We start from the raw sequence: 649,217 nt of genomic DNA, 5'->3' as shown, positions 1-649,217 counted from the left end.
CTACGTATTACCGCGGCTGCTGGCACGTAGTTAGCCGGTGCTTATTCTGCAGGTACCGTCAGTTTCACGGGGTATTAACCCATGACGTTTCTTTCCTGCCAAAAGTGCTTTACAACCCGAAGGCCTTCATCGCACACGCGGGATGGCTGGATCAGGGTTTCCCCCATTGTCCAAAATTCCCCACTGCTGCCTCCCGTAGGAGTCTGGGCCGTGTCTCAGTCCCAGTGTGGCTGGTCGTCCTCTCAAACCAGCTACGGATCGTCGCCTTGGTGAGCCGTTACCCCACCAACTAGCTAATCCGATATCGGCCGCTCTAATAGTGCAAGGTCTTGCGATCCCCTGCTTTCCCCCGTAGGGCGTATGCGGTATTAGCTACGCTTTCGCGTAGTTATCCCCCGCTACTAGGCACGTTCCGATACATTACTCACCCGTTCGCCACTCGCCACCAGACCGAAGTCCGTGCTGCCGTTCGACTTGCATGTGTAAGGCATCCCGCTAGCGTTCAATCTGAGCCAGGATCAAACTCTTCAGTTTAATCTCTGTATTTGTTTCGTATTCTTGGTCCGAATAAATCCGAACCAGGTCATACGTCGCTACTCAAAGGAAGTGAGGTATGTTCTTAAACTTGACGTCTAAGGTACTTCACTTCTAGTGAGCACTTGATTTCATTGTGCTTGTGAAGAGATTAGGGTTTAACGCCTAACCTAATCACAGTGCATCGCATCAAGCGCCCACACTTATCGGTTGTTTAATTGTTAAAGAGCGGTACTGCTAAATTCTTACTGCTACCTGCTGAACTCGCTTACTTCGCTGCGGCTTTCGCCTTGCGTCGCTTGCTGTTTTCAGCAGCAGAGAGGCGAGATTATGAAGGAGTTTTTATCGCTTGTCAAGTCAGCTTCGTTCGCTTTCGCGCCACCGCTTTCTTGCTTGCGACCCCTTCGGATCCGCTCTCTTTAGCAGCTATCGAAACATCAGAAGCACCCATTCGGGTTAACCCTAAGTTTTCGGCAACTGCCAAGCCTGAAACTATAACACAACTTTTGCAGATTATGCAACCGGCTTTTGCCTGACTTGCATCCTATCTTGCAACCCCGCCGCTTTCGCGGACAGCCCAGATTCCTGGGGTTGGTTACTGCTCAGGTGGCTAGCGAGAGATTCGGGTAAACCCGAAATCAACATCACCAGCCAAGCCCAAGACTATAGCACGATTCTTGCAGATTACGCAACTGGCTTTTGCCTGATTTGCTGCAATCCTTGCAATAACCGCTGGCGCTCATTTCTGAACTCTTCGCGGCAGGCTTGGCTGGGTTACCCCGGTTTCGCCTGTTGTGCTTGCTTGGCTTCGCGGTTCAAAAAACGTCTGAACTGCGAAGGAGCGAGACTATAGCACAAGTTTTGGGCTGTCATGCCACGGAAGCAAAACCTTCCCCAATTTCGACACTCATGGCGGGGAAATCTGAAAGCGCTCTATATATAGAGAGAGAGGCTACCCCCTTCCGACGCCCTCCTCTCTCTATATATAGAGGCGTCATCAACACCGGTTTACCAAAGTCGAAGCGCCGGCCCCCAACCCAGGGAGAACCGGCGCCCGCTCGATGCCCTTCGCGTCGCGAAGGAAGCTACCAACGCATGTAGTCCGTGTGCTTCAAGCGTGCCAGGTCGCGTTGCAGGGAGGTTTCGTTGATGAGCCAGCTCGGCGCGCCCACGTCTTGGAGGATGTGCGGGTCCATGTCGACGGCCAGGTTGCGTAGCCGGGACGCTTCACGCCGTCTGCAATAGGCGGCCCAGAGCTTGCCGAGCCAGCCGCGCGGCGATGCGCCGTCGACAGCCGCACCTTCCGTTGGTGCGCTTCTGACGGTCGAGGTCGGCGGCAGTGCCGGTTGCGGGGGCTGCCGTAGCGGCCGAAACGACGGTGACGGTGAGGTGCAAGTGTGGGCAGACATGATGGACTCCTGGAATTTCGACGTTTTGGTAAGCGTAGTCGCCCAGGAAGCGGGTGAAAATCGAATTGTTTTCCGTGTATTGGTCAGCTAAGCTAACCAAATATTGGCCTTCTGCGAATTTTCCTATGCGTTTACCCCTGAACACCCTGCCCGCCTTCCGTGCCGTCGCCGAGTTGCAGAACCTGCGCGCCGCTGCCGACCGGCTGCATCTGACGCATAGCGCGGTCAGCCAGCAGATCAAGGGACTGGAGGAACAACTGGGCTTTCCGCTGTTTGAACGCAGCGGGCGCGGGATCGTTTTGAATAGCGCGGGCGCTGCGCTGCTATGCAGCGTGCAGAGCGCGCTAGCGGTGCTGGACGAAGGCGTGATGGCGGCGGCTGCCGCTGCCACCGGCAGCGAACAACGGTTGCGCGTGTCGGTACTGCCCTCGTTTGCGCAGCGCTGGCTGCTGCCCCGCATGGCGCGGTGGCGTGTGCGGAATCCGGGACTGTCGCTGGAGATCGAGACCTCCCAACAAGTGGTGGACCTGGTGCGCGACGGCTTTCATGCCGCGCTGCGGTTCGGCCGCGGCCCCTGGGCGGGCGTGGAATCCGAGCCCTTGTTCGATATGCCGTTGCCACTGATTGCGCTGGCGTCGCCGGAAACAGCGGCAAAGCTGGAAGACAATTCCCCGGAGACCCTGGCCCGCCAACCGCTGCTGGGCGAACGCGAAATGTGGCAGCACTGGTTCAATGCCGCGGGCCTGCGCACGCCGGTGATGCCCGTGGCCACGTTCAACGATGCGGGGATGATGTTGCAAGCGGCTGAACAAGGCTTGGGCATTACGTTGGGCCGCGAACTGCTGGCGGCCGACGCCCTCTGCGCCGGGCGCCTGGTGCAGATATCGCCTATGAGCGTGCAATATGAACAGGCGCAGACCTACCACCTGGTCTATCCGCCGAGCCTGCGGGAGTGGGCGCCATTGGTGGCGTTAAAGCAATGGCTGCGCGACGAGCTGGAGCTGTCGCGCTGCGCGCTCGTCACTACGCCTGCGGAACCTGACGCCTTGCCCGCGAACTCAACGCGAAAAAAAAGGTAAAACAGCTTTCGCTCCTTTACCCCTACCCAAACACGGCGCCCGGCGGGAGCACTCCCCGCAGGCCAGGATTCGCTTCGCTCGAATAGCCTGGCGGACGCCGCGACGGCGGCAGTCAACGTTGCGTGCCCTCAGGCCGCCTTGCGCGCGGGCGACTTCGCCGGCTGCATCGAATCCGTTTCATTGAAGCGTTGGTGCCACGAGAACGCCTCTTCCAGCAGATGGGGCGTCTGCCCGCCGCGTTGGCAGGCGCGGTCGAAATAGTCCTGCAGGGCGTCGCGGTAGGAAGGATGTACGCAGTTCTGGATGATGGCGCGGGCGCGTTCGCGCGGCGCCAGGCCGCGCAAGTCCGCCAGGCCGCACTCGGTCACGAGCACATCCACATCGTGTTCGGTGTGGTCCACGTGGGACACCATCGGGACCACGCTGGAGATGTCGCCGTTCTTGGCCATCGATTTCGACACGAAGATCGCCAGATGGGCGTTGCGCGCGAAGTCACCCGAGCCGCCGATGCCGTTCATCATGTGCGTGCCGCCCACATGCGTGGAGTTCACGTTGCCGTAGATGTCGAATTCCAGCGCCGTGTTGATTCCAATGATGCCCAGGCGGCGGACGATCTCGGGCGCGTTGCTGATTTCTTGCGGACGCAGCACGATGCGTTCGCGATAGTGGTCGATATTGGCCAGGATCTTGTCGTACACGGGTTTGGACACCGTGATGGACGAGGCCGACGCGAAGGCGAGTTTGCCCTGGTCCAGCAGATCGATGGCGCTGTCCTGCAGCACTTCGGAGTACATCGTCAGATTATCGAAGTCCGACGACTCGAAGCCGTGCAGCACGGCGTTGGCGATGGTGCCGATACCAGCCTGCAGCGGCAGCAACGCGTTGGTCAGGCGGCCCGCGTCCACCTCTCCGCGCAGGAACGTATTGATATGGCCGGCGATGGCGTTGGTGTCGTCGTCCGGCGGCAAGGCGTTGGAGGGGCTGTCGGGCTCGTGCGTGATGACGATGGCGGCGATCTTGGCCGGGTCCACTTCAATGAAGGGCTGGCCGATGCGCTGGTCCACCGACACCAGGCCGATCGGCTGACGCGCCGGGCGGTCCGCGGGCACATAGATGTCGTGCAGGCCTTCAATGGCGGCGGGCACGCCCACGTTCAATTCGATGATGATCTTGTCGGCCTGCTGCGCGAACGAGGCCGAGTTTCCGACCGACATCGTCGGCACGATGGCGCCCGATTCCGTAATCGCGGCGGCTTCGATGATGGCGACGTTGATCGGCCCGATATGGCCGGCGCGCAGCTGTTCGACCGTTTCGGACAAATGCTGGTCGATGAAGGCGATTTCGCCTTGATTGATCTTGCGGCGCAGGGTGGTGTCGACCTGGAACGGCATGCGGCGCGACAGCGCATTGGCCTGGGCCAGCATCTTGTCGGTATCGTGGCCCAGCGACGCGCCGGTGATCAGCGTGATCGACAACGGCTCGCGCTCGGCGCGTGCAGCCAGCGCCGCCGGCACGGACTTACAGTCCCCGGCGCGCGTGAAACCGCTCATTCCGACGGTCATGCCGTCTTCAACCAGCAATGCCGCCTGATCGGCGGATGTGATCTTGGCGCGCAGCCCAGGGTGGCGGATACGGTCGAGATGCATGGTGTCTCCAAATTTAAAGGCCAACGGCTTGCGGCCGGGCGCGGCGAGGCCGCCATTCAGCGCCCGGGCGCCGTCTTTCGCGGCGTTTCCCGATATCGCGGCACGGGCCCAAGGCCTGCACCGGGATGAATTTTCGGCAGTATAGGAAGGCCTGCTTAAATCTCGTAATGACTTAAAATCATTCAAATCAGTCGTTTTTTTCATCATTTGACGTTTTTGCGCACAACGCGCCTAGGGAGTTTCCAAGCCATGGACGTGCGTGCGTTGCGCTATTTCGTCGAAACGGTCAGGCATGCCAGCTTCACGCAGGCGGCCAAAGCCCTGTTCGTCACGCAATCGACGGTGAGCAAGATGATTCGGCAGTTGGAAGAAGAAGCCGGCACGCCGCTGCTGATCCGCGACGGCCACACCGCGCGGCCGACGGATACCGGGCGGGTCATGTACCAGCGCGGCCTGCAGGTGCTGGAAACGATGCGGCAACTGTCGGAAGAACTACGCCAGACCGCCGATCTGGACCGCGGCGCGCTGGAGGTCGGCATCCCGCCGATGATCAACCTGCTGTTCACGCCGGTGGTCAAGCGCTTCCGAGAGCTTCACCCCGGCATCCACCTGACCTTGCGCGAGGGCACGGGCCAGGCCGTCGAAGGCCTGGTCGCCAGCGGTGAGCTGGAGGTGGGCGCCACCATCCTGCCTGTCGCGCCCGACGGCGGACTTGCCGCCCAGTTGTTCGGCAGCTATCCCATCTGGGTCATCGGCCCGCCGGACGCCCCATGGGCCGGCAAAACGTCCCTGCCCTTGAGCGCCCTGCGCGACGCGCGGCTACTGATCCCCACCGACGACTTCGCCGTCACCCGGCGCCTGCGCCAGGCTTTTGCGGATGCGGGCTTTCAGCCCAGCATTGCCGCGCAGAGCGCGCATTGGGACTTTCTGGTTGCGATGGCCTCTGCCGGGCTGGGCGTTGCGCTGCTGCCCGAGCCGCTGATGCAACGCATGAAAACGCGGGGACTCAGTACGGCGAAATTGGCCAAGTCCGGCATGCAATGGGAGGTGGGCCACATCTGGCTGCAATCCAGCTATCTGTCCTTTGCCGCGCGCGCCTGGTTGGACGTGTGCGACGCCGTGCTGGGCAAGCCCAAAAAATCCCTCCCCCGAGGCGTGCTGGCGCGTCCGAGTTGATTCCAAACGTTGGCGTGGTAAACGTGGATTTCGTGCCGGGGCGCATCTGGCTGCCCGCGCATTGCGCGCATCCGATGCGGCCCTGTTTCCGCCCCCTGGGCGCCGACGGGAGGCGCCTTCGAATTTCAGTTGGAAAATAGGGGACGCAGCACTAGTTTTTGTTGCAACGGAGTGGTCCGCGGCTTGTTATGCTGCCGCCTCGACGCGAGTGTCTCGCACAAGAATATGAACCCGATCCGCACCTTCCCGCTCCTACTCCCCCGGCGCTTAACCGCCCATCTCGCCGCGCTTGTCGCGGCGTTGTTGTTGGCGCTCTGTGTAATGCCCGCCTTCGCGGCGCCGCCTGCCAATCCTGCGGAAACCGAAACGCTGCTGGCGGCCGCCCGCAAGCAGATTGACGACATCCGCAAACGCGTCGCCGACGAGACCGACGACGCCACGCTCGTCAAACAGCGCAGCGACGCGCTGGACATCCAGTCCAAGGCCGACGCGGCCAGCGAGGCGCTTGCCCCGCAGTTGACCAGCCTGACCGCGCGGTTAAGCGAGCTGGGCACGCCGCCCGAAGGCGCCAAAGAAGCCCCGGACGTGGCGGCCCAGCGCATGCAGCTGGAAAAGAGCAGCCGCGCGCTGGATGCGCAGATCAAGCTGGCCCGCCTGCTGTCGGTAGATGCCGCCCAGACGGCGGAACAGATTTCGGCGCAGCGCCGCACACAGTTCCAGGCGCGCCTGGGAGAGCGGCGCAATTCGTTCCTGTCCAAACAGTTCTGGGTGGAGTTCCACGAGGAATTCCCCCGCGACCTGGAACGCCTTGAAGCCTTGGGCGACGACCTTTCCACTGCGATCGGCCAGACACCGAAATGGGGATGGCTGCTGCTGGTTGCCGCGGCGGCGCTGACGATCGCGCTGCGCATCTGGATCGGCCGGATGTTCCTGCGCCTGACCGCAACCCGGGTGCCTCCCGGCCGGCTGCGGCGCTCGTTCCTGGCCGTGGCGCAGTTGACGCTATCGGTGGCCACGCCTGGGGTGATCGCGCTATTGATCCATGCCGGCCTGGATTGGAATTCGCAGCTGTCCGACAACACCGGGGCGCTGCTGGCCACGCTGGTGGCGACCGTCTGTTTCGGTGGCTATGTCTCGGGTCTGGGCAACGCGCTGTTGTCGACGCACCGCCCGTCCTGGCGCCTGCCGCCCATCAGCGATGCCGTGGCGACGCGCCTGAACTGGCTGCCCAATCTGCTGGGCACGCTGGTCGTGATGATCTGGCTGGCCGAGCGCCTGCCGGTATTGCTGAACGCCAGCCTGACGACAACCATCACGCTGACCGGCATCGTCGCCGTGATCATCATGACCACGATGGCCATCGTGCTGGCCATCTGCCGCAGGCTGCGCCGCCTGAGCATCCAGGAAAACGACGCGCCGGCGCCCTTCTGGGTTTCGCTGGTGCTGGGCACGGTGTGGGCCGTGCTGGTCCTGGGCCTGGCCAGCCTGTTGGCGGGGTATGTGGCATTCGGCGCCTTCCTGACCAAGCAGGTGCTGTGGACGCTGATCGTGCTGGCTTCCGCCTACCTGGTGTCGACGCTGATCGAGGACGGCTTCAGCACGCTGCTGGGCACGTCGCATCGCGAAGGCGAGAACGACGGCCCCAGCCTGCGCGACCAGGCCGCCGTGCTGCTGTCCGGCGTGGGCCGCGTGGCCGTCGGGTTGCTGGCGGTGATCCTGCTGCTGGCGCCCTTCGGCGAAGGGCCGGCCGACCTGCTTCAGCGCTTCGATCAACTGCGCAAGGGCCTGGCTATCGGTGAGGCGCAGATCCGTCCCGGCGCGGTGCTGCAAGCGCTGTTGGTGCTGGGCCTGTCGCTGCTGAGCGTGAAGATGCTCAAGCGCTGGTTGGCGAACCGCTACCTGCCGACCACGGAACTCGATCCGGGCATGCAGCTGTCGGCCGCCACCTTGTTCGGATACGCCGGCTTCGTGCTGGCGGTCGCGTTGTCGTTATCGGCGGCCGGCATCGGCCTGGAGCGCGTGGCGTGGATCGCCAGTGCGCTGTCGGTGGGTATCGGTTTCGGTTTGCAAGCGGTGGTGCAGAACTTCGTGTCGGGCCTGATCCTGCTGGCGGAACGCCCGGTCAAGGTGGGTGACTGGGTATCGCTGGGCGGCGTCGAGGGCGACATCCTGCGCATCAATGTCCGCGCCACTGAGATCCAGATGGGCGACCGGTCCACGGTGATTGTCCCGAACTCGGAGTTCGTGACCAAGACGGTGCGCAACGTGACCCGATCGAACCCCTTGGGGCTGGTGCAGATCAAGCTGCCCCTGCCGCTGTCGACGGACGCCGAGCAAGTGCGCGAACTGATCCTGCAGGCCTTTGCCGACCATGAGGACGTGCTGGACACGCCCGCGCCCAACGTGTTTTTGGACGGCATCGAAGGCGGCAACCTGATCTTCAATGCCAAGGGTTATGTCTCGTCGCCGCGCGCGTCTTACGGCGTGCGCAGCGCCATGCTGTTCACCGTGCTCAAGCGTCTGAACGACGCCGGCCTGGAAGTGTCTTCGCCCCCCACCATGCTGCTGGCTTCGGCGCCGCAGCCGGCGGCGGTGGCTGCGCCCGCCGCCATCCTGCCGCCCGCTTCTACCCCCTGAACCGGCTTCCCCCGAGGCGTCAGCCGGGCGAGTACAGGTCGGCGAACTGCTGCCGCTCAAGCCGCGGGTTGCGCAAGGGCGGCGATGCCAGCGCGGTAGTTTGAACGGCTTGCACCGGGTACCCCTGCACTGCCGGCGCCGGCGCGGGCGTCGGGGTCTGGCCTTGCATCGGCGCGGGCGGCACCGCGACGGTGGCCGTCGTGGGCGAGGACTGCGCAACCGCAGTCGTATCGAAACGATGATCGGCCGTCGTCAGCGCCGGATTGGTGCAGAGCCCTTGCGCCACCAACGCCGCCTTGGTGCGGTCGTCGGTCTGGCACAAGATGTCGATGGCCGCGGTTTCCAGCCGGCGCGAGCGATCCGCGTCCTTGGTGGAGGCGGCCGCCTGCATCGTGCGCTCGAAGTTGCGCCGCAGGCTGCATTTCTGGTCTTCGATCGGTATGGCGACGTTCATGCCGAAGCCCACCACCGAGCCGCCGCCGCCTGCCGACACCATGCAGCTGTCCGACGAGAACGAACCATAGAAGCTTTGGCCCCCCACCGGCGGAACCGTCTTTACGGTGCTGGAACCGCTGTTATTGGAATTCAGCGTGATGCCCTGGTTGTTGCCGGCATTGGTCGCCCCCGATGACGCGGAAGTCGTGGAACTGGAGTTACTGGTCTGCGCCGCGGCCGTGCACGCCGCCAGCGACAGGGAAATTGCAAGCACTATGGTTTTCATGATGTCCCCTCGACCGGACGGCCGAAGCCGTCCGGATAATTGGGTCAGTGATTGAAGCCAGAGATGTGGCCCACCCCGCCCACACCGCCGATCGACCCAAACGCGCCGATGTTGCCGGCAACGAAAGTCCCCGTCGCCGACGCGGCAGTATCAGTCTTGCCGAACGACGCCCCGCCATTGGCGATGCTGTCGCCCACCATGATGGGCGCGTTGCCCGTCACGTTGCCGTACGACTCGCTGGTGGCGTACTGGCGCGTGCTGGTGACCACTTGCGTGCCGTCCCGGTTGAACGTGCCGCCCACTTGCGCGACGCCGCCCGTTTCGCCAAACGACGTCTGGCTGGAAGACCCGTAGCCATTGACTTGCGTGGCCACCACCGAACTGCCGGTGGAGACGGATGACGCCGTGCCATTGATCGTGCCGGCATGGCCGGTGATCGACACGGAAGGCATGCCCGGCCCACTGGCATAGGCCGATGCGGCAAACAAGGTCATGGCTGCGACTGCTGCGAGCTTTTTCATTTGAGCTCCTCCTGATCCGCTTCATGCGGATGCACAGGTGCCGGTGGCCGACCGGCGCGGACCGCTACGTCCCTCCCCCGTGCCCGCACATAGACGAGTGGCGTGGGACTTATGTATTGGTACGGAATGATTGCTCCGTCCTAGGCATGTCGATATCGGTTAAACGGGCGACCGGGTCTTTGTGGACGAGGCCTGTCTGTCAATCGGCAAGCGGAACAGACGAGCGCGCGACCGCCACGCCATGCGTATGGACGATGAAAAAGACAGGGGAACCCTGCGCGACGCAGGGGGGCTCAACTTTAAGGATGGGGCGACGCGTCTTGGGCTCGGACAAGGTGCCTAGCGCGCACGCCGGTAGGCAAGCCGTTGATGGCCTTTAGGCTTACTGTCAGCCAGAACGAGCAGGCACCAGGTTGAAGAACTGTGCGGCTTCCCGGCGGAGCAGCCAGAGATCGCCCGCGACGAGAACCAGCAGGAAGCCGCACTCCGCCAGATCCAGGTCCGCCAGCACGTGGTAGCTGGCCAGCAGCACGATGCCTAAACCGCCGGCCAGCCACGCAGGCCACACGGGAGCCAGGCCCTTGACCGGAGCAGGCAAACCGCGGCTCCAGCACAGCCATGCCATCAGCGGCAAGCACAGGACCGACAAGGGAATGTAGATGGCGATGGCCGACAGCAGTACCACCACACTGAACTGCGTGTTGAGCGCCAGCGCCATAACGGCGATAACGGCAATGCCTGCGTACCACAACAGGCGAACGGCAATGAGACGAGTCAAGGTCACGGCTCGAGGAAATCGGACAGGATGGAATTGGAATTTTCAGCCATACTACTCCGGCCGACCGGGCCTCACCCGGCCCCAATTATTTGGAGACACCGTCATGATCCAGGAGATTGCCAGCATTCATGTCCGTGAAGGACAGGAAGCGCTGTTCGAGGCAGGCGTCACGCAGGCCAAGCCGCTATTTCTGCGCGCCCGTGGATGCCATGGGATGGAGTTGTACCGCAGCATTGAACAGCCGCAGCGCTATACGCTGGTCGTCGACTGGGAAACCGTCGAGAACCACATGGTGGATTTTCGGGAATCGCCCGACTTCCAGGAATGGCGCAAGCTGGTGGCAGGCTTCTTCGTCGAACCGCCCCAGGTCCATCACGAACAGAAAGTGATCTGACCGTCAGCTCTCTTCAGGCGGATCGTCGTACTTGCGGGCGCTGCCGGCAAAACGGTCCGCCGGATATTTCTGCGCGTTCTTGACCATCTTGCGCGCCACGGCGTCAGCGATGTCGATGCCCAACTGATCCGCCAGCGCCACCAGATACATCTGCACGTCCGCAATTTCATCGGCAGCGTCCACCAGGCGTTCCGGCGCCATATTGCGCGATTCGGCCTCGGTCAGCCACTGGAACAGGGACACCAGCTCGCCGGCCTCGCCGGACAGCGCCATGGCCAGGTTCTTGGGCGAATGAAAGGGCTCCCACGCTCTTTCTGCCGTAAAGGCCCGCACCGCGAGTTTGATCTGTTCCAGGTCGGACATCGAATTTTCCAGATAGCAGGCGCTGCGTCAGGCCGCGGCCAGGCGTGAACTGGCTGCCAGCGCGACGGCCACCGTCGTGCGCACGTCGGCCAACGCGCGGTGAGTGGGGTCCGAGGCGCCCACATGACGCGCCAGGATCTCTAGCTTGTGCGACGGCAGTTCCGGCCAGGCGCGCCGCGCCAGCGCCAGCGTGCAATGCGTGGGATTCGCAAACGGCAGGCCGGTCTGGTCAGCCGCTGCGCCCAGAAAGCGCCGGTCGAACGACGCATTGTGGAAAAATACCGGCAAGTCCTCCACGAATTCCAGGAAGGACGAAAACGCCTGCACCACCGGCACGCCATGGCGGTCGATTTCCGCCTGGGTAATGCCGGTCAGCCGCGTGATGAAAGACGGCACGGGCGACCTCGTGCGAACCACTTGTGTATATTCGCGGGCCAGCATGCCGGACGCTTCGACCCGGACAGCCGCGAACTCCAGGATTTCGCACGTGGCGGTGGACAGGCCGGTGGTTTCCAAGTCGGCCACGATGAACGGGCCGCGTAGCGCCTGCAAGGCCGAATCCAGCGCAGCCGAGGCTTGCGCGCGGTTGACGGTCGTGCGAGACGTCGCGCCGCTGGCGCGAGGCCGCCGGTTGAAGAACGTCACCGTATTTACTCCGTCGGATGCAACGGCGCGAAGCGCGGCGAACCATCGGCCAATTGGCCAAAGAACAGCGTGGCGGGCCGCACCCACAGGCCGCGCGCGTGCGGCCACAGGTGTTCGTACACCACCATGGACTCTTCGGTCTCGGAATGGCGGGCGGTGCCCACATACAGGTAGAGACCGCCCTTGTAGTGGCGGTGCGATGCAAGGGCGAGGGCTTCGGATTCGGTCATGGACGGTGCCGCAAATAATGCGGCCCGGGCGGAAGCGATCCGGCCCAGGCCTGGGATTCAGACAATACCGTCTTTATAGCGCACTCGCGCGGGCCCCTGGCCGCGCGACGTCAGTAGCGCACGTACTCCAGCACCGGCTTGGGCGGCAGCGGCGTATTGGCCGCCTGCCTGGCCCGCACGGCCGCCGTCACGGGCTTGACCACCCCGACAGCCCGATGGTCTTTGCGCGCAGCCTGCGCATCCGCGGCTTCCTGGGTAGCCCGCAAGGTCTGGGCGGCTTCTGACGTCATCTGCGTGATGTCTTCGGTGACATCCGCCAGTTTGGCCGATTGCGCCAACGACACGTTCACCACTTCCGCCATGATTTCAGTGACGCGGCGCGATGAGGCCACGATGTCTTCCATCGTGGTGCCGGCCGACTGCACCTGACCGGCGCCACTTTCTATCTGCTCGACGGAGGTCGTGATCAATCCCTTGATCTCTTTCGCAGCGGCGGCGCTGTTTTGCGCCAGACTGCGGACTTCGGCCGCGACCACCGCGAAACCCTTGCCGTGCGTGCCGGCGCGGGCGGCTTCCACGGCGGCGTTCAGCGCCAGGATGTTCGTCTGGAAGGCAATGCCGTCCATCACGCCGATGATCTCGGAAATGCGCCGCGAGCTATCGGTGATGGCCCCCATCGTCTGCACCACGCCCTTCACCGTCTTGCCGCCCTGCTCGGCGACCTTGCTGGCGTCCAGCGCCAGGGCGTTGGCCTGGCTGGCGCGCTCGGCGTTTTCCGTCAAGCCCTGCACGGCCACCCGCAGGGTCTGCGCGGCGGTGAAGCGCTTGGTGATGTCGGTGGCGTATTTCACGACCTTGAAAGGCCGGCCTTCCGCGTCGAGGATCGGGTTATAGCTGGCTTCGATCCACACCTGGCGCCCGCCCTTGCCGATGCGCAGGTACTGGCCCGTGTCATGTTCGCCGCTGCGCAGCTTGCGCCAGAATTCCTGGTAGGCGGCCGAGCGCGCCTCTTCGGGCCGCACGAACATGCTGTGATGCCGACCTTCCACCTCAGAGGCGTGATAGCCCACGGCATTCAGGAACAAGTCATTGGCGCGGATGATCGTTCCGTCCAATTCGAACTCGATAATCGCCTGCACCTTGGAGATCGCCGCCAACTGGCCTTCAGTGTCCGCCTGGCGCTGCTGCTGATCGGTGATATCAGTGGCGTACTTGACGACTTTAAGCGGGCGGCCACGCTTATCGAATATGGGGTTATAGGACGCTTGCAGCCAGACGTCCCGGCCATCGCGACGAACGCGGCGGTAACGGCCCGCGTCATAAGCGCCCTGCCCGAGCTTTTCCCAAAAAGCCAGATACTCGGCAGATTCGCGCTCATCCGGATCGATGAACATGCGGTGGTGCTGTCCCAGGATCTCATCCAGGGAATAACCCATGGTGTCCAGGAAATTCTGATTGGCCATCAGGATGTGGCCTTCCAGATCAAATTCGATAACGGCCTGCGCTTTATGGATAGCCGAGATCTGGCCATACAAATCCGCCTTCTGCATGCCGCGTTCGCCGCGGAACAGGCGACTTAGGGTGATCCATTGCATGGTGGCTTCTCCTGCCAAGGATGGGACGAAGTTTCTGACAACGGTCGACAAGCGGAATCTCTGAATCAGAACTGCTTGGCGCGTCCCAAACTCAGTCAGTGCAGCCGCGCCGCATGCACTTGCTACCTGGAAGTCCGTCGCCACTGCGGTAACGGCAGGCCTGGATCAAAATTAAAAAATCGAGAATGTATCCAGTCGAAAATATTTAATCCTAAAAATGATCGCTTCTCAACCTATTACCGATTGCTTTACAGAAAAAAATTGCAGCTCGACATCGCATCGGATAATCATTCAGCGACGTTTCAACTGCGCAATCAGCCTATGCTTATTGCGCAGTTCAGGGTTAATACCAATCCGCTATCTATTTTTAGGCTGATTGACGCGCATCGTTTATTAAAGGGGCGGTCGATGACCCCTTTATTAATAAGCAGATGGAAATGCGGGTGGCATCAGCGCCGCTCGGAAATCGCGGGCGCGGCCGTTAACTCATCCCCGCAGCAGCCGATGACTCGGTCGTCAGGCGGCGTCCAGTTCGCGATACTGGCGGAAAATGCACTCGCCAAAAGGCAGACGCCTGCCGCTATCGAAATAGGGCTGCAACGCGGGCAGCGACGCCACGCGCGCGTGCAAGGCCATCACGTTCGGATAATCCGATGCCACGGTCGCCATGCGTTTCGGGAACGCGTAAAGCAGACCGTCAACCAGATGGAACAACGACAGGTCGACGTAGGTCCAGCGCTTGCCGCCGGCCAGCCAGGCCGTCGGCCCGGCGAGCACGCGTTCGAAATACCCCAGGAATTTCGGTATGCGTTCTTCCCGGAAACCCCGCGCCCGGCGCGCAGCCTCTTCTTTCTGGTCTTCGTAATAATAGTTGGCGGAAATGGGGTGATGCGTATCGTGCGCCTCGGTCACCATATCGGCGATGGTCAACTGCAGCTGGTTCACCCAAAGGCGTCCTTCCAACGATTCCGGCGCCAGCCCGTGCTTTTCTCCCAGGAACAACAGGATGTTGGCGGTCTGCCCCAGCGTCATGTTGCCGGCTACCAGATAAGGTGGCGCGAAAGGCGGATGCTTGCGCGGCGACTGCATGTCTTCGATCAGCGAATTTTCCGAGGCACCGGGTTCGCGCGCGCATTCGCGATAGGGGATGCCCCCCGCTTCCAGCGCCAGGCGCACGAATTCGCCACGTCCAGGAATACCGTCCCAATACCAGAGGTCATACGTCATGCCGTCTCCTTGGGGTAAGCGAAGGCTAGGCAGGAAATACGCTGACACCGCCCTCTTGCCCGATAGCCTGCTGGCCTCGGGCCTGTTGATACTGGCGCGGGGATAATCCGAAGTGCGCCCGGAAGTCGCGCGAGAAGTGCGCGCCGTCCGCAAAACCGCAGTCCAACGCAATCTGCGTGATGCTGCAAGGATTATTGAGCAACAACCAGCTTCCATACTCCAGCCGAAGTTGCCGCTGGAACGCCATGGGCGACATGCCCGTAGCAAGGCGGAACGCGCGCTCCAACTGCCGCCGCCCGACCCCGACGTAGCGCGCGATGGCGTCCAGCGGCGGGGGGTTGTCGATGCGCTGCTCGATGAAGTGCGCAGCCTGGCGCACGCGCAGGTCCTGGATGCCGGACAGGTCGGTGCGGAAATGCGCCTGCGGCACCCGGCCTGGGCGCACGCCTTGCAGCATCATGTGCCGCATCGCCTGCTGGGCCTTGTCGCGCCCGCAATGGCGGGCCACCAGATACAGGCCGAGGTCGATCGCCGCGGTGGACCCCGCGCAAGAGATCAGGTCGCCCTCGTCCACGAACAGGCGGTCCACCACCGCGCGGGTCTGCGGAAAACGCTCGCGAAACGCATCCAGCACATTCCAATGCACGCATACCGTGCGGGGCCCGATCACGTCGGCTTGCGCCAGCGCGAAGGTACCGGTGCAGATGCCCAGCAAACGCACCCGCAGCGCCGCCGCCAGGCGTAGCCAGTCGCGCAGCGGCTCGGGCATGCGGCCGTTGATGTAGTCGTTGCCCCCGCACACGGCCACGTAATCGAACTGGGCGGGGTCGTCGGGCAGGCTGTCGGCCACGTCGATGGTCAAGCCGGCGCTGGAGCAGCGCGGCTTGCCGTCCCAACTCATGACGCGCCATGCCGTATGGATCTGCCGGCTGCGTCCGCCGTGGTCGCCGGCCAGGCGCAGCACGTCCACCAAACCAGCGAAGGCAGCCAGCGTGAACTGGTCCATCAGCACGATACCGATGGTCAGTGCGGGTTTCCCCGGGGGCAGGCCTTGTGCGGCGTCCTCATAGGGGGAAGTGGCGGAGGCGGTGATTTCGACGTCAGTCATGACGCAATTATTCAAGTTTTTGTCCCGCGCCTTCAAGCTCGTTTTCCCGGGGATCGCCCAAGATGCAGGTATGGCAACGTCACGGCTCCGTCCTGGAGCACCCTGCTCCCGCGACACCCGCGACAAGCCGATAAATCGACAAGGGGAATCCGACATGGCAACACCTACCCGCAGCGCAGTCCGCGCCGCTTTGCTGGGCGCCGGGCTATTGCTGGCCACGCAGGCGATGGCGCAACAGCAGAAGATCACCGTCGCCTGGTACGGCGGCAACTGGGGCGACGCGTTCCGCGCCTGCGTCGCCGATCCCTACACCAAGGCCACCGGCGTGACGGTCGTGCCGGAAGTCGGCACATCCACCACCACGCTGGCCAAGCTGCAGCAGCAGAAGAACGCGCCTACGATCGACGTGGCCTGGATGGACGGCGGCATCAGCGAACTGGCCGCCCAGGCCGGCGTGCTGGACACGCTGGACCCCGCGGCCATCCCCAACCTGAAGAACGTCATCGACCAGGGCGTATACCGCAACGGCGATGCGGCCTATGCCGTCAGCACGGGCTATTACTCGCTGGGCATCACCTACAACACCAAGGAAGTGCCGCAGGCGCCGACCAGCTGGAAGGACCTGTGGAAGCCCGAGTATGCCGGCGCCGTCGCCGTGCCCTCGCCCGCGAATTCGTCCGGCGTGCCGTTCATTTTCTTCCTGGCGCGCGTCTGGGCCATCGACCCGTCCAACCTGGCGCCCCTGTACGCCAAGCTGGCCACCCTGGACACCGCCTTGTTCTTCGACAGCTCGGGCGCGGCCAGCAACGCCTATCAAAGCGGCGAGGCCATCATCGGCGCGCACTTCAACGTGGGCGCGTGGGACTTGATCGACAAAGGCCTGCCTATCGGCTTCGCCGTGCCCAAGGAAGGCGCATGGGCCACGGACGCCCGCCTGCATCTTGTCAAGGGCGCGCCCAATGCGGCGGCCGCCAAGAAGTTCATCGATACCGCGTTGACGCCAGACGCCGCGGCTTGCCTGGCCACGCGCCTGTACTTGGGGCCGGCCGTCAAGGACGTGCAGGTGCCCAAGGACGTGGCCCGCAAGCTGCCGTGGGGCGCCGAGGGCTCGGTGAAGAACCTGAGCCTGTTCGACTGGAACCTCATCAACAGCCGCCGCGCCGAAGTCACCGACGCGTGGAACCGCCAGGTTGCCCGCAAGCGCTAGGGTCCAGGGATCAATCATGTCCGCTTTGCTCACCATCGAAGGCGTGTCGATGCGCTTTGGCGCCTACCAGGCGCTGGACCACATCGACCTGGACATCCAGCAGGGGGAATTCGTCGCCCTGCTGGGGCCCAGCGGCTGCGGCAAGACCACCTTGCTGCGCTCGATCGCCGGCTTCCTGAAGCCCGAATCGGGCCGCATCCTGATCGACGGCCAGGACATCAGCCGGCTGGCCGCGCACCATCGTCCGCTCAACACGGTGTTCCAGAACTACGCGCTGTTCCCGCACATGACCGTGCTGGAGAACGTGGCCTATGGCCCGCGGCGCCAGGGCGCATCAAAGGCCGAGGCCGCCGAGCGTGCCCGCGCGGCGCTGGACATGGTGGGGCTGGCGGACTTTGGTCCGCGCTACCCCCGCGAGATGTCCGGCGGCCAGCAGCAACGGGTGGCGTTGGCGCGCGCCATCGTCAACCAGCCCAAGTTGTTGTTGCTGGACGAACCGTTGTCCGCGCTGGACCTGAAGCTGCGCAAGCGCATGCAGCTGGAGCTTAAGCACCTGCAAGGCAAGCTGGGCATCGCCTTCATCTTCGTCACCCACGATCAGGAAGAAGCGATGACCATGGCCGACCGGGTCGTCGTCATGCATGCGGGGCGCATCGAACAGGTGGGCGCAGGCACGGACATCTATCGCCAGCCTGCCACGCGCTTCGTAGCGGAGTTCATCGGCGACGCGAACTTCATGGCCTACACCGCGACAGAAGGCGGCACGCTGCAGCTGGAGGCCCAGGGCCTGCGCGTGCCGCTGGGCGGCAAGCCGGCGCCCGCGCGCGGCGTAGCGGTGCTGCGGCCCGAAGACTTGCGGCTGAGCGCCGAAGCGTCCGCGCACACGCTGACCGGCGCGGTCACGGACGTCATTAATGTGGGCAGCCACAGCATGATCCACGTGGACATCGGCGGCCAGTCGGTGGTGGCGCGCCATGGCGGCATTGCGCCTGCCGAGCTGCGGCCGGGCACGACGGTGCACCTGGCCTTCGCGCCGGAGCACCTGCACCTGATCGGTGAACAGCCATGAACCGGCGCGCCTGGCTCTCGCCCTGCCTGCTGCTGGCGGCCCCCGTGCTGTTCTTTGCGGCCTTCTTCCTGGCGCCGTTGGCGGTGGTGGCGTTGGCCAGCATCACGGGTGGCCCAGACGGCGTGACGCTGACCTTGCAACAGTACCTGCGCGTGCTGGCCGACCAATATCACTGGGATGTGATCCTGGTGACCTTCCGACTGGCCTTCTTCACCACCGTCGTATGCGTGATCCTGGGCTACCCGCTGGCGTGGTACCTGGTGCGCGTAGTGCGCTGGCAGGCCTGGCGTCGCTTCTGCGTGATCCTGTTGGTGGTGCCGCTGTTCACCAGCAACATCGTGCGCGCGTTCGGCTGGATGGTGCTGCTGGGCCGTAACGGCCTGGTCAACCAGGCGCTGGTTGGCGTCGGCGCGGCCGACCGTCCGGTGCGCTTCATCGGCACCGAACTGGGCATCCTGATCGGCATGGTCTACGTGCTGCTGCCTTTCGTCGTGTTGGCGGTGGGCAATGCGCTGGCCCGGGTAGATCCGGCCTGCGAGCAGGCGTCCGCAGACCTGGGCGCGAGCCCGGCGGCGACGTTCTTCCACATCACCTGGCCGCTGACGCTGCCTGGCGTGGTGTCGGGGGCCATCATCGTCTTCACATTGGCGGTCAGCGCGTATGTGACACCTGCGTTGCTGTCCGGCGGACGGATCTCGGTCTTGTCCATGCTGATCTTCCAGCAATACAGCTCGGTCTTCGATTTCCACTACGGCGGCGCGCTGAGCATGGTGCTGCTGGTTTTCACCCTGATCCTGGTTGCGCTGGCGAACCGCGCCGCCACCCTGCCTGGAGCCGCGCGATGATCGCCCGCAATCTGATCCGCCTGATCGCGCTGGCCGTGCTGGCCTACCTGGCCCTGCCGCTGGTGGTGATCCTGGGCTCGTCGTTCACGGCCACGCCGTACCTGGCGTTCCCGCCCCAGGGCTGGACGCTGGAGTGGTACCGCACCTTGCTGGTGGAAGCCGGCTACGTCGCCGCGTTCACCACCAGCACGGTGCTGGCGCTGGCGGCGACCGTTGCCGCCGTCGTGCTGACCGTGCCCGCTGCGCTGGCGGTGGCGCGCTACGAATTCCCGGGCAAGGCGGCGCTGACGTCGGTGCTGATGTCGCCGCTGGTGCTGCCGCACATCGTGTTGGGCGCGGCGCTGCTGCAGTACGGCGCGTATTTCGGCCTGACGCGCAGCTTCCTGTCGCTGTTGATCGGGCACATCGTCATCATCGCGCCGTTCGTGCTGCGTTCAACACTGACCCTGCTGACGCCGGAGCAGCGCGCGCTGGAAGAGGCTTCCGCGGACCTGGGCGCCAACCCCTGGACCACGTTCTTCCTGGTGGTGCTGCCGCAGATCCGGCCGGGCATCGTGACCGGTTCCATCTTCGCGTTCATCTCGTCATGGATCAACGTGGAGCTTTCCATCTTCAACACCACGGCGGACCTGAACACCATCCCCGTGAAGCTTTTCAACTACGTGCAGTACACGATAGATCCGACCATCGCAGCCGTATCGGGCGCCACGATCGTGGTTGCGGTGATCGCCATCGTCATTCTTGATTTGACCGTCGGGCTGGACATGCTGTCCGAACGCGGCAAATAGTTTCTCGACTCCCGGGTTTTCCCCTCATCCTACTTTTGTCTGGAGCCACAGTCATGCGCAAGCAAGACGCGTTCGATGTCATCTATACCCATACCGAAGGCGAGCCCCTGTGCATCGTGCATAGCGGCATCCCCTACCCCGCCGGATCCACCATCCTGGAGAAGCGGGCTTTCCTGGAGCAGAACTACGACTGGCTGCGTCAAGCGCTGATGCGCGAACCGCGCGGCCACAAGGACATGTTCGGCGTATTCCTCACGCCGCCGTCCAGTCCCGAATTCGACGCCGGCCTGATCTACATCGACGGCACCGAGTATTCCCACATGTGCGGCCACGGCACGATCGCGGTCAGCATGGCGATGGTGGCCAATGGCTTGGTGGCGCGCGGCAAAGACGGCATCACCAAGATCCGCTTTGAAACCACGGCCGGCCTGGTCGTGTCGGAAGTGGCATCCGAAGGCGACAACGTGCTGTGGACGCGCTTCGAGAACGTGCCGGCCTACGTGGCGGCGCAGGACATTCCGGTGGAACTGCCAGGCTACGGCAAGCTGTCCGCCGACATCGTCTGGGGCGGCAACTACTTCGGCATTGTGGACCTGTCGGGTTGCGACCTGCGGATCTCGCCGGACAACGGCACCGAGCTGTCGCGCATGGGCCTGATCGTGCGTGACCAGTTGAACGCGCGCCATCGCATCCAGCACCCGACCGAAGCGCACATCAACAATCTGAACTTCATCACGTTCTGGCATCAGCCGACGATCGAAGGCGCGTTCTACAAGAACGTGCACGTGTTCAGCGCCGGCCAGCTGGACCGTTCACCCGGCGGCACGGGCACCAGCGCCATGATGGCCATGTTCGAGGCGCGTGGAAAGATGGGCCTGAACCAGCCAATCAAATCCGAAGGCCTGCTGGGCAGCGGCACGTTTGAAGGCAGCCTGCTGGGCGAGGTAGACCTGAACGGCACGCGCGCCGTCCGGCCCACCGTCAAGGGCACCGCCAGCATCCTGGGCACCGCGCGCTGGGTGATCGACCGCAACGACCCGGTCGGCGCGGGCTTCTTGATCCGCTGAGCCCGGCAGGCCGTAGGATGGGTGAAGCGCGGGGGTTCTTAGGCAAGAATGCTGCTGCCCAGCGCGCGTAACCCATCAAGCAGCGGTGATTTCTTGGCAACTTTAGCAACAACGCAACCGCTGTCTGATGGGTTGCGCGCGCTGAACGCGAGAGTCCTTGTTTAAGAACTCTCGCGCTTCACCAATCCTACGATCGCTCAGGATGCCTGAGCGGCGTCCTCCAGGATCATTTCGGCGCCGCGCTCGGCCACCATCATGACGGCGGCCTGCGTGTTGCCGGAGACCATCTTCGGCATCACCGACGCGTCCACTACGCGCAGCCCCGTCAGGCCGTTCACGCGCAAGCGCACGTCGGTCACGGCGGCGGCGTCCGAGCCCATGCGGCAGGTGCCGATGGGGTGATAGATCGTCTGGCCGTTGCGCCGCGCGAAGTCCAGCCATTGCTCGTCGCTTTCCACGGCGGCGCCGGGGCTGACTTCGGCCTCGATGAACCGTTGCATGGCCGGTTGTCCCACGATACGGCGCGCCACTTTCATGCCGCCGACGAGGCTGTCGCGATCGATCTGCGCCGACAGGAAGTTCGGGCGGATCGACGGGCCCGCCAAGGGATCGGCGGATTTGATGTGGATGCTGCCCACCGATTCCGGGCGCAGCTGCGCCACGCCGATCGTCATGCCCGGATGACGGTCCAGGATGCGTTCGGCCGCGTTGGCATAGCTGGCATGCACGAAGAAGAACTGCACGTCGGGCGTCGGCAGGTCAGGCGCGCTCTTGACGAAGCCGTGGACGAGTCCCGTCCCTAGCGTCAGGATACCGGTGTGGCGGGTGTAGTAGCGTGCGACCTGTTGCGCCAGGCGCCAGCCGCGCGACATTTCGTTCAAGGTCACGGCATTCTTCACGCGCCAATTCATGCGCGTCGCGAAGTGGTCGATATAGTTTTCACCGACCTGCGCCTGCGCATGCACCAGCGGAATGTTGAAGGATTGCAGCCGCGCCGGATCGCCCACGCCGGACAGTTCCAGCAACTGCGGCGACTGCACCGCCCCCAGGCACAGCACCGTTTCGCGGCGCGCCCGTACGGTGTGCTCCTGGCCGTTCTGGCGATACGTCACGCCCACGCAGCGCTTGCCCTCGAACACCAGCCGCGTCACATGCGCGCCGCACTCCACCTTCAGGTTCTGGCGGCCGGCGGCGGGCTTCATATAGCCGTCCACCACGCTCCAACGCCGTCCCCGATGCTGCAGCACCTGGTAGTAGCCCACGCCTTCCTGATTGCCACTGTTGTAGTCGGCATTCAGCGGCTGGCCATCCTCTTGCGCCGCGCGCAGGAAAGCGTCGGACACCGGAAAGCGTTCGGCGACTTCCTCCAGATGCATCGGCCCGTTCTTGCCCCGGCTTTCGCCGCCGGGTTCGTAATGCTCGATCTTGCGGAACAGCCGTTCAGCCTGCGCATGTCCCCAACCCGTCGCACCCGCGGCTTCCCAGCCGTCGTAGTCCTGCGGCTGTCCGCGCACGTATATCATTCCGTTGATCAAGGTGGATCCGCCCACGCCCTTGCCGCGCGGCACGGCAATGGTGCGGCCATGGACGTTGTCTTCGGGCTCGGTCGCAAAGCGCCAGTTGTAGTCCGGGTTCACCAGCAGCTTGGAAAAGCCCGCCGGGATCGAGATCCACATGCTGCGGGCCTCGAAGCCGGCTTCCAGCATCAGGACGCGATGCTTGCCGTCGGCGGTGAGCCGGTTGGCCAGGATGCAACCCGCCGTGCCGCCGCCCGCAATAATGAAATCGTAGTCGCCCATCTTTTTATCTACCCCGTCCTGATATCGGCTGCATGCTATTTCGCGGGAACCACGCCCAGCATCTCGGCCATCAGCTCGATCTGGCAGGCCAGCATCGGTGCGCCGTAATGCACCTTGCAGCCCTTGGCCTGGGCGGCCAGCAACAGCGCCGTGTCCTTGGGCTGCATGATGACTTCGCATACCAATTGGTCCGGCGTCAGGCGGCTGGTATCGAGCGGCAAGGCGTCGCCTTCCTTCATGCCCAACGACGTGCCGTTGACGACCAGGTCATGGCCGGCCGGGTCGGGCGTGCCGATCGTGATCTTGGCGTCCGGATGCAGCGACAGGATGCGGGCCTTCAGGTCTTCGGCCTTGGCCGGCGTGCGATTGGCGATGGTCAGCCGCGACACGCCCGCCTGGATCAGCGCAAAACCGATGGCATTGGCTGCGCCGCCGGCGCCCGCCAGATAGGCGCTTTTCCCCTGCACGGGCACACCCGCCGTCAGCAGGCCACGCACGAAGCCTTCGCCGTCCAGCATATGCGCCACCAGACGGCCGTCCGCGTCGCGGCGCACCACGTTCGCCGCGCCGATCTTGCGAGCGACCGGCGTGACCTCATCCACCAGGTCCAGGATGGCGGTCTTGTGCGGCATGGTGATGATGACGCCCCCCAGGTTCTCCAGGCGCCGCAGGCCGTCGACCACGGCGGCCAGATTGTCGGGCCGCGCATGGAACGGCACGCACACGCCGTCGAACCCGATCTTGGCGAACAGCTCGTTCATGCGCTGGGGCGTCTTCACATGATGGATCGGGTCGGCCAGGATGCCGAACAGGCGCGTGTTTCCGCTGATTTCCTTCATCGTGTTCTCCGGGGTCAGGCTTTATTTGAGGTTTTGATCACTTCGCGGGCCACTTCGCCGATGCCGGTAGCATCCAGCTTGTAGTGGGCGTACAGCGTGGTGGGCGGGGCGATCAGGCTGTATTCATCATAGATGCCGTGGCGGCGAAGTCGGGTGCCCGTGCCGGCATCCGCCAGCACTTCAGCCACGGCCGAACCCAGCCCGCCCAGCACATTGTGTTCTTCCACCGTCATCATCACGCGCGCCTGCCCCGCCGCGGCCAGCACGGCGTCGCGGTCCAGCGGCTTGATGGTCGGCATGTCGATCACGCCGACCGAAAATCCTTCCTGGCGCAGCTGTTCTGCCGCGGCCAACGCGGCATGCAGCGTGATCCCGCAAGCGATGATGTTCAGGTCCCTGCCCGTCGAATGCACGATCGCGCGGCCGAATTCGAACGGCGCGCCGTCTTCATACACCTGCGGATCGCGGCCCCGCCCGATGCGGAAGTAGATGGGTTCGGGCCAGTCGACCGAAGCCTTGATGGCGGACGCCAGCTGCGGGCCGTCCGCGGGCGAGACGACCGTCAGGCCGGCCAGCGCGCGCATCGTCGAGATGTCTTCAGTGGCGTGATGCGAGGTACCGTAAAAGCCCAGGCTGATCCCGGTATGGTGGCCGATCAGCCGGACCGGCAGCTTGGTGTATGCCACGTCCATGCGGATCTGTTCGCAGCACAGCAGCCCCAGAAACGAGGCGAAGGTGGCCACGAACGGCATCATGCCGGTGGTGGCCAGGCCGGCCGCCGCCGACACCATGTTCTGCTCGGAAATGCCGAACTGCACGTAGCGGTCCGGGTAGGCCTGGGCAAAGCGGTTCAGGCCGTTGGAATATTGCAGGTCGGCCGAGCCGGCCACCACCGGGTGCCCGGCCTGCGCCAGTTCGATCAGCGCATCGGAAAGATAGGACAGCCCGGGGTTCACCGCATTCAGGGCGCGGTACTGCCAGGAGTCGGGGGAGAGGACTTGTGCCTGTGCCATTCAGATCTCGCGGGAGAGGATTTCGTCGACGGCGCTTTGCGCATCTTGCGGCGCCAGGTAGCCCAGGTGCCAACCCGGCTCGGTTTCCATGTAGGACACGCCTTTGCCCTTGATGGTCTTGGCAATCACGCACGCTGGCCTCGCGCGCGCGTCGTCCGCACGCAGGCGGCGCAGCAGCGCCGTCAATTCCAGCAGGTTGTGGCCATCGACTTCATGAACGTCCCAGCCAAACGCCAGCCACTTCTCTTTAAGCGACTCCACGCCCATCACGTCGTCCACCTTCCCATCCAGCTGGTAGCCGTTGCGGTCGACGATGGCGATCAAGCGCGACAAGCGGTTATGCGCGGCGAACAATGCCGCTTCCCAGACCTGCCCTTCCTGCATTTCGCCGTCGCCCAGCATCACGAAGACATTGAAATCGCGCTGGCTCATGCGCCCGCCCACAGCCATCCCCACGCCGTTGGACAGCGCATGCCCGATCGAGCCCGAGCTGAAATCCACGCCCGGCACTTTGCTCATGTCGGGGTGGTCACCCAGGGGGCTGCCCAACCGGGTATAGCCATCCAGCAATTCGCGGTCGATGAAACCGTGGTCGGCCAGCACCGGGAACAGCCCCACGGCGGCATGGCCCTTGCCCATCAGGAAGCGGTCGCGGTCGGGCCAGTGGGGCTCGCCCGGGCGCAGCCGCATCACGTCGTAATACAGCGACGCGAAGATTTCCGCGCACGAGAAGACCGAGCTGTAGTGCCCGACCTTCGCGATTTCGATGAGTCTGATTGTCTCCAGCCGGATATGGCGGGCTTTCTCCCGCAGCATCCTGACTTCCCCCTCGGTGGGGGCCTCCTGGTGATGGCGCATGGCGCGTCCTTTCTTCGTTAGGATATATGATATATAATATACCCATTGAGCTTGAATTGGCTATGGCGGGCTAGAATTCATTCCGGATTCACCCGTTCCCTCAATACAGCAAGCCCGAAACGTCATGCCCAGCCTCAAACCGGTAAAGAAAGAGAACCTCTCCGTCAGGGTCTACAACGAAATCCGCAATGCCCTGATCAACGGGCAGTACGAACCCGGAGAACGCCTGATCATTGGCGAACTGGCCCAAGAAATGGGCGTGTCCATCACGCCCGTACGCGAGGCCATCTTCCGCCTGATCAGCGAGCAGGGCCTGGAGATGCAGGCCGCCACGGCGGTCTATGTGCCCTACGTGAATTCGGAGAAGCTGCGCGAAATCCAGCAGATCCGTTTCCATCTGGAAGGCATGGGCGCGGCCGAGGCCGCGCAGAACATCACGCGCAAGCAGCTGGACAATCTGGTCGCCTTGCAGCGGGACTTCATCTCCTGCACGTCGACGGACCCCAAGCGCGCCAGCTACCTGAACCGCAAGTTCCACTTCGGCATCCTGGAAGCCAGCAACAAGCCCATCCTGCGCAGCACGGTGGAATCGTTCTGGGTCATCACGGGCCCCATCCTGAAGGTCTTCCACATCAAGACGGCCGGCCTGGACTATTCCGAAAACGAGCATCGCCACGAAGCCGTGCTGGAAGCGCTGGAAGCGCGGGACTCCGAAGCGGCGCGCAGCGCCATCCAGGCCGACCTGGTCTGGGGCGGCAAGATCATGATTGACTGGTTGGTCGAGCGCGAGAAAGAGCTCGACTACCGCCCTCCCGTGCCACGCAAATAGGAAGACTTCATGCTGAAGATTTTTGGCGCTCCCAGCCGCTACATACAGGGAGCGGGCGCCCTGGCCACCTTGGGCCAGTACGCCGCCTTGTTCGGGCGCCGCGCCGCCCTGGTCATCGACCGCTACGTCCATGGCGTGCTGGGTCCAAGAATCGACGCCTTGTGCGCTGAACACGGTGTAGCGCTGACGCCGCTGATCGTCGACGGCGACCTGACACCCGAACTGATCGCGCAATTGCGCGCGCAAGCCTCGGACGCCGGCATCGACATGGTGGTGGCGGTGGGTGGCGGCAAGTCGCTGGATGCGGGCAAGGCGGTGGCGAAGTCGGCCCACTGCCATCTGATCACGGTGCCCACGGTGGCATCCAACGACGCGCCCACCAGCAAGAACTATGTGCTGTACGACGAACATCACAACCTCCTGGCCGTCGAACACATGCTGTTCAATCCCACGGTCGTGCTGGTGGACACCGCCATCATCGCCACCGCGCCGGTGCACTTCTTCCGCGCCGGCCTGGGCGACGCCATTTCGAAGAAGTTCGAAGCCGAGCAATGCCAGCGCAACGGCGGCAAGAACATGTACGACGGCGCGCCGCTGCTGTCGGCGCAACTGATCGCCGACGGCTGCCTGCGCACCCTGCTGGCCGATGGCGTGGATGCCGTGGCGGCTGCGGGCACCGGCCAGCCCACGCCGGCGTTCGAGCGCGTGGTGGAAGCGATGATCCTCATGAGCGGTCTCGGTTTTGAAAGCGGCGGCCTGTCCATCGCCCACGCACTCACGCGCGGGCTGCCCAAGATTGGCGGCGTGGCGACGGCATTGCATGGCCTGCAGGTCGCAGTCGGCCTGCTGGTGCAACTGGACCTGGAACAGCGCAACGACGGCATGCTGGCCGACCTGACCCAGTGGTACGCCCAAGTGGGCCTGCCCACCACGCTGCGCGAACTGGGCGCCGCCGATACCCCTGGCGACGCGGACTTGACCCTGGCGGCGGAACTGACCTTGAAGGCACGCCATGCCGCCAATTTCGATCGCGAGCTGGACGTCGCCACGCTTGCCGACGCGCTGCGCCGCCACGCTTGAACGCGGCCGGCGCACCCGCGCCGGCCTGCCTCCCTGATCAGAACTTCACGTTTTCCCGGCCCTTCAGGCCCAGCTTGGCGCGCGCTTCGTCGGGCGTCGCCACCTCCAGGTTCAGCGCCTCGAGGATGGAGCGGATGCGCTCGACCTGCACGCGGTTGGACTCCGCCAACTGCCCCGGGCCGATCCACAGCGAGTCTTCCAGGCCCACGCGCACGTTGGAGCCCATCGCGGCACCGATGGTCGCCAGCGGCATCTGGTTGCGGCCCGCGCCCAGGATCGACCATTCGTAGTCGTTGCCGAACAGCCGGTCTGCCGTGCGCTTCATGTGCATCAGGTCTTCCGGGTGCGGGCCGATGCCGCCCAGGATGCCGAACACGGATTGGATGAACGGCGGCGACTTCACCAGCCCGCGGTCGACGAAGTGCGCCAGGTTGTAGAGGTGGCTGATGTCGTAGCACTCGAATTCGAAGCGCGTGCCGTTGGCGTTGCCGAGCGTCAGGATGGATTCGATGTCTTGATAGGTATTGCGGAAGATCAGCGAGCGGCTGTTCTCCAGGTGTTCCCGTTCCCAGTCATGCTTGAAGTCCTGGAAGCGGTCCAGCATCGGGAACAGGCCGAAGTTCATCGACCCCATGTTCAGCGAAGCCAGTTCGGGCTGGAAGGTCGTAGCCGGGCGCATGCGCTCTTCCACCGTCATGTGCGGGCTGCCGCCGGTGGTGATGTTGATGATGGCATCGGTCTCGTTCTTGATCCGCTCAAGGAACGGCTTGAACAGTGCGGGATCCTGAGACGGCTTGCCCGTCTGCGGATCGCGCGCGTGCAGGTGCAACACCGCCGCGCCGGCCTTGGCCGCGCCGATGGCGGCTTCCGCGATTTCATCGGCGGTGACCGGCAGGTGCGGCGACATGCTGGGCGTATGGATGGCGCCCGTCACGGCGCAGGTAATGACGACTTTCTGTTTGGGCTTAGCCATTGTTGTCTCCGTTCTCTTGTTTGTGGCGCATCAGGCGCATCAGCTTTTCATCGCGCCAGAAGCGGCGCTTGGCAAGGTCTTCCTGCGGCAGTAAGCCGCGGCGTTCGTCCTCCAGCGCGGCGACCAACGCGCCGTCCCAGGCCACGCATTCGCCCTGGTCGGCACCGATGGACTCGTACAGGCCACCGTACCGCGCGCAGTAGTCAGCAATGCCGCCCGGCGCATTCAGGTCGATCGTTTCGAACGGCCCCATGAACGACCAGCGCAAGCCCAGGCCGTCCTTCACGGTCACGTCGATGTCTTCGGCGCTGGCGATGCCTGCTTTGGCCAGCCGGAACGCCTCGTGCAGCAAGGCGCCCTGCAGGCGGTTAAGGATGAAGCCTTCGATTTCGCGGCGGACCAGCACCGGTTTCTGGCCGATGGCCGTCATGGCCTCGCGGGCGGCATCCAGCGCCTGCGGACTGGTCCAGGGCGCGGGGCATAGCTCCACGACAGGAATCAGATAAGGCGGGTTGACCGGGTGCGCAACCAGGCAGCGATGCCGTCCGGGCAGGTGTTCGGTGAATTGGCTGGCGGGGATGCTGGAGGTCGAACTGCCGATCACCGCGTCGGGTTCGGCCACGGCGTCCAGTTCCGTAAACAGCGCGCGCTTGATCTCGACCTTTTCCGGCGAGTTCTCTTGTATGTAGCTGGCGCCCTTGACCGCGTCGGCCAGGCTGCCGGCCACGTGCACCCGCTCGATGATGCCGCTGGCGTCTTCCAACAGGCCCTGGGTTTCCAGTTCGCGCAGTTGCTGCAGGATCAACGAACGCGCTTCGGCCAGCATGGCCGCATTGACGTCGTACAGGCGCACGTCCCAGCCCTTGCGGGCGAACACGATGGCCCAGCCCTGGCCGATCAGGCCCGTTCCGATGATGGCGGCGCAACGCGCCGGGGAGCCGGTACCCATCAGTAGAGCTTCTGCGTGAAGCCATCCACCACGATGGCCTGGCCCGTGACGCTGCGGGCGGCTTCGCTGGCGTTGAACAGCACCATGTTGGCGATGTCGCGCGCCGTGACCATGCGGCCCAGCACGGCCTGGTTTTCGTACTGCGAGGCGATCTCGTCCACCGGACGTCCCAACGTATCGGCCTTCGCTGCGATGACGGCACGGATGCGCGGGCCTTCGACGGCGCCCGGCAGGATGGCGTTGACCCGGATGCCATGCGGCCCCAGTTCGATCGCCAGCGACTTGGTGAACCCGATCACCGCCCACTTGGACGCGGAATACACCGACCGCCCCGCAAAACCCAGGTGACCGGCGGCGGAAGACAGGTTGATCATTACGCCCGCCTTGGATGCCTTCAGCAGGCCGATGGCCTGGCGCGCGCACAGGAACTGGCCGGTGATGTTCACGGCCAACGTGCGGTCCCAGTCCGCCTTGGACAGGGTTTCAACGTAACCGGTGGGCCCAGCCACGCCCGCGTTGTTGATCAGGATGTCCAGGCCGCCCAACTTCTGCTTGACCGCAGCGAAAAGCGCGCCCACGCTGTCCTCGTCGGATACGTCCGCAACCGCGGTATGCACGCCAGGCAATTCGGCCGGCAGCGCGGCCAGGCGCGCTTCGTTCACATCGCACACGAACACCGTGGCACCCGCATGATGGAACACCTTGGCCATCTCCAGGCCCAGACCATCCGCGCCCGCGGTGATCAGGACCCGTTTTCCGGCGAAATTGACTTCCTCGAACATGCTTCTGTCTCCTGGGTTTTTATGGAAAAGCGCGCGTTTGATGATATAGGATATATGATTAAGCCGGCTAGTTTCTCGTACTTTCGGTAACGCTGGCGGCCAGCCGGAAGGTACGCCCGCCTGACGAAATATTGCGGTTCATTTCGCCCCTTATCGGCCGCTGAGGCTTTATTCATGCGGCTTTAGGGAATTCCCCGATTCGGCTAGTTGCGGCCCCAACTAGAATCCAAGGCGGGGTTTTTTTACCTGGCCGGCACATATATCATATATTTAAAAAAGACGGACACCACTAAAAACAGTCCGCATCCCATACCGACAAAGGAGCGTAGACCGTGTTCAAGTTCAATAAGATTATTCTGGCGCTGGGCGTGTGCGGCGCACTGGCAAGCGGCACCGCAGCGGCCGACATGAAAGTGGGCGCCCTCTTCCCGTTCAGCGGCGCACTTGCGCTCCTGGGACAAGAGAGCTATCGCGGTCTGGAGCTGGCCGTCAACGAGATCAACGCCGCAGGCGGCGTGAACGGCGAGAAGATCGAAATCGTCAAGGCGGACGCCGTGGACCCCACGCAGGCCGTGTCGGAAACCAAGCGCCTGATCTCGGCCAACGTGGTCGGCGTATTCGGCAGCTATGCCTCCGGCATTTCGTACGCGGCCTCGCCCGTGACGGAACTGGCGGGCGTGCCGTATTTCGAACTGGGCGCCACCGCCCACAAGATCACCACGCGCGGCTACAAGTACCTGTTCCGCAGCAACCCCAATACGGCGCTGTACGGCGTGTCGGTGGTCAATGCGCTGCATGACACGATCGCCCCGGGCATGGGGTTGAACCCCAAGGACATCAAGATCGGCATCATCCACGAAGACGGTCCTTACGGCACGGACGTGGCCGCCACCGAAAAGAAGCGTGCCCAGGAATTGGGCTACACGGTGGCTGAAGTGCTGCCCTACTCGGCCAAGACGGTAGACCTGTCGTCCCTGATCCTGCGCCTGAAGGGCGCCAAGGTGGACGTGGTGCTCCAGACGGCCTATCAGAACGACGCCATCCTGTTCTTCAGCCAGGCGCGCGCCGCGGGCTTCAAGCCCAAGGTCGTGATTGGCGCAGGCGGCGGCTATTCGCTGGCCGATACGGCCAAGGCGGTCGGCGCCGACATGAACGGCGTGTTCGACCTTGACTTCCCGCAGTCGTCCATCAATCCGGCTGGCGCGCCGGGCCTGGACAAGTTCCTGGAAGCCTACAAGGCCACCTACAAGAGCGACCCGCAATCAGGCCACAGCCTGACCAACTACGTGGGCGCCAAGGCCTTCTTCGAAGCCATCGGCAACGCCAAATCCACCGACAAGGACAAGATTCGCGCCGCGGTCATGGCCTACAAGAAGCCGGCCGGCCAGACGGCCAACGGCTGGGCCTTCGACTTCGGCGAAGACGGCCAGAACAACGCCTCCACGTTCTACGTGATGCAGTGGCAGGACGGCAAGCTCGTCACCATCGCACCCAGCAACCTCGCACTTGGCAAGCCGGTCTTCAAGAAGTAAGCGCGACGCCAGTGATCAGGCGCTCGGGGGCGCCTGACGTTTCCCGGGAATTGCGCGCTCCTGCGCGGCCGCTTTCACCGCGGCCGTGCCGGGGCCGCATCCCGCTCTAAGAGGTTGCACCATGGATATATTCATTCAACTGGTCATCAACGGCCTGTTGCTGGGCGGCGCGTACACCATCATCAGCCTGGGGCTGACGCTGATCTTCGGCGTCGTGCGCGTCGTGAACTTCGCGCACGGCGAGTTCCTGATGATCGGCATGTACCTGGTCTATCTGATCGCGGCGCAATTCGGCGTCCATCCGTATGTAGGCCTGGTCCCGGTTGCCGTCATCCTGTTCGCGCTGGGTGCGCTGACGCAGAAAGGCATCATCCAGCCGTTGCTCAACGCCGACCAGCACATCCAGATCTTCGCCACGGTGGGCGTATCCACCATTCTGCTCAACCTTGCGCTGGTGATCTTCGGCGCCAACGTGTATCGCGCGCCGGTGGAACTGGGCACGAATGCCATCGACGTGGGCAACTACTCGATGGTGACGGGCCAGCTGATCACGTTCGTGGTCGGCATCAGCCTGGCGGTGCTGCTGCATCTGTTCATGCACCGCACCTATCTGGGACGCGCGCTTCGCGCCGTGGCCCAGCATCGCTATGCCGCCACCCTGATGGGCGTGAACGTCAACAACGTCTACGCCATCGCCTTCGGCCTGGGCACGGCATTCGTCGGCATCGCCGCGGGCCTGCTGGCGCCGCAGTATCCGGTGTTTCCCACCGTGGGCACGTACTTCGTGCTGACGGCGTTCGTGATCGTGGTGCTGGGCGGCCTGGGCAGCCTGTACGGCGCCGTCGCCGGCTCCATGATCATCGGCATCGTGGATACGCTGGCCGGCTATTACATCGCCCCCGACCTGAAAGAGGTCGTGTATTTCGGGATCTTCCTCTTGATCCTTGTCCTGCGTCCGAACGGCCTGTTCGGCGTTGGAACAGAGTGATCAGAGCCACAAGGAGCGAGACGTGTTTCCCGACTTTCGAAGCCCCAAAGCCTACGTCAGCCTGATTTTGCTGATCGTCATGTTCATCGTGCCCGCCGTCATGGGCACGCCCTTCTGGACCAACCTTTTCGTCCTGCTGTTCGTTTTTTCGTCCTTGTCCGTCGCGTGGAACATCGTGGGTGGCTACGCGGGCCAACTGTCGCTGGGCCACGCCGTCTTCTACGGCATCGGCGGCTACACGGCCACACTGCTGACGCAGAACTTCGGCATTTCGCCGTGGTTCGGCATGCTGGCCGGCGCGGCCATCTCGGCCGGCGTCGCCATCCTGATCAGCTATCCCACGCTGCGCCTGCGCGGGCCGTTCTTCGCGCTGGCCACCATCGCCATCCTGGAAGTGGTGCGGCTGCTGGTCATCCACGAAGAAAGCTGGACGGGCGGCTCCAGCGGCATCAGCCTGCCGTTGAACATCGGCTGGGCATGGATCGTGTTCCGCGAAAAGCTCAACTACGTGATCATCGCGTTCGGGCTGTTCCTGTTCGTGACGTGGGTGTCGTGGTACATCCGCAAGTCGCGTATCGGCCATTACCTGATCGCCATCCGGGAACGCGAAGACGCCGCGCTTGCCGTGGGCATCCCCACGGTGCGCGTGAAGATCATCGCCGCGGTCGTGTCGGCCATGTTGACCAGCATCATCGGCACCTTCCACATCACGTACCTGACCTTCGTGGATCCCAGTTCGGCGTTCTCGCTGGAGCTGTCGATCCAGGTCGCCATGTTCGCGTTGATCGGAGGTTTGGGCACCGTGGCCGGTCCGATCGCGGGCACCTTCCTGGTGCTGCCGATCGCGGAACTTGCGCGCGGCTGGTTGTCCAGCGTGGGTAACGGCATGCACGGGCTGATCTATGGCCTGATCCTGGTGGCGGTGGTATTGACCATTCCGCGCGGTCTGGCCGGCGCGTTCGGCCCCGCCATCGAACGCGGGCTGGCGCGCCTGCCCTATCTGGGTTCGCCACGCAAGAAGCTCAAGCTGGCCGACGAACTTCGGTTGCACAACGCCACCCGTTCCGAGCAGCCGGTGCTGAAGGCTGACAAGCTGTTCAAGAGCTTTGGCGGCCTGCGCGCCACCAATGATGTGTCGCTGACGCTGAACCAGAACGAGATCCTGGGCATGATCGGGCCGAACGGCGCCGGCAAGACCACGGTGTTCAATCTGCTGTCGGGCTTTTTGTCGCCGGACAAGGGCGGCATCTCGATGCTGGACGCGGACGGCAACTGGGTCACCTGCAGGACGCCGGACGAGTATGCGCACAAGGGCCTGGGCCGCACTTTCCAGATAGCCAAGCCGTTCACCGGCCTGACGGTGCTTGAGAACATCATGCTGGGCGCCTTCATCCGCACGTCCAGCCGCGATGAGGCCGAGCAGATCGCGCTGAAGGTGGCCGAGCAGACGGACCTGGTCAAGTATCTGAATACCGAAGCGCGCAGCCTGACGGTGGGCGGCATGAAGCGGCTGGAAATCGCCCGCGCGCTGGCCATCAAGCCGCGCATCCTGCTGCTGGACGAAGTGATGGCGGGGCTGAACCCCACCGACATCGAGAAGTCCATCCAGATGATCCGCCGCATCCGCGACTCGGGCGTGTCGGTGCTGCTGATCGAACACATGATGCAGGCCACGATGGCGCTGTCCGACCGCATCATCGTCCTGAACGAAGGCGCGGTGCTGGTCAGCGGCGCGCCCAAGGACGTGGTCGAGAACCCCGCCGTCATCGAAGCCTATTTGGGCAAGGAGTATCAGGATGCTTAAGGTGACGAATCTGTCGTCGGGCTATGGCAAGAGCCAGGTGCTGAACGGCCTGAACTTCGAGGTCAATGCAGGCGAGATCGTCACCCTGATCGGCGCCAACGGCGCCGGCAAGACGACGACGCTCAAGACCCTGTGCGGCGTGATCCCCGCCATGCAGGGCAAGGTCGAATTCGAAGGCCACGACCTGACCAACCGCAACCCCTATGACATCGTAGACGCCGGGATCACCATGATTCCCGAGGGCCGCCAGCTGTTCCCGCACTTTACCGTGCGCGACAATCTGCTGATGGGTTCCTACAAGCGCGCCGCGCGCCCCATCGTGCAGCGCAAGCTGGATGAGGTGCTGCGCATTTTCCCGCGCGTCAAAGAACGGCTGACGCAATACGCCGGCTCGTTGTCCGGCGGAGAACAACAGATGGTGGCGATCGCGCGCGGCATGATGGCCGACCCGAAGCTGCTGGTATTCGACGAACCCTCACTGGGCCTGTCGCCGCTGTTGGTGCAGCAGATGTTCGACATCATCCGCGACGTCACCTCGCACGGCGTGACGGTGCTGCTGGTGGAACAGAACGTGTTCCGCACCCTGCGTCTTGCCGACCGCGGCTACGTGCTGGAGAACGGCGCCATCGTGCGCACCGGCACCGGCGCCGAACTGCTTAGCGACCCTCACGTGAAAAAGGCCTATCTGGGCCATTGATGACCAGGACCCGTTTCTTATGACTCTACGCTGCACATTCATCGACCACGGCAAGGGCGGCGCGCCCGATTGCATGCACGTCGCCGAGCGCGACATGGCCGCCCCCACCGGCCGCCAAGTCTTGATCGAAGTGGCCTACGCCGGCGTGAACCGCCCCGACGTGCTACAACGCTCGGGCTCGTATCCGCCGCCGCCGGGCGCTTCCCCCTATCTGGGGCTGGAAGTCTCCGGCACCATCATCGCCGTCGGCCCGGACGTCACCGCCTGGAAGGCCGGCGACGCCGTGTGCGCGCTGACGCCGGGTGGCGGCTACGCCCAGTATTGCCTGGCCGACGAACGCCACTGCCTGCCCGTGCCGCGCGGCATGGACTTGCTGTCCGCCGCCGCCATCCCCGAAAACTACTTCACGGTCTGGACCAACGTGTTCGACCGCGCCCGCTTGTCGGCCGGCGAGAAGTTCCTGGTGCATGGCGGGTCCAGCGGCATTGGCCTGACGGCCATCCAGCTGGCCCGCGCCTTCGGCGCCGAGGTCTGGACCACCGTCGGCAACCAGGACAAGGCGGACGCCTGCCTGAAGGCCGGCGCGCATCACGCCGTGCTGTACCGGGATGCGGACTTCGAAGCCGAGGTCCGCCAGGCCACCGGCGGCACCGGCGTGGACGTGATCCTGGACATGGTGGGCGGCGCCTACATCAACAAGAACATCCGCCTGCTGGCCGTCAATGGCCGGCTGGTGCAGATCGCCTTCCTGGAAGGCAGCAAGGCCGAAATCGACGCGCTGCCGATCATGACCAAGCGGCTGCAATTCACGGGGTCGACGCTGCGTCCGCGCTCGGACGACGACAAGGGCGACATTGCGCGGTCGCTCGCCAGCAAGGTCGTGCCGCTGATGGAGCAAGGGCAATGCCTGCCCTTGATCTATAAAGTGTTCCCGCTGGCCGAGGCAGCCCAGGCGCATGCGCTGATGGAGAGCAGCAAGCACATCGGCAAGATCATGCTGAAGGTACAGGCATGAGCGGCCGCTTCCAGGACCAGGTCGCCATCGTCACTGGCGCGGTGGGCGGCATCGGCTCGGCCATCGTCGAGGGGTTCCTGGCCGAAGGCGGCCGGGTCGGCCTCGTCGATTTCAAATCGCAGGCGGGCCAGGCGTTCGAGAAGGAGCTACGTAAGCATGGCCATCAGGTCGCGTTCGTGCACGCCGACGTGGCACATTTCGACCAGTGCCAGGCAGCCTACGATCGCATCACGTCCGAACTGGGCGCAGCCACGATCCTCGTGAACAACGTGGGCATCTCGCCCAAGACGGACGGCCGCGCGCTGAAGGTCTGGGAGATGCCGCCGGGGGAATGGGACAACGTGGTGTCGGTGAACCTGAACAGCGTGTTCTACATGACGCATCTGGCCACGCCGCACATGGTCAAGCAGCGCCAGGGGCGCGTGATCAACATGTCGTCGGTGGCCGGCAAGGCCTACTGCGACATCGTGGCGGCGCACTACGCGGCCACCAAGGCCGGCCTGATCGGCCTGACCCGCCATTGGGCGGCGGAACTGGGCGAATACGACGTGACGGTGAACGCGCTGGCGCCGGGCCGCATCAGCACGCCGCTGCTGAAAAGCGTGCCGAAAGCCATCAATGACGCCGTGGCACAGGTGACTGCGCTACGCCGGTTGGGCACGCCTGAGGAAGTGGCCGACGCCTGCCTGTTCTTCGCGTCCGATCAGGCCCGGTTCGTCACCGGCCAAGTGCTGGACGTGGCCGGTGGGTGGCTGATGACCTGATGCGAGATGATGGGTTGCGCGCGTTCGATAGCCGAGTTCTAGCTTAAGGACTCTTGCGCTTCACCCATCCTACACCCCCAGGCGGTAGACCACCGTGTCCAGACGGCTGACGCCGGCGCTCTGGAACTTGGGCTCCTTGTCCAGGATGTCGCGGCGGTCGATGATCACCGCGGGCGAGACGCCTGCGAAGATCGCCTGGACTTCACTGTCCACCACCGAGAACGGCGGCCCGGCCATTTCTTCCTGCGGGTAGTCCAGCGTGATCAGCAGGCCCCGGCAGGCGGGCGACAACTGCCCATAGACGTGGCGCACGTACTGGGCGCGCATGGCTTCGGGCAAGGCGACCAGCGCGGCGCGGTCATAGACGCCCACGCAGTGCGACAGCACTTGGGCATCCAGCTTGAAGATGTCGCCGCAAATGATTTCGATGTTGCCCGACACGTAGTGCTTGCCGTAGACGGATTCGTGCGTGGCGGGTCGAAGCTCGTTCTCTTCGAAGAACTGGTCCACCGCGAGCTGGGAGAGTTCGACTCCCAACACCGAGTGGCCCTGCGCCGCCAGCCAAACCATGTCCAGCGACTTTCCGGCAAGCGGCACCAACACCCGTCCACCCTTCGGTACGGCCAGCGTGGGCCAGTACTTCTGCAAGAGCGGCGTGATCCGGGTTTGATGAAAGTGCGTGCGCCCTTCGCGCCAGCGTTCCAACCAGAATTCTGCGTCCATACGTTGTCTGCTCCTCCTGTATTTCGGTTGCAAGCTCATCGCTTCTACCGGGCCGGCCGGGGCCCGGACGCCTTGGCGCACCCAGCGTAACGGGTATCGCCGCCGGCGCGCTTGATTCCGCGCAATCCGGTGCCCGGCATTGTAGTGCCCCGACCCGGGTAAAGCCGATGGGCGCGCTGCAGGGCCGCGCTTTGCGCCACGCCGTCCGATCAGGGATTACACCTAGAGGAAAAAACGCATCCAATCGCGAGCCAGCCCCGTATCTGCTCATGACGGCCACACAAAAGGAGATCGTCATGAAATTGCTAGCCTCGATTGCCATCGCCTGCTCTGCCCTGACCCTGTCGCCCACGTATGCCGCCGATGTCATGGTCGGCGGACAGGCGATGATGCCCTCGAAGAACATCGTGGCCAACGCGGTAAATTCCGCGGACCACACCACGCTGGTCGCGGCGGTAAAGGCCGCAGGCCTGGTGGACACGCTGCAGGGCAAGGGCCCGTTCACGGTGTTCGCCCCGACCAACGCCGCGTTCGGCAAACTGCCGGCCGGCACGGTCGATACCTTGGTCAAGCCTGAAAACAAGGCGACGCTGACCAAGATCCTGACCTATCACGTGGTGCCCGGAAAGTTGGATTTCGACGCGCTGGCCGCCAAGGTCAAGAAGGGCGGCGGCTCTACGGAACTGACCGCCGCCAGCGGCGGCAAGCTGTGGGTGATGATGAACGGCAAGCACAACCTGACCCTGAAGGACGAGAAAGGAGGCGTGTCCACCATCAGCACCTATGACGTCTACCAGTCCAACGGCGTGATCCACGTCATCGATACGGTGCTGATGCCGAAGTGATTGCGTCGGCAAACCGGCAGAGCGAAGGCCCGGCCATCCCGCCGGGCCTTTTGCCGCCGGCCGCGGTTCCGGTATCGTAGGGACCTGCCCTGTCCCCCTCCATTCCGAACCGCCGCCTCCATGCTTGCGATCTTGCGCCGCCGTTTGCCGTCCGTACTGCTGTATTCGCCGCTGCTTGCGCTGGCGCTGACCCTGGCGCCGCCCGCCGCCCGGGCGCAGACGGCCTCACAGTTGGACCATGCCTACCAAACCGAACTGCAGGCCGACAACGAGGCCTTGCGCGCCCGCATTCAGCAGTTGCCGCCCGCCATGCAGGAATTGAACGCGCAGGTGTCCGCGGCATTGCGCGCCGGCGACCGCCAGCAAGCGCAGCGCCTGGGCGAAGAGATGGCGCGCAAGGACCCGCGCAATGCGGATGTCCTGCTGTTCCTGGGCAAGCTGCAAAGCCAGCAAGGCAATCCTGCCGCCGCACAGGACCTGATCGACCAGTCCCTCAAGCTCAACCCCGACAACAAGTGGGCCTACATCAACAAGGCCGGCGCACAAGCCGAACGGTCCGACCTGCCCAACGCGTTGGCCACCACGCAGGAACTGACCCGGCGCTTTCCCGATTGGAGCATCGGCTACAACCTGCAGGCCTCGTTGCTGGACGCCTTGGACCGCGAAGCGGAAGCACTTCAAACCTATCAGAAGGCCGTTGCAGCCAAACCCGCCAGTGCGCTGATCCTGACCAATATGGGCAACCTGCAGCGCAGGCTTGGCCGTTTAAGCGACGCCCGCTTATCCTATGAAGCCGCGCTGCGCCTGCAACCCGGATACCCGCTGGCCGAGTCCGAATTGAACAGCATGCCGAAGTGAGCTCCCGATGACCGGAAATCCGATAACACGCCGGACGCTGCTGCTGGCCCTGGCCGGCCTGACCGTTGCCCCATTGCGCGCCATTGCCTCGCCCGAACGGGACGCGATCATCCAACAGGTGTATGCGGCGCCTTCCGGCACCCTGGCCTATACCGGCCAGCACGCGACCCTGGTACGCCTGCTGCGCGTGCTGTGGATGCCCGTCGAATCCGGTGCGCCCACCGTCGATTTCGAGCAACCGCTGCTGGGTGGCGCCGACACATTGGCCATCGCACGCAACGCGCTCAAGACCACGGACGATGCGCTGGCCATTCGCCGCCTGGCGGAAGTGTGCCGTCTGCTGCCCCGCTACGTGGAGTCTCTAGGCATGCTGCGGCCCGGGCGCTACACCGTGCCGGCCGAAATGAAAGAGGCGTTCGACTTCCCGGAAAGCGGTGTCGACGCGCAAGGCGGCTTCACGCTGCAACAAGCGCATCTGACGTTGCTGCGTGCCGCGGTCTGGCGCGAGGTGGATGCAAAGTCGCTGCAGGCCGTGCTGCGCGAAGGCGAACGCTTCTGGCCGATGCCGTACATCGACGGCAAACGGCCGTATGGCGATGCCAGCTACTACCAGATCGACATGGCCCGCTTGCTGGGTGAGCCCTATCCGGTGGACGCGAAGGGTTATGCGGTGATCGACCCCGTCAAGGACGCAAGGCTGAAACGGCTGCACTACGAAACGCTGGCGGCGCTGCAAGTCTTCCTGGCCTACTCCACCGCGGGCAAAGCGAAGCGATAGCGCTGTGGCTAGGCGCGGTGGATGAAGCTGCGGATGTCGTCTGCGATCGGCACCACCGCCAGCAGCGTCAGTAGCAGCGACAACGGCCAGGTCGACCCGAAGCCGAAGTGGAAGAACGAATAGGCGCCTGTCACGCCGCCCACGAAGAACAGCGTCACCATCAGGCTCAGCACGATCAGCTTCGCGCGGTCTGCCCGCACGGGCGGCATGGTCTGGGCATCGCCCTTAGCCACGTTCCAGTAAAACAGCTTGCCCAGTTCGATGCCGATGTCGGTCACCATGCCCGTCACGTGCGTCGTGCGGATCTCGGAGCGCGACACCTTGGTGATCATCGCGTTTTGCAGGCCCATGATGTAGCACAGCAGCATGACCGTGCCCGGCACGTAGAACCAGCGCAAGGTCTCCAGGTTGGCGCCCAGCAGCCCGAAGCCCAGCAGCAGCACGGCTTCGAGCAACAGCGGCAAGGCGTATTCGCTGGCCAGGTGGGAGCGTCGGCCGAAATTGATCAGGAACGCGGAACTGGCCGCGCCGGCCAGGAAGGAGAGCAATGCGGCCAGGCCCTGCAGCACCACGATCATGCCGCCCAACGCCATGTGGTCGGCCATCATCGAAACGATGCCCGACATGTGCGAGGTGTATTGCTGAACGGCCAGGAAACCGCCGGCATTGACCGCCCCGGCGGTGAAGGTCAGGAAGTAGGCAAGATGCCGGTTGGCTTGCGGACTGCGGCTGACGGCCGTCAACCGCCGCAAATACGGAATGGCCACCCTTGTTCCTTCAAAACAGGATCGTTGAACGTCACAGCGAGAAATTCCGAAGGTTGGCGACGCGCTCGGCCAGGCCCTCGGCCCCTAGATAATGGCCCAGTTTGCCCGCACGCACACGGCGTAGGTCTTCCTCGTAGCTATTGGCCATGGAATCCCGCACGTCGGCGTAAGCGGTTTCAATGCCTGCTCCGCAAGCGTGGGCGACCAGGCGCGCGGCCTCGGGCGACCCGCAGGCCACGCAGCGCGCCACGCCCAGCGCATCGGCGACGGCGCCGTGGGCGAGCAGGCCCTGAATCAGTTCGGGAGACGGTTTGCAGTCCAGTCGATGGATCGCCGTGGGGCTGACAGGGGCGCCGGCCTGCAGCAGGGCGTCGGTGGCCGCATAGGCATGCTGCATCAATGCGACCTCGACCGGCTTGGCGCTGCCGCGCAGGGGCAAATCAAACGACATGCCCTGCCCGGCCAATTGCTGCACCAGCGCGGCATCATCCTGGGCTAGCGCATGTTGCAAGGCCAGGCCGGCCAGATGCGGTGACGCAAGCAGCGTGCCGGCCGCCAGCGGGCCGCGCCAGTCCACCCGCGCGCGCAGGTAGAACGCGGTCACCTTGTCCGCCAGGGCCTGCGGCATGCCGTGGTCCGACACGCGCTCGTCCAGATACTCCAGCACGCGCACGCCGGGGCTGTCCTCGTCTTGGTCCGGGTCCGTCTCAAGGCATAGCGCGGCGAATGCCGCGTGCAGGTCCGGCGCGATGGTTGCGATGCCGTCCTGCTGCAAGGCATGGGTCCAGCCCGGCAAGCCTTTCTTCCACGCCACGATGCTGCCTGCGCGCGGGCCGGGTTCGACGGTGACATAGATGCGGTCGCAATACTCGAAGCCGCCGATGGGCAGATAGCGCAGCGTGCCGTTCCAGGCTTCGCCGTCTTCGTCGGCAGCCTCTTCGGCGCAGGCTTGTTCGTGTTCGATCCACCCTTGCAGATCGCGGTAGTGATCGCTGCCGTCATAGAACAATTCGGCCCAGCTCAGCGCCTCTTCATTGCCGTCCATTGTTGCGCGCAGATCGTAGGCCAGTTCGCCGCCCGCGGTCAGGCGCCACAAGTCGCGCAGCGCGTCCGGCAAGGGGCCGGCGCAGGCCGCTTCAATTTCTGCGATGCGCGTCTCGGCCAAAGGCGGCTGCACGGCGATCAGGACGCGATCCGCGAACAGCGCAATGCCATGCTCGCGCAGCGCGCGGGATTCATCGGGGGAAAAGGAGTCGCTCATGGGAAATCTTCGGAGTTGCCGCTGCAAAGATTCTACTAGCCCCCTACCGCGCAGATGCCGCCCCCGCCGCGACGCTTGCCACGCCAACGCAAATGGCGGCAAAGCTGGACCTGGAGACGTTTGTCGACGCCTGGTCCCCGGTCCAGCCCTGAACGCCGCCGCGCTTATGCCGCGCCCGATTCGGCCAGTTGCTTGCGCCGGAATTCGCCTTGGCGCACATGCATCCAGCCGGGATATTCGGGCGGCAGCGCACTGACCTTGTCCAGCGCGGCCAGTTCGTCCTGCGTCAGCTTGATGCCGGTGGCGGCCAGGTTGTCGTCCAACTGATCGACACGCTTGGCGCCGATGATGACGCTGGTCACCACCTGCTGGTGCAGCAACCAGGCCAAGGCCACCTGCGCGACTGACACGCCGCGCGCATCAGCCACCGTTTTCAGAACGTCGATGCTGTCATAGGCGCGGTCGCGGTCGACCGGCGGGAAGTCGAACGCGGCGCGGCGGCTACCGGCTTCGGCCGACCCGTCGCGGCCGTACTTGCCGCTGAGCAGGCCGCCAGCCAGCGGGCTCCACACCATCAGGCCCACCCCTTCGCTTTGCAGCATGGGGACCAGTTCGCGTTCCAGGTCGCGGCCCGCGATCGTGTAATAGGCCTGCAGCGATTCGAACCGCGCCAGTCCCAGGCGTTCGGCGATGCCCAGCGCCTTCATGATCTGCCAGGCGGCCCAGTTGGAAACGCCCACGTAGCGCACATGGCCGTGCTGCACCAGGGTGTCCAGGGCACGCACGGTTTCCTCGACCGGCGTCGCCGGGTCGAACCCATGGATCTGGTACAGGTCTATATGGTCCAGCTGAAGGCGCGACAAACTCTTCTTCACGCTGTCCAGGATGTGCGAGCGCGAATTGCCGCGCGCATTCACGCCGGCGCCGGTCTGGCCGAAGACCTTGGTGGCGATGACCACGTCGTCGCGCGCCACCTTCAGGTCACGCAACGCCTGTCCGGTGATCATTTCCGACCTGCCTTCGGAGTACACGTCCGCCGTGTCGATGAAATTGACGCCCGCATCCAATGCCCGGCCCACCAACCGGTTCGCGTCCTCTTGTTGCAGGGCGCCGATCTTGCTCCACAGCTCGCCTTCGCCGCCGAAAGTCATCGTGCCCAGGCAGAGTTCCGAGACGAACAGGCCGGTGCTGCCAAATTTCTTGTACCGCATGATTGCACTCCTTCTGGGGGCAGCCGGCCTGCGCGCCCCGGGATGGAGCGCCGGACGCTGGCTTGCCGGGGTGAAGACAGTATGCGTCCGGAAGGCCGACCGCGCGCTGCTTGATCCTGCCCCTTTTTTGCCTGATTCTCTGCCAGTAGCGGCAGAGGATCAGGCATGCGCCCGATCCTCCAAACTTTTTGCCCATTTCTCCACACCCCGAAATCACGACTGTCCAGCCCGCCGTTGCTGGGCATACACTGGAGCCCGCTTAATCCTCTGCTCCGCCGGCCGCCCGCGCGGGCGGCACGCCTTCAGGAGCCTCCATGCCTATTACTACCGTTCGACCCGGAGATTTCGCCAGCGCTGCCCCCCTGGACATCGCCTACGAGCCGGCGCGACGCGAGCTGCTTTGCACGCTGGACCGGATGACGGGGGATTTGGAGGGGTCGCTGGATACGCCCATCGAGGGCCTGTACCTGCACCGCCTGTCCCAGCCCACCGGCGCCAAACCCGGCTTGCAAAAAGCCGCGCTGGCGGTCATTGCCCAAGGGTCCAAGCGCTTGCTGATCGGCGACGAGTCCTATGAGTACGACCCCTTCCATTACCTGATCTCGTCGGTGGACCTGCCCGTGGTGGCCAAGGTGTCGGTCGCCAGCCCCACCCTGCCTTATCTGGGCCTGCGCCTGGATCTGAACCCGGAAGAGATCGCGGAACTGATCAGCGACGAGAACCTGCCGCCGCTGTTGCCGGCCGAAGCGTCGCGCGCGCTGTGCGTCAATCCACTGGGCGGGTCCCTGCTGGACGTGGTGCTGCGGCTGCTGAGGCTGCTGGACACCCCGCGCGACATCCCCATCCTGGCGCCCATGGTCAAGCGTGAACTGCTCTACCGCCTGCTGATGAACGGCCAGGGCGTGGTGCTGCGCCAGACGGTGCTGCAGGACAGCCAGCTCAACCGTGTGGCCAAGGCCATCCGCATCCTGCGGGACAACTACGCCCAGCCGCTGCGCGTGGAGGAGATCGCCCGCGACGTGCACATGAGCGTATCGTCGCTGCATCACCACTTCAAGCAGGCCACCGCGATGAGCCCGCTGCAATACCAGAAGCACCTTCGGCTGCAGGAAGCGCGCCGGCTGATGCTGAGCGACGACGCCGGCGTCGCGTTGGCCGCGCACGCCGTGGGGTATGAGAGTTCGTCGCAGTTCAGCCGCGAATACAGCCGCCTGTTCGGCACGCCGCCGCTGCGCGACAAGCAGCGCTGGAAAGAGGAATCGGCCGGCGCGCCGGCCTGACCTGGCGAGCGTCGGCAAGCGGCGTTGCCCGCAGGCTTTCCGCCTGGGGACGTGGCGGGCGTTATATGCTCCCCGCTACGTCCCATTATCAGAACAGCGGAAAGTCCATGCACGACTTGAATGATCTCTATTACTTTGTCCAGGTCGTCAGGAACGGCGGCTTCGCGCCGGCAGGGCGCGCCCTGGACATTCCCAAGTCCCGCCTCAGCCGCCGCATCGCCCTGCTTGAAGACCGTCTGGGCGTGCGCCTGATCCAGCGGTCCACTCGCACCTTCGCCGTGACCGAACTGGGCCAGGAATACTTCGACCAATGCCTGTCGATGCTGGCCGGCGCCGAAGCCGCACAAGACGTTATCGACCGCACCCACGCCGAGCCGCAAGGCACGATCCGCATGAGCGCACCGCCCGCGCTGATCTATTACTTCCTGGGCGATGTCGTCGCGCGCTTCATGGAAAAGTGTCCCAAGGTGCACGTGTACTTGAAGAGTTTCTCCCGCCCGGTCGACGTGCTGCGCGAGGGGTTCGACCTGGCCGTGCGCGTGCGCTTCGGGCCCATCGAAAGCAGCGACCTGGTGATGAAGCACCTGGGCACCAGTTGCCAGACCCTCGCGGCCAGCCCGGCGCTTGCGCGCACGCTGCCCGCCGGCGCCGACGTCAGCCAGATCAGCCAACTGCCCACGCTGGCGCTGGGCACCGAGCAGCGCGAATGCCAGTGGCGCCTGGATGGCCCCGACGGCGCCCGGCAGAACGTGCCGTTCACCCCCCGCCTGGTCACGGACGACATGCTGGCGCTCAAGCAAGCCACGCTGCGCGGCGTGGGCGTCGCGGCCCTGCCCCTGATGATGATCCGCGACGAACTGGATGCGGGCACGCTGGTGCCGGTCGGGGCGCCGTGGTATCCGGAGCCGGGCGCCGTCCATGCCGTATTCCCCTCGCGGCGAGGTTTGTTGCCGGCCGTGCGCGAACTTCTGGATTTCATGAATGCGGAGTACCGTGAAAGCGCCCGGCGCGAATACGAGACCCAGCAACGCCACCGCATTCCCTTCCTGAAAAGCGGCCCCGCATCGTCCGATTTATAGAACGCTGAGACGCGAAAATCCCGTCTACCGCGGCTATTGGCTTGTATTTAGAATTCTGTTCATGCACTCACGTGTTCAACCCCGCGCCAACACCGCGCACCACGACCTGACGACATAACGGAGCAAACCATGACCAAACCCTATGTGAAGCTGGACAAGAACGAAGCCGCCGTCCTGCTGGTTGACCACCAGGCCGGCCTGCTTTCCCTGGTGCGCGATTTCCAACCCGACCAGTTCAAGAACAACGTGCTGGCCCTGGCCGATCTGGCGGAATATTTCAAGCTGCCCACGATCCTGACCACCAGTTTCGAAGATGGCCCCAACGGCCCGCTGGTCCAGGAACTGAAAGACAAATTCCCCAAGGCGCCCTATATCGCCCGCCCCGGCAACATCAACGCCTGGGACAACGAAGACTTCGTCAAGGCCGTCAAGGCCACCGGCAAGAAGCAGCTGATCATCGCCGGCGTGGTCACCGAAGTGTGCGTCGCATTCCCCGCCTTGTCGGCCCTGGAAGAAGGCTTTGACGTCTTCGTCGTGACGGATGCCTCGGGCACCTTCAACGAAGTCACCCGCAACGCCGCCTGGAGCCGCATGGAGCAAGCGGGCGCCCAACTGATGTCGTGGTTCGGCGTGGCATGCGAACTGCATCGCGACTGGCGCAATGACGTCGAGGGCCTGGGCACGCTGTTCGCCAACCACATCCCCGACTACCGCAACCTGATGGCTTCTTACTCGGCCAACCGGTCGGCCAAGTAATCACGCCCCAGCCCCTCAGGGTGGACGCAAAATAATTGCGTCCGCCCTGCATCCAATGGGGTCTCCCGCGTGTAGTACCTGTACCGGCGCGCATCGTGCGCGCCGTCTACAGGCGCTTTCACGCCGCTGGAGACCACTCATGAAGACCCAACGTTCGAATCGCATTCCCACCGTTGCCGGCCTGTTCGCCGTGTCGCTCCTTGCCGCTTGCGGCTCGATGAGCGCCAAGTCCATGGCCTATTCGCAGACCGACCTTCCCGCCAGCGTCCAGGTGCCCGCGGGCAACAAGGTGGCCTGGGAAACCGTAGGCGTGGGTGAAATTACCTATGAGTGCCGCGCCAAGGCCGACATGAAAAGCCAGACCGAATGGGTCTTCGCCGGCCCCAATGCGGTCTTGAACGACCGCCAGGGCAAGCAAGTGGGCACCTACTACGGTCCTCCGGCCACCTGGGAAGCCATGGATGGGTCCAAGCTGACCGGCACGCAAGTGGCGGTGGCGCCCTCGGGCGACGGCAACCTGCCCTATCAATTGGTGAAGGCCAACCCCGCGGTGGGTGCCGGCGCGCTGACGGGCGTGACGTATATCCAGCGCGTGGCGCTCAAGGGCGGTGTGGCGCCCAAGACGCCGTGCACGCCGGCCACGCTGGGCCAGAAGAGCCAGGTGCAATACCAGGCCGACTACATCTTCTGGAAGGCAAACTAACAGCCCCGCCCGGGCCGGCCGCATGCGGCGACGGGCCCGGGCGGCATCAAGAGAGTCCGGTAAGATGGCGCAACCGACCACCGTGCGTACCTTGTCCGCACGGCCGACCACTTCCCGCTCCCGCTCTCGCATGCCGAACCGCCTGACCCCGGATTTCGATTACGAAGCTGCCATCAAGGAGTGCGCTGCTGGCCGCCGGCCCGCACTGGAAGCCCTTTACCGGCAAGAAGGCCCGCGCCTGCTGGGCGTGGCCCAACGACTGCTGCGCGACCGCGCTTGGGCCGAGGACATCGTGCATGACGCTTTCGTCAGGATCTGGAACCAGGCGGGCAGCTTCGACGCGTCCCGCGGGTCGGGGCGCGGCTGGGTCTACAGCATCACCCGCAACCTGGCGCTGAACGCGCTGCGCGACACCGCGCGCGAGACCGGCGTCGATGAAGATACGGCCGCTGCCCTGGACGCCCGCGACGCCATCGAAGCCTGGCACGACACGCGCGACGCCTTCGACTGGCGCGCCAGCGCCGGCCAGATCGGCCCGTGCCTGGAACAATTGGAACCCGTGCGCCGCAACTGCGTACTGCATGCGTATGTGGAAGGGCTGTCCCACAGCGAGATCGCCCAGCGCCTGGGGGCGCCGCTTGGCACCGTCAAAGCCTGGATCAAGCGCAGCCTGCAAGCGCTCAAGGAGTGCCTGGCATGACCCCCGCCCACGAATCCCCCAACAGCCTGGACGACCTGGCGGGCGAGTATGTGCTGGGCACCTTGTCTGCCCAGGCGCGCCGCGAGGTACAAGCCCGCCTGCCGCACGATGCCACGTTGCGCGATGCCATCGCCCGCTGGGAAGAACGGCTGCTGCCGCTTGCGAACCTGTCCGCCCCCGTGGAACCGCCAGCCAGTCTTTGGCCGCGCATCACCCGCACGCTTGATGCGGAAAACGCCCAACGCCAGCGCTCCGCCGCCGGCCCCAGGTCCGGCCTTTGGGACAGCCTGTTCTTCTGGCGCAGTCTGGCCGCCGGCGGCATGGCCGCAGTGCTGATCCTGGGCAGCACGCTGGCGCTGCAGCCAGCACCCGCCCCGGGGGCTGCGCAATATGTGGTGGTGCTGGTGGCGCCGCAATCGCAGGCGCCTGGCTGGGTGGTGCAGGCTCAGGCCGGCCAGAACGCCGTGCAACTGGTGCCGCTCGCCGCCACCGAAGTCCCGGCGGACCGCGCGCTGGAATTCTGGACCAAGGCCGACGGTTGGGCCGGCCCCGTGTCGTTGGGCCTGATCACGCCCGGCAAGCCGGTTCGCATCCCGCTGGACAAGCTGCCGCCGCTGGAACCCAATCAGCTCTTCGAGCTGACGCTGGAACCCAAGACGGGTTCGCCGATCGGCAAGCCCACGGGCCCCATCCAGTTCATCGGGCGCGCGGTGAAGATGCTGTAGAAAGTGCGGTCCGGGCGCAGCGGCCCGGACGCGCAAGCGCTTACTTCTTGCGCAGGAAGGGATACGCCTGCTGCGCCAGGAAGGAGCCCGGCATGTCGTTATCCAGGATGCCGTAATTCTCGGGCAGGCGCTTGCCGACGCCGCGCACGGCGGTGCCGAAGATGTAGTCGATGAACGAAAAATGCGCGGCGTAGTTCTTGTCGATTGCTTCCGTGTCCGACGAGTGGTGCCAGTGATGGAAGTCGGGCGTCACGATGATGTAGCGCAGCCATCCCCACGGCAGCTTCACGTTCGAATGGATCAGCACCGCCTGGAAACCGACGATGATGATGTAGGCGTCCAGCACCGACTTCGAAAAGCCCAGCACGAACAACACGCCCAGCACGGCGACGCGCGTGATCAACAGTTCGACGATATGCAGGCGCGAGCCCGCCAGCCAGTCCAGCGTGCGCGTGCTGTGATGCACCGCATGGAAGCGCCACATGACCGGCACCTCGTGATACACCCGGTGCGCCGCGTACTGTGCCAGGTCGGCCACCAGCACCGCCACGAACAGCTCCAGCAGATACGGCATGGACTGGATCGCGGCTTGCAGCGGCTCGTAGGCCGCCCATGAAAACAGGCGGTGGATGAAGAAGTTGATGCACAGCAGCACCGCACCCACCGACAGGTGGTTGAACAGGAAGTGCTTCATGTCCACCTGCCACTCGCCGCGGAACACCGGCTGGCCCGGGTAGAGCGGCGTGAGCTTCTCGAAAATGATGAAGACCGTGCTGGACGCCAGCAGATCCAGGATGAACCAGTCCAGACCCAGATAGGGGTGATTGCCGGTATTGGTCGTCGTCACCACGACCTGGCTACCGCCGGCCGCCACGGCGCAGCAGACCAGCACGAAGGCGGTGATATTCAGCCAGCGCTGGCGGCCCAACACGGTATTGGCCAGCGCGATCGAGCCCGAGACAAGCAGCGCCCCGAACAGCAAGGTGCGCATCGCGTCCACGGAGTAGAACGCGCGCAGTTCCGGCGTGGTCAGGTAGGCCGGAAAGTGGAAGGCCAGCACGCCCAGCACCGACAGGATCGCCAGGAAGAGCGCGATCACGCCGCTCATCATCCCTGTGCCGGCGTGGATACGTCCGTCCTGTCGGAAGAGTTCAAAGACCTGCCGATAGATAGGCACGCGCTGTTTCATGTCACTTTTATGGCTGACCACGGGGAAGCGAGTGTATCGCCGGGCGGAAACACCCATGTAATGAAACGTGAGCATGCGCGACAGAGTTGCTGCCGCCGCGCGGCGCCTTGCGTGGCGTCAATGCCGGGCGTGTGGCGGCGGGTTCCGCGGTTGACAACGCGCGGGCGTTGGCGTGTCATGGAATTGACGCCGATGCGCGTCGTGCCTGGCGCGACACCGGTCCCGTCAACTGGTATCCAAGAGAGGCCCCAATGTTCCCTGAATATCGCCAACTCATTACCCAGCTGAAATCCGAGAATGCGCATTTCTCGGCGCTGTTCCAACGTCATAACGATCTGGACCAGGAAATCAAGAATATGGAAGACGGCATCGTGCCGAGCTCCGGCACCAACATCGAAGTGCTGAAAAAGGAAAAGCTGCAGTTGAAGGACAAGCTGTACGGTTTGCTGCGTGCGGCGGACCAAGGCGGCGGCTGAGCCGCCTGCACCGTTGACGACGGTTGCGTGCTTCGCTTTTCAAAAACGGAAGTACGCCACCGTCCGTTCGAACCGCATCTCGATACAGGCCGGGCCGCCCCCGGGCAGCTATCGCGGCGTCCGCCCATTGCTTACACTAAGCTGAACGCCTAAAATCCCCTCCCGCACGGGCACCCGCCTGAAACCCGGAAGAGGAACATCAAGATGCTGGACAAAGATTTCAAGGAAGGCGAGGCGGTCTTGCCGGTGACAGGCTGGGCGATGATGCCCGTCGTGGAATACGATTCGCTGCTGGTCCGCCTGGACTTCATCACGCAAGCCGCTCAATCCCCGGACGAAGCGAGCCGCGGTCGGGTCTACGCGCTGACCTCCGAACAGATCCAGCTGCTGCTGGAATCCTTGCAAACCCAGTTGCAGACATTGAATGCTCCCCTGGTTGCGGCACGCCCGCATTAAGCAGCGCACGCATGGCGCCGCCGGTTAAGCAAAACTGAACTTGGTTTAGGCTATTTAGTTTTTCTAACCTTCTCGCAACGGCTAGTCTGTCGCCCTTTTACAGGGTGATCCATGACAACCGCCTTCATTCCCGGCTTCCTGCTCAGTCTTGGCCTGATCCTCGCGATCGGTGCGCAAAACGCGTTCGTCCTGCGCCAAGGCCTCCGTCAGGAATACGTCTTCGCCATCTGTCTGACCTGCGCGGTGTCGGACGCGATCCTGATCGCCACCGGCGTGGCCGGGTTCGGACTGGCCGTCGACACCCTGCCCTGGCTGGAACCCGCCATGCGCTATGGCGGCGCCCTGTTCCTGTTCGTCTACGCCGCGCGCAGCCTGCGTTCGGCATTCCGAACGCAGCACGACAGCCTGTCTCCCTCCACCAAACAGACGGCGGGCCTGGCCGCCACGCTGGCCACCTGCCTGGCCTTCACGTGGCTGAACCCGCACGTTTATCTGGACACCGTGGTGCTGCTGGGGTCGATCTCCAGCCAATACGAAGGCGCCAAGACCGCGTTCGCGCTGGGCGCCATGTCGGCGTCGTTCGTATTCTTCTTCACGCTGGGCTACGGCGCGCGCTTGTTGCGGCCCTTCTTCGCCAACCCCAAAGCCTGGCGCGTACTGGACGGCTGTGTCGGGGTCGCGATGCTGGCCATCGGCTTCAAGCTGGTGCTGTAAGGGGCCACGCGACGCGTCATCTACAATCCGATGACGTGCCGGCCTCACCAAGGCGCCGGCCTGCAGCAACACACAGGCAGCATGACTCGCGCGAAAAAAACAGCTTCAACCAAAAGACGCCCGGCAGCCCGGTCCCAATCCAAAGCGGGTAATCGTGCCTATCGATTCCTGCGAGCCCTCCTTCTCTCGTCGCTGGCGAGTTTCGGCGCAGCCACTTATGTCCTGAAGCCGCAATGGCCGGCGCAGTTCACGCCGCAAGCCATCCTGGACCGATTGGGATGGCCCGCCCAGGAGACCTACGCGCCCGTCGCGGTGCAAAACGGCGCGCTGACCCAGACGCGATTTGCGGAATGCCCGCAGTTCTTTCCACGGGGCAACCTGCCTGCGGTCCCCGCGCGTCAGAATTTGCGCGAACTTTGCTTTTCCGGCTTCGCCATCCTGCACAACGGCCAGACCAGGACGTCGGTATTCGTCGCCGAACGGCTGAACCGGAAAATGCTGACCCAGGCCCAAGGCTTGCAGCGAACCGACAAGTTCTACGCCGAAGCGCGCCTGCCCAGCGCGGAACGCGCCAACCTGGACGACTACCGGGGATCCGGCTATTCGCGCGGCCACATGGCGCCCGCCGCCGACATGTATTCCAAGGACACCATGGCGCAGAGCTTCTCGCTGGCCAACATGGTGCCCCAGGACCAGATACACAACAGCGGGGCGTGGAGCCGCATCGAGCAAGACACGCGCAAGTACGTCATGCGCGCCCCGGGCGATGTCTACATCTTCACCGGCCCGGTCTACGGCGATAAGCCCAAGACGATCGGATCCGGTGTGGCGGTGCCCAGCCATCTCTTCAAGCTCGTGTACGACGCCACGACGGGACGCTCGTGGGTGCACTGGCAGGCCAACAGCGCAAGCACAAAGGAAGGCCCGCCGATCACGTATGAAGAGTTCGTGAAACGGACCGGGATGCGGCTGCTGCCCGCAGCGGGGTAGCAGCAGGCCATGCGTGCGCGCAAGGCGCACGCCCCTTTCAGCGACCTGCTGCGCGCTGCTTCAGGCTGGCCGCCAGCTTGGCCAGCGGCGCCTTGGCCGCATCGATGTCCTGCTGCCACGCGGAGCCCGGCTTATAGGCCAAGATGGCCGAAAAGGACTGCGCCGCGGCCAGGAACTCCGGATCTTTCAGCGCGGCCTCCAACGCCGCCTGCAAGCGGTCTCGAATCTCGGGCGGCACGTCCTTGTCTACTGCCAACCCCCGATCCGACGGGACGACCACATCAAACCCTTCTTCCTTGGCGGTGGGCACGTCCGGCAGCATCGGCGCGCGCTTGTCGACGAACTGGGCGAGCACGCGCAGCTTGGTCTGCTCTGCGGCCGGGTTGGGCACCGCCGTATGACTGGAGAAAATCATATCGACGTGGCCGCCGATCAACGCGATTTTCGATTGGCCGGTTCCCGTAAATGGCACCTCGGTAAACGCGGCGCCGCTCTCCTGCGTCAAGATGCTCAGTGCCACGCCGCCATTGCTGCCCAATCCGTTCTGACCGATGCTGACGTTGGCACGTCCGGCCTTGACCGCTGCCACCAGGTCCTTCAACGAGGTGTATGGACTGTCGGCGCGCACGACTAACAGCGTCGGGTCGCTGACGACGCGGCCGATCAGAGCGAACTTGTCGGGGTCGTAGGGCGTCGATTGGACCAACGGCATGAAGTTCATGGGAGGCGTATTCACCATCGCGACCGTATAGCCGTCCTTCGCGGCCCGCTGCACATAGGCGTTGGCGATCGCGCCCGATGCGCCAGGCTTGTTCACGATGATGAGGTTGGCGGCGCCCGAGAGGTGCTTCTGCAGGTAAGGCGCCAAGGTGCGGGCCAGCACGTCGGTTTCCCCGCCCGCAGCGAATCCGACCACCAGTTCGATGGGCTTGTCGCCGGGCCAGGCGGCCAGCGCCGGCGAACAGAAGCCCGCAACGGTCAGGATGGCGGCGCGCAGGGCGCCCCGATGAAAGGCGATTGCCATGGTTTGTCTCCTTGAGTTCAGTCTATTTCTTGTTTTGAGGCGTGGGCCCGCGTGCGAGCTAGAGCAGGCAGTCGGGCTGTTGGCGCACGATTGCGTCATAAATGGGCTGAAAGTGCAGCCAGGCCATGAAAGGGGTCGCCAGATGCTTTTTGGAATGCAGGGCAGCTTCCCGGCCGATCAGTTTCAGGGGCTTACCCGTGGCCTCAGCCTTGAGCTGGATTTCGCACGCGCGCTCCGCAGCGATGAACCACCAGGCGGCTTCTTCCACCGATTCGCGTCCGGCCGAAAACAGGCCGTGATTCTGATGGATGGCGATCTTGGCATTGCCGAAGGCCCGGGCCACAGCATGGCCCTTGAGGTTTTCGACCACCACTGCGCCGGCTTCTTCGGTGATCAGGGCCTGGTCCTCGTAGAATCCGCAGGCGGTCTGGGTGATGGGATCGAGTTCGCGGCCCAGCGCGGCCCAGGCCATGCCATGGGTGGTGTGCGCGTGACAGGACGCCACCAGGTCGCGGTTCGCTTCATGAATCGCCGAATGCAGGACGAAGCCTGCGCGATTGACTGCCCAGCGTCCTTCCTGCACCGTGCCCAGATGGTCGACCAGCAGCATGTCGCTGGCGCGGACCCGTCCGAAATCCATCGCGAACGGATTCGTCCAGTACAGATCCGGATGCTCGGGATCTCTCACGGTCACATGGCCGGCGAAGCCGTACTCGTAGCCGAATTTGGCGAAAACCCGGCATACCGCCGCCAGCCTCTGGCGGCGATGCCAGCGCTCTGCCGGGATCGAATCAAATGTGGGGTAGGCGGGAAAATAGAGGTCTTCCTGTTCGGGACGATAGACCGTTTGCTGGGTGGCTGACATGGGGACTCCTGCAGAAAATGAAGCGTTCCGGGATTCTAGGGAGTGGCCTAACATGGGAGCCAATCACGAAAACGATGCCGGCCATAAAGCCTGCTTATGGAGACGCCCCGATGCTGTCCCGGATCCAGTTACGCCACCTGGAAGCCTTCCACGCCGTCATGATGTCCGGTTCGATCACCGGCGCGGCCGCGCTGCTCAACGTCACGCAGCCCGCCATCAGTGCGACGATCAAGCACTTCGAGCAACGCCTGGGTTTTATCCTCTTCCGACGCCAGGGCGGGCGCCTGGAGCCCACGCCGGAAGCGCGCGCGCTATTGCCCGAAGTGCAGGACATCTTCGGCCGCGTCACCGGCCTTGAGCGCTTCAGCCAAGACCTGGCCGAGGGTATACAGGGGTCGTTGTCGATCGCCGCCAGCTCGCCGATCGCCAATGCGTGGCTGGCGCAGGCGGTCGCCGAATTCGTCGAAACGCGCCCCAAGGTCCGCATCTCTCTGCAGTCGATGGATTCCAACCTGATCGCCGAACGGCTCATCAACGAACAGATCGACCTGGGCGTGGCGTTCACGCAAGGAGACCGCCAGGGCATCGAATCGCTGCGGGTCGGCGGCGCGATGCTCAGCTGTATTTTTCCGCAGACGCATCCGCTGGCGCAGTTGGCCGCGATTTCAATTGAAGACCTGGCGCCCTACCCCATCATCACGTACGTGCCACAGGCCCTGCTCAGGCATCGCCTGAGCGCCTTCCTGGACCGCCCCCTGGACATCCGCCTGGAAGTATCGACCTCCATGACGGGCATCGTGCTCGCATTCCATGGAGCCGGCGTGGCGCTGGTGGAGTCCAGCCTGCTTGCCGCATTGCCGATCCCGGGCCTGACGCATCGGCCGCTGGTGCCGGACATCCAGGTGCATAGCCATGTGCTGTGGAGTACGCTGCGCCCCGAGCGGACGCTCTCCAGGATGTTCCTGCAGCATCTGAACGAACGAAACTGCCTGGACGCAGCCTGAGCCCCGGCTTGCGGCGGGGCCCTCGCATGGCCCCTACTCGCGGATAAGCCCGATCGCACGCGAGAACAGCGCACGCTGCTGCTGCAAATAGGCGCCATATTCCGTTGGTCCCAGCACGCTGACTTCTGCGCCCAGGCCAGCTAGCGTCTTGTCCACCTCGGCCCCGTGCTCCGCCACGACTTTGCGCGCAGCCTGATAGAGCTTATCGACCACCTGCGGCGGCGTGCCCTTGGGCGCCATGAGGCCGTAGATCGTGGGGCTGCCCACCGCGTACCCCAGTTCGCGCAACGTCGGCACATCGGGGTAGGCCTGCAGGCGCTTGTCGCTGAACACAGCCAGCGGCCGCAGTCCGCCTGCCTGGATATGCGCCTGCGCCGGCCCCACCGCGGACACCGCAATATCGGTATGGCCGCCAAGCAGCGCCGTCACGGCGGGCGTGCTTCCCTGGAAAGGGATGTGGCGCAGCTTGATCTTCGCTTCCGCGGCGAACGTCTCGCCCAGCAGATGGCTGATGCCCATGGCCCCGGAGGTCCCGTAGGCGATGGCGTCGGGCCGCGCCCGGGCGTCGGCCACCACATCGGCCAGCGTCTTGTACTTGGAGTTGCCCTGCGCGACGATCATCATGCCGCCCAGCGCAATGGCCGCGACCGGCGTGAAGGAGTCGGTGGTGTACTTGATTTCCTTGTTGGCCAACGGCACGACGACGAGCGACCCTGGCGAACTGCCGACAATGGTATAGCCGTCAGGCGCCGCCGCTGCCGTGAAAGCCGCGCCGATCCCGCCGCCCGCGCCGGGCTTGTAGTTCACGATCAGCGGCTGGCCCACGTACTGGCCCATCTTCTCCGTGATCGGCCGCAGCATTTGATCGGTATCCCCGGGCGCAAAAGGAATTACGAGCTGGATCGGCTTGGCCGGATAGGCCGGTTCGGCATGAACCGGCGCGCTCAGGGCAAAGCCCAGCGCAACGGATGCCACGACAGCGCCAAAATGGTGGTGCATGGTTGTCTCCCATTATCGTTATGTCCGGCTTGCGCCGTTTACTCGTGATCGACTTGTATGGCCTCCAGGAACCGCGACACCATGTTGTAGGCCGCAATGGTGGCCGTGATCTCCACGATCGCCTTGTCGTCGTAGGCGTGGCGAACCGCGGCAAAAGTCGCGTCGCGCACGCGGATCGAACGCGTCATCTCGTCGCAATAGGCCATGGCCGCGCGCTCACCGCTCGCCAATGCGGTGAAATCGCCTGCTTTCACGCCTTCGACCTGATGTTCACCGCATCCCGCCTGCAGCGCGATGGGCAGGTGCTGCTCGAATTCATAATCGGCCTCGTTCAGGACCGCCACGCGCAGGATAAGCAGCTCCCTCAAGCGGGGCGGCAGGCTGCTTTTCTGGCGAATGGCCGTCAGGTAGTTCAGCCAGCCCTCGGCCACAGGCGGACTGTTGAGCAGCATCTTGTAGAGATTCGGCAGACTGGAACGTTCGCGCTGAATGCGTTCGACCAGCGGCCGCGTTTCAGGATTCTGAATATCTGCGTAAGCGACTCTTGCCATCGTGACTCCCCCTTGTTGTCAATCGCACCGCGCGCTCATGCCGCCATCGACGATGAGCTCGGTGCCGGTGATGAATCTGGCTTCGTCCGAGACCAGGAAAAGCACGGCGTTCGCCGTGTCCCGCCCATCGCCCATGAATGGCAGGGGGATGCGCTTCTGGCGCTTGTCCAGCAGCGCCTGGACATCTCCCGCTGCCTGTTGGGTCGCCAGGAACGCATCCACCAGAGGCGTGTGCAACTGCCCTGGCAACACCGTGTTGATCCGCACGCCGTGCCTGGCGTATTCCACCGCCGCCACCCGGCCGAACTGCATCACTCCGGCCTTTGCGGCGGCATATCCGACCTGGGGCGCGCCCGTCCAACGGATAGCCGACGTAGAGGAAACATTGACGACCGCGCCGCTGCCTTGCCGCGCCATGAGGGCGAGCACATGCCGGCATGTCGTGAACACCGAGGTCAGGTTCAAGTCGAGCTGCCGCTGCCAATACGCTTCGGACAGCGCGGTGGCACCGCCCGGAATGGGCCCGCCGACGTTGTTGACCAGGATATCGATGCGGCCGTGCCGTTGCTGCACCGCGTCGACCAGGCGGCCGACCTGCCCGGAATCGCCCACGTCGCAGATGTGGGTTTCGATGTTCCCGCGGAATTCGCCCGCGTGCTCCAACGTTTCGGGCAGGGAGTCCGGTTGCCTATCCACCGCCATCACCAGAGCTCCCTCCTGAGCCAGACGGACGGCGATGGCGCGTCCGTTGCCCCAGCCAGGTCCCACGCAACCGGCCCCGAAAACAAGGGCCAGCTTGCCGGCCACGCGGCCCGGCGGTTTGCTTGTGCTGAGCATGATGCCGTCCTCGCCTAGGGCGTGCTGAGGGTAATGCCGCCATCCACCACCACCTGCTGGCCGGTGATGTAGCGGCTTTCGTCGCAAGCCAGGAATGCCACCGCATGGGCGACATCCCAACTGTCGCCCATGCGCCCGGTCGGGACCTGCCCGTGCCGGTGCGCCACGAATCCCTCGTAATCACCGCCCGCATACTTCTGCGCCAGGCGCTCGACCAACGGCGTGAACATCAGCCCCGGCACGACCGAATTCATGCGCACGCCGTCCTTGGCGTAGATGACCGCCGTCGTCGCGGTCATCTGCATCAGGGCCGCCTTGGCCGCCGCATAGCCCACCTGGGGTTTGCCCGCATACCTCAGCCCGGCAATCGATGAGATGTTGATGATCGACCCGCCGCCGGCCGCCTTCATGAGGGGTATGACGTGCTTGCAGCACAAGAACGCGGAGGTCAGATTGACCTGGATTTGATCATTCCAGGACTCCTCGGACATCGTGACCGGGTCACCCGGTTCCGAGCGGCCGACGTTGTTCACCAGGATGTCGATGCGGCCATGGGCGGCGAGGCAGGCCTGGACCAGTTCGGCCACCTGCCGCGCGTCCCGGACATCGGCTTGCCGCACCTGGATGTCGCCGCCTTCAGCGGCAATCACCTCGGCGGATTGCCGGGCCGCCTCGATATCGAGGTCGCACCCGTACACCGACGCTCCCAGCCTGGCCAGGACCGCCGCGGTGGCCTTGCCGTTTCCCCACCCGTCGCCGAGCGTGCCACACCCGGTCACCAACGCTACCTTTCCATCGAGGCGAAACATTCGAACTCCCTAGACGATGCCTGATGCACAGACTAAGGCCACGCGGCAGGCGCGTTAAGTTCCAATCCGAACGTTATTGATAGACAAAAAGAATGAATCTGACGACGAGACAACTGAGGGCCTTCGTGCTGCTGGCCCAGACTTTGAGCTTTCACAAGACCGCTGAAATGCTGCACGTCACTCAGCCGACGCTCAGCAAGCTGCTCAAGGAAATCGAAGAAGACATGGGGACGAAACTCTTCGAGCGCAGCACCCGCATGGTGCGCCTGTCCCGCGAAGGGCAGGATATCCTGGAGATCGCCCGCGGCATCACCGCCCACTACGAGCATGGGATGCTGGAGCTTGCCCAGCGCTTGCGCGACCGCAACAACCGCGTCGCGGTGGCCGCCCTGCCGACGCTGGCGGCGTCGCTGCTGCCCCAGTTGCTCAAGAACCTGGCGCAGGCGAACCCGAACGCCCGCATCGACGTGCATGACCCCATCGCCAGCGAGGCCCTGCAGTTGCTGCGCGATCGCCGCGTCGATATTGCCGTCACCGCGATGGGCGACGAGGGATCGCCCGACCTGCTCTACCAGGAACTGTTTACCGAGCCCTTCGTGCTGTTCCACAGCCGTCAGGCCAGGCCGGCCATCAAGCATTGGATACCGGCCGAGCTTGCCAAGCTGCCGCTGATCAGCATGCCGCCGGGAACCAGCGTGCACGTGCTGACCGAACGCGCTTTCCGGCGCGAATCTCAGCCCTTCCACCCGACCTATGCACTGCGAGACCTCAACACCATCGCGCGCTTCGTGCAAGCCAACTGCGGCATCGCCCTGTTGCCGGAATCGTCGTTCGACCATACTGCCCACCGCGGCGTAGCCAAGACCCGGCTGCACGGTGCCCTGTCGCGATCAGTGGGTATGTTCATCCGCCGGGAATGCCGGCCGTCTCTGCTGGTGCGCCAGACCCTGGACGAGCTGCGCCGGCTGGGAGCGGCGAAGCAATGCCAGGGTAAGCCAGCCAAGCGTCTTGCGCCAACAGGCCCAAACTGCTGATCAGCGCCGAGCCAGGCGCCCTGCTTACCGGCCGGGCACTGGAATACTGCCGCACCTGGCCCACCAGCACGAAGTGACCGTTCGCGGCATCCATTATGTGCAGGAGGACTCTCCCACGAAATCGGTGCGGCGCTACGCGCGTTCCTCTTCAGCCTGCCCGCTTAGGGCACAACACCGGCGTCCGAACGCGCTATGGCAAAATCAGCCCAGGCGCACCAGACAGGACGAAATGGTTTCTGGCCTGCCTGATTCCAAGAACTGTCCCAGGACGATATGAAAATTCACGGCAAGACCGCAGCGGAGATCTACGACTGCGTGCGCACCCTGGCGCTGTCCCGGCAGTTATCTGCGGGCGCATCCCTGCCGCCCGTGCGGGATCTGGCGGTAGACCTGGGCGTGAACCGCAATACGGTCGCCGCCGCCTACCGGCGGCTTGTCACCGCGGGCATTGCCGTGACACAAGGACGCCTGGGCACGATCATCCGCGACCCATTCCAGGCCGGCGAACAGGAAGGCACCCTGGCCAATTCCCCGCTGACCGATTTCGCCAGCGGCAACCCGAACCCGGCCTGGCTGCCGGACGCCAACGCCGCGCTGCGCCTGCGTCCCTACAAAACCCGGCTGTATGGAGAGCCCATCATCAATGCGGGGCTGGAAGACCACCTGCGCACATGGTTCCAGCCCGATGCCCCTGCCCGTTTCGAGATCGACCTGACGCACGGCGCGGTGGACGCTATCGAGCGGCTGCTGGGCGCCTATCTGGTCGCCGGCGACAAGGTGGCCGTTGAAAACCCCTGTTTCCTCAGCAGCATCAACACACTGCGGACCATCGGGCTTCAAACCGTCGGCGTTCCGGTCGATGCGCAAGGCATGCAGGCCGACGGGCTGGAGGCGGCTCTGGCCAAAGGCGCGCAGGCCGTCATCATCACGCCGCGGGCGCACAATCCCACCGGCTGCAACCTGAGCGACAAACGGGCACGCGCACTGTCGCGTTTGCTGGCCAGGCATCCGGACGTCATGGTGATCGTGGACGACCACTTCGCCCTGCTGTCCAACGCGCCCTACCATTCGCCGATTCCCGACAACGCCTACCGCTGGGCGTTGATCCGTTCCTTCAGCAAGGCGCTGGGTCCTGATGTCCGGCTCGCTGCGGTAGCAAGCGATACCGCCACGTCCCGGCAACTGCGCCTGCGCCTGGCCACCGGCACGAATTGGGTCAGCCATCTGCTGCAGGACATTGTCGAAGTCCAGCTCACACGGCCCGAAACCGTCGCGCTGCTTACGCAGGCCCGCGCTGACTACGTTCGCCGCCGAAAGGCACTGGAAGACGCCCTGCACGCCCAGGACATCGATTTCCTGGCGCAAGGCGACGGCCTCAACCTTTGGGTGCCGCTGCAGACCGACGACCAGGCGATTGCCCTGGCGCTGGCCCGTCAAGGCTGGCTGGTCCGCCACGGAGACGCCTTCTCCGTCCAGGACGCGGTCAAAGGCCTGCGTATCACGATCTCGAACATCGAGCCGGCGCAATGCACCCGGCTTGCCCAAGACCTCAAGCACAGCCTGGGTTAACCGCCGTTGGCAAGACGAGACCATTGCCTGCGCCCGAACTTTGTCCTAGGACATATATAATAATTATCCAGGACATGATAGGAACTTGAGCCGGCGCCCCCGTCCCATCCCGCCTTTGTCCCCCACAAGGCTTTGGGATTGCCCGTCTTCGCTGTCCCGAGCCGCTGACCGCCACGCCGTTGGCGTCGCCTCGATACAGGACCGACCATGCGCTTCATCTTCCCCATCGTCATCATCGACGAGGACTTCCGTTCAGAGAACACCTCCGGACTGGGCATCCGGGCGCTTGCCGAAGCGATCAAGACCGAGGGCTTCGAGGTAGTGGGCGCCACCAGCTACCATGACCTCAGCCAGTTCGCGCAACAGCAGAGCCGGGCCAGTTCCTTCATCCTGTCGATCGACGACGAGGAATTCACGCCCGACGCCGAAGACGCGCCGGCGCTGCAGAACATCCGCCTGTTCATCAGCGAGGTACGCCGCCGCAACGTGGATGTGCCGATCTATATCTATGGCGAGACCAAATCGGTTCGCCACATGCCGAACGACATCCTGCGCGAGTTGCACGGCGTCATCCACATGTTCGAGGACACGCCCGAGTTCGTCGCGCGCCACCTCATCCGTGAAGCCAGGAATTATCTGGACGGCATCAAGCCGCCCTTCCTGAAAGCGCTGCTCGACTACGCGGAAGACGGTTCGTATTCCTGGCATTGCCCCGGCCACTCGGGCGGCGTCGCCTTCCTGAAAAGCCCTGTCGGCCAGGTCTTCCACCAGTTCTTTGGCGAAAACATGCTGCGCGCCGATGTCTGCAACGCGGTGGAGGAACTTGGCCAATTGCTGGACCACAACGGCGCCATCGGCGCCAGCGAACGCAATGCCGCGCGCATCTTCAACGCCGACCACTGCTTCTTTGTGACCAACGGCACCAGCACCAGCAACAAGATCGTCTGGCAACATCTGGTGGCGCCAGGCGACGTGGTGGTGGTGGACCGCAACTGTCACAAGTCCATCCTGCACGGCATCGTGCTTACCGGGGCCATTCCCGTCTTCCTGCGGCCCACGCGCAACCACCTGGGCATCATCGGGCCGATCCCCAGGGATGAGTTCTCGCGCGAGTCCATCAAAGCGAAGATCCGCGCCCATCCGCTATTGGCGGGGGTGGATGCCGACCAGGTCCAGCCGCGCGTGATGGTGCTGACGCAATCCACCTACGACGGCATCCTCTACGACACCGAGATCATCAAGTCCGCGCTCGACGGCTACGTGGAAGCCCTGCACTTCGACGAAGCATGGATCCCGCACGCGGCCTTTCATCCGTTCTACGGCACGTATCACGCCATGGGCAAGAAGCGCGCGCGGCCGCGCGACTCCATCGTGTACTCCACGCAATCCACGCACAAGCTGCTGGCGGGCATCAGCCAGGCCAGCCACATCCTGGTGCAGGACTCGGCCACGCGCGGGCTTGACCGCCACTTGTTCAACGAGGCCTACCTGATGCACACCTCCACGTCGCCGCAGTACGCCATCATCGCCAGCTGCGACGTGGCAGCAGCGATGATGGAGCAGCCCGGCGGCCAGACCCTCGTCGAAGAGAGCATCATCGAAGCGCTGGATTTCCGGCGCGCGATGCGGCAGGTCGGCGAGCAATTCACGGCGGACGACTGGTGGTTCACGGTGTGGGGACCGGACGAACTTGAAGCGGAAGGCATCGGCAGCGCGGCGCAGTGGATTATTTCGGACGCGGGCGACGATGACGCATGGCACGGCTTCGGCCCGCTTGCCAGCGGCTTCAACATGCTCGACCCCATCAAGTCCACGATCGTCACCCCCGGGGTGGACATGGACGGCCGTTTTGCCGCCGACGGAATCCCGGCGTCCATCGTGACCAAGTTTCTGGCCGAACACGGCGTAATCATCGAGAAGACCGGCCTCTACAGCTTCTTCATCATGTTCACCATCGGCATCACGAAGGGCCGCTGGAGTTCGCTGGTAACGGCGTTGCAGCAGTTCAAGGACGACTACGCCCGCAACGTGCCGATGTGGCGCATCCTGCCGGAGTTCTGCCGGAAGTATCCGCGCTACGAGGAAATGGGCCTGCGCGACCTGTGCCAGCACGTGCACCGGATCTACGCCAAGAGCGACATCGCGCGCTTGACGACCGAGATGTACACGAAGGAAGCGGTGCCCGCCATGAAGCCCAGCGACGCCTATGCGCACATCGCCAATCGCAAGACCGAGCGCGTCGAAATCGACCACCTGGAAGGCCGCATCACCACCAGCCTGATCACCCCTTACCCGCCCGGCATTCCGTTGCTGATCCCGGGCGAAGTCTTCAACCGAAGCATCGTCGATTACCTGAAGTTCTCGCGCGAACTCAACCGGTCCTGCCCGGGCTTCGGCACCGACATCCACGGATTTGTGGAGCTGCGGGACGACGACGGGAACTTGCGCTATTACGTGGACTGCGTGGCCTGAGTGCGCGTCACGCGGTTATCGCCAGCTTGCGGCGGCGACCAAGCCCGCCGCCGCGGCCGCGACTATCTGCCGGCCTAGCCTTCTATCCGATCCAGCCACGCCTGGAACACCGCGCGCGAGGCACCAGCCAGACGCGCTTGCACCTCCTCCGCCTGGGCCCGCAGCGTGCGCGGGTCGATGCCTGCCTGCCCTAGTTCGCAGGCATGGCCGACCAGCCAGCGTTCCATCGAGCGGGTATCCGCTTCCAGATGGAATTGCAGACCCAGCACGGCGTTGCCCAGCGAGAACGCCTGGTTTTGCCCGATCGACGTCCCGGCCAGCCGCGAGGCCCCCGCGGGAATGTCGAACTGGTCGCCATGCCAATGCAGCACCGGCGTGCCGCCCAATAGCGCCAGCGGGGATTGGCGGCCCTCATCGCTTAACTGCAGCGGTCCGAAACCGATTTCCTTGACGCCCAGCGGATAGACCCGGGCGCCCAGCGCGCGGGCCATCAACTGCGCGCCCAGGCAGATGCCCAGGATCGGCGCGCCCGCGGCCAGACGGCGCTGCACCAAGGCCAGTTCGTCTTTGACGAACGGATAGGTGGCGTCGTCGAACGCGCCGATCGGCCCGCCCAGCACGATCAGCAGGTCGGGCGCCAGCGCATCAAGCGCCCGCAATTCCTGCGTGGTCGCATCGACGTAACGCACGTCGTAGCCGCGCTCGCGCAGCAGCGGCTCCAGCGTGCCAAGGTCTTCAAAATGAAGATGACGGATCGCAATGGCACTTCGGCTCATGTCGGGACCTTTCAAACAACAGAGGGTTGCGCGCCAGGCGCATCAAGGGCAGCCGGCAGCGCTCACGAATCGGCGCCGTCGTCTTGCGCAGTCGGCCAATAATGGCTGTCGGGCAGGGCCCGTGCGCCAAAGATCGCCTGGCCCACCCGCACGACGGTCGCGCCCTCTTCAATGGCGATCTCGAAATCGCCGGACATGCCCATCGACAGCTCGTCCAGCGATATGCCCGCAGGCGCGTCCGGCCGCAGCTGATCGCGCAGATTGCGCAACAGGACAAAACACTGGCGCACCCGTTCGGCCTCGGCCGAGAACAACGCCAGCGTCATCAGTCCGCGCACGCGCAATGCCGGGAACCCGGGCAGCGCACGCAGGAAGGCCGGCACGTCGTCGGGATGCAGGCCGTATTTGCTGGCCTCGCCCGACGTGTTCACCTGCACGAACACGTCCAGCGCGCGGCCTTCGGCCTGCAAGCGCCGCTCCAGTGCCTCGGCCACACGCAGGCTGTCGAGCGCCTGGAATTCGGTGGCAAAGCGCGCCACTAGCTTGGCCTTGTTGGTCTGCAAGTGGCCGATTACGGACCATTGCAGATCATGCAGGTCCTGCGTGGCCTCCCACTTGCGGAATGCCTCCTGCGGCTTGTTCTCACCCAGCAATCGGCAGCCGGCAGCATGAGCCAACCGGATGCTGGCCTCGGGCTTGGTCTTGCTGACGGGCAACAGGCGAACGCTGGCGGGATCACGCCCTACCCGACCGCACGCCGCCGCGATGCGCGCATGCACTGCCGCCAGGTTATGGCGGAAATCCTCGACCGACTCCGCTTCGGGCCAGCGGTTGTGCAGGTCGTGCAGCGGCTGCGTCTGGGAAATATCGGCGGTCTTTTCAGCGTTCACGGTTTGAGCCTCGGTGACACAACATTGTCATAGGACAAAGATTAACACGATCCCCCTTGCGCGAAAACTGCCCCGGCAGCTCCGTAAAGCGTGGGTAGTGCCGAGGGCTTATTTCGAAAGCGGTATCATGACGCCACCCTACATTACCGGACCCGTAGTTGTGACAAAACCTGCATTGCTGGTGGCGCTGGCCATTGTGTTGGCCGGCTGCTCCAAAGAAGAATCGCCTTGGAACCGCCTGCAGGCAGCCACGCCGCAATTGAAGATCGCGGCCAACACCCCCGACGCCGCCGTGAAGTCCTGGTGGCACGTCCGCGACGAGGAAGAGCGATACGCGGCCTCCGTCTGCAAGGAATTGGCTGAGTTGTACCGCCCGTTCCGCTCGACGCTGGGCGAGCTGTCGACGCCAGCGCTCTCAGCCAATCGGGCAGGCGAAGAAAAATGCGACACGCAAAGCTACGAGCGCGAGGTGGTGAACGTCGACGTCCAATCCGACACCCGTGCGCTGGTCGTGGCCCACGTCCGAAACACCACGCCGCCGACCCCGGGCTATACGATGAACATCGACGAACGGGACAAGAAAGAACGGGGGGTGCGGATGCAGTATCTGCTTGAACGCGCCGACAACACCCAAACCTGGAAGGTGGCCCAGGTGTACGGGCAGAACCGGTACTGCACCGTTGCCCCGGTGAACGGATGGTGCCCGCTGTACAACCCGTCCCAGGGTTCCGGCCAGACTTACGTTTTTGAGACCGCCCAGTAGGGAATCGCCGTTTGCGGACCGAGGCGGCGGCATTCAAGGCCGCGCCCGGCTCACGCATCAGTTGACGGTAACGCCCGCCTCACGCACCACATCACCCCAAAGCGAGATCTCTTTCACGATCTGGTCGCGGAAGTCCTTGGGGCTGCCTGGCGCGGCCGCTTCGCCCGTCGCCTTCAATCGATCCGCCATCTCGGGCAGCACGACGGCGGCATTGATTGCCGCATTGAGCTTGGCCTGGATGGCGGGCGGCACGCCCTTGGGTGCAATAATTCCGTACCACACCGTCACGTCATACGGCACACCTGCCTCGCGTACCGTCGGAATGTCCGGCGCCGACGAGACGCGCTGGGGCAGCGTCACCGCCAGCACTTTCAGGCGGTTGTCCGCGCGATAAGGCAAGGTAGAGCCTGCGGTCGTCAGCATCGCATCGACCTGGCCGGATACCGTATCGGTCAATGCCGGCGCCGACCCCTTGTACGGGACGTGGATCATGGAAATCCCCGCCGTTTTCAGAAAGGCCTCGGTCGCCAGGTGCGAAATGCCGCCCGTACCCGACGACGCATACGTCAGCACACCGGGTTTCTTCTTGGCCAGGGCGACGAGCTCACCCAAGGTCTCCACCGGCACCTTGGGATTGACGGACACGAAGAACGGCGCACGCGCAATCATCCCGATCGGCGTCATGTCGCCCACCGGATCGAACGGCAGCTTGTACAGGCTGGGGTTGACCGAATAGCTATTGGAAATCAAGGTCAAGGTATAGCCGTCCGGGGCAGCCCGCAGGCCCTGCTCCACGCCCAGCTTGCCGCCCGCCCCGGGACGGTTCTCGACCACCACGGGCTGCTTCAGACCGTCGGACAGCAACTGCCCCAGCAGCCTCGCAATCCCGTCGTTGCCGCCGCCTGCCGCGAACGGCACGATCAGCTTGATCGGCTGCGACGGATACTCGCCGGCATGTGCGGCCGGCGTGGCAATCAAGCCCGCCGCCAGAGCGGCCGGCAACAACGCCCTGCCGACCTGGCGGCACACAGCATGAATCCTGGATTGCTTCGTCATCCCTCTCTCCTCGTTGACGACGTCGCGCATCGAACGGCGCGACTTTTTTATCTCTGCGCTGGCAGCGCAACGCCATCGGACGCGGCGCGCGACACGCCGAAAGCGTCTCACGCGCAGGGTTGCGCCTGGCGTCGCGAAGCATGCCTTATCCCGCGCAGACCGAGGTCAACGCGCCGCCGCCAACGCGCCCATCGCCCGTCGCATGAACGCCAGCGTCGCATCATCGGCCCAGGTGCCCGCCGTCAGGTCCGGGTCGGTCATCAGCGCCTGCCGGAACTTTGCGTGGGTGGCGGGATCGTTGCCAGCGTACGTGCAAAAAAGCGCCATCCATTGCCGCGCAAGTTCAAGCCCGACGGCGGAGTCCGGCGCCTGGCCAGCATCGATGGCATCCCGAACCTGCGCGATCAGCATCGGCCATTCGCCGATACGGTCGTAGTAATGCGCCCGCATGAATCGCGCTTCGTCAGCCGTTAGATATTTTTCGTAGCAGCGCAGCTTGCCTTCCGAGAAGGCGCGCAGCACATAGTCGCGCATCGCAGGTGAAATGCCGATGTGCGCCTGCATCGCGGGCTCCTGCTCGTGCATCTGGTTCAGCTTCACCAGCAGGCGGGGGTCGCCGTTGGTGTCTCGCAGCAGCAGCGTCATCCAGCGCTCTGCCAGTTCCCGTGGCCCGGCATCTTCCGGCGCAGCGCCCTGCTCCATCTGCTGCCGCACTTGCCCGATCAGCGCGATCCAATCCGCGTCCCCCTCGGGGCTGCGGGTGTACATCGGCAGACGGGCCAGTTCATCCGGTGAAAAATACTTGTCGTACATGCTCATCATCTCCAAAGTCGATAGCCAATCGACCAGCTCGGGCTCCGTGCCGTCCGCCAACTGGCGTTGCAGTTGCGCCAGGCGTTCGCGCAGCCTCGCGGCCTGCTGAATCTGACGGTCGAGCATCGCGATCTGTTTCGAAATGATCGCGTCCAAGGGCGTGGCTGGCTGGTCCAGGTAGGCGCCGATTTCCGCCAAGGGCAAGCCGAAACGACGCATTGCCTGAATCTGGTGCAGGCGGGCGATATCGTCGCGGCCGTATAGCCGGTAGCCGTTGTCGGCGCGCGCCGAGGGCGTCAGCAAACCGATCGCGTGATAGTGGTGCAGCGTGCGGACGGTCAAGCCGCTACGCCGAGCCAGTTCTCCTACTTTCAGCCGCATGAATTCCTCCGTTGATGGCGCAAAACGAACTGTCGGACATGACGTTACGTGAGGGTCAAGCGTTGCCCCGCGGGCGCGGAACAATACTTGCTGAGCATGGAAACCGTGCAGCGTCCCCAATACTCGTGGCGGACGTAAGCATAACCACGCGCCCGGCGCCTTAGGAGAGAAGATGAAAACGCAAATCACCTACCGAAAACTTGACGGCGGAGAAAGTGTGGCGCTCGTCAACGGCAGTATCTCGGAAACAACGCAGGCAAAGCGGGAACTGGCGAATTGGCTGGAACTGCCCTCGATGACAAGCGGCGACGGCGTGCAGGAAGATCTTGACGGTCGGCTTCGCCAGGGCGGCATCGCGCCGGAATCGGTCCAGTTCAACCACATAAGCGAATAGCTTCAAAACCGCACCCTGGGAAAACCCGTTGTTCCCTTATCTATAAAACACGCGCCAAGCCAGGCTTGGCGCGTAGAAAATCAGCGACAATCCACGCCCGTTGGATCAATATTCCATTCATGAATCCAATACGGAGCACGCCGTTGCCCAGCAACAGCATTTGCCGCTAAACCGGCACCTAGGGGCGCACGGTTCAAGCCGGCGTAGTGGTGTCATCCTCTTACACAGGCAAGCGATATGGACGGGTCGACGGTGGATGGTTGTGCGCCAAGCAATCTTGCCATTTACATTTCCGGGGGAATTGGCGATGGCATCCTCAATATGGTTTTCGTGCGTGCCCTGGCCGACTACTCTGGGGCTCCCGTCACGCTGCTGATGACGCAGCAGGAGTCGTCGCTGGCGCTGTTCCGGGCCCAGCCCTACGTAAAAGAAGTCGTCCCGCTGAAAGAAGCCAGCAAGTTGCAGGGCCGAACGCGCATCGCGCATATAAGCAGCGTACTGGCGGCCGGGTCCTACGACGCGCTGTTCCTGTTTACGTTCCGCTCGCATGTGGCGGCCGCAGCCCGTCAGGCGGGCATCCCGCGGCGCGTCGGCTTTCTGCGCTGGCATCATCCGCATTTTTCGCGTTGGCTCACGGAACAGGTTTGGGTGCGCCGCAAGGGCACGCCGCATCCCGATACCCACACCTGGCTGCCGGCGATGTTGCGCAAGGTGGGCTGCCCCTACGAGGCCTGCTATCCCTCGCTCGAAATCGCTCCGGATGCCATCACTGCCGCCGCGCGCCTCACGCAAGGGCTACCGCGGATGGTCGGCTTTGGTTTGAACGCCTCTGCGGAAAAGCGGCGTTATTCGGCGCAGGCCTTTGCGCAGGTCGCCCGAATCCTGCACGAGCGCGACCCTGAGCTGGCGTTTCTGCTGTGCGGCGCCAGCGATGTACGGCACATCGCGCAAGAGATTCGCGCGGCGTTACCGTCTTCGATCCGCGTGCTCGATATCACGCAAGACGCCACGGACATTTGCGTAAGCCAGGCACTCATTGCGCGCACCCTGGCCTTTGCCACCAATGACAGCATGGGCATGCATATCGCGGTGGCCCATAACGTCCCGACGATTGGACTGTTCGGATGCAGCCCCGTCATGCGTTACGCACCCTGTTTGCACCCACTTGAACCGTCTGGTGGCCCAGGCATGGACGGCATCTCGCCGTCGATCGTGGCTGAGGCGATCTGGTCTCGGCTGCCCGAGGCGATCCGCTAAGCGCCTTACGCCGCCGCCTGGCTTCCAGAACGACAAAAGGCCGTCAGTGATTGCTATCACTGACGGCCTTTCATGTATTGGTCGGGGCGGTGGGATTCGAACTCACGACCCTCTGCTCCCAAAGCAGATGCGCTACCAGGCTGCGCTACGCCCCGAAGGGTGGCAACTATACCAGAATCCCACCCGGGCGGGGAGCCGTGCTCGCCCGTCCGACCCAGCCAGCCTGCCTTCCGGCAATCTCCTGATTGACACCTATATAGTTCAAGCCTAAATTAATTGCGGCTTATGGCGCATGACCAGAGGCCGCCTTCGGGCAAAAACACGCATAGACATCCATCGGGAAACACATGGCAAACGCCTCCGCTCCATCCGACTGGGCCGCGCCCCGGCGGACCACCTATACCGTGCTGTTCGTCTGTTGGCTGGCCATCCTGTTCGAGGGCTACGACGTGGGCGTGATGGGGGCGGTGCTGCCGGCATTGGCCGACGACAAGAACTGGAACCTGTCTTCGATACAGCTGGGCATGCTGGGCAGCTACGCGTTGGCGGGCATGTTCCTGGGCTCGTTCGCGGTCGGTACGCTGAGCGACCTGCTGGGGCGCCGCCGCATGCTGCTGGCCTGCGTCAGCCTGTTTTCACTGACGATGATCGGCGCGGCCTGGGCGCCCACGCCCGCCTGGTTCGCGACGTTCCGGTTCATCGGCGGACTCGGCCTGGGCGGCGTGATCCCGGTGGCTGCCGCACTGACCATCGAGTATTCTCCACCCGCCAAACGCGGTTTCAACTATGGCGTGATGTACTCGGGTTATTCGCTGGGCATCCTGTGCGCGGCCGCGGTGGCGATGGCGCTGCTCAGCCACTGGGGCTGGCGTTCGGTCATCGCGGTGGGCGCCCTGCCCTTGCTGCTGGTGCCGGTGCTGGCCAAGCTGTTGCCGGAATCGCTGGAGTACCTGCTGGCCAAGGGCGACGAAGCCGGCGCGCGCGCACAAGCGCAGCGCCTGGGCATCGTGTCGCTGGATCCGTTCCGCCCCCGCGAGGTCACGGGCGACAAAGCCACGTGGCGCGACGTGATGGCGGCAGTGTTCTCGCCGCGCCACTTGCGCGCCACCCTGTGCTTCTGGGGCGCCCTGTTCCTGGGCATGATGCTGGTCTATGGCCTGAACACGTGGCTGCCGCAGATCATGCGCAAGAACGGTTATGACCTGGGCTCCAGCCTGTCCTTCCTGCTGGTGTTCAGCCTGGCGTCCGCCATCGGCGGCCTGGTGCTGGGCCAGTTCGCCGACAAGACCGAGCCGCGCAAGATCGTCGCCCTGTTCTTCCTGGTGGGTGCCGTGGGCATCTATTGCCTGACCTACAACAATCCGTTGGTCGTGAACTACCTGTGGGTGGCGCTGGCTGGCGTGGGCAGCATTTCCTCGTCGCTGATCTTGACGGGTTATCTGGCGGGCTACTACCCGGCGCACGCCCGGGGGGCGGCAACGGGCTGGGCGCTGTCGTTCGCCCGCATCGGCGCCATGAGCGGCCCGATCGTCGGCGGCTACCTGGCCGGCCTGCAGCTGCCGCTGGCCTGGAACTTCATCGCGTTCTCGTGCGCGGCCGTGCTGGCGGCGGTGTTTGTGGTCTTGATCCCCGCCCGCTACGCCGGCAATCCGCGAGCGGAATCCACCCACCAGGGCGCCAAGGCAGCCTTGCAGCGTTCCTGATTCCACCCTGCCCCCAATGCAAAAACGGCGCGCCCATCAGGCGCGCCGTTTTTGCATCTGGAACCGATCCGAAACGCGATCAGCCGAAACGGCCCGTGATGTAGTCTTCGGTTTCCTTGCGCGAAGGCTTCACGAAGATCTGGTCGGTCTGGCCGAATTCCATCAACTCGCCCAGGTACATGTAGGCGGTGTAGTCCGAGCAGCGGGCAGCCTGCTGCATGTTGTGCGTCACGATCACGACCGTGTAGTCGTTCTTCAGCTCGGCGATCAGCTCTTCGATCTTGGCGGTGGAAATCGGGTCAAGCGCCGAGCACGGCTCGTCCAGCAGCAGCACTTCCGGCTTGATGGCCACGCCGCGCGCGATGCACAGGCGCTGTTGCTGGCCGCCCGACAGGCTGTTGCCGCTTTGATGCAGCTTGTCCTTCACTTCGTTCCACAGCGCGGCCTTGCTCAGCGCCCATTCCACGCGCTCGTCCATCTCGCCCTTGGACAGGCGTTCGAACAGGCGCACGCCGAAGGCGATGTTGTCGTAGATGCTCATCGGGAACGGCGTGGGCTTCTGGAACACCATGCCGACCTTGGCGCGGATCAGCGAAATATCGGTCTTGGTGGTCAGCAGGTTCTCGCCGTCCAGCATGATTTCGCCTTCGGCGCGCTGGCCCGGGTAGAGCTCGAACATGCGGTTGAATGTGCGCAGAAGCGTCGACTTGCCGCAGCCCGACGGGCCGATGAAGGCCGTGACCTTCTTCTCCTGGATCGACATGTTCACATTGCGGATCGCATGGAACTTGCCGTAGTAGAAGTTCAGGTTCTTGACCTCGATCTTGTTCTTGACGGCGGTAGCGGTGTTTTCCATTTCTTTTCCCTTGGCTCCGGCGCGCCATGCGCGCCGGCAAAGCGATCTTTACTTGCGGAACATGTTGCGGGCAATGATGTTGATGCCCAGCACCAGCAACGTAATCAGCGTGGCCCCGGCCCAGGCCAGGTCGTTCCAGTCCTTGAAGGGGCTGGCGGCGTATTGGTAGATCACGACCGGCAGGTTGGCCATCGGCGCATTCATGTTGAACGACATGAACTGGTTGGACAGCGCGGTGAACAGCAGCGGCGCGGTCTCGCCCGAGATCCGGGCAATGGCCAGCAGCACGCCGGTGATGATGCCGGTCTTGGCGGCGCGATAGCACACCAGGGTGATCATGCGCCACTTGGGGCAACCCAGCGCCGCCGCGGCTTCGCGCAGGCTGTTGGGCACCAGCAGCAGCATGTTGTCGGTCGTGCGCACCACCACCGGAATCACCAGGATGGACAGCGCAAGCGCCCCCGCCCAGCCGGAGTAGTGCCCCACCTGCGCCACGTACACGGCGTAGATGAACAGGCCGATGATGATGGACGGCGCCGACAGCAGCACGTCGTTCAAGAAGCGCGTCGCGGGGGCCAGCCAGCCGCGCTGGCCGTATTCCGCCAGGTAGGTGCCGGCCAGGATGCCGACCGGCGTGCCGATCAGCGTGCCCACGCCCGCCATCACCACGCTGCCGAAAATCGCGTTGATCAGTCCGCCAGTTTGCCCCGGCGGCGGCGTGATCTCCGTGAACAGCGTGTACGACAGCGCGGGTGCGCCCTTGGTCAGCAGCGTCAGAATGATCCAGAACAGCCAGAACAGCCCGAACGCCAGGGTTCCGAGGGACACCGCCAGCATGATGCGGTTGACCACGCGGCGCCTGCGGTAGATTCCATTCTGCATATTGAGTACGGAGACAGCCATGATCTTTTCCTTGTGCTCGCGTCGGGTCAGGTCTTCTTGCCTTCGCCGGCAGACAGGCGAACCAGCAGCACCTTGGCCAGGGCCAGCACGATCGTCGTGATCAGGAACAGGATCAGGCCCAGTTCCAGCAACGCCGACTTCTGGATGCCGCCCGCTTCATTGAATTCGTTGGCCAAGGCCGACGCGATCGAGTTGCCCGGAGAGAACAGCGAACCGGACCACTTGAAGGCGTTGCCGATCACGAACGTGACGGCCATCGTCTCGCCAAGTGCGCGGCCCAGGCCCAGCATGATGCCGCCGATGACGCCCGACTTGGTGAAGGGCAGTACCACGCGCCACATCACTTCCCAGGTCGTGCTGCCCAGGCCGTAGGCCGATTCCTTCAGCATCGCCGGCACCAGTTCGAACACGTCGCGCATCACAGCGGCGATGAACGGGATGATCATGATCGACAGGATCAGGCCAGCCGTGAAGATGCCGATGCCGAACGGCGGGCCCGCGAAGATGCCCCCAATGACGGGCACGCTGCCCAGGGTGGCGATCAGGAAGGGCTGCACGTACTGCTGGAACACCGGCACGAAGACGAACAGGCCCCACATGCCGTAGATGATCGACGGGATCGCGGCCAGCATTTCCACGGCGGTGCCCAGCGGGCGGCGCAGCCAGGTCGGCGACAACTCGGTCAGGAAGATGGCGATGCCGAACGAGACGGGCACCGCGATGATCAACGCAATGGCCGAGGTCAGCAGCGTGCCGATGATCGGCACCACGGCACCGTAGTTCTGATTGACGGGATCCCAGTCGTTCAGCCACAGGAACGACAGGCCGTATTTGGCCAGCGATTCGCGGCTGCCGTAGATCAGGGATACGAGAATCGCCGCCAGCAGGATGAACACCAGGAAGGCGAACAGGCGGGTCAGATTCTTGAAAAGCGCATCCATCAGCGCATTTTTATTTTGCTTCATAGGCGAAGGCGTGCCGGTAGTCACGGAGTCCGCCACGCTGGGCGAAAGCGGCACACTATTATCCATTACCGCGCTCATGGATGGACTTTCCTTGGGAAACTGAGGGGAAACATCGGGGGCTTGCGGCTAGCCGCCCCGGTTCTTCTGACAGGCAGAATGGCTGGGACGGCTGCTTGATGGGTTACGCGCGCTGAGAGGTCTGCGTTCTTGCCAGAGCTCCCCGCGCGCTACACCCATCCTACTTCCAGACGGCCTTGCCGTCGGCAGCCTTCACTTCGCCCCAAGCAGCGCGGATTTCCTTGGTGACGGCTTCCGGCAGCGGCACGTAGTCCATCGTTTCAGCCGACTTGGCGCCGTTCTTGAACGCCCAGTCGAAGAACTCCAGCACGGCCTTGCCCTGAGCCGGCTTGTCTTGCGACTTGTGGATCAGGATGAAGGTGGCGGCGGTGACGGGCCACGAATCGGCACCCGGCTCGTCGGTCAGGACCACGCCCATACCCGGCGCGCTCTTCCAGTCGGCGTTGGCGGCCGCAGCGGCGAATGCCTTCTGCTCCGGCTGGACGAACTTGCCTTCCTTGTTCTGCAGCTGCGTCCAGGCCAGCTTGTTCTGCTTGGCGTAGGCGTATTCCACGTAGCCGATCGAGTTCTTCAGCTGGCCGACGTAGGCGGCGACGCCTTCGTTGCCCTTGCCGCCTTGACCGGTGGGCCACTTGACGGCCTTGCCTTCACCGACTTGCGACTTCCAGTCAGCCGACACCTTGGACAGGTAGTTGGTCCAGCCGAAGGTGGTGCCCGAGCCGTCCGAACGGTGCACGACGATGATGTCGGCCGAAGGCAGCTTGAGGTCGGGATTCAGGGCCTTGATGGCGCTGTCGTCCCACTTCTTGATCTTGCCCAGGAAGATGTCGGCCAGCACGGGGCCCGACAGCTTCAGCTTGCCCGGCTCGACGCCGTCGACGTTGACGACCGCCACGGTACCGCCGATCACGGCCGGGAATTGCAGCAGGCCGTTCTTTTCCAGGTCAGCTGCCTTCATGGGATCGTCCGAAGCGCCGAAATCGACGGTCTTGGCGATGATCTGCTGCTGGCCGCCGCCCGAACCGATCGACTGGTAGTTGACCGCGTTGTTGGTGGCAGCCTTGTAGTCGGAAGCCCACTTGGCGTAGATGGGGTACGGGAACGATGCGCCGGCGCCGGTCACATCGGCGGCCTGGACGGCGAAAACGGCGGCGCTCAGCGCGACGCCCAGGGAAACTTGTTTGAAGACACGTTTGAACATCAGGGTTCCTTCTGTGCTCGTTGGAGGAGTCTGGTCAGGCTTTTTCGGTGCCTGTCTTTCAGCGACCCTCGCATCTTAGAAGCCCAACGTGACAAGATAGTGACAGTCACATACGCTTCATGCGACACCAATTCCACCCCCGAAAAACACCGCGGCCACCCTGAAAAACGGGGTGGCCGCGATATTCAGGGACGATTCCCCGTGTGACAGCTTGCTCGGTTACACGCCCAGTTTCTGCATCAGGTACAGATGCAGGTTGAAAGGTTCGCGGCGGCTCTTGACCCGGGCGTAATCGCCATCCGGCTGCTGCTGCCAGGCCAGCTGGTTGTCGCGCAGCGCATACGTGAACGCCTCGTCGACCACGCGCTTCTTCAAGGTCTTGTCATAGATCGGGAAAGCGATTTCCACGCGGCGGAAGAAGTTGCGGTCCATCCAGTCCGCCGACGACAGGTAAACCGTTTCCTCGCCGTCCGCATAGAAATAGAACACCCGCGAATGCTCCAGGAAGCGCCCCACGATGGAGCGCACCCGGATGTTCTCGGACAGCCCCGGCACACCCGCCCGCAGCGCGCAGACGCCGCGCACGATCAAGTCGATCTTCACGCCGGCCTGGCTGGCCTTGTAGAGCTCTTCGATGATCTGCTCTTCCAGCAGCGAATTCATCTTGGCCATGATGCGCGAACGCTTGCCCGCCTTGGCCGCCCGGGCCTCGGCGCGGATCAGCGCCACCATCCCGTCGTGCATGGTGAAAGGCGACTGCATCAGCGCCTTGAGCGAACGGCGCGCGCCCAGCCCGGTAAGTTGCGCGAAGACCTTGTCCATGTCCTCGCACAGCTTCGGGTCCGCGGTCAGCAGCCCGAAGTCGGTGTACAGCCTGGCCGTGCGCGGGTGGTAATTGCCCGTGCCCAAGTGCGCGTAGCGGCGCAGGCGGCCATTTTCGCGGCGCAGCACTACCGCCATCTTGGCGTGGGTCTTGTGCGCCACGACGCCGTACACCACGTGCGCGCCCACCTCTTCCAGCTTGGACGCCCAGTTGATGTTGGTCTGCTCGTCAAAGCGCGCCATCAGCTCCACCACCACCGTCACTTCCTTGCCGGCGCGCGCGGCAGCCAGCAGGATCTTCATCAGCTCGGAATCCTCGCCGGTGCGGTAGATGGTCTGCTTGATCGCCATTACGTCCGGATCCAGCGCGGCCGCCGTCAGGAAGTCGATGACGGGCTGGAACGACTGGTAAGGGTGATGCAGCAGGCGGTCCTGCTCGGCCACGGCTTCGAACAGCTCGGACGGCTTGTCGCCCACCCGATCGAAGGGGGCCGGCACCGGTGCACGGTAGTCCGGGAACAGCAGGTCGGGCCGCAAGTCCGAATTGCACAGCTGCATCAGGCGCGACAGATTCACCGGCCCCGGAACGCGGTAGGTGTCCTGGGCCGTCAGCGAAAACTCGCGTTGCAGGAAGGTTTCCAGCTCGACGGGCGTCAGCTTGTCGATTTCCAGCCGCACGGCGGCGCCGAAATTGCGCTGCGACAGCTCTCCCTGCAGCGCATGGCGCAGGTTGGTGACTTCTTCCTCGTCCACGAACAGGTCGCTGTTGCGCGTGACCCGCCACTGGTAGCAGCCCAGCATCTCCAGCCCCGGGAACAGCTCGCCCACGAAGGCGCGCAGCAAGGAGGTCAGCAGGATGAAACCTTCGGGGTGGCCGGACAGCGCCGGAGGCATCTTGATCAGGCGCGGCAGTGCGCGCGGCGCCTGCACCACGGCAATCGAGGCCTGGCGGCCGAAGGCATCGGCCCCGGCCAGCGACACGATGAAATTCAGGCTCTTGTTGTAGACGCGGGGAAACGGGTGCGCCGGGTCCAGCCCGATCGGGGTCAAGAGCGGCATCACGTCGCGGTTGAACACGTCGCGCGCCCATTCCTGCTGCTCGGCGTTCCATTCGGACGCGTGATGCAGGGTGATGCCCTCGGCCTGCATGGCCGGCAGGATCTCGTCGTTCAGCAGGTTGTACTGGCGCGCAACCAGAGCATGCACCGCCTGTTGGACATTTTCGAACGCCTGGTCCGGCGTCATGCCGTCAGGGCCGACCATATTGGGCGACTGGCGCTGCTGCTCTTTCAGGCTCGAGATCCGGATCTCGAAGAACTCGTCCAGATTGGAACTGACGATGCACACGTACCGCAGGCGTTCCAGCAAAGGCGTCTTGGGATTTTCCGCCATCGCCAGCACACGGTCGTTGAATTTGAGCAGCGACAACTCGCGATTCATGAGCAAGGGCTCGCCAGGCGGGCGTGTGGGCATACCGGATTCCATACGTAGGGGGAGCGTGGAGTTTTACTGCAAATAAGTGACGGTTCTATGACACGACGCCAAATCCGTAGCGTACGCCAAAATCGGGACGTATAGCGCGCGCCCTGTTTCCGCCAAGCCCCTGTTCCATAAGCGAAAACCCGTAGCTCAGGGCACTGTCATATGGGGTCTCTATAATCAGGCCACCTCAAAGCCTATATTACGAGCCGCATGGATCAACTTCTGGCCGCGGTGGACCTCGGGTCCAACAGCTTCCGCCTCTCCATCGGACGCATCGTTCAACAGGACGGTACGCCCCAGATCTATCAGATCGATCGTCTCAAGGAAACCGTCCGGCTTGCCGCCGGCCTGGATGCCGAAAAGCGCCTGGGCGACGACGCCATCGAACGCGCCATCGCCGTCCTGGAGCGCTTTGGCGACCGCCTGCGCAGTTTCCACCCCAACCGCGTCCGCGCGGTTGCCACCAACACGTTCCGGGTCGCCCGCAACACGCGGGATTTCCTGCCGCGCGCCGAAGCCGCCCTGGGCTTTCCCATCGAAGTCATCGCCGGCCGCGAAGAGGCCCGCCTGATCTTCTCGGGCGTGGTCCACACCCTGCCCCCCTCGCCCAACAAACGGCTGGTCATCGACATCGGCGGCGGGTCCACCGAAGTCATCATCGGCAAGGGACACGAGCCCGGTCTGATGTCCTCGCTGTACATGGGCTGCGTCAGCTACAGCCGCCAGTTCTTCTCGGACGGCGTGGTGGATGCGCACCAGATGAAGCAGGCCGAACTGGCCGCCCGGCGTGAAATCGAAGTCATTGCCAAGCAGTACCGCAAGATGGGCTGGAAAGAAGCCTATGGCTCTTCCGGCACTGCCAAGGCGCTGTTCGCAATCCTGACCGAAAGCCGCTTCTCCGACCGCGGCATCACCCGCGCGGGCCTGGCCAAGCTGAAAGACCGCATCGTGCGTTCTGGCCGGGTCATCCCGTCCGAACTGCCGGGCATCAAGATCGAGCGCTCCGACGTGCTGCCTGGCGGGCTGGCCATCATGAGCGCACTGTTCGATGAACTGGGCATCGAGGTCATGCACACGGGCGACGGCGCGCTGCGCCTGGGCGTGCTGTACGACCTGCTCGGCCGCGACGACGAACACGACAAGCGCGACGAATCGGTGCGCCAGTTCATGAAGCGCTACCACGTCGACGTGAACCAGGCCCGCCGCGTGCGCCACGCTGCACTGACGCTGTTCGACGCCATGTTCCCCGAAGGCCCTGAGCGCGCCGAGCTGCGCCCGGCCCTGGGATGGGCCGCGGACCTGCACGAGGTGGGCCTGTCGATCGCGCACAACGCGTATCACAAGCACACTGCGTACGTGCTGGAAAACGCCGACATGCCGGGCTTCTCCCGCGCCGACCAGCAGTTGCTTGCCCTGTTGGCACTGGGCCATCAGGGCAAGCTGACCAAGCTGGAACCGCTGATCCGCACGCGCCCGCAGTGGAAGGCCATCCTGAGCCTGCGCCTGGCCGTCCTGCTGTTCCGCCGCCGCGGCGAAATCGAACCGCTGCCGCTGACCGCCTCGGTCCGCGACAACTCCATCGTGGTGCGCGTCAACCGCGAATGGCTGGCCCAGCACCCGTTAAGCGACTTCACGCTGCGTGCGGAAGAAGCGGAATGGAACAAGGTGGGGTTTTCGTTCGAATTGCTGGAATTCTGATCGGATAGCCGTCAAGCCGGAGAAAAGGCGGCTTGACGGTAAAAACAATACGGGCGATGGCTGCAAAGCCATCGCCCGTTTTTTTCTTCAGAACGGCGACAGATCCGTCTGGCGATGGAGCTGCTTGAGCTCCATGCGCAAGGGCCGCGTGGCCCGCCGTATCAATCTGATCTTCATACGGCGGATCAGGCGGCGCATGACGATCAGCGCTGGCCGTTCACGGCCGCAGGTTGATCCAGACCGAAGTGACGGCGGTAGCGCTCGTCCATGCGGTCCATTTTCAGCAATACCGGGAAGTCCGCGGCATTGAAATCCGGGTCCCAGGCGGGTTCACCGCAAACCTTGGCACCCAGCTTCAGGTAACCCTTGATCAGCGGCGGCACCCGGGCCGGCAACGAGCTGTTCAGCTTTTCCACCGGATACCGGTGCAGCGGCATGACTCGCGGCTCATTGTCCTGCGGCAGCTGCTTGGAAATCGTGCGCCAGACTTCCGCGGCGGTCACGCCATCGTCGCGCAGGCTGACGCTTGCGCAACCCAGCACGTATTCGTAACCGCCACGACGCAGGTACTCGGCCAGGCCGGACCAGAGCAGCATGATGACGGCGCCGTTGCGGTAGTCGGCGTGCGTACACGACCTGCCGACTTCGACCAGGTTGTCGCGGATCGAACCCAGGCCCGATAGATCGAATTCGGATTGCGAGTAGTACCCGCCCGCCTCCCGCGCCTTTTCAGGCGTCAGGATCCGGTACGTGCCGACGATGCGGCCCGTGTCCATTTCGCGGACCATCAGGTGTTCGCAGAAGGGATCGAAGCGATCGTGTTCGATACCGTCCTGGGCGTCGGGAAATACCACGCCCATATCCTCAGTGAAGACCTCGTAGCGCAGACGCTGAATCTGCTCGATTTCTTCAGCTGTGCGCGCCAGGCCGACCGCCAGCACCTTCGGGGCGGCGCCCGTGAATGGTTCGGCGGGATTACGGCTTGGGTTGATGCGTGCTAGTTCCAGCATTGCGCGAAGCTCCTAGAGAGTCCAGTCAGTGTGGACGCCCTGTATGTCAAAGACTTGACCAATATGTTACGTGACTATGAAGTTTAGTTCGGGGGAGATAGGTCAACTTTAGGCAAATCTCGACAAAACTTTACAATTGAATACCGGCCTTGAATGCACAAAAGCCACCCCCGCTGACGGTGGGTGGCTTTCGTCCAAATAGGCCTATCGCACTTACCCCAGACTGGCGGCAAGCTTCTCGGCGCACGACACGGCAAGGGATTCATCCTCGGCTTCGACCATCAGCCGCAATTTCGGTTCCGTCCCCGACGCGCGGATCAGGATGCGGCCGCGGCCGCCCAATTCAGCCTCGACCGCCTTGCGCGCGGCGGTCAGGCCAGCATGCGTCTTCCAGTCCTGGCCCGGGGCAAGCGGCACGTTGATCATCTTCTGCGGATACATGCGCAGATCACCGACCCATTGCGCCATCGACACGTTGTTGCGGCGCAGCGCCGTCAGGACCTGCAGCGCAGCGATGATGCCGTCGCCCGTCGAATGGCAATCCAGGCACAGCAGATGGCCGGAGCTTTCGCCGCCGTACAGCCAACCGCGCGACTGCATCTGCTCCAGCACGTAGCGGTCGCCCACGTTGGCGCGTTCGAAGCCCACGCCCAGGCGCTCCATCTCACGCTCGAAACCGAAGTTGGTCATCAGCGTGCCGACCACGCCGTCCACCTTGTTGCGCTGCATGCGTTCACGCACGATCGCGTACAGGAGTTCGTCGCCGTTATAGATGCGGCCGTCGCCATCCACTACCTGCAGGCGGTCGGCGTCGCCGTCCAGCGCAATACCCAGCTGGGCGCCACGGGCCTTCACTTCCTGCACCAGCATTTCGGGGTGCAAGGCACCCACGCCCTTGTTGATATTGAAGCCGTCTGGGTGCACGCCAATCGCATGCACCTCGGCGCCCAACTCCCGGAACACGTGCGGCGCGATGTTGTAGGCGGCGCCATGCGCGGCGTCCACCACAATCTTCATGCCGTTCAAGTCGAGGTCGTTGGGGAACGTGCTCTTGCAGAATTCGATGTAGCGGCCCTGCGAATCGGCCATGCGGCGCGCGCGGCCCAGGCCCTCGGAGGAGACGCAGCCCAGCGGCTCGTCCAACGCGGCTTCGATGTCGGCTTCGATCTCGTCGGGCAGCTTCATGCCCTGCGCCGAGAAGAACTTGATGCCGTTGTCCTGGTAAGGGTTGTGCGACGCGCTGATGACGATACCCGCCACCAGGCGCAGCGCCCGGGTCAAGTAGGCCACGGCGGGCGTCGGGATCGGCCCGGCCAGCAACACATCGATGCCTGCGGCCGATAAGCCGGCTTCCAGGGCGGATTCCAGCATGTAGCCCGAAATGCGGGTGTCCTTGCCGATCACGACCTGCGGACGGCTACCGCCGCGCGCGGCATGTTCGCGCGCCAGCACGCGGCCAGCCGCGTAACCCAGGCGCAAGGCGAATTCGGCGTTGATCACCGGACCGCCGACTTCGCCACGTACTCCATCCGTACCAAAATACTTGCGTCGAATCATGAACTGATTGCTCCTTGTTCAGCCGCGTGCCATACCTTAAGGGCATCCACGGTGGCGGCAACATCGTGCACACGCACGATGGAAGCCCCCCGGGACACACAGGCAAGGGCAGCGGCAATGCTGCCGGACAACCTGTCGCCAACGGGCCGGCCAGTGGCCTGGCCGATCATGTTTTTACGCGACAGGCCGATCAGCAATGGATAACCCGTGCTGCGCAGGCTGGACAGCCGGCGCAATAACTGAAAATTCTGGTCCGCCGTCTTGCCGAAACCGAAGCCCGGATCCAGCACGATACGGCGGGGATCGATCCAGGCCGCACGCAGCTTTTGCGCGCGTGCGCCCAGGAAGAGTCCAATTTCGCCGATCAGGTCGGTGTATTCGGGCGGGCTGGCCTGCATCGTGCGGGGCTCGCCCTTCATGTGCATCACGCATAGCCCGCAGCGCGATTGCGCCACGGCCTCGATCGCGCCAGGCTGCCTGAATCCGTAGATGTCGTTGATCATGTCCGCCCCCGCATCCAGCGTGGCGCGCATGACTTCCGGCTTGAAAGTGTCGATGGACAACGGCACGCCGCAATCGCGCAGCGCTTCGATCACCGGCAGCAGCCGGTCCAGTTCGTCCGCCACCGAGACCGGGTCAGCGCCCGGGCGCGTGGACTCGCCGCCCAGATCCAGGATCTGCGCGCCCTCTTCGATCAACTGGCGCGCGTGCGCCACTGCGGAATCCGTATCGTCGTGCTGGCCGCCGTCGGAAAAGGAATCCGGCGTGACATTGACGATACCCATGACAAGCGGGCGCTCGAGATCAAACTCGAAGCGCCCGCAAAGAAAGTTATTTGCCATAACTCAGGACAAAAAACCTCAGACAGCTGCTGCCGTGCTACCGCCAGCCGCCAGGCCGGTGGTCGGCGGCGTGTCGGCCGAATCCGACGGGCCTTGCGGCGTCTTCGGGGGACGCGGCGGACGGCCTTCGATGATGTCGTTGATCTGGTCTGCGTCGATGGTTTCCCATTCCAGCAGGGCCGACGTCATCACTTCGACCTTGTCGCGGTTCTCTTCCAGGATCTTGCGCGCAACACCGTACTGCTCGTCGATGATGCGGCGGATCTCGGTGTCCACCTTCTGCATGGTGGCTTCGGACATGTGCGTCGTCTTGGTGACGCTGCGGCCCAGGAACACTTCGCCTTCGTTCTCGGCGTAGACCATGGGGCCCAGTTCGTCGGTCATGCCGTAGCGCGTGACGATGTCGCGAGCGATGGCGGTGGCGCGTTCGAAGTCGTTCGAGGCGCCCGTCGTCATCTGGTCCATGAAGAGCTCTTCAGCGATGCGGCCGCCGAACAGCACAGCGATGGTGGACAGCAAGCGGCCCTTGTCCATGCTGTAGCGGTCGGTTTCGGGCAACTGCATCGTCACGCCCAGCGCACGGCCGCGCGGGATGATGGTGACCTTGTGGACCGGGTCGGTCTTGGGCAGCAGGCGGGCAACGATCGCGTGGCCGGATTCGTGGTACGCGGTGTTCTTGCGTTCCTCTTCGGGCATCACGATGGAGCGGCGCTCGGCACCCATGATGATCTTGTCCTTGGCCTTTTCGAAGTCGGACATATCCACCGTGCGGCCATTGCGGCGCGCGGCGAACAGAGCGGCTTCGTTGACCAGGTTGGCCAGGTCGGCGCCCGAGAAACCGGGGCAGCCGCGGGCCAGGATGGTCGCGTCGACGTTAGGCGACAGCGGAACCTTGCGCATGTGGACCTTCAGGATCTGCTCGCGGCCACGGATATCGGGCAGCGGCACAACCACTTGGCGGTCGAAACGACCGGGACGCAGCAAGGCCGGGTCCAGCACGTCGGGACGGTTGGTGGCAGCGATCACGATGACGCCCTGGCCGGATTCGAACCCGTCCATTTCCACCAGCATCTGGTTCAGGGTCTGTTCGCGTTCGTCGTTGCCGCCACCCAGGCCGGCGCCACGCTGACGGCCCACCGCATCGATTTCGTCGATGAAGATGATGCAGGGAGCGTGCTTCTTGGCGTTTTCGAACATGTCGCGCACGCGGGCAGCGCCCACACCGACGAACATTTCAACGAAATCGGAACCCGAGATGCTGAAGAACGGAACCTTGGCTTCGCCGGCGATGGCCTTGGCCAGCAGCGTCTTACCGGTACCGGGCGAGCCGACCATCAGCACGCCGCGCGGAATACGGCCGCCCAGCTTCTGGAACTTGCTGGGGTCGCGCAGGAAGTCGACCAGTTCCTGGACGTCTTCCTTGGCTTCATCGCAGCCGGCGACGTCAGCGAACGTGATCTGGTTGGTGTTTTCATCAAGCATGCGGGCGCGGGACTTGCCGAAGCTGAACGCGCCGCCCCTGCCGCCCCCTTGCATCTGTCGCATGAAGAACACCCAGACGCCGATCAACAGCAGCATGGGGAACCACGACACGAAGATGCTCATCAGCAGCGATTGCTCTTCGCGCGGCTTGCCCGACACCTGCACGCCGTACTTCAGCAGATCGGAGACCATCCAGAGGTCGCCCGGCGAAGTCAGCGTATAGGCGCGGCCCGCGTCCGGGGTGACGTACAGCACGTCGCCTTGAACGTCGACCTTGCGGATACGTCCCGCCTTGGCGTCGTCCATGAACTGCGTGTAGGTCACGCCGTCCTGGGTCTGAGCGCGTCCGTCGAACTGTTTGAAGACGGTAAATAGCACGAGGGCTATCACCATCCAGACAGCGACTTTCGAAAATGAATTATTCAAGGTCGATCTCCTGCTTTCGATTCCGACCGGCGACCGCGCACCCGCATATGGCACAGTCACAAGTATGTCAATAGCCCATTCTACCCTGTTGGACCCGATTGCGTCCTGGGATCCCTGGGGCCCGTGTATTTACGTCTGATTCGTGATTTGTTAGGTCGTTGTCTCGCCAAGCAGGTAGCGTTTTTTTTGGGTTCCGGAGCAACAGGCCCCGGACCGGGGTTACTTCAGATCGCGGGCAACCAGAAAGGTTTCAGAGGACTTCGCCCTCGACGCCTTCGGCTTGCGCTCGACCACCCGCTTGAAGTGCTGCTTGAAGCTTTGCACGATCTGCGAAAAACCGCTGCCGTGGAAAGCTTTGACGATCAGCACCCCGTCGGGCTTGAGGTGAGCGCGGGAAAACTCCATCGCCAAGTCGCAAACATGCTGGATGCGCGCGGCGTCGGCAATCCCCACGCCTGACAAGTTGGGGGCCATGTCTGAAATAACAAGGTCCACCGCGTGCGATCCGACCATGTCTTCCAATTGTTTCAGGACTTCATCTTCGCGGAAGTCGCCCTGGATGAATTCCACGCCCGCAATGGGTTCCATGGGAAGCATGTCCAGCGCAATAATACGTCCGTCCACGATCCCGCCCGGCCCCGTCAGGCGCTCTCGCACCACTTGGGACCAGCTACCGGGCGATGAACCCAGGTCCACGACCAGGTCGCCCCGGCGCAGCAGCTTTTCATTATCCAAAAGCTCGATCAGCTTGAACGCGCCACGGGCCCGATAGCCCTTCTGTTGCGCCAGCTTCACATAGGGATCATTGATGTGCTGGTGAATCCAGTCTTTAGAGAATTTATTCTTGGCCATTACCGTACAATTCCACGCATGCCTATATTAGAACTTACCTCTCGTGAGCGCAGCGACCTTCGGTCCGCCGCCCACCCCCTGCGCCCCGTCGTCCTGATTGGCGACAATGGCCTGACCGAAGCCGTGCTCAAGGAAATCGACCTGGCACTGTCTTCGCACGGCCTTATCAAGGTACGCGCCGGTGGCGACGACCGCGAGGCCCGCGACACCATGTTGTCGACGATTTGCGACACTCTGTCCTGCGCCCCGGTGCATCACCTGGGCAAGACCCTGATTCTTTTCCGCCCGCTGGCCGGCAACGTCAAGCCTGCCGCGCTGGCCGCCAGGGAGCCCGAAGCCCCTGCCAAGCGCCGCGCCTCCGAGCCCTACACGCCCAAGAAGCTGGCTGCCGAAGGCAAGACCCTGGGCAAGCGTCCGCGCCGCAGCGAGTCCGAAGAGCCCAAGCCGGCCAAAACCCGTTTCGTGCCGCAGGACCAGCTCAATAAGAACGGCAAGCCCATGCGTCCCAGCAACAAACGCGCTACTGACAGCGGCCACGGCATTCCTCGTCGCGCCGGCAGCGCACTCAGCCTTCGGGCCGGGGCACGCAGCGGCACCAGCCGCAAGACGTCGAAAAGGTAAGGCTGGGCACAAAAACGGGCGCTTTACGCGCCCGGTCCCCCATAGCGATCCGCGACTGTACCGCGGAATCAAGACGAACGCAGGGTTCGGACTATGGTGTTTTGACAGCTACCTGCTTGGGTGGATGCGTTAGATGTAACGCACGCCCAGAACTTCATACTCGCGAACGCCAGCCGGGGCCTTGACCTCGACGACATCGCCTTCGCTCTTGCCGATCAGCGCGCGCGCCACCGGGCTCGACACGGAAATCAGATTCGACTTGATGTCGGCTTCAACGTCGCCGACGATTTGGTACGTGACGCGGTCGCCCGAATCCAGGTCTTCGATGTCGACGGTGGCGCCAAACACGGCGCGGCCTTCGGCTTCCAGGGAAGACGGATCGATCAGATGGGCATTGGAAAGCGTGCCTTCGAGTTCGGCAATCCGACCCTCGATGAAACCTTGGCGCTCGCGAGCGGCATCGTATTCGGCATTTTCCGACAGATCACCCTGCGCACGCGCCTCGGCGATCGCGTTAATCACGGCAGGACGTTCCACGGTTTTCAGCCGGTGGAGCTCTTCTTGCAAGCGCTCGGCCCCGCGCACGGTCAAAGGAATGGCAGACATGTCGTTTCCCAAACAAAAGTAGAAAAACGCCCCGAAGGAGCGTTCTCGGTGAAGGTCGTTACCCAGGCGCGCACATGGTGTCTGTTGCCTTGTGGGCAGGACCTGCGGCGCGGACGACCAAAACAAAACCCCGGCTCGGGTCGGAACCGGGGCAATCAAAGTCATATTGTGGTCAAAGTCCACCGGAATTGCAAGCCGGGGCAGAAAACGTGCTTTTCGGCGCAATTCACCGCCGTAACCCGCTAAAACAGGCGGTTTTCCCCAAAATCCCTGAGCGCGCCACTTGGCCTCGCCTCGGCACCCGCCCCCACGCGTTGCGGAAAAGATACTTGTCGATAGTTTTTTGTATTCCCAATGCTGGGTTTACAAAAAAACCCGCTGACCGACGTCAATATCAACGGTATAAATAACAACTAGAAAGACTAATAACAATTACATACAAACAGCAGTAACCGGCGCTTCTCTTAATTCAAGTGTTGCGGGCTACGCGGCAAATACTGCCGCGCAAACGATGGATTGTGCGTGTTTGCAAGTTTCAGGCGGACGCATCGCAGTCATCCGGCTCGACGTCCGCCCCTTCAGCCGCAGGGCCGGTGGGCAACGCCTGCCTGCACGCTGAAGATCGCGTTCATGAAAGAGGAGCTCTCATGCTGGAAAAACTGAAAGTCCGAACGGGCATGCTGCTGGTGCTGGCGTGCTTTGTCATCGCGCTGGCGCTGGCCTGCGGGTTGAGCTGGATGAATGCGGACAATAGCGTCCGCGAGATCGAAGACCTGAATACCGTGGCGGTGCACCAGGTCGATCCCCTATACGAAGCCAATGGCGCCCTGCTGCGCACGCGACTGGCGCTGGACGACGCGCTGGCGGGCATCCAGGCCGGCAACGCCGAACAGGCCAGCACGGCCGAACAGGAGGCCGGGCGGGAACTGGCTCAGGCCCGCGAGCGTTTCGCGCTTTACATGGAGGTGCCCAAGAGCGAACGTGGCCAAGCGCTGGCGGTGATCCTGCAGGGCCGTTTCACGGAATATGCATCGCTATTGGACACGCTTAGCGCCGCCATCAAAGAGCGCGCGCCGGCCAAATACCAGCAGGACGTCGGCAAGACCCGCCAGGCCGACGCCAATTTCGTCAGGGACATGAAGACCTTCCTGGCCCGGGTGCAAGAGCGCAGCGACGGCGTGCTGGCCAGTTCGCAAGCCACCTATTCCAATGCCCGGATCTCGGCGATCACCCTGCTGACGGTTGCGTTGCTGCTGACCGCCCTATGCTGGACCTTCATTCGGCGCGGCGTGCTGCAGCCCCTGCAGGAGGCTGGCCGGCACTTCGACCGCATTGCCGGCGGCGACCTGACCACCCGGATCGAAACCCGCTCCAACAACGAGATCGGCGCCCTGTTCGCCGCGTTGAAGCGCATGCAGGAGGGCCTGACGCGCACGGTGGTGTCCGTGCGCCAAGGCGTCGAGGAAATCAATGTGGGCGCGGCGGAGATCGCTGCCGGCAATGCCAACCTGTCGACGCGCACCGAAGAGCAGGCCGCGGCCCTGGAAGAGACCGCCGCGACGATGGAAGAGCTTGCCGCCACCGTCAAGCAGAACGCCGAAAACGCCGCTCAGGCGAACCAGCTGGCCGCGGTCAGCATGCAGGTCGCGCAGCGCGGCGGCGACAACGTGGGCCAGGTGGTCGCCACCATGCAGGGGATTTCGGAGAGTTCGCGCAAGATTTCCGACATTGTGTCGGTCATCGACGGCATCGCCTTCCAGACCAACATCCTGGCGTTGAACGCCGCCGTGGAGGCTGCCCGCGCCGGAGAACAGGGCAAGGGGTTTGCCGTCGTGGCGGGCGAGGTCCGCACGCTGGCGCAGCGCGCTGCGCAGGCGGCCAAGGAGATCAAGGCCTTGATCGAAGCCTCGGTGGACACGGTCAAGGCCGGCTCGGCCCAGGTATCGGCCGCCGGCCAGACCATGCAGGAGATCGTGGCGTCGGTGCAGCGCGTGACGGACATCATGGGCGAAATCTCGGCCGCGTCGACCGAACAAGCAGGCGGGATCGATCAGGTCACGATGGCCGTATCGCAAATGGACGAGGTGACGCAGCAGAACGCCGCGCTGGTGGAAGAGGCGTCGGCCGCCGCTTCCGCGATGGAGGAACAGGCGCGGCGCCTGTCGGAGGCCACCGCGGTGTTCAAGACGCAATCAGGTCAGGTGATCGAGGCCGCCCCGGCCCGGGTGTCCGGGGTGAAGCAGGCGGCGCGGCTTTCCCGGTCCTGACCGCCGCGGCCGCCGTGCGCGGGGCTTGCTCCCGCGCCGGGATCAGGCCGCCGCCGGCTTCCTGCGGCGCAGCAAGGCGTACAGGATGATGGCGCCGAAGGTGGCGGTGCCGATGCCGCCCAGCATGAAGTCGCCCAGCTTGATCGTGAAGTCGCCCGCGCCCAGCACCAGCGTGACGGCGGCCACGATCAGGTTGCGGTTATCGCTGAAATCCACCTGATTGACCACCCAGATGCGAGCGCCGGCGATGGCGATCAGGCCGAACACCACCACCGACATGCCGCCCAGGACCGGGCCCGGAATGGTCTGGATCAGCGCGCCGAACTTCGGCGAAAAGCCCAGTACGACGGCAATCAGGGCCGCCACCACGAATACCAGCGTGGAATAGATACGGGTCACCGCCATCACGCCGATGTTCTCGGCATAGGTGGTGACGCCCGTGCCGCCCACGGCGCCCGAGACCATCGTAGCCACGCCGTCGCCCACGAAGGCGCGGCCCAGGTAGCGGTCCAGGTCCTGGCCGGTCATTGCACTGACGGCCTTCACATGGCCCAGGTTTTCCGCCACCAGGATGATGGCCACCGGCACGATCAGGCCCATTGCCTCGGCCTTGAAGACCGGCGCGGCAAAATGCGGCAGGCCGATCCAGGCTGCGGCCGCCACACCCGAGAAGTCGATGGGCTTGCCCATGCCCATCCCGTTGGCCAGCACGGCGTACACCACGCAAGCCAGGATCAGCCCGACCAGGATCAAGAGGCGCTGGACCATGCCCTTCGTGTAGACGGCGATGCCGCCTACGCAAACGATGGTGACCAGGGCCATGAAGGTGTCGAAGCCCGAGGCGCCCATGGCGCCCTTGGCGGCGATCGGCGCCAGGTTCAGGCCGATGACCGCCACGACAGCGCCCGTCACGACGGGCGGCATGAGCGTATCGATCCAATTGGCGCCGCCGCCCGCACGCGCATTGACGATCCAGACGATGACGCCGATCAGCGTGTAGGCCAGGCCGCAGGCGATGATGGCGCCCAACGCCACGCCGATATTGGCGTTGGCCCCGCCGCCGGCATACCCTGTGACGGCGATCACCCCGCCGATGAAGGCGAAGCTTGAGCCCAGATAGCTGGGCACGCGGCCGCCCACGAACAGGAAGAAGATCAGCGTGCCGATACCGGACATCAGGATGGCGACGTTGGGGTCGAAACCCATCAGCAGCGGCGCCAGCACGGTCGAGCCAAACATGGCCACCACGTGCTGCGCGCCCATGGCGACGTTCTTGGGCCAGGACAGCCGTTCATCGGGTGCAATGATGACGCCCGGCTCGGCGTCGTCCGCCAGGCGCCAGCGCGGAAAATAAGAATTGGACATGGGTTTCCCAAAATAGGTGTTGGGTATGAGCGGGCGCCAGTGTAAAGGGGGCCGCGAAGGGGCGGCAACGTTTAAGTTTGCCGCCAGAATGCCGTACTAGTGGAAACCCCGAAATCCAACTTGGCAGCAGGAGCAAGCATGGCGACCACCCCCATCAACGGCATCTCCCGGAACAACCCGCTGGCCGACCTGTGGGCCGAACGGATCCAGGCCAACAAGGAAGCCAAGTCGGCCACGGGCGGCGACGCGACCTCACTCACCGCGGACGGCAAGATCCGCGTCAATGCGCCGGGCGGGATGGGCGTGGGCGCCACGAGCGCCACCGAGGACACCTCCAACGACGACGCATACACCCGCCAGATCAAGGAACTGCAAAAGCAGCTCAAGCGGGTCATGGACATGATCGCCAAGGTCAAGGCCAGCGGGATGTCCGAGGAAATGAAGGCGCAGCAGCTCCTGGCGCTGAATGCGCAGGCGGTGCAGATCCAAGACCAGATCGCGCAAGTGATGGTGCAGCAGGCGCGCGCCGCGAAAGGCGGCGTCTCGACGACGGCCTGACAAGCGACGGCGGGTGCCGGCTCTCCGGCGCCCGCACTGATGACGCGCATCAAAATTTCTGATTGGACGCATAGCAGGTCAGACATTACTGTCTCCGGACAAATCAAAAACTACGGAGACAAACCATGCATGCAATGCGCACAGCCCTTGCAGGAGCCCTGCTGGCCGCCTGCGCGGCACCGGCCCTGGCCGGCACCGTCACGGTCATCACGTCGTTTCCCAAAGACCTGACCCAGGCCTACAAGAGCGCCTTTGAAAAGGCCAATCCCGGCATCACGCTGGAAATCCTGAACAAGAATACGGTGTCGGGCATCGCCTATGTGCGCGAAACGCCCGCCGGCCAGCGTCCCGAAGTGTTCTGGGCCAGCGCGCCGGACGCCTTCGAAGTGCTGGGCCGCGACAAACTACTGGCCAAGTCGTCCGACGTGGCGAACAAGGACGTGCCGGACAAGATCGGCAACTACCCTATCAACGACCCGGGCGGCATGTACCTGGGGCAGGCGCTGGCGGGCTACGGCATCGTCTACAACACACGCTATATCGCGGCGCACAAGATTCCCGCCCCCGTGGAATGGAAGGACCTGTTGTCGCCGCAGTGGTTCGGTCACGTCGGGATCACCTCGCCGTCGCGCTCGGGCACGATGCACCTGACCGTGGAGACCATCCTGCAGGGCGAAGGGTGGGATGAGGGCTGGAGCACCTTGCTGCGCATGTCCGGCAACAGCAGCGCCGTCACCGAACGGTCGTTCGGGGTGCCGGACGGCGTGAACAACGGCCAATTCGGCGCCGGCCCGGTCATCGACTTCTTCGGCCTGTCCAGCAAGTATTCCAAGTTCCCGGTCGAATTCGTCTACCCGTCCGAAACCGCCATCGTGCCTGCCAACATCGCGCTGATCGAAGGCGCGAAGAACACCGAGGAGGGCAAGAAGTTCATTGCCTTCACGCTCAGCCAGGCCGGCCAGGAACTGCTGCTTGAACCGAAGATCTCGCGGCTGCCGGTGCTGCCGTATTCGGCGCTGGCCGGCAAGGTGCCGGCGGGCTATCCCGACCCGGCCGAGATTGCCAAGCGCAGCAAGGTGCAGTTCAACGCCGACCTGTCGCAGACGCGCTACTACGTCGTGCAATCGCTGTACGACCAGACCGTTACGTTCCGCCTGAAGGAACTGCAGGCCGCCACCAAGGCGATCTACGACGCCGAAGCCAAGCTGGGCGACAAGGCCAAAAGCGGCCGCGCCGCCGAGCTGCTGGCGCAGGCCCGCAAGCTGACGTGGGCCCCGCTGGTCGACGGCAAGAAAGCCGCCGACCCGGCCTTCCTGGCGATCTTCGCCGGCAACAAGAAGGACGCGGCCGTGAACCAGCAGATCACCCAGCTGGAAGGCGAGTGGAACGGCAAGTCCAAGGCGAACTACGAAGAAGCCGTCAAGCTGGCCAAACAGGCCGCAGCGCTCTAACCCGCATGACGCGCGCGGCAGGGCACGGGACAGCTCCCGTGCGCCGCGCCGCGGTCCCCTGGCAACGATTTCGGGAATCTCGATGAATTCTTCGGGCCACTCACGCCTGCCCGCCGGCCCCGTATTGACGGCGCTGCTGGTGTTCGGCTTTCTGCTGCTTTTCCTGGCCGTGCCCGTGGGCACGGTGTTCTACAGCGCCTTCGTGAACGCCGACGGCAGCCTCACGATGGGCCACTTCGGCGCGTTCTTCAACCAGCCGCTGATGAAGGAAGCCTTTTTCAACAGCCTGTACGTCGCGGGCTGGTCGGCGCTGCTGGCGTCGCTGATCGCCGTTCCGCTGGCGTACTTTACCGTGCGCTTCGAATTCCGCGGCGCGCTGATCATCCAGACGCTCGGCGTGCTGCCGCTGATCATGCCGCCCTTCGTGGGCGCGGTCGCGATGCAGCTGATCTTCGGCCGCTCGGGCAGCGTCAACCTGCTGCTGAACGATTGGTTCGGCTTCACGATCCCGTTCATGGAAGGGCTGAATGGCGTCATCTTCGTTGAGGCCCTGCATTACTTCCCGTTCATCCTGATGAACCTCGTCGTGGCGCTGCGCAACATCGACGGTGCCATGGAGGAAGCCGCCTTCAACCTGGGCTCGCGCGGGTTCCGCCTGTTCCGTCGCGTGATCTTCCCGCTGGCGTTGCCGGGGTATGTGGCTGGCACATCGCTGGTGTTCGTCAAAGTGTTCGACGACCTGGGCACGCCATTGGTGCTGGGCACGACCAACATGCTGGCCCCGCAGGCCTATCTGCGCATCACGCAGGTGGGGCTGGAAGACCCGCTGGGGTATGTGATCAGCGTGATCATGATCGCGTTCTCGATCCTGGCGCTGTGGCTGTCGGCGCGCGTGCTCAAGGGCCGCGACTACTCCACCCTGCAAAAGGGCGGCAACTCCATCCAGAAGCGCAAGCTGCGCCCGGTGGAAAGCGTGCTGGCCTATGGGTGGATCATCCTGGTGCTGATGCTGGTGCTGTCGCCGCACATGGGCGTGCTGCTGTTGTCACTGGCCAGCGTCTGGAGCTTCGCACCGCTGCCTGACGGTTATACGCTGGCCCATTACTCGGCGGTATTCTCCGAGTCCCAGGGCATGATCGCCAACACCCTGCTCTATTGCGGACTGGCGGCGGGGGTGGACGTCATCCTGGGCACTGCCATCGCCTACCTGATGCTGCGCACCCGCCTGCCGGCGCGCCAATGGCTGGACTTCATGGCATCGGCCGCACTGGCGATTCCTGGCATCGTGCTGGCGATCGGTTTTTTGCGCACGTTCCGCGGCATCGAGCTGCCCGGTACCGGCACCTTGCTGACTTCGTCGTGGATCATCATCATGATCGCGTACTCAGTCAGGCGGCTGCCCTACGCGCTGCGGTCATGCGTGGCGTCCCTGCAGCAGATCAACGTCTCGCTGGAAGAGGCGGCGCAATCGCTGGGCGCCACCCGCATGAGCACGATACGGCGCGTGGTGGTGCCCTTGATGGCCGGCGGCATGCTGGCGGGCTTCGTAACCAGCTTCGTGACGGCCGCAGTAGAACTGTCGGCCACCATCATGCTGGTCACGAAAGACAGCCAGGCGCCCATGAGCTACGGCATCTATCTGTATATGCAAAGCGCGGCGGGCCGGGGCCCGGGCGCCGCTCTCGGCGTGCTGGCGGTGGCCGCGGTGGCCATCGGCATGTATGTATCGCACTTGCTGGTGGAGCGCGCGCAGTCGCGCCAGCGTCCGGCACGCAATGAAGGGGAATCCGCATGAAGAAAGTCAGCGTCGAATGCCGCAACATCCGCCTGTCGTATGGCAAGACAGAAGTGCTCAAGGATGTGAACATCAACATCGAGCCCGGCGAGTTCTTCGCCCTGCTGGGGCCGTCGGGGTCGGGCAAGTCCACGCTGCTGCGGCTGATCGCCGGCTTCAACCGGCATAGCGCGGGGCAGTTGCTGGTGGACGGCAAGGACATCAGCGGCACGCCGCCCTGGGACCGCAACATCGGCATGGTGTTCCAGAACTACGCGCTGTGGCCGCACATGACGGTGTGGGACAACGTGGCCTTCGGCCTGGTCGAGCGCAAGCTGCCAAAGGCGGAGATCCGCGCCAAGGTGGAAGCGGCGCTGGAGCTCGTGGGCCTGTCGCAATACGGCAAGCGCCGCCCCAACCAGTTGTCCGGCGGGCAACAGCAGCGCGTGGCGCTGGCCCGTACCATCGTCATCGAGCCGCAGGTGCTGCTGTTGGACGAGCCCCTGTCCAACCTGGACAAGAAGCTGCGCGTGCAGATGCGCCAGGACTTGCTTAGTTTGCAGCGGCGGCTGGGCATCACCACCATCTTCGTCACGCACGACCAGGAAGAGGCGATGACCACAGCCGACCGCATGGCCGTGCTGGACCACGGCGTGGTGCAGCAGATCGGCGCGCCCAGCACGCTGTTCGACTATCCGGTGAACCGCTTCGTCGCCAACTTCGTGGGCACGATGAACGTGCTGGAAGGCGATGTGCGCGAGCGCACGAGCGGCAGCGTGGTGCTGGCGGTGGAAGGCATCGGCGACCTGCACTTGCCGCTGACCGCCGAGGCGCCGGCGGCATCGCGGCTGGCGGCCAGCTTCCGGCCCCACACGGTGCAGATCGAAATGGCCGACGGCTTGGGCGACGCGCGCTACGTCTGGCTGCCGGGCGTTGTCGAAAGCAGCGAATTCCTGGGCGAATTCACGCGCTATCAGGTGCTGATCGGCGAACAGCGGCTGACCGCGGATCAGTCGCACCTGGCCGGGCTGTCGCCCTTCCCTGCCGGCGCGCCGGTTTCGATCGGGTTGGAACCTACCCAAGTCCGGCTGCTCGCGGCCTAAACTTGCGGCCATGGAAATCTATCAGATCCGCGCCTTCGTCACGGTCGCCCGGCTGGGTAACCTGACGAAGGCGGCCGAAGCGCTGTCGCTGACCCAGCCTGCGGTCACCGCGCAGATCAAGGCGCTGGAGCAGAGCCTGGGCGTGGCGCTGTTCGACCGCAGTGGCGGGCGGCTGGCGCTGGCCAAGGCGGGCGAAGTGTTGTTGCCCACGGCGGAATCCCTGCTGGTGCTGGGCGCGCAACTCAAATCCGAAGCGCAGCAACTGCAAGGCAGCCTGCACGGGGTGGTGGAACTGGGCGTGCCCAGCGAAATGCCGGATTTCCTGCGCCTGGGCGAATTGGCCTCCGCCGTGAACCAGCGGCTGCCGCTGGTGGAACTGAAGACCCAGACGCTACCTGCCGCCACGCTGGCCGAACAGGTCAGCACGGGCCGCCTTCCCGCCGCACTGACCATTGCCGCCAACCCGCCGCGGGGCGTGCTGTGGCTGCCTTTACGCAGCGTGCGCTACCGCATCGCCATGCCGAAGGAACATGCCGCGGTGCTCAAGCGCGGCGGCTGGCGGGAAGTGGCGCAACTGCCCTGGCTGGACGGACCGTCCGGCTGCCACACCCATCTGTTGCTGCGCGACATGTTCGAACGCCACGGCCTGTCGCCGCGCATCATCATGCAGCACGACGACCAGGCCAACCTGGATGCGCTGGTGCGCGCCGGCGCGGGCTGCGCGCTGCTGCGCGAGGAAACCGCCCTGGCCGGCGCCGCGTCCAACGATTTCATCGTGTGGGGCCAGGCCCGCGTGGACGCCATGCTAGGCTTCATCCTGCCCTACGAGCGCGCTAGCGAGCCCGCGCTGGTCGCGTTAAGCTCGATCATTCAAACCATCTGGAAGCCGCGCGCGGCGATCACGCCGGCCCAGCTTTAAGCCTTACTCCGCATCACGACCCCAATGACTGAAATCTGGTTCATCCGCCATGGCGAAACCGACTGGAACCGCCAGCGCCGCCTGCAAGGCTGGCAAGACATCCCCCTGAACGAATTCGGCGTCAATCAGGCCAGCCTGCTGGCCGCGCGTCTGCGTGAAGAGGCTCGACACACGCCGATTCACGCCATCTACAGCAGCGACCTGCAACGCGCCCACGCGACCGCCGTGCCCGTGTCCGAACAGCTGGGCCTGCGCGTACGCGTGGAGCCCGGCATCCGCGAGCGCGGCTTTGGCGTGCTGGAAGGCCTGGACCACGACCGTATCGACGTGCAGGCCCCCGAGGCCGCGGCCGCCTGGAAAAGCCGTGACCCGTTGCGCCCGCTGGATGGTGGTGAAACGCTGGGCCAGTTCCAGTCGCGCGTGATCTCCACCGTGGACGACATCGCCAGCCGCCACGACGGCGAACGCATCCTGCTGTTCACGCACGGCGGCGTGCTGGACATCATCTGGCGCCATGCGTCGGGCGTGCCGCTGAACGCGCCGCGAGATGCCGCGTTGCTGAACGTCAGCATCAATCGCGTCGGCGTGCAGGGCCGCAAATGGGAAGTGCTGGACTGGGGCGATGTGGGGCACGTGGCCGATGAAGTCGGCGACGACGTAGTGCCGTAACCGGCAAGCGCCCGAAGCGTAAAGCGGGGCTTATCCCGCCTTACGCGGCTTGCGCGGCGCGTTGCGCGCCAGCTTGTCATACACGGCGTTGGGCAGCAGGCGCATCAGCTTGGCCACCACGCCCATCTGCCACGGAATCACCTGATACGACGTGCCACGCTCGATCGCCGCATGCGCGCGTTGCGCAAAGGCGTCGGCTTCCATCAGGAAGGGCATCGAATACGGGTTCTTCGCCGTCATGGCGGTCTTGATGTAGCCGGGGGCGATCGTCACGACCCGGATGCCGTCCGCCGCCAACTCCAGCCGCAGGCTTTCGCAGTAGGTCACCACCGCGGACTTGGACGCGCTGTACGCGCCCGCGCCCGGCAGGCCGCGCACGCCGGCCACACTGGCGATGCCCACCAGCCGGCCAGCACCCGCCACCCGCATGGCGCCCACGAACGGCTCGAAGGTCGCGACCGTAGCCAGCAGATTGGTGTCGACGATGGCTTTGAACACGTCATAGTCTTCGCCGTGCTCGGTCAGCGTGCCCGCGCTGATGCCGGCGCTGGCGATGACCACGTCCACCCTGCCCTGGCAGAACGCGATGAAATCCGCCGCCGCCGCGTGCAACGCGGCGCGGTCGCGCACGTCCACCGCGTAGCAGCGATGTTCGCCCGGCAGGCTGTCCGCCAATTCGCGCAGCGCGTCTTCGCGCCGGCCCAGCAAGCCCAGCGTGGCGCCCGCTGCGGCGTACTGCTGCGCCAAGGCGCGGCCCAGGCCACTGCTGGCGCCGGTAATGAAGACTCGGTTCATGGATCGTCGTAAGCAGAGATGAAAAAGGGGCGACCCTCTTTAACAAGGGCCGCCCCGGCATCCTACATCAAGCGTGCGCGGCTGGCTTCAAGCCGCGCGCCCGCTTTTCGCTTCAGTTCTTCAACAGCGATGCGTGCAGATCCTGCAACGGATACACCTGCAGGCCCAGGCCCTGGCGCAGATACTGCATGCCCTCGACCGCGGCGCGGGCGCCGGCGATGGTGGTGAAGAAGGTGACGCGAGCCGCCAGCGACTGGGTACGGATGGTGCGCGAATCAACGATGGCGTTGCGACGCTCTTCGACCGTGTTGATGACCAGCGCGATTTCGCCGTTCTTCACCATGTCGACGATGTGCGGACGGCCTTCGGTGACCTTGTTGACCACTTGCACCGGAATGCCGGCCGCTTCGATCTCGGCGGCCGTGCCGCGCGTGGCGACCAGCTTGAAGCCCAGTGCGTGCAGGCCGCGCGCCACTTCCACGGCGCGGGGCTTGTCCTGGTTCTTCACGCTGATGAACACCGTGCCGGAATCCGGCAGGCGCACGCCAGCAGCCAGCTGCGACTTCACGAAGGCTTCGCCGAAGCTCATGCCCACGCCCATCACTTCGCCGGTCGACTTCATTTCCGGGCCCAGGATGGTGTCCACGCCCGGGAACTTCACGAACGGGAACACGGCTTCCTTGACCGAGAAGTAAGGCGGCACGACTTCCTTCGTGATGCCTTGCGCCGCCAGCGTCTGGCCGGCCATGGCGCGCGCGGCGATCTTGGCCAGTTGCAGGCCGGTGGCCTTGGACACGTACGGCACCGTGCGCGATGCGCGCGGGTTCACTTCCAGCACGTAGACGTCGCCGCCCTGAATCGCGAACTGCACGTTCATCAGGCCGCTGACGTTCAAGGCCTTGGCCATCATCGTGGTCTGGCGCTTGATCTCGGCGATGACTTCCGCCGACAGCGAGTAAGGGGGCAGGCTGCAAGCCGAGTCGCCCGAGTGCACCCCGGCCTGTTCGATGTGTTCCATGACGCCGCCGATGAAGACGGTTTCGCCGTCGGCCAGGCAGTCCACGTCCACTTCGGTGGCGTTGTTCAGGAAGCGATCCAGCAGCACGGGCGAGTCATTGCTGACTTTCACGGCCTCGCGCATGTAGCGCTCGAGGTCTTGCTGCTCGTGCACGATTTCCATGGCGCGGCCGCCCAGCACGTAGCTGGGGCGAACGACCAGGGGATAGCCGATTTCGGTGGCGTGGGCCAGGGCCTCGCCTTCGGTGCGCGCGGTGCGGTTGGGAGGCTGGCGCAGGCCAAGCTTGTTCAACAGCTTCTGGAAACGCTCGCGGTCTTCGGCGACGTCGATGGATTCCGGGCTGGTGCCGATAATCGGCACGCCGTTGGCTTCCAGGGCGCGCGCCAGCTTCAACGGGGTCTGGCCGCCGTACTGGACGATCATGCCGACCGGGTTTTCCTTGTGGACGATTTCCAGCACGTCTTCCAGCGTCAGCGGCTCGAAGTACAGACGGTCGGAGGTGTCGTAATCGGTGGACACGGTTTCCGGGTTGCAGTTGACCATGATGGTCTCGTACCCGTCTTCGCGCAGCGCCAGCGCGGCATGCACGCAGCAATAGTCGAATTCGATGCCCTGGCCGATCCGGTTCGGGCCGCCGCCCAGCACCACGATCTTCTTGCGATCGGTGGGCGCGGATTCGCACTCTTCCTCGTACGTGGAGTACATGTAGGCGGTGCGGGTGGCGAATTCGGCGGCGCAGGTGTCGACGCGCTTGTAGACCGGGCGCACGTTCAGCTGGTGACGCAGCTTGCGCACTTCGGATTCAGCTGAGTCCAGCAGGAAAGCCAGGCGACGGTCAGAGAAACCGCGGCGCTTCAGTTCCCACAGGGTGGCGTAGTCCAGGTCGGCCAGCGTCTTTTGTTCCAGCGCCAGTTCGATGTCGACGATTTCCTTGATCTGCGACAGGAACCACGGGTCGATGTGCGTGATGTTGTGCACTTCGTCCAGCGTGAAGCCTTGCGCGAAGGCATCGCCCACGTACCAGATGCGTTCCGGACCGGGCTCGCCCAGTTCGACTTGCAGCTTTTCGCGGTCGGTCGTCTTCTGGTTCAGGCCGTCGACACCGACTTCCAGACCACGCAGCGCCTTCTGGAACGATTCCTGGAAGGTGCGGCCGATGGCCATGACTTCACCCACGGACTTCATCTGGGTGGTCAGGCGCGCGTCGGCGGTGGGGAATTTCTCGAACGCGAAACGCGGCACCTTGGTGACGACGTAGTCGATCGACGGTTCGAACGAGGCGGGTGTTGCGCCGCCGGTGATTTCGTTCTTGAGCTCGTCCAGCGTGTAGCCCACGGCCAGGCGCGCGGCGACCTTGGCGATGGGGAAGCCGGTGGCCTTGGAGGCCAGCGCCGACGAACGCGACACGCGGGGGTTCATCTCGATGACGATCATGCGGCCGTCGCGCGGGTTGACCGCGAACTGCACGTTCGAACCACCCGTATCCACGCCGATCTCGCGCAACACCGCGATCGATGCATTACGCATGATCTGGTATTCCTTGTCGGTCAGCGTCTGGGCCGGCGCCACGGTGATCGAGTCACCGGTGTGCACGCCCATCGGGTCCAGGTTTTCGATCGAGCAGACGATGATGCAGTTGTCCGCCTTGTCGCGGACCACTTCCATCTCGAATTCCTTCCAGCCCAACAGCGACTCTTCGATCAGCAGTTCGCTGGTCGGCGAAGCTTCCAGGCCGCGGCGGCAGATGGTTTCGAATTCTTCGGCGTTGTAGGCGATGCCGCCGCCCGAGCCACCCATCGTGAAGCTGGGGCGGATCACGGCCGGGAAACCCGAGGTGCCGACTTCAGCCGCGATGCGGCGCTGCACTTCCCAGGCTTCGTCCATGCTGTGGGCCACGCCCGACTTGGCCGATTCCAGGCCGATGTCGGTCATGGCCTGCTTGAACTTCTGGCGGTCTTCGGCCTTTTCGATGGCGTGCTCGTTGGCGCCGATCAGTTCCACGTTGTGCTTTTTCAGCACGCCGTGGTGGGCCAGGTCCAGCGCGCAGTTCAGCGCGGTCTGGCCGCCCATGGTCGGCAGCAGCGCATCGGGCTTTTCACGCTCGATGATCTTTTCGACGGCTTGCCAGGTGATGGGCTCGATGTAGGTGACGTCGGCCGTTTCCGGGTCCGTCATGATCGTGGCGGGGTTGCTGTTCACCAGGATGGTGCGGTAACCCTCGGCCTTGAGCGCCTTGCAAGCCTGTGCGCCGGAATAGTCGAATTCGCAGGCCTGCCCGATGATGATGGGGCCGGCGCCGATGATGAGTATGCTTTTTAGGTCTGTACGCTTGGGCATGATGCAATCTTTACTTTTGGCCGGACATCAGGGCGATGAACTTGTCGAACAGTTCAAGGATGTCGTGCGGACCCGGGCTGGCTTCGGGGTGACCCTGGAAGCAGAAGGCCGGGCGGTCGGTGAGCTCGAAGCCCTGCAGGGTGCCGTCGAACAGCGACACGTGCGTGACGCGCGCATTGGCCGGCAGGCTGGCGGCGTCGACCGCGAAGCCGTGGTTCTGGCTCGTGATGAACACGCGCTTGGACTGGAGGTCCTGCACGGGGTGGTTCGCGCCGTGGTGGCCCGTCTTCATCTTGAGCGTCTTGCCGCCCACGGCCAGGCCCATGATCTGGTGGCCCAGGCAGATACCGAACACCGGCAGTTTCTTGTCCAGGAACGTGCGCGTGGCGGTGATCGCGTAGTCGCAGGGCTCGGGGTCGCCGGGGCCGTTGGACAGGAACACGCCATCAGGATTGAGCTTCAGGACTTCTTCGGCGCTGGTTTGCGCCGGCACCAAGGTCAGGCGGCAGCCGCGGTCGGCCAGCAGGCGCAGGATGTTGGTCTTGATGCCGAAGTCATAGGCCACGACGTGGAACTTGGACTGGTCGGGCTTCGCGAAACCCTTGCCCAGCTCCCATGTGCCTTCAGTCCATTCGCTGCTGGTCTTGACCGACACTTCGCGGGCCAGGTCCTGGCCGGCCATGCCGCCAAAGCCGCGAGCCAGTTCAACGGCGCGCTCGGCGTCGGTGCCGACGAAGATGCAGGCGCCCTGGGCGCCTTTTTCACGCAGGATGCGCGTGAGCTTGCGGGTGTCGATGCCGGAAATGGCGACGATGCCCTGCGCGGCCAGATAGTCGGGCAGGGATTGCGTGGAACGGAAGTTCGACACGCGGGCAGGACAGTCGCGGACCACCAATCCGGCGGCATAGACGCGATTGGCTTCCACGTCTTCGGCGTTGACGCCGGTGTTGCCAATGTGCGGATAGGTCAGCGTGACGATCTGACCGCTATAGCTGGGATCGGTGAGAATTTCCTGGTACCCGGTCATCGCGGTGTTGAACACCACTTCGGCAACGGTAGCCCCGTGCGCACCGATCGACACGCCTCGAAAAATGGTACCGTCCGCCAGAGCCAGAATTGCAGGAGGGAAGCGGTTGATCCCCTCGGGAAAAAGTTGCGGCAGCACAGTAAACCCCGGTTTTAGAATCGATAATCAAACCTTCGGATTATACCTTGACCCGGCGTTTTTCCCGGAGAACCGCGCCAAATAAGGCCGGAATCGGTGATTTACCCCTTTCGGCCCGCGGTGTCGCGCCATCGCGCTTAGGGTTGAGCCCAGGGCAGGCCTTTGGCTGACAGCACGTCGCAAGCGGCAGTGATACGCTAGGGACACCTTCAACCCTTGCCGTTGTGAGCCGTATCTGTCCATGTCCAGCCAACTTGACGCCCTGCGCAATCACACCACCGTTGTCGCCGACACCGGGGATTTCGAAGCGATGAAGGCGTTGCGTCCCACGGACGCCACCACCAATCCGTCCCTTATTCTTAAAGCCGTCCAGCAGGACGCCTACCGCCCGCTGCTGGAAAAGACGGCGCGCGACCATGGCGGCGCCTCGACGCCCGAGCTCGTGGACCGCCTGCTGGTCGCCTTCGGCCGCGCCATCCTGAACATCGTGCCGGGGCGCGTGTCGACCGAGGTGGATGCCCGCCTGTCGTTCGACACCCGCGCCACCATCGAACGGGCCCGGGGGCTGATCGCGCTGTATGAAGCCGCCGGCGTGCCGCGCGAGCGCGTTCTGATCAAGATCGCATCCACCTGGGAAGGCATCCAGGCCGCCCGCGCCTTGCAGGCCGAAGGCGTGCGCTGCAACCTGACGTTGCTGTTTTCCCTGCCCCAGGCCGTGGCCTGCGCCGACGCGAACGTGCAGCTGATCTCGCCCTTTGTCGGCCGCATCTACGATTGGTACAAGAAAAGTGCCGGCGCGTCCTGGGTGGAAGCCGACAACGCCGGCGCGCGGGACCCGGGCGTGCAGTCCGTGACGCGCATCTACCGCTACTACAAGCAGCACGGCATCCCCACCGAGATCATGGGCGCCAGCTTCCGCAATGCGGGACAAATCGTGGCGCTGTCGGGCTGCGACCTGCTGACGATCAGCCCTGACCTGCTGAACCAGTTGGCCAGCACGCCGGGCGACGTGCCTGCGCAATTGCGCGCCGACGACACGGGCGAACCCATCGCTCGCATCGGGTCGGACGAAATCACGTTCCGCACCCTGCTCAACGACGACGCCATGGCCACAGAGAAACTGTCGGAAGGCATCCGCCTGTTCGTGGCGGACGCGATCAAGCTGGACGCGCTGATCGAGGCACAACGCAGCTAAGGCGAATCCGGGGCCGCGGGCCTTCGCTGGCACGCGCCCCCTTTCCCTACCGCCCTAGCGGTGGTCGTGCGAATGCACCTGTAGCGCTTCCAGGAAGCGCGACACCATGTTGTATGCCGCGACCGTCGCGGTCAGCTCGACGACGAGCTTTTCCGACCCCATCGCCGCCCGCGCCGCCTGGAACACCGGTTCCGGCACCTGCACCTGGCGGGTCATCGCATCGGTGTAGGCCAGCACGGCTTTTTCGCGTTCGCTGAACAGGTCCGAGTCTTCCCAGGCGTCCAACGCATCCAGCTGCGCTTGCGAAACGCCCTCTTTCAGCGCGATCGGCGCATGCTGGTCAGCCTCGTACGGTGCGCCGTTGATCGCCGCCACGCGCATGATCACCAGTTCGCGCAGATCGCCAGGCAGCGTGCTCAGCTGGCGGATCGAGGTGAGGTAGTTCAACCAGCCGCCTGCTACCGCCGGGCTATGCAGCAGCATCTGATACAGGTGCAGGACGCTGCCGCGCTCGGCAACGATGCGATCGACCAGGGGCCGTGCGTCGGGATGAGTCAAATCGGCGTAGGGAAGACGGGCCATGGGAACTCCATATAGGTGACGGGGCCGCAAATGCACACATTCATACAATATATTTGACATAATGACAGCACATTGCGCGTCCCCGGTATATACCCAGAATGAATGCGCCCACCCAATCCGTCCCGCCCGTCACGCTCGCGAACTGCGATAGCGAACCGATACATGTACCGGGCGCCATCCAGCCGCTGGGCGCGCTGATTGCATTCGACGCAGACGGCAACTTGCGCTTCGCCAGTGAAAACGCGCCGGACGTGCTGGGTGCGCCGCTGACACTCGGCCAGCCGTGCGCCCCCGGCGCGCTGCCGCCTGCGCTGGCCCATTACCTGGCCGTCTGGCTGGGCAATCCCGACCCCATCTTCGACCCGCTGACCATTGCGCTGAATCACGCCACGTACGACGTGATCGGCCACCGCAACGTCGACGGCCTGACGATCATCGAACTGGAATTGCGGGTCGAGGAGGCGGGCATCGCCGACCCGGCGCGCATCTACCGCAGTATTGAACGGGTGCGCCACCAGCGCGACATCCAGGGCCTGCTGGAAAGCGCCGTGCGCGAAGTGCGCCGCGCCACGGGTTTCGACCGCGTCATGGCGTACCGATTCCACCCCGACGACAGCGGCGAGATCGTGGCCGAGCAACGCCACGAGTCGCTGGAGGACTGGGTGGGCCGGCGCTATCCGGCCGGCGACATCCCGGCGCAGGCGCGCCGCCTGTACACCGTCAACACCCTGCGCCAGATCGCCGACGCGCGCTATACGCCGATCCGCGTGCTGGGTGCGCCCGGCACCGACCCGCAGCCGCTGGACATGAGCTTTTCCGCGTTGCGCAGCGTGTCGCCGATCCATCTGGAATACATGGCGAACATGGGCGTGCAAGCGTCGATGAGCCTGTCGATCGTCATCGGCGGCCGGCTGTGGGGCATGATTGCCTGCCACCATCATTCGCCGCGCCCGATCCCCTACCCGGCCCGCCAGGCCTGCGAAGCGCTGGCTCAGGTGCTGTCGGCCGCGCTGGCCAATTTCGAAGGCAGCGAACGCGCCGGTGAAATGCGCCGCAATGCAGCGTTGGTCAGCGAACTGGCCGAACGGGTATCCGCATCAGAAAACCTGCACCTGGCTCTGTCCGCCGGCCCCACGACGCCCGCCTCGCTGATCCCGAACGACGCCGCGCTCTGCTTGTGGGGCAACAGCGTTACCGTGTTCGGCGGCATCGCGCCGCGCGGCGAACTGGCCGGCATCCTGTGCGCGCTGGACCAAAGCGGCCAGCGCCTGGTGCATACCGACAACATCGCCCGCGACTATCCTGACCTGCAGACCGACCTGGTGCCCTACGCCGGGCTGCTGGCCTGCAAGTTCGACCCCATGAACAACGGCTGGCTGATCTGGCTGCGCAAAGAACAGATCGAAACGCTGGTGTGGGGCGGAAAGCCGGAAAAGCAGTACACCGTCGGCAATCTGGGGCCGCGCCTGACTCCCCGCGGCTCGTTCGATGCCTGGCGCGAAGTCGTGCGCAACACCTGCACGACTTGGCTGCCCGCCGAACGGGAGGCCGCCGACAACCTGCGCGACGAACTGTCCCACATCGCGACCAGCCGCGCCGCTGACGTGGACCGCGCGCGCACCGCGCTGCTGGCCATGCTGGGCCACGACCTGCGTGACCCGCTGCAGTCCATCTCCATGGCCGCCACGCTGTTGTCCAAGACGGATTCCGGGGCCCGCATGGGCGAACGCATCCGGTATTCCAGCGGCCGGATGCAACGGCTGATCTCGCAGGTACTGGACCTGTCCCGCCTGCAGGGCGGCATGGGGCTGGGCATCGAGAAGCGGTTGTGCAACCTGAGCGATCTGGTCAACGGCCTGATCGATGAAAAGCGGCAGGCCTATCCTGGGTTGCGCATCGAGCCCGAGGTGGCGCCCGGCCTGGAACTGATGGCTGATACCGACCGCATCGCCCAGGTCGTGACCAACCTGATGAGCAATGCACGCCAGCACGGCGCCCCGCGCCAGCCCATCCATGTGCTGGCACGGCAGGTAGGCGACAATATCGAATTGCGTGTCGTGAACCACGGCGCGCCGATCGCGGAAGAGGTGCTGACGCACCTGTTTTCGCCTTTCAAACCCGAGTCGATGGGCCATTCGCGGAACCGCAATGGCCTGGGACTGGGCCTGTACATCGCCGATCAGGTCGTGCGCGACCATGATGGCGAGATCGCGGTCGAATGCCGCGACGGCCTGGTCATTTTCACGGTGACGCTGCCGCGCGACCTGCGCGATGCGCCCGCCCTTTGATTTCTGGAGGTACCCTTTTGAACGACGTGCGCGCGATTCGCGTCCTGCTGGTTGACGATAATGAAATGGGCTCGGAGCTGCTTGCCGAGTTCCTGGCGCTTTCGGGCGTGGAAACGCGGTGCGCCGCCACCGGCGAAGCCGCCCTGGAACTGGCCGACAGCTTTGCCCCCGAGGCCGTGCTGGTGGACATCCTGCTGCCCGACATGGACGGCTACGAGCTGGCCGCCAAGCTGCGCGCACGCGGCAGTCCTCCCCGCATCTATGCGCTGAGCGGACTGGCCCGCCAGGAACGGCGCGACGACACCGACAGCATGTTCAACGGCTGGATCGAAAAGCCCGCCGACCCCGACGCGCTGCTGGCCATCCTGCGCCAGGCGCATTAGCGTGGCAACCCCGATGCCGACCCCAACGCTCCTGCAAACCCTGGCCGCGCACGGCGTGCGCCTGAAGGTGCTGGCCCAGGTCTTTCCCGTGCTTCGCCACGAGGTGGTCGGCCCGCTCTCGAACGCCACGCTGGCGGCCGCCATGTTGCGCCAGAGTCCTGAAGGCGCCAGCCCCGACGCCCTGCAACAACGTTGCCACAGGCTGGCCGGCGATCTGACGGGCATGCTCGAAGACAGCGTCGCCATCGTTCGCGACCTGGATCAGTGGCTGGTCGACCAAAACGCGTCCACATCGGCCGAGGCCTTGCTGTGTGAATGCCGTAAGCTCATGTTCTCGCACCTGCTGCTGTCCGGGCGCAGCGTCACCTGGTCCGAAGACATCGCCGCGGTGCAGTTGGCGCAATTCGCGTCGCGCTACCTGCTGCTGGCGTGGTTGCTGTGCCTGCTGCCGGCGCTGCCCGCCGGCGCGTCGCTGACGCTGGATTTTTCACAGGCGGATGCCTGGCACGCCCGTTTCTCCGCGGCTGCGGACTTCAGCGAAGTCCAGCCCACCGCTTTCGATCCGCAGGAAGTCGACCTTCTTGCGGCCGCATCAGGCTGGCGCCTGGAGCGTCAAACGCATCATTGGACGCTGCACCTGCCTGCCCCCACCCTCGACAAGTGAGTGGCCGACATGATTTCCCCCGTTCATCAGGTGCTTCGAGAAGGCACGCGTGACAGGCACGAAACGCTGGACCAGGGCCTGGCCCTGACCAGCGGCGACGTGGACCGCGCCGATTATCTGAATTACCTGCGCGCCTTGCTGGGCTGGCTGGAACCGCTGGAGCAGCGGCTCTGGCAATTGGACTGGCCGGACAGCCTGCAAGCCGGCACACGTGCGGGCAAGAGCGACTGGATCCGCGCCGATCTGGCCGATGCCGGGGATGCCGCGCCTGTGCCGCAATGCGCGGATGCGCCTCGCGTGGATGCGGCGAACGCTTACGCCTTGGGTGTGGCCTACGTGGTGGAGGGGTCGCAATTGGGCGGACGCTTCCTGGCCAAGCACCTGGCCGACGTCACTCCTGCCCTGCCGCTGCGCTATCTGCGTGGCTACGGCGAACAGGTGGGGCCGATGTGGAAAGCGTTTCTGCAGTATCTGGACAGCGAGGCCGGGGCCCAGGGAAGCGAGGCCCATGCCCTGCAAGGCGCCCGTGACGCCTTTGACAGCCTGACAGCCTGGCTGCACAGCCGGCAGGCGCTGCGGGCCTGAGCTCCCTGGCCCGCCCGTGCGGCGGCTGATGTGCCGCCGCCGGACAGCCGGGCTACAGCTTTTCGGTTTCGCCCGATTTGGGCTGCCACTTCATCAGGCGCTTTTCACCGATGCCGACGATGTAGTCCAGCACCAGCGCGAACGCCGTCAGCACGACGATGCCCGCGAACACCGTATTCACGTCGAACGTGCCTTCCGCTTGCAGGATCAGGTAGCCCACGCCGCTTGCCGAGCCCAGGTATTCCCCGACCACGGCGCCCACGAAGGCCAGGCCCACGGACGTATGCAGGCTGGAGAACACCCAGCTGGTGGCGGACGGCAGATAGACGTGGCGCAGCAACTGGCGTTTGCGCGCGCCCAGCATGCGGGCGTTGTCCAGCAAGGTGGGGCTGACTTCGCGCACGCCCTGGTAGACGTTGAAGAACACGATGAAGAACACCAGCGTGACCGCCAGCGCCACCTTGGACCAGATCCCCAGCCCGAACCACATCCCGAAGATGGGCGCCAGAATGACGCGCGGCATCGAGTTGGCGGCCTTGATGTAGGGATCGAGGATGGCGCTTGCGCGCGGCGACAACCCAAGCCACAGGCCGAAGCCCAGGCCGGCGATGGTGCCGATGAAGAACGCCAGCACGGTTTCGGTCAGGGTCACCCAAAGGTGCGTGTAGATATCCGCGTTGGTGACGAACCAGGCCCAGATGCGGCCCCAGACCTTCAGCGGCTCGCCGAAGAAGAACGCCACCTTCGAATCGCGCGATGCGAAATGCCAGACGCCCAGAATGACGACCAGCAGCAGCAGTTGCCAGAAGCGCAGGCTGGCGGAACCGGATTTGAATGACTTCGACATACCTCAGGCTCGCTTCTGTTGGGCATAGCCCTTGAGGACTTCTTCGCGCAGCACCGCCCAGATGGCCGTATGCAGCTCGACGAAACGCGGATGGGCGCGCACCTCGGCCACGTCGCGCGGACGCGGCAGGTCGATCACGAATTCGCCGATCGGATGCGTGCCCGGCCCTGCCGACAGCACGATCACACGGTCGCTCATCGCGATGGCTTCGTCCAGGTCGTGCGTGATGAACAGCACGGCCTTGCGCTTGGCCATCCACAGCTCCAGCACTTCGTTTTCCATCAACTGGCGCGTCTGGATGTCCAGCGCGGAAAACGGTTCGTCCATCAGGATGATGTCCGGATCGCGGATCAGCGTCTGGGCCAGCATGGCGCGCTTGCGCATGCCGCCCGACATCTGGTGCGGATACCGGCTTTCAAAGCCGCCCAGGCCCACACGGCGCATCCACTCCCGGCCGCGCTCCAGCGCTTCGGGGCGCGGCACGCCGGCGAAATCCAGCCCGGCCACTACGTTGTCCAGCGCGCTGCGCCAGGGCAAAAGCGCCTCGCCCTGGAACATGTAGCCCGCCCGCGCGTTGATGCCCGTCAGGGGTTGGCCGAAGACCAACACCCGTCCCGACGACGGCGCCAGCAAGCCGGCGCCGACGTTGAGCAAGGTGGATTTTCCGCAACCGGTGGGCCCCACCACCGACACGAACTCCCCTGGCGCGATGGCCAGGGTCGTATCGCTGACGGCGGTGTAGCGCTGTGACCGGTCGTCACGCGACACAAAGGTGCAACTGATATTTTCCAGCGACAGCGCGGCTTCAGCCATTGGCATACTTCTCGTTGGCGCGGCGCGCGAAATCGTTGGTCCAGACCTTGGAAGGGTCGATCTTCGCGCCGTCGAAATCCGCCTGATAGGCAGCCAGGGCCTTCAACGCGGTCGCGGCGCCGTCTTCGGGGATCATGCCGTCAGGCGACAGGCCTTCCAGGCTCTTGGCGATGGCGGCCTTGTAGACGGCCGGATCGCCCAGCAGATAGGTTTCCGGCACGATCTTGGCGATCTCGTCGGGGCCTGCCTTCTGGATCCACTTGTCTGCGCGGACCAGCGCATTGGTCAGCGCCTGGGTCGTGTTCGGATTGGCGTCGATGAACGCCTGCGGCGCGTACAGGCAACCGGCCGGCATGTTGCCGCCGAAGATGTCCTGGGTGTCTTTCAGGGTGCGCGTATCGACGATGATCTGGATGTCGCCCGGCATTTCCAGCATCGACACCACGGGGTCGGTGTTGGAGATGGCGTCGATCTGGCCGCTGCGCAAGGCCGTCACGGCGCCTGCGCCAGCGCCCACGCCGATGATGGAAACGTCGGACGCCTTCAGGCCGTGCTTGGCCAGGAAGAAGCTGACCACCATGTTGGTGGACGAGCCCGGCGCGGTCACGCCGATCTTCTTGCCCTTCAAGTCGGCCGGGCCCTTGTAGTTGGGCAGGTTCTTCTTCGACACGCCCACGCCGATCATCGGCGCGCGGCCCTGCAGCACGAAGGCGCGGTAGGCCTGGCCCTTGGACTGCATCGACAGCGTGTGCTCGAACGCGCCCGACACCACGTCGGCGCTGCCACCCACCACGGCCTGCAACGCCTTGGAGCCGCCGGCGAAGTCGGCGATGCTGACGTCCAGTCCTTCATCTTTGAAGTAGCCGCGGGCTTCTGCGATGGACAAGGGGAGGTAGTAGATCAGGGGCTTGCCGCCGACGGCGATCTGGACCTTGGTCTTTTCAAGCTTCTGTGCGCGCACGATGGCGGGCGCCATGCCCATGACGCCGGCAGCGCCGGCCATCTTGAGCAAGTCACGGCGGGTAACTGACATGTGGTTGTCTCCTAATTGTCGGGTTTACCGATAGCGCCGGTCTTCGCCAGCTCATCAATAGCCGCTGAATCATACCCCAGCGATTTCAGGACTTCCTCGGTATGTTCCCCTAATGCCGGGCCCACCCAGCGCGTCTGGCCGGGGGTCTCCGACAGCTTGGGAACCACCGCCGGCAGCTTGACGGGACTGCCGTCGGCGAAGTGGTGCTGTTCGATCATCTGGCGCGCCAGGAATTGCGGATCGCTGAACATGTCGGCCACGCTGTAGATCTTGCCGACAGGCACGTCCGCGCCTTTCAGCACGCCCAGCGCCTCGTCGATGCCGCGGCCGCCGCACCATTGCTGGATGGCGCCGTCAATCTCTTCGACGCGGCGCGCACGCCCGTCGTTGCGCACCAGTTCAGGGTCTTCGGCCAGATCGTCCCGGCCGATGGCGCGCATCAAGCGATGGAAGATGGCGTCGCCGTTGCCCGCGATGACGACGTTCTGGCCGTCGCGGGTGGTGTAGGTATTGGACGGCACGATGCCCGGCAGCGCGCCGCCGGTGCGTTCACGCACCACGCCGGCCACGTCGTATTCGGGAACCAGGCTTTCCATCATGTTGAAGACGGCCTCGTACAGGGCCACGTCCACCATCTGGCCCTGCCCGGCCTGGCAGGCCTCGCCCGTCTTGCCGTTCCAGCGGCCGCCCGTGGCGTCGCGGTGGCGCAGCGCCATCATGGCGCCAATCACGCCATGCAGCGCGGCAATCGAATCGCCGATGGAAATGCCGACCCGCAGCGGCGGCCGGTCGGGATGGCCGGACACGTAGCGCAAGCCGCCCATCGATTCGCCGATGGCGCCGAAGCCCGGCTGGTCTTTCATGGGGCCGGTCTGGCCGTAGCCCGACAGCCGCACCATGATCAAGGCGGGATTGATGGCGCGCAGTTGCTCAAAGCCCAAACCCCATTTCTCCAGCACGCCCGGCCGGTAGTTTTCGACCACGACATCGGCGTCCAGCGCCAGCTTGCGGGCGATCTCCTGGGCACGCGGGTCTTTCAGATTCAGGGCGATGGATTGCTTGTTGCGGGCCTGCACCGTCCACCAGAGCGAATTGCCCTCGTGCAGATGACGCCAGCTGCGGATGGGGTCTCCGCCGCCCGTGCCGTCAGGCCCATGCGGCGTTTCCACCTTGATGACATCGGCGCCGAATTCGCCGAAGATGCGCGCGGCAAAGGGGCCGGCGATGAGCGTGCCGAGTTCCAGGACCTTGAGTCCGGTCAGCGCTGACATGGTTTGTCTTCCTCACGTTTTCTGCCGCGCCGATACGTTGCCGGCGGGCTATTGTGATGCGGCGAGCCTCAGGTGGTTTTCCGCTCCATCAAGGCCCAGGCGATCGTGCCGGCATCCACGTATTCCAGTTCACTGCCGGCCGGCACCCCGCGCGCCAGACGCGTCACGCGCAGGCCGCGTTCGCCCAGCGCTTCGCCCAGGAAGTGGGCGGTGGTTTCGCCTTCGGCGGTGAAGTTGGTGGCCAGGATCACTTCCTGCACCATGCCGTCGGTCGCCCGCTTGATGACCCGGTCGAAGTCGAGTTCGCGCGGGCCGATGCCCTCAAGCGGCGCCACCCGGCCCATCAACACGTAGTACAGGCCGCGGTAGCCGTGGCTGGACTCGATCATGTTCTGGTCGGCCGGGGTTTCCACGATGCACAAGAGCGAAGGATCACGCTTGGGATTGGCGCAGGTGCCGCAGACATCTTCTTCCGAAAAGCTGTTGCACCGCGCGCAATGCTTCAGATCCCGCACCGCGCCGGCCAGCGCCTGCCCCAGCATGTCCGCGCCTTGCGGGTCATGCTGCAGCAGGTGGTACGCCATGCGTCTGGCCGATCGCACGCCCACGCCGGGCAAGCGGCGCAGCGCCTCGATCAGCGACACCAGCGGTTCGGGTTCAGGCAGTAAGGGATCCATTGCAGCCCTGAGCGGCGTCGATCAGAAGGGCAGCTTCATGCCCGGGGGCAGCGGCATGCCGGCGGTAACGCCCGCCATCTTTTCCTGGGACGTGGTTTCAGCCTTGCGCAGCGCGTCGTTGAACGCGGCAGCGACCAGGTCTTCCAGCATGTCCTTGTCGTCGCCCAACAGCGACGGATCGATCACGACGCGCTTGACGTCGTGGCGGCAGGTCATGGTGACCTTGACCAGGCCGCCGCCGGACGCGCCTTCGACCAGGATCTCGGCCAGCGCGTCTTGCGCCTTCTTCATGTTTTCCTGCATCTGCTGCGCCTGGCGCATCAGGCCGGCCAGTTGTCCTTTCATCATGATGGATGTTCCTTGAACGAGGGGAATAAGAGATTGCCGCCGCCTCAGGCAGCGGCCGGGGGATCAACGTGGCGGATGGAGCCGGGTACGACCTGGCCTCCGAAATCGGCCAACAACGCTTGTACAAAAGGATCGACGGCCACGGCGTCTTCCGCGGCCTGCTGGCGCGCGGCGCGCTCGGCCTTCGCCACGGCATGCGCCGTGGCGTCGCCCGTGACGCCGACTTCCACATCCAGCCGGATGCCCTGACCGAAATGTTCGCACAAGACGGTTTGCAGGCGGACCCGGCTTTCGCTTTCGGCCAGCGTCTTCACAGCTACGCGCAGGACGATTGCATCGCCCTGCACGCCGGCCCATTCGCTCTGGCGCGCCAGTTCCGCCGCTAGCCCGGTGACAGGCAGGCGCGCGGCCAGTTCGGGCCAGCCGGCGGACGTCATGTCCGTCATGCGGGCGCGCGATTGGCCTGAGCCGCCCGCGCGCTTGCGCGCCGGCGCCGGGCCTTCGCGCCGGGCCGGGGCAGCCGAAACGGGTGCGGCCGACGGCGCGCTGGCCAGGGTTTCGAAATTGTCATCGTCCGGATCGGACGTGAAGCCGCCATCCGGGACAAAGCCGCCTTCGGCTTCGAACGGGATTTCTTCGTCGACCCAGGAAGGCGGACCGCCGTCATCGGATTCGGGCGGTGCGCTGGCCAGCACGGCCGCCACCGCGGGAGTGACCGCCAGCGCCGCGGAACCGGCTGCCTTGGCGGCAGCGGCAGTGTCGGGCGCTACGGCCGCCTCGGCCGGTAGGTCTTCCCAGGGTGGCACGCTGCCGCTTGCCGCGGCTTGCGGGGCGGAGGGGGTGGGTTCGGGGTCGGCTTGGGAGTCGACTTGAGGGGCGGCTTCGAGAGCCGTCGCAGCGGGGGACGGGGCGGCGGCTTCGACCGGCGCGGCGGGCGCGACCGGCTCCGGCGCAACGGCAGGCGCCGCGGCGACGGCCGGAGCGGCAACCGGCGCTGCAACCGGGGCAACCGGCGGCACGACTGCCGGGGCCAAAGCGGGCGCCACGGCGGGGGCTGGGGCTGCAGCCACGGCAGGCGCAGTCACAGCGGTGGGGGCCGCTGCCGGCGCAGCGGACGCGACGGCCGGCTCCGCCACTTGGCGGGCGGGCGCGGCGGGCGCTTCCAGCGCGGTTTGCGGACCGGCATCCCCGTTGAGCGCCAGCATGCGCAGGCAGGCCATGATGAAGCCCGCGTACTCGTCCGGGGCCAGCGTCAGTTCGCTGCGGCTATGCACGGCCACCGAATAGAACAGCTGCACGGCGTCGGGATGCAAGCCGAGCGCCAGGCGGGCGATATCGGCCGCCAGCGGGTCTTCGGCCGGCGTCACCCCGGTCACCCGCTGCTCGATCGCCACGCGCGAGAGCAGCACGGCCAGATCGGCCAGCGCACCGGCATAGGACAAGCCACGGGTCGCCAGTTCGTCGGCCACCGCCAGCACGCCCTTGGCGTCGCCGGCGGACAGGGCGTCCAGCAGGCGCACCAGGTGGCGTTGGTCGATGGTGCCGAGCATGCCGCGCACGGCGTCCTCGGTCATGTTGCCGGCGCTGTAGGCGATGGCCTGGTCGGTCAGGGACAGCGCATCGCGCATGGACCCCTGGGCGGCCTGCCCGATCAGCCGCAAGGCCGGCACTTCGAAAGCGACTTCTTCCTGACCCAGCACGGCCTGCAAGTGCCCGACGATGGAGTCGGCCGGCATCTGCTTCAGGTTGAACTGAAGGCAGCGCGACAGCACCGTCACCGGGATCTTCTGCGGATCGGTCGTGGCCAGGATGAATTTGACGTGCGGGGGCGGCTCTTCCAGCGTCTTCAACATGGCGTTGAAGGCGTGGCCCGTCAGCATGTGCACTTCGTCGATCATGTAGACCTTGAAGCGGCCCGCGCCCGGCGAGTACACCGCCTGCTCAAGCAGCTGCGTCATCTCTTCGACGCCGCGGTTCGAGGCCGCGTCCAGCTCCAGGTAGTCGACAAACCGCCCGGCGTCGATTTCCGTGCACGCGCGGCAGACGCCGCACGGCTTGGACGTGATGCCGGTTTCACAGTTGAGCGATTTGGCCAGGATCCGTGACAGCGTGGTCTTGCCCACGCCCCGGGTGCCGGTGAACAACCAGGCATGGTGCAGGCGTTGGGTGTCGAGCGCATGAGTCAACGCGCGCACCACGTGATCCTGTCCCACGAGGGTATCGAACGATCGCGGCCGCCACTTGCGGGCCAGTACCAGATAAGTCATGGCTGGATTGTAGAGCCTGTTTCGCGTGCTGGCTGAAATGCAAAGGGGACGGGCTTATTCCCGTGGAACGAATCCCTGGAAAATAACCCCGTCCCCCTTGAAAGCAATCGAGCGGTGGGTTGAATGACTACCCGTTGCTTTGAAGAATCCGGTTGGCGAGCCTTACTCCGGCACTGACCCTAAACGACTATGGCTGCTTCGTTCCCGACCTGACCAGGTTCACCGTCGAACCATGCGGAGGGGCCCGCCAACCGGAATTCTAGCAGAGCTGCGCTTCGCTTGCTTGCAGCCTTCCGGTTGGCGGGCCCCTGAGGGGCGGTATGTTGCCCCCTCCCCGGCCCTCCCCCCGAGGGGGAGGGAGAGATGGCTTTGCTTCGCTTGCCATTTTTGGCTCGCTTCGCTTTGCCTTGCTTGTTCGCTTCGCTTTGCTCGCTTTGCTTTGCGAGGGCTGTCTCGGGGCTTTGTCTTCTGGCCTGGGCGTGGTTCTTTGGCTTGGGCGCGGTCCTCTGGCTGGGTGTGGTCCTCTCGCTGGGTGTGGTCCTCTGGCTCGGGTGCGGTCCTCTGGCTGGGCGCGATCCTCCGGCTTGGGCACGGTCCTCTGGCTGGGCGCGATCTTCCGGCTTGGGCACGGTCCTCCGGCTGGGCGTGGTCCTATGCTTGGGCGTGGTCCTCTGGCTGGGCACGGTCCTCTGGCTTCGGCGCGGTCCTCTGGCTTGGGCGTGGATGCGTAGGATGGGTGGAGCGCGCGGGTGTCGTCTTTAGGGGGACGGCGGCCAGCGCGCGCAACCCATCGTGCAGGTTGCTGACGAAATCGCTATTGCAGATCTATCCAGGCTTTGGCTCGGGGGAAGTACAGGGCGGCTCGGGCTACGCGGCCGTCCAGGGCGGTGACCTGGGTGCAGTAGCGCAGCAGTTGTTCGCCGTGGCGCTGGCGCATGCGGGTGGCGAAGGCGGCGGGGGGTTCGCCGGGGTGGGGGCGGCCGGTTTTGTAGTCGACGATCAGCCAACCGTCTTCGGTACTCAACGCCAGATCGATGACGGATACCTTGCCGGCGGCGTCGATCAGTGGCCATTCGCGGCGGGCGCCGGATTGGGATAGCAGCCACAGGCCGCGGTCGTCCGATAGCGTGGCCTGCAGGGTTTCCAGCACGGCTTCGGCGGCGGCGTCTGCCTGGCTGGCGGGGATGCCTGCGCGCGTCAGTTGGCGGCGCATGGCGGGCAGGCGGTCTTCCAGGGCGTCGGCGGGCCATGCGTGCACGCCGTCCTGGCCGATGCGGGCGAGCCATGCGTGGGCCAGGGTGCCGATGGCGGCGTCGTAGCCGGCTTCCAGTTGCCAGGCGGGATGTTCGCTGCCGTCGCCCCAGGCGCCGCGGGCGGCGGCGCCAAAGCCGGGGCTGACGGTGATGTCGGACAAGCGCGCCAATTGCGCCAGGCCGACGCTTGCCACCCGCCGCAAAGGTTCACCCTGCCACTCCGGGCCGTCGGCGGCGTCGGGTTCGGCTTCGCCTTGCAATGACGGCGGCACCGGCGTTTCCAGGCAGGGCCACAGGCGGCCCAGGAGGCTGGCCGCGGGCGGGGTCTTGATCTGCCCCGTGGCCTCGTCGAGCGACACGTGCCCCACCAGATGCAGGCGCTTGCGCGCCCGGGTGGCCGCCACGTACAACAGCCGATCGATTTCGTACGAGGCGCGGCGCGCCTCGCGTGCGCCCAGGTAGCGCGAGACCGGGTCGGCCTCGGTTTCGGCGCGCGGCTTGACCGGACCGAACAGCACGCGGCCGCCGCTTTGCTCGAAACGCACCAACGGCGCCTGGTCGCCGCGCGGCGCGCGGTGCAGGCCGTACAGGATGACGGTTTCGAATTGCAGGCCCTTGGACTTGTGCATGGTCATGATCTCGACCGCGCCGTCGTCCTCGTCCGCCGCATCGGGCGCGGCGAAGAGCCTCGATATGCCTGCGTCCAGCGCTGCGGGGTCGATGCCGCCGTGCGGTGCCAGGCGTTCGACCAACTGGAAAAGGCTTTCCGCGTCATTGGCCACCGACAGACCGGCATATAGCGCGGGGCCGCCCAGGCGGCGCCACAGCGATTCCACCCACGCCGCGAATGGCATGGCGCCGGAGTCGTTGCGCTTGTCCAGCAAGACGGCCGCCACCTGGCGCAGGCGCTCGAATTCGTCGGCGCTGAGCAGCGCCTGCGCCGACGGGGATTCGGGTGCGGCCGGGGCGGCGTCGAACAGGGAGCCTTGCGGCGCCGTGTCCACCGCCGCTGGCAATGTCGGCCGCACGATGCGCAAAGCGCGCTCGAGCAGCACCGGCACCGGGGTGATGTGGTCGTCGCCGAACAGGCGTTGCAAGGACGTCAGCGTCAGGCCGCAATAGGGCGCGCGCAGCACCGACAGCCACGCCAGCCGGTCGCCGGGATGCGACAGCGCGCGCACCAATTGCACCAGGTCCGCCACCACCGGCCGCAAGGCCAGCGGCACCAGGTCCACGGCGCGGCAACGGATGCCCTCCTGCGCCAGACGGCGGGTCAGGTTGCCCAGGTGGCTGCGGGCGCGCACCAGCACCGCGACCGGATGCTTGGCGCCCTTGTGGTCGACCAATGCCTGGCGCACCAGCCCCACCGCGATGTCTTCGGCCTGCTCTTCGGCGGGCGCCGCGCCGGCGCGCGACCAGGCGGGATGAAAGCGCACCGCCGGGTCCGGCAGCGCGTCGTGGAATGCCGTGGACGGGCTGTAGGCGATCGCGCCCGCGGCGGCGTCGCTGCGCTTGGGCAACAACGACACGAACGACCGGTTCACCCAATCGACGATGCCGGCCTGCGACCGGAAGTTGTCGGTCAGGTTCAGGAAATCGGGCTGTAACTCGCCCACGCCGATATCCGCCACTTCCAGGAACAGGCCCACTTCGGCCTTGCGGAAACGGTAGATGGACTGCATGGGGTCGCCCACCAGGAACAGACTACGGCCATCGCCCGCCTGCCAGCCGGAGGTCAACGTGCGCAACAGGTCCAGCTGCGTCTGGCTGGTGTCCTGGAATTCGTCGATCAGCAGATGGCGGATCGACGCATCCAGCTTCAACAGCAATTCGCCCGGATCATCGGCGCTGCCCAGCGCCGATGCCGCGCGCTGCGCGATCTCGATGAAGTCGACTTCACCCGTATCCGCGAAGCGCAGGCGCAACTGCGCCACGGCCAGCGCCAGGGTCATCAACTGGGCGCCCAGCACTTCCCACTGCGCATCAGTGAAGCGCGGTTCCGGGATGTCGCGCACGGCGTTCAGGCGGCGCACCCAGGCGGCCTGCCCGTCCGCTGCTTCCAGCCACGCCACAAAGGGTTCCTTGTGCGCGCACTTGGCCGGAAAGCCCAGGTTCTTGTTGACCGTCTTGCGCAGGCTGCCCGTGCCGGTCAGCAACAGATGCGCCACCGCGCGCCACTGGTCCAGCACCTCGGCGTCCGGCGGCAGCTCTTCCGTCCAGTCCAGCAGCGCCAGCAGCTTGTTGTCGTCTTCGCCGTCCTGCAAGTGGGTGGCAGCCAGCCGGGCGGGCCCGCACAGCGCTTCGGCCCAGCCGTACGGCATCGCTTCGCTCAGCGCGTCAAGGTCTTCGCCGATGGCCTCGGCCAGCATGGCTTCCATGCCCGCGCGGTCGGAACCGTGACGCAGCAGCGGCAGCCATTGGTCGCGTTGGCCCAGCATGTCGGCAATGGCGTCCTTGGCGGCCTGCACGTCCACGTCCAGATGCTGCAGCAGCACGCGCACGGCGTCGTACTCGTCGGCCAGATCAAGCGTGGCGCGCGCCGCGGCTTCGTAGTTCGCGCGGGCGTCATCGGTGATCTCGGGCATGCCGCCCAGTTCCGACAGCCACGGCATGCTGCGCACCAGCCCCGCGCAGAAGGAATCGATGGTGCGGATGGCCAGGCGCGCCGGGTGATCCAGCAGATGCCAGCCCTGCGCTTCGTTGCGCGCCAGCGCGGCACGGGCCAGCTCCCAGCTGCGGCGTTCGTGCATGGCCTCGGGCGGCCCCTCCAGCCCGCGGCGCAGCTTGCTCAGCACGCGGGCGTGCATTTCGGACGCGGCCTTGCGCGTGAAGGTGATGGCGACGATCTCTTCCGGACGGTTCACCGTGGCCAACAGGGCCAGGATGCGGTCGGTCAGCAGTTCAGTCTTGCCCGACCCCGCGGGGGCCTGCACCAGAAACGAACGGGTGGGGTCCAGCGCGTCGGTGCGCGCGGCGTGGTCCTGCGGCAAGCGTTCTTGTTCAGCCATGCTCATGCGTCCTCGTCGTCCAGATGCAAACGCAGGAACGGCAATGCATCGCAGTATTTCAAATCATCCCGGCGGTAGGCGACGTTGGTGGCCACCCCGGCCACATACTCGTCGGCCAGCGCTTCGATCGCCACGCGCCAGCGCTGCCGGATCTCGGGCCAGGACAGGCCATCGAAGAACTTGCTGTCTTCGGCCAGCGTGACGCCCGGCATGCCCAGGTCTTCGTCAGCCAGGCCTTGGGCGGCCACCTGCCGCGCGTGGATCTGCGCCAGCACCAGGCCAGCCACCTCGCCGCCCGCGGCGTCCGCCAGCACCGACGCGTAGAACGGCAGTTGCACGTTCACTGGCCGGCTTCGCGACCAGTCGGGCTCGGGCTTGGCGGCGGCCACGCCCGTCTTGTAGTCCACGATGACATTGCGGCCGTCGGCCAGGCTGTCGATGCGGTCCAGCCGCAGTTTCAGGTTCAATGCCCCGCGCTGCCACTGATGGTTTTTTTCAACCTGGGCAACGGCGAACGGCAGGCGTTGCGCCTCCATGTCCAGCCACGAGGCCAGCACGGTCCGGGCACGCTGGCATTCCAGCGCCTTGAGCGCGGGCGCGTAGTCCTTGAGCTCGACCTCCGCGGCCTGCGCCACCGCCTGCTCCAGCAGCGCGGGCAGGCGGCCGGTGGCCAGGACTTCGTGCAGGGTTTCCTGGTCGGGCATCATGCCCCACACCAGTTCCAGCGCCTTGTGCAGAAACTGGCCGCGCACGTTCACGGTGGCGATGTCCGCATACGGCGCAAGTTCGCGGCCGCCCAAGCGGTGGCGCACGAAGGCCCACAGCGGGTTGCGCGCCTGCGTATCCAGGACGTCCAGCCCCCCGCCTCCGCGGTTTCCGGGCGCCAGCGGCGGCCCCTGGTTGTCGTCCAGCGATTCCTGCGGCAGCGCGGCCACCAGCTCTGCGGCGGCCGGCGCCCAGTCCGTCAACGCGGTCGCGGCGATCAGCGGCGAGGGGCGCAATTCGCGCTCGCCATCCATGTGGGCATGGCTGACGATGATGTCAGGCGCGCAGCGGCACAGCGCGGCGTACATGCCTTCGGCCCATTCGCGCTCCCGTTCGGGCGTAGCCCGCGGCGCCTTGGCCTGCCGCAGCACGGCCAGGGGCAGCAGCGGGTTGGGCTTGGGCGATGCGGGCAGCACGTCGTCGGTCAAGCCCAGCATCCAGACGCCATCCCAGTAGCCGCCTTCGGCCTCCAGCAAACCCAGCACATCCAGGCGCGCCAGGGGATCGCGCTGCGGCTGGAACGATGCGGACCGTGCCACGCTTTGCAGCAGGTTCACCGCCGCCACGCCGCCCAGCCGGCCAGCGGCCGGCGCCAGCGCCGAGAAGCTGCCCAAGGCGTCGCCCAGCGCGCCCATGACCTGATACCCGACGCTATCCAGCACGGCTTCGCCGGGAAAGCCCAACGCCGTCAGCGCGGCTTTCATGCGCAACATCCAGATGTCGCAGGTCGCCTGGCGGCCGCCCTGCGTCCAGATCTCCAGCGCCTGGTTCCAGGCTTGCGCCAGGGCGGGCATGTCGGCCAGCAACTTTTTCCAATCCTGCGGGCCCACGTGCTGCACGGCCTGCCGGCGCCAGCGTGCGTCGATCGCAGCCAGCCGCGCGCGGTCGCGCACGTCGCCGGCGCAATGGCCGGCCAGCACGGCGGCGCCCAGCACGTCCACGCTGCAGCCCTTGCCCGCGGCGCATTCGGCCAGCGCACGCAGCCACGCCAGCGCGGCGCGCGCCATCGGCCATTCATCAAGCGGCCGGCCCACCGCCACGTTGAACGCAAAAGCCGGCGCACCATCGCGGCCGGCCAGGGCCTGGCTCAACACGCGCCGTGCAAACGGGGATTCGGCCTCCAATTGCGGCGACACGATGGCGTAGCGCCCAAGCGGATTCGCCTTCAACCGGCTGGCGGCCCACGCGGCGGCGGCGCGCCATTCCGCGCCCTGATCCGCCGCCTCGAACCGCCGCGCCACGGTTCCGACCCGCTGCGCGTCGCGCCACTGCGCAACTACGGTGCCCTGCGCCTCAAATGCGCTGAGCAGCCGGCGAAAGCGCGGCGACATGTCGGTAAAACCCGCCAGCACCAGTTGGCCGGGGGTGGCGAGCCGGCCGTCCTCCAGGGCGCGCAGCACGCGCGCATACCCCTGGTTCGCGTCTTCGGCGTCGATGCCTGCGAGCGTTTGGCAGTAGCGCGCGCGCCACCGGGCAAAGCCGCGGTATTCGTCGGTGTCCGCGCCCGACGGCACGTGCAGGTCCCACTCGTCCATCAGCAGATCGGCGTCCATGGACAGGCGCGCAGCCTGGCTGGCGTCCAGCAGCACCCGCTCCGCCTCTTCCGCGCGAATGGCTTCGGTCCAGACCAGCTGCGTGGCAAAACTGTCCAGCCGGTAAGCGGGCACGTCGTCGTCCGCTTCGAAGGCCAGTTCGTTGGCGGACTCGGCCAACCACGCCGACAGCGGCAGGATGCGCGGCAATTCGCTGACTTGGCGTTCCTGGCGCAACAGGCCGGCCAGCTCCAGCGTCAAGCGGCGCGACAGCCGGTTGTTCACAGTCAGCACCAGCGTGTCGGCGGCGGGCATGGCGCCGATGTCCGGCAGCGATAGATCGGAAAAGGAAAGCGATGCGTCCTGCATGGGCACCTACAAAGCGCGTACCGAAACGGCGGGCGCGGGCGACGAAAAAAACGACGGAGGAAACTCCGTCGTAGGATACCGCGAGCCGAGGGGATGGATGCGCCTAAAAGCCGCAAAGCGCGGCCAGGTTTTCCCAGTGGATCTGCATCTCGGGCGTGGTGTAGCCCCAGAACGCCAGGCCCAGCACGGCCGCCAGCGCCAGCACGCCCACGGCGCGCCAGCCTCGATGGCGGCGGACGGCGGGAGGATGGGCTGGGGTCATGGACGGATCTCCGGATCGCAAGGTTCTGGCGCCGGCCTCATGCCGACGCGGGGCGGGGTTCGGCGGGCGTCACCGGCTGTTCCCGCACCGGCAGGCACAGCAACGCGGCAATCACGGCCAGCGCCACGCCCAACCACCAGACCATATCGTAATTGCCCGTCTTGGCGTAGGCGTAACCGCCCAGCCAGACGCCGATGAAGCTGCCCAGCTGGTGCCCCAGGAAGACGATGCCCGACAGCGTGGCCGCATAACGCAGGCCGTAGATCTGCCCGATCAGCCCTTGTGTAAGCGGCACCGTCCCCAGCCAGAACAGGCCCATCCAGGCCGCAAAGGCGTACAGGACCCACGCCGACAAGGGCATGGCCAACAGCAGCAGAATGCCGAAGGCCCGCATGAAATACACGATCGCCAGCAAGCGCTTCTTGCTGTATTTGCCACCGAGTTTGCCCGCGTAGAACGAGCCCAGCACGTTGAACAGACCGATCAGCGCCACGGCGGTCGCGCCCTGCCCTGGCGTCAAGCCGCCATCGGTCACATAGGCCGGCAGGTGCAGCGTGATGAAGGCGGTATGGAAACCACAGACGAAGTAGCTCCAGAACAGAAAGTGGAACGACGGGTGGCGCACCGCCTGGCGCACGGCCGCAGCGAGCGACTGCTGCGGCCCCGATTGCGCTTGCGGACGCCCACGCAGGAAATAGGCGAGCGGCGCGGCGCAAGCCACGAACAGCGACAGCACCCACAGCGCACCCGGCCAGTCCATGCCGGTGATCAATGCCTGCCCGGTAGGCACCACGGCGAACTGGCCGAGCGAACCCCCGGCGCTGGCGATGCCCATCGCCGTGCTGCGGTAGGCAGGCGGCACCGCACGCGCCACCACCGGCAGGATCACCGGGAACGTGGTGCCCGCCTGGCCCAGCCCGACCAGCACGCCGGCGGTCAGGTACAGCGTCGCTTCGTCGGTGGCAAAACGGGTGCCGATCATGCCCAGCATGTACAGCACCGCGCCCAGCGCGATGGTGCGCCCCGATCCGTAACGGTCGGCCAGGATGCCCATGAAAATGCAGGCGACGCCCCACACCAGGTTCTGCAAGGCGAAGGCCATTGAAAACACGTCGCGGCCCCAGCCGTGGGCCAGGCCCATCGGCTGCATGAACAGGCCAAAAGTGGCACGCACACCCATGGCAAGCAGCACCACAAGGGTACCCAGGATGAGGGTGCGCGTGGAAATCTTATCGGTTTGAATAGACATGAAACCCGTGTCTGGTTGTTGTATGGGTTTGCGCCCCCTCCTCGGGACGACCCGCACATCATATACAAATCGGCCGGGGCAGAACGGCAATAGCCATGCTGCCGCGTCGCGCATTGCAGGGCTGTCACTCGGGCCTTGCCCCTACGACTAAGGTCGCATGTCCCCCGAATTGATGCGTCTCTATATTGGCCGGAGGCTCGTTCGCCAATAACGATAAGGAGACCCTCACAATGACTTCACCCAAAGGCGTGGTTGCCGCTGTCCTGCGTCATCCCAAATATCAGGAATTGCTGCGCCGCCGCAGCCGCACCAGCTTGCTGTTCTTCACCATCACCGGCGTGATCTACGCGGGCTTCATCCTGACCCTGGCATTCGATCCCGCATTCTTCGCCCGCCCACTGCCCGGCATGACGATGAGCATCGGCATCTTGACCGGCATCCTCGTGGTAGGCAGCGCCGTGGTGCTGATTTCGGCTTACGTCCACATCTCCAACACGGTCTTCGACCCGCTGCTGGCCGCCATCCTCAAGGACGTCTCATGAAACGCAAGACAGTGGGCGCCGCGTTGATCTTCGTGCTGGGCTGCGTGCTGGCGGGCTCGGCCCGCGCCGCCGCAACCGGGCAGGCCAGCACTTCCGCCATCGTCATGTTCCTGACCTTCATCGCAGGAACCATGGGCATCACCTACTGGGCCGCCAAGCGCACCCGCACCACATCGGATTTCTACACGGCAGGCGGCGGACTGACGGGCTTTCAGAACGGCTTGGCCATCGCAGGCGATTACCTTTCCGCCGCCTCGTTCCTGGGGATTGCGGGCATGGTCTACGTCAGCGGTTTCGACGGCATGATCTACGCCATCGGCTTCCTGTTCGGCTGGCCAGTGGTCATGTTCCTCATCGCCGAACGGTTGCGCAACCTGGGCCGGTACAACTTCGCGGACGTGACCTCGTTCCGCTTGGCGCAAACCCCCATGCGGGTGCTGGCGGCCAGCGCGTCGCTGCTGATCATCGCGCTGTACCTGATCGCGCAAATTGTCGGCGCGGGCAAGCTGATCGTGCTGCTGTTCGGGCTGGACTACAACATTGCGGTATTGATCGTCGGGTCGCTGATGATGATCTACGTGGCCTTCGGCGGCATGACCGCCACGACCTGGGTACAGATCATCAAGGCAGTCCTGATGCTCTTCGGCGCCACGCTGATGACCATCCTGGTGCTGGCGGCCTTTAACTACAGCCCCGATGCGCTGCTGGCGGAGGCCGCCCGCGTGCACCCGTCTGGCCTGGAACTACTGGCACCGGGCGCGCAGGTCAGCAGCAATCCGCTGAACGCCTTGTCGCTGGGCATCGCGCTGGCCTTCGGCACCGCTGGCCTGCCGCACATCCTGATGCGCTTCTTCACGGTGTCCAACGCCAAGGAAGCCCGCAAGTCCGTGATCTACGCCAGCGCCTTCATCGGCTACTTCTATCTGCTCACGTTCATCATCGGTTTTGGGGCGGTCGCGCTGCTGGTGCGCCACCCCGAGTATTTCTCGACCGGCCCGGACGGTGGGTTCGACATGATGAAAAGCCTGATCGGCGGCACCAATATGGTCGCGGTCCACCTGGCCAACGCCGTGGGCGGCAATCTGCTGCTGGGTTTCCTGGCGGCCGTCACGTTCGCCACCATCGTGGCGGTGGTGGCCGGTTTGGCGCTGGCTGGCGCCGCAGCCATTTCGCATGACCTGTACGCCAACGTCATCGCGCGGGGCCGCGCCACGGAACACCAGCAGATGCGCATTTCGCGCCTGTCCACCATCGCCCTGGGCGTCATGGCCATTCTGCTAGGCATCGTATTCGAGAACCAGAACGTGGCGTTCATGGTGGGTCTGGCCTTCGCCATCGCCGCCAGCGCCAACTTCCCCGTGCTGGTGCTGTCGATCTCCTGGCGCGGATGCACCACGCGTGGCGCGACCATCGGCGGGTTCCTGGGCCTGACCAGCGCGACAGTCTGGGTCGTGCTCAGCCAGACCGTATGGGTGGACGTCTTGGGGTTTTCCTCGCCCGTCACGCCCTTCCCCAACCCGGGCATCCTGTCCATCCCGCTGGCGTTTTCTTCGATCTGGCTGTTCTCGAAGCTGGACCGCAGCCCGCGCGCCCGGCAAGAAGCCGAGGCCTTCGACGCCCTGACCGTCCGCAGCCAGACCGGTATCGGCGCCACCACCGCCGTCGGCCATTAACCGTTCAGAGGACCCATCCATGAAACCCATCCGCGACCTCTATCCCGTGCCCGAGGGCTTTGCCGGCCCGCAGACGATCACGCAGGAACACTACGAAAACCTGTACGCGGCATCACACCGCGATCCGGACGCCTTCTGGGCCCACGCCGCGCAGCGCCTGCAGTGGCATCGCGCCCCAACGCAAATCCGGGACTTCAGCTTCGCCGCTGAAGACTTCCATATCCGCTGGTATGCCGACGGAGAGCTGAACGTCAGCGTCAACTGCCTGGATCGCCACCTTGAGACCCACGGCGAAAAGCCCGCGCTGATCTGGGAGCCGGACGACCCCGGCACGCCTTCGCGGCGCATCAGCTACCGCGAATTGCACGCGATGGTCTGCAAGATGGGCAATGCGCTGCGACGCATCGGCATCGGCCGCGGCGACCGCGTCACGATCTACATGCCGATGATCGTGGACACCGTGGCCGCCATGCTGGCCTGCGCGCGCATCGGCGCCGTGCATAACGTCGTGTTCGGCGGATTCGCGCCGGCCTCCATCGCCGACCGCGTGCGCGACTGCGGCGCCCGCGCCATCATCACCGCCGACGAAGGCCGGCGGGCTGGCCGCGCCATTGCGCTGAAAGCCAATGTGGACGCCGCGATGAAGATGCCGGGCATGGAGGGCGTGCGCAACGTGCTGGTGGTCAGGCATACGGGCGCGCCCGTCGACATGACGGCCGAACGCGACTATTGGCTGGACCGCCTGATGGACCGGGAAACCGAAGAATGCGTCCCCGAGCTCATGAACGCCGAAGACCCGCTTTTCATCCTCCATACCTCGGGCAGCACCGGCAAGCCCAAGGGGATGCTGCACACGACCGGCGGTTACCTCGTCTATGCCGCCTACACGCATGCCGCCCTCTTCGACATCCGGGACAGCGATGTCTTCTGGTGCACGGCGGACGTGGGCTGGATCACGGGCCACAGCTACATCGTGTACGGACCGCTGGCCAATGGCGCCACGACGGTCGTCTTTGAAGGCGTGCCCAGCTACCCGGACGCCTCACGCTTCTGGCACGTCATCGACAAGCACGAGGTCAGCATCTTCTACACCGCGCCCACGGCCATCCGCGCCCTGATGCGCGAGGGCCTCGAGCCCGTCCTCCGCACCTCCCGGAAGTCGCTGCGCCTGCTGGGCACCGTGGGCGAACCCATCAACCCCGAGGCCTGGCGCTGGTATCACGACGTCGTGGGAGAGGGCCGCTGCCCGGTCGTGGACACCTGGTGGCAGACGGAAACAGGCGGCATACTGATTGCGCCCATGCCCGGCGCCAAGGCCTGCAAGCCGGGCTCGGCCAGCATGCCCTTTTTCGGCATCCGGCCGGAGCTGGTCGATGTGCAGACGGGCGAAGTGATAGAGGGCCCCGGCGAAGGTAACTTGTTCATCCGCGACTCGTGGCCTGGGCAGGCGCGCACCGTCTACGGCGACGACCGGCGCTACGTTGAAAGTTGCTTCAAGGACTATCCCGGCATGTACTTCACGGGCGACAGTTGCCGCCGCGATGCCGATGGCGACTACTGGGTCACCGGCCGCGTGGACGACGTGTTGAACGTCAGCGGACACCGCTTGGGCACCGCCGAACTGGAAAGCGCGCTGGTATCGCATCCGAAGGTGGCCGAAGCGGCGGCGGTGGGCTTTTCCCACGACATCAAGGGCCAGGGCATTTACGTGTATGTCACGCTGAAAGCGGGTCTGAAAGCGTCCGACACCCTGCGCCAGGAACTGGTGGCCCACTTGCGCCGCGAAATCGGCCCCATCGCGACGCCCGACCATCTGCAATGGGCGCCCGCCCTGCCCAAGACGCGTTCCGGCAAGATCATGCGCCGCATCCTGCGCAAGATCGCCGAGAACAATGTCGACGACCTGGGCGACATCACCACGCTGGCCGATCCCTCGGTCGTGCAAGCACTGGTGCAGGAACGGGGTATGGCATGATCGGCCATGCCCGTATTCCTGATTGCCGATGACCACCCGCTGTACATCGACGCCCTGCGCGGGCTGATCGGCCGCTTATACCCGAACGCCGTCATCCGCGATGCCGAAGAGATCAGCGTGCTTTACGGGCTGGTCCAGGCCAAACCGCACGCTGATCTGCTGTTGCTGGACCTGAACATGCCTGGCGCCACGGGCTTCGACACGTTGACGCAGGTACTCCGCCTGCGGCCGCAATTGCCGGTTGCCATCGTGTCGGCGCATGACGACCCGCTGCTGATGCGCCGCGCGATGGATTATGGCGCGATGGGTTTCATTCCAAAGTCGGCCAACGCCGACACCATCGGCCGGGCCCTGCGCCAGGTGCTGAGCGGCGGCATATGGCTGCCCTTTGATGACGATAAGGCTGGTCGCGCCTGCCCCGAAGACAGGCAGCTGGCCGCAAGGCTATGCGAGCTGACGCCGCAGCAATACCGGGTCCTGCGGATGGTGGGCGCGGGGCTGCTCAACAAGCAGATCGCGCATGAGCTGAACGTGGCAGAAGCCACGGTCAAAACGCACATGACCGCCGTGATGCGCAAACTTGGCGTCTCCAACCGGACACAGGCGGTGCTGATCGCGCGGCGGCTGGGCTTGACCGACTGGGCTTGAACCCCTGAGGCCGAACACTTGGCGTCAGGTCGCATCCGGCCCCAACCGAAGCACCAGCCATTGCTTCCGAATATAGTTGATATTATCAACTAACTGACCGAAAATGGGATTTTCCCCACGGCAGGTAGGCCATGATTCTGCAAACTCCGCTGACCCGATTGCTGGGCACGCGTTATCCCATCATCCAGGGCGGCATGAGCTGGGCTTCATCCAACGCGGCGCTTGCGCTGGCGGTTTCCCGCGCGGGCGGGCTGGGCGTCATCGCCGCCGGCCCGATGTATCCCGAGGCCCTGCTTGCCGCCGTGCGCGAAGTACGCCGCGGCACCGACGCGCCGTTCGCCGTCAACATCCCGCTGTACAACAAGCGTGCCCAGGAGCACATGGACATTGCCATTGCGGAAGGCGTGCCGGTCATCATCGCGTCTCAGGGCGGACCGCAAAAGCATATCGGCCGCGCACGCGAGGCGGGCATCAAATGGCTGCAAGTGGTGGCCAGCCCGCTGCATGCCGAGAAAGCGCAGGCGGCGGGCGTGGACGCGGTCATCGCGGTGGGCCTGGAAGCCGGGGGGCATCCGGGACCAGACGAAATCGGCCTGCAGGTCCTGCTGCGCGCCACGGTGCGCCGCGTGTCCCTGCCGGTGGTAGCCGCGGGCGGCATTGCCGACGGCGCGGGCATTGCCGCGGCCCTGTGCCTGGGCGCGGCCGGCGCGCAATTGGGCACCCGTTTCCTGCTCACGCCCGAGGCCGGCGTGCATGCCGACTACAAGGCAGCAGTTCTGGCCGCCGGCGTGGCCGACACGACGCTGGTTGGCCGCGGAAGGTCGCCGGTGCGGATGTTGCGCAATACGTTTGCCCGCCAATATCTGGCGGCCGAGCGCGGCAGCGACGATGCCGCATTGGACGCGCTGTTCGCCGTCAGTTCGCTGAAACAGGCGGCCCACGACGGCGACGTGGAAGGCGGCAAAGTCGAAGCCGGACAAAGCGCCGGATTGATCGACAGCCTGCAACCGGCAGGCCTTCTGGTTGCGCAGTTGATGGACGAAACGCGGCAGGCGCTTGCCCGAGCCGCGGCACTGGCGGGCTGAAAAAGAGGAAGCCGCCCGCGAGGGCGGCTTCGATTGCAAGACGTCGTCGTCGTGCCTACTTTTTCATCAGGCCGGCCGACTCCACCAGCTTCTTCATCGCAAGCTGGTCTTTCTCCACGAAAGCCGTCGCTTCGGCCGGCGTCATGTTCCACAAATCCACACCCTGCGCCTGCATCAGCTTGCCGTACTCGGCATCCGCATTCACGCGGCCCATGGCATCGTTCAGCCGCTGCAACACGTCGACCGGCGTCCCTTTGGGCGCGGCCAGGCTGTACCACGACGCAGACTCCGCCCCCGTTACACCAGACTCCGCAAGCGTGGGTACATCCGGCAACAGCGGCGAACGTTTGCCGTTGGCGTAGGCCAATGCCTTGAGGCGCCCGCTGCGGATGAACTGCAGGCTGGCGGCAAGGTTGAGCACGGCGATGTCCACCTGCCCGCCCACCAGGTCATTGATGGCCGGCGCCGCGCCGCTGTACGGAATGTGCACGATATCCACGCCTGCCCGCTCACGGAACAGTTCGGCGCCCAGATGCGGGGAACTGCCCGGCCCGGCGGACGCGTAATTGATCTTGCCGGGATCCTTGCGCGCCATGGCCACCAGGTCGGCAACGCTGGCGGCATTCAGCGTGGGACGCGCAACAAGCATGTTCGGCTGGTTGGCCACGATGGACACGAAGGCGAAATCCTTGATGCCGTCGTAGGGCGTGCGCTGCATCAGCGGCGTCACCACATGCGCGGCCGACGTGCCCAGCAACAGGGTGTAGCCGTCGGGCTTGGCGCGCGCCACGAAGTTCGCACCGATCGCCGCGCCTCCGCCCGCCTTGTTCTCCACGATCACGGGCTTGCCCAGCTGTTTCTCCAGCTCGCGCGCCAATGCACGGCCCAGCACATCGGCGGGGCCGCCGGCGGCATAGGGATTGACCAGCGTGATCGGCTGGGACGGATACGGGTCAGCGGCCACCGCGGTGGCGCAAAATGCCCCGGCGGCCAGGCCGCACAGCAGGCGTCGATAAGCAAACAGACGCTTTAAAGTCTTCATGGGTTGTCTCCTGCAGGTTTATTTTTTTGGTGTGACGATGAAATGCCTAGATCGCGCCCTCCGCGCGTAACGCCTGAATCTCCGTATCCGACAGGCCCAGCGTTGACCTCAGCACACTGTCGGTGTGTTCGCCCAGCAGCGGAGGGCGATCCAGGCGCGGATCTTCATATCCCTTGAACTTGAACGGCACAGGTACGGCGCCGAAGCGGCCGATGGCGGGATGCTCGTAGCTGGACACCATGCCGCGCGCCAGCACGTGTTCGTTGTGCAGGATTTCCTCCACATCCAGGATCGGCCCGGCGGGCACGCCCACGGCATCGCAGCGCCGGCAGAGTTCGTCGCGCGTCAGCCGCCGTGCGGCAGCGGCCAGGCCGGCCATGACTTCATCGCGCCGCGCCACCCGCACGGCATTGCGCGCCAGTTCCGGGTCATCGGCCCATTGCGGCAGGTCCAACGCATCGCACAAGGGTTTCCAGTGCTGGTCGCTGCCGGTGATCTGCACCCAGCGCCCATCGCCACATTCGAACGCGGCCGACGGCACGCGCCCCGGATGCTCGGTGCCCAGCCGTTGCGGCACTTCGCCCAATGCGAAGTAGCGCGCCGCCGCCAACGACAACAGGCCGACTTGCCCGTCCAGCATCGAAAAGTCGATGTGGCAACCTTGCCCAGAGCGCGCCCTGCCCACCAAGGCGGACAGGATGCCGATGGCCGCCCACAGGCCCGAGGTCAGGTCCGCCACCGGAAGGCCCGGTTTGACGGGGCCGCCGCCACGTTCGCCCGTCAGGCTCATGATGCCGCCCATCGCCTGGAACACCGTGTCGTATCCCTTGCGGGGCGCATACGGGCCGGTCATGCCGAAGCCCGTACACGAAAAATAGACCAGGCCCGGATTGCCGGGCGCGATCGTGTCGCGGTCCAGCCCGTACTTGGCCAGGGTGCCCACCGGAAAATTCTCCACCACCACATCGCAAGTCTCGGCCAACCGGCGGATCAGCGCCTGGCCAGCGGGCTTGCGGAAGTTCACGGTGATGGATTGCTTGCTGCGGTTGAAGGCCAGGTAATAGGCAGATTCCGTCCCCTCCTCGCCCTGCACCTGCGGTTCGAACCCCCGGGTTTCATCGCCCGCGCCGGGTTGTTCGACCTTGATCACGGTGGCCCCCAACTCCGCCAGGATCATCGAGGCGAACGGGCAAGCCAGCACCCGCGACAGATCCAGGATGGTCACGCCATCCAGCGGCCTCATCGCGCGGCTCCCTGACGAAACCCGCGCATGATCACATTGGCGTCGCGCCCGACGCCAAGCGCCTCGGCCAGGCCCAGGTCCGCGGCACGGTGGAAGGCGCGCTTGGTCAGCCCCATCGCTGCGGGCTCCCAGCCCGCCAGCCGCCCGGCCATCGCCAAGGCCGCGTCCAGCACGTCGGCGGCGGGCACGACACGATTGGCGATACCCAACTGCAACGCGCGCGCACCATCGATGGGTTCGGCCATCGCCACCAATTCAAAGGCGTGCTTGCGTCCCACCTGCCGCACCAGATTCGCCATCACGACGGCGGCCACAATGCCATGGCGCAATTCGGGATAGCCAAATCGCACGTCCTCGGCCATGACGGTCAGGTCGCAGGCCAACGCCAGGCCGGCGCCGCCGCCCAGCGCATTGCCGTGCACCGCGCCCACGACGGGTTTGGTCATGCGCGAGAACACCAGGTGCAGGTCGGTCGTCAGGTCGGCGCGGGCCAGGACCGCCTCGGGCTGTTCCGAGGTCAGGCCCGAGAACTCCGTGGTGTCCGCGCCGGCGCAGAAGGACTTGCCGTTGCCGGTCAGCACGACGGCGCGCACCGCCTTCTCCCGTTCGGCTTGCGACAACGCGTCCAGCAACGCCGTGGTCAGGGCCGTGTTCAGCGCATTGTGCTTTTCGGGGCGGTTCAGGCGCAGCAGACACACGGCGCCCTGGTTTTCGACGATCAGTTCGGGCATGGCGCAAATCCTCTTGAATAGTGATCAGGCATTTGATTGATTTAATCAACAATATAGGTAAAAAAAGGCGCCCGGCAGGCGCCACGCATTCACCGCGGCTGCACCCCACGGCCTCGGCGGGCCGGCACCTCGGCCTTGAATTCGTTCAGCATTTCCAGCGCATGGGCCGTCAGCTTGTCCAGCATCCGTTCCATCGCGTCGCGCTCGGCGGGCGACAGGACGGAAAGCATGGCCTCGTTGCGCTGCACGGCGGCGGGGAACATTTCTTCATACAACGCACGCCCGGTCCGCGTCAGGTCCAGGCTGACGCCGCGGCCGTCCTGGCTGTCAGCGCTGCGGCAGATCAGCCCGCGTTCAATCAGCTCGGACACCGTGCGGCTGGCCTGGCTCTTGTCGATGTTGGCCTCGCGCGCCACGGCGTTGAGCGACATGTCGGGCGCCGCACCCAGCAGCGCGATAATCCGCCACTCTCGCGGCCCGACGCCGTAACGGCTTTCGTTCAAACCCGCCGCGATGCGGCTGGACACATAGGCCAGGCGATTCAGCCGGTACGAGAACAGCTCCTTCAAGGCGGTCGGCTGGTCGCGCGCGGAGGAGGCAGACTTGTGTGCGTTCAGGGATGCCATGGCTGGGCTCTGCAAAGATGAGGAAAAAGCATATGGGCGCGCCAGGCGCCCTCCTGGCCGCATGATATACAAATGCGGCTCGCCCCTGTCATGGTGCGCCCGGCGCTTGCCGCGCGCCTGGAATCAGCGGATTCAGGCCGCTTAACGCAACCCGGCTATGCAGCGGCCGCCCCAGCGTTTGCTGGCAGAACTGCGAGACCTCGTCCATCGCATCCAGGTCCAGGCCCGTGCGCAAGCCCATGGATTCAAACAGGCTGACCAGGTCTTCCGTTGCCACGTTGCCAGTATGGCCGCCGCCATAACGGACCTTGGCTGGATGCCCGCCGACACCGCCGAACGCGCAATCGAAATGCCGCACGCCGGCCTCCAGGGCGGACACGTAGTTCACGAGCCCCGTCCCCCGCGTATCGTGAAAATGCGCAACCGGCGTCAATTGGGGAAACGCGCTTGCCATGCGGCGATACAGGTCGCGCACAGCCGAAGGCGTTGCCATGCCGGTGGTGTCGCCCAGCGTGACGATGCCCACGCCCAACTGCGCGAACCGCCCTACGTCTTCCAGCACGGAGTCCGGATCCACAGCGCCTTCGAAGGGGCATCCGAACGCGACCGAGATCGTGCCGACCATCCGCAAGCGGCCATTGGCCAGACCCGCCATTTCCGCGATGTTTTCCCACTGCGCGGCGCGCTCGCGCTTCAGGTTGCGCAGCGAATGCGACGCGCTGGCCGACACCAGCAGGCTGATCTCGTTGGCGCCGATACCCGCATCCTGGTCCGCCAGCGCGCGCTGCACGGCGCGGGCATTGGCGCAGGTCGCCTTGTACCAAACGCCCGCGCGGCGCGGCAGCATGGCCAGCAGCTCGCTGGCGTCGGCAAACTGCGGCACGACTTTGGGATTGGAATAGGACGTCGCTTCCACCCGCTCGAATCCCATGCGCGCAAAGCGGTCGATCAAGTCCGACTTGATCGCCGTGCCGATGAATTCGGGCTCGTGCTGCAAACCGTCGCGGGCGAAGCATTCGCACAGCACCACATCGCGCGCGCTCATGCGGTTTGCTCCAGGCCGAACAATGCGATCGCATGCGCGCGCAGCTTGTTCTTCTGCACTTTGGAACTGCCCGTCATGCCGATGTGCTCAAAGCTGTCGACCACGGCCACATGGCGCGGCACCTTGTAGTTGGCGCAGCGTTGCTTGCACCAGGCGGTCAACTCATCGGCGGTGCAGTCTTGCCCGTCTTTCAACAGCACGAAGGCCGCAGGCACTTCGCCCAGGCGCGCGTCGGGCACGCCCACCACTTGCGCCATGCGTACGGCGGGATGCGCATGCAGCATTTCCTCCACTTCAGCTGGCGCAACGTTTTCGCCGCCGACGCGGAACATGTCCTTCAATCTGCCCACCATGCGCAGGCGCCCTGCCCCGTCCATTTCGCCCAGGTCGCCGGTGCTTAGCCACCCGTCTTCGCTCAGGGCGCGCGCGGTCGCCTCCGGCATGTTGTAGTAGCCCTTCATGACGCTCCAGCCACGCGCCTGGATTTCGCCTGCCTCGCCGACGGGCACCGGCACGCCCGTGCCCGGATCCACCACCCGCACTTCCATGCCGGGATGCGGCAGCGCCCAGCCCGCGGCGCGCAGCGCAAACGGATCATCGTGGGACGACAGCGTGATGTTGGGAGACGCCTCGGATTGGCCATAGGCGTTGCACATGCCTGCGACGCCCATGACGTCGCGGATCTTCTGCATCACCTGCGGCCCTGCGGCCGCCCAGCCGCCGCGCAAATGAATCCGCGAGCGGTCGAAATCGGGATGGCCCATCAGCATCAGGAAGATCGTGTCGTTGCCGGAAGTCAGCGTGCAGCGCTCGGCATCCAGCATTTGCAGCGCATCCGCCACCTCGAACTTGGGCAGCGTCAGCAAGCAGCACCCCGTCACCAGGCTGACCAGGATCGACAAGGTAGTGCCGGCCACGTGAAAGTACGGCCGGATGCTGAAATAGCGGTCATCGGCGTTGACGCCGATACGCTGCGCCGCCGCCCACGCGTTGGTCAACATGTTGGCGTGCGTCAACATCACGCCCTTGGGAAACGAGGTCGTTCCAGAGGTGTACTGGATCAGCAGCACATCGTCAGGCGTCACCGCCTGCACGCAAGCCTGCAACTGCGCATCGTCCACCGCATTGCCCGCAGCCAGGAAGTCACGCCAGCTTCGCGCCCCCGGCGGACACCGCTCTCCCAACACCACGACCTGGCGCAGGCAAGGCAGGCGCTCGCCCGGCAAGCCATTGGCGCGGTCCAGCGCCGGTTCCACCTGGCTTAGCAGCGCCAGGAAATCGATGCCCAGGAACGTGTCCGCCGTAAGCAGCAGCTTCACGTCCGCCTGCTTCAGGCAGAACTCCAGCTCCTCGGTCTTGAAGCGCGTATTGACCGGCACCGTGACGGCGCCCAACATCGCGCAGGCATAGAAGATCTGCACCCACACGCCGCTATTGCCCAGCAACACGCCAACGTGGTCGCCATGCCGCACGCCTGCGACGTGCAGGGCCCGCGCAATGTGTCGTGCCCGGTCGCGCATCGTGCGCCAGTCATGCCGTTCGCCCGGCGCAACAAACGCCTGCGCGTGCGGGCGTTCAAGCGCCACCCGCTTCAATGCCTGAGACAACGTAATCGGAGCGGCGATCATGCGCGGTCCCCTTTGTCAGCTGCGCCGAACCCGGCAATCGCCTGACGCCAATCCGTGCCGCGCAGATTCTCTTCGATCGCCAGCAGCTCAATCGCCATGGCGCCTTCGCGCGTGGTAGCCAGACCTTGATCGATGCTGCGTTTGGTCAGCCTGACCGTCAAGGGCGAGGCGCCCGCGATCTTCTTCGCCATTTCAAGCGCTTCCCGCGGCAAGGCGTCCGGTGCATGCACCTGATTCACCAAGCCGATCTCGCAGGCTTCGGCCGCATCGAAGCGGCGGCCGGTGAACAGCAGTTCCTTGGCCTTGCGGGCCCCCGCAATGCGCGGCAACCGCTGCGTGGCGCCCACGGTGCCCCACCCCACTTCGGGGTAGCAGAAAATTGCGTCGGACGAAGCCAGCACGAAATCACACGCCGCCGCGATCTCGCAGCCCGACCCGAATGCCGGCCCCTGCACAACGGCGATCACGGGCTGCGGCATGCGCTCGATCGCGCCGTACGCGGCGAACCCCTGTACGCGCCGGGCGGTCATCTCCGACGTGCTCATGGTCTTGCGCTCTTTCAGATCGGCGCCGGCGCAGAACGCCGCCCCGGCCGCCTGGATCAGCACGACATTGACGTCGGCGTGCGCAGCCAGCAAGCCCATGGCCTGCACCAACTCGGCGCACATCAACGAGTTCAGCGCGTTTCGGCTATCGGGTCGGTTCAGCGTCACCGTGGCGACACGGTCCTGCACGTCCAGCAAGATCGTGTGAAAAGTCGGGGTCATGCCTGCTCCTGAATGTTCTAGGTATTGAGCGACTTTACGGCATATAGTTGATTTAATCCACTAGTTTTTCAGGAACAATTTCGCGTCGCAGGGTGCGGGCAAGTGCCGCCCAGATGGACCGATTTATCGCTTTGGGCGCAAGCCCCGCCGCCTCTGCTAGACTTGCGCCCTGTCAGCGGCCTGGATATACCTTGTTTAGTGATACACTCCGCCCGGGTGTTTCCCTGCAATATCAAGGCACTAGAGAAGAAATTCGCCTCCACGCGACCGCTTCGACGCCCAAGTTTTGACCGTCTCGCCGTAGTTAAATGGATATAACCGGCCCCTCCTAAGGGTCAATTGGTGGTTCGATTCCACCCGGCGAGGCCAACCCCGGCTTCGGTTCCGACGCCGCACCTTCCCCCCGAAATGCCGCACGTTCAGCCAGATGAGGGTTAATCCGGGCTACGCTCTTGCGCGCCGCGCAGTTAGCTTCTCATGTCGCGTCTTGTGACGAATTGAATCTGCGTCAATACGTCACCGTTATTTTTTTCAGCGATGATAGCGAATCGTCTTGCGCGCAACTTGATGTGCTGTTTAAATTCGACGCGTAAGCCCCTAATTCCTCTGGATTTTTTTGAACCGACGAAACGCCGGCTTAAGAAATATTTCTTCACAGACTGACAAGCCTGCTCAAACCATGGCATTTTCCTGGAAACGTGCAATTGCGAACGCGGTAGCGCCGGCGGCGCTGGCGATGTGCGCGCTCCTCGTCCCCCCGGCCGCGCTGGCCGCGAAGAATTCTGACCCCTGCAAGACGAACGCCAAGTCGGCGGCTTGCAAGGCGCAACAAGCCAAGAAGGCGCCTGCCGCGAAGGCCGGCTCGGGCAAGAGCGCGGCCGGCAAGCAGGCCGCTCCGGCCGCCAAGAAAGCCGCGCCGGCAGCCAAGAAGGGCTCGCCCCAGTCCTCGTCCACCGCCAAGAAGGCGCCGCCCAAGGGCGGCAAGCAGGTGGCCGCCAAAGGCACGCCGCCCAAGAAGGGTGCCGCGGCCGGCAAGAACGGCACGCCGAACAAGGCCGGGCGTGGGCAGCGCACCGCAGCGGCGGTATCCGCCGCCATGCCGCCGCCCGCCGTCTCCGTGCGCGCCGAAGCCGCCGCGCTGCGTTCCAGCACCGCCTACGTGCAAGACCTGGAAACGTCGACCGTCCTGTTTGCCAAGAACGAAAACGTCGTGCGCCCGATCGCGTCCATCTCCAAGCTGATGACCGCAGTCGTCGTCGTGGACGCCAACCTGCCGATGGATGAAATGCTGGAGATCACCGACGAAGATGTCGACGGTCTGAAGCACACCACGTCACGCCTGCGCGTGGGCACCAAGCTGTCGCGCGGCGACATGCTGCACCTGGCGCTGATGTCGTCCGAGAACCGCGCCGCCAACGCGCTGGGCCGCCACTATCCGGGCGGCTTGCCCGCTTTCGTGGCCGCCATGAACGCCAAGGCGCTGTCGCTGGGCATGAGCAGCACGCACTTCATCGAGCCGACGGGCCTGTCCAGCAACAACGTGTCTTCGCCGCATGATCTGGCCCGCCTGCTGCGCGCAGCCTCGCAGCGCCCGCTGATCCACCGCTACTCGACCGATACCGAGTACGACGTTGAGATCAACAACCGCACGCAGACCTTCCGCAACACCAACCTGCTGGTGCGCAAGCCCGACTGGGACATCAAGGTGTCCAAGACCGGCTACATCAACGAAGCAGGCGAATGCCTGGTGATGCTGGCCCGCATCAATGGCCGCGACCTCGCCATCGTGCTGCTGGATTCGCAAGGCAAGCTGTCGCGCATCGGTGACGCCGTGCGCATCCGCCGCATCGTGCAAAGCGAAGTGGCGCTGGCGTCGATCCAGCCAGGCGGTTAAACGCTGGCCCCTCGCCAATGAAAAAAGGCCCGATCCGATCGGGCCTTTTTCTTTGGGTGGCGGTCTGGCGTTACGCCGCAACCGGCCGCTTCACGCGTAGCGGTTTCGCTTCGTACAACGACGCCGGCAACCCTTCCAGCACGGCTTGCGGATTCAAGGACCGGATCGGCACCGCCGCGTCCAGCGGAATCCGGCCTTCAGCCTGCAGCAGCTGATAGCGCAGGCAGCACACGCGCAGGAACGATGTGAAGTTGGCGGCCTCGCCGCGGTATTCGATCAGCTCGTCGTACAGGCGTTCGATCAGTTGCGTGACGCGCATGTTGTCGCGCCCGGCGATCTCTTCCAGGACCTGCCAGAACAATTGCTCCAGCCGCAAGCTGGTCGCCACGCCGTGCAGGCGCAGCGAACGGGTTTCGGGCGCGTAGGACTGCTCGCTCGCGCGGATGAAGATTTCACACATGGGAGCTCCGGTGCCAGGGGGCAAGGCGGCCGCCGGGGCGGCACGCCAGGACCACTGTACGACGTTTGGCGCACCGCCCGCAAGGCGCCGGATGCCCTGGCCGCGCCCTACGCCACCCGGCTGAGGCCCGCCATTCTGCAACCACACGTTTCCCGCCGGCTGTGCATGCCGCCTCGGTTGATATAAATCATGGTCTTGAACGCGCGGGCGTTCGAGCATAGTGAAACTGATCAGACTTCGGAGGTAGTGATGAACAAGACCATGAAGGCCGCAGTTGCACGCGCATTCGGCAAGCCCCTGGTAATCGAAGAAGTCGAGGTACCCCGCCCCGGTCCGGGCGAACTGCTGGTGAAGATTGAAGCGTGCGGCGTCTGCCACACCGATCTGCACGCCGTTGAAGGCGACTGGCCCGTCAAACCCAATCCCCCTTTCATCCCCGGCCATGAGGGCGTGGGCTTCGTCGTGGCCGTGGGCGCAGGCGTCACCCATGTGAAGGAAGGCGACCGCGTGGGCATCCCGTGGCTGTACTCTGCCTGCGGCCATTGCGAACACTGTCTGGGAGGCTGGGAAACGCTGTGCGAACAGCAGCAGAACGCCGGCTACTCCGTGAACGGCGGCTTTGCCGAGTACGCGCTGGCCGCGGCCGATTACGTGGGGTTGCTGCCCAAGAACGTGGGATTCGTCGACATCGCCCCCGTGCTGTGCGCGGGCGTCACCGTCTACAAGGGCCTGAAGATGACCGACACGCGCCCGGGCAACTGGGTCGTGATTTCGGGCATCGGCGGGCTGGGCCACATGGCCGTGCAGTATGCGAAAGCGATGGGGTTGAATGTTGCTGCGGTGGACATCGATGACGCCAAGCTGGACTTCGCGCGCCGCCTGGGCGCGGAGGTAACCGTCAACGCCAAGACCACCGATCCCGCCGCCTACCTGAAGCGCGAAATCGGCGGCGCGCATGGCGCCTTGATTACGGCCGTGTCGCCCAAGGCGTTCGAACAGGCGCTGGGCATGGTGCGCCGCGGCGGCACCGTCGCGCTGAACGGCTTGCCGCCGGGCGATTTCCCGCTGTCGATCTTCGACATGGTGCTCAACGGCGTCACCGTACGCGGCTCCATCGTGGGGTCGCGCCTGGACTTGCAGGAGTCCCTGCAATTCGCCGAAGAAGGCAAGGTGCACGCCACCGTCGCCACGGAAAGCCTGGAGAACATTAATAGCGTGTTCGACCGCATGAAGCAGGGCCAGATCGAAGGCCGCATCGTGCTGGATTTCGCCTGACCTGATCGTCAGCCACCAACGACAAGGCGCCTGGGGCGGCATTCGCCCCAGGCGCCTTGCGCATTCATGTAGCCTGAAGCCCTGCCCTCAGGGCGTGATCTTGGTGCCCAGCACGGCCAGGAATTGCGACAGCCACGCCGGATGCGCAGGCCACGCGGGCGCCGTCACCAGATTGCCGTCGGTGTAGGCCTGGTCGATGCCGATCTCGGCGTAGGTGCCGCCGGCCAGCCGGACTTCGGGCGCGCAAGCAGGGTATGCCGAGCAGGTGCGGCCTTTCAGGATGCCGGCTGCGGCCAGCAGCTGCGCGCCGTGGCACACTGCCGCGATCGGCTTGCCGGCCTGGTCGAAGCCGCGCACGATATCCAGCACCTTTTCATTCAAACGCAGGTATTCGGGCGCGCGACCGCCAGGGATCACCAGGCCGTCGTAAGACGACGGTTCGACGCGATCGAAGTCGAAATTCAGCGCAAAATTGTGACCGCGTTTTTCGCTGTAGGTCTGTGCGCCTTCGAAATCATGGATCGCGGTGGCGATGGTGTCGCCCGCTTTCTTGTCCGGGCAGACCGCATGCACCGTGTGCCCCACCGCCAACAGCGTCTGGAACGGCACCATGGTTTCGTAGTCTTCGGCGTAGTCGCCGACCAGCATCAACAGTCTCTTGCTCATGATTGTCTCCTAGGGGTGGGGGAGCCGGTTACGCACCCGACTGGCCGGGCTCCGGTTCTTGATGTTCTGCCCCATTGTGCCCCTGGCGGAAATCAGACGGGTGGTATGGGAATACCGCGCCCGGGACCGGCTGCTATTCCAGCGCGACGGACACGCCCTTGGCGCCCAGCAGCGTCACCAGGACCTTGGGATCGATGCCGATCAGGTAGCCGCGCCGTCCGCCGTTGATATAGACGACGGGGTAGTCCAGCACCTCGGCTTCCACCCACACCGGCATCTTCTTGCGCGTGCCGAACGGCGACGTGCCGCCCACCTGGTAGCCGGAATGCCGCTGTGCGACCTCGGGCTTGCAGGGCTCGACCTTTTTCAGGCCGGCCTGGCGCGCCAGGTTCTTGGTGGAGACTTCGCGGTCGCCATGCATGACCACGATCAGCGGCTTGGCGGATTCGTCTTCCATCACCAGCGTCTTCACCACCGCGTGCGGGTCCAGGCCCAATTGGCGCGCCGCTTCGCCGGCGCCGCCATGGTCCACGTAGTCATAGGTGTGTTCCGTATAGGCCACCTTGTTCTGCTTCAGGAACTGGGTGGCGGGCGTTTCAGAAACGTGGCGGGCTTTGCTCATGGGTAGACGTCAATCGGGAAAACGAAAAGTGTAAGGCAGTGGCAGGCGTTGAACGGCGCGGGCAGCTAGCCGCGAGGGTGATGCGCCGCATGCAGCGCCTTCAGACGTTCGCGCGCCACGTGGGTATAGATCTGCGTCGTGGAAATGTCCGCATGGCCCAGCAGCATCTGCACCACGCGCAGGTCGGCGCCGTGATTCAGCAGGTGGGTAGCGAACGCGTGGCGCAGCACATGCGGCGACAACGGGGCGTGGATGTCGGCCAGCAGCGCGTATTTCTTCACCAGTTGCCAGAAGGCCTGGCGCGACATCGCTTCGGCGCGGCCGGTGATAAATAGCGCATCGCTCTGCCGCCCTGCCGCCAGCTCGGGCCGGGCGGTCTTCAGGTATTGGTCGATCCAATGCGCCGCTTCGGCGCCCAGTGGCACCAAGCGATCTTTGCCGCCCTTGCCCAGCACCACGCGCACCACGCCTTCATTCAGGCTGACATCCAGCGCGCGCACGCCCACCAGTTCCGACACGCGCAAGCCGGTGGCGTACAGCGTTTCCAGCATGGCGCGGTCACGCAGGCCGCGCGGCTGGCCCAGATCGGGCGCGCGCAGCAAGGCGTCCACCTGCTGTTCGGACAGGGTCTTGGGCAGGCGCGGCGGCTGCTTGGCGGCGATGAGCGTCAGGCAGGGATCCCGTTCGGCGCGACGTTCACGCAAGGCCCAGGCGTAAAAGCGGCGCAAGGCCGCCAGCCGGCGGTTGGCCGTGGTGGCACGGGTTTCGTCGTGGCGGAACGCGAACCAGGCCTCGATGTCGGCCTTTTGCGCCTCGTTCAGGGGTTTGGCGGGGCCGGCAGGCAGCACGTGGGCCTGCGCGGCATCGCCATAGCGATCGGCCATCTCGCGCGCGTAGGCGTCGGGGTCTTCCAGCCAGCGGGCAAAGCCGGTCAGGTCGCGGCGATAGGCGGCCAGCGTGTTGGCCGACAGGCCGTCTTCCAGCCAGACGGCGTCGATGAAAGCGTCGATATCGGCCTGGGAGGCCAGCGGCGGGCGGGGGTCTGACATGCGGTTCACCTTTCGCCCACGCCGGCGGCGGCGGACTTCAACCAGCTCTCGAAGAGTTTGAGCGCGTCGGACCGTTCGCTGCGTTGCGGGTAGCCGAAATAATAGCCCTGGCTGACCGTCAGCGATTGCGGCACCGGCATCTTGAGGGTGCCCTGGTCCAGCGCGGGCTGTGCAAGGAAGCGCGGCATCAGCCCCACCCCCAGGCCGGCTTGCACGGCCGCCATCACCATGGTGAAGAGCTCATAGCGCGGGCCCCCGGCCGCCTGCGGTCCATATAGATGGTTGTTGGCGCCGTACCACTGCCGCCAGGCGTCCGGCCGCGAGGCCAGATGCAGGTGGGTCATGCCGGCGAGCGCGCTGACGCCCGCCTCCGACACCTGCGCCACGCGGGCCGCCAGTTCCGGCGCGCACACCGGCACCAGTTCACGCTCGGGAAACAGCAGCACGCCCTGGGTGCCCGGCCACAAGCCGTCGCCGTGGTAGAGCGCGCCGTCGAAGGGCTGGTCCTTGAATTGGAAAGGCAAGGTGCGCACCGACAGGCTGACCGTGATGTCCCCGTGTTCCCGTTGGAAATCTGCCAGGCGCGGGATCAGCCAGGTGGTGGCCAGGGTGGGCACCACCGCGATATGGATGCTGCGCCCCATGCCCGTGCGGCTGACCAGCCCGAAGGTGTCTTTTTCGATCTGGTCCAGATGGTGACGGATCCGGCCCGCGTATTCCGCCCCGTGGTCGGTCAGCACAATGCGCCGCCGGACCCGGGTGAACAGTTGCACCCCCAGGCGCGACTCCAGACTGGCCACCTGCCGGTAGACCGCGCTGTGCGTCAGGGACAGTTCCTCGGCCGCACGGGAAAAGCTGCCCAGCCGGGCCGATGCTTCGAACGCCTGCAGCGCGCTCAGATTAGGAATGCCGTTTCTCATGGGACGGGAACTGCCTGAAACCGGCCTGAACCGGGCGCGCTGCTTGCGGCGGCGCAACAAGGCACTACGTGCCAGGGGATCAATAGATTGTGCAATTTTATCAATTGCGTTGTGCGATCAAGGAACATATGCTCGGGAGTCTTATCCTCGGCTCACCACGACATCCCATCATGCCCCAGCAAGATTCCCGCCTTGGCGGTCACATTCTGGTCGACCAACTGGTTGCCCAGGGCGTCAAACATGTTTTCTGCGTGCCCGGCGAGAGCTACCTGGCGGTGTTGGACGGCCTGCACGACGCTGACATCAAGGTCACCGTCTGCCGTCAGGAAGGCGGCGCGGCCATGATGGCCGATGCCCACGGCAAGCTGACCGGCGAGCCCGGCATCTGCATGGTCACCCGTGGCCCGGGCGCGTCCAATGCGCTGGCCGGCGTGCACATCGCCAAGCAGGACTCCACGCCCCTGATCCTGTTCGTGGGCCAGATCGAACGCGGCATGCGCGAACGCGAAGCCTTCCAGGAAATGGACTACCGCGCCGTGTTCGGCACGCAGGCCAAGTGGGTCACCGAGATCGACCAGGTCGAACGCATTCCCGAACTGATCTCGCGCGCCTTCCACATCGCGACTTCGGGCCGCCCCGGCCCGGTCGTGATCGCTCTGCCCGAGGACATGCTGGTCGAAGCGGCCAAGGTGGCCGACGCCCCGCGCTACGAATTGATCGAATCCGCCCCCACGGCCGGCCAGCTGGCCGACCTGGAAAAGCTGCTGGCCGACGCCAAGAACCCGGTCGCCATCCTGGGCGGCACGCGCTGGGATGCGCGCGCCGTGCAGCAGTTCGCCGATTTCGCGCAGCGCCATGCGCTGCCCACCGCGGTCTCGTTCCGCCGCCAGATGCTATTCCCGGCGGACCACCCGTGCTTCATCGGCGACGTGGGCCTGGGCATCAACCCGGCGTTGCTCAAGCGCGTGGCCGATGCGGACCTGATCCTGCTGGTCGGCGGCCGCATGTCGGAAAACCCCAGCCAGGCCTACACGCTGCTGGACATCCCGGTGCCCAAGCAAAAGCTGGTGCACGTGCATCCCGACACCGCCGAGCTGGGCCGCGTGTACCGCGCCACCCTTGCCATCAACACGTCGCCGGCCGCCTTCGCGGCATCGCTGGCCGGCCTGAAGGCGCCTGCCAAGCCCGTGTGGGCCGAAGGCACCCAGGCCATGCGCGAGTCGTACCTGAAGTGGAGCGACCCGGAAACCATCACCACCCCAGGCGCGCTGCAAATGGGCCAGGTCATGGCCTACCTGGAAAAGACGCTGCCGGCCGATGCCATCATGACCAACGGCGCGGGCAACTACGCTACCTGGCTGCACCGCTTTCACCGCTTCACCCGTTTCGGCACGCAACTGGCGCCCACCTCGGGCTCGATGGGCTACGGCCTGCCGGCCGCCGTCGGCGCCAAGCGCGTCTGGCCAGACAAGACCGTCGTCTGCTTCGCGGGCGACGGCTGCTTCCTGATGCATGGCCAGGAATTCGCCACGGCCGTCCAGTACGACCTGCCCATCATCGTGGTGCTGGTCGACAACGGCATGTACGGCACCATCCGCATGCACCAGGAAAAGCACTACCCCGGCCGCATTTCCGCGACCGAACTCAAGAACCCGGACTTCGCCGATTACGCGCGCGCCTTCGGCGGCCATGGCGAACGGGTCGAGACCACCGACGAGTTCGGCCCCGCCTTCGAGCGGGCGCTGGCCAGCGGCAAACCGGCGATTTTGCACTGCTTCATCGATCCGGAAACCATCACCCCGTCGACGACCTTGGAAAAGATCCGCGACGCGGCGCTGAAGGCCCAGCACTGATACCAGACCGGGCGGCATCGCCGGCGGCAAGCCTCTGGCGCGCTGCCGTGCAAACCCCAACTTGCCGCCCGAATTATTTTAGGTTTAAACTTTCTAGATTCCGAATACGGAAATCCATAGCGGAGACCCAGCATGTCCTCGAATCCTTCTTTTCAATGGCAAGATCCCCTGTTGCTGGACCAGCAACTGACCGAAGAAGAACGCATGGTGCGCGACGCCGCCTATGCCTATTCGCAGGACAAGCTTGCCCCCCGCGTGCTGAACGCCTTCCGCAACGAGAAGACCGATCCGGAAATCTTCTCGGAAATGGGCGAACTCGGCCTGCTGGGCGCCACCATTCCTGAAGCCTACGGCGGCGCTGGCCTGAACTACGTCAGCTACGGCCTGATCGCGCGCGAAGTCGAACGCATCGACTCCGGCTACCGCTCGATGATGAGCGTGCAGTCGTCGCTGGTCATGGTGCCGATCAACGAATTCGGCAGCGAAGCGCAAAAGCAGAAGTACCTGCCCAAGCTGGCTCGCGGCGAGTGGATCGGCTGCTTCGGCCTGACCGAACCGAACCACGGCTCCGACCCCGGCGGCATGGAAACCCGTGCCGTCAAGACGTCCGACGGCTACAAGGTGTCGGGCAACAAGATGTGGATCACCAACTCCCCCATCGCCGACGTGTTCGTGGTGTGGGCCAAGTGCGTCGGCGGCGAGTTCGACGGCAAGATCCGCGGCTTCATCCTGGAAAAGGGCATGAAGGGCCTGTCGGCTCCGGCCATCCACGGCAAGGTCGGCCTGCGCGCCTCGATCACCGGCGAAATCGTCATGGACGAAGTCGAAATCTCCGAAGACCAGATGATGCCCGGCGTGTCCGGCCTGAAGGGTCCGTTCACCTGCCTGAATTCCGCCCGCTACGGCATCGCCTGGGGCGCTGTCGGCGCCGCGGAAGCCTGCTGGCACACCGCCCGCCAGTACACGCTGGACCGCAAGCAGTTCGGCCGCCCCTTGGCCGCCAACCAGCTGATCCAGAAGAAGCTGGCCGACATGCAGACTGAAATCACGCTGGCGCTGCAAGGCTGCCTGCGCCTGGGCCGCATGAAGGACGAAGGCACCGCCGCCGTCGAGATAACCTCGATCATGAAGCGCAACTCTTGCGGCAAGGCATTGGACATCGCCCGCCTGGCCCGCGACATGCTGGGCGGCAACGGCATCTCCGACGAGTTCGGCGTAGCCCGCCACCTGGTGAACCTGGAAGTGGTCAACACCTACGAAGGCACCCACGACGTGCACGCCCTGATCCTGGGCCGCGCGCAAACCGGCATCCAGGCGTTCTATTGATCGCTTGACCGGCCTTGTGCCGCGCAAAGCCGCCCTTCGGGGCGGCTTTTTCGTTTCCGAACGTCGGGACCGGGTCCGCGGGGCCGGGGCGTTGCGCATTGCCGTTAGCCCGTATTGGCCGCGGCTTGCACACGCCGTACGCTTTGTGGCACTTGCCCCGACCAGGAGTCGCGAATGCCCGTCCGCCCCCTCTTCCGCCCGCCCTTCCGCCTGCTGGCGGGTATCGCCCTGCTGCTAAGCGCCCATGGCGCCTACGCCGTCACCACCCTGACCATGACGACCGAGTACCCAGCGACGTCCATGCCCGGGCAAGGCGTTTCCACGTTTGCGGACCTGGTCCGTGCGAATACGGCGGGCAATGTGGTGATCGATGCCACGTACGACGCGTCCAAGGGCATCAAGTCGGGCGACATGATCGATGCCGTCGAGGCCCGCAAGGTGGACGCCGGCGACGCCTTCGCCGGGGCGCTGGCCACGAAGTATCCGCTGTTCGGCGTATCGTCGTTGCCGTTCCTGGCGGACTCGCTGGCCAAGGCGCGCAACTTGAACAAGGCTGCGCGCCCCGCCTATGAGAAGCTGCTGGCCGCCCACGGCCAGAAGTTGCTCTACACCACGCCGTGGCCCGCTTCCGGTATCTGGTCCAAACAGAAGATCGACGGCCTGGCCGCGCTTAAGAGCCTGAGCATCCGCACCTATGACGCCACGTCCCAGGAAGTGATGCAGAAGGCCGGGGCCCGCGCGGAGAACATTTCATTTGCCGACGCCATGCCGCGTATCGTCGCGGGCGAGGTGAACGCCGTGCTGTCGTCGGGCGACGGGGGCGCCGGGCGGAAGCTTTGGGAACATCTGCCCCACTTCGCCGAGATCAACTACGCAATGCCAATTTCAGTCGCGACGATGAATCTGCAGGCGTATCAGGCCCTGGACGAGCGCTCACGGCGCGCCATCGACCAGGCTGCGGCGCAGACGGAAACCGAGCAATGGAAGCGGATCGACGGCCGCCTGCAGCAAAACTACGCCAACATGCGCAAGAACGGCGTTGCGATCAATACGGCCGTGCCGTCCGCGGTGCGCCGCGCGCTGCGCAGCGCTGCGGCGGATTCGGTGCAGGCCTGGAAAACGGCGGTCGGCCCCGAGGCGGCAAGCATCCTGAAACGGGGGGCCAACCGCTGACCGTGCAAGCGGGCCGCCACGGGGCCCCCTAAGGCGGCAAGCCGGGTAGATCAGGGGCGGAGAAGGCGGCCGTGCCTAGTTCTCGCCCGATAGATCGAAGAGGCTCGTCGCGTCCAGTTCCAGCACGCCTTCATCGTGCTGGTTGATCACCGTCCAGGCCCACGTGATGATGCCCAGGTCCGGGCGCGAGGATGAGGTGCGGGCGCCCTGCACCCGCGCTTCCAGGCGCAGGGTGTCGCCCGGGCGCACCGGCGTGCGCCAGCGCACTTCGCCCAGGCCGGGGGAACCGAAGGACTCGGAGTCATGCAGCGCGGCGTCCACCGCCATACGCATGGCCAGCGCGCAGGTATGCCAGCCGCTGGCGATCAGGCCACCCCAACGCCCTTCCGCGGCCCGTTGCGGGTCCGTGTGGAACCACTGGGGATCGAACTTGCGTGCGAACTCCAGGATCTCGGCCTCGGTAATGGTGACCGGACCCGCCTTGATCAACATGCCGTCTTTGAATTCGGCGAACTTCATCTTTGATTTTCCCCCTGACCAACGCGAACGGCGCGCCGTGGCGCGCCGTTTTTCACGTGAGTCACGCTCAAGTTTCTGGATTCAGTACGTCTCGAAATGCAGGCGCCCTTCGCGGCGCAGCACCTCATGCAGGATAGACCAATCCTGCCCCGCTTGCATCGTCACTTCGCGCAACGCGTCCAGCACGCCGACTTCCATGCCCTTCAAGCCGCACACGTAGATGCAGGTGTTGCGGTCGCTCAGCAAGTCCTGCACCTGGGCAGCCCGTTCCCGGATCAGGTCCTGCACGTAGCGCTTGGGTTGCCCGGCCTCGCGCGAGAGGGCCAGGTTGATGTCGATGAAGTCGCGGGGCAGCTTCATCAGCGGGCCGAAGTACGGCAGTTCGCGTTCGGTGCGGGCTCCAAAGAACAGCATGAGGCGGCCGTTTTCCCCGGTGTCGATGCGCCGGCGGTAGCGTTCGGTCATGGCACGCATCGGCGCCGAACCGGTGCCCGTGCAGATCATGATGAGATTGGCGCGCGGATGATTCGGCATCAGGAAGGTATGACCGAACGGGCCGATCACCTGCACCGTGTCGTTCTTGGCCAGATCGCACAGATAGTTCGAACACACGCCATGCGCGGCGGCGCCGCCGTGGTCTTCGGTCACGCGCTTCACGGTCAGCGACAGGTTGTTGTAGCCGGCGCGTTCGCCGTCACGCGGACTGGCCAGCGAATACTGCCGCGCGTGGTGCGGCCGGCCCTGGGCGTCCACGCCCGGCGGCAGGATGCCGATGGACTGCCCTTCCAGCACCGGAAAGGGCAGATCGCCGAAGTCCAGCACGATGTGGTGGATATCGCTTTCGGTGTCGGCGCCGGTCACGCGGTAGTTGCCCACCACCGTGGCAGTCATCGGCGCCTTGTGCGTGTAGAGATTGACGTAGGGATGCGCGGCAGACCACGGCGGAACCGACGCACCCGCCGACGAAAATGAGGCGGGCGCGGCAGGCACCGGCGTCTCGGCCAGGGCTGCCAGAGGTTCCTCGCCCGCGCCGGCATCCACCGCTTCCGGCAAGGCCTTTTCCCCGGGCAATTCTTCCCAACCCAACTGATCCTGCACTGAATACGCGTCGGCGCGCAGCACCAGCCGCCAGTTGTCGATCGCCCCCGTGGGGCACGGCGGCACGCAAGCCATGCAGCCGTTGCAGATATCGGGATCCACCACATAGTTGTTCGAATCGTGCGTGATCGCGTCGACCGGACAGGTTTCTTCGCAGGTGTTGCAGCGGATACAGATCTCGGGGTCGATCAGATGCTGCTTGAGCACTTGTACGGGCAGGGGGGCGTTCATCGCAGTCTTCCCAATGCGCTGGCGGACGGCGCGCGGACGCGCCGCCCTGTCGCCTTAGTTGAAACGGACGTAGTCGAAATTCACCGGCTGGCGGTTGATGCCCATGACGGGCGGCGCGATCCAGTTGGCGAACTTGCCGGGTTCGGTGACGCGGCCCATCAGCGATGCGACAAACGCGCGGTCTTCCGGCGTGGGCAGCCATTTGTGGCTGTTGGCCTGCCATTGGGATTCCGACAGGATCTCGCCTTCGGGAGACATGCGGATGCCGGCCAACGTGCCGATCTGGCGGTTGAACGCCTTGTGCGGCACATGCAGGCGAAAAGGAATGCCGCTTTTCTCGATGACCTTGTTCCAGCGCCCGATGCCGGCCACCGAATCGCGGATGAAGTCGTCACGCAGCACTTCGTTCAAGGCATTCAGCATCGGCACTTCGACCTCGTTCAACTTGCCGTTGTTCACGGTCAGCACGCGGTAGGTGTCGTTCTTCAGTTGATGATCGTCGGTGCGCTTGGATTCCTCGTAGCGGCCCTTCAGCCCGGAACCGTAGAAGATCGCAGCGTTGGAGGACTGGTCCGCGCCGAACAGGTCGATGGTGACGCTGTAGTGGAAGTTCAGGTAGCGCTGGATGGTCGGCAGGTCGATCACGCCGGCGGCGCGCACGCTTTCGGGGTCATCGGTCTTCAGCTGGTTCATCACTTCGCAGGTGCGCTGGATCACGCGGGAAATGCCCGATTCGCCCACGAACATATGATGCGCTTCTTCGGTCAGCATGAACTTGGTGGTACGGGCCAGCGGGTCGAAGCTGGACTCGGCCAACGCGCACAGCTGGAACTTGCCGTCGCGGTCGGTGAAGTACGTGAACATATAGAAGGCCAGCCAGTCCGGCGTCTTCTCGTTGAACGCGCCCAGGATGCGCGGGTTGTCGGAGTCGCCCGAACTGCGCTGCAGCAACGCGTCGGCCTCTTCACGCCCGTCGCGGCCGAAGTAGCGGTGCAGCAAATAGACCATCGCCCACAGGTGGCGGCCTTCTTCGACGTTGATCTGGAACAGGTTGCGCAGGTCGTACTGCGACGGCGCGGTCAGGCCAAGATGGCGCTGCTGCTCGATGGAGGCGGGCTCGGTGTCGCCTTGCGTGACGATGATGCGGCGCAGGTTGGCGCGGTGTTCGCCGGGCACGTCCTGCCAGACGTCACGCCCCATGTTTTCGCCGAAGTGGATCTTGCGCTGGCCGTCCTGCGGCGCCAGGAAGATTCCCCAGCGGTAGTCGGGCATGCGGACGTGGTTGAAATTGGCCCAGCCGTCCGGTTCCACGCTGACCGCGGTGCGCAGGTAGACGTCGAAACCGTGCGAGCCGTCGGGCCCCATGTCCTGCCACCATTGCAGGTAGTTGGGCTGCCAATGCTCCAGCGCGCGTTGCAAGGTGCGGTCGCCGGACAGGTTGACGTTATTGGGGATCTTATCGGTGTAATTGATTCCAGACATGTCTCGCTCCTTTTCTTGTTCAGACCCGGTTCCAGTCGAATGCGGCCTGTTCGCCCTTCCCGTAAAGCTTCAGCGCGCCTTTGTCGCCGGCCGCATTGGGACGGTTGAAAATCCAGTTCTGCCAGGCGGTCAGCCGGCCGAAGATGCGCGTCTCCATCGTTTCCTTGCCGCCGAAGCGCAAGTTCGCCTCCAGCCCGGTCAAGGCGTCGGGCGACAGCGCGCGGCGTTCTTCCAGCATCATCCGCACCTCGTCATCCCAATCGATGCTGTCGGGCGCGAAGGTCACCAGGCCCAGGTCCAGGGCATCTGTGGCCGACAGGCGCTGCCCAGCGCGGGCGCGCACGGCTTCCAGTGGCGCGGTTTCTTCATAGAAGCGGCGCTGCAGGCGGCTTTGGCCGTTCACCAGCGGATAGGCGCCGAAGTTGCGTTCGCCCACCACGATCTGCGCGGGCGCCGACGCGTCCTCGTTGTCCAGCATGTAGCTGCGGTCCGCGGCCAGTGCCAGTTCCAACAGCGTGCCCACAAAGCAGGAGCCCGGCTCGATCAGCGCGAACAGGCTGCGCGAGGTCACGTCCAGGCGCGCCAGCGTGCGGCGCAGCATCCCTGCGGTTTCGCGCACGAACCAATGGCCGGCGTGGCGTTGCAGCGCGGCATCGGCGGCCAGCACGGCGTCGGCATCGCCTTCGGTCTTCAGGATCCAGGTGCCGATGTCGAGTTCGTTGGTGCGCATGGACAGGATGGCGTCGTCCAGTTCGCGCGCCATCTGCAACGGCCACCACGCGGCCCCGGCGGCGACGATGTCCGCCAGTTCGGATTCGACCGGGCCTTGCGGGGCGCGCACGGTCCAGGTGGCCTGGCGCTTCTCGCGGTCCAGCTGGATATCCACGTAGCGGTAAGCCAGGCCGTCCGCGCTTTCGGTGCGCTGCACCGGCGTCAGCACGATGCCCTGTTCGCCCGGTTGCCGGTCGCTGCTTTCGGCCAGCGCCAGCGCGCGTTCGCGCACGGCCGCCTCGAAGCGCGCAGGCTTGACCACGTCGTCGACCAGCCGCCAGTCCTTGGCGCGCTGGCCGCGCACACCTTCGACCAGCGTGCAGAAGATGTCGGCGTGGTCGTGGCGCACGCGGCGCTTGTCGGTCACGCGGGTCAGGCCGCCCGTGCCGGGCAGCACGCCCAGCAGCGGAACTTCGGGCAGCGCCACGGAGGACGAACGGTCATCGATCAGCAGGATCTCGTCGCAGGCCAGGGCCAGTTCGTAGCCCCCGCCGGCGCAGGCGCCGTTCAGCGCGGCGATGAACTTCAGGCCGCTGTGGCGGCTGGAATCTTCGATGCCATTACGCGTTTCGTTGGTGAACTTGCAGAAGTTGACCTTCCAGGCATGCGAAGACAGCCCCAGCATGAAGATATTGGCGCCGGAACAGAAGATGCGGTCCTTCATGCTGGTCACGACCACGCTGCGCACTTCCGGATGTTCGAAGCGGATGCGCTGCAGGGCGTCATGCAATTCGATGTCCACGCCCAGGTCGTAGGAGTTCAGCTTCAGCTTGTAGCCGGGGCGCAGGCCGCCGTCTTCCGCCACATCCATGGCCAGCGTGGCGACCGGGCCGTCGAACGTCAGGCGCCAGTGGCGGTAGTGCTCGGGCTGCGTCCGAAAATCGACCCGGTTGATGGTGCTACTCATAGTGTGTCTCCTCGTACGCCCTGCCTGGACAGGAAAAATACTGCATCACATGAATTATTGTGCAGATTAGTGCAGGGAAAAATCCGCGTCAAGCAAGATATGCATAAAAGTGCAGATTGCGTCTCTGGAGCGGGTCGGTGGCCAGACGCAAAAAGGCCGCCCGGTAAGGCGGCCTTTTGAATAGCTGCAAACGAATCTGCGCGATACCGGGTTCGCTATAGCGGCAGGCCGCAGGCTTTGCGCACCTGGGTGCGCAGGCCGGCAAAGCTCTCCTGCACTTCCAGGTTGCTGGTGACCCAGGTCAGGTCGGCCTTGGCGTAGAACGCTTCGCGGCCGGCCAGGATGCGCTTCAAGTCAGCCATTGCCTCGTTGTTGCCCGACATGGGGCGGAAGTCGCCTTGCGCCATCACCCGGCCCATGTGCTCTTCGGGGGTGGCGCGCAGCCAGACCGTGTAGCAATGCGCCAGCAGCAGATTCAGCGTGGCCGGCTCGGACACCAGCCCGCCCGGCGTGGCCAGCACCATTTCCGGATAGATCTGTACGGCCTCTTCCAGCGCGCGGCGCTCATAGCGGCGGTAGGCATTGGGACCGTACAGATTATGGATTTCAAGGATGCTGCAGCCGGCCACCCGTTCGATTTCGCGGTTCAGCTCGACAAACGGATAGCCCAGGTCGTCGGCCAGCATCTGGCCCAGCGTGGACTTGCCCGCCCCCCGCAGCCCGATCAGCGCCACCCGCTGGGTGCGGTTGGGGCGCTGCGCGCCCGCCCCCACGCCAAACAGCTGGGTCAAGGCCTCGCGGGCCCGCTGCAGGTCGGATTCCGTGCGGCCGCTGAGCAACTCGCGGATCAGCAGCCAATCCGGCGATTCCGTGGTGACGTCGCCGACCAGCTCGGCCAGCGCGCAATTGAACGCGCGGGCAATCTGCAGCAGCACCAGGATCGAGGCGTTGCCCACCCCGTGCTCAAGATTGGCCAGATGCCTTTCGGACACGCCGGTCACCTGGGACAAGCCCTTGCGCGTCATGCCGCGTATGGCTCGCAAGCGGCGCACCCGCTCGCCCAATGCCACCAGGAAAGCTTCCCGCCTGGGTTCGGATGGCGCCGCGTCTAGCGCTTGATTCATGTTTTGGCTGACTCCGCAAATACCCTGATACGCCCAATTTTATGCACTATAGTGCTTGACCCAATCGGGTGGAAGCACTATTTTTCCTCCAAGCAGTTCCAAGCCGCCAGGGTGTGCAAAAAAGCAGCACTTGATTTCATGCCGCATCTCAGGCGCCGACAGTGTAAAGGAGGAGTCCCGGTGAGCACGCCAGATCAATTCCATGCCCTGATGCGCGAAGCGACGCGCCTGATGTCGGGCCAAGCGCTGGACGAGGGGCTGCAAGCGCGGCTGAACCAGGAGGCCGGCCCGCACAGCGCTCTTTACCAGGACATCTTCGCCGCCTGTAGGCAGGGCGTGGCCGAAGGCTGGATGTGCAACCGGGAAGGCGGCGGCATCCGCTATGGCCGTGTCATCAAGCCCGCCGACGATCTGGCGGGCTGTTCGGTGGACGTCGTCGACATGGACGACCTGGCCGGCCCCCACCACGCCCATCCCAACGGCGAGATCGATCTGATCATGCCCCTGACCGACGACGCCCGCTTCGACGGTCACGGCGCCGGCTGGCTGGTCTACGGCCCCGGCAGCGCCCACAGCCCGACCGTCACGCAAGGACGCGCCCTGGTGCTGTATCTGCTGCCCGGCGGCGCCATCGAATTCACGCGGCCCGCCAGCTAGGCCCGCGCCCACGGCCAGGCCAGGCCAGGCCAGGCCACAAAAAAACACAGCCATGGCCCGCCCCACCACCAGGACATCAGGAGACAACCGTGAATACCTGCCCCGCCGAACTGAACTTCGCCAGTTACCTGGCCGCGCTGAACGCGCCGCGCGCGGCCAAGCCCGCCTACATCGACGACACGCGCCAGCTGAGCTATGGCGAACTGGCGGAGCGGGTGGCCCGCATGGCGGGCGCCTTGCGCCAACTGGGGCTGCGCCGCGAAGAGCGCATCCTGCTGCTGATGCAGGACACGGCCGACTGGCCCGTGGTGTTCCTGGGCGCATTGCACGCCGGCGTGGTGCCGGTGGCGGTCAATACCCTGCTGACGGCGGATGACTACGCCTACATCCTTGCCCATAGCCGCGTGCGCGCCGTGTTCGTGTCGGGCGCGCTGTTGCCCACGCTGCAGGCCGCGCTGGCCCAGTCGCCGGCCGACGTCGAACACCTGGTGGTGTCTCAGCCCACGGCCCCCCTGCCCGGCGAGGCCCGTGAATTCGAGGCCCTGCTGGCCGCCGCGCCGATTGCACCCGCCGTGCGCACGCTGTCCGACGAGATCGCCTTCTGGCTGTATTCGTCGGGTTCCACCGGCAAGCCCAAAGGCGTGGTCCACACCCACGGCAACCTGTGGCACACGGCTGAACTCTATGCCAAGCCCGTGCTGGGCATCCGCGAAGACGACGTCGTGTTCTCGGCGGCAAAGCTGTTCTTCGCTTATGGCCTGGGCAACGGCCTGACCTTTCCCCTATCCGTCGGCGCCACCGTGGTGCTGATGGGCGAACGCCCTACCCCGCAAGCCGTGTTCCAGCGTCTGACGCGGCATCGCCCCACCGTGTTCTACGGCGTACCCACGCTGTATGCCAGCATGCTGGCCTCGCCCGACCTGCCCCCGCGCGAACAGGTGGCGATGCGAGTCTGCACCTCGGCCGGCGAAGCGCTGCCCCGCGACATCGGCGAACGCTTCACCCGGCATTTCGGCTGTGAAATCCTGGACGGCATCGGGTCGACCGAGATGCTGCACATCTTCATTTCGAACCAGAGCGGACAGTTGCGCTATGGCACGACCGGCAAGCCCGTGCCCGGCTACGAAGTGCAGCTGCGCGACGAGAACGGCGCGCCAGTCGAGCCGGGCGCCATCGGCGACCTCTACATCAAAGGCCCCAGCGCCGCGCTGATGTACTGGAACAACCGCGACAAGACGCGCCAGTGCTTCCTGGGCGACTGGCTGAAAAGCGGCGACAAGTACACCTGCGACCCTGACGGCTACTACACGTATGCGGGACGCAGCGACGACATGATCAAGGTCAGCGGCCAGTATGTGTCGCCCGTGGAAGTGGAGAACATCCTGGTGCAGCACGAAGCCGTGCTGGAAGCCGCCGTGATCGGCGTGCCGGACCACGACGGGCTGGTCAAGACCAAAGCCTACGTCGTGCTGCGTCCGGGTTTCGAACCGGACGCGAACACCGGCGCCGCCCTGCAAAGCTATGTGAAGCAGCACCTGGCCCCCTTCAAGTACCCGCGGCAGATCAACTTCACCGAAGAACTGCCCAAGACCGCCACCGGCAAGATCCAGCGATTCCGCCTGCGCCAGCTTGAAGAGGCCACGCTATGAACGGCGCGGCGGCCACCGGCGCCCTGACGGCCTACCCCGTCTTCGCCGACGTTCAGGCCACTGGCCGCACGCTGCGCCTGGAGTGCCTGTGGATCGCACCTGAACGCGCGACGGCGCCGCTGCTCGTCTTCCTGCATGAAGGCCTGGGGTCGGTCGCCATGTGGAAGGACTGGCCGTTGCAGGTGTGCGAAGCCGCCGGATGCCGCGGCCTGGTGGTATCGCGCTATGGCTACGGGCAATCCACGCCGCGCCCTGCGCAGGAAAAATGGCCGGTGGATTTCATGCACCGTGAGGCGCGCGACGTACTGCCCGCGCTGTTCACCGCGCTGGGCGTGGACGCCCGGCGCGACAAGCCGGTGCTATTCGGACACAGCGACGGCGGATCGATCGCGTTGCTGTATGCCGCGATGCATCCGGAGGCCGTCGCCGGCATCGTCGTTGCCGCGCCGCATACGTTCGTCGAAGACGTCACCGTCGCGAACATCGCGCTGGCGCGCCAGGCGTATCTGGACACGGACCTGCGCAGTCGCCTGGCCCGCTACCACGCGGACGTGGATTCGGCGTTCTGGGGCTGGAACGACATCTGGCTGAACCCCGATTTCCGCCGCTGGAACATCGAAGATCATCTGCCCCGCATCGCCTGCCCCGTGCTGGCGATCCAGGGCGTGGACGACGAGTACGGCTCGCTGGCCCAAATACGCGGCATTCGCCGCCATGCGCCGCAGACCGTATTGCTGGAGATTCCCGACTGCCGCCATTCGCCGCACAAGGACCAGCCCGCCATTGTTATCCAGGCCGTTGCCGATTTCATCGGCGCGTTGGACAAACCCGGCTGGCGGTGACGCCAGCCCATAACAAGCACGGAGACAAACCATGAACCACGCCCTGACCCGAGCTGCGATCGCCGCGGCCCTGACGTTCGCCGCCAGCGGCGCGCAGGCCGCCGACAAGATTAAAGTCGGTTTCATGCTGCCTTATAGCGGCACCTATGCCGCACTCGGCACCGCCATCGAGAACGGCTTCAAGCTGTATGTCGCCGAGCAAGGCGGCAAGCTGGGCGGGCGCGAGATTGAATACTTCAAGGTGGACGACGAGTCCAATCCCGCCAAGGCCGCCGAAAACGCCAACCGCCTGATCAAGCGCGACCAGGTCGACGTGCTGATCGGCACCGTGCACTCGGGCGTGGCGATGGCGCTGGCCAAAGCCGCCAAGGACAGCGACACCACCTTGATCGTGACGAACGCCGGCGCCAACGCCATCACCGGCCCGCTGTGCGGCCCCGGCATCTTCCGCACTTCCTTCACCAACTGGCAGCCGGCGTACGCGATGGGTCCCGTCGCCGTTGCCAAGGGCCACAAGACGGCCGTCACCATCACCTGGAAGTACGCCGCAGGCGACGAGGCAATCGGCGGCTTCAAGGAAGGCTTCGAGAAGGCCGGCGGCAAGGTCGTCAAAGAGCTGAGCCTGCCGTTTCCCAACGTGGAGTTCCAGTCGCTCCTGACCGAGATCGCCGCGACCAAGCCCGATATGGTGTTCACGTTCTTCGCCGGTGGCGGCGCCGTGAAATTCGTGCAGGACTATCACGCCGCGGGGCTGGACAAAACGATTCCGCTGTACGGGTCGGGTTTCCTGACCGACGGCACCTTGCAGGCGCAAGGCGCGTCGGCGCAAGGCCTGTTGACCACGCTGCACTATGCCGACGGCCTGAACACGCCGCGCGACAACGCCTTCCGCGCCGACTACGCCAAGAACTACAACGCGCAGCCGGACGTGTACGCCGTGCAGGGCTATGACGCAGCGCAGCTGATGCAGTCGGGACTGTCCGCCGTCAAGGGCGACTTCGCCAAGAAGGCCGACTTCCGCACCGCGATGCGCGGCGCCACGGTCGACAGCCCGCGCGGCCCCTTCACCTTGTCGGCCGCCGGCAACCCGGTGCAGGACATCTATCTGCGCCGTGTGGACGGCCTGGAGAACAAGGTCGTGGAAGTCGCCGCGCAGAAGCTGGCCGATCCGGCCCGCGGCTGCAAGCTCTGACGCCACGTCCGCCACGGGAGGCCCCATGGACATCAGCATCCTGCTTATTCAAAGCCTGAACGCTTTCCAGTACGGCTTGCTGCTGTTCCTGGTGGCCAGCGGACTCACGCTGATCTTCGGCATCATGGGCATCATCAACCTTGCCCACGGCAGTTTCTACATGATCGGCGCCTATATGGCGTTTGCGCTGGGGCCGGTGATCGACCGCTGGCTGGGCGGCGGCTTCATCACCACGCTTGCCGTGTGCGTGGCGCTGGCCGCGGTGCTGGGCTACTTCCTGGAGGCGGCGTTCTTCAGCTACCTGTACCACCGCAACCACCTGCAGCAGGTGTTGATGACCTACGGCCTGATCCTGGTGTTCGAGGAACTGCGCAGCATCCTGGTGGGCAACGACGTGCACGGCGTGCCGTTGCCCGCCTGGCTGCAAGGCAGCATCTCGCTGGGTGGCGTGATGACGTATCCGGTCTACCGGCTGTTCATCTCGGCGGTGGGCATCGCGGTGGCGCTGCTGCTGTACTGGGTGATCTCGCGCACGCGCCTGGGCATGATGCTGCGGGCCGGCGCCAGCAACCGCGAAATGACCGGTTCGCTGGGCATCGACGTGAACAAGCTATACCGGTTGGTGTTCGCGGCGGGCGTGGCGCTGGCCGCGCTGGCCGGCACCATCGCCGCGCCCGTGTCGTCGGTGTATCCCGGCATGGGCAACGGCGTGCTGATCATCTGCTTCGTGGTGGTGGTGATCGGCGGCATCGGATCGATCCGCGGCGCGTTCCTGGCGGCGATGCTGGTGGGGTTCGTCGAGACCTTCGGCCAGGTGTTGTTCCCTTCCGCGGCGGGGGTGCTCGTCTACCTGCTGATGGCGTTCATTCTTCTTTGCAAGCCCGAAGGGCTGTTCAAACAGGGCTAGCGACATGACGAAACTCCTACCCGTCGCAACACTGCTGGCCTTGGCCGCCTTTGCGTGGAGCGGCAGCGACTACTACACCGGCCTGGCCATCAAGGTCATGATCTACGCCATCTTCGCGTTAAGCCTGCAACTGCTGGTCGGCGGCGCGGGGCTGGTCAGCCTGGGGCATGCGGCGTTCTTCGGTATCGGCGCCTATGCGGCAGCGCTGCTGTCGCCCGAATCGGAAGCCGCCAGCCTGTGGTGGCTGCTGCCCGCGGCCCTGCTGGCGGCGGCCGCCTACGCCGCCGTGACAGGCGCCTTGGCGCTGCGCACGCGCGGCGTTTACTTCATCATGGTCACGCTGGCATTCGCGCAGATGGCGTATTACGTCTTCCACGACACCAAGGTCGGCGGCGGCAGCGACGGCATCTACCTGTACTTCAGGCCCGAGTTGTCGATTGCCGGCTGGATGCCCTTCGACCTGGGCAACGGCACGACGTTCTACTACTTCGTGCTGGCCTGCCTGGCGCTGACGTGGGGCTTTCTGGCCTTGCTGCGGCGTTCACCCTTCGGCGCGGCACTAGCCGGCATCCGCATCAATGAACAGCGCATGCGGGCCGCCGGCTATTCGACCTATCCGTACAAGCTGACCGCCTATGTGGTGGGCGCGACCCTGGCCAGCCTGGCCGGCTTCCTGTTCGCATTGAAAGACGGGTTCGTCACGCCCGAACTGCTGGCATGGGAACAATCCGGGCTGGTGCTGCTGATGGTGATCCTGGGCGGCATGGCCAGCCTGGGCGGCGCCGTGATCGGCACGGTGGCGCTGGTGCTGATGCAGGAGCTGTTCCAGTCGCAAGCGCTGTTCGGCGACTACGCCCGCCATTGGCACCTGCCCTTGGGGCTAGCCATCATCGCGCTCGTGGCGCTGCTGCCCAACGGCATCGCCGGATTGCCCGCGCAATGGCGGCAACGCCGCGAGGCCCGTGCGGCAAACGCACGCGCTGCCGCGGCAGCCACATCCGCCCGCGCGCCTGTCCGCCTTCCGATCCAGGGGGAACCCCATGTCTGACCTTCTGCTTGCGGCCTCGGCCGTCACGCGCCGCTTCGGCGGGCTGACCGCCGTCAACGGCGTCTCGCTGGGCCTGGCGCGCGGCCAGGTGCATGCCGTGATCGGCACCAACGGCGCGGGCAAGTCCACGCTGATCAACATCCTGTCGGGGGAACTGGCGCCCACAAGCGGCCAGGTCATGCTGGGCGGGCGCGACGTCACGGCCTGGCGGCAGCCCGAGCGGGCGCGTGCCGGGCTGGGGCGCAGCTATCAGCGGTCTACGCTGTTTCCTGAACTGACCGTGTTCGAAAACTGCCGGCTGGCCGCGCAAGCGGGCCGCCAGCGCTTTTGGCACTGGTGGCGCCCGGCCTCGGATTGCCGGCGCAGCGCGGACCTGGCGCAGCATGCACTGGAACGCACGGGGCTGGCCGATGACGCCGCCCGCGCCGCAGGCCTGTTGCCGCACGGCCGCAAGCGCCAACTGGAGATCGCCATGTGCCTGGCCGGCGAACCGCAGGTGCTGCTGCTGGACGAGCCCCTGGCCGGCATGGGCCCTGAAGAGACGGACCGGATCCTGGACCTGCTTCACACCTTGAAGACGGGCCACGCGATCCTGCTGGTGGAACACGACATGGACGCCGTATTCCGCATTGCCGAGACCATCACCGTGATGGTCAACGGCACCGCCATCGCCAGCGGCACCCCCACCCAGATCCGCGCCAACGCGGAAGTGCGCACGGCGTACCTGGGCGAAGACACGCAGGACGACGCGAAGGAAACCCCGCCATGCACGCACTGATCGAAGCCGGCGGCCTGCACGTGTACTACGGTGCCAGCCACGTGCTGCGCGGCGTGGACATGCACATCGCACCGGGCGAATCCGTCGGGCTGGTGGGCCGCAACGGCATGGGAAAGACCACGTTGATCCGCAGCCTGATGGGCCAGGTAAAAAGCGCGCAGGGCCAGGTACGGGTGGGCGGGCGCGACTGCACGCATGCCCAGCCCCACGCCATCGCGCGGCTGGGCGTGGCCTACGTGCCCGAGGGGCGCGGCATCTTTCCCAACCTGAATGTGCGTGAAAACCTGCAAGTCGCGGCGCGCCCCGGCGTGCGCGGCGGACAGGACTGGACCTATGCGCGCGTGCTGGACACGTTTCCGCGGCTGCGCGAACGGCTGGGGCACGGCGGGCAGCAGTTATCGGGCGGCGAGCAGCAGATGCTGGCCATCGGCCGGGCGCTGATGACCAACCCCGACCTGCTGATCCTGGACGAGGCCACCGAAGGGCTGGCCCCGCTGATCGTGGCGGAGATCTGGAAGATCATCCGCCAGATCCGCGCCACCGGTATGTCGGCCTTGATCGTGGACCGCAATTACCGGGCGGTGCTGGAACACACCGACCGCTGCCTCGTGATGGAAAAGGGCTTGATCGTGCAGGACGGCGACAGCGCGTCGCTGGCCCGGCAACCGGAGCAGCTGACGCGCTATCTGGGCGTCTAGGGCCCGTCGGCACGACAGGGCCCCAGCGCGGATCGCCCTTAGATGATGGCTTCGATCAGGAACGGGCCGCGGCGCTTCAGGCCGTCTGCCAGCGCGCGGGCGAAACCTTCCACCGTATCGACGCTGACCGCCTCCACGCCCATGCCGCGGGCCAAGTGCGTCCAATCCAGATAGGGCTCTTCCAGATCCAGCATGCGGCGCGCATTGCGGCCCGGTTCCTTAACACCCACGTTCTTCATTTCACCATGCAGCGTGGCGTAGGAGCGGTTGGCCAGGATCACCGTCAGGCAGTCCAGATTTTCACGCGCCTGCGTCCACAGCGCCTGCAGGGTATACATGCCGCTGCCATCGGCTTGCAGCGTGATGACCTTGCGGTCCGGGCACGCCACGGCGGCGCCGGTCGCCATCGGCAGGCCGATGCCGATGGCCCCGCCCGTCAGCATCAGCCAATCGTGCGGCGCGCTGCTGGCGCTGTAGATCGGGAATTCGCGGCCTTGCGTGATGGACTCGTCGCACACGATGGCTTGCTCGGGCAAGGTGTGCGCGATCAGGATGTTCACGGCGGCGCCCGTCAGCTTGCCCGATGCCGGCACCTCGTAAGCGGCGGCCGGCGTGGCCAGGCGCGGCGCGTCCGCGGCGATGCCCAATTCGTCCGCCAACCATTCCAGCGCGTGCGCCAGATCCTGCTCGGCGCTCGCCAGCACGACCTGATTGCTGTCCGGCGGCGCCAGCAGGCTGGGCTTGCCGGGATACGCGAAAAAGCCCACAGGCGCCTTGGCGCCCGCCAGCACCAGGTGCTTCACGTCTTTCAACTTGGCAACCGCCATGTCGATCGGATAGGGCAGGCGGTCGACCGGCGTGCGGTCGCCGCCGCGTTCGATACGGCGGTTGGACGTTTCCGACATCAGGCGCACCCCCGTGGCGCGCGCAATGCGGCCGGCGGCGTTCAGCGCGCGCTCGCGCAGCGCCGCACCGCCCAGCATCAGCACCGTCACCTCGCCCGAGCGGATCGCCGCGGCAGCGGCGCGCACGGCGTCGGCGGACGTCTGGGCCAGAGCTGCGTCCTTGACCAACACCGGCGCGGGCGCATTGTCAGACAGGTCCGTCCAGGCCGCGTCGGCCGGAAGAATCAGGGTCGCGATATTGCCGGGCGCACGGCGCGCCACGGCGATGGCTTCGGCGGCGTCCGAGGACACCGCGGCGGCGGTCATCGTGCGCTTGACCCAGTGCGACATCGGGCGCGCCACGCCCTCCACGTCGCTGGTCAGCGGCGCGTCGTATTGGACGTGATAGGTCGCGTGGTCACCCACGATGTTGACCATGGGGGTGCGGGCGCGCTTGGCGTTGTGCAGGTTGGCCAGGCCATTGCCCAGGCCCGGGCCCAGGTGCAGCAACGTGGCGGCAGGCTTGTCGGCCATGCGCGCGTAGCCGTCGGCCGCGCCCGTCACCACGCCTTCGAACAGGCCCAGCACGCAACGCATCTTGGGCTTGCGATCCAACGCCGCGACAAAGTGCATTTCTGAAGTGCCGGGGTTGGCAAAACACACGTCCACATCGTTGGCCAGCAAGGTATCGCAAAGACTGTCAGCGCCGTTCATGATTTTCCCTAGTCGTTTTCAATGGCGATGCGGGCGCATGCGCGCCCGCCTGATATGCATGATAGGTAGCGTATCAAAAACGCGGTAGAGCCATTTCAGGTTGCGGAGATGGAACCATTCCCGAATCTGGCCCGCAGCGTTCCGCCAGCCGGAATTAGCATAACCGCCCTACCCGATCAGCCCAGGATCTGCCCCAGGAACGCCTGCGCCCGCTCCGATCGCGGGGCATTGAAGAAATTCTCCGGCGTGTCGGCCTCGACGATCGCCCCCTGGTCCATGAAGACGACGCGGTCGCCGACCTCCCGCGCAAAGCCCATCTCATGCGTGACGCAGACCATGGTCATGCCATCGCGGGCCAGGGCGACCATGGTATCCAGCACTTCCTTGACCATTTCAGGATCCAGGGCAGAGGTCGGCTCATCGAACAGCATGATCTTGGGCTGCATGCACAAGGCGCGCGCGATCGCCACGCGCTGTTTTTGTCCGCCCGATAGCTGGCCGGGATACTTGTCCGCGTGCTGCGGAATCCGCACCCGCTCCAGGTAGTCCATCGCACGCGATCGGGCCTCATCGGCCGGCACGCCCTTGACCAGCAGCGGCGCCAGCGTGCAGTTCTCCAGCACCGTCAGGTGCGGGAACAGGTTGAAGTGCTGGAACACCATGCCGACTTCCGCCCGGATGCGCTCGATGTTCTTCACGTCTTCGTTCAGTTCGATGCCGTCGACCACGATTCGCCCCTGCTGGTGTTCCTCCAGCCGGTTCAGCAGCCGGATCGTGGTGGATTTACCGGAACCGGACGGACCGCAAAGGATCAGCTTCTCTCCGGGCGACACTTCCAGCGCCAGGTTGTCCAGCACCTGGAAGTCGCCATACCATTTGCTGACGCCTTGCATCGTGATGATCGGGGCGGAGGCATTCGTTGCGTTCATCGTCTCAGGCCTTGGAAATATCGTGGTTTTCGCCGGCGCCGCTCCAGTAGCCCGGCACCGTCAAGCGCTTCTCGGAGCGCCGGAACAGGTACGACAGCACGCTGCACATGGCGAAGTAGATGACCCCCACCATCGTGTAGACGGTCAGCGCCTGGAACGTCGCGCCGGCCAGCATTTCGCCCGCCCGCATCAGTTCGTACACGCTGATGACGGCGACGAGCGAGGTCTCCTTGATCAGCACCAGCGCGTAGTTCCCCAGGGCCGGGAATACCGTGCGCAGCGCTTGCGGCAGCACGATGCGGCGCAGCCGCTGCACCTTGCGCAAGCCCAGCGCGCGGGCCGCCTCGTACTGCCCGGTGTCCACCGACTGGATGCCGCTTCTGAACAGTTCGGCCAGATAGGCGCCGAAGTTCAGCGTCAGGCCCAGCACGCCCGCGACAAAGCCATTGATCACCACCCCCATCTCGGGCAGGCCGTAGTAGATATAGAACAACTGCAGCAGCAGCGGCGTGCCGCGTATCACTTCGATGTAGAAGCGCGCGCCGCGGCTCAACAGGCGCGAGGGCGACAAGCGGCACAAGCAGACGACCAGGCCCAACGCCACCGCCAGGAAGGCCGAACAGAAAAACAGCGCCAAAGTCCAGACCGTGCCCTCGGCCAAAGGGTTCAGGTACATGCGCAGCGTAGCGAGATCCAAGTCGTGCTCCTTATCCGTGCCGTTGCGGCGCTTACTTGCTGATCAGGTCCGACACGCCCCACTTCTTCCCGATGGCTGCCATTTCCCCGTTCTTGCGCATCTCGGCCAGCGCGTTGTTCACGGCGTCCAGCAGCGCGGCGTTGCCCTTCTGCACGGCCATGCCGACCTGCCACTTACGTTGCGGCTGGTAGCCGGTGTCCAGCTTCACGCCCGGGATGTTCTTGGTCTGGATCTGGTAGATGATGCTGGGCGGGTCCACGATGCCCAGGTCGATGCGACCCGCGCGCACGTCGGCCAGCAAGGTGGAGTAATCCTGATAGGTCGTGACCTTGGTGCCCGGCATGTCCTTGATCATGTTGAACTGCACCGAATCCACCAGAACGCCCACGCGCTGGCCCTGCATGTCTTCGAACTTGGCGTATTTCCTGGCCGCCTTGTCGCTGACCACCACACCCTCGCCCCACTCGTAGACGGGCGCCGAGAAATCGATGGCGCGCGCACGCTCTTCGGTAATGAAGAGCGGCGCGGACATGACGTCGGCCCGCCCGGACGTCAGCGTTGGGATGAGGCCCGAGAACGGCACGTCGGACAGCTTGTCCGCCACCTTCAGGTGCTTGGCCACGCCAGCGGCCACGTCCACCATGATGCCTTCCAGTTGGTTCGACTTCGGATTCTTGAACCCGTGCGGCGGTGCGGACGCCGTGGTGACGACGGCCAGGCTCTTGTCGGCGCGCACTTCGTCCAGCGTGCGCGCCTGCGCGCCGGTCTGGATCAGCAGGCTGGCCGCAGCCACGCCCAGCAGGATGGATTTGAGTTTCATCGTTTTCCCCTTGGATGAATGAATGCCGCGGACGCGACGGCTCAGGCCGGACGCCCTTGCGGGTACTGCTGCACCGCTACCGCCGCCAACGCGCAGAATTCCTGCATCACGGTGGCGGCCAGGAAGGCCGTAGCCCCCTGCACGTCTTGCGGCGGCGACACGGTATTGACGTCGAAAGCCACGAAGTTCAGGCCCGCAAGCTGGCGCAGCAGCGCCAGCCCTTCCTTGGCCGACAACCCGCCCCACTCCGGCGTGCACACGCCCGGCGCGCAGGAGGGGTCGAAGATGTCCATGTCGAAGCACAGGTAGACCGGGCGCTGGCCGATGCGCTGCTTGATGTCCGCAAGCGTGGCCTTCTGGTCCTGGTCGAAGTCGTCGTACGGCACGATCGTGTAGCCGACCTCGCGCCCGAACTCCAGCACCCCGGGCATGAAGGAACTGCCACGGGTGCCAACGTGGAAGCTGGACGCCACGTCCAGCAGCCCTTCTTCGGCTGCGCGCGTGAAGGTCGTGGCCGTGTTGTAGCCGGGGATGGGATAGGTGTCGGTATGCGAATCGAAATGCAGCACGACGAAATCCGGATGGCGGCGCGCCACGGCGCGCAACTGCGGCAGCGTCACCGCGCCGTCGCCCCCCATCGAGATCGGGATGGCGCCCGCGTCCAGGATGGCCCCGATGCCGGCCTCGATCAGCGGATAGGACGCGTCCGGGTCGCCGGGATGGCAGGCGACGTTGCCCACGTCGATCGCACGCAGGAATTCAGGCGGATTGTCGATGCCGTTGCGGCGGAAGATATCGACGGGGCGCAGCAGCCGGGATTGCTCTCGGATCGCGTCGGGCCCCTGCCGCGACCCCACACGAAACGGATGCGTGCCGCAATCGAACGGGATGCCGACCACGCAGGCGCGTGCCCGGCCCGCCCCCGCCTCGCGGGCAGACGGCAGCCCCATGAATCCGGCGACGGGATTGAAACTGACTTCAGATGACTGCGACACAGCGCGGCTCCTGGGCATGCCTCGTCGGCTAAATCGCAGACGCGAGCTATATTTAGATTCGATCAAATCGCTGTGCGATACGATCGTGTCATAAATAGATTAGCAAGCAAGAACCCAGCCAGCCAATTAGGGAGTTCCCCTTAGAAGCCGAAAAATTAGTTGATTAAATTAGTATGGAATAGGCACGAACGCGCCCTAGCACGGTGCAGCGCTGCACCGACATGCGGCACGTGGGAAAGGATCAGGCCTCGTCGTCAGTCAGCGGCATCGCGCCGCGCAGGGCGCCGCCCGGCGGTTCCATCTGATAGAAGGGATGCGATCGGCCCAGCGTGCGCGATGCACTGATGGCGTGCGCGGTTTCCACGACTTGCGGACCGAAGACGGCTTGCGCCTGTTCAAAAGACCAGCGACTGGACGGAACCGAGACGTTTACGGCCCCCAACGGAGTTCCCCCGGCATCCAGCACCGCCGCGCTGACCGTGATGTCGCCCGGATAGAACTCGCCGTTGGAACGGGCATAGCCGTGGCGCCGCGCGAACTCCAGTTCGGCCAGCAAGGCGTCCAGCGTAGTGAGCGTATTGGCCGTGTAGGGCTTGCGGTCGCAGCGTTCCAGCAGATCATGGGCCACGCCCGGGTCCAGCTTGGCCAGCACGGCGCGGCCGGCCGCGGTGCAATACAAGGGCAAACGCATGCCCACCGGCATGTTCACAAACATTTCCTTATGGGTGGCAAAGCGCGCCACATAGACCATGTCCAGGCCATCGGGCTCGGCCAGGCTGCACGTTTCCTGGCTGTTGCGGTTCAGCGTGTGCAGGAACGGGTTGCCGCCCAAAACCAGCGGACTCGTCTGCACGTAATTCATGCCCAGCTCCAGGGACCAGGGCGCCAGCGAGAACTTCTTGCTGACCGGATCCTTGCGCAGGTAGCCCAGCGTCCAGAGCGTATGGGTAAAGCGCTGGACTGCGCTTTTGCTCAACCCCGTGGCATCGGCAAGCTCCGGCAGCGTCATGGCGGGCTGCCCTTCGCTGAAGGCCCTCAGAACGGAAATGCCACGCGCCAACGCAGCAATAAACAGCGGGGAATCCTCGGGGTTTCGCGTCAGGGTCATGGCACGGGGCGTGCAGAGAGAAAGCGCATAGCGTACCGCATAACGGTTCGCTTATATCGCAGGGCGATTGCAAAGACTTCGGCAATCCCCTTGCCCGGAGACCTCGGCAAGAAAAAAAGCGGCCCGCGCGTTGCGGGCCGCCTGTTATCGCACGCAGGGGGTCAACGGATCGGCCACGGATACATGGCGCCGCCGTTGCTCCACAGCGCGTTGGTGCCGCGCTGCAGGCCCAGCTTGCTGTCCTTGCCGACGTTGCGCTCGAACACTTCGCTGTAGTTGCCCACGGCCTTGATGGCGTTGTAGGCCCATTTTTCGTCCACGCCCATATTCTTGCCGGCGCCCGGCGTCACGCCCAGGATGCGCAGGACGTTGGGGTTGCTGCTCTTCAACATTTCGTCGACGTTTTTCTGCGTGATGCCATATTCCTCGGCTTCCAGCAGCGCGAACAAGGTCCAGCGCACGATGCCCAGCCAGTTCTCGTCACCCTGGCGCACCATGGGGCCCAGCGGTTCCTTGGAGAAGCGTTCCGGCAAGATCTCGTAGTCGTTCGGATTGGCGACTTGCGTGGCGCGCACGGCGGCCAGTTGCGAGGCGTCGTCGGTGAAGGCGTCGCAGCGGCCGGACTCAAACGCGCGCACGACTTCGGTCACCTTGTCGATCACGACCGGCTTGAACTCGATCTTGTTCGCGCGGAACCAGTCGGCCAGGTTCAGTTCCGTGGTGGTGCCCGGCTGCACGCAGACGGTGGCGCCGTTCAGTTCCTTGGCGCTCTTGACGCCCAGCTTCTTGTTCACCAGGATGCCCTGGCCGTCATAGAAGCTGGCGGCCACCGCGGACAAGCCCAGCGAGGTGTCGCGCGTCTGGGTCAGCGTGACGGTGCGCAGCAGCACGTCGACTTCACCCGATTGCAGCGCGGTGAAGCGTTGCTGGGTCGACAGCGCCGTGCCCTTGAATTTGGTCGAATCGCCGAATACGGCCGCGGCGACCGCGCGACAGATATCCACGTCCATGCCTTCCCATTCGCCCTTGCTGTTGGTGGCGGAAAAGCCGGATACGCCGTCGGTCAGGCCGCACTGCACGAACCCTTTTTTCTTCACCGCATCCAACGTGGGGCCGGCGACTGCCGCCTGGGACGCGCAAGCCAGGGCGAGCGCGCCGGCTGCAAACAAGATGGACCGCTTCATTATTGCCTCTCCTGAGATAGATGCCCGGTCGGACTTGTAAGCCTTCCCGGCTGAAACCGAGCCCAGCGTTGTCGGGCCGGCCGCCAGATTACGCCATGTCCACTGCGTGAACAACGCGATCGGGCCTAGTGGAAACCCGAGGCGATGCCCATTCGAGGCCCTATCAGATTTGTCCGGTGATCGAACTTTATCCGGCCCTCTCAAGCCGTCCGGGCGAAGCTCGCATGCCATACTTTTTTCGCGCCGGTGTCCGCTCAGCGGCACCGGCGTCGCAGCATAAAAGCCGATCGCGCCACAACAAAAATCCCGGGCGCGCATCGATACTCGGCCGATTCATGGAGGAGACGAATCCATGGCACAAGCAAGCAAGACGCAGCCTCGCCGCGCGGCGCACCGCCGCATGGCCCTGAAGACCCTGTTGTTGTCCGCGCTGGCCGCGGCAGGCCTGGGCACCGCCCCCGTCCACGCGGCGGATGACTGGCCCAGCAAGCCCATCAAGATCATCGTGCCCTACACGCCGGGCGGCTCCACCGATATCGTGACCCGCATCGTCATGGAAAAACTGGGGCCCCGCCTGAAGCAGACGATCATCGTCGAGAACCGGCCGGGGGCCAACAGCAGCGTCGGCTCGGCCATCGCGGCCAAGTCGGACGCGGACGGCTACACCTTCCTGTCCATCCTGCCGGCCTACATCATCAACTTCCACCTGTACAAGCTGACCTACGCCCCGGCCGACCTGACGCCGGTGGTGCAGATGGCCGACCTGCCCCTGTTCCTGTTCGTGGCGCAAGACCTGCCGGTCAACACCGTGGCCGACCTGGTCGCCTATGGCCGCAAGAACCCCGACAAACTCACCTACGCGTCCAGCGGAAACGGGTCCAGCGCGCACCTGACCGGCGCGGACTTCGCGCTGCAGAACAAGCTCACGATGACGCACGTGGCCTACAAGGGCAGCGCCCCCATCCTGACCGATCTGCTGGGCGGCCGCGTCTCGATGGTGTTCGACCCCATCCTGGTCCCGATGCAGTACGTGAAGCAGAACCGCCTGAAGGCGCTGGCCTTCACCGGCAAGGAACGCTGGCCCACCGAGCCCGGCATCCCCACGATGGAAGAAGCCGGCATGCCCGGCTTCGTGACGGGCTCCTGGGCCGGCCTGATGGCCCCGGCCGGCACGCCCAAGCCGATCATCGAACGCATGGCGCGCGAGATCGCCGAGATCGTCAAGGAACCCGATGTGAAGCAGAAGTTCGTGGATGCGGGCTTCCTGCCCGCCAGCGGCACCACGGCGCAGTTCGCGGAACTGATGAAGACGGATTCGGCGCGCTACGCCGAAATCATCAAGCAGGCGGCTATCACCGTGAATTGAACGCGGACCGGGCGCGGCACCGCGCCTGGCCCGATCGGAGTTTCCCCATGATCAACAAGTTCATCGATACCCCCGAGGCCGCGGTCTCGGACATCCACGACGGCGCTACGGTGCTGATCAGCGGCTTCGGCGGCGCAGGCATGCCCACCGAACTCATCCATGCGCTGATCGACCAGGGCGCGCGCGAACTCACCGTCGTCAGCAACAACGCAGGCAACCACGAAACCGGCCTGGCCGCGCTGATCAAGGCAGGCCGCGTGCGCCGCGTCATCTGCTCATTTCCCAAGGCCTCGCATTCCTGGGTCTTCGACGACCTGTATCGCCGCGGCGGCATTGAACTGGAATGCGTGCCACAAGGCACCATCGCCGAACGGTTGCGCGCAGCCGGCGCCGGGCTGGGCGGCTTCTTCACCCCTACCGCCTATGGCACCGAGCTGGCCCAAGGCAAGGAAACCCGCATCATCGACGGCCGCGGCTATGTCTTCGAGACGCCGCTGCATGGCGACTTCGCGCTCGTCAAGGCGGACCAGGGCGACCGCTGGGGCAACCTGACCTACCACAAGAGCGCGCGCAACTTCGGTCCCATCATGTGCATGGCGGCCAAGACCACCATTGTGCAAGTGCGCGCCAAGGTCGAGCTGGGCGAACTGTCGCCCGAAGCCGTCGTGACGCCGGGCATCTTCGTCGCGCGTGTCACCGAGGTGGCCAATGCCGCCTTTTCCAGCTGAAGGAATCCTCATGCAACCCCTGACCCGCGAGGCCATGGCGCGCCGCCTGGCCCTGGACATTCCCGACGGCAGCTACGTCAACCTGGGCATCGGCATGCCAGTGCTGGTGGCCGCCCATCTTCCCCCCGGCCGCGAGATCGTGCTGCATAGCGAAAACGGCATCCTGGGCATGGGCCCGCCGCCCGCTGACGATGCCATCAACCTGGATCTGATCAACGCCGGCAAGCAGCCGGTGACGCTGCTGGAAGGCGGCTCGTACTTCCACCACGCGGATTCGTTCGCGATGATGCGCGGGGGCCATCTGGACATCTGCGTCATGGGCGGCATGCAGGTTGCCGCCAACGGCGACCTGGCCAACTGGTCGCTGGCCAAGCCGGGCGAAGCGCCGGCCGTCGGCGGCGCGATGGACCTGGCAGTGGGCGCGCGCAGCGTGTTCATCATGATGGAGCACAACAGCAAGAACGGCGATCCGAAGATCGTCGAACGCTGCACGTATCCGCTGACGGGCGCCGGCGTGGTTGACCGCATCTACACGGATCTGGCCGTCATCGACGTCACGCCGGAGGGCCTGGTGGTTCGGGATATGATCGACGGCATGACTCTGAACGAACTGCAAGCGCGCACCGGCGCGCCGCTGCGCGCAGGCTGATGCTGCCCAATCTTCCCCCACCCGGCTACGCCGCCCCGCTTGCGGCGGAAGATCATCCCGACCAGTTGCGCGGCGATCCGGACTACATGCTGACGCTTGCGCGCGGCCTGCATGTGATCCGCGCGTTCGGCACGCGCCGCCATCCGCAGACAGCGGCGGAACTGAGCCGGCGCGCCGCGCTGCCGCGCGCCGTCGTGCAGCGTTGCCTGCACACATTGATCCTGCTGGGCATCGCCGAGCAACACGGCCGGCTGTATGTGCTGACGCCGCGCATCCTGGGCCTGGGCTACGCGTATTTTTCGTCCACGCCGTTCGTGTCGCTTGCCCAGCCCGTGCTGGAAGAGCTGAGCGCCACCGTCAATGAAACTTGTGCCCTGGCCATCATGGAAGGCCACGAGATGCTGTATCTGGCGCGCTCGGAAGTGAACCGCCTGCTGGCCACGTCGATGGGGCTGGGCAGCCGCTTGCCGGCGTACTGCACGTCGATAGGACGCGTGCTGCTGGCGCAACTACCAGAACCGGCGCTAGCCCGCTATTTCGCCACGGTTGACCTGCAACCCTATACGGAATTCACGCTGACCACCGAAGCGAAGCTGCGCGCGGAACTGGCGCGCATCCGCGAGCAGGGCTATGCGGTGGTGGACCAGGAACTGGAACTGAACGTGCGCGCAATCTCGGTCCCCGTGCGCTCGGCCAGCGGCAAGGCCTGCGGCGCCGTAAACGTCAGCGTGAAGGCAGCGCGGGTGCCGTTGATCCGGCTGACGGAAGAATTCCTGCCGCCCCTGCGGCAGGCCGTCGAAAGAATCGGCGAATTCCTGGTCGCGTGAAGGAGGTGTCGGCCCGGCTTGAATGCGATGTTGGGCCGTCGTGAATGCGATGTTGGCCCGTCGCATATTGTGATGTCGATCCGTCGTAAATGCGATGTTGGCCCATCGTAGGATGGGTGGAGCGCGAGTGATTTCGGATAAGAATGCGAATGCCTGACGCGCGCAACCCATCAAGCATCGGTTGAGTTCTGGCGAAAGCTGATAGGGATCCACCGCTGCCTGATGGGTTGCGCGCGATGGACAGCAATCATCTTGCCCCCGCCTGTTCGCGCTCCACCCATCCTACGGCTTTGTTCTACTCGCCAAATGCCGTTGCTGGCCGTCACCCGGCGTTTTACAGGTCCGTCGTATCCAGCGTGAACGCGGCGGCCGCGCGGCCGATGCGGTCGTTGACCGCGTGCCATTCGTCGGTAGCCGGAGGGGCCTGCACGATGATGCGGGCATAGCCCTTTTTGTCCAGGTCGCGCAGCAGGCCGTAGAGAGCCTGTGCATAGCGCGCCGGGTCGGCGGGCACGGGATGCCATTGCAAGCGCGGGTCCAGTGCCTGGGGCGCGTCGCCGTACGCCACCACCACGACCTTGCCTTCCGGCAGGTTGCGGCCTCGGGCCACGTCCTGCAGGCGCGCGTCGGAAGCCAGCTCCAGCGGCGTGCGCGGCGCGTAGTGCGCCTTCAGCGTGCCCGAGGCGCGCGGCGCGGCGGCATCCGGCGCGAACACCTGCACGCCCAGCACGGCTTCGATCTGCGCCGCGCTGATATGGCCTGGGCGCAGCAGCACGGGGCCCGCGCCGCGGTCCAGGCGCGACAGGTCCAGGATGGTGGACTCGATGCCCACTTCCGATGCGCCGCCCTCCAGCACGGGCATGCCGGCGGCGACTTCATCGGGGAATTCATGGCGCACGTGCTCGGCGCGCGTCGGCGATACCTGGCCGAACTTGTTGGCCGACGGCGCCGCCACGCCGCCCTGCCCGTTCGGCTTGCCCGCGGCGAATGCCGCCAGCAGCGCCTGCGCGATAGGATGCGACGGGCAGCGGATGCCGATGCTGTCCTGCCCGCCGCTGACCGTGTCCACAATGTGCGGCGCGCGCTGGAGGATCAACGTCAACGGACCAGGCCAGAACGCGTCGATCAGCAGGCGTGCCTCGGGCGGCACCTCGGCCGCCCAGTACGACACGTCGCCTTGCGGCGCGATGTGCACGATGACGGGATGATTCGACGGCCGCCCCTTGGCCGCATAGATCTTCGCTACCGCTTGCGGACTTTCTGCATCCGCACCCAGGCCGTAGACGGTCTCGGTGGGAAAGGCAGCCAGTTCGCCATCCAGCAAACGTTGCGCGGCAAGGGCGATCTCCGCGGCGCTGGCGGAATCATGCGGGGGCAAGGAAGGCATCGGATCGTCGCGGCTTACTCGGGGGCTTCCATGCCCAGCGCGGCGGCCACGCGGGCGGCATCGGCACGGGCCTGGTCCAGGGTGGGCGCCACGATGGTGATGTGGCCCATCTTGCGGCCACGGCGCGCTTCGTGCTTGCCGTACAAGTGCAGCTTGGCCGTCGGCACCGCCAGCGCGGCGGCCCAATCGGGTTCGCGCTGCGTCGTCGCGGTCGAAGACGCATACCAGATGTCGCCCAGGATGTTCAGCATGACGGCGGGCGCCAGCAGCGCGGCGCTGCCCAGCGGCAGGCCGGCCATGGCGCGCGCCTGCTGCTCGAACTGGCTGGTGACGCAGGCGTTCATCGTGTAGTGGCCGCTGTTGTGCGGGCGCGGCGCGATCTCGTTGACGATCAGGCTGCCATCCTTCAGCACGAAGAACTCCACGCACATCACGCCGTGGTAACCCAGGCCTTGCGCGATGGCTTTCGCGGCGTCGGGCGCGCGGGCCTGCCGTTCGGCGTGCGCCGCGTCCGATTCCACGGGCGCGGCAGTGGACACCGCCAGGATGCCGTCGCGGTGCACATTGCGAGCCACGGGAAACACCACGGTGGCGCCATCGAAACCGCGCGCGATCACGACCGAAATCTCGTAATCCAGCGGCATCAGCGCTTCCAGCACGCAAGCCACGCCACCGAATTCGGCGAAAGCGGCCAGCGCCTCTTCACGCGTGTTGATGCGGGCCTGGCCCTTGCCGTCGTAACCCAATCGGGCGACTTTCAGGATGCCGGGAAACAAGGCGTCGGAGGCGGCGCGCAGGTCCGCTTCGGCGCGGATGGCCGCGTGCGGCGCGACGGGTATGCCTTGCGAGGCGATGAATGTCTTTTCGGCGATGCGGTCCTGCACGATGGCCACGGCATCGGCCGCGGGGCTCACGCGGCAGCGCGTGGCCAGCGTGCGCAGGCTGTCGGCGGGGACGTTTTCGAATTCGGTGGTGACGGCCTGACAGGTCTGGGCCAGCCGGGCCAGACCGGCTTCGTCATCGTAGGCGGCCTGGATGTGCAGGTCGGCCACCATGCCGGCGGGGCATTCGTCGGCCGGGTCCAGCACCGCAACCTTGTAGCCCAGGCTTTGCGCCGCGTGGCAGAACATGCGGCCCAATTGGCCGCCGCCCAACAGGCCCAGCCAGCCGCCGGGGGCAATCATGAAAGGAGTCGATTGAGTCATACGGATCAGGCCTCGGGCGGAACCTTCATGTCGCGCGCGGCTTGCGTCTGGCGCGCGCGGAAGGCCACCAGCTTCTTGTGCAAACCGGCATCGGTGCCCGCCAGCGTGGCGATCACGTGCAGGGCGGCATTGGCCGCGCCCGCTTCGCCGATCGCGAAGGTGGCCACCGGCACGCCCTTGGGCATCTGCACGATGGACAGCAGCGAGTCTTCGCCGCGCAAGTATTTGGAGGGGACCGGCACGCCGAACACCGGCACTTCGGTCAGTGCCGCCATCATGCCCGGCAGGTGCGCCGCGCCGCCGGCGCCGGCGATGATGCCGCGCAGGCCGCGCTCGTGCGCCGCCGCGCCGTATTCGGCCATGTCCTGCGGCATGCGGTGCGCGGAAATCACGCGCGCCTCGTAGGCCACGCCGAAGTCCTCCAGCATGGTGACCGCGTGCTTCATGACCTCCCAATCGCTGGAAGAACCCATAATCACGCCCACCACGGGGGTGGCCTCTGCCGCTGCGGAAGTCTTGGCTGTCATAACCGGTGTCAAAGAGGTAAGACCGCGGAAACCTGCCCGCGGAATGTCAAAGGGCCGCGGATTCGGTCCGCGAAACCCGGTATTTTACCCGGCGCGCGCGACCGTCTATGGCGCGGCCGAAGACGGCAGCCACAGATAGCTGTCGGGATTGTCCGGGCAAGGTCCGAAACCGCACTCCAGGGTTGTGCTGCCGACGTTGGCCAGCGTCATGATGAAAAACAGGGCCATGACGACGAGACCCAGTGCCGAGACCGGCTTTTTCAGCATGCTGTCGCCCCATTTGCGGTCGGCGGACTGCATCAGGACGCAGAAGACGATGATGGCGGCAAAGGCGATGAACGCCCAGGTATAGAAGTGCAGCCCCATGAACGGCGTGCCGTAGCCGGGATCGCCGGGCGCGATGTGCAGCAACACTTGCCTGCCCGAGGCGACCATGCCGCCCAGCGAGGCCGCAATGCTCATGCCGTAGTGCATGGGCGACGGCCCCACCCGCATGTTCAGCAGGAATCCCACGCCGGCCAGGATGAACGCCACGCGCTGCAACAGGCACAGGGGGCACGGCAGCTCGTCGTAGATGAACTGCCAGGCAAAGGCCATGCCCAGGATGCCGGTGACGCCCAACAGCGCCACGCCGTTCAGCACGCGAGAGCCGCGCGCGGGATTGCGGGAGAAGATCATTGCCCCGCCCTTACAACGACAGCGCCAGCGGGCTGGTCATGTGGTATTGGCACCAGACACCGAAGATCACGAGCGTAAGCAACCAGAACGTCACGCAGGGGCGGCGCTTTCCCAGCACGCCGAACCACACCGCAACCAATCCGGTCAGAAAGGGCAACATCATGATCATGCGTAAGACTCCTGTCGGCTGGCGTCCTGCTTAGGCAGCCGACGAGTATAGCGTAACAATACGCAATAATTGTTATCGATTCCCCTAAGGCCGGACCATAAAAAAACCCGCTCGAGAGCGGGTTTTCGTCAGCGGCGGGAGGGATCAGGCGGTCAGGCGATCCAGCGCTTCGCGGTACTTGGCGGCCGTCTTTTCCAGCACGTCCTGCGGCAGGCGCGGGGCGGGCGGGGTTTTGTCCCAGGTCTGGGTTTCCAGCCAGTCGCGCACGAACTGCTTGTCGAACGAGGGGGGGCTGATGCCGACGCGGTAGCCATCGGCCGGCCAGAAGCGCGACGAATCGGGCGTCAGCACTTCGTCCATCAAATGAAGCGTGCCGTTGTCGTCCAAGCCGAATTCGAACTTGGTGTCGGCAATGATGATTCCCTTGGTGGCGGCGAACTTGGCAGCTTCAGCGTACAGCTTGAGCGTGACGTCGCGGATGCGCTCGGCCAGTTCCTGGCCCACTTCCTTGACCACGTGCGCGAAGTCGACGTTTTCGTCGTGCATGCCGAATTCGGCCTTGGCGGCGGGCGTGAAGATGGGCTCGGGCAACTGGCTGGCCTGCTGCAGGCCGGCGGGCAGCTTGATGCCGCAGATGGCGCCGGTGGACTGGTAGTCTTTCCAGCCGGAACCGATCAGGTAGCCGCGGGCAACCGCTTCCACCAGGATCGGCTTCAAGCGCTTGACCACGACGGCGCGGCCGCGCACCTGGTCCACTTCGTCCGGGGCCACCACGTCTTCGGGCTTCACGCCCGTGGAGTGGTTCGGCAGGATGTGGGCCAGCTTCTGCAACCAGAATTCGGTCAGCTCGGTCAGCACCTGTCCCTTGCCGGGAATGGGATCGTCAAGAATCACGTCGAAGGCGGAGATACGATCCGACGCGACGATCAGCAACTTGTCGTCGCCCACCGCGTACATATCGCGCACCTTACCGCGGCCCAGCAGCGGCAAGGACTTGATGCTGGATTGATGCAAAGCAGAAGTCACGGGAATGGCCTATGGCAAAAATGAAGATTCCCGCCTCGGGCAAGCGCCAGGGCGGGAAGTAGAACGAAATCGGAACCTGCACGGGGGACGGCGCATGACGCACGAAGCGCCGAAGCCCGAACCCTGCAAAGCGCATAGATTACTGCAAATATGTCTGCCTTGCCGGGCGGCGGGGGCCGGGTTAGGCTTGGATTCCCAACCCACTATTCGCGCCGGCCGCCCCTGGGCGTCACGGCGCAGACCTTACGCCCGGAGACAAAGCCGTATGCAGGATGCTTCCCTCAAACGCCCGTCCGCCGCCGACGCGCAGGTACACCTGACTGGCGGGTGCCAGTGCGGCGCCGTCCGTTACGCCGTCACCGACGAGCCGATCACGGCCGCCACCTGTCATTGCCGGGACTGCCAGTATTCCAGCGGCGGCGCTCCGGCCCATGCCCTGATCTTCCCCGCCGGCTCGGTGACGATGCTGCGCGGCCAGGCCAAGGAACACCGCTACAAGGGCGATTCTGGCCACACCGTCATGCGCAGCTTCTGCGCCGCCTGTGGCACGCCGCTGTTCGGCGGCTCCGAGGGCATGGGGTACGAAGTGGTGCGGGCCGGATCGCTGGACGATCCGGAGGCCTTCCACGCCAAGGCCAGCCTGTGGACGAGCTCAGCGCCGTCCTGGCACCACGTGGACCGCAGCGTGCCGCATTTCCCCAGGAACGCGCCGGCGGGCTGACGCTAGCGCCGAGCTCGACGCAAAAAAAAGGGGCGGGTCCAAGTGGACCCGCCCCTTTTCACTGCCAGACCGCCGCCCGAAGGCGGCGTACGGCAACTTATTGCACCACTTGCGACAGCTTGCCCGACGCGTATTGCGCGGCGATTTCAGTCAGCGGCAGCGCGCGGATCTTGCTGGCGTTGCCGGCCGTGCCGAATTCCGTGTAGCGAGCCACACAGATCGCCTTGGCGGCGGCGCGGGCGGGCTTCAGGTATTCGCGCGGGTCGAATTTTTCGGGGTTCTCGGCAAAGAAGCGGCGGATCGCGCCGGTCATGGCCAGACGGATATCGGTATCGATATTGATCTTGCGCACGCCGTACTTGATGGCTTCCTGGATTTCCTCGACGGGCACGCCGTAGGTTTCCTTCATGTTGCCGCCGAATTCGCGGATCTCGGCCAGCAGTTCCTGCGGCACGCTGGAGCTGCCGTGCATCACCAGGTGGGTGTTGGGCAGGCGGGCGTGGATTTCCTTGATGCGGGCGATCGACAGGATGTCGCCGGTGGGCTTGCGCGTGAACTTGTAGGCGCCGTGGCTGGTGCCGATGGCGATCGCCAGGGCGTCCAGCTGCGTGCGGCGCACGAAGTCGGCGGCTTGCTCCGGATCGGTCAGCAGCTGGTCCATGGTCAGCTTGCCGTCGGCGCCGTGGCCGTCTTCCTTGTCGCCTTCCATGGTTTCCAGGGAACCCAGGCAGCCGAGTTCGCCTTCAACGGTCACGCCCAGCTTGTGGGCGATGTCCACGACCTTCTTGGTGACGTCGACGTTGTAGTCGTAGTCGGCGATGGTCTTGCCGTCTTCCTTCAGCGAACCGTCCATCATCACGCTGGAGAAACCCAGGTCGATGGCGCCTTGGCAGACCTTGGGCGACTGGCCGTGATCCTGGTGCATCACGACGGGGATGTGCGGATAGGATTCCACCGCGGCCTGGATCAAGTGCTTCAGGAAGCCTTCGCCCGCGTATTTGCGCGCGCCGGCCGAGGCCTGCATGATCACCGGGCTGTCGGTCTCCGCAGCGGCTTCCATGATGGCCTGAACCTGTTCCAGGTTGTTGACGTTGAAAGCCGGAATGCCGTAGCCGTGCTCGGCGGCATGGTCGAGCAACTGGCGCATGGAGACTAGGGCCATGAGTGGTCCTCCTAAGTACTGTCTATTGAAAGATGGTTGAAGTCCTGCTGAATAGGGTGATTTTACGGGGGAATCGCTGAAAGGTCTTGCAACCGGCCGTATCCGGTCCATTCAGGCAATGGCAGGACGGCGCGCGGCCTCGGAAAATCATCCGGATGAAGGAGGAAAACGGGGCGGCCAGGCCGCCCCGACACCCCTGCCCTTAGACGGGTCTGGGGACGGCGATGCGCCCGGCCCAGGGCTGGGCCATTTCCAATTGGGCCGACAAGGCAAGCACCACGTCTTCGCGGCCATAGCGGGCCGCCACCTGCACGCCGACGGGCAGCCCCCCGTCGGTCCAAACCAGCGGCAGGCTCGCCGCCGGCTGTCCGGACGCGTTGAAGGCGGCCGAGAACGTGCCGTAGGTGGCAACCTTGCGGCGGAAGTCCAGGAATGATCCGCCGGCCGTGGACAGTTCGCCCAACTTCAACGGCAGTTGCGTGAGCGACGGCGACAAGATCGCGTCGTACCCTTCCATATATTGGTCGAGTATCCGGCCGATGGCGTGGAAGCGGTTCACGCTGCCGATGTATTGCGCCGCCGGCAGCGTCTTGCCGTAGTCATAGCCCTGGCGCAGCACCGGCTCCAGATCGCCGTCGCGCAACGGCTGGCCGGTCAGGCCCAGCCGCGTATCCACGGACAGCACGATATTGCCGGCCAGCACGTTGGCGTGGGCCTGCACGAACGCGTCGTACTCGATGTCCGGCGGGGTGCCGTCCACGACCTCGTGCCCCAGCTCCCGGCACAGCGCCGCGGCGTGCTCGACGGCGGCAACGCATTCGGGCGCGACGGGCACGCCATTGAACGCGCTGCGCCAGAGGACGATGCGCAGCTTGCGCGGCGGCTCGGCCAGCAACGCCAGGTAAGAGGCCGGCGCCTTGGGCGCGGTGTAGGGCGCACCGGGTTCCGGGGCGCCGATGGCGTCCAGCGCGGCCGCGGTGTCGCGCACCGATCGCGACAGCACGCCGTCGGTCGCCAGGCCGCCCCAGCCTTCGCCGCGGAACGGACCCATCGGCACGCGGCCGCGCGAGACCTTCAGGCCGTACACGCCGCAGGCCGCGGCCGGGATGCGGATGGAACCGCCCCCGTCGCTGCCATGCGCCAGCGGCACGATGCCCGCGGCCACCGCCGCCGCCGCGCCGCCGCTGGAGCCGCCCGACGAGCGGGTGGGGTCCCACGGATTGCGGGTGGGACCGCCGTTGCGGGCGGCCTCTGTGGTGGGCGCCATGCAGAATTCAGGCACGGTGGTGCGGGCGAACGGGATCAGGCCTGCGGCCTCGAAACGGTCGGCCAGGGTGGCGTTGCGGGTGTAGGGCGTGTCGTTCAGCAGGCGCGAGCCCAGGCTGGAAGGAAAGCGCGTATGCGCCAGCCCCGAATCCTTCAGCAAAAAGGGGATCGCGCCGAACGCGCCCCGAGGTTTCCACTCGCGCGCCACGTCCAGCGATTCCTCGTAGCGCTCATAGCACAGCGCATTCATGGCCGGCGCGCGTTCCTGCGCCAGCTTGATGGCGCAGGCCATCAGGTCCTGGGGGCTGACTTCGCGCCGCGCCAGCAGGTCGGCCAGCGCCAGCCCGTCCAGCGCCTGATACTCGGTGTCACGCATACTGCTTGCTCCTAGTTGAGGGGTCCGACAGCGCCTCCGGATCGGGTTTGTTCCAGGCCTTGCCCGGCACTGAATCGATCAGGCGGCGCGTGTATTCATGTTGGGGGTGGTAGAAAATCGTGGCTGCCCGGTCCAGTTCCACCAGTTGCCCTTGCCGCATCACGGCGATGCGGTCGCAGATCTGGGCGGCGACGCGCAAGTCGTGGGTGATGAACAGCACCGACAGGTCGAACTGCCCGCTCACCGTCTTGAGCAGATCCAGCACCTGGGCCTGGATCGACACGTCCAGCGCTGAGACGGCTTCATCCGCCACCAGCAGCCGGGGCTTCAACGCCAGGGCGCGGGCGATGCCGACACGCTGGCGCTGTCCGCCCGAAAACTGGTGCGGATAGCGGTCGCCGGCGTCGCCGCCCAGGCCCACCAGTTCGAGCAACTCGCGGGCGTCGCGCAGCGCAGTCTTGCGGCTTTCGCCGAAGGCGATTGGCCCTTGCGCCACGGCCTCGACCACGCGATGGCGAGGGTTCAGCGACGCGTACGGGTCCTGGAACACCATCTGGATCTGGCGGCGGTAGGGCCGGAAGTCCCGCGGCTTCATGCCCACGAGTTCACGGCCTTCCATGCGGACGCTGCCGCTGTCGGGCGAGATCAACCCGATCAGCGTGCGGCCCAGCGTGGACTTGCCCGAACCGGATTCGCCGACCAGGCCAAGCGTTTCGCCTTGCCGGATTTCCAGCGAGATGTCGCGCAAGGCGTCGACCCGGCGGCCGCCGGTGGCGAAGGTCTTGCATAGCTTGTCGACCACCATCAGCGCCGGCGCCTGGGCGGCCTCGTCCTTGCCCTCGGGCTTGTGCGGCACCGCGGCGATCAGCTGGCGCGTGTAGGGGTGCTGCGGCCGGTTCAGGATGTCTTCGGCAGCGCCCGCCTCCACTACGACGCCCTTGCGCATCACGACGATGCGGTCGGCAATGTCGGCCACCACGCCGAAATCGTGCGTGATGAAGATGACGCCAATACCCATGCGTCGCTGGATGTCCTTGATCAGGCTCAGGATCTGCGCCTGGGTAGTGACGTCCAGCGCCGTCGTGGGTTCGTCGGCGATCAGCACATCCGGCTCCAGCGCCAGCGCCATCGCAATCACGACGCGTTGCCGTTGCCCGCCAGACAGCTGGAACGGGAATGCGTCGTACATGGCCTGCGGATCGGGCAGCAGCACCTGGGCGAAAAGCTCCAGCACGCGTTGCTTGCGCGCCGCAGCATTCAGGCTGGTGTGGCGCTCCAGCACCTCGTCCACTTGCCGGCCCACCCGCATGATGGGGTTCAGCGCGGTCATCGGCTCTTGGAACACCATGCCGAAGGACTTGCCGCGCAAGCCGTACCAATCGGCGGCGGACAGCCCGACTAGGTCGCGCCCGCCGTACAGGATCTGCCCCTGCGTGACGCGGAGCTGATCGGCCGGCAGCAGGCCCATGATGGCGTGCGCCGTCACGGATTTACCCGAGCCGGACTCGCCCACCACGCACAGGATCTCGTTGCGGTTGACGGTGTATGACACGTCCTGCACCACGGTTGGTCCGCCATGGGCGGCCGTCACGCTCAGGTCACGGATTTCCAGCAACGCGCTCATCACGTCGTCCTCCTGCGGGCCAGTTTGGGGTTCAGGGCGTCGTTGAGCGCCTCGCCGATCAGGTTCAGCGACAACACCGTCAGCAGGATCGCCACGCCGGGGAATACGCTCATCCACCAGGCATCGCGCAACACGCTGCGCGAGGCGCCGATGATGTAGCCCCAGGTCATGGCATTGGGATCGCCCAGGCCCAGGAAGCTCAGCGCCGACTCCAGCAGGATCGAGCTTGCGATCATCAGGGAACCCGACACGATCACGGGCGACAGGCTGTTGGGCAGAATCTGCGTCAAGATGATGCGCAGGTTGGACTGGCCGGCGAGCATGGCCGCCTGCACGAACTCGCGGTTCTTCAGGCTCATGAACTCGGCCCGCACCAGCCGCGCCAGCGGCGGCCAGGACACCACCGCAATCGCGAAGATCACGGTCGCCATGTTGGGCGTCAGAATGGCCACCAGCACCACCGCCAGGAAGAAGCTGGGTATGGTCTGGAACAGTTCGATGAAGCCCACGATGGCCTGGTCGACTCTCCCACCGTAGAAGCCCGCCAGCGCACCGACCGTGATGCCCACCAGGATGGACACCGCGGTGGAAACGGCGGCCAGCACCAGCGTGATGCGCGACCCGTAGGCGATGCCGGTGGCGATGTCGCGGCCCAGCGTGTCGGTGCCGAGCAAGGCACCTTCGGACAGCGGCGGCATGAAGGGGCCGTTGATGATGTCCCACGGGCTGTCCGGGAAGATCCAGCTGGCGGTGACGGCCATCAACGTCACCAGCCCCAGGACCAGAAGACCCATGATGCCGCCCTTGTTGCGGCAGAACGATTGCATGAACGCTTTCATTTCAGTTCGATCCTGGGATCCGCCACCGTGTACAGGATGTCGGTGACGAGGTTGACCACGACCACGATCAGCGAGGCCACGAAGAACACGCCCAGCAGTACGCTGTAGTCGCGCTGGATCAACGCGTCGAATGCCAGCCGCCCGATGCCGGGCCAGGCGAAGACCGTTTCCACCAGCAGCGAGCCGCCGATCAGGCCGCCCGCCTGGATGCCGGCGTAGGTGATCACCGGCAGCAGCGCGTTGCGCAGCACGTGGCGCACGATCACGGTTCGCTCGGACAGCCCCTTGGCGCGCGCGGTCTTCACGAAATCCAGCTGGCTGATCTCGAGGATGGACGCCCGCGTCAACCGCGCGTACACGGCCATATAGAACATGCCCAGCGTGAGTGCCGGCAGCAGCAGGTGCTTGGCCACGTCGGCCAGGCGCGCCAGCCCCGTCAGATTGGCGCCCACGCTTTCGTAGCCGAAGGCCGGCAGCCATTCCAGATTCACCGAGAACAGCAGCACCAGCATCAGGCCCACCCAGAACAGCGGGGTGGCGTAGGCCAGCATCGACAAGGTGGTGATGACGGTATCCCCCCATTTCCCGACCCGCAGCGCCGCCTGCGTGCCCAGGCTCACGCCCGCCAGCAGCGCGAAGGCGAAGGCTGACAGGGTCAGCAGCAGCGTGGCCGGAAGGTGCTGCAGGATCAGGCCGGCAACCGGCGCCTGCTGGCGGTAGGAATAGCCCAGGTCGAACGTCGCCACGTTCTTCAGGTACTGCCCCAGTTGCACGGCGATGGGTTTGTCCAGCCCGAATTCCTGGCGCAGCTTCGCGATGAATTCGGCGTCCACCGCGCCGGACTGGCCGGCCAGGATCTCGGCCGGGTCGCCCGGCGCCGCGCGCACCAGAAAGAAGTTGAAGAGCGCGATCATCAACAGAACCAGGACGCTCTTGACCACCCGGTTCGCCAGGAATTTGGCGATCTTTTTCATTCTTTGGACAGCCAGGTGTCGCTTTGCGTATCCACCACGCCCAGCGCAGTCGTCACCGCGTCGTGCACGCGCTTGTTCAGCAGGGTCGAGTAGTTGGTGTCGGCCAGCCACAGCACCGGCACGTCCTCCACCAGGATGCGCTGCGCTTCGCTGTAAAGCTTCTGACGCTCTTCGTCGGTCGCGGCGGTGGCGGCGGCATTGAACAGTTCATCGACCTTGGGGTTGTTGTACTGCGAGGTGTTGCTGAACATCAGCCCCTTCTTGATGTTGCTGCCCAGATACGTGCGCGACACACCGATCGCCGGGTCGCCGTACTGGAAAACGCCATTGGCGCCCATATCGAAATCCCAGTTGCCTACCCGGCTGGTCCAGCCGCCCACGTCCGTGCTTTCGATCGTGACGGCCACGCCGATCTTGGCCAGGTTCTGCTTGATGTATTCGGCCGTGCGGCGCGGCATTTCACCGTAGGGCAGCGGGATCAGGCCGATCGTGGCGCGCACACCCTTGGCGTCTGGCTTCGCGCCCATTTCATCCAGCAGCGCGATCGCCTGCTTGGGATCGTAGGGATACTTCTTGACGTTGGCGTCATAGAAACGCGTGTTGTGGTGGATGGGGCCGGTGGCGACGGTGCCCGATCCGAACATGATCTTGTCCGCGATGAACTGGCGGTTGATGCCGTACATCAGCGCCTGGCGGAAGCGCTTGTCCGAAAACGGCTGGCGGCCGCCATTCAATTCAATCCATTGCATGGTCGACCAGTACTCGTACCCCTTGTGGGTCTGGTTGATCGTGGGCAGCTTGGCCACGCGCGCCACGTCCACCGGCTCGATGTCCTGCAGCCAGGCTTGCAGCACCGTCCCCTGCTCCAGCGCCACGCGGCGCGAAGCAGAGTCGGGAATCACGCGGTAGGTGATGCCGTCCAGATAGGGGCGGCCCTCCTTCCAGTAGTGTTCGTTCTTGACCAGCTCGATGTACGAGCCGCGTTCCCAGCGCTTGAACTTGAACGGGCCGGTGCCGATGGGCGCGTTGTTGTTCGGGTTCTGGCCGATGGGCGTGTCGACGTCGTACAAATGCTTGGGCAGGATCGCGCCGCCGCCGATGTCGAAGGCGTACAGGAAGGCCGAATACGGCTGCTTCAGCTTGAACACGACCGTCTGCGCGTCGGGCGCCGACACGTCCTGCACATTGGCCATCAACGTGCGCGTGCGCGGCGTGTTGGCCAGCACTTTGGTGTAGGTGAACACCACGTCGTCCGACGAGAAAGGCTTGCCGTCATGCCACTGCACCTTGGGCTGCAGATGGAACGTATAGGTCAGGCGGTCGGCCGACACGTCCCAGGACTTGGCCAGCCCCGGTTGCGGCTTCAGGTCGAAGGAATACGTGAGCAGGCTTTCGAAGATCTTGCCGGCCACCAGCTGCGTGCCGGCCACTTGCTGGACCGCCACGTTCAGCGTAGGCGGTTCCGGGTTCAGGATGGCGGTGAGGACGCCGCCGTACTGGGGCGTTTCGGCAGCATGCGTTGCGGGGGCGGACAAGGCCAGCAGGCTGGCGGCGGCCAGGGTGCAGCGCGCCAGGGCGCGCCGGGCGATCAGGGTTTTCATGGCAGGGATTCCGTAGGAAAAAGGGGCAACTCACGGCGGAGGAGACCGCGGCGCTGGCCGCTGGCAGGCTCAGGCTTGCAGCGGTTCAACCCCGCACCAGTCGTGGATGAAGAGCGCCAGCGAGGTCGCCACGCGCACCATGCTGTCCACCGACACGCACTCGTTGAAGCCGTGCACGTTCTGCACCTTGGGGCCGTAACACGTCACCGGCACATCCATCATCAGGCGGAAATGGCGGCCGTCGGTCGTGGCCGTCAGCGCGGTGGGCTGCGGCAGTTCGCCCGCGACGCGGCGGTGCGCATCGGCCAGCAACTGCATGGCCGGCACGTCCAGGTCGTACTCGCATCCCGGCGCGTGGAAACCTTCGTAGCGGATGTCGATGCGCACGTCGCTGTCGGTCAGCCCGGCCTGGACGGTGCGGATACGCGCCTCGACCAACTGCTTGGCCGCTTCGATCGTCATATCCGGATAGCAGGCGATGCGCATGCCAAGCGTGCAGACGCTGGGCACGGACGAATTCCAGTCGCCCGCGTGGATCTGGCCCAGGTTGAAATTGATGGGATGCGCGTGTTCGCGATAGGCAGGATGCCGGTTTTCCGGCAAGTTCCATTCGTGTTCCAGCTGCTTCATGGCATCGACGATGCGCAGGCCGGTCTCGACGGGGTTCACGCCCGTCGTCATGTAGGCGGCGTGCGCGGGGCGTCCCACGATATCCACATACATCCAGTACACGCCCAGTTGCGCGCTCATCATGCGCTCGTGCGTGGGTTCGGGGATCACCACGGCGTCGAACGCGCTGAGCTTGGCGGCGGCGATAGCGCTTTGCAACGCCGACACCGTGGCCAGGGTGCCGTTGCCCGTGTTTTCCTCTTCCAGCACGCCGTTGAAGCCGACGGCGCCCGCGGGCTGCACGCCCAGTTCCTGCAGCGCTTTGAATGCCGCCAGCGCGCAGACGATGCCCGCTTTCATGTCGCCGGCGCCGCGTCCGTACAGCCAGCCGTCGCGAAGCTCGCCGTCGAACGGCGCAGGGTCCCAGAGCTCATGCGGGCCGGTAGGCACCACGTCCAGGTGGCCATTGAACAACACCGCCCGGCCGCCCGCGCTGCGCGGCTCGTGGCGCGCCAGCACGTTGTAGCGGCCGCCGTCCGGGCAGCACGCTGGGGAATAGAGCGGCAGGTTCTTCAGTTCTTCCGTCCGCAGCGCAATGCGCTCGGAAGCAAGCCCCAGGTCCGCCAGCGCGTCTTCCATGAACGCGGCGGCGGACATTTCCTGCCCGGGCAGGCTGCGGCACTGGACGAATCCGGTCAGCGTGTCGGTCATGTACTGGCGAAGCTTGCCTACGGCTTCGGCGATACGGGCCTGGTCCAGGCTGGCTGCTGCGACGCTCATTGCATTCCCCTTGTCGAGTGTGAAATCCGTGAATTCATAAGTATCAATAATTGATACTTAGATATCTATATTTGGCATGATAGAGTTCACACAAACGCGGGGCAAGATAGAAACCATGGGTGATTTCCCTAGCCCTGGCAGAAATCGATTGCCACTACAGTGCGTATCCGCGTGCTCTCGCCACGCGCCGATGCAACGCCGCAAAGACAAAAAAACTGGAGTAGAACAACATGGCCACAACCGAGACCCGGTTCAACCAATCCCTGGCGAAAGGCTTCGGCATCCTGGAGGCTTTCTCCAACAACCCCGGCCCGCTCAGCCTGAACGAACTGACCGAGCTGTCGGGGCTGGACCGCAGCTCGACCCAGCGCATGCTGCACACCTTGGTGGCGCTGGGCTACCTCGAGCGCGGCATCAACCAGCGCGGGTATGTCCTGGGCAAGAAGATCCTGGACCGGACCTTCGATTTCCTGCGCGGCCATCCGCTGCTGGAACGCGCCACGCCCATCCTCGAGCAGCTGCAGCAGGAATGCGGCGAACGCGTCGACCTGAGCCTGTTCGACGACCTGACCATCGTCTATGCGCTACGCCGGCAGACCAAGCGCCAGACGTTCTATGCCACGCTGGTAGGGCGACGCATGCCCACGTTCTCGTCCTCGGGCGGCCGCGCCATCATGTCGCACCTGGCCGACGACGAAGTCGACGACATCCTGGCGCGTAGCGACATGCGCCCGCTGACGCCCAAGACCATCACCGACCCCGACCTGATCCGCCAGCGCGTGCGCGACGCCCGCGTGCAGGGCTACGCCATCTGCCTGGAAGAAAGCATGGTGGGCGAAATCGTGCTGGCCAGCGCCGTCGTCGACCATAGCGGGCGCCCCTTGGCGGCCATCCACATCTCCGGCCTGTTGGCCGAATGGACGCTGGAATCGTTTTCCCAGCGCTTCAGCTCGCTGGCCATCTCGGCCGCGCGCGCGCTCAGCGGCCGCCCCAACCGCAATTGACCCCCGCCCTGGCGGCCCTGCTCTCGGGAAATCCCTAGCGCCCGTTGGCTTGCGCGGCCGGGCGGGCTGCTGCACCATTACCGTCTTGGATTCTTAAGTATCACTATTTGATACTCAAGATTTAATGTTGCCGCGTCCGAGCCCGCCTCAGCCGCCAACCCAAGGAGGTTTGCCTTGAAGTGCAATATCGTCCGCCGTGCCCTGGCGCAAGGCCTGTTGGCCGCTGCCGCCGTCGCCGCCGCTCCTGCCGTCTTTGCCGCCCCGCCCTCGCCCGACGCCCAGCCGCAATACGGCGGCGTGCTGACCGCCATCCTGAACCCCGAGCCGCCCAACCTGAATGTAGCCATGCAGCAGGTCGGCACCACGCAGATGGTGGCCGGCAAGGTCTATGAAAGCCTGCTGACCTACTCCTTCGACCTGAAGCCGCAGCCCAGCCTGGCCAAGTCCTGGGACGTGTCAGACGACCAGCTGACCTACACCTTCCATTTGCAGCCCAATGCGCAATGGCACGACGGCAAGCCCTTCACCTCGGCGGACGTGCTGTTTTCATACAAGCAGGTACTGGCCAATACGCCGCGCACCCGTTCGCTGATGCGCTACATCGAGGACATCACCGCGCCCGACGCACACACCGTGGTGTTCAAGTTGAAGGAGCGCTACTCGGCGTTCCTGTATGCCTTCGACATCGGCGGCGGCGTGATCCTGCCCAAGCACCTGTTCGACGTGGATACGCCCATGGCGCAGAACCCGCACAACAATGCACCCATCGGCACCGGTCCGTTCAAGTTCAAGCGCTGGGAACGCGGGTCGTACATCGAACTGGTCAAGAACGAGCACTATTGGAAGGAGGGCCGCCCCTATCTGGACGGCATCACCTACCGCGTGATCCCGGATGCCGCCTCGCGCCGCCTGGCGCTGGAGCAGCGCACGGTGCAGCAAGCCTGGCTGCAGGACATCGAACCCTTCGACATGCCGCGCGTGTCCAAACTGCCGCACATCAACGTTACGCAAAAGGGCTATGAATACTGGTCCACGCTGCACTGGATCGAAATGAACGAGGCGCGCAAGCCGATGGACGACAAGCGTTTCCGGCAAGCCGTCATGTACGCGATCGACCGCGAGTTCATCGTCAAGCGCATCATGTTCGGACTGGGCACGGTCTCGACCGGCCCGTTCCACCGCAATACGCGCTTCTTCGATCCCAACATCAAGCAGTATCCGTACGACCCGAAGAAAGCGATCGCCCTGCTCGACGAAATGGGGCTGAAGCCGGATGCCAAGGGTGTGCGGGTGAAGCTGGGGCTGATTCCCAACCCCTACGGCGAGATGCAGCGCCGCATCGCCGAATACACCAAGCAGAGCCTGGGCAAGGTTGGCATCGCCATCGACATCGAAAGCACCGACGTCGGCGGCTGGACCTCGCGCATGGGCAACTGGGATTTCGACATGGCCTACAACGGCGTCTTCCAGTATGGCGACCCGGCGATCGGTGTGTCGCGCACTTACGTCAGCAGCAACATCAAGAAAGGGCTGGCGTTCACCAACACTTCGCAATACCGCAACCCCAAAGTGGACGAATTGTTCGATCAGGCGGCCACCGCGCCGACGGACGAGGAACGCCAGCGCCTGTACACGGAAGTGCAGAAGATCTTGGCCGAGGACGTGCCGCTGGCCTGGATCGACGACACCAACTACTCCACCTTCCTGGACTCGCGAGTGCACGGCGCCATCGCCACCGGCCTGGGGGCCGTGGACACCTACGCCGACGCCTGGCTGGCGCCGAAATAGGCCGACGGCCGGCGGCGCCCCGGGGCCGCCGGCCGTCTTCGCCTCAGGGCCTGCCGGCGTGCGGCACGTCGACCTGCGTCATCAGGATCCGGCCTTCGGGTTTGGCACGGCGGTTGGCTTCGATGAAGTCGGGCGCCGCCGCCATGAACAGCGTGCGGCCGTCCGGCCCGCCCAGCGCCGCGGCGAAGATGCCGAATTCGCCCGTGTCGATCTGCTCCAGGATCTTGCCGCCGCGCTCGACCCGCACGATCCGCTTGCCGATGGCATCCGCCACCCAGACCGCCCCTTCCGCGTCCAGCGCCCCGCCGTCCGGACCGATGGCCGACGCCGCGATCAGCACCGACAGGTCGTCGCTGTCAGGCAGCGCGCCGAAGTCCGCCCAGTCCCGCCGGGGCCCCAGCGCCCCATTGGCCTGGATGTCGAATTCAGAGATGCGGTTGCCGAAGGTCTCGTTGACGATCAGCGTCTTGCCGTCCGGGGTGATGAATGAACCGTTGGGAAAACACAGCCCGTCGGCCACCACCTGCGCGACGCCGTCCGTGTCCACGCGCACCAGGGTCGTCGTGGCGACGGGCGCGCCTGCCATCAGGTCGAAGCCGAAATTGCCCACGTAAGCGCGGCCCTGGGCATCCACCACCATGTCGTTGATATGCCCGCCCGTCAGCGCAGACAGGTCGGCATGCACCGCCAGCGTGCCGTCCGGCTCGCGGCGAAGCACTTTGCGGTCTTTCATGGACGAGATCAAGAGGCGCCCGTCGGGCAACCAGCCCAGGCCGGAAGGCTGCTGGGGCACGCGGCAGATCTGCTCGACCCGCCCCTGGAGGTCCACGGCAATCACCTGTTCCGTATAGAAGTCCGACGCCCACAGGCGGTCTTCGTGCCACCGCAAGCCTTCCAGGTAGGTGTACCCGGAAGCCAGCACGGACAAATCGCGTTTCGGCATTGCCTTGTCTCCTGTCTATCGCCCCGGTCGGGGCCGGTTCTTTTTTCGATGCGCCGCAATGGCCGACCGGGCCTTGGCGCCGGCCCATTCTGGCATGAGTGATCCGTCCCCGACCTGACAACTAACTGTCAGCTTCGCGGCATTAACATCACGCCCCAAGGGAAAACCCGCACCTCCGGGACGTCCCTGGCATATCCGTCACCGGACCGTCGTGCCCCGCCCTATGCCGGCGGGCCCCGCCCCTTACCCGGGCTCCGCGACAGGTCCCTGTTTCCGTTTTGATCATGAATACAAAGAAGCTGACGCGCTACATCGGCATCGCGATGGTGTTGGGCATCGTGGTGGGCTACCTCTGCAACCAGACAGCGCATGACGCGAAAGACGCGGCGCAGATCGCGTCGTACTTCAGCCTGATCACGGATATCTTCCTGCGCATGATCAAGATGATCATCGCCCCGCTGGTGTTCGCCACGCTGGTGTCCGGCCTGGCCAGCATGAGCGACGCCAACGCCGTCGGCCGCATCGGCCTGCGCGCCATGGTCTGGTTCATCGCTGCCTCCGCGATCTCACTGCTGCTGGGCCTGCTGCTGGTCAATATCTTCCAGCCCGGCGCGCACATGAACCTGGCAATTCCCGATGCGGGTATCACGTCGGGATTGAAGACGGGCGATTTCACGCTCAAGGCCTTCATTGCGCACGTGTTCCCCAAGAGCATTGCGGAAGCCATGGCCAACAACGAGATCCTGCAGATCCTGGTGTTCTCGCTGTTCTTCGGCGCCGCCCTGTCCTTCATCCGCAGCAAGGGCCACAACACGATCTACAACATGATCGACGAGCTGGCCAAGATCATGTTCCGCGTGACGGATTACGTGATGCGTTTCGCGCCGCTGGGTGTGTTCGCCGCCATGGCCGCCGCCATCACCACCGAAGGCCTGGGCGTGCTGGTCAGCTACGGCAAGCTGATCGGCGAGTTCTACCTGGGCCTGGCGTTGCTGTGGGCCATCCTGTTCGGCGTGGGTTACCTGTTCCTGGGCAAGTCCACGCGCCGCCTGGGTGGCCTGATCAAAGAACCCACCCTGCTGGCCTTTTCCACTGCCAGCAGCGAATCGGCCTATCCGAAGACCATCGAAGCGCTTGAGCGTTTTGGCGTGTCCAAGCGCATTTCGGGCTTCGTCCTGCCCCTGGGCTACTCGTTCAACCTGGACGGTTCGATGATGTACCAGTCCTTTGCGGTGCTGTTCATCGCGCAGGCCTACAACATCGAAATGAGCTTTGCGCAGCAATTGACGCTGCTGCTGGTGCTGATGGTGACCAGCAAGGGCATGGCCGGCGTGGCGCGCGCCTCGCTTGTAGTCGTGGCCGCCACCCTGCCGATGTTCCATCTGCCGGAAGCCGGCCTGCTGCTGATCATGGGCATCGACCAGTTCTTCGACATGGGCCGCACGGCAACCAACGTGGTCGGCAACAGCCTGGCCACCGCGGTGATCGCCAAGCTGGAAGACGACCGCGGCAACCAGCCTGAAGGCAAGCCGGCAGACGACGCCAGCGCGGCCACGGGCAAGCCCGCCAGCCAAGCGTGATAGTAGCCCCCACGCTGCGCACACTCCGTGTGCTTGCTGCCCCCCGAGGGGGCGCTTTTATCTTGGGGCGGCCCGGCGATAAAAGATGCCCCCACGCTGCGCACGCTCCGTGTGTTGGCGGCATGGCGATAAAAAAAGCGGGCCGCGGCCCGTTTTTTTTTTAACACCTGATCGCTTGACCTGCCGGCATCGGCGGGAGCAACATAAGACTCCCTTGCCTGACTCCCGGCGCGGCGCCACGGCGCCGCGCGCGATACGCATGCCATGACACCCCTTCCCCTGCGCGGCATTCTGGCAGCGATTGCCATGACGGCCATCGTGCCTGCCGCCCACGCCTGGACACGCATTTCGTGCGACCTGTCCGGCACGGCTTCCACTCCCGCCGTGCAGATGCGTCAGTACCGTACCGATGGCACCGAACTCGCACAGACGACGTTCCGGCTGAAGGTCAAAGCGGCCGACATCCCGGATGGCGCACGCGCCGATACGGATTGCACGGAATTTGTGGACCGCGACATCGACGTCACGCTTGAGAACACGGCGCCCGGCCAGATCCGCAAGGGTAAGCCGCTTAAATTGCGCTACCGCTACGACGAATCGCTGGGGCAGAGCCTGGCGACGAAGTTCGAGCTGGTCCGCTGACAACCCGGCCCACCCGCCTGCCAGGCGTTCAGGCTTAGTCGTTGACCGAGCAGGACACCGGCGCGCCGTCTTCGAATTCGACGTCGTAGGTGTGGACCGGATCCCACGGCAGCGTGAACCACAGTTCGTAGCCGTCGCCGTCTTCGTCGAAGAGCCACAGCGCACGCAGCACGGCTTTTTCGGCCATGGCTTCCGCGGTTTCTTCCTTCAGCAGCTGGTCGTCTTCGATGCCGAGCTTCTTGCAGTGCTCGTAGGAATAGTTGTCCAGCAGGAACTCGGACGCTGCCAGGATGTGGTCGTCCAGATTGTCGATGATGGCCTTGACCACCTTGGACGCACCGCTGTCAGGCTCTTCGCCGTCCGTCTGAATCATGACGTGGATGGGCGGACGGCCGTTGCCGGCGGGCACGTTCTCGGCCGCCCACAGATCGGGTTCTTCGGGGTCTTGGGTGAAATTGAATCGTGCCATCGCGCGCTCCGGAAAATTGAATGGCGAACCGTGAAAAGTACGGCTTCGCCTGAGCAAGCCGCAAGAACGCGGCTCCGCCTTAGGCCGTTACGCCCTTTCGCCATTTAACCAGATGCGGGGCACCCCGTCTGTGACCGGGAGGGATGTTTTTGCGCCTGGACGCGTTCCAGCAGCAAATGCGGCAAAGGCGGTAGCTCCGTCCGGATGGCATCTCCCGGGTTGACCGCCCCGCCCCTGCGCACCATCCCCATCACTGGGGCCCGGCGCAGCAGGCTGCCGTCCGGATTGCGCCCCAGCACCGCCGCCGTCAGGCCGCCACGCGCTGCACGTCGCGTAGGGCCGCTACCGGCTCGCGAGCCGGCAGATAGTGGGTCGAGAATACCAGCCGGCCCGCTGACCAGGTGTGACTGATCAAGGGCATGCCGCCGACCTGCGCCACCGCCACCAGATCCGCCCGCTGGCCCACGGCGATACGGCCGCGGTCGGCCAACCCGCAAGCGTCCGCGGGATTCGCCGTGACCAGCGCGATGGCCTGCGGCCACGTCAGGTCGGTCTGCGCGGCCACCGCAAACGCCGCGGCGATCAGCGTGGAGGGCTGATAGTCGGAACACAGGCAGCTGGCCACGCCGGCCCGGATGGCGTCGATGGCGCGCATCGATCCGCTCTGGCTCTGGCCCCGCAGCACGTTGGGTGCGCCCAGGATCGTTGGCAGGCCGCAAGACACCGCGGCACGCGCCGTGTCCAGCGTGATCGGGAATTCGCTCATCGCCACGCCCAGATTGCGCATGGTGGCAATGCGGTGGATGGAGTCGTCGTCGTGGCTGGCCGTGGGAATGCCCAGCGCCTGCGCATGCGACAGCAAGGCCTCCACCCGGCCGACCGCGCCGTCCTTGCCGCGCGTCTTGGCATGGGCAGCCTCTTCCGCCTGCTCGCGGCTCATTGCATGGTTGCCCATCATGTACTGAAGATAGGATTCCAGCGTCTTGAACTGCCCCTGGCCGGGCGAATGATCCATCACCGACAGCAGGTCCACCGCGCCCTCGTCCATCAAGGCGCGCAGCACGTCCACCGAGGTCTCATCGGTGACTTCGTAGCGGCAGTGCACACGGTTGTCGACGAGGCTGTGCTGACGGAAGGCGCGCACCGTGCGCACCACTTCCGCCGCCGTCTTGTTGTTGCGCACGCCCCATTCCTTGTTGGCGAACGACAGCGCGTGATAGGGCGTGGTGATGCCGGCCGCGGCGTTGCGGCGGTCCACCTGGGCCACCGCGAAGTCCAGCGGGAACAGCACGCGGGAACGCGGCTCGGCTTCCTTTTCAATGGCGTCGCAGTGCAGGTCGATCAGCCCGGGCATCAGCGTCTGGCCTTGCAGGTCGATCTCCCGGTCTGCCTTCGCGCCATCGGGATCGATGGCGACGATGCGGCCGTCGTCGATCAGCACAGCGCTGTTTTCCAGTACGCGGTCGGGCATGACCACGCGGGCATGGGTCAGGTAGGTGCTCAGCATGTCTACTCCAGGTCCGCCGTGGCGGGTTGCGCCGGACGCAAGGCCAGGGTCTGCGTTGCGACGGCATCGCGCACTTCGGCATCGTGGAAAATGCCCAGCAGGCAACGGCCCGCGGCCAGGGCTTCGTGGATCAGCTCGATCACGACGCGGCGATTGTCGGCGTCCAGTGACGCGGTGGGTTCGTCCAGCAACAGGATGGGATGGCGGGCGATGAAGCCACGCGCGATGTTCACGCGCTGCTGTTCACCCCCCGAAAACGTGGCCGGCGCCAGGCCCCACAGGCGTGGCGGCACATTCAAGCGCTGCAGCAGCGCGCCGGCCTGACTGCGGGCGTCCTCCGTATCCACGCCCGCCATGCGCAGCGGCTCGGCCACCACGTCCAGCGCCGACACGCGCGGGATGACCCGCAGGAACTGGCTGACGTAGCCGATGACGTCGCGGCGCAGCGCCAGGATGCGCTGCTCGGGCGCGCCCACCAGCTCCACCCATTCGCCGTGGGCCCGCACGCGGATGCTGCCCTCGGTGGCCAGATAGTTGCCGTACAGGCAGCGCAGCAGGGTACTTTTCCCGGTGCCCGACGGGCCGGCCAGCACCAGGCAATCGCCAGCGGCCGCGTCGAAATCCACAGCATCCAGCACGGGCAAGCGGATGCCGCCCTGGTTGTGCAGGGTGAACATCTTTCCGAGGCCCCGCACCTCGATCATGGGAGTGGTTTCGCGCATGTTCAGCTCTGCAGAATGGAAGACACCAGCAACTGGGTGTAGGGGTGTTGGGGATCGTCGAGAATCTGGTCGGTCAGCCCGCTTTCCACCACGACGCCGCCGCGCATCACCAGCGTGCGGTGCGCCAGCAACCGCGCCACGGCCAGGTCGTGCGTGACCACGATGGCGGCCAGCCCCAGGTCCGCCACCAGTTGGCGCAACAGGTCCAACAGGCGCGCCTGCACCGACACGTCCAGCGACGCGGTGGGCTCGTCCATGAACACCAGGCGCGGATGCGTCACCAGGTTGCGAGCGATCTGCAAGCGCTGCTGCATGCCGCCGGAAAACGACACCGGCGTGTCGTCCAGCCGGCCCGCGTCAATCTCCATTTTCTGCAGCCAGTTCCCCGCCACTTCACGCAGGTCGCCGTAGTGCCGGTCGCCGACCGCCATCAGACGTTCCGCGATGTTCGCGCCAGCGCTGACCTGCATGCGCAGGCCGTCGCGGGCGTTCTGACGAACGAAGCCCCAATCGGTGCGCGACAGCAAGCGCAACCGCGCGCCTTGCAGCGCGGCCAGATCGATGAAGCCCTGGTCACGCGTGTCGTACCAGACGCTGCCGGCATCCGGCTGGGTCTGGTACGACACGGCCGACAACAAGGTGCTTTTGCCCGAGCCGGACTCGCCGACCACGCACAGCACTTCGCCGGGATACAGGTCGAAGCTGACGTCGCGGCAGCCATGCACGCCGTCCCACGTGCGCGTCATGTTGCGCACGGAAAGCAAAGGTTGGGGAGTCATGCGGCGGCCTCGTTGTCGCGTTGCTGCGTCTGGCGGTGGTAGCAGTATTCCGTGTCCGAGCAGACGAAGCGGCGCGTGCCGGCGTCGTCCAGGATGATTTCATCCAGGAAGCTGTCGCGCGACCCGCACACGTCGCAGCATTCGCTCCACTTTTCTACCGTGAAAGGATGGTCTTCGAAGTCCAGGCTCTTGACCCGGGTGTAGGGCGGCACGGCGTACACGCGCTTTTCCCGGCCCGCGCCGAACAGCATCAGCGCCGGGTTGCCGTCCAGCTTGGGGTTGTCGAACTTGGGAATCGGCGACGGCCGCATCATGTAGCGGTCGTTCACGATGACCGGGTAGTCGTAGGTGGTGGCGATGTGGCCATGCTGTGCAATGTCTTCGTACAGCTTGACGTGCATGCCGCCGTATTCGGCCAGCGCATGCATCGTGCGGGTCTCGGTTTCGCTCGGTTCCAGCCAGCGCAGCGGTTCCGGGATCGGCACCTGGAATACCATTACCTGCCCTTCGGCAAGCGGCGTTTCGGGGATGCGGTGGCGTGTCTGCACGATGGTGGCGTCCGGCGTGGATTCCGTCGTCGCCACGCCCGTGACCCGCCCGAAGAAACGCCGGATGTTGATGGCGTTCGTGGTGTCGTCCGAGCCCTGATCGATGACCTTCAACACGTCGTCTTTGCCGATGATGGACGCAGTGACCTGGATGCCGCCCGTGCCCCAGCCATAGGGCAGCGGCATTTCGCGGCTGCCGAAGGGAACCTGGTAGCCCGGGATCGCCACGGCCTTGAGCAGCGCGCGGCGCAGCACGCGCTTGGTGGACTCGTCCAGATACGCGAAGTTGTAGTGGTCGTCGCGTTCGACCGTTGCGTGTTGTGCGCTCATGAGGAAACCGCCTCGTCCATCAGATCGTTGGTGGCCGGCTGGGGCGCGCCGCGTTCGGCGCGCATGCGGCGCAACAGTTCCAGGTTGGCCTGGAAGTCCACGTAATGCGGCAGCTTCAAGTGCTGCACGAAGCCCGAGGCCTCGACGTTGTCGCTGTGATAAAGCACGAACTCGTGGTCGTTGGCAGGAGAATCGGCGCGTTCGCCCAAGTCCTTCGCCTTCAACGCGCGGTCCACTAGCGCCATCGACATGGCCTTGCGTTCGCCATAGCCGAACGTCAGCCCGTAGCCCCGGGTGAACTTCGGCCCTTCTTCGGCATTGCCCGCGAACTGGCTGACCATCTGGCATTCGGTAATCTCGATTTCGCCGACGGTCACGGCAAACCCGAGTTCTTCAATGTGCATCTCGACTTCCAGCGTGCCGTAGCGGATCTCGGCGGCAAACGGGTGGGTGTTGCCATAACCACGCTGCGTCGAATACCCCATCGACAGCAAGAAGCCTTCGTCGGCGCGCGCCAGGTTCTGCAGGCGGGCGGCGCGCGACGCCGGAAAGTCCAGCGGCTGGCGGGTAAGGTCGAAGGGCTCGGGATCGCCTTCCGGCACCGCTTCGGCGTCGATCAGGTCGTCATGCGCCAACAGGTCGGTGACCCGCGGCATGTCGCTGTCCAGCGCCTGGTCTCCCGGCGGCAGCGCATCGGCTTCGCGCTGCGCCTCCAGCGAGAAATCCAGCAGACGCTGGGTGTAGTCGTAGGTCGGGCCCAGGATCTGGCCGCCGGGCACGTCCTTGAACGTGGACGAAATCCGGCGCTGCAGGCGCATCGCGCCCGTGTCGATTGGCTGCGTATAGCCGTAGCGCGATAGCGTCGTGCGATAGGCGCGCAGCAGGAACACCGCTTCGATCACATCGCCGGCGGCCTGCTTGAGCGCCAGCGAGGCCAGTTGCGGATCGTAGAGCGACCCTTCGGCCATGACGCGCGACACCGCCAGCGGCATCTGTTCGCGGATCTGGTCCAGGCTCAGCTCGGGGATCTCGCGATCGCCCCGCCGGTAGTCGTCCAGCATGCGGTAGGAATTCAGGATGGCGCGTTCGCCCCCTTTCACGGCGACATACATGTCAGTTCTCCACGCGCGTCGTGCGCGGCAATCCACACATCCGCCGTCCCTGCGTCAGGAACACATCGACGCCCAGCGGAAACCGTTGATGATTCAGGCGCCATTCGCGCCAGAAGCCGTCGGGAAGGCCATCGACCGACAGAGCCTGCCGCGTCTGGATGCCCGGACCGGACAGGGTGACAGCCTCACCCTCGGACAGGGACGCGACGTCCATCAGCAGCGTGGTGGACAAATCGGGATAGGCGGGGTCTCCCTGGTGGCAGGCGGACAAGGCCGGGGCGTCGCAGCCGGCCGGCACTGCCGCAAAACGCGCCAGCGCGGGCGAAGGCACGATGGGGCAGGCGCAATGAAAGCGCAGGAATGCCAGTACGTCGGCGCCCACGGTGCGCGGCAACCACAGCGGGGTATCCACGTCCACCAGCGTCAGCAGCAGCGCCGTCATCGCGGGCGACAGGCCCGCCGGCACGCCGGTTTCGGCGACGATCTGGTGGACACGCCCGGGATGCGCCAGGGCCTGCAAGGCCGTGCGGAAGGTGGTTTGCGCGTCGTTGACCGGATCGGCAAACCCGGGCAGGAGGCCGCGGCTGGCGGCCGGGGCATTCAGTATCTGTTGTTGCATGTCAGTCCTCGCCTCGCACCATCGTGAAGAACTCCACCTTGGTCTGCTCCGCCACCTGCGCCTGGCGCTCGACCCGATCGGCATGCTGGCGCGCCAGCGGCTGGATCAGGTGCGCCTGCACGGTGTCGTGCCAGTCCGGCAATTGCAGCAGCGCATCGGCCACGGCGGCTTGCTCGGCGTGCCGCAACGATCGGCCCTGCACATAGGCCACGCCGACCACGCCATCGCCCAGCGTGACGGCGCAACGTGTCACCGTCATTTCCCCCAGGTTGAAGCGCGCCCCCGTGCCGCCGCTGCGCGCCCGCACCATGGCCATGCCCGTCTGCGCCGGGCGCAACATCTGGTGCGCCGGCAAGTGGCCCAGGGCGCTGAAGGCCCCTTCCAGCGCGGCCGGACTGGCCAGCGACAGCACGCGCATCCAGGCGGCGCGCTGGGCGTTGGCCGCGTCCTGTCCTGCTAGTGAGTGATCCATTATTTCCTCTACACGTCTAGACGACTGGATGAAGTATGATCGCTCCGAATTCCAAGTTCAACAGCCTGGCGTGAATTTTTGATGACAGTTGCGGCATCTGTGCACCGCCTATCCTGCGGCCTCCGCATCAGGCACAATCACAGCCATTCTTCATGAAGCTGATGTGACAGCACGAGCGCACCCTATGGTTGAAAGAGGTTCCGGCATCGCCGTCTGGCGGCAAATCGGCGAGTCCCTGGCGGACGACATCCGCAACAAGCTCTACATGGCAGGCGAACAACTGCCGTCCGAGCCGGAGCTGGCCGCCAAGTTTTCCGTCAATCGCCACACCATCCGGCGCGCCATGGGCGAGCTCGAGCAAAGCGGCCTGGTCCGGATCGAACAGGGACGCGGCACCTTCGTGCAGGAACACGCCATCGATTACGCCATCGGCAAGCGCACGCGCTTTTCCGAGAACCTGCGCAGCCAGGGCGTGCTGGGCCACCTGGAAGCCTTGGGCAGCCAAACGCTGCGCGCGGCCGACATCGCCAAGCATCTGGGGCTGGCCCGCTCGGCGCCGCTGTTGCGCGTGCAGATGGTCGGCAAGGCTGAAAACCGCCCGATCAGCGCATCCGAACACTTCTTCGACGAAAAGCGTTTTCCGGACTTCGCGGACCGCCTGACCGCGCTGCGTTCGGTGTCCAAGGTCTATGCCCACTACGGCATCGGAGACTACACGCGCAAATGGTCGCGCATCACCGCCGCGCTGCCCACGCCCGAAGTCGCCCGCCTGCTGGGCCAGCCCAAGACGCGGCCAATCCTTCAGGTGGAAGCGCTGAACGTGGACCAGGAAGGCGCCCCGCTGCAATACAGCATCACGCGCTTCGTGGGCGACCTCGTGCAGTTGATGGTGGCCGACGAAAGCTAGACGGCCAGGCCATCGCCGCCGGGAAACGCCGGCGGCGATGGGTACGACAAGGGTTTGAAAGCAACAACACACATCTAGACATCTGGTTGTCATGCAGAATCGATAACGTCACACCATGAACTCACACGCCCCCTCGCCCCTGGCCGGTGTCACAGGCCAACGCATCCTGACGCCGCGCGGCGTCGAACAAGCCAGTCTGCGCTTTCATGGCGGGCTGATCGACGACAGCGGCGCCACGCCCGCCCGTGGTGCCCCCTGGTTCGACGCCGGCGACCTGTTGGTACTGCCCGGCATCGTCGATCTGCATGGCGACGCCTTCGAGCGCGCCATCATGCCCCGGCCCAGTGTCACCTTCCCCTATGACAGCGCGCTGTTCGACGTCGACCGCCAACTGCTGGCCAACGGCATCACCACCGAATTCCATGGCGTGACCCTGTCCTGGGAAGGCGGCTTGCGCGGCGAGGCCTATGCCGAGCGCATGTTCGACGCGCTGGAACGCATGCAACACATGATGGGCGCGCGGCACTACGTGCACCTGCGCTTCGAGACCCACCACGTGGGCGGTGTCGATCTGGCCCAGCAGTGGATCCGCGACGGCCGCGTGCGCTTCCTGGCGCTGAACGACCACCTGCCCAGTATGGCGCGCCGCCTGGGCGATGACCGCAAGCTGATGCAATACGCCAGCCGCGCCGAATGCGACCTGGACACCTTCCAGGAACGCATCCGCGCCGCGATGTCCGCCGCCGACTCCGTGGCCGATGCCATGCGCGAACTCACCGCCTGCGCGCAGGCGGCCGGCTTGAAAGTGGCCTCGCACGACGACCCTGACGCCGCCACGCGCCGCTACTACCATCAGTTGGGCTGCGGCGTCGCGGAGTTTCCGCTGACCCGCGAAGCCGCCGGCGTCGCCCGCGACCTGGGCAACTCCGTCGTCTTCGGCGCGCCCAACGTGGTGCGCGGCGGCAGCCACACCGGCGCGCCGAGCGCCACCGAGATGGTGCGCGACGGCCTGTGCGACATCCTGACGTCCGACTACTACTACCCCGCCCCGCTGGCCGCCGTCATGCGGCTGGTGCATGACGGCGTGCTGCCGCTGGCGCAAGCTTGGAATCTGGTGTCGATGAACCCTGCGCGCGCCGCCGGCCTGAAAGACCGCGGCGCATTGACGCCGGGCCTGATCGCCGACGCCATCGTGGTGGACGATCAGGTGGCCGGACTGCCGCGCGTGGTCGCCGCCATTGTCGGCGGCGAACTGCGCTACGCGACCCGCGTATTCGGCCACGACAACAGCTTGCGCATGGCGGCCTGACCATGCCGCTCGCCCATCGCTACGCCTTGTACCTGGCGCCCACCGGCCCGTGGCGCGAACATGGCAGCCGCTGGCTGGGCCGCTGCGCCGATACCGGCGCGCCGCTGACGCCCCCGCCCGGCCAGCCCGAGTCCGCCCGCGCCTGGACGGAGGCGCCGCGCCATTACGGCCTGCACGCCACCTTGAAGCCGCCCTTCCGCCTGCGGGCAGGCGCTACGCCGCAAGCGGTGGACGCCGCCGCGCGGGAACTGGCCGGCGGCATCGCCCCCTTCGAAGTCGAACTCGAATGCGAAACGCTGCGCGGCTTTCTCGCCTGGCGCATCGCGGAATCCGACACGCAGGGCCAGGCCCGTATACAGGCCCTGGCCGACGCCGCCGTGCGCGGCCTGGACGACCTGCGCGCGCCGCCCACGCCAGAGGAAATCGCGCGCCGCCAGCCGCAATCGCTACCGCCCGAACAGCAGGCCATGCTGGCGCGCTGGGGCTACCCCTACGTGTTCGACACCTACACGTTCCACATCACCCTGACCGGCAAGCTGGCGGGCGATGCGCTGGAGCAGGCGCAACGCGGCATCGCCGCCTTTGCGGATCCGTTGCGCGGACAGGCCATGGCGGTGCCCGGCATCAGCGTCTACGTCCAGCCCGAACCCGGCGCCGATTTCGTCGCGGCGCGCCACTACCACTTCGACGGCACGCACACCGACGCCGTCGGCGCGGACTACCTGCAAGGGCCGCCCGCGCCATGAACCGACCGGCTCCGGCCTCGCCCGCCGACGGCGCGCGGCTGATCTACCTGATGGGCGCATCGGGTAGCGGCAAGGACACCTTGCTGCGGCTGCTGCGCGCCCATCTAAAAGACGGCGAACCCGTCCTGGTCGCGCACCGCTACATCACCCGCGACAGCGGCGACACCGAAGACGCGCTGCGCCTGACCCCCGAAGAATTCGCCCGCCGCGCGGCGCTGGGCTGCTTCGCGCTGCGCTGGGCCAGCCATGGGCTGCACTACGGCATCGGCATCGAAATCGATACCTGGCTGGCTTGCGGCGCGGCCGTCATCATCAACGGGTCGCGCGCGCACCTCGAAGCGGCGCATGCCCGCTATCCGGCATTGACGGCCGTGGAAGTCACCGTGGATCCCGCCCTGCTTGCGCGCCGCCTGGCGGGCCGCGGGCGCGAAAGCGCCGAGCAGATCGCGCAACGGCTATCGCGCGCCACGCAGGCCTTTGCCGTGCCGCAAGCGTGCCGGCTGGCGCAAGTCAGCAATAACGGCGCGCCAGAATCGGCTGCCGCCGCCTTGCTGACGATCGCGCGGGAACAACTGGCCCGCTAGTACGGCTCAGGCCTTCGGCGGGCTGCCGCAACGTTCCAGCAAGATCTCCGAAAAACGCTCTTCGGCCGCCAGCGGCTGCTCGCGCTTGCGCCGGATCAGGTTGATGGGCGGCAGCTCCCAACCGAAGTCCCAGGGCACCATGCCCAGCTTGCCGCGTTGGCAGAGTTCCCGCGCGATGTCTTCGGGCACGACTGAGATCAGCGCCTCGTTCATCGTCAGCATGCCTTCGATCACGTCGGTGGAGTACGCCTCCAGCACCGGCGACGGCGGGCGCAGCCCGGCGCGGATGAAGTGCTCCATGATCAGTTGCCGCGTGGGCGTGTTGGCCGCCGGCAATACCCAGTCCATGGACGCCACGGCGGGCCAGTCCGGCGCGCGCCGGGCCAGGCGCTGCGCCAGGCGGCTGTGCGCGATCAGGCGCGGGCGCTGGTGGTACAGCACCCGGTGCATCAGATCGTCCAGCGCCACCGTGGACGTCGCGCGGCTGATGATGCAGTCCAGCTCATGCCGGCGCAGCATCGGCACCAGATGATCCGTGGTGGCGCGGTGCAGGGTCAGCGTCACCCCGTGGCCTTGATGCAGTTGACTGATGGCAGCCGTCAGCAAGGCGCTGGACACGTACGGCACCACGCCCACGTTCAGGTGCGCGGAACGGCCCGCATGCAGGGCCTCGACTTCGCGCGCCCACAGGTCCAGATCGCTCTGCATGTGGCGCGCCCGCAGCAGGGCCAGCTCTCCCAGCGGCGTGGCCTGCAGGCCGCGCCCGCTGCGCAGGAAGAGCGGCGCGCCGAAGATGTCCTCCAGCTCGGCCAGCGCCTTGGTGACGGCGGGCTGGCTGATGCCGGTGGCGGCGGCCACCCGGGTCAGCGAGCCATGCTTGGCGATGTTGGTCAACAGCGCCAGGTGGCGGTGCTTCAGGCGGTTGGCCAGTCGGGCGGCATCCCAGCTCATGGATTTCTCTATAACCAAATGGTTATTCAATTATGCCAACAAAGCTAAATCAAGTTATTTCTCGATCCTATACTTCCATCCACTTTCCCTCGCCGCCAGTTACCGTCAAATGAGCGACTCTTTCACCACCCGTCCAGAAATCCGCGGCACCTTCGGGGTCGTGTCGTCCACGCACTGGCTGGCCTCGCAAGTCGCGATGGGCGTGCTGGAGCGCGGCGGTAACGCCTATGACGCCGCCGTGGCGGGCGGCTTCACCTTGCAGATCGTGGAACCGCACCTCAATGGGCCGGGCGGCGAAGTGCCCATTCTGTTCTGGAGCGAACGCGAACAGCGCATGCGCGCGCTCTGCGGCCAGGGGCCCGCCCCCGCCCTGGCCACGCCCGCCTACTTCCGCGACCTGGGCGTGGAACAGGTACCCGGCATCGGACTGCTGCCGGCCACCGTGCCCGGCGCGTTCGGCGCCTGGCTCACCCTGCTGCGCGACTACGGCACCTGGGAACTGGCCGACGTGCTGCAACCGGCCATCGACTACGCGCGCAACGGCTTTCCGCTGGTGCCCCGCGTGTCGCAGGCCATCCTGGCCGTGCAAGCCTTGTTCCGCGACGAATGGACCACTTCCCGCGACGTCTGGCTGCCCGAAGGCCGCGTGCCCGCGCCCGACACTCTGTTCCGCACGCCCGCCATCGCCGCCACCTACACCCGCATCCTGGACGAGGCGCATGCCGCCAGCAGCGACCGCCGCGGCCGCATCGATGCGGCGCTCAATGGCTGGTACCGTGGTTTCGTCGCCGACGCCATCGACGCCTACTACACCCAGGAATCCGTCCGCGACACCACCGGCCAACTCAACCGCGGGCTGCTGCGCAAAGCCGACCTGGCCGACTGGCGCGCCACTTACGACGAACCCGCCACCACGCAGTACGGCCGCTACACCGTCGCCAAATGCGGCGTCTGGTCGCAAGGGCCCGTACATCTGCAACAGTTGGCGATGCTGCGGCATTTGGGCGTTGACGGCCTGGACCCCACATCGCCGCAATTCGTGCACCGCATCGCTGAAGTCGCCAAACTCGCCTTCGCCGACCGCGCCGCCTGGTATGGCGACCCTGATTTCGTGCAGGTGCCGCTTGCCGCGTTGCTCAGCGACGCGTATGCGCAGCAACGCGCCGCCGGCATCGGCTCAAGGGCGTCCACGACACTGCAACCGGGCAGCCCCGCCGGCATCGCGCCCCGCCTGCCCGACCTGGCCGCCGCCGATCGCACGCTGGCTGCCTCCGACATCCGCTTCGGCGTAGGAGAGCCTACGTTTGCAGCCCTGCCGCCGGTGGCGGAATGGGCCGCCCGCGAAATCTTCGTGGGCGACACCTGCCAGATCGACGTCATCGACCGCGACGGCAACATGGTGGCCGCCACGCCTTCGGGTGGCTGGCTGTCGTCCAGCCCGGTCGTGTCGGGGCTGGGCTTCCCCTTGACGACCCGCCTGCAGATGACCTGGCTGGACGAAGGCGTAGCGGGCCAGTTGCAGCCGGGCAAGCGCCCTTGCACCACCTTGTCGCCCGGCCTGGTGCTGCGCGACGGGCAACCCTATATGGCGTTCGGCACACCGGGCGGCGACCAGCAGGACCAATGGACCGTGGCGTTCTTCCTGCGCCATGCGATGGGCATGAACCTGCAGGAAGCCATCGACGCGCCTTCCTGGCACATCGACCACTTCCCGGGTTCGTTCTGGCCGCGCACGCTGACGCTGAATCGCCTGACGGTCGAGTCCCGCTTGCCTGAAACCACCATCCAGGCGCTGCGCGATGCCGGCCACGAGGTCAAGGTCGGACCCGCGTGGTCCGAAGGCCGCATCAGCGCCTGCACACGCGAACCCGCAGCGGACGGCGCATTGCTGCTGCGCGCCGGCGCCAATCCGCGCGGCATGCAGGGCTATGCGGTCGGCCGATGATCTTCATCAACCAGTTCCATTCCAGCCGGCGTCCAGACCGGCACTTGCACAAGGGGTAATTACCATGACACTGCGATTCAAACGACTGTTGCGCGCATGCGCGTTCGGCCTGGCGCTGGCCGCGCCCGCGCTGTCCCAGGCAGCCTGGCCGGAAAAGCCCATCACGCTGATCGTGCCGTGGGCCGCGGGCGGCTCCACCGACATCCTGGCGCGCGTGCTGTCCGAGGGGCTGACCCAGTCGCTGGGCCAGTCCGTGATCGTCGAAAACCGCTCGGGCGCCTCGGGCAACATCGGCACGACCTTCGTGGCCCGCGCCAAGCCCGACGGCTACACGCTGCTGGTGGGCTCGATGAGCACCCACACCATGAACCAGGCGCTGTACTCCAACATGCCGTTCGACGGCGTGAAGGACTTCACGCCCATCGCTGAACTGGCGCTGGTGACCAACACGATGGTGGTCCACCCGTCGGTGCCCGCCACCAACCTGAAGGAATTCATCGCCTACGTGAAAGAGCGCCCGGACACGGTCGCCTACGCGTCCGCGGGCCAAGGCTCCACCAACCACCTGAGCGCCGCGCTGTTCGAGAAAGCCGCCGGTGTGAAGATGATGCACATCCCCTATCGCGGCGGCGCACCGGCCGTGCTGGACACGGTGGCCGGCCGCACGCAGGTGCTGTTCAGCGCCGGCACGCAGACGCTGCCGCACGTGCAGACGGGCAAGCTGAAACTGCTGGCCGTCACCGAGGAAAAGCGCTCGCCGCTCTTGCCCGACGTGCCTACGGTCGCCGAAACACTGCCGGGTTATGAGCTGTCGGTCTGGTACGGAGCGTTCGGCCCCGCCGGCATGCCGCCCGAACTGACCGCGCGCCTGAACCGCGAGATCAACCTGATCCTCAAGCGCCCCGACGTCATCAAGAAGATGGGCGACATGGGCGTGCTGCTGACCGAGACCACGCCGGAGCAATTCGGCCAGATCCTCACGCGCGACGCGGACAAGTACGGCAAGCTGATCAAGGAATTGGGGATCACCGCGGAATGATGGGCAACGCGACTTTGCAGCAACCCGCGCCGGCAGGCGTGCAGGCGGTCGCGCGGGCTTACGCCACCGCCGATGCGGTGGCCGCCTTGCAGGCCATCGACGCCCACGCCCGCACCGCGCTCGGCCACGCGCTGTGCACCGTCAACCGCTACGACGCCGACGCCATGCGCGTCGTGCGCCTGTACAGCTCGAATCCGCAGGCCTATCCGCCCGGCGGCAGCAAGGACAAGAGCGGCACGCCCTGGGGCCGCCACGTCCTGCTTGAACACCGCGTGTTCGTGGGCGAAGGCGAAGCGGCGATACGCGAATTCTTCAACGACCACGACGCGATCCGAGAGCTGGGGCTGCAATCGGTGATCAACATCCCGGTCATCTACGGCGGCGAATGCCTGGGTACCGTCAACTTCCTGATGCCACGCGCCAAGGTCTCGGAAGCGGACATCGACCACGCCCGCCTGGCCGGCCTGCTGGCGCTGCCGGCGTTCCTGGCGCTGCGCGCCGCAAGCTAGGGCGCAGTGCGATACTGGCCCGCAGCAGCGGCGGGCCAGTATAGCTAGATCAACGCCCGGCGTATGCGGGACGACAGCATGTCGATCACGACCACGAACGCCACGATGATGATCATCACCGCGCAGGTTTCCGCGTAACGGAAGCTGCGGATGATTTCCCACAACACGGTTCCGATGCCGCCCGCACCCACGATACCCACCACCGAGGCCGAGCGCACGTTCGATTCGAAGCGGTACAGCGAATACGAGATCCACAGCGGCAGCACTTGCGGGATCACGCCGTAGACGATTTCTTCCAGCGCGTTCGCACCCGTGGCCCGCACGCCTTCGACCGGACGCGGGTCGATGGCTTCAACCGCTTCCGAAAACAGCTTGGCCAGCACGCCCGTCGTGTGGACCCACAAAGCCAGCACGCCTGCAAAGGGGCCCAGGCCCACGGCCACGATGAACAGCATCGCGAACACCATCTCGTTGATGGCGCGGCAGGCGTCCATCAGGCGGCGCATCGGCTGGTAGACCCAGGCCGGCACCATGTTCGACGAGCACAGCAGGCCCAGCGGCACGGCCACCACGATGGCGAGGAACGTGCCCCACACGGCGATCTGTACCGTCACGATCATTTCGTCCAGGTACATGCGCCAGTCGCGGAAATTGGGCGGGAAGAAGTCGGCGGCAAACTGGGCCATGTTGCCCGAGTCGCGCAGCAGATCCAGAGGCCGCATGTCCGCGCCTCGCCACGACATGACAAGCAGCGCAAGCACGACGGCCCAGACAAGAAGGACCGGCAGCGACGAGCGCGGCGCGGCAGGCAGGCGGGAGGGATGGGTGGCTAGGTTCATGGAGAAAGGCGATCCGCTGGAAGGCATTCGGAGGTCAGGCGCTGGCGCGTCAGGCGACGCGCCAGCGTGTTGCGGCAAGGCTTACTGCTTGGAGGAGGCGGGCTGGCCCAGGCTGGCCAGCTTGCCATCCAGTTCCGCCAGTTGCTTCTGCTTTTCAGCCTGGCCCAGCGTGCTGTCGGCTTCGACCTTGGCCTTTTCACGGGCCAGTTCGATCTGGCGGATCGGCACGAGCTGCTGGTTGTCGGACGCGCGGAAGCCCTGATACGTCAGCGCCTTCAGGTTGGCCATTTCGCGCTCGGCGTCCTTGCCCTTGCCGTAGTTGACGAAGAAGTCGCGAATGCGGCCCTTCAGGTCGGCAGGCAGGTCCGTGCGCATGACAAGCGGATCCGCCGGGATCAGCGGCGACTTCCACAGCACGCGCACGCTGTCGTTGGCATCCTTGCCGGTGTTCAGGCGATAGCGTTCCAGCGCCTCGGTGTTGTTGACCGCGACATCCACCTGCTTGTTGATGACCGACAGCAGATTGGCTTCGTGGTTGCTGGCGCGCACCGTCTTGAAGAAGGTCTTGGGTTCGATCTTGTTGGCGGCCCACAGGTAGTAGCCAGGCACCGCAGTGCCGGACGTGGAGTTGGGGTCGCCCGCGCCGTAGCTCAGCTTGCCGCCGTTCTTCAACACGTCGTCCAGCGTCTTCAGGTTGCTGTCCTTGTTGACGATCAGGAGCGACCAGTAGCCGGGGTTGCCATCCTTGTCGATCACCGAGGCGAACACCTCGCCCTTGGCGCGGTCCACGGCTTCGATGGCCGACTTGTTGCCGAACCAGCCCAACTGCACCTTGTTGAAGCGCATGCCTTCGATGATGCCCGCGTAGTCCGACGCGAAGAAGGGCTTGACCGGCACGCCGATGGCGCGGCTCAGGTCGTCGATGACGGGCTGCCAGACGGACTTCAGGTTGGTCGACGACTCGGTCGAGATGATGCCGAAGTTCAACGTCTTGGCGTCTTGCGCGTAGGCCTGCGTGGACAACGCGGCGGCGGCGATCAGGGTGACGAAGGTTCTGCGTAGCATGGATGACTCCGGGGTATGTAGGGGCAGAGAGGTCGGGACAATGAAGGCGAAGGCGGCCTCAGGCCGCCTGCGCCAGCTGGGACAGCGGCGCCAGGCCCGGCATGGACGGCGCGTGGGACGAATATTCGGGAAGCAGCTCGCTCAGTTCGGAGCCGTACAGGTCGCGCAGCATTTCCGGGGTGAGGTCGGCGGCGCGGCCGTCATAGACCACCTTGCCGTGGCGCAGCGCCACCACGCGGGGGCAATAGCGCAGCGCCACGTCGACCTGGTGCAGCGACACCACCACCGCCACTTTGCGGCTGCGGTTGATCTGGGCCAGCGTGTCCATGACGCGGCGCGACGACTCCGGGTCCAGCGACGCGATGGGTTCGTCGGCCAGGATCACGCGGGCGTTCTGCACCAGCGTGCGGGCAATCGCCGCGCGCTGCTGCTGGCCGCCCGAGAGCGTCGACGCGCGCTGAAATGCATAGTCGTCTATACCAACCTGGGCAAGCGCGTCCAGGCCCTGGCGTACTTCGGCGCGCAGGAACCAGCGGGTCAGGCTGCGCCACAGCGGCACGCGCGGCAGCATGCCGGTCAGGACATTGGTAATGACCGGCAGGCGGCCCACCAGATTGAATTGCTGGAACACGAAACCGATGCCGGCGCGCGCAGCGCGCACATTGCGGCTCAAGCGGCCGTTCTGCTGGATCTGCTGGCCATTGACCTTGACGCTGCCCTGGCCCGCGTCGCCGGCGACAAAGCCCGCCAAGTGGCGCAGCAGCGTGGATTTGCCCGAGCCGGATGCGCCCAGCAAAGCCACCATTTCCCCGTCGGCCACTTGCAGGCTGACGTTGTCCAGCGCCTTGGCCCCGGCCTGGAACGTCTTGCTCAAGTTGTGCACTTCGATGGCGTACGTCATCGTCTGATCCCCTTGTCTGTGGTCATTGCGGCATTCTGTTTTCGCCGCATGACAGCGCGATGACCTGGGGATCGAATCATTTGCCAGAAAATAAGGGGTCAGCAACAGACTGAAAGACCTCCGTCATAAATGGCCCGGCGCGCGCGTTGCGTGGCCTTGCAGCGCGGGTATATTCGAATTGTTCTCCCCACTTGCCTGGCGCTCATCATGATCAAAGGTTCCTGCCTGTGCGGCCGCGTTGCTTACGAGATCAACGGCCCTCTCACCGACGCCCTGAATTGCCATTGCGTCATGTGCCGCAAGTCCCACGGCGCCGCCTTCCGCAGCCGAGCGTCGGTTCAAGCCTCCGATTTCCAATGGACGAAGGGCGAGAACCACGTCACCTGGTATGCCTCGTCGCCTGGCAACTATCGCGGCTTCTGCGAGGCCTGCGGCACGCCGCTGCTCAGCCGCTTCGACCAGACGCCGGATACCTACGGCCTGCCCCTGGGCGCGCTGGACGACGATCCGGGCGTCAAGCCCACCGCGCACTGCCACGTGGCCGACAAGGCGCCCTGGTTCGACATCACGGACGGCTTGCCGCAGTACCCCCATGAATTCCAGGGGGTAGGCGAAGCCAGCAAAGAGGCCGTTACATAAAAACTCAACCGAGTGGTTGAATATCTCCAGGCGCCGGTCTATATTCAACCTTATGGTTGAACTTATCCCCGCTCCCGCTCTGGATGCCGTCTTTCGCGCGCTGGCCGATCCCACGCGCCGTGACATGCTGCGCAGCCTGGCACAAGGGGATCAGACCATCGGAGAGCTGGCAGCGCCCCTGCGCATGAGTTTTGCCGGTGCCTCCAAGCATGTGCAGGCCCTGGAACGCGCCGGCCTGATCCGGCGCACCATCCATGGCCGCACCCATGTGTGCAGCCTGAATCCCGAACCCATGGCCGAGGCCATGGAATGGCTGCGTTTCTATGAACAGTTCTGGGCGGGCAGACTGGATGCGCTGGCCTCTGCGCTGGCGTCCCATCCCGCCCCGCCCCCGTCCCTAGGAGAGCAACATGAGTGATCACGGCGTCGTCCTGGATCCCACGACCCTGCGCTTTACCCGCCAGCTTCCCGCCAGCGTGGAAACCGTATGGGCGTTCCTGACCGAATCCGAAAAGCGGGGCCGCTGGCTGGCCACCGGTGACATGGAACTGCGCGAAGGCGGCGGCGTGACCCTGCGTTTCGTGCACGCCAATCTGTCGTCGGTCGCCGAACCCACGCCGGAACCCTATAAGGCTTACGAGAACGGCGTCACGACCCATGGCATCGTCACCCGCTGCGAGCCGCCCCGGCTGCTGGCATTCACCTGGGGCGGATCCAAGGGGGAACCGTCGGAGGTCACGTTCGAACTGTCGCCCCAAGGCGAGGGCACGCTGCTGGTGCTGACGCACCGCAAGCTGAACTCGCGCGACGACATGGTCGATGTGGCGGGCGGCTGGCACACCCATTTGGGCGTGCTCTCGGCCAAGCTCGAAGGGCGCGAACCCGGCCCGTTCTGGTCGGCGCACCACCGTTGGGAAGCCGACTACCAGGCGCGCATCCCCGGGGGCTAGAGTCGTTCAGTAGCAACTATCACGGCGCAGCGGCAGATAAATACTGGCTAATCGCTGCGCTTTGCAGTAACATAAGTCCGTGATTTTTCCGCAAAAAACCGGGCTTCGGTCACTCTGCGTGCCAACCTGTATCCCTTCGGGTCACCCCCAAGATACTCAGGCTGCCCCCGGTTTGGTTGAGATTATTACGAACGGCGCTGCTACATTCTTGTGCCGTCCGGCGTTGCAACAATCGCCCCCACCCGCTTTCTCCGGCGCTGTGCGCTTGCACGGTGCCGCGACCAAGCCGCGCACCGCGCGCATATTGCCCACGCTGCGCGAGTATCCGTCATTTCAGACATCCACTAGGGATGCCGTGGCCCTTACCCGCGCTTGCCCGAACGTTTTACGTTCAAACCGCTGGACCTGGTTATTTGAGTCCAACGCGCTTGCCGCCTCGCGCGGCGCGTCATGCCGCCGGCCTGGCTGCGCGTATTGATCAAGGAGTAGAGAATGGCTAAAGAAGAACTCATCGAATTGGATGGCATCGTTGACGAAGTGCTGCCCGATAGCCGCTACCGCGTCAAACTGGACAACGGCATCGAAGTCGGCGCCTACGCCTCCGGCCGCATCCGCAAGCACCGTATCCGCATCCTGGCAGGCGATCGCGTCACCCTGGAAATGTCGCCCTACGACCTGACCAAGGGCCGCATCAACTTCCGTCACAAGGACGAACGCGCTCCCGCGCCGCATCGTCCGCAGCAGTACCGCCGTTAAGCCAGGGCTCCAGGGCCGGCCCGAGGCCGGCTCCCTGCCCCTGTTTCGCGCGGGCTTAAGCCCGAACCGCGATATGCCGTAATGCGTTGAACGTCCATTCGTGAAAGAATGGCGCGCTTGCCAGGCGCAATGTCTGGCGGGATACGCATGAAGCAAGATGGATCTTAAAGAAGAGTTGCAAGCCGCCGCCGACCAGCTTTCCCTGGCGCGAAGAAAATTCGTGAAAGGGGAGGAAGGCCTGCGCCTGCTCAACCAGTCGCGCGAAGGGTTCATCAACAGCCTTCGCAATACCGGCCTGACTTATTCTGAAGCCAAGATCAAGTACGACAACTGCCTGGATGAGCAGCAAGCCCAGCAACACCATGTGCGCCAGCAGATGGAGTATGCCGAGCGCATGCACCAGTTCGTGTTGAACAAGATCGCCCAGCAGACCGCCACGGCCTGACGATCAGGGTTTGAACGCCCCGATGAAGATCGCGGGGTCGACCCGCGCATCGTTCAGGCTGACGTTCCAGTGCAGGTGCGGCCCGGTTGCCCGGCCTGTCGCCCCCACCTTCCCCACCACTCCGCCTCGCGGCACCTCGTCGCCGACTTTCACGTCAATGGCCGACATGTGGCAGAACATGCTGACAAAGCCCTGCCCGTGGTCGACGAAAACCGTCTTGCCATTGAAGAAGTAATCCCCCACCAGCACGACCACGCCTGCGGCCGGCGTCTTGATCGGCGTGCCCGCCGGCACCGCGAAGTCCAGGCCCGAATGCGGATTGCGTTCCTGCCCGTTGAAGAAGCGCCGCAAGCCGAACGGACTGGACAGGCGGCCACCGTTGACCGGGCGGTCCAGCAGCAGGTTGCTGGGCGTGACGCCGGCCCGGTAGGTCCGGTTGGCCGCGCTTTGCTCGGCCATCTCGCGTTCGATCCGCTTCATGTCGTCCGGGTTGGGGTCGACCTGGCGCGGGTTCTTCAAGGTGATGTGCTGCGCCACGTATTCCTTGGCGCCCACCTTGAACGGCAGCTTGCGCTGGCCCTTTGCATCGCTGACCACCACCTGCTGTTCGCCCGGCTTCACGCTGAGCGGAATCCCGACCACGGCGATCCATTGCTTGCCCTCTTCCCGCACGACAAGCACGCGCCGGTCCAGGAAGCTCACCTCGGGCGCGCGTTCGGCGTCCCCCAGGCTCAGGACGGCTACGCCGCCGGGCACCGGCGCATTCAGCTTGCGGGAAATAAAGCCTTGCTGGGCTTGCGCGCGCACGGGCAACCCGATGCTGACGGCGGCGGCGGCCAGACCGGCCCGCAAGACGTCGCGGCGATTGAACATGGCGCTTACAGGCACAGGTTCGCCGGTTCGATAATCGTTTGGTCGCGGCGGGCGATGCGCGTCGACAGGCGGGTTTCGGTCTTGCCCTTCCAGGTCGTGGTCGTCAGCACGGCTTCAACGCCCAGGCTGTCTTCCTGGACCAGTTCGAATCCGTTGCGCACGGCGTTCTGCTTGAAGTTGACGCCCTGGCTCTTCCAGGCGCTGGCCACACACGCGGTGTAGTCCTCTGCCGTGCGCTGGGTCGAACCGTAGAAGACGGGGTCGCGCTGGCGCACGTCTTTGACATTGGCGCAGGCCGTCAACGCGGCCAGGACGGTAAGGGACAGGGCGAAACGAACCTTCATGACGGTAAGACTCTCAAGCAGGAGGGGTGGACAGGGGCGGCCAAAACTATAACGCAGCAGCCGTTCAGGACTGGGCCGCGCGGCGGGCCGATTTGGGGCGGAACGCGTCGATGACGCCGGGCTGCGTCTCGGCGTAAGGGCCGCCGATCAAGTCGATGCAATAGGGAATCGCGGCGAAGATGCCCGGTACCAGCACGGCGCCGTCTTCACCCTTGAGCCCTTCCAGCGTCTCGCGTATGGACTTGGGCTGGCCGGGAAGGTTCACGATCAGGGCGGCGTGCGACGGGGTTTCGCGGATGACGGCGACTTGCCGCGACAGGATGGCGGTGGGCACGAAACGCAGGCTGATCTGGCGCATCTGTTCGCCGAAACCGGGCATTTCCTTGGTAGCAACGGCAAGCGTAGCCTCGGGGGTGACGTCGCGCCTGGCAGGGCCGGTGCCGCCAGTCGTCAGCACCAGGTCGCAACCGCAGACGTCCACCAGTTCGATCAACGTCTCGGAAATACGCGCGGACTCGTCCGGAATCAATCGATCCACCGCCTGCCAGGGCGAGGCCAGCGCGGCCCCCAGCCATTCACGCAGCGCGGGCAGGCCCTGATCTTGATACGTGCCGGAAGAGGCGCGGTCAGACACGGACACCAGGCCGATGATCAGTTCGTCGGGATGGCGGCGGGCGATTCGGGTCGTGGTGGTCATGGGCGGCAGCGTCTGGGAAGGTGGGGAAACGGCGGGTTCGGCGCCAAAGGACGGCGCCTGACGCGGTCAATCATGGAAATCCAGAAGAACCGCGCGATGTCGATGCTATCGCATTCTTTCCCAGGAGGAAGCGCGCTCTCGTTCCGGGCCAGCCCGCTTCAGGCTGTCGCAAAAATGCGAATTGGCCCTGCCCCCGGTTTCGCGCGCTTGTTTCGGTCATACGCGCTGGATAACATCCGCTAACAATCTAATCCGATATCGCGCCCTGCCCCGCCCCATCCATGTTCACACGCACTTTACGGCAGCACGCGCTGGCTGCGGCGCTGGCCTTGTCCGCCGCCGCCGCTTGCGGCTGGTGGGCCTGGCATTCGCTGGCGCTGAAAACCGAACCCGTGCCCGCGGCGGCCCCGGGGATCTACATCCCGAACCTGGGCAACACCCTGCAGGAACAGACGCGCAACCTGTCGCGGATGAGCCAGGCACTGCGCACGGGCGACCGGCTGGTGATCCTGGGGTCATCCGAACTCACCAGCAACGATCTGCGCTTCGTGCCGTACCGCTATCTGGCCGACGAGCTGCAAATGCCCGTGCTGGCTTATGGCCATTCGGGCTTCCAGTCCCTGGGCATGCAACTGGTGCTGGCCGCGCTGGCCGATGATCTGTCACCCGCCTCCCGCGTGGTCGTGATGCTGTCGCCCGGGTGGTTCGACGGCGACGGCGGCTTGGGCGCGGACGAATTCAAGGAGCACGCCAACCCGCTGCTGCCCCGCCTGCTCAAGCAGCCCGAAGGCCGGGCGGAGCTCGCGCGCTGGCTGCGCGACAAGGGGGACGCCCGTGTGGCCTGGTCCATGGTGGCCGAGCAGGCCTACGTGTTCCGCCAGCGCCTGGTGGACCTGTGGGCGCCCGCCTATGCAGCGCCTGTGCCCGAACGCGAACGCGAAGGGCCGGCCGCCGCCGCCCGCGTGGTGGACTGGGATGCGCTGGCCAGCCAGGCCCAGGAAGCCGAACAGAGCCAGATGGGCGGCAACCGCTACGCGGTCCGCGACGAATTCTTCAATAAATACCTGCGCTCGATTCCCGAGGGCGGCAAGACCGCCTACCAGCCCCAGCCGCTGACCGGCCGCGACGAACTGCGGGAATTGACGGCCCTGATGGCGCTGCTGCGCCAGCACGACGTGAACGCGCTGTTCGTGATGCAGCCGCTGCACCCGATGGTCTTCAAGGACCTGGCCCGCTTCGAACCGATCCAGCGCGACGTGGCGGCGCTGTGCCAACGCTACGCGATGACCTGCATGGACATGTACAGCGCCCCCTTTGAAGTCGGCATGCTGCGCGACGTGCAGCACCTGGGCGAACTGGGGTGGCTGCGGGTCAACCAGAAGATCGCGCAGGTATTCCGTCCATGAGAGGCGCCGGCAAATGGAACGAACCCAAATGAAACGAACCCTTTGGCTGTGCCTGCTGTACCTGGGCGTCCTGGCGGTGATGTTGATCCAGGCCGATACCTCGGCCAATCTTGGCAAGCCCATGGAAATCGAGTTCCAGTACTCGAAGTTCTGAAACCGGCGCTTCCGGCGGGACGGCGGTGGTTTTCCGACGCAACCAGGGTCAGGTCACAAATCTGCAATAATCGGCACCTCTCGCCGGAACCTCGCCCCCGCCTCCATGTTCGACCTCTTCCATGGCCTAGATCTCTGGGTCGGCCTCAGTCTTGTGCTGGCCCTGACATTCGTCCTGGCCTTCGAATTCATCAACGGCTTTCACGACACGGCAAACGCCGTGGCCACGGTCATCTACACCAAGGCCATGCCGCCGCATCTGGCGGTGGTGCTGTCGGGCATCTTCAACTTCCTGGGCGTGTTGCTGGGCGGTGTGGGCGTGGCCTACGCCATCGTCCACCTGCTGCCGGTGGAACTGCTGATCAACGTGGATACGGGCCGCGGGCTGGCCATGGTGTTCGCCATGCTGGCCGCCGCCATCGCCTGGAACCTGGGCACCTGGTATTTCGGCATCCCCGCCTCCAGCTCGCACACCCTGATCGGCTCGATCCTGGGTGTGGGCCTGGCCAATGCGCTGATCACCGACCTGCCGCTGGCCGATGGCGTCAACTGGGGCAAAGCCGTCGATATCGGCCTGTCGCTGGTGGCCTCTCCGGTCGCGGGATTCCTGGTGGCGGGCGGCCTGCTGCTGCTGCTCAAGCGCTGGCTGCCGCTGTCCAAGATGCACAAGACGCCGGATCAGCGCCGCGCGATCGACAACAAGAAGCACCCGCCGTTCTGGAACCGCCTGGTGCTTGTGCTGTCGGCCATGGGCGTGAGCTTCGTGCACGGCTCCAATGACGGCCAGAAGGGCATCGGCCTGATCATGCTGGTGCTGATCGGCATCGTGCCGGCCAACTTCGTGCTGGACACGACCAGCACCACCTACCAGATCGAACGCACCCGCGACGCGGCCAACCACCTGAGCGTGTTCTACCAGCGCAACGAAGCCATGCTGGGCGACTTCCTGGCGCTCAAGCGTTCGGACGCCAACACCGAACTGCCGCGCAATTTCCGCTGCGACCCGGAATTGACCATGCCGACCATCGCCGCGCTGCAAACCGACCTGGCCGGCGTCAGCAACTACGCCGACCTGTCCGCCGAAAAACGCATCGACGTGCGCCGCTACCTGCTGTGCCTGGACGATACGGCCAAGAAGGTCTCGCGCATCGAAGGTCTGCCCGCCCGCGAACGCGCCGACCTGCAACGCCTGCGCGCCGACCTGACCGCCACCACCGAATACGCGCCCTTCTGGGTGATCGTGGCCGTGGCCCTGGCGCTGGGCGCGGGCACCATGGTCGGCTGGCGCCGCGTGGTGCTGACGGTGGGCGAAAAAATCGGCAAGCAGGGCATGACGTACGCCCAGGGCATGTCGGCGCAGGTGACGGCGGTGGCCGCCATCGGTCTGGCCAACGTGTTCAGCCTGCCCGTGTCCACCACCCACGTGCTGTCCTCCGGCGTGGCCGGCACGATGATCGCCAACAAGACTGGATTGCAGGGCAACACGGTGCGCAACATCCTGCTGGCCTGGGTGCTGACCTTGCCCGCGTCGATGGCGCTGGCGGCCGGCCTGTTCTGGATCGGCGTGCAGATCACCGGCTGACCGCAAGCCACCGGGCCGTGCAGGCAATCTGCACGGCCCGCGCAACACTCTGGCTACCGCGCCAGGCTGTTTCCCGCCCCGGCCCGCGTCTACCATGGCGCCATGGCTACTCAGACCCCCACCCTGCATTACATTTTCGATCCGCTTTGCGGCTGGTGCTATGGCGCCGCGCCGCTGGTGGACGCCGCCCGCGGCATCGCGGGCCTGACCGTGGCTGCTCACGGCGGCGGCATGATGACCGGCAGCAACCGCCAGCCCGTCACCGACGCGCTGCGCCGCTACGTGATGCCGCATGACGAGCGCATCGCCGGCCTGACCGGCCAGGCGTTCGGCAAGGATTACTTCGACGGCCTGCTGCGTGACAAAGGCGCCGTGTTCGATTCCGAACCGCCCACCTCCGCCATCCTGGCCGCCGACACGCTGGCCGGCCGCGGGCTGGACCTGCTCAAGCGCCTGCAGCACGCGCACTACCTGCAGGGCCTGCGCATCGCCGACCCCGACGTGATCAAGGCCCTGGCCCGCGAGATCGGCCTGGACGGGGACGCCTTCGACGCCGCCTACGCGGCAGCGCAGGGTGCCCCGACCACCGCCTACATCGCCGATAGCCGCACGCTGCTGGCCCGGGTCGGAGGGACGGGCTTTCCGACGCTGGCGCTGGAACTCAAGGGCGCCTATACGCTGCTGGAACCCAGCCGCTACCTGGGCCGGCCGGCCCAGTGGCAGGCGAACCTGCGCGAGCGCATCCAGAGCCAAGCCTGAACCCTGCCCTGCGGGGCGGACACTGTCAGCCCTCGTCGATGTCGCCGTCCCGCTGCAAGGCCCGGTGCATCGCGGGGCGATTGCCCAGCCGCTCCACATAGGCGCCGAACACGGGCGATTCCGGAATCACCTTCACCTGCATCATGTATTGCAGGGAACCGCCCAGCACGATGTCCACCGCTGAAAAGTGGCTGCCCAGGAAATAAGGGCGCGCTTGCAGCACCCGGGTCAGCACCTGTTCGACCTCGTCGGCTGAGCCCCAGCCGGGCGCGCCCCCTTCATGAGGCCGTTTGAATGCGCGTTCGACCATGGCGGGTTCGAATACGCCCGTGGAGTAGGACAGCCAGGTCAGGTAGGGACCGCGGTCCGCGTCGCCCACGAGCGGGCCTAGCCCCTTTTCCGGGAACAGGTCCGTCAGGTACAGCGCGATGGCCGGCGTCTCGAACACCGGCACGCCGTCGTGCACCAGCGCCGGCACCTTGCGATGCGGATGAATGTCGATGTAGTCCGCGGGCATGTGGCCCGCGCTGTCGGTGCCGCGGATGGACACCATTTCGGTGTCGTACGGCACCCCAAGTTCCTCAAGCAACCACAGGACCCTGAACGACCGCGAACGCGGCGCATGGTAGAGCGTAAGCATGATCGGCCTCCTTGGGAGTCCGATCATTTTGCCTGCGCAGCCTTAACCCGCCAAGGCCAGCAACACCCCGTATCCGCCCATGCCCAGCAACACGGCCACGCCGGTATTGCTGACCAGCCGCGCCGCCACGCCCGTGACGACCAGGCCACCCACGTAGGGGGCGATGCGGGCGGCTTGCGTACCCGCGTCCAGCAAGTCCGGCACGATGACGGCCGCCGCGATGCCCGCCAGCAGGCTGGGGCCCAGGGCGGCTAGCGCCGAGCCTTCTCGCGACAGGTGCCGCAGCAAGCGGCTGCGTTCGGACAGCATGAAGGGCAGCGCACGCGTCAGGTAGGTGATCACGGCCATCGCGATCACCGCGCCCCAGAAACCCAGGCCATCGGCGTTCATGCGGACCTCTTCAGACGATAGGCGGCGCAGCCGATGACCGCGCCGATCAGGATGGCCAGGCTGGTATGCCCCATGGCGGCAACCACTCCGGCGCCCGTCACCGCGGCGATGACGGGCAGGCCCATGCCGCGCTTGGCGCTTTGGCACACCAGCGCCATGAACAGCGCCGGCAACGCGAACCACATCACCTGGGACAGCATCGGGTAATGGCGTTCCAGCCCGTCGCCCGCATAGACGCCGACGGCCGTCCCGGCGATCCAGGTCAGCCAGGCGCCCAGCCCCAGCGCGATCATCCAGCCCTGGCGGTGCCCGGCAGGCACGCTTTGCAGGCGGTTGAACGCGGTGGCGAAGACTTCATCGGTCAAGAGGAAGGCGACCTTCAGGCGGTCGCGCAGCGCCGCCGGCAGGAAGCGGGACAGCAAGGGGCCGTACAGCAGATGGCGCGCGTTCAATAATGAACACAGTGCCACGACCCATAGCCAGGGCGTGCCGGCCTTGATCGACGCCAGCAACAGGAACTGGCTGGCGCCGGCGTAGACGAACACGGAAATCAGGATCACTTGCAGCGGGGTCAAGCCTGCCGCGACGCCGGCGATGCCGAACGTCACCGCCACCGGAAAGTAGCCGATCATGACCGGCAGGCAGGATTTGAGCCCATCGATGCGCGCGCTGCCCGCCAGGGCATGCGCGGGGGAGGAAGACGTCTCCAAGGTGCTTTTCGCTTGTTTGTTGTGGCAAGGCAAGCGTGTAGTTTACCCACCCTGTTTCCCCGGGCCGGGGCCCTGTCAGGGTTCTGACGCGCCCAGCGCCCGCAAGTGCGCTTTCAGGCGCCGCACCTCCTGGCTCAGGTCCAGGATCAGCGCCACGGCATCCAGGCTGGCGCCGAAATCGTGCTCCAGCCGGCGCGCGTGCAGCGCGCGCTGCAAATCCACGCTGTAGAAGCACCATTGCTCGGGTTGCGGACTACTGGCGTTGACGATACCCACTTCGACCAACTGGGCGACCCATTCCACTTCCGCGCCGCAGGCGCGGGCCAGGTCGTCCGCGCTGAGCGGCTGCGATTTGCCCACGACGGTGGCGCTGGTGATGACAAGCTTCTTCATGGTCAGACCCCCAAGTGGCGCCGCGGGTTGAAAGGCACGTCCTGCTGCAGCTTGCGGTAGGCCGCGCGCGCAGCCTCGCTATCGGCCGGCGGCAGCACAAGGTCCAGCACCAGGTACAGGTCCCCCGGCGGATCACCGGGTATGCCGCGGCCGCGCAACCGCAGCTTGCGTCCGTTGCCGGAACCGGCCGGGATCGACACCTCGACCGTGCCGCCCGGCGTGGGCGTATTCACCTGCGCGCCCAGCGCGGCTTCCCACGGGGCGACGGGCAGCGTCATGTAGAGGTCTCGGCCTTCGGCCCGGTAGCGCGGGTGTGGCTTGAAGCGCACTTCCAGGTACAGGTCGCCATTTTCGCCGCCGCCGTAGCCGGGCATGCCCTGCCCGGCCAGACGGATGTACTGGCCTTCGCGCACGCCCGCAGGAATGCGCACGCTGAGCGTGCGGGTCTTCATGTGGGGATGGCCCTGGTCGTCCATCTCCATCGATCTCAGGCTGATGTCGCGCGTGGCGCCCTTGAGCGCATCTTCCAGGTCCACTTCGATGGCGGCGTGGTGATCGTCGCCACGCGCGCGGAAATCCTGCTGGCGCGCCCCGCCCCGCTGGCCACGGCCGCCGAACAGCGATGAAAAGAACTCGCTGAACTGGGCCTCGTCGCCCGGCGCCGCGCCCCGGTGGAATTCGAAGCCTTCGTCCCAACCGGGCGGCGGCTGGAAGCCGCCATCGGACGACACGCCGGCCGCCAGATTGTCGTAGGCCTGACGCTTTTCCTGGTCGCGCAAGACGTCATAGGCTTCGTTGACGTCGCGCATGCGGGCCTCGGCGTCGCTTTCCTTGCTGACGTCGGGATGATATTTGCGTGCGAGCTTTCGGTAAGCGCGCCGGATCTCGTCTTCGGTGGCGCCGCGTTCCACCCCGAGAGTGCTGTAGTAGTCCTTGAACTCCATATTCCAGCTCACCTTAAAGGTTTCGGCCGCGTCGGGCAGTGCCACATCCGGCCTTGAATATCAAGAAGATAGGGGTTACGGACCGATTTTTCAATGCGCAAAATCAGGCGGCGGCAAGCGTGCATAATGTTCGGTTGCCCCGTCATCCGAGGGCATGGCCGGCGACTCGCGCTGGCCAGGATCAGCCACAGGAACCGATCGTGCTGGAAATCATCGACGTCGACTTCTCCAATCCGGAACATGGCCGCCAGGTGCTGGCCATGCTGAACGAATACGCCAGCGGCCCCATGGGCGGCAATTCGCCCCTGCCCGACTACGCGCAGCAGAACCTGATCGCGGAATTGGCGCGCCGCCCGACGGCCCACGCCCTCTTGGCCCGCGTCGACGGGCAGCCCGCGGGCGTGGCGATCTATCTGGAAGGCTTCTCCACCTTTGCCTGCCGGCCGCTGATCAACCTGCACGATCTGGGCGTGTCGCCCCGCTTCCAGGGGCTGGGGGTGGGCAAGCAGCTGCTGGGCGCGCTGGAAGACCGGGCGCGCCAGATGGGCTGCTGCAAGATCACGCTGGAAGTACTGGAAGGCAACGCCGTGGCCCAGGGGCTGTACCGCAAACTGGGCTTTGAGGGCTACGCGCTGGACGACACCACGGGCCGTGCGATGTTCTGGCAAAAGAAACTGGTAGCCTGAGTGGCGTAGTATCTGATGTTTACCGGACGGTATCCCCTCACCCGCCGTCCGGACCACACCGCAGGATTCACGATGAAGATGAGCAACATCCCCTTCGGCACCACGGACTGGTCCGAGGTGGAACGCACCGAACACGCCGGCGACACCGGCATGGCCTACTGGCGCACCCGCCAATTCGGCGACCTGCGGGTCCGCATGGTGGAATACACCGCCGGCTACCTGGCCGACCACTGGTGCAGCAAGGGCCACATCCTGTTCTGTCTCGAGGGCGAACTGCATACCGAGCTGGAAGACGGCCGGCAGTTCGTCCTGACTCCCGGCATGAGCTATCAGGTGGCTGACCAGGCCGAGCCCCACCGCTCGTCCACCGCCACGGGCGCCAAGCTCTTCATCGTGGACTGACGCGTCGGCGCGACACGCGAAATTGCAATTGCGTTACGCTTTGCAATTCATGCGGCGCGCCACCACCCGTCGGATCCGCACCACTCACCACGACCCCGCCTGACCGGAGACAAGATTTGGGCGCCCCGATTACGCTTTACGTCGACTCCCTGTTTCTCAGCCCTTACGCCATGTCGGCCTATGTGGCGCTGACCGAAAAGAAATTGCCTTTCGAGGTGCGCCCGATCGATCTGGAAGCGGGCGAACAGCGGATGCAGCCGTACCAGTGCCGTGCGCTGACGGCGCGCGTGCCCGCGCTGACGCACGAGGGGTTCAATCTGACCGAATCCAGCGTCATTGCCGAATACCTGGAAGACGTGTTTCCTGCGCCCGAGCATGCCGCACTGTATCCCCAGGCCATCCGCGAGCGCGCCCGCGCCCGCCAATTGCAGGCCTGGCTGCGCAGCGACCTGGGTGCGCTGCGCCAGGAGCGCCCCACCGAAACGGTGTTCTACGGCGCCGCCGGGCAGCCGCTGTCCGACGCGGCGCACGCCGCCTCGGCCAAGCTGATCCAGGTGGCCAGCTACCTGATCGGGGTAGACCAGGCGTCCTTGTTCGACGACTGGTGCATCGCCGACATCGACCTGGCGGTCATGCTCAAGCGCCTGTCGCTGGATGACCTGCCCGACCCGCTGCGCGCCTACGCCGATATCCAGTGGCAGCGGCCATCCGTCCAGAAATGGCTGGAGCACAACGCCGCAGCACGCGCCTGACGCGTCCGGAGCCGCGATGCAATTGCTGGATCACGTCTCCATCGCGGTTTCCCATCTGAGCCACGCCCGGCCGTTCTATGATGCCGTCATGCAGGCGCTGGGCGCGGCCAAGGTCTATGACGAGGCCGACGCCATCGGCTATGGCGAACGCTGCGGCCCCGGCGACAGCCGACACACGTATGTTTCCATCCTGGCAACGCCCGGCCTGGGGCTGGACGCCGGCGCCAGGCGCCATTGGTGTTTCAAGGCGCCGGACCGCGCCGCCGTCGACGCCTTTCACGTGGCGGGCCTGGCCCACGGCGGCCGCGACGGGGGCGCCCCCGGGCTGCGCGCGCAATACCACCCACAGTATTACGCCGCCTTCCTGCTGGATCCCGACGGCAACCGCGTGGAAGCCGTCTGCCACGGCGCGAATTGAGGCCTGCCGCGACGCAACGTTCTTGCAAGATTGGCAACAAAGCTGAAAGAAGGGACAGTTAGCGCCCTAATTTGACCGGCATCAAACCCTTCCATGTTGCGACGCAGCATTCGATGCGGTGTAATGGGGAGGTCAACTCGGCCGGTTCCACTCGGGATCGGCCCGGCGGCCTTCCGCCGTCGGGAGCAACTTACAGGAGATCGCCATGGCCGGATCCGGCAACGATCGCGTCCCTACCCCGTCCTTCTTCAACCCCTGGACGGCCGCCTACGAATACGCCGTGGATGCCTGGCAGCGCGGCGTGCTCTACGCAGACGTGCTGCGCCAGCGCGGCAACCAGTACCACGAACACATGGCCAAGCGCGCGCCCAACGTGCTCAGCATGGAGTTCGAGCTGGTCCTGGATGGCCGCGAATTGCCGCGCCCCGTGAACTACGGGCTGTTGCGCATCAAGCCACCGGCAGACGTGGAAACCGATCCGATCAAGCGCCCCTTCCTGGTGGTCGACCCGCGCGCGGGCCATGGCCCGGGTATCGGCGGCTTCAAGCCCGAAAGCGAAATCGGCGTGGCGGTGCGCGCCGGCCATCCCTGCTACTTCGCGACCTTCCTGCCCCAGCCCATGCCCGAGCAGACCGTCGAAGACGTGATGATGGCCGAAGCGCGCTTCCTGGAAGAGATCATCGCGCGGCACCCCGACGCGGAGGGCAAGCCGGTCGTGGTGGCCAACTGCCAGGCAGGCTGGCAGATCATGATGACCGCCGCCATTCGCCCTGAACTGTTCGGTCCCATCATCGTGGCAGGCGCCCCGCTGTCCTATTGGGCAGGCTGGCGCGGCATGAATCCGATGCGCTATGCCGGTGGCCTGCTGGGCGGCAGCTGGCTAACGGCGATGACCAGCGACCTGGGCAACGGCAAATTCGACGGCGCCTGGCTGGTGCAGAACTTCGAAAACCTGAATCCGGCCAACACCTTGTGGTCCAAGCAGTACAACCTGTACTCCAAGGTGGACACCGAAGCCGACCGCTACCTGAGCTTCGAGAAATGGTGGGGCGGCCACGTCTTCCTGAACGGCCCGGAAATCCAGTACATCGTGGACAACCTGTTCGTGGGCAACCGGCTGGCTACGGCTGGCCTCGTGACCTCCGACGGCATCCGCATCGACCTGCGCAACATCCGGTCGCCGATCGTGGTGTTCTGCTCGAAAGGCGACAACATCACGCCGCCGCCGCAGGCACTCGGCTGGATCCCCGACCTTTATCAGAACGAAGCCGAAGTGCTGGCGCACGGCCAGACCATCGTCTACGCCGTGCACGAAAGCATCGGCCACCTGGGCATCTTCGTGTCGGGCAGCGTGGCCCGCAAAGAGCACCAGGAATTCACGTCGAACATCGACATGATCGACGTGCTGCCCCCCGGCATCTACCAGGCCGAGATCGCCGACAAGACGCCCGATACCCCCAATGCGGATCTGGCTTTCGGCAACTACGTGCTGTCGTTCGAACAACGCAAGCTGGACGACGTGCGCGCCATCGTCGACCGCAAGGAAGAGGACGACCGCCGCTTCGCCGCCGTGGCCCGGATCTCGGACATCAACCTGGGCATGTACCGCAGCTTCATGCAGCCGTGGCTGCGCGCGCTGGTCACGCCGCAGTCCGCGGAATGGAGCCAGCGCCTGCATCCGCTGCGCCTGCCCTATGAACTGATTTCGGACCGCAACCCGGTCATCGCCCCCATCGCCAAGATCGCCGAACAGGTACGCGAACAGCGCCAGCCGATCTCGCCTTCCAATCCTTTCCTGATGGCGCAGGAGATGTTCTCGAACTGGGTCGAGACCAGCCTGAACATCTGGCAGGAACTGCGCGACTCGGCCGACGAACGCACCTTCATGGGCGTCTACGGTTCGCCGCTGGTGCAAGACCTGGCCGGCCTGGGCGCGCAGTCCGGCCCCCCGCGCAAGCATCCGGGCGTATCGCCCGAACACCGCCGCTTCATGGAAGACCGTGCCGCCGAACTGCGTTCGATGGTGCAGGAAGGCGGTTTGCGCGTGGCGGCCATCCGCATGCTGCTGTACGTGTCCGGCGCCGAGGGCGGCCTGGACGAGCGCAGCTTTGCGCTCATTCGCAAGATGCGCGCGGAATCCGACAACGCGCTGACCTTGCAGGAGTTCAAGGATCTGACCCGCGACCAGGCCCTGATCCTGACGCTGGATTCGGACGCCGCCCTGCTGGCAATGCCGCATCTGCTGGAAGGCTCACCGGCCCCGGCGATCCGCGACGCGCTGGAAACGATGAAGCGCGTGCTGGAAGCGGCCGAACCGCTCAGCCCGGCCGCCCGCGAAAGCCTGGACGAGATGGAGCGCATCTTCGTGGCGGCAGAGCGCCGCGCGCAGAAGCGCAGTCCGGCGTCGGCACCGGCCAAACTGCCGGCACCGTCCGTCGCCCCCGCGCCCTCCGTGCCGGCCTTGAAACTGGTCAAGGCCGCCGCTGACGTGCCCGCCAAAAAGGCCCAACCGCACCCCGCCGCGGCCCAGTCGGCGGCAGCGGAGGTTGCCGAAGACGCCGCGCCAAAGGCTGCCACCAAGGCCCCGGCAAAGCGGACGGCCAAATCGGCAAGCAAGCCGGCGACGACGGCCGCGGCTAAAACTGCAACTAAGACCGCCACCAAGACTGCCACTAAGACTGCCACTAAGACCGCGGCCAAGACCGCCACGGCATCCCCTGCGAAACGCGCTACCAAGACCGCAGCCCGTCAATCCGCCAAGGCCAAGACCGCATGACCCTGCCTACCTCGACGCATTACGACAAGCTCATCGCTCGCGCGCAGACGCTGGAGCCGGCCTTCTGCGCCATCGCCCACCCGTGCGACGAGCCCTCGCTGTCGGCCGCACTGGAAGCACGCGACCTGGGGCTGCTGCATCCCATCCTGGTGGGCCCGGAAAAGAAGATCCGCGACACGGCCGCCCAGTTCAAGCTGAACCTGGGCGATGCCCGCATCGTGGACGTGCCGCATAGCCATGCGGCCGCCGAGACCGCCGTGGCGCTGGTGCGCAACGGCGAGGCCACCCTGCTGATGAAGGGCAGCCTGCACACCGATGAACTGATGCACGAAGTGGTCGCGCGCACGACTGGCCTGCGCAGCGGCCGCCGCATCAGCCACGTGTTCATCATGGAAGTGCCCACCTATGCGGAGCCGCTCTTCATCACTGATGCCGCCATCAACATCTTCCCCGACCTGGAAACCAAGGCAGACATCATCCGCAACGTGATCGACCTGCATCACGGCCTGGGCTTGGGCGAACCGCGCGTGGCGATCCTGTCGGCTGTCGAGCAGGTCACGCCCAACATCCCCAGCACCATCGAAGCCGCCGCGCTGTGCAAGATGGCCGACCGCGGCCAGATCGCCGGCGGCCTGCTGGATGGCCCGCTGGCGCTGGACAACGCGATCAGTCCGGACGCCGCCCGCATCAAGGGCATCCGGTCCCCGGTGGCAGGCGTGGCCCAAGTGCTGGTGGTGCCCGACCTGGAGGCTGGCAACATGCTGGCCAAGAACCTGACGTTCCTGGCCAACGCGGAAGCGGCCGGCATCGTGCTGGGCGCGCGCGTGCCCATCATCCTGACCAGCCGTGCCGACAGCCCGCGCTCGCGCCTGGCTTCCTGCGCAGTGGCGGCGATCTACGCCCACCACCTGAGCCAGCAAGCCGCCCGCCCGCTGGCGTGACGCACGCCACAACGCTACCGGATTCCAGAGCCATGAGCGACACCATCCTCGTCATCAACGCCGGCAGTTCCAGCATCAAGTTCTACCTGTACGACATCGACGACAAGCACGAGCTGGCGCCGCGCCTGGGCGGCCAGCTGGAGGGCATCGGCACCTCGCATCCGAAACTGCGGGTGCGCGACGCCGCCGGCAAAACCCTGGTGGAACGCGACATCGCACCCAGCCACGCGCCTGACGTCCCCAATGGGCAGGAAGTTGTCGGCACCTGGCTGAGCGGCCACCTGGGCGGCGCGCCGCTGGCGGTGGGGCACCGCGTCGTGCATGGCGGCCCCGACCTGTCCGAGCCCGTCCTGATCGACGACGCCATCCTCGCCAAGCTGGATACCTTCACGCCGCTTGCGCCGCTGCACCAACCCAACAACCTGGCGCCCATCCGCGTGATCCGCGAGCGACGCCCGTGGATTCCGCAGGTGGCCTGCTTCGACACGGCGTTCCACCGCAGCCACTCCGACGTGGCCGACCGCTACGCGCTTCCCGAATCGCTGTACCAGGAAGGCGTGCGCCGCTACGGCTTTCACGGCCTGTCCTACGAGTACATTGCGCAGCGCCTGCGCCAGGCCCTGCCCGAACTCGCCATGGGCAAGATCATCGCCGCGCACTTGGGTTCGGGCGTGTCCGCCTGCGCCATGCATGAAGGCAAGAGCGTCGACAGCACGATGGGATTCACCGCCCTGGAAGGCCTGCCCATGGGCACGCGGCCCGGCCGGCTGGATCCGGGCGTGGTGCTGTGGATGATGGAACGCGGCATGGACCACGACCAGATCGAGCACCTGCTGTATCACGACTGCGGCATGAAAGGCCTGTCCGGCATCAGCAACGACATGCGCGAGCTGCTGGCCAGCGATGCGCCATCGGCCCAGCTGGCGCTGAAGTATTTCGCCTGGCGCGTGGCCGAAGGCATGATCGGCCTGGGCTGCGCCATGAACGGCATCGACGGCATCGTTTTCACCGCCGGCGTCGGCGAGAATTCCGCCGACATCCGCCAGGCGGTGGCCGACCACTGGGGCTGGCTGGGCATCAAGCTGGACCCCGAACGCAACGCTCATCACGGGCCGCGCATCTCCAGCGACGACAGCCGCATCGGCGTATACGTGATCCGCACGAACGAAGAACTGATCATCGCCCAGCACACACTGGCACTGGTGCGTCAACGATGAGCGCGCACCTTCCGCTGGCCGGCAAGCGCGGGCTCGTCACCGGCATCGCCAACGCGGATTCCATCGCCTGGGGATGCGCCAAGGCCTTTCGCGCCATGGGCGCCGAACTGGCCGTGACCTACCTGAACGACAAGGCCCTGCCGCACGTGGAGCCTTTGGCGCGGCAGGTGGACGCCTCGCTGCTGATGCCCTTGAACCTGCTGAACGAAGGCGAACTGGAAACCGTGTTCGATCGCGTCACGCAAGCATGGGGCGGGCTGGACTTCGTGCTGCATTCGATTGCGTTTGCGCCGCGCGACGACCTGCATGGCCGCGTGACGGACTGCTCGCGCGCGGGCTTTCTGCAAGCGATGGACGTGTCCTGCTGGTCGTTCATCCGCATGGCGAAACTGGCCGAGCCGCTGATGCCCCAGGGCGGCGCCCTCTTCTGCATGAGCTACTACGGTTCGCAGATGGTGGTGGAGCACTACAACATGATGGGGCCGGTCAAGGCCGCCCTGGAATCCGCCACCCGCTATCTGGCCGCCGAACTGGGCCCGCAAGACATTCGCGTGCATGCCATCTCGCCCGGGCCGCTGAAAACGCGCGCCGCCTCCGGCATCGCCGAATTCGACGCCTTGCTGGACCGCGCCCAATCCAAAGCGCCGGCGCGCAGCCTGGTGTCGATCGACGATGTGGGTGAAGCCACTGCTTGGCTGGCCACCGACGCCGCCCGGCTCATGACCGGGCAGACGCTATACATCGACGGCGGCTATCACATCATCGACTAAGGGCGGAACAATACGCCCTAGGCCAGCGTGGCCGGCGCTCCCTGGCGCCAGCGCTCGACGGCTTCCACCGCCTGTTCGGGGCTGCCGAAAATCTTGTCGCGGCCGATCTTCTTGACGAGCCCCGAACGTTCCAGCGCCATGCGGAACTGGCCGTGGCCGCCCGCGACCAGCAACGTGATGCCGCGATCGTCCAGTTCGCGCTTGAGCTCGTACAGCGCTTCGACCGCATCGGCGTCGGCCTGCGTCATTGCTTCGGCGTCCAGCACGAACCATTGCACGTCCTTCGCCTGGTTCATGACCTCGCGGGCGCGGCGGCGAAAGGCGTCGGCATTAAAGAACCAGACCGACGATTCGAACAGCCAGACGACGATGCCCGGCACCGGTTGCGCGTCGGGATTCAGATGCAGCTTGCCCAGCACCGATTCCCCCGGCAACCGGCCCAGCAGCGCATCGCGCGGGTTGCCCGACACGTACATGGCGTACAGCAGCGTCGCACCCACCGACACGGCCACGCCCTGCAGCACGCCGAACCCCACCACGCCCACCGCGGCCAGGATCCCGAACGCCAGTTCGATCCGTGAAATGCGCGCCAGCCGCATGAAGGCCTTGGCGTCGAACAGGCTGGCGGCCGCCAGCAGCAGAATGGCCGACAGCACTGCCTGCGGCAGCCAGTACAAGGGCGCGCTCAGCAGCCCCACCACGATCGCCAGCGCGACCGCTGCGCTGACGCTGACCAGCGGCGATGAACCGCCGGCGACCAGCCCCACCGCGGTCCGCGAATCCGCGCCCGTCACGACAAAGCCCTGGAACAGGCCCGCCGCCACGTTGGCCGCGCCAAAGCCGACCAGCTCGCGGTTGGGATCGACGTGTTCGCCCGTGCGCGCGGCGAAGCTGCGCGCGGTCACGATGCCGCTGGAAAAACTCACCACCAGCACGCCCGCCGCGCCCAGCAGGATGCTGTCCACGCCTTCCAGCCGCACGGGCAGGCTGAGCCCCGGCAGGCCGGCCGGCACCTCGCCCACGACAGCGATGCCCAGATTGGGAAAATCGAAGATCCACGACAGCAGGCAACCGCCCACCACCAGCAGGATGGGGCCGGGCCAGGTGGGCCGCCAGCGCTTCACCGCCACCAGCAGCAAGCAGGAGGCCAGCCCCAGGCACAAGGTCGGGATCTGGATTTCGGGAAGGCGGCGGCCGAGTTCCAGGAAAGGATGGATCAGCCCACTGTTGCGCAGCCCCACGCCCGTCAACCCGCTCAATTGCGACAGCGCCAGCGTGATCGCCACGCCCGCCATGTAGCCGATCAGCACCGGCCGCGACAACAGATTGGCCAAGACGCCCAGCCGCAGTAGCCGGGCAATCAGGCACCCCACGCCCACCGTCAGCGCGATGCCCGTCGCGGCGACCAGCCGGTCTTCGGGCGAGGTCAGCGCCATGCCGGTCAGGGTGGCGGCGATCAGCGTGCAGGTGGCGGTATCCGGCCCCACGATCAGCGTCCGCGACGAACCGAACAGCGCGTAGCCCAGCATGCCGGCAATGGCGGCCCACAGCCCCGCGACGGGTGGCACGCCCATCATTGCCGCGTAGGCCAGGCCCACGGGCAAGGCCACCGCCGCCACGCTCAACCCGGCCAAGACGTCGCGCCGCGCCGACTCGCGGGTGATGCCGCGGAAATTATTCAGGCCAGGGAAAAGACGTAGATTCATGGTGCTGCAAACCGACCTGAGAGAAGGATTTCCGCACTGTGCGGGAAGTCAGGCAAGCCTACACCAAGGCCGGGCGCCCGAAACCGTCCTGGATCAAACGCAGGTCGCTTTTCATTCCTTTTAAGAATGAAGATCGGTGATTATTTATCCCTTTTGTGGAGGCGGCAGATTGCGTAGAGTCCCCGGGATAAGAAAAGCGGCCCCGCGCCGCGCCTATACACCGACACGGCCCGCCGCCGCGCCCCCTGCGACGCGGATTCAAGGGCCGGCACTCCTGGAGACCCCATGTCCTTCGCCTTCCTGCGGCGCGCCAGCCGCGCGCTCGTCCTGGCCGCGCTTGCCGCCGGCATCGCCCCCGCCGTCCACGCGCAATCCTATCCGGAGCGCCCCATCAAGCTGGTCGTGCCGTGGCCCCCCGGGGGCGCGACGGACGCGCTGGGCCGGCTGCTGGCGCAGCGCCTGACCGAACGCCTGGGCCAGACCGTGATCGTGGACAACAAGGCCGGTGCGGGCGGCAATATCGGCACGGCGGCCTTTGTTCGGGAAAAGGCCGACGGCTACACACTGCTGATGGCCACCAGTTCGACTAATGCCGCCAACCCGCACCTGTATTCGCGTCTGGGCTTCGACGCCGCGAAAGACTTTGCGCCGGTCGCTTTCGTGGCCGAAATCCCGAACATCCTGGAAGTGCCGAAGCAGTCACCCTTCAAGTCAGTGGCGGACCTGGTGGCCGCCGCAAAGGCTGAGCCCGGCAAACTGAACTACGGCTCGGGCGGCGTGGGCTCATCGCAGCACTTGGCAGGCGCAATGTTCAAGTACCTGACGGGCGCGGATGTGCTGCACATCCCGTACAAGGGCAGCGGCCCCGCCGTGTCCGATCTGCTGGCGGGCCAGGTGGACATGATGCTGGACACCGGGTCGCTGGCCCAGGTTCAGGCCGGCGCCCTGCGCGCGTTGGCTGTGGCCTCGCGCCAGCGCCTCCCGGCCCTGCCGGACGTGCCCACGTTCGACGAAGCCGGCGTGCCCAAGATGTACGCGTCGGCCTGGTACGGCATCGTTGCCCCGGCCGGCACGCCAGCCGATGTGGTGCAGCGGCTGAACAAGGAAGTCAACGCGGTCACGTCCACCCCGGAAGTGAAGCAGCGCATGGAAAGCATGGGCGCACTGGTGCCGGCCGGCCAAACACCGGAGGAATTCAGCACGTTCATTCAGTCTGAAATTGCGCGGTATGCAGAGATCGTGAAGATCTCGGGCGCCAAGATGGAATAAGGGAACCGCAAACAGCGGCCATCGTAGGATGGGTGCAGCGCGAGACGCTGCCAAAAAAAACACGACGGCAAAACGCGCGAAACCCATCCTACCGGGTGTCGCGCGAGCTGCGCATCAGGAGACTCGGGCTTCCAGCACGGCCACGGCCGGCAGGGTCTTGCCCTCCAGGAACTCCAGGAACGCGCCGCCGCCGGTCGAGATGTAGCCGACCTGTTCACCGATGCCGTACTTGGCGATAGCGGCCAGCGTATCGCCGCCGCCGGCGATCGAAAAGCCTTCCGATTCCGCGATGGCGCGCGCCACCACTTCGGTGCCGTTGGCAAACTGGTCGAACTCGAACACGCCCACGGGGCCGTTCCAGACGATGGTGCCCGCCTTCTTCAGGATCTCGGCCAGCTGCGCCGCGGTCTGCGGGCCGATGTCCAGGATCATGTCGTCGTCGGCCACGTCGGTGGCCGCCTTGACGGTGGCTTCGGCATCCGCGCCGAACGACTTGGCGCACACCACGTCAACCGGAATCGGCACGGCCGCGCCGCGCTGCTTCATGATGTCGATCACGGCGCGCGCCTGGTCGACCTGGTCGGGTTCGGCCAGCGACTTGCCGATGGACAAGCCCGCGGCCAGCATGAACGTGTTGGCGATGCCGCCGCCCACCACCAACTGGTCGACCTTGTCGGCCAGCGATTGCAGGATGGACAGCTTGGTCGACACCTTGGAGCCGCCCACGATGGCGACCAGCGGGCGCTTGGGTTCGTGCAGCGCACGGCCCAGGGCGTCCAGCTCGGCTTCCAGCAAGGGGCCGGCGCAGGCCACGGGCGCGAAGCGCGCGATGCCGTGGGTGGTGGCTTCGGCGCGGTGAGCCGTGCCGAACGCGTCGTTGACGTACACGTCGCACAACGCAGCCATTTTCTTGGCCAGCGCTTCATCGTCTTTCTTTTCGCCGACGTTCACGCGGCAGTTTTCCAGCAGCACGACCTGGCCGTGATCGACCTGGACGCCGTCGACCCAGTCGCGCACCAACTGGACGGGCATGCCCAGCAGTTCGGACAGGCGCTGGCCGACCTTGGCCAGCGAATCGGCCTCGGTCAACACGCCCTCTTTCGGGCGGCCCAGATGGGACGTGACCATCACGGCGGCGCCGGCGTCCAGCGCCAGGCGGATCCCGGGCACCGACGCGCGGATACGCGTGTCTTCGGAGATGCGTCCGGCGTCGTCGAACGGCACGTTCAAGTCGGCGCGGATGAACACGCGCTTGCCGGACAGGGCGCCGGATTTCGCCAGCGCGGACAGGGTATTGACCTTGGACATTTTTGAATTCCTACGATGGGCGAACAAAGGGGACGAACCCATTTTCCGCCTTCGCGGAAAACAAATCCGTCCCCTGTGGACTGACCGTGTTGCTTACTTGGCCGACATCAGCGCGACGGTGGTGTCGAGCATGCGGTTCGAGAAGCCCCACTCGTTGTCGTACCAGGACGAGACCTTGACCAGACGACCCGAAACCTTGGTCAGCGACGCGTCAACGGTGCTGGAGGCCGGGTTGTGGTTGTAGTCCACCGAGACGAGCGGTTCGGTGTTGTAGTCCAGGATGCCCTTGAGCTCGCCTTCCGAAGCGGCCTTCAGGATGCTGTTCACTTCTTCGGCGGTCGTGTCGCGGCTGGCCACGAACGACAGGTCGACCAGCGACACGTTGATGGTCGGGACGCGGATGGCGTAGCCGTCCAGCTTGCCGTTGAGTTCCGGCAGCACCAGGCCCACGGCAGCGGCAGCGCCGGTCTTCGTGGGGATCATGCTCATCGTGGCCGAACGCGCGCGGCGCAGGTCTTCGTGGTAGACGTCGGTCAAGACCTGGTCGTTCGTGTACGCGTGAACGGTCGTCATCAGGCCGTTTTCCAGGCCCAGCTTGTCGTTCAGCGGCTTGACCAGCGGGGCCAGGCAGTTGGTGGTGCACGAGGCGTTCGAGATGACCGTGTCGGTCGCCTTCAGCACGCCGTGGTTCACGCCGAACACGATGGTGGCGTCCACATCCTTGCCGCCGGGGGCCGAGATGATGACTTTCTTGGCGCCGCCCTTGATGTGCGCGCCGGCCTTTTCCTTGGTCGTGAAGAAGCCCGTGCATTCCAGCACGACGTCGACCTTCAGTTCGCCCCAGGGCAGTTCAGCCGGGTTGCGGTTGGCCAGCACGCGGATCTTGTCGCCGTTGACGACCATGAAGTCGCCATCGACTTCGACGGTGCCCGGGAACTTGCCATGGGCCGTGTCGTAGCGCGTCAGGTGCGCGTTCGTCTTGGGATCGCCCAAGTCGTTGATGGCGACGATTTCGATATCGTGCTTCTTGCCACCTTCATAGTGGGCACGCAGGATGTTGCGGCCGATGCGACCGTAACCGTTGATGGCGACGCGAATGGTCATGACTAAGCTCCTTTTTTACAAAACCTGTTTGACGGTCTCGGCCACCTTGTCGGCGGTCAGCCCGAAGAACTTGAACAGCGCGCCGGCCGGAGCGGACTCGCCGTAGCGGTCGATACCGACCACGGCGCCTTCCAGGCCCACGTACTTGTGCCAGAAGGCGGTAACACCGGCTTCCACCGCCACGCGCGGCAGGCCCTTGGGCAGCACGGATTGCTTCCAGGCGGCGTCCTGGCGGTCGAACACGTCGGTGCTGGGCATGGAGACCACGCGCACGGCGACGCCTTCCTTGGCCAGTTGCGCCTGCGCGTCCAGCGCGATGGCGACTTCCGAGCCGGTGGCGATGATGACGGCGCGGGCGCCTTCGGCGTCGCGCAGCACGTAGCCGCCACGAGCGATGGCGTCCACGGTCGCGGCGTCGCGCGGCACGAACGGGAGGTTCTGGCGCGACAGCAACAGGGCCGTCGGGCCGCCGTCATGCACGTCCATGCCGATGCTGGTCGGGCGCGTCACGGCGGCGTTCCAGGCCACGGCGGTTTCAGCCGTATCGCAAGGACGCCACAAGGACAGGTTGGGGATCAGGCGCAGGCTGGCGGCGTGCTCGATGGATTGGTGGGTCGGGCCGTCTTCGCCCAAGCCGATCGAATCGTGGGTGAACACGTGCACGACGCGCTGCTTCATCAGCGCGGCCATGCGGATGGCGTTGCGCGAGTAGTCCGAGAACGTCAGGAACGTGCCGCCGAACGGCAGGTAGCCGCCGTGCAGGGCCACGCCGTTCATGATCGCGGCCATGCCGAATTCGCGCACGCCGTAGTTGATGTGGCGGCCGAACTGGATGCCCTTGTCACCGGCGCGGACGGCGGCGACGCCCTTCCAGTCAGTGAAGTTCGAACCGGTCAGGTCGGCCGAGCCGCCCAGCATTTCCGGCAGCACCGGCGCCAGCGCGGCGATGGCGAACTGCGAGGCCTTGCGGGTGGCGACGGTTTCGGCCTTTTCCAGGGTCGAAGCCAGGAACGCCTTGAACTGGTCGGCGTAGCCCTCGGGCATGTCGCCCTTCATGCGGCGCGTGAACTCAGCGGCTTCAGCCGGGAATTCGGCGGCATAGGCGTTGAATGCGGATTGCCATTCGGCCTGGGCCGAGGCGCCCGACTTGCGGCCGTCCCAGCCGTCGTAGACGTATTGCGGGATCTGGAAGGGTTCCGCCGACCAGCCCAGCGCGGCGCGCGTGGCGGCGATTTCGTCCTTGCCCAGCGGCGCGCCGTGCACGTTGTGCGTGCCGGCCATGTTGGGCGAACCCTTGCCGATCACGGTGCGGCAGATGACCAGCGTCGGCTTTTCCGATTGCGAGCGCGCGGCCTTGATGGCGGCATCCACGGCGGCGACATCGTGGCCGTCGACGCCACGGATCACGTTCCAGCCGTAGCCTTCGAAACGCTTGGCGGTGTCGTCGGCGAACCAGTGTTCGACGTGGCCGTCGATGGAGATGCCGTTGTCGTCATACAGCACGACCAGCTTGGAGAGCTTGAGCGTGCCGGCCAGCGAGCACACTTCGTGCGAGATGCCTTCCATCAGGCAGCCGTCGCCGGTGAAGGCGTAGGTGTGGTGGTCGACGATGGTGTGGCCGGGCTTGTTGAATTCAGCAGCCAGCAGCGCTTCGGCCAACGCCATGCCCACGGCATTGCCCAGGCCCTGGCCCAGCGGGCCGGTGGTCGTTTCCACGCCCGGGGTGATGCCCACTTCGGGATGGCCCGGCGTCTTGGAATGCAGTTGACGGAAGTTCTTCAGTTCTTCGATCGGCAGATCGTAGCCCGTCAGGTGCAGCAAGGCGTAGATCAGCATCGAGCCGTGGCCGTTGGACAGCACGAAGCGGTCGCGGTTGGCCCAGGCGGGATCCTTGGGGTTGTGGCGCAGGTTGCCCGTCCACAAGGCCTGGGCGATTTCCGCCATGCCCATGGGAGCGCCCGGATGCCCGGAGTTCGCTTGTTGCACGGCGTCCATCGCGAGGGCGCGGATGGCATCCGCCAAGGCAAGTTTAGGGGCGGTCGGATTGCTCATTCGGAAGGCTCTTTGAAGCTGGCACGCCCACAGGGAATATAGGGGCCAGTTGAGTAGGTTGCGAAGCAGACGATTTTAGCATCAGGGGATTTCCCTCACGCCATCGCCCTTAAGCTTGATGTAAACAGGCGTTTCCCGCGCAGGATGTCAGCGTAACTCCCACAATTGCGGGAAAGGGGTCCGACATTCAGGATAAAGGCCTCACCTTAGCTCTGGAGCCTCCTAATATGAGCCTCATGCTCAATCTGACCATCCCTGTCGAAGGCATCATGGCTTTGCGTACCGCCCTTGGCGAAGAGCGGGCGATTGCCGTGGCGCGGGCGTTGGAACACGCGCAAATCAAGGGTGAAACCGAACTCGCCGCCAAGCGCCGTCAGGAATGGCGGAATGACCTGGCGGCAGCCGTGGCTCCGCTTGCGCGACGCGAAGAGGTCGCCGAAATCCGCAAACAGATCGCCCAATTGCCCAACTGCGAAGAACTCAAGCGCTTTGCCACCCACGAAGACCTGTCCGACCTGCGCTCTCACGTCCTGCGCCTGGACAAGAAAATGACGGTGGGCTTCCTGACCCTGCTGGGGCTCAACCTGGCGTCCAGCGCGCCCACCTTCTTCGAATGGGGGATCAAGGTGGTAGGCTACGCGCTCCGCTAACGCTTTTTGCGCCACCCATGTCCGCCCCCCGCTTTTTCTGCGACGCCCCGCTTGCCGCAGGCACCCGCATTGCTCTGCCGGAAGCCCTGGCGCACCACGCCTTGCGTGTGTTGCGCCTGAAGGCCGGTGAATCCGTCATCCTGTTCAACGGCCAGGGCGGCGAATACCCCGCCGTGCTGGAGATCGACGGCAAGGCCGGCTTTGCCCAGCTGGGCGAATTCAATCCCCGCGAAGCCGAGTTGGCCGGCCGCATCACGCTGGTGCAGGGCCTTCCCACCGGCGACAAAATGGACTGGGTGGTGGAAAAAGCCGTGGAACTGGGCGCCGCCCGCGTCAGTCCCATCGCGGCGCAGCGCAGCGTGCTGCAGTTGTCGGGCGCGCGGCTGGACAAGCGCGTGGCGCATTGGCAGCGCATCGCCCAATCCGCCGCGGAACAATGCGGCCGCAACCGCTTGATGACGGTCGATGCGCCCCAATCGCTGGCGGATTGGCTGGCAGAGCCCGTGGATGGTCTGCGCCTGTTGTGCCACCCCGACGCGGCCGACGACCTGGCCGGCAAGCTTCGGGCCGAACCTGACGTGCAGGCGCTCAGCTTGCTGGTGGGCCCCGAAGGGGGATGGTCGGACAAGGAACTGGCGCAGGCCCGTCAGGCGGGCGTGCAAGCGGTGCGCTTCGGCCCCCGGGTGCTGCGCACCGAAACCGCAGGATTGGCCCTGTTGTCGGCCGTCAGCGCGCTGCGCGGCTGGTGATCCGGCCACAGCCGGGCAATGTGCCCGGCTCAAGCCAGCGCCGGGCGTGCCCTATCGGACACCCGGTTGGCAGCGCTCAACTCAATCGTTTTCGCCGTAAGGGGCCGCCGCGACGCCGGGTTCAGGATCCGGGTGCTTGCCCGCGTGCTCAATGACGAACGCAAAGATGCGACCGTTCTCGCGGGCGAAGTCCGCCGCATCCGAGCAGACGGTTTCGATACGGGCGGCATCTTCTTCCAGCACCGGATCGCCGGAATGCAACCGGTACAGCCAGAGCACGACGCCGGTCTTGTGGTCCAGCACCGTGTCGCACAGGCAATCGTAGAGGGCATCCAGGTTGCCGCCGAAGTATTCGGGGAAGTCCACCGCCTTGACGATGGCGCGCAACACGGCCGAACGGCTGCGGGCCGGGTCGCAGTTGGCGACGAACAGCGCCAGACCCAGCTCATGGGAAGCATCCACCACGGCCTTCTTGTCCAGCCCTTCATGAGGCAGCGCCCCGCCCCGCAGCAGCTGCTTCTGCAAGGTAGATTGGCCATTGCGCGTCATGCCTGAGCCTCCTTGAAAAAGGCGATCACTTCGTCGTTACGCTGCATCGTATCGGCATAACCCAGTTCGATCAATCGTCGGGTGTAGCTGGATTCGAATAGAAGATAGGACATCAGCGCCCCGCCTCCCGGACGGTGTGGATCGGACGATACACCGAGTACGCGAAAAAGGGCACGTGCTTGCGCAGGCATGTCCTGCAGGTGTTCCAGCGCCATGGTGTCCAGCGACTGGCTGGGGGTGATCGTCAGCACCTGGATGCGCCTGACATTGACCTGGGTGCCGTCCGGCGTCGCATGGTCCATCAGGTAGTTGATGCGCTCCAAGCGCTCGACGTCCACGGACAGCCCGTCCAGGAAGATGCTGGACAGCGCATGGCCGCCCACCTGCGCCAACGAAGGATACGGCGGCGAATCCGCGCGGTGCTCGGGGTGGGTGTCGTCGCGGAACCCCGTGCCGATCACCAGCACGCGATGCGCCCCCAGGTGGATGGCCGGGCTGATCGGGGCCAACTGGCGCATCGACCCGTCGCCGCACCATTCGCCCTTGCCATGCACCTGCACCTGGCGGGCCGGGAAGACAAAGGGGATGGACGACGAGGCCATCAGGTGGTCGATGCCGATCGGCGTGGGGATGGCCAGGCGCAGATAGCGGTGCCAAGGTTCGATGGGGGTGTGCGCCTGGTAGAAGGTCAGGTGCTCGCCGCTGGTGTAGCCCGAGGCCGTGATCGCCAGCGCCGATAGCGAACCCCTTTCCAGATTGGATTGCAGGTTGCGGAAGTCCAGCACTCGGCCCAGCAAGGCCTCCATGGGGCTGTTGTCCAGCAGGGACTGGGGCCGCTTGCGCGTCAACCCCGAATACATCCAGCCCAGGGCCAGCAGGCCCAGCCAGCGTACGCCCGTGCGGATCAGGCCGGGCGCGTCGGCCCGGTAGATCATGTCGGTGTTCAGCGACGACCACAGGCGCCGGATGCGCCGCACCCCCAGGTGGGGCCGGTCGGCGCGGCAGGCCAGCGCGGCGGCGTTGATCGCGCCGGCGGACGTGCCGCAGATGATGTCGAAGGGATTCTGGAACCGGGAATGCCAGTCAGGGTCCAGCAGCTCCATGATGGCGCTGAGCACCCCTACCTGATAGGCGGCTCGCGCGCCGCCTCCCGTCAGGACCAGGCCGGTCGGCGTGCGTGGGCACGCCGGGCCGGCCGGACTCACTTCAACGTGGCGTGTTGACATCGACCACAGTCATCGCGGTCATATTGACGATGCGGCGCACGGTCGAGCTGGAGGTCAGGATGTGCACCGGCGCATTGCAGCCCAGCAGGAACGGGCCGACTGCCACGTTGCCGCCTGCGGCCGTCTTGAGCAGGTTGTAAGCGATGTTGCCGGAATCCACGTTCGGGCACACCAGCAGGTTCGCTTCGCCCTTCAAGGTGGACGACGGCAGGATGCGCATGCGCAGCGCTTCGTCCAGCGCGCAGTCGCCGTGCATTTCGCCGTCGATTTCCAGATCGGGCGCTTTTTCACGCACGATTTCCAGGGCGCGGCGCATCTTGGCGCCCGAGGCCGAGCTGCCCGATCCGAAGTTCGACCGCGACAGCAGCGCCACCTTCGGCGCGAGGTACATGCGGCGCATTTCGTTGGCGGCGGCGATCGTGAATTCCGCGATCTGCTCGGCCGTGGGCTCGTCGTTCACATGCGTGTCCACCAGCACCACCGTGCGCTCGTTGAGCAGCAGGATGTTCATGGCGGCGTACACGTTGTGGCCCGGACGGCGGCCGATCACTTCGTCCACGAAACGCAGGTGGTCGTGATAGGCGCCCACCGAACCGCAGACCATGCCGTCGGCGTCGCCCAGGTGCACCATCATTGCGCCGATCAAGGTCATGCGGCGGCGCATTTCCACGCGCGCCATTTCCTTGGTAATGCCGCGACGGCACATGCGTTCCCAGTACGTCGTCCAGTATTGGTGGAAGCGTTCGTCGTATTCCGGGTTGGTCACTTCGACATCTTCGCCCAGGCGCAGGCGCAAGCCCAGCTTTTCGATGCGGGTCAACAGCACCGAAGGACGCCCCACCAGGATGGGACGGGCCAGGCCTTCGTCCACCACCACTTGCACCGCGCGCAGCACGCGTTCGTCTTCGCCTTCGGCGAACACGATGCGGGCCGGGCCGCCTTCGCGCACGATGCGCTTGGCTGCCGAGAACAGCGGCTTCATGAACGCGCCCGAGTGGTACACGAACTGCTGCAGCTGCTCTTCGTAGGCTTCCAGGTCGGCCAGCGGGCGCGTGGCCACGCCGCCCTCCATCGCCGCCTTGGCCACGGCCGGCGCGATGCGGACGATCAGGCGCGGATCGAACGGCTTGGGGATCAGGTATTCGGGCCCGAACGAAATATCGAACGTGCCGTAGGCCGCGGCCACGACTTCGTTCTGCTCTTCCTGCGCCAGCTGGGCAATGGCGTAGACCGCCGCCTTTTCCATTTCACGCGTGATCGTGGTCGCGCCCACATCCAGCGCGCCGCGGAAGATGTACGGGAAGCACAGCACGTTGTTGACCTGGTTCGGGTAGTCCGAACGGCCCGTGGCCATGACCACGTCGTCGCGCACCGAATGCGCCAGCTCGGGCAGGATTTCCGGCGTGGGGTTAGCCAGCGCCAGGATCAGCGGGCGCGGGCCCATCGTCGCAACCATCTCAGGCTTGAGCACGCCGCCCGCCGACAGGCCCAGGAACACGTCGGCGTCCTGGATCACTTCGGCCAGCTTGCGGGCATCGGTCTTTTGCGCAAAGCGCGCCTTGTCCGGGTCCATCAGTACGGTACGGCCTTCGAAGACTACGCCTTCCAGGTCCGTCACCCAGATGTTTTCCAGCGGCAGGCCCAGGTCCACCATCAGGTCCAGGCAGGCCAGCGCGGCAGCGCCGGCACCGGAAGTCACGACCTTGACCTTGTCGATGTCCTTGCCCACGACCTTCAGGCCGTTGATGAAGGCGGCCGACACGCAGATCGCGGTGCCGTGCTGGTCGTCGTGAAAAACCGGGATCTTCATGCGTTCACGGAGCTTGCGCTCGACGGTGAAGCATTCCGGGGCCTTGATGTCTTCCAGGTTGATGCCGCCGAAGGTGGCTTCCAGGCCGGCGATGATCTCGACCAGCTTGTCCGGGTCGGTTTCGTTGATTTCGATGTCGAAGACATCCAGGCCGGCGAATTTCTTGAACAGCACCGCCTTGCCTTCCATGACCGGCTTGGAGGCCAGCGCGCCGATGTTGCCCAGGCCCAGCACCGCTGTGCCGTTGGTGATCACGCCCACCAGGTTGCCGCGCGCGGTGTAACGGAACACATTGGCCGGATCGGCCACGATCTCCTCACAGGCCGCCGCCACGCCCGGCGAGTACGCCAGCGCCAGATCGCGCTGGTTGGTCAGCTGCTTGGTCGGCGTGACCGATATTTTGCCGGGGCGCCCATGCTCGTGATATTCAAGGGCGGCTTTGCGAAGGTTGGCATCCATAGGGCGGCTACTGGCTAATTAGGTGAGACACGGAAAGAGGGAGGAATTCTATTCCCATGACGGGCGGCGCGATACGTCCGCGACGCCTTTCCTCTTATTGGGGACGAGCGGCGAAATCTTACAGCAAGCTGAAATGATGTCAGGTTTCACGAGGCAGGAATAAGGGAAAACGACCATCGGGGTCGAACAGCGCCTTGACGCGCCCGTCCAGCCGGACCGTCGCCAGCCCGGGCGATTCCGCCTCCGGGCCCGACGCCGCGAACGCCGGCGCGTCGGTCAGCGTCACGCTTTGCACCCAGGCCAGCGTGCCGCCATGCCCCAGCAGCAGGTGCGCCAGGTTCACGGTGGCCGGCGCTTCGGGCTTCAAGGCGTCCAGCCGGTAGCGGCCCAGCCAGTGATGGCCGTCGTGGGTCGCGAAGGCGTCCCCGCCAGAGGCCAGCTTGAACAGCTCGGGCACCAGGCTTTGCACCGTGGCCGAGCGCAGCGGCTGCACGTCGGCTTCGCCGAACGGCCCCAGGCATTCTTCGATGCCGTCGGCCAGCATCACCTCCACCGAAAGCACGCCCGACGCCGCGCATTGCCCGGCGGGCCAGGGTGCGGGCGCGGCCAGCCATTCGGCCAGCGTCATGGCGCCGGGAAAACCGGCGAACTGCCGCAGTCCGGCCTGGGTCAGCGCCGCCAGCGGGACACCCGGCTGGGCCCGCCAGCGTGGCGTCTCGCCAGCCAACCGGGCCAGGCCCGCCATGTGCGACGGGTCGATCCGCAGGCGCGGGCCCGCCATCGGCGCGTAGGGCCCGGTTGCGCCTTCCAGCGCCATGACGATGCGGTACTCCGCGCACAGCGTGCGGGCATGCGCGACATCGGCGTCGCGCGACGGGGTCAAAATGGCCTGCGCTCCGCCGGGCCCGTCTTCGCCCAGATCCTGGACCTGCCCCTGGCACAGCAGCTTCAGACGCTGCATGAAGGCCGCCCACGGGGTCTGGACCGGCCTGCGGCCAAGCAGGAAAGCGCGCCGGGATGGCTGCATGACTACAATTCCTTTTTCCGCTACAAAACGCTTTCGAGAATCCAATGCCTCGCCTCGCCACGCGCACCCATGATTTTCTGACTTTCCACGCAGTGGAACTCTTCAAGCAGGGGCAAGCGCTGCAGGCGGCTGGCAAGGACATTATCAGCCTGGGCATCGGCGAACCGGACTTTACCGCGCCCCCTCAGGTCGTGGAAGCGCTGGAGCGCGCGGCCCGCGCCGGCCTGAGCGGCTATAGCCCCCCCGCGGGCCTGACGCCGCTTCGCGAAGCCATTGCGCAGTTCTACCATGACAAATTCGGCGCCACGATCAATCCGGCCCGCGTGATCGTCACCGCAGGCGCCTCGGGCGCCCTGACGCTGGCCTGCGCGGCGCTGGTCAACAGCGGCGGCGAAGTGCTGATGCCGGACCCGTCCTACCCCGCCAACAGCAATTTCGTGCTGGCCGCAGGCGGCGTGCCGCGCCTGATCCCCAGTTCGGCGGAAAAGCGCTTCCAGCTGTCGGCCCAGGACGTGGCCCAGCACTGGAGCCCCGCCACGCAAGGCGTCATGGTGGCGTCGCCCAGCAACCCCACGGGCACGTCGATCGCCCCGGACGAACTGGCCGATCTGCTGGCTGAGGTCCGCGCGCGCGACGGCTTCGCGATCGTCGACGAAATCTACCTTGGCCTCTCTTACGAGGGCGAACCGCGTTCCGCGCTGACCCTGGACGATGACATCATCGTCATCAACAGCTTCTCGAAGTATTTCCACATGACGGGTTGGCGCCTGGGCTGGATGATCGTGCCCGAAGACATGGTGGCGCCGGTGGAGAAGATCGCCGCCAGCCTGCAGATCTGCGCGCCCACCCTGGCCCAGCATGGCGCCCTGGCCTGCTTCACGGACCAGGCGATGAAGACCTTCGAGCATCGCCGCGAAGCCTTCAAGCAACGCCGCGACTACCTGCTGCCCGAATTCGAACGGCTGGGCATCCAGGTGCCGGTCAAGCCGGACGGCGCGTTCTACATCTACGCCGACATCAGCAATCTGGGCATGGACAGCGGCACCTTCTCGCAGCGCCTGCTGCTGGAAGCCGGGATTGCCGCCGTGCCGGGGCTGGACTTCGGGCCGGCCCACGGCGGCCACACCATGCGCTTTTCCTACGCCACGGGCCTGGACCGGCTGGAAGAGGCGGTGGCCCGCATGGGCAAATGGCTGCAGCGCTAAGCCAAAAACAATGCGCGCTCCGATGGAGCGCGCATTGTGGTCCTGCCTGGCTGTCAAAAATCGCCGCCGGATCAGTCCCGGGCCAGCGCGATGCCTGAAGCCAGCGCCAGGCGCCGGCGTTCAGCCTGCACCTTGGCACCGTAGCCGTTGTCGTCCGGCCCCGTGGAACCCACGTAGCAGGCCAGGCCGCCGTCGATGGAACCGCGGCGGTTGATACAGTCGCGCAAGATCGTGGCCCCGACACCGATATTGGCGACCGGGTCCAGCGCGGTCTTGCCGACGGCGTCGAACTTGTCCTGGTGCACGCTGGTCATGACCTGCATCAGGCCCTGCGCACCCACGTGGCTTTCGGCCAAGGGGTTATAGCGGGATTCGATGGCGATCACGGCCAGGACCAGCAAGGGGTCAAGCTGCTTTTCGCGGCTGACCTTGTACACGGTATTCAACAGCGGACCGGTGGCGTCATACGCCACCTTGTACTTGCGCGAGATATAGTTGCGCAACGCTTCGGCCTGCGGTCCGGTCGCCACGGTGGCGGGTTTCTTCGGTACCGGCGGCGCGACGCGGGCTGGCCCCAGCATGCCGGTGGCATTGCTGGCGGGAGCGGTTGGAACGGCCATGGCAATTGCCGACGCAGTGTCGGAACCCAATTCGGAACCGACATCGGATTCGGTGCCGGATTGCATGGATGAAGGCGCTAGGGCGGTCAACAAGGCTTTGTGCACTTGCAATGCCTGATCGCGCAAACCAGGCAGGGCAAATCCCATGCTTACCGTCACAATCACCGCGATGCCCAGATAGACTGAGCAGATACGCAAGGACTCGGCAAGATATTCGTGCACTCCTTGGGCCATGTTCCTGAACAGGCTGGCCACTGACGCATCGGGCATAAAAACCTCCTGCGTGAAAAAGAGGGAGTCAATGTTAACCTCTCTTTCACCCCAAAATGTAACCAAATCGCTGGGATCTGTAGTGAAATACCGCGACCTTAGAGACTTCCTCGCTCAACTTGAACGGATGGGCGACCTCAAACGCATTGCCGCGCCGGTGTCCACCCGGCTGGAAATGACCGAAATTTCCGACCGCGTCTTGCGTGCCGAGGGCCCGGCCCTGCTGTTCGAAAACGCCCAGCATGACGGCAAGCCGGCACAGATGCCGGTGCTTACCAACTTGTTCGGCACGCCCTCGCGCGTGGCCCGCGGCATGGGCGCCGACAACGTCAGCGCGCTGCGCGATATCGGCGAACTGCTGGCTTCCTTGCGCGAACCCGAGGCGCCCAAGGGCTTGCGCGACGCGCTGGCCAAGGTGTCGATGCTGAAGGCGGCCTTGTGGGACATGAGCCCCAAGAACGTCAAAAGCCCGGCCTGCCAGGAAGTCGTCTGGGAAGGCAAAGACGTGGACCTGACCCGCCTGCCTATCCAGACGTGCTGGCCCGGCGACGTGGCCCCGCTCTTGACCTGGGGCCTGGTGATCACGCGCGGCCCCAATGCCAAGCGGCAGAACCTGGGTATCTACCGCCAGCAACTGCTGGGGCCGAACAAGCTGATCATGCGCTGGCTGTCGCACCGCGGCGGCGCGCTGGACTTCCGCGACCACGCACTGGCCAATCCGGGCACGCCCTTCCCCATCGCCGTCGCGCTGGGCGCCGACCCCGCCACCACGCTGGGCGCCGTCACCCCGGTGCCCGACAGCCTGTCCGAATACCAGTTCGCCGGCCTGCTGCGCGGTTCGCGCACCGAAGTGGCGCAAGCGCTGGGCAGCAACCTGTCGGTGCCCGCCTGGGCCGAGATCGTGCTGGAGGGGCATCTGCTGCCGTCGTCGGACCCGCGCGCCGTGAAGCCCGTGGTGCCCGAGGGCGTCAACCCGCCGCCCAAAAGCGATTACGAAATGGCGCTGGAAGGCCCGTACGGCGACCACACCGGCTACTACAACGAGCAGGACTGGTTCCCGGTGTTCACGGTCGAGCGCATCACGATGCGCCGCAACCCCATCTATCACTCGACCTACACCGGCAAGCCGCCGGACGAACCCGCCGTGCTGGGCGTGGCGCTCAACGAAGTGTTCGTGCCCTTGCTGCGTCGCCAACTGCCGGAAATCGTGGATTTCTACCTGCCGCCCGAAGGCTGCAGCTACCGGCTGGCGGTGGTGTCGATCCGCAAGCAATATGCGGGGCACGCCAAGCGCGTCATGTTTGGCCTGTGGAGCATCCTGCGCCAGTTCATGTACACCAAGTTCATCGTGGTGGTTGACGAAGACATCAACCCGCGCGACTGGAAGGAAGTGGTGTGGGCGATGACCACCCGCATGGATCCCGTGCGCGACACCCTGTTGGTTGAAAACACCCCCATCGACTATCTGGACTTCGCCTCCCCCGTTTCCGGGCTGGGCGGCAAGATGGGCCTGGACGCCACCAACAAATGGCCCGGCGAGACCAACCGCGAATGGGGCACGCCCATCACCATGGACGCCGACGTCAAGAAGCGCGTGGACGACCTGTGGGGTCAGTTGGGCCTTTAAAGCCGACGGCCCCAAACGGCCCGTGCAAATAAAAAACCCCGCCGGCAAGGCGGGGTTTTTATGGGGTGGGTACAGAACGCGTTGCTGCCAACGCGAGCCTTATTCCCCGCCCTCTCTTGAGCTTTGCCACAGCTTGTACACCTGCCAGCCGACCAGCGCGCCGCCGGCGATCTTGAGCAGCTTGAACCCCTTGCCACCGCGCATGAGCAGGGTGGACAAGGACGAGCTGACCAGCGGATAACGACGGGCAAGCGTGATGGCCTGCAAGGCCCAGCGCGAGGCGCCGCCCGAGGCCAGTCGGGGCAGCAAGCCCCGGATGATCGAGGCCGGCTCCAGCTTGTGGCTGGTGCTGACGATGCTTTGCGCCAACGATTCGCGTTCGATCGCTGCGCGGGCGCGGAGCAATTCGATGCGGACAGCGCGATCAACGGTAGGAGACCTTTTTGACATGACTCAGCCCTCCTCGCGCCGACGCGCGGCCGGTACGTCATCGTCTTGCGCATCGCGGATCCGGTCCAGCAGTTCCGCATCGCGGCCCAGCTCTTCCAAGGTCGCCGCGAACGGCGGCGCGCCATAGACCAGCGCGTGGCGTACCGCCAGCAGCAGGCCGATGCCGACGATGCCGTAGAAGGCCGCCAACAGGCCCAGGGCCAGATAGCGATCTTCCGTAGGCCAGAACAGCACCGCCACCGTCACGGTGAACACCAGCACCGCCAACGTCAGGAAGAGCAGCGCAGCAAAGGCCATGCCCAGCACTTTGAGCAGGCGCGCCTTTTCATCGGCGGCCTCCAGCGTCAGCAACTCCAGGCGCGTGCGCAACAGCCCGACCAGGCTGGACGCGACGCCGAAAACAGATTTTCGTAGACCCATGGCGTCAAGAACGCCGGGCGGGCAACGCGGCACGAAGCCGACGCCGCCCGCCCGGACGTTCAAGCCTTATCAGCGGCGGCTGATCAGCAAGCCGAGCAGCAGGCCGGTCACGCCTGCGATGCCGATGGCTTGCCAGGGATTGTCATGCACGTAGTCGTCCGTGGCGCGGGCGGCTTTGCGGCCGCGTTCGAGCACGGCGTCTTGCGCCTCGTAGAGGGCTTCGCGCGTACGCTTGAGCGAAGTCATGGCGCGGTCGCGCAATTCGTTTGCCTTGTCGCCGGTGGTGCCGGCTGCTTCGCGCAGCAGGTTTTCCGCGTCATTCAAACTGGTCTTGACACTGTCGATGAGTTTTTCTTTTGCGACTTCTTCGGATTTTCTCGTGGCCATTTTTTGAGCTCCTGTTGTGTGTCTATGACAAAACCATCATACCAGCCACCATGCCCGCTGCATGGCGTGCTTGCTACCGTGTGCTACTTGATCTGCGTAATTTCAACTGCGGATTTCACACCGCCCTGATCGATGTCCTGCTTCATCACCAGATTCACCGCGGGGCAGTACCAGTCGGTCACGGTGGTGTTCATGCCGGGGATCGGAATGGTCAGGCCCTGGAAGGTGGCCATCGTGGGATCCGAGTTGCGCGTATACGAGATCGGATGACAGGACTGCTGGCCCAGCGCGGTGTTCACCGCGGTCTTCTGGCCGACGGTCTTCTCGCCAATGCGCACCGTGGTGCTGGGCTGGCCGCCCACCGGCGCTTCCTTGCCGATCTTCAGGCGGAACGACGAACCGGGCAATTTCTGGCCGGCGTTGAGCTTGCCGTCGTAAGCGAACAGGCCCAGCATGCGCAGGTCGAACTGGCCTTCGGAAGGCTTGGGGGCCTCGCCGGCGCTGGCGTATTTCAAGAAGGTGGCCTGGCCGCCCTTGACCGTCATCAGGTAGTCCAGTTTGGACTTGCCCGGCGGCAAGCCGGCATAGCTGAAAGTCGCCACGCCCTGCACGCGCGCGCGGCAGTTGTCGCCATTGCTTTTTGTAACCTCAGCAAAGGTCAGGTCGGCGCCCAGCGACAGATTGCCCGAGCCGGTCAGTTGCACCGCGCCGCCATCATGCATGAACTGCGCATCGCAAACGCCGGCCTGCGCCGAAGCGGCCGCGCCCAGTGTGCCGGCCGCCAAAATCAGGGATGCCATTTTTCGCATCGTTCAAGCCACTCCAGAAATCAGATAGCGCCGTCCGCTATGCGCGACGGCTGGCTTGATACTACACCGGTTGCCGTGCCCGGCGTATGTCCACTCGTGACCGCGCCAAAGGGGGGCCGCCCGCCTACGCCGCCACCGCGGCGGCCGGTATCCGGGCAATCAGCGACTGAATTTCCGGCACGCACGAACCGCAGCCCGTGCCGCAACCCAGCGTGGATTTCAGCGCCAGAAGGTCGCAACCGCGCTCGATGCCCGCCAGGATTGCCGCTTCGCTCACGCCCACGCAGACGCAGACCGTGCGCGACCGCGCCGCGCCCGCGATCCGGCCCGTCAGCAGGCCGGAAACGCTGGCCGGCGCGTCGCCCCCCGCCGCCCAGGACAGCAGCGCGTCCTGCGCCCGCAGATCGCCCGTCAGCAGAAAAGCGCGCACAACGCCCTGCCCCGCTGCCACGCGGCGCATCCTGCCCCGTGCCGGATCATCGAACGCGACCTCGGCGCGCGTCAGGCCCAGCGCATCCGCCAGCTCCGCCAAAAGCGCAGGCGCCGGCACCGTCTCAGCCGCCAGCCGGATCCGCACGCCGCCTGCGCCAACGGGCAGCACCACGGCGTACTCAAAGCGCCGCAGCCAGGGCGCCAGGCGCACGCGCAGCGCCGCCGCATCACCTTGAGTCCAGCCCGCCGCCTGCCACACCAGGCGGGCAGGTTCGGCGCAGATCGCGCTGAACTTCAATTCAGGCTGATGCGACACCGGGTCCGTGGCCGGGCTGGTCAACGCATTGACGCCCAAGCCCGCCATGAACGCGCTGCCCCAATGCATCGGCAAGAAGGCATGGCCGCGCTGCACGCTATCGTCCTCCTTCACCGGCAGCACCACGCTGCCGCGCCGGGAACGCAGCCGCGCCAGCGCGCCGGACTCCAGCAACAACTGCCGCATGTCGTCCGGATGCAGCGACACCCAAGGTTCTTCGACATGCTGCGTCAGCACGCGGGCAAGCGACGTGCGCGCCATGGTGTGCCAGTGGTCACGCAAGCGGCCGGTCGTCAACTGCAGCGGGAATGCCGGCGTGACCGCGTCGGCGGGCGGCAGATAGTCCACATCGCAAAAGCGCGCGCGCCCGCTGGGCGTGGAGAAGACGCCATCGGCGTAGAGGCGCGCCGTGCCCTGCCCCGGGCGATAGGGCCACTGCTGCGGTCCGTCGCGGCGCAAGACGTCGTAGTCCAGCGCGCTGTAGTCCAAGTCGCGGCCCGCCGTCATGCGGACGTGCTCAACGAACACCTCGCTTTCATCGCGATAGGCGAACCGCGCCGCCTTGTCCGGCGCGATACGGGCGGCCAGCCGCAGTGCCACGGCCTGCGCCAGGCGCCAGTCCGGCTGCGCGTCGCCAGGCGGATCGATCGCCGCGTGCACCCGGCTGATGCGCCGTTCCGAATTCGTCACCGTGCCGGATTTCTCCGGCCACGTCGCCGCCGGCAGCACGAGGTCGGCCCAGGCCAGGGTCTCGGTGCCCGCGAACGCCTCTTGCACGATGACACATTCGGCGCGCGCAAGCGCTGCGCGCACCCGGGCCTGGTCCGGCAACGACTGCGCGGGATTGGTCGCCGCGATCCACAGCACCTTGATGCGCCCGTCCAGCACCGCGTCGAACATGTCCAACGCGGGGGTGCCCGGCGCCTCGGGCAGGCGGTCCACGCCCCACAGGGCGGCCACGTCGGCGCGATCCGCGGCGGAACCGGGATCGCGATGGCCCGGCAGCAAGGTGGCCATGCCGCCGGCCTCGCGGCCGCCCATCGCGTTGGGCTGCCCCGTCAACGAAAACGGTCCGGCACCCGGCTTGCCGATCTGGCCCGTCGCCAGATGCAGATGAATCAGCGCAGCGTTCTTGTCGGTGCCGCGGGTCGACTGGTTCAGCCCCATCGTGTACAGCGACAGCGCCGCACCCGCGCTGCCGAACCAACGCGCCGCCTGGATGATGTCGCCGGCGGGCACGCCGCAAATGCGTTGCGCCTCTTCTGGCGGGAAAGCCTCCACGCGCGCCAGCAAGGCTTCGAAACCTTCGGTGTGGCGTTCGATATAGCCGCGGTCCACCAGGCCCTCGCGCACCATCACATGCAGCATGGCGTGGAACAGGGCGACGTCGGTGCCCGGCGCAATCGGCAGGTGCAGGTCCGCGAACGCGGTGGTGTCCGTGCGCCGCGGATCCACCGCAACCACCTTCATGCCCGGGCGTCGCGCGCGCGCCACCTCCAGCCGGCGGAACAGTACCGGATGCGCGTAGGCCATGTTGGAGCCGGCGATCAGCACGGTGTCCGCCAGCTCCAGGTCTTCATAGCAGGCGGGCGGCGCATCCGCACCCAGCGTGCGCTTGTAGCCCGACACCGCGCTTGACATGCACAGGCGGGAATTGGTGTCGATGTTGTTGGTACCGGCCAGCGCGCGCGCCAGCTTGTTGAAGACGGCATAGTCCTCGGTCAGCAACTGGCCCGACAGATAGAAGCCCACTGCGTCGGGGCCGTGGGACTGGATCGCCTGGGCCAGCTTTTCCGCCGCGATATCCAGGGCCTGCCCCAGCGCAATATCCCGCATCGGCTGGTCGCGCGCCTCGCGCCATTGCGCCGACAGCACGCGCGCGCCATCGCGGCGCACGGTGTCGCCCAGCGCCAACCCTTTACTGCACAGCTTTCCATGGTTGGCGGGATGCGATTCGTCGCCGCGAACCCGCAACACGGCGCCGTCCCGCACTTGGACGCGCACGCCGCAGCCCGTGCCGCAATAACAGCACACCGACGACACCTCGGCAGCGGGCTCGGCATTCACAACGGGAATCCGGACGATTGACGGCATGGCCATCCCCCTACCCGCCCGCCGCGCTTTCGCCGGCCATCAACTGGTCGCGCAGGCCGCCGACATCCTGGCCGTCGCGGATCAGCCGCATATACCAGGCGCCGTCCGCCGTATCGCCGTACAAGCAGGCGCCCACCAGCTTGTCGCCGCGGATCACCAGCTTCTTGTAGACGCCGTCCAGCGCGTCGGCCACCGTGATGCTTTCCGTCTGTGCGCCCCCCGCGAAATCCCCAGCGGAGAACAGATCGATGCCGGTGACCTTCAGCTTGGCCGAAACCAGGCTGCCTTCATAGCGCCCGATGCCGTGCAGGGCCAGATGATTGGCCGCGACCTTGGCCTGTTCGAACAGGGGCGCGACCAGCCCGTACGCGGTGCCGCGATGGCTGACGCATTCGCCGACCGCATAGATGCGCGGGTCGTAGGTCTGCAGGGTATCGGTGACCACCACGCCCCGGTCCACGTACAAGCCGCAACTTGCGGCCAGCTCGGTATTCGGACGCACGCCCACGGCCATCACCACCAGGTCGGCCGCAATCTCCTGCCCGTCGGCAAAACGCAGCGCCCGAACCCGGCCGTCATCGCCTGCAAGGATCGCCTGGGTCTGGCGGCCCAACAGGAACGTCAGGCCGCGCGCCTCCAGGCTGTGCCGCAACATCGCCGACGCCTGGGTGTCCAACTGGCGGTCCAGCAACGCTTCGCCCAGATGCACGACCGATACCTCCATGCCCCGCGCAGCCAATCCGTTGGCCGCTTCCAGGCCGAGCAGCCCGCCCCCGATCACGACGGCGTGCCGGTAACGCGACGACGCTTCGATCATCCGGTTCACATCGCCGATATCGCGGAAGGCGACTACGCCGTCCAGGTCGTTGCCCGGCACAGGCAGGATGAACGGGTTCGAGCCGGTGGCCAGCAGCAGCCGGTCATACGGCGCTTCGGTTCCGTCATCGGTGCGCACGATGCGGCGCAGGCGGTCCACCTGCGTCACCTTGCGGTTGCGCAGCAAGCGGATGCCGTGGCGGGCGTACCAGGCCTCGTCGTTCAACACGATGTCCTGCAAGGTGCGTTCGCCAGTCAGCACGGGCGACAGCAAGATCCGGTTGTAGTTGGTGTGGGGCTCGGCGCCGAACACCGTGATGTCGTACAGGTCGGGCGCCAGCGCCAGCAGTTCTTCTACCGTGCGGATGCCCGCCATGCCGTTGCCCACCACCACCAGCTTCTGCTTTGCGCCCATGAAGATCCCCGTGGCTGGCCTTCAGGCGGCCGCGCGGGTCGCGGCCTCGGCGTCGCTGCCCGCTGCTGCCGAGGCGTCCAGGACGGCGTTGGCCTGCGCCGCCGCCTGCGACCGTTCGGGATTGCCGTGGCGGCGGTGCAGGAAATCCACGACTGCTGCGCGGCACTCGAGATAGGTCGCGTCGTTGGCCAGCCGCACGCGGTCGCGCGGACGCGGCAGGGGCACGGGCAGGATCTCGCCGATGGTCGCGGCCGGGCCGTTGGTCAACATGACGATGCGGTCGGACAACAACACGGCTTCGTCCACATCGTGCGTGACCATGATGGTGGTCGTGCGCGTCTTGGCCACGATCTTCAGCAATTCGTCCTGCAGGTGCGCGCGCGTCAGCGCATCCAGGGCGCCGAACGGTTCGTCCATCAGCAACACGCCCGGTTCGATCGCCAGCGCCCGCGCAATGCCCACGCGCTGCTTCATGCCGCCCGAGATTTCCCGCGGCAGCTTGTTCTGCGCCGGCAGCAAGCCCACCAGTTCCAGCGCGGCGCGCGTGCGCTCAGATAATTGCGGGCGCTTTTCCTTGCCACCAAAGACGCGTTCCACCGCCAGGTACACGTTCTGGAAGCAGGTCAGCCAGGGTAGCAGCGAGTGGTTCTGGAACACGACGGCCCGATCCGGCCCCGGTCCGGTGATCTCGCGTTCGGCGCACAGCAGCACGCCGCTGGTGGGGCGCGTCAGCCCGGCGATCAGGTTCAGCAACGTGGACTTGCCGCAACCCGAATGGCCGATCAGCGTGATGAACTCGCCCTGTTCAACGGTCAGGTCGATGTCGCGCAGCGCCACGAAGGCGCCCTTGCGGGTGGTGAACGTCTGGCCGACGCGTTCGATGCGTACGAATTTCTTCATGGCCTATTCCTCGGTATAGGTGAATCGGCGCGCCAGCGCGACCAGCAGGGTTTCCAGCAGCAAGCCCACGATGCCGATCACGAAGATGGCGATGACGATGTGCTCCACCTTCAGGTTGTTCCACTCGTCCCACAGCCAGAAGCCGATGCCCGTACCGCCGGTCAGCATTTCCGCCGCCACGATCACCAGCCACGCGGTGCCGATGGACAGGCGCACCCCGGTCAGCATGTAGGGCAGCACCGCCGGCAGCAGCACCTTGGTCGTGACCTTCCATTCCGACAGGTTCAGCACCCGCGCCACGTTCAGGTAGTCCTGCGGCACGCGCGACACGCCCACCGCGGTGTTGATGATCATCGGCCAGATCGAACAGATGAAAATGGCCCAGATCGCAGCCGGATTGGCCGCCTTGAACAGCAGCAGCCCCAGCGGCAGCCAAGCCAGCGGCGACACCGGACGCAGCAGGCTCACGATGGGCGAGAACATGGCGCTGATCGCGGCATATCGGCCGATGGCAAACCCGACCGGGATGCCGATCACCGCCGCCAGCCCGAAGCCGATCGCCACGCGCTCCAGCGACGCCAGCAGGTTCCAGCCGATGCCCTTGTCGTTGGGGCCGTTGTCATAGAACGGATCCGAGAACAGTTCCACGGCCGCGTGCCAGGTCACGCCCGGTGTCGGGATCTCCGGAATCCGCATGGCCACCACCTGCCACACCAGCACGAACAGCGCGAAGCCGGCCACCGGGCCCGCCACGGCCTTCAGCACGGACTCCAGCCGCTCGCGCCCGGCGGCGAACATCGCCTCGCCGCGGCCCACATTCGTTACGGTAGACATTGCATGCCCCTTCTCTGTACCGGCCGCTCAGGCCTTGACCTTGAACCCGTCGGCATACGCCGCGGGGTTGCTGCCGTCCCACACCACGCCGTCGATGAACTTGGCGCTGCGCATCTCGCTGGCGGGCAGCGCCACCCCGGCGGCGGATGCGGCCTGCTTGTAGATGTCGATGCGGTTGACCTGCCTGGCCATCGCCAGATAGTCGGGATGCTCTTTCAGCAGGCCCCAGCGCTTGTGCTGCGTCAGGAACCACATGCCGTCGCTCAGGTACGGGAAGTTGGCCGAACCCTCCGCGTAAAAGCGCATGGCGTGCTCGTCGGTCCATGACTTGCCCAGGCCGTCTTCATAGCGGCCCTGCATGCGGTCCACGATGCCGCTGGCATCCGTATTCACATAGGACTTGGCGGCAATGGTCTCGGCCGTCTTCTGCCGGTTGGCGGGCGACGCGTCGATCCACTTGCCAGCCTCGAGAATCGCCGCGGTGACGGCCCGCGCCGTGTTCGGGTTGCGCGACACGAATTCCGCGCTGGTGCCCAGCACCTTTTCCGGATGGTCCTGCCAGATGCCCTGCGTGGTCACGGCGGTAAAGCCGATCTTGTCCATGATGGCGCGCGCCCCCCAGGGTTCGCCCACGCAGAAACCGTCCATATTGCCCACGCGCATGTTCGCCACCATCTGGGGCGGCGGCACCGTGATGACCTTCGCGTCCTTCATCGGATGGATGCCGTAGGTCGCCAGCCAGTAGTACAGCCACATGGCGTGCGTGCCGGTCGGGAAAGTCTGCGCGAAGGTGTATTCGCGCTTGTCCGAGGCCATCAGCTTGGCCAGCGATTCGCCGTCCCGCGCGCCAGCCTGCAGCAACTTGTTCGACAGCGTGATCGCCTGGCCATTCTGGTTCAGGTTCATCAGCACCGCCATATCCTTCTTCGGCCCGCCCACGCCCATATGCACGCCATAGACCAGGCCGTACAGCACGTGCGCCATGTCCAGCTCGCCGTTCATGAGCTTGTCGCGCACCGCTGCCCACGAGGCTTCCTTGGACGGGGTGATCGTCACGCCATACTTCTTGTCGATGCCCAGTACCGACGCCATCACCACCGAGGCGCAATCAGTCAGCGGGATGAAACCGATCTTCACTTCGGTCTTTTCCGGCGCGTCGGTGCCCGCCGCCCAGGCGCCGGCGCGCACCAGCGGATCGACCAGCGACAGCAGGCTGGCGCCCGCGACCGCGCGCGCCGTTCCGCTCAACCACTTGCGGCGGCCGGCGTCAGCGGTCAGGTCCGCGCTGGCGGCGGGTCGGGTGGAGGGGCTACGTGTCACTGGCGTCATGCATGGCTCCTGGCAAAAAAAAACGTCCCGCGCGCCATGGAACCGTGTCCATTGGCGCTGCGGAACGTCGTTGTTCCTTGCCGCGTAGTGCGGCGCGTTGCGTCGGGCGACCGTCGTTGGCCCCCTGGTTCCACTTAAGCAATCACTGTGCCAACCCGCTGGTTTTTCGCCGACATTCGCCTGGACCCCGCGCCAGCACTGGCTTTACGCCCACGTCGCGCACCCTCCACTTGGGTTCAGGAAACCGCACGCGAACCAAGTTGGTGCATGCCCGGATGCGGCAGTGCACCACGCCTGTGCGGCTAACGCCCTGCGGCTGTGCCCGGGCGCTGAGCCCCGCACGCCATGGAGATGGCACGGAACTTGCATGATTGAAAGCATCTGGGGGATCTCATGCTGAAAGTCATGCTGCTTAACGATGGCGAAGGACGCGCGGTATCGCTGCGGCAAACGCTTGCCGCGGCGGGCGTGCGCATCGTCTCTGAAATGGCGCCCGGCATGGATCTGGCCGCCGCCATCGCCGAGGCCGCCCCCGACGTGGTGCTGATCGACAGCGACGCCCCTGGGCGCGACACGCTGGAAAACGTCTGTGTGGCCAGTGAGCACAGCGACCGCCCGGTCGTGATGTTCACCGACAACGGCAACCGCGACACCATCCGCAGTGCATTGCGGGCGGGTGTCGCCGCCTATGTCGTGGGCGACGTGCCGGCGGCCCGCATCGAACCGCTGCTGACGGTGGCGATCGAGCGCTTCGCCATGGAGAAGTCTCGCCGCGAAGAATTGCGCGACGCGCAATTGCGCCTGGCCGACAGGCAATGGGTGGAAAGGGCGAAAGGAATATTGATGAAGGCGCGCGCCATTCCCGAAGACGAGGCGCATCGCCTGTTGCGTGAGCGCGCCATGCAGAGCCAGAAGCGCCTGGGGGAAGTCGCCCGCGAAGTCGTCGAAATGAGCCAATGGCTGGGCAAAGGCTAGCTACATGATTTTTAGCTATATGGATTCAAGAAATCAAAAGTTGTGGGGATGTACCCCCCTCCCTATGATCAGCTGATATTTCGCCGGGTACGCCCGGGGCGGGCATTTGATGAAGCTTTTCCCGATTTTTGCCGACTTGAAAGAGCGGCTGGTGCTGGTGGTGGGTGGTGGCGCCGTGGCCGAGCGCAAGACGCTGGCCCTGCTGGAAGCCTCGGCCGAGGTCGTCGTGGGTGCGCCGGAACTGACGCCGGCGCTGGTTGCACTGGCCGCCGAAGGCCGGATCCGCCACTTGGCTGGCCGGTTTGATCCTGCCTGGCTGGACGACGTCTGGCTGGTGGTCGCCGCCACCGACGACCGCGCTGCCAACGCCGCCGTATCCGAAGCCGCCGGCGCCCGCCGCATCTTCACCAACGTGGTCGACGACCCGGAACTGTCCTCCTTTCAGGTACCGTCCATCGTGGACCGGTCGCCCGTCATCGTGGCCATTTCGTCCTCGGGCGTGGCGCCCGTGTTGGCGCGCCGCATCCGCGAACGCATCGAATCGCTGTTCGACCACACGCTGGGCCAACTGGCCGGCCTGGCCGCTACCTATCGCAAGCGCATCCGGGCCAGCCACCCCGACCTGGGCGCGCGCCGCCGCTTCTATGACTGGCTGCTGGACGGCCCCGTGGCCGGATTTCTGCGCCAGCAACAGCCCACCCGGGCTGAAGCCGCCTTGGCCGATGCACTGGCTGCGCCGCTGGCGCCCGCCGACGGCAGCGTGGTGCTGGTGGGGGCAGGCCCGGGGGACCCCGGCCTGTTGACGCTGAAGGCGCTGCGCGCCCTGAACGAAGCCGACGTCATTCTGTATGACCGCCTGGTCAGCGACGACATCATGTCGCTGGCGCGCCGCGATGCCGACCGCGTGCCGGTCGGCAAGCTGCCCGGCGAAAACCATCACGCCACCCAGGCACGCATCCACGCGCTGCTGGTGGAACACGCACAGGCGGGCCGGCGCGTGGTGCGCCTGAAAGGCGGCGACGCGTTCATCTTTGGACGGGGCGGCGAAGAATTGGAATATCTGCGCGCGCATGGCGTGCGCTATGAAGTGGTGCCCGGCATCACCGCCGCGCTGGCCTGTGCGGCCTATGCCGGCATCCCGCTGACGCATCGCGAGCATGCGCAGTCGGTCCGGCTGATCACGGCGCATTGCCGCGAGGACGAAGACAATCTGGACTGGCCTGCGCTGGCACGCGAGCGGCAGACGCTGGCGTTCTATATGGGAGTGGGCCAGCTGGATCTGCTGACCGGGCGCCTGTTACGCCATGGCCGCTCGGCGCAGACGCCGTTCGCGCTGATCGAAAACGGCAGCCGGCCCGAACAGCGCGTACTGTCGGGCACGCTTGAGGCCCTGCCCCGCCTGGCCGCCGAGCACGGAATCCGGTCGCCCGCTCTGCTGATCGTGGGCGAAGTCGCCGGCCTGGCGCCGCAATTGCAATGGTTCGGCCAGCATATCGACGGCCGCCCGCAACGGCTGGCGGCTTGATGGGTGCAGCGCGCGGGCGGCAAATGCAACAGCACCGCCCCCAGCGCGCGCAACCCATCACCCGATAACCGTCACTCCGTCTTCTGGGTCGTACCGAAGATCCGGTCGCCCGCATCGCCCAGCCCGGGCATGATGTATCCGTGCTCGTTCAGGCCATCATCGATGGATGCCGTGTAGATATGCACATCCGGGTGCTTGGCCAGCACGGCGTCGATGCCAACGGGCGCCGCCACCAGGACGAGCGCGCGGATTTCCTTGCAGCCGGCGCGCTTGAGCAGGTCGATGGCGGCAACCATCGAACCGCCGGTTGCCAGCATGGGATCGACGATCAGGGCCAGGCGCTGGTCCAGTTCACCGACCAGGCGTTCCAGATAGGTGTGCGCTTCGAGCGTCTCTTCGTTGCGGGCCACGCCCACCACGCTGACCTTGGCGCCCGGAATCAGGCTGAGCACGCCATCCAGCATGCCGATGCCGGCACGCAGGATGGGCACCACGGTGACTTTCTTGCCGGCGATCTTCTCGACCTGGACCTGGCCACACCAGCCTTCCACGGTGGCCGGCGCCAGCGGCAGGTCCTTGGACGCTTCGTAAGTCAGCAGCGCGCCGACTTCCTGCGACAACTCTCGAAAGCTCTTGGTGCTGAGGTCGGCGCGACGCATGATCCCGAGCTTATGGCGGATCAACGGATGGCGGATTTCGTGCACAGGCATGTGCGTAACACTCCAGAATATTGAAAAGACGGGGTTTTTCGCCTCAGGCGCCACCCGAACAGCGCAACACACTTGCGTCGGCTATCGGGTCGCACCCAAGGATCGTAATCGGTTTAGGAAAATTGGCCTATTGATCGGCTAGCCACGCGATGAGGGCGTCGTCAAAAGCGCGGACGGCGCCCGCCTGTTCGTGGTTGACGATGCTGACCACCACGTAGCGCTTGCCGCTGGCGCCCAGCACGTAACCGGCGATCGAGCGCACGTCGCGCAACGACCCGGTCTTCAGGTGGGCCATGCCCACCGTGCCGTCGCCCTTCAGACGGCGGCGCACGGTGCCGTCCACCCCGGCGATGGCGAAGGACGAAATGTACTCCGGCATGACGGGCGAATTCCAGGCCACCGTCAGCATGGACGCCAGGCTGTCGGCCGACACCCGGGCCTCGCGCGACAGGCCGGCGCCGTTGTCGATGACGAGTTCGGGCATGTCCAGCCCCTGCTTGGCCAGCAGCCCCTTGGCCACCGCCTCGCTGCTGGTCACGGTGGCCGGCCGGCGGCCCTTTTCCGCGCCCAGCGTCAAGAGCAGCGTGCGCGCCATGACGTTATTGCTGCGCTTATTGATCTGGCGGATCACCTCCGCCAGGGTGGGAGAATCGTGCGAGGCCAGCACCACGGCGTCCGCCGGCACCATGCCGGCCCGGACCTGTCCCTTGAAGGTGCCGCCCAGCTCTTTCCAGAGCATGCGGAAAATCTCGGTGGCGTAGTCGGGCTGCGATAGCGCCAGGCGATACAGGCTGAATTCGCCGCAAGAGCCGGCCACCTTGCCGCCGACGCGGATCGTCACGCCCTGCTGGGTGATCAGCGGATCCGTCGTCACCACCGGCGGGCCCGGGCAGCGGACGTCGCTCCATTCCACGTTGCCCTCGATCTTCAGGCCGGGCAACGGCGGATCGATCAGCGGCACCCATTTATGGGCGGCGGGGTCCGGCGTGAACAGCAGGCGCAGCGCGCCGAAACCCACCATCAGGGCGTCGGGGCTGGCGTTGTAGGCGCGGTCCGGAGCGCCGTCAAAGGCGCCGGGGTCGGTGGCGACCTGGCCGAAAATGCTGCGGTCGATGACGAGATCATTGATCTGCTTGACCCCGCGCAGGCGCAATTCACGCAGCAAGGCCCACAAATCCTGCATCAGAAATTGGGGATCGCCCCCGGCGCGCAGGTACAGCGGGCCGGCCAGCACGCCCTTGGCGTCGGGCCGGGCGCCGGGCGCCGTCATGAATTCGGTGCGCCAGACGTAGTTGGGCCCCAGTTCGGATAGCGCGGCCCACGTCGTGACCAGTTTCATGACCGACGCGGGGTTGCGGGATTCCTTGGCGTTCAGGGCCACCATGCGCGGCCCGCCCAGCTCCTGCACCACCAGCGACAGCGAACTGTCGGGCAGCTTGCTGGCCTTCCAGGCGTTCACCACATTGGGCGGCAGGCCCTGGACCTGCGCGCAAGCCGCGCCCGCCGACAGGGTCAGCAGCCCGCCGGCCAGCCATTGCATCAGCCCGCCCACCCGCTTTTTCGCTTGTCCCGTCATGCTGCGTCCACCCAGTTGCTAGTCCTGCAAAACCGAGAGCATACAAAACCTGGGACGGTTGCGGGCGGGAGGCCCCCGCCCGCCGCGCGCTTTATTGAAGCCGCCACTTGCCGGACGCGACGGTCGCCATCACCAGCGCCCGTTCGTCCAGCCCGTTATGGTCGGTGGGGCTCATGCTGACCACGCCCGTCGCGGTGGGCAGGTTCTTGACGTTTTCCAGCGCGTCGCGCAGCGCCGCCCGGAACTCGGGCGTGCCGGGCTTGGCTGTCTTCACGGCCACGGGGATGGCCTGTTGCAGCAACAGGCCCACGTCCCAGGTATAGGCGGCAAAAAGCGACACACTGCCCGCGCCGTTGGCGGCCTCGTACTTCTTGGCGAAGGCCTGCGCCGTGGCCTTGACGGGGTTGTTGTCGGGCAGCAGGTCGGCCACCATCACCGGCCCCACCGGCACCCACGCGCCCTCGCACGCCGTGCCGCACACGCGCAGGAAATCGTTATTGGCCACGCCGTGGTTGAAATAGATCTTGCCCTTGAACCCGCGTTCGCGCAGGTCGCGGGCCGGCATGGCGGCCGGGGTGCCGGAGGCGCCGACCACCACGGCATCCGGCGCTGCGCCGATCAGCTTCAGGGTCTGGGCCACGGCCGACGTGTCGGTCGGCGCAAAGCTCTCCTTGCCGACGACCTCGATGCCGTGCTTCTTGGCGGCTTTTTCGATTTCCACCCAGAATGTCTCGCCCAGGGCGTTGTTGAAGCCGACGAAGGCCAGCTTCTTGACGCCATTGGCCGCGGCATGGCGCGCAATGCCCTCGGCCATCAGCGAATCGGAGTGCGGCGTCTTGAACACCCAGCGCCGCTTGTCGTCCACCGGTTCGATCAGCCGGGCCGACGAGGCCAGCGTGATCACCGGCGTCGTGCCGGTCGCCACGGTATCCAGCATGGCCATCGTGTTGGGCGTCGTGGTGGAGCCGACGATCAGGTCCACCTTGTTCTCGGAGATCAGCTTGTGCGAATTGCTGACGGCCCGCGTGGTATCGGACGCGTCATCCAGCACGACGTATTCGACCTTCACGCCGCCGATTTCGGTGGGCAGCAGGCTGATGGTATTGCGCTCGGGAATGCCCAGCGACGCTTGCGGGCCGGTGGTGGACAGGGTGGCGCCGATCTTCACTTGCGCCAGCGCGGGCGCGGCGCCCATAGCCAGTAAGGCCGCCAGGGCGGCGGCCATCAGGGTGCGACGAGGGGTCATGCGGTGTCTCCTTGGGTACGCGGATGTCGTTTTTTGCATTGCGCCGATCCGCTACGGCGTAGAACGCAGTTATACGGCGGGACGCGGCGTTTCGCCATGGTTCCGCCCCTATTAACTGTCCCCTTTACAATATCGGGTTGCCCCGAGCCGGCCCGGCCGGCGCGGCCCGCGGTTTTTGCCGGGCCGCCCCCCCTCAGACAGACAGATACCCGCGTGACCCAGTCCCTGACCGTTTCCGATTTCAATTACGAGCTGCCGCCCGAACTCATCGCGCAGACGCCTGCCGCCGAACGCACGGGCAGCCGCCTGCTGCACCTGGACGGCGCCAGCCAGCTGCACGACCGGCAATTCGCCGATCTGGCCGGCCTGCTGCGCGCGGGCGACCTGCTTATCTTCAATGACACCCGCGTCATCAAGGCCCGCCTGCCGGGCCACAAGATCACCGGCGGCAAGATCGAGGTCCTGGTCGAACGCATCACCGAGACCGACCGGGTCCTGGCCCATGTGCGCGCCAGTAAATCGCCCGGCCCCGGCATGGTGCTGCGCCTGGCCGACGCCTTCGACGCCACGGTGCTGGGCCGCGAGGGCGATCTGTTCGACATCCGCTTCCCCGGCCCCGTGCTGGACTTGCTGGACGCCCACGGCGCCACGCCGCTTCCGCCCTACATCACGCACGCGGCCGACGCCGGCGACGACGACCGCTATCAGACCGTCTACGCCCGCGAACCCGGCGCCGTGGCGGCGCCCACCGCCGGCCTGCACTTCGACCAGCCTACCCTGGACCGCCTGGCCGACCTGGGCGTGGAGCGCGCGTTCGTCACGCTGCACGTGGGCGCGGGCACGTTCCAGCCGGTGCGCGTGGACAACCTGGCCGACCACATCATGCACGCCGAATGGTTCACGGTGCCGCAAGCCACGGTGGATGCCATCGCCGCCGCCCGCGCCCGTGGCGGCCGCGTGATCGCCGTCGGCACGACCAGCGTGCGCGCCCTGGAATCTGCCGCCGCTCAGACCGAAGGCCGCACGGCGCCCGGGGTGCCGCTGGCCGCCGCCCAGGGCGACACGCGCCTGTTCATCACCCCGGGCTACCAGTACCGCGTCGTGGACGCGCTGGTCACCAACTTCCACCTTCCCCAGTCGACCCTGCTGATGCTGGTGTCGGCGCTGGCCGGCGTCGAGCCGATCCGCCGCGCCTACGCCCATGCGGTAGCCCAGCGCTACCGCTTCTTCAGCTATGGCGACGCCATGTTCATTGAATCCCCTGCCTCATGACCGGACTGAACTTCGAACTGCTCGCCACTGACGGCGGCGCCCGCCGCGGCCGCATCACGCTGAACCACGGCGTGGTCGAAACCCCCATCTTCATGCCTGTCGGCACCTATGGCAGCGTCAAGGCCATGATGCCGCACGAGCTCAAAGAGATCGGCTCGCAGATCGTGCTGGGCAACACGTTCCACCTGTGGCTGCGCCCGGGCACGGAGATCATGGAAAAGCATGGCGGCCTGCACGGCTTCATGCAGTGGGACAAGCCGATCCTGACCGATTCCGGCGGTTTCCAGGTGTTCAGCCTGCAAGGCATGCGCAAGATCACCGAGGAAGGCGTGAAATTCGCCTCGCCCATCGACGGCGCGCGCCTGTTCCTGACGCCGGAAGAATCCATGCGCATCCAGCGCTCGCTGAATTCCGACATCGTCATGGTGTTCGACGAATGCACGCCCTATGAGATCGACGGCCGCCCCGCCACGGTGGAGGAAGCCGCCCGCTCGATGCGCATGTCATTGCGCTGGGCGCGCCGCTCGCGCGAGGAATTCGACCGCTTGGGCAACCCCAACGCGCTCTTCGGCATCGTCCAGGGCGGCATGTACGAAGCGCTGCGCGACGAATCCCTGGCCGGCCTGCAGGACATCGGCTTCCATGGGTACGCCATCGGCGGCCTGTCGGTGGGCGAGCCCAAGGAAGACATGATGCGCATCCTGGCGCACGTGACGCCCAAGCTGCCGGCCCAGGCGCCCCGCTACCTGATGGGCGTGGGCACGCCGGAAGACCTGGTCGAAGGCGTCTCGCGCGGCGTGGACATGTTCGACTGCGTCATGCCCACCCGCAACGCCCGCAACGGCTGGCTGTTCACCCGCTTCGGCGACGTCAAGATCCGCAACGCCAAGTACCGCGACGACACCCGTCCGCTGGACCCCAGCTGCGCATGCCACACCTGCGCCAATTTCTCGCGCGCCTACCTGCATCACCTGCAGCGCGCCAACGAAATCACCGGCGCACGGCTCAATACGCTGCACAACCTGCATTTCTACCTGACCATCATGAAGGAAATGCGCGAAGCCATCGCCGAAGGCCGCTTCGACGCCTGGCGCGCCCAATTCGCCGCCGACCGCGCCCGCGGCATCGAGTGATCCGGGGCCATTTACCGCCGGGTTAACCGGCGGTAAATGCATCCCCCGGGGGCTGCAAGCCTGAGCGCCGTGGACCCTTTTTTCAGTCAGGGGCTTTTCTATCCTGGATTCGCCCCCATTGATTGGGATCCCTCCCTAGTGAAAGGCCAGCAATAAGATAGATACAATAGTCGGCTTGCCCTATCCATGGCTCGCGCGGGGATGGGTGCATAAAAACACAGCTAAAGTATGGCCGTGACTCGCCGTGACCCGCCATGATCCTTCATGGCATAGAAAATCCGGGCATGGCCAGCCCAGGCAATAAACAACCCAAACAGACTTAAACGCAGGAGAATTCAATGTCCGTTATCGATACCGCCAGCCTCGTCGTGGCCCAAGCCGCCGCCCCTGAAGGCAATGCGCTGATGGGCATGCTGCCCATCGTCTTGATGTTCGTGATCCTCTATTTCCTGATGATCCGTCCCCAGATGAAGCGCCAGAAAGAGCACCGTAACCTGATCGCCGCCCTGGCCAAGGGTGACGAAGTGGTCACCGCCGGCGGCATGCTCGGCAAGGTCACCAAGGTCAACGACAGCTATGTGACTGTTGAAGTCTCCGAACTGGCCGACAAGCCGGTGGAAGTGATCATGCAGAAATCGTCGGTTTCGACCGTGCTGCCCAAGGGAACCATCAAGGCCCTGTAAGCGTCCCATAGGAGCCCCGTCGGGCTCTTTTGTCCGATGGTGCCTACCGCCGCCCGCTGCGCTTGCCGCTCGGGCGGCCCTTTCATCACTCTTACATGAAGTAGCCGGCAATGAACCGCTATCCCCTCTGGAAGTACATTACGGTCCTGATCGCGGTCATCATTGGCCTGCTGTACACGCTTCCCAATTTCTACGGCGAATCGCCTGCCGTCCAGGTTTCCAGCGCCAAGGCCACCATCAAGGTGGATCCGGCCATGCTGAGCCGGGTCGAGCAGATCCTGACGGACGCCAAGATCCCCAATGAAGGGGTTTTCTTCGAAACCAACGGCACGCTCGGCACCGTGCGCGCCCGCTTCACGTCGACCGACCTGCAATTGCAGGCTCGCGACCTGATCGACAAATCCCTGAACACCGTCGCCGGCGACCCGCACTACACCGTGGCGCTGAACCTGCTGCCCGCGTCGCCCGCCTGGATGCGCGCGATGGGCTGGTTCGCCCCCAAGCCCATGTACCTGGGCCTGGACTTGCGCGGCGGCGTGCACTTCCTGCTGCAGGTCGACATGCAAGGCGCCCTGACCGCCCGCTACGACTCGCTGGCCGCCGACGTGCGTTCGGTGCTGCGCGACCAGAAGGTCAACGTGGCCGGCGTCGAACGCTCGGGCATGGGCGTTGCCGCCACCTTCGCCAACACGGACGATCGCGACCGCGCCATCTCGACCCTGCGCACCCGCCTGCCCGACCTGGAATTCACCGAACGCGAAGAAAACGGCAAGCAGCTGCTGATGGGCGCCCTGAACCCGGCCGCCGTCCAGCGCGTGCAGGATTCCGCGCTGAAGCAGAACATCAACACCCTGCACAACCGGATCAACGAACTGGGCGTGGCCGAACCCGTCATCCAGCAGCAAGGGTCCGACCGCATCGTGGTGCAGCTGCCCGGCGTGCAGGACGTGGCCAAGGCCAAGGAACTGCTGGGCCGGACCGCCACGCTTGAAATCCGCATGGTCGACGACACCCCCACCGCGCAAGCCGCGCTGCTGGGCGGCACCGTGCCCTTCGGCCTGGAACGCTACAACGACCGCGACGGCCGTCCGATCCTGGTCCGCCGCCAGGTCGTCCTGACGGGTGAAAACCTGCAAGACGCCCAGCCGGGCCGCGATTCCCAAACGCAGCAGGCCGCCGTCCACCTGACGCTGGATTCCAAGGGCGCTCGCATCTTCCGCGACGTCACCCGCGACAACATCGGCAAGCGCATGGCCATCCTGCTGTTCGAAAACGGCAAGGGCGAAGTGGTCACGGCGCCGGTCATCCGCAGCGAAATCGCGGGCGGCCAGGTGCAGATCTCGGGCAGCATGAGCTCCGAGGAAGCCGCCGACACCGCCCTGCTGCTGCGCGCAGGCGCCTTGGCCGCACCGATGTCCATCATCGAAGAACGCACCATCGGCCCGAGCCTGGGCGCCGACAACATCTCGAAGGGCTTCCATTCGACGTTGTACGGTTTCCTGGCCATCGCCGTCTTCATCATCCTGTACTACCACCTGTTCGGCGTGTTCTCCACGGTCGGCCTGACCCTGAACGTGCTGCTGCTGCTGGCGCTGCTGTCCATGCTGCAGGCCACGCTCACCCTGCCAGGCATCGCCGCTATCGCGCTGACGCTCGGCATGGCCATTGACTCGAACGTGCTGATCAACGAGCGGATACGGGAAGAGTTGCGGGCGGGCGCCACGCCGCAGCAAGCCATCCATCAGGGGTTCGAACGCGCCTGGGGCACCATTCTTGACTCGAACCTCACGACGCTCATCGTGGGCCTGGCGCTGCTGGCCTTCGGTTCGGGCCCGATCCGGGGCTTCGCCGTGGTGCACTGCCTGGGCATCCTGACTTCGATGTTCTCGTCGGTGGTGGGCGTGCGCGCCCTGGCCAACCTGTACTACGGCCGCAAGAAGAAGCTCACCACGATCTCCATCGGTGAAATCTGGAAACCGAAGGCAAACTGAACATAAAGCGGGCGGCGCAAGCCGTCCGCCACAGCAAAGAACCGAAGGCGAAAAATGGAATTTTTCCGGATTCACCGCACTATCCCGTTCATGCGCCATGCGTTGGTGCTGAACATCATCAGTCTCGTCACGTTCATCCTGGCGGTCTTCTTCATCGTGACCCGCGGGTTCCACCTGTCGATCGAATTCACCGGCGGCACGGTCATGGAAGTCAACTACGCCCAGACGGCGCAGCTTGAAAACGTGCGCGGCGTGGTGTCCAAGCTGGGCTACACCGACTTCCAGGTGCAGAACTTCGGCACCTCGCACGACGTAATGATCCGCCTGCCGCTGCAGGAAGGCCAAACGTCGGCGACCCAAAGCGAAACCGTCATGGCCGCGCTGAAGACGGCTGATTCCGGCGTCGAACTGCGCCGCGTGGAATTCGTCGGTCCGCAAGTCGGCCAGGAGCTGCTGCACAACGGCCTGATGGCCTTGCTGGTGGTGGTCATCGGCATCATGGTCTACCTGGGCTTCCGCTTCGAATGGAAGTTCGCCGTCGCCGGCGTGATCGCCAACCTGCACGACGTGGTGATCATCCTGGGCTTCTTCGCGTTCTTCCAGTGGGAATTCTCGCTGTCGGTGCTGGCGGGCGTGCTGGCGGTGCTGGGTTACTCCGTGAACGAATCCGTGGTCATCATGGACCGGATCCGCGAGAACTTCCGCAAGTACCGCAAGGCGGACGTGCACGAAGTGATCAACAGCGCCATCACGCAAACCATCTCGCGAACCATCATCACGCACGGTTCGACGCAGATGATGGTGCTGGCCATGCTGTTCTTCGGCGGCCCCACCCTGCACTACTTCGCCATGGCGCTCACCATCGGCATCTGGTTCGGTATCTACTCGTCGGTGTTCGTCGCCGCCGCGCTGGCCATGTGGATGGGCGTCAAGCGCGAAGACCTGATCAAGCCGGTCAAGAAGGATGGCGAAGAAGGCGAAGTCGCCTGACCTGCCTCGCGCGTTAAACAAAAACCCGTCGCTTGCGACGGGTTTTTTGCTTTCTGAGCCCGTGGAAAGCCGAGGCAGGCCTCGGTTTCCACGACTAGCCGCATTGTCCTATGTCCGATTACCTTGGCCGCTCTCGCCAAGAAGGCAGATTGACTTATATATCCGAACAGGTATATTCATGAAAACCGACTGCCCTAGGGCGTTGCATTGGGAAGGCTCCTCCAAGAAAGACTTCAAGACGTTCCCCGTGGCCGTTCAAAAAAGCATGGGCATGCAGTTGTATGTCATTCAATCAGGCCGTTGGCCCGTAACGCCCCAAACAGGAGCCCCCGATGACCCAATCAAGCACGAGCACCCGCAACGTCTTATACGACCTGGGTTTTGAGGACGCTGCCGACCTGACCGCGAAAGTCCAATTAGCCATCAAATTCAATGATTTGATCGACCAACGCGGCCTGAATCAAACCGAAGTTGCCACGCTGACCGGCATGACCCAGCCCAAGGTGTCGCAGATCCGGCGCTACAAGTTGCTGAACGTCTCGTTGGAGCGGCTGATGCAAGCGCTGGTCTCTCTGGACCAGCATGTAGAGATCCGCGTGCGCAAAGCCCGCCAGTCCGACACTGCCGCCATCACGGTCACCGCCTGACCCGGCCACTGTACCGACCGTCCGCTTACCGGTGTACGGGTACGAATGCGCCAGCATTGGCTACCATAGCAACACCATGAAACTATCCATCGATCATCTCGTCATCGCCGCGGCGGACCTTGCCAGCGGCACGCAATACGTTGCAGACCTCCTGGGCATCGCGCCGCAAGGCGGCGGCGTCCACCCGCGCATGGGCACCCATAACCGGGTGCTGGGCATGGCCGACGGCATCTACCTGGAAGTGATCGCCATCGATCCCGATGCGCCGCCGCCCGAGCGTGCGCGCTGGTTTGGACTTGACCAGGGCGACGTGCGCGCGCGCCTGGAACAGGGGCCGTTCCTGGCGCACTGGGCGGCGCGGGTCGAAGCGCCCATGGACCTGACCCGCATGCAGGCCGAGCATCCCGAGCGCATCGCGCCCGTCATCCCCATGACCCGGGGCGACCTGCGCTGGCGCTTGACGGTGCCGGACGATGGCAGCCTGCCTGTCTGGCGCGAAGCCGGCCATGCCGCAGGCGATGGCCTCCTGCCCACGCTGATCCAATGGGACGTGGACGCCTACCCCGGCATCAGCCTGCCGCGCCAACCCTTGAAGCTGGTCCGCCTGACGGGCAGCCATCCGCAGGCCGGCCTGCTGCGCCAGGGACTGACCTGGATGGGCGCAGACACCCTGATCGACCTTGAACAAGCCAGCGGCACCCCGCGCCTGTGGGCGCAGATCGAGACCCTCCAGGGCGTCAAGACGCTGGCATGACCCTGGCATGACCCCACCCGATAACAACAATTCAACACCCCAAACCGGAGACCATCCTATGCCCGCCACCCGCAAACGATTCGACGACGAGCCCTACCTGGGCCAGTGCGACGCCACCGTCATCGCCGTGAATCCCGAGGGCATCGAACTGGACGAGACCGTCTGCTATGCGCGCAGCGGCGGCCAAGCGGGCGACAGCGGCACGCTGACCCTGGCGGACGGCCGCGTCCTGACGCTGACGGACACCGTCTACGCCGACGACCGCCAACGTATCCTCCACGTGCTGGACGGCGACGCCGCCCTGCAAGTCGGCGACCGCGTCACCGTGTCCATCGACTGGGCGCGCCGCCACCGGCTGATGCGCCTGCACACCTGTCTGCATTTGCTGGGTTCCCTGGTGCCCGCGCCGGTGACCGGGTGCAGCATCTCGCCCGATTCCGCTCGCATCGATTTCGACCTGCCCGAGTCCACGTTGGAAAAGACGGATCTGACCGAACGGCTGAATGCGCTGATCAACCGCGGCCTCGACGTCGCGGTCAACGGCATCACGCCCGAAGAGCTGGCCGCGCAACCCGACCTGGTTCGCACCGTGGGCGCCGCGCCTCCTGCCGGCACCGCCAAGATCCGCATCATCGACATCCCGGGCGTCGACCGCCAGCCCTGTGGCGGCACGCACGTGCGCAATACGACAGAGATCGGCGCCATCGCCGTCACCAAGATCGAAAAGAAGAGCCGCACCAACCGGCGCGTGGTGGTGGGCTTCGCTTAAAACGGGCCCCCTCCGACGCCATGAAAAAAGGGCCGCGAATGGATCGCGGCCCTTTTCTATTCTTGCGGACGTTCAGCCCTTTTTCCACCACCGCCACGGCGCGCGCAGCGGCCATTGGTACTTGCTGCACAGCACGCGAGGCGCCAACACGTGGCCGACCAGCACGGCGATGCCCGCTGCGGTCATTACGTCGGACAGGTAGTGGTCCAGATTGACCAGCCGGCTCATCGCCACCAGCGCCGCCAGCAGCAGGAAGGCCGCGCGCCAGCGCGGGGCCAGGATGCCCAGGACGACCGCCACGGCGAACGCGGCGTAGGTGTGGCTGGAGGGAAAGGAATTGAACTGCTGCACGCGCGAAAAGGATTCGCCCAGCCCGTAGATGCCTTTCTCGAAAAACAATTCGGGACGGGCCCGCGCCACCGACCGTTTCAGCACCAGCACCACCAGCCCGCCCACGGCCATCGTGGACAGCATCAGCAGGCTGCCGCGCGCCATGCTGGCGTAGCTCATGCGCAAGGGGTTGCGCCAGCCGCGCGCCAGGCCGATCAGGCCAACGACGTAAAAGGCCAGCGCCACGCCGATGTACGGGCCGCTCTCGCCCATTTGCCCCACCCATTCGAAGGACTCGTTCACGCCGTCGGACACCGACTGCTTGATCCAGATGGCCAGCGGCAGATCCACCCAGCGGGCGCAGGCAGCGGCCGCGGCAGCCAAGGCAACGCCCAGCAGCAACCAGGTGGCCAACGAGAACGGATTGCGGACTTCGTCCGGTACGGGCAGGCCAGGCGCGGCGGGGGCCGCAGGAGCGGCGACCGGAGGCGTCATGGGATTGGGTGTCATCGGTACCGCTCAAAGAAAATGAGAAATATTACCGCCCGCTGAAAGCCGGCCGGACCGCTATCGTAACGGCGACCGCCCGCGGCACCAAGAAACAATTTTCGCGCAAGGGTTAAAATTCCGCCTTTCCAGCCCATCAGCCCCCGGGATCTACACCCGTCACGGCGACCATCATGCAAGCTACCTCCCTGAAGCGCGGCAACGCGCCCGACGGCGGCAACGCCGCCTCTCCCCTCGCAGACGCCCTCGAAAACACCGGCGCCGGCTCCCCCCGCAAGCTGTATATCCGCACCTTCGGCTGCCAGATGAACGAGTACGACTCGGACAAGATGGCCGACGTGCTGCGTGGCGACCAGGGCCTTGAGCTGACCGACAACCCGGAAGAGGCCGACGTCATCCTGTTCAACACCTGTTCGGTGCGCGAGAAGGCGCAGGAAAAAGTCTTCTCGGACCTGGGCCGCGTGCAGCACTTGAAGAAAACGAACCCGAATCTGGTGATCGGGGTCGGCGGCTGCGTGGCCAGTCAGGAAGGCGCGGCCATCGTCAAGCGCGCGCCCTACGTGGACGTGGTGTTCGGCCCGCAGACCCTGCACCGCCTGCCCGACCTGATTGCGCGCCGCCGCGCCGAAGGCCGGTCCCAGGTGGACATCAGCTTCCCCGAGATCGAAAAATTCGACAACATGCCGCCCCCGCGCGTCGATGGCGCGACCGCGTTCGTCTCGATCATGGAAGGCTGTAGCAAGTATTGCAGCTTCTGCGTCGTGCCTTACACGCGCGGCGAGGAAGTCTCGCGCCCCTTCGAAGACGTGCTGGTCGAAGTGGCCGACCTGGCCGACCAGGGCGTCAAGGAAGTGACGCTGCTGGGCCAGAACGTGAACGCCTACCGCGGCAAGATGGAAGGCACGGACGACATCGCCGACTTCGCCATGCTGCTGGAGTACGTGCACGAGATCCCCGGCATCGAACGCATCCGCTACACGACCTCGCACCCCAAGGAAATGACCCAGCGCATGGTGGACGCCTACGCCCGCCTGCCCAAACTGGTGTCGTTCCTGCACCTGCCCGTGCAAGCCGGCAGCGACCGGGTGCTGGCCGGCATGAAGCGCGGCTACACCACGCTGGAATTCAAGTCGGTGGTCCGCCGCCTGCGCGCCGCCCGCCCCGACCTGACTCTGTCGTCCGACTTCATCGTGGGTTTCCCCGGCGAAACGGAAGAAGACTTCGAAAAGACGATGAAGCTGATCGAGGACGTCGGTTTCGACACCTCGTTCTCGTTCGTCTACTCGCGCCGCCCGGGCACGCCCGCGGCCGACCTGACCGACGATACGCCGCAAGACGTCAAGCTGCGCCGGCTGCAGCGCCTGCAGGCGCTGATCAACGAGCAGGCGGCCACCATCGCCCGCAACATGGTCGGCACGCGCCAGCGCCTGCTGGTGGAAGGCCCCTCGCGCCGCGACCCCAACGAACTGATGGGCCGCACCGAGAACAACCGCATCGTGAACTTCGCCGCGCCCGCGCGGCTCATCGGACAAATGGTCGACGTCATCATCACCGAAGCGCACACCAATTCGTTGCGCGCCCGGGTGGCAGACGTGGACCGCGTTCCCCAAGAGGCCGAATGACCACTCCCCGTTCCCGCGCCCGTCGCAGCATGCCCGCCGTCGTCAACCTGGACGGCGACAACACCCACCTGGCCAATCTGTGCGGCCCGCTGGACGAAAACCTGCGGCAGCTTGCCGACGGCATGGGCGTCAAGCTCTCGCGCCGCGGCAGCCGCGTCACCATCGAAGGCGAACAGGCTGAACTGGCCGGCCGGGTATTGCGACGCTTCCACGAACAGGCAGTGCACCGCGCCCTGTCCGTCGACGACATCCAGCTGGGCCTGGTCGAGATCGGCGTGGGACGGCTGGAAGAGAAGCAAAAGGACGAGCCGGCGCGCGAAGCCGACCCGCTGCCCGCCCTGGACGACGAAAGCGACGGCATCGCGCTGCGCACCAAGCGCAGCGACCTGCGCCCGCGCACGCCGCGCCAACGCGACTACCTGAACAACATCCTCAAGCACGACATCACCTTTGGCGTGGGCCCCGCTGGCACCGGCAAGACCTGGCTGGCCGTGGCCTGCGCCATCGACGCGATGGAACGCGACACGGTGCAGCGCCTGGTGCTGACCCGGCCGGCCGTCGAAGCCGGCGAGCGCCTGGGCTTTCTGCCCGGCGACCTGGCCCAGAAAGTCGACCCGTATCTGCGCCCGCTGTATGACGCGCTCTACGATCTGATGGGCTTCGAGAAGGTGCAACGCCTGTTCGAAAAGCAGACGATCGAGATCGCCCCGCTGGCCTACATGCGCGGCCGCACGTTGAACCATGCCTTCGTCATCCTGGATGAAGCCCAGAACACCACGCCGGAACAGATGAAGATGTTCCTGACGCGGATCGGCTTCGGCAGCAAGGCCGTCATCACCGGCGATCCGTCGCAGGTGGACCTGCCGCGCGGCCAGGACAGCGGCCTGGCCCATGCGGTCAAGGTGCTGCACGACGTCCAGGGCATCGCCACCACCCGGTTCACCAGCCGCGATGTCGTGCGCCACCCGCTGGTCGCCCGCATCGTCGACGCCTACGACCGCGCCTCCGAAAATGAAGCCTGAGCTGTCCCTGTCCGTCCAGTACGGGGTGGAAGAACCCCGCCTGCCCCGCTGGCGCCTGCGCCGGTGGGCTGAACGCGCCCTGGCCGCCGCGGCGCAAGACGGCCTGGTCGAATTCTCGGCCGCCGAACTCAGCCTGCGGCTGGTCGGCGCCGCCGAAGGCCGCCGCCTGAACCGGGATTTCCGCGAACGCGACTACGCCACCAACGTCTTGACGTTTGAGTACGGCGTGGATCCCCTGGGCGTGGCCCGCGGCGACATCGTCATGTGCGTGCCCGTGCTGGTGCGCGAGGCCCGGGAACAGCGCAAGCCGCTGCTGGACCACGCCGCCCACCTGACGCTGCACGGCGTGCTGCATTCGCTGGGCTATGACCACATCAAGGCGCGTGACGCCAAGCGGATGGAAGCCCTGGAAACCGCCACGCTGGCGCAGATGGGCATTGCCGATCCCTACGTCGCGGCAGACTAGCGCCAACCCGGCGCGGGCACTTCGGGTCTACCCCTAGAAATTGCAGGAAAATGGCGCCAAGCAAGACGCAGATGCCGTCGATTGGCCCCATTTTCATGGTCTCCGTTACAAACGGGAAGCCAGTTTCGGTTATGCTGGCCCCTCCATAACTTGTCCTCCCGGACGATGTCTGACCCTTACCCTGCTCCCGAAGCGACCTCTGCTCGCTCAGCCAAACCCGCCACCAAATCCCTTCTAGACCGCCTGCTTTCCCTTGTGCGCCGAGAGCCCGAGGACCGCGAAGGCATCAAGGCCATTCTGGAAGCCGCGCACGACCGCAACCTGCTGGACGCGGAGTCCTACAAGATGATCAAGGGCGCGCTGGCCGTGTCCGAGGGCACCGTCGGCGACATCATGGTTCCGCGTTCGCGCATGGACCTGCTGGACGTCACCCAGCCCATCCCCTATCTCGTGGCCACGGTGATCGAAACGGCGCATTCGCGTTTTCCGGTCTACGAAGGCGACCGCGACAACATCATCGGCATCCTGCTGGCCAAGGATCTGCTGCGCTGCATGCTGGAACCCGGCATCGAAGTGCGCACGCTGGTCCGCCCCGCCGTGTTCATCCCCGAATCCAAGCGCCTGAACGTGCTGTTGCACGAATTCCGCGCCAGCCGCAACCACCAGGCCATCGTCATCGATGAGCATGGCGGCATTTCCGGCCTGGTCACGATGGAAGACGTGCTGGAGCAGATCGTCGGCGACATCGAAGACGAATTCGACGAAACCGAAGAAGACTCGATCTTCCCGGAAGGCGAAAACCAGTGGCGCGTGCTGGCCGCCACGGATATCTCGCACTTCAACGAGGTGTTCGGCTGCCAGTTGCCCGACGACGAATACGACAGCGTCGGCGGCTGGATGGGCGGCCAATTGGGCCGCATCCCCCGCCGTGGCGACATCGCCGAATTCGACGGCTTGCGCATGGAAGTGGCGCGCGGCGACGCCCGCCGCGCCATCTGGCTGCGCGTCAAGCGCAACACCCCCACCGAAACTTCCCGCCCCGCCGACGACGCATGAGCCGTACCCCGCGCAGCCGACTCCTGCGCGGCGTCGCCGGCTTGATGCTGGCGGGCGCCGTGCACGCCCTGACCTTCGCGCCCGGCCCCTTGCCGGATTGGGCGCTGGCCATCACGCAGATCCTGGCGCTGGCGATCGCCGCGCGCGTCACCCTCACCGCCCCGTCGGCCAAACAGGCCTGGGCGCGCGGATGGCTGTTCGCGTTCGTCACCTATGCGGTGGGTCTGTACTGGCTCTTCATCAGCATGCATCGCTACGGCGATCTGGCCGCGCCGCTGGCGGTGGCGGGGGTGCTTGCGCTGTCTTCCTTCCTGGCGCTGTTTCCCGCCACGGCCAGCGCGCTCGCACGCCGCTACACGCCGCTGGAAAACGGCGCGCCGCCCTCCCGCATCCTGGCCGCCACGCTGGCCTGGGCCGCGCTGTGGGCAGGCTTCGAATGGCTGCGGGCCGTGCTGCTGACCGGCTTCCCGTGGCTGAATATCGGTTACGCGCAGGTCGACAGCCCCATCGCCGGCTGGGCGCCCATCGTGGGCGTGCACGGCATGGCGTTCGTCGCTGCGTTCGTCGCGGCCGCGATCGCCAGCCTGTGGCAACCGTCCCGCAAAAAGGCCATGGACTCGCGCCAGGCACTGGCCGCCGGCATCGCCGTCGCGCTGGCCGCCGCCGGCTGGCCGCTGTCGCGCGTGGACTGGTCCTCGCCCACCGGCGATCTGCTCAACGTGCGGCTGGTCCAGGGCAACATCGAACAGTCGCAAAAGTTCGATCCCGCCCTGCTGGAACAAAGCCTGGTGCGCCACCTGGAAATGACGGCGCTGCCGCCGGCGGCGGGCGTTCCCGCCCCGCAACTGGTGATCCTGCCCGAAACCGTGTTGCCGATCTTCCAGGACCAGCTGGATCCCCGCGTCTGGGACGCCTGGCGCGGCGTGGCCGCGCAACGCAACATGACCATCGCCATGGGCGTGCCGCTGCACGACCGCGTCAATGGCCGCGACCGCTACACCAACAGCGTGATGGGCTTTGACGGCAATACGCCGGTCGAACAGCTTGTCGCCGGCAGCACCGCCATGCGCTACGACAAGCGCCACCTGGTGCCTTGGGGCGAATACGTGCCGCCGGGATTCCACTGGTTCGTGGACATGCTGAACATCCCGCTGGGCGATTTCGACCGCGGCGGGGAACGCCAGACGCCCTTCGCGGTGGGCGGCCAGCACATTGCCTTCAACATCTGCTACGAAGACCTGTTCGGCCCCGACCTGCTGCCGGCGCTGCTGCCCGGCCCGAACGGCGAGGCGGGCGCGACCATCCTCGTCAACGTCAGCAATCTGGGATGGTTCGGCGATTCCTGGGCCTTGCGCCAGCACCTGCAGATCGGCCGGCTGCGCACCATGGAAACCGCTCGCCCGATGCTCACGGCCACCAATACCGGCATCACCGCCGCCATTGATGCCAAGGGCCATGTCGCCGCCCAGCTTGCGCCTTTGCAAGCGGGCGTGCTGCCGGTCTCGGTGCAAGGCATGACGGGCCTGACGCCCTACGCACGCTTTGGCGACAAGATCGCGTTGGCGCTGGTGGGCCTGGCGCTGATCGCCGCCTTCGGCAGCAGCCGCAAAACGCGCCGCGGCTGATCGGGACTCAGGCGAAGAGGTTGGCGGGCAGCTTGCCGCTGTCTTCCGGCGGGCGCAGCGGTCCGGCACCCGCGCCCGTCAATTCGATGGCCTCGGCGACGGCATCCAGGTCGTCGCCATCCAACTCCAATTCCGCAGCGCCCAGCAGCCCGTTGACCTGGGCGGCGCTGCGCGCGCCGACGATGGCGCCCGTCACCCCGGGCCACGCCAGCGTCCACGCGGCAGCCACCGCCGCGACGGTCGTGCCATGCCGTTCAGCGATGGGTTTGAAGGCGTCGGCCAGGGCCAGATTGCGCGTTAGATTGGGCGGCATGAATTCCGCATGGCGCGCGCGCCAGTCGTCAGCGGGCAACGCGCGGGCGCGCTCGGCCGAAAAACCGCCGGTCAGCAGGCCGGATTGCATCGGGCTGTAGACGATCACACCGACGTCATGCGCCGCGCACCACGGAATCAGGTCGGCCGCGGCTGCGCGCTGGATCGCCGAGAATGGCGGCTGCAGCGAATCCACGTGGCCCAGCGCTTCGGCATCCTGCAATTGCGCCAGGTTATGGTTCGACAAACCGATGGCGCCGACCTTCCCCGCCTGCTTCAAGTCCAGCAGTTCCTGCCAGTAGCGCTCGATCGGCGTGCCGTCGCCCGCCGGCCAATGCATCTGATAGAGGTCGATGCGTTCGACCCCGAGCCGCCGCAACGAGTCCTCGACTTCACGGCGAATGCTGGCGGGTGCGCCCGTACGGCGCGGCGTCGCCATCGGGTTATCAGCAGACCACGTCAGCCCGCACTTGGTGAAGACATAAGGCCTGTCGCCGGGCGCCATCTGCGCCAGCGCCCGCCGCACGATTTCTTCGGAATGCCCCAGTCCGTACACCGCCGCGGTGTCGATCCAGTTGATGCCACGGTCCACCGCCAGGCGGATGGCGGCGATGGAATCGGCGTCGTCCTGCGGCCCCCAACCCACCGCCCAGCCATTGCCGCCGATGGCCCAGGCGCCCAGGCCGATACGCGTGATGGCCATGCCGCTGCGTCCAAGCGGCCGGGTGGGAAACGAAGTCTGTGTGCTCATGCCAGGTACCCGAGTGAATACGACCGAATTTTTTCACGCGAAAGGCGCATGATGAATAAAAAAATTCACTCCCACCATAGCATCTGCACAAGTCTTTGATTTTCTTGAAATCTGCATCAATCGACCACGGCCCGTGATTCGCCGAATCGCGCACAAAATGCGCAAAAAAGGCGATCCAACCCCAGTTTTTTTGCCCGTTTTACGCTTTTTGCCGCAAAGCGACTTGCACACCCGATTTTGTTCGTGCATAATCTCGTTTCTTCGCCAACGGCACTAAACAAAACCGGCAACGAACTACGAAAAAGCGCACTATAAAACGTGTGTTTCGATCGTAAAACGTAGCAGGAATTGATTAGAAGAACGGGGGTATAGCTCAGCTGGGAGAGCGCTTGCATGGCATGCAAGAGGTCAGCGGTTCGATCCCGCTTACCTCCACCAGCCCAAAGCGAAGAAAGTAGTTTGTAAGTCCAAGTCCCCTTCGTCTAGAGGCCTAGGACATCACCCTTTCACGGTGAGTACAGGGGTTCGAATCCCCTAGGGGACGCCAGTTTTTCTGGCATGCAAGTCGCAGTAAAGCAGTAGATAAGTGCAGTTGAAGTGACAAAGTAGTTGAGTAAGCCGCTGCGGAGCGGTAGTTCAGTTGGTTAGAATACCGGCCTGTCACGCCGGGGGTCGCGGGTTCGAGCCCCGTCCGCTCCGCCAAAAGCTCTCTCGCTCTGAGTCTTTCAAGAGCTCCGTCTTCGGGGCTTTTTGCTTTTATAGAGTGTGAGACCTTGTTGTCCGTAGTGTGAGACATCAGGGCGCCCTGGGGGGTATAGCTCAGCTGGGAGAGCGCTTGCATGGCATGCAAGAGGTCAGCGGTTCGATCCCGCTTACCTCCACCAGTACGCAGTACCGTAGTAAAGTTGTTTTGCAGTTCTGTTCAGTTCAGGTCCCCTTCGTCTAGAGGCCTAGGACATCACCCTTTCACGGTGAGTACAGGGGTTCGAATCCCCTAGGGGACGCCAGCTTTTTCTGGCATGTAGTACCAAGCTGCCTTGACACCGCAGTGTAGTAATGAAGTTCAAGTAAACCGCTGCGGAGCGGTAGTTCAGTTGGTTAGAATACCGGCCTGTCACGCCGGGGGTCGCGGGTTCGAGCCCCGTCCGCTCCGCCAAGCACTTTGTGCTTGATCGCATGGCAGCACATCGCTCAAGCTCCGGATTCCGGAGCTTTTTGCTTTTCTGCGCCCGCCGCACTCTCTACCCTCCCCCCCGCCGCGAAGACTCGTCCGTTTTGCTCTCTGGACAGCAGCGTCGTGCGCCTTCATCCTGTGTGCTCATGCATGCGAACCGAAGAGGCCTACGTGACCGAAAACGCCGCCACACCCCAAGCGCATCGCCAACACCTGCAAAGCATCATCGCGGGTTTGAATGAAGGCATCATCGTGCTCGAACCCGACGGCGCCATCGCCTGGGCCAACGACAGCGCGCTTGAACTGCACGGCGTCGACACGCTGCAGGAATTGGGCGGAACCCCCGCCGGGTACCGCAAACGCTACACGCTCACCTACCGCAACCATCATCGCGTTGCCGCCCGCCAATATCCGCTGGACCGGTTAGCCGCCGGCGAACCGTTCGACGACCTGCTGGTGGATTTGGGCCGCAAGGACGATGAGGACTTCCTGCGCAACCTGCGCGCCCGCGGCCTGAACCTGGACAACGACAACGGCGTGGACTTCCGCGTGCTGATCCTGCACGACCAGACTGCCCAACTTAACGCCGAACAACGCTTCGAACGCACCTTCGGCGCCAACCCGGCGCCGGCGCTGATCTGCCGCCTGTCCGATCTGCGGTACGTGAAAGTGAACGAGGGGTTCCTGGAGATGACCGGCTACACGCGCGAAGCCGTGCTGGGCAAGTCGGCGTATGAACTGGACGTGCTGGACGGCGGCGAAGACAAGGAAGCTGCGGTCGCCAAGTTGAATGAAGGCCAGACCATCGCGCAACGCGAAGGCGTGGTGAAGACGGCCGACGGTGGCGCGAAATTCGTGATGGTGGCCGGTCAACCCATCGATATGCAGGACGAGCCCTGCATGCTATTCACCTTCATCGATCTGGAAGCGCGCAAGCGCACCGAAGTCGCACTGCGTGAAAGCGAGGAGCGCTTCTCCAAGGCGTTCCTGCTGGCGCCGGTGCCGATGGCCGTGTGCGAAGGCGATACCCTGCATGTGCTGGACATCAATGAAGCGTTCGCAGCAGTCACCGGGGCCGAGCCTGAAGCCAGCGTGGGCCAGGCCCTGACCGACTTGGGGCTGCAGCCCTACGAGGGTATGGCGGCCAGCCTGAAGCGGGGAGAAAGCGCCCGCAACCGCGAAGCCACGTTAAGCACGCAGGACGGCGGCAAGCTGGACTGCCTGGTGTCGGCCGAACCGGTGATGATCGGCGGCCAGCGCCGCCTGCTGATCGTGATGCAGGACATCACCGAACGCAAACGCTCCGAGACCGAACTGCTTGCCGCGATCGAGGCGGTGATGCAGGACACGTCCTGGTTCAGCCGGGGCATCATCGAAAAGCTGGCGCAACTGCGCGAGCCCGCCCCCGCGACACGCGACGTCGCGGAGCTGGCGCAGTTGACGACCCGTGAACGCGAAGTGCTGGGCCTGTTATGCCAGGGCCATGACGACGACGGCATCGCCAAGAGCCTGAAGTTGTCGCGCAACACCGTGCGCAACCATGTGGCCACGATCTACAGCAAGATCGGCGTGCATCGGCGCAGCGCGGCAATCGTGTGGGCGCGCGACCGGGGCATCACGGGCCACGAATCGACGCGTATTCGGGCCAAACCGGGCAAGGAATAGCGTCCCAGGCCCAGCATTTACAATTGGAATCAAAATATCCGAGGGTGCGGCGTCAACGAAGATGACGCCGCGTTAATCCTCGGCAGCGTCCAAAATCTTCTATTTCTGGAAAATCTGGCGCTAACTCCCCTGCATTTTCCGCATCTGCTCCTGCATTGCGCAAACCCTGCGCAGGTTCTTACGATCCGCCGATCCCGCCCTTGCTTTCCTGCAAGCGCGCGATTTCCGGAAAGACCGACAGGAGCCCGTTCATGCAGACCGCCTACATCCCCGTCCCGACGACGTCCAAGCCCTTGCCCGCGCCCGCCTGGAGCGCCGTCGACGTCATGGCGCTTTACGAGCTGCCCTTCATGGACCTGGTGCATCGCGCCCAACAGGTCCACCGCGCCCACTTCGATCCGAACACCATCCAACTGTCCAGCCTGCTGTCGATCAAGACCGGCGGCTGTCCGGAGGACTGCGCGTATTGCCCGCAGTCTTCGCACTACGACACCGGACTGGATGCCGACAAGCTGATGCCGCTGGCGGACGTGGTTGCCGCCGCCCGCGCCGCGCAGGCAGGCGGCGCGCAGCGCTTTTGCATGGGCGCCGCCTGGCGCAGCCCGAAGCCGCATCACCTGGAAGCCGTGGCCGAGATGGTCACCGCGGTCAAGGCGCTAGGCCTGGAGACCTGCGTCACGCTGGGCATGCTGCGCGACGGCCAGGCCGAACAGCTGAAAGATGCCGGCCTGGACTACTACAACCACAACCTGGACACCTCGCCCGAGTTCTACGGCAAGATCATTTCCACCCGCACCTACCAGGACCGCCTGGATACGCTGGACCGCGTGCGCGACGCCGGCATCAACGTGTGTTGCGGCGGCATCGTGGGCATGGGGGAATCGCGGCGCGAACGCGCCGGCCTGATCGCGCAACTGGCCAGCATGGAGCCCTACCCCGAGTCGGTGCCGATCAACAATCTGGTGCAGGTCGAAGGCACGCCGCTGGCCAACGTGGAAGCGCTGGATCCGTTCGAGTTCGTGCGCACCATCGCCGTTGCACGCATCACCATGCCGCGTGCCGCGGTGCGCCTGTCGGCCGGCCGCGAAGCGATGGACGATGCGTTGCAGGCGCTGTGCTTCATGGCGGGCGCCAACTCCATGTTCTACGGCGACGCGCTGCTGACCACCGCCAACCCGCAAATGGAAGCCGACCAGCGCCTGCTGCAACGCTTGGGGCTGCGGGTGGACGCCTCGCAGCATCATCACCAGCCCGTCGAAGGCGCCACGTGCCGCTGACGCCTGGCGTGCTGTATCTGCTGGCCAGCGTCACGTGCAGCGTCACCGTCGCGGTGCTGCTGAAGCTGGCCCGCCGCTACGAGGTGGACGTGCGACAGGCCGTCGCCGTGAACTACGCGGTGGCCGCCCTGCTTTGCTGGGGCGTGCTGCGCCCCGATCCGTCCACCTTGGTGACGCCGCATACGCCCTGGGCCGTCCTGGCCGCACTGGGTGTGCTGCTGCCCAGCGTCTTCCTGGCGATGGCGGCCGCGGTGCGCCATGCCGGCATCGTGCGCAGCGACGCGGCGCAGCGCCTGTCGCTGTTCATTCCCCTGCTGGCCGCGTTCCTGCTGTTCGGCGAACCCGTCAGCGGCCGCAAACTGGCGGCGATCCTGCTGGCGTTCAGCGCGCTGGCCTGCCTGCTGCGCCGCCCAGCCCCCACCGCGCAACCGTCCGCGGACAGCCGGGCGGCCTGGTTATGGCCCCTGGTGGTCTGGGCGGGTTATGGAGTGATCGACATCCTGTTCAAGCAAGTCGCCCGCGCCGGCACCGCCTTTGCTGGCGGCCTGTTGCTGGCCTTCATACTGGCGGGCGTGCTGATGCTGGGGGTGCTGCTGTGCCGCCGGGTCCGCTGGGAACGCCGCCACGTGCTGGCAGGCGTGGCGCTGGGCCTGGCCAACTTCGGCAATATCCTGACCTATATCCGCGCCCACCAGTCATTGCCCGAGCACCCGGCCCTGGTGTTCGCGTCCATGAACATGGGCGTGATCACACTGGGCACGTTGGTCGGCGCCCTGGCCTTCCGCGAGCCGCTGACCCGCGTCAACCTGCTGGGCATCGCCCTGGCGCTGGCCGCCATCGTGCTGATGGCGCCCTGGTAGGCCCGCACGCCTCAGGTGCCGGTACGGCGCTCGCGTTCGACGGCGTCCTCGGCCTCGGGCAGGCCCGAGTCGGCTGCCGCAGCACCGGCTGCCGCAGCGTCGGCTGCCGGCTCCTCCGCGGCTGCAGGTTCAACGGCCGCCGGTGTGGGCGCCGCCGACGGATCGGGCTGCACCATTTCCATGGCGATATCGTTCTCGGGATCCACGCGCGGATCCAGCACCGCCGCCGCGGGCGAGCTTTGCAGCGTGTCGGGCATGGGCACGAAATGGGTCGGCGCTTCGTCGACCTGGTGCGCGCCCGTGACGCGCGTGGGACGCACCTGCCAGACCAGGATCAGCGCGCAGGCCGAAATGAAGACGTAGTACATGCTGGGCCCGGCCAAAGACATCAGCAGGCCGGCGACCATCGGGCCAATACAGGCGCCCACGCCATAGGTCATGAGCAGCACGGCGGACAGGCTGACGCGGCGCTCGGATTCGACGTGGTCGTTCGCGAACGCGGCGCCCAGCGGATACAAAGTGAACTGCAACACGCCAAAGACGCACGACAAGGCCACCATGGCCCAGTACGGCAAGACCAGCCAGCCCCACATCACGGTGGGCAGCAGCACCAGCAGCAAGGCGTTGAAGCGGATCAGCCCGGCACGGTTGATGCGGTCGGACAGCCAGCCCATCGGCCATTGCGACAGCAGGCCGGCGGTGACGGCGGCGGCAACGAAGATCGCAGCCTGGGACGTGGACAAGCCATGCTTGGCGCCGTAGACGGCCGCCAGGCCATAAAACGCCCCGGAAAGGTTGCCCGCCACGAACAGCACGGTCATCGACAACGGCACGCGGCGCATGAAAAAACGGATGTCCAGCGGCGCCGGCAACGGCGTGGGCGGGTGCGAGCGCGCCGTAACGGCGATCGGCACCAGGCACAGCACCAGGCACATGGCCACCAGGGTCAACGGCCGCAGGTCCAGCGTGGCATAGGCGGTCAGCGCCAATTGCCCCAGCACCGTACCCAGGCCGGACACCACCATGTAGACGGAAAACACGCGGCCGCGCTGATGGTTTTCCGTCTGTTCGTTCAGCCAGCTTTCGATGACCATGAATTCGGTCACCATCACCACGCCGGAAATGATGCGGAACACCAGCCAGAGCGGCATGGAATCGACCAGCGTCTGCGCCAGGATCATGCTGGTGGCAATGGCCGCACAGGCGACGAACGCCCGGATGTGGCCCACGCGGATGATGAGCCTGTGCCCCAGCCGCGCCCCACACACCAGGCCCAGGTAGTAGCCGGCGATCAACACGCCGATCCACACCTCGCTGACCGACTGCGCAGTCAGGCGCAAGCCCATGTAGGTGTTGAACAGACCCGTGCCGATAAGCATCAGCAAGGTCGCGAAATACAGCGACGAGAAAGAAGAGAGGGTGGCGAGCATGGCGTTGGCAACCGCTGCTGGCATTAGCACGGCAGGCTGCAAAGGCAGCCTGCCGCGTTGAGCGGTAAAACAGGAACTACGTTAGATCAGGCTTGCGACAACATCGTGGCGGCGTCGCTGACTTCGAACTTGCCAGCCGCTTCCACGTTCAGTTGCTTGACCACGCCGTCGACGATCAGGGCCGAGTAGCGTTGCGAACGCACGCCCATGCCGCGTGCGATCAGATCCAGTTCCAGGCCGAGTTCCTTGGTCCAGAGGGCCGAACCGTCAGCCAGCATGCGGACTTTGCCGTCGGTCTTCTGTTCACGGCCCCAGGCGCCCATCACGAACGCGTCGTTGACGGACACGCACCAGATTTCATCCACGCCCTTGGCCTTCAGCGCAGCGGCTTGCTCGACGTAGCCAGGCAGATGCTTGGCCGAGCAGGTCGGGGTGAAGGCGCCCGGAACGGCGAACAGCGCGATGGTCTTGCCGCGGGTCAGGTCGGCGACCTGGAACGCGTTGGGACCCAGCGAGCAGCCGGCGGTTTCGGTTTCGATGAATTCGGTCAGGGTGCCATCCGGCACGCGGTCGCCGACTTTGATCGTCATGTAAATCTCCAGGATGTAGGGGTGTTGCATTGAGGCAGGAGCGCCTCACAACCTCCATCATAGTTCCTGCGCGGCCTGCCTGCTGCCCGACAAGGCTCGGGAAAAAAAGATGCACAGTCTGAAACGACTCCACACCCCCGCATCACCGCATGGAAACGGCTGCTTGCCATAATGATGTAGTAACCCACGCCCGCCGCGCCCGCGTCGACCGGCGCGCGGGCATCAAGCGGAGATTCACCGATGCGCAAGATCTTGACTGGCCTGGCCTGGATCCTGGCCACCGCCGCCGCCCCGGCCTGGGCGGCCCCGGACGCGAACGAACAGGCCCAATACGATTCCTTCGTCGTCGCCGCAGGCGCATCCAACGGCGCCGCCCGCGCCTGCGGGGCGTCCGAACCCGACCTGGCCCAACACCAGGCGACCGCCAAGAAGAACCTGACGCAGTACGCGCAGGAATACGGGTTTTCTGCGAGCGGCTACGAGGCGCTTTATCAGAAGGGCTTGAGCGAAGGGAAGACCATGATGGACGAGATGAAACGGTCCGGCGTGGACGGCTGCCGGGGAGTCCTCGGGAGCTTTCAGAACGAGCGCGTGATCAGTTACGAGGATATGAAGAATGCGCTGGCTGAGGTGAGCGATGGGTTACCGGGGGAGAGTGCGCAGTAGTTTTTTGGTTGTTTTTTTGGTTGTTTTTAGCGTTGGAGGTTGGGTTCTTTAGACGCCCGGCGCGGCGGTGGCCCGGGGCGCGGGGGGCAACGATTGCGGTCCGAAGCCTTCGCTCCGGACTTCCCCCTTGTCATCCTCGTTGTTGCCTGCGGCAACTGCCTTCGGATTCCCTCGGGCTGATCGACGCCCCCCGCACCCCGGTCCACCGCCACGCCGGGCTCTGATAGTTGCAATCTGGCGTCAGCGGGGACGGACGGGGTTCTTGAGGTTCTTGCGCACGGTGGGGTGGGTGGGAAGATCTTGCGGTGCCCGCCCCCGGCCGGCCGCGCAGGCGGCCTTGGGGGGCTTACGCGGTGTCTTGCGTCGGGGCGGGGATCGCTTCGCGTGTGGGTGACTTGGGTTGCGTGCTGCTTTGCGCCGGCTTTGGCTTGGAAGATCTTGCGGGGCCGTCCCTTGTCGGCCGCGCGGGCGGCCTCGGGGACTTGGCGGTGTCTTGCGTCGTGAGGATGCTGATCGCATGGCACGTGTGGCCTGGCGCCGTCGTCAGCCATGATGGGTTGCGCGCGATGCACGTCACTATCCTGATGCCGGATGTGCCGCGCTCCACCCATCCTACGATATGAGAGGACGCGCACCACGTGTCAAGAGTAACGATTGGGTCGTCAGATGAGAGACCGTGCGGTATCGCCCGGCAGTCTCCCTCTTAGACGGGTGGCGCGCGGACGGGTCTGAATCAGCAAGCGGCTGCCCGCCGCGCGCCACCCGTCGCTCCACCTCCCCCCGTGTCTGCGGGGCCATCAGCAAACCGCTCCCCGCAAGCGCGCAAGCGACCACTGCCCCGACGCCCCACACCGCGTATGCCGACTGCAGCCGCCCGCGCGGCTGCAATCGGCGGGCAACGCCGCACTCGTCAGTCAGCCGAGACCTGACAGCGCCCCAGACCGAGACGGCGGCAGCTCGTCGGCGGTGTCGCCATGACGGCGCGCAACCTTGATGCGCCCGAGGGAATCCGAAGGGAGCCTAAGGCGGACGAGGATGACAACGGGGGAGTCCGGAGCGAAGGCTCCGGACCGCAATCGTGGGCGCGCGCCGTCATGGCGACACAGACGACGGGCGACCTACGAAGCCACCCCAGCCGCAAAAACTCCCTCCGCCGCCAAGATACCCGTCATCCACCGCCCGACAGCCTCCCCTCAGCCCAGGCCGTTTTGCTTGAACCAATCCAGCATCCGCGTCCACGCCTGCTCCGCTTCCGCCTTCCGATAAGACGGCCGATAATCCGCATGGAATGCGTGCGGCGCCTCCGGGTACACGTCGATTCTTGACGCCTTTGCCGGCGCCGGCCCCTTTGCCAGTTCGATCCGCATGCGGTCCACGTCGGTCAGCGGGATGCCGGCGTCTTTGCCGCCGTACGCCCCCAAGACCGGTGCCTTCAGCTCATTCACCAGGCTCAGCACCGACTTCGGCTTCAGCTCGCTGGGCTCGCCGCCCAATTGGCCGTAGAACGCCGCGCCGGCCTTGAGTTTCGGGTTGTGGGCGGCGTAGAGCCAGACCTGGCGGCCGCCCCAGCAGAAGCCTACGATGCCCAGCTTGTCCGCATCGCCGCCGTTGGCCGCCGCCCATTTGGCGGTGGCGTCCAGGTCGCCCTGGACTTGCGCATCAGGCACCTTGCCGATGATCTCGGCCTGCAGCTTCGGGATCTCGGTGTACTTCGACGGGTCGCCCTGGCGCGCGAACAATTCGGGCGCGATGGCCAGATAGCCCAGATGGGCCAACCGGCGGCACACGTCCTGGATGTACTCGTGCACGCCGAAAATCTCGGACACCACGATCACGGTCGGCAGATTCTTCTTGCCTTGCGGCGCGGCACGATAGGCGGGCATCTTGCCGTCCGTCGTGGGGATGTCGATCTTGCCGGCGGTGAGCCCCTTGGCGTCCGTGGCGATGGCGGTCTGGGCCACGGCGGGCCCGGCCGCAAGCGAGAAGCCCGCGGCGACCGTCGTGGCGATGAAGCCTCGACGGTCCAGCCGCAGCGGCGGCAACAGGCTGTCGAAGTGCGCGTCCTGATCTTTCATCGAAAATCTCCTGGCAAAAGCGGGGCCGGGGACGCAACGCGTACCCCTGGCGGCCCGCCGGGTTCACTTCAGGGAGAAGTCCACGCGCGAGGGTTGCCCCTCGTCCTTGATGCCGTCCGCGTCCAGCTGCGGCGCAACGATGAACACACGGTCCGCGAGTCCTTCCTGGGCTTGCAACTTCTCATACACCGCCTGTGCGCGTGCATCGGCCAGTTGGCGCAACTGCTCGTCGCCCACCGGCGCCACGCTGCGCAGCATGGCTTCCATCTGATCCGCCGGCACGGACTTGGCCATGCCGATGAAATTGCGTGGTTTGTCCTTGATGTCGGCGTCGTCATAGACGTCTTCCAGGTACTTGGCCCGCTCGGCGGCAGACACCTTCACGCCCGCCGCATCCGGCTTCTTGCCGCGCGGCGTGGTGGCCGCGGCCTTGGCGGCGCGGATCTGGCCTTCGACCCAGGCTTGGCGCAGGCCTTCCATATCGGTCTTGGGATCGGCGCGGCCGCTGATGTCCATCTTCAGCGCCGGACGGTCCGTCAGCGCCTTGGTCAGCGTGTCGATGCGCTGCTGCGAATCTTCGGTCAGCACCGCGCTGCCCGGCTTGAACTCGACGTAGGACAGTTCTTCGCCGCCGCCGAAGGCCGAGGCCAGCAGGCTGAACGGCGACGTCACGGCCTTGACCACCAGGTTCAGCAGCACGCGCACGACGATGCCGCCCACCGAGAATTCGGGGTCGTCCAGCGAACCCGAGATCGGCAGGTTGATGTCGATGTTGCCGCGCGAGTCCTTCAACAGCGCCACGGCCAGCAGCACCGGCAACTTGGTGGCGTCCGGGCTGTTGGTCTTGTCGCCAAAGGTCAGCTGGTTCAGCACCACGTGGTTGGATGCCTGCAGCGCGCGGTCCTTGATCTTGTATTCCAGGTCCACCGAGAGCTTGCCGCGCTTGATCGGATAACCCACGTACTTGGCCGAGTACGTGTTGAAGCGCGGCAGGTCCACGCCCTTGGCCGAGGCCTTCAGGTCCAGCGTCAGGAACTTGGCGAACGGCTGCACGATGCCGCTGATGGACAGCGGCGCCGTGGTGTAGACGCGGCCCGTGACCTTGACCTTGGCCGGTTGGGGATTGGTGGACGACACCGCCGTGATCGCACCTTCGATCGCAGACAGTTCGGCCACGTAATTGGGTTTGACGAAGCGGTCGGTGAAGGTCATGCGGCCGCGCGACAAGGTGACCCTGTTGACCGAGATATCCGGCATGCCCGCGCCTGCGCTGCCTTTCGCGGCAGGAGCCGGCGCTGGCGCCGCGGCCTGACGGCCCGGCGTCTGCGTGTCCTGCGTAATGGAGCCGCCGGCCTGCCCGGGCGCGGCCACCAGGTCCATGACGTTCAGGCGGCCTTGTGCATTCAGCAGGATGCGGCCGTAGAAGTCTTCCAGCGCGATGTCGCCCAGCTTGGCGCCGATCTTGTCGCCCGCGACCGAGATGTCCATGCCGGAAAAACCCAGCCGCTTCCAGTTCAGGAAGTCGTCGTTGTTCACCTTGTCTTGCAGGTCGACGCCCGTGACCTCGACGCCGCCCTTCCAGTTGACCTTCATCGGCGCGCCGCCGGCTGCGGCGGTGAAGGCCACGTCGCCCTTGGCGCCCAGCGTAATGGCGCGCACGGTGGCGTTCAGGCTGGAGGCCGCATAAGGCGCGAACGTCGCGACATTAAGCTCGGACAGGTCCACCGACGATTTCAGCGTCAGCGGTTGCGGCGTGAACATGCCTTTCAGGTCCAGCTTGCCGTTGCCCTGGATGCCCGAAGCGGCCAGGGTGAAGTTGCTTTGCCCCGGCCCCATCGCCAGCCGGTCGGCAGTGACGTGCAGGCTCTGCAGCGCGACGTCCAGCGCAGGCTTGAGCGATTCGTCGCGCGCCTTGAACTGCGTCAGGTCGGCCTGCACGGCCGTGGCGGAGGCGTCCACCGCGCCGTTCTTCTCCAGCACGTGCACCTGGGCGGAGGCGCCCAGACGGCCGTCCAGCAGCACGATCGGGGCCGCACTGCGCACGGCCGGCGCCAAGGGCGCCAGGGCCACGTTGCCCAGCCGCACGCCCAGTTCCAGCGACAAGGGCTTCAGGACCAGCGGCCCCTTTGCGCGGATCCAGCCCCCATCGGTACTGTTGTCGACCGTCAGCCACAGGTTGACGGGCTGGTCCTGGACCTCGGGGATCGCGACGCCTTCGATGGTCACGGCCATGCCGGTCATGACGTAGTCCAGCTTGCTGATCGCATCCGTGATGTAGAGCTCGCCCTCGTGCAGGTTGAAGGCGTCCAGCGTGACCTTCCATTCCTCGGGCGCCGCGGGCGGCGGAGGGGCGGCGGTGTCCGTGCCCGATGCGGCGGGCGCGGCGGGTGCGCCTGTTGTGGCGGTGTCGGGTTTGGCCGGATCGGACGTCGCGGCACCCGGCTTGGCAGGGTCCGGCTTTGGGGCATCCACCTTGGCGACCTCGGTCTTTGGCGCCACCTTCAATCCGACGTCCCGCTTCAACTTGTCGGCCACGGGCGTCTCGTTGGGCGCCACGCCGCCCAGTTCCTTCAGCTTGGCCACCACGTCCTGCCAGTTCAAGTGCTGGTTGGCGTAGCGGCGCACGTGGATCTGCGGCGCCCACAGGCCCACTTCGCCCACATATACCTGGCGCGCGATCGGCTCCAGTTCCAGTCGGGTGACGGTCAGGGCGCTCCAGGCGGCCAGGCCTTCGCCTGCCGTGTCGCGCAGATCGAAGCGACGCAGCCCCAGGTCGCCCACCACGCGGATCTTGGGCGCGGCGTCCTTGGGCTGCTCGAACACGACTTGCAGGTTGGAATCCAGCAGCGCGCTTTCCAGCTTGAAGGGCAGCGGCATCGGCCAGACGTCGGCCCACTTTTCCAGTTGCAGGCCGTTGAACGCGACGCGCAAGGTCGACGACGGCACCTTGTCGAACGGGCGCGCCACGCCGGTCAGGTCGAACGGGCTGCCGTTGATGCGCAGGTGCAGCCGGGGCTGCACATCGATATCGGTGGCGTAGCCGAAGTTCGAGATGAACGGCACGCCGACGCCCAGCTCGTCCACCACCTGCTTGCGGCCGGTGACCTTGTCGTCCAGCGTGATGCTGCCGCCCTCGATCACCATGTTGTTCAGGGAAAAGCGCGGCAGGCCCTCGTCCGGCTTGGGCGGGTCGTCGGGCTTGGCGGCCGACATTTCGGCCACGCGTTGCTGTATGTCAGAGAAATTGAATCGCGTGACGTCTTCTCGGACGATGGCGATGTTAGGCTGGCGCAGCGTCAAACGATCGACAACCGGCGCGAACCAGAACAGGGAGCTCCAGGCGGCGCTGGCATCCAGTTCGGCCAGCGTCAGCAATGGCGTCTGCGAGCCGGGTTGGGCTATCGCCAGGTCGCGGGCGCGGACGGTCAGGGTGAACGGATTGAAGGTGATCTTGCCGACGGAAACCTCGCGGCCGATCATCTTGGCCACATCCCCGGTCAGGACGTTTTGCAGCACTTTTGGGACTTGCCATGCGGCAATGCCGCAAAGAATCAGCGCGACCGCAACGATGCCCAGAAGAATCTTGCCGGCGCGCCGGGTAAACCGAAGCTTTGGGCTCCGCAAGGGCATCGCGAGTCTCCTGATACGAGTTGAAGGCGATTATCGCGCCCCGGTTAGCGCTCGTCTATCATAGGCGTAACAGCGGGCCCTCCCGGCCAGCCGGGACCGCTCTTTTCAAACATTAACAATTCTCGATCCCGATTCCCATGCCACCATCCACCCCCACCTTGAGCCACCTGGATGAAGCCGGCCAGGTCCGCATGGTCGACGTCATTGCCAAGACGGATTCCGAACGCGTCGCGATCGCGACCGCCAGCGTGCGCATGAATGCGGTGGCCTACGGCCTGTTGACCCAGCCGGGCCAGGGCAAAGGCGAAGTGCTCAATACCGCGCGCGTCGCCGCCGTCCTGGCCGCCAAGCGCTGCGCCGAGCTGATTCCGCTGTGCCACAGCCTGCCGCTGGCGTTCGTGGGCGTCGACTTCTCGCTGGACGACGCCGCCCACCGCATCGACATCCTGGCCACCTGCCGCACCAGCTACAAAACGGGCGTCGAAATGGAAGCCATGATGGCGTGCAGCGTGGCCGCGCTGACGATCTACGACATGTGCAAGGCCGCGGACAAAGGCATCGTGGTCGAACAAGTACGCCTTAAGTACAAGGCGGGAGGAAAAAGCGGTGAATGGCGCAACGATTGATCTCCTGTACTTCGCCCGCGTGGCCGAACTGGTCGGCAAGCGCGCGGAAAGCTGGCCCCTGGACGGCGAGTCCACGGGTGCGCAACTGCTGGCCGCGCTGGGTGAACGCTACCCCCAGCTGGAACCCGCCAGCCGCCTGAAACTGGCCATCAACCAGACCCACTCCAAACCGACGGCCCCGATCCGCCCTGGCGACGAGGTCGCGGTGTTCGAACCCGTCACCGGAGGGTGAACGCCATGATCAGCGTCCAGGAAGCCGATTTCGACGGCGCCGCGCTGACCGCCGAGCTGCGCGAACGCGCGGGGGCCGGCGTGGGCGGCATCGTCACCTTCGTGGGGTATGTGCGCGACTATGCGCCCGACTCGCCCACGGAAACGCTCTTTCTAGAGCACTACCCCGGGATGTGCGAGCGCGAGCTTGAAACCATCGCCGAAACCGCGCGGGCGCGCTGGAACCTGGACGGCACAGTGATCGTGCACCGGGTCGGCGCCTTGTCCCGCAACGCCCAGATCGTGTTCGTGGCTGCGGCCAGCGCGCACCGCGGCGACGCTTTCCGCGGCTGCGAATACATCATCGACGCGCTCAAGACCCGCGCGCCCTTCTGGAAGCGCGAAACGCTCTCGGGCGGCAGCAGCTTCTGGGTCGAACAACGCCAATCCGACCAGGACCGCACGGATGCCTGGGATGAAGACTCTGCTTCAAAGAAGGAACACCCATGAGCGAAGAAATCCCCGTTCCCGTGTCGCTGGCCTGCGCTGTACTGACCATCAGCGACACCCGCAGCGCCGGGGACGACACCTCTGGCAACCTGCTTGCCCATAGCCTGGCGCACGCGGGCCACCAGTGCGTGCGCCGCGACATCGTCCGCGACGACATCTATCAGATCCGCCGCGTCATCAGCGACTGGATTGCCGACCCCGAAGTGCAGATCATCCTGACGACGGGCGGCACGGGCTTTTCGCATCGCGACCATACGCCGGAAGCCATCCTGCCGCTGCTGGACCGCGAAATACCCGGCTTCGGCGAGTTGTTCCGCCAGATTTCCTACACCGAGATCGGCAGCTCCACCATCCAGTCGCGCGCGTTTGCGGGATCGGCCAACCAGACGCTGATCTTCTGCCTGCCTGGTTCCAACAATGCCTGCGAAACGGCCTGGGCGCAGATCCTGCGCGAGCAGCTCGACAGCGGCCACCGGCCGTGCAATTTCGCCACGCATTTCAAGCCCAAACAAGAAGACCACTGACCCATGCTGGATTTTGACCAAGCCCAGACCCTGCTGGCCAATGCCGCAGGGCCGTTGCAGCGCCATGAAGACATCGGCCTGAACGACGCCGCCGGCCGCGTGCTGGCGGCTGACCTAACCGCCACCGTGGACATTCCGCCGGCCGACAACAGCGCCATGGACGGCTACGCCCTGCGCGTGGCCGACTGGCGTGCGGGCGGCCGACTGCCCATCCAGCAACGGTGCTATGCGGGCGACGTGCCCGAACCGCTCAAACCCGGCCACGCGATCCGCCTGTTCACCGGCAGCCTGCTGCCGGACGGCGCCGACACCGTGGTCATGCAGGAAGACACCGTCGAAGCCGACAACCAGGTGGAGATCACACGCCAGCCCGCGCCCAACCAGCACATCCGCCGCCGCGGCGAAGACACGATGACCGGCACGCCGCTGTTGCCCGCCGGCACGGTGCTGCAAGCCGCGCATGTGGCGCTGCTGGCCTCGCAAGGGCTTGCCCGCGTGTCCGTGGTGGCCCAGTTGCGCGTCGGCATCCTGACGACCGGCGACGAACTGGTGCCGCCGGGCACGCCCCGCGCGCCCGAACAGATCTATAACTCGAACGGCCCGATGCTGGCGGCGCTGGTGCGCGGCCTGGGCGCCCTGCCCGTGCACGTGCTGCATGCGCGCGATACCGAAGCGGATCTGCTGGCGGCGTTCAAGACGCTCTTGGCCGATTGCGACCTGGTGCTGAGCGTGGGCGGCGTGTCGGTCGGCGAACGCGATCTGGTCAAGCCGGCCCTGGCTACGCTGGGCGGTGAACTGTCGCTATGGAAGGTGCGCATGAAACCGGGCAAGCCGGTGGCGCTGGCGCAGATCGGCGGCAAGCCGGTCGTCAGCCTGCCGGGCAATCCGGTGTCGGCGTATGCCGTGTTCGCGATGCTGGTGTCGCCGCTCGTGCGGCGCATGCAGGGCCGCGACGAGATCTTCCCGCCGATCAGCCTCCTGCCCCTGCGCACGGAACATCCGCGCCAGGACAGCCGCGAGGAATTCCTGCGCGTCCAGCGCCGCGTGGCCGACGACGGCAGCGGCGAACTGGTGGCCTACGGCCATCAGGGCTCAGGCGTGATCAGTTCGATGCCGTGGGCGACGGGCCTGGCCCGCCTGCCCGCCGATGTGCAGGTCAACGACATGGACCGCGTGCCCTACTACGACCTGCGTCACTGGCTGGCGTAGCGTTCGGCCACGGCCAGCTCTTCGGGCGTATTGACGTTCATGAAAGCGTCGGGCGCGTCGTCAAAGCGTGCCTCGACGCCGCCCGCCCGAGCCTGCCACAGGCCCACCTTACGGTCGCCCCCCCGCAGATAGGCCCGCAAATCCGGCAGCAGCGCCGTACGCACCGCCATGCAGGCGCTGTGGCGCTGGCCGTTGGCGGCGGCATACGCCAGCGGCGCCTGGGCCGATTCGGCCGAGCCGATCAGCCGCGCGGCCAGATCAGCCGGCAGGAATGGCGTATCGCAAGGCACGACCACCAGCCAGTCGTCTTGGGCGGCAGCGGCAAGCCCCGCCGCGATGCCCAGCAGCGGCCCCTGGAAGGCCCCAAGCTCGGGTTCGCCGTCTTCGACCACCTGTCCGTATTGCGCGTACTGGGCCTGATGACGGTTGGCGCTGATGATCAGCCGGCCCACCTGCGGGGCCAAACGGCGCGCCACGTGCGCCACCATCGGCTGCCCGTGCAGCAGCACCAGGCCCTTGTCTTGCTGGTTCATGCGTGCGCCTTGGCCGCCCGCCAGGATCAGGCCGGCGACGCCTGCGTGCGTTGATGCGGCGTCAACCACCGATATAGCTCATTTCGACTTTGCGGCCCGGGTCCGGCTGCGGAGCCGCCGCGTTGCGGCCGCGCAGTTCGGAGTAGTGGTCGTTACGGGCGCCCCAGATGCCAGACACGATGCCGGCCAGTTCGGCGTCGCTTGCACCTTCCCGCAGCGGCGCGCGCAAGTCGTACCCTTCATGCGCGAACAGGCACAGGAAGAGCTTGCCTTCCGGCGACAGGCGCGCGCGGGTACAGCCGCCGCAGAACGCGTGGGTGACGCTGGAGATGACGCCGATTTCGCCGCCGCCGTCCCGGTAGCGCCAGCGTTCGGCCACGCGGCCCATTTCACCGCTTTGCACCGGTTCCAGCGGATGCACGGCGCCGATGCGGTCCAGCACTTCCTGGCTGGGCACCACTTCAGCGAGGTTCCAACCGTTGCTGTTGCCCACATCCATGTACTCGATGAAACGCAGGATATGGCCGCTGTGGCGGAAGTGTTCGGCCATGGGCAGGATCTGCCCGTCGTTCAGGCCGCGCCGCACCACCATGTTGACCTTCACGGGCGCCAGCCCCGCGCTGGCGGCAGCATTGATGCCGTGCAGCACGTCGTCCGGCGTGAAGCCGCTGTCGCTCATGTCCTGGAACATGGCGGCGTCCAGCGCGTCCAGGCTGACGGTGACGCGCGTCAGGCCGGCCGCCTTCAAGGCGGCGGCCTTGCGCGCCAGCACGCTGCCGTTGGTCGTCAGGGTCAGGTCCAGCGGACGGCCGTCGGGCGTGCGCAACTGGGCCAGTTGGCCCACGAGGTTTTCGATGTGCTTGCGCAGCAGCGGTTCACCGCCGGTCAGGCGGATCTTTTCCACGCCCAGCTGCGTAAAGATGCCAGCCAGCCGGCTGATCTCTTCAAACGACAGCAAGTCCGAATGCGGCATGAAGGTGTAGCTGCTGTCGAACACTTCGCGCGGCATGCAGTAGGTGCAGCGGAAGTTGCAGCGGTCCGTGACCGAGATCCGCAGGTCGCGCAGCGGACGCGCGCGCAAGTCCAGCGCGGGCTGCCCGGCCGGCGGCAATTCGCCGGGTGCGGGCCAGGCCGCGCGGTCGGACCGGCGGTCGGCAAGGAAAATCACTTTGCTCATGGGGTCATCATATCCCGGCAGCGGCTTGAAGCCCCTACGCGAACGCCTCTTCCAAGGTTTGTAACCGCCCGGTATCTCGGGCGTCGTAGCCGACCAACTGGCCGACATAGCCCACGTAATCGGGGCTGCGCATGATGGACAGCAGATCCTGCATGGCGGGCGTCTCCAACGACGACTTGCGGATGGCGAAGAAATAGCGCTCGCGCACCAGGGGAATGAAATCCAGGCCGAAGCGGCAAGCGGCCGTCTCCACCCCCACGCCCGTGTCCGCCATGCCGCTGGCGATGTGCGCGGCAATGGCCATATGGGTGAACTCGTTGGTTTCGTAGCCCTGGACCTCGCCGATCGACACGCCGGCGCGCTGCAGCATCAGGCCCACCAGATAGCGGGTGCTGGAGCCGATCTGGCGGTTCACGAAACGGACGTCCGGGCGCGCCAGGTCCGCCATGCCGCGGATCTGCTTGGGGTTGCCGGCGGTGACGAAGAGACCCGTATTGCGCACGGCCAGATGGATGAGCACGTATTCGTCCGCATGCAGCCACTGCGCATAGCGCTCCATGATGGGCGATTCGAAGTCGCCCAGCGGCACCTGGAACCCCGCAAGGTCGCACTCATGGCGCTCCAGCGAGGCCAGCGCCTCGATCGCGGTGCGGTAGCGCAGTTCCAGCCCGGGCTTGCGGCCGCTCATGTGCTGCATCAGCGATTCCACGGCGAAGCCATGGCTGGCGTGCAGCCGCAGGTGCGGGCCGCTTTCGGGCAGCAAGCGCTCCAGTTCTTCCTGCAATTCCGAGGCCATGCTGTCCAGCGTGGGCATCAGCCGCGCCTCGATGCGGCGATTGGCCCACAGCAGGCGCTGCGCGAACGGCGCCAACTGCGTTCCCTGGCGCCGATTGGTGATCAGAAGCTGGGTGCCGAAGATGCCTTCGAAACGGCGCAGCACGCCCCAGGCATGCCGGTAAGACAGGCCGCACGCCCGACAAGCGCCGGCGATGTTGCCCGTGGCGTCGATCGCGGCCAGCAAGGCCAGCATGTCTTGCAATGGCACCGGCGCGGCATCGTCGTCGCCGCCCAAGGTCCATTGCGCCCGTAGGCCGATCCGGAACTTATATGTCATTTATTTCTTATTGAAGGCGATGAAGTACGAGGCTAGAGTACACAAATAATGCGGTGGACGGGTTCTTTTTATGTTCTAAAAAGCATATTAAAACTCACAAAACGCCACCCGACACAACGACCCCGACGAGGGGCCCAGCACTACTGGAGGAGACCACCGTGCATCAGCGCGAGGCAAAATCCGACTTGGCGTCCAGCGGCGGAGCGCGGGGCGGCAAACTGGCCCTGGACGCGGCCCAGGCATCGCCCACCCCCGCCATTGCGGCCACCGCCCGCATCGTGGCACGGCTGAAAGACCTGCCCGGCCCCTTGCTGCCGGTCCTGCATGAGGTCCAGCATGAATTGGGCTGTATTCCGGCCGAGGCGGTGCAAACCATCGCCGAGGCCCTGAACCTGTCCCGCGCCGAAGTCCACGGCGTCATCACCTTCTACCCGCACTTCCGCAGCGAACCGGCCGCGCGCCATACGCTTGAAGTCTGCCGCGCCGAATCCTGTCAGGCCATGGGCGGCGAACACCTTGCTGCCCATGCGCGCACCAAGCTGGGCTGCGATTTCCACGCCAGCACCGCGGACGGGAATTTCACGCTGGAACCCGTGTATTGCCTGGGCCTGTGCGCGCAATCTCCCGCCGTGATGATCGACGGCCAGCCGCATGCCCGGGTCACGCCCGACAAGCTGGACCGGCTGCTGACCCGCACGCTGGAGGCTTCGTCATGAGCGCCCCCGTCATCATCTACGTGCCGCGCGACGCCGCGGCGCTGGCCATGGACGCCGACGTGGTGGCGCGCGATATCGAACGCATCGCCGATGAGCGCGGCCTGTCCGTGCAAGTGGTGCGCAATGGGTCGCGCGGGCTGCTGTGGCTGGAACCCCTGGTGGAGATCGCCACGCCGGACGGACGCGTGGCCTACGGCCCGGTCGCGCCCGAAGACGTGCCTGCGCTGTTCGATGCCGGCTGGCTGACGGGCGGCGCGCATGCGCTGCACCTTGGCCTGACCGAAGACATCCCATACCTGAAACACCAGGAACGGCTGACCTTCGCCCGCGTCGGCGTGATCGATCCCCTGTCCTTGCAGGATTACGCCGCGCACGGCGGCCTGGCGGGGCTGAAGCGGGCGCTGGCGATGGAACCGGCGCAGATCGTCGAAGAAATGGTCACCTCGGGCCTGCGCGGCCGCGGTGGCGCGGCGTTTCCTACCGGCATCAAATGGAAGACGGTGGCCGGGTCGCCCAGCGACCAGAAATACATCGTCTGCAACGCCGACGAAGGCGATTCGGGCACCTTTGCCGACCGCCTGCTGATGGAAGGCGACCCCTATGTGCTGATCGAGGGCATGACCATTGCCGGCCTGGCGGTGGGCGCGACCTACGGCTACATCTACGTGCGCTCGGAGTATCCGCATGCCATCGCCACGCTGGAGGCCGCCATTGCGCGGGCGCGCAGCGTTGGCTGGCTGGGCCGCGACGTGCATGGCAGCGGCCGCCAGTTCGACCTGGAAGTGCGCACGGGCGCGGGCGCCTATATCTGCGGCGAGGAAACCTCCCTGCTGGAAAGCCTGGAAGGCAAACGCGGCGTGGTGCGCGCCAAGCCGCCGTTGCCCGCCATCTCGGGCCTGTTCGGCAAGCCCACCGTCATCAACAACGTGATCTCGCTGGCCACGGTGCCGATCATCATGGCCAAGGGCGCGGCGTACTACCGCGACTACGGCGTGGGCCGTTCGCACGGCACGCTGCCCTTCCAGCTGGCCGGCAACTTGAAACAAGGCGGGTTGGTGGAAAAGGCTTTCGGGCTGAGCCTGCGTGACCTGCTCTATGAATTCGGCGGCGGCAGCGCTTCGGGGCGCCCCTTGCGCGCCGTGCAGGTGGGCGGCCCCTTGGGCGCCTATCTGCCGGAATCGCAATGGGACGTGCCGCTGGACTACGAAGCCTATATCCAGATTTCGGCCATGATCGGCCACGGCGGGCTGGTGGCGTTTGACGACACCGTCGACATGGCGCGCATGGCGCGCTATGCCATGGAATTCTGTGCGATCGAATCCTGCGGCAAATGCACGCCCTGCCGCATCGGTTCCACGCGCGGCGTCGAAACCATCGACAAGATCGCGGCCGGCGGCGCCGACACGAAACAGCGCGAACAGCAGGTCCACCTGCTGCGCGATCTGTGCGACACGATGATGGGCGGTTCGCTGTGCGCGCTGGGGGGCATGGCGCCCTACCCGGTGCTGTCCGCGCTGAACCACTTTCCGCAGGACTTCGGCATCGAGTCCTCGCAGTCTGCCGCGCACGCGGCCTGAACCCGAGAGACCGACATGCTAGAAACCGTCATCAAACGCGACCGCGACCTGGGCACGCCCGAACGCGTCTCGGAAAAAACCGTCACCCTGACCATCGACGGCCAGGAAATCAGCGTCGCCGAGGGCACGTCTCTGATGCGCGCCGCCGCCGAGGCCGGCATCAACATCCCCAAGCTGTGCGCCACCGACAGCCTGGAACCGTTCGGTTCCTGCCGGCTTTGCCTGGTGCAGATCGAAGGCCGCCGCGGCTATCCGGCCTCGTGCACCACCCCGGCCGAAAACGGCATGGTGGTGTACACCGAAACGCCCAAGCTGCACGACCTGCGCCGCGGCGTCATGGAGCTGTACATCTCGGACCATCCGCTGGACTGCCTGACCTGCCCGGCCAACGGCGACTGCGAACTGCAGGACATGGCTGGCGTGGTGGGCCTGCGCAATGTGCGCTACGGCTACGACGGCGCCAACCACCTGAAGGCCAAGACCGACGACTCCAACCCCTACTTCAGCTACGACGCGTCCAAGTGCATCGTCTGCAACCGGTGCGTCCGCGCCTGCGAAGAAACGCAGGGCACGTTTGCGCTGACGATTTCGGGCAAGGGCTTCGAGTCGCGCGTGTCGCCGGGGCAGGACCAGCCGTTCCTGGACAGCGAATGCGTGTCCTGCGGCGCGTGCGTGCAGGCCTGTCCGACCTCTACCCTGCAGGAAAAGACCGTCATCATGATGGGCCAGGCCGAGCACTCAGTTGTGACCACCTGCGCCTACTGCGGCGTGGGCTGCGGGTTCAAGGCCGAAATGAAGGGCCAGGAAGTCGTGCGCATGGTGCCGTGGAAAGACGGTCAGGCCAACCGCGGGCATTCCTGCGTGAAGGGCCGCTTCGCCTGGGGCTACGCGACGCACAAGGAACGCGTGCTCAAGCCCATGATCCGCAAGCACATCACCGATTCCTGGAAGGAAGTGTCCTGGGACGAGGCGATCAACTACGCGGCGTCCGAATTCCGCCGCATCCAAAGCCAGTACGGCCGCGACGCGGTGGGCGGCATCACGTCATCGCGCTGCACCAACGAAGAGACCTGGCTGGTGCAGAAGCTGGTGCGGGCGGCGTTCGGCACCAATAACGTCGACACCTGCGCGCGGGTGTGCCATTCGCCCACCGGCTACGGCCTGAAACAGACACTGGGCGAATCCGCCGGCACGCAGACCTTCGATTCGGTCATGCATACCGACGTCGTCATCGTGATGGGCGCCAACCCCAGCAGCGGCCACCCGGTGTTCGCATCGCGCCTGAAGCGCCGGCTGCGCCAGGGTGCGCGCCTGATCGTGATCGATCCGCGCCGCATCGAGCTGGTAAGCTCGCCGCACATCAAGGCCGACTTCCACCTGCAGGTACGCCCCGGCACCAACACGGCGCTGCTGTCGTCGCTGGCGCACGTGATCGCCACGGAAGGGTTGATCGATGAGGCCTTCGTGGCCGAACGCTGCGAGACCAAGGCGTTCAACGAATGGCGCGACTTCGTGTCGCTGCCCGAGAATTCGCCCGAAGCCATGGAAGAGATCACCGGCGTGCCGGCGCAGGCCGTGCGCGGCGCGGCGCGCCTGTTCGCCACCGGCGGCAACGGGTCCATCTACTACGGCCTGGGCGTGACCGAACACAGCCAGGGGTCCACCACCGTGATGGGTATCGCCAACCTGGCGATGGCCACCGGCAACATCGGCCGCGAGGGCGTGGGCGTGAACCCGCTGCGTGGGCAGAACAACGTGCAGGGCTCGTGCGACATGGGTTCGTTCCCGCACGAACTGCCCGGCTACCGGCACATCTCTGACAACGTGGTGCGCGCCCAGTTCGAAAAGGATTGGGGCGTGACGCTACAGCCCGAACCCGGCCTGCGCATTCCGAACATGTTCGAAGCCGCGCTGGGCGGCTCGTTCAAGGGCCTGTACTGCCAGGGCGAAGACATTGTGCAGTCCGACCCCAACACGCAGCACGTGGCGGCGTCCCTGGCGGCGATGGAGTGCATCGTCGTGCAGGACCTGTTCCTGAACGAGACCGCCAAGTACGCGCACGTGTTCCTGCCGGGCTCGTCGTTCCTGGAAAAGGACGGCACCTTCACCAATGCCGAACGCCGCATCTCCCGCGTGCGCAAGGTGATGGAACCCAAGAACGGCAAGTCGGACTGGGAAGTGACGGTAGCGTTGTCGAACGCGCTGGGCTACCCCATGAACTACAAGCACCCGCGCGAGATCATGGAAGAGATCGCCCGGCTGACGCCGACGTTCTCGGGCGTCAGCTACGAGAAGCTGGACAAGCTGGGCAGCCTGCAGTGGCCCTGCAACGACAATGCGCCGGCAGGCACGCCCATCATGCACATCGACGCCTTCGTGCGCGGCAAGGGCAAGTTCATGATCACCAAGTACGTGCCCACCGACGAACGCAGCACGCGGCGCTTTCCGCTGCTGTTGACCACGGGCCGCATCCTGTCGCAATACAACGTGGGCGCGCAGACCCGACGCACGCCAAACGTCATGTGGCATGGCGAAGACGTCTTGGAACTGCATCCGCAGGATGCCGAAGACCGGGGCGTGGCAGAAGGCGATTGGGTGGGCATCCAGAGCCGCGCGGGCGAAACCGTGCTGCGTGCGACGCTGACCGACCGGGTGCAGCCGGGCGTGGTATACACCACGTTCCACTTTCCCGAGTCCGGCGCCAACGTCGTCACGACGGACGCCTCCGACTGGGCGACCAACTGCCCCGAATACAAGGTGACGGCCGTGCAGGTCACGCGCGTCTCCCAGCCATCGGAATGGCAGCGCCAATGGTCGCGCTTTGCCGACATCCAGCAAAAGCTGCTGCGCGAGCGATCGCGCGAAAGCGAAGCGGCGCTGACCGGGAAGTAACCCCCTGCCGGCCACGACCGCCCTGGATGCCATGACCACGCCCCCGTCCTCCCGCCCCGATTGCACGCAGACCCAGGTCAAGCGCGTGCGGGGCGGCGCTATCGCCCCCGCCGCCGAAACCGACTTCGTCGCCGAGGAAACTCCCGTGGCGCTGGAATTCAACGGCATCAGCCACGCCACGATGCTGGCCACGCCTGCCGACCTGGAAGACTTCGCCGTGGGCTTCGCCCTGTCGGAAGGCATCATCGACGGCGTCAGCGACGTGCGCGGCATCGACCTGCTGCCGCAATGCGACGGCATCGTGATCCAGCTGGAAATCTCCAGCGCCTGCGAGGTGCGGCTGAAGACGCGACGCCGCGCCATGGCCGGACGCACGGGCTGCGGCTTGTGCGGCGTGGAAACGCTGCCGGAAGTGCTGCGGCCCGTGGCGCCGGTAACGAACGGAGCGCCCGTGCGCATCGCCTCGGTGCTGGCGGCCATGCGCGACATGCGCGCCCGCCAGGCGCTGCACGACATCACGGGCGCCACCCATGCGGCGGGTTGGGCCGGCGCCGACGGCGCCGTGGCCCTGGTGCGCGAAGACGTGGGCCGGCACAACGCGCTGGACAAGCTTGTCGGCGCGCTGGCGCGCCAGGCCATGCACGCCGGCGACGGCATCGTGCTCGTGTCCAGCCGGGCCAGCTTTGAAATGGTGCAGAAGACGGCGGCCGCCGGCGTGGCGGTGCTGGCGGCGGTATCCGCCCCCACGGCGCTGGCCATCCGCCTGGCGCGCGACGCCAATGTCAGCCTGGTGGGCTTTTTGCGCAACGACGACGCCACGCTCTATTCCCACCCCGACCGACTCATCCCCTGAACCGGACCCCGACACGCAATGGAAATCGGCAACCTCATCCGCATGGCCAACCGCATCGGCCAGTTCTTCGACGCCATGCCGGACCGGCACGAAGCACTGGAAGGCGTGGCCAACCATATCCACAAGTTTTGGGAACCCCGCATGCGCAACGAGCTGCTGGGGTTCCTGGAGCAACGCCCCGACGGCGATGCCGGCGAAGAACAGTTGCATCCCCTGGTGCTGGACGCGGTGACGCAAAACCGCCAGCGCCTGACGCCCGCGCCCCGCGTGGGATAGCCGGGAACCACCGCTTTACCGCAGTCAGCAAGCAGTGACGGATTCAAAAAGAGGCCGCGCCACCGTTTCAGTTCCGGTCGGCGCGCGCTATAAAGCCGCACCCCTGAGGAGACGACATGGAAAGCACCGCCACCCTGGACCTGCCCGGCTCAAGGCCGGGTTTTTTTGACAAAGAACGCACCATCGCCGGCCCGGGATTCTCGCGCTGGCTCGTGCCGCCGGCCGCCCTGGCCATCCATTTGTGCATCGGCATGGCCTACGGCTTTTCGGTCTTCTGGCTGCCGCTGTCCAAGATGGTGGGCGGCGCCAAGCCGCTGGCCTGCCCGGCGGACATGAGCCTGGCCGCCGAGCTGTTCACGACCAGCTGCGACTGGAAGATTTCGACCATGGGGTGGATGTACACCCTGTTCTTCGTGCTGCTGGGCTGCTCGGCCGCGCTGTGGGGTGGCTGGCTGGAACGCGCGGGCCCCCGCAAGGCCGGCGTGGTGTCGGCCCTGTGCTGGTGCGGCGGCCTGGTCATCTCGGCGATCGGCGTGTATCTGCACCAGATGTGGATGCTGTGGCTGGGGTCCGGCGTCATCGGCGGCATCGGGCTGGGGCTGGGCTATATCTCGCCCGTCAGCACGCTCATCAAATGGTTTCCTGACCGTCGCGGCATGGCAACCGGCATGGCCATCATGGGCTTCGGCGGCGGCGCGATGATCGGCGCCCCGCTTGCCGACCTGCTGATGCGCCACTTCGCCACGCCGACCTCGCCGGGGGTCTGGCAGACCTTCCTGACGATGGCGGTGGTGTACTTCATCTTCATGATGTCCGGCGCGCTGGGTTACCGCGTGCCGCCCACGGGCTGGAAGCCGGAAGGCTGGACGGCCCCGGCCAAGCAGGCCAACAACGCGATGATCACCAAGGGCCACGTCCACGTGAAGCGCGTCTGGGGCGTGCCGCAGTTCTGGCTGGTGTGGCTGGTGCTGTGCCTGAACGTGACGGCGGGCATCGGCATCCTGGGCATGGCGTCGCCCTTGCTGCAAGAGGTGTTCGGCGGCGGCCTGATCAACAAGCCGGAGCTGGGCTTTGCCCAATTGGACAAGGATCAGCTGGCCGCCATCGCCGCCATCGCAGCGGGCTTCACCGGCCTGCTCAGCCTGTTCAACATCGGCGGCCGCTTCTTCTGGGCAAGCCTGTCCGATAAGCTGGGGCGCAAGACGACCTACCTGATCTTCCTGGTCCTGGGCTTCGTCCTGTATTCCGCCATCCCGTGGACCGCGCACATCGGCGCCCTGGCGCTGTTCGTGGCGGCGTTCTGCGTGATCCTGTCCATGTACGGCGGCGGGTTCGCCACGGTGCCGGCCTACCTGGCCGACCTGTTCGGCACGCAGATGGTGGGCGCCATCCACGGCCGCCTGCTGACGGCATGGTCGGCGGCGGGCATCTTCGGCCCCGTGCTGGTGAACTACATCCGCGAATACCAGCTGTCGATCGGCGTGCCGCGCGCGCAGGTCTACGACATCACCATGTACATCCTGGCGGGCATGCTGGTCGTGGGCTTCCTGTGCAACCTGGCGATCCGGCCGGTGAACCCGAAGTACTTCATGACCGACGAGGAACTCGCGCAGGAAAAAGCGCTGGCGCACGAACGCGCGGCTGCCGCCGAAACCCATGGGGTCGGCACCTCCACGTTCCGCACGCCGGTTGCCCTGGTGCTCTTCGCCTGGGCTTGCGTAGGCATTCCGCTGGCCTGGGGCATCTGGATCACGCTGCAGAAGGCGGTCGTCCTGTTCCACTAGAAGCCGGTCTGACCGCGCGGCGCCTTGGGGCCTCCTGAGGCGCCGGGCAACGTCCAAGGGCGCGAAACTGCTACATTGGCAGCCCGCGCCCTTTCTTTTTATCTCTTCTGCCCATGATCCTGCCCCGTCCCCCCGTCTTTACCGGAGCGCCGTATTGACCGCCCCTGAATTGCACTGGGAAGAAAACAATGTCCCCCATTCCGCCCGCTGGCGCTCTGAAACCGGCGCAACGCCGCCCAAGCGCGTGGTGGTGGTGGACGACACCCTGACCGCGGACATGGCCTATCGCCAGGCCTGCGAAGGCGTGGGCCTGCTGTGGCGCGGCGACTTCCAGAACGCCCGCCTGCTGCTGCAGGCGATGACCCGGCGCGTGGACAAGCGTCCCCGCAAACCCGTGGAAACCTTGCTGGAAGCATTCAACCAGCACCGCCAGATCCAGTCGCAGCGCGCCCGTATCCTGGGCATGCTGCTGATTCCGTTCGACGCCGGCCACGGCATTTCGCTGCGCCGCGCGCCTGATGCCCGCCAAGCCTGCGAAGAAGTCCACGGCCCGGCTGACGAGCCCTATGTGGCCTCGCTGCGCGAATTGCTGGGCCTGATTGGCGCCTTTGAATGGCGCAAAAAGGGCGTGGAGATTCCCGCCCTGAACAACCGCATCCATCCGCACTACGGCGTGTTTTCCCCGCTGCGCGGCGAATACGTGGAATTGGTGGCCAACACCCCGATGCCGCGCGGCGGCGTCGCCTTCGACATCGGCACCGGCACCGGCGTGCTGGCCGCGGTGATCGCGCGCCGCGGCGGCAAGCGCGTCATCGCCACCGACCAGGATCCGCGCGCGCTGGCTTGCGCCCGTGAAAACCTGGAACGCCTGGGCCTGGCCAAGCAGGCCGACGTGGTCGAAGCCGACCTGTTTCCCGAAGGCCGGGTATCGCTGATCGTCTGCAACCCGCCGTGGTTGCCCGCCCGCCCCAGCTCGCCCGTCGAGCATGCCGTCTATGACCCCGACAGCCGCATGCTGCGTGGTTTCCTGAACGGCCTGACCGCCCACCTGACGCCTAACGGCGAAGGCTGGCTGATCCTGTCGGACCTGGCCGAGCACCTGGGCCTGCGCACCCGCGAACAGTTGATGGAAATGATCGAGACGGCCGGGCTGCGCGTCATCGAACGCATCGACACCCGCCCCACGCACGCCCGCGCCAAGGACCCGAGTGACCCGCTGTACGCGGCACGCTCGAAGGAAGTCACGTCCTTGTGGAGATTGGGCGCCGCCGCCTGATCACTGCGAGGCGCGCCGCGCAAGCGGTATGAAAAAAGCGGACCCGAAAGATTCTCGGGTCCGCTTTTTTTTTAGGCTTTTCCGGCTGCCACGTTCACGCTGATCGCGATGATGAACACGTTGAAAAAGAACGCGATCACGCTGTGCATCAGCGCCATGCGGCGCACGCGCCGGTTGACGATCTGCACGTCCGACACCTGGAACGTCATCCCCAGCACCAGCGCGAAATACGCGAAATCCCAGTAGTCGGGTTCTTGCGTGCCAGGAAAATCCAGGCCCTTGTGCGTGCCCGAGCGGTGGCCGTAATAGCCATGCGCGTAATGCAGGGCGAAGATCATGTTCATGTACAGCCACGACAGCACGATGGTGGCGGCCGCGGCCAGCATGTCCACCACGCCGCCCGCATTGCTTTCGCCGCGCAGTTCCACCCACAGCGCCACCATCACCATGCAGGACAGCGCCACGCTGCTCCACAGCACGCCCATGCGCCCCACGTCCTGCTGCTTGGCATGCACGCGCATGGACGCCGGGCTGGCCTGGCCGAACGCGCGGGCCGTCACCACCAGGAACACCAGCGCAGCCGCATCGAAGCCCAGCAGCAGCGCCAGGCTGGGCGAGCGGCCCAGCACGTAGGCGACGCCGCCCGCCACCACGAACAGCAGGCCGCACAGCACCAGCCGCCGGTGCGCATGGAAGAAGGGCAGGCTTTCGACGGACGCCGCGGGGTCTTCGGCTTGCGGATCGTCCGGAATGGGCTTCGTCATGGGGACTCCTACGCGGCAAGAGTCCTACGCTAACCGATCGCCAGCAAACCCACCAGCGCGCCGCCGAACAGCAGCCACAACGGATGAATGCGCGTGGCGCTGCCCAGCAACGCCACCACGGCGGTGATCGCCCCCAGCAGCCAGCTGTGCACCGAAGCCTCGGTGATCAACGCGGCGCTGGCCGCAACCAACCCGACGGTCATCGGGAAAATGCCGGCCTGGATGACGCCGCGCCACGGGCGGTCCTTGAACCGCTCCCACAAGCCCAGCGCCAGAATGGTGATAAGGGACGACGGGCCGAACTTGGCGATGGTCGTCACCAGCATGCCCCACCCGCCCGCCACATGCCAGCCGACCAGCGTGACCACCATCAGGTTGGGGCCGGGCGCGGCCTGGCCCAACGCGAACAGGGCGGAAAAGTCCGCGGCCGTCATCCAGCCGTGCACGTCCACGACCTGGCGCTGCATTTCGGGCAGGATGGTGTTGCCGCCGCCAAACGCCAGCACCGACAGCTGGGAGAAGATCAGGGCCAGCGAGATCAGGGTCTGGATCATCGACGTTGCCTCCAGACCAGCAGGATGCTCAGCGGCGTCAGCACCGCCATCGTCGGCAGCAGCGGAATGCGCAGCACGGCGATCGCCACGAAACAGAGCGTGGCCACCACGCCGCCCAGCCAGTCGCGGCGCTTGATCACGGGCACCCCGATCTTGACCGCCATCGAAATCAGCAAGCCCGCGGCCGCCGCCGCCAGGCCGGCGAACAGATGCTGGATGTGGGGATCGTTCTGGAACCGGTCGTACACCATGCCCAGCAGAATGACGATGGCGGACGGCGCCAGGATCAGGCCCATCAGCGCGGCGAACGCGCCCCGGGGGCCGCGGAACTTCATGCCGAGCGCCACCGACAGGTTGATGATGTTGCCGCCCGGCAGGAACTGGCACAGTCCCAGCAGATCGGTGAATTCGGACCCGCTCAGCCAGCGGTGCTTTTCGACCACCATGCGGCGCGCCAGGGGCAGTGCGCCGCCGAACGCCGTCAGGCCAAGCATCAGGAAACCGTAGAACAACTGCCCGCAAGTGGGGGGAGGCCGATGATCGGCCTCGGAGGTGGAAAGTGCTGCATTCATGTTGTTATGGCCGGTCCGGGGACCGGTGGGCGAAGGCCGGCGCGTCGCCGCGCCAATAGAAAGATAACGAGATGGCAGCCTACTCTTCGCCTCAGATAATGTCTAATATATGACTACTTAACCAATCATATTCATCGCATATGGCATCAGTTGATCTGCGTCTTTTGCGCTACTTCCTGGCCGTGGCCGAGGAATCCCATCTGACCAAGGCCGCGGCCCGGCTGGGCATCCGCCAGCCGCCGCTCAGCCAGCAGATCCGCGTGCTGGAGCAGGAACTGGGCGTGACGCTCTTTCACCGCTTGCCGCGCGGCATGGAGCTCACCGAAAGCGGCCGGGCACTGGTCGACGACGCGCGCAACATCATCGCGCTGGTGGACCAGGCAGTAGACGGGGTCCGCCGCGTCTCGCAAGGCGAAGCCGGCCGGCTGACGGTTGGTTTCACCGGGTCGGCGGCGTTCCATCCCTTCGTGCCGACGGTCATTCGGCGATTCCGCGAAAGCGCGCCCAACGTGCGGCTGGTGCTTGAGGAAAGCAGCACCGGCGAACTGCGCGAAGCCGTCAGCGAAGGCCGGGTAGACGTGGCGTTCATCCGGGGCTCGTACGGACCCGGCCCGGGCGTGGTCGAGGAAACCGTGCTGGAAGAAACCATGCTGGCGGCGTTTCCGGCGGACCATCCGGCGGTCAAGGGCCGCACGCGGCGGCACATCGCGCTGTCCGAGCTGGCCGAGGAGTCCCTGATCCTGTACCGCCGCCACAGCGGCCCCGGGCTGTACGACGCCATCATCACGGCGTGCAGTGCATCCGGCTTCAGCCCCCGCATCGCGCAGGAGGCGCCGCGCATGCTGTCCACGCTGAGCCTGGTGGCGGCCGGGCTGGGCGTGTCACTGGTGCCCGCATCGCTGCGCCGCGTGAACATCGAAGGCGTCGTGTACGTCAGCGTGACCGATCCGGTCGAGCTGCGCGCCCCGCTGAACCTGATCTGGCGCGACGCGCCACAATCCGGCGCCACCCGCAAGCTGATCGAAGAGGTACGCCGCCACCGCGAGCAACAAGCGAACTAGGGCCGGCGCTACACTGCCCGGCATCCGCATCCCGCACTTCCGACCATGTTTTCCGAATCCCCTATCGGCATCTACGACTCCGGCGTCGGCGGCCTGAGCGTGCTGCGCGCTATCCGCGACGCGCTGCCCCATGAATCGCTGCTGTACGTGGCCGACTCGGCCCATGTGCCTTACGGCGAAAAAACACAGGCCTTCGTCGAGCAACGCGCCCAGGCGCTGACCGATTATTTCGTGTCGCGCCAGGCCAAGGCCGTGGTGGTGGCGTGCAACACCGCCACCGCCGCCGCCATCGCGCCATTGCGGCGCCGCCACCCCGACCTGATCATCATCGGCGTGGAGCCCGCCATCAAGCCCGCCGCCCACCTGACGCACAGCGGCGTCGTGGGCGTGTTCGCCACCACCGGCACCCTGGCCAGCCCCAAATTCGCCACGCTGGTCCAACGCGAAGCGCCCGAAGTGCGCATCCTGCTGCGGCCGTGCCCCGAGTGGGTCACGCTGGTCGAACAAGGCGAACTGTCAGGCCCTCGGGTTGAGGCTGCCGTGCGCGCCCCTGTCGCAGAACTGCGCGCGGCTGGCGCCGATGTGCTGGTGCTGGGCTGCACCCATTTCCCGTTCTTGCGCGACGCGATCCAGGCGGCCGCCGGCCCCGGCGTTCCCTTGCTGGAAACCGGTACCCCCGTGGCGCGCTGGCTGCGGCACCAGTTGCAGGAACGCGGCCTGCTGCGCGAGGCTGGCCCGGGCGAACTGCGGCTGGAGACCACCGGTAGCGCGCCGGCGCTGGCGACGCTGGCCAGCCGCCTGCTGGGCACGACGCTGGAGGCGGCGGCCACGCCCGAGCGCTGGCGCTGACCCGGCACTGGCAACAGGCGGGCGGGTTGATCCGGCGCATGACCGGGCGGGCAAAACAGGCGAATAATTCGAATACAGTAGAAGCCACCGCCTCCCGCGGCTCGCACACAATAAGGAGACGACGATGAAACGCATCCTGATTCCCGTGGATGGCTCGCAACCCGCCATCCACGCCGTCCAGGCCATGTTGACGGCACGCACCTATGACCCGGTCGAACGCGTAGACCTGCTCAGCGTCCAGATCCCCCTGAAATCCGGAAAGATCGGCCGCGGCCTGTCGCAAGCCGAGATCGACGCCTATTACCAGGACGAGGGCCGCGCCGCGCTGGACGAAGCCAGCCGCCTGTTGTCGCAGGCCGGCGTGCCCTTCGAGGCGCGCGTCGAGGTCGGCGCCGCCGCCGACACCGTCGCCCGCATCGCCGACGAAACGGGCGCGGATGAGATCTACATGGGCTCGCGCGGCCTGGGTTCGGTCTCGTCGCTGTTCATGGGATCCGTCGCCACCCGCGTCCTGCACCTGACGGAATTGCCCGTCACGCTGGTCAAGTAACGCATCAAGGAGCATCCATGCTGAATATCCTCGTCCCCGTCGACGGCTCCGACAATGCCAACCGCGCCGTGCTGCATGCCCGCCAATTGGCCGCCGGCGCCACATCCGCACGCATCCACCTCCTAAACGTCCAGACGCCCACGCAAGGGCGCGCCGGCCTGTCGCGGCTGATCACGCAAGACATGATCGATGAGTTCTACGCCCGCGAAGGCCAGGAAGCCACCAACGAGGCGCGCCAGTTGCTGGACGTGGCGGGCGTGGACTACACGAGCCACGTCGAGTTCGGCCATGCCGCCACCGAAATCGCTGGCTACGCCCGCGACCACGGTTGCGCCCGCATCGTGATGGGCACGCGCGGTAACGGCACGCTGGCCAACATCCTGATCGGCTCGGTCGCCAATCAGGTGCTGCAGTTGGCGGAAGCGCCCGTCACGCTGGTGAAGTAAGGCGCGCGCGGGCGCTCAGGCCGCAGGCAGCCACAACGACACCCGCAACCCGCCCAGCGGCGAGCGTCCTGCACGGACCTCGCCGCCGTAGGTGCCGGCCAGATCGCGCACGATATCCAGGCCCAGGCCCGAGCCCGGCAACTGTTCGTCCATGCGCACGCCGCGCAGGAAGATGCGTTCGCGCTCGTGGTCTTCGATTCCCGGACCATCGTCGTCGATGTGCAGCAGCAAGCGTCCGGCAGCGGCCGGCTCTGCCGTGATCCTCACCTGGCTGGCCGCCCACTTGCAGGCGTTGTCCAGCAGATTGCCCAGCATCTCCTGCAAGTCCTGCTGTTCGCCGCGAAAGACCAGCCCCGGGGACATGCCCGTCGCTTCGATGCGCAGGCCGCGCTGCGCGTACAGGCGCTGCATGACGCGCACCAGCCCCTGCACCGCATCCTGCAACGGGGCGCGGCCGTCGGCGGCGCCCGATGACGCGGCGGCCCGGGCGCGCGCCAGGTGATAGTCGATCTGGCGATTCGCCGTCCCCACCTGCTCTTGCACCAACGAGGCCGGCACGCTGCCGTCGCGCGTCGCCGCGTTGGCCAGGATGGTCAGCGGCGTCTTGACCGCATGCGCCAGATTGCCCGCCTGCGTGCGCGCGCGCTGCACGATCTCGGCGTTCATCGCCAGCACCTTGTTGAAATCGTCGACCAGCGGCTGGATCTCGCTGGGAAAGCGGCCTTCGATGCGGCTGCTGTCGCCGGCGTTCTGCTTGGCCAGTTGACGCCGCAGGCGCGCCAGCGGCCGCAACCCGACCACCACCTGGACCACCGCCGCCGCCGTCAGTCCGGCGGCAAGCGCGCCCAGCGCGATGGCCAGCATATGGTTGAAGCGGCTGATGGGTTCGGCCAGCACGCGGCGGTCGGCTGCCACCACCAGCCGCAGCGGGGCGGCGTCGTCTTCCGCCGGAGTCAGGATGCGCGCCACCGCCTCCAGGCCGCGCCCGCCCGGCCCCGCGATGTCATAAGTCTGATCGCCCGCCGCGGCACCCTGTTGCGGCGTGGACGGTACCTCAAGCGTCTGGTCCCACAGGGACCGCGAGCGCGCCGCGCCGGTCATCGCTGGCCGGCCGCCGTCGGCCAGCCGGTCGACTTGCCAGTACAGGCCGGACAGCGGCTGCTCCAGACGCGGATCGTTCGGCGGCGGGTCCACCACCGGGCGGCCGTCCGGGCCGGCATTGACCGCCGCGGTCAGCTGATTCAGATGCAAGGTCAGTTCGGCCTGTAGTTGCTGGGTGATGTGCTGGCGGAACAGGCTGGCCAGCCCCCAGCCGGCCAGGGCCACGGACACGAGGATCCAGGCCAGCGTGCCGGCAAGCAGGCGCAGCCGCAGCGAGCCCAGCATGCCTTCGCGCACCGGCATCATCCCTGCGCCGCCAGCCGGTAGCCCAGCCCGCGCACGGTTTCGATGGTGTCGGGCGGCAGTTTCTTGCGCAGGCGGCCGATGAAGACCTCAATCGTGTTGGAATCGCGGTCGAAGTCCTGCGCGTAGATGTGCTCGATCAGTTCCGTGCGCGACACGACTTCACCAGCGCGCTGCATCAGCACCGACAGCACCTTGAATTCGTGGCTGGTGAGCGTCAATGCCTGGCCGTCGATCGTGACCTTGGCCTGCCGCGTGTCCAGCATGAGCGGGCCGCAGCGCCATTGCGCGCTGGAATGCGACGTGCTGCGCCGCAACAGCGCGCGCACCCGCGCCAGCAGTTCTTCCATATGGAAGGGCTTGGTCAGGTAGTCATCCGCGCCGGCGTCGATGCCGGCCACCTTTTCGTGCCAGTTGTCGCGCGCGGTCAGGATCAGCACGGGCATGTCACGCTGGGCGGCGCGCCATTGCTTCAGCACGGTCAAGCCGTCCATGACGGGCAGCCCCAGATCCAGCACCACCGCATCGAACGCTTCCACGTCGCCCAGGAAACGCGCCGACTCGCCGTCGCCGGACACGTCCACGGTGTAGCCCGCGCCGCGCAACGCGTCGGCCAACTGGCCGGCCAGCGTGGGTTCGTCTTCCACCACGAGTATGCGCATCAGTCCTTGCCCTTGAATTTGATATCGCGGCCCTTGACGGCCAGCAAGGCGCCGTCGCGCGCGTCGATCTTCAGCTTGAGGATGCCGCCGCCGCTTTGCAGCACGCGGATCTCGTAGATGAATTCGTCGTCGTCCTCTTCGAACTCGACCTTGACTACCTGCCCGGGAAAATCGCGTTCGACGATATCCAGCACCGCGCCCAGCGGCAAGACCTTGCCGGCTTCCAGGGCCTGGCGTGCGCGCTCGTGGTCGCTATCGCCGGCCAGTCCGCTGACCGGCCCCACGGCCAGCGCAAGCGCCAGCACGCAGGCCGACAACAGGATGCCGCCGCGTTTGCGCCGGGTCGTAAGGGGCTGCCGCAATACCGGACCTCTTGGAAAAATTAGGGGGTGGATCATCTTTTATACCGCGCAGCGGATGAACCTGACATGAACGGCGGCTTCAGAAAAGGTTCATGCGCCAACCCGAATAATGGGCACAGGGTCGCAACAACGGCCTGCTTTTTTCCCCTTCACCCTAGGAGCTACCCATCATGACGCGTATTCAGAAAACCTTGGCCGCCCTGGCAATCGGCGCTTCCTCCCTGGTCGCGGGCACCGCGGTCCACGCCCAGGCCGCTGCGCCGGCTGCCGCCGCCCCCGCCCCCGCCGCGGTCACCCCGGCCTCGCCGATGCTGACGATCCGCCAGGTGTACGACAAGATGGAAGCCGCCGGCTATCGCAATATCTCCGAGATCGAACGCTCCAGCAAGCACGGTTACGAGGTCAAGGCGTATGACCCGCAAGGCCAGCGCGTGAAGCTGTATGTCGATCCGCAATCGGGCGCGGTCACGCGCAGCCGCTTCGACGACTGAATCCGGCGTACCGCAGGCGGGCCGTGTGAGTATGATGGAACGCACAGATAGCCCTGGAGTCGCATCATGCCTGTCCTGCGTATCCTGGCGGCGGCCAGCCTGGCCCTGGCCGCGCTAAGCGCCTGCGGCGAAGTCGCCACCTTGCCCGTCGAAGCCGGCATGGGTCCGACACCGAAGCTGCCCCCACCCAACACCACCCTGATTCCCACCGTCAACACGGCGAAGGCGGTCGGCTGGATTGCGGGCGCGCAGCCCGTGGCGGCGGCCGGCCTGGCCGTCAATGCCTTTGCCAGTGGCCTGGACCATCCCCGCTGGCTCTACGTGCTGCCCAACGGCGACGTGCTGGTCGCCGAGACCAATGCGCCGCCCAAGCCCGAAGAAGCCTCCGGCGGGCTGAAGGACTGGGCGGCCGGCCTCGTCATGAAACGCGCCGGCGCCCGCACCGCCAGCGCCAACCGCATCACCTTGTTGCGCGATGCCGACCACGACGGCGTTGCGGAAACGCGCAGCGTGCTGCTGCAGGGCCTGAACTCGCCCTTCGGCATGGCGCTGATCGGCAATCAACTGTATGTGGCCAATGCCGACGCCGTCCTGCGCTTTCCGTACGAAGCCGGCCAGACGCAGATCTCGGCCCCGGGAGTGAAAGTCACGGACCTGCCCGCCGGCATCAACCACCACTGGACCAAGAACCTGATCGCCAGCCCTGACGGGCGCAAGCTGTACGTCTCGGTGGGGTCGAACAGCAACGTCGCCGAAAACGGCATGGAGATCGAGGAAGGCCGCGCCGCCATCTGGGAAATCGACGTAGCAAGCGGCGCGAAGCGCCTGTACGCCACGGGTCTGCGCAACCCGGTCGGCATGGCCTGGGCGCCCGATGGCAAGACCTTGTGGACCGCCGTGAACGAACGCGACGAGCTGGGCAGCGACCTGGTGCCCGACTACATGACGTCGGTGCGCGACGGCGGTTTCTATGGCTGGCCGTACAGCTATTTCGGGCAGCACGTGGACACCCGCGTCACGCCGCCGCGGCCGGACCTGGTGGCGCGCGCCATCGTGCCCGACTACGCGCTAGGCCCGCACACCGCGTCGCTGGGCCTGGCCTGGTCGGGCAACACCCGGCTGCCGGCCCCCTACGCGGGCGGCATGTTCGTGGGCCAGCACGGGTCGTGGAACCGCGACCCGCGCAGCGGCTACAAGGTCATCGTCGTGCCGTTCGCGGGCAATGCGCCCGCAGGCGAGGCCCGCGACGTGCTGACGGGCTTCTTGAACGAAAGCGGGCAGGCGCAGGGCCGGCCCGTGGGCGTGATCATCGACAGCCAGGGCGACCTGCTGGTGGCCGACGATGTCGGCAACGTGATCTGGCGCGTCAGCCCGAAACTGTGACGTTTTCGGAGCCGCCGGCGCAAGCCAATGCCGGCGCCCTTGCGTTCGGTCAAACCCCTTGCGGGTGACGTTGCGCGTTCTGGCGTACAGTGGGGCGAGAATGTGGTGTCGCCGGTCGGCCGCAGCTTGCGCCGGCCGGAAATTCCGCTCCCCTCGAAACATTGGAGGCATGAATATGATGTTCAAGAAGCTCTGCGTCGCGGCGGTCCTCGCCGTCGCGTCCGCCCCGGTCCTGGCTGCCGAGTGCTCGGTCGATATCGCCGGCAATGATCAGATGCAGTTCGACAAGAAGGAAATCACGGTCAGCAAGAGCTGCAAGCAGTTCACCGTGAACCTGAAGCACCCCGGCACCCTGGCCAAGAACGTCATGGGCCATAACTGGGTCCTGACCACCACGGCCGACATGCAGGGCGCGGTGAACGATGGCATGGCTGCCGGCCTGGACAACGACTACGTCAAGAAAGACGACGCCCGCGTCATCGCCCACACCAAGGTCATCGGCGGCGGCCAGACGGATTCCGTCACGTTCGACGTCAGCAAGCTTGCCGCCGGCACCGACTACACCTACTTCTGCTCCTTCCCCGGCCACTTCGCGCTGATGAAGGGCACGCTGAAGCTGGTCGACTGACCCACCCGGGGCGGTACGCCGCGCTGACGGTTGCCTGCACGGGCCCCGCGCCCCTGGTTCGCCAGGGTTGCGGGGCCCGTTTCCGTGAGGGGCGCGGGCGACATCGCCGCGCCCCTGCCGCCAACGCGGGAACCTGCCCGCGGCGCGATCCGCCCCCCTACAATGGCCGCTTCCTCGACAACACGGAAAAGGAGCAGGCATGAGCACGGAAAAGGTAGCAATCGTGACGGCGGGCGGTAGCGGCATGGGCGCCGCGGCAGCGCGCAAGCTGGCGGCCGACGGATACCGCGTGGCCATCTTGTCTTCGTCCGGCAAAGGCGAAACCCTGGCGCAGGAACTGGGCGGCCTGGGCGTCACCGGCTCCAACCGTTCGCCTGAAGACCTGGCCCGCCTGGTGGAAACCACCTTGCAGAAATGGGGCCGCGTGGACGCCGTGGTCAACAGCGCCGGCCACGGCCCGAAAGGCCCGCTGCTGGAAATCAGCGATGACGACTGGCATCTGGGCATGGAGTTCTATCTGCTGAACGTGGTGCGCATCACGCGCCTGGTTGCGCCGGTGATGAAGCAGCAGAAATCGGGTGCCATCGTCAACATCTCCACCTACGCCACCTTCGAACCCGAAGCGCTGTTCCCCACCTCCGGCGTGTTCCGCGCCGGCCTGGCCGCGTTCACCAAAGTGTTCTCGGACGAGTACGCCGAACACAATGTGCGGATGAACAATGTGCTGCCGGGCTTTATCGACAGCCTGCCGGAAAAGGAAGACCGCCGCGTGCGCATCCCGATGGGGCGCTACGGCACCGCCGAGGAAGTGGCCGACCTGATCGCGTTCCTGGCCTCTGACGCGTCTTCCTACATCACCGGCCAGAACATCCGCATCGACGGCGGCATCACGCGCTCGGTCTGAGCCTCATGCTTTTGGATTAAGCCTCTCGTCCGAATGACGGTATTGAACGCCGCCCGGCGCTTTTAGTACCGTAGGTTTTCGCATTCGACGAGAGGCTTGCGATGACCGTCACCCCAGGCCAGGCGTCGCGCTTTCTGGCGCAAGCCACCTTCGGGCCCACGCCGTCCCAGATCGACGCCGTGGTGCGCGACGGGTATGCCCCGTGGCTGGACGCGCAGTTGGCGATGCCGCCTTCGCAGCCCCATTTCGACTGGCTGCTGCAACAGAGAAAAAACACCGAAGCCTTCAAGGGCAACGGCATCAACGCCCCCCTGGAATCCACGCTGTGGCGCAAGTTCATCAGCGCGGAAGACCAGGTGCGCACTCGCGTGGCGTTCGCGCTGTCCGAGATCTTCGTCGTGGGGGTGCAATCCATCACGGCGTCGTGGCCGCTGTTCGGCGCGGCGGGTTTCATGGACCTGCTGGCCGAGCACGCATTGGGCAATTACCAGGACTTGCTGACCGCCGTCACCAGGAACCTGTCGATGGGTTGCATGCTGACCTATCGCGGCAACCGCAAGGAAGATCCCAAGACCGGGCGCCACCCGGACGAGAACTACGCGCGCGAGGTCATGCAGCTGTTCAGCATCGGCCTGCTGGAACTGGCCCCGGACGGCACGGTCAGGAAGGTGGACGGCGCCCCCGTCGAAACGTACACAAATGCCGACGTCCAGGGGCTGGCCAAGGTGTTCACGGGATGGGACATCAACGGGCCGGAGTCGGATGTGGAATTCCACCGGCGGCCGATGGCGCTGAACAACGCGCTGCACTCGACGGCCGAAAAGCGCTTCCTGGGCGCCGTGATCCCCCCGGGCACGGACGGGCACCTGTCGCTCAAGCGCGCCATGGATGTTATCTGCGCGCATCCGAACGTGGGCCCGTTCATCGGCATGCAACTGATCCAACGGCTGGTGACCAGCAATCCCAGCCCCGCGTACGTCGGCCGCGTGTCGGCGGTCTTCAACGATGATGGGCAAGGCCGGCGCGGCAATCTCAAGGCGGTCGTGCGCGCGATCCTGCTGGACCCCGACGCGCGCAACCCCGACCTGGGCGATCCCGGCTGGGGCAAGGTGCGCGAACCTATCCTGCGCTTCTCCGGCTGGGCGCGGGCCTTCGGGGCGACCTCCACCAACGGCGCCTGGGCCATGCCCGACACGACGGACAACACCATACGGCTGGCGCAAAGCCCGATGCGGTCCGCCACCGTGTTCAATTTCTTCCGCCCCCGCTACACGCCGCCCGTCACGGAGCTGGCCAGGCGGCATCTGGTGGCGCCGGAGCTGCAGATCACGGACGAGACCAGCATCGCCGGCTATTTGAACTTTCTGGCCATCTACGCCGACCGGGGTTGGGAAGACCTGCAGACGACCTATGCGCCGGAAGTCGCGCTGGCGCACGACCCACAGGCGCTGGTGGCGCGCGTGGTGCTGCTGTTGGCGGGCGACGCGTTCAGCGCGCAAACGGCCAGCGCCATCGCCAACGCCGTCGCCACCCTGCCCGCCAGCCGGCCGTGCGACCGCGTGCGCGCCGCCATCCTGCTGGTTGCCGCCACCCCTGAATACCTGGTGCAGAAATGACGCGATCCCACGATGCCGACCGCCGCGCCTTTTTGTTGCGGGCCTGCGCGCTGGGCGCAACAGGCGCCGCTGCGCCGCTGGCCTTGAACCTGGCGGCGCTGGGCGCGGCCGCCGCCCAGTCCGCACCGCCCTCGTACAAGGCGCTGGTCTGCGTGTTCCTGTACGGTGGCAACGATCCCTACAACACGCTGGTGCCCTTTGACGATGCCGCGTACCGCGCCTATGCCGCCGCCCGCGGCGACATCGCGCTGCCCCGCGAGGCCTTGCGTGCCACCGCCTTGCGCGGCAAGGTTGCCGCCGCCGGCGGCGGGCAGTTCGCGCTGGCGCCCGCGCTGGCACCGCTGGCGCCGCTGTACGAGAACGGCCAGATGGCGGCGCTGCTGAACGTCGGGCCGCTGGTGGTGCCGACCTCGAAGGCCGACTACATCAGCGCCCGCGTGCCGATGCCGCCCAAGCTGTTTTCTCATAACGACCAGCAATCGTATTGGCAGGCGCTTGCGCCGGAAGGCGCGGCGTCGGGCTGGGGCGGCCGATTGACCGATCTTTTCGCCGGCGCCAATGCGCAGCGCACGTTTACCGGCATCACCGCCGGCGGCAGCACGGTGCTGCTGGCCGGCCGCAAAGTCGCGGGCTATCGGGTGGGCATCAACGGGTCCACCCCGATCGAGCTTCTGTACCGCGACATGTACGGATCCAGCGCCTGCACCGCCCTGCTGCGCCAGCTGATCACGCAACCGCGCGAACACCTGATGGAACGCGAGTTGTCGCGCATCGCCGCGCAGTCCATCAACGCCGACACCCAGCTGCGCGCCGCGCTGGCCGACGTGGCCGTGCCGGGAGATTTCAATTCGCCGCTGGCGCAGCAACTGAAGATCGTGGCGCGCATCATCGGCGCGCGTCAGACCCTGGGCGCGCGGCGCCAGGTGTTCTTCGTGTCCCAGAACGGCTACGACAACCACACGGGCCTGAACGACACGCATCCCGCGCTGTTGCGGGAACTGGGGCAATCGTTGGCCGTGTTCCAGGCGGCGCTGGCGTCGCTGGGCGTGGCGGACCAGGTGACGACATTCACGGCGTCCGAATTCGGCCGCACGCTGGGATCCAACGGCAACGGCTCGGACCACGGCTGGGGCTCGCATCACCTGGTGCTGGGCGGCGCGGTCAACGGCGGCCGCTACTACGGCACCCACCCCGAAATCGCCCTGGACGGCCCGGGGTTCGTCGACAACGGGCGACTGCTGCCCACGCTGGCGGTGGACCAGTTAGGGGCATCGCTAGGCGCCTGGTTCGGCGCCGGCCGCGACGAACTGGGGATGGTGTTTCCCAATTTGCGGAATTTCGATGCGGGAAATCTGGCCGCATTGATGCGGTGAGGGCGCGAGACGGGTAGCAAGCGCCCGTTTCCGCGGCACGCCTGTGCCCGTCCGACGGGCCGCCCCCTGGCGCCCGCCGTCCAACCGCTCTATAACCTCATCCATCAGGCCGGCAAACCGGCCGAACCCAACCCCGGCCCCCATCCCCCATTCCCATGACTTCGACCCACTCCCTGGCGTTGCAGCCCGCCACCGACGACGATCTGCCCTTCTTGCTGACGCTGCGCAAGTCCACCATGCAGGCGCATCTGCAGCGCGCTGGCGCGCCGCTGGATGACGAGCACCATCTGGCCCGCATCCGTTACCACTTCGACGACGCGCAGATCGTCTGGCTGGACGGCCGGCCTGCCGGCTTGTTCAAGCATTACCGCGATCCGGCCGGCTGGCGCATCGTGCAGATCCAGATCGATCCGGCTTTCCAGGGCCGAGGGCTGGGCCGCCGGCTGTTGGAAGGCGTGCTGGACCAGGCGGACGCGGAAGGCGCGCCCGTCACCCTGAGCGTGTTGAAAGGCAACCCCGCCCAACGCCTTTACGAGTCGCTGGGCTTCACCCCCGTCGAGGAGACCCCGCTGGAATTTGAAATGCGTTACGAACCCGGCGCTGTCCGGCCGGCCGGCTGACCTTTGCAAATTCTTTTGGCCTGGGCGGAATAACGCCGCGCCGGCCGGCGTCTGTAGAGGGCAGTCCCCCACTTTCCTATCTACGAGGCACAACATGCGCAATCACATCGCCGCCGCCCTGGTTCTCGGTTCCGCCGCCCTGTTCTCGGCTGGCGCCCACGCACAGGCCGTCAAGACCCAGGATGGCATCCTGGTCAACAGCGCGGGCATGACGCTCTACACCTTCGACAAGGACGCCGGAGGCAAAAGCGCCTGCAACGACCAGTGCGCCAAGATCTGGCCCCCCGTCACCGCCGCCGCCGACGCCAAACCCATGGGCGACCTGACCGTCATCACCCGTGACGACGGCTCCAAGCAGTGGGCCCATAAGGGCAAGCCCATCTACCTGTATGCCAAGGACGCCAAGCCGGGCGACAAGACCGGCGACAACTTCAAGGAAGTCTGGCACGTCATCAAGCCCTGAGCCGGCCTGCCCCGCCCCGTTGTCCCAGAGACCATGCGCGCCGAAGACGAAGCCCTGATCCTGGCTTGCATCCCCAGCCTGCGGCGTTACGCCCGCGGGCTGACGGGCGACCTTCACCGGGCCGACGACCTGGTCCAGGACACGCTCGAGCGCGCATGGAGCCGCTATTCTCGATGGCAACGGCGCGGAGAACTCCGCGCCTGGATGTTCGGCATCATGCATAACCATTTCATCGACGGCGTGCGCGCCAGCAACCGGCGGGCGGATCAGACCGCTCCGGGCGACCTGCCCGATGCCCCGGTGCGCGCCACGCAGACCGACCACCTGGAGGTGCGCGACCTGGACCGCTGCCTGCAAGCCCTGCCGGCCGAGCAGCGGGAAGTGCTGTTGCTGATTTGCGTGGAAGACCTGTCCTATCAGGAGACCGCCCAGGTCTTGGACGTGCCCATCGGCACGGTCATGTCCCGGCTGTCGCGCGCCCGTGAAAAACTGGGCGCACTGATGCAAGGGCGCGACACCGTCAGCCGGCTGCATCGCGTGAAATGACATGAACGACAAACACCTTCATCCCGTCCCCGGCACGGGCACCCCCATCACCGAAGCCGATCTGCATGCCTATGCGGACGGCCAGTTGCCCCCTGCCCGGCGCGCGGAAGTCGACGCCTTCCTGGCGGCCCACCCGCAGGATCAGACCCGCGTGGACGACTGGCAGGCGCAACGCCGCGCCCTGCATGCCCTGTTGGATCCGGTCCTGGACGACCCCCTGCCGTTGCGGCTGCCGCTGAAAGCGCCCGCGCGCCATTTCCCGTGGCGCGCCCTGGCTGCCAGCGTGGCGATCGCCGCCGTCAGCGCCAGCGCGGCCTGGATCACCCGGGGCGCGATGGATGCGCGCCACCTGCAGGCCGTGCTGGCCACCGCCAGCCCGGAACGTGCCGCTGGCGGCTATGCCCAACGCGCGGCCATCGCGCACGCGGTGTATGCGCCCGACATGGGGCGCCCCGTGGAAGTCAGCGCCGAAAACGAAAAAGGCCTGGTCACGTGGCTGACCAAGCGCATGGGTGCGCCGATGCGTGCGCCATCGCTGACGCAAGCGGGTTATGAACTGGTGGGCGGCCGTCTGTTGCCGGGCGGCGCCGGGCCCGTGGCCCTGTTCATGTATGGCGCGGCCGACGGCCAGCGCCTGACGCTGTACGTGACCCGCGAGGCCGCAGGCGGACAGACCGCCTTCCAGTTCACGCAGGAAGGCCCGGTGCGGGTGTTCTATTGGGTGGAAGGACAGTTCGGCTACGCGCTATCGGGCGCCGTCAGCCGGGATGAGCTGCAACGCGTATCGCAAGAGGTCTACAAGCAATTGCAGGGGTAAGGGTCATCCCCCCACCCCGGTTTCCCTGGCCTCGTGCAGCATGTGCAGCGTGATCTTGCGCACTTCGGCCTTGCTCATTTCGATATGCGAACGCAGCATCCGCGTGGCCTCGTCCGCGCGGCGCGCCAACACGGCGCGCAGGATGGCGGCGTGTTCGTCGTAGGTGGCATCCACGCGGAAATCCTTGGTGAAGTCCAGCCGCCGCACGATGCGGATCTTCTCGGTGACGTCGCGGTGGATCTGCGCCATCTCGGGGTTGCCGGCGGCGGCTACCAGCGAACAATGGAACGCCTCGTCCAGCTGCGCCACCAGCCTGCCATCCAGGATGCGTTGCGGCGGCGGCACCAGCCACACGTCGGTCAACGCGCCCAGGATGCCGGCGTCGTCCATGTTTTCCCGCGCGCACAGCTTGTCGACCGCCGCCTGCTCCAGCACCACGCGCACGTCATAGAGCGCTTCGAAACGTTCGAAGTCGAACGGCCGCACCTGCCAGCCGCTGCGCGGGCGCGCCAACACAAAGCCTTCGCGTTCCAGCCGGACCAGGCCCAGCCGCACCGGCGTGCGGCTGACCCCCAGCCGCGCCACCAGATCGGCCTCGGTGAAGCGTTCGCCCGGCAGCATGCGGAAGTCGAACAGGTCATCCTTGATGCGCTGGTAGACCTGGTCGGCCAGCGACCCGGCCAGCGCCGGCGCCTGCCGGATGGCCGGGCTGACCTGTACGGATTCCAGGCGCATCATCCGGCCACGGTGCAGGTGGCGTCTTCGGCCAGCACGATCAGCGGATCGCCCGCATTCACGGGCTTGCCCGGCACGCAGCGAATGGCCGTGACGGTGCCCGAGGCCGGGGCGATGACGGATAGCTCCATCTTCATCGCCTCGACGACGACCAGCGTGTCGCCCGCGGATACGCTCTGGCCCACCTGGACGGGGATCTTCCAGATGTTGCCGCACATGTCGGCGCTGACCAGCCTTTCGCCGTCGCGCAGCGCTGTCTCGGCCTCGGGTTCGGCGACGGCGAGCTCCACCACCGCATCCTCGGTTTTCCACAGCGCCACTTCGGCGTCGAAGGCGCTCTTCTGGCGCGTCTGAAACACGGCGATGCTATCGGCCTGATCCTCCAGGAAGCGCTGGTGCGCGGCGAAGTCGAACACTTCCTCCTCGATGCGGACCGTGGCGCGGCCTTCGCGGAAGTCTTCGCGCAACACGTCCAGTTCGGCCTCCGTCACCGGATAGAAGCGCACCTGATCGAAAAAGCGCAGCAGCCAGGGCTTGCCGTCCTGGAACACGGGGTTCTTCAGGAATTTGTTCCAGATGGGCAGCGTGCGGCCCACCAATTGATAACCGCCGGGCGAGTCCATGCCATAGATGCACATGTACACGCCGCCGATACCCACCGTGCCCTCGGCCGTGAAGGTGCGGGCGGGGTTGTATTTGGACGTCAGCAGGCGGTGGCGCGGGTCGATCGGTACGGCGCAAGGCGCGCCCAGGTACACGTCGCCCAGGCCCATGATCAGATAGCTGGCGTCGAACACGATGTCGCGGACATCATCGCGGCTGGCCAGGCCATTGATGCGCTGGATGAAGTCCACATTGTTCGGCAGCCACGGGGCGCTGGCGCGCACGGTTTCCTGATAGCGCTGCACGGCGCCCAGGGTGGCCGAATCCTCGAAGGCCATCGGCAGGTAGACCACGCGCGTGGGCACTTTCAGCGTGGCCACGTCGGCCAGGCCTTCCTCGATTTCCAGCAGGCGCGCGATCAGCGCGCCTTGCAGGATCAACCGGCTGTCGTAGCGGATCTGCAGCGACCGCACGCCGGGCGACAGTTCCTGAACGCCCGCGATCGGGTCGGCGTTCAGCGCTTCCATCAGCAGGTGGATGCGCATGCGCAGCGCCAGGTCGAGCACGTTGTCGCCGTACTCCAGCAGCAGGTAACCGTCGCCCGCCTGGCGGTACGACACGGAGGGGCGCGAACCCGCCGCCGGCAACGCCGCGACGATAGTCTCGGATACCGTAGCGGGAACCGGCGACGGCTCGGTCACAGCCGGCGCCGCCGCCGACAGCGCGGCCACGCTCTGGTCCTGCGCCGCTTCCAGCGCCACGGCCTGCGGGTAGTCGATGCGGACGAAGCGGATGCGGTCGCCCGGCTTGACCTGCCCCACCTTCCAGAGTTCGGCCCGCGCAATCGTGACGGGGCAGACAAAGCCGCCCAGGCTGGGACCGTCGCGCGTCAGGATAACGGGGCTGTCGCCCGTGAAATTGATACTGCCGATGGCGTATTCGCAATCGTGGATGTTGGAGGGGTGCAGGCCGGCCTCGCCGCCGTTCTCGCGGGCCCAGGTGGGCTTGGGACCGATCAGTCGCACGCCCAGCCGGTTGGAGTTGTAGTGCACCTCCCAATCGGCGGCGAAGAAGGTCTCGATGGCTTCGGGCTGGAAGAAGTCCGGGGCGCCATGCGGGCCGTACAGCACGCCGATCTGCCACGTGTTGCCGTAGACGGGAATCATGTCGGCCGGCGCTGCCTGCGGCGCGGCCGCGGGCGCTTGCCCGTCGCTCAGTTCCGGCCGCACCACCGGCAGCATGTCGCCCACGCGCAGCGTGCGCCCGGCGTGGCCGCCGAACTGGCCCAGCGCGAACGTCGACCGGCTGCCCAGGTAGACCGGCACGTCCAGGCCATTGCGCACGGCCAGATAGCTGCGGCACCCCGACAGCGCGCGGCCGGTGGCCAGCACCTGGCCCGAGCGCACAGCAATGGGCTGCCACATCGGCACCGGCTCGCCGTCCAGCGTGGCGGCGCACTCGGCGCCCGTCAGCGCCACGATGGTGTCGCCATGAAAGCGCAGCGTGGGGCCGACCAGCGTGGCCTCGATGCCCGCGGCGTCCGGCGCGTTGCCGACGATGCGGTTGGCCATGCGAAACGCGTAGTCGTCCATCGGGCCGGAAGGCGGCACGCCGATATCCCAATAGCCGACGCGGCCCGGGTAGTCCTGCACGCTGGTGTAGGTGCCGGCCTCCAGCACTTCGATGGCGGCCGGCCGGCAGGCAAAGCTTTCCAGGAACCGCGTGGACAGCTTGCCCGCGCGGAAGCGTTCGTCGGCCACGATCTGGCGCAGGTAGTCCAGGTTGGTGGCGATGCCGTGCAGCCGCGTGCGGGCCAGCGCGTCCGCCAGCTTGTCCAGCGCGGCCTCGCGCGATTCCGCATGCACGATCAGCTTGGCCAGCATGGGGTCATAGAAGGCCGGCACCTCGGTGCCGGTGGCGACCCAGCCATCCACCCGCACACCGTCGGGAAAGGACACATCGGTCAGCACCCCGGGCGACGGCTGGAACTGGCGCAGCGGGTCTTCGGCGTACAGCCGCACTTCGATCGATGCGCCTTGCGGCGCGCGCGACATGGCGGCGAGGTCCAGCGGTTCGCCCGCGGCCACGCGCAGCATGCATTCCACCAGGTCCAGGCCCGTCACGGCTTCCGTCACCGGGTGCTCCACCTGCAGCCGCGTGTTGACCTCCAGGAAATAGAAGCTGTCGCGTGCCGGGTCGTAGATGAATTCCACCGTGCCGGCCGACCGGTAGTTCACGGACTCACCCAGCTGTACGGCCGCCGCCAGCAGCGCCTTGCGGGTCGCAGCAGGCAGCAGGGGCGCTGGCGTTTCTTCGATGACTTTCTGGTTGCGCCGCTGCACCGAGCAGTCGCGCTCGCCCAGCGCCAGCACGCGTCCGGCGCCGTCGCCGAAGATCTGCACTTCCACGTGCCGCGCGTTATCCACATAGCGTTCGATGAACGCGCCGCCGTCGCGAAAGAAGTGTTCTCCCATGCGTTGCACGCTGTCGAACGCCACCGTCAGCTCGGCCTCGTTCTCGCAGCGCGACAGGCCGATGCCGCCGCCGCCCGCAGTGCTCTTGAGCATTACCGGATAGCCGATGCGCTCGGCCTGCGTCAGCGCTTCGCCCAGGCTGGCCAGCAGGCCCGTGCCGGGTGTCATCGGCACGCCTGCTTGCGCCGCCAATTCACGCGACCGGTGCTTCAGACCGAACTCGCGGATCTGCAACGGCGTGGGGCCCACGAAGGCGATGCCCGCGGCTTCGCAAGCGTCGGCGAACTCCGCGCTTTCAGACAAGAACCCGTACCCGGGATAGATGGCCTGCGCGCCGTGCTCGCGGGCCGCGACCAGCAGCAGGTCCATGCGCAGATAGCTGTCGGCGGCTTTCTCGCCGCCCAGCGCAACGGCCACGTCGGCTTCGCGCACGTGCGCGGCGTTGCGGTCGGGGTCGGAATACACCGCCACGCTGCGGATGCCCAGCCGCTTCAGGGTGCGGATGGCGCGTACGGCGATTTCGCCGCGGTTGGCAATCAGAACGGTATCGAACACGATGCGACTCCCTTAGGGTCTGGCAGTTATCGGGGGGTGGCGTTCAGGCTGGCCAGGTAGGCGCGCCAGCCGCCAAAGGCGGTGATGTCCCGCGCACCCGCCAGGCCGCGCGGTTCGCAGATGAATCCCTTGACCAGGCGGCCGTCTTCCAGCTCCAGCGTGCCGATGCCCAGGGGCGCGGGGATCTCGGCGACGAAGGCGCCGAACGCCGTCACCGGCACATCCCAGAGCTCGACCTCGATGGGCGCACCGGATTCGGACTTGACCAGGCCGGGCTTGGGCGGCGTCGTGTTGGCCAGCGCGTACAGGCGGTAGTCGGCGGCCGTGCGGGTCTTCTCGGCCAATACCGCATGGCGCGACGTCAGCTGGTGGTTCAGCGGCATGCCCGTCAAGTGGGCGCCCACCACGGCCACGCGTATCGTGTCCGCCGGCGCCTGACTGGCGGCGATGCCGGCAGGCAGCGGCGCGCCGGTGGCGCCCAACGGCAGACCGCGCTGCGCTTGCCAAAGCTTGCCGAACTGCGCCAGCGCGCGGTCCTGCCACGCCAGACCGATCAGCGTGATGCCGGACGGCAAGCCGTCAGCGCGCATGCCCGCCGGCACCGCCAGCGCCGACAGGTCGGCCAGGTTGGCAAAGTTGGTGTAGACGCCCAGCCGCGAATTCAAGGTGACCGGATCGGCCTCCAGTTGGGCGATTGTGTAGATGGAGGGGGAGGTCGGCACGACCAGTGCGTCGAACCCCGCCAGGGCCTGATGGATCTGGCGCGTCAGTTCGGCGCGGCGGTACTCGGCCTTGAAGGCGTCCAGCGCGCTGTAGTTCGCCGCCTGCTCCACGATGCCGCGCACCACGGGGTTGATGACGTCCGGTGTGTCCTTCCACAACGCTTCCACGGCGGCGAAACGCTCGGCCACCCACGGCCCTTGATACAGCAGCGCGGCCAGCTCGTTGAACGGCGCGAAGTCGATGGTGGCCACTTCCGCGCCGGCGGCCTGCAAGGCGCGCACGGCATCGTCGAAGACGGCGGCGGCTTGCGCGTCGCCAAAGAATTCCAGCGTGGCGGGGATTGCGATCCGGGGCGCCGTGGGCCACGGCAGCGACGCGCCGCCCGGCATGGCGCGCGAATACGGGTCGCGCTCGTCAATGCCGCCGGCCACTTCCGCCACCAGCGCGGCGTCGGCCACGGTCAACGCAAAGATCGACACGCAATCCAGCGTGCGGCAGGCGGGCACCACGCCCGCCGTGCTGAACCAGCCCTTGGTCGGCTTCAAGCCGACGATGTTGTTGAACCCCGCCGGCACGCGGCCCGAACCCGCGGTATCCGTTCCCAGCGAGAACGCCGCCAGGCCGCGCGCCACCACCGACGCCGACCCGGAACTGGATCCGCCGCTGACGTAGTCAGGGTTGAAGGTATTGGCCACGGCGCCGTGCGGCGAACGCGTGCCCACAAGGCCTGTGGCGAATTGGTCCAGGTTGGTCTTGCCGACCAGGATGGCTCCGGCGGCCCGCAGGCGCTGCACCACCGTCGCGTCCTCGCCCGGCGTGTACGCGAATTCGGGGCATGCGGCCGTCGTCGGCCAGCCTGCGGCGTCGATGTTGTCCTTGATGGCGAATGGCACGCCATACAGCGGCAGGCGCGCCAGGTCGCCGCCAGCGGCTTCCCGCAGCAGCTGCAGCCCTTCCAGCTGCTCGTCCAGCGTGTCGCGGTCTACCCGCCGTATCCAGGCGTTGTCCGCCGGATCGTCAGGCGTGGCGGCGTAGTGCCCCAGCAGCGTTTCGGGTTGCGCCCCGCCTTCGCGATAGGCGGCCTGCCATTGCGCAATCGTCCAACCGACGGGGTGCTTCTGCGTTGCTGCGGCATTCATGCTGGAATCCTTTCTTGTATACAAGTACGGATTCCCAAGCAATCGCCGTGCCATGTTGGCCGGCTTTTCCATTTCCCCTCTGAGGCGGCCCGCAAGAACGCGTGAAACGCGGTTTGCCGGGGGAATCAGCACGGCCACGCGCGCACCGCAAGCGGGCAGGCGCCGCACCTGTTTTGTGCATGCGGCACTGTTTTGATCCGGGCACGCCCGCCAAGCGGCCGCCCTGCGCATTCGCGTAAACACCCCCTCTTCATACAGCGGCATGACCCTGCCTGCGCACTTGGCACGCCTTTTGCTTTGAAGTCCAGGTTGTCGGGTGTTGTTCAGATCGTTCCTGCCGGCCACGCCGGCACATTCCATCCAGGAGTCACCATGAATCGCAGACTAGCCGTAAAGCAACTGACCGCCTTGAGCCTGTTGGCCATGTCCGGGTGGATGCCGCAGGTATTCGCCGCCGAAGACACCATCAAGGTCGGCATCCTGCATTCCCTGTCGGGCACGATGGCCATCTCGGAGACGTCGCTCAAGGACGTTGCGCTGATGACCATTGACGAAATCAACGCCGCAGGCGGCGTGATGGGCAAGAAGCTGGAAGCCGTGGTGGTGGACCCCGCGTCGAACTGGCCGCTGTTCGCCGAGAAATCGCGCCAACTGCTGTCGCAGGACAAGGTGGCGGTCGTCTTCGGTTGCTGGACCTCGGTATCGCGCAAGTCGGTGCTGCCGGTGTTCAAGGAATTGAACGGGCTGCTGTTCTATCCCGTGCAGTATGAAGGCGAAGAGCTCGAGAAGAACGTGTTCTACACGGGCGCCGCGCCCAACCAGCAAGCGATTCCCGCCGTGGAATACCTGATGAGTGAAGACGGCGGCGGCGCCAAGCGCTTCGTGCTGCTGGGCACCGACTACGTCTACCCGCGCACCACCAACAAGATTCTGCGCGCCTTCCTGCATTCCAAGGGCGTCAAGGACAGCGACATCGACGAGGTCTACACCCCCTTCGGCCATTCCGACTATCAGACCATCGTAGCCAACATCAAGAAGTTCGCCACGGGCGGCAAGACGGCCGTCATCTCCACCATCAACGGCGACTCGAACGTGCCCTTCTACAAGGAACTGGGCAACGCCGGCCTGAAGGCCACCGACGTGCCGGTCGTGGCGTTCTCGGTGGGCGAAGAAGAACTGCGTGGCGTCGACACCAAGCCGCTAGTCGGCCACCTGGCCGCCTGGAACTACTTCGAATCGGTGAAGAACCCGGTCAACGAGGAATTCATCAAGAAGTGGAAGGCCTATGCCAAGGCGAAGAACCTGCCCAATTCCAGCACGGTCGTGACGAACGATCCGATGGAAGCCACCTACGTCGGCATCCACATGTGGAAGCAGGCCGTCGAGCAGGCCAAGACCACCGACGTGGACAAGGTGATCGCGGCCATGGGCGGCCAGAAGTTCAACGCGCCGGACGGCTACACCATCGAAATGGACAAGACCAACCACCACCTGCACAAGCCGGTCTACATCGGCGAGATCAAGGCGGACGGTCAGTTCAACGTGGTGTGGAAGAGCAAGGGCCCGATCCGCGCCCAACCCTGGAGCCCGTACATCCCGGGTAACGAAAGCAAGCAAGGCCTCTAAGGGAAACAGCAGCCATGCTCATCGCGGCAATCACACGCTTCTTGCGTCGTTCCCTTCTTGCGTGGCTGCTTGCCATGCCGCTGCTGACCGCCCCGGCGGCCGCGGCCGGCGTGGATCCGGCCCTGCTTGCGCCGCTGGCCGGCGACGACACCGACGCCAAGCTGCAAGCGATTGCCGCGTTGGGCCAACTGCCTGATCCCGGCGCGGCAGCCGTCCTGCAAGCGCTGGGCAATGACCAGCTGTATGCGACGGCCGACGGCCGCGTGCTAATCGGCGCGGGCGGCACGCGCGCCACCGATCCTGCCACCGGCGCGGCCGTCGACCTGCCCGCAGGCGTCGGCACCGTCACCATCAACAACCGCCTGCGCCGCGCCATCGAGGCCGCGCTGGCAGGTTCCCGCTTGTTCTCCGACAAGCCCAATGAACGCCTGGACGCCGCCCGACGCCTGCAGCAGACCGGCGATCCCGCCCGTCTGCCCATGCTGGAAAAAGCGCTGGCATCCGAAAAGAACGAGGCCGTGCGCGACGCGCTGCTGATCGCGCAGGCCAATCTGGAATTGAAGAGCGCCGACCCGGCCAAGCGGCGCCATGCCGTCGAATTGCTGGGCGCCACCAGCAATGCCACCTTCCGCCCCACGCTTGCCGCGCTGACGCAGGAACAAGGCGGCGTATACGCCGAAGCCGATGCCGGCGTGCGCGAAGCCGCCGCCAACGCCTTGAAGCGGATCGACCGCCACCTGGCCACCATCGAATGGGCGGGCAACCTTTTCTACGGCATCAGCCTGGGCAGCGTGCTGCTGCTGGCTGCGCTGGGGCTGGCCATCACCTTCGGCCTGATGGGCGTCATCAATATGGCGCACGGCGAACTGCTGATGATCGGCGCCTATGTGACGTATGTGGTGCAGACGCTGTTCCGCGCCTGGCTGCCGGGCTGGCTGGACTGGTATGTGGTGGCGGCGCTGCCGCTGGCCTTCGTCGTGACCGCGCTGGTCGGCATGGCGCTGGAACGCACCGTCATCCGCTGGCTCTATGGCCGCCCGCTGGAAACGCTGCTGGCCACCTGGGGCATCAGCCTGATGCTGATGCAGGGCGTACGCACGCTATTCGGCGCGCAGAACGTGGAAGTGGGCAACCCCAGCTGGATGTCGGGCGGGATCACGGTGCTGGGCGGCCTGGTGCTGACCTACAACCGCCTGGTGATCATCGGCTTCGCATTCTTCGTCGTGTTCCTGGTGTGGGTGCTGTTGAACCACACGCGGCTGGGTCTCTTCGTACGGGCCATCACGCAGAACCGGCGCATGGCCGACTGCGTGGGCGTGCCGACCGGGCGCGTGGACATGCTGGCCTTCGGGCTGGGTTCGGGCATCGCGGGACTGGCCGGCGTGGCCCTGTCGCAGCTGGGCAACGTGGGCCCCGACCTGGGCCGCGGCTACATCGTCGATTCCTTCATGGTGGTGGTGCTGGGCGGCGTGGGCCAGCTGGCCGGCACCGTCATCGCGGCGATGGGCCTGGGCGGTGTCAACAAATTCCTGGAGCCCTACGCGGGCGCCGTCATGGCCAAGATCACCATCCTGGTGCTCATCGTGCTGTTTGTCCAAAAACGGCCGCAAGGCCTGTTCGCCCCCCGCGGCCGGAGCGTTGAATGAAACAGACCGCGCTGACCGATCTGAACCTGCTGGCCCGACGTCCCCTGTTCTCGGGCCGCGTCTGGACGGCGCTGGCCGTGGCCGTCGCGCTGCTTGCGCTGCTGCCCCTGTTGAACCTCGTCTTCCCGCCCGGACACGCGTTGCACGTGTCAGCCTATGCCGTGGCGCTGCTGGGCAAGTTCATGTGCTACGCGATGGCTGCGCTGGCGCTGGACCTGGTGTGGGGCTACGCCGGCATCCTGTCGCTGGGCCACGGCCTGTTCTTCGCGCTGGGCGGCTATGCGCACGGCATGTACCTGATGCGCGCCATCGGCCGCGACGGCGTCTACCAGAGCAACCTGCCCGACTTCATGGTGTTCCTGGACTGGAAGCGCTACCCCTGGTACTGGTCCTTTACCGAGCACTTCTGGTACGCCATGCTGCTGGTGGTGCTGGTGCCGGGCGTGCTGGCGTTTGTCTTCGGCTACTTCGCCTTCCGCTCGCGCATCAAGGGCGTGTACTTCTCGATCATCACGCAGGCGCTGACGTTCGCCGCCATGCTGCTGTTCTTCCGCAACGACACGGGCTTCGGCGGCAACAACGGCTTTACCGACTTCAAGCGCATCCTGGGCTTCGACATCACTGCGCCCGGCACGCGCGCCACGCTGTACTGGATCACGCTGGCGGCGCTGGCAGGCGCCCTGGTCGTGGCACGCATGGTCACGCAATCGAAGCTGGGCCGCGTGCTGACCGCCGTGCGCGACTCCGAAAGCCGGCTGCGCTTCATCGGTTACGACCCGCTGGGCTTCAAGCTCTTCGTCTGGACCTTGTCGGCCGTGCTGTGCGGCATCGCGGGGGCCTTGTACGTGCCCCAGGTGGGCATCATCAACCCCAGCGAGATGTCCACCGAGACCTCCATCGAAATGGTGATCTGGGTGGCCACCGGCGGGCGCGGCACCTTGATCGGCCCCATCATCGGCGCGGGCGCGGTCAATGGCTTGAAGACCTGGTTCACCAGCGTGCTGCCCGAGTACTGGCTGTACGCGCTGGGCCTGATCTTCGTGCTGGTGACGCTGTTCCTGCCCACCGGCATCGTCGGCCTGGCCCGCCGCGTGGCGGCCCGCTTCCAGGAGAACAAGGCATGACCAGCACGCACACCGAATCCGCCATGCTGGACGGCGGCCCCAGCGGCGAAGCCGGATACGGCCGCGTCAGCCCCAAAGGCCTGGACACCAGCCACGGCGCCATCCTGTACCTGGAAGGCATCACCGTCAGCTTCGACGGATTCAAGGCGCTGAACGATCTGACGCTGGACATCGGCGTGGGCGAACTGCGCTGCATCATCGGCCCCAACGGCGCGGGCAAGACCACGATGATGGACGTCATCACCGGCAAGACGCGGCCAACGGCGGGCACCGCCTTCTTCGGCCAGAGCATCGACCTTGCGACCTTGAACGAGGCGCAGATCGCGCATGCGGGCATCGGCCGCAAGTTCCAGCGCCCCACGGTGTTCGAACAGCACACCGTATTCGAAAACCTGGAACTGGCGATGAAGACCGACAAGCGCGTGCGGCCCACGCTGTTCTCGCGGCTGACCGGCGAACAAGCCGACAAGATCGGCGAAACGTTGGATCTGATCCGGCTGCGGCCCGAGGTGTGGCGGCCCGCCGGCCTGCTGTCGCATGGCCAGAAGCAGTGGCTGGAGATCGGCATGCTGCTGATGCAGGAACCCCAGTTGCTGCTGCTGGACGAACCCGTGGCGGGCATGACCGACGCCGAGACCGAACGCACCGGCGAACTGCTGAACGAATTGCGCGGACGGCATTCGCTGATGGTGGTCGAACACGACATGGATTTCGTCAACCAGATCGCGGGCGACGGCAAAGTGACGGTGCTGCATGAGGGCTCGGTGCTGGCCGAAGGGCCGATGAGCAAGGTGCAGGCCGACCCGCGCGTGATCGAAGTCTATCTGGGGCGCTGAGATGCTGGACGTAAGCACGATCAACCAATACTACGGCGGCAGCCACACGCTGCGCGGCGTATCGCTGTCGGTGCGCCAGGGCGAGTGCCTGGCATTGCTGGGCCGCAATGGCGTGGGCAAGACCACGCTGCTGAAATGCGTGATGGGGGTGCTGCCGGTCGCCAGCGGCGGTATCGTGTTCGACGGCGCGGACATCACGCGCCTGGCCCCCCACCAGCGCGCCGCGCGCGGCATGGCCTATGTGCCGCAGGGCCGCGACATCTTCGCCCGGCTGACCGTCGAGGAAAACATCCTGATGGGCATGGCGACCCGGCCGGCGTCGCGGGCGCGCCGCATCAAGGAAGAAGTGTTCGAGCTCTTCCCGGTGCTGAAAAGCATGCTGTCGCGGCGCGGCGGCGACCTGTCCGGCGGGCAGCAGCAACAGCTGGCGATCGCGCGGGCGCTGGTGGCCGAACCCAAGCTCATCATCCTGGACGAACCCACCGAAGGCATCCAGCCGTCCATCATCAAGGACATTGCCCGGGTAATCCACATGCTGCGCCAACGCGGCGACATCGCCATCCTGCTGTGCGAGCAATATTTCGATTTCGCCCGCGAACTGGCGGACCAGTTCGTCGTCCTGTCACGCGGCGAAGTGGTGGCCAGCGGCGACCGCAGCGCCATCGACGGCGAAGACGTGCGGCGGCACCTGTCGGTCTGAGCCTGCGGCGAAATGCCGCAGGCGGGCCGGGATTTCGCGTGCGGACCGCCGATCTGCTCCGATATAATCCGGCTCCATGTGCTTCGCTTCCTTCCTGACCCGCCCCACCTTGTGGATCGCGCTTGCCGCGATCCTGTGGGCGTCGTTGGCGCCGTCGCTTGCACATGCCCTGAGCCTGTCTCCGGGCGGCCACCACGCCCACCGCATCAGCGTCGACTACTGCGCCAGCGAAGGCGAAGCGCCGTCCACCCTGACGCTGGAAGTGCAGCGCGACGGCAGCGACGACACGCAGGCCGACGCCCATGGCGACGGCCACCATTGCCCGCTTTGCCGCAACCCTCAGGCTGACGTGGGCATCCTGCCTGCCCCCGTGCCCGTGGTGCCCGCCCCCGTCGGCCGCGCCATCACCTACCCGCCGCTGTTCTTCCTGGCGGCCAATCCCCTTCATGCCTGGAGCGCGGCCCAGCCGCGCGCACCGCCCGCGAACTAAGTCGGCGCCGCACTGCCGCCTGATGGCGGCATCTGTCCGCGTCTGCCCGCCTTCGCCGCCGGCACGTTGCGCCCGCGCGCTTTGCGCGCCCGCTCGCGTGCCGTCACCCCGACCCTTGCGACCTGCCTTGTGATCCGTCGTGCCCCGCCTGTCCCAGGCGGCGTACCGGGCGCCTTGGCCGGTCCCCCGGTTCCAGACATGAAAAAGACCACTCGCTACACCCTGCTGCTCGGCGCGCTTGCCAGCGGCTCTGCCCAGGCCCTGACCACCGAACCTGCCGTGGAAACGCTGGCCCCCACCACCGTCTACGGCGCCGGCCAGGCCGACCCCGCCCCCAACGGCCCGATCGACCTGGACGCCCGCGACAGCACCGGCAGCCGCCTGGGGCTCACCCTGCGCGAAACGCCGGCCAGCGTCACGGTGATCTCGCGTGAACAGATCGACGCGCGCGGCTCGTTGAACACCCAGGACATCGCGCGCGGCATCCCCGGCGTGGACAACGCGTCGCCCCCCGGCAACGCCGGCGCCGTCAGCTACCGGGGCTTTTCCGGCGGCCAGGTCACGCAATTGTTCAACGGCATCTCGGTGCAGTACGACTCGGTGGCCGGGCGTCCGGTGGACAGCTGGATCTACGATCGCGTTGAGGCCATCGGCGGCCCCTCGACCTTCCTGTTCGGCGCAGGCGCGGTTGGCGGCGCGATCAACTACGTGACCAAGCTGCCCCAGCGCGACACCTTCTACGACGGCCAGTTCCGGCTGGGCTCGTTCGACAGCCGCCAGATCTCGGCGGGATTGAACCAGCAACTGGCTGGCGACCCCGGTGGCCGCGGCCACTATCTGCGCATCGACGCCAACACCGGGTCGAGCCACGGCTGGGTCGACGGCAACCATTCACGCGCCAGCCAGATCGCCGCCTCGCTGCTGTCCGACCTGGGCGACGACGTGACCCAGACCTTCGCCTTCGAGTACCAGCGCGAGCAGGTCGACCGCCCCTATTGGGGCACGCCGCTGAAAACCGACTCGCGCGGCGTGGTGCAGGGCGCGGGCCGCATCCTGGATGGCACGCGGTTCAAGAACTACAACGTGAACGACGGCCTGTACGAGCAGTCCGTGCTCTGGGCGCGGTCCATGACCGAATGGCGCGCCAGCTCGAACCTGACGCTCAAGAACACGCTGTACTACTACCGCGCCGAGCGCGATTTCCGCAATCTGGAGAACTATCGCTTCAATGCCGGCAACAGCCTGGTATTGCGGTCCGGCGCGCTGTTGCAACGCCACGAGCAAAGCCTTTTGGGCAACCGCGTGGAAGGCGTCGTCCGTTCGACGCTTGCCGGCCTGCCCAGCGACTGGTCGTTTGGCACCGACATCAGCCAGAACAAAATCACCCGCTATCCCACCAGCCTGCCCGGCCAGGTAGATGCCGTGGACCCCTACGACTTTTCCCCCGGTGATTTCTATGACATCCCCGGCATGACGCGTGGCCACAGCGCCGACCGCGACAACCGCATCCGCACGGTCGCCCTGACGCTGGAGAATCGCACCGAAGTGCTGCCCGGCGTGGCGATCGTGTCGGCCCTGCGCAAGGACTTCATCGACCTCGACCTGACCAACCGCCGCGCCGTCACGGCAGCGTCCCCCGCCAGCGCGTCGCGCCGCTACTCGCCCCTGACCGGGCGCCTGGGCGTGAACTGGGAGGTCACTCCCGAGGCCTCGCTGTATGCGCAGTACGCCACCGCCGCGGATCCCCCGTCGGGCCTGCTGGCCACCGCGTCATTCGCCGACGTGTTGAACAACGACAAGCTCACCACGGGCACGCAAGCCGAAGTTGGCGGCAAGTTCAACTTCTGGGACGGCCGCGGTTCCGCCACGGTGTCGGTCTATGAGATCAAGCGCAAGAACATGGCCACGTCCGACCCGGACAACCCCGGCGTCAGCGTGCCCGTCGGCGCGCAATCGGCGCGCGGCATCGAATTGGCCGGCGGCCTGCTGTTGACGCCCAAGCTGTCCCTGCAAGGCAACGTGGCGTTCGTGGATCCGAAGTACGACGATTTCTCGCAATCGGTGGGTGGCGTCGCGGTCTCACGCAATGGCAATGTGCCGACCAACACGCCCCGCCGGCTCGCCAACGTCTGGCTGGACTACGCCTTCGTGCCCGATTGGAACGCGAGCGTGGCCGCACGCCATGTCGGCCGCGCCTACGCGGACGCCGCCAACACGGTCTGGGCGCCGTCCTACACGGTGTTCGACGCCGCGCTGTCCCACCGGATCAACCGCAACCTGAACGTGACGGCCCGCGTTCGCAACCTGACCGACAAGGTCTACGCCGCGAACGCGACCCCCACGATGTTCTACCTGGGCGCACCGCGCTCGGTGGAACTGACGGTACAGGCCCGCTTCTGACCGACCGACATCCAGATGCCATGAGCGCCCCCTCGACAAGATCGCCCGCCCGTCCGGCCGGCCCGCCGCTATCCACCCGCGCCAAGCGCTGGCTATACCTGATCCACCGCTGGGCCGGCATCGTGCTGTGCCTGTTCTTCGCCATGTGGTTCATAAGCGGCGTGGTGATGATGTACGTGGGTTATCCCAAGCTGACGCCGCAGGAACGCCTGACGCACCTGGCGCCGCTTGATGCCGCCGCCATCGCCGTCACGCCCGCCCAGGCGCTGGCGGCGGCAGGCGCCGACATCCACAACGCCTCGGGACTGAGCCTGGCCGCCACCCGTGGCGGCGCGCCGGTCTACGCCGTCGCCGGCGGCATGCGCGACGCGCCCCGGATCGTGGACGCCGCCACGGGCGCCCTGCTGCCGCCGGCCGATGCCGAGGTCGCGCGGGCCACCGCCATGGCCTGGTTCGGCGGCCAGTACGCCGCGCACTACCAGGGCACCGTGGTGGAAGACGTGTACACGCATTCCGGCGCCCTCGAGCCGCACCGGCCGCTGCATCGCGTGGACATGGACGACCCCGACCGGACGCGGTTGTATATCTCGTCGGCGACGGGCGCCGTGGTGCTGGACGCCACGTTCAACGAACGCGCCTGGAACTATGCGGGCGCGTGGATCCACTGGTTGTACCCATTTCGCGGCAATGCGCTGGACCCCTGGTGGCACGACATCGTGGTGTGGCTGTCGGTGGCGGGCGTGCTGGTGGCGCTGACGGGCACCGTCGTGGGCATCCTCCGCTGGCGCTTTTCGCGGCCCTACGCCAGCGGCAGCCGCTCGCCCTACCGCGAAAGCATGATGCGCTGGCATCACATCAGCGGCTTGCTGTTCGCCCTCATCACCATCACCTGGATCTTCAGCGGGCTGATGTCGATGAACCCGTGGAAACTCTTCACCAGCACCGCGGCGCCGTTGGACCGCGCGGCCTACGCCGGCGCGGCGTCGGGCGCACCGCTTGCCTCGCCACAGGCTCTGATCGCCGCCTTGCCCGCCGCGCCGCGCGAACTCAGCTGGACGCGCGCCGCCGGACAGGACGTGGTGCTGGCGCGCGGCCCGGCGGGTGCGCCGCAAGTGTTGTCGGCCACCCAGGCGACGCCCCATGTCTTCACCGAGGCAGACCTGCGCCAGGCGGCCGCGCAGTTGCTGCCGGGCGCCGCGCTGCGCGAGGTGCAGGTGTTGCGCGCCTATGACCTCTATTACTACGCGCGCGACGAACACGCCATGCTGGGCCACATCGAAAAACCCCTGCCCGTCTGGCGCCTGGTCTACGACAACCCCCAAGCCACGTGGGTCTATCTGGATCCGCACACCGGCCTGATCCAGGGCCGCCAGGACCGCAGCAACCGCGCAAGCCGCTGGCTGTTCGCCTTTCTGCATAGCTGGGACTGGACGGGCCTGCTGTCGCGCCGCCCGCTGTGGGATGCACTGCTGATCTTCCTGAGCCTGGGCGGCGCCGCATTGAGCCTCACGGGCGTCGTCATCGGCTGGCGCCGGCTGGGCAGGAAGCTGCGCGCCTGAAGGCGCGCGCCGGATGCACTATGCTCACCGTCTTGCAGACGAAACCCCGCACCAAGGAGCCCCCATGTCCGACGTAACCATCTATCACAACCCCAAGTGCGGCACGTCCCGCAATACGCTGGCCATGATCCGCAACGCGGGCATCGAGCCGCAGGTGGTGCTCTACCTGGAAACGCCGCCCTCGCGCGCCACGCTGAAGGCGCTGTTCAAGCAGGCGGGCATCAGCGTGCGCGACGCGCTGCGTGAAAAGGGCACGCCCTACCTGGAATTGGGCCTGGACGATGCGTCTCTAACGGACGACGCGCTCCTGGACGCGATCGAGCAACACCCCATCCTGCTGAACCGCCCCTTCGTGACCACGCCGCTAGGCGCCCGCCTGTGCCGTCCCAGCGAACTGGTACTGGACATTCTGCCGGCACCCCAGCAAGGCGCGTTCACGAAGGAAGACGGCGAACTCGTCATTAACGCCGACGGCAAACGCATCCAGAAGTAAAAGCGCGTACTCCGGCGCATTTTGTAAGCGGACTGACGGGAAACCTCTTTACCATCGCGGCTATTGATTATTACGCCGCGATGACGTGTCATGGATTTCCTGGAACCGCTGAACCAGTCCCTTTTTCTTCTGATCAACGCCGACCCGGCCACCCCGATCTGGCGGATCCATGCCGCCATGCTGGTGGCCAACCAGCTCATCCTGCTGGTGCCCGGAGCGCTGGCCGCGCTGTGGCTCTGGGGCGGCGAAGCGCAACGCAATCTGGCGCTGAAGGTGTTGGCGAGCATCGCCGTGGCGTTGTTCGCCAGCTACCTATGCGGCGCGCTGTGGCCGCATCCGCGCCCCTTCGCCATCGGCCTGGGGCAGGCGTTCTTCCCGCACAAGGCGACGTCGTCGTTCCCCAGCAATCACACCATCATCATCGCCACCTTCGCGTGCGCGCTGATCTTTGACCGGCGCTGGGCGGGATGGGGCTGGGCGACGCTGCTGGCCGCCGCCGTGGTTGGCACCTCGCGCGTCTACCTGGGCGTGCATTTCCCGCTGGATATCGCAGGCGGCCTGATCCTGGCGCCGCTTGCGGCCGGCGTGGCCGTCCCGGTATGGAACCGCGTCGGCGCGCCACTGACGCGTATCGTGCAGGGCATCTACCGCAAGCTGCTGGCCCTGCCGATCGCGCGGGGCTGGATCCGCGCGTAACGGCAGCGCTCAGTTAATCGCCACCTTCGCGTCCTTCACGAGCTTGGCGTAGTTCTCGGTGTCGGCGCCGATGCGGGCCCGCATCTGCTCCGGCGTATCGCCGATAGGCACGGCGCCGATCTCGGCCATGCGGCGCGAGAAATCCGGCGACTGGATGATGGCCACCATCTCGGCGTTCAATTTCGTGACGATGTCTTTGGGCACGGCGGCCGGCGCCAACACGCCAAACCAGGTCCCCATGTTGAACGGCTTCAACCCCGCCTCTTCCATCGTGGGCACGTCGGGCAACGCCGCCGACCGCTGATTCGTCGTCACGGCCAGCGCGCGCAGCTTGCCGCTCTGGATATGCGCCAGCACCGGCGTGATGGTGTCGAACGACATATCGATCTGGCCGCCCAGCAGGTCGGTCGTCAACGGGCCGCTGCCCTTGTATGGCACATGCAGCAACTGCACCTGGCCGGCGTGCTCGAACTGCCCGCCGATCAGGTGCTGGCCGGTGCCCATGCCGTTGGACCCGTAAGTCAGCTTGCCCGGCGCGGCCCGCGCCAAGGTCAGCAGCCCCTGCACGTCCTTGGCGTTCACCTTGGGATTGACCACCAGCACATTGGGCACCAGCGCCACCGTCGTGACCGGCGCGAAATCCTTCTGGAAGTCGTAATGCAGGCTCTTGTAGACGCTGGTGGCGATGGTGTGATGCACGGCGCCCATCAGCAGCGTGTAGCCGTCCGGCGCCGCCTTGGCCACATAGTCCGCACCCAGGGTCGACCCCGCGCCCGGCTTGTTTTCCACCACCACCGGCTGGCCCAGGCGCTTGGCCAGTTCCTGCCCCAGCGCGCGCGCCAGCACGTCGGTCGTGCCGCCGGCCGGGAACGGCACGATCAGGTTCACCGGCCGCGCGGGATACGTCTGCGCCACCGCAACGCCACCCGCCAGGGGCAGGCTCAACAGGCACGCGAACGCCAGGGCGCGCGCGCGTAAGGCTTGCTTGGACATGCTTGTCTCCTTGGAATACGAATGGACTTCGCTTCTTTTTGTATTGCCGGAAACCGCCCCGGGTCTGTCGCCCAGGATCGGGTTTCCGGGTAGTGCGTGTGCCTACGCCGCCCGGGCCTGCCCGCCCGCGGCCAAGCGCGCGCATACCGCGGCCGTCACCTGCTCCGTCGTGGCCTGGCCGCCCAGGTCGCGCGTGTGCAAGGCCGGATTCGCCGTCACGCTTTCGATGGCCTGCATCAGCCGCGCGGCCGCTGCGTTTTCGCCCAGATGTTCCAGCAGCATCACCACCGACCAGAACGTGCCGACCGGATTCGCCAGGCCCTTGCCCATGATGTCGAAGGCCGAGCCATGGATCGGTTCGAACATGGACGGATAGCGGCGTTCCGGATCGATATTGCCCGTGGGCGCGATGCCCAGGCTGCCGGCCAGCGCAGCCGCCAGGTCGCTGAGGATGTCGGCGTGCAGGTTGGTGGCCACGATGGTGTCCAGCGACGCCGGACGGTTGACCATGCGCGCGGTGGCGGCATCGACCAATTCCTTGTCCCACGTCACATCCGGGAACTCGCGGCTGACCTGCAGCGCGATCTCGTCCCACATCACCATGGCATGGCGTTGCGCGTTCGATTTGGTGACGACGGTCAACAGCTTGCGCGGACGCGACTGCGCCAGCTTGAACGCAAAGCGCAGGATGCGTTCCACGCCCGCGCGCGTCATGATGGAAACGTCGGTGGCGGCTTCGATGGGGTGCCCCTGATGCACGCGGCCGCCCACGCCCGAATACTCGCCTTCCGAGTTCTCGCGCACGATCACCCAGTTCAGTTGCTCAGGCGTGCAGCGCTTGAGCGGCGCATCAATGCCGGGCAGGATGCGCGTGGGACGCACGTTGGCGTACTGGTCAAAGCCCTGGCAGATCTTCAGGCGCAGGCCCCACAGCGTGATGTGATCGGCGATGTCCGGGTCGCCGGCCGAACCGAACAGGATCGCGTCCTTGTCGCGCAGGGCATCCAGCCCGTCGGCCGGCATCATCACCTCATGCTTGCGGTAGTAGTCGCCGCCCCAGTCGAAATCCTGGAATTCGAAACGCAGGCCGTCCTGTTCGGCCAGCGCCTGCAGGATGCGCTGGCCGGCGGGAATCACTTCCTTGCCGATGCCGTCGCCGGGAATGGTTGCGATGCGATAGGTCTTCATGGCCGACAGGCCTCCTTGCTGATAAGGGTCTGTCGGCACTTTACTGAGCGCCGGCGCCTCGGACGGCGCCGGAATTCACAACATCTTTAACCTGGAGTTGAAAGTGGCGCTCAGTGCGCGGCATGCCGGGCTTCGTGTTCCAGCAGCCAGCGCTTGCGGTGCAGCCCGCCGCCGTAGCCGGTCAACGACGCGTTGGCGCCGATCACCCGGTGGCAAGGGATCACGATGCCGACCGGATTGGCGCCGTTGGCCAGCCCGACCGCGCGCACGGCGGTGGGCCGTTCGATGCGCCCGGCCAGGCTGCCATAGCTGACGGTCTGCCCGCCCGCGATACCGCGCAGCGCCTGCCAGACCTGCCGCTGGAAGTCGGTGCCGCCCAGCGCCACGGGTAGATCGTTGATGGCGGCCACCTCGCCGTCGAAATACGCTTCCAGCGCGCGGCGCGGCACGGAGGGCTGGCTGGCGTCTCGCACCTGCACGGCGTCTTTGCCGTACTGGCGCCGCAGCAGCGTATGCATGCGGGATTCGTAGTCTTGCCAATCGACGGCGCGCAACTGCTGCTGGGCATCCGTCAGCACCAGCATCTGGCCCAGCGGGGTGGAAACGCGTTCCAAAGAGAATGTGTGGATCGGCATGGCCGGCTCCCGGTGAAGTCGCAATAAGGCGAATATAGAACCGCGCAGGGCGTGCCGCTGGCGGTTTTCGGACACCAGTGTGATCGTCACAACCGTGTCCGAAAACCGCTAGATCCCGGCCCGGGCGCGGCAGTAGTATCGGTTCATGGACCTGAACCACGACGCCTGCTATAGCGCCATCCAAGTGCGCGATGCCCGTTACGACGGCCGCTTCTTCACGGCCGTCAAGACGACGGGCATCTATTGCCGCCCGGTGTGCCCGGCGCGTACGCCGCTGTCGAAGAACGTCACGTTCTTCTCGACGGCTGCCGCCGCGCAAGAGGCCGGCTTTCACCCCTGCCTGCGCTGCCGGCCCGAGACGGCGCCGGAAATCGGCCCCGGACACGAATTGCCCGACAGCGTGGCGCGCGCCTTGCAACTCATTGAACTGGGCGCGCTGGACGACGACGGGGTGGATACGCTCGCCCAGCGTCTGGGCGTGGGGGAACGCCAATTGCGCCGCCAGTTTCGCCAGCATCTGGGCGCCTCGCCCGTGGCGGTGGCCCAGACGCGCCGCGTGCTGCTGGCCAAGCAGCTCATCCACGAAACCCATTTGCCCATGGCGGAAATCGCCTTCGCCTCGGGCTTTGGCAGCATCCGCCGCTTCAACGAGATTTTCCTGGACCTGTTCGGCCGTGCCCCGGGCGAGCTGCGCCGCTCGGAAAAACCCGAGGTGTCCGCTGGCCGGCACGGCGAGATCAAGCTGCTGCTGCGCTATCGCCCGCCCTACGACTGGGAGGCCATGCTGGCCTTCCTGCGGTTGCGCGCCATTCCCGGCATCGAACACGTGACAGAGGACAGCTACGCGCGCACGGTCAGCCTGGACGGCCACCAGGGCACCCTCACCGTGCGCCCCGGCACCGGCAATGCCCTGCAGGTCACCGTGCGCTTTCCTCGCCTGCAAGCGCTGCCCGCCATCATTGCGCGGGTGCGGCGCGTGTTCGACCTGGCCAGCGACCCTGTAGCCATCGCCGCGCAATTCGCTGGCGACCCTGTCATGACCTCGCTGATCCAGGCCAGGCCCGGCCTGCGCGTGCCGGGCGCCTGGGATGGATTCGAATTGGCGATGCGCGCCGTCCTGGGGCAGCAGATCACCGTCGTCGCGGCCATCCGCCTGGCCGGCAAGCTGGTGGCGGCGTATGGCGCGCCCATGGCCGAACCCGAAGGCGCGCTGACCCATGTCTTTCCAGAGCCTGCGGTCATCGCCGCGGCCGATCTGGCCACGCTGGGGATGCCCCGAAGCCGCGCCGCCACGCTCTCCGCCGTGGGCGCCGCAGCGGTCGCCGACAAGCACCTGTTCGACGCCGGCAGCGGGCTGGAAGAAGCCGTCGCGCGCCTGCGTCAGATCAAAGGCGTGGGGGAATGGACGGCGCAGTACATTGCCCTGCGCCAGCTGCGTGAACCCGACGCCTTCCCGTCGGCGGACATCGGCCTGATCCGCGCGTTGGAAAAACTGGAATCGCGGGAAGTCACGCCCGCGCAGCTGTTGGCACGGTCCGAACAGTGGCGGCCGTGGCGTGCCTACGCGGCACAGCATTTGTGGACCGCGTAGGCACTTGCGCGGGCCGCTGCTAGCGCTGGTGGCCCAACGAACGTTCGAAGAAGAACCGCAGCATCTCGGCCGTGGCATTCGGACCGGATTGGTCCGTATAGGATCCGCTTGCCGACCCGCCGGCCCAGGCATGACCGGCGCCATGGATCTCCCAGCGTTCGGCGCTGATGTCGCCCTTGGGGTTGCGGTACAGGTACCGGGTGCTATGGCGTTTGCCGCCAGCCCCCGGCACGCGGCAGGTCTCCACCGATGCGGCTGCCCCAGCGCTGGCCGCAGCCACCGCCTGGCCATTGCCCGGATGCACCGTTGCGTCGCGGTCCCCGTGAAAGACGATCGTGGGCACCCCGCTCGCGGCCTGCCCCGCCGCGTGGATGCCGGCGCCCTTCATGGCCGAGAGTGCGGACGGCAGATCAGTCGCCACACCGGCCGCCAGCCCCGAATGCACGCCCGCGGCGGCGAACAGGTCGGGATAGGCGCTCGCCAGGATGGCGGCCATCGCACCGCCCGCCGACAAGCCTGCCACGTAGACACGCTGCGGGTCGATCGCGTGCGAGTCGATGACGGCGCGCGTCATGCCGGCCAATATTTCAGGTTCGCCCCGACCCCGCTGCTGATGATTGTGCTTGAACCAGTTCCAGCATTTCTGCGGATTGGTCTCGCGCGACTGCACGGGATACAGCACATAGAAGCCCTGCGCTCGCGCGGCCTGGTTCATGGCGGTGCCGGCAGCGAAATCGTCGGCGTCCTGCGTGCAACCGTGAAGCATGACGACCAGCGGACGGGGCTCGGCGCCCGCGTTGGGCGGCACGTAAAGCTTGTAGCTGCGGTGCCCCCCTGCGTTGCGGAAGGATCCCGCGGTGAACGTGTCGCCTGCCGTGGCCGGCTTGTCCGCAGGCGGGGCAACGTCGTCGACCGCAGCCGTTGCCGTCGCCTTTGCCTTTGCCGTAGCCGACCGGGCGGCGGGTTCGGGGATCTCCCAAGCCTCGACATCGATGACGTCAGAATCGTCCTCGCGGGCAGGCGCGGCAACCGCCCCGCCCCGCAACGCGGCCTGGATGGCGGCAGTCGCTGCGGCCAGATCGCCGGAACGTGTGAGCCGGGTGGCCTGGTTCATGAGTTGCTGGAATTCGGGGTGCATGGCGTTACCTTGACGGCTAGGGGGAAAGTCAGCGGATGCGCTGACGCAGGGCAGCTTTGACGGCGGCGCTGGCATGCAAGGCGCCCAGGACCGTCACGGATTCGATGGTGGCAAGCGCCAGTTCGGGGGTGACGTCCGGCGCGATGGTCGCCAGCCCCAGCACTCGGATTTGCAGCATTTCCCCCGCCGCCTGAACCGCAAGCAGGTCCTGCGAGGTGTAGTGCTGGATGCCCAGAACCAGCGTCTTTCGGCTGACCGCCTGACGAACGGCTTCGCCGTGCGTGGCCAGTTGATTACGGATGGCTGTTCGTATCAGGTCGGTGCGGTTCGCATAGAACCCTTCCTGCACCAGAAGATCGATATGGCCCAAGTCGACGTACCCGAGATTGATGGTGATCTTCTCATCGGGGGGCTTGGGAACGGAGGCGAGGGAGGGAGGACGAGGAGGCATGAAAGAATATTAAAACCATCCACTTGGATGGCCTATGGATGTTTCAATTTGCCATATTTGAGGCCTTGCCGTCGCGGTTTGCCGGTGCGCAATCCGATCGGCCATTCCCCCGCCCGCCTTGCGGTCTGTCATACGCCCGACGGCCAGCTCTGCTAGACTGCGTTCACTCTTTGGGGAGTAGCCGCCTTTCAGCCTGTTCTGAAAGGGCTTACGTCAACATTCTTGGCCCTAGCCGGCCATGGCGTAAGCGGCATTGCGCTTGGCGAGACCACGGACTTTTCACACGACGCTGGGCGGTGTGAAGGGTCTGTGCCGTTCTCGCCCAGTTGGACCCCTCTCTCCATGAATGCCCTCTCCCTCATTGTTCTTGCGTTCGCCATGTCGACGGACGCGTTCGCGGCCGCCATCAGCAAAGGCGCCGCCCTGCACAAGCCCCGCCTGCCCGAAGCTCTGCGCACCGGCGTGATCTTCGGTGTGATCGAAGCGATCACACCTGTGATTGGCTGGGGACTGGGCTCCGTCGCAGCAAAATTCGTGGCCGACTGGGATCATTGGATCGCGTTCGGCATGCTCTGTATTCTCGGGGTGCTGATGATCCGCAACGCCTTCAAGGAAGAGGACGAAGACGCCGCGCCGGTCGTCCGCCATTCCTTCTGGCTCCTGGCCGCGACCGGATTCGCCACCAGCATCGACGCGATGGCCGTAGGCGTCGGCCTGGCATTCGTTGACGTGAACATCGTGGTGGCCGCCATCGCGATCGGCCTGGCCACCACCTTGATGGTGACGATCGGCGTGATGCTGGGCCGCGCGCTGGGCAGCGTGGCGGGTAAGCGGGCCGAAGTGCTGGGCGGCATCGCGCTGATCGGCATCGGCTCGCTGATCCTGTACGAGCACCTGACGGCGGCGGCCGCGGCGTAACGCCTCGAGGGTTTCAGTCTTCCAGGAACCCCAACGCCCGAAGCTCGGCGATGGCGCCCTTCTCCGCGTCGCGCCGCGCTTTGGGGGCTGCCAGCGACGCGGCCAGCAGCAGCGTCTGGTCGTTTGACTCGTCGAAGCCTCGCAGCACGCTATCGGTCACGGGAAACGCCTGGCCAAAGCCCGCGCCCAGCGCCTGGTGGCCGCCATAGCACCCCTGCTTGTCCAGGATGACCTGCGTCTGCGGATCGCGCTTGATCAGATGCAAGGGCACGCCCTGGCACCGCAAGCCCAGCAGCTTGGCCTCGCTGATGTCCAATGCCCAATCGGTTTCGGCGTAGAACGCCGCCCGCGCCGACGCGAACTGCTCAAGCACACGGGCATCCGTGCAAAACGCAGTCGGCGCCAAGTTGAGATTGAGCTTGCCGATCTTTCCGACGAGCTTCACCCGGCGAAAGAACGAGGCCCAGACCAGCAGAATGGGATTGGTGGAAAGGTCTTCCACCACCACGTCCTCGAAGATGCAAGGCATGATCTCTGAATTCACCGCGCGGCATTGAGAGATCCGTACCCCCTGCACGCGCGACATCCGCGCAGGTGCTCTCACCATCGACAGCCCGCAATTGTCGAATGTGCAATCGTGCACGTGCAGGTCGCGAAAGTGCGACCCGCCCTTGTCAAACGCCTTCCGGAATGCCGCGCCCTGGATGCTTTCCATGATCAATACGCGATTCTGACCGACGGCGAGCGGCGGACGGACTCGCCGTGGAAGACGGCTTCGATGTGGTTGCCGTCCGGATCCAGGACGAACGCGGCGTAGTCGCCGGGATGGCGGCCTCGATGCCGTTGTGGTGTCGTCATGCAACGCTCCTGGCAGGGGAAGATTGAGAGTCGGAAATTTACTTCAGCCTGTCGCCTACCCTCAACATCGCCGATTGGCCTTGGCGCGTCACCAGGTACTGTCCGATCCTTTCTGGAAATACGCCACCAGGAAATCCACGAACACGCGGACCTTCGCCGATAGATGGTGGCGTTCCGGAAACACCGCATAGATGTCGGCCTGAGGCAAGGCATAGTCTTCCAGCACGCGCACCAGCCGGCCGCTGCGCAGGTAGCGCGCCAGGTCCCACTCCGCGCGTTGCAGGATGCCCAGGCCGGCCAGGCCCCAGGTCAGCGTCACTTCCCCGTCGTTGCTGCTGAGGTTGCCGCGCACCTTCACGGTTTCGCTGCGGCGGCCTTTCGTGAAGCGCCACAGTCCGTAGGCGGCCTCGTTCTGGCGCAGCACGATGCACTGGTGCCGCGTCAGGTCATGCGGCGTGGCCGGCACGCCGTGCGTCTTCAAGTAGGCGGGAGAGGCGCAGACCAGCCGCCGGTTGGGCGCGATCTTGCGGGCGATCAGGCGGGTGTCGGGCAGGTCGCCGAAACGCACCGCGACGTCGAACGCGTCCTGCACGAAGTCGGCGGGGCTGTCGGTCAGCTGCAGTTGCAGCGAAACCTCAGGATATTTCGCGGCGAATTCCGCGATGGCAGGCGCGATATAGCTGCGGCCGAAGCCCAGCGGCGCGTTGACCTTCAACAAACCGCGCGGGCTCGCCTGGCGGCTGGCGATCAGCTCGTCCAGATCTTCGATTTCGCCCAGGATGCGGCGGGCGCTTTCCAGGTAGACCTCGCCTTCGGCCGTGAGGCTCAGGCGCCGCGTGCTGCGGTTGAACAGGCGCACGCCCAGGCGCGCCTCGATCTGGGCCAGCCGCTTGCTGACCGCGGCCGGCGTGACATCCAATTCCCGCGCAGCCGCCGACATGCCGCCGGCGCGCGCGAGTTCAACGACGAGTTGCAGCTCCGTGGAATGACCCATGAGCCGGCGACATCAATCGCGGAAGTTCTCGAACTGCAGGGGCAGGTCGACGTCGGTCTTCTTCAGCAGCGCGATGGCGGTCTGCAGATCGTCACGCTTTTTGCCGGTGATGCGCAGCTTGTCGCCGTTGATCTGGGATTCCACCTTGAGCTTGGCGTTCTTGATGGCGGCGATCAGCTTCTTGGCCACCGGCTGTTCGATGCCCTGCTTGATCGTGACCTTCTGGCGCGCGCCGCCCAGGTTTTCCAGGGGGTCGGCCACGTCCAGGCAGCGCACGTCGATGCCGCGGGCCGACAGGCGGCCGCGCAGGATGTCGAGCATCTGCTTCAACTGGAACGCGCTGGAAGCGACCTGGGTCACGACGAAGCCTTCCAGTTCGAACTTGGCGTCGGTGCCCTTGAAGTCGAAGCGGGTGGAAAGTTCGCGGTTCGCCTGGTCGATGGCGTTGGTGAGTTCGTGTTTGTCGACTTCGGAGACGACGTCAAAAGTAGGCATGACACGGGTCCTGTTGGGTGATAAGTGAAAAAGGCGAATACATGCGTATTGCCTATTTTACCGGCCCCACGGCCCATGTCCCCATCACCCCGTCAACACCAGTAGCCGCCCCGCCTGCAGCGGGTGCGCAATCACCTGCGCGTCGATCCCGTAAGCCAGATACAGGTTGGCCGGCGTGAGTACCTGCGCTGGCGTGCCCAGCGCGATGCCGCAGCCCCCGCTCAGCAGCAGCAGGCGGTCGCACCAGCGCGCAGCCAGGTTCATGTCGTGCAGGATCACCAGTACGCCCGTATTGCCGGCATGCGCCAGTTCCCACGCGCGGCCAAGCAGGTCGCCCTGATGCTTCGGGTCCAGGCTGGCCGTGGGCTCGTCCAGCAGCAGGTAGCGCGCTTCGCCCGGCGCCCGCGCGGCATGGCACTGCACCAGCACCCGCGCGAACTGCACGCGCTGCTGTTCGCCGCCGGACAGTTCGGGATAGCGACGCCCGCCCAGGTGCGCCACGTCGGCCAGTTCCAACGCCTGCGTCACCAGGGCATCTACCTGGCCGGGCGGCAGTTCGGGAAACGGGTAGGCGCCCATGGCGACCACCTCGCGCACGTCCAGGTCGAAGGTCAGGCCGGGTTTTTGCGGCAGCACGGCGCGGCGGCGCGCCTGCTCCCGATGCGGCATCGCAGCCAGCGCGGCGCCGTCCAGGCGTGCGTGGCCGGAGTCGGGCGTCAGCTCGGACGCCAGCGCGCCCAGCAGGGTCGACTTGCCCGCGCCGTTGGCGCCCAGCAGACCCACCACTTCGCCCGGGCGCACGTCCAGCGACACGTCGGTCAGGATGCGGGCGCCCCCGCGGGACAAGGTCAGGTTTTGCGCGGCAAGCGTCATCCGATCCTCCTTCCACGCGCCAGCAGCCACAGGAAGAAAGGCCCGCCCACCAGTCCCGTCACCAGGCCGATGGGCAATTCCGCCGGCACCACAACCGTGCGGGCTGCCCAGTCCGCCAACACCAGCGCCAGCGCGCCCGCGATGACGGTAGCCGGCAGCAGCCAGCGGTGGTTGGCGCCCAGCGTGATGCGCACCAGGTGCGGCACCACCAGCCCGACGAACACAATGGTGCCCGTGGCGGCGACCAGCGGGCCGACGATCAGCGCGCTGGCCAGCACCAGCTTGGCCCGCACGCGTTTGAGCGCATAGCCCAGATGCTGGGCCTCGCGTTCGCCCAGCAGCAAGGCGTTCATGACGCGCCACTGGCTGACCAGCCATGCGCTCACAAGCAGGACCCAGGGGCCCAGGAACGCCAGCAGCTTCCAGTTGGCGCCGCCCAGGCTGCCCATGTTCCAGAAAGTCAGGTCGCGCAGTTGCGCGTCGGTGGCGATGAAGGTCAGCACGCCGATCAGGCTGAACGCCATGGCGGTGATCGCCACGCCGGCCAAGAGCAGGCCCGCCACGCCGGGCACCCGCCGGCCCACTGCGTAGGCGCAGAGCGTGGCCAGCAGGCTGCCCACGAACGCCATCGGCGCCGTGACCCAGAACCCGCCCGAGAACAGCACGATGGCGGCCACCGCCCCCAACGCTCCGCCTGCAGAAATGCCGATCAGGCCGGGTTCAGCCAGCGGATTGCGAAACAGCGCCTGCATGGCGGCGCCCGATATCGCCAGACCCGCCCCCGTCACCATTGCGAACAGCACGCGCGGCAAACGGATGTCGATCAGCACATTGCGCCACAAGGCGTTTTCGGGCGTGGGCGCGCCCCACAGCAGGGACGGCAGTTCGCGCAGCGGAATCGCTACCGCGCCATGGGCGGTGGCGGCCAACGCCGCCAACACCAGGGCCGCGGTCAAGAGGCCCAACGCCAACGGCGCGCTAACGCGCCATGACATCCGCGACCTCCTTTTTCAGCTGGGTCAGCGCCAGGGGCAGACGGGGCCCCATGCCCAGGATCAGCAAGTCGTCCATCACCACCACCCGCCGCTTGGCCGCGGCTTGGGTGGAAGCGATGCCCGGCAGGCGCAGGAAGGCCTCCATGCCGCCGCCCGCCTCCAGCGACGCTTGCGTCACCACGATCAGATCGGGCGCCAGGGCGCCGACGGCCTCGGCCGACAAGGGCTTGTAACCCTGCTGGTCATGCAGCACGTTGACCAGGCCGGCAAGATGCATGACTTCGTTGGCGGCGGTGTCGCGGCCGGCGCCTTGCGGCGACCCGGTCCGGTTGATCAGCAGCAGCGCGCGCGCCTTCGTGGCAGGCAAGGCCTCGGCGCGGGCCAGCTCGCGCGTGATCTCGTCCACCATGCGTTCGCCAGCCGGCGCCACGCCCAGCGCGTCGGCCACGCCGCGGATGCGCGCCTTCAGCGAATCCACCGAGGGCGCGTCCGACACGGTGACGACCCGCACGCCCACGCCGGCCAGGCGCTTGAGCGCGTCCGGCGGGCCGGCCTGCTCGGACGCCAGGACAAGATCCGGCTTCAAGGACAGCACGCCTTCCACCGGCACGGCGCGGTAATAGCCCACGCGCGGCAGCTTGGTGGCAGCCTCGGGATACAGGCTGGACAGGTCATCGCCCACCAGCCGGTCGCCCTGCCCCAGGCCATAGACGATTTCCGTCACACTGCCGCCCAGCGTCACCACCCGGCTGGGTTCGGCGGCATGAACCGCTGCCGCCACGACCCAGCCCAATGCAATTGCCAGCCACTTTTTCATCAACGGATCCTCAGACGGCCAAGGGCGCGCCGCACAGGCTGACCATCAATTCGCGCCAGCCGGTCAGTTCAGGCTTGCCCGGCTTGCGTTCGCCGAAGAACTGCACGATCAGGTCGCCGTTGGCGGCATACACCTCCAGCGACGTCACCCAGCCGTCGGACGTGGGCTTGTTCACTACCCAGGCCGATGCGATGGCGGTCGTGTCCAGGTGCAGGTTGAACTTCGGGTCCAGCACGTTGTACCAGTGCCCGGTGCGGCGCAACTGCTCGACCGGGCCGCTATGGATCTGGATCATGCCGCGGTTGCCCACGAAGCACATGATCGACAGGCCGGATTCCGCGGCCGACTGCAGCATGCGTTCCACGGAATCCGCGGGCACGGGCTGCGCCAGGTCTTCGCCGGCTGCGGCCAGCGCGGCCAGGCGCGAGACCTTGAACTTGCGCAGCAGCGGAAAGAACTCATGCGTGTCCTTCATGCCCAGCCACGCCTCGCGCCAACCCGCCGCGTCCTCGACTGCTTCGGCGTCGGTGGCGGGCGCATAGGCGGTGGTTTCCGGCCATTGCGGCTCGCCCGCGAACTTGGCGACCAGCGCGTCGTAGGCGGCGGCGTCCGTCGCGTCGGTACGGTAGACCTTGTGCACGGCCACGCCGGCGCCGTCGAAGAACTGCAGGCTATGGCGCCCGTCCTGCTGGACCGCCCAGGCGGACTTCCAGGCCGTGAAGAACACGCGCAGGTCGATATCGGGCCCCAACACCAGGCCCACCGGGCCGTCGGCCTGGATGTCCAGGTATTCGCCGTGGCGTTCGTGCACGCACCAGTCGTTGCGCGTCAGCGCCATCACTTCGCCCAGCGTGCCCAGTTCGCGAAAGATGGCTTGCGGCGTGCCATGCAGCGCCGTCGCCGTCACGCCGCCACAGCCGGCAGCGACCCATTCGGCTTCGGACACGCCCAGCGCCTGGGCCAGGTTGCGGGCGCGCAGCCCGGGTTGCGAGGCCGCCAATTCGTCGTTGCGGGCGCGCAGCGCTTGCGCGCGGGAGTTGAAATCTTGATTCGTCATCGTGGGCCCTCCGGCCGGAGCAAAGCATTCTTCAAAAACCGCCGCCGCCCACCTGCGGGCGGCGGCGGCGCGAAATCAATACTGGTAGGTCAGCGACACGCGCACGCTACGGCCCGGTTCCGTGTACCAATCCACCGTGCGCGGCAGCACCTGGGTACCCGCAGTCGGCACGTTGATGGCCTCCCAGTACTTCTTGTCGAACAGGTTGAACACGCCAGCCTGCACCTGCAGCCCCTTCACTGACGCGGGGCGCCAATAACCCATCAAGTCCACCACGCCGTAGCCCGGGGCCTGGAAGTCGGCGTTCGCCGCCGTGGGCGTGCTGTCGGGATACTCGACCTTGTCGCGCTTGAGCGCGGTGGTCAGCAAGGCATCCACGCCCCACACGTCACGGCCGTAGCCCACGCCCAGGATGGCCTTCAGCGGCGCCACCGAATTCAGGTACTGCCCCGTGCCTTCGTCCTTGCCCACGGTCCATGCCACCGAGCCCCAGGTGCGCCAACCCGGCGCGAACTTCCAGTGCGCGCTGGCTTCGGCGCCGTAGATGCGGACCTTGGCGCGGTTCACGTTACCCGTGATGCCCAGCGGGTACTGCCCGGCCCAACCCGGCTGCCACTGCGGCGAATTCGCGTCTATCGGCTGATTCGCATCAATAAAGTTCTGATAACGATTATCAAACAACAATACCGCACCGCCCAGGTCGTCGGTGCCCATCTTGGCGCCCAACTCCCAACCCTTGCTGGTTTCGGGCTTCAGATAGGGATTGCCCACGCGCAGATAGGTTCCTGGTCCGCCGTAGTTGGTGTAGAGCTGGCTGGCGGTGGGCGCCTTGAATCCGTAGGCGTACTGGGCGTAGACGCTCAACTGCTCCATCGCTTTCCAGGTGCCCAGCAACTTCGGCGAGAAGCGGCTGCCGCTGTTGGACGGCGGCAAGGCGCCGGCGTTGGGATTGCTTTCGTAGCTGGCGGTGGACTGCGGCTTTTGCTCGTAGTGGTCGTAGCGCAGGGCCGGCATGACCGTGTAGCGGCCGTCGCCGAAGCTGAATTCGTCCTGCACCCACAGGGCCCACTGGTTGCCCTTGGATTGCGGCACGTCGGCCTGGTTGGTGTGCAGCATGTCGCACGAACGCGGGCCGAACAGCGCGGGGGTGCCCGGGCGCAGCACGGGGCAATTGTCGTAGCCGCTGGAGTTCTGCTCGGTCTTGTTGCCGTACCACTCGCCGCCCACCGTCCACAGCTGCGACACCGAGGCGCCGCCCAGCCGCTTGGTGAGTTCGCCGTTCACGCCGAACAGCGTCTGCTGGATGGAGTTGCTGCGGCCGTACGGGCCGCTGGGAAAGCCGTAGCGGAACGGATCGCCGGGGATGATGGTCGCGCGGGAGTCCACGCTGCGCACGCCGTCCAGCGCGTTGTCCAGCCGCATGCGTTGCCAGTAGACGACGGCGGTGGCGGTGTCGATCAGGCTGCCTTCGCTGGGCGCCTTGTAGGAATAGTCGAAGGACACGCGCTCGCGCTCGGTTTCCTTCTTCGTGCGGTTCTCACCGTACAGGTAACTGGTGCCCGCGCCCTGGTCGTACATGTTGTCGATGTCGGCGCGGCGCTTGAAGTATTCGCCCGTCAGTCCGAAGCGGTGGCCCCCTTCGACACGCTGCTGCAGCTTCATGAGGAAGCTCTGCTGGTCGTAGTCTTCGGGGCTGGGCTGGCTGCGCTTGGGGCCATAACCGCCGACGTCGCCGCGGTTGTCGATGTCGTGGCCGTTGCGCACGCCCGCCTGCACCAGCCAGAAGGTGTTGCTGTGGATCTGACCCGCCAGCGCGGCGTTGGCGCCCCAGCTGGCATCGGCGGAATCGTAGTCGGTCTTGGCCAATGCGCCGAACGTCTTGCCGTCGGTCAAGAGGTCGGACGGATCCAATGTGTACAGGTCAGCGGTGGCGGACAGGGCGCCGGAGCCGCCCCCGGTCGCATCCGCGCCGCGCACGATATCCAGCCGCGACAGGCTGTTGAAGTCCACGGCCTCCAGGCCGCCCTTCACGCCGCGCGCGCCATCGTCCAGCCACGGCAGGCGGATGCCGTCCACGCGCGTGAGCACGCGGTCCTGGTCCAGGCCGCGGATGTTGATGCTGTTGGTCGTGCGGTTGAAGTTCACCCCGGCTTCGGCGCGCTTACCCAGGTCGCTCCAGTTCTTGATCTGAAGATCGTCCATCTGCTTGCGGTCGGTGCTGGTCTCCCAGGCGGGCGTCACGACGGCGCCCTCGCCTTCCACCTGGACCGGCGTCAGCAGCGTTACGCCAGGCTGCGGCGCGGGCAGCAGCACGAACACGCCTGCGGTGCGTTCCTGCACGGCCAGGCCGCTGCCGGCCAGCAACCGCGCGAAACCTTCATTCACGGAATACGTGCCCTCCAGCCCGTCCGTGCGGCGCTGCCCCACCAGCTTGGCGTCGAACAGCACGGTCACGCCTGCACTGTCGGCAAATCGCGGCAGAGCCTCGGCCAACGCGCCGGCCGGGATGCGATAGCCGCGCGCCGCAGCCTGGGCCGACGCCTGCGCGATCGATTGCGCGTGCGCGGCGGCCAGCGGCAGCATGGCGCTGGACACGACGGCGAACGCCAGCGCGGCATGCACGGCGCAAGTCAGGCGGGTCAGCCGGACCTGCGCGCCCGGAGCGGTTTGGGAGCCGCTTGCGCGGCCGGCGGGGAGATAAGCCATGGTCGTCCTTTCGATCCAACGGGTATCGGCATTCGTTTGCCTATACAGACCATGACCCTCGTGAATCGCGAATCGGACAGCTTGGGCGCCGGTATTTTGTAACAACGAACAATCACGCCGCTGCCTCCCGCGGCCCGATGGTCACCCAATAGGCCGTGCGGTAGCGCACCTGCACCGGCAAGGTCGCGGGCAAGGCGGCCAGCACGGCATCGGTGTCGTTCAACTGGAAGGCGCCGGAGATACGCAGATGCGCGATCTCCGGATCGCAGCGCAGCACGCCCGAGCGGTATCGCCCCAATTCGGAAGCAAAGGCGTCCAGGCGCAACTGATTGGCGTACAGCACGCCGCGCATCCAATCACTGGCATGCGGATCAGCGGCCGACGGCGCGGACACGCCGCCCTCGGTAAGGCTGCCTTGCTCACCCGCCACAAGGCTCACCATGCGGCCGGGATGCGCGCCGCTGCTGACGCGGACCTGCCCTTCCTGCACGCTGACCTGGCAATGCCCGCCGTCCTGGCGCACGCAGAAGCGCGACGGCATCGCCTCGATATCGCCCAGGCTCGTGCGCACCACGAACGGGCGCGGGTGGGGCGAGGCGTCCGCCACCGCGTGCACGGCGATCTCGCCCGAACGCAGCCGCACCAGGCGGGTCGCGGCGTCAAACGCCACGTCCACGGCACTGGCCGTATTCAGATGCAGGGTGGAGCCGTCGGCAAGCGCCACGTTGCGCCGCTCGCCCGGGCCGCTGCGGTAGTCGGCGGTCCAAGCCAGGGGATCGGCGCGCCAGGCGGCCCAGCCCACGGGGCCGGCCACCACCAGCGCCACCAGCGCCTTCAGGGCCGCGCGGCGCTGCTGCAGTTCAGGCCGGTTCAGGGTGGCCATGCCGAGCGCCGCCGGGATCAGGCCGAAGCGTTCGTTCACGCGTTGCGCACGCTGCCAGGCGTATTCGTGTTCGGCCTTGCTGGCGCGCCATTGATCGCAGGCATGGACGTCCGCGTCGGTTGCGCGGCCCGAACTCAGACGCAGCAGCCATCGCGCCGCTTCGCGCGCCACGTTGCGTGCGACGGCGGGCAATTCTCCGGCCGGGGCGCTCACATCACCGCCATGATGCATTGCTCGAACCCGCGGGCGATATAGCGGTGCACGGACCGCAGCGACACGTTCAGCCGCGCGGCGATTTCACCGTGGCTCAGCCCTTCCAGTTGCGCCATCAGGAACGCCTGGCGCGCCGGCAGCGACAGCCCGGACAGCATTTCGTCAATTTCTTGCAGCGTTTCCAGGATGATCAGGCGATGCTCGGCGGACGGGGCCACCGCTTCCGGCATCAGCGCCAGCGCTTCGAGGTACGCCTCTTCCACCGAGCGGCGCCGGTGATGGTTCAGCAGCAGGCGCTTGGCGATCGTCGTGAGATAGGCGCGGGGTTCGCGCAGGGCGTCCAGTTCGTGGCGGTGCCGCAGCACCCGCACGAACGTGTCCTGGGCCAGATCGGCCGCATCGAACGTGTTGCCCAATTTCGCACGCAACCAGTTGTGCAGCCATCCATGATGAGTGCGGTACAAAAGTTGAACGGCGTCGCCTGAAGCGAGCACAGGGTTCGGCACGACGGGCTCCCAGAACGCTATACACAAATAGAAATCAATCTCATTCTAAATGCAAAACCATGATTCTGGTCAAGTCCGCGCCAGATTCTGTTGCGGCGATATGATGGGGACAGACCGGGCCGCACCCCGCGGCCCTCCCCTTGCAGGCAGCCCCCCATGTTCTATAGCGTCTTGAAGTTCATCCATGTGATCGCCGTGATCCTGTGGGTCGGCGGCATGCTGTTCGCGCACTGTTTCCTGCGGCCGGCGGCCGCGCAGTTGGAACCGCCCGCGCGCCTGAAGCTGATGGCGTCGGTGCTGGGCCCCTTCTTGAACGCCGTGCTGGCGGCGATCGTGCTGATCCTGCTGACGGGCGTGTCGATGATCGGGCAGGAAGCCAGCCAGGCCGTGCGCACGGGCGGCGCCTTCTTCATGCCGCTGGCCTGGACGCTGATGGCCGGCGGCGGGATCGTGATGATGGCCATCTTCGGCCATATCCGGTTTGCGCTCTACAAGCGCCTTGCCGCGGCCGTGGCGGCGTCCGATTGGCCCAAAGGCGGTCAGGCCATGGCGGGCATCCGCAGCTGGGTCGGCGTGAACCTGGTGCTGGGCATCGCCATCGTGGCCATCGTCTTCCTGGTCTAGGCCTGGGCGAGCCCCCCTTTCAGGGTTGACGGGCCCCCAGGCGGATACCATCCGCGGCCGCCACCTATCGGCCAAGCAGCGACTGGTATCGGGATTCTTTCGGCTGGTGCAATACCCCGTACATCCGCAGTGGCCACACTGCGGATGACTCTCGCGGGTCACGTCAACAACGACAAGGGATTCCCCATGATCAAACGTGCATTCCACCTGGCCGCCCTCGGCCTGTTCGCCTCCTCGTTCGCAGCCCACGCCGCGGCGCCCATCGACAACAGCGCCCTGGACAAACCGGAGTTCCGCGCCCACAAGGCGACCTACGGCGTGGTCTACCGCCTGCCGCAGGACGTCAACGCCGTTCTGGACGCCAAGATCACCGGCACGCTCAAGCAGGACCTGCTGGCGCTGGGCCTGAAAACCGAGGCCGAAACGCCCAACATGCCGCACGTGACCGTGGTCCATATCCACAGCGCCGACCCCGAGACGCCTGCCCGCATGCTGCGCGCGCTGCCCAAGCCGCCCGCCCCCCTGCAGGTCACGCTGAAAACCTTCTATCCGACCGAAGCCGCCAAGGGCGCAGGCCACCCGTGGTGGCTGGACCTGGGCGTCGTCAAAAGCGGCCAGGGGTTCGAAGACATGATGCGCTACAACACGGTGACGACCGCCGCCCTGGCCCCCTTGCGCGACGGCCCGCTGCCACGCGTGACGGGCCCCGTCTACGCCAAGATGGGCGACGCAGGCAAGGATCTGGTCAAGACGATGGGCGTCAGCGGCGTCAACATCATGCAGGACGGCAAAGAGGTGCGCGCCCATAACCCGCACACCACGCTCGTCTACAGCATGGCGATCTACGACACCCGCCTGCAGGACGCCATGAAGCAGGAGTCCGACAAGTTCAACGCCGTGCTGCCCGACGGCATCAACACCACGTTCAAGGACGTGTCCATCGTCGAAATCGGCTTTGCCGGCAACGTCGTGCGCGAGATCTACCGCGTCAGCCTGGAAGACGGTTCGGTGATCGACGTGGCGACGGGCAAGAAGGTCGGCTCCTAAGCCGACTGGGCTGCAGGAGCTCCCACGCGCTCCTGCAGCACCTCGCGGATCTGGTCGCGCAGCCACGCCTGCTGCGGCGACGTGTGCTGGCGGCGCGCCCACACCATCACGAATTCGATCTTGCGCAGACGCGCGGGCAATTCCAGCACCGCCAACGGAAAGTGCCGGCTGTGCGCCTGCGCCACGCTGGCGGGCATGGTGGTGGCGTAGTCCGTATCCAGCAGCACGTAGGGCGTGATGCCGAACCCCGACAGGTAGGCCGAGAACTCCAGGCGCGCGGCATCCGGCTTCAAGGCACGGTCGAAGTTGGTTTCCCGGCCGTACATCTGCGCGAAAGCGAACCACTTGATGGCAGGCAGGTCGGCCAGCGTCAGCGCCTTGCGGCCCGCCCACGGATGCCGCGAAGACACGACGCAGACGCGACGGTCGCGCAGCAGGGTGTCGCGGTGAAAACGCGCCGGCACTTTGCCGAACAGGCCGATGGCAATGTCCAGCCGCTCGGCGTCCAGGTCGTCGGGCACGAAATCGCCGTGCACGGACTGGAAGCGCAGCGTAATGCCCGGCGCCAATCGATGCAGCCTTTCCAGCAGGGGAGCGGCCAGCAGGATTTCACTGTGCGCGCCGGTACCGATGTTGACGACGCCGCTGGCCCGCGCGGGATCGAAAGCTTCGGGGGGTCGCAGCGCCGTTTCGATTTGCGCCAGCGCGTCGTGCACCGCGGCGTGCAGCTCCAGCGCCCGCTCGGTCGGGATGAAGCGCCCTTTCACCACCACCAGCAACGGATCCTCCAGCCGCCGGCGCAAGCGCGCCAGGTCGCGGCTGATGGCGGGCTGCGTCTTGTGCAGCAAGGCAGAACTGGCCGTGGCGCTGCGGGTACGCATCAGCACGTCGAAGGTCAGCAGCAGGTTCATGTCCAGCCGCCGCAGATAGGGCAAGGGTTGCGTATCGCTCATCCCTGAATGCTATGCGTGACAAGCATGAATGAAAAGTCATATATCAATTTCGGTATAGCCTGCTTGCGCGCCCGGCATTGGGCAGCGCGCAGCCGCTTGGCTACAGTCGCCGGCAGATCGGGCATTTCGCACCCGACACCTGGAGACTTCCGCAATGGGCCCCTTCCGCCTGATCGCCGCGCCCTGGCGCGCGGCCTCCCCCCGCCGTTGGCTGCTTGCCGCCAGCGCCGCCCTGACCGGCGCCGCGCTGGCGCTGGGCGCCTTGCAGCCGGCCGCAGCCGCCGACTTTCCGGCACGCCCGATCACGCTGGTGGTGCCTTTCCCCGCCGGCGGCACGCCCGATATCCTGGCGCGCATCCTGAGCGAGAACCTGGCGCGTCGGCTGGGCCAGCCGTTGATCGTGGAAAACCGCGCGGGCGCGGGCGGCAATATCGGCGCACAGGCCGTGGCGCGCGCCGCCCCCGACGGCTACACGTTACTGATGTGCGCGTTCGGCTGCACAGTCGCCCCGTCGCTCTATCAGCCCGCGCCGTACGACATCGTCAAGGACTTCGCGCCCGTCGCGATGATCGGCACGGTGCCCAGCGTACTGGTCGTCAACCCGCAGGTGCCGGCCAAGACGCTGCCCGAACTGCTGGCCTACGCCCGCGCCAACCCCGGCAAGCTGAATTCGGCCTCGTCGGGCGTGGGCGGGTCGGCCCATCTGGCCACCGAACTGCTCAAGCAGCGCGCCGGCATCGACCTGGCGCACATTCCCTACAAGGGCGCAGGCCAGGTGGCGGCCGACCTGCTGGGCGGGCAGGTCGACATGTATTTCGACAATCTGCCGGCGTCGCTGGCCAACATCCGCGCGGGCAAGCTGCGCGCCCTGGCCGTGGCCAGCCGCCAGCGCGCGCCCGCCATCCCGGACGTGCCGACCTTCGCGGAAAGCGGCGTGCCCGATTTCCTGATCACGCCCTGGTTCGGCGTCATGGCGCCGGCTCGCACGCCGGAGGCCACACTGGCCGCGCTGCATGACGCCTTCACCGATGCGCTGGCCGCGCCCGAGGTCGCCGCCAAGATGCGCGAACTGGGCGTCGAGACGGCCGCCGGATCTCGCCAGGCGCTGAGCGAATTCGTCACTGCCGAAACCGCGCGCTGGAAGGACGTGATCCAGGCCAACCACATCAAGGCCGAGTGATGGCGCCGGACCACACGGCGTTGGACGACGCGGGCGCGCCGCCCCCGATCCGGCTGCGCGACATGGGGTCGTTCCACGTCGGCGGGCACGATGTCCGGCTGTCGGGCCTGGCTTGCCGCGAGGTCGTCATGGCCGAAGGCGGCCAGCCCGTCTCGCTGGACCCGAACGGCACCTATCGCGTCGAGCAGATGTATGCGCAGTACTTCCTGGCCGAACCCGCCAGCGGCCGCCCGCCGCTGGCCTTCTGGCATGGCGGCGGCATGACGGGCGCCGCGTGGGAAACCACGCCGGACGGGCGCGAAGGCTGGCTGAACGCTTTCCTGCGCCGAGGCTGGGACGCCTACCTGTGCGACGCGGTGGAACGCGGCCGCGCGGGCTATGCGCTGGTGCCCGAGATCTGGCCCGAGGCGCCCATCGTCCAAACGCGCGAAGACTGCTACACGCGGTTCCGCATCGGCCGTCCGGGCACGCGGCCCGGGTCCGACAGCGCCTATCCCAACACGCAGTTTCCCGTCGCCGCATTCGACCGCCTGGCCGCCCAGATGGTGCCGCGCTGGGTCCACACCGACGCGGCCATCCTGCAGGGCTACCTGGCGCTGCTGGAACGCGTGGGGCGGATGATCGTCATCTGCCATTCACAGGCGGGCGTCTTCGGCATCCGCGCGGCGCAGGCCCGGCCCGACCGCGTACGCGCCGTGGTGGCACTGGAACCCGCCAGCATTCCCCTGCTGGCGCCGGATGCCGACTACCGCACGCCGACGCTGATCGTGATGGGCGACAACATGGATACCGACCCGCGTTGGCCGCGGATGCGGGCGCGCGTGCAGGACTTCGCGCGTCGCTACCCGTGTGTCACCGTGCTGTCCCTGCCCGAGGTAGGCATCACCGGCAATTCGCACATGCTGATGATGGACCGCAACAGCCTGGACCTGGCCGGGCGCGTGCATGACTGGCTGATGGACCTGCCGCCGGGCTGACCCAATACTGCCATTTCGTGGCAGCATTACGGCATCCGATTCCGTCGCCCTGCCCCATGTCCCGCACCGAACGTCTGCTGGAGCTGCTCCAGACCCTGCGCCGCCACCGCCTGCCCGTCAGCGGCCACCGGCTGGCCGCCGAAATGGGCATCAGCCTGCGCACGCTGTACCGCGACATCGCAACGCTGCAATGCCAGGGCGCCGAGATTGAAGGCGAGCCTGGCGTGGGCTACGTGCTGCGCCCCGGCTTCATGCTGCCGCCCCTGATGTTCAGCACCGAAGAGATCGAAGCCCTGGTGCTGGGCACGCGCTGGGTGGCCGGGCGCACGGACGAGCGCCTGGGGCTGGCTGCCCGCAATGCGCTGGCCAAGATCGGCGCGGTGCTGCCGCAGGAACTGCGCGACGAGCTGGACGCCATTCCGTTGCTGGTGGCCCCCAGCGCGAACGCGGTCATCGACCGGGTCGACGTGGCGCTTATCCGCCAGGCGATCCGCAGCGAACGCAAACTGGAAATCCAATACCGCGACGACAAAGGGTCGGATTCTGCCCGCGTGATCTGGCCCTTTGCGCTGGGCTTTTTCGATAGCGTGCGGCTGGTCATGGCCTGGTGCGAACTGCGCCAGGATTTCCGGCACTTCCGCACCGACCGCATCGCCGCCGTGAGCGCCGGCGACCGCTACCCGCGGCGGCGCCACGCCTTGCTGAAAGAGTGGCGCGCGATCCACCACGAACCGAAAAAAACCTGATGCACACTACTGCCAAAAACTGACAGTACCCCTGCCTAACATGAGCGCATCAACCACCAGGAGCGCATCATGTCCGACACCAACTACGTCCTCTTCTACGTCGAAAAGCCCCAGGCCAGCGCGGCGTTCTACAGCGCGCTGCTGCAACGCCAGCCGGTCGAGAATTCACCCACCTTCGCCCTCTTCGTGCTGGACTCCGGCCTGAAGTTGGGCCTGTGGTCGCGCTATACGGTGGAACCGCCCGCGGCCGGTCGCGGCGGCGCGTCCGAACTGGTGTTTGCCGTGGCCGACGCGGACGTCGTCAACCAGCGCCATGTGGAATGGAGCCTGCGCGGCCTGCCTATCCTGCAAGCGCCCACCGACATGGATTTCGGGCGCACCTTCGTTGCCCTGGATCCTGACGGCCACCGCCTGCGCGTGTTCTCGCCAGCGCCACAGGCAACGGCCGCGCCCGAACCTGTCATTGCCGCAGCATCCCACGCCAGCTGAACCACAGGTAAACCAGCGGCCAGCAGCGCAAACGACAGCAATGCGGTCAAGCGGGCCTCGCCGCTCACGCCGCCGAATACAGGTCCGTCATGAACTGGGTGGACTTGATGCCCGTTCCGGTCAGCAGGACGACGGTGCGTTCGCTGGCCTGGATCGCGCCGCGCGCTTCCAGTACCTGAAGCGCCGCGGCCGCCGTGGCGCTGGTCGGCTCCGCGTACAGACCCGACAGCGCCAGCCGTTTCACCGCAGCGACGATGTCCGCTTCCGGCACCGCCACCGTCTGGCCGCCGCTGGCGCGCACGGCCTGCAATACCTCGCGCAAGCGCACCGGATGCTTGATGGCCGTGCCTTCGGCCACGGTGGGCAGCACCTCGCGCGGCACGGCGCTGTCCACGCCTGCCTGGAAGCTCGCGTCCACCGGCGAACAATGCAGCGGCTGCGCCACGAAGAGCTTGGGCAAGCGGCGGATCTGTCCGGCCGCCAGCAATTCGGCAAACCCGATGGCGCAGCCCAGCACATTGCTGCCGGCGCCCGCCGGGATCACGACGTTGTCGGGCGCCTGGAAGCCAAAGTCTTCCCACATCTCGTACGCAATGGACTTCGTCCCCTGCAGGAAGAACGGCTGCCAGTTGTGGCTGGCGTAGAAGATGTCACGCGAGGCGCGGATGGCTTCGGTCTGCGAGTTTTCGCGCGGGCCTTCCACCAGGCGCACGTCGGCGCCGAACGCGCGGATCTGCGCCACCTTGGCGATGGACGTGTAGGCGGGCGCGAAAATGGTGACGCCCATTTCCGCCGCTGCGCCGAAAGCCGCGATGGCCGCGCCGCCGTTACCCGAACTGTCTTCAGCAACGGCCCGAATGCCGATCTGGCGCAGCCATGACAGCATGACGGACGCGCCCCGGTCCTTGAAGCTGCAGGTGGGGTTGAACCATTCCAGCTTGAAATGGGGCCGCAGGCCGCCCCAGGCACGCTCGACCATCGGCGTGGCGCCCTCGCCCAGGGAAACCGGCTTGGCGATGTCCTGCGGCAAGGCGGCGCGATAGCGCCAGATGGAACGGTTGCGCGTATCGATATCGTCGCGGGATATCCCCGGCAACGGCGAGATCATCAGCGGCGTTTGCGCGTCGGAACACCAGCGGGCATCGGTGATCGGGTAGCGTGCGCCGGAAAGCGGGTCCACATAGCAGGGTTGCGACATGAGGTAGGCAGGCAAGTCAGGAAAGCCGCCAGTCTAGGCCCGGCATGTGCCACAGCGTTGCAATATCATGTTGCGAAAAACGCAATGGAGAATCAGCATGGAACGAGGCGCGCTATGGGAATACCAGGTGTTCTGCGCCGTGGCCGAACGCCAGAGCTTCGTGCTGGCCGCGCGCGCCCTGGGCGCCTCGCCCAGCGCCGTGACGCGGGCCGTGCAAGCCTTGGAGCGCCAGGTAGGCGCGCAATTGCTGTTGCGCAGCATGAGCAGCGTCGTGCTGACCCCACAGGGTGAAAGCTATTTCCAGTCGGCGCGCGAGCTGCTACGCCTGGAGGCCCAGGCCCGCGATGATTTGCAGGACGCACAAGGCGGCGTGCAGGGTCGCTTGCGCTTTTCGGCGCCGGATCTGCTGGGGGTGGCGCTGCTGCCCGCCGTGCTGCGCCAGTATGCCGACGCGCATCCCGGCGTCAGCATGGACATCCTGTACACCGACAAATGGGTGGACCCGATCGCCGAAGGCCTGGACTTCGCGATCCGAGGCGGTTTTCCAGCGTCCAGCGACCTGCTGGGCGCACGCCTCTGGCCGTACGACCGGCTGCTGTGCGCCAGCCCGGATTATGTGCGCCGCATGGGCCTGCCCCGCGAACCCGAGGACCTGAAGTCGCATCGCCTGGTGATGCACACCGGGCCGCGCGTGCTGAAGGACTGGCACCTGCGGCAAGACAAGCGCATCGTGCGGCTGCACGCCGAACCCGCCGTGCGCGTCAGCAGCGGCAGCGCCTTGATGGCGATGGTCCTGCAAGGCATGGGGATCGCGCGGCTGGCGGACTGGGCCGCGCAGGCGGAGATCGAACGCGGCGCGCTGGTACGGGTGTGCCCGGCCTATACCGTGACCTCCGCCCAAGGCGCCGCGCCGCAGATGCACGCCGTATACGCATCGCGCTCCCTGCCGGCCCGCGCCCGCGCGATGCTGGCGGCGATCCGGCAATGCGGCAACGGCCCGGGGCGCTAGCGCCCCGGCGCCCGGCTTCGCCGCCCTGACCACCCGTACTGACTATCCGCGCTGGCCGCGCGTCTGCAGCACGACGGTTTCGCCGCGCTTCTTGAACAGCAGGAAGTAGAGCGCCGCCAGGATCAGCAGGAACGGCACGCCAAAGGCCAGCGTCATCTTGAACACGCCGGTAAACGCCGTCGTGATCAGGATTGCCAGCATCGCGACCGCGCCCAGCAGCGTCAGGACGGGGAACCCCGGCATCCGGAACGACAGCGCAGCGCCCCCTTCGCGCGCCCAGCGGCGGCGGAAGAAGTAATGCGTGACGAAGATCATCATCCAGGTGAACAGCGCGCCGAACATCGAGATGGCCATCATCAGCGTGAACGAGGTCTCGGGGTACAGCGCGTTGAGCACCGCCGCGATGGCGATGCCACTGGTCGAGAGCAGCAGCGCGTTCAGCGGCGTGCCGCTGCGCGTCAGCCGGCCCAACACGGACGGCGCATGGCCGGCGCGCGACAGGCTGAACATCATGCGCGTCGTGATGTAGAGCTGGCTGTTCATGGCCGACAACGCCGCCACCAGCACGATGAAGTTGATGACGCCCGCCGCGCCGGGGATGTCCAGCGCCTGCATCACCTTCACGAACGGGCTGCCGCCCTTGCCCGCTTCATCCCACGGCACGATGGCCAGGATCAGCGCCAAGGTCAGCAGGTAGAAGACGACCAGCCGGACGATGGTGGCGCGAAATGCCTTTTTGACGGCGCGCTCGGGGTCCTCGGCTTCGCCGGCAGCCACCGCGATCATCTCCACGCTCAGGTAGCTGAAGATCGAGATCACCACGGCGATCCACATGCCCCACACGCCGTTCGGGAAGAACCCGCCATGCGAGGTGTACAGCGCCGTGCCGTACTGCGGATTGCCCCAGACCACGTAAGCGCCCAGGATGATGAAGGCCACGATCGCCGTGATCTTGATCGTCGAGAACCAGTATTCGATGGTGCCGAACGCCTTGACGCTCATCGCGTTGATGAAGATCAGCGCCGCCGAGAACACGCAAACCCACTGCCAGCCGGGCACCCCCGGGAACCAGTACTTCATGTACTCGGCGACGGCCGTCACTTCGGTGCCTACCGCCAGCACGACGCAGGACCAGTACGCGTAGCGCACCAGGAATCCCGCCAGCGGGCCGACGTAGTGCTCGGCATAGGCGCCGAAAGACCCGGACGTGGAATGCGCCACCGTCATTTCGGCCAAGCAGCCCATCAGCAGCAGCGTGATCAGCCCGCCGATGGCGTAGCTGATGATCACGCTGGGGCCGGCGAATCCGATGGCGAACTTGCTGCCCAGGAACAGGCCGGTGCCGATGGCCCCGCCGATGGCGATCATGCTCATCTGGCCCGAGGTCAAGCGGCGCTTGAGCCCCTTTTCACGTTCGGCGATTTCGCCGAACCCTTGTTGTTGCCGCATTGTCTCCTCCTTGTACTGCGCTCTCTTTATGGATGTAAGGCCGGTTTGGCCTGCGCGATAAGGCAACGCTTCGTGGCGTTCAAGTCACGGCGGACCGTTGCTTGAATTCGGGCTTGTCCCAGGCGCGGCTGTCCAGCACGTCCTTCAGGATATCCACCGCGTCCCACACGTCCGCATAGCCGAAGTACAGCGGCGTCAGGCCGAAGCGCAGCACTTCGGGTTCGCGGTAGTCGCCGATCAGGCCACGCGCGATCAGCGCCTGCATCACCTCGTAGCCATTGGGATGGCGGAAGCTCACGTGGCTGCCGCGGTCCGCGTGCTTGCGCGGCGTGACGAGCGTAAGCGGATGGCCCTCGCAGCGTTCCTCGACCAGCGCGATGAACAGGTCGCCCAGGGCCAGTGACTTGCTGCGCACTTCGGCCATGTCGGCCTCGTGGGCCACGTCCAGGCCGCATTCCACCAGCGACAGCGACACGATGGGCTGGGTGCCGCACAGGTAGCGGCGGATGCCGCCGGCCGGCTCGTAGGCAACGGCCATGTCGAACGGGCGCGTGTGGCCCCACCAGCCCGACAGCGGCTGCCAGAAGTCCTTGGTGTGGCGCGGCGCCACCCAGATGAAGGCGGGCGAACCCGGGCCGCCGTTCAGATATTTATAGGTGCAGCCGACGGCGAAGTCGGCGTTGGCGCCGTTCAGGTCCACCGGCACCGCGCCTGCGGCATGCGCTAGGTCCCAGATGGTCAGCGCGCCGCGTTCGTGCGCCAACGCGGTCACGGCGGCCATGTCGTGCATCTGGCCGCTGCGGTAGTTCACGTGCGACAGCAGCATCACGGCAACGGAGTCGTCCAGCGCCTTGTCCAGCGGCAGCTCGTCGTCGATCAGGCGCATCTCGTAGCCCTGCTGCAGCAGGTCGATCATGCCCTGGATCATGTAGAGATCGGTCGGGAAGTTGTCGCGTTCGGACAGGATGACGCGGCGCGTCGGCTGCTTGTCCTGCTGGATGCGCAGCGCGGCGGCCAAGGCCTTGAAGATATTCAGCGACGTGGTGTCGGTGACGACCAGTTCACCCTCGCGCGCGCCCAGCAGGCTGCCCAGCTTGTCGCCCAGGCGGGCGGGCAATTCGAACCAGCCGGCGGTGTTCCAGCTGCGGATCAGGCCCGTGGCCCATTCCTGCGTGATGACGTCGGCGGCGCGGGCGGCGGCCGCCTTCGGGCTGACGCCCAGCGAATTGCCGTCCATATACAGCACGCCGGGCGGCAGTTCGAAGCGCGCCTTCAGGGAGGCCAGGGGGTCTTTCCGGTCTGCGGCGACGCAGTCTTCACGCGTAGTCATGCAATGCTCCTTCGGGCAATATCCTGCAAACAGGATAGCAGCGCCGATGAGCCGAAATATTGCAAATCTGGGCGTGGCTTACCCTAAGATTCCGCAGTAAATTGCACGAAACCCGAATTTTCAGAATTGGATTGCCCATGCAACTAGACGCGATCGACCAGCGCATCCTGTACCGCCTGCAAGAGAACGGCCAGCTCAGCAACCAGGACCTGGCCGAACAGGTGGCGCTGTCGCCCTCGGCCTGCCTGCGCCGCGTGCGGGCGCTGGAGGAAGGCGGCATGATCCGGCAATACCGGGCCGTGCTGGACGCCGAAAAGCTGGGGTTCGAGCTGGAGGCCATCGTCCACGTGTCGCTGGACCAGTCGCGCCCGGGCTGGCACGAAGCGTTTCTGGCCGGCATCGCCGCCCACGACGAAATCACCGAAGCCAGCATCGTGACGGGCGCCTCCAACTACATCCTGACGGTGCGCACGCGCAACCTGTCGGCGTTTTCGCAGTTCGTCGAAGACAAGCTCAGCAAGATCGCCGGGGTGCGCGACCTGTGTTCGCATATCGTCATGAGAAAGGTAAAAGACCGGGGCGGCATGCTGCCGCTGGCCAGCTGGCGCTAAGTCCGCTCCCGCCCGGACGGTCGGCACGCGCCCCGTTCAGGCGGGCGTGCCGTAGCGCAGGAAGCCGAACACGGTGACGAAATGGCAGGCCGACCCGCCCATCACGAACAGGTGCCAGATCCCGTGGGCGTGGCGCCAGCGCTTGTCGTTCACGTAGAACAGCGTACCCACCGTGTACGCGGCCGCCCCCGCCAGCAGCCAAGCCAGGCCCGCGGAAGACAGGGCACCCGCGATCGGGGCGGCGAACATCACCCCCAGCCAGCCCATCGCCAGGTACAGCGGCAAGGCCGGCGCCGCGCCGCGCGCCCACCAGAGTTCGCGGCTGATGCCGATGGCGGCCAGCAACCAGATCGCCACGCCCATCGCGGCGCCCCACCCGTGCTCCACCGGCCCGAACGCCAGCGGCGTATAGGTCCCGGCGATCAGCAGGTAGATGGCGCAATGGTCCGCCTTGGCCCAGCGGGCCTTGTTGCGGCCGCGGGTGCAGTGGTACAGCACCGACGAGGCATAGACGGCGATCATCGACGCCGCGAACACCGCGCAGCTGACGATCTGTTTCGTGTCCACCTTCAGTTCGGCCGCGCGCGAGATCAGCCAACCGGACGCGCCCACGGCCAGCGCCAGGCCGGCCAGGTGCGTGGCGCCGTTGAATCGTTCGCCTTCGTACATAGAGAGCCCCCAGGACACCGGATGCCCGGTGTCCCCCATGATGTTCCCGTCCTGTGACAATCTGAGGTCAGGCCGGATCTGGAGGCGCCCGCTGGTCAGGCGATGAAATCCACGGCGGCGGGAAAGCCTTCCACCGCGCGCGCGGCCAGGATGGCGCGCTGCACCGCGATCGCCATGGCTTCCGCCGCCATGACGCCCAGCAGCATCACATTGCCCGGTTTGCCGGAGGTGCCGGTGCCCAGCGCGAAAATCGTGTCACCGTCCATCATCGTGTGGATGGGGTTGATGGTGCGGGCCAGCCCGTCGTGGGCCATGCCGGCGATCTTCTGTGCCTGCGCCTTGGTCAGCGTGGCATCGGTGGCGACCACGCCGATGGTCGTCGCGGTGCCGGGGCGCATGGAATTGGGCAGGTCGCCCGCCAGGATGGCCGCCCGCGTATCCAGCAGATGCTTGCCGTCCGGCGTGCGCGCGCCGGCCAGGATGCGCCCGGTAGCGGGGTCCAGCACGTCGCCCACCGCGTTCACGGCCACGATCGCACCCACGGTCACGCCCGCCACCGTCAACGAGGCGCTGCCGATGCCGCCCTTCATGGCGCGCTTGGCACCGTACAGTTTGCCCACGGTAGCGCCTGCCCCAGCGCCGACGTTGCCTTCCTGCGGCGCTGCGGTAGTGGCCGACTTGCAGGCCTGGTAACCGGCCGCCGCATCCGGCCGGATGGAGGCGTCGCCCACGCCCAGGTCGAACAGGATGGCGGCCGGCACGATGGGCACGTGCGCCACGCCCACATCGAAGCCGATCTTCTTTTCTTCCAGATAGCGCATGACGCCCGTGGCGGTGTCCAGACCGAACGCGCTGCCGCCAGACAGTACGATGGCGTGCACCTTTTCCACCATGTTCATGGGATTCAGCAGATCGGTCTCGCGGGTGCCGGGCGCGGCACCGCGCACATCTACCCCACCCGTGGCGCCCGCTTCGGCGATGATGACCGTGCAGCCGGTAGGGCGGCGGGTATCGGTGTAGTGGCCCACGCGCAACCCGGACACCTGGGTGATGCTGCCTCCCCCGGGCGTCAGCCGCAAGCCGTTGGCGCCCTGCGCGGGCATTACCCCGGCAACCGCCGCCGCGCCCGCAGCCGCCATCATGAACGCCCGCCTGTTCCATTGCTGTTCCACACCGATCTCCCTCGCTTTGCAGATTGATTGCGCCCGGCGCAGGTCGCGCCGGGCGGGGGTAACCATATGACTTGCAGCTATATTTTTACTATTCCTTATGCTTTGTGGAAAAATAGGCGCGTTGTTAGAGTGCGGCTACGCCGGAGGGTATTGCACACCCGCAAGCTCTCCAGAATGACACCGTTCATCCGTGGAGCATTGCCATGAAACTCTTCCGCTCGCTGTTCATCGCCGGCCTTATCCAGGCCGCCGCCCTGACCGCTGCCCACGCCCAGTCCGGCCTGGACCAGATCAAATCCGCCGGCACGTTCAAGATCGGCACCGAAGGCACCTACGCCCCCTTCACCTTCCACGACGCATCGGGCCAGCTTACCGGTTTTGACGTGGACATTGGGCGCGCCATCGCCGAACGCCTGGGCGTGAAGGCCCAATTCGTCGAAGGCAAATGGGACGGCCTCATCGCGGGGCTGGACGCCAAGCGCTACGACGCTGTGATCAACCAGGTCGGCATCACCGACGCGCGCAAAGCCAAGTACGATTTCTCCGATCCCTACATCTCGTCGGCTGCCGTGCTGATCGTGCGCGACGACAACACCAGCATCAAGTCGTTTGCCGACCTGAAGGGCAAGAAGTCGGCAAACACGCTGACCAGCAACTTCGGCAAGCTGGCGCAAAGCCATGGGGCGGAAGTCGTCGCCGTGCAGGGCTTTAACGAAGCCATCGATCTCTTGACCTCGGGCCGCGTGGAAGCCACGGTCAACGACAACCTGTCGTTCCTGGACTTCAAGAAGCAAAAGCCCAACGCCAAGGTGAAGATCGCCGCCACCGACAAGACCGCGGAATTCAGCAACTCCGGCGTGCTGATCCGCAAGGGCAATCCCGAACTGCAAGCCGCCATCAACAAGGCGCTGGCCGACATCAAGGCCGACGGCACCTACAAGACCATTTCGGTCAAATACTTCGGCACGGACCTGTCGGCGCAGTAAGCGGCAGGCACGCACATGACGCTACCCTCCTGGCTGCAAGCCGTCATCCCCGATTGGCTGCTGGCGCAGATCGGGTCGTGGACCGTGCCGGCCTGGGTGCAGTTGATGGCCGACTCGTTCTGGCCGTTGCTGCACGCCGGGCTGGTCTTCACGGTGCCGCTCACGCTGATGTCGTTCGCGCTCGGGCTGGCGCTGGCTTTCCTGGTGGCGTTGATCCGCCTGTTCGGCCCGGCGCCGCTGGTGGCGCTCGTGCGTTTCTATGTCTGGTTGATCCGCGGGACGCCGCTGCTGGTGCAGCTGTTCGTGATCTTCTACGGCCTGCCCAGCGTGGGCATCGTGCTGGATCCGCTGCCCGCCGCGCTGATCGGCTTCACGTTGAACGTGGGCGCCTACAACTCGGAGGTCATCCGCGGCGCCATCGAATCCATCACCAAGGGCCAGTGGGAAGCGGCGTATTCGCTCAGCATGACGCGCGGCCAGGCGCTGCGCCGCACCATCCTGCCGCAAGCGGCCCGCGTGGCGGTGCCTCCCTTGTCGAATTCGTTCATCGCGCTGGTCAAGGACACGTCGCTCGCCGCCGTGCTGACCGTGCCCGAAATCTTCCAGGCTGCGCAACGCATCGCGGCCGTCACCTATGAGCCGCTGATCCTCTACACCGAGGCGGCGCTGATCTACCTGGTGTTCAGTTCCGTCCTGTCCGCCGCGCAAGTCCGGCTGGAAAGGCGCTTTGGCCAGCACGCCGTGTTCTCCGAGAAAAGCCGATGATCCGCCTGCAGAAAATCGAAAAATCCTTCGGCGGCAATCCGGTGCTCAAGCAAGTGGACGTGAGCATCGCCGAAGGCAGCGTCACCGCCTTGATCGGCCCGTCGGGCAGCGGCAAGAGCACCTTGCTGCGCTGCGTGAACCTGCTGGAGGTGCCCGACCGCGGCACGCTATCCATCGGGCCGGAAACCGTTGAATTCGAGCCCGGACGGAAGCTGGCGCGCGAACAGGTGCAGCGCGTGCGCAAGCAGACCGGCATGGTGTTCCAGAACTTTCAGCTGTTTCCGCACCAGACGGTGATCGGCAACGTGATGGAAGGTTTGCTGACCGTGCAGAAGTGGCCCCTGGACCGCGCCCGCGCGCGCGCCGAGGAATTGCTGAAGAAGGTCGGCATGGCCGAAAAGGCCGACGCCTGGCCCGCCAACCTGTCGGGCGGCCAGCAGCAGCGCGTGGCCATTGCCCGCGCGCTGGCGCCCGCCCCGCGCGTGCTGCTGTGCGACGAACCGACCTCCGCGCTGGATCCGGGCCTGGCGGCCGAAGTGGTGGATGTACTGCGCCAGCTGGCCACGGAAGGCATGACCATGCTGATGGCCACGCACGACCTGCGCCTGGCCGCCAGCGTATCGCGCGAAGTGGTGTTCCTGCTGGATGGCGTCGTCGTGGAATCCGGCGAGTCCCGGACGATCTTCTCGCACCCCGCGGACCCGCGCACCGCCACGTTCATCTCAACCTTGACGCAGGACGCGGCGGTATAGGCTGGGCGCCGCCCGATTATTTGGGCGGCAGGTTCCCCGCCGGGTCAACCGCCTGGCCGTCATAGCGCAATTCGAAATACAGCCCGACCTGCTTGCTGTCGCTATTGCCCATTTCGGCGATCTTCTGCCCCTGCTTCACGCTTTGGCCTTCCTTGACCAGCAGCTTGCTGTTGTGCGCATAGATGCTGAGGAAGCTGGCGTTGTGCTTGACGATGACCAGGTGGCCGTAGCCCCGCAGGCCGCTGCCCGAATAGGCGACGGTGCCGCCCGCCGCGGCCACCACCGGCGTGCCCGAGGAATTGGAGATGACGATGCCGTTGGAACCGCCGCCGTCGTAGCCGCGCGTGACCTTGCCCTGCGCCGGCCACACCAGCGAGATCGCGCCCGGCGGCGCGGTGCGCCGCTTGGCCGTGGAGGTGGAGGTCCGTGGCGAAGAAGTCGCCGGCTTGGACTGCGCCTTGCCGGAACCGGACGTGCTGGTCTGACCTCCCGGCGCTTGCACCCGCAGCATCTGCCCGACCTCGATCGTGTTCGAATTCGACAAGCCGTTCCACCGCACCAGATTGCTGACGCTGGTGCCCTGCTTGCGCGCAATCTGCGTCAGCGTGTCGCCGGACTGCACGCGGTAGTAGCCGGGCTGGACCTTGGTGGTGCCGCAGGCGGACAACAGCGCCAGCAGCACGACGATGCAGGCGCACATCCATAGCCGCCCGAGCAGGCGGGGCCGTCTGTCGAACTGGGGCGGGCCGGCAGGCGCCGCGCAAGGGAGGGGGCAGGCGGGCACGGACAGGGTCGGGGCGGACAAGGAAAGCACTGAAACCTGGGGCACTGAGATGGCGGTGGAAACGGAAGTGCATTCAAGGGTACCAAGATTTTCGGGTGCCAGTGTGGCGCGGGTGCTTCGCAGCGGCGTCCGGGCCGTGTATAACCCGCTGATCACGGTGAACGCGCTTCGCCACGCCTCAATGCGTTTGCAAGGACCGACATGGGTATGACCGACACGGTTAGAAAGAATCCGCTTTGCCTGCTGTGGACCATCCCCTATCTGCTGTGCGGAGTGTTCTCGCACCTGCTCAGCGATCCGGTCAGCCACGCTTTGTTCGTCTGGCTGCCGCCCGGGGTGGCCGTCGGCGCCTACCTGCTGACCGCGCGGCGCAACTGGCTGCTGCTGGTGGCGGGATTCTTCTGCGCCCAGTTGATCCTGACGCTTGTCTCGCGCGGACAACCGGCCACCGCCCTCGTCTTCGCGCTGACGGGCAGCCTGTCTTCGCTGCTGGCCGCGTGGACGGTGCAGCGCCTGTCGCCGCGCGCCGAGGGCCCCGGCTTCGTAGCCGCGTTGCTGGCGGGCGCGGTCGCGGGCGCCGCCAGCAGCGCCTTGATGGGCGGCGGCTGGCTGTGGCTGACGCAGGAAGCGCACGCGCTGGTGCGGCTGCGCACCTGGGTCACGGCGTATCTGGCGGGCGTGCTGATCCTGGCGCCGGCGCTGACCGGCTGGGCACAGTTCCGGCCCCGCCGCTCGGGCGGCCCGCGCATGCGGGACCTGCTGATCGGCGCGGTGGCGTACGCCTTGATGATCGTGTCGACCTTCATGACGTTCGACGGCGACATGATCCAGAACCTGCCCTATGTCGTGTCCTTCGAGCTGACCTATCTGCCGCTGGTGTTCGCGGTGCTGATCGCGCTGGTCTGGGGCACGCCCGGCGGCACGCTGGCAATGGTGACCCTGATGCTGATGGCGCTGTACCAAAGCGCCCAGGGCGAAGGCCCCTTCGTCGAGGCCAACGACCCCTGGCACGTGCTGCTGGCCACCCAGGTCTACCTGGTCGTCACGGCCTTGCTGCTGCTGCTCGTCAACACCCTGCGCGGCGCGCGCGCCCAGGCGCTTGAGAACGCGGAACAGTGGCGCGGCCGCTTCGACTTGGCGCTGGCCGGCAGCCACCAGCTGATGTACCGCTTCAATCCCTATGACGGCAAGCTGGAACTGGCGGGCGACCTGCAGGACGCGTTCGGCCTGCCCGCCAGCGCCATCACCGATCTGGAATCCCTGGCCGCCCATGCGCATCCGGAAGACCGGTCGCGCCTGGCGATGCATTGGGCAGCCCGCCGCGCGGGCGCCCAGGACCGCACGCCCCTGCTGTTCCGCGTGGCGCACACGGCAGGCGGCTGGCGGCTGGTCAGCGACCGGGGCTCGCCGTTGTCGGACTTCGACGGCAGCGTGGCCGTCGTCGCCGGCATGTGGCGGCTGGGCGAGATCGAGCGCGAGCCCGCCGATGCCATCCAATAGTCCCGACGCGCCGTCCGGCACGGGCGCCCTCCTGATCCACGGATTGGGTGGGACGGAGTACGACCTGGGCTCGATGCACAAGGTCCTGAAGCGCGCCGGCATCCAGACGTACAGCCTGACCTTGCCCGGGCACGGCGCCTCGCCCGAGGACCTGCTGTCGGTGCGCATGGAAGACTGGCTGGATGCCGTGACGCAGAAGTACCACGAAGTCGCCGCTCGCCACGACACCCTGCACGTCATGGGCATGTGCCTGGGCGCGCTGCTGGCGGTCGAGCTATGCAAACGGGTGGGGCACAAGCAAGGCAAGCTGGTGTCGCTGGCAGCCCCCGTCTTCATCGATGGGTGGAGCACGCCTTGGTACCGCGGCCTGCGCAAGCTGGTCTACCGCATTCCCGGCCTGGCCGCGCGCATGCGCGTGGAAGAGGAAGAGCCCTACGGCATCAAGAACGAGCTGGTGCGCTCCATCGTCAAGGCCAAGTTTGAGCGGGGCGAGAACTTCCACTACCGCTGGGTGCCGCTGGCCTGCGTGCGCGAAGTCGACCGGCTGCGCGACGCCGTCAGGCGCGGGCTGGACGGTATTGGCTGCCCCACGCTGATCATGCACGCGCACGAAGACGAGCTCACGTCCGTGCGCTCGGCGCAGCTGCTGCATGAGGCCATCGCGGGCAGCCAGCTGGTACTGTTGAACAACAGCTATCACATGATCTGCGTGGACAACGACCGCGACCTTGTGGCCGCCACCGTGCTGCAATTCATGGACCGCGACCCTGCCGCCGCCCAGTCCCCGCGCGCCGCCGCACGCGGCGCCCCCATGGGCGCCGCGGATGTCGAACGCATCCTGGGCGCGTACCGCGACTCCCTGCTGGCCGGCGAATTCGAGACACTGTTCCCGCTGTTTGCCGAAGACGTGGTCTGGACCGAAGAAGGCGACAACCCGATCAGCGGCGTCTACGAAGGCCGCGGCGCGCTGATCAACCTGTTCTCACGGCTGATGGACTATTCGCGCAACACCTTCGCGGTCAGCGACGTGGGGCAGCCCGCGCTGGCGGGGCGCTCCATCGCCCTGCCGTTGCGCTTCCAGGTGCAGGACGGCGCCAGCCTGTATCAAGGGGCGTCCACGCATACCCTGCGCCTGCGCAACAACGCCATCAGCAAGGTGACCGCGCGCGCCGACGAGCCCGAACGCGAAGACGCCTTGTGGCGCCGCCTGGCCGCCGCCGGCGGCCACGAACCCGAGGGCGACGCCATGGACGACGCCACGCTGGCGCTCGGCGCGGCCGCCCTGCCCAACGCATTCGAAGCCGCGGTCATCGAATTGCGCTCGCTCTCCGCGCCGCCGTCGGCCGCCGTGGCGATCCGCCTGGCCGCCTACGAGCAGCAAGCGCGCCACGGCGACGCCCCGCTGGCCGCGCCGCCCGATGCCGATGCCCGCGGCCAGGTCGGCCACGCCGCCTGGCGCCTCTTGGCCGGGCTGCCGGCGGATCAGGCGCAACGCCGCTATATCGCCCTGGTGCGGCGTCTGGACGCAGGGGATTGACCCGCCGGCATGACTAAAATGGCACGATGCCTGACCTGACCCGCCTCCACCGCCTGGGACGCGCCGCGCGCGCCCACGGGGTGCTGTGGCTGGCGCTTCTGGCCCTGACCTTGCGCGCCCTGGTGCCGGCGGGCTACATGCCCGATGCCCGCGCGTTGCATGACGGCCGCTTGGAAGTCACCTTCTGTTCCGCCGCGGGCGACCTGTCCACGCTCAGCGTGGCGCTGGCCCGCGCAGGCGGCGACGAGCGCCCATCCGGGCACGACGCCGCCAAGACGGGCGCGCAATGCCCCTTCGGGCTGCTGGCGCACGTCGCGCCGGCGCCCACTCCGGCGGTAACGCCCATCCTGCTGCCCGCGGGCCGGTACGTGCCGCCCCCGCCCGCCTACCGGGCGCTGCCCGCGCTGGCCGCCCATGGCCCGCCCCTGGGTCCCCGCGCCCCACCTGCTTTGGCCTGACTCCGCCTGACCGCGCGGCTCCGCCGCGCGCCTTGCCGATCCGTCGACCAAAGAGGTTTCCATGCATTCCCCCTTCATGCATTTCCCCGCCCTGCGCGCGCGCGCCGGCGCGGCGCTTGCCCATGCGCCCGATCCCCGGCGCCGCCTGATCCTGTCGTCCCTCGCCCTGCTGGCCCTGGCCGGCTGCGGGCCCGAAGCCCCCAAGCTGCACGGCATGGATTTGTCCGGCATGCCAACCGGCGATTTCCAATTGCAGGACACGAGCGGCCAGACGCGCCGCCTGGCCGACTACCGCGGCCATCCCGTCATGCTGTTCTTCGGTTTCACGCAATGCCCGGATATCTGCCCGACGGCGCTGACCCGCGCCATCGAGATCAAGGGCCTGCTGGGCGCCGATGCCGACAAATTGAAAGTGCTGTTCATCACCGTCGACCCGGAGCGCGACACGCCCGAGATCCTCAGCGCCTACACCCAGGCCTTCGATCCGGCGTTCGTCGGGCTGCGCGGCGATGCGGAGCAGACCCGCGCAGCCGCCCAGTCCTTCAAGGTGTTCTATCAAAAGGTCGCCACCGGCTCGTCCTACACCATGGATCACACCGCGCTGACCTACATCATCGACGCCCAGGGCAAGCTGCGGCTTGCCTTGCGCCACCAGCAGAGCGCCGAAGAATGCGTGCAAGACCTGCGCACCGTGCTGTGACCCCACGCCGCCAACCCGATAGAGAAGCCACCATGATGAAGAAAATTTCGCTCAAGTCCCTGGCCGCCGCCGTTTGCCTGTGCGCGCTGGCGGGGGTTGCGCCCACCGCCCTGGCGCAGGACGCCACCTTGAAGGTGGACGACGCCTGGGTGCGCGCCACCGTGCCCAGCCAGCATGCCACCGGCGCCTTCATGCGCCTGACCTCGGCCGTGCCCGGCCGCCTGGTGGCCGTGGAGTCCGATGCCGCCCAGCACGTGGAAGTGCACGAAATGGCCATGCAGGACAACGTCATGAAAATGCGCCAGGTGCCCGGCATCGACCTGCCCGCCGGCCAGCCGGTGGAGCTGAAACCCGGCGGCTATCACGTGATGCTGATCGACCTGGCCCGGCAGATCAATCCGGGCGACCGCGTCCCGCTGACGCTGGTGGTGGAAGATGCCAAGCAACAGCAGCGCCGCGTGCCGGTGCAGGCCGAGGCCCGCGCGTTGAACGCCAAGGCCGGCTCCGCCCCGGCGGCGCAGCACGGCCACTGATCTATATATAGAGAGCAAGCTGGCGGCGGCCGCGGCCAATGGGGAACGACCCCATGAAAGCCGAATGACACCTGTACTTCAGGCTTGAAATACCTTTCGCGTCCCGCCGCCCATTTCCCTGCAACACCACGGCGCTCGCCCTGTCGAATTGAAAAGACCGGACGCGCGCCGTTTTCACGCACCCGGCCAGGCATTCCCGCATCCAGGAAATCGTCCGTCGGCAGCATCGCGGACGACGGCGCGGCCGAACCAGCCGCAGGCTTTGTTTGCCAGGAGCGTTTCATGAAGACCTTCACCACCACGTTGTTGCTTTGCGCCGGCTTGGCTGTCGCGGGCGCTGCCCAGGCCCAAACCGCGGCCCCCACTGCGCAATACAAGCGCGATCTCTACGGCGATTGGCGCGTCGGCTACCCGGCCCCCGCCGCCAAGACCTCCGCCCAGGTAGCCGCCGAACTGGCCCAGGCCAAGGCCAACGGCACGTATTCGTTCGGCCAGGAAGACTACCCGCCCCCCGTCGCGTCCACCCAATCCGAAAGCCGCGCCCAGGTCGAGCAGGAATTGCAGCAGGCCCAGGTCCAAGGCCAGATGGCGTCCGACCAGGAAGACTACCCACCCGCGGCCATGGCCCACAGCGGCATGTCCGATATCCATTGACGCATGGGACCGCTTGGCGAATATCAGGGACGCACCATCTGGCGCCCCCGTCAGCGTGCCATGCTGAATCGCCATACAATGCCAGCACATCCGCCGTCGTCGCCGTAGTTAGGCCCGACGGCAGCCGGCCGCTTGCGCCGCGCGCCGGATGCCTGCGTTCCGCGCCGCCGGGCGCTTGACCCGCCGGCGGGCCCGCCGGCACCTCTGTGTCTGGATATGCCCGGTAGTTCCGCCTTTTCATTCCTGCGTACCTTATGCAGCCTGCGCTGGCTCGCCATCGCGGGCCAAGCCGCCACCATCCTGCTGGCCAGCAGCGTGCTGGGCCTTGCCCTGCCGCTTGAGCCCCTGTGGATCGGCGTGGGCGTGCTGATCGGGTTCAACGCCTACGCCAGCCTGCGCCTGCGCCGCCCCCGCGACCTGTCTCACGCCACCGCCTTCGGCCACCTGTTCGTGGACATGGCGGTGCTGTCGTGGATGGTGGGCTGGAGCGGCGGCATCAGCAATCCGTTCGGCACGATGTTCCTGATCCTGACCGCGCTGGCGGCCCTGGCGCTACCGCGTAACTGGGCGCTGGCGGCGGCGGTGGCGGGTATTTCCGGCTATGCCGCCGCGGCCATCTTCGGCCAGCCCCTGCGCGGCGACGTCGACACCCATTCCCTGCTGCTCTGGGGCCTGGGCGTGAACTTCCTGATTTCCGTGGTGGTCGTGCTGGTGTTTTCCACCCGGCTGGCGTCCGACCTGCGCGACCGAGAGCGCGAGCTGGCCCGGCTGCGCGAACGATTCACCCGCAACGAAGGCATTGTCGCCCTGGCCACGCACGCGGCGGCCATGGCGCATGAACTGAACACGCCGCTTGCCACCATGACGCTCCTGGCCGACGAGATCGCCGCCGAGGTCAAGGACGACGACCTGCGCGACGACGTGGCCACCTTGAGCCAATTGCTGGCCCTGTGCCGGGAACGCATCCGCAATCTGGCGGTCCCAACCGCGGTGGACCTGGTCCGCGTGGTGGGGCAATGGCGCCTGATCCGGCCGACGATCGACCTGCAACGCTCGGGCGCCCTGCCGACCAGCCTGCGGGTGGACCCGGCAATCGCGCACCTGCTGCAAGCGCTCTTGAACAACGCGGCGGACGCCGGCGAGGCCGCCGAGGCCCCCCGCGTGGACCTGCATCTGGAATATGGCTATGGCGCCCTGCGTGGCGAAGTGCGGGACTACGGGCGTGGTTTCGACCCCGACCAGACCCTGCTGCCCGCGACCAGCCTGTTCAACAGCGGCAAGCCGGGGGGGTTGGGCGTTGGCCTGGCGCTCTCGCACGCCACCGTCGAACAGCTGGGCGGTGAAATGACCATGACCGCCGCCTCAGGGGGAGGCACCCGCATCCGCTTTTACCTGCCCCTGGGCAACCCCGGAACCTGAAAGTGATGAATCCTACCGACCTTGGCCTGTTGATCGACGACGACGAACTGTATGTGCGCACCTTGCAGCGCAGCCTGTCGCGCCGGGGCCTGGAAACCCGAACCGCCACCGGCATCGCGGAAGCGCTGCGCGTGGCCGAGGAGATCCGTCCGGCCTTCGCCTTGGTGGACCTGCGCCTGGGCGAGGACTCCGGCCTGACGCTCATCCGCCCGCTTCGCGCCCTGCGTGCGGACATGCGGATCCTGTTGGTCACGGGTTACGCCAGCGTGGCGACGGCGGTGGAAGCCATCAAGCGCGGCGCGGACGACTACCTGCCCAAGCCGGCCACCGCACCGATGATCCTGCGCACGCTGGGCCTGGTGAAGCCAGAATCCGTTACGATCGAAACGACCATGACGCCGTTGCACCGCCTAGAATGGGAGCACATCCATCAGGCCCTGCACGAGACCGGCGGCAACGTTTCGGCGGCGGCGCGCCTGTTGGGCATGCACCGCCGTTCCCTGCAGCGCAAGCTGGCAAAAAAACCGGGGCCGGAACGCGAAGTGCTTGTCGACTGATTTGTGCGGTTGCGACACATCTTTACAACACCCCCATGTGCACCTGCGACATATCGTCGCACCCCCGCTCTGCTTCCTAGGGCATCTGCTCCCTAGGAAAACCCTGAATCTGCCCCGCTGGGGGCAGAATCCTCCCAGGCAATGCGACCATGTGTCGCAGGCTTGACCGATATCAAGCCGATAGGATGGACGTTGCTGCTTGGCAGCATTCCAGCTTGCTGCTTCGCAGCATTTCCAACCATCCATCCAAGGCTGTACGTGAAACACCCCCTCCTTGCGACCCTAACGCGCATTTTTGGCGTCGGCGCGGTCATGCTGCTTGGCGGCTGCAACATGGAAATCCTCTCCCCCAAGGGAGACATTGGCGCTCAGGAAAAGACTTTGCTGTTCACGGCGACGGGGCTGATGCTCATCGTTGTGATTCCAGTACTGTTCATGATCGTGTCGTTTGCGTGGAAATACCGCGCGTCCAATACCAAAGCCGACTACCAGCCCAAGTGGGCCCACTCCACGGCGATCGAAGTCGTGGTCTGGACCGTTCCTTGTATCATCGTGGCGATTCTTGCCGTGATCACCTGGCGCTCCACGCACGCGCTGGATCCCTACAAGCCGCTTGTTTCCGAACACAAGCCCGTCACCATCGAGGTGGTGTCGCTGGATTGGAAGTGGCTGTTCATCTACCCCGAATACGACATCGCCACGGTCAACGAGATCGCGTTCCCCGTGGACGTCCCGGTCAACTTCCGGATCACGTCCGCGTCGGTCATGAATTCGTTCTTCATCCCCCAGCTGGGTAGCCAGATCTACTCGATGGCCGGCATGGAAACGAAGCTGCACCTGAACGCGACCGAAGCCGGCACCTACGCGGGCATCTCGGCCAACTACAGCGGCGCCGGCTTCTCCGGCATGCGCTTCAAGGCCATCGCCACGTCGCAGGAAGGGTTCGACAACTGGGTCAAGGAAGCCAAGGCATCCCCCACGGCGCTGACGCCCGAGGCCTACGCTGAACTGACCAAGCGCAGCGAGCGCAACCCGGTCGTCAAGTACTCCTCGGCGCCTCCCGCCATGTTTGATTTCATTCTGGGCAGCACCATGTCCAAGATGGCCGGCGTGGACTCCGCCACGTGCACCCCCACGTCGAAAAATCTGATCGCAGGAATTAACTAACAATGCTCGGGAAACTCACCCTCGAGGCCATTCCGTACCATGAACCTATCGTCATGGTTACGCTGGCCGCCGTGTGCCTGGGAGGCCTAGCGGTCTTCGGCGCAGTCACTTACTTCGGCAAGTGGAAGTACCTCTGGACGGAATGGCTGACCTCCGTCGACCACAAGCGCATCGGCGTGATGTACATCATCGTCGCACTGATCATGCTGCTGCGCGGCTTTGCCGACGCCATCATGATGCGTACCCAGTTGGCGGTCGCGTCCGCCGACTCCGCGGGCTTCCTGCCTCCTCACCACTACGACCAGATCTTCACCGCCCACGGCGTCATCATGATTTTCTTCATGGCGATGCCCTTCATCACCGGGCTGATGAACATCGTGGTGCCGCTGCAGATCGGCGCCCGCGACGTGGCCTACCCGTTCCTGAACTCGCTGAGCTTCTGGCTGTTCGGCGCTGGCGTCGCACTGATGATGATCTCGCTGTTCGTGGGCGAATTCGCCGCGACCGGCTGGCTCGCCTATCCGCCGCTGTCCGGGTTGGATTACAGCCCAAGCGTCGGGGTGGACTACTACATCTGGGCGCTCCAGATATCCGGGTTGGGCACAACGCTTAGCGGCATCAACTTCATCGTGACCATCCTGCGCATGCGCGCACCGGGCATGAGCCTGATGAAGATGCCGATTTTCACGTGGACCTCGCTGGTCACCAACGTGCTGATCGTCGCCGCCTTCCCCGTCCTGGCCGCAACGCTGGCGCTCCTGACCGCCGACCGCTACCTGGGCACGCACTTCTTCACGAACGACATGGGCGGCAACGTCATGATGTACGTGAACCTGATCTGGATCTGGGGCCACCCCGAGGTCTACATCCTGGTGCTGCCGGCGTTTGGCGTGTATTCGGAAGTGGTTGCCACCTTCGCCCGCAAGACGCTGTTCGGCTACAAGTCCATGGTCTACGCCACGGCCGCCATCGGCGTGCTGTCGTTCCTGGTCTGGCTGCACCACTTCTTCACGATGGGTGCGGGGGCCAACGTCAATGCCTTCTTCGGCATTGCAACAATGATCATCTCGATCCCGACCGGCGCGAAGATCTTCAACTGGCTGTTCACCATCTACCGCGGCCGCCTGCGCATCACGACGCCGGTGCTGTGGACGCTGGGCTTCATGATCGTCTTCGTCATCGGCGGCATGACCGGCGTGATGCTGGCCATCCCCGGCGTGTCGTTCGTGCTGCACAACAGCTTGTTCCTGATCGCCCACTTCCACAACACCATCATCGGTGGCGTGGTGTTCGGTTGTATCGCGGGCATGACCTACTGGTTCCCCAAGGCCTTCGGCTTCACGCTGAATGAGCGCCTGGGCCGCTACTCGTTCTACTGCTGGTTCGTCGGCTTCTTCATGGCCTTCATGCCCCTGTACATCCTGGGCTTCAAGGGCATGACGCGTCGCCTGAACCACTACGACAACCCCGAGTGGCAGCCGTACCTGCTGGTCGCGCTGGCTGGCGCCGCGCTGATCATGCTGGGCATCTGGTTCCTGCTGCAACAAGTGTTCGTGTCGGTCCGCCAGCGCAAGCAAAACCAGGACGTCACCGGCGATCCCTGGGATGGCCGCACCCTGGAATGGGCGATCTCGTCGCCGGCTCCTTTCTACAACTTCGCCCACGTTCCTCACGTTGAAGAGCTGGACCAGTTCTGGGAAGACAAGCAAAGCGGCAAGGCCTACAAGCGCCCGGCCAAGTACGAAGACATCCACATGCCGAAGAACACCGGCGCCGGTGTGTACATCGGCCTGTTCGGCCTGGTGATGTGCTTTGCGCTGATCTGGCACATCTGGTGGCTCGCCATCGCCGGTTTCGTCGGCATGATCGGTTCGTTCATCGCCCGCGCCTACGACCGCGACGTCGATTACTGGGTCCCGGCCGCGGAAGTCGAACGCATCGAAAACGCCCACTTTGAAAAAATGCAGAAGGCCGCCTGAGCCATGATTCAAGCCGTAGCCACTCACCCCCACGCGGGTCACGACGATCACGCGCATCATGATGATGGATCCAAGACCGTTTTCGGTTTCTGGGTCTATCTGATGAGCGACTTGCTGATCTTTTCGGTGCTGTTCGCCACGTTCGCGGTGTTGTCCAACGCCACCGCGGGCGGCCCCACGGGCAAGGAACTGTTCGACCTGAAGTTCGTCCTGGTCGAAACGCTGTTGCTGCTGTTCTCGAGCTTCACCTTCGGGATGGCCAACCTGAACGTGCACGCCAACAACAAGTCCCGCGCCATGGGCTGGTTGATGGTGACGTTCCTGTTCGGCGCAGGCTTCATCGCGATGGAAGTCTGGGAATTCCATCACCTGATCACGGAAGGCGCCGGCCCCGGCCGCAGCGCTTACCTGTCCGCGTTCTTCACGCTGATCGGTACGCACGGCCTGCACGTCACCTTCGGCCTGATCTGGATCATCGTCCTCTTGGACATGATCCGCCGCCATGGCCTGGACTCGATCAACAAGCGTCGCCTGGCGTGCCTGAGCCTGTTCTGGCACTTCCTGGACATCGTCTGGATCTGCGTCTTCACCTTCGTCTATCTTATGGGAGCCATCTGATGTCGCACTCCGCTGCGGCCGCACACGGCCACGACGATCACGCCGCCGACCACGGCAGCCTGAAGTCCTACATCATCGGTTTCGTGCTCTCGCTGCTGCTCACCTTCGGCTCGTTCGGCCTGGTGATGCACGGCGCGCTGTCCCACACCGTCACCATCATCGGCGTGGTGGCCCTGTGCGTGCTCCAATTGCTGGTGCAACTGGTGTACTTCCTGCACATGGGCGCGTCGAAGTCGGCCCGCGACAACCTGGCCGCGTTCGTCTTCACCGTGCTGATCATCGCCATCATCGTCGGCGGTTCGGCATGGGTGCTGTACAACATGAACGTCAACATGGGTCACGCCATGTAATGACGGCTTGCCGTTGAAGCAAAAAAAACAGGCGCCTTCGGGCGCCTGTTTTGCATTGCGGGACTGCAGGCCTACTTCGGCGCGGTCACCGTCAAGGCCACGCCCACCTGCCTGATCAAATCGTTGGCCGACACGCCGACGTGCGGCTGCACGCGCGAGACCTGGTTCAGATCGCAACTGGCGGCCCCGGCCGCGCCGTCCAGCACCTGTTTCACGGCACGCGCGCCCGTCGGGCTGAGCGGCCCGCCGTCGTCCAGCTGCCACGCCAGCACATCGGCCACCGCCATGCCGCAACGCCACGGCGTGCGGTACAGCCCGGCGTCATGCTCCAGCAGCATCTTCGCTTTGGCTTCCTTGCCCAGGCGCAGCATGATCACCAGCGGCAAGGCGTCGGCATCGGCCACCCCGTCGATGCGCACGCTCTTGTCGGTCCGGTCCGAGGCGTCGGCGCCCTTCTCCAGCCACTGCCGATACAGGTCATCGGGCAACCACGGCAAACTGAGCGGCGCGATGTTGTTGTTGGTGACGCCCGTGGCGTCGTCCGCGCGCGTCAACGGCACGCCGGCCGCGAGCAGGCGGTCGGCGGTGGCGCGCAGCTTGGCGCGCTGGCCGTCCCATTCAGGGCCGTTCTGCTTGATGGTCGCACGGATCTCCACCTGGTTCCACACGCTGAGCAAGCTGGACAGCGATTCCGGCGTCAGCGGCAAACGCGGCTGGCCGGCGGCTTGCGCCAACTGATCCACCAGCGCCGGCTGCAAGGTGCGCGCCGCCAGGCTGAAGGCTTCGTTCAAGCCGTTGCGTTCGGGCGTCTTGCTGGCGCTGTAGCCGCCCACCGCCGCGTCTGCCCCGTGCGCCAAGGCGAAGGTTACGCGCTCCGAGACCGGAAACACCGCCGTCGGCGTCAACTCGCCGCTGTTCGATTCGCGCAGCGCTTCCAGCAAAGGCGTTTCCCACATGCCGCGGTTGCCGTAGTACATCCGGACATAGGCCGCGTTGATGTCTGCGCCCTTGGCCAGCAGTTGCTCGGCAAACCAGAAGCGGCTGGGCGAGCCCATGGCGGCGTGCAGCGCAGAGCGGCCGTTCTTTTCGCGCGCGTTCGGGTTGGCGCCCTTGGCCAGCAGGTACGTCAGGCTGTCCTTGTCTTCGCTGTAGTACGAAATGCGCCGCACCAGCAACGGCGTGCCGTTGTAGTCGCCGGCATCCAGCGGCGCGCCCGCCGCGATCAAGGCATCGGCCAGCGCATAGCGCTCGGCCGCCGGTCGCGTGTCCTTGGCGTCCGGCAAGGCGCTGGCCAGCAGCACGAAGCCGTTGTTGGGGCCGTCGGCGCGGGCACCGGCTGCCAGCAGGACCCGTACCGTTTCCAGCTGCTTGCCGGACACCGCCACGGCCAGCGCCGACGTGCCGTTCTCGTTCACGCCGTTGGGGTCTTGCCCGCGCGCCAACTCGGCGCGCACCGCGTCCACGTCATCCGCCCGGATCGCCTTGAAAATGGCCAGCCGAGGCCGGCAGACCGCCGCGTCCAGCGTTTTCTCGTTCAAGGCGGCGCTGATGCGGCTGGCGATATTGCCGGGGATCGGCTCCTTGGCCGCCAGGCGCTGGGTGCAATATAGGCGATAGTCTTCGCGTGCCAGCGTCTCGAAGTAGCCGCGCCTGTCGCCGGCCTTCGCGCTCTGCGCCCAGCGCGCGTCCGCCCGGTTCAGGTACGCCGCCGTGCGCGCAGGGTCGCGGCGCAGCACGTCGCTCAAGATGCGGTCGGCCTGCACGGCGTCGCCCGATTCGGTCAGCCAGAAGCCGTAGTCGTTCAGCGCCGTGAGCATCTCGGGATCCTTGCCGTCCGGATCGATCTCGCGAAAATCCTGCTCCATCACGAAGCGGCGCAGGTCCGCCAGCGCGCGGGCGAACTCCGCGGTCTTGGCGCGCGGGATGGCGCGCGCCACCTGATGCAGCGTGCGGAACGTGGCCGTCACATCCACCGGCGCCTGATGCTCGAAGCGCACCGCGACAGGGAACGCCTTTAGTCGGCCAGGGTAGTTCGTGAGCGCCTGCTGCAGCGTGGCCAGGGCCTGCGCCTTGCGCGCCTCGTCCCACGGCCGGCTGGCGGTCACGATGGCAAGGTAGGCGTCCGCGCGGACCGTCGCCACGTTGCCCGCCGCATCCACCAGGAATCCATCGGACCGCGTGTCATCGGCATCGTTGTAGGTATAGCCCACCCAATACAGGGTCTCGTCGTTGCGCGGCGCCCTGACCGCCACGTACTCTTCGCGTGACGCCTTCCACGCAGCCGGGTCGATCACCAGGGGCTGGGAACGGAAGTCCAGATGGAATTCCTTACCCGTTCCCCGCACGTACCGATACAGGTACAGGCGGTTCTCCATCTGGCCGACCAGCACCGCATCGCGGACGTTCTCGGTGCCCCAGACGCGCCGCTCGGGCTCGCGCAGCGGGTAGCGCGACAGGCGGATGGACTCGATGGCGGCACCGATATCGGATGCCACGGCCGGCTGCGGCAGCGCCGCCAGGCCAGCCAGCGCCAACAGGAGGGCACCGGACATACGGGAGACTGCGGGACGGAAGCTGCGCGGCATGCGAAGGACAAAGCCAGGAAATCAGGGACATCGATCATACCCCCGGGCCACGCCCGTCTCGCGGGTAAGTCCCGAGTCGCATTTGCCCCACATCACGCAATCGCGGGGGCCTTTCGTTATATATTCCGCAATATAACGATTTCATTAACAGTTGAACGAATCTAGCGACCCGCCACACCCCTATGGACGCCGTGCTGACCCCCACCCCCACCCTGGCCGACGTTCCCCCGCCGGCCCAGCGGTTTGCCCGCGCCCTGTTGCATCACGCGCCACCCGGCCATCCCGATGCCGGCTTTTTCGCCACCGTGATCGGCACCAGCTTGGCGCACCAGGACCTGGCGCGCAGCGGCCTGTGCCCCGACGAACTGCAGCAGATGCTTGATCATTTGTTTCCGGGCGCCCTGGCATCGGATGACGCGCGGCTGGCCATCTTGCGCGAGCAGGCCGACGTTTACGCGCTGCGAGGCCGGGGCGATCCGCAACCCGGCTTCACCCTGCTGCTGCGCGTGCTGCTGGACGCCTACCGCGCGCCCGAACACGAGACCACGCCGTGGGTCACCGGCGTGCTGGTGCACGCCTGCCTGCGGCCCGACCACCTGTGGCGCGACCTGGGCCTGTCCGGCCGCGAAGACGTGACCTTCCTGCTGGCGCGCCACTACCCGGGCCTGGTGATACGCAACGTGCGCAATCTGCGCTGGAAGAAATTCCTGGCGTATTCGGCCTGTGAACACGCCGGGCTGCCGCCTTCCGCCGCGCCCGGCTGCCCGGCTTGCGAAGACTACGGCGTCTGCTATCCGGATGCGCCCGACTGACAGCCGCCCCCGCTAGAACCGGTACGCCACGCCCGCGCCCACGCCCAGGCTGCGTCCGGCGGCGGGCTCGTAATAGCGGCCATTGCTTTCGTTGACGATCACCGAACCTGCATAGCGCTTGTCGAACAGGTTGTCCACGCGCGCGTAGGCATTCAATTCCCACGCGCCCAGGCGCTTCACATAGCCGGCGCTCACCGCCGCCACAAAGTAGCCGGGCGCGTCCTGATCGTTCGCGTCGTTCACGTAGATCTTGCTCAGGTAGCGCCCTTCCACCGACGCCTGCCAGCCTTCGGGCGGCGCCCAGGCCAGCGACGCGTACACCGCCTGGCGCGCGATGCCGGGGATCTTGTTGCCGGCGCGGATGTCGCCGGAACTGTCGTCCGCGTATCGCGCATTCAGCCACGTATAGGCGAACTGCGTGCGCCAATGGCGCGCAACCTCGCCCGACCAGCCCAGCTCCACCCCGTCGCGTCGCGTGCGGCCCGCGTTCTGGTAACTGGTGCGCCCGCCTGAACTGCCGGCCGACACGATCTCGTTGTCGGTGCCGGTGTGGAAGACGGCGGCCGTCGCCAGGCCCCCGGCCATGTGCGCCTTCACGCCGGCTTCCAGATTGGTGCTGAGCGACGGTGCCAAGCCAAAATTCAACCCTGGCTGGCCGCCCGGCCGATACGAGATTTCGTTCAGCGTGGGCGTCTCGAACCCGCGTCCATAGGAGGCATACATGCTGACATCCGGGCTGAGCGCGTAGCGCAGCGCGGCCACCGGCAGCGCCTTGCGATAGCGTGCGTCGCCACCGTCGTCGCCATTGCCTGCCGTGACGTAGTGGTCGTTGGAGTCGAAGGCGACCGTGCTGTAGCGCAGGCCGGCATCTACCGTCCAACGCTCAGACACCTTCCACGATGCCTGCACGTAGGGGTCGGCGTTGTACACGGTGTTGGTCTCGTCGCGCCGCAGCGCGCCCTGCACCCCCAACTGCTGATCGGCGCCCGTACCAATGAAATTCTGATAACCCTTGCGGTCTTCGCGCATCGAATCGTAGGAAAAACCGCCGATCAGCGTAAGCGGCCGGCCAGCCAGGTCCAGCTCGGAGGTCCAGCGCAGATCCGCGCCGCCATACCGGCGCGTCAGGTCGATGACCCCGCCCGCCTGCGTGGGCGCCAATTGTGCCGCCGGCGGGATCGACTGGTACTGGGTCGTGTCGCGCTGGCCGTAGTACGCCATCACGCGCCACGTGTTGCGGCTGTCCACGTGCCGCTCGTACACCACGCCGCCCTGCGTCTGCCGCACGGTCTTGCGCGTGTCGTACTGCTCGGCCAAAGGCGCCGCGCGCGGGTCGTCCTGAAACTGCTGGTAGGTCAGGCCCAGGGGATCCTGCGCCTTCAGGTCCACGCTGTTGACCACGATGGTCAGGCGGCTGGCGTCATCCAGCTGCAGGCCCAGCTTGGCGTTGGCCAGGTTCTTGCGCGCCGCGCTGTGGTCGCGGTAGCCGTCAGTGGTGAAGCGGCTGGCGTCCAGCACATAGTCCAGCCCGCCCGGCTCGCCGCCGCTGGCCTTTACGCCGTAGCGCCACGTGCCGTCGCTGCCGCCCCAACCGCTTGCGGACAGGGTGGGCGGCGGCGTGCCGTCTTCCGTGTAGACCTGGATCACGCCGCCCGAGGAATTGCCGTACAGCGCGGAAAACGGCCCCCGCAGCACTTCGACGCGGTCGATCGAACCGATGTCGATGTTGGACGTCTGCCCCTGTCCATCCGGCATGGTGGCCGGAATGCCGTCCACGTAGAGCCGCACGCCGCGCACGCCGAAGGTGGATCGCGCCCCAAATCCGCGGCTGGATATCTGCAGATCCTGCGCATAGTTCTGGCGGTTCTGGATCTGCAGGCCCGGCACGCCCGCCAGCCCTTCAGACAGATTGATCCCGGGCTGTCCGCGGCGCATGGCCGCGCCGTCGACCACGTCCACCGACGCGGGCGTGTCGAGCACGGCGGTGCCCAGGCGCGTGCCCGTTACGACCACGGGGGCCAAGGTGGGGCCGGCTTCCTGCGCCCACGCGACGTTGGCCAGTCCTTGCGCCAACCCCGCCGCCAGCGAACCGCGCGCGGCCCAACGCAGGCTCCAGTGCGCCCCAAGATGCGCCGCCACGCCGCGCCGTCTGACCTGCTTCGTCAAATTCGTCTCCCGTAGAGCCATGGACCCGCAATTGCCATTGGAAACGCAAAGCGGGAATAGGTTCTAATAGCCGCTATGGAACCATCGCAAGACATCGAACGCCGCCTGCTCGAACTGGAGGTCAAGTCCAGCTTCGCGGACGACCTGCTGGAGCAACTGAACCAGATCATCGTCCGGCAGCAACAGCAGATAGACCGGCTGCTGCGTGAAGTGGCGGACCTGCGCCAGCAGGCCCCCGAGGGCGCCGCGCCCTTCCGCAGCCTGCGCGACGAACTGCCGCCGCACTACTGACGCCGCACCCCTAGTACCGGTAGCGCAGCAACCTGCCCAGGCGCCGCAACGGCGCAACCCGCCGCATCAGCCAGATGGTCGCCCGGGCGGGCCAGGAATACCGGGCCCACTGCGTAGCGTCGCTTTCCTCATACAGCCACTGCTCGCTGCGCAACCGCAGCCCGGGCACCTGAGCCTCAAGGTCCAGCGGATCGCCCAGGCTCCAGCGCATCACCGCGCCGGTCGCCCGGAACATACGGTTGTGCGACGCCAGCGCCAGCCCCAGCCGGCTATAGGCATCGAAGGCGATCTCGCCCGAGGGGAATTGCGTGGCCACGGTGCGTAGCAACTGCAGCACTTCGTCCTCGGGCATGTACAGGAATAACCCTTCCGCCACCACCAAGGCCGGCCTGTCGGTAGGAATCCGCGACAGCCACCCCAGATCCGACATCGGTGAACCCAGCATCTGATAGCCCGGACGCGCCGGATACAGCGCGCGCCGCAGGTCGATCACCTCGGGAAAATCCACGTCAAACCAGTTCACGTCCGGCTCCGCATCCACCCGGAACACCCGGCTGTCCAGGCCGCAGCCCAGATGCAACACGGTAGCGCCGCGGTGCGCGGCCAGGAATTCGCGCACCCACGCGTCCAGCGTGTAGGCCCGCATCGCCAATCCGATCATCTCGTCGCGGCGCATGCCCAGCGCCGCGAAGTCATGGTCGATGCGCGCCACGGCACAGGCGGCGTAGTGGTCCTGCAGCAAGGAACCGGGCAAGCGGCTTTCTTCTGCCTTGGCGTACAGCGTGATCAGCAGCGTGGCTTTTTCACGCGTCAGATGGACCTTTTCCATGCGGGCTCCCAACCGGTCATTCTTGCGCTATCGATTCCATAATTGGTGACTATCGAATAAATCGAACACGTTCATCCCATTTATGGAAATATCTTTTACCCATATACGGGTTTATCCCTAGCTCTAATCGGCGCAGAATTCAGTCATCGGGAAACAGCAACGAACCACGACGGATAGGCCGCCTGATTCGCCCCCTAGGCTCTTGAAATCGGAGAATTACCATGAAGAAGACCCTTGCTACCGCTTTGATGTTGTCCTTGGCCGCCCTGAGCGCTGGCGCCTACGCATCGCAAAACATCGAACCCAACAACGTGCCGTTCCAAGGCGTTTACGGCACCCAGTATGAAGGCCCGACCCGTGCCCAGGTGCAAGCCGAACTGGCTGCCGCCAAGGCCGCCGGCCTGGTGACCAACGTCGAACCGAACAACGTGCCGTTCCAAGGCGTCTACGGCGCCCCCCAGTCGGGCAAGACCCGCGCTGACGTGCAAGCCGAACTGGCCGCCGCCAAGGCCGCCGGCCTGGTGAGCAACGTGGAACCGAACGACATGCCCTTCGCTGGCGTCTACCACGGCAACTGATCTGCCCGGCAACGCTTGACTCCCTCCCCTTGTTGTACCTTGGCCGCCTGCAATCAGGCGGCTTTTTTTTGTCTGGGGGCCGCGTGGCAAACAGGACGGCTTCGCGTACTATCGGCCCAGGTACAAGCAAGATAATCTGATCCATCAGACAGGGAGCCCATCTTGAAATCCACCCGCATTCTCGCCGCCTTGCTCGTCGCAGCCGGCATGACGACTGCGGCGGTCGCCGCGCCGCCGGTAATGCTGAACAACTCGCTCATCACGCAGATACCCAAGGGCGACCGCACGTCGTTCCACGAGGCCGTCGCGCAGGCGCTGAACAGTTCAGCCGATGGCCAGCGCACTGAATGGGCCAGCAAGGCACAACCCAAGAAGGCCGCGCCGATCACCGTGCAACTGACCCCGACGCAAACCAGCAAGGTCAAGGACGACCGCGTCTGCCGCTTCCTGGTGGCCGACTTCGCGCGGACCAGCACCACCGAGAAATGGCAGTTCTGGTTCTGCAAGCAACCCGACGGCACCTGGAAGGCCAGCAGCAACTAAGCTGTTAACCGGCTAGCCAGCCACCAAAAAAAATGCCCCTTACGGGGCATTTTTTTTGGCAATGCAAGCGCATTAGGCCGAGGTTTCCACCCGGTTGGCGTCCAGCACGGTCATGGCCGTCATATTGATGATGCGGCGCACGGTCGAGCTGGAGGTCAGGATGTGCACCGGCGCATTCGCGCCCAACAGGAACGGACCCACCGCCACGTTGCCGCCGGCCGCCGTCTTGAGCAGGTTGTAGGCGATGTTGCCAGCGTCCACGTTCGGGCACACCAGCAGGTTCGCTTCGCCCTTCAAGGTGGACGACGGCAGGATGCGCATGCGCAACGCTTCGTCCAGCGCGCAGTCGCCGTGCATTTCGCCATCGACCTCAAGCTCGGGCGCCTGTTCACGCACGATTTCCAGGGCGCGGCGCATCTTGGCGCCCGAGGCCGAGCTGCCCGATCCGAAGTTCGACCGCGATAGCAGCGCCACCTTCGGCGCCAGGTTCATGCGGGCCATTTCCTGCGCCGCCATCACCGTAAATTCGGCGATCTGCTCTGCCGTGGGCTCGTCGTTCACATGCGTGTCCACCAGCACCACCGTGCGCTCGTTGAGCAGCAGGATGTTCATGGCGGCGTACACGTTGTGGCCCGGACGGCGGCCGATCACTTCGTCCACGAAACGCAGGTGGTCGTGATAGGCGCCGACCGTGCCGCAGACCATGCCGTCGGCATCGCCCAGGTGCACCATCATCGCGCCGATCAAGGTCAGGCGGCGGCGCATTTCCACGCGCGCCATCTCCTTGGTGATGCCACGGCGGCACATCAATTCCCAGTACGTGGTCCAGTACTGGTGGAAGCGTTCGTCGTATTCCGGGTTGGTCACTTCGACGTCTTCGCCCAGGCGCAGGCGCAGGCCGAATTTCTCGATGCGCGACAGCAACACGGCGGGACGGCCCACCAGGATGGGACGCGCCAGGCCTTCGTCGACGATCACCTGCACGGCGCGCAGCACGCGTTCGTCTTCGCCTTCCGTGAACACGATGCGCGACTTGCCGCCGCCACGCACGATGCGCTTGGCCGCCGAGAACAGCGGCTTCATGAACGCGCCCGAGTGGTACACGAACTGCTGCAGCTGCTCTTCGTAGGCTTCCAGGTCGGCCAGCGGGCGCGTGGCCACGCCGCCGTCCATCGCCGCCTTGGCCACAGCCGGCGCGATGCGCACGATCAGACGCGGATCGAACGGCTTGGGGATCAGGTATTCAGGCCCGAACGAGATGTCGTAGGTGCCGTAGGCGGCGGCCACGACTTCGTTCTGCTCTTCCTCGGCCAATTCGGCGATGGCGTACACCGCCGCCATTTCCATTTCACGCGTGATGGTGGTCGCGCCCACATCCAGCGCGCCGCGGAAGATGTACGGGAAGCACAGCACGTTGTTGACCTGGTTCGGGTAATCCGAACGGCCCGTGGCCATGACCACGTCGTCGCGCACGCCGTGCGCCACTTCCGGCAGGATTTCCGGCGTGGGATTGGCCAGCGCCAGGATCAGCGGGCGCGGGCCCATCGTCGCAACCATTTCAGGCTTGAGCACGCCACCCGCCGACAGGCCCAGGAACACGTCGGCGTCCTGAATCACTTCGGCCAGCTTGCGGGCTTCCGTCTTTTGCGCAAAGCGCTCCTTGTCCGGGTCCATCAGCACGGTGCGGCCTTCAAAGACCACGCCTTCCAGGTCCGTCACCCAGATGTTTTCCAGCGGCAGGCCCAGGTCCACCATCAGGTCCAGGCAGGCCAGCGCGGCAGCGCCGGCGCCCGAGGTCACAACCTTGACCGACTTGATGTCCTTGCCCACGACCTTCAGGCCGTTGATGAAGGCGGCCGAAACCGTGATGGCCGTGCCGTGCTGGTCGTCATGGAAAACCGGGATCTTCATGCGTTCACGGAGCTTGCGCTCGACGGTGAAGCATTCCGGGGCCTTGATGTCTTCCAGGTTGATGCCGCCGAAGGTGGCTTCCAGGCCGGCGATGATCTCGACCAGCTTGTCCGGGTCGGTTTCGTTGATTTCGATGTCGAAGACATCCAGGCCGGCGAACTTCTTGAACAGCACCGCCTTGCCTTCCATGACCGGCTTGGAAGCCAGCGCACCGATGTTGCCCAGGCCCAGCACCGCGGTGCCGTTGGAGATCACGCCGACCAGGTTGCCACGGGCGGTGTAACGGTAGACATTGGCCGGGTCGGCCACGATCTCTTCACACGCCGCCGCCACGCCCGGCGAGTACGCCAGCGCCAGGTCGCGCTGGTTGACGAGCGGCTTGGACGCCACCACAGAAATCTTTCCCGGGGTGGGGAACTCGTGATAGTCCAGGGCTGCCTGGCGGTCGGAAGGGTTGTTCATGGGGCTGTAGCCTCGCTGTCTTGAATATGCAAAAATTCTAGGCCCCAAGACATAAGATGATCATTCGGATTTAATATTGTCCCATTACCTTTACCTTATGGCCTGTCTATGACAGCCTTTGACCCGGATGCCGTCATCCGGAAACTGACCTCGCGGCTGAAGATGCGCCATCTGATGCTGCTGCTGCAGATCGAGCAGCACGGGTCGCTGACCCGGGTGGCCGAACACATGGCCACCAGCCAGCCGGCGGTGACGAACGCCCTGGCCGAACTGGAAAGCATGTTCGACGTGCCGCTCTTTGACCGGTCGGTTCGGGGCATGACGCCCACCGCGCTGGGCGCCGTGGTGCTGACGCGCGCCCGGGGGCTGGTCCATGACCTGGGCCATCTGGTGCAGGAAATGGAGGCTGTGGCGGCCGGGCACGCCGCCCACCTGCAGATCGGGGTCATCCCGTTCGTGTCGGGGCAGATGTTGTCGGCCGCCATCAGTCGCACCCTGCCGCAAGGCCGTCGGATCACCGCCACCATCCACGAAGGCCAGGGCCCCGCCCTGCTGCGCCAACTGCGCGACCACACCCTGGACATCGTAGTGGGGTGGGCCACGCCGTCCGTGGACCTGAGCAATATCGATTTTGAAGTGCTGTACCACCAGCAACCGCGCCTGATCGCCAGCCGCCGCCTGGCCGCAAGGCTGGGCCGGTCGCGGCTGGAGTGGAACCGGCTGGCCGACCTGGACTGGATCCTGGGCACCCCCGGCAGCCCCATCCGGGAACAGGTGGCCGACATTTTCCTGCGCGCCGGCCTGCCGCCGCCGCCGCCGTCGGTGCAAAGCGATTCCTCCAAGCTGATCGGGGAAATGATCGTGGCAAGCGACCGCGCCGTATCCATCCTGCCCGCCGACATCGCGGATGAACTGGTGCGCATCGCTGGCGCGGCCATCGTGCCCTACTCCTTCGACTGGACGCTGCCGCCGATCTCGCTGTTCACGCGGGCGGACGGATTGCGCCGCAACGTGGATGCTTTGTTCGCCTCCGCCTTGCGCGAGGTCTATACCAAGGGCGCGCGACCCGGCGCCTGAACCTGGCCGCGCGTGCGTCGGAATGCCAAGAAATGCAAAGGCCCCGCCCGCGCCGTGGCCTCGCCTCCTATACTTGCGGCGCCAAGCAACACGCAGGAGGGCACGCCGTTTGTTCACCATCTCGCCACCCCACGCGAGCCGCCGCGCGCTTGCCCTGATTGCCCTTGCGGCGCTGGCCATGCTGTCCGGCTGCAGCTCGCTGCTTAGCGAAGGCACCGGCGCCGCGGCCGGTATCGCCGGCACCGCCATCGCCAACAAAGTCACCGACAACGCCACCGTCGCCACCGGCATCGGCCTGGGCGTGCAGGCTGGCGCCAAGGCCGCGCTGGCCTATGCCCAGCGCAAGACCCGGGGCGAAGAACAAGACGCCATTGCCACCGCTGCCGGCCCGCTCGACGTGGGCGCCGTGGCGCCGTGGCGCGTGAAGCACCAGTTGCCCATCGAAAGCGACGCCCAAGGGCAGGTCGCCGTCAGCCGTGCCTTCGGTGGCGCGGGCCTGGAATGCAAGGAAGTGGTCTTTTCGATCGATACGCCTGCCGGCAAGGCCGGCGACGAACCGCTGCGCGAATTCTTCGTCACGACGGTCTGCCGCGACGGCGCGCATTGGCGCTGGGCGAATGCCGAACCGGCCACCGCGCGCTGGGGATCGTTGCAGTGATGCGCCGCGCATGCCTGCTGGCGCTGGCGGCGGCCCTGGGCCTGAGCGGCTGCCAAAGCTCCTCCATCGGCGGGGCGACGGGCGCCGTGGTCGGTACCGTCAGCGGCGCGGCCACGGCAAATCCGGTGGCCGGTTACGCCATCGGCGTCACGGTGCAGGCGGCGGTCGACGCTACCGTGAAATACGTGCTGCGCGAATGGAAGAACGACCAGCAGAACGTCATGGCCAACGCGGCAGGCGAATTGCCCATCGGCCAGGTGCGGCAATGGCAGATCCGCCACGCGTTGCCCGTCGGCAACGAACGCGGCGGCATCCAGGTGGTACGCGATATCGATACCCCCCTGGCCCGCTGCCGCGAGGTGCTGTTCACGGTAGAGCAGGACGACGCGCCCGCCCCCGCCTACACCAGCACGATCTGCCGGCAACCCGGCGGGCAATGGAAGTGGGCGGCGGCCGAGCCCTCGGTGGCGCGCTGGAACGGGCTGCAATAGGCCTACGGGGAAAAAGGCAGCCAGGCATTCCGTTGCAGCGCGTTGAGGGGTTTTCGGCTACGCTGCAATCATCACGGCCTTGGCCGGCAAGGGAATGAAAGACATGAAAAAGATGCTTACCTTGAGCGCCGCACTCACGGCGCTGGCTCTCGCGGCGCCCTTCGCCGCGGCACAGTCTTCCCAGGGCAATATCCGCCTGTCGCCCGCGCAGATGCAGCGTTTGGATACCGACAAGAACGGCGTCGTCAGCCAAAGCGAATATCAGGCCTTCATGGAAGAATCGTTCGCCAAGCTGGACACCAATGGCGACGGTTACCTGAACAAGAGCGAGTTGCCGAAGGACCTGACCGCGGAACAGTTCGCCGCCATGGACACCAACAAGGACGGCAAAATCAGCCGCGCCGAGTTCATCAAGCAGGTCATGAAGGAATACAAGGGCTAAGCCCTTGCGATCGGCCCGCTGATGCAGCCAGGCCAATTCATCATGCCGCGCAGCGCGCTCCCCGGCGTGCAGGCCGTGGCTGCGTGCAGCGGGCACGCCTTTTCGCGCCACACGCATGACCAGTTCGGCATCGGCGTGATCCGCGCGGGCGCGCAGGTCTCGCATAGCGGACGCGGCCGGGTAGAGGCCGGCCCCGGCCACGTCATTACCGTCAATCCGGGCGAAGTCCATGACGGCGCCCCCATCGGCGACGGCATGCGCGCCTGGCAGATGCTGTATCTGGACCCTGGCGTGATTGCGCGCAACGCGGCCGAGCTGGTCGCTGACGAAAGCCGCTACGAATTCGAACATCCCGCGCAGGACAAGCCAGGCCTGGCGCGCGACGTGCTGGCGCTTTATGCCCACGTCACGGACAAGGCGCCCGACGCGTTGGCGTGCGACACCCTGCTGTTACGCATCGTGGCCGCCGCGCACAGCCCCTATGCGCCGCAGGCGTCCTCCCGCGCGATCCCTACCGCGATACGCCACGCCCGCGCCCTGATCGACGACGACCCGGCCGCCGCGCTGTCGCTGGCCGATCTGGCGGCCGCCAGCGGCCTGAGCCGCTATCAAGTGCTGCGCGCCTTTGCAGGCGCCACGGGTTTGACGCCCCACGCCTATCAGATGCAACGCCGCCTGCTGCTCGCGCGCCGGCTGATCCGCGAAGGCAAACCGCTGGCGGACGCGGCCGCGGCGGGCGGCTTTGCCGACCAGAGCCACATGACCCGCCTCTTCGTGCGCACCTACGGCGTATCGCCCCGGCGGTACGCGCTGGCGGCGCGCTGACCCGCCTCCCTTCCTTTCCCGCCCTGCAATTTCGTTCAAGACCGGCGGCCCACCCGCGCCCTACGCTGCGCCTTTCTTCATACGCAGTAAATGGACATGAGCGGAAAGATGCAGGGGTATTGCTACCTGGCGGCGGCCATGGTGCTGGTAGGCAGCACGGTCGTGGCCAGCAAGATCATCGGAACCGGGCTGCCGCCCTTCACCGCGACGGCGCTGCGGTTCGCCATCGCGCTTCCTTGCTTTGCACTACTGATGGCCGCGACCGGCGCGCGCCTGCCGCGCCTGGGGCGGCGCGACTGGGCTTTGTTGGCGGCGCAGGCCATCGCCGGCAGCGTGGGCTACACCACGTTATTGATCGCCGGGCTGCAGCGCACGTCCGCGGTGGACGGCGGCGTCATTCTGGGGACCCTGCCGCTCGTCACCGCGGCCATTGCAATCGTGCTGTTGGGCGAACGCCCGGGCAAGGCCATGCTGGCCGCCATCGCCGCCGCGGGCTTCGGCGTCTGGCTGATGACGCGCCATGGCGCTGACGCCAGCGGCGCGCCCTCGTGGATCGGCAATGCGCTGATCCTGGGCGCGGTCCTGTGCGAAGGGCTGTTCATCCTGCTCAACAAGCGGCTGCGCGTGCCCGTGCCGCCGCTTGCGCTATCCACCGTCATGACGGGCTTCGGGCTGGCCTTTTCTGCGCTGGCGAGCTTGGCGGAATCGCCCTGGCAGATCAGCGTGTCCGGCGATGCGTTGGTGGCGGTCGCTTATTACGCGGTGGTGCCCACCGTGGGAGGCTTCCTGCTCTGGTATGCCGGCGCCGCGCGCGTCGATGGGTCCGAAGCTGCGCTCTTCACCGCGCTGGCCCCGGCATCGGCCGTCGCACTGGCGGCTGGCCTGCTGGGCGAATCGCTGGCGGGCGCGCAGATTGCGGGGATGGCTTGCGTGCTGGGCGCCGTGGCGCTGCTGGGATGGACAGGCCTCAGGCGGTCCTTGGCCACGCCCACGGGCCGTTAACCGCGACTGAACGCCAGCGCGAATTCGTCGGAAAAGATATCGGCCAGCGCATGCCGCAAGGCGGCCGCGCGCTCTGCGCCATAGGCGGCTTCGAACCGGTTCTGCGCGTCTTTCCACAGGCGTTTGGATTCCGCCAGCTTGGCGCGGCCCGCGTCCGTCAGCGCCACGCGGCGGCTGCGGCCATCGCGTTCGTCGCGCGCCATCTGCACGTAGCCGTCCCGTTCCAGTGGTTTCAGGTTGTGCGCCAGCGCGGAACGGTCCAACACCATGGCGCGCGCCAAGTCAGTCATCGACGGCGTGCCAGCGCGCGCGATATGAATCAGGATGGAATGCTGCGAGACTTTCAGGCCGCAGGGCGCCAGCACCGTGTCATACAACTGCGACACGCGCCGGGTCGCTTTGCGCAGCGCGGCGCCGTTGCAGACCAGGGGATCCGGAACGATGGCGGGGACGGAAGAATCGGCGGCGGACATGGCGGCGGGGACGGCAAGTTGGGAAGGGCAAGGCCATTACGCTACTGCCGGGCCAGGCTCGCGTCCAGCCCAATCTTGACAGGTATTGGCATATGCACGTAAATTTTACCGCATCCTGTTCCGGCCAACCTCCATGTCAGCGACACCTCCGCCACGCCCCGCCAATGCGCGCTTGCAGGCCATGCTTGAAGCGCCCATCGCCCCCACGCTGGCACGCCTGGCCTGGCCCAATATCCTGATGATGTCGGCGCAGTCGGCCACCGGCCTGATCGAGACCTGGTTCCTGGCGCGGCTGGGCACCTCGGTGCTGGCGGGCGTAGCGCTGGTGGTGCCCGTGCTGTTCCTGATGGGCAATATGTCCCAGGGTGCAATGGGCGGCGGCATCTCCGCCGCCGTGGCACGCGCGTTAGGCGGGGGCCGCCAGCAAGAGGCCGATCAGCTGGTGTTGCATGCCGTCGTGCTGAATGCGCTGCTGGGGCTGCTCTTCTGCGTGCTGCTGCTGGCCTTCGGACCGCAGCTGTATCGCGCGCTGGGCGCCGAAGGCGAAGCGCTGGAGGCCGCCCTGGCCTACTCCAACGTCATCTTCGGCGGCATCGTCCTGATGTGGTTGATGAACGCGTTCGCCAGCGTGATCCGGGGCACCGGCAACATGCTGGTGCCGGGCGCCGTGATCTGCGGCGGCGCCTTGCTGCTGATCCCCTTGTCGCCGTGCCTGATCTTCGGATGGGGGCCGTTCCCCGCGCTGGGCGTGGCAGGCGGCGGCTGGGCGCTCGTCATCTATTACGGCGTGGGCGCGCTGATCCTGGGCGCCTATTGCGCCAGCGGGCGCAACCCTGCACGGCTGGTCGCCAGCCGGCTGCATCTGAACCTGATGCGCAGCATCCTCAGCGTGGGCGCGCTGGCCACGCTGAACCCCTTGCTGACCAACGCGCTGGTGGCGCTGACGGCGGCGCTGGTCGGCGCGTATGCCGGCACCGCCGCCGTGGCCGGCTACGGCATCGCCGTGCGGCTGGAGTATCTGCTGATTCCGATCGCCTTCGGGCTGGGCGCCCCCATGGTCGCGATGGTGGCGTCCAACATCGGCGCGGGGCAGCCTGAACGCGCCATGCGGATCGCCCTGACCGGCGGCGCGATGGCCTTCGTGCTGGCCGAAGCCATCGGACTGGCCGCGGCATGCTTTCCCGAGGCCTGGCTGCGCCTCTTCGGCGCCGAAGACCACATGCTGCAGGCCGGCTCGGACTATTTGCGCATGGTCGGTCCGGTCTACGGGTTCTTTGCCCTGGGGTTCTCGATGTACTTCGCCTCGCAAGGCGCGGGCCGGCTGAAGTGGCCGCTGGTCGCCGGCTGCCTGCGCCTGCTGGTGGCTGTGGGCGCGGGTGGTGTCGTCCTGCACCTGACCGGTTCACTGACCCTGTTTTTCCTGACGGCCGCCGTGGCGATGTGCCTGTACGGCCTGATCATCCTGAGCGCGGTCGCGTCGGGGTCCTGGTTCGACCGGGGCCATCTGCGCAGACCTCAGCCGCTGGCGCGTCCGTAGTGCGGGGCGCGTCGCGCAGCGCGTAGGCGACCAGTTCGGCGGCGTAGGCCGGCAAGGCGTCGCGCACGCACAGCACCAGGTCGCGCGTGGCCCAGTCATCGGCCAGCGCAACGCGCGCGACGCCCGCGGCGCGGCCGTAGCGCACCGCGGCCACGCGCGGCACGATGGCGATGCCCACGCCCTGCCCCACCATCCGGCATACCGCGTCGAAGCTGCGCAAGCGCACGCGGTACGACAGCGCTTTTCCGCCGCGCCGCGCATGGTGCGCGATGTGCTCCTGCAAGGCGCTGCCTTCCACCAGGCCCACGAACTCCTCGTCCGCCACCTCGGCCAGCATGACGGCCGGACGGCCGGCCAGCGCATGGCCGCGCGGCACGATCAGCGTCAGCGGATCATGGCGGAAGGTAAGCGTATGCAGGCCATGCAGGTCCGTCGAATCCGCCAGCACGCCGATATCGCAGGTGCCCGCGCGCAGCGCATCGGCGATCTCGTGGCTGAGCCTTTCCTCCAGGTCCACCGATACGCGGGGATGGTCCTTCAGGAAATCGCCCAGCACGGACGGCAGGTATTCGCTGAGCGCCGTGGTGTTGCACAGCACACGCACGTGCCCCTTCAGCCCATGACCATAGTGGTCAAGCTCGCCGCGCATGCGATCCATCTGGGCCAGGACCACGCGCGCATGATGCGCCAGCGTCCGGCCCGCCGGCGTGGGTTCAACGCCGCGATGTTCGCGCAGCAGCAAGGGCACCCCCAAGGTGTCTTCCATGCCGCGGATGCGTTCGCTGGCGGAAGCCAGCGTCATGTGCGAACGCTTGGCGCCCGCCGTGATGGAGCCGGTTTCCTGCACGTTCAGGAAAAGCCGAAGGTCGGTCAGGTCGAATCGCATCCGGCCAGCGTAGCACGCGTGCCTCAGGCCAGACCATAGGCAGGGTATGCCACTTCCCGATACCGGCTCGAGGGATTGGCGGCGCAGAATAAGGCATGCCCCCGGGGCTCCCCTGACAACTCTCCGGAATCAGATCATGAAACCCCTGAATCCATGTGCCCGTCGCGCGCGATGGCCAAGCCTGGCACTGCTGTGCCTGGTCTTGCAAACCTCAGGCAGCGCCATAGCCCAGCCTGGCCTCAGCGACTACACCACGCCCGCGCAGAAGTACGCCTTGGCGCTGGAAGCCCAGACCGAAGGCGACGTGCCTGCCATGCTGGCATGGCTGCGAGCCGCCGCGCACGACGGCCACGCCCCCGCGCAACGGCTGCTGGGCGTGGCGTTGATCGGGGGACCCGCCTTGTATGGCCCGGCCATGCCTACCGATCTGTGCGAAGCCCGGCAATGGTTGTTGCGCGCGGCGCGCCAGGAGGGCCCGGGCGCCGGGGACGTGGCCTACGCGCTCTTCAGCCGGCCCCGGCCCGCCCAGCTTTCTCAATGCGAGCGCCTGTGAACCCGCTGGACCTGTTCCCCGGCGGCACGCCGGCGCTGCTTGCCGTGACGGTCGCCGTGTTCGTCCTGGCCGGCGTCGTCAAAGGCGTGGTGGGCCTGGGCCTGCCCACCATTTCCATGGCGATGCTGGCCCTGGTCATGGCGCCGGCGCAAGCCGCCGCGTTGTTGATCGTGCCCTCGCTCATCACCAATCTTTGGCAGGCGCGGCCCTGGCCCACGCTCTTTTTGACGCTGCGCCGGATCGGCGCCCTGCAAGTGGGCGTCTGCGTCGGCACGATCGCAGGCGCACTGTGGCTGGGCGCGCCCAGCGGTCATTGGGCGAGCGTCTGCCTGGGCTTGGCGCTGATCGCCTATGCGGCCTGGGGCCTGTTCGGCTCGCCGCCCAGCGTGCCGCGCAGGCACGAACAGATGTTGGGCGCGGTGGTCGGCGTCGTCACCGGCGTGATCACCGCGGCGACAGGCGTGTTCGTGATCCCGGCCGTGCCCTACCTGCAAGCGCTGAATCTGGGCAAGGATGGCCTGATCCAGGCCATGGGCATTTCATTTACGGTGTCGACGGTGGCCCTGGCGGCAGGCCTTGCGTTAAACGGCGGCTACAGTTCCGGCGCGGCCGGGGCATCCGTGCTGATGCTGCTGCCCGCGCTGATCGGCATGGCGCTGGGCCAATGGCTGCGCAACCGCCTTTCCGCGCGCACGTTCAAACTGTGCTTCATGATCAGCCTGGCGTTGCTGGGCGCGTACCAGGTCGTGCAAGGCTGGACCGCCTGAGCGCGGTCCAGCCCCCTTGGCAGGTCACGCCGCCAGACGCCGCTCGTCGACAAAACCGATCGACACCGACATCTCGCGCCAGCGCGCCAGTTCCTGCTGCACCGACTGGATCTTGCCGCGCGCCTGGTCGAAGGCATCCCGGCCCAGGAACAGATGCAGCGGCGCGTACTGCGCCTGCGCCGCGCTGATCAAGGCCTGGGCCGCCTTGACGGGATCGCCGCCCAGCTCTTGCCGCAAGGGATCGCGCGCCGCCATTTCGGGCGCATCACCCCGATCCGGGTGGGATCCCGCGCGCATTGCGCCCGGGTACACCAGCGACACACGCACGCCCCATGCCGACGCCTCGGCCGCCAACGCCTCGGTCAAACCACTGACCGCGAACTTGGCGGCGCTGTAGGCGCCCCACTGCGCGTAACCGCCGTCAAAGCCCAGGATCGACGAGATATTGAACACGTGCCCGCTGCGCTGCGTGCGCATGCGCGGCAGCACCGCGCGGATGACGTTCAGCATGCCGAACACGTTGATATCGAACGTGCCGCGCAAGGCATCGTCGGACAGGCTGTCCAACGATCCCTGCAACGCGTCGCCCGCGTTGTTCACCACCACATCCACGCCGCCGAACGCGGCCATCGTGGCGTCCACCGCACGGCGCACGTTGCGCTCATCGGCCAGATCCACCGACAAGGGCAGGAACTGCCCTTCCAGCTTGGCCCCTACGGCTTCCAGCAATGCATCGCCATCCCGGGCCGTCGCCGCCACCTTGTGACCCCGGTCCAGCAGCATCTTCACCAGAACCAGGCCCAGGCCCGTCGACGCACCCGTCACCAACCAGATTTTTTCGGTATTCATGCGATTCCCATCCCTTGCTAGCCTGCATGCTTGCAGCCGCCGGCAAGAGGCCGGGCGGCCAGGCCGGGTAAAGCATTCATGACTGATGCTTCGGCCCTGAGCCTGGTAGGGATATTAAGAATCGGGCGTGCTGGCGTACAGGCTCGTTCTTGCGTGAAACCTGCCTATTTCTACGCTGATGCTTTTTGCGCGGCAATGCGCGCGGTCAGCCCAGCGCGCTGCGGTAATGCTCGCTATCGAAGGCAGGCGCGGTGTCCTGCGCCACGGTGGCGGGCGCCGCCACCGGTTCGTCAGCCGTCTGCACGCCGAACAACGAGAGTTCCGCGTTGACCAATGCCAGTAAGAAATTCGCCATGATGACTCCTTGAGTGAAGCGTCCCGGCCGGCGGACTGCGCGCCGGCCTCGGTAAGGACATGTGCGTCATGGTGCGGGCCATGGCGCGTGGCGTCCATTTGCTTTACTCAATGGCGGCGATAAAGGCCGGCGATGCGTCGAGGCGTTCAGCGCCCGAAGCGGCGCCGCTGCCCCGTCTGCCTGACTGCCGCCACCAGCGCCTGCACCGCGGGTTCGGCCGAACGCAGATACGCGTAGAAGCGCGTCATCGGCAGGTCGGGCATGCCGTCATCGCGCGACAGGGCGCGCAAGCCCTCGCGCAACTGGCTGCGCGCAACAGGAGCCACGGCAAATCCCGCCAACGCGGCGGCTAGACAACCCGCCATGCTGCCGCTTTCGAATGCCGGCACCCAGCCTTGCTTCGTCTGCCCCAAGGCCGTGATGGCCGCTTCGCGATACACGCAAGGTTCGGGGAACACGGCCAACGGCACCTGGCGCCCGGGCTTCCACGGCTTGTCTTCCCCCCAGGCCCACACCAGGTCTTCTTCCCACAAGAGCTCGCCATCGTCCTGCACGCGCGCGCACTGCTTGCCGAACACCACATCCAGCTTGCCTCGCGCCTGCTGGCGCAGCAGGTCGGCGGTAACGCCTACCTTCAGTTCGATCGAAGCCTCCGGATGACCGCGGTGAAACGCCTGCAGCACTTCGGCCAGCCACGCGCCCGCGAAATCCTCCGACGATCCGATGCGCAAGCGGCCCTTCAGGCGCGTGCCGCTCAAGCGGGCGCGCGCCTCGCGCTCCAGATCGACGATGTTGCGCGCGTAGGCGTACAGCGTCTCGCCCGCCGGCGTCACTTCGAAGCTACGCGTCGTGCGGTCCAGCAAGGTGGCGCCCGCCAGCACCTCCAGGCGCTTGATGTGGCCGCTGATGGCCGAGGGCGTCAGGGAAAGCGCATCGGCAGCCAACGCAAAGCCGCCGCTGTCCACCACCTCCAGGAACGTGCGCAAGAGCGTCAGGTCCAGCACCACGCCGGCGGACTCGTTAGGAATATCCATCGCCTGCCATCCTTATATTCATGATTTATTGATAATAATCGCTTATTCATCAAGAATCATGACAAGACCTGCCGCTATCGTGACAGCACCGTCACCGAAAGAAGGAACCTCCTCATGTCCGCCTACGCTCAGATCCAGACCCCTTTGCTGGATATCGCCTATCTGGAATGGAACCCTGCCGGATCCCGCACCGCCGTGCTGCTGCACGGCTGGCCCGACAGCCCCGAAAGCTGGAACACCGTCGCCGGACGCCTGGCGGCGGATGGCTACCGCGTGCTGTGCCCGGCCCTGCGCGGTTTCGGGCCGACCCGCTTTCGCGATGCCGCGACGCCGCGCAGCGGCGAACTGGCCGCCTTGGGGCGCGACCTGCTGGACTTCATCGATGCGCTGGGTATCGACCGCCCGCTGCTGGTGGGCCACGACTGGGGCGCGCGTGCCGCCGCCAACGCCTGCGGCCTTCGGCCGGGTGTCGCGCGGCAGCTGGTACTGCTGTCGGTGGGCTATGGCACCAACGACCCGAACCAGGTGTTGTCGCTGAGCCAGGCACGCAATTACTGGTACCACTGGTTCATGGCGACGCCGCGGGGCGCCGAGGCCGTTCGCGGCAACCGCCGCGAGTTCACCCGCACCATGTGGGACACGTGGTCGCCCGGCGCCTGGTACACGCCCGAGGATTTCGACCAGGCCGCGCGCGCCTTCGACAATCCCGACTGGGCAGACGTGGTGCTGCATTCCTACCGCCACCGCTGGGGCTATGCCGAAGGCGACGCCGCCTACCGGGCCGACACGGCGTTGCTGACGCCTGCCCCCGTGCTGACCGTACCCACGCTGGTGCTGCATGGCGGCGCCGACACCTGCAACCAGCCGGCCACGTCGGAAGGCAAGGAGGCTTTCTTTCAGGGCGGCTATGCACGTCGCGTCCTGGACGGCGTGGGGCATTTTCCCCAGCGCGAAGCCCCGCAAGCCGTCGCCGACGCCATCCTGGCGTTCTGCGCCAAAACCAGCGCCTGAAGCCCGCCCGCACGCCTGGCGCGGCGCCGCATTCCGCCCCGCGCGGGCCGCCGGCTGGGCAGCCTGCCCCGGAATGGCGGATAATCCGTCTGTTTCCCGCCGCCGCGCGCGGCGGATTTTCGTGGGCGCCCGGCGCCCGACAGCATTCGGAGTCAGCTATGTATCGCGGCATTCAGGCGATTGAACAATTCATGGAATCCATCGGCCTGACCTGGCGCCCCGGCTCGACGGAAAGCGCCGAACTGCGCGTCAGCTACCGCATCGGCAACACCCGCCCCCTGGGCATCGACCGCACGCTGGTGGAATTCCACTGCGACGCGCGGCGCGCCAAAGTCTGGGTGCCCGAGTTTTCCCGCACCAGCTTCCACCAATGGTTCGAAGTGCCGCTGCAGGACTTCGAATTCACCCCCGGCGGCTCGATGCTGAAGATCAAGGCCGCCGCACGCGGCAATGCGCCCCCTTACAGCGTGGGCATCAAGCCGCTGGCTTGAATGGGCGCTGATTGAATAAGAAAGCCACCCTCGCGGGTGGCTTTTTTGTTGCCCCTTCGGGGGCTGCTTTTGTGGCCGGATGGGTGGCCTATTCCGTTGTCCGTCGGCCTTATCTACACCCGTTTGTACATGATCGTCGTCGCGTCCAGCTTGCCCGCATCATGCGGGTCGCGGCTGAAATGCGGGATCTGCCCCACCGTCACATAGCCCAGCGACGCATACAGGGGCTCGGCGCTGTCGCCGGTGCGTGTATCCAGCGTGATCAAGCTGCGGCCGATGCGCACCGCATGGGCTTCGGCCTCGCGCATCAAGTGCCGGGCGATGCCCTGCCGGCGAAAATCGGGGTGCACCAGAAGCTTGCGCACCTCGGCGCGGTGGGGCTGGTTGGGCGGCGTATCGCTATCCAATTGCACCGAGCCGGCGATGCGACCGTCCTGACGCGCCACCCACAGCGCCAGCTTGCCGCCGGCCAGCGCCGGCAGGATCTTGTTGCGCCAGAACGCTTGCGCGTCTTCCGGGGAATACGGCAGGACGAAACTGACGCTGGCGCCGCCTTGCACGCAGGCGTGCAGCAGTTCGCCCAGCGCGGGCAGATTGGCAGCGGCGTCATCCGCCGTCAGCAGGGTCAATTCAAGGGTGGCGGGGTCGTGGGACATGGCGGTTTCAGACGATGAAGAGCAGGTAGCGGGCGCCGCTATGCGGCGGTGTGATGAACTGGCTGGCGCCGAACAGTTGATAGCGCAGGCAGTCGCCCGGCGCCAGGATGTGCGTCTGGCCGTCGACGGTGATATGCAGTTCGCCTTCCAGCATCAGCAGGTGGTGCTCCAGCCCCGGCCGCGGCGATTGCTCGTAGCCGATGCGGGCGCCTGCCGCCAGCTCGCAGGCCAGCACTTCGCCCGCCAACTGCTGCGCCGGCGGAGACACGGAACGCCGCGTGAAGCCCGCACTGTCGTCGACCCACACGGCCTGCCCGTGCTCGGGCACCAAGGGCGCGAAATCGTCTTCCACCATCACCATCAGCCGCGACATGGTCAAGCCGTGGGCCGCGCACAGCTTGCCCAGCACGCTGGCCGTGGGGCTGACCTCGGCGTTTTCCAGCCGCGAGAGCGTGGCGCGGCTAACGCCAGCCATCCCCGCCAATTCGTCCAACGACCACCCGCGCGCCAAGCGCAAGGCTTTCAGGCGCTGGGCGATGCGGCGGTCCAGATCGGCATCAATCGTTGTGTTTTCCATATTAGGGAATTTATTCCAAATATGGAAAATCATCAAGACCCGGTGCCTGCCACTTTTTTCGGCACAATACGGGCATGCTTTTGGCCAAACCCCTTCTTATGACCGCCCTCTGCCTTTCGTTTCTAAGCGGATGCAGCCTGCCCCCGCTCGACAAGCGCAGCGAGTCCCAGGCGCTGACGCCCGAACAATCCGCCGCCACGTCCTTGGGCCGCGGCATCGCGCCGCTGGCGGCAGCGCACCCCGGCAAGTCGGGCATCCACCCGCTGTCCAACGCCTATGACGCTTTCGCCGCCCGCATGATGCTGGCGCGGGCGGCCGAGCGCAGCCTGGATGTGCAGTACTACATCTGGCACGACGACATGACGGGCACGATGCTGCTGGAAGCGCTGCACGCCGCTGCCGACCGGGGCGTGCGCGTGCGGCTGCTGCTGGACGACAACGGCACGTCGGGCCTGGACACGGTGCTGGCCGCGATGGACGAACACCCCAATATCGAAGTCCGCCTGTACAACCCCTTTGTGCTGCGCTGGCCCAAGCCCTTGGGCTACGTCACGGACTTCAGCCGCCTGAACCGGCGCATGCACAACAAGTCCTTCACCGCGGACAACCAGGCCACCATCATCGGCGGGCGCAACGTTGGCGACGAATACTTCGGCGCCGCCAACGGCGTGCTGTTCACCGACCTGGACGTGCTGGCGATCGGCGCGGCCGTCAATGACGTGTCGATGGATTTCGACCGGTACTGGGCCAGCGAATCCGCCTACCCCGTGGACCGGCTGCTGAAGAAGGCCGAGCCGGGCGCGCTGCAAGCGCTGGAGGAACGGGCCAGCAAGGTGGAAGGGTCGCCCGAAGCCGCCGCCTATGCCGAAGCCATGAAGCAGTTGCCCTTCATCCGGCAATTGCTGCAAGGCGAGCTGCGCCTGGAATGGGCGAACACCCGCATGGTCAGCGACGATCCGCGCAAGACGCTGGGCACCGCGCCGCCCGAGGCGATGCTGCCGCACCAGTTGCATGAAATCATCGGCGCGCCCGCGACCGATCTGGAACTGGTGTCACCCTATTTCGTGCCCACGGCTGCCGGCACGGAAGCCTTCGCGAAGATGGCGAAAAGCGGGGTCAAGGTGCAGGTGCTGACCAATGCGCTGGAAGCGACCGACGTCGCGGTCGTGCATTCGGGCTACGCCAAGCGCCGCAAGGACCTGCTGGCAGCCGGCGTGGAATTGTTCGAGATGAAGCGCATGGCGGGCGAGGTCGAGCGCAACAAGAGCATGGGGCCCTTCGGCAGCTCGGGTTCCAGCCTGCACGCCAAGACCTTCGCGGTGGACGGGCAGCGCATCTTCGTCGGGTCGTTCAACTTCGACCCGCGTTCGGCCACCCTGAATACGGAACTGGGCTTTGTGATCGACAGCCCGACGCTGGCGGGCCGCATTGCCGATGCCTTCAAGAACGAGTTGCCCAAGGTGGCCTACCGCGTCTGCCTGGACGATAAAGGCGACTTGTATTGGCTGGAGCAGCGCAATGGGGAAACGATCCGCCATGACACCGAGCCGGGCACGACGGTGTGGAAGCGGTTTTCCGTCTGGTTCGTGTCGCTGCTGCCGCTGGAGCCGCTGCTGTGACCCCGGCGCAACAAGCGGAGTTCGCCTAGCGGCGGGCAGGCGTAGACTGGTTTTTTCTGCTTCGCCTTGCCTGCCCTCGCCTCATGGATATGCCGCCTGCCGCTCCCCTGCCCGACCTCGATTGGGCCCGGATCACCGAGTCGCTGGATGCGCATGGCAATGCCATCGCGCCCGGCCTGCTGACGCCCGCCCAATGCGCGGCGCTGGCGGCCGGCTACGCCGCGCCGGACGGCTACCGCAGCCGTATCGTGATGGCGCGGCATGGCTTCGGCCGCGGTGAATACAAATACTTTTCCTATCCGCTGCCGCCGTTGCTGCAGCAGCTGCGCACCGCCTTGTATCCGCAACTGGTGCCGATCGCGAACCGCTGGAACCGGCAGTTGGGCATCAATGTGCAGTATCCCGCCGACCACGCCGCCTTTCTGCAGCGCTGCCATGACGCCGGCCAACGCCGTCCCACGCCCCTGATCCTGGAGTACGGCCCCGGCGACTACAACTGCCTGCACCAGGACCTGTACGGCGAACACGTGTTCCCGCTGCAGGTGGCGGTGCTGCTGTCGCGCCCCGGCCAGGATTTCACGGGCGGCGAATTCGTGATGACGGAAACCAGCAGCCGCGAACAGTGCGCTGAGGTGCTGCCGCTGCAGCAGGGCGACGCGCTGATCTTCACCGTGAACCAGCGGCCCGTGCCCGGCGCGCGCGGTTGGCGCAAGACCGCCATGCGGCACGGCGTCAGCGCGCTGCGCAGCGGCCGGCGCCACACGCTGGGGCTGATCTTCCACGACGCGCAATGACCATGACGACATCGCTGGACCTGTTTGGCGACGACGACACCGCGCAAAGCGGGCGCGAGGCAATCGGGCCGCAATCCTTCGTGTTGCGCGGGTTTGCCTTGCCCTTTGCCGAAGCGCTGCTGCAAGGCGTGGACACCGTCGCCGCGCAGTCGCCCTTCCGGCGCATGCAGACGCCGGGGGGCTACACCATGTCGGTCGCGCTGACCAATTGCGGGCAATGGGGCTGGACGACGGATGCGCACGGCTACCGCTATACGCGCATCGACCCGCTGTCCGGCCTGCCCTGGCCCGACCTGCCTTCGGCCTTCCTGGAACTGGCGCAGGCTGCGGCGGCCGAGGCCGGCTTTCCCGGCTTTGCGCCCGACGCCTGCCTGGTCAACCAGTACGAGCCGGGGTCGCGGCTGTCGCTGCATCAGGACAAGAACGAACGCGACTACGGCGCCCCCATCGTTTCCGTCTCGCTGGGCATGCCCGCCCTCTTCCTGTTCGGCGGCCACGAACGCTCGGACAAGACCGTGCGCGTGCCCCTGCTGCATGGCGACGTGGTCGTGTGGGGCGGCGTGGACCGGCTGCGCTATCACGGCGTAATGCCCATGAAAGACCTGCCGCATCCCAGACTGGGCAGCCGGCGGATCAACTTCACCTTGCGCAAGGCAGGGGAAAGCGCCGGGCCCGTATGAGGGTTCCCCGCGTCTGGCTGTCTGGACGCGGCCGCCCTACTATGTCGCACCCTTGGCCCTGCGCCCCGCGCCCGCGACCCTCCATGCGTATCCGTCCCTGCCTGTTGCTTGCCAGTTTGCTGCTGTCATCCCCGCTGCGCGCGGCCCCGTCCAGCGAGCCCCCTGCGCTGATCGAGAATTCGCTGGGCATGGTGTTCGTCGCCATCCCCGCCGGCACGTTCCAGATGGGCAGTGACGAAACGCCCGAGGCGCTGGCGCGCGACTACCCGCAATATCCCAAGGACCGTTTCGCGCAGCTGTTCGACGAAGCGCCCGTGCATTCCGTGCGCATCACCCGGCCGTTCTACCTGGAACGCACCGAGGTCACGGTCGGACAGTTCCGGCGCTTTATCGAAGCCTCCGGGTATGTGCCCGAATCCGAGGCCGACGGCACGGGCGGCTATGGCTACAACGCCGCCTACGATCCCGACAAGTCCGAACGCGGCGACGCCTTCGAAGGCCGCGACCGCCGCTATTCCTGGCGCAACCCGGGCTTCGCCCAGACCGACGATCACCCCGTCGTGAACATCAGCTGGAACGACGCCCAGGCGTTGGCCCGCTGGCTGACCCAGAAGGAAGGCCGCGTCTACCGGCTGCCCACCGAAGCCGAATGGGAATACGCCTGCCGCGCCGGCACGCGCACGCGCTACCAGAACGGCGACGACCCGGCCGGCATGCCCGATGCCGGCAACGGCTTTGACGCCGACGCCCAACCGCTGTGGCCGAAATGGCAGGCGTTCGCCTCGGCCCGCCACGACGGTTACACGTTCACCGCGCCGGTGGCCACCTACGCGCCCAACGCCTTCGGCCTGTACGACATGCACGGCAACGCCTGGGAATGGGTGGCGGACTGGTACGGCGAGGACTACTACGCGCACTCGCCCACGGATGATCCGCAAGGCCCCGACAGCGGCAATGTGCGCGTGCGCCGGGGTGGCTCGTGGCACACCTGGGCGCTCTATACCCGGTCGTCCTACCGCAACTGGAACACCCAGGAAACGCGCTACCCGCTGGTGGGCCTGCGGCTGTTGCGCGAGGCCGACAGCCGGTAAAGGGCCGCGACGGGTTAGCATAGCCGCACGCTTAACCTCAAAGAGAGTCCTGACATGCATTCGCTGGGCCGTCTCGTCCTTCTCGTGAACGACTACGACACCGCCATTTCTTTTTACCAAGACAAGCTCGGCATGGAGGTGTTCGTCGATATGCCCGTGGGCCAGCAACGGTATGTGCACCTGCGCCTGCCGGAACAACCCGCGGTCGGCGTCTGGCTGCTGCAAGCCCTGACCCAGGCGCAACGCGACCGCGTGGGCGACCAGACCGGCGGCCAGCCGGTGGGCGTGTTCTACACCGACGACGTCGTGCGCGACCACAGCAAGTTCGCCGCGCGGGGCGTGCGCTTCACCAAAGAGCCCGTCCATGACGACACCACCGTCTACGCCCACTTCATCGACCTGTACGGCAACGAGTTCGTACTGGTGCAGGTGAAGAAGTAGACCCTGCCGCACGTCTGCCATGATGTTGGCCCAACCGAAGCAGGACTGGATACTGCGCGCCGCGCCCTCGGGCCATGTGGAGCGCATCGAAGCCTACTTCGGCGGTCATGGCTACGACATGCACCGCCACGACACGTACGCCATCGGGCGCACGCTGTCGGGCGTGCAAAGCTTCCACTACCGGCGTTCATGCCGGCACAGCCTGCCCGGCGGCACCATCGTGCTGCACCCTGACGAACCGCACGACGGGCAGGCAGGCACCGAAGCCGGTTTCCACTACCGCATGATCTACGTCGAACCCGCGCTGATCCAGCAGATCCTGGGCGGCCGGCCGCTGCCATTCATCGCGGGCGGCCTCTCTGCCGACCCGCGGCTGCACGCCGCCAGCGAAGCGCTGCTGCAGAGCACCCGGGCGGCCATCGACCCCTTGCAGGAAGACGACGCGCTCTACGACCTGGCCCATGCGCTGTGCGCCGCCGCCGGCCGCCCTCAGGGACGCCGAACGGCCGACTACCCCGCCGCAGAGCGCGCCCGGCAGTTCATCCATGATTCGCTCGGCCAGCCGATCACGCTGGACCAGCTGGCGCAGGCCGCGGGCAACGACCGCTGGCGCCTGTCGCGCGATTTCCGCGCGCTGTTCGGCACCAGCCCCTATCGCTACGTGATGCTGCGCCGCCTGGATCTCGCCCGCCGGCTGATCGCCGCCGGCCAGCCGCTGGCGGACGCCGCGGCGGGCGCCGGCTTCACCGACCAGAGCCACCTGACGCATCGCCATGTGCAGACCTACGGCATGACGCCAGACCGCTGGCGGCGGATGCTGCACGGCTAGCCCCGCCGTGCCGGGCCCGACACGGAAAACCTGCAAGAACGTACAAGACGGCGCGCGCCCTGCCGCCCTATGCTGCAAGCGTCTTCACCTTTCTCAGGCTCCGCCATGTCCCCCATATCCTCCATCAATATCGCCGGCAAGCTCGCGCTGTTCTCCGAGCACTGGCAGCCCAAGGTCATCGCCCAGATGAACGACTACCAGTTCAAGGTGGTCAAGGTGCAGGGCGATTTTGTCTGGCACAGCCATGCGGACACCGACGAGACGTTCATCGTCGTCAGCGGCCGGCTGCGGATCGAACTGCGCGACGGCCACATCGACCTGGGCCCGGGCGACATGACGGTCATCCCCAAGGGTGTCGAACACAAGCCCTGCGCGCAGGAAGAGACTCACCTGATGCTGGTGGAACCCTGTGGGGTCGTGAACACCGGCGACCAGGGCGGCGCGCGCAGCGCCCCGAACGACGTGTGGATCTGAGCCTGCGTTCTGCTAACGTGGCAGTCATGCAGGAGAAAACCATGTCTAAAGTCATGCTCGTTACCGGCGGAAGCCGGGGCATCGGCGCCGCCGTCGCCAAACTGGCCGCCCGCCGTGGCTATGCGGTCGCTGTCAACTACCGCACCCATGCGGACGCCGCCGACGCCGTCGTGGCCGAAATCCGGCGTGAAGGCGGCCAGGCGCTGGCCATCCAGGCCGACGTCTCGCAGGAAGACCAGGTGCTGCGCATGTTCCACACGCTGGACGAGCGGCTGGGCCGGCTGGATGCGCTGGTCAACAACGCCGGCATCCTGGAAAAGCAGATGCGCGTGGACGACATGGATGCCGACCGCCTGCTGCGCGTGCTGTCCACCAACGTCATCGGCGCCTTCCTGTGCGCCCGCGAGGCCGTGCGGCGGATGTCGACGCGCCACGGCGGCCAGGGCGGCGCCATCGTCAACGTGTCGTCGGCCGCCGCCCGCCTGGGTTCACCCAACGAATATGTGGACTACGCCGCGTCCAAGGGCGCGCTGGATACGCTGACGATCGGCCTGTCCAAGGAAGTGGCGCCCGAGGGCATCCGCGTGAACGGCGTACGGCCCGGCACCATCTACACTGAGATGCACGCCAGCGGCGGCGAGCCCGGCCGCGTGGACCGGCTGAAAAGCGTGATTCCGCTGCGCCGCGGCGGCTCGGTGGAAGAGGTGGCGGGCGCGGTGATGTGGCTGTTCTCGGACGAAGCCGGCTACACCAGCGGCTCTTTCATCGACGTCTCCGGCGGCAGCTGAACGCCGCCGTCAGGCATTCCCCCCGGACTTGGTGCCGGCGGTGATCAGGTTCTTTTCCTGCCGCGAGGAAATGCGCGCTTCGACGCGGCGCAGCACCGCCAGCACGAACAGCGCCATCAAGGTGCTGACCAGGGCCGTGGCCTCGCGGCCCATGCCGGCTGCCACGCCGATGGCGGCCGTCATCCAGATGCTGGCCGACGTGGTCAACCCGTGGATCTCGCGTTCATCGCTCAGTTTGATGATCGCACCCGCGCCCAGGAAGCCGATACCTGCGATCACGCCTTGCAGCACGCGGCTGATGTCGCCGACCTGCATGCCGCCCTGCAACGGCACCAGCACGAAAATCGCCGCGCCCAGCGCCACCAGCATGTGCGTGCGCAGGCCCGCGGCCTTGCCGCTGCGTTCGCGTTCATAGCCCAGCAGGCCGCCCAATATCACGGCCATGCCCAACCGCAGCACGATGCGCGTGGCTTCGCCCACATCGGGAATATCCGCGAATTCACTCCGCACGGTGGTCCAGATTTCCAGCCAGATTTCCGACATCGCCGCATCCTTGTGGCACAGGTGGTTTTCAGCATAGCAGGCGCGCGCCCGGATGCGCCATGCCGCGTTCAGGCTGGCATGCGGCCGGCAAGTGGTTTACAACCTAAGCGTGCGCCGCACAGGCAGGCGCGAATCGACAGGAGCGCTTCATGGATTTGCAGCTGGCAGGAAAACGCGTGCTCATCACGGGTGCATCCAAGGGCATTGGCCTGGCATGCGCCGTGGCCTTCGCACGCGAAGGCGCGGAGCCGATCCTGGTGGCGCGCGACGACGCCGCGCTGCATCAGGCCACCGCCGCCATCCGCGAGCAGACCGGCCGCGCCGCGCAAGCCGTGGCCCTGGACCTGGCCTTGCCCGGCGCCGCGGAAAAGCTGGCCAAGGACACCGGTCCCATCGATGTGCTGGTGAACAATGCCGGCGCGGTGCCCGGTGGCGCGCTGGACCAGGTGCAGGACGAACGCTGGCGCGCCGGCTGGGATCTGAAGGTGCACGGCTATATCAATCTGGCCCGCCACTACTACCCCGCGATGCGCGAAGCGGGCGCCGGCGTCATCGCCAACATCATCGGCATGGCCGGGGCCGCGCCGCGTGCGGACTACATCTGCGGCGCCTCGGCCAATGCGTCGCTGATCGCGTTTACGCGCGCCCTGGGCGGTGAAGCTCCGCGCCACGGCGTGCGCGTGTTTGGCGTGAATCCGTCGCGCACGCGCACGGACCGCGTGCTGACGCTGGCGCGCCAACGCGCGCAGGCCCGCTGGGGCGATGACAGCCGGTGGCAGGAAACGCTGTCGGACCTGCCGTTCGGCCGCTTGATGGAACCCGAGGAAGTGGCCGACATGATCGTGTTCGGCGCGTCGCCGCGCGCCGGCTACCTGAGCGGCACCGTCATCGACCTGGACGGCGGCGAGCAATACGCCAACCACGCGCGCTGAGCGCGCGTGGGCGACCGGCCGCGTTTAACGCGCGCCGGCCTGCCAGCCCGCCAGCAGCGCGGGCAGTTGCTTCATGTCGGTGAATACGTGGGCCACGCCCACGCCGCGCAGGGCCTCGGCCCCGCTGTGGCCGTTGGCGTCCGGGCTGTACCCGAACACCGTGGCGCCCGCTGCCACGCCGGCGGTCGCGCCCGTGACCGTGTCTTCCACGACCGCGCAACGCTTGGGATCTACGCCCAGCGCCTGGGCGGCGGCCAGGTAGACATCGGGAAACGGTTTGCTGCGCGGCATTTCATGGCCGCTGAAGACGCGCCCGTCAAAGCACTCGGCAATGCCGACCTTCGCCAGTTGCAGCTCCACCTTGCGGCGGTCGGCGCCCGAGGCCACGGCGATGCGGCCGTCCAGGGTCTGGTGCAGCGCGCGCACGGCGTCCGGCGCGCCGGGGATTTCCAGCAGGTCGCGGTCCAACGCGGCATTGCGGCGCTGGCGGAACACGTCGAACCATTCCGGGCCCAGCTTGACGCCGGTACGCGCCTCGATCAGCGGCAGTTCATCCCTGACGGCTTTCCCGGTAAAGATGCGCATCGTCTCGTCATGCGTGATGTCCCAGCCCAGTTCGTTCAGCATCTGGGTCAGCACATGGCTGGTGATGGGTTCGGAATCAACCAACACGCCGTCGCAATCGAACAGGACGGCGTCAAACGGGAAATCAGTCATTACAGGCGGCATAGAATGGGTTCGTGAAGCCCACAAGCATACTTCAAGGCCTCTGAACGCTGCCCCACACGCCCCGGGTACGCAAGCAAGCACCGGAGTGACGAACGCCCCGCCCGCCCCTATCCTGGAGTGCTCCGAACGCCTTTTGCCGCCATGACGCCTGACCACACCCCGCTTGCCCACTACGATTGGGACCTTATTGCCCGCCAACTGGACGCCGAGGGCTGGGCGCTGCTGCCCGGTTTGTTCCAGGAGGATGCGGCGCGGCGGCTGGCGCGGACCGGTGCAGAAGCCGCGGCGTTCGATTCACTGCGCGCCCACCTGTACCGGCAGTTGCTTCCTGTCGCGCGATCCTGGGCTGCCGCCTTGCAGCAGGACGCGGCATACCCCGACGAATTCGCCGCCTGGATGCAACGCAACCGCGATGCCGGACAGACCCGGCCGCTGACGGCGCTGCACTGCCTGCGCGCGGACGCCTATCAGCCGCTGATTCAGCATGCAGACGGCGCGCATGTCTTTCCCCTGCAACTCGTCGCCCTGCTGTCCCAACCCGGCACCGACTTTACCGGCGGCGAATTCGTCATGACCGAACAACGCCCGCGCATGCAGTCGCGTCCGATGGTGCTGCCCCTGGAGCTGGGCGACGCGGCCGTGATCGCGGTATCGCATCGCCCCGTCCAGGGTGTGCGTGACATTTACCGCGTCACGGCCCGGCAGGCGGTCAGCCGGGTGCGCTCAGGGGAACGCACCGGGCTGGAAGTGCTGCTGCACGAGGGCCCGTAGCCGCGGGCGTATCGCCTGCCCCCAGCGCGGCCTGCATCGCCTGTCCCGCCAGGTCGAACAAGCGCCTGGCCGCCGGCGTGAGGCCCAGCATGTGGATACATGCGTGCACCATGCCCGGCAGGCGATGGTCCTGCGCCGCGACGCCGCCGTCGCGCAGCCGCTGCGCATAGGCCTCGCCCTCATCCCGCAGGGGATCGTACTCGCTGACCAGCACGGTGGCGGGCGGCAGGCCCTTCACGGTTTGCACCCGCAGCGGCGACGCGTAGGGCGACGCCCCATCCGCCTCGTTGACCAGGTACGTGAACCAGCAGTAGCGCATGATCTCTTCGGTCAGGAAGAAGTTGCGCCCGTACGTCTGGTATGACTGCGTCGAAAAGGCATGATCCATCACGGGGTAGATCAGCAACTGATGCGCAATGGGCGGCCCGCCGCGGTCCCGCGCCATGATCGCGGCGGCCGCCGCCAGGTTGCCGCCTGCGCTATCGCCGCAGACGGCAAGGCGCGACGCGTCGATGCCCAGCCGCACGGCATTCGCGCTGACCCATTGCAGTCCGGCATAGACGTCCTCGGCCGGCACCGGAAACTTGTTCTCGGGCGCCAGCCGGTAGTCCACCGAAAACACCTTGCACTGCGTCGCGTTGGCCAACGCGCGGCAAGGGTTGTCGTACAGATCCAGCGAACACTGGAACCAGCCTCCCCCATGTGCGAACACGATCGCGGGCAGCGCATCGTGCTGCGCCAGCCCGGCCGGCGTATAGGCGCGAATCCGTAACGGATGCCCGTCCTGGCAGCGCGCCTCGTGGTCGGTCACGGCGTCCACGGCCTCCGTCCCGCCCTGCAGCGCCCGCAGCCCCGTTTCGGTCGCGGCGCGGATGTCTTCCAGCACCAGCGGTGCGGATGCGCTGGACAGGCGCGTCAGGAAGGCGTTGATACGAGGATCGAGGGACACGTTCAACCCTCTTTCGACAGGAAGGCAAGCAGGTGCTCGGAGAACGCCTCATGGCATTCTTCGGTCACGAAATGCCCGCAGTCGGCAATGATGACGCCGGTCAGGTCGGTGGCGTTGTCGCGCATCGTGATCAGCGGCGCGTCCCGGGTCGCGTGTTCCGTGCCGATGGCCAGCGTGGGCATGCGCAAGCGGGTCTTCGAGCGCTCCTGGTTCTGCCGGATGGTCTCGGGAATGGCCCGATAGTAGGCAAAGCCGCTGCGTAATGCGCCCGGCGCCGAATAGGCGTCGATGTAGACGTCCGCGGCGACGCGGTCCCGCCGATGCGACCATTTGTCGAAAATGAAGCTCAGGTAGGCGCGCTCGCGTCCGGTGATCAGCGCTTCCGGCAGGTCTTGCAGCTGATTGAACATGAAATGCCATAGGAAGATGTTCTCTGCCGGCGGCACGAATATCGGCGGTGCAGGCGCCAGGCCGGGGATGACGGCCTCGGTCAGCACCAGTCGGCGGACAGCCTCGGGATAGTCGCTGGCCAGCGCATACGCCACCCACATGCCGATGTCGTGGCCGACGACTTGATAAGCCGCGTGCCCCAATTGCTCCATCAAGCGATGCAGGACGCCGGCCACGGCGCCCGTGTCATAGCCTTGGGCCGGACGCCCGGAATCGCCCGTGCCGGGGGGATCCACGGCGATGGCGGTATAGCCCGCCTCTGCCAGCGACTTCATGATGTGGCGCCACGTGAACCACGTCTGTGGCCAACCGGGGATCAGCAAGACGGGCGGGCCGTCACCTGCGATGGCGCAATGGATGCGATGGCCGTCGATCAGCGGGTACTGATGCGTCACGCCGTCGGCGGCGGTGAAGAATGAATCGGTTTGATGCGTCATGATGGAAGACTCTCGCGTTCAGGCGATGCCCAGCAGGGCGTGGATCTGTTGCTTGTCGATGGCGGCGCCGGCGAAGTCGTCGAACACCTTGGACGTGACCGGGATGATGTGGCGGTTGATGAATTCCACGCCTTCGCGTGCACCCGCTTCCTGGTCTTTCAGGCAGCATTCCCATTCCAGCGTGGCCCAGCCCGCATAGTCGTATTGCGCCAGTTTCGAGAAGATCGACTTGAAGTCGACCTGGCCGTCGCCCAGAGAACGGAACCGCCCCGCCCGGTTGATCCACGACTGGTAGCCGCCATAGATGCCTTGCCGGCCCGTGGGATTGAACTCGGCGTCCTTCACATGGAACATGCGGATGTGGTCCTTGTAGATGTCCAGGTATTCCAGGTAGTTCAACTGCTGCAGGACGAAATGGCTGGGGTCGAACAGCATCGCGCAACGGGCATGGGCGCCGACGCGTTCGTGGAACATCTCGAACGTGATGCCGTCATGCAGGTCTTCGCTGGGGTGAATCTCGAAGCACAGGTTCACGCCCTGCTCGTCGCAGGCGTCCAGCACCGGCAGCCAGCGGCGGGCCAGTTCATCGAATGCCGTCTCGATCAGGCCCTCGGGCCGTTGCGGGAACGGGAACAGGTACGGCCACGCCAGCGACCCCGAGAACGTGCCCATCTCGGTCAGGCCCAGCCGCTTCGAGGCGCGGGCCGAATTCAGCAGCCCCTGCTTCGCCCAGGCCGTCCTGGCCTGCGGATTGCCGCGCGCATGCTCAGGCGCGAAGTTGTCGACCATCGCGTCGTAAGCCGGATGCACGGCCAGCGACTGGCCGAAGATGTGCGTGGTGAGTTCGCTGACGACCAACCCGTGAGCCGCCAGCGTTCCAGTGATTTCGTCGCAATAGTCCTGGCTGGTTGCCGCCGTTTCCGCATCGAAGAAGCGCTTGTCCCAAGCCGGAATCTGCAAGGCCTTGAAACCTACACCCGCCGCCCATTGCGCGATGGCCGGCAAGCTGTTGAAGGGCGCCACGGCGTCGCTGAATTGCGCCAGGTGCAGGCTGGGGCCTTTGATCGTCTTCATATCGAATCCTTAATTGTTTGTCGATTGACAAAGAATAGGCGATAAATCGGCGCGACGCAAATGCCACAGCGGGCGGTACACTGCGTCCAGATCATTTCACCGAGACCGTGATGGCAGGCAGACCCAGAGAATTCGACCGCGACCTAGCGCTTCAGCAAGCCATGCTGGCGTTCTGGAAACAGGGGTATGAAGGCACGTCGATGGCGGATCTGGTGGCGGCGACGGGCCTGGCCTCGGCGCGGCTATATGCGGCCTTCGGATCCAAGCAGGACCTGTTCCGCGAAGCCGTGGCGCGGTATGAAGCGGGCGACGGCGCGTTTGCGGAAAAAGCGCTCGAGGCCACCGACGGCGTACGCGACGCCATCGAGAAACTGCTGACCGACGCGGTGCTGACCTACACCCGGCGCGGCCGGCCGCAGGGCTGCATGGTGGTCAGCGCCGCCACCAACTACGCGGCCGAAAACGAAGACGTCATGGCATGGCTCACCACGCATCGCAAGGCGCGTACGCAAGGCATCATCGACCGGCTTGAATCCGCCGTGCAAAGCGGCGAACTCAAACCCGGCACGGACGTGCAGGCGTTGGGCGACTACTACGCCGTCATGCTGCACGGCCTGTCCGTGCAGGCGCGCGACGGCGTGGGCAAAGCGCGCCTGCTGGCGATGATCCCGCCGGCGCTGGGCGCGCTGGATGCGGTGTTGCGCCAGGGACCTTCCCGGCCCTAGCGCGCACCGATTTCAGTTTTCGGCCGTGATGTGGCCGTCGGCCACGACCTTGGCGAATACCGCCGTCTGCGCCTTGATGAAGGCGCGGAATTCTTCCTGGCTCATGGGCTGCACTTCTCCACCCAGCTCGCGGACGCTGGCCACGAACTTCTCATCGCGCAAGGCGCGCCCGATGGCGGCCGCGAGCTTTTGTTGGACATCGGCCGGCGTGCCCGCCGCCACGAATACGCCAAACCAGTTCTCCAGCGCGTAGTCCTTTAACGGCGCGTATTCGGCCACGGCGGGAATATCCGGCGCGAACGAGGCGCGCGTGGCCGACGTAACCGCCAGTGGCTTGACCTTGCCGCTCTTGATGAAGGGCAATGCGCCCGCGAGGCTGACGAAGGTCAGGTCCACGCTGCCCGCCGCCACGTCCACCAGCTGCGCGGACGCCCCCTTGTACGGCACGTGCACCATCTTGATTCCCGCCAGCGACTGCAGCAGCTCGCCGTTCAGATGCTGCGGATTGCCCACACCGCTGGTCGCGTAGGTCAGCTTGTCCGGGTGCGCCCGGCCGTAGGCCACCAGTTGCTCCACATTGCTGACCGGCAGCTTGGGGTTGGCGACCAGCACGTTCGGCACGCGGGCGACCAGCGCGATCGGCACTAGGTCCTTTTCCGGCTGATATTGCATCTTGCCCTTGAAAACCAGCGGGTTGATGGCGGTTTCGCCCGCCGACCCAAGCAGCATCGTCGACCCATCCGGCGCCGACCGCACCACCGTCTGCGCGCCCAGCATGCCGCTGGCGCCGGGCTTGTTTTCCACCACCACGCCCTGCGGCATTTCGCTGCGCAGGCGTTCGGCCAGCAGGCGGCCCATGCCGTCCACCCCGCCGCCGGCGGCAAACGGCACGATCAAGCTGACCGGCCGGCCGACGTCGGCGGCCTGGACGGAAGGGAGCGGCGCTAAGGCCGTGGCCGCCAGAGCGGCGGCGGCAAGCAATCGGATGGGGGGCATGGTCTGTCTCCTGATCGGCCTGACCGGATGGCGGCCGGGTTTTTACTTAATTGCATTTTATAGATGCAATATGCAAAACTGGCAGCTATGGAAAACACCAATGCCTTGCTGCGCCACGCCCGCTTCACGCTGAACGGGGCCGCCCATACCTGCGTGGACCTGCCCGCCACGTTCGGCGCCGACTATTTCCGCCTGCCCGTCGTGCTGCGTCTGCTATTGGAAAACGCGCTGCGCAACATGCAGGGCGACGAGCGCGACGCTGCCGTCAACGCCTTGTTCGGCTGGCTGGCGCACGGCACCAGCGAAGCCGAGATCGCCTTCCAGCCCGGCCGGGTGCTGATGCACGACACCACCAGCACGCCCGCGCTGGTGGACATCGCCGCGATGCGCGACGCGCTGGCCGAGGCCGGCGTGGACCCGGCCGTACTGAACCCGGTGTTGCCGGTGGACGTGTCGGTGGACCATTCGCTGGCCGTCGAGGCCTATGCGCAACCCGATGCCGCCACGCGCAATCTGGACCTGGAATTGCGGCGCAACGCCGAGCGCTATCGCTTCTTGCGCTGGGCGTCCAAGGCGCTGTCGAACGTGCGCATCCATCCGCCCGGCACCGGCATCATGCATACGATCAACCTGGAGCAATTGGCCACCGTGGTCTGCCAAGGCGACGACGGCGCCCTGCATCCCGATATGATGATCGGCACCGACAGCCACACGCCGATGATCAACGGCATCGGCGTGCTGGGCTGGGGCGTCGGCGGCCTGGAGGCGCAGACGGTGATGTTCGGCATGCCCACCCTGCTGCGCATACCGGACGTGATCGGCGTGCGCCTGACGGGCGCGTTGGCGGCGGCCGTCACCGCCACCGACCTGGCGTTGACCGTGACACAGCGGCTGCGCGCCATCGAGGTCTCGGGCGAGTTCGTGGAATTCTTCGGGCCAGGCGTCAGCACGCTGTCGGCCGGCAGCCGATGCGTGGTGGCGAACATGGCGCCCGAGTACGGCGCCACCACCGGCTACTTTCCGATTGACGGCGAAACGCTTGCCTACCTGCGCCAGACGGGCCGCCCGGAGGCCCACATCGCGCGTGTCGCCGCCTATGCCGAACGCGCCGGCATCGCACTGGATCCCGAGGCCTCGCCGCGCTATACCCGCGTGATCGAGATCGCGCTGGACCGCGTGCAGATGCACGTGGCCGGCCCCAAGCGGCCGCAGGACCTGCACCCCTACGGCCAGACCCGCGCCCTGCTGTCGGCGCTGGACTTCACGCCGGCGGCGAGTGCCGACGGCGGCCTTCCCCGCCATCCCGTCGCCATCGCCGCCATCACCAGTTGCACCAATACGTCGGATCCCCGCCTGTTGATGGCGGCCGGGCTCCTGGCCCGCAAGGCGCGCCAGGCGGGCCTGCGCGTGCCGTCCTGGGTCAAGACGTCGCTCGGCCCCGGCTCGCCCGCCGCGGCCGATTACCTGGCCCGCGCCGGACTGCTGGACGAGCTGGCCGCGGTTGGTTTCGACATCGTGGGCTACGGTTGCACCACCTGCATCGGCAACTCCGGCCCCCTGCCCGCCGCGGTCCAGGACGCCATGGCGGCTGGCGCCATCCACCCGGTGGCGGTGCTGTCGGGCAACCGTAATTTCACTGGACGCATCCATCCCGATCTGGACCTGGGCTTTCTGATGTCGCCCCCGCTCGTCATCGCCTTCGCGCTGGCCGGGGACGCCGAACGCGATCTCAGCCAGGAACCGGTGCAGACCACGGCCGATGGCCGGGCCGTGCACCTGCGCGACCTGTGGCCGGACGAGGCCGAGATCGACGCCGCCCTGGCCCAAGGCTTGCAGGCCGACGACTTCCGCGCGGCCTTCAAGATTGCCAACGCCAACCCGGCCTGGCAGGCCCTGCAATCACCGGATACCCCGCGCTTTCCGTGGGACCCTGCCTCCACCGCGCTGCGGCGTCCGCCGTTCGCCTCGATGCAGGCGGCCGGCCAATTGGGCCGCTACGCCGCGCATCCGCTGCTGGTGTTGGGCGACGACGTGACGACCGACCACCTGTCGCCCGCCAGCGCCATTCCCCCGGACAGCCTGATTGCGGACTTCCTCGCGGCGCGCGGCGACGACCGCAATGACCTGAATGTGTTCGCGTCGCGGCGAGGCAATTGGGAAGTGATGATGCGCGCGGCCTTCTACAGCAAGAGCCTGAAGAACCTGCTCTGTCCTGACGCGCCCGTGGGCCACACGCGGCATGCGGGCAGCGGCCGCGTGGAACCGATCTGGGAAGCCGCCGAACACTACCGCCAGGAACAGCAGCCGGTGGTGCTGCTGGCCGGCGCACGCTTCGGCACCGGTTCGTCACGCGACTGGGCGGCCAAGGGGCAGCGCCTCTTGGGCATCCGCGCCGTCCTGGCCGTCAGCTTCGAGCGGATCCATCGGTCCAATCTGATCGGTATGGGCATACTGCCCCTGCGCCTGCCCGAAGGCGTCACACCCGCCACGCTGGGGGTGCAGTCCGGCGACCGCATCGAGATCGACGCACCGGCGGACACCCTGGCACCGCGCATCGCCGTGCCGGTGCGTATCCTGCGGGCGGACGGCCGCGTCGACGCGCTGGCCGCCACCGCCGCCGTCGAGACCCAGCTGGAGGTGCGTTTGTTGCGGATGGGAGGCGTCATTCCCGCTATCCTATCGGATACCCTCCAGCCCTCCTCGCCCCCATGAGCGCGCAAACCAATACCGTCACGAAAATCCTGGACCTGATCCGGCAGGACCGCCTGCCCGGCGGCTCGCACCTGACCGCGCAAAAGCTCGCTGACCGGCTGCGGCTGTCGCGGTCTCCGGTCAACGACGCCCTGGGCGTGCTGGAGCAGCACGGCATCGTGGCGCGCAAGCCCAACCGCGGCTACTTCCTGCAGCAGGACTTCGACGCCCTGCCCGAAGCGCACGCCGGCCTGGCGCCGCCGTCCGCGGACGACATCGTGACGCAAAGCTATTTCAAACTGGCCGACGAGCTGCTGCGAGGCGAATTGCCCATGCAATGCAGCGAGGCCCAGTTGCGCGTGCGCTACGCGCTGACCAACGCGCAGACGCAGGCGTTGCTGGCTCGCGTGTCGCAAGAAGGCTGGGCGCAGCGGCGGCCCGGCTACGGCTGGGAATTCTCGTCCATGATGACCACGCCCGACAGCCTGCTGCAGTCGTACCGGCTGCGTCTGGCGCTGGAACCGGCGGCCTTGCTGGAGCCGTCTTTCCGTATCGAAAAGGCCGTGATCGAACGATGCCGCGCGGCGGAAAAACATCTGCTGGACGGCGGCATCGCCACCGACACCGCCGACCAGTTGCACGAACGCGGCGTGCGGTTTCACGAGTCGCTGGTGGAAGCGTCCGGCAACCCGTTTTTCATCGACACGATCAAGCGCGTCAACCGGGTCCGCCGGCTGTTGTCCTACCGGTCCATGCAGGACCGCAGCCGCTACCAGCAGCATTGCGACCAGCACCTGGCCATCCTTGACCTGCTGGAGCGCGAACGCAATGAAGACGCCGCTGCCGCCCTGTCCAGCCATCTGCGCAGCACGCTGGACAACCTGGCCCGCATCAGCGGCATTTTGACTTCCTAGGCCGGGCGCTTGGCGCGCATGGCCGCTTTCTTTTCAAGCCGAGGATCGTTCCATGCACGTCTACATCGGTTCCCGCACCACGCGGGAACGCCATGCCCGTGGCGAAGGCATCAGCGTTTTCGATTACGCCCAGGACAACGGCACGCTGACCTTGACGCAAGTCGTCGGCGGCCTGGTCAACCCTTCTTATCTCCTGCCGCATCCGGCGCTGCCCGTGCTGTACACGGTGCATGGCGACAGCCATGAAGTCAGCGCCCTGCGCCGAGATCCGCGCACCGGCGCGTTGACGCCGTGGCGGCAACAGGGCTGCGACGGCCGCAACCCCGTGCATCTGGCGCTGGGCCCGTCGGGACGTTACCTGATGGTGTCCAATCACCTGACGGGCACGCTGGCCGTGCTGCCCGTGGACGGCGACGGCGCGCTGGCGCCGGTGGCCCAGACCGTACCCATGTCCGGCGAACCGGGCCCGCACCGCAAGGAACAGCCCTTCGCCAAACCGCACTACAACCTGGTGGATCCGTCCGGCCGCTATGTGGTGGTGCCGGACAAAGGCCTGGACCGCGTGTTCCTCTACGCCCTGGAGCATGGCGGAATCAGCGCCGAACCGGCAAGCGTCGCCGACACGCGCGAAGGCGCTGGCCCCCGGCACGCGGCCTTCCACCCCGCCGGCCGCTGGCTCTACGTCGTCAATGAACTGGACAACACGGTGGCCGCCTACACGCTGGCCGCCGGCGCACTGCAGCCGTTCCAGGTGCTGCCCACGCTGCCCGACACCTATACCGGCAATAGCCGGGCCGCCGGCATTTCGCTAGATGCGCACGGCTGCCACCTGTACGTGTCGAACCGGGGCGACGACAGCATCGCCGTGTTCCGCATCGACCCGGTCAACGGCCGTCTGACGCTCGTGCAGCATGCCCCCTCGGGCGGCAAGACGCCGCGCTTTTTCACGCTGTCTCCCGACGGCCGCTTCCTGTTCGCGCTGAACGAAGACAGTGACACGCTGGTGCGTTTTCGCGTGAACGCGCCCGACGGCGCCCTGACGCGCGACGGCTACGAGCTGCGCGTGGGCAGCCCCGTGTGCATGGTGTTCGCCCGCCGCCGCACCTGATGGCCGGGCAGCGGGCAGCCGGCGATCAGAAGTCCATCGACGCCGACAGCATCAGCGTGCGCGGCACGCCCTGCGACACCGTGCCGTAAGACGCCACCCCCGACCAGTACGCGCGATTGGTCACGTTGACGACATTGGCGCGGAACGTGACGTCCTTGCCCTGGATCTTCGTGGCATAGCGCGCGCCCAGATCGAACGTCGTCCACGACGGCACCGACTGCGTATTGGCCTGGTTCACGTATTCGCGGCCCGTGTACATCATGCCGCCGGTCAGCGTCAGCCCCGCCACCCACGGCGTATCCCATTCCGCACTGAGGTTGGCCGAGAACTTCGGCACGCCCACCGGCTGGTTGCCAACGGTCGCCGCATTGTTGGTGCGCGTCAGCTCTGCGTTCAGGTAGGTGACGCCGCCCAACAGGCGCAGCCCGCGCACGGGTTCGCCGGACAGGTTCAGTTCCAGGCCGCGGTTGCGCTGTTCGCTGTCGGCGCCGTACACGCCGTTGGTCAGTTGGCCGCTGGGTTTCGTGATCTCGAACGCGCTGAACGTCAGCATCGCGTCGTCCAGGTCTACCTTCACGCCCACTTCCTTCTGCTTGGCCTTGTAGGGCTTGAACACCTGGCCCGCGTTGGACGCGGTGGCCGGCGCCACATCGCCCTTGCTCAGGCCTTCGATGTAGTTCGCGTACAGCGACACGTTGTTCCAGGGCTTGATGACCAGGCCGGCCAGCGGCGTGGTCGCGCTTTCGTCATAGCTGACGGTGCGCACGCCGGTCGTGGCGTTGAAGTTGCGCGATTCGATGCGTTGCTGGCGCACGCCCAGCGTCAGCTGCGCGCGCTCGTCCAGGATGCTCATCGTATCGGCCAGCGCCAGGCCGGACAGGTCCGACGACGACACTTTGGGCACATTGCCCGGCGCGGGGATGTTCTGCTCTGGGCGCGTGATCGGGTGGTAGATGTTGGACGTCAGCGGCGTACCGGACACGCTGGCCTGCAGGTTGCGGTCGCTGTAGAGCGAGCCCATGAAGCTGACGGCATGGCGCACCGGGCCGGTATCGAGCTTGGCGCGCAGCCCCGCGTTGTACGTGCTGCGCTCTACCTTGAAACGGAAGTTGTTGGGCGTGACCAGCGTGTCGCCGGCGCTGTTGATGATAGTGGGCGTCTGGTCCGACAGGCGCGACACATCGGTATCCGATCCGCCCGCGTCGGCGAACACCGTCAGGCGGTCGCTGACGTCGTACTCCACCCGCAGCAACGCCGACTGGCCATCCGACTTCCACCATCCCCAGGGCTGCGTCGCATTGCGGCGGCCATCGGCCGCGCGCGGCACGTCGATGCCGGAGGCAATCAGGAACGGACGCGTCGGCGCGTCGACTTTTTCGTTCTGGGTCAGCAGGTCCAGCGATGCGCGCAGGCGCTCGCCCTGATAGTCCAGCGACAGGGCGCCGATGTCGGTGCGCGAATACAGGTTGTCCAGCGGCGTGTCGCCCTGACGATGCATGCCGTTGACGCGCACGCCCCATTCGCCGTCGTTGCCGAAGCGGCGGCTCAGATCCACCCGGGCGCCGAATTGCGAGTCGCCCACGTAGTCAGCGGACACGCGCGTCAGGTCCTGCGGCAGCGAGCGCTTGGGCACCATGTTGATCACCCCGCCCACCCCGCTGTTGGGCGACATGCCGTACAGCAAGGCTGCAGGCCCCTTCAGCACTTCAACGCGCTCGATGTAATCAGTGAAGACGTGATAGTTTGGCGCCACGCCGTAGACGCCGTCGAACGCGATCTCGCCCAGGTTACCTTCACCGATGGGGAATCCACGGATGTAGAAGGAGTCCGTCACGCCGCCGATCTGGCCCGTGAAGCGCACCGAGGGCTCGGCATTCAGCGCGTCCGCCAAGGTGACGGCCTGGCGGTTGGTCAGCAGCTCCGAGGTGTAGCTCGTGACGTTGAACGGCGTATCCATCACGTCGCGATTGCCCAGCAGCCCCAGGCGGCCGCCGCGGGCCACCTGGCCGCCGGCGAATTCGGCCGGCAAGGCAGACGCGCTGACGCCCGACCCGGCGACCGTGATGCTGGGCAGCAGCGTCGCGGCCTCGCCCTCGCCTTGCGGCAGCTTGCGCAGGGAATAGGCGCCCGCCCCCTGTTCGGCCAGGGCATAACCCGATCCGCTCAACAAGCGCGCAAACCCTTCGCGCACCGTGTAGGCGCCCGTCAGGCCTTCGCTTTGCCGGCCCGCCACCAGCGCCGGATCGAACGACAGCGGCACCCCCGCCGCCGCCGCGAATTGGGCCAGCACATCGCCCAGCGAGCCTCCGGCGATCGCATAGGACTTGCGCGCGGCCGACGTACCTGGGCCTGAGGCATCAGCAGCGGCGGCAGGCGTGGGCGCCCCCGCCACGGCCAGCAGCATCAACCCCATGCCGGCGGCCTGCAGCATCGCTGCCAGCGGCGACAGGACGGCCTGGCTGCGGGGCAGGCGTGACGAACGGGAGATTCGGGAAACCATGAAACGATCCTTCGTAGGGGACTGGGTGACGCTCGCATGTCGCGACGATTCACCCGGTACACCGGACGAAGCGGAAAAAAGTGTCAACGGATCGGCGATTAGTTTGTAACAGCCGCGCGGGGCGCGACCGTGACCCAGAACGGCGTCACCCGGCTGATCCGCACGGGCAAGGTCTTTTCCAGCAGGCGCAGGCTGCCGTCGGTATCGGCCAGCGGGAAGGCGCCCGAAACCCGTAACCCGGCCACCGCGGGGTCGCACCGCAGGACGCCCCGCCGATAACGCGCCAGTTCGTCCACCAGGTCGGCCAGCCGCCAGTTGCGCACGGCCAGCATGCCCTGCTCCCACGATGCGGACGCTGCCTCGGCCGTGGCCAGGGGTTCGACCTCATGGGCGTTGAACACCGTCTGCTGGCCTGCCGGCACCACCGCGGCTGCCGCGCCGGCATCTCGCGGCTGGATTTCCACCGCCCCGTCGAACACCGCGACGCGGATGCTGGCGCTTTCATCGCGCACCATGAAACGCGTGCCCAACGCGCGGATCGTGCCCTGCGACGTCCGCACAATGAAGGGGCGGTGGACGGGCGACGGGTCGCGGCCAGTGGTCAGCAGGATTTCGCCCGCGCGCAGCCACAGCACACGTTGTTCGGGGGTGTAGAGGATGTCGACGGCGCTGGCCGTGTTCAGCACCAGGCGGGTGCCGTCGGCCAGTTCCAGGTGACGCTGCTCGCCCGTGGCGGTGCGCACGTCCGCCGCCCATTCGCGCCACGGCAACGTGCGCCAACCGGCCCAGGCCGCCGGCCCCAGCACCAGCAAGGCGCCCAACGCGCGGATGGCCTGCCGACGGCCCGGACGGTCCAGACGGCGCAGGGTGTCGCGCCCGATGGCGGGCGGCACCTGGCCGAACCCCCGCAGCATGTCCTCCACCCGCTGCCACGCCGCGCCATGCGCGGCGCTGCGGGCCAGCCAACGGTCGAACGCGGCGCGGTCGGCGGCGGAAAGCGTTTCGGATTGGAAGCGCACCAGCCAGCCGGCCGCCTCTTCCAGAATCGCGGGGTCGATCACCGCACTCATGCCGCGTGGACCTGATAAGCGATGAGGCAGGCGGTCAGCGCCTTCTGCATGTGCCGCTTGACGGTCGCCAGCGACACGCGCTGCGTCTGTGCAATGTCGCCATACGCCATGCCGTCGAACTGCGACAGCAGGAAGATCTCGCGCGTCTTGGCCGGCAAGGTCCGCAAGGTGGCGTCGATGACGTGCAGCGTTTCCAGGATCAGCGCCCGCATTTCGGGTGACGGCACTTCCGGTGCGGGCAAATGCGCCACCGCCGCCAGATAAGCATCTTGCACCGCGCACCGACGCCAATGGTCCACCACCAGCCCCTTGGCGATGTGCGTCAGCAGCGCGCGGGGCTCGGCGCCCACGCCGTCCTTGCGGCGGCCGCTCATCAAGCGCACGAAAGTGTCGTGGGCCAAATCCGCGGCATCGAACGAGTTGCCCAGCTTCTTGCGCAGCCATATCGACAGCCAGCCGTGATGGTCACGATAGAGCTTCGTGACGGTATCGGCGGGCAGCAGATCGGACGGAGGCAAGGCGCACCTCTAGGTAGCATGTAAATAGGAACGATTTCTATTTTAGCTTATCCCGGACCCGGTTCCATCCCTCTGCTGCGCGCGCCCTGTCGGATAAAATCAATCCCCCTGGGCCACCGTCGCAACTACCATGCAGATTGACTCCTCCATGCCCTCATTCCTTGCCGGCTGCGGCGAGATGGGCTTGCGGGTTTCCACCTTCGACTGGGCCGCCACGCCGCTCGGGCCGATCACGGCCTGGCCCAGCGCCTTGCGCGTCGCCGCCGGCATGGTGCTGTCGTCCCGGTTCCCCTGCTGCCTGGTCTGGGGCAAGGAACTGATCACGCTGTACAACGACGCCTTCACGCCGATCCTCGGCGCCAAGCCCGATGCACTGGGCCGTCCGTTCAGTGACATCTGGAGCGAGGCCTGGCCGATGATCGGCCCCATCGCCGACCGCGCGTTCGCCGGCGAAGCCACCTTCATCGAAGACTTTCCCTTGGAGATCCTGCGGTCGGGCCAGTCCGAGGACGCCACCTTCACCTTCTGCTACAGCCCGGTGCGCGACGAGCGCGGCGTAGTGGTCGGCATCATGGACACCGTCATTGAAACCACCTCGCGGGTCAACGCCGAACGGGCCCAGGCCGAGGCCCTGCTGCAGGCCGAAGACACCTTGCGCCAAAGCCAGAAGATGGAAGCCGTGGGGCAACTGGCCGGCGGGCTGGCCCATGATTTCAACAATCTGCTGATGGGGATTTCCGGCAGCCTGGAATTGCTGGGCATGCGGTTGGCCCAACAGCGGCACAACGACCTGGAACGTCACATCGAGGTCGCCCAAAGCGGCGCTCGGAAGGCGGCCGCGTTGACCCACCGCCTGCTGGCTTTTTCACGCCGCCAGCCGCAAGACGCCAAAGCCACCGACATCAATCGGCTGGTCACCGGCATGGAAGACCTGATCCGGCGCAGCATCGGGTCGCGCATCACCCTGGACCTGGCCTGCGAGCCCGGCCTGTGGCCCGCCTGGGTCGATACCCATCAACTGGAGAACGCCCTCCTCAACCTGTGCCTGAATGCGCGCGATGCGATGCCGGGACAAGGCACGCTGGGGGTCTCGACGCGCAACGTCACGCTGGACGCCGCGCAGGCGGGCAGGCGCGGACTGACGCCAGGCGACTACCTGCGGCTGCGCGTCACGGACACGGGCTGCGGGATGGCGGCGGATACGGTGCAGCGCATCTTCGAACCCTTCTTCACGACCAAGGCGGCGGGCGTGGGAACGGGGCTGGGCCTGTCGATGCTGTACAGCTTCGTGCGGCAGTCCCAGGGCCAGGTGCAGGTCAACTCGCGCCTGGGGCTAGGCACGGCAATGACGCTGTACTTCCCCCGCCACCAGGGCGCAATGGCGTCGCTGGAACAGGCTGCCCTGAAAACGCCCCCGGCCGCGGCGCACGGGGAAACCATCCTGATCGCGGAAGACGACCCTTCCGTCCTGGCGGTGGCCGCCGAATCCCTGAAAGAGCTGGGCTACACCGTGGCCGAGGCGGCCGACGGCGCCGCGGCCTTGCGCCGCCTGGCCTCGCCCGAACCGCTAGACCTGCTGATCTGCGACCTGGGACTGCCTGGCGGCATCAGCGGCCATCAAGTCGCCGACGCGGCGCGCCGCTTGCGTCCCGGGCTGAAAGTGCTGCTGATGACGGGTTCGGGCCTGAGCGGCGTCGCCGCGTCCGCCGAAGAACCCGCCCAGCCCGTCCTGCCCAAACCCTTTGCGCTGGAAGACCTGGCAAGCCAGGTCCATGCGTTGATGCGCGCCTAAGCCGCGCAGGCCCTTATAGCTTGGGCGCGTAGCGCACCGTCAACATCACATTGCGCGGCTCGCCGTAGTAGTTGTTGCCGGACACCGTGTTGTAGGAAGGCACGTAGTACTTCTTGTCGAACACGTTGTTCAGGTTCAAGGCGAAGCTCAGCTCCGACGTGGCCTGGTACCCGACGCGCGCGTTCCAGACGGTGAACCCGGCCAGCTTGAACTCGCGGTCCGAACTGATCGTGTCGGTCTGCGTGTTCACGCCCGCGCCCACGCTGACGCGGTTCATCAAGCCCGGCAGCTTGTAGTTGGCCCACAGGCGCAGCATGTGCTTGGGCGTCCAGGTATTGAAGACCGCGCCCTGGTTGTCGGGGTCCGACAGGTACTTGGTGGTGTTGTAGGTATAGCCGGCGTACAGCTCCAGGCCCTTGACCACTTCGCCCGAGATCTCGGCTTCCAGACCCTGACTGCGCACCTTGCCCGACGCACGCGAGCAATACCAGCCGTCGCACGCAAAACCGGCGTCGTAGTCGTTGACCGCGCGGTTCTTGTGGTCGTAGCGGAACAGCGCAACGGACGTGTTGATGCGGCCGTCCATCAGCTCGCCCTTCACGCCGACTTCGAAGTTGTTGCCTTCGATGGGCTTGAGCAGGCTGCCGTCCAGGCTGCGTTCAGTTTGGGGTTCGAACACGGTGGTGTAGCTGGTGTAGGCAGACCAGTTGTCGGTCAGCGAATAGACCAGGCCGACGTAGGGGATGAACTTGCCCGACGTCGTCGACGTGGTGGTGGTGCCCCCGCTGGAATAGCCGTAGTCGAACCAGCCGACGCGGCCGCCGCCGATCAGCGCCAGCGACTCGATGGGTTTGACGCGCCACGTGCCGTAGAGGCCTTTCTGGCGGATATCGTAGCTGCTGCGCGAGTCATAGCCGCTAGTCGCGGCGATGCTGTCGATGTCCTGCCACGGGCGATGGTGATCGATGTCGAACACATTGCCGCCGGACTCCCAGGCGCGCGTGAAACGGTCGGCCGTGGTCAGCTTGGAATAGCTGGCGCCCACCACCACTTCCTGCTCCATGCCCAGCGCGGTGAAGTTGCCGTTGACCGACATGTCCAGCCCGCGCTGCTTGCTCTTGAAGTCCACGCCGAAATTGCCGTAGTCCAGCCCACTTCCGTCCGGCAGGATCGGGCCGACCGCGCGTTGGTGCACGGTGGTGTTCTTCTCGTTCATGGCGACACCCGCCAGCCGGAATCGCCACGCGTCGTTGAAGCGGTGGGTCACGTCGGCATTGAAGATGGTCTGGTCGTTCTTCGCCCGATTCCACGTGGACCCGGTAAACGTCGAGCGCGGCAGATCGATGTCGCCGCCGTCCTCGTAGCGGGGATAGCCCACGAACATCGGCCGCGAACGGCTGTAGCGGTTGCTGATGCCGATGCCCACCGTGGTGTTCTCGGTAACGTCGTAGTCCAGGGCGGCATACAGATTGCGTGTCTTGTCCCACACGTAGTCGATGGCGGAATGGCTCTGGTCTTCATCCACCACCACGCGGCCGCGCAAGGTGCCCGCCGCGTTCAAGGGACCGCCCGCGTCCAGCTGCAGGCCATAGTGGTCCCACGACCCGGCCTTGCCGGTGATGACCACCGACGGCTCCGCCCCGCCACGCTTGCGCACCAGGTTGATCGCGCCGCCCGGGCTGCCCGCCCCTTGCAGCAGGCCCGCCGCCCCGCGCAGGATTTCCACGCGGTCGTAGAACACCAGCGAATCCTGCTCCCAGTTGCCCAGGCTGTAGCTGTTGCGCAGCAACGCCACGCCGTCGTACTGCAGCAAATCCACCGGGAAGCCCCGGGCGTTGATCGCCACGCCCGGCCCCACGCCCTGCACGCCCACCATGCCGGCCGTATTGTTGATGGCGTCGGGCAGGCTCGTCATGTCCTGGTCATCCATGCGCTGGCGGGTCAGCACGGTGATGGATTGCGGGATGTCCTTTAAGGCCTGGGTGGTCTTGCCGATGGTGACGGCGGGCGACGTGTACGACGCCGTGCCATCCGTGGTGGCGTTGTAGCTACCCGTCACGGTCACGGGCGCAAGCGTGGCGGCCTGTCCCGGCGCGGCGGCTTGCCGCAAGCGGAACCCGCCCTCGGGCCGCGCCACCGCCTGCAAGCCCGTGCCCGCCAGCAACCGCTCAAGCGCCGCGTCCACCGCGTACGTGCCCGTCACCCCATCCGTCCGGGCGCTGGCCGTCAACGCGGGATCGGAGGCCACCATGACGCCAGCCTGCACCCCAAACGCCCCCAGCGCCGCACTGAGCGGGCCTGCCGGAATGCTGAACGCCACTGCCCGCTGGCCGGTCGTCGCCTGGGCGTACACAGCCGAGGGCCACGGCGCGGCAAGCATGACGGCGGGCAGCGCAAGGCGCAGCGCGGCGCTCAGACGGGTGCGAGGCAAAGTGAAGCGGGCAAGGACCGCGGCGCGGGCAGGACGAGAAGACATGAAGGGATTCCCTGGCTCTTGAAGGATGGCGCAGCCCGGACGGGGGATCGTCCGGGCTGCTTTCCTTACATGAAGCGCGAGGTCGGGATTTACGCCGTTGCGGTTACAAATTAAATGAGAAGGGTTCCGGTTCCCCGCTCAGGCCAGCCCCACCGTGACCCAATAACGGGTGTAGTGGCGCACCCGCACGGGCAGCACTTCCTGCAGCATGGCCAGTACCTTGTCGCTATCGGCCAGCGGGAACGCGCCCACCACCCGCAAGGCGCCCGCCGCATCGGAACAGCTCAAGACGCCGGGACGATAGCGCCCCAGTTCGCGCAGGAAATCCGACAGGGGCAGTTCATCGGCGATCAGCATCCCGGTCAGCCAGGCGGACGTCGCAGGTTCAAGCGGACCGGAAACAAAGCCGCCCCCGGCCGAATAGTCGGCCTGTTCGCCGGCCGCCACGCGGCGCGTCGCGTCGGCGGGGTCCAGGCCCCGCACATCCACCGCGCCCTCCAAGACGGCCACCCGCAAGCTGCGGCCCCCATCCAGGTCGCGCACCAGGAAGCGCGTGCCCACCGGCGTCAGTACGCCGCTGCGGGTGCGCACGGTAAAGGGCCGGCCTTGCTTGTCCTGCGCGGTGGTCACCAGGATCTCGCCTTCCAGCAGCACCAATTCCCGCTGGCTGGCGGTATAGCGCAAGTCGACGGCGCTGCCGGTGTTCAGTTCCAGCAGCGTGCCGTCCGGCAGGGTCAGCGCCCGTCGTTCGCCGGTGCCGGTGCGCAGGTCGGCGGTCAGGCGGCGGATCGCGCCGCGTTCGCCCACCGCCCACGCCCCCAGGCCCAGTCCGGCAGCCGACACCATCCAGCGGATCGCATTGCGGCGCGACTGGATCAGCGGCGCCTGCCGCAAGGTGCGCGCGGCCACGCCGTTGCCGGCCTCGGTCACGCTCAGGGCGACATCGCGTGTCAGCGCGCTCATGCGCTGCCAGGCCAGATCATGGGCAGGCTGCGCCTGGCGCCAGCGTTCGAAGCCCGCGCGGTCGGCATCCGTCGCGTCCTCGCGCAGGCGCGCCCACCAGTCGGCGGCCTGGCGAATGACCTTGGGATCGATCCGCCCGGCGTCCGGGGCATGCGGGCGCAGCAGCTTGGCGCTGTCCATCAGGCCGCGGCTCACCCGTAAACAGCCGTGTAGCAATGCACCAGCGCCCGGGCCAGCGACTTCTGCACCGCGTTGGGCGTGAGGCCCAGTTGCTGGCCGATCTCCGCGTAGGACAGGCCGTCGATCTGCGCCATCAGGAAGATGCGGCGGCTTGCCATGGGCAGGCTGTCGAGCAATTCGCAAACCTGTTCCAGCGCTTCCAGGATCAAGGCGCGCGCCTCCACCGACGGCTCTACCGCCACCGGCTGCAACGCCAGCGATTCGGCATAGGCCGTCTCCAGCGCCGCCCGCCGCGCACGGCCGATCAGTAGCCGCGTGGCGATCGTGCGCAGGTAAGCGCGCGGTTCGCTCAGCGGCTCGCGCACGTTGGCCCGGATCAGTCGTTCAAAGGTGTCGTGCGCCACGTCGGCCGCATCGGACGCATTGCCCAGCTTGCGCTGCAGCATGCCCCGCAACCATTGGTGATGGGCCAGATAGACGGTTTGCACCTCGGCGCGAGGGGCGAATGACGAGGAAGGCATGACGTTGCGCCCCGGCGTCGCCGCCAGATGTCCACACACAATGAAAATGATTCGCAATTATAATTGTCTTCGATCCGTTTACAAGAACCACGAATTCGTATTGGGGGAGCAGCATGAGGAGCGGCTGCATTACCTTGCGTGTGGGCGTGGACAACGTGTTCGACAAGCGCTATTGGGCATCGGCCGCTGGCGTCAGCGGCGGTTGGCTGAACATGGGCAGCCCGCGCTCGGTATCGCTGTCGGCGCAGTACGAGTTCTAGACAGGCTCGGCCTGGGGCGCCCGAGCCCGCAACGCCTCGACCAGCGTGGCCAGCACGGGTTTGTCCAGCGCCTGGACGGCATAGCACAGGCCCACGCGGCGAAACATCTCCAGTTCGCCGATGGGCCGGGCGGCAACGCCCGCCTGGCGCCGCACCAGGGACTCGGGCGCCACGCAGGCACCCACGCCTGCCGCGGCCAGCTCCAGCGCCAGGCGCAAGGAGCCTGCATGCGCGGCCGGCGCGCTGGCCGCTGCGCCGTAGTACGGCAGCAGGCGTTGATGGGTCGGATGGGACGGGCACACGATCCACGGCAGCGCGGCATCGCCGGCGCTGCCTTCCGGCACGCCCAGCACGTAGGGGTCGATGGACAGCGTCAGGAACAACTCGTCTTCGCAGCGCTCGTCTTCAGTCGACAGCCGCGCATCGCCCACGCATCCTTCCGAGAGCTTCACGAACAAGGCCGGCACCGCCTGCCGTGCTGCCTGCACGAAGGCGGCCACGTCCTCGCCAGCAATGTCGGCTTCGACGCCGATCTCGATTTCGGCCGCATTCGCACCCTGACGGAACTGCTGCGTCATGGATTCCGTTTGCGACAGGAGGCGGCGCGCCTGCGGGTACAGGATGCGCGCATCTTCCGTGACCGACACGCCGCGCGCCTGCCGTTCGAACAGTTGCGTGCCCAACAGGTCTTCCAGGCTCTTGATGGTGCCCGACAAGGCCGGCTGGCTGAGATGCAGCCGCCGCGCGGCGCCCGTGATGTTGCGTTCTTCGAAGACGGCGACGAAGGCTTTGAGTTGACGGCTATCCATAAGTTTTCCCGATTGCTGCGAAAAGAATAAACCATTTTTCAGGCGGAACGTCCCGCCCTAGAATGATTTTCAACCCTTTCGCATATAGAAAACCAATACCTGGAGCCCCACCATGACCACCCCCGCCAAACCGCTCGTCATCATCACCGGCGCCAGTTCCGGCATCGGCCTGGCCACCGCCCGCCTCTTCTCGGCCCACGGCCACCCGCTGCTGCTGCTGGCCCGCCGGCTGGAACCGATGCAGGCGTTGAACCTGCCCCACACGCTGACGCGTTCGGTCGACGTGACCGATCGCCAGGCGCTGGCCGCTGCCGTACAGGAAGCCGAGGCGCGTTTCGGCCCCGCGGATGCCATCGTCAACAATGCGGGCGTCATGTTGCTGGGCGACATCACGCGCCAGGACCCGGAGGAATGGAGCCGCATGCTGGACGTGAACATCAAGGGCGTGCTGAACGGCGTGCATGCCGTGGCGGCCGGCATGGCCGAACGCAAGCGCGGCACCATCATCAACATCGGTTCGGTGGCGGGCCGCAAGACCTTCCCCAACCACGTGGCCTATGTGGGCACCAAGTTCGCGGTGCACGGGTTGTCGGAAAACCTGCGTGAAGAACTGTCGGCCCACAACGTGCGCGTGGTCACCATCGCCCCGGGCGCAGTGGAAACCGAGCTGCTCGGCCATACCACCGACGAGAGCATCAAGACGGGCTATGAAGCCTGGAAGGCGGACATGGGTGGCAAAGTGCTGGCCGCCGAAGACGTGGCCAACGCCGTCCACTACGCCTACGCGCAGCCCGACGGCGTCTGCATCCGCGAGATCGTGCTGGCGGCCACCCGCCAGCAGGCCTGACGCCTTAGAACTTCGCGGTCAGGTTCACGAACACGCTTCGCGGTTCGCCGTAATAGACCTGATTCGCCACGCCGCCCAGGTAGTACTTCTTGTCGAACAGGTTGTTCAGGTTCAACTGGGCGGACAAGCGCGAATTGAAGTCGTAGCGCGCCATCAGGTTGTAGATGGCATAGGCCTTCTGCTTGGCGGTGACGGTGCCGCCGCCCGCGCTGACTTCGCTATACGTCGAAATCTGCCAGTTGACGCCGCCGCCCACGGTCAGCTTGCTGAAGTCGCCCGGCAAGCGGTAGGTCGTGAACAACTTGGCCATGGCGCGTGGACGTTCCGGGTTGACGGACACGCCCTGCGCATCGCGGCTGGTGTAGTAAGTGCCGCCGGCATAGGCGTTCCAGCCCGGGGTCAGTTGGCCGCTGACTTCCAGCTCGACGCCCTTGGTGGTGACGCCGTCCGCGGTGGTGTATGCCTGCTCGAACGAGCCCGGCACCAGCGCGTCGCCATCCAGCACGGCGACCTTGCTTTGCTTGACCTTGAACAGCGCGATGGAGGTATTCAGCCTGCCATCCAGGTATTCGCCCTTCACACCCACTTCGTAGTTCTTGCCCTGCACCGGATCCAGGTAATTGCCGTTGCGGTCCCGGTTGTCCTGCGGCTGGAAGATATCGGTGTAGCTGACATAGGCCGAATAGGTGTCATTGATGTCGTACACCACGCCGGCGTACGGAATGAACTGGGAATCCTTCTGGTCGCGCGTATCCGACTTGGATTTCCAGGTCGCGTAGCGGCCGCCCGTGATGGCGGTCAGGCCGTCGGCCAACGACCAGCGGATGGCGCCGTACGCCCCTTCCTGGTGGGTGACGGTCCCGCGCAGGCTGGCGTCCGTCCAGGTGGGCTGCGCAAACGATCCGTCCCACTGATAGAAGTTGCCGGTGCTGGCCAGCGAAGCGCTTTCAAACCCGTAGCGATAGAAGTCTTCGCCGTACCGGCTGCGCATCGCGCCCACCACCACCTCGTGCTTGCGGCCCAGCAGCGTGAACGGCCCCTTGGCTTGCACGTCCAGCGACGTCTGCTGCGCGTAGGAATTCCAGTAGCCCGGCAGCGCGCGCAGGCCCGTGCCGGTTTCGCGGTCCAGGTCGCCGTACAGGTACAGCAGCTTGGCATCGTACTTGCTCTTGCGCTGGGACCAGTCTGCACGGACTTCCCAATCGTTCTCGAAGCGATGTTCCAGCGTGGCGAACATCGTCTGGTTGGTCGTGTGCCAATAGGTCCAGTCCGCCGCCGTGGTCTTGGACCGGCGCCAATCGGTGGCCGTGCCGTCGCTGAACACGACAGGCAGACTGCCCCAGGTGGAACCGCGCGGCCGCTTGTCCTGATAGTCCGCCCCCACGCTCAACCGCGTGTTCGGTGTCAGGTCCGCGTCGATCACGCCATAGAAGACCTTCTTGTTGGCGTGGTAAAGGTCGATATAGGAATCGCGGCCCTGGTAAAGCGCCACCATCCGCGCGCGCACGGTGCCTTCCTCGTTCAACGGCGTGGACATGTCCACGGTGCCGCGGTACTGGTTCCACGAGCCGAAGCCCGCGCTGACCGAACCCGTGAATTCCTTGCTGTTGGCGTGCTTGCGCACGAGGTTGATCGACGCGCCCGGGTTGCCCGCGCCGCTCATCAGGCCGGTGGCGCCACGCACCACTTCAATGCGGTCGTAGATGAACGAGTCGTTGTCGGATTCGCCATACATCGACAGGCCGATGGTGGTCGGCACGCCGTCGTACTGCAGGCTGTCGATATAGAACCCGCGCGACCAGAAGTCGGTGCGGTCGGTGTCTTCGCTGACCACCTGCACGCCCACGACGTTGCCCATCACCTCGTCCAGCGAACGCAGGTTCTGGTCGTCAATACGTTGACGCGTCACGACGCTGACGGACTGCGGCGTCTCGCGCAGCGACAGGGTCAAGCCGGTGGCAGCCGACGTGGCCGGCGTGGTGTAGGAACCGGTGCCTTCGGTAACCGCCGGATCCGAGCTGCCCATCACCGTCACCGGCGCCAGGCTCGTCACGCCGCCGTCGCGCGTCAGGATGATGCTGTCGCCTTGCCAGCGGTAAGCCACGCCCGTGCCCTGCAACAGGGTCCGCAACGCGTCTTCGGGCGCCAGGCTGCCCCGTAGGCCGCGCGCGTTCAGGCCCGCCACCACGTCGGGCGCATAGAACACGCGCACCTTGGTCTGGGCGGCCCATTGCATCAGCGCGTCGCCCAGCGGCTGCGCGGCAATGTCAACCGACACGGCGCCGGACTGGGCGCGCACGGCATCCGGGGCGCCGGCAAGCGCCAGGCCCAGGGCCAGCATCAGGGAGGAAAGCATGAAGCGCGGTGCCGCGCCTGCGCGGCGCGTCGCCGCGGTGGAATGACTGCTTGCGGGATGGGTCACGAATACCTGCTGTTTCGGTTCGAGAAAGGGGATTGCGCGCCCGGCAATGGGCGTGCGGCGCATGCGCCTTCCTTCGTAGAACGCCTCAACCGCAGATAAACCTGAATCTCATTCCCATTTATTTTGTAACAGCGCTGGGCGGCGCTCAGTTCGCGTTGATGTCGATGGGCCCGCCGGGCCGTGGCGTCAAGCGCACCGGGGCCACCGCCGGCAAGGCGTCGACCAGCGCCTCGGGGCGGTCCAGCGAGAACGACGCCGACACGCGCAGTCGGCCCGCCTTGTCATCCGCCAAGCGCAGCGGCGTGGCCAGATAGCGGTTCATTTCGCGCACCACCTCGGTGAGGGGCGTGTTCTTGAACACCACCCGCCCATCGCGCCAGGCTGTGGCCGTCTGTACGTCGATGGGCGCCGGCACGCCGATTGCGCCGCTGCCCGGCACCTGAATACCGTGGCCCGCGCGCAGCACGGCGCGGCCCAGGTTCCACCAGTGCCCGCCTGATACCTGGACCGTGCCGGACTCCACCAGCACGGCCACCTGATCCGCATCGCGGCGCACGTCGAACACCGTGCCCGTCACGCGCACCACGCCGCTACCGGCGTCCACGATGAACGGGCGCGCGGGGTCGGCGCTGACGGTGAAATTGATCTCTCCGCTTTCCAGTTCGACGTCGCGGCGCCCGGCGTACAGCTTCACCTGGGCGCGGGTGCCGCCGTTGACCTCAAGGACCGAGCCATCCGGCAGGGTCATCTGGCGGCGCTCGCCACGTTCCGTGCTGACCATCGAGGTGAACGAGGGCGCTTCCACGGGCAGGCTCCACCACACGCCCAAGGCCACCGCCGCCGCCCCCGCACAGGCCATCGCCACGCGCAGCACGAACCCGCGCTCGCGGCGCAGTCGCGGGCGCGGGGGCACCGCGCCGCCCAGCAGGCCTTGCACCTGGTCCCGCGACAATCCGGCGGCCGCCGTTCCCAATTGCTGCATGCGGTCGAATTCACGCGCGGCATCGGGATGGGCGCGGCGCCACCGGGCGAACTCGCGGCGGTCGCGCCGCGTCAGCTCGCCCGAATGCCAGCGCGCGAACCACCACGCGGCGGTGGCCGGCTCGCGCGCTGCGTCGCGGTCGTTCGGAAAAGGCATGCTCATGGATTGTGTTCGCGCAGCCGGTCGCGCACGTGTTCAATGGCGCGCATGACATAGCGCTCGATCATATTCTTGGACAGCCCCATATGCGCCGCCACCTCGGCCTGCGTCCAGCCTTCGATGCGGTTCAGCACGAAGGCCTCGCGGCACTTGGGGGGCAATTCTGCCAGGACTTTGGCCAAATCGTCTGCCAGGCGCGATGCGCGCACCGGCGCGTCCGGGTCGTCCAGGATCAACTGGTCGGCCTCGCCCAGCTGGTCCAACGGTATGTGTTCAGCCCGATCCTGCCGGCGCCAGCGGTCGATCAGCCGGTGCCCCGCCGCCTGGAACAGGTAGCCGCGCGCCTTCAGCGCAACGCTGGCATCCGCTTTCAGCAGGCGCTCGATGGCGTCATGCGCCGCATCTTCGGCATCGTGCCGGTTGCCGGTGCGCCGGCTCCATACGCCCACCAGCTCGTCGTAATAGGCGAGCCAACCGGTGCGGGGCGAGGAAGGGCGGGACATGGACCAATCAAGTGGCGGAAAGCGGCAGGGCTGCGAATTTTACAAATAATTCTCATTATCGCAAGCGCACCGTCGCATGTCCGCCACAACCGTGGTCGCTCCGCTAGTAATCCATGGGGCAATGGCTTTGCGCCGCCCGGATTTCCTGTATGTGGCGTTCGGCTTCTTCCTTCTCGGCCGCAGGTGGCAATGGCCGCCAACTCACCATGTTGCCGGGTGTCTTCACCGGCATCCAACCCAGCACGCTGTACAGCGTGATGGCAGTGCGTCCCGTGTCGAACCGTGTTTCGTAATAACCCTGCCGTTCCGGCGCGGTATCGCCGGACGTCCAATCCAACTGAGACATCCATGTCTCCTCATTGAAGCTTATTGGCTGGTGCGCCTACCCCGCGAATCGGGTGTGCAACCGCTTGATCGTATAGCGCTCCATCGAGCCTGTATTGCCACCTTGCGCCCGCTTTGCATTTCTTGACAGAGGGGAATCCCTAGGATTCGGCGCCCTATCGATTGCTAAACCGGGAAAACAGCGGCTAGGATGTAGCAAAATATTCTTACAAACACGGGACCGGGCACTTGTTCGCCTGCTCGGGACCTTGGGCAGACCTCCATGCCGAAATCGATCTTGCCTCGCAACCCGAAAGATCGGCTGGCCTCTCTGGCAAGCGCCAGCGCGTTGCGCGCCATCCGCGAGGGCCTGCTCTGGACCTTGCCGTGCCTGCTGGTCACCGCCCTGTTCCTCGTCCTGTCCGTCGTCGCCCGCCAATTCGGCATGCCCCCCAGCGTCGTCGAACTGCTGACCGGCGTGCACGACAAGCTGTCGGGCATCATGCCCATCCTGGCCGGCACGTCCATCGGCTACATGCTGTCCTTCCGGTATCGCCTGCCCCATCTGCCCACCGCGTTCCTGTGCCTGTCGTTCGTGGTGATGGCTGGCGGCCTGATGGCGCCTTATCCCCAGGCGGCAGCCACGCTGGTGCTTTTCATCGCCATCGTGTCCCCCTTGCTGACTGTGCCCCTGATGGCGTGGCTGCACCGGCGCCCCTGGACACGGCTGGCACCCGACGGACTGATCAGCGAAAACGTGCGTGACACGTTGAACATGGTGGTGCCCGGCCTGCTGACGGCCGGCGTGGTCCTGGTGACGCTGTCCGCCGCGCTCCGCATTCCCGGCGTGGCGCAATTCAACATCCCGTTGAACTTCGCTTCGCTGGACAATCCGTTCACCTCCGGCGCGGTGATCGCCGGCCTGGATTCCCTGCTGTGGTTCTTCGGCATCCATGGCTACCACGCCATGGCGCCCGTGATGGATGTGATGGACCAGGCGGCAATGCTCAACGCCGTGACCCAGGCCGCCGGCTATGAAGGCATGTATGCGTTGAACAGCACGCTGCTGGGCGCCTTCGTTTTCATCGGCGGATCGGGCGCGACGATGTCGCTGGTGATCGCCATTCTGGTGTTCTCGCGCAACGAATCGCTGCGCGTGCTGGCCCTGGCGAGCCTTCCGGTGTCGCTGTTGAACGTGAACGAGATCCTGCTGTTCGGACTGCCCTTGATTCTGAATCCGCGCCTGCTCGTTCCATTCGTGCTGGCGCCCGTAAGCAATGCGATCATCGCGCTGGCCGTCGTGCAGCTGGGCTGGTTGCCGACCGCCTCCACCGAACTGCCCTTGACCTCACCCGTGCTGTTCAACGCCTATATCGCCGCAGGCGGCAGCCTGGCCGGCGTGGCGTTGCAGATCGTGCTGGTGGGCATCGGCATGTGCCTGTACGCCCCCTTTGTCGTCGCGCAGGAACGCCAGCGCCAGGAAAGCGCGACCGTCTACTTCAAATCCCTGGATACGACCTTCCCCCGGTTGCAGGAAGAATCGTTGCTGTATGCGCACGACCCCATCGTGAAGATCTACGCCGACCGCGCGCACCGGGCCACCGAAAACGCCCGCATCCGCGAGATCAGCCAATACGACTTCTACTTGCAGTTCCAGCCCCAGGTGTCATTGCGCAGCGGACTTTGCACCGGCTGCGAGGCCTTGCTGCGCGCCACCGGCCCGGAGGGCACGCAACAGGCGCCGATGGAATTCCTGCGCTGGCTGGCGCAGGCCGACCTGATGCGCGAAGTGGACTTGTGGGTGGCCAGGCAGGCGGTGCTGCAATGCCTGCAATGGCGCAATCGCGACTTCGTGCTCCCGATGACCATCAACGTCACGCCAGGCACGCTGACCTCCGAAGACTACCTGGAAAAACTGATCAAGGTGCTGGCGCAAGCCGGCGGACAGATCTCGGTGGAGTTGACGGAAGACGCGCTGGTCGAAGACGCGCAGGCGTTGCATACCGCGTTCGACCGACTGCACGCGATCGGCGCCCGGGTGTACATCGACGATTTCGGTACGGGCTACTCGGCCCTGAGCTACCTGCACCAATTCCAGATCGACGCGGTCAAGATCGACCGCAGCTTCGTGGTCGCGCAAGGCTCCGACCAAGGCGCGCTGGTCATGAGCGGCCTGCTGCGCTTTTGCGAGGCCTTGAACCTGCAGATCATCGTGGAAGGCGTGGAGACGGACCAGCAGCTGATGGCGCTGGATTCCCCTGCCGAGATCATCGTGCAGGGGTGGTACTACAGCAAGGCATTGTCGGGCGACAGCCTTGTGGACTTCACGCGCCGGCGGCAGGCGGCCCCGCCCATGCCGGCGCCTCCTTACACGTCGGCGCCTATTTGATGCCGATGAACGGCAATGCCGCGCCCGGCACCTGCGTGGCCGGCAGCACGCCATCCCATTTTTCAACCGCGTTCAGGCTGACCAGATTGGTATTGGCGGCCAGCGCCTCGGCCTTGGCGCGGATGGACGCCGCTTCGGCTTCGCCGCGCATGCGGATACCGTCGGCTTCAGCCGTGAACTGCTGACGGCGCGCGTCGGCTTCAGCCTTGGCCTTCACCACCTGGATCTCGGCGTTGATCATCGCCGTTTCCTTCTGCTGGCGCGTGGTCTCGATCTGCACCTGGGCCAGCATGCGTTGTTCGATGGAATGCTCATAGGCTTGCGAGAAGCCCACTTCTTCGATTTGCACGCCCACCACCTGCACCGGCGCGCCTTCCATCGTCTTCAAGACGGCGTTGTTCACGTCCAGGCCCAGCTTCTGGCGTTCCTGGATGGCGCGCACAGCGGTGTACTGGCCGAACACGTTCTTCACGGCGTCCGGCGTCTTGCGCTCCAGCACGCGCATCTGCAGATTGCCGATGGTGCCGTATTCGGAGTACAGCTCAGCAACATGCTCGGGCGGCACACGGTACGTGACGGACACCCGCAGGTGCGCCGGCTGCTGGTCGTAGCTGTAGGCCTCCAGCTTTTCAAACACAAAAGTGTGGTCGCGCACGGACACCGTCATCACGTTGTCGATGAACGGCGTCTTGAAATCCAGGCCCGGCTCGGACACGCGCACCAGCTTGCCGTTGCGCAGCACGACGCCGCGTTCGCCCTGGTCTACCTGAAACCACGAACCGAACGCCAGGAACAGGATCAGCAGGAAGAGAATGCCGGTGCCAATGGCGACCTTGATGCTGCGCGGCTTGACCGCGCCGATCGTCTTGACCATCTGAATGTCTGTCGGCTTCACTTGGAGTCCCTATCTGTTTTTGAACGTTTACGGTCCGAGAGCACGGCCGCGATGCCGCGGGCCAGCAAGTAGGCGACCACTGCTGCGCCAACCAAGATCAGGAAATACCTCATCGAGCGTCCCCCCCCGGGAAAGAAGCATCGGATTCTAGCCCGAGCCGGGGACGGATAGATGGCCCTATCGGGCGCGAGTGTTGCCAGACTTTGCAGAACGTTGCTGAGCATTCGGACTCTGCTACGCGTGGCCGTTTTCCCGCTGAAGGAAAGGGACTTTCATGGCTGGAGGTTCGCCCCGTAAACCTGCAACCCCAACCGGGACAACCGGTCGGGATATTCCCAGAATGCGTGGTCCAGCGCTTCCATTTCTTCTTGTTCGGCGTCGGTCATTGCGCCGTAAATGTCGTTCAGCTCCACGACCTCGGGCGAGGCCTCGAAGCGGTCGATCAGCCCTCGCATGCGCGACAGCACGGCCAGCATGTGCGTGGCGCCCACCTTGCGCAAGGCCTGCAGGGCCAACTGGCAGGTCGGGGAGCCCCAATTGCACAGGAACTGCATAAAGCCGCCGTTGTTGATGTCGGCTTCCATCCGCCATAGCGCCACCAGCTCCTGGTCGACCCGCGACAGGCGGTCCAGCTGCCATTCGGCCGCGGCCAATCTTGCCATGGCCTGCTCGTAGCATTGGTCCCACAACAAGTCGTGCACATTCAGCATGCCCTCGGCCGAGGGCGCCAGCAGCGCGGGCCAGACCACGCCAAAGCCATCGTCCACCAATTGCCATTGCTCGCGTTCGGCAGGCGTCGCGTTTTCCAGGCGGATGTGGCGCCTGATCGGTTCTTGCAAGGTATGGCCGTTGGCCAACGTCAGTAGCAGATGCGTGTCGGTCAACGCGATGGATTGAATGCGGTACGGAGTCAATGACATGTCAAAACCGAAGAACAGGAACCGGCGAACCTTACCGGCACCGCGCATCCCTGTCGAGGCGCACGCGTAGGCCGCGCTCGCATCAGGCCGCACACTGTTACGTCCTCGGGTCGAAGCCTTCTGCTACCGTAGTCTTGCCTGCACCGTGCCACTGGCCCGGCTTCCACGACAGAGACCGACTATGCCACGTCCTTCCGAGTCCGCCCCGCTGATCGGCGTGATCCCGCCCTACGTGCTGGACCGCTTGGCGCAGCATACTGACGCCCGCGTCAGCATGCCGGCCGTCAAGACGCTGATCATTGACCAGCAACAGCGCAGTTTGCGCGAGATGGCGGAACAGCCGCCACGCGCCACGCTGGCCCCCACCCGCCACGCCGCGCCTGGCGGCACGCCGCAACGTGCCGTGCATGACGCCGACAACACCACCACCCTGCCCGGCACGCTAGCGCGCGCCGAAGGCCGACCGGCCAGCGGCGATGCGGCAGTGGATGAAGCCTATGCGCATCTGGGCGCCACGTACAAGCTGTTCTGGGACATCTACAAGCGCCACTCCATCGACGGCCATGGCCTGCCGCTGGTGGGCACCGTGCACTATGGCGAAGACTATGACAATGCCTTCTGGAACGGCGCGCAGATGGTGTTCGGCGACGGCGACGGCGAAGTCTTCAACCGCTTCACGATCGCCGTCGACATCATCGGCCATGAACTCACGCACGGCGTCATCGATACCGAAGCCGGTCTGCTCTACCAGGGCCAGTCCGGCGCGCTGAACGAATCGCTGTGCGATGTCTTCGGGGCGCTGGTCAAGCAGTACGCGCTGGGCCAGACGGCCCGGCAGGCGGACTGGCTGGTGGGTGCCGGACTGTTCACCGAAAAAGTCAGTGCCCGCGCACTGCGCTCCATGGCCGAGCCCGGTAGCGCCTACGACGACCCATTGCTGGGCAAGGATCCGCAACCCGGGCACATGCGCGATTACGCCGACACGCCGCGCGACAACGGCGGCGTGCACATCAATTCCGGCATCCCCAACCGCGCCTTCTTCCTGGCCGCCACCACGCTGGACGGGCCCGCGTGGAAAGGTGCCGGGCAAGTCTGGTACGACACGCTGTGTGACAAGCGCCTGCGCCACGATGCCGATTTCAAGGCCTTTGCCACCCTGACGCTGACGGTGGCCGCCGAACGCCATGACGCGGCCGTGCAGAAAGCCATCGGCCAGGCCTGGGCGGCCGTGGGAGTGCTGTCATGATCGAGCTGCCTCCGCTGGACCTCGTGCTGCTGGTGCGGCTAAGCCGAGAAGGCGGCCTGGCCTACCTGCCCGGCCTGTCGCAACCCCGCAGTATCAACCTGTCGACCTGCCCGCCCGGCGTGCGCCAGGACGTGTGCGACGCCCTGCAACGCGCCGCCCCGCTGGCCGTGCCCGAATGTGGGCAAGGCGGCGGCGATCAGCGCTACTTCCACATCGAAATGGTGATGGACCGCGACGACCAGACGGCCGTCAGTTTCGACGTGCCGGAAACGGATGCGCCCGATACGCTGGTGCGCCTGTGGAAAGCCCACGCCGAACCCATGTGACGGCTCGGGTCCGCGTCAGTGCGCGGCTGGCACTGGCCGCGCGGCGTGCTCGCGGAACCCGCCGATCTGCAGCGCGCGTCCGGCATACAGGCCGATGATTGCCATTGCCACGCACAAGGCGGCGCATGCGCCCAGCGCCACGCTCCAGCTGTCCAGCCGGTCGTGCAAGGCGCCCACCACGGCTGGGCCGGAGGCCGCAAACAGATAGCCCACGCACTGCGCCATGCCCGACAGCGCCGCGGCCTGCTGCGCGTGGCTGGCGCGCAAGCCCACAAAGGCCAGGCCCAGGATGATGCCGCCGCCCGTGCCCAGACCCAGCAGCACGATCCAGAGCGTGGCCCAGCCGGGCGCGGCGATCAGGCCGAGCAGGGCCAAGAACGAGGCCGCCGCCGAGCAGAACGCCGCGCCGCGCTGATCCTTCAAGCGGCGCACCACCGGCGCCAGGAACAAGGCGGGGCCGGCCGACATCAGTTGCAGCAGCCCGTGCAGCGAACCCGCGCGTTCGGCCGAGTACCCGGCATCAAGCAAGATGGCGGGCAGCCAACTCACCGCGACGTAAAACACGAAGGAATTGATTCCCAGGTAGAGCGTCACGTGCCAGGCGAGCGGCGAACGCCACAGGCGGCCGCCGTGCGGCGCATGCGTGGTCGTCGAGGCCGGCGCCGTGTGATTGGACAGCTGCGGCAGCCACAGCAGCAGGCTGACCGCGGGTACTACGACGAGGCACAGCGTTGAAAAGCGCCATCCGCCCGCCGACAGGTTGGCCAGCGGAATCGCGACGGCGGACGCCACACCCGCGGCGATGCTCATGGTCAGCACATAGGCCGACGTCAACCCGGCCACGCGCTGCGGAAAGTCGCGCTTGACCAGGCTGGGCAGCAGGACGTTGCCGATCGCGATGCCCGCGCCGATGATGGCGGTGCCCACATAAAGCCCCCAAGCCGCGCCCAGCGTGCGCGCAACGATGCCCAAGGCAATCAGCAGCAGCGCACCGAACAGCGCGCGCTCCAGCCCGAAGCGGCGGGCCAGCCCCGCCCCGAACAGCGACACCACGGCAAACGCCAGCAGCGGCAGGGTGATCAACATGCCGGCGGCGGTCGACGACAGGCCCAGTTGTTCGCGAATCATGCCGATCAGCGGCGCCACGCCGGTAACCGGCGCGCGCAGCGCCATGGCGATGCAAAGCATGCCCGCGATCAGCAGCACCGGACGGCTGGTGGGGCGAGTGTGGGAAGGAATGTGAGTCATGGCAGCAATCTGTGAAATCCAAAGCCAATGCGGAAAAAACCCGCATTTCAGAGGCCTTAGCTTACGCACGCGCCGCTTTACCGAATTTCGAGACAATGACAAACTATCCCTGAATCCTGCCAACCTGTCCCTCGGCGTCATCGCCATGCATCACAGCCATTCCCCACCGCCCGCCTTCGATCCCAATGCCGCCGCGCAGTGGACCTTCGCCATGCCGGTGCATGCGGCCGAGCAGGACAGCGAATCGCCCACCCATCACCACCCCATGGGCCAATTGGTGCTGTCGCTGCGCGGCGGGGTGACCTGCTCGGTCCCCCAGGGGCTGTGGATGGTGCCGCCGCAATGCGGCGTGTGGATTCCGGGCGGCGTGCCGCACAGCAATCGCGTCACGGCCAACGGGCGCGTCTGCTTCTTGTTCGTGCCGGCCGGCACGCCCGGCCTGCCTTCCGCCTGCTGCACCCTGGCGATCTCGCCCTTGGTGCGGGAACTGATCGTGCACCTGGCCGACCTGCCGCCTTCAGACACCACCACCGCCGCCAACCGCAAGCTGGCGGACGTGCTGGTGGAGCAGCTCTCACGCATGCCCACCGAGCATCTGCACCTGCCGCTCTCGGACCACCCTCGCCTGCGCCAGATCGCCAGCGCGTTGAACGCCGATCCCGCCGACCGCAGCACGGTCGCGGAATGGGGCAAGCGGGTGGCCATGAGCGAACGCACGCTTGCGCGCCTGGTGCAGCAGGAGGTCGGCATGAGTTTCGGGCGTTGGCGCCAGCAACTGCACATCATCCTGGCCTTGCAGCGCCTGTCCGCCGGCGTGTCGGTGCAACGCACCGCCGAAGACCTGGGCTACGAATCGGTCAGCGCGTTCATCACGATGTTCAAGAAAACACTGGGAAAGACGCCCGCGCGTTACTTCGCGGACAAATCGGACGTGACGGGCGGATAGTCCAGCTCGCCAGACTTCATCACGCCGCGCGCGCGGGCCTCGCGCATTTCCGCCTGCACCGCTTCGCGGGTCTTATCGGTGGACGCGGGCACGTTGGGCGGGTAGTCGAGTTCCCCAAACGTCACCATGCCTGCTGCCCGGGCGGCCGCCAATTCTTCGCGGACCTGGCTGGCAGTCTTCGTGCTGGTGGCCGGCAGGTCGACGGGGTATTGCTGTTCGCCGTACGTGACCAGGCCCGCAGCCTTGGCCTCCATCAATTCGGCGCGCACCTGTTCGCGGGTCTTGCCTTCGGCGTGCGCGGCGCCACCCGTCAGGGCCAGGCACAGGGCTAGCGTGGAAAGTTGGAACGTGTTCATGGAATTCCTTTGCGGTTATCAAGTGCCGCCATGGTCGTCTGAACGCCCCCCGTGATAAATCCCCTGCCGCGCAATCCAGCGTTGTGCCGCACGCAAGCCTCGCCGCGCCGGGATGCGCCAGCCTTGCACGCGGCGCAAGCCTGCATTGCGCCGCGCCCGGTGTTTCGCAGGCACGCATCTCCCTAGACTGAATGGCTCCTGTGTTCCAAGGCGTTATTCCCATGCAGTCTCCTTCATCGGCCTTTGGCCCGCGCATCCTGACCGGCCTGTCCGGCGTGCTGCTGGCCGTCATCCTGGCCGGCCTCAACGAAAACGTCACCAAGATGGCGCTTCCCGACATCCGTGGCGCGCTCGGCATCAGCTACGACCAGGGCACCTGGTTCGTCGCGGTGTATGCGGCCGCCTCGGTCTGCGCCATGGCCTTCGCCCCGTGGTGCTCCGTCACGTTTTCGCTGCGGCGGTTCACCGTCGCGGCGCTTGCCGCCTTCGCGGTATTCGGCGCCCTTTGCCCCTTTGCTCCCAACCTGCCCGTGCTGCTGCTGTTGCGCACCTTGCAGGGCCTGGCTGGCGGCGCGTTGCCGCCGATGTTGATGACGGTCGCGCTGCGCTTTCTTCCGGCCAACATCAAGCTGTACGGCCTGGGCGGCTATGCGCTGACCGCCACGTTCGCGCCCAGCCTGGGCATTCCGCTGGCAGCCTTCTGCACCGACGTACTGGGCTGGCGCTGGGCGTTCTGGTTGGCCGCGGGCCCCGCGCTGCTGGCCATGGCCGCGGTCTGGAAAGGCCTGCCGCAAGATCCGCTCAAGCTGGAACGCTTCCGCCTGTTCGACTGGCGTGGTTTGCTGCTGGGCGCGCCGGCCCTTGCCATGCTGGTGATCGGCCTCGTGCAGGGCGACCGCCTGGATTGGCTGAATTCACCGCTCATCGCCTGCCTGCTGGGCGCCGGCGCCGTGTTGATGGTGCTGTTCATGGTCAACGAATGGTCCCATCCCCTGCCGTTCTTCAAGATCCAGCTCTTGCGCAACCGCAACCTGAGCCATGCGCTCGTGACCCTGGGCGGCGTGTTGATCGTGCTGCTGGGCGTCATCCTGATACCCGCGAGTTTCCTCGCACAGTTGCGGGGTTATCGGCCCCTGGAAACCGCACCCGTGCTGTTGACGATGGGCCTGCCGCAACTGATCGCGCTGCCGCTGGTCGCCGCGCTGTGCAATCTGCGCGCGGTCGACTGCCGCTGGGTGCTGGCGGGCGGCCTGGCGCTGCTGGCCGCGTCCTGCGCCCTGGGTTCCCAACTGACTCCCGTCTGGTCGCGCGAACAGTTCTATCTGCTGGAGGCCGTGCAGATCTTCGCGCAGCCCATGGCCGTCATCCCCTTGCTGATGCTGGCAACCGGCGGCCTCGCGCCACAGGACGGCCCCTACGCATCCGCCTGGTTCAACACCATCAAGGGATTTGCAGCCGTCGCCGCCACCGGCCTGCTGGACGCCCTGACGACCTGGCGGTGCAACACGCACGCGAGCCAACTGGCGGACCAGTTGGGCAACTTTCCCTTGAGCCTCGGCGGCGAAAGCACGGCGGCGCTGTCCCGGCGCGTGCAGGAACAGGCCGCCGTGATGACCTCCGCCGATCTCTATCTGTGCATGGCCGGCGTGGCCGTGCTGCTAATCCTCCTGATTCCCTTTGTCGCGACCCGGATCTATCCGCCTCGCGCCTCAACCTGACATCGAGTCCCTGATGAAGATACTTTCCTTACGCACCCTCCTCCCCCGTACCGCGGCGCTTGCCGCGCTGGGCCTGCTCGCCTACGGCGGCTGGTCATGGTCCGCTTCGACCACCACCGAATCCACGGACGACGCCACCATCACCGCGGATCACACCATCGTCGCGCCGCAAGTCTCCGGCTTCATCGACGCCGTGCTGGTGGACGACAACCAGGACGTCAAGCAAGGACAGTTGCTGGCCCGCATCGACGACCGCGACTACCAGGCGTCCTTGGCCGCGGCCAGCGCCGAATTGGCCGTCGCCGCCGCGCAGCTGTCCAACGCGGCCGCCACGCTGGAACGCCAGCAAGCCGTGATCGACCAGGCCCACGCCGTCACCCGCGCCGACCTGGCGGACATCCGCTACGCCGAAAGCGAACTCCAGCGGCATCGCCGTCTGGCCAGCGAAGGCGCGGGCACGCAACAGGTGTTTGAACAGGCCAGAAGCCGGCTGGAGATGGCGCAGGCGCGCCAGGCCGAGCACCTGGCCACGTTGCAGGCCGCCCGCAAGCAGCAAGAGGTGCTGGTCGCGCAGCGCGACGCCGCGCGCGCGGGGTTGCAACGCGCTCAGGCCTTGAAGGACCGCGCCGACCTGAACCTGTCGTACACGCAGATCACCTCGCCCATCGACGGCACGATCGGCCGCCGCGCGCTGCGCGTGGGGGCCTATGTCAGCCCGGGCACGGCAATCCTTGCCGTGGTGCCGTTGCAGCAGGCCTATGTAGTGGCGAATTTCCGCGAACGGCAACTGACGCATATGCGGCCGGGACAGACCGCGACCATCACCGTCGACGCCTATCCCGACACGCCGCTGCATGGCCGGGTGCAGAGCATCGCGCCTGGGACGGGGCTGAGCTTTTCCCCCGTGGCGCCCAGCAACGCCACGGGCAATTTCACCAAGGTGGCGCAGCGCCTGCCGGTCAAGATCGTGCTGGACGCCCTGCCCGACAACGCGCCTCGGCTGCGTGCCGGCATGTCCGTCGAAGCCGTGGTCGACACCGTGGCCACGCTGGACGGGGACGCGCAATGACACACCGCCTGATCTCGCGCGCGCTGCTCTTGTCCACGCTGTTGGGCATCGGCGGTTGCGCGGTCGGACCCGACTTCGTCGCCCCGCAAGCGCAATTGCCCGCGCAATGGCGTGAGCCTGCGGCTACGCCGGCGCCCAGCGCCCCCGTGCCAGAGAGCCTGAACACCTCCTGGTGGGCCAGCTTCGGCGATCCGACGCTGACCGCATTGATCAACGAAGCCACCGCGGCCAACGTAGACATCCGCATCGCCTACGAGCACCTGCGGCAAAGCCGGGCCGCGCTGGGCATCACCGAAGCCGACACGCTGCCCCGCGTGGGCGCCGGCGCCAGCTACCAGCGCGGCCAGAACAGCGAGGCCGGCCTGGCCGATCCGTCGGGGCGCGACGGCCGCTCGTCCTTCAATCTCTGGCAAACGGGCGTGGACGCCAGTTGGGAACTGGACCTGTGGGGCCGAGTCCGGCGCGAAGTCGAACAGTCGGGCGCACAGTCGCAAGCGGCGCTGGAAGCGCAACGCGCCGTAGTGTTGTCGATCCGCGCCGAGACCGCGCGCAACTACATCCTGCTGCGTGGCGCGCAGAACCAACTAGCCGTCTTGAACAAGACGCTGGACAACGCCAATCACAACCTGGCGTTGACCCGTTTGCGCCAGCGTGAAGGCGTCGCCACGGAACTGGACGTGTCGCAGGCGGACGCGCAGGCAGCGGCGATCGAAGCAGCCGTCCCGCCGCTGGTGCTGCGGGTGGATCAATTGATGAATGCGCTGGCGCTGTTGCTTGAGCAGCCTCCGCATGCGCTGCACGAACGGCTGGCGGTGGCGGCGCCGATTCCCGGCGGCCCCGTGCGGGTGCCGGTGGGCATGCCCAGTGAACTGGCTGAACGCCGACCCGACATCCGCCGCGCGCAGGCCACGCTGCATGCGGCGGTGGCCGCCATCGGCGTGGCCGAGGGCGACTTCTATCCGCGCATCACGCTGTCTGGCAACCTCGGGCTGCAGGCCCTGCAGTTGCGGGACCTGGACACGGACCACGCCGGCATCTTCGGTGTGGGCCCAGCGCTGCGCATTCCGCTGTTCGAAGGCGGCCGCCTGCGCGGCCGGCTGCGGCTGCGCGAGTCGCAAGCGCAGGAAGCCGCCCTGCTCTTCCAAAAGACCGTGCTTGCCGCCTGGCATGAAGTCGACAACGCGATGACCGCCTATCAAGCACAGCAGTTGGCGCACGCCAGCCTGGAACGCGCGTCGGCCAGCGCACGCCGCGCCCTGGTCAACGCGCAGCGCCAATATGCCGCCGGCGCGTCGGACTTCGTCAATGTGCTCAGCGCGCAGAACGCCGTGCTGGCCAGCGACCAGGCCCGCGTGTCCACGCAGGCCGCGGTGTCGCTGGCGCTGGTGGATCTTTACCGGTCGCTGGGTGGCGGCTGGCAATAGCCCTGCGCGCCGCGCGCCGTCACCAGCGATAGGTGACGGTGGCCATGACGGTGCGCGGCGCCCCGAAATAGCATCGCGTGTTGCTCAGGCACACGCCGACGTAATCCTTGTCGAACAGGTTGTTCACGTTCAGCGCGACGGAGGCGTTGCGCCATTGGCCGCCGAAGGTGCGCAGGTCATAGCGCAAGGCGGCGTCCACCAGCGTGTAGGAGGCCAGTTCGATCGTGTTGGACGCGTTGCCGTAGCGCTTGCCCACGTACCGCACGCCGGCGCCGGCCGACAGGCCCGCCAGCGCGTCGGTGAAGGCGTAGTCCACCCACACGGACGCCTGCGAACGCGGGGTGATGCTGACCTGGTTGCCTTCGTAGCCATCGTTGCTGCGCTTGTACTCGGCGTCGGTGTAGGTGTAGGAGGCCAGCACGCTCAACTGGCGGCTCAGTTCCAGCTTGCCTTCCAGCTCGACGCCGCGCACGCGCGTTTCGGCGGACTGCACGATGAAGCCCGGGTTCACCGGATCCGTCGTGGCCATGTTGCGTTGGGCCACGTCGAACAGGGCGACACCAACAAAGCTGTTGTGCCCGGCGGGCTCATACTTCACTCCCACTTCGTACTGCCTGCCGGTCGTCGGCTTGGCGGGCGAGCTGGGATAGATCAGGCCTGACGTGGGCTGGAACGATTCGGAGTAGCTCGCGTAAGGCGTGACGCCGTTGTCGAACAGATAGGCCGCGCCCACGCGTGCCGTGAAGGCGTGGTCAGCACTGCGCGTGGTGGTGTCCGACAGGCGGTCCATCATGCTCTGCCGGACGCGGTCCCACCTCCCGCCCAGCGTATAGGCCCAGCGGCCCAGGCGGATCTGGTCCTGCGCATAGACACCCAGGCGCTCCTGATGCTGCAGGGCATCGGTGACCGGCAGGTCGGGGCGCTGGATGGTCTGCCCGTAGACGGGATTGAACAGATCGATGGGCGGCGCGCATTCGGCGGTGCCGCAGATCCAGTTCAGGCTGTCGTAGCGCTGGCGCGAATACTCGACGCCGGTCAGCAGCGTGTGCGTCAGCGCCCCCGTCGCAAAGCGGGACGTCAGCGTCGTATCGACATTGATGTCGTAGGACGTCTGGTCGGCGTCGAACAGGCGGCGGCGCAAGGTGCGGCGGTCGGGCAGCAAGCCGTTGCCGGTCACCGTATCGAACTCCTGATGCACTCGCGTGTAGCGCGCGTTCTGCTGCAGCGAAAAGGTGTCGTTGAACGAGTGTTCCAGGCTGTAGCCCACGGCGGTCTGGTCGCGCAGATAGTGTTCGCGGTCCGGCTCGCCCACATAGCGGCTGCGCGGCACGCTGCCGTGGGGGTTGTCGTGCAGGGTGCCGTCAGCGGGCAGATATTGCGGCAGGAAGCCGATCCTGTCCCGCTGGTACTGCGTCAGCAGCGTCAGGCGCGTGGCGGCGCTGGGCTGCCAAGTCAAGGACGGCGCCAGGAACACGCGGTCGTTCTTCACGTAGTCCACGGCGGTATTGCTGTCGCGCTGCAGGGCGACCACGCGGTACAGCCATTCGTCGGTCTCGCCGACAGGGCCGGTCAGATCGACGGCGCCCTGGAACCGGTCCTGGTTGCCGGCCTGCAATTGCACTTCGCCCGCGCGCTCGGCGGACGGCCGCTTGCTGATCATGCCGGTCAGCCCGCCCGGACCGCTCTCGCCGTACAGCACCGAGGCCGGGCCGCGCAGCACTTCCACACGCTCCAGGCCGAAAGGCTCGCTCTGCCAGATCGGCCCCAGGCGCAGCCCGTCCAGATACGACGAGGGCGAACTGAAGCCGCGCAGCGAAATCCATTCGATCTGGTTGTCCATGCCCAGCTGGTCGACTGACACGCCCGGCGTGTACTGGATGGCTTCCGTCACCGTCTGCACGTTGCGGGCGTCCATTTCCTTGCGCGTCACGACGCTGACCGATTGCGGATTCTCAAGAATGGAGGTGTCGGTCTTCGTGCCCGTGGCGCTACGCGAGGCCACCAGCCCCGGGGCCGGCCCCCAGGCGTTCTCGGCAACACCCGCACCCGTCACCGTCACGGTTTCCAGCATGGCGGCGTCTTCGCCAGCCGGCCGCACCACGATGGCGCCGCGCTGCTCTTGCGCGGCGAGGCGCGTGCCGGCCAGCAAGGCCTGGACGGCCTGCATCACCGTCATGCGGCCAGACACCGCGGCCGCGCTGCGGCCCGCCACCACGCTGGCCTCGACCAGAATGGGCGTGCCGCTCTGGCGCGCCAGCGCGTTCAACGACTGGGACAGGGCGCCGGCAGGCAGGTTGACATCAACAACGGCGGTTTGGGCGGCGGCGGCCGCGCTGGCCGCGCCGATCGATGCGGCAAAGAGGCTGCGGATCAGGAAGCGGCGCGTTGCGCGCGGCGGGGCCAGGCGGGTCTTGTTGGTCTTGCGTTCGTTCATGGTCAATCCTAGGGAAGGTTCTGACCATGAAAACGAACGAGCCGCGATTTACCGGACAATTATTTTCGGACGGCGCGAACGATGCGCGCCCCGCCCCCGGCCACACTCTCGATCGCGACCGGCAGCACGCCGGGCAGCGCCGCCAGGAAGCGCGCCGGCTCACGCGCCGGGAAACTGCCGGTGACGCGCATCGCCTGCAACGCCGGATCGGCCGACAGTTCGATCGGCCGTTCGCTCCACGCGTTCCACTGGGCCACGGCCTCGGCCAGCGGCGTGGCATCGAAGGCCAGCCAGCCCTGGCGCCAGGCTTCGTGCGTGCCGCCTGACACCTCGCGCACGCGGTCCAGCCCAGCGGCCGCGGTGCGCACCATTTGCCCCGGCTGCAACAGCACCCCCTCGCCCGAGCCGTCCCGCCCCCACACGCGCACCAATCCGCGTTCGACCTGCACCCGCATCACGCCCGCCCGCGCGCTGACGCTGAATGCAGTCCCCACCACCTTGACCGTGCCCCACGGCGTGCGCGCCACGAAGGGCCTGCCGGGTTCCGACCGGACGTCCAGATACACCTGGCCCTGCGTCAACGTAAGTTCGCGCGCGTCGCGGTAGTAGGCAACGCTGGCGCGCGTGCGGGCATCCACCTCCAGTACGGTGCCGTCGGGCAAACCCAGCGACCGGACTTCACGCCGGGCGGTCTGGATGCCCAGCCGGTAGAGCGCCTGCGGCTCCTGCCAGCGCAGCAGCGATCCCAAGCCCAGCGCCAGCCCGCCGCCCGCGAACGCGCGCAGCAAGGCACGCCGGCTTGGCGCCGCAGCTTGCGGTTTCGGCAGATAGGGCTGCAGGGCCTCCGTGACCGCGCCATCAGCGGCCCACAGCCGTTCAGCCCGCATCCAGGCCGCCTCGTGGCGCGCGTCCTGCGCCAGCCAGGCCGCCAGATGCCGGCGCGCCTTGTCGGCCGTGGCGGCGTCACCGCCCGTGATGCGGGTCAGATAGGTCAACGCCCGTTCGATCATCCCGGGCGTGGGTTGCAGCGTGGTGTCAGGGCGATGCACGGTCCGCCCCTTCCTGCCACGCAGCGCAATCGAGCACCGCGCGCACGACGTGCTTTTCCACCGCCGCGATGCTCAGGTCCAGATGCTGCGCAGTCTCTGCGTGTGTATGGCCATAGACGCGCACCATCAGAAAGACCTCGCGCCGCTTCCTGGGCATGACCGCCAGCCGCGCCAGCAGGCGCTCGGCTTCCTGGCGTGCGCTGACCACGCGGTCGGCGCCAGGCGCGATCGCCGGCGACACCACAGCCAGCGTGTCCAGCATCGCCTGTTCGGCGCGCTTGCGGCGCGCTTCGTCGATGATCAGGTTCTTGCCGACGCGATACAGCAGCGCGCGCGGCTCGGCCAGCAGCCCGGCCCGCAGCTCCATGCCCAGCACGCGGGCGTAGCTTTCCTGAACCACGTCCGACGCGTTGTCGCGGCAGCGCAAGGCGCGCGTGAAAAAGCCGATCAGCTCTTGGTAGTAGCGTTCAAGCACGGGACGGATCAGTCGGGGCGTGCGCAAGGCACGGGCCAATTATGAATGGTTCGCATTATCACACAAGCCACTCGCCCCGCCACGGCCGTCCCGCGCCGCGCCCTTACGCCTGCTTCGGACCCGCCACGATGAACAGCCGTGGGAACGGCAGCAGCACCGTGCCATCGGCAAGCGCCGGATAGGCCTCGGCAATCAGCGCCTGATAGCGCGCCAGGAAGCTGGCCTGCTCGGCGGCATCCAGCTTGTCCAGATAGGGGCGCAAGGCCGTGCCCTTGAACCATTCCACCACCGCGGCGGCGCCCGCCAGCGGGTGGTGGTAAGTCGTGCGCCACACGTCCAGCACGCCGCAATGCGGCTTCAGCAATTCGTAGTACCAGGCGGCGCTATGGCGCGGCGGATGCTTCACCTCGCCCGTCTTTGCGGCCCACGGCGCTTCGCCCGCCACCTGGCGCGCCAGGCGGTGCGCAGGTTCTTCCAGGTTGTCGGGAGTCTGCACGGCCAGGATGCCGCCCGGCGCCAGTTTGCCGACCAACCGGGGGTAGAGCGTCGCGTGGTCGGGCACCCATTGCAGCGCCGCGTTCGCCAGGATCACGTCGTACTGCTGCGGCGGATTCCACGTGGCGATGTCGGCCAGTTCGAACTCCAGCGCGGGCAGGCGCTTGCGGGCGGCCTGCACCATGTCTTCCGAGCTGTCCATGCCGATGACTTTCGCGTCGGGATAGCGGCTGGCCAGCACCTCGGTGGAATTGCCCGGGCCGCAGCCCAGGTCCACGGCCAGGCCGACGGACGGATTGGGCAACGCGGCCACCAGATCGCGCACCGGCCGGGTGCGTTCGTTTTCAAAAGCGGAATACTGCTTGGCGGACCAACTGTTGTTGCTCATGACGGCTCCTTACCGAACGACTGTGTACGGTTGGACTCTACGCTTGCCGTATCCATATTACAAATATCTGGATAACAACAAAGTCATATTCAAACAATATGGCAAACCTGAAAAGAAAAACCCGCCGGGGCCAGCCGGCGGGTTTTCCACTGCGTTGCTGCGTTGATGGTTTACTGCGCCTTCAGTTCGGCGGACCGGGTCTTCCACAGCGAGAAGAGCACGCCGCCCAGGATCAGGCTGAACGTCACGCCCAGCGAAATCGCAGCCGGCACCTTGCCGATGAAGCCGACCAGGAAGATCTTCGTGCCGATGAACACCAGGACCAGCGCCAACGCGTACTTCAGGTAGTGGAAGCGGTGGATCATCGCCGCCAGCGCAAAGTACAGCGCACGCAAGCCCAGGATGGCGAAGATGTTGCTGGTGTAGACGATGAACGGGTCGGTCGTGATGGCGAAGATCGCCGGCACCGAGTCCACCGCGAACACCAGGTCCACGAATTCGATCAACACCAGGGCCAGCAGCAGCGGCGTCGCGAAACGCACCTTCTTCGACGTAGCCGGATCCGTCTCGGTCACCACGAACGCGTTGCCGCGCAGGCCTTCCGTGACGCGCATGTGGCGCTTCAAGAACTTCAAAATCGGGTTGGTCGCGATGTCGGGTGTCTGGTCCGCGATCATCCACATCTTGATGCCCGTGAACACCAGGAATGCGCCGAACAGGTACAGCAACCAGCCGAAATTGCTGACCAGCGCGGCGCCCAGGCCGATCATGATGGCGCGCAGCACGATCACGCCCAGGATGCCCCAGAACAGCACGCGGTGCTGGTATTGGCGCGGAATCGCGAAGAAGCTGAAGATCAGCGCGATCACGAAGACGTTGTCCATCGACAGCGACTTTTCGATCATGAAGCCGGTGTAGTACGCCATGCCGCTGGCCGCGCCCAATTGCCACCAGACCCAGGCGCCGAACAGCAGCGCCGCGCTGATGTAGCCGGCCGACAGCAACAGGCTTTCGCGCACGCCGATTTCGCGGTCTTCCTTGTGCAGCACGCCCAGGTCAAAGACCAGCAAGCTGACGACGATGCCGATGAATAGCAGCCAACTCCAGGTCGGTGTCCCCAGAAAATCGGCCATGAAGAAGGTGATCAAAGTATCCATGAATGCCCCGCTGTGTTCGAAGGTGCCCATCATCCGGATACGGGCCAGATGGAGAAATCAGCCTGAAAGTGAGTTAAGGTTCGAAAAAACCGAAGTGAGCTCGATCATGCTGAACTACCGCCATCTGTACTATTTCTGGATGGTCGCCAAGGAAGGCGGCTTTTCCCGCGCAGCCGAACGGCTGGACATGGCCATCCAGACCATCAGCGCCCAGGTGCGCGAACTGGAGAAGAACCTGGGCCACCAGTTGCTCAAGCCCGCCGGCCGCGGCGTGGCGCTGACCGACGCCGGCAAGGCCGCTTTCGCCCGGGCAGAAGAGATCTTCCAGATCGGCCATGTGCTGCCCCAGGAAGTGCGGGCCGCGGCCACCAAGCCCGTCATCCGGCTGTCGGTGGGCTTGTCCGACGGCATTTCCAAGCTGGCCGCGCACGCCTTGCTGGGCCCCGTGCTGGACACCCCGGACCTGCGCCTGACCTGCCACGAAGGCGAGGTCGAGGAACTGCTGGGCGAACTGGCCCAGCATCACCTGGACCTGGTGCTGGCCGGCCAAGGCGCGCCCGCCAACCCCAACCTGCGGCTGACCAGCGACCGCCTGGTGTCCTCCCCTGTGGACTGGTACGGCCCGGCGCGGCTGGTGCGCAAGTCCGACACGCTGGACTTCCCGCGCTGCCTCGAGCGGCTGCCCGTACTGCTGCCCACCGGCCACTCCGTGCTGCGCCAGACCCTGGACCGCTGGTTCAACGAACAAGGCGTATTTCCCAACGTGGTGGGCGAATTCGAAGACAGCGCGCTAATGTCGGTGTTTGCCGCCCGGGGCCTGGGCGTATTTCCGCTCAGCCGGCTGGGCGGGGACGACATCGGCCTGTTGCGCGGATTGCGCCCCCTGGCCCGCTGCGACGATGTGCAAGAGGAAATCCACGCCATCCGCAACCGCCGCGGGCAGCACCACCCCCTGGTCCAGGCGGTGCTGGCACATGCCAAGACTTCGGTTTTTTCTTAATGTTTGTCACAGCTACTCTGGTTTTTCAGAAATAGAATCCGCTTTATCGTGGACCCTCTTTTGAAATCGGAGTACCACTGCAATGAAAAAATTCATCTGGCTCGCTTTTGCCGTGCTTGCCGCACTCTGGACCGGGCTGGTAGCGCTGACCTTGCAACTGACCGACTGGGTCCTGGCAACCATCGCCACCGCCCAGGTGCCGGGCACGGCGCTGGACACGTCGCAATGGGTGGCGCCCGCCTGGGCTGCCGGCTGGGTCGATCCGGCCTGGCTGCAGTCGCTGCAAGGCGGCCTGGTCTGGGCCGCACAGGGCCTGAACCAGATCCTGCCCGTGGCCGGCAGCCTGGGCACGCTGATCTCGGTGCTGGGCTGGATCATCTGGGGCTTCATCATCGCCGCCCTGCTGGCCCTGGCGCTGATCCTGAGCTGGCTGGCGGGCAAACGCCAGCAGGCGGCCGAGGCTCCGGGACGCCAAGTGGTGTAATAAGGCTGGCAACGCGCCACCCGGCACGCTGCCTCCCTCAAGGAGCGTGCCGTGCCCACCCGATCTGCCTCAGCCCTGACGTTGTCCCTGGCCGCCCTGCTCTCCGCAGGCGCCACGGCCTTGGCGCACGCTTCCCCCAGCCCTTCCGGCGTGGAAGTCTGCACGGTGACGGGTACCTCGGGGCAGTACAGCGTGCGCGTGCGCAATACCGGTACGGCGCCGCTGACGCGCGTCGACGTCACCGGCGTCCGGCTCGATGGCGGCGGCCAGGCCAAAGAAGCCCTGACCGTCAGCCTGACCGACATTCCCCCCGGCAAATACAAGACCGCCATCCTGGCGCGCCATGAAGAATCGGCCGCGCTGGACAGCATCGTCACGTATTCCGCCGTAGACGGCACGGAAACGCCCCAGCAAGAGCTGTTCGCAGGCAAGGTCGCGCACGTATCGCCCGGCTCTGCCCTGCAGTACACGCTGGCGCCGCTGGCCGTGCGTGGCTGGACGGTGGCCTATGGCTCTGCAACGTCGCCCAGGCTGGAAGCCGGCAGCGCCGTCCTGCTGTCCTACCCCGTGCGCAGCGGCAAGAAGCCGGCGACCCGGCCCGAGGCCGGCCGCACGCCGTCCGCCGTGGTGCCGCTGACGCCCTGCCGCGAACCCGGCAAGAAATCCTGATCAGGTGCCGCTCAGCAGATCGCGCTCGTTCAGCAGCGCATAGACGATTTCGGGTTTGTTGTCGAAGCCGCGGCGGATGGCGGCAGGCAGCGCGGTGCGCGTCTTGCGGCACAGGCCCGGCGCGTCGTCCAGCTGGATCGAGATGCCGCGCGACGTGCGCACTTCGTTGTCGCTGGGCGTGATGCGAATCACGATGCCCAATTGCGCCTGGATCCGCCCCTGCATGGCGCGCAAGTCCTCCAGGCTGGCAATGCTTTCCAGCCGCGCCACCAGCCGCTTTTCCTCTTCCTTGGTCAGGCGCAGGATACGGATGTCGGCGGCCGGATCGGCCAGCAGCCGTTCACGGTCGCACATACAGGCGCCCGGCGGACATTCTTGGCGGATAGGGAACGGCAGGTTCATGGAGGGTTGCGGGACAGCATCTGCGCAGACATTGCGCATCGTTCGATTCTACCCAGGATGACGGGCCGCCCGCGACGGTGCACTGCTCGTTTTCCCGCAATCGGCTGCGGTATATTGCCCCCCTCGATTCGAAGCTGGGGAGAGGCGGGTGAAACGAATACTGCTTGCGGGCGCGATAACGGCACTGGCGTTGCAGGGGCACGGCGTACAGGCGCAAGCCGCCCCGCGCGACTATCCCTACCCCATCAAGGCCGGGCTGTCGGCCGTGGTGAAGATCAGCGGCGGCGACGCCCAGCGCGCCACCGTGCGCGTGGGCAACGGACCCGAGCAGCAGCTCGCCAGCTTCGACGACGAGGAAGTCGACCAGATGGCATCCGTGGACATCGACCACGACGGCTACCGTGACCTCGTGCTGGGGCAAAGCGGCGGCGGCACGCAGCTCATCACCCGCCTGTTCCTGTACCGGCCCGCCACCGGCACCTTCCAGGAAATCCAGCACCCCGACAAGACGAGTCCCTGCCGGGGCTTCGTCAATCCGGTGTTCGACGACAAGCAGGCCCGGATCAGCGTGGGCTGCCGCTACGGCGCCGCCAGCAACGGCGCCGAGGAATACGTGCTGCGCCCCGACGGCACGGTGCACGCCACGTCGTGGTCCACCCAGGCCTTGTTCGGCCTGGACGACGCGCCGGCCGAACTGACCTACCACTTCCGCGAAGACGGCTCGACTGCACGCATCGACATCGAAGGCGAAGGATCCCCGCTGGAAGACGGCACCGTGCCGGTCAGCAAGCTGGACCTCTACGACGCGCCCGACGTGAACGCCAGGCCGGCGATGACCGCCGCCGAAGGCGAGCACCTGGACGTGGTGGCGATCCGCCCGCGCGACTGGCTGCAGGTACGCTACGCCAGCAAGACGGCGGGCGACGTCCTCAAATGGGTGCGCTATGGCGATCTGCGCGTGGACAAGCATCAACTGCCGGCACCTCCGCCGCAAGGCGGCCTGGAGCTGGAGCTCGCCGACACCTTGGCAGACTGGAACGGCGAGGACGGCGGCATCTTCCTCCTCAGCGTGGCCAACCGCGGCGAAGCGCCGGCGCAATTGAAGGCGCCGCGCGTCTGGCTGTTGCTGACCAACGCGCAAGGCGACCGCATCGTGCACCCGCTGTACCAGCGCGAAGGCGACACCCTGTACCCGGCCAACCCGCTGGGTTTTGCCCGCGACCCCGTGGTCTGGAGTCCGGACGAAGACGGCAAGCCGGCCTACATGGTCAACGACAACGGCTACGGCAGCGTCCCCTTCCTGCCCCTGCTGGCGCCCGGCAAATACCGCGCCGCCGCCGTCGTCACCGACCCGGGCAATCTCGCCCAACCCCTCGTCTCCAATGAAATCGAGTTTGACTACCCGCTGCCGAAGCGGCCGCCCGCGCCGCAGTAGGCGCAGTCGCACTCAAAGACCACCTACATGCGATCCCCTGCCAGCCCTGTTCGATCCCGCCCCGTCCGTCGCCTGGCGCTCCTGCTCTTTGCACTGCTGCTCGCTGCCGCCGCATTGGTGGCCACGGGGTTGCTGACCGCCGCCCGCCCCGCCGATGTGGCCGTCGTGCTGGGCAACACCGTGCAAGCCGACGGACGGCCATCGCCCCGGCTGGCCGCCCGCCTGGACCGCGCCTACGACTGCTATGCGGCCTCGCAATGCCGCATCCTGTTCGTCAGCGGCGGCGTGGATCCGGCCGGCGCGGACGAAGCCGCAGTCATGCGCGACTACCTGCTGGCGCGGGGCGTGCCCGCCGACCGCATCGTGACCGACAGCGCAGGCGTGGACTCCTGGTCCACCGCGCGGCATGCCAGCGCCTATATGCGCGAACACGGCTATACCCGCGCGTTGGCCGTCACCCAGTATTTCCACGTGCCTCGAACGATGCTGGCCCTGCGGCGCCAGGGCATACCGGACGTCAGCGGTGGCTATCCGCGCTTCTTCGAAGGGCGCGACCTGTACTCCGTTTTTCGCGAGCTGCCAGCCGTAGCGTGGTACGCGTTCCGGCCGCTATAGTGGCGCTCTTGCCGTCAAACAGAATGCGTTGAACAACCCAAGGACCCCGACGCCGTGCAGATCTTTCACAACCCCGTCCATGACAAGCATGCTGGCCGCCAGGAGATGTTCCGCGGCAAGCTCGTCCCCTGCCACGAAACGCCGGCCCGGCTGGAATACGTGCTGGACGCGTTGCGTCAACGCGGCATCGGCGATCTGCTGGCCCCGTCCGCGCCCGACATGGACCTGATCAAGCGCGTGCACACCCCGCGCTATGTGGACTTCCTGGCCAGCGCATGGCGCGACTGGGTCGCGCTGGATCCGGCCAACGCCGACATCGACATCCTGCCTTCGGTCTGGCCCGTGCGCGGCTTCCGCCACGATATCGAACCCACCAATTTCGCGGCGCGCGTCGGCCTGTTCTCGTTCGACAGCGGCTGTCCGCTGACGGCGGGCACCTGGGAAGCGGCCACCGCCGGCGCAGCCTGCGCCATCGACGCCGCGCGCGCCGTCACCGCCTCCGGTGGCCCCCGTGCCGCCATGGCATTGACGCGCCCGCCGGGCCACCATGCCGGCGCCGATTTCTTCGGCGGCTACTGCTTCCTGAACAACGCCGCGCTGGCCGCGCAAGCCTTGCGCGACGCGGGCGCCGAACGCGTCGCCATCCTTGACGTGGATTACCACCACGGCAATGGCACGCAAAGCATCTTCTATGAACGCGGCGACGTGCTGACGGTCTCGGTGCATGGCGACCCGACCACCGAATACCCGTTCTTCCTGGGCTATGCCGATGAACATGGGGCAGGCGCGGGCGCAGGCGCCAACCTGAACCTGCCGCTGGCCGCGGGCACCGGTTTTGCCGCGTGGACCGACGCGCTGGAACAAGGCATCGCCGCCATCCGGGCGTTCAAGGCCGACGCGGTTGTGATCGCGTTGGGTGTGGACACCTACGAAGGCGACCCCATCTCCAAGTTCAAGCTGAAAAGCGCCGACTACCTGCAAGTGGGCCGCCATCTGGCCAGCCTTGGGCTGCCCGCGGTCTTCACGATGGAAGGCGGCTATGCCGTGGCCGACGTGGGGATCAATGTGGCGAACGTGCTGGAAGGCTTCGGCGGCTAAGCCGCCCAAGCCCTTATCCATCAGTCACGCGTTTCCAGCACCTTGTTGATGCGCAGCGCCAGCAAGGTGCACGCGGCGCCCGACAGCAGATAGATGCTGACGGCCACCAAGCCGAAACGCGCCGACAGGCCCAACGCAACCAGCGGCGCGAAGGCCGCGCCAATCAGCCATGCCATGTCGGAGGTCAGCGCCGCGCCGGTATAGCGGAAGCGGCGCGTGAAGTTCGCGGTGACCGTGCCCGAGGCCTGGCCATACGACAGGCCCAGCAGCGCGAAGCCCACCAGGATGAACGCGTCCTGCCCCATCGGCCCGCCGCCCAGCAGCCACGGCGTGAACAGCGCAAACACGGCGATCAGCACGGCCAGCAAGCCCAACGTGGTGCGCCGGCCGATGCGGTCGGCGAGCCAGCCCGAAGCCACCGTGCCCAGGATGCCGATCACTGCGCCGATGATCTGCACGATCAGCACGTCGGATATCTGTTGCGTGGCGCTGACCGCGATCCAGGAAAGCGGAAACACCGTGACCAGGTGGAACAGCGCATAGCTGGCCAAGGCCGCGAACGCGCCAATGAAAAGGTTATATCCCTGCGAACGCAGCATCTCGGCAATGCTGATGGGTTCAAGCTCGCCCTCTTCCAGCAACTGTGTGTATTCCTCAGTGACGACCAGGCGCAACCTGGCGAAGAGCGCCACCACGTTGATGGCGAAGGCGACGAAGAACGGATAGCGCCAGCCCCACTCCAGGAAGTCGGACTGCGTCAGCGTGACGTGCAGATACAGGAACAGCGCACTGGCCACCATGAAGCCGACGGGCGCGCCCAGCTGGCCCATCATCGAATACCAACCGCGGCGGTTGGGCGGCGCGTTCAGCGCCAGCAACGACGGCAACCCGTCCCATGACCCGCCGAATGCCAACCCTTGCAAGCAGCGGAATACCGCCAGCAAGGTGATCGCGTGCGCGCCGATGGTGTTGTAGCTGGGCAGGAACGCCATGCCCACCGTGGCGGTACCCAGCAGGAACAGCGCGACAGTCAGCTTTGTGGCGCGGCCCCAACGCCGCTGGATCGCCATCGACAGCGCGGTGCCGATGGGACGCATGATGAACGCGAAAGAGAAGATGACGAAGGCCCAGAGCGTGCCTTCCAGCTGCGGTTCGAAGGGGAAGAAGACCTTCGGAAAAACCAGCACGCAGGCGATGCCGAATACAAAGAAATCGAAGTATTCAGAGGCGCGTCCCACCACCACGCCGACGGCGATTTCACCCGGGGCCACCTTGGCGTGGCTGGCCCCGCCGGCCGTTGGCCCCGGGCCGGGAACAGCGGGGGCATGACCGGGATATTGCGTGGTGGTCGACATGGGTTTGCTCACTGTAGGAGGTCCGAAATACGCCACTGCCCTGCACACTTTTGTTCTTTTTACCCTAGATTTTTCGCGGCTTCCAGCGTAGTGTTGCGTTTACCTCCCACGGTTACGTTTCGAGGTATGGCTATGCCGTCCTTCACAAGGCTCCGCGGATTGATCCTGATTGCCGCCCTGCCATTGCTCGCCGGATGCAATGCGGTGCTGCTGTCGCCATCAGGCGATGTCGCGCTTCAACAGCGTAATCTGATCATCATCTCCACCGGCTTGATGCTGCTGATCATCGTGCCGGTGATCTTCCTGACTTTCCTGTTCGCGTGGCGCTATCGGGCCAGCAACAGGCAAGCTCACTACGACCCGGAATGGAACCACTCCACGATGCTGGAGCTGCTGATCTGGGCCGCGCCGCTGCTGATCATCATCGCGCTGGGCGCGTTGACCTGGGTCAGCACGCACCAGCTCGATCCCTACCGGCCGCTTGCACGCTTGTCCGAAGGGCGCGAGGTACCCGCGGGCACCAAGCCGCTTGTCGTCGAAGTGGTGGCGCTGGACTGGAAATGGCTGTTCCTGTATCCCGAGCAAGGCATCGCCACCGTCAATGAGATGGCAGCACCCGTCGACCGCCCCATCCAGTTCAAGATCACGTCGTCGACGGTGATGAATTCCTTCTTCGTGCCGGCGCTGGCGGGCCAGATCTACGCCATGCCCGGCATGCAGACGACGCTGCACGCGGTGATCAACCACCCCGGCGAATACGAAGGCCTGTCCGCCAACTACAGCGGCTCGGGCTTCTCGGGCATGCGCTTCAAGTTCCATGGCCTGGATCAGCAGGGCTTCGACAAGTGGGTGGCCGACGCCCGCGCGTCCACCGGCAAGCTCAGCCGCGACGCCTACCTGAAGCTTGAACAGCCCAGCGAACGCAACCCGGTGCAGCACTACGCCACCTTTGCGCCCGGCCTGTTCGATGCCATCGTGAACCGCTGCGTCGAAGGCAACCGCATGTGCATGAAGGACGCGATGGCCATCGACTCGCAAGGCGGCATGGGCATTCCTGGTGCGCTCAACGTCACCACGCTGGACACGGAAACGCGCGAACGCCTGGGCCTGACCGGCACGCCGCCGCGCAAGTATGTAGGCGCCATGTGCACGTCCACCGAAGGGCTCGTGTTGTAGCGGCTTGCCGCGAGTCCGTCGCGACACGGGCCGGCCGATGCAGGGGCTTCATGAAATTGTGGTCTTTACGCTGGAATCGAGATGCCTGATCAACCAGACCTCATCAAGCTGATCTTCGGTCGACTGACCTGGGACGCCATTCCCCTCCACGAACCCATCCTGCTTGCCACCTTCTTCATGGTGGCGGTCGGCGGCATCGTCGTGCTGGGCTCCATCACGTACTACAAGAAATGGGGCTACCTGTGGCACGAATGGTTCACCAGCATCGACCACAAGAAGATCGGGATCATGTATGTGATCCTGGGCATCGTGATGCTGTTGCGGGGCTTCGCCGACGCCATCATGATGCGCTTGCAGCAGGCCGTGGCCTTCGGCGACTCGACGGGCTACCTGCCGCCGCACCACTATGACCAGATCTTCACCGCGCATGGCGTGATCATGATCTTCTTCGTGGCCATGCCGCTGGTCACGGGGCTGATGAACTACATCGTGCCGCTGCAGATCGGCGCGCGCGACGTGGCCTTCCCCTTCCTGAACAACTTCAGTTTCTGGATGACGACAGGCGGCGTCGTGCTGGTCATGATGTCGCTGTTCGTCGGCGAATTCGCGCGCACGGGGTGGCTGGCGTATCCACCCTTATCGGGGATCATGCAGAGTCCGGACGTGGGGGTCGATTACTACATCTGGGCCTTGCAGATAGCAGGGGTGGGAACCCTGCTATCCGGCGTCAACCTGCTGGTCACCATCGTGAAGATGCGCGCGCCCGGCATGACCATGATGCGCATGCCCATCTTCACCTGGACCGCGCTGTGCACCAACGTGCTGATCGTGGCCGCCTTCCCCGTGCTGACCGCCGTGCTGGCCCTGCTGTCCATGGACCGCTACGTTGGCACCAACTTCTTCACGGCGGACTTCGGCGGCAACGCCATGATGTACGTGAACCTGATCTGGATCTGGGGCCACCCCGAGGTCTACATCCTGATTCTGCCCGCCTTCGGCATCTTCTCCGAAGTCGTGTCCACCTTCTGCAGCAAGCGCCTGTTCGGCTATGCGTCCATGGTGTACGCCACCGTGGTGATCACGGTGCTGTCGTACCTGGTCTGGCTGCACCACTTCTTCACCATGGGGTCCGGGGCCAGCGTGAACTCGTTTTTCGGGATCACGACGATGATCATCTCGATCCCGACCGGCGCCAAGATCTTCAACTGGCTGTTCACGATGTACCGCGGCCGCATCCGCTTCGAGGTGCCGATGCTGTGGACGATGGGCTTCATGGTCACCTTCGTGATCGGCGGCATGACGGGCGTGCTGCTGGCCGTGCCGCCTGCCGACTTCGCCCTGCACAACAGCCTGTTCCTGATTGCGCACTTCCACAACGTCATCATCGGCGGCGTGCTGTTCGGGCTGATGGCCGGCATCACGTATTGGTTCCCCAAGGCGTTCGGCTACAAGCTCGACCCGTTCTGGGGCAAGTGCTCGTTCTGGTTCTGGCTGGTGGGCTTCTACGTGGCGTTCATGCCGCTGTACGTGCTGGGGTTGATGGGCGTGACGCGCCGCGTGAACCACTTCGAAGACATGTCGCTGCAGATCTGGTTCCAGGTGGCGGCCTTCGGCGCGCTGCTGATCGCGTGCGGCATCGCCAGCTTCATCATCCAGCTGGTGGTCAGCTACCGCCGCCGTGACCAGTTGCGCGACAACACGGGAGATCCCTGGGACGGCCGCACGCTGGAATGGTCCACGTCGTCGCCCCCGCCCAACTACAACTTCGCCTTCACGCCGCGCGTGCATGACCTGGATGCCTGGTGGCAGATGAAGCAGCACGGCTACCAACGGCCGCAACAGGGCTTCATCCCCATCCACATGCCGAAGAACACCTGGGCCGGCATCGTGTTGGCGGCGATCAGCGTGGTGATGGGCTTTGCGCTGATCTGGCACATGTGGCCGCTGGCGGTGCTGTCGTTCGTGGCGCTGATCCTGGTCTCCATCGTCCATACCTTCAACTACAAGCGTGACTACTACGTGCCGGCCGACGAGGTCGTGCGCGAAGAAGCTACCCGCACACGACTGTTGGCGAAACATGTCTGATACCTTGGCCCCCACCCTGCCCGGCGGCACCACGCCGCCCCCGGAGCCCGTGTTCTACGTCGCGGGCGAACACCATCCCAAGAACGGCACCCTGCTGGGGTTCTGGGTCTACCTGATGAGCGACTGCCTCATCTTCGCCTGCCTGTTCGCGACATACGGCGTGCTGGGCCGCAACTACGCGGCGGGCCCATCGGGTGCCGACCTGTTCGACCTGCCGCTGGTGGCGGTGAACACCTCCTTGCTGCTGCTGTCGTCCATCACTTATGGCTTCGCCATGCTGGAGATGCGGCGCAACCGTATCGGCGCCACCCAGCTGTGGCTGGCCGTCACGGGCATCCTGGGGCTGGGCTTCCTGTCATTGGAACTGTATGAGTTCGCGCACCTGATCCACCAGGGAGCTGGCCCGCAGCGCAGCGCCTTCCTGTCATCGTTCTTCACGTTGGTCGGCACCCACGGCCTGCACGTCACCTTCGGCATCGTCTGGCTGGTGACGATGATGATCCAGGTGCAGATGCACGGCCTGATCCCCGAAAACCGGCGCCGCCTGATGTGCCTGTCGATGTTCTGGCACTTCCTGGACCTGATCTGGGTGGGCGTGTTCACCTTCGTGTACCTGATGGGAGTACTGCCATGAGCTCGCACATGGAAAACCTGGCCCATCACGGGCATGGCGGCCACGGCCATGGCGGCGGCCACGATCACCACGACGACGATGACGGCGCGGGCCACGGCACGCTGAAAAGCTACGTGACGGGCTTTGTCCTGGCAGCCATCCTGACCGCCATTCCGTTCTGGCTGGTGATGGACCGGGTCTTCGCCAATTCGCGTACGACCGCGCTGGTGATCCTGGCCTTTGCCGTGGTGCAGATCGTCGTGCACATCGTGTACTTCCTGCACATGGACGCCAAGTCCGAAAGCGGGTGGAACATGTTGGCGTTAATATTCACGCTGGTGCTGGTCGTAATCACGCTCAGCGGGTCAATCTGGATCATGTATCACTTGAACTCCAATATGATGCCCATGTCCACACACGACATGCGGAATATGCCCTGATGGCAGCAGTAAAAGACACTCACTCCGGCGACACCTCCCGTAATCCGCGCAGCAAAACCACCCTGGTCATCCTGGGGGTGGTTGCTGCCGCGCTCTTCGCAGGCCTGTGCGCCCTGGGCACCTGGCAGGTGCATCGCCTGGCCTGGAAGCGCGACCTGATCGCCCAAGTCGACCAGCGGGCCCATGCGGCTACCACGCCGGCGCCAGGCAAACGCGATTGGCGGTCGCTGAGCTTCAACAATGCCGAGTACCGCCACGTGGCCGCTTCCGGCACGTATCAATACGACCGCCAGACGTTGGTGCAGGCCGCCACCGAACTGGGCAGCGGCTACTGGGTCATGACCCCGCTGCAGTTGCCGGACGGCGGCACGGTGCTGGTCAACCGCGGCTTCGTGCTGCCGGAATGGCGCAAGAACCAGGCCGCGGCCACGCAACCGCCGGCCGAGGGCAGCGTCACGGGCCTGCTGCGCATGGGCGAACCCGGCAGCGGCTTCCTGCGCAACAACGATCCCGCCGCCAACCTCTGGTATTCACGCGACCTGCCGGCAATCGCCGCCGCGCGCGGCCTGACCGACGTGGCGCCCTACTTCATCGACGCCGACGCCGCGTCCAGCCCGGGCCGGGATCCCGCGAAAGCGCCGGTCGGCGGCCTGACGGTGCTGAGCTTCCCGAACAACCATCTGGTCTATGCCATCACCTGGTATGCGCTGGCGCTGATGATCATCGTGGGTGTGGTGATCTTCGTGCGCGAAGAAAGACGCGCACGCCGCAAGGCCTGAGACCCCGCACCAAAAGCTCCCTCGGGAGCTTTTTTTACGAACCGCCTCGTGCAATGGCCTCGCGGTGGGATCACCCCGTCTGGCCAGCCCTTCAACGCCCCGCCCAATCGATGCTACCCAGCTCCGGGCACACCCACGAACCTTGCAGCCGTTCCCGGATCTGCGCCAGACTTTGCTCCACCAGCAGGCTGCCGTCGCGGAACACCGGCACCAATGCGCCGCCCGCGGCTTGCTCGGGTGTCTGCTGGTCATGCAGCACATACCCCGTGGCCGTTTCATCGACCCGCAGCAGGCCCTTGGCCGAGCGCTTCACGCCCGAATCGGTCACCGGGTCCTTCACCAGCTCCTGGGGTTCGCCGTTGACTTCGGCATACGTGGCCTTCAACGCCCAACCGAAGGTGTCGCGCGTCAGGTATTGATAGGTGTAGGACCCGATGCCCAGCACGACGTTGCCAGAGGCGAAACCCTTCTTTTCCAGCCGGACCAGGATGTCGCGGCCACGGGCCAGCGTGATGGAGTCACCGTAGATCAGGCCCACGTGCGAGTCCAGCAGCTTGTAGCCTCGCTCCGTCACCACGCCGCCGAAGCTATCCCACAGGCACTGCACCGCGCCCTTCACTTCGGCCTCGCGCAGCGATTGGCTTGCGCGTGCATCTTCGTCCAGCAGCCAGTACGCGCCGGTCGCGGCATCGCGTACCGCCTCGAAGCCGTCGCGGCGTGCGGCAGCCATTGCCGTAGTGTCTTCCACGCTGGCGACGTCGGTGCAGAAGTAGCCGGTCAGGATCTTCACGGGGTCGCCTGAATCGGGGCGGAACACGACCTTGGCGTTGCCGAAAGCGTCGGGCTGGCGCGCCAGGATCTCCGGCTTCAACGCGGCGGCAAAGTCCGTCACCACCTGCCAGAAGTCCCAGGTATCCGAGACCACCGACACGATGCCCGCCGGATAGACCTGCGTGACCAGGCGACGGATCGTTTCGATTTCGCCCTCCTTGCTGCCCAGGCACATGACCGAGTGCTCCGTGGCCGGCACGGAGCCGCCGATCAGTTCGCGGTCGGAATCCGCGCCGTAGAGATCTTCCAGATAGTCGATGGCCGGAATCGTGTCGGTGCCGGTAAACGACAAGAGGTGACCCGCGCCGCACTTGCGGGCGTCATACAGGCCCGCCATGCCGCGCATCGAAAAGTCATGCCCCTGCCAGTTCACGAAGTCCATCGGGCTGCCCGTCAGGCGGGCGAAGTAGGTCAACAGCTTGCGGTACTCGAAGGCGATCGTGGCCACCGTCGACGCCTTCCACGATTCGCAACTGAACAGCGTTTCGATATAGGTGACCAGCCACGCGAATTCCGGGTGGGTGTTGACGAAGGTCACCGGCGGCACACGGATATCCACCCGCGCGCCCTCGGGCACCGAACGGATTTCCAGCGGCAGGTAGCCCAGTTCATACAGCGCCTGCAGGTGGTCCACGGTAACCGCGCCCTTGCCCAGCGCATTGTCCACACGGCGCTGATACTGGCGCACGGCGGCACCGGCGGGCTTGCCGAAGAATTCGCGGTCGAACAGGTCGATCAAGATTTCCTTGATGAAGCCCTGCAGGCCGAACCAGACGATCTTGCCGTCGAACAGTTCGGGCAACACCGGCGCAAGCCGGGCCGAACGCGGCGTGAAGTTGGCCAGGATCTTGTTGGTGCCCTGGGGATACTGGAACGGGTGACCGGTCTTGTAGAAGTCGGCCTGCAGGAAGGGATTGATGCCGTTCTTGACGGTAAGGGAGTCGCGGGTATTCATGGCTCGGTTTCCTACTTAATTGACGATTACCGGGGCGCCAGCGCCTTCGGTGCCGGTCCAGTCGAATGCGGTGAAGATGCCTGCGTAGCGGACGTTCAACTCGCCCAGGCCCTTGCTGAACAGGCCGTGCGTGACGTACAGGTAAAGCGGCTGGCGCGTCTTATCGCGCAAGGCGGCAGCCAGTTCCAGGAAGGTGCGGCCGCCGTCGCAGATGTCGTCGACCACCAGCACGGGTTGCGCGGGGATGTCATCGGGCACGCGGGTCTCGGTAATGCGGCCGGTCTGCGGGTCGCGCACCTTTTCAGCGAAGCGCACGTCAGCCACGCCCAGCTTCTTGGCCAGCGCCTGCACGCGCTTGCGCGCCCCGGCGTCAGGCGCCATCAGGGTCACGCCGTCGGCAAAGACCGAGGCGGCCAGCGCGTTCTTCAGGAAGGCGGCGGCGTCGACCACTCGCACGCGCTGCAGCAGCGCGGGTGTCACATCGCTGTGCGGTTCCACCACGGTCACCGTGGCGTATTGCTGATCGTTGATCAACTTGCAGAACACGGCCGCCCCCAGCGCCTCGCCCGGATTGCAGACGCGGTCCTGCCGGGCGTACGGCACATAGGGCATGTCCAGATGCACCGGCGCCGCCGGGTTCAGGCGGCGCAGCGCGTCCGTCAGCATCAGCAACTGCATGACGTCGTCGGCCGACTTCAACAGGGCGTGGATGCGGAACTCGCTAGCCGCATCGGCCCTGGCCTGCAATCCCGCGGGCACCGTGACCTGGCTTTCGCCCCCGGGGAACACGAACGCAGCCGGCGTCTCGCTCTGGCGTTGTCCTTCTACTACCGCAGTGATGGTGAACATGATCAGCCCTTAGTGGCACTTTAAAACTAAGTGAGGCCAGTATAAGCCCACTTATTGTTGATTTGCAACTATGTTGAATACAAAGGGTGCGGCGCTTATCCGACGCTGCGGTCGAACAAGGCAAAGTCCTTCAGGCGATACAGGCGCGCGGGACGCTGCGCGCCCAGCACGTAGTCCTCGGTGGCTTCCAACACGCCCCACGCCTCCATCTTGCGGCGGAAATTCGATTTCTCCAGCCGCGTCTGCAGGATGGCTTCATAGGTGTGTTGCAGCTCGGTCAGGGTGAAGCGCTCCGGCAACAGGAAGAACGGCAAGGTCGAATAACTGGACTTGCCACGCAAGCGAGCCACGGCGGCCGCCACGATGTCCGCATGGTCGAACGCCAAGGGCGGCAGCGCGTCCACGTTCACAAACCGGAACCCGGCCTGCGTCGCGGCCTCCAGCTCGGCCGCCGGCACCAGGGCCACATAGGAAACGGACAGCGACCACTTGCGCGGGTCGCGGCCCGGCCCCGAGAACACCTGCAACTGCTCGAGGTAGCGCGGCTCGAACCCGGTCTTGTCCCGCAGCACGCGGCGGATGCTGGCTTCGGTGCTGGCGTCTTCGTCCACGTGCACCACCCCGCCCGGCAGCGCCATCGCGTCCTTATAGGGCGCACGGTCGCGCTGGTGCAGGGCGATTTCCAGTCCACCCGCCCGTAAGGTGAGCAAGACGGCATCGACGGTGACGAGGGGCAGTGGATAGTCCACGGGCAGCTCCGTAAGTAAGACTTCGGGGCAAGATGCCACTATGGCGTGCGGCAGTCAAACGGAGCACCGTGAGGCAAGCCGATCATGCCAAGGACCAGCGCCCAGGAATTAACAGGAATAGCCGGAACATCCTATGCAATAAGCAGAAATTAACGGAAATGTTTTACACTGGGGTCTGGGAACACCGCTTGGCGCTATGCCGAGCGTGCTGTTCCCTTTGTTTTTTCCCACCCAAATCCCCAGGAGATCCCCGGATGAAAAAGACGCTGCTCGCCGCTGCGATGCTGACCGCTTTTACAGGCATCGCTCAGGCAGAACCGTCAGTCACCCTCTATGGTGTCATCGACACCGGCATCGGCTACAACAAGATCAAAGGCGACGGCTACAGTGGTAGCAAGCTCGGCATGATCAACGGCATCCAGGCCGGCTCCCGCTGGGGCCTGCGCGGATCCGAAGATCTGGGCGATGGCCTGCGTGCCGTCTTCAAGCTGGAAAGCGGTTTCGACTCCGCCAACGGCCAGCGCGGACAATCCGGCCGCCTGTTCGGCCGCCAAGCCACCATCGGCCTGGCCAACGACGCCTGGGGCCAGCTGGATTTCGGCCGCCAAGCCACGATCGGCTCAAACTACCTGGCCGACATCGATCCCTTCTACACCAGCTACACCCAATCCAACCTGGGCCTGGGTTTCAGCGCGGCCAACACCATGCGCTGGGACAACATGGTCATGTACCGCACCCCTTCGGTGAACGGTTTTGAATTCGGCATCGGCTACTCGTTCAACGCGGACGACACGACCGCCGACCAGACGGGCTTTCGCACCGCCGACAACACGCGCGGCATCACCGCCGGCCTGCGCTACGTGCAAGGCCCGCTGAACGTCGCGCTGACGTACGACCAGATGAACGGCTCGCACCGCAGCACCACGATCGACCAGGACGCCACGCCGCGCCAGTACGCGCTGGGCGTGTCGTATGACCTGGAAGTCGTGAAGCTGGCCGCCGCCTACGGCCGCACCACCGACGGCTGGTTCGTCGGCCAGGACCTGCCCGCCGGCACGCCCTTCAGCGACGAATTCGGCACCAACCGCTTCGTGAACGGCTTCAAGGCGAACGCCTACATGCTGGGCGCGACCCTGCCCGTGGGCGGCGCCAGCAGCGTCTTCGCCTCGTGGCAACACGTCGCCCCGTCCAACGACAAGTTGACGGGCGGCGATGCCAACATGAACGTCTACAGCGTGGGCTACACCTACGACCTGTCCAAGCGCACCAATCTGTACGCCTACGGTTCGTACGGCACGGATTACGCGTTCATCGACGGGCTGAAGAGCACCGCCGCAGGCGTGGGCATCCGCCACCAGTTCTAAGCGTCGCACAGCGTCAAAACGCGCCGGCCCCTAACGGGGCCGGCGTTTTTTATCGCCGGGCGATTCGCCGTAGATGCGGCGGTACATCGCGATGAACGCGCTGTCGCTGGCGTACCCCACCGCGTGCGCGACGGCCGTGACCGACATGCCTTCGGCCAACCGCGCCCGGGCGAACAGCAAGCGGGTCTGCGTGCGCCAGCGGGCAAACGGCAGTCCGGTTTCGGTCAGGAACAAGCGCTCCACGGTGCGGCTGCTGGCGCCCACGCGGCTGGCCCAATCCTCCAGGGACAGCGGGCAAGCCGGGTTCGCCAGCAATTCGCGGGCAATGGGCACAAGCCGGCGGTCGCGCGGCATCGGCAGAGGCATGGGCGCAGCGGGTGCTGCCGCCAATTCATCCAGCAAGGTATCCACAATGCGGCTCTGCGCCGCGGTGAGTCCGGCGTCGGCCGACCAATCCGTCACGCGCAGGATCAACTCGCGCAACAGGGGATTGACGTCCAGGATCTGCGGTTCGGCCGGCAATCCCGGATAGGCCTGCACGTCGAAATACAGGCTGCGGTAGGCGAACGTGCCATGCATGGCCGTGCGGTGCGTGCAGCCAGCGGGCAGCCATGCGGCCTGCAGCGGCGCCAGTTGCCCCACCCGGTCCGGCAAGAACAGCGTGACCCCGCCTTCGGCCTGGTAAAGCAGCTGCGTGCGGCGATGCGTGTGCCAATCCGAGGCGTGGGCGCGGGTATCGATGGCCAGCCCGACAACGGGGCAAACGGCGCTATCGGGATCCAGGACGGATTCTGGCGAGTAATGCGGCATGTCGGATTGACGATGTTTTATGGCGAAACAGCTTGATTTTGCTTCGCCCAGGCTGGATACGCTAGGCCCTTTTTTCCCGCACCCATGAAACACGCCTCCGCCCGCCGCGATGGGCTGCCGCCGCGCGGCTTGATCCTTGCGCTTCTGGCCCTGCCGCAGATTGCCGAGACCATTCTTGCCCCCGCCCTGCCGGACCTGACCCGGCACTGGCGACTGGACGCCGGCGCAGCCCAATCCGTCATGGGCATCTTCTTCCTGGGCTTCGCGCTGGGTGTCCTGCTGTGGGGACATCTGGCCGACGTCTGGGGCCGCCGTCCCGCCTTGCTCGCCGGCCTGGCCACAGGCCTGGCCGGGACGCTATGCGCGCTGGCGGCGCCTAGTTTCGAAGCCTTGTTGTTCGGCCGTTTCGTCCAGGCGGCCGGACTGGCGACGTGCTCGGTCGCGACGCAGACGCTGTTGCGCGACCGTCTGGCCGGCGACGCCCTGACGCGTTATTTCGTGACATTGGGCGCGGTGCTGGCGTGGTCCCCCGCCGTCGGACCCTTGGTCGGCCAACTGGTCTCGGACCGCCTGGGTTACCAGGGCGTGCTGCTGACCATTGCACTGGTCATCATGCTGCTGCTGGGCGCGGGCGGCCGCCTCCTTATCGAGACGCGTGGCGCCGCCACGGCCGCTGTCCCGCTACGGACCCTTGGCCGCCACATGCTGGCGGACGCGCCGCTGCGGCGCACCGCCGTGCAGGTCGCCGGCTTGAACTTCCTGGTGTTCTCGTTCTATTCCGCTGGCCCGTTCATGGTTGGCCCTCTGCCCGGCCTGGGATTCGGTTGGGCCGGCCTGGCCGTTGCCGCTGCCGGCTGCCTGGGCGCGGCCAGCAACCGGCGTCTGCCGGCCGAAACCGGTCCGGCGCAACGCGTGCGCTATGGCTTGCGCTGCGTCCTGGCCGGCGTAGTGGCGCAATGCGCCGTGGTGTGGCTGTTGCCGCAGCCGGGGCTGGTGTGGGCCATCGCGGCGTTGCCCCTCTTTGCAGGCTATGGGCTCGCCATCCCGAACCTGCTTGGACCGGCCTTGAAGCAGTACGGCCACTGCCTGGGACGGGCGGGCGCCTTGTTCGGGCTTGGTTACTACACCCTGTTGGGCGCGGGATTGGCGGCCAGTTCGTGGCTGCCCTTTGACTCGGCCCTACCCTTGTCTTGCGCGTGGCTCGCAGTATGTGCGCTGCTGCTGGCCACGCAGCGTCGGCCTCACCCGCGCGCGCCCGCGCGTTCCAGCAACTGAACCGTGGCACGCTGCCCGCGTTGGCGGGCATGCGCAAGCGGCGTGCGGCCATCGCCGTCGGCCAGGTTCACGTCGGCGCCGCCCTCGATCAACAGCGCCACGATCTCCTGATGGCGCGGGCCGCCGTCGCTCAAGATGATGGCTTCCAGCAACCCCGTCCAGCCCAGCCGGTTTACATGGTTGGGGTCCACCCCAGCCTTCAGCAGCGTCTTCACGATCTCGACGTGGCCGCGTTCGCATGCGGGGATCAGCGCCGTGCCGCCATAGCGGTTGGTGCTTTTCAGGTCTGCGCCGTGGCGTAGCGTCAGGTCCAGGATCTCGCGATAGCCTTGCGCACCCGCCAGCAGGTAGGCGCTGTCCTGCATCTGGTTCTGCGCGTTCACGTCCGCCCCCGCCTCGATCAGGACGCGCGCAGTTTCAGCATGGTTGCCTTGGGTCGCACGCAGCAAGGCGGTGTTGCCCTGCCCGTCCCGCGTCTCCAGCGGTGCGCCGATGGCCAGCAATTCGCGCACGCGGGCCGTCTCGCCCTGCGCGGCGGCGGTCCGCAGTTGCGCAGCCGGATCCTCGGCCGCCAGCGCCCCCGCGCCCACGGCGCTCAAGACCGCAACAAAACAAGCCCGCCAGAATTTGATGATCGCCATTGCCGGTATCCTTTTCATGAATCACAGGTAGATTATGGACAAGCACGCCGGCATTGGGAATTTCCCCTAGCCGCCGGCAGTGCAATACGCGGGACATACGCGCCAGTCATGATTCGACACCTTTCGATCGCAGCCCCTGCCGGCCAATGACCCAGACCTCTACCCTCCAGAATCCCGCCCTGATCCACCGCCCCCTCGCGCGCCTGCTGGCCGCGGCCTTGTTGCCCCTGGCCCTTGCCGCCTGCAATGGCGGCGGCGATGACGACGACGACACGCCCGCCGTCACCCCGCCGCCTGTTGTCGTCGACCCGGCGCCGGAACCCGAGACGCCCACGCGCAACACCGCCTATCTGAAGGCCAAGGCCGGCGACGTCATCCAGGTCCGCATCGAAGAGCTGAACCCCACGCAAGCCGCCATCGGCTACGACCAGATCTACTACAAGCTGGGACGCTGGCAAGGCGACTTCAATCGGTCCACGTGGGCGGCCGATCCCGCCTTGCAGCTGGACTATCTGGACCGCACCGTCGGCAAGAAATTCGACGATTACTGCGAAGACATGGGTGGCACCGAACGCGCGCAGAAGTTCGCGGACATCGCCACGGCCCGCGCCGCGCGGCTGGACCAGCCTGCCACCTTCGCCTGCAAGGACGCGCCGGGCACGCATACGGAAAACCTGAAGACCGTCGTGGTCGGCTGGGACGGCAATCTGTACCTGACCGACGGCCACCACACGTTCTCGTCCTTGCGCACAATTTTCGACGGAGGCCCCAAGCTGCCCGTCTGGGTGAAGGTCGACGCCAACTACAGCGACCTGCCCACTGCGGCTGCTTTCTGGCAACGCATGGTCGACGAGCGCCGCGCCTGGTTGCGCGACGGCCAGAACCAGCCCATCACCGTGGACCAGTTGCCCACCCGCCTGGGCATGGCCAACGCCGACGAGGCCGGCGGCATGCAAGAGGACCGCTACCGCTCGCTGGTCTACTACACCCGCGACGTCGCCTACAAGAACGGCAGCCTGCCCGAGTTCGCGGAATTCCTGTGGGGCGACTGGCTGCGCCGCCAGGCCGCGGCGGGCCAGTTGCCTGCGCTTGACCAGTACAAGATGCAAGCGCCTGCGACGCCCGCACAGATCCTGGCGGCCAGCTCGTTCAACGCGACGCTGGTGCCGGGCGGCGCGAACGACAGCTACGCCACCGCCGTGCGCGACGCGTCCTTGAAGATGGGTGCCCTGGCCGCCACCGACATCGTGTTCGACGATCGTACGGCGGCCAGCCTTGGCGGGATTCCGCTGGTGGCGAACGTCGCGGCCGGCGTTTCCATCAAGGGCTCGCGCGACACGCTGGACGAGCTGATCCGTAACGACGTCAAGAGCGACAACACCCCGCGCAACGCCGGCAAGCTGTGGTTCGCCGTCAACTACCGCGCTTGCGGCAAGCCCGCGGCAGGCACCTGCTGGGGCTGGTAGGACGGTGCGCCGCCCTAGGCGGCGATCTGCATGGCCGGCCGGGCATTGACCCGGTCGCACCATGCCCGCACATGCGGGTGGTTCTGCACCGCCCCCAGGAAGGCGCTGTACCCGACCACCGATCCGACGATCAGGTCGGCCAGCGAATATGCCGCGCCCAGGATCCAGGGTTGCTTGGACAGATGACCGTCCAGCACGGCCAGCAGCGCATTCATGTCCGCGAGGCCGGCCTCGGCCTGCCTGGCATCCCGGCGCGCCTCCTCTCCGTGGGTCGCGTGGTACACCCGCCAGAGCACGGCGCCATACGACACATAGCTCCACGCGCACCAAGACATGGCCAGCAGCCGCGCCGGCGTGTTCGGCGCCGGCCACAGCCCCGCGTCCACGCCATAGCGTTCTCCCAGCCACAATTGGATCGCCAGGGACTCGAACATCGGCGCGCCATCCACCGTCAGCGTCGGCACCTGGCCGTGGGGATTGAGCGCCAGGAATTCCGGACGCCGTTGTTCGCCCGCTTCGATGTCGACGACGACACGCTCGTGGGGCACGCCAAGTTCCGTCAAGGCGCAGGCAATGGGCAGCGCACTGGACCTGGGGTGCCAGTAAAGAACGATGGACATGGGCAAATCTCCTATTCATCTGCAAGAAGCTTCGTCCGCGGCGGAATGCCTCGGTCAGCAGGCGCACTGTAGAAGCCATTGCGGACAGATTCCGCCCTCGATTCGCGGTATCGTAGGCCGATGCTAACCGCCAGCAATCGCCTGCTACGCCTGCTCTCGCTGCTGCAAACCCGCCGCCACTGGGCGGGTGCGGAACTTGCCGAGACCCTGGCCATCCACCCGCGCACCCTGCGACGCGACATCGATCGGCTGCGAGAACTGGGCTATCCCGTCCAGGCCAGCAGCGGGGTCGCCGGCGGCTATGCCTTCCGCCCAGGCAACGCCTTGCCGCCGCTGCTGCTGGATGACGACGAAGCGCTGGCGGTGGCCATCACGCTGCGCACGGCGGCCACGGGTTCGGTGGGAGGCATCGAAGAGTCCGCGCTGCGCGCGCTGGTGAAGCTTGAACAGGTCATGCCGGCGCGCCTGCGGCGCCGGGTAGAGGCTTTGAAAGCGGTCATCGTGCCGATAGACCGGGGCGGCCCGACCGTCGACGCGGGCTTACTCGCCACGCTGGCCGCCGCCTGTCGTGACCAGCTTCTGATCGAGTTCGGCTACACCGACATCCGTGGCAAGACCAGCCGCCGGCATGTCGAACCCCAGGGTATGGCGCACACGGCCCAACGCTGGTACCTGGTGGCATGGGACCCGGCGCGCGACGATTGGCGCACGTTCCGCATCGACCGCATTACCGGCACGCCGAGCGTCGGTGGCCATTTCACGCCGCGTCCATCGCCTGAAGGCGGAGACCTGCGGGCGTTCGTCTCACGGTCGATTCACGTGGCGCCGTATGCGGAACAGGCGCAGATCATTCTGCACGCGCCACTGGCCGTTATGGCGCAGCAGCTGGCCGAATCCGCCAGCCAGCTTCAGCCCTTGGACGAGGCGCGCTGCCTGCTGCAATGCGGCGCCGATTCGCTGGATTCCCTGGCGTACTGGCTGATGACGCTGGATGTGGATTTTGAAGTGCTCGCGCCGGATGCGCTACGGGATCGCCTGAAAGCCGCGGCGAAACGCCTGGCACGCAGCGTGCAGGCCTAGCCAGGTCTGCGCTCAGAGGACCTTTTCGGTATTGTCGGCCTTGGTCAGTTGCTGCATGGCCAGCGACAGCTTGGCAGCAATCGCCAGGCGCTCGTCGGCCGACATCGCGTCGTATTCCTTCTTCGAGATGCCCAGCGAGGCCAGCGCGGCATAGAACATCTTTTCTTCCAGCGACATGGACGCGTAGTCCATGAATTCCTGCTCGGCGCTGGACGGCGTCGATACCGTGCTGCCCGACACCCCGCCCGCCATCGCAGACTGATTGCGCTCAGCGGCGTTCAGGAAGGCAGTGCGGAATGCGCTGTCCGCGCCGGCGAAAGACGTGCCGGCGGAAGGCGCGCCAGATGCCCTGGCGCCCAAGGCGTTCGCGATATTCGTCGTGTTCATGTCGGTCATCCAGAAGGCGGGATCTCCCGCAGCCTGACACGGTAGCGCCGGCAAACCGTCGGAGATGGGGCGGTCTGACGCCTGATTCTGCCGTTTTTCCCGCTATTGCCGTTTGTGTATTTTTCGCACGCTTCGAGTATCTTGTGGCTCTTTCCCGCCCTTTCCGAGACCCGAACAATGAGCATCGATTCCCTCCCCGTCCAGGACAAGCACGCCGCGCCCGGCGCGGACGCCTTTCTTCAATTCCTGGTCAACCTGGTGAACAACGGCAGCCAGATCGAAAGCATCGGCGTCACGTTGCAGATGGGCGGCATGCTGGTGTCCGGCTCGATCGTGTCGGGCGCGGAATACTTCGACCGCTTCGCCGCCAGCTTCACGAATTCGCTCGGCGCGATGGACGCAGAGACGCGCACAACCGTGCATGCTTCCCTGGCCGAACTGGGCGACGTCTTCCGCGTGCCTCAACCCGCTGATCCGTTGCCCAACTACATCCACTTGTCCGACGCCTTGTTCTTCGCGGCCGACGGCACGCCTGTCGCGGGCCAACCTACGTTGTGGCGCGGCCGCACCAGCGCGGTCGACGGATTCATCTTGGGCCGTTTGCAATCCGACGCGGCAAGCTGAAACACCCCGCCGGCCGACGATCAGCCAAGAAAGCGCGTCGTACAGACGTTGAATGAACGCCACTCGCTGCTATCGGCTTGCAGCCAGGCGTCCAGGCATTCCGGGCTGAGCGGCCCGGCCATCGCGGCGCCGCGGTACAGCAGTTGGCCATGCGCGCGCATCCAGGCGAAATCGCGGATGTCGTCGACGCCGCTTGCCACCACTTGCAGGTTGGCGCTCCAGGCACGTTCCATCAAGGTGAAGAACCGGCCCTGCGTCGACCGGCTTTCGAAGAGTCCAGGCGGAATCTCCACCTGCAGCCCGTCGACGCGCAAGAACCCATGCGCCGACGCCGCCTGCTTGGCGGGGGGCGTGAGCCGCGCGCGCAAGCGAGGATGAAAATCCGGATAGCGCGCCAGGAGGTCGGCGCGTTTGGACAGCCTGCCGCTCAGCGGCACTGTGAACGTGACGTTTGACGCAGGGATGGTCAACGGCGCAATGTCGTCATGGCAGGCCAGCTTATTGACCCAGATCGCTTCGTCGATCAAGCCGATTCCCAATTCGGCGCACAGGCGTTCTCCCAGACAGCCGAAGGCATTCACATCCAGTGGATGTTCGAACGACAGATCAATCGGCGTATCGAACTTGTTGAAGAAAGCCACACCGGTCTGTAGCCCCGCCCCCGACCCGGAGGGCGTAAGACCGCCCCACAGAGAAGGCCTGGAACGTCCCAGCACGGCGTATTCGTGGACTTGGCCTTGCGCCGTGAAGACGGGCTGAAAGCGCAGCAGGATGGATTGTTCAAGCACGGGCCAAAGTCGAGTGTCGTCCTTCATTGAGTCAGGATCATCCGTTGTCGATTGACGTCTCCATTGACGCCTGCCCGATACTGCCCAAACGTGCTCACCAACTGAACAAGAAAGTTCTGAAAGGGCGAGCAGCCGCGCCCGTCGGACGGCAGGAGTTCCCACGAGAGGGCCCGGCGGAAAATCCTCACGAATCCTATTTACTTTGAGATTTTTCTTATTCTCTTGGTAAGCGGGTGTTTCTATCATCGGAACAATGCTGGTAGAAGACCGTGGCGCTCCCGCCCTTGAACCTCAGGCCGCGCCACGCGCGGCTTCATTACTGCTGCACTGTCTTGCAGTGGCCCTGCTCGTCTGTATTGCAGCCGGCGCCACGCTCTACCTGTACTGGGCCTTCAACGATGTCGTGTCCTCTCACCGCCGCCACATGAACGCGGCCGCCTACGACGCGCAGCAATTCTTCGACCAGCGCGAAGCGCTGCTGAGGTCCCTTTCGGCATCGGCCGTGCGCAACGTCGGCAGCGAACACCTCGACGATGCGCTGGCCCACACGGGCGCCGCCCCACAGGTCGAGGTCCTGCCGCTGCAGGAAGCGGATGGCGCTTACGACTGGGCGCTGGTGCTGACCCGCCGCGACCTGCACCGCGTGGCGCTGGCCCGCACCAAAGTGGTCTACAGCTCACCCCGCCAGGTCAGCACGCTGCGCATGGCCGCCCGCGACCAAGTCGCGCTGGCGCCGATCCCTGCCGATACCCAGGCATGGCTGTCACGCACCCTGGCCAACGTCACCCTCCGGCCGTCCGCCACGGGACAGACCCGGATCATCTGGCTGCACCCCCCGCAAGACACCGACAAGCGCCTATTCCTGTTCACCCCGCTCGACCCCGTTGAACCCGAGGCCGGCTGGATCGGCCTGGAGGTCCAGGGCGTAGAGTCCGCCGTGGATACGCCGCAGGCTGGTGCCGGCAACTACGTGCTGTTCGACGAACGCAACCGCCCCGTGCTGCACAGCTCGGACCCCGCCGCCGACCGCGCGCTGGCGCATACCGCACGCAAGGACGCTTTTGGCCTGCAGGGCCAAGGGTGGATCCCCGACTATCTGGTGCTGAGTAAATCAGTGGGGGACGACGGCTGGCGGCTCGTGTACTACACGCCGCTTCTGCGCGTGCTGCAAGACAACGCATTCGCATTGCAGACAGCGGCGCTCGCCTCCCTGCTGCTGACGCTTGCCGTTGTCCTGCAGGTGCGCTACATCCGCCGCCACCTTGTCTTGCCCGCGGTGCGCCAGTACGAAACCTTGGCCGGGGACCTCTCATCGCTCAGGCGCGCCGAACAATCGCTGCTGCAGGCCAAACGCGATGCCGAGGCCGCCAACCAGGCCAAGACCGTGTTCCTCACCACGATGAGCCACGAGATCCGAACGCCGCTATACGGCATCCTCGGCACGCTGGAACTGTTCTCGCTGACCCCTGTCAGCCCCCAACAGGCGCAGTATCTCGAAACCGTCCAGCAATCGTCAGCGACGTTGCTGCGCACGATCAACGACACGCTGGACCTCTCCCGCATCGAAGCCGGCCACACCGCGTTGCAGTGCGCGCCGTTCTCGCCCGTTGAATTGCTCAACAGCGTCGTCGCCAGTTTTGCCGCGCGCGCTCAAGCAAAAGGCTTGCAGACCTATGCCCTGGCCGACCCCGACATGCCCGCCGCCGTCATCGGTGATGCCATGCGCATCCGGCAGATCCTCGACAATCTGGTCAGCAACGCCGTCAAGTTCACGGACTCGGGCCGGATCGTGTTGCGCCTGAAGCTGGCCGGCAGCAGCCACGAAGGCATCTGCCTGGGCTTTCAGGTCGCGGATACGGGCGCCGGCATCGCGCCGGAGCATCAAATCAGCTTGTTCGACCCCTATTACCAAGTGTCGACGGACGACCCGGCTGCCTTGCCGGGAACGGGCCTCGGACTGTCCATCTGCCGTCGCCTTGCGGAGGCGATGCAGGGCCGGATCAACGCCGTCAGCGAACTCGGCCTGGGCACCAGCGTCACGTTCGACGTCAGGCTGCCGCAGGCGCCGGACACCCCCGAGGCCGCAGGCCCCGATATGAGCGGCACGGCCGTGTACGTGCAGGGTGCCGTACCCGAGATCGTCCACAACTTGTGCGGATGGCTGCGCCATTGGGGAGCCGTGGCCTTGCCGTATCCCCTGGCCGGCACTGTGTCCCTGGACGCCGCCGTGCTGGTGCGGGCCTGGCCGCACACGGACAGGCGCGGCGACTGGCACGGCCCGCAAGTCATCATCCATCCGCCGGGCTTACCTGCGCCAGTTGAAGGCAGTCCGCGCACCTGGTTCGCCAACGCCTACAGTCTTGCCAGCATCCGCCAGGCGATCCACCAGGCGCACATCGGCCTGGCCCGCAGCATGCCGCATCAAGCCAAAGCCGCAACCGAAGCCCTGAATTTGCGGGTGCTGGTTGCGGAAGACAATCCGATCAGCCAATTCATCCTGCGCGAACAACTGCAGCACCTGGGTTGCACGGTCGTCTTGGCAGGCGATGGCCAAGAAGCGCTGAACCTGCCCGGCTTGTTGGATTTCGACGCCGTGCTGACTGACTTGAACATGCCCCTTGTCGACGGGTACGAGTTCACACGCCGACTGCGCAAGCGGGGATATGAAGGTCCCATCCTTGGCATCACCGCGAACGCCTTCGAAGACGAGCAACGCCGCGGCAAGAATGCCGGCATGACGCGTCTACTGGTCAAGCCGTTGGCACTGTCCGCGATGCGCCAAGCACTGCAGACGCTGCAAGGTGTCCGGAGCTGAGCATGCCTCACGATCCCAAGGTTCCCCAGCGGGGCGGCGAAGCGTCTCGACGTGCTGACCCGGGCCCCGCCGTGCCCGCCAGCCTCCGCCGCCTTTTCCTGGACACGATGAGTAGCGACGTGGCAACGCTGGAACAGTCGCTTGCCCAACGCGACGGGCAGGCGGCCCAGCTGATGCTGCATCGCATACGCGGCGCGCTGGCCATGGTAAAACTGACCGAAATATTGACACGCGTCGATGCCTTCGACACGCAGGTCAGGCGTGACGGCTGGAACGAGCACGCGTTTCGGATGGCATCAAGGCTCATGCTTGAACTGCGAGCTTTCCTGGTTCAGGTATGAGTCATGGCGCAGCATGGCCCCGATGTCCCACCTGCTCACTTCACCGTGCGCCTTCGAATGGAACGACTCAGAATAGTCCTTGCCGATGACCATCCCCTGGTGCTGATGGCCATGCGCGACCTGCTTGATCGCGAGCTCGGTTTCGAGATCACTGCGACGCTGTCCAGCCCGACGGCGCTGGTCGAGCATCTGCGCGGCGGCCAGCCGGATGTGATCATCACCGACTATTCCATGCCAGGCGACGACACCTACGGCGACGGCATCCGTCTGGTCCAGTACCTGGCACGGCATTTCCCGCGCGCGCGGCTTGTCGTGCTGACCATGGTGTCCAATCCCATGATCATTTCTGCACTGTACGACGCGGGGGTGTCCGCCGTGGTGCTCAAGCGCGACAACCTGGCCGAAATCGTGACGGCCTTACGGACGCTGCAAGCTGGCCGCAACTACTACCCTCCCGGCTTTCAGCGCGAAGGCGTCGAGGATTCTCACACCAGGTTCATTGGCGAACGCATCAATAGCCTGTCGCCCAAAGAGTTCGAAGTGCTGCGCCACTTCATCCGCGGCGAATCCATGATGCAAGTTGCCGAGACGCTACAACGCAGCGTCAAGACCGTTAGCGGACAAAAGATTTCCGCCATGCGCAAGCTGAATGTGCAGACCGACCAGGAACTGGTAGCGTTCTGCGTCGAATGCGGGATTTTCCAGTAACCCTTTACGAAAGCCTATGACCACAACTTCCTACACGGGCGGTTGCTTGTGCGGCCACATCCGCTTCGCCGCAACCGGAACGCCGCAAAATCCTCACGCCTGCTCCTGCGAATTCTGCCAGCGGCATTCTGGCGCACCCAGCCTTTGCTGGGTGGAATTTGCGAAGGACGACGTTGCGTGGCCCGGCCCGGGCGGCGCGCCATCGCGCTACCGATCGTCCGACGATTCCTCGCGGTTGTTCTGTCCGCGCTGCGGCAGCACCCTGGGCGCCATCGACGATGGCCCGATCGTTGCGCTGGTGACAGGCAGCTTCGACGTCCGAGAAGACCCCGCGCTGAAGCCGACCTCGCATTCCTACGCAGACCTGTGCCCCACGTGGCATCCCGTGGCGGATCGATCCGGTCAATAGCGTCGGGCCAATGCCAGGCGTCCACGCCAAGCCATGATCACGACTTTACTAGCTTGGTATCCTAGGGCTTGCCCGCCGGGCGTGGCGCATTCCTGCTTCGCACGCGGAGCATCGAACCGAGACAACAAGCATGACGCAAGACCAGATTGAAACCGTGACCGACGTTCACGTAGACCGCAAGGCAATGGAGGCCTTGATTGAACGCGCGGCGGGCAGTCCGCTGTCGTTCCAGGACTGCGATTTTCAGGATGCCGACTTTTCCCGGCTGGATTTACGCGGCGCGCGGTTCACGGCCTGCGCCATTGCGAACGCCTCGTTCCAGGGCGCCACGCTTGCCGATACGTCATGGGTGCGTTGCCGCGGCGGCCAAGCCAGCTTCGCCTCGGCCGACGCCAGCGACGCCGTGTTCCAGAACTGCGACCTGAACAACGCCAACTGGCGCCGGGCTCGCCTGGCGGCGGCCCGGTTCCAGGGCTGCAAGCTGACCGGTTCCGATTTCGACGGCATCGCCTGCCTGGGCTGGACCGTGGAGGAATGCCTGCTGGTGGGCGCGCTGCTGCGCGGCGTGTCGTTCCGCAAGTCCAACATCATGCAGCTGGACTTCTCTGATGCCGACCTGGCCGGCAGTGATTTTCGCGACGCCGTGTTCCATGGCGGCAGCCTGCGCAACGCCAACTTGAAGAACGTCCGCTTTGAAGGCGCCGACCTGCGTGAAGTGGACTTGAGCGGCATCGACCTGACGGTTGCCGCGCGCCTGGCCGGCGCGACCATCTCTAAAGCGCAGGCGGCCGTGCTGCTGGCCGAATTGCGCATCAGCGTGATCTGAACCGCCCGGCGGCAGGCGGCCGGCAGTAGGCCACCGCCTGCACGTTCGCGTTGCAAGCCCGGGAGTGATCCCGGGTTTGGCTTCCAGTGCGATCCGACCTATGCCCCCATCGCCGGATCACTCACCGTGTGCTTACCGGTCTCCACCCGCCCCGCAAAGCGACGGTAGTACGTGGGGTCGCTTGCGCAGGTGACGGCGAAGTCGTACCACTGCGCGCTGCCTTCCAGCGACCAGTGCAACGACGCCTTCGCCTTGCCCGCCACCGCCTCGCGCCACGGGCCGTCCTGGCGGTAGGCCATGGCGGTCACAGTGAAGTCGGCGGTCTTGGCGCCAGTGTTCATGAGCTCGGCATAGACGTCGCCATTGGCGATGTCGTAGCAGACGCGGATCTCGGGCGCGACGTCGGTGTCGGCGATGCGGTTGGTGTCGCCCTTGAAGTGGCGATGCAGGCCGTTGGGACCCAGCACCCACAGGTCGTAACGGCCAAGATTGTCCTGGAACGCATTCCAGGTGTCCGAGAGCGACTTCTCCGCTTCCACGACATAGCGGCGCGGGACTCGGGCCAGGTTCAGCTGGTCATACACGTGGAAGACGGCCGCCTGCTTGCCCGTGTTGGAGAACAGCAGCTCTACCATGCCCTCGGCGCTGCAGCGCGCGCTGACATGCAGTTCGTAGGGCAGCGCGCGCGACGGGCGCGTGCCGCTGGCCTGGATGGGCAGTTGCACGTCGGTCGGCAACGGCATCGCGGGCAAGGCTTCCTGCGCCGTGCGCAACTGGTCAGCGGCGCTACGCGTGCTGCGGCCGGCCAGGGTCGGGAACGCTTCGGTGTTGGGCGTCTGGAAGTTGAAGGCGGTGGTGAGGTCGCCACACACCGCGCGGCGGAACGGGCTGATGTTGGGCTCGTTCACCCCGAATCGGGCCTCCAGGAAACGCAGCACCGACGTGTGGTCGAAGACCTGCGAATTGACCCAGCCTCCGCGGCTCCACGGAGAAATCACGAACAAGGGCACGCGCGGGCCGGGGCCATAAACGCGGCCATCCGGGGCGGGCTGGGTGCGGCTGCCTGCCGGCGCCGGATGCGAGAAATACTCGAACCCCATGTCGGCATCGCTCAGGGTGGATTTGCCCGCCTTGCCCAGGCCGGAGTCAGGCGACGGCGCCGACGGCGACGGCACGTGGTCAAAGTAGCCGTCGTTCTCGTCGAAGTTCACCAGCACCACCGTCTTGCTCCAGACTTCCGGCACGGCGGTCAACGCATCCAGCACTTCCTGCAGGAACCACGCGCCTTGCACGGGGCTGGACGGGCCGGGGTGTTCACAATAGATCGAAGGCGCATTCATCCAGCTGACCTGCGGCAGCTTGCCTTCCCGGATGTCGCGCTTGAACGCGTCCAGATAGTTTTCGGGCGCAGTGCCGGGCAAGGTGTTGGCGATGCCCTTGTAAAGCGGATTGCGGGCGTTGTCGCTTGCCGCGTCGTAGGCATGGTAGGGCAGCGCCTGCCCGGTGTTGGCATACGGCACGCCGGGCTCGCCGCCGCTGGATACCGGGAAGCCCGAGGCCACGTTCGCGCGGCGGAACTGCTGGAACGCGCCCAGCATGTTGTCGCCCCATTCGTCCGGCATGTTCTGGTACGAAATCCAGCTGATGCCTGCCTCTTCCAGGCGTTCGGCATACGTCTTCCAGGTGTAGCCGCGGTTCTGCGTCGAGGCCTGCCCGTCGATCCAGTCCCATTCATTGTTGACGAACGATGCGCCACCAGCCGTGGCGCCGTTGGTGCCCGTCAGATGGAAAGAGCGGTTGGCGTCGGTGCCGGTATGCATCGAACAATGATAGGCATCGCACAAGGTGAAGGCATTGGCGAGCGCGAACTGGAACGGGATTTCGCGCTCTTTGAAGTAACCCATCGAGATATCGGTTTTTTCGGCAGGCCATCGCGTCATGCGTCCATGGTCCCAGGCGGCCTGGCTGTCGACCCATGTGTGATGGGCGCCATCGGCGCGCTGCGCGTTGTTGGCGCTGCCGTCCAGATGGTAGGGCGTGAGCACGGCGCCGTTGGCGCGTTCCTGCTGCCAGACCTTGCGCCCGTTGGCCAGCGGGATCGTGAAGCGGTCTCCGAACCCGCGCACGCCCTTGAGCGTGCCGAAGTAATGGTCGAAGGAGCGGTTCTCCTGCATCAGGATGATGACGTGTTCAACATCCTTGATGGTGCCGGTGACGTTGTTGGCGGGGATGGCCAGCGCGCGGCGGATGCTGGGCGGGAACGCGGCCAGCGCGGCGGCGGCAAAGCCTGCGCCCGTGGTGGTCTGTAGGAAATTACGGCGGGAAGTCATTGGCGGAATCCGGAGTCGTTGAGGAGAGGAACAAACACGGCCAAGCGGGTTGGCGCGCGGCGGCTCACGGCGCGCAGCGCAGCAACGGCGCGGGCGGCGTGGGCTGCTCCGTAACGGGAGGCTCAGGATTGGTCGTGGGCGGGTCGTCGCTATCGTCTCCGCCACAGGCGGACAGGGAAACGGCCACGAACAACGTGGCCGCAAGCATCTTTGCTAGGCGTTTGGGGGGCATGGGAAGATCGGTCCAGGGTGGGGGGCAGGCATTCATGCCGCTGTCAGCCGGCATGACCGCCGCGAGTCTAGGAACGCGACGTGACAGCCCCGTGAATGGACGACCCGCCCGGCGACGGTGATGTATCGGTGTATTTCTGCTCGCGCAGATACGGCCGCCAGAATAAAAAGGACGACCGCGCCGTTGTCACGCCCGCCGGTTGGGTGCGCTACCGCGGCGCACGAACCGCTGTTCGACCACCACGCTGCCCCATTGCCGGCCTTCCGATTCATCGGTCAGGACAAAACCAGCCGCCTCGTACAAATGACGGGCCGCGTCCAGACCCTTGAAGGTCCACAGGTACGTCTCGTCGTAATGCGCGTCGGCGTATGCCAGCGCCCGTTCAAGCAGCGCGCGGCCCACGCCCATGCCGCGCAGCGACTCGTCCACGATGAACCAGCGCAGATGCGCCTGGCGGCTGGCCAGGTCGCCGTCGATCACGATGGAGGCCAGCACCCTGCCCCCGTCCACATATAGCCACATGCCTTTGCCCTGTGCGGGCAAGCCTTCGGCGAACGCGCCCAGTTCGGTGGCCACCTTGCGTTCGAAATACACGCCGAAGCCCGAGGCCTGCGCGTAATAGCGCGCGTGCAGGCTGGCCACGTCGCCGATGCATCCCGGCACATAGCCTTCGTGGATCTGGTCGCCGATGGCGGCTGTCGCCCCGGACGCCACGTTGGGATTCTCGCGAGACAGCGCGTCGGCGTACAAGGACATGAAGCGGATCAGGGATTGCTGGTCGTCCGGCGCCAACTGGCGCAGCGCGCGCGACACCTGGTCGGTGGCGAACTGGTCGATCCGCGCGCGCAGGGCCAGGCCTGCGTCGGTCAGCGCCAGCCGGGAAGACCGCGCGTCATCGGTGTCGGTTTCCCGCGTGACCAATCCGGCGGATTCCAGTTTGGCCAGCTGGCGGCTGGTGTTGGACTTGTCCAGCCTGAGTATGCCCGCCAGGTCTCGCGCCTGGATGCCCGGCTGCAAACCGATTTCGATGATGGCGTGTACCGCTGAGGGCGCCAGGTCGCTGCCAGCCAGCGAGGTGCGCATGAAGCCCAGTTCGCGGACCAGCTTGCGGGAAAAGTCGCGCAGGTCGCGAATGGTCTGTTCGCGGGACTGGGAGGGAAAATCGATGAGATCCATGGCGGCCCCAATAGGTTGCGGTTCGCAACCAATATACTTGCGAACCGCAACCAACTCAAGCTTTTCCCGTTTCGCCTGCTACCAGGCGTACCGCACGCCCACTTGCCCCGTGGTGCTGCGCACGTAGCCGCTATCGACGCTCGTCGTATAAGCCACCTTGCCGTAGAAACCCAGCCGGTCCGTCATCTGGGCCGTGACGCCCAACGCCAGCTCGACCGCCGTGCTGCCGCGCGGGGTATCCACGCCGTCGTCGCCCAGCACGACGCGATTGGTGCCGCTGAAGGTGCGCCACAGGTTCGCCCGGACGTACGGCCGCCATTGCGTGCCCCCCGATTCGTACGCCCCCTGCAAGCGCCCGCCGATGCGGCCGGTCAGCGCGTTGTCGTTGCTGAGGCTGATGCGCGAGATATCGTCATTGAAGTCATCCACCCGCGTGCGTTGGTACAGGAGCTGTGCCTGCGGTTCCAGGCTCCAGTTCTGCGACACGGGGAACGGCATGCCGGTCTCGACAGAGGCCGTGAACGTCGAGCCGTTGGTGCTGGCGCTTCGTTGCGCTTTGGAGTCGGTATCGATATCGAGCCACGTGTTCATCAGCACCGTGTCTACATACCAGCCTGCGGCACCCACGCGGGTCCAGTATCCGCCCAGGCTGTAACCGTCTACCGTCAGCCGGCCGGCGCCAGCGCCGCTTACGCCCGACACCGATCCCGCCACGTCGCCACGCGCATGGGTGTAGCCGGCGAACAGCCCAAGCCGATCCTGCGTGTTGGATGCATTCGTGTGGGTGTAGAGATCCTGGCCCACCTGCAGACCCGTCAGGTCCCCGTCGAACGCCGGCTGCGCATCGCCATCCAGCGTCTGCTTGAAGCTTCCGCCAAAACCTCGCGCCCAGCTTGAGAGCCTGGCGCCGTCGCGGCGCAACAGGTCCTGATCGCCCTGGCGGTCGTGAAAGGTGGACAACTGCGTCAAGCTGACCCGGCGCGCCACCATGGGTATGGCGCTGTAGAGCGCCGCCTCAGGCCGGTACAGGTTGACGGCCGCGATGGAGGGCGGCGCCTCGCCTGTTTGCGCGGCGATTTCAGCCGCGATGGCCTGGGCTTCCTGCAGGCTGCCGGCCACTTGCCCGTCCACCACATACCCGCGCGACCGCAGGAACCAACTGTCGGTGTTTCCGCCTTCTGCGCCGCCGCGATACAGGTGATAGTCGTATGCGCCTGCCGTCAAGGGCGTGGCCAGCGAGAAGGCTCCTGCCGTCGTGGTGGCGCCGTTCACCGCCTGCACCACAGCGATGCCGTCGCCCGTCGTCAGCGCGCCTGCGCCACCGCGGTTGATGACCGAGATGGGCGTGGCGCCGCTGGCTTGCCCGCCGTCGATGACCAGGCGGTCTGAAGGGGAATTATCGTCGCCCAGCTGCGTATTCACGGTCAGCGAACCGCCTGCGCCCACGTAATTGCCGCGTACGGTCAACGCGCCGAAACCCACGCCATCATTGGGACCCGGCCGGATTTCGCCTGCGTTGCTCAAAGCCCCCGCCAACGTGCCGGTGCCTGCCAGGATTGCGCCCGAGGCCAGCGAATTGGCCGGGCTGCCCAGGGTTCCCGTCAAAAAGAACGTGCCGCTCTGCAGCGAAATGCTGTTGGTGAAAGTGGAGTCGGATGTCCAGCGCCACTGCTCGCCGCGCATCGTCAGCGTGCGGAAATTGGTGAACACGTTGTCGGCCACGCCCTGGCCTTCCAGGTAGGCGTTGCTGGCGGCGCCGCCCGCGTCCGCCACCCCGCGGATCACGGAACCGCTGCGCAGGATCAGCGTGCCCGTACCTTGCGGCCCCATGAAGATGGCCGTGTTGCCCGCCGCGCCCCCGTATCCTTCGACATACCCCGAATTGATGAACGTATCGTTGCCGTTCTGGCCGCGATAGGCATAGGAATGGTCGGCGATGATCGATCCGCCGGGCAGGTTTTCCACCCGCGAGAAAAAGCCGTTAGCGTTGGTCGTGTTGACGTGCACGCCGTCGGCCCCGGCGATGCCGTTGGAACTGGCTCCCCACGCGCGGATCGAACCGCTGTTGATCAGCACGTTCTCGGCCCCGCTGCCGCCTTGCAGGTAGACGCCCTTGGCGTCCGTGCCGCTGACATCCACGGACCCGGTATTGGTCACTCGATTGCCCGGCCCGTTGACGGCAATGCCATGCCCGCTGGAACCTGATGTGACGATGCTGCCCGCGTTGGTGACGTTGGTGCCCGTGCTGCCCAGGTTAGGCACCGAGATGCCCCGTACCGACACGCCCGAGGCCACAATGGAACCGTTGTTGATCAGCGTGTTGTTGTTGCCGAAGCCCACCATGACCCCGCGCGAAGCGCCTGAGGGTCCGCCCTGGACACTCATCGTGCCGTTGTTGATGATGGTGCTGGCGTCTTCCACCGTGAATGCCCGCAGCGCATTGGTGACGAAGGTGGCGCCAGGCGCCACCGTGATCGTCACGTTCTGGCTGCCGGCGGCGGCAGCAACGAACCCGTTGGTGGTGGTCCCGGTACAGGTCACGCTCTGGCCGGAGCCCGGCGACGTCGTGGGCGCGCAAGCGGCAGCGGCCAGGGTCGGCAGCAGGGCTGGGCTTAGGACCAGCGCCCATAACGCGGGCTGCGCCAGTCGGGGAAAACAGGAGGAACATTGCGGGTGGAACTGGCGTGATGAGACGATCAATCTCTGCTCCCGAGTGCCGCTGCAAGGGTTCAACTGGATTAATTCGGTTGAATACTGGCGGATGCAGGACGCTGCCGCAATTGATTAAATGTACAAAATCGTGTCGGATCAATGCTGCAGAGCAGCATCGCGCCTGGCGTTCCGGAGACTATGCCGGCCGCACGAAATCGGCTCGGGCGGCCTCGATCACCGGCCGGCAAATACAGCCGCTCATGTGGTCATTGACCATGCCGACCGCCTGCATGAAGGCATACATGGTGGTGGGGCCAACGAACGTCCAGCCGCGCTTTTTCAAAGCGCGCGACAACGCTGCCGATGCGGTAGAAGTCGGGTTCTGGTTCCAGTAGTCCAGGTCGATCGTGGCTGGCCGCTCGGCGGCGGGCGGCTCGTGCCGCCAGAGCCAGCCGGACAGGGAACCCGTTTCCTCAGCAAGCGCCATCGCGCGGCGCGCGTTGTTGATGGTGGACACGATCTTGGCGCGGTTACGCACGATGCCCGGATTGCCCATCAAGCGTTCGACGTCCTGTTCGGTGTAGCGCGCCACGCGTTCGAAGTCGAAATCGTCGAAGGCCTCGCGAAAGGACTCGCGCTTGCGCAGGATGGTGATCCAGGCCATGCCCGCCTGAAACCCTTCCAGGCAGATCTTTTCGTACAGGCGGCGGTCATCCGCTACCGGCCGCCCCCATTCATGGTCGTGATAGTCAGGCATGGACGGCTGCCAAAAGCAGCGCGACGCGCCCTGCGCATCCAGGATCAGGCCGCCCTTGCTGGCGGCGTCCGCGGCATCCGGCAAGGTCATTGCTTGCCCGGCACGGGACAACTCATGTCGCCTTCCTCGCATTTGAGGTAGGCGCGCAATTCCTTCGTGCGTGTCTGCGTCAGCTTGTCCAGGCACTGGCTCAAGACCATCGGATAGGCGCTGCCACCGGTGGTGCCGCCCGACGAAAAAGCGCATTCCGCATCACGGAAAAACAACCACGCTTTCTGTGCCGACTGCAGCTTGGCCAACGTCGTCTGATCGTCTTTCAGGCGTGCGGTCACGGTCCGATAGGCCGCATTCAGTTCGGCGTCTGACTTTCTGTAGGCCTGATCGGCGCACAGGTTCAGATCGGTCTGCGTACTGGCATTGCCGCATTTGATCAATTGCGGTTGCGTCTGTGGTTGCGGCTGCGCGTGCGCGCTGGCCGCGAGGACAAGCGCGGCCGCCAGGGCCGTCACGATACGCATAAACGTTCCTCCGGGTAGTAAGCGGGAAAGACTGATGGGAAAGTGTCGCATGGATAAGGGTTACCGCGCATGTCGCCCTGTCGCCTAAGATATCGGCCATGAAGATCCAATTGCTTTCCGACCTGCATCTAGAATCCGACCCGACCTTCGTGGCACGCCCGGCTCCGGGCGCCGATCTGTTGGTGCTGGCCGGCGATATCGGCTCCTACCGCCGGGGATCGAAGTTGACCGGCACCGACTTCGGCCTGGGCAGCTACGCACCACGCAACGGCTGGCCGACGCCGGTGGTGTTCGTGCCCGGCAACCACGAGTACGACAACCTGGATTTCGATGACGCGCACGATCGGCTGCGCGAGCTGTGCCACGCGTTGGATATCCAATGGCTGGAGCGTGAAACCTGCGTCATCGACGGCGTGCGGTTGATCGGCACCACGCTATGGACGGACTTCGATGCATTGGCGGCCGACAGCGACAGTATCGGCGTCGCACTGACCAAACGCGCCAAAGCCTTTCGCGCGGCCGACTTCTATCTGGAAAAGGCCGAGATGCGCCGCCACGGCGCGCCCTTCATGGCCGAACAGATGCGTGAACAGGGCCTGGCCTGTCAAACCTGGCTGGACGCGGCGCTGCGCGTGCCGTTCGACGGCCCGACCCTGGCCATCACGCACTTCGCGCCCACGCTGGCCAGCGCCGATCCCCGCTACGGTGTGTCGCCGGGCACGGCGGGCTTTTGCAACGCGCTGGACGCCCTGCTGCCGTTGGCGCACACCTGGATGCACGGCCATCTGCACTGCGCGCACGATTATCTGAAGGACGGCTGCCGCGTCGTGGCCAACCCCTTGGGTTACGCCAAGAAGGGCGAGCAGGCGGACTTCGCGCCTGATCGCCTGTGGGAAATCAACGCCTAGGGCTTGAGACCGGCCATGGGTAGCGCGAAGAGCACCACCGCGGGATTGGCCACCACGAACCCCGTGCCGGCCAGGAAGGTGACGGGCGACAGCAGTTTCATCGCTTCCGCGCTGCCTTGCGAATCCATCACGGTAACGCGATAGGGCTTGTCCAGCACAGTCTGCCGGCTTTCGCCGGCCTGCGCCGCGCTGGGCGTGCCCGGCTGCGCCACGTAGCGTTTGCCTTCAAGATGGTAGGTGTAATAGACCAGCCCTTCCTTCGTGGTGCTGTAATGCATGGCATAAGCCTGCTGGCGGTCGCGATCGGTCGCGTTGTCCGCCAGCTGCAGCCGCACATAACCCCAGGTGTATCCGCCTGCGCCCACGTGGAATTCCCGCAGAATGACGGCAGTCAACCGCGTCCGGAAATCCGACGTCAACGACTGCGCCATCGACGATGGCATCTGGAACAGGTAGTGGTACTTCGGCCCCAAGACCGCAAAGGTCTTGCTGTCCGAAGATACCATCAGGGCCGAGACCTCTTCCGTGTAAGGCCTCGTCGATGCGCAACCCGTCATGGCCATGACCATGGCAAGCGCGGGCAACCGTCGCGATACGCGGATACGTGTCATGAAGGCGGACTCCACCGGCAGCCGGATCAGGGCGCCGGGTTCGGGTGGCGCACGTGGATCTCGTCGATCGCCTTGAGCACGTCGGGCGACAGCGTCACGTCGACGCTGTCGATGTTCTCTTTCAGTTGCTCAAGCGTCGTGGCACCGATCAGATTGCTGGTGACGAACGGACGCTGGTTCACCCAGGCCAGCGCCAGGTGCGTAGGCGACACGCCGTGTTCACGCGCAAGCGCCACGTATTCGCTGGTGGCGGCCTCGGCCTGCGGATTGCTGTAGCGCGTGAAGCGCGTATAGCGCGTCAGGCGAGCGCCTTCCGGGCGGGCGCCGTTCAGGTACTTGCCGCAAAGCATGCCCATCGCCAACGGCGAGTAGGCCAGAAGGCCCACGCCTTCATGGTGTGTGAATTCCGACAGGCCGATCTCGAAAACGCGGTTCAAGAGGCTGTATGCGTTCTGGATCGATACGATACGCGGCAGGTCCTGGGTATCGGCGTGGCGCAGGAACTGGGAAACGCCCCACGGCGTTTCATTGGACACGCCCACGTGGCGCACCTTGCCGGCGCGCACGAAATCCTGCAATACCGACAGGGTTTCTTCGATCGGCACGGTGTGGTCGTCTTCGACCCAGGGATAGTTCAGTTGGCCGAACGTGGCGGTGGTGCGGTCGGGCCAGTGCAGCTGATACAGGTCCAGATAATCCGTCTGCAGCCGCTTCAGGCTGGCGTCGAGGGCGGCCGTCAGGTTCTTGCGGTCAAGAAAGGTCTTGCCGTCGCGGATGTGGCCGGGACGCTTTGGGTCACGCACCGGGCCGGCTACTTTGCTGGCCAGCACGATGTCCTGGCGGCGCTTGCTGCGCGCCAGCCAGGTGCCGATGTAGGTTTCGGTCAGGCCTTGGGTTTCGGGCTTGGGCGGCACCGGATACATCTCGGCCACGTCGACCAGATTGACGCCGCGCGACAGCGCGTAGTCCAGTTGTTGATGCGCTTCGGCCTCGGTGTTCTGTTCGCCCCAGGTCATGGTGCCCAATCCAATCAGGCTGACATCCAGGTCGGTACGGCCGAGTTTGCGGGTTTTCAAGTTCTGCTCCGTGCGGGGTCTTAGTGGGGAACCGACACCTTACCCCAAGAACTTGGCGTTTCGCTGACAGACCCCGGGCATCCGGCAACTTGCCTCCTTACCGCAATCCGCATACGCTGGCCTGTCCGCGAGGGGAGGCGCCATGCTCAGGAATTTCGACGAATCCTACCTGTTTTTCATCGGCGTCCTGGTCTTCCTGGGCATCATCGAGCTCTGCTTTCGCCTGGGCCGCGCGCAACGCCGGCCGGCCGACGAATCCCACAAGACGCACATCACCGCCCTGCAGACCGCCCTGCTCGGCCTGTTGGCCTTGCTGCTGGGCTTCACCTTCGCCATGTCGGTCACGCGCTTCGAAGCGCGCAAGAACCTGGTGCTGGAAGAGGCCAACGCCATCGGCAACGCGTACTGGCGCTCTCAGTTGATTGCGCCTTCGGCCCGCGAGCAGGTTCCCCGGCTATTGCTTGAGTACACGAAGGCCGCGCTGGAGCTGCACGACGCCGAGAACGATGCGCCCCGCTTCGACGCGGCCAACGCCACCACGCGCCGCATCGAACGGCAGATCCGCGGCATCGCGGCCAGCACGGCCGACAATCCGCCCGCGATCTCCACGATCATGTTCATCCAGGCGATCAACGAGATGGCCCAGGTCAACGAAAAACGCCGGGTGGCTCTGGAGAACCACGTGCCCGAGCCGGTGTTCTATCTGCTGTTTATCGTCAGCGCGGGCGCCGTGGCCTTCATCGCCTACGGCACCGGCCTGCACGGCCGCAGGCGCTTGACGTCGACGGGCCTGTTCGCCGCCTTGATTTCGCTGGTGCTGACGTTCATCGTTGACATTGACCAACCGGGCAGCGGCGTAATCCAGGTCAGCCAGGAAAGCATGGAACGGATGCAGACGACGCTGGAGCACGAGCAATAGCCTCGACGGCGCGCCGGATCAAAAGCGGAATTCCAGCACCTCGTCGCCCGCCGCATTGAACGTGCCCGTTGAACGCCATCCCAGATGGCGATAAAAGCCGTAGGACCGCACGGCGGGGTCGGCGGCGCAGCCCAGGAACAAGCGAGTAAAGCCGCGCTTGCGCAGGTCGGCCGCCGTCATGCCCAGGACGGTCTTGCCCACACCCTGCCCTTCGTATTCGGGCAGCAATGCCAGCACCACGATTTCGCCGGTGTCGCGATGGCCAAAGCAGTAGCCCGCCAACTTGTCGCCATCCAACGCGACCACGCCCGGATACAGCCCGGATTCGATCCCCGCGCCCCAGGTCTCCTGCGTGATCCCGGCGTCAGCCAATTCGGCGGCGGTCACGGCGTTCTCGCGGGTCAAGCCACGCAGCACAATGCAGGCGGCGGCATCTTCAGGGATGGCAGAACGGTAGGTAAGGCTCATACAGACTCTTGAAACAGTTTTTGGAGGAATGGCGCCGTCACCCCGACGCCGGCCGCGCTGACGGCCTGCGGCGTGCCTTCGGCGACGATGTGGCCACCTTCGTCGCCCGCGCCCGGGCCGACGTCGATCATCCAGTCGCTGCCCGCAACCACGCGCAGGTCGTGCTCGACGACCACGACGGTATTGCCGGCGTCCACGAGTCCGTGCAACTGCGCCATCAGCTTATCCACATCCGCCGCGTGCAGGCCCGTGGTGGGCTCATCCAGCACGTAGAGCGTATTGCCGCGCTGGCTGCGCTGCAGTTCGGTGGCCAATTTGATGCGCTGCGCTTCGCCGCCGGACAGCTCGGTCGCCGGCTGCCCCAGGCGCAGATAGCCCAGGCCGATCTCGTGCAGCAGCGCCAAGGGGCGTTGCACCACGGGTTCATCCTGGAAGAAAGCATGCGCCTCGTCAACCGTCATCGCCAGCACCTGGGCAATGTTGCGGCCATTCCATTCAATTTCCAGCGTCTTCGCGTTGTAGCGGCTGCCATGGCAAGTGGGACATGGCGCATAAACGCTGGGCATGAACAGCAGTTCGATATGGACAAAACCCTCGCCCTCGCAGGTCTCGCAGCGGCCTTGGGCCACGTTGAACGAGAAACGGCCCGCGCCGTATCGGCGGGACTTGGCCATTCGGGTCGCGGCGAAGAGTTTACGGACGTGGTCGAACAGGCCCGTGTAGGTTGCCAGATTGGAGCGCGGCGTGCGGCCGATGGGCTTCTGGTCCACGTTCACCAGCCGCTTGATGGCATCGGCGCCGGCGTGGATGCGGCCTGTCGTGCGCGGCAGCGTATCGGGTTGGGGCAGGTCGCCCTCGGGCTCTTCCACGATGGGCTCATGTCCCAGATGTTCGCCGATCAGTTCAACCAGCGCCTGGCTGACCAGGCTGGATTTCCCCGAGCCCGACACGCCCGTGACGGCCGTAAACGCGCCCAGCGGGAAGCGGACATCCAGACCATGCAGGTTGTTGCGGTGGATACCGCGCAAGGACAGCCATGCCGAGGGCTCGCGCGGCGTCCGGCGGGGCGTGGTTGCGCGGTCGAACAGATACCGGGCTGTCAGCGACGCCCCGACCTTGCGCAGCCCCTCGGGCGGGCCGCTATACAGCACCTGCCCGCCGTGCTGCCCCGCGCCGGGTCCCACATCCACCAGCCAGTCGGCACGGCGCAACGTGTCCAGGTCGTGCTCCACCACGAACAGCGTGTTGCCGGCCGCCTTCAACTGGTCCAGCGCGCGGTGCAGCGCCTGCCCATCTGCCGGATGCAGGCCGGCAGAGGGTTCGTCCAGCACATACACCACGCCAAACAGGTTGGATCGGATCTGGGTCGCCAGCCGCAGCCGCTGCAGCTCGCCGGGCGAGAGGGTGGGCGTGGAGCGGTCCATCGCCAGATACCCCAAGCCCAGGGCTTGCAAGGTTCCGATGCGTTCGACGAGATCGCGGGCGATGCGTTGCGCGACGATGTGGCGCGCACCGTCTGCCGCCGCCCCGTCGGCGTGCCCGCTGGCCGCCGGCGCCAGGACCTGCGCGATGCGGGTGAGCGGCAGCCGGGATAACGTGCCAATGTCCAGCCCCGCGAACTTGACCGACAGCGCTTCGCGCTTCAAGCGCCGGCCATCGCACACCGGGCACGGCGCACCGGTCATGAAGCGCGCCACGCGCTTTTTCATCATGGCGCTCTGCGTGGTGGCGAACGTATGCATCACATAGCGCCGCGCCCCCGTGTAGGTGCCCATATAGCTGGGTTCCAGCTTGCGGCGCAGCGCGGCGCGGGTTTCGGCGGGCGTGAAGCCCGCGTAGACCGGCACCGTCGGCTGCTCATCCGTGTACAGGATCCAGTCGCGCGCCTTCTTGGGCAGGTCACGCCACGGCTTGTCCACGTCGTATCCCAGCGTGACCAGGATGTCGCGCAGGTTCTGCCCGTGCCAGGCCGGCGGCCACGACGCGATGGCGCGCTCCCGGATGCTCAGCGACGGATCAGGCACCATGGATTTCTCGGTCACGTCGTACACGTAGCCCAGCCCATGGCAATTGGGGCACGCCCCCTGCGGCGTGTTGGGCGAGAAATCCTCGGCGTACAGCATCGGCTGGCGTGCCGGATACGTGCCGGCCCGCGAATACAGCATGCGCAACATGCTGGACAGGGTGGTGACGCTGCCTACCGTGGAACGCACGTTTGCCGTGCCGCGCTGCTGTTGCAGCGCCACGGCGGGAGGCAAGCCGTCGATCGCGTCCACGTCGGGCACGCCGACCTGGTCGATCAGCCGCCGGGCGTAGGGCGACAGGGACTCCAGGTAGCGCCGCTGCGCTTCGGCGTACAGCGTGCCGAAGGCCAGCGACGACTTTCCCGACCCCGATACGCCGGAGAACACCACCAGCGCATCCCGCGGGATGTCCACATCCACGTTCTTCAGATTGTGCTCGCGCGCGCCCCGGACGCGGATGCAGGCGTCGGCGCGCGGCTTGGCGGAGTTCTTTCGCTGGCTCATGCCAGGAATAGTAATGGACGCCGCGAACGGCGGCGATTTACCCCTGATTCAACGCTGCTACCGAATTCGCCAGGTCATGGTACCGACGGCGCAGGATCGCCTCGGTCTGGTCGCGCGGCTGCCGGCTGTCCTCTTCCTGGCCATCCAGCTGCGCCGCGCGCAACATGGGCAGCAGATCGTGCGTGACCGTATCGACCGTGGGGATGACGGTGTATTCCACCCGCTCCCCGCCCACGAAGTTGGATATCTGCATGGACAGGTTGCGCGAGTGCGTCACCGACGCCGAGGTCAAGCCGCCGCGCTCGTACGCCAGTTCGGTACGGCTGCTGGTTGCGTCCTTGACCTGGTAGTAGAGGTAGTTCTGGGAAGACTTGTCCGTGCTCAGCGCCAGGGTTTCGTGCGGCGACAAGGGCTTGTGGAAGCTGGCGTCAAGCGCGGACTGCTGGTCCTGGGTGATCGCCAGATTGGAGCCTGCCCGCCCCGTGACCTTGCTGCTTTGCGACACCCGCATCGAGAACCCGTCGACTTCTTCCAGACGGGCGGGGTTTCCGCTCTTGGATTCCTGTTTGATCGACGCCGAGTAGTCCGCCAGGCCTGACAGCAGCGCCCGGTGGGATTCCGAGGCCGGCACGCGGACGACGGTGCCTGCCGGCTGCGACCGTTCGGCCAACGCCGCGCCATAACTGCCATGCACGGCCGAAAAGGCGCTCTTGAACATGGCCATCAGCGCTTCGTCGCCGTTGCCACGGCGCTGTGCGCTGTCGAACTGCAGCAAAGCCTTGCTGAGCGCCGCCGCCTGCTGCTCGGCCGTGCCGAACGTGGCAGGCTTGCTCAGGTCGACATTGACGCTGACCTCGCCAGCGGGCCCCGAGTAGGTCACCGACCGCTGCCCGCTGTCAGCCTGGAATTCGATGGTCTGCACCGCGACGCCATCGGCGCGGGTGACCGCGCGCAAATTCACCGACGACAAGACCGAGGCGTCCACATCCGCCAGACCGGCGATATCCAGCCGTGGCGGCACCTGGGACAGTCCGTCCAGCGCGTCTTCGAAAGCGCCGGACAAGGCCGCGATCGCATTGCGCTCGTCCTCGGTCAGCGTGCCGTCGGTCACGTCGATCTGCACCGCCAGGCCTTCCTGGCCCCGAGCCAAGGAAATCTCGACCTTGGCCCCGCTCGTCGTGCCGATCCGCAATGAGACCGTATTGTCGGCCTGCAGGCGCAACCGGGATTGCAGTGCGCTGTCCGATCCGGTTTGGGACGGCACGCCGGGCGCCGTCACCGACTGGGCATAGTTGCCGCCGTCTGTCCGGAAACGACCCAGCAACGCCGCGCCCAGGTCCTGGAACGGGTTGCCGGCGCCCGTCCGCACGTTCCGGGTCATCAACGCCGACAGGGGATCGTCGATCGCGCCCGTCTGCGTATAGACGGTGGAATTGGCGGCCAATGCCGGCTGGCCCAGCGCGACGCGGGTCGACGCGGACGTGACGGTCGCCAGCGTGGCGTCGGGCGTACGCACGACGGTGCTGGCGGTATTGAACGGGAGGGCGCTCTGCAGCCCTCCGGATGAACTGATGGGGGTCATGGTGGCGATGTCGTCCCAGCGCGTGGGCAAGGCCTGCCCTGATTTATCGGGATTTCTCCCAGTCCTAACGGCAGGATGCCCGAAAAATTAAGGGCCGCGCGCAGTGGGAGGCCCAAACGCCTCAAACGCCCTGCTGCGTCAGGAACCTCCGCACCGCGTCCAGCACCGCGTCTTCGCGCTCGCGGTGCGGCACGTGGCCGCAGCCAGGCATGGGCAGCATGTCTGCCGGGCCGCCGGCCAGCGCCACCAGTTTTTCGGGATGGCGCATGGAACCGTATTCGTCGTTTTCGCCATGGATGGCCAGAAGCGGCACGGTAACTTGGGGCAAAACCGCGTCCAGGTTCCAGTCGGCGAATTCGGGGGATTGCCAGGTCTGGACCCAGGCGTCCAACACCCATTGCGCCTTCTCGCCGTGATAGCGCTTCAAGCGGTCCAGTTGCGCCGGGTCCTTGAATTGCTCGCCGGCCACACGGATGCCTTCCAGGGTGCGGTCTTCGACGAATTCCTGGGCGGATTCGGTGATGACGCCGATGCAGCGGCCGGGATAGGCCGCGGCGATCGACACGGCCATTCCACCCCCGACGCTATGGCCGAATGCAATGAAGCCGGTCAACTTGAAATGCGCCGCCAGCGCGGCGAAGGCGTCGCTCGCCTCATTGCCGACAAAATCCGCCTGCAGGCGGCCGGGGTGCGGGTCCGACTGACCGAAGCCCAACCGGTCGTAGGCGATGACCGCCCGCCCCGTGGCCTGGGCAAGCTTGGCCGGGAAATCGCGCCACAGGTCCACGCATCCCAGCGAGTCGTGCAGCAGGACGATGGGCGCGCCAACCTGCGCATCGGCCCCGCCCGGCCATTGCCGGGCGTGGATCCGCCCCTGTGCGGTGGGGATCTGGCAACTTTCTGGCGCGGGCGCGGCGTGCTCAACCATCATGAGTCCTCTGTTCAGTCCTTGGGCTTCGCAGATTCTGCGGCCAACCGGGCTGACAGGCAACTCCCGCCCGCTTGCCAAGGCGGGCCGAGAGGGGCGCCGAGGGCCGGCGTTAGTAGGCCGGTGCGGCCTGCGGCAAGGCCAGCATCCGAGGCGCCGAGCCGTGGGCGTCGCCCCGCAGCTTGAACAGCGCCACCGTATCGGCCAGCACGCGCGCCTGATCGCTGAGCATGGCCGAGGCCGCGGCGGACTCTTCGACCAGCGCGGCATTCTGCTGCGTCGCCTGGTCCATGTCCGCCACGCTGCGGTCGATCTGGCTGATGCCGACGCTTTGCTCGGTCATCGCGCCGTGGATCTCGGTCACCAGGCGCTGCACGCGCGAAATGCCTTCAACGATCTCGCTCATGGTCGAACCGGCGGCCTGCACGCGTTCGGTGCCGCTCTTGACGTTCTCGACCGACGCCTGGATCAGGGTCCGGATTTCCTGCGCCGACGCCGCGCTGCGTTGCGCCAGGGTGCGGACTTCGCCTGCCACCACGGCAAAGCCGCGGCCTTGCTCGCCGGCACGCGCCGCTTCCACGGCCGCGTTCAGCGCCAGGATGTTGGTCTGGAAGGCGATGCCGTCGATCACGCTGATGATTTCCGTGATGCGCTGCGACGACTGCGAAATCGCGCTCATCGTCGTCACCGCGTCGGTGACGACCAGCCCGCCGCGCTCGGCCGCCGAACTGGCTTCCGTGGCCAGGCGCGTGGCGTGTTCCGCGGCCTCTTCCGTCTGACGCACGCTGGAAGTCAGTTGCGTGAGCGCCGATGACGTTTCCTGCAAGGAGCCCGCCGAAGTCTCGGTGCGCTGCGAAAGATCGCGGTTACCCATGTCGATTTCGCGGGTTGCGGCCGACATCGAATGCACGCCCGTGCGCACATCCAGCATCACGGTGCTTATCTTGTCGACAAACGCGTTGAACGACGACGAGATCTGCGCCACCTCGTCATGGCCCACGACCTCCAGGCGATGCGTCATGTCGCCGTCGCCCGAACCGATAGTGTCCATTGCGTCGCGTACGGCCGACAGGCGCTTGAAGGCGCGGGACGTCACCACGCTGGCGATCCCGACTGCCAACAGCGTCAGCACCACCAGCGAGATCAGCGTGGCGTTGAGCACCTGCGTCAGGCCGGCGGTGGCCTCGGCGCTGTCCAGCGCGATTGCCAGCGACCAGTCCGTGCCCGGAATGCGGCGGACCTTCAGCAGCTTCGGCACCCCGTCCAGGTTGACCGCAAGGGGCTCGGCGCCGTCGCGCGACATGGCCGACAGCGCGGCGGGCGTCAGTTCGGGCGCCACGTCGGTGGACGGTTTGAGCGCCAGCTTGTCGTTCACGTGCGCAATGACCTGCCCGTCGGTCGCCACCACGAAGGCCAGGCTGGACGGGGTGGGACGGATTGCGCGGATGATGCTCTGGATGCCGTCCAGCGGCACCGCGCCGCTCAGTACGCCCGTCGTCTGGCCGCCGCGGATCATCGGCGTGGTGAACGCCACGTAGAGCTTGCCGGTGCCCGAGTCGCCATAGGGTTTGGTGACCGTCAGCTTGCCGGCCGCCACCGCGCTCTTGTACCAGGGACGCGCCGTGGGGTCATAGTCAGCCGCCACCTGCGTGGTCGAGAAAAAAGTCTTGTCCGACCAGCCGATGGTGGAAATGGGGAAGCCGTTCGTTTCGCCCATCAATTTGGTCAGGCCGCGCGGATCGCCCTTTTCCACCACGGCGGCGGTCGCGACGACCGCCTGGGCCTTGTCCTCGGACCAGCGTTCGATGGCGCTGGCATTGCCGGCGGCAATGGCATCCAGGTTGCCCGAGATCGTCGCCATCATGTTGCTGCGGACGATCTGGTAGGTGGTGATCCCGGAGAGGACCAGGGCACCCACAACGGTAAAGCAAGTAATCAACAAGATACGGTTGCGCAACGAGGTAATTTTCATGCCTGCCTTTTTTCAGCCATTTCCCATATCGGAGGACACGGGTCTGCGGCCCGCTGGCGAAAACCGGCAGCCACCATGGACTTACGGCATGCCGGGTCGGGACTTTAGGGGTAAACCCTTGAATTTTCGTCAATTACCTGTTTCCAGGGATAGCCGCCCTGGCACCCGCCCCCTCACAATTAGAATCGGGCAATCCTGCCTTTCCCAGTCTTCCCTCCCCCCGCACCTATGTCCGCCACCTCGCAAACTCCCGAGCTCACCCTGCCCGCCCCGGTGCTGCTGGTGGAAGACGAACCGCTGGTCCGCCGGCGGCTGGAGGGCCTGCTGCTGCAACTGGGCTATCAGCCCGACGCGCTGGTGCATGCCGGATCCTTGGCCGAGGCGCGCGCCTGTCTGGCCAACCAGCCGGTCGCCCTGGCGCTGGTGGACCTGGGCCTGCCGGACGGCAGCGGCATCGATCTGATCGCCGAGATGCACGCGGCCGATCCCGGCCTGGCCATCCTGGTGATTTCCGCCTGGTGCACGGAAGACGCGATCCTGGCTGCCCTGCGGGCCGGCGCCACGGGCTATGTGCTGAAGGAACGCGACGACCTGGAGGTCTCGCTGTCGTTGCGCAGCGTGCTGCGTGGCGGCGCGCCGATAGACCCCTTTGTGGCCCGCCGCATCATCGACGAATTGCGCCCCCGGCCCACGGAGCAACCCGACACGGCAAGCGGTGAGATACTAAGCCCCCGCGAAAGCCAGATCCTTCGCCTGGTGGCCGAGGGGCTTGCCAATCGCGAAATCGCCGAGCAGTTGTTCCTGTCGCGCTATACCGTCGAATGCCACATCAAGCACATCTACCGCAAACTGGCCGTCTCCTCGCGTACGCGGGCGGTCCATGCCGCGCGCTCGCGCGGCTTGCTGACCTGAGATGGCTGTTTGCGTGCTGGCTGGCGCTGTTCGCGGCACCGGCGCTCTCCGCGCCTGCGACGCCTACGGCCTGCACGGTCCAATTGCTGTCCATCACAGCCGCCCAGGGCGCGGCCGACGGCACCCGGCCTGACGCATCGCCCTGGCAGCCAGTCACGCTGCCCGACGACTGGAGCAAGCGATGGCCGGACTACAGCGGCACGGTCTGGTACCGCATCGACTGGCAACGCCAATGCCCGGATGGCCAAAGCGGATCGGTGGGCCTGACGCTGGAATCCGTAGTCATGGCCGGCGAAGTCTTCATCAACGACGAACGGATCTGGCGCGATGCGCACCTGACCGAACCCCTGTCGCGCAGCTGGAACCTGCCGCGCTACTGGCGCCTGCCCGAAGCCCTGCTGCGTGACGGCGTGAACACCCTCTGGCTGCGCGTGGTCGGCGTGTCGCAGCAGACGCCCGGCCTGGGTCCGGTACACCTGGGCGCCGCGCAGGCCATGCAGGCGCTCCAGGAAGACCTGTGGTGGAACAACCGCACCCTTTACGTCCTGAACCTGATCATCTCCGCTGTCCTGGGCGCCCTGTTCTTCTGCATCTGGATCGTCCGCCGCGAACAGACCACCTACGGCTGGTACGCGCTCATGGCGCTGTTCTGGGTGCTGTTCATCGCCAACGTGCTGGCGACCAGCCCCTGGCCGTTCGCCACCACATTGATGGCGGCCCGGGCCAATTCCATGGCGCTGGTGCTGTATACGGCCTGCTTCTGCCTGTTCACCTGGCGTTTCAGCGAACGGCTTCTGCCGCGCACCGAACGCGTGCTGTGGGCAGTTGCGGCCGCGATGCTGGCCATGCTGGCGATCACGCCGGATACCGCGTTGCCCCAAGCGCAGCGCGCCGCCGTATTGGGCAGCGCCGGCATTTTCCTCGCCAATTGCCTGCAGTTCTGCGCGCATGCGTGGCGTACCCGGCGACCCGAACAACGCATGCTGGCGGCCTGCCTGCTGATCGTCTTTGTGGTCATCATCCACGATCTGCTGCGGCTGATGAAACTGATCGGTCCCGGGCCCACCTACACCTCGTTCTCCAGCATCGCCGTCACCCTCTGCATGTCCGCGATCCTGGGTTTACGCCATGCGCGCAACGTGCGCCGCATTGAACGCTTCAACCACGAGCTGGCCGACGGCATCGCAGAGGCGCGCACGGAATTGGCCACCACCCTGGAGCGCGAGCACGCGCTGGCCATGAGCAACACCCGGCTGCAGGAACGCTTGCAGATCGCGCACGACCTGCATGACGGGCTGGGCGGATCGCTGGTGCGCATGATGGCCATGGTGGAACAGGCCAAGGCCCCGCTGCAGGGCCAGCAATTCCTGTCCATGCTGAAACTGCTGCGCGACGACCTGCGCCAAACGATCGACAGCGGCTCCAGCGCGGGCGTCAAAGTCCCGGAGACGCCTCCAGAGTGGGCTGCCCCGCTGCGCCACCGCTTCGTGCAGTTGTTCGACGAACTGGACCTGGATTCCAGCTGGCAATTCCCGCCGCAATGGACCACGCCTCCCTCCCCCTTGCAATGCCTGGCGCTGACCCGGCTGGTAGAGGAAGCGCTGACCAATGTGGTCAAACACAGCCGCGCGCGCCGCGTGCGGCTGCAACTGCAGCAGCCGCAGCCCGACCAGTTGCAACTGCGGATCGAAGACGACGGCGCCGGCTTCGACGTGGCGGCGGTGCGGCAGGCCGGTGTCAGCGTGGGCATGCGCAGCATGTACGCCCGCATCGCCCGCGTGCAAGGGACGCTGGACATCTCGTCCGCACCGGGCAAAACCGTGTTGACCGCGGTGCTGCAATTGCGCCCCGCCGCGGCGCAATCGGTCTAAAATCCGCCCACATTCCGAACCGGGGGTCCTCCCGGTACAGGCCCATCCTGCGCGAGGAATACAACGATCCGATCTGGCCGCCCTGCTGCAAGACGCGGCAGAAAACCCCTCGGACGGAGACGTCGAATGAACGCCGTACTGCTTATCGACGACCACGCCATGTTCCGCGAGGCACTGGTCATGGCGCTGGCGCACGCCATGCCCGCGCTGGCGGTGCACCCCGCCGCCAGCGGCCAGGAGGCCCTGGCGCTCCTGGACCGCCATGCCGACATCGGCAACGTCATCATGGATTACTACCTGCCGGACATGGCCGGTGCGGAGCTCTTGAAGCGCCTGCGCCAGCGACGTGCGCAACTGCGGGTGCTAGTGCTATCCGCCTCGCAAGATCCCGATGACGAACGCCGCGCCATGGAGGCCGGCGCGCGGGGGTTCCTGAACAAATCCGCCAGTTGCCAGGCGCTGACCGCCGCGCTGGAAGCGATCAATGCGGCGGATGCGCCTCGCACGCCGTATGCCGGAGGCACGCCGCCGCGTTCGCCTGATGACGCCGCCCTGTTGCGCACCCTGACGCCGCGGCAAAGCGAAGTCTTGCGGCTGATCTGCGATGGCCTGCGCAACAAGGAAATATCCGAACGGCTGAACATGACGGAGAAGACCGTCAAGACGCATGTGTCGGCCATCCTGGCCACGCTGGGCGTGCTTAATCGAACACAGGCGACACTTGTGGCTCGGCGCGGCGGCGTGTTCGGCAAGCCGACCTGAGCGCACCGCCGTCCGAGGCGATCTTGCCGCCTGCGAGCGCGATTTCGCGTCCCGCCGCGGCGATGGTGTCGGGCCGGTGCGCCACGATCACCCGCGTCATGTTCAGGCGGGAGATGGCCATGTTGACCACCCGTTCCCGCGTGATGTCCAGATGGCTTGTTGCCTCGTCCAGGAACAGCATCGCCGGCTGCTTGTACAGCGCGCGCGCAAGCAACACGCGTTGCTTCTGCCCGCCGGACAGCACCGTTCCCATGTCGCCCACTAACGTGTTGTAGCCCATGGGCATCGCGCAGATGTCGTCGTGGATGGCGGCGATTTCCGCGCACTCCCTGGCGCGGTCGGGATCGTACTGCGGGTCGAAGAAACTGATGTTCTCGCCGATGGACCCGGCGAACAGCACGTCGTCCTGCAACACGGTGCCGGCCATCCTGCGCAGGGCGGCCGCGCCCATCCCGCGCACGGCCACGCCATCGACCAGCACCTCGCCTTCGGTCGGCGTCAGGATGCCCAGCAGGATGTTGATCAGGGTCGTCTTGCCCCCCCCGGACGGCCCAGTGATGGCGACGGATTCGCCAGGCTCGATGCGCAGGCTGATGCCATCCAGCACATACGGCTCTTGAGGGCTGTAGCGAAAGCGCAGATTGCGCACTTCGATGGCCGGCGAGCGCGTCACGGCGCCGTCCGCCCGCGGCATCTCGTCGATGGGCTCCGGCGCCTCGCGCACGATGTCGGCCAGGCGCTCGCCTTGCAGCCGCAGCATCTTCACTTCCACGAACTTGTCCAGCAGCGCCGCCACGCGCTTGTCGAACAAGGTTTTATAGACGATGAATGCCAGCAAGGCGCCCACGGTGAACTGGCCGTCCAGCACCAGCCGCGCCCCCAGCCACAGAATCGCGATCGACGACAGCCCGAACAGCAGGCCGTTGAAGGTCCGAAAGAACAGCGCCCATTTCTGCACGCGCAGATCCGCGTTGATTTCATTGACCAGCAACGCCAGCCAACGCGAACGCCGGTCGTTCTGATGCTGGAACAGCTTGATGGCCTTGACCCCGCGCACCGTTTCCAGAAAGTGCGACTGCTCTTTCGCAGCATGGATGATGTGCTCTTCGGTGGCATAGCGCAGCGACGCATAGCCCGACCAGCGCGCCAAGCCGTACAGCGTCATGGCGCCCACGGCGATCCACGCCAGCGGTGGGCTGTACAGGAACATCAGCACCAGCGTGATCACCATGACAATGCCATCCAGCAGGGCCTCGAGAAACGACGTGGTGACGGTGCGCTGAATGGTGTCGATGGCGCCGAAGCGCGACACGATGTCGCCCAGGTGCCGCTTTTCGAAATAGCTGACCGGTAGCCGGAGCAGGTGCGTGAAAACGTTGCTGCGCCATTGCAGGTTCAGCGTCGTGCCCATGAACATCAGCATCCAGCTACGCGCAACCGACGTCAGCTGCAGCATCACCATCAGCAGGCCGAAGGCCAGCGCCAACGTGGTCAACAAGTCGCGGTCACCGGTGTTCAGCACGTGGTCCACGACCCATTGCAGAAAGAACGGCTGAACCACCGTCAGCACTTCCAGCGCCAGCGCCAGCAGCATCACTTGCGAGAACGCCGCCCCCAACCCCGTGACGCGCCCCGTCAGTTCGCGCAGCCGGACCGGCTTGTTTTCGTTGGCCGTCACGAAGTCCGGCGTGGGCCAAAGCTCCAACGCCACGCCGGTGTATGACGCCGACAGCTCGCTGATGGTGCATTTGCGGATGCCCGAAGCCGGATCGATCAGCGTGGCCGACCGCGCATTGATGTCGGTCAGCACCACGAAGTGGTTGAATTCCCAATGCAGGATGCAGGGCAGCTTCAGTTTGCTGAGCGCGCCCAGGCCTGCCTTGACCGGCCTGGACGCCAGCCCGAGCTGGCCAGCCACGTGGATCAGCGTTGCCAGCGTGGCGCCTTTGAGCGACACCGGAAAGCGGCCGCGCAGGCTGGCCAGGCTTTGATGGTGCCCATGAAAACCGGCCACCATGCCCACGCAGGCCAGGCCGCATTCAGCGGCCTCGGTTTGCAGGAGCCGGGGCACCCGCCGTTTGACGCCCAGCGTCAGGCGTTCAAGCATGGTCACAGTTTCCCCGACAATCGGTAGGCAGGATCGAACGCCCATTGGTACAAGGGGCGCGTCTGCTGAAGCAAATCCGCATCCAGCCGCATGCCGGGCCGCAATGCCAGCGTTTGGCCCTGCGGCCCGCGCGCGGGCGTCTCCAGCGACACGGTGATCCGGTACATCGATTCCTTATCGTCCTGCGCCGCGGTGCCGTCGTTCATCTGCCCTTCCGGCAACGCGCTGCGCGTCACGGTCTGAACCACCCCACGTTGCTGGCCGAAGGTTTGGTACGGATAGGCGGCCAGGCGGATCAGCACGGCATCGCCCGGCGCCACGAAGCCCACTGCGCGGCTGGGCGCCAGCAACTCCACCAGCAACTTGGCGCCGTCGGGCACGATGGCGGCCAACGGACGCCGGGTGTCCACCGCCTGCCCCACCTCGGCCGTCACAGCGGTCAGCACGCCCGATTGCGGGGCCGTGACGACGATGCGACGCTTGGCTTCGCTCTGGGTCAGGTCCACCGCCACGCCGGCCAGGTCGCGGTCCAGCTGCGCCAGCTGGTTCTGCTGGCGCAGGGTCAGGTCCGCCAGCGTGGCTTTCCGGTTGGACAGGTCCATGGCGATGCCGATGCGGTCGCGCAGCAGGGCCTGCAACTGGTTTCGCTGCTCCAGCAGCTCGGCCCGCTTCTGGTCGGACTCTTCGGGCGACAGATAGCCCTTTTCCATCAAATTCCGATAACGCTGGGCGCTGTCCTCGGCCAGTTTGATCCGGCTGCGCTGGCCGGCGATCTGGCTGTCTATCGCCGCCAGTTGCGACGTCAAGCCGCCAATGCCCGCCGCCAGGGTGTCATGCTCGCTTTGCTGCAGCAGCAATGTCTTCTGGCGAGCCAGGCGCAGGCTGTCTTCGCGCTGTCGTATCTGCCCGCTGATGGCTTCTTGCGTGTCACCCAGCGCGCTTTGCTGGTCGCCCGACACCACGTACAACACGTCTCCCGCATTGACGTGCTGGCCCTCGTGGACCGGACGCTCCAGCACCACCCCGGCCTGCGGCACATATAGTTTGAGCAGACCCGTGTCCGGCGCAAGCTGGCCGCTGACGGTGGCGCGCTTGGTATAGGTGCCAAACGCCAGGAACAGGCACACCGCCAACACGAAGCCACCCAACACGAACGTGACCAGGGCGAACGACACCGGCCTGATCAGCACGATATCGCCCAGACCGACGGAGCGTTGCGCGGCAAGCGCCTGTTTGCGATAGAGCGACATCGGATCGAGGCCGAAGATAATCAAAAAAAGCCGCGACGGCTAGGCCGCCGCGATTCAAGGTTGCAGCCTGCGCTCGGGTCAGCGGGCAAAAGCGTGCTGACGACCGGCGCTTAAACCGGTCGGCGCACCCGGAACGCGAGACACCCCGACGGTATTGGTTTTACCGTTGCCAGCACCTCCGCTCACATCATGGACCTCGATTTCGCTCAGTGTCTGGAGTTGGTCTTCGGCGGCACTATCCAGAGACGCCAGATGTTCGGTCTTTTCCATGGGAACTCCTGTTCAAGCGCACCATTACGGTCCGCGTTACGTGGGTCAACTGCCGTAGCCCTTGACGGGTGTCCCGCCCGAGCTGGCGGGCCGCGCGGAAGTGGGTTGCGCACCGACCCACGTGGAGCGAATCGACCCAATGCCACCGCTGACCTGCTGGATCTCTGCCGGGGTCAAGGGCTGGACCGCAACGTCCAATGCCTTGTCCGACGCATCCGGTTGATTGATTTTCTGCATAGTGATCTCCTGCTTGCTGGCAAAGGAAGCCGCGCCAGCACCGGCCGAGCAGCCACCGGCGCCCGGCTCGTGCCGTCTTGCAAAGCCAACGGAAATCCAGAGCCCAAAGCGCTGAACTGCTCCGGGCGAACGGTAGCAAGACACAGGTACGGGCGCATCGGTCTTTAGTCGTAGATGCCTGATGCAGGCGTACTACCCGGCCTGTCGTGGGCAGCGCCGACGAGCGTCGGCGCCGATGAAGCCCTGTCGGCGGGTAGCGTCAGGGTGCGGGAGAGGCACCCGACGTAATGTTCAAGCGATCGAAGAGGTCGTCGCCGTCGTCGCCTGCTGCGGCGCTTCAGCCGTGGCAGTACGCGTTTCCAGGTCTTCCAGCAGTTCGGCGGACGGCACGAAGAACAGGCTGCCCGTCACCGCGCGGCTGTAGTCCAGCAGGCGGTCGTAATTGCCCGCCGGGCGGCCGACGAACATGTTCTCTAGCATCTGCTCGATCGGTGCGGGCGAACGCGCGTAACCGATGAAGTACGTGCCGAACTCTCCCACGCCCGCACGGCCGAACGGCATGTTGTCGCGCAGGATCTTCACTTCCTGCCCGTTCTCTTCCAGCGTCGTCAAGGCGCTATGCGAAGAGGCCGGCTTGATGTCGTCGTCCAGTTCCACGTTCGACAGCTTGTGGCGGCCGATGATGCCTTCCTGGTTCTCCACGGTCAGCGCGTTCCAGCCCGCCATATCGTGCAGGTACTTCTGCACCAGGACGTAGCTGCCGCCGGCGAATTCGGCGTCTTCATCGCCGATCACGGTGAAATTGACGGCCTCGCGCCCTTCGGGGTTTTCAGTGCCGTCGACAAAACCGATGATGGCGCGCCGGTCGAAATAGCGAAAACCATGGACTTCATCGACCACGGTCACCGCATCGCCCAGGCCGTTGACCAGCAAGGTCGCCAATTCAAAGCAAAGGTCCATGGAATCCGCTCGGATGTGCAGCAGCAGATCGCCCGGCGTGGACACGGCCACGCGCGCGCCCTCGCCGAACACGCGGAAAGGATGCAGGGCCGCGGGCCGAGGCTGGCCGAACAGCGCGTCCCAGGCGTCGGACCCGAATGCACAGACGCACGACAGGTTCTCTTGCGGCGAACGCGTGCCGACGGTGCGCGTCAGCGTGGCCACGTCGGCGCACCAGCCGCGGACGGTTTCGGCGGCGGCCGCGCCGGGGTTCAGCGTGGCGACGATGAATATCGCGTGACGCGTAGGCGGGCTGTGGACGGCTTGAGGTTCGGGCGGAAAGTCAGGCATGGGATCGGATCCTCAGGACGTGATGACGGAAATTCTGGCGGAAATTGTATCTGTTCCGCCCATATATCCGCCCCGATCCGCCCCGATCCGCCCCGATCCCCCGCCGTTCATCCCCTCGCGTCAGAAGCGGTACGCCACCCCCACCGAGCCGAACACGTTGGCCTTGCGTTCCGTCAGCGGGCTATCCCGCGCATCGCCCAGCAAGGTATTGACGCCGATCGTGGACACCGTGCTCCAGCTGGGGTTGATGCGGTACGACCACGTCGTGTAGATGCCCGCCGACTTGAAGCCTGAAGACGGCGAATAGGTCGACAAGCCTTCGCGGCTGCGTGCGGCCTGCGACGGCGTCACGCCGAACCAGGTCTGCATGTAGTCGCTGTTGGCCCACTCGGTGCGGACGCCGACCTGCACGGTGTGCTGCTCGGTCATCAGCGCGGCGTACGATGCGCGCAGCTCCAAGGTGCCGCCGTAGCCGCTGCGCGCCGCCTGCTTGTAGCCCGCACCCAGAGAATACCGGCCCGGCCGCCATTCCACATAAGCGCCGTAGGCGCCGTGGAACTTGATGTCGTCCAGCCCCTTCAAGCGGTCGGCGTCATCGGCCTTGCGCCCCAGGCTCATCCCCACGAAAACGCCCGCGTCCAGGTCGGAAGCCAGCGAGGTCTTCAGCCCCATCGCGGGTAAGCCCATGCGCGGCGTAATGAAAAAATTGCCCGATTGATAGTTGATCAGCGGAACCGGCAGCGCCCGGTACTCGCGGGAACCCTCATAAACGGGGACCGCTCCGACCCCCAATCCGATGAAGTTTGTGCTTTGCGCAGAGGCGGCGCCCGCTGCACTGAAAACCGCGCCCGCGAAGACGCCTCTTGCTAATATACCCATCCGCATCAGGGCTTCCTTCCGTTCTATGACAATGGCCGTGGGCGACCGCCCCCGGGCTTGGCCTGCATTGTCCTGAGCATCTTTTAATAATTCTTTAAGGCTCCGGCGGCACTGCTGGAGACGGCCCTGGAGCTTGCTTGCGTATCCTGCTGGTAGAAGACGATCCCATGCTGGGCGATGCCTTGCGCGCGGGCCTGATTCAAGACGGCGCCGACGTGGACTGGGCGCACGACATGCCCGAAGCGCACTTGGCGCTCGTGGACCACGGTTATCAAGCCGTTCTGCTTGACCTGGGCTTGCCCGACGGCAGCGGCCTGACATTGCTCAAGGCGCTGCGCGCCCGGTTCGACACGACGCCTGTGCTGATCATCACCGCGCGCGACCGCTTGAGCGACCGCATCCAGGGACTGGACGCCGGCGCCGACGACTACCTGGTGAAGCCATTCCAGCTGGACGAACTACTGGCCCGGATGCGCGCCGTGCTTCGCCGCAGCAGCAACAGCGTGGTGTCGGCGTTGCGGTGCCGGAACGTCGTGCTGGAACCTGCGCGCCGCACGGTGACGCAAGGCGGCAACGAGGTGAATCTGAGCGCCCACGAATACCACACGCTGCTGGCCTTGATGCAACGCATGGGCAACACCGTCAGCCGCGATCAATTGGAAGTCGCCGTCTACGGCAGCAGCGGCACCATCGAAAGCAATACCGTGGCCGTGTACATCCATCAGTTGCGGCGCAAGCTGGGCGACGGACTGATCGAAACCCAGCATGGCCTGGGATATCGCATCGTGCCGGACGGCGCCCCATGAAGACGCTGCGCAAACAAGTCGCGGTCACTTTGCTGCTTGCGATGCTTGCCACCTGGCTGACGGTGCTGGCGTTGGTCTACAACGAACAGACGCGCGCCGAGACCGGCATGCTGGACCGGGACATGCGCGACGCCGCCCAGAAAGCGCTGCTGTCCCTGCCTGCCAGCCTGCTGCGGGCCGCGCCTTCCAGCGAAGACCGCTTCGAACTTCCCAACTCCAACCGCTTCGACGGAGAGTCTTTCAACTTCCAGGTTTGGTCGCTGGCCGACAAGCGGCTGCTTGTGCAATCGCCCTGGGCGCCTGATGAACCCTTGATCAGCGATTTTCAAAACGGCTTCCAGAACGTCACGCTGGGCGGCGAACGCTGGCGCGCCTACGCGGTGGCGGACCGGGACGGCCGCATACAAGTCCAGTTCGCCAAGTCGGAAGCGCAACTGCGCAAGGAAACGACCGCGCGCATGCGTAACGGTTTCGCGTTCCTGAGCGTGCTGTTCCTGATATTGACCGGGATGACCTGGCTAGTCATGCGCCGGGCCTTCCGCCCGGTGGACCGCGCGCGCGACGCCATTCTGAGCCGCCCGGCCATGGACTTGACCCCCTTGCCGACCTCCGGGATGCCCGGTGAACTGCAACCGTTCATCCAATCCATCAATAGCCTGCTTGAACGCCTGTCCGCGTCGCTGGACCGGGAACGGCGCTTTCTGGCCGACGCGGCGCATGAATTGCGCACGCCGCTGGCGGCCTTGAGCGCCTACGCGGAATTGGCGGTGCGCAGTGACACCCCGCACGCACGCGACCAGGCGGTGCACAAGCTGCGCGACGTCGCGACCCGCACCACCCGCCTGGCCGAGCAATTGCTGGACCAGGCTCGCACCGAAGCCCTGAGCGAAGGCCCCGCCGAATCCGTCGCACTGGACCGGTTGGCCGAAATGATCGTGCGCGACAACGAGGCGCTCGCCCACCGCAAGCACCAGCGCATCAGCCTGGATGCCCAGCCCGCATCCGTGGAGGGCGGCGTCGATGCCTTGGGCGTGCTACTGCGCAACCTGCTGGACAATGCCTTGCGCTACACCCCCGAGGGCGGCCGCGTGGCCGTGTCCTGCGTGTCGCTAGCGGACGGCGGCGCGCAACTGTCTGTGGCCGACAACGGGCCGGGCATCGCGCCCGCCGAACGCGAACGCGTATTCGACCGCTTCTACCGCAAAGCCGGCACGGTCGAACGCGGCAGCGGCATCGGCCTGTCGCTGGTGGCGCAGATCGCCGCCAAGCACGCCGCGCGGATCGAGTGGGGGCCCGGGCTGGACGGCCGCGGCGTGGGCATCACCGTGACGTTTCCTGCCACCGTCTGAAAGCGCCCTGGCGCTGCGCGCAGGCCCGCCACTACCGCACGTACCCGCGCAGCGTCGCGGCCAATGACGCGGGCAGCATCTCGCCGTGGCCCAGGCCCGGAAATACCCGCAGGCTGGCCTGCACACGCGGAATATGGCCCAGCGCACGGACCACACTTTCCGGGCTATCAGGCAGGTCGTCGCGGCCTTGCGCTTCCTCGCCGGCCATCACCGTCACATCCACGTCCGCGTCAGGAACGGCGGCGGGATGTGCCAGCGATTGCAGGATGAAGCGGCCGTTCCACCAGATCGACGGGCTGGCCGCCACGTAGTGCCGGAACGCCTGCGGCCGGCTCAGCGCCACATGCAACGCGAACAAGCCGCCATAGGAATGCCCGTACAGCGTACGGTTGCCGGCATCGACGCGGTAGCGCCGTTCCACCAGCGGCTGGATGCGCTGCTGCAGGATGCCCAGGAAGCGGTCGGCGCCGCCGCCCGGCTTCGCCCAGCCCTGCGCGTCCGGGTCGCGCGGCGAACCGCGGGGCGCGTCCGCGCCTGGGGAAGGCGGCGTGTAGTCGTAGGAACGCGCCGTCACATTGAAGCGCTGGGCATCCTCATAGCCGATACCCACCACCACCGCTTGCAGCGACTGCCCCGGCGGCAAGGCGGACGCCGTCCGCGTCAGGCTTTCAAACACCGCATTGCCATCCAGCATGTAGACCACCGGGTAACCGGCCGCCGGCGGCTTCCCGCCAGACGGTGCCCAGACCGACACGCGGTACTCGGGCCCGCCGTCTGGCGCGGCCAGCACGAACCGCTGTACCTGCTGCGCCGATACACCGATCGCCAATGCTGGCGGCTGCGCCGCCATGGGCCGGGCGTGCCCGGGTTGCGCGTTCGCGGACGCGGCCACGCCGAGCGCCAAGACGGCCCCCGTCAGAACGAAACGGATGTGTTCAGCCATAGCCGGCGACCCTCATCAACTTGCCAATTGCCATCCAGACCGGTCGTACGGGTGCGGTAGTCCACCGGCACGCGCTTGTCGGTCAAGTTCATCACCGCCAGGCGGAACGTGACGTGCTTGTTCAGCTCGTAGCTGCCGCCCAGATCGAACGTGGTGGCGCCGGGACGGCGGCGCGTCGTCGTCGACACGTTGCGGTAGTTCGCCCAGTACTGCTCGCTTTGCACGTTCGCCGACGTGTACAGCGACAGGGCATCCGTCGCCCGCCAGTCCGCACGCAGGTTCAGCACGTGGCGCGGCGTGCGGTCCAGCGGTTGCCCTTGCAGCGAGGTGCCGTCATAGGCCACTTCGTCGTCGGATTTGCGCTTGGATTGCGTGTAGGTGTAGTTGCCGGTCAGCGTCACCGTGCGCGACAGCGGCAAGGTCAGGCTGGTCTCGACGCCGCGCAGCGTGGCGCGCCCGATATTGCCCCATTCATAGGTCGCACCCGATGAGCCCGAGCACCCGGTCACGCACTGGCTGTAGATCTTGTTCTTGAACTCGTTGTTGAACAGCGTGACGCCCGCGGCCACGCGGTCATCGTCTTGATAGTGGAGGCCGATTTCCGTGGTGGTGCTGGTCTCGGGCTTCAGGTCGGGATTGCCGGCAATGCTGCCTCGCGGTGCACCGACGGCGCCGCCGGTCGCCTGGATGTAGTCCGCGGAACTCTGGCGCAGTTCAGGCGCGCGGAAGGCGCGCGACACACCGCCCTTGAGCGTCCACGCCTGCGACAGGTGATAGACCGCGTAACCGCGCGGGCTCCAATGCTGGCCATAGCGCTCGTGATCGTCCAGCCGCACGCCGCCGGTCAGCGACAGGTTGTCGGTGACGGCCCACTCGTCCTCGCCGAACAGGGCCCAGGATCGCGTGTTTAGCCCGGACACGGTGTTGCGGGCCGTGGTGGAAGCGGCTTCCTTGTCGGTACCGTACAGGCGCGTGTCGATGTACTGCCCGCCCACCTTCAGCATGTTGTCGGGCAGGGGCAGCGTCAACGTCGCGTCCAGCGTGGTGTTGACCAGGCGCGTATCCGGATACGACGTGGTGTCCTGGTCCCCGATCGTGTTGTTGGCCTTTCCCTCTTCACGCTGCAACGACACGTTGGTCGTGCCGAAGTCCCAGCGGCCTTCATGCGAGATCGAATAATGCGTGTGCCGGTTCTTCAAACGGTAGTCGCCGGTCTCGGTCGCCGCCAGCGACTTGCCCACCGTGCCGTAGCGGTTGTATTCGTCTTGCCCGGCTTCCAGCTGGATGTCCTGGTCTTTCGTAGGCGTCAGCGTCAGGCGGGCCGTCAGGCCGCGGTCCCGGATGCCGTAGGAACCGTCCACCACGTCGGCTTCCGTGCGCTGGTTCGACTTGCCGAACAGCTGCAGCCCCAGCTTCTCTTCCTTGATGGGGCCGGCCAGGTAGAAATCCGCCTGCCGGCTGTTGCCCAGTTCGCTGTGCTGCTGCAACGTCGCGCCCAGGTTGATCGAGCCCGTCCAGGCCTGCGGCACCTTGCGCGTGATGATGTTGACCACCCCGCCAATCGCGTCGGATCCATACAGCGACGACATCGGCCCGCGCACCACTTCGATCCGCTCGATGGCGGCCAAGGGTGGAATCTGGCTGGCCTGCACCATGCCCAGCTCTTCACGGTTCAGCATTTCGCGCGTCCCCTGCCGCTTGCCGTCCACCAGGATCAGGGTGTATTTGCCCGGCATGCCGCGGATGGAAATGTCCTGCTTGTTGGCATTGGCCCCGACGATGCTGACGCCTTCGACGTTGCGCAACGCATCCTGCAGGGTATTGAAGGGCTGCCGGGCCAGGTCTTCGTGCGTCAACACGGTGATGCTGGCAGGCGCGTCGGCGATGGACTGGTCGTAGCCGCTGGCGGTCACAACTACAGGGGAAAGGGACTGCACGGGGCTTGCTGAAGACTCGCCCGACGGCTCGGCAGCGTGCGCCTGGGCAGCGCCAGCGATCCCGGCGCAGGCCAGGGCCATCATCATCCAGGGCCGGCGGAGGACGAAGACGGCGGGACTTTGGGTCATAATGGTACTGATTCTCATGGTCATTTGGGAAAACGTGCCCATGATTCCACGGAATTCAGGCCGGCATGTTTGCGCAACGCACCAGATGCTTTGCGAGAAGGTTTTTTGTCTGCGCGGCGTGGGGGCATTTTTCTTCTGGAGCAGGGATGGCGGGGCCGCGAAAACGGGCGGATATGGCGGGCGGGATCTCTTCCGCCCAATTACGGGCGGCGGGGACGCACCTGGGGGGATCGCACGACATCGAATCCCGCCACGGCGCGGGGGCCAAGACGCCGCTGGAAGGGAGCTTCCAGCTATTGACGATGCGGCCCGGCCTGATGCTGCGGCGTGCGGACGTGCGGGACTGCGGCGATAACGTGGTGCGCTCCACGCTCACGCCCGGCCTGAAACTGATCGTGCTGGAGCAAGGCGACGTCGAACTCGAATTCGGCCATCACCACCTGCATCTGAAAGGGCCTGCGCCCGGCGAAGGCCTGCAGGCGCGCCTGCTGATGCTGACCGGACCGGCCAGTTTCATGCGCCGGGCAGCACGCAACCACCGCGAACGCTCCATCACGCTGACGGTGGCGCCGCAATGGCTGCAGGACGGCGGCTTGATCCCCGACGGATCAGCCCCCAGCACCGTCGACACCTCGGCCATCCAGGCCTTTCTGCAAACCCATCTGGCCCTGCATGCGTGGACACTGACGCCGCGCGGCGTCACGCTGGCGCAACGGATCGCGCGGCCGCCCGCCCACGAGGACGGCGTGGACCGGCTGATGCTGGAATCCCGCTGCCTGGCATTGCTGGGCGAAGGGCTCCGTCATGTGGCGCTTGCCGCGGCGGGCGACGCGGCAAGCGCGCCGGCCAGCCGCATCGAACCGCGCCACGCCAAGCGCCTGCTGGAGCTGCGCGCCCGCATCGACGCCGGCACCTTAACCGGCCCTTGCAGCCTGGCCGACCTGGCCGCGCAGACGGGCCTGGGCGTGCGAGCGCTGCAACAGGGCTTCCAGGCGTTGACCGGATCGTCCGCCGTCGAATACCTGCGCGAACAGCGGCTGCGAGCCGCCCAGCGCGCGCTGCTGGGCCAGGGCGTCAGCGTGGCCCAGGCCGCCGCGCTGGCGGGTTATTCCAGCGCGGCGAATTTCGCCACTGCGTTCAAGCGCCTGTTCGGCGTGTCGCCCCGTGACGTGCGGATGCACGGGTGATTTGGCCTACCCCCTTCGGGTATAGTCTGGATCTCTTTCGCGCCTTCAGGAATCCTGCGCCACCATGACCAGCGCCCGCGACCTAGTCTATGGGGAACTCCGCCGACGGCTGATGTCCGGCGTGTTCCTGCCTGGCGAGCGGTTGCGCGAAGAGCATATCGCGGCCGAGCTTTCCGTCAGCCGCACGCCGGTGCGCAGCGCCATCGACCGGCTGATCACCGACGGCCTGGTCAAGCGCGAAGGCCACCGCGGTGCGGTCGTGCTGGGTTGGGTGGACCGCGACATCAACGAGGCGTTCGAACTGCGCCTGCTGCTGGAACCCTATGCCGCGCGCAGCGCCGCGGAACGCGCCACGCCTGAACAGATCGACCACCTGGAACAGATCAACCAGCGCATGCTGGAGGCCATCCTTTCCGACGACACCGACCGCGTGGCGCGGGTCCAGCACTGCAACAACCTCTTCCACCATGCCTTGCTGGATGCGGCGCAATCCGCGCGCGTGCGGACGATGGTGGAAAACCTGCTGGACATGCCGATCATCATCGGCTCGTTCTACTTCTACACGCATGACGACATGCTGCGCAGCGTGGAGCACCATCGCCAGATCATCGCCGCGTTGCGCGCGCGCGATCCGGGATGCGCGGATATCGCCATGCGTTTTCACCTGACCACGACCCACCTGCTTTTCCGCAGCCAGCGCAAGCCGCCGGCCGATGCGCCCGCCGCGTGACGCGGCCCGCGGGTGTCAGTCTTTCCCTATATTCGCTTTTATGTATTCGCCCCAGATCCTTGTCGCCCTGTTCGTCCTGCTGCTGGCCGTGGCCATTCCGCTTGTCACGGTAGCCGTGCAACTGGTGCAGCTCTTGCGCTGGTCCTTCAACGCAGACAAGGCGACGCGAGGCGAACGGCCGCATTTCACCGGGCCGGTGCTGGCCCTGGTGTTCAGCGTGCTGGCGGCCAGCGACTTCACGTCCTATGAACCGATGCGGACCATCGCCGAACTGAATCCGGTACCGATGGCCGCACGTGCGTACTTCACCGTGGCGATGCTGGTGCTGGCGGTGCTGTCGTGGGCCTACGGCGGCGCAGTCAAAGACCGGATCCTGCGCCGCCTGGGCATCGCCCAAGGCTGATTGCCGATAGCTTGATTAGGGCTTCCAGCCCTGCGCCTTCAGCCGCGCATCGATCCACGACGTATCCAGCGTGCCGGCGGCGATCTGCGCCAGCATCTCTTCTTCCACCGCATGCTTGGCCGACGCGGCTTCGTACAGCGCGGGCACCTGGTCATACGGCAAGGCCAGCAGGCCGTCCTCGTCGCCCAGGATCAGGTCGCCGGGTTCGATCGTCATGCCGTCCAGCGCGATGACGCCATTGATCTCGCCTGGGCCATCCTTGTAGGGCCCACGGTGCGTCACGCCGGCGGCATACACCGGGAACGCGCCGCGGCGGATGGTGCCGGCGTCGCGGATCGCGCCGTTGATCACGATGCCGGCCAGGCCGCGCTTCTGCGCGTAGGTGGTCATGATTTCGCCGATGATGGCGTTGGTCAGGTCGCCGCCTGCATCCACCACCACCACATCGCCCGGCTGCGCCAGTTCCAGCGCCTTGTGCACCAGCAGGTTGTCGCCGGGGCGGGAGCGCACCGTCAGCGCGGGGCCGGCCAGCGGATGGCCGTCATGCATGGGCCGCAGGCGCGCGCCGCCGGCCGTCATGCGCGACATGCAGTCGCTGATGTTGGCGACGGGAATGCGGCGAAACTTCTCGACGAACTCGCTCGCGACCGCGCGTTTGCGCGGGTGAATCTCAAAACCGATCATTGGGGTTCTCCTGATGCGTTGTCTGTGGATCTCGCACGATCATTGTTTGGGGATGCCGGCTTCCTGCACGACCTTGCCGAAAATGTCGTGGTCGGCGCGATGGCGCTTGCCCAGATCCGCCGGCGTGCCCGTCATGACGCTGTAGCCGGAGTCTTCAAGCTTCTTCACGACATCCGCCTGCGCCTGGGATTTATTCAGCGCCTGGTTCAGTGTGGCGACCACGTCGTCCGGCGTCTTGCCGGGCGCCATCAGCCCCCACCAGATCGTCTGGTTAATGGTCTTGAAACCGCTTTCCGCGAAGGTCGGCACATCCGGCAGCGCCGGTGAACGCTCGTCGGCCACCACGGCCAGCGCGCGGACCTTGCCGCCGCGGATCTGCGGCAACAGCGATGCCACGGAACCGGTGTAGAGGTCGATGCGGCCGCTGGCCAGATCCGGAAACGCCTGCGACCAGCCGCGGTACGGCACGTGCATCAGTTCCATGCCCGCCGCCTTGCGCCACAGGTGGCCGATCAGGTCGCCGCTGCCGCCGATGCCGGGAATGCCCAGCGATACCTGGCCCGGCCGCGCGCGGGCGGCCTTCACCACATCGTCCAGCGTCTTGTACGGAGACTCCGGCACCACCACGAATACGCTGGGTGACGAGGCCACCAGGCCCACCGGCTTGAAGTCCTTGAAGGTGTCGTAGCTGAGCTTGTTGTACAGCCACGGGTTCAGCACGATGTTGTCCGTCTGCGCCATGACCAGCGTGTGGCCATCAGGCTTGGCGCGCGCCGTGGCGTCCAGCGCCAGGTTGCCACCCGCGCCTGGCTTGTTCTCGACCACGATGTTCCAGCCCGTGTCCTGCGCGATGGCCGACCCGATCATGCGGGTCAGGGTGTCGGTTCCACCGCCCGGGGGAAACGGGGAAATCAGCGTAATGGGCGCGGAGCCCATGTCGGCCGCGCTGGCCGCGGCGCACGAGGCCAGCAGCGTGGCTGCCAACACAGTCTTCAGGGATTTCATTGTCTTCCTCACTGATGTTTGGGAATTGCACGGCCCTCTGAGGGGCCTTTTGCCGCGATTCAGGATTGGCGCGCCAGGGGCGTCAGCCATGCCAGGCGGTCCGCCACGGAGTCGGGCACATTGAACGAACCGGCTTCGCGTGCCGTTTCGATGCCCTTGGCCGTGCGCGCGAAGAGCCGTTCGACGCCGTCCAGCACCAGCGGCTGCAAACCGGCCTCGACCAATTGCTCGCGCGCTTCGCGCACTTCGGCCAGGCGGCGCGGTGCGTGCAGCACATGCGAGCGGACGAAGGAATCGACGAATGTCGTCAGCGGCGTCCGGTCCATATCGGACAGGACTTCATAGAGGGAGGCGCGCAGGCCCATGCTTTCAGCGGCGACCAGGCACTCGACGGCCAGGCTTTCCATGCCCTTGGTCAGGATGCTGCGCAACAGCTTCAAGCGGACGGCGTCGCCCGCCTGGCCGTCGATCGCCTGCGCGGGGGCTCCCCCGGACAGCGTGAAGGCGGCCACGGCGGGCGCGCCCGTGCCGGCGCACAACAGCGGGGTCCGGGCGCCCAGCAGCGCAATGGCGCCCATGATCGCCACATCGGTGAAGGGCACGCCGCGCTGCGCGGCGATGTCGGCAGCGGCGCGCATGTCGGCGGCGCTTGCGGTCGTGAAGTCGGCGTAGGACGCGTCGTCGCGCAAATGCGGCAGCGCCTGCGTGGCGACTTTCAGCGCCGCGTGGCCGAAGACGGCCGACACCACGATGTCGGCCTGAGCCAGCCACGGGCCGGGCTCGGCATGCAACGCGCTGCCATAGGAGGCCGCGCGCGCCTGCATCTCGGCGTCCTGGCGCAGCTCGCAGATACCCACGATCGAATGGCCGGCGGCCACCCACGCCGCGGCATAGCAGTCACCCACTTCACCACAACCAATCAGTGCAATTTTCATGTTCATAAATACAAAAAAAATACAAACATGGTTATAGCCTGACTGAAAGGCTGGGAATCACTAGTGTTAACCCGAGTATTTCAGGGTGTCTCAGAACATAAAAAGTACATTTTAGGAACATTGCGGACTCGTCCGCCCGGCGCCTTGGCAACCGCCGGGCGGGCAGGGTGCGCCTTACTTCACGCTGGCGACCGCATCCAGGATCACGCGGGCCACATCGGCCGGGCGCGATTGCTGCGGCACATGGCTGGACGGCAGGGCCGTCACTTTCGCGCCGATCTGCGCTGCCATCGTGCGCTGCAAGGCGGGCAGGATCATGCGGTCGTTCTCGGCCACGATGAACCACGACGGCTTCGTCTTCCAGGCTGCGGAGGTTACGGCTTCGCCAAACGCCGTCGCCTTGATCGGCCCTTGGGTGGCCGCCATCACGCGGGCCTGAGCGGCCGGCACGTCTTGCGCGAAGTCCCGCGCGATGCCCTGGGGCGGCATGCTCAGCCAGCCATGGCTGTCAGCGGCGATGCTGTCCGTGCCCGGCGCCTTGGGCTCATTCTTGGTCATCGACGCCACCGACTGGCCTGCATCGGGCGCAAACGCCGCCACGTAGACCAGGTTGGCGACCTTCTCGTGCTTGCCCGCCTCGGTAATCACCACGCCGCCCCACGAATGGCCGACCAGCACCACTTTCCCGGGTTGATTGTCGATGGCGCGATTGGCCGCGGCCACGTCGCCGGCCAGCGAATCCAGCGGGTTCTGCACCGCCTGGACCTGCACGCCCTTGTCTTGCAGCAGGGCGATCACCTTCGCCCAATCCGAGCCGTCGGCGAAGGCGCCGTGCACGATCACGACGGAAGGCTGGGCCGAAAAGGCCTGCGAAACCGGGCCTGCGAACAGGCCGGCTGCCAGCAATGAGGCTGCGATAATATGGCGTTTCATACTGAATTTCCTTTAGGTTGGGTGCCAAGCGACGGTGTCGTGCTTGCTGGGTTCCCAGTGTCGTCATCCGCCCGCCAGGCCGGTATCGGTTGATTAACCGATAAGGCCGCGATCAGCCTCGCAATCAGCCCGCCCCCTGCCCCTTTGACCGCCCGCCCCCGATGACCGCCGCCAGTACGATGGAACTCACCGATGCCGTGCTGGCCATGGCCTTTGTCGGCGACCTGAGCATGGGGCGCGCCACCGATCATTCGCGCCGCACAGCGTGCCTGGCCGGCAAGCTGGCCGCGGCCCATGGTGCGGGCGAGGCCGCCCAGAACCACGCCCGTGCGGTGGCGCTGCTGCGCTGGTCGGGCTGCACGGCCAACGCCAGCGGCTTCGCGGACCTGCTGGGCGACGATGTGGCCTCGCGCGAGGCCATGATGGCGCAGACGCTGCCGCCCCTGGATCCCCGCACGCAATCGCTGATCGTGCCGCTGGCGTTGATCCATTGCGAAATCTCGGGCGACGTGGCCGTCAACCTGGGCATGCCGGACGACGTGGTAGCGGGTCTGCGCCACGCCTTCGAACGCCATGACGGCAAGGGCATGCCGCAGGGCGTGGCCGGAGACGCCATCCCCGGGGTCGTGTTCTACGTGAATGCGGCAAGCGACCTGGAAATCCTGAGCCGCGCGCATGGCCGCGACAGCGCGATGGACTACCTGCGCACGCAGGCAGGCGCCAAATATCCCGCCGCGGTCGCAGACCTGGCGATCCGCCATGGCCCTGCCTGGCTTGACGACATCGACGCCCACCCGCCGTCAGGCACCGAATGGGCGTTGGCCGACGCCCCGCTCGACGCGCCCGCCGCCGACCTGACGCTGCTGGCGGACGTAGCCGAACTCAAGCTACCGTGGCTGGCAGGCTATTCCCGCCGGGTTGCGCAGTTGGCCGCCCGTTGCGGCGCGCTGCTGGGCATGGGCCCAGCAGCGCAGGAATCCTTGCAGGCGGCTGCGCTGGTGCACGGCATCGGCCGCGCCGCCTTGCCGAACCGCTTGTGGAACACGCCCGGCAAACTGTCCGCCGACCAGTGGGAACAAGTCCGGTTGATGCCCTATTGGACCGCCCGGGCCGCCCGCCAGATCCAGGGCCTGAGCGAAGCGGCCGAACTGGCCTCTTACGCCTACGAACGCCTGGACGGCAGCGGCTATTTCCGCAGCGCTTCCGGGTCCGCGCTAAGCCCCGCGCAACGCGTGTTGTCCACGACGGTCGCGCTGCAGGCGTTGCTGGAAGACCGCCCCTGGCGGCCGGCCTATTCCCTGCAGGAGGCCGCCCGCATCCTGCGCGAGGAAGCCGAGGCGGGCCGCTTCGATGCAGAGGTGGCCGCTGCCGCCATCACCGCCGCATCCGGCGGCGCCCCCGCGGCGCGGCGCACGACCAGCACGCTGTCGCAACGGGAGCTGGAAGTCTTGCGCCAGATCAGCCTGGGGGCCAGCAACAAGGAGGCCGCCCGGGCGTTGAATATCAGCCCCAGCACGGTGCGCACCCACGTGGAAAGCGTGTTCCGCAAGCTGGAGTGCTCGACCCGCGTCGCCGCGACCTTGAAGGCCCTGACCGCGGGGATCCTGTAAGCCGCCATCCTGTCGCCAATTGCTGGTAGTCTTGGGACCAGCCGCGCGGGGAGCCCCGCGCCCGCCTCACTCATTTTGCGAGTCCCCTCATGACCACCCCCATGTACGACGCTTCCGTTCCTGTCATCAAGCAAATGCTGTCCGCGCTGTCGGACGTGCTGAAGAAGGCCGAAGCCCACGCCACCGACAAGAACATCGACCCGTCCGCCTACCTGGGCGCCCGCCTGTTCCCGGACATGTTCCCGCTGTCGCGCCAGGTGCAGATCGCCACCGACTTCGCCAAGGGCATCACGTCCCGCCTGGCCGGCGCGGAAGTGCCGTCCTGGCCCGACGGCGAACCCACGTTTGCCGAACTGCAGGCCTTGATCGCGAAGACCCTGGCACACGTCGGTTCGTTCACGCCGGAACAGTTCGAACAAAGCGCATCGCTTGAAATCGTGCTGCGCCCGGGCACGCCGAAAGAAAAGAAGCTGTCGGGCAGCGCCTACCTGCTGCACTACGGCCTGCCGCAGTTCTTCTTCCACGTGACGACGTCCTACGCGATCCTGCGCCACAACGGCATCGAAGTCGGCAAGCGCGATTACATGGGCGCGTACTGATGACACGCCGCGCGCGCACCTGACGCCGCGCACAGAAAAAGGGCCGCAACACGCGGCCTTTTTTTCGCCCGTACGTCCCGATACGCAATTGCCGGATCAGGGTTTTTCCCGATCCCCAGCCTGTCGATTCCGGTGTCGTCTATTCGTCGTATCAGTACGACCCACTCTACTTGTAAGGCGGACACACCATGACTACCGGCACCGTTACCTTCCACCGCGTCCTGCGCGCCTCCCCCGAACGCGTCTACCGTGCTTTCCTGGAGCCCGACGCCATCGCGAAATGGCTTCCCCCCTATGGATTCACCTGCCAGGTCCACCAGTTGGACGCCAAGGTGGGCGGCGTCCACAAGATGTCGTTCCGCAATTTCACGACCGGCAACAGCAGCGGTTTCGGCGGTGAATACCTGGAACTCGTCCCGTCCGAAAAGATCCGCTACACGGACCGCTTCGACGACCCGAACCTTCCGGGCCAGATGCAGACCACGATCACGCTGCGCAAGGTCTCCTGCGGCACCGACATCAGCATCGTGCAGGAAGGCATCCCTGCCGTCATTCCGCCCGAGATGTGCTACCTGGGCTGGCAGGAATCGCTGACGCAGTTGGCCAAGCTGGTGGAACCGGAAATCCCCGACTGAGCCGAATCCATGGCGGAAAACCGGCAGATTTGAATCGCACTGTATCGGCCCCCGGGGCCCATACATTCGGACACCCGGCGCGCACGCCGGACCTCTATAAATCGTTCGCAACAAGTCCCCAACCCTGCGAACCTTTTATGGAGCCTCCGCCATGACAGACCCTATCGACACCCGGCGTCGCCGCCTGCTCGCCACGACGTCCACCCTGGCAGGCATCAGCCTGCTGAACCTTGGCGTGAGCGGCACGGCGCAGGCCAAGTCCAGCCCTGCGCAACCCGCCAACACTCCCCCCCGCCGCAGCGCCGCGTCGTTCGACGGCATCCGCCAGATCCGGGCCGGCACGCTCGATGTCGGTTATGTGGACGCCGGCCCCAGCACCGGCCCCGTCGCCATCCTGCTGCACGGCTGGCCTTACGACATCCACGCCTTCGTCGACGTCGTGCCGCGGCTGGCCGCCGCCGGCTATCGCGTCATCGTCCCGTACCTGCGCGGCTACGGCTCGACGCGCTTCCTGTCGGCCGACACGCCCCGCAATGGCGAACAGGCAGTGGTCGCCGTGGACATCATCGCGCTGATGGATGCGCTGAAGATCGAACGCGCGGTCATTGCCGGCTTCGATTGGGGCGCGCGCACCGCCAACATCATGGCCGCGCTGTGGCCCGAACGCTGCCAGGCGCTGGTGTCCGTCAGCGGCTACCTGATCGGCAGCCAGGAAGCCAACCGCAAACCGTTGCCCCCGCAGGCGGAGTTCCAGTGGTGGTACCAGTTCTACTTCGCCACCGAACGCGGCGCAGCGGGCTACGCCGCCAACCGCGACGGCTTCAACAAGCTGATCTGGCAGTTGGCATCGCCGCAGTGGAAATTCGACGACGCGACGTATCAGCGTTCCGCACAGTCATTCGACAACCCGGACCACGTGGCGATCGTGGTGCACAACTACCGCTGGCGCCTGGCCCTGGCAGAAGGCGAATCGCAATACGACGAACTGGAAAAACGCCTGGCGGCCACACCGAAGATCACGGTGCCGACGATCACCCTGGAAGGCGACGCCAACGGCGCCCCGCATCCGCCCCCCGCCAGCTACGCCAAGCAGTTCAGCGGCAAATACCAGCACCGCGACATCACCGGCGGCATCGGCCACAACCTGCCGCAAGAGGCGCCTGAGGCGTTTGCAGAGGCGGTGCTGGCGGTGGTGCGGCTTTGAGCGGCGGCGCGGCCCGTGACGTGATACTCAAGGACGGCGCCCCGCCTCCACCTGGATCTTCAACTCCACTTCCGGCTTGAACCCCATGTCCAGCCCGAAGTCCAGTCCGAAGTCCTTGCGGCTGAACTTCGCTGACACGTCGGCACCGCAGACCTCGCGTTTTTCCATCGGGTGCTGGATGCACTTGAAATCGTCGATCTCCATCTTGACGGGTCGCGTGACGCCGCGCAGGGTCAGGTCGCCCGTAGCCTCTTCGGGGCGGTCGCCGTCGAACTTGGTGAACTTGCCCTTGAAGGTGGCCGTGGGATAGCGGGCGGCGTCGAAGATGTCGGGCGCGACGGCATGCTGGTTCATTTCGTCGTGGCCGAAGTCGACGGAATTGATGTCCACCGTGACCTCCACCGTGCCGGTGCGCGCTTCGCGATCCAGCACCACCACGCCTTGCGATTTGTTGAACTTGCCGCGCCACGTGGACAGGCCGCCCAAGTGATCGGCTTCAAAGCTGGGATAGGTATGCGACGGGTCCAAATCGTAGGTGACCGGCGCAGCGGCGGCCGGCAGGGTCAGCATCAGCGCGCTTGCGCCCAGCAGCAGGGACGGAATCGACTTCATCAGGGCTCCTCATGACGGGAACGGGGCCGCGCGCGATACAGCGCGGCCACCGATTGGAAGCCAAACCATAACATTCAGCTTGGAGTCAGCCGTAAAAATAGGACTGAAACGTCCTGTCGGCATTCCTGCCAGATTGAAATGAACAAAACTTGATTCAGGCAATAATGCGCCGCATCTCTACCGCGATCACGGAAACGACAATGAAAAAAGTGTTTGCCTTACTGATTTCGGCCGCGCTGCCGGTTGCTGCCCTGGCACAGCCGGACACTGAACCATTGAAGCTGAACCCGGACAACAAGCTTTTCTGCAACGCGCAGACCGACTGGTGCGTCGGCATCAAAATTGACGGATCCTTCGAAACCAACGGCCCGTTCGCTACCAGCCGCACGCTGCGCTCCGACCGCGCATTCTGGGACTTGCCCGACATTCCGGATTTTTCCAAGTTCACCGTTTGGCCCCAGCTGATCCGCCTGAGCGAAGACCGCGCGCTGGTGGGCGTGGTCGGCCCGGCCGAACCCGACTACAAACTGGAGACGCAATTCTCAGGCGGCAGCTTCATCCGCCAGGACCTCTATCTGTTCGAGGTCACGCTGGGCGAACCTTCCGCCAGCAATCTGGTGTTCATCATGCCGTCGTCGACGGAAGCGACGATCCGCGCCTGCTTCAATGAAGCTGACCAGCGCAAGCGTGATGGCCACTGCATCGATGCCTATCAATTCAAGGCCGATCTGAAAGCCTTGCCCGGAACCAAGACGGCCAGTGGCGCGGAGTATCCGGACCTGCAAGTCACCACCCAGGCAACGCGCGCGCCAGCGACCGCCAGCCGCTACGCCGACTCCAGCGCGAAGCCGGCGCCGACGAAGGCCGAGGTTGCCCCTGCGGCCGACAAGCAGTGCAGCTACACGGTGACCTACAAATGGAAATCCGACGGTTCGGTCTATGCACCGACGACGCCGCTGCCCGATTGCGCCGAATTCCTGCAGGCCTCGCCCAAGGCGAAGCCGTAACGCCGCAACCGGATCAGGCAGCGCCCCCAAAAAGGGCGCTGCCGCCGCCTTACTCTGCGTAGCCCGGGTTCTTCCGGTCCAACCGGCGCAGCAGGCCCGGCCACGCCAGCGCCGCCTTGTGCGCCCGGTCGGCCGGGGATTCGACCGCGGCGCGCGCCAGGACTTCCGGCGGAATGAAGATCAGTTCACCACCGCCCGCCTGCGCCCGCACCTGCGCCATGCACGCAGCTTCCAGGCGATGCATGGCCTGGAACGCTTCGGCCATCGTCTGGCCCACCGTCAGCAAGCCGTGGTTGCGCAGGATCAGGTAGTTGTTGCTGCCCAGGTCGCGCACCAGGCGCGGCTGCTCTTCCGGATTCAGCGCCAGGCCTTCGTAATCGTGATAGCTCAACGAACGCAGCGCAATGAACGCGAATTGCGACAGCGGCAGCAACCCCGCCTTCTGCGCCGATACCGCCACGCCGTTGATGGAGTGCGTATGCAGCACGCACATCGCATCCTTGCGGGCCGCGTGGATACAGCTGTGGATGGTGAAGCCGGCCGGGTTGATGTCGTATTCCGACGCCATGACCTTGTTGCCGTTCAGGTCGATCTTGACCAGGCTGGACGCCGTGATCTCGTCGAACATCATGCCGTAGGGGTTGATCAGGAAATGCTCGGTGCCCGGCACCTTGGCGGTGATGTGCGTGAAAATCAGGTCGTCCCACCCGAACAGCGCCACCAGCCGATACAGGGCGGCCAAGTCCGTGCGGACCTGCCATTCCGTTGCGCTGACTTGATCGCGCACGCTGGCGCCCTGCTTGCTAATCGTATCCATCCCGTCTCCAGTCCTGGTATCCAGACTTCATGTTGTCCCGCGGCGACCTTGCCGTCGGCTTGCCAGACACTGTATTGGTTTTGCGCGGATCCGGCATGGTGGAAACGGCTGCCGTCCGTCTGGTGAAAACAATTATCTGCCCCGCTTCGCCCCCGGTTTACCCCCAGGTCGGGCTGGCGCTTGCATAATAAAGGCCGACCGACTCAGGAGACCCCGCCATGTCGCTTGCGCTCTACGGCCATCCGTTTTCCTCGTACACGCAGAAAGTGCTGATCGCGCTGTACGAGAACGCCATCCCGTTCGAATTCCGCTGCATCGGTCCGGAGACGCCGGAGCACGCCGCCGAATGGCTGCGGCGCTGGCCCTTGCACAAGTTCCCGCTGCTGGTGGACGGCGACCGCAACGTCGCCGAAACCAGCATCATCATCGAATACCTGCAACTGGCCCACCCCGGGCCGGCAAGCCTGGTACCCGCCGACCCGGCCGCCGCGCTGGAGGTGCGTTTCCTGGACCGCTTCTTCGACTTGCACGTCATGAACTGGGTGCAGCACGCGGTCAACGGCGCCTTGACGGGTGACGACGCCAAGCGGCGGGAAGGCCTGGCGCTTGCGACGGAAAAGCTGGAACTGGCCTACGCCTGGCTGGATGCGCAACTGGGCGGCCGTGCCTGGGCCACCGGCCCGGAATTCACGATGGCGGACTGTGCTGCCGCGCCAGCGCTGTTCTATGCGGACTGGACGCACCCCATTTCGGCGTCTTATCGGGTGCTGCGCGCGTACCGCGCCCGCTTGCTGGCGCGGCCATCCTTTGCCCGGGCGGTCGAAGACGCAAGAGTGTTCCGCCCCTTGTTCCCGCTGGGCGCGCCGGACCGGGACTGACAGGATGACGTCCCTGCGCCCTGCCCTCCCACACCGTCTGCCTGCCTTTTTCCGCTCGCACCTGGAATCGCTGTCCGGGGTCGGCCTGCTGCTGGGCACGCTGTTCTTTGCGGCCTCGCTCACGCCCACCCTGGTTCCCCGCACCTACCTGACCCAGGGCGTGCTGGCTGGCACCTGCCTGGCCGCCGGTTACGGGCTGGGCGTGCTGTGGCACTGGCTATGGGCCTATCTGGAACTGCCTGAACCCAAGGCACGCGCCGCCCGGATCACCAACGCGCTGATCACCGTGCTGTGCCTGTCCGTGCTGGTGCTGTTCCTGTGGCGCGCGGCGGAATGGCAGAACACGATCCGCGCCCTGATGAAGATGGAACCCGTCACCAGCGCGCACCCCTTCAAGGTCAGCGCCACGGCGCTGATCACCTTTGCCGTGCTGCTGGCGCTGGGCCGCTTGTTCAAGCTGCTGGCCCGCACGCTGTCCGCGCAGGTGCGCCGCGTGGTGCCGCGGCGCGTCGCCAACGTGGCCGGCGCGGCGATCGCGATCGTGATCTTCTGGTCGTTGGCCAACAACGTGTTTTTCCGTGCGGCACTGCACGTGCTGGACGCCTCGTTCCGCGAGTACGACGCGCTGATCGAGCCCGAGCGCCCGCAGCCCACTGACCCCGCCAAGACCGGCAGCCCCGACTCGCTGATCGCCTGGAAGCAGTTGGGCCGGGCAGGCCGCGAATACATCGCCTCCGGCCCCAGCGCGCGTGAAATCCGCGCCCAGACCGGGCGTGACGCGCTGGAACCCATCCGCGTGTACGTGGGATTGCCCGGCGCCGCCACGGCGCAGGCGCGGGCCCGGCTGGCGCTGGAAGAATTGAAGCGCGTCGGCGCGTTCCAGCGGTCTGCGCTGGTGGTGGTGACGCCCACGGGCACGGGGTGGATCGATCCGGCCGCCATGGACGCCGTCGAATACCTGCTGCACGGCGACGTAGCCAGCGTGGCGATCCAGTATTCCTACCTGTCCAGCCCGCTATCGCTGCTGGCCCAGCCCGAGTACGGCGCCGAAGCCGCACGCGCGCTGTTCGTCGAAATCTACAACCACTGGACCGCCCTGCCCAAAGACCAGCGGCCCAAGCTGTATCTGCATGGCCTGAGCCTGGGCGCCATGAATTCCGCGCGGTCCGCCGAGCTCTTCGAAATGATCGGCGACCCCATCCAGGGCGCACTCTGGAGCGGCCCGCCGTTTGAAAGCCGGGTCTGGCGCGCCATCACCGACGCCCGCAACCCAGGCTCCCCCGCCTGGCTGCCGCAACTGCGCGACGGCGCCTTCGTGCGCTTCATGAACCAGGACGGCTCGCCGGTGCCCGCCGACGCGCCCTGGGGCCCGATGCGCATCGTCTACCTGCAGTACGCCAGCGACGCCGTCACGTTCTTCGACTATCGCGACCTGTACCGGCGGCCCGCGTGGATGGATCCCCCCTACGGCCCCGACGTATCGCCCGACCTGCGCTGGGTGCCGGTCGTGACCATGCTGCAACTTGCGCTGGACATGTCCGTCAGCACCCACACGCCGATCGGCTACGGCCATGTGTACGCGCCGCAGCATTATGTGGACGCCTGGCTGGCGGTGACCGGTGCGCCGGATTGGCCGGCCGATGCGCTGGCCGGCCTGAAACAGCATCTGATGGAACGGACCCGCGCGGCGATGGATGACGGGGACGGCAAAGAGGCCGCGTACGACAACCGCGGCGGCTGATCAGTTCGTCTGGACGTCGGCGCTGTCGATGATGCGCTTCCAGCGCTCGGTCTCTTCGCCGGACAGCTTGGCAAGGTCCGCGCTGGTGCCGGCAAACGGCACGGCGCCCTGCTCGGCCAGATGCGCGATCATGGCCGGGTCCTTGGTCAGGTCGATGACCGTGTCCTGCAGCTTGCGGATCACCTCGGGCGGGGTGCCTGCCGGCGCCATGACGCCGTACCAGGATTCCACCACGGCATCCTTCACGCCGGCCTCCGCCAACGTCGGCACATCGGGAATCGCGGGGCTGCGCTGCTCGCTGGCCACGGCCAGCACGCGCACCTTGCCCGGCTTGATGTAGGCCAGCACGTTGGGCAGGTTCGCGAACAGCACCTGCACCTGCCCCGACAGCAGGTCGGCCGTCGCCGGGCCCGCACCGCGGTACGGCACGTGTTCGAACTTGGCGCCCGAGCGGTACATGAACAGCTCGCCCGTCAGGTGGTTGACCGACCCCATGCCCGCTGAAGCCATGTTCAGCTTGCCGGGATGCTGCTTGGCGTATTCAACGAGTTCGGCAACGTTCTTGGCCGGCAAGTCGGCCGACACGGCGAGTACGTTCGGCACCGTGGAAAACAGCGCGACCGGCGCAAAGTCCCTGATCGCGTCGTACGGCAGGTTCTTCGTCAGCAGCGGTTGGATCGACTGTTGCCCCATCGTCGCCAACAGCAAGGTGTACCCGTCGGCCGGTGCCTTCGCGACGAAGTTCGCCCCGATACTGCCGCCGCCTCCCGGCTTGTTTTCCACGATGACCGTCTGGCCCAGCGCTTCCGACATCCGATTGGCCAGCAGACGCCCCATCAGGTTCACCGTGCCGCCCGGCGCGAACGGCACGATCATGGTGATGGGCTTGGAGGGATAGGTCTGGGCCTGGGCCTGAGTGCCCAGGCTGATCCCCATGGCTGCGATAGCCGCCCCGATAGTTTTCAGCATGATGGAATTCCCCTTGATTGTTATGGCCAGTCAAGCTTCCAGGACGGAAGTCACCGCTGACTCGGATGAAATAAGCGTTTGCACGCGTTGCCGCAACAGATCCTGCGCATCCGCCACACGCAGCAGCGTCGCGGCGATGGCGCTGCGCTGCTTGGCCAGCTCTGCCTGCTGCTCGCCGATACGGCCGGTCACGAGGCTTGGCGCGGGCCCGCCGAACGATTGGCGCGCCGCCACATTGCGGACCGGGTCCAAGCATGCGGCGATATCGTCTTCGCGCAGCGCGACCTGCCGGCCAAGCTGCTGGGCGGCTGCAGCATTGACCATCTGGGGCGTGATGTCCTTGGCGGGAATTCCCGCTTCCAATGCCTGCCGGACCACGGCGCCGATGATGTGATGGGCGTCGCGGAACGACGCGTCGGCCTTGCGCACCAGCAGGTCGGCCAGGTCGGTGACGGTGGAGAAGTCCTCGGCCGCGCGCGAGGCCATGCGCGCGCGGTTCGGTTCGACCCGTTCCACCAGCAGCTTGATCAGCGCCAGCGATCTCAACGCCTCTTCGCAGGCTTCCCAGCAGGTCCGCGTGCTCTCGCGGCTGCTGTCGCCCGAGTGCGTGAAATGCGTCGACTTCACCGTCGCGAAAGCCGCCGAGGTCAAGCCGATCAAGTGGCCGGTCTTGCCACGCAGGTATTCCAACACCGCCGGATTCTTCTTCTGCGGCATGATGCTGGACGTGCTGGCGATGCTGTCCGGGAACGACAGGTAGCCGAACTCCGGCGTCGACCAGATATAAAAGTCCTGCACCATCCTGCTGCTGGTGATCATCATGATCGACAGCGAAGCGCTCAGCTCCAGCGCAAAATCCCGCGATGCGACACTGTCCAGCGAACTTGCCAGCGGGCGGCTGAAGCCCAGCATCGCGCTGGTTGTGTCGCGGTCGATCGGAAACGACGTGCCGGCCAGCGCGCAGGCGCCCAAGGGGGACGCATTCATGGTTTCCAACACGTGCAGCAAGCGGTCGACATCACGTGACCAGGCGTCGACCAGCGCTGACAGGTAATAGCCATAAGTGATCGGCTGCGCGGCCTGCATATGCGTATAGCCGGGCATCACGCAGTCGGCGTACTGGCCAGCCTGGCGCAGTGCCGCATCGGCGACGTCGATCAAGGCGGTCGCGATCCGGGCCGTGAAATCCCGCGCACGGATCCGGTCGACGGTGGCGCCGATGTCGTTGCGGCTGCGCGCGGTATGCAGGCGCCCGCCCAGCTCCTGCCCCACCAGCTTGATCAGATGGGCCTCGTAGTTGAAATAGGCCTCTTCGCGTGCGGCATCCAACTCCACCGCATCTGGCCCGTCGGCCTGCATCTTGAGCAACGCCTGGGCCAACCGGACCGACGCGTCGTGGTCCAGGATGCCCTGCTCGTGCAGCATCACCAGATGCGCAAGGTTGATCTGATTCAGCATCTCGAAATTGGCGAAGAACTCGCGATTCAAGCGCGGAAGGAAAATATATTGAAGCACTTCCGGGGCAAGCGGTTGCTTCAGGCGGCTGCTGACTTTGGATTCCATTTCAGTCCGGTAGGAACACGAAAACTGTAGTCTCCGTCTGCGCCAACTTATGCGTCAAATCAGATATTTACGGCTTCAAATACAAAATTGATATGATTATCCGTACGCCGTCTTTCTGGACTGAACGATGAATTTCAAGCAGGTCGAAGCTTTTCGCGCCGTGATGATGACGCGCTCGATGACGACGGCGGCTGGGCTGCTGCACACCTCGCAGCCGAATGTCAGCCGCTGGATCGCGCTGCTTGAAAACACGCTGGGTTTCGTGCTGTTCAAACGCGTCGGCACCCGGCTGATCCCTACCCCTGAAGCCGATGCGTTCTACGCCGACGTCGAACGCGCCTTCATCGGCCTGGAATCGTTGAACGACAGCGCCAGTTCCATCCGCCGCCGGGGCACGGGCCTGCTGCGGGTCGGCGCGGTGGGCTCCATCACGCAATGCGTGCTGCCAGACGCCCTCCGGCTGTTCAGGGACAAGGTCTCGGACATTCCGGTCGTGGTCAGCACGGGTGGGTCTGACGTGGTGGCGAAGTGGATGGCCACCGGCTTCTGCGACATCGGCTTCGCCTCCATCCAGGCCGACGTGCCAGGCTTGCAGTACGCGCGGATCAACGCGGCGCACGGCGTCGCGATCGTGCCGCGCACGCACCGGCTGGCCCGCAAGAAAATACTGAAGCCCGCCGACTTCAACGACGAGAATTTCATCTCGTTGCCGGCAGGCAGTTTCAACCGCGCATCGGTCGACCGGCACTTCCCCGATGATTCGCGGATCCTGTCGATCGAAACGCCTTACGCCACGACCATCTGCTCGATGGTGGGCAGAGGGCTGGGCGTTTCGATCATCAACCCCGTCGTATCGCGGGCGCTGAACATGCCTGAACTGCGCGAAATCCCGTTCTCGGAAAAAATCGAATTTCCCAGCTACGCGGTGACCTCCGACCACTTCCCCGTGGGCGCGCTGGCCAGGAAAATGGCGGACTGCGTGCAGGAAGTGTTCACCTTGCTGAACCAGGCGGCAGAAAAATGATGCCTCTCACCTCCTACTTCTGGAGCGGCAACGCGATCCGCAGCCGCAGCGTGGGTGGCACGGTGCTGTCAGGCATGGTCGACGTGCCCCCGCCCCCCGCCCGCGTAGTCGCTGATTGGTATCGCGAAATCACCACCCGGTTGTCACTGGAGCCTGGCGACGTCGAACAGATGCCGCTGGCCCGAACGCAAGTGCGCTGGCCCGACTACGAGCGCTGCGTGCAGGCCATGGGCACCTGGACACGCGCGCTGGGGCTGGGCGACGTGCTTGCCGACAGCGACATTGCCCTGATGGCATGCCGCGGCGCCAGGTATCACCATGACGGCGAACAATACGGCAGCGCCGCCTTCTGCAACCTGTTCCTGAGCGACGACAAGGGGCTGGACGTGCACTTCCCGTATTCCGGGCATCGCATCCCGCTCGTCCGGGGCACCGCCATCCTCTTCGATACCTGCCAGCCGCATGCCGTGATCCCACGTGGCAGCAACGGTTTTCAAGCCACTGACTTCGCTGCCGATGAGGATCTCACTCAACTGTTCCTGACCTGGGAATTGCCGGTTGAAGCGGCGTGCGTCGCGCAGGCGCTGGGCGTGGTATTAGATATCGACCCGCAACGGGCGGCAGGCATGGAGGATGAGCAGGTGTGGGCGGGCGGCGTGCGCGCGGTGGTGGACCCGGCCTCGGGACGGTGGGAGCCGGCCGCATAAGGCGCGGGCGCGTCCGCCGCGCCACGTATCAGTCGAAGAACTTCACGAACACCAGTTCAGGATCGCCGTCGTCCAGGTTATCGATCCGGCCGCTGGCGATGAATCCCAACCGCTCAAGCAGGGCCCGCATCGGAAGATTGGACGTGTTCGTCGACGTGAACAGTTTGGCGCCGTCGCATTGCGAAGCCAAGCTTCGAACAATTGCCGTCGCGACGCCACGGCGCCGTGCAGACGATTTCACGACGACCAGGGCAATGAAGGGGTGGTCGAAGAACGCGCGATTGAGGACCCCGTACCCGAGGGGCGACGCCTCCTGCCCTGGCCCCGTCGCCACCCAGCATTGACCCGCGGCGACGCTTTGTGCGATGAATTCCCGCCGGCCCGATTCGCGATCGGCGATCGGATCCAGTTCCACAAGCAAAGGGATGTCACTGTGTAGGGCCGGACGGATGTTCACGGAATGGGCATTCTGACTGCAGATCGGGGCTGCGGGCCACCAGTCTACCAATGAAAAAAGGTGACGGACCCTACGTCAAACCGCGCCATTGCAGACTGACACCCTATCCAACACTCTGTTCCGGTTCCTTCGTCAGCCCGCAACACCTGCCCGCTATACTCGTTGAACCAAAAACACACTGCCGCGCCGCGCCTTTTAAGCGACGCCCACCTATGCCAGCTTTGATGGCCTTAGTACGCCCCGTTTGCCGGGCGCTGTTCTGTGCAGTCACCGTTCTAGTCTCCGCTTCCGCGTTGGCCGCCCCGCCGACGCTGGAGCAATGCCATGGCATCAAGGACTTGGCCTTCGTGGCCCACCTGGATGACGACCTGCTGTTCATGAACCCCGACATCGCCTCCAACATCGAGGCGGGCGGCTGCGTGCGCGTCATCTACCTGACGGCCAGCGACGCGGGCGAAGGCGACGGCTACATGCTGGGCCGCGAACGCGGCATCCGCGCCGCCTACGCCTACATGGCGCACAAGCCCGACCAGTGGAAGGAAGATGCCGGCATGGCCGGCGGGCGTGCCATCGCGCGCTTCACCTTGCAGGACAATCCGCGTGTGCAGCTTTGGCACATGCGCCTGAAGGATCCATGGCTGGGCAAGGGCTGGGGTAGCCTCACGCCACTGAGCCGCACCGAATCGGAACCCGGACAAAGCGTCGATACGCTGGGCCCCTACCCCCAGGTTTACACGCGCGAGCAACTGATCGACACCCTGGCGGACCTGATCCGCCAATACAAGCCGACCACGGTGCGCCATCTGGACGACACCATCGTCGTGCCCTATACGCAGCTTTGCTGGCGTTGCGCGGGCCATGGGCATCCGGACCACATCGCCAGCGCGCGACTGGTGCGCGAAGCCATGCTGCGCGTGCCCGGAAACTATGCCGAGACCGGCTACATCGACTACCCCAGCCAGGAACGCGCCACCAACCTGGCCGACACGGAAATCGCCAGCAAGTCGGTGATCTTCCAGCACTACGCCTGGAACGACTACCACTATTGCGCCGGCCCGACGGGCTGCAAAGAGCCCGCCGGCCCCGCTGCCGCCTGGGTGCAGCGCGCCTATTACGTCTCCCGCCAGGACATCGCACCGCAGCTGTATCCGGACGGGCGCGGTGGCCTCGTGGTGTTCGCCGCCGGTGAAACCAATGCCGCCGTCAACCGCTGGGATTCCAGCCAGCGCCGCTGGCAAAGCCTGGGCGGGCGCACCAGCGGTCCGCTGGTTTCCTTCACCCATGCCGACGGCACGGCCGGCCTGATGGCGCGCGACCCGCTAGGCGGCGTGTGGGCGAACAAGCAGCGCCACGATGGCACTTGGCAAGGCTGGCAGGCGCTGGGCGGCCTGCGCGTCACGCAGATCCCGGCTGTTGCGCCGCGCGGTGAAGCGGCCGCCGTGGCCTTGGGCTATGACGGCGTGCTGCACTGGATCACGCCCTCCGGTATCGACGGCAGCTGGAGCACCTGGCAAGACCTGCCGCCGCTGGACGGCGCCACCGGCGCCCCGGCCGCCGCGCGCGGGGCCGACGGGCGCTATGTGATCTTTGCATCGGCCGGTGCGGGCGAACTGTTCTACACGCGCCAACTGCCGGCCGCCAAAGGCCATCGGCCGGAATGGCAAGGCTGGCGCCGCGTGCCGGCACCCGAAGCGGCGGGCGGCCTGGCCGCGATCCGCAACCACGAAAACCGCGTGGAACTCTATTTCCGCCAGCGCAGCAACAACCATCTGATCAAGCTGGTGGAAGCCGGCGACACCACCGACCTCGACATGGACTGGAGCGCGGCAACGGATCTGGGCGTGCCCTACATCGGGCGCCCGGCCATCAGCGCCGATGCGCAAGGTAACGTCGTCCTGGCGCTGCTGGAACGCACGGGCGGACCGCTCTGGCTCGTCGAGCACGGCAAGCCGGCCAAACTGGACGCCCTGGCCGCGTCGCCCCCGGCGCTCAATATCATTGATGGCACGCTGTACGTGGTGGCACGCACTGCCGGCGCGCCCCAGCAATACCAGGTGCTATCGCGCCGCGACGGCCTGTGGGCTGGCACCCTGACCTTGGACGGCGTGCCGTCGACGGGCGGCGGCCCCTTCGCGGCCGTGGCCGCCCGCCCGACGGATCTACCCAACCTGGGCGCAAACAATACCAACAAGGCCGTGGTGGTCCGCCCATCGTCCAGCGAACCCGGCACGTTGACCCTGGAGCGCATGCCCACGCAGTCCTCGCGCGCCGCAACGCCTACGACGGTGCAGTAGGCGTCAAGAACCCGGCAACGCCGCCCCCATGGCGGCGAACAGGCCGCCACACACCTTGTTGAAGCGGCGTCCGGTACGCTCCAGCCACGGCCGCACCCGGTGCGCCAGCCGCGCCAGCACATACTCGACCAGGAATTCGATGACGGCGAAGGTGCCCGCCATGATCACGAACTGCGTGAACAGGCTGCGCGCCGGATCGATGAATTGCGGCAGGAACGCGCCGTAAAAGAGCAGCGCCTTGGGATTGGAGATCGCGGACAAAAGGCCCTGGCTGAACATCCGCGTGCGACGCGGCCGGGGCATGTCAGGCGCGGGCGTCAGCTGCACGCCCGGCGCACGCCACAGCTGGACGCCCAGCCAGATCAGATAGGCGCCGCCCGCCCACTTCAACACCGTCAGCGCCGGCCCCCAGGCTTTCAAGAGCGCGCTGATGCCCAGCATGGACAAGGCGATCAAGGCGATGAAACCCACCGCGCCACCGGCGATGGTGCACAACGCCTTGCGATGGCCGTGCAGCGCGCCGTGGGTCAGCGCAAGCAGCGTGTTGGGACCAGGCGTGATCGACAGGCCGATGACGGCGACCAGGTAAATGAGCCAGCTGTGCAGGGCCATGACGGAGGCAGGCAGATGAAAGGGAGACCAGTCTAGCCCAGGACGGGAAAGATGTGCCAACGCGCCGCGGGCACCTTGCCCCGCGTCCCGATCGGTTAGAATTTCAGCGATCGAGCAACTCGCTCTCGCCAGCCAGGACGACCTGACTAGCGTGTCTTTATCGGGGACGACCCCGCTTATCTTTCATGGAAAGACCAGCGATGCGCGTCCCGCTATTCCCCGCCCTCCTCCCCACCTCTGTCGTTCCTCGCGCGCCTTCGGTTGCCGCGACCGAACCGGAGACCGCCCCGCCCCCTTCGCACGCTCCTCGCATTCCCAAGGCCACCTGGTTCAAGCTGGGCTGGGCCTGGCTTGTCGTGATCGCCTTCACGGTCTATGGCGGCGCATGGTTGGCGGAGCCGCTTACCCCCGTCGCCGCCATCGCCTGCTTTGCGGTGCTGTTCTTCACGATCATCGCCGCCTCGTTCGGCGTGGTCCATGAAGCCGATCTTCTGGCGCACAAGCTGGGCGAACCCTACGGGACGCTGATCCTGACGCTTTCTATCGTGTCGATCGAGGTGATCCTGATTGCCTCGGTGCTGCTTGGCCCGGGCGAGTTTCCGACCATCGGGCGCGACTCGATCTTCGCGGTGATGATGATCATCGTGAATCTCGTCATGGGGATCTGCCTGGTCGCGGGCGGCCTGAAGTATGGCGAGCAAGAGTTCAACGCCCAAGGCGCCAACGCCTATCTGGCGATGATCGTGCTGCTGACCGGCACGGCGCTGGTCCTGCCCAACTACCTGTCGGGCGCGGGCGAATTCACGACGCTGCAAGGCTGGACGATTGCTGCGGTCACCGCCGCGCTGTATGCCGTGTTCCTGCTGCTTCAGATGCGCAACGAGAAGCGGCTCTTCATTCAGCCGCATCCCGGCCTGATGGCCGTGGCGGCGCAGCCCGAAAAAACCGCGGCGCAGGCGAAAGACAAGGCATCCGCTCCCGGCGAGCGGTCCGCCATCGTGCGCAGCAGCCTGCTGCTGCTTGGCATGATCATTCCGATCGTCCTGCTGGCGCATCACCTTGCCATCGTCATCGACTACGGCGTGGCGACTGCGGGCGCGCCGGTCGCCGTCAGCGGCGTGCTGATCGCCATTATTGTTTTCACGCCGGAATCCCTGACTGCCATCAGGGCCGCCCTGAACAATGAGATGCAGCGCGCTATCAATCTGTGCCTGGGCGCGTTCGTGTCCACCGTCGGCCTGACCGTCCCCGCCGTGCTGGCCATCGGCCTCATCACGGGCAAGCAGGTCATCATGGGGATATCGCCGTTGGAAACCGTGTTGCTGGCCTTGACGGTGCTGCTGGGCATGCTCTCATTCAACGGCCAGCGGACCTCCGTCATGCAGGGCGCCATGCACCTGGCGCTGTTCATCACCTACGGGTTCCTGCTGTTCAACCCCTGACGCAGCAAGCCTTTCGACCGGGCGTATCGGGCAGACCAAGTGGTCTGCCCATTGCAAAAAAAGTGGCATGAATAGCTATGCCACTGCCCTCCTACACTGCCTCTTTGGCCCAGGGCCGGCGCCTGGACGCCATCGTCACTTTTGCAGACGCTAGCGACGCGCCGTAAAGCCGGGCCTGACCGCCCCTCTTTTTGCCGCAGGCATCCATCATGACGACCATTGCACTTCCCGACGGCCCGCTGCCCGTTGTCAGCGCCCTTGCCTTGCCACAGGCCGACCGCGACATCTGGGCCGCCATCGACGCGGAACGACATCGGCAGATGCACTCGATCGAGCTCATCGCCTCTGAGAACTTCGCCAGCCGCGCGGTGCTCGATACCCAGGGTTCGGTGCTGACGAACAAGTACGCTGAAGGCTATTCCGGACGCCGCTACTACGGTGGCTGCATGAACGTGGACGTGGCGGAGAACATCGCGATCGCCCGGGCGAAGCTGCTGTTCGGCGCCGGGTACGTGAACGTGCAGCCCCATTCGGGAAGCCAAGCGAACCAAGCCGTCTATCTGGCGTTGCTGACGCCCGGAGACAAGATCCTTGGCCTGGACCTGAAGGCGGGAGGGCATCTGACGCACGGCGCGAAGGTCAACATGTCGGGCCGCTGGTTCCAGACCCTGAGCTATGGGGTGGACCCGGTATCGCAGCGCGTAGACATGGATGACGTGGAACGGATTGCCAAACGCGAACGGCCCAAGCTGATCGTCGCGGGCGGCTCGGCCTATTCCCGGACGCTGGACTTTGCGCGGTTCCGCGCCATCGCCGACGACGTGGGCGCGGTCTTCATGGCAGACATGGCGCACTTCGCGGGGCTTGTCGCCGGTGGCGTCTACCCGTCGCCCGTGCCGCATGCCCACGTCACCACAACCACCACGCACAAGACGCTGCGCGGGCCGCGTGGCGGCATGATCCTGAGCAATGACGGCGATATCGCGAAGAAAATCGATTCGGCCGTTTTCCCCGGCCTGCAGGGCGGCCCGCTGATGCACATCGTCGCGGCCAAGGCCGTCGCGCTGGGCGAGGCCCTGCAACCGTCGTTCCGCACCTACGTCCGAGCCGTGGTGGGCAATGCGCAAACGCTGTGCGACCGGCTTACCGAGGGCGGCCTGTCCATCGTGTCGGGCGGCACCGATTGCCACCTGGGTGTGGTCGACCTGCGCCCGTGGGGGCTGGCCGGCAATGCGGCTGAACTGGCCCTGGAGCAGGTCGGCATTACCCTGAACAAGAACGCGGTGCCGTTCGACGATGCCAAGCCGACCGTGACCTCGGGCATACGCGTGGGCAGCGCCGCCTGCACTTCCCGAGGCATGGGCCCCGACGCCTTCAAGGAGATCGGAGACATGATCCTGGCCGTGCTCGGCGACGTACGCGCGGGCACGGTCAACGCCCGCACGGAAGACGCGGTTCGCGCAGGCGTTGCGGATCTGGCCAAGCGGTTTCCGCTTCCTTACTAGACGTCCGACCAGCCGGGCAGGCGGAGCAAGACATGGACTTCAGGCAGCTCAAGCAGTTCGTGGTGCTTGCCACGGAGCTGAACTACCGGCGCGCGGCCGAACGCCTCAATATGACGCAACCGCCCTTGAGCATTGCCATCAAGCGGCTGGAAGCCGAGATCGGCGCGCCGCTGTTTGAACGCGACCGGTTGGGCGTGCGGCTGACCGCCGCGGGTGGCGCCTTTCTGGGTGAGGCCACGCGCCTGTTGGACGGCGCGCAATCTGCGCTTGAGGTCACGCGGGATGCCGCCCATGGCCGCATCGGCACCCTGCGGGTATGCGCGGTTCCCAGCGCGGCGCTGCGTTTGCTGCCGCTAATCCTGCCCGAATTCACCCGGCGCTTTCCGCACATCCGGCTGCGCTTGACCAGCGGTAGCACTGTCAGCATCCTGGGCGAATTGCAGCGCGGCGAGCTGGATGCCGCGTTCCTGGTTCCGCCCGCGTCCAGGGTGCCAGGCATCAATATGATCACGCTGAACCGGCAGCGACTGATCCTGGCCGTTCCCGGGACGCACCCCACAGCAGGCCAGGGGACGGTAGCCCTGTCCGACTTGGGCGACGACACGCTGGTGACACTGGCCCATTCTGACAGCCCGGGGTTCGCGGGCGAAATCGTGGCAGCCTGCCGGCAAGCCGGATTTCATCCGAAGGTCATGCAGGAATCCTCCCACGCCTTGATCAGCCTGCCGCTGATTGCAGCCGAACTCGGCGTGGCGATCGTGCCTGAAGCCCTGCGTCAGATTGCGATCGACAACGTGGCCTATGTGGATCTGGTGGACGCGTCCGGCGCGCCGCTTACCTACCCCGTGGCGCTGGCGGTGCATGCCCATCGCATGAACCCCGCGGTCCGCTGGTTTACCGACACGGCCCGCGAGGTACTGGCCGCGCAAGGCGATGCGCAGCCAGCCTAAGGCGTTCACCCCTATTTCCGCACGCCTGCCAGGATGCCCGCCCACTTCTTCTGTTCTTCGACGACTTTACGCGCGAACTCCTCCTGCGACCTGTCCACAGGTTCACTGCCGCGCGCGTAGATCTTTTCCTGTACCGAAGGGCTGGCCGCCACCACGGAAATGGCGGCATTCAGGCGCGCGACGATTTCCGCGGGCGTAGTTGCAGGCACGGCAATGCCTGAAAGCGATCCGCCCTCGGCCTCTTTGCCCAGCACTTCCTTGACGGTCGGAATATCCGGAAGGCTCGCAAGGCGGCGGGAAGCGGTCACGGCGAATGGCCGGATCTGACCCGCCTCGATAAAGCCTACCGCCGTCACTGCGGATACCGCGGTCACATCCGTATTGCGGCTCATCACGGCCGTCAGAGACTCGTTGCCGCTCTTATAGGGAACGTGCAGCATCTTCACGCCGGTCGCCTGCTGCAAAAGCTCCAGCACCTGATAGTTATCGGACCCCTCGCCTGCCGTAGAAAACGAGATCTTGTCGGCCTGGACTGCCGCCGCATCGACCAGATCGCGCAGCGACCGATAGGGGCTGTCCACCCCTACTGCCAGGACGGTAGGCGTGTTGGCGAGCATGGCGACGTAGGTGAAGTCCTTGTTCGGATCGTACGGCAGCGTCTTGTAGATAAGCGGGTTGACGGCAACCATGCCGTTGGTGATGACCAGCAGGGTGTAGCCGTCTCCGGCCGACTTCGCCACCGCCCCGGCGGCGATCGAGCCGCCCGCCCCCGCCCGGTTCTCGACCACGACGGGTTGTCCCAATTCCCGAGTCAGCCCTTCGGCGAACACCCGCGCGGTCGTGTCCGTCACCCCGCCCGCGCCGAAAGGAACGATCAGGCGGATGGGTTGCGACGGATATCCGCCCGCCCAGGCGGCCGCGACCGGGACGACGACTCCCAACAGACCTGCCGCGCAACGTCGCAATGCATTGTTCATTTCACGATCTCCATGCCTTTAAGGATTTCAAGAAGCGCTTGTTCATGCTCCACGCCCAGCGCGGACAATGGCGCGCGCAATCGTCCCGGCGATACGCCCTGGAGTTGCATGCCCGCAGAGACGGATCTCGGCAGGCCATGCTCGATCAGGAAATCCAACAGATCGATCTGTTTCGCAAACCACGCTTGCGCACCTTCGCTGTCGCCGGACATCGCACAGCGATACAGGTTCAGCGCGAACCGCGCGCTGACGTTGGGCGACGCCGTGCACCAGCCCGCCGCGCCGTCAGCAAAGCCGCGCAGCGCCATGCTGTTCAGGCCGACGTAGATGGCGGTCTTGTCGGGGCAGGCCTTGCGCAGGCGGGCGATCTTTGTGGCGTCGGGGCTGCTTTCCTTGATCATCGTCACGGTGGGCAGCTCCGCCAGCCTGGCCAGGAACTGCACGGACAGATCGATGCCGGTGGTGAACGGATTGTTGTAGACCATCACCGGCAGGGATACCGCCTCGCTCACCTCGCGGTAATACGCGTAGATCTCGGGTTCCGTCAGCTTCCAGTAGGTGCTGGGCAGCACCTGGATGGCGCTTGCGCCGGCGCGCTCCGCGTACTGCGCGTGCCGGATGGTGCTGGCCGTGGTCAGGCTGGACACGCCCGCCAGCACGGGAAGACGCCCATTGGCGACACCCACGACCGTGCGGATGACGTCTTCGCGTTCGTGGTCGGCCAGATATGGCAAACAACCGACGCTGCCCAACGGCGCCAGCGCGTGCACGCCTTCGCTGATCAGCCGTTCTGCGTGCCGCGCCAGCAACGCATGATCGACACGGCCGCCGTCGTCGCACGGCGTCAGCAGATACCCGATGATTCCCTTCAAGTGCATAGGTCACCTCTCCATAATTCGATGGAGTCTATGAAGGGTTGGACAGACGGGTCCAATATCAAATTTATAGGCGCCTGATATGCCTTGCCCGCATGCCAGCCAGCCTGCTTTACGCGCGCACTCACGCCCAATCTTGTATCCAGTATTTTTGCCGCAAGCTCGATAGACTTTGGCGGCCGCATCAAGAAAAGGAGCTTGCCATGAGCAGCAACAACGCGAACGATCAGACCCTGGTTCACCACATGCCCGAGTACCGGGTGCCCGAAGACATGGAATGGGAAATGGGCCGGTTCAAGAACAAGACGAAATTTCTGTTCCATACCCGCCCGGAACGGCCGACGGAACCGAACGCCGGCTTTCTGCGCTATGAAGCGGGAGCAGGCTTCAAGCTGCACCGGCACGACTTTGCGCAGGTCTGGTACGTGATCGACGGCGAGTTCGATATGGGTGGCAAGCGCTTCGGGCCCGGCACCGTCGTCTTCCATCCCGACCCGCACATCGAAGAGGCGCTCAGCACACAAACCGGCGGCACGATCTTCTTCGTGCAATACCAGGGCCCCACCACCAAGGCCGGCCCCGTGTACGAAGGCAGGATGAACATCAAGGGCGAATTGCCCGAGATCACCGAAAAAGACCTGGAACACTGAGGCAGAAGCCCCGGGTGCAGCATGTCGGGGCGGGAGCGAACCATGCAACAACCTTTCTCGCCCGGCAGCCGGGCCCATCCGGTGAGGCCGCCACAATCCCAGGAAGCCCTCGTGCAGCAACTCGTTGACGAGATTTCCAGAAAGATCTTTGACGGCGCCTATCCGCCCGGACGGAAGCTGCGGCAGGAGGCGTTGGCCGAGGAGTATGACGTCAGCCGGACGCCGGTGCGCGAGGCATTCCGGCAACTGGAGATCAAGGGCCTGATCGTCCAGCAACCCCGCTACGGCGCTACCGTGGTCGCCCCCACCGTCAAAGACATCGGCCAGAACTATTGGCTGCGGGGAGAGCTGGAGGGAATGGCCGCGGAGTTGGCAGCGCGCTGGATCACCGACGCCGATCTGCATAGGCTGCAATCCGCCCACGCCGCATGCGTGGAGGCGGTCTTGGCGCTATATGCGGAAGTCAACAAGGGCGGCCCCGCCGCCAACCGGCATGCCGCGGGGCCGATGCGGCAATGGGTGTCCAGGAACCACGAATTTCATTCCCTGATTTTCCAGGCTTCGGGCAACTCGTCGCTGGAGCGCGTCATCAAGGACCTGCATACCGATTACACCAGGAACATCCTGAACATGACCGTGCTGGGCATGTACGCGTCGCGCATGAACAAGAATATCGAGCATCATGCGGCGATCGTCGAGGCGCTTGTGGCGCGCGACCCGGCGGCCGCGCGCCAGTCCATGCGCACGCACATCCATGAATCGGGGGAGTTCGTGGTCGACTGGCTCCAGAAGCGCCCGACAGGATCAGCGGCGGTGGTGGTGGCGCCCGTTTGAACGGTTATGGTCTCGGTATCCGTCGTGGCCGCGATAACCGTCATAACCCCGGTAGCCTGCACGACGGTAGGAATGGTCGCGCCCCCGGTCGCGGTCCCAGCCGTGGCGGCGCCCGCCGCGGTCGTCATCAGTGATGACGTGTCCCAGCAAGCCGCCGGCGGCCGCGCCGCCCACGGTCGCCCAAGGATCGCCTTCGGACAGCAATGCGCCCGCTACGCCGCCCAGCCCGACGCCGATGACGGTATTGCGAGTCTGTTTGTCGGCCTGGGCGGTCATGCTGACGCCCAACGCCAGGACGCCCGCGAGAACCGCCTGAATGAGTCGTTTCGTGATGGCCATCTTTATTCTCCTGTAGCGGGCTGCTTCTGCGATGCAGCCATGCATAACGGCTTGAACCAGAAATCATTCGTCTGGCAAGCAAGTTATCACTTCAGGTATGTGTCAGTCCCGCAGGCCGGGATACGGGGTGTATAAGCGGTTTCAATCGCTTTCTGCGCGGCGACGATCAGCCCGAACTTCCTGGCGTCAAGGGAGCCAGACCCGCCTTCTCCAGGCGCCAGCGAGGAATCTGATACTCATACGAGGCGGCTTCCAGCGTCTCGTATTGCTTGAACCAGGGAGTGACGTGCGCGTCGATATCGTCCGGAAGGGCAGCCAGCCAGGCGGCCAACGCTTCCGCGGAAGCGATAGCGACCGAAGCGCCGCTGGCGAAGGTGGGCTCGTCGACCAGACCTTGGCTGGGCACCAGATACGCCCGGCGGTACAGACGACCCTTGTCCCAGATTTCGCTGGGCACGTACACCGGCCACTCGCGCTCGCAGGGCACGGATACGTACAGGCCCACGGACACCAATTGCCGATTGTCGAAAGAGGCCTTGTAGCGGATCAGCTCCACGCCTTGCTGTACGTCGCCAAGCGCGCGCCAAAGGCAACGCTTGCGCTTCTTCTTCCAGCCTGCGAAGGCGGACTGCGTCCGCAACGTGTCCATGAAACCGCTCTCGATCTGATCGAATTCTATGGGCAAGTCCGGCTCCTGTGAGGTGCGTAGCGCGTTGCCGCGCGCGTGATCCAGATCGAATTAAAGCACGGCGAGCCAAGCACTCGTTTCCTCCCGATACAATTACGACACACATGAACAACGCGCATGCCCTAGGATGCGGCTATCCACGGTCCGCCATCCTCCTTTCGCCTGCCCCGTCAGCGCCCGGAAGGAGCGAAATGCCGCTGGCCCTGCCCCACCACACTTCGCATGGCCGTACAACAACGGCGCTTGCGGACGGCCAGGGCGGCCAGAAATCCAAACGCTGCAGTACGTGGCATTGAACCATCATGAAAAAAATACTTTTGGTCGACGATCAGCCGATGCTGGTCGACATGTTGAGCGAGATCTTGCGCATGGAAGGCTATGACGTCACGACGCATACCGACGGCCTGACCGCGCTTCGGCAGATGCTTGACCTGCGCCCTGACCTCGTGATCACCGACTTTTCCATGCCGGGCATGCACGGCGGCGCACTGCTCACCGCGATGCGCGAAAACGCCTATCTAAGCGAAACGCCCGTGCTGGTGCTGAGCGGGCGGCCCGAGCATGAAATCAGCGAGACCTGCGACGGCTATGCGGCGTACCTGCGCAAACCGGCCGAGCCGGAAGAAGTGCTGAAGACGATCCGCCGCCTGATGACCGCGCCTGCGCGGCAGCCGCGTTACCGGGGCAACCCCGATGCCCTCGCGCGGCCGCACGTCGTTCTAGACGCGGCGCATGTCTGAACATCACCAGTTCCTGTTTCCGCGGTATCCCCATCTGCCGCCGCCGGATTGGAAACAGCTTGAAGCCCGTCTGCTGGAAACCGGCATGGTGCTGCCTCCGTTCGGACGCAACGTGCCGATGCCGGCGCTGGTGGACCTGAGCTTGACGCTGGCACAGACCCTGGACTGCACCTACCGATACGAAGATTCGATGCGCAGCCCCGCCGAGGTGCTGGCGTTGTACGAAGGGTGTCCCGCCCTGCCCGCGGGCCTGAAGGCCGCGCCGGACTTCAGCATCGCGCAAACGCTCGAACTGCTGACCGGCCACGGCATCGAACTCGATTGCACCCTTCAGAATGACGAGGGCAGCTCGTGGCGCAGCCCGCATTACCTGATCGGTCCCGCGGCACGCGCATTCATGAGCCCGCATATCGCCCAGACGTACGACACCGATCCGCAACAATTCGGCTTGATGCTCCTGGCCTATGACGGCCCGAATCCCGCTGTGCATGTCGGCGAAAATCTGGAAGTCCCTAGCCTGCCGGAAACCGGCGAGCCGCTACCGGACCTGCCTCCCTATGGCGACCACGTCGATTTCATTGGGGCAGCCTTCGAAGACCCCGACGTGCAATGGCACTGCCCTGCCACCGGCAAGGCCTATCACATTTTCGATCTGGATTGGCACTTCAGCCTGGGCCTGGGCTTTCGATCGATACGCACGGCCTGGCTGGACGAAGAAAGCGCAAGAAAGATGGCGGACGCCGTGGGCAAAATGATCGATGCGCCGATGGCGTGCAGCCACCGGCATCTTTGAGCGCCTACCGGCCGGACAACAACACGCAGTCCGGATTGCCGCAACCGGTTACGCCGGACCGTAGTGCGCCAGCAGGCGCGCGATTGCGTCGCGCAAGGCCAGCTTGATCATGCGCGCCTCGGGGTCGTCGTCTTCTGGCCGGGCATCGCGCACAGGACGATCCCGCACAGGTGCGCTCAGCTGTTCCGCCCGTAGCGCAATGGCCCCGCCCGCGCCCGGCTGCGTCGCGCTGATACGCACATATTCCGAATGATCGATCTGCCGCACCAGCTCGCGCGCGCCTGCGGCATTCTCGGAATACCGGGCGTGGTTCGAGGGGCTGGGCCCGAACCTCACAGATAGCTGCGCCGGGCCCGCGGTGCGCAGCAACGCCGACAGCGTCTGCATGGCCTGCTCGAGTTCGGCTGTGAAGCCGTCATACACCCCATCGATCGCCTTGCGCGGGCGCAGCAAGGCCTGCGCATCGGCAAGATCCGCCAGGCGCGCGGCAAGCCGCGCATGGCCACGCGCATCGCGCCGCAACCAGGGCGGCGCCACGATGTCCTCCAGCGCATGCGTGGGCGGATGAAAGCGATAGCTGCGCCCCGGGCGCGACATGACGCGGCTGCGATTGCGGTCGGCGTCATCGGTCGCCAGCAGGGCGATACGCGGCGCCTCAGTGCAGTACACGTCACCGCCTGCGGCAATCAAGCAATCTGCGCGCAAGGCGCCACGCACCAGCACCTGGCACCGATAGTGCCGGCACAGCAGCGTCGTGGCATCCAGCCCTTCCGTGAACGCGTGCCGTCCCGCGGGCAGCATCAGCAGTCCGGCGCGTGCCGGGCCCAACGCAACCACCATCGTGCCAGACCGGGTGTCGGGCCCAGTGTCAGGCCCGGTATCAGGCCCGGCATCAGGCCCGATATTGGCCTCGGATTCACCGTTTTCCAGGTCGGGATTGGCCGCGTTGCCGACACGCAGCACGTCGGCATCCAGACCGGCCGTGAACACCCAGCCGGCCACTCGCAATACCGGATGGTCCGGCAGTTGCGCGGGCAGGTCCAAAGTCGTTGCCGTCACCGGCGCGTCGGCCACCAGGAACACCCACTGCTCGCCAGCGATGTCGGGCAGCAACGCGGCCGCGGCCTCATCCAGCAGCGTGTAATACGCGGCATTGTCGGTATCGCGGATCCGGCTCAGAAGCGTCTGGGCCTGCGCCAGGTTCACCACCCGCAGCGTCAGGCCCTGCCATGCCACACGGGCCAGGGCCGGCGGCTGCCGTGCCCGTTCGGCCCACGCCCGTTGCCGCGCCGCCTGCGCGTCGAACGCGGCGCGCTGATCGTCGGCTTGTTCCAGACGCTGGGCCCGCTGCTGCTCGCGCCAGCGCTTGCGCGGATCACCGCCCCCGGCTTCGTTCATTTTCCCTTGCGCAGCGACACCGGCACACCCCAGACCGGGTCTTCCATGCCCTGCTTGCCCAGCGTCGTGATCTGCATGGGTTGGAGCTTGGCCAACAGCTGCTGATGTTCCGCGCTGACGTTCTTGCGCCGCGCGATAAGCTTCTGCGAAAACTCCATCGGCGCCGGGCGGGTGTAGACGGTCATGTCCTCAAGCGGGCACTCGATCATCTTGGCCTCGACTGCGCGGCAGGCGGACTGCCGGTACTTGTAGCTGGGCGTCTTCAGATGCATGCGCTGGCTCAGCACCAATTGGCCGGCCTTGAGCGTGAAGCTTGCCAACGCCTGTTTGGGCGGAATGCGCGACTGGATCTTGATGGCGGGGATGTCGCGATATTGCGTATCTTCGCGGTAGCCTGCAGCCCCGGTCTGGGTCGTCTGGCTGTATTGCTGCTCGCCCCAGCTCACGCAGGCGCCCGACGCCGCATGCACGGCGGTGCAGACCGTTCGCGACCCCGTCTGTGTGCCGTAGCTGGCATCGTGCCAATTGGTCTGCTTGTAGAACTCGCGATAGAGTTCCGGCGACAGATAAGACGTGCCGTTGGCGCCGCGGCCCGAGCCGACCGGGCCGCTCTGCGCGCCCACTTCATCCAGCAACGCATTCAGCTTGTAATCGTCTCCGCCGGTCAGCAGATACTTGCCGGGCGGCAGGATATGCACCTCGAACGAATTGAACAGAAGGGGCGTCTTGGTGTCCTTCTGCAGTGAATTGGTCTGGAAGCTGCGGCTGAAGGTCACTTGCGGCGCCGCTTCGTTCATCCAGATCACGCGGGTGGTGTACTTCGTCATGGCCAGCGCGTCGCCCAGCGTAGGGTGCGGCGTCAGATCGGCCACCAGCACCACGGCCATGTCCGATTTCAGCGCTTCATCGATCAGATCCAGCAGCTGCGCATAGCGCGGATCGTCCATGGTGCCCTCGGTGCTCGAGAATGGCTGGGTGGCGCAGCCGGACAAGGCAAGCGAAAAGGCCAGGGCGGACAGGGCAAGTCGCGGTCGCGGCAACATCATGGAGCGGTCCTTGAATAAGGCGGAATCGGATCGTTGAGCCGGCATACTACTGATTCAGGGCCGGATCGCAATGCCTGCTTGGCAAGCTGAAACATGGCCCGATACTGGGCGGCGCGCATCCCGGCGGGCCCGTGCTGTCGCTTCAAACCCACGCCACGGCCAGAACGCCAGCAATGGCGCGGGCCACCGCCGCCGCCCGCCAATCCAGCCGCAAGCTGCGCCGGCAACGACGGCGGTGCGGAACCCGAAAATTATTGTTGCGTTTGTTTCGGGTCTTGATGTTGTGCTAGAGTGAATCCACAACGTCAACACGCCAACCAGCCAAAACCCGTGTCCAGATTCCTGTCGATCGTGATTATTCGCACCTCCGCTGCCATTGGGCGTCGGGGGCGAATTACGTTGGGCGGCTAAGCCCCACCTTCGCACCTCACCTTCCAAAGGGCAGCGTACAGAACGCTGCCCTTTTTGCATTTCTGGACTCGAAACATGTACACGCTAAATCTCTTCAAGCATGAATTCCCGCTGGCCACCACCCACGCTGACAAGGCGGAAACCCTGCGGCGCTGGTCGAGCAAGGCGGTCGTCGACGGCCTGCATCGCACGCAAGGCGCGCGCCCGCTCTTCCTGCTGCACGACGGGCCGCCCTATGCCAACGGCGGCTTGCACCTTGGCCATGCCGTCAATAAAGGCCTGAAGGACTCGGTAGTGAAGTTCAAACGGCTGCAAGGCTATTTCGCGCCGTATGTGCCGGGCTTCGATTGCCACGGCCTGCCGGTTGAGCTGGAGGTCGAACGTCTGGGCCATGGCAAGGACGATCCGCCGGCCTTCGTGGCGGCCTGCCGCTCCTACGCCCGCTCGCAGGTGGATTTGCAGACCGCTCAGTTCCGCGACCTGGGCGTGGCCGCCGACTGGGAGCAGCCCTATCTGACCATGGCGCCCGGCTTCGAGTCGGGCGCAGCGAAGGTGTTCCAGGGGCTGCCCGGCGCCGTCAGGCGGCTGCGGCCCGTGCATTGGTGTCCGGCATGCGCCTCGTCGCTGGCCGAAGCCGAGGTCGAATACAAAACCAAGGTCGGCGACAGCCTGGTCGTGCTGTTTCCGGTTGTGGGCCACGAGGATCTGTTCCTGGATGTATGGACCACCACGCCGTACACGCTGCCGGCCAACAAGGCCGTCGCCTACAACCCGGCCCTGAGCTATGTCGCCGCCAGCGACGGCACGCGGAGCCGGGTGCGGCTGCGCCAGGCCGGCGACGAGCAACTGCCCGACGTCGACCTGGCGGGGTCGACGGTAGTCAGCCCCTACACACGAGACGCTGTGCCCGTCCTGCCGGCGGATTTCGTGAGCCGGGCGGGCACGGGGCTGGTGCACATGGCGCCGGCCTTCGGCACCGATGATTTCCGCGTCTGCGAGCCGTACGGCCTGGCCGTCGAGCAATACCTGGACGAGCATGGCCGCTTTGTCGTGGCGGGCATGCAAGGCATGGACCTGACTCAAGCCAGGTCCCACGTGCTGGAACGCGTGGCGCCCTTCGTAGTGTCCGTGTCCACCCTGGAGCACGAGTATCCGCATTGCTGGCGCCATAAGACACCGGTGTTCTTTCGCGCTTCGCAAGAGTGGTTCCTGGACTTGGCCGATACCCGGCAACAGGCGCTACGCGCGCTGGACGACGTGGAGTTCGTGCCCGCCGCAGGCCGCGAACGGCTCACCAGCATGCTGGCCGGGCGCGGAGCCTGGTGCGTCTCGCGCAACCGGCTGTGGGGAACGCCCCTTGTGGATCCGGCCGACCCCGATGACCTGCGGCTGGCGGCGCGCGTCGCGACCGAAGGCGTGGAAGCCTGGCAAAGCGAAGGCCCCCGCCGCACGCTGGACGTCTGGTTCGACAGCGGCGTGACCCATCAACTGGTGCTGATGCAGCGCTACGGCCGCACGGCCGACGTCTACCTGGAAGGCTCCGACCAGCACCGCGGCTGGTTCCAGTCTTCGCTGCTGACGTGCGCGGCGGCCGGCCACGGCGCCCCCTATAAGCAGGTCGTGACCCACGGCTTCGTGGTGGACGGCACGGGCCAGAAGTTCTCGAAGTCCAGCAAGAACTACCAGCCGCTGGACCAGATGCTGAAGACCCTGAGCCCAGATGTGCTGCGCTTGTGGACATTGCAGCAGGACTTCACGCGCGAACTGAAGTTCTCGGGCGAGGCGCTTGCGCTGACCAAGGAGCGCTTTCGCAAGCTGCGCAACACCATGCGCTTCTGCCTGCAGAACCTTCAGGATTTCGATTGGCAGACGCAGCCCGTGTCGCACCCGTTGGACCGGGTTCAGGTGGCCTTGCTGCGCCAGTTGGGCGTCGACGTGTGCCTGGCGGCCGACCGCTATGATTTTGCCGCGGCCGTGTCCCATCTGCTGCGCTACGCGGAAAGCGCATCCAGCGATTACTTTCCGGCGGTCAAAGACAGCCTTTACTGCGACCGGCCGGACGCGCCCCGACGGCGTCAGGCGCAGCAGGTGCTTGGCCTGGTGGTGCGCACATTGGTGCGCCTGCTGACGCCGGTGCTCCCCTACTCTTGCGAGGAGGTCTTTCAATACCTGCGCGCAGCAGGCGCGGAACAGGGCGATAGCGTGCTGCTGGCCACGCTTGCCGACGTGCCCTTGCCTGTCGCAGAGAACGAAGCCGCGACGCTTGCAGCCTATGGTGAAGCGGTAGAACTCAAAGGCACGCTCAACCGTTGGGTGGAAGCCAACCGGGACGAATGGGTCAAGGGCGCGGCCCAGGTCAACGTCACGTGGTCGCAGGCGAAGGCAGCAAGGCTTGGCGCATTTGCGGACGTTCTGGGCGCCGCGGCGGTCTTCCCCGATGACCGGTCAGATGACGGCGGTGATGTGAGCTTCACGCCCACGAGCTGGCATGCATGCGCCTGCTGCAGGAAGCATGAGCCGTCCGTGTCGGACGATACCGATTTGTGCACGCGTTGCGCCGCGGTGCAGGGTACCGTCAGCGAGGCCCTGTCCTAGCCGAGAAAGGCCTGGGCGCGGGGGTGAAAGGCTCTGGATTCAGCCCCGCTTGCCGAACAGCATCGCCAGGCCGAACAACGCGCCCAGCCCGCCCACGATGGCCAGCGAGATCGACGGTTCCCGCTGGCTCAGCGCCATGACGGCCGAGCCGGCACCCAGCGCGGTGATCAGCAGCCCGACCAGACGGCCGGCGGTGGAACCGTAGAAATGCGTGCGGCGCGCCGCGGCCGTACCGGCCGGCTGCCGCTTCTGCCACGCCTGCAGCGCCTGTTCGAAGTCGCGCAGCAAGCGCTCGCGGCTAGGCAGATCCACCGGGCTCACCAGCACCGTAGGCAGGCCCGGGCGGATGAGTTTTAGGTAGTCGTCGGTGCCCCAGCTTTTCAGATCAGCAAAGGCGATCGGCCCGCGACGGGAGAATTCCAGCCCGTCCGGCGTCACCTTGACCGCGTTGCGGGTGGGAAAGCCCTTGAAGGCCACCAAGGGCGGCACGAGCAGGCCAAGTACCGCCAGCACGGCGGCCAGGCCGATCGGGCCGCGGTTCAGCACCACGAGCATGAAACTGCCGGCCGCCAACGCGAAGGCCAATGGCACCGACAGCTGATGCCAGCGGGTGTAGACCGCCGCCTGGATTCCTTCGTTGCTGTTCATGTATCACCCTGTTCAATTATCCGATTTCACGACGTTGGTTCCCCCGCCTCCCAACGGCAGCGCCCGAATGTCCGGCATGCGCTCCGGATCGGGCCAATACTCGATCTTGAGGAAGGCTTCCGTGAACAGATCGTTGTCCACCAGCACTTCGGTTTTCAAGACCGCATACCCGTTATGCGGCACGAATTGCACCGCCTCATCCCAAGGCTTGCTGGTAAATTCTATCGCCTGGCTCCGGTCTTTCCGGATCCAGCGCCAGACATCAGTCCAGCCAGGACGGGAGCTCATCTGATCGACGTATCGGTCCACCTTTTCCAACGGGCCCTCCTTAGGCGCCGGGCCCTGCTCCCAGTGGTACTCGGAAGTGTGGGGCTGCAGATCGGGATCCTGGGCGCGCATCGACCCCTTGCTGGACACCACCGCGCTGACGCGCGGGCCGATCAATTTCAAGTTATAGGCATAGTCACTGTTTTTCGTATAGCCAGGCAAGACGGCTTCCAGCACCACCCGGTCCCGGCCCAGGATCTCACCTCTCGTGAATCCGTACCATTGCAGGGACACGCGCACACCGAACACCGCCCGGTTGAAGTCATCCAGCTCATCCATCCGGGTGGGATACAGTTCGCGTCCCGCCACACCCTCGTACTCCGAGGACCGCATGCAGCAACGCGTATACCAGACCTCCAGTTCGTTCTCGGTTGCGCTATCACCCCAGAATTTAAAGTACAGACCGGCGGCGAGCAGGCAAAGGCCCAATGCGATCCAGCCCCACACGGGAATACCCAGCAGTACCGACCCGCCGCTGGTCAGGCCCACCATCGCGCCCCCGAACCCGCCTGCGCCAGCGGCTACTCCTGCGGTGCTGAAGGCGCCTCCGACGGCTATGACGGCCGCCGCCACGCTGGTCAAGCCAGACATCAGCAGAAACGCGGAGGACGTAGCGTAAGCGCCGCCCGCCTCGTAGTTGTGCACGTCGTACTGATCCATCGCGCTGAGCGCATTGTTGGTGCTGTCCACCAGTGTCGCGGCCGTGGCAAACACCGCGCCCGCGGTCCTGAACGTCGCCAGGCGCAAGTTCAGTTGCAGGTTCATCGTAAACGCCGTGTTCGTGCCCAGGCGCGCGCCAATCGCGCCGGCCGTGACCTCAATCGCCACGCTGCCTACGCCCAGCATGCCCGAGGTAATTCCGAACCAGGCCTTGCGTTCCTTCTTCCCGTCTTCGGCCACCTGTGCCGCTCTCAAGTCCGACACCGACGAATAAATCGCCACCAGCGCCATGACGCCCGTCGCGCCGGCGTTGGCGCCATCGCGCGACCGGGCCCACTTGATGAGCCCCGCCATCGGAGATATCGTCGGCGCAGGCAAGGCCAGCACCGTCGGCGGCGCGGGCAGCCCCAACGGCGGCGTTGAAGCCGTTCCGGGGCGAGGGTGCGTGTTGGAGGCCGCGTTGGAAGCCGTGTTGAGCTGGGCGTCCACCTCTTCCGGGATGAGGTAGTTGATCGTCACGGGCCGGCTTGCCTCGGACTGCGTGCCGATCCATCCCGATTGCATATGCTGCGTCGCAGTCACACCGCCGCCGCCGCCGACCAGCATGGATTTCGGATTCGGCTCCCAGACGATCTCGTGCATGTCCGCGATAAAACGGGGAATGGTCGTCGTATGGGTTCGAACCACCATCACGGTATTCATGCGCGCAGCCATGGTCAGCGACACACGTGCGGCGACCCGTTCCGCAATGGGTTCGCGCGACAACGTCAACCGCAACAACTGGGTCGACATGAAGCGGCCGATGGCGCCGGTCGAGGTACGCACCGGCGGAATCGGATTGGCCTGCGCAGCCGCCCTGCGCTTTTTCAGCCAATCGTTGTAACTCTTGATCATCTTGCGGACGCTCGAGATCTGTTTCGACAGCTTGCCCTTGGCCTCCTTTTGCAGAAACGCCAATAACTCGCCGTCGTTCGATGCAAGCCCCCGCCACATCGCCTCGTACATGCCGTCCGCATCGTCGTCTTTCAGCGAGTCGTCGATCGCCTTGTGCTCGCTCTGCACTGCGCCTGCGCCATCCACGCACAGGGCCATGTCGTCTTCCAGGCAGACCCCCGCGGCCGCATCCTCTGGCGAGTACGTCTTGAGCGTCAGCCAGAACGTCTCACGACCATACCACCATGCCCAGTCCCTGCCAGCCCCCTCGATCAGGCCCTTCATGCGGTTGATGTTGGCGACGTTGTCATTCAGCGTCTTGTCGACCTTGCCAATGTCGATGCGCTCCCGCATGCGCTTGATTTCTTCGCCGCCGACGTCCATCTGCTTCTGCAGACCCTTGATGATCTGCGCCACGCCCACCTCACGCAGACGCGTCGCATCCATGTGGTACTCAGCCAGCTCGCCCATGCGCTTGTTGCGCCACATCGAGATGTCGGCCAGCAGCCCCACCGGGTCGCGCAGCGCCAGCACGACGCCACCCTTCGGCGTCATCTGGCGCATCTTTCGCGCCATTTCCGCGGCCTTTCCCCCGAACACGCTGACGGCCGGCATCAATGTGTTGGCAAACAGCGTTGCGGCCCCTGGTGCATCGCGGAATTCGATGGAGTGCTTTGCCAAGTTCGCGCCATCTTCCGCGACGCGGTAACCGGAATCTGCTTTAGGGTAGCCTCCACCCCACACGGCCTGGGCGTCCAGCTCGAGCATGACCTTGTTGCGCCAGTTCTTGTCACGCGACAATTTGCGGCGGATATCGCTGGTCCACCATACGCGCGAATAACCGACCCACACCGGGCGCGACGCATTGGCCGGCGCCTCCACGTTGATCAGCGCGGATTCCAGGCCATGCCCTTCACGCGTGCAGGTGAACGTCGGCTGCTGGGACGGCCGGTCGTCGTCATCCACCGGCACTTCCTTCATCTGGCCCGTCGCCGTCGCCGCAAACGCGCGCCAGCCGTAACTGCGGCGCGGATCCCAGATGTACACATAACCGGCCGTGATCGCGCGCAGCATGTATGCGCCCTGGCGCATGGTGTCGTAGTACAGCTCGGTATCCAGGTAGACGCCGTCGGGCAGGTCGTTCTTGCCGCCCGGCACGTAGGCAATCCGCATCGGCAGGATGGGCAGCCCGGGGCGGCCGCAGAACTTGCCCTTGCAGGGCAGCGCGTCGTAGTCAGTCATGCTTGCAAGTCCTCCCGCGTTTGCGCTTCCTGCGCAAAGCGCTCCCAATCTTCGTCATCCATGTCTTGGGCCGCGTTGCGCAACCGGCCGCCCTCTTCCTGCACCTCGCGCAGCAAGGCCGCAAACGACGGTGCGCGCTCCAGTGGCGCATCCAGACGTACCCGCCATGCCGCGAACAGCGCGACGTCCTCATCGTCATCGATGCCGCATGCCGCGCCGGCGTCCAGCGCCTGGCGCACCGCATCCAGCACCGACGGACCGACACGCAACCCGTCCGCATTCAGCCGTTGCAGCACGGCGTTGATGCGGCCCAGACGCGCCAGGCGCGGCCAATCCGGCGTGACCGTCTGCATCGGGCCAGGCGTATCCGGTAGCGTTTGCCATCGCGCGAATCCGTCCACGGTCATCCAGGTTGCGCCCGGTATCCACGAGGCCGGCGCCGTGCCGGCGTAGAGCTCGCTTTGATACTGCGTCGTGCGCGGATCCCAGAACCGCAGGATGCGCACGCGGCCTTGCGCATCGCGCAAGCGCGCACGCAGGACCAGGCGCTGCGCCACTTCCGCCAGGGGCAGGTCGGTGGCCAGCCACGCCGACATCGAACGCGGGCGCTTGCCCGCCGGCGCCGGGCGCATGGCCTCGTCGATGGCCAGCCTGATGCTGGCGTTGACCAGGCGCTCATGCCGGATTTCGTCGGGCACCTCGGCCAGATACAAGGGCGGCGCGGTCGCGCCTTGTGAAATAAGATCGACCTCTCGCCGGGCCAGCCCCGCCGCGGCGATGTCGTCGGCCAGCGGGTCGGCCAGCGTCGAGTCGCACAACAGCAGCACGCGCCGGTCGCGGCGCCCGTCCAGCACCGCGCGCAAGCCTGCGATCGCCCGCTCGACGCAATCCTCGGCGCGAGCCGTCCAGGGTGTGGGGTTATGCCGCGTTACGTCCATCGTCACGCCGCCAACGCGCCGCTGCCGGCCGCGTCTTCCAGCGCCGCGGCGCAGCCTTCCATATCCCCCTGCGGCGGCTGGGCCGGTCCTGCTCCGCTTTGCGGCCCCACCCAGTTATGCACACCCGCCTTCAGTTCGACCTTGCCCGGGGCATGCAGCTGGATGCCGCCGCCCTCGATGCGCATATAGGCGCCCGCCGCCGTGGCCAGCACTTTCTTCGACGCGTTCACATCGACGGCGCCTTGCGCCGATACCAAGGTCACCGCCTTTTCCGCGGCCAGACGCATGCGCGCCTTCTGGCTCTGCAAGCGCAACTTGCCGCCGGCGGCGTGCAGACGGATGCCTTGTTCCTCGACCGCGCGGCCATTGCCGCCCAGTCCCTTGGTGAAGAGCACCACGCCCTGCGCCACGCAGATGGCCAGGTTCGCGCCCGCGGCCCAGTTCACGTCGGGCGCGACTTGGCACAAGGTGGTGCCGGCTACCGTGAAAGCGTTGTGCGGCGTGTACTGGCCGATGCCTTTGGGTGCACTCACCTGGATGTGCGGCTGCGTATAGGCAGGCACCGTGACGGATTCCTCCGCCTTGGTGCCCTCGATCACCTTGCGCACCGCGTCCAGCTCATTCAACGCGCGCGTCTTGTCGCTATCGCCCGACAGCGTGGCTTCCTGGCGGACGGCCGTGGCGGCTAGCTCGCCCGCCTGTTCGATGGCCTTTTCCATCTGCTTGATGGCCTCTTCGCTGTCCAGCAAACCGCCGGCAGCGCCCTCGCGCTTGTCCGCGCTGATCAGCAAGCCCTCGCCTGCCCGCAGCGCCAGGGCTTCGCTTGTGGCTAACTCGGCGCCGTGGCCAAGGTCAGACAGCCGTTCGTTATCGCGCTGCTGCTTCAAGTGCCCCAGGTTCAACCGCGCCTCGGCCTGCGTGGTGGACGCGGTCAGGCGCGATTGCCCCGGGGTGTCGTCCTGCACCAGCTGGTTGAACCCGCCCATGCCCCGCCCGCTTTCGGCCAGGGCCTGCGTCTTGAAGCCCGACATCACGACATTGTGCGCATGGCCCGCTTCACTACCCGCAAACCAGGCAGGCGCGTTGCCGGTGGCCTTGGCGGCCCCGCCCTGCACCTGGTTATTCGCGGCGTTCTCGGTGCCCGCGCCGTTATACAAGGCGCCCACCACCACCGGGCGGTCGATATCACCATGCAGGAATTGCACCAGCACTTCCTGCCCCAGTCGCGGCACGAAATGGCCGCCCCAATCGGACCCGGCCACCGGCTCGGCGACACGCACCCAGGTGCCCAGCGCATCGCTGGCCGGTGCATTGTCCGCGCCCGCCGGGTGATCCTGGCGATTGCTGGATGCGCTGCCGCGCTGCCAATGGAACTGGATCTTGATGCGATGGTCACGGTCGGTATGCACCGGGTCGGCCGCGCCCACCACCAGCGCGGTCTGGGCGCCATGCACCGTGGGGCGCGGATGCAGCCGCGCGCCGTGGCCATCCCAAGTACTGGGCCGGTACTCGAGCGAGGCAGCAATTGCCTCGAACCGGTTCCGGTAGAAGTCCGCCTTGTCGTCCTGGGACTCGCCGGCCGCGCCCAGCGCGTCGGCCACCGCGCGCCCCAGGCTCTCGTCGAAATTGTTGCGCGCTTCGTGGTGGATGCGCAGCACCACGAAATCCGCGCCAGCGCCTTGCGACGGCCCCCAATGGCCCGTCAACGTAAAGCGCTGCGCCGCCGCCAGCGTGCGCACGGTGCCCTCGCCTTCATGCAGGGCCTGGCGCACGCGCTGCGCGGCCAGCGCGTTGTGGGCCAGCCGGTCGCCTTGATCTCCGTCCTCGAACAGATACTGGCCGGGGTAATCGGAGTCCGCCAGCTCCATGGCGTTGGGCAGCTTGTCGTCGACCTGGGCGCTGGCCTTGCGGGCCTGCATCGCGCGGTAGTCCCAAGTGGCCAGGCGCACGGCATTGGTGCGCCAGGTGCGGCTTTGCCGCCAGGCCTGGATGGTGTCTTCGGTCTCGGTCGCGTCGGCGCGCTGGAACTTGACGCTCTCTTGCGGGCCGGCTTCGAACGCTCCGGTGTGGTCGGCGATGACGACGGTATGCCCGCCGGGCTCGCCCTCGCCCGCCTCGTGCTCGACCCAATAGAACAGCCCTTCTTCGGCCAGCAAGCGCTCGACAAAGGCGTAGTCGGACTCGCGGTACTGGATGGTCAGGCTGCGTTTCGCGTAGGCGTCGCGGTCCTTCACTTCCCAGCGCCATTGCGGCGCCACCGCACCCTGGCCGTTGTAGTCGCCAAAGACGCTGTCGATGATCTCGATCACCGACAAGTCCTGGAACGCGTAACTGTCGCGTCGCTCGCGCAGCAACGCCAGCCACGGTTCGATGCGCAGCCGATAACGCGCAAAGCCGCCGTTCGCGCCGTCGAAACGGGCCTCAGACACCAGGCCGCACCAGGCACGGTGTTCGTCGCGGCCCAAGGCGGTCTGCAGCGTCACCTGCACCGGCTGGCCGATCAGCGACTTCAGCGGGATGTGCGCATCGTCGGACAGCGCATCCACGTGCAGGACAAAGCCGCCGTCGCTCAGTTGCTCGGTGCCGTAGAGCCGCTCCGCCAGCAATTTGTCCTGGCCCAGCGGTGTGCTCAGGTCCAGCAGGCGATCGGCCTGGGTGAAGCCTGCGCCCAACAGGCTGGCGGCGGCTAGTTCAAGGGCCATGTCGGCGTCTCCTCTGGTCAGCTCATGCGGAAGCGGAAGTCGCCGTTCTTGCCCGCGCCCACGCGGATCTTGGCGATGGTTTCGCCCTGCGCCATACGGCTGAGCACCTGTTCAGCGATCTCGGGCAGCAACGCGCCATTGAGGATATGGTCCACATTGCGCGCCCCGGTATCCACCTCGGTGCAACGCGCCAGCACCGCCTCGACCAGCGCCTCGTCCCATTCGAATACGGCGCGGTGCGTGGCCTGCACCCGGCGCGCAATGCGTCCGAGCTTCAGCCCGATGATGTGCGCCAGCGCGTCGTCGTCCACGGGGAAATAGGGGATGGTCTTCATGCGGCCCAGGAAGGCGGGCTTGAACGCCTTGTACAGCTGCGGCGTCAGCAGTTCCGACAACTGGTCAGGCGAGGGGCGCTCGTCGGCCGGCTTGTTCAGGCACGCCTGCATGATCGTGCTGGAGCCCACGTTGGACGTCAGGATGATCAGCGTATTGCGGAAGTCGATCTCGCGGCCCTCGGCGTCGTCCATCACGCCTTTGTCGAACACCTGGAAGAACAGCTCCAGCACGTCGGGGTGGGCCTTTTCTATTTCATCCAGCAGCACGACGCTGTAGGGCTGGCGCCGCACCGCCTCGGTCAGGACGCCCCCTTCCCCGTAACCCACGTAGCCCGGCGGCGACCCCTTCAGGCCCGAGATGCTGTGAGCTTCCTGGTATTCGCTCATGTTGATCGTGACCAGTTTGCGCTCGCCGCCGTACAGGATGTCGGCCAGCGCCAGCGCCGTCTCGGTCTTGCCTACGCCCGACGGCCCCACGAACAGGAAGACGCCCTTGGGCTTGTCCGGATCTTCCAGGCCCGCGCGCGCGGTGCGCACGCGCTGCGCGATGGCATGCAAGGCGTGGTCCTGGCCAATGACGCGCTCTGCCAACATCGGCTGCAGTTGCAGCACCGTGCGGATCTCGTCGTTGACCATGCGTCCCAGCGGGATGCCCGTCCACGCCGACACGATTTCGGCCACGATCTGGGCGTCCACGCAGGCGGGCACCAGCGGCTGCTCGCCCTGCAATGCCCGCAGTTCGTCCATCAATCCGGCCAACCGCTGCTGCTCCGGCGTCAGCGCTGGCGCGACCGCCTTGCGCCGCGACGAGGACGGCGCCGCGGCCTCGGCCACCGGCGCGTCCTGCCCTTGAGCTTCAAGCTCGCCTCGCAACGCGTGGATCCGTTCCACCAGACTGGTCTCGGCCGCATGGCGCGCTTCGGCGTCCGCCAACGTCTGCTCGACCGTCGTGATCTCCTGGTCCAGTTCAGCCAGGCGCGCGTTCGGCGTACCCGTGGCGGCCTCGCGGCGCAACGCCGCCTGTTCCGTGCGTAGGCGGGTCAGGCGATGGCGCGCGTCGTCGATCAAGGCGGGCGTCGCGCTGCGGCCCAGGGCCACGCGCGCGCAGGCCGTGTCCAGCACGCTGACCGCCTTGTCGGGCAACTGCCTGCCGGTAATGTAGCGATGCGACAGCCGGGCGGCGGCACTGATGGCCTCGTCCAGGATGCGCACGCCGAAATGCCGCTCCATCAGCGGCGCCATGCCGCGCAGCATGGACGCGGCCAGCCCTTCGTCGGGCTCTTCCACCTTGACCACCTGAAAGCGGCGGGCCAGCGCCGCGTCTTTCTCGAAGAACTTCTTGTATTCGCTCCACGTCGTGGCGGCGATGGTGCGCAATTCACCGCGCGCCAACGCGGGTTTCAGCAGGTTGGCCGCGTCGTTCTGGCCCGCCTGCCCGCCCGCGCCGATCATCGTGTGGGCTTCGTCGATGAACAGGATGATGGGCGACGGGCTTTTCTTGACCTCGTCGATCACGTTCTTCAGGCGGTTTTCGAACTCGCCCTTGACGCTGGCGCCGGCCTGCAGCAAACCCATGTCCAGTACCCGCAGCGTCACGTCGGCCAAGGCCGGCGGCACGTCGCCTGCCACGATGCGCAGCGCCAGGCCCTCGACCACGGCGGTCTTACCCACGCCCGCCTCGCCGGTCAAGATGGGATTGTTCTGCCGGCGCCGCGTCAGGATGTCGATCATCTGGCGGATCTCGGCGTCGCGGCCGATCACCGGATCGATCTTGCCTTCGCGGGCGCGTTCGGTCAGGTTGGTGGTGTACTGGTCCAGCGCGGGTGTCTGGGTCAGCCCCGGCGCCGGCTGCCCGGCCTCGCCTTGGGACGCCGCGCCATCGGAGAAGGCGACGGCCTGCCCGGCCTCCTCCGACCCTTCCGTCAGCGCCGCGAAGTCATGCTTGAGTTCATCCAGCCGGAACGACTCGAACAAGGTAGACCCCCGCCGGGCCAGTTGCGCCAGGTCAGGTTCGGTCAGCAGCGCCAGCAACAGGTGCCCGGAGCGGATGCGCGTCGTCTGCGTGTCCAGCGACGCGATCAGCCAGGCGTGCTCGAACAACTTGGGCAGATGCGCCGAAAACACCGGCGTGCGCGTGTTGCCGTTCTTGAAGCGGCCGATCTCGGCTTTCAGGTCGGCTTCCAGCGCGTCGGTATGGATATGGCAGCGCCGCGCGATGATGCTCACGTCGCTGGCCGGCTTTTCCAGCAGCGCCAGGAACAGGTGCTCCAGATCCACCTCGTAATGGCCTTGCGCCATGCACAGGCTGGCGGCGCGTTCGGCAGCCTGGCGGCACGTCTGGTTCAACTTCCCGATCAAGGTCTTCAGCGGTGTAGCCATGAGTCTCTATGTCTGATGGATCAGTGAATGGTGTGCAGTTCGTAGCTGGCGTCGTCGCGGTCCGCGTCAGCCGGGCCGGTGCACAGGAACGAGTTCCAGCCCAGGCGCACCTCGCCGCCTTCGCCCAGTTGGCTGGGGGTGACGCTCTCGCGCGCCAGCACCAGCCGTACCTCGTATTCGAAGGTCATGCCGCCGAACATCGTCAGCAATTTCTCCAACGCCTGGGCACGCTCGCCGCCCGGCAGGAAGTCCGCGAACGCCTGACGCGACAGCGGCCCGATCCACAGGCGGATGCGCAGGTCGCGCTGCCAGATGCGGTCGCCAGCCAGCGCCGACACGCCCAGCACGGCTCCCGGGTGCCCCAGTTGCGTGCGATTCTGCGGCGGCACGTCGTACCAGCGCCCCACGAACTGTTCGACGCGCAAGGGCACGCCGAAGTAATCCTGAAGCACGCGTTGCAGGAAAGGCGCGGACACGGGCCGTTGGCGCGCCGCCGCGGCGTAGTGGGCGACGGATTCGTCATAGACCCGGCCGGCGCCGTTGTGCAGGCGGTCGCGCAGCGCGGGGTGACCGATGCCGCCCAGCGCCAGCAGCAGCGGCAGGTAATGATGGTCCTGCTCGGTTTCGTGCCGCAATGGCATGCGGTACTTTTTCCAGGCCGCATAGAAAAGCGCCGCCGCTCGGTTCGAGAAGATGTCGAAGAAGGCGCGCGCGCCGCGGTCGCGCCGCAGGCTCTCGCGATTGGCCAGCATTTCGGAATAGTGCAGCGGCAATGCGCCCTGCGCCCCAAGCAGGCCAAAAAACGCCGGGGTCAGGTCCACCCGCCCCAGCCGCCCCTCGGCCACGGCGGCCTTGCGCGCCGCCTCGTCGGCCAGCACCTCGCCGTTCTTGTCGTACGCCACCGCATCGACGATTTCGCTGGGGGGAAAGCCCAGCCCCGGCGAATTGGGAAAGCGCAGATGCACGGGCACCGTGTGCCGCGTGCCGCCCCGCTCCTGGCGAGCAAAACATTGCTCGAGCAAGCGCACCGCCTGGAAGAACTTGAATCGCTGCGGCTCTGCCAGCAGCGTATCCATCACGCTAGGATGGCGTCGCCGTTGCATGGAGGGCATCGTAGTAGTTCCTCTGCGCCGCGGCGCGACAACACGACCAGTTGCACGAAGCTGTTGGCGTGCACGTAAAGGCCGAAGAATCGGTTGATGACCGCCACGAAGGTGTGCAGGCTGGTGCCCACGAAATGGTCTTCATTGACGGTCAGGCGGATCTCGATGCCGCGCACGAAGGTTGCGAAAGGCTCGCCAGGCATCCAGTGCGTGGCTGGCTTGTAGTCCAGGCCCACCAGCCCTTCGATCTGGCGCGCGGCCACGGCCGACCCGGACAGGTCGTACAGGCGCAAGGTTTCCTTCAAAGCGGGCAGCCCGCTTTGCACCAGCGACAAGTGGTTCAGCGCCAGATGCGAAATCAACCGCCAGTGCGCGGCACGGCCCTGCTGGAACCGGTGCGAGTTCGTCGGCCGGCGCAGCATGCGGATGGCGCGCGCCACCGTGCCGCCCTCCAGGAACAGGTCGCCGCCCGATTGGCCCACGGCGATGTGCGAAGGCAGGTCACGGTTAGTGCAGGTCAGGTCCAGGCTGAGCGTTTCGGTCTGCGGCACGGAGGGGTCGAAATCGATGTCGACGATCGAGATCTCGGTCTCGTAGCCCGGGCTGCGTTGCGCCATGGCCGCATCGCGCCGCATCGTCCAGTAATGGCCGGCGGCCTCCGGCGACTCGCCATGATGCAGCGAATAGAACGGCCGGAAGTCCACCACCGCGTCGCCCTGCGCGTTCTGGCGCACCTGGCGCACGCGGTCGATCGAATAGACCTCGTAGCCAAAAGCGCGCCGCGCGTCGGCCACCACCGGGTACGAAGCGGCCGCATGCGTCACGCGGATGGGGTCGGCGCGCTGCGTGAACAGGTTCACCACCGGCGTGCAGCCCAGCCGCAGATTGTCCACCGTCGTCGACTCCAGCAGGCGCGCGGTATTAGAATCGGCGCGCAACCCGCTGACCGGCAGATGCAGCGTGAACTGCCGCGCCGTGCCCAGATAGGGGCGCAGCGCGGTCAGGTCGATATCGACGAAATTGAATTTTTCGGAAAAAACGAAGTACTCGGCCAGCAGCCGATAAGCCGGATGCGAGCTGGCCGGAAAATCGATCAGAGCATCGTCCTCGGCAAGTCCGACCTGCGCCAGCGGAATCGCGGGCAGGCGGTCCCATCGCCCCGGCTGCAACTCGACATATGCCGCCGCCGTGCGCAGGAACAGCGCATCGCGCAGCGCCGCCACGAATGACGGTTCGCCATGCAGGTACACCCGCAGCTTGTCCACGCCAGGCAGGCCGAAATGCTGGGTTTCGCCCTGACATCCCAGCGTGACCGAGAACCGGCCGGTGACGCCCGCAGGCAGCTTGGCCGTGGCCGGCGCGTTGGCGCTGGACACGAAACTGGCGCGCTGCACCTCGATGGGCGCCAGCGTCACCTCATAGGCCGTGCGGAACCGGCACGCCACCCCGCGCACCGGATGCGATTTCAACTCCGTGCCACGCGCGATGCGCACAGGCGCGGTCAATTGGGCTCCCGCGCCACCCAGGTCGAACTGGGCCACGCTGCAAGACGGAAACGGCCGCAGATAGTGCGGGTACATCACCTCGAACAGCGCCTCGGTGAATTCGGGGTAGTCGTCGTCCAGCTTCTTGTTGATGCGGGCGCTCAGCAATGCGAACGATTCGATCATGCGTTCGACGTGCGGATCCTCGCAGGTCTCGCCAGACAGCCCGAGACGGGCGGCGATCTTCGGATATCGTTCGGCGAAGTCGCGCGACGAACTGCGTAGAAAACCAAGTTCGCGCTCGTAATAAGGCAGCAATTCTTCCATTGTTGTCTTCCCTTCCAGCGCGCCAGTGCACCTGCACTACGGATTGATGCGTCAGACCGTGGCCGGGCTCTTGGCCCAACCCTTGGTCACGGAGTACTGCAAGGTCGACGGCTGCAATGTCGCGTCGAAGGTCACGGGCTCGTGGGCTGGCCCCACGTCCAGCATGGCCGTGATCGCGAAATACAGCACCGACGTCGCCCGGCTGTCGACCTGTAGCATCACCCGCACATGGGTCAGCCGGGGCTCGTGCCGCGCGATCGCCTGTTCCAGCGAACGGCAGATGAACTCGCGGTCGTAGTGGCTCGCCAGGCTCAATCCGGAAAAGTCGGATAGCCCGTACGTCAGCAACGACCGCTGGCAGTTCGGGTAGCGCCTCAAGTCTTCCTCGGTGAACACCATGCGGGTGTTCAGCAAGGCCTCGATGTCGCGCGCCACCGTCTCTTTCATTTCTTCGATCGACAGGCGGCGCAACGCATAGGGCGACTGGCCCTCTCCTTCGAATAGCTTGTCGAACAGACTCGGTTCGAATCCTTTCATCGGGGCCTCAAATAAAAAAGACAGCGACCCGGCACGGGCCGCGGTCTTCTTGCCGATGCAGCAGCGATCAGACCGAGTAGGTCTTGTCGTTCTTGGTCAGGCTCCAGGCGCCCTGGGCATTACCGCCCTGGTTGCCGCCAACCTTCTGCTGCGTGTACTTCCACTGCACGGCGGCGTACTTCAGCGAGAACGACTCGTGCGGCAGACCTTCGGCGACCACTTCGGGCGCAACGCGGGCGATGATCACGTACTTCAGCTTGATCTCGAGGTACTTGACGCGGTTGCCTTCGCCGTCGGCGCGCAGGAAGTCGATGGTGACTTCGTCGAAAGTGGTGCCGCCCGAGGCGTGCTGATACAGCAGCGGGCTGACGACGTCCAGGTCCTTGGTGAAGACCATTTCCCCATGTTCGGTACGCTCAGCGGTATGGCCGCCCGAGGTCGAGGCGGTGGCCGAGCGCGGCTGGATGATCTCGTGGCGCCACGAACTGACTTCGATCCAATCCGGGTGGTCCTTGTCTTGCGACTCGCCCTTGAGCGCCGGATTGCCGAACTTGACGTAGATGTCCTTCATTGTTGATAACCTCTTTTAATGGATGAGTTGTCAGTGCAATGACGCTCAGGATTTCTGGGCCTGGGCCGGCAATTCGGCAACCAGGCGCAACGAGATCGAGAGTTCGTCAAGCTGGAAATGCGGCCGCAAGAACGCCACGGCACGGAAGACGCCGGGACGTCCAGGGACCTCGGCCACCTGCACCGAAGCTTCACGCAGCGGGAACTGCGCTTTTTGCTCCTGCGTCGCGTTGTCGTCCAGCAGCACGTACTGCGACACCCAGCGATTCAGGAAACTCTCTACGGACTGCGCCGACGCGAAGCTGCCGATCTTGTCGCGCATCATCGCCTTCAGGTAATGCGCCACGCGCGAGACCGAAAAGATGTATTGCAACTGCGCCGACAGCACCGCATTGGCGTTGGCGCTGTCCGTGTTGTATTTCTTGGCCTTCTGCACCGACTGGGCGCCGAAGAAGGCCGCATAGTCAGAGTTCTTGCAATGCACCAGCGGGATCAGCCCCTGGTCGCTCAATTCCTTTTCGCGGCGGTCCGTAATTGCGATTTCGGTCGGGCACTTCAGCGCGATTTCGCCGTCGTCCGTCTTGAAGGTGTGGGTGGGCAGGTTTTCGACCAGGCCGCCGCCTTCCACGCCGCGGATCGCCGCGCACCAGCCGAAGTCCGCGAACGCGGCCGTCAGGCGCGCGCCGAACGCCCATGCGGCGTTGCACCAGAGATACTTGGAATGGTCGGTGCCGTCGACGTCCTCGACGAAATTGAAGCCTTCGACCGTGGTGCCCTCTACGGGGTCATACGGCAGGCGGCCCAGGAAACGCGGCATGGTCAGGCCCACGTAGCGCGAATCTTCCGAGTCGCGGAAGCTGCGCCACTTGGTGTATTCCACGGTGTCGAACACCTTGGCCAGGTCGCGCGGACGGCCCAGGTCAGCGAAGCTGTCCAGCCCCAGCAGCTCGGGCGACGCCGAGGCGATGAACGGCGCGTGCGAGGCCGCGGCCACGTGCGACATCTGTTCGATGAAGTACATGTCCTCGGGTTGGCGCGTGATCTCGAAGTTACCCAGCAAGGCGCCGAACGGCGCGCCGCCGAAGGTGCCGAACTCTTCTTCATAGACCTTCTTGAACATCAGGCTTTGATCGAAATCGATCGCCGTCTGGAAGTCGCGCACCAGGTCGCGCTTGGTGGTGTTCAGCACCTTGATCTTCAGCATCGGGCTGGTGTCGGTCTCTTGGCACAGGTAGTGCAGGCCGCGCCACGTGCTCTCGAGCTTCTGGAATTCGGGCGCATGCATCACTTCGCTGAGCTGCGCCGAGATCAGGCGGTCCAGCTCGGCGACGCGCGCGTCCAGCATCGCCGACAGGTTGTCGGAGACGACCACGGTGCCCTTCATCACTTCGCGCACCAGTTCGCCGATGATGTCCTTGGCGCGGTCGTGCTCGGCCGTGGACTTGGCCACGCGGCTTTGCTCGACGATCTGATCCAGCAGCCCGCTCTGGGTATCGGCCGTGGTGGCGGCGGCGGTGTTTTGCGCGGCGGCGGAATTACTCATTGCGGCCTCCCTTGTCGGTCTCGCTGGTCAGCTGTTGCAGCTTTTCCGTACTGGTCAGCACTTCGCCCAGCAGGTCTTCAAGTTTGTCGTTTCCGGCCAGCTTGTTGCGCAGATCGGCCAGCTTGGTGCGGATGTCCAGCAGCTCGCGCAGGGGGTCGACCTGCTGCACGACGGCCTCCGGACGGAAATCCTCGATCGACCGAAACTTCAGGTCCACGCCGAACGTGCCGCCCTCTTCGGTCAGGCTGTTCTTCACGCGGTACGCGGCGCGCGGCTCCAATCCACGCATCACGTCGTCGAAATTATCGACGTCGATGTTGACGAACTTGCGGTCCTTCAGCCGCGGCAACTCGGCTTCGGATTGCGCGCTGAAGTCACCCACCACGCCGACCACGAAGGGAAGCTCCTTCTGTTCGATGGCGTCGCCCTTCTCCACGTCATACGTGAGCTGAACGCGCGGCGGGCGAACTTTCTGCAATCGTTTCTGAACGCTTTCTTTCTTGGCCATGGAAGGCTCCGTGCAAAGGATCGTGTCTGTCGGTCAAGCGTGCGCCGCATGGCGCGGCACACGCCGAGGCGAATCACTTGGTAAGCAGGTCGCCGAACGGATTCGGCGCGCGATTAGGCTGCTGGGCGGGCGGGGTGGGGACTTTGGGCGCTGACGGCTGGGCCGCTGGCGGTGCTGCGGGAACGGTTGCGGGCGCCGCACTGGACGATGCGGCTTGCGATGCGGGGGCTGCCCCGCCGGCATCCTGCGCCGCGCCAACGGGCGTGGCGGGTTCCACCTTGCGCGGCTGGCGGGGACGCGGCGGCGGCGGACGGCGGCCTTCGGGGAACAACACGTCCTGCCCCAAGGTCTCGCGCATCGACGCGGCCAGCGCCACGGCATCGGCGCGTGCATTACCGGCCAGCAGCGCGTCGGCGCGCAGGTCGGCCAGCGACTGCATCGCCACCCGCAGGCCGCCCACCGCACGCACGGTCTTGGCGACGAAATCCTGCGGGTCGCGGCTCAGCGTCTCATCGGCGGCGACGATGGCCTGGCCGTATTTCTGTTCGTCGAACCGGATCTTCGCGATGTAAGACCAGGGTTCTCCCTTGGACGGATTGCGCTGCGCGATCTCTTCGAACTGCGCGACAGCCTGGTCGGATCCCTTCTGTTCCAGCGTCTTTTGCGCCGCATCCATGGATTGTTTGAATTCCGCTTCCGACTGCGGTTTTACCGATGCACAGCCGGCCATTACTGCAACGACACCTGCAAGAACAACGAGGCGGGAAAAGGGCATTTTTAAGCACCTAGCAAGGTTGTAACTAGGGGCCGTATTTCAACAACCTTTTGTTAGTACAGCGCTACAGCGAGTGTCTTCATGTTACTTGCGTCGAATTTGCATTCATCATGCTGCGATCTGTATTGCTTCACACAGTTCCGGTATAAAGGGCCATGTCCAAACATATCCATTTATCACGCTTCTTCGCAGTGATTGCTTGCACGCTTGCAAGCACCGCCATTACTGGATGTGCGGCCGTTTCGGCTATCGGCGCAGTGGCCGGTTTGACGGGTAATGCGATGGAGATGGCGGGCTTGAAAAAGCAGGAAAACGCGCCTGTGGAAGTGAAATTGGCGATACACGCCGGAGAAAATTTGAATGCCAGCAGCGGGCAATCGATGGCTGTCGTTACAAAAATATACTACCTGAAGAATCCTGAGCAATTCCAACGTGCACCGCTCACGCAATTGATAGACACTGCGCAAGAGAAAGCGGCGCTAGGTGAAACGTTGTTGGGTTCGCGCGAGCTCACGCTCACGCCAGGACAGCGCTACGAGGGCGTGGAAAAAGTCCCCAAGCAAGCGGATTACATCGCGATCGCAGGGCTGTTCTATGCCCCCGCGCCGATGCGTTGGAAGTACGTATTCAAGGTCGACGGCGTGGAAGACAGTGGCATCGTCCTGGGCGCGCATGCGTGCGCGCTGACGGTCGCCACGGGTAAACCCACGTTGCCGGCGGGCATACCAACCTATGATCCCGCGCGCCTGTCCGGCGTGCAGTGTCCCGGTTGACGCGCACTGCGCGGCCGCCCGCCTTCTATATATAGACATAGAAAGACAAGAGAGGGAGCGCCAACTTGAGTTACTCAGCCAAAGTCCTTTGGGGCGAGGGATTGTTCCTGCGACCGCAGCATTTCCAGCGGCAGGACGCGTATCACGAAGACCGGCTGGCCGAGATGGCCCGCGCATTGCATCCGTATGCGTGGGGCCTGCGCGCGGCGCGCTTCGATGCGTCGGCGCTGGCCAACGGCATGCTGCGCGCGACCGAGATGAGCGCCGTGTTTCCGGATGGCGAGCTCTACAACGCGCCGCACGGCGATGAGCTTCCGCCGCCCGTGGCGCTGACGGCGCTGGACGGCGTGAGCGAAGCGGTGTTCTATCTGGCGATCCATCCCTTGAAGGCGATCGGCGGCAATTATCGCGATGGCCAGGCAGCGGCAAGTTTCGACACGCGCTACACGCACAACAACACGCCCGCGCCCGATCTCTACACGGGCGCCACGACCGCAGAACTCGCCTTCCTGCGCAAGGACGTGCGGCTGATCTCCGAATTCGAACCGCGTGACGAACTGCTGGCGATTCCCGTCGCGCGCGTGCGGCGCACGGCAAGCGCCGGGTATGAACTGGACACCACGTTCATCGCCCCCAGTCTGTCGCTGACGGCCTCCGGCGCGCTGCATGAGCAACTGCGCCGCCTGCTTGACGCGTTGCAGGCCAAGGTCAACGCGCTCTACGGCTTTCATCGCGAGCCCAGCAAGAACATCATTGAATTCCGCTCGGGCGACGTTGCGTCGTTCTGGCTGCTGCACACCGCAAACGAAGCCTACGCGACGCTTTCGCACCTGTTCCATCACCCGCAGCTGCATCCCGAACGCCTGTTCCAGGAACTCGCGCGGCTGGCCGGTGCACTGATGACGTTCTCCAAGGTCCACACACTGGCCGACCTGCCCGTGTATCGCCACGATGCGCCTGGGCCCGCGTTCGCCCGCATGGACGAGATCCTGCGCGACCTGCTTGAAACCGTGATCTCCACGCGTTACTTCTCGATCGTGCTTGAAGAACTGAGGCCATCGTTCCACATGGGCCGGCTGGATTCGGAAAAGCTCGACGAAACGACGTCGCTCTATCTGGCCGTGCAAGCGGCGATGCCTGCCGCCGAACTCGCCGAGAGCGTGCCCATGCGCTTCAAAGTGGGCGCGCCGGAAGACGTCGACAAGCTGGTGCTGTCCGCCATGCCCGGCGTGCCGCTGAGCTACACGCCGCAAGTGCCGCCCGCCGTGCCGGTAAAGCCGGGGGCCGTGTATTTCGCCTTGCAGACGCGCGGTTCGCTGTACGACCGCATGTTGCAAGCGCGCAGCATCGCCATCTATGCCCCCGCAGGCATTCCCGAACTCAAGCTGGATTTGATCGCAGTGACCCGCTGACAGGAACGACATCGCCATGACCGCTGACGCCCCCTCCCTGATGCCCGGCGCGACACTGCCTCCCCGTGCTGCCGACTTCCACGCCAGCCGCCCCGCCAAGTCATTGCTGGACCTGCTGTACGACGGCTTCCTGATGCTGTTCCTGTTGAAGAGCGGGCAGGAACCCACTGATGCGGCCGCCTTCTCCGCGCGCGTGCAACAGTTCCTGGCGGACTACGAGCGCGCCGCCAAGAAGATGGATATCCCCGCTGAAGACGTGTACGCCACCAAGTACGCGTTCTGCGCGGCCGTCGACGAAACGGTGCTGAACTCCCGCTTCGCCATCCGCGATACGTGGATGCTGCAGCCGTTGCAGCTGACCCTGTTCGGCGAGCAACTGGCTGGCGAGAACTTCTTTGCCCGGCTTGAAGACCTGCGCGCCCAAGGCGCGCCGCGCCTGCAATCGCTGGAGATCTATTACATGTGCCTGCTGCTGGGCTTTCAGGGCAAGTACCTGATCGAAGGCCAGGAGAAGCTGGGTTATCTGACGGCGCGGCTGGGCGACGAGATCGCGCTGTTGCGCGGCAAGCGCACCGGCTTCGCGCCGCACTGGCCGCTGCCGGACAAGATTGCCCATACGCTCAAGCGCGACGTGCCGCTGTGGTCGATCATGGCCGTGTTTGCGCTGATGGGCCTGCTGGCATTCCTGGGTATCGGCCACTTCCTGAACACGGAAATGCAGACCGCCATGGCGCCCTATCACGACATCGTCAAGCTGGGCCCGCGCGCGGCGCATCTGACGATATCGCTGCCCTAGCGCGCCCCGCACAACACGCCCCCGTCCCTTCCGGCGCGCGCTGCGCGCCTTCGGCTCCGCCGATCGAATACCGCCAAGCCCTATGAACGCCTTGCCTTCGAACGCCCCGGCCTACTCGTCGCTGAACATCGCCACCCTGTCGCAACAAGCGCGCCTCTTGCGCGTGAGCGCACCGCTGGACGCGGAGCTGGTTGCCGAACGCATGACCCTGCGCGAAGGCGTCTCGCGCCTGTTCTCGCTGACTCTCGACTGCCTGGCGGCCAGCGCCGAGATCGACGTGGCGGCCTTGCTGGGCAAGGAGATCACCGTCAGCCTGCTGCAGGCCGACGGCTCGATGCGGCGCTGGCACGCGGTCGTCGAAGGCGTTGATGCCCTAGGCGCCGATGGCGGACTGGCCCGCTACCGCCTGCATGCCGCGCCGTGGATGGCCGCATTGGCGCTGCGGCGCGACAGCTTCATCTTTCAGGACCTGTCGGTGCAGGACATCGTCAGCGAAGTGTTTGCGGATTATCCCCAGGCCGCGTTCGCCTTTGAGCTGACCGATGCGCCTGCGCCGCGCGCGACGTGCACGCAGTACCGCGAATCCGATCTGGACTTCGTTGCGCGCATCCTGGCCGAGGCCGGCTTGAGCTATCGCTTCGAACATCAGCAAGACGACGCACAGGCTTCAGGCGGGGGTGCACGCCATCGCGTGGTGATTTTCGATGCGGATGCCGCCCGCCCCGAAGATCCGGCGTCGCCCTTGCGCTTTCACCGCAGCGACGCCACGGAAACCAGCGACAGCATTACGCGCTTCGCGGCGGCCCAGGCCGTACGTCCGAACGCCGTCGCGCGAGCGGCCTGGAACGAACGCACGCTGACCGCCCACGCCGCGCAGACCCGATCGCAGGTCCAGGTCGAAGCCTTGCCTGTGCTTGAGGACTACGACTACGCCGGACACGGCCGCTATGCCGACGACGACGCCGCCGAACAAAGCGTGGCGCGGTCGCTGCGCACCCACGAATCCCGACTGGTGCGCTTCGACGGCGCGGGCACGGTGCGTTCGCTGGCGCCGGGCCGGCTGTTCGCGCTGACCCAGCACGAACGCTACGCGCAAGGCGGCGGCGGGCAGGCGGTCGACGAACTGGGCGGCAACCGCTACGCCCTGCTGGAGGTCATCCACGAGGCCACCAACAACCTGGGCGGACAGGCTGCCCAGGTGCTGGACACGCCCGACATGGAGCGTGGCACCTACCGCAACCGCTTCAGCGCGCAGCCCGAAGCCGCGGCGCTGATGCCCGTCTGGCGGCCCCGCCCTACCGCCCCGGAAGGCCTTGCCGCCGTCGTGGTCAGCGCCAGCGACGCATCCATCACGTCCGACCGCGATCTGCGCGTGAAGGTGCAATTCCCCTGGCAACGCGGCGACAAGCCGCTGCCGGGCGGCCTGCCGCACCGCACCCACGGCGACGCCAGTGGCAACGCGCCGGGCGACGAACGATCCGGCACCTGGTTGCGCGTGGCCAGTGCGCAGGCAGGACCGAACTGGGGCGCGCATCATCTGCCGCGCAGCGGCACCGAGGTCATCGTCGAATTCATCGACGGCGATATCGACCAGCCCGTTGTCGCGGGCCAACTCTACAACGATGCCGATCTGCCGCCGTGGTCCGCCGGCGAGAACGGCGACGCCAATCACGCAGGCGTCCTGAGCGGCTGGCACAGCCAGGGGCTGGACGGCGCGGGGCGCAACCAATGGGTTTTTGACGACACCAAGGGCAAACTGCGCACGCGCCTGGCTAGCTCCACCGCCGCCACGCAACTGGGTCTGGGTTACCTGGTGGAGCAGGAACTGGATGCGCCCAGCCGTGGCCAATGGCGCGGCACCGGCTTCGAACTGCGCTCGGACGCCTGGGCGGTCGTGCGATCGGGCCAAGGCATGCTGGTGTCGGCCACCGCGCGCGAACAGGGCAAGTCCACGCAGGCGGACGCGCAGGAAGCCCTGTTGCTGCTGCGCGGTGCGCAGGACGCCTCGCGGCGTCTGAACGATAGCGCCGGCCAGCATCAGGCACGCCCCTTGGCTGCGGCCGAGGGCTACGACGCATTGCTCCAGGCCCTGGATCCTGAGCAGGAAGGCCGCTACACACCGCAGGTCAACGGCCAGGCCGCTGGCAAGGCCGCCAGCGGCCAGCGCACCGGCGATGCCCCTGTCGAACGCATCAATGGCCCCCACCTTTTTGTCGATGCACCGAATTCGTTGAACCTGGCCACCCCGGCCAGCGCCGTGCTGCATGCGGGCGAGCACCTGCACACCACCGCCCAATCCGATGCCCACGTCGCGGCTCAACAGACGTACGCCGCCGTCTCGGCGCGGTCTGCCAGCGTGTTCGCGCAGCAGGGCCCGATCCGCGCCATCTCGGCGCAAGCGCCCGTCTCGTTGCATGCGCATACCGACATCCTGGAAGCGCTGGCCGGCCAGGACATCACCGTCACCTCGTCCGCCGAGGGCATCGAGATCCTGGGCAACCAGCGCGTCACCTTGCAAGCCGCCGGCGGCAGCGTCACGCTCGACGGCGCCGACATCGTCTTCAAGGGACCCGGCCTGTTCTCGGTCAAGGGCGCCACGCACAACTTGGTTGGCCCGGGCAGCGATGCGGCCAATCTTCCCGCCCTGCCCAGCACCACGGTCGATGACCCGCTCATCGTCAGCGCGGAGCTGGTGCACAAGGACGGCGTCTTCGCCACGGCGGCAAAGAAGGCCGGCGCGAGCCTGATGGCCGGCTTCGGCGGCGCAGGTGGTGCCGGCGTTGCGGACAGTGGCTTGGGCGCGCTGGGCGAGGCGATGCCTGCCGGTTTGAGCGACCTGGGCAAGACTGCCGCTGGCGCGGCCTCCAAGCTCTCGCAGTTGGCCGGCCAGGCGAATACGCTGGCCGGGTTGGCCAAGAACCCGATGGGCGCGCTGTCGGCCGCCCCCGGGCTGCTGGGCGGCGCTAGCCCCGCCGTGGGCGGGCTGCTGAACACCGCCAAGAACACGATGGGCATGGTGTCGCAGGCGCAGGCGATGATCGCGAACCCGATGTCGGCGCTGCCGGCCGCGTCCGGCCTGCTAGGCTCGGTCGCGCCTGGCGCGGGCGGCATGATCGACAGCGCAACAGCGGCCGCCGGCACGGTGACGAAGGCCGCAGAATTGATCAAGAACCCCATGGCGGCAATGCCCGCCGCGACCGACATGCTGGCCTCCGTCGCGCCCGAGGGCGCATCGAAAATGATCAGTAGCGCGGCGACGTTTGCGGGCGTGGGGACGGGTGCGGGTGCGGCGACGGGGGTGGATGGCGGCGTGGGCGCAGGCTCGGCGCTGCCGGGTGCCTCCTCGACATCGCCGGCCGCATCGGCAGGAGCAAGCCCGACGCCGCAGGCCGACGTCTCGAATGCGGGGACGGCGGGAAGCGCCGCACCTGCAATGACTGGCGAGGCCAGTGTCGCAAACAGTGCACAAGGCGACAAGGTCGCGCCGCAGACGCCCCAGCCCGATGGCGGAACGGCGACGGGGGGAGTTACGCCTGTGTCGGGTTCGGGTTCGGGTTCGGGTTCGGCACCCGTCTCGACTTCGGCTCCTGCTTCGGCACAGGCACCCGCACAGGCACAGGCAGCATCGGCGCCGGTTGCGATGCCTGCTGCGGCTCCGGACTCGGCTCCCGACTCCGCCGCGGCACCAACCTTACAGACCGCCTCTGCCTCCACCCCGGCATCCCCTGACGCTTCCGCTGCGGCACCGGCGGCCACAGCCCCTTCCGTCGCGACCCACACGGGCGGCCAGAACACGGCCAGCACGCCTCCGGCAGGCGCAGCGAGTGCAAGCGCTCCGGTCGCCCCGTCTAGGCTGGCCCCAGAGGCGGGCATCATTGCTGGCCAGGGAGCGGGTGCCAGCGCGAATGCGGGCCTCGCCGCGGGTGCGGGCTCCAGCATCGCAGCGAACGCAGCAGCCACTGGTGCAAGCACGAGCATTGCTACAGCCACAGCCACAGCCACAGGCGCAAGCGCAAGCGCGACTATCGCGGCGGGCGCGGGCATCGCTGCAACGGGTGCGCTGGCCCCATCCGAAGCCGGTGGCGCCCTGTCGGCCGCCACGCTGAGCAACACATCTATGCCCACCGGCGTCGACCTCACGCCTCTTGGCAACGCGCCCTTGAACGCACAGAACCTTGCACCGTCGCTCGGTTCGCCGGGACTTGATACGCCGGCCTCGATAGCCTCGGGCACGCTGGCGTCCCCGTCCGCCACGTCAGAAATGTCGGCGTCTTTCGGTAACGCCACAACCACCGCCAGCACGCTCAACGCGCCTAGCCTGCCCGACTGGGCGCAAGGCCACGTCGGCCCGGATACCGTGCCGTCGACATTCAACGCAACCGCCCCGAGTCAGATACCCGCGAATCCCACGACGGCGAGCCCGTCAAGCGCGGGCTGGATGGCGGCTAGCGTCGTCGGCGCAGGCGTGGTCGGTGCGAGCAATATCAGCAACACCCAAGCGGTCTCAAACACCCCCCGCGCGACGCCGCAGGCGTCGGCCGCAACCTCCGCGACCAAGTACGAGACCTCGCGTACAGCAGAGCGCCTCGCGCCTCATGCCTTGCCTCTTGGCGCAACGGGCGCCGGCATGATCGCGGCGGTTGCCACGAACATTGCAGCGGCAACGCCGCTACGTGCCCGGGGCGACGCCGATCGTGCCAATGACAATGCCATTGCCATTGCCAATGCCGATGCCGATGCCGATGCCAAGGACGCGCAATCGCCTGCGCCAATCGCACAAGGCACGACAGAAGCACAAGTAAGCACAAAGACTGGCGCTCGCGACACACGTCACTACGACGAACGCGCTGAAAACAACGGCCGCACTGAGCAGACCGACCACAACGCACACTACGAAAACACCACGCATCGTCGTGGCGAACCGCCCAACGCCGCCCTGCTCTCGACGCTTGCCGCGGGCGCCGGCGCCCTGTTCAGCGCGACCGCATCCGCTGCCCGCAGCGCGACACCTGCCGCATCAGTTGCCTCCGTCACGGAAGGCGCTTTGCCCGCCACCGTGGACTTGCCGGCCATTGCGTCGCACACCGGCACGGCGCAGCCCGGGCTGCACATGCCTGACGCCATCCCGGGCATATCCCCGGATACTGCCTCTGTCGTCGCGACCAATACCGCCATGCCGGCAACGGAGGCTGCGTTGACTAGTGCGCCGCCCCACCCTGGATCGGACGCCATGCTGTCCAGCACGCCTTCCCTGTCGAGTTCGGACGCGGCATTAACCGGTACGCCCTCCCTGTCAAACAGCGCCCCCTCCCTCTCGGGTGTCTCTGCACAAACACCCGGTTTCGTGCCGGCTGCCGGTACAAACTTGCCACAAGGTGCTGGTCTGCCTGGCATGCAAGAGGCGGGAGGCATGGCCATTCCAGGCGCCGAGGCCCCGACCAGTGCATCCGCCGCCGCGGGCGCGGCCAGTGCGGGCACGGCGGCGGCCGCCGCCTCGGCCACGACAAGCACGAGCGCCGCCACGGCGGCAACGCCGGTCGTCGCATCGGGCGCCGGTACGACCTTCGGAACAGGCGCCGGCCCGGGCGCGGCAAGCGCGGGCACGGCCGAATCCCCATCCGGCGGCACCGGCGCCTCCCCGGCCGCCTCGCCCCAAACCGCGGCTAGCGGCTCAGCCGCGACAGGCGGCACGGCGTCGACAACCGGCGCAGGCACTAGTGCCACGGCTGGCACCACCCCGACCTCCGCAACCGGGGCGACAACCGCGGCAGGCGCGACGCCAGCCTCCTCCGCCGCGACACCGCCTGCCACCGCCACGCCAACTGTCGCCACCGCAGCCCCAGCGGGAACCGCGGCTCCCTCTGCCCCGGCCGCGCCCTCGGCTGCCAGCGCTTCCGCCGGCAGCCCGGACTCCGTACTCGGCAGCACGACGGCGCGCGCCGCGGGCATGGCCGACAGCACCCCGGCCACCCGTGCCACCGATCTATCTGCCGCCGGTGGCGCGGGGGCAGCCGCCGGCGCCGCCACGGGCGCCAGCAGCGCTGGCGTCGCAGGCATCGGCGCGGTCGCGGCGGGCGGTGGGCTGGCAACCTTTGCGCAACAGGCCAGCGCCGCCTCCACCGCGCTGTCCGGCGCGTCCACGTTCGCCGCGGGCGGCGTCAGCGCCAGCGTCAGCGCAGCCATCGTGCCCGTCATGACGCAGGCCTTGAACGCCAGCGGCGACCGCATGGCCGCGTTGGGGTCCGCCGTTGACACACTGTTCACGCTGCCCGACGTCAAGCAAGCCAACATCCCGTCCGTCGCTGGCGCAATCCTGAGCATGCCAGGCCTGTCGTCGTCCTCGGTGCCGGGCGTGATCGGCGCCATCCTGCAATCGCCCACGCTCGCCACCGAGACGCTGCCCAAGGTGGCCGAGGTGTTGATGAAGATACCGGGCGTGGCGGATTCACCGTTACCGCAGATTGCCCGCGACGTACTGGACACGATCGGGCTGGGACCCGTGGCGCGCACGCAAGGCACGAACCTGCCAGGCGACACGCCTGCCCCCTCGGGCTCCGGACGCGTGGTGCCTGGCGTATCGACCTATCGCGCCCGCCAGGACGGCGCGCGCCTGCAATACGTGAACCTGGATCAAGTCGCCGACCGCTGGAACGACGGCAGCGCATTGACCACCACGGAACGGCAATCGAACCGTCCCCGCATCCATGTGGAGTTCAACCGCCCCGGCCAGCATCGCTTCACCATCACCGTGAAGCCCGACCCTGCCAATATCCCGTACTCCGCCCGGGAACGCGGCCGGCGCGCCAGCTACCAGGAGCCGCACAGCAATCCGCGCAGCTATGTCACGAACGCGGACGGCACCCGCATCGTGGACGACATCACGCTGCCGGCCGCCGGGCTCAACCTGTACCTGTTCGAAGTGCGCGACGAACGCGGCCAGCTGATCAAAACCGAACGGGTTGAAACCGTGCGCCGCCTGTACATCCAGGAAGTGATGTGCATGAGCCCGCGCCCGGCCGGCCATCTGGCCGACGTGACGCCCGTCACGGCCGAATTTGCGCTGCATGGCATCGACATGATTCAGCTGCCGCGTGTGCAGTTCCGCGGCCGTTCCGCCGTGAATGCCGCCGACGACGCCGACGCGCAACACGCCATCATGCAGGCCGTGAGACAGGCCTACACCCCGTCGGCCGGCAAACAACGCGAGCCCTACACGTTGGTGGTGTGCCACGTCGATCGGCTGGTGGCGCCGGGCGTCAGCGGCGACATGCGCTTGCCGGTGCCTGCTGGCCCCGGCGGCCGGGTCATGACCGTACCCATCGTCAACGACGACCGCAGCCAATCGCCCCTTTGGTACGAGTTCGACCAAGGCGACGACTGGCTCGTGCACGCGCGATACCTGTACCGGGACGCCTCAGGCGCAGAACGCTCGCTGCCGATCCCCCGCCACCTGATCACGCCGATCCGCGATGAGTCGGGCGGCGTCTGGTCGGTGTCGGTGGACTTGACGCAGGTGTCACCTACGCCGCTGACTGGCATGCTCAACATCCAGTTCAACACGGTGGCCGCCAGCTACGCCGGCCTGGCCATCACGGGGACCAACCTGCTGTTCGTCTCCACGCTCGATCCCTTCGTGCCCAACTCGCAGGCCTACCTGACCGAAACGCTCGCCCACGAAATGGGCCACTTATTGGGCATGGTGCCCAGCGGCCCGGACTGGCCGGGCCTGCGCAACGTGGACACCTCGGCGGACGACTCCAAGCTGGACCCGCCGACGCACTTCTACTACAACATGGGCGGCCACTGCTACTTTGGCCTACGCGATCAGAATGGCCAGTACAACCAGGAAATCGGGCAATGCGTGATGTACGGCATCACCTGCGCGAACATCCACTTCTGCCCAAGCTGCAGCAAGGCCGTGCGCAAGGTCGACTGCTCTGAAGGCTGGGCCTCGTTCTGAGGCAGCCGCCTCGTCACCGACCACCGCCAACGACAACAACCGCCGCCGCTCCTTCTTCGCAAATTTCGATGCCGACATGCCGATCATGACTACCGACTGGATTGAACCCGCCACCTTCGCCTCGGTGCCCACGCACTCGCAGAAGGAGCACGCCTGCATGCCGCCCTTGCAAGGGTACGACGCGCAGATGCGCATCGCCGCGCCCTCGCGCGTGAAGATCCGCGACGGCAACACCCTGACGATTCCGATATGCGCCCGCGGCATCCTGCCCGTGGTGGAAAACCCGCAACTGCCGCGCTTCGTGGCGGTCGATACCCGCACGGGCAAGGTCTATCGCGGCATCGCCTTCAACTACGTGCGCCCCACGCTGCCCAATGTGTCGGTCGATCCGAGCGAAGGGGCTCCGCCGCCCAAGCTGGCGTTGCCGCCCGGCATGACGGTCGAAACGCGCTTCACCACCGACATGGCCGGCGTGCTGCACCTGCCCGCCACCCCGGCGACCTATGAGGTCTACATCGAAGCCGAAGACGTGAAGTCCAACACGGTGACCATCGAGGTCGAAGCCGGACAGAAGTAAGGGCCGGGCAAGGTCCGCAAACCAGCGCCACGCCGCCGCTTAGGGCCGCGCCGGCGTCATCTGCTGGATATTCTGCTCGGTGCGCGCCGCCTGGGCCTCGACCTTTTCCGCGTTACGCATGTCTTTCCCGCGCTGCTCCATTTCCGCCTTGGCGTCGGTCTTGGCGAACACGTCCTTGTCACGCACGCGGAAGTACATCGTGGTGCTGGCCAGCAGATGGTCGGGCCAGCTGCTCAACATGGCGTCGTGTACCAGCCAGTCGAACAAGGTCATCACCTTCGCCGGCAACTGCGTCTTGCCGTCGCGCGCATCGCGCCAGGCGGCCAGAAGGCGCTTCTGGGTTTCGCGCTCGGCCTTCATGTCAGCCAACGGGTCGGCCATCTTCTTAGGTGTGCCACCTCCCCGCTTGATCAGTTCGTCGCGCATGTTTTCGCGGTCGCGCATGTCCTTGTCCATCTGCTCCATCGCTCGCAACACTTGCGGGTTATTGCGCTCCAGGTCCGCTCGGCGCCGCTCGGTATCGGCATCGTTCTGCTCGGCCTTTTCCAGATTCTTGTATTCCTCTTCAAGGCGCTCCCATAGCGGTTTGAACCGTTGCGGCGGCAACTCTCCACGGCTTTCTGACGCGCGCTTCCAACGCTCATTCTTTAGCGCTTCAAGTTCGCGCAAGCGCGCGGTGTTCTCGGGCTTGCTCCGTTCCTCCGCAGACAGCGCAGATACGCGCCGCAACTCTTCGTTGAACTCCTGCTCAGGCGTGTAGAAATCGCGATCCTTGATCCATGCTTCGGCTGGATCCGATAGCTCGGCCCGGAACGTCGCATCCTGATAGCGCACGGCCAACCACCGCAGGAATGTCTCCATGTGCGGAAGGAAGTCGATGCCGGGTTCGTACTTCACGACTTCTCGATACGCGTTGACGAGCTCCAGGATCTTATGGCGGCTACTGCCATCCACGATCGGCTCCGACAAGGAAAATTGCAGGTAGGTGTCAGGCTTCAGATCGGCAAGCCGCTCCAGGCTGTGAAACGCGGCGCCATGCGAAAGGGCTTGGTTCATCATGTCGCGTAGCGGTACACGGGACAGTTCAACGCGTGAATTCAGCGATCCGGGTGGGCTGACGCCTGTCACGTCGCCGCTGGATCCCGGATAGAGGTATTGCAGGCCCCGCGTCTTTTCCAGGCTGTCCATGCGCTGGTTGCGCCGCAATTCGTGTGCCGCCGCGAAATGCACGCACATCTGCACGGCGGCCGGCACCGTCAGCGTCCGATCCTTGTGCGTCTGTTTGATGAGGTCGGTAACGGGTAGAAAACCCAGAAACGTGTTCTCGTCCATGATGGACGCAACGGAATCGAACAATCCCATGAAGCGGATCTGGATATCAGCGTCGGGCTTGTTCTTGGTAAGGTCGCCCCGTACAGCCAGGTCCGAATCGTGACGCCGGCGGTATTTCTTGACCAGGTCATTGACGAACTGGCGCGCAACCACCCCACCCCGGTCCGCCCCGAACACGGTGATCTCGATGCGGCGCACATTCTGGCCTTCGCTCACCGCGTCGTAGGCAGCTTTGAATTGCCGCAACGCAGAATCGACACGCACGTCGACCCCCGTGCCCATCAGATAAGCCACCGTCTCCTGATCCCGGATGACCGGAACCGTCTCCATCATGGTCGATTTCACGGCTTCCTTGCCTGCAGTCCAAGCCACCTTCAACGGGTTTTTCTTGAACCCTGCCCAGAAGCCGCGAATGGTCGCCTTCGCTCGGTTCACCAACCTCTCGGGATCCCAGGCGTTCCAGATGCGCACAGCCTTCTCTGGCAATGTCTGCACATCCTTGACGACGTCCTTATACGCCTTGACCATGGGTTGATACGACGATTCCCGCAGCGACTTCTTCACGGCCGCCGTAACGCGGCCGGTGAGCTTATGGTTCGGAATCTCGTCCGTGCGAAGCACATTACCGACGTTGCTTGAAACCGCCTTCTGCGCATTACTCGCCAGCTTCATGCCGGCCTTCGCGGCCGCATAAATCATGTCGTCATTCTCGGCGTCGGCGTTCAGGTCTGTTCCCAGACCCGAATAGTAGAACCGGAACCAGTGATGCTTTTCGGGACGGCCGGGATCGCTCTGGACGTAGTGCGCTTCCCAGAGCCGACAGATGTTCGAGTAGTAGGTCGGATGCTTCGCATCTTCATCGCGGTTGCGGCCAAATCCGTCGAAGAAGAATCCCATCCGCAGGACCGCGCCGCATTCATTGCAGTCGTCCTTGGGGTACGCCGCCTCGTTCTGGGCCATGGCTTTCAGCACGGATGCCGGCGTACGGTTCTCCTGCGGCAGATCGCTGGATTGCACGTCAGACATTCTTATCTCCCGGGGGGGTACCTGTCTTCTTTATCTGATCCAGATTCGTCTGCGGCAATGCCGCCACTTCCCGGGCAAAGTCACCTGGCGCGCGCCCCGTTTTTTCCAGGATCGCCTTCACCTGCGGATCATTATCGAAATTCGACGCCACCGTGAAATACAGCAGCATGTACTGGCGCAGGTCCTGTTTGTCTTCGATGCGGTACTTCTTCCATGCGGATTGCAACACCTTGGCCGTGACGCGCAGCAACTCAGCATCGCTGCGGTAGTCGCCAAGCGAGGCGCGATGGTCGCGCCACAACCAGTCCACGGTGTCCACGATAGGGATCCGCGTCTGGCCCAGCAGCTTGCGGCTTAACGCCAGTTCCATGTGTTCATCCGGATAGATGTGCAGCTCCAGATACAGCGGGCCGTCCCCAGGCGGAATCTCGGCTGCCGGGAAGTTGATGGCACCCTGCCGGTCGAAATAAAGCGAGTCGGCTTTGCCATCGTGCAGATGCTTGCGCAGCAGCTCCCCATCGACGCCACGCCAGTCGACCGTGAACGCCGTACCCTTGAGCGTAAAGCAGCAGGTGACCGAGCCTTCGCCGCCGCCAGGACTGACCTGCATCGTCGACGCCACGCCATCGCCCTTGTCCTTGACGCTGATACTGCGGATATTCCACGGCGTGTAGTTGTAGGCAATGAAGCTGACCCCTTGGTAGACCGGTTCGCTGTTGCACCCCGCCAGCATGCCCAGCCACAATAGCGCGGCGATCAGTCCCTTACGCATCTTCCACTCCCAAGTTCTCCAGGTGCAGCGCCTGCACCTCATCCCACACCACATCCGGCACGCCTTCCAGCACCTTGGCCAAGCCGCCCTCGGCATCTGGCCGATAGGCCAGCAGCCCTTCACGGATCAAGCGATGCTCATCGAAGCGCGGCGAGATCGACACGCCCCACGCCACATAATCGAACGTGTCCTTGTCGCCCGTCACGCCGTGCGCACGCGCGCGTTCCAGCTGCGCCTCGACGCGCGGCACCAGCGCATCCTGATCGGGGTTGCCGGGCAACAGGCCGGGATACAGACGGCGCAGTTGCACCGCGAGCTTGTCCGGGTAGTCCAGGTCGAACAGCATCTGATGCTGTTCGGGCGTGAAACGTTCGATCCCTTCCGGCCTGTCGGCGGGCAGCCGACCGGCGCCGGCCAGTTCGGCCCCAGTGCCGTCGCGCAACGCATAACGCAACGTGATCAAGGGCGCGGCGAAACGCGCGCGCTGCTCGGCGGTCCACACCTTTAAGGCACGGGCGAGGATGCGAGTGTCGTACCAGTGCAGGAAGAACTCGCTGGCGTCGGGTAAGGCGTAGTCGCAGAAACGGCCAAAGTGCGCGATGAGCTTTTCCAGCGGCACGGCAGAAGCGAAACTCATCATTGCATAGCGGCCGCCCGTTCGTTCGTGCAGCGCTTCCAGCACGCGCACCAGCACGGTATTGAAATCCTCGTAGCGCGGCCCGCGCAAGACTCCTTGCGAGGCGCCGTCCACCTCGATCAGCAGCGGCGCCACGTCGCCATAGATGTCCAGGCCGGTCTGCGCCCACACCGAGCCGAAGCTCAGGTCTTCGGTGGCGGTGATGCGCGCCAGCAAATCGGGGTGGCCGCGAAAATCCACGATCACGTAAGCCCGCGCGGCTTCGCCGTAGGGGCCACGGTGCTGCGGCAATTCCGCAAACGTGGAAAGCAGGGCTTCTTGCCAGGAATAAGCCATCTTCCTCACACCTTGTCGGTGATGGACTGCACGCTCTCCTGGGCGTCCAGCACGCAGCTCTTGCAGACGGTGAACTGCGGAAACGGATACGGCATCTGCGTCGGCCCGGCGAATTGCTTGTTGCCGGTCTTCACGTCGATGCGGCCCGGGGCCGTGACGGTGATGTTGCCGCCTTCGATCACGATGCTGGCGCCCGCCGCGTTGGCGATGCGAATGCGCTTGGGCGAGGCATATTCGATGCCGGCGTTGGCGCTGACCATGCGCAGGTCCTGTTGCGCCTGCATGGTCAGAACGTCGTGCTGCGAGATCACGTCGACTTCACCCGTGCCGGCGATCAGATCCAGGCCCGATTCGGCGCCGCCTTTCTGCACGCCGGCCACGATGCCGAGCGCTTGGCCCGTATGCACGCGCAGCGAACCGATGACGGCCAGATTGTGGTCCTGGCCCGATGACCAATGCACCAGTTCCCCGGCCGTGACCTGCACATTGCGCCCCGCCGCCTGCGTGAGCCCTGCGCGGCCCGCCATCAGCACCAGCGGATCGGTCAGGTGCGGCACTTTGCCGTCGACCACTTCCGTGTGCTTGGCCGAGGCGTCGCCCGCCGCGCCGCCCACGGCGTCGCCGGCCACCGTGCCGGAAACCGCGTGCGTCATGGCGGCCAGCGGTGCGCGCTCCCCGTCCAACCGGCTCGCGCCCGCGGCAGTCGTACCGCGCGCCGCGGCCAGCCGCACGCCCTGGTGCGCGCCGACCACGCCATCGAACGACTGCGCCATCAGATCAGCCTGCCCCGCCAGCGCCAGCGGCGCCGCCGCGTCGCCCGCAGGTTCACTGGCGCCGGCGGTGTAGGTAGTGAGCAGCACACCGCCGCCGCCGCGCAGCGCGCCGAACGCATCGGTGCGCAGTTCCGCCCCCACCCCGCGCACATTGCCGCGATAGTTGCCGCTCTGGTGGATCAGATGGCCCAGGTTGAGCTCGCTGGCAGACTGCGTGGACTTGATCTGCATGCGCAGTTGGCCGTCGCTGTCGTCAAACACGATCTGGTTGTAGCCGTCGCCGCCAAACTCCTTGCTCTTGAAGCCGCTTAGCGCGGCTGCGTTGCGGTGTTGCTCGTCGCCGCCTGCCGCGCCGTGCCAGGCCGGTGCGTTGCCGCTGGCCAGGTTGGCCTGCGCGCTCGGCTTGCCGTCGGTGGCGGCGGCAAACACTTCAGTGTTCATGGCCTCGCCGGACTTGCCGCCGGGGGTCGACGGGATGCCGCCTTCGCCTCGCCCGTTGTAGAGCGCGCCCACGACGAGCGGCTGGTCGATGTCCTCGTCCAGAAACCGCACCAGCACTTCCTGCCCGATGCGTGGCACGAAGCTCATGCCCATGCCCGCGCCGGCCTGGCGTTGGGCCACGCGCGCCCAGCGGCTTTTGGCCAAACCATCGCCATCGGCCTGCCAGTGAAAGCGCACGCGCACGTCGCCGCGCGCGTTGCGGTAGATCTCGTCTTCGCCACTGGCCTCGGTCGCGCCTTCGGCATTGGTCACGATCGCCGTGTGCACACCCACCGCGGACGGCGCGCCGACAAGCCTTGCGCCGCGAGCCCCGGCGGGCAAGGCGCGCCAGGGTCGATCACAGCGCACGGCGCGGAAGCGGTTGGCATAACCGACCTCGTGCGCCCGCGCCAGTACGGCCGCCTCGGGCCGGCCCACGCCGATCAACGCATCGTCATGGTCGCGTACGTTGTCGTCGGTGGCCTCGCACGCCTCGTCGTCTTCAAAGCACAGGAAGTCATCCAGCGCACCCAGCTTGGCCGCCATGCTGGCATCGGCCTGGCCGGGCAGGTTGTTGACGCCGGCATGTTCCAGGCGGTCCAGGGCGAAGACGGGCTCGAAGCCCGATTCCCCCGCCGGCCCCAGCGGCGACATGTCTTGCAATGTGAAGCGCGTACCGGACCGGAACGTGCGCACATTGCCACGCCCCAGAAACGTCTCGGCGCTGGCCTGCACCGCTTCCATCAGCAACGTCGCCTGGAACTGCGCATGCGCCTGATTCAAGAGGCTGCCGTGGCCCAGGGGCTCGAACCATTCCAACCCGGCGCCGTCATCACCGGACGCATTGGCGGGGCCGGCCAGCGCCTGGCCCGTAACGGCGTGCTTGCCGCTTTCGTGCCAGGCCAGCACCGTCACGCGCTCGACACCTCTGCGGCGCCGGCGCGCCAGCGCCTGCACGCCATCACGGGATTCCGTCGCATGGGCGCGCAGAAAGCGCACGCCCGCGCCAGCCGACTCAGCGTCTTCGGCCAGGCTGCGGCTGTCGGCAAAGATCAGCACGGCGTGGCGCGCGGGCGCGGCCTCGTCTTCGACCGTCGTCCAGCCCAGGCCGGATTCCGCAAGCAGGCGTGACAGGAAGGCATAGTCGGTCTCGCGATACTGGGTGGTGTAGGAACGCGCGGGCAGATCGGCCAGATGGTGCTCGACTTCGGCCGAGACCTTGTAGGTATAACCCTCGTAGCCGTCCAGCACGTGCCGCACGATCTCCAGCACGGGCTGGTTCTCGTAGATGCGGTTGTCACGCCGTTGCGTGGCCAGCCAGAGCCACGGCGCCAGCGTGACGCGATAACGCGCCATGCCGGCGTTGCCGCCCAGCATCTCGGCGGCGCGCACGACGCCGCTGCGGCCCGTCTCGCTACCGTCGGCGCGCGTAGTCCACAGCGTGGCCGGGCGCGACACCATGTCGTTCAGATCCAGCGCCGCGTTGTCGGCCAGCGCCACGACGCGCATTTCACCGAGCTCGGACAGGCCCTCGCGCGCGACCCACCCCTCGACCTGCAGGGACGACATCGCGCCCTCGCCATCAAGCCGGTAGAGACGGGACTGGGCGCTGAAACTGCCGTTGCTTGCGTTCACAGCCATGGAGCAAAAACCTCTTGGGGGACGTGGGCAACACCGGCCCGGTTCGGACGGTGGGGCGTCAGGGTTCGACGTTGGCCTGCGGCGTCGGGCATTCGATCGCAGTGCCCCATTGGCCCGCGCACACACGCAGGCGGCACTGCTCGCCTTCAATAAAGCTGAGCTTGCGGCATTCCTTCAACCGCTCCGCCAGCGGCGAGCCCGGCATCTCGCGCATGAAGACACCGTCGGATTTGTAAACACGCGTGCCGGGCGGCGAGGCCGGGGGCAACCCGTAGTTCATCAGGGCCGACAACAGCGCGGCATCGGTATCGGACGGTTTTGCGGTCTTGCGCGGCGGCGTGCTGGCAGGCTTGGCCGCGCGCGGCGCGCCCGCCTGTTGCGCACGCTGTTCCGCGGCCTGGCGCGTGGGGCCGGCTGCGGGCGCAGCAGCCGCCGCCGCAGGCGGCGTCATTGCCAGCACGGAAAGCGGATTGGTTGGCGCCGCCAGGGGCTCGGGCTCGCCTCGCCCGACATCTGCGTCTCGAGCGGGCGGCGCTTCATCAATGATGGCGGCCACCGCAGGGGGCTTATCCATGGGCTTCAGCGCAAGTTCGCCCGCCGGCGCGGGCGGACTTGCCATCGAGGCTTGCGGCAGCGAAGCCATCGGGCTGGGCGTGGAAGCGACGGCAGGCGACGGCGCCTGCGCCACCATCGGCACGGCTCCGTCTTCATGAATGATCCAGGTGATGCCGCCGGCCAATAGCGCCAGCAGCAGCGCCAACGCCACCCAACGCCCTGCGCGGGAGTTGCGTGGCGTCGCTAGATGTTTGACCTCGGCTTCCGGTTCGCGTCCTTCCAGTGCAGCAAGGATTCGCGACGACTCGGCCTCGCCGCGCGCGGGCGTGGAGGCGCTGAGCAAACTCGGCGCGGTCATCGTAGGGCGAGCGTCTTCTTTGTCTTCTGCCATGCGGGTTCCCGTGTCAGCAGGAGGCGTGTGCAGCCCCCCTGTAACCAAGCTCGACGAGAATACCCGATAGGCCTATTTCGATCATTGCTCCTTGTTACGATTCCTAAGGGTCGGACGCTGTTTGCAACGCCGGATCGCTTGCCTCATGCGCGAATAAAACAAAAGATTACGCCTTCACATGAGGGACCTAATTTGCTGCTGCTACTGCCCCTGTATTTTTTACTGGCGGTGGGCGTCTCCGCTCTCCTGTTTTTTCCGGCTCTGCGCCAAGGCGCAGTCCGGAGTTTGCGCGCGTGCGTACAGGGCGTGGCAAGGGGCGCGACGCGTAGCGCGAGTCATGCGGGTGGAGCCGTCGGCGGCACGGCAGGTGCCGTCCGGGACGGCATGAGCGCGTCGCTGGATTGGGTCGGAAGGTATCGTTGGCAGGTCGCGATCGGGTTGACAGTTGTGTTGCTTCCGTCACTTTTCGCTTTCTTGATGCGACACAATCACACATTCGTTTACAGCACCCAAACGGCCGGTCCGGACCGCCGAATCCAGGCATTGCTGGAGGGTGAAAGGCTGGCTCCGCCGGCTGCGCTGCCCCCGGAAGCGTTCACCACGCGCGAGGTCGAACTGGTGCGTCCGAAGCTGGGTGGCGCAAGCCGCAACTGGGACCTGTTCGACGCCGATTTCCGTCAGCGCCTGCTGTTGGCTTACCGCATCATGCGCGAGCAGCACGGCTACGAAATGGCGCTGATTGAGGGCTACCGCAGCCCCGAGCGGCAGGAAGAGCTGGCCGGCATGGGCACGCATGTGACGAACGCCGGCGCCTTCCAGAGCTATCACCAATATGGCCTGGCGGCCGACAGCGCGTTCTACCGCGACGGCAAGATCGTCATTTCCGAGAAGGACCCCTGGGCCATGCGCGGCTATGAACTGTTTGGCGAGACCGCGGAACTCGTTGGCCTGACGTGGGGCGGACGCTGGAAGATGATGGACTTTGGCCATGTCGAGCTGCGCCGCCCCGGCGTGATGCAGCGTGCGCGGGAGGCCACGAAGTAATGGCGCGCGTGCTGAAAAAAGGGCTGTTGATCCTGGCGTTGTTTGCCGTCGTGTGGCTGGCCGTCATCATCTGGTGGCAGGAATCGCGCACGCTGCCCACCGGCGTGGACATCGGGCTCTATCTGTTCGCGTTGCCGCTGGCCTTGCTGGCGGCGCTGTGGCTGGGCGTGCGCGCCGTGCGAGCCGCGCGCGCGCCCAAGCCCGAACCGGCAGCCGAGCCCCAGGCGCAGACGCCGCCCGCGCCGCGCCTTGCCGAATTGCGCGTGGTCGCCGTCGCCGCGCGTGCGGCGGCGGGCGCCGATACCGCCGCCATCGCGCAGGCGATGGCCGAACAGAAGCGGCCCGAACTGGATGCCGAGCTCAAGACGCCCCAGGGCTTTCCCATCTTTGCCGGGCGCGTGCCGGGCCTGAACGACCTGGAGCTGTACGCGGCGGCCCACGAACGCGGCGCGCCGCCGGAGGCCTTGGCAACGGCCACGCTGCGCGTCACGGCACTGCTGACGGATATCGCGCGCACCCTCACCGGCGACGCCCACCGGCGCGTCACTGAACTGGACGTGCCCGCCCGCGACGACGACTGGCCTTTGCTGCGCTTCGAGGTACTGCTGTCAGCCGACTGGCCGGAAGCGGCGCGCGAGCGCGCGCGCAAGGAAATCCTGGCCGCCGCCGGCGTCTGGCCCGATGCCCGCGTCAGCGTCGCCGAGCACCTGGCGCGCAACGCCATGGCTGGCGACCACCTGTTGCGCGAACTGGCATCCGCACCGCCGGATGCCCACGCGCAGCCGCTGTGGCGCATCGTGCTGGCGGGCGACGGCTACATCGACGCCGACCAGGTTGCGCTCTGGGATGGCCTTGCCAAGTTGCTTACCCACGCCAATCCGCAGGGCCGCGTGCCGGGTGAAGCTGCCGCCGGGCTGCTGCTTGGCCCGGCAGATGCCGACGCCGACCTGCGCATCGCCCTGTCTCCGGTATGGCATCGACAGAAGTCCGCCGACGCCCGTGGCGCGCTGGCGGAGCCGCCCCTGGCCGATCTGGCGCGCGAACTGCTGCAACGCGCGGACGTCGCGCCCGAGCACGTCGCCCACGTCATCAGCGACGCCGATCACCGCGGCAGCCGTCCACTTGAACCGCTGAACGTCGCGTCTCAACTGTTTGCCCATCTGGACGCCAGCAAGGATTGCCAGGCGGTCGGCGCCGCCTGTGGCCACACCGGTGTGGCCGCGTCGCTGCTGACGCTGGCCGTGGCCGGCGAAGCCTGCGTCCAGCTGGAACAGCCCGTACTGACCCTAACCCTGCAAGACCCCGCATTGCGTTGCGCGGCACTGGTCTCCCGACCCGCCGCCAGCGCTACCGCCTGACCCCAAAAACAACAGCGAAAACCATGCGTAGCCCCTCAGGATTGTTTTCTCGATTTTCCAGCGCCATGAGCGACTTCCGCTACTGGAGCGCTCGGGTGTTCGCCAACCCACGCACCTTCATGGTGATCGGACTGATCGCGCTGATCGTGTTTCTGTTCCTGTTCGCCGACACCATGCAGATCGCCATGACCTGGGCCGGCGCATTGCTGGGAGTGCTGCTGTTCCTGTGGCTCTGCGTGTGGCTGTGGCGCCGGCGCCGCACCCGGCGCGCCAACCAGAAGCTGGGCGACATGCTGGAACAACAGGTGCAGACAGGCGCCGCGGCCAGCCCCGCCGCCAACCGCAACGAGGTCGACGCGCTGCGCACGCGCCTGACGCAGGCGGTACGCACCATCAAGACGTCCAAGATCGGCCAGACCTCTGGCAACGAAGCGCTGTACGAGCTGCCTTGGTACATCGTCATCGGCAACCCCGCCGCCGGCAAGAGCAGCGCCGTGATCAATTCGGGGCTGCAGTTCCCGTTCGCCGACAAGAACGGCGCAGCCGTGCGCGGCGTAGGCGGCACCCGTAACTGCGACTGGTTCTTCACGACCGAAGGCATCCTGCTGGACACGGCGGGCCGCTACTCGGTCCACGAGGAAGACCGCAACGAGTGGATGAGCTTCCTGGACCTGCTCAAGCGCCATCGTCCCAAGGCGCCGATCAACGGCATCATCGTGGCGGCCAGCATCAGCGAACTGACGGATTCCGGCCCCGAGTTCGCCATCAACCTGGCCAAGAACCTGCGCCAGCGCGTGCAGGAACTGACCGACAGGCTGGAAGTCTTTGCGCCGGTGTATGTGATCTTCACCAAGGCCGACCTGATCGCCGGCTTCTCGGAGTTCTTTGCCGACGCCGACGCCCGCGAGCGCGACCGCGTCTGGGGCGCAACGCTGCCGTACGGCGCCGACGAAAGCCGCGACGTGCTGACGCTGTTCGACGAGCGCTTCGACGAACTGTATGAAGGGCTCAAAGAAATGGGCACAGCCCAGATCTCGCTGCGGCGCAGCGGCGCCCTGCCCCCGGGCCTGCTGACCTTCCCGCTGGAGTTCGCGGGTGTCAAGCCGGCGCTGCGCACCTTCCTGTCGACGTTGTTCGAGACCAACCCGTTCCAGTACAAGCCCGTCTTCCGGGGCTTCTATTTCACCAGCGCGCTGCAGGAAGGCGCCTCGCGCAGCACCTCCACCGAAAAACTCGCCGAGCGATTTACCCTGCGCCCGGCCGCGCACGAGGCCGCCCGCAGCGTGAGCTCCCACAACGGCTTCTTCCTGCGCGACCTGTTCTCAAGCGTGATCTTTGCCGACAAGAAACTGGTGCGCCAGCACGCCAGCCCGAACAAGGTCCGCATGCGCTACCTGACGTTCTTCGGGCTGGTGCTTGCGCTGGGCCTGGTGCTGGGGGGCTGGAGCTGGTCGTACCTGGGCAACCGGCAGTTGGCGACCAATGTGCAGGCGGACCTGGACAAGGTGGTGCGCCTGCAAAGCGAGCGCACCGATCTGCAAAGCCGGCTGGAAGCGATGGAGATCCTGCAGGACCGCATCGAGCAGCTGGATCGCTATTCCTCGAGCCGGCCGCTGTCGCTGGGCTTAGGGCTGTATCAGGGCGACGTGCTCAAGGATCGATTGCTGGCCGAGTATTACAACGGCCTGCGCCAGTTCATGCTGGTGCCGGTCAAGGCCAGCCTTGAGGATTATCTGGGCCGCGTCGACGTCTCGCAGGCGGCCGCCGGCACACGGCCGGCTGCCCCGCCCCAGGCGCAGCCCGTGCGCGCCAACGCGGGCGACATGCTATTCCAGGATGCCTCGCCCACCAACGTCGACGACGCCTACAACGCGCTGAAGACGTACCTGATGATGGCCAACCGCGAACACGTGGACCCCACCCACCTGTCCGACCAGATCACCCGCTTCTGGCGGGGCTGGCTTGAGACCAACCGCGGCGCCATGCCGCGCGACCAGTTGATCCGCAGCGCGGAACGGCTGATCTCGTTCTACGTGGCGCGCGCGGCCGACGCCGACTGGCCTCAGATCGACACCAACCTGGCCATGGTCGAGCGCACGCGCGGCAACTTGCGCAGCGTGATGCAAGGCATGCCGGCGCGCGAACGCGCCTATGCAACGTTGAAGGCACGCGCGGCCACGCGCTTCCCCGCCATGACCGTGGCGCGCATCATGGGCGAAGCCGACGCCGCCGTGGTGGCCGGTAGCTACGCGGTGCCCGGCACCTTCACCCGCGAGGCCTGGGAACAGTACATCGAGCCAGCCATCGGTGAAGCCGCGCGCCGCGAGGTGCAGACCAGCGACTGGGTGCTGGGCGTGAACGCGCGCGACGACCTGACGCTGGAAGGCAGCCCGGAGCAGATCCAGAAGAGCCTGGCCACGATGTACAAGACCGAGTACGCGCAGGAGTGGCAGAAGATGCTGCGAGGGGTCACGATCAAGCCGTTCACGAGCTTCGACCAGGCGGTCCAGGGCATGAACCGGCTGGGCGATCCGCAGAATTCGCCGCTGGTAAAACTGATCAACACGACTTATGAACAGACGTCCTGGGACAACCCCTCGCTGATCAACACCGGCATTTCGCAGGCGCAGACCGGCGTGGTCGCCTGGTTCAAGCGGGTGATCCTGCGCCAGGGCCAGCCCAAACCCACCGAAGTCGCGCCCGGCGGGGAGCAGATCCCGATGGGGCCGGTGGGCCGCGAGTTCTCCGACGTGGCCCGCCTGGTGGTCACGCGCGATAACCAGTCGCTGCTGGGCAACTACATGAACGCCCTGTCGAAGATCCGCACGCGTTTCAACCTGATCAACAACCAGGGCGACCCGGGTCCGGGCGCGCTGCTGCTGATGCGCCAGACGCTGGAAGGCAAGGACTCGGAGCTGGCCGACGCGCTCAAGCTGGTCGACGAGCAAATGCTGGCCGGCCTGACGCCGGCGCAACGCGAGACCCTGCGTCCGCTGCTGGTCCGCCCGTTGATCCAGGGCTACGCCGTGGCCATGCAGCCCGCGCAGACCGAGCTGAACAAGGTCTGGAACGCCCAGGTCTATCAACCCTTCTCGCAGACCTTGGCCGACAAGTACCCGTTCTCGACCAAGGCCGGCGTCGAAGCCAGCGGCGAAGAGATCGGACAGGTGTTCGGCCCGCAGGGCAGCATCGCCAAATACGTCAACGACACGCTGGGCCCGCTGACGGTACGCCGCGGCGACATCCTGACCGCGCGCACCTGGGGCGACATGGGCATCGACCTGCAACCGTCGTTCACCGCCAACTTCGCGCAGTGGGTGGCTCCGCTGTCGGGCGGCGCCGCAGGCTCGGGGGCAGCCAGCCAGCCGCAGACGCTGTTCCAGATCCAGCCCAAACCCGCCAGCGGCGTAACCGAGTACACGATCGAGATCGACGGCCAGCAACTGCGCTATCGCAACACGCCGCCGCAATGGGTGAACTTCGTCTGGCCCAACGCGCAAGGCGCACCCGGCGCGCGCATCACGGCCACTGCGTTCGATGGCACCGTCGTCGAGATCGTCAACGAACCGGGCCGCTTCGGCCTGGAGCGCCTGATCTCGGGGTCGCAACGCAAGCCGAACCCGGACGGCAGCTTCGAGATGAGCTGGAGCAAGTCCAACATCACCGTGCCGGTCAAGCTTCGCATCATCAGCAACGCGCAAGCGGCCAGCGCCGGCGGCACCGAGCCGGGCAGCCAAGGCCTGCGCAACCTGCGCCTTCCCGCTACGGTGGCGGGCGCTTCCCCTCAACCTCCCGTCGCCCCGACGCCTGCCGGAGCGCAGCAATGAGCAACCCGCAGTCTCCCATGTTCCGTACGGCCTACTTCGGCAAGATCCCGTCCCGTGGCGACTTCGTCAAAAACACCTCGCATCCCCAGCTGATGTCGACGCTGGACGCGTGGGTGGCCAACACCATGGAGGTCCTGGCCCAGGATCCCCACTGGAAGACCCTGTACGACGAAGCGCAGCCCGTTCCGTTCGCCGTGCTGGGCTCGCGCGGCAAGCTGGCTATCGCTGGCCATCTGCAGCCCAGCCGCGACCAGTCCGGAAGGCGCTTCCCGTTCATCAGCGCAACCTCGGTCGAGGTCGCCCGCCCGCTGGATTTCATCGCACGCAGCCCGCTGGCCTTCAGCCGCATGTGGAACCGCATGGGCACCGCCGCCGCGCAACTGATGCGCGAAGGCGATCCGGGCCCCGCCCTGCAGACGCTGAATGATCTGGAAGGCGAGATCCGGACCGCCGCCGACGACGGTTTCGACGCCTTCATCGACTTGCAGACAATCGAACGCGTCGAAGCGATGCTGCGCGGCAACGGCCACGCCGCCAGCATGCACGACATCGTGCTGGCGCTGGGCATCCTGCTTGCGCCGGTGATGTCCAGCGGTTCATCGCAGCTGGACACCGGCCTGGCGCTACCGTTGCCGGACGATCCGCTCTACATCAATCTGGTCGCGACGTACTGGATGACGCTGATCGCGCCGTTCCTCACGCGTGCGGATTTCGAGATCGCCATGTTCATCGGGCAGATCGCCGGCAAGCATCGGCTGGTGGTGGGCTTTCGGGGTGCATCCCCGCAGACGCTGGCCACCTTGCTGTCCACGCCGCAGACCTTGTCGCAGCACTACATCGTGCTGGAAGACGCGCCGTGGGTGCGCGACCACGTCAGCGCCAGCCACGGCCTGGCCAAGCTGTCGAGCTATCTGGATCAACCGCGGCTCTCCCTGCGCCAGGCGCTGGAGACGTTCCGCGAAGTCTTCATCGGAGCCTAGGCATGCGTACGCTTACCCTCATCCTGGCCGCCGCGTTGTCGTGCACGGCCCATGCCCAGGATGCCGCCACGGTGGTTCCCGCCAACGTCATCCCTCAACCCGGCCAGGTCGTCGCCAGCGGCGCGGTGCCGGACGAGGCCACCAAGGCCGACGTGCTGGCCCGCCTGCAGAAGGTCTATGGCGTGGGCAATGTGATCGACCGCATCGACGTGGGCGGCGTGGTGGCCCCGCCGAACTGGTCCCAGCACGTAGGCAAGCTGCTGGACAGCCCGCTCAAGCAGATCAACCGCGGTCAGCTGGAAATCGACGGCACGCAGATCCGGCTGCGCGGCGAGGTCGACAATGAGGCCTCGCGCCAGCAGATCGCCAGCACCTTCGCCACGTCGCTGAACCCCACCTACAAGATCGTCAACGGCCTGCGTGTGTCGGCCGGCAAGGACGAGCAGGACGTGCTGGATAACCTGCTGAGCAACCGCGTGGTGGAGTTCGAGACCGGCAGCACCCGCCTGACCGCCCGCGGCCGCGAACTGCTTGACCGGGTGGCCGACGCGGTGCCCAAGCTGCGCGCCGACAAGATCCAGATCATCGGCCATACCGATAGCTCGGGCAGCCGCAGCACTAACCTGGCGCTGAGCCAGGCGCGGGCGGATGCGGTGCGGGACTATCTGGTGGACAAGGGATTGCCAGTATCGCGTTTCGAGGCCATGGGCGCCGGCCCCGACCAGCCCGTGGCGACCAACGCCACCGCGGAAGGACGCGCCAAGAACCGTCGCATCGAGTTCCGCGCGGCCCGTTAAGAACGGGTGACTGGCCGCGGGATGGGCCTTGCGTGGAACTCCAGACGCAAGGCCTGACCGCCCATTGCCGTCGCCGGCATTCTGTCAGTTGCCGTCGCCGGCTTTCTTGATGCCCAGCAGTTCTTCCAGGCCCGACAGGGTCTCGTCGTTCTTGACCACCGTGCGCAACCACAGGTGCAGGGACATCTCGCCCCAGCTCGCGGCCTTGTCGGCCAGATAGGCCACCGGGCTATGCGGTTCGGTGCGCCGGAAGAAATCCGCCACGTCGCGCAACTGCGCCAGCGCCTGTTCGCGCGTCTGGATCGGACCGCGCACGGCTGGCGTCACGGCAACATGGGGCGTTGCATCGGCGGCAGGGAAATGGTCGGCGGCGGGCAAGGTAGGCTCCACACGGACGGAAACGGCAGGCGTCACAGGCGCCTGTGCCGGCGCCAGGTCGGCGCGTACCAGCAGGCCGGCGTCGCGCGCAAAACGGTGCGCAAGCTCGGTGACATTGCGCAGCGCATCGCGCACGCGCGAGAACGCCGGGCTTTCATCGCCCAGGCGCTCGTCCAACGTGCGCTCCAGTTGGGCCAAGGCTTGCGCGCAGCCTTCCAGCTGCGTATCGAGTTCGGAATAGAACGAAGGTGGCGTATCGCGCCGCGCGGCATCGAAGCGGTCCAGCGTAAGCTTGCCGCGGATCAGTTCATTGGCATTGTCGGGCGTGCGCTTGACGGCGTTGGCGAGCTGGCTTGCGGCCTCCCAGAGCACGGCGCCATAGCGCGCGCCGTCCGCCTGCGTCAGCGGGATTTCCCCGATCAGCTGCTGGGAGCGCGACAGCAGCCACGCCAGATTGCCCACGCGCTGCTGCACGTCGCCGTCTTCCGGCACCGGGTGCAGCCCTTCCCAATAGTCCCGGCAGAGCCCGTCGATCAGCAGGTAACCGTCGCGCAGGCCCGCGAAGCCCCGTGTCTTGGCCCAGGCTTCCGCCAGCCACGACGCGATACGGATATCCTTGCTGCGCTCGCGCAGCACCGTCGAACAGATGCGCGCGACTTCCGGCCAGTCGGCTTCTTTCAGATCAATGACCCAGTCGCCCTGGTCGAGCTGAGGGTCGTCGTGCCGGCGCGCTTCGCGGATGGCATCGAACTCAGGCGAAAACACCAGGTCGACGCCGCAAGGCGCATCGCCGGGGATCGGTTGCAACAAGGCGTTGATGTCGGTCATAGGCTCAGGTCTGTCGTAGGCGCAAATCATCCCACATCTGCTTACGTATAACGTTCAAAGATGACACGTCCTATTACAAGGCGCATCACGATGCTTCGCTATGATTTGCGCTCCCACCCAAGGAGCATTCATGACGACGAAATCGATCCGTATGTTGCCCGATGGGCACTTCATCTCCGGCACACCCCGCCGCGCCCCAGACGGCAGCTACGTGGGCGGAGAAGGCCCGATCACCCGTGCCCCGGACGGCACCTACGTCGCCGGCACGCCGCAACGCGCACCGGACGGCAGCTACAAGGGTGGCGGCGGTCCCGTGCGCATGGCGCCCGATGGCACCTTCGTCGTCGGCCCGGCCCGGCTGGCGCCGGACGGCACGTATCTGTAAACAAATATCTCGCGCCCACCCATGTCCCAACGTTCCGTCATCCGCAAGGGCGACAAGACGTCGCACGGCGGCGTCGTCGTGACCGGCGATGAAACCGTCGTCATCTTCGGCCAACCCATGGCGCGCGTCGGCGACCGCGTCACCTGCCCCAAATGCGGCGATACGCACACCATCGTCGAAGGGGTGCAAAACGTCAGCTCGGACCGCATGACCGCGCTGGAAGGCATGCGCACCTCGTGCGGCGCAACGCTGATCGCCAGCCAGAATTTCTATCAGTTGGAGTACGGTTGACTGCCGTAGGCTTTGCAAACGTCAGACGGCAGACTTTGGAGCGATGCATGCATAAGATGTTGATGGCGGCCCTGATGACGTTCGGCCTCTTGGCAGGATGCAAGGGGGAGCCCGCCTACGAAGGCGTAAGCTTCATTGCCTATAACTATACGCAGTTCGACATGGACAGCGTTTCCCTGACCGACAAGGCTGGCAACAGCGCCGTCACGATGCAAGTCAGCGTCGGTGCGGGCGAAGGTTCTGTGGCTTGCTGCTACACGCTAAAGGGAACGGAGTTCACGGCAAAATGGCGGGCGGCCGATTCCGAAGTCTTGCGCAATCATCTTTACGACGCGAATCCGCAACAGTATTTCTTTACCCGCGAGAAGCCGGTGAGCTTCCCCGCCACCGATCTCCCTCCAGGCCAGGGCCCGGTTTATCTGGAACTGCATATTTACCCCGACGAACACGTAGAGCTGGCGCTTAGCCGAAAACTCACGGGACGTACCCGCTTGCCTATCGTCGAAACCGCACGTTGGCTGTGGCGCCAGCACAAGGAGGCATTGGGCGACTTCCGCGACGGCGTGGAGCTCACCCGGGTGATCGCGCGCGTCACGAAAAAATCTTGGGGGCAGTACCGCATCGAGAACGCGAGCGACATGCGCGAGTACATGAAGATGTACTTCACGGTCGCGTCCGATTTCGATCAAGACCCGGCCATCCATGCGCTGCTGCAGAAAGCAGACCGTCAACCGGGCGAATTCGCCCGCGCCATGGAGTCCCTGCCCGCCGAACGGATTTCCGCACTTAAGCAGGCAGGCACACCGCCGGGAGCAAAAAGTGGTTGACCAGCACGATGGCGCGAATCCAGCAGCGGATCGCACGCCGGCCTCGGTGCTCAAGGCCATGGCGCAAAACCAGTCGGCCTATCCCAAGGACGATTGCCGCGAATGCGGCGCGGTCATCCGGATGGGATTCTTCTTCGATGGCTTTGGCCGGAATCGAGATGTCGACGCCGCGCATCCGACGTTCTACTCAAATGTCTCCCGGCTTTGGGAAGCCCACTTCACACAACAAGATTTCGACCGCCCGGTCCATCAGCACTGGTTTCGCTTCTACTATTCCGGCCTGGGCACAGAACTGAACGAAGACGCGAAAAGCGACGATCTTATATACGCCGCAACAACAGCTGGCGCCAAATTCGCCAGCGAAGCTGCCAAGCGGGTAAAGGACGCTGCCAAAAATGCGTCGCGGCTCGACGAAATCCCCGAGCACGACATGCTCAAGCGTCTGCGCAGCGCGACCCAAAAGGCCATCAAGGAGGGATCCTATCAGCCAATGGTGAAGGCGTATAAGGACGTCATCAAAGATGTGAAGACGCTCCCCGACAAGGTAGTGCGCATCTGGAATGTATGGGATCCTGAACGATTGACCAACCGACTCCGGGCCACATTGAAATCGTTCTGGTCTGGCTTCAAGAAAAACCCTCTGAAGGTTGCTTGGACCGGCGCGAAAGAAACAGCCAAGGCAACCCTGCTGGAGGGCGTTCCCGTCATCCGTGACAACGAGACCGTCGCTTATTTGATGGGCACTGGCGTGGACGCTCGCGTGGACGCCGCATTGCGCCAGTTCAAGGCGGCCTATGACGCCGTGAATGCCGAAGTCCATGTCGCTCGAATCGAGATCACTGTATTCGGCGGCGACCGCGGGGGGGTGATTGCCAAGCAGTTTGTCAACGATCTGGTCAATAAGTACAAGCGTCGCAGTGAAATCGACTTAGCTGTGCGGGACGACAGCGCCGCGCATCGCCAGCATTCGCCGATCGCCATCCGGTTTGTCGGACTGCTCGACTCTGTCGCGTCCATCATGGACGAAAACACCTTCCTGGGATTTCTGCCCTTTACCGACCTTTTGAAGCAAACGCACAAGAATCGTACTCTGACCATTCCCGCTGCCGTCGAACGTTGCGTGCATTTCGGAGCGGCGCATGAATTGCGGCGCAACCAGCGGTTAGACAGCCTGGAAAAAACGCGCGGAGAGCAGTATCTCTATCCGGGATCAAGCGGCGATGTCACCGGCGTCAGCCCAGAAGGGGCCCTGGGGGTTCGAGGAGAACTCTCTCGCGTGGCGTTACGCGACATGCTCAATCTTGCTTTAACGAGTGGCGCGGCGATGCACAGCATCGAAGGTTTGAAAAACACACGTGAATTGACCTTTCTGAAGTTTTCGATGGGCCAGAAGATCCAGGCGGATGGGCAGAGTTTCAATATCAAAGAGCTGGTCGACGCCTATCGTGAGATCGTGCCTTACAAATCGAACGTCGACTTCATGCCCCACATGGAGGTTTTCCTTAGATGGCTCGCGGTGCGGTACCAGGATCCTGTATTCAAGGGCGACCTGTCCGATCCGGCAGAAAAATGGCTCGAAGATCGCAATTACTTCACCCCCGAGCAGGAATATCAGAGGGAGCTACGAAAGTTCGTTGCATTAAGCCCTGAAGCGCAGGCCGATTCAGAAAAGAGGGCGCACCTGGACGCGCTTAGGAAATTGAAGGATGAGCGTTGGGAACGCGCAGTGGCTAGTCGGGGGGAATTGCCACCAAAACGTTTCAAGCCCCTCTGGCAACGGCTGGAAGAAGAAATCAAGACGCTGGAAGAGACCGAGCGGGACGAGACCCGATTGGAAGAGCACAAGAAGTGGATGGAAGCCAACCAACCCGAGCAAGTACGGTTGATCCGGCAGGCGGATCAGGACATGCTCGATCGCGAGCGCGCGCGCAACGAATCCATTGGCGAGGACGACAAAGCGCCGAAGCCGACAAACCCGCTCGCCGAATCGGAAGCCAAACGAGGGATGGAAAAGCGTCTATTGGAGGTATGGCGCGAGGCCTCTGCGGGCAAACAGCCCTTGCCTCCCAAGGTCATGTCCTTGTTCGACTGGCTGGTTCACGACGCGATGCTAAGCAGTTGGCCCGACCACCTGTTAGCCAGCACCACCCTCTATTTCCGTGTTCGCGATAAAGACGTATTCGGAAAGACGGACTTCAAGGCTGAGATGCGGCAACGCGGCCAGGACATGAAATCCGCACAGAGGATCGACGAAGCGACAATCGGCCGAGTTTCAGCGGACAAGGCGCCCATCTGACATCGCTTTCATCGCTGCAGGCAGCGCGCCACGTCTGTCGTCAGACGGGCCATTTCCTTGTCTACGCCGAGATCGGTGCAGTAAGCGCCAGCGCCTCTCAACGAGAGATCCAGCGTGGAGGTCTTTTGCGAGACTTCGGCCCGGAACCGCAAGCCCGTCACATTGCTGGAGCCGTAGTGTTCCGTCTCGAGCACGCCTGTCTTGGCATCCCGGATGGCGTAGCCGGTATCGAAGAGGCTTCCGCGCTCTGCGTTGCCGAGGGTCTCCTTGTCGATGCAAGCAAACACCTCTTCGGCCGAGGCCCCCTGTGGAATGGCGACCGACGCGCGCTTGCTTGGACCAAACGTGTCGCACAATCCGGAAGACACGGAACACCCGCCCAGCAAGCCAATGAGGGCCAACGTGACGGCCAGCCTACCTTGGGATTGCCCGAACGCCAACGCCTTGTCCATGCGTACCATATCCCTCTCTCCCGAATCGAAGTCAGCACCCGGCCGCGCGAAAACCGCCGCGTCGCAGGCGCAAAGTATATGGCCCGCTGTGGGTGCGTGGCCGGGAGGCCTGTGTCAGAAGGATACCGTGGCCCCCGACTTGTATCCGCATCAGGAGCGCTGGAAATGGCGGCGCCGCACGGCCATTCCGTGTTGCCGATCGATGCGCGCGGCGGGGATACCCGCATTCATCATCCCGTCATTCTGCGTTTCTAAGCTTCCCACTTTTTCAGACGGGCGGCACAGATGGCGCATGACAAGCACGACGGCAAACATGACATTGCCGAGACACCTTCCACCCTGCCGGCGGCCGCGGATCCGCGCCGCCGCAGCCTGCTCAAGGCCGGCTTCGGCGCGACACTGCTGCCGGTAGGCGGTTCCTTTTTGCTGTCGGCGTGCTCCAGCGACGACGACGAGGACAGCCCGGCGCCCGATACCCCCGCGCCGCAACCCCAGCCGGAACCGCAGCCGCAACCCGCCAAGGTGTCGAGCTTCGCGGTGGCAGTGCTGCCCGACACGCAGTTCTATTCCCGCTACGCAACCGACGCCGAAAACCAGCAGTTCATGCGCAAGTACGGCAGCGAACCGTACAAGGCCCAGACGCAATGGGTCGCCGACCACGCCAAATCCCTCAGCATTCCGTTCCTGATCCATCTGGGCGACGTGGTCGACCAGCAGGGCAAGCCTGACCAGTGGAAGGTGGCCGATGCGGCCATGACGATCCTGGAAGATGCCAAGGTGCCCTACTCCATCCTGGCCGGCAATCACGACGTGATCCTGGACCGCGACTACGTCGACGCAAGCAGCCAGGCTAGCGCCACCGACGCCCAGCGCAACCTGGCCGTCGAACCCTATCTGCAGACCTTCGGAACCGACCGCGCCAAGAAGCAGGCAACCTTTGGCGGGCGCGATCCCAGCGGCTTTCACGAGTACCACGTGTTCCAGGCCGAAGGCCAGAAGTTCATGGTGCTGTCATTGTCGTGGCGCATTTCCGACGCTGCGCTGACCTGGGCCAACCAGGTCATCCGCGCCAACCCGTCGCTGCCGGTCATCCTTGTCAACCACCAACTGCTTAATATCGACAAGGACGGCGTGACCCCGCTGGAAGTGCCGTACGGCCTGATGCTGTGGGACAAGCTGATCCGCGACAACGATCAGATCTTCATGACGCTTAACGGCCACTATCATGGCGCCGCGCACCTGACCAAGACCAATGCCTTCGGCAACCCGGTCGAAGAAATGGTGGTGGACTACCAGATGGCGTACCAGGGCGGCAATGGCCTGATGCGCCTGTACGAATTCGACCTGAGCAACAACGAGATCCGGGTGCTGTCGTTCTCGCCGTGGGTGCCCCAAAAGCCGAAGAACACCCTCAACGCATTCGACCAGGCAGTCCTGACCGGCGCCAACGAGCAATTCACCATCAAGATGGATTTCGCCAAGCGCTTTGGCGGCTTCAACAAGGACTTCAAGGCGGCGGAACCGTCGCACACGGCGCTTATCGACCAGGCGCGCGCCCTGATCCTCGCCAACTACACCGATCCGGCCGCCACCGAGCAAAAGCCCGCCGCCGACAGCGAAGACTATCCGCAGGTGCCGGACACCTTGGCGCACTGGCGCTTCTTTGGCGGCGCCAACGGCCAGCCGGTGCAGGTGGGCGAGGTGGTTGCCGACCGCACCGGCCTGAACCCGGTTCGCCGCGCCGCGCTGAACGTCGATGGCGTGGCCGGTGCGCAGCTGGGCGACCTGGTGTGGTCCAACGATCACCACTACCTGTCGGCCGCGCCCGGGTCCGTACGGTTCCTGAACACCGACAAGAACACCGCCCGCATGAGCTACTTCACCACCGACACGGCGGCCGTGCTGAATGCGGAAACGGTGCCCAACGGCTACACCGTCGAGGCCTTCATCAAGATCGACCGCGACTGGACCGCATCCCGCAACGCGTGGATGAACATCATGACGCGCGACGGCAAGCGCGGCAATCTGCCCGGCTTTTCCGGTGGAGATCCGGAATCGCCGCCGCTGCTGTTTGCGGTGTCCAGCCTGCGCGAGATCCAGTGGGAAGTGGTGCCTGAACGTACCGGCACGCGCGACGCCAAAGCCAACTGGTCTGGCGAGATCATCGCCGACAAATGGATGCACGTCGCCGTGGTGAACGACAACACCACGCACGAGACCATTCTGTACGTCGAAGGCGCGCCGGTACTGCGCAACACGTCAGACGCGCCGGGGCTGGCGACACTTGCGGCCGACATGCCCTGGGTGATCGGCGCCGGTTCGTGGGATGGCGCGCGTGCCGACGGCTTTTTCGGCAGCATCGGCGAAGTGCGTATCGTGGGCCGCGCGCTGCAACCCACGCAGTGGCTGACCGCTCGCAAGAGCTAACCGTGCAAACGCGCCGCCGGCCGGTCTGGCGGCGGCGCGTAAGCCCTGAAAATCCGCGGGGCTTTATCATCTAACCACTAGCGGCGTTGCGACCGCGATCGCGCGCCTCGTTTTTTGCCTTGATCGTAGAGGAGATTTATTAGTGGTTAGACTCGCAACGACAGCATCCATTTCTTTCCCGCCCCGCCCCCCTGCCGCCACCTTCTGGCGGCACCGACGAGAGAGACCCTGGCTGGCGGCCTTGCTGCTGGCGGCGATGCTGAGTTGCCTGTCGTTCGTCTGGCAAGCCGCCGCCATGGCCGCCGCGCCGCTGCCTCCGGCGCAACCGGCCGCTTCCTCTACCGCACAGACACCGGCCGCGCTCACCCCTGCGGCACTCGCCGACCTGCTGGACAATCCCGAGGCCCGCAAAGCGCTGGTGGACGAGTTGCGCGCGCAGTCGGCCGGTGTCAAGCCGGCGCCGTCCGGCGCGGCTGGCGCGTCCGGACTCGACAAAAAGCCGACAGAGCCTGGCCTTCAGGAACGCATTGCCGATGGCGTGCAGCGCTTCCTGACGGGCGTGGCCGCCGACATGGGCCAGGGCGTGGACGACATGCGCGCGCTGGCCTCGGGCCGCAGCCTGCGCATGGACGCCGGCACCGCCAGCACGGCCTTGCTGCCCCTGACGCTGGCCGCTATCGCCACGATCATTGCCTTCCTGGTGCTGCGATTGATCGCGATGCGCATCTACACGCGCATCGACCGCTGGGTGGCCGAGCACGGCGCTGAGTCCATTGCCTCGCCGGCTCGCGGCGCACCGGCATCCATGCGCGTGCTGTACCGGCGCGCCGGGGCGATCGTGGGTGCGCTCGCCATCGACGTGGGCGTCGTGCTGCTCGCCGCCATGGCGGGCGGGGCCGCCGCCCTCTGGACCACGCCCGGGCGCGGCACGCTGGATACGCTGGCCGCGGTGTTCCTGCGGGCCTTCGTGTCGGTGGAGATCGTGAAGGTGGTGGTCCGCACGGTATTCGCCGTGCGGCATCCGCACCTGCGCCTCTTGCCCATGTCCGACGAATTGGCCAAATACTGGAACGCCTGGCTGGTGCGCATCGTCGCGGCGGCCGGTTACGGCACGCTGCTGGTCGGCCCGGTGATGGCGGCGGCGCTGTCGCCGGCACTTGGCCGGCTGGCCAGCATGGTCATCATGCTGGCGGTGTATGTGTACGCGGTGCGCGTCATCTGGCAGAACCGCCGGTCGGTACGGGAACGCCTGAACCGCCACGCCGCCGGTGCGGCCACCTTCGTGGGTTCGCGGCTGCACTTCCTGTCGCGCGTGTGGCACGTGCTGGGGATCGGCTACTTCACCATCCTGCTGGTAGTCAGCCAGATCGATCCCACCAACGCACTGCCCTTCATGGCGCGCGCCACCGCGCAGACCTTGCTGGTCATCGGCGTGGGCAGCCTGCTGATCCTGCTGCTGAACGCGGTGCTGGCCAAGCCGATCCAATTGTCGGAAGACCTGCGACGGCGCTTGCCGCTGCTGGAGGCGCGCGTCAACGCCTACGTCCCGGCCATCCTGAAAGTAGTCGGCTGGATCATCCGCATCGTCGTGGTGCTGCTGATCCTGGATGCGTGGCACGCGTTCGACCTGTCGCGCTGGCTGGCTTCGGACGCCGGCGGGGCGGCCATCAAGGTCGTGCTGAACATCGTCATCGTGCTGCTGATCGCGGCGCTTGCCTGGACCGTGATCGCCAGCATCATCGAACACCGCTTGAGCCAACGGGAAGGACGGGGCATGCCCAGCGCGCGCGAGCGCACCCTGCTGGCGCTGTTCCGCAATGCCGCGCTGATCGTGATCGTGGCGATGACGCTGATGGTGCTGCTGTCGCAGATCGGCATCGACGTGGGGCCGCTGATCGCCGGCGCCGGCGTGGTGGGCCTGGCCATCGGCTTCGGCGCGCAGAAGCTGGTACAGGACATCATCACAGGCGTCTTCATCCAGCTTGAGAACGGCATGAACGAGAACGACGTGGTGCAAGTCGCAGGCGTGTTCGGCACCGTGGAACGCATGACGATACGCTCCGTGGGCATACGCACGCTGGACGGCGGGTATCACCTGGTGCCGTTCTCGTCGGTGGACGTGGTGGCCAACCACATGCGCGACTTCTCGTACCACCTGGGCGAATACACCATTGCGCACCGCGAAAGCGTGGACGATGCGATCGAGCATCTGCGCGCCGCCTTCGCCGAACTGATGACCGATACGGTGCTGGGGCCCGAGATCCTGGAAGACATTACGGTTGCCGGGGTCACGGCCGTCAACGAGAAGGGCGTGACCATCCGGATCCTGATCAAGACCACGCCCGGCATGCAGTGGGCCGTGCAGCGCGGCTACAACCGGCTGTTGAAGAAGCACTTCGACGCGGCCGGCATCGAGCTGCCGTATCCGCACACGGTGGTCTACTTCGGGCAGGACAAGCGGGGCTACGCACCGGCCGCCAACGTGACGCTGCAGGCGGAACGCCCCGACGAAGGCGAGGATGCGCGCGCCGCAGGGCACACGCGCCGTCGCCTGAAGCCGGAAACGAGCGGCGAAGATTCGGCCGAAGTGCTGGGTAACGAACTCGAGGCGCGCGACGAGGCCGAGGCTGAGGCCGTCCCGCCGTCGACGTCGCGGGCGGTATAGCCCCCGATGTCGACCGCTTCCTAGCGTAGCGGCATCGCCACCGGACGCAGCGGCGCGGCGTCGCCGCCGCGGATCTTCAGCGGGCCGCCGATGAAGGCGAACTCATAGACCTTGTCGCGCGACAATTCGTCCAGCGCCGCGAGTTCGATGATAGGCACGCCCTGCTGCGCCAGCAGATAGGTGTGTAGCGGCACGTAGTCGTCGGACACCTCGGACGGGAAGGTCTCGAAGCTGAGGTTGTCCGCGCCCAGGATCATGGCGCCGCCTTCCTCGACCAGGTATCGGGCGGCGTCCAGGCCCATGCCCGGCGGCTTGGCCATGTAGGCGGCCGGGTCGTTGTACAGCTTCATGCGGCCGGTGCGGATCAGCACGATGTCGCCCTGTTGCAGTTCGGTCTTCTGGCGCGCCAGCGCGGCTTTCAGATCCTGCCGGGTGATGCGGTACTGGTCCGGCAGCATGTCCACGCCTTTCAGCGCCGCCACGTCGATCAGGACGCCGCGCGCCACCAGCGGCGGAAACTTCTCGATGCCGGTGCGCTTCCAGCCCCGGTCGCCCAGATGCTCGTCGGCACGGAAGCCGTTCCAGATCTTGCCGTGGATGCCGAAATGATTGAGCGCGTCGATGTGCGTGCCGGTGTGGCTGTACATCGAGAACGCCGTACCGGTGTAGCTGCGCATGGCGTTCATGTCGTCGCCCACGCCCATCGGGTCGTCGACTTCGGTGCCGCGCGGCGTGTGAGTCATCCAGAATTGGTAGTGCGGATCGCCCGCGTCCTGCCAGCTGGGCATGCCCACGTAGTATTCCGTGGCCAGGTCGTAGACCTTGCCGCCCGCCACCCGCGACATGACGGCGGCGCGAGATTCGGCGGTGATGAGGTTCAAGCGGCCGATTTCATCGTCCGGCCCCCAGGGGCTGATGCCCACTTCCTGGCCGGATGCCGGCGCTCGGGACGGCGCGCCATGCGCCAGGACGTTGAAGCTGAGCGCGGCGCCCAGCGCCAGGCCGAGCAGTTTGCGGGTATAGGGGATAGTCATGATGCACCTTGTGCTTTCTCGTTTCGATGGACGCCAGCTTACGGAGGAGCCGTCGTACGAGTAAGGTGCCAACAGGCAGGACTTTATTCGCTGGGCGTCAACAATCGCCGTGCATGGCCGCCGGCAGATGGTCCGCCAGGAAGTCCACAAACGCCTTCACCTTGGGTTGCAGGTGGCGGCTGGTGGGATACACGGCGTAGACATGGCGTGGCGCGGCGGGCAGGTCCGGCAGCACGTGCACAAGCTTGCCGGCGGCGATGGCGGGCGCGGCCAGGAACGAGGGCAGCGCGCCGATGCCCAACCCTGCCTCCAGCAGGTCGCGCAACATCAGGCTGTTGTTGACCTGGACGTGCGCGGGGCCGGCGGGCAGGTCTGCCGGCTGACCGGCTTCCTCGTCGGGGAAAGCGCCGGGGCTGTCGGCCAGGGTGTAGTTCAGCAGGTCATGCCCGCGCAGCGCTTCCGTGCTGTCGGGGCGGCCGCGTCGGTCAAGGTACGCCGGCGCCGCGCACAGCACTTGCGTCAGCGACGCGAGCCGCCGCGCGATCAGCGAGGAATCGTCCAACTGCGCCCGCAGCCGGATCGACACGTCGAAGCCCTGGCCCACGGCGTCGACCAGGCGGTCTTCCATGGCCAGGTCCAGCCTCAGTTCGGGGTACTGGCGCAGAAAGCGCGCCAGCAACGGCGATAGCACGCTCAACGCGAAGGAGACCGGCGCGTTCACGCGCAAGCGGCCCGAGACGCGCCGCGACTGCTGCTTGACGGATTTTTCCAGGGCATCGAGTTCATCAAGCAGCCGGCAGCATTCAGCGTAGTAGGCGGTGCCCGTGTCGGTCAGGCTCATCTTGCGCGTGGTGCGCTGGATCAGCACCGCGCCAAGGTGTGCTTCCAGTGCACGGAGCTGCTTGCTGAGGCCGGCGGACGACACGTCCAGGTCCTCGGCCGCTTTGGCGAGGCTGCCCAGTTCGACGATGCGCCGGAAGGCGCGCATGTAGTTGAAGGTGTCCATGGCAGGAACGAAGTTACGCGAATCCCGGGATTCTGCAGTGATCGGCCCTATTCGCCAAACGGCTGAGTTTCAGTTATTTCTGTCTTGACAGAAATAACTGAAACCTCCTACAGTGGCCCCATGAAACTGACTCCGATCGCCGAACGATTCATCCTGCACTGGGGCGAAATGGGTTCGCGCTGGGGCGTGAACCGCACCGTCGCCCAGATCCACGCCCTGCTCTATCTGCTGGGCCGCCCCGTTCCCGCCGAAGAAATCGCCGATACGCTGGGGGTTGCGCGCTCGAACGTCAGTAACAGCCTCAAGGAATTGCAGGCCTGGCGCCTGGCCCGGGTGGTGCACGTGATGGAAGACCGGCGCGACCACTTCGAAACTTCGACCGATATCTGGGAGCTGTTCAAGCTCATCGTCGAAGGCCGCCGGCAACGCGAAATCGACCCCACGCTGACCATGCTGCGCGACAGCCTGGCCAGTCCGGAAATCGAAAACGAAAGCCGCGCCACCGAACAACGGGTACGCGAGACGCTGGAATTCCTGGAAATCCTGACGACCTGGTCCGATGAGATGCTGCGCATGAAGCCCGAGACCCTGATGAAGACGCTGGGCATGGGCGCGAAAATCAGCAAGACCATGCGGCGTACCAAGTCGTGATCCTCCAGGGCGGGCCTTGCACCGCGCCCTTTTTTTGACCAATAATTTCTGTCTATACAGAAATTGCAGAAATAAGAGAATAGCGACGCCATCCATGAACGGCTTACCCAAGAAGGCAACGACATGAATATCCTGGTGTGCGGGGCCAACGGCTTTGTCGGCCGCGCCTTTTGCGATGCCTTGTCGCGCGATGGCCATCGGGTGCTGAAAGGCGTGCGCGTAGCGACCCGGCCGGACGAGATCGCCATTGACTACATGGCGGACACCGACCCGGCCGCATGGACGGATCGGCTGCGCGGCATCCATGTGGTGGTCAACGCCGTGGGCATCCTGATCGAAGCGGCCGGCGCCACTTTCGACCACATTCACCGGCGCGCGCCGATCGCCCTGTTCGAGGCCGCCCACCGCGCCGGCGTCCGGCACATCGTGCAACTGTCAGCCCTGGGCGCCGAACACGGCGATACCTCCTACTTCCAAAGCAAGCGCGCGGCCGACGATTACCTGCAATCGCTGCCCGTTGCGCACCACATCCTGCGGCCGGCGTTGGTCTATGGCGAGCAAGGGGCGTCGGCCCGCTTCTTCCGTGCCTTGGCGTCGGTACCGGTGCACCTGCTGCCGGCCGGCGGGCGTCAGAGGCTGCGCCCCATGCGGGTGGACGAATTGGCCGAGATCGTCGCCCGGCTGCTGCGCGGCGGCGATCACGGCCCAGCTGGCATGAACCTGGTCGGCGGCACAGAGGTCGAGTTTCGCCAGATGCTGGCGGTCTACCGGACATCGATGGGATTTCCGCCGCCACGGCAGGTGCCCGTGCCGGCATGGCTGGTGTCGGGCGGCGCGATGTTGCTGAACCGGCTGCCGGGGTCATTGCTGACGCGCGACACCTGGCGGATGCTGCGCGCGGGCAATACGGCCGATGCCGCGACGACGACCCGGGCGCTGGGTCGCGCGCCCGCCGGCATCGAATCCTTTATCGGCCCCGCCGACGCGCTGCCACTGCGCCACCAGGCGCTGGCTGCCTGGCGCCCCGGCCTGCTGCGCGGCGCGCTGGCGCTGATCTGGCTGTGGACGGCCGTATGCAGCGCGTTTCTCTACCCCGTGGCCGGCAGCCTCGCGTTGCTGGAACCCGTCGGCCTGCACGGCGCCGCCGCGCGGGCGGCGTTGTACCTGGCCGCAGCGCTGGATTTCGTACTGGGCATCGCAACGCTCTGGTGGCCTGGCCGGCGCCTGTGGGCCGCGCAGCTTGCGCTGGTGCTGGCGTACACGGCCGTCATCGCCGTGGCCTTGCCCGAATTCCTGCTGCATCCCTTCGGACCCGTCCTGAAAAACGTGGCCGTCGTTGCGCTGCTATTCATTCTGCTTACCGAGGAACCCAAGCCATGAATCTGTATCTGACGGTCAAGACCCTGCACATCCTCTCATCGGTGCTGCTGGTGGGCACCGGCTTCGGCACGGCGTTCTACCTGTTCTTCGCGAACCGGACGGGTTCCATTCCGGCGATTGCCGCCGTCTCGAAACTGGTGGTCCGTGCAGACCTGTGGTTCACCACGCCAGCCGTGGTCTTCCAGCCCCTGTCAGGGTTGTGGCTGGCGCATGCCGCCGGCTGGCAATGGACGACGCCGTGGGTCACCCTGTCAATCGCGCTTTATCTGCTTGCAGGCGTGTGCTGGCTGCCGGTCGTGTGGCTGCAGTACGAGATGGCCAAAATGGCGGCCGCTTCCCACGCCGCCGGCGACACCGCCCTGCCTGCGCGCTACTGGCGCTTTGCGCAATGGTGGGAACGCCTGGGCTATCCCGCCTTCCTGGCCATGGTGGTGGTGTATTTCCTGATGGTGCTCAAGCCGGCGCTGTAGGACGCGACAGGGTCCGGGCGTAGACCGGCCGGCCACGTCACCCCGACTTGGCCGGCACGTGCTCAATCCCGATTGATGTCCACCCGCCAGAGTTCATAACGCTCGGCGCCTGCCTTGACCGAACCGGCAAAGTGCTCGTTGAGATGGCTGGCCGTGAAGACGAGATCGCCGTTCGGGGCGATGGTGGCGGTGTCGGGCCACCATACGCCGTCGTGCGAGGCCACCCGTTTCATCGCCCCGGTGGCCGGGTCGTAACGAACGATGCCGTTGCGGGTGACGTCGGTGATGAAGAGCCGCCCGCGCGCATCCGTGACGATGCCATCGGTGTTGCCGCCCGTGTCGCCAAGGGTGCTGACTTCGGCACCAAGTTGATCATCCGTCTTCGTGCTGTCGCGCAACAGCCGGGTCTTGATGCCATAGGCGTGCCTGCCCGTCGTCACAGTCCAATACAGCGTCTCACCGTCGGGCGACAGGGCGATGCCGTTGATGCCAAGGATGAGCGGGCTTCCCGGCCAGACGTCGACCCCGTGCGAGACCACCTTCACCCCGGGCTCGGGCATGACCGAGGCATGCTGATTCAAGACCCGGCGCGCCGTGCCGCTGGCGAAGTCCACCACCAGGATGGCGGCCTGGTTGTTCGGCGCGCTACGCAGCCCGCTATCGGACAGATAGGCCAGCTTGCGCTTTTCGTCGACGGCGACGTCGTTCAGGAAGCTGCCCTTGCGGTCGGCGACGGCATCCAACGGAATGCTTTTGACGGTAAGCCCCGTGGCCAGCTCGTAGACGATGAGCTTCTGGCCGCCGGCAGGCGCCTCGCTCTCTCCCGCGACGAACCCCATGTCCAGCGCCCACAGCCAACCGTTCTGGTTATCCACATGGAACCCAAGCACGTTGCGCAGGCTGGACGCGGGTGCACCGTTGACCGCATTGCCTTCGACAGACGGGAACGCGCCAAGGCGGGCGCTGCCGCCATCGACCCGGGTATCCAGGATGCTGAGCGTTGCAGGTGCATTCGCGGCGATCAGGCGCGGCGTGCTGACGAACGCACGGCCCGCACGATCGAAGTGCAGTCCGGCGATGGGCGCATTCACCGAGCCGGAAAACGGCGCCGGCGACTGGGCCGCGTCGGCGGCCGCCGTCCACGTCACCCCGCTGTAGCTGCGCCAGCGTTCAATGACAGGCGGCTCCGCCGCAACCGCGTGCGCCGCAAACACGAAGGCGCCCACGAAACCGATCGAGGCACGTTTGAAAAATGTGGTAATCATTGCCCAGCCCTTGCGCCGACGTGATGATTGAATGGATCGGTGAACTTTCGCTGTATCCGGCGTGCGAAAACAGGGGATTCCAGGAACAGCTGTTTGGAACGAAATTCAAAGATGCAAGCAAGGACAATGCATAAATGGATAATCGCAGCGGGGAAATGTTCATATTTGTGCGCGTCGTGCAGACGGGAAGTTTCTCGGGCGCCGCCAAGACGCTGGATCTGTCGCCGTCTGCCGTCAGCAAACTGATCACGCGATTGGAAGCCCGGCTGGCGACGCTCTTGTTTCTAAGGTCCACACGCGAACTCGTCCTGACGACGGAGGGGAAAGACTTCTACGAGAGCGCCCTCAGGATCCTGGAGGACATCGACGAGGCCGAACAGGCCATCGGCGCAGGCTCCACCGAAACCAAAGGCGTGCTGAGGGTCAATGCGTCGCTTCCCTTCGGCACGCGCCAGCTATTGCCGTTGTTGCCCGAGTTCCGTGCCCGGTATCCCCTGATCGACCTTGATCTTTCGTTCACCGATCAGGTCGTCGACATGACGAAAGAGCGCGTGGACGTCGCCGTGCGTGTCGGGAAACTCTCCGACGCTTCGTACAAGGCTAGGCTGCTCGGCCTGAGCAGGTATGCCGTGGTCGCCAGCCCGGACTACCTGGCACGCAACGGCACGCCGGACAAGCCCTCCGATCTGCACAACCATGTCTGCCTGGGGTTCAACTTTAGGCGATCCGTGGCGCAGTGGCCCTTCCTCGTTGAAGGCGAACCGACAGCCTTGTCCTTGCACACCTCGTTGCTCACGAACAATGGCGAGACGATGCTTGACCTGACCCTGCTGGGCATGGGCATCAGCAGATTGGGCCGATTCCACGTTGATCACGAAATCGAGGCGGGCAGACTGGTCGAGATCCTTCCCGGCTTCAATCCCGGCGACGTCGAGGAACTGCACGCGGTGTTTCCGGCCAAGCGGCATATGGCGCGCCGCGTGCGCGTATTCATCGACTTCCTGGCGGAGAAAGTTGCCCCCCGACTGGAGGCAGCAGCCAAACCGCGCGATTGAATCGAGGGGTCGATAAGCCTGGAATCCGGGCAAAGATGTCGCGCCGCATTTTGTGTCGAAATGTAGGCGCGCAACGTCGACCAGGAGATCCGGCATATGCGATTTGCGCACGCAAATCCGGGACCGCAGTAGCGACGGCAAAGACCCGATAGCAGCCGCCTCGCCGGCCTGAGCGGTTGGCGATACATGTCGTTGCATCGATTCATAAGCTAATAACAACGAACCGGGCATATTGCACCCGCTGCATCGGCAACACGATCGCCGGCGGTGCTGCGCAACCCGAACCTTAATACCCTTGGAGACCTGAATTGCCGATTCTCAAGCAAGCTTGCGTCGTTGTTTCTCGCGGCCAGAAGGCCGCTTTGCTGGCCGCCGCCCTGACCTTTGGAAGCGGCGCCGCCGTAGCGCAGCAGGCCGTTCCCGGCCAGATGCCCAACCTGGCCGGGCTGAGCGGCCAGATGCATGCCGCCGCCGAATACTGCAATGCCTATACGGCCGCGCAGCTGGACCAGATGAAGCAACAGCAGAAGACGGCGGCAGGCGCGCAGGGCATGGCTGCCGCGGACTTCGACGCTGCCTTCTCGCAGTCGTACACCGCGACCAAAGGTCAACTGGGCTCGCTAAGCGCGGCTGATAAGGAAAAGACCTGCGCGCAGCTCAAGGCGATTTCGGCGACGCGCCCGCAGTAGTCGCCACGCCCTCATCACCGACCAGACCGCCCCCTCCCGGATGTCTCTTCCCATGCTCGCACTGGCCGTTCGCCGTCAGCGTTTCCTTCTTGGCGCCGTGGCGCTGACCACCTTGTCGCTGGCTGGCCTGGACGCCCACGCCGCCCAGCGAACCGTCTATCAGGGAACACTGCAAGGCGCCGGCCAGATCGTGCTGGAACTGGACAACGACGCGGGCGCTGACGGGGGGTTGAGCGGACGCTATTTCTACACCAGAAACGGCGTCGATATCCCACTGCGCGGCACGCAGGAGGTCCTGTTCGAACCCAAGCTGCACCCGACGCAACCACCGGCCTCGGCCAAGGCCCCGATCAGCCCGGCCGACCGCGTCGCCAGCTGGCAGGGCGTGCGCGATGCCAAAGGCTATCGCGGGCAATGGACGGACGCCCGCAGCGGCAAGCAACGCCACTTCGACTTGCGGCGGGTCGCTGAGTACGACACCGAGCAACTGGCGCGTGACGGCAACGCCGTGCGGGCCGCGCAGGTTGATCTTGGCGACGTCGATATCAAGGCGGCAATAGACGCCACGCGTGCGCCCTACCAGACCCTGAAGCTGGCCGGCCACGCACAACCGGTAGGCAAGGATATCGGCCGCGGTGCGGTGGCCTATCGCATGTGGGTAGACCCGCGCACTAAATTCGCGTACCCGCGGCTGAGCCGGCATCCCGATCCGCAGGTCATGCAGCGCATCAATCACCTGCTGGAGCAACGCCACTGGCGCAAGAGCCTCGGAGCACTGGAGTGCATGGCATCCGCCTACACCAGCGCGAATTCCGGCGCGGGCACATTGGGCGGATTCGACGAGGAAAACGTGAACGTCACGTGGCTGTCGCGCTCGCTCATGACGGTGACCGAAGCGGGCAGCCTGGATTGCGGTGGTGCGCATCCCGACAACCATTTCGAACCGTATACCTTCGACCTGCTGCGCGGCGAATACCTGGACTGGAATCGCGTGTTCGACGCGTACGTGCCGGCCAGCCGCAGCGTCGGCCGGCAGGCCAGCCCCGCATTGCTTGCGGTGGTGAACCAGGTGGTCAAGGCTGGGCCGCCAGAGGACCGCGCCGATCAACATCCCAACCTGGAAGACTGCGCGGATCTCTGGCCGCAGTATCTGGCCCTGGGCGCACAGACGCCGGGCGCGCTAAGCCTGTCGGTGTCCGGCGTGGGCCATGCATCAGGGGCTTGCCTGGGCACGCACGCCACCGTGCCGTTCCAGGCGCTGACGCCTTATCTGAAGCCCGGCGGGCAAGCGTATCTGGAAGATTGAAATCAGTGCATCAGGCGCCCTCTTTCCGCGGGCGGCGCGCACGCTCGCGCGTGCTTGCGTGGGTGCTGAACGCGTCGTCTGTAGCGTTGCGCAACGGCGCGGCATGGGCCACCGGGCCCACGGCAAGCGGTGCAGCGCCTGACACGGCGGCCACCTGCTGCACCATGATCGGCGGAACCCCCGCCACGAAGCGATAGGGTTGCAGCGGCAGCAGGCCCTGGATCGTGCCCAGGTCATTGGCCGCCTCCGCGCGCGCTTGCTGCTCGACCTGTTCGTCCTTTAACGCCTGATTGCCGGCCAGCGCTTGCGCCTCCAACCTGGCCTGCTGGTCATGGAAGGCCTCGATGGCGTGCATCAGACAGTGCGCCGCGTATTGGTCGCGCAGCGGATTCACGGATTGATCCCGATCGTCTTGCCTGATGATGACTGGCTTTTGCGGCGCGGCCGCCGTCGGCACAGCCGGTGGGCGCGCCGCCTGGATGCGCGCGAACGGCGGTGCCTGCGGACGCGCCACCCGGTCGGCGCGCATCTGGGTACGCAGCCGCTCGGCGCGATAAGGGTCCCGGACATCGTCAATCCGGGCGGTGCCCATCGGATCAATGGCTCTGGCATTCATGGCAACTCCTTGGCTGGTCGCGCCGGACCGCGCGACGTCCCGGTCATGACGCAAGGGCGGCTACGAAAGCCGCGCCGGGGCCCTCTGGGCGCGCCGTTGCGAACGGATCCACAGCAACTGCGCCGCACAACCCACCAGGAACAGCGCGAACCACGTGGCCAGAGCGCCGCGCACCAGGGGGGATTGCGGCCCCTCGGCAAGCGGATGAGACACCGGCAGGCGCGTGAGCGTCTCGGCAATCCCGGGCACCCACATCAGGAAGAAGCTGAAGGAAAAGCCCAGCTGCGACAGATAGGGATGCGCCCGGGACAGCCATGGCAGCCGCGGTACAAGCAGCGCGCCCGCGACCGAGAGTAGCGCCAGAATGCCCAGCGCATGCCCTGCGTTGAACCCGCCAGAGCTGGATAGGCCGAACGAGGTGAGCACGGCCACGAGCAGCCCGACCAGATAGATCTTGCCGGTTCGCGTGGCGCTGTCGATCCCGCGATACCGTGCAAAACTGTATAGGCCGATGGTGGCGGGCACGAGGCTGATGAGGGTATGCGCGGCGCCCAAGGCGGAAATGGGATGTGGCATGGACGAAGGTTCCTCAGCCGGGCAAGCCGGCGGTGATTTCCGAAAACAACCAACTAGTTGGTCGGTAAACAAACTAAAAAAACGGCGCACCGCTGTGGCGCGCTTCGTGCTCCAGTCAGGCCGGAACGGTCAACTGCTTGATCGCCCCGCGTGTGATCGATGCGAACACCTCCGCATCCCCGAACGCCCGGGCAGTCAGCATGGCGCCATGTATGGTCGACATGAAGGCCTGCGCTTCCACCTGGACGCCATTGCGCACATGGAATTGCCCCTTGGCGACGCCGGCCTCAAGCACCGCGGCGAGCCATCCCGTCAACTCATGGAAATAGGCGCGCACTTCGTCCGCGACCGCTTGGGGAATCAAAGGCAATTCGGCGGCCAGCATCGCGCAAATGCACATGGGCATCGAACCTTCGCGGATGCACTTGGCCCAATATTCCGTGTACGCCGTCAGCCGCGCAAGCGGATCCTGGACATGCTGGTCAAGCGCCGCCAGCCCCTCGCGGGCCTGTTCGCGGTGTTGGGCAACCACCGTCAGGACCAGGTCCGCCTTGGCCGGAAAATGATGATGGATGCTGGGCTTGCCGATATGGACCCGTTCGGACACATCGGCATAGCTGAACCCGTGATAGCCGCCGGCAGCGAGCAGCAGCTTGGTCTGCTCGACGATCTCGAGGGCCCGCGGGGAAAGCGCCAAACTCATAGGAATCCACTCTGATTTGCTGAAAAACGCGCGAAAGCCCCGCTCTTGGCACGCCATGGCGTCGCCCCGGATATTCGCAATGCAGCCAATCTACTAGTTGGTCGGTTTCAAGTCAAGGCCCCCCAAAGCGGCGGGGGCCGCTGGCCGCTCACCGGACCAGCGCCGCCGCCTGCTCGCAATGCCGCAGCGCCTGGCGCAGCGCGGTATCCACCGACCGCAACGACATGCCCAGCCATTCGGCGGCATCGGCCCGGCTGCGCCCCTCCACCCGCAACGCGATCAACACGGCGCGTTGCCGGCGGGGCAACCCCTCCATGATGCGCGCCAACGCCATCAGGGCCGACCTGCCCTCCGCCACGGCCTGGGGGCCGGGACTCTCGTCGATCGGCTCGGGCAATCCCGCGTCCGGATCATCCAGCGATAGCCATGACGCTTGCGCGCGCAGGCGGTCGATCGCCAGATGACAGGCCATGCGGAACACGTAGGCATCCGCCTGCCGCACGTCTTTCGCCACCGGCCGCGCCAGTCGGAGCCAGGTGTCGTGCAGGCATTCGCGCGCCAGGTCGGCGCAGCCGAACCGCCGCGCAAGCCGGCCATGCAGCGTTGCGTAGCTGACGCTCAGATGCGCGCGCAAGCGCGCCGCGGTGTCGATGCCGGCGGTCAGGTCGTCGGCAAGTGCGGGCCGGGCCACCGGCGGGGCCGGCCGCGCCAGGGGACGCGGCGAGCGCCACGCCTCGCCCTCGCGCCAGGGCGGCGGCAAGGCGGGGGCGGGCCGCCGGCTTATGGTCGATATCGGATTCATCATTTCCGCTACAGCCGGCCCAGATTGCTTTGCTCGCGTTCGGTCAGTTGCTGCTGCGCCTGCGCCGGCAGGTCGCCCAGCCCCAAGACCCGCACCGCACTGCCGGGGTCATAGGAGGCTGACGGCGCCGGCGGCCTGGGCGGCGGCGTTTCCCCGCCACTGCCCGCCGGCAGCGGCTCCGTGCCGAAGCCAAGGATCTGCACGTTGAAGACGGACGGCTGATTCTGGCGCGCCGCCGAGCGCTCGCGCTGCATGACGTCCTGCGCCGCGGAGGAAGCAGTGGTCGCGGCCGCGCTGGCGCTGGTCAGCGCATTGGTGTTGACCGACACCGCAATCGGAATGCCCTTGCTGTCGCCCTGCACCTGCATGTTGGCCGCGTTCACCACATGCAGCGCCGCCACGTTGACGTTGCCCGACACACGGATGCCTGCCTCGCCGGCGTCGATGGTGCCTAATGGCGCAATCAGGTCCACGTCGCCTGCCGGCACCTCGGGAATCGGCGCCAGCGTGCCGATGCCCGCGCCGGTGGAAGGCACGGTAGGCGACAGCACCACGTTGCCATAGGCGTCGTACACCCGCCGCGGCGGGGTGTACAGCACTGTCGTCTTGGCGCCGCGGCCCGCGTTGATGTCGCCTTCGGCCGACCAGGCCTGGATGTGCCCGCCGAACGTGGTCATGATGCGGCTTTGGCCCAGCAGCAGACTACCTTGCGCAAACAGCTGGATGTTGCCCTGCCCTTGCGTCACCACGCCTGCGCTGGCCGGCGGCGCCACGCCTTCAACGCCCAGCACCTGCTGGCCGCCCGGCGTCAGCAGCTGGATGTTGCCGCCGAAATTGCTGCGCAGGCCCGCGCCGCCATACATCGTGAAGCTGCCTTCATAACGCAAGGGTGTGCCTGCGGAGTCGGCATCGGGGAACAGGGCCGCGATGGCGCGGCGCCCACGCAGGTAGCTGCCGAAACGCGGGCCGCCAACGTCGTTGTACTCGCGCCCGCCCGCCTTCAGTTCAGCGAAGAACAACTCGCGCGCGTAGATGCCGCGCTCGGCCGGCGCCAACGCCGCCAACGCGGCGCCCGCGCCTTCCTCGCCGCTTGCGTAGCCGTGGTGCTTGCGCAGCCAGTTGACCAGATAGGCGCCGCTATCCTGCTCGAAGTCGGCTGCCAGATCCCGCCGGGCCTGGCCGGCATCCGCATCGCGCAGCGCCTGCCGGCGCGCCAGTTCGGCCGGCGCCCCGACGTCATCGCCCGTGTAGCCGAATTCGGCGGCAAGCCATCCGCGTAACGTCTGTTCGCCGCCATAGGCCAGCACGACCTTGTCCGGGTTCGCACCCAACGCCTCGCCTGCTTGCAGCCCACGCGCGCCATCAAGATACCGCGCCAGGAAGCGCCCATAATCCGGGCCCGCCGTGCCGACGCCGGCCAGCACGGCCAGGTCTGCGCCGGGCCGGGTGTCGCCGCGCACGATGGCGCCCAGGCTGCGCACGCTGGCCACATCGTCCTGGCGCAGCTGTCGCGCCGCCTGCATCAGCAACGTGCCCGGGCCAGCGACCCGTGCATTGGCGTAAACGATATCGCGGCCGGCTTCGATCAACGACAGGTCGCGCGCGTTGTTGTGCACGGCGGTGATGTCCAGACCCAGGATGTCGCGGCCGGCCCGAACCGATACCGGCACAGCGGCTTCGTACCAGGTGTCTATGCTGCGAACGACCGACCCCGTCATGTCGACGACCGAACCGCTCTTCAGACCCACCACATCGCCGGTGGCCGCATAAAAACGAGCGACGGCGTCATCCCCTGCATGCAATGCGCGGTCCAGCGGCGTGCCGGGTCCGAACGTGAACAGCGGCTTCGCGTACGCGGCCCCCCCTTGCATCACCCCTTCCCTGCTGGTGTTGGTCAGGATGGGATTGCCGTGGATATCGGTGGTGAACGCGCTGAAAGCCGGACGCAAGGGCGTGGGTAATGGCGCGTCGGCCGACGACATCGACACGGTGTACGCGTTCTGCGCCAGGATGGAGCGGCCCGCCAGCATTTCCAGCTGGCCGTTCGCCGAGGGCGCCAGCAGCAGCACGGGGTTGGCCTGGTTCGCGGCATTGTCGGCGAGCATGATGCTGCCGTTGGCCGCCACGGCGCGCAGGATCGACGGATAGACGTAGTAGCTGCGTCCCGTCGCGCCGATATGCGTATATTCCGGGTTCAGTTCGTCGCCCGAAAACCGGCTGTTGCTGACCGTCATCGGCGTCAGGTTGCCGCCCGCCGAAAACAGATTGATGGCCGTGTTCGGAGTCCACAACGTAAACCAGCCATTGCCGCCGCCGGTCGCCGGCTGCGGATCGCCACTGCGCTGGTACGGGCTGGAGTTGACCTGCGTGACACGCCCCGGATCGCTGACGCCAGCCAGCACCAGGTCCGAGCGCGTATCGATCCACGCCACCGCGTCGCCCAGCACCAGCCTCGGGCCGCCCATGGGCCGGGCTGACGCCACAGCAAAGGGATCCTTGGCGCGCAGGCCCGCGCCGTCACCGTAACGCAATTCCATGCCGCCCAACTGGCCCGCGGACACGGCCAGACGGCCGCGCAAGTTGACCAGCACACCGTTCAAGTCCAGATGATCGGTGCCGCCGGTATACGGTCCCATCGCGTCCAGTTGGGTGGCGTTCAATGCCGGGTTGAGGCTGCCGCCGATGCGCAGATCGAGGTCGCCACCGCCCGTCAGCACGATGTTGCCGTCGACCACCCGGCCTGTGCTGCCGACCGCGGCAGTCAAGCCTTGCGAGCGCGGTTCCACACCGTTGACGTACCGGGCCGCGTCGCCGCGCGCGTCGCGAATGCCGGCGTCGCGCCCCGCAGCGATGCTGAGGTTGCCGCCGCCCAGCGTGCCGAACCCGGTAAAGCCGACCAGCCTGGGTTCCGGGTTGTTGCCGCCGATGGCGCCCTCGACCGCATAGGTGCCGAAATTGATCCACCAGCTGGGCGCGATGTCGGCCACGCCCGGTGTGCCGATGCTGCCCTGGCGCCAGAGCCAGGTGCCGGTCATCGTGCTGGCATAACGCGCGCGGGCGGACGAATTGTCGACCACCACGCCGTTGTCGGCGCCCGAACCCAGCGCATCGCCATAGATGTCGCGCCCGGCCTGCACGACCAGGTTGCCGCCCTGGTCGGGGTACCACGCCTGGTAGGCCGCCAGGGCGGCGTCGTACTTACCGTCCATCTGGATCAATCCCAGCGGGCCGGTATTGATGTCGTAACCGCGCGGCAGGTTGAAGCGCGCGTCGGCCGCGCCCAGTGACGATGGCGTCCCCGCGGTGTAGACGCCGTACAGCGAGGCCATGCCTACGTCGCGCCCGGCCAGCAGCGAGAGGTCGCCGGCGCCGGTGCGCAACACGCTGAACGCGGGCGAGCCAAAGCCATACTTGTACTCGCGGGTGACGATGGTTTCAGACTTTCCGCCGCCGACGCAATTGCTGGCGTCTGCGCAGAATTCCTCCAGCGTCACGCCTAGCTCGGCGATGAGCAGCTCCACCGGTTTGCCCACCCAGCTTAAATCGCCCCACCAGTTCAGCGACCCCGATTCGGACACCGTGCGCGGCGCAGGCGTGCAATAGGCGCCCCAGCCGCACATCTCCTCCCAATCGAAACCCCATGCCTCGGCCAGTTCCTTGATGGGCTTGCCGACCAGCGTGGAGTCCCCGAACAGCTCATCGGCCCCCGACTGCGTCAAGACCATCACACCAACGAAAATCGTCTTGGTGGTTTCGGTCGCTCGTCCCGAAACGCCGTAATGAGTATCGGCCAGCACCAGGTCGCCCTTGCTGAGCACGTTGCGGGCGCGCACGTCGGCCGAATCCAGGTCGGCGCCGGCGACCGCAGTCAGGCTCCAGGCGCTGGCGCCCGGGGCCAGCATGGGCGCCAGCGCCCAGTTGCGGCCTTGCTTGCCGTCCGGCCCCTTGGGCCGCAGGTCCACCGGTTTGCCGTCTTGCAGCACCACTTTGGTCTGGGACGGAATCAGCGAGCCCTGCGCCAGCACGATCTGCCTGCTGGCGACCAGCTCGGTCGGTAGCGCCACGCCCTTGGGCCACGTGAATGCGCGCATGGAAGCGCTGCTACGCAGCACAAAACCCGCGCCCAACTGCGCGCCGGGGTCGAGTCTGACTTCGCCGGGCAATACCGTGCCGGCCCGCAGCACGGTGCCGCCGGCCGTCGTCACATCGCCAGTCAGCACCAGGCCGCCCGGCAGCGACAGGGGCGCGTTCAGCGTCATGGCCACCGGCAGCACCGTGCCCACGGGCAGCGTCGCGGGGCTGGCGGGCAAGTCGTAGTTCAGCGCGCGGCCGGCCGGGAACGAGGAACCCGCTTCCAGCTTGACGCCGCCGATGGGCACCACTAGGTCGCCGCCGTAAGGCGTCACGGCCTGCAAGCCGTAGCGCCCCTCCACCAACTGCCAGCCCGACGCATCGTCAGGCGACTCCGGCGGCGGCGCGAAGCCGTCGTTGATGCTGCCGTAGACGTTGAGGTTGCCGCCGGCGCGCAGCACCAGCACGCCCGGCTCGCCAAAGCCGCGCCGCGCGGGCGTCATGCGGTCTGCGCCCGGTCCATAGCGGTAATTGGACAGATCGATATCGCCGACCACGCTCAGGTCTCCGTCCGGCGTGGCGCTGACTACCTCCACGCCGGGACGCAAGTGGTAATTGCCGAGGCCGGACAGGCGGCCCGCCAACGCGGGATTGCCCAGCGCCGCGGTCATGAAGGACTGGCTCTGCAGATCGATGCCGTCCAGATAGCCCTGCGTAATCTGCTGGGGACGCTTACCGGTGACGTCGGGCGCGTCGGCCAGCGGCGAGTCGTTGTAGCGGCGGAAGGCGTTCACGGCGATCGTCTTTGCGCCCAGGATGGCGGGACTGCCCGCCACCACCACGGCCACGTCGCGGGCGCCGTCGCCCGACCCGGCAATGGCGCCCTGCTCCGCGCCGCCGCCCAGGCGGCGCGCGTTCAGGTCCAGCGTGCCGCGAGCGGCACCATCGTGGTTCTGCGCCCCGGTGCCGGCGCGCAGGTCCACGCTTGCACCTGCCCCCAGCGTCAGCGTGCCTTCGCGGGACGTCAGGTCGACAATGGCGCGGTTGGCGCTGTCGATGATCTTGCCGTAGCTGTCCACGCGCAGGCCGGCGCCATGGGCATCCAGCATGCCGTTGATGACCAGGTCGCGCATGGCCGCCAGGCGGATGCTGCCCACCTGCGTGCCGCTGGCATCGATGCGGCCATTGACGGTCAGGCTGCCGCCGTCCACCACCAGTTCGACGTGCCTGGCCCGCAGCTCGTCGCCGACCACCACGTCGCCACGCTTGATCTGGAAACGCCGGGCGCCGAAGACACCCCCTTCGGTCAGGCGCGCATTCAAGTCGGCAAAGTCGGCCAGGGTCTGCGCCCGCAGCACGGCTTCGGCGCTTTCGTACGCCACTCGCGTGCCGCCCGCGTCGTACAGGCCGGAGGCCGTGCCGCGGAACGCGCCGCGCAGGTCCACCCGGCCCGCGTCCGCGCCCAGCGCGATGGCCTGAATGCGGCCGGCGCGGTTGTTCTGCGCCGACACGTCGATAAGCCCTCCCCGCGCCTGCGTGATGTTGCCTGCCATGCTTTGCAGTTCCACATCGCCGCCCCAGCTGTAGCGCGGCGCGTCCAGCAAGCGCACCTCGCGGCCCGACACATCGATCCGCGAATCCGCGCCCAGCACGATGTCGCCCTGGGCCTTGATCGAGAGCTTGCCCGACGGCAGCGCTACCGTCGTATCCAGGACGACGCTGCGGCCCGCCAGGCTCAAGGTAGCGCCCAGGGCATCACGCGCGGCGGGAGCCGCGCCTGTGCCGGAGAGGGTCAACGCGCCGCCAGCCGTGATCGCCATCGCCGAACCGGCCTCGCCGGTCAGGAGCGGCGTGCGGATCAGCAGGTCGCCGCCGCGATAGCGCCAGCCCGTTTCGGCGGAGTAGCCGTCCTGCCCCTGATAGACGGACAGGCCGCCACGGGCGCGGCCCGAGATCATCTGCGCAGCATCCAGCGACACGGACGCAAAGCCCAGCATCAGGCGTTCAGCGGGCACCAGCACGTTCGGCAACTGGAAGGGCGAGGACTCCAGCCGTATCACGTCGGCCACGATGTTCAGGCCGCCGTTCCCCAGGCTGTCCAGCATCGCGCCCCCAGGCGCCTGGGGTTTGCTGGCGCCGGCTCCGCTCGCGCCGCTGCGGTCGGCGGCAACCGAACCCGCCCAGACGAATTCGGCGGCGGCGATGGTGGCGGTGTCGCCTGCCGCGCCGTAACCGTAGATGGCCGGCGCGCCCAGCACCAGGCGCTGCAGCGACCGGCCGCCGGCGCCGCGCGCGTCCAGCGATACCGAGCCATACACATTGACGGATTCGCCAGCGTTCAGGATCAGGCTCTCAAGCGCCGGGGCTTCCAGCGCTGTGTTCCCGCGCAGCAAATTGCCCAGCACGTCCTGATTCAGCACCATGCCCGGCGGCAGGCGGCCCGCCGCGCCGGCCTGAGCTAGCGCCTCGGTGCTGCCCATGTTGACGGCTGAGACGCTCAGCGCCAGGTTCCGCGTGCCGTATTGCACCGTGTCGCGCCAGGTGAACGCACCATTGGTGGACGCGCCGATGGAACCTTCCGACAACAAGCGGGCCATGCCCGCGCAGTCCGCGATACACCCCCCCACGTCCACAGCCGTGCCCGCGCCGTTCGACGGCGGCAACAGGTTTACCAGGCCGTTCGATACGGCCAGCGTGGCACCGTTGATCGACTGGTAATAGAGCCCGGTGCGCGCATCCTGTGCCACGTCGCCGCGGCCAAGCGTGGACAGCGTCGCGCCTTGCTCGACCACGATGCCACGCCCGCCATCGACCGCATACAGGAAGATTTCTGGCGCCCGCAACACCGCGCCACTGCGCACCACCACCTGCTGAGCATCGCCACCCACGTTGCGTGCGCCAGTTTCATAGGTTCCCGCCACGCCCGCCACGCCGCCGATGAACATCGCCCCCGGGGACAGCGCGTTCAGATCTGCGGCGTAAAGGGCCGCGGCCTTCGGGGGCAGGATGGGCGCCTGTCCCGGCGCCAGGATCTCAATCCCGCTGGCCGGTCCCGTCACCGCCAGGCGGCCCGCATAGGCGCCGCTGCCTTGGGGTACGTCGAACCGCGCCGCGCCCTTGAACGATAGCGCCGGACTGCCTTCCCGGCCGGCGCCTTCCGCCAGGCTCAGGTGCAACGTCCGGGCATCCGTGGTCAACATCCCTCGCTGGGTGCCTTTGCGCGCCGCATCCGCAAGCACGAAGGCGTTGTAGGTCGTCTCGTTGTATTGCGCATGGCGCCGCACCACGTCGGCCGGCGTGATCAAGAGTCGGGTGGACAGCGTCGCGACCTGACCGGTCAAGGCCGTGCCCAACCGGCCGCTGCCTACCCACGAACCGCCGCGCGTGCGCGCGGCCACGGACGTCTCGTTGATGCCCTGCGCGCCCAGCTCGACGCGGAACGCACCGGGCAGCAGCGCGTAGGTCGATGGCAGCAAGGTATAAGCGCCGGCGGGCAGGCCCGGCACGCCGGCTTCGATCGTCACCTGCCGCCCCACGGCGGGACTGCCAGCGCCCGCGTCAGGGGCGACCGGCGCCTGGCTGCCCCCAAAGCCCGGCACGATGGCGTAGACCGCATTGCCAGAGCGGCTGAATCCGAACCCCGGATTGGCGTCGGCCATGGCGTAATGCAGCACGTCGACCGAACCGCCGCGACCGCGCACGAAAGCGCCGCCCGTCAATTCGCCGCCGCCGGACAGGTCCAGCACAGCGCCCTCGGCCACCTCGATCACCTTGCCCTGGATGTTGATCTTGCGGCCCAGTAAGCCGTCGGAGCGGGTCGCCTCCAGCTCCACCTCCTTGCCGGCATACAGGTACTTCACGCCATCCACCGTGCCGCCATAGGGCATGACCAACCCGTCGCCGCTGATGGACGTCAGGCTGCCCGGCAGGAACCGGATGGTGCTCGGGGTTTCAGATTTGCTTTCGAACGTAATGCCGCCCAACGGGGCGCGCAGCACCCCGCCCTGCTCGATCAGCGGCGCAGCCAGCGTGATGGCGCCGAACGCGGAATACGGCGTGGCCGGCGTGTCGCCCGCGGCGCGCCGAAGCGTCAGGACGGCATCGGGGTTGTATTTGGCAATTTCTCCCTGCGGCCCCAGGACCATGTATTCGCCCATGGCGATGATGCCGCCAGACCGGGTGACCGGGTAGATCTGCGCGGCGCTCAGCGTCAACCGATTGGGGGCGGCCAGTTTGGTGTTCAAGCCGCGGTCACCGAACCCCGCGGCGCCCAGGCGCACGTCACCCCGCACGTCCAACTGCACATCGTCAAAGCTGATCAGGTTCCGGCTGCCCCGCACATCCAGCAGGCCGGCCGACACGTCCAGCCGGTGACCGACGTTGAAATACTTCAACGGCGCGGAAACCAGCTGCAGGAAGAAGTCGGCGCCGTCCAGCGGCTTGTAACGCGCCTGGTTGAGCAAGACGTAGGGCGCGGCCAGGCTCACCTCGCTGGCGGCAGCCGCGGCATCGACCAGCGACAGCGCCCCAGACAGCCGCAGGCTCTGGCGCATGGACAGCGCGACGCTGCCATCAGCGCGCACGTCGGCATTCACCGCCAGGTTGTCAAAGCCCCCGGCCTCGATGCGGTCCACGCCCAGGCGTCCATAGCCGTAGGCCAGCGCCGGCGTGGATTCACCCGGCCGCAGGTCCGCGGCCAGCATGCTGTCGCCCTGGTTCTGCGCCAGCACCAGTTGCCGCTCCTTTTGCACCGCCGCTTCTGGCGAAAGATTGCGCTGATAGAACGCGCCGCCGAACGAAATGCCCAGGGTGCCGCCGGCCGCGCGATCGGATCCCGCCGCCGCGCGCATCGTGCCGTCCAAGTGCAGGCTATTGGCCGAAGACAACACGATGGTGCCGCCGTCGGAACTCACGACCGTAGCGCCGCGGCCCGACAGGTCCAGAACGGCCTGCGTGCCGGACGCGTCCAGCAGCGAACCCGGCCGCAGGATGAGGTGCCGGTCGATAGGACGGCTGGTGGTGTCGACATCGGCCTCCCAGTCGAGCTTGCCGCCGATCTCGATCGTGCCCCCAGCATGCACCAGCCCGTAGCGCTGGCCCTTGGCATCCACGGCGACATGGCTGCGTCCGGCCACGTCCAGCACGGCCTGTTCACCGATCCAGACCGACCGGGGATTGGCCTTGGGCACGTAGGGCTGCTCGCCGATGCGCGGTTCCTGAATCGAAATATGCCCGCCCCAGGCGTCCAGCCGGCCCAGCACGGTGATCTGGTCGGCGCCCCTGATCTGAATGGAGCGACCAGGGTCGACGCTGACCCGCGCGCCTTCGCCCACGACGATCGGCCCGCCTTGCGCGGCCCGGTCCGAGTACAGCGCCAGGTCGGCGCCGACGCGTTGCGTCAACCGGGCGCGCAACGGGTCTTCCGTGTACAGCGGCGGCGTCCACAGCGACAGGACGTCACCGGGTTGGGCGCTGGAACCGGGCGCCTGCGCGGTGCCGCCCTCGAACCGCAGCACCGGCATGGCGACGTCGATTTGCGCGCCATCTGCCACGGCCAGCCCCTGGTAGCCATTGATCTCGTACTTGCCGAAACCGGAGCGGAACAAGGAGGGACCCAGCCGCAACGCCTCTGCCTCCAGCGGGTCCGACGGACCGCCCAGCACGATGCGCCCGCCGCTGGAGACGGACAACGTCCCGCCGCCCGTCACGCCGTAGCCGCGCACCTCTGCGCCAAACGACAGCAGGCCACCGCTGGACTGAACGCTGCTCTGAACATGGGCGGCCAGCGTCACGCTGCCCCCCTTGCCGCCCCGCAGTTTGCCGTCCGCCAGCACCGATGCGCCAGCCGACACATCCAGCACGCTGCCCGCGTCCACGACCACGTCGCCCGTACCGCGCAGCGCTACGCGGCCGCCGTCGCGCACCGGCAGTCCCGCCAGGCCCTCGGCGTCGCGCAGCAAGTTGGCCCAAACGCCGCGCGCATCCAGCACCACGCCGGCGGCGACGTGCAGCCGCGCAAGCTGCTGGGGCTGGGGCGCCAGCGCCGCATCCTCGATCCGCGGGGCCAGGAAGCTGGGTTGCAGCAACACGTTGCCTGCCTGGATCAGGCCGCCGCGACTGACCAGGTTGGCCTTGATATCCACCTCGGGCGCATAGAGCGTGATCTCGCCGCCATCGGCGCTGCGCAGGGCCGAGTCGACGGTGATGGACCGCCCGGCGGCGATGCGCACCCGGCCCAGCGCAAAGCCATTGAGCCGGTCTACGTCCAGGAACAGCTTGCCCTGGTTCTCTTGCGGCAAGGCGGCGGCAAGATCCAGGCCGTCGGCCAAGCGTTCCCTGCCCGTGCCCAGCGTCACGTCGGCCACCGTATCGCCGGTGGCGCCCAGCTGATAGTGCACAAGCTTGGTGACGGGGTCGTAATAGCGCAAGTCGTTGCCCACCACCAGCGCACCGCGGCGCGCCACCGCACGCTGTGACTGGCTGTAGCCGTCCAGCCCGGCCTGCGGCGCAAGGTCCTGGCGCACGCCCTGGTAGGTATCGCTGGCGAGGTCCCCTTCCAGCACGGCGCTGCGGGTCGCAATGACCAGCGTCCCCGCATCGCGCCCCACCGTGTAGCCATCCTCGTCGCGCGTGCGCGGCGCCAGCAGCGCGTTGTAGAAGCGGCGCGTGGCCTTGTCGCCCCAGCGCTCGGAGCGCTGCTCGTAGCCCTGGTAGATGCCCGTGAACAGCATATCGGCCGGCGCCCGGTCAGCCGAGTAGAGCCGCCCGTCCTGGCCGCGCAGCCAGGTCTGCTGCAAGGTCCCGGACTGCACGTCCAGCGTGCCGCCCGACAGGTTGATGGTCGAACCGGCCTGCGTCACCACCTCGGCGCCTTCGAAGCGGACCAGGCCACCCTGCGCCAGCCAATGGCTTGCCGGCACCGCCAGCGTTCCCAGGTAGCCGCCCACTTCCAGCAGGCCGCCGCCGCTGTACCAGCGGTCGCCCTCGTAGCCGCCTGCCCCACTGGCCACCTGGATCAGCGTGCGCCGGTCCAGCCACACGTCGGAATTATTGAGCCGGGCGTCGTCGCGGTTCAGCGGCGAATCGCGTTGTTCGTTGCCTTGCAGATTGATCTTGATGTTGTTCGATTCCATCGACACGGCCACGCCGATCGCGCCGGCCACGTCGATCTGCGCGCCATCGCGTACAAGCGTGCGCGCGCCCGCCTTGACCGCGACCTGGCCGCCCGTCGCCAGCGTCAGCGAATCGCCCTGGAAGTCGACCGTGCCGCCGCTGTCGACCTGCACCAGCGACAGGTCGCGCCGATTGCGGTCGGCAAGCGCCAGCGTGGTGGTCGAATTGACGCTGGGCGGCATCAGGTTGTCGCGCTGGCCGTCCAACGCGGTCGCGTTGTCCGCATCCACCAGGATCGCGGTGATGGCACCCGGCCGCAGCGTCACGGCAGCATCGGCACCCACGCCGTTCAAATGGATCGTGCCGCGCGAGTCCACCGACGTGGTGGACGCCAGCACGCCGGCCTGCTCGACCGTCCGGGCCGCCAGAGTGATGTCGCCCTGCGGCGACAGGATCAGGCCGCGATGGGTCACGACGCCGCTGCCCGTGGGCACGATTTCGCTGCCGCGCGTCGTCGATGCGGCGTTGCCCTCGGTGCCCTGGCCGCGCTTGATCACGAAGCTGTCGCCTGCCGCCAGCGCCGCCTGCCCCTTGGCCGTCACGATGGAACCCGCGTTGTCGACTTCCCGGCCCAGCAACAGCACGTAGCCGCCCGACTGCGTCACGGTCGCGGGACGGTTGGTCTCGATAGCCGCGCCGGGCCGCAATTCCACCTTACCCAGCGCATCCGTGAAGGTCGGGGTCTTGTCGTCGGGTCCATACAGGCCGTTGTTCTCGAACTGCGCGTCCGTGATGCGCGCGGCCGCTGCCACCAGGTTGCGCGCGTTCACCTGCGACGAGCCGTCGAAGATCACGCCGTTGCGGTTGACCACCATGACCGTGCCGCCGGCCTTGATCTGCCCTTGAATCACCGAAGGCCGCGCTTGCGGGTCGTTGACGCGGTTAAGCACCGCCCAGGTCGGATCCTGCTGGAATTCCACCGTGGTGCGCGAGCCCACGTTGAAGGTCTCCCAGTTCAGGACGGCCTTCGCGCCCGTCTGCTCGATGGCGACCCTGGCGCGCCCGTCCTGAAGGGTCTGCACGGGCGCCTTCGCATTGCGCCAGCCGGCCGTCAGCGGATTGGTGTCCACCTTCAGCCCACCCTCGGCCAAACCGTCCGGCACCGGCACGCCCGACGCCAATGCTGCGTCGCGCGCGGCGCGCTGCGCCGCCTGCTGCGCGGCGATCACCGCCGCGGTCCGGCCCAGATTGCCGACTGACCGCTGCAACTGGTCGCGCGCCGCCTGCGACTGCCGCGCGCCCGTCAGCGCGGTCACCGGCGCCCCATTGGGCAACCGGCCCGTGGCGGCGGCCTGGGCCTGCGTCGCGCTCTTGGCCGCGAACCAGCCGCCGCTGAACGCCTGCTGGGCCGACGCTGGCGCAGCGACACCCCCCGACACCAGCAACACCGCCAGCGCCGCCGGCAGCGGCTTGAGCCGGCCTGTCCGCGAGCCGGCCGCAACAGAGCGGGTCATAGGGAGTTTGCGGAGACGCGATGTCATAGCGGGCAATCCTGATCCGAGTAGCCAAGGGAGTACGGGCACGTCATCGGCGCAGTCAGGACGCGTGATGGCGGCTCATACTCCAATGACGAAAGGACGCGATGGAAGGGCTACCGGAAACGTCGGGTTTTTTTGTAACAGCGCGATCAGCTCAACAGCACAATGCCGCCGGGCAGGCGCGTCAGCTGCGCGCCATACAGGTCACGCAGCATGTGCAGCGCCAGATCGGTCTGGGTAATCTCGAAGCGCATGCGCACACGCCGGGCAGCCAGGTCGGCGTTGCGCACCAGCACGCGGCCAGCGCGATAGCGGTTGATCTCGTCGACCACCTCGGCCAGCGTCTGCCCTGCAAAACTGAGCGTGCCCGTGCGCCAGGCGTCCACTTGCGCGGTATCCACAGCCAGCGCCGGTTGCAGGCCGGTATCGTCGTAGATCACCTGCTCACCTGGCGCCAGGGTCTGCATTGCGCCCGCCGCTTCCACCTGGACCGCCCCCTGCAAGCACGTGACGCAGACCTGCGGCCCGGTATAGCGCAGGTTGAAGCGCGCCTGCCGCGCGCGCGTGGCGCCCGCCCCAGCGTAGACGACCACCGGCGCGCCGCTGCCGGCGGCTTCGACCTGGGCTTCGCCCGCCACCAGTTCAATAGCCTCGTTGCCGGCTTGCGCGCCACGCTGATTGATGCGCGTCTGCGTGTTCATCTGCACATGCAACTGGTCCGACAGCGCCAGCTCGCGCTGCTCCGCCGTGCCGGTACGGAAGTCCGCCGTGAAATCCAGCAATGACGGCCACAAGGACAGCGGCGGCCACACCGCCACCGCGGCGCCGCCGGCGGCCATCGCCCCCAGGAACGCCCGGCGGGCCGGCCGGCTCGGGCCCCGGGCGGGAGGATGGGTCAGCCCAGGATCGCGACTAACGGCCCGCCGCAGTACCGGATCCATGTCCTGCCACAAGCGCGCCACCTCGTTCCAGGCGCGCGCGTGCGACGGGCTGCGCGCGCGCCATTGCTTCATCGCCTCGGCATCGCCGCGCGTCGCGTCGCGGTCGCGCAGGCGCAACCACCATTGCTCGGCTTCGCGCCGCAAGCGGTCGGGGTCTTCTGAAGGGTTCATGGCGCCGAGCATCGTGTCAGAATTTCCGCCGGCCTACAAGATCGCCATTGGCCACGGCCTCCGTGCCGGCCAGGCGTTCGCGGCAATGCCGCATGGCCGCGGCCAGTTCCTTTTTCACCATGGCCACCGATATCTGGAAACGTTCCGCGATCTCGGCATTGAGCAGTCCGTCCACCCGCGCCGCGGCAAGGATGGCGCGCTGGCGCGGCGGCAGCTCGTCCATGGCCGCCTCAAGCGTTCGCACGTCGCGGCGCGCCGCGACAATCCGCTGCGGGTCCGCGGTTTCGTCCACCACGTGCAGCAAGGCCTCGCGCTCGTCGTCGCCCAGCAATTCGCGGTTGCGCCGCCAATCGTCGGTGGCGATGCGCGCGGCCATGCGCAGCAGGTAGGCATCGGGATTCAGCACCGGACTGGCGGGCTTGGCCACGTCCAGGCGCAACCAGGTTTCATGCAGCGCGGCCGACGCCTGGTCGCGCGATCCGACGATGCGTTCCAGGCTGCGTCGCAGTTCGGCGTAGCGGGTGATCAGGCGCAGTCGCAGCAGCGCGGCGGAAATCATGGACATGCGGTCACTCCGCCGGCCGGCGCGGGGCCGCGCAATGGGTGCCGCCGGGCAGCAGCAATACCGAGACGGGCTGCGGCATGCCCGCAGGCGGCGGCGCCCCGACATCCATCCCGGTGATGGCGCGCGTCACGGCCATATCCACCCGGTCGCTGCCAGTCGTGTCCAGCAGGCGCATCCGCGCCACATGCCCACCGTCATCCAGCCGCAGTTGCAGCGCCAGGCGATAGCCGCCCGGCTGCGCGGCGGCATTGCCGCACAGCGTGCGCAAGATGGCCTTCTGCAAGCGTCCGATATAACCGCTGAAATCCGCGCCGCCGGCCCGCGCCCCCGGAATGTCCTCGACGTTCCGCGGGGCCGCGCCGTTCGCGGGCTGCCGGGCCGTCCCGTCGGCGGCCGGCGCGTAGACCACGATGGCTTCGCCGTCTGTCTGGCGGATGCGCAGCCCCGATCCGTCCAGCAGCCGGCGCAGCGCCTCCATGACCGTATGGCGGCCCGACAGCGCCGGCGCACGTTGCCGCGCATGACGCTCGTCGACCAGCACCGCCACGCCCGCCAGATGCCCGATGGCCTCCAGGCTGTCGCCCAGTGGCTGCGCCGGCAATGCGAATTCATAGCGCTCGCCGCGCAAGCGGTCCGGCGACGCGGCGGACGCAGACGCGGCGCCGCCCGCCAGAACGGGCATCCCCAAACACAGGAGACACACGCCAACCAGCGCCAACACACTGAGCGGTGCCGGGGTACCTATCATTGCGCGATATGGACGTCGGGAAATGGAATGGGCCGGCGGACGCCCGGACAGGGCTACGCCGGCCAGCAGGCTAGCTCAGCCAGATGACTTGACCGTGACACGAATAGGGATTGGCTGCCCGGGAACATGGCTGACGCGCGGACCGGGCAGTCATGGGGTAGCGGCAACGCGGATGACGGCGAGCGGACGCCGCTCGCGCCCGTACGTCAATCGGGAAAAGATTCGCCGCCCGGTGGGCGGCGAGAGGCGGCGAAAGGTGGACCGGCATCCTCGCCGGTCCGGCCGTCATTTAATCGGCGTTCACCGCCAATTCCACGGGCGACGCGACGGCGTCCTTTGATGACTCGGCATTGGCAGAAGCCGGCAGCTTCTTGCCCTGTTTGGCGCGGTAGTCTTCCAGGAACTTGGCGATCCGGCCAATGGCGATCCGCAGGTCCGGCTCGTGCGGCAAGAACACGATACGGAAGTGGTCGGGACGCGACCAGTTAAAACCCGTGCCCTGCACCAGCATCACGCGGGTCGCTTCAAGAAGCTGCAGGAAGAACTGGCGGTCGTCCTCGATGGGATAGACGTCCGGGTCCAGCCGCGGGAACATGTACAGCGCGGCCTGCGGCTTGACGCAAGTGACGCCCGGAATGGCGGTGATCAACTCGTAGGCCAGGTCGCGCTGGCGGCGCAACCGCCCGCCTTCGCATACCAGGTCATTGATGCTCTGGTAGCCGCCCAGTGCCGTCTGGATTGCCCATTGGCCGGGCACGTTTGCGCACAGCCTCATGTTGGCAAGCATGTTCAAGCCTTCGATGTAGTCGCGGGCGCTGTGCTTGTCACCCGAGACCACCAGCCACCCTGCGCGATATCCGCAGGCGCGGTAGCTCTTGGACAGCGAATTGAAGGTCAGCGTCAGCACATCCGTCGACAGGCTTGCCAGCGCGGTGTGCTGCACGTCGTCGTACAGCACCTTGTCGTAGACCTCGTCGGCCAGGATGACCAGCCCGTGTTCGCGCGCGATGGCGATGATTTCCCGCAGCACGTCATCGGGGTAGAGCACGCCGGTCGGGTTGTTCGGGTTGATGACCACGATGCCCTTGGTGCGCGGCGTGATCTTGGCGCGTATGTCGTCCAGGTCCGGGATCCAGCCCTTGT

591 protein-coding genes, 8 tRNA genes, 1 rRNA gene, 1 other RNA gene, 3 pseudogenes and 1 riboswitch (1 of these 605 cut by a window edge) are annotated in these 649,217 nt (G+C 65.9%); of the genes and pseudogenes, 306 read left to right on the top strand and 298 right to left on the bottom strand.

The genetic code is table 11. The annotated features are described in order from the left end of the window. Positions 1-534: ribosomal RNA gene (locus tag AC3WMU_RS18965) — 16S ribosomal RNA — on the bottom strand; the annotation flags it as partial. Positions 535-824: 290 nt separating this feature from the next. Between AC3WMU_RS18965 and AC3WMU_RS18960 the strand changes: the two genes are divergently transcribed. Continuing rightward, on the top strand, positions 825-1,070 hold the full coding sequence (locus tag AC3WMU_RS18960) for a hypothetical protein (protein WP_131224901.1): 246 nt from the start codon (positions 825-827) through the stop codon (positions 1,068-1,070). 549 nt (positions 1,071-1,619) lie between these two features. On the opposite strand, the gene AC3WMU_RS18955 is transcribed toward AC3WMU_RS18960, so the two are convergent. Further along, positions 1,620-1,943, bottom strand: coding sequence for a hypothetical protein (locus tag AC3WMU_RS18955; RefSeq protein WP_052017964.1), 324 nt, complete (start codon positions 1,941-1,943; stop codon positions 1,620-1,622). 125 nt (positions 1,944-2,068) lie between these two features. Between AC3WMU_RS18955 and AC3WMU_RS18950 the strand changes: the two genes are divergently transcribed. Next, on the top strand, positions 2,069-3,022 hold the full coding sequence (locus tag AC3WMU_RS18950) for a LysR substrate-binding domain-containing protein (protein WP_006227878.1): 954 nt from the start codon (positions 2,069-2,071) through the stop codon (positions 3,020-3,022). Between the two features lie 128 nt (positions 3,023-3,150). Here the strand turns inward: AC3WMU_RS18950 and scpC are convergent, their stop codons facing one another. Further along, positions 3,151-4,668, bottom strand: coding sequence for a succinyl-CoA:acetate CoA-transferase ScpC (scpC, locus tag AC3WMU_RS18945; protein ID WP_492282805.1), 1,518 nt, complete (start codon positions 4,666-4,668; stop codon positions 3,151-3,153). 249 nt (positions 4,669-4,917) lie between these two features. Here scpC and AC3WMU_RS18940 point away from each other — a divergent pair, with 249 nt between their 5' ends. Beyond that, positions 4,918-5,844: a LysR family transcriptional regulator gene (locus AC3WMU_RS18940; protein ID WP_492282804.1), complete on the top strand. Its 927-nt coding sequence runs from the start codon at positions 4,918-4,920 to the stop codon at positions 5,842-5,844. Positions 5,845-6,069: 225 nt separating this feature from the next. After that, positions 6,070-8,481: a DUF3772 domain-containing protein gene (locus AC3WMU_RS18935; protein WP_424624303.1), complete on the top strand. Its 2,412-nt coding sequence runs from the start codon at positions 6,070-6,072 to the stop codon at positions 8,479-8,481. Positions 8,482-8,500: 19 nt separating this feature from the next. Here the strand turns inward: AC3WMU_RS18935 and AC3WMU_RS18930 are convergent, their stop codons facing one another. The 3 genes from AC3WMU_RS18930 to AC3WMU_RS18920 form a co-directional block, all read right to left on the bottom strand. Further along, a complete protein-coding gene (locus tag AC3WMU_RS18930) occupies positions 8,501-9,202 on the bottom strand; it encodes a hypothetical protein (protein WP_035214243.1) in 702 nt (233 codons plus the stop codon). 44 nt (positions 9,203-9,246) lie between these two features. Beyond that, positions 9,247-9,723 carry a hypothetical protein gene (locus AC3WMU_RS18925; RefSeq protein ID WP_035214242.1) on the bottom strand — a complete coding sequence of 159 codons (477 nt, stop codon included), beginning with the start codon at positions 9,721-9,723 and terminating at the stop codon, positions 9,247-9,249. A 388-nt stretch (positions 9,724-10,111) separates the two neighbouring features. After that, entirely contained in the window at positions 10,112-10,507 is a 396-nt protein-coding gene (locus AC3WMU_RS18920; RefSeq protein ID WP_035214240.1) for a hypothetical protein, read from the bottom strand. 97 nt (positions 10,508-10,604) lie between these two features. On the opposite strand from AC3WMU_RS18920, the gene AC3WMU_RS18915 reads away from it, so the two are divergent. Continuing rightward, a complete protein-coding gene (locus tag AC3WMU_RS18915; protein WP_006227871.1) occupies positions 10,605-10,895 on the top strand; it encodes an antibiotic biosynthesis monooxygenase family protein in 291 nt (96 codons plus the stop codon). Positions 10,896-10,898: 3 nt separating this feature from the next. Here the strand turns inward: AC3WMU_RS18915 and AC3WMU_RS18910 are convergent, their stop codons facing one another. From AC3WMU_RS18910 to AC3WMU_RS18885, 6 genes are all read right to left on the bottom strand, one after another. Then, positions 10,899-11,258, bottom strand: coding sequence for a nucleotide pyrophosphohydrolase (locus AC3WMU_RS18910; protein ID WP_006227870.1), 360 nt, complete (start codon positions 11,256-11,258; stop codon positions 10,899-10,901). A 27-nt stretch (positions 11,259-11,285) separates the two neighbouring features. Then, on the bottom strand, positions 11,286-11,903 hold the full coding sequence (locus AC3WMU_RS18905; RefSeq protein WP_006227869.1) for a 3'-5' exonuclease: 618 nt from the start codon (positions 11,901-11,903) through the stop codon (positions 11,286-11,288). A 5-nt stretch (positions 11,904-11,908) separates the two neighbouring features. Next, a complete protein-coding gene (locus AC3WMU_RS18900) occupies positions 11,909-12,133 on the bottom strand; it encodes a DUF1653 domain-containing protein (RefSeq protein ID WP_006227868.1) in 225 nt (74 codons plus the stop codon). 110 nt (positions 12,134-12,243) lie between these two features. Then, complete coding sequence (locus AC3WMU_RS18895; protein WP_006227867.1) at positions 12,244-13,728, bottom strand: methyl-accepting chemotaxis protein; 1,485 nt, start codon at positions 13,726-13,728, stop codon at positions 12,244-12,246. A gap of 516 nt (positions 13,729-14,244) precedes the next feature. Further along, complete coding sequence (locus tag AC3WMU_RS18890; protein ID WP_006227866.1) at positions 14,245-14,955, bottom strand: glutathione S-transferase; 711 nt, start codon at positions 14,953-14,955, stop codon at positions 14,245-14,247. A gap of 25 nt (positions 14,956-14,980) precedes the next feature. Continuing rightward, the gene (locus tag AC3WMU_RS18885; protein ID WP_006227865.1) at positions 14,981-16,063 is read right to left on the bottom strand and encodes a GlxA family transcriptional regulator; all 1,083 of its coding nucleotides are present in this window, start codon (positions 16,061-16,063) and stop codon (positions 14,981-14,983) included. Positions 16,064-16,217: 154 nt separating this feature from the next. Between AC3WMU_RS18885 and AC3WMU_RS18880 the strand changes: the two genes are divergently transcribed. The 5 genes from AC3WMU_RS18880 to AC3WMU_RS18860 are packed head-to-tail and all read left to right on the top strand — an operon-like array spanning position 16,218 to position 21,039. Further along, on the top strand, positions 16,218-17,270 hold the full coding sequence (locus AC3WMU_RS18880; RefSeq protein ID WP_035214238.1) for an ABC transporter substrate-binding protein: 1,053 nt from the start codon (positions 16,218-16,220) through the stop codon (positions 17,268-17,270). Between the two features lie 16 nt (positions 17,271-17,286). After that, positions 17,287-18,339: an ABC transporter ATP-binding protein gene (locus AC3WMU_RS18875; protein ID WP_006227863.1), complete on the top strand. Its 1,053-nt coding sequence runs from the start codon at positions 17,287-17,289 to the stop codon at positions 18,337-18,339. Continuing rightward, the gene (locus AC3WMU_RS18870; protein ID WP_006227862.1) at positions 18,336-19,184 is read left to right on the top strand and encodes an ABC transporter permease; all 849 of its coding nucleotides are present in this window, start codon (positions 18,336-18,338) and stop codon (positions 19,182-19,184) included. The genes AC3WMU_RS18875 and AC3WMU_RS18870 overlap by 4 nt, the downstream gene beginning before the upstream one ends. Beyond that, positions 19,181-19,972 carry an ABC transporter permease gene (locus AC3WMU_RS18865; RefSeq protein WP_006227861.1) on the top strand — a complete coding sequence of 264 codons (792 nt, stop codon included), beginning with the start codon at positions 19,181-19,183 and terminating at the stop codon, positions 19,970-19,972. Before AC3WMU_RS18870 ends, AC3WMU_RS18865 begins: the two co-directional genes overlap by 4 nt. Positions 19,973-20,025: 53 nt before the next feature. Beyond that, on the top strand, positions 20,026-21,039 hold the full coding sequence (locus tag AC3WMU_RS18860; protein ID WP_492282803.1) for a proline racemase family protein: 1,014 nt from the start codon (positions 20,026-20,028) through the stop codon (positions 21,037-21,039). Positions 21,040-21,236: 197 nt separating this feature from the next. Here AC3WMU_RS18860 and AC3WMU_RS18855 read toward each other — a convergent pair whose 3' ends face one another. Genes AC3WMU_RS18855 through AC3WMU_RS18840 form a run of 4 tightly spaced genes read right to left on the bottom strand, consistent with a single transcriptional unit; the run spans position 21,237 to position 25,548 of the window. Further along, positions 21,237-22,838, bottom strand: a complete 1,602-nt coding sequence (locus AC3WMU_RS18855; RefSeq protein ID WP_006227859.1) for a GMC family oxidoreductase — start codon at positions 22,836-22,838, stop codon at positions 21,237-21,239. 35 nt (positions 22,839-22,873) lie between these two features. Then, entirely contained in the window at positions 22,874-23,677 is an 804-nt protein-coding gene (locus AC3WMU_RS18850; protein ID WP_006227858.1) for a shikimate dehydrogenase family protein, read from the bottom strand. 14 nt (positions 23,678-23,691) lie between these two features. Beyond that, positions 23,692-24,690 carry a transketolase family protein gene (locus AC3WMU_RS18845; RefSeq protein WP_006227857.1) on the bottom strand — a complete coding sequence of 333 codons (999 nt, stop codon included), beginning with the start codon at positions 24,688-24,690 and terminating at the stop codon, positions 23,692-23,694. Beyond that, complete coding sequence (locus tag AC3WMU_RS18840) at positions 24,691-25,548, bottom strand: transketolase (RefSeq protein ID WP_006227856.1); 858 nt, start codon at positions 25,546-25,548, stop codon at positions 24,691-24,693. A 124-nt stretch (positions 25,549-25,672) separates the two neighbouring features. Between AC3WMU_RS18840 and AC3WMU_RS18835 the strand changes: the two genes are divergently transcribed. After that, a complete protein-coding gene (locus tag AC3WMU_RS18835) occupies positions 25,673-26,377 on the top strand; it encodes a GntR family transcriptional regulator (RefSeq protein WP_006227855.1) in 705 nt (234 codons plus the stop codon). A 9-nt stretch (positions 26,378-26,386) separates the two neighbouring features. Further along, the gene (locus AC3WMU_RS18830) at positions 26,387-27,457 is read left to right on the top strand and encodes a glycerol dehydrogenase (protein WP_492282802.1); all 1,071 of its coding nucleotides are present in this window, start codon (positions 26,387-26,389) and stop codon (positions 27,455-27,457) included. Between the two features lie 37 nt (positions 27,458-27,494). Here AC3WMU_RS18830 and kce read toward each other — a convergent pair whose 3' ends face one another. From kce to AC3WMU_RS18815, 3 genes are read right to left on the bottom strand one after another with little or no spacing between them, the layout of a single operon-like run. Further along, positions 27,495-28,430, bottom strand: a complete 936-nt coding sequence (kce, locus tag AC3WMU_RS18825; protein WP_280027986.1) for a 3,5-dioxohexanoate:acetyl-CoA acetone transferase — start codon at positions 28,428-28,430, stop codon at positions 27,495-27,497. Next, positions 28,423-29,379, bottom strand: a complete 957-nt coding sequence (locus AC3WMU_RS18820; RefSeq protein ID WP_088591291.1) for a 3-hydroxyacyl-CoA dehydrogenase — start codon at positions 29,377-29,379, stop codon at positions 28,423-28,425. Before AC3WMU_RS18820 ends, kce begins: the two co-directional genes overlap by 8 nt. After that, entirely contained in the window at positions 29,379-30,161 is a 783-nt protein-coding gene (locus AC3WMU_RS18815; RefSeq protein WP_315138282.1) for an SDR family oxidoreductase, read from the bottom strand. Before AC3WMU_RS18815 ends, AC3WMU_RS18820 begins: the two co-directional genes overlap by 1 nt. Before the next feature lie 332 nt (positions 30,162-30,493). On the opposite strand from AC3WMU_RS18815, the gene AC3WMU_RS18810 reads away from it, so the two are divergent. The 6 genes from AC3WMU_RS18810 (at position 30,494) to AC3WMU_RS18785 (ending at position 36,961) form a co-directional block, all read left to right on the top strand. Continuing rightward, positions 30,494-31,693, top strand: a complete 1,200-nt coding sequence (locus AC3WMU_RS18810; protein WP_006227850.1) for an ABC transporter substrate-binding protein — start codon at positions 30,494-30,496, stop codon at positions 31,691-31,693. A gap of 121 nt (positions 31,694-31,814) precedes the next feature. Then, positions 31,815-32,681 carry a branched-chain amino acid ABC transporter permease gene (locus tag AC3WMU_RS18805; RefSeq protein ID WP_006227849.1) on the top strand — a complete coding sequence of 289 codons (867 nt, stop codon included), beginning with the start codon at positions 31,815-31,817 and terminating at the stop codon, positions 32,679-32,681. Positions 32,682-32,703: 22 nt separating this feature from the next. Then, positions 32,704-34,485, top strand: coding sequence for a branched-chain amino acid ABC transporter ATP-binding protein/permease (locus tag AC3WMU_RS18800; RefSeq protein WP_006227848.1), 1,782 nt, complete (start codon positions 32,704-32,706; stop codon positions 34,483-34,485). Next, positions 34,478-35,182: an ABC transporter ATP-binding protein gene (locus AC3WMU_RS18795; RefSeq protein ID WP_006227847.1), complete on the top strand. Its 705-nt coding sequence runs from the start codon at positions 34,478-34,480 to the stop codon at positions 35,180-35,182. Before AC3WMU_RS18800 ends, AC3WMU_RS18795 begins: the two co-directional genes overlap by 8 nt. A gap of 19 nt (positions 35,183-35,201) precedes the next feature. Then, positions 35,202-36,197, top strand: a complete 996-nt coding sequence (locus AC3WMU_RS18790; protein WP_006227846.1) for an NAD(P)H-quinone oxidoreductase — start codon at positions 35,202-35,204, stop codon at positions 36,195-36,197. Beyond that, a complete protein-coding gene (locus tag AC3WMU_RS18785; protein WP_492282801.1) occupies positions 36,194-36,961 on the top strand; it encodes an SDR family oxidoreductase in 768 nt (255 codons plus the stop codon). Before AC3WMU_RS18790 ends, AC3WMU_RS18785 begins: the two co-directional genes overlap by 4 nt. Before the next feature lie 69 nt (positions 36,962-37,030). Here AC3WMU_RS18785 and AC3WMU_RS18780 read toward each other — a convergent pair whose 3' ends face one another. Beyond that, positions 37,031-37,684 (bottom strand): thiopurine S-methyltransferase, encoded by a 654-nt coding sequence (locus AC3WMU_RS18780; RefSeq protein ID WP_006227844.1) that lies wholly within the window; start codon positions 37,682-37,684, stop codon positions 37,031-37,033. 296 nt (positions 37,685-37,980) lie between these two features. On the opposite strand from AC3WMU_RS18780, the gene AC3WMU_RS18775 reads away from it, so the two are divergent. The 3 genes from AC3WMU_RS18775 (at position 37,981) to AC3WMU_RS18765 (ending at position 40,165) form a co-directional block, all read left to right on the top strand. Further along, entirely contained in the window at positions 37,981-38,529 is a 549-nt protein-coding gene (locus AC3WMU_RS18775) for a fasciclin domain-containing protein (RefSeq protein WP_492282800.1), read from the top strand. Between the two features lie 120 nt (positions 38,530-38,649). Continuing rightward, on the top strand, positions 38,650-39,387 hold the full coding sequence (locus tag AC3WMU_RS18770; RefSeq protein ID WP_492282799.1) for a tetratricopeptide repeat protein: 738 nt from the start codon (positions 38,650-38,652) through the stop codon (positions 39,385-39,387). 7 nt (positions 39,388-39,394) lie between these two features. Continuing rightward, complete coding sequence (locus AC3WMU_RS18765) at positions 39,395-40,165, top strand: hypothetical protein (RefSeq protein ID WP_492282798.1); 771 nt, start codon at positions 39,395-39,397, stop codon at positions 40,163-40,165. Here AC3WMU_RS18765 and AC3WMU_RS18760 read toward each other — a convergent pair. The 3 genes and pseudogenes from AC3WMU_RS18760 to AC3WMU_RS18750 form a co-directional block, all read right to left on the bottom strand. After that, positions 40,134-40,932 (bottom strand): annotated as a pseudogene (locus tag AC3WMU_RS18760) (YoaK family protein); the annotation flags it as partial. The gene AC3WMU_RS18765 and the pseudogene AC3WMU_RS18760 sit on opposite strands and share 32 nt — an antisense overlap. Positions 40,933-40,963: 31 nt before the next feature. Next, positions 40,964-42,193 (bottom strand): SMI1/KNR4 family protein, encoded by a 1,230-nt coding sequence (locus tag AC3WMU_RS18755; protein WP_424624293.1) that lies wholly within the window; start codon positions 42,191-42,193, stop codon positions 40,964-40,966. Between the two features lie 164 nt (positions 42,194-42,357). Next, positions 42,358-43,404, bottom strand: coding sequence for an aldo/keto reductase (locus tag AC3WMU_RS18750; RefSeq protein ID WP_006227839.1), 1,047 nt, complete (start codon positions 43,402-43,404; stop codon positions 42,358-42,360). Between the two features lie 314 nt (positions 43,405-43,718). Between AC3WMU_RS18750 and AC3WMU_RS18745 the strand changes: the two genes are divergently transcribed. The 6 genes from AC3WMU_RS18745 to AC3WMU_RS18720 all read left to right on the top strand — a co-directional run bounded on the left by AC3WMU_RS18745 (position 43,719) and on the right by AC3WMU_RS18720 (position 48,647). After that, positions 43,719-44,684: an AraC family transcriptional regulator gene (locus tag AC3WMU_RS18745; protein ID WP_035214235.1), complete on the top strand. Its 966-nt coding sequence runs from the start codon at positions 43,719-43,721 to the stop codon at positions 44,682-44,684. A 107-nt stretch (positions 44,685-44,791) separates the two neighbouring features. Beyond that, a complete protein-coding gene (locus tag AC3WMU_RS18740; RefSeq protein WP_424624291.1) occupies positions 44,792-45,763 on the top strand; it encodes a LysR substrate-binding domain-containing protein in 972 nt (323 codons plus the stop codon). Positions 45,764-45,892: 129 nt separating this feature from the next. Further along, the gene (ycaC, locus tag AC3WMU_RS18735; protein ID WP_006227836.1) at positions 45,893-46,519 is read left to right on the top strand and encodes an isochorismate family cysteine hydrolase YcaC; all 627 of its coding nucleotides are present in this window, start codon (positions 45,893-45,895) and stop codon (positions 46,517-46,519) included. A gap of 139 nt (positions 46,520-46,658) precedes the next feature. After that, entirely contained in the window at positions 46,659-47,222 is a 564-nt protein-coding gene (locus tag AC3WMU_RS18730; protein ID WP_006227835.1) for a DUF3455 domain-containing protein, read from the top strand. A 130-nt stretch (positions 47,223-47,352) separates the two neighbouring features. Further along, positions 47,353-47,922 (top strand): sigma-70 family RNA polymerase sigma factor, encoded by a 570-nt coding sequence (locus AC3WMU_RS18725; protein WP_035214233.1) that lies wholly within the window; start codon positions 47,353-47,355, stop codon positions 47,920-47,922. After that, on the top strand, positions 47,919-48,647 hold the full coding sequence (locus AC3WMU_RS18720; RefSeq protein WP_006227833.1) for an anti-sigma factor: 729 nt from the start codon (positions 47,919-47,921) through the stop codon (positions 48,645-48,647). Before AC3WMU_RS18725 ends, AC3WMU_RS18720 begins: the two co-directional genes overlap by 4 nt. Before the next feature lie 40 nt (positions 48,648-48,687). On the opposite strand, the gene AC3WMU_RS18715 is transcribed toward AC3WMU_RS18720, so the two are convergent. Continuing rightward, the gene (locus AC3WMU_RS18715) at positions 48,688-49,836 is read right to left on the bottom strand and encodes a sterol desaturase family protein (RefSeq protein ID WP_006227832.1); all 1,149 of its coding nucleotides are present in this window, start codon (positions 49,834-49,836) and stop codon (positions 48,688-48,690) included. Between the two features lie 251 nt (positions 49,837-50,087). Between AC3WMU_RS18715 and AC3WMU_RS18710 the strand changes: the two genes are divergently transcribed. From AC3WMU_RS18710 to AC3WMU_RS18695, 4 genes are all read left to right on the top strand, one after another. Beyond that, the gene (locus tag AC3WMU_RS18710; protein ID WP_006227831.1) at positions 50,088-50,312 is read left to right on the top strand and encodes an HP1242/YdcH family protein; all 225 of its coding nucleotides are present in this window, start codon (positions 50,088-50,090) and stop codon (positions 50,310-50,312) included. Positions 50,313-50,516: 204 nt separating this feature from the next. Further along, entirely contained in the window at positions 50,517-50,768 is a 252-nt protein-coding gene (locus tag AC3WMU_RS18705) for a hypothetical protein (RefSeq protein WP_006227830.1), read from the top strand. A 111-nt stretch (positions 50,769-50,879) separates the two neighbouring features. Next, complete coding sequence (locus AC3WMU_RS18700; RefSeq protein WP_280027997.1) at positions 50,880-51,482, top strand: LysE/ArgO family amino acid transporter; 603 nt, start codon at positions 50,880-50,882, stop codon at positions 51,480-51,482. 81 nt (positions 51,483-51,563) lie between these two features. Then, a complete protein-coding gene (locus AC3WMU_RS18695; RefSeq protein WP_492282797.1) occupies positions 51,564-52,472 on the top strand; it encodes a DNA/RNA non-specific endonuclease in 909 nt (302 codons plus the stop codon). A 37-nt stretch (positions 52,473-52,509) separates the two neighbouring features. Here the strand turns inward: AC3WMU_RS18695 and AC3WMU_RS18690 are convergent, their stop codons facing one another. After that, the gene (locus AC3WMU_RS18690; RefSeq protein WP_006227827.1) at positions 52,510-53,496 is read right to left on the bottom strand and encodes a tripartite tricarboxylate transporter substrate binding protein; all 987 of its coding nucleotides are present in this window, start codon (positions 53,494-53,496) and stop codon (positions 52,510-52,512) included. Positions 53,497-53,554: 58 nt separating this feature from the next. Beyond that, positions 53,555-54,361: a class II aldolase/adducin family protein gene (locus AC3WMU_RS18685; RefSeq protein ID WP_006227826.1), complete on the bottom strand. Its 807-nt coding sequence runs from the start codon at positions 54,359-54,361 to the stop codon at positions 53,555-53,557. Between the two features lie 110 nt (positions 54,362-54,471). On the opposite strand from AC3WMU_RS18685, the gene AC3WMU_RS18680 reads away from it, so the two are divergent. Continuing rightward, a complete protein-coding gene (locus AC3WMU_RS18680; RefSeq protein WP_280028001.1) occupies positions 54,472-55,365 on the top strand; it encodes a LysR family transcriptional regulator in 894 nt (297 codons plus the stop codon). 33 nt (positions 55,366-55,398) lie between these two features. On the opposite strand, the gene AC3WMU_RS18675 is transcribed toward AC3WMU_RS18680, so the two are convergent. The 4 genes from AC3WMU_RS18675 to AC3WMU_RS18660 are packed head-to-tail and all read right to left on the bottom strand — an operon-like array spanning position 55,399 to position 58,561. Continuing rightward, positions 55,399-56,364 (bottom strand): tripartite tricarboxylate transporter substrate binding protein, encoded by a 966-nt coding sequence (locus tag AC3WMU_RS18675; protein WP_424624289.1) that lies wholly within the window; start codon positions 56,362-56,364, stop codon positions 55,399-55,401. 38 nt (positions 56,365-56,402) lie between these two features. After that, positions 56,403-56,915: a carboxymuconolactone decarboxylase family protein gene (locus AC3WMU_RS18670; protein WP_492282796.1), complete on the bottom strand. Its 513-nt coding sequence runs from the start codon at positions 56,913-56,915 to the stop codon at positions 56,403-56,405. A gap of 18 nt (positions 56,916-56,933) precedes the next feature. Continuing rightward, on the bottom strand, positions 56,934-57,752 hold the full coding sequence (locus tag AC3WMU_RS18665; protein ID WP_492282795.1) for an SDR family NAD(P)-dependent oxidoreductase: 819 nt from the start codon (positions 57,750-57,752) through the stop codon (positions 56,934-56,936). A gap of 14 nt (positions 57,753-57,766) precedes the next feature. Then, positions 57,767-58,561, bottom strand: a complete 795-nt coding sequence (locus AC3WMU_RS18660) for an SDR family NAD(P)-dependent oxidoreductase (RefSeq protein ID WP_035214231.1) — start codon at positions 58,559-58,561, stop codon at positions 57,767-57,769. Between the two features lie 92 nt (positions 58,562-58,653). On the opposite strand from AC3WMU_RS18660, the gene AC3WMU_RS18655 reads away from it, so the two are divergent. From AC3WMU_RS18655 to AC3WMU_RS18645, 3 genes are all read left to right on the top strand, one after another. Beyond that, on the top strand, positions 58,654-59,595 hold the full coding sequence (locus tag AC3WMU_RS18655) for a LysR family transcriptional regulator (protein WP_006227820.1): 942 nt from the start codon (positions 58,654-58,656) through the stop codon (positions 59,593-59,595). A 273-nt stretch (positions 59,596-59,868) separates the two neighbouring features. Beyond that, positions 59,869-61,164 carry a MocR-like B6 salvage transcription factor PtsJ gene (gene ptsJ / locus AC3WMU_RS18650; protein WP_006227819.1) on the top strand — a complete coding sequence of 432 codons (1,296 nt, stop codon included), beginning with the start codon at positions 59,869-59,871 and terminating at the stop codon, positions 61,162-61,164. 207 nt (positions 61,165-61,371) lie between these two features. Continuing rightward, on the top strand, positions 61,372-63,636 hold the full coding sequence (locus AC3WMU_RS18645; protein WP_006227818.1) for an arginine/lysine/ornithine decarboxylase: 2,265 nt from the start codon (positions 61,372-61,374) through the stop codon (positions 63,634-63,636). 74 nt (positions 63,637-63,710) lie between these two features. Here AC3WMU_RS18645 and AC3WMU_RS18640 read toward each other — a convergent pair whose 3' ends face one another. Both AC3WMU_RS18640 and AC3WMU_RS18635 read right to left on the bottom strand, forming a co-directional pair. Next, a complete protein-coding gene (locus AC3WMU_RS18640) occupies positions 63,711-64,412 on the bottom strand; it encodes a glutamine amidotransferase (RefSeq protein WP_006227817.1) in 702 nt (233 codons plus the stop codon). Between the two features lie 62 nt (positions 64,413-64,474). After that, the gene (locus AC3WMU_RS18635) at positions 64,475-65,302 is read right to left on the bottom strand and encodes a YggS family pyridoxal phosphate-dependent enzyme (protein ID WP_006227816.1); all 828 of its coding nucleotides are present in this window, start codon (positions 65,300-65,302) and stop codon (positions 64,475-64,477) included. Positions 65,303-65,462: 160 nt separating this feature from the next. Here AC3WMU_RS18635 and AC3WMU_RS18630 point away from each other — a divergent pair, with 160 nt between their 5' ends. Further along, positions 65,463-66,065: a hypothetical protein gene (locus AC3WMU_RS18630; RefSeq protein ID WP_035214230.1), complete on the top strand. Its 603-nt coding sequence runs from the start codon at positions 65,463-65,465 to the stop codon at positions 66,063-66,065. A 57-nt stretch (positions 66,066-66,122) separates the two neighbouring features. Here the strand turns inward: AC3WMU_RS18630 and AC3WMU_RS18625 are convergent, their stop codons facing one another. After that, positions 66,123-67,121 (bottom strand): tripartite tricarboxylate transporter substrate binding protein, encoded by a 999-nt coding sequence (locus tag AC3WMU_RS18625; RefSeq protein WP_492282794.1) that lies wholly within the window; start codon positions 67,119-67,121, stop codon positions 66,123-66,125. 165 nt (positions 67,122-67,286) lie between these two features. Then, positions 67,287-68,315, bottom strand: a complete 1,029-nt coding sequence (locus tag AC3WMU_RS18620; protein WP_454677587.1) for a MerR family transcriptional regulator — start codon at positions 68,313-68,315, stop codon at positions 67,287-67,289. 172 nt (positions 68,316-68,487) lie between these two features. Here AC3WMU_RS18620 and AC3WMU_RS18615 point away from each other — a divergent pair, with 172 nt between their 5' ends. Continuing rightward, entirely contained in the window at positions 68,488-68,709 is a 222-nt protein-coding gene (locus AC3WMU_RS18615) for a hypothetical protein (RefSeq protein ID WP_006227812.1), read from the top strand. Positions 68,710-68,946: 237 nt separating this feature from the next. Continuing rightward, the gene (locus tag AC3WMU_RS18610; RefSeq protein WP_052017963.1) at positions 68,947-69,966 is read left to right on the top strand and encodes a glycosyltransferase family 9 protein; all 1,020 of its coding nucleotides are present in this window, start codon (positions 68,947-68,949) and stop codon (positions 69,964-69,966) included. A gap of 78 nt (positions 69,967-70,044) precedes the next feature. Here the strand turns inward: AC3WMU_RS18610 and AC3WMU_RS18605 are convergent. Beyond that, positions 70,045-70,121, bottom strand: a tRNA-Pro gene (locus tag AC3WMU_RS18605). A gap of 192 nt (positions 70,122-70,313) precedes the next feature. On the opposite strand from AC3WMU_RS18605, the gene AC3WMU_RS18600 reads away from it, so the two are divergent. Further along, positions 70,314-71,669, top strand: coding sequence for an MFS transporter (locus AC3WMU_RS18600; RefSeq protein ID WP_424625202.1), 1,356 nt, complete (start codon positions 70,314-70,316; stop codon positions 71,667-71,669). 79 nt (positions 71,670-71,748) lie between these two features. On the opposite strand, the gene pstB is transcribed toward AC3WMU_RS18600, so the two are convergent. The 5 genes from pstB to ppk1 form a co-directional block, all read right to left on the bottom strand. Next, positions 71,749-72,525 (bottom strand): phosphate ABC transporter ATP-binding protein PstB, encoded by a 777-nt coding sequence (gene pstB / locus AC3WMU_RS18595; RefSeq protein WP_006222891.1) that lies wholly within the window; start codon positions 72,523-72,525, stop codon positions 71,749-71,751. Between the two features lie 48 nt (positions 72,526-72,573). Then, the gene (gene pstA / locus AC3WMU_RS18590; RefSeq protein ID WP_006222890.1) at positions 72,574-73,428 is read right to left on the bottom strand and encodes a phosphate ABC transporter permease PstA; all 855 of its coding nucleotides are present in this window, start codon (positions 73,426-73,428) and stop codon (positions 72,574-72,576) included. Positions 73,429-73,454: 26 nt separating this feature from the next. Beyond that, positions 73,455-74,471, bottom strand: coding sequence for a phosphate ABC transporter permease subunit PstC (pstC, locus tag AC3WMU_RS18585; RefSeq protein WP_035212374.1), 1,017 nt, complete (start codon positions 74,469-74,471; stop codon positions 73,455-73,457). Between the two features lie 160 nt (positions 74,472-74,631). Beyond that, positions 74,632-75,672 carry a phosphate ABC transporter substrate-binding protein PstS gene (gene pstS, locus AC3WMU_RS18580; protein ID WP_006222888.1) on the bottom strand — a complete coding sequence of 347 codons (1,041 nt, stop codon included), beginning with the start codon at positions 75,670-75,672 and terminating at the stop codon, positions 74,632-74,634. Between the two features lie 219 nt (positions 75,673-75,891). Continuing rightward, positions 75,892-77,967, bottom strand: coding sequence for a polyphosphate kinase 1 (gene ppk1, locus AC3WMU_RS18575; RefSeq protein WP_035212371.1), 2,076 nt, complete (start codon positions 77,965-77,967; stop codon positions 75,892-75,894). Positions 77,968-78,186: 219 nt separating this feature from the next. Here ppk1 and ppx point away from each other — a divergent pair, with 219 nt between their 5' ends. Next, the gene (ppx, locus tag AC3WMU_RS18570) at positions 78,187-79,674 is read left to right on the top strand and encodes an exopolyphosphatase (RefSeq protein WP_006222886.1); all 1,488 of its coding nucleotides are present in this window, start codon (positions 78,187-78,189) and stop codon (positions 79,672-79,674) included. A gap of 203 nt (positions 79,675-79,877) precedes the next feature. On the opposite strand, the gene AC3WMU_RS18565 is transcribed toward ppx, so the two are convergent. The 5 genes from AC3WMU_RS18565 to AC3WMU_RS18545 all read right to left on the bottom strand — a co-directional run bounded on the left by AC3WMU_RS18565 (position 79,878) and on the right by AC3WMU_RS18545 (position 85,843). Beyond that, positions 79,878-80,684 (bottom strand): GNAT family N-acetyltransferase, encoded by an 807-nt coding sequence (locus AC3WMU_RS18565; protein WP_088590516.1) that lies wholly within the window; start codon positions 80,682-80,684, stop codon positions 79,878-79,880. A 213-nt stretch (positions 80,685-80,897) separates the two neighbouring features. Further along, positions 80,898-82,241, bottom strand: coding sequence for a phosphoglucosamine mutase (glmM, locus tag AC3WMU_RS18560; RefSeq protein WP_006222884.1), 1,344 nt, complete (start codon positions 82,239-82,241; stop codon positions 80,898-80,900). After that, a complete protein-coding gene (folP, locus tag AC3WMU_RS18555) occupies positions 82,238-83,083 on the bottom strand; it encodes a dihydropteroate synthase (RefSeq protein ID WP_006222883.1) in 846 nt (281 codons plus the stop codon). Before folP ends, glmM begins: the two co-directional genes overlap by 4 nt. Before the next feature lie 18 nt (positions 83,084-83,101). Beyond that, positions 83,102-84,991 (bottom strand): ATP-dependent zinc metalloprotease FtsH, encoded by a 1,890-nt coding sequence (gene ftsH / locus AC3WMU_RS18550; RefSeq protein ID WP_006222882.1) that lies wholly within the window; start codon positions 84,989-84,991, stop codon positions 83,102-83,104. Positions 84,992-85,210: 219 nt separating this feature from the next. Beyond that, entirely contained in the window at positions 85,211-85,843 is a 633-nt protein-coding gene (locus AC3WMU_RS18545; RefSeq protein ID WP_006222881.1) for an RlmE family RNA methyltransferase, read from the bottom strand. Between the two features lie 18 nt (positions 85,844-85,861). Between AC3WMU_RS18545 and AC3WMU_RS18540 the strand changes: the two genes are divergently transcribed. Further along, positions 85,862-86,464 carry a YhbY family RNA-binding protein gene (locus tag AC3WMU_RS18540; RefSeq protein WP_088590513.1) on the top strand — a complete coding sequence of 201 codons (603 nt, stop codon included), beginning with the start codon at positions 85,862-85,864 and terminating at the stop codon, positions 86,462-86,464. Between the two features lie 129 nt (positions 86,465-86,593). On the opposite strand, the gene greA is transcribed toward AC3WMU_RS18540, so the two are convergent. Beyond that, complete coding sequence (greA, locus tag AC3WMU_RS18535) at positions 86,594-87,070, bottom strand: transcription elongation factor GreA (RefSeq protein ID WP_006222879.1); 477 nt, start codon at positions 87,068-87,070, stop codon at positions 86,594-86,596. A 647-nt stretch (positions 87,071-87,717) separates the two neighbouring features. Here greA and AC3WMU_RS18530 point away from each other — a divergent pair. After that, positions 87,718-89,337 (top strand): methyl-accepting chemotaxis protein, encoded by a 1,620-nt coding sequence (locus AC3WMU_RS18530; RefSeq protein ID WP_006222878.1) that lies wholly within the window; start codon positions 87,718-87,720, stop codon positions 89,335-89,337. Between the two features lie 42 nt (positions 89,338-89,379). Here the strand turns inward: AC3WMU_RS18530 and AC3WMU_RS18525 are convergent, their stop codons facing one another. Continuing rightward, positions 89,380-90,702: a solute carrier family 23 protein gene (locus AC3WMU_RS18525; protein ID WP_006222877.1), complete on the bottom strand. Its 1,323-nt coding sequence runs from the start codon at positions 90,700-90,702 to the stop codon at positions 89,380-89,382. A gap of 138 nt (positions 90,703-90,840) precedes the next feature. Here AC3WMU_RS18525 and AC3WMU_RS18520 point away from each other — a divergent pair, with 138 nt between their 5' ends. The 6 genes from AC3WMU_RS18520 (at position 90,841) to AC3WMU_RS18495 (ending at position 97,176) form a co-directional block, all read left to right on the top strand. Next, positions 90,841-91,260 carry a FlxA-like family protein gene (locus AC3WMU_RS18520; protein WP_006222876.1) on the top strand — a complete coding sequence of 140 codons (420 nt, stop codon included), beginning with the start codon at positions 90,841-90,843 and terminating at the stop codon, positions 91,258-91,260. Positions 91,261-91,385: 125 nt separating this feature from the next. After that, positions 91,386-92,711 (top strand): extracellular solute-binding protein, encoded by a 1,326-nt coding sequence (locus AC3WMU_RS18515; RefSeq protein ID WP_006222875.1) that lies wholly within the window; start codon positions 91,386-91,388, stop codon positions 92,709-92,711. Between the two features lie 82 nt (positions 92,712-92,793). Then, positions 92,794-94,506 carry an ABC transporter permease gene (locus AC3WMU_RS18510; protein WP_492282793.1) on the top strand — a complete coding sequence of 571 codons (1,713 nt, stop codon included), beginning with the start codon at positions 92,794-92,796 and terminating at the stop codon, positions 94,504-94,506. Beyond that, complete coding sequence (locus tag AC3WMU_RS18505; RefSeq protein ID WP_006222872.1) at positions 94,503-95,588, top strand: ABC transporter ATP-binding protein; 1,086 nt, start codon at positions 94,503-94,505, stop codon at positions 95,586-95,588. The genes AC3WMU_RS18510 and AC3WMU_RS18505 overlap by 4 nt, the downstream gene beginning before the upstream one ends. A gap of 10 nt (positions 95,589-95,598) precedes the next feature. Beyond that, entirely contained in the window at positions 95,599-96,507 is a 909-nt protein-coding gene (locus AC3WMU_RS18500; RefSeq protein WP_006222871.1) for a LysR family transcriptional regulator, read from the top strand. Positions 96,508-96,531: 24 nt separating this feature from the next. After that, a complete protein-coding gene (locus tag AC3WMU_RS18495) occupies positions 96,532-97,176 on the top strand; it encodes a histidine phosphatase family protein (protein ID WP_088590508.1) in 645 nt (214 codons plus the stop codon). A gap of 30 nt (positions 97,177-97,206) precedes the next feature. On the opposite strand, the gene AC3WMU_RS18490 is transcribed toward AC3WMU_RS18495, so the two are convergent. From AC3WMU_RS18490 to carA, 3 genes are all read right to left on the bottom strand, one after another. Beyond that, entirely contained in the window at positions 97,207-97,971 is a 765-nt protein-coding gene (locus AC3WMU_RS18490; protein WP_006222869.1) for an SDR family oxidoreductase, read from the bottom strand. Between the two features lie 112 nt (positions 97,972-98,083). After that, positions 98,084-101,326 (bottom strand): carbamoyl-phosphate synthase large subunit, encoded by a 3,243-nt coding sequence (gene carB, locus AC3WMU_RS18485; protein WP_006222868.1) that lies wholly within the window; start codon positions 101,324-101,326, stop codon positions 98,084-98,086. A gap of 10 nt (positions 101,327-101,336) precedes the next feature. Next, the gene (carA, locus tag AC3WMU_RS18480; RefSeq protein ID WP_454677595.1) at positions 101,337-102,491 is read right to left on the bottom strand and encodes a glutamine-hydrolyzing carbamoyl-phosphate synthase small subunit; all 1,155 of its coding nucleotides are present in this window, start codon (positions 102,489-102,491) and stop codon (positions 101,337-101,339) included. A 241-nt stretch (positions 102,492-102,732) separates the two neighbouring features. Here carA and tal point away from each other — a divergent pair, with 241 nt between their 5' ends. Continuing rightward, entirely contained in the window at positions 102,733-103,686 is a 954-nt protein-coding gene (tal, locus tag AC3WMU_RS18475) for a transaldolase (protein WP_492282792.1), read from the top strand. Positions 103,687-103,740: 54 nt separating this feature from the next. Here tal and AC3WMU_RS18470 read toward each other — a convergent pair whose 3' ends face one another. Further along, positions 103,741-104,268, bottom strand: coding sequence for a carboxymuconolactone decarboxylase family protein (locus AC3WMU_RS18470; RefSeq protein WP_492282791.1), 528 nt, complete (start codon positions 104,266-104,268; stop codon positions 103,741-103,743). Between the two features lie 98 nt (positions 104,269-104,366). Between AC3WMU_RS18470 and AC3WMU_RS18465 the strand changes: the two genes are divergently transcribed. The 4 genes from AC3WMU_RS18465 to AC3WMU_RS18450 are packed head-to-tail and all read left to right on the top strand — an operon-like array spanning position 104,367 to position 108,188. Next, on the top strand, positions 104,367-106,556 hold the full coding sequence (locus tag AC3WMU_RS18465; protein WP_492282790.1) for an ATP-binding protein: 2,190 nt from the start codon (positions 104,367-104,369) through the stop codon (positions 106,554-106,556). 26 nt (positions 106,557-106,582) lie between these two features. Further along, positions 106,583-106,939: a response regulator gene (locus tag AC3WMU_RS18460; protein ID WP_234704744.1), complete on the top strand. Its 357-nt coding sequence runs from the start codon at positions 106,583-106,585 to the stop codon at positions 106,937-106,939. Between the two features lie 13 nt (positions 106,940-106,952). Next, on the top strand, positions 106,953-107,603 hold the full coding sequence (locus AC3WMU_RS18455) for a hypothetical protein (protein WP_492282789.1): 651 nt from the start codon (positions 106,953-106,955) through the stop codon (positions 107,601-107,603). Between the two features lie 9 nt (positions 107,604-107,612). After that, a complete protein-coding gene (locus AC3WMU_RS18450) occupies positions 107,613-108,188 on the top strand; it encodes a biliverdin-producing heme oxygenase (RefSeq protein WP_035212367.1) in 576 nt (191 codons plus the stop codon). Between the two features lie 52 nt (positions 108,189-108,240). On the opposite strand, the gene AC3WMU_RS18445 is transcribed toward AC3WMU_RS18450, so the two are convergent. The 12 genes from AC3WMU_RS18445 to AC3WMU_RS18390 form a co-directional block, all read right to left on the bottom strand. After that, positions 108,241-109,035, bottom strand: coding sequence for an ABC transporter permease (locus AC3WMU_RS18445; RefSeq protein WP_006222859.1), 795 nt, complete (start codon positions 109,033-109,035; stop codon positions 108,241-108,243). Between the two features lie 3 nt (positions 109,036-109,038). Next, complete coding sequence (locus AC3WMU_RS18440) at positions 109,039-109,848, bottom strand: ABC transporter ATP-binding protein (protein WP_006222858.1); 810 nt, start codon at positions 109,846-109,848, stop codon at positions 109,039-109,041. Continuing rightward, on the bottom strand, positions 109,841-110,881 hold the full coding sequence (locus tag AC3WMU_RS18435) for an ABC transporter substrate-binding protein (RefSeq protein WP_006222857.1): 1,041 nt from the start codon (positions 110,879-110,881) through the stop codon (positions 109,841-109,843). Before AC3WMU_RS18435 ends, AC3WMU_RS18440 begins: the two co-directional genes overlap by 8 nt. Positions 110,882-110,892: 11 nt before the next feature. Next, positions 110,893-112,152 (bottom strand): CaiB/BaiF CoA transferase family protein, encoded by a 1,260-nt coding sequence (locus tag AC3WMU_RS18430; protein ID WP_006222856.1) that lies wholly within the window; start codon positions 112,150-112,152, stop codon positions 110,893-110,895. 68 nt (positions 112,153-112,220) lie between these two features. After that, positions 112,221-112,829, bottom strand: coding sequence for a recombination mediator RecR (gene recR / locus AC3WMU_RS18425; RefSeq protein WP_006222855.1), 609 nt, complete (start codon positions 112,827-112,829; stop codon positions 112,221-112,223). A 21-nt stretch (positions 112,830-112,850) separates the two neighbouring features. After that, positions 112,851-113,177 (bottom strand): YbaB/EbfC family nucleoid-associated protein, encoded by a 327-nt coding sequence (locus AC3WMU_RS18420; RefSeq protein ID WP_006221090.1) that lies wholly within the window; start codon positions 113,175-113,177, stop codon positions 112,851-112,853. Positions 113,178-113,221: 44 nt separating this feature from the next. Beyond that, positions 113,222-115,444 (bottom strand): DNA polymerase III subunit gamma/tau, encoded by a 2,223-nt coding sequence (locus AC3WMU_RS18415; protein ID WP_492282788.1) that lies wholly within the window; start codon positions 115,442-115,444, stop codon positions 113,222-113,224. A gap of 151 nt (positions 115,445-115,595) precedes the next feature. Next, positions 115,596-115,693: signal recognition particle sRNA small type (gene ffs, locus AC3WMU_RS18410), an RNA gene on the bottom strand. 565 nt (positions 115,694-116,258) lie between these two features. Beyond that, entirely contained in the window at positions 116,259-119,705 is a 3,447-nt protein-coding gene (locus tag AC3WMU_RS18405) for a UvrD-helicase domain-containing protein (protein ID WP_492282787.1), read from the bottom strand. 2 nt (positions 119,706-119,707) lie between these two features. Further along, positions 119,708-122,371 (bottom strand): PD-(D/E)XK nuclease family protein, encoded by a 2,664-nt coding sequence (locus tag AC3WMU_RS18400; RefSeq protein ID WP_492282786.1) that lies wholly within the window; start codon positions 122,369-122,371, stop codon positions 119,708-119,710. Between the two features lie 103 nt (positions 122,372-122,474). Continuing rightward, on the bottom strand, positions 122,475-122,633 hold the full coding sequence (locus AC3WMU_RS18395; RefSeq protein ID WP_006222851.1) for a hypothetical protein: 159 nt from the start codon (positions 122,631-122,633) through the stop codon (positions 122,475-122,477). 37 nt (positions 122,634-122,670) lie between these two features. Then, positions 122,671-123,882 (bottom strand): MFS transporter, encoded by a 1,212-nt coding sequence (locus AC3WMU_RS18390; protein ID WP_006222850.1) that lies wholly within the window; start codon positions 123,880-123,882, stop codon positions 122,671-122,673. Between the two features lie 230 nt (positions 123,883-124,112). Here AC3WMU_RS18390 and AC3WMU_RS18385 point away from each other — a divergent pair, with 230 nt between their 5' ends. The 5 genes from AC3WMU_RS18385 to AC3WMU_RS18365 all read left to right on the top strand — a co-directional run bounded on the left by AC3WMU_RS18385 (position 124,113) and on the right by AC3WMU_RS18365 (position 129,805). After that, positions 124,113-124,424 (top strand): DUF485 domain-containing protein, encoded by a 312-nt coding sequence (locus AC3WMU_RS18385; protein WP_492282785.1) that lies wholly within the window; start codon positions 124,113-124,115, stop codon positions 124,422-124,424. Further along, a complete protein-coding gene (gene actP / locus AC3WMU_RS18380) occupies positions 124,421-126,097 on the top strand; it encodes a cation/acetate symporter ActP (protein WP_492282784.1) in 1,677 nt (558 codons plus the stop codon). Before AC3WMU_RS18385 ends, actP begins: the two co-directional genes overlap by 4 nt. A 19-nt stretch (positions 126,098-126,116) precedes the next feature. Next, positions 126,117-128,072, top strand: a complete 1,956-nt coding sequence (gene acs, locus AC3WMU_RS18375) for an acetate--CoA ligase (protein ID WP_492282783.1) — start codon at positions 126,117-126,119, stop codon at positions 128,070-128,072. Between the two features lie 6 nt (positions 128,073-128,078). Continuing rightward, positions 128,079-128,720: a response regulator gene (locus AC3WMU_RS18370; protein ID WP_492282782.1), complete on the top strand. Its 642-nt coding sequence runs from the start codon at positions 128,079-128,081 to the stop codon at positions 128,718-128,720. 131 nt (positions 128,721-128,851) lie between these two features. Further along, entirely contained in the window at positions 128,852-129,805 is a 954-nt protein-coding gene (locus AC3WMU_RS18365; RefSeq protein ID WP_006222844.1) for an NAD(P)H-dependent flavin oxidoreductase, read from the top strand. Between the two features lie 55 nt (positions 129,806-129,860). Here AC3WMU_RS18365 and AC3WMU_RS18360 read toward each other — a convergent pair whose 3' ends face one another. The 7 genes from AC3WMU_RS18360 to AC3WMU_RS18330 form a co-directional block, all read right to left on the bottom strand. Next, positions 129,861-130,847 carry a Bug family tripartite tricarboxylate transporter substrate binding protein gene (locus AC3WMU_RS18360; protein ID WP_006222843.1) on the bottom strand — a complete coding sequence of 329 codons (987 nt, stop codon included), beginning with the start codon at positions 130,845-130,847 and terminating at the stop codon, positions 129,861-129,863. A 46-nt stretch (positions 130,848-130,893) separates the two neighbouring features. After that, positions 130,894-132,090, bottom strand: a complete 1,197-nt coding sequence (locus tag AC3WMU_RS18355; protein WP_280028112.1) for a CaiB/BaiF CoA transferase family protein — start codon at positions 132,088-132,090, stop codon at positions 130,894-130,896. Next, positions 132,087-132,821, bottom strand: coding sequence for an enoyl-CoA hydratase/isomerase family protein (locus AC3WMU_RS18350; protein ID WP_492282781.1), 735 nt, complete (start codon positions 132,819-132,821; stop codon positions 132,087-132,089). Before AC3WMU_RS18350 ends, AC3WMU_RS18355 begins: the two co-directional genes overlap by 4 nt. 89 nt (positions 132,822-132,910) lie before the next feature. After that, on the bottom strand, positions 132,911-133,447 hold the full coding sequence (locus AC3WMU_RS18345; protein WP_492282780.1) for a MarR family winged helix-turn-helix transcriptional regulator: 537 nt from the start codon (positions 133,445-133,447) through the stop codon (positions 132,911-132,913). An 88-nt stretch (positions 133,448-133,535) separates the two neighbouring features. Continuing rightward, a complete protein-coding gene (locus AC3WMU_RS18340; RefSeq protein WP_006222839.1) occupies positions 133,536-134,492 on the bottom strand; it encodes a hydroxymethylglutaryl-CoA lyase in 957 nt (318 codons plus the stop codon). Further along, positions 134,489-136,120: an AMP-binding protein gene (locus tag AC3WMU_RS18335; protein WP_492282779.1), complete on the bottom strand. Its 1,632-nt coding sequence runs from the start codon at positions 136,118-136,120 to the stop codon at positions 134,489-134,491. Before AC3WMU_RS18335 ends, AC3WMU_RS18340 begins: the two co-directional genes overlap by 4 nt. Then, complete coding sequence (locus AC3WMU_RS18330) at positions 136,117-136,887, bottom strand: enoyl-CoA hydratase/isomerase family protein (protein WP_006222837.1); 771 nt, start codon at positions 136,885-136,887, stop codon at positions 136,117-136,119. The genes AC3WMU_RS18335 and AC3WMU_RS18330 overlap by 4 nt, the downstream gene beginning before the upstream one ends. Positions 136,888-137,181: 294 nt before the next feature. Here AC3WMU_RS18330 and AC3WMU_RS18325 point away from each other — a divergent pair. Then, positions 137,182-137,256, top strand: a tRNA-Arg gene (locus tag AC3WMU_RS18325). A 310-nt stretch (positions 137,257-137,566) separates the two neighbouring features. Continuing rightward, positions 137,567-138,781: a D-alanyl-D-alanine endopeptidase gene (pbpG, locus tag AC3WMU_RS18320; protein ID WP_006222836.1), complete on the top strand. Its 1,215-nt coding sequence runs from the start codon at positions 137,567-137,569 to the stop codon at positions 138,779-138,781. Positions 138,782-138,851: 70 nt separating this feature from the next. Here the strand turns inward: pbpG and AC3WMU_RS18315 are convergent, their stop codons facing one another. Further along, positions 138,852-139,241, bottom strand: a complete 390-nt coding sequence (locus AC3WMU_RS18315) for a ribbon-helix-helix domain-containing protein (RefSeq protein ID WP_492282778.1) — start codon at positions 139,239-139,241, stop codon at positions 138,852-138,854. A gap of 249 nt (positions 139,242-139,490) precedes the next feature. Between AC3WMU_RS18315 and adhP the strand changes: the two genes are divergently transcribed. Then, positions 139,491-140,516 (top strand): alcohol dehydrogenase AdhP, encoded by a 1,026-nt coding sequence (adhP, locus tag AC3WMU_RS18310; RefSeq protein ID WP_088590485.1) that lies wholly within the window; start codon positions 139,491-139,493, stop codon positions 140,514-140,516. Between the two features lie 87 nt (positions 140,517-140,603). Here adhP and AC3WMU_RS18305 read toward each other — a convergent pair whose 3' ends face one another. The 4 genes from AC3WMU_RS18305 to AC3WMU_RS18290 all read right to left on the bottom strand — a co-directional run bounded on the left by AC3WMU_RS18305 (position 140,604) and on the right by AC3WMU_RS18290 (position 143,773). Beyond that, positions 140,604-141,182 carry a DJ-1/PfpI family protein gene (locus AC3WMU_RS18305; RefSeq protein WP_006222832.1) on the bottom strand — a complete coding sequence of 193 codons (579 nt, stop codon included), beginning with the start codon at positions 141,180-141,182 and terminating at the stop codon, positions 140,604-140,606. Positions 141,183-141,315: 133 nt separating this feature from the next. Then, the gene (ybaK, locus tag AC3WMU_RS18300; protein ID WP_006222831.1) at positions 141,316-141,804 is read right to left on the bottom strand and encodes a Cys-tRNA(Pro) deacylase; all 489 of its coding nucleotides are present in this window, start codon (positions 141,802-141,804) and stop codon (positions 141,316-141,318) included. A gap of 65 nt (positions 141,805-141,869) precedes the next feature. Next, on the bottom strand, positions 141,870-142,853 hold the full coding sequence (gene xerD / locus AC3WMU_RS18295; protein WP_492282777.1) for a site-specific tyrosine recombinase XerD: 984 nt from the start codon (positions 142,851-142,853) through the stop codon (positions 141,870-141,872). A gap of 5 nt (positions 142,854-142,858) precedes the next feature. Beyond that, complete coding sequence (locus AC3WMU_RS18290; protein ID WP_006222829.1) at positions 142,859-143,773, bottom strand: LysR substrate-binding domain-containing protein; 915 nt, start codon at positions 143,771-143,773, stop codon at positions 142,859-142,861. Between the two features lie 170 nt (positions 143,774-143,943). Between AC3WMU_RS18290 and AC3WMU_RS18285 the strand changes: the two genes are divergently transcribed. From AC3WMU_RS18285 to AC3WMU_RS18275, 3 genes are all read left to right on the top strand, one after another. Continuing rightward, a complete protein-coding gene (locus AC3WMU_RS18285) occupies positions 143,944-145,626 on the top strand; it encodes a thiamine pyrophosphate-binding protein (protein WP_006222827.1) in 1,683 nt (560 codons plus the stop codon). Positions 145,627-145,758: 132 nt separating this feature from the next. Next, entirely contained in the window at positions 145,759-146,952 is a 1,194-nt protein-coding gene (locus AC3WMU_RS18280) for an acyl-CoA dehydrogenase (protein ID WP_006222826.1), read from the top strand. Between the two features lie 174 nt (positions 146,953-147,126). Continuing rightward, positions 147,127-148,125, top strand: coding sequence for a TRAP transporter substrate-binding protein (locus tag AC3WMU_RS18275; RefSeq protein ID WP_492282776.1), 999 nt, complete (start codon positions 147,127-147,129; stop codon positions 148,123-148,125). Between the two features lie 75 nt (positions 148,126-148,200). Here the strand turns inward: AC3WMU_RS18275 and AC3WMU_RS18270 are convergent, their stop codons facing one another. From AC3WMU_RS18270 to AC3WMU_RS18250, 5 genes are all read right to left on the bottom strand, one after another. Then, positions 148,201-148,644, bottom strand: a complete 444-nt coding sequence (locus AC3WMU_RS18270; RefSeq protein WP_006222824.1) for a MaoC family dehydratase — start codon at positions 148,642-148,644, stop codon at positions 148,201-148,203. 81 nt (positions 148,645-148,725) lie between these two features. Then, complete coding sequence (boxA, locus tag AC3WMU_RS18265; protein ID WP_492282775.1) at positions 148,726-149,973, bottom strand: benzoyl-CoA 2,3-epoxidase subunit BoxA; 1,248 nt, start codon at positions 149,971-149,973, stop codon at positions 148,726-148,728. Between the two features lie 54 nt (positions 149,974-150,027). After that, positions 150,028-151,455 (bottom strand): benzoyl-CoA 2,3-epoxidase subunit BoxB, encoded by a 1,428-nt coding sequence (boxB, locus tag AC3WMU_RS18260; protein WP_006222822.1) that lies wholly within the window; start codon positions 151,453-151,455, stop codon positions 150,028-150,030. 19 nt (positions 151,456-151,474) lie between these two features. Next, positions 151,475-153,133, bottom strand: coding sequence for a 2,3-epoxybenzoyl-CoA dihydrolase (gene boxC, locus AC3WMU_RS18255; protein ID WP_492282774.1), 1,659 nt, complete (start codon positions 153,131-153,133; stop codon positions 151,475-151,477). Positions 153,134-153,348: 215 nt separating this feature from the next. Next, a complete protein-coding gene (locus tag AC3WMU_RS18250) occupies positions 153,349-154,257 on the bottom strand; it encodes a helix-turn-helix transcriptional regulator (protein ID WP_013395643.1) in 909 nt (302 codons plus the stop codon). A 180-nt stretch (positions 154,258-154,437) separates the two neighbouring features. On the opposite strand from AC3WMU_RS18250, the gene AC3WMU_RS18245 reads away from it, so the two are divergent. The 8 genes from AC3WMU_RS18245 to AC3WMU_RS18210 all read left to right on the top strand — a co-directional run bounded on the left by AC3WMU_RS18245 (position 154,438) and on the right by AC3WMU_RS18210 (position 162,028). After that, on the top strand, positions 154,438-154,914 hold the full coding sequence (locus AC3WMU_RS18245; RefSeq protein ID WP_006222819.1) for a DUF4863 family protein: 477 nt from the start codon (positions 154,438-154,440) through the stop codon (positions 154,912-154,914). Between the two features lie 89 nt (positions 154,915-155,003). Next, positions 155,004-156,563, top strand: coding sequence for a benzoate-CoA ligase family protein (locus AC3WMU_RS18240; protein ID WP_424625180.1), 1,560 nt, complete (start codon positions 155,004-155,006; stop codon positions 156,561-156,563). After that, entirely contained in the window at positions 156,560-157,405 is an 846-nt protein-coding gene (locus tag AC3WMU_RS18235; RefSeq protein ID WP_492282773.1) for an alpha/beta fold hydrolase, read from the top strand. Before AC3WMU_RS18240 ends, AC3WMU_RS18235 begins: the two co-directional genes overlap by 4 nt. Positions 157,406-157,436: 31 nt before the next feature. Then, positions 157,437-158,597: an ABC transporter substrate-binding protein gene (locus AC3WMU_RS18230; protein WP_006222816.1), complete on the top strand. Its 1,161-nt coding sequence runs from the start codon at positions 157,437-157,439 to the stop codon at positions 158,595-158,597. A gap of 25 nt (positions 158,598-158,622) precedes the next feature. Beyond that, positions 158,623-159,504, top strand: a complete 882-nt coding sequence (locus tag AC3WMU_RS18225) for a branched-chain amino acid ABC transporter permease (RefSeq protein WP_006222815.1) — start codon at positions 158,623-158,625, stop codon at positions 159,502-159,504. A 4-nt stretch (positions 159,505-159,508) separates the two neighbouring features. Beyond that, the gene (locus AC3WMU_RS18220; protein ID WP_280028135.1) at positions 159,509-160,552 is read left to right on the top strand and encodes a branched-chain amino acid ABC transporter permease; all 1,044 of its coding nucleotides are present in this window, start codon (positions 159,509-159,511) and stop codon (positions 160,550-160,552) included. After that, complete coding sequence (locus AC3WMU_RS18215; RefSeq protein ID WP_427961623.1) at positions 160,545-161,330, top strand: ABC transporter ATP-binding protein; 786 nt, start codon at positions 160,545-160,547, stop codon at positions 161,328-161,330. Before AC3WMU_RS18220 ends, AC3WMU_RS18215 begins: the two co-directional genes overlap by 8 nt. Next, positions 161,318-162,028 (top strand): ABC transporter ATP-binding protein, encoded by a 711-nt coding sequence (locus tag AC3WMU_RS18210; RefSeq protein ID WP_006222812.1) that lies wholly within the window; start codon positions 161,318-161,320, stop codon positions 162,026-162,028. The genes AC3WMU_RS18215 and AC3WMU_RS18210 overlap by 13 nt, the downstream gene beginning before the upstream one ends. Before the next feature lie 38 nt (positions 162,029-162,066). Here AC3WMU_RS18210 and AC3WMU_RS18205 read toward each other — a convergent pair whose 3' ends face one another. From AC3WMU_RS18205 to AC3WMU_RS18175, 7 genes are all read right to left on the bottom strand, one after another. Then, complete coding sequence (locus AC3WMU_RS18205; RefSeq protein ID WP_006222811.1) at positions 162,067-163,626, bottom strand: acetolactate synthase large subunit; 1,560 nt, start codon at positions 163,624-163,626, stop codon at positions 162,067-162,069. Between the two features lie 176 nt (positions 163,627-163,802). Further along, a complete protein-coding gene (locus AC3WMU_RS18200) occupies positions 163,803-164,555 on the bottom strand; it encodes an amino acid ABC transporter ATP-binding protein (RefSeq protein WP_006222810.1) in 753 nt (250 codons plus the stop codon). 4 nt (positions 164,556-164,559) lie between these two features. Beyond that, entirely contained in the window at positions 164,560-165,252 is a 693-nt protein-coding gene (locus AC3WMU_RS18195) for an amino acid ABC transporter permease (RefSeq protein WP_424625176.1), read from the bottom strand. A 31-nt stretch (positions 165,253-165,283) separates the two neighbouring features. Continuing rightward, complete coding sequence (locus AC3WMU_RS18190; RefSeq protein ID WP_424625175.1) at positions 165,284-166,072, bottom strand: ABC transporter substrate-binding protein; 789 nt, start codon at positions 166,070-166,072, stop codon at positions 165,284-165,286. 41 nt (positions 166,073-166,113) lie between these two features. Next, the gene (locus AC3WMU_RS18185) at positions 166,114-167,022 is read right to left on the bottom strand and encodes an arginase family protein (protein WP_280028156.1); all 909 of its coding nucleotides are present in this window, start codon (positions 167,020-167,022) and stop codon (positions 166,114-166,116) included. A 286-nt stretch (positions 167,023-167,308) separates the two neighbouring features. Then, positions 167,309-168,175, bottom strand: a complete 867-nt coding sequence (locus AC3WMU_RS18180; protein WP_006222806.1) for an IclR family transcriptional regulator — start codon at positions 168,173-168,175, stop codon at positions 167,309-167,311. Positions 168,176-168,336: 161 nt separating this feature from the next. Beyond that, positions 168,337-169,359 carry an amino acid ABC transporter substrate-binding protein gene (locus AC3WMU_RS18175; RefSeq protein WP_315137827.1) on the bottom strand — a complete coding sequence of 341 codons (1,023 nt, stop codon included), beginning with the start codon at positions 169,357-169,359 and terminating at the stop codon, positions 168,337-168,339. Positions 169,360-169,711: 352 nt separating this feature from the next. Here AC3WMU_RS18175 and AC3WMU_RS18170 point away from each other — a divergent pair, with 352 nt between their 5' ends. The 4 genes from AC3WMU_RS18170 to AC3WMU_RS18155 are packed head-to-tail and all read left to right on the top strand — an operon-like array spanning position 169,712 to position 172,929. Next, positions 169,712-170,725: a Bug family tripartite tricarboxylate transporter substrate binding protein gene (locus AC3WMU_RS18170; RefSeq protein ID WP_088591625.1), complete on the top strand. Its 1,014-nt coding sequence runs from the start codon at positions 169,712-169,714 to the stop codon at positions 170,723-170,725. A gap of 47 nt (positions 170,726-170,772) precedes the next feature. Then, positions 170,773-171,453 carry a 3-oxoacid CoA-transferase subunit A gene (locus tag AC3WMU_RS18165; protein WP_424625174.1) on the top strand — a complete coding sequence of 227 codons (681 nt, stop codon included), beginning with the start codon at positions 170,773-170,775 and terminating at the stop codon, positions 171,451-171,453. A gap of 10 nt (positions 171,454-171,463) precedes the next feature. Beyond that, entirely contained in the window at positions 171,464-172,102 is a 639-nt protein-coding gene (locus AC3WMU_RS18160; RefSeq protein ID WP_088591626.1) for a 3-oxoacid CoA-transferase subunit B, read from the top strand. Beyond that, positions 172,102-172,929 (top strand): IclR family transcriptional regulator domain-containing protein, encoded by an 828-nt coding sequence (locus AC3WMU_RS18155; protein WP_006222801.1) that lies wholly within the window; start codon positions 172,102-172,104, stop codon positions 172,927-172,929. The genes AC3WMU_RS18160 and AC3WMU_RS18155 overlap by 1 nt, the downstream gene beginning before the upstream one ends. A gap of 334 nt (positions 172,930-173,263) precedes the next feature. Here the strand turns inward: AC3WMU_RS18155 and AC3WMU_RS18150 are convergent, their stop codons facing one another. From AC3WMU_RS18150 to AC3WMU_RS18125, 6 genes are all read right to left on the bottom strand, one after another. Next, complete coding sequence (locus AC3WMU_RS18150; RefSeq protein ID WP_492282772.1) at positions 173,264-174,316, bottom strand: L-threonylcarbamoyladenylate synthase; 1,053 nt, start codon at positions 174,314-174,316, stop codon at positions 173,264-173,266. A 14-nt stretch (positions 174,317-174,330) separates the two neighbouring features. Next, complete coding sequence (locus AC3WMU_RS18145; protein WP_492282771.1) at positions 174,331-175,521, bottom strand: 5-(carboxyamino)imidazole ribonucleotide synthase; 1,191 nt, start codon at positions 175,519-175,521, stop codon at positions 174,331-174,333. Positions 175,522-175,526: 5 nt separating this feature from the next. Continuing rightward, on the bottom strand, positions 175,527-176,048 hold the full coding sequence (gene purE, locus AC3WMU_RS18140; RefSeq protein ID WP_006222798.1) for a 5-(carboxyamino)imidazole ribonucleotide mutase: 522 nt from the start codon (positions 176,046-176,048) through the stop codon (positions 175,527-175,529). A 105-nt stretch (positions 176,049-176,153) separates the two neighbouring features. Next, complete coding sequence (locus AC3WMU_RS18135) at positions 176,154-176,726, bottom strand: disulfide bond formation protein B (RefSeq protein ID WP_280028147.1); 573 nt, start codon at positions 176,724-176,726, stop codon at positions 176,154-176,156. Between the two features lie 10 nt (positions 176,727-176,736). Beyond that, positions 176,737-176,895, bottom strand: coding sequence for a DUF5993 family protein (locus tag AC3WMU_RS18130; protein WP_006222796.1), 159 nt, complete (start codon positions 176,893-176,895; stop codon positions 176,737-176,739). Positions 176,896-177,039: 144 nt separating this feature from the next. Then, positions 177,040-177,921, bottom strand: a complete 882-nt coding sequence (locus AC3WMU_RS18125; protein ID WP_492282770.1) for a phosphoribosylaminoimidazolesuccinocarboxamide synthase — start codon at positions 177,919-177,921, stop codon at positions 177,040-177,042. 265 nt (positions 177,922-178,186) lie between these two features. On the opposite strand from AC3WMU_RS18125, the gene AC3WMU_RS18120 reads away from it, so the two are divergent. Then, entirely contained in the window at positions 178,187-178,642 is a 456-nt protein-coding gene (locus AC3WMU_RS18120; protein ID WP_280028149.1) for a GFA family protein, read from the top strand. 97 nt (positions 178,643-178,739) lie between these two features. Here AC3WMU_RS18120 and fba read toward each other — a convergent pair whose 3' ends face one another. The 7 genes from fba to AC3WMU_RS18085 all read right to left on the bottom strand — a co-directional run bounded on the left by fba (position 178,740) and on the right by AC3WMU_RS18085 (position 187,873). Further along, complete coding sequence (fba, locus tag AC3WMU_RS18115; protein ID WP_315137852.1) at positions 178,740-179,804, bottom strand: class II fructose-bisphosphate aldolase; 1,065 nt, start codon at positions 179,802-179,804, stop codon at positions 178,740-178,742. Between the two features lie 202 nt (positions 179,805-180,006). Continuing rightward, a complete protein-coding gene (locus AC3WMU_RS18110) occupies positions 180,007-181,446 on the bottom strand; it encodes an amidase (protein WP_492282769.1) in 1,440 nt (479 codons plus the stop codon). Further along, a complete protein-coding gene (locus AC3WMU_RS18105; RefSeq protein WP_492282768.1) occupies positions 181,439-183,070 on the bottom strand; it encodes an ABC transporter ATP-binding protein in 1,632 nt (543 codons plus the stop codon). Before AC3WMU_RS18105 ends, AC3WMU_RS18110 begins: the two co-directional genes overlap by 8 nt. Next, complete coding sequence (locus tag AC3WMU_RS18100; protein WP_280028153.1) at positions 183,070-183,909, bottom strand: ABC transporter permease; 840 nt, start codon at positions 183,907-183,909, stop codon at positions 183,070-183,072. Before AC3WMU_RS18100 ends, AC3WMU_RS18105 begins: the two co-directional genes overlap by 1 nt. Further along, positions 183,906-184,883 (bottom strand): ABC transporter permease, encoded by a 978-nt coding sequence (locus tag AC3WMU_RS18095; RefSeq protein ID WP_280028154.1) that lies wholly within the window; start codon positions 184,881-184,883, stop codon positions 183,906-183,908. The genes AC3WMU_RS18100 and AC3WMU_RS18095 overlap by 4 nt, the downstream gene beginning before the upstream one ends. Further along, positions 184,880-186,484 (bottom strand): ABC transporter substrate-binding protein, encoded by a 1,605-nt coding sequence (locus tag AC3WMU_RS18090; protein WP_492282767.1) that lies wholly within the window; start codon positions 186,482-186,484, stop codon positions 184,880-184,882. The genes AC3WMU_RS18095 and AC3WMU_RS18090 overlap by 4 nt, the downstream gene beginning before the upstream one ends. Before the next feature lie 69 nt (positions 186,485-186,553). Then, positions 186,554-187,873 (bottom strand): ArgE/DapE family deacylase, encoded by a 1,320-nt coding sequence (locus AC3WMU_RS18085; RefSeq protein ID WP_454677620.1) that lies wholly within the window; start codon positions 187,871-187,873, stop codon positions 186,554-186,556. Positions 187,874-188,103: 230 nt separating this feature from the next. Here AC3WMU_RS18085 and AC3WMU_RS18080 point away from each other — a divergent pair, with 230 nt between their 5' ends. Continuing rightward, positions 188,104-188,877: an IclR family transcriptional regulator gene (locus tag AC3WMU_RS18080; RefSeq protein ID WP_280030149.1), complete on the top strand. Its 774-nt coding sequence runs from the start codon at positions 188,104-188,106 to the stop codon at positions 188,875-188,877. A gap of 174 nt (positions 188,878-189,051) precedes the next feature. Next, positions 189,052-190,665: an ABC transporter substrate-binding protein gene (locus AC3WMU_RS18075; RefSeq protein WP_492282766.1), complete on the top strand. Its 1,614-nt coding sequence runs from the start codon at positions 189,052-189,054 to the stop codon at positions 190,663-190,665. 43 nt (positions 190,666-190,708) lie between these two features. Here the strand turns inward: AC3WMU_RS18075 and AC3WMU_RS18070 are convergent, their stop codons facing one another. After that, positions 190,709-191,608 carry an SMP-30/gluconolactonase/LRE family protein gene (locus AC3WMU_RS18070; RefSeq protein ID WP_280029605.1) on the bottom strand — a complete coding sequence of 300 codons (900 nt, stop codon included), beginning with the start codon at positions 191,606-191,608 and terminating at the stop codon, positions 190,709-190,711. A 284-nt stretch (positions 191,609-191,892) separates the two neighbouring features. Between AC3WMU_RS18070 and AC3WMU_RS18065 the strand changes: the two genes are divergently transcribed. After that, complete coding sequence (locus AC3WMU_RS18065) at positions 191,893-193,188, top strand: dicarboxylate/amino acid:cation symporter (RefSeq protein WP_492282765.1); 1,296 nt, start codon at positions 191,893-191,895, stop codon at positions 193,186-193,188. Between the two features lie 264 nt (positions 193,189-193,452). Next, on the top strand, positions 193,453-193,830 hold the full coding sequence (locus tag AC3WMU_RS18060) for a hypothetical protein (RefSeq protein ID WP_315137858.1): 378 nt from the start codon (positions 193,453-193,455) through the stop codon (positions 193,828-193,830). 34 nt (positions 193,831-193,864) lie between these two features. Here AC3WMU_RS18060 and AC3WMU_RS18055 read toward each other — a convergent pair whose 3' ends face one another. The 8 genes from AC3WMU_RS18055 to phnG all read right to left on the bottom strand — a co-directional run bounded on the left by AC3WMU_RS18055 (position 193,865) and on the right by phnG (position 200,388). Further along, entirely contained in the window at positions 193,865-194,299 is a 435-nt protein-coding gene (locus AC3WMU_RS18055) for a hypothetical protein (RefSeq protein ID WP_280029608.1), read from the bottom strand. A gap of 307 nt (positions 194,300-194,606) precedes the next feature. Continuing rightward, a complete protein-coding gene (locus AC3WMU_RS18050; RefSeq protein ID WP_492282764.1) occupies positions 194,607-195,806 on the bottom strand; it encodes an alpha-D-ribose 1-methylphosphonate 5-triphosphate diphosphatase in 1,200 nt (399 codons plus the stop codon). 2 nt (positions 195,807-195,808) lie between these two features. Next, positions 195,809-196,528, bottom strand: coding sequence for a phosphonate C-P lyase system protein PhnL (gene phnL / locus AC3WMU_RS18045; RefSeq protein ID WP_006222786.1), 720 nt, complete (start codon positions 196,526-196,528; stop codon positions 195,809-195,811). 2 nt (positions 196,529-196,530) lie between these two features. After that, positions 196,531-197,307, bottom strand: coding sequence for a phosphonate C-P lyase system protein PhnK (phnK, locus tag AC3WMU_RS18040; RefSeq protein ID WP_280029612.1), 777 nt, complete (start codon positions 197,305-197,307; stop codon positions 196,531-196,533). Beyond that, positions 197,304-198,185: an alpha-D-ribose 1-methylphosphonate 5-phosphate C-P-lyase PhnJ gene (locus AC3WMU_RS18035; protein WP_492282763.1), complete on the bottom strand. Its 882-nt coding sequence runs from the start codon at positions 198,183-198,185 to the stop codon at positions 197,304-197,306. Before AC3WMU_RS18035 ends, phnK begins: the two co-directional genes overlap by 4 nt. Continuing rightward, positions 198,182-199,297: a carbon-phosphorus lyase complex subunit gene (locus tag AC3WMU_RS18030; RefSeq protein ID WP_006222783.1), complete on the bottom strand. Its 1,116-nt coding sequence runs from the start codon at positions 199,295-199,297 to the stop codon at positions 198,182-198,184. The genes AC3WMU_RS18035 and AC3WMU_RS18030 overlap by 4 nt, the downstream gene beginning before the upstream one ends. A gap of 1 nt (position 199,298) precedes the next feature. Continuing rightward, positions 199,299-199,916, bottom strand: a complete 618-nt coding sequence (phnH, locus tag AC3WMU_RS18025; protein WP_006222782.1) for a phosphonate C-P lyase system protein PhnH — start codon at positions 199,914-199,916, stop codon at positions 199,299-199,301. 1 nt (position 199,917) lies between these two features. Then, entirely contained in the window at positions 199,918-200,388 is a 471-nt protein-coding gene (gene phnG / locus AC3WMU_RS18020; protein WP_280029620.1) for a phosphonate C-P lyase system protein PhnG, read from the bottom strand. 184 nt (positions 200,389-200,572) lie between these two features. On the opposite strand from phnG, the gene phnF reads away from it, so the two are divergent. From phnF to phnN, 4 genes are all read left to right on the top strand, one after another. Continuing rightward, on the top strand, positions 200,573-201,295 hold the full coding sequence (gene phnF / locus AC3WMU_RS18015) for a phosphonate metabolism transcriptional regulator PhnF (protein ID WP_006222780.1): 723 nt from the start codon (positions 200,573-200,575) through the stop codon (positions 201,293-201,295). A gap of 115 nt (positions 201,296-201,410) precedes the next feature. Next, the gene (locus AC3WMU_RS18010) at positions 201,411-202,604 is read left to right on the top strand and encodes an alpha-D-ribose 1-methylphosphonate 5-triphosphate diphosphatase (protein ID WP_427957518.1); all 1,194 of its coding nucleotides are present in this window, start codon (positions 201,411-201,413) and stop codon (positions 202,602-202,604) included. 2 nt (positions 202,605-202,606) lie between these two features. Then, positions 202,607-203,350, top strand: coding sequence for a DUF1045 domain-containing protein (locus tag AC3WMU_RS18005; protein ID WP_492282762.1), 744 nt, complete (start codon positions 202,607-202,609; stop codon positions 203,348-203,350). Then, entirely contained in the window at positions 203,347-203,934 is a 588-nt protein-coding gene (phnN, locus tag AC3WMU_RS18000; protein WP_492282761.1) for a phosphonate metabolism protein/1,5-bisphosphokinase (PRPP-forming) PhnN, read from the top strand. The genes AC3WMU_RS18005 and phnN overlap by 4 nt, the downstream gene beginning before the upstream one ends. 6 nt (positions 203,935-203,940) lie before the next feature. On the opposite strand, the gene AC3WMU_RS17995 is transcribed toward phnN, so the two are convergent. Then, on the bottom strand, positions 203,941-204,885 hold the full coding sequence (locus tag AC3WMU_RS17995) for a LysR family transcriptional regulator (protein ID WP_427957521.1): 945 nt from the start codon (positions 204,883-204,885) through the stop codon (positions 203,941-203,943). Between the two features lie 109 nt (positions 204,886-204,994). Here AC3WMU_RS17995 and AC3WMU_RS17990 point away from each other — a divergent pair, with 109 nt between their 5' ends. From AC3WMU_RS17990 to AC3WMU_RS17980, 3 genes are all read left to right on the top strand, one after another. Beyond that, complete coding sequence (locus tag AC3WMU_RS17990) at positions 204,995-206,830, top strand: gamma-glutamyltransferase family protein (protein WP_492282760.1); 1,836 nt, start codon at positions 204,995-204,997, stop codon at positions 206,828-206,830. A 64-nt stretch (positions 206,831-206,894) separates the two neighbouring features. Beyond that, positions 206,895-207,869 (top strand): Bug family tripartite tricarboxylate transporter substrate binding protein, encoded by a 975-nt coding sequence (locus tag AC3WMU_RS17985; RefSeq protein ID WP_280029629.1) that lies wholly within the window; start codon positions 206,895-206,897, stop codon positions 207,867-207,869. Continuing rightward, a complete protein-coding gene (locus AC3WMU_RS17980; RefSeq protein WP_424625165.1) occupies positions 207,866-208,378 on the top strand; it encodes a GAF domain-containing protein in 513 nt (170 codons plus the stop codon). Before AC3WMU_RS17985 ends, AC3WMU_RS17980 begins: the two co-directional genes overlap by 4 nt. Before the next feature lie 44 nt (positions 208,379-208,422). Here AC3WMU_RS17980 and phnE read toward each other — a convergent pair whose 3' ends face one another. The 3 genes from phnE to phnC all read right to left on the bottom strand — a co-directional run bounded on the left by phnE (position 208,423) and on the right by phnC (position 211,183). Then, the gene (gene phnE, locus AC3WMU_RS17975) at positions 208,423-209,217 is read right to left on the bottom strand and encodes a phosphonate ABC transporter, permease protein PhnE (RefSeq protein ID WP_006222771.1); all 795 of its coding nucleotides are present in this window, start codon (positions 209,215-209,217) and stop codon (positions 208,423-208,425) included. An 81-nt stretch (positions 209,218-209,298) separates the two neighbouring features. Further along, complete coding sequence (gene phnD / locus AC3WMU_RS17970; RefSeq protein WP_280029636.1) at positions 209,299-210,282, bottom strand: phosphonate ABC transporter substrate-binding protein; 984 nt, start codon at positions 210,280-210,282, stop codon at positions 209,299-209,301. Between the two features lie 58 nt (positions 210,283-210,340). Then, complete coding sequence (gene phnC, locus AC3WMU_RS17965; RefSeq protein WP_454677631.1) at positions 210,341-211,183, bottom strand: phosphonate ABC transporter ATP-binding protein; 843 nt, start codon at positions 211,181-211,183, stop codon at positions 210,341-210,343. Between the two features lie 207 nt (positions 211,184-211,390). On the opposite strand from phnC, the gene AC3WMU_RS17960 reads away from it, so the two are divergent. The 5 genes from AC3WMU_RS17960 (at position 211,391) to AC3WMU_RS17940 (ending at position 213,973) form a co-directional block, all read left to right on the top strand. Further along, entirely contained in the window at positions 211,391-211,822 is a 432-nt protein-coding gene (locus tag AC3WMU_RS17960; protein WP_006222768.1) for a GFA family protein, read from the top strand. Positions 211,823-211,874: 52 nt separating this feature from the next. Further along, on the top strand, positions 211,875-212,240 hold the full coding sequence (locus AC3WMU_RS17955; protein WP_006222767.1) for an ArsR/SmtB family transcription factor: 366 nt from the start codon (positions 211,875-211,877) through the stop codon (positions 212,238-212,240). Next, a complete protein-coding gene (locus tag AC3WMU_RS17950; RefSeq protein ID WP_280029638.1) occupies positions 212,233-212,772 on the top strand; it encodes an SRPBCC family protein in 540 nt (179 codons plus the stop codon). Before AC3WMU_RS17955 ends, AC3WMU_RS17950 begins: the two co-directional genes overlap by 8 nt. Positions 212,773-213,264: 492 nt before the next feature. After that, on the top strand, positions 213,265-213,528 hold the full coding sequence (gene infA, locus AC3WMU_RS17945) for a translation initiation factor IF-1 (protein WP_006221179.1): 264 nt from the start codon (positions 213,265-213,267) through the stop codon (positions 213,526-213,528). 157 nt (positions 213,529-213,685) lie between these two features. Continuing rightward, positions 213,686-213,973 carry a hypothetical protein gene (locus tag AC3WMU_RS17940; protein ID WP_492282759.1) on the top strand — a complete coding sequence of 96 codons (288 nt, stop codon included), beginning with the start codon at positions 213,686-213,688 and terminating at the stop codon, positions 213,971-213,973. 3 nt (positions 213,974-213,976) lie between these two features. On the opposite strand, the gene AC3WMU_RS17935 is transcribed toward AC3WMU_RS17940, so the two are convergent. The 3 genes from AC3WMU_RS17935 to mog all read right to left on the bottom strand — a co-directional run bounded on the left by AC3WMU_RS17935 (position 213,977) and on the right by mog (position 215,887). Continuing rightward, entirely contained in the window at positions 213,977-214,846 is an 870-nt protein-coding gene (locus AC3WMU_RS17935) for a peptidoglycan DD-metalloendopeptidase family protein (protein ID WP_492282758.1), read from the bottom strand. Between the two features lie 5 nt (positions 214,847-214,851). Continuing rightward, on the bottom strand, positions 214,852-215,190 hold the full coding sequence (locus AC3WMU_RS17930; RefSeq protein WP_006222763.1) for a hypothetical protein: 339 nt from the start codon (positions 215,188-215,190) through the stop codon (positions 214,852-214,854). 64 nt (positions 215,191-215,254) lie between these two features. Continuing rightward, positions 215,255-215,887, bottom strand: a complete 633-nt coding sequence (gene mog / locus AC3WMU_RS17925) for a molybdopterin adenylyltransferase (RefSeq protein WP_492282757.1) — start codon at positions 215,885-215,887, stop codon at positions 215,255-215,257. Positions 215,888-216,168: 281 nt separating this feature from the next. On the opposite strand from mog, the gene AC3WMU_RS17920 reads away from it, so the two are divergent. The 4 genes from AC3WMU_RS17920 to AC3WMU_RS17905 all read left to right on the top strand — a co-directional run bounded on the left by AC3WMU_RS17920 (position 216,169) and on the right by AC3WMU_RS17905 (position 219,787). After that, positions 216,169-217,293: a D-alanyl-lipoteichoic acid biosynthesis protein DltD gene (locus AC3WMU_RS17920; protein ID WP_006222761.1), complete on the top strand. Its 1,125-nt coding sequence runs from the start codon at positions 216,169-216,171 to the stop codon at positions 217,291-217,293. Positions 217,294-217,321: 28 nt separating this feature from the next. Continuing rightward, the gene (locus tag AC3WMU_RS17915) at positions 217,322-217,447 is read left to right on the top strand and encodes a hypothetical protein (RefSeq protein ID WP_006222760.1); all 126 of its coding nucleotides are present in this window, start codon (positions 217,322-217,324) and stop codon (positions 217,445-217,447) included. Between the two features lie 105 nt (positions 217,448-217,552). Beyond that, positions 217,553-219,028 carry an inorganic phosphate transporter gene (locus tag AC3WMU_RS17910; protein ID WP_006222759.1) on the top strand — a complete coding sequence of 492 codons (1,476 nt, stop codon included), beginning with the start codon at positions 217,553-217,555 and terminating at the stop codon, positions 219,026-219,028. A gap of 102 nt (positions 219,029-219,130) precedes the next feature. Next, positions 219,131-219,787 carry a DsbA family protein gene (locus AC3WMU_RS17905; protein WP_492282756.1) on the top strand — a complete coding sequence of 219 codons (657 nt, stop codon included), beginning with the start codon at positions 219,131-219,133 and terminating at the stop codon, positions 219,785-219,787. 25 nt (positions 219,788-219,812) lie between these two features. Here the strand turns inward: AC3WMU_RS17905 and AC3WMU_RS17900 are convergent, their stop codons facing one another. From AC3WMU_RS17900 to AC3WMU_RS17880, 5 genes are all read right to left on the bottom strand, one after another. Then, entirely contained in the window at positions 219,813-220,427 is a 615-nt protein-coding gene (locus AC3WMU_RS17900; protein ID WP_006222757.1) for a glutathione S-transferase family protein, read from the bottom strand. A 42-nt stretch (positions 220,428-220,469) separates the two neighbouring features. Continuing rightward, entirely contained in the window at positions 220,470-220,817 is a 348-nt protein-coding gene (locus AC3WMU_RS17895) for an AzlD domain-containing protein (RefSeq protein ID WP_006222756.1), read from the bottom strand. Further along, the gene (locus AC3WMU_RS17890) at positions 220,814-221,527 is read right to left on the bottom strand and encodes an AzlC family ABC transporter permease (protein WP_454677636.1); all 714 of its coding nucleotides are present in this window, start codon (positions 221,525-221,527) and stop codon (positions 220,814-220,816) included. Before AC3WMU_RS17890 ends, AC3WMU_RS17895 begins: the two co-directional genes overlap by 4 nt. 75 nt (positions 221,528-221,602) lie before the next feature. Next, complete coding sequence (locus AC3WMU_RS17885) at positions 221,603-221,920, bottom strand: chaperone modulator CbpM (protein WP_492282755.1); 318 nt, start codon at positions 221,918-221,920, stop codon at positions 221,603-221,605. A 2-nt stretch (positions 221,921-221,922) separates the two neighbouring features. Continuing rightward, a complete protein-coding gene (locus AC3WMU_RS17880; RefSeq protein WP_006222753.1) occupies positions 221,923-222,864 on the bottom strand; it encodes a DnaJ C-terminal domain-containing protein in 942 nt (313 codons plus the stop codon). A 200-nt stretch (positions 222,865-223,064) separates the two neighbouring features. On the opposite strand from AC3WMU_RS17880, the gene AC3WMU_RS17875 reads away from it, so the two are divergent. From AC3WMU_RS17875 to fabI, 8 genes are all read left to right on the top strand, one after another. Beyond that, positions 223,065-223,550, top strand: coding sequence for a GNAT family N-acetyltransferase (locus AC3WMU_RS17875; protein WP_006222751.1), 486 nt, complete (start codon positions 223,065-223,067; stop codon positions 223,548-223,550). A 72-nt stretch (positions 223,551-223,622) separates the two neighbouring features. Further along, the gene (locus AC3WMU_RS17870; RefSeq protein ID WP_006222750.1) at positions 223,623-223,952 is read left to right on the top strand and encodes a DHCW motif cupin fold protein; all 330 of its coding nucleotides are present in this window, start codon (positions 223,623-223,625) and stop codon (positions 223,950-223,952) included. A 116-nt stretch (positions 223,953-224,068) separates the two neighbouring features. Further along, positions 224,069-224,704, top strand: a complete 636-nt coding sequence (yfcF, locus tag AC3WMU_RS17865) for a glutathione transferase (RefSeq protein WP_006222749.1) — start codon at positions 224,069-224,071, stop codon at positions 224,702-224,704. A 16-nt stretch (positions 224,705-224,720) separates the two neighbouring features. Beyond that, positions 224,721-225,122, top strand: coding sequence for a VOC family protein (locus AC3WMU_RS17860; protein ID WP_492282754.1), 402 nt, complete (start codon positions 224,721-224,723; stop codon positions 225,120-225,122). A 205-nt stretch (positions 225,123-225,327) separates the two neighbouring features. Then, on the top strand, positions 225,328-227,898 hold the full coding sequence (locus tag AC3WMU_RS17855; RefSeq protein WP_454677640.1) for a DUF3141 domain-containing protein: 2,571 nt from the start codon (positions 225,328-225,330) through the stop codon (positions 227,896-227,898). Next, positions 227,895-228,839 carry a phosphate acetyltransferase gene (locus AC3WMU_RS17850; RefSeq protein WP_006222746.1) on the top strand — a complete coding sequence of 315 codons (945 nt, stop codon included), beginning with the start codon at positions 227,895-227,897 and terminating at the stop codon, positions 228,837-228,839. The genes AC3WMU_RS17855 and AC3WMU_RS17850 overlap by 4 nt, the downstream gene beginning before the upstream one ends. A gap of 32 nt (positions 228,840-228,871) precedes the next feature. Continuing rightward, entirely contained in the window at positions 228,872-230,056 is a 1,185-nt protein-coding gene (locus tag AC3WMU_RS17845; RefSeq protein ID WP_006222745.1) for an acetate/propionate family kinase, read from the top strand. After that, positions 230,053-230,826, top strand: a complete 774-nt coding sequence (gene fabI, locus AC3WMU_RS17840) for an enoyl-ACP reductase FabI (protein ID WP_492282753.1) — start codon at positions 230,053-230,055, stop codon at positions 230,824-230,826. Before AC3WMU_RS17845 ends, fabI begins: the two co-directional genes overlap by 4 nt. Positions 230,827-230,843: 17 nt before the next feature. Here the strand turns inward: fabI and AC3WMU_RS17835 are convergent, their stop codons facing one another. Next, entirely contained in the window at positions 230,844-232,532 is a 1,689-nt protein-coding gene (locus AC3WMU_RS17835) for a SulP family inorganic anion transporter (RefSeq protein WP_280029652.1), read from the bottom strand. A 285-nt stretch (positions 232,533-232,817) separates the two neighbouring features. Here AC3WMU_RS17835 and AC3WMU_RS17830 point away from each other — a divergent pair, with 285 nt between their 5' ends. Continuing rightward, on the top strand, positions 232,818-233,801 hold the full coding sequence (locus AC3WMU_RS17830; RefSeq protein ID WP_280029653.1) for a Bug family tripartite tricarboxylate transporter substrate binding protein: 984 nt from the start codon (positions 232,818-232,820) through the stop codon (positions 233,799-233,801). Positions 233,802-233,915: 114 nt separating this feature from the next. Here the strand turns inward: AC3WMU_RS17830 and AC3WMU_RS17825 are convergent, their stop codons facing one another. The 3 genes from AC3WMU_RS17825 to tkt form a co-directional block, all read right to left on the bottom strand. After that, positions 233,916-235,109, bottom strand: coding sequence for a phosphoglycerate kinase (locus AC3WMU_RS17825; protein ID WP_006222741.1), 1,194 nt, complete (start codon positions 235,107-235,109; stop codon positions 233,916-233,918). A 93-nt stretch (positions 235,110-235,202) separates the two neighbouring features. Continuing rightward, complete coding sequence (gene gap, locus AC3WMU_RS17820; protein ID WP_006222740.1) at positions 235,203-236,213, bottom strand: type I glyceraldehyde-3-phosphate dehydrogenase; 1,011 nt, start codon at positions 236,211-236,213, stop codon at positions 235,203-235,205. A gap of 15 nt (positions 236,214-236,228) precedes the next feature. Next, positions 236,229-238,265 carry a transketolase gene (tkt, locus tag AC3WMU_RS17815; RefSeq protein ID WP_492282752.1) on the bottom strand — a complete coding sequence of 679 codons (2,037 nt, stop codon included), beginning with the start codon at positions 238,263-238,265 and terminating at the stop codon, positions 236,229-236,231. 227 nt (positions 238,266-238,492) lie between these two features. On the opposite strand from tkt, the gene AC3WMU_RS17810 reads away from it, so the two are divergent. Both AC3WMU_RS17810 and AC3WMU_RS17805 read left to right on the top strand, forming a co-directional pair. After that, the gene (locus AC3WMU_RS17810; protein WP_492282751.1) at positions 238,493-238,915 is read left to right on the top strand and encodes a hypothetical protein; all 423 of its coding nucleotides are present in this window, start codon (positions 238,493-238,495) and stop codon (positions 238,913-238,915) included. A gap of 17 nt (positions 238,916-238,932) precedes the next feature. Next, positions 238,933-239,664, top strand: coding sequence for a 16S rRNA (uracil(1498)-N(3))-methyltransferase (locus tag AC3WMU_RS17805; protein ID WP_492282750.1), 732 nt, complete (start codon positions 238,933-238,935; stop codon positions 239,662-239,664). Positions 239,665-239,745: 81 nt separating this feature from the next. Here AC3WMU_RS17805 and AC3WMU_RS17800 read toward each other — a convergent pair whose 3' ends face one another. The 4 genes from AC3WMU_RS17800 to AC3WMU_RS17785 form a co-directional block, all read right to left on the bottom strand. Continuing rightward, positions 239,746-240,213, bottom strand: coding sequence for a barstar family protein (locus AC3WMU_RS17800; RefSeq protein WP_006222736.1), 468 nt, complete (start codon positions 240,211-240,213; stop codon positions 239,746-239,748). Then, a complete protein-coding gene (locus AC3WMU_RS17795; protein WP_411431416.1) occupies positions 240,210-241,439 on the bottom strand; it encodes a patatin-like phospholipase family protein in 1,230 nt (409 codons plus the stop codon). The genes AC3WMU_RS17800 and AC3WMU_RS17795 overlap by 4 nt, the downstream gene beginning before the upstream one ends. Continuing rightward, positions 241,420-243,708, bottom strand: a complete 2,289-nt coding sequence (locus AC3WMU_RS17790; protein ID WP_006222734.1) for an NADP-dependent malic enzyme — start codon at positions 243,706-243,708, stop codon at positions 241,420-241,422. The genes AC3WMU_RS17795 and AC3WMU_RS17790 overlap by 20 nt, the downstream gene beginning before the upstream one ends. A gap of 139 nt (positions 243,709-243,847) precedes the next feature. After that, positions 243,848-244,735: an FAD-binding oxidoreductase gene (locus AC3WMU_RS17785; RefSeq protein WP_424625154.1), complete on the bottom strand. Its 888-nt coding sequence runs from the start codon at positions 244,733-244,735 to the stop codon at positions 243,848-243,850. A gap of 44 nt (positions 244,736-244,779) precedes the next feature. Between AC3WMU_RS17785 and AC3WMU_RS17780 the strand changes: the two genes are divergently transcribed. After that, positions 244,780-245,940 carry a pyridoxal phosphate-dependent aminotransferase gene (locus AC3WMU_RS17780; RefSeq protein WP_006222731.1) on the top strand — a complete coding sequence of 387 codons (1,161 nt, stop codon included), beginning with the start codon at positions 244,780-244,782 and terminating at the stop codon, positions 245,938-245,940. Positions 245,941-246,011: 71 nt separating this feature from the next. Here AC3WMU_RS17780 and AC3WMU_RS17775 read toward each other — a convergent pair whose 3' ends face one another. Continuing rightward, positions 246,012-246,830, bottom strand: a complete 819-nt coding sequence (locus AC3WMU_RS17775; RefSeq protein ID WP_006222730.1) for a lytic transglycosylase domain-containing protein — start codon at positions 246,828-246,830, stop codon at positions 246,012-246,014. Positions 246,831-246,912: 82 nt separating this feature from the next. Between AC3WMU_RS17775 and ubiD the strand changes: the two genes are divergently transcribed. Beyond that, positions 246,913-248,457 (top strand): 4-hydroxy-3-polyprenylbenzoate decarboxylase, encoded by a 1,545-nt coding sequence (gene ubiD / locus AC3WMU_RS17770; protein WP_006222729.1) that lies wholly within the window; start codon positions 246,913-246,915, stop codon positions 248,455-248,457. A gap of 99 nt (positions 248,458-248,556) precedes the next feature. On the opposite strand, the gene AC3WMU_RS17765 is transcribed toward ubiD, so the two are convergent. The 9 genes and pseudogenes from AC3WMU_RS17765 to AC3WMU_RS17725 form a co-directional block, all read right to left on the bottom strand. Continuing rightward, on the bottom strand, positions 248,557-248,907 hold the full coding sequence (locus AC3WMU_RS17765; RefSeq protein ID WP_006222728.1) for a hypothetical protein: 351 nt from the start codon (positions 248,905-248,907) through the stop codon (positions 248,557-248,559). Between the two features lie 3 nt (positions 248,908-248,910). Continuing rightward, entirely contained in the window at positions 248,911-249,327 is a 417-nt protein-coding gene (locus AC3WMU_RS17760) for a phage holin family protein (RefSeq protein ID WP_035212457.1), read from the bottom strand. Positions 249,328-249,396: 69 nt separating this feature from the next. Then, the gene (locus AC3WMU_RS17755; protein WP_006222726.1) at positions 249,397-249,714 is read right to left on the bottom strand and encodes an ElaB/YgaM/YqjD family protein; all 318 of its coding nucleotides are present in this window, start codon (positions 249,712-249,714) and stop codon (positions 249,397-249,399) included. Positions 249,715-249,797: 83 nt separating this feature from the next. Further along, the gene (locus AC3WMU_RS17750; RefSeq protein ID WP_035212345.1) at positions 249,798-250,523 is read right to left on the bottom strand and encodes a hypothetical protein; all 726 of its coding nucleotides are present in this window, start codon (positions 250,521-250,523) and stop codon (positions 249,798-249,800) included. Between the two features lie 124 nt (positions 250,524-250,647). Then, positions 250,648-253,365 (bottom strand): nitrate reductase, encoded by a 2,718-nt coding sequence (locus AC3WMU_RS17745; RefSeq protein WP_492282749.1) that lies wholly within the window; start codon positions 253,363-253,365, stop codon positions 250,648-250,650. Further along, positions 253,280-254,596, bottom strand: a pseudogene (locus AC3WMU_RS17740) (NAD(P)/FAD-dependent oxidoreductase); the annotation flags it as partial. The pseudogene AC3WMU_RS17740 and the gene AC3WMU_RS17745, both read right to left, overlap by 86 nt. Positions 254,597-254,617: 21 nt before the next feature. Then, positions 254,618-255,496: an ABC transporter ATP-binding protein gene (locus tag AC3WMU_RS17735; protein ID WP_006222722.1), complete on the bottom strand. Its 879-nt coding sequence runs from the start codon at positions 255,494-255,496 to the stop codon at positions 254,618-254,620. Between the two features lie 3 nt (positions 255,497-255,499). Continuing rightward, the gene (ntrB, locus tag AC3WMU_RS17730; protein WP_280029667.1) at positions 255,500-256,330 is read right to left on the bottom strand and encodes a nitrate ABC transporter permease; all 831 of its coding nucleotides are present in this window, start codon (positions 256,328-256,330) and stop codon (positions 255,500-255,502) included. Between the two features lie 27 nt (positions 256,331-256,357). Continuing rightward, entirely contained in the window at positions 256,358-257,659 is a 1,302-nt protein-coding gene (locus AC3WMU_RS17725) for a CmpA/NrtA family ABC transporter substrate-binding protein (protein WP_006222720.1), read from the bottom strand. A 393-nt stretch (positions 257,660-258,052) separates the two neighbouring features. Here AC3WMU_RS17725 and AC3WMU_RS17720 point away from each other — a divergent pair, with 393 nt between their 5' ends. Then, positions 258,053-258,634 (top strand): ANTAR domain-containing response regulator, encoded by a 582-nt coding sequence (locus tag AC3WMU_RS17720; RefSeq protein WP_006222719.1) that lies wholly within the window; start codon positions 258,053-258,055, stop codon positions 258,632-258,634. 109 nt (positions 258,635-258,743) lie between these two features. Further along, positions 258,744-260,159, top strand: a complete 1,416-nt coding sequence (cysG, locus tag AC3WMU_RS17715; RefSeq protein WP_006222718.1) for a siroheme synthase CysG — start codon at positions 258,744-258,746, stop codon at positions 260,157-260,159. Between the two features lie 71 nt (positions 260,160-260,230). Here cysG and upp read toward each other — a convergent pair whose 3' ends face one another. The 3 genes from upp to AC3WMU_RS17700 form a co-directional block, all read right to left on the bottom strand. Next, positions 260,231-260,869, bottom strand: coding sequence for a uracil phosphoribosyltransferase (upp, locus tag AC3WMU_RS17710; protein WP_006222717.1), 639 nt, complete (start codon positions 260,867-260,869; stop codon positions 260,231-260,233). Between the two features lie 127 nt (positions 260,870-260,996). Further along, complete coding sequence (dacB, locus tag AC3WMU_RS17705; protein ID WP_088591155.1) at positions 260,997-262,445, bottom strand: D-alanyl-D-alanine carboxypeptidase/D-alanyl-D-alanine endopeptidase; 1,449 nt, start codon at positions 262,443-262,445, stop codon at positions 260,997-260,999. 91 nt (positions 262,446-262,536) lie between these two features. Beyond that, positions 262,537-263,691 (bottom strand): ABC transporter substrate-binding protein, encoded by a 1,155-nt coding sequence (locus AC3WMU_RS17700; RefSeq protein WP_006222715.1) that lies wholly within the window; start codon positions 263,689-263,691, stop codon positions 262,537-262,539. 213 nt (positions 263,692-263,904) lie between these two features. Here AC3WMU_RS17700 and queA point away from each other — a divergent pair, with 213 nt between their 5' ends. From queA to AC3WMU_RS17660, 8 genes are all read left to right on the top strand, one after another. Continuing rightward, the gene (gene queA, locus AC3WMU_RS17695) at positions 263,905-264,963 is read left to right on the top strand and encodes a tRNA preQ1(34) S-adenosylmethionine ribosyltransferase-isomerase QueA (RefSeq protein ID WP_006222714.1); all 1,059 of its coding nucleotides are present in this window, start codon (positions 263,905-263,907) and stop codon (positions 264,961-264,963) included. Then, positions 264,960-266,096 (top strand): tRNA guanosine(34) transglycosylase Tgt, encoded by a 1,137-nt coding sequence (gene tgt, locus AC3WMU_RS17690; protein WP_006222713.1) that lies wholly within the window; start codon positions 264,960-264,962, stop codon positions 266,094-266,096. Before queA ends, tgt begins: the two co-directional genes overlap by 4 nt. Before the next feature lie 338 nt (positions 266,097-266,434). Further along, positions 266,435-266,779, top strand: coding sequence for a preprotein translocase subunit YajC (gene yajC, locus AC3WMU_RS17685; RefSeq protein ID WP_006221220.1), 345 nt, complete (start codon positions 266,435-266,437; stop codon positions 266,777-266,779). A gap of 110 nt (positions 266,780-266,889) precedes the next feature. Continuing rightward, positions 266,890-268,770 carry a protein translocase subunit SecD gene (secD, locus tag AC3WMU_RS17680; RefSeq protein WP_006222712.1) on the top strand — a complete coding sequence of 627 codons (1,881 nt, stop codon included), beginning with the start codon at positions 266,890-266,892 and terminating at the stop codon, positions 268,768-268,770. A gap of 54 nt (positions 268,771-268,824) precedes the next feature. Further along, entirely contained in the window at positions 268,825-269,760 is a 936-nt protein-coding gene (gene secF, locus AC3WMU_RS17675; protein ID WP_006222711.1) for a protein translocase subunit SecF, read from the top strand. Between the two features lie 332 nt (positions 269,761-270,092). Beyond that, positions 270,093-270,407, top strand: coding sequence for a helix-turn-helix domain-containing protein (locus AC3WMU_RS17670; protein ID WP_006222710.1), 315 nt, complete (start codon positions 270,093-270,095; stop codon positions 270,405-270,407). A gap of 76 nt (positions 270,408-270,483) precedes the next feature. Beyond that, entirely contained in the window at positions 270,484-271,161 is a 678-nt protein-coding gene (locus AC3WMU_RS17665; protein WP_006222709.1) for a VOC family protein, read from the top strand. Between the two features lie 58 nt (positions 271,162-271,219). Then, a complete protein-coding gene (locus AC3WMU_RS17660; RefSeq protein WP_492282748.1) occupies positions 271,220-271,930 on the top strand; it encodes an alanyl-tRNA editing protein in 711 nt (236 codons plus the stop codon). A 72-nt stretch (positions 271,931-272,002) separates the two neighbouring features. Here the strand turns inward: AC3WMU_RS17660 and AC3WMU_RS17655 are convergent, their stop codons facing one another. After that, positions 272,003-272,770, bottom strand: coding sequence for a phosphatase PAP2 family protein (locus AC3WMU_RS17655; RefSeq protein WP_088589601.1), 768 nt, complete (start codon positions 272,768-272,770; stop codon positions 272,003-272,005). Between the two features lie 170 nt (positions 272,771-272,940). Between AC3WMU_RS17655 and miaB the strand changes: the two genes are divergently transcribed. The 5 genes from miaB (at position 272,941) to lnt (ending at position 278,558) form a co-directional block, all read left to right on the top strand. Beyond that, positions 272,941-274,389, top strand: a complete 1,449-nt coding sequence (gene miaB, locus AC3WMU_RS17650; RefSeq protein ID WP_006222706.1) for a tRNA (N6-isopentenyl adenosine(37)-C2)-methylthiotransferase MiaB — start codon at positions 272,941-272,943, stop codon at positions 274,387-274,389. Continuing rightward, the gene (locus tag AC3WMU_RS17645) at positions 274,386-275,411 is read left to right on the top strand and encodes a PhoH family protein (RefSeq protein WP_280029683.1); all 1,026 of its coding nucleotides are present in this window, start codon (positions 274,386-274,388) and stop codon (positions 275,409-275,411) included. Before miaB ends, AC3WMU_RS17645 begins: the two co-directional genes overlap by 4 nt. Beyond that, positions 275,401-275,877 carry an rRNA maturation RNase YbeY gene (ybeY, locus tag AC3WMU_RS17640; RefSeq protein ID WP_088589599.1) on the top strand — a complete coding sequence of 159 codons (477 nt, stop codon included), beginning with the start codon at positions 275,401-275,403 and terminating at the stop codon, positions 275,875-275,877. The genes AC3WMU_RS17645 and ybeY overlap by 11 nt, the downstream gene beginning before the upstream one ends. A 165-nt stretch (positions 275,878-276,042) precedes the next feature. Beyond that, positions 276,043-276,933 (top strand): CorC family transporter, encoded by an 891-nt coding sequence (locus tag AC3WMU_RS17635; protein WP_035212337.1) that lies wholly within the window; start codon positions 276,043-276,045, stop codon positions 276,931-276,933. Next, positions 276,930-278,558 (top strand): apolipoprotein N-acyltransferase, encoded by a 1,629-nt coding sequence (gene lnt, locus AC3WMU_RS17630; RefSeq protein WP_492282747.1) that lies wholly within the window; start codon positions 276,930-276,932, stop codon positions 278,556-278,558. The genes AC3WMU_RS17635 and lnt overlap by 4 nt, the downstream gene beginning before the upstream one ends. A 7-nt stretch (positions 278,559-278,565) precedes the next feature. Here lnt and AC3WMU_RS17625 read toward each other — a convergent pair whose 3' ends face one another. Beyond that, positions 278,566-279,621 carry an aldo/keto reductase gene (locus AC3WMU_RS17625; RefSeq protein ID WP_081533981.1) on the bottom strand — a complete coding sequence of 352 codons (1,056 nt, stop codon included), beginning with the start codon at positions 279,619-279,621 and terminating at the stop codon, positions 278,566-278,568. Between the two features lie 362 nt (positions 279,622-279,983). Here AC3WMU_RS17625 and AC3WMU_RS17620 point away from each other — a divergent pair. The 9 genes from AC3WMU_RS17620 (at position 279,984) to AC3WMU_RS17580 (ending at position 284,597) form a co-directional block, all read left to right on the top strand. Next, a tRNA-Ala gene (locus AC3WMU_RS17620) sits at positions 279,984-280,059 on the top strand. 33 nt (positions 280,060-280,092) lie between these two features. Beyond that, positions 280,093-280,168: transfer RNA gene (locus AC3WMU_RS17615), tRNA-Glu, on the top strand. 78 nt (positions 280,169-280,246) lie between these two features. Continuing rightward, positions 280,247-280,323, top strand: a tRNA-Asp gene (locus AC3WMU_RS17610). A gap of 106 nt (positions 280,324-280,429) precedes the next feature. Continuing rightward, a tRNA-Ala gene (locus tag AC3WMU_RS17605) sits at positions 280,430-280,505 on the top strand. A gap of 47 nt (positions 280,506-280,552) precedes the next feature. Beyond that, positions 280,553-280,628: transfer RNA gene (locus AC3WMU_RS17600), tRNA-Glu, on the top strand. A 72-nt stretch (positions 280,629-280,700) separates the two neighbouring features. Continuing rightward, positions 280,701-280,777: transfer RNA gene (locus AC3WMU_RS17595), tRNA-Asp, on the top strand. Between the two features lie 168 nt (positions 280,778-280,945). Beyond that, positions 280,946-282,460: a helix-turn-helix transcriptional regulator gene (locus AC3WMU_RS17590; protein ID WP_006222700.1), complete on the top strand. Its 1,515-nt coding sequence runs from the start codon at positions 280,946-280,948 to the stop codon at positions 282,458-282,460. A gap of 251 nt (positions 282,461-282,711) precedes the next feature. Continuing rightward, entirely contained in the window at positions 282,712-283,737 is a 1,026-nt protein-coding gene (gene bioB / locus AC3WMU_RS17585; protein WP_492282746.1) for a biotin synthase BioB, read from the top strand. Further along, complete coding sequence (locus AC3WMU_RS17580; protein ID WP_492282819.1) at positions 283,734-284,597, top strand: EamA family transporter; 864 nt, start codon at positions 283,734-283,736, stop codon at positions 284,595-284,597. The genes bioB and AC3WMU_RS17580 overlap by 4 nt, the downstream gene beginning before the upstream one ends. An 11-nt stretch (positions 284,598-284,608) precedes the next feature. Here AC3WMU_RS17580 and AC3WMU_RS17575 read toward each other — a convergent pair whose 3' ends face one another. Further along, the gene (locus tag AC3WMU_RS17575) at positions 284,609-286,027 is read right to left on the bottom strand and encodes an MFS transporter (protein ID WP_006222697.1); all 1,419 of its coding nucleotides are present in this window, start codon (positions 286,025-286,027) and stop codon (positions 284,609-284,611) included. Positions 286,028-286,113: 86 nt separating this feature from the next. Further along, positions 286,114-286,617 carry a peroxiredoxin gene (locus AC3WMU_RS17570; RefSeq protein WP_006222696.1) on the bottom strand — a complete coding sequence of 168 codons (504 nt, stop codon included), beginning with the start codon at positions 286,615-286,617 and terminating at the stop codon, positions 286,114-286,116. Positions 286,618-286,857: 240 nt separating this feature from the next. On the opposite strand from AC3WMU_RS17570, the gene AC3WMU_RS17565 reads away from it, so the two are divergent. Next, the gene (locus AC3WMU_RS17565) at positions 286,858-287,283 is read left to right on the top strand and encodes a hypothetical protein (RefSeq protein ID WP_006222695.1); all 426 of its coding nucleotides are present in this window, start codon (positions 286,858-286,860) and stop codon (positions 287,281-287,283) included. A gap of 1,193 nt (positions 287,284-288,476) precedes the next feature. Here AC3WMU_RS17565 and AC3WMU_RS17560 read toward each other — a convergent pair. Both AC3WMU_RS17560 and AC3WMU_RS17555 read right to left on the bottom strand, forming a co-directional pair. After that, positions 288,477-289,358 carry a dienelactone hydrolase family protein gene (locus tag AC3WMU_RS17560; protein ID WP_006222694.1) on the bottom strand — a complete coding sequence of 294 codons (882 nt, stop codon included), beginning with the start codon at positions 289,356-289,358 and terminating at the stop codon, positions 288,477-288,479. A gap of 63 nt (positions 289,359-289,421) precedes the next feature. After that, a complete protein-coding gene (locus AC3WMU_RS17555; protein ID WP_492282745.1) occupies positions 289,422-292,988 on the bottom strand; it encodes a DUF748 domain-containing protein in 3,567 nt (1,188 codons plus the stop codon). A gap of 137 nt (positions 292,989-293,125) precedes the next feature. Between AC3WMU_RS17555 and moaC the strand changes: the two genes are divergently transcribed. Genes moaC through AC3WMU_RS17530 form a run of 5 tightly spaced genes read left to right on the top strand, consistent with a single transcriptional unit; the run spans position 293,126 to position 296,067 of the window. After that, on the top strand, positions 293,126-293,614 hold the full coding sequence (gene moaC, locus AC3WMU_RS17550; protein ID WP_280026611.1) for a cyclic pyranopterin monophosphate synthase MoaC: 489 nt from the start codon (positions 293,126-293,128) through the stop codon (positions 293,612-293,614). Continuing rightward, positions 293,595-293,846: a MoaD/ThiS family protein gene (locus AC3WMU_RS17545; protein WP_006222691.1), complete on the top strand. Its 252-nt coding sequence runs from the start codon at positions 293,595-293,597 to the stop codon at positions 293,844-293,846. The genes moaC and AC3WMU_RS17545 overlap by 20 nt, the downstream gene beginning before the upstream one ends. Positions 293,847-293,851: 5 nt before the next feature. Next, positions 293,852-294,334, top strand: coding sequence for a molybdenum cofactor biosynthesis protein MoaE (locus AC3WMU_RS17540; RefSeq protein WP_006222690.1), 483 nt, complete (start codon positions 293,852-293,854; stop codon positions 294,332-294,334). Further along, entirely contained in the window at positions 294,331-294,858 is a 528-nt protein-coding gene (gene moaB / locus AC3WMU_RS17535) for a molybdenum cofactor biosynthesis protein B (RefSeq protein ID WP_006222689.1), read from the top strand. The genes AC3WMU_RS17540 and moaB overlap by 4 nt, the downstream gene beginning before the upstream one ends. A gap of 3 nt (positions 294,859-294,861) precedes the next feature. Next, entirely contained in the window at positions 294,862-296,067 is a 1,206-nt protein-coding gene (locus AC3WMU_RS17530; protein ID WP_280026608.1) for a molybdopterin molybdotransferase MoeA, read from the top strand. On the opposite strand, the gene mobA is transcribed toward AC3WMU_RS17530, so the two are convergent. The 3 genes from mobA to AC3WMU_RS17515 are packed head-to-tail and all read right to left on the bottom strand — an operon-like array spanning position 296,052 to position 298,891. Continuing rightward, the gene (gene mobA / locus AC3WMU_RS17525) at positions 296,052-296,669 is read right to left on the bottom strand and encodes a molybdenum cofactor guanylyltransferase MobA (RefSeq protein WP_492282744.1); all 618 of its coding nucleotides are present in this window, start codon (positions 296,667-296,669) and stop codon (positions 296,052-296,054) included. The two genes, AC3WMU_RS17530 and mobA, sit on opposite strands and share 16 nt — an antisense overlap. Beyond that, positions 296,662-297,777, bottom strand: coding sequence for a GTP 3',8-cyclase MoaA (gene moaA, locus AC3WMU_RS17520; protein WP_492282743.1), 1,116 nt, complete (start codon positions 297,775-297,777; stop codon positions 296,662-296,664). Before moaA ends, mobA begins: the two co-directional genes overlap by 8 nt. Before the next feature lie 34 nt (positions 297,778-297,811). Beyond that, complete coding sequence (locus tag AC3WMU_RS17515) at positions 297,812-298,891, bottom strand: substrate-binding domain-containing protein (protein ID WP_006222685.1); 1,080 nt, start codon at positions 298,889-298,891, stop codon at positions 297,812-297,814. A gap of 158 nt (positions 298,892-299,049) precedes the next feature. Between AC3WMU_RS17515 and AC3WMU_RS17510 the strand changes: the two genes are divergently transcribed. The 7 genes from AC3WMU_RS17510 (at position 299,050) to AC3WMU_RS17480 (ending at position 308,265) form a co-directional block, all read left to right on the top strand. Continuing rightward, a complete protein-coding gene (locus tag AC3WMU_RS17510) occupies positions 299,050-299,607 on the top strand; it encodes a formate dehydrogenase subunit gamma (protein ID WP_006222684.1) in 558 nt (185 codons plus the stop codon). Continuing rightward, on the top strand, positions 299,604-301,184 hold the full coding sequence (locus tag AC3WMU_RS17505; protein ID WP_006222683.1) for a formate dehydrogenase beta subunit: 1,581 nt from the start codon (positions 299,604-299,606) through the stop codon (positions 301,182-301,184). Before AC3WMU_RS17510 ends, AC3WMU_RS17505 begins: the two co-directional genes overlap by 4 nt. 15 nt (positions 301,185-301,199) lie before the next feature. Further along, complete coding sequence (fdhF, locus tag AC3WMU_RS17500; protein ID WP_492282742.1) at positions 301,200-304,076, top strand: formate dehydrogenase subunit alpha; 2,877 nt, start codon at positions 301,200-301,202, stop codon at positions 304,074-304,076. A 31-nt stretch (positions 304,077-304,107) separates the two neighbouring features. After that, a complete protein-coding gene (gene fdhD, locus AC3WMU_RS17495; RefSeq protein WP_006222681.1) occupies positions 304,108-304,929 on the top strand; it encodes a formate dehydrogenase accessory sulfurtransferase FdhD in 822 nt (273 codons plus the stop codon). Between the two features lie 18 nt (positions 304,930-304,947). Continuing rightward, positions 304,948-305,205 carry a formate dehydrogenase subunit delta gene (locus AC3WMU_RS17490; protein WP_006222680.1) on the top strand — a complete coding sequence of 86 codons (258 nt, stop codon included), beginning with the start codon at positions 304,948-304,950 and terminating at the stop codon, positions 305,203-305,205. Between the two features lie 116 nt (positions 305,206-305,321). After that, entirely contained in the window at positions 305,322-306,989 is a 1,668-nt protein-coding gene (locus AC3WMU_RS17485) for an OFA family MFS transporter (RefSeq protein WP_315134309.1), read from the top strand. 154 nt (positions 306,990-307,143) lie between these two features. After that, positions 307,144-308,265, top strand: a complete 1,122-nt coding sequence (locus AC3WMU_RS17480; protein WP_492282741.1) for a methyltransferase — start codon at positions 307,144-307,146, stop codon at positions 308,263-308,265. A gap of 71 nt (positions 308,266-308,336) precedes the next feature. Here AC3WMU_RS17480 and AC3WMU_RS17475 read toward each other — a convergent pair whose 3' ends face one another. The 3 genes from AC3WMU_RS17475 to AC3WMU_RS17465 are packed head-to-tail and all read right to left on the bottom strand — an operon-like array spanning position 308,337 to position 310,155. Next, positions 308,337-309,029 (bottom strand): DUF1345 domain-containing protein, encoded by a 693-nt coding sequence (locus AC3WMU_RS17475; RefSeq protein ID WP_006222677.1) that lies wholly within the window; start codon positions 309,027-309,029, stop codon positions 308,337-308,339. Positions 309,030-309,058: 29 nt separating this feature from the next. Continuing rightward, positions 309,059-309,583: a chromate transporter gene (locus AC3WMU_RS17470; protein ID WP_006222676.1), complete on the bottom strand. Its 525-nt coding sequence runs from the start codon at positions 309,581-309,583 to the stop codon at positions 309,059-309,061. After that, positions 309,580-310,155 (bottom strand): chromate transporter, encoded by a 576-nt coding sequence (locus AC3WMU_RS17465; RefSeq protein ID WP_424625136.1) that lies wholly within the window; start codon positions 310,153-310,155, stop codon positions 309,580-309,582. The genes AC3WMU_RS17470 and AC3WMU_RS17465 overlap by 4 nt, the downstream gene beginning before the upstream one ends. Before the next feature lie 140 nt (positions 310,156-310,295). Here AC3WMU_RS17465 and AC3WMU_RS17460 point away from each other — a divergent pair, with 140 nt between their 5' ends. From AC3WMU_RS17460 to AC3WMU_RS17445, 4 genes are all read left to right on the top strand, one after another. Continuing rightward, the gene (locus AC3WMU_RS17460) at positions 310,296-311,216 is read left to right on the top strand and encodes a LysR family transcriptional regulator (RefSeq protein WP_035212332.1); all 921 of its coding nucleotides are present in this window, start codon (positions 310,296-310,298) and stop codon (positions 311,214-311,216) included. A gap of 45 nt (positions 311,217-311,261) precedes the next feature. Continuing rightward, positions 311,262-312,065 (top strand): glutamate racemase, encoded by an 804-nt coding sequence (gene murI, locus AC3WMU_RS17455; protein ID WP_427958094.1) that lies wholly within the window; start codon positions 311,262-311,264, stop codon positions 312,063-312,065. A gap of 124 nt (positions 312,066-312,189) precedes the next feature. Further along, positions 312,190-312,615, top strand: a complete 426-nt coding sequence (locus AC3WMU_RS17450; RefSeq protein ID WP_492282740.1) for a universal stress protein — start codon at positions 312,190-312,192, stop codon at positions 312,613-312,615. A gap of 17 nt (positions 312,616-312,632) precedes the next feature. Beyond that, on the top strand, positions 312,633-313,061 hold the full coding sequence (locus AC3WMU_RS17445; protein ID WP_006222671.1) for a universal stress protein: 429 nt from the start codon (positions 312,633-312,635) through the stop codon (positions 313,059-313,061). 15 nt (positions 313,062-313,076) lie between these two features. Here the strand turns inward: AC3WMU_RS17445 and AC3WMU_RS17440 are convergent, their stop codons facing one another. From AC3WMU_RS17440 to AC3WMU_RS17430, 3 genes are read right to left on the bottom strand one after another with little or no spacing between them, the layout of a single operon-like run. Next, a complete protein-coding gene (locus AC3WMU_RS17440; protein WP_492282739.1) occupies positions 313,077-314,468 on the bottom strand; it encodes a sensor histidine kinase in 1,392 nt (463 codons plus the stop codon). Then, entirely contained in the window at positions 314,465-315,127 is a 663-nt protein-coding gene (locus AC3WMU_RS17435) for a response regulator transcription factor (protein ID WP_088589574.1), read from the bottom strand. The genes AC3WMU_RS17440 and AC3WMU_RS17435 overlap by 4 nt, the downstream gene beginning before the upstream one ends. Then, positions 315,127-315,489: a PepSY domain-containing protein gene (locus tag AC3WMU_RS17430; RefSeq protein WP_006222668.1), complete on the bottom strand. Its 363-nt coding sequence runs from the start codon at positions 315,487-315,489 to the stop codon at positions 315,127-315,129. The genes AC3WMU_RS17435 and AC3WMU_RS17430 overlap by 1 nt, the downstream gene beginning before the upstream one ends. Positions 315,490-315,659: 170 nt before the next feature. On the opposite strand from AC3WMU_RS17430, the gene AC3WMU_RS17425 reads away from it, so the two are divergent. From AC3WMU_RS17425 to AC3WMU_RS17380, 10 genes are all read left to right on the top strand, one after another. Further along, complete coding sequence (locus AC3WMU_RS17425; protein WP_280026599.1) at positions 315,660-315,980, top strand: PepSY domain-containing protein; 321 nt, start codon at positions 315,660-315,662, stop codon at positions 315,978-315,980. Positions 315,981-316,046: 66 nt separating this feature from the next. Then, positions 316,047-317,363, top strand: a complete 1,317-nt coding sequence (locus AC3WMU_RS17420; RefSeq protein ID WP_006222665.1) for a PQQ-dependent sugar dehydrogenase — start codon at positions 316,047-316,049, stop codon at positions 317,361-317,363. 178 nt (positions 317,364-317,541) lie between these two features. Next, a complete protein-coding gene (gene azu, locus AC3WMU_RS17415; protein ID WP_006222664.1) occupies positions 317,542-317,991 on the top strand; it encodes an azurin in 450 nt (149 codons plus the stop codon). A 199-nt stretch (positions 317,992-318,190) separates the two neighbouring features. Then, positions 318,191-318,895, top strand: coding sequence for an SDR family oxidoreductase (locus AC3WMU_RS17410; protein ID WP_088589571.1), 705 nt, complete (start codon positions 318,191-318,193; stop codon positions 318,893-318,895). Positions 318,896-318,996: 101 nt separating this feature from the next. Next, positions 318,997-320,511 (top strand): DUF1800 domain-containing protein, encoded by a 1,515-nt coding sequence (locus tag AC3WMU_RS17405; RefSeq protein WP_492282738.1) that lies wholly within the window; start codon positions 318,997-318,999, stop codon positions 320,509-320,511. Next, the gene (locus AC3WMU_RS17400; protein ID WP_454677663.1) at positions 320,508-321,884 is read left to right on the top strand and encodes a DUF1501 domain-containing protein; all 1,377 of its coding nucleotides are present in this window, start codon (positions 320,508-320,510) and stop codon (positions 321,882-321,884) included. The genes AC3WMU_RS17405 and AC3WMU_RS17400 overlap by 4 nt, the downstream gene beginning before the upstream one ends. Positions 321,885-322,039: 155 nt before the next feature. Further along, on the top strand, positions 322,040-322,504 hold the full coding sequence (locus AC3WMU_RS17395; RefSeq protein ID WP_006222658.1) for a GNAT family N-acetyltransferase: 465 nt from the start codon (positions 322,040-322,042) through the stop codon (positions 322,502-322,504). A gap of 94 nt (positions 322,505-322,598) precedes the next feature. Then, positions 322,599-322,967, top strand: coding sequence for a COG4315 family predicted lipoprotein (locus AC3WMU_RS17390; protein ID WP_006222657.1), 369 nt, complete (start codon positions 322,599-322,601; stop codon positions 322,965-322,967). 33 nt (positions 322,968-323,000) lie between these two features. Then, entirely contained in the window at positions 323,001-323,513 is a 513-nt protein-coding gene (locus AC3WMU_RS17385) for an RNA polymerase sigma factor (RefSeq protein ID WP_006222656.1), read from the top strand. A 1-nt stretch (position 323,514) separates the two neighbouring features. Further along, complete coding sequence (locus tag AC3WMU_RS17380; protein ID WP_424625129.1) at positions 323,515-324,330, top strand: anti-sigma factor family protein; 816 nt, start codon at positions 323,515-323,517, stop codon at positions 324,328-324,330. A 3-nt stretch (positions 324,331-324,333) separates the two neighbouring features. On the opposite strand, the gene AC3WMU_RS17375 is transcribed toward AC3WMU_RS17380, so the two are convergent. Genes AC3WMU_RS17375 through atzF form a run of 3 tightly spaced genes read right to left on the bottom strand, consistent with a single transcriptional unit; the run spans position 324,334 to position 330,559 of the window. After that, complete coding sequence (locus AC3WMU_RS17375; protein WP_006222654.1) at positions 324,334-325,068, bottom strand: GntR family transcriptional regulator; 735 nt, start codon at positions 325,066-325,068, stop codon at positions 324,334-324,336. Further along, complete coding sequence (uca, locus tag AC3WMU_RS17370; protein ID WP_492282737.1) at positions 325,065-328,697, bottom strand: urea carboxylase; 3,633 nt, start codon at positions 328,695-328,697, stop codon at positions 325,065-325,067. The genes AC3WMU_RS17375 and uca overlap by 4 nt, the downstream gene beginning before the upstream one ends. 26 nt (positions 328,698-328,723) lie before the next feature. After that, positions 328,724-330,559, bottom strand: a complete 1,836-nt coding sequence (gene atzF, locus AC3WMU_RS17365; RefSeq protein ID WP_492282736.1) for an allophanate hydrolase — start codon at positions 330,557-330,559, stop codon at positions 328,724-328,726. Positions 330,560-330,931: 372 nt separating this feature from the next. Here atzF and urtA point away from each other — a divergent pair, with 372 nt between their 5' ends. From urtA to AC3WMU_RS17315, 10 genes are all read left to right on the top strand, one after another. Beyond that, positions 330,932-332,185 (top strand): urea ABC transporter substrate-binding protein, encoded by a 1,254-nt coding sequence (gene urtA, locus AC3WMU_RS17360; protein ID WP_035212331.1) that lies wholly within the window; start codon positions 330,932-330,934, stop codon positions 332,183-332,185. 14 nt (positions 332,186-332,199) lie between these two features. Beyond that, the gene (urtB, locus tag AC3WMU_RS17355) at positions 332,200-333,831 is read left to right on the top strand and encodes an urea ABC transporter permease subunit UrtB (RefSeq protein WP_492282735.1); all 1,632 of its coding nucleotides are present in this window, start codon (positions 332,200-332,202) and stop codon (positions 333,829-333,831) included. Further along, positions 333,828-334,955, top strand: a complete 1,128-nt coding sequence (gene urtC / locus AC3WMU_RS17350) for an urea ABC transporter permease subunit UrtC (protein WP_492282734.1) — start codon at positions 333,828-333,830, stop codon at positions 334,953-334,955. Before urtB ends, urtC begins: the two co-directional genes overlap by 4 nt. Beyond that, the gene (gene urtD, locus AC3WMU_RS17345; protein ID WP_088589558.1) at positions 334,952-335,791 is read left to right on the top strand and encodes an urea ABC transporter ATP-binding protein UrtD; all 840 of its coding nucleotides are present in this window, start codon (positions 334,952-334,954) and stop codon (positions 335,789-335,791) included. Before urtC ends, urtD begins: the two co-directional genes overlap by 4 nt. Position 335,792: 1 nt before the next feature. After that, positions 335,793-336,491 carry an urea ABC transporter ATP-binding subunit UrtE gene (urtE, locus tag AC3WMU_RS17340; RefSeq protein WP_492282733.1) on the top strand — a complete coding sequence of 233 codons (699 nt, stop codon included), beginning with the start codon at positions 335,793-335,795 and terminating at the stop codon, positions 336,489-336,491. Positions 336,492-336,567: 76 nt separating this feature from the next. Then, a complete protein-coding gene (locus AC3WMU_RS17335; protein ID WP_492282732.1) occupies positions 336,568-336,981 on the top strand; it encodes a DUF2946 domain-containing protein in 414 nt (137 codons plus the stop codon). Positions 336,982-337,179: 198 nt separating this feature from the next. Continuing rightward, positions 337,180-339,381 carry a TonB-dependent receptor gene (locus AC3WMU_RS17330; protein WP_492282731.1) on the top strand — a complete coding sequence of 734 codons (2,202 nt, stop codon included), beginning with the start codon at positions 337,180-337,182 and terminating at the stop codon, positions 339,379-339,381. Between the two features lie 20 nt (positions 339,382-339,401). Beyond that, entirely contained in the window at positions 339,402-340,940 is a 1,539-nt protein-coding gene (locus AC3WMU_RS17325) for a PepSY domain-containing protein (RefSeq protein WP_492282730.1), read from the top strand. A 64-nt stretch (positions 340,941-341,004) separates the two neighbouring features. Next, a complete protein-coding gene (gene arsC, locus AC3WMU_RS17320) occupies positions 341,005-341,433 on the top strand; it encodes an arsenate reductase (glutaredoxin) (RefSeq protein WP_006222643.1) in 429 nt (142 codons plus the stop codon). A gap of 90 nt (positions 341,434-341,523) precedes the next feature. Then, positions 341,524-342,129, top strand: coding sequence for a phosphatase PAP2 family protein (locus tag AC3WMU_RS17315; RefSeq protein ID WP_006222642.1), 606 nt, complete (start codon positions 341,524-341,526; stop codon positions 342,127-342,129). 9 nt (positions 342,130-342,138) lie between these two features. On the opposite strand, the gene AC3WMU_RS17310 is transcribed toward AC3WMU_RS17315, so the two are convergent. The 3 genes from AC3WMU_RS17310 to ogt all read right to left on the bottom strand — a co-directional run bounded on the left by AC3WMU_RS17310 (position 342,139) and on the right by ogt (position 344,945). After that, positions 342,139-343,122, bottom strand: a complete 984-nt coding sequence (locus AC3WMU_RS17310) for a Bug family tripartite tricarboxylate transporter substrate binding protein (RefSeq protein WP_492282729.1) — start codon at positions 343,120-343,122, stop codon at positions 342,139-342,141. Between the two features lie 102 nt (positions 343,123-343,224). Beyond that, positions 343,225-344,310: a tartrate dehydrogenase gene (locus AC3WMU_RS17305; RefSeq protein WP_492282728.1), complete on the bottom strand. Its 1,086-nt coding sequence runs from the start codon at positions 344,308-344,310 to the stop codon at positions 343,225-343,227. Between the two features lie 110 nt (positions 344,311-344,420). After that, on the bottom strand, positions 344,421-344,945 hold the full coding sequence (gene ogt / locus AC3WMU_RS17300) for a methylated-DNA--[protein]-cysteine S-methyltransferase (RefSeq protein ID WP_006222639.1): 525 nt from the start codon (positions 344,943-344,945) through the stop codon (positions 344,421-344,423). 145 nt (positions 344,946-345,090) lie between these two features. Between ogt and AC3WMU_RS17295 the strand changes: the two genes are divergently transcribed. Then, on the top strand, positions 345,091-346,536 hold the full coding sequence (locus tag AC3WMU_RS17295; protein ID WP_492282727.1) for an AlkA N-terminal domain-containing protein: 1,446 nt from the start codon (positions 345,091-345,093) through the stop codon (positions 346,534-346,536). Between the two features lie 19 nt (positions 346,537-346,555). Here the strand turns inward: AC3WMU_RS17295 and AC3WMU_RS17290 are convergent, their stop codons facing one another. Both AC3WMU_RS17290 and AC3WMU_RS17285 read right to left on the bottom strand, forming a co-directional pair. After that, positions 346,556-347,674, bottom strand: coding sequence for an extracellular catalytic domain type 1 short-chain-length polyhydroxyalkanoate depolymerase (locus AC3WMU_RS17290; RefSeq protein ID WP_492282726.1), 1,119 nt, complete (start codon positions 347,672-347,674; stop codon positions 346,556-346,558). A gap of 28 nt (positions 347,675-347,702) precedes the next feature. Next, entirely contained in the window at positions 347,703-348,125 is a 423-nt protein-coding gene (locus tag AC3WMU_RS17285; protein ID WP_035212329.1) for a CopG family transcriptional regulator, read from the bottom strand. A gap of 160 nt (positions 348,126-348,285) precedes the next feature. Continuing rightward, positions 348,286-348,458: riboswitch (yybP-ykoY riboswitch) on the top strand. A gap of 9 nt (positions 348,459-348,467) precedes the next feature. Here AC3WMU_RS17285 and mntP point away from each other — a divergent pair. After that, positions 348,468-349,043, top strand: a complete 576-nt coding sequence (gene mntP / locus AC3WMU_RS17280) for a manganese efflux pump MntP (protein ID WP_006222635.1) — start codon at positions 348,468-348,470, stop codon at positions 349,041-349,043. Positions 349,044-349,056: 13 nt separating this feature from the next. On the opposite strand, the gene AC3WMU_RS17275 is transcribed toward mntP, so the two are convergent. The 11 genes and pseudogenes from AC3WMU_RS17275 to AC3WMU_RS17225 all read right to left on the bottom strand — a co-directional run bounded on the left by AC3WMU_RS17275 (position 349,057) and on the right by AC3WMU_RS17225 (position 359,440). Further along, a complete protein-coding gene (locus tag AC3WMU_RS17275) occupies positions 349,057-349,758 on the bottom strand; it encodes a hypothetical protein (protein WP_035212327.1) in 702 nt (233 codons plus the stop codon). A gap of 2 nt (positions 349,759-349,760) precedes the next feature. Beyond that, a pseudogene (locus tag AC3WMU_RS17270) lies at positions 349,761-349,880 on the bottom strand (VOC family protein); the annotation flags it as partial. Between the two features lie 109 nt (positions 349,881-349,989). Further along, complete coding sequence (locus AC3WMU_RS17265; RefSeq protein WP_006222632.1) at positions 349,990-350,895, bottom strand: LysR family transcriptional regulator; 906 nt, start codon at positions 350,893-350,895, stop codon at positions 349,990-349,992. Positions 350,896-350,907: 12 nt separating this feature from the next. After that, positions 350,908-351,390 (bottom strand): YajQ family cyclic di-GMP-binding protein, encoded by a 483-nt coding sequence (locus AC3WMU_RS17260; RefSeq protein ID WP_006222631.1) that lies wholly within the window; start codon positions 351,388-351,390, stop codon positions 350,908-350,910. An 84-nt stretch (positions 351,391-351,474) separates the two neighbouring features. Continuing rightward, positions 351,475-352,263: a heme ABC transporter ATP-binding protein gene (locus AC3WMU_RS17255; RefSeq protein WP_424625121.1), complete on the bottom strand. Its 789-nt coding sequence runs from the start codon at positions 352,261-352,263 to the stop codon at positions 351,475-351,477. Continuing rightward, positions 352,260-353,258, bottom strand: a complete 999-nt coding sequence (locus tag AC3WMU_RS17250) for a FecCD family ABC transporter permease (RefSeq protein WP_280026587.1) — start codon at positions 353,256-353,258, stop codon at positions 352,260-352,262. Before AC3WMU_RS17250 ends, AC3WMU_RS17255 begins: the two co-directional genes overlap by 4 nt. After that, entirely contained in the window at positions 353,242-354,075 is an 834-nt protein-coding gene (locus AC3WMU_RS17245) for a heme/hemin ABC transporter substrate-binding protein (protein ID WP_492282725.1), read from the bottom strand. Before AC3WMU_RS17245 ends, AC3WMU_RS17250 begins: the two co-directional genes overlap by 17 nt. A 10-nt stretch (positions 354,076-354,085) precedes the next feature. Next, positions 354,086-355,132 (bottom strand): hemin-degrading factor, encoded by a 1,047-nt coding sequence (locus AC3WMU_RS17240; protein WP_492282724.1) that lies wholly within the window; start codon positions 355,130-355,132, stop codon positions 354,086-354,088. A gap of 75 nt (positions 355,133-355,207) precedes the next feature. Beyond that, entirely contained in the window at positions 355,208-357,838 is a 2,631-nt protein-coding gene (locus AC3WMU_RS17235; protein WP_492282723.1) for a TonB-dependent receptor, read from the bottom strand. Positions 357,839-357,950: 112 nt separating this feature from the next. Next, complete coding sequence (locus tag AC3WMU_RS17230; RefSeq protein ID WP_492282722.1) at positions 357,951-358,952, bottom strand: FecR domain-containing protein; 1,002 nt, start codon at positions 358,950-358,952, stop codon at positions 357,951-357,953. Beyond that, entirely contained in the window at positions 358,931-359,440 is a 510-nt protein-coding gene (locus tag AC3WMU_RS17225) for a sigma-70 family RNA polymerase sigma factor (protein WP_006222624.1), read from the bottom strand. The genes AC3WMU_RS17230 and AC3WMU_RS17225 overlap by 22 nt, the downstream gene beginning before the upstream one ends. Before the next feature lie 156 nt (positions 359,441-359,596). On the opposite strand from AC3WMU_RS17225, the gene AC3WMU_RS17220 reads away from it, so the two are divergent. Next, positions 359,597-360,064 carry a CopD family protein gene (locus tag AC3WMU_RS17220; RefSeq protein ID WP_492282721.1) on the top strand — a complete coding sequence of 156 codons (468 nt, stop codon included), beginning with the start codon at positions 359,597-359,599 and terminating at the stop codon, positions 360,062-360,064. 186 nt (positions 360,065-360,250) lie between these two features. Next, positions 360,251-361,111 carry a hypothetical protein gene (locus AC3WMU_RS17215; RefSeq protein ID WP_424625118.1) on the top strand — a complete coding sequence of 287 codons (861 nt, stop codon included), beginning with the start codon at positions 360,251-360,253 and terminating at the stop codon, positions 361,109-361,111. Here AC3WMU_RS17215 and AC3WMU_RS17210 read toward each other — a convergent pair. Then, positions 361,108-362,064, bottom strand: coding sequence for a LysR family transcriptional regulator (locus AC3WMU_RS17210; RefSeq protein ID WP_424625117.1), 957 nt, complete (start codon positions 362,062-362,064; stop codon positions 361,108-361,110). The two genes, AC3WMU_RS17215 and AC3WMU_RS17210, sit on opposite strands and share 4 nt — an antisense overlap. Positions 362,065-362,218: 154 nt before the next feature. On the opposite strand from AC3WMU_RS17210, the gene AC3WMU_RS17205 reads away from it, so the two are divergent. The 4 genes from AC3WMU_RS17205 (at position 362,219) to AC3WMU_RS17190 (ending at position 365,456) form a co-directional block, all read left to right on the top strand. Next, the gene (locus AC3WMU_RS17205; protein WP_424625116.1) at positions 362,219-363,244 is read left to right on the top strand and encodes a tripartite tricarboxylate transporter substrate binding protein; all 1,026 of its coding nucleotides are present in this window, start codon (positions 362,219-362,221) and stop codon (positions 363,242-363,244) included. Then, a complete protein-coding gene (locus AC3WMU_RS17200; protein ID WP_280026578.1) occupies positions 363,244-364,221 on the top strand; it encodes an alpha/beta hydrolase in 978 nt (325 codons plus the stop codon). Before AC3WMU_RS17205 ends, AC3WMU_RS17200 begins: the two co-directional genes overlap by 1 nt. A 56-nt stretch (positions 364,222-364,277) precedes the next feature. Beyond that, entirely contained in the window at positions 364,278-364,967 is a 690-nt protein-coding gene (locus AC3WMU_RS17195) for a helix-turn-helix transcriptional regulator (RefSeq protein WP_280026577.1), read from the top strand. A 69-nt stretch (positions 364,968-365,036) separates the two neighbouring features. Next, positions 365,037-365,456 (top strand): VOC family protein, encoded by a 420-nt coding sequence (locus AC3WMU_RS17190; protein ID WP_454677681.1) that lies wholly within the window; start codon positions 365,037-365,039, stop codon positions 365,454-365,456. A 64-nt stretch (positions 365,457-365,520) separates the two neighbouring features. Here AC3WMU_RS17190 and AC3WMU_RS17185 read toward each other — a convergent pair whose 3' ends face one another. Then, positions 365,521-366,654, bottom strand: a complete 1,134-nt coding sequence (locus tag AC3WMU_RS17185; protein ID WP_280026574.1) for a threonine synthase — start codon at positions 366,652-366,654, stop codon at positions 365,521-365,523. 97 nt (positions 366,655-366,751) lie between these two features. Here AC3WMU_RS17185 and AC3WMU_RS17180 point away from each other — a divergent pair, with 97 nt between their 5' ends. Beyond that, positions 366,752-367,663, top strand: coding sequence for a LysR family transcriptional regulator (locus AC3WMU_RS17180; protein ID WP_492282720.1), 912 nt, complete (start codon positions 366,752-366,754; stop codon positions 367,661-367,663). Between the two features lie 42 nt (positions 367,664-367,705). Here AC3WMU_RS17180 and AC3WMU_RS17175 read toward each other — a convergent pair whose 3' ends face one another. Together AC3WMU_RS17175 and kynU are read right to left on the bottom strand one after the other, a co-directional pair. Beyond that, positions 367,706-369,112 (bottom strand): amino acid permease, encoded by a 1,407-nt coding sequence (locus AC3WMU_RS17175; protein WP_006222613.1) that lies wholly within the window; start codon positions 369,110-369,112, stop codon positions 367,706-367,708. A gap of 79 nt (positions 369,113-369,191) precedes the next feature. Continuing rightward, positions 369,192-370,442, bottom strand: a complete 1,251-nt coding sequence (kynU, locus tag AC3WMU_RS17170) for a kynureninase (RefSeq protein ID WP_006222612.1) — start codon at positions 370,440-370,442, stop codon at positions 369,192-369,194. Positions 370,443-370,579: 137 nt separating this feature from the next. On the opposite strand from kynU, the gene AC3WMU_RS17165 reads away from it, so the two are divergent. Then, positions 370,580-371,053 (top strand): Lrp/AsnC family transcriptional regulator, encoded by a 474-nt coding sequence (locus AC3WMU_RS17165; protein ID WP_006222611.1) that lies wholly within the window; start codon positions 370,580-370,582, stop codon positions 371,051-371,053. A 36-nt stretch (positions 371,054-371,089) separates the two neighbouring features. Here AC3WMU_RS17165 and trhA read toward each other — a convergent pair whose 3' ends face one another. Continuing rightward, positions 371,090-371,722: a PAQR family membrane homeostasis protein TrhA gene (gene trhA / locus AC3WMU_RS17160; protein WP_006222610.1), complete on the bottom strand. Its 633-nt coding sequence runs from the start codon at positions 371,720-371,722 to the stop codon at positions 371,090-371,092. 95 nt (positions 371,723-371,817) lie between these two features. Then, entirely contained in the window at positions 371,818-372,894 is a 1,077-nt protein-coding gene (locus AC3WMU_RS17155; RefSeq protein ID WP_280026570.1) for a P1 family peptidase, read from the bottom strand. Positions 372,895-373,097: 203 nt separating this feature from the next. On the opposite strand from AC3WMU_RS17155, the gene AC3WMU_RS17150 reads away from it, so the two are divergent. From AC3WMU_RS17150 to AC3WMU_RS17140, 3 genes are all read left to right on the top strand, one after another. After that, on the top strand, positions 373,098-373,880 hold the full coding sequence (locus AC3WMU_RS17150; protein ID WP_006222608.1) for an amino acid ABC transporter substrate-binding protein: 783 nt from the start codon (positions 373,098-373,100) through the stop codon (positions 373,878-373,880). Between the two features lie 84 nt (positions 373,881-373,964). Beyond that, on the top strand, positions 373,965-374,645 hold the full coding sequence (locus AC3WMU_RS17145) for an ABC transporter permease subunit (protein WP_315134378.1): 681 nt from the start codon (positions 373,965-373,967) through the stop codon (positions 374,643-374,645). After that, a complete protein-coding gene (locus tag AC3WMU_RS17140; RefSeq protein ID WP_006222606.1) occupies positions 374,642-375,397 on the top strand; it encodes an amino acid ABC transporter ATP-binding protein in 756 nt (251 codons plus the stop codon). The genes AC3WMU_RS17145 and AC3WMU_RS17140 overlap by 4 nt, the downstream gene beginning before the upstream one ends. A 16-nt stretch (positions 375,398-375,413) precedes the next feature. Here AC3WMU_RS17140 and AC3WMU_RS17135 read toward each other — a convergent pair whose 3' ends face one another. Next, positions 375,414-376,097: a peptidoglycan DD-metalloendopeptidase family protein gene (locus AC3WMU_RS17135; protein WP_006222605.1), complete on the bottom strand. Its 684-nt coding sequence runs from the start codon at positions 376,095-376,097 to the stop codon at positions 375,414-375,416. A gap of 285 nt (positions 376,098-376,382) precedes the next feature. Between AC3WMU_RS17135 and AC3WMU_RS17130 the strand changes: the two genes are divergently transcribed. The 12 genes from AC3WMU_RS17130 to cyoD (AC3WMU_RS17075) all read left to right on the top strand — a co-directional run bounded on the left by AC3WMU_RS17130 (position 376,383) and on the right by cyoD (AC3WMU_RS17075) (position 387,653). Then, entirely contained in the window at positions 376,383-377,681 is a 1,299-nt protein-coding gene (locus tag AC3WMU_RS17130; RefSeq protein ID WP_492282719.1) for an MASE1 domain-containing protein, read from the top strand. Beyond that, the gene (locus tag AC3WMU_RS17125) at positions 377,668-379,218 is read left to right on the top strand and encodes an acyl-CoA-binding protein (protein ID WP_035212324.1); all 1,551 of its coding nucleotides are present in this window, start codon (positions 377,668-377,670) and stop codon (positions 379,216-379,218) included. Before AC3WMU_RS17130 ends, AC3WMU_RS17125 begins: the two co-directional genes overlap by 14 nt. A 26-nt stretch (positions 379,219-379,244) precedes the next feature. Next, positions 379,245-379,676, top strand: coding sequence for a DUF2946 family protein (locus tag AC3WMU_RS17120; protein WP_006222602.1), 432 nt, complete (start codon positions 379,245-379,247; stop codon positions 379,674-379,676). A 76-nt stretch (positions 379,677-379,752) separates the two neighbouring features. Next, entirely contained in the window at positions 379,753-380,376 is a 624-nt protein-coding gene (locus tag AC3WMU_RS17115; protein ID WP_035212323.1) for an SCO family protein, read from the top strand. A gap of 35 nt (positions 380,377-380,411) precedes the next feature. After that, on the top strand, positions 380,412-380,909 hold the full coding sequence (locus AC3WMU_RS17110; protein WP_424625215.1) for a copper chaperone PCu(A)C: 498 nt from the start codon (positions 380,412-380,414) through the stop codon (positions 380,907-380,909). Positions 380,910-381,191: 282 nt separating this feature from the next. After that, positions 381,192-381,563: a DUF4148 domain-containing protein gene (locus tag AC3WMU_RS17105; RefSeq protein WP_424625112.1), complete on the top strand. Its 372-nt coding sequence runs from the start codon at positions 381,192-381,194 to the stop codon at positions 381,561-381,563. A 216-nt stretch (positions 381,564-381,779) separates the two neighbouring features. Continuing rightward, positions 381,780-382,982 carry an ATP-binding protein gene (locus tag AC3WMU_RS17100; RefSeq protein ID WP_006222598.1) on the top strand — a complete coding sequence of 401 codons (1,203 nt, stop codon included), beginning with the start codon at positions 381,780-381,782 and terminating at the stop codon, positions 382,980-382,982. 5 nt (positions 382,983-382,987) lie between these two features. After that, positions 382,988-383,539 carry a response regulator transcription factor gene (locus AC3WMU_RS17095; RefSeq protein ID WP_006221322.1) on the top strand — a complete coding sequence of 184 codons (552 nt, stop codon included), beginning with the start codon at positions 382,988-382,990 and terminating at the stop codon, positions 383,537-383,539. A 258-nt stretch (positions 383,540-383,797) separates the two neighbouring features. Continuing rightward, complete coding sequence (cyoA, locus tag AC3WMU_RS17090) at positions 383,798-384,706, top strand: ubiquinol oxidase subunit II (RefSeq protein WP_006222597.1); 909 nt, start codon at positions 383,798-383,800, stop codon at positions 384,704-384,706. 2 nt (positions 384,707-384,708) lie between these two features. Then, the gene (gene cyoB / locus AC3WMU_RS17085; RefSeq protein ID WP_006222596.1) at positions 384,709-386,685 is read left to right on the top strand and encodes a cytochrome o ubiquinol oxidase subunit I; all 1,977 of its coding nucleotides are present in this window, start codon (positions 384,709-384,711) and stop codon (positions 386,683-386,685) included. A 3-nt stretch (positions 386,686-386,688) separates the two neighbouring features. Continuing rightward, positions 386,689-387,303: a cytochrome o ubiquinol oxidase subunit III gene (cyoC, locus tag AC3WMU_RS17080; RefSeq protein ID WP_006222595.1), complete on the top strand. Its 615-nt coding sequence runs from the start codon at positions 386,689-386,691 to the stop codon at positions 387,301-387,303. Further along, positions 387,303-387,653, top strand: coding sequence for a cytochrome o ubiquinol oxidase subunit IV (gene cyoD / locus AC3WMU_RS17075; protein WP_006222594.1), 351 nt, complete (start codon positions 387,303-387,305; stop codon positions 387,651-387,653). The genes cyoC (AC3WMU_RS17080) and cyoD (AC3WMU_RS17075) overlap by 1 nt, the downstream gene beginning before the upstream one ends. Positions 387,654-387,724: 71 nt before the next feature. On the opposite strand, the gene AC3WMU_RS17070 is transcribed toward cyoD (AC3WMU_RS17075), so the two are convergent. Continuing rightward, the gene (locus AC3WMU_RS17070; protein WP_492282718.1) at positions 387,725-390,205 is read right to left on the bottom strand and encodes an ankyrin repeat domain-containing protein; all 2,481 of its coding nucleotides are present in this window, start codon (positions 390,203-390,205) and stop codon (positions 387,725-387,727) included. 215 nt (positions 390,206-390,420) lie between these two features. On the opposite strand from AC3WMU_RS17070, the gene AC3WMU_RS17065 reads away from it, so the two are divergent. Beyond that, the gene (locus AC3WMU_RS17065) at positions 390,421-391,050 is read left to right on the top strand and encodes a nitrogen fixation protein NifQ (RefSeq protein WP_492282717.1); all 630 of its coding nucleotides are present in this window, start codon (positions 390,421-390,423) and stop codon (positions 391,048-391,050) included. A 12-nt stretch (positions 391,051-391,062) separates the two neighbouring features. Here the strand turns inward: AC3WMU_RS17065 and AC3WMU_RS17060 are convergent, their stop codons facing one another. Next, entirely contained in the window at positions 391,063-393,216 is a 2,154-nt protein-coding gene (locus tag AC3WMU_RS17060) for a TonB-dependent receptor domain-containing protein (RefSeq protein WP_492282716.1), read from the bottom strand. A 75-nt stretch (positions 393,217-393,291) separates the two neighbouring features. Between AC3WMU_RS17060 and AC3WMU_RS17055 the strand changes: the two genes are divergently transcribed. Then, on the top strand, positions 393,292-393,507 hold the full coding sequence (locus AC3WMU_RS17055) for a SlyX family protein (RefSeq protein ID WP_006222589.1): 216 nt from the start codon (positions 393,292-393,294) through the stop codon (positions 393,505-393,507). A gap of 10 nt (positions 393,508-393,517) precedes the next feature. Here AC3WMU_RS17055 and AC3WMU_RS17050 read toward each other — a convergent pair whose 3' ends face one another. Further along, positions 393,518-394,336, bottom strand: coding sequence for a class I SAM-dependent methyltransferase (locus AC3WMU_RS17050; RefSeq protein WP_006222588.1), 819 nt, complete (start codon positions 394,334-394,336; stop codon positions 393,518-393,520). A 221-nt stretch (positions 394,337-394,557) separates the two neighbouring features. Between AC3WMU_RS17050 and AC3WMU_RS17045 the strand changes: the two genes are divergently transcribed. Together AC3WMU_RS17045 and AC3WMU_RS17040 are read left to right on the top strand one after the other, a co-directional pair. Then, on the top strand, positions 394,558-394,914 hold the full coding sequence (locus AC3WMU_RS17045) for a DUF4148 domain-containing protein (protein WP_006222587.1): 357 nt from the start codon (positions 394,558-394,560) through the stop codon (positions 394,912-394,914). Positions 394,915-395,076: 162 nt separating this feature from the next. Further along, positions 395,077-395,457, top strand: coding sequence for a hypothetical protein (locus AC3WMU_RS17040; RefSeq protein WP_006222586.1), 381 nt, complete (start codon positions 395,077-395,079; stop codon positions 395,455-395,457). Positions 395,458-395,529: 72 nt separating this feature from the next. Here AC3WMU_RS17040 and AC3WMU_RS17035 read toward each other — a convergent pair whose 3' ends face one another. After that, positions 395,530-397,830: an NADP-dependent malic enzyme gene (locus AC3WMU_RS17035; RefSeq protein WP_427961504.1), complete on the bottom strand. Its 2,301-nt coding sequence runs from the start codon at positions 397,828-397,830 to the stop codon at positions 395,530-395,532. 108 nt (positions 397,831-397,938) lie between these two features. Between AC3WMU_RS17035 and AC3WMU_RS17030 the strand changes: the two genes are divergently transcribed. From AC3WMU_RS17030 to AC3WMU_RS17005, 6 genes are all read left to right on the top strand, one after another. Further along, positions 397,939-398,907: a LysR substrate-binding domain-containing protein gene (locus AC3WMU_RS17030; protein ID WP_006222584.1), complete on the top strand. Its 969-nt coding sequence runs from the start codon at positions 397,939-397,941 to the stop codon at positions 398,905-398,907. A 109-nt stretch (positions 398,908-399,016) separates the two neighbouring features. Then, positions 399,017-399,565: a hypothetical protein gene (locus AC3WMU_RS17025; RefSeq protein ID WP_280026550.1), complete on the top strand. Its 549-nt coding sequence runs from the start codon at positions 399,017-399,019 to the stop codon at positions 399,563-399,565. Then, the gene (locus AC3WMU_RS17020) at positions 399,565-400,056 is read left to right on the top strand and encodes a hypothetical protein (RefSeq protein ID WP_006222582.1); all 492 of its coding nucleotides are present in this window, start codon (positions 399,565-399,567) and stop codon (positions 400,054-400,056) included. Before AC3WMU_RS17025 ends, AC3WMU_RS17020 begins: the two co-directional genes overlap by 1 nt. A gap of 103 nt (positions 400,057-400,159) precedes the next feature. After that, positions 400,160-400,498 (top strand): EF-hand domain-containing protein, encoded by a 339-nt coding sequence (locus tag AC3WMU_RS17015; protein WP_424625107.1) that lies wholly within the window; start codon positions 400,160-400,162, stop codon positions 400,496-400,498. Positions 400,499-400,519: 21 nt separating this feature from the next. Continuing rightward, positions 400,520-401,323: an AraC family ligand binding domain-containing protein gene (locus AC3WMU_RS17010; RefSeq protein ID WP_492282715.1), complete on the top strand. Its 804-nt coding sequence runs from the start codon at positions 400,520-400,522 to the stop codon at positions 401,321-401,323. A 96-nt stretch (positions 401,324-401,419) separates the two neighbouring features. Then, a complete protein-coding gene (locus tag AC3WMU_RS17005) occupies positions 401,420-402,325 on the top strand; it encodes a DMT family transporter (RefSeq protein WP_492282714.1) in 906 nt (301 codons plus the stop codon). Here AC3WMU_RS17005 and AC3WMU_RS17000 read toward each other — a convergent pair. After that, positions 402,322-402,798 carry a MarR family winged helix-turn-helix transcriptional regulator gene (locus AC3WMU_RS17000; protein ID WP_006222578.1) on the bottom strand — a complete coding sequence of 159 codons (477 nt, stop codon included), beginning with the start codon at positions 402,796-402,798 and terminating at the stop codon, positions 402,322-402,324. The genes AC3WMU_RS17005 and AC3WMU_RS17000 overlap by 4 nt on opposite strands. Positions 402,799-402,931: 133 nt before the next feature. On the opposite strand from AC3WMU_RS17000, the gene AC3WMU_RS16995 reads away from it, so the two are divergent. Further along, positions 402,932-404,335: an MATE family efflux transporter gene (locus tag AC3WMU_RS16995; RefSeq protein ID WP_492282713.1), complete on the top strand. Its 1,404-nt coding sequence runs from the start codon at positions 402,932-402,934 to the stop codon at positions 404,333-404,335. Here the strand turns inward: AC3WMU_RS16995 and AC3WMU_RS16990 are convergent. Next, a complete protein-coding gene (locus tag AC3WMU_RS16990; RefSeq protein ID WP_088589511.1) occupies positions 404,256-405,221 on the bottom strand; it encodes a LysR family transcriptional regulator in 966 nt (321 codons plus the stop codon). The genes AC3WMU_RS16995 and AC3WMU_RS16990 overlap by 80 nt on opposite strands. Before the next feature lie 136 nt (positions 405,222-405,357). On the opposite strand from AC3WMU_RS16990, the gene AC3WMU_RS16985 reads away from it, so the two are divergent. Continuing rightward, a complete protein-coding gene (locus tag AC3WMU_RS16985; protein ID WP_315134113.1) occupies positions 405,358-405,774 on the top strand; it encodes an SEL1-like repeat protein in 417 nt (138 codons plus the stop codon). Beyond that, positions 405,771-406,541 (top strand): sulfite exporter TauE/SafE family protein, encoded by a 771-nt coding sequence (locus tag AC3WMU_RS16980; RefSeq protein ID WP_280026540.1) that lies wholly within the window; start codon positions 405,771-405,773, stop codon positions 406,539-406,541. Before AC3WMU_RS16985 ends, AC3WMU_RS16980 begins: the two co-directional genes overlap by 4 nt. Before the next feature lie 24 nt (positions 406,542-406,565). Here AC3WMU_RS16980 and AC3WMU_RS16975 read toward each other — a convergent pair whose 3' ends face one another. The 3 genes from AC3WMU_RS16975 to AC3WMU_RS16965 form a co-directional block, all read right to left on the bottom strand. After that, positions 406,566-407,390: an SDR family oxidoreductase gene (locus tag AC3WMU_RS16975; RefSeq protein WP_006222571.1), complete on the bottom strand. Its 825-nt coding sequence runs from the start codon at positions 407,388-407,390 to the stop codon at positions 406,566-406,568. 205 nt (positions 407,391-407,595) lie between these two features. Continuing rightward, entirely contained in the window at positions 407,596-407,745 is a 150-nt protein-coding gene (locus AC3WMU_RS16970) for a hypothetical protein (RefSeq protein ID WP_427961486.1), read from the bottom strand. 146 nt (positions 407,746-407,891) lie between these two features. Then, entirely contained in the window at positions 407,892-408,779 is an 888-nt protein-coding gene (locus AC3WMU_RS16965) for a LysR family transcriptional regulator (RefSeq protein WP_088589508.1), read from the bottom strand. Positions 408,780-408,893: 114 nt separating this feature from the next. Between AC3WMU_RS16965 and AC3WMU_RS16960 the strand changes: the two genes are divergently transcribed. Continuing rightward, positions 408,894-409,790: an alpha/beta fold hydrolase gene (locus AC3WMU_RS16960; protein WP_492282712.1), complete on the top strand. Its 897-nt coding sequence runs from the start codon at positions 408,894-408,896 to the stop codon at positions 409,788-409,790. A gap of 158 nt (positions 409,791-409,948) precedes the next feature. Next, a complete protein-coding gene (locus tag AC3WMU_RS16955) occupies positions 409,949-410,281 on the top strand; it encodes a hypothetical protein (protein ID WP_006222567.1) in 333 nt (110 codons plus the stop codon). A gap of 113 nt (positions 410,282-410,394) precedes the next feature. Here AC3WMU_RS16955 and AC3WMU_RS16950 read toward each other — a convergent pair whose 3' ends face one another. Together AC3WMU_RS16950 and AC3WMU_RS16945 are read right to left on the bottom strand one after the other, a co-directional pair. Further along, the gene (locus AC3WMU_RS16950) at positions 410,395-410,937 is read right to left on the bottom strand and encodes a GNAT family N-acetyltransferase (RefSeq protein ID WP_280026531.1); all 543 of its coding nucleotides are present in this window, start codon (positions 410,935-410,937) and stop codon (positions 410,395-410,397) included. Positions 410,938-410,944: 7 nt separating this feature from the next. Beyond that, positions 410,945-411,514: a helix-turn-helix domain-containing protein gene (locus AC3WMU_RS16945; protein WP_492282711.1), complete on the bottom strand. Its 570-nt coding sequence runs from the start codon at positions 411,512-411,514 to the stop codon at positions 410,945-410,947. A 98-nt stretch (positions 411,515-411,612) separates the two neighbouring features. Here AC3WMU_RS16945 and AC3WMU_RS16940 point away from each other — a divergent pair, with 98 nt between their 5' ends. The 8 genes from AC3WMU_RS16940 (at position 411,613) to AC3WMU_RS16905 (ending at position 418,230) form a co-directional block, all read left to right on the top strand. Further along, positions 411,613-413,133, top strand: a complete 1,521-nt coding sequence (locus AC3WMU_RS16940; protein ID WP_492282710.1) for a phospholipase D family protein — start codon at positions 411,613-411,615, stop codon at positions 413,131-413,133. Between the two features lie 83 nt (positions 413,134-413,216). Further along, positions 413,217-413,927, top strand: coding sequence for a 2OG-Fe(II) oxygenase (locus AC3WMU_RS16935; RefSeq protein WP_006222562.1), 711 nt, complete (start codon positions 413,217-413,219; stop codon positions 413,925-413,927). Positions 413,928-413,929: 2 nt separating this feature from the next. Then, positions 413,930-414,607, top strand: a complete 678-nt coding sequence (alkB, locus tag AC3WMU_RS16930; protein ID WP_280026527.1) for a DNA oxidative demethylase AlkB — start codon at positions 413,930-413,932, stop codon at positions 414,605-414,607. Between the two features lie 83 nt (positions 414,608-414,690). After that, complete coding sequence (locus tag AC3WMU_RS16925) at positions 414,691-415,698, top strand: formylglycine-generating enzyme family protein (protein WP_006222560.1); 1,008 nt, start codon at positions 414,691-414,693, stop codon at positions 415,696-415,698. Between the two features lie 54 nt (positions 415,699-415,752). Further along, complete coding sequence (locus AC3WMU_RS16920) at positions 415,753-416,139, top strand: VOC family protein (RefSeq protein ID WP_006222559.1); 387 nt, start codon at positions 415,753-415,755, stop codon at positions 416,137-416,139. Positions 416,140-416,158: 19 nt separating this feature from the next. Next, the gene (locus tag AC3WMU_RS16915) at positions 416,159-416,968 is read left to right on the top strand and encodes an AraC family transcriptional regulator (RefSeq protein WP_492282709.1); all 810 of its coding nucleotides are present in this window, start codon (positions 416,159-416,161) and stop codon (positions 416,966-416,968) included. A 105-nt stretch (positions 416,969-417,073) separates the two neighbouring features. After that, positions 417,074-417,442 carry a cupin domain-containing protein gene (locus AC3WMU_RS16910; protein ID WP_488704466.1) on the top strand — a complete coding sequence of 123 codons (369 nt, stop codon included), beginning with the start codon at positions 417,074-417,076 and terminating at the stop codon, positions 417,440-417,442. Between the two features lie 41 nt (positions 417,443-417,483). After that, positions 417,484-418,230, top strand: a complete 747-nt coding sequence (locus AC3WMU_RS16905) for an SDR family oxidoreductase (protein ID WP_280026521.1) — start codon at positions 417,484-417,486, stop codon at positions 418,228-418,230. A 9-nt stretch (positions 418,231-418,239) separates the two neighbouring features. On the opposite strand, the gene AC3WMU_RS16900 is transcribed toward AC3WMU_RS16905, so the two are convergent. Beyond that, positions 418,240-418,773 carry an MgtC/SapB family protein gene (locus AC3WMU_RS16900; RefSeq protein ID WP_006222555.1) on the bottom strand — a complete coding sequence of 178 codons (534 nt, stop codon included), beginning with the start codon at positions 418,771-418,773 and terminating at the stop codon, positions 418,240-418,242. A 149-nt stretch (positions 418,774-418,922) separates the two neighbouring features. On the opposite strand from AC3WMU_RS16900, the gene AC3WMU_RS16895 reads away from it, so the two are divergent. Beyond that, positions 418,923-419,705: an SDR family oxidoreductase gene (locus tag AC3WMU_RS16895; protein ID WP_492282708.1), complete on the top strand. Its 783-nt coding sequence runs from the start codon at positions 418,923-418,925 to the stop codon at positions 419,703-419,705. Positions 419,706-419,729: 24 nt separating this feature from the next. Here the strand turns inward: AC3WMU_RS16895 and AC3WMU_RS16890 are convergent, their stop codons facing one another. Then, positions 419,730-420,422 (bottom strand): HAD family hydrolase, encoded by a 693-nt coding sequence (locus AC3WMU_RS16890; RefSeq protein WP_006222553.1) that lies wholly within the window; start codon positions 420,420-420,422, stop codon positions 419,730-419,732. Between the two features lie 153 nt (positions 420,423-420,575). Between AC3WMU_RS16890 and AC3WMU_RS16885 the strand changes: the two genes are divergently transcribed. Further along, positions 420,576-421,205 (top strand): 2OG-Fe(II) oxygenase, encoded by a 630-nt coding sequence (locus AC3WMU_RS16885; protein ID WP_492282707.1) that lies wholly within the window; start codon positions 420,576-420,578, stop codon positions 421,203-421,205. On the opposite strand, the gene AC3WMU_RS16880 is transcribed toward AC3WMU_RS16885, so the two are convergent. Genes AC3WMU_RS16880 through AC3WMU_RS16870 form a run of 3 tightly spaced genes read right to left on the bottom strand, consistent with a single transcriptional unit; the run spans position 421,144 to position 424,115 of the window. Then, positions 421,144-422,154: an alpha/beta hydrolase gene (locus AC3WMU_RS16880; RefSeq protein ID WP_280026516.1), complete on the bottom strand. Its 1,011-nt coding sequence runs from the start codon at positions 422,152-422,154 to the stop codon at positions 421,144-421,146. The genes AC3WMU_RS16885 and AC3WMU_RS16880 overlap by 62 nt on opposite strands. A 2-nt stretch (positions 422,155-422,156) precedes the next feature. Next, complete coding sequence (locus AC3WMU_RS16875; protein WP_424625095.1) at positions 422,157-423,041, bottom strand: alpha/beta fold hydrolase; 885 nt, start codon at positions 423,039-423,041, stop codon at positions 422,157-422,159. An 18-nt stretch (positions 423,042-423,059) separates the two neighbouring features. Continuing rightward, positions 423,060-424,115, bottom strand: a complete 1,056-nt coding sequence (locus AC3WMU_RS16870; protein WP_280026514.1) for a sugar phosphate isomerase/epimerase family protein — start codon at positions 424,113-424,115, stop codon at positions 423,060-423,062. A 110-nt stretch (positions 424,116-424,225) separates the two neighbouring features. Between AC3WMU_RS16870 and AC3WMU_RS16865 the strand changes: the two genes are divergently transcribed. Continuing rightward, positions 424,226-424,840, top strand: coding sequence for a TetR/AcrR family transcriptional regulator (locus tag AC3WMU_RS16865; RefSeq protein ID WP_454677698.1), 615 nt, complete (start codon positions 424,226-424,228; stop codon positions 424,838-424,840). A gap of 12 nt (positions 424,841-424,852) precedes the next feature. On the opposite strand, the gene AC3WMU_RS16860 is transcribed toward AC3WMU_RS16865, so the two are convergent. After that, complete coding sequence (locus AC3WMU_RS16860) at positions 424,853-425,836, bottom strand: Bug family tripartite tricarboxylate transporter substrate binding protein (RefSeq protein ID WP_454677699.1); 984 nt, start codon at positions 425,834-425,836, stop codon at positions 424,853-424,855. An 87-nt stretch (positions 425,837-425,923) separates the two neighbouring features. On the opposite strand from AC3WMU_RS16860, the gene acnA reads away from it, so the two are divergent. From acnA to AC3WMU_RS16845, 3 genes are read left to right on the top strand one after another with little or no spacing between them, the layout of a single operon-like run. Further along, the gene (gene acnA / locus AC3WMU_RS16855; RefSeq protein ID WP_492282706.1) at positions 425,924-428,548 is read left to right on the top strand and encodes an aconitate hydratase AcnA; all 2,625 of its coding nucleotides are present in this window, start codon (positions 425,924-425,926) and stop codon (positions 428,546-428,548) included. Further along, on the top strand, positions 428,545-429,441 hold the full coding sequence (locus AC3WMU_RS16850; protein WP_006222545.1) for a GntR family transcriptional regulator: 897 nt from the start codon (positions 428,545-428,547) through the stop codon (positions 429,439-429,441). The genes acnA and AC3WMU_RS16850 overlap by 4 nt, the downstream gene beginning before the upstream one ends. 52 nt (positions 429,442-429,493) lie before the next feature. Next, on the top strand, positions 429,494-430,549 hold the full coding sequence (locus AC3WMU_RS16845) for a lactonase family protein (RefSeq protein WP_492282705.1): 1,056 nt from the start codon (positions 429,494-429,496) through the stop codon (positions 430,547-430,549). A gap of 25 nt (positions 430,550-430,574) precedes the next feature. Here the strand turns inward: AC3WMU_RS16845 and AC3WMU_RS16840 are convergent, their stop codons facing one another. From AC3WMU_RS16840 to AC3WMU_RS16830, 3 genes are all read right to left on the bottom strand, one after another. Next, positions 430,575-433,049: a TonB-dependent siderophore receptor gene (locus tag AC3WMU_RS16840; protein WP_492282704.1), complete on the bottom strand. Its 2,475-nt coding sequence runs from the start codon at positions 433,047-433,049 to the stop codon at positions 430,575-430,577. 98 nt (positions 433,050-433,147) lie between these two features. Then, positions 433,148-434,119 carry a FecR domain-containing protein gene (locus tag AC3WMU_RS16835; protein ID WP_280026503.1) on the bottom strand — a complete coding sequence of 324 codons (972 nt, stop codon included), beginning with the start codon at positions 434,117-434,119 and terminating at the stop codon, positions 433,148-433,150. Then, on the bottom strand, positions 434,116-434,637 hold the full coding sequence (locus AC3WMU_RS16830) for a sigma-70 family RNA polymerase sigma factor (RefSeq protein ID WP_280026502.1): 522 nt from the start codon (positions 434,635-434,637) through the stop codon (positions 434,116-434,118). The genes AC3WMU_RS16835 and AC3WMU_RS16830 overlap by 4 nt, the downstream gene beginning before the upstream one ends. 130 nt (positions 434,638-434,767) lie before the next feature. On the opposite strand from AC3WMU_RS16830, the gene AC3WMU_RS16825 reads away from it, so the two are divergent. Beyond that, positions 434,768-436,429, top strand: coding sequence for an ATP-binding protein (locus AC3WMU_RS16825; RefSeq protein WP_492282703.1), 1,662 nt, complete (start codon positions 434,768-434,770; stop codon positions 436,427-436,429). A 13-nt stretch (positions 436,430-436,442) separates the two neighbouring features. On the opposite strand, the gene AC3WMU_RS16820 is transcribed toward AC3WMU_RS16825, so the two are convergent. The 3 genes from AC3WMU_RS16820 to AC3WMU_RS16810 all read right to left on the bottom strand — a co-directional run bounded on the left by AC3WMU_RS16820 (position 436,443) and on the right by AC3WMU_RS16810 (position 440,569). Beyond that, entirely contained in the window at positions 436,443-438,905 is a 2,463-nt protein-coding gene (locus AC3WMU_RS16820) for a TonB-dependent siderophore receptor (RefSeq protein ID WP_492282702.1), read from the bottom strand. 138 nt (positions 438,906-439,043) lie between these two features. Continuing rightward, positions 439,044-440,048 carry a FecR domain-containing protein gene (locus AC3WMU_RS16815; protein ID WP_280026498.1) on the bottom strand — a complete coding sequence of 335 codons (1,005 nt, stop codon included), beginning with the start codon at positions 440,046-440,048 and terminating at the stop codon, positions 439,044-439,046. An 11-nt stretch (positions 440,049-440,059) separates the two neighbouring features. Beyond that, entirely contained in the window at positions 440,060-440,569 is a 510-nt protein-coding gene (locus AC3WMU_RS16810; protein WP_006222537.1) for a sigma-70 family RNA polymerase sigma factor, read from the bottom strand. A 113-nt stretch (positions 440,570-440,682) separates the two neighbouring features. Between AC3WMU_RS16810 and AC3WMU_RS16805 the strand changes: the two genes are divergently transcribed. Continuing rightward, complete coding sequence (locus AC3WMU_RS16805) at positions 440,683-440,829, top strand: TonB-dependent receptor (RefSeq protein WP_280026497.1); 147 nt, start codon at positions 440,683-440,685, stop codon at positions 440,827-440,829. Here the strand turns inward: AC3WMU_RS16805 and AC3WMU_RS16800 are convergent. Further along, positions 440,826-441,638: a LysR family transcriptional regulator gene (locus tag AC3WMU_RS16800; RefSeq protein ID WP_492282701.1), complete on the bottom strand. Its 813-nt coding sequence runs from the start codon at positions 441,636-441,638 to the stop codon at positions 440,826-440,828. The genes AC3WMU_RS16805 and AC3WMU_RS16800 overlap by 4 nt on opposite strands. A 112-nt stretch (positions 441,639-441,750) precedes the next feature. On the opposite strand from AC3WMU_RS16800, the gene AC3WMU_RS16795 reads away from it, so the two are divergent. After that, positions 441,751-442,485, top strand: coding sequence for an SDR family oxidoreductase (locus AC3WMU_RS16795; protein WP_492282700.1), 735 nt, complete (start codon positions 441,751-441,753; stop codon positions 442,483-442,485). A gap of 4 nt (positions 442,486-442,489) precedes the next feature. On the opposite strand, the gene fhuE is transcribed toward AC3WMU_RS16795, so the two are convergent. From fhuE to AC3WMU_RS16775, 4 genes are all read right to left on the bottom strand, one after another. Continuing rightward, complete coding sequence (gene fhuE, locus AC3WMU_RS16790; protein ID WP_280026492.1) at positions 442,490-444,841, bottom strand: ferric-rhodotorulic acid/ferric-coprogen receptor FhuE; 2,352 nt, start codon at positions 444,839-444,841, stop codon at positions 442,490-442,492. 211 nt (positions 444,842-445,052) lie between these two features. Next, on the bottom strand, positions 445,053-446,051 hold the full coding sequence (locus AC3WMU_RS16785) for a FecR family protein (RefSeq protein WP_492282699.1): 999 nt from the start codon (positions 446,049-446,051) through the stop codon (positions 445,053-445,055). Then, positions 446,048-446,551, bottom strand: a complete 504-nt coding sequence (locus tag AC3WMU_RS16780) for an RNA polymerase sigma factor (RefSeq protein ID WP_006222530.1) — start codon at positions 446,549-446,551, stop codon at positions 446,048-446,050. The genes AC3WMU_RS16785 and AC3WMU_RS16780 overlap by 4 nt, the downstream gene beginning before the upstream one ends. 103 nt (positions 446,552-446,654) lie before the next feature. Then, the gene (locus AC3WMU_RS16775; RefSeq protein ID WP_006222529.1) at positions 446,655-446,897 is read right to left on the bottom strand and encodes a hypothetical protein; all 243 of its coding nucleotides are present in this window, start codon (positions 446,895-446,897) and stop codon (positions 446,655-446,657) included. Between the two features lie 261 nt (positions 446,898-447,158). On the opposite strand from AC3WMU_RS16775, the gene AC3WMU_RS16770 reads away from it, so the two are divergent. After that, positions 447,159-449,264, top strand: coding sequence for a PTS sugar transporter subunit IIC/EAL domain-containing protein (locus tag AC3WMU_RS16770; protein WP_492282698.1), 2,106 nt, complete (start codon positions 447,159-447,161; stop codon positions 449,262-449,264). Here the strand turns inward: AC3WMU_RS16770 and AC3WMU_RS16765 are convergent. Together AC3WMU_RS16765 and AC3WMU_RS16760 are read right to left on the bottom strand one after the other, a co-directional pair. Next, positions 449,257-450,138 carry a prohibitin family protein gene (locus tag AC3WMU_RS16765; RefSeq protein ID WP_006222527.1) on the bottom strand — a complete coding sequence of 294 codons (882 nt, stop codon included), beginning with the start codon at positions 450,136-450,138 and terminating at the stop codon, positions 449,257-449,259. The genes AC3WMU_RS16770 and AC3WMU_RS16765 overlap by 8 nt on opposite strands. 293 nt (positions 450,139-450,431) lie before the next feature. Then, positions 450,432-451,079 carry a DMP19 family protein gene (locus AC3WMU_RS16760; protein WP_280026488.1) on the bottom strand — a complete coding sequence of 216 codons (648 nt, stop codon included), beginning with the start codon at positions 451,077-451,079 and terminating at the stop codon, positions 450,432-450,434. A 181-nt stretch (positions 451,080-451,260) separates the two neighbouring features. Between AC3WMU_RS16760 and AC3WMU_RS16755 the strand changes: the two genes are divergently transcribed. Both AC3WMU_RS16755 and AC3WMU_RS16750 read left to right on the top strand, forming a co-directional pair. Then, on the top strand, positions 451,261-452,325 hold the full coding sequence (locus tag AC3WMU_RS16755; protein ID WP_492282697.1) for a M4 family metallopeptidase: 1,065 nt from the start codon (positions 451,261-451,263) through the stop codon (positions 452,323-452,325). Further along, positions 452,322-452,651, top strand: coding sequence for a protealysin inhibitor emfourin (locus AC3WMU_RS16750; RefSeq protein ID WP_081533968.1), 330 nt, complete (start codon positions 452,322-452,324; stop codon positions 452,649-452,651). The genes AC3WMU_RS16755 and AC3WMU_RS16750 overlap by 4 nt, the downstream gene beginning before the upstream one ends. A 15-nt stretch (positions 452,652-452,666) precedes the next feature. Here the strand turns inward: AC3WMU_RS16750 and AC3WMU_RS16745 are convergent, their stop codons facing one another. Next, on the bottom strand, positions 452,667-453,899 hold the full coding sequence (locus AC3WMU_RS16745) for an MFS transporter (protein WP_492282696.1): 1,233 nt from the start codon (positions 453,897-453,899) through the stop codon (positions 452,667-452,669). Between the two features lie 145 nt (positions 453,900-454,044). Here AC3WMU_RS16745 and AC3WMU_RS16740 point away from each other — a divergent pair, with 145 nt between their 5' ends. Next, on the top strand, positions 454,045-454,845 hold the full coding sequence (locus AC3WMU_RS16740; RefSeq protein ID WP_315134010.1) for an AraC family transcriptional regulator: 801 nt from the start codon (positions 454,045-454,047) through the stop codon (positions 454,843-454,845). Here the strand turns inward: AC3WMU_RS16740 and AC3WMU_RS16735 are convergent. Then, positions 454,809-455,201 (bottom strand): DUF4148 domain-containing protein, encoded by a 393-nt coding sequence (locus AC3WMU_RS16735; protein WP_280026485.1) that lies wholly within the window; start codon positions 455,199-455,201, stop codon positions 454,809-454,811. The two genes, AC3WMU_RS16740 and AC3WMU_RS16735, sit on opposite strands and share 37 nt — an antisense overlap. A 221-nt stretch (positions 455,202-455,422) precedes the next feature. On the opposite strand from AC3WMU_RS16735, the gene AC3WMU_RS16730 reads away from it, so the two are divergent. From AC3WMU_RS16730 to AC3WMU_RS16720, 3 genes are read left to right on the top strand one after another with little or no spacing between them, the layout of a single operon-like run. Then, positions 455,423-456,919, top strand: a complete 1,497-nt coding sequence (locus tag AC3WMU_RS16730; RefSeq protein ID WP_492282695.1) for an MFS transporter — start codon at positions 455,423-455,425, stop codon at positions 456,917-456,919. Between the two features lie 13 nt (positions 456,920-456,932). After that, positions 456,933-457,988 carry an HlyD family secretion protein gene (locus AC3WMU_RS16725; protein ID WP_492282694.1) on the top strand — a complete coding sequence of 352 codons (1,056 nt, stop codon included), beginning with the start codon at positions 456,933-456,935 and terminating at the stop codon, positions 457,986-457,988. Continuing rightward, positions 457,985-459,412: an efflux transporter outer membrane subunit gene (locus AC3WMU_RS16720; RefSeq protein WP_492282693.1), complete on the top strand. Its 1,428-nt coding sequence runs from the start codon at positions 457,985-457,987 to the stop codon at positions 459,410-459,412. The genes AC3WMU_RS16725 and AC3WMU_RS16720 overlap by 4 nt, the downstream gene beginning before the upstream one ends. Before the next feature lie 19 nt (positions 459,413-459,431). Here the strand turns inward: AC3WMU_RS16720 and AC3WMU_RS16715 are convergent, their stop codons facing one another. From AC3WMU_RS16715 to AC3WMU_RS16695, 5 genes are all read right to left on the bottom strand, one after another. Beyond that, a complete protein-coding gene (locus AC3WMU_RS16715; protein WP_492282692.1) occupies positions 459,432-461,846 on the bottom strand; it encodes a TonB-dependent siderophore receptor in 2,415 nt (804 codons plus the stop codon). A gap of 59 nt (positions 461,847-461,905) precedes the next feature. Beyond that, positions 461,906-462,895, bottom strand: coding sequence for a FecR family protein (locus tag AC3WMU_RS16710; RefSeq protein WP_492282691.1), 990 nt, complete (start codon positions 462,893-462,895; stop codon positions 461,906-461,908). Then, positions 462,882-463,397, bottom strand: a complete 516-nt coding sequence (locus tag AC3WMU_RS16705) for a sigma-70 family RNA polymerase sigma factor (protein ID WP_280026477.1) — start codon at positions 463,395-463,397, stop codon at positions 462,882-462,884. Before AC3WMU_RS16705 ends, AC3WMU_RS16710 begins: the two co-directional genes overlap by 14 nt. 76 nt (positions 463,398-463,473) lie before the next feature. Beyond that, positions 463,474-464,253, bottom strand: coding sequence for a trans-aconitate 2-methyltransferase (gene tam, locus AC3WMU_RS16700; RefSeq protein WP_006226483.1), 780 nt, complete (start codon positions 464,251-464,253; stop codon positions 463,474-463,476). 170 nt (positions 464,254-464,423) lie between these two features. Next, on the bottom strand, positions 464,424-465,410 hold the full coding sequence (locus tag AC3WMU_RS16695; RefSeq protein ID WP_035213838.1) for a TerC family protein: 987 nt from the start codon (positions 465,408-465,410) through the stop codon (positions 464,424-464,426). 106 nt (positions 465,411-465,516) lie between these two features. Between AC3WMU_RS16695 and AC3WMU_RS16690 the strand changes: the two genes are divergently transcribed. The 3 genes from AC3WMU_RS16690 to AC3WMU_RS16680 all read left to right on the top strand — a co-directional run bounded on the left by AC3WMU_RS16690 (position 465,517) and on the right by AC3WMU_RS16680 (position 467,563). Then, the gene (locus AC3WMU_RS16690) at positions 465,517-466,410 is read left to right on the top strand and encodes a LysR family transcriptional regulator (RefSeq protein WP_006226485.1); all 894 of its coding nucleotides are present in this window, start codon (positions 465,517-465,519) and stop codon (positions 466,408-466,410) included. A gap of 82 nt (positions 466,411-466,492) precedes the next feature. Then, positions 466,493-466,894, top strand: a complete 402-nt coding sequence (locus tag AC3WMU_RS16685; RefSeq protein WP_492282690.1) for a hypothetical protein — start codon at positions 466,493-466,495, stop codon at positions 466,892-466,894. A gap of 51 nt (positions 466,895-466,945) precedes the next feature. After that, entirely contained in the window at positions 466,946-467,563 is a 618-nt protein-coding gene (locus tag AC3WMU_RS16680; RefSeq protein ID WP_006226487.1) for a hypothetical protein, read from the top strand. On the opposite strand, the gene AC3WMU_RS16675 is transcribed toward AC3WMU_RS16680, so the two are convergent. Next, positions 467,564-467,965, bottom strand: a complete 402-nt coding sequence (locus tag AC3WMU_RS16675) for a hypothetical protein (protein WP_006226488.1) — start codon at positions 467,963-467,965, stop codon at positions 467,564-467,566. It lies immediately after the preceding gene. Positions 467,966-468,113: 148 nt separating this feature from the next. Between AC3WMU_RS16675 and AC3WMU_RS16670 the strand changes: the two genes are divergently transcribed. Genes AC3WMU_RS16670 through AC3WMU_RS16660 form a run of 3 tightly spaced genes read left to right on the top strand, consistent with a single transcriptional unit; the run spans position 468,114 to position 471,113 of the window. After that, positions 468,114-469,400 (top strand): XAC2610-related protein, encoded by a 1,287-nt coding sequence (locus AC3WMU_RS16670; protein WP_492282689.1) that lies wholly within the window; start codon positions 468,114-468,116, stop codon positions 469,398-469,400. 27 nt (positions 469,401-469,427) lie between these two features. Next, positions 469,428-470,015, top strand: a complete 588-nt coding sequence (locus tag AC3WMU_RS16665; protein ID WP_454677718.1) for a YdcF family protein — start codon at positions 469,428-469,430, stop codon at positions 470,013-470,015. Between the two features lie 54 nt (positions 470,016-470,069). Further along, the gene (locus AC3WMU_RS16660) at positions 470,070-471,113 is read left to right on the top strand and encodes a histone deacetylase family protein (protein WP_424625072.1); all 1,044 of its coding nucleotides are present in this window, start codon (positions 470,070-470,072) and stop codon (positions 471,111-471,113) included. 20 nt (positions 471,114-471,133) lie between these two features. Here the strand turns inward: AC3WMU_RS16660 and AC3WMU_RS16655 are convergent, their stop codons facing one another. Then, positions 471,134-472,468: an MFS transporter gene (locus AC3WMU_RS16655; protein WP_006226495.1), complete on the bottom strand. Its 1,335-nt coding sequence runs from the start codon at positions 472,466-472,468 to the stop codon at positions 471,134-471,136. 132 nt (positions 472,469-472,600) lie between these two features. Here AC3WMU_RS16655 and cyoA (AC3WMU_RS16650) point away from each other — a divergent pair, with 132 nt between their 5' ends. The 5 genes from cyoA (AC3WMU_RS16650) to AC3WMU_RS16630 all read left to right on the top strand — a co-directional run bounded on the left by cyoA (AC3WMU_RS16650) (position 472,601) and on the right by AC3WMU_RS16630 (position 477,561). Continuing rightward, positions 472,601-473,644 carry a ubiquinol oxidase subunit II gene (gene cyoA / locus AC3WMU_RS16650; RefSeq protein ID WP_035213824.1) on the top strand — a complete coding sequence of 348 codons (1,044 nt, stop codon included), beginning with the start codon at positions 472,601-472,603 and terminating at the stop codon, positions 473,642-473,644. A gap of 81 nt (positions 473,645-473,725) precedes the next feature. Next, on the top strand, positions 473,726-475,729 hold the full coding sequence (cyoB, locus tag AC3WMU_RS16645) for a cytochrome o ubiquinol oxidase subunit I (protein ID WP_492282688.1): 2,004 nt from the start codon (positions 473,726-473,728) through the stop codon (positions 475,727-475,729). After that, the gene (cyoC, locus tag AC3WMU_RS16640; RefSeq protein ID WP_006226498.1) at positions 475,722-476,363 is read left to right on the top strand and encodes a cytochrome o ubiquinol oxidase subunit III; all 642 of its coding nucleotides are present in this window, start codon (positions 475,722-475,724) and stop codon (positions 476,361-476,363) included. Before cyoB (AC3WMU_RS16645) ends, cyoC (AC3WMU_RS16640) begins: the two co-directional genes overlap by 8 nt. Beyond that, positions 476,360-476,782 carry a cytochrome o ubiquinol oxidase subunit IV gene (gene cyoD / locus AC3WMU_RS16635; protein ID WP_006226499.1) on the top strand — a complete coding sequence of 141 codons (423 nt, stop codon included), beginning with the start codon at positions 476,360-476,362 and terminating at the stop codon, positions 476,780-476,782. Before cyoC (AC3WMU_RS16640) ends, cyoD (AC3WMU_RS16635) begins: the two co-directional genes overlap by 4 nt. Beyond that, positions 476,782-477,561, top strand: coding sequence for an SURF1 family protein (locus AC3WMU_RS16630; RefSeq protein ID WP_006226500.1), 780 nt, complete (start codon positions 476,782-476,784; stop codon positions 477,559-477,561). The genes cyoD (AC3WMU_RS16635) and AC3WMU_RS16630 overlap by 1 nt, the downstream gene beginning before the upstream one ends. Positions 477,562-477,652: 91 nt before the next feature. Here AC3WMU_RS16630 and AC3WMU_RS16625 read toward each other — a convergent pair whose 3' ends face one another. The 3 genes from AC3WMU_RS16625 to AC3WMU_RS16615 all read right to left on the bottom strand — a co-directional run bounded on the left by AC3WMU_RS16625 (position 477,653) and on the right by AC3WMU_RS16615 (position 480,945). Beyond that, positions 477,653-479,347, bottom strand: a complete 1,695-nt coding sequence (locus tag AC3WMU_RS16625) for a nicotinate phosphoribosyltransferase (protein ID WP_492282687.1) — start codon at positions 479,345-479,347, stop codon at positions 477,653-477,655. Between the two features lie 15 nt (positions 479,348-479,362). After that, positions 479,363-480,196: a ribose-phosphate diphosphokinase gene (prs, locus tag AC3WMU_RS16620; protein ID WP_280026465.1), complete on the bottom strand. Its 834-nt coding sequence runs from the start codon at positions 480,194-480,196 to the stop codon at positions 479,363-479,365. Between the two features lie 95 nt (positions 480,197-480,291). Then, a complete protein-coding gene (locus AC3WMU_RS16615) occupies positions 480,292-480,945 on the bottom strand; it encodes an NUDIX hydrolase (RefSeq protein ID WP_454677723.1) in 654 nt (217 codons plus the stop codon). 254 nt (positions 480,946-481,199) lie between these two features. On the opposite strand from AC3WMU_RS16615, the gene AC3WMU_RS16610 reads away from it, so the two are divergent. Continuing rightward, positions 481,200-482,309 (top strand): porin, encoded by a 1,110-nt coding sequence (locus AC3WMU_RS16610; protein WP_492282686.1) that lies wholly within the window; start codon positions 481,200-481,202, stop codon positions 482,307-482,309. 30 nt (positions 482,310-482,339) lie between these two features. Here AC3WMU_RS16610 and AC3WMU_RS16605 read toward each other — a convergent pair whose 3' ends face one another. Then, complete coding sequence (locus AC3WMU_RS16605; RefSeq protein ID WP_488704119.1) at positions 482,340-483,119, bottom strand: AraC family transcriptional regulator; 780 nt, start codon at positions 483,117-483,119, stop codon at positions 482,340-482,342. A gap of 84 nt (positions 483,120-483,203) precedes the next feature. Between AC3WMU_RS16605 and AC3WMU_RS16600 the strand changes: the two genes are divergently transcribed. Beyond that, positions 483,204-484,394: an MFS transporter gene (locus tag AC3WMU_RS16600; protein ID WP_280026461.1), complete on the top strand. Its 1,191-nt coding sequence runs from the start codon at positions 483,204-483,206 to the stop codon at positions 484,392-484,394. On the opposite strand, the gene AC3WMU_RS16595 is transcribed toward AC3WMU_RS16600, so the two are convergent. Continuing rightward, positions 484,361-485,035: an ankyrin repeat domain-containing protein gene (locus AC3WMU_RS16595; protein WP_492282685.1), complete on the bottom strand. Its 675-nt coding sequence runs from the start codon at positions 485,033-485,035 to the stop codon at positions 484,361-484,363. The two genes, AC3WMU_RS16600 and AC3WMU_RS16595, sit on opposite strands and share 34 nt — an antisense overlap. Positions 485,036-485,181: 146 nt before the next feature. Here AC3WMU_RS16595 and AC3WMU_RS16590 point away from each other — a divergent pair, with 146 nt between their 5' ends. Further along, entirely contained in the window at positions 485,182-486,501 is a 1,320-nt protein-coding gene (locus AC3WMU_RS16590) for a ParB/Srx family N-terminal domain-containing protein (protein WP_006226508.1), read from the top strand. Between the two features lie 14 nt (positions 486,502-486,515). Here the strand turns inward: AC3WMU_RS16590 and AC3WMU_RS16585 are convergent, their stop codons facing one another. After that, positions 486,516-487,121 carry a glutathione S-transferase family protein gene (locus tag AC3WMU_RS16585; RefSeq protein WP_006226509.1) on the bottom strand — a complete coding sequence of 202 codons (606 nt, stop codon included), beginning with the start codon at positions 487,119-487,121 and terminating at the stop codon, positions 486,516-486,518. 120 nt (positions 487,122-487,241) lie between these two features. Here AC3WMU_RS16585 and AC3WMU_RS16580 point away from each other — a divergent pair, with 120 nt between their 5' ends. Beyond that, the gene (locus AC3WMU_RS16580; RefSeq protein ID WP_492282684.1) at positions 487,242-488,201 is read left to right on the top strand and encodes a helix-turn-helix transcriptional regulator; all 960 of its coding nucleotides are present in this window, start codon (positions 487,242-487,244) and stop codon (positions 488,199-488,201) included. A gap of 12 nt (positions 488,202-488,213) precedes the next feature. On the opposite strand, the gene AC3WMU_RS16575 is transcribed toward AC3WMU_RS16580, so the two are convergent. After that, on the bottom strand, positions 488,214-488,588 hold the full coding sequence (locus AC3WMU_RS16575; protein WP_100220444.1) for a hypothetical protein: 375 nt from the start codon (positions 488,586-488,588) through the stop codon (positions 488,214-488,216). 177 nt (positions 488,589-488,765) lie between these two features. Here AC3WMU_RS16575 and gvpU point away from each other — a divergent pair, with 177 nt between their 5' ends. Continuing rightward, a complete protein-coding gene (gvpU, locus tag AC3WMU_RS16570; protein ID WP_006226512.1) occupies positions 488,766-489,212 on the top strand; it encodes a gas vesicle accessory protein GvpU in 447 nt (148 codons plus the stop codon). Between the two features lie 20 nt (positions 489,213-489,232). Here the strand turns inward: gvpU and AC3WMU_RS16565 are convergent, their stop codons facing one another. Continuing rightward, a complete protein-coding gene (locus tag AC3WMU_RS16565) occupies positions 489,233-490,027 on the bottom strand; it encodes a hypothetical protein (RefSeq protein ID WP_492282683.1) in 795 nt (264 codons plus the stop codon). A 310-nt stretch (positions 490,028-490,337) separates the two neighbouring features. On the opposite strand from AC3WMU_RS16565, the gene AC3WMU_RS16560 reads away from it, so the two are divergent. The 5 genes from AC3WMU_RS16560 to AC3WMU_RS16540 all read left to right on the top strand — a co-directional run bounded on the left by AC3WMU_RS16560 (position 490,338) and on the right by AC3WMU_RS16540 (position 495,099). After that, positions 490,338-492,815, top strand: coding sequence for an ATP-binding protein (locus AC3WMU_RS16560; protein WP_492282682.1), 2,478 nt, complete (start codon positions 490,338-490,340; stop codon positions 492,813-492,815). A 2-nt stretch (positions 492,816-492,817) separates the two neighbouring features. Then, positions 492,818-493,156 carry an Hpt domain-containing protein gene (locus tag AC3WMU_RS16555; protein WP_006226515.1) on the top strand — a complete coding sequence of 113 codons (339 nt, stop codon included), beginning with the start codon at positions 492,818-492,820 and terminating at the stop codon, positions 493,154-493,156. Between the two features lie 57 nt (positions 493,157-493,213). Beyond that, a complete protein-coding gene (locus AC3WMU_RS16550) occupies positions 493,214-493,864 on the top strand; it encodes a response regulator (protein ID WP_035213826.1) in 651 nt (216 codons plus the stop codon). Positions 493,865-493,880: 16 nt separating this feature from the next. Next, on the top strand, positions 493,881-494,273 hold the full coding sequence (locus tag AC3WMU_RS16545; RefSeq protein ID WP_006226517.1) for a GFA family protein: 393 nt from the start codon (positions 493,881-493,883) through the stop codon (positions 494,271-494,273). Positions 494,274-494,403: 130 nt separating this feature from the next. Next, positions 494,404-495,099, top strand: coding sequence for a pentapeptide repeat-containing protein (locus AC3WMU_RS16540; protein ID WP_280026450.1), 696 nt, complete (start codon positions 494,404-494,406; stop codon positions 495,097-495,099). Positions 495,100-495,197: 98 nt separating this feature from the next. On the opposite strand, the gene AC3WMU_RS16535 is transcribed toward AC3WMU_RS16540, so the two are convergent. The 6 genes from AC3WMU_RS16535 to AC3WMU_RS16510 form a co-directional block, all read right to left on the bottom strand. Next, positions 495,198-497,429 carry a phosphocholine-specific phospholipase C gene (locus AC3WMU_RS16535; protein ID WP_006226519.1) on the bottom strand — a complete coding sequence of 744 codons (2,232 nt, stop codon included), beginning with the start codon at positions 497,427-497,429 and terminating at the stop codon, positions 495,198-495,200. A gap of 64 nt (positions 497,430-497,493) precedes the next feature. Beyond that, positions 497,494-497,661, bottom strand: coding sequence for a hypothetical protein (locus AC3WMU_RS16530; RefSeq protein ID WP_167390088.1), 168 nt, complete (start codon positions 497,659-497,661; stop codon positions 497,494-497,496). Between the two features lie 186 nt (positions 497,662-497,847). Further along, complete coding sequence (locus AC3WMU_RS16525; protein WP_492282681.1) at positions 497,848-498,837, bottom strand: bifunctional helix-turn-helix transcriptional regulator/GNAT family N-acetyltransferase; 990 nt, start codon at positions 498,835-498,837, stop codon at positions 497,848-497,850. 78 nt (positions 498,838-498,915) lie between these two features. Next, on the bottom strand, positions 498,916-501,537 hold the full coding sequence (locus tag AC3WMU_RS16520; protein WP_280026447.1) for an autotransporter family protein: 2,622 nt from the start codon (positions 501,535-501,537) through the stop codon (positions 498,916-498,918). 148 nt (positions 501,538-501,685) lie between these two features. Continuing rightward, positions 501,686-502,336, bottom strand: coding sequence for a DNA-3-methyladenine glycosylase I (locus AC3WMU_RS16515; RefSeq protein ID WP_492282680.1), 651 nt, complete (start codon positions 502,334-502,336; stop codon positions 501,686-501,688). After that, positions 502,333-502,764, bottom strand: a complete 432-nt coding sequence (locus AC3WMU_RS16510; protein WP_006226523.1) for a lysozyme inhibitor LprI family protein — start codon at positions 502,762-502,764, stop codon at positions 502,333-502,335. Before AC3WMU_RS16510 ends, AC3WMU_RS16515 begins: the two co-directional genes overlap by 4 nt. Positions 502,765-502,862: 98 nt before the next feature. Here AC3WMU_RS16510 and AC3WMU_RS16505 point away from each other — a divergent pair, with 98 nt between their 5' ends. Then, on the top strand, positions 502,863-503,672 hold the full coding sequence (locus AC3WMU_RS16505; RefSeq protein WP_006226524.1) for a metallophosphoesterase: 810 nt from the start codon (positions 502,863-502,865) through the stop codon (positions 503,670-503,672). Here AC3WMU_RS16505 and AC3WMU_RS16500 read toward each other — a convergent pair. Together AC3WMU_RS16500 and AC3WMU_RS16495 are read right to left on the bottom strand one after the other, a co-directional pair. Then, a complete protein-coding gene (locus tag AC3WMU_RS16500) occupies positions 503,669-504,283 on the bottom strand; it encodes a hypothetical protein (RefSeq protein ID WP_492282679.1) in 615 nt (204 codons plus the stop codon). The genes AC3WMU_RS16505 and AC3WMU_RS16500 overlap by 4 nt on opposite strands. A gap of 26 nt (positions 504,284-504,309) precedes the next feature. After that, positions 504,310-505,359, bottom strand: coding sequence for an NADP(H)-dependent aldo-keto reductase (locus tag AC3WMU_RS16495; protein ID WP_006226526.1), 1,050 nt, complete (start codon positions 505,357-505,359; stop codon positions 504,310-504,312). A gap of 142 nt (positions 505,360-505,501) precedes the next feature. On the opposite strand from AC3WMU_RS16495, the gene AC3WMU_RS16490 reads away from it, so the two are divergent. Beyond that, positions 505,502-506,278, top strand: a complete 777-nt coding sequence (locus AC3WMU_RS16490; RefSeq protein ID WP_006226527.1) for a bestrophin-like domain — start codon at positions 505,502-505,504, stop codon at positions 506,276-506,278. Positions 506,279-506,296: 18 nt separating this feature from the next. Here the strand turns inward: AC3WMU_RS16490 and AC3WMU_RS16485 are convergent, their stop codons facing one another. The 5 genes from AC3WMU_RS16485 to AC3WMU_RS16465 form a co-directional block, all read right to left on the bottom strand. Then, positions 506,297-506,746 (bottom strand): GNAT family N-acetyltransferase, encoded by a 450-nt coding sequence (locus AC3WMU_RS16485; protein WP_006226528.1) that lies wholly within the window; start codon positions 506,744-506,746, stop codon positions 506,297-506,299. Then, positions 506,743-509,274 carry an excinuclease ABC subunit UvrA gene (uvrA, locus tag AC3WMU_RS16480; RefSeq protein ID WP_006226529.1) on the bottom strand — a complete coding sequence of 844 codons (2,532 nt, stop codon included), beginning with the start codon at positions 509,272-509,274 and terminating at the stop codon, positions 506,743-506,745. The genes AC3WMU_RS16485 and uvrA overlap by 4 nt, the downstream gene beginning before the upstream one ends. Before the next feature lie 37 nt (positions 509,275-509,311). Beyond that, positions 509,312-510,886: a hypothetical protein gene (locus tag AC3WMU_RS16475; RefSeq protein ID WP_492282678.1), complete on the bottom strand. Its 1,575-nt coding sequence runs from the start codon at positions 510,884-510,886 to the stop codon at positions 509,312-509,314. Between the two features lie 91 nt (positions 510,887-510,977). Continuing rightward, entirely contained in the window at positions 510,978-511,787 is an 810-nt protein-coding gene (locus AC3WMU_RS16470; protein WP_492282677.1) for an alpha/beta fold hydrolase, read from the bottom strand. Between the two features lie 109 nt (positions 511,788-511,896). After that, on the bottom strand, positions 511,897-513,756 hold the full coding sequence (locus AC3WMU_RS16465) for a methyl-accepting chemotaxis protein (protein ID WP_006226532.1): 1,860 nt from the start codon (positions 513,754-513,756) through the stop codon (positions 511,897-511,899). 228 nt (positions 513,757-513,984) lie between these two features. On the opposite strand from AC3WMU_RS16465, the gene AC3WMU_RS16460 reads away from it, so the two are divergent. From AC3WMU_RS16460 to AC3WMU_RS16450, 3 genes are all read left to right on the top strand, one after another. Continuing rightward, on the top strand, positions 513,985-514,668 hold the full coding sequence (locus AC3WMU_RS16460; protein ID WP_492282676.1) for a LuxR C-terminal-related transcriptional regulator: 684 nt from the start codon (positions 513,985-513,987) through the stop codon (positions 514,666-514,668). Between the two features lie 83 nt (positions 514,669-514,751). Next, a complete protein-coding gene (locus AC3WMU_RS16455) occupies positions 514,752-516,539 on the top strand; it encodes a sensor histidine kinase (protein ID WP_280026438.1) in 1,788 nt (595 codons plus the stop codon). 126 nt (positions 516,540-516,665) lie between these two features. Then, positions 516,666-517,301, top strand: coding sequence for a response regulator transcription factor (locus tag AC3WMU_RS16450; protein WP_280026437.1), 636 nt, complete (start codon positions 516,666-516,668; stop codon positions 517,299-517,301). Here AC3WMU_RS16450 and AC3WMU_RS16445 read toward each other — a convergent pair. The 6 genes from AC3WMU_RS16445 to AC3WMU_RS16420 form a co-directional block, all read right to left on the bottom strand. Continuing rightward, complete coding sequence (locus AC3WMU_RS16445; RefSeq protein WP_424625054.1) at positions 517,240-519,414, bottom strand: peptidase domain-containing ABC transporter; 2,175 nt, start codon at positions 519,412-519,414, stop codon at positions 517,240-517,242. The two genes, AC3WMU_RS16450 and AC3WMU_RS16445, sit on opposite strands and share 62 nt — an antisense overlap. Then, entirely contained in the window at positions 519,411-520,658 is a 1,248-nt protein-coding gene (locus tag AC3WMU_RS16440) for an HlyD family secretion protein (protein WP_492282675.1), read from the bottom strand. The genes AC3WMU_RS16445 and AC3WMU_RS16440 overlap by 4 nt, the downstream gene beginning before the upstream one ends. Positions 520,659-520,736: 78 nt before the next feature. Then, positions 520,737-520,928 (bottom strand): hypothetical protein, encoded by a 192-nt coding sequence (locus AC3WMU_RS16435; RefSeq protein ID WP_492282674.1) that lies wholly within the window; start codon positions 520,926-520,928, stop codon positions 520,737-520,739. 45 nt (positions 520,929-520,973) lie between these two features. Then, entirely contained in the window at positions 520,974-521,165 is a 192-nt protein-coding gene (locus AC3WMU_RS16430; protein WP_492282673.1) for a hypothetical protein, read from the bottom strand. A 291-nt stretch (positions 521,166-521,456) separates the two neighbouring features. Beyond that, a complete protein-coding gene (locus AC3WMU_RS16425) occupies positions 521,457-522,455 on the bottom strand; it encodes a Dyp-type peroxidase (RefSeq protein ID WP_492282672.1) in 999 nt (332 codons plus the stop codon). Positions 522,456-522,575: 120 nt separating this feature from the next. Then, the gene (locus tag AC3WMU_RS16420) at positions 522,576-523,340 is read right to left on the bottom strand and encodes a MipA/OmpV family protein (protein ID WP_035213828.1); all 765 of its coding nucleotides are present in this window, start codon (positions 523,338-523,340) and stop codon (positions 522,576-522,578) included. A gap of 131 nt (positions 523,341-523,471) precedes the next feature. On the opposite strand from AC3WMU_RS16420, the gene AC3WMU_RS16415 reads away from it, so the two are divergent. Then, entirely contained in the window at positions 523,472-524,140 is a 669-nt protein-coding gene (locus AC3WMU_RS16415) for a response regulator transcription factor (RefSeq protein ID WP_006226543.1), read from the top strand. Next, positions 524,137-525,489 (top strand): ATP-binding protein, encoded by a 1,353-nt coding sequence (locus AC3WMU_RS16410; protein WP_492282671.1) that lies wholly within the window; start codon positions 524,137-524,139, stop codon positions 525,487-525,489. The genes AC3WMU_RS16415 and AC3WMU_RS16410 overlap by 4 nt, the downstream gene beginning before the upstream one ends. A 31-nt stretch (positions 525,490-525,520) precedes the next feature. Here the strand turns inward: AC3WMU_RS16410 and AC3WMU_RS16405 are convergent, their stop codons facing one another. After that, positions 525,521-526,432, bottom strand: coding sequence for an alpha/beta hydrolase (locus AC3WMU_RS16405; protein WP_492282670.1), 912 nt, complete (start codon positions 526,430-526,432; stop codon positions 525,521-525,523). Next, complete coding sequence (locus AC3WMU_RS16400) at positions 526,405-528,498, bottom strand: TonB-dependent receptor domain-containing protein (protein ID WP_492282669.1); 2,094 nt, start codon at positions 528,496-528,498, stop codon at positions 526,405-526,407. The genes AC3WMU_RS16405 and AC3WMU_RS16400 overlap by 28 nt, the downstream gene beginning before the upstream one ends. 173 nt (positions 528,499-528,671) lie before the next feature. On the opposite strand from AC3WMU_RS16400, the gene AC3WMU_RS16395 reads away from it, so the two are divergent. From AC3WMU_RS16395 to AC3WMU_RS16385, 3 genes are all read left to right on the top strand, one after another. Continuing rightward, positions 528,672-529,685 (top strand): helix-turn-helix transcriptional regulator, encoded by a 1,014-nt coding sequence (locus AC3WMU_RS16395; protein WP_280026428.1) that lies wholly within the window; start codon positions 528,672-528,674, stop codon positions 529,683-529,685. Positions 529,686-529,749: 64 nt separating this feature from the next. Further along, on the top strand, positions 529,750-530,415 hold the full coding sequence (locus AC3WMU_RS16390) for a GntR family transcriptional regulator (RefSeq protein WP_006226548.1): 666 nt from the start codon (positions 529,750-529,752) through the stop codon (positions 530,413-530,415). A gap of 40 nt (positions 530,416-530,455) precedes the next feature. Beyond that, positions 530,456-530,818, top strand: a complete 363-nt coding sequence (locus AC3WMU_RS16385; RefSeq protein WP_454677739.1) for a hypothetical protein — start codon at positions 530,456-530,458, stop codon at positions 530,816-530,818. A gap of 15 nt (positions 530,819-530,833) precedes the next feature. Here the strand turns inward: AC3WMU_RS16385 and AC3WMU_RS16380 are convergent, their stop codons facing one another. The 4 genes from AC3WMU_RS16380 to AC3WMU_RS16365 all read right to left on the bottom strand — a co-directional run bounded on the left by AC3WMU_RS16380 (position 530,834) and on the right by AC3WMU_RS16365 (position 534,375). Beyond that, positions 530,834-531,502: an RraA family protein gene (locus AC3WMU_RS16380; protein ID WP_280026419.1), complete on the bottom strand. Its 669-nt coding sequence runs from the start codon at positions 531,500-531,502 to the stop codon at positions 530,834-530,836. A 39-nt stretch (positions 531,503-531,541) separates the two neighbouring features. Beyond that, entirely contained in the window at positions 531,542-532,507 is a 966-nt protein-coding gene (locus AC3WMU_RS16375; RefSeq protein WP_006226551.1) for a Bug family tripartite tricarboxylate transporter substrate binding protein, read from the bottom strand. A 59-nt stretch (positions 532,508-532,566) separates the two neighbouring features. After that, positions 532,567-533,442, bottom strand: a complete 876-nt coding sequence (locus AC3WMU_RS16370; RefSeq protein WP_492282668.1) for an NAD(P)-dependent oxidoreductase — start codon at positions 533,440-533,442, stop codon at positions 532,567-532,569. A gap of 174 nt (positions 533,443-533,616) precedes the next feature. Then, positions 533,617-534,375 carry an alpha/beta fold hydrolase gene (locus tag AC3WMU_RS16365; RefSeq protein WP_006226553.1) on the bottom strand — a complete coding sequence of 253 codons (759 nt, stop codon included), beginning with the start codon at positions 534,373-534,375 and terminating at the stop codon, positions 533,617-533,619. Positions 534,376-534,536: 161 nt separating this feature from the next. Between AC3WMU_RS16365 and AC3WMU_RS16360 the strand changes: the two genes are divergently transcribed. The 4 genes from AC3WMU_RS16360 to AC3WMU_RS16345 all read left to right on the top strand — a co-directional run bounded on the left by AC3WMU_RS16360 (position 534,537) and on the right by AC3WMU_RS16345 (position 538,423). Further along, positions 534,537-535,985: an HD domain-containing phosphohydrolase gene (locus AC3WMU_RS16360; protein WP_492282667.1), complete on the top strand. Its 1,449-nt coding sequence runs from the start codon at positions 534,537-534,539 to the stop codon at positions 535,983-535,985. Positions 535,986-536,074: 89 nt separating this feature from the next. Beyond that, complete coding sequence (locus tag AC3WMU_RS16355; RefSeq protein WP_006226555.1) at positions 536,075-536,584, top strand: DUF1993 domain-containing protein; 510 nt, start codon at positions 536,075-536,077, stop codon at positions 536,582-536,584. Between the two features lie 188 nt (positions 536,585-536,772). Next, positions 536,773-537,219 (top strand): SRPBCC family protein, encoded by a 447-nt coding sequence (locus tag AC3WMU_RS16350; RefSeq protein ID WP_006226556.1) that lies wholly within the window; start codon positions 536,773-536,775, stop codon positions 537,217-537,219. 151 nt (positions 537,220-537,370) lie between these two features. Then, the gene (locus AC3WMU_RS16345; RefSeq protein ID WP_492282666.1) at positions 537,371-538,423 is read left to right on the top strand and encodes an alpha/beta fold hydrolase; all 1,053 of its coding nucleotides are present in this window, start codon (positions 537,371-537,373) and stop codon (positions 538,421-538,423) included. A gap of 27 nt (positions 538,424-538,450) precedes the next feature. On the opposite strand, the gene AC3WMU_RS16340 is transcribed toward AC3WMU_RS16345, so the two are convergent. Beyond that, a complete protein-coding gene (locus AC3WMU_RS16340; RefSeq protein WP_492282665.1) occupies positions 538,451-539,035 on the bottom strand; it encodes a YceI family protein in 585 nt (194 codons plus the stop codon). A 200-nt stretch (positions 539,036-539,235) separates the two neighbouring features. On the opposite strand from AC3WMU_RS16340, the gene AC3WMU_RS16335 reads away from it, so the two are divergent. Beyond that, positions 539,236-540,042, top strand: a complete 807-nt coding sequence (locus AC3WMU_RS16335; RefSeq protein ID WP_492282664.1) for a hypothetical protein — start codon at positions 539,236-539,238, stop codon at positions 540,040-540,042. A 49-nt stretch (positions 540,043-540,091) separates the two neighbouring features. Here AC3WMU_RS16335 and AC3WMU_RS16330 read toward each other — a convergent pair whose 3' ends face one another. Next, positions 540,092-540,859, bottom strand: coding sequence for a class II aldolase/adducin family protein (locus AC3WMU_RS16330; protein WP_006226560.1), 768 nt, complete (start codon positions 540,857-540,859; stop codon positions 540,092-540,094). A gap of 218 nt (positions 540,860-541,077) precedes the next feature. On the opposite strand from AC3WMU_RS16330, the gene AC3WMU_RS16325 reads away from it, so the two are divergent. Both AC3WMU_RS16325 and AC3WMU_RS16320 read left to right on the top strand, forming a co-directional pair. After that, entirely contained in the window at positions 541,078-541,737 is a 660-nt protein-coding gene (locus tag AC3WMU_RS16325; RefSeq protein ID WP_424625040.1) for a glutathione S-transferase family protein, read from the top strand. 4 nt (positions 541,738-541,741) lie between these two features. Beyond that, the gene (locus AC3WMU_RS16320; RefSeq protein WP_492282663.1) at positions 541,742-543,478 is read left to right on the top strand and encodes an alpha/beta hydrolase; all 1,737 of its coding nucleotides are present in this window, start codon (positions 541,742-541,744) and stop codon (positions 543,476-543,478) included. On the opposite strand, the gene AC3WMU_RS16315 is transcribed toward AC3WMU_RS16320, so the two are convergent. Both AC3WMU_RS16315 and argH read right to left on the bottom strand, forming a co-directional pair. After that, complete coding sequence (locus AC3WMU_RS16315) at positions 543,479-544,447, bottom strand: Bug family tripartite tricarboxylate transporter substrate binding protein (RefSeq protein WP_492282662.1); 969 nt, start codon at positions 544,445-544,447, stop codon at positions 543,479-543,481. It abuts the gene before it with no gap. Positions 544,448-544,477: 30 nt separating this feature from the next. Further along, entirely contained in the window at positions 544,478-546,010 is a 1,533-nt protein-coding gene (gene argH / locus AC3WMU_RS16310; protein WP_492282661.1) for an argininosuccinate lyase, read from the bottom strand. A gap of 127 nt (positions 546,011-546,137) precedes the next feature. Here argH and AC3WMU_RS16305 point away from each other — a divergent pair, with 127 nt between their 5' ends. Continuing rightward, positions 546,138-547,034 carry a LysR substrate-binding domain-containing protein gene (locus tag AC3WMU_RS16305; protein ID WP_006226565.1) on the top strand — a complete coding sequence of 299 codons (897 nt, stop codon included), beginning with the start codon at positions 546,138-546,140 and terminating at the stop codon, positions 547,032-547,034. Continuing rightward, positions 547,034-547,741: a hypothetical protein gene (locus tag AC3WMU_RS16300; protein WP_492282818.1), complete on the top strand. Its 708-nt coding sequence runs from the start codon at positions 547,034-547,036 to the stop codon at positions 547,739-547,741. Before AC3WMU_RS16305 ends, AC3WMU_RS16300 begins: the two co-directional genes overlap by 1 nt. A 28-nt stretch (positions 547,742-547,769) precedes the next feature. On the opposite strand, the gene AC3WMU_RS16295 is transcribed toward AC3WMU_RS16300, so the two are convergent. Beyond that, positions 547,770-548,198 carry a GNAT family N-acetyltransferase gene (locus AC3WMU_RS16295; RefSeq protein ID WP_427959948.1) on the bottom strand — a complete coding sequence of 143 codons (429 nt, stop codon included), beginning with the start codon at positions 548,196-548,198 and terminating at the stop codon, positions 547,770-547,772. Positions 548,199-548,422: 224 nt separating this feature from the next. On the opposite strand from AC3WMU_RS16295, the gene AC3WMU_RS16290 reads away from it, so the two are divergent. Beyond that, positions 548,423-550,492, top strand: a complete 2,070-nt coding sequence (locus AC3WMU_RS16290; RefSeq protein ID WP_454677747.1) for a DUF8189 domain-containing protein — start codon at positions 548,423-548,425, stop codon at positions 550,490-550,492. A 3-nt stretch (positions 550,493-550,495) separates the two neighbouring features. Here the strand turns inward: AC3WMU_RS16290 and AC3WMU_RS16285 are convergent, their stop codons facing one another. Continuing rightward, the gene (locus tag AC3WMU_RS16285) at positions 550,496-551,104 is read right to left on the bottom strand and encodes a LysE family translocator (RefSeq protein WP_006226568.1); all 609 of its coding nucleotides are present in this window, start codon (positions 551,102-551,104) and stop codon (positions 550,496-550,498) included. 200 nt (positions 551,105-551,304) lie between these two features. On the opposite strand from AC3WMU_RS16285, the gene AC3WMU_RS16280 reads away from it, so the two are divergent. The 3 genes from AC3WMU_RS16280 to AC3WMU_RS16270 all read left to right on the top strand — a co-directional run bounded on the left by AC3WMU_RS16280 (position 551,305) and on the right by AC3WMU_RS16270 (position 555,001). After that, the gene (locus AC3WMU_RS16280) at positions 551,305-552,546 is read left to right on the top strand and encodes a calcium:cation antiporter (RefSeq protein ID WP_492282660.1); all 1,242 of its coding nucleotides are present in this window, start codon (positions 551,305-551,307) and stop codon (positions 552,544-552,546) included. Positions 552,547-552,755: 209 nt separating this feature from the next. Next, the gene (locus AC3WMU_RS16275) at positions 552,756-554,051 is read left to right on the top strand and encodes a serine hydroxymethyltransferase (RefSeq protein ID WP_492282659.1); all 1,296 of its coding nucleotides are present in this window, start codon (positions 552,756-552,758) and stop codon (positions 554,049-554,051) included. 32 nt (positions 554,052-554,083) lie between these two features. Continuing rightward, positions 554,084-555,001: a LysR family transcriptional regulator gene (locus AC3WMU_RS16270; protein WP_492282658.1), complete on the top strand. Its 918-nt coding sequence runs from the start codon at positions 554,084-554,086 to the stop codon at positions 554,999-555,001. Positions 555,002-555,012: 11 nt separating this feature from the next. Here AC3WMU_RS16270 and AC3WMU_RS16265 read toward each other — a convergent pair whose 3' ends face one another. After that, positions 555,013-555,978: a Bug family tripartite tricarboxylate transporter substrate binding protein gene (locus AC3WMU_RS16265; protein ID WP_006226572.1), complete on the bottom strand. Its 966-nt coding sequence runs from the start codon at positions 555,976-555,978 to the stop codon at positions 555,013-555,015. Continuing rightward, a complete protein-coding gene (locus AC3WMU_RS16260; RefSeq protein WP_424625031.1) occupies positions 555,975-556,856 on the bottom strand; it encodes a dihydrodipicolinate synthase family protein in 882 nt (293 codons plus the stop codon). The genes AC3WMU_RS16265 and AC3WMU_RS16260 overlap by 4 nt, the downstream gene beginning before the upstream one ends. 200 nt (positions 556,857-557,056) lie before the next feature. Between AC3WMU_RS16260 and AC3WMU_RS16255 the strand changes: the two genes are divergently transcribed. Together AC3WMU_RS16255 and AC3WMU_RS16250 are read left to right on the top strand one after the other, a co-directional pair. Further along, positions 557,057-557,503, top strand: a complete 447-nt coding sequence (locus tag AC3WMU_RS16255; protein ID WP_280026392.1) for a cupin domain-containing protein — start codon at positions 557,057-557,059, stop codon at positions 557,501-557,503. Between the two features lie 42 nt (positions 557,504-557,545). After that, positions 557,546-558,337: a GntR family transcriptional regulator gene (locus AC3WMU_RS16250; RefSeq protein ID WP_492282657.1), complete on the top strand. Its 792-nt coding sequence runs from the start codon at positions 557,546-557,548 to the stop codon at positions 558,335-558,337. Here the strand turns inward: AC3WMU_RS16250 and AC3WMU_RS16245 are convergent. Then, complete coding sequence (locus AC3WMU_RS16245; protein WP_492282656.1) at positions 558,308-558,676, bottom strand: YMGG-like glycine zipper-containing protein; 369 nt, start codon at positions 558,674-558,676, stop codon at positions 558,308-558,310. The two genes, AC3WMU_RS16250 and AC3WMU_RS16245, sit on opposite strands and share 30 nt — an antisense overlap. 166 nt (positions 558,677-558,842) lie before the next feature. Beyond that, on the bottom strand, positions 558,843-559,361 hold the full coding sequence (locus AC3WMU_RS16240) for a hypothetical protein (protein ID WP_006226577.1): 519 nt from the start codon (positions 559,359-559,361) through the stop codon (positions 558,843-558,845). A gap of 305 nt (positions 559,362-559,666) precedes the next feature. Between AC3WMU_RS16240 and AC3WMU_RS16235 the strand changes: the two genes are divergently transcribed. Together AC3WMU_RS16235 and AC3WMU_RS16230 are read left to right on the top strand one after the other, a co-directional pair. Next, positions 559,667-560,104: a response regulator gene (locus AC3WMU_RS16235; RefSeq protein WP_280026390.1), complete on the top strand. Its 438-nt coding sequence runs from the start codon at positions 559,667-559,669 to the stop codon at positions 560,102-560,104. Continuing rightward, positions 560,097-560,897: a hypothetical protein gene (locus AC3WMU_RS16230; protein ID WP_424625028.1), complete on the top strand. Its 801-nt coding sequence runs from the start codon at positions 560,097-560,099 to the stop codon at positions 560,895-560,897. The genes AC3WMU_RS16235 and AC3WMU_RS16230 overlap by 8 nt, the downstream gene beginning before the upstream one ends. A gap of 48 nt (positions 560,898-560,945) precedes the next feature. On the opposite strand, the gene AC3WMU_RS16225 is transcribed toward AC3WMU_RS16230, so the two are convergent. Further along, a complete protein-coding gene (locus AC3WMU_RS16225) occupies positions 560,946-562,295 on the bottom strand; it encodes a hypothetical protein (protein ID WP_492282655.1) in 1,350 nt (449 codons plus the stop codon). After that, complete coding sequence (locus AC3WMU_RS16220; RefSeq protein ID WP_280026387.1) at positions 562,292-563,341, bottom strand: hypothetical protein; 1,050 nt, start codon at positions 563,339-563,341, stop codon at positions 562,292-562,294. The genes AC3WMU_RS16225 and AC3WMU_RS16220 overlap by 4 nt, the downstream gene beginning before the upstream one ends. A 486-nt stretch (positions 563,342-563,827) precedes the next feature. Between AC3WMU_RS16220 and AC3WMU_RS16215 the strand changes: the two genes are divergently transcribed. After that, on the top strand, positions 563,828-566,347 hold the full coding sequence (locus AC3WMU_RS16215; protein WP_492282654.1) for an isoleucine--tRNA ligase: 2,520 nt from the start codon (positions 563,828-563,830) through the stop codon (positions 566,345-566,347). Between the two features lie 39 nt (positions 566,348-566,386). Here AC3WMU_RS16215 and AC3WMU_RS16210 read toward each other — a convergent pair whose 3' ends face one another. From AC3WMU_RS16210 to AC3WMU_RS16155, 12 genes are all read right to left on the bottom strand, one after another. After that, entirely contained in the window at positions 566,387-566,995 is a 609-nt protein-coding gene (locus AC3WMU_RS16210; RefSeq protein ID WP_280026383.1) for a hypothetical protein, read from the bottom strand. Between the two features lie 12 nt (positions 566,996-567,007). After that, positions 567,008-570,157 carry a T6SS effector BTH_I2691 family protein gene (locus tag AC3WMU_RS16205; protein WP_006226584.1) on the bottom strand — a complete coding sequence of 1,050 codons (3,150 nt, stop codon included), beginning with the start codon at positions 570,155-570,157 and terminating at the stop codon, positions 567,008-567,010. Continuing rightward, positions 570,154-571,095 carry a DUF4123 domain-containing protein gene (locus AC3WMU_RS16200; RefSeq protein WP_280026721.1) on the bottom strand — a complete coding sequence of 314 codons (942 nt, stop codon included), beginning with the start codon at positions 571,093-571,095 and terminating at the stop codon, positions 570,154-570,156. The genes AC3WMU_RS16205 and AC3WMU_RS16200 overlap by 4 nt, the downstream gene beginning before the upstream one ends. A 2-nt stretch (positions 571,096-571,097) precedes the next feature. Then, positions 571,098-573,797, bottom strand: coding sequence for a type VI secretion system Vgr family protein (locus AC3WMU_RS16195; protein WP_492282653.1), 2,700 nt, complete (start codon positions 573,795-573,797; stop codon positions 571,098-571,100). A 17-nt stretch (positions 573,798-573,814) separates the two neighbouring features. Further along, positions 573,815-576,511 carry a type VI secretion system ATPase TssH gene (gene tssH, locus AC3WMU_RS16190; protein ID WP_492282652.1) on the bottom strand — a complete coding sequence of 899 codons (2,697 nt, stop codon included), beginning with the start codon at positions 576,509-576,511 and terminating at the stop codon, positions 573,815-573,817. A gap of 20 nt (positions 576,512-576,531) precedes the next feature. Next, entirely contained in the window at positions 576,532-577,623 is a 1,092-nt protein-coding gene (gene tssG, locus AC3WMU_RS16185) for a type VI secretion system baseplate subunit TssG (RefSeq protein ID WP_454677755.1), read from the bottom strand. Next, positions 577,587-579,425, bottom strand: coding sequence for a type VI secretion system baseplate subunit TssF (gene tssF, locus AC3WMU_RS16180; RefSeq protein ID WP_492282651.1), 1,839 nt, complete (start codon positions 579,423-579,425; stop codon positions 577,587-577,589). The genes tssG and tssF overlap by 37 nt, the downstream gene beginning before the upstream one ends. Before the next feature lie 51 nt (positions 579,426-579,476). Then, positions 579,477-579,962, bottom strand: coding sequence for a type VI secretion system baseplate subunit TssE (gene tssE / locus AC3WMU_RS16175; protein WP_006226590.1), 486 nt, complete (start codon positions 579,960-579,962; stop codon positions 579,477-579,479). A gap of 67 nt (positions 579,963-580,029) precedes the next feature. Then, positions 580,030-580,533 carry an Hcp family type VI secretion system effector gene (locus tag AC3WMU_RS16170; RefSeq protein WP_006226591.1) on the bottom strand — a complete coding sequence of 168 codons (504 nt, stop codon included), beginning with the start codon at positions 580,531-580,533 and terminating at the stop codon, positions 580,030-580,032. Positions 580,534-580,578: 45 nt separating this feature from the next. Continuing rightward, a complete protein-coding gene (gene tssC, locus AC3WMU_RS16165; protein ID WP_006226592.1) occupies positions 580,579-582,075 on the bottom strand; it encodes a type VI secretion system contractile sheath large subunit in 1,497 nt (498 codons plus the stop codon). Beyond that, positions 582,068-582,583, bottom strand: a complete 516-nt coding sequence (gene tssB / locus AC3WMU_RS16160) for a type VI secretion system contractile sheath small subunit (RefSeq protein WP_006226593.1) — start codon at positions 582,581-582,583, stop codon at positions 582,068-582,070. The genes tssC and tssB overlap by 8 nt, the downstream gene beginning before the upstream one ends. Before the next feature lie 73 nt (positions 582,584-582,656). After that, positions 582,657-583,259, bottom strand: a complete 603-nt coding sequence (locus tag AC3WMU_RS16155; RefSeq protein ID WP_488704059.1) for a tetratricopeptide repeat protein — start codon at positions 583,257-583,259, stop codon at positions 582,657-582,659. A gap of 254 nt (positions 583,260-583,513) precedes the next feature. Here AC3WMU_RS16155 and tssJ point away from each other — a divergent pair, with 254 nt between their 5' ends. The 5 genes from tssJ (at position 583,514) to AC3WMU_RS16130 (ending at position 594,876) form a co-directional block, all read left to right on the top strand. Continuing rightward, a complete protein-coding gene (gene tssJ / locus AC3WMU_RS16150) occupies positions 583,514-584,131 on the top strand; it encodes a type VI secretion system lipoprotein TssJ (protein WP_427959020.1) in 618 nt (205 codons plus the stop codon). A 65-nt stretch (positions 584,132-584,196) separates the two neighbouring features. Continuing rightward, the gene (gene tssK / locus AC3WMU_RS16145) at positions 584,197-585,543 is read left to right on the top strand and encodes a type VI secretion system baseplate subunit TssK (protein WP_088589392.1); all 1,347 of its coding nucleotides are present in this window, start codon (positions 584,197-584,199) and stop codon (positions 585,541-585,543) included. A gap of 16 nt (positions 585,544-585,559) precedes the next feature. Beyond that, on the top strand, positions 585,560-586,339 hold the full coding sequence (locus tag AC3WMU_RS16140) for a DotU family type IV/VI secretion system protein (RefSeq protein WP_006226597.1): 780 nt from the start codon (positions 585,560-585,562) through the stop codon (positions 586,337-586,339). Positions 586,340-586,421: 82 nt separating this feature from the next. Beyond that, positions 586,422-594,299, top strand: a complete 7,878-nt coding sequence (tssI, locus tag AC3WMU_RS16135; protein WP_492282650.1) for a type VI secretion system tip protein TssI/VgrG — start codon at positions 586,422-586,424, stop codon at positions 594,297-594,299. Positions 594,300-594,375: 76 nt separating this feature from the next. Beyond that, positions 594,376-594,876, top strand: coding sequence for a hypothetical protein (locus AC3WMU_RS16130; RefSeq protein ID WP_427959028.1), 501 nt, complete (start codon positions 594,376-594,378; stop codon positions 594,874-594,876). A 39-nt stretch (positions 594,877-594,915) separates the two neighbouring features. Here the strand turns inward: AC3WMU_RS16130 and AC3WMU_RS16125 are convergent, their stop codons facing one another. Genes AC3WMU_RS16125 through AC3WMU_RS16105 form a run of 5 tightly spaced genes read right to left on the bottom strand, consistent with a single transcriptional unit; the run spans position 594,916 to position 602,819 of the window. Next, positions 594,916-597,234, bottom strand: a complete 2,319-nt coding sequence (locus AC3WMU_RS16125) for a phospholipase effector Tle1 domain-containing protein (RefSeq protein ID WP_492282649.1) — start codon at positions 597,232-597,234, stop codon at positions 594,916-594,918. After that, on the bottom strand, positions 597,227-598,006 hold the full coding sequence (locus AC3WMU_RS16120) for a DUF3304 domain-containing protein (protein ID WP_492282648.1): 780 nt from the start codon (positions 598,004-598,006) through the stop codon (positions 597,227-597,229). The genes AC3WMU_RS16125 and AC3WMU_RS16120 overlap by 8 nt, the downstream gene beginning before the upstream one ends. Next, positions 597,999-598,979 carry a DUF4123 domain-containing protein gene (locus tag AC3WMU_RS16115; protein WP_492282647.1) on the bottom strand — a complete coding sequence of 327 codons (981 nt, stop codon included), beginning with the start codon at positions 598,977-598,979 and terminating at the stop codon, positions 597,999-598,001. Before AC3WMU_RS16115 ends, AC3WMU_RS16120 begins: the two co-directional genes overlap by 8 nt. A 5-nt stretch (positions 598,980-598,984) precedes the next feature. Further along, positions 598,985-601,873: a type VI secretion system Vgr family protein gene (locus AC3WMU_RS16110; RefSeq protein WP_492282646.1), complete on the bottom strand. Its 2,889-nt coding sequence runs from the start codon at positions 601,871-601,873 to the stop codon at positions 598,985-598,987. 58 nt (positions 601,874-601,931) lie between these two features. Continuing rightward, the gene (locus AC3WMU_RS16105; protein ID WP_280026370.1) at positions 601,932-602,819 is read right to left on the bottom strand and encodes a hypothetical protein; all 888 of its coding nucleotides are present in this window, start codon (positions 602,817-602,819) and stop codon (positions 601,932-601,934) included. 192 nt (positions 602,820-603,011) lie between these two features. Here AC3WMU_RS16105 and AC3WMU_RS16100 point away from each other — a divergent pair, with 192 nt between their 5' ends. The 5 genes from AC3WMU_RS16100 to AC3WMU_RS16080 all read left to right on the top strand — a co-directional run bounded on the left by AC3WMU_RS16100 (position 603,012) and on the right by AC3WMU_RS16080 (position 610,825). Beyond that, the gene (locus AC3WMU_RS16100) at positions 603,012-603,863 is read left to right on the top strand and encodes a M15 family metallopeptidase (RefSeq protein ID WP_035213947.1); all 852 of its coding nucleotides are present in this window, start codon (positions 603,012-603,014) and stop codon (positions 603,861-603,863) included. Then, positions 603,863-605,221 carry a hypothetical protein gene (locus AC3WMU_RS16095; protein ID WP_492282645.1) on the top strand — a complete coding sequence of 453 codons (1,359 nt, stop codon included), beginning with the start codon at positions 603,863-603,865 and terminating at the stop codon, positions 605,219-605,221. Before AC3WMU_RS16100 ends, AC3WMU_RS16095 begins: the two co-directional genes overlap by 1 nt. 65 nt (positions 605,222-605,286) lie before the next feature. Next, positions 605,287-609,048 (top strand): type VI secretion system membrane subunit TssM, encoded by a 3,762-nt coding sequence (tssM, locus tag AC3WMU_RS16090; protein WP_454677765.1) that lies wholly within the window; start codon positions 605,287-605,289, stop codon positions 609,046-609,048. Then, positions 609,045-610,028: a type VI secretion system-associated protein TagF gene (gene tagF / locus AC3WMU_RS16085; protein ID WP_006226848.1), complete on the top strand. Its 984-nt coding sequence runs from the start codon at positions 609,045-609,047 to the stop codon at positions 610,026-610,028. The genes tssM and tagF overlap by 4 nt, the downstream gene beginning before the upstream one ends. Positions 610,029-610,030: 2 nt before the next feature. After that, positions 610,031-610,825, top strand: coding sequence for an OmpA family protein (locus AC3WMU_RS16080; protein WP_006226847.1), 795 nt, complete (start codon positions 610,031-610,033; stop codon positions 610,823-610,825). Positions 610,826-610,909: 84 nt separating this feature from the next. Here the strand turns inward: AC3WMU_RS16080 and tssA are convergent, their stop codons facing one another. Continuing rightward, positions 610,910-612,031, bottom strand: a complete 1,122-nt coding sequence (tssA, locus tag AC3WMU_RS16075; protein ID WP_492282644.1) for a type VI secretion system protein TssA — start codon at positions 612,029-612,031, stop codon at positions 610,910-610,912. Positions 612,032-612,161: 130 nt separating this feature from the next. Between tssA and AC3WMU_RS16070 the strand changes: the two genes are divergently transcribed. The 4 genes from AC3WMU_RS16070 to AC3WMU_RS16055 are packed head-to-tail and all read left to right on the top strand — an operon-like array spanning position 612,162 to position 615,830. Beyond that, entirely contained in the window at positions 612,162-612,416 is a 255-nt protein-coding gene (locus tag AC3WMU_RS16070) for a hypothetical protein (protein ID WP_280026368.1), read from the top strand. A 21-nt stretch (positions 612,417-612,437) separates the two neighbouring features. Continuing rightward, positions 612,438-612,707 carry a PAAR domain-containing protein gene (locus AC3WMU_RS16065; protein WP_006226845.1) on the top strand — a complete coding sequence of 90 codons (270 nt, stop codon included), beginning with the start codon at positions 612,438-612,440 and terminating at the stop codon, positions 612,705-612,707. Between the two features lie 47 nt (positions 612,708-612,754). Continuing rightward, entirely contained in the window at positions 612,755-613,534 is a 780-nt protein-coding gene (locus AC3WMU_RS16060) for a DUF3304 domain-containing protein (protein ID WP_006226844.1), read from the top strand. Further along, the gene (locus AC3WMU_RS16055) at positions 613,527-615,830 is read left to right on the top strand and encodes a T6SS phospholipase effector Tle1-like catalytic domain-containing protein (protein ID WP_006226843.1); all 2,304 of its coding nucleotides are present in this window, start codon (positions 613,527-613,529) and stop codon (positions 615,828-615,830) included. Before AC3WMU_RS16060 ends, AC3WMU_RS16055 begins: the two co-directional genes overlap by 8 nt. An 8-nt stretch (positions 615,831-615,838) precedes the next feature. Here AC3WMU_RS16055 and AC3WMU_RS16050 read toward each other — a convergent pair whose 3' ends face one another. Next, positions 615,839-616,282: a hypothetical protein gene (locus AC3WMU_RS16050; protein WP_234704846.1), complete on the bottom strand. Its 444-nt coding sequence runs from the start codon at positions 616,280-616,282 to the stop codon at positions 615,839-615,841. Positions 616,283-616,567: 285 nt separating this feature from the next. Between AC3WMU_RS16050 and AC3WMU_RS16045 the strand changes: the two genes are divergently transcribed. Continuing rightward, positions 616,568-618,709, top strand: coding sequence for a laminin G domain-containing metallophosphoesterase family protein (locus tag AC3WMU_RS16045; RefSeq protein ID WP_006226841.1), 2,142 nt, complete (start codon positions 616,568-616,570; stop codon positions 618,707-618,709). Between the two features lie 256 nt (positions 618,710-618,965). Next, positions 618,966-621,374, top strand: a complete 2,409-nt coding sequence (locus AC3WMU_RS16040) for a mechanosensitive ion channel domain-containing protein (RefSeq protein ID WP_492282817.1) — start codon at positions 618,966-618,968, stop codon at positions 621,372-621,374. A gap of 20 nt (positions 621,375-621,394) precedes the next feature. Here the strand turns inward: AC3WMU_RS16040 and AC3WMU_RS16035 are convergent, their stop codons facing one another. Together AC3WMU_RS16035 and AC3WMU_RS16030 are read right to left on the bottom strand one after the other, a co-directional pair. Next, positions 621,395-622,408: a cyclase family protein gene (locus tag AC3WMU_RS16035; RefSeq protein WP_006226839.1), complete on the bottom strand. Its 1,014-nt coding sequence runs from the start codon at positions 622,406-622,408 to the stop codon at positions 621,395-621,397. Between the two features lie 97 nt (positions 622,409-622,505). Continuing rightward, entirely contained in the window at positions 622,506-623,414 is a 909-nt protein-coding gene (locus tag AC3WMU_RS16030; protein WP_006226838.1) for a LysR family transcriptional regulator, read from the bottom strand. A 120-nt stretch (positions 623,415-623,534) separates the two neighbouring features. Between AC3WMU_RS16030 and AC3WMU_RS16025 the strand changes: the two genes are divergently transcribed. The 3 genes from AC3WMU_RS16025 (at position 623,535) to AC3WMU_RS16015 (ending at position 625,915) form a co-directional block, all read left to right on the top strand. Then, a complete protein-coding gene (locus AC3WMU_RS16025; protein ID WP_006226837.1) occupies positions 623,535-624,065 on the top strand; it encodes a GbsR/MarR family transcriptional regulator in 531 nt (176 codons plus the stop codon). Positions 624,066-624,188: 123 nt separating this feature from the next. After that, a complete protein-coding gene (locus tag AC3WMU_RS16020) occupies positions 624,189-625,445 on the top strand; it encodes an SDR family oxidoreductase (RefSeq protein WP_006226836.1) in 1,257 nt (418 codons plus the stop codon). Then, on the top strand, positions 625,442-625,915 hold the full coding sequence (locus tag AC3WMU_RS16015) for a DUF2269 family protein (RefSeq protein WP_006226835.1): 474 nt from the start codon (positions 625,442-625,444) through the stop codon (positions 625,913-625,915). Before AC3WMU_RS16020 ends, AC3WMU_RS16015 begins: the two co-directional genes overlap by 4 nt. A 62-nt stretch (positions 625,916-625,977) precedes the next feature. Here AC3WMU_RS16015 and AC3WMU_RS16010 read toward each other — a convergent pair whose 3' ends face one another. Beyond that, positions 625,978-627,180: an L-dopachrome tautomerase-related protein gene (locus AC3WMU_RS16010; protein WP_006226834.1), complete on the bottom strand. Its 1,203-nt coding sequence runs from the start codon at positions 627,178-627,180 to the stop codon at positions 625,978-625,980. A gap of 134 nt (positions 627,181-627,314) precedes the next feature. Between AC3WMU_RS16010 and AC3WMU_RS16005 the strand changes: the two genes are divergently transcribed. The 3 genes from AC3WMU_RS16005 to AC3WMU_RS15995 all read left to right on the top strand — a co-directional run bounded on the left by AC3WMU_RS16005 (position 627,315) and on the right by AC3WMU_RS15995 (position 630,230). Continuing rightward, positions 627,315-628,235 carry a LysR family transcriptional regulator gene (locus AC3WMU_RS16005; RefSeq protein WP_006226833.1) on the top strand — a complete coding sequence of 307 codons (921 nt, stop codon included), beginning with the start codon at positions 627,315-627,317 and terminating at the stop codon, positions 628,233-628,235. A 308-nt stretch (positions 628,236-628,543) separates the two neighbouring features. Beyond that, positions 628,544-628,924, top strand: coding sequence for a hypothetical protein (locus AC3WMU_RS16000; protein WP_234704845.1), 381 nt, complete (start codon positions 628,544-628,546; stop codon positions 628,922-628,924). Between the two features lie 52 nt (positions 628,925-628,976). After that, positions 628,977-630,230 carry a hypothetical protein gene (locus AC3WMU_RS15995; protein ID WP_006226831.1) on the top strand — a complete coding sequence of 418 codons (1,254 nt, stop codon included), beginning with the start codon at positions 628,977-628,979 and terminating at the stop codon, positions 630,228-630,230. Positions 630,231-630,240: 10 nt separating this feature from the next. Here the strand turns inward: AC3WMU_RS15995 and AC3WMU_RS15990 are convergent, their stop codons facing one another. The 9 genes from AC3WMU_RS15990 to AC3WMU_RS15950 all read right to left on the bottom strand — a co-directional run. Continuing rightward, a complete protein-coding gene (locus tag AC3WMU_RS15990) occupies positions 630,241-630,846 on the bottom strand; it encodes a hypothetical protein (RefSeq protein ID WP_006226830.1) in 606 nt (201 codons plus the stop codon). A gap of 60 nt (positions 630,847-630,906) precedes the next feature. Further along, positions 630,907-631,422, bottom strand: coding sequence for a hypothetical protein (locus AC3WMU_RS15985; protein ID WP_006226829.1), 516 nt, complete (start codon positions 631,420-631,422; stop codon positions 630,907-630,909). A 115-nt stretch (positions 631,423-631,537) separates the two neighbouring features. Beyond that, a complete protein-coding gene (locus tag AC3WMU_RS15980) occupies positions 631,538-632,125 on the bottom strand; it encodes a TetR/AcrR family transcriptional regulator (protein WP_006226828.1) in 588 nt (195 codons plus the stop codon). Between the two features lie 148 nt (positions 632,126-632,273). Next, a complete protein-coding gene (locus tag AC3WMU_RS15975) occupies positions 632,274-632,930 on the bottom strand; it encodes an RNA polymerase sigma factor (RefSeq protein ID WP_006226827.1) in 657 nt (218 codons plus the stop codon). A 5-nt stretch (positions 632,931-632,935) separates the two neighbouring features. Continuing rightward, positions 632,936-645,625, bottom strand: coding sequence for a putative filamentous hemagglutinin family protein (locus AC3WMU_RS15970; RefSeq protein WP_492282643.1), 12,690 nt, complete (start codon positions 645,623-645,625; stop codon positions 632,936-632,938). Between the two features lie 173 nt (positions 645,626-645,798). After that, positions 645,799-646,761 carry a FecR family protein gene (locus AC3WMU_RS15965; protein ID WP_035213950.1) on the bottom strand — a complete coding sequence of 321 codons (963 nt, stop codon included), beginning with the start codon at positions 646,759-646,761 and terminating at the stop codon, positions 645,799-645,801. A gap of 16 nt (positions 646,762-646,777) precedes the next feature. Then, positions 646,778-647,326 carry an RNA polymerase sigma factor gene (locus AC3WMU_RS15960; RefSeq protein ID WP_424625004.1) on the bottom strand — a complete coding sequence of 183 codons (549 nt, stop codon included), beginning with the start codon at positions 647,324-647,326 and terminating at the stop codon, positions 646,778-646,780. Positions 647,327-647,330: 4 nt separating this feature from the next. Next, positions 647,331-648,008 (bottom strand): STN domain-containing protein, encoded by a 678-nt coding sequence (locus AC3WMU_RS15955; protein ID WP_006227679.1) that lies wholly within the window; start codon positions 648,006-648,008, stop codon positions 647,331-647,333. Positions 648,009-648,363: 355 nt separating this feature from the next. Further along, a protein-coding gene (locus AC3WMU_RS15950) for a pyridoxal phosphate-dependent aminotransferase (protein WP_006227678.1) crosses the window boundary here: on the bottom strand, positions 648,364-649,217 show its 3' portion. 451 nt of this gene lie beyond the right edge of the window; only the last 854 of its 1,305 coding nucleotides appear in the window; its start codon lies off the right edge, out of view; its stop codon occupies positions 648,364-648,366.

This window comes from Achromobacter sp. FW305-C-13, from assembly GCF_058783475.1.
This window is presented reverse-complemented; position numbering and strand designations above follow the sequence as displayed.

What these genes read in the sequence shown, in the direction of transcription:
- AC3WMU_RS18305 (WP_006222832.1), bottom strand. Translation starts at nt 141,182, where the DNA reads ATGAGCAAGAGACTGTTGATGCTGGTCGGCGACTACGCCGAAGACTAC.
- AC3WMU_RS17260 (WP_006222631.1), bottom strand. Translation starts at nt 351,390, where the DNA reads ATGCCTACTTTTGACGTCGTCTCCGAAGTCGACAAACACGAACTCACC.
- AC3WMU_RS16845 (WP_492282705.1), top strand. Translation starts at nt 429,494, where the DNA reads ATGCACGTCTACATCGGTTCCCGCACCACGCGGGAACGCCATGCCCGT.
- AC3WMU_RS16795 (WP_492282700.1), top strand. Translation starts at nt 441,751, where the DNA reads ATGACCACCCCCGCCAAACCGCTCGTCATCATCACCGGCGCCAGTTCC.
- AC3WMU_RS18005 (WP_492282762.1), top strand. Translation starts at nt 202,607, where the DNA reads ATGCCGCTCGCCCATCGCTACGCCTTGTACCTGGCGCCCACCGGCCCG.
- AC3WMU_RS17785 (WP_424625154.1), bottom strand. Translation starts at nt 244,735, where the DNA reads ATGCAGCCATCCCGGCGCGCTTTCCTGCTTGGCCGCAGGCCGGTCCAG.
- AC3WMU_RS17305 (WP_492282728.1), bottom strand. Translation starts at nt 344,310, where the DNA reads ATGAAGACCTATCGCATCGCAACCATTCCCGGCGACGGCATCGGCAAG.
- AC3WMU_RS18355 (WP_280028112.1), bottom strand. Translation starts at nt 132,090, where the DNA reads ATGAGGCCGCTGGATGGCGTGACCATCCTGGATCTGTCGCGGGTGCTG.
- AC3WMU_RS16760 (WP_280026488.1), bottom strand. Translation starts at nt 451,079, where the DNA reads ATGTCATTGACTCCGTACCGCATTCAATCCATCGCGTTGACCGACACG.
- AC3WMU_RS17805 (WP_492282750.1), top strand. Translation starts at nt 238,933, where the DNA reads ATGTCCGCCCCCCGCTTTTTCTGCGACGCCCCGCTTGCCGCAGGCACC.
- tssC (WP_006226592.1), bottom strand. Translation starts at nt 582,075, where the DNA reads ATGAGTAATTCCGCCGCCGCGCAAAACACCGCCGCCGCCACCACGGCC.
- AC3WMU_RS18690 (WP_006227827.1), bottom strand. Translation starts at nt 53,496, where the DNA reads ATGGCAATCGCCTTTCATCGGGGCGCCCTGCGCGCCGCCATCCTGACC.
- ppk1 (WP_035212371.1), bottom strand. Translation starts at nt 77,967, where the DNA reads ATGCCCACACGCCCGCCTGGCGAGCCCTTGCTCATGAATCGCGAGTTG.
- lnt (WP_492282747.1), top strand. Translation starts at nt 276,930, where the DNA reads ATGAGCCGTACCCCGCGCAGCCGACTCCTGCGCGGCGTCGCCGGCTTG.
- tssG (WP_454677755.1), bottom strand. Translation starts at nt 577,623, where the DNA reads ATGCCCTCCATGCAACGGCGACGCCATCCTAGCGTGATGGATACGCTG.
- AC3WMU_RS18710 (WP_006227831.1), top strand. Translation starts at nt 50,088, where the DNA reads ATGTTCCCTGAATATCGCCAACTCATTACCCAGCTGAAATCCGAGAAT.
- boxA (WP_492282775.1), bottom strand. Translation starts at nt 149,973, where the DNA reads ATGAACGCCCCCCTGCCCGTACAAGTGCTCAAGCAGCATCTGATCGAC.
- AC3WMU_RS18280 (WP_006222826.1), top strand. Translation starts at nt 145,759, where the DNA reads ATGTCCTCGAATCCTTCTTTTCAATGGCAAGATCCCCTGTTGCTGGAC.
- AC3WMU_RS16510 (WP_006226523.1), bottom strand. Translation starts at nt 502,764, where the DNA reads ATGCGTATCGTGACGGCCCTGGCGGCCGCGCTTGTCCTCGCGGCCAGC.
- AC3WMU_RS18775 (WP_492282800.1), top strand. Translation starts at nt 37,981, where the DNA reads ATGAAATTGCTAGCCTCGATTGCCATCGCCTGCTCTGCCCTGACCCTG.
- AC3WMU_RS15995 (WP_006226831.1), top strand. Translation starts at nt 628,977, where the DNA reads ATGCTCGCACTGGCCGTTCGCCGTCAGCGTTTCCTTCTTGGCGCCGTG.
- AC3WMU_RS18530 (WP_006222878.1), top strand. Translation starts at nt 87,718, where the DNA reads ATGCTGGAAAAACTGAAAGTCCGAACGGGCATGCTGCTGGTGCTGGCG.
- AC3WMU_RS15990 (WP_006226830.1), bottom strand. Translation starts at nt 630,846, where the DNA reads ATGAATGCCAGAGCCATTGATCCGATGGGCACCGCCCGGATTGACGAT.
- tssI (WP_492282650.1), top strand. Translation starts at nt 586,422, where the DNA reads ATGAACGCCTTGCCTTCGAACGCCCCGGCCTACTCGTCGCTGAACATC.
- AC3WMU_RS18285 (WP_006222827.1), top strand. Translation starts at nt 143,944, where the DNA reads ATGCCCCAGCAAGATTCCCGCCTTGGCGGTCACATTCTGGTCGACCAA.
- AC3WMU_RS16745 (WP_492282696.1), bottom strand. Translation starts at nt 453,899, where the DNA reads ATGACTCACATTCCTTCCCACACTCGCCCCACCAGCCGTCCGGTGCTG.
- cyoA (WP_035213824.1), top strand. Translation starts at nt 472,601, where the DNA reads ATGCCGTCCTTCACAAGGCTCCGCGGATTGATCCTGATTGCCGCCCTG.
- AC3WMU_RS16895 (WP_492282708.1), top strand. Translation starts at nt 418,923, where the DNA reads ATGGATTTGCAGCTGGCAGGAAAACGCGTGCTCATCACGGGTGCATCC.
- AC3WMU_RS17745 (WP_492282749.1), bottom strand. Translation starts at nt 253,365, where the DNA reads ATGCCGTCAATCGTCCGGATTCCCGTTGTGAATGCCGAGCCCGCTGCC.
- AC3WMU_RS16590 (WP_006226508.1), top strand. Translation starts at nt 485,182, where the DNA reads ATGACCCAGACCTCTACCCTCCAGAATCCCGCCCTGATCCACCGCCCC.
- AC3WMU_RS16130 (WP_427959028.1), top strand. Translation starts at nt 594,376, where the DNA reads ATGCCGATCATGACTACCGACTGGATTGAACCCGCCACCTTCGCCTCG.
- AC3WMU_RS16340 (WP_492282665.1), bottom strand. Translation starts at nt 539,035, where the DNA reads ATGAAGTCGATTCCGTCCCTGCTGCTGGGCGCAAGCGCGCTGATGCTG.
- AC3WMU_RS16490 (WP_006226527.1), top strand. Translation starts at nt 505,502, where the DNA reads ATGCTCAGGAATTTCGACGAATCCTACCTGTTTTTCATCGGCGTCCTG.
- AC3WMU_RS16375 (WP_006226551.1), bottom strand. Translation starts at nt 532,507, where the DNA reads ATGAAATCCCTGAAGACTGTGTTGGCAGCCACGCTGCTGGCCTCGTGC.
- cyoB (WP_492282688.1), top strand. Translation starts at nt 473,726, where the DNA reads ATGCCTGATCAACCAGACCTCATCAAGCTGATCTTCGGTCGACTGACC.
- AC3WMU_RS16465 (WP_006226532.1), bottom strand. Translation starts at nt 513,756, where the DNA reads ATGAAAATTACCTCGTTGCGCAACCGTATCTTGTTGATTACTTGCTTT.
- AC3WMU_RS17035 (WP_427961504.1), bottom strand. Translation starts at nt 397,830, where the DNA reads ATGAACAACCCTTCCGACCGCCAGGCAGCCCTGGACTATCACGAGTTC.
- AC3WMU_RS18500 (WP_006222871.1), top strand. Translation starts at nt 95,599, where the DNA reads ATGGAAATCTATCAGATCCGCGCCTTCGTCACGGTCGCCCGGCTGGGT.
- AC3WMU_RS17790 (WP_006222734.1), bottom strand. Translation starts at nt 243,708, where the DNA reads ATGGATGCCAACCTTCGCAAAGCCGCCCTTGAATATCACGAGCATGGG.
- AC3WMU_RS18180 (WP_006222806.1), bottom strand. Translation starts at nt 168,175, where the DNA reads ATGACCCTGACGCGAAACCCCGAGGATTCCCCGCTGTTTATTGCTGCG.
- AC3WMU_RS17195 (WP_280026577.1), top strand. Translation starts at nt 364,278, where the DNA reads ATGTCCCGCACCGAACGTCTGCTGGAGCTGCTCCAGACCCTGCGCCGC.
- AC3WMU_RS17895 (WP_006222756.1), bottom strand. Translation starts at nt 220,817, where the DNA reads ATGAACGCCGATGGCCTGGGTTTCTGGGGCGCGGTGATCGCGATGGCC.
- AC3WMU_RS18330 (WP_006222837.1), bottom strand. Translation starts at nt 136,887, where the DNA reads ATGACCCCGACTTTTCACACGATCTTGCTGGACGTGCAGGACCGTGTC.
- AC3WMU_RS17475 (WP_006222677.1), bottom strand. Translation starts at nt 309,029, where the DNA reads ATGACGAAGCCCATTCCGGACGATCCGCAAGCCGAAGACCCCGCGGCG.
- AC3WMU_RS16025 (WP_006226837.1), top strand. Translation starts at nt 623,535, where the DNA reads ATGAAACTGACTCCGATCGCCGAACGATTCATCCTGCACTGGGGCGAA.
- AC3WMU_RS18350 (WP_492282781.1), bottom strand. Translation starts at nt 132,821, where the DNA reads ATGCCCGAACTGATCGTCGAAAACCAGGGCGCCGTGTGTCTGCTGCGC.
- AC3WMU_RS17130 (WP_492282719.1), top strand. Translation starts at nt 376,383, where the DNA reads ATGGGTATGACCGACACGGTTAGAAAGAATCCGCTTTGCCTGCTGTGG.
- AC3WMU_RS18160 (WP_088591626.1), top strand. Translation starts at nt 171,464, where the DNA reads ATGCAACCCCTGACCCGCGAGGCCATGGCGCGCCGCCTGGCCCTGGAC.
- AC3WMU_RS16970 (WP_427961486.1), bottom strand. Translation starts at nt 407,745, where the DNA reads ATGGCGAATTTCTTACTGGCATTGGTCAACGCGGAACTCTCGTTGTTC.
- AC3WMU_RS18440 (WP_006222858.1), bottom strand. Translation starts at nt 109,848, where the DNA reads ATGGCTGAAGCCGCGCTGTCGCTGGAAAATATCAGTTGCACCTTTGTG.
- AC3WMU_RS16290 (WP_454677747.1), top strand. Translation starts at nt 548,423, where the DNA reads ATGGCCTTAGTACGCCCCGTTTGCCGGGCGCTGTTCTGTGCAGTCACC.
- AC3WMU_RS18955 (WP_052017964.1), bottom strand. Translation starts at nt 1,943, where the DNA reads ATGTCTGCCCACACTTGCACCTCACCGTCACCGTCGTTTCGGCCGCTA.
- AC3WMU_RS18540 (WP_088590513.1), top strand. Translation starts at nt 85,862, where the DNA reads ATGCCTATATTAGAACTTACCTCTCGTGAGCGCAGCGACCTTCGGTCC.
- greA (WP_006222879.1), bottom strand. Translation starts at nt 87,070, where the DNA reads ATGTCTGCCATTCCTTTGACCGTGCGCGGGGCCGAGCGCTTGCAAGAA.
- AC3WMU_RS16585 (WP_006226509.1), bottom strand. Translation starts at nt 487,121, where the DNA reads ATGTCCATCGTTCTTTACTGGCACCCCAGGTCCAGTGCGCTGCCCATT.
- AC3WMU_RS17405 (WP_492282738.1), top strand. Translation starts at nt 318,997, where the DNA reads ATGACCGTCACCCCAGGCCAGGCGTCGCGCTTTCTGGCGCAAGCCACC.
- AC3WMU_RS18875 (WP_006227863.1), top strand. Translation starts at nt 17,287, where the DNA reads ATGTCCGCTTTGCTCACCATCGAAGGCGTGTCGATGCGCTTTGGCGCC.
- AC3WMU_RS16265 (WP_006226572.1), bottom strand. Translation starts at nt 555,978, where the DNA reads ATGAACAATGCATTGCGACGTTGCGCGGCAGGTCTGTTGGGAGTCGTC.
- urtB (WP_492282735.1), top strand. Translation starts at nt 332,200, where the DNA reads ATGCTCATCGCGGCAATCACACGCTTCTTGCGTCGTTCCCTTCTTGCG.
- AC3WMU_RS16925 (WP_006222560.1), top strand. Translation starts at nt 414,691, where the DNA reads ATGCGTATCCGTCCCTGCCTGTTGCTTGCCAGTTTGCTGCTGTCATCC.
- AC3WMU_RS16315 (WP_492282662.1), bottom strand. Translation starts at nt 544,447, where the DNA reads ATGCTGAAAACTATCGGGGCGGCTATCGCAGCCATGGGGATCAGCCTG.
- AC3WMU_RS18335 (WP_492282779.1), bottom strand. Translation starts at nt 136,120, where the DNA reads ATGATCGCCGCTCCGATTACGTTGTCTCAGGCATTGAAGCGGGTGGCG.
- AC3WMU_RS18315 (WP_492282778.1), bottom strand. Translation starts at nt 139,241, where the DNA reads ATGTGTGAAATCTTCATCCGCGCGAGCGAGCAGTCCTACGCGCCCGAA.
- AC3WMU_RS17055 (WP_006222589.1), top strand. Translation starts at nt 393,292, where the DNA reads ATGGAACCATCGCAAGACATCGAACGCCGCCTGCTCGAACTGGAGGTC.
- AC3WMU_RS16735 (WP_280026485.1), bottom strand. Translation starts at nt 455,201, where the DNA reads ATGAACACGTTCCAACTTTCCACGCTAGCCCTGTGCCTGGCCCTGACG.
- AC3WMU_RS16545 (WP_006226517.1), top strand. Translation starts at nt 493,881, where the DNA reads ATGACCACAACTTCCTACACGGGCGGTTGCTTGTGCGGCCACATCCGC.
- AC3WMU_RS18795 (WP_006227847.1), top strand. Translation starts at nt 34,478, where the DNA reads ATGCTTAAGGTGACGAATCTGTCGTCGGGCTATGGCAAGAGCCAGGTG.
- AC3WMU_RS18805 (WP_006227849.1), top strand. Translation starts at nt 31,815, where the DNA reads ATGGATATATTCATTCAACTGGTCATCAACGGCCTGTTGCTGGGCGGC.
- AC3WMU_RS17110 (WP_424625215.1), top strand. Translation starts at nt 380,412, where the DNA reads ATGAAGAAAATTTCGCTCAAGTCCCTGGCCGCCGCCGTTTGCCTGTGC.
- AC3WMU_RS17540 (WP_006222690.1), top strand. Translation starts at nt 293,852, where the DNA reads ATGATCAGCGTCCAGGAAGCCGATTTCGACGGCGCCGCGCTGACCGCC.
- AC3WMU_RS16065 (WP_006226845.1), top strand. Translation starts at nt 612,438, where the DNA reads ATGTCCCAACGTTCCGTCATCCGCAAGGGCGACAAGACGTCGCACGGC.
- AC3WMU_RS16485 (WP_006226528.1), bottom strand. Translation starts at nt 506,746, where the DNA reads ATGAGCCTTACCTACCGTTCTGCCATCCCTGAAGATGCCGCCGCCTGC.
- AC3WMU_RS17910 (WP_006222759.1), top strand. Translation starts at nt 217,553, where the DNA reads ATGTTCGACCTCTTCCATGGCCTAGATCTCTGGGTCGGCCTCAGTCTT.
- AC3WMU_RS16730 (WP_492282695.1), top strand. Translation starts at nt 455,423, where the DNA reads ATGCAGTCTCCTTCATCGGCCTTTGGCCCGCGCATCCTGACCGGCCTG.
- ybaK (WP_006222831.1), bottom strand. Translation starts at nt 141,804, where the DNA reads ATGAGCAAAGCCCGCCACGTTTCTGAAACGCCCGCCACCCAGTTCCTG.
- AC3WMU_RS17565 (WP_006222695.1), top strand. Translation starts at nt 286,858, where the DNA reads ATGCGCAAGATCTTGACTGGCCTGGCCTGGATCCTGGCCACCGCCGCC.
- AC3WMU_RS18340 (WP_006222839.1), bottom strand. Translation starts at nt 134,492, where the DNA reads ATGAGCGCGCGCGATGTGGTGCTGTGCGAATGCTTCGCCCGCGACGGT.
- AC3WMU_RS17005 (WP_492282714.1), top strand. Translation starts at nt 401,420, where the DNA reads ATGAGCGGAAAGATGCAGGGGTATTGCTACCTGGCGGCGGCCATGGTG.
- AC3WMU_RS18365 (WP_006222844.1), top strand. Translation starts at nt 128,852, where the DNA reads ATGATTCTGCAAACTCCGCTGACCCGATTGCTGGGCACGCGTTATCCC.
- AC3WMU_RS18700 (WP_280027997.1), top strand. Translation starts at nt 50,880, where the DNA reads ATGACAACCGCCTTCATTCCCGGCTTCCTGCTCAGTCTTGGCCTGATC.
- AC3WMU_RS16170 (WP_006226591.1), bottom strand. Translation starts at nt 580,533, where the DNA reads ATGAAGGACATCTACGTCAAGTTCGGCAATCCGGCGCTCAAGGGCGAG.
- pbpG (WP_006222836.1), top strand. Translation starts at nt 137,567, where the DNA reads ATGGCATTTTCCTGGAAACGTGCAATTGCGAACGCGGTAGCGCCGGCG.
- AC3WMU_RS17470 (WP_006222676.1), bottom strand. Translation starts at nt 309,583, where the DNA reads ATGATCCAGACCCTGATCTCGCTGGCCCTGATCTTCTCCCAGCTGTCG.
- AC3WMU_RS18880 (WP_035214238.1), top strand. Translation starts at nt 16,218, where the DNA reads ATGGCAACACCTACCCGCAGCGCAGTCCGCGCCGCTTTGCTGGGCGCC.
- prs (WP_280026465.1), bottom strand. Translation starts at nt 480,196, where the DNA reads ATGTTCACCATCACTGCGGTAGTAGAAGGACAACGCCAGAGCGAGACG.
- AC3WMU_RS16080 (WP_006226847.1), top strand. Translation starts at nt 610,031, where the DNA reads ATGCGTACGCTTACCCTCATCCTGGCCGCCGCGTTGTCGTGCACGGCC.
- AC3WMU_RS17295 (WP_492282727.1), top strand. Translation starts at nt 345,091, where the DNA reads ATGGACCTGAACCACGACGCCTGCTATAGCGCCATCCAAGTGCGCGAT.
- AC3WMU_RS18055 (WP_280029608.1), bottom strand. Translation starts at nt 194,299, where the DNA reads ATGGCACGATTCAATTTCACCCAAGACCCCGAAGAACCCGATCTGTGG.
- AC3WMU_RS16765 (WP_006222527.1), bottom strand. Translation starts at nt 450,138, where the DNA reads ATGGTCAAGACGATCGGCGCGGTCAAGCCGCGCAGCATCAAGGTCGCC.
- AC3WMU_RS17210 (WP_424625117.1), bottom strand. Translation starts at nt 362,064, where the DNA reads ATGAGCGATACGCAACCCTTGCCCTATCTGCGGCGGCTGGACATGAAC.
- AC3WMU_RS16685 (WP_492282690.1), top strand. Translation starts at nt 466,493, where the DNA reads ATGAAAAAATTCATCTGGCTCGCTTTTGCCGTGCTTGCCGCACTCTGG.
- AC3WMU_RS18830 (WP_492282802.1), top strand. Translation starts at nt 26,387, where the DNA reads ATGCTGAAGATTTTTGGCGCTCCCAGCCGCTACATACAGGGAGCGGGC.
- AC3WMU_RS15975 (WP_006226827.1), bottom strand. Translation starts at nt 632,930, where the DNA reads ATGATGAATCCGATATCGACCATAAGCCGGCGGCCCGCCCCCGCCTTG.
- tssM (WP_454677765.1), top strand. Translation starts at nt 605,287, where the DNA reads ATGAGCGACTTCCGCTACTGGAGCGCTCGGGTGTTCGCCAACCCACGC.
- phnG (WP_280029620.1), bottom strand. Translation starts at nt 200,388, where the DNA reads ATGGATCACTCACTAGCAGGACAGGACGCGGCCAACGCCCAGCGCGCC.
- pstB (WP_006222891.1), bottom strand. Translation starts at nt 72,525, where the DNA reads ATGGAAAACACCGCTACCGCCGTCAAGAACAAGATCGAGGTCAAGAAC.
- AC3WMU_RS17755 (WP_006222726.1), bottom strand. Translation starts at nt 249,714, where the DNA reads ATGGCCACGAGAAAATCCGAAGAAGTCGCAAAAGAAAAACTCATCGAC.
- tal (WP_492282792.1), top strand. Translation starts at nt 102,733, where the DNA reads ATGTCCAGCCAACTTGACGCCCTGCGCAATCACACCACCGTTGTCGCC.
- AC3WMU_RS17315 (WP_006222642.1), top strand. Translation starts at nt 341,524, where the DNA reads ATGGATTTCCTGGAACCGCTGAACCAGTCCCTTTTTCTTCTGATCAAC.
- AC3WMU_RS17885 (WP_492282755.1), bottom strand. Translation starts at nt 221,920, where the DNA reads ATGAAGAAGCTTGTCATCACCAGCGCCACCGTCGTGGGCAAATCGCAG.
- AC3WMU_RS18235 (WP_492282773.1), top strand. Translation starts at nt 156,560, where the DNA reads ATGAACGGCGCGGCGGCCACCGGCGCCCTGACGGCCTACCCCGTCTTC.
- uvrA (WP_006226529.1), bottom strand. Translation starts at nt 509,274, where the DNA reads ATGAGCCAGCGAAAGAACTCCGCCAAGCCGCGCGCCGACGCCTGCATC.
- AC3WMU_RS18270 (WP_006222824.1), bottom strand. Translation starts at nt 148,644, where the DNA reads ATGAAGTTCGCCGAATTCAAAGACGGCATGTTGATCAAGGCGGGTCCG.
- AC3WMU_RS17325 (WP_492282730.1), top strand. Translation starts at nt 339,402, where the DNA reads ATGAGCGCCCCCTCGACAAGATCGCCCGCCCGTCCGGCCGGCCCGCCG.
- purE (WP_006222798.1), bottom strand. Translation starts at nt 176,048, where the DNA reads ATGACAGCCAAGACTTCCGCAGCGGCAGAGGCCACCCCCGTGGTGGGC.
- AC3WMU_RS18770 (WP_492282799.1), top strand. Translation starts at nt 38,650, where the DNA reads ATGCTTGCGATCTTGCGCCGCCGTTTGCCGTCCGTACTGCTGTATTCG.
- AC3WMU_RS18105 (WP_492282768.1), bottom strand. Translation starts at nt 183,070, where the DNA reads ATGAGCGCGTTGCTGGAAATCCGTGACCTGAGCGTGACGGCCGCCCAT.
- AC3WMU_RS17180 (WP_492282720.1), top strand. Translation starts at nt 366,752, where the DNA reads ATGGAACGAGGCGCGCTATGGGAATACCAGGTGTTCTGCGCCGTGGCC.
- AC3WMU_RS17795 (WP_411431416.1), bottom strand. Translation starts at nt 241,439, where the DNA reads ATGTCAACACGCCACGTTGAAGTGAGTCCGGCCGGCCCGGCGTGCCCA.
- AC3WMU_RS18205 (WP_006222811.1), bottom strand. Translation starts at nt 163,626, where the DNA reads ATGAACGGCGCTGACAGTCTTTGCGATACCTTGCTGGCCAACGATGTG.
- AC3WMU_RS16115 (WP_492282647.1), bottom strand. Translation starts at nt 598,979, where the DNA reads ATGGCTTATTCCTGGCAAGAAGCCCTGCTTTCCACGTTTGCGGAATTG.
- AC3WMU_RS17555 (WP_492282745.1), bottom strand. Translation starts at nt 292,988, where the DNA reads ATGCCCTTGCGGAGCCCAAAGCTTCGGTTTACCCGGCGCGCCGGCAAG.
- AC3WMU_RS17310 (WP_492282729.1), bottom strand. Translation starts at nt 343,122, where the DNA reads ATGTCCAAGCAAGCCTTACGCGCGCGCGCCCTGGCGTTCGCGTGCCTG.
- AC3WMU_RS18110 (WP_492282769.1), bottom strand. Translation starts at nt 181,446, where the DNA reads ATGCGTGACACCGAGTATCAGGCGCTGGACGGGCTGGCGCTGGCCGAC.
- AC3WMU_RS16235 (WP_280026390.1), top strand. Translation starts at nt 559,667, where the DNA reads ATGAAAAAAATACTTTTGGTCGACGATCAGCCGATGCTGGTCGACATG.
- tkt (WP_492282752.1), bottom strand. Translation starts at nt 238,265, where the DNA reads ATGAGCAATCCGACCGCCCCTAAACTTGCCTTGGCGGATGCCATCCGC.
- AC3WMU_RS18385 (WP_492282785.1), top strand. Translation starts at nt 124,113, where the DNA reads ATGACTTCACCCAAAGGCGTGGTTGCCGCTGTCCTGCGTCATCCCAAA.
- AC3WMU_RS18370 (WP_492282782.1), top strand. Translation starts at nt 128,079, where the DNA reads ATGCCCGTATTCCTGATTGCCGATGACCACCCGCTGTACATCGACGCC.
- AC3WMU_RS17395 (WP_006222658.1), top strand. Translation starts at nt 322,040, where the DNA reads ATGACTTCGACCCACTCCCTGGCGTTGCAGCCCGCCACCGACGACGAT.
- AC3WMU_RS18405 (WP_492282787.1), bottom strand. Translation starts at nt 119,705, where the DNA reads ATGGCTGAACAAGAACGCTTGCCGCAGGACCACGCCGCGCGCACCGAC.
- murI (WP_427958094.1), top strand. Translation starts at nt 311,262, where the DNA reads ATGTTTTCCGAATCCCCTATCGGCATCTACGACTCCGGCGTCGGCGGC.
- AC3WMU_RS18615 (WP_006227812.1), top strand. Translation starts at nt 68,488, where the DNA reads ATGAAAACGCAAATCACCTACCGAAAACTTGACGGCGGAGAAAGTGTG.
- AC3WMU_RS17850 (WP_006222746.1), top strand. Translation starts at nt 227,895, where the DNA reads ATGACCCTGCCTACCTCGACGCATTACGACAAGCTCATCGCTCGCGCG.
- AC3WMU_RS18675 (WP_424624289.1), bottom strand. Translation starts at nt 56,364, where the DNA reads ATGCACCACCATTTTGGCGCTGTCGTGGCATCCGTTGCGCTGGGCTTT.
- secF (WP_006222711.1), top strand. Translation starts at nt 268,825, where the DNA reads ATGGAATTTTTCCGGATTCACCGCACTATCCCGTTCATGCGCCATGCG.
- AC3WMU_RS18120 (WP_280028149.1), top strand. Translation starts at nt 178,187, where the DNA reads ATGCAGGATGCTTCCCTCAAACGCCCGTCCGCCGCCGACGCGCAGGTA.
- AC3WMU_RS18745 (WP_035214235.1), top strand. Translation starts at nt 43,719, where the DNA reads ATGCCTATTACTACCGTTCGACCCGGAGATTTCGCCAGCGCTGCCCCC.
- AC3WMU_RS17670 (WP_006222710.1), top strand. Translation starts at nt 270,093, where the DNA reads ATGACCCAATCAAGCACGAGCACCCGCAACGTCTTATACGACCTGGGT.
- AC3WMU_RS16095 (WP_492282645.1), top strand. Translation starts at nt 603,863, where the DNA reads ATGGCGCGCGTGCTGAAAAAAGGGCTGTTGATCCTGGCGTTGTTTGCC.
- fba (WP_315137852.1), bottom strand. Translation starts at nt 179,804, where the DNA reads ATGGCCCTAGTCTCCATGCGCCAGTTGCTCGACCATGCCGCCGAGCAC.
- AC3WMU_RS17205 (WP_424625116.1), top strand. Translation starts at nt 362,219, where the DNA reads ATGGGCCCCTTCCGCCTGATCGCCGCGCCCTGGCGCGCGGCCTCCCCC.
- AC3WMU_RS16010 (WP_006226834.1), bottom strand. Translation starts at nt 627,180, where the DNA reads ATGATTACCACATTTTTCAAACGTGCCTCGATCGGTTTCGTGGGCGCC.
- AC3WMU_RS16410 (WP_492282671.1), top strand. Translation starts at nt 524,137, where the DNA reads ATGAAGACGCTGCGCAAACAAGTCGCGGTCACTTTGCTGCTTGCGATG.
- AC3WMU_RS18565 (WP_088590516.1), bottom strand. Translation starts at nt 80,684, where the DNA reads ATGCTGGAACTAGCACGCATCAACCCAAGCCGTAATCCCGCCGAACCA.
- phnE (WP_006222771.1), bottom strand. Translation starts at nt 209,217, where the DNA reads ATGAACCTAGCCACCCATCCCTCCCGCCTGCCTGCCGCGCCGCGCTCG.
- AC3WMU_RS18640 (WP_006227817.1), bottom strand. Translation starts at nt 64,412, where the DNA reads ATGAGCCGAAGTGCCATTGCGATCCGTCATCTTCATTTTGAAGACCTT.
- AC3WMU_RS17065 (WP_492282717.1), top strand. Translation starts at nt 390,421, where the DNA reads ATGGACGCCGTGCTGACCCCCACCCCCACCCTGGCCGACGTTCCCCCG.
- AC3WMU_RS16515 (WP_492282680.1), bottom strand. Translation starts at nt 502,336, where the DNA reads ATGACCTTGCCGGATGCCGCGGACGCCGCCAGCAAGGGCGGCCTGATC.
- AC3WMU_RS18930 (WP_035214243.1), bottom strand. Translation starts at nt 9,202, where the DNA reads ATGAAAACCATAGTGCTTGCAATTTCCCTGTCGCTGGCGGCGTGCACG.
- AC3WMU_RS17775 (WP_006222730.1), bottom strand. Translation starts at nt 246,830, where the DNA reads ATGCCCGATGCGTCAGTGGCCAGCCTGTTCAGGAACATGGCCCAAGGA.
- AC3WMU_RS18220 (WP_280028135.1), top strand. Translation starts at nt 159,509, where the DNA reads ATGACGAAACTCCTACCCGTCGCAACACTGCTGGCCTTGGCCGCCTTT.
- AC3WMU_RS17190 (WP_454677681.1), top strand. Translation starts at nt 365,037, where the DNA reads ATGTCCGACACCAACTACGTCCTCTTCTACGTCGAAAAGCCCCAGGCC.
- AC3WMU_RS16740 (WP_315134010.1), top strand. Translation starts at nt 454,045, where the DNA reads ATGCATCACAGCCATTCCCCACCGCCCGCCTTCGATCCCAATGCCGCC.
- AC3WMU_RS16125 (WP_492282649.1), bottom strand. Translation starts at nt 597,234, where the DNA reads ATGTCTGACGTGCAATCCAGCGATCTGCCGCAGGAGAACCGTACGCCG.
- AC3WMU_RS17560 (WP_006222694.1), bottom strand. Translation starts at nt 289,358, where the DNA reads ATGAAAGATCAGGACGCGCACTTCGACAGCCTGTTGCCGCCGCTGCGG.
- AC3WMU_RS17980 (WP_424625165.1), top strand. Translation starts at nt 207,866, where the DNA reads ATGATGGGCAACGCGACTTTGCAGCAACCCGCGCCGGCAGGCGTGCAG.
- cyoC (WP_006226498.1), top strand. Translation starts at nt 475,722, where the DNA reads ATGTCTGATACCTTGGCCCCCACCCTGCCCGGCGGCACCACGCCGCCC.
- AC3WMU_RS18035 (WP_492282763.1), bottom strand. Translation starts at nt 198,185, where the DNA reads ATGAGCGCACAACACGCAACGGTCGAACGCGACGACCACTACAACTTC.
- AC3WMU_RS16245 (WP_492282656.1), bottom strand. Translation starts at nt 558,676, where the DNA reads ATGGCCATCACGAAACGACTCATTCAGGCGGTTCTCGCGGGCGTCCTG.
- AC3WMU_RS18820 (WP_088591291.1), bottom strand. Translation starts at nt 29,379, where the DNA reads ATGGGTACCGGCTCCCCGGCGCGTTGCGCCGCCATCATCGGAACGGGC.
- fhuE (WP_280026492.1), bottom strand. Translation starts at nt 444,841, where the DNA reads ATGCTTTCCTCCCTGATGCTGGCCCTGGGCCTGGCGCTTGCCGGCGCC.
- adhP (WP_088590485.1), top strand. Translation starts at nt 139,491, where the DNA reads ATGAACAAGACCATGAAGGCCGCAGTTGCACGCGCATTCGGCAAGCCC.
- AC3WMU_RS18130 (WP_006222796.1), bottom strand. Translation starts at nt 176,895, where the DNA reads ATGATCATGATGTTGCCCTTTCTGACCGGATTGGTTGCGGTGTGGTTC.
- AC3WMU_RS18835 (WP_006227855.1), top strand. Translation starts at nt 25,673, where the DNA reads ATGCCCAGCCTCAAACCGGTAAAGAAAGAGAACCTCTCCGTCAGGGTC.
- AC3WMU_RS17995 (WP_427957521.1), bottom strand. Translation starts at nt 204,885, where the DNA reads ATGAGCTGGGATGCCGCCCGACTGGCCAACCGCCTGAAGCACCGCCAC.
- AC3WMU_RS18465 (WP_492282790.1), top strand. Translation starts at nt 104,367, where the DNA reads ATGAATGCGCCCACCCAATCCGTCCCGCCCGTCACGCTCGCGAACTGC.
- AC3WMU_RS17100 (WP_006222598.1), top strand. Translation starts at nt 381,780, where the DNA reads ATGCCCGGTAGTTCCGCCTTTTCATTCCTGCGTACCTTATGCAGCCTG.
- AC3WMU_RS17830 (WP_280029653.1), top strand. Translation starts at nt 232,818, where the DNA reads ATGTCCTTCGCCTTCCTGCGGCGCGCCAGCCGCGCGCTCGTCCTGGCC.
- AC3WMU_RS18095 (WP_280028154.1), bottom strand. Translation starts at nt 184,883, where the DNA reads ATGAAAAAGATCGCCAAATTCCTGGCGAACCGGGTGGTCAAGAGCGTC.
- AC3WMU_RS16255 (WP_280026392.1), top strand. Translation starts at nt 557,057, where the DNA reads ATGAGCAGCAACAACGCGAACGATCAGACCCTGGTTCACCACATGCCC.
- AC3WMU_RS18495 (WP_088590508.1), top strand. Translation starts at nt 96,532, where the DNA reads ATGACTGAAATCTGGTTCATCCGCCATGGCGAAACCGACTGGAACCGC.
- AC3WMU_RS17955 (WP_006222767.1), top strand. Translation starts at nt 211,875, where the DNA reads ATGGTTGAACTTATCCCCGCTCCCGCTCTGGATGCCGTCTTTCGCGCG.
- AC3WMU_RS18090 (WP_492282767.1), bottom strand. Translation starts at nt 186,484, where the DNA reads ATGAAAACCCTGATCGCCCGGCGCGCCCTGGCGCGCTGCACCCTGGCC.
- phnD (WP_280029636.1), bottom strand. Translation starts at nt 210,282, where the DNA reads ATGCTACGCAGAACCTTCGTCACCCTGATCGCCGCCGCCGCGTTGTCC.
- ntrB (WP_280029667.1), bottom strand. Translation starts at nt 256,330, where the DNA reads ATGTCTACCGTAACGAATGTGGGCCGCGGCGAGGCGATGTTCGCCGCC.
- AC3WMU_RS18145 (WP_492282771.1), bottom strand. Translation starts at nt 175,521, where the DNA reads ATGACTCAATCGACTCCTTTCATGATTGCCCCCGGCGGCTGGCTGGGC.
- AC3WMU_RS16820 (WP_492282702.1), bottom strand. Translation starts at nt 438,905, where the DNA reads ATGTCTTCTCGTCCTGCCCGCGCCGCGGTCCTTGCCCGCTTCACTTTG.
- AC3WMU_RS16525 (WP_492282681.1), bottom strand. Translation starts at nt 498,837, where the DNA reads ATGGATCTCATCGATTTTCCCTCCCAGTCCCGCGAACAGACCATTCGC.
- AC3WMU_RS17440 (WP_492282739.1), bottom strand. Translation starts at nt 314,468, where the DNA reads ATGATGCCGGTGCGCGAAGGCATGCTGGGCTCGCTGCGGCTGCGCCTG.
- AC3WMU_RS17245 (WP_492282725.1), bottom strand. Translation starts at nt 354,075, where the DNA reads ATGAAAAAGTGGCTGGCAATTGCATTGGGCTGGGTCGTGGCGGCAGCG.
- argH (WP_492282661.1), bottom strand. Translation starts at nt 546,010, where the DNA reads ATGGAATCCAAAGTCAGCAGCCGCCTGAAGCAACCGCTTGCCCCGGAA.
- AC3WMU_RS16420 (WP_035213828.1), bottom strand. Translation starts at nt 523,340, where the DNA reads ATGCGGATGGGTATATTAGCAAGAGGCGTCTTCGCGGGCGCGGTTTTC.
- AC3WMU_RS16215 (WP_492282654.1), top strand. Translation starts at nt 563,828, where the DNA reads ATGTACACGCTAAATCTCTTCAAGCATGAATTCCCGCTGGCCACCACC.
- AC3WMU_RS17575 (WP_006222697.1), bottom strand. Translation starts at nt 286,027, where the DNA reads ATGCTCGCCACCCTCTCTTCTTTCTCGTCGCTGTATTTCGCGACCTTG.
- AC3WMU_RS18720 (WP_006227833.1), top strand. Translation starts at nt 47,919, where the DNA reads ATGACCCCCGCCCACGAATCCCCCAACAGCCTGGACGACCTGGCGGGC.
- AC3WMU_RS18445 (WP_006222859.1), bottom strand. Translation starts at nt 109,035, where the DNA reads ATGTCGAAGTCATTCAAATCCGGTTCCGCCAGCCTGCGCTTCTGGCAA.
- AC3WMU_RS16330 (WP_006226560.1), bottom strand. Translation starts at nt 540,859, where the DNA reads ATGGATACGATTAGCAAGCAGGGCGCCAGCGTGCGCGATCAAGTCAGC.
- AC3WMU_RS18900 (WP_006227868.1), bottom strand. Translation starts at nt 12,133, where the DNA reads ATGACCGAATCCGAAGCCCTCGCCCTTGCATCGCACCGCCACTACAAG.
- AC3WMU_RS17825 (WP_006222741.1), bottom strand. Translation starts at nt 235,109, where the DNA reads ATGTCCAAGGTCAATACCCTGTCCGCGCTGGCGAAATCCGGCGCCCTG.
- AC3WMU_RS16935 (WP_006222562.1), top strand. Translation starts at nt 413,217, where the DNA reads ATGGATATGCCGCCTGCCGCTCCCCTGCCCGACCTCGATTGGGCCCGG.
- AC3WMU_RS18420 (WP_006221090.1), bottom strand. Translation starts at nt 113,177, where the DNA reads ATGATGAAAGGACAACTGGCCGGCCTGATGCGCCAGGCGCAGCAGATG.
- AC3WMU_RS17115 (WP_035212323.1), top strand. Translation starts at nt 379,753, where the DNA reads ATGCATTTCCCCGCCCTGCGCGCGCGCGCCGGCGCGGCGCTTGCCCAT.
- AC3WMU_RS18740 (WP_424624291.1), top strand. Translation starts at nt 44,792, where the DNA reads ATGCACGACTTGAATGATCTCTATTACTTTGTCCAGGTCGTCAGGAAC.
- AC3WMU_RS17985 (WP_280029629.1), top strand. Translation starts at nt 206,895, where the DNA reads ATGACACTGCGATTCAAACGACTGTTGCGCGCATGCGCGTTCGGCCTG.
- AC3WMU_RS17725 (WP_006222720.1), bottom strand. Translation starts at nt 257,659, where the DNA reads ATGACGCCAGTGACACGTAGCCCCTCCACCCGACCCGCCGCCAGCGCG.
- AC3WMU_RS17765 (WP_006222728.1), bottom strand. Translation starts at nt 248,907, where the DNA reads ATGTCAAAAAGGTCTCCTACCGTTGATCGCGCTGTCCGCATCGAATTG.
- AC3WMU_RS18275 (WP_492282776.1), top strand. Translation starts at nt 147,127, where the DNA reads ATGCCCGTCCGCCCCCTCTTCCGCCCGCCCTTCCGCCTGCTGGCGGGT.
- phnK (WP_280029612.1), bottom strand. Translation starts at nt 197,307, where the DNA reads ATGACTCCCCAACCTTTGCTTTCCGTGCGCAACATGACGCGCACGTGG.
- AC3WMU_RS16785 (WP_492282699.1), bottom strand. Translation starts at nt 446,051, where the DNA reads ATGAGCATGCCTTTTCCGAACGACCGCGACGCAGCGCGCGAGCCGGCC.
- AC3WMU_RS16110 (WP_492282646.1), bottom strand. Translation starts at nt 601,873, where the DNA reads ATGGCTGTGAACGCAAGCAACGGCAGTTTCAGCGCCCAGTCCCGTCTC.
- AC3WMU_RS16885 (WP_492282707.1), top strand. Translation starts at nt 420,576, where the DNA reads ATGACGCCTGACCACACCCCGCTTGCCCACTACGATTGGGACCTTATT.
- pstA (WP_006222890.1), bottom strand. Translation starts at nt 73,428, where the DNA reads ATGGCTGTCTCCGTACTCAATATGCAGAATGGAATCTACCGCAGGCGC.
- AC3WMU_RS15955 (WP_006227679.1), bottom strand. Translation starts at nt 648,008, where the DNA reads ATGCCCGTTCTGGCGGGCGGCGCCGCGTCTGCGTCCGCCGCGTCGCCG.
- AC3WMU_RS17760 (WP_035212457.1), bottom strand. Translation starts at nt 249,327, where the DNA reads ATGGGTCTACGAAAATCTGTTTTCGGCGTCGCGTCCAGCCTGGTCGGG.
- AC3WMU_RS18360 (WP_006222843.1), bottom strand. Translation starts at nt 130,847, where the DNA reads ATGAAGACTTTAAAGCGTCTGTTTGCTTATCGACGCCTGCTGTGCGGC.
- AC3WMU_RS17930 (WP_006222763.1), bottom strand. Translation starts at nt 215,190, where the DNA reads ATGAAGGTTCGTTTCGCCCTGTCCCTTACCGTCCTGGCCGCGTTGACG.
- AC3WMU_RS18940 (WP_492282804.1), top strand. Translation starts at nt 4,918, where the DNA reads ATGGACGTGCGTGCGTTGCGCTATTTCGTCGAAACGGTCAGGCATGCC.
- AC3WMU_RS16805 (WP_280026497.1), top strand. Translation starts at nt 440,683, where the DNA reads ATGAGGAGCGGCTGCATTACCTTGCGTGTGGGCGTGGACAACGTGTTC.
- AC3WMU_RS17590 (WP_006222700.1), top strand. Translation starts at nt 280,946, where the DNA reads ATGCGAACCGAAGAGGCCTACGTGACCGAAAACGCCGCCACACCCCAA.
- AC3WMU_RS18855 (WP_006227859.1), bottom strand. Translation starts at nt 22,838, where the DNA reads ATGGGCGACTACGATTTCATTATTGCGGGCGGCGGCACGGCGGGTTGC.
- AC3WMU_RS17235 (WP_492282723.1), bottom strand. Translation starts at nt 357,838, where the DNA reads ATGGCTTATCTCCCCGCCGGCCGCGCAAGCGGCTCCCAAACCGCTCCG.
- AC3WMU_RS16905 (WP_280026521.1), top strand. Translation starts at nt 417,484, where the DNA reads ATGTCTAAAGTCATGCTCGTTACCGGCGGAAGCCGGGGCATCGGCGCC.
- AC3WMU_RS17450 (WP_492282740.1), top strand. Translation starts at nt 312,190, where the DNA reads ATGAAACGCATCCTGATTCCCGTGGATGGCTCGCAACCCGCCATCCAC.
- AC3WMU_RS16015 (WP_006226835.1), top strand. Translation starts at nt 625,442, where the DNA reads ATGAATCTGTATCTGACGGTCAAGACCCTGCACATCCTCTCATCGGTG.
- AC3WMU_RS17390 (WP_006222657.1), top strand. Translation starts at nt 322,599, where the DNA reads ATGCGCAATCACATCGCCGCCGCCCTGGTTCTCGGTTCCGCCGCCCTG.
- infA (WP_006221179.1), top strand. Translation starts at nt 213,265, where the DNA reads ATGGCTAAAGAAGAACTCATCGAATTGGATGGCATCGTTGACGAAGTG.
- AC3WMU_RS18780 (WP_006227844.1), bottom strand. Translation starts at nt 37,684, where the DNA reads ATGGACGCAGAATTCTGGTTGGAACGCTGGCGCGAAGGGCGCACGCAC.
- acs (WP_492282783.1), top strand. Translation starts at nt 126,117, where the DNA reads ATGAAACCCATCCGCGACCTCTATCCCGTGCCCGAGGGCTTTGCCGGC.
- AC3WMU_RS16195 (WP_492282653.1), bottom strand. Translation starts at nt 573,797, where the DNA reads ATGGCCCTTGAACTAGCCGCCGCCAGCCTGTTGGGCGCAGGCTTCACC.
- AC3WMU_RS18520 (WP_006222876.1), top strand. Translation starts at nt 90,841, where the DNA reads ATGGCGACCACCCCCATCAACGGCATCTCCCGGAACAACCCGCTGGCC.
- AC3WMU_RS16940 (WP_492282710.1), top strand. Translation starts at nt 411,613, where the DNA reads ATGACCGCCCTCTGCCTTTCGTTTCTAAGCGGATGCAGCCTGCCCCCG.
- AC3WMU_RS16230 (WP_424625028.1), top strand. Translation starts at nt 560,097, where the DNA reads ATGTCTGAACATCACCAGTTCCTGTTTCCGCGGTATCCCCATCTGCCG.
- AC3WMU_RS17105 (WP_424625112.1), top strand. Translation starts at nt 381,192, where the DNA reads ATGAAGACCTTCACCACCACGTTGTTGCTTTGCGCCGGCTTGGCTGTC.
- AC3WMU_RS16325 (WP_424625040.1), top strand. Translation starts at nt 541,078, where the DNA reads ATGTCGCTTGCGCTCTACGGCCATCCGTTTTCCTCGTACACGCAGAAA.
- AC3WMU_RS17445 (WP_006222671.1), top strand. Translation starts at nt 312,633, where the DNA reads ATGCTGAATATCCTCGTCCCCGTCGACGGCTCCGACAATGCCAACCGC.
- AC3WMU_RS18175 (WP_315137827.1), bottom strand. Translation starts at nt 169,359, where the DNA reads ATGAAGCGGTCCATCTTGTTTGCAGCCGGCGCGCTCGCCCTGGCTTGC.
- AC3WMU_RS17570 (WP_006222696.1), bottom strand. Translation starts at nt 286,617, where the DNA reads ATGACGATCAAAGTCGGCGACCGCGTGCCGGATGGCACCCTGACCGAA.
- AC3WMU_RS17015 (WP_424625107.1), top strand. Translation starts at nt 400,160, where the DNA reads ATGAAAAAGATGCTTACCTTGAGCGCCGCACTCACGGCGCTGGCTCTC.
- AC3WMU_RS16365 (WP_006226553.1), bottom strand. Translation starts at nt 534,375, where the DNA reads ATGAAACGCCATATTATCGCAGCCTCATTGCTGGCAGCCGGCCTGTTC.
- AC3WMU_RS18450 (WP_035212367.1), top strand. Translation starts at nt 107,613, where the DNA reads ATGATTTCCCCCGTTCATCAGGTGCTTCGAGAAGGCACGCGTGACAGG.
- AC3WMU_RS18200 (WP_006222810.1), bottom strand. Translation starts at nt 164,555, where the DNA reads ATGAACGCAACGAATGCCTCCGCCCCGATCATCACGATGCAAGGCGTC.
- AC3WMU_RS18765 (WP_492282798.1), top strand. Translation starts at nt 39,395, where the DNA reads ATGACCGGAAATCCGATAACACGCCGGACGCTGCTGCTGGCCCTGGCC.
- AC3WMU_RS16395 (WP_280026428.1), top strand. Translation starts at nt 528,672, where the DNA reads ATGGCGGGCGGGATCTCTTCCGCCCAATTACGGGCGGCGGGGACGCAC.
- AC3WMU_RS16530 (WP_167390088.1), bottom strand. Translation starts at nt 497,661, where the DNA reads ATGCCCCCCAAACGCCTAGCAAAGATGCTTGCGGCCACGTTGTTCGTG.
- AC3WMU_RS17335 (WP_492282732.1), top strand. Translation starts at nt 336,568, where the DNA reads ATGTGCTTCGCTTCCTTCCTGACCCGCCCCACCTTGTGGATCGCGCTT.
- AC3WMU_RS17220 (WP_492282721.1), top strand. Translation starts at nt 359,597, where the DNA reads ATGTTCTATAGCGTCTTGAAGTTCATCCATGTGATCGCCGTGATCCTG.
- AC3WMU_RS16780 (WP_006222530.1), bottom strand. Translation starts at nt 446,551, where the DNA reads ATGTCCCGCCCTTCCTCGCCCCGCACCGGTTGGCTCGCCTATTACGAC.
- AC3WMU_RS18610 (WP_052017963.1), top strand. Translation starts at nt 68,947, where the DNA reads ATGGACGGGTCGACGGTGGATGGTTGTGCGCCAAGCAATCTTGCCATT.
- AC3WMU_RS16725 (WP_492282694.1), top strand. Translation starts at nt 456,933, where the DNA reads ATGAAGATACTTTCCTTACGCACCCTCCTCCCCCGTACCGCGGCGCTT.
- AC3WMU_RS18185 (WP_280028156.1), bottom strand. Translation starts at nt 167,022, where the DNA reads ATGGGGCTGCCGTCTGCCCGCGAGGCGGGGGCGGGCCGGGCACGCGCC.
- AC3WMU_RS18950 (WP_006227878.1), top strand. Translation starts at nt 2,069, where the DNA reads ATGCGTTTACCCCTGAACACCCTGCCCGCCTTCCGTGCCGTCGCCGAG.
- tssE (WP_006226590.1), bottom strand. Translation starts at nt 579,962, where the DNA reads ATGAAAGGATTCGAACCGAGTCTGTTCGACAAGCTATTCGAAGGAGAG.
- AC3WMU_RS18190 (WP_424625175.1), bottom strand. Translation starts at nt 166,072, where the DNA reads ATGAAACTCAAATCCATCCTGCTGGGCGTGGCTGCGGCCAGCCTGCTG.
- AC3WMU_RS18870 (WP_006227862.1), top strand. Translation starts at nt 18,336, where the DNA reads ATGAACCGGCGCGCCTGGCTCTCGCCCTGCCTGCTGCTGGCGGCCCCC.
- AC3WMU_RS18840 (WP_006227856.1), bottom strand. Translation starts at nt 25,548, where the DNA reads ATGCGCCATCACCAGGAGGCCCCCACCGAGGGGGAAGTCAGGATGCTG.
- AC3WMU_RS18345 (WP_492282780.1), bottom strand. Translation starts at nt 133,447, where the DNA reads ATGGCATCCCTGAACGCACACAAGTCTGCCTCCTCCGCGCGCGACCAG.
- bioB (WP_492282746.1), top strand. Translation starts at nt 282,712, where the DNA reads ATGCAGACCGCCTACATCCCCGTCCCGACGACGTCCAAGCCCTTGCCC.
- AC3WMU_RS16985 (WP_315134113.1), top strand. Translation starts at nt 405,358, where the DNA reads ATGAAACCCCTGAATCCATGTGCCCGTCGCGCGCGATGGCCAAGCCTG.
- cyoB (WP_006222596.1), top strand. Translation starts at nt 384,709, where the DNA reads ATGCTCGGGAAACTCACCCTCGAGGCCATTCCGTACCATGAACCTATC.
- AC3WMU_RS16955 (WP_006222567.1), top strand. Translation starts at nt 409,949, where the DNA reads ATGTATCGCGGCATTCAGGCGATTGAACAATTCATGGAATCCATCGGC.
- AC3WMU_RS17215 (WP_424625118.1), top strand. Translation starts at nt 360,251, where the DNA reads ATGATCAAACGTGCATTCCACCTGGCCGCCCTCGGCCTGTTCGCCTCC.
- AC3WMU_RS16810 (WP_006222537.1), bottom strand. Translation starts at nt 440,569, where the DNA reads ATGCCTTCCTCGTCATTCGCCCCTCGCGCCGAGGTGCAAACCGTCTAT.
- arsC (WP_006222643.1), top strand. Translation starts at nt 341,005, where the DNA reads ATGTCCGACGTAACCATCTATCACAACCCCAAGTGCGGCACGTCCCGC.
- AC3WMU_RS17420 (WP_006222665.1), top strand. Translation starts at nt 316,047, where the DNA reads ATGCCTGTCCTGCGTATCCTGGCGGCGGCCAGCCTGGCCCTGGCCGCG.
- AC3WMU_RS16500 (WP_492282679.1), bottom strand. Translation starts at nt 504,283, where the DNA reads ATGACACGTATCCGCGTATCGCGACGGTTGCCCGCGCTTGCCATGGTC.
- AC3WMU_RS17240 (WP_492282724.1), bottom strand. Translation starts at nt 355,132, where the DNA reads ATGACGAATCAAGATTTCAACTCCCGCGCGCAAGCGCTGCGCGCCCGC.
- AC3WMU_RS15970 (WP_492282643.1), bottom strand. Translation starts at nt 645,625, where the DNA reads ATGACCCGCTCTGTTGCGGCCGGCTCGCGGACAGGCCGGCTCAAGCCG.
- upp (WP_006222717.1), bottom strand. Translation starts at nt 260,869, where the DNA reads ATGCCTGTGCACGAAATCCGCCATCCGTTGATCCGCCATAAGCTCGGG.
- miaB (WP_006222706.1), top strand. Translation starts at nt 272,941, where the DNA reads ATGCAAGCTACCTCCCTGAAGCGCGGCAACGCGCCCGACGGCGGCAAC.
- AC3WMU_RS18895 (WP_006227867.1), bottom strand. Translation starts at nt 13,728, where the DNA reads ATGCAATGGATCACCCTAAGTCGCCTGTTCCGCGGCGAACGCGGCATG.
- AC3WMU_RS16370 (WP_492282668.1), bottom strand. Translation starts at nt 533,442, where the DNA reads ATGAAAATTGCACTGATTGGTTGTGGTGAAGTGGGTGACTGCTATGCC.
- phnL (WP_006222786.1), bottom strand. Translation starts at nt 196,528, where the DNA reads ATGCGCGAAACCACTCCCATGATCGAGGTGCGGGGCCTCGGAAAGATG.
- AC3WMU_RS17250 (WP_280026587.1), bottom strand. Translation starts at nt 353,258, where the DNA reads ATGTCATGGCGCGTTAGCGCGCCGTTGGCGTTGGGCCTCTTGACCGCG.
- AC3WMU_RS18430 (WP_006222856.1), bottom strand. Translation starts at nt 112,152, where the DNA reads ATGTCAGCGCTGACCGGACTCAAGGTCCTGGAACTCGGCACGCTCATC.
- AC3WMU_RS18510 (WP_492282793.1), top strand. Translation starts at nt 92,794, where the DNA reads ATGAATTCTTCGGGCCACTCACGCCTGCCCGCCGGCCCCGTATTGACG.
- AC3WMU_RS16665 (WP_454677718.1), top strand. Translation starts at nt 469,428, where the DNA reads ATGCGATCCCCTGCCAGCCCTGTTCGATCCCGCCCCGTCCGTCGCCTG.
- AC3WMU_RS17860 (WP_492282754.1), top strand. Translation starts at nt 224,721, where the DNA reads ATGCAATTGCTGGATCACGTCTCCATCGCGGTTTCCCATCTGAGCCAC.
- AC3WMU_RS16360 (WP_492282667.1), top strand. Translation starts at nt 534,537, where the DNA reads ATGACCGCCGCCAGTACGATGGAACTCACCGATGCCGTGCTGGCCATG.
- AC3WMU_RS16275 (WP_492282659.1), top strand. Translation starts at nt 552,756, where the DNA reads ATGACGACCATTGCACTTCCCGACGGCCCGCTGCCCGTTGTCAGCGCC.
- glmM (WP_006222884.1), bottom strand. Translation starts at nt 82,241, where the DNA reads ATGATTCGACGCAAGTATTTTGGTACGGATGGAGTACGTGGCGAAGTC.
- kce (WP_280027986.1), bottom strand. Translation starts at nt 28,430, where the DNA reads ATGGCTAAGCCCAAACAGAAAGTCGTCATTACCTGCGCCGTGACGGGC.
- yajC (WP_006221220.1), top strand. Translation starts at nt 266,435, where the DNA reads ATGTCCGTTATCGATACCGCCAGCCTCGTCGTGGCCCAAGCCGCCGCC.
- AC3WMU_RS17940 (WP_492282759.1), top strand. Translation starts at nt 213,686, where the DNA reads ATGGATCTTAAAGAAGAGTTGCAAGCCGCCGCCGACCAGCTTTCCCTG.
- AC3WMU_RS16965 (WP_088589508.1), bottom strand. Translation starts at nt 408,779, where the DNA reads ATGGATATTCCTAACGAGTCCGCCGGCGTGGTGCTGGACCTGACGCTC.
- AC3WMU_RS18400 (WP_492282786.1), bottom strand. Translation starts at nt 122,371, where the DNA reads ATGCAGGACGCATCGCTTTCCTTTTCCGATCTATCGCTGCCGGACATC.
- moaC (WP_280026611.1), top strand. Translation starts at nt 293,126, where the DNA reads ATGCCACCATCCACCCCCACCTTGAGCCACCTGGATGAAGCCGGCCAG.
- recR (WP_006222855.1), bottom strand. Translation starts at nt 112,829, where the DNA reads ATGGATCCCTTACTGCCTGAACCCGAACCGCTGGTGTCGCTGATCGAG.
- AC3WMU_RS17400 (WP_454677663.1), top strand. Translation starts at nt 320,508, where the DNA reads ATGACGCGATCCCACGATGCCGACCGCCGCGCCTTTTTGTTGCGGGCC.
- AC3WMU_RS17275 (WP_035212327.1), bottom strand. Translation starts at nt 349,758, where the DNA reads ATGGAAAGCATCCAGGGCGCGGCATTCCGGAAGGCGTTTGACAAGGGC.
- AC3WMU_RS15985 (WP_006226829.1), bottom strand. Translation starts at nt 631,422, where the DNA reads ATGCCACATCCCATTTCCGCCTTGGGCGCCGCGCATACCCTCATCAGC.
- moaB (WP_006222689.1), top strand. Translation starts at nt 294,331, where the DNA reads ATGAGCGAAGAAATCCCCGTTCCCGTGTCGCTGGCCTGCGCTGTACTG.
- AC3WMU_RS16900 (WP_006222555.1), bottom strand. Translation starts at nt 418,773, where the DNA reads ATGTCGGAAATCTGGCTGGAAATCTGGACCACCGTGCGGAGTGAATTC.
- AC3WMU_RS18250 (WP_013395643.1), bottom strand. Translation starts at nt 154,257, where the DNA reads ATGAATCAAGCGCTAGACGCGGCGCCATCCGAACCCAGGCGGGAAGCT.
- AC3WMU_RS16540 (WP_280026450.1), top strand. Translation starts at nt 494,404, where the DNA reads ATGACGCAAGACCAGATTGAAACCGTGACCGACGTTCACGTAGACCGC.
- moaA (WP_492282743.1), bottom strand. Translation starts at nt 297,777, where the DNA reads ATGAGCAAAGTGATTTTCCTTGCCGACCGCCGGTCCGACCGCGCGGCC.
- AC3WMU_RS17200 (WP_280026578.1), top strand. Translation starts at nt 363,244, where the DNA reads ATGGCGCCGGACCACACGGCGTTGGACGACGCGGGCGCGCCGCCCCCG.
- AC3WMU_RS16250 (WP_492282657.1), top strand. Translation starts at nt 557,546, where the DNA reads ATGCAACAACCTTTCTCGCCCGGCAGCCGGGCCCATCCGGTGAGGCCG.
- AC3WMU_RS16020 (WP_006226836.1), top strand. Translation starts at nt 624,189, where the DNA reads ATGAATATCCTGGTGTGCGGGGCCAACGGCTTTGTCGGCCGCGCCTTT.
- AC3WMU_RS18755 (WP_424624293.1), bottom strand. Translation starts at nt 42,193, where the DNA reads ATGAGCGACTCCTTTTCCCCCGATGAATCCCGCGCGCTGCGCGAGCAT.
- ppx (WP_006222886.1), top strand. Translation starts at nt 78,187, where the DNA reads ATGGATCAACTTCTGGCCGCGGTGGACCTCGGGTCCAACAGCTTCCGC.
- AC3WMU_RS16555 (WP_006226515.1), top strand. Translation starts at nt 492,818, where the DNA reads ATGCCTCACGATCCCAAGGTTCCCCAGCGGGGCGGCGAAGCGTCTCGA.
- AC3WMU_RS18670 (WP_492282796.1), bottom strand. Translation starts at nt 56,915, where the DNA reads ATGGCAAGAGTCGCTTACGCAGATATTCAGAATCCTGAAACGCGGCCG.
- phnF (WP_006222780.1), top strand. Translation starts at nt 200,573, where the DNA reads ATGGTTGAAAGAGGTTCCGGCATCGCCGTCTGGCGGCAAATCGGCGAG.
- AC3WMU_RS16610 (WP_492282686.1), top strand. Translation starts at nt 481,200, where the DNA reads ATGAAAAAGACGCTGCTCGCCGCTGCGATGCTGACCGCTTTTACAGGC.
- AC3WMU_RS18750 (WP_006227839.1), bottom strand. Translation starts at nt 43,404, where the DNA reads ATGCGGTACAAGAAATTTGGCAGCACCGGCCTGTTCGTCTCGGAACTC.
- AC3WMU_RS18890 (WP_006227866.1), bottom strand. Translation starts at nt 14,955, where the DNA reads ATGACGTATGACCTCTGGTATTGGGACGGTATTCCTGGACGTGGCGAA.
- AC3WMU_RS17960 (WP_006222768.1), top strand. Translation starts at nt 211,391, where the DNA reads ATGATCAAAGGTTCCTGCCTGTGCGGCCGCGTTGCTTACGAGATCAAC.
- AC3WMU_RS17095 (WP_006221322.1), top strand. Translation starts at nt 382,988, where the DNA reads ATGAATCCTACCGACCTTGGCCTGTTGATCGACGACGACGAACTGTAT.
- AC3WMU_RS16825 (WP_492282703.1), top strand. Translation starts at nt 434,768, where the DNA reads ATGCAGATTGACTCCTCCATGCCCTCATTCCTTGCCGGCTGCGGCGAG.
- ogt (WP_006222639.1), bottom strand. Translation starts at nt 344,945, where the DNA reads ATGCCGATCCACACATTCTCTTTGGAACGCGTTTCCACCCCGCTGGGC.
- AC3WMU_RS17435 (WP_088589574.1), bottom strand. Translation starts at nt 315,127, where the DNA reads ATGCGCATACTCGTGGTGGAAGACGAACCCACGCTGGCCGGCCAGTTG.
- mntP (WP_006222635.1), top strand. Translation starts at nt 348,468, where the DNA reads ATGAATGCCCTCTCCCTCATTGTTCTTGCGTTCGCCATGTCGACGGAC.
- AC3WMU_RS16505 (WP_006226524.1), top strand. Translation starts at nt 502,863, where the DNA reads ATGAAGATCCAATTGCTTTCCGACCTGCATCTAGAATCCGACCCGACC.
- AC3WMU_RS17515 (WP_006222685.1), bottom strand. Translation starts at nt 298,891, where the DNA reads ATGACATATAAGTTCCGGATCGGCCTACGGGCGCAATGGACCTTGGGC.
- AC3WMU_RS18910 (WP_006227870.1), bottom strand. Translation starts at nt 11,258, where the DNA reads ATGTCCGACCTGGAACAGATCAAACTCGCGGTGCGGGCCTTTACGGCA.
- AC3WMU_RS16605 (WP_488704119.1), bottom strand. Translation starts at nt 483,119, where the DNA reads ATGCCGCATTACTCGCCAGAATCCGTCCTGGATCCCGATAGCGCCGTT.
- AC3WMU_RS18100 (WP_280028153.1), bottom strand. Translation starts at nt 183,909, where the DNA reads ATGAAAGCGTTCATGCAATCGTTCTGCCGCAACAAGGGCGGCATCATG.
- AC3WMU_RS16750 (WP_081533968.1), top strand. Translation starts at nt 452,322, where the DNA reads ATGATCGAGCTGCCTCCGCTGGACCTCGTGCTGCTGGTGCGGCTAAGC.
- AC3WMU_RS17735 (WP_006222722.1), bottom strand. Translation starts at nt 255,496, where the DNA reads ATGAAGAAATTCGTACGCATCGAACGCGTCGGCCAGACGTTCACCACC.
- AC3WMU_RS16535 (WP_006226519.1), bottom strand. Translation starts at nt 497,429, where the DNA reads ATGACTTCCCGCCGTAATTTCCTACAGACCACCACGGGCGCAGGCTTT.
- AC3WMU_RS18225 (WP_006222815.1), top strand. Translation starts at nt 158,623, where the DNA reads ATGGACATCAGCATCCTGCTTATTCAAAGCCTGAACGCTTTCCAGTAC.
- AC3WMU_RS18545 (WP_006222881.1), bottom strand. Translation starts at nt 85,843, where the DNA reads ATGGCCAAGAATAAATTCTCTAAAGACTGGATTCACCAGCACATCAAT.
- tam (WP_006226483.1), bottom strand. Translation starts at nt 464,253, where the DNA reads ATGAGCAACAACAGTTGGTCCGCCAAGCAGTATTCCGCTTTTGAAAAC.
- AC3WMU_RS18730 (WP_006227835.1), top strand. Translation starts at nt 46,659, where the DNA reads ATGAAGACCCAACGTTCGAATCGCATTCCCACCGTTGCCGGCCTGTTC.
- AC3WMU_RS18525 (WP_006222877.1), bottom strand. Translation starts at nt 90,702, where the DNA reads ATGTCCAATTCTTATTTTCCGCGCTGGCGCCTGGCGGACGACGCCGAG.
- phnH (WP_006222782.1), bottom strand. Translation starts at nt 199,916, where the DNA reads ATGCAACAACAGATACTGAATGCCCCGGCCGCCAGCCGCGGCCTCCTG.
- AC3WMU_RS17810 (WP_492282751.1), top strand. Translation starts at nt 238,493, where the DNA reads ATGAGCCTCATGCTCAATCTGACCATCCCTGTCGAAGGCATCATGGCT.
- AC3WMU_RS16470 (WP_492282677.1), bottom strand. Translation starts at nt 511,787, where the DNA reads ATGATGGTTGAGCACGCCGCGCCCGCGCCAGAAAGTTGCCAGATCCCC.
- AC3WMU_RS18395 (WP_006222851.1), bottom strand. Translation starts at nt 122,633, where the DNA reads ATGACCCCAGCCCATCCTCCCGCCGTCCGCCGCCATCGAGGCTGGCGC.
- AC3WMU_RS17935 (WP_492282758.1), bottom strand. Translation starts at nt 214,846, where the DNA reads ATGTTCAATCGCCGCGACGTCTTGCGGGCCGGTCTGGCCGCCGCCGCC.
- AC3WMU_RS17125 (WP_035212324.1), top strand. Translation starts at nt 377,668, where the DNA reads ATGCCATCCAATAGTCCCGACGCGCCGTCCGGCACGGGCGCCCTCCTG.
- AC3WMU_RS17720 (WP_006222719.1), top strand. Translation starts at nt 258,053, where the DNA reads ATGCTGAAAGTCATGCTGCTTAACGATGGCGAAGGACGCGCGGTATCG.
- AC3WMU_RS16390 (WP_006226548.1), top strand. Translation starts at nt 529,750, where the DNA reads ATGACCAGCGCCCGCGACCTAGTCTATGGGGAACTCCGCCGACGGCTG.
- AC3WMU_RS17165 (WP_006222611.1), top strand. Translation starts at nt 370,580, where the DNA reads ATGCAACTAGACGCGATCGACCAGCGCATCCTGTACCGCCTGCAAGAG.
- AC3WMU_RS18645 (WP_006227818.1), top strand. Translation starts at nt 61,372, where the DNA reads ATGCGCTTCATCTTCCCCATCGTCATCATCGACGAGGACTTCCGTTCA.
- AC3WMU_RS16225 (WP_492282655.1), bottom strand. Translation starts at nt 562,295, where the DNA reads ATGAACGAAGCCGGGGGCGGTGATCCGCGCAAGCGCTGGCGCGAGCAG.
- dacB (WP_088591155.1), bottom strand. Translation starts at nt 262,445, where the DNA reads ATGACGGGACAAGCGAAAAAGCGGGTGGGCGGGCTGATGCAATGGCTG.
- AC3WMU_RS17635 (WP_035212337.1), top strand. Translation starts at nt 276,043, where the DNA reads ATGTCTGACCCTTACCCTGCTCCCGAAGCGACCTCTGCTCGCTCAGCC.
- AC3WMU_RS16575 (WP_100220444.1), bottom strand. Translation starts at nt 488,588, where the DNA reads ATGAACACGACGAATATCGCGAACGCCTTGGGCGCCAGGGCATCTGGC.
- AC3WMU_RS16260 (WP_424625031.1), bottom strand. Translation starts at nt 556,856, where the DNA reads ATGCACTTGAAGGGAATCATCGGGTATCTGCTGACGCCGTGCGACGAC.
- AC3WMU_RS18135 (WP_280028147.1), bottom strand. Translation starts at nt 176,726, where the DNA reads ATGATCTTCTCCCGCAATCCCGCGCGCGGCTCTCGCGTGCTGAACGGC.
- AC3WMU_RS16285 (WP_006226568.1), bottom strand. Translation starts at nt 551,104, where the DNA reads ATGGCCCTGCACAGCTGGCTCATTTACCTGGTCGCCGTCATCGGCCTG.
- AC3WMU_RS16405 (WP_492282670.1), bottom strand. Translation starts at nt 526,432, where the DNA reads ATGGCTGAACACATCCGTTTCGTTCTGACGGGGGCCGTCTTGGCGCTC.
- AC3WMU_RS17175 (WP_006222613.1), bottom strand. Translation starts at nt 369,112, where the DNA reads ATGCGGCAACAACAAGGGTTCGGCGAAATCGCCGAACGTGAAAAGGGG.
- AC3WMU_RS16860 (WP_454677699.1), bottom strand. Translation starts at nt 425,836, where the DNA reads ATGCCCCCCATCCGATTGCTTGCCGCCGCCGCTCTGGCGGCCACGGCC.
- cyoD (WP_006226499.1), top strand. Translation starts at nt 476,360, where the DNA reads ATGAGCTCGCACATGGAAAACCTGGCCCATCACGGGCATGGCGGCCAC.
- tagF (WP_006226848.1), top strand. Translation starts at nt 609,045, where the DNA reads ATGAGCAACCCGCAGTCTCCCATGTTCCGTACGGCCTACTTCGGCAAG.
- AC3WMU_RS18665 (WP_492282795.1), bottom strand. Translation starts at nt 57,752, where the DNA reads ATGCTCAGCACAAGCAAACCGCCGGGCCGCGTGGCCGGCAAGCTGGCC.
- fabI (WP_492282753.1), top strand. Translation starts at nt 230,053, where the DNA reads ATGAGCGCGCACCTTCCGCTGGCCGGCAAGCGCGGGCTCGTCACCGGC.
- AC3WMU_RS16770 (WP_492282698.1), top strand. Translation starts at nt 447,159, where the DNA reads ATGCCGAAATCGATCTTGCCTCGCAACCCGAAAGATCGGCTGGCCTCT.
- AC3WMU_RS18865 (WP_006227861.1), top strand. Translation starts at nt 19,181, where the DNA reads ATGATCGCCCGCAATCTGATCCGCCTGATCGCGCTGGCCGTGCTGGCC.
- AC3WMU_RS16690 (WP_006226485.1), top strand. Translation starts at nt 465,517, where the DNA reads ATGCTGAACTACCGCCATCTGTACTATTTCTGGATGGTCGCCAAGGAA.
- AC3WMU_RS18065 (WP_492282765.1), top strand. Translation starts at nt 191,893, where the DNA reads ATGAATACAAAGAAGCTGACGCGCTACATCGGCATCGCGATGGTGTTG.
- AC3WMU_RS18085 (WP_454677620.1), bottom strand. Translation starts at nt 187,873, where the DNA reads ATGAGCGTCGCAGCAGCCAGCCTGGACCAGGCCCGTATCGCCGAAGCC.
- mog (WP_492282757.1), bottom strand. Translation starts at nt 215,887, where the DNA reads ATGACCACCACGACCCGAATCGCCCGCCGCCATCCCGACGAACTGATC.
- AC3WMU_RS17905 (WP_492282756.1), top strand. Translation starts at nt 219,131, where the DNA reads ATGGCTACTCAGACCCCCACCCTGCATTACATTTTCGATCCGCTTTGC.
- AC3WMU_RS18070 (WP_280029605.1), bottom strand. Translation starts at nt 191,608, where the DNA reads ATGCCGAAACGCGATTTGTCCGTGCTGGCTTCCGGGTACACCTACCTG.
- carB (WP_006222868.1), bottom strand. Translation starts at nt 101,326, where the DNA reads ATGCCCAAGCGTACAGACCTAAAAAGCATACTCATCATCGGCGCCGGC.
- AC3WMU_RS16840 (WP_492282704.1), bottom strand. Translation starts at nt 433,049, where the DNA reads ATGGTTTCCCGAATCTCCCGTTCGTCACGCCTGCCCCGCAGCCAGGCC.
- AC3WMU_RS16280 (WP_492282660.1), top strand. Translation starts at nt 551,305, where the DNA reads ATGCGCGTCCCGCTATTCCCCGCCCTCCTCCCCACCTCTGTCGTTCCT.
- AC3WMU_RS17465 (WP_424625136.1), bottom strand. Translation starts at nt 310,155, where the DNA reads ATGAATGCAGCACTTTCCACCTCCGAGGCCGATCATCGGCCTCCCCCC.
- trhA (WP_006222610.1), bottom strand. Translation starts at nt 371,722, where the DNA reads ATGTACGAAGGCGAACGATTCAACGGCGCCACGCACCTGGCCGGCCTG.
- AC3WMU_RS17900 (WP_006222757.1), bottom strand. Translation starts at nt 220,427, where the DNA reads ATGCTTACGCTCTACCATGCGCCGCGTTCGCGGTCGTTCAGGGTCCTG.
- AC3WMU_RS18850 (WP_006227858.1), bottom strand. Translation starts at nt 23,677, where the DNA reads ATGAAGGAAATCAGCGGAAACACGCGCCTGTTCGGCATCCTGGCCGAC.
- AC3WMU_RS18625 (WP_492282794.1), bottom strand. Translation starts at nt 67,121, where the DNA reads ATGACGAAGCAATCCAGGATTCATGCTGTGTGCCGCCAGGTCGGCAGG.
- AC3WMU_RS16400 (WP_492282669.1), bottom strand. Translation starts at nt 528,498, where the DNA reads ATGACCCAAAGTCCCGCCGTCTTCGTCCTCCGCCGGCCCTGGATGATG.
- AC3WMU_RS16105 (WP_280026370.1), bottom strand. Translation starts at nt 602,819, where the DNA reads ATGGCAGAAGACAAAGAAGACGCTCGCCCTACGATGACCGCGCCGAGT.
- AC3WMU_RS16600 (WP_280026461.1), top strand. Translation starts at nt 483,204, where the DNA reads ATGAAACACGCCTCCGCCCGCCGCGATGGGCTGCCGCCGCGCGGCTTG.
- AC3WMU_RS16920 (WP_006222559.1), top strand. Translation starts at nt 415,753, where the DNA reads ATGCATTCGCTGGGCCGTCTCGTCCTTCTCGTGAACGACTACGACACC.
- AC3WMU_RS16350 (WP_006226556.1), top strand. Translation starts at nt 536,773, where the DNA reads ATGACTACCGGCACCGTTACCTTCCACCGCGTCCTGCGCGCCTCCCCC.
- ybeY (WP_088589599.1), top strand. Translation starts at nt 275,401, where the DNA reads ATGAAGCCTGAGCTGTCCCTGTCCGTCCAGTACGGGGTGGAAGAACCC.
- AC3WMU_RS16005 (WP_006226833.1), top strand. Translation starts at nt 627,315, where the DNA reads ATGGATAATCGCAGCGGGGAAATGTTCATATTTGTGCGCGTCGTGCAG.
- AC3WMU_RS17380 (WP_424625129.1), top strand. Translation starts at nt 323,515, where the DNA reads ATGAACGACAAACACCTTCATCCCGTCCCCGGCACGGGCACCCCCATC.
- AC3WMU_RS18505 (WP_006222872.1), top strand. Translation starts at nt 94,503, where the DNA reads ATGAAGAAAGTCAGCGTCGAATGCCGCAACATCCGCCTGTCGTATGGC.
- AC3WMU_RS18695 (WP_492282797.1), top strand. Translation starts at nt 51,564, where the DNA reads ATGACTCGCGCGAAAAAAACAGCTTCAACCAAAAGACGCCCGGCAGCC.
- AC3WMU_RS18050 (WP_492282764.1), bottom strand. Translation starts at nt 195,806, where the DNA reads ATGCTGAGCACCTACCTGACCCATGCCCGCGTGGTCATGCCCGACCGC.
- AC3WMU_RS16355 (WP_006226555.1), top strand. Translation starts at nt 536,075, where the DNA reads ATGACCACCCCCATGTACGACGCTTCCGTTCCTGTCATCAAGCAAATG.
- tssB (WP_006226593.1), bottom strand. Translation starts at nt 582,583, where the DNA reads ATGGCCAAGAAAGAAAGCGTTCAGAAACGATTGCAGAAAGTTCGCCCG.
- AC3WMU_RS16345 (WP_492282666.1), top strand. Translation starts at nt 537,371, where the DNA reads ATGACAGACCCTATCGACACCCGGCGTCGCCGCCTGCTCGCCACGACG.
- AC3WMU_RS16630 (WP_006226500.1), top strand. Translation starts at nt 476,782, where the DNA reads ATGGCAGCAGTAAAAGACACTCACTCCGGCGACACCTCCCGTAATCCG.
- ptsJ (WP_006227819.1), top strand. Translation starts at nt 59,869, where the DNA reads ATGAAAATTCACGGCAAGACCGCAGCGGAGATCTACGACTGCGTGCGC.
- ycaC (WP_006227836.1), top strand. Translation starts at nt 45,893, where the DNA reads ATGACCAAACCCTATGTGAAGCTGGACAAGAACGAAGCCGCCGTCCTG.
- AC3WMU_RS17375 (WP_006222654.1), bottom strand. Translation starts at nt 325,068, where the DNA reads ATGATGCGCCTGGAATCCGTACAGGTCAGCCCGGCCATCCGGCAGGCG.
- AC3WMU_RS17410 (WP_088589571.1), top strand. Translation starts at nt 318,191, where the DNA reads ATGAGCACGGAAAAGGTAGCAATCGTGACGGCGGGCGGTAGCGGCATG.
- AC3WMU_RS16120 (WP_492282648.1), bottom strand. Translation starts at nt 598,006, where the DNA reads ATGCGTAAGGGACTGATCGCCGCGCTATTGTGGCTGGGCATGCTGGCG.
- AC3WMU_RS16720 (WP_492282693.1), top strand. Translation starts at nt 457,985, where the DNA reads ATGACACACCGCCTGATCTCGCGCGCGCTGCTCTTGTCCACGCTGTTG.
- AC3WMU_RS15980 (WP_006226828.1), bottom strand. Translation starts at nt 632,125, where the DNA reads ATGAGTTTGGCGCTTTCCCCGCGGGCCCTCGAGATCGTCGAGCAGACC.
- AC3WMU_RS16990 (WP_088589511.1), bottom strand. Translation starts at nt 405,221, where the DNA reads ATGCGATTCGACCTGACCGACCTTCGGCTTTTCCTGAACGTGCAGGAA.
- AC3WMU_RS17920 (WP_006222761.1), top strand. Translation starts at nt 216,169, where the DNA reads ATGTTCACACGCACTTTACGGCAGCACGCGCTGGCTGCGGCGCTGGCC.
- AC3WMU_RS16035 (WP_006226839.1), bottom strand. Translation starts at nt 622,408, where the DNA reads ATGACTATCCCCTATACCCGCAAACTGCTCGGCCTGGCGCTGGGCGCC.
- acnA (WP_492282706.1), top strand. Translation starts at nt 425,924, where the DNA reads ATGGAAAACACCAATGCCTTGCTGCGCCACGCCCGCTTCACGCTGAAC.
- tgt (WP_006222713.1), top strand. Translation starts at nt 264,960, where the DNA reads ATGACCGGACTGAACTTCGAACTGCTCGCCACTGACGGCGGCGCCCGC.
- AC3WMU_RS18435 (WP_006222857.1), bottom strand. Translation starts at nt 110,881, where the DNA reads ATGTCAGTTACCCGCCGTGACTTGCTCAAGATGGCCGGCGCTGCCGGC.
- AC3WMU_RS16775 (WP_006222529.1), bottom strand. Translation starts at nt 446,897, where the DNA reads ATGTCTCAGTTGGATTGGACGTCCGGCGATACCGCGCCGGAACGGCAG.
- AC3WMU_RS16960 (WP_492282712.1), top strand. Translation starts at nt 408,894, where the DNA reads ATGTCCGCCTACGCTCAGATCCAGACCCCTTTGCTGGATATCGCCTAT.
- AC3WMU_RS16425 (WP_492282672.1), bottom strand. Translation starts at nt 522,455, where the DNA reads ATGCCTGACTTTCCGCCCGAACCTCAAGCCGTCCACAGCCCGCCTACG.
- AC3WMU_RS17285 (WP_035212329.1), bottom strand. Translation starts at nt 348,125, where the DNA reads ATGCCTCCTCGTCCTCCCTCCCTCGCCTCCGTTCCCAAGCCCCCCGAT.
- AC3WMU_RS18655 (WP_006227820.1), top strand. Translation starts at nt 58,654, where the DNA reads ATGAATCTGACGACGAGACAACTGAGGGCCTTCGTGCTGCTGGCCCAG.
- AC3WMU_RS18725 (WP_035214233.1), top strand. Translation starts at nt 47,353, where the DNA reads ATGCCGAACCGCCTGACCCCGGATTTCGATTACGAAGCTGCCATCAAG.
- AC3WMU_RS16050 (WP_234704846.1), bottom strand. Translation starts at nt 616,282, where the DNA reads ATGGACAAGGCGTTGGCGTTCGGGCAATCCCAAGGTAGGCTGGCCGTC.
- AC3WMU_RS18790 (WP_006227846.1), top strand. Translation starts at nt 35,202, where the DNA reads ATGACTCTACGCTGCACATTCATCGACCACGGCAAGGGCGGCGCGCCC.
- AC3WMU_RS18815 (WP_315138282.1), bottom strand. Translation starts at nt 30,161, where the DNA reads ATGTTCGAGGAAGTCAATTTCGCCGGAAAACGGGTCCTGATCACCGCG.
- AC3WMU_RS16205 (WP_006226584.1), bottom strand. Translation starts at nt 570,157, where the DNA reads ATGACTGACTACGACGCGCTGCCCTGCAAGGGCAAGTTCTGCGGCCGC.
- tssA (WP_492282644.1), bottom strand. Translation starts at nt 612,031, where the DNA reads ATGACCGACATCAACGCCTTGTTGCAACCGATCCCCGGCGATGCGCCT.
- AC3WMU_RS18705 (WP_006227830.1), top strand. Translation starts at nt 50,517, where the DNA reads ATGCTGGACAAAGATTTCAAGGAAGGCGAGGCGGTCTTGCCGGTGACA.
- phnC (WP_454677631.1), bottom strand. Translation starts at nt 211,183, where the DNA reads ATGACGTACGCCATCGAAGTGCACAACTTGAGCAAGACGTTCCAGGCC.
- AC3WMU_RS18455 (WP_492282789.1), top strand. Translation starts at nt 106,953, where the DNA reads ATGCCGACCCCAACGCTCCTGCAAACCCTGGCCGCGCACGGCGTGCGC.
- fdhF (WP_492282742.1), top strand. Translation starts at nt 301,200, where the DNA reads ATGCTAGAAACCGTCATCAAACGCGACCGCGACCTGGGCACGCCCGAA.
- AC3WMU_RS16440 (WP_492282675.1), bottom strand. Translation starts at nt 520,658, where the DNA reads ATGTCGCTCTATCGCAAACAGGCGCTTGCCGCGCAACGCTCCGTCGGT.
- AC3WMU_RS17490 (WP_006222680.1), top strand. Translation starts at nt 304,948, where the DNA reads ATGGAAATCGGCAACCTCATCCGCATGGCCAACCGCATCGGCCAGTTC.
- AC3WMU_RS18155 (WP_006222801.1), top strand. Translation starts at nt 172,102, where the DNA reads ATGCTGCCCAATCTTCCCCCACCCGGCTACGCCGCCCCGCTTGCGGCG.
- AC3WMU_RS18715 (WP_006227832.1), bottom strand. Translation starts at nt 49,836, where the DNA reads ATGAAACAGCGCGTGCCTATCTATCGGCAGGTCTTTGAACTCTTCCGA.
- AC3WMU_RS16565 (WP_492282683.1), bottom strand. Translation starts at nt 490,027, where the DNA reads ATGAAGGACGACACTCGACTTTGGCCCGTGCTTGAACAATCCATCCTG.
- AC3WMU_RS16270 (WP_492282658.1), top strand. Translation starts at nt 554,084, where the DNA reads ATGGACTTCAGGCAGCTCAAGCAGTTCGTGGTGCTTGCCACGGAGCTG.
- AC3WMU_RS17485 (WP_315134309.1), top strand. Translation starts at nt 305,322, where the DNA reads ATGGAAAGCACCGCCACCCTGGACCTGCCCGGCTCAAGGCCGGGTTTT.
- AC3WMU_RS16675 (WP_006226488.1), bottom strand. Translation starts at nt 467,965, where the DNA reads ATGAACCTGCCGTTCCCTATCCGCCAAGAATGTCCGCCGGGCGCCTGT.
- AC3WMU_RS17385 (WP_006222656.1), top strand. Translation starts at nt 323,001, where the DNA reads ATGCGCGCCGAAGACGAAGCCCTGATCCTGGCTTGCATCCCCAGCCTG.
- AC3WMU_RS16070 (WP_280026368.1), top strand. Translation starts at nt 612,162, where the DNA reads ATGACGACGAAATCGATCCGTATGTTGCCCGATGGGCACTTCATCTCC.
- atzF (WP_492282736.1), bottom strand. Translation starts at nt 330,559, where the DNA reads ATGAATGCCGCAGCAACGCAGAAGCACCCCGTCGGTTGGACGATTGCG.
- AC3WMU_RS18620 (WP_454677587.1), bottom strand. Translation starts at nt 68,315, where the DNA reads ATGCGGCTGAAAGTAGGAGAACTGGCTCGGCGTAGCGGCTTGACCGTC.
- cyoC (WP_006222595.1), top strand. Translation starts at nt 386,689, where the DNA reads ATGATTCAAGCCGTAGCCACTCACCCCCACGCGGGTCACGACGATCAC.
- AC3WMU_RS17655 (WP_088589601.1), bottom strand. Translation starts at nt 272,770, where the DNA reads ATGACACCCAATCCCATGACGCCTCCGGTCGCCGCTCCTGCGGCCCCC.
- AC3WMU_RS16865 (WP_454677698.1), top strand. Translation starts at nt 424,226, where the DNA reads ATGGCAGGCAGACCCAGAGAATTCGACCGCGACCTAGCGCTTCAGCAA.
- AC3WMU_RS17030 (WP_006222584.1), top strand. Translation starts at nt 397,939, where the DNA reads ATGACAGCCTTTGACCCGGATGCCGTCATCCGGAAACTGACCTCGCGG.
- kynU (WP_006222612.1), bottom strand. Translation starts at nt 370,442, where the DNA reads ATGACTACGCGTGAAGACTGCGTCGCCGCAGACCGGAAAGACCCCCTG.
- cyoD (WP_006222594.1), top strand. Translation starts at nt 387,303, where the DNA reads ATGTCGCACTCCGCTGCGGCCGCACACGGCCACGACGATCACGCCGCC.
- AC3WMU_RS18860 (WP_492282803.1), top strand. Translation starts at nt 20,026, where the DNA reads ATGCGCAAGCAAGACGCGTTCGATGTCATCTATACCCATACCGAAGGC.
- AC3WMU_RS18230 (WP_006222816.1), top strand. Translation starts at nt 157,437, where the DNA reads ATGAACCACGCCCTGACCCGAGCTGCGATCGCCGCGGCCCTGACGTTC.
- urtA (WP_035212331.1), top strand. Translation starts at nt 330,932, where the DNA reads ATGAATCGCAGACTAGCCGTAAAGCAACTGACCGCCTTGAGCCTGTTG.
- AC3WMU_RS18600 (WP_424625202.1), top strand. Translation starts at nt 70,314, where the DNA reads ATGGCAAACGCCTCCGCTCCATCCGACTGGGCCGCGCCCCGGCGGACC.
- AC3WMU_RS17135 (WP_006222605.1), bottom strand. Translation starts at nt 376,097, where the DNA reads ATGTGCGCCTGCATCGTCGTGCTGCTGGCGCTGTTGTCCGCCTGCGGC.
- AC3WMU_RS16655 (WP_006226495.1), bottom strand. Translation starts at nt 472,468, where the DNA reads ATGTCGACCACCACGCAATATCCCGGTCATGCCCCCGCTGTTCCCGGC.
- urtC (WP_492282734.1), top strand. Translation starts at nt 333,828, where the DNA reads ATGAAACAGACCGCGCTGACCGATCTGAACCTGCTGGCCCGACGTCCC.
- AC3WMU_RS16945 (WP_492282711.1), bottom strand. Translation starts at nt 411,514, where the DNA reads ATGGAAAACACAACGATTGATGCCGATCTGGACCGCCGCATCGCCCAG.
- AC3WMU_RS17050 (WP_006222588.1), bottom strand. Translation starts at nt 394,336, where the DNA reads ATGGAAAAGGTCCATCTGACGCGTGAAAAAGCCACGCTGCTGATCACG.
- AC3WMU_RS17000 (WP_006222578.1), bottom strand. Translation starts at nt 402,798, where the DNA reads ATGTCCGCCGCCGATTCTTCCGTCCCCGCCATCGTTCCGGATCCCCTG.
- AC3WMU_RS16300 (WP_492282818.1), top strand. Translation starts at nt 547,034, where the DNA reads ATGCCTCTCACCTCCTACTTCTGGAGCGGCAACGCGATCCGCAGCCGC.
- AC3WMU_RS17950 (WP_280029638.1), top strand. Translation starts at nt 212,233, where the DNA reads ATGAGTGATCACGGCGTCGTCCTGGATCCCACGACCCTGCGCTTTACC.
- AC3WMU_RS18030 (WP_006222783.1), bottom strand. Translation starts at nt 199,297, where the DNA reads ATGTATGTCGCCGTGAAAGGGGGCGAACGCGCCATCCTGAATTCCTAC.
- AC3WMU_RS17425 (WP_280026599.1), top strand. Translation starts at nt 315,660, where the DNA reads ATGACGCGTATTCAGAAAACCTTGGCCGCCCTGGCAATCGGCGCTTCC.
- AC3WMU_RS16800 (WP_492282701.1), bottom strand. Translation starts at nt 441,638, where the DNA reads ATGGATAGCCGTCAACTCAAAGCCTTCGTCGCCGTCTTCGAAGAACGC.
- AC3WMU_RS18470 (WP_492282791.1), bottom strand. Translation starts at nt 104,268, where the DNA reads ATGGCCCGTCTTCCCTACGCCGATTTGACTCATCCCGACGCACGGCCC.
- boxC (WP_492282774.1), bottom strand. Translation starts at nt 153,133, where the DNA reads ATGAGTAGCACCATCAACCGGGTCGATTTTCGGACGCAGCCCGAGCAC.
- AC3WMU_RS16320 (WP_492282663.1), top strand. Translation starts at nt 541,742, where the DNA reads ATGACGTCCCTGCGCCCTGCCCTCCCACACCGTCTGCCTGCCTTTTTC.
- urtD (WP_088589558.1), top strand. Translation starts at nt 334,952, where the DNA reads ATGACCAGCACGCACACCGAATCCGCCATGCTGGACGGCGGCCCCAGC.
- AC3WMU_RS18150 (WP_492282772.1), bottom strand. Translation starts at nt 174,316, where the DNA reads ATGCCTTCCTTGCCCCCGCATGATTCCGCCAGCGCCGCGGAGATCGCC.
- AC3WMU_RS17855 (WP_454677640.1), top strand. Translation starts at nt 225,328, where the DNA reads ATGGCCGGATCCGGCAACGATCGCGTCCCTACCCCGTCCTTCTTCAAC.
- AC3WMU_RS16030 (WP_006226838.1), bottom strand. Translation starts at nt 623,414, where the DNA reads ATGGACACCTTCAACTACATGCGCGCCTTCCGGCGCATCGTCGAACTG.
- AC3WMU_RS18390 (WP_006222850.1), bottom strand. Translation starts at nt 123,882, where the DNA reads ATGTCTATTCAAACCGATAAGATTTCCACGCGCACCCTCATCCTGGGT.
- AC3WMU_RS18010 (WP_427957518.1), top strand. Translation starts at nt 201,411, where the DNA reads ATGAACTCACACGCCCCCTCGCCCCTGGCCGGTGTCACAGGCCAACGC.
- alkB (WP_280026527.1), top strand. Translation starts at nt 413,930, where the DNA reads ATGACGACATCGCTGGACCTGTTTGGCGACGACGACACCGCGCAAAGC.
- AC3WMU_RS17800 (WP_006222736.1), bottom strand. Translation starts at nt 240,213, where the DNA reads ATGACGCGCAATGGCCAATCTACCTTGCAGAAGCAGCTGCTGCGGGGC.
- AC3WMU_RS18490 (WP_006222869.1), bottom strand. Translation starts at nt 97,971, where the DNA reads ATGAACCGAGTCTTCATTACCGGCGCCAGCAGTGGCCTGGGCCGCGCC.
- tssF (WP_492282651.1), bottom strand. Translation starts at nt 579,425, where the DNA reads ATGGAAGAATTGCTGCCTTATTACGAGCGCGAACTTGGTTTTCTACGC.
- tssJ (WP_427959020.1), top strand. Translation starts at nt 583,514, where the DNA reads ATGTCCAAACATATCCATTTATCACGCTTCTTCGCAGTGATTGCTTGC.
- AC3WMU_RS16695 (WP_035213838.1), bottom strand. Translation starts at nt 465,410, where the DNA reads ATGGATACTTTGATCACCTTCTTCATGGCCGATTTTCTGGGGACACCG.
- AC3WMU_RS18415 (WP_492282788.1), bottom strand. Translation starts at nt 115,444, where the DNA reads ATGACTTATCTGGTACTGGCCCGCAAGTGGCGGCCGCGATCGTTCGAT.
- AC3WMU_RS18935 (WP_424624303.1), top strand. Translation starts at nt 6,070, where the DNA reads ATGAACCCGATCCGCACCTTCCCGCTCCTACTCCCCCGGCGCTTAACC.
- tssH (WP_492282652.1), bottom strand. Translation starts at nt 576,511, where the DNA reads ATGGCTACACCGCTGAAGACCTTGATCGGGAAGTTGAACCAGACGTGC.
- AC3WMU_RS17185 (WP_280026574.1), bottom strand. Translation starts at nt 366,654, where the DNA reads ATGTCGCAACCCTGCTATGTGGACCCGCTTTCCGGCGCACGCTACCCG.
- AC3WMU_RS16155 (WP_488704059.1), bottom strand. Translation starts at nt 583,259, where the DNA reads ATGGATGCGGCGCAAAAGACGCTGGAACAGAAGGGATCCGACCAGGCT.
- AC3WMU_RS16335 (WP_492282664.1), top strand. Translation starts at nt 539,236, where the DNA reads ATGAAAAAAGTGTTTGCCTTACTGATTTCGGCCGCGCTGCCGGTTGCT.
- AC3WMU_RS16435 (WP_492282674.1), bottom strand. Translation starts at nt 520,928, where the DNA reads ATGGAAAAGACCGAACATCTGGCGTCTCTGGATAGTGCCGCCGAAGAC.
- AC3WMU_RS16950 (WP_280026531.1), bottom strand. Translation starts at nt 410,937, where the DNA reads ATGTCCCACGACCCCGCCACCCTTGAATTGACCCTGCTGACGGCGGAT.
- AC3WMU_RS16305 (WP_006226565.1), top strand. Translation starts at nt 546,138, where the DNA reads ATGAATTTCAAGCAGGTCGAAGCTTTTCGCGCCGTGATGATGACGCGC.
- AC3WMU_RS18915 (WP_006227871.1), top strand. Translation starts at nt 10,605, where the DNA reads ATGATCCAGGAGATTGCCAGCATTCATGTCCGTGAAGGACAGGAAGCG.
- AC3WMU_RS16045 (WP_006226841.1), top strand. Translation starts at nt 616,568, where the DNA reads ATGGCGCATGACAAGCACGACGGCAAACATGACATTGCCGAGACACCT.
- AC3WMU_RS17230 (WP_492282722.1), bottom strand. Translation starts at nt 358,952, where the DNA reads ATGCATCATGGCGGTGATGTGAGCGCCCCGGCCGGAGAATTGCCCGCC.
- AC3WMU_RS18660 (WP_035214231.1), bottom strand. Translation starts at nt 58,561, where the DNA reads ATGTTTCGCCTCGATGGAAAGGTAGCGTTGGTGACCGGGTGTGGCACG.
- scpC (WP_492282805.1), bottom strand. Translation starts at nt 4,668, where the DNA reads ATGCATCTCGACCGTATCCGCCACCCTGGGCTGCGCGCCAAGATCACA.
- AC3WMU_RS16850 (WP_006222545.1), top strand. Translation starts at nt 428,545, where the DNA reads ATGAGCGCGCAAACCAATACCGTCACGAAAATCCTGGACCTGATCCGG.
- actP (WP_492282784.1), top strand. Translation starts at nt 124,421, where the DNA reads ATGAAACGCAAGACAGTGGGCGCCGCGTTGATCTTCGTGCTGGGCTGC.
- AC3WMU_RS16140 (WP_006226597.1), top strand. Translation starts at nt 585,560, where the DNA reads ATGACCGCTGACGCCCCCTCCCTGATGCCCGGCGCGACACTGCCTCCC.
- AC3WMU_RS17780 (WP_006222731.1), top strand. Translation starts at nt 244,780, where the DNA reads ATGCCTCGCCTCGCCACGCGCACCCATGATTTTCTGACTTTCCACGCA.
- AC3WMU_RS16995 (WP_492282713.1), top strand. Translation starts at nt 402,932, where the DNA reads ATGTCAGCGACACCTCCGCCACGCCCCGCCAATGCGCGCTTGCAGGCC.
- AC3WMU_RS16915 (WP_492282709.1), top strand. Translation starts at nt 416,159, where the DNA reads ATGATGTTGGCCCAACCGAAGCAGGACTGGATACTGCGCGCCGCGCCC.
- AC3WMU_RS15965 (WP_035213950.1), bottom strand. Translation starts at nt 646,761, where the DNA reads ATGAACCCTTCAGAAGACCCCGACCGCTTGCGGCGCGAAGCCGAGCAA.
- AC3WMU_RS16550 (WP_035213826.1), top strand. Translation starts at nt 493,214, where the DNA reads ATGGAACGACTCAGAATAGTCCTTGCCGATGACCATCCCCTGGTGCTG.
- AC3WMU_RS17255 (WP_424625121.1), bottom strand. Translation starts at nt 352,263, where the DNA reads ATGACGCTTGCCGCGCAAAACCTGACCTTGTCCCGCGGGGGCGCCCGC.
- AC3WMU_RS18215 (WP_427961623.1), top strand. Translation starts at nt 160,545, where the DNA reads ATGTCTGACCTTCTGCTTGCGGCCTCGGCCGTCACGCGCCGCTTCGGC.
- AC3WMU_RS17645 (WP_280029683.1), top strand. Translation starts at nt 274,386, where the DNA reads ATGACCACTCCCCGTTCCCGCGCCCGTCGCAGCATGCCCGCCGTCGTC.
- AC3WMU_RS18210 (WP_006222812.1), top strand. Translation starts at nt 161,318, where the DNA reads ATGCACGCACTGATCGAAGCCGGCGGCCTGCACGTGTACTACGGTGCC.
- gvpU (WP_006226512.1), top strand. Translation starts at nt 488,766, where the DNA reads ATGAGCATCGATTCCCTCCCCGTCCAGGACAAGCACGCCGCGCCCGGC.
- urtE (WP_492282733.1), top strand. Translation starts at nt 335,793, where the DNA reads ATGCTGGACGTAAGCACGATCAACCAATACTACGGCGGCAGCCACACG.
- AC3WMU_RS16890 (WP_006222553.1), bottom strand. Translation starts at nt 420,422, where the DNA reads ATGACTGATTTCCCGTTTGACGCCGTCCTGTTCGATTGCGACGGCGTG.
- AC3WMU_RS16220 (WP_280026387.1), bottom strand. Translation starts at nt 563,341, where the DNA reads ATGATGTTGCCGCGACCGCGACTTGCCCTGTCCGCCCTGGCCTTTTCG.
- AC3WMU_RS18060 (WP_315137858.1), top strand. Translation starts at nt 193,453, where the DNA reads ATGACACCCCTTCCCCTGCGCGGCATTCTGGCAGCGATTGCCATGACG.
- AC3WMU_RS18290 (WP_006222829.1), bottom strand. Translation starts at nt 143,773, where the DNA reads ATGAGAAACGGCATTCCTAATCTGAGCGCGCTGCAGGCGTTCGAAGCA.
- AC3WMU_RS18925 (WP_035214242.1), bottom strand. Translation starts at nt 9,723, where the DNA reads ATGAAAAAGCTCGCAGCAGTCGCAGCCATGACCTTGTTTGCCGCATCG.
- AC3WMU_RS17530 (WP_280026608.1), top strand. Translation starts at nt 294,862, where the DNA reads ATGCTGGATTTTGACCAAGCCCAGACCCTGCTGGCCAATGCCGCAGGG.
- AC3WMU_RS17150 (WP_006222608.1), top strand. Translation starts at nt 373,098, where the DNA reads ATGAAACTCTTCCGCTCGCTGTTCATCGCCGGCCTTATCCAGGCCGCC.
- secD (WP_006222712.1), top strand. Translation starts at nt 266,890, where the DNA reads ATGAACCGCTATCCCCTCTGGAAGTACATTACGGTCCTGATCGCGGTC.
- AC3WMU_RS16595 (WP_492282685.1), bottom strand. Translation starts at nt 485,035, where the DNA reads ATGGCGATCATCAAATTCTGGCGGGCTTGTTTTGTTGCGGTCTTGAGC.
- AC3WMU_RS17460 (WP_035212332.1), top strand. Translation starts at nt 310,296, where the DNA reads ATGGCATCAGTTGATCTGCGTCTTTTGCGCTACTTCCTGGCCGTGGCC.
- cysG (WP_006222718.1), top strand. Translation starts at nt 258,744, where the DNA reads ATGAAGCTTTTCCCGATTTTTGCCGACTTGAAAGAGCGGCTGGTGCTG.
- xerD (WP_492282777.1), bottom strand. Translation starts at nt 142,853, where the DNA reads ATGTCAGACCCCCGCCCGCCGCTGGCCTCCCAGGCCGATATCGACGCT.
- AC3WMU_RS16385 (WP_454677739.1), top strand. Translation starts at nt 530,456, where the DNA reads ATGTATTCGCCCCAGATCCTTGTCGCCCTGTTCGTCCTGCTGCTGGCC.
- folP (WP_006222883.1), bottom strand. Translation starts at nt 83,083, where the DNA reads ATGGCAAATAACTTTCTTTGCGGGCGCTTCGAGTTTGATCTCGAGCGC.
- AC3WMU_RS17990 (WP_492282760.1), top strand. Translation starts at nt 204,995, where the DNA reads ATGAGCGACTCTTTCACCACCCGTCCAGAAATCCGCGGCACCTTCGGG.
- AC3WMU_RS17660 (WP_492282748.1), top strand. Translation starts at nt 271,220, where the DNA reads ATGCCCGCCACCCGCAAACGATTCGACGACGAGCCCTACCTGGGCCAG.
- AC3WMU_RS16975 (WP_006222571.1), bottom strand. Translation starts at nt 407,390, where the DNA reads ATGAATACCGAAAAAATCTGGTTGGTGACGGGTGCGTCGACGGGCCTG.
- AC3WMU_RS16815 (WP_280026498.1), bottom strand. Translation starts at nt 440,048, where the DNA reads ATGGACAGCGCCAAGCTGCTGCGCCCGCATGCCCCGGACGCCGGGCGG.
- AC3WMU_RS17140 (WP_006222606.1), top strand. Translation starts at nt 374,642, where the DNA reads ATGATCCGCCTGCAGAAAATCGAAAAATCCTTCGGCGGCAATCCGGTG.
- AC3WMU_RS17915 (WP_006222760.1), top strand. Translation starts at nt 217,322, where the DNA reads ATGAAACGAACCCTTTGGCTGTGCCTGCTGTACCTGGGCGTCCTGGCG.
- AC3WMU_RS18080 (WP_280030149.1), top strand. Translation starts at nt 188,104, where the DNA reads ATGGCCACAACCGAGACCCGGTTCAACCAATCCCTGGCGAAAGGCTTC.
- AC3WMU_RS16040 (WP_492282817.1), top strand. Translation starts at nt 618,966, where the DNA reads ATGCTGAGTTGCCTGTCGTTCGTCTGGCAAGCCGCCGCCATGGCCGCC.
- AC3WMU_RS18685 (WP_006227826.1), bottom strand. Translation starts at nt 54,361, where the DNA reads ATGTCAGCCACCCAGCAAACGGTCTATCGTCCCGAACAGGAAGACCTC.
- AC3WMU_RS18845 (WP_006227857.1), bottom strand. Translation starts at nt 24,690, where the DNA reads ATGGCACAGGCACAAGTCCTCTCCCCCGACTCCTGGCAGTACCGCGCC.
- AC3WMU_RS16835 (WP_280026503.1), bottom strand. Translation starts at nt 434,119, where the DNA reads ATGAGTGCGGTGATCGACCCCGCGATTCTGGAAGAGGCGGCCGGCTGG.
- phnN (WP_492282761.1), top strand. Translation starts at nt 203,347, where the DNA reads ATGAACCGACCGGCTCCGGCCTCGCCCGCCGACGGCGCGCGGCTGATC.
- AC3WMU_RS17750 (WP_035212345.1), bottom strand. Translation starts at nt 250,523, where the DNA reads ATGCGAAAAATGGCATCCCTGATTTTGGCGGCCGGCACACTGGGCGCG.
- AC3WMU_RS17870 (WP_006222750.1), top strand. Translation starts at nt 223,623, where the DNA reads ATGAAGATGAGCAACATCCCCTTCGGCACCACGGACTGGTCCGAGGTG.
- AC3WMU_RS16625 (WP_492282687.1), bottom strand. Translation starts at nt 479,347, where the DNA reads ATGAATACCCGCGACTCCCTTACCGTCAAGAACGGCATCAATCCCTTC.
- AC3WMU_RS17835 (WP_280029652.1), bottom strand. Translation starts at nt 232,532, where the DNA reads ATGAATCTACGTCTTTTCCCTGGCCTGAATAATTTCCGCGGCATCACC.
- AC3WMU_RS17665 (WP_006222709.1), top strand. Translation starts at nt 270,484, where the DNA reads ATGAAACTATCCATCGATCATCTCGTCATCGCCGCGGCGGACCTTGCC.
- AC3WMU_RS16210 (WP_280026383.1), bottom strand. Translation starts at nt 566,995, where the DNA reads ATGAACAGCAACGAAGGAATCCAGGCGGCGGTCTACACCCGCTGGCAT.
- AC3WMU_RS16910 (WP_488704466.1), top strand. Translation starts at nt 417,074, where the DNA reads ATGTCCCCCATATCCTCCATCAATATCGCCGGCAAGCTCGCGCTGTTC.
- AC3WMU_RS18680 (WP_280028001.1), top strand. Translation starts at nt 54,472, where the DNA reads ATGCTGTCCCGGATCCAGTTACGCCACCTGGAAGCCTTCCACGCCGTC.
- AC3WMU_RS18515 (WP_006222875.1), top strand. Translation starts at nt 91,386, where the DNA reads ATGCATGCAATGCGCACAGCCCTTGCAGGAGCCCTGCTGGCCGCCTGC.
- azu (WP_006222664.1), top strand. Translation starts at nt 317,542, where the DNA reads ATGTTCAAGAAGCTCTGCGTCGCGGCGGTCCTCGCCGTCGCGTCCGCC.
- gap (WP_006222740.1), bottom strand. Translation starts at nt 236,213, where the DNA reads ATGACCATTCGCGTCGCCATCAACGGTTACGGTCGCATCGGCCGCAAC.
- AC3WMU_RS17120 (WP_006222602.1), top strand. Translation starts at nt 379,245, where the DNA reads ATGCCTGACCTGACCCGCCTCCACCGCCTGGGACGCGCCGCGCGCGCC.
- AC3WMU_RS17265 (WP_006222632.1), bottom strand. Translation starts at nt 350,895, where the DNA reads ATGGGTCATTCCACGGAGCTGCAACTCGTCGTTGAACTCGCGCGCGCC.
- fdhD (WP_006222681.1), top strand. Translation starts at nt 304,108, where the DNA reads ATGACCACGCCCCCGTCCTCCCGCCCCGATTGCACGCAGACCCAGGTC.
- AC3WMU_RS18885 (WP_006227865.1), bottom strand. Translation starts at nt 16,063, where the DNA reads ATGACTGACGTCGAAATCACCGCCTCCGCCACTTCCCCCTATGAGGAC.
- AC3WMU_RS15960 (WP_424625004.1), bottom strand. Translation starts at nt 647,326, where the DNA reads ATGTCCATGATTTCCGCCGCGCTGCTGCGACTGCGCCTGATCACCCGC.
- AC3WMU_RS16580 (WP_492282684.1), top strand. Translation starts at nt 487,242, where the DNA reads ATGCTAACCGCCAGCAATCGCCTGCTACGCCTGCTCTCGCTGCTGCAA.
- AC3WMU_RS18785 (WP_492282801.1), top strand. Translation starts at nt 36,194, where the DNA reads ATGAGCGGCCGCTTCCAGGACCAGGTCGCCATCGTCACTGGCGCGGTG.
- AC3WMU_RS17700 (WP_006222715.1), bottom strand. Translation starts at nt 263,691, where the DNA reads ATGACCCCTCGTCGCACCCTGATGGCCGCCGCCCTGGCGGCCTTACTG.
- AC3WMU_RS17880 (WP_006222753.1), bottom strand. Translation starts at nt 222,864, where the DNA reads ATGGAGTTCAAGGACTACTACAGCACTCTCGGGGTGGAACGCGGCGCC.
- AC3WMU_RS16060 (WP_006226844.1), top strand. Translation starts at nt 612,755, where the DNA reads ATGCATAAGATGTTGATGGCGGCCCTGATGACGTTCGGCCTCTTGGCA.
- pstS (WP_006222888.1), bottom strand. Translation starts at nt 75,672, where the DNA reads ATGTTCAAACGTGTCTTCAAACAAGTTTCCCTGGGCGTCGCGCTGAGC.
- AC3WMU_RS16460 (WP_492282676.1), top strand. Translation starts at nt 513,985, where the DNA reads ATGTCCGCCACCTCGCAAACTCCCGAGCTCACCCTGCCCGCCCCGGTG.
- AC3WMU_RS16450 (WP_280026437.1), top strand. Translation starts at nt 516,666, where the DNA reads ATGAACGCCGTACTGCTTATCGACGACCACGCCATGTTCCGCGAGGCA.
- AC3WMU_RS17010 (WP_492282715.1), top strand. Translation starts at nt 400,520, where the DNA reads ATGCAGCCAGGCCAATTCATCATGCCGCGCAGCGCGCTCCCCGGCGTG.
- AC3WMU_RS16200 (WP_280026721.1), bottom strand. Translation starts at nt 571,095, where the DNA reads ATGGACGTAACGCGGCATAACCCCACACCCTGGACGGCTCGCGCCGAG.
- AC3WMU_RS17045 (WP_006222587.1), top strand. Translation starts at nt 394,558, where the DNA reads ATGAAGAAGACCCTTGCTACCGCTTTGATGTTGTCCTTGGCCGCCCTG.
- AC3WMU_RS16380 (WP_280026419.1), bottom strand. Translation starts at nt 531,502, where the DNA reads ATGATCGGTTTTGAGATTCACCCGCGCAAACGCGCGGTCGCGAGCGAG.
- boxB (WP_006222822.1), bottom strand. Translation starts at nt 151,455, where the DNA reads ATGTCTGGAATCAATTACACCGATAAGATCCCCAATAACGTCAACCTG.
- AC3WMU_RS18170 (WP_088591625.1), top strand. Translation starts at nt 169,712, where the DNA reads ATGGCACAAGCAAGCAAGACGCAGCCTCGCCGCGCGGCGCACCGCCGC.
- AC3WMU_RS17070 (WP_492282718.1), bottom strand. Translation starts at nt 390,205, where the DNA reads ATGTCCGGTGCCCTCCTGTTGGCGCTGGCTGGCCTGGCGGCGCTGCCG.
- AC3WMU_RS16875 (WP_424625095.1), bottom strand. Translation starts at nt 423,041, where the DNA reads ATGACGCATCAAACCGATTCATTCTTCACCGCCGCCGACGGCGTGACG.
- AC3WMU_RS17020 (WP_006222582.1), top strand. Translation starts at nt 399,565, where the DNA reads ATGCGCCGCGCATGCCTGCTGGCGCTGGCGGCGGCCCTGGGCCTGAGC.
- AC3WMU_RS16715 (WP_492282692.1), bottom strand. Translation starts at nt 461,846, where the DNA reads ATGAACGAACGCAAGACCAACAAGACCCGCCTGGCCCCGCCGCGCGCA.
- AC3WMU_RS18165 (WP_424625174.1), top strand. Translation starts at nt 170,773, where the DNA reads ATGATCAACAAGTTCATCGATACCCCCGAGGCCGCGGTCTCGGACATC.
- AC3WMU_RS16430 (WP_492282673.1), bottom strand. Translation starts at nt 521,165, where the DNA reads ATGCAGAAAATCAATCAACCGGATGCGTCGGACAAGGCATTGGACGTT.
- AC3WMU_RS17330 (WP_492282731.1), top strand. Translation starts at nt 337,180, where the DNA reads ATGAAAAAGACCACTCGCTACACCCTGCTGCTCGGCGCGCTTGCCAGC.
- pstC (WP_035212374.1), bottom strand. Translation starts at nt 74,471, where the DNA reads ATGAGCGCGGTAATGGATAATAGTGTGCCGCTTTCGCCCAGCGTGGCG.
- AC3WMU_RS17290 (WP_492282726.1), bottom strand. Translation starts at nt 347,674, where the DNA reads ATGCACCCCGAATTCCAGCAACTCATGAACCAGGCCACCCGGCTCACA.
- AC3WMU_RS17845 (WP_006222745.1), top strand. Translation starts at nt 228,872, where the DNA reads ATGAGCGACACCATCCTCGTCATCAACGCCGGCAGTTCCAGCATCAAG.
- AC3WMU_RS16755 (WP_492282697.1), top strand. Translation starts at nt 451,261, where the DNA reads ATGCCACGTCCTTCCGAGTCCGCCCCGCTGATCGGCGTGATCCCGCCC.
- AC3WMU_RS17505 (WP_006222683.1), top strand. Translation starts at nt 299,604, where the DNA reads ATGAGCGCCCCCGTCATCATCTACGTGCCGCGCGACGCCGCGGCGCTG.
- AC3WMU_RS17625 (WP_081533981.1), bottom strand. Translation starts at nt 279,621, where the DNA reads ATGAGCACACAGACTTCGTTTCCCACCCGGCCGCTTGGACGCAGCGGC.
- AC3WMU_RS16870 (WP_280026514.1), bottom strand. Translation starts at nt 424,115, where the DNA reads ATGAAGACGATCAAAGGCCCCAGCCTGCACCTGGCGCAATTCAGCGAC.